At 70.6% G+C, this 913,068-nt stretch carries 833 protein-coding genes, 35 tRNA genes, 1 other RNA gene, 12 pseudogenes and 2 riboswitches (2 of these 883 running past the window's edge); of the genes and pseudogenes, 487 read left to right on the forward strand and 394 right to left on the reverse strand.

From position 1 onward, the window contains the following. The 3 genes in view from BLV39_RS06445 to BLV39_RS06455 are tightly spaced (at most 35 nt apart) and all read left to right on the forward strand, a layout consistent with a single transcriptional unit that may run on beyond the window. Positions 1-746, forward strand: partial view of a glycosyltransferase family 4 protein gene (locus BLV39_RS06445; protein WP_090788351.1) — the 3' portion only. The gene continues 397 nt to the left of window position 1, outside the view; only the last 746 of its 1,143 coding nucleotides appear in the window; the start codon falls outside the window, past its left edge; the stop codon is at positions 744-746. Between the two features lie 35 nt (positions 747-781). Further along, positions 782-1,885: a mannose-1-phosphate guanylyltransferase gene (locus tag BLV39_RS06450; protein WP_090788353.1), complete on the forward strand. Its 1,104-nt coding sequence runs from the start codon at positions 782-784 to the stop codon at positions 1,883-1,885. A 23-nt stretch (positions 1,886-1,908) separates the two neighbouring features. Beyond that, positions 1,909-2,946 carry a hypothetical protein gene (locus BLV39_RS06455; protein WP_090788355.1) on the forward strand — a complete coding sequence of 346 codons (1,038 nt, stop codon included), beginning with the start codon at positions 1,909-1,911 and terminating at the stop codon, positions 2,944-2,946. A gap of 3 nt (positions 2,947-2,949) precedes the next feature. On the opposite strand, the gene BLV39_RS06460 is transcribed toward BLV39_RS06455, so the two are convergent. After that, a complete protein-coding gene (locus BLV39_RS06460) occupies positions 2,950-3,930 on the reverse strand; it encodes a winged helix-turn-helix domain-containing protein (RefSeq protein ID WP_090788357.1) in 981 nt (326 codons plus the stop codon). Between the two features lie 773 nt (positions 3,931-4,703). Next, complete coding sequence (locus BLV39_RS06465) at positions 4,704-5,789, reverse strand: hypothetical protein (protein WP_176984786.1); 1,086 nt, start codon at positions 5,787-5,789, stop codon at positions 4,704-4,706. A gap of 90 nt (positions 5,790-5,879) precedes the next feature. Here BLV39_RS06465 and cofD point away from each other — a divergent pair, with 90 nt between their 5' ends. From cofD to BLV39_RS06485, 4 genes are all read left to right on the forward strand, one after another. Continuing rightward, positions 5,880-6,815 (forward strand): 2-phospho-L-lactate transferase, encoded by a 936-nt coding sequence (gene cofD, locus BLV39_RS06470; protein WP_090788359.1) that lies wholly within the window; start codon positions 5,880-5,882, stop codon positions 6,813-6,815. A 38-nt stretch (positions 6,816-6,853) separates the two neighbouring features. After that, positions 6,854-7,927, forward strand: coding sequence for a coenzyme F420-0:L-glutamate ligase (locus tag BLV39_RS06475; RefSeq protein WP_090791206.1), 1,074 nt, complete (start codon positions 6,854-6,856; stop codon positions 7,925-7,927). A gap of 148 nt (positions 7,928-8,075) precedes the next feature. Then, entirely contained in the window at positions 8,076-10,607 is a 2,532-nt protein-coding gene (locus tag BLV39_RS06480; protein WP_090791208.1) for a bifunctional FO biosynthesis protein CofGH, read from the forward strand. A 1,397-nt stretch (positions 10,608-12,004) separates the two neighbouring features. Next, positions 12,005-12,268, forward strand: coding sequence for a WhiB family transcriptional regulator (locus BLV39_RS06485; RefSeq protein ID WP_089245306.1), 264 nt, complete (start codon positions 12,005-12,007; stop codon positions 12,266-12,268). A gap of 231 nt (positions 12,269-12,499) precedes the next feature. On the opposite strand, the gene BLV39_RS06490 is transcribed toward BLV39_RS06485, so the two are convergent. Then, the gene (locus BLV39_RS06490; RefSeq protein WP_090788361.1) at positions 12,500-12,943 is read right to left on the reverse strand and encodes a metallopeptidase family protein; all 444 of its coding nucleotides are present in this window, start codon (positions 12,941-12,943) and stop codon (positions 12,500-12,502) included. 101 nt (positions 12,944-13,044) lie between these two features. On the opposite strand from BLV39_RS06490, the gene BLV39_RS06495 reads away from it, so the two are divergent. Then, positions 13,045-13,407: a DUF3499 domain-containing protein gene (locus BLV39_RS06495; RefSeq protein WP_090788363.1), complete on the forward strand. Its 363-nt coding sequence runs from the start codon at positions 13,045-13,047 to the stop codon at positions 13,405-13,407. A gap of 475 nt (positions 13,408-13,882) precedes the next feature. Here BLV39_RS06495 and BLV39_RS06500 read toward each other — a convergent pair whose 3' ends face one another. The 3 genes from BLV39_RS06500 to BLV39_RS06510 form a co-directional block, all read right to left on the reverse strand. Beyond that, positions 13,883-15,217, reverse strand: coding sequence for an NAD(P)/FAD-dependent oxidoreductase (locus tag BLV39_RS06500; RefSeq protein ID WP_090791210.1), 1,335 nt, complete (start codon positions 15,215-15,217; stop codon positions 13,883-13,885). Between the two features lie 11 nt (positions 15,218-15,228). Next, a complete protein-coding gene (locus tag BLV39_RS06505) occupies positions 15,229-16,575 on the reverse strand; it encodes an aspartate aminotransferase family protein (RefSeq protein WP_090788365.1) in 1,347 nt (448 codons plus the stop codon). A 137-nt stretch (positions 16,576-16,712) separates the two neighbouring features. After that, positions 16,713-17,213 (reverse strand): Lrp/AsnC family transcriptional regulator, encoded by a 501-nt coding sequence (locus tag BLV39_RS06510; protein WP_090791212.1) that lies wholly within the window; start codon positions 17,211-17,213, stop codon positions 16,713-16,715. A gap of 171 nt (positions 17,214-17,384) precedes the next feature. Between BLV39_RS06510 and BLV39_RS06515 the strand changes: the two genes are divergently transcribed. The 7 genes from BLV39_RS06515 to BLV39_RS06545 all read left to right on the forward strand — a co-directional run bounded on the left by BLV39_RS06515 (position 17,385) and on the right by BLV39_RS06545 (position 24,707). Further along, entirely contained in the window at positions 17,385-18,602 is a 1,218-nt protein-coding gene (locus tag BLV39_RS06515) for a polyamine ABC transporter substrate-binding protein (RefSeq protein WP_090788367.1), read from the forward strand. Between the two features lies 1 nt (position 18,603). Continuing rightward, on the forward strand, positions 18,604-19,758 hold the full coding sequence (locus BLV39_RS06520) for an ABC transporter ATP-binding protein (RefSeq protein ID WP_090788369.1): 1,155 nt from the start codon (positions 18,604-18,606) through the stop codon (positions 19,756-19,758). Beyond that, the gene (locus BLV39_RS06525; protein WP_373315352.1) at positions 19,755-20,666 is read left to right on the forward strand and encodes an ABC transporter permease; all 912 of its coding nucleotides are present in this window, start codon (positions 19,755-19,757) and stop codon (positions 20,664-20,666) included. Before BLV39_RS06520 ends, BLV39_RS06525 begins: the two co-directional genes overlap by 4 nt. Before the next feature lies 1 nt (position 20,667). Then, entirely contained in the window at positions 20,668-21,459 is a 792-nt protein-coding gene (locus BLV39_RS06530) for an ABC transporter permease (RefSeq protein WP_090788371.1), read from the forward strand. Further along, entirely contained in the window at positions 21,456-22,850 is a 1,395-nt protein-coding gene (locus BLV39_RS06535; protein WP_090788373.1) for an NAD(P)/FAD-dependent oxidoreductase, read from the forward strand. The genes BLV39_RS06530 and BLV39_RS06535 overlap by 4 nt, the downstream gene beginning before the upstream one ends. Further along, positions 22,850-24,043, forward strand: a complete 1,194-nt coding sequence (locus tag BLV39_RS06540) for a saccharopine dehydrogenase family protein (protein ID WP_090788375.1) — start codon at positions 22,850-22,852, stop codon at positions 24,041-24,043. The genes BLV39_RS06535 and BLV39_RS06540 overlap by 1 nt, the downstream gene beginning before the upstream one ends. Positions 24,044-24,134: 91 nt before the next feature. Next, positions 24,135-24,707, forward strand: coding sequence for a hypothetical protein (locus BLV39_RS06545; protein ID WP_090788377.1), 573 nt, complete (start codon positions 24,135-24,137; stop codon positions 24,705-24,707). Between the two features lie 260 nt (positions 24,708-24,967). On the opposite strand, the gene BLV39_RS06550 is transcribed toward BLV39_RS06545, so the two are convergent. Further along, the gene (locus BLV39_RS06550) at positions 24,968-26,407 is read right to left on the reverse strand and encodes an aldehyde dehydrogenase family protein (protein WP_090788380.1); all 1,440 of its coding nucleotides are present in this window, start codon (positions 26,405-26,407) and stop codon (positions 24,968-24,970) included. A 141-nt stretch (positions 26,408-26,548) separates the two neighbouring features. Between BLV39_RS06550 and BLV39_RS06555 the strand changes: the two genes are divergently transcribed. Both BLV39_RS06555 and gabT read left to right on the forward strand, forming a co-directional pair. Further along, positions 26,549-27,985, forward strand: a complete 1,437-nt coding sequence (locus tag BLV39_RS06555; protein ID WP_090788382.1) for a gamma-aminobutyraldehyde dehydrogenase — start codon at positions 26,549-26,551, stop codon at positions 27,983-27,985. Further along, complete coding sequence (gene gabT / locus BLV39_RS06560) at positions 27,985-29,268, forward strand: 4-aminobutyrate--2-oxoglutarate transaminase (protein ID WP_373315353.1); 1,284 nt, start codon at positions 27,985-27,987, stop codon at positions 29,266-29,268. Before BLV39_RS06555 ends, gabT begins: the two co-directional genes overlap by 1 nt. Here the strand turns inward: gabT and BLV39_RS06565 are convergent. From BLV39_RS06565 to BLV39_RS06580, 3 genes are read right to left on the reverse strand one after another with little or no spacing between them, the layout of a single operon-like run. Beyond that, entirely contained in the window at positions 29,245-30,018 is a 774-nt protein-coding gene (locus BLV39_RS06565; RefSeq protein ID WP_176984787.1) for a bestrophin-like domain, read from the reverse strand. The genes gabT and BLV39_RS06565 overlap by 24 nt on opposite strands. Further along, the gene (locus tag BLV39_RS42830; protein WP_176984788.1) at positions 30,015-31,499 is read right to left on the reverse strand and encodes a DUF6923 family protein; all 1,485 of its coding nucleotides are present in this window, start codon (positions 31,497-31,499) and stop codon (positions 30,015-30,017) included. Before BLV39_RS42830 ends, BLV39_RS06565 begins: the two co-directional genes overlap by 4 nt. Further along, complete coding sequence (locus tag BLV39_RS06580) at positions 31,496-32,509, reverse strand: polyprenyl synthetase family protein (RefSeq protein ID WP_090788389.1); 1,014 nt, start codon at positions 32,507-32,509, stop codon at positions 31,496-31,498. Before BLV39_RS06580 ends, BLV39_RS42830 begins: the two co-directional genes overlap by 4 nt. Before the next feature lie 273 nt (positions 32,510-32,782). On the opposite strand from BLV39_RS06580, the gene BLV39_RS06585 reads away from it, so the two are divergent. The 11 genes from BLV39_RS06585 to ahcY all read left to right on the forward strand — a co-directional run bounded on the left by BLV39_RS06585 (position 32,783) and on the right by ahcY (position 44,856). Beyond that, entirely contained in the window at positions 32,783-33,175 is a 393-nt protein-coding gene (locus BLV39_RS06585; protein WP_090788391.1) for a YbaB/EbfC family nucleoid-associated protein, read from the forward strand. Next, positions 33,168-33,449, forward strand: coding sequence for a hypothetical protein (locus BLV39_RS06590; RefSeq protein ID WP_090788393.1), 282 nt, complete (start codon positions 33,168-33,170; stop codon positions 33,447-33,449). Before BLV39_RS06585 ends, BLV39_RS06590 begins: the two co-directional genes overlap by 8 nt. Further along, positions 33,446-36,256: a WXG100-like domain-containing protein gene (locus BLV39_RS06595; RefSeq protein ID WP_090788395.1), complete on the forward strand. Its 2,811-nt coding sequence runs from the start codon at positions 33,446-33,448 to the stop codon at positions 36,254-36,256. Before BLV39_RS06590 ends, BLV39_RS06595 begins: the two co-directional genes overlap by 4 nt. Further along, positions 36,216-36,527, forward strand: a complete 312-nt coding sequence (locus BLV39_RS06600) for a hypothetical protein (protein ID WP_176984789.1) — start codon at positions 36,216-36,218, stop codon at positions 36,525-36,527. Before BLV39_RS06595 ends, BLV39_RS06600 begins: the two co-directional genes overlap by 41 nt. 141 nt (positions 36,528-36,668) lie before the next feature. After that, positions 36,669-37,619, forward strand: a complete 951-nt coding sequence (locus BLV39_RS06605) for a hypothetical protein (RefSeq protein ID WP_143049658.1) — start codon at positions 36,669-36,671, stop codon at positions 37,617-37,619. A 117-nt stretch (positions 37,620-37,736) separates the two neighbouring features. Next, complete coding sequence (locus BLV39_RS06610) at positions 37,737-39,128, forward strand: phosphomannomutase/phosphoglucomutase (RefSeq protein WP_090788400.1); 1,392 nt, start codon at positions 37,737-37,739, stop codon at positions 39,126-39,128. Between the two features lie 47 nt (positions 39,129-39,175). Continuing rightward, positions 39,176-39,361, forward strand: coding sequence for a Trm112 family protein (locus tag BLV39_RS06615; RefSeq protein ID WP_090788402.1), 186 nt, complete (start codon positions 39,176-39,178; stop codon positions 39,359-39,361). Continuing rightward, positions 39,361-40,572: an SIS domain-containing protein gene (locus tag BLV39_RS06620; RefSeq protein WP_090788404.1), complete on the forward strand. Its 1,212-nt coding sequence runs from the start codon at positions 39,361-39,363 to the stop codon at positions 40,570-40,572. The genes BLV39_RS06615 and BLV39_RS06620 overlap by 1 nt, the downstream gene beginning before the upstream one ends. 10 nt (positions 40,573-40,582) lie before the next feature. Next, entirely contained in the window at positions 40,583-41,554 is a 972-nt protein-coding gene (locus BLV39_RS06625; protein WP_090788406.1) for a cation diffusion facilitator family transporter, read from the forward strand. A 250-nt stretch (positions 41,555-41,804) separates the two neighbouring features. Further along, positions 41,805-42,944: a mannose-6-phosphate isomerase, class I gene (gene manA / locus BLV39_RS06630; protein WP_090788408.1), complete on the forward strand. Its 1,140-nt coding sequence runs from the start codon at positions 41,805-41,807 to the stop codon at positions 42,942-42,944. A 418-nt stretch (positions 42,945-43,362) separates the two neighbouring features. Beyond that, entirely contained in the window at positions 43,363-44,856 is a 1,494-nt protein-coding gene (ahcY, locus tag BLV39_RS06635) for an adenosylhomocysteinase (protein WP_090788410.1), read from the forward strand. Positions 44,857-45,028: 172 nt separating this feature from the next. Here ahcY and BLV39_RS45070 read toward each other — a convergent pair whose 3' ends face one another. Further along, on the reverse strand, positions 45,029-45,157 hold the full coding sequence (locus BLV39_RS45070) for a hypothetical protein (RefSeq protein ID WP_373315354.1): 129 nt from the start codon (positions 45,155-45,157) through the stop codon (positions 45,029-45,031). Here BLV39_RS45070 and pnuC point away from each other — a divergent pair. Together pnuC and BLV39_RS06645 are read left to right on the forward strand one after the other, a co-directional pair. Then, positions 45,096-45,653 (forward strand): nicotinamide riboside transporter PnuC, encoded by a 558-nt coding sequence (gene pnuC / locus BLV39_RS06640; protein ID WP_373315355.1) that lies wholly within the window; start codon positions 45,096-45,098, stop codon positions 45,651-45,653. The two genes, BLV39_RS45070 and pnuC, sit on opposite strands and share 62 nt — an antisense overlap. Next, entirely contained in the window at positions 45,650-46,687 is a 1,038-nt protein-coding gene (locus tag BLV39_RS06645; protein WP_090791218.1) for an AAA family ATPase, read from the forward strand. The genes pnuC and BLV39_RS06645 overlap by 4 nt, the downstream gene beginning before the upstream one ends. Here the strand turns inward: BLV39_RS06645 and BLV39_RS42835 are convergent. Continuing rightward, positions 46,684-46,842 carry a hypothetical protein gene (locus BLV39_RS42835; RefSeq protein ID WP_176984790.1) on the reverse strand — a complete coding sequence of 53 codons (159 nt, stop codon included), beginning with the start codon at positions 46,840-46,842 and terminating at the stop codon, positions 46,684-46,686. The two genes, BLV39_RS06645 and BLV39_RS42835, sit on opposite strands and share 4 nt — an antisense overlap. Before the next feature lie 115 nt (positions 46,843-46,957). Here BLV39_RS42835 and efeU point away from each other — a divergent pair, with 115 nt between their 5' ends. The 3 genes from efeU to efeB are packed head-to-tail and all read left to right on the forward strand — an operon-like array spanning position 46,958 to position 50,246. Continuing rightward, entirely contained in the window at positions 46,958-47,824 is an 867-nt protein-coding gene (efeU, locus tag BLV39_RS06650; RefSeq protein ID WP_090788414.1) for an iron uptake transporter permease EfeU, read from the forward strand. Positions 47,825-47,838: 14 nt separating this feature from the next. After that, entirely contained in the window at positions 47,839-48,975 is a 1,137-nt protein-coding gene (efeO, locus tag BLV39_RS06655; protein WP_090788416.1) for an iron uptake system protein EfeO, read from the forward strand. A gap of 2 nt (positions 48,976-48,977) precedes the next feature. After that, a complete protein-coding gene (gene efeB, locus BLV39_RS06660; protein WP_090788418.1) occupies positions 48,978-50,246 on the forward strand; it encodes an iron uptake transporter deferrochelatase/peroxidase subunit in 1,269 nt (422 codons plus the stop codon). 52 nt (positions 50,247-50,298) lie between these two features. On the opposite strand, the gene BLV39_RS06665 is transcribed toward efeB, so the two are convergent. Next, positions 50,299-51,378, reverse strand: a complete 1,080-nt coding sequence (locus tag BLV39_RS06665) for a stage II sporulation protein M (RefSeq protein ID WP_090788420.1) — start codon at positions 51,376-51,378, stop codon at positions 50,299-50,301. Between the two features lie 24 nt (positions 51,379-51,402). On the opposite strand from BLV39_RS06665, the gene BLV39_RS06670 reads away from it, so the two are divergent. Then, positions 51,403-52,347, forward strand: a complete 945-nt coding sequence (locus BLV39_RS06670; protein ID WP_090791219.1) for an RDD family protein — start codon at positions 51,403-51,405, stop codon at positions 52,345-52,347. Here BLV39_RS06670 and BLV39_RS06675 read toward each other — a convergent pair. The 5 genes from BLV39_RS06675 to BLV39_RS06695 are packed head-to-tail and all read right to left on the reverse strand — an operon-like array spanning position 52,344 to position 57,454. Further along, on the reverse strand, positions 52,344-53,648 hold the full coding sequence (locus tag BLV39_RS06675) for a DUF58 domain-containing protein (RefSeq protein ID WP_090788423.1): 1,305 nt from the start codon (positions 53,646-53,648) through the stop codon (positions 52,344-52,346). The two genes, BLV39_RS06670 and BLV39_RS06675, sit on opposite strands and share 4 nt — an antisense overlap. A 2-nt stretch (positions 53,649-53,650) precedes the next feature. Further along, complete coding sequence (locus BLV39_RS06680; protein ID WP_090788425.1) at positions 53,651-54,628, reverse strand: AAA family ATPase; 978 nt, start codon at positions 54,626-54,628, stop codon at positions 53,651-53,653. After that, positions 54,625-56,013, reverse strand: coding sequence for a DUF4350 domain-containing protein (locus BLV39_RS06685; protein WP_090788426.1), 1,389 nt, complete (start codon positions 56,011-56,013; stop codon positions 54,625-54,627). The genes BLV39_RS06680 and BLV39_RS06685 overlap by 4 nt, the downstream gene beginning before the upstream one ends. Next, a complete protein-coding gene (locus tag BLV39_RS06690; RefSeq protein ID WP_090788428.1) occupies positions 56,010-56,594 on the reverse strand; it encodes a DUF4129 domain-containing protein in 585 nt (194 codons plus the stop codon). Before BLV39_RS06690 ends, BLV39_RS06685 begins: the two co-directional genes overlap by 4 nt. Continuing rightward, on the reverse strand, positions 56,591-57,454 hold the full coding sequence (locus tag BLV39_RS06695) for a hypothetical protein (RefSeq protein ID WP_090788430.1): 864 nt from the start codon (positions 57,452-57,454) through the stop codon (positions 56,591-56,593). The genes BLV39_RS06690 and BLV39_RS06695 overlap by 4 nt, the downstream gene beginning before the upstream one ends. 170 nt (positions 57,455-57,624) lie before the next feature. On the opposite strand from BLV39_RS06695, the gene mtrA reads away from it, so the two are divergent. The 5 genes from mtrA (at position 57,625) to hpf (ending at position 63,397) form a co-directional block, all read left to right on the forward strand. Then, positions 57,625-58,314 (forward strand): MtrAB system response regulator MtrA, encoded by a 690-nt coding sequence (gene mtrA / locus BLV39_RS06700; RefSeq protein ID WP_089245388.1) that lies wholly within the window; start codon positions 57,625-57,627, stop codon positions 58,312-58,314. A 13-nt stretch (positions 58,315-58,327) separates the two neighbouring features. After that, positions 58,328-60,022, forward strand: coding sequence for an MtrAB system histidine kinase MtrB (gene mtrB, locus BLV39_RS06705; protein ID WP_143049659.1), 1,695 nt, complete (start codon positions 58,328-58,330; stop codon positions 60,020-60,022). After that, on the forward strand, positions 60,019-61,794 hold the full coding sequence (locus BLV39_RS06710) for an LpqB family beta-propeller domain-containing protein (RefSeq protein WP_090788432.1): 1,776 nt from the start codon (positions 60,019-60,021) through the stop codon (positions 61,792-61,794). Before mtrB ends, BLV39_RS06710 begins: the two co-directional genes overlap by 4 nt. 4 nt (positions 61,795-61,798) lie before the next feature. Beyond that, positions 61,799-62,506, forward strand: coding sequence for a phosphoribosyltransferase family protein (locus BLV39_RS06715; RefSeq protein WP_090788434.1), 708 nt, complete (start codon positions 61,799-61,801; stop codon positions 62,504-62,506). A 252-nt stretch (positions 62,507-62,758) separates the two neighbouring features. Beyond that, entirely contained in the window at positions 62,759-63,397 is a 639-nt protein-coding gene (hpf, locus tag BLV39_RS06720) for a ribosome hibernation-promoting factor, HPF/YfiA family (RefSeq protein WP_090788436.1), read from the forward strand. Here the strand turns inward: hpf and BLV39_RS06725 are convergent. The 4 genes from BLV39_RS06725 to BLV39_RS06740 form a co-directional block, all read right to left on the reverse strand. Further along, complete coding sequence (locus BLV39_RS06725; RefSeq protein ID WP_090788438.1) at positions 63,386-64,798, reverse strand: glutathionylspermidine synthase family protein; 1,413 nt, start codon at positions 64,796-64,798, stop codon at positions 63,386-63,388. The two genes, hpf and BLV39_RS06725, sit on opposite strands and share 12 nt — an antisense overlap. A gap of 1 nt (position 64,799) precedes the next feature. Then, a complete protein-coding gene (locus tag BLV39_RS06730; RefSeq protein WP_090788441.1) occupies positions 64,800-65,195 on the reverse strand; it encodes a hypothetical protein in 396 nt (131 codons plus the stop codon). Positions 65,196-65,266: 71 nt separating this feature from the next. Beyond that, positions 65,267-66,379 (reverse strand): GNAT family N-acetyltransferase, encoded by a 1,113-nt coding sequence (locus BLV39_RS06735; protein ID WP_090788443.1) that lies wholly within the window; start codon positions 66,377-66,379, stop codon positions 65,267-65,269. Then, complete coding sequence (locus tag BLV39_RS06740) at positions 66,376-67,542, reverse strand: GNAT family N-acetyltransferase (RefSeq protein ID WP_090788445.1); 1,167 nt, start codon at positions 67,540-67,542, stop codon at positions 66,376-66,378. The genes BLV39_RS06735 and BLV39_RS06740 overlap by 4 nt, the downstream gene beginning before the upstream one ends. 162 nt (positions 67,543-67,704) lie before the next feature. Here BLV39_RS06740 and secA point away from each other — a divergent pair, with 162 nt between their 5' ends. After that, positions 67,705-70,611: a preprotein translocase subunit SecA gene (gene secA, locus BLV39_RS06745; protein ID WP_090788447.1), complete on the forward strand. Its 2,907-nt coding sequence runs from the start codon at positions 67,705-67,707 to the stop codon at positions 70,609-70,611. Between the two features lie 515 nt (positions 70,612-71,126). On the opposite strand, the gene BLV39_RS06750 is transcribed toward secA, so the two are convergent. The 3 genes from BLV39_RS06750 to BLV39_RS06760 form a co-directional block, all read right to left on the reverse strand. Beyond that, positions 71,127-71,675, reverse strand: coding sequence for an Rv3235 family protein (locus BLV39_RS06750; RefSeq protein WP_090788449.1), 549 nt, complete (start codon positions 71,673-71,675; stop codon positions 71,127-71,129). Positions 71,676-72,312: 637 nt separating this feature from the next. Continuing rightward, complete coding sequence (locus tag BLV39_RS06755; RefSeq protein ID WP_090791222.1) at positions 72,313-72,543, reverse strand: helix-turn-helix transcriptional regulator; 231 nt, start codon at positions 72,541-72,543, stop codon at positions 72,313-72,315. A 63-nt stretch (positions 72,544-72,606) separates the two neighbouring features. Then, positions 72,607-73,089 (reverse strand): Lrp/AsnC family transcriptional regulator, encoded by a 483-nt coding sequence (locus BLV39_RS06760; RefSeq protein ID WP_090788451.1) that lies wholly within the window; start codon positions 73,087-73,089, stop codon positions 72,607-72,609. A 94-nt stretch (positions 73,090-73,183) separates the two neighbouring features. Between BLV39_RS06760 and BLV39_RS06765 the strand changes: the two genes are divergently transcribed. Together BLV39_RS06765 and BLV39_RS06770 are read left to right on the forward strand one after the other, a co-directional pair. After that, positions 73,184-73,597: a rhodanese-like domain-containing protein gene (locus BLV39_RS06765; protein WP_090788453.1), complete on the forward strand. Its 414-nt coding sequence runs from the start codon at positions 73,184-73,186 to the stop codon at positions 73,595-73,597. A 52-nt stretch (positions 73,598-73,649) separates the two neighbouring features. Beyond that, positions 73,650-74,102 carry a DUF6912 family protein gene (locus BLV39_RS06770; protein WP_373315362.1) on the forward strand — a complete coding sequence of 151 codons (453 nt, stop codon included), beginning with the start codon at positions 73,650-73,652 and terminating at the stop codon, positions 74,100-74,102. Here BLV39_RS06770 and BLV39_RS06775 read toward each other — a convergent pair. Continuing rightward, positions 74,085-75,194: a hypothetical protein gene (locus BLV39_RS06775; protein WP_090788457.1), complete on the reverse strand. Its 1,110-nt coding sequence runs from the start codon at positions 75,192-75,194 to the stop codon at positions 74,085-74,087. The two genes, BLV39_RS06770 and BLV39_RS06775, sit on opposite strands and share 18 nt — an antisense overlap. 242 nt (positions 75,195-75,436) lie before the next feature. Here BLV39_RS06775 and pruA point away from each other — a divergent pair, with 242 nt between their 5' ends. Then, complete coding sequence (gene pruA, locus BLV39_RS06780; RefSeq protein ID WP_090788459.1) at positions 75,437-77,065, forward strand: L-glutamate gamma-semialdehyde dehydrogenase; 1,629 nt, start codon at positions 75,437-75,439, stop codon at positions 77,063-77,065. Here the strand turns inward: pruA and BLV39_RS06785 are convergent. After that, positions 77,062-79,458: a helicase-associated domain-containing protein gene (locus BLV39_RS06785; protein ID WP_090788462.1), complete on the reverse strand. Its 2,397-nt coding sequence runs from the start codon at positions 79,456-79,458 to the stop codon at positions 77,062-77,064. The two genes, pruA and BLV39_RS06785, sit on opposite strands and share 4 nt — an antisense overlap. Before the next feature lie 63 nt (positions 79,459-79,521). On the opposite strand from BLV39_RS06785, the gene BLV39_RS06790 reads away from it, so the two are divergent. The 9 genes from BLV39_RS06790 (at position 79,522) to ssrA (ending at position 87,806) form a co-directional block, all read left to right on the forward strand. Then, positions 79,522-80,322, forward strand: coding sequence for a tryptophan 2,3-dioxygenase (locus BLV39_RS06790; protein ID WP_090788464.1), 801 nt, complete (start codon positions 79,522-79,524; stop codon positions 80,320-80,322). Between the two features lie 79 nt (positions 80,323-80,401). Then, on the forward strand, positions 80,402-81,703 hold the full coding sequence (locus BLV39_RS06795; protein ID WP_090788466.1) for a serine/threonine-protein kinase: 1,302 nt from the start codon (positions 80,402-80,404) through the stop codon (positions 81,701-81,703). Between the two features lie 144 nt (positions 81,704-81,847). Beyond that, positions 81,848-82,363 (forward strand): PadR family transcriptional regulator, encoded by a 516-nt coding sequence (locus tag BLV39_RS06800; RefSeq protein WP_090788468.1) that lies wholly within the window; start codon positions 81,848-81,850, stop codon positions 82,361-82,363. A gap of 79 nt (positions 82,364-82,442) precedes the next feature. Continuing rightward, the gene (prfB, locus tag BLV39_RS06805) at positions 82,443-83,564 is read left to right on the forward strand and encodes a peptide chain release factor 2 (protein WP_090788470.1); all 1,122 of its coding nucleotides are present in this window, start codon (positions 82,443-82,445) and stop codon (positions 83,562-83,564) included. Positions 83,565-83,698: 134 nt separating this feature from the next. After that, a complete protein-coding gene (ftsE, locus tag BLV39_RS06810; RefSeq protein ID WP_090788472.1) occupies positions 83,699-84,379 on the forward strand; it encodes a cell division ATP-binding protein FtsE in 681 nt (226 codons plus the stop codon). 73 nt (positions 84,380-84,452) lie between these two features. Then, on the forward strand, positions 84,453-85,328 hold the full coding sequence (gene ftsX / locus BLV39_RS06815; RefSeq protein ID WP_090788474.1) for a permease-like cell division protein FtsX: 876 nt from the start codon (positions 84,453-84,455) through the stop codon (positions 85,326-85,328). 145 nt (positions 85,329-85,473) lie between these two features. Further along, a complete protein-coding gene (locus BLV39_RS06820) occupies positions 85,474-86,727 on the forward strand; it encodes a peptidoglycan DD-metalloendopeptidase family protein (protein WP_090788476.1) in 1,254 nt (417 codons plus the stop codon). A gap of 136 nt (positions 86,728-86,863) precedes the next feature. Beyond that, on the forward strand, positions 86,864-87,340 hold the full coding sequence (gene smpB / locus BLV39_RS06825) for an SsrA-binding protein SmpB (RefSeq protein ID WP_090788479.1): 477 nt from the start codon (positions 86,864-86,866) through the stop codon (positions 87,338-87,340). A gap of 88 nt (positions 87,341-87,428) precedes the next feature. Then, positions 87,429-87,806, forward strand: a transfer-messenger RNA (tmRNA) gene (gene ssrA, locus BLV39_RS06830). 99 nt (positions 87,807-87,905) lie between these two features. Here the strand turns inward: ssrA and BLV39_RS06835 are convergent. Both BLV39_RS06835 and BLV39_RS06840 read right to left on the reverse strand, forming a co-directional pair. Beyond that, positions 87,906-88,961: a lytic polysaccharide monooxygenase gene (locus BLV39_RS06835; RefSeq protein ID WP_090788481.1), complete on the reverse strand. Its 1,056-nt coding sequence runs from the start codon at positions 88,959-88,961 to the stop codon at positions 87,906-87,908. A gap of 97 nt (positions 88,962-89,058) precedes the next feature. After that, positions 89,059-89,547 carry a hypothetical protein gene (locus BLV39_RS06840; protein WP_090788483.1) on the reverse strand — a complete coding sequence of 163 codons (489 nt, stop codon included), beginning with the start codon at positions 89,545-89,547 and terminating at the stop codon, positions 89,059-89,061. A 90-nt stretch (positions 89,548-89,637) separates the two neighbouring features. Between BLV39_RS06840 and BLV39_RS06845 the strand changes: the two are divergent. From BLV39_RS06845 to BLV39_RS06870, 6 genes and pseudogenes are all read left to right on the forward strand, one after another. Then, positions 89,638-90,765, forward strand: a pseudogene (locus tag BLV39_RS06845) (YibE/F family protein); the annotation flags it as partial. 57 nt (positions 90,766-90,822) lie between these two features. After that, the gene (locus BLV39_RS06850; protein ID WP_090788487.1) at positions 90,823-91,626 is read left to right on the forward strand and encodes a hypothetical protein; all 804 of its coding nucleotides are present in this window, start codon (positions 90,823-90,825) and stop codon (positions 91,624-91,626) included. Further along, positions 91,619-91,942, forward strand: coding sequence for a hypothetical protein (locus tag BLV39_RS06855; protein ID WP_090788489.1), 324 nt, complete (start codon positions 91,619-91,621; stop codon positions 91,940-91,942). Before BLV39_RS06850 ends, BLV39_RS06855 begins: the two co-directional genes overlap by 8 nt. Then, positions 91,942-92,436 carry a WXG100-like domain-containing protein gene (locus tag BLV39_RS06860; protein ID WP_090788491.1) on the forward strand — a complete coding sequence of 165 codons (495 nt, stop codon included), beginning with the start codon at positions 91,942-91,944 and terminating at the stop codon, positions 92,434-92,436. The genes BLV39_RS06855 and BLV39_RS06860 overlap by 1 nt, the downstream gene beginning before the upstream one ends. Beyond that, the gene (locus BLV39_RS06865) at positions 92,433-92,930 is read left to right on the forward strand and encodes an EndoU domain-containing protein (protein ID WP_090788493.1); all 498 of its coding nucleotides are present in this window, start codon (positions 92,433-92,435) and stop codon (positions 92,928-92,930) included. Before BLV39_RS06860 ends, BLV39_RS06865 begins: the two co-directional genes overlap by 4 nt. Next, on the forward strand, positions 92,912-93,337 hold the full coding sequence (locus BLV39_RS06870; RefSeq protein WP_143049660.1) for a hypothetical protein: 426 nt from the start codon (positions 92,912-92,914) through the stop codon (positions 93,335-93,337). The genes BLV39_RS06865 and BLV39_RS06870 overlap by 19 nt, the downstream gene beginning before the upstream one ends. A gap of 55 nt (positions 93,338-93,392) precedes the next feature. On the opposite strand, the gene BLV39_RS06875 is transcribed toward BLV39_RS06870, so the two are convergent. Next, positions 93,393-94,958 (reverse strand): glucuronyl esterase domain-containing protein, encoded by a 1,566-nt coding sequence (locus BLV39_RS06875; protein WP_090788497.1) that lies wholly within the window; start codon positions 94,956-94,958, stop codon positions 93,393-93,395. Positions 94,959-95,058: 100 nt separating this feature from the next. Beyond that, positions 95,059-95,991, reverse strand: coding sequence for a LysR family transcriptional regulator (locus BLV39_RS06880; protein WP_090788499.1), 933 nt, complete (start codon positions 95,989-95,991; stop codon positions 95,059-95,061). A gap of 92 nt (positions 95,992-96,083) precedes the next feature. On the opposite strand from BLV39_RS06880, the gene BLV39_RS06885 reads away from it, so the two are divergent. After that, positions 96,084-97,397 carry an MFS transporter gene (locus tag BLV39_RS06885; RefSeq protein ID WP_090788501.1) on the forward strand — a complete coding sequence of 438 codons (1,314 nt, stop codon included), beginning with the start codon at positions 96,084-96,086 and terminating at the stop codon, positions 97,395-97,397. Positions 97,398-97,702: 305 nt separating this feature from the next. Here the strand turns inward: BLV39_RS06885 and BLV39_RS43985 are convergent. Continuing rightward, positions 97,703-98,302, reverse strand: a pseudogene (locus BLV39_RS43985) (beta-propeller fold lactonase family protein); the annotation flags it as partial. A gap of 139 nt (positions 98,303-98,441) precedes the next feature. On the opposite strand from BLV39_RS43985, the gene BLV39_RS06895 reads away from it, so the two are divergent. Continuing rightward, on the forward strand, positions 98,442-99,692 hold the full coding sequence (locus BLV39_RS06895; RefSeq protein WP_090788504.1) for a hypothetical protein: 1,251 nt from the start codon (positions 98,442-98,444) through the stop codon (positions 99,690-99,692). 58 nt (positions 99,693-99,750) lie between these two features. Here BLV39_RS06895 and BLV39_RS06900 read toward each other — a convergent pair whose 3' ends face one another. The 13 genes from BLV39_RS06900 to BLV39_RS06960 all read right to left on the reverse strand — a co-directional run bounded on the left by BLV39_RS06900 (position 99,751) and on the right by BLV39_RS06960 (position 117,455). Then, on the reverse strand, positions 99,751-101,148 hold the full coding sequence (locus tag BLV39_RS06900) for a GH1 family beta-glucosidase (protein WP_090788506.1): 1,398 nt from the start codon (positions 101,146-101,148) through the stop codon (positions 99,751-99,753). After that, positions 101,145-103,361 carry an alpha-xylosidase gene (gene yicI / locus BLV39_RS06905; protein ID WP_090788507.1) on the reverse strand — a complete coding sequence of 739 codons (2,217 nt, stop codon included), beginning with the start codon at positions 103,359-103,361 and terminating at the stop codon, positions 101,145-101,147. The genes BLV39_RS06900 and yicI overlap by 4 nt, the downstream gene beginning before the upstream one ends. Further along, the gene (locus BLV39_RS06910) at positions 103,358-104,230 is read right to left on the reverse strand and encodes a carbohydrate ABC transporter permease (protein ID WP_090788509.1); all 873 of its coding nucleotides are present in this window, start codon (positions 104,228-104,230) and stop codon (positions 103,358-103,360) included. The genes yicI and BLV39_RS06910 overlap by 4 nt, the downstream gene beginning before the upstream one ends. Before the next feature lies 1 nt (position 104,231). After that, positions 104,232-105,197, reverse strand: a complete 966-nt coding sequence (locus BLV39_RS06915; protein ID WP_090788511.1) for a carbohydrate ABC transporter permease — start codon at positions 105,195-105,197, stop codon at positions 104,232-104,234. A 59-nt stretch (positions 105,198-105,256) separates the two neighbouring features. After that, entirely contained in the window at positions 105,257-106,570 is a 1,314-nt protein-coding gene (locus BLV39_RS06920) for an ABC transporter substrate-binding protein (RefSeq protein ID WP_090788513.1), read from the reverse strand. 80 nt (positions 106,571-106,650) lie between these two features. Further along, positions 106,651-107,694, reverse strand: a complete 1,044-nt coding sequence (locus tag BLV39_RS06925; protein WP_239083753.1) for a LacI family DNA-binding transcriptional regulator — start codon at positions 107,692-107,694, stop codon at positions 106,651-106,653. Between the two features lie 135 nt (positions 107,695-107,829). Then, a complete protein-coding gene (locus BLV39_RS06930) occupies positions 107,830-108,474 on the reverse strand; it encodes a sirohydrochlorin chelatase (RefSeq protein ID WP_090788517.1) in 645 nt (214 codons plus the stop codon). A 304-nt stretch (positions 108,475-108,778) separates the two neighbouring features. Further along, on the reverse strand, positions 108,779-109,864 hold the full coding sequence (locus tag BLV39_RS06935; protein ID WP_090788519.1) for a uroporphyrinogen-III synthase: 1,086 nt from the start codon (positions 109,862-109,864) through the stop codon (positions 108,779-108,781). Next, positions 109,861-110,187: a nitrite reductase small subunit NirD gene (nirD, locus tag BLV39_RS06940; protein WP_090788521.1), complete on the reverse strand. Its 327-nt coding sequence runs from the start codon at positions 110,185-110,187 to the stop codon at positions 109,861-109,863. The genes BLV39_RS06935 and nirD overlap by 4 nt, the downstream gene beginning before the upstream one ends. 55 nt (positions 110,188-110,242) lie before the next feature. Beyond that, the gene (gene nirB, locus BLV39_RS06945; protein WP_143049661.1) at positions 110,243-112,687 is read right to left on the reverse strand and encodes a nitrite reductase large subunit NirB; all 2,445 of its coding nucleotides are present in this window, start codon (positions 112,685-112,687) and stop codon (positions 110,243-110,245) included. Further along, positions 112,684-114,084 (reverse strand): FAD-dependent oxidoreductase, encoded by a 1,401-nt coding sequence (locus BLV39_RS06950; RefSeq protein WP_090788523.1) that lies wholly within the window; start codon positions 114,082-114,084, stop codon positions 112,684-112,686. Before BLV39_RS06950 ends, nirB begins: the two co-directional genes overlap by 4 nt. After that, positions 114,081-116,084 carry a molybdopterin oxidoreductase family protein gene (locus tag BLV39_RS06955; RefSeq protein ID WP_090788525.1) on the reverse strand — a complete coding sequence of 668 codons (2,004 nt, stop codon included), beginning with the start codon at positions 116,082-116,084 and terminating at the stop codon, positions 114,081-114,083. The genes BLV39_RS06950 and BLV39_RS06955 overlap by 4 nt, the downstream gene beginning before the upstream one ends. 96 nt (positions 116,085-116,180) lie before the next feature. After that, positions 116,181-117,455: an MFS transporter gene (locus BLV39_RS06960; RefSeq protein WP_090791224.1), complete on the reverse strand. Its 1,275-nt coding sequence runs from the start codon at positions 117,453-117,455 to the stop codon at positions 116,181-116,183. A 121-nt stretch (positions 117,456-117,576) separates the two neighbouring features. Between BLV39_RS06960 and BLV39_RS06965 the strand changes: the two genes are divergently transcribed. Then, positions 117,577-117,876 carry a DUF1330 domain-containing protein gene (locus BLV39_RS06965; protein WP_090788527.1) on the forward strand — a complete coding sequence of 100 codons (300 nt, stop codon included), beginning with the start codon at positions 117,577-117,579 and terminating at the stop codon, positions 117,874-117,876. Further along, positions 117,873-118,496, forward strand: a complete 624-nt coding sequence (locus BLV39_RS06970; protein ID WP_090788530.1) for a class I SAM-dependent methyltransferase — start codon at positions 117,873-117,875, stop codon at positions 118,494-118,496. Before BLV39_RS06965 ends, BLV39_RS06970 begins: the two co-directional genes overlap by 4 nt. On the opposite strand, the gene BLV39_RS43545 is transcribed toward BLV39_RS06970, so the two are convergent. Next, positions 118,489-118,914 carry a nucleoside deaminase gene (locus BLV39_RS43545; protein WP_090788532.1) on the reverse strand — a complete coding sequence of 142 codons (426 nt, stop codon included), beginning with the start codon at positions 118,912-118,914 and terminating at the stop codon, positions 118,489-118,491. The genes BLV39_RS06970 and BLV39_RS43545 overlap by 8 nt on opposite strands. 353 nt (positions 118,915-119,267) lie before the next feature. Here BLV39_RS43545 and BLV39_RS06980 point away from each other — a divergent pair, with 353 nt between their 5' ends. The 4 genes from BLV39_RS06980 to BLV39_RS06995 all read left to right on the forward strand — a co-directional run bounded on the left by BLV39_RS06980 (position 119,268) and on the right by BLV39_RS06995 (position 123,264). Further along, entirely contained in the window at positions 119,268-119,708 is a 441-nt protein-coding gene (locus BLV39_RS06980) for a hypothetical protein (protein WP_143049662.1), read from the forward strand. Between the two features lie 54 nt (positions 119,709-119,762). Next, positions 119,763-120,980, forward strand: a complete 1,218-nt coding sequence (locus tag BLV39_RS43550; RefSeq protein ID WP_204082803.1) for an Imm21 family immunity protein — start codon at positions 119,763-119,765, stop codon at positions 120,978-120,980. Between the two features lie 219 nt (positions 120,981-121,199). Further along, positions 121,200-122,471: a chymotrypsin family serine protease gene (locus BLV39_RS06990; RefSeq protein ID WP_143049663.1), complete on the forward strand. Its 1,272-nt coding sequence runs from the start codon at positions 121,200-121,202 to the stop codon at positions 122,469-122,471. A 64-nt stretch (positions 122,472-122,535) separates the two neighbouring features. Next, positions 122,536-123,264, forward strand: a complete 729-nt coding sequence (locus BLV39_RS06995) for a PASTA domain-containing protein (RefSeq protein ID WP_090788538.1) — start codon at positions 122,536-122,538, stop codon at positions 123,262-123,264. 125 nt (positions 123,265-123,389) lie between these two features. On the opposite strand, the gene BLV39_RS07000 is transcribed toward BLV39_RS06995, so the two are convergent. The 3 genes from BLV39_RS07000 to BLV39_RS07010 form a co-directional block, all read right to left on the reverse strand. Then, entirely contained in the window at positions 123,390-126,299 is a 2,910-nt protein-coding gene (locus BLV39_RS07000; protein ID WP_090788541.1) for a tetratricopeptide repeat protein, read from the reverse strand. Positions 126,300-127,453: 1,154 nt separating this feature from the next. After that, positions 127,454-127,526, reverse strand: a tRNA-Ala gene (locus BLV39_RS07005). A 76-nt stretch (positions 127,527-127,602) separates the two neighbouring features. Beyond that, positions 127,603-128,193 (reverse strand): YqgE/AlgH family protein, encoded by a 591-nt coding sequence (locus BLV39_RS07010; RefSeq protein WP_239083740.1) that lies wholly within the window; start codon positions 128,191-128,193, stop codon positions 127,603-127,605. Positions 128,194-128,370: 177 nt separating this feature from the next. On the opposite strand from BLV39_RS07010, the gene BLV39_RS07015 reads away from it, so the two are divergent. After that, positions 128,371-129,174 carry an S-methyl-5'-thioadenosine phosphorylase gene (locus tag BLV39_RS07015; protein ID WP_090791227.1) on the forward strand — a complete coding sequence of 268 codons (804 nt, stop codon included), beginning with the start codon at positions 128,371-128,373 and terminating at the stop codon, positions 129,172-129,174. 13 nt (positions 129,175-129,187) lie between these two features. Here the strand turns inward: BLV39_RS07015 and BLV39_RS07020 are convergent, their stop codons facing one another. Then, the gene (locus tag BLV39_RS07020) at positions 129,188-130,075 is read right to left on the reverse strand and encodes a hypothetical protein (RefSeq protein ID WP_090788543.1); all 888 of its coding nucleotides are present in this window, start codon (positions 130,073-130,075) and stop codon (positions 129,188-129,190) included. A 110-nt stretch (positions 130,076-130,185) separates the two neighbouring features. After that, entirely contained in the window at positions 130,186-130,644 is a 459-nt protein-coding gene (locus BLV39_RS07025) for a hypothetical protein (RefSeq protein ID WP_090788545.1), read from the reverse strand. A 144-nt stretch (positions 130,645-130,788) separates the two neighbouring features. Here BLV39_RS07025 and speB point away from each other — a divergent pair, with 144 nt between their 5' ends. Genes speB through BLV39_RS07040 form a run of 3 tightly spaced genes read left to right on the forward strand, consistent with a single transcriptional unit; the run spans position 130,789 to position 133,300 of the window. Next, a complete protein-coding gene (speB, locus tag BLV39_RS07030) occupies positions 130,789-131,799 on the forward strand; it encodes an agmatinase (protein WP_090791229.1) in 1,011 nt (336 codons plus the stop codon). 51 nt (positions 131,800-131,850) lie between these two features. Continuing rightward, complete coding sequence (locus BLV39_RS07035) at positions 131,851-132,882, forward strand: MBL fold metallo-hydrolase (RefSeq protein WP_090788547.1); 1,032 nt, start codon at positions 131,851-131,853, stop codon at positions 132,880-132,882. 4 nt (positions 132,883-132,886) lie between these two features. Continuing rightward, on the forward strand, positions 132,887-133,300 hold the full coding sequence (locus BLV39_RS07040; RefSeq protein WP_090788549.1) for a VOC family protein: 414 nt from the start codon (positions 132,887-132,889) through the stop codon (positions 133,298-133,300). Here the strand turns inward: BLV39_RS07040 and BLV39_RS07045 are convergent. Continuing rightward, complete coding sequence (locus BLV39_RS07045; RefSeq protein ID WP_239083741.1) at positions 133,284-134,000, reverse strand: YqjF family protein; 717 nt, start codon at positions 133,998-134,000, stop codon at positions 133,284-133,286. The two genes, BLV39_RS07040 and BLV39_RS07045, sit on opposite strands and share 17 nt — an antisense overlap. A gap of 19 nt (positions 134,001-134,019) precedes the next feature. Further along, positions 134,020-134,715: a hypothetical protein gene (locus BLV39_RS07050; protein ID WP_090788551.1), complete on the reverse strand. Its 696-nt coding sequence runs from the start codon at positions 134,713-134,715 to the stop codon at positions 134,020-134,022. Positions 134,716-135,005: 290 nt separating this feature from the next. Here BLV39_RS07050 and BLV39_RS07055 point away from each other — a divergent pair, with 290 nt between their 5' ends. Beyond that, complete coding sequence (locus tag BLV39_RS07055; protein WP_090788553.1) at positions 135,006-136,400, forward strand: stress response protein; 1,395 nt, start codon at positions 135,006-135,008, stop codon at positions 136,398-136,400. 161 nt (positions 136,401-136,561) lie between these two features. After that, positions 136,562-139,741 carry an AfsR/SARP family transcriptional regulator gene (locus tag BLV39_RS07060; protein ID WP_176984792.1) on the forward strand — a complete coding sequence of 1,060 codons (3,180 nt, stop codon included), beginning with the start codon at positions 136,562-136,564 and terminating at the stop codon, positions 139,739-139,741. Here the strand turns inward: BLV39_RS07060 and rfbB are convergent. The 8 genes from rfbB to BLV39_RS07100 all read right to left on the reverse strand — a co-directional run bounded on the left by rfbB (position 139,738) and on the right by BLV39_RS07100 (position 148,898). Further along, a complete protein-coding gene (rfbB, locus tag BLV39_RS07065; protein ID WP_090788557.1) occupies positions 139,738-140,712 on the reverse strand; it encodes a dTDP-glucose 4,6-dehydratase in 975 nt (324 codons plus the stop codon). The two genes, BLV39_RS07060 and rfbB, sit on opposite strands and share 4 nt — an antisense overlap. 12 nt (positions 140,713-140,724) lie before the next feature. Beyond that, a complete protein-coding gene (locus tag BLV39_RS07070) occupies positions 140,725-141,471 on the reverse strand; it encodes a GntR family transcriptional regulator (RefSeq protein ID WP_090788559.1) in 747 nt (248 codons plus the stop codon). Positions 141,472-141,502: 31 nt separating this feature from the next. After that, positions 141,503-142,144, reverse strand: coding sequence for a response regulator transcription factor (locus tag BLV39_RS07075; protein WP_090788561.1), 642 nt, complete (start codon positions 142,142-142,144; stop codon positions 141,503-141,505). Beyond that, positions 142,141-144,036, reverse strand: a complete 1,896-nt coding sequence (locus BLV39_RS07080; RefSeq protein ID WP_143049664.1) for a sensor histidine kinase — start codon at positions 144,034-144,036, stop codon at positions 142,141-142,143. Before BLV39_RS07080 ends, BLV39_RS07075 begins: the two co-directional genes overlap by 4 nt. A 58-nt stretch (positions 144,037-144,094) precedes the next feature. Then, positions 144,095-144,793: a hypothetical protein gene (locus BLV39_RS07085; protein WP_090788565.1), complete on the reverse strand. Its 699-nt coding sequence runs from the start codon at positions 144,791-144,793 to the stop codon at positions 144,095-144,097. 136 nt (positions 144,794-144,929) lie between these two features. Beyond that, positions 144,930-147,008 (reverse strand): MMPL family transporter, encoded by a 2,079-nt coding sequence (locus BLV39_RS07090; RefSeq protein WP_090788567.1) that lies wholly within the window; start codon positions 147,006-147,008, stop codon positions 144,930-144,932. Between the two features lie 59 nt (positions 147,009-147,067). Continuing rightward, a complete protein-coding gene (locus tag BLV39_RS07095) occupies positions 147,068-147,736 on the reverse strand; it encodes a response regulator (protein WP_090788569.1) in 669 nt (222 codons plus the stop codon). Further along, complete coding sequence (locus BLV39_RS07100) at positions 147,729-148,898, reverse strand: sensor histidine kinase (RefSeq protein ID WP_176984793.1); 1,170 nt, start codon at positions 148,896-148,898, stop codon at positions 147,729-147,731. Before BLV39_RS07100 ends, BLV39_RS07095 begins: the two co-directional genes overlap by 8 nt. Positions 148,899-149,061: 163 nt before the next feature. On the opposite strand from BLV39_RS07100, the gene BLV39_RS07105 reads away from it, so the two are divergent. Next, positions 149,062-149,427 carry a YciI family protein gene (locus BLV39_RS07105; protein WP_239083754.1) on the forward strand — a complete coding sequence of 122 codons (366 nt, stop codon included), beginning with the start codon at positions 149,062-149,064 and terminating at the stop codon, positions 149,425-149,427. Between the two features lie 29 nt (positions 149,428-149,456). Continuing rightward, positions 149,457-150,668: an RNA polymerase sigma factor gene (locus tag BLV39_RS07110; RefSeq protein WP_090788575.1), complete on the forward strand. Its 1,212-nt coding sequence runs from the start codon at positions 149,457-149,459 to the stop codon at positions 150,666-150,668. An 18-nt stretch (positions 150,669-150,686) separates the two neighbouring features. On the opposite strand, the gene BLV39_RS07115 is transcribed toward BLV39_RS07110, so the two are convergent. Next, positions 150,687-151,238, reverse strand: a complete 552-nt coding sequence (locus BLV39_RS07115) for a hypothetical protein (RefSeq protein WP_143049666.1) — start codon at positions 151,236-151,238, stop codon at positions 150,687-150,689. Here BLV39_RS07115 and BLV39_RS07120 point away from each other — a divergent pair. Beyond that, positions 151,225-151,632, forward strand: coding sequence for a four-helix bundle copper-binding protein (locus BLV39_RS07120; RefSeq protein ID WP_090788578.1), 408 nt, complete (start codon positions 151,225-151,227; stop codon positions 151,630-151,632). The genes BLV39_RS07115 and BLV39_RS07120 overlap by 14 nt on opposite strands. Positions 151,633-151,794: 162 nt before the next feature. Here the strand turns inward: BLV39_RS07120 and BLV39_RS07125 are convergent, their stop codons facing one another. Further along, the gene (locus tag BLV39_RS07125; protein ID WP_090788580.1) at positions 151,795-152,958 is read right to left on the reverse strand and encodes an FAD-dependent oxidoreductase; all 1,164 of its coding nucleotides are present in this window, start codon (positions 152,956-152,958) and stop codon (positions 151,795-151,797) included. Then, a complete protein-coding gene (locus BLV39_RS07130; RefSeq protein ID WP_090788582.1) occupies positions 152,955-153,569 on the reverse strand; it encodes a PadR family transcriptional regulator in 615 nt (204 codons plus the stop codon). The genes BLV39_RS07125 and BLV39_RS07130 overlap by 4 nt, the downstream gene beginning before the upstream one ends. Positions 153,570-153,687: 118 nt before the next feature. Here BLV39_RS07130 and BLV39_RS07135 point away from each other — a divergent pair, with 118 nt between their 5' ends. Continuing rightward, on the forward strand, positions 153,688-154,920 hold the full coding sequence (locus BLV39_RS07135; protein ID WP_176984794.1) for an MFS transporter: 1,233 nt from the start codon (positions 153,688-153,690) through the stop codon (positions 154,918-154,920). On the opposite strand, the gene BLV39_RS07140 is transcribed toward BLV39_RS07135, so the two are convergent. Beyond that, positions 154,921-155,109 (reverse strand): DUF1918 domain-containing protein, encoded by a 189-nt coding sequence (locus tag BLV39_RS07140; protein WP_090788586.1) that lies wholly within the window; start codon positions 155,107-155,109, stop codon positions 154,921-154,923. A gap of 93 nt (positions 155,110-155,202) precedes the next feature. Here BLV39_RS07140 and BLV39_RS07145 point away from each other — a divergent pair, with 93 nt between their 5' ends. Next, positions 155,203-156,168, forward strand: coding sequence for a dipeptidase (locus BLV39_RS07145; RefSeq protein WP_090788588.1), 966 nt, complete (start codon positions 155,203-155,205; stop codon positions 156,166-156,168). 332 nt (positions 156,169-156,500) lie between these two features. Here BLV39_RS07145 and BLV39_RS07150 read toward each other — a convergent pair whose 3' ends face one another. The 4 genes from BLV39_RS07150 to BLV39_RS07165 all read right to left on the reverse strand — a co-directional run bounded on the left by BLV39_RS07150 (position 156,501) and on the right by BLV39_RS07165 (position 165,604). Continuing rightward, entirely contained in the window at positions 156,501-161,378 is a 4,878-nt protein-coding gene (locus tag BLV39_RS07150) for a DNA repair ATPase (RefSeq protein ID WP_090788590.1), read from the reverse strand. Further along, complete coding sequence (locus tag BLV39_RS07155; RefSeq protein ID WP_090788592.1) at positions 161,371-163,392, reverse strand: flotillin family protein; 2,022 nt, start codon at positions 163,390-163,392, stop codon at positions 161,371-161,373. The genes BLV39_RS07150 and BLV39_RS07155 overlap by 8 nt, the downstream gene beginning before the upstream one ends. Continuing rightward, positions 163,392-163,982: a hypothetical protein gene (locus BLV39_RS07160; protein WP_090788594.1), complete on the reverse strand. Its 591-nt coding sequence runs from the start codon at positions 163,980-163,982 to the stop codon at positions 163,392-163,394. Before BLV39_RS07160 ends, BLV39_RS07155 begins: the two co-directional genes overlap by 1 nt. A gap of 98 nt (positions 163,983-164,080) precedes the next feature. Further along, positions 164,081-165,604 (reverse strand): amidohydrolase family protein, encoded by a 1,524-nt coding sequence (locus BLV39_RS07165; RefSeq protein ID WP_090788596.1) that lies wholly within the window; start codon positions 165,602-165,604, stop codon positions 164,081-164,083. A gap of 136 nt (positions 165,605-165,740) precedes the next feature. Here BLV39_RS07165 and BLV39_RS07170 point away from each other — a divergent pair, with 136 nt between their 5' ends. Both BLV39_RS07170 and BLV39_RS07175 read left to right on the forward strand, forming a co-directional pair. Next, a complete protein-coding gene (locus tag BLV39_RS07170) occupies positions 165,741-166,805 on the forward strand; it encodes a serine hydrolase domain-containing protein (RefSeq protein WP_090788598.1) in 1,065 nt (354 codons plus the stop codon). Positions 166,806-166,906: 101 nt separating this feature from the next. Continuing rightward, positions 166,907-168,934 (forward strand): glycerophosphodiester phosphodiesterase family protein, encoded by a 2,028-nt coding sequence (locus BLV39_RS07175; protein WP_239083742.1) that lies wholly within the window; start codon positions 166,907-166,909, stop codon positions 168,932-168,934. 64 nt (positions 168,935-168,998) lie between these two features. On the opposite strand, the gene BLV39_RS07180 is transcribed toward BLV39_RS07175, so the two are convergent. Genes BLV39_RS07180 through BLV39_RS07205 form a run of 6 tightly spaced genes read right to left on the reverse strand, consistent with a single transcriptional unit; the run spans position 168,999 to position 174,581 of the window. Continuing rightward, complete coding sequence (locus BLV39_RS07180) at positions 168,999-170,555, reverse strand: SpoIIE family protein phosphatase (protein WP_090788602.1); 1,557 nt, start codon at positions 170,553-170,555, stop codon at positions 168,999-169,001. Further along, on the reverse strand, positions 170,542-171,888 hold the full coding sequence (locus tag BLV39_RS07185; protein WP_090791232.1) for a sensor histidine kinase: 1,347 nt from the start codon (positions 171,886-171,888) through the stop codon (positions 170,542-170,544). Before BLV39_RS07185 ends, BLV39_RS07180 begins: the two co-directional genes overlap by 14 nt. Continuing rightward, a complete protein-coding gene (locus tag BLV39_RS07190; protein ID WP_090788605.1) occupies positions 171,888-172,907 on the reverse strand; it encodes a SpoIIE family protein phosphatase in 1,020 nt (339 codons plus the stop codon). Before BLV39_RS07190 ends, BLV39_RS07185 begins: the two co-directional genes overlap by 1 nt. Further along, positions 172,895-173,314, reverse strand: coding sequence for an ATP-binding protein (locus BLV39_RS07195; protein WP_090788608.1), 420 nt, complete (start codon positions 173,312-173,314; stop codon positions 172,895-172,897). The genes BLV39_RS07190 and BLV39_RS07195 overlap by 13 nt, the downstream gene beginning before the upstream one ends. Next, positions 173,311-173,730 carry an STAS domain-containing protein gene (locus tag BLV39_RS07200; protein ID WP_090788610.1) on the reverse strand — a complete coding sequence of 140 codons (420 nt, stop codon included), beginning with the start codon at positions 173,728-173,730 and terminating at the stop codon, positions 173,311-173,313. The genes BLV39_RS07195 and BLV39_RS07200 overlap by 4 nt, the downstream gene beginning before the upstream one ends. Further along, positions 173,730-174,581, reverse strand: a complete 852-nt coding sequence (locus BLV39_RS07205; protein ID WP_090788612.1) for an STAS domain-containing protein — start codon at positions 174,579-174,581, stop codon at positions 173,730-173,732. The genes BLV39_RS07200 and BLV39_RS07205 overlap by 1 nt, the downstream gene beginning before the upstream one ends. Positions 174,582-174,699: 118 nt before the next feature. On the opposite strand from BLV39_RS07205, the gene BLV39_RS07210 reads away from it, so the two are divergent. After that, positions 174,700-175,704 (forward strand): ADP-ribosylglycohydrolase family protein, encoded by a 1,005-nt coding sequence (locus BLV39_RS07210; protein ID WP_090788614.1) that lies wholly within the window; start codon positions 174,700-174,702, stop codon positions 175,702-175,704. 59 nt (positions 175,705-175,763) lie between these two features. On the opposite strand, the gene BLV39_RS07215 is transcribed toward BLV39_RS07210, so the two are convergent. Then, entirely contained in the window at positions 175,764-177,185 is a 1,422-nt protein-coding gene (locus BLV39_RS07215; protein WP_239083743.1) for a trypsin-like serine protease, read from the reverse strand. Positions 177,186-177,289: 104 nt separating this feature from the next. Further along, entirely contained in the window at positions 177,290-178,603 is a 1,314-nt protein-coding gene (locus BLV39_RS07220; RefSeq protein WP_090788618.1) for an FAD-binding oxidoreductase, read from the reverse strand. Between the two features lie 47 nt (positions 178,604-178,650). Between BLV39_RS07220 and pdxR the strand changes: the two genes are divergently transcribed. Further along, the gene (pdxR, locus tag BLV39_RS43990; protein ID WP_090788620.1) at positions 178,651-180,048 is read left to right on the forward strand and encodes a MocR-like pyridoxine biosynthesis transcription factor PdxR; all 1,398 of its coding nucleotides are present in this window, start codon (positions 178,651-178,653) and stop codon (positions 180,046-180,048) included. Positions 180,049-180,066: 18 nt separating this feature from the next. On the opposite strand, the pseudogene BLV39_RS07230 reads toward pdxR, so the two are convergent. Beyond that, positions 180,067-181,449: pseudogene (locus BLV39_RS07230) on the reverse strand (PH domain-containing protein); the annotation flags it as partial. Continuing rightward, positions 181,446-181,937: a PH domain-containing protein gene (locus tag BLV39_RS07235; protein WP_090788624.1), complete on the reverse strand. Its 492-nt coding sequence runs from the start codon at positions 181,935-181,937 to the stop codon at positions 181,446-181,448. The pseudogene BLV39_RS07230 and the gene BLV39_RS07235, both read right to left, overlap by 4 nt. Before the next feature lie 116 nt (positions 181,938-182,053). Here BLV39_RS07235 and BLV39_RS07240 point away from each other — a divergent pair, with 116 nt between their 5' ends. Both BLV39_RS07240 and BLV39_RS07245 read left to right on the forward strand, forming a co-directional pair. After that, the gene (locus BLV39_RS07240) at positions 182,054-183,325 is read left to right on the forward strand and encodes a sensor histidine kinase (RefSeq protein ID WP_090788626.1); all 1,272 of its coding nucleotides are present in this window, start codon (positions 182,054-182,056) and stop codon (positions 183,323-183,325) included. Beyond that, a complete protein-coding gene (locus BLV39_RS07245; RefSeq protein ID WP_090788629.1) occupies positions 183,322-183,984 on the forward strand; it encodes a response regulator transcription factor in 663 nt (220 codons plus the stop codon). Before BLV39_RS07240 ends, BLV39_RS07245 begins: the two co-directional genes overlap by 4 nt. Here the strand turns inward: BLV39_RS07245 and BLV39_RS07250 are convergent. Continuing rightward, positions 183,977-184,414 carry a GNAT family N-acetyltransferase gene (locus BLV39_RS07250; RefSeq protein WP_090788631.1) on the reverse strand — a complete coding sequence of 146 codons (438 nt, stop codon included), beginning with the start codon at positions 184,412-184,414 and terminating at the stop codon, positions 183,977-183,979. The genes BLV39_RS07245 and BLV39_RS07250 overlap by 8 nt on opposite strands. A 55-nt stretch (positions 184,415-184,469) precedes the next feature. Here BLV39_RS07250 and BLV39_RS07255 point away from each other — a divergent pair, with 55 nt between their 5' ends. Beyond that, the gene (locus tag BLV39_RS07255; RefSeq protein ID WP_090788633.1) at positions 184,470-185,381 is read left to right on the forward strand and encodes a GNAT family N-acetyltransferase; all 912 of its coding nucleotides are present in this window, start codon (positions 184,470-184,472) and stop codon (positions 185,379-185,381) included. An 89-nt stretch (positions 185,382-185,470) separates the two neighbouring features. Beyond that, complete coding sequence (locus BLV39_RS07260) at positions 185,471-186,559, forward strand: hypothetical protein (protein ID WP_143049667.1); 1,089 nt, start codon at positions 185,471-185,473, stop codon at positions 186,557-186,559. On the opposite strand, the gene BLV39_RS07265 is transcribed toward BLV39_RS07260, so the two are convergent. The 7 genes from BLV39_RS07265 to BLV39_RS07295 form a co-directional block, all read right to left on the reverse strand. Beyond that, positions 186,549-187,493, reverse strand: a complete 945-nt coding sequence (locus BLV39_RS07265) for a DUF2332 domain-containing protein (protein WP_090791234.1) — start codon at positions 187,491-187,493, stop codon at positions 186,549-186,551. The genes BLV39_RS07260 and BLV39_RS07265 overlap by 11 nt on opposite strands. A 19-nt stretch (positions 187,494-187,512) precedes the next feature. After that, a complete protein-coding gene (locus BLV39_RS07270; RefSeq protein ID WP_090788637.1) occupies positions 187,513-188,682 on the reverse strand; it encodes a family 16 glycosylhydrolase in 1,170 nt (389 codons plus the stop codon). 78 nt (positions 188,683-188,760) lie between these two features. Then, a complete protein-coding gene (locus BLV39_RS07275; RefSeq protein ID WP_090788639.1) occupies positions 188,761-189,570 on the reverse strand; it encodes a carbohydrate ABC transporter permease in 810 nt (269 codons plus the stop codon). Next, on the reverse strand, positions 189,567-190,481 hold the full coding sequence (locus BLV39_RS07280) for a carbohydrate ABC transporter permease (RefSeq protein ID WP_090788641.1): 915 nt from the start codon (positions 190,479-190,481) through the stop codon (positions 189,567-189,569). The genes BLV39_RS07275 and BLV39_RS07280 overlap by 4 nt, the downstream gene beginning before the upstream one ends. A gap of 2 nt (positions 190,482-190,483) precedes the next feature. Continuing rightward, complete coding sequence (gene ngcE / locus BLV39_RS07285; protein ID WP_090788643.1) at positions 190,484-191,899, reverse strand: N-acetylglucosamine/diacetylchitobiose ABC transporter substrate-binding protein; 1,416 nt, start codon at positions 191,897-191,899, stop codon at positions 190,484-190,486. Between the two features lie 22 nt (positions 191,900-191,921). Further along, the gene (locus tag BLV39_RS07290; protein WP_090788645.1) at positions 191,922-192,683 is read right to left on the reverse strand and encodes a sugar isomerase domain-containing protein; all 762 of its coding nucleotides are present in this window, start codon (positions 192,681-192,683) and stop codon (positions 191,922-191,924) included. After that, positions 192,680-193,576: a MurR/RpiR family transcriptional regulator gene (locus tag BLV39_RS07295; RefSeq protein WP_090788648.1), complete on the reverse strand. Its 897-nt coding sequence runs from the start codon at positions 193,574-193,576 to the stop codon at positions 192,680-192,682. Before BLV39_RS07295 ends, BLV39_RS07290 begins: the two co-directional genes overlap by 4 nt. 120 nt (positions 193,577-193,696) lie before the next feature. Between BLV39_RS07295 and BLV39_RS07300 the strand changes: the two genes are divergently transcribed. After that, positions 193,697-194,605 (forward strand): N-acetylglucosamine kinase, encoded by a 909-nt coding sequence (locus BLV39_RS07300; RefSeq protein WP_176984795.1) that lies wholly within the window; start codon positions 193,697-193,699, stop codon positions 194,603-194,605. A gap of 110 nt (positions 194,606-194,715) precedes the next feature. On the opposite strand, the gene BLV39_RS07305 is transcribed toward BLV39_RS07300, so the two are convergent. Continuing rightward, complete coding sequence (locus BLV39_RS07305) at positions 194,716-197,169, reverse strand: GcvT family protein (RefSeq protein WP_090788652.1); 2,454 nt, start codon at positions 197,167-197,169, stop codon at positions 194,716-194,718. 61 nt (positions 197,170-197,230) lie between these two features. Here BLV39_RS07305 and BLV39_RS07310 point away from each other — a divergent pair, with 61 nt between their 5' ends. Further along, on the forward strand, positions 197,231-198,031 hold the full coding sequence (locus BLV39_RS07310) for a TrmH family RNA methyltransferase (protein ID WP_090788654.1): 801 nt from the start codon (positions 197,231-197,233) through the stop codon (positions 198,029-198,031). An 18-nt stretch (positions 198,032-198,049) separates the two neighbouring features. Continuing rightward, positions 198,050-198,805, forward strand: a complete 756-nt coding sequence (locus tag BLV39_RS07315; RefSeq protein ID WP_090788656.1) for a hypothetical protein — start codon at positions 198,050-198,052, stop codon at positions 198,803-198,805. On the opposite strand, the gene BLV39_RS07320 is transcribed toward BLV39_RS07315, so the two are convergent. After that, complete coding sequence (locus BLV39_RS07320) at positions 198,802-199,554, reverse strand: class I SAM-dependent methyltransferase (protein WP_090788658.1); 753 nt, start codon at positions 199,552-199,554, stop codon at positions 198,802-198,804. The genes BLV39_RS07315 and BLV39_RS07320 overlap by 4 nt on opposite strands. Before the next feature lie 94 nt (positions 199,555-199,648). Between BLV39_RS07320 and BLV39_RS07325 the strand changes: the two genes are divergently transcribed. Both BLV39_RS07325 and BLV39_RS07330 read left to right on the forward strand, forming a co-directional pair. Beyond that, positions 199,649-201,043, forward strand: a complete 1,395-nt coding sequence (locus tag BLV39_RS07325) for a sigma 54-interacting transcriptional regulator (RefSeq protein WP_090788659.1) — start codon at positions 199,649-199,651, stop codon at positions 201,041-201,043. Further along, positions 201,040-202,992: a VWA domain-containing protein gene (locus BLV39_RS07330; protein ID WP_090788661.1), complete on the forward strand. Its 1,953-nt coding sequence runs from the start codon at positions 201,040-201,042 to the stop codon at positions 202,990-202,992. The genes BLV39_RS07325 and BLV39_RS07330 overlap by 4 nt, the downstream gene beginning before the upstream one ends. Here the strand turns inward: BLV39_RS07330 and BLV39_RS07335 are convergent. Together BLV39_RS07335 and BLV39_RS07340 are read right to left on the reverse strand one after the other, a co-directional pair. After that, a complete protein-coding gene (locus BLV39_RS07335) occupies positions 202,989-203,813 on the reverse strand; it encodes a hypothetical protein (protein WP_090788663.1) in 825 nt (274 codons plus the stop codon). The two genes, BLV39_RS07330 and BLV39_RS07335, sit on opposite strands and share 4 nt — an antisense overlap. Before the next feature lie 15 nt (positions 203,814-203,828). Further along, complete coding sequence (locus BLV39_RS07340) at positions 203,829-204,833, reverse strand: GlxA family transcriptional regulator (RefSeq protein WP_090788665.1); 1,005 nt, start codon at positions 204,831-204,833, stop codon at positions 203,829-203,831. A 54-nt stretch (positions 204,834-204,887) separates the two neighbouring features. Between BLV39_RS07340 and BLV39_RS07345 the strand changes: the two genes are divergently transcribed. After that, positions 204,888-206,168, forward strand: a complete 1,281-nt coding sequence (locus BLV39_RS07345) for an MFS transporter (RefSeq protein ID WP_239083745.1) — start codon at positions 204,888-204,890, stop codon at positions 206,166-206,168. Here the strand turns inward: BLV39_RS07345 and BLV39_RS07350 are convergent. Further along, the gene (locus BLV39_RS07350; RefSeq protein ID WP_090788667.1) at positions 206,134-206,358 is read right to left on the reverse strand and encodes a hypothetical protein; all 225 of its coding nucleotides are present in this window, start codon (positions 206,356-206,358) and stop codon (positions 206,134-206,136) included. The genes BLV39_RS07345 and BLV39_RS07350 overlap by 35 nt on opposite strands. A gap of 176 nt (positions 206,359-206,534) precedes the next feature. Here BLV39_RS07350 and BLV39_RS07355 point away from each other — a divergent pair, with 176 nt between their 5' ends. Together BLV39_RS07355 and BLV39_RS07360 are read left to right on the forward strand one after the other, a co-directional pair. After that, positions 206,535-207,422, forward strand: a complete 888-nt coding sequence (locus BLV39_RS07355; protein ID WP_090788669.1) for a helix-turn-helix domain-containing protein — start codon at positions 206,535-206,537, stop codon at positions 207,420-207,422. After that, on the forward strand, positions 207,415-207,615 hold the full coding sequence (locus BLV39_RS07360; protein ID WP_090788671.1) for a DUF397 domain-containing protein: 201 nt from the start codon (positions 207,415-207,417) through the stop codon (positions 207,613-207,615). The genes BLV39_RS07355 and BLV39_RS07360 overlap by 8 nt, the downstream gene beginning before the upstream one ends. A 71-nt stretch (positions 207,616-207,686) precedes the next feature. On the opposite strand, the pseudogene BLV39_RS44970 reads toward BLV39_RS07360, so the two are convergent. The 4 genes and pseudogenes from BLV39_RS44970 to BLV39_RS07380 form a co-directional block, all read right to left on the reverse strand. Further along, a pseudogene (locus tag BLV39_RS44970) lies at positions 207,687-209,471 on the reverse strand (DNA/RNA helicase domain-containing protein); the annotation flags it as partial. Between the two features lie 123 nt (positions 209,472-209,594). Continuing rightward, positions 209,595-209,960, reverse strand: a complete 366-nt coding sequence (locus BLV39_RS07370; RefSeq protein WP_090788672.1) for a nucleotide pyrophosphohydrolase — start codon at positions 209,958-209,960, stop codon at positions 209,595-209,597. 11 nt (positions 209,961-209,971) lie between these two features. Continuing rightward, positions 209,972-211,126, reverse strand: coding sequence for a hypothetical protein (locus BLV39_RS07375; RefSeq protein ID WP_090788674.1), 1,155 nt, complete (start codon positions 211,124-211,126; stop codon positions 209,972-209,974). 119 nt (positions 211,127-211,245) lie between these two features. Next, positions 211,246-212,541 (reverse strand): outer membrane protein assembly factor BamB family protein, encoded by a 1,296-nt coding sequence (locus tag BLV39_RS07380; protein ID WP_090788676.1) that lies wholly within the window; start codon positions 212,539-212,541, stop codon positions 211,246-211,248. Between the two features lie 249 nt (positions 212,542-212,790). On the opposite strand from BLV39_RS07380, the gene BLV39_RS07385 reads away from it, so the two are divergent. After that, on the forward strand, positions 212,791-213,180 hold the full coding sequence (locus BLV39_RS07385) for a cupin domain-containing protein (protein WP_090788678.1): 390 nt from the start codon (positions 212,791-212,793) through the stop codon (positions 213,178-213,180). A 25-nt stretch (positions 213,181-213,205) separates the two neighbouring features. Here the strand turns inward: BLV39_RS07385 and BLV39_RS07390 are convergent, their stop codons facing one another. After that, positions 213,206-214,276, reverse strand: a complete 1,071-nt coding sequence (locus BLV39_RS07390; protein ID WP_090791237.1) for a DNA polymerase ligase N-terminal domain-containing protein — start codon at positions 214,274-214,276, stop codon at positions 213,206-213,208. 79 nt (positions 214,277-214,355) lie between these two features. On the opposite strand from BLV39_RS07390, the gene BLV39_RS07395 reads away from it, so the two are divergent. Continuing rightward, positions 214,356-215,141 carry an aldo/keto reductase gene (locus BLV39_RS07395; RefSeq protein ID WP_239083746.1) on the forward strand — a complete coding sequence of 262 codons (786 nt, stop codon included), beginning with the start codon at positions 214,356-214,358 and terminating at the stop codon, positions 215,139-215,141. A gap of 415 nt (positions 215,142-215,556) precedes the next feature. On the opposite strand, the gene BLV39_RS07400 is transcribed toward BLV39_RS07395, so the two are convergent. Further along, a complete protein-coding gene (locus tag BLV39_RS07400; protein ID WP_176984796.1) occupies positions 215,557-216,777 on the reverse strand; it encodes an FAD-dependent monooxygenase in 1,221 nt (406 codons plus the stop codon). Positions 216,778-216,901: 124 nt separating this feature from the next. On the opposite strand from BLV39_RS07400, the gene BLV39_RS07405 reads away from it, so the two are divergent. Next, a complete protein-coding gene (locus BLV39_RS07405) occupies positions 216,902-217,921 on the forward strand; it encodes a GntR family transcriptional regulator (protein WP_090788682.1) in 1,020 nt (339 codons plus the stop codon). Then, a complete protein-coding gene (locus BLV39_RS07410) occupies positions 217,893-218,309 on the forward strand; it encodes a DUF5655 domain-containing protein (RefSeq protein WP_090788684.1) in 417 nt (138 codons plus the stop codon). Before BLV39_RS07405 ends, BLV39_RS07410 begins: the two co-directional genes overlap by 29 nt. 459 nt (positions 218,310-218,768) lie before the next feature. Here BLV39_RS07410 and BLV39_RS07415 read toward each other — a convergent pair whose 3' ends face one another. Continuing rightward, the gene (locus BLV39_RS07415) at positions 218,769-220,154 is read right to left on the reverse strand and encodes a GH12 family glycosyl hydrolase domain-containing protein (RefSeq protein WP_090788686.1); all 1,386 of its coding nucleotides are present in this window, start codon (positions 220,152-220,154) and stop codon (positions 218,769-218,771) included. Positions 220,155-220,300: 146 nt separating this feature from the next. On the opposite strand from BLV39_RS07415, the gene BLV39_RS07420 reads away from it, so the two are divergent. Continuing rightward, positions 220,301-221,410 carry an FAD-dependent monooxygenase gene (locus tag BLV39_RS07420; protein ID WP_090788688.1) on the forward strand — a complete coding sequence of 370 codons (1,110 nt, stop codon included), beginning with the start codon at positions 220,301-220,303 and terminating at the stop codon, positions 221,408-221,410. A gap of 639 nt (positions 221,411-222,049) precedes the next feature. Beyond that, complete coding sequence (gene ctaD / locus BLV39_RS07425; RefSeq protein ID WP_090791240.1) at positions 222,050-223,804, forward strand: aa3-type cytochrome oxidase subunit I; 1,755 nt, start codon at positions 222,050-222,052, stop codon at positions 223,802-223,804. Positions 223,805-223,863: 59 nt separating this feature from the next. Here ctaD (BLV39_RS07425) and BLV39_RS07430 read toward each other — a convergent pair whose 3' ends face one another. Next, a complete protein-coding gene (locus BLV39_RS07430; protein WP_090788690.1) occupies positions 223,864-224,418 on the reverse strand; it encodes a hypothetical protein in 555 nt (184 codons plus the stop codon). A gap of 91 nt (positions 224,419-224,509) precedes the next feature. On the opposite strand from BLV39_RS07430, the gene BLV39_RS07435 reads away from it, so the two are divergent. Continuing rightward, a complete protein-coding gene (locus tag BLV39_RS07435) occupies positions 224,510-225,514 on the forward strand; it encodes a GlxA family transcriptional regulator (protein WP_090788694.1) in 1,005 nt (334 codons plus the stop codon). Between the two features lie 347 nt (positions 225,515-225,861). On the opposite strand, the gene BLV39_RS44000 is transcribed toward BLV39_RS07435, so the two are convergent. The 5 genes from BLV39_RS44000 to BLV39_RS07460 form a co-directional block, all read right to left on the reverse strand. Then, positions 225,862-226,362 (reverse strand): hypothetical protein, encoded by a 501-nt coding sequence (locus BLV39_RS44000; RefSeq protein ID WP_090788696.1) that lies wholly within the window; start codon positions 226,360-226,362, stop codon positions 225,862-225,864. A 270-nt stretch (positions 226,363-226,632) separates the two neighbouring features. Beyond that, positions 226,633-227,856 (reverse strand): MFS transporter, encoded by a 1,224-nt coding sequence (locus BLV39_RS07445; protein WP_090788698.1) that lies wholly within the window; start codon positions 227,854-227,856, stop codon positions 226,633-226,635. Continuing rightward, positions 227,853-228,434 carry an isochorismatase family protein gene (locus tag BLV39_RS07450; protein ID WP_090788700.1) on the reverse strand — a complete coding sequence of 194 codons (582 nt, stop codon included), beginning with the start codon at positions 228,432-228,434 and terminating at the stop codon, positions 227,853-227,855. Before BLV39_RS07450 ends, BLV39_RS07445 begins: the two co-directional genes overlap by 4 nt. Before the next feature lie 10 nt (positions 228,435-228,444). Next, positions 228,445-229,731 (reverse strand): nicotinate phosphoribosyltransferase, encoded by a 1,287-nt coding sequence (locus BLV39_RS07455; RefSeq protein ID WP_090788702.1) that lies wholly within the window; start codon positions 229,729-229,731, stop codon positions 228,445-228,447. 23 nt (positions 229,732-229,754) lie between these two features. Beyond that, complete coding sequence (locus tag BLV39_RS07460; RefSeq protein ID WP_090788704.1) at positions 229,755-232,418, reverse strand: LuxR C-terminal-related transcriptional regulator; 2,664 nt, start codon at positions 232,416-232,418, stop codon at positions 229,755-229,757. Positions 232,419-232,605: 187 nt separating this feature from the next. Between BLV39_RS07460 and BLV39_RS07465 the strand changes: the two genes are divergently transcribed. From BLV39_RS07465 to BLV39_RS07490, 6 genes are all read left to right on the forward strand, one after another. Then, positions 232,606-234,171 (forward strand): hypothetical protein, encoded by a 1,566-nt coding sequence (locus BLV39_RS07465; RefSeq protein ID WP_143049668.1) that lies wholly within the window; start codon positions 232,606-232,608, stop codon positions 234,169-234,171. 243 nt (positions 234,172-234,414) lie between these two features. Then, complete coding sequence (gene clpS / locus BLV39_RS07470; RefSeq protein WP_089246162.1) at positions 234,415-234,705, forward strand: ATP-dependent Clp protease adapter ClpS; 291 nt, start codon at positions 234,415-234,417, stop codon at positions 234,703-234,705. A 3-nt stretch (positions 234,706-234,708) separates the two neighbouring features. After that, positions 234,709-235,203 (forward strand): DUF2017 domain-containing protein, encoded by a 495-nt coding sequence (locus BLV39_RS07475; RefSeq protein WP_090788708.1) that lies wholly within the window; start codon positions 234,709-234,711, stop codon positions 235,201-235,203. A gap of 57 nt (positions 235,204-235,260) precedes the next feature. Then, the gene (locus BLV39_RS07480; protein WP_090788710.1) at positions 235,261-235,752 is read left to right on the forward strand and encodes a M67 family metallopeptidase; all 492 of its coding nucleotides are present in this window, start codon (positions 235,261-235,263) and stop codon (positions 235,750-235,752) included. Positions 235,753-235,813: 61 nt separating this feature from the next. After that, entirely contained in the window at positions 235,814-236,146 is a 333-nt protein-coding gene (locus BLV39_RS07485) for a MoaD family protein (protein ID WP_090791242.1), read from the forward strand. 11 nt (positions 236,147-236,157) lie between these two features. Next, positions 236,158-237,123 carry a PLP-dependent cysteine synthase family protein gene (locus BLV39_RS07490; RefSeq protein ID WP_090788712.1) on the forward strand — a complete coding sequence of 322 codons (966 nt, stop codon included), beginning with the start codon at positions 236,158-236,160 and terminating at the stop codon, positions 237,121-237,123. Here the strand turns inward: BLV39_RS07490 and BLV39_RS07495 are convergent. After that, positions 237,108-237,857, reverse strand: coding sequence for an alpha/beta fold hydrolase (locus BLV39_RS07495; protein ID WP_090788713.1), 750 nt, complete (start codon positions 237,855-237,857; stop codon positions 237,108-237,110). The two genes, BLV39_RS07490 and BLV39_RS07495, sit on opposite strands and share 16 nt — an antisense overlap. A 287-nt stretch (positions 237,858-238,144) precedes the next feature. Further along, a complete protein-coding gene (locus BLV39_RS07500; protein WP_090788715.1) occupies positions 238,145-238,888 on the reverse strand; it encodes a hypothetical protein in 744 nt (247 codons plus the stop codon). Positions 238,889-239,249: 361 nt separating this feature from the next. On the opposite strand from BLV39_RS07500, the gene BLV39_RS07505 reads away from it, so the two are divergent. The 6 genes and pseudogenes from BLV39_RS07505 to BLV39_RS07530 all read left to right on the forward strand — a co-directional run. Further along, complete coding sequence (locus BLV39_RS07505) at positions 239,250-239,999, forward strand: MBL fold metallo-hydrolase (RefSeq protein ID WP_090788717.1); 750 nt, start codon at positions 239,250-239,252, stop codon at positions 239,997-239,999. A 74-nt stretch (positions 240,000-240,073) separates the two neighbouring features. Continuing rightward, a complete protein-coding gene (locus BLV39_RS07510; protein ID WP_090788719.1) occupies positions 240,074-241,219 on the forward strand; it encodes a glycosyltransferase family 4 protein in 1,146 nt (381 codons plus the stop codon). After that, complete coding sequence (locus BLV39_RS07515; RefSeq protein ID WP_090788721.1) at positions 241,216-242,379, forward strand: glycosyltransferase; 1,164 nt, start codon at positions 241,216-241,218, stop codon at positions 242,377-242,379. The genes BLV39_RS07510 and BLV39_RS07515 overlap by 4 nt, the downstream gene beginning before the upstream one ends. 10 nt (positions 242,380-242,389) lie before the next feature. Then, a complete protein-coding gene (rph, locus tag BLV39_RS07520; RefSeq protein ID WP_090788723.1) occupies positions 242,390-243,118 on the forward strand; it encodes a ribonuclease PH in 729 nt (242 codons plus the stop codon). Between the two features lie 8 nt (positions 243,119-243,126). After that, positions 243,127-243,729 (forward strand): RdgB/HAM1 family non-canonical purine NTP pyrophosphatase, encoded by a 603-nt coding sequence (gene rdgB, locus BLV39_RS07525; protein ID WP_090788725.1) that lies wholly within the window; start codon positions 243,127-243,129, stop codon positions 243,727-243,729. A gap of 169 nt (positions 243,730-243,898) precedes the next feature. Beyond that, positions 243,899-244,819 (forward strand): annotated as a pseudogene (locus BLV39_RS07530) (AraC family transcriptional regulator); the annotation flags it as partial. Between the two features lie 102 nt (positions 244,820-244,921). On the opposite strand, the gene BLV39_RS45075 reads toward BLV39_RS07530, so the two are convergent. From BLV39_RS45075 to BLV39_RS07540, 3 genes are all read right to left on the reverse strand, one after another. Then, on the reverse strand, positions 244,922-245,071 hold the full coding sequence (locus BLV39_RS45075; protein ID WP_373315370.1) for a DUF6186 family protein: 150 nt from the start codon (positions 245,069-245,071) through the stop codon (positions 244,922-244,924). 47 nt (positions 245,072-245,118) lie between these two features. Next, the gene (locus BLV39_RS07535; protein WP_090788729.1) at positions 245,119-245,526 is read right to left on the reverse strand and encodes a hypothetical protein; all 408 of its coding nucleotides are present in this window, start codon (positions 245,524-245,526) and stop codon (positions 245,119-245,121) included. Between the two features lie 130 nt (positions 245,527-245,656). Next, positions 245,657-246,571, reverse strand: a complete 915-nt coding sequence (locus BLV39_RS07540; protein WP_090788731.1) for an alpha/beta fold hydrolase — start codon at positions 246,569-246,571, stop codon at positions 245,657-245,659. Between the two features lie 83 nt (positions 246,572-246,654). On the opposite strand from BLV39_RS07540, the gene BLV39_RS07545 reads away from it, so the two are divergent. Next, positions 246,655-247,221: a helix-turn-helix domain-containing protein gene (locus BLV39_RS07545; protein WP_090788732.1), complete on the forward strand. Its 567-nt coding sequence runs from the start codon at positions 246,655-246,657 to the stop codon at positions 247,219-247,221. Positions 247,222-247,511: 290 nt separating this feature from the next. Here the strand turns inward: BLV39_RS07545 and hutH are convergent, their stop codons facing one another. The 6 genes from hutH to BLV39_RS07575 form a co-directional block, all read right to left on the reverse strand. Beyond that, a complete protein-coding gene (gene hutH, locus BLV39_RS07550; RefSeq protein ID WP_090788733.1) occupies positions 247,512-249,050 on the reverse strand; it encodes a histidine ammonia-lyase in 1,539 nt (512 codons plus the stop codon). Beyond that, a complete protein-coding gene (hutI, locus tag BLV39_RS07555; RefSeq protein WP_373315364.1) occupies positions 249,047-250,213 on the reverse strand; it encodes an imidazolonepropionase in 1,167 nt (388 codons plus the stop codon). Before hutI ends, hutH begins: the two co-directional genes overlap by 4 nt. Continuing rightward, a complete protein-coding gene (locus tag BLV39_RS07560; RefSeq protein ID WP_090788736.1) occupies positions 250,210-251,547 on the reverse strand; it encodes a formimidoylglutamate deiminase in 1,338 nt (445 codons plus the stop codon). Before BLV39_RS07560 ends, hutI begins: the two co-directional genes overlap by 4 nt. 64 nt (positions 251,548-251,611) lie before the next feature. After that, positions 251,612-252,865 carry an allantoate amidohydrolase gene (locus BLV39_RS07565; protein ID WP_239083755.1) on the reverse strand — a complete coding sequence of 418 codons (1,254 nt, stop codon included), beginning with the start codon at positions 252,863-252,865 and terminating at the stop codon, positions 251,612-251,614. A 5-nt stretch (positions 252,866-252,870) separates the two neighbouring features. Continuing rightward, on the reverse strand, positions 252,871-254,505 hold the full coding sequence (hutU, locus tag BLV39_RS07570) for a urocanate hydratase (protein WP_090788738.1): 1,635 nt from the start codon (positions 254,503-254,505) through the stop codon (positions 252,871-252,873). A gap of 11 nt (positions 254,506-254,516) precedes the next feature. Then, positions 254,517-255,350, reverse strand: a complete 834-nt coding sequence (locus tag BLV39_RS07575; RefSeq protein ID WP_090788740.1) for a MurR/RpiR family transcriptional regulator — start codon at positions 255,348-255,350, stop codon at positions 254,517-254,519. Between the two features lie 106 nt (positions 255,351-255,456). On the opposite strand from BLV39_RS07575, the gene BLV39_RS07580 reads away from it, so the two are divergent. From BLV39_RS07580 to BLV39_RS07590, 3 genes are all read left to right on the forward strand, one after another. Further along, on the forward strand, positions 255,457-256,290 hold the full coding sequence (locus BLV39_RS07580; protein ID WP_090788742.1) for a class I SAM-dependent methyltransferase: 834 nt from the start codon (positions 255,457-255,459) through the stop codon (positions 256,288-256,290). A 25-nt stretch (positions 256,291-256,315) separates the two neighbouring features. Further along, a complete protein-coding gene (locus tag BLV39_RS07585; RefSeq protein WP_090788744.1) occupies positions 256,316-257,122 on the forward strand; it encodes an MOSC domain-containing protein in 807 nt (268 codons plus the stop codon). A gap of 74 nt (positions 257,123-257,196) precedes the next feature. Then, entirely contained in the window at positions 257,197-257,754 is a 558-nt protein-coding gene (locus tag BLV39_RS07590; protein ID WP_090788746.1) for a dihydrofolate reductase family protein, read from the forward strand. Positions 257,755-257,762: 8 nt separating this feature from the next. Here BLV39_RS07590 and BLV39_RS07595 read toward each other — a convergent pair whose 3' ends face one another. Genes BLV39_RS07595 through BLV39_RS07620 form a run of 6 tightly spaced genes read right to left on the reverse strand, consistent with a single transcriptional unit; the run spans position 257,763 to position 260,261 of the window. Beyond that, positions 257,763-258,050 (reverse strand): DUF1905 domain-containing protein, encoded by a 288-nt coding sequence (locus BLV39_RS07595; RefSeq protein WP_090788748.1) that lies wholly within the window; start codon positions 258,048-258,050, stop codon positions 257,763-257,765. Between the two features lie 28 nt (positions 258,051-258,078). Further along, positions 258,079-258,519 (reverse strand): hypothetical protein, encoded by a 441-nt coding sequence (locus BLV39_RS07600; protein WP_090788750.1) that lies wholly within the window; start codon positions 258,517-258,519, stop codon positions 258,079-258,081. 17 nt (positions 258,520-258,536) lie between these two features. After that, complete coding sequence (locus BLV39_RS07605) at positions 258,537-259,055, reverse strand: EndoU domain-containing protein (RefSeq protein WP_090788752.1); 519 nt, start codon at positions 259,053-259,055, stop codon at positions 258,537-258,539. Between the two features lie 3 nt (positions 259,056-259,058). Beyond that, a complete protein-coding gene (locus tag BLV39_RS07610; protein WP_090788754.1) occupies positions 259,059-259,553 on the reverse strand; it encodes a WXG100-like domain-containing protein in 495 nt (164 codons plus the stop codon). 1 nt (position 259,554) lies between these two features. Next, a complete protein-coding gene (locus BLV39_RS07615) occupies positions 259,555-259,875 on the reverse strand; it encodes a PE domain-containing protein (RefSeq protein ID WP_090788756.1) in 321 nt (106 codons plus the stop codon). Beyond that, a complete protein-coding gene (locus BLV39_RS07620) occupies positions 259,872-260,261 on the reverse strand; it encodes a YbaB/EbfC family DNA-binding protein (protein ID WP_143049669.1) in 390 nt (129 codons plus the stop codon). The genes BLV39_RS07615 and BLV39_RS07620 overlap by 4 nt, the downstream gene beginning before the upstream one ends. A 210-nt stretch (positions 260,262-260,471) precedes the next feature. On the opposite strand from BLV39_RS07620, the gene BLV39_RS07625 reads away from it, so the two are divergent. From BLV39_RS07625 to argS, 11 genes are all read left to right on the forward strand, one after another. Continuing rightward, positions 260,472-261,872, forward strand: a complete 1,401-nt coding sequence (locus tag BLV39_RS07625; protein ID WP_090788762.1) for an aldehyde dehydrogenase family protein — start codon at positions 260,472-260,474, stop codon at positions 261,870-261,872. After that, the gene (locus BLV39_RS07630; RefSeq protein ID WP_090788764.1) at positions 261,869-263,371 is read left to right on the forward strand and encodes a sugar ABC transporter ATP-binding protein; all 1,503 of its coding nucleotides are present in this window, start codon (positions 261,869-261,871) and stop codon (positions 263,369-263,371) included. The genes BLV39_RS07625 and BLV39_RS07630 overlap by 4 nt, the downstream gene beginning before the upstream one ends. Continuing rightward, entirely contained in the window at positions 263,368-264,324 is a 957-nt protein-coding gene (locus BLV39_RS07635) for an ABC transporter permease (RefSeq protein ID WP_090788766.1), read from the forward strand. The genes BLV39_RS07630 and BLV39_RS07635 overlap by 4 nt, the downstream gene beginning before the upstream one ends. A gap of 24 nt (positions 264,325-264,348) precedes the next feature. Further along, entirely contained in the window at positions 264,349-265,317 is a 969-nt protein-coding gene (locus BLV39_RS07640) for a sugar ABC transporter substrate-binding protein (protein WP_090788769.1), read from the forward strand. 54 nt (positions 265,318-265,371) lie between these two features. After that, positions 265,372-267,198, forward strand: coding sequence for a discoidin domain-containing protein (locus BLV39_RS07645; protein ID WP_204082807.1), 1,827 nt, complete (start codon positions 265,372-265,374; stop codon positions 267,196-267,198). Positions 267,199-267,251: 53 nt separating this feature from the next. Further along, positions 267,252-268,541, forward strand: a complete 1,290-nt coding sequence (locus BLV39_RS07650; RefSeq protein ID WP_239083756.1) for a sensor histidine kinase — start codon at positions 267,252-267,254, stop codon at positions 268,539-268,541. A gap of 227 nt (positions 268,542-268,768) precedes the next feature. Continuing rightward, positions 268,769-269,431: a response regulator gene (locus tag BLV39_RS07655; RefSeq protein ID WP_090788771.1), complete on the forward strand. Its 663-nt coding sequence runs from the start codon at positions 268,769-268,771 to the stop codon at positions 269,429-269,431. Between the two features lie 2 nt (positions 269,432-269,433). Then, entirely contained in the window at positions 269,434-270,072 is a 639-nt protein-coding gene (locus BLV39_RS07660) for a HEAT repeat domain-containing protein (protein ID WP_090788774.1), read from the forward strand. Positions 270,073-270,893: 821 nt separating this feature from the next. Beyond that, a complete protein-coding gene (locus BLV39_RS07665; protein WP_090788776.1) occupies positions 270,894-271,787 on the forward strand; it encodes an ABC transporter ATP-binding protein in 894 nt (297 codons plus the stop codon). Beyond that, entirely contained in the window at positions 271,784-272,875 is a 1,092-nt protein-coding gene (locus BLV39_RS07670; protein ID WP_090788778.1) for an ABC transporter permease, read from the forward strand. The genes BLV39_RS07665 and BLV39_RS07670 overlap by 4 nt, the downstream gene beginning before the upstream one ends. A gap of 118 nt (positions 272,876-272,993) precedes the next feature. Next, positions 272,994-274,691, forward strand: coding sequence for an arginine--tRNA ligase (gene argS, locus BLV39_RS07675; RefSeq protein WP_090788780.1), 1,698 nt, complete (start codon positions 272,994-272,996; stop codon positions 274,689-274,691). Here the strand turns inward: argS and BLV39_RS07680 are convergent. The 5 genes from BLV39_RS07680 to BLV39_RS07700 all read right to left on the reverse strand — a co-directional run bounded on the left by BLV39_RS07680 (position 274,688) and on the right by BLV39_RS07700 (position 277,173). Then, complete coding sequence (locus BLV39_RS07680; RefSeq protein WP_090788781.1) at positions 274,688-274,945, reverse strand: Txe/YoeB family addiction module toxin; 258 nt, start codon at positions 274,943-274,945, stop codon at positions 274,688-274,690. The genes argS and BLV39_RS07680 overlap by 4 nt on opposite strands. Then, positions 274,942-275,217: a type II toxin-antitoxin system Phd/YefM family antitoxin gene (locus BLV39_RS07685; protein ID WP_090791247.1), complete on the reverse strand. Its 276-nt coding sequence runs from the start codon at positions 275,215-275,217 to the stop codon at positions 274,942-274,944. The genes BLV39_RS07680 and BLV39_RS07685 overlap by 4 nt, the downstream gene beginning before the upstream one ends. A 116-nt stretch (positions 275,218-275,333) precedes the next feature. After that, positions 275,334-275,408, reverse strand: a tRNA-Leu gene (locus tag BLV39_RS07690). A gap of 71 nt (positions 275,409-275,479) precedes the next feature. Next, complete coding sequence (locus BLV39_RS07695) at positions 275,480-276,754, reverse strand: RNA polymerase sigma factor (protein ID WP_090788783.1); 1,275 nt, start codon at positions 276,752-276,754, stop codon at positions 275,480-275,482. After that, the gene (locus BLV39_RS07700; protein WP_090788785.1) at positions 276,754-277,173 is read right to left on the reverse strand and encodes a YciI family protein; all 420 of its coding nucleotides are present in this window, start codon (positions 277,171-277,173) and stop codon (positions 276,754-276,756) included. Before BLV39_RS07700 ends, BLV39_RS07695 begins: the two co-directional genes overlap by 1 nt. Positions 277,174-277,306: 133 nt before the next feature. Between BLV39_RS07700 and BLV39_RS07705 the strand changes: the two genes are divergently transcribed. Continuing rightward, the gene (locus BLV39_RS07705; RefSeq protein WP_090788787.1) at positions 277,307-277,507 is read left to right on the forward strand and encodes a hypothetical protein; all 201 of its coding nucleotides are present in this window, start codon (positions 277,307-277,309) and stop codon (positions 277,505-277,507) included. On the opposite strand, the gene BLV39_RS07710 is transcribed toward BLV39_RS07705, so the two are convergent. From BLV39_RS07710 to BLV39_RS07740, 7 genes are all read right to left on the reverse strand, one after another. Beyond that, positions 277,504-278,028 (reverse strand): SigE family RNA polymerase sigma factor, encoded by a 525-nt coding sequence (locus tag BLV39_RS07710; protein WP_090788789.1) that lies wholly within the window; start codon positions 278,026-278,028, stop codon positions 277,504-277,506. The genes BLV39_RS07705 and BLV39_RS07710 overlap by 4 nt on opposite strands. Continuing rightward, complete coding sequence (locus BLV39_RS07715; protein ID WP_143049670.1) at positions 278,025-278,636, reverse strand: permease-like cell division protein FtsX; 612 nt, start codon at positions 278,634-278,636, stop codon at positions 278,025-278,027. The genes BLV39_RS07710 and BLV39_RS07715 overlap by 4 nt, the downstream gene beginning before the upstream one ends. Positions 278,637-278,685: 49 nt before the next feature. Further along, positions 278,686-279,471: an ABC transporter permease gene (locus BLV39_RS07720; RefSeq protein ID WP_176984797.1), complete on the reverse strand. Its 786-nt coding sequence runs from the start codon at positions 279,469-279,471 to the stop codon at positions 278,686-278,688. Continuing rightward, complete coding sequence (locus BLV39_RS07725) at positions 279,471-280,244, reverse strand: ABC transporter permease (RefSeq protein ID WP_090788795.1); 774 nt, start codon at positions 280,242-280,244, stop codon at positions 279,471-279,473. The genes BLV39_RS07720 and BLV39_RS07725 overlap by 1 nt, the downstream gene beginning before the upstream one ends. Next, on the reverse strand, positions 280,241-281,215 hold the full coding sequence (locus BLV39_RS07730) for an ABC transporter ATP-binding protein (RefSeq protein WP_239083757.1): 975 nt from the start codon (positions 281,213-281,215) through the stop codon (positions 280,241-280,243). Before BLV39_RS07730 ends, BLV39_RS07725 begins: the two co-directional genes overlap by 4 nt. A 65-nt stretch (positions 281,216-281,280) precedes the next feature. Further along, the gene (locus BLV39_RS07735) at positions 281,281-281,643 is read right to left on the reverse strand and encodes a hypothetical protein (RefSeq protein WP_176984798.1); all 363 of its coding nucleotides are present in this window, start codon (positions 281,641-281,643) and stop codon (positions 281,281-281,283) included. A gap of 39 nt (positions 281,644-281,682) precedes the next feature. Next, on the reverse strand, positions 281,683-282,486 hold the full coding sequence (locus BLV39_RS07740; protein ID WP_090788799.1) for an LLM class flavin-dependent oxidoreductase: 804 nt from the start codon (positions 282,484-282,486) through the stop codon (positions 281,683-281,685). Between the two features lie 60 nt (positions 282,487-282,546). On the opposite strand from BLV39_RS07740, the gene BLV39_RS07745 reads away from it, so the two are divergent. Beyond that, complete coding sequence (locus BLV39_RS07745; RefSeq protein WP_090788801.1) at positions 282,547-285,663, forward strand: ATP-binding protein; 3,117 nt, start codon at positions 282,547-282,549, stop codon at positions 285,661-285,663. A gap of 12 nt (positions 285,664-285,675) precedes the next feature. On the opposite strand, the gene BLV39_RS07750 is transcribed toward BLV39_RS07745, so the two are convergent. Together BLV39_RS07750 and BLV39_RS07755 are read right to left on the reverse strand one after the other, a co-directional pair. Then, a complete protein-coding gene (locus BLV39_RS07750; RefSeq protein ID WP_090788803.1) occupies positions 285,676-286,419 on the reverse strand; it encodes an ABC transporter permease in 744 nt (247 codons plus the stop codon). Continuing rightward, positions 286,419-287,363: an ABC transporter ATP-binding protein gene (locus BLV39_RS07755; RefSeq protein ID WP_090791248.1), complete on the reverse strand. Its 945-nt coding sequence runs from the start codon at positions 287,361-287,363 to the stop codon at positions 286,419-286,421. Before BLV39_RS07755 ends, BLV39_RS07750 begins: the two co-directional genes overlap by 1 nt. Before the next feature lie 169 nt (positions 287,364-287,532). Here BLV39_RS07755 and BLV39_RS07760 point away from each other — a divergent pair, with 169 nt between their 5' ends. Then, on the forward strand, positions 287,533-288,303 hold the full coding sequence (locus BLV39_RS07760; protein ID WP_176984799.1) for an SDR family NAD(P)-dependent oxidoreductase: 771 nt from the start codon (positions 287,533-287,535) through the stop codon (positions 288,301-288,303). Here the strand turns inward: BLV39_RS07760 and BLV39_RS07765 are convergent. Beyond that, complete coding sequence (locus BLV39_RS07765; RefSeq protein ID WP_090788807.1) at positions 288,296-288,748, reverse strand: MFS transporter; 453 nt, start codon at positions 288,746-288,748, stop codon at positions 288,296-288,298. The two genes, BLV39_RS07760 and BLV39_RS07765, sit on opposite strands and share 8 nt — an antisense overlap. 125 nt (positions 288,749-288,873) lie before the next feature. Then, positions 288,874-289,740, reverse strand: coding sequence for an NAD(P)-dependent oxidoreductase (locus BLV39_RS07770; protein WP_090788809.1), 867 nt, complete (start codon positions 289,738-289,740; stop codon positions 288,874-288,876). A 214-nt stretch (positions 289,741-289,954) separates the two neighbouring features. On the opposite strand from BLV39_RS07770, the gene BLV39_RS07775 reads away from it, so the two are divergent. From BLV39_RS07775 to BLV39_RS07790, 4 genes are all read left to right on the forward strand, one after another. Next, positions 289,955-291,523 (forward strand): DUF1996 domain-containing protein, encoded by a 1,569-nt coding sequence (locus tag BLV39_RS07775; protein WP_090788811.1) that lies wholly within the window; start codon positions 289,955-289,957, stop codon positions 291,521-291,523. Between the two features lie 104 nt (positions 291,524-291,627). After that, a complete protein-coding gene (locus BLV39_RS07780) occupies positions 291,628-292,260 on the forward strand; it encodes a carbohydrate-binding protein (RefSeq protein WP_143049671.1) in 633 nt (210 codons plus the stop codon). 58 nt (positions 292,261-292,318) lie between these two features. Next, positions 292,319-293,497, forward strand: coding sequence for a sensor histidine kinase (locus tag BLV39_RS07785; protein ID WP_143049672.1), 1,179 nt, complete (start codon positions 292,319-292,321; stop codon positions 293,495-293,497). Next, on the forward strand, positions 293,497-294,147 hold the full coding sequence (locus tag BLV39_RS07790; protein WP_090788817.1) for a LuxR C-terminal-related transcriptional regulator: 651 nt from the start codon (positions 293,497-293,499) through the stop codon (positions 294,145-294,147). Before BLV39_RS07785 ends, BLV39_RS07790 begins: the two co-directional genes overlap by 1 nt. A 63-nt stretch (positions 294,148-294,210) precedes the next feature. On the opposite strand, the gene BLV39_RS07795 is transcribed toward BLV39_RS07790, so the two are convergent. The 3 genes from BLV39_RS07795 to BLV39_RS07805 all read right to left on the reverse strand — a co-directional run bounded on the left by BLV39_RS07795 (position 294,211) and on the right by BLV39_RS07805 (position 299,518). Next, the gene (locus BLV39_RS07795) at positions 294,211-297,486 is read right to left on the reverse strand and encodes a S8 family serine peptidase (RefSeq protein ID WP_090788819.1); all 3,276 of its coding nucleotides are present in this window, start codon (positions 297,484-297,486) and stop codon (positions 294,211-294,213) included. A gap of 139 nt (positions 297,487-297,625) precedes the next feature. After that, positions 297,626-298,894 (reverse strand): inositol-3-phosphate synthase, encoded by a 1,269-nt coding sequence (locus BLV39_RS07800; protein WP_090788821.1) that lies wholly within the window; start codon positions 298,892-298,894, stop codon positions 297,626-297,628. A gap of 15 nt (positions 298,895-298,909) precedes the next feature. After that, positions 298,910-299,518, reverse strand: coding sequence for a hypothetical protein (locus tag BLV39_RS07805; RefSeq protein ID WP_090788823.1), 609 nt, complete (start codon positions 299,516-299,518; stop codon positions 298,910-298,912). A gap of 120 nt (positions 299,519-299,638) precedes the next feature. Here BLV39_RS07805 and BLV39_RS07810 point away from each other — a divergent pair, with 120 nt between their 5' ends. Continuing rightward, the gene (locus BLV39_RS07810) at positions 299,639-300,934 is read left to right on the forward strand and encodes a hypothetical protein (RefSeq protein ID WP_090788825.1); all 1,296 of its coding nucleotides are present in this window, start codon (positions 299,639-299,641) and stop codon (positions 300,932-300,934) included. On the opposite strand, the gene BLV39_RS07815 is transcribed toward BLV39_RS07810, so the two are convergent. Beyond that, positions 300,907-302,130 carry an MFS transporter gene (locus BLV39_RS07815; protein ID WP_239083758.1) on the reverse strand — a complete coding sequence of 408 codons (1,224 nt, stop codon included), beginning with the start codon at positions 302,128-302,130 and terminating at the stop codon, positions 300,907-300,909. The genes BLV39_RS07810 and BLV39_RS07815 overlap by 28 nt on opposite strands. Before the next feature lie 32 nt (positions 302,131-302,162). On the opposite strand from BLV39_RS07815, the gene BLV39_RS07820 reads away from it, so the two are divergent. Then, positions 302,163-303,170 (forward strand): ArsR/SmtB family transcription factor, encoded by a 1,008-nt coding sequence (locus BLV39_RS07820; RefSeq protein WP_239083759.1) that lies wholly within the window; start codon positions 302,163-302,165, stop codon positions 303,168-303,170. Positions 303,171-303,252: 82 nt separating this feature from the next. Then, the gene (locus BLV39_RS44005; RefSeq protein WP_239083760.1) at positions 303,253-303,831 is read left to right on the forward strand and encodes an RNA polymerase sigma factor; all 579 of its coding nucleotides are present in this window, start codon (positions 303,253-303,255) and stop codon (positions 303,829-303,831) included. A 33-nt stretch (positions 303,832-303,864) separates the two neighbouring features. Here the strand turns inward: BLV39_RS44005 and BLV39_RS07830 are convergent, their stop codons facing one another. Beyond that, on the reverse strand, positions 303,865-304,104 hold the full coding sequence (locus tag BLV39_RS07830) for a hypothetical protein (RefSeq protein WP_090788829.1): 240 nt from the start codon (positions 304,102-304,104) through the stop codon (positions 303,865-303,867). Between the two features lie 339 nt (positions 304,105-304,443). On the opposite strand from BLV39_RS07830, the gene BLV39_RS07835 reads away from it, so the two are divergent. Together BLV39_RS07835 and BLV39_RS07840 are read left to right on the forward strand one after the other, a co-directional pair. Beyond that, the gene (locus tag BLV39_RS07835) at positions 304,444-305,433 is read left to right on the forward strand and encodes an RNA polymerase subunit sigma-70 (RefSeq protein ID WP_090788831.1); all 990 of its coding nucleotides are present in this window, start codon (positions 304,444-304,446) and stop codon (positions 305,431-305,433) included. Between the two features lie 114 nt (positions 305,434-305,547). Then, a complete protein-coding gene (locus BLV39_RS07840) occupies positions 305,548-306,546 on the forward strand; it encodes an NADPH:quinone oxidoreductase family protein (RefSeq protein WP_090788836.1) in 999 nt (332 codons plus the stop codon). A 5-nt stretch (positions 306,547-306,551) separates the two neighbouring features. Here the strand turns inward: BLV39_RS07840 and BLV39_RS07845 are convergent, their stop codons facing one another. After that, positions 306,552-307,265: a GntR family transcriptional regulator gene (locus tag BLV39_RS07845; protein WP_176984800.1), complete on the reverse strand. Its 714-nt coding sequence runs from the start codon at positions 307,263-307,265 to the stop codon at positions 306,552-306,554. A gap of 185 nt (positions 307,266-307,450) precedes the next feature. Here BLV39_RS07845 and BLV39_RS07850 point away from each other — a divergent pair, with 185 nt between their 5' ends. The 12 genes from BLV39_RS07850 to BLV39_RS44975 all read left to right on the forward strand — a co-directional run bounded on the left by BLV39_RS07850 (position 307,451) and on the right by BLV39_RS44975 (position 318,889). Further along, entirely contained in the window at positions 307,451-308,737 is a 1,287-nt protein-coding gene (locus BLV39_RS07850) for a glycosyltransferase (protein WP_090788838.1), read from the forward strand. Positions 308,738-308,752: 15 nt separating this feature from the next. Continuing rightward, positions 308,753-309,070, forward strand: a complete 318-nt coding sequence (locus BLV39_RS07855) for a hypothetical protein (RefSeq protein ID WP_090788840.1) — start codon at positions 308,753-308,755, stop codon at positions 309,068-309,070. A 46-nt stretch (positions 309,071-309,116) separates the two neighbouring features. Continuing rightward, complete coding sequence (locus BLV39_RS07860) at positions 309,117-309,551, forward strand: adenylyltransferase/cytidyltransferase family protein (RefSeq protein WP_090788842.1); 435 nt, start codon at positions 309,117-309,119, stop codon at positions 309,549-309,551. Beyond that, positions 309,548-310,051 carry an NUDIX hydrolase gene (locus BLV39_RS07865; protein ID WP_090788844.1) on the forward strand — a complete coding sequence of 168 codons (504 nt, stop codon included), beginning with the start codon at positions 309,548-309,550 and terminating at the stop codon, positions 310,049-310,051. Before BLV39_RS07860 ends, BLV39_RS07865 begins: the two co-directional genes overlap by 4 nt. Before the next feature lie 192 nt (positions 310,052-310,243). Further along, the gene (locus tag BLV39_RS07870) at positions 310,244-312,547 is read left to right on the forward strand and encodes a hypothetical protein (RefSeq protein WP_090788846.1); all 2,304 of its coding nucleotides are present in this window, start codon (positions 310,244-310,246) and stop codon (positions 312,545-312,547) included. Positions 312,548-313,228: 681 nt separating this feature from the next. Continuing rightward, positions 313,229-314,392, forward strand: coding sequence for an RCC1-like domain-containing protein (locus tag BLV39_RS07875; protein ID WP_176984801.1), 1,164 nt, complete (start codon positions 313,229-313,231; stop codon positions 314,390-314,392). 232 nt (positions 314,393-314,624) lie between these two features. Then, the gene (locus BLV39_RS07880) at positions 314,625-315,821 is read left to right on the forward strand and encodes an RCC1 domain-containing protein (RefSeq protein ID WP_176984802.1); all 1,197 of its coding nucleotides are present in this window, start codon (positions 314,625-314,627) and stop codon (positions 315,819-315,821) included. A 194-nt stretch (positions 315,822-316,015) separates the two neighbouring features. Beyond that, positions 316,016-316,294, forward strand: coding sequence for an ArsR/SmtB family transcription factor (locus BLV39_RS07885; RefSeq protein ID WP_204082808.1), 279 nt, complete (start codon positions 316,016-316,018; stop codon positions 316,292-316,294). Beyond that, on the forward strand, positions 316,294-317,034 hold the full coding sequence (locus BLV39_RS07890; RefSeq protein ID WP_090791255.1) for an aquaporin: 741 nt from the start codon (positions 316,294-316,296) through the stop codon (positions 317,032-317,034). Before BLV39_RS07885 ends, BLV39_RS07890 begins: the two co-directional genes overlap by 1 nt. A 5-nt stretch (positions 317,035-317,039) precedes the next feature. Continuing rightward, positions 317,040-317,450, forward strand: coding sequence for an arsenate reductase ArsC (locus BLV39_RS07895; protein ID WP_090791253.1), 411 nt, complete (start codon positions 317,040-317,042; stop codon positions 317,448-317,450). Between the two features lie 105 nt (positions 317,451-317,555). After that, positions 317,556-318,224 carry a metalloregulator ArsR/SmtB family transcription factor gene (locus tag BLV39_RS07900; protein ID WP_239083761.1) on the forward strand — a complete coding sequence of 223 codons (669 nt, stop codon included), beginning with the start codon at positions 317,556-317,558 and terminating at the stop codon, positions 318,222-318,224. Next, positions 318,221-318,889, forward strand: a complete 669-nt coding sequence (locus tag BLV39_RS44975; protein ID WP_090788857.1) for an arsenate reductase ArsC — start codon at positions 318,221-318,223, stop codon at positions 318,887-318,889. Before BLV39_RS07900 ends, BLV39_RS44975 begins: the two co-directional genes overlap by 4 nt. A gap of 106 nt (positions 318,890-318,995) precedes the next feature. Here BLV39_RS44975 and BLV39_RS07910 read toward each other — a convergent pair whose 3' ends face one another. The 3 genes and pseudogenes from BLV39_RS07910 to BLV39_RS07915 form a co-directional block, all read right to left on the reverse strand. Continuing rightward, positions 318,996-320,252 (reverse strand): FAD-dependent monooxygenase, encoded by a 1,257-nt coding sequence (locus BLV39_RS07910; protein ID WP_204082809.1) that lies wholly within the window; start codon positions 320,250-320,252, stop codon positions 318,996-318,998. Between the two features lie 19 nt (positions 320,253-320,271). Further along, a pseudogene (locus BLV39_RS45080) lies at positions 320,272-320,373 on the reverse strand (FAD-dependent monooxygenase); the annotation flags it as partial. 30 nt (positions 320,374-320,403) lie between these two features. Next, positions 320,404-320,787, reverse strand: coding sequence for an ArsR/SmtB family transcription factor (locus BLV39_RS07915; RefSeq protein WP_090788859.1), 384 nt, complete (start codon positions 320,785-320,787; stop codon positions 320,404-320,406). A 170-nt stretch (positions 320,788-320,957) separates the two neighbouring features. Between BLV39_RS07915 and BLV39_RS07920 the strand changes: the two genes are divergently transcribed. From BLV39_RS07920 to BLV39_RS07945, 6 genes are all read left to right on the forward strand, one after another. After that, complete coding sequence (locus tag BLV39_RS07920) at positions 320,958-321,194, forward strand: hypothetical protein (protein WP_090788861.1); 237 nt, start codon at positions 320,958-320,960, stop codon at positions 321,192-321,194. Next, on the forward strand, positions 321,191-322,405 hold the full coding sequence (locus BLV39_RS07925; RefSeq protein WP_176984803.1) for a M28 family peptidase: 1,215 nt from the start codon (positions 321,191-321,193) through the stop codon (positions 322,403-322,405). Before BLV39_RS07920 ends, BLV39_RS07925 begins: the two co-directional genes overlap by 4 nt. Before the next feature lie 9 nt (positions 322,406-322,414). Next, complete coding sequence (locus BLV39_RS07930) at positions 322,415-322,750, forward strand: ArsR/SmtB family transcription factor (RefSeq protein ID WP_176984900.1); 336 nt, start codon at positions 322,415-322,417, stop codon at positions 322,748-322,750. Then, entirely contained in the window at positions 322,744-323,232 is a 489-nt protein-coding gene (locus tag BLV39_RS07935; protein WP_143049674.1) for a GNAT family N-acetyltransferase, read from the forward strand. The genes BLV39_RS07930 and BLV39_RS07935 overlap by 7 nt, the downstream gene beginning before the upstream one ends. A 68-nt stretch (positions 323,233-323,300) precedes the next feature. Continuing rightward, positions 323,301-324,695, forward strand: coding sequence for an FAD-dependent oxidoreductase (locus BLV39_RS07940; protein ID WP_373315371.1), 1,395 nt, complete (start codon positions 323,301-323,303; stop codon positions 324,693-324,695). Positions 324,696-324,699: 4 nt separating this feature from the next. Further along, positions 324,700-325,947, forward strand: coding sequence for an MFS transporter (locus BLV39_RS07945; RefSeq protein WP_090788867.1), 1,248 nt, complete (start codon positions 324,700-324,702; stop codon positions 325,945-325,947). A 535-nt stretch (positions 325,948-326,482) separates the two neighbouring features. On the opposite strand, the gene BLV39_RS07950 is transcribed toward BLV39_RS07945, so the two are convergent. The 7 genes from BLV39_RS07950 to BLV39_RS07980 all read right to left on the reverse strand — a co-directional run bounded on the left by BLV39_RS07950 (position 326,483) and on the right by BLV39_RS07980 (position 333,963). Further along, entirely contained in the window at positions 326,483-329,524 is a 3,042-nt protein-coding gene (locus BLV39_RS07950; protein WP_342342453.1) for a TrlF family AAA-like ATPase, read from the reverse strand. Positions 329,525-330,313: 789 nt separating this feature from the next. Then, a tRNA-Leu gene (locus BLV39_RS07955) sits at positions 330,314-330,388 on the reverse strand. 56 nt (positions 330,389-330,444) lie between these two features. Further along, positions 330,445-330,915, reverse strand: coding sequence for a thioredoxin-dependent thiol peroxidase (gene bcp / locus BLV39_RS07960; RefSeq protein ID WP_089245846.1), 471 nt, complete (start codon positions 330,913-330,915; stop codon positions 330,445-330,447). Then, complete coding sequence (locus tag BLV39_RS07965; protein ID WP_176984804.1) at positions 330,912-332,075, reverse strand: hypothetical protein; 1,164 nt, start codon at positions 332,073-332,075, stop codon at positions 330,912-330,914. The genes bcp and BLV39_RS07965 overlap by 4 nt, the downstream gene beginning before the upstream one ends. A gap of 10 nt (positions 332,076-332,085) precedes the next feature. After that, positions 332,086-332,799 (reverse strand): DsbA family protein, encoded by a 714-nt coding sequence (locus BLV39_RS07970; protein ID WP_090788871.1) that lies wholly within the window; start codon positions 332,797-332,799, stop codon positions 332,086-332,088. Next, positions 332,796-333,296 (reverse strand): MauE/DoxX family redox-associated membrane protein, encoded by a 501-nt coding sequence (locus tag BLV39_RS07975; RefSeq protein WP_090788873.1) that lies wholly within the window; start codon positions 333,294-333,296, stop codon positions 332,796-332,798. The genes BLV39_RS07970 and BLV39_RS07975 overlap by 4 nt, the downstream gene beginning before the upstream one ends. A gap of 67 nt (positions 333,297-333,363) precedes the next feature. Then, positions 333,364-333,963, reverse strand: a complete 600-nt coding sequence (locus BLV39_RS07980) for a sigma-70 family RNA polymerase sigma factor (RefSeq protein ID WP_090788875.1) — start codon at positions 333,961-333,963, stop codon at positions 333,364-333,366. Positions 333,964-334,087: 124 nt separating this feature from the next. Between BLV39_RS07980 and BLV39_RS07985 the strand changes: the two genes are divergently transcribed. The 4 genes from BLV39_RS07985 (at position 334,088) to BLV39_RS08000 (ending at position 339,764) form a co-directional block, all read left to right on the forward strand. Continuing rightward, the gene (locus tag BLV39_RS07985) at positions 334,088-334,711 is read left to right on the forward strand and encodes a zf-HC2 domain-containing protein (protein WP_275414271.1); all 624 of its coding nucleotides are present in this window, start codon (positions 334,088-334,090) and stop codon (positions 334,709-334,711) included. After that, positions 334,708-336,357, forward strand: coding sequence for a copper resistance CopC/CopD family protein (locus BLV39_RS07990; RefSeq protein WP_176984805.1), 1,650 nt, complete (start codon positions 334,708-334,710; stop codon positions 336,355-336,357). Before BLV39_RS07985 ends, BLV39_RS07990 begins: the two co-directional genes overlap by 4 nt. 12 nt (positions 336,358-336,369) lie before the next feature. Next, positions 336,370-337,086: a YcnI family protein gene (locus tag BLV39_RS07995; RefSeq protein ID WP_090788879.1), complete on the forward strand. Its 717-nt coding sequence runs from the start codon at positions 336,370-336,372 to the stop codon at positions 337,084-337,086. A gap of 149 nt (positions 337,087-337,235) precedes the next feature. Beyond that, positions 337,236-339,764, forward strand: a complete 2,529-nt coding sequence (locus BLV39_RS08000) for a hypothetical protein (RefSeq protein WP_143049676.1) — start codon at positions 337,236-337,238, stop codon at positions 339,762-339,764. Between the two features lie 127 nt (positions 339,765-339,891). Here the strand turns inward: BLV39_RS08000 and BLV39_RS08005 are convergent, their stop codons facing one another. Further along, positions 339,892-341,079, reverse strand: a complete 1,188-nt coding sequence (locus tag BLV39_RS08005) for a glycosyltransferase 87 family protein (RefSeq protein ID WP_090788882.1) — start codon at positions 341,077-341,079, stop codon at positions 339,892-339,894. Positions 341,080-341,155: 76 nt separating this feature from the next. Here BLV39_RS08005 and orn point away from each other — a divergent pair, with 76 nt between their 5' ends. From orn to BLV39_RS08025, 4 genes are all read left to right on the forward strand, one after another. Continuing rightward, complete coding sequence (gene orn / locus BLV39_RS08010; protein ID WP_275414269.1) at positions 341,156-341,746, forward strand: oligoribonuclease; 591 nt, start codon at positions 341,156-341,158, stop codon at positions 341,744-341,746. 85 nt (positions 341,747-341,831) lie between these two features. Then, positions 341,832-341,907: transfer RNA gene (locus BLV39_RS08015), tRNA-His, on the forward strand. A gap of 108 nt (positions 341,908-342,015) precedes the next feature. After that, a complete protein-coding gene (locus BLV39_RS08020; RefSeq protein ID WP_143049677.1) occupies positions 342,016-342,840 on the forward strand; it encodes a hypothetical protein in 825 nt (274 codons plus the stop codon). A gap of 10 nt (positions 342,841-342,850) precedes the next feature. Then, complete coding sequence (locus tag BLV39_RS08025) at positions 342,851-343,858, forward strand: glycoside hydrolase family 113 protein (RefSeq protein ID WP_090788888.1); 1,008 nt, start codon at positions 342,851-342,853, stop codon at positions 343,856-343,858. Here the strand turns inward: BLV39_RS08025 and BLV39_RS08030 are convergent. Beyond that, positions 343,843-344,229 (reverse strand): MmcQ/YjbR family DNA-binding protein, encoded by a 387-nt coding sequence (locus BLV39_RS08030; RefSeq protein WP_090788890.1) that lies wholly within the window; start codon positions 344,227-344,229, stop codon positions 343,843-343,845. The two genes, BLV39_RS08025 and BLV39_RS08030, sit on opposite strands and share 16 nt — an antisense overlap. Positions 344,230-344,268: 39 nt before the next feature. Continuing rightward, a complete protein-coding gene (locus BLV39_RS08035; protein WP_090788892.1) occupies positions 344,269-344,448 on the reverse strand; it encodes an antitoxin in 180 nt (59 codons plus the stop codon). 102 nt (positions 344,449-344,550) lie between these two features. Here BLV39_RS08035 and BLV39_RS08040 point away from each other — a divergent pair, with 102 nt between their 5' ends. Genes BLV39_RS08040 through BLV39_RS08055 form a run of 4 tightly spaced genes read left to right on the forward strand, consistent with a single transcriptional unit; the run spans position 344,551 to position 348,247 of the window. Continuing rightward, positions 344,551-346,581 (forward strand): molybdopterin-containing oxidoreductase family protein, encoded by a 2,031-nt coding sequence (locus tag BLV39_RS08040; protein WP_090788894.1) that lies wholly within the window; start codon positions 344,551-344,553, stop codon positions 346,579-346,581. Between the two features lie 15 nt (positions 346,582-346,596). After that, positions 346,597-346,926, forward strand: a complete 330-nt coding sequence (locus tag BLV39_RS08045) for a DMT family transporter (RefSeq protein WP_090788896.1) — start codon at positions 346,597-346,599, stop codon at positions 346,924-346,926. A 35-nt stretch (positions 346,927-346,961) separates the two neighbouring features. After that, positions 346,962-347,648, forward strand: coding sequence for an alpha/beta fold hydrolase (locus tag BLV39_RS08050; RefSeq protein WP_090788898.1), 687 nt, complete (start codon positions 346,962-346,964; stop codon positions 347,646-347,648). Further along, positions 347,645-348,247: a M23 family metallopeptidase gene (locus BLV39_RS08055; RefSeq protein WP_090788900.1), complete on the forward strand. Its 603-nt coding sequence runs from the start codon at positions 347,645-347,647 to the stop codon at positions 348,245-348,247. The genes BLV39_RS08050 and BLV39_RS08055 overlap by 4 nt, the downstream gene beginning before the upstream one ends. Here the strand turns inward: BLV39_RS08055 and BLV39_RS08060 are convergent. Genes BLV39_RS08060 through BLV39_RS08080 form a run of 5 tightly spaced genes read right to left on the reverse strand, consistent with a single transcriptional unit; the run spans position 348,228 to position 353,280 of the window. Beyond that, positions 348,228-349,205 carry a 2-hydroxyacid dehydrogenase gene (locus tag BLV39_RS08060; RefSeq protein ID WP_090788902.1) on the reverse strand — a complete coding sequence of 326 codons (978 nt, stop codon included), beginning with the start codon at positions 349,203-349,205 and terminating at the stop codon, positions 348,228-348,230. The genes BLV39_RS08055 and BLV39_RS08060 overlap by 20 nt on opposite strands. A 2-nt stretch (positions 349,206-349,207) precedes the next feature. Continuing rightward, entirely contained in the window at positions 349,208-350,629 is a 1,422-nt protein-coding gene (locus tag BLV39_RS08065; protein WP_204082810.1) for an FGGY-family carbohydrate kinase, read from the reverse strand. Then, positions 350,626-351,222 carry a histidine phosphatase family protein gene (locus BLV39_RS08070; RefSeq protein ID WP_090788903.1) on the reverse strand — a complete coding sequence of 199 codons (597 nt, stop codon included), beginning with the start codon at positions 351,220-351,222 and terminating at the stop codon, positions 350,626-350,628. The genes BLV39_RS08065 and BLV39_RS08070 overlap by 4 nt, the downstream gene beginning before the upstream one ends. After that, positions 351,219-352,613 (reverse strand): FGGY-family carbohydrate kinase, encoded by a 1,395-nt coding sequence (locus BLV39_RS08075; RefSeq protein WP_090788905.1) that lies wholly within the window; start codon positions 352,611-352,613, stop codon positions 351,219-351,221. Before BLV39_RS08075 ends, BLV39_RS08070 begins: the two co-directional genes overlap by 4 nt. Positions 352,614-352,617: 4 nt before the next feature. Beyond that, positions 352,618-353,280, reverse strand: a complete 663-nt coding sequence (locus BLV39_RS08080; protein ID WP_143049678.1) for a histidine phosphatase family protein — start codon at positions 353,278-353,280, stop codon at positions 352,618-352,620. A gap of 179 nt (positions 353,281-353,459) precedes the next feature. Here BLV39_RS08080 and dhaK point away from each other — a divergent pair, with 179 nt between their 5' ends. The 6 genes from dhaK to BLV39_RS08110 all read left to right on the forward strand — a co-directional run bounded on the left by dhaK (position 353,460) and on the right by BLV39_RS08110 (position 358,378). After that, a complete protein-coding gene (gene dhaK, locus BLV39_RS08085; RefSeq protein WP_090788909.1) occupies positions 353,460-354,446 on the forward strand; it encodes a dihydroxyacetone kinase subunit DhaK in 987 nt (328 codons plus the stop codon). Next, positions 354,446-355,087 carry a dihydroxyacetone kinase subunit DhaL gene (gene dhaL, locus BLV39_RS08090; RefSeq protein WP_090788911.1) on the forward strand — a complete coding sequence of 214 codons (642 nt, stop codon included), beginning with the start codon at positions 354,446-354,448 and terminating at the stop codon, positions 355,085-355,087. Before dhaK ends, dhaL begins: the two co-directional genes overlap by 1 nt. Beyond that, positions 355,084-356,751: a putative PEP-binding protein gene (locus BLV39_RS08095; protein ID WP_090788913.1), complete on the forward strand. Its 1,668-nt coding sequence runs from the start codon at positions 355,084-355,086 to the stop codon at positions 356,749-356,751. The genes dhaL and BLV39_RS08095 overlap by 4 nt, the downstream gene beginning before the upstream one ends. Then, a complete protein-coding gene (gene dhaM / locus BLV39_RS08100; protein WP_090788915.1) occupies positions 356,748-357,149 on the forward strand; it encodes a dihydroxyacetone kinase phosphoryl donor subunit DhaM in 402 nt (133 codons plus the stop codon). Before BLV39_RS08095 ends, dhaM begins: the two co-directional genes overlap by 4 nt. Next, positions 357,133-357,420 (forward strand): HPr family phosphocarrier protein, encoded by a 288-nt coding sequence (locus BLV39_RS08105; protein ID WP_090788917.1) that lies wholly within the window; start codon positions 357,133-357,135, stop codon positions 357,418-357,420. The genes dhaM and BLV39_RS08105 overlap by 17 nt, the downstream gene beginning before the upstream one ends. 106 nt (positions 357,421-357,526) lie before the next feature. Then, positions 357,527-358,378, forward strand: coding sequence for a fumarylacetoacetate hydrolase family protein (locus tag BLV39_RS08110; protein WP_090788919.1), 852 nt, complete (start codon positions 357,527-357,529; stop codon positions 358,376-358,378). A 5-nt stretch (positions 358,379-358,383) separates the two neighbouring features. Here BLV39_RS08110 and BLV39_RS08115 read toward each other — a convergent pair whose 3' ends face one another. Continuing rightward, complete coding sequence (locus BLV39_RS08115) at positions 358,384-359,268, reverse strand: pentapeptide repeat-containing protein (RefSeq protein WP_176984806.1); 885 nt, start codon at positions 359,266-359,268, stop codon at positions 358,384-358,386. Between the two features lie 98 nt (positions 359,269-359,366). Here BLV39_RS08115 and BLV39_RS08120 point away from each other — a divergent pair, with 98 nt between their 5' ends. Then, positions 359,367-360,593 carry a hypothetical protein gene (locus BLV39_RS08120; RefSeq protein ID WP_204082811.1) on the forward strand — a complete coding sequence of 409 codons (1,227 nt, stop codon included), beginning with the start codon at positions 359,367-359,369 and terminating at the stop codon, positions 360,591-360,593. Positions 360,594-360,603: 10 nt separating this feature from the next. After that, positions 360,604-361,275 carry a hypothetical protein gene (locus BLV39_RS08125; RefSeq protein WP_090788923.1) on the forward strand — a complete coding sequence of 224 codons (672 nt, stop codon included), beginning with the start codon at positions 360,604-360,606 and terminating at the stop codon, positions 361,273-361,275. Here the strand turns inward: BLV39_RS08125 and BLV39_RS08130 are convergent. Next, positions 361,272-362,087 carry a DUF72 domain-containing protein gene (locus tag BLV39_RS08130; protein WP_204082817.1) on the reverse strand — a complete coding sequence of 272 codons (816 nt, stop codon included), beginning with the start codon at positions 362,085-362,087 and terminating at the stop codon, positions 361,272-361,274. The two genes, BLV39_RS08125 and BLV39_RS08130, sit on opposite strands and share 4 nt — an antisense overlap. A gap of 39 nt (positions 362,088-362,126) precedes the next feature. Next, on the reverse strand, positions 362,127-363,536 hold the full coding sequence (locus BLV39_RS08135; protein ID WP_090788927.1) for an aldehyde dehydrogenase family protein: 1,410 nt from the start codon (positions 363,534-363,536) through the stop codon (positions 362,127-362,129). A 132-nt stretch (positions 363,537-363,668) separates the two neighbouring features. Here BLV39_RS08135 and BLV39_RS08140 point away from each other — a divergent pair, with 132 nt between their 5' ends. Together BLV39_RS08140 and BLV39_RS44725 are read left to right on the forward strand one after the other, a co-directional pair. Further along, positions 363,669-364,484 (forward strand): helix-turn-helix transcriptional regulator, encoded by an 816-nt coding sequence (locus BLV39_RS08140; protein WP_090788929.1) that lies wholly within the window; start codon positions 363,669-363,671, stop codon positions 364,482-364,484. Positions 364,485-364,520: 36 nt separating this feature from the next. Then, complete coding sequence (locus tag BLV39_RS44725) at positions 364,521-366,557, forward strand: TPM domain-containing protein (protein WP_090788931.1); 2,037 nt, start codon at positions 364,521-364,523, stop codon at positions 366,555-366,557. Positions 366,558-367,917: 1,360 nt separating this feature from the next. Here the strand turns inward: BLV39_RS44725 and BLV39_RS08150 are convergent. Next, a complete protein-coding gene (locus BLV39_RS08150) occupies positions 367,918-368,184 on the reverse strand; it encodes a winged helix-turn-helix domain-containing protein (RefSeq protein WP_090788933.1) in 267 nt (88 codons plus the stop codon). A 225-nt stretch (positions 368,185-368,409) separates the two neighbouring features. On the opposite strand from BLV39_RS08150, the gene BLV39_RS08155 reads away from it, so the two are divergent. Further along, positions 368,410-369,132 (forward strand): spermidine synthase family protein, encoded by a 723-nt coding sequence (locus BLV39_RS08155; RefSeq protein WP_090788935.1) that lies wholly within the window; start codon positions 368,410-368,412, stop codon positions 369,130-369,132. Positions 369,133-369,171: 39 nt separating this feature from the next. Here BLV39_RS08155 and BLV39_RS08160 read toward each other — a convergent pair whose 3' ends face one another. Further along, positions 369,172-370,440 (reverse strand): extracellular catalytic domain type 1 short-chain-length polyhydroxyalkanoate depolymerase, encoded by a 1,269-nt coding sequence (locus tag BLV39_RS08160; protein ID WP_090788936.1) that lies wholly within the window; start codon positions 370,438-370,440, stop codon positions 369,172-369,174. Positions 370,441-370,812: 372 nt separating this feature from the next. On the opposite strand from BLV39_RS08160, the gene BLV39_RS44020 reads away from it, so the two are divergent. Genes BLV39_RS44020 through BLV39_RS08170 form a run of 3 tightly spaced genes read left to right on the forward strand, consistent with a single transcriptional unit; the run spans position 370,813 to position 373,767 of the window. Next, positions 370,813-371,718 carry a ferric reductase-like transmembrane domain-containing protein gene (locus BLV39_RS44020; RefSeq protein WP_239083767.1) on the forward strand — a complete coding sequence of 302 codons (906 nt, stop codon included), beginning with the start codon at positions 370,813-370,815 and terminating at the stop codon, positions 371,716-371,718. Further along, positions 371,715-373,184, forward strand: coding sequence for an NADH-quinone oxidoreductase subunit NuoF family protein (locus tag BLV39_RS44025; protein ID WP_244895838.1), 1,470 nt, complete (start codon positions 371,715-371,717; stop codon positions 373,182-373,184). The genes BLV39_RS44020 and BLV39_RS44025 overlap by 4 nt, the downstream gene beginning before the upstream one ends. Next, the gene (locus tag BLV39_RS08170; RefSeq protein ID WP_090788938.1) at positions 373,174-373,767 is read left to right on the forward strand and encodes a DUF305 domain-containing protein; all 594 of its coding nucleotides are present in this window, start codon (positions 373,174-373,176) and stop codon (positions 373,765-373,767) included. The genes BLV39_RS44025 and BLV39_RS08170 overlap by 11 nt, the downstream gene beginning before the upstream one ends. Here the strand turns inward: BLV39_RS08170 and BLV39_RS08175 are convergent. Genes BLV39_RS08175 through BLV39_RS08185 form a run of 3 tightly spaced genes read right to left on the reverse strand, consistent with a single transcriptional unit; the run spans position 373,745 to position 378,927 of the window. Beyond that, a complete protein-coding gene (locus BLV39_RS08175) occupies positions 373,745-374,977 on the reverse strand; it encodes an MFS transporter (RefSeq protein WP_204082818.1) in 1,233 nt (410 codons plus the stop codon). The genes BLV39_RS08170 and BLV39_RS08175 overlap by 23 nt on opposite strands. A 4-nt stretch (positions 374,978-374,981) precedes the next feature. Next, on the reverse strand, positions 374,982-378,332 hold the full coding sequence (locus BLV39_RS08180; protein ID WP_275414272.1) for a multifunctional oxoglutarate decarboxylase/oxoglutarate dehydrogenase thiamine pyrophosphate-binding subunit/dihydrolipoyllysine-residue succinyltransferase subunit: 3,351 nt from the start codon (positions 378,330-378,332) through the stop codon (positions 374,982-374,984). Positions 378,333-378,369: 37 nt separating this feature from the next. Then, positions 378,370-378,927, reverse strand: coding sequence for a TetR/AcrR family transcriptional regulator (locus tag BLV39_RS08185; RefSeq protein ID WP_176984807.1), 558 nt, complete (start codon positions 378,925-378,927; stop codon positions 378,370-378,372). A gap of 163 nt (positions 378,928-379,090) precedes the next feature. On the opposite strand from BLV39_RS08185, the gene BLV39_RS08190 reads away from it, so the two are divergent. Beyond that, entirely contained in the window at positions 379,091-380,299 is a 1,209-nt protein-coding gene (locus BLV39_RS08190; protein WP_090788945.1) for a cytochrome P450, read from the forward strand. Between the two features lie 11 nt (positions 380,300-380,310). Then, positions 380,311-380,523 (forward strand): ferredoxin, encoded by a 213-nt coding sequence (locus tag BLV39_RS08195; RefSeq protein ID WP_090788947.1) that lies wholly within the window; start codon positions 380,311-380,313, stop codon positions 380,521-380,523. A gap of 1 nt (position 380,524) precedes the next feature. On the opposite strand, the gene BLV39_RS08200 is transcribed toward BLV39_RS08195, so the two are convergent. Further along, positions 380,525-381,163: a DUF3152 domain-containing protein gene (locus tag BLV39_RS08200; RefSeq protein ID WP_090788949.1), complete on the reverse strand. Its 639-nt coding sequence runs from the start codon at positions 381,161-381,163 to the stop codon at positions 380,525-380,527. 279 nt (positions 381,164-381,442) lie between these two features. Between BLV39_RS08200 and BLV39_RS08205 the strand changes: the two genes are divergently transcribed. The 9 genes from BLV39_RS08205 (at position 381,443) to BLV39_RS42845 (ending at position 391,561) form a co-directional block, all read left to right on the forward strand. Beyond that, positions 381,443-381,946, forward strand: coding sequence for a SigE family RNA polymerase sigma factor (locus tag BLV39_RS08205; protein ID WP_090788951.1), 504 nt, complete (start codon positions 381,443-381,445; stop codon positions 381,944-381,946). Further along, positions 381,943-382,638, forward strand: a complete 696-nt coding sequence (locus BLV39_RS08210) for a hypothetical protein (protein WP_090788953.1) — start codon at positions 381,943-381,945, stop codon at positions 382,636-382,638. The genes BLV39_RS08205 and BLV39_RS08210 overlap by 4 nt, the downstream gene beginning before the upstream one ends. Before the next feature lie 158 nt (positions 382,639-382,796). Continuing rightward, a complete protein-coding gene (locus BLV39_RS08215; protein WP_090788955.1) occupies positions 382,797-383,789 on the forward strand; it encodes a LacI family DNA-binding transcriptional regulator in 993 nt (330 codons plus the stop codon). A 123-nt stretch (positions 383,790-383,912) separates the two neighbouring features. After that, the gene (locus BLV39_RS08220) at positions 383,913-384,866 is read left to right on the forward strand and encodes an alpha/beta hydrolase (protein WP_090788957.1); all 954 of its coding nucleotides are present in this window, start codon (positions 383,913-383,915) and stop codon (positions 384,864-384,866) included. A gap of 74 nt (positions 384,867-384,940) precedes the next feature. Continuing rightward, on the forward strand, positions 384,941-386,296 hold the full coding sequence (locus tag BLV39_RS08225) for an ABC transporter substrate-binding protein (RefSeq protein WP_090788959.1): 1,356 nt from the start codon (positions 384,941-384,943) through the stop codon (positions 386,294-386,296). A gap of 53 nt (positions 386,297-386,349) precedes the next feature. Next, complete coding sequence (locus tag BLV39_RS08230) at positions 386,350-387,207, forward strand: carbohydrate ABC transporter permease (RefSeq protein WP_239083770.1); 858 nt, start codon at positions 386,350-386,352, stop codon at positions 387,205-387,207. Next, positions 387,204-388,028, forward strand: a complete 825-nt coding sequence (locus tag BLV39_RS08235) for a carbohydrate ABC transporter permease (protein WP_090788963.1) — start codon at positions 387,204-387,206, stop codon at positions 388,026-388,028. The genes BLV39_RS08230 and BLV39_RS08235 overlap by 4 nt, the downstream gene beginning before the upstream one ends. A 38-nt stretch (positions 388,029-388,066) precedes the next feature. Further along, entirely contained in the window at positions 388,067-388,915 is an 849-nt protein-coding gene (locus BLV39_RS08240) for an SGNH/GDSL hydrolase family protein (RefSeq protein WP_143049680.1), read from the forward strand. A 1,227-nt stretch (positions 388,916-390,142) separates the two neighbouring features. Continuing rightward, positions 390,143-391,561 carry a hypothetical protein gene (locus tag BLV39_RS42845; RefSeq protein ID WP_176984808.1) on the forward strand — a complete coding sequence of 473 codons (1,419 nt, stop codon included), beginning with the start codon at positions 390,143-390,145 and terminating at the stop codon, positions 391,559-391,561. A 673-nt stretch (positions 391,562-392,234) separates the two neighbouring features. Here BLV39_RS42845 and BLV39_RS08250 read toward each other — a convergent pair. After that, positions 392,235-392,310 (reverse strand) — tRNA-Lys (locus BLV39_RS08250). Positions 392,311-392,458: 148 nt separating this feature from the next. Then, positions 392,459-393,268, reverse strand: a complete 810-nt coding sequence (locus BLV39_RS08255) for a 2-deoxy-5-keto-D-gluconate 6-phosphate aldolase domain-containing protein (RefSeq protein ID WP_176984809.1) — start codon at positions 393,266-393,268, stop codon at positions 392,459-392,461. Positions 393,269-393,501: 233 nt separating this feature from the next. On the opposite strand from BLV39_RS08255, the gene BLV39_RS08260 reads away from it, so the two are divergent. Next, complete coding sequence (locus BLV39_RS08260; protein WP_090788970.1) at positions 393,502-394,800, forward strand: L,D-transpeptidase; 1,299 nt, start codon at positions 393,502-393,504, stop codon at positions 394,798-394,800. A gap of 140 nt (positions 394,801-394,940) precedes the next feature. Further along, the gene (locus BLV39_RS08265) at positions 394,941-396,176 is read left to right on the forward strand and encodes a L,D-transpeptidase (RefSeq protein WP_090788972.1); all 1,236 of its coding nucleotides are present in this window, start codon (positions 394,941-394,943) and stop codon (positions 396,174-396,176) included. A 356-nt stretch (positions 396,177-396,532) separates the two neighbouring features. Here the strand turns inward: BLV39_RS08265 and BLV39_RS08270 are convergent, their stop codons facing one another. From BLV39_RS08270 to BLV39_RS08285, 4 genes are read right to left on the reverse strand one after another with little or no spacing between them, the layout of a single operon-like run. Beyond that, on the reverse strand, positions 396,533-397,138 hold the full coding sequence (locus BLV39_RS08270) for a TIGR03086 family metal-binding protein (RefSeq protein ID WP_090788975.1): 606 nt from the start codon (positions 397,136-397,138) through the stop codon (positions 396,533-396,535). A gap of 21 nt (positions 397,139-397,159) precedes the next feature. Next, on the reverse strand, positions 397,160-398,194 hold the full coding sequence (locus BLV39_RS08275) for a Gfo/Idh/MocA family protein (protein ID WP_204082951.1): 1,035 nt from the start codon (positions 398,192-398,194) through the stop codon (positions 397,160-397,162). Then, positions 398,191-398,934 (reverse strand): ThuA domain-containing protein, encoded by a 744-nt coding sequence (locus tag BLV39_RS08280; RefSeq protein WP_090788979.1) that lies wholly within the window; start codon positions 398,932-398,934, stop codon positions 398,191-398,193. The genes BLV39_RS08275 and BLV39_RS08280 overlap by 4 nt, the downstream gene beginning before the upstream one ends. 28 nt (positions 398,935-398,962) lie before the next feature. Then, complete coding sequence (locus tag BLV39_RS08285; RefSeq protein WP_090788981.1) at positions 398,963-399,562, reverse strand: TetR/AcrR family transcriptional regulator; 600 nt, start codon at positions 399,560-399,562, stop codon at positions 398,963-398,965. A gap of 106 nt (positions 399,563-399,668) precedes the next feature. Here BLV39_RS08285 and BLV39_RS08290 point away from each other — a divergent pair, with 106 nt between their 5' ends. Then, positions 399,669-400,586 carry an SDR family NAD(P)-dependent oxidoreductase gene (locus BLV39_RS08290; RefSeq protein ID WP_090788983.1) on the forward strand — a complete coding sequence of 306 codons (918 nt, stop codon included), beginning with the start codon at positions 399,669-399,671 and terminating at the stop codon, positions 400,584-400,586. Here BLV39_RS08290 and BLV39_RS08295 read toward each other — a convergent pair. Together BLV39_RS08295 and BLV39_RS08300 are read right to left on the reverse strand one after the other, a co-directional pair. After that, positions 400,573-401,250 carry an acetate uptake transporter gene (locus BLV39_RS08295; protein WP_090788985.1) on the reverse strand — a complete coding sequence of 226 codons (678 nt, stop codon included), beginning with the start codon at positions 401,248-401,250 and terminating at the stop codon, positions 400,573-400,575. The genes BLV39_RS08290 and BLV39_RS08295 overlap by 14 nt on opposite strands. A 74-nt stretch (positions 401,251-401,324) precedes the next feature. After that, positions 401,325-402,035: a TetR/AcrR family transcriptional regulator gene (locus BLV39_RS08300; protein WP_090788987.1), complete on the reverse strand. Its 711-nt coding sequence runs from the start codon at positions 402,033-402,035 to the stop codon at positions 401,325-401,327. An 85-nt stretch (positions 402,036-402,120) separates the two neighbouring features. Between BLV39_RS08300 and BLV39_RS08305 the strand changes: the two genes are divergently transcribed. From BLV39_RS08305 to BLV39_RS08325, 5 genes are all read left to right on the forward strand, one after another. After that, the gene (locus BLV39_RS08305) at positions 402,121-403,281 is read left to right on the forward strand and encodes an FAD-dependent monooxygenase (protein ID WP_090788989.1); all 1,161 of its coding nucleotides are present in this window, start codon (positions 402,121-402,123) and stop codon (positions 403,279-403,281) included. Between the two features lie 98 nt (positions 403,282-403,379). Beyond that, positions 403,380-403,904, forward strand: a complete 525-nt coding sequence (locus BLV39_RS08310; protein WP_090788991.1) for a cupin domain-containing protein — start codon at positions 403,380-403,382, stop codon at positions 403,902-403,904. Between the two features lie 90 nt (positions 403,905-403,994). Then, positions 403,995-405,743: an aa3-type cytochrome oxidase subunit I gene (ctaD, locus tag BLV39_RS08315; protein WP_090788993.1), complete on the forward strand. Its 1,749-nt coding sequence runs from the start codon at positions 403,995-403,997 to the stop codon at positions 405,741-405,743. Positions 405,744-405,862: 119 nt separating this feature from the next. Next, positions 405,863-406,576: a lytic polysaccharide monooxygenase gene (locus BLV39_RS08320; protein ID WP_090788995.1), complete on the forward strand. Its 714-nt coding sequence runs from the start codon at positions 405,863-405,865 to the stop codon at positions 406,574-406,576. A gap of 124 nt (positions 406,577-406,700) precedes the next feature. Further along, on the forward strand, positions 406,701-407,246 hold the full coding sequence (locus tag BLV39_RS08325; RefSeq protein WP_143049682.1) for a DUF305 domain-containing protein: 546 nt from the start codon (positions 406,701-406,703) through the stop codon (positions 407,244-407,246). Here BLV39_RS08325 and BLV39_RS08330 read toward each other — a convergent pair. Continuing rightward, positions 407,243-408,007, reverse strand: a complete 765-nt coding sequence (locus BLV39_RS08330; RefSeq protein ID WP_143049683.1) for a maleylpyruvate isomerase family mycothiol-dependent enzyme — start codon at positions 408,005-408,007, stop codon at positions 407,243-407,245. The two genes, BLV39_RS08325 and BLV39_RS08330, sit on opposite strands and share 4 nt — an antisense overlap. A gap of 140 nt (positions 408,008-408,147) precedes the next feature. Here BLV39_RS08330 and BLV39_RS42850 point away from each other — a divergent pair, with 140 nt between their 5' ends. Both BLV39_RS42850 and BLV39_RS08340 read left to right on the forward strand, forming a co-directional pair. Continuing rightward, positions 408,148-408,858, forward strand: a complete 711-nt coding sequence (locus BLV39_RS42850) for a hypothetical protein (RefSeq protein WP_176984810.1) — start codon at positions 408,148-408,150, stop codon at positions 408,856-408,858. Positions 408,859-408,946: 88 nt separating this feature from the next. After that, complete coding sequence (locus BLV39_RS08340) at positions 408,947-409,363, forward strand: hypothetical protein (protein WP_090789003.1); 417 nt, start codon at positions 408,947-408,949, stop codon at positions 409,361-409,363. Here BLV39_RS08340 and BLV39_RS08345 read toward each other — a convergent pair. Beyond that, positions 409,360-410,586: an alpha/beta hydrolase family protein gene (locus tag BLV39_RS08345; RefSeq protein ID WP_090789005.1), complete on the reverse strand. Its 1,227-nt coding sequence runs from the start codon at positions 410,584-410,586 to the stop codon at positions 409,360-409,362. The genes BLV39_RS08340 and BLV39_RS08345 overlap by 4 nt on opposite strands. Positions 410,587-410,676: 90 nt before the next feature. On the opposite strand from BLV39_RS08345, the gene BLV39_RS08350 reads away from it, so the two are divergent. Beyond that, positions 410,677-411,135, forward strand: a complete 459-nt coding sequence (locus tag BLV39_RS08350) for an SRPBCC domain-containing protein (RefSeq protein WP_176984811.1) — start codon at positions 410,677-410,679, stop codon at positions 411,133-411,135. Here BLV39_RS08350 and BLV39_RS08355 read toward each other — a convergent pair. Both BLV39_RS08355 and BLV39_RS08360 read right to left on the reverse strand, forming a co-directional pair. Beyond that, the gene (locus BLV39_RS08355) at positions 411,132-412,481 is read right to left on the reverse strand and encodes an MFS transporter (protein ID WP_204082950.1); all 1,350 of its coding nucleotides are present in this window, start codon (positions 412,479-412,481) and stop codon (positions 411,132-411,134) included. The genes BLV39_RS08350 and BLV39_RS08355 overlap by 4 nt on opposite strands. A 44-nt stretch (positions 412,482-412,525) precedes the next feature. Beyond that, positions 412,526-413,566, reverse strand: a complete 1,041-nt coding sequence (locus tag BLV39_RS08360; RefSeq protein WP_090789010.1) for a glutathione S-transferase family protein — start codon at positions 413,564-413,566, stop codon at positions 412,526-412,528. A gap of 123 nt (positions 413,567-413,689) precedes the next feature. Between BLV39_RS08360 and BLV39_RS08365 the strand changes: the two genes are divergently transcribed. Then, positions 413,690-414,673, forward strand: coding sequence for a sugar phosphate isomerase/epimerase family protein (locus tag BLV39_RS08365; protein ID WP_090789012.1), 984 nt, complete (start codon positions 413,690-413,692; stop codon positions 414,671-414,673). Between the two features lie 21 nt (positions 414,674-414,694). On the opposite strand, the gene BLV39_RS08370 is transcribed toward BLV39_RS08365, so the two are convergent. The 4 genes from BLV39_RS08370 to BLV39_RS08385 are packed head-to-tail and all read right to left on the reverse strand — an operon-like array spanning position 414,695 to position 418,947. Continuing rightward, positions 414,695-415,303 (reverse strand): GTP-binding protein, encoded by a 609-nt coding sequence (locus BLV39_RS08370; protein WP_090789014.1) that lies wholly within the window; start codon positions 415,301-415,303, stop codon positions 414,695-414,697. Next, positions 415,284-415,649, reverse strand: a complete 366-nt coding sequence (locus BLV39_RS08375) for a DUF742 domain-containing protein (RefSeq protein WP_090789016.1) — start codon at positions 415,647-415,649, stop codon at positions 415,284-415,286. The genes BLV39_RS08370 and BLV39_RS08375 overlap by 20 nt, the downstream gene beginning before the upstream one ends. 53 nt (positions 415,650-415,702) lie before the next feature. Next, complete coding sequence (locus tag BLV39_RS08380; RefSeq protein ID WP_090789018.1) at positions 415,703-416,119, reverse strand: roadblock/LC7 domain-containing protein; 417 nt, start codon at positions 416,117-416,119, stop codon at positions 415,703-415,705. Next, the gene (locus tag BLV39_RS08385) at positions 416,116-418,947 is read right to left on the reverse strand and encodes a sensor histidine kinase (protein ID WP_373315417.1); all 2,832 of its coding nucleotides are present in this window, start codon (positions 418,945-418,947) and stop codon (positions 416,116-416,118) included. Before BLV39_RS08385 ends, BLV39_RS08380 begins: the two co-directional genes overlap by 4 nt. A 396-nt stretch (positions 418,948-419,343) precedes the next feature. Between BLV39_RS08385 and BLV39_RS08390 the strand changes: the two genes are divergently transcribed. Then, the gene (locus BLV39_RS08390) at positions 419,344-420,546 is read left to right on the forward strand and encodes an ABC transporter substrate-binding protein (RefSeq protein WP_090789020.1); all 1,203 of its coding nucleotides are present in this window, start codon (positions 419,344-419,346) and stop codon (positions 420,544-420,546) included. Here BLV39_RS08390 and BLV39_RS08395 read toward each other — a convergent pair. Together BLV39_RS08395 and BLV39_RS08400 are read right to left on the reverse strand one after the other, a co-directional pair. Continuing rightward, complete coding sequence (locus BLV39_RS08395) at positions 420,543-421,370, reverse strand: ABC transporter permease (protein WP_090789021.1); 828 nt, start codon at positions 421,368-421,370, stop codon at positions 420,543-420,545. The two genes, BLV39_RS08390 and BLV39_RS08395, sit on opposite strands and share 4 nt — an antisense overlap. 16 nt (positions 421,371-421,386) lie before the next feature. Then, on the reverse strand, positions 421,387-422,424 hold the full coding sequence (locus BLV39_RS08400) for an ABC transporter substrate-binding protein (RefSeq protein ID WP_176984812.1): 1,038 nt from the start codon (positions 422,422-422,424) through the stop codon (positions 421,387-421,389). 139 nt (positions 422,425-422,563) lie between these two features. Here BLV39_RS08400 and BLV39_RS08405 point away from each other — a divergent pair, with 139 nt between their 5' ends. Beyond that, positions 422,564-423,475 carry a TIGR03560 family F420-dependent LLM class oxidoreductase gene (locus BLV39_RS08405; RefSeq protein WP_090789025.1) on the forward strand — a complete coding sequence of 304 codons (912 nt, stop codon included), beginning with the start codon at positions 422,564-422,566 and terminating at the stop codon, positions 423,473-423,475. Beyond that, positions 423,472-424,239 carry an ABC transporter ATP-binding protein gene (locus BLV39_RS08410; RefSeq protein ID WP_090789027.1) on the forward strand — a complete coding sequence of 256 codons (768 nt, stop codon included), beginning with the start codon at positions 423,472-423,474 and terminating at the stop codon, positions 424,237-424,239. The genes BLV39_RS08405 and BLV39_RS08410 overlap by 4 nt, the downstream gene beginning before the upstream one ends. A 111-nt stretch (positions 424,240-424,350) precedes the next feature. On the opposite strand, the gene BLV39_RS08415 is transcribed toward BLV39_RS08410, so the two are convergent. After that, positions 424,351-424,890, reverse strand: coding sequence for a snapalysin family zinc-dependent metalloprotease (locus BLV39_RS08415; protein WP_090789029.1), 540 nt, complete (start codon positions 424,888-424,890; stop codon positions 424,351-424,353). 210 nt (positions 424,891-425,100) lie between these two features. On the opposite strand from BLV39_RS08415, the gene BLV39_RS42855 reads away from it, so the two are divergent. Both BLV39_RS42855 and BLV39_RS08420 read left to right on the forward strand, forming a co-directional pair. Further along, positions 425,101-425,265, forward strand: a complete 165-nt coding sequence (locus BLV39_RS42855) for a hypothetical protein (RefSeq protein WP_176984813.1) — start codon at positions 425,101-425,103, stop codon at positions 425,263-425,265. A gap of 87 nt (positions 425,266-425,352) precedes the next feature. Continuing rightward, on the forward strand, positions 425,353-426,192 hold the full coding sequence (locus BLV39_RS08420) for an alpha/beta fold hydrolase (protein WP_239084010.1): 840 nt from the start codon (positions 425,353-425,355) through the stop codon (positions 426,190-426,192). A 24-nt stretch (positions 426,193-426,216) separates the two neighbouring features. On the opposite strand, the gene rnhA is transcribed toward BLV39_RS08420, so the two are convergent. Then, on the reverse strand, positions 426,217-426,678 hold the full coding sequence (gene rnhA / locus BLV39_RS08425; protein WP_090789033.1) for a ribonuclease HI: 462 nt from the start codon (positions 426,676-426,678) through the stop codon (positions 426,217-426,219). Between the two features lie 44 nt (positions 426,679-426,722). On the opposite strand from rnhA, the gene BLV39_RS08430 reads away from it, so the two are divergent. Continuing rightward, complete coding sequence (locus BLV39_RS08430) at positions 426,723-427,145, forward strand: SRPBCC family protein (RefSeq protein WP_090789035.1); 423 nt, start codon at positions 426,723-426,725, stop codon at positions 427,143-427,145. Then, positions 427,142-427,699: a TetR/AcrR family transcriptional regulator gene (locus tag BLV39_RS08435; RefSeq protein WP_090789037.1), complete on the forward strand. Its 558-nt coding sequence runs from the start codon at positions 427,142-427,144 to the stop codon at positions 427,697-427,699. The genes BLV39_RS08430 and BLV39_RS08435 overlap by 4 nt, the downstream gene beginning before the upstream one ends. 46 nt (positions 427,700-427,745) lie before the next feature. Here the strand turns inward: BLV39_RS08435 and BLV39_RS08440 are convergent, their stop codons facing one another. From BLV39_RS08440 to BLV39_RS08450, 3 genes are all read right to left on the reverse strand, one after another. Then, the gene (locus BLV39_RS08440) at positions 427,746-428,231 is read right to left on the reverse strand and encodes a hypothetical protein (protein ID WP_090789040.1); all 486 of its coding nucleotides are present in this window, start codon (positions 428,229-428,231) and stop codon (positions 427,746-427,748) included. A gap of 60 nt (positions 428,232-428,291) precedes the next feature. Then, complete coding sequence (locus BLV39_RS08445) at positions 428,292-428,900, reverse strand: tyrosine-protein phosphatase (protein WP_090789042.1); 609 nt, start codon at positions 428,898-428,900, stop codon at positions 428,292-428,294. Positions 428,901-428,969: 69 nt separating this feature from the next. Further along, positions 428,970-429,674 (reverse strand): hypothetical protein, encoded by a 705-nt coding sequence (locus tag BLV39_RS08450; RefSeq protein WP_143049684.1) that lies wholly within the window; start codon positions 429,672-429,674, stop codon positions 428,970-428,972. 87 nt (positions 429,675-429,761) lie between these two features. Here BLV39_RS08450 and BLV39_RS08455 point away from each other — a divergent pair, with 87 nt between their 5' ends. After that, positions 429,762-430,532, forward strand: coding sequence for an SDR family oxidoreductase (locus BLV39_RS08455; RefSeq protein WP_090789046.1), 771 nt, complete (start codon positions 429,762-429,764; stop codon positions 430,530-430,532). Here BLV39_RS08455 and BLV39_RS08460 read toward each other — a convergent pair. From BLV39_RS08460 to BLV39_RS44730, 15 genes are all read right to left on the reverse strand, one after another. Then, the gene (locus BLV39_RS08460; protein ID WP_090789048.1) at positions 430,518-431,450 is read right to left on the reverse strand and encodes a zinc-binding dehydrogenase; all 933 of its coding nucleotides are present in this window, start codon (positions 431,448-431,450) and stop codon (positions 430,518-430,520) included. The two genes, BLV39_RS08455 and BLV39_RS08460, sit on opposite strands and share 15 nt — an antisense overlap. 34 nt (positions 431,451-431,484) lie before the next feature. Beyond that, positions 431,485-431,889 (reverse strand): tRNA (N6-threonylcarbamoyladenosine(37)-N6)-methyltransferase TrmO, encoded by a 405-nt coding sequence (gene tsaA / locus BLV39_RS08465; protein ID WP_090789050.1) that lies wholly within the window; start codon positions 431,887-431,889, stop codon positions 431,485-431,487. Beyond that, positions 431,882-433,138 carry an RNA polymerase sigma factor gene (locus BLV39_RS08470; RefSeq protein WP_090789052.1) on the reverse strand — a complete coding sequence of 419 codons (1,257 nt, stop codon included), beginning with the start codon at positions 433,136-433,138 and terminating at the stop codon, positions 431,882-431,884. The genes tsaA and BLV39_RS08470 overlap by 8 nt, the downstream gene beginning before the upstream one ends. Positions 433,139-433,149: 11 nt before the next feature. Further along, entirely contained in the window at positions 433,150-433,539 is a 390-nt protein-coding gene (locus BLV39_RS08475) for a YciI family protein (RefSeq protein ID WP_239084009.1), read from the reverse strand. A gap of 55 nt (positions 433,540-433,594) precedes the next feature. Then, a complete protein-coding gene (locus BLV39_RS08480; RefSeq protein WP_090789054.1) occupies positions 433,595-434,398 on the reverse strand; it encodes a dioxygenase family protein in 804 nt (267 codons plus the stop codon). A 41-nt stretch (positions 434,399-434,439) separates the two neighbouring features. After that, complete coding sequence (locus BLV39_RS08485) at positions 434,440-434,871, reverse strand: VOC family protein (RefSeq protein ID WP_090789056.1); 432 nt, start codon at positions 434,869-434,871, stop codon at positions 434,440-434,442. 10 nt (positions 434,872-434,881) lie between these two features. Continuing rightward, the gene (locus BLV39_RS08490; RefSeq protein WP_090789058.1) at positions 434,882-435,781 is read right to left on the reverse strand and encodes an NAD(P)-dependent oxidoreductase; all 900 of its coding nucleotides are present in this window, start codon (positions 435,779-435,781) and stop codon (positions 434,882-434,884) included. Further along, on the reverse strand, positions 435,781-437,853 hold the full coding sequence (locus BLV39_RS08495; RefSeq protein ID WP_090789060.1) for an MDR family MFS transporter: 2,073 nt from the start codon (positions 437,851-437,853) through the stop codon (positions 435,781-435,783). The genes BLV39_RS08490 and BLV39_RS08495 overlap by 1 nt, the downstream gene beginning before the upstream one ends. 36 nt (positions 437,854-437,889) lie before the next feature. After that, the gene (gene ddaH, locus BLV39_RS08500; protein WP_090789062.1) at positions 437,890-438,663 is read right to left on the reverse strand and encodes a dimethylargininase; all 774 of its coding nucleotides are present in this window, start codon (positions 438,661-438,663) and stop codon (positions 437,890-437,892) included. Between the two features lie 563 nt (positions 438,664-439,226). Then, positions 439,227-440,795 carry an ATP-binding protein gene (locus tag BLV39_RS08505; RefSeq protein WP_090789064.1) on the reverse strand — a complete coding sequence of 523 codons (1,569 nt, stop codon included), beginning with the start codon at positions 440,793-440,795 and terminating at the stop codon, positions 439,227-439,229. 124 nt (positions 440,796-440,919) lie between these two features. Continuing rightward, complete coding sequence (locus tag BLV39_RS08510; protein WP_090791275.1) at positions 440,920-441,366, reverse strand: VOC family protein; 447 nt, start codon at positions 441,364-441,366, stop codon at positions 440,920-440,922. Positions 441,367-441,399: 33 nt separating this feature from the next. Further along, positions 441,400-441,993, reverse strand: a complete 594-nt coding sequence (locus tag BLV39_RS08515) for a GTP-binding protein (RefSeq protein WP_089254920.1) — start codon at positions 441,991-441,993, stop codon at positions 441,400-441,402. After that, the gene (locus tag BLV39_RS08520; protein WP_090789067.1) at positions 441,974-442,351 is read right to left on the reverse strand and encodes a DUF742 domain-containing protein; all 378 of its coding nucleotides are present in this window, start codon (positions 442,349-442,351) and stop codon (positions 441,974-441,976) included. Before BLV39_RS08520 ends, BLV39_RS08515 begins: the two co-directional genes overlap by 20 nt. Continuing rightward, positions 442,341-442,775 carry a roadblock/LC7 domain-containing protein gene (locus tag BLV39_RS08525; RefSeq protein ID WP_090789069.1) on the reverse strand — a complete coding sequence of 145 codons (435 nt, stop codon included), beginning with the start codon at positions 442,773-442,775 and terminating at the stop codon, positions 442,341-442,343. The genes BLV39_RS08520 and BLV39_RS08525 overlap by 11 nt, the downstream gene beginning before the upstream one ends. Further along, positions 442,776-445,679, reverse strand: a complete 2,904-nt coding sequence (locus BLV39_RS44730) for a sensor histidine kinase (protein ID WP_176984814.1) — start codon at positions 445,677-445,679, stop codon at positions 442,776-442,778. It lies immediately after the preceding gene. A gap of 246 nt (positions 445,680-445,925) precedes the next feature. Between BLV39_RS44730 and BLV39_RS08535 the strand changes: the two genes are divergently transcribed. Both BLV39_RS08535 and BLV39_RS08540 read left to right on the forward strand, forming a co-directional pair. Then, on the forward strand, positions 445,926-446,492 hold the full coding sequence (locus tag BLV39_RS08535; RefSeq protein WP_090789071.1) for a hypothetical protein: 567 nt from the start codon (positions 445,926-445,928) through the stop codon (positions 446,490-446,492). Positions 446,493-446,509: 17 nt separating this feature from the next. Continuing rightward, complete coding sequence (locus BLV39_RS08540) at positions 446,510-447,466, forward strand: hypothetical protein (protein WP_090789073.1); 957 nt, start codon at positions 446,510-446,512, stop codon at positions 447,464-447,466. Between the two features lie 42 nt (positions 447,467-447,508). Here the strand turns inward: BLV39_RS08540 and BLV39_RS08545 are convergent, their stop codons facing one another. After that, positions 447,509-448,168 carry a hypothetical protein gene (locus BLV39_RS08545; protein ID WP_143049685.1) on the reverse strand — a complete coding sequence of 220 codons (660 nt, stop codon included), beginning with the start codon at positions 448,166-448,168 and terminating at the stop codon, positions 447,509-447,511. A gap of 176 nt (positions 448,169-448,344) precedes the next feature. On the opposite strand from BLV39_RS08545, the gene BLV39_RS08550 reads away from it, so the two are divergent. From BLV39_RS08550 to BLV39_RS08565, 4 genes are read left to right on the forward strand one after another with little or no spacing between them, the layout of a single operon-like run. Then, positions 448,345-450,018 (forward strand): sodium:solute symporter family protein, encoded by a 1,674-nt coding sequence (locus tag BLV39_RS08550; RefSeq protein WP_239084008.1) that lies wholly within the window; start codon positions 448,345-448,347, stop codon positions 450,016-450,018. Between the two features lie 5 nt (positions 450,019-450,023). Beyond that, complete coding sequence (locus BLV39_RS08555) at positions 450,024-450,344, forward strand: hypothetical protein (protein WP_090789077.1); 321 nt, start codon at positions 450,024-450,026, stop codon at positions 450,342-450,344. Between the two features lie 11 nt (positions 450,345-450,355). Next, a complete protein-coding gene (locus tag BLV39_RS08560; protein WP_143049686.1) occupies positions 450,356-450,709 on the forward strand; it encodes a YciI family protein in 354 nt (117 codons plus the stop codon). Next, entirely contained in the window at positions 450,699-451,928 is a 1,230-nt protein-coding gene (locus BLV39_RS08565) for an RNA polymerase sigma factor (protein ID WP_176984903.1), read from the forward strand. Before BLV39_RS08560 ends, BLV39_RS08565 begins: the two co-directional genes overlap by 11 nt. Before the next feature lie 28 nt (positions 451,929-451,956). On the opposite strand, the gene BLV39_RS08570 is transcribed toward BLV39_RS08565, so the two are convergent. From BLV39_RS08570 to BLV39_RS08590, 5 genes are all read right to left on the reverse strand, one after another. Further along, entirely contained in the window at positions 451,957-454,230 is a 2,274-nt protein-coding gene (locus tag BLV39_RS08570; RefSeq protein ID WP_090789084.1) for a glycoside hydrolase family 6 protein, read from the reverse strand. 244 nt (positions 454,231-454,474) lie between these two features. Continuing rightward, on the reverse strand, positions 454,475-455,104 hold the full coding sequence (locus BLV39_RS08575; protein WP_090789086.1) for a LutC/YkgG family protein: 630 nt from the start codon (positions 455,102-455,104) through the stop codon (positions 454,475-454,477). Then, the gene (locus tag BLV39_RS08580; RefSeq protein ID WP_090789088.1) at positions 455,088-456,530 is read right to left on the reverse strand and encodes a LutB/LldF family L-lactate oxidation iron-sulfur protein; all 1,443 of its coding nucleotides are present in this window, start codon (positions 456,528-456,530) and stop codon (positions 455,088-455,090) included. The genes BLV39_RS08575 and BLV39_RS08580 overlap by 17 nt, the downstream gene beginning before the upstream one ends. Next, the gene (locus tag BLV39_RS08585; RefSeq protein ID WP_090789091.1) at positions 456,527-457,231 is read right to left on the reverse strand and encodes a (Fe-S)-binding protein; all 705 of its coding nucleotides are present in this window, start codon (positions 457,229-457,231) and stop codon (positions 456,527-456,529) included. The genes BLV39_RS08580 and BLV39_RS08585 overlap by 4 nt, the downstream gene beginning before the upstream one ends. A gap of 6 nt (positions 457,232-457,237) precedes the next feature. Beyond that, complete coding sequence (locus tag BLV39_RS08590) at positions 457,238-457,888, reverse strand: GntR family transcriptional regulator (RefSeq protein WP_239084006.1); 651 nt, start codon at positions 457,886-457,888, stop codon at positions 457,238-457,240. Between the two features lie 66 nt (positions 457,889-457,954). On the opposite strand from BLV39_RS08590, the gene BLV39_RS08595 reads away from it, so the two are divergent. The 3 genes from BLV39_RS08595 (at position 457,955) to BLV39_RS08605 (ending at position 462,574) form a co-directional block, all read left to right on the forward strand. Further along, entirely contained in the window at positions 457,955-459,025 is a 1,071-nt protein-coding gene (locus BLV39_RS08595) for a lactonase family protein (protein WP_090789093.1), read from the forward strand. A 147-nt stretch (positions 459,026-459,172) separates the two neighbouring features. Then, positions 459,173-460,921, forward strand: coding sequence for a VWA domain-containing protein (locus BLV39_RS08600; RefSeq protein ID WP_090789095.1), 1,749 nt, complete (start codon positions 459,173-459,175; stop codon positions 460,919-460,921). 147 nt (positions 460,922-461,068) lie between these two features. Further along, positions 461,069-462,574 carry a sugar transferase gene (locus BLV39_RS08605; protein ID WP_090791280.1) on the forward strand — a complete coding sequence of 502 codons (1,506 nt, stop codon included), beginning with the start codon at positions 461,069-461,071 and terminating at the stop codon, positions 462,572-462,574. Here the strand turns inward: BLV39_RS08605 and BLV39_RS08610 are convergent. Then, complete coding sequence (locus BLV39_RS08610; protein ID WP_090789097.1) at positions 462,568-463,707, reverse strand: PP2C family protein-serine/threonine phosphatase; 1,140 nt, start codon at positions 463,705-463,707, stop codon at positions 462,568-462,570. The two genes, BLV39_RS08605 and BLV39_RS08610, sit on opposite strands and share 7 nt — an antisense overlap. 56 nt (positions 463,708-463,763) lie before the next feature. Here BLV39_RS08610 and BLV39_RS42865 point away from each other — a divergent pair, with 56 nt between their 5' ends. Beyond that, positions 463,764-464,234, forward strand: a complete 471-nt coding sequence (locus BLV39_RS42865; protein ID WP_176984815.1) for a MarR family winged helix-turn-helix transcriptional regulator — start codon at positions 463,764-463,766, stop codon at positions 464,232-464,234. On the opposite strand, the gene BLV39_RS42870 is transcribed toward BLV39_RS42865, so the two are convergent. Next, entirely contained in the window at positions 464,231-465,403 is a 1,173-nt protein-coding gene (locus tag BLV39_RS42870; RefSeq protein ID WP_239084005.1) for an ROK family transcriptional regulator, read from the reverse strand. The genes BLV39_RS42865 and BLV39_RS42870 overlap by 4 nt on opposite strands. 88 nt (positions 465,404-465,491) lie before the next feature. Here BLV39_RS42870 and xylA point away from each other — a divergent pair, with 88 nt between their 5' ends. Genes xylA through BLV39_RS08630 form a run of 3 tightly spaced genes read left to right on the forward strand, consistent with a single transcriptional unit; the run spans position 465,492 to position 472,433 of the window. Continuing rightward, the gene (gene xylA, locus BLV39_RS08620) at positions 465,492-466,682 is read left to right on the forward strand and encodes a xylose isomerase (protein WP_090789099.1); all 1,191 of its coding nucleotides are present in this window, start codon (positions 465,492-465,494) and stop codon (positions 466,680-466,682) included. A gap of 12 nt (positions 466,683-466,694) precedes the next feature. Then, positions 466,695-468,098, forward strand: a complete 1,404-nt coding sequence (xylB, locus tag BLV39_RS08625; protein WP_090789101.1) for a xylulokinase — start codon at positions 466,695-466,697, stop codon at positions 468,096-468,098. 39 nt (positions 468,099-468,137) lie between these two features. After that, positions 468,138-472,433: an AAA domain-containing protein gene (locus tag BLV39_RS08630; RefSeq protein WP_090789103.1), complete on the forward strand. Its 4,296-nt coding sequence runs from the start codon at positions 468,138-468,140 to the stop codon at positions 472,431-472,433. Here BLV39_RS08630 and BLV39_RS42205 read toward each other — a convergent pair. Continuing rightward, positions 472,406-472,795, reverse strand: a complete 390-nt coding sequence (locus BLV39_RS42205) for a hypothetical protein (RefSeq protein ID WP_143049688.1) — start codon at positions 472,793-472,795, stop codon at positions 472,406-472,408. The two genes, BLV39_RS08630 and BLV39_RS42205, sit on opposite strands and share 28 nt — an antisense overlap. 359 nt (positions 472,796-473,154) lie before the next feature. Here BLV39_RS42205 and BLV39_RS08640 point away from each other — a divergent pair, with 359 nt between their 5' ends. After that, the gene (locus tag BLV39_RS08640; protein ID WP_090789106.1) at positions 473,155-474,219 is read left to right on the forward strand and encodes a LysR family transcriptional regulator; all 1,065 of its coding nucleotides are present in this window, start codon (positions 473,155-473,157) and stop codon (positions 474,217-474,219) included. Positions 474,220-474,254: 35 nt separating this feature from the next. Further along, complete coding sequence (locus BLV39_RS08645) at positions 474,255-475,694, forward strand: MFS transporter (RefSeq protein WP_239084004.1); 1,440 nt, start codon at positions 474,255-474,257, stop codon at positions 475,692-475,694. Between the two features lie 251 nt (positions 475,695-475,945). On the opposite strand, the gene BLV39_RS08650 is transcribed toward BLV39_RS08645, so the two are convergent. The 10 genes from BLV39_RS08650 to BLV39_RS08690 all read right to left on the reverse strand — a co-directional run bounded on the left by BLV39_RS08650 (position 475,946) and on the right by BLV39_RS08690 (position 485,085). Continuing rightward, entirely contained in the window at positions 475,946-477,556 is a 1,611-nt protein-coding gene (locus BLV39_RS08650; RefSeq protein ID WP_239084003.1) for a glycoside hydrolase family 13 protein, read from the reverse strand. A gap of 36 nt (positions 477,557-477,592) precedes the next feature. Then, positions 477,593-478,615, reverse strand: a complete 1,023-nt coding sequence (locus tag BLV39_RS08655) for a LacI family DNA-binding transcriptional regulator (protein WP_090789109.1) — start codon at positions 478,613-478,615, stop codon at positions 477,593-477,595. Between the two features lie 41 nt (positions 478,616-478,656). Then, the gene (locus tag BLV39_RS08660; RefSeq protein ID WP_090789111.1) at positions 478,657-479,622 is read right to left on the reverse strand and encodes a carbohydrate ABC transporter permease; all 966 of its coding nucleotides are present in this window, start codon (positions 479,620-479,622) and stop codon (positions 478,657-478,659) included. 2 nt (positions 479,623-479,624) lie between these two features. Continuing rightward, positions 479,625-480,683: a carbohydrate ABC transporter permease gene (locus BLV39_RS08665; protein WP_090789113.1), complete on the reverse strand. Its 1,059-nt coding sequence runs from the start codon at positions 480,681-480,683 to the stop codon at positions 479,625-479,627. Positions 480,684-480,769: 86 nt separating this feature from the next. Then, the gene (locus tag BLV39_RS08670; RefSeq protein WP_090789115.1) at positions 480,770-482,116 is read right to left on the reverse strand and encodes an ABC transporter substrate-binding protein; all 1,347 of its coding nucleotides are present in this window, start codon (positions 482,114-482,116) and stop codon (positions 480,770-480,772) included. Between the two features lie 236 nt (positions 482,117-482,352). After that, complete coding sequence (locus BLV39_RS08675) at positions 482,353-483,171, reverse strand: MHYT domain-containing protein (RefSeq protein WP_090789117.1); 819 nt, start codon at positions 483,169-483,171, stop codon at positions 482,353-482,355. 204 nt (positions 483,172-483,375) lie between these two features. Continuing rightward, positions 483,376-483,519 carry a GPGG-motif small membrane protein gene (locus BLV39_RS42875; RefSeq protein WP_176984817.1) on the reverse strand — a complete coding sequence of 48 codons (144 nt, stop codon included), beginning with the start codon at positions 483,517-483,519 and terminating at the stop codon, positions 483,376-483,378. Positions 483,520-483,524: 5 nt separating this feature from the next. Continuing rightward, positions 483,525-484,271, reverse strand: a complete 747-nt coding sequence (locus BLV39_RS08680) for a metallophosphoesterase family protein (RefSeq protein WP_090789118.1) — start codon at positions 484,269-484,271, stop codon at positions 483,525-483,527. Then, positions 484,268-484,510: a hypothetical protein gene (locus BLV39_RS08685; protein WP_090789120.1), complete on the reverse strand. Its 243-nt coding sequence runs from the start codon at positions 484,508-484,510 to the stop codon at positions 484,268-484,270. Before BLV39_RS08685 ends, BLV39_RS08680 begins: the two co-directional genes overlap by 4 nt. Then, positions 484,510-485,085, reverse strand: a complete 576-nt coding sequence (locus tag BLV39_RS08690; protein WP_090789122.1) for a nucleotidyltransferase family protein — start codon at positions 485,083-485,085, stop codon at positions 484,510-484,512. Before BLV39_RS08690 ends, BLV39_RS08685 begins: the two co-directional genes overlap by 1 nt. A 135-nt stretch (positions 485,086-485,220) precedes the next feature. Between BLV39_RS08690 and BLV39_RS08695 the strand changes: the two genes are divergently transcribed. After that, entirely contained in the window at positions 485,221-485,931 is a 711-nt protein-coding gene (locus BLV39_RS08695; protein WP_090789124.1) for a dTMP kinase, read from the forward strand. Here the strand turns inward: BLV39_RS08695 and BLV39_RS08700 are convergent. After that, a complete protein-coding gene (locus tag BLV39_RS08700) occupies positions 485,861-486,538 on the reverse strand; it encodes an SDR family NAD(P)-dependent oxidoreductase (protein ID WP_090789126.1) in 678 nt (225 codons plus the stop codon). The genes BLV39_RS08695 and BLV39_RS08700 overlap by 71 nt on opposite strands. A gap of 74 nt (positions 486,539-486,612) precedes the next feature. Here BLV39_RS08700 and BLV39_RS08705 point away from each other — a divergent pair, with 74 nt between their 5' ends. The 5 genes from BLV39_RS08705 to BLV39_RS08725 all read left to right on the forward strand — a co-directional run bounded on the left by BLV39_RS08705 (position 486,613) and on the right by BLV39_RS08725 (position 491,923). Then, positions 486,613-487,626, forward strand: a complete 1,014-nt coding sequence (locus tag BLV39_RS08705; RefSeq protein WP_090789128.1) for an NAD-dependent epimerase/dehydratase family protein — start codon at positions 486,613-486,615, stop codon at positions 487,624-487,626. An 80-nt stretch (positions 487,627-487,706) separates the two neighbouring features. Continuing rightward, positions 487,707-488,585 (forward strand): MurR/RpiR family transcriptional regulator, encoded by an 879-nt coding sequence (locus BLV39_RS08710; RefSeq protein WP_373315416.1) that lies wholly within the window; start codon positions 487,707-487,709, stop codon positions 488,583-488,585. Beyond that, complete coding sequence (locus tag BLV39_RS08715) at positions 488,582-489,493, forward strand: N-acetylmuramic acid 6-phosphate etherase (RefSeq protein WP_239084002.1); 912 nt, start codon at positions 488,582-488,584, stop codon at positions 489,491-489,493. The genes BLV39_RS08710 and BLV39_RS08715 overlap by 4 nt, the downstream gene beginning before the upstream one ends. A gap of 430 nt (positions 489,494-489,923) precedes the next feature. Then, positions 489,924-490,847 (forward strand): sigma-70 family RNA polymerase sigma factor, encoded by a 924-nt coding sequence (locus BLV39_RS08720; protein ID WP_373315419.1) that lies wholly within the window; start codon positions 489,924-489,926, stop codon positions 490,845-490,847. Positions 490,848-490,981: 134 nt separating this feature from the next. Continuing rightward, a complete protein-coding gene (locus BLV39_RS08725) occupies positions 490,982-491,923 on the forward strand; it encodes a DNA-3-methyladenine glycosylase family protein (protein WP_090789134.1) in 942 nt (313 codons plus the stop codon). Between the two features lie 60 nt (positions 491,924-491,983). Here the strand turns inward: BLV39_RS08725 and BLV39_RS08730 are convergent, their stop codons facing one another. Further along, positions 491,984-492,940, reverse strand: coding sequence for a C40 family peptidase (locus BLV39_RS08730; RefSeq protein WP_090789136.1), 957 nt, complete (start codon positions 492,938-492,940; stop codon positions 491,984-491,986). A gap of 7 nt (positions 492,941-492,947) precedes the next feature. Then, positions 492,948-493,078, reverse strand: a riboswitch (cyclic di-AMP (ydaO/yuaA leader). Between the two features lie 364 nt (positions 493,079-493,442). Between BLV39_RS08730 and BLV39_RS08735 the strand changes: the two genes are divergently transcribed. The 8 genes from BLV39_RS08735 (at position 493,443) to BLV39_RS08770 (ending at position 503,670) form a co-directional block, all read left to right on the forward strand. Continuing rightward, entirely contained in the window at positions 493,443-494,195 is a 753-nt protein-coding gene (locus BLV39_RS08735) for an ABC transporter ATP-binding protein (protein WP_204082952.1), read from the forward strand. Next, positions 494,192-494,995 carry an ABC transporter ATP-binding protein gene (locus tag BLV39_RS08740; RefSeq protein WP_090789140.1) on the forward strand — a complete coding sequence of 268 codons (804 nt, stop codon included), beginning with the start codon at positions 494,192-494,194 and terminating at the stop codon, positions 494,993-494,995. The genes BLV39_RS08735 and BLV39_RS08740 overlap by 4 nt, the downstream gene beginning before the upstream one ends. Then, a complete protein-coding gene (locus tag BLV39_RS08745) occupies positions 494,992-496,857 on the forward strand; it encodes an AMP-dependent synthetase/ligase (RefSeq protein WP_090789143.1) in 1,866 nt (621 codons plus the stop codon). Before BLV39_RS08740 ends, BLV39_RS08745 begins: the two co-directional genes overlap by 4 nt. After that, positions 496,854-497,738, forward strand: a complete 885-nt coding sequence (locus BLV39_RS08750) for a branched-chain amino acid ABC transporter permease (RefSeq protein ID WP_090789145.1) — start codon at positions 496,854-496,856, stop codon at positions 497,736-497,738. The genes BLV39_RS08745 and BLV39_RS08750 overlap by 4 nt, the downstream gene beginning before the upstream one ends. Further along, entirely contained in the window at positions 497,735-498,856 is a 1,122-nt protein-coding gene (locus BLV39_RS08755; RefSeq protein ID WP_090789147.1) for a branched-chain amino acid ABC transporter permease, read from the forward strand. The genes BLV39_RS08750 and BLV39_RS08755 overlap by 4 nt, the downstream gene beginning before the upstream one ends. Positions 498,857-498,865: 9 nt before the next feature. After that, positions 498,866-500,149 (forward strand): ABC transporter substrate-binding protein, encoded by a 1,284-nt coding sequence (locus BLV39_RS08760; RefSeq protein ID WP_090789149.1) that lies wholly within the window; start codon positions 498,866-498,868, stop codon positions 500,147-500,149. Positions 500,150-500,481: 332 nt separating this feature from the next. Further along, positions 500,482-500,979 (forward strand): DUF6232 family protein, encoded by a 498-nt coding sequence (locus BLV39_RS08765; RefSeq protein WP_090789150.1) that lies wholly within the window; start codon positions 500,482-500,484, stop codon positions 500,977-500,979. A 108-nt stretch (positions 500,980-501,087) separates the two neighbouring features. After that, positions 501,088-503,670, forward strand: a complete 2,583-nt coding sequence (locus BLV39_RS08770; RefSeq protein ID WP_090789151.1) for an NACHT domain-containing protein — start codon at positions 501,088-501,090, stop codon at positions 503,668-503,670. Here BLV39_RS08770 and BLV39_RS08775 read toward each other — a convergent pair. The 3 genes from BLV39_RS08775 to BLV39_RS08785 all read right to left on the reverse strand — a co-directional run bounded on the left by BLV39_RS08775 (position 503,641) and on the right by BLV39_RS08785 (position 505,804). Beyond that, positions 503,641-504,543 (reverse strand): helix-turn-helix domain-containing protein, encoded by a 903-nt coding sequence (locus tag BLV39_RS08775; RefSeq protein ID WP_090789154.1) that lies wholly within the window; start codon positions 504,541-504,543, stop codon positions 503,641-503,643. The two genes, BLV39_RS08770 and BLV39_RS08775, sit on opposite strands and share 30 nt — an antisense overlap. A gap of 29 nt (positions 504,544-504,572) precedes the next feature. Then, positions 504,573-505,484: a Scr1 family TA system antitoxin-like transcriptional regulator gene (locus BLV39_RS08780; protein WP_090789156.1), complete on the reverse strand. Its 912-nt coding sequence runs from the start codon at positions 505,482-505,484 to the stop codon at positions 504,573-504,575. A 119-nt stretch (positions 505,485-505,603) separates the two neighbouring features. Beyond that, positions 505,604-505,804: a DUF397 domain-containing protein gene (locus BLV39_RS08785; RefSeq protein ID WP_090789158.1), complete on the reverse strand. Its 201-nt coding sequence runs from the start codon at positions 505,802-505,804 to the stop codon at positions 505,604-505,606. A 254-nt stretch (positions 505,805-506,058) separates the two neighbouring features. On the opposite strand from BLV39_RS08785, the gene BLV39_RS08790 reads away from it, so the two are divergent. Continuing rightward, on the forward strand, positions 506,059-506,226 hold the full coding sequence (locus BLV39_RS08790; protein ID WP_143049761.1) for a DUF397 domain-containing protein: 168 nt from the start codon (positions 506,059-506,061) through the stop codon (positions 506,224-506,226). On the opposite strand, the gene BLV39_RS08795 is transcribed toward BLV39_RS08790, so the two are convergent. Together BLV39_RS08795 and BLV39_RS08800 are read right to left on the reverse strand one after the other, a co-directional pair. After that, positions 506,216-506,545 (reverse strand): DUF3817 domain-containing protein, encoded by a 330-nt coding sequence (locus BLV39_RS08795; protein WP_090789162.1) that lies wholly within the window; start codon positions 506,543-506,545, stop codon positions 506,216-506,218. The two genes, BLV39_RS08790 and BLV39_RS08795, sit on opposite strands and share 11 nt — an antisense overlap. Before the next feature lie 22 nt (positions 506,546-506,567). After that, complete coding sequence (locus BLV39_RS08800; RefSeq protein WP_090789163.1) at positions 506,568-507,077, reverse strand: hypothetical protein; 510 nt, start codon at positions 507,075-507,077, stop codon at positions 506,568-506,570. 99 nt (positions 507,078-507,176) lie between these two features. Here BLV39_RS08800 and BLV39_RS08805 point away from each other — a divergent pair, with 99 nt between their 5' ends. From BLV39_RS08805 to BLV39_RS08815, 3 genes are all read left to right on the forward strand, one after another. After that, the gene (locus BLV39_RS08805) at positions 507,177-507,413 is read left to right on the forward strand and encodes a DUF6158 family protein (protein ID WP_176984819.1); all 237 of its coding nucleotides are present in this window, start codon (positions 507,177-507,179) and stop codon (positions 507,411-507,413) included. A 2-nt stretch (positions 507,414-507,415) separates the two neighbouring features. Further along, positions 507,416-507,610 (forward strand): hypothetical protein, encoded by a 195-nt coding sequence (locus BLV39_RS08810; protein ID WP_143049689.1) that lies wholly within the window; start codon positions 507,416-507,418, stop codon positions 507,608-507,610. A 240-nt stretch (positions 507,611-507,850) separates the two neighbouring features. Then, positions 507,851-508,783: a redoxin domain-containing protein gene (locus BLV39_RS08815; protein WP_090791287.1), complete on the forward strand. Its 933-nt coding sequence runs from the start codon at positions 507,851-507,853 to the stop codon at positions 508,781-508,783. 62 nt (positions 508,784-508,845) lie between these two features. Here the strand turns inward: BLV39_RS08815 and BLV39_RS08820 are convergent, their stop codons facing one another. After that, the gene (locus BLV39_RS08820; protein WP_090789167.1) at positions 508,846-511,293 is read right to left on the reverse strand and encodes a penicillin-binding protein; all 2,448 of its coding nucleotides are present in this window, start codon (positions 511,291-511,293) and stop codon (positions 508,846-508,848) included. 149 nt (positions 511,294-511,442) lie between these two features. Here BLV39_RS08820 and BLV39_RS42880 point away from each other — a divergent pair, with 149 nt between their 5' ends. After that, the gene (locus tag BLV39_RS42880; RefSeq protein WP_176984820.1) at positions 511,443-511,862 is read left to right on the forward strand and encodes a YidB family protein; all 420 of its coding nucleotides are present in this window, start codon (positions 511,443-511,445) and stop codon (positions 511,860-511,862) included. After that, the gene (locus tag BLV39_RS08830) at positions 511,859-512,143 is read left to right on the forward strand and encodes a GlsB/YeaQ/YmgE family stress response membrane protein (protein ID WP_090789170.1); all 285 of its coding nucleotides are present in this window, start codon (positions 511,859-511,861) and stop codon (positions 512,141-512,143) included. The genes BLV39_RS42880 and BLV39_RS08830 overlap by 4 nt, the downstream gene beginning before the upstream one ends. Here the strand turns inward: BLV39_RS08830 and BLV39_RS08835 are convergent. Then, positions 512,129-513,508, reverse strand: a complete 1,380-nt coding sequence (locus tag BLV39_RS08835) for a metallophosphoesterase family protein (protein WP_090789172.1) — start codon at positions 513,506-513,508, stop codon at positions 512,129-512,131. The two genes, BLV39_RS08830 and BLV39_RS08835, sit on opposite strands and share 15 nt — an antisense overlap. Positions 513,509-513,549: 41 nt before the next feature. Here BLV39_RS08835 and BLV39_RS08840 point away from each other — a divergent pair, with 41 nt between their 5' ends. Both BLV39_RS08840 and BLV39_RS08845 read left to right on the forward strand, forming a co-directional pair. Then, positions 513,550-514,842: a M16 family metallopeptidase gene (locus tag BLV39_RS08840; protein ID WP_090789174.1), complete on the forward strand. Its 1,293-nt coding sequence runs from the start codon at positions 513,550-513,552 to the stop codon at positions 514,840-514,842. Next, a complete protein-coding gene (locus BLV39_RS08845; protein WP_090789176.1) occupies positions 514,839-516,188 on the forward strand; it encodes a M16 family metallopeptidase in 1,350 nt (449 codons plus the stop codon). Before BLV39_RS08840 ends, BLV39_RS08845 begins: the two co-directional genes overlap by 4 nt. Here BLV39_RS08845 and BLV39_RS08850 read toward each other — a convergent pair. From BLV39_RS08850 to BLV39_RS08870, 5 genes are all read right to left on the reverse strand, one after another. Then, complete coding sequence (locus BLV39_RS08850) at positions 516,185-516,601, reverse strand: PPOX class F420-dependent oxidoreductase (RefSeq protein ID WP_090789178.1); 417 nt, start codon at positions 516,599-516,601, stop codon at positions 516,185-516,187. The two genes, BLV39_RS08845 and BLV39_RS08850, sit on opposite strands and share 4 nt — an antisense overlap. Further along, on the reverse strand, positions 516,598-517,620 hold the full coding sequence (locus tag BLV39_RS08855; protein ID WP_090789180.1) for an aspartate-semialdehyde dehydrogenase: 1,023 nt from the start codon (positions 517,618-517,620) through the stop codon (positions 516,598-516,600). Before BLV39_RS08855 ends, BLV39_RS08850 begins: the two co-directional genes overlap by 4 nt. 62 nt (positions 517,621-517,682) lie before the next feature. Continuing rightward, complete coding sequence (locus BLV39_RS08860) at positions 517,683-518,447, reverse strand: putative protein N(5)-glutamine methyltransferase (RefSeq protein ID WP_090789182.1); 765 nt, start codon at positions 518,445-518,447, stop codon at positions 517,683-517,685. Next, positions 518,440-519,330, reverse strand: coding sequence for an NAD(P)H-binding protein (locus BLV39_RS08865; protein WP_090789184.1), 891 nt, complete (start codon positions 519,328-519,330; stop codon positions 518,440-518,442). Before BLV39_RS08865 ends, BLV39_RS08860 begins: the two co-directional genes overlap by 8 nt. Beyond that, positions 519,327-519,659 carry a TfoX/Sxy family protein gene (locus BLV39_RS08870; RefSeq protein WP_090789186.1) on the reverse strand — a complete coding sequence of 111 codons (333 nt, stop codon included), beginning with the start codon at positions 519,657-519,659 and terminating at the stop codon, positions 519,327-519,329. Before BLV39_RS08870 ends, BLV39_RS08865 begins: the two co-directional genes overlap by 4 nt. A gap of 74 nt (positions 519,660-519,733) precedes the next feature. Between BLV39_RS08870 and BLV39_RS08875 the strand changes: the two genes are divergently transcribed. Together BLV39_RS08875 and BLV39_RS08880 are read left to right on the forward strand one after the other, a co-directional pair. Further along, positions 519,734-520,612 (forward strand): hypothetical protein, encoded by an 879-nt coding sequence (locus BLV39_RS08875; RefSeq protein ID WP_090789189.1) that lies wholly within the window; start codon positions 519,734-519,736, stop codon positions 520,610-520,612. 27 nt (positions 520,613-520,639) lie between these two features. Next, a complete protein-coding gene (locus BLV39_RS08880) occupies positions 520,640-521,275 on the forward strand; it encodes an SRPBCC domain-containing protein (protein ID WP_090789191.1) in 636 nt (211 codons plus the stop codon). Between the two features lie 5 nt (positions 521,276-521,280). On the opposite strand, the gene BLV39_RS08885 is transcribed toward BLV39_RS08880, so the two are convergent. Beyond that, the gene (locus BLV39_RS08885; RefSeq protein ID WP_090789193.1) at positions 521,281-521,526 is read right to left on the reverse strand and encodes a hypothetical protein; all 246 of its coding nucleotides are present in this window, start codon (positions 521,524-521,526) and stop codon (positions 521,281-521,283) included. A gap of 166 nt (positions 521,527-521,692) precedes the next feature. Here BLV39_RS08885 and BLV39_RS08890 point away from each other — a divergent pair, with 166 nt between their 5' ends. Both BLV39_RS08890 and BLV39_RS08895 read left to right on the forward strand, forming a co-directional pair. Beyond that, a complete protein-coding gene (locus BLV39_RS08890) occupies positions 521,693-522,505 on the forward strand; it encodes a helix-turn-helix domain-containing protein (protein ID WP_176984821.1) in 813 nt (270 codons plus the stop codon). 83 nt (positions 522,506-522,588) lie between these two features. After that, positions 522,589-523,404, forward strand: coding sequence for an SAM-dependent methyltransferase (locus BLV39_RS08895; RefSeq protein WP_090789197.1), 816 nt, complete (start codon positions 522,589-522,591; stop codon positions 523,402-523,404). A 69-nt stretch (positions 523,405-523,473) separates the two neighbouring features. Here the strand turns inward: BLV39_RS08895 and BLV39_RS08900 are convergent, their stop codons facing one another. After that, positions 523,474-523,656 (reverse strand): DUF397 domain-containing protein, encoded by a 183-nt coding sequence (locus BLV39_RS08900; RefSeq protein ID WP_239084000.1) that lies wholly within the window; start codon positions 523,654-523,656, stop codon positions 523,474-523,476. Positions 523,657-524,051: 395 nt separating this feature from the next. Between BLV39_RS08900 and BLV39_RS08905 the strand changes: the two genes are divergently transcribed. Together BLV39_RS08905 and BLV39_RS08910 are read left to right on the forward strand one after the other, a co-directional pair. Beyond that, positions 524,052-524,324 carry a hypothetical protein gene (locus BLV39_RS08905; protein ID WP_143049690.1) on the forward strand — a complete coding sequence of 91 codons (273 nt, stop codon included), beginning with the start codon at positions 524,052-524,054 and terminating at the stop codon, positions 524,322-524,324. A 31-nt stretch (positions 524,325-524,355) separates the two neighbouring features. Next, positions 524,356-525,054 carry a nucleotidyltransferase domain-containing protein gene (locus BLV39_RS08910; protein ID WP_425304691.1) on the forward strand — a complete coding sequence of 233 codons (699 nt, stop codon included), beginning with the start codon at positions 524,356-524,358 and terminating at the stop codon, positions 525,052-525,054. 1 nt (position 525,055) lies between these two features. Here BLV39_RS08910 and BLV39_RS08915 read toward each other — a convergent pair whose 3' ends face one another. Both BLV39_RS08915 and BLV39_RS08920 read right to left on the reverse strand, forming a co-directional pair. Next, complete coding sequence (locus tag BLV39_RS08915) at positions 525,056-525,724, reverse strand: response regulator (RefSeq protein ID WP_090789206.1); 669 nt, start codon at positions 525,722-525,724, stop codon at positions 525,056-525,058. Further along, on the reverse strand, positions 525,721-526,521 hold the full coding sequence (locus BLV39_RS08920) for a sensor histidine kinase (RefSeq protein WP_090789208.1): 801 nt from the start codon (positions 526,519-526,521) through the stop codon (positions 525,721-525,723). The genes BLV39_RS08915 and BLV39_RS08920 overlap by 4 nt, the downstream gene beginning before the upstream one ends. Positions 526,522-526,647: 126 nt before the next feature. On the opposite strand from BLV39_RS08920, the gene BLV39_RS08925 reads away from it, so the two are divergent. The 9 genes from BLV39_RS08925 to BLV39_RS08965 all read left to right on the forward strand — a co-directional run bounded on the left by BLV39_RS08925 (position 526,648) and on the right by BLV39_RS08965 (position 531,002). After that, positions 526,648-527,331, forward strand: coding sequence for an ABC transporter ATP-binding protein (locus tag BLV39_RS08925; RefSeq protein WP_090789210.1), 684 nt, complete (start codon positions 526,648-526,650; stop codon positions 527,329-527,331). Further along, the gene (locus tag BLV39_RS08930) at positions 527,328-529,679 is read left to right on the forward strand and encodes an ABC transporter permease (RefSeq protein WP_090789211.1); all 2,352 of its coding nucleotides are present in this window, start codon (positions 527,328-527,330) and stop codon (positions 529,677-529,679) included. The genes BLV39_RS08925 and BLV39_RS08930 overlap by 4 nt, the downstream gene beginning before the upstream one ends. Before the next feature lie 276 nt (positions 529,680-529,955). Continuing rightward, positions 529,956-530,028, forward strand: a tRNA-Trp gene (locus tag BLV39_RS08935). A gap of 68 nt (positions 530,029-530,096) precedes the next feature. Further along, positions 530,097-530,170 (forward strand) — tRNA-Glu (locus BLV39_RS08940). A gap of 14 nt (positions 530,171-530,184) precedes the next feature. Next, a tRNA-Gly gene (locus tag BLV39_RS08945) sits at positions 530,185-530,257 on the forward strand. Between the two features lie 28 nt (positions 530,258-530,285). After that, a complete protein-coding gene (locus tag BLV39_RS08950; RefSeq protein WP_090789213.1) occupies positions 530,286-530,726 on the forward strand; it encodes an HNH endonuclease in 441 nt (146 codons plus the stop codon). 38 nt (positions 530,727-530,764) lie between these two features. After that, positions 530,765-530,837: transfer RNA gene (locus tag BLV39_RS08955), tRNA-Gln, on the forward strand. Between the two features lie 4 nt (positions 530,838-530,841). Beyond that, positions 530,842-530,914, forward strand: a tRNA-Leu gene (locus BLV39_RS08960). Between the two features lie 14 nt (positions 530,915-530,928). Further along, positions 530,929-531,002 (forward strand) — tRNA-Thr (locus BLV39_RS08965). A 138-nt stretch (positions 531,003-531,140) separates the two neighbouring features. Here BLV39_RS08965 and BLV39_RS08970 read toward each other — a convergent pair. Next, positions 531,141-531,572 carry a hypothetical protein gene (locus tag BLV39_RS08970; protein WP_090789214.1) on the reverse strand — a complete coding sequence of 144 codons (432 nt, stop codon included), beginning with the start codon at positions 531,570-531,572 and terminating at the stop codon, positions 531,141-531,143. Between the two features lie 134 nt (positions 531,573-531,706). Between BLV39_RS08970 and BLV39_RS08975 the strand changes: the two genes are divergently transcribed. From BLV39_RS08975 to BLV39_RS43570, 20 genes are all read left to right on the forward strand, one after another. Further along, positions 531,707-531,780, forward strand: a tRNA-Leu gene (locus BLV39_RS08975). A gap of 10 nt (positions 531,781-531,790) precedes the next feature. Beyond that, positions 531,791-531,864 (forward strand) — tRNA-Arg (locus tag BLV39_RS08980). A 5-nt stretch (positions 531,865-531,869) separates the two neighbouring features. Then, positions 531,870-531,946, forward strand: a tRNA-Pro gene (locus BLV39_RS08985). Position 531,947: 1 nt separating this feature from the next. Further along, positions 531,948-532,032, forward strand: a tRNA-Ser gene (locus tag BLV39_RS42885). A gap of 4 nt (positions 532,033-532,036) precedes the next feature. Further along, a tRNA-Lys gene (locus BLV39_RS08990) sits at positions 532,037-532,109 on the forward strand. Between the two features lie 9 nt (positions 532,110-532,118). After that, positions 532,119-532,191: transfer RNA gene (locus BLV39_RS08995), tRNA-Asn, on the forward strand. Positions 532,192-532,198: 7 nt separating this feature from the next. Continuing rightward, positions 532,199-532,270: transfer RNA gene (locus BLV39_RS09000), tRNA-Val, on the forward strand. A 524-nt stretch (positions 532,271-532,794) separates the two neighbouring features. Further along, positions 532,795-532,871 (forward strand) — tRNA-His (locus BLV39_RS09005). 1 nt (position 532,872) lies between these two features. Beyond that, positions 532,873-532,956, forward strand: a tRNA-Tyr gene (locus BLV39_RS42890). A 4-nt stretch (positions 532,957-532,960) separates the two neighbouring features. Then, a tRNA-Arg gene (locus BLV39_RS09010) sits at positions 532,961-533,032 on the forward strand. A 10-nt stretch (positions 533,033-533,042) separates the two neighbouring features. After that, positions 533,043-533,114, forward strand: a tRNA-Gly gene (locus tag BLV39_RS09015). Positions 533,115-533,128: 14 nt separating this feature from the next. Next, a tRNA-Leu gene (locus BLV39_RS09020) sits at positions 533,129-533,201 on the forward strand. A 3-nt stretch (positions 533,202-533,204) separates the two neighbouring features. Next, positions 533,205-533,278: transfer RNA gene (locus tag BLV39_RS09025), tRNA-Asp, on the forward strand. Between the two features lie 4 nt (positions 533,279-533,282). Beyond that, positions 533,283-533,369: transfer RNA gene (locus BLV39_RS42895), tRNA-Ser, on the forward strand. 1 nt (position 533,370) lies between these two features. Then, positions 533,371-533,444 (forward strand) — tRNA-Ile (locus BLV39_RS09030). A 36-nt stretch (positions 533,445-533,480) separates the two neighbouring features. Then, positions 533,481-533,558, forward strand: a tRNA-Met gene (locus BLV39_RS09035). A 1-nt stretch (position 533,559) separates the two neighbouring features. After that, a tRNA-Val gene (locus BLV39_RS09040) sits at positions 533,560-533,637 on the forward strand. 4 nt (positions 533,638-533,641) lie between these two features. Beyond that, a tRNA-Glu gene (locus tag BLV39_RS09045) sits at positions 533,642-533,716 on the forward strand. Between the two features lie 97 nt (positions 533,717-533,813). Next, positions 533,814-533,935, forward strand: a tRNA-OTHER gene (locus tag BLV39_RS42900). A 212-nt stretch (positions 533,936-534,147) separates the two neighbouring features. Next, on the forward strand, positions 534,148-536,874 hold the full coding sequence (locus tag BLV39_RS43570; protein ID WP_090789216.1) for a TROVE domain-containing protein: 2,727 nt from the start codon (positions 534,148-534,150) through the stop codon (positions 536,872-536,874). Between the two features lie 248 nt (positions 536,875-537,122). On the opposite strand, the gene BLV39_RS09055 is transcribed toward BLV39_RS43570, so the two are convergent. Both BLV39_RS09055 and BLV39_RS09060 read right to left on the reverse strand, forming a co-directional pair. Beyond that, a tRNA-Arg gene (locus BLV39_RS09055) sits at positions 537,123-537,198 on the reverse strand. 689 nt (positions 537,199-537,887) lie between these two features. Further along, entirely contained in the window at positions 537,888-538,940 is a 1,053-nt protein-coding gene (locus BLV39_RS09060) for an alpha/beta hydrolase (RefSeq protein WP_090789219.1), read from the reverse strand. 179 nt (positions 538,941-539,119) lie between these two features. Here BLV39_RS09060 and ssb point away from each other — a divergent pair. Beyond that, positions 539,120-539,656 (forward strand): annotated as a pseudogene (gene ssb, locus BLV39_RS09065) (single-stranded DNA-binding protein); the annotation flags it as partial. Here ssb and BLV39_RS44050 read toward each other — a convergent pair. Further along, positions 539,581-540,246 carry a TetR/AcrR family transcriptional regulator gene (locus BLV39_RS44050; protein WP_239083999.1) on the reverse strand — a complete coding sequence of 222 codons (666 nt, stop codon included), beginning with the start codon at positions 540,244-540,246 and terminating at the stop codon, positions 539,581-539,583. The pseudogene ssb and the gene BLV39_RS44050 overlap by 76 nt on opposite strands. A 53-nt stretch (positions 540,247-540,299) precedes the next feature. On the opposite strand from BLV39_RS44050, the gene BLV39_RS09075 reads away from it, so the two are divergent. The 10 genes from BLV39_RS09075 (at position 540,300) to BLV39_RS09120 (ending at position 551,703) form a co-directional block, all read left to right on the forward strand. Then, positions 540,300-541,661 (forward strand): NAD(P)/FAD-dependent oxidoreductase, encoded by a 1,362-nt coding sequence (locus BLV39_RS09075; protein WP_090789225.1) that lies wholly within the window; start codon positions 540,300-540,302, stop codon positions 541,659-541,661. Positions 541,662-541,756: 95 nt separating this feature from the next. Then, complete coding sequence (solA, locus tag BLV39_RS09080; RefSeq protein WP_090789227.1) at positions 541,757-542,941, forward strand: N-methyl-L-tryptophan oxidase; 1,185 nt, start codon at positions 541,757-541,759, stop codon at positions 542,939-542,941. Positions 542,942-542,994: 53 nt separating this feature from the next. Further along, positions 542,995-543,984 carry a cobalamin biosynthesis protein gene (locus tag BLV39_RS09085; protein WP_239084013.1) on the forward strand — a complete coding sequence of 330 codons (990 nt, stop codon included), beginning with the start codon at positions 542,995-542,997 and terminating at the stop codon, positions 543,982-543,984. Then, positions 543,981-545,513 carry a cobyric acid synthase gene (locus tag BLV39_RS09090; protein WP_090789229.1) on the forward strand — a complete coding sequence of 511 codons (1,533 nt, stop codon included), beginning with the start codon at positions 543,981-543,983 and terminating at the stop codon, positions 545,511-545,513. The genes BLV39_RS09085 and BLV39_RS09090 overlap by 4 nt, the downstream gene beginning before the upstream one ends. Continuing rightward, complete coding sequence (locus tag BLV39_RS09095; RefSeq protein ID WP_090789231.1) at positions 545,510-546,085, forward strand: uridine kinase family protein; 576 nt, start codon at positions 545,510-545,512, stop codon at positions 546,083-546,085. The genes BLV39_RS09090 and BLV39_RS09095 overlap by 4 nt, the downstream gene beginning before the upstream one ends. A gap of 227 nt (positions 546,086-546,312) precedes the next feature. Then, positions 546,313-547,428, forward strand: coding sequence for a M48 family metallopeptidase (locus tag BLV39_RS09100; RefSeq protein WP_090789233.1), 1,116 nt, complete (start codon positions 546,313-546,315; stop codon positions 547,426-547,428). A gap of 32 nt (positions 547,429-547,460) precedes the next feature. After that, a complete protein-coding gene (locus BLV39_RS09105) occupies positions 547,461-548,831 on the forward strand; it encodes a dipeptidase (RefSeq protein WP_090789235.1) in 1,371 nt (456 codons plus the stop codon). 52 nt (positions 548,832-548,883) lie between these two features. After that, positions 548,884-549,090 (forward strand): hypothetical protein, encoded by a 207-nt coding sequence (locus tag BLV39_RS09110; protein WP_089254827.1) that lies wholly within the window; start codon positions 548,884-548,886, stop codon positions 549,088-549,090. Between the two features lie 74 nt (positions 549,091-549,164). Further along, entirely contained in the window at positions 549,165-549,536 is a 372-nt protein-coding gene (locus BLV39_RS09115; RefSeq protein ID WP_090789237.1) for a VOC family protein, read from the forward strand. A gap of 610 nt (positions 549,537-550,146) precedes the next feature. Then, on the forward strand, positions 550,147-551,703 hold the full coding sequence (locus BLV39_RS09120; protein WP_090791294.1) for an ATP-dependent DNA ligase: 1,557 nt from the start codon (positions 550,147-550,149) through the stop codon (positions 551,701-551,703). 11 nt (positions 551,704-551,714) lie between these two features. Here BLV39_RS09120 and BLV39_RS09125 read toward each other — a convergent pair whose 3' ends face one another. Together BLV39_RS09125 and BLV39_RS43580 are read right to left on the reverse strand one after the other, a co-directional pair. Then, positions 551,715-552,284, reverse strand: a complete 570-nt coding sequence (locus tag BLV39_RS09125; RefSeq protein WP_090789239.1) for a GNAT family N-acetyltransferase — start codon at positions 552,282-552,284, stop codon at positions 551,715-551,717. Next, positions 552,281-555,049 carry a cobyrinic acid a,c-diamide synthase CobB gene (locus BLV39_RS43580; protein ID WP_090789241.1) on the reverse strand — a complete coding sequence of 923 codons (2,769 nt, stop codon included), beginning with the start codon at positions 555,047-555,049 and terminating at the stop codon, positions 552,281-552,283. Before BLV39_RS43580 ends, BLV39_RS09125 begins: the two co-directional genes overlap by 4 nt. Positions 555,050-555,192: 143 nt before the next feature. Here BLV39_RS43580 and BLV39_RS09135 point away from each other — a divergent pair, with 143 nt between their 5' ends. The 3 genes from BLV39_RS09135 to BLV39_RS09145 all read left to right on the forward strand — a co-directional run bounded on the left by BLV39_RS09135 (position 555,193) and on the right by BLV39_RS09145 (position 558,250). Further along, a complete protein-coding gene (locus BLV39_RS09135) occupies positions 555,193-555,999 on the forward strand; it encodes an SURF1 family cytochrome oxidase biogenesis protein (RefSeq protein WP_090789243.1) in 807 nt (268 codons plus the stop codon). Positions 556,000-556,263: 264 nt separating this feature from the next. Next, entirely contained in the window at positions 556,264-556,848 is a 585-nt protein-coding gene (locus tag BLV39_RS09140; RefSeq protein ID WP_239083993.1) for a hypothetical protein, read from the forward strand. A gap of 37 nt (positions 556,849-556,885) precedes the next feature. Further along, positions 556,886-558,250: an APC family permease gene (locus BLV39_RS09145; RefSeq protein ID WP_090791297.1), complete on the forward strand. Its 1,365-nt coding sequence runs from the start codon at positions 556,886-556,888 to the stop codon at positions 558,248-558,250. Between the two features lie 111 nt (positions 558,251-558,361). On the opposite strand, the gene BLV39_RS09150 is transcribed toward BLV39_RS09145, so the two are convergent. Beyond that, positions 558,362-559,012, reverse strand: coding sequence for a pyridoxine/pyridoxamine 5'-phosphate oxidase (locus BLV39_RS09150; RefSeq protein ID WP_239083992.1), 651 nt, complete (start codon positions 559,010-559,012; stop codon positions 558,362-558,364). A 150-nt stretch (positions 559,013-559,162) separates the two neighbouring features. On the opposite strand from BLV39_RS09150, the gene BLV39_RS09155 reads away from it, so the two are divergent. Further along, positions 559,163-559,615: a protein-tyrosine phosphatase family protein gene (locus BLV39_RS09155; RefSeq protein WP_090789247.1), complete on the forward strand. Its 453-nt coding sequence runs from the start codon at positions 559,163-559,165 to the stop codon at positions 559,613-559,615. A 49-nt stretch (positions 559,616-559,664) separates the two neighbouring features. Here the strand turns inward: BLV39_RS09155 and cobC are convergent, their stop codons facing one another. Continuing rightward, on the reverse strand, positions 559,665-560,714 hold the full coding sequence (gene cobC, locus BLV39_RS09160; protein ID WP_239083991.1) for an Rv2231c family histidinol phosphate aminotransferase CobC: 1,050 nt from the start codon (positions 560,712-560,714) through the stop codon (positions 559,665-559,667). Positions 560,715-560,800: 86 nt separating this feature from the next. Between cobC and BLV39_RS09165 the strand changes: the two genes are divergently transcribed. The 3 genes from BLV39_RS09165 to cobA are packed head-to-tail and all read left to right on the forward strand — an operon-like array spanning position 560,801 to position 565,462. Beyond that, positions 560,801-562,957: a transglycosylase domain-containing protein gene (locus BLV39_RS09165; protein ID WP_090791298.1), complete on the forward strand. Its 2,157-nt coding sequence runs from the start codon at positions 560,801-560,803 to the stop codon at positions 562,955-562,957. A gap of 52 nt (positions 562,958-563,009) precedes the next feature. Beyond that, on the forward strand, positions 563,010-564,239 hold the full coding sequence (locus tag BLV39_RS09170) for a nicotinate-nucleotide--dimethylbenzimidazole phosphoribosyltransferase (protein ID WP_090789251.1): 1,230 nt from the start codon (positions 563,010-563,012) through the stop codon (positions 564,237-564,239). Beyond that, a complete protein-coding gene (cobA, locus tag BLV39_RS09175; protein ID WP_090789253.1) occupies positions 564,236-565,462 on the forward strand; it encodes a uroporphyrinogen-III C-methyltransferase in 1,227 nt (408 codons plus the stop codon). The genes BLV39_RS09170 and cobA overlap by 4 nt, the downstream gene beginning before the upstream one ends. Positions 565,463-565,514: 52 nt before the next feature. Here the strand turns inward: cobA and otsB are convergent, their stop codons facing one another. Both otsB and BLV39_RS09185 read right to left on the reverse strand, forming a co-directional pair. Beyond that, positions 565,515-568,073 (reverse strand): trehalose-phosphatase, encoded by a 2,559-nt coding sequence (gene otsB / locus BLV39_RS09180; RefSeq protein ID WP_090791300.1) that lies wholly within the window; start codon positions 568,071-568,073, stop codon positions 565,515-565,517. Positions 568,074-568,081: 8 nt separating this feature from the next. Further along, on the reverse strand, positions 568,082-569,485 hold the full coding sequence (locus tag BLV39_RS09185; protein WP_090791301.1) for an alpha,alpha-trehalose-phosphate synthase (UDP-forming): 1,404 nt from the start codon (positions 569,483-569,485) through the stop codon (positions 568,082-568,084). A 158-nt stretch (positions 569,486-569,643) separates the two neighbouring features. Here BLV39_RS09185 and BLV39_RS09190 point away from each other — a divergent pair, with 158 nt between their 5' ends. The 5 genes from BLV39_RS09190 to BLV39_RS09210 all read left to right on the forward strand — a co-directional run bounded on the left by BLV39_RS09190 (position 569,644) and on the right by BLV39_RS09210 (position 573,825). Beyond that, a complete protein-coding gene (locus tag BLV39_RS09190; RefSeq protein ID WP_143049692.1) occupies positions 569,644-570,198 on the forward strand; it encodes a hypothetical protein in 555 nt (184 codons plus the stop codon). A gap of 96 nt (positions 570,199-570,294) precedes the next feature. After that, entirely contained in the window at positions 570,295-571,971 is a 1,677-nt protein-coding gene (gene ettA, locus BLV39_RS09195) for an energy-dependent translational throttle protein EttA (protein ID WP_090789257.1), read from the forward strand. A 1-nt stretch (position 571,972) separates the two neighbouring features. Continuing rightward, positions 571,973-572,431 (forward strand): acyl-CoA thioesterase, encoded by a 459-nt coding sequence (locus BLV39_RS09200; RefSeq protein ID WP_090789259.1) that lies wholly within the window; start codon positions 571,973-571,975, stop codon positions 572,429-572,431. Further along, positions 572,428-573,093: a DUF8185 domain-containing protein gene (locus BLV39_RS09205; RefSeq protein ID WP_090789261.1), complete on the forward strand. Its 666-nt coding sequence runs from the start codon at positions 572,428-572,430 to the stop codon at positions 573,091-573,093. The genes BLV39_RS09200 and BLV39_RS09205 overlap by 4 nt, the downstream gene beginning before the upstream one ends. A 129-nt stretch (positions 573,094-573,222) precedes the next feature. Then, positions 573,223-573,825, forward strand: coding sequence for a type III secretion system chaperone family protein (locus BLV39_RS09210; RefSeq protein WP_090789264.1), 603 nt, complete (start codon positions 573,223-573,225; stop codon positions 573,823-573,825). Between the two features lie 286 nt (positions 573,826-574,111). On the opposite strand, the gene BLV39_RS09215 is transcribed toward BLV39_RS09210, so the two are convergent. The 5 genes from BLV39_RS09215 to BLV39_RS09235 form a co-directional block, all read right to left on the reverse strand. After that, a complete protein-coding gene (locus BLV39_RS09215) occupies positions 574,112-575,368 on the reverse strand; it encodes a delta-60 repeat domain-containing protein (RefSeq protein ID WP_090789266.1) in 1,257 nt (418 codons plus the stop codon). Between the two features lie 90 nt (positions 575,369-575,458). After that, entirely contained in the window at positions 575,459-575,878 is a 420-nt protein-coding gene (locus BLV39_RS09220; protein ID WP_239083990.1) for a globin, read from the reverse strand. A 119-nt stretch (positions 575,879-575,997) separates the two neighbouring features. After that, entirely contained in the window at positions 575,998-576,396 is a 399-nt protein-coding gene (locus BLV39_RS09225) for a DUF5130 family protein (protein ID WP_090791303.1), read from the reverse strand. A gap of 49 nt (positions 576,397-576,445) precedes the next feature. Next, a complete protein-coding gene (gene ctaJ / locus BLV39_RS09230; RefSeq protein WP_143049693.1) occupies positions 576,446-576,775 on the reverse strand; it encodes an aa3-type cytochrome oxidase subunit CtaJ in 330 nt (109 codons plus the stop codon). A 28-nt stretch (positions 576,776-576,803) separates the two neighbouring features. Continuing rightward, the gene (locus BLV39_RS09235) at positions 576,804-578,240 is read right to left on the reverse strand and encodes an amidase (protein WP_090789273.1); all 1,437 of its coding nucleotides are present in this window, start codon (positions 578,238-578,240) and stop codon (positions 576,804-576,806) included. On the opposite strand from BLV39_RS09235, the gene kynU reads away from it, so the two are divergent. The 3 genes from kynU to BLV39_RS42915 all read left to right on the forward strand — a co-directional run bounded on the left by kynU (position 578,239) and on the right by BLV39_RS42915 (position 581,030). After that, positions 578,239-579,522 carry a kynureninase gene (gene kynU / locus BLV39_RS09240; RefSeq protein ID WP_090789275.1) on the forward strand — a complete coding sequence of 428 codons (1,284 nt, stop codon included), beginning with the start codon at positions 578,239-578,241 and terminating at the stop codon, positions 579,520-579,522. The two genes, BLV39_RS09235 and kynU, sit on opposite strands and share 2 nt — an antisense overlap. A 132-nt stretch (positions 579,523-579,654) precedes the next feature. Next, complete coding sequence (locus BLV39_RS09245; RefSeq protein WP_090789277.1) at positions 579,655-580,188, forward strand: hypothetical protein; 534 nt, start codon at positions 579,655-579,657, stop codon at positions 580,186-580,188. A gap of 5 nt (positions 580,189-580,193) precedes the next feature. Next, positions 580,194-581,030 carry a class F sortase gene (locus tag BLV39_RS42915; RefSeq protein WP_090789279.1) on the forward strand — a complete coding sequence of 279 codons (837 nt, stop codon included), beginning with the start codon at positions 580,194-580,196 and terminating at the stop codon, positions 581,028-581,030. Here the strand turns inward: BLV39_RS42915 and BLV39_RS09255 are convergent. After that, positions 581,027-581,569, reverse strand: coding sequence for an HNH endonuclease (locus tag BLV39_RS09255; RefSeq protein WP_090789281.1), 543 nt, complete (start codon positions 581,567-581,569; stop codon positions 581,027-581,029). The genes BLV39_RS42915 and BLV39_RS09255 overlap by 4 nt on opposite strands. 276 nt (positions 581,570-581,845) lie before the next feature. Here BLV39_RS09255 and BLV39_RS09260 point away from each other — a divergent pair, with 276 nt between their 5' ends. From BLV39_RS09260 to BLV39_RS09270, 3 genes are all read left to right on the forward strand, one after another. Further along, complete coding sequence (locus BLV39_RS09260) at positions 581,846-582,862, forward strand: mechanosensitive ion channel family protein (protein WP_090789283.1); 1,017 nt, start codon at positions 581,846-581,848, stop codon at positions 582,860-582,862. Between the two features lie 225 nt (positions 582,863-583,087). Then, positions 583,088-584,437 (forward strand): MFS transporter, encoded by a 1,350-nt coding sequence (locus BLV39_RS09265; protein ID WP_090789284.1) that lies wholly within the window; start codon positions 583,088-583,090, stop codon positions 584,435-584,437. A gap of 53 nt (positions 584,438-584,490) precedes the next feature. Further along, entirely contained in the window at positions 584,491-585,033 is a 543-nt protein-coding gene (locus BLV39_RS09270) for a hypothetical protein (RefSeq protein WP_143049694.1), read from the forward strand. A 3-nt stretch (positions 585,034-585,036) separates the two neighbouring features. Here the strand turns inward: BLV39_RS09270 and BLV39_RS09275 are convergent, their stop codons facing one another. Further along, positions 585,037-586,017: an NAD-dependent epimerase/dehydratase family protein gene (locus tag BLV39_RS09275; protein ID WP_090791305.1), complete on the reverse strand. Its 981-nt coding sequence runs from the start codon at positions 586,015-586,017 to the stop codon at positions 585,037-585,039. Between the two features lie 86 nt (positions 586,018-586,103). Between BLV39_RS09275 and BLV39_RS09280 the strand changes: the two genes are divergently transcribed. Together BLV39_RS09280 and BLV39_RS09285 are read left to right on the forward strand one after the other, a co-directional pair. After that, positions 586,104-586,679 (forward strand): TetR/AcrR family transcriptional regulator, encoded by a 576-nt coding sequence (locus BLV39_RS09280; RefSeq protein ID WP_090789288.1) that lies wholly within the window; start codon positions 586,104-586,106, stop codon positions 586,677-586,679. A 47-nt stretch (positions 586,680-586,726) separates the two neighbouring features. Then, positions 586,727-587,893, forward strand: a complete 1,167-nt coding sequence (locus BLV39_RS09285; protein ID WP_090789290.1) for an MFS transporter — start codon at positions 586,727-586,729, stop codon at positions 587,891-587,893. A gap of 54 nt (positions 587,894-587,947) precedes the next feature. Here BLV39_RS09285 and BLV39_RS09290 read toward each other — a convergent pair whose 3' ends face one another. The 3 genes from BLV39_RS09290 to BLV39_RS09300 all read right to left on the reverse strand — a co-directional run bounded on the left by BLV39_RS09290 (position 587,948) and on the right by BLV39_RS09300 (position 591,340). Next, positions 587,948-589,702: a glycosyltransferase family 2 protein gene (locus BLV39_RS09290; RefSeq protein ID WP_090789292.1), complete on the reverse strand. Its 1,755-nt coding sequence runs from the start codon at positions 589,700-589,702 to the stop codon at positions 587,948-587,950. 4 nt (positions 589,703-589,706) lie between these two features. Then, positions 589,707-590,750, reverse strand: coding sequence for a glycosyltransferase family 2 protein (locus BLV39_RS09295; RefSeq protein WP_090789294.1), 1,044 nt, complete (start codon positions 590,748-590,750; stop codon positions 589,707-589,709). A 68-nt stretch (positions 590,751-590,818) separates the two neighbouring features. Then, a complete protein-coding gene (locus BLV39_RS09300; protein WP_090789296.1) occupies positions 590,819-591,340 on the reverse strand; it encodes a hypothetical protein in 522 nt (173 codons plus the stop codon). A 78-nt stretch (positions 591,341-591,418) separates the two neighbouring features. On the opposite strand from BLV39_RS09300, the gene BLV39_RS09305 reads away from it, so the two are divergent. Beyond that, complete coding sequence (locus BLV39_RS09305) at positions 591,419-592,648, forward strand: GNAT family N-acetyltransferase (RefSeq protein WP_090789299.1); 1,230 nt, start codon at positions 591,419-591,421, stop codon at positions 592,646-592,648. A gap of 42 nt (positions 592,649-592,690) precedes the next feature. Then, complete coding sequence (locus BLV39_RS09310; protein WP_090789301.1) at positions 592,691-593,122, forward strand: hypothetical protein; 432 nt, start codon at positions 592,691-592,693, stop codon at positions 593,120-593,122. On the opposite strand, the gene BLV39_RS09315 is transcribed toward BLV39_RS09310, so the two are convergent. From BLV39_RS09315 to BLV39_RS09330, 4 genes are all read right to left on the reverse strand, one after another. Further along, the gene (locus tag BLV39_RS09315; protein ID WP_090789303.1) at positions 593,119-593,589 is read right to left on the reverse strand and encodes a ribose-5-phosphate isomerase; all 471 of its coding nucleotides are present in this window, start codon (positions 593,587-593,589) and stop codon (positions 593,119-593,121) included. The genes BLV39_RS09310 and BLV39_RS09315 overlap by 4 nt on opposite strands. 13 nt (positions 593,590-593,602) lie before the next feature. Further along, complete coding sequence (locus tag BLV39_RS09320; protein WP_090789305.1) at positions 593,603-594,793, reverse strand: DUF1015 family protein; 1,191 nt, start codon at positions 594,791-594,793, stop codon at positions 593,603-593,605. A 55-nt stretch (positions 594,794-594,848) separates the two neighbouring features. Then, on the reverse strand, positions 594,849-595,127 hold the full coding sequence (locus tag BLV39_RS09325; RefSeq protein ID WP_090789307.1) for a hypothetical protein: 279 nt from the start codon (positions 595,125-595,127) through the stop codon (positions 594,849-594,851). A 75-nt stretch (positions 595,128-595,202) separates the two neighbouring features. Continuing rightward, positions 595,203-595,805, reverse strand: a complete 603-nt coding sequence (locus BLV39_RS09330; RefSeq protein WP_090789309.1) for a mycothiol-dependent nitroreductase Rv2466c family protein — start codon at positions 595,803-595,805, stop codon at positions 595,203-595,205. 216 nt (positions 595,806-596,021) lie between these two features. Here BLV39_RS09330 and pepN (BLV39_RS09335) point away from each other — a divergent pair, with 216 nt between their 5' ends. Further along, positions 596,022-598,580, forward strand: coding sequence for an aminopeptidase N (pepN, locus tag BLV39_RS09335; protein ID WP_090789311.1), 2,559 nt, complete (start codon positions 596,022-596,024; stop codon positions 598,578-598,580). Positions 598,581-598,672: 92 nt separating this feature from the next. On the opposite strand, the gene BLV39_RS09340 is transcribed toward pepN (BLV39_RS09335), so the two are convergent. Next, complete coding sequence (locus BLV39_RS09340) at positions 598,673-599,173, reverse strand: hypothetical protein (RefSeq protein ID WP_090789313.1); 501 nt, start codon at positions 599,171-599,173, stop codon at positions 598,673-598,675. 27 nt (positions 599,174-599,200) lie between these two features. Continuing rightward, positions 599,201-600,901 (reverse strand): enoyl-CoA hydratase-related protein, encoded by a 1,701-nt coding sequence (locus BLV39_RS09345; protein ID WP_176984822.1) that lies wholly within the window; start codon positions 600,899-600,901, stop codon positions 599,201-599,203. A 190-nt stretch (positions 600,902-601,091) separates the two neighbouring features. Between BLV39_RS09345 and BLV39_RS09350 the strand changes: the two genes are divergently transcribed. Further along, positions 601,092-601,865: an SDR family oxidoreductase gene (locus BLV39_RS09350; protein WP_090789317.1), complete on the forward strand. Its 774-nt coding sequence runs from the start codon at positions 601,092-601,094 to the stop codon at positions 601,863-601,865. 252 nt (positions 601,866-602,117) lie between these two features. After that, positions 602,118-603,512, forward strand: coding sequence for an FAD-dependent oxidoreductase (locus BLV39_RS09355; RefSeq protein ID WP_090789319.1), 1,395 nt, complete (start codon positions 602,118-602,120; stop codon positions 603,510-603,512). Here BLV39_RS09355 and BLV39_RS09360 read toward each other — a convergent pair. Beyond that, a complete protein-coding gene (locus BLV39_RS09360) occupies positions 603,509-605,512 on the reverse strand; it encodes an ATP-binding protein (RefSeq protein WP_090789323.1) in 2,004 nt (667 codons plus the stop codon). The two genes, BLV39_RS09355 and BLV39_RS09360, sit on opposite strands and share 4 nt — an antisense overlap. A 108-nt stretch (positions 605,513-605,620) precedes the next feature. On the opposite strand from BLV39_RS09360, the gene gntF reads away from it, so the two are divergent. The 12 genes from gntF (at position 605,621) to BLV39_RS45085 (ending at position 620,368) form a co-directional block, all read left to right on the forward strand. Beyond that, complete coding sequence (gene gntF / locus BLV39_RS09365; RefSeq protein ID WP_090789325.1) at positions 605,621-606,865, forward strand: guanitoxin biosynthesis pre-guanitoxin forming N-methyltransferase GntF; 1,245 nt, start codon at positions 605,621-605,623, stop codon at positions 606,863-606,865. A 15-nt stretch (positions 606,866-606,880) separates the two neighbouring features. Then, positions 606,881-608,233 (forward strand): hypothetical protein, encoded by a 1,353-nt coding sequence (locus BLV39_RS09370; protein ID WP_090789327.1) that lies wholly within the window; start codon positions 606,881-606,883, stop codon positions 608,231-608,233. Between the two features lie 564 nt (positions 608,234-608,797). Continuing rightward, positions 608,798-610,927 carry an Agd3-related carbohydrate-binding protein gene (locus BLV39_RS09375; protein WP_239083989.1) on the forward strand — a complete coding sequence of 710 codons (2,130 nt, stop codon included), beginning with the start codon at positions 608,798-608,800 and terminating at the stop codon, positions 610,925-610,927. 11 nt (positions 610,928-610,938) lie between these two features. Beyond that, positions 610,939-612,555, forward strand: a complete 1,617-nt coding sequence (gene pelF / locus BLV39_RS09380; protein WP_239083988.1) for a GT4 family glycosyltransferase PelF — start codon at positions 610,939-610,941, stop codon at positions 612,553-612,555. Next, entirely contained in the window at positions 612,552-614,063 is a 1,512-nt protein-coding gene (locus BLV39_RS42920) for a hypothetical protein (RefSeq protein WP_090789334.1), read from the forward strand. The genes pelF and BLV39_RS42920 overlap by 4 nt, the downstream gene beginning before the upstream one ends. 17 nt (positions 614,064-614,080) lie before the next feature. Beyond that, positions 614,081-614,809: a sugar phosphate nucleotidyltransferase gene (locus BLV39_RS43585; RefSeq protein ID WP_204082943.1), complete on the forward strand. Its 729-nt coding sequence runs from the start codon at positions 614,081-614,083 to the stop codon at positions 614,807-614,809. Continuing rightward, positions 614,806-615,699 carry an NAD-dependent epimerase/dehydratase family protein gene (locus BLV39_RS09390; protein ID WP_239083987.1) on the forward strand — a complete coding sequence of 298 codons (894 nt, stop codon included), beginning with the start codon at positions 614,806-614,808 and terminating at the stop codon, positions 615,697-615,699. The genes BLV39_RS43585 and BLV39_RS09390 overlap by 4 nt, the downstream gene beginning before the upstream one ends. Positions 615,700-615,717: 18 nt before the next feature. Continuing rightward, positions 615,718-616,647, forward strand: coding sequence for a glycoside hydrolase family 191 protein (locus BLV39_RS09395; RefSeq protein WP_176984823.1), 930 nt, complete (start codon positions 615,718-615,720; stop codon positions 616,645-616,647). A gap of 27 nt (positions 616,648-616,674) precedes the next feature. Next, positions 616,675-617,991, forward strand: coding sequence for a nucleotide sugar dehydrogenase (locus BLV39_RS09400; protein WP_090789338.1), 1,317 nt, complete (start codon positions 616,675-616,677; stop codon positions 617,989-617,991). Then, positions 617,988-618,953 (forward strand): NAD-dependent epimerase/dehydratase family protein, encoded by a 966-nt coding sequence (locus BLV39_RS09405; protein WP_090789340.1) that lies wholly within the window; start codon positions 617,988-617,990, stop codon positions 618,951-618,953. The genes BLV39_RS09400 and BLV39_RS09405 overlap by 4 nt, the downstream gene beginning before the upstream one ends. Beyond that, positions 618,950-619,648, forward strand: coding sequence for a hypothetical protein (locus BLV39_RS09410; protein WP_143049696.1), 699 nt, complete (start codon positions 618,950-618,952; stop codon positions 619,646-619,648). Before BLV39_RS09405 ends, BLV39_RS09410 begins: the two co-directional genes overlap by 4 nt. Before the next feature lie 426 nt (positions 619,649-620,074). Next, complete coding sequence (locus tag BLV39_RS45085; protein WP_425304684.1) at positions 620,075-620,368, forward strand: DUF7710 domain-containing protein; 294 nt, start codon at positions 620,075-620,077, stop codon at positions 620,366-620,368. A 445-nt stretch (positions 620,369-620,813) separates the two neighbouring features. Here the strand turns inward: BLV39_RS45085 and BLV39_RS42235 are convergent, their stop codons facing one another. Then, positions 620,814-621,284, reverse strand: a complete 471-nt coding sequence (locus BLV39_RS42235) for a hypothetical protein (RefSeq protein ID WP_143049697.1) — start codon at positions 621,282-621,284, stop codon at positions 620,814-620,816. 243 nt (positions 621,285-621,527) lie between these two features. Here BLV39_RS42235 and BLV39_RS42240 point away from each other — a divergent pair, with 243 nt between their 5' ends. From BLV39_RS42240 to BLV39_RS42250, 3 genes are all read left to right on the forward strand, one after another. Continuing rightward, positions 621,528-621,728, forward strand: coding sequence for a hypothetical protein (locus BLV39_RS42240; protein ID WP_143049698.1), 201 nt, complete (start codon positions 621,528-621,530; stop codon positions 621,726-621,728). Continuing rightward, positions 621,712-624,090, forward strand: a complete 2,379-nt coding sequence (locus BLV39_RS42245; RefSeq protein WP_143049699.1) for a coiled-coil domain-containing protein — start codon at positions 621,712-621,714, stop codon at positions 624,088-624,090. Before BLV39_RS42240 ends, BLV39_RS42245 begins: the two co-directional genes overlap by 17 nt. A gap of 266 nt (positions 624,091-624,356) precedes the next feature. After that, the gene (locus tag BLV39_RS42250) at positions 624,357-625,106 is read left to right on the forward strand and encodes a hypothetical protein (protein ID WP_143049700.1); all 750 of its coding nucleotides are present in this window, start codon (positions 624,357-624,359) and stop codon (positions 625,104-625,106) included. 12 nt (positions 625,107-625,118) lie between these two features. Here BLV39_RS42250 and BLV39_RS44055 read toward each other — a convergent pair whose 3' ends face one another. The 5 genes and pseudogenes from BLV39_RS44055 to BLV39_RS09435 form a co-directional block, all read right to left on the reverse strand. Next, a complete protein-coding gene (locus BLV39_RS44055; RefSeq protein ID WP_239083998.1) occupies positions 625,119-625,793 on the reverse strand; it encodes a hypothetical protein in 675 nt (224 codons plus the stop codon). A 357-nt stretch (positions 625,794-626,150) separates the two neighbouring features. Continuing rightward, positions 626,151-626,450 (reverse strand): annotated as a pseudogene (locus tag BLV39_RS44060) (DNA methyltransferase); the annotation flags it as partial. A 3-nt stretch (positions 626,451-626,453) separates the two neighbouring features. Continuing rightward, positions 626,454-627,821, reverse strand: coding sequence for a serine/threonine protein kinase (locus tag BLV39_RS09425; protein ID WP_090789347.1), 1,368 nt, complete (start codon positions 627,819-627,821; stop codon positions 626,454-626,456). A gap of 143 nt (positions 627,822-627,964) precedes the next feature. Further along, positions 627,965-628,675: an HAD family hydrolase gene (locus tag BLV39_RS42255; protein ID WP_143049701.1), complete on the reverse strand. Its 711-nt coding sequence runs from the start codon at positions 628,673-628,675 to the stop codon at positions 627,965-627,967. Beyond that, on the reverse strand, positions 628,672-629,535 hold the full coding sequence (locus BLV39_RS09435; protein WP_090789350.1) for a winged helix-turn-helix domain-containing protein: 864 nt from the start codon (positions 629,533-629,535) through the stop codon (positions 628,672-628,674). Before BLV39_RS09435 ends, BLV39_RS42255 begins: the two co-directional genes overlap by 4 nt. 530 nt (positions 629,536-630,065) lie before the next feature. On the opposite strand from BLV39_RS09435, the gene BLV39_RS42260 reads away from it, so the two are divergent. The 10 genes from BLV39_RS42260 (at position 630,066) to BLV39_RS09470 (ending at position 637,473) form a co-directional block, all read left to right on the forward strand. Next, a complete protein-coding gene (locus BLV39_RS42260; protein WP_143049702.1) occupies positions 630,066-630,350 on the forward strand; it encodes a hypothetical protein in 285 nt (94 codons plus the stop codon). After that, positions 630,350-631,075, forward strand: coding sequence for a GntR family transcriptional regulator (locus BLV39_RS09440; RefSeq protein WP_176984824.1), 726 nt, complete (start codon positions 630,350-630,352; stop codon positions 631,073-631,075). Before BLV39_RS42260 ends, BLV39_RS09440 begins: the two co-directional genes overlap by 1 nt. Before the next feature lie 77 nt (positions 631,076-631,152). Next, positions 631,153-631,599 carry a hypothetical protein gene (locus BLV39_RS09445; protein ID WP_239083986.1) on the forward strand — a complete coding sequence of 149 codons (447 nt, stop codon included), beginning with the start codon at positions 631,153-631,155 and terminating at the stop codon, positions 631,597-631,599. 220 nt (positions 631,600-631,819) lie between these two features. Further along, on the forward strand, positions 631,820-631,987 hold the full coding sequence (locus BLV39_RS42925) for a hypothetical protein (protein ID WP_176984825.1): 168 nt from the start codon (positions 631,820-631,822) through the stop codon (positions 631,985-631,987). Next, positions 631,984-632,409, forward strand: coding sequence for a hypothetical protein (locus BLV39_RS42265; protein WP_143049703.1), 426 nt, complete (start codon positions 631,984-631,986; stop codon positions 632,407-632,409). Before BLV39_RS42925 ends, BLV39_RS42265 begins: the two co-directional genes overlap by 4 nt. Further along, the gene (locus tag BLV39_RS09450) at positions 632,397-633,815 is read left to right on the forward strand and encodes an FtsK/SpoIIIE domain-containing protein (RefSeq protein ID WP_090789354.1); all 1,419 of its coding nucleotides are present in this window, start codon (positions 632,397-632,399) and stop codon (positions 633,813-633,815) included. Before BLV39_RS42265 ends, BLV39_RS09450 begins: the two co-directional genes overlap by 13 nt. Next, a complete protein-coding gene (locus BLV39_RS09455) occupies positions 633,812-634,327 on the forward strand; it encodes a DUF2637 domain-containing protein (RefSeq protein WP_090789356.1) in 516 nt (171 codons plus the stop codon). The genes BLV39_RS09450 and BLV39_RS09455 overlap by 4 nt, the downstream gene beginning before the upstream one ends. Further along, positions 634,327-636,096 (forward strand): replication initiator, encoded by a 1,770-nt coding sequence (locus BLV39_RS09460; protein ID WP_090789358.1) that lies wholly within the window; start codon positions 634,327-634,329, stop codon positions 636,094-636,096. Before BLV39_RS09455 ends, BLV39_RS09460 begins: the two co-directional genes overlap by 1 nt. 4 nt (positions 636,097-636,100) lie before the next feature. Then, positions 636,101-636,307: a helix-turn-helix domain-containing protein gene (locus BLV39_RS09465; RefSeq protein ID WP_239083985.1), complete on the forward strand. Its 207-nt coding sequence runs from the start codon at positions 636,101-636,103 to the stop codon at positions 636,305-636,307. Continuing rightward, positions 636,307-637,473 carry a tyrosine-type recombinase/integrase gene (locus tag BLV39_RS09470; protein ID WP_090789363.1) on the forward strand — a complete coding sequence of 389 codons (1,167 nt, stop codon included), beginning with the start codon at positions 636,307-636,309 and terminating at the stop codon, positions 637,471-637,473. Before BLV39_RS09465 ends, BLV39_RS09470 begins: the two co-directional genes overlap by 1 nt. Before the next feature lie 56 nt (positions 637,474-637,529). On the opposite strand, the gene BLV39_RS09475 is transcribed toward BLV39_RS09470, so the two are convergent. Beyond that, positions 637,530-637,600 (reverse strand) — tRNA-Gly (locus tag BLV39_RS09475). A gap of 30 nt (positions 637,601-637,630) precedes the next feature. Continuing rightward, positions 637,631-638,428 (reverse strand): hypothetical protein, encoded by a 798-nt coding sequence (locus BLV39_RS09480; protein WP_176984711.1) that lies wholly within the window; start codon positions 638,426-638,428, stop codon positions 637,631-637,633. A gap of 79 nt (positions 638,429-638,507) precedes the next feature. On the opposite strand from BLV39_RS09480, the gene BLV39_RS09485 reads away from it, so the two are divergent. Next, positions 638,508-639,452, forward strand: a complete 945-nt coding sequence (locus tag BLV39_RS09485; RefSeq protein ID WP_239083983.1) for a TAXI family TRAP transporter solute-binding subunit — start codon at positions 638,508-638,510, stop codon at positions 639,450-639,452. Here the strand turns inward: BLV39_RS09485 and BLV39_RS09490 are convergent. Both BLV39_RS09490 and BLV39_RS09495 read right to left on the reverse strand, forming a co-directional pair. After that, on the reverse strand, positions 639,408-640,799 hold the full coding sequence (locus BLV39_RS09490) for a sensor histidine kinase (protein ID WP_090789366.1): 1,392 nt from the start codon (positions 640,797-640,799) through the stop codon (positions 639,408-639,410). The genes BLV39_RS09485 and BLV39_RS09490 overlap by 45 nt on opposite strands. A 1-nt stretch (position 640,800) precedes the next feature. Next, positions 640,801-641,457, reverse strand: a complete 657-nt coding sequence (locus tag BLV39_RS09495; protein ID WP_090789368.1) for a response regulator transcription factor — start codon at positions 641,455-641,457, stop codon at positions 640,801-640,803. Positions 641,458-641,754: 297 nt separating this feature from the next. Between BLV39_RS09495 and BLV39_RS09500 the strand changes: the two genes are divergently transcribed. The 7 genes from BLV39_RS09500 to BLV39_RS09530 all read left to right on the forward strand — a co-directional run bounded on the left by BLV39_RS09500 (position 641,755) and on the right by BLV39_RS09530 (position 647,725). After that, positions 641,755-641,828 (forward strand) — tRNA-Pro (locus tag BLV39_RS09500). 95 nt (positions 641,829-641,923) lie between these two features. After that, complete coding sequence (tig, locus tag BLV39_RS09505) at positions 641,924-643,258, forward strand: trigger factor (protein WP_090789370.1); 1,335 nt, start codon at positions 641,924-641,926, stop codon at positions 643,256-643,258. Positions 643,259-643,359: 101 nt separating this feature from the next. After that, positions 643,360-644,001 (forward strand): ATP-dependent Clp protease proteolytic subunit, encoded by a 642-nt coding sequence (locus BLV39_RS09510; protein ID WP_090789372.1) that lies wholly within the window; start codon positions 643,360-643,362, stop codon positions 643,999-644,001. A gap of 10 nt (positions 644,002-644,011) precedes the next feature. Then, on the forward strand, positions 644,012-644,674 hold the full coding sequence (locus BLV39_RS09515; RefSeq protein ID WP_090789374.1) for an ATP-dependent Clp protease proteolytic subunit: 663 nt from the start codon (positions 644,012-644,014) through the stop codon (positions 644,672-644,674). Between the two features lie 159 nt (positions 644,675-644,833). Beyond that, the gene (gene clpX, locus BLV39_RS09520) at positions 644,834-646,120 is read left to right on the forward strand and encodes an ATP-dependent Clp protease ATP-binding subunit ClpX (protein WP_090789376.1); all 1,287 of its coding nucleotides are present in this window, start codon (positions 644,834-644,836) and stop codon (positions 646,118-646,120) included. Between the two features lie 4 nt (positions 646,121-646,124). Then, positions 646,125-646,928 (forward strand): carbon-nitrogen hydrolase family protein, encoded by an 804-nt coding sequence (locus BLV39_RS09525; RefSeq protein WP_090789378.1) that lies wholly within the window; start codon positions 646,125-646,127, stop codon positions 646,926-646,928. A 110-nt stretch (positions 646,929-647,038) separates the two neighbouring features. Continuing rightward, positions 647,039-647,725 (forward strand): class I SAM-dependent methyltransferase, encoded by a 687-nt coding sequence (locus BLV39_RS09530; protein ID WP_204082941.1) that lies wholly within the window; start codon positions 647,039-647,041, stop codon positions 647,723-647,725. Between the two features lie 239 nt (positions 647,726-647,964). Here BLV39_RS09530 and BLV39_RS09535 read toward each other — a convergent pair whose 3' ends face one another. From BLV39_RS09535 to BLV39_RS09550, 4 genes are read right to left on the reverse strand one after another with little or no spacing between them, the layout of a single operon-like run. Further along, on the reverse strand, positions 647,965-648,183 hold the full coding sequence (locus tag BLV39_RS09535; RefSeq protein WP_090791314.1) for a hypothetical protein: 219 nt from the start codon (positions 648,181-648,183) through the stop codon (positions 647,965-647,967). Positions 648,184-648,238: 55 nt separating this feature from the next. Further along, positions 648,239-649,084 (reverse strand): carbohydrate ABC transporter permease, encoded by an 846-nt coding sequence (locus BLV39_RS09540; protein ID WP_090789382.1) that lies wholly within the window; start codon positions 649,082-649,084, stop codon positions 648,239-648,241. Beyond that, positions 649,084-649,947 carry a carbohydrate ABC transporter permease gene (locus BLV39_RS09545; RefSeq protein WP_090789386.1) on the reverse strand — a complete coding sequence of 288 codons (864 nt, stop codon included), beginning with the start codon at positions 649,945-649,947 and terminating at the stop codon, positions 649,084-649,086. Before BLV39_RS09545 ends, BLV39_RS09540 begins: the two co-directional genes overlap by 1 nt. 9 nt (positions 649,948-649,956) lie before the next feature. Continuing rightward, the gene (locus tag BLV39_RS09550) at positions 649,957-651,189 is read right to left on the reverse strand and encodes an ABC transporter substrate-binding protein (protein WP_090789389.1); all 1,233 of its coding nucleotides are present in this window, start codon (positions 651,187-651,189) and stop codon (positions 649,957-649,959) included. A 161-nt stretch (positions 651,190-651,350) separates the two neighbouring features. Between BLV39_RS09550 and BLV39_RS09555 the strand changes: the two genes are divergently transcribed. Then, positions 651,351-652,514: an ROK family transcriptional regulator gene (locus BLV39_RS09555; RefSeq protein ID WP_090789391.1), complete on the forward strand. Its 1,164-nt coding sequence runs from the start codon at positions 651,351-651,353 to the stop codon at positions 652,512-652,514. Between the two features lie 48 nt (positions 652,515-652,562). Further along, a complete protein-coding gene (locus tag BLV39_RS09560) occupies positions 652,563-653,378 on the forward strand; it encodes an SAM-dependent methyltransferase (RefSeq protein ID WP_090789393.1) in 816 nt (271 codons plus the stop codon). Here the strand turns inward: BLV39_RS09560 and BLV39_RS09565 are convergent. Genes BLV39_RS09565 through BLV39_RS42930 form a run of 4 tightly spaced genes read right to left on the reverse strand, consistent with a single transcriptional unit; the run spans position 653,339 to position 657,647 of the window. Beyond that, positions 653,339-655,111, reverse strand: a complete 1,773-nt coding sequence (locus tag BLV39_RS09565) for a hypothetical protein (protein WP_090789395.1) — start codon at positions 655,109-655,111, stop codon at positions 653,339-653,341. The genes BLV39_RS09560 and BLV39_RS09565 overlap by 40 nt on opposite strands. Further along, the gene (locus BLV39_RS09570; RefSeq protein ID WP_176984826.1) at positions 655,096-655,851 is read right to left on the reverse strand and encodes an ABC transporter ATP-binding protein; all 756 of its coding nucleotides are present in this window, start codon (positions 655,849-655,851) and stop codon (positions 655,096-655,098) included. The genes BLV39_RS09565 and BLV39_RS09570 overlap by 16 nt, the downstream gene beginning before the upstream one ends. 59 nt (positions 655,852-655,910) lie before the next feature. Then, the gene (locus tag BLV39_RS09575; protein WP_143049705.1) at positions 655,911-657,443 is read right to left on the reverse strand and encodes a hypothetical protein; all 1,533 of its coding nucleotides are present in this window, start codon (positions 657,441-657,443) and stop codon (positions 655,911-655,913) included. A 33-nt stretch (positions 657,444-657,476) separates the two neighbouring features. Next, positions 657,477-657,647, reverse strand: coding sequence for a hypothetical protein (locus BLV39_RS42930; RefSeq protein ID WP_176984827.1), 171 nt, complete (start codon positions 657,645-657,647; stop codon positions 657,477-657,479). A gap of 15 nt (positions 657,648-657,662) precedes the next feature. On the opposite strand from BLV39_RS42930, the gene BLV39_RS09580 reads away from it, so the two are divergent. Continuing rightward, a complete protein-coding gene (locus BLV39_RS09580) occupies positions 657,663-657,932 on the forward strand; it encodes a hypothetical protein (RefSeq protein WP_176984828.1) in 270 nt (89 codons plus the stop codon). A gap of 22 nt (positions 657,933-657,954) precedes the next feature. Here the strand turns inward: BLV39_RS09580 and BLV39_RS09585 are convergent, their stop codons facing one another. From BLV39_RS09585 to BLV39_RS09615, 6 genes are all read right to left on the reverse strand, one after another. After that, entirely contained in the window at positions 657,955-658,218 is a 264-nt protein-coding gene (locus BLV39_RS09585) for a hypothetical protein (protein ID WP_143049706.1), read from the reverse strand. Positions 658,219-658,778: 560 nt separating this feature from the next. Then, positions 658,779-662,249 (reverse strand): ThuA domain-containing protein, encoded by a 3,471-nt coding sequence (locus tag BLV39_RS09595; RefSeq protein ID WP_090789406.1) that lies wholly within the window; start codon positions 662,247-662,249, stop codon positions 658,779-658,781. 96 nt (positions 662,250-662,345) lie between these two features. Then, a complete protein-coding gene (locus tag BLV39_RS09600; protein WP_239083982.1) occupies positions 662,346-663,122 on the reverse strand; it encodes an ABC transporter permease in 777 nt (258 codons plus the stop codon). Between the two features lie 14 nt (positions 663,123-663,136). Further along, positions 663,137-663,910: an ABC transporter permease gene (locus BLV39_RS09605; RefSeq protein WP_239083981.1), complete on the reverse strand. Its 774-nt coding sequence runs from the start codon at positions 663,908-663,910 to the stop codon at positions 663,137-663,139. Then, the gene (locus BLV39_RS09610; RefSeq protein ID WP_090789408.1) at positions 663,907-664,896 is read right to left on the reverse strand and encodes an ABC transporter ATP-binding protein; all 990 of its coding nucleotides are present in this window, start codon (positions 664,894-664,896) and stop codon (positions 663,907-663,909) included. The genes BLV39_RS09605 and BLV39_RS09610 overlap by 4 nt, the downstream gene beginning before the upstream one ends. 46 nt (positions 664,897-664,942) lie before the next feature. Then, the gene (locus BLV39_RS09615) at positions 664,943-665,950 is read right to left on the reverse strand and encodes an ArsR/SmtB family transcription factor (RefSeq protein WP_090789411.1); all 1,008 of its coding nucleotides are present in this window, start codon (positions 665,948-665,950) and stop codon (positions 664,943-664,945) included. A gap of 259 nt (positions 665,951-666,209) precedes the next feature. On the opposite strand from BLV39_RS09615, the gene ileS reads away from it, so the two are divergent. Further along, on the forward strand, positions 666,210-669,326 hold the full coding sequence (gene ileS, locus BLV39_RS09620) for an isoleucine--tRNA ligase (RefSeq protein ID WP_090789413.1): 3,117 nt from the start codon (positions 666,210-666,212) through the stop codon (positions 669,324-669,326). 77 nt (positions 669,327-669,403) lie between these two features. Further along, positions 669,404-670,090, forward strand: coding sequence for a lysophospholipid acyltransferase family protein (locus BLV39_RS09625; protein WP_090789415.1), 687 nt, complete (start codon positions 669,404-669,406; stop codon positions 670,088-670,090). 25 nt (positions 670,091-670,115) lie between these two features. Here BLV39_RS09625 and BLV39_RS09630 read toward each other — a convergent pair whose 3' ends face one another. From BLV39_RS09630 to BLV39_RS09645, 4 genes are all read right to left on the reverse strand, one after another. Continuing rightward, positions 670,116-671,993 (reverse strand): NACHT domain-containing protein, encoded by a 1,878-nt coding sequence (locus BLV39_RS09630; protein WP_176984829.1) that lies wholly within the window; start codon positions 671,991-671,993, stop codon positions 670,116-670,118. Between the two features lie 81 nt (positions 671,994-672,074). Next, positions 672,075-672,830 (reverse strand): SDR family NAD(P)-dependent oxidoreductase, encoded by a 756-nt coding sequence (locus tag BLV39_RS09635; RefSeq protein ID WP_090789418.1) that lies wholly within the window; start codon positions 672,828-672,830, stop codon positions 672,075-672,077. Beyond that, positions 672,827-674,296 carry a cryptochrome/photolyase family protein gene (locus BLV39_RS09640; protein ID WP_090789420.1) on the reverse strand — a complete coding sequence of 490 codons (1,470 nt, stop codon included), beginning with the start codon at positions 674,294-674,296 and terminating at the stop codon, positions 672,827-672,829. The genes BLV39_RS09635 and BLV39_RS09640 overlap by 4 nt, the downstream gene beginning before the upstream one ends. Positions 674,297-674,334: 38 nt before the next feature. Further along, positions 674,335-675,363: a hypothetical protein gene (locus BLV39_RS09645; protein WP_090789422.1), complete on the reverse strand. Its 1,029-nt coding sequence runs from the start codon at positions 675,361-675,363 to the stop codon at positions 674,335-674,337. Positions 675,364-675,423: 60 nt separating this feature from the next. Between BLV39_RS09645 and BLV39_RS09650 the strand changes: the two genes are divergently transcribed. After that, on the forward strand, positions 675,424-675,819 hold the full coding sequence (locus BLV39_RS09650; RefSeq protein ID WP_090789423.1) for a VOC family protein: 396 nt from the start codon (positions 675,424-675,426) through the stop codon (positions 675,817-675,819). On the opposite strand, the gene BLV39_RS09655 is transcribed toward BLV39_RS09650, so the two are convergent. Then, positions 675,816-676,829 carry a prenyltransferase gene (locus tag BLV39_RS09655; protein ID WP_090789424.1) on the reverse strand — a complete coding sequence of 338 codons (1,014 nt, stop codon included), beginning with the start codon at positions 676,827-676,829 and terminating at the stop codon, positions 675,816-675,818. The two genes, BLV39_RS09650 and BLV39_RS09655, sit on opposite strands and share 4 nt — an antisense overlap. A 110-nt stretch (positions 676,830-676,939) precedes the next feature. Between BLV39_RS09655 and BLV39_RS09660 the strand changes: the two genes are divergently transcribed. Together BLV39_RS09660 and BLV39_RS09665 are read left to right on the forward strand one after the other, a co-directional pair. Further along, positions 676,940-678,877: a TIGR03960 family B12-binding radical SAM protein gene (locus BLV39_RS09660; protein WP_090789426.1), complete on the forward strand. Its 1,938-nt coding sequence runs from the start codon at positions 676,940-676,942 to the stop codon at positions 678,875-678,877. Further along, entirely contained in the window at positions 678,870-679,301 is a 432-nt protein-coding gene (locus BLV39_RS09665) for a GNAT family N-acetyltransferase (RefSeq protein ID WP_090789428.1), read from the forward strand. The genes BLV39_RS09660 and BLV39_RS09665 overlap by 8 nt, the downstream gene beginning before the upstream one ends. Here the strand turns inward: BLV39_RS09665 and BLV39_RS09670 are convergent. Together BLV39_RS09670 and BLV39_RS09675 are read right to left on the reverse strand one after the other, a co-directional pair. Then, complete coding sequence (locus BLV39_RS09670; RefSeq protein ID WP_090789430.1) at positions 679,274-680,047, reverse strand: ABC transporter permease; 774 nt, start codon at positions 680,045-680,047, stop codon at positions 679,274-679,276. The genes BLV39_RS09665 and BLV39_RS09670 overlap by 28 nt on opposite strands. Continuing rightward, entirely contained in the window at positions 680,044-680,988 is a 945-nt protein-coding gene (locus BLV39_RS09675; RefSeq protein ID WP_090789432.1) for an ATP-binding cassette domain-containing protein, read from the reverse strand. Before BLV39_RS09675 ends, BLV39_RS09670 begins: the two co-directional genes overlap by 4 nt. 67 nt (positions 680,989-681,055) lie before the next feature. Between BLV39_RS09675 and BLV39_RS09680 the strand changes: the two genes are divergently transcribed. The 4 genes from BLV39_RS09680 to BLV39_RS42275 all read left to right on the forward strand — a co-directional run bounded on the left by BLV39_RS09680 (position 681,056) and on the right by BLV39_RS42275 (position 686,524). Beyond that, the gene (locus BLV39_RS09680) at positions 681,056-681,616 is read left to right on the forward strand and encodes a TetR/AcrR family transcriptional regulator (RefSeq protein WP_090789434.1); all 561 of its coding nucleotides are present in this window, start codon (positions 681,056-681,058) and stop codon (positions 681,614-681,616) included. A 235-nt stretch (positions 681,617-681,851) separates the two neighbouring features. Further along, positions 681,852-682,571 (forward strand): TIGR03936 family radical SAM-associated protein, encoded by a 720-nt coding sequence (locus BLV39_RS09685; protein WP_275414323.1) that lies wholly within the window; start codon positions 681,852-681,854, stop codon positions 682,569-682,571. Positions 682,572-682,715: 144 nt separating this feature from the next. Then, positions 682,716-685,796 carry an Rne/Rng family ribonuclease gene (locus BLV39_RS09690; RefSeq protein WP_090789436.1) on the forward strand — a complete coding sequence of 1,027 codons (3,081 nt, stop codon included), beginning with the start codon at positions 682,716-682,718 and terminating at the stop codon, positions 685,794-685,796. Positions 685,797-685,966: 170 nt separating this feature from the next. Continuing rightward, positions 685,967-686,524 (forward strand): hypothetical protein, encoded by a 558-nt coding sequence (locus BLV39_RS42275; RefSeq protein WP_143049709.1) that lies wholly within the window; start codon positions 685,967-685,969, stop codon positions 686,522-686,524. Between the two features lie 136 nt (positions 686,525-686,660). Here the strand turns inward: BLV39_RS42275 and BLV39_RS09700 are convergent, their stop codons facing one another. Next, positions 686,661-687,233, reverse strand: coding sequence for a TetR/AcrR family transcriptional regulator (locus BLV39_RS09700; RefSeq protein WP_090789440.1), 573 nt, complete (start codon positions 687,231-687,233; stop codon positions 686,661-686,663). A 72-nt stretch (positions 687,234-687,305) separates the two neighbouring features. Here BLV39_RS09700 and BLV39_RS09705 point away from each other — a divergent pair, with 72 nt between their 5' ends. The 6 genes from BLV39_RS09705 to BLV39_RS09730 all read left to right on the forward strand — a co-directional run bounded on the left by BLV39_RS09705 (position 687,306) and on the right by BLV39_RS09730 (position 693,423). Continuing rightward, positions 687,306-689,081: an ABC transporter ATP-binding protein gene (locus BLV39_RS09705; protein WP_090789442.1), complete on the forward strand. Its 1,776-nt coding sequence runs from the start codon at positions 687,306-687,308 to the stop codon at positions 689,079-689,081. A gap of 793 nt (positions 689,082-689,874) precedes the next feature. Further along, a complete protein-coding gene (locus BLV39_RS44065; RefSeq protein ID WP_090789444.1) occupies positions 689,875-690,360 on the forward strand; it encodes a RidA family protein in 486 nt (161 codons plus the stop codon). A gap of 206 nt (positions 690,361-690,566) precedes the next feature. Then, entirely contained in the window at positions 690,567-690,881 is a 315-nt protein-coding gene (gene rplU / locus BLV39_RS09715; protein ID WP_090789446.1) for a 50S ribosomal protein L21, read from the forward strand. Between the two features lie 9 nt (positions 690,882-690,890). After that, complete coding sequence (gene rpmA / locus BLV39_RS09720) at positions 690,891-691,148, forward strand: 50S ribosomal protein L27 (RefSeq protein ID WP_090789449.1); 258 nt, start codon at positions 690,891-690,893, stop codon at positions 691,146-691,148. A 302-nt stretch (positions 691,149-691,450) separates the two neighbouring features. After that, positions 691,451-692,926: a GTPase ObgE gene (gene obgE / locus BLV39_RS09725; protein ID WP_090789451.1), complete on the forward strand. Its 1,476-nt coding sequence runs from the start codon at positions 691,451-691,453 to the stop codon at positions 692,924-692,926. A gap of 35 nt (positions 692,927-692,961) precedes the next feature. Further along, a complete protein-coding gene (locus tag BLV39_RS09730) occupies positions 692,962-693,423 on the forward strand; it encodes a GNAT family N-acetyltransferase (protein WP_090789453.1) in 462 nt (153 codons plus the stop codon). 39 nt (positions 693,424-693,462) lie between these two features. Here BLV39_RS09730 and BLV39_RS09735 read toward each other — a convergent pair whose 3' ends face one another. Both BLV39_RS09735 and trpS read right to left on the reverse strand, forming a co-directional pair. Then, a complete protein-coding gene (locus tag BLV39_RS09735; protein WP_090789455.1) occupies positions 693,463-695,115 on the reverse strand; it encodes a DHA2 family efflux MFS transporter permease subunit in 1,653 nt (550 codons plus the stop codon). Positions 695,116-695,178: 63 nt separating this feature from the next. After that, complete coding sequence (trpS, locus tag BLV39_RS09740) at positions 695,179-696,171, reverse strand: tryptophan--tRNA ligase (RefSeq protein ID WP_090789457.1); 993 nt, start codon at positions 696,169-696,171, stop codon at positions 695,179-695,181. Positions 696,172-696,466: 295 nt separating this feature from the next. On the opposite strand from trpS, the gene BLV39_RS09745 reads away from it, so the two are divergent. Then, entirely contained in the window at positions 696,467-696,988 is a 522-nt protein-coding gene (locus BLV39_RS09745; protein ID WP_143049710.1) for a hypothetical protein, read from the forward strand. Between the two features lie 41 nt (positions 696,989-697,029). Here BLV39_RS09745 and BLV39_RS09750 read toward each other — a convergent pair whose 3' ends face one another. Beyond that, positions 697,030-697,251 (reverse strand): DUF397 domain-containing protein, encoded by a 222-nt coding sequence (locus BLV39_RS09750; protein ID WP_090789461.1) that lies wholly within the window; start codon positions 697,249-697,251, stop codon positions 697,030-697,032. Positions 697,252-697,353: 102 nt separating this feature from the next. On the opposite strand from BLV39_RS09750, the gene pepN (BLV39_RS09755) reads away from it, so the two are divergent. The 9 genes and pseudogenes from pepN (BLV39_RS09755) (at position 697,354) to BLV39_RS09795 (ending at position 708,569) form a co-directional block, all read left to right on the forward strand. Then, positions 697,354-699,837: an aminopeptidase N gene (pepN, locus tag BLV39_RS09755; RefSeq protein WP_090789464.1), complete on the forward strand. Its 2,484-nt coding sequence runs from the start codon at positions 697,354-697,356 to the stop codon at positions 699,835-699,837. A gap of 18 nt (positions 699,838-699,855) precedes the next feature. Continuing rightward, entirely contained in the window at positions 699,856-700,467 is a 612-nt protein-coding gene (gene nadD / locus BLV39_RS09760; protein WP_239083979.1) for a nicotinate-nucleotide adenylyltransferase, read from the forward strand. Positions 700,468-700,672: 205 nt separating this feature from the next. Further along, positions 700,673-701,095, forward strand: a complete 423-nt coding sequence (gene rsfS, locus BLV39_RS09765; RefSeq protein WP_090789466.1) for a ribosome silencing factor — start codon at positions 700,673-700,675, stop codon at positions 701,093-701,095. Beyond that, positions 701,092-701,715 (forward strand): histidine phosphatase family protein, encoded by a 624-nt coding sequence (locus BLV39_RS09770; protein ID WP_090789468.1) that lies wholly within the window; start codon positions 701,092-701,094, stop codon positions 701,713-701,715. The genes rsfS and BLV39_RS09770 overlap by 4 nt, the downstream gene beginning before the upstream one ends. Before the next feature lie 141 nt (positions 701,716-701,856). After that, positions 701,857-702,699, forward strand: a complete 843-nt coding sequence (locus BLV39_RS09775; protein WP_090789470.1) for a DegV family protein — start codon at positions 701,857-701,859, stop codon at positions 702,697-702,699. A gap of 199 nt (positions 702,700-702,898) precedes the next feature. After that, on the forward strand, positions 702,899-703,747 hold the full coding sequence (locus BLV39_RS09780) for a helix-hairpin-helix domain-containing protein (RefSeq protein WP_090789471.1): 849 nt from the start codon (positions 702,899-702,901) through the stop codon (positions 703,745-703,747). Positions 703,748-704,163: 416 nt separating this feature from the next. Next, complete coding sequence (locus tag BLV39_RS09785; RefSeq protein WP_425304692.1) at positions 704,164-706,551, forward strand: ComEC/Rec2 family competence protein; 2,388 nt, start codon at positions 704,164-704,166, stop codon at positions 706,549-706,551. 93 nt (positions 706,552-706,644) lie between these two features. After that, a pseudogene (gene holA / locus BLV39_RS09790) lies at positions 706,645-707,643 on the forward strand (DNA polymerase III subunit delta); the annotation flags it as partial. 233 nt (positions 707,644-707,876) lie between these two features. Beyond that, positions 707,877-708,569, forward strand: coding sequence for a hypothetical protein (locus BLV39_RS09795; protein WP_090789477.1), 693 nt, complete (start codon positions 707,877-707,879; stop codon positions 708,567-708,569). Between the two features lie 109 nt (positions 708,570-708,678). Here BLV39_RS09795 and BLV39_RS09800 read toward each other — a convergent pair whose 3' ends face one another. The 6 genes from BLV39_RS09800 to lepA all read right to left on the reverse strand — a co-directional run bounded on the left by BLV39_RS09800 (position 708,679) and on the right by lepA (position 714,892). Next, on the reverse strand, positions 708,679-709,509 hold the full coding sequence (locus BLV39_RS09800) for a carbohydrate ABC transporter permease (RefSeq protein ID WP_090789479.1): 831 nt from the start codon (positions 709,507-709,509) through the stop codon (positions 708,679-708,681). Next, positions 709,506-710,495, reverse strand: coding sequence for a carbohydrate ABC transporter permease (locus BLV39_RS09805; RefSeq protein ID WP_090789481.1), 990 nt, complete (start codon positions 710,493-710,495; stop codon positions 709,506-709,508). Before BLV39_RS09805 ends, BLV39_RS09800 begins: the two co-directional genes overlap by 4 nt. Beyond that, positions 710,492-711,787 carry a sugar ABC transporter substrate-binding protein gene (locus BLV39_RS09810; protein ID WP_239083977.1) on the reverse strand — a complete coding sequence of 432 codons (1,296 nt, stop codon included), beginning with the start codon at positions 711,785-711,787 and terminating at the stop codon, positions 710,492-710,494. The genes BLV39_RS09805 and BLV39_RS09810 overlap by 4 nt, the downstream gene beginning before the upstream one ends. Before the next feature lie 168 nt (positions 711,788-711,955). Continuing rightward, on the reverse strand, positions 711,956-712,240 hold the full coding sequence (locus BLV39_RS09815; protein ID WP_090789483.1) for a GlsB/YeaQ/YmgE family stress response membrane protein: 285 nt from the start codon (positions 712,238-712,240) through the stop codon (positions 711,956-711,958). A gap of 91 nt (positions 712,241-712,331) precedes the next feature. After that, positions 712,332-713,015, reverse strand: coding sequence for an NUDIX domain-containing protein (locus BLV39_RS09820; protein WP_090789485.1), 684 nt, complete (start codon positions 713,013-713,015; stop codon positions 712,332-712,334). Next, entirely contained in the window at positions 713,012-714,892 is a 1,881-nt protein-coding gene (gene lepA / locus BLV39_RS09825) for a translation elongation factor 4 (RefSeq protein ID WP_090789487.1), read from the reverse strand. The genes BLV39_RS09820 and lepA overlap by 4 nt, the downstream gene beginning before the upstream one ends. 97 nt (positions 714,893-714,989) lie before the next feature. Here lepA and BLV39_RS09830 point away from each other — a divergent pair, with 97 nt between their 5' ends. From BLV39_RS09830 to BLV39_RS09840, 3 genes are all read left to right on the forward strand, one after another. Next, positions 714,990-715,973, forward strand: a complete 984-nt coding sequence (locus BLV39_RS09830; protein ID WP_090791325.1) for a phosphotransferase — start codon at positions 714,990-714,992, stop codon at positions 715,971-715,973. A gap of 215 nt (positions 715,974-716,188) precedes the next feature. Continuing rightward, a complete protein-coding gene (gene rpsT / locus BLV39_RS09835) occupies positions 716,189-716,455 on the forward strand; it encodes a 30S ribosomal protein S20 (RefSeq protein ID WP_090789489.1) in 267 nt (88 codons plus the stop codon). Positions 716,456-716,561: 106 nt separating this feature from the next. Next, positions 716,562-717,197, forward strand: a complete 636-nt coding sequence (locus BLV39_RS09840) for an MOSC domain-containing protein (protein ID WP_090789491.1) — start codon at positions 716,562-716,564, stop codon at positions 717,195-717,197. A 134-nt stretch (positions 717,198-717,331) separates the two neighbouring features. Here BLV39_RS09840 and BLV39_RS09845 read toward each other — a convergent pair whose 3' ends face one another. The 3 genes from BLV39_RS09845 to BLV39_RS09855 all read right to left on the reverse strand — a co-directional run bounded on the left by BLV39_RS09845 (position 717,332) and on the right by BLV39_RS09855 (position 720,247). Next, positions 717,332-718,234, reverse strand: a complete 903-nt coding sequence (locus BLV39_RS09845; RefSeq protein WP_090789493.1) for a phytanoyl-CoA dioxygenase family protein — start codon at positions 718,232-718,234, stop codon at positions 717,332-717,334. A 308-nt stretch (positions 718,235-718,542) separates the two neighbouring features. Continuing rightward, the gene (locus tag BLV39_RS09850) at positions 718,543-719,406 is read right to left on the reverse strand and encodes a hypothetical protein (RefSeq protein ID WP_373315414.1); all 864 of its coding nucleotides are present in this window, start codon (positions 719,404-719,406) and stop codon (positions 718,543-718,545) included. A gap of 73 nt (positions 719,407-719,479) precedes the next feature. Next, the gene (locus tag BLV39_RS09855) at positions 719,480-720,247 is read right to left on the reverse strand and encodes an enoyl-CoA hydratase family protein (protein WP_090789496.1); all 768 of its coding nucleotides are present in this window, start codon (positions 720,245-720,247) and stop codon (positions 719,480-719,482) included. Positions 720,248-720,265: 18 nt separating this feature from the next. On the opposite strand from BLV39_RS09855, the gene hemW reads away from it, so the two are divergent. Next, complete coding sequence (gene hemW / locus BLV39_RS09860) at positions 720,266-721,471, forward strand: radical SAM family heme chaperone HemW (protein ID WP_090789497.1); 1,206 nt, start codon at positions 720,266-720,268, stop codon at positions 721,469-721,471. 30 nt (positions 721,472-721,501) lie between these two features. Here the strand turns inward: hemW and BLV39_RS09865 are convergent, their stop codons facing one another. Further along, positions 721,502-722,128 (reverse strand): DUF4870 domain-containing protein, encoded by a 627-nt coding sequence (locus tag BLV39_RS09865; protein WP_090789500.1) that lies wholly within the window; start codon positions 722,126-722,128, stop codon positions 721,502-721,504. 161 nt (positions 722,129-722,289) lie between these two features. Between BLV39_RS09865 and hrcA the strand changes: the two genes are divergently transcribed. From hrcA to BLV39_RS09880, 3 genes are all read left to right on the forward strand, one after another. Then, entirely contained in the window at positions 722,290-723,309 is a 1,020-nt protein-coding gene (gene hrcA, locus BLV39_RS09870) for a heat-inducible transcriptional repressor HrcA (protein WP_090789502.1), read from the forward strand. Positions 723,310-723,373: 64 nt separating this feature from the next. Then, positions 723,374-724,507 carry a molecular chaperone DnaJ gene (gene dnaJ / locus BLV39_RS09875; RefSeq protein ID WP_176984908.1) on the forward strand — a complete coding sequence of 378 codons (1,134 nt, stop codon included), beginning with the start codon at positions 723,374-723,376 and terminating at the stop codon, positions 724,505-724,507. A 21-nt stretch (positions 724,508-724,528) separates the two neighbouring features. After that, positions 724,529-725,269 (forward strand): 16S rRNA (uracil(1498)-N(3))-methyltransferase, encoded by a 741-nt coding sequence (locus tag BLV39_RS09880; protein WP_090789507.1) that lies wholly within the window; start codon positions 724,529-724,531, stop codon positions 725,267-725,269. A gap of 150 nt (positions 725,270-725,419) precedes the next feature. Here the strand turns inward: BLV39_RS09880 and BLV39_RS09885 are convergent, their stop codons facing one another. Continuing rightward, a complete protein-coding gene (locus tag BLV39_RS09885; protein WP_239083976.1) occupies positions 725,420-727,846 on the reverse strand; it encodes a beta-glucosidase family protein in 2,427 nt (808 codons plus the stop codon). A 31-nt stretch (positions 727,847-727,877) separates the two neighbouring features. Here BLV39_RS09885 and BLV39_RS09890 point away from each other — a divergent pair, with 31 nt between their 5' ends. The 10 genes from BLV39_RS09890 to BLV39_RS09935 all read left to right on the forward strand — a co-directional run bounded on the left by BLV39_RS09890 (position 727,878) and on the right by BLV39_RS09935 (position 736,248). After that, entirely contained in the window at positions 727,878-728,225 is a 348-nt protein-coding gene (locus BLV39_RS09890; RefSeq protein WP_373315413.1) for a histidine triad nucleotide-binding protein, read from the forward strand. After that, a complete protein-coding gene (locus BLV39_RS09895) occupies positions 728,222-729,568 on the forward strand; it encodes a serine hydrolase domain-containing protein (RefSeq protein WP_090789513.1) in 1,347 nt (448 codons plus the stop codon). The genes BLV39_RS09890 and BLV39_RS09895 overlap by 4 nt, the downstream gene beginning before the upstream one ends. Before the next feature lie 122 nt (positions 729,569-729,690). Further along, on the forward strand, positions 729,691-730,758 hold the full coding sequence (locus tag BLV39_RS09900; RefSeq protein WP_090789515.1) for a PhoH family protein: 1,068 nt from the start codon (positions 729,691-729,693) through the stop codon (positions 730,756-730,758). 23 nt (positions 730,759-730,781) lie between these two features. Continuing rightward, complete coding sequence (gene ybeY, locus BLV39_RS09905) at positions 730,782-731,249, forward strand: rRNA maturation RNase YbeY (protein ID WP_090791328.1); 468 nt, start codon at positions 730,782-730,784, stop codon at positions 731,247-731,249. Further along, complete coding sequence (locus BLV39_RS09910) at positions 731,246-732,595, forward strand: hemolysin family protein (RefSeq protein ID WP_090789516.1); 1,350 nt, start codon at positions 731,246-731,248, stop codon at positions 732,593-732,595. The genes ybeY and BLV39_RS09910 overlap by 4 nt, the downstream gene beginning before the upstream one ends. Beyond that, positions 732,588-732,953, forward strand: a complete 366-nt coding sequence (locus BLV39_RS09915; RefSeq protein WP_090789518.1) for a cytidine deaminase — start codon at positions 732,588-732,590, stop codon at positions 732,951-732,953. Before BLV39_RS09910 ends, BLV39_RS09915 begins: the two co-directional genes overlap by 8 nt. Further along, positions 732,950-733,834 carry a GTPase Era gene (era, locus tag BLV39_RS09920; protein WP_090789520.1) on the forward strand — a complete coding sequence of 295 codons (885 nt, stop codon included), beginning with the start codon at positions 732,950-732,952 and terminating at the stop codon, positions 733,832-733,834. Before BLV39_RS09915 ends, era begins: the two co-directional genes overlap by 4 nt. A 13-nt stretch (positions 733,835-733,847) precedes the next feature. Next, positions 733,848-734,621, forward strand: a complete 774-nt coding sequence (locus BLV39_RS09925; protein ID WP_090789522.1) for an NAD-dependent epimerase/dehydratase family protein — start codon at positions 733,848-733,850, stop codon at positions 734,619-734,621. A gap of 64 nt (positions 734,622-734,685) precedes the next feature. Continuing rightward, complete coding sequence (locus tag BLV39_RS09930; RefSeq protein WP_090789524.1) at positions 734,686-735,846, forward strand: acyltransferase family protein; 1,161 nt, start codon at positions 734,686-734,688, stop codon at positions 735,844-735,846. 54 nt (positions 735,847-735,900) lie between these two features. Next, positions 735,901-736,248 (forward strand): response regulator, encoded by a 348-nt coding sequence (locus BLV39_RS09935; RefSeq protein WP_239083975.1) that lies wholly within the window; start codon positions 735,901-735,903, stop codon positions 736,246-736,248. Here BLV39_RS09935 and BLV39_RS09940 read toward each other — a convergent pair. Beyond that, on the reverse strand, positions 736,233-736,871 hold the full coding sequence (locus tag BLV39_RS09940; protein WP_204082946.1) for a response regulator transcription factor: 639 nt from the start codon (positions 736,869-736,871) through the stop codon (positions 736,233-736,235). The genes BLV39_RS09935 and BLV39_RS09940 overlap by 16 nt on opposite strands. 58 nt (positions 736,872-736,929) lie before the next feature. On the opposite strand from BLV39_RS09940, the gene BLV39_RS09945 reads away from it, so the two are divergent. Both BLV39_RS09945 and BLV39_RS09950 read left to right on the forward strand, forming a co-directional pair. Beyond that, positions 736,930-738,273: a sensor histidine kinase gene (locus BLV39_RS09945; protein ID WP_090789530.1), complete on the forward strand. Its 1,344-nt coding sequence runs from the start codon at positions 736,930-736,932 to the stop codon at positions 738,271-738,273. Positions 738,274-738,337: 64 nt separating this feature from the next. Next, positions 738,338-739,270 (forward strand): PrsW family intramembrane metalloprotease, encoded by a 933-nt coding sequence (locus tag BLV39_RS09950; RefSeq protein ID WP_090789532.1) that lies wholly within the window; start codon positions 738,338-738,340, stop codon positions 739,268-739,270. Positions 739,271-739,322: 52 nt separating this feature from the next. Here BLV39_RS09950 and BLV39_RS09955 read toward each other — a convergent pair whose 3' ends face one another. The 3 genes from BLV39_RS09955 to BLV39_RS09965 form a co-directional block, all read right to left on the reverse strand. Further along, complete coding sequence (locus BLV39_RS09955) at positions 739,323-741,335, reverse strand: hypothetical protein (protein WP_176984712.1); 2,013 nt, start codon at positions 741,333-741,335, stop codon at positions 739,323-739,325. 62 nt (positions 741,336-741,397) lie between these two features. After that, complete coding sequence (locus tag BLV39_RS09960) at positions 741,398-741,730, reverse strand: PadR family transcriptional regulator (RefSeq protein ID WP_090789537.1); 333 nt, start codon at positions 741,728-741,730, stop codon at positions 741,398-741,400. 25 nt (positions 741,731-741,755) lie between these two features. Next, on the reverse strand, positions 741,756-742,772 hold the full coding sequence (locus tag BLV39_RS09965) for an SMP-30/gluconolactonase/LRE family protein (protein WP_239083974.1): 1,017 nt from the start codon (positions 742,770-742,772) through the stop codon (positions 741,756-741,758). Between the two features lie 76 nt (positions 742,773-742,848). Here BLV39_RS09965 and recO point away from each other — a divergent pair, with 76 nt between their 5' ends. From recO to BLV39_RS09980, 3 genes are all read left to right on the forward strand, one after another. Further along, positions 742,849-743,625: a DNA repair protein RecO gene (recO, locus tag BLV39_RS09970; protein WP_090789539.1), complete on the forward strand. Its 777-nt coding sequence runs from the start codon at positions 742,849-742,851 to the stop codon at positions 743,623-743,625. Next, positions 743,622-744,437 (forward strand): isoprenyl transferase, encoded by an 816-nt coding sequence (locus BLV39_RS09975; protein WP_090789542.1) that lies wholly within the window; start codon positions 743,622-743,624, stop codon positions 744,435-744,437. Before recO ends, BLV39_RS09975 begins: the two co-directional genes overlap by 4 nt. Before the next feature lie 186 nt (positions 744,438-744,623). Further along, complete coding sequence (locus BLV39_RS09980; protein WP_090789544.1) at positions 744,624-744,818, forward strand: hypothetical protein; 195 nt, start codon at positions 744,624-744,626, stop codon at positions 744,816-744,818. 25 nt (positions 744,819-744,843) lie between these two features. Here BLV39_RS09980 and BLV39_RS09985 read toward each other — a convergent pair whose 3' ends face one another. The 4 genes from BLV39_RS09985 to BLV39_RS10000 are packed head-to-tail and all read right to left on the reverse strand — an operon-like array spanning position 744,844 to position 748,257. Beyond that, positions 744,844-745,443: a GNAT family N-acetyltransferase gene (locus BLV39_RS09985; protein ID WP_090789546.1), complete on the reverse strand. Its 600-nt coding sequence runs from the start codon at positions 745,441-745,443 to the stop codon at positions 744,844-744,846. 31 nt (positions 745,444-745,474) lie between these two features. Next, positions 745,475-746,275 (reverse strand): energy-coupling factor transporter transmembrane component T family protein, encoded by an 801-nt coding sequence (locus BLV39_RS09990; RefSeq protein ID WP_090789548.1) that lies wholly within the window; start codon positions 746,273-746,275, stop codon positions 745,475-745,477. Continuing rightward, positions 746,272-747,675 (reverse strand): ABC transporter ATP-binding protein, encoded by a 1,404-nt coding sequence (locus BLV39_RS09995; RefSeq protein ID WP_090789550.1) that lies wholly within the window; start codon positions 747,673-747,675, stop codon positions 746,272-746,274. Before BLV39_RS09995 ends, BLV39_RS09990 begins: the two co-directional genes overlap by 4 nt. Before the next feature lie 6 nt (positions 747,676-747,681). Then, a complete protein-coding gene (locus BLV39_RS10000) occupies positions 747,682-748,257 on the reverse strand; it encodes an ECF transporter S component (protein WP_090789552.1) in 576 nt (191 codons plus the stop codon). A gap of 92 nt (positions 748,258-748,349) precedes the next feature. Next, a riboswitch (TPP riboswitch) is annotated at positions 748,350-748,453 on the reverse strand. 49 nt (positions 748,454-748,502) lie between these two features. Here BLV39_RS10000 and BLV39_RS10005 point away from each other — a divergent pair. From BLV39_RS10005 to BLV39_RS10020, 4 genes are all read left to right on the forward strand, one after another. Then, positions 748,503-749,312 carry an alpha/beta fold hydrolase gene (locus tag BLV39_RS10005; protein ID WP_090789554.1) on the forward strand — a complete coding sequence of 270 codons (810 nt, stop codon included), beginning with the start codon at positions 748,503-748,505 and terminating at the stop codon, positions 749,310-749,312. After that, positions 749,309-750,148 (forward strand): AAC(3) family N-acetyltransferase, encoded by an 840-nt coding sequence (locus BLV39_RS10010; RefSeq protein ID WP_176984830.1) that lies wholly within the window; start codon positions 749,309-749,311, stop codon positions 750,146-750,148. Before BLV39_RS10005 ends, BLV39_RS10010 begins: the two co-directional genes overlap by 4 nt. Positions 750,149-750,262: 114 nt before the next feature. Next, the gene (locus BLV39_RS10015) at positions 750,263-750,781 is read left to right on the forward strand and encodes a DUF6328 family protein (RefSeq protein WP_090789556.1); all 519 of its coding nucleotides are present in this window, start codon (positions 750,263-750,265) and stop codon (positions 750,779-750,781) included. Positions 750,782-750,858: 77 nt separating this feature from the next. Next, entirely contained in the window at positions 750,859-752,832 is a 1,974-nt protein-coding gene (locus BLV39_RS10020; RefSeq protein ID WP_090789558.1) for an acyl-CoA dehydrogenase family protein, read from the forward strand. A 42-nt stretch (positions 752,833-752,874) separates the two neighbouring features. Here BLV39_RS10020 and BLV39_RS10025 read toward each other — a convergent pair whose 3' ends face one another. The 8 genes from BLV39_RS10025 to BLV39_RS10060 form a co-directional block, all read right to left on the reverse strand. Then, on the reverse strand, positions 752,875-753,525 hold the full coding sequence (locus BLV39_RS10025; protein WP_090789560.1) for a DedA family protein: 651 nt from the start codon (positions 753,523-753,525) through the stop codon (positions 752,875-752,877). 71 nt (positions 753,526-753,596) lie between these two features. After that, the gene (locus tag BLV39_RS10030) at positions 753,597-754,199 is read right to left on the reverse strand and encodes a hypothetical protein (RefSeq protein WP_090791333.1); all 603 of its coding nucleotides are present in this window, start codon (positions 754,197-754,199) and stop codon (positions 753,597-753,599) included. Between the two features lie 38 nt (positions 754,200-754,237). Continuing rightward, entirely contained in the window at positions 754,238-754,639 is a 402-nt protein-coding gene (locus BLV39_RS10035; RefSeq protein WP_090789562.1) for a Fur family transcriptional regulator, read from the reverse strand. After that, entirely contained in the window at positions 754,636-754,935 is a 300-nt protein-coding gene (locus tag BLV39_RS10040; protein ID WP_089249188.1) for an ArsR/SmtB family transcription factor, read from the reverse strand. The genes BLV39_RS10035 and BLV39_RS10040 overlap by 4 nt, the downstream gene beginning before the upstream one ends. A 14-nt stretch (positions 754,936-754,949) precedes the next feature. Then, positions 754,950-755,849 (reverse strand): metal ABC transporter permease, encoded by a 900-nt coding sequence (locus BLV39_RS10045; RefSeq protein ID WP_090789564.1) that lies wholly within the window; start codon positions 755,847-755,849, stop codon positions 754,950-754,952. Then, positions 755,846-756,601 (reverse strand): metal ABC transporter ATP-binding protein, encoded by a 756-nt coding sequence (locus BLV39_RS10050; protein ID WP_090789567.1) that lies wholly within the window; start codon positions 756,599-756,601, stop codon positions 755,846-755,848. The genes BLV39_RS10045 and BLV39_RS10050 overlap by 4 nt, the downstream gene beginning before the upstream one ends. Continuing rightward, on the reverse strand, positions 756,598-757,536 hold the full coding sequence (locus BLV39_RS10055; protein WP_090789569.1) for a metal ABC transporter substrate-binding protein: 939 nt from the start codon (positions 757,534-757,536) through the stop codon (positions 756,598-756,600). The genes BLV39_RS10050 and BLV39_RS10055 overlap by 4 nt, the downstream gene beginning before the upstream one ends. A gap of 76 nt (positions 757,537-757,612) precedes the next feature. After that, positions 757,613-757,870 carry a DUF6703 family protein gene (locus tag BLV39_RS10060; protein WP_090789571.1) on the reverse strand — a complete coding sequence of 86 codons (258 nt, stop codon included), beginning with the start codon at positions 757,868-757,870 and terminating at the stop codon, positions 757,613-757,615. Between the two features lie 27 nt (positions 757,871-757,897). Between BLV39_RS10060 and BLV39_RS10065 the strand changes: the two genes are divergently transcribed. The 3 genes from BLV39_RS10065 to BLV39_RS10075 all read left to right on the forward strand — a co-directional run bounded on the left by BLV39_RS10065 (position 757,898) and on the right by BLV39_RS10075 (position 760,300). Next, positions 757,898-758,239, forward strand: coding sequence for an antibiotic biosynthesis monooxygenase family protein (locus BLV39_RS10065; RefSeq protein ID WP_090789573.1), 342 nt, complete (start codon positions 757,898-757,900; stop codon positions 758,237-758,239). Between the two features lie 25 nt (positions 758,240-758,264). Then, on the forward strand, positions 758,265-758,864 hold the full coding sequence (locus tag BLV39_RS10070) for an Rv0361 family membrane protein (protein ID WP_143049713.1): 600 nt from the start codon (positions 758,265-758,267) through the stop codon (positions 758,862-758,864). Between the two features lie 65 nt (positions 758,865-758,929). Beyond that, positions 758,930-760,300, forward strand: coding sequence for a glycine--tRNA ligase (locus tag BLV39_RS10075; RefSeq protein WP_090789575.1), 1,371 nt, complete (start codon positions 758,930-758,932; stop codon positions 760,298-760,300). On the opposite strand, the gene BLV39_RS10080 is transcribed toward BLV39_RS10075, so the two are convergent. The 3 genes from BLV39_RS10080 to BLV39_RS10090 form a co-directional block, all read right to left on the reverse strand. Next, positions 760,297-761,298: a type IV toxin-antitoxin system AbiEi family antitoxin domain-containing protein gene (locus BLV39_RS10080; RefSeq protein WP_143049714.1), complete on the reverse strand. Its 1,002-nt coding sequence runs from the start codon at positions 761,296-761,298 to the stop codon at positions 760,297-760,299. The two genes, BLV39_RS10075 and BLV39_RS10080, sit on opposite strands and share 4 nt — an antisense overlap. Before the next feature lie 106 nt (positions 761,299-761,404). After that, positions 761,405-761,929 carry an XdhC family protein gene (locus BLV39_RS10085; protein ID WP_239083973.1) on the reverse strand — a complete coding sequence of 175 codons (525 nt, stop codon included), beginning with the start codon at positions 761,927-761,929 and terminating at the stop codon, positions 761,405-761,407. 2 nt (positions 761,930-761,931) lie between these two features. Further along, on the reverse strand, positions 761,932-762,963 hold the full coding sequence (locus BLV39_RS10090) for a DNA glycosylase AlkZ-like family protein (RefSeq protein WP_239083972.1): 1,032 nt from the start codon (positions 762,961-762,963) through the stop codon (positions 761,932-761,934). Here BLV39_RS10090 and dusB point away from each other — a divergent pair. From dusB to ppdK, 4 genes are all read left to right on the forward strand, one after another. Further along, positions 762,962-764,128 (forward strand): tRNA dihydrouridine synthase DusB, encoded by a 1,167-nt coding sequence (dusB, locus tag BLV39_RS10095; RefSeq protein ID WP_373315415.1) that lies wholly within the window; start codon positions 762,962-762,964, stop codon positions 764,126-764,128. The two genes, BLV39_RS10090 and dusB, sit on opposite strands and share 2 nt — an antisense overlap. A 146-nt stretch (positions 764,129-764,274) precedes the next feature. After that, positions 764,275-765,975 (forward strand): lysine--tRNA ligase, encoded by a 1,701-nt coding sequence (gene lysS, locus BLV39_RS10100; RefSeq protein ID WP_090789578.1) that lies wholly within the window; start codon positions 764,275-764,277, stop codon positions 765,973-765,975. Between the two features lie 53 nt (positions 765,976-766,028). Continuing rightward, the gene (locus tag BLV39_RS10105; RefSeq protein ID WP_090789580.1) at positions 766,029-766,415 is read left to right on the forward strand and encodes a VOC family protein; all 387 of its coding nucleotides are present in this window, start codon (positions 766,029-766,031) and stop codon (positions 766,413-766,415) included. A 187-nt stretch (positions 766,416-766,602) separates the two neighbouring features. Then, the gene (gene ppdK, locus BLV39_RS10110) at positions 766,603-769,290 is read left to right on the forward strand and encodes a pyruvate, phosphate dikinase (protein WP_090789582.1); all 2,688 of its coding nucleotides are present in this window, start codon (positions 766,603-766,605) and stop codon (positions 769,288-769,290) included. Between the two features lie 39 nt (positions 769,291-769,329). Here ppdK and BLV39_RS10115 read toward each other — a convergent pair whose 3' ends face one another. The 4 genes from BLV39_RS10115 to BLV39_RS10130 form a co-directional block, all read right to left on the reverse strand. Then, the gene (locus tag BLV39_RS10115) at positions 769,330-769,701 is read right to left on the reverse strand and encodes a hypothetical protein (protein ID WP_090789584.1); all 372 of its coding nucleotides are present in this window, start codon (positions 769,699-769,701) and stop codon (positions 769,330-769,332) included. A gap of 74 nt (positions 769,702-769,775) precedes the next feature. After that, positions 769,776-770,264, reverse strand: coding sequence for a roadblock/LC7 domain-containing protein (locus tag BLV39_RS10120; protein ID WP_143049715.1), 489 nt, complete (start codon positions 770,262-770,264; stop codon positions 769,776-769,778). 61 nt (positions 770,265-770,325) lie between these two features. Further along, positions 770,326-771,576, reverse strand: coding sequence for a hypothetical protein (locus BLV39_RS10125; protein WP_090789589.1), 1,251 nt, complete (start codon positions 771,574-771,576; stop codon positions 770,326-770,328). Positions 771,577-771,679: 103 nt separating this feature from the next. Next, a complete protein-coding gene (locus BLV39_RS10130) occupies positions 771,680-772,060 on the reverse strand; it encodes a hypothetical protein (RefSeq protein ID WP_089249152.1) in 381 nt (126 codons plus the stop codon). 331 nt (positions 772,061-772,391) lie between these two features. Between BLV39_RS10130 and BLV39_RS10135 the strand changes: the two genes are divergently transcribed. Beyond that, positions 772,392-772,745, forward strand: coding sequence for a VOC family protein (locus tag BLV39_RS10135; protein ID WP_090789591.1), 354 nt, complete (start codon positions 772,392-772,394; stop codon positions 772,743-772,745). Between the two features lie 9 nt (positions 772,746-772,754). Next, the gene (locus BLV39_RS10140; protein ID WP_090789593.1) at positions 772,755-773,969 is read left to right on the forward strand and encodes a deoxyguanosinetriphosphate triphosphohydrolase; all 1,215 of its coding nucleotides are present in this window, start codon (positions 772,755-772,757) and stop codon (positions 773,967-773,969) included. A gap of 12 nt (positions 773,970-773,981) precedes the next feature. Here BLV39_RS10140 and BLV39_RS42935 read toward each other — a convergent pair whose 3' ends face one another. Together BLV39_RS42935 and BLV39_RS10145 are read right to left on the reverse strand one after the other, a co-directional pair. Next, positions 773,982-774,125: a hypothetical protein gene (locus BLV39_RS42935; protein WP_176984832.1), complete on the reverse strand. Its 144-nt coding sequence runs from the start codon at positions 774,123-774,125 to the stop codon at positions 773,982-773,984. A gap of 129 nt (positions 774,126-774,254) precedes the next feature. Continuing rightward, on the reverse strand, positions 774,255-775,310 hold the full coding sequence (locus BLV39_RS10145) for a class I SAM-dependent methyltransferase (RefSeq protein ID WP_090789595.1): 1,056 nt from the start codon (positions 775,308-775,310) through the stop codon (positions 774,255-774,257). Positions 775,311-775,387: 77 nt separating this feature from the next. Here BLV39_RS10145 and BLV39_RS10150 point away from each other — a divergent pair, with 77 nt between their 5' ends. From BLV39_RS10150 to BLV39_RS10170, 5 genes are all read left to right on the forward strand, one after another. After that, on the forward strand, positions 775,388-776,644 hold the full coding sequence (locus tag BLV39_RS10150) for an NAD(P)/FAD-dependent oxidoreductase (RefSeq protein ID WP_090789597.1): 1,257 nt from the start codon (positions 775,388-775,390) through the stop codon (positions 776,642-776,644). Positions 776,645-776,725: 81 nt separating this feature from the next. Further along, positions 776,726-777,250: a (2Fe-2S)-binding protein gene (locus tag BLV39_RS10155; RefSeq protein ID WP_090789599.1), complete on the forward strand. Its 525-nt coding sequence runs from the start codon at positions 776,726-776,728 to the stop codon at positions 777,248-777,250. A 5-nt stretch (positions 777,251-777,255) separates the two neighbouring features. Continuing rightward, a complete protein-coding gene (locus BLV39_RS10160; RefSeq protein ID WP_090791342.1) occupies positions 777,256-778,242 on the forward strand; it encodes an FAD binding domain-containing protein in 987 nt (328 codons plus the stop codon). Then, positions 778,239-780,488, forward strand: a complete 2,250-nt coding sequence (locus BLV39_RS10165) for a xanthine dehydrogenase family protein molybdopterin-binding subunit (RefSeq protein WP_090789601.1) — start codon at positions 778,239-778,241, stop codon at positions 780,486-780,488. The genes BLV39_RS10160 and BLV39_RS10165 overlap by 4 nt, the downstream gene beginning before the upstream one ends. Next, on the forward strand, positions 780,472-781,620 hold the full coding sequence (locus BLV39_RS10170; RefSeq protein WP_090789603.1) for a hypothetical protein: 1,149 nt from the start codon (positions 780,472-780,474) through the stop codon (positions 781,618-781,620). Before BLV39_RS10165 ends, BLV39_RS10170 begins: the two co-directional genes overlap by 17 nt. Here the strand turns inward: BLV39_RS10170 and BLV39_RS10175 are convergent. After that, positions 781,612-781,962: an MmcQ/YjbR family DNA-binding protein gene (locus BLV39_RS10175; RefSeq protein WP_090789605.1), complete on the reverse strand. Its 351-nt coding sequence runs from the start codon at positions 781,960-781,962 to the stop codon at positions 781,612-781,614. The two genes, BLV39_RS10170 and BLV39_RS10175, sit on opposite strands and share 9 nt — an antisense overlap. 233 nt (positions 781,963-782,195) lie before the next feature. Here BLV39_RS10175 and BLV39_RS10180 point away from each other — a divergent pair, with 233 nt between their 5' ends. Genes BLV39_RS10180 through BLV39_RS10230 form a run of 11 tightly spaced genes read left to right on the forward strand, consistent with a single transcriptional unit; the run spans position 782,196 to position 795,739 of the window. Beyond that, the gene (locus BLV39_RS10180) at positions 782,196-783,209 is read left to right on the forward strand and encodes a LacI family DNA-binding transcriptional regulator (RefSeq protein ID WP_239083971.1); all 1,014 of its coding nucleotides are present in this window, start codon (positions 782,196-782,198) and stop codon (positions 783,207-783,209) included. Then, positions 783,206-784,111, forward strand: coding sequence for a carbohydrate ABC transporter permease (locus BLV39_RS10185; protein WP_090789607.1), 906 nt, complete (start codon positions 783,206-783,208; stop codon positions 784,109-784,111). Before BLV39_RS10180 ends, BLV39_RS10185 begins: the two co-directional genes overlap by 4 nt. 1 nt (position 784,112) lies before the next feature. Then, a complete protein-coding gene (locus BLV39_RS10190; protein WP_090789609.1) occupies positions 784,113-784,952 on the forward strand; it encodes a carbohydrate ABC transporter permease in 840 nt (279 codons plus the stop codon). A gap of 34 nt (positions 784,953-784,986) precedes the next feature. Continuing rightward, positions 784,987-786,279: an ABC transporter substrate-binding protein gene (locus tag BLV39_RS10195; protein ID WP_090789611.1), complete on the forward strand. Its 1,293-nt coding sequence runs from the start codon at positions 784,987-784,989 to the stop codon at positions 786,277-786,279. Positions 786,280-786,281: 2 nt separating this feature from the next. Then, positions 786,282-787,427 (forward strand): ADP-ribosylglycohydrolase family protein, encoded by a 1,146-nt coding sequence (locus BLV39_RS10200; RefSeq protein WP_090789613.1) that lies wholly within the window; start codon positions 786,282-786,284, stop codon positions 787,425-787,427. Positions 787,428-787,438: 11 nt separating this feature from the next. After that, a complete protein-coding gene (locus BLV39_RS10205) occupies positions 787,439-788,761 on the forward strand; it encodes an ADP-ribosylglycohydrolase family protein (protein ID WP_239083970.1) in 1,323 nt (440 codons plus the stop codon). Continuing rightward, a complete protein-coding gene (locus BLV39_RS10210) occupies positions 788,758-789,669 on the forward strand; it encodes a ribokinase (RefSeq protein WP_090789617.1) in 912 nt (303 codons plus the stop codon). Before BLV39_RS10205 ends, BLV39_RS10210 begins: the two co-directional genes overlap by 4 nt. Continuing rightward, positions 789,666-791,612 carry an SUMF1/EgtB/PvdO family nonheme iron enzyme gene (locus BLV39_RS10215; RefSeq protein ID WP_176984833.1) on the forward strand — a complete coding sequence of 649 codons (1,947 nt, stop codon included), beginning with the start codon at positions 789,666-789,668 and terminating at the stop codon, positions 791,610-791,612. The genes BLV39_RS10210 and BLV39_RS10215 overlap by 4 nt, the downstream gene beginning before the upstream one ends. Before the next feature lie 4 nt (positions 791,613-791,616). Next, positions 791,617-793,746 (forward strand): alpha/beta hydrolase-fold protein, encoded by a 2,130-nt coding sequence (locus BLV39_RS10220; protein ID WP_090789619.1) that lies wholly within the window; start codon positions 791,617-791,619, stop codon positions 793,744-793,746. Beyond that, positions 793,743-794,933, forward strand: a complete 1,191-nt coding sequence (locus BLV39_RS10225; protein WP_090789621.1) for a CaiB/BaiF CoA transferase family protein — start codon at positions 793,743-793,745, stop codon at positions 794,931-794,933. The genes BLV39_RS10220 and BLV39_RS10225 overlap by 4 nt, the downstream gene beginning before the upstream one ends. Next, positions 794,933-795,739: an HpcH/HpaI aldolase/citrate lyase family protein gene (locus tag BLV39_RS10230; RefSeq protein WP_090789623.1), complete on the forward strand. Its 807-nt coding sequence runs from the start codon at positions 794,933-794,935 to the stop codon at positions 795,737-795,739. Before BLV39_RS10225 ends, BLV39_RS10230 begins: the two co-directional genes overlap by 1 nt. Here BLV39_RS10230 and BLV39_RS10235 read toward each other — a convergent pair. Beyond that, on the reverse strand, positions 795,730-796,599 hold the full coding sequence (locus BLV39_RS10235; RefSeq protein ID WP_239083969.1) for an alpha/beta fold hydrolase: 870 nt from the start codon (positions 796,597-796,599) through the stop codon (positions 795,730-795,732). The genes BLV39_RS10230 and BLV39_RS10235 overlap by 10 nt on opposite strands. Before the next feature lie 79 nt (positions 796,600-796,678). Between BLV39_RS10235 and BLV39_RS10240 the strand changes: the two genes are divergently transcribed. Genes BLV39_RS10240 through BLV39_RS10250 form a run of 3 tightly spaced genes read left to right on the forward strand, consistent with a single transcriptional unit; the run spans position 796,679 to position 798,947 of the window. Beyond that, positions 796,679-797,341, forward strand: a complete 663-nt coding sequence (locus BLV39_RS10240; protein WP_090789626.1) for a TetR/AcrR family transcriptional regulator — start codon at positions 796,679-796,681, stop codon at positions 797,339-797,341. Then, complete coding sequence (locus tag BLV39_RS10245) at positions 797,338-797,808, forward strand: heme-degrading domain-containing protein (protein ID WP_090789628.1); 471 nt, start codon at positions 797,338-797,340, stop codon at positions 797,806-797,808. The genes BLV39_RS10240 and BLV39_RS10245 overlap by 4 nt, the downstream gene beginning before the upstream one ends. 5 nt (positions 797,809-797,813) lie before the next feature. Continuing rightward, on the forward strand, positions 797,814-798,947 hold the full coding sequence (locus BLV39_RS10250) for a MalY/PatB family protein (protein WP_090789630.1): 1,134 nt from the start codon (positions 797,814-797,816) through the stop codon (positions 798,945-798,947). Between the two features lie 34 nt (positions 798,948-798,981). Here BLV39_RS10250 and BLV39_RS10255 read toward each other — a convergent pair whose 3' ends face one another. The 4 genes from BLV39_RS10255 to BLV39_RS10275 form a co-directional block, all read right to left on the reverse strand. Then, positions 798,982-799,761 carry a polyphosphate kinase 2 family protein gene (locus tag BLV39_RS10255; protein ID WP_090789632.1) on the reverse strand — a complete coding sequence of 260 codons (780 nt, stop codon included), beginning with the start codon at positions 799,759-799,761 and terminating at the stop codon, positions 798,982-798,984. Between the two features lie 574 nt (positions 799,762-800,335). Beyond that, the gene (locus BLV39_RS10265) at positions 800,336-800,827 is read right to left on the reverse strand and encodes an HIT family protein (RefSeq protein WP_090789634.1); all 492 of its coding nucleotides are present in this window, start codon (positions 800,825-800,827) and stop codon (positions 800,336-800,338) included. Continuing rightward, complete coding sequence (locus BLV39_RS10270; RefSeq protein WP_090789636.1) at positions 800,824-801,990, reverse strand: hypothetical protein; 1,167 nt, start codon at positions 801,988-801,990, stop codon at positions 800,824-800,826. Before BLV39_RS10270 ends, BLV39_RS10265 begins: the two co-directional genes overlap by 4 nt. 23 nt (positions 801,991-802,013) lie before the next feature. After that, positions 802,014-803,045 carry a winged helix DNA-binding domain-containing protein gene (locus tag BLV39_RS10275; RefSeq protein ID WP_090789639.1) on the reverse strand — a complete coding sequence of 344 codons (1,032 nt, stop codon included), beginning with the start codon at positions 803,043-803,045 and terminating at the stop codon, positions 802,014-802,016. Between the two features lie 759 nt (positions 803,046-803,804). Between BLV39_RS10275 and BLV39_RS10280 the strand changes: the two genes are divergently transcribed. Further along, positions 803,805-806,636 (forward strand): helix-turn-helix transcriptional regulator, encoded by a 2,832-nt coding sequence (locus tag BLV39_RS10280; RefSeq protein WP_204082938.1) that lies wholly within the window; start codon positions 803,805-803,807, stop codon positions 806,634-806,636. Positions 806,637-807,626: 990 nt separating this feature from the next. On the opposite strand, the gene BLV39_RS10285 is transcribed toward BLV39_RS10280, so the two are convergent. Beyond that, positions 807,627-807,881: a hypothetical protein gene (locus tag BLV39_RS10285; protein ID WP_090789643.1), complete on the reverse strand. Its 255-nt coding sequence runs from the start codon at positions 807,879-807,881 to the stop codon at positions 807,627-807,629. A 384-nt stretch (positions 807,882-808,265) separates the two neighbouring features. On the opposite strand from BLV39_RS10285, the gene dnaG reads away from it, so the two are divergent. The 20 genes from dnaG (at position 808,266) to BLV39_RS10390 (ending at position 834,921) form a co-directional block, all read left to right on the forward strand. Continuing rightward, entirely contained in the window at positions 808,266-810,119 is a 1,854-nt protein-coding gene (gene dnaG, locus BLV39_RS10290) for a DNA primase (protein ID WP_090789645.1), read from the forward strand. A gap of 10 nt (positions 810,120-810,129) precedes the next feature. Continuing rightward, on the forward strand, positions 810,130-810,666 hold the full coding sequence (locus BLV39_RS10295; RefSeq protein WP_308442729.1) for a hypothetical protein: 537 nt from the start codon (positions 810,130-810,132) through the stop codon (positions 810,664-810,666). A gap of 66 nt (positions 810,667-810,732) precedes the next feature. Continuing rightward, the gene (locus tag BLV39_RS10300) at positions 810,733-811,665 is read left to right on the forward strand and encodes an ABC transporter ATP-binding protein (protein WP_090789647.1); all 933 of its coding nucleotides are present in this window, start codon (positions 810,733-810,735) and stop codon (positions 811,663-811,665) included. Further along, the gene (locus tag BLV39_RS10305) at positions 811,665-812,420 is read left to right on the forward strand and encodes an ABC transporter permease (RefSeq protein ID WP_090789649.1); all 756 of its coding nucleotides are present in this window, start codon (positions 811,665-811,667) and stop codon (positions 812,418-812,420) included. Before BLV39_RS10300 ends, BLV39_RS10305 begins: the two co-directional genes overlap by 1 nt. 405 nt (positions 812,421-812,825) lie before the next feature. Continuing rightward, on the forward strand, positions 812,826-813,638 hold the full coding sequence (locus BLV39_RS10310) for an ABC transporter permease (protein ID WP_090789651.1): 813 nt from the start codon (positions 812,826-812,828) through the stop codon (positions 813,636-813,638). A 214-nt stretch (positions 813,639-813,852) separates the two neighbouring features. Then, on the forward strand, positions 813,853-815,040 hold the full coding sequence (locus BLV39_RS10315) for an ROK family protein (RefSeq protein WP_176984834.1): 1,188 nt from the start codon (positions 813,853-813,855) through the stop codon (positions 815,038-815,040). Between the two features lie 1,028 nt (positions 815,041-816,068). Next, positions 816,069-817,622, forward strand: coding sequence for a sugar ABC transporter ATP-binding protein (locus tag BLV39_RS10325; protein ID WP_204082937.1), 1,554 nt, complete (start codon positions 816,069-816,071; stop codon positions 817,620-817,622). A gap of 34 nt (positions 817,623-817,656) precedes the next feature. Further along, complete coding sequence (locus tag BLV39_RS10330; RefSeq protein ID WP_090789655.1) at positions 817,657-818,742, forward strand: ABC transporter permease; 1,086 nt, start codon at positions 817,657-817,659, stop codon at positions 818,740-818,742. A gap of 99 nt (positions 818,743-818,841) precedes the next feature. Next, positions 818,842-819,906, forward strand: a complete 1,065-nt coding sequence (locus tag BLV39_RS10335; protein ID WP_090789657.1) for a substrate-binding domain-containing protein — start codon at positions 818,842-818,844, stop codon at positions 819,904-819,906. 64 nt (positions 819,907-819,970) lie between these two features. Next, a complete protein-coding gene (locus tag BLV39_RS10340; RefSeq protein ID WP_090789659.1) occupies positions 819,971-821,140 on the forward strand; it encodes a Gfo/Idh/MocA family protein in 1,170 nt (389 codons plus the stop codon). Between the two features lie 606 nt (positions 821,141-821,746). Then, entirely contained in the window at positions 821,747-822,880 is a 1,134-nt protein-coding gene (locus BLV39_RS10345) for an inositol-3-phosphate synthase (RefSeq protein ID WP_090789661.1), read from the forward strand. Beyond that, positions 822,880-823,740, forward strand: coding sequence for an SCO3242 family prenyltransferase (locus BLV39_RS10350; RefSeq protein WP_090789663.1), 861 nt, complete (start codon positions 822,880-822,882; stop codon positions 823,738-823,740). The genes BLV39_RS10345 and BLV39_RS10350 overlap by 1 nt, the downstream gene beginning before the upstream one ends. Further along, positions 823,737-824,579: a sugar phosphate isomerase/epimerase family protein gene (locus BLV39_RS10355; protein ID WP_090789665.1), complete on the forward strand. Its 843-nt coding sequence runs from the start codon at positions 823,737-823,739 to the stop codon at positions 824,577-824,579. Before BLV39_RS10350 ends, BLV39_RS10355 begins: the two co-directional genes overlap by 4 nt. Further along, a complete protein-coding gene (locus BLV39_RS10360; protein ID WP_090789667.1) occupies positions 824,576-825,181 on the forward strand; it encodes an EboA domain-containing protein in 606 nt (201 codons plus the stop codon). The genes BLV39_RS10355 and BLV39_RS10360 overlap by 4 nt, the downstream gene beginning before the upstream one ends. Then, on the forward strand, positions 825,181-826,029 hold the full coding sequence (locus tag BLV39_RS10365) for a TatD family hydrolase (protein ID WP_090789669.1): 849 nt from the start codon (positions 825,181-825,183) through the stop codon (positions 826,027-826,029). The genes BLV39_RS10360 and BLV39_RS10365 overlap by 1 nt, the downstream gene beginning before the upstream one ends. After that, positions 826,029-827,222 carry a metabolite traffic protein EboE gene (eboE, locus tag BLV39_RS10370; protein ID WP_090789671.1) on the forward strand — a complete coding sequence of 398 codons (1,194 nt, stop codon included), beginning with the start codon at positions 826,029-826,031 and terminating at the stop codon, positions 827,220-827,222. The genes BLV39_RS10365 and eboE overlap by 1 nt, the downstream gene beginning before the upstream one ends. Beyond that, positions 827,219-828,643 (forward strand): alkaline phosphatase family protein, encoded by a 1,425-nt coding sequence (locus tag BLV39_RS10375; protein WP_090789673.1) that lies wholly within the window; start codon positions 827,219-827,221, stop codon positions 828,641-828,643. The genes eboE and BLV39_RS10375 overlap by 4 nt, the downstream gene beginning before the upstream one ends. A 32-nt stretch (positions 828,644-828,675) precedes the next feature. Continuing rightward, positions 828,676-829,743, forward strand: coding sequence for a polyprenyl synthetase family protein (locus BLV39_RS10380; protein WP_090791352.1), 1,068 nt, complete (start codon positions 828,676-828,678; stop codon positions 829,741-829,743). Between the two features lie 186 nt (positions 829,744-829,929). Further along, a complete protein-coding gene (locus BLV39_RS10385) occupies positions 829,930-832,758 on the forward strand; it encodes a PQQ-dependent sugar dehydrogenase (RefSeq protein ID WP_373315410.1) in 2,829 nt (942 codons plus the stop codon). A gap of 54 nt (positions 832,759-832,812) precedes the next feature. Beyond that, complete coding sequence (locus tag BLV39_RS10390) at positions 832,813-834,921, forward strand: ThuA domain-containing protein (protein WP_090791354.1); 2,109 nt, start codon at positions 832,813-832,815, stop codon at positions 834,919-834,921. A gap of 107 nt (positions 834,922-835,028) precedes the next feature. Here BLV39_RS10390 and BLV39_RS10395 read toward each other — a convergent pair whose 3' ends face one another. Beyond that, positions 835,029-836,210, reverse strand: a complete 1,182-nt coding sequence (locus BLV39_RS10395; RefSeq protein ID WP_090789676.1) for an MFS transporter — start codon at positions 836,208-836,210, stop codon at positions 835,029-835,031. Positions 836,211-836,304: 94 nt separating this feature from the next. On the opposite strand from BLV39_RS10395, the gene BLV39_RS10400 reads away from it, so the two are divergent. Together BLV39_RS10400 and BLV39_RS10405 are read left to right on the forward strand one after the other, a co-directional pair. Next, entirely contained in the window at positions 836,305-836,763 is a 459-nt protein-coding gene (locus tag BLV39_RS10400; protein WP_090789678.1) for a MarR family winged helix-turn-helix transcriptional regulator, read from the forward strand. 1 nt (position 836,764) lies between these two features. Beyond that, positions 836,765-837,412: a hypothetical protein gene (locus BLV39_RS10405; RefSeq protein ID WP_090789679.1), complete on the forward strand. Its 648-nt coding sequence runs from the start codon at positions 836,765-836,767 to the stop codon at positions 837,410-837,412. A gap of 73 nt (positions 837,413-837,485) precedes the next feature. Here BLV39_RS10405 and BLV39_RS10410 read toward each other — a convergent pair whose 3' ends face one another. Next, a complete protein-coding gene (locus tag BLV39_RS10410; RefSeq protein WP_090789681.1) occupies positions 837,486-838,400 on the reverse strand; it encodes a ketopantoate reductase family protein in 915 nt (304 codons plus the stop codon). A 69-nt stretch (positions 838,401-838,469) separates the two neighbouring features. Between BLV39_RS10410 and BLV39_RS10415 the strand changes: the two genes are divergently transcribed. The 3 genes from BLV39_RS10415 (at position 838,470) to BLV39_RS10425 (ending at position 841,116) form a co-directional block, all read left to right on the forward strand. Beyond that, a complete protein-coding gene (locus BLV39_RS10415; protein WP_143049717.1) occupies positions 838,470-839,156 on the forward strand; it encodes a hypothetical protein in 687 nt (228 codons plus the stop codon). Further along, positions 839,153-839,926 (forward strand): hypothetical protein, encoded by a 774-nt coding sequence (locus tag BLV39_RS10420; RefSeq protein WP_090789685.1) that lies wholly within the window; start codon positions 839,153-839,155, stop codon positions 839,924-839,926. The genes BLV39_RS10415 and BLV39_RS10420 overlap by 4 nt, the downstream gene beginning before the upstream one ends. Positions 839,927-840,108: 182 nt before the next feature. Beyond that, on the forward strand, positions 840,109-841,116 hold the full coding sequence (locus BLV39_RS10425) for a sugar phosphate isomerase/epimerase family protein (protein ID WP_090789687.1): 1,008 nt from the start codon (positions 840,109-840,111) through the stop codon (positions 841,114-841,116). Positions 841,117-841,178: 62 nt separating this feature from the next. On the opposite strand, the gene BLV39_RS10430 is transcribed toward BLV39_RS10425, so the two are convergent. Further along, positions 841,179-841,502 carry a hypothetical protein gene (locus BLV39_RS10430; protein ID WP_090789689.1) on the reverse strand — a complete coding sequence of 108 codons (324 nt, stop codon included), beginning with the start codon at positions 841,500-841,502 and terminating at the stop codon, positions 841,179-841,181. A 267-nt stretch (positions 841,503-841,769) separates the two neighbouring features. Here BLV39_RS10430 and BLV39_RS10435 point away from each other — a divergent pair. Then, positions 841,770-841,845, forward strand: a tRNA-Asn gene (locus BLV39_RS10435). Positions 841,846-841,847: 2 nt separating this feature from the next. On the opposite strand, the gene BLV39_RS10440 is transcribed toward BLV39_RS10435, so the two are convergent. The 12 genes and pseudogenes from BLV39_RS10440 to BLV39_RS10490 form a co-directional block, all read right to left on the reverse strand. Then, complete coding sequence (locus BLV39_RS10440; RefSeq protein WP_090789691.1) at positions 841,848-843,710, reverse strand: 1-deoxy-D-xylulose-5-phosphate synthase; 1,863 nt, start codon at positions 843,708-843,710, stop codon at positions 841,848-841,850. Between the two features lie 4 nt (positions 843,711-843,714). Then, positions 843,715-844,719, reverse strand: a complete 1,005-nt coding sequence (gene hpnH, locus BLV39_RS10445) for an adenosyl-hopene transferase HpnH (RefSeq protein WP_090789693.1) — start codon at positions 844,717-844,719, stop codon at positions 843,715-843,717. 3 nt (positions 844,720-844,722) lie between these two features. Then, positions 844,723-845,673, reverse strand: a complete 951-nt coding sequence (gene ispH / locus BLV39_RS45090) for a 4-hydroxy-3-methylbut-2-enyl diphosphate reductase (RefSeq protein WP_373315412.1) — start codon at positions 845,671-845,673, stop codon at positions 844,723-844,725. A gap of 81 nt (positions 845,674-845,754) precedes the next feature. Next, a pseudogene (locus tag BLV39_RS45095) lies at positions 845,755-846,225 on the reverse strand (phosphorylase family protein); the annotation flags it as partial. Then, positions 846,222-848,153 carry a squalene--hopene cyclase gene (gene shc, locus BLV39_RS10455; RefSeq protein ID WP_090789697.1) on the reverse strand — a complete coding sequence of 644 codons (1,932 nt, stop codon included), beginning with the start codon at positions 848,151-848,153 and terminating at the stop codon, positions 846,222-846,224. The pseudogene BLV39_RS45095 and the gene shc, both read right to left, overlap by 4 nt. Positions 848,154-848,166: 13 nt before the next feature. After that, entirely contained in the window at positions 848,167-849,177 is a 1,011-nt protein-coding gene (locus tag BLV39_RS10460) for a polyprenyl synthetase family protein (RefSeq protein ID WP_090789699.1), read from the reverse strand. Next, positions 849,174-850,550, reverse strand: a complete 1,377-nt coding sequence (gene hpnE, locus BLV39_RS10465; protein ID WP_218137077.1) for a hydroxysqualene dehydroxylase HpnE — start codon at positions 850,548-850,550, stop codon at positions 849,174-849,176. Before hpnE ends, BLV39_RS10460 begins: the two co-directional genes overlap by 4 nt. Beyond that, positions 850,547-851,404 carry a presqualene diphosphate synthase HpnD gene (gene hpnD / locus BLV39_RS10470; protein WP_090789702.1) on the reverse strand — a complete coding sequence of 286 codons (858 nt, stop codon included), beginning with the start codon at positions 851,402-851,404 and terminating at the stop codon, positions 850,547-850,549. The genes hpnE and hpnD overlap by 4 nt, the downstream gene beginning before the upstream one ends. Then, positions 851,401-852,264: a squalene synthase HpnC gene (hpnC, locus tag BLV39_RS10475; protein ID WP_090791356.1), complete on the reverse strand. Its 864-nt coding sequence runs from the start codon at positions 852,262-852,264 to the stop codon at positions 851,401-851,403. The genes hpnD and hpnC overlap by 4 nt, the downstream gene beginning before the upstream one ends. A gap of 189 nt (positions 852,265-852,453) precedes the next feature. Continuing rightward, positions 852,454-854,589, reverse strand: a complete 2,136-nt coding sequence (locus BLV39_RS10480) for a bifunctional phosphatase PAP2/O-acyltransferase family protein (protein WP_143049718.1) — start codon at positions 854,587-854,589, stop codon at positions 852,454-852,456. 70 nt (positions 854,590-854,659) lie between these two features. Next, positions 854,660-855,622 carry a DMT family transporter gene (locus tag BLV39_RS10485; RefSeq protein ID WP_176984835.1) on the reverse strand — a complete coding sequence of 321 codons (963 nt, stop codon included), beginning with the start codon at positions 855,620-855,622 and terminating at the stop codon, positions 854,660-854,662. A gap of 83 nt (positions 855,623-855,705) precedes the next feature. Then, positions 855,706-856,464 carry an SDR family NAD(P)-dependent oxidoreductase gene (locus BLV39_RS10490; RefSeq protein ID WP_090789706.1) on the reverse strand — a complete coding sequence of 253 codons (759 nt, stop codon included), beginning with the start codon at positions 856,462-856,464 and terminating at the stop codon, positions 855,706-855,708. A gap of 122 nt (positions 856,465-856,586) precedes the next feature. Here BLV39_RS10490 and BLV39_RS10495 point away from each other — a divergent pair, with 122 nt between their 5' ends. Beyond that, positions 856,587-857,813 (forward strand): FAD-dependent oxidoreductase, encoded by a 1,227-nt coding sequence (locus BLV39_RS10495; protein ID WP_090791358.1) that lies wholly within the window; start codon positions 856,587-856,589, stop codon positions 857,811-857,813. Here the strand turns inward: BLV39_RS10495 and BLV39_RS10500 are convergent. The 3 genes from BLV39_RS10500 to BLV39_RS10510 are packed head-to-tail and all read right to left on the reverse strand — an operon-like array spanning position 857,810 to position 863,402. Further along, the gene (locus BLV39_RS10500) at positions 857,810-860,356 is read right to left on the reverse strand and encodes an ATP-binding protein (RefSeq protein ID WP_176984836.1); all 2,547 of its coding nucleotides are present in this window, start codon (positions 860,354-860,356) and stop codon (positions 857,810-857,812) included. The two genes, BLV39_RS10495 and BLV39_RS10500, sit on opposite strands and share 4 nt — an antisense overlap. 4 nt (positions 860,357-860,360) lie before the next feature. Then, entirely contained in the window at positions 860,361-862,889 is a 2,529-nt protein-coding gene (locus tag BLV39_RS10505) for an ATP-binding protein (RefSeq protein ID WP_090789710.1), read from the reverse strand. Between the two features lie 42 nt (positions 862,890-862,931). Further along, positions 862,932-863,402, reverse strand: coding sequence for a molybdenum cofactor biosysynthesis protein (locus BLV39_RS10510; protein ID WP_090789712.1), 471 nt, complete (start codon positions 863,400-863,402; stop codon positions 862,932-862,934). Positions 863,403-863,450: 48 nt separating this feature from the next. On the opposite strand from BLV39_RS10510, the gene BLV39_RS10515 reads away from it, so the two are divergent. Continuing rightward, on the forward strand, positions 863,451-863,822 hold the full coding sequence (locus BLV39_RS10515) for an ATP-binding protein (protein ID WP_090789714.1): 372 nt from the start codon (positions 863,451-863,453) through the stop codon (positions 863,820-863,822). Here BLV39_RS10515 and BLV39_RS10520 read toward each other — a convergent pair. Together BLV39_RS10520 and BLV39_RS10525 are read right to left on the reverse strand one after the other, a co-directional pair. After that, positions 863,819-864,202, reverse strand: a complete 384-nt coding sequence (locus tag BLV39_RS10520; RefSeq protein WP_176984837.1) for a VOC family protein — start codon at positions 864,200-864,202, stop codon at positions 863,819-863,821. The genes BLV39_RS10515 and BLV39_RS10520 overlap by 4 nt on opposite strands. Positions 864,203-864,211: 9 nt before the next feature. Continuing rightward, on the reverse strand, positions 864,212-864,784 hold the full coding sequence (locus BLV39_RS10525) for a GNAT family N-acetyltransferase (RefSeq protein WP_090791359.1): 573 nt from the start codon (positions 864,782-864,784) through the stop codon (positions 864,212-864,214). Positions 864,785-864,902: 118 nt separating this feature from the next. Between BLV39_RS10525 and BLV39_RS10530 the strand changes: the two genes are divergently transcribed. Then, a complete protein-coding gene (locus BLV39_RS10530; protein WP_090789718.1) occupies positions 864,903-865,640 on the forward strand; it encodes a DUF5995 family protein in 738 nt (245 codons plus the stop codon). Here BLV39_RS10530 and BLV39_RS10535 read toward each other — a convergent pair. The 3 genes from BLV39_RS10535 to BLV39_RS10545 form a co-directional block, all read right to left on the reverse strand. Beyond that, a complete protein-coding gene (locus tag BLV39_RS10535; RefSeq protein WP_090789720.1) occupies positions 865,637-866,434 on the reverse strand; it encodes an ABC transporter permease in 798 nt (265 codons plus the stop codon). The genes BLV39_RS10530 and BLV39_RS10535 overlap by 4 nt on opposite strands. 2 nt (positions 866,435-866,436) lie before the next feature. Then, positions 866,437-867,405 (reverse strand): ATP-binding cassette domain-containing protein, encoded by a 969-nt coding sequence (locus BLV39_RS10540; protein WP_090789722.1) that lies wholly within the window; start codon positions 867,403-867,405, stop codon positions 866,437-866,439. A 491-nt stretch (positions 867,406-867,896) separates the two neighbouring features. Continuing rightward, complete coding sequence (locus BLV39_RS10545; protein ID WP_239083962.1) at positions 867,897-869,021, reverse strand: NADH:flavin oxidoreductase; 1,125 nt, start codon at positions 869,019-869,021, stop codon at positions 867,897-867,899. Between the two features lie 169 nt (positions 869,022-869,190). On the opposite strand from BLV39_RS10545, the gene BLV39_RS10550 reads away from it, so the two are divergent. Next, the gene (locus BLV39_RS10550; RefSeq protein WP_090791362.1) at positions 869,191-869,589 is read left to right on the forward strand and encodes a MerR family transcriptional regulator; all 399 of its coding nucleotides are present in this window, start codon (positions 869,191-869,193) and stop codon (positions 869,587-869,589) included. An 82-nt stretch (positions 869,590-869,671) separates the two neighbouring features. Here the strand turns inward: BLV39_RS10550 and BLV39_RS10555 are convergent, their stop codons facing one another. Beyond that, positions 869,672-869,851 (reverse strand): hypothetical protein, encoded by a 180-nt coding sequence (locus BLV39_RS10555; RefSeq protein WP_090789724.1) that lies wholly within the window; start codon positions 869,849-869,851, stop codon positions 869,672-869,674. 455 nt (positions 869,852-870,306) lie between these two features. On the opposite strand from BLV39_RS10555, the gene BLV39_RS42940 reads away from it, so the two are divergent. The 3 genes from BLV39_RS42940 (at position 870,307) to BLV39_RS10570 (ending at position 872,567) form a co-directional block, all read left to right on the forward strand. Continuing rightward, positions 870,307-870,555 (forward strand): hypothetical protein, encoded by a 249-nt coding sequence (locus tag BLV39_RS42940; protein ID WP_176984838.1) that lies wholly within the window; start codon positions 870,307-870,309, stop codon positions 870,553-870,555. Positions 870,556-870,999: 444 nt separating this feature from the next. Beyond that, positions 871,000-871,698: a VOC family protein gene (locus BLV39_RS10565; protein WP_143049719.1), complete on the forward strand. Its 699-nt coding sequence runs from the start codon at positions 871,000-871,002 to the stop codon at positions 871,696-871,698. 14 nt (positions 871,699-871,712) lie between these two features. Next, entirely contained in the window at positions 871,713-872,567 is an 855-nt protein-coding gene (locus tag BLV39_RS10570) for an NAD-dependent protein deacetylase (RefSeq protein ID WP_090789728.1), read from the forward strand. Here BLV39_RS10570 and BLV39_RS10575 read toward each other — a convergent pair. Both BLV39_RS10575 and BLV39_RS10580 read right to left on the reverse strand, forming a co-directional pair. Next, positions 872,540-873,157 carry a dihydrofolate reductase family protein gene (locus BLV39_RS10575; RefSeq protein ID WP_090791364.1) on the reverse strand — a complete coding sequence of 206 codons (618 nt, stop codon included), beginning with the start codon at positions 873,155-873,157 and terminating at the stop codon, positions 872,540-872,542. The two genes, BLV39_RS10570 and BLV39_RS10575, sit on opposite strands and share 28 nt — an antisense overlap. Before the next feature lie 39 nt (positions 873,158-873,196). Next, a complete protein-coding gene (locus BLV39_RS10580; protein ID WP_218137078.1) occupies positions 873,197-873,814 on the reverse strand; it encodes an excalibur calcium-binding domain-containing protein in 618 nt (205 codons plus the stop codon). A 163-nt stretch (positions 873,815-873,977) separates the two neighbouring features. Between BLV39_RS10580 and BLV39_RS10585 the strand changes: the two genes are divergently transcribed. Next, positions 873,978-874,718 (forward strand): SDR family oxidoreductase, encoded by a 741-nt coding sequence (locus BLV39_RS10585; protein ID WP_090789730.1) that lies wholly within the window; start codon positions 873,978-873,980, stop codon positions 874,716-874,718. Here the strand turns inward: BLV39_RS10585 and BLV39_RS10590 are convergent. Further along, positions 874,715-878,659 (reverse strand): trypsin-like peptidase domain-containing protein, encoded by a 3,945-nt coding sequence (locus BLV39_RS10590; RefSeq protein ID WP_090789732.1) that lies wholly within the window; start codon positions 878,657-878,659, stop codon positions 874,715-874,717. The genes BLV39_RS10585 and BLV39_RS10590 overlap by 4 nt on opposite strands. A gap of 247 nt (positions 878,660-878,906) precedes the next feature. Between BLV39_RS10590 and BLV39_RS10595 the strand changes: the two genes are divergently transcribed. The 5 genes from BLV39_RS10595 to BLV39_RS10620 all read left to right on the forward strand — a co-directional run bounded on the left by BLV39_RS10595 (position 878,907) and on the right by BLV39_RS10620 (position 886,745). Then, positions 878,907-879,518, forward strand: coding sequence for a hypothetical protein (locus BLV39_RS10595; RefSeq protein ID WP_090789734.1), 612 nt, complete (start codon positions 878,907-878,909; stop codon positions 879,516-879,518). Between the two features lie 43 nt (positions 879,519-879,561). Further along, on the forward strand, positions 879,562-883,491 hold the full coding sequence (locus BLV39_RS44070; protein WP_239083961.1) for a helicase HerA domain-containing protein: 3,930 nt from the start codon (positions 879,562-879,564) through the stop codon (positions 883,489-883,491). A 731-nt stretch (positions 883,492-884,222) separates the two neighbouring features. After that, positions 884,223-884,296 (forward strand) — tRNA-Ile (locus BLV39_RS10605). Positions 884,297-885,060: 764 nt separating this feature from the next. Then, positions 885,061-885,675 carry a superoxide dismutase gene (locus tag BLV39_RS10615; protein ID WP_090789739.1) on the forward strand — a complete coding sequence of 205 codons (615 nt, stop codon included), beginning with the start codon at positions 885,061-885,063 and terminating at the stop codon, positions 885,673-885,675. Positions 885,676-885,956: 281 nt separating this feature from the next. Then, entirely contained in the window at positions 885,957-886,745 is a 789-nt protein-coding gene (locus BLV39_RS10620) for a HoxN/HupN/NixA family nickel/cobalt transporter (protein WP_090789741.1), read from the forward strand. A gap of 45 nt (positions 886,746-886,790) precedes the next feature. Here the strand turns inward: BLV39_RS10620 and BLV39_RS44735 are convergent. Beyond that, positions 886,791-887,168: pseudogene (locus BLV39_RS44735) on the reverse strand (GNAT family N-acetyltransferase); the annotation flags it as partial. After that, positions 887,165-887,707: a GNAT family N-acetyltransferase gene (locus tag BLV39_RS10630; RefSeq protein ID WP_090789745.1), complete on the reverse strand. Its 543-nt coding sequence runs from the start codon at positions 887,705-887,707 to the stop codon at positions 887,165-887,167. The gene BLV39_RS10630 and the pseudogene BLV39_RS44735, both read right to left, overlap by 4 nt. Before the next feature lie 267 nt (positions 887,708-887,974). Here BLV39_RS10630 and BLV39_RS10635 point away from each other — a divergent pair, with 267 nt between their 5' ends. The 5 genes from BLV39_RS10635 to BLV39_RS10655 are packed head-to-tail and all read left to right on the forward strand — an operon-like array spanning position 887,975 to position 893,000. Further along, positions 887,975-889,558, forward strand: a complete 1,584-nt coding sequence (locus BLV39_RS10635; RefSeq protein ID WP_090789747.1) for an ABC transporter substrate-binding protein — start codon at positions 887,975-887,977, stop codon at positions 889,556-889,558. Continuing rightward, on the forward strand, positions 889,555-890,541 hold the full coding sequence (locus BLV39_RS10640) for an ABC transporter permease (protein ID WP_090789749.1): 987 nt from the start codon (positions 889,555-889,557) through the stop codon (positions 890,539-890,541). Before BLV39_RS10635 ends, BLV39_RS10640 begins: the two co-directional genes overlap by 4 nt. Then, positions 890,534-891,397, forward strand: a complete 864-nt coding sequence (locus BLV39_RS10645; RefSeq protein WP_090791368.1) for an ABC transporter permease — start codon at positions 890,534-890,536, stop codon at positions 891,395-891,397. The genes BLV39_RS10640 and BLV39_RS10645 overlap by 8 nt, the downstream gene beginning before the upstream one ends. Next, positions 891,394-892,314, forward strand: coding sequence for an ABC transporter ATP-binding protein (locus BLV39_RS10650; protein ID WP_090789751.1), 921 nt, complete (start codon positions 891,394-891,396; stop codon positions 892,312-892,314). The genes BLV39_RS10645 and BLV39_RS10650 overlap by 4 nt, the downstream gene beginning before the upstream one ends. After that, positions 892,311-893,000 carry an ABC transporter ATP-binding protein gene (locus tag BLV39_RS10655; RefSeq protein WP_176984839.1) on the forward strand — a complete coding sequence of 230 codons (690 nt, stop codon included), beginning with the start codon at positions 892,311-892,313 and terminating at the stop codon, positions 892,998-893,000. Before BLV39_RS10650 ends, BLV39_RS10655 begins: the two co-directional genes overlap by 4 nt. A gap of 86 nt (positions 893,001-893,086) precedes the next feature. Here BLV39_RS10655 and BLV39_RS10660 read toward each other — a convergent pair whose 3' ends face one another. Further along, positions 893,087-894,136: an aldo/keto reductase gene (locus BLV39_RS10660; RefSeq protein WP_090789753.1), complete on the reverse strand. Its 1,050-nt coding sequence runs from the start codon at positions 894,134-894,136 to the stop codon at positions 893,087-893,089. A 116-nt stretch (positions 894,137-894,252) separates the two neighbouring features. Here BLV39_RS10660 and BLV39_RS45100 point away from each other — a divergent pair, with 116 nt between their 5' ends. After that, positions 894,253-894,582, forward strand: a complete 330-nt coding sequence (locus tag BLV39_RS45100; RefSeq protein WP_425304693.1) for a MerR family transcriptional regulator — start codon at positions 894,253-894,255, stop codon at positions 894,580-894,582. Between the two features lie 412 nt (positions 894,583-894,994). Here the strand turns inward: BLV39_RS45100 and BLV39_RS44080 are convergent. The 6 genes and pseudogenes from BLV39_RS44080 to BLV39_RS10695 form a co-directional block, all read right to left on the reverse strand. Beyond that, a pseudogene (locus BLV39_RS44080) lies at positions 894,995-895,183 on the reverse strand (hypothetical protein); the annotation flags it as partial. 96 nt (positions 895,184-895,279) lie between these two features. Then, on the reverse strand, positions 895,280-896,113 hold the full coding sequence (locus BLV39_RS10675; protein WP_090789754.1) for an alpha/beta fold hydrolase: 834 nt from the start codon (positions 896,111-896,113) through the stop codon (positions 895,280-895,282). 27 nt (positions 896,114-896,140) lie between these two features. Then, on the reverse strand, positions 896,141-896,563 hold the full coding sequence (locus BLV39_RS10680; RefSeq protein WP_090791372.1) for a DoxX family protein: 423 nt from the start codon (positions 896,561-896,563) through the stop codon (positions 896,141-896,143). A 103-nt stretch (positions 896,564-896,666) separates the two neighbouring features. Next, a complete protein-coding gene (locus tag BLV39_RS10685) occupies positions 896,667-897,512 on the reverse strand; it encodes an ABC transporter permease (RefSeq protein ID WP_090789756.1) in 846 nt (281 codons plus the stop codon). Continuing rightward, a complete protein-coding gene (locus BLV39_RS10690) occupies positions 897,509-898,474 on the reverse strand; it encodes an ATP-binding cassette domain-containing protein (RefSeq protein ID WP_090789758.1) in 966 nt (321 codons plus the stop codon). The genes BLV39_RS10685 and BLV39_RS10690 overlap by 4 nt, the downstream gene beginning before the upstream one ends. A 102-nt stretch (positions 898,475-898,576) precedes the next feature. Continuing rightward, the gene (locus BLV39_RS10695; RefSeq protein WP_090789760.1) at positions 898,577-899,170 is read right to left on the reverse strand and encodes a PadR family transcriptional regulator; all 594 of its coding nucleotides are present in this window, start codon (positions 899,168-899,170) and stop codon (positions 898,577-898,579) included. Positions 899,171-900,363: 1,193 nt separating this feature from the next. Between BLV39_RS10695 and BLV39_RS10705 the strand changes: the two genes are divergently transcribed. Further along, positions 900,364-901,161 carry a hypothetical protein gene (locus BLV39_RS10705; protein WP_143049720.1) on the forward strand — a complete coding sequence of 266 codons (798 nt, stop codon included), beginning with the start codon at positions 900,364-900,366 and terminating at the stop codon, positions 901,159-901,161. Positions 901,162-901,832: 671 nt separating this feature from the next. On the opposite strand, the gene BLV39_RS10710 is transcribed toward BLV39_RS10705, so the two are convergent. From BLV39_RS10710 to wrbA, 3 genes are read right to left on the reverse strand one after another with little or no spacing between them, the layout of a single operon-like run. After that, complete coding sequence (locus BLV39_RS10710) at positions 901,833-902,924, reverse strand: zinc-binding dehydrogenase (protein ID WP_090789766.1); 1,092 nt, start codon at positions 902,922-902,924, stop codon at positions 901,833-901,835. A gap of 18 nt (positions 902,925-902,942) precedes the next feature. Next, positions 902,943-903,695, reverse strand: a complete 753-nt coding sequence (locus tag BLV39_RS10715) for an SDR family NAD(P)-dependent oxidoreductase (RefSeq protein ID WP_090789768.1) — start codon at positions 903,693-903,695, stop codon at positions 902,943-902,945. A gap of 37 nt (positions 903,696-903,732) precedes the next feature. Next, positions 903,733-904,371 (reverse strand): NAD(P)H:quinone oxidoreductase, encoded by a 639-nt coding sequence (gene wrbA, locus BLV39_RS10720; protein ID WP_090789771.1) that lies wholly within the window; start codon positions 904,369-904,371, stop codon positions 903,733-903,735. A gap of 261 nt (positions 904,372-904,632) precedes the next feature. On the opposite strand from wrbA, the gene BLV39_RS10725 reads away from it, so the two are divergent. From BLV39_RS10725 to BLV39_RS10735, 3 genes are all read left to right on the forward strand, one after another. Beyond that, positions 904,633-907,623, forward strand: a complete 2,991-nt coding sequence (locus BLV39_RS10725) for a helix-turn-helix transcriptional regulator (protein ID WP_090789773.1) — start codon at positions 904,633-904,635, stop codon at positions 907,621-907,623. 119 nt (positions 907,624-907,742) lie between these two features. Beyond that, a complete protein-coding gene (locus BLV39_RS10730; protein ID WP_090789775.1) occupies positions 907,743-908,450 on the forward strand; it encodes an SDR family NAD(P)-dependent oxidoreductase in 708 nt (235 codons plus the stop codon). Positions 908,451-908,685: 235 nt separating this feature from the next. After that, a complete protein-coding gene (locus BLV39_RS10735) occupies positions 908,686-909,033 on the forward strand; it encodes a hypothetical protein (protein WP_090789777.1) in 348 nt (115 codons plus the stop codon). 503 nt (positions 909,034-909,536) lie between these two features. Here the strand turns inward: BLV39_RS10735 and BLV39_RS10740 are convergent. The 4 genes from BLV39_RS10740 to rox all read right to left on the reverse strand — a co-directional run. Next, positions 909,537-910,250, reverse strand: coding sequence for a DUF4394 domain-containing protein (locus tag BLV39_RS10740; protein ID WP_090789779.1), 714 nt, complete (start codon positions 910,248-910,250; stop codon positions 909,537-909,539). 124 nt (positions 910,251-910,374) lie between these two features. Then, positions 910,375-910,779 (reverse strand): DoxX family protein, encoded by a 405-nt coding sequence (locus BLV39_RS10745; protein WP_090789781.1) that lies wholly within the window; start codon positions 910,777-910,779, stop codon positions 910,375-910,377. Positions 910,780-911,516: 737 nt separating this feature from the next. Further along, positions 911,517-911,906: a VOC family protein gene (locus tag BLV39_RS10750; RefSeq protein WP_090789783.1), complete on the reverse strand. Its 390-nt coding sequence runs from the start codon at positions 911,904-911,906 to the stop codon at positions 911,517-911,519. Beyond that, on the reverse strand, positions 911,903-913,068 hold the 3' portion of the coding sequence (gene rox, locus BLV39_RS10755) for a rifampin monooxygenase (protein WP_090789786.1). It continues 274 nt past the right edge of the window; only the last 1,166 of its 1,440 coding nucleotides appear in the window; its start codon lies off the right edge, out of view — the gene reads right to left on this strand; it ends in the stop codon at positions 911,903-911,905. The genes BLV39_RS10750 and rox overlap by 4 nt, the downstream gene beginning before the upstream one ends.

Here is a 913,068-nt window from a genome sequence, read left to right on the forward strand (position 1 = left end):
GCACCTTCTTCCGCAGCGCGATCAAGACCTCGCTGCGCCGCGCACACCGCGTGATCGTGCCGAGCAAGGCGACCCGTGACGAGCTGATCCGGCTGCTCGACGCCGACCCGACCCGGGTCGACGTGGCCTACCACGGCGTCGACCCGACCGCGTTCCACCCGCCGACCGCCGAGGAGAAGGCCCGCGTCGCCGCTCGCCTCGGCCTGGCCGGCACCGACTACGTCGCGTTCCTGGGTGCCAAGGAGCCCCGCAAGAACGTGCCGAGCCTGATCCGCGGGTGGGTCAAGGCGGTGCACGACCGGCCCAACCCGCCCGCGCTGGTGGTCGCCGGCGGCCAGGGCCACGACGACGACATCGACCGTGCGGTCGCCGACGTGCCCGGCCACCTGCGTCTGCTCCGCCCCGGCTACCTGCGCTACGCCGACCTGCCCGGGTTCCTGGGTGGCGCGCTGGTCGCGGCGTACCCGAGCTTCGGTGAGGGCTTCGGCCTGCCGATCCTCGAGGCCATGGCGTGCGCCGTGCCGGTGCTGACCACGCCCCGGCTGTCGCTGCCCGAGGTCGGCGGTGACGCGGTGGCGTACACGAGCGAAGATCCTGACCAGATCGCGATCGACCTGGCCTCGCTGCTCGACGACGAACCCCGCCGGATGGCGTTGGGCAAGGCCGGCTTCGACCGGGCCAAGGAGTTCACCTGGGAGTCCAGCGCCGAGGTGCACATCGCGGCCTGGCAGCGGGCGCGCGCGTGACCGGTCAGTTTGCGGCGGTCCGGCATGATGTCCCGATGCACGCCGTGATCCTCGCCGGTGGCAGCGGCACTCGACTGTGGCCGTTGTCCCGACTTCACCAGCCCAAGTTCCTCCATCCGCTGTCCGGCAGCCCGATGTCGCTGTTGCAGGCGACGGTCGAGCGGGTCGCGCCGCTGGCCGGTCCGGAGCAGACGATGGTGGTGACCGGCGCGGCCCACGCGGCATCCGTGGCCCGGCAGCTCACCGCGCTGCCCGAGGAGAACATCCTGGTCGAGCCGTCCGCGCGGGACTCCTGCGCGGCGATCGGGCTCGCGGCGGCGTTGATCGCCCGGCACGACCCGTCGGCGATCATGGGCGCTTTCGCCGCCGATCACCTGATCACCAACCCGGCCCAGTTCGTCCAGGTGGTCCGCCAGGCGGTGGCCGGTGCCGAGCGCGGGTTGCTGATGACCATCGCGATCAAGCCGACCCGCCCGGAGACGGGCTACGGCTATCTGCGCTGCGGTGCCGAGGTCGGCCCGGGTCCGGTGCGGATGGTCGAGGCGTTCGCCGAGAAACCGGCGTACGAGCTGGCCAAGCAGTACGTCGAGTCCGGCGATTACCTGTGGAACGCCGGCATGTTCGTCTGGCGGGTCGACGCGTTCCTCGCGGAGCTCGCCCGCCAGCAACCGAGCCTGCACGACGGCCTGTGCCGGGTCGCTGCCGCCTGGGACCAGCCCGACCGCGACGAGGTCCTCACGGCCGTCTGGCCGACCCTGACGAAGATCTCGGTCGACTACGCGGTGATGGAGGGTGCCGCGGCGGCCGGCAAGGTCGGCACGGTGCCCGGCGACTTCGGCTGGACCGACGTCGGCGACTTCCAGACCCTGGGCGACGTGTTGCCCGGCGACTCGCGCGGCAACGTGGTGCTCGGCGGCGGCGCCGACCACCCGGGTGAGAAGCCCGGCGTGCTGCTGCGCGACACCGACCGCCTGGTCGTCGTGCCGCACTCGGGCCGCCTGGTGGCCGCGCTGGGCGTCGAAGATCTGGTGATTGTCGACACGCCCGACGTGGTGCTGGTCTGCTCCCGCGCGCGCTCCCAAGAGGTCAAGCAACTAGTGGACGAGTTGAAAGCCCGAGGCGACGAGGGATTTTGCTAGCCGAGGTTCTTTAGGCTGATCGCATGACCGCGCCATTGCGCCATGTGGAGTTGTCCGTCGCCGGCAACGAGGCCAGCGACCTGCTGCCCGTACTCTCGCCATCTTTGTTGGAAGCCCACGGCGCGCGTCGTGGCCTGTGGACGGTGCTGGACGAGGGCCCGGTCGAGGCGTGCGTGGCTCTGCTCGTGCAGGACCACGAGGGCCGCTGGGCCGCACACCACCAGGGCTTCGACGCCGGGGCGGAAGCCGGCCGCACCGAAGACGGCGAGGCGCTGGCGCACCGCGACGGCTGGGTCTACGTGGTCGGCTCGCACTTTGGCTCCAAGGGCGGCCCGCTGCGGCCGAAGCGCGCGTTCTTCGCCCGGTTCCGCGAGGCCGACGCCGCCCGCGGGGTGGTGAAGCTGCACGTGGTGCGCAACCAGTTGCGGCTGCACCGGGCGATCAACGACGCGCTGCTGGACGCCGACATCAGCCCGCTGCCGCCCGGCGAGCGGGTGCAGCGGCAGTTCATCCGGGAAACCCAGGTCCGCGGCGCGGCGAAGGCGAAGAGCTGGACCTCGCGGGTGATCATCGGGGATCTGCCGGTCAACGTCGAGGCGGCGGCGTTCACGCCGGCCGGCACGCTGCTGCTCGGGCTGCGCTTCCCGGTGACCCAGGACGGCGAGCCGATCCTGGTCGAGATCTCCGGTGTCGAGGGGATGTTCGACGCCGACCCGCGCACCTGGCCCGCGGTGGTCCGGGCGTACGCGCTGACCGGCGTCACCCCACCCGGCACCCTGACGGGCTTCCGCGCCCTGACCGCTGTCGACGGCGGTTTCGAGGCGGTCGTCGGTTCGATCGACGCGCTCGGCAAGGGCTCGGTGCTGCTCGACGACCACCCGACGGGCGGAGACATCACGTGTACGCACGTGCGGTTCGCCCTGGGCTCCAACAGCCGGGTGGCCGGCGAGGTGGTCGACGACCTGGCGCCGTTCCACAACGTCGAAGGAATCGCGGTGGTCGACGGTGAGCGGATCTACGTGACGGACGAGGACCACCGCATCGCGCTCTGGCACGACTAGGTTTTAGTCGAGCATCGCCCGGCCCAGCGGGGTCAGGGTGTGCACCATGGTGTTGCCGTCGCGGCGGCTGACCAGCAGACCGGCGTTGCGCAGCACGGCGGCGTGCTGGCTGGCGGCGGCAGCCGAGACTTCGAGCCGGCGGGCGATCTCGCCGGTCGAGCAGCCGCCGGCGACGACCTCGAGCACCCTGGCCCGGGTGCGGCCGAGCAACGCGGCCAGGGCCGGCCGCCCGGGCTCCGCCGGCTGGTCGAGGCCGCCGAGCCGCTCCACCGGGTAGACGAGCACCGGCGGCAGATTCGGGTCGACGAGACTGACCGGGGTACGCGCGCAGAAGAACGCCGGCACCAGCAGCAGCCCGCGGCCGTCGAGGTAGAGGTCCCGGTCGGCCGGATAGTGGCGGACCTCCAGCACCTGCCCGTCCCACCGCATCGCCGGCCGCAGGCTGGTCAACAGCCCGTCCGCCCCGTCGGCGAGCATGGCCCGGGCCCGCTGGCTCCGGTCGGCCTCGACCGCGCTCTCGATCCGGCTCCAGTAGGGAGCGAGCGCCAGCGCCCGGTAGTCCTCCATCGACGCGGTCAGCCGATGCAAGGTGGCGACGTCACCGCGGGCCAGGTCTCCCGCGCTGGCCGGCAGCCGATTGCCGGCTGCCAACAGGGTCAGGTCCCGCCGCAGGTTGGCAGCCGGGGTAGACCGGATCGCGTCCAGCCCCGGCAGCAGCCCGGCGCGGCTCTCGAACGGGGTGAGGAAGTCCGGGAAGTAGCCCTGCGGCGGGTTGAGCGCGAACAACAGCCGGACGCTGGCGCCGTCGTCGCCGTGCCGGAGCCCTGCCGCGACCTCGCGCCGCCAACCGGCCAACAGCGGGTCCCGGTCGGCCCGGCGGCCCTGGAAGAGCTGCAGGCTGAGAATCAGTTCCCAGACCGGATCCGCACCCGGCGCGACGCGGGTGCGCGCGACATCGTCACGGGTGAAATGGATCCGCAGCACGGTCTCGTGGGCTCCGGGAGGGGGTGACGGGCGGGCTTCCGTGGATGTGAGCGTACCGGTTGACCTCAATGTTTCAGCTCTGGCTGAAAGTCCTCGCACTCGCCGTGCGGTTTGGCCATGCTCGTGTTAGCGCCCACATAGCGGGGCGGCATTGCCGCCCGGCCGACCACCAACGAGGGCCCGCGACCGCACGTCGTGGAGGTGGCGGCCGGGCGTGCCTGCGCGTCGACCTTCCTCCCGGGTCCGCGCTACTGCGGCACCACCCGCCACGACGTGGGGGCCTGGCGGGTGGTGCCGCCATGGCCTGCCTGGTCGACACCCTCGTCGACCGTGGCGAGGGTTGCACCGCCGCGGTGACACAAGCCGCCCGCGACCCGTCTGGGTCCCGCCACGGGTCGCGGGCCTTCGCAGGCGCCCTCCGTTGCGCGAGGTTCGGGGTTGCCTGCCCTCGGACCTTGGCTGGCTGTATTGGCGTGCCAGCTTTGGATCGTGGGCCTTGGCCGTCTGCAGATCTCCGGATGCCGCCTTCGCTGGCATGCCGGGTCTTGGCTGCGCCTGCGGGCTGGCATGCCGGCTCTTGGCTGCGCCTGCGGACTCCGGCCGGCCCTTCTGGCTACTGGCTCCGACTGCGCGTTCGGAACCTTGGCTCGTCGCGTCAGAGCGTCGGCTCTGGTTGACGCGAGCCCCCAGACGTCGGTCGGATTTGGTTGCGGACACGAATCGGGGGCAGCGGGTCCGGCGTGGTGCCGGGCCTGCTGCCCCCGAGTTCGGTGTCAGCGGATGTTGGGCCGGGTCGGCTCGTCTCCGGTAGCGGCCGGCGGGGGCGCGGAGCCGGCACTCGGCTGCTGGCTGGCCGGGTTGATCACCTGCGTGCGCTCGTCCTCCGGCGTGGGGATCGCTGTGGTGGGCTCGTCCACCTGGGCGACGGGCGCCGGCTGGCTGGCCGGTGCCGGCGGTGCCGGCGGTGCCGAGATCGTCTGGGTCGCTTGCGGCGCGCCCGAGCCCGGGACCGGCGGGGCCGAGATCGGCGGAGCCGTGATCGTCTGGGTCGCCTGCGGCGCGCCCGCACCCGGCACCGGCGGCCAGGTCGCCGGCTCGGCCGACGACGCGGACGGACCAGCGGGCGGGTATGCGCCGGGCTGACCCGGTGCGCCCGGACCAGCCGTGGGCTGGCCACCCGGAGTGGCGGGACCGCCCAGGCCGGGAGCCGCACCCGGGTAGGCCGGCGGCGGCGGGTAGCCGGGCTGACCGTACGCGGCGGGTGCGCCGTACCCGGGCTGACCGGGCTGGCCCTGCCCGTAACCCGGCTGCCCAGGACCGGGCTGCGGGTAACCAGCCGGTGCGCCATACATGCCGGGTTGGGGCTTGGGGCGCGGCACGTAGTAGAGGGTCCGCCAGACCTTGTAGATCAGGAACCCGGCGGCCGCGAAGATGCCCGCGTACGCGATGCGGACCAGCAGGCCCGTGAACGCCGCCCGGACCTCGCCGTCGACCAGCGAGCCGAACAGCCAGGCCAGCAGCGCGATCACGCCGAACACGGCGGAGACGGCATATTCGGCCAGCGCCACCTGCGTGACCAGCTTGGCGCGCGGCACGGCGGGCTTGAGGTGTGTGGCCAAGAGCACCGCCAGCAGGGGCAGCACGATCGCCTCGATGCCCGCGAAGTCGAAGAAGCTTCCGCCGGCCCGGCTGGAGAACCCGACATTCGCCGAATAGGGCACGAGCAGATCGATGAGCCCCACGAACAGCAGGACAGCGTTGGCGCCGACCAGCACCAGGGCGATCAACTCGCGCCAGGGTTTGGTGATCTGATTGGCCGAGGTCTGTTCAGTCGACCCGGCCTCGGGTTGGGTGGTCACGGCTCCCCCTGGGGCGATGACGGAAGATGGCTTTCGTGAGCGTAGTCGCCCGGACGCCGGGAAACCGGCAGTGTAGGTAAGGATTGCCGAATGCACATCGTCGTTTTGGCTGGTGGAATTGGCGGCGCTCGGTTCTTGACCGGCGTCCGGGCTTATGCCCGAGAAACCGGTGCCGAGGTGACCGCGATCGTCAACGTCGGCGATGACGTCACCATGCACGGCCTGCGGATTTGTCCGGACCTCGACAGCGTCATGTATACCCTGGGTGGCGCCGCCGACCCAGAACGCGGTTGGGGACGCGTCGGCGAGACCTGGGCGGTCAAGGACGAACTGGCCGCGTACGCCGCAGAGCCGACCTGGTTCGGTCTTGGTGACAAGGACATCGCCACCCACCTGGTGCGCAGTCAGATGCTGAACGCCGGCTACCCCCTCTCCGCCGTCACCGAGGCGCTCTGCCAGCGCTGGCAACCGGGCGTGCGCATGCTGCCGGCGACCGATGACCGGTTCGAGACGCACGTGGTGGTCGACCTCGACGGCGAAAAGGCGATCCACTTCCAGGAATGGTGGGTGCGCCACCGCGGCGACGTGCCGACCAAGCGCTTCGTGTTCGTCGGTGCCGACACCGCGAAGCCGGCCGCCGGCGTGCTCGAGGCGCTGGCGACCGCCGACCTCGTGCTGGTCGCGCCCAGCAACCCCGTGGTCAGCATCGGCCCGATTCTGGCCGTGCCAGGCCTGCGCGCCGCGCTGACCGCTCCCGTCGTGGGCTTCTCGCCGATCATCGGTGGCAGCCCGGTGCGCGGCATGGCCGACAAGTGCCTGGCCGTGCTGGGAGTGGCGTGCACGGCGGCCGCAGTCGGCGGGATGTACGGGGCACGCGGCGACGGCGGCATCCTCGACGGCTGGCTGGTCGACAGCACCGACGCCGGCGCCTCGGTGGCCGGGGTCACGGTCAAGGCGGTGCCGCTCTGGATGACCGACGAGCAGACCACGGCCGATATGGTCCGCGCGGCCGTCGAACTGGTATGACTGCTGCTGACGCGGTAGCGGGTGGCGGGGGAGTGGGCATGCGACTCGAAGTGTTGCCAGTCGAGGGCATCGGCGACGTGCGCCCGGGCGACGACCTCGCGGCGGCGATCACCGCCGCGGCGCCGTGGCTGCGCGCCGGCGACGTGCTGGTGGTGACGAGCAAGATCGTGTCGAAGGCGGAAGGCAGCCTGGTCGACGTCCCGATCGACGGTGACGAGCGCGTGGTGGCCCGCGACGAGGTGCTGCGAGCCGAGACCGCCCGCCCGGTGGCTCGCCGTGGGCAGACCCGGATCGTGCAGACCCATCACGGCTTCGTGATGGCCTCGGCCGGCATCGACGCCTCGAACGTCGACCGCGCCCACCTGGTGCTGCTGCCCAAGGACCCGGACGCCTCGGCCCGCGCCCTGCGCACCACCCTGCGCGAGCGGCACGGTCTCGATGTCGCCGTTGTGATCTCCGACACGATGGGCCGACCGTGGCGCAACGGGCTCACCGACGTCGCACTCGGCGCCGCAGGGATCCCGGCGATCCGCGACCACCGCGGCGAGGTCGACCCGTACGGCAACGAGCTGTCCATCACCCAGATGGCCGTCGTGGACGAGCTGGCCGCGGCCGGCGAACTGGTCAAGGGCAAGTGCGCACAGGTGCCGGTTGCGGTCGTACGCGGATATCTGGACCCACCCCTGCCGGAGGCCGACGGCGACGGCGCGGCCGTCCTGGTCCGCGGTGCTGATCAGGATCTGTTCTCGCTCGGCACGGCCGAAGCCCGCGCCGAGGGACTCCGGGCCGCGGCCCGCCTGTCCGACCATGGCCAACCCCCCTTCCCCGCGCTCGATGAGCTCAACCTCGAGAAGGCGCTGACCCGCGCCTTGGCGACGATCACTCCCGGATCGACGGCGACGTTCGCCGCCGACCTGCTCCCCGGCGACGGCGACCGCATGGGCCGTTGCCGCGTCGTGTGCCGGCCGGCGGACTCCACCGGTGCTGCTCTGGTGTCGTTGGGCGCCGACGTGCAGCGCCTGCGCGCCGCCCTGGCCGCCGAAGGGCTCGGTTCCATGATGGAGACCACCGAGGACGGTCACGGGCCACACGTGGTGGTCACTGTCCGCTGAGGCGGCGCTCGCTCCGAGTTGAGTTCGCTCATACCTCTTCATCGGATCGAGGCGGTCGGATGGTTCCCGATCAGCCAAGATTCTTTCGCGGTGACCGTCGCCACGGAATCCTGTCGGTGACACGGCCTACGCTTCAACGGTGGCTGATCTGATCCCGACCCCGCACACACCGCCGACCGCGGCGAGCATCCGGCGGGCACTGGCGCGTGCCGCGGACGGCAAGGCGCTCGACCAGGGCGAGGCGGCGGACCTCATGGCCGCGCGCGGTGAGGCACTAGACGAGCTGCTGGGCATCGCCGGGGCCATCCGTGACGCGGGCCTGCGTGACGCCGGGCGGCCGGGCGTCGTGACGTACTCGCGCAAGGTCTTCATCCCGTTGACCCGCCTGTGCCGGGACCGTTGCCATTACTGCACCTTCGCCACCGTGCCGCACCGGCTACCGGCCGCCTTCCTCGACCGCGACGAGGTCGTCGCGATCGCCCGCGAAGGCGCCGCGCAGGGCTGCAAGGAAGCGCTGTTCACCCTCGGCGACCGGCCCGAGGAGCGCTGGCCGGCGGCGCGCGAGTGGCTCGACGCGCGGGGTTATGACTCGACCCTCGACTACGTCCGGGCCAGCGCGATCGCGGTGCTCGAAGAGACCGGCCTGTTGCCGCACCTCAACCCGGGCGTGCTGAGCTGGGCCGAGCTTCAGCGCCTCAAGCCGGTCGCGCCGAGCATGGGCATGATGCTCGAGACCACCGCGACTCGGCTGTGGTCCGACAAGAGCGGCCCGCACTTCGGCTCACCCGACAAAGAGCCGGCGGTTCGGCTGCGGGTCCTCGACGACGCGGGCCGGGTCGGTGTCCCGTTCACCACCGGCATCCTGATCGGCATCGGCGAGAACCTGGTCGAGCGCGCCGACTCGTTGTTCGCGATCCGCCGCTCGGCCCGCGAATACGGCCACATCCAGGAAGTCATCATCCAAAACTTCCGGGCCAAGCCCGACACAGCGATGCGCGGCATGCCCGACGCCGAGTTGCTCGACCTAGCCGCGACGATCGCGGTCAGCCGGGTCATCCTCGGCCCCGGCGCTCGCATCCAGGCACCGCCCAACCTGATCGAAGGCGAATACGACCTGCTGCTGCGCGCCGGCATCGACGACTGGGGCGGCGTCTCGCCGGTCACCCCCGACCACGTCAACCCGGAACGCCCCTGGCCGATGATCGACGACCTCGCCGCCCGATCGGCCGCCTCCGGTTTCACGCTGCGGGAACGACTGACCATCTATCCAGAATACGTACGCCGCGGCGACCCCTGGCTAGACCCGCGGCTCGCCGGCCACGTGGCGGCGCTGGCCGAGCCGGTCAGCGGGCTGGCGGCCGAGGGCACGCTGCCGGTCGGCCGGCCCTGGCAGGAGCCCGACGAGGCGTTCGTGCCCGGCGGTCGCACCGACCTGCACGCGACGATCGACACCACGGGCCGCACCGGCGACCGCCGAGGCGACTTCGACTCCGTCTACGGTGGCTGGTCCGAGGTAGCCGAGCGCATCGCGCCCGAAGCCATCGACCTGGGCCGCGGGGCTTTGGCTGAGCGGCAGCCCTCCGACGTCCTCGAAGGCCTGCGCCTCGCGGCCACCGACCCGGCAGCGCTGTTGGAGGAGCGGCACGAGGCGGCGACCATGGCACTCTTCACCGCCGATGGCACCGCGCTCGACGAGCTGTGCCGCATCGCCGACGACGTCCGCCGCGACACCGTAGGCGACGACGTGACCTACGTGGTCAACCGCAACATCAACTTCTCGAACGTCTGCTACGTGGGCTGCCGCTTCTGCGCCTTCGCCCAACGCGAACGCGACGCCGACGCCTTCCGTCTCTCGGTCGACCAGGTAGCCGACCGCGCCGAAGAAGCCTGGGCGGCCGGCGCCACCGAGATCTGCATGCAGGGCGGCATCGACCCGAAGCTGCCGGTGACCGCATATGCCGAGATGGTCCGCGCGATCAAACAACGGGTGCCAGGCATGCACGTCCACGCCTTCTCACCCATGGAGATCGTCACCGGCGCCGCGAAGGGCGGCATGCCGGTCCGCGAGTGGCTGGAAAGCCTGCGCGAAGCCGGCCTGGACACGATCCCGGGCACAGCGGCGGAGATCCTCGACGACGACGTGCGCTGGGTCCTGACCAAGGGCAAACTCCCGGCCGCCACCTGGGTCGACGTGGTTTCGACGGCACACGAGCTAGGCATCCGATCAAGCTCCACGATGATGTACGGGCACGTCGACCACCCCCGCCAATGGCTAGGCCACTTCCGGGTGCTGGCGGGGGTGCAGGACCGCACGGGCGGCTTCACCGAGTTCGTAGCCCTACCGTTCGTCCACACCAACGCCCCCATCTACCTGGCCGGCATCGCCCGCCCGGGCCCAACCTGGCGAGAAAACCGAGTAGTCCACGCGATGGCCCGACTACTCCTGCACGGCCGCATCTCCAACATCCAGTGCTCCTGGGTAAAACTCGGCGACGAGGGCACGGTCGCAATGCTCAACGGCGGCTGCAACGACCTGGGCGGCACGCTGATGGAGGAAACCATCTCCCGCATGGCGGGCTCGGCCAACGGCTCATCACGCACGGTCGAGCAGCTCAAGGCCATAGCCACAGCGGCCGGCCGCCCAGCCCGCGAACGCACCACGGCCTACGGCCTGCACTAACGCGCCATCGGTTGGGGCTGTGCGGGTGGTCCTGGCCTGCGCGGCCGTGCCGTCGGTTGGGTTCCGCGGGTGGTCTTGGTCGGCGCGGACGTGCTCTCGGTTGGTTGTGCGGTGGTTCTGGCCTGTGCGGACGCGCGATCGGTTGGGTTGTGCGGGTGGTCCTGACCTATGCGGCCGTGCCGTCGGGTTCCGCCGGTGGTCTTGGTCGGCGCGGACGCATGATCGGTTGGGTGCGCGGGTGGCTCTGTTCTGCCCGGACGCGCGCTCGGTTGGGTGCGCGGGAGGCCTGGCGGCCGTGGCCGTGCCGTCGGTTGGGACTCCGTGGGTGGCCCGGGACTCGCTTGACCGGAGATTTCGGACGGGCGTCGCGGGTCTGAGCGCGCGTTTGCACATCGTCGCGCGATGTAGGTACCAGGTTCGCCGTGCTGTCGGGATCCCACTGACCCGGGTCGGCCAAGCCTGCAGTCTCGTTGGTCGAGTGATCGATGGCCGTGCGCCGACGGCGACTGCCAGCGCGTGTTCTCGTCTGTCCTTGGTCGTAGCGATCATGTGGAGACGCCTAAGGGAGAAGGCGTGTCGGGCCGGCCGGGCGGGGTGGTCGACGAGGACCGGCCGACCGTAGCGCCGCATCCAGCCGCGCCGCGGGTCACCTCCGCGCCGCCGCGGTCTCCGGGCGCGGCGTTTTCGCCGCGAGGTTCTGCGTGGGTGGGGGATGTCTGCTGCGACGGTGCCCTGCTGGTCGGGCGGTGAACGCCGCCCGTGCGTCGACCGGAGCCGGTCGACGTGCCGGCCGCCTCAAGGCGGAGTCAGCCCTGGCCCTGACGGGCGACGCCCGGCGTCCGCCGGAGCCGGTCGACGTGCCTGGCTGCCTCCGGGCGAGTCGGTCATGGCGCCGCCGACTGTCCGACACCCCGCTCGGGACAGCCGGCGGTCGAGCGGTGAGGTGGTCTAGCGGTCCGAAAGCTGACGTTTCCTACAGCGAACCACCAGGTTTGCATGATCATCTGAGGTGGGTAATGACCCGCCCGATTCGTGCCCTCGACCGGGGGACTAGCGGAGGCCGGGTGGATCAAGCTAGGGATGTCGTGGTTTGATCTCTTATGTGCGGTTGCGGCGTCTGAGCAGGTGGGAAAGTGGTCGATCGTGCGTTACCCGCCTGGGGTCTGGATCGGTAGGGAGCCGAAGGGCCACGGCACCATCCGCGAGTCGCCCACGGCACGCCGGTTCGTGGGCCTATTTATCAGGTTCCGCTTGACGACGCACGCATTACACGCGTGTAATTTCACTGGGGTCGTTCGAACGGGACATGACAAATCGGACCGTACGGGCGAAAAAGTAGGGCCTTCCGCGAGGGGGTTACGCCGGTCGCAGGCCGGCGTGCGAAAGGAGGCAACGTTATGGATGGTGGCCGTGTCGAGGTCGCCGACCTGCTGGGCAACGCGCCGGAGTGGCAGGAGCGTGCACTGTGCTCCCAGACCGACCCCGAAGCGTTCTTCCCGGAAAAGGGCGGTTCGACCCGCGAGGCCAAGCGGATCTGCTCGCGCTGCGACGTCAAGGCCGAATGCCTCGAATACGCGCTCGGCCATGACGAGCGGTTCGGCATCTGGGGTGGCCTGTCGGAACGTGAGCGGCGCAAGCTGAAGCGGCGCGTCGTCGCCTGATCGGGCAACGAACGCCGGCCGGCACCAAGCGCGGAGGGGGAACCCGCGCTGAGGACGGCACAAGAACATATCGGGGACCGAGGGCCATCATCGCTTGCGATGCGGGCCCTCGACCGCATCCGGGGTACGGCCAGTCGGCGACGCAGGGGATCGCGACCAGGCCGTCCTCGCGGTGGGCCGCCGTGGGGTTAGCCCAACCGGCCAAGATCAGCCTGGCGCGGTCAGATCAGCTCAGCTCAGCTCGTCCGGGTCGAGGCCGAGGAGGTTGGCGACCTGCTCGATGATCACGTCGTGGACCAGGTCGGCCAGATCGTCGTGGTCCATCGCGCGGAACTCCAGCGGTCGCCGGTAGAGGACGATCCGCGGCGCCATGTCGGCTCGGCCTGGGCGGCCGGGCAGCAGGCGGGCCAGCGGAACCTCGCCGTCCTCGAGCACGTCGGTGTCGTACACGTTGAGCTCTGGCGGCACGTCCTCCACCGCGAACTCCACCCCGGCGAGCTCCTTGGCGAACCGGTGCTCCAGGGTCTCGACCGTGTCCAAGACAAGATCATCGAAGATCTCTGCCTTGGTACGCGCCAGCGGTACCGTCGCGGGCACCAAACGCCCGCGCAGCCCGCGACCGTGCCGGTCACGGCGCCGACCGGACGCCGGCCGGCGGTTGGCGGGGCTGGTCATCGTGCACCTCCTGGAGAAAAGCAGCCTCAGCCTAGCCCCGCGATCGGCGTGTCGCGGCGCAAGGCGGGGCAACGCCCGGGTGGGAGAGATAACGTGCCGCCGTGAGGTCTCCACGGCGTTGCTCCAGAAACGGCTGTCCCAGGCCGGCTGTCGCCACGCTGACCTACGTTTACCACGAGTCGACCGCCGTCGTCGGGCCGTTGGCCGCCTTCGCCGAGCCTCATACCTATGACCTCTGCGAGCAACACGCCCGCTCCCTCACCGCCCCCCGCGGCTGGGAAGTGGTGCGCCACGAGGGCGAGTTCCAACCACCACCCCCCACGACCGACGACCTGGTCGCCCTGGCCGACGCGGTACGCGAAGCAGCCCGCCCGGGCCGCTACGACGACTACGACGACCTCCCACACGCCGGCCACCAACAAGGCCGCCGCGGTCACCTCCGAGTAATCCCGCCAAGCCAGTAGGACCAGCGGCCGGCTCCGCGAGGATCGGCTCTTCGGCGCAGATCACCGGCAGTGGGCGCATGTCCCGTTGCTCGTCGCCAGTGGGCGGCAGGCAGCAGCTCATCAGGTTGGCAGGCGGCCTCAGCCGCCGACCGGGCCGAGCATTTTGATCGTGTGCGCCGCATTCGGTCAGCCCATGATCGGGTGCAGCAGGTCTGGCACGACACGCCGTCGGGTTCCCCGGCCAGATGCGCATGATCATGGACGAGGTGCGGCCAGGCACTTGGTCTGGTGCACCTGATCATGGAGGTCGGTGCCGCCGGGCGCGCGAGACGAAGATGACGCGCCCGTGCTTGCCGGCACCGTTTTCGGAACGGCAGCAGACGGACCCCTCCCCGCCAGGCGTGACTGGCCGCCGCACGCCGGTACCTCAGTGCCGGCGATAACCAGCAGAATCCGACTGCCGCCGCCCACGAACCACCGTCTGGCGGTTCGGCTAGCCGCTGACCAAACGGTGGATCAGATCCGCTCGGCGTGCGGCGCGGCCTGTGCGGGCCTCGGCCGCGTCGGCGGAGGCCGTCGCTCGCAGGGCCGCGTTGATGCCCAGCCACCGCAACGGCTCCGGCTCCCAAGACCGCGACCGATGCCCCACCCAAGGCAGCTCGACCAGGTCCGACGACACCCCGAGGATCAGGTCAGCCAGCGTCCGACCCGCCAGGTTGCTGGTTCCCACCCCGTCCCCGACGTATCCGCCCGCCCAGGCCAGCCCCGACGCCCGGTCCAGGCCCACCGATGCCGTCCAGTCGCGGGTGACCCCCAGCGGCCCGCCCCATGCGTGTGAGATCTCCGCGACCGGCCCGAGCACCGGAAACAGCGCCCCCAAGGTTTCGCGCAAAGCAGTGAAAACCGAAGGCTCCCGATCGAACGACGGAGAGACCGACGAGCCGAAGTGGTACGGCGCGCCCCGCCCGCCGAAGGCCAGCCGCCCGTCAGCCGTGCGCTGGCCGTAGATGATCAGGTGGCGGAAGTCCGTGAACGTCTCCCGGTCCGCCAACCCGATCGCGTCCCAGGTCGACTCGGGCAACGGAGGCGTCGCCACCATCAGCGAGTAGACCGGCGCCACCGCTCGCCGATAGCCGGGCAGCCCCGCCGTGTAACCCTCCGTCGCCCGGACCACGACCTCGGCCCGCACGGTGCCGAACGGCGTGACCGCAGCGCCCGGCCGCAACGAGGTCACCGGCGTGCCCTCGTAAAGAGAGACCCCGCGCGCCGCGACCACCGACGCCAACCCCCGCACCAACGCCGCCGGCTGGATGGCCGCGCAATGGGGCGTGAACACCCCGCCCAGCACCGACGTCGCCCCGAGCCGGGACGACGCGTCGCCCGCCGACAGCAGCGACACCTCGTCGAACCCGAACGAGGCGTACGACGAGACAGTCGCGGACGCCCGGGAGAGCTGGGCCGGTGACCGGGCCACCGACACCGTCCCGCCCTTGTGGAAGTCGCACGCGATGTTCTCGGCCGCGCACACCCGGCCGACCTCGTCGACGGTCGCGTTCATCGCCTGCTGGAACGCTATCGCCGCCGAGCGGCCGTGGCGCCGGGCCAACGCGGGCAGTGACGACGGCAGCAGCGCCGAACACCAACCCCCGTTGCGCCCGGACGCGCCGAAGCCGGCGTATGCGCTCTCCAGCACCACGACCCGGAGCGACGGATCCAACAAGCTCAGGTAGTACGCCGTCCACAGCCCGGTGAAGCCCGCACCCACGATCGCCACGTCGCACGAGACGGAACCCGGTAGGGGAGGCCGCAACTCCGGCGGCGGGCCCATCCAGTACGAGATCACAGGCGCTGCCACGCCTCCGTCAGCACCGTGCGCAGGATCTGCTCCATCTCGTCGAACTGCTGCTGCTCGCAGATCAGCGGCGGCGCCAACTGCACCACCGGGTCTCCGCGGTCGTCGGCCCGGCAATAGAGACCGGCCTGGAACAGCGCCGACGACAGGAAGCCGCGCAGGAGTCGCTCGGACTCCGCCTCGTCGAACGTCGCCTTGGTCGCCTTGTCCTTGACGAGCTCGATCCCGTAGAAGTAGCCGTCACCCCGGACGTCACCGACGATCGGCAGGTCGAGCAGCTTCTCCAGAGTGGACCGGAAGGCCGCTTCGGTGGCCCGCACGTGACCGGTCAGGTCCTCGCGCGCGAACACGTCCAGGTTGGCCAACGCCACCGCGCACGACACCGGGTGCCCGCCGAACGTGATGCCGTGCGCGAACATCTCCGTCGACGCGAGGAACGGCTCGATCAGCCGGTCCGTCGCGATCATCGCGCCCAGCGGCGCGTACCCGGAGGTCAGGCCCTTCGCCGTGGTGATGATGTCCGGCTGGTAGCCATACCGCTCAGCGCCGAAGTAGTAGCCCAGCCGACCCCAGGCGCAGATCACCTCGTCGGAGACCAGCAGGACGTCATAGGCGTCGCAGATCTCCCGGACACGCGCGAAATACCCAGGCGGCGGCGGGAAGCAGCCACCCGAGTTCTGCACCGGCTCCAGGAAGACCGCTGCGACCGTGTCCGGACCCTCGCGCTCGATAGCCCGGGCGATCTCCTCGGCGGCCCACCGCCCGAAATCAACCTCGGACGAACCGTGCTCCGGCGCCCGGTAGAAGTTCGTGTTCGGCACCTTGATCCCGCCCGGCACCAGCGGCTCGAAGTCGGCCTTGATGCCGGGCAGGCCGGTGATCGACAGCGCGCCCATCGAGGTGCCGTGGTAGGCGATGTGCCGGCTGACCACCTTGTGCTTGTTCGGCTTGCCGACCCGCTTGAAGTAGGCGCGCGCCAGCTTCCACGCCGTTTCGACCGCCTCGGACCCACCGGTCGTGAAGAACACCCGGTTGAGATCACCCGGCGTCAGGGACGCGATCCGCTCCGCCAGCTCGACCGCGGTCGGGTGGGCGTAGGACCAGAGCGGGAAGAACGCCAACTCGGCCGCCTGCTTGGCGGCGGCGTCGGCTAGCTCCGTGCGGCCGTGGCCGGCGTTGACCACGAACAGGCCGGACAGCCCGTCGAGGTAACGGCGGCCCTGGTCGTCCCAGACGTACGCGCCGTCGCCGCGGACGATCGTGGGTACCTCCCCGTCGCGATAACTGGACATCCGGGTGAAATGCATCCACAGGTGGTCGGTGGCGTTGGCCATCGGTATCCCCATCGCGTCGTCGTGCGAGCTGGTGAGCTCACAGCACCTACAACGGTTATCGCACAAAAACCGACCGTCAGGCAAGGCTTACGGAGGTCGGAAGCCAAGAACGCCACGAAATCCGCAGTCGGCAAAGGCTAGGCCGTACCCCAGGAATAGGTCTGCTTGCGCAGCTTGAGATAGACGAAAGCCTCCGTCGAGAGCACGCCCTCGACCGTCCGGAGCCGCTTGAGGATCTCCAGCAGGTGGTCGTCGTCGCGGCACACCACCTCGCACAGCAGGTCGAACGAGCCCGCGGTGATCACCACGTAGTCGACCTCGTGGAACTCGGCCAGCCGGTCGGCCACCTGCTCGAGGTCGCCGGAGACGCGCAGCCCGATCATCGCCTGGCGTGGGAAGCCGAGCTGGAGCGGGTCGGTCACCGCGACGATCTGCATCACCCCGGCGTCGAGCAGGCGCTGCACCCGTTGCCGGACCGCCGCCTCGGAAAGCCCGACCGCCTTGCCGATCGACGCGTACGGCCGCCGCCCGTCTTCCTGAAGTTGCTCGATGATCTGTTTGGCGACGTCGTCGAGCAGTGCGTGGCTGGCCCCATCGCGGACCAAAGCCCGGCGGGGACCCGCCCCGTTGCCCGACATGCCCATCTCGAGATCCTCCTCAGTAAAGGACGTGCATTACAGAGCCAAGTCTTCCGTATTTCGTCGTCAACTACGAGAGTGGCAACGGAATCCCTTGTGACAGGGGTTATCGCATGTCAGGATCGGTCGTCGTCTAGATCCCCCCAACTAGACCGAACCCGGGAGCCCCCGATGCGCAATCGCTCGCGTCCGCCGCTGTCCCCCGAGGCCGCGGCCCTGCTCTCCCTGTCCCGTCGCACCCTGATGCGGGGTGCGCTCGCTACCGGAGCTCTGGCGGTCTCCGGTGGCGCGCTCGCCGCCTGCGGCACCAAGGGTGCGCAGCAGACGGAGTCGAGCTGCGTCAGCGAAGACAGTTCCGGCTCGGAGAAGACGCTCACCGTCTCTAACTGGCCGCAATATATCGATGTCGACGATAAAGACGAGTCGAAGCGCCCGACCCTCGTCGCTTTCGAACAGAAGACCGGAATCAACGTCAGCTACACGGAAGACATCAACGACAACAACGAGTTCTTCGGCAAGGTACAGAACCAGCTCACCGAGTGCCAGCCGACCGACCGCGACGTCATCGTGCTCACCGACTGGATGACGGCCCGGATGATCCGGCTCGGCTGGTTGCAGAAGCTCGACGCCGCGAAGATGCCGAACTTCCAGAAGAACCTGCTGCCCTCGCTGAAGGGCCGCCCGTTCGACAAGAACAACGAGTACGCGGTGCCGTGGCAGTCGGGCCTGGCGGGCCTCGCCTACAACGGCAACGTCACCAAGGAGATCAAGACGGTCGACGAGCTGCTGACCCGGCCCGATCTGAAGGGCAAGGTGACGGCGCTGACCGAGATGCGCGACACGATGGGGCTGATCCTGCAGTCCAACGGGCACAACCCGTCGGACTTCACCAAGGCGCAGTTCGATGACGCGATCAACAAGCTGCAGAAGGCGGTCGACGCCGGGCAGATCCGCCGGTTCACGGGCAACGACTACGCACCGGATCTGGCCAAGGGCGACATCGCGGCGTGCATCGGCTGGTCCGGCGACATCATCCAGCTCGGCCTCGAGGACCCGAAGGTGAAGTTCGTGGCGCCGGAGAGCGGCGCGATGCTCTACTCCGACAACTCGTCGGTGCCCAACAAGGCCGCGCACAAGGGCAACGCCGAGGCGTTCCTGGACTACTACTACGACCCGGCGGTGGCCGCCGAGCTGGCCGCGTACGTCAACTACATCTGCCCGGTCGTCGGCGCCAAGGAAGAGATGGCGAAGACCGAGCCGGAGTTGGCGGCCAATCCGCTGATCTTCCCGGACGACGCGCTGCTCGCGAAGACCAAGGTCTTCAAGGCGCTGACCGAGGCCGAGGAACGTGAGTACGAGTCCGCGTTCCAGCGGGTCATCGGAGCCTGAGATGACGACCCCCGAGACCGGCGACCTGCGGATCACCAACGTCACCAAGCGGTTCGGCGAGTTCACCGCCGTCGACGACCTGAGCCTGACCGTCCCGCAGGGCGCGTTCTTCGCGCTGCTCGGTGCGTCCGGCTGCGGCAAGACCACCACGTTGCGGATGGTGGCCGGGCTGGAGGAGCCGACCACCGGCGAGATCCGGCTGGGCGACCGCGATATCACCCGGCTGCGTCCGTACCAGCGACCGGTCAACACCGTGTTCCAGAGCTACGCGCTGTTCCCGCACCTGGACGTGTTCGAGAACGTGGCGTTCGGGCTGCGCCGGCGCAAGCTTCGCCAGGTCAAAGAACAGGTCGACAAGATGCTGGAGCTCGTCCAGTTGGGCGGGTTCGGCAAGCGCAAGCCGGCCGAGCTCTCCGGCGGCCAGCAGCAGCGGGTCGCGCTGGCCCGGGCGTTGATCAACCACCCGCAGGTGCTGCTGCTCGACGAGCCGCTCGGCGCACTGGACCTCAAGCTGCGCCGGCAGATGCAGATCGAGCTCAAGCGCATCCAGACCGAGGTCGGCATCACCTTCGTGCACGTCACGCACGACCAGGAGGAGGCCATGACGATGGCCGACACGGTCGCTGTGATGAACGCCGGGAAGATCGAGCAGCTCGGCCGCCCCGCGGAGATCTACGAGTACCCGGCGACCGCCTTCGTCGCGAACTTCCTCGGCCAGTCCAACCTGCTGGCCGGTGAGGCCGCTGGGCGCTCCGGCGACGTCGTCCAGGTCGCGGCCTACGAGCAGCGGTTCGCCGTGCCGGCCGTGCGGTCCCGCACCGACCGGGGTCCGGTCTTCCTCGGCGTACGCCCGGAGAAGCTGGCCCTGGTCCCCGCCGGCGCGGCCGTGCCGGCCGGCCACCAGTTTGTGGCCGGCGTGGTCACCGACTCGTCCTATGTGGGCGTCAGCACCCAGTATCTCGTGCGCACCGGCTGGGGCACCGAGCTCGCGGTCTTCGCACCCAACGGCGGTGACGCGACGCAGTTGGCCGTCGGCTCCCAGGTGACGGCGCACTGGAACCCGCACCACGCGTTCCTGCTGGAGCGCGCGCCCGGCGAGGGTGACCAGACCACGCCGCTGCTGGACTCACCTGACACGGTCGGGGTCGGGTCGTGACCCTGCTGACCGGCGTCGGCCCGCGCCCGGTCGATGCAAAAGGAGGAGGCGCGGAACGGCGAGACCGCAGGCGCGCTCTGCCGTACCTGCTGCTGCTCCCCGGCGCCGCCTGGCTGTTCCTGTTCTTCGTCGTGCCGACGATCCAGCTCGGCGCGACCAGCCTCTACGACCCGTCCGGCTCCGTGACCGCCGGCTACGCGATGACGTGGGAGTTCAGCAACTACCCGGACGCCATCGAGTACGCCTGGCCGCAGATCGTGCGCTCGTTCGGCTACGCCGCGATCGCCACGGTGATCGGCATCGTCATCGGTTACCCGCTGGCGTACGCGATCGCCCAGAAGGCCGGCCGCTGGAAGAACGTGCTGCTGGTCTGCGTGGTCGCGCCGATGTTCACCAGCTTCCTGGTGCGCACGCTGGCCTGGAAGACGATCCTGTCGGACAACGGCTGGCTCGTCGGCTTCCTGCGCGACATCGGCCTGCTCGGCGACGACGGCCGGCTGCTCGCGACGCCGGCGGCGGTGATCCTCGGCCTGACGTACAACTTCCTGCCGTTCCTGGTGTTGCCCCTCTACGCCAGCCTCGAACGGCTCGACTACCGGCTGCTCGAGGCGGCCGGCGACCTGTACGCCAGCCCGACCCGCACGTTCGTCAAGGTCACCCTGCCGCTGTCGATGCCCGGCCTGGTCGCGGGCACGCTGCTGTTCTTCATCCCGGCGGTCGGCGACTACATCAACGCCGCGCTGCTCGGCAACACCAACACCAACATGGTCGGCAACGTGGTGAACTCGGCGTTCCTGTCCCGGCAGGAGCCACCCCAGGGCGCGGCGCTGTCGTTCCTCCTGATGGCGATCATCCTGGTGATCGTCTTCACCTACGTACGCCGCTCCGGCACTGACGAGGTGGTCTGAGATGAGGCGTTGGCTCGCCGACCACTGGGTGATGACAGTCGGCCTCATGGTGCTGCTCTACCTGTTCCTGCCGATCGCGGTCGTCGCCGGCCTGTCGTTCAACCGCCCCTCGAACCGGCTGTCGTACGACTTCAACGCGTTCACGACCGACAACTGGACCAACCTGTGCGGCCCGGCCGACCTCTGCGACGCCGTCGGACGCTCGGCCTGGATCGGCCTCCTTTCCACGCTGTTCGCGACCATCCTCGGCACGCTGATGGCGTTCGCGCTGGCCCGGCACCGGTTCCGCGGCCGGAGCCTGACCAACCTGCTGATCTTCCTGCCGATGGCGACCCCCGAGCTCGTGATGGGCACGTCGCTGCTGGCGCTGTTCACCGCGGGCGGCCTCCAACTCGGCTTCGTGACAATCCTGATCGCGCACGTGATGTTCTGCGTCTCGTTCGTGGTGGTCACGGTCAAGGCGCGGCTGGCCGGCATGGACGCCCGGTTGGAAGAGGCGGCGATGGACCTCTACGCGACGCCCTTCCAGACCTTCCGGCGGATCACCCTGCCGCTGGTGCTGCCCGGCATCGTCGCCGCGGCCCTGCTCGCGTTCTCGCTGTCCTTCGACGACTTCATCATCACGAACTTCAACTCGGGCAACACGGTGACCTTCCCCATGTACGTTTGGGGTGCCAACCAGCGAGGCATCCCGCCGCAGGTCAACGTGATCGGCACGGCCATGTTCGCGATCGCGCTGCTGCTGGTGCTGGCGACGAACGTGCGACGGCGGCGGGGGGCGCGAGTGGCATGAACGTCGGTCGGGCGCTCGCGGACGCGCAGCCCCGGGTCTTCTGGCTCGACCGTCCCGAGCGCCCCGACCCGCTGCCACCGCTCTCTGGCTCTGTGGAAGCCGACCTGCTGGTCGTCGGCGGGGGTTACGCCGGCCTTTGGGCGGCGCTGCAAGCGAAGCAGGACGACCCCGGCCGCGATGTCGTGCTGGTCGAGGCCGGCACCTGCGGGTGGGCGGCGTCCGGCCGCAACGGCGGGTTCTGTGCGACGTCGCTTACCCACGGCCTGGCCAACGGCGCGGCCCGGTTCCCGGACGAGATCTCCATCTTGGAGACGCTCGGCCAAGCCAACCTGGATGGGCTGCTGGCCACGATCTCGCTGTTCGACATCCGTTGCGACGTCGAGCGCACCGGCGAGATCGAGCTGGCTACCGCTTCGCACCAGGTCGCGGATCTGGCTTCCGGCGCCGCGCTGGCCCGGCGGTTCGGCCACGACGTGGTGGTGCTCGGGCGGGACGAGGTGCGTTCCGAGGTCTCCTCGCCTACGTACCTCGGTGGCGTCTGGCACCGCGACCGCACCGTCATGCTCGACCCGGCCCGGTTGGCCTGGGGGCTGCGCGACGCTTGCCTCTCTCTTGGCGTGCGCATCTACGAGCACACCCGGGTAACCGGGCTGGCGTCCTCCGGGGCGGGGGTAGTCGCCCGCTGCGGCGGCGGGTCGGTGCGGGCGGGCGGTGTCGTGTTGGCCGCCAACGCGTTCCCGCCGTTGCTGCGCCGGCTCCGGGCCTTCGTCGTGCCGGTCTATGACTATGCGCTCGTGACTCGGCCGCTGACCGCGTCGGAGCTTTCGTCGATCGGCTGGCTCCGGCGGCAGGGGTTGGCCGACTCCGGCAACCAGTTCCACTACTACCGGCTGACCGCCGACAACCGGATCCTGTTCGGCGGGTACGACGCCGTCTACCACTACGGCAACCGGATGGCGCCGTCGCTGGCCCGTGAGGCACCCACGTTCCACACGCTGGCCCAGCACTTCTTCGAGACCTTTCCGCAGTTGGCGGACGTCACCTTCACCCATCGCTGGGGCGGGGTGGTCGACACCTGCACGCGGTTCTGCGCCTTCTTCGGCACGGCTTTTGGCGGGCGGCTGGCTTATGCGACCGGGTTCACCGGCCTGGGTGTAGGCGCCACCCGGTTCGGCGCGCGGGTCGCGTTGGACCTGCTGTCCGGCTCTTCCACCCCTTTGACCACATTGGACTTCGTACGCAGCCGCCCGGTCCCCTTCCCGCCGGAACCCTTGCGCTCCCTGGTCATCAACGCGACCCGCTGGTCGATGGCCTACGCCGACGCGCACCAGGGCCGGCGCAACCTGTGGCTGCGTACCCTCGACAGACTCGGTTTGGGGTTCGATTCCTGATGCGTGTCCTACAGATCGGCGCGGGCGGGGTCGGCGCCGCCGCGGCCGCGATCGCCGCGCGCCGCTCGTTCTTCTCGTCCTGGGTCGTGGCCGACTATTCGCTGGCACGCGCGCAGGCGGTGGTGGCCTCGGTCGACGACCCTCGTTTCTCGGCCGCCCAGGTTGACGCGTCGTCGTCGACCGAGGTGCGGGACCTGGCCGCCGGTGCGACGCATGTGTTCAACGCGGTGGACCCGCGGTTCGTGATGTCCATCTTCGACGGTGCGTTCGCGGCGGGTGCCGACTATCTCGACATGGCGATGTCGCTGTCCCAGCCGCACCCTGTCTCTCCCTATTCGTCAACTGGTGTCGTGCTCGGCGCGGCCCAGTTCGCGACGGCTTCGTTGTGGGAGGAGTCGGGGCGGCTCGCGCTGGTCGGCATCGGGGTGGAGCCGGGGTTGTCGGACATCTTCGCCCGGTACGCGGCCGACGAGCTGTTCACGTCGATCGACGAGATCGGGGTACGCGACGGCTCGAACCTGGTGGTCGACGGGCACACGTTCGCGCCGTCGTTCTCGATCTGGACGACGATCGAGGAGTGCCTGAACCCGCCGGTGGTGTTCGAGCGCGAGCGTGGCTGGTTCACGACGGAGCCGTTCTCCGAGCCGGAGGTGTTCGACTTCCCGGAGGGCATCGGGCCGGTCGAGTGCGTCAACGTCGAGCACGAAGAGGTTTTGTTGATTCCGCGCTGGGTCGACGCGGGTCGGGTGACGTTCAAGTACGGCCTAGGGGCTGACTTCATCGCGGTGCTGCGGACGCTGCACCGGCTCGGGCTCGACTCGGCCGTGCCGGTCAAGGTCGGCGACGTGTCGGTGGCGCCGCGCGACGTGGTGGCCGCGTGCCTGCCGGACCCGGCTGGTCTGGGGCCGCGGATGCGCGGCAAGACGTGCGCGGGCACGTGGGTGAAGGGCACGGATCTCTCTGGCTCGCCGCGCGAGGTCTACCTCTATCACGTGGTCGACAATGAGTGGTCGATGCGCGAGTACGGGCATCAGGCGGTGGTCTGGCAGACCGCGGTGAACCCGGTGATCGCGCTGGAGCTGCTGTCTGGCGGGGGCTGGTCCGGCGCGGGCGTCCTCGGTCCTGAGGCGTTCCCGCCGTCGCCGTTCCTGGAGCTCCTGGTGGCCTACGGGTCGCCGTGGGCGATGCGCTGACCCCTTTTGTTTCGCTCAGAGCGGATCGCTTAGCTCTGTGCGTCCTCCTGTAGCGGTGTAATGCTGTAATCAAGTAATCAGGAGGTGCGCCATGAGGGGTTTCCGAGGCCCATGGGAAGCAGGCGGCGGCGGACGTGGCGGTCGAGCCGAGCCGCCACCGGCAGAGGGGCTGGCGGCCTGGATCGCCGGCGCGGTGCCGGACGGCTGGTTCACTGAACCGCCCGCGGTCACCATCGACCGCGACGAGGTCATGATCATTGGGCGGCTGCCGTCGCCGCAGCTAGGCGAGGACGCGTCCGACGCCGACCGCGGGTCGGCCGAGCAGGGCCGGATCGCCCAGCACCGCGAAGACACCCGAGACCAACGCATCAAGATCGCGCAGCAGATCGAACACCGCTGGCGCCGCAAGGTCAGCTGGGGCGCGGCCTGCGGCTCGACGGAGGCCCTGTTCACCACGTTCTCGGCGCCGGTGATGACCCGCCTACGCCAGTCGGACCGCCAGGTCCTGGACACCCTGGTAGCAGCGGGCGTAGCCCGCAGCCGCTCCGAGGCCCTGGCCTGGTGCGTGCGGCTGGTCGGCCAGCACGCGGACGAGTGGTTGGGCGAACTGCGCGACGCCATGGGAGCGGTAGACGAACTCCGCCGCCGCGGCCCGAACGCCTAGAGCAAGGAAGGGCCCCTTGTTAACGCTTTCCGCATAGGAAGGGCCCCTTGCTAACGCGCGCCCGGAGTGCGCAGAGTGCCCACAGCGACGCGAACCAGGGCCGCCGTTAACAAGGGTCCCTTGCGCTGCGGAAAGCGTTAACAAGGGGCCCTTCCTTACCCACCGCGGACCCGGCAGGGCGGGGCCACGGGTTTCGGGCCTCGCCCGTTGCGCGTGGGAGCAAACGGCCGCGCCTACGACGAACGCGCGTAAACAAGGCTCTAAAGATCAAGATCCGTCAGCACCATGACCCTGGGTTCGGTGTAGTCGTCGATCGCGCTCCGCAACCCCTCGCGCCCGACGCCGGACCCCTTGACCCCGCCATAGGGCATCTGGTCGGCGCGATAGGACGGCACGTCGCCGATGATGATTCCGCCGACCTCGAGGGTGCGGTGGGCCGTGAAGGCCGTCTGGATGTTGCGCGTGAAGACGCCCGCCTGCAAGCCGTAGTCCGAGTCGTTGATCGCCTCGAAGCCCGCCTGGTCGGACGGGACCGGTGACACGACGAGGACCGGCCCGAAGACCTCCTCGCGGCTGACCTTGGCGTCCTTCGGCGGCCGCGACAGCACGGTCGGCGGATAGGTCGCGCCTGCCCGCAAGCCGCCGACCTCGATCGTCGCGCCGGCCGTGACCGCCTCGTCCACCCACGACTCGACCCGCTGCGCCGCCGCCTCGGAGATCAGCGGACCGACGTCGGTCGCCTCGTCGGACGGGTCGCCGGTGCGCAACGCCGCGACGGCCGCGACCAAGCGGGGCAGGAAACCGTCATAGATCCACTCGTGTACGAAGACCCGCTGCACCGCGATGCAGCTCTGCCCCGCCTGGTAGTTGGAGAACGTCGCGATCCGTTCGGCCGCCCAGTTCAGGTCGGCGTCCGCGGTCCAGTCCTCGCAGAGCAGCACTGCCGCGTTGCCGCCGAGTTCCAACGTGACGTGTTTGTCGGGCACAGAGCGCCTGATCGACGCGCCGACCGGGCCCGAGCCGGTGAAGCTGACCACCGGGAGGCGCGGGTCCTCGACCAACGACGCCGCGCGCTCGTTGGGCAGGGGCAGCACGGAGAACATCCCCGCCGGCAGCGCGGTCTCGGCCAGGATCTCGCCGAGCAGCAGCGCGCTGAGCGGGGTGGCCGGCGCCGGTTTGACGATGATCGGCGCGCCCGCCGCGATCGCCGGGGCGACCTTGTGCGCGACCAGGTTGAGCGGGAAGTTGAACGGTGCGATGCCGAGGACCGGGCCGCGCGGGAAGCGGCGGACCACGGCCAGGCGGCCCGTCGCGGCCGGGTCGGTGTCGAGGCGTTGCAGATCGCCGGCGAACCGGCGGGCTTCCTCGGCCGCCCAGCGGAACGTCGACACGGCCCGGGCCGCCTCGGCGCGTGCCCATTTCAGCGGCTTGCCGTTCTCGGCGGTGATCAGGTGGGCGACCTCGTCGGCGCGCTCCTTGAGCCGGGCGGAGACGTGGTCGAGCGCGGCGGCGCGGGCGTGTGCCGGAAGAGCCGCCGCCTCAGCCGCGACGGCCGACGCCGCGCTGACCGCGCGTTCGACCTGCTCGGCTGTGGCAACCGTGGTCGTGCCGACCGCATGGCCGTCGAAAGGATGCCGGACCGTCACCGGATCGGTGCCGTGCTCGGGCCGGCCTGCTACGTAGAACGCGCGCTGGTCCACAGCGGCAGCGTAACTCAGCGGCTAGGTTCGCGGAAACGGTGGCGATAGACCTTGCAAGCAACGGATTCGGTCGCGAAGATGGCGTGTGGGTTGCGAAAACGTCCTTGACCAAGCCCGCCCCCCAGCCTGGAGACGCCCACCATGAGCGACAAGCAGCAGTTGCGCAACTTCGTCAACGGTGACTACGTCGACCCGGTCGACGGCAACTTCAGCGACCTGGTCGACCCGTGCACCGGCGAGGTCTTCGCGCAGGCGCCGATCTCCGGCCCGGCTGACGTGGATCGGGCGATGACGGCGGCCGCGACGGCGTTCGAGAGCTGGCGTGACGTGACCCCGGCGCAGCGGCAGCTCGCACTGCTCAAGTTCGCCGACGCGGTCGAGTCCCGGGCCGCCGAGCTGGTCGACGCCGAGGTGCGCAACACCGGCAAGCCCCGCCAGCTCACCACCGAGGAGGAGCTGCCGCCGGCGGTCGACGAGCTTCGGTTCTTCGCCGGCGCCGCCCGCATGCTGGAGGGCCGGTCGGCGGGCGAATACCTGGCCGGACACACGTCGTACGTGCGCCGCGAGCCGCTCGGCGTCGTCGGCCAGGTGACGCCGTGGAACTACCCGCTGATGATGGCCATCTGGAAGATCGCCCCGGCGCTGGCGGCCGGCAACTGTGTGGTCCTCAAGCCGAGCGACACGACGCCGGTCAGCACGCTGCTGCTCGCCGAGATCGCGTCCGAGTTCTTCCCGGCCGGCGTCTTCAATGTGGTCACCGGCGACCGGGACACCGGCCGTGCGGTCGTGTCGCACCCCGTGCCGCAGCTCGTCTCCATCACCGGCTCGACCCGCGCCGGCAAGGAGGTGGCCGCGGCCGCCGCTCCGGATCTCAAGCGCACCCACCTGGAGCTGGGCGGGAAGGCGCCGGTCGTGCTGTTCGACGACGCCGACGTGGCCGCGGCGGCCGAGGCGATCGCGATCGGCGGCTACTTCAACGCGGGCCAGGACTGCACCGCCGCGACCCGGGTGCTGGCCGGTCCCGGCATCCACGACGACTTCCTCGCCGCGCTCGTCGAGCAGGCCCGCGCCACGAAGACCGGCGGGCCCGACGAGGAGGACGTGCTCTACGGCCCGCTCAACAACGCCAACCAGCTCGGCCGGGTCACCGGCTTCGTCGATCGGCTGCCCGACCACGCCTCGCTCGAGGTCGGTGGCGCGCGGGTCGGCGACCGGGGCTACTTCTACTCGCCGACGGTGGTCTCCGGCGTACGCCAGCAGGACGAGATCATCCAGGACGAGGTGTTCGGGCCGGTGATCACCGTGCAGCGGTTCACCGACGAGGACGAGGCCGTCCGGTGGGCCAACGGCGTCGAATACGGCCTGTCCGCCTCGGTCTGGACGCGCGACCACGGTCGGGCGATGCGGATGACCCGGCGGCTCGACTTCGGCTGCGTCTGGGTCAACACGCACATCCCGTTCGTCTCCGAGATGCCGCACGGCGGGTTCAAGCACTCCGGCCACGGCAAGGACCTGTCGGTCTACAGCCTGGAGGACTACACCCGGCTCAAGCACGTGATGCACAACCTGGAGGGCTGATGGCCTCGTCGGACCTGCACAAGCGGCGCACCGGGGCGGTGGCCCGCGGCGTCAGCTCGGTCATCAACTCCTATGTGGATCGCGCGAGCGGCGGGACGCTGACCGATGTCGACGGCAACGAGTGGATCGACTTCGCCTCGGGGATCGCCGTGACCTCGGTGGGCAACTCGGCGCCGCGCGTCGTGGCGGCCGTGCGCGAGCAGGTCGAGCGGTTCACCCACACCTGCTTCATGGTGGCGCCGTACGAGCTCTACGTGTCGGTCTGCGAGACCCTCAACGCGCTGACTCCGGGCGAGGTCGAGAAGCGGTCGATGCTGGTCAGCTCCGGCGCCGAGGCCGTGGAGAACGCGGTGAAGATCGCCCGGCACGCGACCGGGCGCACCGCGGTGGTGGTGTTCGACCACGCGTACCACGGCCGGACCAACCTGACGATGGCGCTGACAGCGAAGAACATGCCGTACAAGCACCGCTTCGGCCCCTTCGCCGGCGAGGTCTACCGGGTGCCGATGTCCTACCCGCTGCGCGACGGCGGGCTCTCCGGTGCCGACGCCGCCGCCCGCGCGCTGGAGCTAGTCGCGTCGCAGATCGGCGCGACCAACGTCGCGGCGGTGTTGGTCGAGCCGATCCAGGGCGAGGGCGGCTTCGTGGTGCCGGCGCCGGGGTTCCTGCCGGCGTTGTCCGCGTGGGCCCGCGACGCGGGTGCGGTGTTCATCGCCGACGAGATCCAGACCGGCTTCTGCCGTACGGGTGACTGGTTCGCGTCGTCGCACGAGGGCGTGGTGCCCGACCTGATGACCCTGGCCAAGGGCATCGCCGGCGGGTTGCCGCTGGGCGCGGTGACCGGCCGGGCCGACATCATGGACGCGGTGCATCCGGGCGGCCTGGGCGGCACGTACGGCGGAAACCCGCTGGCCTGCGCGGCGGCGCTCGCCTCGATCGAGACGATGCGCGAGCTTGACCTGGTCACCTCGGCCCGGCGGATCGACCTGACGTTGGGCGGCCGGCTCCGCGACCTGGCCGCCGCGGACCCGCGGATCGCCGAGGTACGTGGCCGGGGCGCCATGCAGGCCATCGAGATCACCCAGCCGGGCACGCTGACCCCCGATCCGGTGACCACCGGGGCGGTGTCGGCGGAATGTCACCGTCGCGGGCTGCTCACGCTGACCTGCGGCACGTACGGCAACGTGCTGCGCTTCCTGCCGCCGCTGGTGATCGACGACAGCACCCTGGAACGCGGTCTGGACGTGCTGGCGGCGTCGCTAGACGCCGTCGGTGCCCCGTAACGTCTCCAAAGCCGCCTGCAACGCACCCGGATCGACCGCGAACCCTCTGCTGTACGGCAGTTCCACCTGGTAGAGCACGAACAGCATGAGCGCGACCATGCCGCCGAGCGTGGCGAACATCAGTCCGTTGGGGACTGTGCGGCGCAGGCCGAACAGGTAGAGGAACCCGACGCTGACCAGGGCGCCGCCGATCAGGATCGGCCAGAGCGGAGCCGGCATCCGGGAGTCGGCGTCGCCGATCCGGGCCCGGCGGGCCGTGGCGGCGGTGCTGACCTGCCCCGCCAACATCTGGTGGGCGGCCTGCTCGGACTCGGTAGCGGGGCGCACGGCGTCGACCCGCTCGCGCAACTCCGTCGACAGGTTCTCGGCACCCATCGTGCCGCTGTGCGCGGCCCGCAGGTGCTCCCATTCGGAGCCGCCCGCGACCTGGAGGTAGCCGACGATCAGGCCGCGCACGTCGTCGCGGTCGGCGGGGGCCAGGCGGTTGGCCGACCAGTACGCCTCGACCAGACTGCTCGCCTCCGCCTCGGTGTTGCTGGCGGCGTCGGCGCGTGGCTCCCAGACCGCGATGGCGGCGATCGCGATCAGGATCGCGTACACCATGCCGATCGTCGAATAGACCGTGCCGGCGGCGTCGCCGTCGGCGACCCGCCACCGCCGGGGCACCCAGCGGGACACCATGGTGAACCCGATGACGGACGCGAGGGCCGCGGCGAGCACCACAGCGATCCCGGCGAGCAGCGTGTTCATCGACTTCCTCTCTTGGCGGCCGCGCGCGCGGCGACGGACGCGGCTGGCACCAGCAGCCCCAGGAAGACCGTCCAGGTCAGCGGGAGACGGTCCTTCTCGTGCGGCCTGGCATTGGCGGCGACCGGCAGGTGGCGGCGCTCGGGGAAGGGGACCGGCACGGGCTCGGGCTTGGCCCCGGGGTCGGGCACCGCTGGGGCGGCGGCAGCGGGGCCGGCGAGATTCTGTATGTCGAGCTTCTGTTTCTTCGGTTCGCTGGCTGGCGCCGGCTCCGCAATGATCGGGTGGTCCTCGACCTCGCCGCTGTCCGCTGGGCCGGTGGGTTTCGGGGAGGGTGCGTTGTAGCCGCGCGGACCGCCGTACAAGCGGATCCGGAGCGTGGATGTCCCTGGTTTCGCGTTCCATCTCAGCGTGACCGTGCGGGGTTTCTTGCCCGGGGCGACGGTTGTGGTGACGACGTCGCGGTCGTCGAAGCGGCCGTTGCCGTCGAGGTCGTGCCAGGCGGCGAGCAGAGCGTTGTGCCCGGTCTGGTTCGTGACCGTGATGTCCACGGTCAGTTTGCCGTCAGGGTCGACCGTCGCGGGCTTGGCGAGGGCGTCGTCCTGGTCCTGCGGGGCGGCGTCGGTCTCCGCGGTGACGGTCCGGCCGAGGGTGAGCCCGTCGGTGATCCTGTGTCGTGGGCCGTTCTTCGCACGGCTCGTCGGGTACGGGGCCCTGGCGTCGCCGTAGTCCCAGGCTTCGGGGCATGCTGCGGCGTCTGCTCTGGCTGCCGGTGTGCTGCTGGCTTTGGTCTTCGCCGTTGTCGGGTCGCTCAGCTTGACGTCGTAGCGGCGGCCCGTCTGGTCGTGCCACGCGTGCAAGGTCCCTTGTGGATCGATGACGATCGCGCCGAAGGTGCCGGTCGTGGGCAGCCCGCCTGGTGTGGCGATCGGCGTTGCCGCTCCGGTGCGGGGATCGATCCTGAGGAGCTGGCCGGACGCGATCGTGTAGAGCTTGCCGTGATCGAGGTCCCAGTCGGCGATCCGAGGCGCTAGCAGGATGTCCGCACCCGGGCCGTCGAGCTCGTGGCGGTCGAGCTCCTTCAGGGCGGGCATCCGGTACGTGACGACCTCGCGGTCGGTCCGGACGATCCAGCGGTCGCTGGTTCCCGCGGCAGCGCTGGTCGCGTTCCGCGCCCGAAGCGCGGTGGGAAGCGGCGCGCGCTTCGTGATCCGGCCGGTCTGGTCGAAGCTGACCACCCGGTCGCCGCTGATGGCCCAGAATCCGCCGGTGGCGGGCACGTAGGCGACGGCGTCCAACGGTGCGTCGAAGCGGGCGATCGGGGTCTCGGTGTCGTCGCCGTCCAGCCTTGTCAGGCGCTGGTCGCGAGTCAGATAGGTGGCGTTGGAGCAGACCGTAGGCTGCTGCTTCGGCGCGGCCGAGACCGGTGCCGGGGTGCTGAGGAAGGCCGCGGCGCAGACCGCGGCGGCGACGCGGTGGCTCACCGGTCCCGGTCACCGACCAGCCGGGCGATCGCACGCAGATCCTGGCGCCGCTCCGCGGTGATGCCGGGCTCGAGCTGGTCGAGCGCCGCGCGCAGGTGCCGCTCCGACTCGGTGACACACCACTCGCGCCAGCCATCGGCGTCGAGGGCGTCGGCCAGCTCGTGAGCCTCTACATTGCACAGATCATGCTTCGTCTTATAGGCGTCCGCGATGCGCTCGGCGGTGGCGGACTTGGAGGCCAACGCGGCGACCACGGGCAGGGAGCGCTCGCGGTGCCGCAGGTCGGGGTGTCCGGTGCCCCAGATGCCCCGTCGGTCGTCGGTGAGCTGGATGGCGAGGCCGAGCTCGGCACCGAAGGCGCGGAGGGCGGCGACCTGGGCGGGCGTGCCGCCCCCGAACAGCCCGCCCAGCCCCGCGCTGCACTCCAGCAGGGCGCCGGTCCGGCGGCGGGCCATCCGGAAGCATTCGTCGAGGCGTACGTCCTCGCGGCGGTCGTCGGCCTGTCCCTCGACGAGCTGGGCGACGGTCGCGCCGAGCGTGTGGGTGGCGGCCGCGGCGCGCGGGTGGGCGGTGGTGGCGAGGACGTCGAAGGCGAGGGCGAGCAGCGCGTCGCCGGCCAGGACGGCCGCACCGGTGCCGAACCTTCTTGACACGGTGGTGTTCTTTTCGCGGAGCTGGGCGAAGTGGTGCACCAGCTCCACTGCGACGGCGGCCGGGATCGCGGCGGGCACGGCCGCCACGGCCGCCATGCCGACCGGCGTGCCGCCGACCGCTTCCGCGGCCAACAGCACCAGTGCGGGGCGGAACGCTTTGCCGGGCGTACCCGAGCGGTCCTGGCCCGTGCTGTCCCACCACCCGAAGTGGTAGCCGACAGCGCGCCGAGTGGTCGGCGGCAGGCTGTCGACAGCGGCCCGCAGTGCCGGCTCGGTGACCGTCCGAGCCCGTTCGAAGACCCCGGACCCACGGCGCGGTGCCGGGATCGTGGACCGGTTTCCCAGGGTGACAGTCACGTCTGCACCGTCCAATCTGTACAGGTTCGGCTCCGGCGGCCTTTTGGCACATAAGATCACTGCGCCCAAGGCACGCCAAGACCCCGTACGCGGGCTTGACCTGGGGTTTCACTCGTCAGGTGTGCCGGCTCCTTCCTCAACGCGCGGCGATGGCCGCGGGACATGGCCCGGCCCTGGAAACTTCGTGTCGACGGGGTCACATCGATCTATGTCTCCAGGTATCGTCTGCGTGACTTACGGTGATCTCTGCCTGCGGGGTTGGGAGAATCGGCAATGGCACAGCGCGCGGACCGCGCGGTCAACGAAGCCCTCCGCGGGCGCGCCGACGAGGTCCTCGGCCAATACGAACGCCTCCGTGCGGGCATGGCTGAGCTGCGAGAACGCCTGTCCGCGTTCTCGTCGACAGCGCAGTCACCCGACGGCCTCGTCATCGCGACCGTCGACGCCCGCGGTCAATTGGTCCGGCTGGTGCTGGACCCGGGCGCCTACCGCGCCCACCGCCCCGACCAGTTGGCGGCATTGACCACTGCGACGGTCCGCGATGCCGCGTCGTCGGCCGCGCGGGCGGTCCAGGACCTGGTGGCGGGCTATCTGCCGCCGGGGTCCGGGGTGGCCGACTACGTGCGCAGCGGCCAGTTCGACGCCCTGCTGCGCCGTCATGGCTGAGGTCTACCTCGACCCGTCGTTGGTTTTGAACGCGGCCCGCGACCTGACCGCGGTGGGCAGGTCGTCCGTCGTCGCGATCCCCTCCGGCGATCCGTGGGGGTCAGACGAGGCGGGCACGACGTTCGCGGCGGCCTACCTCCCGGCCGCGTCGGCCGCACTGGCGGCGTGGTCCTCGGTGGCGTCCGGACTCGGCCGTCTCGGTGACGCGGTGCTCGCTGCTGCCGTGTCCACGATGGACTCGGACCAGGCGGCGGCGCGCCGCTTCCGTTCGTGAGGGTGCTGCCGAGCCCGATCCCACACCCACTGGAGACGCTGCCGTGGGAGGTGCCGGGCTGGGCGCACGAGTGCCTCGAATGGGTGATCGGCGTGCAGTGGCCGGATGGCGACGAGCGCGCGGTGTGGAACGTGGCCGACGCCTGGTACGCGGCGTCGGCGGACCTGTCGACGGTGTCCGCGGAGTCGGCGGTGGCGGCGAGCGCGGTATCGGCGGGCTACGCGGGCCCGGCCGCGACGGCGTTCGCGGACGAGTGGCACGGGCTTGAAACCACGCTTGCTCAGCTACCGGGCGCCTTCACCGACCTGGGCGCAGCCGTGGAGTCGTGCGGTGCCGAGATCGAGGCAGCGAAGATCGAAGTCTGGATCGAGGTCGTCCTCCTGGTCATCGAGTTGCTGGCGTTGGCGGTGGCGATGGCCCTGACCGCAGGCGCCGCAAGCCCGGCGGCCGTGGCAGCGGCAGCGGCGACGCGGGCGGCCATCCACCGAATCTTCGGGCGGTTGGTGGTCCGGCTGTCCCGTCCTTTTGGCCGCGTCTTGCTGGCGGGCGCGGCGGAGGCTGTCGAGGAGGCCGGGACCTCCGCCGGCATCCAGTCCTATCAACGTGCCGCCGGACATCGCGAGTCGTTCGACCTGCGGGCCGTGGGGATGTCGGCGGTGGGCGGTTTCGCGGGCGGAGTGGCCGGTTCGGCGGTGCACCTTGGCCCAAGCCCGGCGGCGGGGTTGGCTTCGAAAGCGGGGCGGTCGGCTGCCTCGGAAGCACTGGCCGAGACGGCGGCCAGCCTGGCAACGGGCGGCGGCCTTCCCGACCCGACTGACGCAGCCCGAGCCGCAACCTCCGGAGCCACGGGCGGCGCGGTCGACCATGGGTTAGCGACGCTGGAGATCGAGGTCGGCTCGGCGGCATCAACTGGGACACCTGGCGACTTCGGACCTGCGATCAACTCGGCGATTGCATCGCCGTCTCCAAGCGGCGTCGAGGCCGGCGTTGCTGGCATTCCCACGTTCGGAGGCGTCTCCACGGGTGGGGCTCTCGCGGAGGCGGCATCGAAGGCAGGCGTCGCTGATCTGGCGTCTGTAGAAAACCCGGCTGCGCCACGCGACTCCGAGACAACTACTGCCACGGCGAGCGGTCCTCTGCGACCTGCCCTGCTCGGCCCTGACGCGCCTGCCGCTGTTGATCTGGCTTCGGCTGACGCCCCGGGCGGAAACCAGCTCGCTGGTCCGCCTCCTGCCGAAGCCGTCGGTGCGCCCAGCCGGACAAGCCCGGGGGATGCGGGAGTTGTTGCCGGTCCTCCGCAACAGCCTTTGTCGCCACCCGTCGTCGCCGGTGGAGCGTCAGTCGGCAGTCTGCCGCCACGACCTTCGGAGATGCTGGGCGACCCGACCGACCGGCAGTTGAGGGCGATCGGTGTTGGGTCCGCGACGTTGGCCGACCTTGGCGTCGACCCGGACACCTTGAGTGCGGCGGAGCGCTCCAGCTACGAGCGTGTGTTGCCGAAGGTGGCCCTGCTGCGCCCGGACCAGATCCGCTTCACGCAACGCAGCGTCAGCCCGGCCCATGAAGGTCCATCAACCCAAGTCCAGGCCAACGGCTGGCACGGCCCTCCCATCCATTGCGTCCGCTGGGGCGACGGCAGCTACGTCACCCTCGACAACCAACGGCTTCGCGCCGCCCGCGAGGCCGGCCTGGAGCGCATACCCGTCGTGGTCCACTCCCCGTCCGAGCGTCTTGCGGATTGGCCTATGAACCGCCCAGCCACCTACCCGCTCGAGGAGTGCATCCGCGAACTCGCCGACGGAACCTGGGCTGTTGGTGGCGACGAGGGAAAAGTCCGCTACGACCGCGGTGCCGTTCCGCTGACCTACGCGGAGGCCGCTGTGTTCAGCGCGGCCCAGCAACACAGTCTTTTGCCCGCGAGCCCATTTGGGACGGAGTCCGTGCCCATGCTCCTAGCATGGAGCCCGCACGACCTCGAAGTCGATCTTGTCGATGGGGAGTATTCCCTGTTGCTCGAAATCCAGCGTCTGGCACTGGGCGCGGCGGATCGGGTGCAAGCCGACCTGGAGTCGATCGCGAACGACTCTGCTGGGCTCGGACTGACGCTGGTCGGCACCGACCATCGAGTCAAGGACCTGGCCTCGCTGATCCGAAAGTTCGAGAGTGAGGCCCGCCTGCTCGCGCCCTCAATCGAGGCGACGAGCCAGTCGCTGAACGACGTCCTTCGCTTCTCAATCTTGGTTTCGGACGACGTCGATCTAGCGTCAGCCGTCGGGCACGTGTTGGCCCGTCTGCCCGATTACGGCTACGAGGTCGAGCCGAGGTCAATCAAGAATTTCTGGTTGAGCGGAAACCGCTACTTCGGCCTGAATATGACGGTCCGTTCTTCGGGTGGGCAACTGTTTGAACTGCAGTTTCCAACGGACGCGTCGTGGAGGGCGGGAAAGCTCACCCACGGGCTGTATGAAGTGATGCGCAAGGAGGATCCGCATGATCATGCTGCGTCGAGCGCCAGGCGTGTCCATGCGTTCCTGCGGATGCTTTCAATCAACAGACGGCTGGGTTTGCCGGATACTGTGCCTTCCGGCCTACGCCGTATCAGCGAGCCCCGTGACACAAGCTTCGCGATGTGGATCCTGCGAAAGTCCGACGTGTGGGAGGGGTACAAAGCGTGGCTGGACCTCAACAAGGTGCACTTCCGCGACATCGCCGCCGAATTTGATCTTGGCATCGTGGACTTTCCGATCGCTCCTGGACTGAGACTGGATGACGTTGATGTACAGCTATTACGCGATCTTCGCGACTGACGAGCGTCTCGAGCCGGCCGGCCTCATCGTCATGGACGCGGGACCGGGGCATGCGCTTCTGTGGGACCACAGGTTGCGCGCGTGGGCGTATAACCCCGACCTCGCCGTGGGGTTTCTGGACGACTATCGCAACGACGAGCGCCAGGAACGCGTCGATCGTGCGGCGGCCGAGCGGATCGCACGAGACATCACGGGCGGTGAGGAGCTGCCCGATGAGGAGACGATTGGCTGGGTGTTTCGGTGGCGGGGGCGGCCTCCTCAGGGTGACTGAGAGTGGCGTCAGGAACATGACAGTGCTGGTTGTTGCGGGTCCACTACGTACCGTCTATCTGGCGACCTTCTGTGACACCGGTGTCAAGGGCCAAGGGGTAGCGTGTCCGCCGGACGTGAGCGCGGGACATGGGAGATGGTGATGATGGTGGGTCGGCGCGGTGGCCGTCGGGTGGTGGCGCTGTTCGCGATCGGTGTGGGGCTGGTCGGCGCGATCGGCGTTGGGCTCGTGGTTTCCGCCGGCTCGGCCAGCGCCGCGGACGAGCGGATTGATCTGCGGGCGGCGCGCGCCTTCAACGCCGGCGGTAACCCCGGTTCCGCATCCGTCAGCGTCACTCGGCGGGATCGTGGCTGCATCAACGTGCGCACCGCGCTCGGTATCCGGCTCGCCAACGGCATGAACGGTGGCCAGGTGCGGGTCGACTTCGAGAGCCGCGGGCAGTGGCGGCCCGTTGTTGTCTCGGACGCCGGTCCCGGCGTGGTGGTCACCGAGCGGACCGCGCCGGATCGGTCGACGATCTGTGAGCGGCAGACCGCTGTCGGTCGGTATCGGGTCAGCTTCGCCGATGGGACTCCGGGTGGCAGCGTCACGCTGATCGGCCAGGTGTTCAACGGGCGCGGGCAGGTCGTCGGCAGTGAGTCGGCGGCGGCCCGGGTCAACGGGGCCAAGGTGACGCCGACGAAGAAGGCCACCAAGCCACCTAAGTCCGCGCCGCCGACCACCCCGACGAAGACCGAGGAGCCGCTGACGGCTGACCCGTTCGACGACCCGGCCAAGAGCCCGCTCGCGGTTGCCGTGCCGGTGCCGCCGCACGACTCGGGCAGCGGCGGTTTCCTCGGGATGAGCGGGCTGGTCATGTTCGGCGGGCTCGTGCTGGTCGGCGTCGGCGCCGCCCTGATCGTGTTCCTGGTGCGCCAGATGCGTGCCGACCGGGCCGGCGGCCGGCCTACCCCTGATCTCGGCAGGCACACAGGGGGAGCCGGGCAGACGGCGGCGCCCGAGTCACAGACCATGTTCCTTCCTCCCATGCGTCCGGCGACCGGGCCCGGCAGCGACCAGCAGACGGTGATTTTCCCTCGCATCGAGGACTGAGATCGGGTTATCCACAGCCCGGGGTTATCCACAGCTCATGAGTGCCTTCGGCAGCCAGCCGGACCCCTCCGTTACGCTCGGCGGCGAAACGCTGGCATCGTCCAAGGAGCGAGTGCGTTGTCCGAGCTGTCCCAGATCGTCAAGGCCTACGACATTCGCGGTGTCGTCCCGGATCAATGGGACGAGCGGGTCGCCGAGGCGCTAGGCGCGGGTTTCGCGCAGTTCCTGGCGTCCAAGCACCCGCACTCCACGAGCGTCGTCATCGCCCACGACATGCGCGCGACCTCCCCTGGCATGTCCGCGGCCTTCGCGCGGGGCGTGCTCAGCGAGGGCCTCGGGGTGGTCGAGGCGGGTCTCGGCTCCACCGACATGCTCTACTTCGCGGCCGGCACGCTCGACCTGCCCGGCGCGATGTTCACGGCCAGCCACAACCCGGCCCAATACAACGGCATCAAGCTGTGCCTGGCCGGGGCCAAGCCGATCAGCCAGGATTCCGGCCTCAACGAGATCCGGGACAACGCCCAGCGCATCCTCGACCGGAGCGGCGACGGCCCGACCGCAGACCCCGCGCCGGGTGCCCGAAAAGAGCGCCGTGAGGTGCTCGCCGACTACGCCCGCTACCTGCGCGAGCTCGTCGACCTGCGGGGCATCCGCCCGCTCAAGGTGGTCGTCGACGCCGGCAACGGGATGGGCGGCTACACGGTCCCGGCGGTCCTCGGCGACCAGGCGCTCGAGGCGCTGCCGTTGACGATCGTCCCGCTTTACTTCGAGCTCGACGGCTCGTTCCCCAACCACGAGGCCAACCCGCTCGAGCCCAAGAACCTGGTCGACCTCCAGCACGCCGTCGTGCAGCACGGCGCCGACCTCGGGCTCGCGTTCGACGGCGACGCCGACCGGTGCTTCGTGATCGACGAGCGCGGCGAGCCGGTCAGCCCGAGCGCGGTTACCGCGCTGGTCGCCGTCCGTGAGCTGGCCAAGCACCCCGGTGACACGGTCATCCACAACCTGATCACCTCGAGTGCGGTGCCCGAGATCATCAGGGAGAACGGCGGCACGCCCGTACGCAGCCGGGTCGGGCATTCGTTCATCAAGGCGGACATGGCGCGCACCAACGCCGTGTTCGGTGGTGAGCACTCGGCGCACTACTACTTCCGCGAGTTCTGGTTCGCGGACACCGGCATGCTCGCCGCGATGCACGTGCTCGCCGCGCTGGGCGGTCAGCCTGAGCCATTGTCCGAGCTCGGCGCCGCGTTCGAGCGCTACGTCGCGTCCGGCGAGATCAACTCGACGGTGCAGGACCAGAAGGCCAAGCAGCAGGAGGTACGCGCGGCGTACCCGGACTCGGTGGTCGACGAGCTCGACGGTCTGACGCTGACCTTCCCGGACGGCGCGTGGATCAACCTGCGTGCCTCCAACACCGAGCCGCTCCTCCGGCTCAACGTCGAGGCGCCGACCGCTACGCGCATGGCGGAACTGCGCGACGAGGCCCTGGGTCTCATCCGCCGCTAAGATCGTCGCCGGACGGCCCGCCGCCCGCATCTGGAAGGAGCCGCACCATGGCCCTGGATCAGCAGTTGTTGGACATTCTCGCGTGCCCGGACACGCATCACGCGCCGCTGACCTACGACGCGGAAGCACAGACGCTGACGTGCACCGAGTGTCACCGAGTGTTCGAGATCCGCGACGACATCCCAATCCTCCTGCTCGACGAGGCTCGCCCGCCGGCGCCGGAGGCAAGCTGATGGATACCCCGGTGGGCGGTGCCGCCGGCCTGCGCGGTCAGCGGGTGGCCGACGAGGCCCTGCTCGACAACCAGGACGCGATGGCCCAGAACGACCCGGGCGGCATGCTGCGGATGGCGGCCTCCGCCGGCGCGCAGGTGCGCGAGTCCGCGGCCCTCGCCGCCGAGGCCAACCTCTCCGCGCTCGAAGACGACGGCCTGCCCCGCGCCGTGGTGATCGCCGGCGCCGGCACCGCCGCCCGCACCGGTGAGATCCTCGCGATGGCCGCGGGTCCGCGGTCCCGCGCGCCCGTCATCATCCACCGCAGCGCCGGCGTGCCCGGCTGGGTCGGTGCCGCCGACGTGGTGATCGCGATCAGTGCGTCCGGCCACAGCCCGGAAGCCCTCGCCGCGGCCGACGCCGCCGCCCGTCGTGGCGCCCGGCTGGTCGGCATCGGCGCGCCCGACTCCGAGCTTCAGTCGGTCGTCGAGCGGGCCCGTGCCCCGTACATCCCGGTTCCGCGCCGCGCCCCGGCCCGCGCGAGCCTCTGGGCGCTGACGGTCCCGGTGCTGCTCGCCGCCCGCACGCTGGGTCTGGTCAAGGTCAACGAGGCTGACTTCGCGGAGACCGCGACCCGGCTCGACGCCGACGCGGAGCGCTGCCGGCCGAGTGCCGAGTCGTTCGTCAACCCGGCGAAGTCCCTGGCGCTGGGCCTGGCCGGCTCCGTGCCGATCGTCTGGGGTTCGTCGCCGCTGGCGACCGTGGCCGCGCGGCGGTTCGCCGACACGCTGTCCGCCAACGCCCGCTATCCGGTGGTCGCCGGGGCGCTCGGCGAGGCCGGTCGTGGTCGCGTCGGCCTGCTCGACGGGGTGTTCGGCGGTCTGGTCGAGACCGACCGTGACGTCTTCTCCGACCCGTTCGACAACGAAGACGGCCCGCAGGCCAGCCGGCTGCGCGTGGTGTTGCTGCGCGACGGCGGCCTCAACGCCGACGACGACACCGACGAGCCCCTCGCCGTCGAGGAACGCCGCGCCGACGCGATCCAGACCCTGGCCGAGCGTCGCGGGGTACGTTGCGACGTCCTCACCGCCGAGGGCGGCTCGTCGCTGGAGCGGTTGGCTTCCCTGGTCGCGGTTCCCGACTTCGCCTCGGTCTATCTCGCTCTCGCACACGGTCTCGACCCCATGGCGGTGCCGGCCGTGTCCGAGATGAAGGAGCTTTCCAACCCATGAGCGCAGTGACATGAGTGCCGGTGGCGGCACGCGTGCCATCATCGCGGCGCTTGCCGCCAACCTGGGCATCGCGGTCACGAAGTTCTTGGCATTCATACTCACCGGCTCGTCGTCGATGCTCGCGGAAGCGATCCACTCGTGCGCCGATTCGGGCAACCAGGTCCTGTTGCTGCTCGGCGGGCGGCGGGCGACCCGCAAGGCGACACCGCAACACCCGTTCGGGTACGGGCGTGAGCGTTACGTCTACGCGTTCATCGTCTCGATCATCCTGTTCAGCGTCGGTGGCCTGTTCGCGCTCTACGAGGCCTGGCACAAGTACCAGGACCCGCACGGCATCACCGAGTGGCAGTGGGTTCCCATCACGGTGTTGATCGTGGCGATCGGGCTCGAGTCGTTCTCCTTGCGCACCGCGATCCACGAGTCCAACCCGCTGCGCGGCAAGGCATCGTGGGTGGCGTTCGTCCGGCGCGCGAAGGCGCCGGAGCTACCGGTCGTGCTGCTCGAAGACGTCGGCGCGCTGCTCGGTCTGGTCTTCGCGCTCTTCGGTGTCTCGATGACGCTGGCCACCGGCAACGGCAAGTGGGACGCGCTCGGCACCGCCATGATCGGTGTGCTGCTGGTGGCGATCGCGATCATCCTCGCGATCGAGACCAAGAGCCTGCTCTTGGGCGAGGGCGCCAGTCCGGAGAACACCCAGGCGATCGAGAAGTCGCTGGTCGGCGACGGCATCGACCGGATCATCCACATGAAGACCCTGCACCTCGGCCCCGAAGAGCTCCTGGTGGCCGCGAAGATCGCGGTCACGCCCGACGCCCATGCCGACGAGGTCGCGCGGGCGATCAACGCGGCCGAAGCACGGGTACGCGAGGCGGTTCCGATCGCCCGCGTGATCTACCTGGAACCGGACATCTACAGCACTCGGGCCGCCGCGGCCGGTGACGGCGCCGCCGCGGAAACGGCCGAAGGCATCACCAACCACTAGGTCCAACGGCAACGTGAGCCGACATGACAGTCATCCGGCCTTCGTGCCCGGACGGCCGGGTCTGTCGGTTGCGGGGCTTTCACGGTGTCGTACGGGTCACCGCGGCACCCGCTCCCGGTCGACCGGGCATCCGCCGCACGCGATGATCGGCCAACTGCCCGCGCGGCGTCCGGGATGGCTCTGCCGGGGGTCCGGACGCCGAGCAGGCACACGATTCGCGCGACAGCGCCTACCCCAGGGACCGGCCACTGTGGAACGACTTGACAGCCCCATCCGCGATTACGCCTGGGGTTCGCGCACGGTGCTCGCTCGACTACAGGGCCGCACGGCGCCCAGCGCGGGCCCGGAAGCCGAGCTCTGGGTGGGCGCCCACCCCGCCGCACCGTCGACGTTGGACGGCGAAGACGGCCCGGTGAGCCTGGCCGACGCGATCGGGGCCGCACCCACCGGCTGGCTCGGCGCCGACACGGTCGCCCGCTTCGGTCCCCGTCTGCCGTTCCTGCTCAAGCTCCTGGCGGCCGACGCCCCGCTGTCGCTCCAGGCCCACCCCGACCTGGAACGCGCCAGCGAACGATTCACCGCGGGCGACCCGAACTACGTCGACGCCAACCACAAGCCGGAACTTCTCGTCGCGATCGAGCCGTTCGACGCCCTGTGCGGCTTTCGCGACCCGCGCCGCTCCGCCGACGCCCTGGAAGCCCTCGGCGGCGCGCCCCTCGCACCGATCGTCGAGCACCTCCGCCGAGGCGAGATCGCCGACGCCGTGGAGCTGCTCCTGACCTGGTCAGGCAACCGCACCGACCTGATCAAGCTGATCACCGCGGGCAAAGCCGGCGAACCAATGGCCGACGAATTCGCAGACGATCTCGCGTTGGTACGGCGGCTGGCGGCCGATTACCCGAGCGATCCTGGCGTCCTGGTGGCCCTCCTGCTCAACCACGTCCGCCTGACCTCGGGCGACGCGGTCTGGATGCCGGCGGGCAACCTCCACTCCTACCTGAGCGGTTCCGGAATCGAGATCATGGCCGCCAGCGACAACGTCCTACGCGGCGGCCTCACCCCGAAGCGGGTGGACGTAGGAGAACTCCTCCAGGTGCTCCGCTTCGACGTCCTCGACGAACCAGTGGTCAAGCCGATCGAAATCGCCCAAGGGGTGCACACCTGGCCCGTACCGGTCGACGATTTCGCCCTCCACCGCGTCACCAGGCCGACCCAACTCAGCCTGAGCGGCCCGATTCTGGCCCTCTGCACCGCCGGGGAGATCACCATCGGGGACGCGACCGGCGTGGTCTCGCTCACTCCCGGCCGAGCGGCAGTAGGACCGGCCGGTGCCGGCCCGCTGATGATCGCCGGGGCCGGTGAGGTCTATGTCGCCTCGCTGGGCGACTGAACCCGGACACGAGCCGAAAATCGCCACCCGCGCCACGAGCAGTCAGCGGGCGCCGGCACACCGGTCCAGGCCAGCAGCCGACAGAACAGATCAGGAAATATCCGCATTCTCTTGACAGAGGCGATCGCGTGGTGTGACTCTATAACCACGCAGCGTTATCGCGACGAAGGTCCGAGTCACGCGCGGGGGAACCAAACCGGGGGGATGCACGGGGCGGTGTGGGGTCGAGCGGTTAAGTCCGCAGACCACCCACCGCCCCGTGCGCTATGTGCGGACGGGGGCCGCCGGCTTGGCCGAGAAGCCCGCGAGACGAGAGGGCCCGCCGGGGTAACGCTGCTTCTCACAGGCCCCCCGCGTAAGCTCGATGGTCGCGATCAGCCGCAGAGCCCAGCAGGGACGCGACCGACTAGGAGCTTTCATGACCAGCACCCTTCCGGCGCACGGCGCGTCGACCGGGGACCGTCCGCGCACCCTCGCCGAAGGCGACTTCAAGGTGGCCGACCTGTCCCTGGCCGCCTTCGGCCGCAAGGAGATCCAACTCGCCGAGCACGAGATGCCCGGCCTGATGTCGCTCCGGCGTGAGTTCGCCGCGACCCAGCCCCTGAAGGGCGCCCGCATCACCGGGTCGCTGCACATGACCATCCAGACCGCGGTGCTCATCGAGACCCTGACCGCGCTCGGCGCGACGGTCCGCTGGGCGTCCTGCAACATCTTCTCGACCCAGGACCACGCCGCCGCGGCGATCGTCGTCGGCGTCGACGGCACGCCTGAGGCGCCGGCCGGTGTCCCGGTGTACGCGTGGAAGGGCGAGACCCTCGAGGAGTACTGGTGGTGCACCGAGCAGGTGCTCCTCTGGCCCGACGGCGAGGGCCCGAACATGATCCTCGACGACGGCGGCGACGCCACCCTGCTCGTGCACAAGGGTGCCGAGTTCGAGGGTCTCGGCGCCGTCCCGAGCGTGGACACCGCCGACTCAGAGGAGTACGCGGTCATCCTCGGCGTGCTCAACCGCTCGCTCCAGGAGGACAACCGCCGCTGGACCCGGGTCGCCGCCGGCATCAAGGGCGTCACCGAGGAGACCACCACCGGCGTGCACCGCCTCTACGAGATGCAGCAGACCGGTGGCCTGCTCTTCCCGGCGATCAACGTCAACGACTCGGTCACCAAGTCGAAGTTCGACAACAAGTACGGCTGCCGGCACTCGCTGATCGACGGCATCAACCGCGCCACCGACGTGCTGATCGGCGGCAAGGTCGCGGTCGTCGCCGGCTACGGCGACGTCGGCAAGGGCTGCGCCGAGAGCCTCCGCGGCCAGGGCGCCCGGGTCATCGTCACCGAGATCGACCCGATCTGCGCGCTCCAGGCGGCGATGGACGGCTACCAGGTCGCCACCCTCGAGGACGTCGTCGAGACCGCCGACATCTTCGTGACCGCGACCGGCTGCTTCAACGTGATCACGAACGAGCACATGGCGCGGATGAAGCACCAGGCGATCGTCGGCAACATCGGGCACTTCGACAACGAGATCGACATGGCCGGCCTGGCCAAGCGCGGCGACGCCGAGCGGATCAACATCAAGCCGCAGGTCGACGAGTGGCGCTTCGCCGACGGCCACTCGGTCATCGTGCTGTCGGAGGGCCGCCTGCTGAACCTGGGCAATGCGACCGGTCACCCGAGCTTCGTGATGTCCAACAGCTTCAGCAACCAGACGATCGCGCAGATCGAGCTCTTCACCAAGCTCGACGAGTACCCGATCGGCGTCTACACCCTGCCGAAGCACCTGGACGAGAAGGTCGCGCGCCTGCACCTCGGCGCCCTCGGCGTCCACCTCACCGAGCTCAGCAAGGAGCAGGCGGGATACCTCGGCATCGCCGTCGAAGGCCCCTACAAGCCCGACCACTACCGGTACTAGATACAAATCTGGTCCCGGGTTCGTCGGGGGCACGACCGTCGCTCCCGCCGGAGACCGCGGGCGGGCCAAGACCGGGCCCGCCCGCTGCCAGGTCCGCGAGCACTACCGTTACTGATCAAAATCAAGGACGATGGCCCTTCGCCGGTGCACCCGGCGGAGGGCCATCGTCTATCTAGGAACCGCACATGCTCACGGATGCCGCCTTCACACTCGGCGGCACGCCGACCTCGTGGGCCGAAGTGTTCGGGTTTCTCACCGGCGCGCTGAACGTCTGGCTCGTCGCGCGCCAACGGATCAGCAACTGGCCGGTCGGCATTCTGAACGTCGCCCTCCTGATGCTGGTCTTCTGGACCTCGGGCCTCTACGCCGACGCTGGTCTGCAGATCCTCTACGTGGTGCTCGGTCTTTACGGCTGGTGGTCGTGGCTTTATGGCGGCCAGGACCGCAGCCGCCTCCAGGTCGCCGACACCAGCCCGAGGGAATGGGTCGCACTCGCCGTCGCCGGCATCACACTCACCGCCGCCCTCACGCTTTTCCTCGACCGGGCCACGGACTCCACGGTCCCGTTCCCGGACGCCGTCACCACGGCGTTGTCGCTGCTCGCCACCTACGGCCAGACCCGCAAGCGCTGGGAGAGCTGGTGGCTGTGGATCGCCGCCGACCTGATCTACATCCCGCTGTACGCCTACAAGGGCCTCTACCTCACCGCGGGGCTCTACCTGATCTTTCTCACCCTCTGCGTCTTCGGCCTCCAGCAATGGCGGGCGGCCCGGCGCCCAAGCCTGGCGATCGCATGAGCTACCGGCACGGCCTGGTCGTCGGCAAGTTCTACCCGCCCCACGCCGGCCACCACGCGCTGATCGACCACGCGGCCGCCCGATGCGCCGCAGTCACGGTCGTGGTCGCTCCGTCCCGGCGCGAGTCGATCCCGCTCGACCTGCGGGTCCGCTGGCTCGAAGAGGCACACGGAGCCACGCCGCACGTCCGCTTCGTCGGCCGCTATGACGACCATCCCATCGACTACGACGACCCGGCCGCCTGGGACGTGCACTGCGCGCTGTTCCGAGAAGCCGCCGGCGACGCCGAGATCGACGCGGTCTTCTCTTCCGAGGCCTATGGTCCGGAGTTGGCAAGAAGGTTCGACGCCACCCACGTGCCGTTCGACCCCGACCGCGGAAGGGTTCCCGTCTCCGGCACCGCGGTCCGCGCCGACCCGGCCGCCCACTGGTCCGCATTAACCCCGCAGGTGCGTGCCTGGTTCGTGCGTCGCGTCGTCGTGGTCGGCGCCGAGTCGACCGGCACCACCACGGTCGCCCGCGCCCTGGCCGAGTGGTTCGACACCACCTGGGTCCCCGAGTACGGCCGAGAGCTCACCGAACGCAAGCTGGCCGCCCTCGGCCCGGCCGCGACCGTCTACGACGTCACCTGGGACGAGGCGGACTTCGTCGAGGTGGCCCACCGCCAGGAGGCCGCCGCCGACGAAGCGGCCAGAGCCAGCGGCGCGCTGCTCATCTGCGACACCGACGCGCGTGCCACCGAGATCTGGGAGGAGCGCTATCTCGGCAAATCCTCCGAAAAGGTGCGAGCAGCGGCGCGTTGGCCCGACCTCTACCTGTTGACCGACCACGAAGGGGTGCCTTTCGAGCAGGACGGTCTGCGTGACGGAGAGCACGTTCGAGAGTGGATGACCGGTCGGTTCCGGGCCGCGTTGGCCGGTGCGCCCGTCCCGGTGGTCGAGTTGGCCGGGTCGCTGGAGGAGCGGCTCGCGGCCGCGCGGGACGCCTGTACGCGTCTCCTGAACAAGGGTTGGAACCTGGCCGAACCGCTCTAATTAGGGCGGCCTTGTGGGCGCTTTGGGCGCACCCAGGTCCACACGCAATAGATCAGCCAACCCACCGCGAGCGCCGTCGCCAGCGGCCGCAGCCGCAGTGCGTTGAGTGCGATGACCAACGCCAGCACGGTCAGCCACGGGATGAAGGCCTTCACGGTCGGGACGTTACCTGTTCAACAGGCGGCTTGACTTTCCCGTCCGAGCGGAGAGAAGGTATGGCTGCCCTTACTTAGGTGCGCCTATCACCTAGCGTGACCGGAGTCCGCTGACATGTTCGCGACGTACCTGATCGGCCTGCGCGAAGGACTGGAAGCGACCCTCGTGGTCAGCATTCTGGTTGCCTTCCTGGTCAAGTCCCAGCGCAAAGACCGGCTCATCCAGGTCTGGGTGGGTGTCGCGCTCGCGGTCGCGCTCTCGGTCCTCTTTGGCTGGCTGCTCACCTACACGAGCACCACGCTGCTCGCCAACTACAAGGACCGTGAGCTCTTCGAGGCGATCACCTCGCTCGCGGCGGTCGTATTCGTCACCTGGATGATCTTCTGGATGCGCCGGGCCGCCCGGTCCATCGCGGGTGAGCTGCGGACGAGGATGACCGACGCGCTCGCGGTCGGGTCCATCGCGGTCGCCGTGATGGCGTTCCTCGCCGTGGTCCGCGAGGGGCTCGAGACCGCCCTGATCTTCTACTCCGCGGTGCAGGGTGTGTCGACCGACGGCGGCCCGCTCTACTCGCTGATCGGCGGCGTCGCGACGGCGATCGTCATCGGCATCCTGCTGTACGGCACGGCCGTGCGGATCAACCTCGGCAAGTTCTTCACCTGGACCGGCGCGCTGCTGATCCTGGTGGCCGCCGGCATCCTCAAGTACGCGGTGCACGACTTCCAGGAGTCCGGCGTCCTGCCCGGGCTCAACTCGCTGGCCTTCGACATCAGCGGCACCCTCGACCCCGGTTCCTGGTACGGCAGCCTGCTCGCCGGAATGTTCAACATCACCCCGGCCCCGACCGTCCTGGAGACGATCGCCTGGGCCGCGTACGGCATCCCGGTCCTCGCGATCTTCCTCAAGCCGGCGAAGAGCAAGCCCAAGCCGGCCACCGCGCCCACCGAAACCACCACCTCGGCGTCCGCGCCGCAGGCCTGATCAGGAGTCCTCGTATGCGCAGCAGATACCTGGCGACCGTCGCGGTCGCCCTGTTGGCGGGTGGCCTGGCCGCCTGCTCCGGCAGTGACGACAAGGGTGCCGACGCCGCCGCGGACAAGGGTGGCCCGATCGCCGTCAACGCGAGCGACACCGGTTGCGAGGTCGGCGTCACCGACGTCGACGCGGGCACCGTGCAGTTCAAAATCACCAACAAGGGCGCCAAGGTCACCGAGTTCTACGTGTACGCCGCCGGCGACCGGGTGATGGGTGAGGTCGAGAACATCGTGCCGGGCCTGAGCCGGGACCTGCACGTCGAGTTGGCCGCGGGCACGTACGAGACGGCCTGCAAGCCCGGCATGATCGGCAAGGGCATCCGCGGGCCGCTGAAGGTCAACGGCTCCGCCGCGCCGCTCACCGAGGACGCCGCCCTCAAGGACGCCACCGACAGCTACTCGCGCTACGTGAAGAGCCAGACCGACGCCCTGCTGACCAAGACGCAGGAGTTCGTCGACGCGGTCAAGGCCGGCGACGCCGCGAAGGCCAAGACGCTGTTCCCGGTCGCCCGCACGTACTGGGAGCGGATCGAGCCCGTCGCCGAGATCTTCGGTGACCTCGACCCGAAGATCGACGGCCGGGAAGAGGTCGTCGAGGAGGGCATGAAGTTCACCGGGTTCCACGCGATCGAGCGCGACCTGTGGAAGACCGGCGACATCTCGAAGTCCGGTCCGATGGCCGACGAGCTGATGGTCAACGTCAAGGAGATCGTCGCCAAGGCCAACGCCGAGCAGCTCTCCCCGCTCCAGCTCGCCAACGGTGCCAAAGAGCTCCTCGACGAGGTCGCCACGGGCAAGATCACCGGCGAGGAGGACCGCTACTCGCACACCGACCTGTGGGACTTCAACGCCAACGTCGAAGGCTCCAAGGCGGCCATCTCCGCGCTGCGCCCCGCACTCGAGCAGCGCAACGCCGACCTGGTCAAGCAGCTCGACACCGAGTTCGCCAACGTCGACACGGCGCTGTCGAAGCACCGCGACGGTGACGGCTGGAAGTTCCACAACGAGCTGTCGCAGGACGACCTGAAGGCCCTCTCCGACGCGATCAACGCGCTGGCCGAGCCGATCAGCAAGGTCGCCGCGGTCGTGGCCGGCTAAAGATGGGAATCACGCGTCGTAAGGCGATGACGATCGCGGGTGTCGGTGTTGCCGGCATCGCGGGAGCGGCTGCCGGCGCGACGGCCGTGCTGGCCGCTGACTCGGAACCCACGGTTCCGGTGTCGGCGGCCAGTGGTGCTGTCCCGTTCCACGGTGACCACCAGGCCGGCATCATCACGCCGGCCCAGGATCGGCTGCACTTCGTCGCCTTCGACGTGGTCACGAAGGACCGCGACCGGTTGGTGTCGATGCTCCAGGACTGGACGGCCGCGGCCGCCCGGATGACCCAGGGCCAGGACGCAGGCACGATCGGCGCGGTCAACGGGATACCGGAGGCGCCGCCGGACGACACCGGGGAGGCGCTCGACCTGCCGCCGGCCGGCCTGACGCTGACAGTCGGCTTCGGCCCGACGCTGTTCCGCGACGCGTCCGGTGTGGACCGCTTCGGCATCGCTGACAAGCGCCCCGCGGCCCTGGCCGACCTGCCGAAGTTCCCCGCCGACGCGCTCCAGCCGGAGATCTCCGGTGGCGACCTGTGCGTGCAGGCGTGCGCCAACGACCCGCAGGTGGCGGTGCACGCGATCCGCAACCTCGCCCGGATCGGCATGGGCGTGGTCAGCGTGCGCTGGTCGCAGCTCGGCTTCGGCCGCACCTCGTCGACGTCGCGCGACCAGGTCACCCCGCGCAACCTGTTCGGCTTCAAGGACGGCACGGCCAACCTCAAGGCCGAGGACACGGCGCTGCTCGACGAGCACCTGTGGGTCCGCGCGGGCGACGGAGCGTCCTGGATGGACGGTGGCTCCTACCTGGTGGCCCGGAAGATCCGGATGACCATCGAGACCTGGGACCGGACGTCGCTCGGCGAGCAGGAGGAGATCGTCGGCCGGGCCAAGGGCACCGGCGCGCCACTCGGCCAGCAGGACGAGTTCGACGAGCTGGACTTCACCCTCAAAGGCCCCGACGGCGAGCCGGCGATCGGCGAGGTCGCGCACGTGAAACTGGCCCACCACAGCCAGAACGGCGGCGCCCGGATTCTCCGCCGGGGCTACAACTTCGTCGATGGCTCCGACGGCCTCGGCCGGCTGAACGCGGGCCTGTTCTTCATCTCGTTCCAGCGCGACGCGCACAAGCAGTTCGTGCCGATCCAGCTCCAGCTAGCCCGGCACGACGTGATGAACGAGTACATCCGGCACGTGTCGAGCGCCCTGTTCGCCTGCCCGCCCGGTGTGGAGGACGGCGGCGACTACTGGGGCCGCGCGCTGTTCGGCTAAGCGTTAGCAAGGGTCCCTTCCTATGCGGAAAGCGTTAAGAAGGGGCCCTTCCTTAACTCGCACTTGCCGCCGCGGACGCCGCAGGGACGGGCCCGCCAGGGACCGGCCCGGTCTCTGGCGGGAGCGACGGTCGTGCCGCCGACGGACCCGAGTCCCGGTCGATGTCGAGGATCGACGCCTGTTCGGCCTTCGCCGCGTGTGCCGCCGCCGACCCGAACAGCATCACGTAGCCGATGAAGCCCAGCCAGGCGAGCGCTCCGATGGCGATTTTCAACGCGGGTGACATCGACGACGGCGTGACGAACGCTTCGATCACGCCGGACACCGCGAACAGGATCACGAGGCCGATCGCGACCAGCAGGCCCTCGCGGCCGGCGGCGGCCACCGACCGCGTGCGGGTCAGGTGCCGGGGCGGGCGGATCCAGGCGCCGGCGATCCGCAGGCCCACGCCGGCCGCCACGTAGACGCCGGTCAGCTCCAGCAGGCCGTGCGGCGTGATCAGGCTGAAGAACTGTTCCGCCTCGCCGTACTGGACCATCACGCCGCCGCTGAGGCCGATGTTGAGCGCGTTGTTCCACAGTAGCCAGAGGACCGGCAGGATCAGCACGCCGGCCGCCAGGCACTGCACCGACAGCCAGGCGTTGTGCGTCCACAGGGAGAACGCGAACGTCTGCGGCGAGTATTCGGAGTAGTAGGCGGCGAACTCCGTCTCGACCAGCCGGCGCGCGGCCTCGTCGCCGATCAGCGCGCTGGCCACCTCGGGATGACCGGCGGTGTAGAAGATGAGGAAGAAGGTCAGCGCGGTGAACACGGTGGCGACCGCGCACCACCACGGCCAGGCGCGGTACGCGGCGAGCGGGAACCCGACCGTGAAGAACCGGCCGACGTCGGCGAGCCGCATCCGGCGACCCGGCGAGATCGCCGCCCGGCTGGCCAGCACGAGCCGGGACAGGCGGGCGATCAGAGCCGGGTCGGGGGTACGGCTGCGCACCACCGACAGATGCGTCGCCGTGCGCTGGTAGAGCGTCACGAGCTCGTCGACCTCGACGGCGGCCAGCCGGCGCTTGCCGGAAAGATATTCCAGCTTGCGCCACTCGGCATCGTGCTCGGCTACGTAGGCGTCGAGATCCACGCGCTCATAGTGTTCACTGTGCGGGTGACCGCGCAACCTCTCTCGTCCGACCGGGTCGTTACCGGCGAGGCCGTGGAGCTCGAGGTGCGCGCCGCCAGGGCCGGTTCGCGGGTCACCGCCCTGCTCATCGACCTGATCGTCATCCTGGCGCTGGGCCTCGTGCTGTTCGTGATCGTGTCGGCGTTCCTGTCCACGATTCCGACCGAGCTCGACAACGCCACCATCCAGGGCATCACGGTGGTCGGCACCGTGCTGTTGCTGGTCGGCTACCCGGTCACCTGCGAGACCGTCTTCCGTGGCCGCACGCTCGGCAAGGCCGCGCTGGGCCTGCGGGTGGTCCGCGACGACGGTGGCCCGGTGCGGCTGCGGCACGCCCTGACCCGCAGCCTGGTCGGCGTCGCCACCGAGTGGCCGGGCGTGCTGCTGCCGCCGGTGACCTGGATCGCGGCACTGGCGACGATGCTGGGCAACCCGCGCGGCAAGCGCCTCGGCGACCTGGTCGCCGGCACCATGGTGATCCACGAGCGCACGCCGGCGGGTTGGGGCTGGGTGCCCGGCATGCCGCCCCGGCTGGCCGAGTGGGCGCTGACCCTCGACCTCACCGGCGTCTCCGACGAGCTCGCGCTGGCCGTCCGGCACTTCCTGGCCCGTGGTCGCGAGCTACGCGAGCCGGCCCGCACCGAGCTCGGGCGCACGCTGGCCGCCGAGGTCGCCGCGGTGACCACCCCACCGCCCCCGCCGGACGTGCCGGGCTGGGCCTACCTGGCCGCGGTGATCGCCGAGCGGCACCGGCGGGCCCGGCTGCGGCTCGCCCGGGCGCGCGCGGTGAGCGCGGCGATCTGGCCGGACCTGGTACCCAAAGCCGCCCCTGCCCCGGTGGATCCATTGGTGCGCCCAGGCGTGCCCTACTCCGACGACACGCCACCGCTGGCGTGGCCGGTGACAGCGCACCAACCCCGGCCTTTCTAGAGCCGGGCCAGCGCCTTGAGGGTCAGGTACGCGTCGGCGACCGCGCCCGCGAACTCGGTGGCGGGTGCGTCGACCACCTCGACACCGCCGCGCCGCAGCGCCGCCGCGACCCGGGCGCGTTCGGACAGCGCCCGGTGGCCGGCCGCCGCCGCGTAGACGTCGGCCGCCGTGGCCGGCTCGCGGGTCGTCAGGTCGCGCAGCACCGGGTCGTGCGTGGCCGCCACGACGACCTTGTGCCGGGCGACCAGCCTCGGCAGCACCGGCAGCAGGCCCTCGCCCAGCGCGCCCGGCTCCAGCGCGGTGAACAGCACGATCAGCGCGCGCTTGCGTTCCCGCCGCAGCACCTCGCCGACGACGAGCTCGAAGTCGGTCTCGACCAGCGCCGGTTGCAGCGGCGCGAGCGCGTTGACCAACTTGGCCAGCAACACCTGGCGGCCGGCGCCGGAGACCGACGCGCGCACCGCGGTGTCGACGGCCAGCAGGTCGACCTGGTCGCCGGCGCGGGCCGCGAGGGAGGCCAGCAGCAGGGCCGCGTCCATCGCGGCGTCCAGCCGGGGCTCGTCGCCGATCCGGACGGCCGAGGTGCGGCCGGTGTCGAGCACGCACACCACGCGGCGGTCGCGTTCCGGTCGCCAGGTGCGGACCATCACGTCGGACCGGCGGGCGCTGGCCCGCCAGTCGATCGACCGGACGTCGTCGCCGATCACGTACTCCCGCAGCGCGTCGAACTCGGTGCCCTGGCCCCGGCCGCGGGTCACGATGGTGCCGTCGAGCACCCGCAGGCGCGCGGTCTTCTCCGGCAGCAGTACGCGGGACGTGAAGCGCGGCAACACGCGCAGGCGCCAGGGCGGGGTGGCCGGGTGTTCACGACGCTGCCGGAACGCGAGGCCCAGCGGGCCGTGCGAGCGCACAGTGACCCCGATCGCGGGTCGGTCACCCCGGCGGGTCGGGGTCAGCTCGGCCGCCAGCGTCACGCTGGTGCCCGCCGGCACCTCTACGCGTCCCCGCGGGGTCACCGCGCCGGCCGAGGGCACCCAGGCGTCGCGGACGTCGGCGCGGAGCGTACGCGTGCCGTTGTTGCGCACCCGCAGCCGGACGGTGGCGGACTGGCCGAGCCGGACCGCGGAGTCACCGTCGCGGGCCAGGACGAGGTCCCGGAGCGCCGCGGCGAGCACGAAGTCCACAGCGGACAGTGCCAGGACGACACAGCCGGCGACCGCGGCGGCCCACCACGGCGCCGCCCACAGCGGCATGGTGAGCGCGGCGAGGCCGAGCAGCAGGGCGGTCCGCCAGGTGACCATGGTCAGCGCGGGGTCGGCACGGTGCCGAGCACCGCGTCGAGGATCTGGTCGACGGTGACGCCCTCGAGCTCGGCCTCGGGGCGCAGCCGCACCCGGTGCCGCAGCGTCGACCGGGTGACGGCCTTGACGTCGTCGGGCGTCACGTATTCCCGGCCGGAGATCCACGCCCAGGCCTTGGCCGCGGCGAGCAGCCCGGTGGCGCCACGCGGTGACGCGCCCAGTTCCAGCGAGGGGGAGACCCGGGTGGCCCGGCACAGGTCGACGACGTAGCCGAGCACCATGTCGACCACCCCGACCCGGCCGACCGCCTCGCGCGCGGCGGCCAGATCGGCCGCGGTGGCCACCGGCCGGATCCCCGCAGCGGACAGGTCGCGCGGGTTGAAGCCCTGGTTGTGCGCGCGCAGCACGCCGAGCTCCTCGTCGCGGGTGGGCAGCGGGACGGCGAGCTTGAGCAGGAAGCGGTCGAGCTGGGCCTCGGGCAGCGGATAGGTGCCCTCGTACTCGATCGGGTTCTGGGTCGCGATCACCAGGAACGGCTCCGGCAGCGGCCGAGGCACGCCTTCGACCGACACCTGGCGCTCCTCCATGACCTCCAGCAGCGCCGACTGGGTCTTCGGCGGCGTCCGGTTGATCTCGTCGGCCAGCAGCAGGTTGGTGAACACCGGACCCCGACGGAAGGTGAACGCGGCACCGTGCGGGTCGTAGACCAGCGAGCCGGTCACGTCGCCGGGCATCAGGTCGGGGGTGAACTGGAGCCGCTTCATGTCGAGGTCCAGCGCCGCCGCGAAAGACCGCACCAACAGGGTCTTCGCTACCCCGGGTACGCCTTCGAGCAGCACGTGGCCGCGGCAGAGCAGGCCGATCAGCAACCCGGTGACGACCGCGTCCTGCCCGACCACCGCCTTGGCGACCTCGGCGCGCAGCCGGTGCAGGGCCACCCGGGGATCGGTCTCGGCGGTCGGTCCGGCGGCGAGGGTCACCGTGGTTCTCCTTGGTCAGGCCCGGCGCTGCCGGGCTGTGTGTCGCGGGACTGCCCCGCGGGTACGACGCCGCCGACCTCGTCGGCCAGGGTGTGCAGACCCCGGGCCAGGTCGAGAAGCTCGTCGTCGTGCGCCGGAATGCGGCCGTAGAGCAGCCCGTCGACCTGGGCCGGGTCGCGCCCGGTGCGTGCGGCGACGGCGGCGACCACGTCGGCCGGGGTGTGTTCGCTGTCGAGCCCGAGGGCCGGCTCGATCCGCTTGCGCGCGGCGTGGCGGAGCACTTCGGCGGCCGGGCCGCGGGCCTTGGCGCGCTGGTAGAGCCGGCCGCGACCGAGCACCGTCTCGCCGGAGCGGACCTCCACCGGCAGCGGCTCGGTGACCGCGGGGCCGAGTCGGCGACCGGCCCAGAGGAGCAGCAGGAGCAGCGCGGCGGCCAGGGTGGCCAGCATCGCCCAGACCCACGGCGGGAACGCGTCGGTGATCGAGGCGCTGTCGCCGTCGCCCTCGCCGCTGCTGCGCCGGTCGCCGGGCGAGCCGTTCCCGTCGCGGGCCGGCGGCGCGGTGAACTGGTCCTGCGGTTCGGCCGTCGGCGGTTCGTAGGTCTCCTGCTCGGACGGGTCCGGTGTGTAGGTCGGCTTCGGCTCTTTCGGCGGCAACCACGGCTCGTGCAGGTCGAGCCAGACGAGTTTGGGCCGGGTCGACAGCAGGCCCGAGGCGAAGGTGCGGTTGGCGTGCTCGTCGAGGCGTCCGTTCAGGAACGGGTCGGCCGCGCCGACCACCACGACTTCCTGCGGGTAGCCGAACCGCAGCACGCCCCGGTCGTAGCACGCGTCGTAGCCGCCGTTGAACGTCTCTTCGACCACGTAGGACTGGCGCCGGGCCGCCGCGGCGCCCGCCCCGGCGATGCCCGGGATCGCACAGCCGTCGGAGGCAACAGGGGCTGTCGCCCACCGGCGCTGTCCACGCAGCAGCGGCACGTCGGCGCCGCGCAGCGTCCGTGCCGGCGGGTCGACCAGCACCACCCGGGTGCTCGCCGGAAGCGACCGCAGCGCGTTCACGCTCTGCGCGTCGAGGAACTCGGCGGCGGGCACGAACAGGGTCGCGCCACCGGCGTCGGTGAGCGCGGCGCGCGGGTCGGTGTGCCGCACCACGGTGATGCCCTGGCCCCGCAGCGCGTCGGCCAGCCGGGCCGAGCCGATCGCCGCGTCGCTGACCGGGGAGAGGAAGTCCTCGTCGCCGGTGTCGGGGGTGTCGACGGCGCGGGTGACCAGCGTGGCGACCAGCAGCAGCAGGACCACGCCGAAGGGGATCAAGGTGCGCCGGCCGCGCCGCCAACCTCGGCGCAGCGCCGCACGCCGGCCACCGGCCCGGGTCGTGGTGGTCATGACCCACCCCGCCGGCTCGCGGGCACCCGGCCGCCGGACACCGCCCGGTCCACCTCCGCCGCGAGCCGCTTCATGGTGGTGTCGTCGTCCTCGTTGGCCGCCTTCTCGCCGTACCAGATGTCGGAGAAGACCGTGCCGGCCGCAGCTAGCGGCTGGTCGGTGGCCGGCGCGTTCCGGCCGGCGGCGGACGCCAGCTCGGTGACCGTCCATCCTGGATGGTGCTCGATCACCTTGCGGTCGACCAGCAACCGGACCACCGCCCGCAGCCGTTCGCGGACGGCCTCCGCCCACTGGCCCTGCGCGGCGAACCGGTCCGCGCGGGAGACGAAGGTCGCCGCCGGCAGGTCCGGCAGGGCGTCCGGCTCGGCGTCGTCGAGCAGCGGCTCGACGGTCGTCTCGGGCTCGGCGGTGGGCCGCCTGCGACGGAACCGCAGTTGGGGCCGGCGCAGGCGCGACCAGTGCGACCAGAGCAGGGCTATCGCCGTGGCGAGGACCACCAGGATGAGCAGGAGCCAGCCGAGCCCGAGGACGTCGCTGACCGCCGCCGCCGTCTCGGTCCACCAGCGGGCGAAGCCGCTCATCGGCGCACCGCCAGCGGGTCGGCGGCGGGACCGTGGCCACGGCTGAGCGCGATGTCCAGCCCCTCGGTGCGGAACCGGGTCTCCAGGTGCAGGGTCGCGGCCAGGCAGGCGAGGGCGGCGTAGGCCAGCGTGTTGACCGCGACCCGCATCGCGGTGAGCAGCACGCCGAGCGCCTCCGACGGCAGTGGCACGAGCTGGGCGAGGAAGTTGCCGCCGGCGGTGCCGACCAGGAGCCGGATGAGCCACCAGGTGAGGTACGCGAGGAGCAGGACCCACACGCCGCGGGCGCCCGACCGGCCGGCCAGCACGGCGCCCCGCCCGATCGCCCGGAACGGGTTGACCCGGTCCGTCACCAGGACCGGCACGGTCAGCGCGCAGAACCCGAAGCCGATCGCCCACGCCGGCCCGGCGAACGAGACGGTCGCGACGGCCAGGCCGGCGAACAGCGCCAGGAAGAGGGTGGCGATCGGGCGCAGACCCCGCGGGTCGAGCACGGCCCGGTTGTCGAGCGGCCGGCCCAGCAGGAGGGCCCCGGCGGCGCGGGCCGCCGGCGCGGCGACCAGCGCGATGATCAGCGCCTCGCAGCCGGCGCCGACGCAGAGGGTCGTCCAGAGCGGGCCGAAGTTGTGGTCCACGGACCGGAACGGGTCGAGCAGGTCGAGGCCGACCCAGGCGCGCAGCGGACCCAGCAGCCACTGCTCACCCACGGCCAGGACCGCCGCCAGCGGCAACAGCGCGGCCGCGTGCCCGCGCAGCACCAGGAGGGCGGCGTCCAGCAGCTCGCCCATCGTGAGAGGGCGCCGGGGGATGGCGGACGTGTCCAGGGTCGACTCCGGGAGGCTGCGTGGGATAGCGGTCATCGTGGCATGGCGCATGTCACGCCCGAGGACCGGATCAGAGGATATTGCGCACCTGGTGGCCCGGATCAGCGCTCAACGACCGAATTGTGGGGACCGATCACCGGGTCAGCGCGGATATTCCCCCGGCCGGCCGGTCACACCGCGATGAACGCAGATGGAATATTGGTGCCATGAGAGCCCGGGTTCTGGTGGTGGACGACGATCCCGCGTTGGCGGAGATGCTCGGCATCGTGCTGCGCAGCGAGGGGTTCCTGCCCTCGTTCGTGGCCGACGGTGAGCGTGCCCTGTCCGCGTTCCGTGACAACCGACCCGACATCGTGCTGCTCGACCTGATGCTCCCCGGCATGAGCGGCATCGACGTGGCCCGGTCGATCCGGTCGGAGTCCGGCGTCCCGATCGTGATGCTGACCGCCAAGAGCGACACCGTCGACGTGGTCCTCGGGCTCGAGTCCGGCGCCGACGACTACGTGGTCAAGCCGTTCAAGCCCAAGGAGCTCGTGGCCCGGATGCGGGCCCGGCTGCGCCGGGGCGAAGACGCGGCGCCCGAGATGTTGACCATCGGCCCGCCCGGCAACCAGATCACCATCGACGTGCCGGCGCACACGGTCACCCGCGACAACGAAGAGGTCAAGCTGACCCCGTTGGAGTTCGACCTGCTGGTCGCGCTGGCCCGCAAGCCGCGGCAGGTGTTCACCCGCGAGGTGCTGCTGGAGCAGGTCTGGGGCTACCGGCACGCGGCCGACACCCGCCTGGTCAACGTGCACGTCCAGCGACTGCGCGCCAAGATCGAGCCCGACCCCGAGCGGCCGGAGATCATCCTCACTGTGCGTGGTGTCGGCTACAAGGCCGGCACCGGATAATCTGGGTTTCGCTGTGAGCAGAGCGTCACTGGACGAAGTCTTCCGAACGGCCCGGGCGCGTGCCCGGGCCCTTTGGGGTCTCGTCGTCCGGCAGGTGACGCTCTTCCTGGTGACGATCGAGCACACCTGGCGCCGCTCGCTGCAGGTCCGGGTCGTCACTCTGACCCTCGTGGTCTCCAGCCTGCTGGTCGCCGTCTTCGCCTACGTCGTGGCCTACCGCAGCTCGACGATCCTGCTCGACCGGGCCAAGCAGAGCGTCGACGCCCAGCTCGACAGCGGCCAGGCCTTCGCCCGCGAGCAGCTCATCGTGTTCGGCAAGCCCTACGAGCCCAACGTGCGGGGCACCCTCCAGGACATCGTCTCCAACCTCGCCGGCGGTGACTCGCAGGACCCGAGCTCGGGGCTGGTCGTGGTGCGGGCCGACAACGTCAACGAGATCACCGCCGTGCAGTCCCGCCCGGGCGACATCTCCGGTGTGCTCGGCGGCGACATCACCCGAGTGGTCCGCGACGGCGGCCGGGCGACCGCCATCCGCTCCGGCAACCTCGGTGCCGGGCAGGTGAAATACCTGGTCAAGGGCACGCCGGTCAGCACCAAGTTCGGCCAGGTGGAGCTCTACTACATCGAGCCGTTGACCACCCAGGACTCGGCGGCGACCCAGATCAACGCCACCGTGCTGGCCACCGGCGCCACGCTGGTGCTGCTGCTCGGCCTGCTCTCCGCGCTCGTCACGCGACTGGTCGTCCGGCCCGTCCGGGTGGCCGCGCGCACGGCGCAGCGGCTCTCCGCCGGCCTGCTCGACCAACGGATGGTGGTCTCCGGCGAAGACGACCTCGCGTTGCTCGCCGCCTCCTTCAACCAGATGGCCGCCAACTTGCAGCGCCAGATCGTCCGGCTGGAAGACATGTCCCGCCTGCAACGCCGGTTCACGTCCGACGTCTCGCACGAGCTGCGCACGCCGCTGACCACCGTCCGGATGGCGGCCGACCTGATCTTCGCCGAGCGCGAGCGCTTCCCGGCCGACGTGTCCCGCACCGCCGAGATCCTGCAGACCGAGCTCGACCGGTTCGAGAGCCTGCTCACCGACCTGCTGGAGATCAGCCGCTACGACGCCGGCTTCGCCATGCTCGACGCCGAGCCCACCGACCTGGTGCCGATCGTGCACCGCGCGGTCGAACCCCTGCGCGCGCTGGCCGAACGGTGCGGGGTCGAGCTCCGCGTCGACGTGCCGGACAGCCCGGTGATCGTCGAGGCCGACCCGCGCCGGGTCGAGCGGATCCTGCGCAACCTGGTCGGCAACGCCGTCGAGCACGCCGAGGGCCGACCGGTCGTGGTGCGGTTGGTGTCCGACGGTGTGGCGGCGGCGGTCGCGGTGCGCGACCACGGCCTCGGGCTCAAGCCGGGCGAGGAGAAGTTGGTCTTCAACCGGTTCTGGCGGGCCGACCCGTCGCGGGCCAGGCAGACCGGCGGCACCGGGCTCGGCCTGTCGATCAGCCTCGAAGACGCCCGCCTGCACGGCGGTTGGCTGGAGGCCTGGGGCGCGCCCGGTCAGGGCGCCCAGTTCCGGCTGACCCTCCCGGTGCGGGCCGGCGACCGGCTCGCCGGCTCGCCGGTGCGGCTGGTGCCCGAAGACGCCGACGTCCCCGCGGTGGCGGCGCCTCCGCAGCCCCGCGCGATCACCCAGGCCCCGGCGGAGGTGGCACCGTGATCCGCAGGATCGGCGCGCTGGTCGCCGCCGTTGGCCTGTCCGCCGGCCTGGTCGCCGGGTGCGGGATACCCGACCACACCGACGTCCAGGTCGACCAGGCCGGGCCGGTGGCCGGCTCGGACCAACAGGCCGCCAGCGCACAGCCGCCCAGCGGCCGGCTGACGGCGGGCACCCCCAAGGATTTCGTCCGCAACTTCCTCCGCGCCGCGGCGGGCGAGTTCGACCCGGGCGGCAAGACCAGCCAACGCCTCCAGGACTACGTGGCCGGCGACGCCACTCGCAACTTCACGCTCAAGGACGCGGTCACGGTGGTACGGGTCGGCGACATCAAGGTCGCCGAGGACAACGTCCACGTCCACGTCGACGTCGAACAGGTCGGCACGCTCAACTCCGCCGGCGTGCTCCTCGCGCCGACCTCGACCGCCAAGGGCTACGACCTGCAGATCCGGGCCGAGTCCGGCGCCGGCGGCGGCTGGCGCGTCGTCAAGGGGCCCAGCGAGGTTCTGCTCGACGTCGAGGCGCTCCAGCTCTACTACACCGAGCGCACGGTCTACTTCTGGAACACCGACCGCACCGCGCTGTTGCCCGACCTGCGCTGGCTGCCCAGCGAGGTCCCGCTGTCCCGGGTGCCGACCGAGCTGCTGGCGATGATCGAAGGCGGTCCGTCGCCGTGGCTCGAAGGGGTGGCGGAGGGGCTGCCGAAGGACAGCAAGCTGCTGATCAACGCGCCCCTGGTCAACGGCCAGCTCACGATGAACTGGTCGCCGACCGCGATCGACAACGACGCCAACGGCGACTATCTCGTGCGGCAGGTGGCCTGGACGGTGAGCGAGCTCGGCGCGGAGTCGCTACAGCTCAAGATCAACGGCCAGCTCGAGGACACGTACCCGGTGCGAGACCTGATCAATCGCACGCCGTACCCGATCGGGCTCCAGGCGCACGCGTACGCGGTGCTCGACCACAAGGTCCGGGCGTTGAGCGCGCCGGTCGGCACGGCGGCACCCGTCCCACTCGCCGACGCCGTCAACAAGGACGTGCAGTGGGCCGCCTTCAACCGGAACTCCAGCGGGATGGACGCGGCCGTCGTCACGCCGGCCTCCGACCTGCGCGTGGGTTCGGGCACCGGCGACATCCCGGTCGAGGCGCTCGCCACCGTGCCGGGCGTCAAGCCGACGGCCGCCCCCGTCTGGCTGCCCCGGTCCCGGACGGGCCTGGTGCCCACCGCGAACGGGCGGCTCTACAGGTTCGGCCCGGACCGCAAGGCGGCGTTGGTCTCGGTGAAGGGCCTCAAGGACATCACCGCGGTGGCGGCCGCGATCGACGGGCAACGGATCGCGCTGATCGCCGACGGGCGCCTCTACGTCGTGCCCGTTTCGGTCATGCAGGACGGCGAGGTGGTCTTCGGTGACCCGCGGCAACTGGACCCGCAGCTCGCAGACCTGAGAGCGGTCGCCTGGAGTGGCGAGACCGCCGTGTCGGTGAGCGGCAAGGACGCGGACCGCATGGCGATCGTCGACGTCAGCGTCGACGGCGTGCGGCGCACCCCGCGGATCTACGACGGCGAGGGGCCGATCACCATGATCGCCGCCTACCCGGAGATCAAGGTGCTCGACCGCTCCACCACGATGCTCTATCAGGCCGAAAACTCTGCCTGGCTGGCCGCGGGCACGTCGACGCAGGTGGAGCGTTCGATGGTCGACGGCGCACCACCCTCCGCCTCGCCAGGCCCTGGCGGCGAGAGCCAGCCGACCGCGCCGTTCTTCGTCTACTAGAACCGTGGTCCTCGCCGCGCTCGCCGACCTGGTGCTGCCGGCCGAGTGCGCGGGCTGCGCGAGCGCGCACGTGCCGCTGCGCCAGGGCACCTGCGTGTCCTGCGCCGCCACCCTCGCCGCGCTGCGCCCGCGGGTGGTCCGCCCTGACCCGGCTCCACCCGGCCTGCCGGCCTGTGTCGCGGCCGGCGAGTACGCCGGCCCGCTGCGTGAAGCCCTGCTCGCCTACAAGGAGCGCGGCCGCGTCTCGCTGGCGGCCCCACTGAGCGCCCTGCTCGCCGAGTCCGTCGCCGCCGCCGCCGGTGGCGCCCGCCGCCCGGTCCTGCTGGTGCCGGTGCCGTCGACCACGGCCGCCGTCCGGGAACGACACGGCGACCACGTCCGCCGCCTCGCCGACCGCGCCGCGAAGACGTTGGGCCGGGCGGGTTGGCCTACCGTCGTGGCACAACCGGTGCGCGCGTTGCCGAAACCGGACGCCACTCACCTCGACAGTGCGCAGCGGGCAATTGCCGCGGCGGCAGCCTTCGGGCTCAGGTCGGCCCGACACACCAGCGCCGCCGCACGGGCCGCGCACGGTCGCGCGGTGGTCGTGGTCGACGACATCGTCACGACCGGCGCCACGCTCGCCGCGTTGACGGCGTTGCTCGCGCGGGCCGAGATTGCCGTCGACGCGGCCGCTCTTATCGCAGCGACACGCAAGCGTCACCCTCAGTAGATCCGTTTTCACCCGATCGCGCCCACTGGGCGAAACTTCTCCGAACCCCCCGGTTGACAGGGGGTGACTGGGACGCCGAGCGGCGTTAGCGTGAAGTTCACCGGGGTAGGACTGTGGTCCAAGCCCCGAGGGGGACCCGCATCCGAAAGGAGGCGCACCGTTCGGTCGGTCGACGCCCAGGGTCAAGACGCGCGGCGTAGCCGGCCATTCATTCACCACCGCATCAGCACAGATCGTTGTGGGAGGTAACGCGTGGACATCGTCGTCAAGGGCCGAAACGTTGAGGTGCCCGATCATTTCCGGATCCATGTCGCCGACAAACTGGCGAAGGTCGAGCGATACGACCAGAAGTTGATCCGGGTCGACGTCGAGCTATTCCACGAACGCAACCCGCGTCAGACGGACCACTGCCAACGGGTGGAGATCACCTGCGCGTCCCGTGGGCCCGTGGTCCGCGCCGAGGCTTGCGCATCCGACTTCTATGCCGCCCTCGACCTGGCCATCACCCGGCTCGACAGCCGGCTGCGCCGGGCGGCCGACCGGCGTCGCGTGCATCGGGGTCGCACGCCCGTCTCCGTGGCCGAGCACACCGCCTCGCTGCCCTCGGCGACGGCACCGGTCGTTCCCAGCGCGCGGCGGAGCACCGCGGTGCTCGAGGACCCGGCCGACCGGTACGCCGTGCTCAACCAGGACGAGCAGGACGACCAGCCCTGGCACGTCGCGCGGGTGAAGGAGCACCCGGGTGAGCCGATGACCGTCGACGACGCGCTCTTCCAGATGGAGCTCGTCGGGCACGACTTCTATCTCTTCAACGACAAGGAAAGCGGCCAGCCGAGCGTCGTGTACCGCCGTAAGGGCTACGACTACGGGATCATCTCGCTACAGGTGTGAGCCGATCGTGTGAGGGACGAAGTGGGCGTCGTTGCGGGTGATCAGCCCGTCGACGCCCACTCCCTCACGGATCCCCAGACCGGCCGGCTCGCCGTCGACCATCCAGACGCCGAGCACCGGATGGCAGTCGCCTTCCGCACCCGGAAATGACGGCAGCTCGCGCAGCTCCTGATAGACGAAGCCCTCACGCCCGTATTCGCCGGCGTTGGCGACCAGCGGCACGTTGTCGCGGACCAGCTCGACGTTGGCACCCTCGCGGGACCAGATCGGCTTCTTCGCGTACGACGTCATCGTGGCGGGTTTTTCGAAGTAGGCCGGCAGCAACAACTCGCCCTCCGGCTTGTCGCCGAACAGCTCCCAGAGCACCGGCAGCAGGCCCTTGTTGGACCACAGCGCCGCGGTCCACGGCGGCTCGATCCAGACGGTGCCGCGCTTGGTCGGGTCGGCCATGTTCCGGAAGATCGGCCGGCCGCCCTCCTCGTTCCAGAGCCATTCCCACGGGTAGAGAATGAAGATCACGTCGATCTGCGGGCCGACCTCGAACTGCCCCTGCTGGAACCGGACGCTGCCGTCGACCTGGTCGACGCCGATCTGGCTCATCGCGATCAGCTCGGTGGGAAAGCCGGCCTGGGTCGCCGTCTCCATCAGGTAGGCCACGTTCATCCGGTCTTCGCCGGAGGTCTCGCTGGTCTCGTACGCGAAGTAGATGGTCGGCCGCTCGGGCAGCCACGGGCGCGCCGCGCGTAGCTCGGCCATGTTGCGCCGCCACGCCTCGACGAGCCCCTCGTGCACCCCGTTCCACTGCCGCTCGTGGTGGTGCGTCTGGCCGGTCTGCTCCAGCCACGACCACTGGATCACCGCGCTCTCCAGCAGGGCGGTCGGCGTCTGCGCGTTGAACTCGAGCAACTTCGGCGTGCTGCCCTTGCCCGCGTACCAGAGGTCGAACCGTCCGTAGACACTCGGCGAGTAGTCCGGAGTCTGCGGCGCGTGCGTGTGGGCGCCGAACAGGTCCTTGTCGGCGTGCGTCCAGGCGTCCTTGTCGCCGTCGAACCAGGTGCGGATCACCTGCTCGTGCGCGTATTCCGGAACGCCGATCTTCGCCAGCAGGCAGGTGTCCGGCCAGCACTCGGCGGACAGGTAGGACTCCCGGCGCACAGTGCGGTCCCGGCGCGGGCAACCGGCGACGATGTGGTCGCCGGCCGCGACACACATCCGGTGCAGGGTGGCCGCCGCCTGCTCGAGCGCCAGGATCTCGTCGAGGTCGAAGTCGTAGAACGGACCCTCCCGCCAGTACGAGAGGACCCGCCCGTCGGCCAGGGGAGTGGCGTTGTAGGTCAGCCCGAGCGACGCGTTCGTCTGCTCCCAGCCTTGCCGCTGAACACCATGCGCGACCCGTCGCACCTCAGCCGCCGGACGACTTGCTGCTGCTGCTGTCGCCGCCGCTCCCGACCACGTTCGACTTCACCGTGCCGTTGCTGACCCGGCCGGTCGCGGGCAGGCCCCAGGCGCTGCGCTGCGTCGTGTCGTTGTAGGCGAACTTCGAGCCACCGCCGGGCAGCTTCGCGCCGGCCTTGAGGCCCTTGGCGTAGCGCGGCGAATGCGCCCAGAAGAAGAAGCCGCCGCGGCCGTCGCCGTCGTCATCGCAGTCGTCCTCGTTGACGATCGTGTCGTTCTGGTCGACGCAGTAGAAGGTGTGGTCGTCGTCGGCCGAGTCGCACGCCGCGGTGCCGCCGGCGGCAAGGCCGAGGAACGCGGCGCCCAGCACGACGCGCGTGGTGTTGCGCCGCCGAGCAGTCATCATCATCTCCCGAGTTCCCGCTGCAAGTGGGCTCACACTAATAGACCGCCGCAACGACGGCGATGATCCGTTCAGTCCTTCTCGCGGAGATCACCGGGTAGGAGTGCCCAGAGGATGTCGTCGATGCGGCCGCCGGCCAGGCCCGGCAGGCGGTTGCGCTGGTAGCCCTCGCGCAGGAAGCCGGCCGCCTCCAGGACCCGCTGCGAGCCCCCGTTGGCCGGGTTGGTGCCGGCGATCATCCGCGCGATCGCGGTGTTGGCGAACGCCCACCGGCACAGGAGCACGCTGGCCCGCCTGGAGAAGGCCCGGCCGCGGAAGGCCGGCAGCACGCAGTACCCGATCATCGCCTGCCCGGTCACCGGCTCCTGGTAGTAGAGGCCGATGTCGCCGGCCGGCGCCCCGGTGGCCGCGTCGACCATCACCAGGTCGGCGCGCTCGCCGAGCAACCAGCGGCTCTCGGACCGCGCGCAGCGCAGCCGGATCTCCTCGAGGTCCGGTGGCACCGGCGGCACGTGCGACGCGACGATGTCGGGGGTGCTGAACAGCTCGTGGTAGAAGTCCTCGTCGCCGGGACCGAGCGGACGCAGGGTCACCACTCCGTCGGTGAGCTCACCGCCGGGCAGGTCGGGCAGTGCTCGCACGACCGGCGTGGCCGGGTCACCGGCCAGCCGGGCGAACACCGTGACGTCGCGCCGGGAACCGTCGGCGTTGCGGGCCGCGCCGCGCCGGGTGCCCTCGGGGTGGAAGCCCGCCGCCAGCGCCACCCGGACGCTCTTCGGGTTGGCCAGGTCGACCAGCACCTCGATCCGGTCGAAGCCTTGGGCGAAGGCACGCTCGGCGACCGCCTTGGTCGCGGCCGTGATGACGCCCTTGCCACGCGCCCACGGCGCCGCCCAGTAGCCGATCTCGCCCTGCGCGCGGTCCGTGTCGACGTGGTGCACGCCGACCGTGCCGAGCAGCCGGTCGGTCGCCGGGTCGGCGATCGCGTAACTCGCGCCGCCGGCCGCCCACTGCGCCTCGTCGTTGATCCAGGTCAGGGCATGGTCACGGGTGTACGGGCGGGGCATGGACGGCAGGAAGCGCTGGATCTGCGGATCGTTGCAGGCGGCCTCGACGTCAGCGGCGTCGTCGGCGCGAAGGAGGCGCAGCCGTACAGTCGGCGTCTCGATGGGTTCCGGTTTCATCCCGGTGTCCTCCCGTTGAACGGCTCATCGGACGCTAACAGCGCACCGGCCCAGGCGTCGATCCGCTCACCACGGTGGTCGAGGTAGCGACGGTTGGTGCCCTCGAACGTGAAGCCGGCCTTCTCCGCGACCCGTCGGGACGCCTCGTTGCCGACGTTGGCCCACCAGCCGATCCGGTCGACGCCGAGTGCGGTGAAGCCCCACGCGCAGACGGCGGAGAGCGCGGCCGGCGCGAAACCGCGACCGCGCGCCTGCGGGGGCACCACGAAACCGACGTCGGCGAGCGCGAGGCGGGTGGGGTGCAGGCGCAGTTCCATCAGACCGGCGTACGCGTCGGCTTCCGGGTCTCCGATCGCGAACACGGCACCGACGCCGCGCAGCCAGTTGCCGGGTGCGATGTCGCGCACGAAGGCCTCGGCGTGCTCGCGGCGGTAGGGATGCGGGACCGTGGTCCAGCGGACCGTCTCCGGGTCGTTGGAGCTGTCGGTGATGGGGTCGATGTCGCGTTCCTCGAGGGCGCGCAGCTTGATCTCGCCGCCGCGGGTGGCGGCGAACAGGTCGGGCTGCGGGCGGCTGAACGCGATCGCGCGGCGGGCCTCGGGGCCGGCGAGCTCAGGGTCGGTCGGGTCGCCGGGCAGCAGCGAGCCGACCCAGGTGTCGCGGCGGGTGCCGTCGCGGTCCTCGATGTCGTGCCGGGCGATGCCCTCCATGGTGAAGCCGGAGCGCAGCGCGACCAGCCGCGAGAGGTGGTTGCCGACCTCGGCGCGCCAGACGATCCGGCGTACACCCAGTTCGTCGATCGCCCACCGGGCCACCGCGCGGGTGGCGGCGGTGGCCGACCCGCGGCCGCGCGCCCAGGGTGCGGTCCAGTAGCCGATCTCACCGACCGTGCGGTCGTCGCTGATCGAGATCAACCCGGTCGAGCCGAGCAGTTCGCCGGTTTTCTCGTCGAACACGCCGAGCGGGGCGCCGGTGCCGTCCTGCCACTTCGTGGGAGAGAGTTGCGCCACGAAGAAGTCGGCGTGCTCGCGGCGGTACGGCACCGGGACGGAGGTCCAGCGCTGGATGTCCGGATCTTGGCACGCCCGCGCCACCTCGGCCGCGTCTTCTGGCTGCCACGCCCGGATGACCAAGCCATCTGTGATGATCTTCGGGGGCTCCACGCGGTCATCCTGCCGGACACATCACCCCGGGCATAACGGGATTTCGCCTGGCGTTAGCTTCGTTATGTCCGTTATAAGCTGCTCGTCGGGAACCGCCCCTGACAGTCAGCCCGGAGGAGCGCCTACGATAGTTCGGCAGACCGTCTAGGGGAGCGTTGATCCGTGTCGATTCTGGAAAAGTTCCTTCGTGCGGGCGAAGGACGCATGTTGCGCCGGCTCAAGGCCATCGCAAATGCGGTCAACTCGATCGAGGACGACTACGTCAACCTCACCGATGAAGAGCTCCGCGACCTGACCTTCCAATACCGGGAGCGGCTCGCCGAGGGGGAAACCCTCGACGACCTGCTGCCGGAAGCGTTCGCGACCGCCCGTGAGGCGGCGCACCGGGTGTTGGGCCAACGGGCCTACGACGTGCAGCTCATGGGCGGCGCGGCGTTGCACTTCGGCAACATCTCGGAGATGAAGACCGGTGAGGGCAAGACCCTGACCGGCGTCTTCCCGGCCTATCTCAACGGGCTCTCCGGCAAGGGTGTGCACGTCATCACCGTCAACGACTACCTGGCGCAACGTGACGCCGAGTGGGTCGGGCAGGTGCACGGCTTCCTCGGGCTGAGCGTGGGCGTGGTGCTGCCCAACCGGCCGTCGACCGAGCACCGTGCGGCTTATGAGTGCGACATCACCTACGGCACCAACAACGAGTTCGGCTTCGACTACCTGCGCGACAACATGGCGTGGTCGAAGGACGAGTTGGTGCAGCGGGGCCACAACTTCGCGATCGTCGACGAGGTCGACTCGATCCTGATCGACGAGGCGCGCACGCCGCTGATCATCTCCGGCCCGGCCGAGCACTCCGCCCGGTGGTACTCGGAGTTCTCCGCCGTCGTCGCCCGGCTCCAGGTCGGCAAGGACGGCGAGGGCGACTACGAGGTCGACTACGCCAAGCGCACGATCGCGATCACCGAGCGCGGCGTCGCCAAGGTCGAAGACCGGCTGGGCATCGACAACCTCTACGAGTCGGTCAACACGCCCCTGGTCGGCTACCTCAACAACGCGATCAAGGCGAAAGAGCTCTACAAGCGCGACAAGGACTACATCGTCAACGACGGCGAGGTCCTGATCGTCGACGAGTTCACCGGTCGCATCCTGCACGGCCGCCGCTACAACGAGGGCATGCACCAGGCGATCGAGGCCAAGGAAGGCGTCGAGATCAAGCAGGAGAACCAAACTCTTGCCACGATCACGCTCCAGAACTACTTCCGGCTGTACGAGAAGCTGTCCGGCATGACGGGCACGGCGCAGACCGAGGCCGGCGAGTTCAACAAGGTCTACAACGTCGGCGTGGTCAGCATCCCGACGCACCGGCCGATGGTCCGCTTCGACCGCCCCGACGTCATCTACAAGACCGAGAAGGCCAAGTTCAACGCGGTCGTCGAAGACATCGCGGAGCGGCACGCGCTGGGCCAGCCGATCCTGGTCGGCACGGTCTCGGTCGAGAACTCCGAGATCCTCTCGCAGCTCCTGCGCCGCCGGGGCATCCCGCACTCGGTCCTCAACGCGAAGTACCACGCGCAAGAGGCCGAGATCATCGCGCAGGCCGGTCGCCGGGGCGCGGTCACGGTCGCCACGAACATGGCCGGCCGAGGCACCGACATCCTGCTCGGCGGCAGCGCCGACAACCTCGCGGCAGCCGAGCTTCACCAGCGCGGCCTAGACCCGGTCGAGCACGAGGACGACTACGCCAAGGCGTTCGAGGAGATCCTGCCCCGCTGGAAGCAGCACTGCGACGCCGAGGCCGCCGAGGTCGTCGAGGCGGGCGGGCTCTACGTGCTGGGCACTGAGCGGCACGAGTCCCGCCGCATCGACAACCAGTTGCGCGGTCGTTCCGGCCGGCAGGGCGACCCGGGCGAGTCCCGGTTCTACCTGTCGCTGCAGGACGAGCTGATGCGCCGCTTCCGCGCGGGTGCGGTCGAGGCCGTCATGGAGCGGTTCAACATCCCCGAGGATGTGCCGATCGAGTCCAAGATGGTGACCCGGCAGATCCGCAGCGCGCAGGCCCAGATCGAGGGCCAGAACGCCGAGATCCGCAAGAACGTCCTCAAGTACGACGAGGTGCTCAACAAGCAGCGCCAGGTCATCTACGCCGAGCGCAAGCGCGTGCTCGACGGTGAAGACCTGCACGAGCAGGTCCGGCACATGATCGACGACGTGGTCGGTGCCTATGTCGAAGGCGCCACCTCCGACGGCTACGCCGAGGACTGGGACCTAGACCAGCTCTGGTCCTCGCTGAAGCAGCTCTACCCGGTCGGCGTGACCGTCGACGACGTCGAGGAAGAGGCCGGCGGCGAGCGCAACAGCATCGACGGCGAGTTCCTGGTCGCCCGGATGAAGGACGACGCGCACAACGCGTACGACACCCGTGAGCAAGAGCTCGGCATCGAGGCGACCCGCCAGCTCGAGCGGATGGTCCTGCTCCAGGTCATCGACCGCAAGTGGCGCGAGCACCTCTACGAGATGGACTACCTGCAGGAGGGCATCAGCCTGCGGGCCTACGCGCAACGCGACCCGGTGGTCGAATACCAGCGCGAGGGCTTCGAGATGTTCGCCACGATGATGGACGGCATCAAGGAGGAGACGGTCGGCTTCCTCTACAACCTGGACGTCCAGGTCGAGGAGGCCCCCGCGGCCGAGCCGGCAGCCACCGGCGGTGGCGCCCTGCCGATGCCCGACGACGCCACGATCGAGATCAAGGCCAAGGGCCTGGGCCGAGCCTCCCGCCCACAGGGCGGCCTGCAGTACTCGGCCCCCACGATCGACGGCGCCGCCGGCGGCGGTGGGGTAGCGGTCCAGCACACCCAGCCGCAGCCTCCGATGCAGCATGCGCCGGCCCTCGGCGTCGGCAACCCGGCCCCGGCCGGCGGCGACGGCGACCGCCCGCGTCCGTCGCCCGGTCGTCGCCCGTCACCGGGCCGCGCCGCGGCCCAGCCGAGCAACGGCCCGTCCCGCAACGCCCCGTGCCCGTGCGGCTCGGGCAAGAAGTACAAGCGCTGCCACGGGGCACCGACTCCGTGATCTGAAGTGCTCTGAGAAAGCCCGCCCCCCTTGTTGGGGGGCGGGCTTTCTCGTGCGCTCCTCCTCTCCGCTGCGATGGTTGGGTCACCGCCGCTCGCCACCGCGGTCCCTGCGGGGGCTGAGCGGCGTCCAGGGCCCGCTCCGGGGCTTGCAGTTGGCGTGCGACGCGGGCCTGGCCGAGAACGTGCTGCTCACCCCCCGCCTTGATCATTGCCAAGGCCGCCGGTGGTGATCGTGTGCATCACATCGAGGTGATGGCCTGGCTCGTCCTTGATCATGTGCGCCTGATCTGGGTGACACGCCGTCGAAGGTCTCGACCAGCTACACACGATCATGACGAGACGCGCCTCGACTGTTGGTGCGATGCACACGATCATGGGCGGGATCAGCCAGCTACAGCGACGCGGAGCGGATCGATCACCTGGGCCGGCGATGCTGTGTGCCGAATGTTGGGTTCAGGTGGTGGAGCCCGGAGCGCCCACCGGCGTGCCCTGGCCAGGTGGGCGCTCCGGGAGTCATAGGACCTGGAGCACGGTGCCCAGCCAGCGCGTGCTGGTGTGTTCCAGGCGGAAGGCCATCGCCCAGGTGCGGGCGTCGGTGCCCAGTGCGGCGGCGGCTTCGACGACGCCGGGTGCGGGTTCGCTGATCCGTAGGCGGCGTAGCCGCACCAGTTCCGGCTGCTGCTGACGTCGCGGGCTGGCCGGAGTGACCGGCATGCGGCGCAGTGCGTCCAAGAGTTGCTCGACCAACGCGTGTGCGCTGGTCGGTCGAGACAGCGAGCGGACGTGGGCCGCCGGGCGGTAGCCGTTGAGGATCTCCAAGCACGCCCGCGCGAAGCGGCCCGCGGCATGCCGCGCCTCTGGCGACGCGGTGAGGCTCGGCGTCAGGGCCGGCGGGGTGGTCGGTGGAGCGGGCACAGGCCGACGGGTCAGGGCAGAGAAGTCGAAGGCGAGCTGCCCGGCCGCCTCGCGATACCACTCGTCCGCGCCGGGCTCGTCGACATACGGCGGATCGAACGACGGCGCCGGCCGGATGGTGATGGGCGGGTAGTAGCCCCGCGTCACGGTGCGCTTCTGCCGCGGAGACCGACGGATCAGCGACGCCCCCGCATCGTGCGCGACGCGAACCGGCGTCGGCGCAGGCGGCGAGCCATGGCGTCCTTGATGGGTCGACGGCGGAGCTAGGGCGCGACCGTCGCCCTTAGTCGCCGGCGCGGGCTCAGCGCCTACTGCCACGTGGCCGGCCGGTGGCGGGAGATCGGATCGGACCGTTGCCTGGCGATGTCGGGTCGACGGCGGCGGAACGTCCGCACGCCCGCGCCCGCTGCCAACGGCAACCCGGTGCGGTGCGGCGGCCCGAGCCGCCGGGCTCGAGACGGTTGGCGCGCTCGGCCATCCGGTGCCGGTTGGCGTCACGGACAGCGGAACCGACGCAGGCCCGCCGCCCAACGGCGGACCGGTCGATGCTCGGGCAGTGGGGCCGCGGGTGACCGGTTCGCGGGTCAGGACAGTAGGTGGAGCGGTGGCGGTCGACATGGAGCAGCCTCCCCGGTGGGCTGATCACCAGACAAAGAATCTTGCGTTTGCTTTCGTTTGCCTTCGACCAGACCATCTTGAGACGAGACTTCGGCCTTCGTCAATGGCAGGCATGGAAACGGGGTGTCTGCTTTCGGCAGGCACCCCGTTTGTGGAGAAGTCGTGGCTAGGACTCGGGCTCTTTGTCGACCAGCGGGTTCGAAGCCACCCAGTCCGCGGTTTCCGCGTATTTGCCGGTGATGTATTCCTCGAGCTTCGAACGCTCGACGCGCCACTGGCCGCGCCCGCCGATCTTGATTGCCGGGAGTTCTCCGCTGCGGACCATGTGGTAGATCTGCGAGTCCGTGGTGGCGAGTTCCTCAGCCACCTCGGACAAACGCAGGAACCTCGGCTCCACCCGGATCACTCCTCAACCAAGTGCGGTTGCCTCAGTTTGCCATCGACTGCCTGCGGACAGCACCTATGTCTCGGCCCCGGGGGCCAGCGCCGCAGCGGCGGACACGTCTCGGCCCGGCAGCGGGCTCGAGTAGACGACGCTGGTTGTCACCGCACCCAGCCCGGCTATCCGCCCCGACACCGACTCCAGGTGGCGCATCGAGCGGGCGACCACCTTGAGCACGAAACAGTCCTCGCCCGTGACGTGGTGCGCCTCGATGATCTCCGGCGTCGTGTCCAGCAGCGCGTAGAACGGCTTGTAGTTGCCCGTCGGGTAGCGCAGCCGGACGAAGGCCATGATCTCCAGGCCGACGACCGCGGGCGGCACCACCGCGCGGTAGCCGGCGACCACCCCGGCCTCCTCCAGCCGCCGCACCCGCTCAGCGACCGCGCTCGGCGACATCGCCACCGCGCGGGCCAACTCCGCGAACGACGAACGACCCGAGGACTGAAGCTCCGCGAGCAATCGCCAGTCGGTCGAGTCAAGCACCGGGGAATCAACGGCCACGCCAGCAAACTACCGTGCGACCAACGCTCAATCAACAGAAGTGCCGTTGAGAGGCCATTCAACAAAAGCACCGACGGCAATAGCGTCAACAGGCATGAACGCACAGGAGTTCTTCGCCGCCAAGCTGGCCTTCCAGACCGACGTCTCCGACGTACACGCGACAGAAAGCACTTTCACCCTCGTCGACACCCGTGACCTCGCCTCCTGGAGGCAGGCCCACATCCCACAGGCGATCCACCTTCCGCGAAGGATGATCCCGATGCGTGCGGCCAAGCTGCTGGACAAGGCCACACCCGTCGTCGTCCACTGCTGGGGCCCCGGCTGCGACGGCGCCACCAAGGCCGCGCACGAGCTCGCCCGCCTCGGCTACGACGTGAAAGAGATGATCGGCGGCATCGAGTACTGGATCCGCGAAGGCTTTCCCGTGCTCACCGAGGACGGACTAGTCACCCGCCAGGCAGACCCGTTGACCGCGCCGCTGGCGGCCGTACCCGCTCGCAGTGTATGAACGTGCGGTGCCAGACGCTCTGATCCGGGTCTACCTGCCGGCGACGCTGCCGATGCTCGCCGCCCTCCGCAACGAGGGCCTGACCGCCGCCGCCGCGCACGCGGTGACCGCCGACCTGAGGGAGTGGTACGCGGAGGGCGACGAGGAGGAGCTCGAGTACGTCGCCTTCACCCGCGCCGCCCAGAGCGCCCTGCGGCTCCTGCGCCAGGACCCGACGGCACCGCGCCGGCGCGTCGTGGTCTCGGCCGACCTGGGCCGCGCGGCCGTGCAGCGGGTCGACGCGGAGCTCGGCTCCAGCATGGTCAAGCTGACCGGCCCCGTGCCGCTGCAGGCCGTCGCCGCCGTGCATATCGACAGCGCGGACGCCGAGGAAGACGTCGAGGCCGCGGCCGGTCAGGTCGAAGAGGCGCTGGCCGGCGACCAGGACGCGCAGTTCGCCGTCGACAGTGCCGAGGACCACGAGCTCGAGTGGTACGACGTCTCGGAGCTAGACACGCTTCTTTGACGGCAGCGTGCGACCGAACGCGATCGTGGTGGCCAACGCACCAACGAAGAACACGATCAGCGTGTACGTCAGCCGGTCCGCGTCGACATGGGCACGGAAGGCTCGGTCGAACTCGCTCAGCGACGCCACCGCGTCGAGTACCTGCGCGCCGCCGACCCGGGTGACCACCTCGGTGACCAGCAGCGTGATGCCCACGCCGGCGCCGGTCACCATGTAGAGCGGCCAGCTCAGCGCGCCGCCCTCGGTGGTCTCGCGCTTGGTCACCCGGCGCAGGTAGACGTACGGCACGATGCCCGCGACCAGGCCCGCGACCACTGCGGCCAGGGTGCTCGATCCGGAGATCGGGCCGGCACCGAGGTAGTTGAGCGCGAACTGCACCGCGAACACCGCCAGCGACCCGGAGAGCACCGCGGCCACCAGCGACGTGGGGCGCAGGCCGGCCAGCGCACCGCCGACCACCGCCGCCGCCGCGACCGTGGCCGCCAGCACCCGGCTGCCCGGGCCGTCGTACCCGACGATCACGCCGAGCGCGCCGAGCAGGCCGACCGCGACGCTGGTCACCAGCGCGCCGGCCCACCGGGTCGAGGCCGCCGGGGTCCACCCGGCGCGGGCGATCAGGTTGACCGCGACCAGTGCCGAGGCGGCGCCCGCGACCAGGCTCGCCGAGACCACCGTGGGCAGCGAGATGGCCGCCGAGGCGATCGCCACCGCGTCGGTCACCGAGGTCGAGATCTCCCGCTGGAGGACCCACAGCGTGGTGCCGAACCAGGCCAGCGCGAGCAGCGCCAGCAGGCCGGCGCCCGGACCGGGAACCAGCCCGGTGGTACGCGTGGTCGGCCGGGTCGAGATCCGTACCGGCGCGTCGTCGACCTCGTCGTCCGATTCCTCCGAGACGGCCTCGTCAGCGACCGGCTCCTCGTCAGCGACCGGCTCCCCAGTGGCGACCGGCTCGTGAGGCGCGATCGGTTCTTCAGGCGCGGCGTCAACGGGGGATTCAGTCTCGGGTACGCGCTGCGCGATCACGGCCGCGGCCGTGTCGCCGGCAGGGGGCGAGTCGGGTTCGGTGCCCACAGCCCCGGTGCGCTCGCTCATCGTGTCCCCTTCGGTCGGCTCGACCCCGGTCCGCTCGACGCCCCAGGGTACGCGGGCCCCCTGACCGGGCCCGGGCGCGGGCGCACAGCGGTGGCCATGCGGTCGGACGTGCGAATATGGCTTGAGGTCCCACCACCGTGGCGCTGGCACCCGCCGGTTGTCACGGGAGCGCGCCCGGTTGACCGCCCGGCGCCGGCGGGCCGGATGCCGCCAAAGCCGTCAAGATCGGTCAGGAGCCGTAGATGGACGCCGTGTTCACCACCCCCGAGCCGCGCAACGAGCCGGTGCGCGACTACGCGCCCGGCAGCGCCGAGCGCGACAGTCTCCAGCGCCGAGTCGCCGAGCTTGCCGGCGAGCGGGTTGAGCTGACCATGACCATCGACGGCGCGCAGCGCATGGGTGGCGGGGACGCCATCGACGTGGTCCAGCCACACCGGCACCGGCATGTGCTGGGAGTCACCCATAACGCGTCCAACGCCGATGCGCAGGCGGCGGTGACGGCCGCGAAGGCGGCGGCACCCATGTGGCGGAGCCTGTCGTACGAGGATCGGGCGGCCGTCTTCCTCCGCGCAGCCGACCTTTTGGCTGGTCCGTGGCGGGACACCCTCAACGCGGCGACCATGCTCGGCCAGTCGAAGACCGCCTACCAGGCGGAGATCGACGCGGCCTGCGAGCTGATCGACTTCCTTCGCTTCAACGTCACGTTCGGCCACGACCTGCTGGCCGACCAGCCGCGCTCGTCGAACGGTGTGTGGAACCGGTTCGACCACCGCCCGCTGGAGGGCTTCGTCTACGCGATCACGCCGTTCAACTTCACCGCGATCGCCGGCAACCTGCCCAGCGCTCCGGCGCTGATGGGCAACACGGTGGTCTGGAAGCCGTCGCCGACCCAGCAGCTCGCCGCGCACTTCACGATGCGCCTGTTCGAGGCGGCCGGCCTGCCGCCCGGCGTGATCAACATGGTGACCGGCGACGGCCTGGCCGTCTCCGAGGTGGCGCTGAAGGACCCCGACCTGGCCGGCATCCACTTCACCGGCTCGACCCCGACCTTCCGGCACCTCTGGCACGAGGTCGGCACCAACCTGGACCGCTACCGGGGCTACCCGCGGCTGGTCGGCGAGACCGGCGGCAAGGACTTCGTGGTCGCGCACACCAGTGCCGACGTCGACGCGCTGCACACCGCGCTGATCCGCGGCGCCTTCGAGTTCCAGGGCCAGAAGTGCTCGGCCGCGTCCCGCGCGTACATCCCCCGGTCGATCTGGGAGGGTGGCCTGCGTGACCGGCTGGCCGCGACCGCCGACAGCCTGACCTACGGCGACGTCGCCGACTTCCACAACTTCGGTGGCGCGGTGATCGACGCCCGGGCGTTCGCCAAGCACGCCGGTGCCCTGGACCGGATCAAGAACTCGGCGTCCAGCACCGTGCTCGCCGGTGGCACCGCCGACGACAGCGAGGGCTGGTTCGTCCGCCCGACGGTGGTCGAGTGCTCCGACCCCACCAACGAGGTGTTCACGACCGAGTACTTCGGCCCGATCCTCGGCGTGCACGTCTTCGACGACGCCCGCTTCGACGACGTGGTGCGGCAGGCGGAGGGCATCGCCCCGTACGCGCTGACCGGGTCGATCTTCGCGAACGACCGCCGGGTCGTCGACCAGGTCTCCGAGGTCATGCGGTACGCGGCCGGCAACTTCTACATCAACGACAAGCCGACCGGTGCCGTGGTCGGCCAGCAGCCGTTCGGTGGCGCGCGGGCCAGCGGCACCAACGACAAGGCGGGCTCCTGGCACAACCTGATCCGCTGGACCTCCCCGCGGACGATCAAGGAGACCTTCGTTCCGGCGACGGACCACCGCTACCCGCACATGGGCTAAGCGGGTCGGACCTGTTCGATTCGGTTGAGGCCGAAGACGCGTTCGTCCTCGCGCAGCCGGCACCAGGCGACCATCCGGTTGCCGTCGAGCTCCAGTGGCTCGACGACGCGGCTGGAGAAGTCGCCGCCGGCCGCGCGGTAGTCGATGGTGACCGGCCCGCCGACCACGATCGCGTAGACCAGCAGGTCGCGTTGGCGGGCGTCGAGCTGTGGGGTGTGCCGCCGGACCTCGGCGGCCACCACCTCGGCCGGCTCACCCGGGTCAGGCTCGACGTTGTCCGGCACCAGCCACAACATCGGGCGCTCGGTGGGCGGGCCGCCGCCGTCGGAAGAGCCGGCGGCCACCAGCCGGGGCCGGGCCGGCCGGTCAAGCAGGCGCTCCGCCAACCCGACCAGGTCGCCGACCGGCGCGGGCCGGGCCGTGGGGACCTGCCCAGGCCGCCGTCGGGGCGTGGCACGGACCCGGGGTGCCCGACGGATGACGCTCGCGCCGGTCGCGTCCTCGCCCGCCGGGGAGTAGCCCGCGGCGCGCAGCGCGTCGAGCGTCTCGTCCGCCGAGCGCGGACTGCTCAGGATCGTCGGTGCCAGCGCGACCAGGCCGAGCGCCCGCAGCGACCGGGTGCCGAGTAGCTCCGTGGCCAGCGCCGCGGAGTCGGTGCGCAGGACGCAGCCGACCGCCCGGACCCGGACCTGGCCGTGCTGGCGGCCGACATCCTCGACCAGGTACGCCAGCACCTGCGGCAGCGCACCGTCGGCGGCGACGATCCGCAGTGCCGCCAGGAGCGTCTCCGCCGTGAACCCGGCGTCCAGCGCCGCCCGCACCGAGCCGGCGGTGAACCGCCACGTCGAGGCGTTGCCGTCGGCCGCCGTCCGCTCGGCCGCCGTGTCGAGCAGTGTGGCCAGCGGCGCCGCCGGCAGCCCGGGCACGAGCGCGGTCAGGTCGGCCTCGAAGATCGCCTCCGCGACCGTGTCCGGCAGCAACCCGGCACCGACCGCGACCAGCGTGTCGGGTGCCTCGGCCAGCGCGCGGCCGAGCGGGCTGAGCGCGCCGTGCGCGACGACGCCGAGCAGCCCGGCCTCGTGCAGGGTGCCCTCGACCACCGGATGCGGCGCGGGCAGCACGACCGGCAACCGCCAGCGCAGCGCGGCCGGGATCCCGTCGGCCGCCGCACCCCGGCCCGGCGGCAGCGTGCCGAGCAGCCGCAGCAGGCCGGGCCGGCCGTCCAGCACCGGCGCCCAGGCCAGGTCGGGCAGCAGGGCGGCCAGCGGCGGCCCGCCACCGGGTCGGCGGTCGGCAGTCGGCACGGTCGGCAGGGTCAGCCAGGTGGTCAGCAGGGTCGCCAGCCGCTCGGCGGGGGTGGCCGCGCGCCACTCGTCGTACGCGGCCGTCGGTGCGACCGTCTCGTCGACCAGGCCGAGCAGCCCGGCCGCGTACCCGAGCTCCAGCCAGAGCCGCATCTCGGTCTCGTCGGCGCCGGTCAGCTTGGCCGCGCGGCGTAGCTCGCGGGGGCCGACACCGCCGGACCGCAGGAACGCGAGCGGGCTCTGCTCGGCCAGGTCCAGCAGCGCGCCGACCCGCTGCACCGCGAGCGTGCCGGCGGCCACCGCCTCCCGCTCGACCGCGGCGGCCGGGGCCAGGTTGACCGCGAGCGCCGGCGGTCGGGGGTCGAACGGCGCGTGCCAGTCGGGGCCGCGCAGCGCGACCGCGACCTCGCGCGGCATCGTCGCCCGCCGCCACCCGTCGGGGAACACCAGACCCCGGTCGAGGGCCCAGGCGAGCGCCGGCTCGGGCTGGTCCGCCACCGGCCCGTCGTGTGCCAGCCGGTCGAGCAGCTCACGGGTGTCCGCCGGCGCCGCGTCGACGGCGGCGCGGACCCGCTGCGCATCGGCCAGCACCGCCGCGACCGCACCGGCCAACTGCCTCGGCCGGTCGGTGCGCACGCGCCAGGTCGCCGCGACGCCGGCCAGCCGGTCCCGGTCGACCGTCTCCAGCAGCGTGCCGGCCGCGGGGCCGAGACCGAGCGGGAACTCGAAGGACGACAGCAGCGGTGCGGCCATCCGCAGCGCGCCGGTCTCGTCGGGCCACACCAGGGCGAGCTCGGCGAGGCCTGCCAGCGCCTCGGCGAGGTCCGGGTCGTGCTCCGGACGGCCCAGTAGCCGGGCGAGCCGGTCCGGCCCGACGCTCGGGGCGCCCAGCCCGGCCAGCGCTTCGACCACCTGGGCCTGCGGGAGCGGCACGGTGGACAACGCGGCGGCGGTCGAACCGTCCCTTTCCAGCCGTTCCGCGAGGGTGTCGAGGTCGGCCGCCGGCAGCGCGTCAGGCCGCCGCTCGATGATCGCGGCGAGCTCGCCGGGTGAGCGGAGGGCCAACCAGCTCAGCAACGCGGACGCCACGGCAAGTCAGCCTGCTGCACCCACTCGCGCAGGTCAAACAACCAGGGGTTTAACGTGCGGAGGGTGACCGAAGAGATCCTTCATGACGCCCATTTCGGCGAGCAGGGTGGCCGCCTCACCTATGGCGCCTACCTCCGCCTGCCCGATCTGCTCGACCAGCAGGTGCCGGAGTCGTCGCCGCCCGCCCATGACGAGCTGTTGTTCATCACGATCCACCAGGTGTACGAGCTCTGGTTCAAGCTGCTGCTCTCGGAGCTGACCGACGCCCGCAACCGGATGCTGGCCGGGGAGAGCTACCTGCCCCGGGTGCGGCTGGAGCGCTGCCTGGTGGTCGAGCGGGTCCTGGTCAACCAGGTCGACGTGATCGACACGATGACGCCGCAGGACTTCCTCGCCTTCCGCAACAAGCTCTCACCCGCGTCGGGCTTCCAGTCCGCCCAGTTCCGCGAGATCGAGTTCCTGTCCGGCGCCAAGGACCCCGGCTACCTGCGGCGGTTCAAGGGGCTGGCCGACGACGACCGGGCGCGGCTCCAGTCCCGGCTCGACGAACCGAGCATCTGGGACGGCTTCCTGGCCGTGCTGGCCAAGGCCGGCTTCGACGTGTCGACCTCCGACGCGCGGTTCACGGCGTACGCGGCGATCGCCAACGACCGGGAGCGGTACGGGCAGCTCTGGGACCTGGCCGAGGCGCTGATCGCGCACGACCAGGCGTTCTCGCTGTGGCGGGCGCGGCACGTCCTGATGGCCGAGCGACAGATCGGCACGAAGCCGGGCACGGGCGGCTCGGCCGGCGGCGCGTACCTGCGCTCCCGCATCGAAATGCGTTTCTATCCTGAGCTCTGGGAGCTCCGCAGCCGACTCTGACCCCAGGTTCGTGCCATCCCGGATTCGGGCCGGCCGCCGGCCGTTTCCGCGCACCTAACTTGGGCGCGGGAGGTCGGAGATGGAGCGGTACGAGCGCGGCGACGAGATCGCCCGGGGAGCGGTCGGCACCGTATGGCGCGCGGTCGACGGGGAGACCGACGAGCCGGTGGCGATCAAGGTGCTCCGGCCGGAGGCGGCCGCGGAGCCCGAGTTGGTCGCCGGCTTCGCGGCCGAGGCGCAGATCCTGGCGGGGCTCGATCATCCCGGCGTCGTCGGGCTGCGCGGCACGACCACGTTCGACGGTGCCCCGGCGCTCGTGCTCGACCTGGTCGATGGCGAAGACCTGCGCCGCCGGGTACGGCGGGACGGCCCGGTGCCGCCGGCCGTCGCCGCGCACATCGCGGCCCAGGTCGCCGACGCGCTGGCCTATTTGCACGGCCGGGGGATCGTGCACGGGGACGTCAAGCCGGCCAACCTTCTCGTGCCCGCCAACGGGGGGCGGGTCCGACTGACGGACTTCGGCGTGGCGCGGCGGATGGGGGCGCGCCGCGCGGCGGTCCTCCACGCCACGCCGGAGTACGTCGCACCCGAGGTGGTCGGTGGCGCACCGGCCGGGCCGGCGGCCGACGTGTACGCGCTCGGGATCGTCCTCTACGAACTGCTCACCGGTCGCAGCCCCTACCGTGGTGGCCAACCGACCCAGGTGATCGCCCGGCACACGACGTGCACTCCCGTACCGCCGCCCGGGCTGCCCGCGGTGGTCTGGCCGGTGATCGAGGACTGCGTGGCCGCCCAGCCCGACCGGCGCCCGGCCGCCCGACTGCTCGCCGCCCGGCTGCGCGGGCTGGAGCCGGCCCTCGACGGCGCACCCACGCTGGCACCCCTGCACGGAGAACAGGTCACCTGGTGGCCCCGACCGGGTGGCGCCACTGTGGCCCGTGCGCCGGTCGCCTGGGTGCCGCTGCGGGCCGCGCCGGTCTCGCCGGCCTCCGCTTACGCCGGCGCTCTGGTCGCCATCCCGCTCGCGGGACTCCCGGAGGCAGGACCGCCCCCTGTGGATCCGGGGCGACCGCCCCGTTCGGGTCGACATCGGCGTGTCGCGTTGTTTGGTGCGGGGGTGGCGGTGGTCACGCTCGTGGTGGTCGCCGCGCTGGCGATCCTGAGTGGTGGCAGAGGTGCCGGGCCGGACCTGGGACCTTCCTGGCAACCCGAGGCGGGCTCGCCACCTGGGGTGAGCGACACCACGGTTCCCGGGGGTCCCAACGCTCCCACCAGCACCGGAAGCCCGTCGCCGGTGGTCGGCGAGCTACTCGTGCCACCCGACCTGGGGCCTGTGCCCGGTATCGGAGAACTCATGCCTTCCATGCCTCCGACGACATGATCAAGGCTTTTGCAGCCGATACCGCCCGCCTGGCTTCATTGTCCTTAGCAGACTGTCTGTCACAGACAGTGCATTGTGGAGACGCCTAGTTTTTGATCAGTCGAAATCCTGGACGAGGGGCCGCCTGCGTGCGACCTTTGAGTTATGGCGGAAACTGACATCAACCCCACGGCGGCCGCACTGCTCGGTCTGCTCCACGAAGGACCGATGACCGGCGGGCAGCTGATGGCGTCCGCCGAGCGTCGGCTCGGCCCTTACTGGTCGATGACCCGCAGCCAGGTCTACCGCGAGCTGCCGGCGCTGGCCGAGCAGGGCTACGTACGTCTCGGCAAGCCGGGTCCCCGTTCCAGCCAGCCCTACGCGATCACCGCGTCGGGCAAGCGGGCCTTCTCCCGCTGGCTCAGCGAGACGCCCGGCCGCGATGCCGTGCGCAACCCGACGGCCCTTCGGGTGGCCTTCGGCCAGCAGCACTCCGGCGGCCAGCTCAAGGAGCTCTACGCCAACGCGAACGCCTACCACAGCGAGCAGTTGGCATCGGCCCGCGAGCAGGCCCGCGAGGCGAAGAAGGAAGGCGACTCCTACGGTGCCGCCGCCCTCGACTTCGCGATCAACTACCACAAGGCCGCTCTCAGCTGGCTCAAGGCAGCACCGGCCAAGTAGTACGCGAACCTGATCCCTCGCTCGGCGGGCGACCCCGCTGAGCGAGGGACCGTGTACAACAGCGCTACTCTTTTATGTTGTGACCGCTGCCGATTACTCCGACCAGCTCAAGACTCTCGATGCCACCCTGCGCAACATCGAGGCCGTGCTCGACCTCGACAGGCTGCGCCGGGACAAGGCTGACCTGGAGGAGCAGGCGTCGGCACCCGATCTGTGGGACGACCAGGCGAAGGCGCAGGCGGTCACCTCGAAGCTTTCGCACGTCAACAGCGAGATCGACCGGCTTGGGAGCCTGCGCGGCCGGCTCGACGACGCGCACGTGCTCCTGGAGCTGGCCGAGGGCGAGGACGACCCGGGCACCCTCGTCGAGGTCGGCTCGGAGCTGACCTCCCTGCACAAGGCCATCGAGGAGATGGAGGTCCGGACCCTGCTCTCCGGCGAGTACGACTCGCGGGAGGCGCTGGTCGCGATCCGGGCCGGCGCGGGCGGGGTGGACGCCGCCGACTTCGCCGAGATGCTGCTGCGGATGTACCTGCGCTGGGCCGAGCGGCACAACTACCCGACCGAGGTCTACGACACCTCGTACGCGGAAGAGGCCGGTCTCAAGTCCGCGACCTTCGCCGTGAAGGCGCCCTATGCCTACGGGACGCTCAGCGTCGAGTCCGGCACCCACCGGCTGGTCCGGATCAGCCCGTTCGACAACCAGGGCCGTCGCCAGACCAGCTTCGCCGGCGTCGAGGTGCTGCCGGTGACCGAGACGACCGACCACATCGACATCCCCGAGAACGACATGCGGGTCGACGTCTACCGGTCGTCGGGTCCGGGCGGCCAGAGCGTCAACACCACCGACTCCGCGGTCCGGATCACGCACATCCCGACCGGCATCGTGGTCACCTGCCAGAACGAGAAGTCGCAGCTTCAGAACAAGGCGTCGGCGCTGCGCGTGCTCCAGGCCCGGCTGCTCGAGCGCAAGCGCCAGGAGGAGCAGGCCAAGCTCGACGGTCTGAAGACCGACTCCTCCGGCTCCTGGGGCGACCAGATGCGCTCCTACGTCCTCCACCCTTATCAGATGGTGAAAGACCTTCGAACTGAGGAGGAGACGGGCAATCCGTCTTCGGTCTTCGATGGCGAGATCGATGAGTTCATCGAGGCCGGGATCCGTTGGCGGAAGCAGCGCGAGTTGGAGACAGACCCCGCGTAACCCGTTATCTACGGTGACTGTCTGTGTGTGCATCCGTCTAATGTGTGGAATAAATTTCGGCCTTTCCGGCAAACCGGGCACGATGGATGCCTTGAGGCTTGGAGTTTTCGTTACACCGCGTAGACTCACGACCCGTGATTCAGCTCGAGCACGTGACCAAGACCTATCCGAAGGCTTCGCGGCCCTCGCTTGACGAGGTCTCCGTCGGGATCGAGAAGGGCGAGTTCGTCTTCTTCATCGGCCCGTCGGGATCCGGCAAGTCGACGATCATCAAGCTGCTGCTGCACGAGGTCCAGCCCAACAAGGGCAGGGTGCACGTCAACGGCCGCGACGTCACGGCGATGCGGTCGTGGAAGATCCCGGCCTTCCGCCGGCAGATCGGCTGCGTGTTCCAGGACTTCCGGCTGCTGCCCAACCGCACCGCGTACGAGAACGTGGCCTTCGCCCTGGAGGTCATCGGGAAGACCAAGGCCGTTGCCCGGCGCGTGGTCCCCGAGGTGCTCGAGCTGGTCGGCCTCGGCGGCAAGGAGCACCGCTACCCCCACGAGCTGTCCGGTGGTGAGCAGCAGCGTGTCGCCGTGGCGCGCGCGTTCGTCAACCGGCCGCTGATCCTCCTGGCCGACGAGCCGACGGGAAACCTCGACCCCGACACGTCGATCGAGATCATGCGGTTGCTCGACCGGATCAACCGCACGGGCACGACGGTCGTGATGGTCACCCACGACTCCAACATCGTTAACCAGATGCGCCGGCGCGTCATCGAGATCGAGAGTGGTCGCATCGTGCGCGACCAGGCCCGGGGCGTTTACGGCTGAGGTGCGGTCCCCCGTCGCGCCTTTGCTACCCGGCAGTCGTTAGTCCAGTGGAGCTCCGGAAGGAATCCCCCCGATGCGGTTGAAGTACGTCATGTCCGAGGTGATGGTCGGACTGTGGCGCAACGTGACGATGACCGTCGCCATGATCATCACGATGGCAGTTTCGTTGACGATGCTGGGCGCCAGTGGCCTGATCTACGCGCAGGTCAAGGACATGAAGGCGTACTACTACGACAAAATCGAAGTCGCCATCTTCCTGAAGCCCGAGATCACCGACGACCAGCGCACCACGCTCGAAGGCTCGCTGAAGTCCGACCCCTTGGTTCGTGAGGTCATCTACGAGTCCAAGGACGAGGCGTTCAAGAAGTTCCAGACGATGTTCTCCGACGTGCCGGCGGTCGTCGACGCGGTCAAGCCCGGCCAGTTGCCCGAGTCCTTCCGGGTCGGCCTCAAGAACCCTGAGCAATATCAGGCGGTACGCGAGGCGTACGTGGGCAAGGACGGTGTCGACCAGATCATCGACCAGCGCAACCTGCTGGAAAAGATCTTCAATATCCTCGGCTCGGTGCAGACTATGGCGCTGGTGGCGGCCAGCGTAATGGCGATCGCGGCCCTGTTGCTGGTCGGCAACACGATCCAGGTCGCGGCCTACAGCAAACGCCGAGAAGTCGCGGTGATGAAGCTGGTCGGTGCGTCCAACTGGTTCATCCAGGCACCATTCGTGCTGGAGGCGGTGGTCGCCGGCGTCTTGGGTTCGATCATCGGCTTCGGAGCGCTGGCCCTCGGCAAGGTGCTGCTCCTGGACGGTTCGCTGTCGGAGCTCACCGACCTGCTGACGCCGCTGTCCTGGAGCAAGGTCCTGGTCATGCTGCCGCTGATGGCGCTGGCCGGCACCCTGGTCAGCTCGATCACCGCCTGGGTCACCCTCCGCTTCTACCTGCGGGTCTAAGGGTCTGGGGTCTGCTGAGGCGCCCGTCCTGTCGCGAGAGCGGCGGGGCGGGCGTTGTGCTATATACCGCTTGTTACTCCGTTTCGCCTTTGTGCCCTCTGCGCCGTAGGTAGCGTCAAGCCCACGTGCGGGTGAAGGGTGCAAGATGTACTCCTATCGCAGGAAGAGTCCAAAATTAGCGGCACTGTTGGCCCTGGTCGTGCTCGCCACGATCGCGCCGGCGGGGGCCGCCCGAGGCGACCCGAGAGGCGACAAGAAACGGATCGACGCCGAGGTCGCCCGGGCGTCTTCGATCTTGGAGGGCGCCACCGAGCGCGCTCAGCAGGCGGCCCGCCAACTCGTACTCGCGAGCGGGAAGCTCCCCGCCGCACAGGAGCTGGTGATCCAGAGCCAAGGTCAGGTCGTCGCCGCCCAGGTTCAGGCGGAAACGGCACAGCGCAAGGCGGACGATGCCCAAGTGGCCGTGTCCGCCGCGCAGAAACGGTTCGCGGTCGCCGACCAGGAACGCCGGGCCGGTCAGGAGCAGATCGGGGAGCTCGCCGCCGCGGCGTACAAGGGTGGCCCGCTGGCCAACCTCAACGTGCTGATGCGGGCGGAGAACGCATCCGACACGCTCTACCGGTTCACCTACGTCGACCGGGTGGTCACCGAGCAGCGGCGGACGATTCGCGGCTACATCGACGCGCTCGCCATCGCGCGTCGCGAGGAGAACGACGCCACCCTGGCCCGCGCCGCGGCCGACGAGGCGATGCTCAGCGCGGACACGGCCCTCGACGACGCGTCGGTCGCCGAGGACCAGGCCGAGGACGCGGTACGCGAGGTCGCCCAACTCGTGCGGCAGAAGGAAGAGGCGCTGACCGTCGCCCAGGAGGAGCGGGCCGCGAGCCTCCAGAAATACAAGGAGGCCAAGGCCGAGGAGGCCCGGATCGCGGCGGCGCTGCGGGCCTGGGAGGCGAAGCAGCGGGCGGCGGCCGAGGCGAAGCTGTCGGCCGGGCGGTTGTTCGTGCCGGTGCGCGGCTACAAGTCGAGCGACTACGGCAGCCGGTTCGACCCGTACTACCACGTCTGGCAGCTACACGCGGGCGTGGACCTGGCCGCCGACGGCGGCACACCGATCCACGCCGCGTCGGCCGGCACAGTGATCATGGCGGGCTGGAACGGCGGCTACGGCAACTACACGTGCATCAGCCACGGCAAGTACCGGGGCAAGTCGATGTCGACCTGCTACGGGCACCAGTCCAAGATCCTCGTCCACGAGGGACAGAAGGTGAAGCGCGGCCAGACCATCGGCCGGGTCGGCACGACCGGCGCGTCGACCGGCGACCACCTGCACTTCGAGGTCCGGATGAACGGCGACCCGGTGCAGCCACTGGGCTTCCTGCCACCCTGCCTCTGCTGACCGGATCCTCGAACCGGCGGGCCCGCGTCCCTGTGACGCGGGCCTTGCCGTGTGCACCCCGGACCGGAACCCAGGTGTCGGCGGCGCGGGTGGCGGGTAGCATTGCACAGTTGTCCGAGCGAAAGAGGTCAAGGTCGTGCCGCGGGAAAAAGGCCGCAAGAACGTCACGTCCAACCGCCGGGCCTGGCACGACTACGCCATCACCGATACCTACGAGGCGGGGATGGCGCTGACCGGCACCGAGGTCAAGTCGCTGCGTGCGGGCCGGGCGTCCCTGGTCGACGCGTTCGCCCAGGAAAAGGGCGGCGAGTTCTATCTCTACGGGATGCACATCCCGGAATACAGCCAGGGCACCTGGACCAACCACGAGCCCCGGCGCACGCGCAAGCTGCTGCTCAACCGGGTCGAGATCGACAAGCTCCAGGGCAAGCTCAAGGAGAGCGGGCTGACCCTGGTGCCGCTGTCGGTCTACTTCAACGACGGCTGGGCCAAGGTCGAGCTCGGGTTGGCGCGCGGCAAGAAGGCCTACGACAAGCGCCAGGACCTGGCCAAGCGCGACGCCGACCGGGAGATCCAGAAGGCCGCCGGCCGCCGCAGCAAGGGCATGGAGTGATTCGTCCCCTGGTGGGCGATTCTAACCTCGGGAAGAAACGACTAGCGCGACACGTTAATCTGTAGTGGCTGCGGCAGTCGCAGCACGAGGGGGTGACTGGTTTCGACTTCGTCCGTTGCGACAGGGGAAGCGAGCCGAGGAAGCCAACGTCGTCTCGAAAATCGGTCGTTGGAAACTTATAAGCGCCAAGCAGAATCGCGCTCAGTTCGCCCTCGCCGCCTGACGGCGGGTTAGCGAACTTGTCGGCCTGGGAGTGCCTTCGGCCCAGATTGCCGGCATCAGCTAGAAGGCTGGCCAACCGGTCCCGGTCGCGGGGACCGCACGGCGAGATTAATCAGCGACTGGGCCCGTCTCACCGACTCGCTCGTGTGATCGGTGGGGCCGAGTAAGGACATAGCGAGCTGCGCTCGGAGAAGCCCTGACAAGGCGCCGAAGGACCCGGGTTCGATTCCCGGCACCTCCACGAGAGGGTGGGCGAGGTCTGTCTGCTTTACAGCGACAGACCTCGCCCACTCGTTATTCCGGCTCCGGGGGCCGAGCCCCCGGAAAACCCCTACGGTTCAGGTCACGTGGCTGCGCAGGTGACTGTGGGTGTGGCACTTGTGCCTGAGCCGAGTAGGCCGAAGGTTGTGCTGGCTCCGGCTGCCACGGAGCCGTTGTAGCCTGCATTTCTTACTGTCGCTGTGCTACCACTCGTTGTGGCTGTGCCGTTCCAGACCTGGGTTACCTGTTGGCCGTTGGCGTAGGTCAGCGTGACTGTCCAGGCGGTGATGGCTCTGGAGCCGGCGGTTACTCGTACGTCTGCTTGGAAGCCGCCCGTCCATGCGCCGGCCTGGGTGTAGGCGGCGGTGCAGCTGGCTGAGCCGGCTGGCGGAGTTGTCGGTGGGGTCGTGGGCTGGGTGGTTGGCGGCGTCGTGGGGTTGTTGGTGGGTGGCGTGGTGGGGTTGCTGCCGCCGAAATTTACGTCGCTGCAGAAGTAGTAGGACTGGTCCATGTGGCTGGCTTGCCAGATTGTGTAGAACATGGCTCGGCCGCTGCGGGCTGGGACCGAGACTGGGATGTCGATCTGGACGCCTTGGCTGGCCGGTTGCCACTGGGAGGCCGGGGTGTAGCCGATCTGGCTTACCAGGGTCAGGTCGCTCCAGCGCAAGGGCTGGGTTGTTGGGTCGTATCCCGATCGGGTCACGTAGACGCGGATGTAGTCCGCTCCGTGGCTGGCTTGGTCTTGTAGGCGTAGGGAGAAGCTGGTGCTTACTGAGGCTGCTCGCCAGTTGCCTACTGTGTCCATGGCGTTGTAGCGGCCTCCCTCGGCGTGGCCTCCGCTGCAGAGTTGGCCGTCGGGGACGTTGGCTTGGTGGTTGCCGGCCAGGTTTTCTCGGTACAGGCCGTTCCAGTTCCACATGGCGTTGGGGTTGGCCTGCCAGGCCTGCCAGCACATGGGGTCTTCCGTGGCCATTTCTGGCGCTTGGAAGCGCGAGCCCCAGCGTTCCCAGCAGCCGTAGTTGCGGGACGCTGGGTTGATCACGCTGCCGTGGGCTGACGCTGGCGAGGTGGGTAGGAGGACGACGATTGCGGCTGCCAGCGCGATGAGCGGGACGGCCAGTAGTCGGGCGATGCGCATGAGAGCTCCACGAGTCGTAGACGGAAGCTGCCCCTCGCTTCCGTTCGCTACGTCGCTCCCGCGGCGCGCTCAGGGTGCCATGACGTATGCATGACAGTCAATGGAGGCCCACCAGGCCCGGTGCGTAGGCCACCGCTACGAAGCGGACGATGCGGCCCGTGAGGCAGAGGATCGCGAAGACCGGCAGGGCCATGGGTGTACGGGCGACGTAGACCGTTGCTGCGATCAGGGGTGGTATGCCGGCGGTGGCGCTGACGAACAGCAGGGCCGCGGAATACCGGGGCTTGTCCAGCAGCGCGACCAGCGCCGTCATCCTGTCGCGGAACGCCGACGGGCGGGCCGCCTTCTTCGGCTTGTCGACGATCCGGCGCAGCAGTGAGCCCTGGAGCAGGCCGCGCGTGGCGAGGAAGATGACCACCTTGCCGGCGGTCTGGCCGATCGCGGCGGCTACGCCGGCCAGGAGCGGTGCGGCGTCGGTGGTCGCCGTGAGGCCGATCAGGTACGCCTCGACCGGGGTGAACGGTTGGAACGCCGATGCGAAGCCGACTGCGGCGACGCCGGCCAGGCTGACGACGTCGGCGCTCATGCCTTATGGCCACATGCTGGCCCGCCACGGGTCAACCCGTCGCACGGCATTCACGACGCTCGGATAAACCAGACATATAGCCTCGACGGCATGGCGCATGCGCACGGACCGGTCGGCCCGGCGCCCCGGCGCACGCGGATGGTGATGGCGGCGATCCTGGTTCCGCTCGCGCTGCTCACCGTGATCGGGCTCGCCGTGCTCTGGCCGTACACGGGGCCGCAGACCATCGCCACCGACCAGCCGCCGCGCGTCGACGCGACCGTGACCGCCGTGCGGCCGCAGCCGTGCCAGCAGCGCGCGGCCCGCCAGTGCGGGTCCGTGACGGTGCGGCTGACCAGTGGGCCGCAGTCCGGCCAGACGGTGACCGCGACGATCCCGGAGGGACCCGGCTCCCCGGTGGTGTCGGTCGGCGACAAGATCATCGTGGGGGAGAACGCCGCACCGGGCGGTCCGACGCAGTACGCGGTGCTCGACCATCAGCGCGGCGTACCCCTGGCGGTGTTGATCGGGCTCTTCGCACTCGTGGTCGTCGCCTTCGGACGCTGGCAGGGGCTGGCGGCCCTGATCGGGCTGGGCGTCAGCTTCGCGATCCTGCTGACCTTCATCCTGCCGGCGATCGCGGTCGGCAAGCCGCCGCTGCTGATCGCCATCGTCGGCGCCGCGGCGATCATGTTCATGGTCCTGTACCTGACGCACGGCTTCAGCGTGCAGACCTCGGTGGCCGTGCTCGGCACGCTGATCAGCCTGGCGCTGACCGGCGGGTTGGCGGTCGCGGCCACCGAAGCGCTGCACCTGACCGGCTTCGGCAGCGAGGACACCGGCCTGCTCGCCGTCTTCCTCGGCGAGATCGACCCGCGCGGCCTGTTGCTGGCCGGCATCGTGATCGGCACCCTCGGCGTGCTCGACGACGTCACGGTGACGCAGGCGGCCACGGTCGGCGAACTCGCCGCGGCGAACCGGACCCTCGGCGCCCGCGCCCTTTACCGCTCCGCCACCCGCATCGGCCGGGCGCACATCGCCTCGACGGTCAACACCATCGTCCTGGCGTACGCCGGGGCGTCGTTGCCGTTGCTCCTGCTGGTCATCATCGGCGGCCAGCCGGCGTCCACGGTGCTCACCAGCGAGTTCATCGTGGACGAGATCGTCCGCAGCGTCGTCGGCACCATCGGCCTGATCGCCGCGGTCCCGGTGACCACGGGCCTGGCCGCTCTGGTGACCGCCCCGCGCTGACCTGGCGGGACTCCTGATCGGAGCTCGGCTGATAGAGTTCGGCCGATGTCGACGGACGCACCGGAAGACTTCGCGGCCCGGCTGCGGGCCGCGCGAGCCCGGGGTGCGACCCCCGCGACCGGCTCGGGGCAGGGCACGGCCTTCGCCGGCCAGGTGCGGGTGTTCGCGACCGCCGGCCGGCTCGACCAGATCGAGCTCGAGCCCGCGCTCCTCCGGTTGCACCCCGACGAGCTGGGCGCCTACGTCGTCGACGCCGCCAACGCCGCCCTCGCCGACGTCGCCGCGGACGAGACCGCGCCGGTCGATCCGGTCGTGCTCGACGCCGCGTTGCGCACGGCCATGGAGTCCGGCTCCGCGATGATGCGCACCATCTCCGAGTCGCTCGGCGACGTCATGTTCAAGCTGCGCGAGCGCACCGGGATGAGCGGCGACCCGGGCACGCAGGGGCTGTCCTCTGTGCTCGACGAGGCCGGCGACCTGCTGCGCATGGCCAGTCGCGACGACACGACCGCGCCGGGCGAGCAGACGGGCGAGGGCGCCGCGGGTGCGGTGATCGCGACGGTGCGGGCCGGGCCGCGCGTGGTGGAGATCGGCATCGCCGCTCGCGCGCTGCGGCTGGGCGCCTACGCGCTGGCCGAGGAGATCGTCACGGCGGTCAACGACGGCCTCGACCGGCTCGGGGAGGCGACCGCGGCGGAGCCGGCCGGACCCGTGGCGGCCGAACGGATCCGCGACGTCCAGGACGCCAGCCTGGCACACATGCGTGCCTACACCGGTGCCCTGCGCGCGCTGCTGGGCAGCGTCGGCGGGCCCGAGCCAACCACCCGTGAACGGAGCGACGATGGCTGACCTGGGCGTCGATTCGGCGGCATTGCGCTACTCGGGCGGCGGTGTGCGGAACACGGCCGAGGACATGTCGCAACGGCTGGCGGCATTCCAGTCCGAGCTGGCCTCGTACGGGCAGCCCTGGGGCAACGACGACCTCGGCTCGCTGATCGGCATGGCGTACGAGACGGTGCTGGACGTGGCGATGGACTGCATCACCGAGAACCTCGGTGGCCTCGCCGAGGACGGCGCCGGGCTGGTCGGCATGGCCGACTCCTACGACGCCGTCGAGCAGGAGAACGTGGCGGGCAGCCAGGCGTTCGACGGCCGGCTCGGCTGATGGGGCTCCAGCTTCCCGGCGAGCTCACGGGACTGCTCGCGATGCTGGGCTACACCTGGCCCGAGGCCGACGAGCAGAAGCTCTTCGAGATGGCGCAGAGCTGGGTGACGTTCGGCGGCGGGCTGCCGGCGGACCTTGCGGCCGCACACGCGTACGCACAGCAGGTCTGGACCAACAACGAAGGCCAGGCGGTGCAGGCGTTCCAGGCCGCGTGGTCGGACCCGGAGTCGTTCAGCGCCAACCTCGACGACGCGGGCGTCGCCTCGACGATCGTCGGCGCGGCCCTGATGGCCTGCGCCGGCATCGTGCTCGCGTTGAAAATCAACGTCATCGTCCAGCTCATCATGCTGGCGATCCAGATCGCGCAGGCGATCGCCACGGCCGCGGTCACGTTCGGCGCCTCCCTGCTGGAGATACCCATCTTCAAGGAGATCACCGGGCTGATCCTCGACCAGCTCATCGATCTCGCGCTGCAAGCGGTCCTCAATGGATGATCGTGGCTAGGGCGGGCCGCGCGGGCAGCGGTGGCAGTGCCGGCCTGTTCGAGCCGGCGCTGCGCTGGATGCGCAAGAAGGTGCAGACCAGCCGGCGGCACCACCACGTCTTCCGCGGCGAGGTGCGCGGCACCGCCCCCCGTGGCCCGCAAGGCAGCGGCTGGCACCACCGGTTCATGGGCCAGGACCCGCCGGACCGCCGGGTGGTACGGGTGACCCGGCAGGGCGTCGACGGCACCTACGCGGCCGACGTGGAGATGCGCGGCGGGCCGGCCGGCGCGTGGTACCCCAAGCCCGCCGGCAGCTCGTTCTTCCCGGATAATTGGACGCCGCAGCGGGTCGACCGCGCGATCAACGACGCCTTCGACAGCGGCGGTACGATCCCCGGCACCGGCGGCCGGCGCTGGCGCGGCATGGCCGACGGCGTGCTCATCGAGGGCTCGTACCACCGCAACGGAAGGACGTGGAACTCAGGATGGCCGATCGTGTCATGAGCGGGGTGACCTTCTACCGCGACGAGTACGGCGGCCCCGCCTTCCGTCCCCGCGACGACTCGTGGAGCGCGATCGGCTCGCTGATGACCGGCGACGTGCAGAACGTCGCGACCTGGGCGCTGCGGCTGCTGGCCTACGTCGACGACGTCGCGGCCGGGCGCAGCGCCACCGAGACCTGGCAGGGCAACTCGTGGCAGGTCGAGATCAGCAAGGCCGGCGTCCACCTCCAGGACCTCCACTCCGACGACTGGACCGGCACGCACACGCTGGCCGAGACCCGCGCCGTCCTGCTCGAATACCTGCGTTTCCTGCTGCCCGGCCTCGACGAGCGGCGCGGTGAGCTGACCACCTGGGAACGCGCCGAGGGCCGCGAGCACCCCAGCCGCGCGGCCGTCGAGACCCGCTGACGGGCGGCGGGCGGCGCGGCATCCTGGCCCACGCCGCCCGTCCCCGGGGTGTGGCCTAGCGCGCCGCGCAGGTCAGTGCGGCACCAGGGCCGTTGCCGGTGCCCTGGAAGCCGAACTCGGTCGACTGTCCTGATGCGAGTGACCCGTTGTAGGCGACGTTGGTGAAGCTGTTGCCGTTCCGGTTCGCGTTCCAGACGCTGGTGATCGCCGCTCCGGCCGGCAGGGACACCGTGACCGTCCAGCCGTTGACCGGTTGCGCTCCGGCGGTGACCCGGATCGTGGCGACGAAGCCGCCCGTCCACTGGTTGACCGCCGCCGACGCCGTGCAGCCCGCACCCGCCGGGGGAGGGGTGGTCGGTGGCGGGGAGGTCGGCGGCGGAGACGACGGTGGCGGCGTGGTCGGGCCGTCGGTCAGGGTCGGTGTCTGCCAGTCCCGCCACTCGGCCAGGTTGCCCGCCTTCCGGCTGGAGACCCGGAACGTACCGGCGGCGTTCCCGGTCCTCAGCAGGAACTTCTGGATGTGCTGCTGCAACGGGGCGCGCCATTCGGACCGCGCCGCGCAGTGGGTGCCGTCCGACACGTCGGACCAGTACGTGATGTTGTCGCCCGCGCCGAGCGCCTTGTAGACCTCCGCGCCCGCCAGCGCCGCCACGCTGCCGGAGCGGGCCGCCAGCCAGTCGATGTGCGGGTTCTCCATGATGAACAGGCCGCGCGGCGCGACCATCGCCACGACCTCGTGCGTGTCGATCGGCAGCGAGCCCGGGTTGCCGGTGAACGCGCTGAACGCGTCGCCCAGCCAGGGCTGCTCCCCGTACGCGCTGCTGAGCGGCTGCGCACCGGACTCACCCGGAATCCCGCGCAGGATCGGCACACCCGCACTGCCCGACTCGATCGGCATCGTGAGCGCGATCCGCTGGTCGAACGCACCGACCGCGAACGCGCCCTTCCCGTACCGCGAGCACCCGGTCACGCCCATCGCGTCGGCCCGCAGGACGCTGCCGCCGGACTGCTCGACCACGTCGATGATCCGGCTGGCCCCCCACGCCCAGGCGGCGAGCAGGCCGGTGGTGCTCGTCGCGCCGTAGATGCTGTAGAACGCGCCCTGCTTGTTGTTGCGCGGCGTGCCTTCCCGACCCACGGCGAGCGGGTCGTACGAGATGACCGCCGCACCCGCGGCCCGGATGGTGGCCGTATCAGCGCCGAACCCACCCACCACGATCACGGCCGGGAACGGCCCGCTGCCGCTGGTGGGAAGCTGGACGCCGGCCGAGAAGCTGGCGGTGCGGCCGTTGTGGGTCACGGAGACGGTGATGTTGCCGCTGGACACCGTGCCGGTGACGCCGGCCGGCTTGCCGGGCTTGTCGCCGTACACGTGGCGTTCGGCGAGCTCTTTGATCTCGGCACGGCGGCAGCGCCAGTCGGACTTCGACGAGATCCGGGTGCCGGCCACCGTCCGGAACGGATCCGGAAGCCGGGAGCTGGCGGCGGTCGATCCCGAGCCGGGCACCGGGCAGTCGGTGCCGTCGTCCTCGACCGCGGCCGCGGCCGCCAGGCCGGCTGTGCGCGTCACCGCGACGCCGGCGACCGCCAGCACCGCGACCGACAACAGGACGAGCGCCATGCGAAGGCGAGAGCGGGTGAGCACTGGGCTCTCCTTCCGGGTGATCGATGAACATGGATGCCCAGACAGGCTCAACATTCGGTCGGCGCGGTGGGGAACGTCAATATGTTCCGGAAACTTTCGGCAGCCACACCTCGATGTCGGGCGTGGTCGCCCGCCGCGAGCGCAAGTGCCGGCGGAGCTTGCCGAGCGCGGGATGGGGGTTGTCGGCGCGCCAGATCAGTGACATCGGGTAGACCGGCGCCGGGTCGCGCACCGGAATGCGGCGCAGGTCCCAGCTATCCGGCCACAGATAACGCGAATGCTCTCCGACCAGGGTCGACAGCGATGCGGAGTCCGCGAGCTCGGCCAGCAGGGCCTCGTTCCCGAAGACCGGCCCGACGACGTCGATGGTGAGCCCGAACGCGGCGGCGAGCTCGACGTAGTAGTCGGCCCACTCGCTGCCAGGTGCCATGCCGGGCATCCAGATCCGGTGCGCGGCTAGCTGGGCCGGCGTGACCGCCTCGGCGTCGGCCAGCGGGTGGCGCGGGCCGACCAGCAGCTCGTGCCGCTCGTCGAGCACCCGGGCGGTCCTGATCGCGGCCGGCAGGCGGCGCACGGTGACCGCGTGGAAGGTGGCGTCGACCGCGCCGGCCTCCACGGCGGCGATCGCGCCTTTGCCGTCGACGTCCAGGGTCACCACGTCCAGCGGGAGCTCGGGATGCGCGCGGTGGAAGTCCTGCAACAGCACGGCCGGCGCGGTCCGCCGGCTGTGGACGTCGATGCGCAGCGCCCGCCGGCCGGGTCGCACGGACGCGTCGGCCCGGTCCGCGACGCGGAGCAGCTCGCGGGCGTGGGGCAGGAAGGCCTGGCCGTCGACGGTGAGCTGGACCCCGCGCGCCGACCGGGTGAACAGCCGCACGGACAGGTCCTGCTCCAGGGCGGCGACGCGCTTGGAGACCCCCTGCTGGGTGATCGCCAGCGCGGCGGCGGCCTCCTGGAACTGGCCGGCGTCGGCAGCGGCGACGAACGTACGCACGGCTTCGAGATCCACCCCGCGACCTTAGAGCCACAACCAACCGTTGTGGCTCGCCGCCGGTGGCGTTGTTTGATGCTGGCCACCCGGCCTTGCTTGGATTCGACGCCATGGCGGGACGATCTCTGAGCCGGCAGTTCCGGTTGTTGTGGGCGGCGTACGCCGTCAGTGCCTATGGCTCCGGGCTGGGCTTCGGTGCGTTGCCGCTGATCGCCCTGCTGGTGCTGGACGCCGGCCCCGCCCAGGTGTCGGCGCTGGCCGCGGTGGGTCCGGCGGTGGGCGCGCTGATCGCGGTGCCGCTCGGGCCGTGGGTGGAGTTCCGCCCGAAACGGCCGGTCATGATCGCGATGGACCTGACCCGCTTCGCGGCGATGATGACGATCCCGGTGGCGTACGCCTTCGGGAAGCTCAGCTTTGGGCAGTTGCTGGTCGTCTCGGCCGTGGTCGCCGCAGCCAAGATCGCTTTCAGCGCGGCCAGCGGTGCCTACCTCAAGGCCCTCGTCCCGCCGGCCGACCTGCTCGTGGCGAACTCGCGGTTCGAGTCGACGACGTGGAGCTCGATCGCGGTCGGACCACCGCTCGGCGGGGCCGCGATCGGCCTGTTCGGGCCGGTGACCACCGTGGTCGCCGACGCGCTGAGCTACCTGCTCTCCGCGCTGGGGATCACGGCGCTGGGTGGCGGCCGGGAAGAGCGCACCGCGCCGCGCCGGCTCCGGGGCGGCGAGCTGCTCGACGGGTGGCGACACATCCTCCACCACCCGGGGCTGCGGTCGCTCTACCTCAACCACCTGGTCGTCGCCGGGCTGATCATGGCCACCGAGCCGCTGCTGGCCGTCCTCCTGCTCCAGGACCTGGGCTTCGCGCCCTGGCAGTACGGCCTCGCGTTCGCCGTGCCCTGCCTCGGCGGGCTCGTCGGCTCCCGCCTCGCCCGCCGGGTCGTGGCGCGCCACGGCCAACACCGGATCCTGCGTACCGTCGGCACGCTGCGCGCGGTCTGGCTGATCGGCCTCGCGTTCGTGCGGCCCGGGTTCGTCGGTCTCGTGACCGTGATCGCGGTGGAGATCGCGATCATCATCAGCATGAGCCTCTACAACCCGGTGCTCGCGACCTACCGGCTGGAGCACACCCCGGACGACCGCGTCGCGCGTACGCTCTCCGCCTGGTCGGTCAGCAGCGGCGTCGCCATCGCCGTGCTGAGCGCGCTGGGCGGCGTGCTCGCGGCCGCCACCAGCCCGCGCACGGCCATCGCCGTGGCGGGCGTGCTGATCCTCGCGAGCCCGTTGCTGCTGCCTTCGCGTCGTCAGTCCGCGGCGAGTCCGGCCACCGTTGCCGGGAGCCCGCCCCAGGACCCGATCGGCGACAGGCTGCCGCTGGCGCCGACGGACCAGCCGAAGACCTGGCAGGACTCGGCATCCAGTGCGTAGAGGAACCGTCCGTCGGTGGTGAGGTCCTCGTCGCGCAGCCCGGTGTGGCCCGCGATGCCGACGCCGGCGGCCGCATCGTCGAGCGTGAGGCTGCCGTCGTCACCGATGGCGTACCGCGAGATCCCGCTGTCGGCGAAGTTTGTCGTATAGAGGAAGCGGTTGTCGTCGGACACCACAGCCCAGCAGATTTCGCTGCGCCCGTTGCCGACCGATGCCGACACCGGGGTCAGATCGCCTCCCGTGGTGGCGTACGAGGAGGTCGCCGCCTTCCCCTTGGCCGCGCCGAACGCCTCGACGACCAGGAGGGTGCCGTCGTCGGTGAACGCAAAGCCGTACGGCGTCTGCCCGGACGACGACCACGTCCGCGGGTCGCCGAGCTGACCGTCGGAGCCCACCGGGTAGCTGACGATCGCGTTGGTCGCCCGTTCGGTGACCACCAGCGCCGAGCCGTCCGGGCTGAACCCGACCTGGGCCGGGTCGGCGCCCGCCTCCAACGCCCGCGTCGACCCGGCGATCGGCTCCAGGCCGCCGCCGGTCAGCCGGAGCCCGCACACGGACGGGTCACCGGTGTTGAGCACGTACACCAGTCCGTCATGCTCGGCCGCGCTCTTCGGCGCCGATCCGACCGCGGTCGTTCCTCTCGCCCGAGGCCCGTCGCCGTCGACCGCGAAGAGCGACACGTCGTCGCTGCCCGCGTTGGTGACGAGCAGCGCCCGCGCGTCGCCGGTCAGCGTCGTGGAACCCTGTGACGCGAGATGCGGCACGCCGTCCCCGTCCCCACCGGTCGCGATGGGACCAGGGTCCGACAGCGCACCGTTCGGACTGGTCCGGAAGACCACCACTTGGTTGCCGTCACGCTCATTGCTCTGGACGTAGACCGCACTAGGCGCCGAATCGGTCCGCATGTCCGAATCTCCCCCGACAATCGACTAAACGACTGCCATACCCGCCCTCCGCCACCTCAATCGCCGACACGTCTCCTGCGCTAGCTGTGGCGATGATCAACTATCGTCCCTCCCGGGGGGCAACACGGGAGGAACGAGAATGGTTCTGTTCAACGCGAGACGGTCGCTGGGTGTCGCAGCCGCAACGGCTCTGTCGGTCCTCGCGACAGCGGCGCCCGCGGTCGCCGCGCCGCCCGACTCGATCGAGACGCCCGTCGTCACCACGCCGGGGGTCGCCCACTGGGTCGGCACACCGATCACCTTCGAGCTCTCGCCCGGCGGGACGACCCTGCCGAAGCGCTACCGGTACGTCGTCAACGGGCGTACCCGGTCGGTCGTGGCGACGGCCGGCAGCGCGACGATCACGTTGACGCCGGCGGGTCGCACGACGGACCTCACCGTCCAGGCGATCGGGGCCGGCGGCGTTGCCAGCCCGACCGTCCACCGCACGCTGCTCTCGCAGCTTGCCGACCCGGCCGCGGAGCACGATCTCAACGGCGACGGCGTTGCGGACCTGTTGACTGTCGGCCACACGGACGCGCTGGCGTCCGGGCTCTGGCTCGCTGCCGGTGGCCCGAAGCGCAACGGCCGGGTGCGGGTGCCGGCCACGAACATCGGCGTCAATGGCGTTGACATCGGCAGCGGACCCGAGGCGTACGACGGCGCCCAGGCGCTGACCGGACGATTCACGGGCGACAACTTCCAGGACGTGCTGGTCTACCGCCCCGAGATCGGCGACACCTTCATCCTCGACGGCACCGGCGACGGCTCGCCCCTCGACGTCCGCAGCGGCAGCATGCACTATCTGCCGGGAGGCGTGCTGACGGACCTCAACGGCAACAACCCGAGCCAGCTCGCCAACGCGTACGACGCTTCGGGCAACGGTCTCTACTACCCGGACCTGATCGGCATCAGCGGCGACTACCTCACCTACTACCCGAACGCCAACGGGCTCGGCAACTACTTGTTCACCGTCCAGCTCGACACCCCGACACCCACCGGGGGCACCGACTGGCCGAACTGGACGATCGCGTCCACGGTCCTGCCCACGGGCACCGCGATGTACCTCTGGAACCGCCAGACCGGCGACCTCTACCTCTGGGAGAACCTGGCGTTCACCGACAACGGCGACATGACGGGCTCGCTCGACTTCACCGCATACCTGGTCGCCACCGGCTGGAACACCGGCACGACGCCATCGACCCTCCAGGCCACCGACATCAACACCGACGGCGTGCCGGACCTCTGGTCGGTCGCCTCGAACGGCACCGCGACCGCGTACCTCGTCAGCGACCTGTCCGCGTCTGGACCGGCGAAGATCCGCGCCAAGGCGCCGCAAATCCTCTCCTGATGCCGACGAACCCACCGCGCCGGTCAGGTGCCGGCGCGGTGGGTTCGGTGAGCGGACGTCAGCCGAGTCGGCCGGAGGCGGCGAGCCGCTGGTACCAGTGCGCGCTCTGCTTCCAGGTGCGCACCTGGGTGTCGTAGTCCACCCGGATGATCCCGAACCGGCGGTCGTAGCCGTAGCCCCACTCGAAGTTGTCCAAAAGGGACCACAGGAAATAGCCGCGTACGTCCGCGCCCTGCTCCCGGGCGTCGGCGACCGCGCCGATGTGCCGGTGCAGGTAGTCGATCCGCCGGTCGTCCTGGATCGTGCCGTCGGGCGAGACGACGTCGTCGAACGCGGCGCCGTTCTCGGTGATCATCAGCGGCTGGTTCGGGTAGCGGTCGCGCAGGCTCAGCAGCAGCTCGGTCAGCGCCGGCGGGTCGATGTTCCAACCCATCGCCGTGTGCGGGCCGGGCTGCGGCAGGAACTCCACGTCGTGCGCGGCGACCCACGGCGACGCCGTGGACGCACCGTGGCCGTCGGCGGAGGACCGCTCCGAGACCCCGTCCCAGGCGCGGACCAGCGTGCTGGAGTAGTAGTTCACGCCGAGCACGTCCAGCGGGACCGCGATCAGCTTCTCGTCACCGTCGTGGACGAACGACCAGTCGGTGACCGAGGCGGTGTCGGCCAGCAGGTCGGCCGGGTAGGCACCGTCCAGCATCGGGCCGAGGAACGCCCGGTTGGCCAGCGCGTCGATCCGCCGCACCGCGTCGTGGTCGGCCGCCGAGTCCGACGCCGGACGAATCACGTGCAGGTTCAACGTCACCGACAGCTCGGACGCTGGCGCCAGCTCGCGGACGACCCGGCCGGCCAGGCCGTGCGCCAGGTTGAGGTGGTGAACGGCCGCTAGCGCAGCCGCCGGCGAAGTGCGACCAGGCGCGTGCACGCCAGAGGCATAGCCCAGGTAGGCCGAGCACCACGGCTCGTTGAACGTGGTCCAGGTGTGCACCCGGTCGCCGAGCGCCTCGACGATGCCGGCCGCGTAGTCCCGGAAGCGCAGCGCGGTCTCCCGCGACGCCCATCCGTCGGCGTCCTCGAGCTCCTGCGGCAGGTCCCAGTGGTACATCGTGGCCACCGGCTTGACGCCGCGCTCCAGCAGGCCGTCGACGAGCCGCTGGTAGAAGTCGATCCCGGCCTGGTTGAACTGCCCGGAGCCACCCGGCTGCACCCGCGGCCACGAGATCGAGAACCGGTACGCGTCCAGGCCCAGGTCCTTGATGTGATCGAGGTCCTCCTGCCACCGGTGGTAGTGGTCCGCGGCCACGTCACCGGTGTCGCCGTTCAGCGTGCGCCCCGGCGTGTGGCTGTAGGTGTCCCAGATGGACGGACCACGGCCGTCCTCGGTCGCGGCACCCTCGATCTGGTACGCGGCCGTGGCCGAGCCCCACACGAAACTCTTCGGAAATTCGTACTCCGTCACAGCCCCACCTCGTAACCCGACGACGATCCCGCGACCAGTTCCGCGGTGACCGTCCCATTGTCGTATCGCACCTCGAACTCGGCACCGGGGCCCTCACCGGGCGACGGCACGCGCACCCTGGTCCGCTGTCCCTCCGCCGGCGCGTACAGCCGCAGGCGCACGCCGTCGGCCCATTCGTAGTCCGGCTTGTCGTCGCGCGAACCGAACGGGATCACGGCGCCCGGCCTCGCCAGCACCGGCACGCTGTCGAACTCGTGCTTCTCGGTTACCCACGCCGGGCCGGTGAGCTGAGCGCCGGTCACCAGGTGGGTCCACGTGCCGGCGGGCACGTAGAACGTGACCTCCCCGTCGGCGCTCATCACCGGCGCGACCAGGACGTCCGGGCCGAGCATGTACTGCCGGTCCAGGTACGCCGAGGTCGGGTCGTCCGGGAACTCGAGCACCATCGGGCGCATCATCGGCAGGCCTTCGCGGTGCGCCTCGTCGGCCACGGCGGCCAGGTAGGGCATCAGCGACAGCTTGAGCTTGGTGAAGTGCCGCAGCACGTCGACCGCCTCGCTGTCGAACGCCCACGGGACCCGGTACGAGCCGGAGCCGTGCAACCGGGAGTGCGACGAGAGCAGGCCGAAGGCGACCCAGCGCTTGAACACCGCCGGGTCGGGCGTGCCCTCGAAACCGCCGATGTCGTGGCTCCAGTAGCCGAAGCCGGACGCGGCCAGTGACAGCCCGCCGCGCAGCGACTCGGCCATCGCGGCGAACGTCGACTCGCAGTCGCCGCCCCAGTGCACCGGGAACATCTGGCCGCCGGCGGTGGCGGAGCGGGCGAAGACCACGGCCTCGCCCTTACCGCGCTCGGTCTCCAACAGCTCGAAGACCGCCTTGTTGTACGCCTGCGCGTAGTAGTTGTGCATCCGCTGCGGGTCCGAGCCGTCGTGCCAGACCACGTCGGTCGGGATGCGCTCGCCGAAGTCCGTCTTGAAGGCGTCCACGCCCATGTCGAGCAGCACCTTGAGCTTGCTCTGGTACCAGGCGACCGCGTCCGGGTTGGTGAAGTCGACCAGCGCCATGCCGGCCTGCCACTTGTCCCACTGCCAGACCGAGCCGTCCGCGCGCTTCACCAGGTAGCCGTTGGCACGGCCCTCCTCGAACAGGTACGAGCGCTGGGCGATGTACGGGTTGATCCACACGCACACCTTGAGGCCGCGCTCGTGCAGCCGGCGCAGCATGCCCGCAGGGTCCGGGAAGGTCGCCGGGTCCCAGACGAAGTCGACCCAGTGGAACTGCCGCATCCAGAAGCAGTCGAAGTGGAACACCGACAGCGGCAGGTCCCGCTCGGCCATCCCGTCGATGAACTCGGTGACGGTCTTCTCGTCGTACGACGTGGTGAACGAGGTCGAGAGCCAGAGCCCATAGGACCACGCGGGTACGCGGGCCGGGCGGCCGGTCAGCGCGGTGTAACGGCGCAGCACGTCCTTCGGGGTGGGACCGTCGATCAGGTAGTAGGTGAGGGTCTGGCCCTCGACGCTGAACTGGGTCTCCGACACCACTTCCGAGCCGATCTCGAAGGAGACGTGCTCGGGGTGGTCGACGAAGACGCCGTAGCCGCGGTTGCTGAGATAGAACGGAACGTTCTTGTACGCCTGCTCGCTCGCGGTGCCACCGTCGGCGTTCCAGATGTCGACGGTCTGGCCGTTCTTGACGAACGCGCCGAACCGCTCGCCCAGCCCGTAGACCGTCTCACCGACACCGAGTGCCAGCCGGTCGTGCACGTGCGCCTTGCCGTCCGCGTCGGTGACCAGGCCGACGCTGCGCGCCGTGGACGAGGTGAGCACCCGGTCGCCGTGCAGGAAGTCGACCCGCCACCCGTCGACGAGCGCGACCCGGGCGGTCAGCTCGCCGGCGGTGATCGTGGCTGACAGGCCCGACACGTCCACCGTGACCGGGTGCTCGTCGCTGCTGGCCACCTCGAACACCGGAGTGCGCGGCACCCCGCCGAGGTGGTGGGCCACGGTCACGCCGATGACGCCGTCGGCGGGGGAGAAGAACCGTGCGGTGACGACCGGGCGGTTGAGGGTGTCGCCGCGGGTGACGACGCGACCGGTGGGTGCGTACGCGGTGAAACCGCGCTCTTCGAGCTCGACCGACTCGACCGCGCCGGGGCGCAGCACGCTGACCCCCGGTCGCAGTTGCCAGTACCCGTCGGTGAACTTCACTTCTCGGCTCCTGCCGTGATGCCGCGCGAAAGCGTGCGCTGGAAAATGATGAAGAAGAGGACAGCCGGAATGAGGCTGATCAGCGCGCCCGCGTTCGTGGTCGGTGCGTCCATCAGCCGGTCGCCCTGCAACGAGGCCAGCGCGACCGGGATGGTCTGTGTGCTGTTGTCGATGAGCATGACCAGGGGGATCAGGAACTCGTTCCAGGTCCAGATGAAGAAGAAGATGAGCAGCACCGCGAGGGTGGGCCGCAGGTTGGGGAAGATCACCCGCCACAGCACGGTCCACTTGCCGGCACCGTCCAGCGACGCTGCCTCGAGCACCGACTTGGGGAAGGTGCTGAGCACGGAGGCGAGCAGGTAGGTGCCGAACGCGCTCTGGATGACGGTGAAGATGATGATCACCGAGAGCTGCGTGTTGTAGAGGCCGACCTGCTTGGCCGCGTAGTACAGCGGGTAGATCAGCGCTTCCTGCGGCAGCATGTTGGCCAGCAGGAACAGACCGACGATCCAGAGCCGGCCCTTGACCCGACCGATGCCCAGCGCGTACGCGTTGAGCAGCGAGACGACCACGCCGAGCACCGCGACCGAGCCGGCGATGAGCAGCGAGTTCCAGAGCTTCAGCGGGAAGTTGACCTGGTTCCAGTAGTTGCTCAGGCCCTTGGTGTAGAACTCCGACGGCCAGCTCAGCGGGCCGCCCGTGGAGTAGTCCCCGGGCGACTTGAACGCGTTGAGCAGCATGAACACGAAGGGCACGAGCATCACCAGTGCGGCGATGGTGACCACGGCCAGGACGATCCAGCGGCTCTTTCCGCGGCGGTGCCGGTCGCGGGACGCCGGGGGCCTTGCCGGGATGGTGGTGACTGCCATGTCAGACCTCCCGGTCCTGGCGCTCGTTGCGGTACTGCAGGTAGATGAACACCGCGGCCACGATGATGATGATCAGCGTCAACACGGTGGAGATCGCCGAGCCGTAGCCGACCTGGAGCTTCTTGAAGAACGTGTAGTAAGCGAAGTACGAGGGCACGTTGGTCGCGTTCTCCGGACCGCCGCGGGTCAGCGCGAACACCGGGCCGAACACCTTCAGCGCGGCGATCGTGCAGGTCAGCGCGACCACGAAGGTCTCGGGCCGGATCTGCGGCAGGGTGATGGCCCGGAAGCGGTGCCACCAGTTGGCCCCGTCGACCTCGGCGGCCTCGTGCAGTTCCGGGTCGACGCGTTGCAGCGCCGCCATGAAGACGACGACCGGATAGCCGATCTGCACCCAGATCATCACGCCCATGACGCTCGGCAGGGCGGTGTCCGGGTCACCGAGCCAGTCGTGCCGCAGCGCGCCCAGACCGATCACGTCGAGCAGGCCGTTGAACGCGCCGTCGGGCCGCAGGATCCAGCCCCAGACGATGCCGGCCACCACGACCGGGAGCACCTGCGGCAGGTAGAACGCGGCGCGCAGGGCGGAGGCGGTGCGGGGTTTGAACTTGCGCCCGATCACGTCGAAGAGGACGGACGCGAGCACCAGACCGGCCAGCGTGGGTACGACCACCATCGCGATGATCATGGCGACGGTGTTCTTGAACGACTGCCAGAACACCTCGTCCTGGAAGAGCCGCGTGTAGTTGTCGAAGCCGATGAACGTCGGGTCGCCGATGCCGGACCACTTGGTCAGCGACAGGTAGACCGTGGCGATCAGCGGGCCGCCGATGACGACCAGGAACAGCAGTGCGCCGGGCAGCAGGTAGAGCCAGTAACCGGCGCCGCTTCGCTTGCGCTTTGGCGGCTTCGGTGCGGCGGGGGCGGCCGGCCTTTGCTGGGCGGCCGAGGTCTCGGTGAGTGCCATGGGAGATCCTTCCCGGCGGGACGGGCGCACCGGCCGTAGCCGGTGCGCCCTATGCCGACTTACTTACCGGTGATCTCCTTGACGCCGTCGTCGTACGGCTTGGCGATCGCGTCGAGCACCTGGTCGGGCGTCTTGGACCCGTTGATCAGGCTCTGGAAGCCCGAGACCAGCACGTCGTAGTAGCCGGGGACCGGCCAGTCCGGGTAGAAGGCCAGACCGTCCTGCGAGCTGACGGTGTTGAAGTTCTCGATCAGCTTCTTGTTCTTCGGGTCGGTGATCTGCGACGCGTCGGCCGCCACCGGAACACCACCGTTGTTGCCGATCAGCGCCTGGATCTCCGGGCGCATGGTGATGTCGATGAAGTCGTACGCGAGGCCCTTGGCCTTGCTGCTGGTCGGAACGACCCAGAGGTTGCCCGACGAGCCGGCGCTGAACTTGTTGCCGGGGAACAGGAACGAGTCCCAGTTCGCCTTCATCTCGTCCTTGAAGCGGCCGTACCACCAGCTACCGGAGACGATCATCGGAGCCTTGCCGGAGATGAACGCGGTGCCCATGTCCTCGGCCTTGAGGCTCGCCGACTCCTTGGAGACGTAGCCCTTGCTCACCCAGTCCGCGAAGGTCTCCGCGCCGTACTTCAGCGGGTCGGCCTTGAAGTCGACCGGGTTCTTGTAGAGCTGGTAGTCGTCGACGAACTTGCGGTCCGCCTTGCTCAGCGCGAGCTGGTAGAAGAGCTGCCCGGCGGGGTACTCGGCACCGGCCTCGGCCAGCGGCGTGATGCCCTTGCTGACGAACTTGTCCATCGCCTGGGTGAACTCGTCGTACGTGGTGGGCACGGTGACGCCGTTCTTGTCGAACAGGTCCTTGTTGTAATAGACCATCACGTACTCGCCGTAGTTCGGCACGCCGTACCAGTTGCCCTCGCCCATCACGCCCTTGTCGCTGTAGCGGGCGGTGGTCTGCAGGCTGGAGCTGAGCTCCTTGTCCCAGCCACGCTTGGTGGCCTCTTCGGTCAGGTCGGTCAACAGACCCTGGGAGGACAGCAGGCCCGCGGTGGCGTTGCCCTTGTTGTACTCCATGATGTCCGGACCTTCGTCCGAGTTAATGATCATGCCGGCGTTCTGCTGGATCTGCTCGAACGCCTTGCGCTCGAACGTCACCTGCACACCGGGGTGCTCGGTCTTGAAGATCTCGATCGCCTTGTCCCAGGCGATACCCATGGCGCTGTTCTCACTCTCGTAGTGCCAGAGCTTGAGAACCTTCGCGTCACTGCCTTCGCTGCTGCTGCCGCCTCCGTCGCTGCCGCACGCGGCCAGCGTCGTGCCGGCTATCGCGGCCAACGCGACCGCGACGCCCAGCTTGCGGAATCGCCCCATTGCTATCCTCCTGATGAGTATCGAGCCCGGTACTTACTGGCCCGCCGTTGCGTGGCAGCGCGGCGGCGGGCCGTCGCCTGTCAACCGCCCGGCAACCCCGTGCCGGTCAGTTCGTTGTCGGGCCGTGCGGCCGGGCACGTCGAGCCCCGGACCTCCAATGCGCACGGCAACAGCTGTTGATGGTGGGCGCCGGTGCCGTCGAGCTGGCGCAGCAGCGCCTCCACCGCGATCCGGCCCAGCGCCGAGCCGGGCGAGGTCATCGCGGTCAGGGCGGGATAGGCCAGTTCGGCCACCGCCGGCGAGGTCACCATCGAGACCACCGAGACATCACCGGGTACGGCCCGGCGGCGCACGGCGAGCTCGGCCAGGATGCCGAAGATGGCGTTCTCGTTCATGGCCAGGACGGCGGTGAGGTCGGGGGCTTGCGTCATCGCCTGGGCGAGCGCGGCCCGGCCGCCGGCGGCGCTGTCCTCGGCCGGGATCATCAGGGGCTCCAGGCCGTAGCCGGTCATCGCCGCGACGAACGAGTCCCGGGTGCGCAGGGCCGGCCCGTAACCGGCCGCGATGGTCGCGGCCGAGTGGTTCACGTAGACGATCCGGCGGTGGCCGAGGCCGACCAGGTGGTCGACGGCCTCGCGGACGGTCTGGTCGAAGTCGATGTCCACGTACGAAAGGCCGGTGGTGTCGCTGGTCCGGCCGATCAGCACCAGCGGGACGCCGGTTTCCTGGAGGACGCCGACCCGGCCGTCCTCGATCTGGACCTCCATCAGCGCCACTCCGTCGACCATCCGCTGGCTGGCGAGCCGGCGCAGGTCGTCGAGGTCGCCGGCGCCGATGGGCGAGAGCACCAGGTGGTAGCCCGCGTCGCTGGCGGCGGCCGCCGCTCCGGTCACGAAAGCGGTCTCGGTGGCACCGAAACCGCGCTCGCTCATGGGCATCAACAGGCCGACTATCCGGCTGCGCCGGGTGGCCAGGCCGCGGGCCATCGCGTTGGGCTGGTAGTCGAGCTCGGCCATGGCCTCGAGCACCCGCGCGCGGGTGGCGTCGGAGATCGGCCGGGTGCCGGTGAGCACGTAAGACACCGTGCTGACGGAGACGCGCGCAAGGCGGGCGACGTCATGCATGGTAGCCACCGCGCACCTCCTTTGGCCTGCAGTGGGATCGCTCCCGTCCGATCGTCGAAGCGTTTCGACTAACCGGTTCGATGGGACCGTAAGTCACGTGTTACGGCGGCGTCAATAGCTGATGTCCAACGCGGGTCAGGCGGGAGATGTCCCGACGGGTTCGCGGGCGAGATCCAGGACGACGTCGACGACCGCCGGGTGGTCTGCCAGCGGCGGGGTGACCACGTCGGCGCCGGCTCGGTGTAGTGCCTGGTGGAAGCGGCCGTCGGCCAGCAGATAGGTCAAGATCAGGACGCGGTCGGCCCCGTCGGCCCGCAGCGCCCGGACGGCGTCGGGCACCGTGGGGGCCGCGGACGCGGCGTAGCCGACGGTCGCCGGGACCGGCAGGGCCGCGGCCGTGGCGTCGACCTCGGCCCGGGACCAGGGGTCGCTCGACCCGGCGGCGGCCAGGACGACCGCGTCCGCCGGCCCGGCCGCGGCGAGCCGGTCGGCCAGCACACCGAGGAGACGCCCAGCGGTGCCGAGCGGCGGCGCGACGGCCGCGCCGAGGCCCGCGAAGGCCTCGGCGATGTCGACCCGGACATGGTGGCCGGTAGTCAACAGCAAGGGAACGACCACCGCCGGACCGGCCGCGACGTCGCGCACGTGCGGCTCCTGGACATCCACGTAAGCCAGCCGCACAGCCCCGTCGTAGCGCCGCGCCACCCGCCGGGCCAGGTCACGGACCTGCGCCTGGCCAGCCGGCACGCGAGTGCCGTGGGCGACGAGCACCAGGGTCATGCCGACGCCCGTAGGCGGCACACGGTCCGACGCCGCATGGCATGGTCGGCCGGCACGCGGGCGCCGTGGGCGAGCGCCAGGGATATGCCGGCGCCGGCAGGTGGCACGCGGCCCAGCGCCGCGCGAGCCGGCGGGTGAGGTCGCGGGCCAAGGCGTGGTCGAGCGGTCCGCCCGTGCGCGGGGCGGGTCAGGGTCGTGCCGGCGCCGGCAGGTGGCACGCGGCCCAGCGCCGCGCGAGCCGGCGGGTGAGGTCGCGGGCCAAGGCGTGGTCGAGCGGTCCGCCCGTGCGCGGGGCGGGTCAGGGTCATGCCGGCACTCGCAGGCGGTAGCCGCGCTTGATCACGGTTTCGACCAGGTTGGCGGCACCTAGCGACGACCGCAGTCGGGCCACGGCCATGTCGATGGCTCCCTGGGTGCCGCTGGGCAGGGCCGAGGCGAGCCGCGCCCGGGAGACGACCGTGCCGGGCTGGGCGGCGAGCGCTCGCAGCACGGCCATCGAGGCCGGCGCCAGCGGGAGGTATTCCCCGTCGACGATCGCCGCATGGCCGCGCAGCTCGACCTCCCGGCCGGCGACCACCAGCCGGCGGGCGCGGGCGGGCAGCGCGTCGGTGACGGCTCGGACGAGCGCCCCCAGCCGCGCCCGGTCGGGCACCAGCGTCGGCACGCCCCGCTCCCGCAGCGGCGCCGCGGTGACCGGCCCGACGCAGGCGGCCAGGACCCGATCCCCGAACGCGTCGAGCACGGCCGGCGCCCGATCGCCGGCGGCGTCGAGCAGCGCGATGACCGCCGGCGCGCTGGTGAACGTGACCGCGTCGACCTGCCCGGCGACGATCTGGTCGACCAGGCGGCGCAGCGGCTCCTGGTCCTCCCGGGCCGTCCAGCGGTAGACGGGCACCTCGACGACGTCCGCGCCGGCCGCCCGGAGCGCCGTGGTGAACTCGTCCTGCGGCCCGCCGTGAAGCTGCACCGCGATCCGCCTGCCCGCCACGCCCTCGGCCAGCAGCTTGTCGAGGATCTCCGCGCACGACTCGGTCGGCGCCGACCACTGCTCGGTGAGCCCGGCGGCCCGGATCGCGCCGCAGGGCTTGGCGCCCCGCGCGATGAGCCGGGCCGTTCCCAGGCCGCCGCGCAGCGCCTCGCCGACGCCCCAGCCCTCGGCCGCCTCCAGCCAGCCGCGGAAGCCGATGCCGGTGGTCGCGACGACGATGTCCGGGGCGTGCTCGACGCAGGCGACCGTGGCGGTGCGCAGCGCGGCGTCGTCCAGCAACGGGATGATGGTGATGGCGGGGGCCGAAACCACCCGGGCGCCGCGGCGTTCCAGCAGCGCGCCGAGCTCGTCGCGCCGCCGTTCCGCGGTGATCGCGACGGTGAAGCCCAGCAGCGGCGTCACGCCGTGCCTACCTCGACGACGCCGCCGCGTACCCGGATCGGGAACACCGGCACGCGCGCGTCAGCGTCCAGGCACTCGCCGGTGTCCAGGTCGTACGCCTGCTTGTGCATCGGCGACGCGACCACCGCACGGTCCCCGCGGCTGCCGACGACGCCCCGGGACAGCACGTGCGCCCCGCTGACCGGGTCGCGGTTGCCGATCGCCCGCAGGCGGTCGTCATGCAGCCGGAACACCGCCACCTGCGCGTCGCCGATCAGGGCGGCCACGCCGCGCTCCGCGAGCAGGTCCGCGAACCGGCACACCGGCGTCCAGACGACGGTCATCGCCGCACCGCCGGGAGGCGCAGCGGCACGGGCTGGCCCCGCTCACGGCCGACGGTCATCGCCGCACCGCCGGGAGGCGCAGCGGCACGGGCTGGCCCCGCTCACGGCCGACGGAGATCGACGGGTCCGGCGTCGACGGCGCGTTGACGAACGAGACGAAGCGCCGCAGTTTCACCGGGTCCTCCAGCACGTCCCGCCACTCGTCGGTGTGTGCGGCGACGTGGCGGGCCATCGCCGCGTCGAGGTCGGCGCACAGCCCCAGGCGGTCGTCGACGATGACGGCGCGCAGGTGGTCCAGGCCGCCGTCGAGGCCCTCGATCCAGGCCGCGGTGCGTTGCAGGCGGTCGGCCGTGCGGATGTAGTACATGAGGAAGCGGTCGACCGTCCGGACCAGCGTGTCGGTGTCCACATCAGACAGGAACAGGTCGGCGTGCCGAGGCCGGAAGCCGCCATTGCCGCCGAGATAGAGGTTCCAGCCCTGTTCCGTCGCGATGATCCCGAAGTCCTTGCTCCTGGCCTCCGCGCACTCGCGGGCACAGCCGGACACTGCCGACTTGATCTTGTGTGGCGCCCGTAGACCCCGGTAGCGCAGCTCCAGCGCCACGGCCAGCCCGACCGAGTCCTGCACCCCGTAGCGGCACCACGTCGAGCCGACACACGACTTCACCGTGCGCAACGCCTTCCCGTACGCGTGGCCCGACTCGAACCCGGCCGCGACCAGCCGCCGCCAGATGTCCGGAAGCTGCTCGACCCGCGCCCCGAGCAGGTCGATCCGTTGCCCTCCAGTGATCTTCGTATAGAGCCCGAAGTCGCGGGCGACCTCGCCGATCACGATCAGCCGCTCGGGCGTGATCTCGCCGCCGGGAATCCGCGGCACCACCGAATAGGTCCCGTCGCGCTGGATGTTGGCCAGGAAATGGTCGTTCGTGTCCTGCAGCGCGGCCTGCTCACCGTCGAGGATATGCCCGTTGCCGAGCGAGGCCAGGATCGAGGCCACCGTGGGCTTGCAGATGTCACAGCCGCGTCCGGTGCCGTACCCGGCGACCAGGGCCGAGAACGTGCGGATCCCGCGTACCCGGACCAGATCGAAGAGCTCCTGACGCGTGTACGCGAAGTGCTCGCACAACGCCGTCGACTGCGCGACCCCGGCCTCGGCGAGCAGCGACTTGAGCAGCGGCACGCACGACCCGCAGGTGGTGCCGGCCCGGGTGCACGCCTTGACCGCCGGCACGTCGCCGCACCCGTCGCCGATCGCGGCCAACACGGCGTCCTTGGTCACGTTGTTGCAGCTACACACCTGCGCGTGACCCGGCAAGGCCACGTCCGGTGCACCGGCGGAGAGGAAGTCGGCCAGCTTGCCCGGCACCGGCCCACCGACGGCGGCCCGCAGCGCGCCGTAGGCGGTCGCGTCCCCGACCAGGATCCCGCCGAGCAGTGTCCCGGCGTCGTCGGTCAACGCCAGCTTCGCGTAGAGGCCGTTGGCCGGGTCGGCGTACACGACGTCGAGCGCACCCGCCGTCCGGCCGAAGCTGGCCACGTCGACCCCGAGCAGCTTGAGCTTGGTCGACGTGTCGGCCCCACCGAAGGCCGCGGCCCCGCCCAGCAGCCGGTCGACGACGACGTCGGCCATCGCGTAGCCGGGCGCGACCAGCCCGTAGCAGCGCCCCTCGACGGCGGCACACTCGCCGATCGCGAACACGGCGGGGTCGTTGGTCCGCAACGAGGAGTCGACCAGGATCCCGCCGCGTTCGGCGACCGCGAGGCCTGCGGTCCGAGCCAGGTCGTCGCGCGGGCGCACGCCGGCCGCGAAGACCACCAGATCCGCCTCCAGGGCCAGCTCTCCGGCCGTGTCGACGCGCAGCCGGTCCCCGTCGGTGGCGATCGCGGTCACCCCCGTGCCGGTGTGCACCGCGATGTCGAGCTCCTCGATCCGGCGGCGCAGCATCGCCCCACCGGCCGGGTCGAGCTGCATGGGCATGAGGTGGGGCGCGAACTCGACCACCGAGGTCCGCAATCCCAGTAATCGCAGGGCGTTGGCCGCTTCGAGCCCGAGCAGGCCGCCACCGACGACGATGCCGTCCGACCGGCCGTTCGCGTACTCCCGCAAAGCTTCCAGGTCGTCGAGCGTGCGGTAGACGAAGCAACCGCGGGCGTCGCGGCCCGGCGCCGGCGGCACGAACGGGAACGATCCGGTCGCGAGAACCAGCGCGTCGTACGGGTACGACCCGGCCGCCGTCCGCACCACCCGCGCCGCGCGGTCCACCGCCAGCACGGGCTCGCCCAGCCGGATGTCGGTGCCGGACGGCACGCCGGCGGGGGCGAGGGTGAGGTCCTCGGCCGTCGCACCCTCGAAATAGGCCGACAACCGCACCCGGTCGTACGCCCGCCGATGCTCCTCGGCCAGCACGGTCACCGACCAGCGGCCGTCCGTGTCGCGGGCGGCGAGCGCCTCGATGAGCCGCTGCCCGACCATTCCGTTGCCGACGACGACCAGTCTCATGCCGCGACCTCCGTGTCTGGATCCACCGTGGACAGCCAGTCGACGAGTCCACACACCGCGTCCCGGCAACCTCCGCAGCCGGTCGTGGCCCGGGTCGCCGCGACGACGTCGGCGACGGTCCGCCCGCCGGCCCGCCACACCGCCGTGATGGCCGCCTTCCGCACCGTGTTGCAGCGGCAGACGACGGCGGCGTCCGGCATCAGCGCGGGGGAGTCGGTCGCGGCCGGCGGGTCGGCGCCGTAGGAACGGCCGAGCAACAGCGACCGCCGGTCGGCCGGCGCCTCGGCGTCGCGGTCGAAGAGCTGCACCACGGTGCCGACCGCCGGGTTGTCGCCGAGCAGCACGGCGCCGGTGATCCGGTTCTCGTGGATGACCAGGCGGGCGTACGTGCCGCGGGCCGGGTCCGCGAAGCTGACCACCTCGGCGTCGGCGCCGGCCTCCGGCGAGCCCATGGCGGCGAGGTCGACGCCGCTCGCCTTGAGCCGGGTGAGCACCCGCGATCCCCGGTACGCCGCGCGGCCACCGGTTATCCGGTCGGCGACGGTCGCCGCGTGGTCCCAGGCCGGTGCGACGAGGCCGTAGACCGTGCCGCGATGCTCGGCGCAGTCGCCGATCGCGTACACGTGCGGGTCGCTGGTCCGCATCGCGTCGTCGACGAGGATGCCGCGGCCGACGGCGAGCCCGGCCGCGGCGGCGAGCCGGGTGTCCGGCCGCACACCGCAGGCGAGCACGAGCAGGTCGGCCGGGATCCGGTTGCCGTCGGACAGGTGCAGCGCGTCGCCCGTCCACTCGCGGGCGCCGGCGCCCAGGTGCGCCCGGATCCCTAGCCCGGCCAACGTGCGGGCCAACACCCGGCCGCCGTCGCCGTCCAACTGCCGTTCCATGAGATGCGCGCCCAGGTGGACGACGTCGACGGCCAGGCCGCGTCCGGCCAGCCCGCGGGCCGCCTCCAACCCGAGCAGCCCGCCGCCGAGGACCACGGCCCTTTGTGCGTCTCGGGCACTGGCCGCGATCCGCCGGCAGTCGTCGAGGGTGCGAAAGGCGTGCACGTTGGCCGCGTCGAGCCCGTTCAGCGGTGGAATCACCGGCACGGCACCGGTGGCGAGCACCAGCGCGTCGTACTCGTGCTCCTCTTGGGTCGTACGCACGATCCGGCGCCCGGGGTCGACGGCGACCACCGGCTCGCCCAGCCGCACGTCGGCGCCGGCCGGCGCGGCCGCGATGGCCAGGTCGTCCTCGCCGACCTTCCCAGCGAGCAGGGAAGACAACAGGATCCGGTTGTACGGCCGATGCGGCTCAGCACCCAGGGCGGTGACCTTGACGTCGGTGTCGCGCGCCCGCAGTTCCGCGACCGCGCGCGAGCCCGCCATCCCGTAGCCCACCACCAGCACCCTCATGCCGGCGTCACCTTCGCCGCACAGACCTTGAACTCCGGCATGCGGGAGATCGGGTCGAGCGCGGGGTTGGTGAGCAGGTTCGCGCCGCCGTAGTGGAACGGCATGAAGACCGTGTCGGCCCGGATCGTCGCGCTCACCCGGGCCGGCGCCGTCGTGCTCCCGCGCCGCGTGGCGACCGTGACCGAAGCGCCGTCGTCGATCCCGATCCGGGCCGCGAGGTCGGGGTGGAGCTCCACGTACGGGTCGCCGGGCAGCGCGGTGATCCGCCGGGTCTGCGCGCCGGACTGGTACTGGGTCAGCACCCGCCCGGTCGTCAGGTATAGCGGGAAGTCGGCGTCGGGCTCCTCGGCCGCCGGCCGGTGCTCGACCGGCACGAACCGGGCGCGGCCGTCCGGCGTGGCGAACCGGTCGAGGAACAGGCGCGGCGTGCCGGGGTGCGACTCGTCGGGGCAGGGCCAGAAGACCCCACCCTCGGCGTCGATCCGCTCGTAGGTGATCCCGGCATAGTCGGCCACCCCGCCGGCGCTGGCGCGGCGCAGCTCGTCGAAGACTCTCCGCGGGTCGTCCGAGGTCGGCGCGCCCAACCGGCCGGACAGCTCGGCCAGCACGGCGAGGTCGGTCCGCACGCCTTCTGGTGGCTCCGACAGCCGGCGGCGGCGGATCACCCGACCCTCGAGGTTGGTCATCGTGCCGTCCTCCTCGGCCCACTGCGCGGTCGGCAGCACCACGTCGGCCAGCGCGGCCGTCTCGGAGAGCACGAAGTCCGCGACCACCAGCAGGTCGAGGTCGCCCAGCCAGCGCCGCACGCCGGCCGCCCGGGGCGCGGAGATCGCCGGGTTGGACCCGAACACCAGCAGGGCCCGGACGGCATCCGAGCTGAGCAGCTCGTACGCCGACGGACCGGGACCCGGGATGTCCTCGGGGGCGACGCCCCACACCTTGGCCACGTGCGCGCGGGCGGCCGGGTCGTCGATGCGCCGGTAGCCGGGGAGCTGGTCGGCCTTCTGCCCGTGCTCGCGTCCGCCCTGCCCGTTGCCCTGCCCGGTCAGGCAGCCGTAGCCGGAGCCGGGCCGCCCGGGCAGCCCGAGGGCGAGCGCGAGGTTGACGAACGCGGTGACGGTGTCCGTGCCCTTGGCGTGCTGCTCCGCGCCGCGGGCGGTGAGCACCATCGCCCGCCGGGCGCCGGCGAGGCGTTCGACGGCCGCGTACAGGTCGGCCACCGGCACTCCGGTCAGCCGCTCGACCCGGGCCGGCCACCACTGGGCCACCGCGGCGCGCACCTCGTCGAAGCCGTTGGTGCGCGCGTCCACGTACCCCCGGTCGACGTGTCCCTCGGTGATCGCGATGTGCAGGAGCCCGTTGGCGAGCGCCAGGTCGGTGCCGGGAGTCGGTTGGAGGTGCAGCGCGCCCAACCGGGCGGTGGCGGTGCGCCGAGGGTCGACGACGATCAGCCCGTCGCCGCCCAGGTGGCGCACGAACGGCGGCATCGTCTCGGCGGGGTTCGCGCCGACCAGCAGCACCGCGTCGGCCGCGGCGATGTCCTCGACCGGGAACGGCAGCCCACGGTCGAGGCCGAACGCCCGGTTGCCGGCCGCGGCGGCCGACGACATGCAGAACCGCCCGTTGTAGTCGATCGTGCGCGTACGCAGGGCGACCCGGGCGAACCGGCCGAGTGCGTACGCCTTCTCGTTGGTCAGCCCACCCCCGCCGAAGACCGCGACGGCGTCGCGCCCGTGCCGCTCCTGGATCGCGCCGATGCCGTTGACCACCCGATCGAGCGCCTCCGCCCACGTCGCCGACCGCAACGTCTCGCCGTGCCGGACCAAGGGTGTGGTGAGCCTGTCGGGGTGGCGCAGCAGGTCGGCCGACGTCCAGCCCTTCTGGCACAGGCCACCCCGGTTGGTGGGGAAGTCGCGCGCCTCGACGACGACCCCGTCCGCACTGGCCCGCAACCTCATCGCGCACTGGAGCGCGCAGTAGGGGCAGTGGGTGTCGGACATGCTTGCCACCCTCCCGAGCTGCCGTTTCGGGGTCGACTCCCGGCTGTTACCGGGTTGAAAATCGCGCATCACATCGACCTCCGTGCGGCGGTGAGATCAGACCTCGGTCGGCCGGCGCAGGTAGTACCACCAGGTCACTACCACGCAGACGGCGTAGCCGGCCAGGAAGACCAGCAGCGCGGATTCGATCGACCCGGTCCGGGCGATCGACATGCCGAACCCACGCGGGATCAGGAACCCCCCGAACGCGCCGACCGCGGCCGCGATCCCGATGACCGCCGCGGCGGCGCCGTCCCGATCGCGGAAGATCGCCGGAATCATCCGGTACGTCGAACCGTTGCCGATCCCGCTGGCCACGAAGAGCAGCAGGAACGCGGCGAGGAACGGGGCGAAGCTGTTGGCGCGCAGACCGACCAGCACCGCGCCCACGCCGGCGGCCATCACGACGAAGGCCGCGACGGTGACCCGGGCGCCGCCGAACCGGTCCGCGAGCCAGCCGCCGACCGGTCGCGCCGCCGAGCCGACCAGCGGGCCGAGCGCGGCGAAGTGCACGCCGGCCACGGCGGGGAACTCGGCCTTGATCAGCAACGGCAGCGCCGCCGAATACCCGATGAAGCTTCCGAACGTTCCGATGTAGAGGAACGACATCACCCACGTGTGCCTGTCCCGGAGCACGACGGCCTGCTGCCGCAGTGGAGCCCGGGAGACGGCCAGGTTGTCCATCCGCAGCCAGGCGAAGCCGGTGGCCAGCAGCACCGGCACCAGCCACAACAGCGGGGCGTAGCCGATCCCGGCGACGACCACCAGCGGCACCGCGAACTGCACGACGGCCACGCCCAGGTTCCCGCCGGCCGCGTTGACGCCGAGCGCGAGGCCCTTGTGGCGCTCCGGATAGAAGTAGGAGATGTTCGCCATCGACGAGGCGAAGTTCCCGCCGCCGAGCCCCGCGGTGGCTGCGGCTACGGCGAACGCCCAGTAGGGCGTGCCGGGGTTGGTCACGCAGGCGAGCATCAGCCCGATCGGAATCAGCAGGAGCGCGGCGGAGACGGTCGTCCAGTTCCGCCCGCCGAACCGCGCCACCGCCGCCGTGTACGGGATCCGCATCGCGGCGCCGACCAGGTTGGGCAGGGCGACGAGCCAGAAGAGCTGGTCGACGGAGAACGCGAACCCGGCGGCCGGCAGGCTGACGGCGACCGCGCTCCAGAGCAGCCAGACCGAGAAGCCCAGATGCTCAACGACGATCGACCAGACCAAATTGCGCCGGGCGACCCAGCGGCCGGTCGAGGCCCAGAAGTGTTCGTCGTCGGGATGCCAGTCGGTTATCCAGCCACGCTGCTCGGCGGGCCGGACCTGGGTGACAGCGGTCGTCATGGCGGTCACTGTCGTGCTCGTCCGTTGCGTCGCCGTGACCGCTGGTGTGCGGTGCCGGTGAAATCGGCATCACCACGCTCGTTCTGGCTTGGATAGGTGCGGCCCGCAGCATGATTGATGGGTGACCGCCTACTGGATCAACACATTCAGCGCCATACACGACGAAACCAAGCTCGCGCGCTACATCGAGCTGGCGGGCCCGGCGATGCGGGCAGCGGGCGGGGTGTTCCTTGCCCGCGGCAACCCGGTCCACGTGCTGGAGGGGACGTCAGCGCTGCGCACCACGGTCATCCGCTTCGACAGCGCCGAAGCCGCGGTCGCGGCCTATCACAGCGAGGCTTATCAGGCGGCGCTGACCGAGTTGGGTGACGGCGCCGAACGCGACATCCGCATCCTGAACGCCCTGGACGGATCCACATGAGCTCGGCGACGGACAAACAGAAGCGGGTGTGGGACAGGAACGCATCCACGTACGACCGGCAGATCGCGTTCCTCGAGCGGATCTGGTTCGCCGGCGGGCGTGAGTGGCTCGGCCAACGCGCGCACGGCCGGGTCCTGGAGGTCGCGATCGGCACCGGCCTGAACCTGTCCCACTACGGACCCGACACCACGGTCACCGGCATCGAGCTCAGCCCGGAGATGCTGGCCATCGCCCGCCGCCGCGCCGCCGACCTGGGCCATCCCGCCGCCCTGCGCGAGGGCGACGCCGAACACCTGCCCTTCGCCGACGCGTCGTTCGACACGGTCGTGTGCGCGTTCGCGCTGTGCTCGATCCCGGACCCGCGCGCGGCCATCGCGGAGATGCGCCGGGTACTCGTACCCGGCGGCACCCTCCTGCTGGTGGACCACATCGGCAGCACCTGGCCACCCATCCACGCCGGGCAATGGCTCCTGGAGCGAATCACGGTCCCGGTAGCGGGCGAACACTTCACCCGGCGGCAGTTACCTCTGGTCGAGGCCGCCGGATTCGAGATCGTGGAGGACGAGCGAGGCAAGGCGGGCTCGGTCGAGCGCATCCACGCCCGCAAACAGATCAGCTGAAGAACGCGTCGATCGGGGCGCGTGCCTCGTCGAACAGCGCGGGACCGTCGCGCTCCACTCGTTTCGGGTTCGCGACCCGGGAAAGTTCCAGGAACTGCTCGCCCGACAGGGCGAACACCACGCGGCCAAGCCCGGCACGATCGATCGCGTACGAGCACATGTCGCAGGGTTCACAGCTCGTGTACATAGTGGTCCCGGCTGCCGTCGACGGTTCGAGCTCGCGGGCGGCCCAACGGGCGAGCTTGAGCTCGGGATGAGCCGTGATGTCGCCGTCACCAGGCACGGTGTTGTGCGACTCGGCGAGGACACTGCCGTCGGGCCCCACCAGCAGTGACCCGAACGGCCGCCCGCCGACCCCGGGTGCGGCCGCCGCCAACGCGATAGCGCGGCGCAGATACTGCTCGTCTCGTTGATCCACGGATCCCCATTTCTGCTTTCCTCGCGAGCGGAACGCGTCCCAGGGTAAACACTGATGCCCGACATTTGGGCGCAGGCCGACCCACGCTGCACCCGTTCGACGTTCCTCCGCTGGTTGGGGCCGTGGCCCTTCCCATAGGTGCCTGAGCTGTTGAGGATGACTGTCGCGCCAGTGGCCGGCAAAGGCGGCTGACCGTGGGCCGCAGAACTGGCCAGCCTTGGCGAGCGACGACAGGCGTCCCATTAATTGATTCAAGCTCGTTGACAGCGACTGGTAGCGTGCCGCCCGACATGAAGAACACGGGGGAAATACCAATGCGTCGAACCCAGCTTTTCTTGAGCAGCGTGGCCGTCGTGGCGTTGATCGCGATGTCAGGTTGCGATCCGCAGCCCAAGTCGGAGGAGCCCACGAACTCGCCGGCCCCGACCGCGGCGCCGTCGGACACATCGAGCGCGCTTCCGCCCAACAGCGCGGCCGACGACGCTGTCACCGCGAAAGCCTGCACCGACATCAAAAAAGACCTCGAAGACAACGCGGATAAGATCGCCAAGGCCGAGAAGATCGGACCTCCGGCGGGCCACATCGCGGTCAGTGCACAGTGGATCGCCGGTTCGGCCGCGATCATCGCGCACTCCATCGGCGCCAACGAGGCCGTCAGCGCCGCCGCCGACAAGGTTCAGCAGGAAATGATGAACCTGGGCGAGGAGACGAACAAATCCGCTAACGCCAAGCCCAGCAAGAAAGACCTGGAAGCCGCAGTCAAGGAACTGAACACCGCCTGCGCGGCAGTCTGACCGCTTGTCTCTCGCCGCCGTCGGACTCGCATGCGCGGTGATAGCTTGCCGATCATGACGGGTCCGACGGGCAGGCTGGCCGCGCTTACCGAGGCGGCCGCGATCATTCTGCTGGATTTCGACGGGCCTATCTGCAATGTCTTCAACACTCGGACGGCGGCGCGGGTCGGCTCCGACTTGCGGCGGATGCTCGCCGGCCATGGTGTCGATGTCGCCGGGGAGTTAGCTCCGCTCGCCCTGCTGGAGGCCACCACGCGGCTCGCACCGCACCTGGCCGGAGAGGTCGAGGCCGCGCTGCGGGTCGTTGAGCTCGAGGCGGCGACCGGCGCCGAGACGACGCTGGGCGCGTTCGACGTCGTGCGGGCGTGCGTCCATACCGAACGCGGGCTCGCCATCGTGAGTGACACCTCGACTGAGGCGATCCACGCCTATCTGCGGCGCCGCGACCGAGAGCGGTACTTCGCCCCCGTCATCGGCCGTGACGGTGCCGATCCCGCCCTCCCGACGGCGCTCGCGCGAGCCGTCGAGGCGTTGGGGACCGACTGTCTGTTCGTAAGCGCGACGGCCACCGGCGTGGCAGCGGCCAGGCAAGCAGGGATCACCGCCATCGGGTACGCGACCAAGCCAGGCGCGGCCGAGCGCCTGACTGACGCCGGAGCGCAGGTGGTCATCGACGCGTTGCACGACCTCGCGCACGCCATCTCCACCACCCGGTTGCGCCGTAACGAGTTGCCCTGGATCGACTCGACCGGCGGTCCGCTCGTCGTGGTCCCGGCGTCGGCGCTGCCGCACTGGCACGGCACGGGCGACCTCTTCAGGGCGAACTCGGATTCGGACGACTGGGGCGACTACGGCCGCGCGTGCGGCGTGGACGGCTATGCCGGCCTGATCCCCGTGGGTGAGACCAAGGCACTGGTGCTGGCCGACGAGCCGGCGGCCACCACGTACCTGGCGGACAGCCGTACCTTCGTGCGCTGGATCTCGGCCCGATCCGAAGCGGACCTGATCAGCCTCGTCCCACAGGCCATCGAATCAGCCGCTTGGGAGACGGTCGGCGAGTGGCTCCTCACGGAGCCGGTCGAGATGTTCGACTCAACCCTGGTCGGCACCGATCGCGAGGCCGCACCACGATTGGCCATCACCGTCGAGCCGGGCACCTACGAGGTCCGCACAGCCCACATCGAGCCGGACGAAGTGACGGCCATGGTCCTCGCCCAACTGGTCCCCAAGGCACCAAGCGCGTCGACCCAGGTCGCGGATCAGCTGATCTGAATCCACTCGATCGGCTCGCATCGGACCTTCGATCGGGACCTGTCAGCATGGCTCCTGTCATGCTTTGTGGCCCTCTCCGGGCACTGTCGACCCGGTCGCCGGTGCAATCCCCGTCCTGGTCGGATTGACGACCGTACATGCCAACCGAATAGCCGACCAACGACGCCTGGCGGGCGCCATACGGTATGGGCAACCTTCTATTCCTGATCGGGGGATCTCATGAGGAAGGTAGTCCACATAGGCGTCATCGGGCTCATGCTCGGTGTCGCCTTTGTCGTCCAGCCAACCGCGGCGGCCGCCGCGAGTTGCACCGTGCGGGGTCCGGATCCGGCGCGCGTCAGCATGACGCCCAATGCCGACGGCACGCCCGCGTACGCCCAATGGCTGGGGCAGGCGCACGTTTCCGCGGCGAACGACGCCATTCAGAAGGCCGTCCAGGCCCAGTTCGGGCTGACCGACGGCAAGGAAACCGCGGCGGAGTTGGCGCGTCGCGGCTACATCGGCTCAACGGTCGACCACAACACCCGCACGATCGTCACGGTGGTGACACCGGAATATCGCGCAAAGGCCGCTGCATTGCAGGCCAAGATCGACGCGGCGCCGCTGACCAGGGCGTACCGCACGGCGCTGATCGTGGGTTGCTATTCCGGCAAGCGACTCGCGGCAGCGGCGGATCTGCTCCACGGCCGCGCCTGGCATCCGCAAGCCGCGCAGGCGTCGTTCAGCTTCGCCATCGAGGCCAACGACTCGCGCCTGCACGTGTCATTCGACCCCGGGTCCGCCGCGGCGGCTGGGGCCGCCCGCACGCAACTTGGCGAGCTCGCGGTGGTGACGCTCGGCGGCAGCAGCCGCGCCGGCCGTCTCGACGACGGCGAGGCCCACTACGGCGGTGCCGGCGTGCGGTCCGGCTCCGGCGCGCTCAACTCCAACATCTGCACGACGAGCTTCGTCGTGCGCCGCAACGCCGACGGTCAACGAGGCGGCCTGAGCGCCGGGCACTGCTTCAACAACGGCAACCAGGTCTGGTCCTCAACCCAATTCTGGGGCGCTGCCTGGGGCGAGGCCGGCTACCCGACCTGGGACATGATCGGCGTCAGCTCCGCGTCTGAGACCTACGACAACTCGATCCACGTCGACCCGTGCTGCCCCGCGGTTCGCAACGTCACGGCCCGCAAGATCCCCGCGATCAACGACAACGTGTGCCTCAGCGGCATGGTGACGCGTGCGGTATGCGGCCTGATCGTCAACAACCTCAACGCCGAGCTCTGCGACGCTGCCGGCTGCACGACCGGCCTCATGCGAGCGCGGCGAGCCAACGACATCACGGTCCGAGGAGGCGACTCCGGGGGACCGGTCTACCAACGCAGCGGCGCGAGCAACGCGGTAGCCCTAGGTATGATCATCGGTTTCAACGACGGCGGTCGCAACCTGCTGGGCGAGAAGCTCAACAGCATCGAAACCCACCTCGGGGTGACAGTGCTGACGTCGTGAGGAACCGACCGATGCAGTTGGGCCGTCCAATCCCCGTTTCGCTGACGATGACAGGAGATTGACGATGTCCGGTCGTTCGGGCGGCGCCCTCGCCGCGTTGACGCTGGTCGCGACGACCGTCGTGCTGTTGGCGGCCTGTGCGACACCCAGCGCCGACAGCGAAGAGACCGCCCTCGGCGACCGGACAGCGCCCAGCACCTCATCGACCCAAACGGTGCCCGACCTGATCGGCCAAGATGCCGCCGCAGTCGACAAACTCGCCGCCCAGGCAGGCGTGGTCCCGATGATCTCCTATGACCCCGGCGCGACGGGCCAACTCGGCACAGTGGTCCGAGTCGACCCGCCCCCGGGCACCGCGGTGGCCCTCGGCGACACGATCGAGGTGGCGGTGGCCGGCAAACCCGGCGGCACGCTCGACGAACTCGTCGCCGCCGACCGGCGCAACTTCGTCGGCCTCACCGCCGATCCCGACGGCACGTTCGTCATCGGAGTCATTGCCGGCCCAGCCGGCACAGCAGCGTTGCGCCGGCTAGAGCCGGCTCTGGCGGGCCGCAAACACCGCGTCGTGCGGTGCACGACGACCTGGGCGGAACTCTCGCGGCTAGCCGTCGAGATCGGCCAACGCGCGGACCTACGCGCCTCGAAGGCCTATGCGGTCACCGTCGAGCCGGCCGAGTGCGCGGTGCTGGTGGAGGGCGACATCACCGACGCCGTGATGACGGCTCTGCGGGCTGCCTACGCCGACCGGGTCGTGGTCAAACAGGGACCGGCCAGGCGGGCGATCGGTAGCTAGCCCGTTCGCCCACCGATCGCATTAACGTGACAAGACCACCCGGACTGCGCAGGCGCAGGTCAACAACGAGTTGGCGTCCTGCGAGGAGGCCGCCGGGATCGAACCGCTGACCCCGTGCATCTTTATCAGCCGCTGCGACGGTTATCCCATCGACGGACAGCAACCTCGCCTGCCTCCTTCGACTGATCGAAGAAATCGAGATTTGCGTGCAAGATCGCATAGGTATTCAGTGCCTCTAAATGGCTCTTAGCAAATTTTCCTGGTTGCTGTTCGGAAAGGGTGCCGTAGATAGACACAGCACGCCTCGCTGGGATCAGCGCTTCGAGATAACGAGAAGATGCCATCAACGCATCGGCGTGGAGGAGGCATGCCTGGGCAAGGCGGTACGTGTACTTTGGTTGCTTCTCGACAAGTTGGTCGTAGAGTACAACAGAGTGGGCAGCCACCGTAGCGGCCTCGGCGGACGAGCCGGAAGCCAAGAGGCTAAAGGTCATGTTTAACAGCGACGAGGTGACATAAAGGTCAATTGATCGGCCTGTCCCGGTGGCGCCGAGCGCACTTAATTCTCCTAAAGCCTCTCTAAGAACATCGATTGACTCTCGAGGGAGCCCAACATCCCGCAGCAGAGTCCCAACCGTGTCCAATGCGATTGCAAGATCTACGCCGTATGCCATCCGATCCGAGGCGGCGAGCTGACGATAAATCTCTACCGCCTCGCCAGATAGATTAAGCGCATCGAGGTAGCGCCCGCTTGCCTGATAAACCATTGCCAGGTTGTCAAGGCATCCGGCTAGCGCGTGCTGGAACAAGCGCCGATTGAATCCAACGAGCTCGCGACACAGTCTAACGGCCGCTTCCCCGGCGCTACAAGACTCGTCGAGATTACCCATATTGGAATGAACAGTGGAGATCCGGTCTGACGCTCGGGCGAGTTCCGGAAGCCATCTCAGCCGATCGGATTCAGCAAGCTTCTCCAGAATCTCGATAGCCTCGCGAGCTGCAGCTAACGACCCCACATCGTCGCCAATCCCAGTCAACTCGATTGATAGATTGAGCAACCCGCCAGCCAGTGTGCCTACTTCCTCCGGAGCCTGTGAGGTTGCAACAACTGCCCGCTGAACATTAACCCCTTCTGCAGCCCATTTGGCGGCCTCTCCCGCATTACCTAGCCTCGAGTGCTCAACGCTCAAGTTCAACATCACCATCGCGGCAACTGTCGCGGGCACAGTAACGCCTCGCGATGCAAGCGCACGGATTACTTCTAAGGCCTCTAATTTAGCTTGTAACGCCTCGACACTTCGGCCTAGCTCGGATGCCTCCTCCGCTACGCTCGAGAGGGAAACGGCGAATTGGACGCCATGGTCATCCGGAGCTTCCTCATAGAGGATCCGGGCAATGGCCGTAGCCTCCGCCTTGGCATCGTGGGCCTCAACACGTTGGCCCGCCTTCGCTAGTCGTCGACCATGTTCTAACAGAAGCGACGCGCGTGCAGGTGCGTCCTGGGCGGCCGCTAGTCGAGCTTGTATCGTGCGCGAAGACAACGCTGCTAGACCTGGCTCGAGGTCGAATGACGGAGCAGGTGGCGCGGCGCTGGCGATCTTCAAAAGCATGTCATCTGATTTTGAGACGTCGGCAATGGTGGCGAGGACGGGACCGCCGGCCGCAAATGCCAGCTCGGGATGGTCTTCAAGCAGCGGCCAAAGTACGGCATCTGCCACATGAGGCCAGCGCAAGCTAGTTTCCACAAGCGTCGTCAATGCTGACGCCGCAAGAGCATAATCCGCAGGTTCACCGGACGGTTGAAGCAGATTGCTGGCAGCAGTCAGACACCAATCATCCGATTCGATGTCAGGAACATGGTGACCTGGCACCGTTAGTGCAACAAAGTCTTCTACCAGTCGCTCCGGGCGCAGAGGCTCAAACACATCGGCCGGGTCGCCTGGGGGATAGCAACGTTTATGCTCATCAATAATAGCGTCGGGCGACGTCCCGCCTGCTGTAAGTTCCGAGCGCGCTATAGCCCGCCGAGCGGCAGGCCGGCCGAGCGCCCCGACCAGTCCAGCCAGGAAGACTGCCCGGCGCATCGTAATTGGGCTCTGCCGATCGGCGGCGTCGAGGTCTTTGCCCAAATCGGTCCAGTATGCAAATTCACGTCTGAGCAGGTACAACGAGGCGGATTCGGGAGTCGTGGGGAGGCTCTGCTCGCGACGCTTCGCGTCAAGGGCGGCGAGTGCCGCCATGTGAATTGATAGAACACGACTGTCGGAGTCGGCTAGTAGACCAGGAGACTCGATGTAGTTATCCCGCAGGTCAATACCCATCGTCTCCGCGAAAGCCGTTTGCGCTTGTCGATATATCGCGGTGGCATCCACCGCACTGTCGAGCGGTGCAAGGTCCTTAGTGTCGACCTGAATGTAGAGATTCGATTCGAGTCGATCGCTCAAGGCCGCCCACCAGAATCCGCCCGAGCGCGCGAGTAGCAGGAGCCGAACGTTGGCCGATGTTTGGATCGCGACTTGACTCAGGTCGCTGCACAATTCGACGATATCCGTCGCGATCCATCGGTCGGCGTAATCGACTATGACGACAAGACCCTTGGCGCCAAAGGGGATCGTTGTGGGTGCGGAGCGCACGGAGTTTTGGCTTGCCCACCACACCTCCCAGCCATCTAAGGATGACCTGTCAGCAAACTCCATCGCGAGCCGGGTCTTACCCTGCCCGCCAGGGGCATGTATAAGGCGCGCGAGCATGTGCGATTTCTCCGCAAGCCACTCAGCCAACGCCTCCAGTTCATTCTGACGACCTGCAAACGGCATCACGCGATTGCGCGCGAGCAGCAGTTTGCTCGGCTGCCGTCGAACGGCATCCTGAGACAGAGTCACATCGGAGCTGGCATTTCGGTGTAGGCGATAAGGCGGCCGACGACCTGAGATTATTACGTTTCCGCCGACATCGCTTACTTGAGTAAGGTCTCCAATTACGATGCTCTTAATGACGTTCTGGCCGGCTGCTGGCGTGGTTGCATCGGACGTCATCGCTCGATCTCCACATCGCCGCCAGTTCCGTCGACTTGAGTCACAGTACCGTCAATCTGAGACTGGGAGATCGTTTGACCGCCGATAGGCTCAGCTAACGGAGGGATCTGCGTAGGCTGTCGATTAATGGGTTTCAGCCGCGTTTCAACGTCCCCTGTCATCCTCGTGATGCGGACATTTCCGGTAGTCCCGCGGACCTGGGTTACACCGCCAGCGATCGTCGTACTGGCTATCGACTGGTCAGGACGAGACTGACGCATTCCCCATAGGCTGTATCCAGCCAAAGCCAGCCCGAAGGTTCCGGCGGCCGCCCCGACGATGCTTGCGATCTTGTCTGCGCGATCGAGGTCCCAGACCGCCGCACCGACGCCCAAGCCAGTCAGGAGCAGGCCGACTCCAATCCCCGCGGCCCGGCGGCCCATCCCACGTTGTGTGTCTGCCATCTGGACACCCTCACTAGGTAGTCGGTGGTGTTTGGCCCGCGTGAGCATGCCGCTGGCAGCTCACGCCAGGCGCCGGGATTTTCTCGGCGTAGTCCGCAACGCAGACGGTGCCCGCTGCGGCTGTGTTGCCTCCCGTGCTGGAGCAGATGCCCGCGCCCAGAAGAACGTTGCGTTAGAAAACACCGGCAACTTCCCCGAGCGCTTGGGGCCGATCACCTTATGTCCATCGTCCACACAGGGCAAGTGTCCGCCATCGTGATCAGTGGTCCCAATGGCGGCAACTGTCTTCCCGCGTATGGAGAGTATGTGCACCGCCATGCGCTGGTCTCGCGATGCCTAACGATAGGCGAGGCCTTATGCCTGCGACCGTCAGCTGGTAGCGCACCAAGCTAGCAGTTTGACTCGTCCCACACGCGTGGTAGAAGCCGATCATGGAGGTGGCCTAATAATCCTAGTGGCAGTCGTGTCTCGATTGGGTCGATGTCGCTGGTTTCCTGCGCCAGCACGGAAGCCGCGAGATCGAACCCCAGAAACGAAGAATGCCCTTAATGGGAACTAAGTCCAACCTGGGCGGATCTGATCTCAGGTGTCCGCGTGATGAGCGACCACCACACCGTGGGGTCCGGGGGTCGCCCCCGGAATAGGAAGATGCGACACAAATGGCCGGTGGATCTTGTTCGCGATCAGCGAACAAAATCCACCGGCCACTTGTGGAGCCGAGGGGACTCGAACCCCTGACCCCCACACTGCCAGTGTGGTGCGCTACCAGCTGCGCCACGGCCCCAAATCGCACCCGGTGTCCCGGGCACTCGCGCAATATTACACATGCCCCACCCGTGGGTCATCTCGCAGGGGGTGGGTCAGTTGAGGGCTACGTCTGCCGGGAAGTGGGCGACCGCCGACAGGATGCCGCCCTGGCGGCGTAGGACCATCGGCCACAGGTCGTCCGGGCGGTCTACGAAGGCGTCCCCCGGGAGGGCGTCGAAGACGAACCACGAGCCGCTCTGGATCTCTTCCTCGAGCTGGCCCGGCGACCAGCCCGAGTATCCGGCGAAAACGCGTATGCAGGTCAGTTTCTCCCGCATCGCGTCCGGGTCGATGGACAGGTCCAGCGTGCCGATGGAGCCCGACACCGGGTGGAAGCCGCGCATCCGGGGGCGCTGCGCCCGCATGCGGGCCAGGCAGATCGCCGACTCGGGTTGCACCGGGCCGCCCTCGAAGAGCACCGCGGGGTCGCGGGCCAGGGTGCCCCAGGCGCCCAGGACCTCGGAGACCGGCACTTCGGTGGCCCGGTTGAGCACGACGCCCAGCGCCCCGCCGGGCTCGTGGGCGACCAGCAGGACGACCGTGCGGTCGAAGTTGGGGTCTTTGAGCGCTGGCGTTGCCACCAGGAGCCGACCGGTCATCGACTCCATCGATCGGCCCCCGATCGCCTGCCCTTCGCCTTGCACGCGCCTACCCTCCGAACCCACCGGCGGGCGGCCACGACCCGTCGCCGCCGCACCTGGATAGGACATCAGGGTCGACCATCCACGCGCAACACATCCGGGGAGTCGTTGCCATGCATCGCACCCTAGCCTGACCTACGGCCATGGTTAAGGCTGACAGCCTCGGCGAGAGGGATGAAAGTGACAGCACGTGCGGAGCTTGCGGTAATCGGCGGTTCGGGTCTCTACGCCCTTCTGGACGACGCCACGGAACACGAGATGGACACCCCGTACGGGCCTCCCTCCGACCCGATCACAGTGGCCACCGTCGGGGACCGGACAGTGGCCTTCCTGCCCCGGCACGGTCGCGACCACCGCTTTCCGCCACATCGGATCCCGTACCGCGCCAACCTGTGGGCCCTGCGCGCGCTCGGCGTGCGCCAGATCCTCGCGCCGTGCGCGGTCGGCGGCCTGCGTCCTGAGCTCGGCCCCGGCAGTTTCGTGATCCCCGACCAACTCGTCGACCGCACGACGAGCCGGGTGGCGACGTACTACGACGAAGGCGCGGTGCACGTGAACTTCGCCGACCCCTACTGCCCGGTCGGCCGCGCAACACTCCAACAGGCGACCAGCAAGAACCAGATCACGGCCACCGACGGCGGCGCCATGGTCGTCATCGAGGGTCCGCGCTTCTCGACCCGCGCGGAATCCCGTTGGTTCACCGAGATCGGTGGCGCTGTCGTCAACATGACCGGCTACCCGGAGGCCGTGCTGGCCCGCGAGCTGGCCCTCTGTTACACGACGATCGCGCTGGTCACCGATCTCGACGCCGGCGTCGAGGGCGACCACGGTGTCACCCAGGAGGAGGTGTTCCGCGTCTTCGGCGAGAACACCGAGAAGCTGCGTGGCGTACTGATGGACGCCCTGAAAACGATCCCCCTGGACCGCGACTGCCCGTGCGGCCACGCGCTCGACGGCCTGAAGCTCCCGATCGAGCTGCCGTAGGACCCACGGAACGTCAGGAGCCCATCGGCAACAACGTCCCGTTCAAACCATCGAGCACAGGCCGGTCGCCCAGCGGCTCGGTGAGGGAGGCCGTCACCGGCGAGATCACGAGCTGGTCCGTGCACGTCCCGTCATCCCGGGTGACGCCACCGGTGACGACGACCACGTGCGGCCGCTCGACGACGATCGGGGTGATGTCGTGGTCGCACGCACCGACACCGAGCGAATAGTGCAGGTCCAGATTGTCGGCCCCGGTGACGCTCTGGGCCGCGACCATCCCGGCGGGCACCTCGCGGTTGGTCGGCGTCGCCGCCGGCGAAGGCAGCGGTGCGGGGTCGGCGACCGCGGCGTGCAGCACCGCCCGCCCGCCGTCGATCTCGAACCGCCACGCCGGCACGGTGGCGACGCCGCGGCTGGTGCGGAGCTCCATCGTGCTCAGCGACACCCCGGAGACGGTCAGCCCGACGCAGTCACCACCGCCGGGCTCGGACACGGAGCCATCAGGACCGGAGGGGACCACAACTGGAGAAGGCGTGACACCGCATGGAGGCGGATCACCCATATCCATTTTCTGGTACGACGACGCGGCGCTCAGCAGCGGCGCTTTCAACGAGCCGTCGCGGAACACCACCGTCCCCGGCGAAGGCCGGTCAGTGGGCAAGGCGACCTTCGTCGTCCACCAGCCGGCCGCCAGTGCCTGCTTCTCCGCCCCGGTCAGCGAGCCCTCCACGAAAACCGGCTCCTGCAACGGCACGTACCCCTGTTTCCACGCCGTGGACGTCGGCGACCAGGCGTCGGCCACCTCACCGGCCCACTGCTCGATCGCCTCGTGCCGGTCCGAGACCGCTGGCCCGCCGCCGTCGCCGACACCACCCGTCGAGGCGCACGCCGACAGCGCCACGACGAGAACAGCACCGGCAACGGCGGCAAGATGACGACCCGCGCGTACGAGACCCATGTGGATGTGACGGCGAAGGAGGCACCCCGGTTCCGCGAGATCACCCGATCGGGTCAGGTTTCTCCCCCGATGTCGGTCTCGTACGCGTCGTAGACCAGATCGGCACCCCGCTGCCGGTGCCTCGACAGTGCGCGCAGCACCTCGCCACCGCACCTGCGCAGCTCGTCCACCCGCGACCCCGGCAGGTCGGCACGGCGTTGCATCGCCGACATCGACACCGCGATCGCCGCGTGCTCACGGGTGAGCATCTGGACCCGGCGGTGCAGCCGCGGCGCGTGCGCGAGCAGTTCGGCGTAGAGCCCGTCCTCGCCCTCGGTCACCACGATGTGTTCGGCGAACGCACCGCGCAGCGTCCGCAGCCGGGTGCCCACCCGCTGCCGCCACCCGGGATCGGCGCTCGGCGACGCGATCGCATGCTCGAAGAGATGGATCTCGTGGAGCAGTGCGGCCCGGTGCCGCCGCGCCACCTGCAGCGACCACGCGTCGGTAGAGCTCGGTTGTGTGCCGCCCACCGCACACCTCCTGGTCTGAAGCGACCTCTGCACCGATAGTGACGGCGGTCACACGGCGCTGTAAAGGGGAACGGCTGAACCCGTTCGTCCCTCTGCGATCTTGTGGTCCCACCCGCACCACCGGACCCGCTAGCGTGGCTGACCATGACCCGGTACGGCGCGATGTACGGACCCGACATCACCTTCCTCGGCGTACCCCCTTGTGACCTGGACGTTCCTGGTGAGTGGGCGGACGCCGACGTGGTCATCCTGGGCGCGCCGTTCGACGGCGGCACCTCGCACCGGCCCGGCACCCGTTTCGGCCCGTCGGCCATGCGCCAGGCCTGCTATCTGCCGCACGACGGGTCGCGGCCGGCGCTCGCCCTGCGCACCGACGGGCTCAAGGACCTCCGGGTGTACGACGCCGGCGACGTCGAGTGCTTCTCCGGCGACATCGAACGCAGCGTCCGGGTGATCGAGGCGGCGGTGGCGACGATCGCGGGCACCGGCGCGATCCCGGTCGTGCTCGGCGGCGACCACACGATCGCTCTGCCCGACGTGACCGGCGTCGCGCGCGCCAAGGGCTTCGGCCGCGTCTCGGTGGTGCACTTCGACGCGCACGCCGACACCGGCAACAGTGAGTTCGGTTCGCTGCTCGGGCACGGCCAGCCGATGCGCCGCCTGATCGAGTCGGGTGCCGCCCGTGGCGATCGTTTCCTCCAGATCGGCCTGCGCGGCTACTGGCCCGGCCCGGAGACGCTCGACTGGATGGCCGGGCAGGGCATGCGCGCGTACGAGATGAGCGAGATCGTGTCCCGCGGCCTCGACACGTGCCTGACCGAGGCGTTCGAGATCGCCGTCGACGACTGCGACGGGGTGTTCCTCTCCGTCGACGTCGACGTGGTCGACCCGGGCATGGCGCCCGGCACCGGCACACCCGAGCCCGGCGGCCTCACCTCGCGCCAGCTCCTCGACGCGGTGCGCCGGGTCTGCCTGGAGCTGCCGGTCGTCGGCGTCGACGTGGTCGAGGTGTCGCCGCCGTACGACCATGCCGAAGTGACCGCGTTCCTGGCCAACCGGGTCGTGCTGGAGGCGCTGTCCGCGATCGCGTTCCGGCGCGGCGGCGGCACCTGGGACCCGACCCGGCCGCTGCTCGACGGTAGGCGCCCGGAATGAAATTGGTCACCGCCGATTGTCCTCACCGGCCGGTCGCGGTCTGATCGACGCATGGTCGAGGTCACCGGCACCGAGCAGCGCGCCGCCTGGCAGCGCAAGACACTGCCGCCGGTGGAGCTCGTCCGGCCCGGCCTGTGGTCGATCCCGGTGCCGATGACCGGCAGTCCGCTGCGCTACGTCCTGGTGTACGCGCTGGCCCTGCCCGACGGCGTGGCCCTGGTCGACGCGGGCTGGCCGACCGACGACGCCTGGACGGCGCTGGTCGACGGGCTAGCGGCGTGCGGCTACGCGCTCACCGACGTGCGTGCCGTGCTGGTCACCCACTGGCACGCCGACCACCACGGCCTGGCCGGTTCGGTGCGCGAGGCCTCGGGCGCGTGGATCGGCATGCACGCCCTGGACGCCGCGGCGATCAAGGGCCGCAGCGACCCGGGCGCGTTCGTCAGCAATATCTCCGCCTGGGTACGCAACCGCGGCGGCACCGACGCCGATGTCGCCGAGACGGTCGGCTCGGTCGAGGACGCCGCCCGGCGGTTCCGTTCACTGGCCGAGCCCGACCGCCTGATCGAGGACGGCGAGCGGCCGCTGGAGGGCATCCGGGCGGTGTGGACACCCGGGCACACGGCCGGCCATCTCTGCTTCTACGACGAGGAGCGGCGGCTGCTGCTCTCGGGCGACCACGTGCTCCCTCGGATCAGCCCGAACATCACCCTCCACCCAGGACAGACCGCCGACCCGCTGGGCGACTTCCTCGAGTCCCTCACCCGCACGGGTGAACTGGAGGCCGACGAGGTGCTGCCCGCACACGAGTACCGGTTCGCCGGCCTGCGCGACCGCGTCGCCGCACTGCATGCTCACCACGCGGACAGGCTGGCTGAAGTGACCAGGCTGGTCGCCGCCGAACCCGGAGCCACCACCTGGGAGCTGGCCGAACGGCTCACCTGGTCGCGCCCCTGGTCGCAGGTCCAGGGCATGATCCGGCGCTCGGCCGTAGGTGAGACCTACGCCCACCTGGAGCACCTCGCACGCCGAGGTGCCGTGCGCCGATCGGACGGCGACGTCGACCAGTGGCGACTAGCCTGATCCGATGAACTGGACCCTGGAAGTCGTCATCGTTCCGGTTTCCGATGTGGACCGGGCCAAGGAGTTCTACGCTTCGAAGCTCGGGTTCGCGGTCGACCACGACACGGCCGGTCCGGGTTTCCGGATCGTCCAGCTCACACCGCCGGGCTCCGGCTGCTCGGTGGTGATCGGCTACGGCGCGGTGCCCGACATGCCGGCCGGATCGCTCAAGGGTCTGCAACTCGTCGTCAACGACCTGGATGCGGCCCGGGCGCAGCTCGTCGGGCGCGGCGTCGAGGTCAGCGAGATCGTCGTCTACGGCGCGAACGGCCCGCGGCCGCGCGAGGAGGGCGACGACCTCAACAACGTCGGCTTCGTCAACTTCGCCGACCCGGACGGCAACGCGTGGGCGGTGCAGCAGATCACGAACCGGAGCTGACCTCGCGCCAGCCGCTGACCCGCACCAGCACGCCCGCCGAGGCGTGCACGAGCGGATCACCCACCGGCGCGGGCAGCCCGCCGGCCTCCAGCAGGTTCTGGTCGAGGTCGAGGAGCTCACCCCGGCGCAGCGGCCACGGGCCGTGCTCGGCGTCAGCGGCCACCATCCGGCCGGACCGCACGCTGTAGAGCCGGTGCCGCGCGGTCAGGAACTCCTCCAGCGGCGACGGCTCGGGGATGGGCGGACCGACCCGCACGGTCGCGTCGCAACGCTGATCGGGCGTGCGGTGCCGGCGGCAGAGGTAGTGCTGCGTCGGCCCGTCGACCCGCACAGACATGTCCGACCACACGTACGGCAGCGAGTACGTCAGACGAGCGACCACGACCGGAGCCAACCGCGCCGCGTCGAGGGAGAAGAACCAGATGCCGGCGCGCCCATCGGGACCGATGACGTACGTGCGGACGTTGGTCTCCGGAAAGCGGGACAGCCAGGGGAGCGCGGGCACATAGGGCGCCCGGATGCCGGCCATCACGAACGGCACGAGCCCGACCCAGGCGTCCCCGTCGTGCGTGTCGACGGTCAGCCCGGGCGGCAGCAACTCCTGCACCGCCGTCGCCGGATAACGCCAGTGCAGAAAAGTCAGGTCGCGCCAGGTCTGAAACATGACCGGGCGCTCGACCACCACCTGTAACGCGCTCACGAATACACCGTACGGCGAATCAGGCGATGTCCGGCCATGAGGTCGGGGGCGGCCCAAATGCGTGACGACCGGCCTTCACAGCCAGAGCGGCGAGGGCAGCGTTGGCGGCACCACCAATCACAGCGCCGATGCCGAATGGTGCCACTCGACCGAGGACGATGATTCCCTGCTTGGTCCCGTACTTCACGACGAAGTTCCTACCCAGGACGCCGTTGATCTGGCGCAAAGTGGCGACGGGCACCTTGGCGACAATCTGACGCGCCCAGTGTTGCCCCGTACGCTCGGCGACCTTGGCAATGGTGGCCGAACCGCCCCCGCCCAGCATGATGCCCATCACGATCGTTCGGCGGCGCTCGAGTTCGTCGATCGGGACTCCGTGCACCTCGGCGAGGGAGAGCGCGAAGAGAGCGCTCAGTTCGAGGGATGAGAGAGCCTCGCCCGCCGACAGCGCCAGTGCGACGCCGGTGCCGACACCGGGCGCGGCCGCGGTTGCGCCAACCGCGGCACCAGTCCCGGCTAACGCACTGACATACATCCGCTCCAGATTGTGGATTACGTCTGCCGGTGTCGCCTCAGGGTTCCGCTGCCGCGCCCGAGCGATGTTCTTGCGCACCAGCGGGCTCTGGATGTCGATTGCTTTATTCAGGAGGTCGAGGACTCGCTGCCCACGTCCAGCTTCTTCGGAAACCGGTCCGTCGAGGGCATCTGTCGCCATGCCTTGAACTCCTTAGGTCGTCACGCCCGAAGTAGCCTCCCATTCGACCAGCCGAACGGACCTCGCGCTAGATCGTCGAACGGTTGACGCCGCGCCGCCGCGCGGTTGTTGCAGGTCCGGGAGGCCACGCTGCCCGAACGGGCAACAGCGAAAGGCTTTTCGGCGAGCACGGCTAGTCCCGGGTCGGTCCGGATGGGTGAGTGGGACTGATCGCTCGTCCGTCTATTCGAGCGATTTTCTGCTTTAACGCCGGTGTAACTTTCCGACAGCCAAAGTCGAGAGGGTGACCGATGACCGAGGAAACGTGGCAGGAAGCTCGGCTGATTCCTACGTCCGGCATCAATGGGCCCGATGAGCAGGAGCGTCGGGCAACGTCGGCGCTGCTGGCGGTCATGAGCGCCGTACGTGAGTTCGGACGGGCGCTGACCGCACCACTCGGTGCTCCGGCCGGGGCTGTGCAGACGTTCATCGAAGTTCCATTCGAACTGGGCGGGAAGAAGCATTTCCCCGACGGGTTGCTCCGGATTACCCGTGGGCAGCGTCAATGGACGGCGCTGGTCGAGGTCAAGACCGGCAACAACGAGTTGCAGACCGAGCAGTTGGAGTCGTATCTCGACATCGCGCGGGACGAAGGCTTCGACGCCCTCATCACGATCTCCAACCAGATGCCGCCCGTGCCCGGGCAGCACCCGACGCCGATCGACAAGCGCAAGCTGCGCAAAGTCGCGCTACATCACATTCCGTGGACCGAAATCCTGACGGCAGCCGTCATGCAGAAGGAATATCGGGGCGTCGCCGACGCCGACCAGGCGTGGATTCTCGGTGAGCTGATCCGCTATCTCGAACACCCGCGCTCGGGCGCGATGGAGTTCACGGACATGGGTCCAGGCTGGGTGACAGTGCGGGAGGCGGTGGCGTCCGGCACGCTCCGACCGACCGATCCCGTCGTCCCCGAGATCGCGAGCCGCTTCGACGCGCTGATCCGCTACGCGAGTCTGCGACTTGGCCGCCGCCTCGGCACCGAGGTGGTGCCGGCGCTCAGCCGACGCGAGCTGTCGGAGCCCGCGTCGCGAACGCAGGCGTTGACCGCTCAACTCACGACAGGCGGCACGATGACCGCCGCGCTGCGAATCCCCGGGGCGGTCGGCTCGCTACAGGTCGTCGCCGATCTGCGGGCCGCGAAGGTGATCTGCTCGGTCGACATCGACGCGCCAAAAGAGGGCCGGCCGACGACGCGGGTCAACTGGTTGGTCCGCCAGTTGAAGAACGCACCTGAGACCGTGACGGTCGAGGCGTTCGCGATGCACGCGCGGGGTCAGGGGACTGTTGATCCCTTGCGGCTGGTGCGCGACGACCCAACTCGGCTCATCGCGGATCCGACCAGGGAGCTTCGCGCGTTCCGCATCGCTCAGGTGAGCGCGGCAGGAACGAAGCGGGGTGCCGGTCGAGGCTCGTTCATCGAATCCGTTCTGGCCGCGATCGACGAGTTCTACGAACAGGTTCTGCAGTCGCTCAAGCCCTGGATCCCGGCCCCGCCACGGCTGCGTTCCACCGATGAACCCGCCTCGGCGGAGCCGGTGCCATCGAGCTTGATCGCGACGGCGATCTCGTCGCAGGACGGACCGGAACCGGTGCGCGTTCCACGGCCGGGGCCAAGCGTCGACGACGCCACGCGGACGAGCTGAGGTCACGACGAAGCGGCACCGCCCCCACAGTCGGTGCCGCTTTGCGGTGAGTCACCGACCCTCGCCGCCCCCGTTGGGAACCAGACTGGCGCACCGCGCATACCGGATCACTTACCGTCTGGGGTTTCGTCCGGTTGTGCAGCTCTATAAGGTCGGTCGGCGTGGAGTTCCGCCTGCTCGGTCCGGTCGAGGTCAGCGCTTGTGGCGGTCGTGTCGGAATCGGGCGGCGGCAGGAGCGGTGGGTCCTGGCCATCCTGCTGCTCGAGGCCGGCCAGGCCGTGCCCGTCGGCCGGTTGGTCGAGCTCATCTGGTCCGGCGAGCCGCCGCGTGGGGCGCGGGGCGTCGTCCAGACGTACATCTCCCGGTTGCGGGCCCTGCTCGGTGACGCGGCGCGGATCGTGCTGCACAACGGCGCCTACCGGATCGACGTCGACCCGCAGAAGGTCGACGCACACCAGTTCGCCGCGCTCGTGGCTGAGGCGAGGGAGAGCGACGACCCCCACCACCGCGGTGGGCTGCTCCGGGACGCGCTCGCGCTCTGGCGCGGGCCGGCGCTCGAAGACGTCGGGCCTGGGCGGGAGCGGCTCGCCGCCCGGCTGGAGGAGGCTCGCAAGACCGCGCTTGACCTGCGGATCGTCGCCGACCTCGAGGCCGGGCAGCACGGTGAGCTCATCGGTGAGCTGACCGAGCTTTGTGCCGGAGCGCCGCTGGACGAGCGGCTTGCCGGGCACCTGATGACGGCGTTGTTCCGGGACGGGCGGCGGCCCGACGCGCTGGCCGCGTACGGGTGGATCCGCGATCGGGTCCGCACGGAGCTCGGCCTGGAGCCCGGCGACGAGCTGCGCCAGCTACACACCCGGATCCTGCGCGACGACCCGGCACTGCGTCCGGCGCCGGCCGGCAAGCTGCCCGCACAGCTTCCGGCCACCGTGCCCGATTTCGTCGGGCGGGCCGCGCTGCTCGACGAGCTCGACGAGCTCCTGCGCGGCGGCCGCACGCCCGTGGTCATCTCGGCGATCGACGGCGCCGGCGGGGTCGGCAAGACCGCCCTCGCGGTCCGCTGGGGGCATCGCGTCGCGGACCGGTTCCCCGACGGGCAGCTCTTCGTCAACCTTCGGGGGTACGAGGCCGCGCCGCCCGTGCGGCCCGTCGACGCGCTGGCCCGGTTCCTGCGCGCGCTCGGCGTACCCGGTGATCGCATTCCCCCCGACCCCGACGAGGCCGGCGCGCTGTTCCGCAGCGAGATCGCCGGGCGCCGGGTGCTGATGGTGCTCGACAACGCGGCCACCGCCGACCAGGTCCGGCCGCTGCTGCCCGGGTCGCCGACCTGCGTGGTGGTGGTGACCAGCCGGTCACAGCTCGGCGGGCTGACGGCCAGCCACGGCGCCCGCCGGCTGACCGTCGACCTGCTCAGCGAGCCGGAAGCCCTGTTGCTGCTGCGGACCATCATCGGCGCGCGGCGGGTGGACGCCGAGCCGGCCGCCGCGACGGAGCTCGTGCGCGCGTGCGGTCTCCTGCCGCTTGCCGTGCGGATCGCGGCCGCGCAGCTCGACGCCGAACCGTCGACCATGCTCGGCGACTACCTCCGCGTGCTCGACAAAGGGCCGCTCGACCGCCTGACGATCGAAGGCGACGAGCTGTCAGGTGTACGGGCGACCTTCCGCGCCTCCTACGACCGCCTCGGTCCGCTGGAGCGCGACGTGTTCCGGCTGCTCGGCGCAGTGCCCGGCACCGACGTCGACGCCGCCGGGGCCGCCGCGCTCGCCGGGCTGTCCCGGGCCACGGCCGCCGGGGCGCTCGACGGCCTGCGCAAGGCCCACCTCGTCACCACGCCCCGGCCCGGCCGGTTCGGTCTGCATGACCTGCTCCGCACGTACGCCCGCGAGTTGACCCCAGACGACGAGGCGGCGCTGGCGGTCGGCCGCCTGCACGCCCACTACCTGGGAACCGCCGACGCGGCGGCCAGGCGGCTTTACCCGCACATGATCCGACTGCCGCTTCACGAGCTACCCGACGTCGCGGGCTTCGAGACCAACCCGGCCGCGCTGGCCTGGCTGGACGCCGAGCACCGCAACCTGCTCGCCGCGATCGGCCACGCTGCCACCGCCGGGCCGAAGAAAGGGTCCTGGCAGCTCACCGACGCGCTGCGCGGCTACTTCTGGCAGACCAGCCACACCGTCGACTGGCTCGCGGCGGTCAACGCCAGCCTCGCGGCCGCCGAGGCCGAGGGTGACCTGCAGGCCCAGGCCGCGATGCGGACCAGCATCGCGCTGGCCCGGCAGAACCAGCTCGACCTCGCCGGGGCGGCGGCCGAGTTCGAGACGGCCGCCGACCTCTCGGCCAGGGCCGGCTGGTCGCGCGGGCAGGCCGCGGCGGCCGGCAACCTCGGCGTGGTCCTCAAGAACATGGGTGACTTCGCGGGTTCGGCGCGCAGCAGTGAACGGGCGCTGGAGCTGCACCGGGCCAACGAGTACCCGCCCGGTGAGGCAGCCACACTGATCACGCTCGGTGGGCTCTACCACGACCTGGGCGAGCTGCACCGCGCCGCCGACTACTGCGTGACGGCCCTGGCCATGCACGAGGAGATCGGTTCCCCGATCGGGCAACTGATCGCGCTGAACAACCTCGGCGCGGTCGAGCACCTGCTCGGCGAGGCGACCGCCGCCGACCGGTTCCGGGCCGCGATGGAGCTCCAGTCGGACGTGGCGAAGGTCTACTCGCAGGCCCATCTGCTGGGTGGGCTGGCGGCCGTGCAAAGGGACCGCGGTGAGCTGACCGAGGCCCGGGCCAACGCGGAGGCCGCCCTGGTCAAGGCCCAGGAGGCGGCTGACCCGATGGTCGAGGGCGACATCCTCTCGCTGCTCGGCACCGTGCACCACTGGCTCGGCGACCCGCGGCGGGCCATCGAGGAGCACCGCCGGGGGTTGGCCATGCTGGGCGCCGGCAGCGAGTACGTCCGCACGCGGACCAACATCAGCCTCGCCGCGGCGCTGCGCGACACCGGCGATCTGGGCTCTGCGACCGAGGTCGCTTCCGCCGCGCTGGCCGACGCGTGGCGGGCCGGACACCGCGTGCCGGCGGGCAACGCCCACCTGTTGCTCGGCAGCATCCACTTGCGAAACGGCGACATCGACCGGGCTGTCGACAGTGGACAGCGGGCGCTCACCCTGCACCGGCAGACCGGGCACCGGCTCGGCGAGGCGCGCTCCCTGCGGCTGCTCGGCGACATCGCCCGCGCGAACGGCCTCGGCACGATCGCCCGCGAGCAATGGCACGCCGCGCTGGCGCTCCTCTCCGAACTCGGCAGCGGCGAAATCGCCGACGTGTTGAAGCGGAACTAGGCCCAGGCGGCTTCGTCCACCGCCGCACGGTCCAGCAGCGGCTCCCACCAGGCGCGATTCTCGGCGTACCAGGTGATGGTTTGCTCAAGACCCTGCTCGAAGGCGATCGTCGGTGACCAGCCGAGTTCGCTGCGGATCAGGGTCGAGTCGAGGAGATAGCGGCGGTCGTGGCCCGGCCGGTCCGGCACGGTTTCGATCAGCGAGAGGGGAAGTCCGAGGCGCGAAAGGATCGACGCCGCCAGGTCGGCGACGCTGACCTCGACACCCGATCCCACGTGGTACGTCGTGCCGAGGCGGCCGTCGTGGAGCACCCGGTCGATCGCCGCGCAGTGGTCGTCGACGTGCAGCCACTCGCGGCGGTTGGCGCTGGAGCGGTAGACCGGCAGCGGCTGTCCGCGCAGCGCCCGGGTGGCGAAGAGCGGGATCACCTTCTCCGGGAACTGGCGCGGCCCGTAGTTGTTTGCGCAGACCGTGATGGTGACCGGCAGCCCGTAGGTCTCGTGGTACGCGCGCACCGCGTGGTCGGCACCGGCCTTGCTTGCGTTGTACGGGGTGCGCGGCCGGTACGGCGACTCCTCCGTGAACGCGCCGGGGTCGTCGAGCGCCAGATCCCCGTACACCTCGCAGGTCGAGACGTGGTGGAAGCGTGCGATGCCGGCCCGCCGGGAGGCCTCCAGGAGGCGTTGCGTGCCCAGCACGTTGGTGGTGAAGAACGCCTGCGGGTCGTGCACCGCCCGGCTGTTGTGCGACTCGGCGGCGAAGTTGACGACCACGTCGACCCCGGTGAGCGCATGCGCGGCATCGGCGATGTCGGCGTGCACGAACTCGACCTCGGAAGGCAGGCTGGCGCGGTTGCCGGCGTAGGTGAGCGCGTCGAGCGCCACGACCCTGTCGCCCGGGTGATGCCGCGACAAGTAGCGCACGAAGTTGCTGCCGATGAACCCGGCGGCGCCGGTGACCAGTAGCTGCACGGAGGACCTCCTTCAGACGGGTGTGACGCCGGGTGGCTCGGTGCCGGGGCCGCCGCGAAACTCGACCTCCAGCCGGAACCGGTGCCCGAGATAGCGGTGCTCGGAGAGCGCGAGCGGAGTGCCGTCGGCGCGCACCGCGAGCCGACGGACCAGCAGCACGGGCGCCCCAGTGGTGGTGTCGAGCCCCTGCGCGACCGACTCGGTGGCGGCCGTCGCGGCGATGCTCTGCCGGACCACGTCGATGTCGTGGCCCTGTCGGCGCAGGGTCTCCCAGACCCCGGGCTCCTCGGCGTCGGCGCGGCTGACCGGGCTGGCGAAGGCCAACGGCACCCACTCGGTGACGACGTCGAGCGGGTTCCCGCCGGCGAGTCGGACGGCCCGCACCCGCAGCGCCTCGCCGTTGGTGCGCAGCAGGGTCGCCACGTCGGGCGGCACGGGCCGGTACTCGTAGCCGGTCACCGTGCGGGTCAGCGCGAGGCCGGCGTCGGTGACCGCGGACCGGGCGTGCCGGAAGCTGCCCAGCGCCAGGGTCTGGCCGAACGAGGTGCCGGACCGCACGTACCACCCGGCACCACGGCGGGCGGCGATCAGTCCCTCGTCGCGCAGCCGCTCCAGCGCCTTGCGCACGGTGACCCGGCTGACCTCGTAGCGGCGGCCGAGTTCGGCCTCGCTCTCCAGCGCACCGGAAGCCGCGAAGTCACCGAGCGCGATGCGCTCACGCAACTCAGCAGCGACCGCCTCGAACCGCGGACCTGTCATAGATTTGTATGCTACAGGACCGACAGTCCGTCTACGATCCTCCGAGGCCGGCGTCCCTGGCTCGGGCGACGGCGGCCGCCCGGTCGGCGACCCGGAGCTTGGCGAACACGTTCGAGACGTTGTTGCGGACCGTCTTCTCGGTCAGGCCCAGCCGACCCGCGATCACCGCGTTCGGGGCCCCGGTCGCCATCAGGGTCAGGATCTCCCGCTCCCGGGCGGTCAGCTCAGGAAAGGGGGCCGGCGCCGCGGCCCCAGCGCTGAAGAAGCGGGTCATGCGGGCGGCGATGGCCGGGCCGAAGATGGCCTCGCCGTTCGCGACCGCCTGGATCGCGCGCAGGATCTCGGCCGGGTCGGCGCCCTTGAGGACGTAGCCCCGGGCGCCTGCGCGCATCGCGGCGAAGACCGAGTCGTCCTCGTCGACCATCGTGACCACCAGGATGGCTGTCGACGGTGCGGTGCGCAGGATGTGACGGGTGGCCTCGACCCCGCTGCGGCCCGGCATGCGCAGGTCCATCACGACCACGTCCGGGCGCTCGGCCAGGGCCACCGCGACCACCTCGTCGCCGTCTCCGGCCACGCCGGCCAAAGTCAGCCCAGCGGCGTCCTGGATCAGGGCGCGCAGGCCCTCGCGGAACAGCGGGTGGTCGTCGGCGACCACGACGCGGACGGTCATGGTGCCGTCAGCGGCAGGTCGGCGACGACCAGGGTGCCGCCGCCGGCGCCCGGGCCGATCGCGAAGGAGCCGCCCACCTCGGCCGCCCGTTCGCGCATCGACGCGATGCCCACGCCGGCCCGGTAGCCCGTCGGGATGCCGTTGCCCTCGTCGGCGATGCGCAGGACCAGGCGGTCGGCCGACGACACGGTGACCGTGATCGGCGCGCCGGGGGCGTGGCGGCTGGCGTTGGCCAGGGCTTCCAGGGCGATCCGGTACGCGGCCACCTCGACCGCGGCCGGCAGGGGTGGCAGGTCGGGCACCGACACCGCTGTGCAGCCCAGGCGCAGCGCCTGTTCGCGGACCGCGCCGGCCAGGCCTAGCTCGTCGAGGACCGGTGGGCGCAGGTCGTACACGATGCGCCGGATGTCGGTGACCGCGCGCTGGGCCTCGCCGCGGAGGACATCCAGGTGGTCGGCGGAGGCGCCCGTGGGCAGTCCGCGGCGGACCGTGTCGATGCCCAGGGCGATGCCGGCCAGCGTCGGGCCCAGGCCGTCGTGCAGGTCGCGGCGGAGCCGGCGCCGCTCCTCCTCGCGGGCGGTGACCAGGCGTTCCCTGGACTGGCGGAGGGCGTCGGCCAGTGTCACCGCGTGCGCCACGACCGCGACCTGCCGCGCCAGGTTGGCCAGCAGCGTCTCGTCCGCCCCGGTGAACTCCGGGTGCCGGCTCTGCAGGATCAGGCGGCCGATCGTCTCGCCGGCGAACAGCAATGGCAACTCGCGGACCGGCTCCGGGCCGCGCCGGCCGTACGAAGCCACCTCGGCACCGGCCACCTCGACGACCACATAGGACAGGCGCAGCGCGTCGGACACCGTCCGTGCCGCGGCGCCGAGCGCGTCCGCGGGAGCACCAGCCGCGTCCAGGCGCTCGCCGAGCCGGGCCAGCGCTGACGCCGGCTCGTCGCGCAGGCCGTACACCAGATGGTTGATCCGCCTTTGCAACGCGTCGCGCAGCGGGAGCGCGGCGAGCACCGCGACGACGGTGGCGACCGCGCCGCCCCAGAGGTGGCCGACCAGGAACGCCGCCCCGGCGTAGACCGCCAGCACCACCGCGGTCAGCACGCCGTAGACGAGCGTGCGGCTGACCACGACCCGCGTGTCGAACAGGCCGTAGCGCACGATGCCGACCCAGGCGGCGATCCCGAGCACGACCGGGCCGCAGTTCTCCAGCACCGCGATCTGCTCCGTGTCGCCGGTGGTCATGCCGACGGCCAGGCAGGCGAAGAACGTTGCGGAGCAACCGAATCCGGCGTACGCGGCCAGTCGCATCGCCGCGCCCTGGTCGCCGCCGATGGCCCGCGCTTTGCGCAGCAACGCCCAGGCGGCCAGCGCGATCAACGGACCCAGCAGCAGCACCACGATCAGCAGCGCGGAGACCCACGATCCCAGGGACAGCGGGTTGGGCGTCTCCGTGTCGAGCACGGTCGGCGAGCCGAGGGTGTAGACCACGAGCAGCACCAGGGCCACCGCGTACGCCCGGGCGAGCACCCGACGTCGACGCGATCCGAGCTGGCCGTCCGGGAACAGCAGCACTCCGAACAGCGCGGCCAGCGGGACGCCGAGCACGAAGAGCACCGAGGACACGAGCTCGTTGGCGATGCCGCCGATCAGGTGCAGCAGGTTGCCCACCGGCAGCGCGACCGCCGAGACCAGGAAGATCCAGCCGACCGGGTTGGCCGGCGCGCGGCGGGCCATGGCGGCACCGACGAGGACCACCGGCAGGTAAAGCGCGGCGCTGGCGGTCAGCCAGGCGTCGAGCGCCGAGACCGGGCCGCGGATCGCGAGCAGCACACCGGCGGCCGCGGCGGCCACCGCCACCACGACCGCCGCCCGGCTGATCCACGCACGGCCCATCGACACCGATTGTCCGGTGCTCGCCGTGGCCAGGGAATCGGCCCGATCGGTGAGCATGTCAGGCCGCCACCCGTTCGGGTGCCGGCGTCACGGCGGTGCGGGCCGGCAGGTCCCACTCCGCGTCGGGCGTGCGGTACAGGGCCACCGCGCAGCCGGTCGTCGCGACCAGCAGCAGGCCGTAGGCGACCGCGTCGACCGCGGGACCCATGCCCATCGCGACCGCGTGCAGGAACGGGCTCAGTCCGAACAGGATGCCCACCCAGGCCGGCACGGCGCGGGACCGCCACAGCCCGATGCCGAGGACCAGCATGCCGATCAGGTGGCCGAGCACGAACACGAGCAACTGGGTGTTGTAGACGGGGTCGGCGCTGACCGAGTCGAGCAGGGCGGCGACGGTGGCGCGGTCCTGCAGACGCGAGCCGAACCAGTAGGCGGCCTCGACGCCGCCGATGCTGGCGATCCCCGCAGACCAGGCCAGGAACGACAGTGCACCGCCGATCGCCGCCAGCCGGGGTGCGCCGCGCCGGGCCAGCCGCGCCGCGAAGAGCACCGCGATGGGCATGAGCAGGATCAACAGCGCGACGAGGGTACGCGCGGCGGCTGCCGGAACAGCGACCTCGGCGACCTCGGCGAGCTGGTCGACCGCGGGCGCGTCCTGGTCGAAGTGCGGCTCGGTCAGCGTGCCGGCGACCAGGCCGAGCGGGGCGAGCACCAGAACGGCGGCGCCGATGATGCGGGAAAGTCTGCGGGTGTCCACGATCGTGTCCCTTCGTGCGGTAGGAGGACACGAGCGTCCGCCGGACCATGACCCGGGCGGCAGAGTCACCGGTCCCGGGACAGCCGGGAAAACGGGGTGCCCGCCCCCGTGCGCGGGCACCCCGTCGTGTGGACGATCAGCGGGTCAGCGCCAGCTCAGGCGCGGGTGCGGGCGTGGTCTCGGTGAGGCCGAACCGGGCGTGGATGCGGGCCAGCCAGGCCGGCGCCCACCAGTTGTAGCGGCCCAGCAGGGTCATCGTCGCCGGGACCAGGAGCATGCGGACGATCGTCGCGTCGAGCAGCACGGCCAGGACGAGGCCCAGGCCGATGGAGCGGATCGGCACGAAGCCGCCGGCCACGAAACCCGCGAAGACGATCGCCAGCAGCAGGGCCGCCGCTGTGACGATCCGGCCCGTGAGTTGTAGGCCCTCCGCGACCGCTGCCTCCGGCGAGGCGCCGGCGAGCCAGCGCTCGCGCATCCGGGACAGCAGGAACACCTCGTAGTCGATCGACAGGCCGAACGCGATCGCCGCGACCAGTACCGGCACCGTGAGGTTCGTGCCGTCCAGCGCCGTCAGGCCCAGGTTGCCCTGCTGGAAGACCCAGACCACCGCGCCGAGGGCGGCGCCGATGCTGAGCAGGTTGGTCAGCACCGCCTTGATCGGCAGGATGATCGAGCCGGTGAACAGGAACAGCAGCACCAGCGTGCCGAGCAGCACCAGCGCGATCGCCCACGGCATCCGTTCGGCGAGCATGGCCCGGTAGTCGACCAGTTGGGCCGTGTCGCCGCCGACCAGGGTCTCGACCGGGACCGGCAGGTCACGCACGGCGGTCACGACCGCGTTCTGGTGCGCCTCGTCGACGCTGGCCTGGACCAGCGAGTGGTCGCCGATAGGTCCCACTTCGACCTCGCGTACGCCCGGCATGGTCTGGATCCGGTCGCGCAGCGTCGTCACGGCGGGGCTGTCAGGGGCGGCGGCGACGACCGCGGAGACCTCGTCCGGCCCGACCTCGTCGGGGTAGTGGACGGCCAGCTCGTCGTAGAGCGCGCGGGTCTGCGTGCTCGCCGGCAGCAGGCGGGCGTCGCCCGCGGACAGCCGCATGTCGAGCACCGGGATGGCGATGATCAGCATTGGAACCAGCACGAGGAGTGCGGTCAGGGCGGGCCGTCGCTGCACCCACCGCGCCAGTCGGGCGAACACACCGACGCCGGCCGGGCGCGGCGCCCGGGGCTTGATCCGCTTGCCGAACAACGCGAGCAGGGCGGGCAGCAGGGTCAGCGCGGCCAGCAGGTCGAGCAGGACAACGGCGGTGCCGGCGATGCCCATCGAACGCAGGAACGGGTCCGCGAAGACGGTCAGCCCGGCCAGCGCGACCGCGACGGTCAGGCCGGAGAACAGCACGGTACGACCGGCAGTGGCGGCGGTACGCAGCACGGCCGCGCGCACCTCGGGGTCCACCGCCCGCTCCTCGCGGAACCGGTAGACGATCAGCAGCGCGTAGTCGACGGCCAGGCCGACGGCGAGCATCGAGACGATCTGGATCGAGTACACGGACACGTCGGTGACCTGGCTGAACGCGAACAGCACCCCGAACGTGCCACCGACCCCGACGATCGCGATCAGCAGCGGCAGCCCGGCAGCGAGTAGGCCACCGAAGACGATCAGCAGGAGCAGCAGCATGACCGGCATGCTGAGGATCTCAGCGCGGGCCACGTCGCTGGCCGCCTGTTCGCTGAACTCGTCCTCGCTGAGCGAGCCGCCGGAGACGACCAGGTTGCCGCCGGCCGAGGAAGTGCCGGCGCGGATCCGCTCGGCCACCATAGCCGCCACGTCGTCCGCGTCGTCGCTGACGTCCATCGTGACGGTGAACAGCAGCGCTCGTCCCGTGTCTGGTGCCGGCACCGGCGGGCTCACCTCGGCCACGCCAGGCAGGGACCGCACGTCGGCACTGATCCGGTCGATGGCGGCCGTGACGACCGGGTCGGTCGCGTCGATCCCGCTGACGATGGCGGTGATCTCCTCGGGCGCGGCTTCCAGGGCGTCGCGGCGCTCGGAGGCGCGGTCCGACTCGCTGCCGGGCACCAGGCCGACGTCGCCGACCAGGCGCTCGAAGACGCCGATGCCGACGGTGAAGCCGCCAACGACGACGGCCAGCCAGATCACCAGCACGATGACCGGGCGGCGTACGGAGAAGCGTGCGAGTGAGGTTGTCATGCCCAGAATCCAACGCGGTTCGGGGCCCCGAAGGATCGCCGTCCGGAGTGGACCCTGACTCACTCGCCGGAGCGAGGAACGACCAGTCCGGCCTCGTACGCGAGGACTACCGCCTGCACCCGGTCGCGCAGCCCGAGCTTGGTGAGCAGGTTGCTGACGTGCGTCTTGACGGTGTGCTCGGTGACGTAGAGCTCGGCGGCGATCTCGGCGTTGGACAGCCCGCGGGCGACGGCCTTGAGCGTCTCGGTCTCCCGGCCGGTGAGCGTGGACAACCGGGTGTCGGTCCGGCGCGGGGCGGCGGCGCGGGACACCACGTCGGCGATCAACCGCCGGGTCACGGTCGGTGCCAGCAGGGCCTCGCCGCCGGCCACCACCCGCACCGCGTTGACCAGGTCGTCGCGCCGCATGTCCTTGAGCAGGAAGCCGCTCGCGCCGGCCCGCAGCGCGTCGTAGACGTACTCGTCGAGGTCGAAGGTGGTCAGCACGAGCACCCGGGTGTCGGAGGTGGCGCAGATCCGGGCGGTGGCCGCGATGCCGTCGACGTGCGGCATCCGTACGTCCATCAGCACCACGTCCGGTCGCAGCCGCTCGGCCGCGTCGATCGCCTGCGCGCCGTCGGCAGCCTCGCCGACCACGGTGATGTCGGGTTGGGCGTCGAGGATGAGCGCGAACCCGCCCCGGACCAGCTCCTGGTCGTCGGCGACGAGCACGCGAATCTGGTCAGCCATGCGGCCGCGCGGGTACCACCGACTCCACGACGGGCAGCGTAGCGTGCACCAGGAACCCGGGGCCATCCGTCGCGGCCCCGGTTCGCAGGGTCCCGCCGCACGCGGCCACCCGCTCCCGCATGCCGATCAGGCCGTGCCCGCCGGTGCCGCCCGGCCGCCGGCTCGGGCCGCGGCCGTCGTCGCGGACCTCCAGCACGAGCGCGTCGTCGGACCAGCGCAACAGCACCTCGACCTGGGCGGCGCGGGCGTGCCGGACCACATTGGTCAGTGCCTCCTGCACCACCCGGTACGCGGCGACGGCGGTGTCCGCCGGGATCGGACGCCGGTCGCCGGTCTCGTCGAGGGTGACCGCGAGGCCGGCCACCCGGGCCTGCTCGACCAGCGGCGCGATGCCGTCGAGCCCGGGCTGTGGTGAGCGGGTCGCCGGTTCCGAGCGCAGCACGCCCAGCGTGCGGCGAAGCTGGGTGAGCGCGTCGCGGCCGGCGTCGGCGATCGCGTCGAACACCTGCACCGCGCGGGCCGGGTCGCTTCGCACCACCACCGGGCCGGCCTCGGCCTGCACGACGATCAGGCTCACCGAGTGGGCCACGATGTCGTGCATGTCGCGGGCGATCCGTTCGCGCTCGCGGGCCGCCGCCTGGGCGTAGTCGGCGGCCAACTGCTCCGCGCGGGCCTCCAGGTTGGCGATCAGCCCACGCCGGGAGCGGGCGATGGCGCCCAATGCGTACGCACCGCCGAACAGGATCACCGAGGCGCTCACCGGCAGGATGCTGTTCTTCGGCGTCAGCGAGATGGACAACCCGACCACCGTGCCGACGATGCCGAACGCCCGCCAGGCCGGGTTCGCCAGCGAGGCGAACGTGTAGGTGGCCACGAGCTGCCCGAACGGCACCTCTTTGATCAGGTCGTTGACAGCGAGGAAGGCCGTGGCGCAGCCGGTGACGAGGGTGACCGGGACGGGCCAGCGCCGGCGCCACGCGAGCGGCAGGGAGCTGAGCGCGGCGAAGGCGTACATCGTCAGGGTGTCCTCGCCGTCGACCACCGGTGAGGCGATCGTCGCGAGATAGCAGAGCAGCGCGATGATCGAGTCGAAAACCAGCGGCGGCAGCCGGTATGCCGCGTCGGTCACCTGCCGGACGGCCCGGCGCGCCTGCTCGACCACGCTGGCAGTATCCGCCGCGCCCGGCGGCCCGCGCCTCCCTCTCAGGAGCGAGCGCGAAATTAATCTGGGGTGCTGTCGAAACCGGTGCCTCCCCGTTCGACCACCGGGTAGAAGGAGGTCGCCGAGGGCGGCCCGAGACACAGGAGGAAACATCGTGAAGGTCATGGTCATGATCAAGGGGACCGGCGCCGACGAGGGCAAGATCGCCCCGACCGCCGAGATGCTGGCGACGATGGGTGAGTACAACGACAAGCTGATCAAGGCGGGCATCATGCTGGACGGCGGCGGGCTGCGCCCCAGCTCCGACGGCCGCCAGATCGTCTTCGAGGGCGGCACGACCTCGGTCGTCGACGGCCCGTTCACCGAGTCCAAGGAGATCATCGCCGGCTACTGGGTCTGGCAGGTCAGCTCGATCGAAGAGGCCGTGGAGTGGGCCCGGCAGTGCCCGAGCGACCCGAACCTGGGGGTGCGCTCGGTGCTGGAGATCCGGCCGTACTACGACGAGGCCGACTTCGCGGACCTGAGCTAAGAGCGGCCCGAGGGGAGGGGAGGGGCGACATGGACGCACGGCGGACCGTCGAAGCGGTGTGGCGGATGCATTCCGGGCGGCTGGTCGCCTCCCTCACCCGGCTCGTCAACGACGTCGGGCTGGCCGAGGACTTCGCGCAGGACGCCTACCTGGCGGCGCTCGAGCAGTGGCCACGCGACGGCGTGCCGGACGAGCCGGCCGGGTGGTTGCTCACCACGGCCCGCCGCCGGGCGATCGACATGATTCGGCGAGAGGGGGTACGCGACCAGAAGTACGCCCTGCTGGCCATCGAGGAAGTAGCCCCCGCGACCGACGGGGACCTGCTGTCGCTGGTGTTCGTGGCCTGCCACCCGTTGCTGGCGCAGGAGTCCCGGGCGGCGCTGACCCTGCGGATGGTCGGCGGGTTGAGCACCGACGAGATCGGCCGCGCGTTCCTGGTGCCGTCGGCCACCATCGGGCAGCGGATCTCCCGGGCCAAGCGCACGCTGGCCGAGGCCGAGGTCCCGTTCGCCCTGCCCGACCCCGACGAACTGCCGGCCCGGCTCAGCGCCGTGCTGGAGGTCGTCTACCTGATCTTCACCGAGGGCCACGCGGCGACCTCCGGCGACGACTGGATCCGCCGCGACCTGGCCGAGCAGGCGATGCGCCTCGGCCGCGTCCTGGCCGCGTTGATGCCCGCCGAGCCCGAGGTCCACGGACTGGTCGCGCTGATGGAGCTGCAGGCGTCGCGGTTCGCCGCCCGTAGCGGCCCGGACGGGCAGGCGGTGCTGCTGGAGGACCAGGACCGCACGCGCTGGGACCGCACACTGATCGCGCACGGCCTGACCGCCCTGGCCCGCGCCCGCCACCTGCGCAAGCCACTCGGGCCGTACACGGTGCAGGCCGCGATCGCCGCCTGCCATGCCCGAGCGCCGCGCTTCGCGGACACCGACTGGGCGGCGATCCTGGCGCTCTACGACGCCCTGTCCCAGCTCGCACCGTCACCCGTCGTCCGGCTCAACCGGGCGGTGATCCTGTTGCAGGTGGACGGTCCGCAGGCGGCCCTGGACGCGGTCGACGAGCTCGGCGCTGATCCCCGGCTGGGCCGCTACCACCTGTACGGCGCGGTCCGCGGCGACCTCCTGCTCCGCCTGGGCCGGCGGGTCGAGGCCGCCGAAGAGCTGGAGCGGGCGGCCGGCCTGGCACCCACCCGCCAGGAACGCAACCTACTGATGGAGCGCGCGGCCGCCGCGACCCGATGATCGCGACGCGGTCCGCTGTCAGCCGCAGTCACCCATGGCGGGAGCCCGGTCCGCCCATAAGCCCGGCTTCCGCCGAGGCTGAACGATGAGCAATGCCGTCGCCAACTGCGCACCGGCTACGGGCAGAGCCATCGCCGGACCGGCGACGCTGAGCACGAGCAACGGAAACGGTACGGCGAAAAGCAGAACCGCGGCCAGCCTGAACCAGTACCAACGAGCGTCGGTCAGCAGCCGCAGCACTCCCAGGCAGAAGGTGGCCGCGACGCTCAAGAACACCCACAGCGGGGCGAGCCACGCGACCCCGACGACTATCGCCAGAAGTATGTCGGTGAGGGATGAGATCGGCGTGTCCCAGAGGAGGAAGACCACCGCGCTCAGGCAGAGGTAGAGCAGGACGTGGATGCTCAACCAGGCGGCGGTCGGCAGTTCGGCGAGACGGTGGATCGGCTGGCATTGACGCACGTCGTCACCCATGCCCGCATCGTATCGAACCTGCTTGTCAAGGCATGAGCTGCGCGGATGCGGGAATGCGGCTCGTGGCGACAAGGAGGCAATCATGACGACGTCCACGCTGCCCATGCTGGAGAACTACCCGCAGGCGATCAGCCTGGACCGCATCCAGCTCGCGGCCACCATCGACATCCTCGACGACTGCGCGGAGGCCTGCACCGCGTGTGCGGACGCCTGCCTGAGCGAGCCCGACGTGGCCGCGCTGGTCAGGTGCATCCGGACCAACCTCGACTGCGCGGACGTCTGCGCGACGACCGCCCGGGTGTTGTCGCGGCACACCGGCTACGACGCCACGATTGGCCGGGCCATGCTCCAGGCCTGTGTCATCGCCTGCTCCGCCTGTGCGCACGAGTGCGGCCTGCACGCCGAGATGCACGAACACTGCGGCATCTGCGCCGACGCGTGCCGGTCCTGCGAGCAGGCCTGCCGAGACCTTCTCGCCGCGATGGACTAGGGGGCGTCTCGTGGATCAAGGCGGCACTCCGCCGGGCCCAGACGACGACCGACCGCACGCGAAGAGCGGCCAGATACAACACCGGTATCCGACCGCTCTCCGCGCACGCCCGGACGCCGCCTGGACCTCGCCGGAGCACCACCCTGATCCACGAGACACCCCCTAGGCCGCTGTCGCCCAGTCGACGTGGTAGTCGAAGACCTTGCGTTGGGCCGTGCTTGTCGCGGACAGGCGCAGGATCGTGGGTAGCACCGCGTCGCGGATCACCCGGCCGACCGGGCCGGCCGCCTTGCTGCTGTTGTTGCGGGCGGCGGCCTTGATGATGGCTTCGACGCGTGGGCGGCGGGCCGCCTCGTAGCGGGCGAAGGCGTCCGCCGGCTCCGCGTGGTCGCGCAGGCACTTGGCCAGCACCAGACCATCCTCGATGGACAGTGAGGCGCCCTGGCCCGACGTCGGTGTGGGTGCGTGTGCGGCGTCGCCGACCAGCACCACGCGGCGGGAGTGCCAGGAGCGCAGGCCGCGCACGGAGGCGATCGGGTCCATCGGCACCAGCTCAGGCGTCGCGGCGATGACGTCGAGCGCCGGGCCGGCGTCGTCGGCGAACAGCTCGCGCAGCCGGGACCGCCAGTCGACCGAAGCCAGCTCGCCGCGGGCCGGCTCGGAGCGGTGCGGCACGTTGGCGAACCACCAGATCTCGTCGCCCGGCGCGACCAGGTAGCCGAAGAACGCCCGGCGGCCGAAGATCATCTCGTAGTGGCCGGGTGCCGCGGAGACCGCCGAGACCGGAGGGGCGAAGCCGCCGTTTCCGACCAGCCCGGCATAGACCGGCGGCGGTGCGGTCGGGTCGATGGCCCGGCGGACGGCGGAGTGGATGCCGTCGGCGCCGATCAGCACGTCGGCCGACGCGGTGCTGCCGTCGGCGAACTCGGCCCGCACGCCGGTCGCGGTCTCGGACAGGCCCACGAACCGCTTGCCGGTCAGCACCGGGATGTCGCGCCCGGTGGCCTCGTCGTGCATGCCCCGGTAGAGGTCGGCGCGGCGGAGCGTGAAGCTGCGGGACCCGCCGGTGCTGGACTCGCCGAGCACCTTGCCGGTGGTGCTGCGCAGCGTGATGCCCGGCGTCGGGAAGGCATTGGCCAGGGCGGACGCGTCGGCGTCGAGCACCCGGAGCGCGTCGACGCCGTTGGGTGCCAGGGTGAGGAACGCGCCGCCGCGGGGCGTGGTGGACGCCTCGTAGACGGTGGCGTCGATGCCGGCCTTGCGGAGCGCCATGGCGGTCGCCGGCCCGGCGATGCCACCACCGATGACCAGTGCGGTGCGAATCATGACTCGTACCCCTTCTGTCCTGTGTGGAAGGCGGCCCACTGCGGGCCCCAGCCCGTGTCCGGATCGGTGATCTGGCCGATGAACCGCTCGACGAAGGCGGCCTCGGCGTCGAGCAGCGTCGCCCGGTAGTCCTCTTCGACGAGGAACAGCGGATGCAGCCCGTTGGTGAGCGCGCCGGCGACCATCGTGCGGGTCTGCTCCCGCAGCTCGCCGAGGCGCAGCAGGCGCTGGCGCAGCAGGGCGACCGCCTCGTCGGGCGGCAGCGCCGCGATCAGGGAGAGCGCGGCGACGAAGTGCGGGTACTCGTGGTCGGGCTCGCCGACGAGCTCGCGCAGCCAGTCGTGCAGCTCCGAACGGCCGGCGTCGGTGATCGCGTAGACCGTGCGCTCGGGGCGCTGCCCCTCGCGGGTGGTCTCCTGCTCCGCGACGAAGCCGGCCTTGTCGAGCTGCTGGATCACCATGTAGAGCGAGCCGTGGTTGAACCGGATGCTCCGGTCGTCGCCGTTGTCGCGCAGCGTCCGCGACAGCTCGTAGGGGTGCTTCGGCCCCATCGTCAGGTAGGACAGCACCGCCAGGGCCAGCAGGTTGCCGACCTTCCGCTTCTTGGCCACCGCGCACCTCCTTCAGTCAACTCCAACTATCCATTACTGAATAGTCAGAGTCAACTAATGAAATCTGAGCGGTTGCGTACGGCGATGGATGGCTGTTGGGTCGTTACCCATGGGGCAGGTGCGACGGCGACCGTTGGTGGCGTTCCTGGTCGCCGAGGGCGCGTCGCTGGCCGGCAACAAGATGACCATGCTGGCGCTGCCCTGGCTGGTGCTCGACACCAGCGGCTCGCTGACCCGGGTCGGCCTGGTCGCGTTCGCGCAGACCGGCTGCTACGTGCTGGTGAAGATCGCGGGCGCACCGTGGATCGACCGGCTGGGCCGCAAGCGCTGCGCGGTCGCCGGCGGGTTGGCCAGCGCCGTGGTGCTGGCCGCCGCGCCCGTGCTCAGCCATTCGGCCGGGTTGCCGTTCGCCGCGCTGTTGGTGATCGTCGCCGCGCTCGGGGCGGTCCAGAGCATCACCGACGCGGCCAAGCGGCTCATGGTGCCCGACCTGGTCGCCGCCAGCGGTGCACCGCTGGAGCGGGTGACCTCGTTGTACGCCGGCGTCGAGCGGCTCTCGTTCCTGCTCGGCACGCCCGCCGCCGGCCTGCTGATCACCTTCCTGGGCGCGGTGAACGTGCTGCTCCTGGACGCCGTGGCCGCACTGTTGGCGGCCCTGCTGATCGCGGTCGCGGTGCCGGCGGCGCCCCGGCCGGAGAGCACCGACGGCTACCTGGAGTCGCTGCGGGTCGGGCTGCGCTACGTCCGCACCGACCGGCTGCTGCTGTCCATCTCCGCGCTGCTGCTGTTCGCCAACCTGATCGACCAGGCGACTATGGCGGTCTACGTGCCGGCCTGGATCAAGCAGGTCTTCGACAACCCGTCGTTGCTGGGGACGATCGCCGGCGCGTACGGCCTCGGCGCGGTGCTCGGTTCGATGGCCTTCGCCTGGCTGGGTCCGCGCCTGCCGCGCTACGCCACCTTCGCGGTGTCGCTGCTGCTGGCCGGGTCGCCACTGCTGTTCGGCATGGCCCTGACCACCAGCCTGCCCCTGCTGCTCGGCATCTGCGTCTGGGCCGGCGCGATGTCGGCGTCGATCAACCCGATCATCAGCAGCGCGATGTTCGAGCGGGTGCCGCCCGACCTGCACGCCCGGGTGTTCGGCTTCACGGGGTCGCTGGCCTGGGCCGGGATTCCGCTGGGCGGGCTGCTCGGCGGCCTGGTTCTGGACACGCTGGGTCGCACGCCGGGGCTGTTGCTCTCGGCGTCGCTCTATCTCGGCGTCACCCTGCTCCCGCTGGTCTTCCGGCGGACCTGGCGCGAGCTCGACCGCGACGAGCTGCCGGCCGCCGTCGAGCCGGCGGCCGCTTGATCACTCGTCGTGGCGCTCCACGTGCGCCTCGGTGCCCGGGAACACCAGGCCTTCGGTGCCGTCCGGCCAGCGGACCAGGTATGGCGGGCTCCCGTCGGAGTGCCGCACCTCGACGATCTCACCGAGCCGCCGCGGATCACCCACGTGGATGCCCTCGACGACGAGTCGGTCTCCTACCTCGGCTTGCATGACATGCCTCCTCCAGCGCTGCTAAAACTGCTCATTCCCCGGCATTTCCGGCGCACACCTGGACGGCGGTTCGAGCTGAGGCATGATGCGCAGATGGATCAACGGCTGCTCTGGGAGCAGCACTGCTGCCTCCCGCTGGTGCCCACGGCCGACCTGGACGAGCTGACCCGGTACGCCCGGCCCGGCGGCGCGTACGTGTCGGTCAATGTCGGCTTCTCGCCGCACTCGACGGAGCTGGTCTTCGAGCTCCTGCACACCTGGCGCCGCGGGGTGACCGCGCACGACCAGCTCACGCTGGTCGACGGGGTGGCCGACATCGACGCCGCGACCCGCGCGGGCCAGATCGGCGTGGCCTTCGACCTGGAGGACTCCGGGCCGCTCGGCGGGCGGCTGGAGCGGGTCAAGGAGTTCTACGACCTGGGCGTACGCACGATGCTGCCGACCTACAACCTGCGCAACGCCGCCGGCTCCGGCTGCATGGACGAATTCGACGGGGGGCTCACCGCGTACGGGCAGGATCTGGTCCGCGAGATGAACGCGGTCGGGATGGTGGTCGACGGTTCGCACTGCAGCATCCGCACGGGCCTCGACCTGGCCTCGGTGACGCAGGCCCCGATGGTCTACAGCCACTCCTGCATGCGGGCGCTCTGGGAGCACGAGCGCAACATCACCGACGACCAGGCGCGGGCCTGCGCGGAGACCGGCGGCGTCGTGGGCATCACCGGCGTCGGTGTCTTCCTGGGCCCGAACGACGCGAGCGTCGAGGCGATGGTGCGACACATCGACTACGCGGTGGAGCTGATCGGCCCCGATCACGTCGGCGTCGCCTCGGACTACTCCTTCGACCTCGAAGACCTCAACCGCGAGATGGCCACGAACCCGGAACTGTTCCCGGAGCCGTACCGCCGCTACGGCCCGATCAAGATCATGCCGCCGGAGGATCTGCTCCGGGTGGAACAGGCACTGCTCGACCGCGGCTACCCGGGGGAGGCGGTGGCCGGCATCCTCGGCGGCAACTTCCGCCGGGTAGCGGAACAGGTCTGGAAACCGATCGGCTAGCGCGTCATCCTTGGGCGGAAGATCAAATTCGAGGGCTTGACTCGGGTCCGCGATGGTCCGGACCGTTCCTCCCGCGAGGGACCGCTCCGCTTCGCTGCGCTGCCAGGCCCGCCGTGGTCAATCTTGACGCCGGTCGGTCGCCGCGCGCTGGCATGGGTCCTGGCGCGCCGGCGTACATGCGAAAGCATGTGCGTACATGCTTTCGCATGTCCGCCCGTGCGCGATGCACCCGGTAAAGAGGGACGTCGCCGCTGAAGCTGTCGCCAGGAACGCGCCGCACCGCTGGGCGACCGCTCGGTTCCGTCGCTGGTCGGGGATCACCGCGGCCCGAGTCAATCCTTAGAAATTGATCTTCTGAGCGTTGCTTCGACTTCGCCGATGCGGTCGGCGACCAGGCCGACCGCGCCGACCGCGCGGCTCATCGGGTCGTCGTCCGCCCCGCCGAGGGCGCGTTGGCGCAGGTAGGCCGCCTTGACCTCCGACCACCGGGCTTCCTGCGACGGGGTCAGCCGGCCCCGTAGCTCGGCCAGCTTGAGCAGGTTGGCCTCCGCCGCCGCGGCCAGGGTCTGTGCCTCCCCGACGTAGTGGTCGTCGAGGACCGCCTCCAGCTCCTCGTCGTTCATCACCGGCAGGATGCGTTCGGCGAGTTTGTTCATGTTGCGGTACGAGCCCTGGAGCAGGAAGGCCGGCTCGGTGCGGGCCGCGTCGTCCTGGCCGGCGGAGGCGATGTAGGCCCGGTTGACGGACAGCACCACGTCGCGCACCCGCAGGAGTTTGGCCAGCACGGAGCGGATCTGGGTGAGCTCGACCGCCGGGTACGGGTGTGCGAGCTGGTCGGGCAGCACCGAGCTGTCGCCCCGGGCCATCCGGACCAGCAGCTCGACGTCGCCTCTATCCCGTGTGGACAGTGGGGCCAGCACCGGGTTGGTGGTCAGCGCGTTCTCGACGTAGCTCAGTGCGAACAGCTCGTCCCGGCCCGACAGCACGTCGCCCAGGTTCCACACGTCGGCGCGGTTGGCGAGCATGTCGGGCACCCGGAACCGTTTGCCGGACTCGGTGTACGGGTTGCCGGCCATGCACACCGCGAACCGCTTGCCGCGCAGGTCGTACGTGCGGGTGCGCCCGTCCCAGACGCCCTCCATGCGGCGCTGGCCGTCGCACAGCGAGATGAACTTCTGCAGCAGCTCGGGGGACGTGTGCTGGATGTCGTCGAGATAGAGCAGCACGTTGCTGCCCATCTCCAGCGCGAACGAGATCTTCTCGACCTCCTGGCGCGCGGTCGCGTCAGGGGCCGACGCCGGGTCGACCGACGTCACCGCGGTGCCCAGCGACGGGCCGTTGATCTTCACGAAGACCAGGCCAAGGCGGCTGGCCACGTATTCCATGAGCGTGGTCTTGCCGTAGCCCGGTGGGGAGATCAGCAGCAGCAGGCCGGACTGGTCGACGCGCTTGGCGTCGCCGGCCGCGCCGACCTGGCGGGCCAGGTTGTCGGCGATCAGCGGCAGGTAGACCTCGTCGAGCAGACGGTTGCGCACGAAGCCGGACATCACCCGCGGCTTGTGCTCGTCGATCCGCAAACGACGCCCGGCGGATTCCGCGACCTGCGCCCGGAGCTTTTGGTACGCGCGGTACGCCGGCACCCGGGTGTCGCGGAACGCCGTCGTGCGGGCCAGCGCCTCGTCCAGCCGCAGCGTCAGCCGGCGCTCGGCGATCCGGGGATGGGTGCCGAGCAGGCCCTCGACGGTCGCCGTCAGCTCGGCCGACGAGTCGTACCGCGGGACGTCACACAGCTCGATGGCCACCGCTTCGGCCAGAAACTCGCTCTGCCCCGCGTACGCGGCCAGCCAGGCCTCGACGAGTTGGTGCCGCGCGGCCAGGTCGGTGCCGAGCGCGCGCAGGTCCTCGTCGAGCTCGCGGGCGCGCGGGCGGCCCAGCGCCTTGCGGAAGCCGGCCAGCAGGGACCGGGCGCCCGCGCTGGAGCCGAAGCCGTTGCCCGCGGCCAGTTCCTCGAACAGGTATTCGCCGGCCAGCGGGTGGTCCGGCAGCCCGGGCGCGGCGGTGAAGGCGGTGACCGCGGCCGACAGCTCCGCCTGGAGCTCGTCGATCGCCGGTGAGCCGCCGAAGACCGCGCGGGCGCGGGCGAGCGAGGCGGCGCGCCGGGTCCACAGTGGCTTCGCCAGATCGTCGGCGCCGTGAGCCCAGAAGAGCTGGGCCGCCGCGCGGGCGACCGGCGGGTACCGCAGCAGGCCCGCGCCGGCGTGCAGGCGCAGCAGCGCCTCGAGGATCGCGGTCGCGTCGGCGTCGTGGATGCCGCGCTCGTAGCCCTCGTCGATGCGCTCCTCGGCGGCCCGCCGCACCAGGTCCGCCAGCGTGCCGCCGGCCGCGGCCGTGTGCAGCACGTCCAGGTCGGCGGTGGCCAGGATCGAGGTGGCGAGGAACTCCGCGCGGCTGACCTCGGGGGACTCGGAGACCAGCGGCTGGTCCCAGAACTCCCTGGTGGTGAGGAACTGCGGGTCGTCGACCGGCGCGCGGAAGTCGGTGCCGGTGACCGCGACCGCCATGGCGCCGTCGTGCGGCACCAGCGCCAGGTCGATCGCCTGGGTGTTGACGGCGAACCGGTGCCGGCCGAGCTGGATGGTGTCGCCGCCGTCGCGGAACAGGTCGATCCGGTCGCGCAGGGCCCGGCCGGCCTCCTGCCGGGTCGCCTTGACCCGGCCGTCGAGCTCCTCGCCCCGGACCGCGTCGCCGAGCGCGCGCAGCTCGTCGGCGACCGACCGGAGCTTGGCCACCATCGGATCGCCGGCGAAGTAGGTGTTGACGTCGTCGAGCGTGTCCATCGTGGACGCGCGCCGACGGACGCTGGTGAGGATCCGGTCCGCCGAGTCGACCAGCCGGTCGGCGCGCCGCGAGCGGTCGTCGACCAGCGCCTGCTTGCGGGCCGAGAACGCCTCGTACACGTCGGTGCGCTTGGTCGACAGCTCGGTCAGGAAGTCGTCGAACTCGCCGTACCGGGACTCCAGGACCTCGACCTGGAGCAGGAGACGGCCGAGCTGGTCGTCGCACGCCTCGGGGGTGTCGCAGGCCGCGAGCGCGCCGGTCACCGCCTGGTTGAGCAGCGCGAACTCGGCGGCGAAGCCGGCCCGGCCCTCGACCGCGGCCAGCTCGCGGCGGCGGGCGTCGAGGGTGGCCCTGGCGCGGTTGACCGCGCCGAGCACCTCGCCGATCCGTTCCAGGATGGCGGTGCGCACGGTCGCGTCGGCGATGTCCAGCGTGCCGACCACGTCGGTCACCAGGCGCAGCGCGTCGGCCTGCTCGGTGAGCCGTTCGCCGACCGGTGTGGCGGCCGCGACGGTCGGCACCTCGGCACCCTCGGCGGTGAGCCGTTCGACCTCGGCCCGGTAGCCGGCGAACGCGTCGTCGCGCTCGAGGAAACCGACCGCCCGATGGGCCGTGCTGTCGAGCTGGGCCGACAGTTCCGTGCCCAGTGTGTCGATCCGGGCCAGGTCGACGTAGCGCAGCTCGCGCAGTGTCTCCAGGTGGCCCTGGGCGCGGCGCAGGTCGGCGAGCTGGCTGATCCAGCCGTCGGTGCTGGCCGGCGGCTCGCCGTTGACCCGGCGCAGGAGCGAGGCGAGGTCGGCTGCGGCGGTGTCCAGGGCGGTGCCGGCGGCGGCGGTGAGGGCCTGGACCCGCTCGTACTCGTCGAGCACCTGTTCGGCGGTCGCGCGTACCTCGGCGAGCGGGGTGCGCAGGTCGCACAGCTCCGCCTCGCCCAGCCAGTGGTAGTGGTCGAAGACCCGCACGCATGCGGCGATGAGCGCTTCGAACACCGGCACCGACGGGCTCATCTCGCCGACCATCCGGGCCACCGAGAGCGCGTCGGAGATGCCGCGGACGAGATCGGCGTTGCCCACCCGGGCCAGCGGGCCGGTGCCGGCCGGCTGGCTGGCTGCGTACGCGTCGGACCGGAACGGCGTCTGCCAGACCTGCATGGGGTGTACGCGGGTCGGCTCGTCGGAGGTGGCCCGGAAGACCACCAGCGTGCCGTCGTCGAACAGCGAGTAGCCGTGGCACGCGAGCGGGGTCGCGACCTCTTTGCGGATCACGTTGTAAGGCAGCAGCAGGCTGCGTCCCTCGACGACGGCGTGGAAGACGTAGAGGACGTCCTCGCCGTTGGGTGAGCGGATCAACCGCTCGAAGACCAGGTCGGAGGTGTCGGTCTCGAACGTCTTCACCACGCCGGTGGTCAGGTAGTAGCCGCCCGGGAAGATGATGCCGTGGTCCTCCGGCAGCCGTTGGCAGGACTGACCGATGCCGTCGAGCCGGACCACGCCCTTGGTGCGCGTGTTGAAGACCAGATGGCGCCAGGCGTCTTCCTTGTACGGCCGGATGCGCAGCAGGATCAGCGGGCCGACCCGGGCCCAGTGCACGTCCGCGTCGGCCAGGCTCTGCAGGGGCTGCTCGACGGGCTCCGCGTAGATGCCCTCACCGGACTCGGTGTTGTCCTCGACCTTGAGGGTGAGGTCGCCGCCGACCGTCTCCACGAACAGCTCGCCGGCGATCGAGATGTGCGGGTGCCGGCCCAGCACGTGGTCGTCGCGGGTGGTCTCCACCCACTCCAGGTCGTGGCTGGGCGGGAAGACATGGTCGCGCTCGCCCCGGTTGTCGACGTACGCGACGCTGCCGTCCGGCGCCGTGGCCCAGCGCAGCACGCGGATGTCCTCGGCCCGGGGGCCGGTCTGGAAGACGGCGAGCAGCTTCCCGTCGACCTCGCGCAGCGTGGCCAGCCGGGTCTCCCGGTAGTAGCGGTAGAGCTCGGCGAAGTCGCGCTGGAACGCCTCGTCGTCGAGCAGCCCGGGCACCTCGGCCGAGGGCACGTCGTCGAACCGGAACGCGTCGCCGTCACGCAGGAACCGGTGCAGCGAGAACACGTCGCCGGCCGAGGTCTCGGGTTTGAGGCCCAGGAACACGTTGTAGCCGAACAGCATCACGCCGGCGGCCGGCACGATGTCGCGCGGCACGCAGTTGTGCTCGGTGCGGACTCGGTCGGTGCAGACCAGGCGTAGCTCGGTGCTGCCGAACTCGGCCAGCCGCCGGGTGTTGAGCTCCTCCGCCCGGCCGGCCAGCTCGGCGGACCGCGCCGCCAGCCGGTCGCGCAGCACCTCATAGGTGCCCGCGTCGAGACTGGGTTCCGCGGTCGTCGCCTCAGCCACGGGCGGCCGAGTGCTTGGAGTTGAGCGCCGCCAGCGGCGCGTCGGCGACACCCAGCTTCTCCGCCGCGGTCAGCAGCTCGCGCAGCTTCCCGGAGTCGGACCCGCCCGCCTTGATCTGCTGGAGCAGGAACGCGGACAGCGTCAGGTTGGTGATGTCGGCCGTGCTCACCTTGCCGAGCAACTTGCCGAGGTCGTCGGCGAAGCTGGACGAGCCGTCCAGCCAAGGCCCGGCCAACGAGGTGGCCACCGTCGAGTTGCTGACGAAGCCGTCGACGCTCTTGCCGGTCGAGATCGCGCCGATCAGCTTGTCGAAGAAGATGCTGTCGCCGCCGACGATGTCGATGTCGGCCTTCTCCAGACCCTTGCCGATGAGCTCCGCCTGCGCCTCGGCCACCTGCCGCTGCACGTCGATGCCGGCCAGCCGGATCTCCTTCTCGGCCTCCAGGCGCAGCCGGAACTCCTCGTGCTCGCGGGTCGCGTCGTCGAGCGCGGCCATTGCGGCTGCCTTCTCGACAAGACCCTCGGCCTCGCCCTTGAGCTTCTCGCGCATGCCCTCGGCCGCCGCGATCGCCTTCTCCCGCTCGACCACCGCTTCGGCCCGGCCGACCTTTTCGATCGCCTCGGCGTCGCGCTCGCGCACCTGCACGTCGGCCAGACCGGCGGCGGCCGCCTCGGCCTGCGTACCCTCGGCCAGTCGGATCTTGGCCCGGGTGTCCAGCTCGGCGGTCTGCTGCCGGGCCTCGGCGAGGACGAGCTGCTCGCGGGCGCGGTGCTTGGCCGCGGCCTCCGCCGCCTCGGCCGCCTTGATGTCCTTGACCAGGTTCTCCTGGGCCATCGCCTCGGCCTGGATGATCGTCGACTGGCGCAGCCGCTCGGCCTCCTCGACCACCCGCAGGCGCTTGATGATCTCTTCCTGCTCGGCGACCGTCTTCTCCACCGCGATCCGCTCACGCACGACCTCGGCGATCGCCCGCTTCTCGACCTCGACCTCTTTGTTCTTGGCGATCGTCGACAGCTCGGTCTCCCGCTCGCGGCCGATCACCTCGAGCATGCGGTCCTTCTCGATCCGCTCGGTCTCGATCGCGATGACGCGTTCGCGGTTCTTCTCGGCGACGGCGATCTCGCGGGCCTGGTTCTCCCGCTGGACGCCGAGCTGCTCGTCGGTGCGCAGGTTCGCGGAGTTGTAGCGCAGCCGCTGCTCGGCCCGGACCAGCTCGGTCTCGGCCTCCTCGCGGGCCCGAATGGTGTCGATCTCGCGGCGCTGCTTGATCTCGGCGTCGGCCTGGCGGCGCTCCAGTTCGAGGATGGCCTCCTTGGCGTCGACGTTCTGCCGGGTGATCTCCTTCTCCTCGTTGCGCCGGAACTCGTTGGTGCGCACGTTCTCGTGGGCCGTCAGCTCGGTGATCTTCCGGATGCCCTGCGCGTCGAGGATGTTGCGCGGGTCGAGCTGGTCGAGCGGAGTCTGCTCCAGCACGTCGATCGCCGCGTCCTCGAGCGAGTATCCATTGAGGTCGGTGCCGATGACGGCGATGATGCGGTCGCGGAACTCGTTGCGCTTGGTGTAGAGGTCGACGAAGTCGAGCTGCTTGCCGACCGTCTTGAGCGCTTCGGAGAACTTGGCGCTGAACAGCTCCTGGAGCGTCTCCTGATCGCTGGCGCGCGCGGTGCCGATCGCCTGGGCCACCTTCACCACGTCTTCGGCGGTCTTGTTGACGCGCACGAAGAAGGTGATTTTGATGTCGGCCCGGATGTTGTCCTGGCAGATCAGCCCGTCGTTGCCGAACCGCTCGATGTCGATGGTCTTCACCGAGATGTCCATGATCTCGGACTTGTGGAACACCGGCATCACCACGGCACCGGTGAACGTGACGTCCACCTTGCGGGTCTTCGAGATGATCAGCGCCTTGCCCTGCTCGACCTTCTTGAACAGCCGGCTGACCAACAGCAGCATGCCAAGGAGTACGAGGATGAGCACCACGACGAGGACGAGGAACCCGAGCGAGATGACGTCCATCAACGGTCCTTCGATTGATTCGAGAGGTCGGCCGGCACGACCCAGAAGAACTCGCCGGCGGAGTCGTAGTCGTAGATGACCGCGCGGGTGCCCACGGTGAACGTGTCGACGCCCGTCTGGCGAACTTGCACGATGGCCGACGAGCCGTCGGCGGCGTGCACCTCGGCCTGACCGAAGTCGACCTCGACCCGGCCGGTGCGAATCACGCACTCGCGGCCGACGAAGTCATGCCGGGACGCCTCGGGCGCGGTGGGGAAGAACCGACGCAGCGGGCGGCGGAGCTGGTTGGCGACCGCCCAGGCGACCACCAGGCTGGCGATCAGCACCAGGATGTCGAGGAAGGCGTTGTCAGGCAGGAGAACCGTGCCGACGAGACTGGCGAACCAGGCGACGGCGACCACAATGGACAGCACCACGGTGGCCGGTGTGCCACCGAGCCCGAGCCGGTCGAGAAGGCCGTCCAGCCCGCCGTCGGTCTCGGTGTCGAGCGCGCCCGCCAGCACGACGATCCAGTAGCAGACGACGACCGCGAGCAGGACGGTGAACACCACGGACGGAAAGCCCAGAGCCGTGTCGATGAAGTCGCCCACCTGTCGAAACCACCCCCGTGAATGTTCCTCAGGATGATGACATGGGCGCACAAGCGCGGGGTCATCCGAATGGCCGGATGACCCCAGGCTGTCGCGGTCTAGCAGGGGCAGCGCGCGGCAAGCGGTGCCGTTGCGGGCGGTACGGCGGCGGCTGCCTTCCGCACGTCGTCGAGCATCAGTTGGCGGGCGGCCGGGTCGATCACCTGGCCGCGGACGACGACCGAGTTGATGCGGGTCGTGTTGCGGATGTCGCGCAACGGGTCGGCGTCGAGCAGCACCAGGTCGGCGACCTTGCCGCGCTCGATCGTGCCGCGGTCGTGGGCGCCGAGATAGCGGGCCGGCTCCAGCGTGGCGGTCTGCAGCACCCGCATGTTCGACAGTCCCGCCTGGGAGAGGCGGGCCAGCTCGTCGTGGAGGCTGAAGCCCGGCACCAGGTACGCGGTGCCGTTGTCGGTGCCGGCCATGAGCGGGACTCCGGCGCAGTCGAGGTCGTGGACCAGGCGGAGGCGACGTTCGAAGATCTCCCGGCCACGGGCGTCCTGCTCCGGCGTACGCCCGTCCAGGTAGATCAGGTCCAGGGCGTACTGCCAGAACTCCTGCGTGGCGGCCGGGACGTAGGCATAGCGCGGGTCGTTCATGGGTGTGTCGCCTGGCAGGTCCGTGAACGTGTGCAGCACCAGCGTCGGCGTGACCCGGGTGCCGTTGCGGGCCAACCGTGCGAACACTCCGGCCGCCTTGTGCCGGTCGAAACTGCGGGCGGCCGCGTACTCGTACGGGTGCATCTTGTTGAGCCAGCCGTTGTACTCGCCGCCCGCGATCGGCACCGAGGTGATGGCCCGGCGCAGCTCGTCCTCGCGGCTCGACGTGTCGTACCAGACCTGGAAGAGATGCTCGACGCTGGCCAGGCCGGCGTCACTGGCCTCGGTAAGCTGGACGAAGTCGGAAACGTGTCCCAGGAAAGGGATCCGCTGCCGGCGGGCCTCGTCGGCGATCGCATAGAACGACGCGCGCGACAGTCGTGTGTAGACCTTCACGAAGTCGGCGCCCGCGGCCTTCTGCGCGCGGACCGTGGCCCGCGCTTCCTCGGGCGTGGCGACCGCGACGTACGGCGCACCGAGCCCCTCCCACAGCGACGGCTCGCCGTCGACGATCGGGCTGCCGACGGTCCACCGGGGTCCGAGCCGGGTGCCCGCCTCCACCTCGCGATTCCAGCGGGTGACGTCCGCGTTGGCGCTCATCTCGCGGACCGTGGTGATGCCGTTGGCGATGTTCAGCGGAGGCTCGATCGCCTCGCCGTCGAAGGTGTGGTTGTGCATGTTGGCCAGGCCCGGGATGAGGAACTTGCCGCGCCCGTCGATCACGTCGGCGCCCACCGGCACACCGACCCGGCGGCTCGGCTCGACCGCGAGGACGCGCCCGTCGCGCAGCAACACCGTCATGTCCCGATTCGCCGGCGCGCCGGTCGCGTCGATGACGGTCACGTGCGTGATGGCGGTCACCCGGTCGGCGGCGGACGGCACCCGCGGCGTCGCGCTGGCCCGGCCGCCCCCGACCGCCGCCCCGGCGGCCAGACCGACCGCACCGGCGAGCACCGAACGACGGGAGAAGTTGCTGCGCTGCATGGCTGGCACCCCTTCGCGTTTGTGTGGTGCCTTCACGATGGCCCGAGCGCCGGGCCGGGGTCATTGCCGTGGGCTGGCGTATCGACGGTGGGGAAAGCCCCACTAATCCGGTTGTGTCCGTGCGTAGCGTGGTCGTGTGATCAAGAAGGATGAGCTGCGCGAACAGGTGCGCGCGACGGTGGGCGGCCTGATCGCCGACGGCCGCGAGCGCGGTGTGCAGGTCTGCGCCTACTGGAACGGCGAGGTGCTCGTCGACGAGGCGTTCGGCGTCGGACACGACACTCCGATCTTCAGCTTCTCGACCGGCAAGGGGCTGACCGCGACGGCGGTGCACGTGCTGGCCGAGCGCGGCGAGATCGACTACGACCTGCGGATCGCCGACGTCTGGGCGGAGTACGCGGCACACGGCAAGGGCGACACCACCCTGCGCCACGCGCTGACGCACAGCGCCGGTGTGCCCGCGCTGCCGGCCGACATCATCCGGGCCGACCTGACCGACTGGGACCACATGTGCGCGCTGCTGGCGGACACGACGCCACTGTGGACAGCCGGGGAGCGCTACGGCTATCACGCGTGGACGTTCGGCTACCTGGTCGGCGAGACGGTCCGCCGGGCCACCGGGCGCACGTTGTCCCAGGTGCTCGCCGACGACATCGCCGCACCGCTGGGCGTGACAGGCGAGCTGTTCCTCGCCGTACCCGACGCGGACCTGCCGCGGTTGGCCGTCCTCGAGGATCGGAACCTGTCGGCGGCGATGGCTTCCGCGAGCCAGTTCCTGGTCAACTTCGACCGGATCGCGCCACCGGGCGTGCGGCCCGACGTGGATCTCGGCAACGACCCCGCCGTGCTGCGCGCCGAGATTCCGGCGGTCGGCACCATCACCGCGCGGGCGGCGGCACGGATGTTCGCGGCGCTCATCGGTGAGGTCGACGGCGTGCGGCTGATCTCGCCCGAGCGACTACGGACGGCGACCACGCTGGCGATGACGGGCGACGACTGGGCGACCGGCTTCCCGGCTCCGCGCGGCCTCGGTTACCAGCTCGACGACGAGTTCTTCGGCGCCAGCGGCAACGGCGGCAGCATCGCGTACGCGTTCCCAGACCTGGGGTTGACCGTCGCCGCGACCAAGAACCTGCTCTCCGCGGGCAAGGACGACCCGATGGAGGACCTGAGGCGACTCATCCGCCAGACATTTCCATAAGTTCATCTGTTGCACGCGCACGGGCCGTAACGGAACTCCAGGATCGGCGGGACCACCGATCCTAGGAGGAACTCACCATGTCCCGTTGGCAACGACGTGCCGTGACGGCACTCGCCGCCACCGTGGCCCTGAGTGGGCTGGCCGGCCTGACCGCCGGCAGCAGCCCCGCCTCGGCCGCACCAAAGACCTTTGACCTGCAGGCGCACCGCGGTGGCCTCGGGCTGCGGGTGGAGAACACGCTCGCGTCCTTCGGCAACGCGCTCCAGCTTGGCGTCTCCACGCTGGAGCTCGACGTGCAGATCACCGAGGACGGCCGGGCCGTGGTCACCCACGACCGGCGGACCACCGGGTCGAAGTGCAAGGACACCGCACCGGCGTTCGCCGGTGACCCGGAGTTTCCGTACATCGGCAAGTACATCAACACGCTCTCGCTGGCGCAGGTGCGCACGCTCGACTGCGGCAGCCTGACGCTGGCCGACAAGCCGGGCCAGCTCGCCGTGCCGGGTGCGAAGATGCCCATGCTGAGCGAGGTCTTCGCGCTGGTCAACCGCTACCAGGCGCGGGACGTCAAGCTCAACGTCGAGACGAAGGTCGAGGCCGGCGCGCCGACCGAGACCGCGCCGCGCGAGCAGTTCGTCCAGGTGACCGCCCGCGAGGTGCGCGAGGCCGGCCTGCTCAAGCAGGTCACCATCCAGTCGTTCGACTGGGGCGCGCTGATGCGGATGCGCCAGGTCGAGCCGCGCCTGCCGCTGGTCGCGCTGACCAACATCGACTTCCTGCAGACCGGCAAGCCGGGCAAGTCGCCGTGGCTGGGCGGGATCGACATCGACGACTTCGCAGGCGACCCGATCAAGGCGATCAAGAGCTTCGGCGTGAAGACCTTCTCGCCGGTGCACGGCACGCCGCAGAACGGCACCGTCAGCGATGCCAACTACGTGCCGTACGTGACCAGGGCGATGGTCGACCACGCGCACAAGAACGGCATCAAGGTCGTCCCGTGGACCGTCGACGACGTACCGACGATGACCAAGCTGATCAACGACGGTGTCGACGGCATGATCACCGACTATCCGGACCGGCTGCGCACCCTGCTGGGCCAACTACGGTTCAGGCTGCCCAAGGCGTACGCGTCGCCGTTCGACGTGCAGGCCCACCGCGGCGGCCGGGCGGACCTGCCGGAGAACACCCTGCCGGCGTTCGCGCGCGCCCTGGCCAACCCCGCCATCTCCACCTTGGAGCTGGACACGGGCGTCACCAAGGACGGCAAGCTGGTCGTGCTGCACGACCGGGCGATCAACGGCTCGCACTGCATCGACACCGCGCCGGTGCGGCCCAAGGACCGGATGTTCCCGTACGTCGGCAAGCTCGTGCACGACCTGACCCTGGCCCGGATCAAGACCATCGACTGCGGCACGAAGACGCCGGCCGAGCTGCCCGACCAGGTGGCCGTGCCCGGCGCCCGGATACCGACCCTCGACGAGGTGTTCTCGCTCGTCAAGGGCAGCGACCGGCCGGACGTCCGGATGAACATCGAGACCAAGATCAGCCCGACCGCGAACGACACCGAGGCGTTCGGTCCGTTCACCGCCAAGCTGGTCAAGGCGATCGAGAAGGCGCGCTTCGAGGACCGGGTCACGATCCAGTCGTTCGACTGGCGCACGATCATCCGGGCCAGGGAGCTCAACAGGAAGATCGAGACGGTCGCGCTGGTCTGGCAGTACGGCCCGGCGGAGTGCGCGTCGCCGGCTGACGAGTGCTCGCTGCAGGCGGTCTACGGCGACAAGTCGGTCAAGAGCCGGTGGACCGGCGGTCTCGACTGGTGGAAGTACCGCGACCTCGGCAAGCTCGTCCGCGCGGCGGGCGCCGGCACGGTCTCCGCCAACTGGCAGGTGCACGACCCGACGCAGGGCACGGTCGTCAACTCCGACTGGTACCTGCGCCAGGACCCGAGCTACTACTTCGGCCCCGACGTCCCGGTGCTGCAGACCCGCGACAAGCTCAAGGTCGTGCCGTACACCGTGGACGACCCGGCCGTCATGCAGCGGGTGATCGACCTGGGTGTCGACGGCATCATCACCGACAACCCGCGGCTGCTGATCGAGGTCGCGACCCGCAACGGCCTGCGCTGACACCACCTCGCTGGTTAGCAAGGGTCCCTTGCCCTGCGAAAAGCGTTAACAAGGGGCCCTTGCTTCAGCGGCGGTGCAGGGCGACTACGGCGATGTCGTCGCCGACCGGGGGAGTGGCCAGGGCCAGCAGGTGGTCGGCGTAGGCCTCCAGGTCCGGGCCGACGTCGACCGCGGCCACGGCGAGCGCCGCCAGGCCGTGGTCGATGTCGTGGGTCCGGCGTTCGATCAGGCCGTCGGTGTAGAGGACGAGGGTGCCGCCCGGTGGGAGGACCAGGTCGAGGTCGCCGGGGCGGGGCGCGTCGATGCCGAGCAGCGGTGCCGGGTGTTCGACGAAGGTCGCCTTGCCGTCGACGACCAGCACGGGTGGCAGGTGACCCGCGTTCGCCAGGCGGATCCGGCCCGTCGCCGGGTCGAGCATCAGCACGCAGATGGTGGCAAGCTCGCCCGGCAGCAGCTTGCGGAGCAACCGATCGGTCAGCGCCAGCAAAGCCGCCGGCTGGTGGCCTTCGACCGCGTACGCCCGGACCGCGTGCCGCAGTTCGGCCATCACCGTCGCGGCGTAGAGGGAGTGGCCGGTGACGTCGCCAATCGCGGCCAACAGCTTCCCGTCGATCATCGTCAGCTCGTAGAAGTCGCCGCCGACCTCGGTTTGCGCGCTGGCCGGCACGTACCGGACCGCCAGGTCGTAGCCCGGCACCTTCGGAATCCGTTGCGGCAACAGGCTGCGCTGGAGGGTGAGCGCGATCCGGTGTTCCTCGTCGTAGGTCCGCTGCGCCTCGACCGCGGCCGCGACCGCCTGGACCAGCAGCCGCAGTACGTCGGCCTGGTCGCGCAGCACGGCCGCGGGGACGGCCACGTGCAGCGGCGGGCGGTCGTCGCGCAGCCGGGCGGTGCCGACCGCCACCTCGTCGCCCGGCCAATCGAGCTGCGGCCACTGCTCGCGCGGGTCGCTGTGGACCAGTGCGCCGACCGGCACTATGGTCGCCACGGCGGGCCATTCCCGGACGACCGGCGGACCGGTCGGACCGTTGACCGCGGCCACCAGGCGGTCGCCGGCGGAGCTGCCCGCGGTGACCGTGTCCGCCGCGACCACTGCGCCGCTGCCGAAGATCTCGGCCGCCCCGAGTGCGGCCGCCGTCAACAGTTCGGTGAGCGTACGCGCGGAGTTGACCGCGACCGTCGTCTCGGCCAACCGGGTCAGCCCCACGGCCAGCGTCTCGGCCTGCCGACGGGCCCGGTAGTACCGCAGCACCGCGTGCGCGGTCGCCACCAGCTCGTCGGGCTCGATCGGCTCGGCCAGGTAGGCGTCGGCGCCCCGGGTCAGCCCCTGCGCCCGGTCGGCGACGTCGACCGCGTGCGCCGACACATGGATGACCGGGATCGCCGCCAGCGTCGGACGCGACTTGATCTGCTCGGCCACCTCGAAGCCGCTCATGTCGCCGAGCCGCACGTCGAGCACGACCAGGTCGATGTCGCCCTGCCCGACCCGCTCCAGCGCGGCCGTGCCGCTGTCGGCCTCGACCACGGTGAGCCCGGCCCGGGTCAACCAGCGGACGAGCAGGTAGCGCTTGGCGTCGCTGTCGTCGACGACCAGCACCGTGGCGGACTCAGGATGCTCCATCGTGTCCCGCCGCCGGCAGCCGGACGGTGAACGTGCTGCCCGCGCCGGGCTCGCTGGCCACGGTCAGCGTGCCGCCGAGCAGGGTGACCAGGCGCCGGGCGTACGGCAGGCCGAGTCCCGTGCCCTTCATCCCGGACGGTGAGCGGCCGGGCACCTGGTAGAACTCCTCGAAGATCCGGTCGTGCAGCTCCGCCGATATGCCGATGCCGGTGTCGGCGACCCGGATCAGCCAGCCGTCGCCGTCGCGCGTCGCGGTCATCCGCACCTCGCCGGCGGCCGTGAACTTGAGCCCGTTGTGCAGCAGGTTGCGCAGCACCTGGGCGATCAGCACCTCGTCGGAGCGGATCGTCGCGGGCTGCTCCGGGTCGGTCACCACCAGCTCGACCGCGCCGGTCGCCATCGCCCGCACGGTGCCGCGAAGCTGGCTGAACAGCACACGTAGGTCCACTTCGGACCAGTCCGGCTCGATCGTGCCCGACTCGGCCTTGGCCAGGTCGAGCAGGTCGTTGACCAGGCGCAGCAGGTCGTCGGCGGAACCGCGGATCAGCGACACCTGTTGGGTCTGGTCGTCGGTCAGCGGGTCGGACTCCGGGTCGTCGAGCAGCCGGGCGAGGCCGATCACCGCGGTCACCGGCGCCCGGAGCTCGTGGCTGACGTTGGCCAGGAACCGGGTCTTCGCCTCGCTCGCCGCGCGTAGCTGGGCGGACCGCTCGTCGAGCTCGGCGTAGAGCGCGACCACGCCGCGGTTGGTCTCCTCCAGCTCGTCGGAAAGCTGGCTGTAGAGCGCCATCACGCCGCGGTTGGTCTCCTCCAGCTCGGCGTTGAGCCGGGCCAGGTCGTCGCGGTGGGCGCGGGTCTCCTCGAGCGCGGCGAGCAGTTGCTCGTTCTGCTCCGCCATCTCGTCGAGCGGCGTGCGTGGCGCCGATGCGGCCAGGGCGGCGCGAATGCGGTCGAGGTCATCGGGCGTCAGGTCAACCCCGCCCGGGATCCGCCGGCTCATCCGCACCACCGTCGTCGTCGGTCCGTCGTCGATCGTCAGGCTGTCGACCAGGCGGCCGAGGCTGGGCAGCTGGGCCGCTTGACTCGGGCCGACCGCGACGACCTCCACCTCAAGTTTCCCACTGTTGACGGCGAACCACACTTCGGCGCCGGTGGCTGGCGGTCCGCCCCGGGTGGTGAACAGGCTCCGGCCGATCTCGCTGAGGGCGGTCGCCAGCCGCACCTGGTCCTGGTGCTCCAGGCCGACCGCCGCGGCCACCTCGCGGGCCCGCTGCCGGGCCACGAACACATCGGATTCGGTACGCAGCACCAGGTGCAGCAGGCGGTTGTTCATCAGCCGGCCCTGGCCACCAGCACGCACGCGTCGTCCCGGCGCACGCCCGCATCGCGCACCAGGGTGGCGGCGACCACCTGCGGCGAACGTCCCCGCAGGCCCGGGTAGTCGTCGAGGTTCCACCGGTCGACCACGCCGTCGGAGTGCATGACCAGCAGCGCGCCCGGACCGGCCGGATAGCCGAACTCGCGGACGGTGCGGCGTTGGTGGCCGGCGATGCCGGGGAGCGAGACGAGGCCGCGCCGGGTGGTGTCGTCGACGAGGAACCCGGCGATGTTGCCGAGTCCGGCGTACCGCACCTGCTCGTCGCCAAGTTGGGCGACCGCGACGGCCGCGCCCCGGGTGTGCCCGACGCCACGGTGCAGGTGTTCGACCACTGCCGCGGGCGGTCCGGCGGGAGCGGTGTGGAACGCCTGCACCACCGCCGCGGTCGCGGCCGCCGCCAACGGCCCGTGCCCGAGCCCGTCGCAGACCAGCACCTGGGTGTGGCCGTCCACGACGCGCACCGCGTAGCCGTCGCCGCAGACCTCCTCACCGCTCATCGCCCGGCTGATCCCGGTCGCTCGGGCGGGTGCCGGCGCGGGGCCGGGCCAGACCTGCGCGACGGAGACCGTGCCGCGGCCCGCGAACGAGATCATGTCGAGCCAGCTTGCCTGGCGGGCGATCGCGCCGAGACCGATGCCGAGCGTGCCGGCGGTGGAGTGCCCGTCCCGCGCCGACCGCGCGACGTCGCCCATTCCGGGCCCCGCGTCGATCGCGACGAGCTCGATGCCCGCGACGTCGTCGGTGCGCACCGGTCGCACCAGCAACCGGCCCTCGTCGGCGTGCTTCACCAGGTTGCTGGCCAGCTCCGTGGCGAGGATCCCGAGCCCGTTGAGGTGCTTGGCGTCGAGACCGACCTCGGTGCCGAGATCCTGTGCGCCCCGGCGGACCGCGCTGACCGCGCTGGGCTCCTCGAGCCGGAACCAGAGTCCGCCGTCGACGAGCCCGCTGTCGCGGGTCACCGTTACCGCGCCCATTTCGTGACGGTGATCCGGGTGCCCTGGCCGGCCGCCGTGTCGATGTCGAACTCGTCGACGAGCCGGCGGGCGCCGCTGAGCCCGAGGCCGAGCCCGCCACCGGTGGTGTATCCGTCGGTCAGCGCCAGGTCGAGGTCGGCGATGCCGGGGCCGTCGTCACTGAACACGATCCGGATGCCCTTACGCCGGCCACCGTCGATCACGGTCACCTCGGCGCCGCCACCGCCGCCGTAGACGAGGGTGTTGCGGGCCAGTTCGCTCGCGGCGGTGACCAGCTTGGTCTGGTCGACCAGCGACAGCTTCGTCGCGACCGCGAGGGTGCGCACCAACTGGCGCACGCGGACCACGTCTTGGTCGGCGGCGATGGTGAGGACCTGCGGCTCGCCGAGCCCGAGGTCCGTGGTCACGGTGTCGCCGACGAGCCGAAGCCGTCGAGGTCGAGATCGAGATCGAAATCGTCGGACTCGGCGGCGCGGGCCCGGGCCAGCAGCTCCATGCCCAGCTCGACATTGAGCGCGGTGCGGATGCCGTCCAGCGAGAGGCCGAGCTCGACCAGCGTGATGGCCACGGCCGGGCGCATCCCGACCACCACCGTCTCGGCGTCGAGCACCCGGGAGATCGAGGCGATCGAGGAGAGCATCCGGCCGACGAACGAGTCGACGATGTCGAGCCCGGTGATGTCGATGATCACGCCGTGGCAGCCGGTCGTGACGATCCGGTCGGCGAGGTCTTCCTGCAGCGCCAGCGCGGTCTGATCCTGCATGTCGACCTGGATCGAGACGAGCAGGATGTCACCGATCTTGAGAACCGGGACGCGTTCCATCAGTTGCTCCGGCCCTTGCGGCTCGCCTCGATCATGCGCAGGGCGTGGCGCAGCGCGTCGGCTAGCGTCGCCTTCGTGGCGATGTCGCCGAACTCGATGCCGAGAGCGACGATCGTCTGGGCGATCTGTGGGCGGATGCCGGAGATGATGCACTCGGCGCCCATCAGCCGGGCTGCCACCACGGTCTTCAGGATGTGCTGTGCGACCTGCGTGTCGACGGCGGGCACGCCGGTGATGTCGATGATCGCGTACGGCGAGCTCGTGTCGACCAGCGTCTCCAGCAGCCGTTCCATGACCACCTGCGCGCGGGCCGAGTCGAGGGTGCCGACCAGCGGGATCGCGACCACGCCCTCCCACAGCTTGACCACCGGGGTGGCCAGCTCCAGGAGCTGCTCGGCCTGGTCGGCGATCAACTCCTCGCGGGTCTTGGCGTAGTTCTCGAAGGTGAACAGACCGAGGTCGTCGATCATCAGGCCGGCCGCGATCAGGTCGCCGAGCACCTGCGGGTCGGCGCTGCGCACGTCGACCACGTCGAAGAGCGCCCTCTTGAGCGCGAACACGGTGACCGCGGTCTCGGATGCGCTGAACCCCTGCCGGGCTCGGCTGCGGGACAGGTCGACTAGGGCGGCGCGCAGGGAGCCCGAGCCGCCGGCGGTCAGGTCGAAGTCGGCGGAGCGCAGTGCCTCGACGATCGCCCCGTGCAGATCGTTCACCTGCCTGAGCAGCTCGGCCCTGGTCAGCCGGCCGCGCAGGGAGGCCGTGACCGTGTCGGTCCAGCTCGCCGTCAACTTCTCGGCGTTGGTGTCGAGCAGCGCCGCGAGGCGGCTGCTCTCCTCCGCGGTGAGCCCCATCCGTACCCTCCCCGGTAAACGAGCCGGCCGCTCTGAGGGCGGCAGCCGGGCAGACGCTACCACCGCCGCGTCAATTCCGTGCCTGGCAGCAACTACCTTGCGATCTAGGATCATTCGGATGTCATATCGGTCACGGGTACGCGGTTGTCTGCTGGGCGGCGCGATCGGGGACGCACTGGGCAATCCGGTCGAATTCCTCTCGATGCACCGAATTCGGGCACGATTTGGCCCAGACGGGTTGACCGAACTGCTCGGCGATCCGGCTCTGATCACCGACGACACCCAGATGACGCTGTTCACCGCCGAAGGACTGATCCGGGCGGGCGTACGCGGCGAGGACGTCGCCCCTGCCGTCCATCGGGCCCATCTGCGCTGGCTGGACACCCAGCGCCGGCCCGCACCGCCGCCGGACGCCGATGGCGGGCTGGCCGGCCACGCCTTTCTCTACGCGCGCCGCGCGCCCGGCAATGCCTGCCTCTCCGGCCTGGAGTCGGGGCGGATGGGCACGCTGGCCGACCCGGCGAACCCGGACTCCAAGGGCTGTGGCGCGGTGATGCGGTCGGCGCCGTTCGGTCTGGATCCACGATGGACGGTGGAGGAAGCGTTCGCCGCCGCGGTCGAGTGCGCGGTGCAGACCCACGGGCATCCGTCCGGCTATCTCGCGGCGGGCGCGTTCGCCGCGATCACGCACGAAATGGTGCTTGCCGAACGGGGGCTGGTGGAGGCGGTCGAAGGCGCGCTCGGACTGCTCCGGCAACGGCCGAAGCACGACGAGGTCACCGCGGCCCTGGAGCAGGCGCTGACGCTGGACCGGGCGGCGACCCCGGAACGGGTGGAGACGCTCGGTGGCGGCTGGGTGGCCGAGGAGGCGTTGGCGATCGGCGTCTACGCGGCGCTGGCCCACCCCACCGACGTGCGGCGGGCGCTGCTGGTCGCGGCCAACCACTCCGGCGACAGCGACTCGACCGCGGCCATCGCCGGCAACCTGCTCGGCGCGTGGCACGGCGAAGCGGCGCTGCCCGCGGACTGGGTGCTTCGCGTGGAAGGCCGGGACACGATCATCAAGGTGGCCGACGACCTGGCGGGGCAGTTCCCGCACGCCGGTCAAGAGATGGCCGGGTAACCGATCGAAGTAGGGCCCGTAAGGGCCGACTCGGCGGTCACCCGGCCATCATCGGTGGATCAGAGGGTCAGCGTCCACGAGTTGAGGTAGCCGGTGTCGGCGGACGCGGCGTCGCGTACCCGCAGCTTCCATGCGCCGTTGCGAGCCTCGCTCGACAGGTTGACCGTGAAGGTCTGGTCGATGTTGTCGGCGCTGCCACCCGTCCGGTTGGCCAGCGTGTAGAGGCTGCCGTCCGGGGCGACCAGGGTGACGACCAGGTCACCGCGGTACGTGTGCACGATGTGCACCTCGGCCGTCGAGGTGCTCGACGCGTTGCCCGCGCACCCGGAGACGGTGATCGTGCTCTCCACGGTGGACACGTCCGGGATGCTCAGGTCGGTGCCGTTGGTGATCGCGCCACAGCTTCCGACCGGGTTGACCGTCCAGGTGTAGGAGGTGCTACCCGATCCGCCGGCCGAGGCGGTCGCGGTGACGGTGACGCCGTAGGAGCCGGCCGTCGTCGGCGTGCCGGTGACGGTGCCGGTGGACGACGAGATCGACAGGCCCGGGGGAAGACCGGTCGCGGACCACGTGTACGGCGCGGTGCCGCCGGAGGCGCCGTGCGTCGCGGAGACCGCCGTGCCGATCGTCGAGGACCGGTTGCCGGGGTTGCCGACCGCGACGCCGCCACCGGGCGGGCCGCCGCCCAGGGAGACCGCGGCCGCGAGGATGTCGGCCGCGAAGTAGCGCACCTCGGTGTAGACGCCGGGCGCGTTCGGCTGGGCGCAGCCGATGCCCCACGACGTGATGCCGACCTGCACCCACTCGCCGCTCGAGTTCTGCTTGAACATCGGGCCACCCGAGTCACCCTGGCAGGTGTCGATGCCACCGCCGGGGAGGATGCCGGCGCAGATCTCCTCGTTGGCGATCAGCCCGCTGTAGCTGCCGCCCTGCGCCGCGCAGGTGGCGTCGCTGATGAACGGCACGGTGGCCTTGCGCAGGTAGCGGGACTGGCCGCCGCCCTGCGTGGTCGCGCCCCAGCCGGCCACGGTGAACGAGCCGCTGTGCAGGGAGGTGTCGGTGGCGATCTTCAGCAGCGGGCTGGCGCTGATGGGGCTGGACAGCCGGATCAGTGCCCAGTCCTTGCCGTCGCCGTTGTAGCCGGGCGCCCGGTAGACGTAGTTGGAGGTGCGCGTCGTGCGGCTCGAGTCCTGGAGGTCGACGACGCCCCAGGTCGCCGTGATCGACGAGTTGTTGCCGGTGGCGCCGACGCAGTGCGCGGCCGTGAGCACCAGGCTGGGCGTGTACATCGCGCCGCCGCAGCCCATGGACAGCCGCACCATCCACGGGAACTCGCCCTGCGCGGCCAGCGTGCCGCCGACGATCAAAGGGCTTGGTGTCGGGTCGGGTGCCGCGCTGGCCGGTGCGGCGAGTGCCCCGCCCCCGGCCACCATCGCGAGGGCGGCGACGACGCCCAGCGTCATCCGTCGTAGTCGGGACAAGTGATCCTCCCCATCGAACCTTGTGAGTTTCCGGGGAATCTACCGGCTTCGATCGATGATCGGTCATCCCGATTTGACGGGTAGTGCCAAGTGATGGTTATGCGTCAGGCCGGAGCGATGTTCTGGTTCAGGTGGAAGACGTTGGCCGGGTCGTAGCTCCGCTTCAGGGCCGCCAGCCTGGCCAGCTTCGCTGGTGGGAAGGCCCGCCGGACGCCGGCGGCGCCCTCGTCGCTGAGGGTGTTGAGGTACATCCCACTGGAGTACGCCGTCAGTGGTGCGACCGCGCTGCGGGCAGCCGCCATCCGGTCGGCGTCCTCGGCCGGGTCGTCCCAGCGCGCTGCCGCGACAAGTTCGAAAAGCGTGCCCCGTTGCCCGTACGCGGCCTCGTCCTCCGGCACGTCCTGGATCGCGCCGCCGTAGGCCTGCAATGACATCGTGGGCCGCAGCGCTTCGGCGCCGTCGCCGCGCTCGACCAGCGCGGCCGCCGCCTCGGCGGGCAGCCGGTCTAGGTAGAGCCCCTTCCAGTAGCGGCGGAAGTGGTGGCCGTCGACGGCGTCGTCGATCGTCTGAAGGTCCAGATAGGACATCTCACGGACGGTCTCGCGGCGGGTCCGGCCGAGGCCGGCGAGGTCCCGGGTGAGCCGACGCCCCCGCTCCGGGTCACCGACCCAGACGAAGCCGACGTCGACCCCGTCGGCGCCGATCGAGGCGAAGTACGTGGCCTCCCGTGGTGCGACCGCGTTGAGCTCCCGCCAGCCCTCCAACACGGCGACCCCGTCGGCGGGGTCGAACAGGTAGCTGGCCAGCAGGGCGCGGGTGCCGATCTCGTGGAGCTGGAACTCGAACGAGGTCACGATGCCGAAGTTGCCACCGCCGCCACGCAGGCCCCAGAACAGCTCCGGGTGCTCGGTGCGGCTCGCGGTGACCAAGGCTCCGTCGGCGGTGACCACCTCGAAGGACACGACGTTGTCGCACGACAGCCCGAACCGCCGGGCCAGCCAGCCCATGCCGCCGCCGAGGGTGAGACCGCCGACGCCCGTGTGCGAGACGTTGCCGGCCGTGGTGGCCAGGCCGTGGCGCTGCGCCGCCCGGTCGAGGGCGCCGAGCAGGGCGCCGCCCTGGACCCGGGCTCGGCGGGTACGCGGGTCCACCGTCACGCCGCCCATCGGGGTCAGGTCGATCATCAGGCCACCGGCCGGCACCGCGAGCCCGAGCACGCTGTGGCCGCCGCACCGGACGCCGATCTCCAGGTCGTGCTCGCGGGCGTGGCGGATGGCGTTGACCACGTCGGTGACCGTGCCGCAGCGCACGATCAGGGCGGGCCGGCGGTCGACCATCGCGTTCCAGACGGAACGCGCCTCGTCGTAGCCGGCGTCGGTGGGGTGGAGGACCTGGCCGGTGAGGGATGTCGTCGTCATGTCACTCACCGTGTCAAGAATCGGTACTGAGAATAAGCTCCGATTCCATGGTGGGATCCTGGACCAATTCCGGAGCCGCGAGCGACCTGATGATTCCGCTCGACCGGGCCGCCCCCGTCGCGCTGCATCGCCAGATCGAGGCGGCGATCCGCGAGAGTGTCCGCTCGGGCCGACTGCCGTTGGGTGCGTCCGTGCCGCCCACCCGGGCGCTCGCGGCCGACCTCGGGGTGTCCCGTGGCATCGTCGTCGAGGCGTACCAGCAGCTTGTCGCCGAGGGCTACCTGAGCAGTCGGCCCGGCGGATACACCCGGGTCGCGGCGGGCCCGTCGCCGGTGCCGCCCCGGGCGCCGGTGCGGCAGGCAGCGGAGGTCCGGATCGACTTCGGGTACGGCCGGGCGGACGTCGCGCACTTCCCGCGGGCGGCCTGGCTGCGTTCGCTGCGGCGGGTGCTGACCCACGCGCCCGACGACCGGTTCGGCTACGCCAGCGGCGGGGGCGTGCCGGAGCTTCGGCTCGCGCTGGCCGACTATCTCAACCGCGTCCGTGGCACCAACGCGACACCGTCCGATGTGGTCGTCACCAACGGGTTCGCGCAGGGCATCGCGCTGGTCGTGCAGGTGCTCGCCCGGCGCGGCGCCCGCCGGATCGCCGTGGAGGACCCGTCACCCGACGACGATGCCCGGGAGCATGCGCGGGCCGCCGGCCTCGAGGTGGTCGGCGTGCCGGTCGGCCCCGACGGCGTCGACGTGTCGGCCCTGGCCCGGGTGTCGGCCGACGCGCTGGTGCTGACTCCGTCCCACCAGTGGCCGACCGGTGGCGTGTTGCCGCCGCCGGCCCGGGCGGCGGTGCAGCGTTGGGCGCGGGAGAACGACGCGGTCGTGGTGGAGGACGACTACGACGCCGAGCACCGCTACGACCGCGCGCCGGTCGGCGCTCTGCAGGGCCTCGACCCGGACCGGGTGATCTACGCGGGCACGGCGAGCAAGACGCTGGCGCCCGGGCTGCGGATCGGCTGGCTGGTCACGCCGGCCGGCCTGGTCGACGAGCTCGCCACGGCCAAGGTGAAGGCCGACCGTGGCTCGTCGGCCGTGGACCAGCTCGCGCTCGCCGACTTCTTCGCGAACGGCGAGTTCGACCGGCACCTGCGCCGGATGCGTCCGGTCTACCGGCGCCGCCGGGACGCCCTGCTGGCCGGTCTGGCGCGGCACCTACCCGGGTTCCGGCCCGCCGGAGTGGCGGCCGGCCTGCACCTGGTCGCCTGGCTCCCGTCGGGGCTCACCGAGGACGAGGTCATCGTCGCCGGCCGCGCCGCCGGGGTCGGTGTGGGCGGCGTCGGCCGCTACCGGCTCAGTCCCGGTCCCGCCGGACTGATCTTCGGGTACGCCACCCTCGACCCGCCCGCGATCGAGGAAGGGCTCGCCCTGCTGGCCGCCGCTCTCCACTAGGACCAGGTCGGCGACGTCGGAGGCGGCGATGTCGTACGCGGTGTAGGCGCCCTGCCCGGCCGCCGTCGTCGCGATCACCGTGGCCAGCCCGAGCCGGCGCTGGAAGAACGACTGCTTGACCCGCCAGCCGATCACCGCACGTCGGCGCAGCATGGCCGTTTGCCGCGTGGCGACGCCCGAGCGGACCACCAGGAAGCCGTCGTGCACGGCGTGACCGAGGCTGCGGTACGCCAGCACCGCGCCGGCCGTGGTGACCACCAGCAGGGCGGGGAAGACCCAGGCGAGGGAGGGTCCGCCCGCGACAATCACGACGGCCGTCGCGGCCGCGGCCCAGAACAGCGCCCGCACGAGCCGGCGGCGCAGCGCGGCGGGCGGCGCCGGGCGCAACGGCCGGGTCAGTGCGTCGGTTCGCAGGATGTCGGCGGCGACCGCCCGGGCGACGGAGACCGGGCCGCGGGGCAGGATGGTCGCACCGGCAGTGGGGCTCCACAGGCTGACGCCGGTGGTGATCAGGCTGCTCTCGGCGACGCCGAGCCACCGCCAGATCTGCGGCTCACGGATCTGGAAGCCGCGTACCCGGTGCTTCTCGCGGTCCACCGAAGCGGTGCGCAACAGGCCCTGCGTGGTGCGCAGGACGCCAGGATTGCGGGTCAGCCGGAAGTTCCAGTGGCTGGTGACGAACCCGACGACGAGGCCGGCGCTGCCGACGAGGAGGAAACCGAGCGCGCCGAGCGCGATGACCCACCCGATGGGCGCGCCCCCGGCCAGGTCGCGGGCGTGCTCGAGCGCGTCGTAGCCGAACAGCCGGCCCAGCCAGTAGCCGCCCCAGGACAGGCCCGCACCGGCGAAGACGACCCAGATGCTGAGCACGTTGTAGAAGATCCAGCTCGGCTCGAACTTGGCCAGCAGTTGGCCGGCGGGCGGTGCCGGCTGCCCCGGCTGTCCCGGCTCGGCCTGCTCGGCGGTCGCGTCCAGCATCTCGTGCAGCCGCAGGGCGGTCGCGGCCGACACCGCGTCGATGCGCAGGGCCGCGGTCGCGCCGGCGACTCCGGTCAACCCGGCGCCGACCGTGACGACCCGCAGACCGAACAGCCGGTTGGTCAGGCGGGCGTCACTGCCGACGCTGCGGATCCGGTCGCGGGCGATCCACCGCTCGTTGCGGACGAACAGGCCGCTGCGCACCTCGACGCGGTCAGGGGTGATCCGGTATCGGGTGGTGGCCCATCTGGCCAGGTCGGCCGCCGCCCGCAGAACGCCGATCACCGCCACCACGATCGCCGGCCAGGCATCGCCCGGCTCCAGTCCGAGCACGCCCGCCGCGATGGCGGTGGGCACCAGGGAGACCGCGGCCCGCACGAGGTCGACCGCGATCACCTTGCGATCGAGCCGCTGCCAGGTCATGTCGCGTCACCAGCCGTGCGGCCCACGATCGCGGTGAGCCGGGCCGCCACCTCGGTCGCCTCCGCGTCGGGGAGGGCGACCAGCTCGACCGGGCCGCTCGCCGACGCGGTGGTGACAGTCACGGTCGCCAGCCCGAGCAAACGTTGCAGCGGGCCGCGGGTGGCGTCGACGGTCTGGATCCGGGACAGCGGCGCGACGCGCCACTCGCGGACCAACCATCCGGACAGCGCGTAGACCGCATCGTCGGTCGCCTCCCACCGGTGCACCCGGTAGCGCAGGGAGGGCACGACGGCGGCGTGCACGACATCGATGATTGCCAGCGCTATCAGCAGTGGGCCGAGCCAGGATCGCGACGACTCGACGAAGGCGAAGACGACGAGCCCGGCGGCGAGCGGCACGACGGCGCCGATCACCTCGCGCAGGGTCCACCAGAGCACGGCCTTGCGCGCGACGCGGTGACGAGGTGGATACAGTCCGAGTTCCCCCATGCGCACAGGGTGGGGCACGATCGCCACCCGCGCAGCTATCCATCGGCTAGCGGGCCTGGCCGGTCGGCCAGGATTACTGGTCGAGCGACGTGCGGTGTGCGTCGTACCCTCGCGGCATGAGCGCGACCCGGCCCAAGCCCTTCCGTTCGCCGCGGTGGCTGCTGCCCGCGGAGCTGGCGGGGGTCTCGGTCGACGAGCCGCGCCGGCGCCGCACCGCCCGGGACTGGGTGGCCGACGCGGCGCTTTTCCTCTTCGCGCTCAGCTTCCTGGTGCTCGATTCCGGCGGGGCTCCTTACTACGGCGACGCGGTCCCGCAGTGGTTCCACACGGTCGACCCGTTCGTCAGCTTCGCGGCCTGCATCGCGCTGTGGTGGCGGCGGCGGGTCCCCTTCGTGGTGGCCGGATTGGTGCTCGTGGCCTACCTGATCGGCGACAGCACGCTGGGTGCCGCGCTGGTGGTCGTACTCACCGTCGCCGTGCACCGGGGCTGGCTGGCCGCGGTGCTCGTGGCAGACGCCTTTCTGGTGCCGTCGCTCTGGTTCAGCTTCGCGCATCCGCCGCCGAACGTGGCGTGGCAGGCGATGGTCGTGATCGTGTTCCTGATGTTCGTCACGCCGCTGGCCTGGGGGATGGCCGTCCGGTTCCGCCGGCAGGTGATGGCCAGCCTGCGCCGCGATGCCGAATGGGCGGCGCGCGACCACGAGCGGCGGCTGGCCGACGCGCGCCGGGCCGAACGGGAGCGGATCGCCCGGGAGATGCACGACACCCTCGCGCACCGCATCTCGCTGATCTCCGTGCACGCCGGGGCGCTGTCCTACCGGAGTGCACAGGCCGAGGCCGGCGCCGGGCGGCCGCTGGGGGCCTCCGACGTCGGCGCCGCCATCGACGTCATCCACGGCAACGCCCGGCGCGCGCTGGTCGAGCTCGGCGACGTGCTGGCGGTGCTGCGCACCGGCGACGAGGCACCGGATCCGGCGGACGCCGGACCACCGCAGCCACAGATCGGCGACATCAAGCGCCTGGTCGCGGACGCCGAGGCCGTGGGGCAACGCGTCACCGTCACCGTCGAGTGCGAGCCGACCGAGACCCTGCGCAGTGCGGTGCAGCGCACGGTCTACCGCACCGTCCAAGAAGGACTCACGAACGCCCGGAAGCACGCACCGGGTACGGCGGTCGAAGTATCGGTCACCGGGACGCCCGGCAACGGTGTGGTGGCCACGGTGCGCAACCCGTTGCCGGTCGGCGGTGCGCCGGTCAGCGCCATACCCGGCGCCGGTGTCGGGCTGGCCGGGCTCGCCGAGCGGGTCGCCCTCGACGGAGGCACGCTGGAGCACGGCCCCGACGAGGGCTGCTTCCGTCTAATCACCCGGCTACCGTGGCCCGTATGAGCCGACCGGTGCGGGTCCTGCTCGTCGACGACGACGCGCTGGTGCGCGCCGGGCTGCGGTTGATGCTCGGTGGCGCTGACGACATCGAGGTGGTCGGTGAGGCGGTCGACGGCTCGTCGGTGCCGGACCAGGTGCGCCGCACCCAGCCGGACGTCGTGCTGATGGACGTGCGGATGCCGGTGGTCGACGGGATCACGGCGACCCGGGCGCTCGGCCCCGGCCCGGCGGTCATCGTGCTCACCACCTTCGACGCCGACGCCACCGTGGTCGAAGCGCTGCGCGCGGGCGCGGCGGGCTTCCTGCTCAAGCACACGCCCCCGGAGCAGATCGTCGAGGCGGTGCGCCGCGCCGCCGCCGGCGAGCCCGTGCTGTCGCCGAGCGTCGCGCGCACGTTGATCGACCACGTCGCGGCCGGCGGCGACCGGGCCGCCAGCACGCGCCGGGACCGGGCGCGGGCCCGGCTGGCGGTGCTCTCCGAACGGGAGCGGGCGGTGGCCGCGGCCGTCGCCGAGGGCCTCTCCAACGGCGACATCGCCGAGCGGCTCTACATGTCGGTCGGCACCGTCAAGGCCCACCTGTCTAGCGCGCTGACCAAGCTCGACCTGACGAACCGCATTCAGTTGGCGCTGTTGGCCCACGACGCCGACGAGGCTACTTAGGCCGTCTGGCGACCACCTCGTCGTCCTCCTTCTCCCCGTTCTCCACAAAACCCAGGCTGGCGTACAGCGCGCGGGCGGTCGTGTTCTCGGGTTGGTAGGAGAGCGCGAAGCTGGGCGCGTCGATCTCGGCGAGGGCCGCGCTGACCGCCGCCCGGCCGTAGCCCTTGCCTTGGTGCGCGGTGTCGACAGTGATGCCGCCGAGCCAGGCGGCGCCGTCCTCCGGGTCGATCGCCCACATCAGGAAGCCGACGACGCCGCCGTCCGTGGTGGTGACGGCCAACGGCTGCCAGCCGACCGGGCTGTAGTGGCACAGCGCCAGGTAGTACGCCGGCTCGGCGACCCAGGCGCGCTGTTCCGGGCTCACGGTGAGACCCGCGACGGCGCGCCAGTTGTCGGCGTCGACCGGTGCGAGGGTGACGGAGATGTCCATGCCGGCGATCGTGCCATCAATGAAATCCGGTTGCGCACCCTGTTAGACAGGTCGCATGACGACCATCCGGCCGGGCACACCCGACGACGCGGGTCCCCTTCTCGCCATTCGCGCCCAGGTTTTCCCCTGGCAGGTCAACACCGTCGGCGGGCTGCGGCACGGCTGGCAGCTCTCGGCGCGCAACGCGAAGGGCGCCCTGTTCGCGGTCGACGACGAGCACGGCCTGGCCGGCTTCGCCCGTGCCGACCTCAATATCTGGACCTCGGAAGAAGGCGCGGCCGGCACGGCGGTCATCGTCCGGCCCGACGCGCGCGGCCGGGGGATCGGCACCGCGTTGTTGGCCGCGGCCGAGGAGCACCTGCGCTCGGTCGGCGGGCGCAAGGTGGTCGGCTATGCCGTCGACGAGCCCGACACGCTGCGGTTCGTCGAGAAGCACGGCTACACGCTCAGCCAGGAAGGGCGCTACCAGCGGCTGCTCCTCGCGGATCTGCCGCCGGCACCGCCGATCCCGCCTGGTGTCACCATCGCCACGGCCGCCGAGGTCGGCCCGGAGGCGGTGTTCGCCATCGACGTCGAGGCGATGCTCGACGAGCCCTCCGACACCCCGTTCGACAAGGTCGAATATGATGACTGGTTCGAAGACGTCTGGCAGGGCCCCAACGTCGACCGCGACCTGAGCATCGTCGTCCTGGTCGACGGCGAGCCGGCGACGATGACTTACCTCTACGCCGATCGGGAATCCGGGCGCTTCATGTCGACCGGCACCGGCACCCGACGCGCCTACCGGGGCCGTGGCCTCGCGAAGATCGCCAAATCGGTCGCATTCCGGGCAGCACGGGACGCCGGTTTCACAGCGGGATACACCGGAAACGACGAGGTCAACAAGCCGATGCTGGCGATCAACGAGTGGCTCGGCTACAAGCCGATCGGCGTCGAGCGCTCGGCTGTCAAGACGCTGGCAGAGTAACCCGGGCCCGGCGGCGCGGGCCCGGATCCGGGGTTCGCGCCGGAGGGCCTGGTGATCTTCCTACCGTGGATAACGGGGGGAGATCGGCCATGCTTCGTACTGCCTTGTCCCTCGCGCTCCTGGCACCAGCGTTGCCTTTCACGGCGGCGCCCGCCGCGGCCCAGCCCGACGCCAGCCAGGTGGACGTGGCGATGACCAGCGACGGAAGCCAGGAAGCCGAGTATCGCGTCGTGGTGCGCAACCGCACCGAGGCGCACACTGACCTGACGGTCCGGCAGAGTGTGCCGGACGGTGCCCGCGTGACGGCCACGAGCCCGGCACCCGGGCCGGGCGGTTCGCCCGGTCCGGGGTCGCCGAGCGACCTCGCGTGGCCCGTCCATCTCGGACCGTTCGAGAGCACGACACTGACCGCGACGTTCACGCCGGAACGCGCCGCGTCGATCTCCGGAGCGGCGTGCGCCTACGTCGGCCTGGCCGATCAGCCGGTCGACTGCTCGGCGTCGGTCTGGACGCCCGCGGACGTCGGCCCGACGGCGAGTCAGGAGAACCGGTGGCAGCTCTGGTGGCTGCCGGCACTCGCCACACTGCTGGTCGTCGCGTCCGTCCTGTTCGCCCGGTACGGCTGGCCACGCGCGGCGCGGCGGGTCGCGGCGCTCACCGACAAAGGCCGGGCCGGCGTCGCCGTGCTGACCGCGATCGTCCTGCTGGTCGGCCTCGGTGTGCTGGCGGCGGCGTTGGCGGTTCCGAGACTGGCGTCAACGGCCGCAGGGGCGCAACGCACGCCCGCGTCCGGTTGGCTGGGCCCGGTGGTCACCGGCTCGCTCGGCACACCCCTGCGGGAGAGCACGTTCGAGTTCACCGCGTACCGCTTCGCCTGCACTCCGCAAGGTGGCGGGCAACGCTGCACCGCGGTCGTCGGAATGACCAACCACAGCGCGGCGCCGGAGTTCTGGCATCCGCACCTGCAACGGCTCGCGTTCGCGGGCAGCGAGCTGGTGGCGACCGACGTGATGGCGACCAGGGCGGCCAACGGCGGCCGTGACGTGTTCGACGCGCCGGTGGTGCCCGGGCATCGCCTGTTGGCCCAGCTTTCCTGGTCGTTGCCCGCCGGCGTCGACCCGACCACGCTGGAACTGCACAGCGGTGCGTTCGCGCAGGGGGTACGGATCAGGGTGTGACTCCGAACCAGGTCATCGCCTGGCCGTGCGCGCGGGTGTACGCCAGCGGCGTGCCGTCCAGGGCGAGCACGTTGTGGAATCCGTCGGTCGGTGGCGCGGGCAGGTCGTCGAATCCCAGCACCCAGGGCTCCTCCACGGCCAGCCAATGACCGGGCAGCCCGCGCACCACCTCGACGAACGCGTCCCGGCGCGGCTGGGGCACCTGGTAGAGAACGGCGCTGTGGACGACCACCAACGTCGCGTCCGCCGGCGCCTGGGCGGCCAGTGCCGGCAGGTCGTCGACCAGGTCGCCGCGGACGAGCAGCGGCGGGTCGGCGGCGGCCACCGCGACGGCGGCCCGCAGCCGGTCGCGCCGGTGCTGGTGCTCCGGCCAGATCAGCGCGTCGAGCCAGGCCACGTCGGCCGGCTCCGTCACGTCGAGCGGGTTGAGGTCGAGGCCGGCCCGCCAGACCACCTCCGGCAGCGCGGCCGGCACGGTGATGCCGGCGGCGTCGCACTCCAACAGCGGCTCTCCGGAACCGACCACCTGGTCGCCGTAGCGGTACGCGTAGCGGTCCGGGTGCAGGCAGAGTCCGGCCGACGCACCCACCTCCAGCAGGGCGAGCGGCTGGGGCAGGGCGGCCAGCACGGGCAGCAGCACGGCACACCGGCCGGCCTCGTTCGTCTGCGTCGCCCGGGAGCGCATCGCCGCCTCGATCGTCGGCCAGTTCGCCAGCACGTACGCCCGGAAGGTGTCCGGTTCCTCGACGGGGCCGCCGAGCCAGCGCACGACGCCGAAGAGCAGGTTGGGCTGGCGCTTGCCCTCGGGGAGCCGTTCGAGCAGCGCGAGCAACTCCTCATCCGCGGACACTGTTTCCGCCAACCGTTCGTAGGCGGGTGAGACGCCGTGCGCCTCACCCGCCGCGAACTTCGCGTACACCGTGGCAGTCGTCATGACCACCATGATCGCGCATTTAGCAGGCGCCGACGTCCCGCCATTGCGCGGTCCAGCCGGGCTCGGAGCCCTGCGTCCACCAGTTGGCCTGCCACAGGTGCGGCTGGCCCTGCCGGTTCGGGTGCTTCACCCGCTGGCCCTCGAGGTAGACGGTTCCCCAGTTCCAGGCGGGCGCGCCGGCGCAGTTGGCAGGCGGGTTGGTCGGGTTCTGCGTCGGCGGGTTGGTCGGGTTCTGCGTGGGTGGGTTGGTGGGGTTCTGGGTCGGCGGGTTGGTCGGGCAGTTGCCGTTGCCGACCGTGTCGGTGTGCGCCGTCCCGGCCGAGCGCAGCCCGGACACCCGGGTGGCGACCTGCGCCGGCGTCAACGCCTCGCTGCCCGCGTAGTAGAGCCAGTCGACCTGCTGGTTGTAGACCGCGCGGCCGCCGGTGTGGGTGGCCAGGTCGATGAACCACAGGTTGAAGTTGATCGACATGTTGGTCTCGGGGTAGTACTGGTCACCGTGGTCGGCCACCTGCACGCCGTCGACGTAGTACTTGACCCGCCCGGCCGACACGTTGAACTGGAGGTTGTGCCAGCCGTTGAAGCTCTGCCGCTGCTCGGTGTGGGTGTTGACGGCCTGCCAGGGCTCGTTCTGGTAGGTCTCCCAGGTGGTCTGGTAGAAGATCGGGCCCTGCTCGCCCCACCCACCGTTGGGTAGGTACTCGAAGTCGATCTCGCCGTAGTTCGGGTCGAGCGGCCGGTCCAGCGGAGTGATGGTGAAGAACGTCTCTACCAGGTGGTCGCCGTCGTTGCCGGACACCGGTGCGTCCGCGAACTTCACGCGGGCGGCGTACGTGCCTTCGAAGAACTTGCGGTGGTGCAGCATCTCGGCGTGCGACGTGCCGCCGGCCGTGCCGTCGGTGGCGGCGGCCAACTGGAGCACCTTCTGGCCGTCGACGGTCGGGAACGTGACGTTGGATGCCGGCCAGGACGCGCCGGGCACCCCGGGGCCGCCCGAGTTGGTGCGGACGGTCCAGTTGCGCGCGGCGATCGCCGGGTCACTCGACGACGAGTAGGTGAAGTCGTCGAACAGTGCGCCGCACGGGGCGGCCGAGGCAGGGCCGGCGGCGCTCACCACGGCGATGCCGGCGACGGCGGCCAGCAGGCCGGCGGCCGCCGCCCCTCCTAAGAGCTTGGGAACACGGGACATGAGCTTCCTCCTCAAAGGACAGAAGCGAACAAGGGGGTACACGCACGCCTCTCTGCGCGCGTGATGGAGCCGGGGCGTTTACCTGACCGCCCCCGCGGTCAGGCCGGATCTGATTTGCCGTTGGAAGATGACGTAGGCGGCCAGCACCGGCAGCATCGCGATCGTGAGGCCGGCGAACAGGCCGCTCCAGTCGGAGCGATAGCCCTGGCTCACCGACAGCGCGGCGAGCCCTTGTGCGAGCACGTAGCGGTCCGGGTCCGGGTTGAGCACGAGCGGCAGCAGGTACTGGTTCCACAGGCCCAGGAAGTTGAAGATGGCGACGGTGACGAGGCCGGGGCGGGCGAGCGGGAGCATCACCCGGAAGAACACGCCCCAGTGCGAGCAGCCGTCCAGGAACGCGGCCTCGGCGAGCGCCGTCGGCAGCGTGCGGAAGAACGCGTGCAGGAAGAAGATGGTGAACGGCAGCGCGTACGCGGTGTAGACCAGGATCAGCCCGGGGTACGTGCCGAGCAGGCCGAGCTGCTTGACCACGAAGAACAGCGGCACGAGGGCCAGGAACACCGGGAACAGCATGCCGGCGACGAAGCCGAAGTAGAGCAATCGGTTGCCGCGGAACGGATAGCGAGCCAGGGCGTACGCGGTGGTGGCACCGAACAGCATGGTGAGCAGCAGGGCGCAGCCGACCACGAGCGCGCTGTTGCCGAAGTACCGCCCGATCTCCGCCTGGTTCCAGGCCCGCGACCAGTTGTCGAAGTGCGGTGTCGACGGGAGCGACCAGGGCGAGGTGAGGATCTCCCGGTCGGTCTTGAGCGAGCTGACCACCGCCCACAGCAACGGCAAGGTGACGACCGCCGCCCAGGCCACCAGAAAAGCATGTGCTCGTCTCATGCCAGCTCCACCCGTTCGCGCCGGCCCGCCCGCATCGCCAGCACAGCCAGCGTGAGGGTGAGGAAGAAGAGCGTCACGCCCATCGCGGCCGCGTAGCCGAACTTGGAGAATGTGAACGCGTTGCGATAGAGGCCGAGCCCCATCACCTCGGTGGCGTTGTCGGGGCCGCCGGGTCCCACGGTCATCACCTGCACGACCGCGAACCCGTCGAGCGCCAGCACGCCGAGGTAGACGAACGCCACCTGCACGGTGTCGCGCAGCAACGGCAGCACGATCCGCCACAGGGTGGTCAGCCGCCCGGCGCCGTCCAGCGTCGCCGCCTCGATGAGCTCCGCGGGTATCGAGCCCATCGCGGCCGCGAACAGCACCATGTAGAAGCCGACCGACGACCAGACCAGCACCGCCATCACCGCCCACAGCGCGAGGTGCGGGTCGCCGAGCCAGGTGCGGGCCAGGCCGTCCAGCCCGATGCCCCGGAGCAGCCCGTTGAGCAGGCCGTCGTTGGGGTGGTACACGAACTGCCAGAGCAACGCGATGATCGGCAAGGACAGAAGCTGCGGGAAGAAGTACGCGGTCTGGTACGTCGAGGCGCCACGGATCGCCGACCCGCGGCGCCCGCCGAACGTGACCAGGACCGCTAGCAGCAGCCCGAGCGCGATGGTGACCACCGGCACGACGAGGAGCATCAACCCGTTGTTGCGCAACGCCGCCAGGAACAGCGGGTCGCCGAACAGGCGGGTGAAGTTGTCGAGACCGACGAAGTTCACCTGGCCGGACACGCCGGTCCAGTCGGTCAGCGACAGGTAGAACGCCTGCGCGTACGGGGAGAGCACGAACACCGCGTACAACGCCAGCGCGGGAAGGATCGCGCCCGCGAGGAAGCGGTATCGGCCATGCCGGTCCTGGGTCATCGCTACCGCTGGTACTTCTTGACCGCGGTGTCGGTGGCGACGGCGTCGGCCGCCTTCTGCACCCGGTCGGACCATTGCGCCGGGGTGATCCGCCGGGTGGCGAGCTCACCGGTGGCGTCGTCGACCGCCTTGGCCAGCGGTGCGTACCAGGTCCGGAACCGGTAGGTGAAGGTGTTGGGACCGGCCGCGTCGACCGCCGTCTTCACCGAGCCGAGGCCGCTGCTCAGGGTCAGCCCCTCCAGCGCACCGGCCACGCTCGGCATCGTGCTGTTGAGCTCGGCGAACCGCTTGGCCGCGGTGGTGGAGAACAGGATGCGCAGGAACTCGAGGCCGCCGCGCGGGTTCTTCGCCTTGGCCGGCACGATGAACGACTCGCTGCTGGCCCCCTGGAGCGCGGTCTGCGGCAGCTTGTCGCCCGAAGAGAGCGCCGGTGCCGGTGCCATCACCATGTCGAACCCGTCGGGCGTGATGCCCTTCTGCTCGGCCTCCAGCCACGATCCACAAGGGATGATCGCGACCTGGCTCTGCGACCACGCCGCCTGCGCCTCGGTGTGCGAGAGCGCCTCGCTGCCCGACAGGATGTAGCCCTTGCCGGCCAGCTCGGCGATCGCCGAGGCCGCGTCGACCAGGCCCGGCTGCTTCCAGGCGTTGGGCTCCAGGTTGTCGACCGCCTTGACCAGATCCGGCCCGCCGGCCTTGGCCGCCATCGCGAGCAGCGGGTCGTTGAGATATTCCGGGTATTTCCCCTGGTAGGTCCACGGCGCGACGCCGGCCTTCTTGATCTGCTCGCAGAGCGCCAGCATCGCGTCCCAGGTGGTCGGGAAGGTCCAGCCGTGCTTGTCGAACAAGGGCTTCGAATACCAGAGACCCCAGACGGTGTACGTGAAGTTGAGCGTCTGGACCTTGTTGTCGAACGTGCCGTCGTCGACCACGCCGGGCAGCAGCGTGTCACGGACCTTCTTCGCCGGGTCGTCGAGCGACGGCGCGTCGAGCAGGTCGGCCAGGTCGCTCAGCTTGCCGGCCCCGACCAGCGTGGCCAGGTCCAGCCGGCCGGCGCCGGTGTTGTCGACGACGTCGGGCGGGGTGTCGGCGACGAACCTCGGCTGGAGCGCCTCACCGACCTTCTGGATGCCCTTGTGGTCGACGGTGGCGCCCGGGTAGCGCTGTTTGTAGAGCGACTCCGCGTTGACCGCGTACTCGTCGCCGTAGCCGCCCTTGAAGATGACCACCTCGAGCGGGGTCTTGTCGGGCACGCCGAGCGGGTTCTCCGCCGTCTTCGCGCCGGAGGCTGCTTCGGCGGTGTCGTCCTCGCCGCCGGTGACGCAGCCGCCGAGCACCGGCAGGGCCGCACCGGCCACCGCCGCACCGAGCACGGCACGTCTGGTCGGGTAACGTCTGAGCTGGGAAGAGGGGTTCATTAGCGTGTCCTCGCCTTCCTGGTTAAGAGGCGGTACGCCGGATGCGCCCGGCGTACCGCGCTTCAAGTTGTCGGTTGTGTTCGTCGCCGCCGGGCACGTTGTACGAGATGTAGATCGGTGGCGTCTCACCCGCCGCGACGATCCGGGCCACCACCTCGCACACGAGCTGTTGGGCGAGCAGAGCGCCGGTGACCGAGGAGATCGCGCCGATCTTCGCTCCGTCGTCGCCTCCGACGTTGAGCGCCGCGTCGCCGTAGGGCGCGCCGTTGTCGAGCACGACGTCGGCCAGGTCGGCCAGCTTCGCGCCGGACGGGTGCCTGGCCGGGACCGCCCGGGTGTGCGCCACCGAGGTGACCGCGATCAGGCCGTGGCCGTTCTCCTTGGCCAGCCGGGCCAGCTCGACCACGACGCCGTTGACGCCCGAGTTCGAGGCGATCACGAAGACGTCGTCGGGCTTGACCGGCGCGAGCTCGTAGAGCCGGTGCGCCACCGTGGGGTCGCGCTCCAGGAACGGATCGTCGAGCACCTCACGGTCGGCGCCGCCGAACAGCACCAGGTCACGCAGTGCGATCTTGTTGCTGGGCACCAGGCCGCCGGCCCGGCCGGCGATCTCCATCGCCAGCGCCTCGGAATGGCCGGCGCCGAACGCCTGCACCACACCGCCGGCGCGCAACGCCGTGGTGACCAGGTCGGCGGCACGGCGAACCGCGTCGCCCTGGGTTTTCGCGACCTGGTCGATCGCGGCCGTGACGGCCGCGAGATAGCTTTCGGCGCCGATCGTCATGATCCCTCCGGTGTTCGGGTGCGCTTGCGGGGCAGGCGATGCGCGTCGACGGCGCGGGCGGTCACCTCGAACGCCTCGGTGGTGCGTTCGTAGGTGCGCTGCGCGACGGCGACGTAGATCAGGTCGAGCACGAGAAGCTGGCTGTGCAGAGCCGACAGCGCGGCGAGCCGGAAGGTGGTCTCCTGCACGGCGGTGGTCATCACCACGTCGGCGATCTCGGACAGCGGCGAACGCGGGAACGACGTGATGGCCACCGTCAGCGCGCCGTGGTCGGCCGCCTCGCTGAGCACCTCGATCACCTCCCGGGTCCGGCCGCTGTGCGACAGCCCGATCGCGACGTCGCCCGGCCCGAGCAGCGCGGCGTTGGTCAGGGCGGTGTGCGGGTCGGAGCGGTGCCAGCAGGGCACCCGGATCCGCTCGAGCCGGAACGCCATCTCCCGGGCGGCGTTGCCGGAGCTGCCCAGGCCGAACAGCTCGACCCGCTGCGCCGTGGCGACCGCGGCCGACACCCGCTCGACCGCGGCCAGGTCGACCCGGCCGGCGGTGTCCTGGATGGCCCGGGCGTCGGCGCTGGCGACCACGTCGAGCACCCGGTCCAGCGGTGCGTCCGGGGTGATGTCGTGGTCGATGTCGGTGTCCCAGCGGGCCTGCGCGGCACGGCCGGTCTCGGTGGCGACCGCGACCCGCAGCTCCGCGTAGCCGCGGTAGCCGAACAACCGGCAGAACCGGGTGATGGTCGCGGTCGACGTGCCGGCACGCTCGGCGAGGTCGACGATCGTCGTCCGCGCCGTCTCCTCGGGCTCGCCGAGGATCTGCTCGGCGACCCGCTGGAGGGCATCGGGGAGCGTCGGCAGCTCGGTGCGCACCCGGCCCAACAGCCCGGTCTCGGCCATGCGGTCATTCCTTTCGTTCGTACTCGGTGGTGAACAAAATTATTGTCATTGAGGCACTCCCGTCAAGATGTTTGACATAGACTCTTGTCTTGACGACGCGGGACGCGCAGCATGTGTCTCGTGACGTTGGTGATCGGCGGGGACTGCGGCGGCACCAGCACCCGCGTCGTAGTGACCACACTCGACGGTGCGGTCGTCGGCCGAGGCCGCGGCGGGCCGGGCAACCCGGTCGCGCGCCCACCGGCTTCGACCGCGGCCGCGCTCGTCGGCGCGGTCCGCGAGGCCTTGGGTGACCTCGACCCGGCTGACGTGGTCGGTGCGGTGGTCGGTGTGGCCGGCTACAGCCGACTGACCACGCCTGCGGGTGCGGCGGCCTACGCGTCGGCGTGGGCGACCACCGGTGTGCCGGCGCCCCTGCGCACGGTGGGCGACGCGGTGGTGGCCTACGCGGCCGGCGGCCACGACTCGCCGACGGGTTCCGTGCTGATCGCCGGCACGGGCGCGATCGCCTGCGAGATCGTCGACTGGACCGTCGGCCGGCGGGTCGACGGCATCGGCTGGCTGCTCGGTGACGAGGGCTCGGGCTTCTGGTTCGGCGTCGCCGCGGCCCGACACACGGCACACGCGTTGCACGCCGGCACCGACGGCGCCCTGGTCTCGGCAGTGCACGCCACGGTCGGCGGCGCCGGCCCGGAGGGCTTCGTCAGCGCCTTCTACGCCCTGCCCCGCGACAAGATGGCGGCCCTGGCGCCCTTGGTCTTCGAGGCGGTCCGGCTCGGCGACCCCGCCGCCACCGCGATCGTCGCGTCCGGCGCGGACCGTCTGACCGCGACCCTGCTGGCCCTCCCACCGACCGAGGGCCCGATCGTCCTGGCCGGCGGCCTCCTCACGGCCGTCCCCGAACTACGCGAAGCCGTCGAGTCCCGCCTCCACGCGGCCACCGGCCGCACGCCCCTCCTGGCCGGCGACGCCGCCGAGGCCGCCGCCCGCCTAGCCGCCGCCCAAAGCGAAGCAAGGGCCCCTTCTTAACGCTTTTCGCATAGGAAGGGTCCCCTCTTAACAACCTGCCGCTGTGGGCGGTGGCGAGGCGTTAACAAGGGGCCCTTCCTATGCAGGAAGCGTTAAGAAGGGTCCCTTGCTTACAGGTGGATGCGGGTGTTCTTGGGGTCGTAGAGGGGGCGTAGGGAGCAGCGGGCCGGCGCGATGCGCTCGGCGACCTCGACTGTCCACTCGCCGCTGTCCAGCCAGGTCTGGTCCAGGGCGGCGCCGTCCTCGCGAGCCAGCATCGCCAGGCCGACCGCGCCGCCCAGCGTGAAGCCGTAGGAGGCCGCGCGGATGTAGCCCACCGGCACGCCGTCGCGGCGGACGACCTCGCCGTGGAAGAGCAGCGGGTCCGGGTCGGTCAGCAGGACCTGGACCAGGCGGCGGCTCAGCGGCCCGGCGGCCTTGCGGGCCAGCACCGCGTCGCGGCCGACGAAGCCGCCCGGCTTGTCCAGCGCGACCGCGAAGCCGAGGCCGGCCTCCAGCACCGAGTCCGTGTTGTCGATGTCGTGGCCGTAGTCCCGGTAGCCCTTCTCCATCCGCAGGCTGGACAACGCCTTCAGGCCGGCGTGCCGCAAACCGACGGCCGCACCGGCCGCGGTCAGCCGGTCGTACACGTGGATCGCCTGCTCCGCAGGGATGTAGAGCTCGTAGCCGAGCTCACCCAGGTAGGTGATCCGGACGCAGAGCACGCGGGCGAAGCCCAGGTCGATCTCGCGGGCCGTGCGGAACGGGAACGCCTCGTTGGACAGGTCGGCGCTGGTCACGGACTGGAGCAGCTCGCGCGAGCGCGGACCCTGGATGTTGAGCTGCGCGTAGCCGCCGGTGACGTCGGTGACGAACGCGTGCCTGTTAGCGAACGAACGTTCCATCATTTTGAGTGCATGCCGGTGTGCCGTGTCCGAGGCGACCACCCAGAACTCGTCGTCGGCCAGCTTCGTGACGGTGAGGTCGGCCTCCAGCGTGCCGGCCTCGTTGAGCCATTGGGTGTACGTGATCCGCCCGGCCTCGCCGTCCACCACGCCGGCCGACAGGTGGTCGAGTGCGGCACCCGCCTCGTCGCCGCGCACGACGTATTTCGACATGAACGACATGTCCATCAGGATCACGCCCTCGCGGGCGGCCCGGTGCTCGTCGGCCCAGTAGGGGAACCAGTTCTGCCGGCCCCAGGACAGGCGTTCCACCTCGGGCCGCACGCCCTCTGGGGCGTACCAGTCGGCGCCTTCCCAACCACTCACGTCGCGGAAGTAGGCGCGCTGCTCGACCAGGCGCGAATGGACCGGCGAGAGCTTCGCGCCGCGCGCGGTCTTCATCGACAGGCCCGGGAAGTGGGTGGCGTAGACCTTGCCCAACGACTCGACGGTACGCGTCGCGCGATAGTCCGGTGTGGACTGGTAGCGCTCCAGCCGGTCGATGTTCATGCCCGTCACGTCGACGTCCGGCTGCCCGTCGACGATCCACTGGGCCAGCGCCCGGCCGATCCCGCCGCCGGTCAGGATGCCGATCGAGTTGAGCCCGGCCGCGACGAAGTAGTTGCGCAGCTCCGGCGCCTCGCCGAAGACGGGCGACAGGTCCGGGGTGAACGACTCGGGGCCGCAGAAGAAGGTGCGCACGCCCACCTCGCCGGTGATCGGCACGCGGGCCATCGCCTTTTCGAGGTACGGCGCCATCCGGTCCCAGTCCGGCGGGATCGTGCCGAACGAGAACGACTCCGGCACCCGGTCGACATGCCAGGGCGCGCACTCCGCCTCGAAGAGCCCGACCATCAGGCCGGCGCCCTCCTCGCGGTAGTAGCCGTACGACGACGGGTCCTCCAGCACCGGCAGGTCGCCGGACACGCCGTCGATCGGTTCGGTGATCAGGTAGTAGTGCTCGGCGGCCTGCAGCGGGATGCTCACCCCGGCCTGTTCGCCGAGCTGGCGCGCCCACATGCCGGCGCAGTTGACGACGTACTCGGCCTCGATGTCGCCCTGCGGTGTGCGTACACCCGTCACGGTTTGGCCGTTCCGCAGAACGCCGGTGACCGGCACTCCCTCGATGATCGTCGCGCCGCGCAGCCGGGCTCCCTTGGCCAGCGCCATCGTCACGTCGACCGGGTTGGCCCGGCCGTCGTCGGCGACGTAGAAGCCGGCCAGCAGGTCGTCGGTCTTGGCGAGCGGGAACAGCTCCTTGATCTCGCCGGGACTGATCTCCTGCACGTCGATGCCGCAGTAGCGGTTGAACGCCGAGACCCGGCGATATTCCTCCAGCCGGTCCGCGTCGGCGGCCACCTCGATGAAGCCGACCTGCTTGAGCCCGGTCGCCTGGCCGGTCTCCGCCTCCAGCCGGGCGTACAGATCACGGGTGTACTTGCGCATCTCGGTCGAGGTCTCGGACAGCGAGCCGAAGGTGACCATGAGCCCGGCCGCGTGCCAGGTGGTGCCCGAGGTCAGTTTGTCCCGTTCGAGCAGCACGATGTCGGTCCAGCCGAGTGCGGCCAGGTGGTACGCGACCGACGTGCCGATCACCCCACCGCCGATTACCACGACGCGCGCACGCTCCGGAATACCCACTTCGCCACCTCTCCGAGTCCGACGATGGTAAACACAGCGCCGTGCGGAATGAGGTGGAGCCGTGAAGATCACGACGCGGAATGCGACGTTCCAGCAGTGGCAGGCGCTGTTGACCAACCGGAGCAAACGGCACCGGGCGGGCGAGTTCCTGGTGCAGGGGGTACGCCCGATCAGCCTCGCGGTCGAGCACGGCTGGGAGGTCCGACAGTTGATCTTCCCGGCCGGGCGGCGGCTCTCAGACTGGGCCGCGTCGCTGCTCGAGAAGGTTCCCGAGCCGGTGGAGATGGACCCTGAGCTGCTGGCCGAGCTGGGGGAGAAGGAAGAGGCCGAGCTTGTCGCCGTGGTCGGGCTGCCGCCGGACCGGCTCGACCGGCTGGGCCACCACGTCCCGGACCGGGCGGGGGCGCCGCTCTACGTGGTCTTCGACCGGCCGACCTCACCCGGCAACCTGGGCACGCTGATCCGGTCGGCGGACGCCTTCGGCGCCGAAGGGCTGATCGTCAGCGGGCACGCGGCCGACCCGTACGACCCGAGGGCCGTGCGGGCCAGCACCGGATCGATCTTCGCGTTGCCGGTGGTGCGGATGGGCGCGGCCGCCGAGGTGCTGGAGTGGGCGGCGCCGCTGCGCCTGGTCGGGACCGACGAACGGGCCACCGTCGACGTCGCGGACGCGGACCTGCGCGGACCGACGCTGCTCCTCGTCGGCAACGAGACGCAGGGCCTGAGCAGCGCCTGGCGGCAGGCCGCCGACGAGATGGTCCGCATCCCGATCGGGGGAGCGGCGTCGTCGCTCAACGCGGCGGCCGCGGCCACGATCGTGCTCTACGAGGCGTCCCGGCAGCGCACCCGACGCGAGCCATAGCCGTCTATCCTGCTGGCCGTGATCTCTGAGCGGGCCCGCGGTTGGCTCGGCACCGCCGCGCTTTTCGGCACCGGCCGGGCGGCGCTGTTCGAGGGCTTCGCCCCTCCGGACTCAGCCCTGACCGGGCAGCTCGGCGAGGTGACGCCGCAGATCGCGTTCGCCGCCCTGGCGGTCGCCGGCGGTGCGGTGGTGGCCGCACGGTTCGCCATCGACGACCGGTTGCGCCGGGGGATGGCCGGCGTCACGGCGGTGACGGCGGTGCCGTTGCTGATCCAGGCGGTCGTCGCGTTGCCCAACCCGTACCTTGTGCTCGGGTTCGCCGTCGCGGTGGTGGGGCTGGTCGGACTGGCCGTGGCGCTCTGGGAGCCCGCCCACACCGTGAAACCCTGGCCGCGCGTCAAACCGGACGAGGCGGCCAACACGTGGGGCCTGATCGCGTCAGTTCCGCTGTTCTTCCTGATCGTGGTCGTCTCGTCCCCCGACGCGAGCGACATCGGACCAGCGTTGCGCCCGTTCGTGGTCGCCCTGGCCGTGATCGCGTTCGTGTTCGCGGCAACGATCACCGTGTTGGCTTACAACGCGAACCGGCGGCCGAGGTTGCGCGAGGGGATTGCCGGCCCGGCGGTCGCGGGCGGCATCGCGTTCGGCCTCGCCGCCGTGGTGCCGCTGGGCGGCGAGCAGGCCCTGCGCATGGTCGGAATGATGCTGTGCGCGGGCGCGGTCGGGATGATCGGGCTCGGCCTCTCCCTGGGTCGCTACCGGGTCTCCGCTTAGCGCACTCCCACCACCGCGGCGTCGGTGCCGCCGCGCCAGGCCAGGCCGACCTCCTGGAAGCCGGCCTTGCGCAGGGCCGCCTCGTGCCAGGTGGCCGGGGGAGTCCAGTCGTTGTGCTCCGAGCTGGAGAAGATCTTCTTACGCTCCGTGTACGGGGCCGCCAGGATCTCGTCCCGGCTGACCAGCTCCCACCAGCCCGGCCAGGACATCGCGGCGCCGGCGGCGTAGCGGGCGTTGCGGCGGCCGCGGGCCCGGTCACGGAGGGTGCTGCTCAGCACCGGCAGGCCTTCGTCCGGCATGTGGTCGGCGTTGATCAACACGCCGCCGGGCCGGATCAGGTGGGCGACCTCGCCGTAGAGGGCAGCCAGTCGGTCCTGGTCGAGCCAGTGCAGCGCGGTGGCGCTGAGCACCGCGTCGTAGCCGTCGTGGGGCAGGTCGGCGGTCCACGACGGCGAGCGCAGGTCGGTGGTGACGATCGCGGTGCGGTCGTCGAGGCTGGCGCGGGCGATGGTGAGCAGCACCGGGTCGACGTCGACCAGGGTGGTGGTGCCGCGGGGGAAGCGGCGCAGGGTCCGCAGCGAGATCGAACCCGTGCCGCCGGCCAGGTCGAGCACCCGGGGCGCCGGGCCGGCGACGGCCTCGACGATGTCCAGCATCGCGGTGAACCGCTCCTCGCGGTCCGGGAGGAACGCCTCCTGCTGGCGGTCCCAACTCTCCTGCCAGGCGGACGCGTCAAGGTAAGGACTCATAGCAGTCACACTAGTTACATGCGTCGCGGGGTGTCCAGCGGTTGTTCGCTCCGAGCGAAACGCGGCGACACGATCGCGAGATAGCGTCGGTCGGGTGACAGAGAACCTGCCTCGTACGGTCGGGGAGTTGCGGGCCGCCGGCTACACCTATCGGACGGTCAAGGAGGAACTCCGGGCCAACCTGTTGGAGCGGATGCGCACCAACCAACCCCGTTTTCCCGGCATCGTCGGCTACGACCAGACGGTGCTGCCCGAGGTCGAGCGGGCCATTCTGGCCGGTCACGACATGGTGCTGCTCGGTGAGCGCGGCCAGGGCAAGACCCGGCTGATCCGGTCGCTGGTGGACCTGCTCGACGAGTGGACACCGGTGATCCCCGGCTCCGAGATCAACGAACACCCGTTGCACCCGCTGACCCCGTCGTCGCGCCGTCTTGCCGAGGAGAAGGGCGACGATCAGCCGGTCGCCTGGCTGCACCGCTCGATGCGCTACGGCGAGAAGCTGGCCACGCCGGACACCAGCGTCGGCGACCTGGTCGGCGACGTCGACCCGATCCGGGTCGCGCAGGGCCGCACCCTCGGCGACCCGGAGACCATCCATTTCGGACTCGTGCCGCGCACCAACCGTGGCATTTTCGCCGTCAACGAGCTGCCCGACCTCGCCGAGCGGATCCAGGTCAGCCTGCTCAACGTGCTGGAGGAGCGGGACATCCAGATCCGCGGCTACCAGCTCCGGCTGCCGCTCGACGTGCTGTTGGTGGCCAGCGCCAACCCCGAGGACTACACCAACCGCGGGCGGATCATCACGCCGCTCAAGGACCGGTTCGGTGCCGAGATCCGCACCCACTACCCGCTGGAGCTCGACCTCGAGCTCGACCTGGTCCGCCAGGAGGCCGCGTTGGTGGCCGCCGTACCCGATCACGTACTAGAGGTCCTGGCGCGGTTCGCCCGCCTGGTCCGCGAGTCGCCCTCGGTCGACGCCCGCTCCGGGGTCTCCGCGCGGTTCCCGATCGCGGCGGCTGAGACCGTCGCCGCCTCCGCGCTGCGCCGGTCCGGCCTGCTCGACGAGGCCGAGGCGGTGGCCCGGATCGGCGACGCCGAGTCGGTGACCAGCACCCTCCGGGGCAAGGTCGAGTTCGAGAGCGGGGAGGAGGGCCGCGAGGTCGAGATCCTCGGCCACCTGCTGCGCACCGCGACGGCCGAGACCTTCCGTGCCCGGCTGGCCGGGCTCGACCTGTCGAGCTTCGTCAACCTGGTCGCCGAGGGCGACATCGTGGAGACCGGCGAACTCGTGCCGGCCGACGAGATCCTCCGCCAGGTCGGCACCCTGCCAGGACTGGCCAAGGTGCTTGACCGGCTGGGCCTGGGCGACGCGCCGACCCGTGGCGAGGCGGCCGCCGGCGTCGAGTTCGTGCTCGAAGGACTGCACCTGACCCGGCGGATGTCCAAGGTCAGCGGCGACGGACGCACGATGTACGGCAGCCGGGAATGAAGCGCAACCGCTACGGCGTCTGGTCGGGCGGGCCCGACCCGCTGGCGCCACCGTACGACGTCCGCGGCGCGGTCGACGACGTCGGCGCCGAGGTGCTGGAGGGCGGCTCGCTGCGGGACGCTTTGCGCAACCTGCTGCGCCGCGGCCCTGGGGATCGGGGTGGCCTCGATGACCTCCAGGCCCGCGCCCGCCGGATGCGCCGGGACGCGATGCGCCGCGGGCAGCTCGACGGCGCGGTGACCCGGGCGCAGCAGCTTCTCGACCAGGCCCTCGCTGCCGAACGAGAGGCCCTGGCTGCGCAGGACGACGACACCGCCCGCTTCAACGAGGCGGTTCTGGACAACTTGCCTCGGTCGACCGCGCGTGCCGTCGAGGAGCTGTCCGACTACGAGTGGGCCAGCGAGGAGGGTCGGCAGCGTTATCAGGAGATCCTCGACGGGCTCCGGCGCGAGGTGGTCGAGCAGCGGTTCCGCGGCATGCGGGAGTCGCTCCAGGACCCGGCCGCCCAGCAGGCCGTCGCGGAGATGATGCGCGACCTCAACGCGCTGCTCGCCTCGCACGCCCGTGGCGAGGACACCACCGACCAGTTCGCCGAGTTCATGCGGCGGCACGGCGAGTACTTCCCGGAGCAGCCGTCGACCGTTGACGAGCTGGTCGACGCCCTGGCCCGGCGGGCGGCGGCCGGCGAGCGGCTCATGCGGTCGCTCTCGCCGCAGCAGCGCGACGAGTTGGCCTCGCTGATGCAGCAGGCACTCGGCAACGGTGACCTGGCCCGGGAGATGGGCGCGCTCAACGACAACCTGCGCGCGCTGCGCCCCGACCTGGCCTGGGACCGCCGGGAGCGGATGCGTGGGGAGGAGCCGCTCGGGTACGGCGAGGCGACGGGCGCACTGGAAGAGATCGGCGAGCTGGACGACCTGATCGACCAACTCGGCCAGGAGCACCCCGGCGCGACCCTGGACGACGTCGACGTGGAGGCGGTCGCGCGTGCCCTTGGGCGCTCGGCGGCTGACGACGTCCGTCGGCTGCAGGAGCTGGAGCGGGAGATGCGCCGGCAGGGTTGGGTGACTCGCACTGCCGAGGGCCTCACTCTGTCGCCGAAGGCGCTGCGCCGGCTTGGTGGCACCGCCCTGCGCCGGGTGTTCGCGGACCTCACCGCGGGCCGGCGCGGGCAGCACGACCTGCGCGACGCGGGCGCGGCGGGCGAGGTGACGGGGGCTTCCCGGGCCTGGGAGTACGGCGACGAGCAGCCGCTGGACGTCGTCCGCACTTTGACTCGGGCGGTGGCCCGGGGCGGCGCGGGCGTGCCGGTCAAGCTGGAGGTCGAGGACTTCGAGGTCGTGGAGACCGAGCGGCGTGCCTCGGCGGCCGTGGCGCTCTGCGTCGACCTGTCGTTCTCGATGGTGTCCGAGGGCCGGTGGGGTCCGATGAAGCAGACCGCGCTGGCCCTGTCGCATCTGGTCGCGACCCGGTTCCCACAGGACGCCCTGCAGATCATCGGCTTCGGCCGCTCGGCGGCGTCGCTGTCACAGGCGGAGCTCGCCGCCATCGAGCCGGACTACGAGCAGGGCACCAACCTGCACGACGCGCTCCGCAAGGCCGGCCGGCACCTGCGCAAGCATCCCGGGGCCGAGCCGGTCGTGCTGGTGGTCACCGACGGCGAGCCGACCGCCCACGTCGACGAGGACGGCTATCCGGTCTTCATGTGGCCGCCGACCCGCGAGACGATCACCGCGACCGTGCAGGAGGTCGACCGGCTGACCAGGTACGGCGCCACGCTCAACCTGTTCATGCTCGGCGAGGACGCCGGGCTGCGCCGGTTCGTGGACGCGGTGGCCCGGCGCAGCGGCGGCCGGGTGTTCACCCCGTCCTCCGGCGACCTCGGCGCGTACGTGGTCTCGGACTACATCCGCGCCCGGCGCGGGCGGCGAGGGAGCCGGGCCGCTTAGCCTCCGGCGGTGGTCGGGGGCGGCGAGGCCGGAGCGGTGGCCGGTGGGGTCGCGGGCGGCGGCGCGTCGTCGCCGGCGAAGACTCCGGTCGCGAACAGGATGCCGAGGAGGACTCCGATGGCGCCGATCGCCACGGCGCCGATCATCATCGGGTCGCGGGCGGGTGGCGGGGTGCCGGGGCGGCCGCCGCGGGTGGGCCGCCCGGTGCCCGTGCCGCTGCCGCCTCCGCCGTAGACCGGGCCGCCGGTCGGGGGCCCGCCATAGGTCGGGCCCGGGCCGCCGTAGCCGGGCCCGCCGCTGGTGGGGTTGCCGTAGGTCGGTCCGCCGCTTGTGGGGCTGCCGTATGTAGGGCCGCCGCTGGTGGGGTTGCCGTAGGTGGGTCCGCCGCTTGTGGGGTTGCCGTAGGTCGGTCCGCCGCTTGTGGGGCTGCCGTAAGTCGGTCCGCCGCTGGTGGGGCTGCCATACGTCGGCCCGCCGCTGGTGGGACCGCCACTGGTCGGGTTGCCATAGGTTGGCTCGCCATAGGTTGGCTCGCCACTGGTCGGGTTGCCGTAAGTCGGCGCGCCGCCGGTCGGGCTGCCGTAGGTGGGTCCGCCGCTGGTCGGGCTGCCGTAGGTCGGCGCGCCGCTGGTCGGGCTGCCGTAAGTGGGGCCGCCGCTCGTGGGGCCGCCACTCGTAGGCCCGCCGCTGGTCGGGCCGCCGTAGACGGCGCCGCCGCTGGTCGGTTCGGCGCGGCCGGGACCTCCACTGGCTGGCGCGGTCGGGTCGCCGTAGCCGGGGCCGCCGTACACCCGGCCGTCCGGTCGCTCCTGCGGTTGCATGGCAGGCATAGTCGCCTATCCCGGCACTCTCTCGCCAGTGGGAGGGCGGAACGTGCGACGGTACGTGGTCGGCGACACACCGATCGCGGCGTGCAACTGTTGCCTCAACGCCGCCGCCGTGCCGAAGCCGGCGTGCCGGGCGACCTGGTCGACGGCGAGCACCGTGGTCTCAAGCAGCCGGCGCGCGTGGTCGGTGCGCTGCTGCAACAGCCAGCGGGCCGGGCTCACCCCGGTCTCCTCGCGGAACCGGCGGGTGAACGTCCGCACGCTCATGTTGGCGTGCGTGGCCATCGCGGCCAGCGTCACGGATTCGTCGAGCCGTTCGAGCGTCCAGGACCGGGTCGCCGCCGTGGACGCCGCGCCGTCGCCGGCCGGCAGCGCCCGCTCGATGAACTGCGCCTGACCGCCGTCCCGCCAGGGCGGCACCACGCAGCGCCGGGCAGCCGTGTTGGCCACCGCCGCGCCGTGGTCCCGGCGGATCACGTGGAGGCAGAGGTCGATCCCGGCGGCCACCCCCGCCGAGGTGAGGATGTCGCCGTCGTCGACGAAGAGCACGTCCGGATCGAGGTCGACGGCGGGGTGGAAGCGGCGGAACCGATCCGCGTACGCCCAGTGCGTGGTGGCCCGTCGCCCGTCGAGGAGTCCGGCGGCGGCCAGCACGAACGAACCTGTGCAGATCGACATCAGCCGGGCACCACGGGCGTGTGCTCTGCGGAGTGCGTCGGCGACCGCCGGGTCGAGCGTGCCCTCGGTGAGCGCCGGCCCGTCGTGGATGCCGGGCACGATCACCGTGTCGGCCGTCTCGGTCAGCGCCAGGTCGTGGTCGGGGTGCACGGTGTAGCCGGCGGTGCAGCGGACCGGCCGCCCGCCCGCGGTGCACGTGCCGACCTCGTAGAAGTCCCGGTTGTCGGCGTCGCGGGCGGTGCCGAAGACCTGCGCGGGCGTGCCGAGGTCCAGGCCGACCACGTGGTCGACGGCGAGGACGGCGATGCGATGGGTCATGGCCGGATTATTGCGCATGATGGCTGTCGGGCCACTCGCGGAGCGTACCCGGAATCGCTCATTCTTCTTGACGTGCGCCGTCTCGTTCATCCTGCCTGGCTCGTGGCCGCTGTCGCCTTCGTCGCGCTGATCGGCGCGGCCGGGTTCCGTGCCACGCCGAGCGTCATGCTCCACCCACTGCACGCCGAGTTCGGGTGGCCGCTGGCGACGATCTCGGCCGCCGTGTCGGTCAACCTCCTGCTCTTCGGACTCACCGCGCCGTTCGCCGCCGCGCTGATGGACCGGTTCGGCATCCGCCGGGTGGTCGCGGCCGCGCTGGTGCTGGTCTCCCTGGGCAGCGGGCTGACGGTCTTCATGCGCACCAGCGTCGAGCTGATCCTCCTGTGGGGCGTGCTGGTCGGCGTCGGCACCGGCTCGATGGCGCTGGCGTTCGTCGCGACGGTTACCGGCCGCTGGTTCGTCAAGCGCCGCGGACTGGTGACCGGGGTGCTCACCGCCGGCGGCGCGACCGGCCAATTGATCTTCCTTCCGGTCCTCGCGTACCTGATCGAGCAGTCGAGCTGGCGGGCCGCGTCGCTGGTGGTCGCCGGCGCCGCCCTGACGGTCGTACCCCTGGTGCTGTGGCTCTTGCGCGACCACCCGAGCGACCTCGGCCTGCCCGCCTACGGCGCGACCGAGGTCGTGCCGCCGGTGCCGGCCGGCGGCGCCGCCCGGCGCGCGCTCGGTGCGCTGCGGGACGCCGCGAAGACGCGGGCCTTCTGGCTGCTCGCCGGCGGCTTCGCGATCTGCGGCGCGACCACCAACGGCCTGGTCGGCACGCACTTCATCCCGGCGGCGCACGACCACGGCATGACCGAGACGACGGCGGCGTCGCTGCTCGCGCTGGTCGGATTGTTCGACATCGCCGGCACGATCGCCTCGGGTTGGCTGACCGACCGGTTCGACAGCCGGATCCTGCTCGGTGGCTACTACGCGCTGCGGGGCGGCTCGCTGTTGCTGCTGCCGGCGCTGTTCGGCGACGCCGTGCGCCCGTCGATGGTGGTGTTCATCCTGTTCTACGGCCTGGACTGGGTCGCGACGGTGCCGCCGACGGTCGCGCTGTGCCGCGAGTACTTCGGCGATCGCGGCGCCGTCGTGTTCGGCTGGGTGTTCGCGTCACACCAGATCGGCGCCGCGGTGGCGGCATCGGCGGCCGGCATCGTGCGCGACCAACTCGGCAACTACGACCTGGCCTGGTACGTGGCTGGGCTGCTGGCGATCGGCGCCGCCGGTCTGTCGCTGATGCTGTTCCGCCGCCGCACGGTCGCGTTCACACCGGCTATGGCTGGAGCACCCGGATCCGTTCCACGGTGACCAGCGCCTGAAGCCGGCCGAGCGGCGTGCCGTCGCGGGCCAACTGCTGGCCTTCGAGCCAGACCTCACCCTCGTAGAAGCCGGACAGGTCGTCGCGCACCTTTTCCACGCGGAGGAACAAGGTGTGCGGCGATCCGGTGAACTTCCAACTGCCGGGCGGGCATTCGATCACATTGCCAGCGTCGATCATGATTGCCGCCCCCGGCCCGCCGGTGGATTTCGCCGCTTCCGACTGGTCATGTGTTGAATGTTGGGCTTGAGCCTTCCCAAACGCAATGTTGCGGAGCAGAATTCCGCCCACGCGGTACGAAGACGCAATGATCTGCTGGTGTCCACTACGGAATCGCTGTTCGGGGAGGAACGAACATGCCGACCGAAGACCACGGTTCGACTGTTCCGCGCCGACAGCTCGGCCGATATCTGAGAAGGGCTCGCGAAGACGCCCAGGTCACGGTAAAAGCGGCGGCGGATGCGCTGGAATGGTCGACGCCAAGGATCTGGCGGATCGAAAATGGAACAGTAGGCATGCGCGCCCTCGACGTCAAGGCGATGTGCGAGCTTTACGCCGCGTCCGCCGATCTGACGACAGCCCTGATGGCGCTCGCCCGCGAAACCAAAGCGAAGGGCTGGTGGCAGTCGTACGGGGACGCACTGCCGAGCTGGTTCGAGTTGTATGTGGGCCTGGAGTCGGCGGCGAGTCGGATTCGGTATCTGCAGACGGACATCGTGCCGGGTCTTTTGCAGACGAAGGCGTACACCCGAGAGGTGATCGCCCTGGACCATCCGGAGTTGGCTGAGGAGGAGCAGGAGCGGCGCCTCGCGGTCCGGATGGAGCGGCAGAACCTGCTGGTCCGCCGGGTGCCCGCGGCGCCGTCGCTGGAGGTGATCCTGAGCGAGGCGGTGCTGCGTCGTCCCATCCGGGACCGCGCGGCCATGGCCGGGCAGTTGCGCTATCTGGCTGAGTCGAATGATCGTCCGAATGTCACCGTGCGTTATCTCCCGCTCTCCGTCGGTCTCCACCATTGGGCATCGACCGGCGGTTTCGCGATTCTCGACTTCCCCGAACAGCGCGGCCGCGATCCCGAGCCACCGACGGTCTACAGCGACGGCCCCACCGGCGCTCTCTACCTCGACAAGACCCGAGAGGTGGATATGTACGAGTCAATCTGGCGAAGCGCTTCCGAGCGAGCGGATGACCGTGCACAATCGACTCGCGCAATCCGGGCGCTCTCGGAGGAGTTGTACAATGAGTGACGAAGCAGTCACCTGGACGAAGTCGACTTATAGCGGTGCCAACGGCGGGTGCGTCGAATGGGCAACGCTGGACAGCGAGATCGGCGTCCGCGACTCGAAAGACAAGACCGGCCCCGTTCTCACCTTCAGCCGCACGGCCTGGCAGTCCTTCGTGGACGCCACCAGCCGCGGCGACTGCACGCCAGACGCGTAACGCACGTCGGCTGACCGTACGGTTCGCACGAGACCCGCGAAGTATTCGCGGGTCTCGGCGTCCGTCGAGTAGATCAACGTGCCGCGCATGCCCCGGGTCAGCAGCACCTTGTAGGTGTTGCGGATCAGCCGGTCGGCATCGGTGCCCTTGGTGAGTGCCGGGTCCTTCGAGGCACTCGGGACAGTGGTCAACCGGCCGTCGCGGGCGACGAGGTCGGGGCCGAGGATGACGCCGGACCACTCGTACTCAAATCCTTGCGCGGTGTAGACGCAACCCACCTGCCCGAACCCGGCTGGATCGGTCGCCCAGAAGGCACTGCCTGGTGCGCCGCCGACGTTGCGTTCGCTGTTGGCGTTCCACGGCCGGGCCCAGTCGCCGATCCGCACGTCGTCGACCAGCGAGTCGTCGGGCTGCGGTTTGCTCCACCGCCAGCAGTATCCGGCCGACATCCGGGCGGTGAGACCCCGTGCGTTCTGCTCCGCGAGGAACGCCTCCATCTCGGCCGGAGAGGCGGCGACCCGGAGGTCGAAGCGGCCGTCACCCTCCCAGACGTGCGGCTTCTCTCCCTCCAGGCCCAGGAGGGCGAGCACCCACTCCTCGTAGGCCTGCGAGCCGCCGCAACGGAACTGGTCGTGCAGCGAGACGAGATCCACCTTGATGCCAAGTTGTTCGGCGTGTGCGGAGATCACGTCGATCGTGCCCTGCTCGCCCGGGCGGACCACCTGATGTTCGTCGAGCAGGAAGACGGGCACGCGCGCAGCGGCCATCAGCTCGTCGACCTGCGGTCGCCCGGCGCGCAGTGCCCTCGATGTCCAGCGGTTGGCGGACGTCTCCCGCACCCGATGCGCCTCGTCGCACAGCAGGACGTCGAGGTCGTTCGGCGTGGCCGCCATGAAGCTGTTGAAGTATTTGAACAGCTTCTGATGGTGCGTCGAACCGCGTCCGGCGTACTTGCGCAGGGTCTGCGTGAACGAACGGGACCCGGTGGCATGCACAACCGCACGTCCCTGACGGGCCAGCTCGCCCATGATCGAAAGCGCGATCACGCTCTTGCCGCTTCCCGGACCGCCTTCGACCACGACCACCCGTTTGCTGTTGGCCACTCGCGCCCTCTCGACGGCACGCATGACGAGCTCGTAGGCGACGTGCTGTTCGTCCAGCAACGTGAAATGCGACCGCTGCTGGATCTCCTCGGCCGCGTGCTGGAGGAGAAGCCGGCTCGGACGCACCGCGCTCGTGAGGAACCGGTCCGCGGCGCCGGCTCCGCTTGCCGGAGCGAGATGCGTCTGGAGGTACTCGAGAAACTCACCGCGTCGCTGCTGGGTGAAGACGCGGCTCCGTTCCGTCGGAGGCAGGGCGAAGAGGTCGCGCACGTCATCGTCGGCGGCGTTGTGGAGATAGGCCGCGCCCCGTACGGCGTCCGGCGTCTGCGCGAGCACCCCCAGGAAGCCGGTGAGGTAGTCGCAGTAGTCGGCGACCTGCACCCCAGGGTGCAGTTGCGGTTCCGACATGTGCCTCACCATGACGAGGTGCGCGGAGTCGTCGGCAGCCTTAGCCCAAGACCACTGCTTGAGCTCGATTACGACGTAGGAGTCCGCTCCGGTGCGCGGGTGCACGCCGGCGAGCACGGCATCGACCCGCCTGCTGGTCAGCGGCAGTTGGTATTCGCAGAGCATTTCGACCTGCGCGAGCCCAGCGTCGTTGAGATCCTGCGCGAGCGCCCCGAGACTGTTCGTCCACGCCTTGTGTTCGGCAGGGCTCACTCGCATCCCGATATGGTCGGTGATCGCGTTGACCAGGACGCCGGTGGTCGCCTGGCGCAGGACGCTCGCGGCGGACGCGCGGAACGTCGACATCGGAAATTGCCCCCAGGCAGCACGAAGTAATCGTGCGGATGGGGGGCATATCCGTTACGCGGAAGCCCGTCGGACCGCTCGTTGGTTCCGCCGACTGTAACCGGGCCGACCGAAGGGTGACTATTACTCGGCGGGCTGATCGGTCGCCTTGTCGGCCGAGCCGCGAACCCGTTCGGCCGGATAGCGGCGGGCCGAGTCGTCCAGCTTGGCGTGCGCTGCGGCGACCAGGTCGATGCCGAGGACGCCCGCCAGCCGGGTCAGGTAGATCATGACGTCGCCGATCTCGGCTCGTACCCGGTCGGCGCGTTGTTCGTCGGTCAGAACTGTCGCCGACTCGGCTGCCGTCAGCCACTGAAACTCGGCGGTCAGCTCACCGACCTCGCCGGCCAGCGCCATGACCAGGTTCTTCGGCGTGTGGAACTGGTCCCAGTCCCGTTCGTCAGCGAACGCGGCGAGACGGGCGGTCAGCGCCGCCAGGTCGTGGTCCATGAGCCGTGACGCTAGTCGAGCCGCCAGGCTTCGCTTTCGGTGGCGACCAGGAGGCGGACGTCCGCGGATGCGCAGATGGCTGGCCAGGTGTCGTCCTCGATCCCGCTGACGAGCAGGTAGGCCTGCGGGCGCCCGTCGCTCTCCAGCCGGTGCCGGTGGTCGAGGAGTTGGCCGAGGCCGAGGCGCAGCCGGTCGGCCTCGCTCGGGCCGAGGGCGCTCTTCGCCTCCGCGATGTGCAGTCGGCCGTCCGGGGTGCGCCAGGCCAGGCCGACGTCGGGATCGGTGGGCTGGAACGGCTTGATGCCGAAGTCGTTGAGTCGGGTCATCAGCAGCACCATCAGGCGGTCGTGCTCGTCGCGGGCGGCCTCCTGGGCCTCCGGGTCAATGGCCTGCCATTCGGGGAAGGCGCCTGGGATCGGGCGGCCCGGGTGTCCGTGCGTCTCGTCCAGCGGGGGAATCGGCAGGTTCGCCGGGTCGGGCAGGGACAGGGCCTCGGCGGCGGCCCAGGCTTCCTCGGCCAGGTCCGGGTCGTAGCTTCTCTGCCACGCGAACTGGCCGGTGGCGACCAGGCGGGCGTTCATCAGCCGGATCGCCTCGCCGACCGCGGGCTGGTCCAGGAACCACAGCAGGCCGTCGATGTCGGGGCAGTGGTAGACGGTCGCGTCCTCGGCGAACGTGCGCAAACCGTCGGTGCGCCGGGTGATGCCGAACTTGGTGAGGTCCTCGGCGCGCAGCGAGCCCTCGGCGAGGGCCCGGCTGACCGGCGTGTCGGCCATTCGGAAGATGGTGGTGATCCGGCCGTCGTCGAAGTAGCTGATCTCGGCCGCCCAGCACATGCCGACGGTCAGCCGGAACCAGCGTTCGGCGCCGTTCGCGTACGGGGTGAGCAGCCAGTGCTGGCCCGCGGACTCGGCGGCGGCCGGGATCGTGGTGCGGATGACGATGCCGGCGATGCCCAGTGCGACCTCGCGCAGGCTCTTCGCGTCGGCATCGTTGATCGCGCGGATCAGCCCCGGCAGGCGCGGTCCCGCGGACGGGAGCGCGCCGAACGGCTGCGGTTCGCCGTCGGCCCGGACCACCCAGTCGGCCAGCGCCTCGCGGGTCATGTAGGACCAGAAGCCGGATGTACGGTTCGCGAACTCGGCCGCCAGCGACTGGCTGTTCATGACGCTCCAGAGGGGAAGACACAGGAAATGCGATAATTGCAGGCAGGAGCCCGGTGTCTCCACTTTGTCCTTCCTTTGAGGGACTACCCCGGGTCGCGGCGTTTTCACCTTTTCGTGGGTCAGCGCGGCCAGACGCCGAAGCTGAAGGAGTCGGCGCACAGCACATGTGCGACGCTCGTCACGCACGTCGGTGGAGCGGTCCAGGTCTCGGATCGACCGATGACACGGGTACGCGCGCTGATGGCGTCGAACAGCCCGATCAGCTGTTGGCGCGAGCTGTCGTACCGCCAGACCAGCAGTTCCGAACCATCGATGACGCCGAGGGCTCGCCACGGTGCCGGGTCGGCGCGGACCTGGCCGTTGCGAGGGTCGACGACCACCGTGCCCGGTCCGTCGAAGCCCTCGAACGTCTTCGCGACGAACATGTGCTCGTCGTCGACCGGCGCGGACAGGTAGCGCTCGGCGACCTTCCAGGCCTGCCGTCCGGTCAGCCGGTCCAGCGCGACCGTGCCCCGGTCGTTGAGGTGGCAGATGTAGCGACCGCAGTCGCCGAACGCGGAGAGGATTCCGATCAGGGGGATGGGCCGGCGCCAGAGCCAGCGACCATCTCCTGTGTCGTACGCGGAGATCATGTTTGTCTCGTCCACGACGAGCGCGGTGTTGCCGGCGACGGTGGCGCTGACGGGAGCCGCGGTGGTCTGCCGGGGCACCTGGGCGACGATCCGGCCGCTGTTCAGGTCGCGTACCCGCAGCAGGTCCGCGACCACCTCGACCTGGTCGGAGTGCAGCGGCCCGGCCGCTCCGGCGACGATCGCGGTCGGCTCCAGCTCGACCGTCCAGCGTGGAATGCCGTCGGCGACCGCCAGCCCGTGCAGCGGTATCGCGTCGCCTTCCATGGGCCCGTTGACGACGAGCACGTCGCCGGTGCGGCCGACGAAGCGGGTCTGCCGGTGCCAGCGGACTTCGCCGGTCGCCGCGTCGAGCACCTCGACCGAGGGACGCTGACCGACGTCGACGGTGGCGACGCCGAGCCGGTCGCCGGCGATGACGAAGAGCGAGGCGAGGCCGACTACCCGTCTTGCCCAGAGTTGCGTGCCGTCGCTGAGTCGGTAAGCGCGCACGGTGTTGTTGCCGGAGACGTAGGCGCGGCCGCTGTCCAGCGCCATCGCCTCGGCCGTACCCACCCGCATGAAGATCGGGTCGAGCGAGTCGGGCCGCGCGATGCCGGCGAAGTAGACGGTCGCGGCGACAGCGCACGCCACTGCGGCGGCGGCCACTCGGGTGCGGGTGCGCCACGGGCGTGGTTCGGGCGGCTGCCAGTCGGCGTTTTGCTCGATCTCGATGACGCGCGCGTGCCGGCCGGCCGGGCCGGTGCCCGCCGCCGGCCAGTTGCCGACCCCGCTGCTGCTGGTCATCGCGTCAATGCCGCCCCTGCGATGCAGTTAAGCGCGGCGAACGACGAAGGTCCATGAGCCGAACGGCGGACGTTAAAACTCCCGCACCGCGGCGCCGATGCCCGCCGCGGTCGGGAGTCTTGGCCGTCTCCCATCGACGCAGCCCGCGAGCGGTACATCGACGGGGACCTGGTTACGCAGTCGACTGCCCGGTGAATGGATGTGCCAAACCTCGTTCGCGCCATTAATCGACCGGGTATGGATGGGGGCATGGAGCACTTCACGATCGCCGCGGTCGCCGACAAGAGCCCCGACTTCCGCCGGGTACTGGCCACGGGCAAACACACGCAGCTCGTCATCATGACCATCCCGCCGAAGGGGGAGATCGGTGAGGAGGTGCACGAGACCACCGATCAGCTGTTGACCTTCGTCAGCGGCGTGGGCGAGGCCCGGGTGGCCGGAGAGAAGAAGGCGGTCAACCCCGGAGATCTCGTCTTCGTGCCCGCCGGCACCAAACACAACTTCGTCAACACCGGCCCCAACCCGCTGGTGCTCTACACGGTGTACGGCCCGCCGGAGCACGCGGCGGACGCGGTGCACAAGACGAAGGAGGAGGCGGACCGGCTGGAGGAGAGCGGCCAGGACGAGCCACCGGCGTAGCGGCTCCCCCCGCGTCGCCCCTGCCTTAGTTGGTGTCGACGCGTAGCCAGTTGTTCGTGCGGCGGCCCGGTGTGTAGCCGCCGTCTAGTCGCTTGGCGACCACACCGGGCAGCCCCTGTTCCTTGGCGGCGGCGAGGGCGAACTCGCCGCCGCCAAGGAACGTAGGAGGTGTCTGCCAGGCCGGTCCGGACAGCGCGAGGCCGTCGAGCAGTTCGCGACGCTGGGCGTACGGCAGGTCGGTCGTGTGTCGGCCCTCCAGCCAGAGCAGGTCGTAGACGAGGTAGCTGACGACCAGCCCCGGCGGTAGTCGGCGGCCGTTGACGGTGGCCGGGGCGGGCCGGACCCGGCCCTGCCGGTCGAACGCGACGATCTCGCCGTCGAGCACCGCCTCGGTGGGTGCCAGGGCCGGGCCGAGCTCGCGGACCGCCGGGTAGCTGCCGCTGATCTCCTGGTCGGACATCGACATGAGGCGGACCCGACCGCCGGAGACATAGGCGACCGCCCGCGTGCCGTCCCACCGCATCTCGAACGCCCAGTCGTCGTCATTCTTCGGCAGTGCGTCGGCGGGCGTCGGCCGTGAGGGCCGGACGAGGTCTGGCAACGGCTCCCACCCGTCCGCGGGCGGCGACATGCGGCGGATCATCCACTCTTCGCGCTTGCCCGGCTCTGGTCGCGCGGTGCGGAACAGCACGTAGCGCCCCGACGCCCGCGAGCCGTGCAACGTGAACATGACCTCGTCCGGCTTCCATTTCTCCGTCTCGTACGTGCCGGTGTCGAACACGGTCATCCGCCCACCGCCGTACTCGCCGGCCGGGATGTCACCGTGGAACGTGAGGTACTCCATCGGGTGGTCCTCGGTGTGCACCGCGAGGTGGTTGCGCACCTGGTCGCGGGGGAGACCGCGGGGCACGGCCCACGAGACCAGCACGCCGTCGCGCTCCAGCCGCAGGTCCCAGTGCAACGCGCGGGCGTGGTGCTGCTGGATGACGAACCGGTCGCCGGCACCCGACCGCTGTGGTGGTGGTGTCGCCGGCACCGGTTCAGGGGTGCGTCCCGCATCACGCTTGCGCCGGTATTCGTCCAGCCGGTCGGCCATGGTCATATTGTCGGGGATGACCCGGCGCCGCGCATCGCCGCGGACGGCATGCCAACCTGATGAACGGGTAGGGAAGCTCATGAGCTCATCGACCGCGCAACCAACCGTCACGCTGCCAGCCGACGTGCGGATGCCGCTGCTCGGCTTCGGCACGTGGCAGGCGCACGGAGAAAGCGCGCACCGGGCCGTGACCGTGGCGCTCGAGTCCGGATACCGGATGATCGACACAGCCACCGCGTACGGCAACGAGGACCTGGTCGGCCGAGCGGTCGCCGACAGCGGCGTGCCACGCGAAGACATCTTCATCACCACCAAACTCCCCGCCGAGCGGGTCGGTCGAGAACAGCGCACCATCGACGAGAGCCGACAGATGCTGGGCGTCGACCAACTCGACCTCTGGCTCATCCACTGGCCGCCAACGCGAGGCAGCCTGGTCGACACCTGGCGGCGCATGATCGAGATCCGCGACGCCGGCCAGACCCGCGCGATCGGGGTCAGCAACTACTCACTCGCCCAGATCGACGAGCTGATCGCCGAAACGGGCGAAGCCCCGGCGGTCAACCAGATCAAGTGGGGCCCGCGCCTCTGGAACGCCCCGGAGGTCCAAGGCCACCACGAGCGCGGTGTAGTCCTCGAGGGCTACAGCCCCTTCAAGACCACCCGCCTCGGCGACCCGGTACTCAACCGCATCGCCGAAACCCACCGCGTCTCCCCGGCCCAGGTAGTCGTCCGCTGGCACATCCAACATGGAATCGTGGTCATCCCGAAGTCGGTCACGCCCGCCCGCATCCGCTCCAACGGAGACGTCTTCGGCTTCGAGCTCTCCGACGAGGAGATCGCCGCCATCGACGCGATGGGCAACTGACCGCGCGCGATACCCAGACACCCCACCCGATCCACGCAGCACACTGCGCGTTTCGGGTGCCAGCGCGTCGTTGGCGGTCGTCTAGACACCGCGACCGCGGGGCGCGCTTCTTACCGCTCGAGCGTCGCGACGGCGAGGGGTCCTCACCTTCCCGGAGTGGCGCCGCGCCACGCCCGTGCCCGCCTGGCGTCCTCGCCATTCCAGCGTGGCAACGCCCGCGCCGCACCGCGCCGCGCCGCACCGCGCCCGCGCCGCACCGCGCCCGCGCCGCACCGCGCCCGCGCCGCACCGCGCCCGCGCCGGCCAGGGGGTCCTCGACGTCCCAGCGTGGCAACTTCAGGGTGGTGCTCGTTGCGCGCTGCTCGTTGCCTGACAAAGCGGGCCTCGCATCGGCGTCCGCGCCATCGGTCGCGCGTCACGGCGTCTTCATCGGATCGCGGGCCACGGGGTAGTCGTTCAGCGTGATGGCGTTGGCTGCGGCCTGAAGGTTTCCCGTGAGGGCGCCCTTTCCCGGCAGTTTCGTCATCGTGCGGATGACCTGGTTGCGCATCCAGATGCCGGCGCGCGAGGCCGGTGCGAAGCCACGGTCACCGCCCGGAGGGCGCTTGAGGTTGCGGGTCACGTAGTCGCGCATGCCCGACTCATAGGCGCGGAACGCCGAGATGGGGTCGGGTGCCGCGGCGAGCTCGCCGGCCAGCACGTAGGCGCCGACCACGGCCATGCTCGTGCCCATCCCGAGCGAGCCGGCGAACGCCGCGTCGCCGAGCAGCGTCGCGCGTCCGTGTGACCAGTGGTCGAGCTGGGTGGCGGCGGAGCGGCTGAAGTAGAAGTCGTCGGCGCGCCACATCTGGTCGAGCAGGTGCGGGATCTCCCAGCCCTCGTCGGCGAACACCTGGGCGAGCAGCGCCTTCTGCTCCGCAGCGTCGCGGCGGTCGTGGCCCAGCGCCGGCGCCCACCAGGAGAACATCGCGCGGACCTCGCCGTCGTTGCCGACGGGATAGAGCAACAGCACGCGACCGCCGACGCCGTTGCCGGCCGGCAGGTTGTACATCACCTCCCAGCCGGCTAGGTCGAGCGAAGTGTGTGCCGGGAAATACGACACGTACATCCCCAGGTCGCGCACCGGTTGCCGGGCGCCGCGGAAGGCGAGTGCGCGCACCCCTGAGCGCAAACCGTCGGCGCCGACCACCGCGTCGAAGGTGCGCGGCGGCGCGCGGTGGAAGGTGGCGGTGATGCCGTCAGCCCCGTCGTGCAGTGCGGTGATGTGGTCGTCGAAGAGATATTCGGCCGTGGGTGCGGCGTCGTGCAGGATGCGCACCAGGTCGTCGCGGAGGATCTCGATCTCGGCCACCACGCCGCCGGAGTCGCCGAAGTCCTCGCCCGACATGCGCGCGACCGGGGCGCCGCGACGATCGACGTACATGATGCCGTGGGTGCCGGTGTGTTTGGCCCTGATCGCATCGAGAATGCCCATCCGCTCCACGACTGTGCGTGCGGCGCCGCGAATGTCGATGGCCTGGCCGCCGGGGCGAAGGGCGGGCGCGCGCTCGACGACCGTCGCGTCGATGTCGTGCCGGCCGAGCCAATGGGCCAGTGCGAGCCCGCCGATGCCTGCTCCAGAGATGAGGACGTTCATGTCGGTGCCTCCCGGTCGCTGTGTGCCGCGTACAACGTACATCAGTGGCGCGTACGTTGTATAGCGCACTAGTTCACGGCGTGGTACGCTCATCACGCACTAGTGCAAAGGAGGCTTGACGGTCATGGTGGAGGAAGCGCCCTACCGGCGGATCGCGGCGGAGATCCGGGAACGCATCGCGCGCGGCGACCTCGCGCCGGGCGACCGCATCCCGTCGACCCGTGACATCACGCGCGACTGGGGTGTCGCGATGGCGACGGCGACCAAGGTGATCAGCGCGCTACGCGACGCCGGGCTGGTGGAGACGCGCTCGGGCGCCGGCAGTGTCGTCATCGAACGGAGTGCTCCGCCGGTCGAGATGGTTGTCGAGCCCGAGGTCCCGGCGCACGCCGGCGGTTTCCATGGTCCAGCGACACCACGACTTCGCCGGTCACCCGACGGGGAGCTCAGCCGCGACCGGGTGGTCCGGTCGGCCGTCGCGATCGCCGACGCCGAGGGTCTGTCGATGCTGACGATGCGACGGGTGGCCGCCGACCTGGGCGTGGCGACGATGTCTCTTTACCGGCACGTCCCGGGCAAGGACGAGCTGATCCTCGCCATGATTGACGCCGTCTTCGGCGAGGCCCCGCTGCCAGCGGACCGACCCGCGCACTGGCGAGACCGGCTGGAGGCAGCGGCGCGGCAGATGTGGCGGTCGTTCGTCGCGCACCCGTGGGCCGCCGATCCGCTGTCACTCACCCGTCCGCAGCTGCTGCCCAACCTGCTGCCCTATTCGGGCTGGAGTCTCGACACCTTGCACACACTCGGGTTCGGCGTCGACGAGATGATGCACATCCACCTCTCGATCTTCGGCCACGTGCGATCCACTGCCATGAGCCTCGATTCCGAGCTACGCGCCCGCGCTGACACCGGCGTCACCAACGACGAGTGGGCTGACATTCACGGAGACGAGATCGAGGCCGTCCTGAACACGGGTGCGCCGGAGCGGTCTGCGGGCCTGCGTTACGTGGCCGAGCACGGCTTCGACTACGACATCGAGGCGGTCTTCGAGTCCGGCCTACGCCTACTACTCGACGGCGTCGCGGTGGCCTTGGCCCGCCGGGAGGTGAACGGCGATGAGCAGGTGGACCTGTCCGTCGTGTGAACGCGAGTTCGGCCGCGCCAACCAGTCGCACGTCTGTGTGCCGGCCGGCACGATCGAGGAGACCTTCGCGCTCCACCGGCCCGAATGGCGGCTGATCTTCGACGCCATCCTGGCGCACACGGAAGAGCTCGGGCCGATCCACACCGACGCCGTAAAGGTCGGCGTCTTCCTCAAGACCGAGCGCACGTTGGCCGAGGTCCGCCCACGAGCCCGGGCCGTCGACCTGATGCTGGTGCTACCGCACCCGATCGACGACGAACGGATACGTCGCACATTGCCGAAATCCGCCGACCTGGTGGCGAACGTGGTGGCCCTGACCGACGTGCGCGACGTCGACGACCAGGTCCGGGCCTGGCTTACCGAGGCATACCACGCGGCGACGGGCTAAGCCCGTGCGTCGCAGCCGCGGCGCGGCCGGCTGATCGTCGTTCTGGCCCGCACGGCCGCATCGACCGACGCGGGTGCTCGCTGGCGCTGCGGGTGCGGGTCGCCGCGTGCGTTGTGTCTCTGTGCCCGGCGCCCTATGGGCCGCGCGCTGAAGGCCTGCGCTTTACCGACCCGGCCGGGCGGCGCGGCCACGTGGAGTCCGGCGTCGCGGGCGCGGTGATCTCGGCGGACCGGCGCGGGGCATGTGCCGGCCTAAGGCCGCGCGCTGTGGCCATGCGTGCTGCTCGGAACCAGGAACAGCGGGGTCCGCAACCTCGGGGGAATTGGACGGGAGGCTGCGGTGATTCGGGTCTGGCATACACGGGTTGTCTTCGGGATGCGCGTCGCGCCGGTCCCGGGCGGAGGTCGTCGCGGCGACGTTCACCACGACGGCGCGCCCGCGACCGGCGCGATCGATCGGCTAACCCACGGTGCAAGCCGAGCCGTTGAGCGCGAACGAAGACGGAGACACATAGCCCCCGCTGTGCGTGCCCTGATATCCGAACGCGGTGCTGGCATCGGCGGCAAGCGTCCCGTTCCACGACAGGTTGCGTGCGGTCACCGCCGACCCGCTCGTGGTCACGGTGGCGTTCCAGCTACTGGTGATCGCCTGACCGGACGGAAGGCTGTAGGTCAGCGTCCATCCGTTGAGGGTGCCTGTGCCGGTGTTGGTCACCGTCACGTCCGCGGTGAAGCCGTTGCTCCACGGGTTGGCCACGTATCGCACGCGGCAACCGGACCCGCCTCCGCCGGATCCCGTGGAGGTGGTCACGGTCCGGCCCGCCGAGGCTGTGGAGAGATTGCCGGCGGCGTCGCGGGCGCGCACCGAGAAGGTGTACACCGTGGCCGCGGCGAGCCCACTCGCGGTGAACGACGTGCCGGCCGTGCTGCCGACCAGCGTGGCGGAACCACTTCCCTGCTGGCGATAGACGTCATACCCGGTCACTCCGACGTTGTCAGTCGAGGCGGCCCACGAGAGCGCGACGCTCGACGCGGTGACGGTGCCGGCGTTCGGCTGGCCTGGCGTCGACGGGGCCTGCGTGTCCTGGGAGCCGCTGCCGCCGCCGTTGACCGCGGCCGAGAACGCGCTCACGCCGAGGCCGACGCCGCCGTTCCACGGTTCGAAGCCCGCCTGGATGCTGGTCAGGTACCACGAGTTGGTGATCGCTCCGCGCGACCGCACGTTGGCGATGAAGTCCAGCACGCTGAAGTTCCAGGAGCTGATCGGCGACGGTGCCACGTACGACAGGACGTTGTTGGCACCGTTGCTGCCTTGCCAGACCTCCCAGGTCCGGCCGCCCACCGTCGCGTTACCCACCGGCCCGCCGATCGGTTGGATCGAGCCCTGCCGGTTGAACCAGATCATTATTTCCATCTGGTTGACCCCGTCGGTGCGCGGGGAGGGGTCGAGCCAGATGTCGTACGACGCGTTGTAGGTGCCGCCGGCGAACACGTAGTTGATCGACGAGGTGGCGCTGCTGATCCGGCTGACCTGCATCGGCAGGTTCGTTCCGGGCGAGCAGTTGGTGTAGTGGCAGCCCAGGAAAACCGACGGGTACGACAGCGGCGCGCCATTGGTGGCGGCCGAGCCCTGCTGCGCGGTGATGCTGAAGCCGCTGTCGGTGACGTTGACGCACTGCTGCGCGCTCGAGCCCCAGCGGTTGTTCTGCACCACGTACCGGCCCTGGATGGTGGTCGAGCCGTACTGCTCGCAAATCAGCGTGTCGGCCTGGGCCGGGGACGCCACGACCAGCGCGGCGGTCGCGACCAGGACGGCGGTCACGGCGGCGCGGACAAGTCGGCGCATGCTGCTCCTTCCGAAGTCAAGGCAGGAGATGGGAGCGCTTCCATCGACAGTAGTCTACGCATCTTGCCCTGGATAGAGGTCCCGACAGCGAGTAATGTTCTGGCTTCATTGCGTGGCCCCTCGACCGCCTCGGAGGCTTCGTCCACATGCTCCCGTCTACGCTGCGCGTCCTCGTCGTCGGCGCCGGCATCGCTGGTCTCGCTGTGGCCCGGGCACTCCGCCTCGCTGGCTACCACCCCGAAGTCGTCGAGAAGCTGCCCGCCACCACCGTTCCCGGCGCCGGAATCTTCCTCCCGGGTAACGCCGCGCGGGCTCTGCGTGACCTCGGCCTCGAAGACCCGGTCCAGCCACTCGGCGACGTGGTCGAGCGACAACGCTTTCTCGATGAGAGCGGCAGCGAACTGTGCGAGGTCGACCTCGGCAAGCTCTGGTCCGGCGTGGGCGAGTGCCGTGCCCTGTCCCGCGGCGAACTGCAGCGCGTGCTGCTCACGTCGGTTGACGGTGACGTCCGCTACGACACCTCGCTGGCCCGGCTCGACGTCGACACCGACGGCTCCGCCGAGGCCACCTTCGGTGACGGTTCGATCTCGTCGTACGACCTGGTGGTCGGCGCCGACGGGCGCAAATCGTCGGTGCGCGCCCTCGCCGCGCTGGGTGGCCCGGCCCGCCCGGTCGGCCAGGTGGTCTACCGCAGCGTCGTCTCCGGCGGCCCGGCGATCTCCGAGTGGACCGCCCTGTTGGGCCTGCGCTCGGCCTTCATCGTCATGCCGATGGGTGACGGACGCCTCTACGTCTACGCCGACGAGCCCGGCACGAGCGCGCCGGCCGACCCGCTCGCGCGGCTCCGCGAGGTCTTCGCCGACTTCGGGCCGCCCGTGCCGGACATCCTTGACGCGGTCGACAAGGTGCAGGTCGCCCTGACCGACGAGGTCGAGATCGCGTGCTGGTCGCGCGGCCCGGCGCTCCTGGTCGGCGATGCCGCCCACGCCACGTCACCGACGCTGTCGGAGGGCGCTGCCATGGCGCTCGAAGACGCGGTGGTCCTGGCCGAGGCGCTCACCAACGCGGGCTCGGTGCCGGAGGCACTCCGCCGCTACGAAACCCGCCGCCGCCCACGCACCAAGTGGGTCCTGGACCGCACCCGCGACCGCGACCGCACCCGCGACGTCTCACCGGCTCTACGCGACCCGCTCCTGCGCGGCCGTGGCGACCGCATCTTCCGGGAGCACTACCGCCTCCTCGTCGATCCGGTCTGAGGACTAAATGACCTAGCCGGACGCGCCACTCCGCGTGCGGCCGGTCGCTCCGCGTGGACCTGGACTACGGCGTAACCAACCGGTCGGATTTGTCGCCCTGCGTCGACCGGTCCAAAGCGTGGGCGACTCGGCCGAATGCGCACAGGTGTGAGGCCGGTCGCCCCGCGTCGCCGGGGGCTAAGGGGTACGCGACGCGGCCGAACCCGTCGTGACGGCGGAAGACCGGTCGCCCCCGCGTCGACCCGGCCTATGGGCGAGCGATCCGGCCGAACCCGTCGTGACGGCGGAAGACCGGGCGCCCGTCGGTGACAACAGCGCAAGCGAGACCACGCTGACGGCAGGACCGAGAGGCAATGGTGGCCCGCCGCCGCGGGCAGTGCGGAACGCGGACTCCGGCCCGCGTCACGCCGTTTGCTGCTCGCCGCTCCAAGGTCGTACACCCCGATGGCTCGGATCTGTGATCTTTCGCCCGCGTTCCGTGACCGACTTTCCCGGCAACCCGGGAAGCGTCCCTAACGGAGCCCCGACCCGCTCCGGCCAGCGCGGGTGTCAAGAGGGGTTCTCGCGACCCAGCGCGGGAAGCCGCAGATGCGAGGACTATTCTGCGTCCGACACAAACGACGATTGCGGAGGCCTGTGGTGACCACCGTTGCACCGAAGCCGATCGTGACCCGGCCCTGGCCGGTCCGCCAGCCGGTGAAGGGCTCGGCCTTCGCGCGCCTGCTGCGCACGACCGATGCGAAGCAGATCGGGATCATGTACATGGTCACGAGCTTCGCGTTCTTCCTTATCGGTGGGTTGATGGCGCTGCTGATGCGCGCCGAGCTCGCCCGGCCCGGCATGCAGTTCCTGTCGCCGGAGCAGTACAACCAGCTCTTCACGATGCACGGCACGATCATGCTGCTGTTCTTCGCGACGCCGATCGTGTTCGCGTTCGCGAACTTCGTCGTGCCGTTGCAGATCGGCGCGCCGGACGTCTCGTTCCCGCGACTGAACAGCTTCGCTTACTGGCTGTACGCCTTCGGCGGCTCGATCGCCCTCGGCGGCTTCTTCACCCCGGGCGGCGCCGCTGACTTCGGCTGGTTCGCCTACGCGCCGCTGAGCAGCGTCGAGCACACGCCGGGTGTCGGCGCCAACATGTGGATCGTCGGTCTGGCCATCTCCGGTCTGGGCACGATCCTCGGTGGTGTCAACATGATCACCACGATCCTGACGCTGCGGGCGCCGGGCATGACGATGTTCCGGATGCCGATCTTCACCTGGAACATCCTGGTCACCAGCCTGCTGGTCATCATGGTCTTCCCGCTGCTCGCGGCGGCGCTGTTCGCCCTCGCGGCCGACCGCATCCTCGGCGCACACGTATACGACGCGGCCACCGGTGGACCGATGCTCTGGCAGCATCTGTTCTGGTTCTTCGGCCATCCAGAGGTCTATATCGTCGCGCTGCCGTTCTTCGGCATCATCAGCGAGGTCATCCCGGTCTTCTCCCGCAAGCCGGTCTTCGGCTACAAGGGTCTGGTCGGCGCGACGATCGCGATCGCGGCGCTGTCGATGAGCGTATGGGCGCACCACATGTTCGCCACGGGCCAGGTGCTGCTGCCGTTCTTCAGCTTCCTGAGCTTCCTGATCGCCGTACCCACGGGCATGAAGTTCTTCAACTGGATCGGCACGATGTGGCGCGGCCAGATCAGCTTCGAGACACCGATGCTGTTCGCGGTCGGCTTCCTGGTGACGTTCCTCTTCGGCGGCCTCACCGGTGTCCTGCTGGCCAGCCCGCCGGTCGACTTCCACGTCTCCGACTCGTACTTCGTGGTGGCCCACTTCCACTACGTGCTCTTCGGCACGATCGTGTTCGCCGTGTACTCGGGTATCTACTTCTGGTTCCCGAAGATGTTCGGACGCATGCTCGACGAGCGCCTTGGCAAGATTCACTTCTGGCTGACGTTCATCGGGTTCCACACCACGTTCCTGGTGCAGCACTGGCTGGGCAACGAGGGCATGCCCCGGCGGTACGCGGACTACCGGCCGAGCGACGGCTTCACCACGCTCAACGAGATCTCCACGATCGGCGCCTTCATTCTGGGCATCTCGACGCTGCCGTTCCTCTACAACATCTGGAAGTCCTACAAGGCCGGCCCGGTCGTACTGGCCGACGACCCGTGGGGCTACGGCAACTCGCTGGAGTGGGCGACCTCGTCCCCGCCGCCGCTGCGTAACTTCGACCGGATGCCGCGGATTCGCTCCGAGCGCCCCGCGTTCGACCTGAAGTTCCCGGAGCTAGCCGCCGGCCGTTCGGTGGCCGGCCCGCCGGAAGGCGGCGCCAAGCCGCTGACCAGCGAGTCCGACGGCGGTGCCAGCTATAAGGAAGACACCGCGAGCAACGTCGACCACTAGCCGACCGAAAAGGGCGGCGCGACGATCCGGAACACGGGTCGACGCGCCGCCTTTCTCGTTCAGAAGATCAGCACGATCGCCGCCACACCGAGGATCACGTCCACGACGAAGCACCACTCGGCGTACGAACGCGGCACGACTCTGTTGACCCGGTGGTGATAGGCGTCCCACGCCGCGTGCGCGAGCAGCCCGATCGCGACCAGCACCCCACCGAGGACGCGCGAGCCGGCCTCGATGGCGATCACCGCCACGGCGGCGAACAGCACGGCCGCGATCACCTGAACACCGAAGCCGGGCGCCCGCCGCACGGTGCCGAGCACGACGAAGACGACGGACGCGACCAGCAGCGCGTACGCCGGGTTCAGGTCGAAGATCCGCAGCGGCCCGACGGCGACGGCGCCGATCAGCACGGCCGGCCAGGTGATGCCCGGCCGGTTGAACGATGCGGGCACCAGGTAGGCGAGCGGGCACAGGACAAGCAGGAAAGCGAGGCCGCGTACGTCATCGAGGCCGTACAGCGACACCGCGACCAACGGGATCGCGGCCAGGGTGGGCCAACGTCGGGCGAGCCACCGCAGCAGCGACGGACTCTGGTCGGTCGTCGTGGAAGTCATGGCTCTGACCGTGCCAGCGAGCCCGCGCGGCCGAAACGATCCGCGAACAGCAGGTCCGATTCCCTGGGATCGGCGGCCTAAGGTCAGGGATATGGAGCCTCGCCACATCGTGATGGTCGGGTACGACGGTGCCGAGCTGCTCGACATCGCCTGCGTCACGTCGACCTTCGGGCTGGCCAACGCGATCGGCCAGCTCCACCCGGGCTACCGGGTCTCGCTGGCCACACCCGGCGGCCAGCCGATCCGCTGCGACAGCGGCCTGGTGGTGCAGGCGCAGCTCACGCTGGAGCGACTGACCGGCCCGATCGACACCCTGATCGTCTCGGGCGGTTTCGGCCACGAGGTGGCCGCCGACAACGCGCTGGTGGTCGCGCACGTGCGCCGGCTGGCCCGCGAGAGCCGCCGGGTCGCGTCGGTCTGCACCGGTGCCACGGTGCTCGCCGCCACGGGCCTGCTCGACGGCCACCGCGCGACCACCCACTGGCGGTTCGCGCCACGGCTGGCCAGCCGATACCGCGACGTCCACGTCGACTCCGCGCCGATCTTCATCCGCGAGGGCCGAATGGCCACGGCCGCCGGCGTCACCAGCGGCCTCGACCTGACACTTGCGTTCGTCGAGGAGGACCACGGCCCCGAGTTGTCCCGCCAGGTCGCCCGGGACCTGGTCACGTACCTGCAAAGACCGGGCAACCAGGCGCAGATGAGCGTGTACGTGGCCCCACCCGCCCCCGACAACGACGTGGTCCGCCGCGCCGTCGACCACGTCCTCAGCCACCTGGACACGGACCTGTCGACCGCCCGCCTGGCCGACGCGGTCGGGGTGAGCCCCCGCCACCTGACCCGCCTGTTCCTCCGCGAACTCGGTGACCCACCGGCCCGTTTCGTCCGCTCGGCCCGCGTCGACGCGGCGGCCCGACTGCTGGACTCGACCGACCTCCCGATGCCCGAGGTAGCCACCCGCACCGGCTTCGGCTCGGCGGAGGCGTTGCGACAGGCCTTCGTGGCGCGGTTTCGCATGCCACCGGCCAAGTTCCGCGCCGTCTCCCGCCGCCCCGAGCCGGACCGCCCGGACCAAGACCGGGCGATGGCCGGCTGAATCGAAGTCTTGCCCGGCGCCTGCGGCATCCGGGATCTCACCCGACCTCAGCGCCGACGCGCCACCTCGGGCGTGTCATCCACCGGGCGGTGACATCTCCGGGAGCCAACATGTTTTTCCATGTACGCACATGCAAAAACACGTCGGGTCCCGGAACACATCCCCGTCCGACCGCGACACGCCCTGCTCGCAACGACGAGGTGAAGTCGGACCGGACCGGCTGTGGCGGTCGGACCTGCCGGCGGCGACGGCCGGTGTCGCCCGGCGTGGCGGTGACGCGGTCGGCGGACGGTGCGTAGATGAGCAGCGGTCGATTCGCCACACGCCAGCGCACCGACACTGCACGCTCAGGCGTGTAGGGCGGTGCCCTGCTCGGCGGTGCTGCCTGGCATGGCGGTGACGCGGTCGCTGGACGGTATGTAGGTGAGCAGCGGTCGATTGGGGTTGTTCTCCGGCGTGAAGACGACGGGCTTGTTGAGCGCGCTGCCCATGGCTCGCAGGAACGCGCACAGGACGTCGAGCCGGTCCTGTCCCTGGAGCTCTTGGGGGTCGAAGTCGAACTCGATCTCATCGTCCGCGAAGAAATGTGTGTTGACCGCGATGTCGGCCACCGGCCAGATGGACAGGGTCGTGCCCGTTTCCTCGCGGCCCGTGAAGATGTCGCTGACCTTCTGCGGCAGGGGCAGTGGCAACCCGTCGGCGGTGTAGTCGAGCCGCCATCCCCGTGCCCGGGCGACGTCGACAACGTGCTGCCAGTCGACCATGCTGACGCCGAACACGTAGGCGTCCCGCAGCGATCCATCCACCTCGAAGTAGTGGGCAACGTCGTTCCAGACCAGGTCAGGCACGCGTCCATGATCCGGACCGGGACACGTCGGCGCCAGGTGTTTCGACGGCCAGCCGGTCAGGCAGCATCGCCTGGCCGAACGACTTGTCCTCCGACCGCGAACGTCTCCCGTGCGACGTGGTCCGTGGTGATCTGGCAAGAGCGCATCCCTGATCAGGGCGCGGCTTGAACGTTGGCCAGCTAGGTCTCTTCCGGCCGCAGCACGGTGACCGCGTCAGTCGACCGGGACGAGCTCAGGTCACAACCGGCCACCGAGCGACGCGGCGCGGGCCTAGTCCGAGACGGCCAGCGCGGGTTCGGTCGCTCGTTGCGCGGGCACCGCGGCCTCCGGCGGCTGTCGCCGCGACAGATAGATCGGCAGCACCGCCAGCGTGACCAGCAACCCCGCGACCCCCGTGGCCACGAATCCCCATCGTGGCGAGGAAATGTCGATGACCCACCCCGCAAGGGGAGCACCCAGCGCCAACCCCACGGTTATGGCCGAACCATGCAGGCCCATCGCCTCGCCGCGGACCGACGGCGGCGCCAGATGGGAGACCTCGTCGGCCGCGGCCGCCAGCGTTGGTGCGCACAGTGCCCCGGCGGGCACGAGAGCCAACGCCAGCAGGAACCACTGTGCACCGGCCAGCGCTACCAGCGCCGTACCCAGCGCCAGCACGCCGAGCAGCACCACCAGTGACGGGACCCGGCTCAGCGACCCGTAGATGAAGCCGCCGATCAGCGAGTAGACGCCCCAGAGGGCCAGGACCAAACCGGTCCAGCTGATCTGGTCCGCCTCCCGGAGGACGGCTACCACCGTTACGTCGGTGCCGCCCAGCATCAGGGTCGTCGCCGCCGCGATGGCCAGGATCGCGACCATGCGCGCCGATAGCCAGGACCGCCGCGGTGGCGCGGGGCCGACAGCGACCTCGGACTCGGCGCGGACCGGTGGGTTGAAGACGAACAGCGCGCTGCCGGCGATGACCACGCCCGCGCCGATCGCCCACATCGTGGCCCGGGGTGAGACCGTGGTGGCCATCAGGACCGCCAGCGCGGGGCCGATCATGAAGGACAGCTCGACGGACATCGAGTCGAGGGCGTACGCCGGGCGGCGCTGCTCCGGCGGCACCAGGGCCGCCAGTGACTGCCGGACCACCGAGAACACCGGGAGGGTCAGCACACCGGCGATCAGCGCCAGCACCAGCAGCAGCGGGTAGGGCAGTGAGCCGGCCACCGACCAGAACACGCCCTCGGCGACAGTGCAGACCGCCAGCACCGGGCGCAGGCCCCGCCGGTCGACCATGCGGCCCAGCAGCGGGGCGCCGAACGCCGCGCCGATCGTGGATGCGGTGGCGACCAGGCCGGCGGCGAAATAGCCCCGGTCCAGATCCTGGACCACGTGCAGGGTCAGCGTCACCGCGGCCGCGACCGACGGGATGCGGGCCAGGATGGCGACGATGATCAGCGGGCGGACACCGGGCAGCGCGAGGACAGACCGGTAGGGCGCGAGCCTCACGCGGGTTTGAGCACGGGACTGCCGACGAGCGTGACGCCCGCCTCGCGTAGTCGCTCGAGCGCGACCTCGGTGGTGTCCGGCAGGACGCCGGCGGTGAGGTCGAGCAGCACGGTGGTCTTGAAGCCCAGGCGGGCCGCGTCGAGGCTGGTCGCCCGGACGCAATGGTCGGTGGCGATGCCGACCACCTCGACCTCGTCGACGTCGTGGTCGTGAAGCCAGGTCGCCATGCCGGCACCCTCGTCGGTGTGGCCCTCGAAACCGCTGTAGGCGGCCGCGTGCTGGCCCTTCTTGAAGACGGCCTCGATGCGGTCGGTCGCCAGGTTGGGGTGGAAGTCGGAGCCCGGCGTGCCGGCCACCGTGTGCGGGGGCCAGGTGGTCTTGAAGTCAGGGTGGCCGCTGAAGTGGGCGCCCGGGTCGACGTGGAAGTCCTTGGTGGCGACCACGTGCGCCCACCGCTCGGGTGAACCGGCCAGCGCTCGCGAGATCTCGGACGCCACGCCCGCCCCGCCGGCAACGGCCAGCGAGCCACCCTCGCAGAAGTCGTTCTGCGTGTCGACGATGATCAGAGCGCGGGTCATGCTGAGAACACTAACGCGCGGGTACGACAGTGACCGGGACCGCGGGATCGCCCGCCGACAGCTTGAGCCCCTCCCACGGGATCGAGATCAATCCCTGCCGCAGGTGCTCCCGGGAGTCCGCCAGCGAGGGCAGGTCGACGGGCTGGCCGGCGACCACGTACGGGCGTTGGAGCAGCCGGTCGCCGGTGCGCTGCTCGGGCGCGCCCTGGGAGACCACGATCTCCTCGGTCGCCGTGCCGGTCGGCTTGTGGCGGCGTACCGCGATCTTGCGTCCGCCGATCGTGGCCTTGTGTTCCGAGCGCTTCACCACCGGCCGCCCGTCGACCTCGACCAGCTTGTAGACCAGGCCGGCGGTCGGCGCACCGGAGCCGGTGACGACGGAGGTGCCGGCGCCGTAGATGTCGACCGGCTCCGCGGCGAGCGCGGCGATCGAGTACTCGTCGAGGTCGCCGGAAACGATGATCTTGGTCTCGGTGGCGCCCAGCGAGTCGAGCAGCTCGCGGGAGTGGTGGGCCAGCACGGACAGGTCGCCCGAGTCGATCCGGATCGCGCGCAGGTCCGGCCCGGCGACCGCGATCGCGGTGCGAATGCCCTGCGCGATGTCATAGGTGTCCACGAGCAGCGTGGTGCTCTTGCCCAGTGCCGCGACCTGTGCGGCGAACGCGGTGGCCTCGTCGTCGTGCAGCAGCGTGAACGCGTGGGCCGCGGTGCCCGCCGTCGGGATCCCGTACCGCATGCCGGCGGCCAAGTTGGACGTGGAGGAGAAGCCGGCGAGGTACGCGGCCCGCGTCGCGGCGACCGCCGCCTCCTCGTGGGCCCGGCGCGAGCCCATCTCGATCAGCCCACGGCCGCGGGCGGCGGTGACCATGCGGGCGGCCGCCGCCGCGATCGCGCTGTCGTGGTTGAGCACCGACAGTGCCAGCGTCTCCAACAGCACGCACTCGGTGAACGTCCCGGACACGGTGAGGATGGGTGAGCCGGGGAAGAACAGCTCGCCCTCGGCGTACCCCTCGATGTCGCCGTGGAACTCGAAATCAGCCAGCCAGGCGGCCGTCTGCTCGTCCACGACCGACCGTTCCAACAGGTAGTCGATCTCCTCGGCGGAGAACCGGAACTCGCGGATCAGGTCGATCAGCCGCCCGGTGCCGGCGACCACGCCGTAGCGCCGGCCCGGCGGCAGCCGCCGGGCGAACACCTCGAAGACGGACTGCCGGTCGGCGGTGCCGTCCTTGAGCGCGGCACTGACCATGGTCAGCTCGTAGTGGTCGGTCAGTAAGGCGGGGTGGCCCTTGGTCATCCACCCACCCTAGGCGCCGACGCTCAGCTGTCGGGAACCATCCGCAATGCGGCGCCGAGCTCGCCCCGCCCGGCGACGCCGAGCTTGGCGTACACGCGCTGGAGATGGTTTTCGACCGTGCGGGTGGACAGGTAGAACTGGGCGGCGATGTCCCGGCTCGACACGCCGGAGGCGGCCAGCCGGGCGATCTGCCGTTCGCGATCGGTCAGGGCCGGTCGGGACAACCCCAACGCGGGGGTACGCAGCATGTCGCAATGACTGAGCAGCTCGCCCATCAGCCGGTTGGCGTTGGTGGTGGGCTCGGCCGCTCGCGACTCGCGGAATCGGCCCGCGGCGCCGGCGGCCGCCTCGGCCGCGTACACCCAGAGGCCTTTGGCCTTGAAGAAGTCGGCGGCGATCATCAGGTCGGGGCCGGATCTGCGGGCGGCCGCCTGGGCGTGCGCCGACATGATGCCCGGCAGGTCGCCGTCGAGCGTGTTGGCCAGCACGGCAAGCCGTTCCGCGACGGTCTGGCCCGGATCGAGGTCGTCGGGCCAGTCGAGCGCCTCGCCCGCCCGGCCCAGCCGGACCAGGTCGTGCAGCGCCAGCACCTCGTGACCGGCGAAGCCGTCGCCGCGCAGCCGCCAGACCAGCTTGCGGAGCACGTCGGCGGCGCCCGGCAGATCGTCGGCGACGGCGAAGACGGCGGCCCGGGCCTGCTCGCGCCACGGATAGAGGATCGCCATGATCGGCGAGTGCGCCTCGTCGGAGTCGGCCATCGCCGCGCGGGCCTCGTCGACCTCGCCGCGCAGCGCGTGTGCCTGGGCGCGCTCGGCGTGCGCCAGGCTCGCGTAGATCCGGCTGGTCGCCAGCACCGCGCACGCCTGCAGGCTCGTCCGCAGCGCCTCGCTGGTCTGGCCGCGCAGGCGGGCCGCCTGGGCACGCAGGATCGCCAGGTAGCCGGCGCCGAGCCGGAAGTCGCCGGCGTCGGCCAGGTCGGCGAACTCGTCGGCGACGATCGCGTCGATGCCGGCCAGGTCACCGGCGATCGCCAGCCGGGTGCCGCGGGCGAGCTCCAGAGCGAGCTGGAGATAGGGCATGTCCGTGCGCCACAGCGGTGCGTCGGCCTGCACGCTGGCCACCGCGCGCTCGCTGGCCCGGGCCTCACCCTGCGCCGCCTGTAGGTGGGCGATCATGCACTGCGCCAGGCCGCGGGCCGAGACGGGTGCGGCCGGGCGGTCGAGGATCGAGCGGGCGATCCGCAGCGCCTCGGCCGTCTCCAGCTTGTGCAACCGCATGATCGCCTCGAACGAGCGGACCCGGGCCTGGTCGGCCGGATCGGGCAGGGCCTTGGCCTCGACGGCCAGCTCGTCGGGTGTCGACTCGCGGCTGAGCCCCCAGTTTCTGACGAGGCCGCGGACCACCAGCCAGCGCGCGCGGAAGTGGTTGGAGGTGGCCTGCTCCTCGACGGTGTCGAGCACGTGCAGCGCCTCGGCCGGCTGGTCGCCGAACATCATCATCGTCGAGAGCAGCTCGGCCGCGCCGAACCCGCCGCCGGAGTCGAGTGCGGCCCGGGCCAGCCGGGTGGCCAGCGGCACGTCGAAGCCGGCGAACGCCTGCCCGCCCGCCATCAGCAACTGCAGCGGGTCTTGCGCGGTGCCCGAGTCGAGCCGCCAGACCGCGACCCGCAGCAGGTCGTCGCGGCGCCGGGCGCCGGCCGCCTCGACCAGGTCGGCGAGCTGCGCCTCGAGCCGGCGCTTGCGCGTCACGGGGCACCGCCGGCGGACCACCTCGCCGTAGAGCGGGTGGGCCAGCCGGGCGTTGGACCGCCGGTCGCTCTCCACCACCCGGATGAGCTGGCGTTCCTCCGCGATCTCGACGTCGGCCGCGTCGGTCGCCTTGATCAGCAGGTCGATGCCGATCGGTTCGCCGAGCGAGGCCAGCTCGACCACCGTGCGTACGCCCGGCGTGAGCTGGCCGATCCGGGTGTCGATCAGGTCGGTCAGGCTGGGCGCGAGCTCCAGCCGGCCCGTCCACCGGTGCACACCGAACGACTTGGTGAACTCGCCCGCCTGCTTGGCCGCCAGGACCAACTCGCGGAGCAGCAGGGCGTTGCCCTCGGAAAGCCGCCACAGCCGCTCGGCGCTGGCGTTGTCGACGTCGCCCTCGAGCATCTGCACGAGCAGGCGGCTGGTGTCGTCGACCGACATCGGCTCGATCTCGACCAGCTCGACCAGGTCGTCGGTCCACAGTGCGCGGATGGGGTGCGGGAACTGCTCACCGCTGCGCAGGGTGGCCAGCACGGTCGCGCCCTCGTCGCGGGCCATCAGGTAGGTCAACGCGGCCGACGACGGATCGAGCAGGTGTGCGTCGTCGATCGCCAACACGATCGGGCGGCCCGCGGCCTGCTGGTTGAGCGCCTCGACGGCCCAGCGCAGCAACCCGGCCGCGGTCAGACCCGGCGGCTGGTCGGTGGGCAGCACCTGGGCCATCCCGCCGAACGGAAGGGACGCGGTCGCGATGTTGGCCGAGGCGGTCCAGACGGCCAGTCGGTCGGTGGGAAGAGCGGCGACTCCCTCGCGCAGTAGTCGGCTCTTGCCGATGCCCGCACTGCCACTAAATATGAGCCCTCTTCCACTTCCGCCAGTGGCGGTCGAGATGAGACGGTTGAGTTCTGCGGCACGCCCGACAAATCTCCACGGACTCATCACCGCAGCATATAGAGAGTAATGGCGATGGGTACTCCCCGTAACGGGTTGAAGTTGAGTAGCCAGCGAAGTCGGCATTGAGTAGTGCCGCACCTGTCATGTTAGGTGGCGGTTCGCATAGCGTTCCGGTGCTCAGTGGAACGCGGACGGTGATCGCCCGCGCGCAGTCGAACCAGGAGGCGCAGGCATGGGCTCAGACACGCTCGATCGGCTAACCGGGGCAGAGGTCATCTCTCTGCCGCTACAGCGGCGCGCCGGCCGGATGGGTGGTCCCGAGCTCGAGCCGATTCCGGACGAGCCGATGGCCGTCGTGGCCCTCGGCGCCCGCGGCAGCGGCCGCAGCGACGTGATCGCCGCGTTGGTCGGCTCCGTCGGTCCGCTGCTCGACGTGCCGTCCGCCAGCTACCTCGTGGTCAACCACGGCCACGGCAAGGACATCTGCTCCTACCTGCCCGGCGCCCGCAAGGCACACCCGTTCCGCTCCGCCGTCGCACCAGTCGACGAGCCGGCCGCGGCCCGCCCGCCGCGCCGGGTCGAGCTCACCCTGCCCGACCCGTTGCTGCGCCATTTCGCCCTGGTCGACGCGCCCGACACCGAGACCCTCGGCGTCGCCGGCGGCCGGGTCCTGCACGACGCGGTCGAGCGCGGCGGCGCGGTGATGTACGTGCTGAGTGCCGGCCAGCTTCCCGGTCGCTTCGAGCTCGACATCCTCGGCGAAGTCGCGCACACCAACGCCGCGGTCTTCTTCGTCGTCACACCCCGCGCCGACGGCACCTGGTTCGCACCGGCACCCGCCCTGTCCATCGACGCGGTCGACGAGCTCGACCTGCTCGCGCTCGGCGAGATCGCGCCCGGCCTCGACGACGACGACCCGGCCGCGGGTGCGGTCGAGGCGCAGCGGATGGCGATCGCCACCGCCATCCCGGCGCTGGCCGACGCGCCCTGGTTCGCGGTCGACCCGGCCGCCGGCGACACCGCGTTCCTGCGCCGCGCGCTCACCGAGTGGGCGGCCGACGAGGGCATGAACCGGGCCAGCAGCAACCCGCCGGTGCCGCCGAACGCGATGCGCACCGTCCGGGTCGCCGAGGGCATCCACGAGTCCGACTGGGCCGAGCGACTAGAGGCGTCCGCCCGCACCGAGACGCAGATCGTCCGGCAGCGCCTGGCCATCGAGCTCGCCAACATCCACCTGCGCTGCGTCCAGGAGATCGTCTTCGGCACCGGTCCGGCCGGCCTGGCCGAGACGCTCGACCGCGAGATGCACGCGCTGTCGCTGAAGGCCGTCGCCGAGTGTGACCAGACCGTCGACCAACTGTTGACCGACTCGGCCACCCAGGTCTTCGGCGAGGCGCCCGACGAGGGTGTCCGCCGCCGGGTGGCGGCGGGCGTGCGCCGTGCGCTCGCCGACGACCGCAACGCTCGTGACCTCGACAAGGTCCTCCTGATCACGAGCACCGCCGGGGTGGCCACGGTCGCCGGGGGCGGCGCGGTGGCCGGGCTGGCCGCCTACCCGGTGGAGGTGGGCCGCACGATCCTCCCGTCGGTCGGCGTCGGGCTGGCCGGCGGCTGCTACGGGCAGTGGCGCAACGCCGGCGCCGCCGACACCAACCGGGCCCGCTCGTGGGCGCAGCGGTCGATCCGCGGCGTCGAGCTCGAGCTCCTCCGCGAGGTCTCCCGCCGCCTCGAGGCGACCCACCGGGCGCTCAACGGAGTGCTCGCGGAAGCGGTCGACCACGGGATCCTTCTGGCATAGGCGCTGTTTCATGGCTGGGATCGAGGCGAGGCGGAGTTCAGGTGTTGTCTGGGTGTGCGGCGGCTTTGCCCGGATACCGGTGTTGTATCCGGGTAAAGGTGCCGTGCGGCCAGGCGGCACCTGGGCCCGCCGCAGCCCGACCCCAGCCATGAAACAGCGCCTTTCCCCAGCCCACGACAAGTGAGGGCTACTGGGACGCATGTGGCGGTCGTCGGTGCGTCGATTTGCTCGTACGATGGCGGTGTGGCAGCCCCGCAGACGACTCCCGTGCAGTCGCCGGACGTCGAGACCCTGCCGGCAACCGACCGTCCGTGGATCACGGTTGTCCACGATGACCCGGTCAATCTGATGACCTACGTGACCTGGGTGTTCCAGAAGCAGTTCGGCTACACCTTCGACAAGGCGCAGTCACTCATGCTCGACGTGCACAACAAGGGCCGCGCCGCCGTCTCGCACGGTGCCCGCGAGCGGATGGAATACGACGCGTCGTGCCTGCACGGTTACGGCCTCTGGGCGACGGTCGAGCAGCCCTGACCCATGTTCCGGCGCTATGGAAAACAGTGTGTGGCGACCTTCGCCCCCGACGAGGTTCGGGTGTTGCGGAAGGTCGCGACCGAGGTCGTCGGGCTGCTCACTGACGGGTTCGACCACGGCGACCCCGTCGTCGACCGGCTCTTCCCCGACGTCTACCCGACCAACAGCGACGACTCGGCCGAGTTCCGCCGCTTCACCGAGGGCGACCTCAAGACCGGCAAGATCGACGCGGCCGGTGCCATCCTGGCCGCGCTGCCCAGCAGCTCCGGCGGTGAGGTCCGGCTCGACGAGGAGGCCGCCGAGGCCTGGCTGCGAGCGCTCAACGACGCCCGGCTGGCGATGGGCGTCCGGCTCGACATCAGCGCCGAGACCGACCTCGGCGACGAGCTCGACGACGCCGTGCTGTCCGACCCCTCGTCGTCCCGGGTCTTCCAGCTCTCCGTTTACGCGTACCTGGGATATCTTCAGGAATCGTTGCTCACCGCACTCACGGAGTGACCATCGTGACCGCGGCCACGTCCCGGCACAGGCCGCGCAGACGGTAAGCTTGGGTACGTGCTGAGCATCGACCGGTCGATCATCGACGCGATCATCGCCCACGCACGCCGCGACCATCCCGACGAGGCGTGCGGCGTGGTCGCCGGCCCGGTCGGCAGTGACAAGCCGGCCCGCCACATCCCCATGGACAACGCCGCCCGGTCGATGACGTTCTACGAGTTCGACTCGATGGAGCAGCTCCGGGTCTGGCGCGAGATGGACGACCTCGACGAAGAGCCGGTGGTCATCTACCACTCGCACACGGCGACCGAGGCCTACCCGTCCCGCACCGACGTCTCCTTCGCCGGCGAGCCGGGCGCCCACTACCTGCTGGTGTCGACCCGCGAGCCGGAGTCCGAAGAGATCCGCTCCTACCGCATCGTCGACGGTGTCGTAACCGAAGAGCCGGTCCGGATCGTTGAGCCCACCGTGGATCCGCACGCCGTTCAGTCATACATGTTCGGGCAGAGCCCGACGACGGTCGACTACGAGTGTTCGCCCGGCCGCTGACCCCCCGCTGCCAACCGACCACCGTCCGTCGTTCTTCTCGTTCTTCCCAGGAGCAATGATCATGGCTATCGAAGTTCGCATCCCCACCATCCTGCGCACGTACACCGGCGGCGCGAAGTCCGTCGAGGGCGCCGGCGACACGCTGAGCGCGCTGCTCACCGATCTCGACAGCAAGTACTCCGGCCTGCGCGGCCGGCTGATCACCGAGCAGGGCGGCCTGCACCGCTTCGTCAACATCTACGTCAACGACGAAGACGTCCGCTTCCTCGGCTCGCTCGACGCCAAGCTCAATGACGGCGACAACGTGACGATCCTGCCGGCCGTCGCCGGTGGTGCCTTCGGCTTCGCCGCCGCGGCCGCGCTCCTCGGCCGCTCCACGGCGCCCGTCAGCTAAGGGACGCCGCCATGTCGCGGTACGAGAGCCTGCTCGATGCGGCGGGTGACACCCCGCTGGTCGGCCTACCCAGGCTGTCCCCGGCGGTGCCGGAAGGCGCGCCGCCGGTGCGGCTGTGGGCCAAGCTCGAAGATCGCAACCCGACCGGGAGCATCAAGGACCGGGCGGCGCTGTTCATGGTCCGCGAGGCCGAACGCGCCGGCCGGCTCCGCCCGGGCGACACGATCCTGGAGCCGACCAGCGGGAACACCGGCATCTCCCTGGCCATGGTCGCCAAGCTGCGCGGCTACCGCCTGGTCTGCGTGATGCCGGAGAACGTCTCCACGGAGCGCACCCAACTGCTCCGGATGTACGGCGCTGAGATCATCTTCTCGCCGGCCGCCGGCGGTTCCAACCAGGCGGTGGCGAAGGCGAAGCAGATCGCCGCCGAGCACCCGGACTGGGTGATGCTCTTTCAGTACGGCAACCCCGACAACGCCCGCGCGCACTACGAGACGACCGGCCCCGAGCTGCTCCGCGACCTGCCGACGATCACGCACTTCGTCGCGGGTCTGGGCACCACGGGCACGCTCATGGGCACCGGTCGCTACCTGCGCGAGAAGGTGCCCGGCATCGAGGTCATCGCTGCCGAGCCGCGCTACGGCGAGATCGTCTACGGGCTGCGCAACATCGACGAGGGCTACGTGCCGGAGCTCTACGACGCCTCGGTCCTGACCCGCCGGTTCTCCGTCGGCACTCAGGACGCGGTGCTGCGTACCCGGCAACTAGTCGAGGTCGAAGGCATCTTCGCCGGCTTCTCCAGCGGCGCGATCCTGCACGCGGCGCTGGCCGTCGCCCACCAGGCGGTCAAGGAGGGCATCCGCGCCGACGTCGCCTTCGTGATCGCCGACGGCGGCTGGAAATACCTCTCCACCGGCGCCTACGGCGGCACCCTCGCGGAGGCCGAAGAGGCGCTCGACGGTCAGCTCTGGGCGTAGAACTCGCGCAAAGCGCCGGTCAGATCGGCGTCGTCGACCCCGTGCCAACTGCCGGGCAGGCTCAGGTGGCGACCGTCGGGCAATGCCCCGACGATCGTCACCGCCCAGCCCGGCAGCGGCCCGGTGGTGCCTTCGCTGTCGATGACCAGCGTGGGCGTGCGGACGCGGCCGATCAGCTCCAGTGAAGTGCTGTCCCCGAGCACACAGTCGTAGACGAGCGTCGGGGCGACCGCGATCAAGCCGGCGTCCGGCGTCGCGTACTCCTCCGGCACTCCGATCGCGGCCAGGAAGTGTGCGGCCGCCTCGGCATGCTTGCCCGCGCCGACCAGGGTGCGCATCTCGTCGGTGAGCGGCGACCCGCCGGGCTCGCCCAGCGGCGGCTCGAGCAACGCCATCCGCTCGATCGGCACCCCGGCGGCCGCGGCGTGCAACGCGACCAGCCCACCGGACGAGAAGGCGTAGACGTGCGCCGTCCCGCCCGCGGCGGCGATCACCGCGGCCAGGTCGTCGATCTCGCGCTCGACCGCGTAGGGCAACGTGTCGCCGCTCTCGCCGCGCCCGCGCCGGTCATAGGTGAACACGGTGAAGCTTTTGGCCAGCGCGGCCGCGATCGGACGCATCGGGCCGTGTTCGCGATAGGCGCCGGCCGCGTCCACACACACCACGGCGGGGCCAGAACCGACCCGCTCGAACGCGATCGCGGTGCCATCCCCGGAAAGCGCGGTCTCAGCCATCTCGCCGCCTTCGATCGATAAGCAGATCATCAAAGTGCCCTGGGCCAATAGCGAGATTTCCCGGGTCCGCGGTGGCTGCGCGCCGTTGCTCCCGCCGGAGACCGCTCCGCTTCGCTCCGCTGCCAGGTCCGCCGCGGGTCACCGCCAACCCCGTTTGCTCTGCACCCGTATACGCACCACCTACCGACGAGCGTGGTGCGTATACGGGTGCAGAGCAAACGGAGGGCCGATGACCGTCTACGCGCACCGGCTCCGAGGAGGTGGTGCGCGTAGAGCCGACGGCAGCGTCAGAGGGCGATGATGGTCAGGGCTATCGACACGGCGAGCGGGATCGTGGCGAACGCGAGCATCAGCCAGGGTGTGTAGCGGCGCTGGATCGTCACGAAGGCGCCCACGGTGAGCAGCACGCCGATCAGGCCGACGGCGATCAGAGCCGGCTGGTACCAGCCAGGTGCGATGCCGCCGATGATCGCGGCCAGCCCGCGGATGCCGACGCCGACGCCCGCCAGCGCCAACGCCGTGCCCCACGCGCAGACGCCGAGCATGTGGGCGCTTTCCGGTGTGGGCCTGGCGTCCGAGTGCACCAGGTCGCCGAGCCGGAAGATGCCGTTCTGTGCGGCCGCCGCGTGTTTGGCCTTGTTGAGGCTCAACCGGGTGGGCAGGCGCTCGACGCTCACGGGCTCCGTACCCGCTGGACTCTCGCCATCGCCGACCTGTGGCGCAGGCTCGATGAGCGTCCCCGTCGCGCCGTTCGACACGGGTGAGGTGAGCGTTCCCGCGGCGCCGTTCCCGGTCGACACGCCGCTGAGGGCGTTGCCAACGGCCGTCTCCGGCCCGGCCACCGTGTCTAGGCCGGTGATGATCGGTACCCCCGGCGTCGTGATCTGCCGTTCCGAGGTCCCGACGACGCCGCCGGTCTGGCTCGGGGCCGGATTTGGTCCGGTCGATGGGACGATCGGCAGGGTCTCGACCCCCTCGCCAGGTGCCGGGTCGGCGATCACGCCGGTGGCCGCGGTTCCGTCCGTGCCCATGGCGTGCCGGGGCGACGAAGGCTCCGCCTTACTGTTGTCTGATTTGTCTGCCGAAGGGGTCTCTGCCTGGTTCGACACACGTCACCGTCCTGCGCCTCCGTCGGCCCACCGCCTCCCGGCGGGCCCGCCATGGATTCAACGGCAGAATGTGACTACGCGTAACGGCATGATCTCCAACCGCGATCATCCAGAATTGCCGGAATGTACCCGACGCTGCGGTGTCACCTTCGCGACAAGTTCGATCAGTTCTTTCATGAGGTTCCGGGCCACGGCGTAGGCTGCGCAGCGTGACAATCTCGTCGACTCCGATCTTGTGCCTCCGAAAGGTCGGCGGGCCTGTCAACATGCCGGGAACGTTCGGATGCGCCTGACGATCCTCGGCTGTGCCGGCAGTTTTCCCGGCCCCGAGTCGGCCTGTTCCGCATACCTCGTCGAGGCAGACGATTTCCGCCTCCTTGTCGACTTCGGCACCGGGTCATTGTCAGCGCTCCAGCGCTATTCGAGCCTGCACGGCATCGACGCGATCCTGTTGACCCACCTGCACTGCGACCATATGTCGGACGCGTGCGACTACATCGTGGTCCGGCGCTACGCGCCTGAAGGCGCCTACCCGGCGATCCCGGTCTACGCACCGGCCGGCGCGCCGGCCCGGATCGCCGCCGGCTACAACAACGAGGTCGAGGACCCGCTCGACGACGTCTACACCTTTTACGGCCTGCAACCGGGTTCGTTCCCGATCGGGCCGTTCCAGGTCGTCGTCGACCGGGTCAACCATCCGGTCGAGACCTACGGCGTGCGGATCGAGCACCAGGGCCGGGTTCTGGCCTACTCGTCGGACACCGCACCCTGCGACGCCCTGCTGCGCCTGGCGCACGGCGCCGACGTGTTCCTGTGCGAGGCGAGCTACCTCGACGGCGCCGACAACCCGCCCGACATCCACCTCACCGGTGGCGAGGCGGGGGAGGTCGCCACCAAGGCCGGCGTCGGCCGGTTACTGCTGACGCACCTGGTGACCGCCTGGGGCAGCGAGGCATTGACCTTCGAGGCGGCGCAGGCGACCTATGCGGGGCCGATGGAGATCGTCCGGCCCGGCGCGCGCTACGAGATCTGACCCTTCAGGCACTGTTTGCCGGCCCGACAACCGGGTGTCGCCCCCCGCACCGCACCGGCACAGACGGTGTGCCCATGCGTATCGCGCTCATCACGGAGTCCTTCCCGCCGGACGTCAACGGTGTAGCGAACTCCGTCGTCCGCGTCGCCGAGCACCTGGTCGCCCGCGGCCACCAGCCGATGGTCATCGCGCCCGCGCCGTCGTCGTCGGCCCGTGGCGTGACCGGTGCCCGGTCGTATCCGGTGGTCCGCATCCCGAGCGTGCCGCTGCCTCGCTACCGGGGCTTCCGGTTCGGGATGCCCAGCGCCCGGCTCACTGACGCGCTCATCGCGCACGCCCCGGACGTCGTACACCTGGCCAGCCCCTTCTTCCTCGGTGCCCGTGGTGTGGCCCTGGCCAACCAGCGCAACCTGCCGACCGTCGCCGTCTACCAGACCGACATCGCGGCGTACCTGCGCAACTACCGCCTGGCCTGGGGCGAGGACATCACCTGGCACTGGATCCGCACCATCCACAATGGTGCCGACCGGACGCTCGCGCCGTCGTCGACCTCGGTGTCCGACCTGGCCGAGCAGGGCATCCGCCGCGTGCACCGCTGGGGCCGCGGCGTCGACACCGTCCGGTTCCACCCGAGCAAGCGCAGCGCCGGAGTGCGCCGGGCGTTGGCGCCGGACGGTCAACTGCTCATCGGGTACGTGGGTCGGCTGGCCGCGGAGAAACGGCTCGACCTGCTGGCCCGGGTGTCCCGGATGCCTGGCGTGCGGCTGGTCGTGGTCGGTGACGGCCCCGGTCGCAAGGAGGCCGAGAAGGCCCTGCCGCACGCGGTCTTCCTGGGTCAGCGCGGTGGCGAGCAGTTGGCCCGGATCTACGCGAGCCTGGACGTGTTCGTGCACGCCGGGCCGCACGAGACGTTCTGCCAGAGCGTGCAGGAGGCGATGGCCAGCGGCGTGCCGGTCGTCGCGCCGGCCGCCGGCGGCCCGATCGACCTGGTCCGCCCCAACCTGACCGGCACGCTGGTGCCACCCGGCGACGGCGGCGCCATCGCGGACGCGGTCGGCGCGTTGGTCAAGGACCCGGAACTGCGCCAGCGGTACGGCCTGGCCGCGCGCGACTCGGTCGCCGGACGCACGTGGGCGGCGATCGGGGACGAACTGATCGGCCACTACGCGGAGGTGCTGCAAGGGCGCTCGGTCCGGCCGCGGCTGGCCGTCGCCGCATGAGCTCGGGGGCTTCTGGGCTGCGGATCGTGCGGCTCGCGAACTTCATCATGCCCAGGTCGGGTGGTCTCCGGACGGCGCTGCGCAGCCTGGGTGCGGGATACCTGGCCAACGGGCACCAGCCGATCCTGGTGATGCCGGGTGAGAAGTACGCGGACGAGGAGACCGACCAGGGCCGGGTGATCACGCTGCCCGGCCCGATGGTGCCGCTGACCGGCGGCTACCGGGTGCTGGTCGGCCGCCGCCCACTGGCCCGGCTGCTGGACCGCCTGGCGCCGGACCGGCTGGAGGTCTCCGACCGCAGCACGCTGCGTTGGACCGGGCGCTGGGCCCGGGACGCCGGCGTGCCCAGCGTGATGGTCTCCCACGAGAGCCTGGCCGGGCTGCTGCGGATCTCCGGGCTGCCGGGCGCGGCCGGGCGGAAGACGGCGGACGCGCTCAACGCGCGCAGCGCCGACGCGTACGACACGATCGTCTGCACCACCGGTTGGGCGGCGGAGGAGTTCGTCCGGATCGGTGCCCCCGTGCGGCGGGCGCCGCTCGGCGTAGACCTCGACACGTTCCATCCCGGCCGGCACGACCCAGAGGTGCGCGCCCGATACGTCCGGCCAGGCGAGGTACTGCTGGTCACCTGCACCAGGCTGTCACCGGAGAAGAAGCCGGAGCTCGCCGTCGACGCCCTGGCCGCGCTGGTCCGCGCCGGTGTGCCGGCCCGCCTCGTGGTGCTCGGCGACGGCCCGCGCCGGCCGGTGCTCGAGTCCCGGGCCGCCGGGCTGCCCGTGACCTTCGCCGGCTTCCTGCCCGACCAGGCCGCCGTGGCCGCGCTGTTGGCCAGCGCCGACGTGGTGATCGCGCCCGGCCCGGTGGAGACCTTCGGTCTCGCGGCGCTGGAGGCGATGGCCTGCGGCACGCCGGTGGTCGTCAACGCGGCCAGCGCGCTGCCCGAGGTGATCGGCCCGGCCGGTGCGGCGGCGCCCGGCAGCGGTCCCGCGATGGCCTCGGCGGTCACCGGGCTGCTCGGGCTCGACGAGGATCTGCGCCGGTCACAGGCCCGGTCGAGGGCCGAGGAGTTCAGTTGGCCGGCGGCGACCGCGGCCTTCCTCGGCGCGCACCGGGCGGCGGTGACAGCGGGGCGCGCGCGGGCCGACGCGGACGCCGCCTAGGCTGGCCCCCATGGCTCGACCAGACGGGCGGCGGCCCGACCAACTGCGACCGGTGACGATCACTCGACAGTGGAGCATGCACCCAGAGGGCTCGGTGCTGGTCGAGTTCGGCGACACCCGGGTTCTGTGCACGGCCAGCGTCACCGAGGGGGTGCCGCGCTGGCGCAAGGGCAGCGGGCTCGGCTGGGTGACCGCCGAATATGCGATGTTGCCGCGCGCGACCACGACCCGCTCCGACCGCGAGAGCGTCAAGGGCAAGGTCGGCGGGCGTACGCAGGAGATCTCCCGCCTGATCGGGCGCAGCCTGCGGGCCTGCGTCGACCTGAAGTCCCTGGGCGAGAACTCGGTCGTGCTCGACTGCGACGTGCTCCAGGCCGACGGCGGCACCCGGACGGCCGCGATCACCGGCGCGTACGTGGCGCTGCACGACGCGGTGACCTGGATGGCCGGCAAGAAGATCCTGGCGGGCAAGATCGAGGAAGCGGTGCCGCGCTCGGTGTCCGCCGTCAGCGTCGGCGTCATCAAGGGTGAGCCCCGGCTCGACCTGATGTACCTCGAGGACGCCGCGGCCGACGTCGACATGAACGTGGTCTGCACCGGCGACGGCGACTTCGTCGAGGTGCAGGGCACCGGTGAAGCGGCGGTCTTCAACCGCGCCGAGCTCGACGCGTTGCTCAACCTGGCCGTGACCGGTTGCGATTCGCTGGCCGACGCCCAGCGGAAGGCGTTGGCGTCGTGAGCCGCCGGATGCTGCTCGCCACCAACAACGCGAAGAAGCTCGTCGAGCTGCAGCGCATCCTGGACGGCGCGCTCGGCGGCGGAGCGATCGAGCTGGTCAGCCTGCGTGACGTCGACCAGTACCCGGAGCCGGCGGAGACCGGCCTGACCTTCGCCGAGAACGCGCTGCTCAAGGCCCGCGAGGGCGCGAGCCGCACGGGCCTGCCGGCGATCGCCGACGACTCGGGCATCACGGTCGAGGCGCTCAACGGCATGCCGGGCGTGCTCAGTGCCCGCTGGGCCGGGAAGCACGGCGACGACACGGCCAACAACGAGCTTCTGCTGGCCCAGATCAGCGACTTCGCCGACGAGAACCGCGGTGCGGCCTTCGTCTGCGCGGTCGCCCTGGTCACGCCGGGCGGGCGCGAGCACCTGGTCGAGGGGCGGCAGCCGGGCCACCTGCTGCGGGCTCCGCGGGGTTCCGGCGGCTTCGGCTACGACCCGCTCTTCATCGGCGAGGGCCAGGAGCGGACCAACGCCGAGCTCGCACCCGCGGAGAAGGACGCGATCAGCCACCGGGGCAAGGCGCTGCGGGCCCTGGCCAAGGTCATCGCGAAAGAGCAGATCCGCTAATTGGTACGTGGGGCTCGTGGGGTTTGTGGGGCTCGTGCGGCTTTGGGGTGGCGGTGAGCCACCCCGGGCCTGGCAGCGAAGCGGTCTCTGGCGGGAGCAACGGTCGTGCCCACCGCGAGCCCGAGTCATCGTGGCCTGTAATGAGCACTGGTCTCGTTAGCATGGGTCGATGGATGCTCTAGCCGGGCTGCTGGACGGGCCGCGGGCGCGAGCGGCGTTTTTGCTCCGATGTGTGCTGGATCCGCCGTGGTCGCTGCGGATCCGCGACGAGGCGCCGCTGTCGATCGTGTCCGTCGTGCGCGGTGATGCCTGGGTGACCTTCGATGGTGCCGCGCCCGTTTGTCTGCATCCGGGTGATGTCGCGGTGATGCGGGGGCCGGACCACTACACCGTCGCGGACGATCCTGGGACCGCGCCGCAGATCGTCATCCACCCTGGGCAACGGTGCACCACGCCCGACGGGGACGACCTGCACGACGAGATGGATCTTGGGGTACGCACCTGGGGTACGAGTGCGGACGGCGAGTCGGTGATGTTGACCGGCACCTACCAGGTCAACGGCGAGATCAGCGACCGACTGCTGCGGGCGCTGCCGACGCTGGTGGTGCTGCGCGCCGGCGACTGGGACTCACCGTTGGTCGGGTTGCTCGGCTCGGAGATCGTGCGGGACGAGCAGGGGCAGTCGGCGGTGCTCGACCGGCTGCTGGACCTGCTGCTGATCGCGGTGCTGCGGGCCTGGTTCTCGAGGCCGGAGGCGGAGGCACCGGCGTGGTACCAGGCGCAGACCGATCCCGTCGTCGGGCGCGCCTTGCGCATGCTGCACAACAACCCGGCGCATCCGTGGACGGTGGCCTCGCTGGCGGCGCGCAGTGGGCTGTCGCGGGCGGCACTGGCCCGGCGGTTCGCTGATCTGGTCGGTGAGCCACCGATGTCGTACCTGACCTCGTGGCGGTTGGCGCTCGCCGCCGATCTGCTGCTGGAGCCCGACGCGACGGTGGCGGCGGTGGCTCGGCAGGTGGGGTACGGGAGCGCGTTCGCGCTGAGTACGGCCTTCAAGCGGGTGCACGGGGTCAGCCCGCAGGAGCATCGGAAGCGGTCTGCGGGTGGCTCTTCGGGCGCGGCTGGCTTGCCTGGCTCGGCCGGCTCGGCTGGCTCGGCTGGCTCGGCTGGCTCGGCTGGCTCGGCTGGCTTGTCAGCGGGCCAGGAAGTGGTAGCCGATCCAGCACCACCAGCCGAGGACCAGGACGCGGCCGAGCGGGGTACGCATCGCGGCGGTCAGCGCGGTGGCGACCGGCTCGGGGCCCTTGCCTCGGCGGCGGCTGGTGATGTCGACGACCAGCATCGCCGCGAAGATGACGATGAAGCCCGTGATGAGGACGAGACGAGGGCTCACCGGCTCGCCGCCCAGGCTCCGGTGCTCAGCCAGATCACGTAGCCGAACACCCGGGCCGGATAGTTCTCCAGCACCGGGTCGAACGCGAGGCTCAGCGTGGGGTGGGCCGGGTCGTTGCCCCAGCCGAAGGCGACCAGCTCCCAGACGCAGAAGAGGCCGAGCAGCACGAACCAGGTGACGACCGTCGACCGGGTGGTCTTCACGGTCCGCTTGGGTGTGCGTCGGGCGCCCCAGACGATGATGGCCAGCCCTGGGACGAGCACGGTGAACGACGCCGGCAGGGTCAGTGGGCGGGCGACCGCGGCGAGCAGTGCGTAACCCGCGATGAACACGACCAGGGCGGCGTACCTGTTGAGGAGGAGGGGACGGCTGGCGGTCTCCTCACGTTGTCGCGACTCCACCATGCGGACAGTCTGCCGTCGATCACCGGTGTCGCGATGCTCATTCGCGAGTGAGTTGCCGCTCAGGGCCCATGACGTCGCGACAGGTGTTGCGGGACCACCCAGGGTGGCTCGTGATCAGCTTGCGCCTTGCTCAGCCGGCAGCGGCCTTGATCGCGGCGGCGGCCGCGGCGGGCTGGTCGTGGTGGATGTAGTGGCCGGCGTCGTCGACGACGATGTGCTGACCCTGGGGGTACGCGGCGGCGGTCTCTTCGGCCAGCTCGGCGGCGCGCACCTGGAGCACAGGTAGCTTGCCCCGGGTCGCCGTCAGGACGGTCATCGGCACGTCGGCCGGGGGATTGGCGGCGCGGGCGCGGCGGGCGGCCTCGACGCCGCCGGCGAGCCGGTTCTCGGTGCGCACGGAGGCGACCTGGTAGCGCTCGGCGTACTCGGCGCGGTAGGCGGCCAGGACGAGTTGCTGGGTGGCCGGGTCGTCGCTGCAGACCTTCATCAGCCCCTCGGCGAACCTGTCGAGCTGCTTGTCGAACAGGCCGGCGTACTTGAGCAGCACCATCCAGGCCAACGACAGGTCGGAGGTGATCCGCAGCCGGGTGGGTACGACGGCCATCACGCCTTCGTGGGTGGGGTCGATGAGCACCAGCCCGGTCACCTGGGCCGGCCGGGCGGCGGCGGCGAACTGGGCGAGCAGGCCGCCCCAGCTATGTCCGACCAGCAGGGTCGGCCCGTGGGCGTCGAGGAGGGCGACCATGTCGTCGACCTGGGACTCGATGGTGAGCCGACCACGAACCGGATCGCTGGCACCGAGGCCGGCCCGGTCGTAGGCGATGACGCGGAAGTCGGTGGCCAGCGCTGGGAGGATCGGCCCCCAGTCGAGCACGGTGTCGCCCGCGCCGCCGACCAGCAGGATGGTCGGTCCGGTGCTGTTCGTCTCGATCCAGCGGAGGTGGCGGCCGTCGTCCCGGACAAGCTCACCCCAGCTGAGCTGGGCGTCGGGCGCCAACGCCGAGAGTGCCGTGATCACGGGGTCGCTCTGCCGCCGGCTCGCCATCGGTCGCCTCCTGGGTTCGAGAGAATTCTTTCGAGACGATATTCTCGAAACGCAGGGCTCGAAACAAGAGAGGATTTTGCGCGATGGCTGCACGACTGCAGGGAGCGGCGGCGATGCGCGCTCTGGCGCATCCGACCCGGATCGCGCTGATGGAGGTCCTCCGTGTGCACGACACGTTGACCGCGACCGAAGCGAGCGCGCTGATCGGCCAGACCCCGACGAACTGCGCCTTCCATCTGCGCGCGTTGTCCCGCTTCGGGTTCGTGGAAGAGGTCGGCACGGGGCCGGGCCGGCGTCGGCCCTGGCGGGCGCTGGACGTACCCCTGGCGTTCTCGGACGTCCAGGACGACGAACAGTCCCGCGCCGCGGCCCGGGCGCTGTCGGACGTGCTGGTCCGGCACTGGCTTGAGCGGGTGCAGTCGGCGCAGGCGAGCCGCTATGCGGAGCCCGCCGAATGGCAGGACGTGCTTGGAGGCTCGGGCACGGTCGTGTACGGCACCGTGGACGAGGTCCGGGAGATGGTCACGGACATCCGAGCGGTGCTGAGCCGCTATGACGACCGGTTGCGCGACGCCTCGGCCCGGCCCGAGGGGTCGCGGTCCGTGGAGCTGTTGGTATTCGCCCAGCGGTATGCCACGAGCGAGAGCTGACGCGCTCGCCAGCGGCGACCGCCGAATCGAACGCGCTTAGCCGCGCGCCCAGCGGGCTTGAACCCGCGGGCTAGCCAGGCCTGACCGGCCCGCCTGCCGTCTCCCGCAGAGGCGTATCTGCTGGCTTGGCTGCCGCCGTCCCTGCGGCGGCAAACACCGCCTGACCGGGCCGGTCGGGCATGCGGAGGCAGCCAACGCCTGACAGGTCGGTCCGGGCATGCGGCGGCAGCCAACGCCCGACAGGTCGGTCGGGTACGCGGCGGCAGCCGACGTTCGGCTGGCCGGTCGGGTCAGGGGAGCGGGCCGACCTCCGCTTCGACGGCGTTGCGTAGTTCGGTGCCGCTGACCAGCTCCCGTGCCGACTCGATGATCGGAGCCAGGAAGACATCAGGCCCCGGGGTGCCGGCGAAGCGGGCGACCGCGGCCGTAGCGATCGTGCCGGCCGGCGACGGCGCCAGCGGCCCCCGTAGCTGGATGCCGCGGACCCCCGCCAGCAGCTCGACCGCCAGCAGGCTGGTCAGGTTGTCGAGCACCGTGCGCAGTTTGCGCGTCGCGGCCCAACCCATCGAGACATGGTCTTCCTGCATGCCACTGGTCGGCAGCGAGTCGACCGACGCCGGGGACGCCAGGCGGCGGTTCTCCGCGACGATGCCGGCCGCGGTGTACTGCGCGATCATCAGGCCCGAGTTGACGCCCGCGTCGGGGGACAGGAACGGCGGGAGCTCGCGGGAGCGGCAGACGTCGAGCAGGCGGTCGACCCGGCGTTCGGCGATGGCACCCACCTCGGCGGCGGCGATCGCCAGGAAGTCGGCGGCGAAGCCGAGCGGCGCACCGTGGAAGTTGCCCGTGGACTCGACTCGGCCGTCTGGGAGGACGACCGGGTTGTCGACGATCGAGCGGAGCTCGCGGCCGGCCACCTGGGTGGCGAACTCGAGCGTGTCGCGCGCGGCGCCGGCGACCTGGGGTGCGCAGCGCATCGAGTACGCGTCCTGCACCGCGTGGTCCAGGTCGTCGCGGTGCGAATCCATGATCGCGGAGCCCTGGAGCAGGCGGTGGATGTTGGCCGCCGACGTCGCCTGGCCGGGGTGCGGCCGGATCGCGTGCAGCTCCGGCATGAACGGGCGGTCGGAGCCCAGCATCGCCTCGATCGAGAGGGCGGCGGTCAGGTCAGCCATCGCGAACAGGTGCGCGGCGTCGCCGATCGCCAGCAGCAGCATGCCGAGCATGCCGTCGGTGCCGTTGACCAGCGCCAGGCCCTCCTTGGCGGCCAGCTCGATCGGGCGCAGGCCGGCCCGGCGCAGCGCCTCGCCGCCGTCGATGCGGGTGCCGGACTTGTCGAGCACCCAACCCTCGCCGAGCAGCACGAGCGCACAGTGCGCCAGCGGGGCCAGGTCGCCGGAGGCGCCGAGCGAGCCGTGCTCCGGCACCCACGGCGTGACGTCGGCGTTGAGCAGGTCGACCAGCGACTGGGCGACCAGCGGGCGGACGCCGGAGTGACCCAGCGCCAGCGACCGGATCCGCAGCAGCATCATCGCCCGGACCACCTCGCGTGGCATCGGGGCGCCGATGCCGGCGGCGTGGGAGCGGATGAGCGCGTGCTGTAGCTCGGCCCGGCGTTCGCTGGCCACGAACGTGCTGGCCAGCGAGCCGAAGCCGGTGGACACGCCGTAGACCGGGCGGCCGGACGCTTCGATGCGGTCGACGTGGGCGCGCGACGCCGCCATCGCCTCGACGGCGGTGGGGTGCAGCTCGACCAGGGCGGCCCCGCGGGCCACAGCGTGGACGTCGGCGGGCGTGATGCCGGTGGGCAGGACGGTGACAGTCGTCATTGGGGTGCTCCGTTGTGCAGAACCTTGGTGACCAGCGGTACGCCCGGCCGGTAGGCCAGGTGCAGATGGGTGGGCGCGTCGAGCAGCATGATGTCGGCCCGCGCGCCGGGGCGGATCACGCCCACGTCGTCGCGGCGCAGCGCCCGGGCGCCGCCCGCGGTCGCCGACCAGACCGCCTCGGCCGGCGTCATGCCCATCTCGCGGACCGCGAGCGCGACACAGAACGGCATCGAGGAGGTGTACGACGAGCCGGGGTTGCAGTCGGTCGCCAGCGCGACGGTAGCGCCGGCGTCGAGCAGCCGGCGGGCGTCGGGATAAGGCGACCGGGTGGAGAACTCGGCGCCGGGCAGCAGCGTCGCGACGGTGTGCGACCCCGCGAGCGCGTCGATGTCGGCGCGGGACAGGTGGGTGCAGTGGTCGGCGCTGGCCGCGCCGAGCTCGACCGCGAGCTGCACGCCCTCGCCGGGGCCGAGTTGGTTGGCGTGCACGCGTACGCCCAGGCCGGCGTCCTTGCCCACGGTCAGGATCGCCCGCGCGTGGTCGGCGTCGAAGGCGCCCTTCTCGCAGAACACGTCGATCCACTTGGCGTGGGGCCGGGCGGCGCGCAGCATCGGACCGCAGACCAGCCCCACGTAGTCGTCCGCGCGGTTGGCGTATTCCGGCGGGACCACGTGTGCGCCGAGGAAGGTCGTCTCCGAGGTGAACTCGGCCGCGATCCGCAGCGAGCGGGCCTCGTCGGCGACCGTCAGCCCGTACCCACTCTTGATCTCGATGGTCGTCGTGCCCTGCCGCAGCGCCTCGGACCGCAGGCGGTCGACGTTGTCGCGCAGGAGGTCGTCGTCGGCGGCGCGGGTCGCGGCGACCGTGGTGCGGATGCCGCCGCCGGTGTAGGGCTCGCCGGCCATCCGGGCGGCGAACTCGGCGGCCCGGTCGCCCGCGAAGACCAGGTGGGCATGGCTGTCGACGAAACCTGGCAGGACGGCGCCGCCCTGCGCGTCGATGCGCCGGTCGGCGGCGGGCGCGTAGCGGCTCGGGCCGATCCAGGCGATGTCGCCCTCTTCGACCAGTACCGCCGCCTTGCGCCGGATCCCGAGCAGGCCGCCCTCGCCGGTGCCCGGAATGTTGGTCACCAGCTCGCCGATGTTGTCGATCACGAAACTCACCACAGGCTGTGCACCGCCTCTTCGAGCGCCGCCGGCACGTCTATCCGCACATGGTGCCCGTCGCGGACGGTGACCCGCCCGTCGACCACCACGGTGGTGACATCGGCGGCACTCGCGGTCAGGGGCGCGCCGACCGGCGGGGCGCCGGCCGTACGCGGGCTCTCCAGGTTGATCGTGACCAGGTCGGCCCGCTCGCCGGCCGCGATCCGCCCGACATCGGTCCAGCCCAGCGCGTTGTGCCCGGCCACCGCCGCGGCTCGGATGAGCTCGGCCGGCGTGAAGTGGCCGCGTCGCTCGGTGCGCAGCCGCTCGTCGGCCTCGAGCGCGCGCGCCTCCTCGAACAGGTCGATCACGGTCTGGCTGTCGCTGCCCAGGGAGAGCGGGCTGCCGGCGTCGGCCAACGCCCGGGCGGGGCCGATGCCGTCGGCGAGGTCGCGTTCGGTCGTCGGGCAGAAGCAGACGCCGGTGCCGGTGTCGCCGAGCAGGGTGCGGTCGAGGTCGGTGAGGTGCGTGGCGTGCACCGCGGTCGACCGCGCGCTGAGGACGCCGCTGTCGGAGAGCAACTCGGTCGGGGTGCGCCCGTGCGCGGCCACGCAGGCCTCGTTCTCGGCGCGCTGCTCGGAGAGGTGGAAATGCAGCGGACGGCCGGCGGTGCGCTCGGCGAACTCAGGAAGCAAGGCAGCCGGCACGGCACGAACGGAGTGCAGCGCGGCGCCGATCCGCACGCTGTCGGCGTTGTCGCTGTTGGCGGCGTCGAGGCGGTCGAGCCGGGCCAGGTAGGCGTCGAGGTCCTGGTCCCCGAACCGGCGCTGGACACCCTCGAGCGGCTCGCCGTCGACGGTCGCGGTCAGGTAGAGCGCGTCGAGCAGCGTGATCCGGATGCCGGCCTGCGCCGCGGCCTCGATCAGCACCGCGCCCATCACGTTGGGATCGGGGTAGGGCTCGCCGTCGACATCGTGGTGCAGGTAGTGGAACTCGCCGACGGTGGTGATCCCGGCCAAGGCCATCTCGGCGTACGTGGCCCGGGCCAGCGCCAGGTAATCGTCCGGATCGAGCCGGCCGGCCAGCGCGTACATCCGGTCGCGCCAGGTCCAGAAACTGCCCCGGTCGTCGGTGGTGCGCCCGCGCAGGGCGCGGTGGAACGCGTGCGAGTGCGCGTTGGCGAGCCCGGGCAGGGTGAGCCCAGGCAGCCGGATCGCGTCGGGCGGCGGCGTCGCGACCCCGACGGTGATCGCCGAGAACCGCGAGTCCACCACCTCGATCAGCACCCGGCCGGTCGGCGCCTCGTCAGACCCCAACCAAGCCCAGTCGGCATACCAAAGCCCGTCGCTCATGCGCTCTCCCCGCTGCGCGTGGAGAGGCAGGAGCTCCAGTCACTGAGCTGGCTTGGTCGCTCGGTCATCGCGCCACCCCCTCGTCATGATCAACGAGTGGCTGGGCGGACAGTTCCTCCAGTACGCGGGCCAGGGCCTTGACGCCTTCCGCGCAGTCGGCGTCGCTGGCCGACTCGGCGGGGGCGTGGCTGACACCGGTGGGGTTGCGGACGAAGAGCATCGCTGTGGGTAGGTGGGCGGAGAGCACGCCGGCGTCGTGCCCGGCGCCGGTCGGCAGGATCGGTGCGCCGCCGAGCAACCCGGCCAGGTTCGAGGCCAGCGTCGGGTCGAAGCGGACCTCGCCCGTGGTCGACTCGGCGGTGAACCGGATGGCGGTGCCGTCGCGGCCGGCTCGCTCGGTCGCCTTCTTGGCAACCGCTTCGACCAGCCCTGCCAGGGTCTCGTCGTCGGCGGCCCGGGCGTCGAGCCAGCCGCGCACGGCGGCGGGGATCGCGTTGGTCGCGTTCGGGGTGACCTCGACCCGGCCGACCGTCGCGTGCGCGCCGCGCAGCCGGGCCTCCTTGTTGGCGGCCAGCACCGTGAACGCGTAGGTCAGCATCGGGTCGCGCCGGTCGGTCATCAGCGTGGTGCCGGCGTGGTTGCCCTCGCCCTCGACGTCGAAGCGCCACCGCCCGTGCGGCCAGATCGCGCTGGCCACGCCGATCGGGCCGGCCAGCGCGCGGCCCTGCTCGACGTGGAGCTCGACATAGGCGTCGAAGCGAGCGACCAGTTCGGGTCGTGCACCGGCCGGGGTGGCACCGAGCACGTCGCCCAGGCTAATCCCGTCGCGGTCGGTCAAGGCGGCGGCTCGTTGCGGGTCGATCGCCCCGGTCAGCAGCCGCGAACCGAGGCAGGCCACGCCGAACCGCGACCCCTCCTCCTCCGCGAAGGCGGCCACCGTGATCGGCCGCGTGGGCTGGAAACCGCGCTCGCGCAGAAGATCCACAGCAAGGAACGCGGACACGATGCCCAACGGCCCGTCAAACGCCCCACCGTGCGGCACGGAATCGAAATGACTCCCGGTCAGCACCCCGCCCGGCGCCGCACCAGAAAGCCGCTCGTCCGACGTGGGCGACCAAACGGCGAAGAGGTTGCCGTTGCCGTCGTCGGTGACCGGCATCCCGCGCCGAGCGGCCTGGACGCGGAACCAATCGCGCAGCGCGACCTCGGCCGGCGACCAAGCGAACCGCAGGTAGCCGCCGTCCGGGGCGCGGCCGATGCCCGACAGCTCCGCCCACACCTCGCGGAAGGTGTGCACCAGGGCAGGATCGGTGGACAAGGTCTTCACTCCGCCATCGGGATGCGCACGCCGCGCTCGGTGGCCACCTCGGTGGCCCGGTCGTAGCCCGCGTCGACGTGGCGGATGACGCCCATCCCCGGGTCGTTGGTGAGGACGCGCTCGATCTTCTGCCCGGCCAGCGCCGTGCCGTCGGCGACGCAGACCTGGCCGGCGTGGATGGAGCGGCCGATGCCGACGCCGCCGCCGTGGTGGATGGACACCCAGGAGGCGCCGCTGGCGGTGTTGACCAGGGCGTTGAGGAGCGGCCAGTCGGCGATCGCGTCGGAGCCGTCGGCCATCGCCTCGGTCTCGCGGTAGGGAGAGGCGACCGAGCCCGCGTCGAGGTGGTCGCGGCCGATCACGAGCGGCGCCGACAGCTCGCCGGAGGCCACCATGTCGTTGAACCGGACGCCGGCCTTGTCACGCTCGCCGTAGCCCAGCCAGCAGATCCGGGCCGGTAGCCCCTGGAAGGCCACCCGCTCGCCGGCCAGCTTGATCCACCGGGCCAGCGACTCGTTCTCGGGGAACAGGTCGAGCACCGCCCGGTCGGTCGCCGCGATGTCGGCCGGGTCGCCGGACAGCGCCGCCCAGCGGAACGGGCCCTTGCCCTCGGCGAACAGCGGACGGATGTAGGCCGGGACGAAGCCAGGGAAGGCGAACGCCCGCTCGAAGCCGCCTAGCTGCGCCTCGCCGCGGATGGAGTTGCCGTAGTCGAACACCTCGGCGCCCGCGTCCATGAAGCCGACCATCGCGGCCACGTGCGCGGCCATCGAGGCTCGTGCGCGATCCGTGAACTCCTCGGGCTTCGACGCCGCATAGGAGGGCGCGTCGGCAAGGTCGACGCCCTCCGGGATGTAGGACAGCGGGTCGTGCGCGCTGGTCTGGTCGGTGACGATGTCGATCTCGACGCCTCGACGCAGCAGCTCGGGGAAAACCGAAGCCGCGTTGCCGACGACGCCGACCGACAGCGCCCGCCGCTCGGTCTTGGCGGCCAGGGCCAGCGAGACCGCCTCGTCCAACGACGAGGCGACCACGTCGAGGTAGCGCGCCGCCACCCGCCGTTCGAGCCGGGACTGGTCGATGTCGACGATCAGGCAGACCCCGTCGTTCATGGTGACCGCGAGCGGCTGCGCCCCACCCATCCCGCCGCACCCGGCGGTCAGGGTCAGCGTGCCGGCCAGCGACCCACCGAACCGCTTGGCCGCGACGGCCGCGAAGGTCTCGTAGGTCCCTTGCAGGATGCCCTGCGTGCCGATGTAGATCCAGGAGCCGGCGGTCATCTGCCCGTACATGGTCAGGCCGAGCTTCTCCAGGCGGCGGAACTCGGGCCAGGTCGCCCAGTCGCCCACCAGGTTGGAGTTGGCCAGCAGCACCCGCGGCGCCCACTCGTGGGTGCGGAAGACGCCGACCGGCCGGCCGGACTGCACCAGCATCGTCTCGTCGTCGCGCAGGGTGTCGAGCGTACGCACGATGGCGTGGAACGACGGCCAGTCGCGCGCCGCCTTGCCCGTGCCGCCGTAGACCACCAGGTCGTCAGGCCGCTCGGCCACCTCGGGGTCGAGGTTGTTGATCAGCATCCGCTTGGCGGCCTCTTGCTGCCAGCCAAGGGCGGTGATGGTGCTGCCACGAGGTGCGCGCACGAGAGGGCCTCCTAGCTCACGAACAACTGACGACGGGACGCGGAACGTTCGAACTCTTCGAGCCGGCGCTGCGACTCGGTCGGGGCCGCGTCGCAAAGTGCCTGCAGCAGCACCATGGCCAGCGCCATCGGAGCAGCGTGCAGGTCGAAGACGAGCTGAGCGCCGACGGCGGCGGTCAACACGATGTCGGCGTGGTCGGCGGCCGGGCCGACCGCGGAGTCGGTGATCAGCACGACCGACAGGCCGTCGGCGCGGGCTGCCCGCAGAGCCTCGATCGCCTCGCGCGGATAGCGGGGTAGGACCATCGCCAGCAGCGCGGTCGCCCCGGCCTCGCGAGCCTGGTCGACCCGGTCGGCCAGCATGCTGCCGCCGGTTTCGAGCAGTCGGACGTCGGGATGCACCTTCGCCGCGAAATAGGAGAAGTACGACGCCAAGGGCGCCGCCGAGCGCAGACCCAGCACCGGCAACGGACGGCTGGCGGCCAACAGGGCGCCGGCCTGGCTGAGTCGATCAGGATCACCCAAGCGCGCAGCCAGGTCGTGCAGGTTGTCGGCCTCGGCCCGCAGCGCGACCTGGAGCTCGTTGTCGCCGGCCCAGGCCACGTCGATCGAGGGGCTGACCAGCTCGCGCAGCTTGCGGCGCAGCGCCGGATAGCCGTCGTAGCCCAGTGCCATCGCCAGCCGGGTCACGCTCGGCTGGCTGACCTGCGCGAGCTCGGCGACCTCGGAGGCCGAGAGGTAGGCCGCGGACGAGGCGTTCTGCACGAGGCAGTGCGCGATCCGCCGCTGGGTCGGCGTCAGCCGAACCCCACGGAACAGATCCACCACACGAACGCCTTCATTCACGAAGGCAGAGTATGCATAGAACCATTCAGGAAACAAGCACGTGCGGCGATTCTGCGGTGACGGTTAGCTGTGTGACGCAGGTAACACCGTCTGGTACAACTGCCGCGTGAACCGGACGAGACTTCGCAGAGCCATCGCCCGCACACCACTCGCACCGGTGGCGGCGTTCCCGCACCGGCTGCGTCGGGTTGCCCGCCACGACGCGAGAGTCATCGGCACCTCGGTGCGGTGGCTCTTCACCTCCCGTGAACATCACAACTACACCTACGAGTTGACCAAGCTGTCCCGCGAACACCTGGCCTGGTTCGTCAGCATCACCTGCGCGGTGCCGGTCGCCACGGTTCGCGGCTATTTCGGCGAGATCGACGACGACGCGGACCTGCGCGACCACATCACCGCGGCCACGACGGCGTCCGCGCGCCGTGGCCTGGCCGACAAGCAGGTCAGATACGCCAGGCGCATCGGCTGGTACGCGATCGTGCGCGCCCGCCGCCCCTCCCACGTCGTGGAGACCGGTGTCGACAAAGGACTCGGCACCTGCGTGATCGCGGCCGCCCTGCTCCGTAACACCGCGGAGGGCTCGCCGGGCCGGGTCACCTCGCTCGACATCAACCCCGAGGCCGGTTACCTGGCCCGCAGCACGCCGTGGGCCGACGTGGTCGACCTGGTGATCGGCGACTCGATCGCCTCGATCGGCGCGCTGGACCGCAAGGTCGACATGTTCCTGCACGACAGCGACCACAGCGTGGCCCACGAACGGCGCGAGTTCGAGGCCGTCGAGGCCAAGCTGGCACCGGGCGGCATGCTGCTGACCGACAACGTGACGATGACCAACGTGCTGGCCGAGCACGCCGAACGCACAGGCCGGAAGTTTCTGGCCTATCGGGAGACTCCGTCCAAGCACTGGTTCCCGGGCGACGGAATAGGCCTCGCCTGGTGACGGTGGCGGGTGGCACCCTGAAGCGATGCGATTGGGCGCCATCTACACGTACCCCGTGAAGGGTTGTCACCGCGTCACCCACGACGACGCACGCGTCGAGCCGTGGGGCCTGGCCGGCGACCGCCGCTGGATGATCGTCGATGCCGACGGCGTCGGAGTGACCCAGCGGGAGACCGCCGCGCTCGTCTTCCTGGGCGCGGCGGTCCGACCGGGCGCGCTGCGGCTGACCGCGCCCGGACGTGACGAGATCACGATCCAGGAGCCGCCACCGGCGTACGACGTGGGCGTCAAGATCTTCAAAAGCCGCCGCGCACCCGTGCCGACGCGACCAGCCGGCCCCGAGGCGGACGCCTGGCTCAGCGAGTTCCTCGAGCGGCCGGTTCGGTTGATGTTCCTGCACGACCCGACCGCGCACGTGCCCGGCGCCAGCGCGACGCTGGGCACGATGTCGTTCGCGGACGGCTACCCGCTGCTGCTCGCCAACAAGGCGTCGCTCGGAGCGCTCAACGACTGGCTGCTGGACGAGGGCGACGAACCGGTGCCGATCACCCGGTTCCGCCCGAACATCGTCGTCGAGGGCGCGGCGCCGTGGGCCGAAGACGGTTGGGCCGGTGGCCGGCTGCGGGTAGGCGAGGTCGTCTTCCAAGCGATCAGCCTGTGCGACCGCTGCGTGGTGACCACGATCGACCAGGAGACGGCCGAGAAGGGCAAGCAGCCGCTGCGCGCGCTGGGCCAGCACCGCAACATCGACAAGGGCCTGATGTTCGGCCTTAACCTGGTGCCGACGCAGCCGGGCCGCATCTCCCTCGGTGACGAGGTGGCAGTTCTCTAGCGCGGGTTGTCGAAGAGCCGATCTCCGCTCCGACGTACGAGGTGAAGGAACACTCTCGCGAAGGAGCGGTTGCGATGCGCAAGGTCATCTACTGGGTGCACACGTCGGTCGACGGTTTCGTCGACGGCCCGAACGGCGAGTTCGACTGGGCGTCGATGGGGCCGGAGCTGTCCGCGTACGGGAAGGAGGTCCACGACCGCGTCGACACCTTCCTGTATGGCCGCGTGGTCTGGGAGATGATGTCCAGTTACTGGCCGACCGCCGACCAGGTCTCGGACCACCCGCACGACATCGAGTTCGCCCCACTCTGGCGATCAACCCCGAAGATCGTCTTTTCGCGTACGCTCCGCGGCCCGCTCGACCACGGCGCCCGCGTGATCAGCGCGGTGACCGAGCTGACGGCTCTGAAGGCCGCGCCTGGCAAGGACTTGCTGCTCAACGGCGGCTCGCAGTTGGCCGGGGTACTCGCCGAACACGGCCTGCTGGACGAGATCCAGGTGATGGTCCACCCCGTCGTGCTCGGTGGTGGCAAGCGGGTACTGCCCCTCGACAAGGCCCGGGTCAACCTGGACCTGGTCGACTCCCGAACCCTGGACGGCCGCACAGTGCTGCACACCTACGTCCCGCGGTGAGGTCGAAGTCAGACGTCCAAGGTCAACCGAACCGTCACGGTGTCACCGATGTCGATCCGCTCAGCCTTACGCACAGCGGTCTTGAGCGGCACGATATAGCCGCCGTTCTTGGGCCACAACGAGGTAGTGAACCCGGTGGCGCCGATCCGCACCCCGACGGGAATCATGCCCCAGCCATAGCTGACCAGGTCGGCGTTGGCCGCCAACTCCACACACTGCGCCTCAGGCACCGTAACGAAATGCCACGGTGCCGGCCCCTTCCAAAACCAGATCTCGCCGTCGAACACCAATTCCATCGGCCCACCATAGGAGCCGGAGGTGCGGCTAGAACAGCCTCCCGCGGTACGGGTGTGGTCGCTGCCAGGTCTGCTCCCACAGCAGCACCTCGGCCTGTGGCCTGGGCAGATCCGGCCAAAAGTCGCGCACGATGCTGGCGCTCTCTGGCCGGTTCGCGAGGAAGGCCCAGTACAGCTCCACCGTCTCGCGAAACTCGGCCAGGTTGTAGCGTCCGCGTTCGTCGTCGGCCCAGTAGTTGCTGAAAGTCACGCCCTGCTGTGTCAGCGTCAGGTCGTAGTGCTCGCTGCTCCAAGGCTCGACCGGACGGCCAGCCGCGACGTCGTCGACCATCGCGAGCGCGTCGAGGCAGACACCCATTATCAACGAGATGTCGATGATGGCCCACGCGCCGAGCGCGCGATAGCGCTGGTCGTCGACTACGAAGCGGGCGGTGCCGAGGTCGCTGAGGTGGAACCGGATGAAGCTCATGCGGTCCTTCGTGAGGGTCAGGGGAGCACTGGCCAGCCATGTCTCAGGGCGCCACTCGCCGGGTCAAAGTAGCCCTGGATGACAATCCCGGAGTACCTGCCTTCCCACATGTTAGTGGTGCCGGCGACATGGGTGTGGTTGCGGAAAGCACCCGCGATCGCGGCGTCGACCTGGGCCGGAGTCCAATGGTCAGGAAAGAAGGAACTGACGCCATCGTTACCTCCCTTGGGCTTCCATCTGCCCTGCGGCGGATCGAGTGCGGGATCGAAGTATTCGGGTCGCCCGGTGTAGACGCCGGTGCGGGTGTCGCGGGTGACCGAGCCCGGCCGTAGGCGGCGACCTGGAATGTCTTGGCCGCCGGGACGGTAGTGGTAGCCGGACCCGGTCGGCTTGCTCGGTCGGACATCGCCACGGAAGACGTGGTCGAGACCGCGTGGACCCATCCGGCCAGGACGGGATCGCTTCTTGGCACGGCGCAAGTAAGCCAGCGCCGCGCGAAGCAGCTTGCCGCTGCCGCCCGTCCGTCGCGCCGCCATCGGTCAGGCCTCGAGGAGCGTGGCGATGACCTGGTCGATCAGCGCGCCTACGGCAATGCGGGCGAGTTGTTGGAAGATTGGGATTTCGGCCAGGGACGCGCCGAACGTGACTGGGGCCGTGGCTATTGCCTGGGCGATCTGGATCGCCAGGATGGTCAGTTGGACGATGACCGCGACCTTCAACGCCAACACGATCGTGCCGCAGATGACCAAGCCTGTGCCCGTCAGGACTGCTGCCGGCATGCCGTCGCGCATTGAGGCGAGCGGGCTGTTCTCGTTGGCCCACCACTCCTGGAACGCCGTGATGTCGGCGCCGGTGTTCGTGGACCATACCGGCGCCGCGGTGGATTGGGCCGATGCCGTCAGGGTGTCTAGCGTCGTCGCGAAACGGAGCCACGCCTGGCCCATCTCCAGCAGTTTGTCCTCGTCGGCCTCGGGCCACGTGTAGCCCAGTACGCCCAGCAGCGACCGCAACTCCCCGGGGATCTCCAGCGACATCTCATCCTCCGAAGGCGTCGAAGGCGCCGCGGATCTGGTCCTCTATCTCGCGGTAGTTGGTTGCCATGGCGCCCACGTCGAAGCCGGCCGCTTCGAGCTCCTCGGCCGCTACCTCGAAGCACTCGAAAGCCCACTGCGCCACCTCGTCGTGGGCCGCGCCGATCAGTGAGCCGATCTCGTCAGCGCCCCATGGCGCGCCGAAGCCGGACAGTTCCGCCTGGAAAGCGCGCAGCGCGGAGGCGAACTCGCCGGCCACGCCGGACAGTTCCAGGCCTGACGAGCTGAGAGTGTGCGGGTCTACGCGGAAGCCCGGGCTGCTCATCGCGGCTCACCCGCCCGGCGGACCAGCGCCGCCTGTGCCTCGACGAGCGTGTCGGTGAACGCGGTGAACTGGCGGGAGGTGCGCTCCTGGAGCTCGGCTAGCTGGTCGCCCAGAACGTCTAGGTCGACCGCGTCGACGGTCTGCGACTGGAGATCGGCCAAGGCCGCGTTGACGGCAGACGTCAGCTCCGAAGCCAGCTCTTCGAGGGGCAACCCGGAGACCGCCGGATCGAGATGGATGCCGGTGACCCGGCCCGGCGACGTGGTCCGCACCACGATCAGCCCGTCGGCGCCGACGCCTTCGCCGCCGACGGACGAGCCGCGTGCTGCCGACAGCGCGGACGCCGTCTCTGACAACAGATTGATCAAGTCTGATGGATCGGTCACGTTACGCACTGTAGGGCGTTGATGCGATAACTGTGACGCACAAAGTGGACGGTGCATCAATGATGGGATGAGTATTGACGGTGATCGGCGGGGTCTGTGACCATTCCGTCACGACATCGAAACTCTCGCAACCCTGAATGTCTCCATTAGTGCAGGTCGAGTGCGTGGTGCCGGGCAAAGCGGACGGCGTCGCCGGTTTGGAGTGATCGGATGTTAGCGGCCGATGCGGTCATCGCTGTCCACAATCCGGGAACGGGGGAGCGGCTCGGCGAGGTTCCGGTCACCACCGGAGACGGGCTCAACGCCGCGATCGAAGCAGCGCAACGCGGCCAGCGCGCCATGGCGAAGCTGCCCGCCCACGAGCGGGCACAACTGTTGCACCGCATCGCCGCCGGGATAGAAAAGGAGCAGGAGCAGCTCGCCTACCTGCTCGCCCAGGAGAACGGCAAGCCCATCACGCAGACCCGCGGCGAGGTGGCCGCCGCCATCCGGATCTTCCGAGGACTGGCCGGCGAGGCCACCCGGATCTTCGGCCGGCAGATTCCGCTCGACGCCGTACCCGGCCTGGAAAAGCACCTCGCCGTCACCATCCGCGAGCCCCTCGGCGTCGTCGCGGCGCTGGTTCCGTTCAACTACCCGGTCGAGCTGTACGCGCATAAGGCCGGCGCCGCCCTCGCCGCCGGCAACGCGGTGATCGTCCAGCCACCCCGCCGCTGCCCGCTCGCCCTGCACCGGATCGCCGAGATCGTGGCGGACAGTGCGCCCGAGCACGCACACCAACTCGTGAACGGCGGCCCAGAGATCTCCCAGGGCCTCGCCGAAGCCGAGGGCATCGCCGCCGTCTCGCTCACCGGCAGCACCCGCGCCGGCAAGGAGATCGCCGCCCGGGCCAGCAGAACCCTGAAGAAGGTGCTGCTCGAGCTCGGCGGCAACGACGCGCTGATCGTGTGCGAGGACGCCGACATCGAGAAGGCCGCCGAGGCCGTCGTGCTCGGGCGCCTCGCTCGCGGCAACGGCCAGATCTGTTGCGCGGTCAAGCGGGTGTACGTGCAGGACCCCGTACACGACGAGTTCGTCGACGCCCTCCTGGCCCAGACCAGCAAGCTGACGGTCGGCGACCAACTCGACGAGCGCACCGACGTCGGCCCGCTGATCGCCAAGGAAGCCGCCGCCGAGGTCGAGCAGGCGGTCGCGCGGCTCGTTGCCGACGGCGCCAAGCCGCGCACGCGGAACAACAGGCATGGTGCGTTCTTCGACCCCGTGGTTCTCACCGACGTGCCGACCAGCAGCAGGGCGTTCGCCGAGGAGATCTTCGGGCCGGTCGCGCCCGTCGCCCGCTTCGCGGAACCCGAGGACGCGACCCGGATGGCCAGCGAGTCGCCCTATGGACTCCAGGCCGCCGTGTGGACCAGGGACATCTCGCGCGCCTTCACGATGGCCCGCCAGCTCGACGTCGGCTCGGTCATCGTCAACGGTTCCACCGCTCTCCGGGCCGAGAACCTGCCGTTCGGCGGCACCAAGGACACCGGCGGCTACCGCGAGGGCATCCACGACACGGTCACCGACCTGACGAGCCAGAAGACCATCGTCGTCATGGACGCCTTCCAGTGACGGTGCCAGTGCCGCTGTTGGAGCTCAAGGACGTCCACAAGGCGTACGCCGGCGTCGAGGTCCTGCACGGTGTCGACCTCACCGCCGATCGGGGCGAGGTGATCGGTGTCGTCGGCGCCAACGGTGCTGGCAAGTCCACCCTGATCAAGATTCTGGCCGGCGCCGAGCCGATGAGTTCCGGCCAGCTTCGGGTCGACGGTGAGCCGGTCACCCTGGCCAACCCGCATGACGCGCACCAGCGCGGCATCCGCACCGTCTACCAGGAGCTGACCCTCGCACCCCAGCTCACCGTCACCGAGAACCTGCTGCTCGGCCGGTTCCCGCGCCGGCACGGGCTGATCGACTGGCGCGCGGCGCACGAACAGGCCGGGACGCTGCTGGGTGAGATCGGGTTCGGAGCGATCAACCCCCGCAAGATCGCTGGCCGGCTGTCCGTCGCGCGGCAGCAGATGGTGGAGATCGCCAAGGCCCTGGTCGTCGAACCACGCGTGCTGGTCCTCGACGAGCCGAGCGCGGTCCTCGCCGGCAGTGACCTCGACGCGCTCTTCGCCCTGGTCCGAAGACTCCAGGACCGCGGCGTGCTGGTCGTCTACATCTCTCACCGCCTGGTGGAGGTGCTCGACCTCGCGACGCAAATCGTTGTGATGAAGGACGGCGTGATCATCGCTACCACCACGCCGGCGAACACCGACGAGGACGAGCTGATCCGCCTGATGGCCGGCCGCCGGCTGGAGCAGATCTACCCGGACCGCAGACCCGGCACCGAGAAGCCAGCCCTCAGCGTGGAGAGCCTCACCCGGAAAGGCGAGTTCGCCGACATCGACCTCACCGTCCACAAAGGCGAGATAGTCGGGCTCTTCGGCCTGGTCGGCTCCGGGCGCACGGAGCTCGCACACTGCCTGTTCGGCGCCACCCGACCCGACAGCGGCGGGATCGCCGTCGACGGAACGCCGCGCGCCTTCAAGACACCACAGGACGCGATCGCCGCGGGCCTCGCCCTGGTCACCGAGGACCGGAAGGGCAGCGGCATCGTGCCGGGTCTGACGGTACGCGAGAACATCGCGCTGACCACGTTGCACGCGACCACGCGGGCCGGACTGGTCGACACCACCGCCCAGCGGCGCGACGTCGAAACCATGATCGAACGGCTGGACATCCGCCCCGCGCACTGCGCCACGATGCCCGTCGTCCGGCTCAGCGGCGGCAATCAGCAGAAGGCCGTACTCGCGAAATGGCTGTTGAAGCAGCCGCGGGTGCTGATCCTCGACGAGCCCACCCGCGGCGTCGACATGGCCACCCGGGTCTCGATCTACCGGATGATCGACGACCTCGCCCGGGCCGGGGTGGCCGTGCTGCTGATCTCGTCGGACCTCACCGAGGTGCTCGGCGCCACCGACCGGGTGCTGGTGATGCGGGAGGGCCGCATCGCCGGCGGGCTCAGGTCGGAAGGCGCCACCGAAGACCAGGTTCTCGCGTACTCGATCGGGCGGGCGGCATGACTCTCACCAAAGAAGCACCGCGGGAGATCGCCGGGCGTCCGGTCACCCTCGCGCACGCCGCGATCGCTCTCGTCGTGCTGGCGCTCGCGGTCGCGGCGGTCACCACGGACGCGTTCCTCACCCAGACCAACCTGACCAACCTGCTCAAACAGATGGTGACCACCGGGCTGCTGGCGTACGGCATGCTGGTGGTGATCCTGACCGGCGGGATCGACCTGTCCGTGGGCTCGGTCGTCGCGTTCGCCGGCATCCTCACCGCCGGCCTCTCGTCGGGCCTGCCGCTGCCGGTGGCCATGCTCGTCGGCATCGCCAGCGGAGTCCTTTTCGGACTCGTCAACGGCGCGCTGGTCTCCCGTTTCGAGTTGGCGCCGTTCGTGGTCACGCTCGCGGCGCTGACGACGATCCGCGGGCTGGCGTTCGTCTACTCCGACGTGCCGATCGCGCCCGAGGACGAGTCGTTCTTCTGGCTCGGCTCGGCGATGCTCGGCCCGATCCCACTGACCACGGTCATCATGCTCGCGGTCTTCCTGGCCGGTGGGGTGTTCCTGAGCCGCACGCCGGCCGGGCGGTCGATCGTCGCTATCGGCGGCAACGCCGAGACCGTGCGGCTGGCCGGCATCAGCGTGCGCAAGCACGTGCTCCTCGCGTACACGATCAGCGGTTTCTGCGCCGGTCTGGCCGGCGTGATCCTGGCCAGCCGGGTCGGCATCGCCCAGCCCAGTGTCGGTGTCGCGTTCGAGCTGGACGCGATCGCCGCCTGCGTGATCGGCGGTGCCAGCCTGGCCGGCGGCAAGGGCTCCACCCTGGCCACCCTCGGCGGAGTGCTCGTCCTCGTGCTCATCAACAACCTGCTCAACCTCTACAACGTGCAGAGCTTCTGGCAGCAGGTCCTCAAGGGACTGATCATCATCGCGGTCATCCTCGTACACCGGGCCAGCCGCCGGCGCACCTGAAACCAACCCAGGAGGCCACGCATCATGAAACGGCTCGCAAGTCTGTTCCTGGTCGCCGCGCTCGCGGTCGGCGTCACCGCCTGCGGCTCCGATTCCGAGGGCGGCGATTCGACGGCGGCGAAGGACTCGTACAAGATCGGGGTCGCGAACTTCATGCTCAGCGGCCCGTACTTCAGCGGCATGGACAAGGCGATCGCCAACCAGGCGAAGAAGAAGGGCAACATCGAGATCCTCACCACGGACGCCAACGGTGACGCCGCCAAGCTCGCCTCCAACGTCGAGGACCTGCTGAGCAAGAACGTCGACGCGATCATCATCTCCGGCGGGCCGCTGGAGTCGGCGCCGGCCGCGCTCGCCGCCATCAAGGCCGCCGGCAAGCCGGTCGTGCTGGTCGACCGCAAGTTCCAGACGGGTGAGTACACGAGCTGGATCGGGCCCGACAACGAGGCGATCGGCAAGCAGAATGGCGAGTTCCTGGCGCAGCGGCTGACCAGCGGCGGCAAGGTGGCCATCATCAAGGGCGGCCCGGCGGACAACAGCATCGGGCTCGCGCGTACCAACGGCGTCAAGGCCGCACTGCAGGGCAAGGCCAACATCACGCTGGTCGAGGCGCCCGACTTCGGCGGCTGGAGCTCCGACGGCGGGCTGACCGTCATGGAGAGCCTGCTCGCCAGCAACCCGGACCTGGTCGCGGTGTTCTGCGAGAACGACGCGATGTGCCTCGGCGCGCAGCGGGCGATCGCGGACGCGAAGAAGACCGAGCAGATCGTCATCGCGGGTGTCGACGGGCAGACCGAGGCGCTGAAGGCCATCTCCGACGGCACGAACTACCTGGTCACCGGGCTCAACGACGCCGACATCATCGGCGCCAAGGGGCTGGACCGGGCCGTCGAGATCCTGGGCGGCGCGACTGCGGAGAAGGACACCGTCGTCGACTCACCGATGGTGACGAAGGACAACGCGAAGCAGTACATGGACAAGGGCGCGTTCTAAGAAGGGTTGAACAGTGGCGGTCGGCGTCGCCACCCGAATGGATAAGGAGTGACCATGCTCAGACGCAGCACACCATCCATCCGTCGCCGATCGCTCTCCCTCGCCGTGGTGGGGATCGTCGGGCTCAGTTCGCTGGTCGGTTTGCCGGATCCGGCCGCAGCCGACGACCCCACCCGGCCCGGCTGGACGCTGCTCTACAACGAGAGCTTCACCAACGCGATCGACACCGGAAACGCGCCATGGGTACGCGAGACGTACGCCCAACCGTTCGACACGATCATGGACGACAACGGGCAGTGGTACCGCAACGACTACGGTCCAGCGTGGACGACAGCGATGAACTCGTTTCGTACGTACCGCAAGGAGTTTCCCGTCGGTCAGAACGGCTGGCTGACCGCCTCGCTGTCGGCGCGCGACTGGAACGCCGACGGTGTCATCGAATCGCCGCCGTCGCTGACCCGTGAGCCGTTGGGCAGTGAGTTCGTGGCGAAGATGAACGTGCCCGACCACACCGGTGGGGTCATCTTGCGCCCGTCGCAGCAGCTTCCTGACGCTTATCGGGTCGAATACAAGCTGAAGACCATCGACTTCGGTGGCAAGCGCAACGGGTCGATCAACTACGGCGGGCGCGTCAACGGCTACTCGACGACCGGTTGCAAGACCCAGCACCCTTGGGGTGAGGGGTCCGACAGCCCCGGCTGGACCGGCGACGCGTCCGTGCCCTACTGCCAGTGGCAGGACGTGCGGGCTGGAAACTTCGGTTACAACGGGTTCCATTTCATGTCCATCGTGGACTTCGCGAATCCGGCCCCGCGCAACAATCACTTCTGGCACTATCGCCGCAAGGTTCTGATGGACTCGTTCTCGCAGCATCCGGACCGGGTCGGCTCGGGCACCGGCGGGCGGGTGTGCGACTCCAACACGAACAGCTACTACAACTACCGCGACGGCAACTTCAACACGGTCAACATGTGGATCAGCGGGATGCCCAACTGGAACCCGGGTCGCGGCGGGCTGGCCGGCAACTCGCAGTGGTTCATGACCTCGTGCTCGGGCGGCGTGGCGGAGCAGCAGCTTTCGTCGGCCGCCGAACTGCAGCCGGAGCTGATGCCGAACACGTTCTACACGTTCGCGATCGAGCGGGACGCGACCGGCTACGTGCTGGAGGCCAGCGGCAACTTCGCCCGGGTGGGCCAGAAGACGCTGCGCTTCCACCGGCCGTTCGTGGTCAACAACAACCCGATCTGGCACTACAACGTCAAGGCGAGCGAGTACAACGGCCAGTTCAACGGCAACCTCGTGCAGAACGACTACAACGGCAGCACGACCTGGCCCAACCAGTGGCCGGCCGGGTCCGCGTACCCGGACTGGTTCGTGATCGGCGACCTTTACACGAATGTGTACGAGGGCAGCGCGAGCCTGACCGACGTGCGGCTCTACGTGCCGTCGGCGGCACCCGCGAACCTGGCTCTGAACCGGCCCGCGACCGCCGACAGCCAGTGCGCGGCCGTCGAGGCGCCGGCCAAGGCCGTGAACGGATCGGTGTCGGGTGGCAACACCGACAAGTGGTGCTCGCTGGGCACGTCGAAGTGGATCCGGGTCGACCTCCAGGCGGCGCGCCAGGTCGGCCGGGTGGTGCTGCGGCACTCGGGCGCCGGCAACGAGAAGCCGGTCTGGAACACCCGCGACTTCGACGTGCAGGTCAGCACCGACGGAGTGACCTGGACCACGGTGGCGTCGCCGCGGGCCAACACGGCGAACGTGACGACGCACACGTTCACGCCCCGATCAGCGCGATATCTCCGGGTCAACGTGATCACCCCGACCAGCGACACGGACCGGGCGGCGCGAATTTACGAGCTGGAGGCGTACGCGTCGTGAGCTCAGGTTTGGGGAAGGGGTCGTTGTCGGACCCCTTCCCTAAACTGGCTCCCGTGACCGCACCTTCGCTCGCCGCCCAGTGGCGCCGCCCCGGCCCGACGCCGGAGCAGCGGCGTGCCGACGTGCTGATCGGGTTGGCGGTCACGGTGCTGGTGCTGCTCAACATGACGCTCACGACGTCGGCCGGTGTCTCGGTGTTCGGCGGCCGCATGCCCATCCTGCCCGAGCAGGTGTTCTGGACCTTGGCGATCTGCCTACCGCTGTGCTGGCGGCGGCGCTGGCCTGAGGCCGTCGCGCTCGTCGTCTCGGCCGCGTTCATCGCCGCGCAGGTCCGCGCCGCGCCCGAGCAGCAGCTCACGTCCTGGGTGCTGTTCGGGGCGATCTACGCGCTCGGCGCGTGGGGCCGCGACCGGTGGCGGGCCAAGTGGATCCGCATCGCGATCACCGTCGCGATGTTCGTGTGGCTCTTCATCAGCCTGGCGATCTTTCTCGGGCGCGCTCAGCCGAACGAGTTCGAGCACGCCAGCGGGGTCCTGCCGCCGCTGTTCGCGGTGGTCGTCAACGGCATCCTGGTCAACGTGCTGATCTTCGGTTTCGCCTACTTCTTCGGCGAGATCGCCTGGACGTCGGCCCGCCGCGAGCACGAGCTCGAGCTGCGGGCCGAGCAGTTGCGGGCGTCCCAAGCCGAGGCGCGTGAGTTGGCGGTCTCCGACGAACGACTACGGATCGCGCGCGAGCTGCACGACGTGGTCGCCCACCACGTCTCGGTGATGGGCGTTCAGGCGTCCGCGGGCCGACGGGTGCTCGACAAGGACCCGGCCAAGGCCCGCGTCGCGCTGGAGTCGGTCGAGCAGAGCGCCCGCACCGCGGTCGACGAGCTGCGTCGCATGCTGGGCCTGCTCCGCCAGTCCGGCGACGCGGTCGACGTGACAGCCGGCGGCGTCGACCGGCTCGACGAGCTGCTGGGCAACGCCCGCGAGGCGGGCCTACGGGCCGAGCTCGGCGTCTACGGCGATCCGGTGGAGCTAGCCGAGTCGCTGTCCCAGGCGATCTACCGGATCGTCCAGGAAGCGTTGACCAACACCCTCAAGCACGCGGGCGCGACCACCGTCGACGTCCGCATCCGCTACCTGGCCCACGAAGTGGAGATCGACGTGACCGACGACGGACGTTCGGTGCTGGTCGGCCAGCGCACCGGCGGCATGGGCCTGATCGGCATGCGCGAGCGCGTCTCGGCACACGACGGCGTCCTGGAGACCGGGCCGGCGGTCGACGGCCCCGGCCGCCGCGGGTTCCGCGTCCGGGCCCGCTTCCCACTGACCCGAGTGGCGGTCGAGGCATGACCGAGCCTTGGCGAGGACATCATCGGCAGAGCCCGCCCGGGCAGGGCGCGTCGCTACGCAGTGGGGGCGCGGCATGATCGAGCCTTGGCGAGGGCATCATCGGCAGAGCCCGTCCGGGCAGGGCGCGTCGCTACGCAGTGGGGGCGCGGCATGATCGAGCCTTGGCGAGGGCATCATCGGCAGAGCCCGTCCGGGCAGGGCGCGTCACCACGCAGTGGGGACGCGGCGTGACCGCCATCCGGGTCTTGCTCGCCGACGACCATCACCTGGTCCGCACCGGCTTCCGGGTGATCCTGGAGACCGAAGACGACTTCGAGGTGATCGGCGAGGCGTCCGACGGCGAGCAGGCCGTCCGGCTGGTGAGCGCGCTCCAGCCCGACGTGGTGCTGATGGATGTGGAGATGCCGGGCCTCGACGGCCTGGCCGCCACCCGCCGCATCACCGCGACTCCCGACGGCCCCGCGGTGCTGATCCTGACCACCTTCGACCGCGACGACTACCTCTTCGCGGCACTCGAGGCGGGTGCCAGCGGCTTCCTGCTCAAGAACGGCACGCCGGAGGCCCTGATCGACGCGGTCCGCGTGCTGGCCCGCGGCGACGCCCTGCTGGCACCCGAGCTCACCCGCCGGGTGATCGCCACCTTCGCCCGTCCGGGCGGCAACCCGCGCACCAGCGGCGAGCAACTCGCCGAGCTCACGGCCCGCGAGCACGAGGTGCTGGTCGCGATGGCCAGCGGCGCCACCAACGCCGAGATCGCCGCCTCGATGCACCTGGGCGAGGCCACGGTGAAGACCCACGTCAGCCGGGTGCTCACCAAGCTCGGCCTGCGCGACCGCACCCAGGCGGTCGTCTTCGCGTACGAGCACGGCGTCGTCACCCCGGGCGGCTGACCATGCTGATCGACTGGGAGTCCGAGGAACAACTCGCCGCGGCCGTGCACGGCGGCCCGGCGGGTGAGGCGTCCCTGCTGGCGGCCGTGCCGACCGTCGCCGTAGTCGCCGCTCTGGGCGAGGCCACCGGCCCCGACGGCGTTCCGTTCCTGCGCGGTCTGGTGGCCGACCTCGCCATGGAGCCCGACCTACGTTGCGCGGGCCTGGTAGCCCTGGCGAAACGGTCCGGTGCCGAGGCCTCCGACCTGCTGGCCGAAGCCCTTTACGACAGCGACGACAGCGTCCGGAACTACGCGCTGGTCGCCCTCTCCTGCGTGGGTGACGACCGCGCCGTCGACCACGTACACGCCCTACTCGCCCTCGACCTCGCCGACGACGAACGGCAGCGCCTGCCGTTCGCGATGCAATACATGTCCATTCCGGCGGTGACCTACCTGGTCCGCCACGCCCAGAGCGGCGAGCAGGAAGACGAGCTAGCGACCCTGATCCGCACCAACCTGGCCCGCCTGGGCAAGGTAGAGCGCGACTGGCTGACCGTCTTCTGGCCGGACGCCATCCTCGACCAGCCAACCGGCAACCGCCCGCACGCCACCGACATGGTGGCCTGGCAACCGTTGCTGGCCACGATCTACCCGCGCTGACGCGCCACCCCGGCCGGTGGGGTGGCAGCGGCTGCTGGCCAGGATCTACCCGCGCTGGCGCGCCACCCCGGACGGCGGGGTGCGCCCCGGCCAGGCCGTGTTCGGCGCTGCGCTCATCGCCGTCCGCGGTTCCGCGGCCCGTCCTTGTTGGCGTGTCATCACCTGGGCGTTGCGGCCGCCTGGCGGTCGCATCTCCTGGGAGCCCACATTTTCTTTGATGTGCGCACGTGAAAGAACATGTGGGCTCCTCGAGCACACCCCGCTCCGCGCGCGACACGCTCGCGGGGACACGACCTCCGCCTGCGCGACCACCTGGACGAGCCGTCCCGGCTCGTCGGGTCGGGCGGCCCGAGGAGGGCGATCTCGCGCCGGCGTGGGTCGGGCTGAGGGCCGGCTCGGTCAGCGCCGCGCGGGGGACCGCTGCGACCTGGGCCGCTGCCGGCGGACGTCGCCGCGCGGGGGACCGCTGCGACCTGGGCCGCTGCCGGCGGACGTCGCCGCGCGGGGGACCGCTGCGACCTGGGCCGCTGCCGGCGGACGTCGCCGCGCGGGGGACCGCTGCGACCTGGGCCGCTGCCGGCGGACGTCGCCGCGCGGGGGACCGCTGCGACCTGGGCCGCTGCCGGCGGACGTCGCCGCGCGGGGGACCGCTGCGACCTGGGCCGCTGCCGGCGGACGTCGCCGCGCGGGGGACCGCTGCGACCTGGGCCGCAGCGGTCGGACGTCGCCGCGCGGGGGACCAGGGTCCGTCGCGCGGGGGACCCGGAGAGTCGATCTAGCGCCGGACGACGGCGAAACCGCCCTTCCATAGCCTTTAGGGCATGACGAAGGTGCTTCATCTCGAAGCGATCAACCGGAGCTTCGGCGATCGCCAAGTGCTCCGCGACGTGACGTTCGACGTCACCGCAGGCCGGATGACGGGGTTCGTCGGCGCCAACGGTGCCGGCAAGACGACCAGCATGCGGATCATCCTGGGTGTGCTCGCCCCGGATTCGGGTGAGGTGACCTGGCAGGGCTCGAAGCTGACCCGCGAGGACCGGCGCCGGTTCGGTTACATGCCTGAGGAGCGCGGTCTCTATCCCAAGATGACCGTACGCGACCAGCTCGTCTATCTCGGCCGCCTGCACGGGATGACGCTGGATGCCGTCCGCCGCAAGGTGGATGAGCTGCTCGAATGGCTGAGCCTCGGCGAGCGGGCCAACGACCCGGTCGAGAACCTGTCGCTCGGCAACCAGCAGCGCGCCCAGATCGCCGCCGCGCTGGTTCACGAGCCCGATGTGCTGGTGCTCGACGAGCCGTTCTCCGGTCTCGACCCGATGGCCGTCGACACGGTCGTCTCCGTGCTGCGCGAGCACACCCACCGCGGCGTTCCGGTGCTCTTCTCCAGCCACCAGCTCGACGTGGTCGAGCGGCTCTGTGACGACCTGGTGATCATCGCCGACGGCGTGATCCGTGCCGCTGGCAGCCGGGACAGCCTGCGCGAGGCGTACGCCCAGCGTCGTTTCTCCCTGCGCGTAGCCGGCGACGCCGGTTGGGTTCGCGACCTGCCCGGTGTGTCGCTGGTCGACCTCGACGGCGCGCGCGCCGTCTTCGACCTCGCCGACGACGCCGACGACCAGGTGGTGCTCCGCGCGGCGCTGGAGCGCGGCCCGGTTCGCTCGTTCGGCCCCGTCACGCCGTCGCTCGCCGAGATCTTCCGAGAGGTTGCCCGATGAACACGTCGTCCGCCATCAGGCTGGTCGCGGCCCGTGAGCTGAAGGTCAAGATGAAGGACAAGACGTTCCTCATCAGTACGATCTTCTTCCTGCTGTTCGCGGTCGGCGGCACCGTGCTGCCGGCGATGCTGGGCGGGGGCGCGTCGAGCGTCGCGGTCGCCGACGCGGCCACCGCGACCACCCTGCGCGCCGCGGGCCTGGAGGTGACCCAGGTCAGCGACGAGGCGGCCGCCGAGCAGGCGGTACGTGACGGCGACGTGGACGCCGCCGTGGTAACGGGGGGTGGCGACCCGAAGGTCCTCGCGATGGACGACGCGCCCGGCGACGTCGTGTCGGCGCTCAGCGTCGAGCCTCAGGTCCAGCTCCTAAACCCGGACGCGGTCGACCCGCTGCTGGCGTACTTCGTGCCGTTCGGTTTCGCGGTCGTCTTCTTCTTCACGTCGTTGACGTTCGGCCTGCAGATCGCGCAGAGCGTCGTGGAGGAGAAGCAGACCCGGATCGTCGAGATCCTGGTCGCCAGCGTGCCGACCCGGGCGCTGCTGGCCGGCAAGGTCCTCGCCGGCGGCGTGCTCGCGCTGTCCCAGGTCGCACTGATCGCCGCGGTCACCGTGGCCGGCATCCAGTTCACCGACAGCGATGGGTTGCTGTCGTTGATCGGCCCGTCGATCGGTTGGTTCGTGCCGTTCTTCGTGGTCGGCTTCGTGATGCTCGCGGCCCTGTGGGCGGCGGCCGGCGCGTTGGTCAATCGCGTGGAGGACCTGCAAGGCGTCTCGATGCCGCTGCAGATCGTGGTGATGCTGCCGTTCTTCCTCGTGATCTTCATGAGCGACAACAAGCCGGTGATGACGCTGCTCTCCTACATCCCGTTCTCCGCGCCGACCGCGATGCCGGTCCGGCTGTTCACCGGCGACGCGGAGGGCTGGGAGCCGCTGCTCTCGCTGGGCATCATGGTGCTCGCGGCGCTCGCGCTGATCGCAGTCGGTGCCCGGGTCTACGAGGGCTCGCTGCTGCGTACCAACGGCAAGGTGTCGTTCGGCGCGGCCTTCCGCGACAGGGAGAGCCGCCGGCTCGCGGAGATCAACAAATAACGCGAGGGGGGATCTCCACGAGCTCCTTGGAGGTCCCCGTCCTCGTGGACGAACAGCAGGGGGCGATGCCGACAGAATCTCGGTGGCGACCCTGGGGCTCGACCCGGATCATCCATGCATGGCCGTTCCGCCGCTTGCCGCGTCCCTGTCCGACGCCGTGTCCGCCGCCCTGGCGACCGCGGGTGTCTTCGAGGTCGCGCCGCGGATCCGCCGTTCCCAGCACGCCGACTTCCAGGCCGACGGGGTGCTCGCGTCGGCCGGAGCGCTGCGCCGCGACCCGCGCGCGCTGGCGGCCGAGGTCGCCGCGGCGTTGCCGACCGGCGACCGGCTGGCCGCCGCGTCCGTCGCCGGCCCGGGTTTCGTCAACCTCGACCTCACCGACGGCGCGCTCCTCGACCAGCTCGCCGCCCGGCTCGCCGACCCACGGCTCGGGGTCGGCACACCGGAGTCGGGCGTCACCACGGTCGTCGACTACTCGCAGCCCAACGTGGCCAAGGAGATGCACGTCGGCCACCTGCGCTCGACGATCATCGGTGACGCGCTGGTGCGTACCCTCGAACATCTCGGTGGAGACGTCATCCGGCGCAACCACCTCGGCGACTGGGGCACCCAGTTCGGCATGCTCATCCAGCGGCTGGTCGAGCATCCCGAGCCGCCCGCCTCGATGGGTCGCCTGCTGGAGATCTACCGGACGGCGCAGGCCCAGTTCGAGGCCGACCCGGCGTTCGCCGACCGCGCCCGGCAGCGGGTGGTCGCGCTGCAGAGCGGCGACCGGGCGACGGTGGCCGTGTGGCGGGAGCTGGTCGACGAGTCGGAGCGTTACTTCACCGAGGTCTACGACCGCCTGGGTGTACGGCTCACCCCGGCCGACGCGGTCGGCGAAAGCGCGTACAACGCTGCCCTGCCCGGCATCGCCGACGAGTTGGAGCGGGCCGGCATCGCGGTGATCAGCGACGGCGCGCTCTGCGTGTTCGCCGACTTCAGCTCGACACCGCTGATCGTCCGCAAGAGCGACGGCGGTTTCGGCTACGCGGCGACGGACTTGGCCGCACTGCGGCAGCGGGTCGGCGACCTGCACGCCGACCGGCTCCTCTACGTGGTCGACGCCCGGCAGTCGCTGCACTTCCGGCTGGTGTTCGCCGCCGCGACGCGGGCGGGTTGGCTGCAGGCGACGGTGTCCGCGACCCACGTCGCGTTCGGCTCGGTCCTCGGCCGCGACGGCCGCCCGTTCCGGACCCGCAGCGGCGGCACCATCCGCCTGATCGACCTGCTCACGGACGCGGTCGACCGGGCCCGCACGGTGGTCGCGGCGAAGAACCCGGACCTGACCGGCGCGGCCCTCGACGAACGGGCGCAGGCGGTCGGCATCGGGGCGGTCAAGTACGCCGACCTGGCAACGGGCCGCTCGCGCGACTACGTCTACGACCCGGACCGGATGCTCGCGCTGACCGGCGACACGGGGGTCTACCTGCAGTACGCGCACGCCCGGATCCGCTCGATCCTGGCCCGGGCCGGCAGCGCCCGCACCCAGGTCGACGCGACCGCGCCGCTGCACGCGGCGGAGCGGGCGCTGATCCTGGACCTGGACGGTTTCGCGGAGACGTTGTCGGAGGTGGTGGCGAGCTACGAGCCCCACCGCCTGTGCGCCTACCTGCACCGGCTGGCCCAGACGTTCACCGCGTTCTACGACCAGTGCCCGGTCCTACGCGCCACGGGCCCGACCCGCACGAACCGGCTGGCCCTCTGCCACCTGACGGGCGACACCCTCCACACGGGGCTGACCTTGCTGGGCATCGAGGCCCCGGACCAGCTCTAGCGTTCCCCATAGTGATAACGGCACGCCAGAATCTCGACGTCATCGCCCTTTATCCGGTAGACGAGGCGGTGCTCGCGATCTATCCGTCTCGACCAGAACCCGGCCAGCTCGCCGCGAAGTGGTTCAGGCTTGCCGACGCCTTCATGTCCGTTTCGCGCCACGTCCGCGATCAGGTCGTTGACCCGCTTGACCAGCTTGCGGTCGGTGTGGCCCACGTATTGGTTCCAGGCGGTGGTGGTGAAGACGATCCTCACGCGACCTCCTGGACGGAATCTGGATCGACGAGGTCGTGCTCCTGCACATCCCCGCCTTCCAGCTCGGCCATCGACCGGCGCAGGGCGGCGGCGTTGCTCGGGTTCCGGAGCAGATACTCCGTCTCCTTCATCGACTCGTACTCGGCCAGCGGCACGATGACGACAGGCTCATGCCCGGACCGGGTGACGACTACTTCCTCAGCGTCGTTGATCACGCTGTCTAGCTCGGCAGCGAGGTTCTGGCGTAGCTGAGTGAAGTTCACGGTTCGCATGAGCACCTCCGAGTATGTACAGAAAAATGTACCTCGCCGGCGCGGGTTGCCCAAGCGGAATGTGCGCGACCTCCTAGTGCTCGCTTCTGACCTGCCAATACTTATGAAAGTTGATGTAGGGTCGACGGGACTCGAACCCGCACTTTTACGGACCTAAGCCGTTTGCCTCATGCCAATTGGGCTACGACCCCTTCGTGGGCTGCCGTCCGGTATACCAGCCGGGTTCGGTGATCGGAACCCCGCCTCGATCGGGTGATTTCGGTCAGCTCAGGCCAGCGGCCTTGAGGAGGAGGACGTCGCGCTCGCGGGTGTTCGTGCACAGGCGCGCCGCTAGCTCCAGCTCCGCCCGGGCCTCTCGCGTGCGGCCCAGCCGGCGCAACAACTCGCCGCGCACGCTCGGGAGCAGGTGCGAGCCCGACAGTCGATCCGTCGCCACCAGTTCATCCACAATGGATAGAGCCGACTCGGGTCCGTGGGCCATCGCGACCGCCACCGCTCGGTTCAGGTCGACGATCGGGGACGGGGCCACCCGGCCGAGCGCCTCGTAGAGCAGCACGATTCGGTCCCAGTCCGTCTCCGCCACCGACGGCGCCGCGGCGTGGCAGGCGGCGATCGCGGCCTGTAGGCCGTACGGGCCCAAGCCGCGGCCCAGCGCGGACGCCCGGTCGAGCGCGGCCCGCCCCCGCCGGATCGCCGACCGGTCCCACAGTCGCCGGTCCTGGTCCTCCAGTAGGACCGCCGCGCCGTCCGGGCCGGTCCGCGCCGGGAATCGGGCCGCCGTCAGCTCGCACAACGCCTGCAGGCCGAACGCCTCCGGCTCCATCGGCAGCAGCGCGGTCAGCATGCGGGAGAGCCGGATCGCCTCGTACGCCAGGTCCGTGCGCAACAACCGGTCGCCGGCCGTCGCCGTCGAGCCTTCCGTGAAGATCACGTAGAGCACGCTCAGCATACCGCTCAGGCGGTCGCGGCGCTCTGCCGCCGGCGGCAGAGCGAACGGCACACCGGCGGCGGCGATCGTCTTCTTCGCCCGGGTGATCCGGGCCTGGATCGTGGGCGCCGGCACCAGGAACGCGCGGGCTATCTCCTCACTGGACAGTCCGCCGACGGTACGCAAGGTCAGCGCCACCCGGGCCTCGGGAGAGAGCACCGGATGGCAGGCGATGAACATCAGCGCGAGGATGTCGTCGTCGACCCGGTCGGGGTCCCAGAGCAGATCCTCGTCGGAGGCGGACACGGGCGAAGCGACAGGCAGCGCCGAATAGCGGTCCTCGAGCGCCGACCGCCGCCGGAAGCCGTCGATCGCCCGCCGCCGAGCTGTGGCCAGCAGCCAACCGACCGGCGAGTCCGGCGCGCCGTCGCGGGCCCAGCTCACCAGCGCCTCCGCCACGGCCTCCTGGGCGACGTCCTCGGCGAGCGAGAAGTCCCCCGTGTAGCGGGCCAGCGCGGAGACGATCCGTGCCGACTCGATTCGCCAGACCGCCTCGACGGCCCGCCGCGCCGACTCGGCGGTCGGCGGGCCGTCGGCAGTCCGGGCCATCAGAGCTGGCCGGTCCGCTCGCGGAACGCGCGCTCCTTGACGACCCACTCGTTGTCCTGCGGGAACTCGTCGATCGTCGGCACCCGGCGGATCTCGCACTTGGCACCCGGCATCCGCGGCAGGCGCTTGGCCCACTCGACCGCCTCGTCCTTCGACGCCACGTCGAGCATCCAGAAGCCGCCGAACAGCTCCTTGGTCTCCCCGTAGGGGCCGTCGGTCACCACCGGCGTCTCGTTGCTGAGGTCGACGACGACGCCCTGCCCCGGGTCGTCCAGGCCCTCGCCCGTGAGGAGCACGCCGGCCCGGATCATCTCCTCGTTGACCCGGCCCATCTTCGCCATCATCTCGTCGAACGGCGTCGCCATCATCGCGGCGGTGGTCTCTTCCGTACCCCGCATGATCAGCATGTACTTCGCCATGATCGTTCTCCCTGGGAAAAGTCCGGGTCGCGTCTCGACCCTTTCACGCCAAGGTCGAGCGGCTCCGCCGAGGATCGACACGACGGCCGAAGAAAATTAGATTCGGTTGTCACTCAACATCGGGGCGGCTGGCATGAAGGCTGTGTTCTGGCTCGACGAGGCGCGCCGTACGGCGTACGACAGCGCGCTGGCGGCGGCTGATTTCGAAGACGCCTGGGGTGACATCGCCCCGGTCACCTTCGCCGCGACGGCCTGGCACACCGCGACCGACCTCGCGATCGGACCCCTGCTCGCGCAGCTCCACGAGAGCCGCTGGCTCCCCGAGAGCCGCTAGGTCCGCGCGAAGTCCTCTCCGAGCGCCGCCCGCAGCCGGCCCAGCGCCCGGCCGTTCTGGGTCTTGACCACCGACACGGAGACGTCCAGGATCCCGGCCACCGTCTCGACGCTCAGGTCCTCCCAGTGCCGCAGCACCACGATCGCCTGGTCGCGGACCGGCAGCGTCGCCAGCGCCCGGAGCAGGACGACGTGCGTCTCGGCAGTGTCGGCAGGCCGCTCCAAAGCCGCCTCCGGCAGGTCGGCCAGCACCACCTCGCCGGCGCTGCGCCGCTTGCGCTGGTCGAAAACGGCGTTCATCAGGACCCGGCGGCTGTACGCCTCGAGGTTGGCGGTGTGCCGGATCCGGCCCCAGACCTCGTACATGCTGACGAACGTGGTCTGGGTCAGGTCCTGCGCGAGATGCCAGTCCCGGCACATGAGGTACGCGGTGCGGCGCAGCCGAGGTGCGGCGGCCTCGACGAACGCGGTGAACTCGGCCTCCTGCTCGCGCCGCCGGGCCGCACCCCACGGGCCGATCATCCGGCCGACCCGGCGCTGACACCGCGGGGGCAGGCGCTGTCGATCACCTGGTCGACCCCGGGCGTGTTCCGGATCCGCAGCACGAGCTCCTGGTATCCCGCCGACACGGTCACCTTGACCCGGAAGGACTCCGGCATCTGCTCGACCGCGACCGGGGCGACCAGGTCCGGGTTGTCGCCGAACATCTTCATGAAGCTGAGGTACGCCTGGTCGCGGCTCTCGTACCGCACCTCGTGCACCGCCTCGACCGACTGCAACAGCACGTCCACCTGCTCGCGCTGGGCGTCGGTGACATCCATCGTGAGGAAGACCGAAACGTCCGTCGGTTGGTCGCGCGCCGGCGACTCGCAAGCCGGGTTCAGTTGTGCCGCGAACCGCGCCGGCACTGTCTCCAGCGGAGCCGGCCCACTGGCCAGGTTGACCGCGCCGAGCGCGATGACCAGGGCGAACGCCGCACCGCCGGCCACCACCAGCCGGCGGCGGCGGCGCCCCCGGCCGATCGCGACCACGGCCGCGGCGAGGTCGCCTTCGGGCGGATCGGGCTCGTCGGCCAGGGCCTGGTCGAAGAGCACGCGCAGGTTCGGGTCCAAGGCTGTCTCCCTCGTCACGGTGGACTCTCACCCGTGTTGACTGCCTGAACCACCGGATCGGTCACACCTAGGCGGTGTCGAGCGTCGCCCGGGCGCGGCTCTCCCATTCGAGCCAGCGCAGCAGGGTCAGCCCGAGGGTCGCGTAGAAGGCGCCCAGCAGGAGCTCCGTCAGCAGCGCTCCACTCACCGAACCCAGGCTGCGACCGGCCGCCAGGTCGTGGGTGGCGTGGATGCCGTGCGTCATCGGCAGCCACTGGGCCACGCCCTGCATCCAGCCGGGCATCGCGGTGACCGGCACGTTGACGCCCGCGAAGACGATCAGGGTGCCGAGCACGATGTTCGACATCACGGCCGTTTCCCGGACCCGCAGGGCGACCGCGGCGCCGAGCAGGCCCAGGCCGGTGCAGGAGATCGAGCAGGCGGCGATCGCGACGGCGATGCCACCCCAGGTGGCCGGCGGCAGGTCGACCCGGAGCAGCAGCGCGCCGACGACCAGGGCGAAGACGGCGACGAGGAAGCCGTTGAGGATGACCGGCAGCGCGCGGCCCAGGAACAGCGGCACGCGCTTGGCCGGTGACGCGATCAGCAACGGCAGCGTGCCGGCGTTGCGCTCGCCACCGATCGTGTTGCCCATGGCGAACAGGCACGGCACCGCCGCGTTGACGACCGCGTTGCCGATGAGGAAGAACCGGTCGTCGTTGACGCCGGCCGTCCGTCCGATATAGACGAACAGGAAGATCTGGAACAGCGGTGCGAACAGGAACGTGGGCACGAGAATCCACGGCGACAGCCAGCCGAACAGCGCGCGGTAGCTGATCAGGCCGCCCACGAAGAAGAGCCGGAGACTGTTCATCAGCTCAGCGCCAGGGTCGCGTTGGCGCGGGCCGAGTGCACCATCCAGCGGGACACCAGCACCGCGATCACTCCGTAGCTCGCGGCGGTCAGCAGGCACCAGCCGAGGTTCGCCCATGGGCTGTGCCCGGTGGCCGCCGCCCGCATCGCCGCCACGCCCCAGGTCGGTGCCAGCACCGCTGACAACGGGCGTACCCAGGCGGGCAGGTCGTTGATCGCCACCAGGAAACCGCAGATCAGCCAGACGGGCATCTCGATCGCGGAACCCAGTGCCCAGGCGGTGCGGTACCTGATCGAGGAGATGGCGATCAGCATCCCCAGCATGCCGATCGCGAACACGGTGACGATCACAGCGAGGACGAACGCGGCCGGGTCGGCGATCGAGATGTCGATGCCGAAGGCGATGCGGCCCCAGAGCAGGGTCGCGACCATGCTGTACGCGCCGATCGTCGCCATCGACAGGGTCAGCGGCACGAGCAGGAGCGCGAACGGCTGCGGTGCGAGCACCAGCAGCTCGAGCGTCCCCTGCCGCCGCTCCATCTGGAGCGCGAAGGCGGCGGTCGTGCTCACCGCCGACCAGATGCCCATCGCGCTGGATCCGACGGCGGCCGACAGCAGCGCCGGCCCGGAGGCGTCACCCTGCCGGAACATCATGAAGATGGTCGTGGCGAAGAAGCCTGGCCAGAGCAGCGACAGCAGGCCGTCGAAGGCCGACCGGCTGCGCATCTTGAGCTGGAGCCACCAGGCGACGGCGACCAGCCGGAGCAGCCTCACGCGGCGTTCACCAGCTCGATGTACGCGTCCTCGAGCGTGGGCTGCCGAGTGATCACCCGACCGAAGCGGCTGCCCTCCAGGTGCGCCATCACCGCCTGGGTCACGTCGGCGCCGGGCTGGGCGTGCACCGTCAGCAACTGCGCCTGGCCCTGCACGTCGACGGCGACCGACTGCACGTCGGGCTCGGCCCGGACCTTCTCCAGCACGCCGTCGGGCAGGCCGAAGACCTCGATCTCGACGACCGTGCCGGTGGTCACCTGCTGCTTGAGGTCGTCGGGTGTGCCCTGCGCGACGATCCGGCCCTGCGCGATCACCGCGATCCGGTCGCACAGCTCGTCGGCCTCGAACATGTAGTGCGTGGTCAGCAGGACCGTCGTGCCGGACTCGACGAGGTTCTTCACCGTCACGCGCAGCTCGCGGGCACCGACGGGGTCGATGCCGATGCTGGGTTCGTCGAGGAACAGCACCTGCGGCCGGTGGAGCAGCCCGCGGGCGATGTGCAACCGCTGGCGCATGCCGCGCGAGTAGCCCTCGACCCGCTCCTTCTCGCGGCCGACCAACCCGACGAGCTCCAGCAACTCGCCAACGCGCTGCTTGGACTCTCGCGGCGGCACGCCGTACAACTCGGCGAAGTAGCGCAGGTTGTCGAGCCCGGACAGTCGCTCGTAGAGGCCCCGGTCGCCACCGAACACATAACCGACCTTGCCGCGTACGTCCCGCGCGTCCTTGACGACGTCGTGGCCCAGGACCCGCGCCCGGCCGCCGGTCGGCAGCAGCAGGGTGATCAGCATCTTGATGGTCGTCGTCTTGCCCGCGCCGTTCGGACCGAGCAGGCCGAACAGCTCGCCGCGCTCGACCGCGAAGCTGACGCCCTTGACGGCCTCGATCTCCTTGCCGGGCCGCCGGAAGAGACCCCTTCTGGTGTGGAATGTTCGGGCTAGTTCCTCGACCTCGATCACCGGCTCAGCCACGCGCACCATCCCCGTCCGTGTCGGTTCGCGACCGGTGTCACGGTGCTACACGAACGGAGTTCGCGCTACCCGGTTGTCGGCCGGCGCCCGTACTCGCCGCGAATGGGCAGGTAGTAGGCGGGCAGGAAGGCGGCGATGATGACCACTCCGGCGACCGGCACGAACGCGCCGACGATGACGCCGGACCCGATCCAGCCCAGCGCGAGCGCGAACCTGCGCCCGATCGCCTTTATCGCGGCCGGTTCGAGGCCGGGGTCCAGCAGCTCGGCGTGCCGGAGGTGGGCCCAGATGACGTTGAACAGGGCGGCCGCCGTCCACAGCGTGCTGCCGTAGAAGACGACCGCCGTGCTCAGGCCCGCCTCGGCCCGCAGCGCGCCGGCGAGCAGCGACGTGCTGAACGGCAGGAACCCGATGACCATCAACAGCATCCAGACGCGGCTGTTGCTTGGGACGCATGTGCGGACATATTAGCCCATAGGCGGCCCGGCCCTGACGACGCCGCGCACCTCGTCCACCGTCACCGACTCCGGGTCGAAGGCCGTCAGCCACCAGGTCGCGCCGGCTGCCGCGTACGGCGCAAGGTCGTTGCCTGGCGCCAGTTCCACCGCGATGTCGAACGGCCCCGGCGCGCGCAGTCCGGCGATCATGGCGGCCGCCTCCGCGAGCTGGTCCGGGTGCTCGAGGTTGACCGGGACGTACCCGTCGTGCCGCGCCGCCCGCTGCATCGGCCTCCGCTTGCCGGGAAACCCGCCCACCCACACGGGAATGCCGGGGCGCTGCACCGGTCGCGGGAGGAACGCTACGTCGTCCACTGTGTAGTGGGCGCCGTGGTGCCGGACCGGCTCGCCCGACCAGGCCGCGGTCAGCACCGCGAGCGCCTCGTCGAGCATCACGCCGCGGGTCTTCTCGTCGCCGCCCTCGCCGGTCGCCGAGTACTCCGCCCCGAACCGGTCGCTGCCGACTCCGACCCCGAGCGTGAGCCGCCCGCCGCTCAGCAGGTCGAGGGACGCCGTCTCGCGGGCCACCTTGACCGGGCGCCGCCGGGCCAGCGGCGTGATCATCGGGCCGATCCGGAGCCGCTCGGTCACCATGGCGGCCGCGGTCAGGGTGACCCACGGGTCGGCCACCTCGCGGACGGGGGCGTGCCACCGCACGTGGTCCCAGACGAACAGAGCGTGCCAGCCGTGCTCCTCCGCCTGCGCGGCCAGGGCCGCCACCGTCCGGGGGTCGGCGAGCTGGTTGAAGATGGGCAGCCAGAGAGCGGATCGCATGTCTCGACGCTAGAGCCTCGTGGCCGAGGCCGCCTCCGGCAGTCGTGAAAGAATCTCCAGGTGCAGGTCGGGATACTTGGGTCATTCGAAGTTCGCACGGACGACGGCGTGGTGGCCGACGTGCCGGGCGCCCGGCTGCGCGCGCTGCTGGTCATCCTCGCCCTCGGGCCCGGGCGCACCGTCCCGAAGTCGATCCTCGTCGACTGGATCTGGGGCAAGAACCCGCCCGCCGACGCGGCGAACGCCCTTCAGCGCCTGGCTTCCCGGCTGCGCAAGGTGCTGCCGGGCGGGGTGGTCGAAGGGCAGCCGGGCGGCTACCGGCTCATGGTCGAGCCCGACGCCGTCGACGCCCTGCGGTTCGAGCGCCTCGTCGGCCAGGCCCGCCAGGAGGAGGGCCTCCAGCGGCTCGGGCTACTCCGCGAGGCCCTCGGCCTCTGGCGCGGTGCGGCCATGCGGGACGTCGGCCTGGAAGACAGCGAAGCGTTCGACGCGGCGGTGACGCGGCTCGAGGCCCTGCGCCTGACGGCGCTGGAGGACCGCTTCGAAGCCGAGGTCACCCTCGGCAACGGCGCGGACGTGGTCGCGGAGCTGACGGACGTCGTGACCGCCCACCCGTTGCGGGAACCGCTGGTCGCCTCGCTGATGCGGGCGCTGGTCGCGGCCGGCCGCGACTCCGAGGCACTGCTCGTCTACGAACGGACCCGGGAGGCCTTGTCCGAGGCGCTGGGTGTCGACCCGTCGGCTGAGCTGTCGGCGCTGCACGTCGCGATGCTGCGCGGCGAGGTCGGGCGGCGGGAGGAGAACCGGAAGACCAACGTGCGGGCCGAGCTCACGAGCTTCGTCGGCCGGGACGCCGACGTCGCCGCGGTCCGGGGGCTCGTCGCCGGCCACCGGCTGACCACGTTGATCGGGCCGGGCGGCTCGGGCAAGACCAGGCTGGCCACGGAAACCGCGCGCACGATGGTCGACGATCTGCCGGACGGGGTCTGGCTGGTGGAGCTGGCCGCCATCGGCGCCGACGGCGACGTCGCGCAGGCGACGCTCACCGGTCTCGGGCTCCGGGACACCCTGCTCGGCGCCGGCGGCAGCGCGGACCTGACGGACGGGCTCATCGCCGCGATTCGCGACCGGGAGGCGCTGCTGATCCTGGACAACTGCGAGCACGTGATCGAGGCGGCGGCGCGGTTCGCCGACCGGGTGCTCGGGGAGTGCCGGCGGCTGCGGATCCTCGCGACCAGCCGGGAGCCGCTGGGCATCACCGGCGAGGCCCTGTGGCAGGTCGAGCCGCTGGCGGTGCCGACCGAAGCCGGCGCCGACTCGCCGGCCGTCCGCCTGCTGCGTGACCGGGCCGGTGCGGTGCGCAAGGACCTCGGGGTCGACGAGCACACCCTGGCGACCATGGTGCGCGTCTGCCGGGCGCTCGACGGGATGCCGCTGGCGATCGAACTGGCCGCGGCCAGGCTGCGCACCATGACCATCGACCAGCTCGCTAACCGGCTCGACGACCGGTTCCGCCTGCTGACCAGCGGCAGCCGCACCGCGTTGCCCAGGCACAAGACGCTGCGCGCGGTGGTCGACTGGAGCTGGGAGCTGCTCACCGACGCCGAGCGGACCGTCCTGCGCCGGCTCGCGGTCTTCTCGGGCGGCGCGAGCCTCGGGGCGGCCGAGCGGGTCTGCGGCGGCGACGCGGACGAGGTCCTGGAGCTGCTCACCTCGCTGGCCGAGAAATCGCTGCTGGTCACCGAGGGCGACGGCGACCCGCGCTATCGGATGCTCGGCACGATCAAGGAGTACGCCGCGGAGCGGCTCGCCGAAGCGGGGGAGGCCGACTCCGCTCGCGAGGCGCATCTCGCGTACTTCGTCGAGCTCCTCGAGACCGCGGAGCCCCACCTGCGCCGTGCGGAGCAACTGGAGTGGCTGGCCACGCTCGCGGCCGACCACGACAACATCACCGCCGCGATGCGGGCGGCGATCGCGGCGGGTGATGCGCAGTCGGCCATGCGGCTCTCCGCGTCGGCCGCCTGGTACTGGTGGCTCGGCGGGCGCCGCTCCGAGGGCCTCGAGCTGATGATCGCGGCCGCTGCCCTCGACGGCGAGGTGACCGACGAGGTCCGGGCCCTGGCGTACGGGATGGTCGTGCTGTTCGTGACCTCCGGCCGGGGCGACGAGCACCTGGGTGCCGAGTGGATCCACAAGGCCTACCGGTTCAGCCAGCAGTCGCAGCAGCGCAATCCGTTGCTGGGCCTGGTCGCCGCGCTGGAACGCATTCTGGAGGCGCCGGAGACGGCGGTGTCCGCGTTCGAGTCGGTGTTGGACAACGAGGATCCGTGGGTGCGCGCGCTGGCCCGTTGGCAGGCCGGCAAGATGCGCATCATGCTCGGCCAGGGCGGCCCGGAAGCGCAGACCAATGTGGAGCTGGCGCTCGCCGAGTTCCGTACCCTGGGCGAACGGTTCGGGATGTCCCTGGCCCTGTCCGAGCTGGCGGCCCTGCTCGCGATGCGCGGTGACTTCGCCGGCGCCTGCGTCCACTACGAGCAGGCGAGCGTGGCGGTCGCCGAGGTCGGCGCCGTCGAGGACGTCATCCGGGTGCGCACCCAGTTGGCCCGCCTGCACTGGCTGAACGGCGATCGGGACGCCAGCGCGGCCGCCATCGCCGAGGCGCAGCGGTGTGCCGAAGGAGTTACCTGGCCGCACGCGCTGTTCGAACTGGCCCTGGCCAAGGCGGAGCTCGCGCGGTGGGGCGGCGACGTCGCGGAGGCCCGCCGCCAGCTCGGCATCGCGACCGCCGTGCTGAGGGACGAGGCGGAGCACGCGCACATCAGCGCGGGCATCCACGACCTGCTCGGCTATCTGGCCGACGACGTCCGTGAGGCCCGCACCCATCGCGTGGCGGCCTGGGAGGCGGCGTCCACAGGGGGGCATCCCCCCTTCCTGGTCGGCCAGATCCTCGTCGGCGTCGCGGACCTGGCGCTGCGGCGTGAACAGTACGAGCAAGCGGCCCGGCTGCTCGCGGCCGGCGACGCCGTGCGCGGCATGCCGGACCGCTCCCAGCCCGACGCGGCCCGGATCGAGCACGCGACGCGACGTCACCTCGGCGAGGAACGGTTCGCCGAGGTGACGTCGGAAGGTGCGCGGACGAGCTATGTCGAACTGGTCGAGGTCGCATTCGCGTCCTGACGGTGCCGGCTGTCAGGCGCGCTTCTTGAAGGTGGACAGCGACCAGACGTAGCCGACCAGTGCGATTCCCACGCACCAGCTCGCGGCGACGAGCGCCTTGCTCCCCGACGGTTCGCCGATGAGCAGGCCACGCAGGGTCTCGATGATGGGCGTGAAGGGCTGGTACTCGGCGAACTGGCGGACACCCGGTGCCATCGTCTCGGCCGGGACGATCGCGCTGCTGAGGAACGGCAGCATGACCAGCGGGACGGTGATCATGCCGGCCGACTCCGGAGTCTTGGCGGCCAGGCCGAGTGCGACCGTGATCCAGGTGGTCGCGAAGGCGACCAGGACGAGCAGGCCGATCGCACCGAGCCAGTCGGTGAAGCTGCCCGGCGACCGGAACCCGAAGGCCAGGGCCACACCCGTGACGGCGGCCAGAGCGATCACGGTACGCAGCATGCTGGCCGCGACGTGTGCGCTGAGGACGGCACTGCGTGAGATGTCCATGACCTTGAACCGGTTGATGATGCCCTTGGTCATGTCCGTGTTCACGGACAACGCGGTGGCCGACAGTCCATAACAGATGGTCAGGATGAGCATGCCTGGTGTCGCGTAGTCGATGTAGTTGCCGGGTATGTCGAACGCGCCGCCGATGACGTAGACGAACATCAGCAGGAGCACGATCGGGAACAGGATCGCGTTGAACACCGCGACGGGGTTGCGGAGGGTGTGCTTGAAGTTGCGACCGAGCATGGTCGTCGTCGAGCTGGGCATTATGCGCTCACCTTCGTGTTGGTCTTGCCGGTCAGGGCGAGGAAGACGTCGTCGAGGTCGGGGGTGTGCACGGAGAACTCCTCGACGTCCAGCGAGTTGGTGTCGAGTTGGGTCAGCAGGTCGCGGACGGATTTCGCGCTGCCGTCGCTGGGTGCGCGCAGGACCAGGTCGTCCTCGTCGTCGCGGGTGGCGTCGGTCAGAATCCGGGCGGCGGTGTCGAGGTCGAGGTCGGTGGCGAAGCGGAGCCGGACGTGGCTGCCGGGGATCTGCCGCTTGAGCTCGGCCGGCGTGCCCTGGGCGACGATCTTCCCGCCGTCGAGGACAGCGATCTTGTCGGCCAGGCGGTCGGCTTCTTCCAGGTACTGGGTGGTCAGGAAGATCGTGACGCCGTCGGCCACGAGCTGGCGGATGATCTCCCACATCGTGCGGCGGCTGCGCGGGTCCAGGCCGGTGGTGGGCTCGTCGAGGAAGATGATGCTGGGCTTGCCGACCAGGGTCATCGCCAGGTCGAGCTTGCGGCGCATGCCACCGGAGTAGGTCGAGGCCAACTTCTGCGCCGACTCGGTCAGGTCGAAGCGCTCCAGCAGGTCGGTGACGATCTGCTTGCTCTCGGCCGGGCGGAGCCGCTTGAGGTCGGCGATGAGCTGGAGGTTCTCGCGGCCGCTCAGCAGGTCGTCGACCGCGGCGAACTGGCCGGTGACACCGATGGCCGCACGCACGGCCTTGGTGTCGGTGGCGACGTCGTGGCCGGCCACGCGGATGGTGCCGGCGTCGGCGGTCATCAGGGTGGTCAGCACGTTGACCGCGGTGGTCTTGCCGGCCCCGTTCGGGCCGAGCAGGGAGAAGATCGTCCCGGTCGGGACGTCGAGGTCGATGCCGTCGAGGACGACCTTGTCCTTGTACGCCTTCCGCAACCCGGAAGCGGTGATCGCTGAGCTCGTCATGTGGACCAGGTTCGCCGCCCTTCCCGCCACGGCCCTGACACGGCCCTGACACGGCATCTGACACGACATCTGACAGATGTCAGATTGGCCACGTTCCCTGGTCAAGCTGGTTGGTCGGCGGTTCGATTGCTTGCGCGAGCAAATAGTTATCGATCAAGGGGGATGCGAGATGCGTGGGCTGAAGGACAAGGTCGCGATCGTGGCCGGCGCGGCGCCGAAGAACATCGGCGGCGCCACCGCGGTCAGGCTCGCGGAGGAGGGCATGACGGTCGTGGCGGCGGACCTGTCCGCTGCGGCGGCGGAGGCGGTCGCCGAGGAAATCCGGGCGGCCGGTGGCAAAGCGGTCGGGCGGGGCTTCGACATCACCGACGAGGAGTCGTACCGCGATCTGATCGAGAGCACCACCCGGGCGTACGGGCGGCTGGACGGCCTGCTCAACGTGGCCGCTGACCTGTCCGCCGAGAGCTTCGGGCGCGACAGCGACGCCCTGTCGGTGCCAATCGAGGTCTGGCGCCACACCATCGACGTCACCCTCACCGGCTACCTCTACGGCATCCGGCACGCGCTGCCGATCATGATCAAGCAGGGCGGCGGCTCCATCGTCAACACCATGTCCAGCGCGGTCTGGATGGGAGAGCCGGTGCACGTCGCGTACCAGGCCGCGAAGTCCGGGCTGGTCGGGCTCACCCGGCACACCGCGACCCTCGGCGGGAAGCACGGTGTGCGCACCAACCTTCTCTCCCCGGGCGTGATCCTCACCGGCACCGCGTACGCCAGAACCACTCAAGAGTTCCGCGACGAGATCCTCGCCTCGGTCCGATCGCCGCGCCTGGGCCACCCTGAGGACCTGGCCGCCATGGTGGCCTTCCTCTTCTCGGACGACGCCGCGTACGTCAACGGCCAGTCGCTGCTCGTCGACGGAGGCGCGAACTTCACCTGATCCGGCGGGGGTGCAGGGCGACCAGCGCGACGACCGACAGGGCGGCGGCCGCTGCGAACCCGACGGGGTATCCGGTGGTCGTGGCGAGCAGGCCGAAGCCGAGCGCGCCCGCGCCGAAACCGGCGCCGAAGACGGCCATTCCTATCAGGACAGCCACGGGGTGGGTGGTGACGACGAGGGCCGAGAGCCCGGTGGCGCCGGCGACCACGCCGGGCACCAGCAGCCGGTGCGCACCGTGCCGATCGCCGAACAGCCCGGCCCACCACCGCGCTGCGGTGCCGGTGACGGCGTGGACGAGCAGGGCGATCGCGATGAACCCGTCACCGGTGTGTGGCAGCGCCGCCGGCAGGAAGGTGGCGACGATGCCGCTGAGCATGGCGGCGCCGGCGAAGACGATCGAAGGGCGGGCGAGGGTGGGCGTGCGCACCGCGGCGGACACCAGCATCAGGGGGCGCGTGGCCAGGGGGGCCGGGTTGCCGCGGTCATCGTCATCGTGGTCACGAGCTGACCGTAGGAGCGAATCGATCCCCTGATGAGAGCCGAAACTCAGTCGAGAAACTGGACCAATCTCTACCCCACTGTCGCGGTCAGGCCTTCGCCTCCGCGGCCGTCCGCGATGAGCGATTCGATTCGCGCCGCGACCTCCGGCAGGCCGCCATCGCCAAGACGGTGACCGGTCCGCATTTCGATGAGATGGCGAATGACCGTCAGGTGTTCGGTGAGGTCCGCCGGGCCCGGCGGGTACGACGCCTGCCGTACCTCCGAAACGGCGGCGTCCGCCGCCGTGACCACGTGCCCGAGTTGTGCGGTCGCTGTCTGGGCGAAATCGGCGACGTCGATGCCGGCCGCGCGCGCGGTGTCGAGGGCTCTGAGGAGGCCGAGTTGGGCGTCGTACCAGACTCCGAACAGGGCTAGGTCCCACATCGCGGCCGCGTCTGGCGCTTCGCCGACCAGGCGCGGCCTGCCCAGTAGCTCCAGCGTCGGCTCGTGTCGCTCGAACCCGTCGCGGGAGCCGCTGTAAAGGATCGCGGCGGTGCCGGCGCCGATCATCTCCGGCGATGCCTGAATTCCGGCGTCGAGGTATCGCGCGCCGAAGTCGTGCACCCGCTGCGCGGTCAGTCGCGCTTCCTCGGCCGTGCCCGTGTACAGGCCGACAATCGTCTGGGCTGACAGGTCCGCGTCGATTTCCGCGAGACAATGCCGCGTCGCCGCGTAGTCCTTGAGAGTCAGGAACACGAGCGTGCCGTACGACAGTGCGTCGCGGACGGACTCCTGCGGCACCGCCCCGGCCGCGGCCAGATCCGTTGTCCGACCAGCGGTGCGGTTCCACACCGCGACGTCGTGACCACCTCCGAGAAGACGGTGGACGACCGCGCTGCCGATGGCTCCCGTGCCGATGACCGCGACCCTTGGTGTTGATGACTTGACGGTGCGCATGGCACCATCTTCAAACGTCAACGCGGCTTGAGGTCAAGCCGCCGTACACTTAAGAATCTCCTAAAGAACTGTTGCCCGTATGACGGCGATAACAGTTTTTCTCTGCGATTTTCGACGCTTCAGTTCTGGGTCTTTGGGCTCAAGACCCGGGCTCTCCGCATGACTAACGTTCGGCGGGTTACTCGATCTTCTTGCCAGCAATGGAGAAATCCCGATGAGATCCCGTCCCCCTTCCGCCCATCGCTCGTCGCGATCGCGCCGCCTCACCAAGGCCGGCATCGGTCTCGCACTCGCCGGTCTCGTCGGTTGGTTCGCCGTCGGGCAGCTGCACCTCGCCGGCGCCGAGGAGACAGTTCTTTCCCAGGGCAAGCCGGTGCTCGCCTCCTCCAGTGAGGGACGCGCCTTCCCCGCCGAGGCGGCGGTCGACGGTGACACCAAGACGCGTTGGTCGAGCACCTTCTCCGACCCGCAGTGGCTCCAGGTCGACCTTGGTGCGCCGGCGGCCGTCGAGAAGATCGTGCTGAACTGGGAACGGGCGTCGGCCAAGGCGTACGAACTCCAGCTCTCGAACGACGCGAAGACCTGGACCACGGTCTACAAGACCGCCACGGGTCCTGGCGGCAACGAGACCCACAGCGTGAGCGGCACCGGCCGTTTCGTGCGGATGTACGGCACTGTCCGGTCCGGGGGCTACGGGTACTCGCTGTTCGAGTTCCAGGTGTTCGGCAAGGCGGCCGGTTCGGGCACGCAGCCCAGCACCGCGCCGACCACCACCGCGCCCAACGACCCGTCGTCGAGCGCGTCGCCCACCACGAAGCCGAGCACCTCGACCAGCCCGACGACCGGCACGCCGGACAACTCCGGTGGCAACAACCAGGCCGGCTGGATCATGGCGCCGAACCCGGTGACCAACGTCAAGCCGTCGCGCGCGGTTCCGCCGAACAAGGGCGGCTTCCACGAGTTCCAGGCGAACTGCTCGGTGAGCCGGACCAACCTCGGCGACGACCCGATCGTCTTCCCGAAGCTGCCGGGTGCGGCGCACATGCACACGTTCATGGGTAACACCACCACGAACGCGAACAGCACCATCGAGTCCCTTTCCAAGGGCCAGACCACGTGCAAGGCCAAGGGCGACCTGTCCGCGTACTGGATGCCGACGCTCTACAACGGCGACACCGCGGTCAACCCCGAGGGTCTGCAGACCATCTACTACAAGAGCGGCGTGTACGACTACCGCAGCGTGCGGCCGTTCCCCAAGGGTCTCCGCTTCGTCGTCGGCAACGCCAAGAACACCGACGCCAACAAGTTCCTCGCCGCCACCGAGGAAGGCTTCGAGTGCGGCGACAGCTACAAGAACAAGAACATCCCGCTGACCTGCCCCACTGAGCGCAGCGTGAAGCTCAACATCCGCTACCAGGCGCCGAGCTGCTGGGACGGCCTCCACCTGGACTCGCCGGACCACCAGAGCCACATGGCGTACCCGATCGACACCCACAGCGCCTCGGGCGTGGTCTGCCCGGACAGCCACCCGGTCGCGGTGCCGAAGCTGGAGTTCAAGATGGCGTGGCCGGTCAACGGCGACATGTCGAAGGTGAAGTTCTCCAGCGGCGCCGGCCCGACGTTCCACTACGACTTCATCAACAACTGGGACGACCGGACCCTCGCGGCGATGATCAACGGGTGCATCGTGGCGGCCCGGCAGTGTGACCCCCAGGGCCACGACGGCCGGGACGACCAGCAGCCCGCGCCGTACGTGCTGAACAAGGACTACCTGCTGCCGTAACTGTTCCACAGGGCACTAGGGGTGGGGCGGCTGCCGTGGCCGCTCCACCCCTCGTCGTATTGTCGACGCTGCCGGGATTGACCAAGCCCCACCGAGGAGTGCGCGTGGCCAACGGCATTGCGCCGGACACCCTGCCGAGTCACCAGCGCCCCCGCCGCCGTCAGTGGCTGGGGCTCGCTGTGGTGATCGTCGCTGTCGCCGTCGCAACTGTCACCGTCCCGCCGCTGATCACTCCGCACCACGAGCCCCGGCCGGCGGCGCCCTCGTCGTCCTCCCCGCAAGCCGCCGTGATCGCGGCCACTTCCCCGAGCCCGAGCCCGAGCGCCGCCGCCCCCACGGCCGATGTCAGCCCGTCAGCCCGATTCGTGCCGATCACTGTCGAGGCGGAGGACCTCGATAACACCTTGACCGGCGGCGCGGCGCCGACCGAGTGCGCCACCTGCCGCGGCGGCGCCCGAGTCCGGTACCTGTGCGTCTCGTGTCAGGTGGTCGTCCGCGCCACCGTGCCGGTCGCCGGAAAGCGCACCATCACCGTCGTCTACGAGTCCGACGGCTACCGAGCACTCAAGGTGAAGGTCAACAACGACCCGGCCCGCACCTTCCAGGTCGGCGGCACCGACTGGACGACTCCGCGTTCGTTCCGGTTCACCGCCGAGCTACCGGCCGGCCCGGTGCGGGTGTCGCTCTTCAACGACGACACCCCTGCCCCCGATGTCGACCAGGTCGTCATCTCCTAGCACTTCAGAATCGATTCCTATAGCGTGCGGCTGCGGGCGAGGGGCGGAGCGGGCAGTGATGGGTGTCGGGCGCGAGGTCGCCGCTGCGGCGCTGGCCCGGGCCGTGCTGATCGGCCGCGCGGCGGCCACGATCACCGCTGCCGCGGCCGGCCTCCTACTCGTGCACGACCGCATGCCGGTCATCGCGGTCATCCTTCTGGTCGTGGCGGCGACGGCCGCGCAGCTCGCCGCCCTCGGCCGGTGGCCGGGCCTGGTCACCCGGCCGTTCGCCGTGATCGCCGTCGACTCGGCGCTGGTGCTCGGGGTGCTCGCCGTCAGCAACGGGAGCGTCGCCTATTTCTGCTATGCCGCCGGGGCAGGTGCCGTGGCGGGGGTCCTCCTTGGTCTGCGCGCCCTGCCGGTGTGGGCCGCCCACGCCGCGTTGGGCTACGTCGTCATCGCCGGTGTGCTGCGCCGCACCGAGGCGCCGGTCGAACTCGTGGCCTTCGTGGTCGCATTCCCGATGGCCGGAGCCGTCGCCGGCGTCGGCGCGGCGCTGGCCACCACCGTGTTGACCAACCAGCTTGAGCTCTCCACCCAGCTCGTCGCCTCCGCGCAACGCTCGGCCGTCGCGTCCGAGCGCGCGCGGCTGGCGCGGGAGCTGCACGACTCGGTCACCAAGACCCTGCGGGGCGTCTCCCTCGCCGCGCTCGCCCTGCCGTCGGTGCTGCGGCGCCAGCCCGCGTTGGCCGAGCACCTGGCCGGCACGGTCGTCGCGGGAACCACGGCGGCCGCCCAACAGGCCCGGGAGCTGCTGGAGGAGATGCGGTTCGACGTCGGCAACCTCGCCGCGGGTGTCTACGAGCTGTGCCAGGCCTGGAGCGCGTCGACCGGCGTCCCCATCCGGGTCTCGGCGGCCACGGTCGACTCGCTCGACTCGGTGTCGTACGAGCTGACCCGGATCCTGCGCGAGGCACTCGCCAACGTCGCCCGGCACGGCCGCGCCCGGCGGGTCGCCGTCCGGCTCGCCCGGGAGCCGCACGGCCTCCTGCTCGAGATCTCCGACGACGGGGTCGGTTTCGTCGTGCCGGCCGACCTCGCCGGTCTCCAGACCGCCGGCCACTTCGGCATCGTCGGCATGAACGAGCGAGCGAGGACGGCCGGTGGCGTCCTGCACATCGCTTCCGCGCCCGGTGCCGGCACCAGGATCACGGTGCGCGTGCCCGAGGACGTGTCCGTCCGATCGGGGAGAGCGTGATGACACAAGCCCCGGCAGCCACGATCGACGTCCTGGTCGTCGACGACAACCCGATCATGCGGAGCGCCCTGCGCGGGATCCTCGCGGCCGACGACCGGATCCGGGTCGTGGGGGAGGCCGCGAACGGCCGTGAGGCGTTGGCCCTGGCCAAGCGGCTGCGGCCCGCGGTCACGTTGCTGGACCATCGAATGCCGATCGCCGACGGGTTGTCGGTCGTCGGCGAGCTGGGCCAACATTCCGCCGTGCTGGCCCTTACCAGCTCCGACGATCCGCAGACCATCGGCGACATGCTGCAGGGAGGAGCGCGGGGCTACCTGGTGCATGGCGAGTTCGAGCCAGGCGACCTGCTGCGCGCCGTGCACGAGGTCGTCGGTGGTCGTGGCTGGCTCTCCCCGATCGCCGCGTCCGTGGCCGTGTCGATGACCCGCGCGCAGACCCCCCGGCGCGTCAACCCGGCATACAACAGCCTCACCGAGCGTGAGCTGCAAGTGGTGAACCTGCTGTGTCAGGGCCTGTCCAACGCCGCGATCGCGCAAGAGCTCTGGCTCACCGAGAAGACGGTGAAGAACCACCTGAACCACATCTTCGCCAAGCTCGGCGTGCGCAGCCGCACGGAGGCCGTCGTCCGCTGGACCGCGGAACAGCCGTGAGGTCGCCTGAACGGCGAAAGCCCGCCCCCGGATGGGGACGGGCTTTCGCCATTCTGTGGGAACTCAGCCGGTTACCGCACCGATCAGCACGTTGCTGCGCCCGACGACCGAGCCCTCGTCGGTGACGATCCGCAGCTCGCCCAGGAGTTGCCGGCCGGCGGGCGGAACGGACTGCGCCGTGACCGTGCCGCTGATCGACGTGGAGCCGCCGTACACGAGGTCGACCACGGTGTCCGGGGCGGACACCGCTCCGAGCGACGCGGCGTAGAACACGTCGCGGTAGTCGTACTCCGTGGTTCCGGCAGGAACCGCGTAGCCGGCCACCTCTACCTCGTAGACGCCGGGCTCCGGGTCGACGATCGAGACCGCCTCCTCCGAGTCGCCGTCGGCGTCCTGGCCGACGACCGCACCGTTGAGCCGGACCGTGAGGTCGAGGTCGGCACCCTGGTCACTCGGATTGCCGATCGCGACGTCGAGCCGGGACGCCCCGGCGGGCACGGTCACCTCGTACGTCTGGAGCTCGTTCTCGGCGATGCTCGGCCGGCTCACCATCGCGCTGCCGAGCGGACCTCCCTGACCCGAGACCCGAACCGGCCCGAACACGTTCTGGACCTGCCACGTGACCGGGGTGGCCACTCCGGCCGCCACGGACGGCAGCTCGACATCGGCCGGGTCCACCGCGACACCCTGGATGCGCGCGGTGAGCTGGAACGGGTTCTCCAGCGTCGGTGACGTCCGACGGGCCTCGACCTCGAGCTCCCAGATCCCCGGGATCGGGTTCTCGTAGGACCGCTCCTCCGGCTTGCAGACATTGGGATCGGAGAAGTTGGTGTAGCAGAAGGGACTGCCGGTGTCTTCCGCCGGCACACCCCACGGGTTGATCGCGATGAACCGGGTCTGCGATCCCGTCGCGATGCCCGAGAGGTTGACCTGCAACGCCTTCGTGCCCTCGGGCACGGCGACGAAGTAGGACGTGTAGCCGTTCCGGTCGACCGACCCGCTCGTGGAGTAGCGGAACTCCTTCTTCGTCGGCACGTTGGCGATCACCACGGTGTTGAGGAACTCGAAGTCGACGACCGGCGTCTTCGGGTCGTCGACCTGCATGATCGCGCTGTGCACGCCCTCGCCACCGCGGGTCTCGACGGTGAACGTCGCCGTCTTGTTGAGCGGCAGGATCAGGTTCTTCGGCGCGTTGCGGAAGAACCCGTCGTCACCGACCCAGCGGACGGCGTGCTTGATGTCGCCCTTCGGGCCGGAGGTGCGGGTGACCTTCACCGTGTACGACTTCTTGTCGTTGGGCCGCTGCCCGCCCTCGCTGGGCGCGCACCGGTTGTAGATGCCATCGCCCTTGTCCGGCGTGGCCAGGGAGTCGGAGAGCGGCGTGCACACGGGTGCGTGCACGTCGTACGTCCGTGTCTCCAGCGGGCCCTGGGCCAGCAGGTCCCACGCGCCCGGCACGTCGAGCTGGCCGTTGCCCTGCGCGTACGCGGGAACGCCGTCGATCCACGCCGCGGAGGACGAGACCGCCCGGCGCAGCGCGGCGGGGGTCACCGTTTGACCGGTCGCCTTCGCCGCGGACAGCAGCAGCGCGACACCGCCGGCCGTCTGCGGCGACGCCATCGACGTACCGTTGATCATCTGGTAGCCCGGCGGCAACGGGTAGCCCGCGTCCGCCACCGGAATGCCCGGCTGCCACAGCGGAGTGGTGGAGATCGCGGAGCCGGGCGCGGAGATGGTCGGCTTGAGGCCACCATCCTCACTCGGTCCGCGGGACGAGAAGTTGAACAGCTGGTTCGGGGTGCGCGTGACGGACCCGTAGTTGGCCAGCCAGGTCTCCTTGCTGATGCTCGCAGCCACGCTGATCACATCGTCCGCGACGCTGGGGTCGCCGACGGTGTTGACGCCAGGGCCGCTGTTGCCGGCCGAGAAGACGAGCTGAACGCCGTAGTCGTTGATCAACCGCTGGTAGAGCTGACCACGGGCGTTGTTGCCGTCGTTGAGCGACGGCAGGCCGCCGATCGACATGTTGACGACGTCGACGTGCCGGTTGACGACGAGATCGACCATGCCGTCGGTCAACGCCGCCGCGCTGCAGCCGCCGCCCCAGGTGCAGGCGCGGGCCGACACCAGCTTCGCGCCGGGCGCCTGCCCGTCGAGGTTGTCGTTGCCGAACATGTTGTTGGCGGCCGTGATGCCCGCGACGTGCGAACCGTGCTGGTCCTCGATGATGCCGATGTTGACGAAGTCGGTCGCCGCGGGCCCGCCAATCGGGGTGGCGTCGACGTCCTCGCGGTATTCGACGACGAACGGCATCTGCTCCCGCACCGCGGTGGCGGGGTTGTCGGTGCCGAAGTGTCCGACCTGGAAGTTCTCACCGTACGGCCGCATCGCGCCGCCGTCGTTGGTGAAGTCGCGGTCCTGGTTGGCGTCGACCCAGACGTCGTGGCTCACCGGGTCGTAGAGCACGCCGAACAGATCGGCCCTGTCACCGTCGCGGTTGACGTCGCCGCCGGGCGCACTTGCGGCCGTGATGTTCTCGTTGAACCGGTTGACCTTGAAGGCGCCGGCCCGGGGCGCCGTCCACTGCTGGCCCTGGTAGGTGAACGACGGGCCCGCGACGTTTGTCACCATCGCCCGCCAGGTGCCGTCACCGTCGAAGACCGGGTCGGTCGCGGTGAACCAGTCGACGATCTTCCGCTCGCCGGTGGACGTGGTCTGCAGCGCCGGGTTGTCGAGGTCGACGCCGGCGTCCATGATGCCGATCGTGACCCCGCGGCCGTCCCACTGCGGGTGCGCTTCCTTGAACGCGACCGACCCGGTCTCGGCGGTCGGCATGTACGGGTTGGCGGCGGGCGTGTCGGCACCGGGCGGCCCGACCGTCACCGCCTGCGCCGCGATCTGGGCGCGTGCGGCCGTGGGCTCCGGCTCGGGCATCGGGATGATCTCGTCGAGATCGACCGCCGCGACACCCGGCAACCTGGCGGCGTTGAGAACCGAGTTGGTGGGCACGCTGGCCCGGACGTAGCCGACCGAGTCGACCCGCTTCGCGACCGTCGCACCGAGCTTCTTCAGGCCGGCGGCCACATCCGCCGATTCGCCCTTGTCGGTGGCGACGATCAGCATCACGGACCTCGCGCGCTTGGCTTTTGCCTCTGCCAACAGCTCGAGGTCGTGGGCGCCGAGTGTGTCCACGCTGCTCTGCTTGAGAGCGTGGCCGTCGGCGCCGGGATCGGCGCTGGCGGCCGGCGTGCCGACGGCGAGCGTCGACAGGCCGGTCGCCAACACGGTCGCTAGGAGTCCGGCGAACACTCGCCGTCTCTGGTTCTGGGGGTAGGTCACGTCTGGTTCCTCCGAGGGGGAGAACGCCCTGCAACGCAGGGGGCGTGTGACGCATCTTTCGCTCTTCGAGCGATTGCTGTCACTACCAGGTTTTTCGTCGTGACGGTCTCGTGACCTTAGCTTCGTGCCATCCGCACTATTAGGACGAAGCAAGCGTCCGGAGCGTGTTCTCGAGCGTGGTCCGCTGCACGAAAAGGTCGTGCTCAGGGCGGACGTCGAGAGCGTGTTGCGGGTCCTTGAAGTAGAACGACAGCCAGTCCTGCACGCCGGACAGGCCGGCCCGCTGGGCCAGATCGGTGAAGAGCACGAGATCGAGCACGAGCGGCGCCGCCAGGATCGAGTCCCGGCACAGGAAGTCGACCTTGATCTGCATCGGATAGCCGAGCCAACCGACGATGTCGACGTTGTCCCAGCCCTCCTTCTGGTCGCCGCGCGGCGGGTAGTAGTTGATGCGGACCTGGTGGTGGAAGTCGCCGTACAACTCGGGGTGCCGCTCCGGTTCCAGGATGTGCTCGAGCACGCCGAGCTTGGATTTCTCCTTGGTCCGGAAGCTGTCGGGATCGTCCAGCACCTCGCCGTCGCGGTTGCCGAGGATGTTGGTCGAGTACCAGCCGGCGAGCCCGAGCATGCGGGTTCTCAGCATCGGCGCGAGCACGGTCTTCAGGAGCGTCTGCCCCGTCTTGAAGTCCTTGCCGGCGATCGGCACACCGGCCGTGTTCGCGAGCTCCACCATCGCCGGCACGTCGGTGGTGAGGTTGGGCGCGCCGTTGAGGAAGGGCACACCCTCTTTGAGGGCCGCGTACGCGTACAGCATCGAGGGCGGGACGCTCGGGTCGTTGGCGTCCAGCGCCGTTTCGAGCGCAGCCAGGTCGTGGTGGGCCGCACCCGGTTCGAGGTAGACCTCGGTGGACGCGCACCAGATCACGACCAGCCGGTCGCACGTGCGCTCCGCCTTGAAGTCGCGGATGTCCTTGCGGAGGGCCTCGGCCAGCTCGCGTCTGGTCGCCGCCGGTTTGACGTTCGTGCCGTCGAGCCGCCGCACGTACGCCTGGTCGAAGACGGCCGGCATGGGCTCGATCTCTTTGAGCGCGGCGGCGATAGGTTCAATGTGGACGTACCGGTCGAGCACCCCACATCTGAGCGCGGCCTCGTAGGCGTTGTCCGAGAACGGATCCCAGGCGCCGAAGACGAGTTGGTCGAGGCCGGCCAGCGGCACGACGTCACGAATGAGCTCCGGGTCTGCCGCCTCGTCGAGGCGGATCCTGCTGAGCTGGCTGAGCGAACCGATGGGCTGGGCGAGGCCCTGCCGGATCAGCTCGACGCCGGCGATGAACGTCGACGCCACGGCGCCGAGCCCGACGGTCAGCACGCCCAACCTGCCCGCGGCAGGCGCGATGCGTTTCTCCACGAAGTCTCCAGCCTCTCAGGATTGACGGGGGCGAAGCTCGCCACCGAGCGCCGCGAGCCTGCGCAGCGTGTAATCGGCGGCGTCGAAGGCGGTGCAGCCGTGATAGATCCGGCCGTGGTCGTCGAACAGCCGGCCGATGAACTCGCGCTCGCCGACCTCGTCGGCGGTCCACCGGTCCCAGAGCACGCGCCGCACCGCCTCCACGGCATCGGTGGCCGGGTCCTGGAAGACGATCTCGTAGCCCTGGTCGCGAAGAACGTCGATCAGGTGCTGCGCCGCCTTGGCCTCCATGCCGTCGGCGAGCACTCCGTCGTCGTACACGATGCCGGGAAAGTCGATCGGAGCCCACGCGAAGTCGGCGGGACGCATGAACTGAAAGACGAACGTCCGGCGCAGCACTTCCTGCACGTGCTCGGCCAGCAGCGCGCGCCGACCCTGCCCGGGCCGGCGGCTCTCCCAGACCCGGAGCTCCTGAGCCCGGTCGGGATCCCAGCCCGCCATGCCGCCGACCAGGACGTCCGGCTCGGGAAACTCCGCGTACCGCAACCGCCACATGCTGACGGTCTTGGCCTCGACTCCGAACATCGCCGCGATATCGCCGACGCTGAGCATCTCTTTCACCATGCCGGTTCCCTCCCGCAGGTTCGTAGAACCCCATCTACAAACTAACGGCACCCGCCCACAGTTTGTCAACCATGGTCTACAAACCGCTGCCGCCGTGGTGGCGTGAGGTAGACCTTGGGCATGGAAACCGAGGGTGGGCGTAAGGGCCCGGACCGGCGCGGCTCGGCCGTCTTCGCCGGTGCGATCGGCGCGCTCGGCGGCGCGGCGCTCACGGCTGGTTGGGGCACCACCGCGATCGTCATCGGCACGGTGGTCGGCGCCGTCGCGCTCGCGGCCGCCGACGTGGTCGCCCGGACCCTCCAGAAGCCCGGCGAGATTCCGGCGCTCTGGTCCCGCATCGTCATGAGCGCCGCGCTCGTCGCGCCGCTCGGCTGGCTGGTGGGACGGCTGACCGGGCTAGGCCCGATCGTCGTCGGCGTGCTCGCCGGGGCGCTCGTCGGACTGCTCGGCATCCGTCCGCACAAGGTCGTACTCGGCCCGCTGCTCGGTGCCGGCATCGGTTGGGCCCTGGGTGCGATCTGGGGCGACGTGCCGGCCGCGGTGGTGGCCGCCGTGACGGTGGTCGTCTTCCGTACCGCGTCGGCTCTGATCTTCCGCAACGCCCAGGTGAGCCTGCTCGCCGAGGACGTCGATCCGGCGGACCTGCCGTTCGTCGTGCCGCTCGAGGCCCGCACCCGCTACGTCGGCACCGGCTACGTGCGCGAGCTGGCAACCGTCATCGGCGGCGAATACCACCCCGCCACCCCCGACATCGGCATCGTCGCCAGCCTCGACGATCTGGCCGGCCCGGCGTTCGCTCCGGGCGAGGTGGATCCGCGGGTACGGGAGTTCTACGAGCACACGACCCGCTTCACTCTCGACATCGTGCCGGAGTGGCGGCTGTGGGTGCGCCCCGGCTACCTGCTCTACCGCACGCTGGTCGCGCGGCCGCTCGGCCAGGCCAACGTGCCGATGAACCAGCGCGAAACCCAACGCGGCATCCTGAGCCGGATCGACACGATCACGCGCCCGGAGGACGCGACGGTCAGCGTCCGGGGGTGGATCCGTTCGTTCGCGGACACCGACGAGCCGATCTACGTCGGCATCTACACCACCTATCGACACGAAGACAGGGGGTACGTGAGCGTCGGCTTTCCGTTGCCCCAAGCGAGCTTCACGGCGACGCTGGAGCCCCGGCCCCGTCCCGACGGCGGGCTGACGTTGAGCAGCCGAGGGCAGGGCGACCAGCCTGGCCACTATCTGACCTATGTGGACGCGACCACCCGACGGCTGACGGCATTGAGCGTCCACGGTTTCGCGGAGCGGCTAGACGTCTTCGTCACCGCGGACGGGGACCTGGTCGCGGAGCACGCCTTCAGCGTCTTCGGCCTACCGTTCCTGGTCCTCCACTACCGCATGCACCGCAAACCCGCCTGACGGCGGACGAGCCTCAGGGTTGCCAGGCCGGTGACCAGAAAGAGCGCGGCCAGCGCCGCCCATCCGGCCGTTCCGTGCTCGATCGCCGTGGTGGTTACGACCAATGGTGCGAGCATGCTGCCCACGGCCATGCCGGTCTGGTTGACACCTTGGTAGGCGCCGGCGTTGGCCGGGTCGGCGAGCTCGAAGGCGAGCGTCCAACCGCCGGCCTCGGCGAGGATCTCGGCGAAGCTGTGCGCGATGGTCGCGAGCGTCAACGCCACAACCATGGCTGCGACAGCGCCGTGGGCGGCCGCCGCGTAGAGCCCACAGGCCACCGCGAGCAACGTGCCGGCTTGGGCGACCGCCCGTCCCGCCGAGTGGAGGGTGTTCGCACCGCGCGCCGCCCGGACTTGCAGCAGGGAAACGATGACGGTGTTCAACGCCAGGAGCGCGGGCACGGTCACCGTTGGGGCCTTGGTCCAACCAGCGACCCACAGCGGTACCCCCACCGTCAGCATGCCGAACTGCATGGTCATGACGGCATAGAGGCAGGTCGCCACCAGATAGGTGCGGTCGAGGAACGGCGACCGGCCCCGAGCCCGTCTCTGGGGGCCGTCGACGGGCTCGGCGATGCCGCGTACTCGACTCAGCGGGAACGCGGAAACGAGCAGCAGCGCGGATGTGGTGAGCATCGCCAGCACGTACGCCGGTGTCGTGCCGATCGCGAGGGCGACGGCCGCTAGCGCGGTTCCCGCGGCGATGGAGACGTTGGTGACCACGCGCAGCCGAGCGCGTACCTCGACGCGGTCCCGCCCGGTGAAGGACTCCGCGATCATCGTCGCCAGCGCGGTGCGCTGCATGGCCTGCTGGCCAACCGCGGCGCACGCGACGATCACGAAGGCCGATGGCGTGCGGACAAGAAGATATGAAGCCAGCGCCAAGCCCTGGCCGACGGTCACGGCCAACAACACCCTGCGGGCGCCGAATGTACGGGCTAGGTAGCCTGCGCCCAGCGCGGCGCCGACGGCGGCGGCGCCGGCGATCGTCAGGCCGTATCCGACGGTGGTCGCGGTGAAGCCGGCGACCCGGGTGAAGAACAGCACGCTGACGCTGAAGAAGACCCCCTTGGACAGGGAGGCGGCCACGGTCGCCCAGGTCAGCGCGCGGGCGACCGGGTCGACCGGACCCAGGTAGCGGCGGATCCCTTTGGCCACGCGGCTTTTTTCGGCAAGGTACACGCCGACAGTTGACTCAGCGGCCGGGCACCGACGCCACCGATGTAGCATTTTGCTTCATGGTCGTCCGGTACGAGCTGGTGGGGTTGGACCTGGCTGATGTCCGGTTCGCCGTATCCCCGTTGAACGAACTGGTTCTGTCCCTGCGCGCCTGGCGCGATCCAGGCCGATATCCGCTGCACCTGCGTTGGCTGCGGGCGTTGGAGGACATCCGCGACAGCCTCGACGGCTCCGTGCTGCTCGCACTGACCAACGCCCGGCTTTGGACGCCCGACTTCCTCAACCCGCGCCCCTTCTCGCCTTTGACCCGCATCGACGAGGAGTTGGCGGGCCTGGCCGACACTGACCCGGCCGTTGTCCGGCGAGACCTGCAAGCAGTTCACGGCGCGCCTCTGCCCGAACCGCTGCGTGGCCCGGCGCCACGGGTCCTGGCCCGGATCATCGACGCACTCACCGAGTACTGGCGGCGCTGTTTTGAACCGCATTGGGCACGGATGCGCGCGCTACTGGAAGGCGACGTCACCTTCCGCGGCCGGCAAATCGCCCAACATGGGCTCGCGGCGATGTTCTCCGAGCTGTCGAGCACGGTCAGGCTCGTCGGCAACGCCGTTGAGGTCCAACTGCGATCAAATCTCGACTACACGACAACGACCACAGGCGGACTCACGCTCGTGCCGACACTGTGGACAACCAACGCCTCAACGCCGATCTCAGCCGCTGAAGCGCCGATGATCCTCTACAGCGCGCGCGGAGTGGCCACCCTCTGGGAGCCACAGTCCCTGCCGGCCCCCGACGCCCTGAGCGGTCTCCTCGGCGCCACTCGGGCCGGCCTCCTCGTCCAGTTGGGCACGCCCAGCTCCTCGACCGAACTGGCAGCCCGCCTCGGTGTCACCACCACAGCCGTCAACCAGCACCTGCGAGCGTTGCGCACAGGCGGACTACTCGTCAGCGCCAGACACGGCCGAGCCGTGCTCTATCGCCGCTCCGATCTCGGTGACCTGTTGGCCGGAGTGGGGTGAGTCAGGCCCGCTCCATGGAACCCGCCGTCACAACGGGGGTCGTGCCGGACATTTCCTAGGTGTGACCACGAGGACGGAGATCATGATGAGGGTGGAAGACAGCGACCGGATCGACGAACTGGTCAGGAACGCGATGCCCGCCGCACGTCCGAGCGAGGACGGGGAGATCAACGGGCTGCTGCGCCGGCTGGCCGTCGACGTCATCGGGAAGCAGCCGGCGGGTGCGGCCGGCACCGTCGTGTGGTGGCGACGGCAACTGTGTCGGCCTGCCGCTCGGCGGAATCCGGTGAGCGGGGCCGCCGAGACTCAGTTCACCCGGCTGATGACCGAGCACGGTCGAGCGGTGCTGGGATACCTGACCCGGCGCACCGAGCCCGTGCAGGACGCGGCGGATCTCATGGCCGAGGTCTTCGTCGTCGCTTGGCGCCGCCTCGACGCCGTACCCGCCGAACCGCTCCAGGCGCGGGCCTGGCTGCTGGGCACCGCCCGTGGCGTCCTGGCGAACCATCGGCGCCGCGCCGTGCGCCGCAGCCAGCTCGCCGACCGGCTGCGGCAGTATCTGCGGGAGCAACCCCTCGACGCCGACGCACCACCAGCGAGCGGACCGGCCACCGAGCCGGTCATCGACCGGGAGCCGAGCGTCCGGCTCCAGCACCGCTGACCCGGCCCAAGCGAAGTCCTCCGGTCAAGCGCTCTAGCTGACGACAACCCACTGTGAGTTCGCCCCGAGCGGACCCTTGGCCTGGCCACCCGACTCGAAGCGCGCGTGGTGGTAGTCGAGCCGCTCATTGCGCTCGGTCTGCGGAATCCGCTGCCAAGCGCCTTGGCTCGCGGTCCACCAACTGCCGTCGGTCTTGGCGAAGGTGTTGATCGTCGAGGACATCGGCGTGACAAGGCCTTGCTGCCACCGCGCCAGCATCGCGTCGTGCGTCATTTCCGTCAATAGGCTCACATCGGTACGAACGGGCACAACGTTTCCAGCAGGCACAGTGGCATTCCCTTTACGGAGAGACGAGTCTTCTCGAACCATGCTCGCCCGGGGACGAATCGGCAACCTTTTGCGAGGACCCGATATGTTTCTCCTCCGTCGTCGAAGGTGCCCGGCCCACACCTTTCCGGTCGCGGCCGCGTGGTCGCCCGGCGAATCTCGCCGAACGATCACGCCGTCGGCGTACCGCAGCCGATCATGGCTCGGGGTCAACCGTAGACCCGACCTGGTCTCCCGGCTCGCCACAGCCACGAAAGATCCGAACGGCCGTCCTGGCGGTGTTGAATGGGCGTTGTGGATAGGGGTGGCTTCGTCGAGGATGTCGAGCCGTTCCGGCGTGAGCTTATCGCCCACTGCTATCGCATGCTTGGCTCGATCCAGGACGCGGAGGATGTGGTCCAGGAGACGTACCTGCGGGCGTGGCGATCTTATGGTGGGTTTGAGGGTCGGTCCTCGATTCGTACCTGGCTCTACCAGATCGCGACCAACCGTTGTCTGACCGAGCTGGCCAAGCAGAGCCGCCGAGTGCTCCCCTCTGGAATCGCTGAACCGGAGCCGGATCCCGATGCGGTCCTGCAGGTCGGCGGTACTGACGTGAACTGGCTGCGGCCGGCGCCAGATGCGAAGGTTCTGCCAGAGTCGGCTGATCCCGGGACGATCGTCGCGGCGCGTGCGGCAGTGCGGTTGGCGCTAATCGCCAGCCTGCAATACCTCCCGCCGAGGCAGCGGGCGGTGCTGATCCTGCGGGACGTGCTGGCGTTTCCGGCCACGGACGTCGCGGTCATGCTCGGCACCACGACAGCGTCGGTCAAGAGTGCGCTGCAACGCGCCCGGGGGCGGCTGGAAGAGCTTGCGCTGACCGATGGCCAGATCACGGAGCCTGCCGCGCCCGACGCCCGCGAGCTTCTCGATCGGTACATCGCGGCTTTCGAGAACGCCGACGCCGCAGCGCTGGAGCGACTCCTGCTAGCGGACGCCACCTTGGAGGCGACACCGCTGCGCACCTGGTTCGCCGGCCGAAGTGTCTGCATTCCTTTCCTGCAGCGCCACTTGCTGGGTTCGCCTGGTGACTGGCGCATGCTGCCTACCAGCGCCAACGGGCAGCCCGCCGCAGCGGCGTACACGCGTGACCGGCACGGGAACTACCAGGCGTATGGAATCTGCGTGCTGACCCTCAGGGGTGCGGGCATCCACCGCATCTCCTCCTTCGGCGATCCGAGCCTGTTGGCCACGTTCGGGTTCGCGCCGCATCTGCCGCAGGCACAGCGCGCTTAGCGCAACAGCAGTTTCGGCAAGACGAGCCGGTGAGCGATTCCTTTGCCGCCCTCGCCGGGTCTTCCTGGGTGTAGGTAGCCAGCCTTGTCACCAACCGAAGGAAGCAAAGCCGACATGAGCATCTCCTCCACCATGCGCGCCCTGCAGCAGACGTCCCTCAACGGCCCCCAGGACCTTCGTCTGATCCACGACGTTGCGGTACCGGTTCCGGGCGTCGGTGAGGTCCTGATCCGGGTAACCGCGGCAGGCGTCAACTTCGTCGACATCCAGCAGGCAACGGGCACATTCGCAGGCGGCCCGCAGCCGCCGTACCTGGCGGGCATCGAGGCCGCCGGCGAGATCATGTCCGTCGGCGAAGGGGTGGCCGACCTGGAGCCGGGCACTCATGTCATCGGCGTCGATACCACCGGCGGCGCCTTCGCCGAGTACATGCTGCTGTCCGCGGCTTCGGTGATCCGCGTGCCCGCTGGCTGGACCGACGAGCAGGCACTCGGCCTGGTTGTGAGCTGGCCGACCGCGCTGGCCGCCCTCAAGCCACTGGGTCACATCGCCGCAGGGCAGACCGTCCTGATCCACGCCGCAGCGGGAGCGACGGGTCAGGCCGCGCTGACGTTGGCCAAGCACTACGGCGCGACCGTGATCGCCGCCGCCTCGCCGGAGAAGCACGACTTGGTACTGAGCCTGGGCGCCGACCACGTCATCAACTCCCGCGGCACCGATCTCGCCGGCGAAATCATGCGGCTGACCGGCGACACAGGCGTCGACCTTGTCCTGGAGTCGGTCGGCGGCCCCACCCTGGACGCCAGCCTGGCCTCGACCAAACGGGTCACCGGCCGAGTCGTTGTCTACGGCCTGGCCGGAGGGGAAGCAACGATCACCAATTGTGACCTGGTCTACAAACACCAGATTCACCTCATCGGCCTCAACATCGGGACCTTGATCCAGGCCGCACCGTCGACCTTCGGCGAGGTGATGGGCGAACTGTTCGGCCTCCTAGCGGCCGGAGTGATCGGCCCCGGCCAGCCCACCTGCTACCCGCTCGCCGAAGGCCCGAAAGCATTGATGGAGCTGGGAGCGCGGACCACCGTCGGCAGACTGGCGCTGCTGCCATAACAGGCTTAGCCGGCAGCGTCCGCCTCTGTCGATGAGGGTGTGTTCGCGAGGTGGAACAGGTCACGTGCCGCTCGGCCACTGTCTTTGATCAAGACCGGTAGGTACTGGGCAATCTCTTCGGGCTGCCGGCCAACGATGTGTTGGTTCCAGCGGACGATGAGCTGCTGTAACTGCTCCGGGACTTCGCGGCCCTTGAGCAGGGTCACCCACAGGCGCGACATCTGGTCCGAGAGCTGGTCGAACGCTGACCGCAACCAGCGGTTCGCGCTCGCGATGGCCAGGAGCTGGAAAACCCGCCTCGACAGCTCGGAGAAGCGCAGGACCGCCTCCAACGGATACGCACCGTCGGTATCGGGCAGGGACCAATCACTCAGCAGCCGGGCAAGCTCTTGTGCCTCGACGTCGGAAAGGCGCTCCAAGCCCAGACGGACAAGCCCGGGGCCGATGAGATCCCACGCCTCGACCAGCTCCGCCACGTCCTGAGCGTCGAGGGGGCTCACAACGTAACCGGCCCGGGGCAGCGTGATGACCAGTCCCTCGCGGTCCAGACGGGCGAGCGCCCGACGAATCGGCGTTAGCCCGAACGGAGTCGAGCGGGCTAGTCCCCGCTCAGTGAGCGACGACCCCGGTGGGAGCTCACAGGCCACGATGCGGGTACGCAGGTCGGCGTAGGCCTGCTGCGTCAGCGAAGCCTCCCCCGTCGCACCCTGGTCGGTCACAAGACGGAACCCTAGCCCGCCCAACATTTCCGATCCCGCGTGATATCGCCCACTCTGCGCGAAGCCGAGTTGACCGCCCTGGCCACGACAGACATGCTCAAACTGAAATTTCAGCCAGGTCAGAAGGCAGGCTGCCGGTCTCAGAGATCCTCGGGGAGCGGTCGAGTCGAGGGGGTCTGCGCAGGATGAAGGCATTCGTGCTCGCGTTCGGGACGCGTGGCGACGTGCAGCCGTTCGTTGCCCTGGGACGCGCGCTGTCCGACGCCGGCCACGAGGTGCTGGTGGCCGGGCCGGCATGTTACGAGCCGCTCGCCGCTGCCGAAGACGTTCCGTTCGCGCCCATCAACGACCGGTGGAACCGGCTCACCGACGAGCCCCATATCCAAGAGGCACTCGCGACGAACTACCGCGGGCTGAAGGCGAAACGGACAGCCATCGAGGTCGTGCGCCGGACCCGGCAGTACATCGCCGCCGCGCTCGACGACATCACGGCAGCCGTCCCCGCCCAAACCGATGTCGTCGTGCACCACACTCTGCTTCCCGGCCAGCACCTCGCCGAGGCCCTCGGCGTCCCCGCGGTCCCGGTGGCACTGCAGCCGAACTGGGTTCCGACCAGCGCTTTTCCGTGCCCGATGTTCGCCCCGTCGTGGTTGCCCAGATCTTTCAACCGGCTGAGCTACCGACCGGCCGCGCTCGCACCTGCGATGCTCCTGGGAGCGGTAGGGAAGCACTGGCGCGCACGACTCGGGCTGAGGACCAGGCGCGGATCCGGTGACCCGTTCCGCCGCCCCGACGGAGGCAGGGCATTCGTACTCCAGGCGTTCAGTCGCCACGTCCTGCCGCAGCCGGCCGACTGGCCCGGGTACGCGCCTGTTACGGGATATTGGACCCGCGCCGGCCAGGACCAGTGTCCGTCGCCCGCCCTAGCCATGTTCCTCGACAGCGGCACACCGCCTGTCTACGTCGGCTTCGGCAGCATGCGAGGCCAGAACCCCGATGCCATCGGCGAGATGGTCCAACAGATGGTCCACGCAACCGGACTGCGAGCCGTTGTCGCAACCGGCGCTGGCGGGATCGCAATGGCAGGCGCGAGCACCGACTCCGTCCATGTCGTCGATGAAGCTCCGCACGACTGGCTCTTCCCCCGCACCGCAGCGATCATCCACCACGGTGGAGCAGGAACGACAGCCGCCGCCCTACTCGCCGGACGCCCACAGGTGATCTGCCCCTTCACCGGTGACCAGCCGTTCTGGTCCGAGCGAATGCGATCCATCGGGGTCGCCCCGGACCCCATTCCACAGCGGCACATCACCGCCGAACGCCTCATCAACGCAGTCGAAGCGACGAGATCCGACACCACGATGCCGCGTACGGCGGCCGAAATGGGAGAGCTGGTGCGCTCCGAAGGCGGAACACATCGGGCAGTGGAGCTCCTGCTCGAGGTCTCGGCTGATCCTGCGCGAACGTCGTGAGGCAGGGATCGTGCGATGTCGTACGTCCATGGTGGGATCCTTGCCATGGGCGTGCTGCATGACTACTTCCGGGCAAAGGATGACGCCTCGGCTATCGGTCTGATGGAGGACCTCGATGGCGGGCCTGTCGCCGTCAGCGGCGGCGGGACTGTCGATGCGATTGACCTCAAGGGCATCGAGCCAGCAGTGACCCTCGGCAAGCTCGTGAGTTTCGTTCGAGGCGTCGACTGGGAGGTGAACCTGGTCGATCTCAGGCTGCTTTGGAGCGGTGACGAGCAAGAAGGGCGCGCGCGAGACGCGGGCGAAGACCTGTACTGCTGGTGCTGCCTCTGATTAACCCAAGTCATGGTGGTGTGGGCGAAGGAGCAGGTGAGTTGTTGTGGATAACCCAGACGAGGGTGCGGCCGCCATATCGCGGGTTTACGTCGACATGGTTGGGGACCTGTTCCACGCGGGCCACGTTTCGCTCCTGCGGGAGGCGCGCCGTCATGGTGACTGGCTGGTCGTCGGCGTGCTGGCCGACGACACCGCGGCCTCCTACAAGCGTCGTCCCATCATGACTCTTGCGGAGCGGGTCGCCGTGATCGAGTCGTGCAGGTACGTCGACGAGGTGGTCGAGGACGCCCCGTTCCAGGTGACCGAAGAGTTTCTGGCCGAGCACGGGATCACCACTGTGGTGCACGGCGACGACCTGTCGCCCGAGGGGGCTGAGTTCGTGTATGGGCCCGCTGTAAGAGCCGGCAAACTCACGTACGTTCGGCGCACGGGAGGAATCTCAACCACCCAGTTGATCCAGCGGGTGCTCGACCGGTGACGGCTGTTCGAGCCTCTGCCCGCGCGATCATCCTCGACGAGGCCGATCAGATCCTGTTATGCCGCTTCCTCTTCCCCCATCCGGCGGTCCCGAACGGAGCACCGGCCGTCTGGGCTGCTCCTGGTGGCGGCATAGAACCAGGTGAGGACGTGCTGTCGGCACTGCGCCGTGAGCTGCGCGAGGAAACGGGCTTGGTGACCACCGCCGATCCGCCGCACGTCTGGCACCAGGTCCTTGCCGCAGATCATGCGCCGTCCGGCTTGGACGGCATGGTCAACGACTACTTCCTCATCCGCGCCACCCACTTCAAGCCCCACGGCGAGTTCACCGACGACCAACTCGCCGTTGACGAGCACCTCGCCGGCTTTCGCTGGTGGGGACTTTCTGAGATCGCCAACTACCGAGGGCCCGACTTGTTCTCGCCTCGCGACCTCGCCACACCACTGACCGACTTGCTCACGTCCGGGATACCCTCCCACCCGATCACACTCGGCTTATGAAGATCCCCAGTGGCCCGCTGGCATAGGCGTAATCACTGACGGATATCGGCGCGCGTCCACGTCGTGGTTAACATCGCCGATCGGTGGATTATCAAGCGACACATGTGCATGTCACTCTTTCCCTGGCTTCGCCAATCGGCGGGGCATTCAACGGGGGAGTTCCACATGAGTATCAAGAACAGATGTTGGTCTGTGCTCGCGATCCTTCTCGCGCTGTTGCCGGCAGCGGTCGCCGTCCCATCCACCGCCTCCGCGACACCGTCCGCGACCAGTGCCCCGGCGCGGGCCACGTTCGCCGACTGCGGCGTTCTCCTCACCTTCGGCAAGATCGTGGAGTGCCCGTCCGTCGAGGCCGGCGAGACGCACGTTTACGCGGTCACCACGACCAGACGCGACGACACCCTCGTCGTGACGAGTGCCTATGTCAGCGGTGAATACGTCAGCGGCGAGATCACGAACAGCACCGGCCACCGGGCCTGTTCCTTCTCGTCCGGCGGCACCACGAAATGCCAACTTGGCGCCGCCGGCACGTACACGATCACGATTTCCTCGAGGTGGGGTCCGGGCGCCTATACGCTCGCGGTCGACTCGTTCAAGACGCCGTCGTCCTGCACTGCGCTCAACAACGCGTTCTTTTCCTTCGGGTCGGCGGGCCTGTCCGCGACGCTCCCCAAGGGATCCCCGGGCCACTGTTACCGGTTCAACCAACCCGTCGGCAGCGTGCTGCAACTGACGCGGCCGCTGGGCTCCGTGGCGGGCACGATCGTCGACGGGGCGTTCGCGCCGATCTGCCAGCTCGACAACGGGGCGGCGCAGTGCATGCTGGGCACGCCCGGTCCGTATCGCCTGTTCATGACCGAATACAGCGGCAACGAGGCGACGTACCGACTGCGGATGCCGCGCCTGACCGCACCCACCGGTTGCACCCTGCTGCGCCTGAGCGGGTTCGGCGACCCGGGCGCCAACACCAACACAGTCAAGGTCGACGGCGACGACTTCACGTGCCACAACGTCCGCGCGAATGCGGCGGGCACGGCGCTGTTCCGGATCCACAACGGACAGCACCTCAACTGGGCCCTCTACGACCAGGCCGCCCAGCGCGTCTGCGACGAGTACGAGCACTCGCGCGGGTGCGTGCTTCCCGCCGCGGGCGACTACACGCTGCTGATGTTGAACACGTTCCCGGAACTGGTCACCTACCAGGTGGCCGCCACCAACCTCGCCCGCAACGCCGGTTGCGCGCCCGCGACGGGCACCACGTGGACCGAGCCGACCATCTCGGTGACCCAGCCCTCGCTGGTCGGCACCCACTGCCAGCTGTTCCGCGGGCAGGACGGCGACCGGATCCTGCTGTTCGGGGCGCCGACTGTCTACAACGAGCTGTTCAAGTGGATCGTCGACGGCACCGGCACGCGGCTGTGCGTGGATCATGACGAGCAGGCCGGGTGCCTACTGCCGGCCACCGGCACCTACCGGGTCATCTCGTATCTCGGCAACACGAGCACGGAAAACCCTGAGGCACCGTACGAGCTGCAGGTGCGCCGACTCAACGACCCGGTCGGCTGCCCGACGGTGAGGCCAGGCGCTTACGGTGCGGCCCCGGCGCTGGCCGGCGTCCGCTGCCGGATCCTCGATGTGCCGACCGCCGGCGCCTATCTGGTCCGGGCAAGGTCCGCGGAAAACTACGACAGCTTCCCCAGCATCCACGACGCCGAGTTCAGGTCAGTGGGGTGCGGCCTCCTCACCTGCCCGTTCCCCGCAGCCGGCCGCTACACGATGATCCTGTCAGCGACTCCGGACTCGATCGTGCAGAACGATTTCGCGTACGCGACGACGTTCCTGCCGGCCGCACCGCCGTCGTGCCCGACCGCTCCGGGGAACGGTGAGCCGATGGCGGGGGAGTTCCGAGCCGTCGGGCAGGTGGACTGTCTCGCGCTGACCGCGCCCGCCGGTGCGAAGGTGGCCAGCGTGCGCCCGGCGGGTGCGACGGGCGCAGGCCGGCCATACGTCGCGCTCGTCGACTCGACCGGCGCCTTCCACTGCGATTCCAACTATCTCGACCAGTTCTCGTGCGAGCTGCGGGGCGCGGGCCCGTTCTTCGCACTGATCGACAACCTCGAAGTCGGCGCGGCGACCGGCGGCTACCAGTTGGGCCTGCCCACGGTCTCGCCACCGCCGTCGTGCGCCCTTCTACCGAAGGACACAACGGGCGCGACGGCCACCAGCGGCGCCAACCGGTTCGGGTTCTGCTTCACGATCCCGGCGGACGCGCACGCGGCCCGCGAGGACCTCCGCTATCAGCGGACGTCGGGTGGCGGCAGCGGGTCGCTCTCGGTCTTCAGCGCGGACGGCATCCGCTATTGCTCGAGCCCCGCGCCATCGGCTGACTTCACCCTGCCCTGCACGCTGCCGGAGGGCCCGTTGACGGTCCTGCTGGAAACCGCCGCACAGACGGCAACCTGGCAGATCACCCGCCTCGACCCTCCAACGACATAACCGATCACTCGCGGTCCGGGGCGGCACCCGACCGGGCACCCGCCCCGGACCGATAGTCGTACTGCCCGTCAGGTTTCGCGTTTTTCCCAGCTCACATGCAATGGGCGGAGCCGGCGGGCGTCGAACCCGCGGTCGCGGGTTAATGATCCATCGACCGACGGCCCCGATGCCGGCTGGCGAGGCAGACCCAACGCGGGCGTTGGGCCTGCCTCGCGCCCACGCGGACCGCGCCCACCAAACCGTGGGTCTCCGGGGGTCGCCCCCGGAATAGGAATGACAAATCCCCACCCGGACCCTGGCCGCGCAGCGGACAGAGTCTGGGCAGGGATTTGTGGACCAAACGTGGCGGAATCTGATCCGCATTCGTGGGGTGTAGCGCGATCATGGCGCAGCTTCGAACTGTCGGTGCTGGCTGCCCGCAACTGGACACGCGCGTGGCGGCGCTGATCGTCATCGGGGAATTGAGCGCCCTCGGCGTCCCGCCATGAGTTTCGTGAGTCGGGAGGGGCGTGAGTGCGTAGTGTGACGCAGGGTGGCTGAGCTGCGGTTTCACGCGGCCAGCCCGCGTTCGCATTCACGGGGGGAAACCACATGCGAGCAATGTTCATACGGCGGCGACAGCTTGCCGTTTTGGTTGTCGGGGCGTTGATCGCCCTGCCGACTGTGTTGGGCACGCCATCGATGGCTGCGCCGACCAGTGGCGGTAGCCACGGTGGTGGGGGTGGCCATGACGGAGGCGGTGGCCACGACCGAGACGGCCAGGCCGAAGCCTGGGGATCCAACGCCGAGGGCCAGCTCGGCATCGGGACGGTCGGGGCAGCGGAGTTTCGACCGACTGCGGTGACGGTGGCGGGCCCGCACACGGTGCGCTCGGTCTCCGCGGGTGGCGATCACGGCCTCGCACTGCTGTCCAACGGCACGGTGAAAGCGTGGGGATCCAACGAGTTTGGACAGCTCGGTGACGGCACCGAGACCTCGCGGCCGGTCCCTGGCAGCGTGGCGGGCTTGGGCAAGGTCACGGCCGTCGCCGCCGGCGGCCACTTCAGCCTTGCCCTCCTTCAGGACGGCACGCTCCGCGCGTGGGGTGGGAACTTCTCTGGTGAACTGGGCGACGGCACCACATCGCACCGGAGCCTTCCGGTCCAGGTGGAGGGCCTGCCCGGGCGCGTGACCGCGATCGCCGCCGGGGAAGGTACTGCCCTGGCGTTGCTGGCCAACGGCAGCGTCATGGCCTGGGGCAGCAACACTCGTGGTCAGCTCGGCCAGGGCCAGGCCGACAACCAGCCGCACCCCGTTCCGGTTGCGGTGTCCCTGCCGAAGCGGGCGACGAGCATCGGCTCGGGCCTGCTCCACAGCTTGGCGGTGCTGTCCGACGGCTCGGTCCGCGGTTGGGGTGCGAACTTCACCGGGCAGCTCGGGATCGGCAACTCCGTCAGCCCGCAGCCCAGCCCGGTCGCCGCCGTGGGCCTCACCGGCGTACGGGTCAAGTCCGTGGATGGCGGGTTCGGCCACACTCTGGCCCTGCTGACCAACGGCGGGGTCAAAGCCTGGGGCAGCAACGCGACCGGTCAACTCGGCGACGGCACGAACACGGTGCGACTCGTCCCGGTCGACGTGCTCGGCGTGGCCGGTGCGACAGCCATCGCGGCCGGGTACGACGGCAACAGCGCCGACGGACACAGCCTCGCGATCGCCCGCGGCGACGTGCTGGCGTGGGGCGCGAACCAGAGGGGTCAACTCGGGATCGGGGGAACCGAGTCGATCAACCGGGCTGAGGCGGTAACCACCGGCCTCCACCCGACCCGCTCGATCTCGGGCGGCTCCCAGTTCAGCTTGGCATCCTGACGAAACCGAAGAGGGCCTCGACCGGATCAGGCGGGGCCCTCTTTCGCAGGCCACGCGTCCGGCGAACCGTGCTGCGGTCGCCGAGCGAGTCGTTGACGCACCACGGCGACAGATCCAGCGTGCGTTGGATCCAGGATGGCTGGCTCGCCTCCGCCACCCGGAGAGGTTCGCGGCGCAGGAGTGGGCGCGGTCAGCCGGCGTTCGAATTCACGAGGGGAACCAGATGCGAGCAATGTTCGTGCGGCGGCGACAGCTCGCCGTCGTGGTTGTCGGGGCGTTGATCACCCTGTCCAGTGTGCTCGGCGCGCCATCCTTGGCAGCGCCGAGCAGCAGCGGCGGCAGCCAGGCTGAAGCCTGGGGAACCAACGCCGCGGGCCAGCTTGGCATCGGGACGGTCGGGGAAACGGCGACGTGGCCGACGGCCGTGACGGTGGCGGGTCCGCATACCGTGCGTTCGGTCTCGGCCGGTTTCAGCCACGGCCTCGCGCTGCTGTCCAACGGCACGGTCAAAGCGTGGGGATCCAACGAGTTCGGACAGCTCGGTGACGGCACCGAAACCTCGCGTCCGATCCCCGGCACCGTGGCAGGACTGAGCGAAGTCAAAGCAGTCGCCGCCGGCGGCAATCTCAGCGTCGCGCTCCTGCACGACGGGACGCTCCGAACGTGGGGCTTCAACTTCTCCGGGCAGTTGGGCGACGGGACCACATCGAACCGGAGCCTTCCGGTACGGGTGGAAGGGCTGCCCGGCCGCGTGACCGCGATCGCCGCCGGACAGAATTTCGTTCTGGCCCTGCTGGCCAATGGCACCGTCATGGCCTGGGGCGACAATTTCGATGGACAGCTCGGCCAGGGCCAAGCCGACAGCCAGCCGCACCCTGTCCCGCTCGCGGTGCGCCTGCCGCAGCGGGTGACGAGCATCGGCGCGGGCTCGTTCCACAGCTTGGCGGTGTTGGCCGACGGCTCTGTCAGCGGTTGGGGTTTGAACGTTTCGGGTCAGTTGGGAATCGGCGACAGGGTCAGCCCGCAGCCCAGCCCGGTCGCCGTGCTCGGCCTGAGCGGCGTACGCGTCAAGTCCGTATCTGGCGGATTTGGCCACACCCTGGCCCTGCTGACCAACGGCCGGGTCAAGGCGTGGGGCAGCAACGCGGCTGGCCAGCTTGGCGACGGCACGAACACGCGGCAGTTGACCCCGGTGGACGTGCTCGGTCTGACCGGGGTGACAGCCGTCTCCGCGGGTGAAGACGGCTCCGCCAGCAACGGACACAGCCTCGCGATCACCCGTGGCAGCGTGATGGCGTGGGGCGAGAACAACAGGGGTCAACTCGGCATCGGGGGATCCGGGTCGGTCAACCGGGCTCAGGCGGTGACCACCGGCCTCCAACCGACCCGCTCGATCTCCGCCGGCCTCGCGTTCAGCTTGGCCTCCTGACGACTGACGACACCAAAGAGGGCCTCGACCGGATCGTCGAGGCCCTCTTTCGTATGTGGCAGAACCCGAAGCCATTTCAGCAGGCAGGTCTCGCCTAACCTCGACGGCCAGATGAACATCTGGTGCTCAGGTTGACGAGAACGTCGTCGGGGGGCTGAGATCAGGCTGTGGTGATATCAGTTGCGGATGATGTAATGAAGCTGTTGGCGGATCCGCTCCGCGCGCACATCGTGCGACTGCTCGCCGAGGGCCCGGCTTGCACGTGTCATCTGGTGGCTGACACCGGCGCGACGCAGTCGAACGTGTCGAACCATCTTCGGGCGTTGCGGCATGCGGGTGTGGTGGCCGCGGAGCCGTGGGGGCGGTTCACGTACTACCGGCTTCAGGCCGACGTGATCGAGGCCGCCGCGGAGCAGTTGGGTGCGTTGGCGGCGCGGGCGCGGGCGACTGTGGACGCGCGGCGGGAGTGCTGATGGCGTTGTGGCGCCGGGCGGTCGCCGAGCTGGTCGGCACCGCTGCGCTCGTGATCGTGGTGGTGGGCTCAGGGATCATGGCGGCGACCCTGTCACCCGATATCGGCATCGAGTTGCTCGCCAACTCGATCGCGACGGCGTTCGGGCTGGCCGTGATCATCTTGACCGTGGGGCCGGTGTCCGGAGCTCATCTGAACCCGCTGGTCTCACTCGCCGACTGGTGGCTGGGACGGCGCAACGGATCGGGCTTGACTGCTTCGGACGTCGGCGGCTACGCGTTGGCTCAGGTGGCCGGTGCCATCGTGGGTGCGGTGGTCGCGAACGTGATGTTCGACCTGTCGCCGGTCTCGTGGTCGCAGACCGCGCGCGACGAGCCCCACCTGTGGGTCGGCGAGGTGGTCGCTACGGCGGGCCTGATCCTGCTGATCTTCTCGCTGGCGCGCTCAGGTCGAGCGGCCGTGGCGGCGCCGGCGGTGGGTGCCTATATCGGCGCCGCGTACTGGTTCACCTCGTCGACGAGCTTCGCGAACCCGGCTGTGGCGGTCGGGCGGGCGTTCACCGACACGTTCGCCGGGATCGCTCCCGCCTCGTTGCCGGGGTTCGTGGTGGCTGAGCTGGTGGGGTTGGTCGTCGGCGTCGGGTTGCTGGCGCTGTTGTATCCGCGGCCTGGTCAGGGTGCGGAGCAGGTGGTGCTTCCGCGTGAGGAGGAACCGGCGCCGGCCGGTCGAGGGAACGGATGAACGCGATGACCGATAGCAAGCCGAGCGTGTTGTTCGTGTGCGTGCACAACGCCGGCAGGTCGCAGATGGCCGCCGGGTGGCTGCGGCATCTCGCCGGCGACCAGGTGCTGGTGCGGTCGGCGGGTTCGGCGCCGACTGAGCAGATCAACCCGGTCGCTGTCGAGGCGATGCGGGAGGTCGGCATCGACATCACCGGCAACATCCCGACCCTGTTGGACCACGACACCGCGTACGCGTCCGACGTGATCGTGACGATGGGCTGCGGTGACGCCTGCCCGGTCTTCCCCGGGAAGCGTTACGAGGACTGGAAGCTGGACGATCCGGCGGGGCAGGGCATCGAGTCGGTACGCCCGATCCGCGACGAGATCCGCACCCGGGTGGCGCAACTGGTCGACGAGCTCGCACCAGGCCGATGACCCGGCTCGTCATCGTCGGTGGCAGCGACGCCGGGATCAGCGCCGGGCCTGGGTTGACATCACCAAGATAGCTCAGTAATCATTGAGTCAATGAATGCTGAGCAGATGGATGTTGCTGCGCGGGCCCGGGTGCATGCCGCGCTCGGTGACCCGGCCCGCCTCGCGATCGTCGACACGCTGGTCCTCGGCGACGCCTCACCCGGTGAGCTCGCCGAGGCCCTCGACATGCCGACCAACCTGGTCGCCCACCACCTCAAGGTGCTGCGAGACGCGCACCTCGTCGGCCGGTCCCGGTCAGAGGGCGACCGGCGCCGCACCTACCTGCGGCTCGTGCCGGAAACCCTCGCCGCGATCGCGACCCCGTCCGTGCCGACCGCGCGACGGGTGGTCTTCGTGTGCACCCACAACTCCGCCCGCTCCCAACTCGCGGCAGCGCTGTGGGCCACGGCCAGCGCCGTCCCGACCGCCTCTGCCGGCACCGAGCCGGCCGAGCGGGTGCACCCGCGGGCCGTCTCGGTCGCCCGGCGTCACGGGTTGAGAATCGATCCCCGCCAGACCGCGCACGTCTCCGATGTCGTCCAGGACGGCGACCTCGTGGTCTCGGTCTGCGACAACGCCCACGAACACCTGACGCCAGCAGGCGGGCCACGGCTGCACTGGTCGGTTCCCGACCCCGCGCCGGCCGACACGGACGCGGCGTTCGAGTCAGCCTTCACCGAAATCGCCGACCGCGTCGCGCGGCTGGCACCCATCGTTCCGGGAGACGACCGATGACCGACACGAGCATCTGTCTCCGCGCCAGCATCCCGGTCGACCAACGGCTTGCCCTGCGCACTGCGACCGTCCGCCTCGCCGACGACTTCGCCGGCGTCTACGGCGCCGAGACCATCGAACGGTTCCTGCACTCCAGCTACGACCAGTTCGCCAGCGCCAGCGCCAGCACCGTGCCGCACTTCCTGCCACTGCTCGCCGAGCGGTTCGCCCGGCAGCGCCTGACCGCCCTGGCCCGGGTTGAAGGCCTGCGCACCGACGGCCGGCCCGTCGTGCTGTTCCTGTGCGTCCACAATGCCGGGCGCAGCCAGATGGCGCTGGGCGTCTTCCAGCACCTCGCCGGCGACCAGGCCGTGGCGTGGTCGGGCGGCTCGGAGCCGGGGTTCGCCGTCAACCCGGCCGCTATCGCCGCCATGGGCGAGCGTGGCATCGACATCTCGGGCGAATACCCCAAGCCGTGGACCGACGAAGTCGTCCGCGCCGCCGATGTCGTGGTCAGCATGGGCTGCGGCGACGCCTGCCCGATCTTCCCCGGCAAGCGCTACGAGGACTGGGTCCTCGACGACCCGGCCGGCCTGACCGTCGAGGACGTTCGCCCGGTCCGGGACGAGATCGAACGCCGCGTACGAGCGCTCCTCGCCGAGCTGAACGTGCCCGCTCAGCGATAAGCGCAAGCCGCAGTCACGGCTGCAGCGGGCAAAGGCAACGAGCGTCGCGCGAATCGAGAATGCGAGCGACAGGCTGTTGGCGACTCAACAGCGCCGCAGCCAACTCTCATTGGTGCCGAGGCAGCCACCGACCGACATAGGCACGAAGTGCAAGGAGGTCAGCGCCACCGCGGTAGCCGATGTACCCGTCAGGTCGCACCAGGATGGCAGTTGGTCCGCCGACCCGAAGCCGAACGAGTGCGGTGGTTGCGGTCGGGTGGTCGAGCCGGTGGACGCGGAGGCGACTGGCCCTGGCGAGTTCGGCGTCGACCGGCCAACCACTGCCGCATAGGAGCAGGTGCCATCCCGGGCCAGCGGTGAGCTCGTGCAGCGTGCGGGCCGCGCCGTCTGCTGCGAGTGGCGCGTCGGGAAGGCGGTCTCCGGCGCCAACCCGGCGGGAGGATCCCGCTGGCCCCGTCGCCGACAGCGGGCTGCGGGGGTAGCCGATGTTCAACTGGGAGACCGTTCGGAAGATGGCGCCTCGCCCGCCGGCGATCTTCGCTGCGACCGGAAGCAGCGTCGGCGCGACGCGGGCGCGCGCGATCCGGACGACGGGGTTGGTCGAGGTCGCGATGGTGAACGCCCGGTCCGACATCCGCAGAACGGTTCGCCCGATGGGGGCGCGTTCTGCCGCGTATGTGTCCAGGATGGACTCTGGAGAGTCCCCAGTGAGGGTGTGGGCGAGCTTCCAGGCAAGGTTCACGGCGTCCTGGATGCCGGTGTTCATGCCCTGCGCTCCGGCCGGCGAGTGGATGTGGGCGGCGTCGCCGGCGAGAAAGATCCGTGCGGCCCGGTATCGAGCGGCGGCGCGGTGGTGGAGGCGGAAGTTCGTCATCCAGACGGGATCCCGAAGGCGGACGACGCCGTTGGTGTAGCGGTCCGCCAATATCTGGACGTCCGCCAGCGTCACCGAGGCGCCGGGATCGCTGAGCGGTCGCATCGCGAGCACCCGCCAGGCCGCCGGTGAGACGAGAGGGAAGAAGAACAGCATCCCGTCGGGAGAGACGAAGACGTGGGCTGTGCCGGGGTCGAGGCCGTCGGCGTCGGTGTCGGCCAGGACGAACGTCTGCGGGTACGAGCTTCCCTCGAACGCGATGCCCGCCAACTCACGGACTGTGCTGCGGCCACCGTCGCAGCCGACGACGTACGGCGCCTGGACATGCTCAACGGGGCCGTCGTGGTGCCGCAACGTTGCCTTCACGGATGCCGCGTCCTGGCTGAGCTCGGTCAGCTCGACCCCGCGTTCGACCTCGACGCCCCGGGCGTGGAGGTGGTCGGTGAGGATCTGCTCCGTGTGGGCCTGGGACAGGAACTCGTGACTCACGTGCCCGGTCCTGGTTGCGGTCGACGATGCGCGGTCGGGCGCCGTGGGCGACCAGTTGGGCGGCCATCGCCAGCCCGGTGGGTCCGCCACCGACCACCAGGACGTCCGGCGGTGCCGTCACCCGCTCATCGTAAAGACGGTTCGCGGCCGGTCACACCGGCTGGACGGCCGCCGCCTCGTCGAACGCGAGCAGCGCGGCGAGCTGGCGCATGATGCCTGGCCGAGCGCGGTAGTAGACCCACGTACCGCGGCGTTCGCCGTCGATGAGGCCCGCCTCGCGCAGCGTCTTGAGATGGTGCGAGATCGTCGGCCCGGACAGCTCGAACGCCGGCGTCAGGTCACACACGCACGCCTCGCCGCCGTCGGCCGAGGCGATCATCGACATCAACTGAAGCCGGACCGGATCGCCGAGTGCTTTGAAGGCGGGCGCGAGGACGGCGGCCGTCTCGGCCGGTATCCGGCTCACAGCCAGGGGTGGGCAGCACGGCGTGTCCGCGTTGAGGTCGATCACCGGCAGCGCCGCTTGCTTAGACATGCCTCTAGGTTGACAGATATCGAATCAGCGTGCAAGTCTCTGTTTAGAGACCCATCTACTTCGAGAGTATTCAAGACAGCCTGGTGAAGGAGTGAAAGCCGGGCCCACATCGCCGCGGTCATCGGACCGCGCTGAGACCACCGACCCAAACACCGAGAAGGAGACCGATCATGACCGAGACCAAGAGCGCCGGCGGATTCACTGGCAACCCTGCCGCCGCACTGTCCGTGGCTGGCACCGGCGGTTGCTGCGGCAACCCGCCCCAGGCGAACCTGTCCCTGCCGGAGCCCGACGGAGCGGCCACTAACTGCTGCGGCAGCGCAACCGAAGCGAAGGCGGAGAACGCGTGTTGCGGCAGTGCGGCCAGGGCTGACGCGGTCGCGAGTGGATCAGGTTGCTGCGGATGACCGCGCTCGACCAACTCCTGGCCGAGGTGTCAGGCGAACGGATGGGCGCCACGGTCGCGACCCTGGCCGGTGACGCCTTCGCCGGCCGGCGGGTCGGCACCCTGGGCGGTGCCGCCGCCCGCGCCTGGCTGAGCCGCCACCTGCAGGGCATCGGCGCGACCGTGGCGACCGAGACCTTCTCGGTGCGGGCGGTCCCCGAGATCTACGCCGTGCCGACGGCCGAATGGAACGACGGCCCGTTGGCCTTCGGCCGCGACTTCACGCTCCATCTCGCCTCGGCCGACACCGGTCAGTCGAGGCGAGGCTCCCTGGGCGTGGCCGGCGCCGACGACCCGGCCGGACGATGGCTGCTGGTGCCGGCCGCGATGACCCTTTCCGAGGCCTACCTGCACGCCGACGGCGCGCTCGGGCTGTTGGTCGGTAGGGCCGTCGACGGGGACGGCTGGCACTTCACGATGCTGGCCGGTCCGAACCCTGGTCCGCTTCCGTTGCTCAGTGTCGCCACCGGGTTGTGGGAGCGGCTGTTCGACGCGGCCGGTGAGAGCTTCTCGGCGAACACGCCGATCCGCAGGATCGACGTGACCGGCACGAACATCCACGGCCGCCTGCGCACGGCCGCACCGGGTGGTGCGGACCTGTTGTTGACCGCGCATTACGACGGCGTGGGCGATTACCCGGGTCTACGTCAGAGTGCGGCGGCCGACAACGGCAGCGGCGTAGCCGTGGTCTGCGAGGCAGCGCGAATTATTGCCGCCGGGCTCCCGGCAGAGGTCGGGCTCTCGGTCGCGCTCGTCGACGGCGAGGAGACCGGCGCCCTCGGCTCGGCGCATCACGCGGCGCAGCTCAGCACGAGGAACGACCGACCGCTGGTGATCAACGTCGACGGCGCCGGCTGCCTGCACGAGGCCGCCGCCATCGAGGCGGGCGGCCCGGCACACGGCATCCTCGCCGTGCTCGACCAGGCCGCGAGGCACACCGGGCTGCCGCTGACCGCCGGGCCGGTCGCCTCCGACAACCGCCGCTATGCCGCCGCCGGGCTGGCCGCAATCGGCATCGGCGCGGGCATGGCCGGCTATCACAGCCCGGCCGACACTGCGGACCGCGTGGAACCCGCGACGATGGTCGCGATCTGCCGGCTCGTCGTCGCTACCGGGTGGCTGGCCGGGGCGGATGCGACTAAACTTTCATCGTTGATCGGCGATAGACGATGAAGATGGTGGATCGTGGCCGAACTACTCGACCGGGCCGTCGCCACGGAGTACGCCTCGTGGTTCCGCGTCCTGGCGGATCCGACCCGGGTCCAGATCGTGGAGTACCTGGCGCGCCAAGCGCGCCCGATGCCGGTCGGCGAGATCGTCGAAGCGGTGGGGTTGGCCCAGTCGACGGTGTCGCAGCACCTCAAGGTGCTCACCGAGGTCGGGTTCGTGCGGGTCGAGCCGGTCGGCAACGCGCGTCACTACCGGATCAACCAGAACTGCGTGGACTGCTTCCCGTCGGCGGCCGACGTCGTCATGGGCCGGCCCGCCCCGATCCCGACGGGAGGCTGCGAATGCTGATCCGCTCGATGGACGTCGGCGACGCCGACGCGGTCCTGCGCATCTACCAGGCCGGCCTCGACACCGGTCACGCCAGCTTCGAGGTGACCGCGCCGACCTGGGCGACCTTCGACGCCGCACGGCTGCCCGAGCACCGGCACGTCGCCGTCGACGACGAGGGAACCGTGGTCGGCTGGATCGCGGTGTCCGCGGTCTCGAGCCGACCGGTCTACAAGGGAGTCGTCGAGCACTCCGTCTACGTCGAGCCCACCGCCGCGGGACGAGGTGTCGCACGCTCGCTGCTGTCCGCCCTCATCGCCTCGACCGAAGCCGCCGGCATCTGGACCATCCAGTCCGGGATCTTCCCCGAGAACGCCGCGAGTCTGGCCCTGCACCGCTCGGCCGGGTTCCGCACCATCGGCACCCGAGAGCGTGTCGGCCGCCACCACGGCCGGTGGCGCGACGTGATCCTGCTCGAACGCCGCAGCCCCGCCATCAGCTAGACCCCGCGATGCCAAGCCCAGCGCCGAACTCTGACCAGTTGATTCGATTAGTTTCAAGACAAGGAGACATCGTGAGTACGTCATTCGACGAGCTGCCCGTCGCCGTCATCGGCGGTGGACCGGTCGGACTGGCCGCCGCCGCGCACCTCGCCGAGCGCGAGATCCCGTTCGTCGTCCTGGAGGCCGGGGACGGTCCGGCCGCGATGGTTCGCCAGTGGGGCCACGTGCGGCTGTTCTCGCCGTGGCGGTACAACGTGGACGCCGCCGCCCGCCGGCTGCTCGCTGAAGCCGGCTGGGTCGAACCGGACCCGGACGTGCTGCCGATGGGTGCACAGCTCGCCGACGACTATCTGCGTCCGCTGGCGGACGTGCCCACGCTCAAGCCACACATCCGCTACGACTCCCGAGTGGTCGCCGTGACCCGGCTGGGCATGGACCGTGTCCGGACCGCCGACCGCGCCTCCACCCCGCTGCTGGTCCGCCTCGCGGACGGCGACGACCTGTTGGCGCGCGCCGTCATCGACGCGTCGGGCACCTGGGCCACCCCCAATGTCCTGGGCGCGTCCGGCATCCCCGCACACGGCGAAACCCAGGCGGCCGCGTACGTGGAGCACGCCCTGCCTGATGTGTTGGGTGCCGACCGTGACCGGTTCGCCGGCAAGCGGACCGTGGTCGTCGGCGCCGGTCACTCCGCCGCCAACACCCTGCTCGCGCTCGCGGAGCTGGCCGGTCAGGCGCCCGGCACCAGCGTGGTGTGGGCGATCCGGTCGACGAGCGCGGCCCGCACCTACGGAGGCGAGGCGGCCGACGCCCTGCCGGCCCGCGGCGCGCTCGGGTCGCGGCTGCGCTCCCATGTGGACGACGGCACCATCGAGCTCGTCACCGGCTTCGCCGTGCAGAGCGTGGAGGCGACCGCCGGCCGGGTGCGGGTGTCCGGAGGCGTTGGGACGATCACCGCGGACCGCATCGTGTCCGCCACCGGCTTCCGCCCCGACCACACGTTCGTCTCCGAGCTGCGACTCGACCTGGACCCGATCCTGGGCTCGACCCGGGCCCTCGCGCCGCTGATCGACCCCAACGAGCACTCCTGCGGCACCGTCCCGCCGCACGGCGCCGACGAGCTCGCTCACCCCGAGCCCGGCTTCTACGCCATCGGCGTCAAGAGCTACGGACGCGCGCCTACCTTCCTTCTGGCCACCGGGTACGAACAGGCCCGCTCCGTCGTCGCCGCACTGGCCGGTGACTGGGCCGCCGCCCGCGACGTCCAGCTCGACCTGCCCGAGACCGGCGTCTGCAACAGCGACCCCGTCCTGGACAGCGACACCATCACCAGCAGCGGAGGATGCTGCGGCACCACCGCTGCGGCAGAGGCCGAACCGGCCGGCCGGCGCCGCGCGCCGCTGACGCTCATCTCGGTAACCGAGACCGGCGGCTCAGACCAGGCCGGCGGCTGCTGCGACTGAACCGATGGCTACACCAACCCGCACGGCCGCCGACCCCACGGTCGGCGGCCCGGGGCTGGCCTTCCACGGCTGGCGGATCGTCGCCGTCTTCGCCATCACCCAGACCATCGGCTACGGCACCCTCTACTACGCCTTCGCCGTCCTGCTCCACCCGATAGCCGTCGACCTGCACGCGTCACCCGCAGCCGTCACCGGCGCCCTCACCACCGCGATCCTGGCCTGGGCCGCGGCTGCCGTACCCGTCGGACGATGGCTCGACCGCCACGGCGGCCGCGCCATCATGACCACCGGAGCGGCCGCCGGTGCCCTGCTGCTCGTCGCCTGGTCCCAGGTCCACAGCGTCACCCAGCTCTACCTCGTGTTCGCAGGCCTAGGTGTCGCGATGGCGATGGCCCTCTACGAGCCGGCGACCGCGGTCATCGTGTCCTGGTTCGACCCCGCGCGCCGGTCACGCGCCCTGCTAGCCATGATCGTCGTAGCCGGGTTCGCCAGCACGATATTCATGCCCCTGACCGGATACCTCGAAAGCCGTCACGGCTGGCGCACCACCCTGCTCATCCTCGCCGCCGTGTACGCGGCCACCGCCATCCCGCTGCACGCCACGGTCGTCCGCCGCCCACCCCACGCCCGTCCGAGCGCGCGACCCGCAGCCGACAAGGCCCGAGCAGACATCGTCCGAGCCGCCCGCCGCGATCCCCGATTCTGGTTCCTCGCCGTCGCGTTCATCGCACACAGCGCCGCGATGAGCACCATGACCGTCCACCTCGTCGGCTTCCTCACCGACGCCGGCCACCCCGCCACCTTCGCAGCCACCATCGCCGGCCTGCTCGGCGTCCTGTCCGTCACCGGCCGCCTGCTCCTGACCGGCGCCCAGCGCCGGATCTCGCTCACGGCCCTGGTCGCGGCCATCTTCACCATCCAGGCCGTCGCCGCGATCACCCTGCCGCTCCTGGCCGGCACCCGCCTGGGCGCAGCCGCCGGCGTGACCGCCTTCGGCATCGGTTTCGGCGTGGCCAGCCTCGCCGCACCCGCCCTGCTCGCCGACCGCTACGGCACCAGCGCGTACGCCACGATCGCCGGAACCCTCGCCGCCCCCGTAACCCTCGCGAAAGCGGCAGCGCCCCTCGGCGCCGCCGCCCTGCTCGCCGCAACCGGTGGCTACCCGCCCCTGCTGGCGGCCATCGGCGTCGCGTGCGTCATCGCCGCCGCCGGCATCCTTGCCCGCGCCCGAACGCCAGCCCCGCGTCGCTGATCCATCGACCGACGGCCCCGATGCCGGCACGCGAGTTAGACCCAACGCGGGCGTTGGGTCTGCCTCGCGCCCAGGCGGACCGCGCCCACCAAACCGTGGGGCGTCCGGGGGTCGCCCCTGGAACAGGAATGACAAATCCCCACCCAATCCCTGGCCGCGCGGCGGACAGGGTTTTGGGCAGGGATTTGTGGACCCAATGTGGCGGAATCCGAACCGCATTCCAGCAGCTCACGGCCAGTTCGTGACCGTCGCTCCCGTCCGGAGCCGGCGCTTTGTAGCCGATCGCGGCGCAAGTACGAACCCTCGGTCGCCCGCCAAGTCTGGGATGGGTTGCCGCAGGCGGTGATCTAGTGGTCGCGGCCGCGGCATGGCTCACTGGCTTGGTCTGTGACGGTGAGCCGCGACGCTTCATGTCGCTCCGCAGGCCTTAGCCGCAACGCACTCTCATGCCGATGTGGGTGCTCGCTGGCAAATAACCAAGCAACACCCGCTGAACGCAGCACGTGACCGCAGGCGTCCGGGTTCGATCAGTAAACTATGTATCGTCTGCGTGGCCGACGACGTGATCGTATTTCAGTTCGCGATTATCGAACGCCTCGCGGGTCCCTTCCAACACGTCAATCGTTTGCATGCCGATGCCGTGGTGAGCCAGCGATCCCGACGAGTATCTGAAGGATCCTTCTGCAAAGGTCGCCGTGATCAACTGATCAGCGTCGCCAACGATGGCCAGGTTTGGGTTGTGCGTAACTGCCACCACTTGCCTGCGTGCAATCGCACTCCGGAGGGCCGGGATGAGGAGGTGACGCACAGTCTGGTTGTCAAGATTTTCCTCTGGCTGGTCGAGCAGGAGCGGGCGATCCGAGGCGTCGACCAGCAGGTAGAACATGAGAAGTACAAGACCCCGCTGGCCTGGTGAAAGTTCAGACAGTTCGCGTCCCGAGGACCGGATCACGTACTGGCCGTCCAGCCAGCGCAGCCCGTAGAGCGCTGAGAGCAGGTCATCGGCCTTGTGCGCAGAGCGCATGATCGACGAAAGCGTTCTCGAGGATCCGTCGTTTGCGCCCTTCTCAGATGCAAGCCGGGCTTCGATCCTGTGGAGAGCGCTAAAGAGCCCATCGGCAGAACTCAGATCGGCTCCGTCAAGGAGGACGTCGCGATCACCAGCATCGGCGACCTCAGGGAACTCGCCGAGCCTTTGCCTGTTCACCATTTCGATCCATGAGATCAAGAAGTCGCGAGGTCTAAGCTCAACTCCAAACTCCAAACCTACCTGCTGACACAGTTCACTACCGGCAACAAACTCGGTTGCACCGGCATACGCCTCGCGTTGGGCGCCAAAGATCTCCATGAAGGCGTCGTGTACCTCCTGAAACGAGGCCCGAAGCTGGGCGCGTGCGGCAGCATACTGCTGCGGGATCGTGTCGCGCTGCGCCACGAGAGCTTGTAACCCGAGCATCGAATCGGCCTTGCTTGCGTCTCCGATCAAGTGCAGCCGCCGTTCGTCTAAGTCAGCCAGCACGGCGAGGTCCGCTTCGGTCCCAGCAGCGTGTTCCCGGAGCTTCTCGTCAATTTCTGCGATCTCTCGACTCGCCGTTGTGGTTTGCACGATGATCCCGACCGTCGGATCCCCTAGCTCCGACTGCCGTGTTCGACGTTGTTCCTCGATATCTCGAACCGACCGGTCGAGCAAATCGTGGCTGATCGTCGACTGGAAGAAAGCTGCAACATCAACGTCAAGGAGAGGCGCCAGACTGTTGGCATGCCCTTCCGCAACCTTAACAGCGTCCACCAGTCGCCTACGAACATCATTGATACTTCGCAACCGGCTGGTGGACTCGGCGATTAGCTTCGTGAGCTTCTTCTGTGCAATTTGCAGACCGTCACGCCGACGCACAGACTCGTCACGGCGCTTCGAGAGATCTTCGGTGACTGTTCCAGCGAGTCGATGCCGTTCGTCTAGCGAGGTCTTCAGGATTCCGATCTGCGCCTCGACGGCAGCTATCTGCTCCTGAACAACGGCTAGTCGACTGTCGAGATCCAGCGCCAGCAGCCGACCCTGGTCGGTTTCCAAATCGATCACCGTCGTGGCCGCCGCATGCAGACGCCCCCGGGCGGTTGCAAGCTTCTCCCGCGAATACTTTGATTGTCGGTCGACGAAGTCGCGGAGGGACACTGCATCTCCGCGGTCAGTGGCAGGCACATGCCGAAAGACGACCTGCTCGATCTCGCGCTCGAACTGCCGCTTTTCGACGCTGTCCGGGTCGGCCGAGCAGACGCGCTCGATGAGAGACTGTGGCAGGTAGTCGACGCGAACTGGCTCGCTCGGAACAAACGCCTGGTCGAGCAGGATCTCGCGTGACGTGCCATCTTGCCATTCCAGGACGGCCTCGTACTCGCGTGCTTCCCGGCCACGGTTGCGTAGGAACCGTGTGTCCGTCAGGAAGGAAAAGTCGTCGTGCCGATCGCTGTTGGCTGAGGCAGCTATGACATCTAGCAACGCTGACTTGCCCTGGCCTTTGTTGCCAAGTACGACGGTGAAACCGGGGTTGAGTGGGACTTCGCAGCCAAACAGCGAATGGCCTTCGGCCCGGTTGCCCCTCTTTCGAATGCTGACTCGATCGATGATCGAGTCAGGCTTAGTGGCTAGGCGGTCGAGGACCGTCGGCCGCGGAGCGACTGTCACGCGATCGTCGTATTCACGTAGCGCGTGGCGAAGACCCTTGAAGGTTGGGTCGGCGTTGATCCACGTCAGGCAGTTCCCGAGGCGATCCTTTTCCGAGCTGGCCGTCCATGTGTGAGCGTCGCTGCAATCGATTAGTTTGCTGTTCACACGCTTCTCCGTGAGGGCAAGACGGCTCGCCACAAATTCATCTCGACTGGCTGCTGCTGTGAAGACGGCGTCCGCCGTGTTCAGGAGTGTCTTTTTGGTGGCGATCGACTGATCATTCCATTTGATGGAAGCCCATTCGGTCTTTCCGACGGCGAGAATTACGCGGGATTCAAGCAATGTGTTATGCCTGACCGCATCCACGGCTCGATCGAACGGCACACAGATGCTGTTGAACCCTTCCTGCCTATTGCTTCCGAAGCGTGACAATTCCGATTTCGGCACTTGCCCTTTGATCTTTGCGCCGAGGTCCTCCATGGACTCAAGGCTTACCGCTTGACTCCACTCCTGATACGGGTCGTCGTCGTGGAGCCGGTAGGTCGGCCGCAGCGGCCCAATCAACTGAGTCTTGATCACCTCAACCTGCAGTCCCGGATCGCAGATGAAGTGGAGGTTGATCCTTCGAAGTTTTCCCTCGGTGCCACCGAAATTGTCGCACCGAATCTCCAGTACGGGGAAAACCGCCGCCAAATTCGGCAGGTGGCCTGATTCGAACTCCCGACGAACGCGTTCGTAGCCGTCGAGAAACCAATAGTCGTTGATCCCGATGACGCTGAGATCGGGCGGGAGTGCCGCGAGTTCGGTGAGAAATCGATCCCAGGGGTCAGCGCCACTGTAGCGATGATGGAGGGATTCCGGCGTATGCACATGAAGATCCCACATCCGCCACTCGGTCCCGCGCTCGAACAACGTCTTCGGCCCCTTTGCTTACGTCACATAAAGCGAGATCGGTTCTATCACCTCGGCAACCGCCGCATCCGCCATGTCCATTTTGCGCTTTATATGCGTGTTGCTCCGAGAATTAGTGAAAGAGACTCGTATAATTACGAGCATCGCTGGTGTTGTCCCTAGAGGTTTCACCACTCTGGTGGCCACGCAGTTGGTCGAGGGTGGCAAACGCCAGCGTTCGATCGCTCCACGAAAGATCGAGCATTCGGCTGAATTATTAGCCGTTAAGGCGAAAGTCTCTCTGTAACGAGACTCTCGTGCCGTCGAGGCCGCTGCTGTCCCGAGCCGGTGAGCGGAGGGCGTTGGTGCGGGCAGCGCCGACTTTGACGGTCCGGCGGCATCCGCTTCTGCCCGACTTCCACCCGTGCCGTCGGCACAGCGCGGGTCTGACCTCGCGCGGGCCGCGCACGGCGGAGGCGGTGGTGGACCGCACCCCGGTTCGCACACCGCCACATACGAGCGACGATTTCCTGTCATGCGAACCACGTATCCGCAGGTTAAGAGCGAGATCAAGTCATTGGGTGGAGCCAGCGGGGCTCGAACCCGCCTTCGAGGGCTGTTGATCTATCGACCGACGGCCCCGATGCCGGCCGGCGAGGCAGACCCAACGCGGGCGTTGGGTCTGCCTCGCGCCCACACGCACCGCGCCCACCAAACCGTGGGGCGTCCGGGGGTCGCCCCCGGAATAGGAATGACAAATCCCCACCCAAACCCTGGCCGCGCAGCGGACAGGGTTTGGGCAGGGATTTGTGGGGTCGGCGGGACTCGAACCCGCACTGAAACGGACCTAAACCGTTTGCCTCCTGCCAATTGGGCTACGACCCCGGGGCGCGCACCAGCGCGTGCGCCCACGACATTCTGGCGTACGAACGTACGGCTTGCTAGTCGAGTCCCAGGTCGCGGCGCAGCTTGGCGACGTGGCCCGTGGCTTTGACGTTGTACAGGGCGTGCTCGATGCGACCCTTCTCGTCGATCACGAAGGTCGACCGGATCACGCCGGTGATGGTGCGGCCGTAGGACTGCTTCTCGCCCCAGGCCCCGTACGCGGTCAGCACCTTCTTGTCCTCGTCGGACACCAGCGGGAAGGTGAGCGCGTCGTGTTCGCGGAACTTCGCCAGTTTTGCCGGCTTGTCCGGGGAGATGCCGACGACCTCGTAGCCCGCGGCCTGCAGCGACGCCAGCGAGTCACGGAAGTCGCACGCCTGCTTGGTGCAACCGGGTGTCATCGCCGCCGGGTACGCGTAGAGGACCACCTTCTTGCCGCGCAGGTCGGCGAGCGTGAGCGTGTCGCCGGTGTCGGTGGGCAGGGCGAAGTTCGGTGCCTCGTCGCCGGGGCTCAGGCGTTCGGTCATGCGCCCGACTCTACCGCCGGCGACCCGGAGGTCTCGTCGTGCGCGGGGCGGCGGGCCGCGGGCAGCGGTGGGCGCTCCGCCGACGCCCGCATCCGGAGCGCGGCCGCGCCGGCCACACCGGCGCCGGCGGCGATGACCACTGCTACCAGGAGCCGGCCGAAGAAGCCCGACCACGGCACGGGTACGACTCCGTTGGTGAACGCCGCCGCGTTGCTGACCCCGGCGAAGATGGCCACGCACACTCCGGCCAGCGCCAGTGCGAAGTCGGCGGCCGGCCGGCGCGTCAAAGCGAACACCGCCGCGGCCACCGCCGCCAGGCCCGTCAGCACCGGCCAGATCTGGCCCGCGAACAGCCCGCCGAGCACCGTGCCGAAACCGGAGTTGCCGGCGTCGACCTCCCGGCCGACCGAGTAGACCACCGCGGCCACGCCGCCGACGACCGCCACCGATGCCAGCGCAGGGAGCACCCACCGGGCCGGCGCGCCAGGCAAAGGAGCAGAGCGCACAGTCAGAGAAGAGGCCAACCGGCGCAGCCGACCGATGAGCCCTAGGAAGGCCACCGCCAAGGCGGCCACGACCACCCAGGTCCACCAGAGCGCGCCCGACGGCGGCGGCACCCAGTCGAGTGTGCCGCGCACCTCGAGCGTGTGGACCCCGTCCACGCGCAGCGGCACCACCCAGTCCCGGACCCGCTGCGGTCGGGTCGGGGCGGCGGCCACCGACGGCGGCGGGGTCGAGAGCATCCAGTGCGAGCGGTGGTCGTGCCAGCGGACCACCGGCACCGTCGACGCCTGGCGCCAGGTCGGGGGCAGTGTCGGGTCGGCCATGGGTGGCAGCGTGGCCTCACCGGTCAGCGTGGCGTTGAGGTAGACGGCCGGGGAGTGCACGTTCTCGTACACCCCGTCCGGCCGTACCTCCAGGTAAGGCTCGTTCTGGTAGCCGAGCACCTCGACCGTCGTACCCGTGTCGTTGGTGAGCTCCAACCGGGCGCCGGCCTCGACCGCGCGGACGCGAAGTCCCGTCGCCGCCGGGCTGACCGCCGTCACCACCGTGCGGTAGTCGGTGCCGTCCGGTGCGTCCGCGCCGTGCGCCCAGGCCGGCGAAGCGGACACCATCACCGCAGCCCCGCCAAGAGCAAGAGCAAAAGCCAGCACCCGCACCGTGGAGACCCTACGCCGCGTTCACGGCAGCGACGATCGCGTCCGGCGTCGGGTTCGGGATCACCTGGTTGTTGACCACGACGGTCGGTGTGCCGGTGACGCCGGCCTTCGCCGCCGCGTCGGTGATCGAGGCGACCCATGGCTTGTAGCGGCCCGAGTCGATGCACTGACCGAAGCTGCCCTGGTTGAGGCCCATGCCGGTGCCGATCGAGATCAACTGGCTGTTGGACAGGCCCGCGCTGCCCTCGGCGGGCTGCTGGGCGTACAGGGCGTCGTGGTACTCCTTGAACTTCCCGCCGTCGGCGGCACACGCGGCGGCCGCGGCCGAACGGGTCGAGTACTCGGTGGTCGACGCCGGGTCCAGGTACGCCACCGTGTTGTAGGTGACCTTGATCTTGCCGTCGTTGACCAGGTCGGTGATCGCCGAACCGCTGGTGGCCTCGAAGTCCTTGCAGTGCGGGCAGATGAAGTCCTCGTAGAGCTGGACCTGCACCGGGCCGTTGCCGAGCGTCTCCCCGCTGGTGGTGGTGGCCGAGGCGGGCGCGACCAGCGGGCCGGCGTCGGAGCGCTGGCTCTGGTAGACCCCCCACCCGATCAGCCCGGCGATCACCAGGATGGCCACCGCCGCGATCGAGACCCACAACGTGCGCTTGCGGCGACGTTCGGCCGCGAGCTGTTTGCGGACGACCTTGGCGGCGCTCTTGTCTTGTCGACGTTTGCTCATGTCGTGCCCTCCAGCCACCTGTCGATGGACAACCGGGTGCGGGGCCAGACGAGAAGGAATGCGGCTAGGACCAGGAAGCCGATGTCGCGCGCGATCTCAGGCGCGTAACTGGGACTCTGACCCGCGGCGAGTTGGCCCCCCGAGCCGAAGCAGCCGCAGTCGATGGACAGTCCGCGTGCCCACGCGGACGAGATGCCGGCGATGAAGACCAGGAGCAGCGCGGACGAGATGGCGGCGGCCGCGCGGGTGGCGAGACCGACCACGAGCAGCACGCCGAGGGCGATCTCGACGAACGGCAGGGCGGCCCCGATGACCTTGGCAACTTCAAAGGGCATCACCTGGTACGCGTTGACCGCGCGCCCCGAGCCGGCTAGGTCACCCACTTTGGCGGCGCCGGCGAACAGCCAGACGGCCGCCAGGCCGAGCCGCACGAGAGTGCCTAACCACGGCCGCAGGCCCGGCCAGGTCACGCCACTAGTCAACGTCGTCACGCTCATATAGTCGCCCCGTATCGTGCAAAGGTTCCAATGCTCAGCTTTTTCCCAGTTTTCTGATAGCTGGGACTCAGCTTGTGCCCGCCTCGTCCAGCACAGCTACGAGCTCCGCCCGGGCACGCGCGACCCGCGACCGGATCGTGCCGACCGGCACCCCTTCCACCTCTGCCGCCTCGGTGTAGGAGAGGCCGATGAGCTGGGTGAGGATGAACGCGCTCCGGCGGTCGGCGGGCAGCTTGCGCAGCAGTTCCGTGCTGGCGAAGCGCTGGGCCGGGTCCGGCTCCGCGCTGGCCATCACCGAGCGCTCGGGCTCCGGATGCGCCTCCAGTCGCGACCGCAGCCGCCGGCGGCGGACGACCGAGCGCAGGTGGTCGGCGCAGGCCCGGCGGGTGATGCCGAGCAGCCAGGTGCGGACGCTGGATCGTCCCTCGAAGTCGGGCAGTGCCCGGAACGCCCGCAGATAGGTCTCCTGTGCCAGGTCGTCCGCGGCGTCCGGATCGACCAGAGCCGCGGCGAGCCGCCAGACCTCGGTCTGCGTCGCGCGGACGAACGCGGCCTGTGCCACCGGGTCACCGCCTCGCGCGGCGAGCGCCCAGCGGGTAGCGGCGTCAAGATCGATGCCGACGCTCGCGGAGGGCACGGCCTCGGGCGCGCGCTGGGCGGGTATCACGGCAACCCAATGTACGCGCCCGACCCCTTCTCGCGGCTGCGCCACGGACGCCGTGTCGAGCACCACCCCAACCTGGGAGATTGCCGGGAACCAATCACTGCTCGCGAACGACTACCTGACCATGATGTGCGAGCACGTCCGGGGAGCGCTGTCAGCGCGCCTCGATGGGGAGGCGGTGTCGATCCCCACCGCGGAGATCGACGCGCATACCGCCACCTGTGCCGGGTGCCGGGCCTGGCTGACCAGCGCGCAGCGGCTCGACCGCCTGGTCAGCGCCACCCCGGCGACGGCTCCGGACCTGACCGCGAGCGTGCTCGCCGCGGTCGCGGCCGACGAGCGCCGGCGGTCCGACGAACCCGCCGGTCGCCGCCAGGTGCTGCGGATCGCGGTCGGCGTGCTCGCCCTCGCCCAGCTCGTCTCCGCCGCGCCGGCGCTGTTCGGCGCCGAGGGCGCGGTCGGCGCACACGCCACCCGGGAGATGGCGTGCTTCGACATCGCGCTCGCCGTCGGCTTCGCGCTCGCCGCGCTGCGCCCCGAGCGGGCCCGCGCGCTGCTGCCCATCGCCATCGTCCTGGCCCTCTGCCTGGCCGTCACCAGCGCCGTCGACGTGGCGGGTGGGCGCGCCGCCGCCGTCCACGAGATCGGCCACCTGGCCGCCGTCGTGCAGGCCGCCGCGCTGTGGGCACTGGGCCGCGGCGCCTACCGGAACACCCCGCTGACCACCGCGGCCGCGGCAGGTCGCGGGTGAGCAAGGTCGTCTCGCGGCTCGTCATCGTCGCCGCGCTGGTCGTCGGCTGGGCGGCACTCTTCCTCGCCCCCGCGGCACCGGCCAGCGCGCACGCGGTGCTGGAGAGCACCAGCCCCGCCGCCAACTCGATCGTCCCGGCCGCTCCGCCCGAGGTCGTGCTGACCTTCAGCGAGGGTGTCCGGCAGGTACCGGACAAGATCCACGTGGTGGCGCCGGACGGTTCGCGCGCCGACACCGGTGCGCCGGTGTTCGCCGACGCCTCTGTCCGGATCCCGCTGAAGTCGGGCGGCGCCAACGGCACCTACCTGGTCAACTACCGGGTGATCTCGGCGGACAGCCACCCGATCGCCGGTGCCTTCACGTACTCGGTCGGCGAGCCGTCGGCCGCGCCGACCGACAGCAACGCACCCGCGATCGAGGAGAGCACCTTCCTCAAGATCGCGTTCCCGATCGTCAAATACCTCGGGTACGCCGGCCTGGTGCTGCTGGTCGGCCCGGCCATGGTGCTCGCACTGCTCTGGCCGCGCCGACTGTCCCGCGCCGCACCGAGCCGGCTCGCCTGGCTCGGACTCGGGCTCGTCGGGCTTTCCACGGTAGGTGAGCTGTTCCTCCAGGCGCCCTACACGACGGGTGGCAGCTACTTCGACGGCAGCGCGTTGCGGGACGTGCTCGGCAGCACGTACGGCACCGCGCACCTGATCCGGCTCGGCGTGCTGGCGGCCGCGGCCTTCCTGCTCCGCCCGCTGCTGTCCGGCCGCAGCGGGGTCGCGGACCGCGCGCTGCTCGTCGTGCTCGGCGTGATCGGGCTGGCCACCTGGCCCATCTCCGGCCACCCGGGTGCGTCCCCGGTGCCGGCGGTCTCGGTCGTGGTCGACATGGCCCACCTCGCCGGCATGGCGGTCTGGCTGGGCGGGCTGGTCATGCTGTTCGCCTTCCTCTTCCGCCAGGCGGCGCCACGCGAGCTCGGCGCGATCCTGCCGGTCTGGTCGCGCTGGGCGACGCTCGCGGTGACCGCGCTCTTCCTCGCGGGGGTCGTGCAGGCTTTGGTCGAGGTCTCGACGATCAAGGCGCTGTACTCGACGACGTACGGGCAACTGATCATCGCCAAGGTCGTGCTCTTCGCCGTGGTGCTCGGCGTGGCCGCGTTCTCCCGCAACCAGGTCCGCAAGCACGCGGAGCCGGACGACCCGCGCCCGTTGCGCAAGGCCGTCCTGATCGAGATCGCCGGCATCGCCGTCGTGCTCGCGCTGACCTCGGTGCTGGTGCAGACCACGCCGGCCCGCACCGCGTCGGCCACGGCCACCGCGGGCGCGGAACAGCCCGGCTACTACTCGGCCATGATCACGACCAGCCCGAAGTTCAACCTCCAGGTCGAGGTCGATCCCGCCAAGCAGGGCAACAACGACATCCACCTGTACGCGTACACGAAGGACAACCAGCCGCAGGTGGTCGTCGAGTGGACGGGCACCGCGTCGTTGCCCTCGGCGGGCATCGAGGCCATCGACATCCCGTTGCTGGGCCTCGCGCCCACCCACGCCAGCGGTGCGATCCAGCTTCCCCGAACCGGGCAGTGGGAGCTCAAGTTCACCGTCCGGATATCCGACATCGACCAGGGCACGGTGACCGCCACCGTGCCTGTCACGTAGGAAGGCTCACCAATGATTCGCAGCCGGCTGGCCAAGGCCGCCGCCCTCAGCGTCGGCGCCGTCGTGGTCGCCCTCGGCGTCGCCGGACCCGCGTTCGCGCACGTCACCGTCAACCCGAAGGAAGCCACGCAGGGCGGGTACGGCCGCGTGGCTTTCCGGGTGCCCAACGAGAGCGACACGGCGTCGACCGTGAAGCTCGAGGTGAACCTGCCCGAGGACGCGCCGGTGGCCTCGGTGTCGACGATGCCGGTTCCGGGTTGGACGGTGGCCGTCGAGAAGCGCACGCTCGCGACGCCGCTGACGGTGCACGGCAGCCAGGTGACCGAGGTGGTCGGGAAGCTGACCTTCACCGCGGCGGCCGGTGGCGGGGTCAAGCCGGGTGAGTTCCAGGAGTTCCCGGTCTCGATGGGCCCGCTGCCCGAGAAGGACCAGATGATCTTCAAGGTCCTCCAGACGTACTCGGACGGCGAGATCTCCCGCTGGATCGACGAGCCGGTCGAGGGTGGCGAGGAGCCGGAGCACCCGGCGCCGGTGCTGAAGCTGGCTGCTGCGGCCGACGAGGCCGCTCCGACCACCGGGCCGACCGTTGCCGCCGTCGCCTCGTCGTCCGACGACTCTTCGTCGGGCACGGCGACCGGCCTCGGCATCGCCGGTCTGGTCGCCGGTGTGCTCGGGCTGGTGCTCGGTGGTCTCGCGTTCATGCGCGCGCGGTCGTCGTCCGCCTCGTAACTCGTTTTCCGGCGAAACCCGCCGGTCCTGGGCTTGTCCCCGGACCGGCGGGTTTTTCTTTGTCCGCGTGCCGCGCCATCTGCGTCGTGTGTTCGGATCGTCACGTTGGGTACAGTTTGTCCGGTAACGCGATCAAGGGGGAGACGCTGATGCGGGTCGTACGCACGGTCGCCGGTCTGGTGTTGCTGACCATCGGACTGCCGGTGCTGCTGGTCGGCGGTGCACTGTGGACACTCATGCAACATCGGGACGCGGGCGGCGCGTTCAGTGGCTCCCTGGAACAGGTATCCACGGCCGGGCGCGCGATCGTCGTGCCCGACGTCGACACCCTGCTCCGTGAGGACGCCGCGTTCGTCCGCGCCGGCGACACCCGGATGCGGTTGACCGTCCCGGGGGAGACCTTCCTCGGCCTCGCGCCCGCCGCCGAGGTGCGCGCGTACCTGGCCGGTGCGGCGTACTCCCGGGTCGACGCGGTCACCGTCGCCCGCGGCGACCTGCCGGTGCGGATCGCGCCGGTCGACGCACAGGGGCTGGCCGGCCCCGCCGCGTCCGACGTGGCGCCCGGCAGCCAGTCGTTCTGGACCCGTCAGGGCAGCGGCACGCTCGAATGGACCGCCGACGAGGTCGACGGGCGCGAGGTCAGCCTGGTCATCATGCGGGTCGACGCGACACCCGGCCTGACCGTCGACGTGCGGGCGTCCGCGACACCCGGTTGGCTCGTACCCGCCACCTGGACCCTGGTCGCCCTCGGCGCACTGCTGCTCGCCTCCGGGATCGTCGCGCTGGCCTGGCCGGTCCGGTCGCGCGAGGTGGTCTTCGTGGTCGACCCGAGCCAGGTCCCGGAAGTCTCCGCCCGGCTCAGTGGGCTCGAGGGCCCGGCCGGTCCGCCGCCGGTCTGGCCGGCGCTGCCCGCGGCCGAGGTGTCCGAACCGCTCCCGGTGCTGGCCGGCGACGAGCCCCGCCCGGCCGACGGTTCCTGGCCCGAGTGGCCCTCCGACAGCACGCCGGGTCGCCCGGCGACGCTGGCCGACGCGCTCGCCGGCGCCGGCAAGACCGTGCCGCCGCCGCCCGGCCCCGCGTGGCCGCCGGCCCAGCCCGGCCCGTCGGCCTGGTCTCCGGACGCGGACGGCGCCCAGGTCCCCGCGCCACCGAACGCGTGGCGCCGCGCCGAAGCGGCCCGGCTCGCGGGTCTGCCCGCGGTCACCGCCGCGGCGGCGCAACTTTCGGTCGAGTCGGTGCCGACCTCGGGCGCGCCCGCCGGTGCGGCGACCGCGATCCCGACGACCCGGTCCACGCAGGCCGAAAACGAGTCGGGCCCGCGCACACCAGCACCCCGCGCCGAGGCGGACGCCGACCAGGACGGCTCGCCGACTCCGGGCGTGGCCCACCTGCGCTCGGTCAAGACCGACGGCACCGAGCGCCCGGCCGGCAAGCGTGGGTCGCGGACGGCCACGAAGAAGCGCCCGGTCGTCTTCGTCGACACGGCGGTCGAGCCGACCGGGGAGAGCCCGGACCGCCCGGTCGTCGCGACCCGCACCCGCACCAAGTCGGCACCACAGCCGCGGGACGCCGCCAGCCCGCAGACCACGACGACGCAGGCGCCCACGCCCGCATCGAACGACACCGAGCAGCCGGGAATCGCGGACCTGGCCGAGCAGCGGGCAACCATCGCCGAACCGGCGACCGAAGAAGCGAAGGAACCGGCGACGGCGGACGTAGCCGAGCCGCAGGCGACCATCGCCGAACCGGCCTCCGACGACGCGGAGCGGTCGGCGATGGCGGATATGGTCGAGCGGCGCAGGACCACCGCCAGGTCGGCGACCGACGAAGCGGAGCGGTCGGGGATCGCGGACGTGGTCGAGCGGCGGGTGACCACCGCGGGGGCGGCGACCGACACGGAGCGGCCGCGAATGGCTGACGTGGTGGAGCCGCAAGCGTTCAGCGCCGGTGACGCTCAGGTTTCCGGCGATGTGTTGGCCGGCCTCGAGTTGCCGGCCACCGCGGCCGAGCCCGCGGTGGCCAAGCCGGCGAAGCGCAAGCCGCGCCGGACGGCGGCGACCGCCGGCACCGCACCGGCCCTGCTGACCGAGGCCGAGGTGGCAGGCGGCGCGACAGCCGCACCGAAGGCCGCCAAACCGACGAGGGCCAAGAAGCGCGTCGCCGACGCCGGCGCGGAGCCGACCACGGTCGGCACGGAGGTCATCGAGTCGACCGGCTCGGATGCGGACCAGACGGACGCCGAGCACGGCGCGGCCTCGGCCGGCGCTCCGGTCGGGACCGGCGCCCTTGTCGGCACGACCGGCGACCCGGCACCGGACGCGGCGGCGGCGGCCAAGCCCGCCCGCCGCACGACCCGCACGAAGAAGGCCGCAGACACGGAAGCCACGGCCCAGCCGGCCAAGGCGACCCGCACGCCGAGCCGGAAGACGGAGGCCGCGGTCGAGGTGCCCGTCGCCGAGGCCAAGCCTGAACCGGCAGCGACGGGTACTCCTTTCGGGGGAATGATCGGCACCACCGCGCCGGCCAAGGCGCGGCGGCGGAAGACCGCAGCCGGGTTGCCGGCGCCCGAGACGACCGACGCGGGACCGGCGCACACCGCGGTCGCCGCACTGGCGGCCAAGCGCCCCACCACGACCCGGCGCCGGCCTAACACTCGCCCGACCGACCAGGCGAGCTAAGGAGAACCCGGAAAAACAGAGCGTCCCTTCGCGCTGCCGACGCGAAGGGACGCTCTCACCGGGGGAACGGTGTAACTGGGAGAACTTGATCTGTTAGTGCCAGTTTAGCCCTTCCGGTGCCAACTAGCTAGGTCTGTCCGATTCTGGGCGTATCTGGTGCTGGGCTGCGCGCCGGCAACAGAGCTACCAGGGCGAGCGCGGCCAGCACGTACAGGTTCCGCAGCAGGAAGTCGCCGACCGAGCGGGTCGGGACCGGGTCTATGCCCCAGTCGATGAACGTGTTCACGCCGTACAGGGCGACCGCCAGGGTCCCGCCGGCCAGCGCCAGGTCCCGCCGCCGCCCGGAGTCGACCAGGACGACCAGCGCGGGCACGAACCAGAACACGTGGTGCGGCCAGGTGATCGGGCTGACCAGCGCCCCCACCAGGCCGGTCAGCGTCAGCCCGGAGAGGTCGTCCCCGGCCCGGAACGCCCGGGCCGCCCGCCACATGCCGAATCCGGTGACCGCCAGGGCCAGCAGCAGCCACCAGATCTTCGCGGGCTCGTCGGGCGCGACCAACCTGGCCAGCAAACCCTGCAAGGACTGGTTGCCCGTGTAATCCGTGCGGCCGACCCGCTCGGTCGAGAACAGCGACGACGTCCAGAACTGCCACGAGTCGTGCGGGGCCACCGCCGCCGCCAGCAGGGTGGCCACGACCGCGGTGCCGGCCGACACGGCCGCTTCCCGCCAGCGGCGGGTGACCAGGAAATACAGGATGAAGATGCCCGGGAACAGCTTGATCGCCGTGGCGAGGCCGACCCCGGCGCCGGCCCAAAACCACTTCCGGGGCACGGCGTGGCAGAAGTCGGCCAGGATCAGCAGCACGAGCACCATGTTGATCTGACCGAAGAAGAACGTCTCGCGGCTCGGCTCCACCGCCAGCGCCACGGGGAAGAGCAGGCCGGCGAGCAGCCAGCGGGGCAGGCCGCGGCGGTCGGCGACCGGCGCGGTCAGCCACCAGGCGGCCACCGCCACGGCGGCGACGGTGAAGACGCAGAAGAACCCGATCGTGAACCCGACCGGCACAAGAGCGAACGGTCGGAGCAGCAGCGCGGCGAAGGGCGGATAGGTGAAGTACAGCTCACCCTGGACCCGGTCCGGCTGGGCGTAGTCGTAGAGCGGGTGGCCGTCGGCCCACCAGTGCATAGCGCTCACGTAGATGCGCAGGTCGAAGAAGTCGCGGCGGGCCGCGTACACCCAGATGAACGCCACCGCCGCGGCGGTGAGCGCGATCACCACGGCGATCCGCCGCGCGGTGCTGGGGTTGATCTTCATAGGTGGGGCCGCTGCCTGCACGCCCGGCAGCCTAGTGGAGGCTCACCGGCCCTTGCCTGCGCGTAGGCTGTCGATCGTGGCTGATCTTCTGGTCTGGATCGACTGTGAGATGACCGGGCTTGACCTCGGCAAGGACGCGCTGATCGAGGTCGCGGCGTTGGTGACCGACCCCAACCTGAACGTTTTGGGTGAGGGGGTGGATCTGGTCATCCACGCCTCCGACGCGCAGCTCGACGGCATGCCCGACGTGGTCCGGGAGATGCACGGCAAGTCCGGGCTGACCGAGGAGGTACGCCGGTCGGCGGTCACCCTCGAACAGGCCGAGGACCAACTCCTGTCCTACATCACGACCTACGTGAAGGACCCGCGCACGGCGCCGCTGTGCGGCAACTCGATCGCCACCGACCGCGGCTTCCTCGCCCGCGACATGCCCCGGCTCGACGCGCACCTGCACTACCGCATGATCGACGTCTCCTCGATCAAGGAGCTGTGCCGGCGCTGGTACCCGCGGGTCTACTTCGGCCAGCCGGCCAAGGGCCTGGCCCACCGCGCGCTCGCCGACATCCGGGAAAGCATCCGCGAGCTGGAGTACTACCGCCGGACGGTCTTCGTCCCGCTGCCCGGCCCGGACGTCGAGACCGCGAAGGCGATCGCCGCGGAGCTCTGACGGCACCCTGTCGACGTGACCGGGTGGGCTATGGCTATCATTAGTCGGCGCCTGATCCGGCGGATTGCCGGAGCGGGTCGACATGGTGGCTGTAGCTCAGCTGGTAGAGCACCGGGTTGTGGTCCCGGTGGCCGCGGGTTCGAATCCCGTCAGTCACCCCAATTCGTGCGACGGCCCGACCGGGTTTCCCGGCCGGGCCGTTTCGTTTGTGATCAAGCGGTGATCGCTCCGGGACAGCGCCGATGGGCGGTCCGTCATACCGTTCGGCGGTGACCCAGCCACCCCCACCGCCGGGCACGCCCGCACCCGGCTACGGCCCCCCGCCCGGCTACGGCCCCGTCCCGCCGAAGCAGCCCCCGGTCTGGCCGTGGCTCGTCGGCGCGGCGGCTGTGTTCGTCGTGGTCCTCTGCCTCGTCGCGGGCGGCCTCGTGCTGGTCTTCCGCGACGGCCGCCCGTCCGCGACGGCGCCCGCACCGGCGTCCGACCGGTGGGAGTCGGCCGAGCCGATGCCCCGGATGACCCCGGAGCCGAGCCTGCCGGAACCGCCCCGGGTGATCGGGCGTGACGTGACGGTCAGTGGGCGGGGCAACAAGACTGTCGAGGTCGCGCTGGAACCCGACGCCGCCTATGTCGCCACGATCACCCACGACGGCACGTCCAACTTCATGGTCGAAGGGGTCGACGCGGCCGGCCGCTCGGTCGACCTGATCGTCAACGCGATCGGCGACTACGCCGGTGACCGCCCGGTCGGCCTGGGCGGAGGACGCCGGCCCACGGCGGGCTTCAAGGTGCGCGCGACCGGCACCTGGAAGATCGTGCTGCGCGACCTGAGCAAGGCACCGGCGTTCACCGGCGAGGCGTCCGGGCGCAAGCCCGCCGTGTTCCGCGTCACCGACGCGGAGGCACTCGGGCGGCAGATCACCGCCACCCACTCCGGCCGGGACAACTTCGTCGTCCGCGGCTACGGCGACGACGACCGGCCGGGCCTGTTCGTCAACGAGATCGGCCGCTACCGCGGCAAGCAGCCCTTCCCAGCGGACACACAGGTCATCGAGGTCGACGCGCAGGGCGGCTGGACTCTCCAGGCGGCGTAACTTCGAAATCATGGACATTCGCGGGATGAACTACGACACCGGGATGGCGCTCGACGACTTCCACACCCGGCCGGTGTTCGACGAGGACGCGGTGCGCCGGGACATGGCGGCCATCGCCGGCGACCTGCATGCCACGGCGGTGCGGATCTCCGGCGACGACCCGGACCGGATCCTCGCCGCCGGCCGGCACGCGGCGGCGGCCGGCCTCGACGTCTGGTTCTCACCGTTCCCGTACGACCTCGGCGCCGACGAGCTCGTCGACTACCTGACCGGCGCGGCCGAGCGGGCCGAACTGCTGCGCCGCGAGACCGAGCGCGAGGTGGTCCTGGTGCTCGGCTGTGAGATGACGTTGTTCTGCAAGGGTTTCGTGCCGGGCGAGGGGCTGCCCGGCCGCACGGCGACGATGACCGACCCACGGACCTGGGCGACCGAGGAGGGCCGGGCGCCGCTGCTGGCCGGCTTCCAGCGCGCCCGCGACACCCAGCGCGAGACGGTCGCCGCCGCCCGGAAGCTGTTCGGTGGCCGGCTCACGTACGCGTCGGGTGCCTGGGAGCAGGTCGACTGGGACCAGTTCGACATCGTCTCGGTCGACGCCTACCGCGATGAGGGCAACGCCGCGCGGTACGCCGAGGAGCTGCGCGCGTACCACCGCTTCGGGCGTCCGGTGGTGGTCACCGAGTTCGGCTGCTGCACCTATCGGGGCGCGGCCGACCGCGGCGGTCTGGGTTGGACGATCGTCACCGAGGACCGGACGATCCCCGCGGACTACGAACGGCACGAGGCCGAGCAGGTCCTCTACCTGCACGAGCTGGACGCCGTGTTCGAGGCGGAGGGGATGGCCGGCTCGTTCTGGTTCACCTTCGCCGGCTTCGAGCTGCCGCACCGGCCCGACGACCCCGCGCACGACCTGGACCTGGCGTCGTACGGACTGGTCGCCATGCGCCCGGACGGCGGCTGGGAGCCCAAGCTCGCCTTCCACGCCGTGGCGGCGCTCTACGGCGGTCAGCCGGCCAGGTAGGCCTCGGTCAGCCGGCTCGGTGCCTTGGCCAACCAGGCGTCGACCAGCGCCGTCTCGACCGTGGCCAGGTCGACCTCGGAGAGCTGGATCAGCACCGCCGCGTACCCGTCGAAGTGCGTGATGGTGAAGATGCCGGGCGTGCCCGCGGCGAGCACCGCGTCCTTCTCGGCCAGGTCACCCACCGCCGTCGCGACGATCGGGCCCTCGGGCACCGGCTCGTCGCCGTAACGCTTGAGGTCGGCCTTGCTGAACGGCCGCTCCCAGGCGAACACCTTGCCCGCCACCGACCAGGCGCGGTTGCCCCGCCTGTCGACCACGGTGGTCTCCGGCAGCCGCGCCGCGAGTTGGGCCACGTCGTCCAGGGTCACCATGCGCGAACGGTACGGCAACCCTGAGCGACAGCGCGCCCCTTAGGGCATGGTGTCGCCGCCGCCGGTGCGGCGCTGTGCCTCGTCGACGCCCTTGTCGGTCTTGTCGCTGTACTTGCCGCCGGTGCGCTCGTCGAGCTTGTCACCGCCCTTGTCCAGGCCCTTGTCAACCTTGTCGTCGTGCTTGCCCATCATGTCCTTGATGCGGTCCATGAATCCCATGCCGGCCGTCTTCCCCGGCCCGTGCGGGCCAAACCGGCGCCCACCGTGACCTGCGGAAAAATGCGAGAGATGATGCGACTGGGGCTCACGTAGCATCCGGGCATGGCCCGAACCACCCACCGCGGCGCGTGCCCGCTGGACTGCCCGGACACCTGTGTCTGGCAGCTCACCGTCGAAGACGGCAAAGCGGTCGAGATCCGCGGCGACGCCGATCACCCGTTCACCAGGGGCGCGCTCTGCGGCAAGGTCAACCGCTACCTCGACGCCGTCAACGGACCGGACCGGCTCACCCAGCCGATGGTCCGGGTCGGCCCCAAGGGCGCCGGCCAGATCGCCTTCCGCCCGGCCACCTGGGACGAGGCGCTCGGCCGGGTCGCGCAGGGCCTGTCCGCCAGCATCGACCGGCACGGGCCGGAGTCGGTCCTGCCGTACTACTTCGCCGGCACGATGGGCGCGGTCCAGGGCTACACGATGGGCCAGCGGCTGTTCGCCCACCTCGGCGCCAGCCGGCTGCGCACCACGATCTGCACGGCCGCTGCCGGTGCGGCGCTCGACTCGCTCTACGGCGGGATGGTCGGCTTCGAGCCCGAGTCCATCGTGGAGGCCAAGCTGATCCTGCTGTGGGGTGCCAACCTGCTCTCCACGCACTTGCACCTGTGGCCGTTTGTGCAGGAGGCGCAGCGGCGCGGCGCCTATGTGGTGGCCGTCGACCCGCTGCGCACCGACACCGCCGGCCGGTGCGACGCGCATGTCGCGCCGCTGCCCGGCACCGACGGCGCGTTGGCGCTCGGCTTGATGCGGCACGTGGTCGACGCCGGCGCGGTCGACCACGAGTGGCTCGATGCCCACGTCGACGGCTGGCCGGCGCTCGCGGAGCGGCTCGCCGACTGGCCGGTGGAGCGGGCCGCCGCCGAGTGCGGGCTGGACCCGGCGGTGCTGCGTGACCTCGGCGACCGGATCGCCACCAGCCGGCCGACCGCGATCAAGGTCGGCCTCGGCCTGCAACGGCACGCCGGCGCCGGCCAGGCGATCCGGGCGATCTGCGCGTTGCCGCTGGTCACCGGCGACTTCCGCTATCCGGGAGGCGGTGCGCTGTGCATGACCTCCGGGCACTTCCCGGACAGCGAGATCGACGTCGCGCGCCCGGCCGACCTGCCACAACCGTCCGCCCGCGGGATCAACATGAGCCGCCTGGCCGCCGTGCTCACCGGTGAGGCTGACCCGCCGGTGACCTCGCTGGTGGTCTTCGACACCAACCCGGCGGCGACCGCGCCGGACCAGAACCGGCTGCGCACCGGCCTGCTGCGCGCGGACCTGTTCACCGTCGTGCTGGAGCAGCGCTGGACCGACACCTGCGACTACGCCGACGTGGTGCTGCCGGCCACGATGCAGCCCGAGCACCTCGACCTGGTCAGCTCGTACGGACACCACTACACGGCACTCAACCTGCCGGCCACGACGGCGCCGGGCGAGGCACTGCCCAACACCGAGATCTTCCGCCGGATCGCCGCGGCGATGGGCCTGACCCACCCGAGGTTGCGCGAGAGCGACGAGGAAATCGTCCGTCAGCACCTGGCCGGCGGCCCGGTGACGTTCGAGGAGCTGACCGAGCGCACCTGGGCCCGCACCACCGGGGTTCCGGTCGGCAGCGCGCCGTTCGCCAAGGGCGGCTTCCCGACCCCGACCGGGCGCGCCCGGCTGCACGACCCGGCGCTGCGCGCCGTCGGCGTCGACCCGCTCGTCGGCTACACCCCGCCGGCCGAGAAGGACACCGTCGGGCTGGTGTTGATCGCGCCCGCCGGTCGGTTCTTCCTCAACTCCACCTTCGCGTCGCTGCCGTGGCACGAGAAGAAGATGGGCCAGCCGCGGATCCACCTGCACCCGGCCGACGCGGCCGCCCGTGGGCTCGCCGACGGCGCGGCGGTCAAGGTTCACAACGCCAACGGCTCCTTCGACGCGGCCGTCGCGGTCGACGAGACTACCCGGCCCGGCGTCGCGTTCACCTTCAAGGCCTATTGGGCCAAGCGCAGCCCCGGCGGGAACACTGTCAACGCGGTCACGGCCGTGCGGGACGCCGACCTCGGCGGCGCACCGACGTTCCACGACATCCGCGTCGAAGTGACGGCCTGCTGAGAGGGGCTTGTGCACGTGTGGTTCTGGTTGGCCGGCGCGATCGTGTCCGAGGTCGTGGCCACGCTGTCGCTGCGCGCTTCGGCCGGGTTCACCCGGCTGGTGCCGACGGCGATCCTGGTGGTCGGCTACGGCTTCGCCTTCTACGGCCTCTCCCAGGCGCTGAAGCTGGGCATGAACGTCAGCGTCGCGTACGCCGTCTGGTCGGCCGTCGGTGTGGCGCTGATCGCCATCATCGGAGTGCTGTTCCTGCACGAGTCGCTTTCGCCGCTGCAGATCGGCGGCCTGCTGCTGATCATCGCCGGCGTGGTCGCCCTGGAGCTCGGCCGTTCGGGCAACCACGTCTGATACCCCGGTGGCGCGCCGGGCATAGGGTTCGGGCCATGACCGAGTACGTGGACACCGGCCGGGTCAAGCTCGCCTGTCGCACGCTGGCCGGGCCGCCCGGCGCCGTGCCGATGGTGCTGCTGCACGGCGGCGGGGGCGACGGCACCAGCTGGGACCAGTTGGCACCCCGCTTCGCCAAGGACCGCCCGGTGTACGTGCCCGACCTGCGTGGCATGGGCGCTAGTGAACGCTCCGGCCCGTACGGGCCGACGGTCTTCCGCGACGACCTGCTGGCCATGCTCGACCGGCTCGGCCTGGATCGGGTCGTGTTGGTTGGTCATTCGCTCGGCGGCATCGTCGCCCTGCTGACCACGCTGGCCGCGCCCGAGCGGGTCGCCGCCCTGGTCCTGGAGGAGTGCCCGCCGCCCGTGCCGTTGGGCATGCCGGTGCCGACCGACCTGCCGGAGTCCGCGCCCTTCTACGACCGCGAGGTCCGCCCCTCGGTGTGGGCGACGCTCAACTCCCCGGACCCCGCGTGGTGGCAGGGCCTGGCCGGGATCAACGTGCCGGTGCTGGTCGTCGCCGGAGGCCCCGACAGCTTCCTGCCGCAGGACAAGATGGCCGAGATGGCGGAGCGGATCCCGGCCGGTGAGTTCACCACCATCCCGGTCGGCCACGTCGTGCACCCGAACGCGCCCAACTCGTTCGCCGACGCGGTCGAGACGTTCCTGGCCGGCCGATGAACAACACGACGCGCCGGGGCACCGCGATCGGTGCCGGCGTCGCCATCGTTCTGACCACCCTGCTCGGCATTCTCGTGGTTGATCGGCTCCGCCGCCCCGGCCCGCGCCCGCTGTTCCAGATGCCCGTGGCCTGTGGTGAGACGTGGCGGCTGTCCACCTATCCGGGCCACGACGACTTCGACGTCGACCTGTTCCCCACCGAGGGCGACTCGTGGGGCCGTCCGGTGCTGGCGTCCGCCGGCGGCACGGTCACGGTGTCGGGCATCAACGGCGAGCTCGGCGGGCGCACCAAGAAGAAGCCGAACGGACCCAAGGGTCGCGGCGGCGGCTACTGGGTGAAGATCGACCACGGTGGCCGGTGGGAGACGCAGTACCTGCACATGCTGGAGCCGCCGCTGGTCAAGGTCGGTGACCAGGTCGCGCCCGGGCAGCAGATCGGCAAGGTCGGCAGCACCGGCAACTCCGGCGCCCCGCACCTGCACCACGAGCAACGCCGGGCCGGCGAGAAGATGGAGACCTGGTTCGGCGGCGAACCCTCCGGCATCACTACCGACGACGAAGAGGTCGAGCTCGAGCGGGTCAGCGCCAACTGTCCCTGAACGCCGCCACGGCGTCGGCTGCCTGGGTCGCGGCGCGTTGGGCGGTCTGGCGGGTCGCGCCCGCGAGGTGCGGGGTGAGGACGACCCGGGGTGCGGTGCGCAGCCGGGAGTCGGCCGGCAGCGGCTCGGCGTCGAACACGTCGAAGGCCGCGGCGCCGAGGTGCCCGGACTCCAGCGCGTCGACCACCGCGGCATAGTCGAGCAGCCCGCCGCGGGCGGTGTTGACCAGCACGGCTCCGGCCGGCAGGCGGGCCAGCTCACGCGCGCCGATCATCCGTGCGGTCTCAGCCGTCAGTCGAGCGTGCAGGCTGACCACGGTGGACCGGTCGAGCAGCTCCGTCAGCTCCACGGAGGCGACGTCCGCCCAGGGGTCGTGCACCAGCACCTCGGCGTCGAAGGCAGCCAGGATCCGGCCCACCCGCCGACCGATCGCGCCGTAGCCGACCAGCCCGACCGTGCTGCCGGCCAGCTCGCCGCCGACCTGGTCGAGGGCGTAGAGGTCGCTGCGCCAGGCTCCCGCGCGTACGCCCGCGTCCCGTTCCGGGATCTGTCGCAGCGCGGCCAGCATCAGCGCGATCGTGTGCTCGGCGGCGGCGACCGCGTTGCGTCCCGGCGTGGTCCGCACCGTGACCCCCGCCGCCTCGGCCGCCTCGAGGTTGACGTTGACCGGCCCGCCACGACAGACCACCAGCAGTCGCAGCGTGCCGGCGGCGGCGGCGAAGACCCGGGCCGTGAACGGCGCCATCTGCGTGACGGCGACCTCGACCCCGGACAGCGCCGCGATCAGCTCGGCCTCGTCGCCGGACGCCTCGTCGACCTCCGCCACCCGGCCGTACGGCGTGAGCGGCCAGGGCAGCAGCAGCGTTCGCGGGTCGACGTGCGGGCCGACCCGGTCACGCAGCGCGGCAGTGAGCAGGTCGTTGGTGACGAAATGATCTCCGGCGACGAGTACGCGCATGCTCAGCTCCAGTTCGGTCGGGCCGCCGCGATGCCCGCCAGATACCGGTCGTAGCCCGCCCGGTAGCGGTCGCCTCCGGCGGGCTCGAAGACCCGGCCTTCCGGCGTCCACCCCGATGGCTCGGACGCCACCGTGGACAGTGCCGCGAGCGCGGCGCCGCGGGCACCGATCTCCTCACCGGCCAGCACCCGCACCGGCCGGTCCAGCACGTCGGCGAAGATCTGCGCCCACTCCGAAGAGCCGACCCCACCGCCGCACGCGGTCAGCTCGCCGGTCAGCTCCGCCGCGGTCAGGCAGTGTCGGGCGCTGTAGGCGATCGCCTCGCAGGTCGCCCGGACCAGGTCGGCGGGCGCGTGGCCCAGGTGCAGCCCGTCGATCCGGGCACGGGCGCGGGGGGCGACGAACGGCGCCCGCTCGCCGGCCTCGGCGAAGAACGGCAACACCGTGAGCTCCCCGGACCGGCCGGAGGCCAGCAGCGCCGGCAGGTCGGCCACCGTGGCGCCGACCAGCCGCAGCACCCAGTCGAGGGCAGCGGTGCCGACCATCGCCGGCAGGGCCCGCAGCCAGCGGTTCGGCTGCCAGGTGCTCAGCGTCAGGCCGGCCGGCTCGCCACCGGTGTCCACGGTGTCCCGGAGCACCTGGCAGGCCAGCGTGGTCCCGACGGTGAGCAGTCCGTCGCCCGGCGCGCGGACGCCGGCACCCCAGGCGGAGGCGGGCAGGTCGTAGGGCGCGCCCACGATCGGCAGCCCGACCGGCAGCCCGGTGGCCTCGGCGGCGGCCGCGCTCAGCGGCGCGTGCGGCGCGTCGTGCACCGGTGCGAGCAGGCCCGCCCGGTGGGTGAGCCCGCAGGCGGCGATCAGCTCCTCGTCGTACCGCCTGGTGCGCGGGTCGAGGAACGGCGCCGACGCGTCGGACGGGTCGGTCGCCCGCAGCCCGGTGAGCCGCTGCACCACCATGTCCTTGCAGTAGCCGGCGGTGGCCGCCCGGTCGAGATGGTGCGGCTCGTGGACGTCGAGCCAGGCCAGCAGCGGCCCGGCGCCGCCGGGGAAGGGGTAGTTGCCGGTCCGCCGGTACGCGAGCGCCGCGATGCCGTCCGCGGTCCAGCGCTCGAGGATCGGTGTCGAGCGGGCGTCCAACCAGGAGATGGCGTGCCGGACCGGCCGGCCGTCGCCGTCGAGCAGCCACAGCCCGTCGCCCTGTGCGGTGACGCCGACCGCCGTGACCGCGCCGGGCAGCAGTTCCCGCAGCTCGCGCAGCACCGCCACCACCGAGCCGAAGACCGCGTCGGCGTCCTGCTCGTAGCGGCCGTCGCTGACCCGGTCGAGCACCGTCGGTCGCGCCGCGCGAGCCAGCGCCACCCCGTCGGCGTCGAAGGCGACCGCCTTGGTCACCGTCGTTCCGGCGTCGACACCGATGACGATCATCGGGACACGTTGTACGAGAGGAGGCCGACCGGCTCGGGGAAGCGGAGCGTGACCGTCGCGGCCGGGTCCAGCACGGGCAGCCGGCGCCGGTACTCGGACAGCGGCACGCCGAGCACCGCGCAGACGACCAGCCGGATCAGCGTGCTGTGCGCGACGACCAGGATCCGCTGCCCGCCGTGCGCCGCGGCCAGCTCGTGCAACGCCGCCAGCCCGCGCTCGGCCGCCTCGCCCGGCGGCTCCCCACCGGGGAAGTGCCCGGCCACCGGGTCCGCCTCGAACCGGGCCACCATCGCCTCGTCGGTCGCGCGCAGCTCGGCCAGGGTGTGTCCCTCGGCGACGCCGAAGTCGAGCTCCCGCAGCCGAGGGTCGACCAACGCGGTCAGGCCGTCGACCGCGGCCGCGGTCTGCCGTGCCCGCACGAGGTGCGAGCAGGCAAGCGCGGCGAACCCCTGACCGCCGGCCCACCGGGCCAACTCGGCCGCCTGCGTCACGCCGACCTCGTCGAGCGGCACGTCGCTGCGGCCGGTGTAGCGGGTCGGCTGGTGCCAGGCCGTGCGCCCGTGGCGGGCCAGCACCACCGTCGTGGTCGTCATGCCGGCTCCTTGGCGTAGGCGGCGAGGGCGGCGTCGACGTGGCCGCGGTCGGCCAGCGCGTCGACGAAGCGGGCGAACGGCTCGGCGAACCGGTCACCTGGTCGCGGTACCACTATGTCGGCGATTCGGACCATCTGCGCCGCGGTCGCGGTCAACCCGCCGTCGCCGGCCGCGGCGACCACGGCCATGCCGAGCGCCGGTTCCGGGGTCGCGGGGATGAGGGCCGGGCGGCCGAGGACGTCAGCGCGCAACTGCGACCAGTAGCGGCTGCGGGTGGCACCGCCGGTCAGCGCCAGCGAGCCGGTGGTGTCGGCGCCGAGCCGGCGCAGGTGGGCGTAGCAGAGCCGCTCGACGTAGGCGACGCCCTGCAACAGGCCGGCGTAGTGGTCGGCAGGGCTAGCGAACTCGCCGAGCGTGAACGCCTCCGCCTCCGGCCGCACGAACGGGAAACGCTCGCCCCGGCCGCGCAGCGGGTAGACCACCGCGCCAGCGGGCTCGTGCTTGACAGCCTTCAGTTCCAGCGCCGCGCGGTCGGCGCCGGGAAACTGGTCGTCGACGACGGCAGCGCCCACATTGGACGCGCCGCCGGGCAGCCAGCCGCCGTCGGGGTGCCGGTGCGAGTAGACCGCACCGGACGGGTCGGCGAGCCGGGCCGTGGTGACGCCCTTGACCACCAGCGTCGTGCCCAGCACGGAGTTCCAGCTTCCGGCGGCGAGCGCACCGGCGGCGACCTGCGCGGCGCAGCCGTCGGTCAGCCCGGCGCGCACCGGCACGCCGACCGGCAGCCCCGTGTGCGCCGCGCCGGCCGGCCCGACCGTGCCGATCAGGGTGCCCGGGCGGACCACCTCGGGCAGCGCGGCGGCCGGGACCTCGGACGCGGCCCAACCGTCGTCGTAGCCGGTCTTCAGCGCACTGGTCCAGTCGGTGGCGACCAGCTCGCCGGTCAGCCGGTCCGCGAGGTGGTCGCCGCAGTGCCGCACCACGAGCCGGCCGGCGGCCAGGCCGCTGCGTACCTCGGCCGGCCCGTGCCGGAGCAGCCACAGCAGCTTCGGCAGGGCCCAGGTCCGCTGCATGCCGGCGTCGGCCGGGGCGCGGGCGTCGTCGTACATCAGGGCCGGGGTGTGTGGTGTCCCGTCGCGGTCGGCGAGGAGGAACGTGCCGGAGGTGGCGCAGATGGCGAGCGCGGCGACCTGGTCCGGCGAGACGTCGCGCAGCACCTGGCGGAACGCCGAGCCCAGCGCCGCCCACCAGTCCGCCGGGTCCTGCTCGTGTCGGTCGCCGGTGCGCCGGCCGGTCAGCGGCACCCCCGCGCGTGCCACCACGGTGCCGTGTTCGTCGGCGAGCAGCACCCGCAGGCTCTGCGTGCCCACGTCGACCCCGGCGAACAGCATCAGGTCACTCCACCCGTGTCGATCGGCTGCCGGCCGTCGTCGGTGCGTTGTAGGCGACGAGCAGGTGCGGCCCGTCCGGACCACCGTGGTCGATGACGGTGTACGAGCAGTTCAGCACGGGTGCGAAGGCACGCTCGCCGGGACCGGGCACACCGAGCGCCTCCGCCGTCGCCACCCGGATCGGCCCGCCGTGCGTGAACACGACGACGGTGCCGGTCGCTTCGGCGGCCGCCTCGTCCAGCACCGCCCAGACGCGCTTGCGCAGCTGACGGTAGGTCTCGCCGCCGCCGCGGGCGATGTCGACACCGCCGTCGACCGCGGCCAGGTCGTCCGGGTGGGCGGCGGCCACCTCGGCCCGGGTGCGGCCGCCCCAGGTGCCGACGTTGATCTCGCGTAGCCGGGCGTCCTCGCGTACCGTGCCGCCGATCCGGCGGAGATAGGGCTCGGCGGTGTCGCGGGCCCGGGGCAGGTCGCTGCTCAGCACCAGGCCGGCCGAGCCGAACCGTCCGGTGAGTACCTCGGCCACGACCTCGGCCTGGGCCACGCCGGCCTCGGTCAGTCCAGAGTCCTCCTGGCCCTGGTAACGGTCCTCGACATTCCAACGTGACTCGCCGTGCCGCACCAGCACCAGCCGTACCCGTGGATCGGTCATATGTTTGATCTTCATCGCCACGCCTCAAGTTCTCAAGCTGGAGGACTCCCTCCTTAACGACGGCTAGGCTGATATTGGCAGGGGTGGCCTTGACGCGCGCATTGCGCGGCCATGTGCCCGGCGCGACCTTTCGCGGTTTTTCCCCCTCGCTCGATAAGGGCACCCGCGGCACAGCCGGATAAGGAGTCGGAGTCGTGAAGAAGCTGATCAACGAGCCAGAGGGCGTGCTCAACGACGCACTGGTGGGATTCGCGGCCGCGAACCCGGACCTCGTCGTCAACCTGGAGGACCGCTACATCAGCCGAGGCCCGACAGCGGGCAAGGTCGCGCTGGTCTCCGGTGGCGGATCCGGCCACGAGCCGCTGCACGGCGGATTCGTCGGCTACGGGATGCTCGACGCCGCCTGTCCGGGTGAGGTGTTCACCTCGCCGGTGCCGGACCAGATGCTGGCCGCGACCAAGGCCGTCGACGGCGGTGCGGGCGTGCTGCACGTGGTCAAGAACTACACCGGTGACGTGCTGAACTTCCAGATGGCGGCCGAGCTGGCCGGCGACGACGGTCTCCAGGTCGAGTCGGTGCTCGTCAACGACGACGTCGCGGTGGAGAACAGCACCTACACGGCGGGCCGACGGGGCACCGGCGGCACGGTCTTCGTCGAGAAGATCGCCGGCGCGGCGGCCGAGCGCGGTGCCGACCTGGCCGCCACCGCGGCGGTGGCCCGCGAGGTCAACGACCGTTCGCGCTCGTTCGGCATCGCGCTCAGCGCCAACGTCATCCCGGCCACCGGCAAGCCCGGTTTCGAGCTCGGCGACACCGAGATCGAGCTCGGCGTCGGCATCCACGGCGAGCCCGGCCGGGCGCGCGGGCAGGTCAGCACCGCCCGGGAGCTCGCCGGTGTGGCGCTCGACGCCATCCACTCCGACATGCCGCTCTCCGGCGACGTGCTGGTGATGGTCAACGGCCTGGGCGGCACACCGCTGATCGAGTTGTACGTGGTCTACGCCGCCGTCTCCGAATGGCTGGAGGGTCACGGCGCCACGATCACCCGCAACCTGGTCGGCAACTACATCACCAGCCTGGAGATGGCCGGTTGCTCGATCACCGTGGCCAGGATGACCCCCGAGCTCACCGAGCTGTGGGACGCACCGGTGCAGACGCCGGCGCTGCGCTGGGGTCGTTGATGGACACCAGCGCTTTCCAGGCGTGGGTGCACGAGGCGTCGCTGCTGATCACCGAACACGCCTCTCGGCTGACCGACCTCGACGCGGCGATCGGGGATGGCGACCACGGCATCAACCTGCGCCGTGGCTTCCAGGCGGCGGACGAGATGATCGAGAAGTCGGAGTCCGAGACGGACACGCCCGGCGCGGTGCTCCGCACGGTCGGTCGGGCACTGATCAGCAAGACCGGCGGCGCCTCCGGACCGATCTACGGGACCGGGTTCCGCCAGGCCGGCAAGGCGCTGGGCGACGTGACCGACGTCGACGCGGTGCTGCTGGGCAGCGCCCTGGAGGCCGCGTTCAACGGGATCCAGCAGCTCGGCGCCGCCCACCTGGGCGACAAGACGCTGCTGGACGCGCTGGGCCCGGCGGTCACCGCGTACCAGGTGGCGGTCGAGGACGGTGGCGACATCGTCGCCGCCACCCGGGCCGCCGCGGACGCGGCCGAACGCGGGCTGGCGGAGACCATTCCGATGCTGGCCCGCAAGGGCCGGGCCAGCTACCTCGGTGAGCGCACCATCGGCCACGAGGATCCCGGTGCGGCGTCGACCGCGCTGATCATGCGAGCGCTGGCGACCGTGGCCGCCGGCGAGGCATCGTGACGGCGGTCGCGCACCGGTGGACCGGGCAGGGGGTCGCACCGGGCGCGGCTGTCGCCGGCTCCTGGCGGGCGGACCGACCGATCCCGGCCGGCACCGTCCACATCGGTCCGAACGAGGTGGAGGCGGCGTTCGCAGCCGTCGCGGCTGAGCTCGAACAGGCCGCCGAGCGGCAACGCCAGCAGGGCCGCTCCGCGGCGGCCGACATCGTCGAGGTCGGTGCGCTGATCGCCGCGGACCCGGATCTCGTCGACTCGGCCAAGCAGGCGGCCGGCGCCGAGCAGCCGCTGCCGGCCGTGCGCGACGCCGTGGAAAGCTACGCCACCGTTCTCGACTCGCTGCCCGACGAAGCGCTCAGCCAACGGGCCGCCGACGTGCGCCAGGTCGGCCGACGGGTGCTGGAGCGGCTGGCCTACCCGGACGGTGGCCGCGACGCACCGGCGGGGGACCGGTTCGTCCTGATCGCCACCGACATCGGACCGGCCGACCTGATCGACCATCTGGGTGGGGGCCTGGTCGGCGCGGTCGCGGTGCGCGGCGGGGCCAACTCGCACGCCGCCATCGTCGCCCGCTCGGTCGGGCTGCCGCTGGTGACCGGCATCGACCCGGAGGTGCTCGACCTGCCCGACGCGACCGACCTGCTCGTCGACGCCGACGCCGGGACCGTCGTCGCCGAGCCGTCCGCGACGGAGGTGGCGCGCACCGAGGCGGCATCGGCGCACGAGCTCGAGCGCCGGGGCCGACTCGCCGCCGAACGCGGCCTGCCGCACGTCACCGCGGACGGCCAGCCGTTCGGCCTGTACGCCAACGTGGCCTCGGACGTCGAGGTCCGCCTGGCGCTGGAGAGCGGCGCCATCGGCAGCGGCCTGGTCCGCACCGAGCTCGGGTTCCTCGAGGCCGACCGGTGGCCCGGCGAGGCCGACCACCGGCGGACGCTGGCGCCGCTGCTGGCCGAGGCGCACGGCCGGCCCGTCACGGTCCGGCTGCTCGACTTCGCCAACGACAAGATCCCCCCGTTCCTCTCCCCACCGGCCGGGCTGCCGTCGCTGCTCGCCAACCCCGCGGCACTGACCGCCCAGATCCGCGCGATCGTCGACCTGGGCCGTGGCGTGGGGCTGCGGATCATGGTGCCGATGGTCACCAGCCCCGACCAGGTGGCGCCGGTGCGGGCCATCGTCAACGCGGCCTCGGTCACCTTCGGTGTGCCGGCGCCGCCGGTCGGCGCGATGGTCGAGACGATCGCGGCGGTGCGCGACATCGACGCCCTCTGTCAGGTGGTCGACTTCGTCTCGATCGGCAGCAACGACCTGACCTCCGAGGTGCTCGACCTGGACCGGATCGACCCGCGGGCGCGCACCGAGCTCGCCGCACATCCGCGGGTGCTGTCGCTGATCGGTCGGGTGGTCGCGGCGTCCAACGCCGCCGGGCTGCCACCGCTGACCGTCTGCGGCGACGCCGGCTCGCATCCGACGACACTCCCGTTGCTGCTCGGCGCCGGTGTGCGGTCGGTCAGCGTGGCGGTGGCCCGGATCGACGAGACCCGGTGGAGGCTGCGCCGGTTGGACGCCGCCGAGTGCCGCACACTGTTCACCGACGCGTTGCGGCTGGGCGGCGCCGGCGAGGTCGCCGCGTTGGTCGAGGAACGGATTGAGGTGGCCATGCCATGACCGAAGGCCTGGGACTCGTGGGGATCGTGCTCGTCTCGCACAGCGCCGCCCTCGCCGAAGGCGCGGCGGAGCTCGTCCAGCAGATCTCCGGCGGGGCGACGGTGGTGCCGGCCGGCGGCACCGACGACGGCGGTCTGGGCACCAGCACCGCCCGGATCGAGGCCGCCATCGACGACGCCGAGACCGGATCGGGAGTGCTGATCATCCCCGACCTCGGCAGCGCGGTGCTGAGCGCGCGGGCGGTGCTGGCCGACCTGGCGGGCGAGACCACCGCGCGGCTCGTGGACGCACCGTTCGTCGAGGGCGCGGTCGCCGCGGCGGTGGCCGCCGGCAGTGGCGCCGACCTGGACGCGGTAGCCGCGGCCGCCGAGGAGGCGCGCGATGCCACCAAGTTCTGACGGTGCCGTGGAGCGGGTGGTGGTGCTGCCCAAACCGCTGCACGCCCGGCCGGCCGGCCAACTCGCCCGGCTCGCCGGCCGGCACAAGGAGACCACCATCCAGCTCGTCGCGGGTGCGAAGAAGGCCAACGCCCGCGGCGTGCTCGCGGTGATGGCGATGGGCGCGGTGACCGGCACCGAAGTGACACTGACGGTCACCGGGCCGGACGCGGAGGCGGTGGCCGACGAGGTCGCCGACATCCTCACCGCCGCTGAGGCCGTCGACGGCTAGCCCGTACCCCGGGACGCTGGCACCTGGGGTGAAGGGCGTTCGCGTGTGCCCGAGTACCTTCGACTCGACGGCGGCCCGGTCGCCGCCTGAGTGAAGGAGAAGCGGCATGCGACTGATGCGGATCGGGCCAGCCGGCGCCGAGCGTCCCGTTTTGCTCGACGGGTCTGGTCAGTATTTCGACCTCGGCGGGGTCACCTCCGACATCGACCCGGCGTTCTTCGCCGGCGACGGCATCGAGCGGGTCCGCGCGGCGCACGCCGCCGGTTCGCTGCCGGTGTTCGACGCGGCCGGCCAGCGGATCGGTGCGCCGATCGCCCGGCCCAGCGTGGTGCTCTGCATCGGGATGAACTACGCGGCGCACGCCGTCGAGTCGGGCGCCCAGCCGCCGGAGCAGCCGGTGATGTTCTACAAGGCCCCGAACACGGTGGTCGGTCCGGACGACGATGTGCTGATCCCGCGCGGCTCGAAGGAGACCGACTGGGAGGTCGAGCTCGCGGTGGTGGTCGGCCGCCGTGTCCGCTACCTCTCGTCGCCCGACGAGGCGCTCTCCTACGTGGCCGGCTATGTGATCGCCAACGACGTGTCGGAGCGGGAGTTCCAGCTCCGGCAGAGCGGCGGCCAGTGGTCGAAGGGCAAGAGCAGCGAGACCTTCAACCCGCTCGGCCCGTGGCTGGTCACCGCCGACGAGGTGGCCGACCCGCAGGCACTTCGGCTGCGCTCCTGGGTCAACGGCGAGCCGCGCCAGGACTCGTCGACCGCCGACATGGTCTTCAACGTGGCCACGCTGATCTACCAGCTCAGCCAGGTCACCGTGCTGGAGCCCGGTGACCTGATCAACACCGGCACTCCCGAGGGCGTCGCGCTCTCGGGCCGCTTCCCCTATCTGACCGCGGGCGACGTGGTCGAGCTGGAGATCGACGGTCTCGGCCGGCAGCGCCAGCTCTTCCAGCAGGCCTGATCCGCTTACTGGATGACGCCCTCGGCCCGGAGCTCCAATTGCGCTTGGCCGAGGGCGACGGCGGCGAACTCGGCCACCTCGGGATCCAGGTCGCGTCGGCTCACCGCCCAGCCGGCCGTGGCGCTCAGACCTGGCCGCAGGGACTCCCGGGACAGGAACATGCGGAGTTCCTTGCCGACCTCGTCGCGGCGGCGTAACGAGATCATCCCCGCGCGTTCCGCCACGGCGGGAAAGCTCCGGGGTACGACGATCAGCGCGTCGTCGTCCGGGAACACGACGTTGTCGAAGTCCATGCCGTCGAACTCGGCGTAGCGGAAGTCGCTGGACGCGAAGGTCACGTTCCGCAGGAGCATCGGTGCTGGCTGGCCGCGGCCCAGGAACCGCACGTCCGACAGCCGGCCGGTGAACCGGCAGCCGACGAAGGAACACGCCGTGAACTCGACGCGGCGCAGGGCCGGGAACGTCGTACCCGTGAAGGTCGTGCGCTCGGCGCTGAGGTGGTTCGACTTGATCCCGGCCAGGTCGACCGATGACCAGATGCCGCCGGCGACTATCGCCTCCCGGAGGTCGGCCCGCCGCATGGTGGACTCCGCGACGGCCCCACCGCTGAACACCGTGGCGGACAGGTTGGCGTCGTCGAATCGGCACCGTCGCCACCGGACGCCGGTGAGGTGCGCCCCGGACAACCAGGCATGGCTGAGGTCCGCGCCGGTGATCTCACCTCCCTGCGCGTCCACACCACCGGCCGGCAACCCGCGCAGGTCGACCAGGCCGTCCACGGTGGGCAGTCCTTCCAGCGAGGTTCCGTTCGCGAGCCGCTCCAGAACCTCGCGGGCGCGGGCGACCCCGTCCCCGGTGCTCCAACGCTTGACCAGCTCGCCAGGCGGCACGTCGACCTCCTTGGACGGGAAAGGCGTCAATGTACCGGGATTCCGGCTGGCATTTCGTACCCGAAAAGCGGTGATGGCCGGATTACCATGTGTCCACTATGCGCAGATTATTCAGTGCGGTCGGCATCTTCCTTTCCGCTGGGCTGCTGGCCGCCCCGGGCGCCGCGGTCGCAGCGCCGCCGGGCTACGACGGCTCCGTCGTCACGATCACGACCGCGGCCATCGGGGCACCGAACAACCCGGCCGTCGCCGTCGTACCCTTCACCGACGCCGTCTACCGCACGTGCGCCGACGCGCCGGTGTCCTCGCGCGGCTGCCTCATGGTCGGCCGCGTCGGATACCCGTACCAGATCGGTCGACTCGAGGTCACCGTCAAGCAGTGGGTGGCGTTCCTCAACACCGCCGACGCGGACGGGCGTGACCCGCACAACCTCTACGACCTCACCGAGAGCGCGACGGCCTGGCCCCGGTACGGGCAGATCGACTTCGCGCCGCGCGCGGGGCGGGGACACCACTACTCGGTGGCCTATCCACAGTGGGCGGACAAGCCCTACGGCTTCGCGACGTTCCTGCGGGCGGCCCGCTTCGTCAACTCGCTGCACAACGGTCGGGTGATCGGGACGAAGACCCGGGACGCCGGTGCCTTCCGCTACACCAGCTACGAGATCCGGCTCTCACCCCGCACCGAGACCGGCATGTACGACATGGCGCGCCGCGTGCCGACGCGTACCAGTGCCGCCGGGTTCGTGGTCCCGAGCCAGAACGAGTGGATCAAGGCGGCCTACTACGAGCCGCGGAACCGCACCTATTGGAAGTACCCGACGAACCCGGGCGTCTTCGGAGACGGCGACGACACGGCGCCCAAGCAGACCGTGCTCAACCCGTCGACGGGCGACGTCACCAACGGGGCGACCCAGCCGCTGGCCTCCTTCCACGCCAGCGGGACGCCGGCGCCGGCCTGGTGCCCGGGACAGGTGCCGGACGAGCTCTGCACCACGGTCAACCCGATGGGGCTCGATCCGCAGACGTACGCCTCGGTCTACCAGGGCAGCCTTTCGACGGTCGGGCAGGCGCGCACGCTCTCACCGTGGGGCACCCTCGACCAGGGCGGCAACGCGGTCGAATGGACCGACACCGTCACCCCACCGCCGGCGGGGCAGAGCGGCGAGCGGGTCTGGCGACGGCTGCACGGCGGCATCTCCAACGCGCCGGCCTTCCAGATGTGGCCGTCGGCGGTCGGGCTCCAGCCACAGGACAACTCGTTCTTCGAGCACACGTACCCGTGGCTCGGCATCCGGATCGGAATTGTCGGAGGGCTCCGCTAGCGTCCCGGTCATGGGTGAGTTCCTTGCGGTGTCGGCGTTCCGGACCGAGCACGCCGACCAGGTGATGGGCAGCGTCGAGCGATATGTGCGCACGCACGGCTGGCGCACCGAGGAGGTCGTCGGCGGCTCTGCCTACGACTACAAGAACCACGTGCTCCAATACGCGCCCGTCGACGGCTGGACCGTGTTGCTGTGGCCGACCTACTTCACCGACGTGCCGGCGGCGGCGTTCGTGTCCGGGGAGCTGGGTGTGTTGGCGAGCACGGCACACATCCACGACGGCGACTACTGGGCACACACGCTGCTGCGTGACGGCACGATTCTCGACCGGTTCGCGTCCATGGTGGACTACTTCACCGACGACCCCGCCGTGGTCGCCGACCTCAAGCGCGGGTGGTCGGGCGACCCGGCGGTGGTCGCCTCGGCGATCGGCCGACCGGTCGACGACCTACGCCCCTATCTGGTCCACATCGCGCTGGGCGACGACGAAGAAGAAGACCCGGTGGAGGTCAAGGCGTTCCCCGACGACCGGTTCACGCTGGAGGACGCGTGGGTCTTCGTCGACTTCTGGCGCCGGCTGGGCATCACCTACCCGGCCGACGTCGACGCCTTCGCGGGCCGGCTGGGCCTGGCCGAGGGCTGGTTCGGCAAGCTACCGGAAGGCGCCGAGGGAGACCTCTAGAAGAGTGTCAACGGCTCGACGGGCTCGGGTTCGGGCAGCGGCCGCAGGCCGGGCACCTTGGCTCGCACCTCGTCGTGGAAGCGGCGGGCCAGGGCCGGTGCGTCGGCGTTGTCCGGGGTGTGCACGAAGACGGTGGGGGAGCGGCCCTCGCGCAGCCAGCCGGCGGTGACCTCGACCCAGCGCTGCCAGCCCTCGACCGTCGCGTCGGTGGCGTCGCGGCCGAGATAGCGGACGATCGGAAACTCGGTCAACGCCCGCGTACGCAGCGGCATGCGCGGCTTCTTCGTCCACGCCTCGCGCTCGGCGGCACTGGTCGGCGGGCGCCGGAAGAACGCGGTGGTGTCGAACGGCACCCACTCCGCGCCGTCCAGCACCCGCTCCAGTGCCTCGGCCGCCCGCCGGTCGGTGAAGAACGCCGGGTCGCGGACCTCGACGGCGCACCGGTAGGCGGGCGGCAGACGGCGCAGGAGGACCCGCAGCGCGCCCAGGTCGGCGGGCGTGAACGAGCCCGGAAGCTGGATCCACAGGGCATGCGCCCGCGCGCCGAGCGGCTCGATCGCGTGCAGGAACGCGCGCAGCGGCTCGTCGGCATCGACGAGCCGCCGCTCGTGCGTGATCACCTTCGGCAGCTTGACCACGAGACGGAAGTCCGGATCCGTCTGCGCTGCCCACGACTCGACCGTCGCGCGGGCCGGCGTCGCGTAGAAGGTGGTGTTGCCCTCCACCGCGTCGCACCAGCCGGCGTAGTGGCGCAGGCGCTCCGCCGACTGCTGAGGCAGGAAGCGCCCTTGCCACGACTTGAGCGACCACATCGCGCAACCGACCGCCAGACGCATGGGCTCTACCGTAGGTCAGCGCTGGATGGACTTCGTCTCCAGGAACTCCGCCAGACCGTAGCGGCCGAACTCGCGACCGTTGCCGGACTGCTTGTAGCCGCCGAACGGCGCCAGCGCGTTCCAGTGGCCGCCGTTGACGTCGACCTGACCGGCGCGCAGCCGACGGGCCACCGCCAGGGCCTGCTCGGGTGGGCCGAAGACACCGCTGGTCAGCCCGTACACCGTGCTGTTGGCGATGGACACGGCCGCGTCCTCGTCCGCGTACGGGATGATCGTCAGGACTGGGCCGAAGATCTCTTCCTGGGCGATCGCCGAGTACGGGTCGACGGCGGCGAAGATCGTCGGTCGGGCGTACGCGCCGCCGGTCAGGCCCTCCGGGTGGCCCGGACCGCCGAAGACCAGCTTGGCGCCGTCGGCGATGCCGCGCCGGATGTACCCGTCGACCTTCTGGCGGTGTGCCTCGGAGGCCAGCGGGCCGATCCGGGTGGCCGGGTCGTTCGGGTCGCCCACGGTGTAGGCCGCCGCGGCCGCGACCGCGAGCTCGATCGCCTCGTCGTGGAGTTCCGCGGGGACCAGCAGCCGCGGCCACGAGCCGCAGACCTGGCCACCGTTGATGAACGCCATGCCGAGCCCGGCCTGGATCGCGCCGGCCAGGTCGGCGCCGGGGAGGATCACGTTGGCGCCCTTGCCGCCGAGCTCCAGCGCGACCCGCTTGACCGTCCCGGCGGCGACGGAGGCGATCCGCCGGCCGGCCCGGGTGGAGCCGGTGAACGAGATCATGTCGATGTCCGGGTGCGCCGAGATCGCCTCGCCGACGACCTCCCCGGTGCCGTGCACCACGTTGAAGACACCGGCCGGCAGGCCCGCCTCGACGGTGATCTCGGCCAGGATCCGCGCGGTCAGCGGCGCGACCTCCGAGGGCTTGAGCACCACGGTGTTGCCGGCGACCAGGGCCGGCGCCAGCTTGGCGACCACCTGCTGGAGCGGGAAGTTCCACGGAGTGATCGCGCCGACGACACCGATCGGCTCGTGTACGACCAGCGAGTTGCCGAGCTCCTCGGTCCAGGCGAAGTCCGCCGCGAGGTCGGCCATCGAGGTGGCGACCGCGACCGGGAAGTCGACGTGTGCGGTGCTGGACAGGCTAAGCGGCGCGCCCATCTCGGCGGTGATCGCGGCGGCCAGGTCGGCCCGCCGGGCAGCGAGGCCGGTGCCGATCCGCCGGACCGTTGCCGCCCGCTCGGCGGGGCTCGTCGCCGCCCAGCCGGGGAAGGCGGCCCGGGCGGCGCCGACGGCGCGGTCCACGTCGGCGGCGGTCCCGGCCGGGACCACGCCGGCCACGCTCCCATCGGCCGGGTTGATGACGTCGATCGTCGCGGCGTCCGCGGAGGGCACGGCCACGCCGTCGATCCAGTGCGAGTTGTTCATGTGACCGAGTCTTGGTCGGGGCGCGGTGCCTAACCAGGGACAACTGATCCGTGGAACAGCTCCGGCATTTTGGTTGTTCTTGCTGCTGGCAGGGTCCCTTCTCCCGGGGTGATCCGTGTCACGGGAGGAAACATGGACCGCACCGGACTCGCCGAGTTCCTACGGACCCGGCGGGCGGCAGTGCAGCCGGAGGACGTGGGGCTGCCCCGCGGCCGGCGCCGCCGCACCGGCGGTCTGCGCCGCGAGGAGATCGCGGCGCTGAGCGGCATGTCGACCGACTACTACAGCCGGATCGAGCAGCGGCGCGGCCCGCATCCGTCGCGGCAGGTGCTCGGCGCGATCGCCGGCGGGCTGCGGCTCTCCGGCGAGGAGCGGGACCACCTGTTTCAGCTCGGTGGTTATCCGTCACCCGCCCGGCCGGCCACCGACGACCAGGTCAACCCCGGGATGCTGGAGGTCTTCGCGGGCCTCGCGGGCGGGGCCGCGCAGGTGGTCAGCGAGCTCGGCGAGACACTGACGCAGACCCCGTTGGCCGCGGCCCTGTTCGGCGACCAGACTGAGCACAAGGGACTGTCGCGCAGCCTGCACTACCGCTGGTTCACCGATCCGGCCGCGCGGAAGCTCTACCCGGCCGCGACGCACGCGCGACACGGGCGCCTGCTCGCGGCGGACCTGCGTCGCACGTACACCCGATCAGGTCCGGACTCCCGAGTCGGTGCTGTTGTCCGCGCCCTGCTGGCGCGCAGCCCGGAGTTCGCCGACATCTGGCGGGAGCACCCGATCGCGGTCGCGAACTGCGGCACCAAGCGCATCGAGCATCCCGCGCTCGGCCCGCTGGACCTGCACTGCCAGATCCTCCTGGACCCCGACCACTCCCAGGCCCTCCAGGTCTTCACCCCGGTCCCCGGCACCGGCACGGCCGAGAAACTCCAGCTCCTAGCGGCATAAACCACAGGATTTCGGTACTAGCCTGGCCGTGTGCCGATGCCACGCCCGCACCGGGCCACCGCTGCCCTTCTCGCCCTGCTCGCCGTGGTCCTGTTGGCCGGTCCGGCCCGGGCCGACGACCCGCTGCGGCTCAACTCGCAGCTCACCGACCGGTCCGATGTGCTCGGCTCACGCGCGGGCACGGCGGCCGCCGCGTTGCAGGGGCTGCGTGCCAACACCGGTCTCCAGCTCTTCGTGGTCTTCGTGCACACCTTCTCCGGCGTACCGGCCCAGCGGTGGACCGACGAGACGGCCGTGCGCAGCGGCCTGGGCGATCGCGACGGACTGCTCGCGGTGGCCACCCACGACCGGGAGTTCGCGTACTCGTTCCCACAGAACTTCCCGCTGAGCGACGCGACGCTGGCCGCCGTGGCCGCGACCGCCATCGAGCCGGCGCTGGCCCAGAACGACTGGGCGGGCGCGGTCGTCGGCGCGTCGAACGGCTACGCGGCCGCGCTGGCCGGCCAACCGATCCCGGCTCCGGTGATCCAGCCCGGCCCGCCCGACAACGTCTCCAGTAGCGGCGGCCGGGGCGCCCTGATCGGCGGGCTGGTGGTGGCCGGGGTCGTGGTCGTGCTCATCGGTGCCTACCTCGTCTACCGGCGCCGCCGCCGTGCTCCGGCCCTTTCCTCGCCGCCGTCCGCGGGCGAGCCGATCGCCAAGCTCCAGGACCGGGCCAACACCCTGCTGATCGAGCTGGACAACGAGCTGCGGTCGAGCGAGCAGGAGCTCGCGATCGCCACGGGCCAGTACGGTGCGTCGGCGACCGCAGAGTTCACCGCAGCGCTGGAGAGTGCGCGGACCGAGGTCGCTGAGGCCTTCCGGCTGCGCATGACGCTCGACGAACAGCCAGGGGACGAGGCCGCGACCCGCGCCGTCCTCACCGAGATCATCCAGCGGTGCGCGGCCGCCGACGAGCGCCTGGACGCCACGGCCGAGGACTTCGACCGACTCCGCGAGATCGAACCGCGGGTCGAAGAACTGTCGGCCGCGCTGGGCGAACGCTCGAGTGCACTCTCGGCCCGGCTACCGGCTGTTTCGGCGGCGGCGGCGTCGCTCGGCAGCAGCTACACAGGGCCGGCGGTGTCGACGGTCCTCGCGAACCCGGAGCAGGCCCGCGAACGGCTCGGCTTCGTGACTACCGCGCTGTCCCGCGCGTCGTCGGCGGTCGCCGCCGGCCGGCGCCCCGAGGCCGCGTTGGCGGTGCGGGCGGCGGAGGAGGCGCTGCGTCAGGCCGAGACGTTGCTGGACGGCGTGGACAAGGCCGGCACCGATCTCGCCGCGGCCCGGGCAGCGGCCGACGGATTGCTGGTCGAGATAGACGGGGAGGTCGCCGCCGCGCGGGCCGCCCGTTCCGACGGTGAGTTGGCCGCGGCGGCCGAGGCCGGCGAGGCGGTGACGGCGTCGGTGCGCTCGGGGCTGACCGGAGCGCCGACGGACCCCATGACCGACCTGCGACGGTTGCAGGAGGCGGATGCGCGGCTCGACCGGGCGCTGGCCGCGTCGCGGGACGAGGCGGAGCGGGTGGCACGGGCACGCGGGCTGTTGAGCCAGGCGCTGCCGGTCGCCCGAAGCGAGGTAGCGGCCGCAGACCAATACCTGATGACCCGCCGGGCCGCGGTGGGCACGCAGCCCCGAACGCTACTGGCGGAAGCCAGCCGGCAACTGGCCCGCGCGGAGGCGCTGGCGGCCGACGACCCGGTGGCGGCACTGACGGCGGCCCAGGAGGCCGGGCGCTTGGCGGGTGCGGCCAGCCAGGCCGCGTACTCGGACGTCGACGCCTGGCAATCAGGCGGCTGGGGCCAACCCGGCTACGGACGCGGCGGCGTCGGCGGCGAGGCGCTGCTGGGTGCCATGCTCGGCGGAATCCTCGCGGGCGGTGGCGGCTCGCGCTACCGACGCTCGCGCGGCGGATGGGGCGGCGGCTTCGGTGGCGGCTTCGGTGGCGGTTTCGGCGGCAGCACGAGCCGAGGCCGCCGATCGGGCGGCGGCGGCTTCGGCGGCGGCCGCCGAGGCGGAGGCGGCCGCTTCTGAAGCGGTCGAGCAGCGCCGCCCAGCGGACGCGGCGGTGGCGGGCCGCTGTGGCGGCAGCCGTTTCTGAGGCGGTGAGGCGGCCGCCGCGCAGCGGACACGGCGGTGGTGGCCGCTGAGGCGGAGGTGGCTGTTTCTGAAGCGGTGGAGCGGCCGCCGCGCAGCGGAGACGGTCTTGGCGGCCGCTGAGGCGGAGGTGGCTGTTTCTGAAGCGGTGGAGCGGCCGCCGCGCAGCGGAGACGGTCTTGGCGGCCGCTGAGGCGGAGGCGGCCGTTTCTGAAGCGGTCGGGCGGCCGCCGCGCAGCGGAGACGGTCTTGGCGGCCGCTGAGGCGGAGGCGGCCGTTTCTGAAGCGGTCGGGCGGCCGCCGCGCAGCGGACACGGCGGTGGTGGCCGCTGAGGCGGAGGTGGCTGTTTCTGAGGCGGTGGGGCGGCCGCCGTCGCAGCGGGAAAAGGCCGTGGCTGCGGCCGACCTCGGGACGGGGCCTGGTGTTACCGCGCGGCCTACGTGTTCCGGCATGTGCGCACGTGCCAGAACACGTACGGGCGCGGAATCGCCACCTCCATCCGCGGCGATCCGCACTGGCGTCACCGGACCCGCGTCGTGGCGACCGAATTCGACAGTCGGGTCATCCGTCATGGCGCGAATCCGACGCCACCGACGCGGGTTAGCTGCGGCACCGGCGCCGACCAGCGCGCTGGTCCATGATCCTGTGCGGCTAATCGACAAACCGACACCATCGAGCCACGATCATGTGTGGCTGGTCGAGTTCTCCCACGGCGTGTCGACCAGACCCGGCACACACGATCACGCGGAATCCCCCCGCCATACGGACTCACCACGCATGATCACGCCCGCCCGCTGAACGCTTAGCCAACAAGCCTCACCCGATCTTGCTCAGGCAGGGCGTAACTGGCCAGCCCGGCGCAGCGCGGCCCTGATCAACAAGGAACCCCCTAGGGTCCGTCTCGTGGATCAGGCGGCACTCCGCCGGGCCTGGACGAAGACCGGCCGCACGCGAAGAGCGGCCGCATGCGACGCCGGTACCCGACCGCTCTCCGCGCACGCCCGGGTGAGACACCCGGGCCTGGACGACGACCGACCCCACGCGAAGAGCGGCCGGATGCGACGCGGGCATCCGACGGCTCTCCGCGCACGCCCGAGTGCGACACCCGGGCCTGGACGACGACCGACCCCACGCGAAGAGCGGCCGGATGCGACGCCGGTATCTGATCGCTCTCCGCGCCCGCCCGGACGCCGCCTCGACCTCGCCGCAGCACCACGTTGATTCACGAGACAGACCTCACCGGGATGAGGCCGCCCTGCACCGGCACCGACTTCGTGGGAGCGACAACGGTCTTTGCTAGCCGGATCCTTGTGGGTCTGAAGCTCCCGCTGCTGGAAGGTTGCGGGGATCGGCGCTGACGTAGACCGCCCGGCCCTGTTGGCCGACGATCAGGCCCTGGGTTCGTAGGACGATCATGGCGCTGCCGATGGTCTGGCGGCTGACCTGGTAGCTCTGGCACATCTCGCGACAGGTCGGGAGGGTGGCGCCGGGGGCTAGGTCGCCGTTGGTGATCTGTCGGCGGATGTCGTCGACGATGTCCAGGTAGCTCGGCTGGTGGCCCATCACGCCCTCCCGTCACTGGTTACAATGGCTACTATTGCTGCGACGGTCCCCGGCGTCAAGGCCAACTTTTTCCGTGCAGCGGGACCCCGCCGCGACCCGGCGCACCTGCGGAGAAGGCCGCCGCCGCAGGTCAGTAGGCTGTTCATCGCTCGTCGGGGAGCCCGGCCGGGCATCAGCCTGGACGGCCTACATAGGACCGTCCCTCTCCGACGTCAGGCGTGCCACATGAGTCTGCGATTCGAAGAACTGGCCTGGCGTGAGACGCCGATGGGCGAGATCAGCCTGCGGCGGCGTTTCGACGCGACGGTCAACGAGGACGTGTACGAGGTCAAGCTCGGCGACGAGTTCCTCATGTCCAGCCTCTTCACCGTCGCCGAGATTGAGTTGGCTCGGCTTGGGCTCGCTGAGTTGGCGGGCGAGGAGCTCGACGTGGTGGTCGGTGGGCTTGGCCTCGGCTACACCGCCCGCACCGTGCTCGAGGACTCACGCGTGCGCTCGATGGTCGTCGTCGACGCGCTGGACGAGGTCATCGCCTGGCATCAGGGTGGTCTGCTGCCTTTCGCCTCGGCTGTCGTCGCCGACCCGCGCAGCCGGCTGCAGCACGGCGACTTCTTCGCGATGACCGCCGACCCAGCCGGCTTCGACCCGCAGCAGCCAGGCCGTCAGTTCCATGCCGTGCTGCTCGACGTCGACCACAGCCCGAGCCACCTGCTGCACCCCAGCCACGCGGCCTTCTACACCGCGGACGGGTTGCGGCGACTGGCCGGCCACCTGCACCCGGGTGGCGTATTCGGCCTGTGGTCCAACGACCCGCCCGACGACGCCTTCAGCGCGGTCATGGCCGACGCCTTCGATGACGTCCGCGCGGAGGTGGTCACGTTCGCCAACCCACTCCAGCGGCGCACGTCCACCAACACGGTCTATCTCGGCCGGCGGCCCTCACTCTAAAGCGGCGGGGACCGCACGGGCCCCCGCCGCACACGAGGATCAGAGCGCGGTGCAGCTCAGGCTCGGCACCGGGTTCGGCGCCGCACCGTTGGCCTGGAAGCCGAACTCGGTGGCCGCGCCCGCTGTCAGCCGGCCGTTGTAGGACACATTGGACACCTGCGTCGCGCTGCCCGACCCGCTGAACTGGCCGCTCCACGAGTTGACGACGGTGGTGCCGGACGGCAGCGGGAGCCCGACCCGCCAGCCGTTGACACCTGCGCTGCCGGCGGTGACCCGCACCGACGCCACGTACCCGGCCTGCCAAGAGCTTGTCACCCGGAACACCGCGGTGCAGCCACCATTCCCGGGAGGCGGAGTGGTCGGCGGGTTGCTCGTCGGCGGGTTCGTCGGCCCGCTGCTGTTCAGGCCGAAGAACGCGATCGCCGCCGACGCCTGCACGGGCAGGTTGTGTGACGTGTTGGCCATGCTGACCGCTTCCACCTGCACCTGGCCGCCGCTGTTGGCGTAGCGGGTGCGGGTCCAGCCCGACTGCGGGCTGTCCGTCGACGTGGGGGTCTGGCTCAGCCCGTGCACGTTGGTCCACTGCTTGATGGCTTCGCCGAAGTTCACGTACGACAGCGTCTCGTCGTTGGTCCCGTGCCATAGCTGCATGCGCGGTCGCGCGCCGGTGTATCCGGGATAGGCGTTGCGGACCAGGTCGCCCCACTGTTGTGGGGTGCGGGTGAGCTGACCCTGCGCGCACTGGCTGTTCCACTTGCCCGACCCGGCGAAGCAGCCGAACGGCACGCCGGCGAACGCGGCGCCGGCGCGGAACACGTCCGGGTACGCGCCCAGCAACACGTTGGTCATCATCGCCCCGGACGAGACACCGGTCACGAACGTACGCGAGGGATCGGCGTTGTAGGTCTGCTGCGCGTACCGCGTCATCGAGACGATGCTCAGCGAGTCGCTGCCGCCGTTGTGGGTCAACGTGGCGGTCGAGGCGACGTCGAAGCAGCCGTCACTGGCGGTGACCGAGGGATAGACCACGACGTAGCCGTACTGGTCGGCCAGGCGGGCGAACTCGGTGCCGTTGTAGAAGGCGGGTCCGTTGCCGGTGCAGTAGTGCACCGCCACCAGGAGGCCGGGCCGGGCGGCGACGCGGTCCGGGACGTACACGTACATCCGTAGGTTGCCGGGGTTGGCGCCGAAGTTCGTGACCTCGGTCAGCGTGGCGGCCTTGGCCGGCGACGCCACGAGCAAGGTCGCCGCCACGACGGCGGTGGCCAGCACGATCCAGAGGGCATGCAATGCCTTGGGAAGCCTCATCTCGCTCCTCACGCGGGATGCGCGCGGGATCGGCCCGCGCTCGAGCCCTGCCGTTGCCCCCGGCAGATGGCGAATGGCCGCACACCACCGCGGCCCATATCGGCTCCCGTGCGCAGCTTAGGCCCGGGTCGGCCGACGAGCACGAGTTTTCGAAACGACTGCGGCGAGTCCGCGGCGCTCGGCGGATAACAGAACTTTCCGGATTCGAGCCGAAGCAGTGGCCGATCGAACCGATCGTGTTGATGCTTCTCACCACTCGCCCCGAAGTTGTCGCCAGCGTGTTGACCTGCGGCTTCTCTGCGGGCGAAGCTGGCCGTTGCTGAGACGATCTTTGTCCGGCGACGAACCAGCGCGGCAACAGACTGAGGATGAATGGTCCGGACGAGGCAGATCGAGCAGCGGTTGCCCGCCGCCATCGCCGTCGCCGCGGTGCTGGTGCTGTGTTGGGTGCTTTCCCTGTTCACCCCCATCGGCGGGTGGGTTTCGGCCCACACGTTCGGTCTGGTCGAGTACGCCGCCGGCGTGCTCACCCTCGTCCTGCTCACGCTGGCCGTCATGGCCGGCGTGCTGGCGACCGACCGCACGGTGTTGCAGGTTCGGCACCGAGTGTTGCTTCAGCCCGTACACAGCGCCTTGAGCGTGCTTGCCGTCGGTGCGGTGGTGCTGCACGTCGTGAGCATGATCGCCAAGGGGTACGCGTCGACGCTCGATGTGCTGCTGCCGTTCCTCGGCGGGCGGAGCTTCGAGGTCGGGATGGGCACCCTGGCGACGTACCTGATGGTGAGCGTGTTCTGGACCGGCCTGATCCGGGCCCGGTTCGCGGGTTCCGGCCGGCCGTGGCTCTGGCGGGTCCTGCACAGCGGGGCGTACCTGGCCTGGCTGGTCGCCCTCTTCCACGGTCTCGAGGCGGGCCGCACGGCCGCTGCCTGGGTGAAGCTCGGCTACCTCGCCTGCGCCCTGGCCGTCGTAGCCACGCTGCTCGCCCGGCTCGCCGGCCTGCTCGCGCGCAAACGAAATGGCCGGACCACCGGGTACGTGCGGATGCTCGACGAACCCGCGCAGGGCCGACTCGGCCTCCGCTCCGCCGTGTCGCCACCCGCCGAGCCGCCCGCCGCACACCGTCCGGCACGGGCCGGGTCCCGCTCCCGTCGGCGCGCCAGTGCTCCGGCCATGCGACACGGCCGTGGCCCGACCGCTCGCACGCCGGACAGCCCGGTCGTGGACGAGGTCTCCGACGAAGGCGAGTACTGGGCCCAGTTGCGAGGCACGGCACCGTGACTCTTCCCCCAGTGACCCACCTCGCGACACCACGGTTGACCGCCGGGCTGGACGAGCACGGCCGATTGGACGCGGCGACCCATCGCCGCGTGCACGGCCCGCTGCGGCCGCTGCCCACCGAGGTCCTGGTCCAGCTCGTCGAGGACATCCAGCTCACGGGCCGGGGTGGCGCGGGCTTTCCGTTCGCACGCAAGGTGCGGGCCGTCCTGGAGTCGGCCCGGCGCCAGCAGCGGCCACCCGTGGTCACGGTCAACGCGGCGGAAAGCGAGCCACTGTCCTTCAAGGACAAGGTGCTGCTCGCCCGTGCGCCCCATCTGGTCCTCGATGGTGCCGCCCTGGTGGCCGACGCCATCGGCGCCGCGGAGATCGTGGTCGCGGTGGCTGACGACGGGGTGGCCGAGCGGTCGCTGCGTGCCGCGCTGGCGGAACGGCAGATGCCGGTGCCGACAAGCGTGTTCAACGTTCCACACAGGATTGTCTCCGGTCAGAGCGGCGCGCTGGTCAACGGCATCAACGGAAAGAAGCACCTTCCGCCGACGACCGACCAGCGGACCAGCGACGCGGGTGTCAAGTCGCTGCCAACGCTGCTGTCCAACGCGGAGACCTACGCGCAACTGGCCATCGCCGCAAGGCGCGGGCCGTACGGGTACACCTCGCTCGGCACGGTCGACGAGCCGGGCACGGTGCTGCTCACGGTGACCGGCGCGGCGGTCCGGCCGGCGGTGGTGGAATGCCCGACCGGAACACCGCTGTGGCGAGTGCTGGAGCTGTGCGAGGCACCGGTCAACGCCCCCACGCTCACCGGCGGCTACGAGGGCACCTGGATCGACCCTGAATCGGCGCGCCGAGCGACGATCTCCCGGGCAGGGTTCGCCGCGGTCGGCGGCACGTTGGGCCCCGGCGTCATCGCCCCGATCGGCCCGGACACGTGCCCGCTCGGCGAGGTGGCCCAGGTGGTGCACTTCCTGGCGGCCGGGTCCAGCGGCCAGTGCGGCCCCTGCCGCCTCGGCCTGCCGGATCTCGCTCGCACCGTGGACCTCATCGTGGCCGGGACCGCGTCGACCACGCTGGTCGATGCCGCGGTCGACGCGGTGCGCGGTCGAGGCGCGTGCGCCCACCCGGACGCGACCGCCCGCATGTCCGCGTCGGCCATGACGGTGTTCGCCGAGGACATCGCCACCCACGGCACCAGGCACGGGTGCGGCCGGCCCACCAAGGGTCAGCTCCTCGTGCCGCCCGGACCGGCCGACACGAGCACCAAGCTGAGCGTGGACTGGTCCCGGTGCGACGGGCACGGGCTCTGCGCCCACGTCCTGCCGGAGCTCGTCCGCCTGGACGGCAACGGGTTTCCGGCGCTCCCGCAGTCGCCGGTGCCGGTGTGGCTGCAAGGCCAGGCCCGCCGGGCGGTACGGATGTGCCCGGCGCTCGCGTTGCGGCTGACCACGGAAGGTCATCATGCCGCCTGAGAAGGGACGTGGTTATCGGCTGGCCGGCGTCGCCGCCGCCCTGGTCGTGACGGCCCTGGTGATCGCCGGAGTGCAGTTGGCCGGCCGGGGGTCGAACAGCACCGCCTCGGCGCAGCCCGCCCCGACCGCGCCCGCGTCCATCGTTCTCAACGCCACCGATGACGCCTTCCTCCAGCTCATGATCCCGATCGACGAGAGCGCCCTGGTCTTCCTGAAGGAGGCTCAGGGCATCGCCCAGTCTCCGGCCCTGCGCGCCCTGACCGCTCAGTTGGCCGACTCGCACCAGACGGAGCTGAAAGAGCTGCGGGCCTTGCTGGCCGCGGGCGGGACGGCTGAGCAGAACCTCCACGAGGGCCACCGGATGCCCGGCATGATCTTCGACGACCAGGTGGCCGAGCTACGCAGCGCGCCCGAAGCCGCCCGCGACGCCCAGGCGATAACGCTGCTTCGGGGACATCTGGAGCAGTGCGAGGTGCTCGCCACCGGTGAGCAGACGGCTGGCGGAAGCGATGAGACGAGGGCCTTCGCCGTGCGCCTCAAGCGACTCCGCACCGAACAGCTCAACCAACTGGCCGCGATCTAGCCCTCAGCGGGCGGCGCAGGAGCTCCGATCCGCACCACAGTGCGAAGCCGATGACCGACAGGGCGATGCCCAGGACGCTGACTCCGGACCAGCCCAGGTGGTCGTACAACAGCCCCGACAGGGCCGATCCGATCGCGCCGCCGAAGAAGACGCTGCCGATGAAGACCGTGTTGATTCGCGATCGGGCGTCCGGTCTGAGCTGGTAGATCTCCTGTTGGCTGAGGACCAGGTTGCCCTGGACCGCGAGGTCGAGCAGGACAGCGGCGACGGCCAGGCCGACGAGGTGGTGCGAGCCGATCCCGCCAACCGCCATGGCGACCGCGGCCAACGCGAACACCACACCCGTGGCCGGGCGGCCGAGACCCCGGTCGCCGAGGCGCCCCGCGACCGGGGCGGCGGCCGCGCCGGCGGCGCCCACCAGCGCGAAGATCGCGATCTCGGTCTGGGAAAGATGGTGGACCTTGATCAGCTCGTACGCGATGGAGGTCCAGAAGGCGGAGAACGTCGCGAACATCAGGGCCTGGAGCGCGGCGCGTCGACGCAACGCCGGCTCGGTCCTGATCAGCCGCCCGATCGAGAGCATCAGGCTGCGGTAGCCGTCGGTGTGGTCCGGCCTGCGGCTGGGCAGCGTCGTCGCCAGCACCACCGCCATGATCAGCATCAGGCCGGCCGAGACGATGTAGACGGATCGCCAGCCCCAGAGGTCGGCCAGCAGGCTGGAGACGGTGCGGGCCAGCATGATTCCCAGCAGCAGGCCGCTCATGACCTGTCCGACGAACCGCCCGCGTGCGGCCTCCGGCGCCAGGTGCGCCGCGAACGGGACCACGATCTGCGCGACGACCGCGGTGAAACCGAGCAGCACCGAGCAGACAAGGAAGATCGGCAGGTTCGGGGCGACCGCCGCCAGCCCGGCCGCGATCGCGGTCACGACCAGGACTCGCGACGCCAGGGCGCGGTTCTCGATGAGGTCCCCGAGGGGCATCAGCACGATGATCCCGGCCGCGTAGCCGAGTTGGGTCACGGTCACCACGATCGCGGCCGAGCTCTCGGTGGTGTGGAACGCCTGCGCGATCAGGTCAAGGAGCGGCTGGGAGTAGAAGATGTTGGCCACGGAGAGGCCGGAAGCGGTGGCGAGGATGAAGGTGAGCGCCCGAAGACGGCGCGGGCTGATGCCCGTCCCGGTCGGGACGGGGTGGCTCGAGGAGCTCAAGTTTCTACCGATCGATGCGGAGGGTGTGGTCGACCAGGGCCCGCTGCTCGCGCGCGTGTCGCGATGTCGAGCCTGTCGCCGGGGCAGCCGACGCGGGCCGGGACATCAGCCGGAGCGGCCGGGGGAGGCTCGGCGCGAGTTCGGAGAGCAGGAAGGTCCAGGCGCCCTGGTTCTTCGGCTCTTCCTGCGCCCAGACGAGCTCAGCGTTCGGGTACGCCGCCAGGCGCTGGTTGAGCTCGTCGACGGGAAGCGGGTAGAGCTGCTCGATGCGCACGATCGCGATACCGGGATCAGGCTGCTTCGCAAGCTCGGCCATGAGGTCGTAGTAGAGCTTGCCCGAGACCAGGACGACTCGGCGGACCGCGGCAGGATCTCCCGCCGGCCGATGGTCGATGACCGGCTCGAACCGGCCATCCGTGAACTCGGCGAGGCCGCTCGTGGCCGCGCGCATGCGCAGCATCGACTTCGGCGTAATCACCACGAGCGGTCTGCGCGGCCGTGTGTGGGCGTGCCGGCGCAGGAGGTGGAAGTACGACGCGGGACTCGACGGTTGGGCGACCGTCATGTTGTTCTCCGCGCAGAGGGCGAGGAAGCGCTCGATCCGCGCGGACGAATGATCCGGTCCCTGGCCTTCATAACCATGGGGAAGCAGGAGTACGACACCCGAGTGCTGCCCCCACTTCTGCTCGGCGCTCGCGACGAACTCGTCGAGCACGATCTGCGCGCCGTTCACGAAGTCGCCGAACTGTGCCTCCCACAGCACCAGGGTGTCCGCCCGCTCGGCGGAGTAGCCGTACTCGAACGCGAGCGCCGCGTACTCGCTGAGGAGAGAGTCGTACGCCCAGAAACGGCCCTGCTCCGGCGTGAGACCCGCGAGCGGCGACCACTCCTCGCCGGTGTCGCGGTCGTGCAGCACGGCGTGCCGCTGGGCGAAGGTGCCGCGCCGCGTGTCCTGCCCGGCCATCCGCACGCTCGTGCCCTCGGTGAGCAACGAGCCGAGCGCGAGCGCCTCGGCGAAGGCCCAGTCGACCGGACCGGTCCGGCTCATGTCCCGTCGCTTGTCGAGCAGCGCCCGCAGCTTCGGATGGACCGAGAACCCCTCGGGCCGTCGCACGGTCGCGTCGCCGATCAGCTCGATCGTCGCGGTCGAGATCCCGGTCGTCGACGGTTCCGCGGTGCGGATGTGCGCGGGCGTCACGATCGGCGCCGTCTTGGCTTCGGCGAAAGCGTGCTCCAGTCGCTCCAGGAAGTCCTTCGTGGATGGCTCCCAGTCCTCCGGGCCGAGGTCCCCGCGCCGCAGCAGCGTTTCGGTGTAGAGGTCGTGCACCGAGCGCTTCGCGTTGATGCGGTCGTACATCCGTGGTTGGGTCATCGACGGCTCGTCGGCTTCGTTGTGGCCCCGCCTGCGGTAGCACACCAGGTCGATGACGACGTCCCGGCGGAACCGCCGACGGTAGGCGAAAGCCAGCTCCGCGACCCGCACGACCGCCTCCGGATCGTCGCCGTTGACGTGGAAAACGGGCGCTTGAACGGTCTTCGCCACGTCCGTGGAGTACGTCGAGCTCCGGCCGGCGGTCGGGAGCGTCGTGAAGCCGACCTGATTGTTGATGTTGATCCGGACGGTGCCGCCGGTGTGGTACGCGGGGAGCTGCGACATCTGGAGGGTCTCGGCCACGACGCCCTGGCCGGCCAGCGCGGCATCTCCGTGAATCAGGATCGGGAGAACACCGTCTCCGTCACGATCCTGCTTGCCGCGCACGACTCCTTCCAACACACCGTCGACCGCCTCGAGATGGGAGGGGTTGGCCGCGAGGGACACCCGGATGTGTCCACCTTCGACAGTGCGGTAGGTGCCCGCGCTGCCGAGGTGGTACTTGACGTCGCCGGAGCCGTCGTCGTCGCCGTCGGTTCCCTCGAACTCGCGGAAGAGTCGCTCGTACGTCATCCCGGCGATGTTGGTGAGCACGTTGAGCCGGCCGCGGTGTGCCATGCCGATCGCCACCTCGTGCAGCCCGGCGCGCACCGACTGCCGCAGGATCGCGTCCAGCAACGGGATGAGTGACTCGGCACCCTCCAGGCTGAAGCGCGTCTGGCCCACGTACTTCGTGTGCAGGAAGGTCTCGAACGCCTCGGCCTCATGGAGCTTGCCGAGAACTCGAAGCTGTTCGGCGGTGGGCGGCATGGCGTACGGCCGCTCCATCCGCTCCTGGATCCACTGCCGTTGCGCCGGATCCGCGATGTGCATGTACTCGACGCCGACGGTGCGGCAGTAGGCCTCGTGGAGGACCGCGAGGATGTCGCGGAGCGGCGCCGACGGGCGTTCGCCCACCCCGCCCGTCGCGACCTCACGGTCGAGGTCCCACAGGCTCAGTCCGTGGCTGGCCAGGTCGAGGTCGGGGTGCGACCGTTGGCGATATTCGAGCGGGTCGACGTCCGCGATCAGGTGGCCGCGTACCCGGTAGGAGTTGACGAGCTCCCGCACCCGCGCGCCGAGCTCCGGTCCGCCTCCGAGGTCCGCGACCCAGCGGATCGGCTCGTACGGGATGCGGAGCGCGGTGAAGATCTCGTCGTAGAACCCGTGGCCGCCGGTCAGGCGCTCGCCGACCAGCTTGAGGAACTCGCCGGATCCGGCGCCCTGGATGACGCGGTGATCGTAGGTGCTCGTGAGAGTCAGGGTCTTTCCCACGCCGAGCTCGGCCAGCCGGGCCGGTGACACTCCCTGAAACTCGGCCGGAAGATCGAGCGCCCCGACAGCGATGATCGAGCCTTGGCCACGCATCAGGCGGGGGACGGAGTGCTTCGTCCCGATCCCGCCGGGGTTGGTGAGCGAGATGGTGGCTCCGTCGAAATCGTCCGTGGTGAGCTGGTGCGCTCGGGCCCTGGACACCAGGTCGTCGTAGGCCGCGACGAACTCGTCGAAGCTCTTCTCGTCGGCCCGCTTGACGACGGGGACGACCAGGGCTCGGCCGCCGTCCGGTTTCGGGACGTCGATGGCGATGCCGAGGCCCGTGTGTGCGGGGGCGACGATCGCGGGCCGTCCGTCGACCTCTCGGTAGGACACGTTCTGGCTCGGCAGGTTCCCGATCGACCGTAGGACCGCCCACGCGATCAGGTGGGTGAAGGAGACCGTGCTGCGGCCCGGGTGACGAAGGTGGTCGTTGATGACGATGCGGTTGTCGACCATCAGTTTGGCCGGGACCGTCCGGACGCTTGTCGCGGTGGGGATCGTGAGACTGGCGTCCATGTTTAGCGCCAGACGCTTCGCCGCGCCCGTCAGCGGGGTTCCGATTGTTCCTGTCGACACGGGGGTCACTCTTTCTGCACTGTTTTCGCGCGCGCCACATCGCCCGTTCACGGACAGAGTCCGTGACCGGTTAGGGCTCGCGGTTTTACTAAAGGCCGTTGATCGTCGCGTCGATCGTCCTGAGCACTCGGCCCTGACCTGTTCGAGACTTCAGCAGCAGACTCGTGCCGACGACGGTCGTCAGCAGGGCGCCCGCCGCCGCCCCGGGATCGTTCGCGGGGTCCAGCTCTCCGTTGCGCTGTCCACGTTGGATGGCCACTCGGAAGGCATCCTCGATGCCGGCGAACAGATCCTCGGTGACCTCCGTCACCGACTGATCGCTGCTGCCGAGCTCGGCCGTGGCGTTGACGAGAAGGCACCCTCGATCGTGGTCGCCGTATCCCGTGAGAACCTCCACCGCTTCCCGCAACTGGAGGCGCACGGGATCGGGGCTCGCGAAGTTGTCGGCGAGGAAACCCATCCGCCACGTGCTGTATCTCGCCAGTGAGAGCACGAAGAGGTGGTGTTTGCTCTTGAAGGTGTTGTAGAGACTTCCCTTACCGATTTGAAGCTCGGAGGTCAACGTTTGCGGCGTCGTGGCCCCATAGCCATTGCGCCAGAAAACCCCCATCGCCGTCTCGATCGCGGCGTCCGCGTCGAACTGCATGGGCCTTCCCATGCCGGCAACCGTAGCGCGTTCTGTACCTGGGGGTCAACAAGTGCCGTCAGGAAAGTTGGCTGGCCTGGCGTCGCACCTTTCTCGCGCACCCCCTCGTATTGATGTTTGTCTTGGTCTAAATTGATTCCGTCAGGCCATCGGGGAGGTTGACATGACTGCGCTGGACGACGCTACGGCGGTGGAGCTCCCGCTCCCGCCCGCACCCAGCATCTACCATCCGACGCCGCGGCTCGCGGAGCTGCGGGCCAACCGGCCGGTCGCCGAGGTCACGTTCCACAATGGATCAAAGGGGTTTCTGGTCACCAGATACGCGGACGTGCGTCAAGTGCTCATCGACCCGCGTTTCAGCCGGGCCGCCGCCGCGGGCTCGGCCGCCTCGGACTCGGGCCTCGCCATGGTGGCCACCGACTCGATCCTCGGCATGGACCCGCCGGAGCACACGCGCCTGCGGCGCCTCGTCGCCGGTGCGTTCACCGCGCGCCGGGTCGAGGAGCTGCGACCGAAGGTCACGGCGCTGATCGACGGGCTGCTCGGCGACATCGTCGCGGGACCACGCCCGGTCGACCTGGTCGAGCACTTCTCGCTGCCGCTGCCGGTGCGCGTCATCTGCGAGTTGCTCGGCGTCCCGCCCGAGGACCAGCACATCTTCCACGCCTGGTCGGACACGATCTTGTCGGACGCGGGCGCCGATCCCGCCGAGATCCGGGCGGCCATGGGCAACCTCGGCGTCTATTTCGGCAAGCTGATCGCCGACAAGCGGGCCGCCCCGGCCGACGATCTCATGACCGCCCTCATCGGGGCGCGCGACGACCAGGACCGGCTGAGCGAGAAGGAACTCGTCAACCTGTGCTTCGGCCTGCTCATCGCCGGCCACGAGACGACCGCCAACCAGATCAACATGTTCCTGCTGACGCTGCTGCACTTCCCGGAGGAATACCAACGCCTGGCCGGGTCGCCGGAGCTGGTCCCGCAGGCCGTGGAAGAGCTGATGCGCTTCGTCCAGCTCGGCGAGGGCTCCGGTCTGCCCCGCGTCACGACCGAGGCGGTGGAGCTGAGCGGCGTCACGATCCCGGCGGGCTCGATCGTGATGACCTCGATGGTGGCCGCCAACCGTGACGAGTCGGTCTTCACCGACGCCGACCGCCTCGACCTGTCCCGCGAGATCACCCAGCACCTCGGCTTCGGCGCGGGCGCGCATCACTGCCTGGGCGCTCAGCTCGCGCGGATGGAGCTGCAAGAGGCACTGCGCGGTCTGTTGCGGCACCTGCCCGGCCTGCGCATCGCGGTGCCCGACTCGGAGCTGCGGTTCAAGACCGGCATGATCGTGCGGAGTTTGCAGACTCTCCCGGTGACCTGGTAGGCCGCCGTCCGATGTGGAAGGTCGAGGTGTCGCCCGCCTGCATCGGGACCGGCGTGTGCGCCGGCACCGCTCCGCGGCATTTCGCGCTCGGGCCCGACGGTCGCTCCCGACCACTCGCGGCGTCCGTCGACGCGGACGAGGCGGTGCTCGGAGCGGCCGCATCCTGCCCCATGGAGGCGATCGCCGTGACCGACGCCGACACCGGCGTACCCATCGAGGGGTGACTCAGCCAGCCCGGCGCGCGCCTTCGCGTGGTGGCAACTCGTCGTCGTACGCGCCGATCGGACCCGAATAGCGCTGACCGTCGCGGTACGGCCACGCGTTGGCCGTGCACCCGTGCAGGCCCAGCGTCTGCTGCTGCATGACCGGCGCCGGCTGGCCCCGCCTCGGGCACCGCTCGTGACCCAGGCCGAGCCGGTGCCCGACCTCGTGGTTGACCATGTACTGCCGGTAGGTGCTCAAACCGGCTCCGTAGCCCGGCACTCCCTTCACCCAGCGCGCCACGTTGAGCACCACCCGGTCGCCGTTGCGGCACGAGGTGTAGCCGTCCGGAACGTCCTGGCACAACTCGTCTCGAGTGCCGGGGGTGGCCAGGTAGATGGTGAAATCGGCCGACTGGTCCGGGCCGACCCGGCGCAGTCGCCAGTTCCCGCCGGCGGTCCACCCCCGCGGGTCGTTCAGCGTCGCGGTGATCGCCGCGGCCACGCCGGCCACCGGCAAGCCGGTGATGTCGCGCTCCACCGCCACGCGGTAGCGCAGTAGCTGGCCGGTGCCTCCTCTAGCTGGTGTCTCGGCAGCCGCGGTCGACCAGCGGTCGCGTCCGGTGGCGGGGTAGCTGACGGGGGCGACCGGCGCCCGGGACATCCTCGCCGTCCCCCTGGGGCGGCGTCCGCACCGGCTGCCTGCGTGGTGTGCCCGGCGGCCGGAGCGCCACAACCGCCGAGCAGCAGCGACACCAGCACCGCTCCGGCGGTCCGGCGCCAGTGCGTACCCTTCGTCAGCATGTCTCTCCCTTCGCGCCGCCGTTCTGCGGCCGCGCGGGAGAAGAGACGGGTGACCGGGCCGAAAAGTTGATCTCTGTGAGACTCAACCTATTACCGTCCCCACCCGTCCTTTCCTGCGTGAGACGGGAAGGGGGTCGCGGTGACCGCGGGTGACGCGGAGTTCGTCGAGTTCGCGCGGGCGGCGTCCGCGCGGCTGGTGCACGCCGCGTTCCTCATGACCGGCGACCACCACCGGGCCGAGGACGCGGCGCAGACGGCACTGGTCCGCACCTACGCGTCCTGGTCGCGCATCCGCGAGGGCGACGCCTACGGGTACGCGCGCAGCGTCCTGGTCAACCACCTGGTCGACGGCTGGCGGCGACCGATCCGGGAGTACCCGACCGAGGACCTGCCGGAGCAGCACCGCGGTGACGTGGCCGACGAGGTCACCACGCGCCGCTGGTTGGTAGCGGTGCTCGGCGCGCTCAGCCCGCGAGAGCGGGCCATCGTCGTGCTGCGCTACTACTTCGACCTCGCGGAGGCGAAGGTGGCCGAGGAGCTCGGAGTCTCGCTGGGCACCGTCAAGAGCACCAGCTCTCGTGCCCTGGAGAAGCTGCGGGCGGCCGGCATCCGAGCGCGAGAGACGCAGGAAACGAGACCATGAGCGAGCTACAGCGGCTGCGCGACGCCATGCGCGTGACCGAGCAGCCCAGCACCCTCGACCTGGCCGCCATCATGCGCGACGGGCGACGGCTGCGCCAGCGCCGCCGAATCGGGCGCACCGGAGGGGCGACGCTGGCCGCCTCGTTGGTCGCCGCGGTCGCGGTGGTCGCCGTCGGCCGGGACGGCCCGCCCGTGGTCGAGCACCATCCAAGGCCGGCCGCGGTCGCGCCGACACCGACGGCCACCTCTGAGTCGCGCAAGCCGGTCGGCGCGGTGGTCGACACCGGCATCCATTACGGTGCCGAGCAGCGCGTCTATTACTTCGTCGCGGTCGACGTGCCAGGTCTGCCCAAGGTGACGATCGGCCTGGCGGGCGGTCGTCGCCTGCCGAGCGGCGCGCTGACCACGGACTACCTGGTGAACGACGTCGAGGGCACCGACCGCAGCGCGGGCTTCCACGAGATCGGGCGTGACGAGTCGGGCGCGACACCGGCCGTGCCGACCTTCGGCTATTTTGTCGGCCCGGCCCAGCGAATCGTGGGTACGGTCGACGGCCGGAACGTCAAGGCCCAACTGGCCAGGTGGAGCGAGGACCCCCAGGTGGTGATCTTCTGGTTCGATCCGGCCGAGCTGGCGCCGGGCGTACCACTGGACGGGATCGTCGCCCGCGACAAACTCGATCGCCGGTTGTAAGTCTCGCCCCGCGCGGCTGTGGCGTTGCCCGCGTCCGGGCAGGCAGTATGTGGTTCTCGCTCTGGGTTACCGGAGTCAAGCTGGATAGAGTGCTTCTTGTAAAGCGCTTTCGAGGTCTTCGAAGCGGCGGAGCGGGGACGCTGGAGCGAGGCGGGGACGTGGCGGCGGATCATCGAGTCACCATCTACGAGGTCGCCGATCGCGCCAAGGTGAGCATCGCGACGGTGTCCAACGTCATGAACAAGCCCGATCGGGTCAGTCAGGCCACTCGCCAACGGGTGCTGGCGGCGGCCGACGAGCTCGGGTTCGTGCCGAAGGTGCAAGCGGTGACCTTGGCCCGGCGCGGGACGGGGCGGGTCGGCGTCATGGCCCCGTTCACGTCCTACGGGTCGTACCTGCGTCGCTTGTCGGGCGTGCTGACCGCGGCGGCCGAGTTGGAGATCGACGTCGTGGTCTTCGATCACGAGTCGGCCGCGCTGGCTTCTTCGCCGGTGTTGGCCAGCATGCCCATCCATGGGCGGCTGGACGGGCTGATCGTGATGGGCCTGCGGATCGAGGATGCCATCGCGGCCCGGCTTCGAGAGCGGAGTCTGCCGACGGTGGCGGTCGACGCCGACAGCGCGTTGTTCAGCCGAGTCGTGATCGACGACAACGAAGGCGGCCGACTGGCGGCCGCGCATCTGGTGGAGCGTGGGCACCGCCGCGTCGGGTATCTCGTCGAGCGGCAGGTCTCCGACTACGAGTCCCAGGCGATCCGGCGCTTGTCCGGATTCAAGCAGGTCATGGAGGCGGCCGGCGGCGAGGTGGTGATCGCGACCAGCGACAACTCCGTCGCCGACGCGCGGCGGGCGGCGGCGCTCCTGCTCGACGTGGTGGATCGCCCGAGTGCCGTCATGGCGCACCACGACGCACTCGCCGTCGGCGTGCTCCTGGCTGCCCGGGACCGGGAGCTGCGGGTTCCCGGCGATGTCGCGGTGATGGGCTTCGACGACGGCGAGGCGGCGACGGCGGCCGACCTGACGACGGTGCGGCAGCCGTTCGAGGAGTCCGGCAGCACGGCGCTCGGTGTGCTGCTCGGCCACATCGATGGCTCGGATCTGCGTTCGACGACCGTGCTCGACGTTCGCCTGGTCGAGCGCTCCACCACCTGACCTTGATCGGGTACTTTGGCCCCTGAGCTGCGCGAGCACTCAATAAAAGTGCTTTAATGGAAACACTTGACAGGCCTTCTGCGATGAGGTTTCGTGCTTGTAACACGAGCGCGGGAGGCGTCGATGGAGCTGGACGAGGCGGTGCGGACGTTCCTGTCCACCAAGCCGGACTCCGGCGACCCGGACGCGCCGATCGTCCAGCGGCGCAAGGCCATCCACGCCGGGACCGACACGCTGTTCGCGATGTTCGGCCGGCCGGTCGCGGCGGCGCACAGCGAGCAGGACGTCGAGATCGCCGTGGCTGGTGGCCAGATCCGCCTGCGGGTGTATCGCCCGAGCGACGAGATCGGCCTGCCGATCCACGTCTTCCTGCACGGCGGCGGTTTCTGGCTGGGTTCCATTGACGAGGACGTCAACCAGGCGATGTGCCGGGACCGCTGCACGGGCGCCGGCTGTGTAGTGGTCGCGGTGGATTACCGGCTGGCCCCTGAGCACCGCTTTCCGGTCCCGGCGGAGGACTGCTACGCGGGTCTTCGTTGGGCCGTGGAGCACGCCGTCGAGATCGGCGGTGACCCGGCGAACGTGTCAGTCGGCGGGGTCTCCGCGGGCGCGACCCTGGCCGCGGCGGTCGCGTTGCTGGTCCGCGAGCGCGGGACGGCGGACTTGCGTCTGCAACTGCTCGAAGTACCGGCGCTGGACCTGACCCTCGACAGCATGCGCGCATCCGGCGTCGGCGATGACTTCGGCATCACCGTCGACGACATGAGGTTGTGCCAGCAGCTCTACCTGCCGTCCCCCGAGGACGCCTGGAGCCCGCTCGCGTCACCGCTGCGGGCGCAAGACCTCACCGGGTTGCCGAACACCAGGATCATGACGGCTCAGTTCGATCCGCTGCGCCACGACGGCGAACAGTACGCGGATCGGCTGCGGGCGGCCGGCGTCCCGGTCTCCTACAGCTGCTACCTCGGTGCCGTACACGGGTCGCTCGCTCTCACCGGCACCTGGCCCGCCGCACGCACCTGGCAGGACGACCTTCTGCAGTGCCTGCGCGACGCGCACTTTCCTTCGCACGCCTGAACCCACCTATCCCCACACCCCTCAACCGGCGGTGATCCTCGCCGCCGGAAGTTCCGCGATCCTGGAGGCCTGACATGGCTCACGGACCCACCGGCCGACCCCTATTGGCCGCGCTCACCCTTGCCGCACTGGCGGCCACCGCCGCGTGCAGCGCACCCGGCGGCAACTCCGACACGACCGGCGCGAATGCCAGCGCACCCGCCGTCGCCGCCGCGACCTGCGGCACCGCGCCGGTCACCCTGAAGGGCTACTTCGAGACGGGCTTCCCGCTGCCGAAGGACCTTTCCGCCGAGTTCACCAAGCAGTTCCCGAACGTCAAATGGGACATCCGCGAGGACCAGTTCGCGGTGATCACCCAGAACGCTCCGCGCGTCCTCGCCGACGACCCGCCGGATCTGATGCGCCTCCCGCAGGTGTCCGAGCTCGTCAAGGATGGCTTGCTGAAGAACCTCGACGGGTACGCGCAGGGCACCGGCTGGGACAAGTGGCCGGCCTCGCAGCTCGAGCAGATGCGGGTCGGCGCGAGCGGCCAGCGGGGCGACGGTCCGCTCTACGCGATGGGCCTGAACTTCAGCATGACCGGCCTGTTCTACAACAAGAAGCTGGCGTCGCAGATCGGCATGACGCAGCAGCCGGCCACGCTGGCCGACCTCGATGCCGCGCTGCAGAAGGCGAAGGACGCCGGCATCACGCCGATCGACCAGTTCAACGGTGGCGCCACCGGCGGTCTGGCGTTCCCGCTGCAGAACCTGATGACCGCGTACGGCGAGCCTGGACCGATCAACGACTGGATCTTCCAGAAGCCCGGCGCCACCATCGACACGCCGACCAACCTCCAGGCCGTGCAGCACCTGGATAAGTGGATCAAGGCGGGCTACTTCGCCAAGGACATCAACTCGCAGGACTACGCGACGATGATGAGCCGCTTCATCGGCGGCAAGGCCCTGTTCATGTTCAACGGCGACTGGGAGTCGGGCAATCTCGACAAGCAGATGGCCGGAAACGCCGGCTTCCTGCTGATGCCGCCCGCGCAGGCCGGCGGCAAGCAGGCCGCGATGTCGGCGCCGCTGACGTACGGCATCAGCAGCAAGGCCAAGAACGCCGACTGTGCCGCGTTCTTCCTGAACTGGGTGGCCACCAACCAGCAGGCCCGCGATATCGCGGTGAAGGTCGGCGGATCGCACCCGATGGGTCCGGCGGACGCCTACATGCCGGCCGTCCAGGAGGGCACCGTCACGGCGAGCACGCTCGCCGCCGGCGCGACCATCGGCAAGGACAACGGCGCCATGGACTTCATCGCCAACGCGACCGGCGCCATCTACGCGAAGGGCTGGACGCCGCAGTTGCAGAAGCTGGCGGCCGGTCAGCAGACACCGGACGGCTTGCTCAAGTCGGTGCAGAAGGACTACGAGACCCAGGTCAAGAACTAATGTCGGCACCGGTCACGGGGCGGCGTGCGCGACGCGCGCGCCGCCCTCGGGCGGTGTGGCTCGGCTGGCTCTTCGCGGCGCCGGCCATTGTCATGTACGGCACGTTCGTCCTCCGCCCGCTCCTGCTGACGGTGCAGTACTCGCTGTACGACTGGAACGGCATCGGCCCGTCGACCTGGGTCGGTCTCGACAACTACCGGCGGCTGCTGACCGACTCGGAGCTGTTCGCCACGATCGTGCACGCCTTCGAGCTGATCGTGTTCTTCAGCTTCGTCCCGGTGCTGCTGGGCCTGTTCGTGGCGGCCACCATCCGGAACATCGCCGCGAGCCGGCTGGCCACCGTGGCCCGCACGGTGCTGTTCCTGCCCCAGGTCATCCCGCTGGTCGCGGCCGGCATCATGTGGAGCTGGCTGCTCTCCTCGACCGGCCTGGCCAACGAGTTGCTGTCGGCCGTCGGCCTCGACAGCATCACCCGCGCCTGGCTCGGCGAGTTCGACACCGCGCTGCCCGCGGTCGGGGTGATCGGTGCCTGGGTCCTCGTCGGCCTGTGCACGCTGCTGCTGCTCGCCGGGATGAGCAAGATCGACCCGGCGTTGTACGAGGCGGCCCGCCTGGACGGCGCCGGGCCGATCCGCGAGTTCTTCTCGATCACGCTGCCCAGCCTGCGCCAGGAGATCGGCGTGTGCGTGACGGTGACCGTGATCGCCGCGCTCGCCAGCTTCGACATCGTCTACATCGCCACGCAGGGCGGGCCGGGCAACTCCACCATGGTCCCCGGCCTGGAGATCTACTACCTGGCCTTCTCCGAGCGCGAGGTCGGCATGGCATCGGCACTCGCGGTCGCACTGGTCCTGCTCGTCCTCGCCGTCGTCCTTCCGATTCAGCGCCTCACCAGGGACGGATCCCGATGATCGCCACACGTCGCGAGACCCTGATCGGGCGACTCCTGCTCGTCCTGCTGATGGCGATCACCATCGTGCCGTTCATCAGTCTGTTCGTCACGGCCCTGCACCCCTCCGGGACGTACCCGTCGGGACTCTCCTGGCCGGACAGCCCGCAATGGGGCAACTTCCTCGACGCCTTCCGGGCCGCGAACATGGGCAAGCTCCTGCTGTCCAGCAGCCTCATCGTGCTCGGGGTCGTCCCGGCCTCGCTGCTGTTCGGCACCCTGGCCGGCTTCGCCTTCGGGCACCTGCGGATGCCCGGTCACCGGATCGGCTTCCTCGTCTTCGTGCTGGGCCTCACCCTGCCGTTCGAAGGCATCATCACACCGCTGTACTACCAGGTCCGCGACATGGGGCTGCTCAACACCCGCTGGGCGATCATCCTGCCGCTCATCGGGCTGTTCATGCCCTTCTCCGTGATCTGGATGCGAGCCCACTTCGTCACCATGCCCGACGATCTCTCGGAGGCCGCGCGCATCGACGGCGCCAGCACGTGGCAGCTCTTCTGGCGGGTGCACGTACCGCTGGCCATGCCCGCCCTCTCGTCGTTGGCCATCCTGCTGTTCCTGTGGACGTGGAACCAGTTCCTCCTCGCCATCGTCCTGGTCGACGATCCCGCGAAGCGGACCATGGCCGGTGCGCTCGGCGCGTTCCAGGGGCAGTGGGGCACGGACATTCCGCTGCTCTGCGCCGGCGCGCTGCTGATTCTGGTGCCCACGCTGACCGTCTTCCTCATCTTCCAGCGCCGCTTCGTCGCGGCGCTGCTGCAAGGTTCGATCAAGGGCTGATACATGAACGCACCAAACCGGATCGAGCGGTGGCCCACGTGATCACCGATCGAAGCTATACGGACGACGAACGCCGGCACTTCCTGCGCTACACCCGCACCCAGTCGTGGCCGATGCTGCAACGCTTCCCGGTCGACGACGACCTGCACGCCGAGTTGCTCGCCCAGATGCTGGCCAGCACGCCGGAGACCATCCGCGCACTGCTTCATTCGCTGCGCGACGAAACCCGCGCAGCGGCGACCCAGATGCTGGCCGACGACCACTTTCGCAACGCCGTCGCCGCCCTGCCGTTCGGGCCGGAAGACCGGATCGCCGCCGTCGGCGACTCGATCACGGCTGACCGCCTCGGCTGGTTCGAGCTCCTCGCGGCCTCGATCGACCTGACCGGCGTACCCAAGGCAACCTTGATCAATCTCGGGATCAGCGGCAACACCACGGCGGACGTGCTCGAACGCTTCGATCTGCTGGAAGCGGTGCGGCCGACCCGGGTGCTGCTGATGCTCGGCACCAACGACGCCCGCGCACACGGCCGGACCGGCCGCTACCGGATGGCCACCACGGCGGAGACCGGACGCAACCTGCGCGCACTGGTGAACCTCATCACCCAAGACCTGAACGCAGTCGTCACGATCATCACGCCACCGGCCGTCAACCAACAACGCATCGACACCTTCTTCAACGACGCCCCGCTGCACTGGCAGGCCGCCGCGGTGGCCGAAGTGGCCGGAGTCGCCCACCAGACGGCACCGGGCGCCCTCGACCTGCACAAGGCCATTCACGCCCGCGGCACAGAGGACCTACTGGAACCCGACGGCGTCCATCCGACCCTCGCCGGTCAGCGGCTCATCCTGGCCAGCATCGTGGATCATCTCCGCACCGTCGCTTGATGCCGCGCTCACAATCGCCGGGTGGAGCCGCCGCCCTCCAGTGTGGACGCGATTGATCTGGCAACGGTGCCCGCGCTGGCGCGCGGCGGGCTCCTGGAGCAGGCGGGCATCCGCCGCACTCGCTTCCATGACCTACGTCACTCAGGCGCGAGCATCTTCGATGCCCGACGTAGGGGTCGGAAAGGGTTCAGGGACAGTCCCATGTGGGCTGTCCCTGAGGGTTGCTACTAGTGCGCCGCCGAGAACCCGCAGAACATCCCAAACCGATGATCAGCAACTGGGCAAGATCGTGATTGAACAACGCGTCACGCTGTCATCCAGGTAGAACGGCGGGACCCGATCACGCCGACGAGCGGCGGACCAGTCGAACTCCACCGGCGCGTGAGCCGGACTCGCGGATTCGATCTGTCCGCATCGAAGATGCCGGAAGGGGCGACGGTTGTAGCGCGATCATGGAGCAGGCTCGAACCCTCGGCGGGTCACGCCAAGCTTGGGAACGGGATTTGATCAACGCTGACCTGGTCGTTGTCGCCGTGTCGTGGCGTTTGCCCAGCTAGCGGCTCGGCTTCGCTAGCGTCGGGAGGCGGCGCCAAGGACATGGCTTGCGCCGTCGCGGGGGTCCGGTGCACCTTTGCGCGGAGTGATCGGAACCAGTCACCTGCCGACGCAATCGGCCGCCGCCGTTCGACAAGCGGCGGCGGGACACCATCGTGCATTGCCGGGATGGTAAGCATCGTGATCGTGCAGAGTCGGTGAGCACCGTCATTTGCCGACCCGCCCCGGTCGGGCTCTGACGTTGTTGACGACCGAAGTGGCGAAGAGCATGCCGCCGACCAAACCTTCTCATCGTGACGTAAGCCGCGTTTCGCTGCGCCGACCGCGGGTAAGCGGCCAACGTGGGCTCCATCAGGGCGGAAGTGTCATGAAATCCTGGTGGGAGCACAGCGCTGGCGGTAAGCGTGGTGTGCCTGCTCGGAAGGCAGCACAAGCTTCGCGCCGCGCTCATGCTCGGTCGAAGCGGCGGGCGGTCGAATGGGCGCGCGGCCAGCGCGGGGAGCCCCGGCAACCGTCGGGGCACCACTCACCGGCGTCGGGCCGAGGCCTCGTGAGCAGCTCGGTCGCGCTGGGAAGTCTGCCGCGATCGGCGTCTTCGCGCGCTCCGCCGGCAGGCGGTGACCGCCTCACCGAACGGGCGGCGTCGATGCGGGGTTCCGGAGGGGACGACAGGTGAGTCAGGGTACGAGCGGTAACGGAAACGGTTCAACCAGCGGCAAGTTGGTGGAGGGTCTGCGGGACTACGTGGGCGCGCTCGTCGACCATGCTGTGTCCGCCGTGAATGAGCGAATGGGTGAATCCCGCGGCGACGACGGTTCCCGCCATGGCAGGGAGTCGATCAATGAGGGCAGCTCGCCGGCAAATGCGGTTACGGACGACGGCGTGATCCGCGACAGCGAGGTGGTCTCCCAGGACGACCGCGCGGACGACCAGAATTCGGAAGAGGGCGGCCAGGCCAAGGGTGAGAAGGCCAAGAACGAGCCAGCTCGGGACGACCAGACCGTGGAGGACGAGTCGCCCGACGAGGAACCAGCCAAGGTGGCTACCAAGACCGCGACTGAGGTGGCGAAGGAGACCGCGGCTCGAGAGTCAGCGAGGACCGCGACCGAGGTGGCGAAGGAGACCGCGGTCCGAGAGTTAACCAGGACCGCGACCGAGGTGGCGAGGGAGACCGCGACCGAGGTGGCGAAGGAGACCGCGGCTCGAGAGTTAACCAGGACCGCGACCGAGGTGGCGAAGGAGACCGCGGTCCGAGAGTCAACCAGGACCGCGACCGAGGTGGCGAAGGAGACCGCGACCGAGGTGGCGAAGGAGACCGCGACCCGAGAGTCAGCGAGGACCGCGACCGAGGTGGCGAAGGAGACCGCGGTCCGAGAGTCAACCAGGACCGCGACCGAGGTGGCGAAGGAGACCGCGACCGAGGTGGCGAGGAAGACCGCGACCCGAGAGTCAACCAGGACCGCGACCAAGGCGGCGAAGAAGACCGCGACCGAGGTGGCGAAGGAGACCGCGACCGAGGTGGCGAGGAAGACCGCGGCCCGAGAGTCAGCGAAGACCGCGACTGAGGTGGCGAGGAAGACCGCGGCCCGAGAGTCAGCGAAGACCGCGACTGAGGTGGCGAAGAAGACCGCGGCCCGAGAGTCAGCGAAGACCGCGACCGAGGTGGCGAAGAAGACCGCGAACCGAGAGTCAGCGAAGACCGCGACCAAGGCGGCGAAGAAGACCGCGACCGAGGTGGCGAAGGAGACCGCGACCGAGGTGGCGAAGAAGACCGCGGCCCGAGAGTCAGCGAAGACCGCGACCGAGGCGGCGAAGAAGACGGCGCCTCGAAAGTCAACTAGGACGGCGACCGAGGCGGCGAAGAAGACGGCGCCTCGAAAGTCAGCCAGGACGGCGACCAAGGCGGCGAAGAAGACGGCGCCTCGAAAGTCAGCCAGGACGGCGACCAAGGCGGCGAAGAAGACGGCGCCTCGAAAGTCAGCCAGGACCGCGACCAAGGCGGCCAAGAAGACGGCGCCTCGAAAGTCAGCCAGGACCGCGACCAAGGCGGCCAAGAAGACGGCGCCTCGAAAGGCCGCGAAAAGCGGCTAGCCGGCTACTACTCCGCGGCTGGCGCCCGGGGCGGCCTGCGTTGCGTCACGGTAGCTGCTTCCACGGTCGCATTCTCGATACACCTACTACCGGTGCAGCCCGAACCCGACGAACCATGGTCACTTGCCGTGGTTCAAAGACCATCCACCCGCCGCGATGATCGCGGAAGACCGGCTCGTCGAACCGTTGGCCCGGTTCTTCGCTCAACGCATCTTCGGCACCGGCCGCGAGATCTTCCTCGCTGCGGCGGCCGACGCCGATCGCAGCGATGACTCGGTGGACACTCGCACGAGCGTGGCGCGAAGCCATCCAACGCAGGTTCGCGTCGACTGTGGCCGAGCAGCGCAAGGAGAAACAGCTTCTCGAACAGGCTGGCCGAGAGCGGTCAACCTCAACGCGACGCGACGTCAGTGTCTTCGCCGACATCCCCCAGGGCGACATCGACATAACGCGACTCTCCGACGACCAGCAACGTCAGGTCTACGAGGCGTTCCAGCTGGAGCTCCGCTACAACACGATCCGCAACGAGGCCACGATTCGCGTCACGGTCACCAGCGGCACTGCCGCGATGCTTGCTGCGGGGGACGGGGGAGACCGGCCACATTCCGAGACCAAGAAGGGCGGAGACCGAAACTCAGGTTTCGGTTCCCGCCCAACAGGTTTGGAATGCTTTTGGTGCGCCGCCAGGGACTCGAACCCCGAACCCGCGGATTAAGAGTCCGCTGCTCTGCCAGTTGAGCTAGCGGCGCTCGATCGGCAACGACACGTACGTTAGCACGCGCCCAGAGGGATCTTCCAACTGGTGGTGAACGACCGGCCGAACGCCTCAAACACCCTCATATATCTCCACGTAGTGTCGGTAGTTGTCGGCGATCAGGCCGATCACCTCGGCCTCGGTCATCTCCCTTGCCAGGAGGGCCTGGAGCGGGTCCTGCCAGATGCTGCGGCCGATCGCGAAGCCCAGAGAAACCCCGCCGGTGCCGCTGCCCGCAACCAGCGGTCCAGGTCCTCCGGCGGCGCGTCTCGGCCCAGCACCACGCACTGCACGTTGTTGCGACCGCCCTGCCGGGCCGTTGCCAGCACCTGGGTGGCGTCCGCGGTCGTGTTCAGGCCCTCGATCTTCCAGATGGCCGGCTCCACGCCGGCGGCCTGCATCTCGCCGATGATCCGTACCGTCAGCTCGGGTCGAAGATCGTCGTCGTATCCCGCCGACTCCTCGGCCGGGGTCGGTGGGACCAAGAGCTCCAGCAGGAGGTCCCGACCCGCACTGGTGAGCACCGACGAGACGGTCGCCAGGTCGTCCATCTGGCGCGTGCGGGCCCGTACCTCGAATGACGGGTTGTCGCGCACCAGGATCTTGACGTAGCGCGGGTCGAACGCCTCCACGTGTTCCAGCCAGCGGCCGTCGCCCAGGTTGCCGTACTCCAGGGTGAACCATTCCTGGTCCGATTTTTCGATCGGCATGGCCAGGGTGATGCCCGTCGCCTTGGCCGCTCGGGCCACCTGCTCGCCGTAGCGTTCGTCGACCAGGACCGCGGCTTTCGACCGGTCGGCGCCCCGGCTGAGGGCATCGACCAGGCCCTGGTAGATCAGGTTCTTTCCATCGACGATCCGCTTGGTCTCGGCGGGGTTCGGATCACCCTTGATCTTGTACACCTGGGTGGCGAACGAGTCCCGGTGATCCATCGCCAGTAGATAGAGTGCCATGATTCCCCCGAATGCCACCAAATCCACCCTCAGCATGCACAAAGGGGCGCTGACCTGGGATTACTTCGGAGAAATAGCCGCTACTGCGAGGTTCCGACCGGTTCGCGCCCCAGGGTTACCCATGTGGCTGAGGCGCGGAGTGGACGCCATCTGGCACCCTGCCGGATCGAGGTACATAGCGGGTGTGGCTGGGGCACGATGACCCCAAGGTTGCGAAGGAACGGGGACATCTAATGGGCCGGTTCGTGACACGTAAAGCAGCCATCGGGAAGATCCTTGCCGCCGCGGCGGCCGGGGCTCTCGCACTCACCCTCGTCACTGCCTGCGGCAACGACCAGCCGAAGGCGCCCACGTTCGTCAACAACAACCAGGCGGCGGCGCCGTCCGCCTCGCCGACCGCGCCACCGGTTCCGTTCGAGTTCGCGGTCACGCCGGCCGACAAGAAGAAGAACCTGCCGGTCAGCACCGAGATCGGCACCAGCGTCAAGGGCGGCGAGATCACCAGCGTCGCGCTGACCGACAAGGCGGGCAAGGCGGTCAAGGGCACCCTGCGCGAGGACAAGTCGTCGTGGGTGCCGAGCGCGCCGCTCAAGTACGACACCGACTACACCGCGACCGTGGTCGCCACCAGCGCGGCCGGGCAGGCCGAGACGAAGAAGGTCTCGTTCTCCACGCGGGGCAAGTCGGGCAACGACATCGGCTCCGGCATGTACCTGTTCAACGGCAAGACGTACGGCGTCGCCATGCCAGTCGTGATGGAGTTCAGTCCGGGCATCCCGAAGAGGGACCGGGCCGCCGTGCAGCGCCGGCTGTTCGTGCAGACCGACCCACCGCAGCCGGGTGTCTGGCACTGGGTCAGCAGCGGCACGCAGGCGTACTACCGCGGGCCCGACTACTGGCAGGCCGGCACGAAGATCACGGTGCGGGCGGCGCTCGAGGGAATCCCGCTGTCCAACGGCCGCTTCGGCGACCAGGACCGCAGGGCGACGGCCAAGATCGGCGACAAGTTCGTAATGAAGGTCGAGAACAAGACCAAGAAGATGCAGGTCTTCAAGAACGACAAATTGGTCAAAACGTTCCCGGTCAGCCTTGGTAAGCCCAGCACGCCCTCGTCCAGCGGCACGCTGATCGTGATGGACAAGCAGGAGCACACGGTCTTCGACACCTTCGCGGAGCTCGGCCCGGAAGAGGGTTACCGCACCGACATCGACTTCGCGCAGCGGCTGACCTGGGGTGGCGAGTTCATCCACTCGGCGCCGTGGTCGGTGGGCGACCAGGGCGTACGCAACGTCTCGCACGGCTGCGTCAACCTCGCCCCGCAGAACGCGAGCTGGTTGTTCGGCCAGACCAAGGTGGGCGACCCGATCACCATCAAGGGCACCGAACGCAAGCTCGAGCCCGGCAACGGCTGGACCGCCTGGAACCTGTCGTGGGCCGACTTCGTCAAGGGCAGCGCGTTGCCGGTTCCGGACAGTCTGAAGTCGCCGGGTTCGACCGGTAACGCCACGCCGACACCGACGCCTACCGATTAAACCTCTTTCGGGTACCGTTGCTCAGCTCGATCGTTCGTACACTCGTCTGCGTGTTACCGCACACGGCACGAAACCGTGAGGTGTTCCGAAGCGTCTTTCGGGCAACATGACTGCGGTACACGGACCTGTGAGGGGATCTCATGTTGAGCAGCCGAGGGTGGCGTCCCACTCGCCGACGTGGCGTCATGCTGGCGGCAGTCGCCATGGCCGGGTTGCTGTCCGTCACCGCGGGTTGCACCAAGAGTGGCAACGCGGCGTGGTCGGACGGAGCGAAGCCGGGTTCGTCGCAGTCGGCCGAGCCTGACACCAAGGCCAAGGCGGCGATCACCGAGCCCGCCGCCGACGCGAGCGACGTGCCGGCCTCGACCGCCATCGCGTTCGACACCACCGACGCGGTCGAGACCGCGGTCGAGCTGAAGTCGTCGGACGGCGAGAGCGTCAAGGGCACCCTCTCCGCGGACAAGAAGAGCTGGCTGCCGACGGGCGCCCTCGAGTGGGGCGCGAGCTACACCGCGACGGTGACCGCGACCGGCGACGACGGCAAGGCCGCGACGGCCGAGAGCACTTTCAAGGTCATGGCCAAGCCGGGCAACACGGTCGCGGTGAGCAGCTTCCTCGGCGACGGCGCCGTGGTCGGCGTCGGCATGCCGATGATCGTCAAGTTCGGCAAGGCGATCCCGCAGGACTACCGCGACGACGTGCAGCGACGAATGAAGGTCACCGCGACGCCGGCGCAGGAGGGCACCTGGGCGTGGATCAGCCCGACTGAGATCCACTTCCGCCCCAAGGAGTTCTGGCAGGCCAACACCAAGGTCCACTACAAGCTCCAGACCGGCGGCCTCCCGCTGGGCAACGGCTCGTTCCTCCGCAACGACCTCACGGTGGATCTGAAGATCGGTCCGGCCCTGGTCATGACGGTCAACAACAGCACCAAGCGAATGACGGTCACCAAGGACGGCAAGGTCATCAAGACCATCAAGGTCAGCCTGGGCAAGAAGAGCACCCCGTCGTCGACCGGCACGATGATCGTGATCGAGAAGAAGCGCAAGACGGTCTTCGACACCTTCGAAGAGCTCGGCCCGGAAGAGGGCTACCGCACCGACATCGACTTCGCCCAACGCCTGACCTGGGGCGGCGAGTTCATCCACGCGGCGCCGTGGTCCGAGGGCCAACAGGGCACCACCAACGTCTCCCACGGCTGCGTCAACGTCTCGATGAAGGACGGCGAGTGGCTCTTCGGCCAGACCCGCATCGGTGACCCGATCACAGTCAAGGGCACCGAACGCAAGCTGCAAAACGGAAACGGCTGGACGGACTGGAACATGACCTTCGCGGAGTACGCGGAGCTCAGCGCCATCCCCCTTTCTGACCAGTAGCTTTCCCGGGTCCGCGGTGGTGCGGACCGTTGCTCCCGCCGGAGACCGGGTCGGGCCCTTGGGGGCCCGACCCTGCCAGGTCCGCGGTTGGCGAACCCAGATCCGCGGGTCAATGCCGCGCCGGGTTGTGCCTCGAACCTGAGCTGCGGACAACGGCCACGCGTCAACCCCACCCGCGCCCGACGGCAAAGCGACGCGAAAGCCCGTGTGCCGTGGTTTGAGTCTGCGCCGAGGTTCGGCGCGCCCAAGGCCGTCCAGCGCCACTGTCCCGGCCAAGCCGGCGTCCGGGATCGCCAATGGAGGCCAAGCCCAGGAGACGGCGCGCCCGCGGCGTGGTCAGGCGTTTGAGAAGGCTGCTATGCGCCGGCGATGTCGCGGCCGGCGAAGGCTGCTAGGCGGTCGTATAGGTGGGCTTCGGCGGAGATCGTGACCTCGGGCCCGAAGGACTTGCCTTCGCTTTCTGAGCCGCGGAACTGGGGGAGCATTGTGCCGCGCATCCAGTCGAGGGCTAGTTGGCCTACCTCCGGGTCCAGGTCTGTCGATTGGGCTGTTGCCCGGGCCAGATCCCACGCGTGCACGGCGAACTCGGCTGTCTGTAGGTCGACCGGGAACCGGGCCGGCACCTCACCCATCCCCGGCAACGTGACGGTGCCCGACAGGTCGCCTGCCTGGCGCCACACGTCGAGCAGGTCGGCGGCCCCCGACCGGAACAAGGCGGGCCGGTCAGCAGCCGGCGCCGGGCTGGCGGCGGTTGACCAGTCGGCTGTGCCACCGGCAGCCGCAACGCTGAACTGGCGTAGGTCGTGCACCACGTGATCGCCGAGCTGCGCGACCGTCCACGAACGGCACGGGCTCGGCAGGGTTTCCTGGTCGGCGCGGACGTCCGAGAGCACCTTGCCCACCTGGTCCAGCGCACGTTCCAACAGCGCGAGCGGATCGTTGTCCACCGTTGACTCACTCATGTCCGGAAGACAACCACACACCTACGACATTTCGAGGGCCGAGCGGACCGAGGGCCACGAGCGGAGTACCTCAGCCACGTCGGGGTCCGCCGACCCGATTGCCGATGCATGAGCCCGCGCCAGGACGTCGTCGACCGCGACCACGGCGCCCGTGTCCGCCGAGGCGACCGCGCATAGGACCATCGCCAGGCTCATCACGTTCGCATGCACGGCCGTTGCTGGCCGCCGGCCCGTGCGCAGCGCCTCGACGAAGACCGACAACGACGCACTGATGGTCTCCAGCAACGTGTTGGCGTCGGCCGGAGAGCGGTCGCCGTCCCAGAACGCCGTTCCAGAAGAGGCCACCGCGCGCCAGTTTCCGTTCCACGATGTGTCGCCGCCGTCGGCGCACCAGGAAGCCAGGTACGAGTAGCGGGCGCCGGACGCGAAACGGAACAGCGCGTTGGCCGACGCGTCACCGGCGTACCAGCTCCACGACGGGTTGTACGCGTCGCAGTAGACCGAGACCGGCTCGTCGTCCAGCAGGTAGCGCGCCGTGTCGAAGGCGTGGATGGCCATGTCCAACAGAAGCGGATGCGCCATCGTCTCGCGGAAGCCGCCGAACCGGGCACCTCGATAGAACTCCGTGGTCAATGAACCGACCGGCCCCAGAGCAGAGAGCCGCGACTTGAACCCAAAAAGATTCCGCTCGAAGCGCCGCGACTGGCTCACCACGAACAGCGACCCCGTCAACGACGACAACGCGGCCAACGTCAACGCCTCAGGCAGCGTCGAGGTCAGCGGCTTCTCGCCCAGCACCGGCAGACCCAACCGCAACGCCGAGCGAGTGACGTCGAAATGCGCCGAGGGCACCGTGGCGTTCACGACGAAGTCCGCACCGGAGGCGACCTCCGACAGGGTGGTCGCCGACGGAACACCCTGAGCCGCGCGCGCCGCGGCCGCCAAGTCGAGATCGACCACCGCGGCCAGCGACACATCAGGGCTGGCCGCGATCGCGGCCAGCCACTCGGTGCCCATCGCCCCAGCACCGACCACCACTGCCCGAAGAGGACTCACGGCGTCACGAACCAGTCGGGCGCCGCGTACGCGATCGGTGTCGTGGAGCGCGGCCCGGCCGGCGCCGCCCAGACGGCCGCGTTGGCGAGCACCCGGCGTACGTCCGGATGGTGGTAGACCGGATAGTCCTGGTCACCAGGGCTGAAGTAGAAGATCCGGCCGCGGCCGCGGCGCCACGCGCACCCGCTGCGGAACACCTCGCCCCCGGTGAACGAGCTGACGAAGACGAGCTCGTCGGGCGCGGGGATGTCGAAGAACTCGCCGTACATCTCCTGGCTGGGTATCTCGATCGGGCTCGGGACGCCAGCAGCGACCGGATGCGCCGGATCCACCGTCCACACCAGCTCCCGGTCGTCGCCGTTGCGCCAGCGCAGCGCGCAGCTCGTACCCATGAGCCGTTTGAAGATCTTGGACCAGTGGCCGGAGTGCAGCACGACCAGGCCCATCCCGGCGAGCACCGCCTCCTGCACCCGGTCGACCAGGTCGTCGCTCACCTCGTCGTGGGCGATGTGCCCCCACCAGGTCAGCACGTCGGTCGAAGCCAGCAGCGACGCCGGCAGACCCTGGTCCGGATCGTCGAGCGTGACGCAGCGGACGGCGACCGCCGCCCCCGCGTACTCGGTGATGCCCGAAGCGATCGTCGCGTGCATGCCGTCGGGATAGTGGGAAGCGACGTTGACGTCGCGTTTTTCGTGGCGACCCTCGCCCCACACCGTCACCCGGATCGGTTCATCAGCCATCGGCGCTCGCTTCGTCGTTGGAAACGGGTTACCCGGCATTCTCTGCGAGCGACGTCGACCCCGCCACCAGGGCGTCCATCAGCAGGTCGAGCAGTCGGCCGGCCTGGGCGCGCTGGTCCGGCGCGCCGGCCGCGAGGGCGATGCCGGACAGACTGATCAACACATCGTCGGCGGGTACGTCGGTGCGAAGGCTGCCGTCGGCCCCGCCCGCGGCCAGGAACAGGTCGAGCGCGTCGTCGAGCATGTCCCGGCTCTGCGCATAAGGGTTGGTGCCCGCCGCGATCACCGTCCGCAGTGCATCGGTCATCCCGATCTTCGTGGTCATGTAGTCGACGAACCGAGCCATCCACGCCCGGAGCGCCGCAGCCGGCGGTTGCTCCGTCAGGAGCACCGGGGCGGCCGCGCAGACCGCGACGAGCTCGCTGCGGTAGGCCGCCTCGATCAGCGCCTCCCGGGTGGGGAAGTGCCGGTAGACCGTCCCTACCCCGACACCGGCGTCCCGGGCGATCGCCTCGATGGTGGCGCCCGGCCCGGCACCGGCGAAGGCGCGGACCGCGGCGGCGAGCACCCGGTCGCGGTTTCGCCGGGCGTCCGCACGCAGCGGCCGTTCGTCGGCGGCAGACGGCATGTGGCCCCCCTCACTGAGAAACAGGTGCTAACCGGAACGCATTCCGATTAGCCTGGGCGAACCGGAATGCGTTCCGGTTCCACCGTAGTCCCGACGGGAGCACGCCATGAACGCGTCATCGACCACCAACGAGATCCTCGCGGGCATCGACCTGAGCGCCAAGCGGGCGATCGTCACCGGTGGTGGTCAGGGCATCGGGTTCGAGACCGCCCGCGCGCTGGCGGCCGCCGGTGCCGAGGTTCTGCTCACGGCTCGGGGCCGTAGCGCCGCGACTGCCGCGGCCGCCGAGATCGCGGCGAAGACGGGCAATCCAGCGGTACGCGGGACGTCGCTGGAGCTCACCGACGGCGCCTCAGTCGCCGGCCTCGTCGCAGGCTGGACGGGACCCTTGCACATCCTGATCAACAACGCCGGCATCATGGCCCTGCCCGAGCTGCACCGCACCGCCGAGGGCTGGGAGCTGCAGTTCGCGACCAACCATCTCGGCCACTTCGCCCTGGCCACCGGCCTTCATCGGGCGCTCGCCGCAGCCGGCGGGGCGCGGGTTGTCGCGGTGAGCTCCAACGGCCACCGCACCTCGCCGGTGGTCTTCGGCGACATCAACTTCACCAGCCGGGCGTACGACCCGTGGCTGGCCTACGGCCAGTCGAAGACGGCCAACGTGCTGTTCGCCGTCGAGGCCGCGAGCCGTTGGGCGGACGACGGCGTCGTGGCGAACGCCCTGATGCCCGGCGGTGTGCGGAGCAATCTGCAGGCACCGCAGCTCGCCAACGTCACCCCCGAGATCCAGGCGGTCTTCGACAGCTATCCGTGGAAGACGGTCGAGCAGGGCGCGGCCACCTCGGTGCTGCTGGCCGCCTCGCCGCTGGTCGATGGGGTCACCGGCCGCTATTACGAGGACTGCGCGCCGGCGGTGCTCACTATGGACCCGGACGCACAGAACGGCGTACGCCCGCACGCCCTCGACCCCGAGGACGCCGCCCGCCTGTGGGAAGTGTCCCGAGAGCTGCTCAGCGCGCGCTAGCGGCGGGTGTGCGGCGGGCCAGCCGTCGCTCGAGGTCGAACCTGATCGGGCCGCCCACCTTGACCACGTCCCGGCCCAGCAGCCCGTTGATGAGCGCGGCGGACGACCCGTACCAGGCGATCAGTGCGGTGATGACGCCCAGATAGCCGCCGACCCGAACCGCCGTGCTGTTGTCGACGAAGAAACCGATGCAGAGCACGACCTCCGTGACGCCGAGGAAGAAGAACAGCGCGAACCACGTCTCGTTGATTTGGCTCGACCACAGCAGCAGATAGAAGTTGAACAACGCGAACGCCAACAGGATCCAGGCGAGGTCGTTGCGTTGTGCCGCCGCGTCCGCGCCTGGTGCGACCAGGGTGAAATACAGCGACAGTCCGAAGTAGAACGCGGCGTACATCGAGAACGTGACCGTCCCGAACAGGTTGCGGTTGCGGAAGGACCACATCCCGGCCAGCAGTTGTACGAGGCCGCCGGCCACGAAGCCGAAGCTCAGCCACGCGGTCGTGCCACTGGTCCAGCCGGCGTTGAACACCGAGAACAAGAAGGTCGACAGCGCGAACGCGGCCAGCCCCATGGGTACGGCGTCCACGACTCCGCCGGCTCGAGGTTCGGCTTCGCCGGCGGAAAGTCGGGCAGAAGGCGTGCGCGGGTCAGCGTCGGTCATTGCGATCCCCTCGTCAGACGTGCGCAATTCCGACTATTCCACTGGGTCGGAGCCGCTGGCCAGGGTCCGCCGCTTTACGGGACGGGATGGGTGGATGTGGCGTCCGCGGCCCGTTCGGCGATTAGCGTCGCCACGCCGTCGAGGATCCGGGCGAGGCCGAAGTCGAGCGCCTGGTTCTGCTGGCCGCCCGCGCGCGCGGCCGACACCGCCGCGCTCAGCGCCGGAAACCGATCCTCTCGGCCCGCGACCAGCGCGGCGATCCCTTCTTCCAGGGCGCCCTCGGCATCGGCGGGCATGCCCGCCGTCTGCTGCGCCAGGCTCCGCACGTGGCCGGCCAGGGTGGCCGCCACGTCGAGCATCTCCGCTCCCCGCAACCCGGTGCCGCCCAGAGCGGCGACCGCCGCCTCCATCCAGCCGAGCTCGTTGGGCCCGATGACACGGGCTCCGACCGCCGCCTCCAGCGCCCAAGGGTGGGCGGCCAACGCCGCGAAGAGCGCATGGGACCAGGCATCCAGCGCGGTACGCCAGTCGTCGCCATCCCGGGCCGGTGGGCCGCCGATCCCGATGTCGAGCATCAGCGCGACCAGCTCGGCCTTGCCCGGCACGTAGCGGTAGAGCGCCATCTTGGTCACGCCGAGCTGGTCGGCGACCCGCTGCATGGTGACGGCCGCGAGGCCGTCCGAGTCGGCGATCGCGATGCCCGCGCGGGCGATGTCGTCCAGCGTGAAGGCCGGCCGAGGGCCCCGCCTTGGCCCCGCCGGGGGGCCCCACAACAGCTTCTCCATCGTCGCCACCTTAAGGGTTTGCCGCCGAGCGAAACTGCGTCTATCGTAAACAGCATCCGATGGACACAGTAAGGAGAGGACAAAAATGAGGGTTCTGATCTCCGGCGCGGGCATCGCCGGGCCGGCGCTGGCCGGCTGCCTCGCCGACGCCGGTGCCGAGACCACCGTGGTGGAGGTGGCGCCGAGGCTGCGCACCAGTGGCTTCGCCGTCGACTTCCGGGGTCCGACACACCTGCGGGTGCTGGAGCGGCTCGGCGTGCTCGACGACATCAAGGCCGTCCAGACCCACGGCGGCGCGATGCGGACAGTCGACGCGGCGGGAAAGACGATCTTCGAGCTTCCGGCCGAGTTCGCGGGAGGCGACGTCGAGATCCGCCGCCGGGACCTGACCGCGGTGCTGCACCGGCGCAGTGCCGACCGCACCCGTTACGTCTTCGGCGACTCGATCGTCGCGCTGCACGACGGCCGTGCCGGGGTCGAGGTCCAGTTCAGGAGCGGCAACAGCGGCACGTACGACGCGGTGGTCGGCGCCGACGGCATCCACTCGACGGTCCGGCGGCTGGCCATGGGGCCGGAGGAGCGGTTCGTGAAGCACCTCGGCTACCACATCGCCGGTTGGGACGTGCCCAACGACCTGGGTGCGTTGACCGTCGCGCAGCAGTACAACGTGCCTGGGCGGATGGCCAGCGTCGCCGCCGACGACCGCGACCCGACCCGGGCCGGAGCGCTGGTGGTCTGGGCGTCCAAGCCCCTCGGCATCGGCTGGCAGGATCTCGACGCGCAGAAGCGCGCGGTGCACGCCACGTTCGACGGGCTCGGCTGGCACGTTCCGCGGTTGCTGTCGGGGCTGGCCGATGCGCCGGACCTCTACTTCGACGCGATCAGCCGGGTCTCCGTGCCGACGCTGCACAAAGGACGGATCGCGCTGCTCGGCGACGCCGCGTGGGGCGTGACCCTCGGCGGCATGGGGGTCGGCACAGGCGTGGTCGGTGCGTACGTGCTGGCCGGCGAGTTGGCCCGCGCCGGCGGCGACGTCACGGCCGCGTTCGCGGCCTACGAGAAGCGGATGCGGTCGTACGCGGGGCGCTGGCAGAAGGGCGCGAGCCCAGGTCATTTCCTCGCCCCGGCGAGCCGCACCGGGCTGTGGCTGCGCAACACGATGTTCCGCCGGGCGGCGGTCAGGCGGCTACTGGTCAGTAGTTCGACGGCCCTGGCCAGCGCGTCCGACCTGCCGGACTACCCCTGAGGCGCGGATCACAGCGCACCCAGCGCCCCGCTCGCGTTAGCGTTTCTGACGGCTGTCAGATCTGACGGCTGTCAGAAAGCTCAGAACGGGGTACGACAATGAGCCTTCCCTTCCAGGACGCGGTCGCCGACGACCCGCGCTACACCAAGCGCGGTGCCATGTTCGTGCCGGCCGGTCAGGGCATCCAGCGCTGGGTCGCCGGCGACATGTACTCGGTCAAGGCCAGCGCCAAGACCACCAACGGCCTCCTCGGCTTTGTCGAGGCATCGGTGCCGCCCGGCGGTGGACCGGTCGCGCACGTCCACAACCGCGAGAGTGAGGCGTTCTACCTCCTCGACGGCGAGCTCGAGTTCCTCGACGGGGACGAGACCCACACCGCGCACACCGGAGACTTCGTCTTCGTGCCGCCGGGCGTCCGCCACCGGTTCAAGAACAAGGGCGTGCACACCGCCAAGCTGCTTTTCCTGTTCAGCCCCGGCGGCGCGGAGGAGTCGTTCGTGGTGGGTGGTGACGAGCCCGTGCCGGGCGAGCCGATCCCGGCCTGGGACGGGCCGCGGTTCCAGAAGATGTTCGAGGACATCAGCGGGCTCGACCTCCAGGTCGACATCCTTCCGGAGGACTGACACGCGGGTCCCCCGTTCGGGGGCACGTCTGCCGGCCGGCCAACGTCGTTAGGCCCAAGGCTGGTTGGCAGACGACCCCGGGGGCCCGTTTTGACGTCCGTAGTTCCAAAGCCCATCGTGACGCGTCCATGGCCGGTGCGGGACCAGCCGCACGGGAATGCCCTCTCGCGGCTGATCCGCACCACCGACGCGAAGCAGATCGGGATCCTGTACCTCACGACGAGCTTCGGGTTCTTCGTCGCCGGCGGGATCATGGCGCTGTTGATGCGCGCCGAGCTCGCCCGGCCCGGCATGCAATTCCTGTCGCCGGAGCAGTACAACCAGCTCTTCACGATGCACGGCACGATCATGCTGCTGCTGTTCGCGACCCCGATCCTGTTCGCGTTCGCGAACTTCGTCGTGCCGTTGCAGATCGGCGCGCCGGACGTCGCGTTCCCGCGACTCAACGCGTTCGCGTACTGGCTCTACCTGTTCGGCGGCTCGCTGGTGCTGCTCGGGTTCTTCACCCCGAGCGGGGCCGCCGACTTCGGCTGGTTCGCGTACACGCCGCTCAGTGACGTGGAGAACTCGCCGGGCATCGGCCCGAACATGTGGGTGATCGGCCTGGTCATCTCCGGTCTGGGCACGATCCTCGGCGCCGTCAACATGATCACCACGATCGTGACGCTGCGGGCGCCGGGCATGACCATGTTCCGGATGCCGATCTTCACCTGGAACATCCTGGTCACCAGCCTGCTGGTCATCATGGTCTTCCCGCTGCTGGCTGCGACGTTGTTAGCGCTCGGCGCGGACCGGATCCTGGACGCGAAGGTGTTCGAGCCGTCACACGGCGGTCCACTGCTCTGGCAGCACCTGTTCTGGTTCTTCGGCCATCCCGAGGTCTACATCGTCGCGCTGCCGTTCTTCGGCATCGTCACCGAGGTCATCCCGGTCTTCTCTCGCAAGCCGCTGTTCGGCTACAAGGGTCTGGTCGGCGCGACGATCGCGATCGCGGCGCTGTCGATGAGCGTGTGGGCGCACCACATGTTCGCCACGGGCCAGGTGCTGCTGCCGTTCTTCAGCTTCCTCAGTTATCTGATCGCGGTGCCGACCGGGGTGAAGTTCTTCAACTGGATCGGCAGCATGTGGCGCGGCCAGATCACGTTCGAGACGCCGATGCTGTTCTCCATCGGCTTCCTGGTCACCTTCCTGCTCGGTGGGCTGACCGGTGTGCTGCTGGCCAGTCCGCCCGTCGACTGGCACGTCTCCGACTCGTACTTCGTGGTGGCGCACTTCCACTACGTGCTATTCGGGACGATCGTGTTCGCCGTCTACTCCGGTGTGTACTTCTGGTTCCCGAAGATGTTCGGCCGCATGCTCGACGACCGGCTGGGCAAGATTCACTTCTGGCTGACGTTCATCGGGTTCCACACCACGTTCCTGGTGCAGCACTGGCTGGGCAACGAGGGCATGCCCCGGCGGTACGCGGACTACCGGCCGAGCGACGGCTTCACCACGCTCAACGAGATCTCCACGATCGGCGCGTTCATCCTGGGCGCTTCGACGCTGCCGTTCATCTACAACTGCTGGAAGGCGTACAAGGCCGGTCCCGTGGTGTTGGCCGACGACCCGTGGGGGCACGGCAACTCGCTGGAGTGGGCGACCTCCTCGCCCCCGCCGTTGCGCAACTTCGACCGGATGCCGCGGATCCGCTCCGAGCGCCCCGCGTTCGACGAGAAGTTCCCGGAGCTCGCCGCCGGTCCACAGTCGATCGCCGGTCCGCCGGAGGGTGGCGCCAAGCCGTTCAGCCGCGAGTCCGACGGCGGAGCCTCGTACCCGGAGGACAAGTCCCGGCGTTGAGGCCGACCGCGGACCAGACATCGAAAAATTTCGTTAGGTCTATTTACTGTTAGGTTTGTTTACCTTACTCTTTGGGCCAAGAAGGGATCGGTATCGCTCTATGAAGTGAGGAGGACTTCATGCGTAGACGCATCATGCTTCCGGTGCTGACGGTCACCGCCCTGCTGGTCTCGATGTTCCTGGCCGCGCCGGCTCAGGCGCACGGCTACATCTCCTCACCACCCAGCCGACAGGCCAACTGCGCGCAGGGCCGGGTCGCCAACTGCGGCGACATCGTGTACGAGCCGCAGAGCGTCGAAGCGCCCAAGGGCTCCATGCAGTGCAACGGCGGGGGCAGCAGGTTCTCCGTCCTCAACGACAACAGCCGCGCCTGGCCCGCGACCTCGGTCGGCCAGAGCGTGACGTTCAACTGGGTCATCACGGCCCGGCACGCCACCAGCACCTGGGAGTACTTCGTCGGCGGCAGCCGGATCGCCGTCTTCGACGACCACGGCGCCCAGCCCGGCGCGACCAAGTCGCACAACGTCAGCCTCGGCGGCCGCACCGGCCGGCTCACCGTGCTGGCCCGGTGGAACGTCGCCGACACCGCCATGGCGTTCTACGCCTGCGTCGACCTCCAGGTCGGCAGCGGTGGCGGCGGTGGGACCAACCCGCCGCCTCCGCCGCCCCCGACGAACTGCGGCACCGCCTGGAGCGCGAGCGCGGTCTACAACGGCGGCGCGATCGTCTCCTACAACGGCCGCCGCTGGCAGGCCCAGTGGTGGACGCAGGGCGAGACGCCCGGCACCACCGGCGAGTGGGGCGTCTGGCGCGACCAGGGCGCCTGCTCCTAAGAAATGGAGTGGCCCGCGCCGTCTCGGCGCGGGCTGCTTGCTCCGCACCCACATACGCACCACCTGTCGGGCTGGGTGGTGCGTATGTGGGTGCAGAGCAAAGGCCACCGGGAAGGAGCCCTGGGTGTACGGACGACGCGTGTTCCTCGCGGCGGTGGTGCTGCTCGTGGCGGGCTGTGCCGGCCCGACGCCCGCCGCGCAACCACCGTCCTACAACGACACTGACGTGATGTTCCTGCAGATGATGCTGGCCCACCACGAGCCGGCCGCGAAGCTGCTGGCGCTGGGGGAGAAGCAGGCCAGCGCGCCTGAGGTCACGGCCGTGGCGACGGAGATCGCGACCACGCAGGCGGCCGAGGCGGCCACCATCCGGGACCGGCTCGCGAGCTGGGACGAGCCGCTGGTCTCCACCGCGCACGCCGGCCTGCACGAGGCGCACGGCGGTCTGCCACTGCTCGACGACGCGGAGCTGCTGCGGCTGGCCGGACTGACCGGGGGCGAGTTCGACACCACCTTCCTCACGATGCTGATCGGACATCAGCACGGCGCGGTGGAGCTTGCCCGCATGGAGACCGCGTCCGGCGTCGACCCGCCGACGCGGGAGCTGGCGACCCGCACCGACGAGACCGTCCGCACCCAGATCCAGCAGTTGCTCCGAATGGTCAGCTAGAAGACCACGCGGGCCGCTGAGAGCGGGCTGTCCTTCGGGAGTTCGACACCGTCGCGACCCGAGAGGTGCAGCATCATCGCCATCGTGTCGGCGGTTACCGACTCGACCGGTGCGCCGCGCCCGATCGCCCAGACGCCGCCGGCCGGCCCGGTCAGCTCGAGCCGCAGCGGCGGACGCTGCCAGCCCTGGTCCAGCTCGCGGACCACCTGGCTGACGATCTCGTGGTCGTGGTCGTCCACGTCGAACACCCCGCCGGACGCCCGGGTCAGTTCCATGCGGTGCATCCAGGTGTCGCGCGGCAGGATCACGTCGGCCAGGTAGCCGAGGTTCGACTCCTGCAGTGGGGACTCCGGGAAGAACCGCAGGGTCGAGATCCGCCGGAACAGCCCCGGCATCAGCCGGATCCGCTTGAGCGCCACCGGGCCGTTCCGCTGCAGGTGGGCGAAGAGCTCGGCGGGCGGCAGCCCACCCAGCTCGTCGATCTGCACCTGGTTGTGCCCGTCTAGGGCGATCTTGTCCGGGTAGCGGCGGCGCGCGACCCGCAGCCGGTGCAGCAGCACCGTCGGCTTGCTGAGCTCCTCGTACTGCCCGCAGACGTGGGCGACGACGTCCTTGACCGTCCAGTCCGGGCAGTCTGTGGGCCTGGCCCAGTCGGTGTCGTCGAGGGACGCCAGCGCGGCGCCGAAGGCGCGTAGCTCCGCCGCGGCCACCTCCGCGGCCCGGCGCCGGCTCAGCGACTGCGGTCGGGTGTCGATTGCCATCGCGATCACCTCTCTCTTAGAAAGCTAAGCGCGACACGCCAGGCTTTCGCGCCGAATCCGACCAAGTTCCGTGATTCGCCTTTTATGCGAAGTTTCTCTGCATATATTCGGCCCTGGGAGTGTTGTGAAGGGAGAAACCAATGGGGAAACTGCGCACGAGGGTGGGCTTGGGCGCGGCGGTGGTCGGGTTCGCGCTGGCGCTGAGCTCGCCGGCGTTCGCGGACGGTGCTCGCTTTCAGATCACCAGTCCGCAGACCGGCTCGACCATCTCGAACACGCCGACCGTGAGGGGCATCGGGCAGCCTGGCGCCCGGGTCGCGGTCGAAGCGCTCAGCCAGCGGAACAACGACAACAACCACTGGAACAACGGCAACGGCCAGCCTGGCAACAACGGTCCGGGCAACAACCAGCCGGGCAACGGTCCGGGCAACAACGGTCCGGGCAACAACGGTCCGGGCAACAACCAGCCCGGCAACGGTGCCAGCAACGGTCCGGGTAACAACCAGCCCGGCAACAACGGCAACCAGTGGAATAACGAACGGCCGACAGAGAGCGACGCTGCCGCGGCCGGCACCTGCAACACCACGGTCGGCCAGAACGGTTACTGGTCGTGCACGATCTCGCCGCGCCTGCGGCCGGGGACCTACCGGGTAGTCGCGCGGCAGAGCATCCCGGGCGGCGGCAACGAGGTCTCCTCCGTCGACAACCTCACGGTGCCCGGCGGCGCGCTGCCGGTCACGCCGGGTCCCGACCCGGTTCCGGTCGTCGCGGGCGGCCTGGTGCTGCTCGCCGGCGGCGCCATCGTCATCGCCGCGACCCGCACCCGCCGTCGCGGGAAGCACGCGGCCTAGGTGCCCACACCCGAGGTGGAGTCGCCCGCGGTCGCGGGCGGCTCCACCTTCGGCTTTGTCCAGGTCGCGGCGGGGTAAGGACGAGATCGTGACCGACCAGCACGAACGCCCGCCCGGGCTCGACGACGACACGGTTGCCGCCCTCGGCAAGCTCAGCGAGGCATTGGAGACCGTCGAGCGGGTACGGGGCCACCTGTACTCGATGCACCAGCTCACCGGGCACGCCGACCTGATGCTCGACGAGGCGGTCGACCTGCTCCGCCGGGCGGGCCACGACGACTTCGCGGACGCGGTGCGGGACGAGCTGATCGGCCGCAACGTCATCGAGGGCCGGTGGACCTACCAGATCGTCGAGGACTACGACGCCGGCTACTACGCGGCGTTCCGCGACCTCGAGTCGAGGGCGCGCGACCGGCTGGCGGGCGGGCGCCGCCACCTCTTCGAGGCGGAGATGAAGGAACGCCGGCGGACCAAGGGCCGTCCCGGCCACGAGGCCGGACCCTAGTGTCGAGTCCCGCTCAGCACGGCCGTCGGGCGCAGGATCGAGTCCAGCCAGCCCAGCGCCCGTGCGTGGAACAGCGTCCGGGCACCCGCCTCGCAATGGTCGCCGGCACCCTCCGCCACGGTGAACGTGATCAGCTCCTTGCGGGTGGTCAGCGCGTCGTAGAGCTCGGGCGCCTGGGCACCCAGGGGGTCGGACTCCGCGTGGCAGACCAGGGTCGGGCAGGTGATCCGCCCGGCGCGGCCCTTGAGCGTGTAGTCCCGGAGCATGTCCAGATAGGTCATCGAGTCGGCCGCGCCGTGCACGAGCTGACCCCGGCGCAGCGACCAGCCGGCGGTCGGACGGCGATCCATGCCGCGGAGCACCCGGCGCAGCAGCGCCGCCGATGACGAGCGCCCCTCGGCGAAGCCGCGCGCGATCGACGCCGGCATCCGCTGCAGCACCGCGTCGAACAGGTCGTACTGGGCGCCGTCGGCGATGCACGCCGCCAGCCGGTGCTCGCCCGAGGCCGCCCGTGGTGCGAGGTACCCGCCGAGGCTGAGCCCGATCAGCGCGATCCGGTTGACGTCGACGTCGGGCAGCCCGAGCACGAAGTCGACCACGGGGGTGACCACGTTCTCGTAGTCCGGCCGCATGACCATGCCGCGCTGGAGCAGGGCCGTGCCCTGCCCCGGGCCGTCGAAGGTCAGCACGTCGTAGCCGCGGGCCAGCGCCGCGGCGCCGTTGAAGAAGTAGCCCTCCTCGGCCGTGCTGTCGTAGCCGCCCAGGCAGATCAGCATCGGCCGGTCCCGCGAGTCTCCGGCGCGGAAGAGATAGCCGGGCAGCGAGCCGTCCGGGAACGGGATCTCCACCTGCTTGGGCGGCAGCGGCAACAGGGCGCATCCGCGCCGGAACGCGTCGGTCTGCCGCAGGTTGGCTTCGACCACCCGCCGGTCCAGGGGCGCGCCGAGCAGCATCGTGCCGGCGTTGCGGAAGTAGTTCGACGCCCGCCAGTACGCCAGCCGGGCGCTCTCCACGTGCCCGGCGGCCTCCTCGGCCTCGGCCAGCGCCTGGAGCCGGTTGGCGGTCAGCGTCCATTCGCCGTACCAACTGTCCAGGTCCGTGCCCTGGACCCGGGCCAGCGTCGACAGGCACTCGCCGATATCGGCGCCCCCGTACGGGGCATGGCCCATGGTCCGCAACGTCTGTGCGCCGAACAGCTCGTCCTTGGCGCCGATTCTGGTCATCGGAACCTCCACCTGGGCTGGCCTCTGGCCAGCGTCGCACGGCCCGGACTGGCAGGCTGGGTAAAGCCGAAAGCAGGGGAGAAACCGATCATGACAAGCCGGGGGTACGAGGACTCTGCGCTGCCGCCGATCGTCCGGGAGCTGGTGGTGCCGGTGGGGCCGACCGAGGCCTTCGACCTGTTCACCGGCCGGATCGGCGACTGGTGGCCGAGGGCGTTCACCGCCAGCGGCGACGCGCTCGCCGCCGTGGTCCTGGAGCCCCGGGTCGGCGGCCGCGTCTACGAGCGGGCCGCCGACGGCGCCGAGCAGGAGTGGGGCGAGGTCGGGATCTGGGAGCTGTCGGCCCGGGTCGCGCTGAGCTGGACGCACGGCCTGCGCACGCCGGGGGCCACCCTGGTCGACGTGAGCTTCACGCCGGACGGCTCGGTCACCGACGTGCGCCTGGAGCACAGCGGCTGGCACGCCGACCAGACCGCCGACCACGCCCGCTTCGCGCAGGACGGTGGCTGGACCCAGGTCCTCGAGTCCTACCGCGCGAAGGCGATCTAGACCCGGCGGGCGACGGCGACGGCGGCCGCGCCGAGCAGGGTCGAGAGCGTGAGGGTGCCGGCGAAGGACCACCAGGCGCCGATGCCGGCCAGCGACTGGAACAGCAGGCCGGCCAGCGCGAGGGCGAGGCTGCCGCCGACCACGTCGGCGATGCTCTTGGCGGCCGTGTTGAAGCCCTGGGTGCCCGGTGCCGAGGCGGCCAGCACCAGCGTGCTGACCCGGGGATACATCAGGCCCATGCCGCCGCCGGCCAGCAGCCAGCCGGCGCCGACGAACAGCCAGTGAGGGCTGACCAGGGCGGTCACCAGTTCGGCGGCGGCGCCGGTGGCGAGGAACAGCGCGCCGAGCCGGAGCACCGCCGAGTCCGTCCACCGGTCGCCGATCCGGCCCTGCACGTGTGAGCCGGCCGCCCAGGCGATCGCCCCGACGGTCAGCGTGAAGCCGGACAGCCAACCGGGCAGCCCGTACCGGTCGTGCAGGAGCAGCGGCAGGTAGACCTCGGTGCTGAAGAAGGTGCCACCGGCGGCGGCGCTGAGCAGCACCGCGCCGGGCAGGCCCGGTCGGGCGCGCAGCGTGCCGGGCGGCAGCAGCGTGCGGACGGTGGCCAGCACGAGCGCGCCGGCGACCGCCACGACGACCCACCCACGGGCGTCCGGCAGCTCACTGGACAACCCGGCCGCCACCGCCGCGGAGGCCACCACCGCCGCCGCTGCGATCCGCCGGCCGGCGCCGGCCGTGACCTTGCCGGGCGCGACGACCGTGGCCCGGAGCACGGGCACGATCACCAGCGTCGCGGCGGCGACCAGCACCAGCACGCCGAGGAACACCCAGTGCCAGCTCCACGCGTCGGCGACCAGACCGGCGACGAACGGGCCGACCATCGACGGCACCACCCAGGCGGCGGCGAACAGCCCGAAGATGCGCGGGTGCAGCGCGGCGGGGTAGACGGCGGCGACGAGCACGTACAGCGCGACCGTGATGCCGCCGGCGCCGAGCCCCTGTAGGAACCGGCCGCCGACGAAGACACCCATGGTGCCGGCCGTGCCGGCGACCGCCAGGCCGAGAGCGAAGACGACGATCGCCACCAGCAGCGCCCGCCGCGGGCCATGCCGGTCGGCCCAGGCGCCGGCGACCACGCTGCCGACCACGCTGGCCGCGGTGGTCGACACGAAGGCCAGCGAGTAGAGCGCGCGACCGTCGAGCTCGGCCGTGATGGTGGGCATCACGGTGGTGACCGCGAGGGCCTCGAACGCGGCCAGGAAGACCAGGCTGGTCGAGCCGGCGGTGGCCAGCGCGTACCGGCGGCTGAAGAGCTGGGTGTCGGGTTCGACTGCGGTGACGGTCACCGCACGATGATGGGACCTCAAGCGGGCTTGAGGTCAACCGGGTTTCAGCCCTCCGGCGTGTGCTCCAGCGGCACCGCTTCGTCGTCGCGCACCGGTCCGGGCGGGGTGCCGTCGCCGAACGGGCGCCCGCCGAGCACCTCCCGGCCGTGCGGCGTGAGCCAGCCCGACAGGTCCGGACCCGCCGGCACGATCCCGGTCGGGTTGATGTCGCGGTGCACCTCGTAGTAGTGGCGCTTGATGTGGTCGAAGTCGACGGTGTCGCCGAAGCCCGGAGTGACGAACAGATCCCGCGCGTACGCCCAGAGCACCGGCATCTCGGTCAGCTTCTGCCGGTTGCACTTGAAGTGTCCGTGGTAGACGGCGTCGAAGCGGACCAGCGTGGTGAACAGCCGGACGTCGGCCTCGGTGATCGTGTCACCGACGAGGTAGCGCTGGCCTTCGAGTCGGTCCGAGAGCCAGTCGAGCCGATCGAAGAGCCGGGTGTACGCCTTTTCGTACGCCTCCTGGGTGCCCGCGAAGCCGGCCCGGTAGACGCCGTTGTTGACGTCCTTGAAGACCACCTCGTTGACCGCGTCGATCTCCGGGCGGAGCGCCTCCGGGTAGAGCTCCGGCGCGCCCGGGCGTTGGTGGTCGCGCCACTCCAGCGACATGTCGATGGTGATCTGCGGGTAGTCGTTCGTGACCACCTGGCCGGTGGTGACGTCGACGATCGCCGGCACCGTGATGCCCCGCTCGTAGTCGGGGAAGCGCTTGAAGAACGCCTGCTGGAGCCGCTCGTAGCCGAGCACCGGGTCGATCCCGCCGGGAGCGAGGTCGAACGTCCAGCTCCGCTTGTCGTGCGTGGGCCCGGCGATGGCCATCGAGATCGCGTCCTCCAGCCCGAGCAGCCGACGGACGATCACCGCGCGGCTGGCCCAGGGACAGGCCCGGCTCACGACCAGCCGGTAGCGGCCGGGTTCGACCGGGTAGCCGTCGCGCCCGTCCCGGGTGATCCGGGAGGCGATGTAGCGCTGGTCACGGGTGAACTCGCCGGCGGGGTTGAGGTAGACACCCTGCTCGGTCGTGGTGTCGGGCATGCGTCCCATAGTGCCTCGCGAACCGGCCGACCGCCCGTCCAGATCTTCCCGCCGGGTTGCGCCGCGGGGTAGCTTGACCAAGCATCGATGCTGGTCGAGTTTTCCGTCCCGAACGCCAGGAGGCATTCATCCATGTGCGTCAACGACCAAGAAGCTCACGAGAGCGCTCCTGCACTGACCGAGGAGCAACGGATCACCCTGACCCGGCGCGGCGCGCTGAGGGCGGCGACCGTCGCCGCGGCGGCGGGGGCCGTCGGCGCCGCTGGCGGCCTGGCTGCGGCGTCTCCGGCGAGCGCGGGCGGGCGCGGCGGCACAAGCCACGGCCGGGTGCCCCGCGACCAGATCAGCGTGCAGCTGTACACGTTGCGTGACCAGCTCGCCGCCGACCTGCCGGGCACGCTGCGCGCACTCGCCGACATCGGCTACACCCGGGTCGAGCACGCCGGTTTCGTCGGCCGCACCGCTGCCCAGTTCAAGGCCGCGCTGGACGCGGTCGGCCTGCGGGCGACCTCCGGGCACGTCGGCATACCGCAGCCGTTCGACGCCGCGTCGTGGCAGGCCGCACTGGCCGACGCGCGGCTGCTCCGCCAGCGCTACATCGTCCACCCGTTCTTCGGCGTCGGCGCCAACGGCGTCATCCGCGACTCGGCGACCTACCGGGCGTTCGCCCGCGACCTCAACAAGGCCGGCGCGCTGGCCAAGAAGGCCGGGCTGCGCTTCGGCTATCACAACCACCACTTCGAGTTCTTCCGCCTCGATGGTGGCACCACCACCGGCTGGGACATCCTCACCGGTGAGACCGATCCCGACCTGGTGCACCTCGAGGTCGACCTGTTCTGGGTCACCCGGGGAGCGCACGACCCGGTCGACGTGATCCGCGCCAACCGCGGCCGGATCAAGCAGTTCCACGTCAAGGACCTGGGCGACAGCGGCTCGTTCGCGGACGTCGGTGACGGCCTCATCGACTTCGCACGCATCTTCCAGCACGGCCGAGAGGCCGGCATCGACGAGTACATCGTCGAGCGCGACGACGCCGGCACGTCACCGCGCACACCGGCGCAGGCGATCGACACGGCCCGCGTCGGCTACAACTACCTCGCGAACTTGCGATTCTAAAGAGGACGGTCGCGGTTCGCCTCAGCCGACAGGTGCGGGCGAACCGCGGCCGAACTCCTCCCGTAGCGCCCGCATCGCGTGCTCGACGACCTCGATGAGCGTCTGCTTGACGGCCTCACGGCGGCGGGCGTCGGTCATCAGCAGCGGCACGCTGGCCGGGATGGCGAGCGCCTCGCGCACCTCGTCGACCTCGTACGTCGGTGCGCCGTCGAAGCAGTTGAGCGCCACCAGGTACGGCAGGTTGTGCTTCTCGAAGTAGTCGAGCGGCGCGAACGCGTCGGTGATCCGCCTGGTGTCGACCAGCACCACCGCACCGACCGCGCCGCGGACGAGCTCGTCCCACATGAACCAGAACCGGGTCTGCCCGGGCGTGCCGAACAGGTAGAGGATCAGGTCCTCGGCCATCGTGATCCGGCCGAAGTCCATCGCCACCGTGGTGGTCTCCTTCTCCGGCACCTTCGACCGATCGTCGATGCCCGAGCCGGCCGTGGTCAACAGCGCCTCGGTGGTCAGGGGAGTGATCTCGGAGACCGCGCCGACCATCGTGGTCTTGCCCACGCCGAAGCCTCCGGCGACGACGATCTTCGCCGAGATGATGCCCCGCTCGCGGTCAAAGCCTGCGTAGTCCACTTAGCACCCTCTCCAACATTTCCATCCGTTCCTCAAAGCGCTGGGCGGGTGCGGCGCTGTGCAGCGTCAGCAGCCCTTCGCCGACCATGTCGGCCACGATCACCCGGGCGACACCGAGCGGCAGACGGGTGTACGCGGCGATCTCGGCCAGCGACTGGGGCGTGGACTGGCAGATCTGCGCGATCCGGTACTTGTCGTGGCCGGCGAACCTGGCCTCGGTGACCGCCTGCACGCTGGCCGTGAGCACGGCCTCGAGGGCGATGTGCCGCGACGGTTCGGTGCGGCCGCGGGTAACCGCGTACGGGCGCACCAGCGCGCCCCTGGGATCGCTGTGCGGCGGTTCCATGCGCGGTTACCTCCTCACGGTTGTGCGGGGGCGGCACGTTCTCGTCCACTGTGTTACGACCGACGGCCTATCGCGGCTTCGCGGCGCTCCGGCGAGAGGGCCTTGCCGACGCGTTCGACCAGCAGGGCCATCTCGTAGCCGACCTGGCCGACGTCGCTGTTGCGGCCGGCCAGCACGGCCATCGACGAGCCGTCGCTGATCGACATCAGGAACAGGTAACCGCTGTGCATCTCGATCACGGTCTGGAGCACGTTGCCGCCGTCGAACATCCGCGCGGCACCGCTGGTCAGGCTGACCACGCCGGCCGTGATCGCGGAAAGCTGGTCGGCCCGGTCCGGGGGCAGGTCCCGCGACGACGCGAGCAGGAGACCGTCAGCGGAGACAGCGACCACGTGCGCGATGCCGGCGACGCTGTCGGCGAAGTTGCTCAGCAGCCAGGCCATGTCCTGCATGGTCGGTGCCCTGTTCATCGGCTCTCCTTGCTCGGGTCGGGTAGGCCCGGCTCAGCGCCGGCCGTGCGGCCCCGTTGGACGCCCCGGTGGTAGGCGGACAACAGGCCACGGACCTCTTCGGGCGCACGCTTGACGCCCTCCTTGGGACGGGTCTCCACGCCGCCGGGTACGAGCTGCGCCTGCGGCACCCGCTTGGGCAGCCCGGACCGGGTGGTGCCGTCGGTCGCCGGCGTGGCGGCCCGGGTGGCCCGGTCCCAGCCTTCGTCGGCGGCGGTCCGCCAGAGCTCGTCGTCGGCCGGCGGCGGCGCGCTCCGGCCGGCCGGAGCGGCGGTGGTCACCGCGGGCTGCACGGGGATGGTGGGCGGGGTGGGTGCGGGCGCCGGCGGGGGAGGGCCGGGTGCCGCCGCCGGGCGGGCGGCCGGCGCGAGGTAGTTGTCGGGCAGGTGCAGGATCTGCGTGGAGCTGTGGCCGTGTGACTGGAACCAGACGGCTTCCATCTCCCGGAAGATCGGCATTTCGGTGGTCGCCTCCCGGCTGGGCTCGGCGAGCAGCGCGGCCTCGCTGCCCGCGACAGGTGGGACGGGCGGCGCGGCCGCGCTCGGTGCGGGTGGGACAGGCGGCGCGGTGGCGTAGCCGGGGCCGGCGACGGGTGCGGCGGTGGGCGGCACCTCGGTGCCGAACGCGGGCCGCTGCGGCAGCGACACGTCCCACTGGGCCGGTGTGGTCGGCGGTTCGGCCAGCGTCGTCGCCGACGCGCGGTTGGCCCATGCGCTGCCGCCGCGCGCGTGGCCGTTGCCGGCGGCCAGCGAGCCCAGCTCGGCCGACGCCGGCACCCGCTTGCGGGGCAGCAGGGTCGGCGGGTGTCCCGCGTGCTGCGGCACGACCACGATCTCGGCCGGCAGCGTGACGAGGGCGACCGTGCCCGCGTCGAGCGTGCGGCGCAGCTCGACCTGGATCCGGTAGCGGGCCGCGAGGCGGGCGACGACCGCGAGGCCCATCAGCCGGAACGCCGAGACGTCGACCGGTGACGGTGCCTGCAACCGCTGGTTGAGCGCCTCGATCTGGTCGTCGTCGAGGCCGAGGCCGCGGTCTTCGACCTGGACCACCACGTAGTCGCGGATCCGCCGGGCGTCGGCCACCACCACGGTGTTCGGCGGCGAGAAGCGGGTGGCGTTGTCGAGCAGCTCCGAGAGGATCCGGACGACATCGTTGACGGCCTTGGCGGACACGGAGATGTCCGGGTCGACCGTGCCGAACTCGATCCGGTTGTAGAACTCCACTTCGGACTGTGCGGCGCGCAACGCGTCGATCAGCAACGCGTCCTCGCGGCGCGGTGGTGCGGTGTCGGCACCGGCGAGCACCAACAGGTTCTCGTCGTTGCGCCGCATCCGGGTGGCGAGGTGGTCGAGCACGAACAGCTTGGCCAGCCGCTTCGGGTCCTCCTCGCCGCGCTCGATCGAGTCGAGCTCGCCGATGATCCGGTCGACCAGAGTCTGGCTGCGCCGCGCCAGGGTGAGGAACATCGCGGAGACGCTGGTGCGCAGCGCCGCCTGCTCGGCCGCGATCCGGACCGCCTCGCGGTGGACCACGTTGAAGGCGGCGGCGACCTCGCCCACCTCGTCGCGGTTGGTCAGGCGGATCGGGTCGCGTACCTCGTTGACGATCTCCTCGACGCCGCCCTCGCCGAGCTTCTCGAGCTCGCGCAGCCGGCCGACCGCCTCGGGCAGGCCGTAGTTGGCCACGGTGAGCGCGCCGTCCCGGAGGCGGAACAGCGAGCGGTTGAGCGAACGGGCGATGACGATCGCGAGGAGCAGTGCGATCAGCAGCACGGAGAGCACCAGCGTGCCCTCGACGGTGGCCTGCCGCACGGCGGCGCCACGCGCGTCGTCGGCCTGGCCGAGCAGGTCCCGTTCCAGCTTGGTCTCGGCGTAGCGCATCAGGTCGTTGACCGCGCCGATGGCCGGGCTGCCGACGGAGGCCGGGAACGGGGCCGCCTCGCCGACCGAGCGGGTGAGCTGGGCGGACACCTGATCGGCGAGCAGCGACGCGTCGCCCGTGACGGTCCGGTCGACCGCACCCTGCTGGGCCGCCGAGGCCGAACCGGCGAAGGCGGCGAACGCCTCCTGCTGGCTGGTCAGCGTCGCGACGAAGGCGGAGAACTGTTCCTGGCTCAGGCCGCCCGAGGACAGCGCGACGAAGACCACCGCCTCCTCCTCGGCGGTGGCGGCCTTGGCGCGCGCGAACGCGGCCATCGCGCGCAGGCTGTCCGCGAGGTCGCCCTCGCCGGACACCTGGCCGAGTGCCTCGCCGTAGGCCACCAGGTCGCCCAGCACGACGCCGTAGCGCAGCGTCGCCTCGGCGACCGACATCTCGCCGCGGGCCAGCGTCTCCTCCCGGATGCCGGGGAGCCCGGTCAGGTGGTCGTCGATCGCGGCGAGCCGGTTGCGCACCGAGCCCGGCAGGTCGGGCAGGTTGGCCCGGCGGTTCTGATAGGTGGTCACGAGCGCGTCGGTGCTGCGCACCCGCAGGTTGTACGCGTCTGCCTTGGCCTCCGGCGTGGCCAGGAACGCGGCGGCGGCCATCCGCTCCTTGTGCAGGTTCTGCGTCAACGCCGAGACGTCGATCGAGAGCTCTGACAGGGAGCGGATGAGCGTCGCGTCGGAGGCCTGGCGGGAGACGTCGACCAGCCGGACCGCGGCGAGCGCGATCACGGCGACCAACGGCACCAGCAACAGGAGGCCGAGCTTCGAGCGGATGCGTGCGTCGGCGAGGCGCGGCAGCCCGCGCCTTTCCAGCCCGGGTGTCCTCGGGCTGCGCGCCGATAGCGTCATCCGTCCGGTGGTCACGCCATCGCCTCCGTGGTGGGTTACGTGGCGGGTCCGCCACCGGTCGTCACGGCGCCCCCGCGGCTCACGCGGCACGGCGGCGATTTCATCAGGTTCTGCGGGTGTACGGAAGGGGCATCGAACTAGCAAACGGTCGTCGCGTACGCAACAGACACTCGGTGCCTCAAGCTGTCCATTCGGACAACGCGCTGAGCTGCTTGGTCATGACCTCCGTGTTCGCGTGGACACGGAAAGTAATGTCCATTGTGCGGACACGAATCTCAAACATTGAGACAATCAGATATGGGAATTCCTCAGCTTGACCAGAGCTGATGAGCTTGGCAAGGTTTCTCAACGCTTGCCGACCGCAGCCGGTCGTTGTCTCTCCACTGAGGAACACCGTCCAGGAGGCATCCCGTGACGTCCGTCAATTCCTTGACCCGCTCGCTCGCCGTCATCACCGCGACGGCGCTCGCCGTGACCGTGGCCGGCTGTGGTGGGGAGGACGACGCCGGCGTGGTCGCGAGCGGCGGCCCGATCGTGGTCGCCGCCGACCTCGAGCTCTCCGGCGCCGACGCGGCCGCCGGCCAGGCCTTCCAGCGCGCGCTGGAGCTGCGGGTCGACCAGCTCAACGGCTCCGGGTTGACCGGCGGCCGCACGGTCCGGCTGGTGGTCAAGGACAACCGGTCCGACCCCGGCGAGAGCCTGCGCAACATCCAGGACTTCAGCGCCGACCGCGCGGTCAACGCGATCATCATGGGCGCCTGCGCGCCGTGCGCGGTCAACGCCGCCAGAACGCTGAACGACAAGGCGATCCCGGCCATCTCGCTGGCCGCCGCCAGTGCCGTGGCCAGCCCGATCGCCGAGCGGCGCTTCATGTTCAAGGTCGGCCCCAACGCCAACGACAACGCCGCCGCGCTCGCCGCCGAGGTGCGCCGGACTCCCACGCTGCGCAAGATCGGCCTGCTCTACACGGCCGACGGCTACGGCGCCGAAGGGGTCACGGCTCTGGATCGCGAGTTGGGCAAGGTCGGGCTGAAGCTGGCGGCCAAGACCGAGGTGAAGCCGACCGAGGACAACCTCGACGATCCCGTCGAGCAGCTCGCCGCCGAAGCGCCGGACGGGATCCTGGTGTGGACCGGCGCGGAGCAGGCCACGAAGGCCAGCGCGGCGGCGGCCGAGGCCGAGTACCGCGGCCGGCTGTTCCTCGACGCGGCCGCGGCCGGTGACCTGTTCCTCGGTGGCCGCGACGGCACGACACCGGACGGCACGACGATGGTGTTCACCCAGACGATGGTGATCGACGACGTCATCGCGACGACGCCGGCGAAGGCTGCCCGCAAGCAGTGGTTCCGGGACTACACCGCCCGCTGGGGCAGCTACCACGGGATCGCCTCGTTCGCCGCCGACGCGTTGCAGTTGGTCACCGACGCCGCGGTGCGGGCCGGGGCCGACCCGGCCACGCCGGACCGCTCGGCGATCCGGGACCAGCTCGAGATGTCGCAGATGGACGGTCTCTCCGGACCGATCCGGCTCACGCCGGACAACCACTCGGGCCTGATGCGTCAGTCACTGACGATGCTGGTCGCCCGCGGCGGCCGCTGGCGCCTGGCGAGTTAGCCCGTGGTGCCGCGCACCCAAGGCAGGGTGACCCGTTCGATCGCGACCAGCGCGTAGAAGAGCACGATGCTCATCAACGAGAGCAGGGCCACGCAGGCGAAGGCCAGCGCGGTGTTGCCGCTGCCGCCGGATGAGCTGATCAGGTAGCCCAGTCCCGCGTCGGACGCGAACAGCTCGCCTACGACCGCGCCGACCAGGGCCAGCGGCAGCGCGACCTTCAGCCCGACGAAGATCTGCGGCAGTGCCGCCGGGAACCGGATCTTCACGAAGGTCTGCACGCGGGAGGCGTCCAGCGAGCGGGTCAGCTCGACCAGGTCGGCCGGCGTGCTGCTCAGGCCGGCCGCGGTGGCCAGGGTGATCGGGAAGAAGCAGAACAGCACGGCCATCACGATCTTCGGTGCGCTGTCGAAGCCGAACCAGACGATCAGCAGCGGCACGATCGCCACCTTCGGCGCGGCGTTGAGGGCGACCAGCATCGGGTAGACCGCTCGCTCGACCGTGCGTGAACCGGCGATCAACGCGCCGATCAGCACCCCGCCGACCACCGAGATGCCATATCCGGCGACGGTTTCCCAGAGCGTCACCCTGGCCTCGACGAACAGGTCGCCGGGCATCTCGGCGAACACCCGGAGCACCTCGGGCGGGGTCGGCACGAGGTAGGGCTGGATCTCGAACGCGACCACGGCCAGCCACCACAGCGCGACGGCGGCCAGGGTGCCGGCCACCGGGAGGACAACCGCGAGCACCCGACCGTTGCTCGCCCGCCGGCGCCCGGGACGGTCGGGCGCGGGTCGTTCGAGGTCGGGCAGGGTGTTCGCGGTCATCGAGACTCCACAGTGGTCAGGCGAACGGCTTCGGAATCAGGTTGAACGAGATCACGTCTTCCGGCTTGAGGCCGTCCGGGATCGCGCCGGCGCCCTGGAGGATCGCGATGCTGCGGGCGGCCCGGGCCTGGTCGATCTGGCCGAGACCGGTGCCGAGGTCGACGTACGGCCGCATCAGCGTCATCTCGGCCGCGGCGACCGGCGCCGGCTGGGTCTTCTCGAACTTGGCGTAGATCTGGCCCGCTTCCTGCGGGTTGCTGATCGTGTCCGAGAGGCCCTTGAGCAGCGCGGACATGAACCGCTTGACCTGGTCGGGCTTCTCCTGTGCGGTCTTCTTCGAGACGCCGATCGCGCCACCGAACAGGTCGGTGATCACGTCGGTGTACGGCAGCACGACCGCCTTCTTGCCGCCGGCGGCGCGCTCCACGCCCGGCTTGCCGACCGGGAACTGGGTGATCACGTCGACCTGCTTGGACGCCAGTAGCTGCGGTTGCTGCTGCGGCGCGACGTTCTGGAACTTCACCTTCGCCGCGTCGATGCCGGCGAGTCGGGCGTACGTCGGGAACAGCACCTGGTTGACCGAGCCGGGCTGGGCGCCGATCGTCTTGTTCTCCAGGTCGCGGGGCGTGCTGATGCCGCTCTCCTCCAGCGCCATCAGCGCGGTCAGGGAGCGCTGCTGCACGGCGCCGACGATGGTGAAGTCGTTGATGCCGCCGGGGCGGCCGTACTCGAGGAACGCGCCGGTCAGGTCGATCGAGGCGTACTGGACCGCGCCGGCGCTGAGTGCCTTGAGGTTGCCGTTGGTGCCCAGGCCGGGCTTGACCTCGACGTCCAGGCCGGCCTCTCGGAAGTAGCCCTTGTCGATGGCGGCGTAGACATAGGACTCTCGGCCGAAGAGGCCGAAGCCGCTCATGTAGACCACCTTGTCCAGTGGCTTGTCGGCGGCGTCCTGGGAGTTGCTGGCGGGCGCTTTGTCGTCGGAGCCGGAGCAGGCGGCCATGGTCAGCAGCAACGCCGCTGCACCTACGGCGGCCACCGCGCGGAGGGTTCGCATAACGTGAGGTCCCTTTCGTGGCATCGAAGGATTGACACACATTGGGCGGGGGACGACGCATCACCCTAGGGGAAACCCGGCGTTTGGCAACAGCCCGTACATCTATCCATCCGAGGCACCAAGGGATAACCTGGCGTCGATGTTTCTCCGGATCTTCGCCTCCACCAAGGGAGGCACGAGCTACGCCGACATCCTTGGCCTGGCAAGGCATGCCGAGGCCTGCGGCTTCGACGGCTTCTTCCGGCCCGACCACTATCTGCCGCTCGGTGGGCCGCCTGACCACACCCCGACCGACGTATGGACCACAGTGGCCGGTCTGGCCCGCGACACCACCCGGATCCGGCTCGGCTCGCTGATGAGCGCGGCCACCTTCCGGTCGCCGGGCGCGCTCGCGGTGGTCGTGAGCCAGGTCGACGAGATGAGCGCGGGGCGGGTCGAGCTCGGGCTCGGCACCGGGTGGTACGAAGCGGAGCACGCGGCGTTCGGCATCCCGCTGCCACCGGTCGGCGAGCGGTTCGAGCGCCTGGCCGAACAGTTGGCGATCGTCACCGGGCTATGGACCGCGCCGGATCGGTTCGACCACGCGGGTAAGCACTACACGCTGACCGGGGCACCGGCCCTGCACACCACCCAGCGGCCCCATCCACCGGTGATCGTCGGAGGCAAGGGGCCACGCCGCACCCCGCGGCTGGCCGCCCGCTACGCGGATGAATACAACGTGCAGTTCGCCAGCCCCGCCGACACCAAGGAGCTGTTCAACCGGCTCGACGCCGAGTCGGCGAAGCAGGGCCGGACCGTGCGGCGCTCGGTGTGTGTGTCCGTGGCGTGCGGGCGGGACGCGGCGACGGTCGAGCGGCGGGCGGCCATCCTGCGCCCGCCGGTGCGGGCTGCCGCGTCCGGCGCGTACGGGTCGGTCGACGAGGTGGTCGACTATCTCGGTCAGTTCGCCGCCCTCGGTGCCGAGCGCGCCTACCTGCGGATCGCCGACCTGGCCGACCTCGACCATCTCGACCTGATCGCCGGTGAGGTCATGCCGCAGGTGGCGGGATGATCCAGCTCTTCGGTGTGTCGCAGGTGTTCACCGGCCGCTCCGGCTCGGTCGAGGCGCTGCGCGACATCGACCTGAAGATCGCCGAGGGCGAGTTCGTCGCGGTGGTCGGCCGGTCGGGCTGCGGCAAGTCGACGCTGCTGCGGCTGGTGGCCGGGCTGCTCCCGCCGACCTACGGCGAGATCCAGGTCGCCGACGAGCGGGTCACCAAGCCGCGGCAGGACATCGCGATGCTCTTCCAGCGTCCGGCGCTGCTGCCGTGGCGCACGGTGCTCGACAACGTGCTGCTGCCGGCGGAGATCTTCAAGCTGGGGCGGGCGGCGCTGCGCGAGCGCGCGCTCGGTTTGCTGGAGATGGTCGGGCTGGCGGGTTTCGAGAAGCGGCTGCCGCACGAGCTGTCGGGCGGCATGCAGCAACGGGTGGCGCTCTGCCGTTCGCTGCTGTCCGGCCCGCGGGTCCTGCTGATGGACGAGCCGTTCTCCGCTCTCGACGCGCTCACCCGCGAAGACCTTTCCACCGAGTTGCAGCGCATCCACATGGAGAACCGAGCGACCATCATGTTCGTCACCCACTCGATCGACGAGGCCGTCCTCCTCGCCGACCGGGTGGTCGTGCTGAGCCCGCGGCCGGGCCAGATCGTCGACGTCCTCGACATCGACATCCCGCGCCCGCGCTCCCTGGGCCGCACGGCCCAACTGGACCAGGTAGTGGCGGCCCGCGCGGAGCTCCACGACCTGCTCATGCGCCGGGAGAGTGTCGTTCTTTAGGTCTTGCCACCGCGAACGTGGCAGGGTCGGGCCCCCTAGGGCCCGGCCCGGTGTCCGGCGGGAGCAACGGTCGCGCCCCCGGCGGACCCGGGACCAAGGTTCTCTGCTCTTCTAAACCCCGGGTTGCCAGACAAACTCTCGCGCCGGGACTGTGGTCAAACTGCGGAAGCGGTTGTTGACTGTGGCCGCTTCGGTGCTGTTCGGGAACGCGTTGGTGCACGAGACCGGTGCGCTGCTGCCCGACATGAGGTCGGCGCACAGCCCGGTTCGGCGGTCCGGCAGCCCCAGGATGTGGCCGAACTCGTGTGTGGAGATTCGCGGCTGGTAGTAGCCCTGGTTGACGGCCTGGCGGCCCATGTACCAGTAGCCGTTGCCGAGCGAGGTCGTGTAGGTGCGCGGCCAGCCGTTGTCGGCGTAGACCCGGATGTTGGGCGTGCGGCCGGCGGGCACCGGCTCCAGGCGCACGTTGGTGACCCGGCTGTTCCAGTTGGCCGCGCCCTGGCGCACCACGGACACGAACTCCTGAGACTGGCTGGCGTCGTAGTACAGCACCCGGACCGCGGCCTGGGCGACGCCGGCGGTGGCGAGCTGCACGCCGACCAGCGCGGCGGCTATCAGGACGAGAGTGGACAGTCTGCGGCGTAGGGCCATCGGGGGGCCTCCTCGTGGGAGCGGAACGGATCGGTGGCACTCATCCTATCGAGCTGCATCGATTTGATGACCATCCCGGCAGGCACCTACCGCCGGGGGATGGTAGGGCGGGCACTACCCCGGGTTGGGGTACCTGTGGCAGTGACCCAGCGTGGCCGGGCCGGAAGAGTGGTTGTCGAGGGTTCCGCGCGTTCGACTGGGGGAGCGGTGATGGGTGCACGATCCACAGTGGGCATCAGGATGGCGGGCCTGCTGCTGCTGGCGCTGTTGGGGATGACCGCTGGTGGGGTGCTGGGGCGGCTGCCGGTGGTGGCCGACTACTCGCCGGTGCCGGTGATGCCGGTCGTGGAGTGGGCGGTCGGCGGAGGTCGGTAAGGCGCGAGGGTCTCCGTGACATTTAGGGCATAAGCCGCGTTATTGAATGCGGGCCGGTGCCCGTGCCCTGAACCCACGGAGGCTTTGTTGAAGAGAATCCTGGTCGCCCTGCGGCGACGGTTCCCCCTGTTGTTCGCGGTCGTCGCGGTCGCCCTGCTCGCCTGGCCGGCGGCCGTCGTGGCCCAGCCCGCCGAGGACGCCTATCCGCTGAAGCCGACGATCGTGCTGGTCCACGGAGCCTGGGCCGACGGCTCCTCGTGGGACGGCGTGACCGCCCGGTTGCAGGCGGCCGGCTACCCGGTCCGCGTGCCGCCGAACCCGTTGCGCAGCCTGCCCGGTGACAGCGAGACGATCGCCGACTTCCTTTCCACCATCGCGGGTCCGATCGTCCTGGTCGGACACTCGTACGGCGGTGCGGTGATCACGAACGCCGCCGAGGGGAACACGAACGTTCGTGCACTGGTCTACGTGGACGCGTTCGCACCCGACGAGGGCGAGAAGGTGGTGGACCTGGTCGGCCCCGACTCGGTCCTCGCCGGTGACCCGGCGCTGGTCTTCGACTTCGTGCCGTTCCCGGATGCGCCCGAGGGCGACGCCGACCTCTACCTGAAGGAGGAGGTCTTCCTGACCGGCTTCGCCAACGGCGTGCCGGTGGAGCAGGCCCGGGTGCTGTGGGCCAGCCAACGACCGTTGGTGGCCACCGCCAGCAACCAGGAGTCGGGGCCGGCCGCCTGGAAGACCATTCCGTCCTGGTACGTGGTCGGCACGCAGGACCAGGTGATCCCGAAGGCCCAGCAACTCTTCATGGCCAAGCGGGCTGGTTCGGCGGTCACCAAGGTCGACGCCGGCCACCTGTCGCTGATCACCAAGCCCGACGAGGTCACCGAGGTCATCCTCGACGCGGTCAGGCACGTCTCCGCGACGTGACCGCTGTCGCCGGCCGGTCGCGCCCTACGGGGCCGGCCGGCTGGCGGCGCCGTCGCGGGCCTCGCGGAGGCCGCGGCCGGCCAGGCCGTCGGCGCGCTCATTCTCGGGGTGGCCGGAGTGGCCCTTCACCCAGAACCAGCTCACCTCGTGCGGCACCAGTGCCGCTTCCAGGCGCTGCCACAGGTCCACGTTCTTCACCGGCGTCTTCGCCGAGGTCAGCCAGCCGTTGGCCTTCCACTTCGGCAGCCATTTCGTGATGCCGTCGCGCACGTAGACGCTGTCGGTGTGCAGCCGGACCACTGACGGCCGGGTCAGGCTCTCCAGCGCGCTGATCGGCGCCATGAGCTCCATCCGGTTGTTGGTGGTAGCCGTCGCCTCGCCGCCGCACATCTCCTTCTCGACCGTGCCGTAGCGCAGCAACGCGCCCCAGCCGCCCGGCCCAGGGTTGCCGCTGCAGGCGCCGTCCGTCCAGATGTCCACGGTCATGCGGGCACCTTACGCGATGCTGACGCGCATGTACCATCTGGTACATGATGCTGACGACGAGCACCGAGGCGCGGGCTTCCCGGGCCGCGACCTGGACGGCATTGCGTGATGTGACCGATTGGCCACGCTGGACGCGGTCGATGACGTCGGTCGAACGCCTCGACGACGGCCCGCTGCGGCTCGGCAGCCGGGCCCGGATCAAACAGCCGGGCATGGCGCCCCTCGTGTGGGAGGTCACGACCTTCGCCGACGAGACGGAGTTCTCCTGGACGAACCACTCGCCGGGGGTACGCACGGTCGGCCGTCACGTGATCGACGCCAACCCGGACGGCTCGACCCGGATCACGCTGGAGCTGCACCAGACCGGACCCCTGGCCGGGCTGCTGAACCTGGTCTTCGGCCGGCGCAACCGGCGTTATCTCGAGCTGGAGGCGGCCGGCCTCAAGGCGGCGAGCGAAGCCGCGTGAGTGCCTCCCGCGACGCGCTGCTCGACCGCTGCTTCGAGGTCGTGCGCCGGCACGGGTTCAGCCACCTGAGCCTGCGCGAGATCGCCGCGGAGGCCGGCACCAGCCACCGGATGCTGATCTACCACTTCGGCTCCCGGGACGGGCTCCTGGCCGAGGTGGTCGGCCGGATGGAGGCGGAGCAGCGGGCGCTGCTCGCCGACCTGGTCACCGGCGACGCCGACATCTTCACCGTGTCCGCGGCCTTCTGGGCCCACCTGACCAGCCCGGAGGTGCTGCCCGCGCAACGGCTGTTCTTCGAGATCTACGTGCAGGCGCTGTACGGCCGGGAATGGACGGCGGCCTTCCGCGAGTCCGTGATCCGGGCCTGGGAGGAGCCGCTGATCTCGCTGTTCCGGCGCGCGGGGGCCGATGGTGACCGGGCGCGGGCGCACGCCCGGCTCGGGCTCGCGGTGACCCGAGGCCTCGGGCTCGACCTGCTGATGAGCGGCGACCGCGCCGAGGTGGACGCGGCGATGACCCTCTTCGGCGAACTGGCCCGCCGCGACCTGAGCTGAAGCAAGGGTCCCTTGTTAACGCTTTCCGCAGCGGAAGGGACCCTTGCTAACGCCGCTCGGGTTGCCGCTGCGGAGCCAGGGCGGAGGCGGCCACCGCGGTGGCGGCGGTGAGGAGGTCCTCGGCGACCGCGGCGACGAATGCCGTGACCCGCTCGGTGCCGGCCCAGCGCCGCCAGTACGCGCCCCCATAGCTGCCGACCACGGCGCCCACACCGCCGCACAGCGCGCCGAGCGCCGGGTTGCCGCGGGTCCGCAGCGCCAACGCCGCCCCGCCGAGCGCGCCGCTGGTGATCCGGATGGCCAACGACCGCGGCATCAGCCGGCTCGGGGTGCCGGGCAGCTTGTCGCCGACGAGTTCGGCGGCGGCACCCGCGGTCAGCAGCGCGCGGCCGGGATTGCTGGCCGCGCGGTCCAGGTAGATCGACGACGTGCCCGGGCGGGTGGTCAGGGCGACCGCCGCGAGACCGGTCATGCTGCGGCCGCCGGAGGCGACACCGACGAGGAAAGCGCTGGTCAGGGCGGCGGTCTCCATGCGGGTCAGGCTACCGGGCCGGCCGGCGCGGCGGGCCTACTCCCGCAGGCGCGACCGGGCCTACTCCAGCAGGCGCGACCGGGCCGCCGCGAGCGCGGCGCCGTCGACGCCGCAGTCGGCCAGGTACTTCGCCACGCCGCCGTACGCCTGCCGCAGGTGGTCGAGGGTGTTGACCATGAGTATCCGCTGGACGTCCGCGGTCAGCGCGTAGTCGTCGGCGATGTCGTCCTCGGCCACGCCGGCGACCAGCAGCAGGAGCGCGACCAGCACGCCCGTGCGGTCCTTGCCCTCGTGGCAGTGCACCACGACGCCGCCCGGCGGTGCCTCGGCCACGGCACGGAAGGCGGCGCCGACCTGGGGCCGGTTGTGGTCGAGCAGGGCCGAGTAGCTGTCCGGCACGATCTCGTAGTCGGCGTCGCCGAGCAGCGGGACGTTGAGGTAGAACGGGTCCGCGGCGAACGGGCTCGGCCACCTGGCGTTCTCGTGTGCCCAGCGCAGGTCGACGATCCGCCGCACGCCACCGGCGCGGATGGCCGCGACCGTGTCGGCGGTCAGCTTGTGGTGGCCGTCGGAACGGAGCAGTGCCTCGGGTCGCACCCGGCGGCCGTCGGTCGTGGCGAGGCCGCCGAGATCGCGCACGTTGGTGCAGTCCGGCCAGTCGAGGATCATGGTCGCGGCTCCTGTCCGTGGGGGATATGGATCATGATCCCCCACGGAGGCAAGCGTCGGCGATCCGGTTTACGCGGTGCCGCGCCGGGTGACGCGGATCCGCCACCGCCCGAACAGGACCGTGCCGGCGACGAAGAGCGCCGCTACGGCCGCCAGCGCGAGCAGCCAGGGCTGCGGTCCGGACGGCGCGGTGTTGGCGACCGGCTCCGCGTCGATGGCGACCGGTGGGTCGACGTCGGTGACCGCCGCGGGCGCGGCCGCGGTGAACGGGTCGCGGTTCTGGTCGACCGGCAGAACCGGCGGCTTGACCGGTCCAGGCCAGTACTCGGCGAGCTGGTCCTTCGTCGGCGCGACGACGCCCGGTAGCTGCCTGAGGCCGGCTTTCGCGCTGATCGTGCCGACCTCGTACGGGGCGAACCAGCCCTGGATCCCGACGACGGTGAACGGACCGTCGTGTGGCAGCACGAGGGAGACCGCGTAGTGCGCCGGCTCCTTGAGCTTCACGGCCGCGAACTTCGTCGCCGTGCCCTTGCTGTCGATGAGCTGCAACGCGACCTCGCTGAGATCACCTTCGTACGGATGGAAGCCGTGCTGGAGCACCCACGTGCCCACGGTGTACGTCTGGTGCGCCTGAAGCTGGGCCGGCATGGGCTCAAGGACGGTCGCCGCCCAGCCACCGGCATGGGCCGGGCCCGGCGCGGCGATCGCGCCGACCATCGCCGCGAGCAGAGCCGCCGTCATAGCCGCGAGGGCGCGGCGCAAAGTGTTCGACATGTTCGCCACCTCCGGTGGTGACGAGCCGCACACCGGTCGGCCGGTTCCCGCCGTCACGTTTCCGGGTGGCCGCCTCGTCGTGAGTTCATGCGCGTACTAGTCATCGGAGGCTCGGGCGTGGTCGGGCGACCCACCGCGAGCACACTGTTCCAGCGCGGCCACCAGGTCGCGGTGCTCAGCCGCGGCGGCACGGCCGGCCCGGCCGGCACCGAGGCGTTCCAGGGCGACCTCACCACCGGAGCCGGACTCGACCAGGCGTTGGCCGGCGTCGACTGCGTGGTCGACTGCGCCAACGTCGCGACCATGTCCCGAGCGGCGGCGGTTCGCTACTTCACCGACACCACCACGCTGCTGGGCCGGCGCGCCGAGGCGGCCGGCGTCAAGCACCACGTGGTGCTGAGCATCGTCGGCATCGACAAGGTGCCCCAGGGCTACTTCAGCGGCAAGCTGGCCCAGGAGGAGGCGGTCCTGGGCGGGCCGGTGCCGGCCACGGTCCTGCGGGCGACCCAGTTCCACGAGTTCGCCGGCCAGGTCATGGGCCAGTTGGCGGTCGGGCGGTTCGCGCTCGTGCCGCAGATGGTGACGCAGCCGATCGCGGCCGCCGAGGTCGGCGCGGCGCTGGCCGAGGTGGTCGAGGACGGGCCGCGCGGCCGGGTCCCGGACATCGGCGGACCCCGCGTCGAGCGGCTGCCCGACCTGGCCCGGCAACTGGTGCGGCACCGCGGCCTGGGCCGCACGGTGGTCCCGCTGTGGCTGCCCGGCAAGGCGGGTCGGGCCATGCGCGGCTCGGGCCAGTTGCCAGGACCCGGCGCCGTCCTGCGCGGCCCGACCTTCGCCGAGTGGTTAAGGGACCAATAGCGTCTTGCCGACTGTGGAGCGCGCCTCGATCGCCGTGTGGGCGTCGGCGGCGCGCTCCAAGGGGAAGCGCTGCCCGATCACCGGGCGAAGTTGGCCTTGGGCGCTGAGCCGGAGCGCCTCCGCGGACAGCGCGCGCAGCTCTTCGGGTGTGCCCGTCACGCCGCGGATCAGTGTCACGCCGCGCGCTGCGGCCTCGTCGTCTGTGACGTCGGACCAGGCGCCGCTGGACAGACCGTAGCTGAGCATCCGGCCGCCCGGTGCGAGCTGCGCGAAGGCCGCGCGGGCGACCTCGCCGCCGACGCCGTCGAAGACGACGTCCAGCGGGCCGACGCCGTGCGCCCAGCCGGGTGCGGTGTAGTCGACGGCCCGGTCCGCGCCGACGTGGCCGAGCTTGGCGGTGCTGGCCGCGCCCGTGACCGTCGCGCCGGCCGCCTTCGCGAGCTGGACCAGCAGCGTGCCGACCCCGCCGGCGGCCGCCTCGACCAGCACCCGCTCGCCGGGCTTCGGTGCCGCCTTGCGGAGCAGCAGCAGCGCGGTGCGGCCGTCGGCGAGCAGGGCCACCGCCGTGTCCAGGCCGAGCCCGTCGGGCACGGGCACCAGGCCTTCCGCGTCGACCGCCACTCGCGACGCGTATCCGCCGGAGCCGCCGGTCGAGGTGACCACGCGGGTGCCGACCAGCGCCGGGTCCGCGCCCGGGCCGACCGCGGTGACCACACCGCCGACTCCGTTGCCGGGCACCATCGGGAACTCGCCCTTGAACGGGCCGAAGCCCTTCGCCCGGAACATCGTCTCGATGAAGGTGATGTTGGCGTAGGCCACGTCCACCAGGACCTGGCCGGCCGCGGGCTCGGGGTCAGGTGCCTCACCGGGCACCAGGACGGATGGGTCGCCGAACCGGGTCAACCACACGACTCGCATACGACGAAGGATCACACCTCAACGTGGGTTGAGGTCAACGCTCGCCGACACCGCCGAGGACCGGCTTGACGTCGACGATCGGCGTACCGTCGAGCGCTTCCAGGTTGTTGACCTTGACTCGCCGGCCGTCGACTTCGAGCACGGTGACCCGGTGCAGGCCGATCGGGTTGGGGCGGTCGGGGGAGCGGGTGCTGAACACGCCGGTCAACGGCCGGTCGGCGGCCCCGCGCGGGCGCACGCTCAGCACCCCTCGGTCGGCCCGGTCGAACCAGGTGAGCAGCAGGACCTCCTGGCCGGGCGCCAGGTCGGCGAGACCGTCGGCGACCGCCGGGTCGAAGTGCAGCCAGGCGTCCGGTGCGCCCTCGTCGCCCTGTTTCGGTGCGGACGCGGCGTCGGTGAGTGCGGAGGAGACGACCCCGATGGGCGAGAGCTCAAACATCTGGCGATCCTAGGGACGCGAGGCGGCGAGCGAGGTAGTCGCGCTCCGGCTCGTTGCCGACCAGCGCGAGCGCCGCCCGGTAGGCCTCGGCCGCCTCGGCGGTGCGGCCCAGGCGGCGCAACAGGTCGGCGCGGGCGGCCGGTAGCAGGTGGTAAGAGGACAGGTGGCGGTCGGCGGCGAGCTCGTCCAGCAGCACCAGCCCCGCCTCCGGACCGTCCACCATGGCCACCGCGACCGCGCGGTTGAGCTCGACCAGCGGCGACGGCGCCACCGTGCGGAGCACGTCGTAGAGCGCGACCACCTGCGGCCAGTCGGTGGTCGCGACCGACGCGGCGTCGTCGTGCACGGCGGCGATGGCGGCCTGGAGCGCGTACGGGCCGGGTGGCCCACCGGTCAGTGCCTCGACGACGAGCCGCCGCCCCTCGGTGATCTTGTCGACCGTCCACAACTCCCGGTCCTGGTCCTCCAGGAGCACGAGGTCGCCGTTCCCGTCGACCCGGGCCGGCCGGCGCGCGTCGACCAGCAGCATCAGCGCGAGCAGCCCGGTCACCTCGCGCTCGGCCGGCAGCAGCCGGTGCAGGATCCGGCCCAGCCGGACCGCCTCGTCGGTCAGGTCCGCGCGGACCAGCTTGTTGCCGCCCGTCGCCGCGTACCCCTCGGTGAAGATCAGGTAGACCACCTGGAGCACGGCCGGCAACCGGTCGGGGAGCTCTGTCGCGGACGGCACCCGGAACGGGATCCGCGCGTCCCGAATCTTGCGTTTGGCGCGCACCACCCGCTGCGCCATGGTGGCCGGCGGCACCAGGAACGCCCGGGCGGCCTCGGGGGTGGTCAGGCCGGCCAGGCAGGTAAGGGTCAACGCGAGTTGGGCGTCGAGCCCCAGCGCCGGGTGGCAGCAGGTGAAGAAGAGCCGCAGCCGCTCGTCGGGCGCGTCGTCGCTCCACACCGGGTCGATCGGCGGTGGGCTGTCGCGGCGATCGGCCTCGACCTGGAGCAGGGCCAACTTCGCCGCGAACACCTTGTCGCGCCGCAGCAGGTCGACGGCACGGTGCCGGGCCACGGTGAGGAGCCACGCACCAGGGCGATCGGGTACGCCGTCCTTCGGCCAGCGGGCCACGGCGGAGGCGACCGCGTCGGCCGCGACCTCCTCGGCCAGGTCGAGATCGCCGAGGGTACGGACGAGCCCCGCCAGCAGCCGCCCCCACTCTTCGCGGAAGACGGCCTCGACGGAGGCGGCGCCCGTACCCATCGGCGGACCGTCTATTCGCCGAACTCCATGACCGGCCTGACCTCGACCGAGCCGTACTTGGAGCCGGGGCAGCGCTCGGCCCACTCGATCGCGGAGTCCAGGTCGGGCACGTCGATCAGGTAGAAGCCGCCGAGCACCTCGCGGGTCTCGGCGAAGGGGCCGTCGGTGACCGTCCGCTGGCCTTCCTTGACACGCACGGTGGTCGCGGTCGCGGACTCCTGCAGCGCGTCGCCGCCCTTGCCGATGCCGGCCTTCTCGATCGCCTCGGAGTAGGCCCAGTACTCGTTCATGACCTTCTCCGCCTCGGCCGGGTCCGGCGTCCCGCGGTTCTCCTCGCTGTAGATCAGCAACAGGTAGCGCATGGGGTTCTCTCCCTTGAGCAGGCGGTGGTCGGTGACCACCTCTCATCCTGACGACGAACGACTCCACCGCAATCGACATCGCGGCGAGAACTTTCTAGACCGGTACCGAAAGAGTGACGGTCAGCCCTTGCTCGACGTCGCCGGTGACGGTGCCCAGTTGCAGCGAGTAGCCGTCGCTGAACACCATGTCCGTCTCGAGCGACGTGTTGCCCATGTTGCGCACGCTCTGTTCGTAGCCGCTGGTGGCGTACACCTTCGCGCTGGCGTCCTCGGGCAGGGCGAGTTGGCTGGTGCGCAGCTTGTCGCTGGCGCCGGTGGCCTTCGCCAGGGTCGCGTAGACCTCGAAATGGATGTGCGGCCAGCGCCCGTCGTACGCGGCCGGGTAGACGCTGGTGAAGGTGATCTTGCCGGCGGCGTCGGCGACCTGGACGCCGCGCAGGTAGTTCTCCTGCTCGACGCCGTTCGAGTAGAGCGAGTAGCGGCCCTGCTGGTCGCAGTGCCACAGGTAGACCGCCGCGCCGGGGCGTGGGCTGCCGCTCGTGTCGACCACCGCCAGCGCGATGGTCAACGGCACGCCGGTCGCCACCCCGGACGCCGTGCCGAAGCTGCGGGTGAGGTCGCTGCGCACGATGCCACTCTCGGTGAGGACGTTGACCCCGTTGGAACCGTCGCCAGGGAACGGACCGGCGGTCTCTACGGGGATCTCGCCCTCGGCGGTCTGGGTCTGGCTCTGGCCCGGGGGCTGTCCTGGCCCGGGTGGCGCGGTACTCGTGGCCTGTTCCTCGGGCGCGCAGCCGGCGACCGCGACCGCACCGGCCGCGGTGAACAGCCCGAGCACCCGGCGGCGGCTCAGCAGCGTCGGCAGGTCGAGCGAGAGTCCCTGGTCGTGCTGGTGCATCGGTGGCCTCCTTGGGTTCGGTGGCCCAACCTTCTGTCGCGTTACTGCCCTGTCGCTTTCGGCGGGCTGTGCGGTGGCTGTGCGTCCAGCTCCTGGAACAGCGTGACGTGCAGGTCGCCGGGCACGTCGAGGCGGGCGTTGAGTGACCGCCACGGCGTCTCGGTCGGCGGTGCCACGGTCTCGGCTCCCGCCGCGGCCAGCTTGTCGGTGTCCGCCGCGGCGTCGTCGACCTCGAACGCGATCCGGAACCGGGGTGCCACGGGTCGCCCGACCTCGACCTCGTCGATGTAGCGGTGGTGTTTCGGGTTGGCCAGCTCCAGCGTGGCCCGACCCGCCTCCAGGATCATCACCTGAGCGCCGTCGCCGCCGCTGAACGCCGCCTCTTCGGTGAGCCCGAGCGCGTCCCGGAAGAACGCCACCGCCGCGTCGTAGTCCTCGACCTCGACCACCAACCGCATCTGCTTGACCGTCATGCCGGCAAAGCTAGCCCCGACTCGACCTTGTCCGCAGCTCTCGCAGGTGGGTGGCGATCGCGCTGATGTCCCGGTCGGCGTAGCCGTCGTCCAGCGCGGCGGCGAGTGCGGCCTTGTTGGCCTGCGCCTGCGGCACGGGCACGCCGGTCCGCTCGGCCAACGCCAGCACCAGACCGGCGTCCTTGTGGACCAGGTCGAGCGAGAACGCGACCTCGGCGTTTTCGGGGTGCTCGAAGACGTTCCGCTTGTACTTGAGGTACGGCGCACCAGTGGCACCGGCCAGGAACACGTCGTACGCCGTGGCGGGGTCGATGCCGGCCGCCTCCGCCAGCACGTACGCCTCGGAAAGCCCCTGGTTGATCGCGATCAGCAAGGTGTTGATCGCGACCTTCATGGTCGCCCCGGTGCCCGTCGGTCCGATGTGGAACACCTTGCCGAGGTGGTCGAGGACGGGCCGGACCTGGTCGATGTCGACGGCTTCCCCACCCGCGAGCACCGCGAGCGTGCCGGCCTCGACGCTGGACACGCTGCCGGACACCGGGCAGTCGACGTGCACCCCGCCTGCGCCGCGCACCATCTCGGCGAGCCGTAGCGTCGTGCGTGGGTCGATGGTGCTCGTGTCGACGACCGCCGTGCCACGACGCAGGCCGGCGACGATCCCGTCGCGACCCTCGTGCGCCCCCAGATCGGCGGCGTCGTTGGCCAGCGCGACGAGCACGACGTCGGACGTGCCGGCGGCCTCCCTCGGCGTGCCGGCGACGGTCGCCCCGGTGCGGGCGGCGATGTCATCGGCCCGTTCCCGGGTGCGGTTCCAGATCGTCACCGGATAGCCGGCGGCGCGCAGCCGCACCACCATCGCGCCACCCATGTGCCCGGTGCCGATGATCGCCACCCGTGTCGACTCGCTCATCACCCCATCCTCGCACCGGCCCGGGGCCCGCGTTCCGGGCTCGGGCCGACGGCCGCCTGGTCCGGGTGGGTGGCTTCGGTGTCGGCCAGGCGGGTGGCGATGTGGCTGAGGGCGGTGTCCAGGTCGGCCCGCGTGGGGCGTTGGCCGTCGCGTTCCGGGAGCTTGGTCAACAGCCAGGTCTTCCAGGCTTCGGCGAGCTTCGTGTACGCCTCTTCGCCCGGCCCCGTCAGGCTCAGGCACTCGTCGTCGTCGATGGCGACCAGCCCTCGCCAGGCGGCCGCGGCGAACGCGGGGCGCAGCACGGCGCCGGGAAGCTGGTACGCCCGGCCGATGCCGGCCAGGTCGATCGGGCCCGCGTACTGGGTGCGCAGGTGGATCTGGGCCAGGCACCAGGCGTCCGCGGCACCCAGCTTGGTGCCCGAGGCGGCCAGGACGCTCGGTGCGGCGGCCGGGCCCTCGCTGCGGAAGACGCGGGAGATCGCCTGCTCGAGCTCGGCGTTCGAGCTTTGCGCCTCCGGCATGCCGAAGCCCTCGCCCAGGTCCGGTGCGGCGGCCCGGGCCATGTCGCGCAGCGGGACCTCCTTGAGGAACAGGGCGATCGCGAAAGCGATCAACGGGACCGGGACCGCATAGAGGAACAGGCTGTGCACCGATTGCGCGTACGCCTCGATGATCGGTCCGGACTGGGCCGGCGGCAGGCTGTGCACCGCCGTCGGCACGCCGAGCACGTGCGGTGGGATGAAGCCGGTCTGCCGCAGCGCGTCGGTCAGGTGGTGGTTGAGCTGATTGGCGAAGATCGTGCCGAACACCGCCGCGCCGAAAGAGCTGCCCAGGGTACGCAGGAACGTCACGCCCGAGGTGGCCACGCCGAGGTCGCGGTAGGCGACCGTGTTCTGCACGATGATGATCAGGATCTGCATGGAGAGCCCGATGCCGACGCCGAACACGAACATGTAGACGGACGTGAGCAGCACCGACGTGCCGGAGCCCATCCGGGACATCAGGAAGAGCCCGAGCGCCATGACCAGGCCGCCGGCGATCGGGAACATCTTGTAGCGGCCCGTGCGGCTGACGGTGGTGCCGGCCAGCACGGCCGTGACCAGGAGACCGAACACGAGCGGCAGCGTGCGTACGCCGGAGACCGTCGCGGAGACGCCCTGCACCCATTGCAGGTACGTCGGCAGGAAGGTGAACGCCCCGAGCAGTGTGAAGCCGACGAAGAAGCTGAGCGCCGACGACACCACGAACACGCGCGACTGGAACAACCGGATCGGCAGCACCGGCTCGCGGGCCCGGCGCTCGGCGAACCCGAACGCCACCAGCAGCGCCGCCGACACGGCGAACAGCACGATGATGACGGGGGAGCTCCACGCGTACTCCGTGCCGCCCCAACTCGTCGCCAGCGTCAGGCCGGCCGCGCCCGAGCCGATCAGCACGATGCCGAGATAGTCGATCACCGGTCGGCCGCGGTTCGTGATCGCCGGAATGGTCCGGGCGGCGACCAGGATCACCACGACGGCCAGCGGCACGTTGATGTAGAACACCCAGCGCCAGCCGAGGCTGCTGTCGGTGAACAGCCCGCCGATCAGCGGACCGACCACCGTGGCGAGGCCGAAGATCGCGCCTAGGCCGCCCTGGTAGCGCCCGCGGTCGCGGAGCGGGATCACGTCGCCGATCAGTGCGGTGGCGGTGACCAGCAGGCCGCCGGCGCCGATGCCCTGCACGGCGCGCGAGGAGACCAGCCAGATCAGGCTCTGCGAGGCGCCGCACAGCAACGAGCCGACGATGAAGATCAGGGCGCTGACCTGGAAGATCCGCTTGCGGCCGAACTGATCGCCGAACTTCCCGGCGAGCGCGGCGGCGATGGTCTGGGTCAACAGGTACGCGGTGACCACCCAGGACAGATGGTTGGCGCCGCCGAGGTCACCGACGATGGTGGGCAACGCCGTCGCGACCACGGTCTGGTCCATCGCGGCGAGCAACAGCCCGAGCGCGACCGTGCCGTAGATGACGTTGATCTGGCGCCGGGACAGTTCGGGTCGGCGCACGTCGTCGTCCGGTGACTTTTCCATGACCGTCACGCGCTCGCACCCCCGTACGCTGGATCTTCAGCGTACGGGCGGCACCAGGACGCTGAGGCAGGTTACGCAACCTTCGAGCTTCTCGTACTCGCTGATATCGACGACGACAGGTGCGAACCCGAGCTGGTGGATCAGGGTCGCGGTATGCGGCGCGGAGGCGGCGATGAGGACGCGTTCGTCGCCGAGCGGCACGAGGTGGCAGCCGGCTTCTTCTTCGACGGGGAGCAACTGCGGCAGGGCTTGGATGTCGAGCAGACCCGGCAGGGCGACCAGCGTCCCGTCGGGGAGGGCGGTGACGGCCGACTTCAGGTGCAGCACGCCGTGCAGCCCGACCGCGGTCGTGGTCCGTCCTCTGGTGGCCAGGTGGTCGCGGAGCTGTGCGAAGCCGGCTTCGTTGGTCCGGCCGCCCACACCGACGTAGACGTGGTCGCCGACCTGAAGCACGTCACCGCCGTCGAGGGTGCCCGGGGCCTCGATCTCGACCACATCGAGCAGCAACGCCTCAGCGGCGGCCCGAGCGCCGGCGATCTCGGGGCGTCGTTCGGGCGCTCCCGGGCGGGTGAGCACGGCGAGGTCGCCACAGACCACGAGCGTGTCCTCGACGAAGACGCTGTCCGGGCAGTCGTCGGCCGGTGTCAGCTCGACCACGGACCAGCCAGCACCCGCAAGAGCGGCCCGGTAGTCGTCGTGCTGCCGCCGGGCAAGATCGACGTCGACGGGCGTGCGCTCGATGTGCGTGACGATGCCTTCGGCCAACCGCGAACTAGGCGCCCGAACCAGCGCCGTCCCACCACTGATCATTGCCCGATTCTGAGCGCGCCCCGCCGCGACCGCAACGCACCGCCGCTAGAGGTCACAACACGAACAGCCACCAGACCAGCCCGGGTCGCCCACGCGGCGGCTCGCGGAAGCGACAGCCCCGACCGGCCTCGGTCGATGGATGCCCGGGTGCTCAGACTCGGCAGCGCGGTCTTGTACCGCGCCGCAGTGGTTGTGGACGCGCCGGCTTGCCGCGCGCCGGCCCGGTATGGGCGCGGCGCCCTGCTGCGGCCGTGAGGCGCGCAGCGGCCCGGGTGTGGAGGCGGCGGCCTGCTGTGGTGGTGCCGCGCGCGGTGCCCGGTGTGGGTACGGCGGCCTGCGACGAGGGTGCCTCGCGGTGGCCCGGTGTGGGGCGCAGCCGTCCGCATTGACCGCAGGCCGGCCCTCGTTTGGGGGCGCAGGCCCGCGTTGGTCCGCGCCCGTCCGCATTGACCGCGGGCCGGCCCTCGTCGGGGGGCGCGGCCTCGGGTTGGGATGCACGCCCGCCCACATTGCCGGCGGGCCCGCCCGCGTCGGCGGCCCGGCCGGCCCGGCCGGGTTGGTGGTTAGTGCCGCAGCGCGGTGGTGATGCGCATCAGGTCCGTGTGGGTGATGGGTTCGCCCTTGCCGCCTCGGGCCTCTTGCATCGCCTTGGCGAGTTGGGCTCGGCGTAGGACCTCGCCGACGTCGGCGCCGCTGAAGCCGTGGCTGGCTGCGGCCAGGGCGGCCGGGTCGACGTCGGCGGCGAACATCGTGAAGCCCGCGTATTCGTGGCGTTCGGTCAGGTCGCGGATCTTCATCTTGAAGATCTCGGCTCGGCCGGCCTCGTCGGGCAGCGGGATCGAGAGCTTGATGTCGAAGCGGCCCGAGCGGATCAGGGAGTCGTCGACGCGGTGCGGGAAGTTGGTCGTCGCTACGACGATCACGTTCTGGTTGTCTTCGATCAGGTTGTTCATTTCCTGCTTGAAGATGCCGGCGACGGCGTTGACCGCCTGGCTGGCCGCGTCGCCGCCTGTGCCCGCGTAGCTGATGATGCTGTCGAACTCGTCGAAGAGCATCACCGTCGGGTGCCGGTAGCGGCGGGCCTCCTGGAAGATCGTCTTGATGTTGCGTTCGGAGCCGCCGAGCCACTTGTCGAGGATCTCCGGCGTGCGGATCTCGCGGAACGTCGCGCCGATCTCGTTGGCCAGCGCCCGCGCGAGCATGGTCTTGCCGGTGCCGGGCGGCCCGTAGAGCAGGATGCCCTGCGGTCGGCGGGCGCCCCAGCGGGCCATGATGTCGGGGTGCCGGAAGCTGACCGCGATCTCGCGGAACTGGCCGACGATCGTGTCCAGCCCGCCGACGTGGTCGAGGGTGACGTTTTCGGTGCGGGTCGGGCCCGGCGAGGCGGCCGAGGGCGGAGCGCTGCCCGGCGCCGGCTGGGACTCGCGCTTGCCGACCACGTAGGTGCGGCCGCGTAGCGGCGCTTCGCCGCCCACGAACTCGCCGACCACGCGCAGCACGAGCAGTGTCATCTCGCGGAGCAGGTCGGTCGTCATGTCCGTGCTGGGCACGCTGGCCCGGATCGAGACCGTCCGCGGCCCGGCGCGCAGCGGTCCGTCGGCCGAGAACGGGTTGGCGCCGGCCGAACCGTTGGCCGTCGGCCCTTGATAGGTGATGGTCGCCTTGAGCCCCGCGGCGTTGGCCGCGGCCAGGGGGTCGACCTTCTCGCCGTAGTCGTCGGGCGGCCAGATGGTGCGGACCAGGCGGCTCGGCACGGACCCGATCACCTCGGCGCCCTGCGCGATCTTGCTCGCCACCGGCCCGTCGTTGCCGAACCGCTTGGCGAGCATCGCGCCGAGCGGCGCGGCGGCGCCCAGCATGGCGGCGTCGAACATCGTGCGGGCGCTCGGCCCGCCCCGGACGCTCACGTCGGCGGACATCTGATGCGTCGCGGCACCGTCGATGCTCGCGGTGTCCAGCCAGTAGCGCACGTCCTGCACAGGCGGCGGGAAGTAGCCGCCGCTGAGCAGCCGCACCCGGGTTTCCCGCGCGGCGACGATGATCGCCGGACCGTCGTTGATCACTAGGCGTCCACCGAGCACCTCGACGGTCTCGGCGTCGCCACGCGGCCCGCTAGAGGCTCCATCCGACATTGATCCACCCCCGTCAGAAACCGGGTCGACCCGCACCTAAGACTGACACGCCGGGCCGACCCCGGCCACCGATCACGCGGGAACAGCGTCTGCCGTCCCTTTTGTGCCCACTAAGGGCCGAAAATCACGAGACGCAGAACTCGTTGCCTTCCGGGTCCCGCATCACCACGCCGAACTGGCCGTTGGCCGCGTCGTCGTTGACGCGAAAGATCGAGGCGCCGGCCGCGCATAGTCGGGCCACCTCGGCCTCGACCACGGCGCGGCGCTCCGGCAACGGCTGGGCGCGGCCGCCGCTCACGTCGAGGTCCAGGTGGAGACGGTTTTTGACCGATTTGGTCTCGGGAACCTGCTGGAACCAGAACTTCGGCCCGACGCCGGCCGGGTCGACGATGCGGTCTGGGGAGTCAGGCTCGCCGGCCAACTCCTCCTCGGGGACGCCAACGCTGCGGTACCACCCGTGCCAGCTCTCGAAGCCGGGCGGCGGCGGTGCCAGGTCGTAGTGCAACGCCGTCGCCCAGAACTTCGCCAACTCGGCCGGAGCCGCGCAGTCGATGGTTATTTGAAACGTCATGGGGTCCATGTTCGACCACACGTACGACAAAAATCAGGCGGCGACGACCCGTCGCTTCGCGACGTGCTCGACCAGCGCGATCAACAGGTCCTTGCCGGACTGCCGGTCGCGGGCGTCGCAGAGCACGACGGGCACGTCCGGGTCCAGGTCGAGCGCGTTGCGGACCGAGGCCGGGCTGTGTAGCTGCTTCCCGTCGAAGCAGTTCACGCCCACCACGAACGGAGTGCGGCGGGTCTCGAAGTAGTCGACCGACGGAAAGCAGTCGGCCAGCCGCCGCGTGTCGGCCAGCACCACCGCGCCCAGGGCACCGAACGCGAGCTCGTCCCAGAGAAACCAGAAGCGGTCCTGGCCGGGCGTACCGAACAGGTAGACCTGCAGGTCCTCGTTGATGGTGATCCGGCCGAAGTCCATGGCGACCGTGGTCGTGGTCTTGGCCTCGACGCCGGAGACGTCGTCGGTGTCCTCGCCCGCCGAGCTGAGCACCTCCTCGGTCTGCAACGGGCGAATCTCGCTGACCGCGCCGACCAGCGTGGTCTTGCCGACCCCGAAGCCGCCCGCGATCAGAATCTTGAGCGCCATCGGGATGCGTTGCCCCGCGCCTGGACGCTCAGAGCGCACGGAGTCCATTGACCACCGCCTGGAGGATGTCGTAATTGGGAAGTGCGGCCGCGGGCTGCGGCTCGTAGGAAACCACGAGCCCGGCGCCGAGCAGGTCGCCGAGCAGGACCCGGACCACGCCGAGCGCGAGGTCGACCCGGGCGGCGAGCTCGGCCACCGCCACCGGGCGCTGCGCGACCTCGATGATCGCGCGGTGCTCGGGTTGCAGCGGCGCCAGGTCGACGCGGTCGAGCGGTGCCGCCACGACGAACGCCACCAGGTCGAAGCCGGTGGCCGGACGGACCCGACCACCGGTCACGGTGTACGGACGGACGACCGGCCCGGCGTCCATGTCGAGCCAGTCGTGGCCGGGGGTGTCAGCCGCCATCGCTGCTCTCCGACGGCAGCTCTGGTGGTATCCGGGCCGGCGAGGTCAGGTTCTGCCCGACCCGGGTGACCAGCATGGCCATCTCGTACGCGACGAGGCCGATGTCGGTCTCCGAGGTGGCCAGCAGCGCCAGGCAGGCGCCCTGGCCGGCGGCGGTCACGAACAGGTAGGCCTGCTCCATCTCGACCATCGTCTGCCGGACGGCACCGGCCGCGAAGTGCCGGCTGGCGCCCTTGGCGAGACTCTGGAAGCCGGCTGCCATCGCGGCCAGGTGCTCCGCGTCGTCGCGCTCCAGCCCTGCGGTCAGGCCCATCAGCAGCCCGTCGGCCGAGAGCACGATCGCCTGCTCCGCCCCGGGCACGCGGGCGACGAGGTCTTGGAGCAGCCAGTCGAGGTTGGACTGCGGCCTGGTCGTCTGCGTCACTTACGCGTCCTCTCCGGATGGATCCTTGACCTGCGCGCCCTCGGGTGCCGGGTGCGCGGACCGGTCGCCCGCGGTGGGCGGTGCCGGATGTTGCTCAGAGGGTACGGGTGGTGTCACGGAGCGAACTCCCTCCGTCCGGTCGGGAAGTTCACCCGACGCACCGGTCTCGGTTGCGGGCCGGCGCCGCTCCAAAGGCGGGGCATCGGCGCCGTTGCGCGTGACCGCGTCGTTCCCGGCCGCCGCGGAGTCCGGGTCAGGGGAGCCAACCCCGTTGCCGGGTGTGCCCGGGGCCGGCGTGGTCGGCGAGGTGTAACGGCTGATCCGCAGTGCGCGGGTCGCGTCACTGAGGGCCGGGCCGGCGTTGCCGTCCGCCGTCGGCGGTGTCCACATCGGGCGCTCGGCCGCCTTGGCGGTCAGGTCGCCGGTGGTCGTCGTGCCGCTCTCCTGGCGGCCCCGAGTGGTGCCGGCCTGAAGGGCGGACATGCGGGCGCGTACGTCCTCCGGGTCACGCGCGGCCGGCGGCGCCGAGATCGGTGCGGGCGCTGCGCCCGAGGTCTCGTCGTCCGAGCGGCGCAACTGCGGCGCCAGGTGCCGTTGGCGATTGCGGCGGGGCAGGCCGTCGTCGCCGATGACCAGTTCCGTGGTCGCCTCCTCCGGTGGGCGCCGGCGTCGTTGCACCGGCAGGCCGAGCACCGGCGTCGGCTGTGCGGCGGCCTCGGCCGACGATGTCGTGGCCACCGGTGCGAACGGGGACGCGACCGGGGGCGGGGTCGCGATCGGTTCGCGGGGGGAGTACGCCGGCGCGGTCACACCGCCGGACAGCGCGGTCGGCCAGGTCGCACCGGGCGACGACGACCACGCGCCGGCCGAGGTGCCGTCGCCGCCGGCCGTCGCACCGACCTCCGGAACCGTCCACACCGGAGAGTCGTCGGCGCCGACCAGCACCGCCTCGTCCACACCGGGCGGCAGTGCGGTGTCAGTCGGCGCACCGACCTCGGCCGGAGTGCGGCCGGGCAGCGCCAGGGCGCCCGTGCCCGCGGCGATCAGCGCGGTGGGCAGCAGGGCCACGGCCGTCACGCCGCCGTAGGGGGAAGAGCGCAGCTGCACGCGTACCCCGTGGCGGGCTCCTAGCTGGGCCACGACGAACAGGCCCAGCCGCGCGGAGTTGCCCGGGTCGAACTCCGGCGGCTCGCTGAGCCGCTGGTTGGCCTCGACGATCGCCTCGGGAGGCATGCCCAGGCCACGGTCCTCGATCTCGATGGCGTACCCGTTGGGAACGGCCTGCCCGGCGACCCGCACCTTCGTGTGCGGCGGCGAGAACGACGTCGCGTTCTCGATCAGTTCGGCCAGCAGGTGGATGACGTCGGCGACAGCGCGGCCGGCGACCGCCGCCGGCTCGATCGCCATGATCGTGACCCGGGGGTAGTCCTCCACCTCGGACACCGCGCCGCGGATCACGTCGATCATCGGGACCGGCACCCGCCAGCCCCGGCCGGGTGCGGCGCCGGCCAGCACGACCAGGTCTTCGGCGTGGCGGCGCATGCGGGTAGCCAGGTGGTCGATCCGGAAGAGATCGCCCAGCTCGTCCGGGTCGGTGGTGCGCCGCTCCATCTTGTCGAGCAGGGCGAGCTGGCGGTGCAGCAGCGTCTGGCTGCGCCGGGCGATGTTGAGGAAGACCTCGCTGAGCCCGCGGCGCAGCACCGCCTCGTCGACCGCCGAGGTGACCGCGGTGCGCTGGACGGCGGCGAACGCGTGGCCGACCTGCCCCAGCTCGTCGGACCCGAACTCGAGCGAAGGCGACTCGGCCTCGACGTCGACCTCCTGGCCGTGGCGCAACCGGCCGACCAGGGCGGGCAGTCGTTCGTCGGCCAGCGACAGCGCGGCGGTACGCAGGCCGACCAGCCGGCGGATCAGCTCACGGCCGACGCGCACCGAGACGTAGAGCGCGACGGTGACCGCGACCAGGCCGAGGAAGCCGGCGAGCCCGAGCCGGATCAGGATGCCGGTGGCGACCGGGATGGTGCGGTCGGTGAGCCGCTCCGACGCGTCCAGCTCGAAATCGCGCAGGTCGTGCTGGACCTGGTCGTACGAGGACTGCCAGGCCGTCGCCGAGATCGGCGGGGTGCCGTTCTCGCTGCCCTTGGTCACCAGCGTGTTGAGCATGTCGTTGAGCTGGGAGAACGCGGCGCCCTCGGTGAGCCGGGTGTACTCGGCACGGTCCTCGTCGGGCAGGTCGGCGACGGCGTTCTCGTACAGGTAGCGCTGGGTGCCGATGATCTGCACCAGTTGGCCGTGCTCGTCGGCGCCGAAGCGGCCGCCCGCGAACACCCCACCCACCAGCGCGTCGGCGCGGGCCAGCACCTCGCGTGCGCGGCCGAGCGACGTGACCGCTCGCGCCTCCCGGCCGAGTTGCTCGTCGGGCAGGGCGATCAGCACGGAGAACGCCCGGAACGCCGAGTCGATCACGCCGTTGTAGAGGCCCAGCGCGCCGGCCTTGTCCATGTCGCGACGGTCGATGAAGTCCCGGCCCGAGGGCAGCACCGCGAACGCCTGGTCGAGCTGGGCCAGCCGGCCGGCCAGCAGGTCGCTGGTGTCGGCTTCGGCGGATCGGCGCCGGAACTCGGAGATCGCGTTGTCCGTCGCGGTGCGCTGGGTGGCGAGCCGCTCGGGGCTGCTCTTGCCGGCCAGATAGACAAGCGACAGTCGGCGCTCCTGCTGGAGTGCCGACACGACGGTTTCACCGGGCTTGCCGATGTCGTCAAGCAGGCCCTGCGCGGACAGCAGGCTGAGCGCCGGCCCAAGCGTCAACGTGGTCGCGAAGATCCACAATGCCGTGAGCGCGGCGATCGGCACGGCGACCAAAGAAATGATCTTCGAACGGATCGACCAGCTGCGCGTATTCATCAGTCCTCGCCCGAGGGTTGGCAGGATCGACGACACGCGTCCTGTCAGCTCCCGCCAGAAAGCCGACACCGCCGGTGACGCGTGCGCCTTGGGCAGGATACGCAAACGCGCCCCGCCGCACTACCGCCGGACGTCGATGTCCCGCCCGCTGGTCGCCCGTTGCCGAAAGTTCCGCGAACAAAGTCTCGCGAACCGGGATTGGCGACCGTTGCCATCTGGGAAATAACCCGGTGAAGGAGGGACGCCATGTCGCCCACTCAGATTGTCGTTCTCGTCATCGTCATCGTGGTACTCGTCGCGGTCGGGATATTCGCCTGGACAGCCATGCGCCGTCGGGCGCTGCGCGACAAGTTCGGTCCGGAGTACGACCGGGTAGTCGGAGAGCAGGAGAGCCGGGCGGCCGCCGAGCGCGAGCTTCGCGACCGCGAGCGCAAGCACGCCGAGCTGGCCCTCACGCCGCTGAGCCCGGAGTCACGGGACCGCTACGCGGAGGCTTGGGAAGAGCTGCAGGTCATGTTCGTCGACGATCCGGCCCGCGCGGTCGGTGCGGCGGACGAGCTGGTCACCCGGCTGGTCGCGGAGCGCGGCTACCCCACCGACGACTACGACGACCAACTCGCCCACCTGTCCGTCGAACACGCGCGCACGCTCGGCAACTATCGCGACGCGCATGACATCCATCTCGCCAACGAGCGTGGCGAGGCCAGCACCGAGCAGTTGCGCCAAGCGGTCGTGCACTACCGCGCCCTCGTCTCCGAGCTGCTCGGCGACCAGCCCGTGCACGCCGACGACCCGGTAACCGACGCCCGCTGACTTCGAGGAGACCCCCCATGACCTACCAGGACCAACGCAACGAAGAGCACCCCGAGGCAGTGCGCTCCGACCCGGTGCCGGTGCAGCGCAGCGCTCCGGACGACGAGCTCACCACCGACACGGACCGGGACGGCTACGACGCCGACGGCGACGGCGTCGACGACCGGACCGATGCCGAGCGGGGCTTCCACGAGAACGCGACGGACGAGCCCGAGCCCGGTCACGAAGACGGCTACCAGGACAACGTCACAGCGGACACGAACACGGACACGGAAACGGACACCGACGTGGACCGGGACGGTGTGGACGACCGCGTGGAAGACGGCGAGACCGACGCCGACGAAGAGACCGAGGACGAGCGCACCGGGTACGACGAGCCGGTGATCGCCTCTCCGGTGGACACCGAGGTCGAGCGCAACGGCGTCGACGGCGCCGAGTTCGACCGGGACCGGGCGGCGGACGACGACGACCGTACGTACGACGGCCCGACGTTCCCCGACAGCGCGATGACGCCGGTCGCGTTCGGCGCGGCAGCAGCGGGCGGCGCGGCGGCACTGGCCGCCAACCGCACCGACGACCGCACCGACACCGAGCACGTCGAGGCCGACGGCATCGGCGACGACCGCACCCCGGACGACGTGGCAGTGGTGGCAACAGACGACGACGAGCCGACCGAGCTCATGCCGGGCGAGGTCGACGCCGAGCCGGTGACCGCCCTGGTCGCGGTCGAGTCCGCACAGGGCTTCCGGGACCGCTGGCGCGAGGTGCAGCTTCGCTTCGTCGACGACCCGCGGGGTGCCGCGGCCGAGGCGCAGGGGCTGGCCGAGGAGGCGGCCGACGCACTGGTCGCCGCGCTCGACTCGCTGCGCAACGACCTGGGCGGCTGGGAGGCATCCGAGGCCGCTGACACCGAGCACCTGCGCGTGGTGGTCCGCCGCTACCGCGACTTCCTGGACCGGATGCTCCAGAGCTGAGCCGACGAAGGGGCCCTCGCGTCAGCGAGGGCCCCTTCGTGCTCAACCGAGTGGCGTGGGCGTGACCTGTTCACCGTCGACGGTCACCGTGCCGGTCGTCAGGTCGAGGGCCGGTGCCGGTCGCGCGACGCCGTCGACCTCGAGGATTCCGACCTGCCGTCCCTCGACCACGATCCAGCCGCCACGCACCTTGGCGTTGCGGACCTGGGCGGTGGCCCGGTAGAGGCCGGACGGCTTGCGTACCGCGCCGATGTCGAACGTGAAGGTCTCGCGTCCGGCGGTGACCGTGCCCTTGGCCCGCTTCTCGTCGAACGAGCCGGTGATCTTTCCCTTGTCCCCGGCCAGGGCCAGCCGCTCGTCGACGGCGGTGCCCTGGAACCAGGCCTCGACCTTGTCGCCGTCACAGACGTAGGCGATCGCCACCCCGTCCTTGACCGCGATCGCGATGCTGGCCTCTCCGCCGCGCACCGAGCCACCCCAGGTCACGGTGACCTTCTCCTGCGCCTGGGCGCGGGCCGGGGGCTGCGTGACCGCGGGAGCGGCCGGCGGCTCCGCTGTCGGTGACGGTGCCGCCGGAGCGGCCTTGTTCTCACTCGCCGCGGCCGGCTTCGGGGCGACGGTGAGCGCGTTGTTGGCGGCGAACAGCCCGCCGCCGGCGGCGAGGCCGACCACCAGCGTGATGACGGTTCCCAAGCGCTTCATGATCACTCCCGTTCCGGGGGTTCCCTACAGGACACAGGGTCTCGTGCCATCGCGTCTGTGTACAACTACGCACCGCGGAATGTGACAGTTCGCCGAGCCGCGTTATTAGAGAAGTTTTCGGGAACACCCACCCGGGTACGTCCGCCGACGGATCGATCCGAGCCGATCGGACCGGCGTGCGCGAGGGGGACGGTGTGGACGGTGGGCTGCGGCTGGATCTGAACTGGCTGGACTACGTGCTGCTGACGCTCTACTTCGTGACCGTGCTCGGGGTGGGTTTCGCCGCCCGCCGCGCGATCAGGACCAGCGTCGACTTCTTCCTCTCCGGGCGTTCGCTGCCGGCCTGGGTGACCGGGCTCGCGTTCGTCTCCGCCAACCTCGGCGCCCTGGAGATCATCGGGATGGCCGCCAACGGCGCCCAGTACGGCATCATGACCACGCATTACTACTGGGTCGGCGCCGTGCCGGCGATGGTCTTCCTCGGCATCGTGATGATGCCGTTCTACTACGGCTCCAAGGTCCGCTCGGTCCCGGAGTATCTCCGGCTGCGGTTCAACCGCCCGACCCACCTGCTCAACGCGCTCAGCTTCGCGGTGGCACAGGTGCTGATCGCCGGCGTCAACCTGTACGCGCTCGCCCTCGTGCTCGACGCGCTCCTCGGCTGGCCGCTGTGGATCTCGATCATCGCGGGCGCCGCGATCGTGCTCACCTACATCAGCATCGGCGGGCTGACCTCGGCGATCTACAACGAGGTGCTCCAGTTCTTCGTCATCCTGGCCGGGCTCATCCCGATCACCGTGATCGGCCTGGTCAAGGTCGGTGGCATCAACGGGCTGTTCGACAAGGTGCGGGACAGCGACCTCGGCGAGGCCGGCCTGCACGCCTGGGCCAACACCGGGTCGTCGGACAACCCGCTCGGCGCGCACTGGCTCGGCATCGTCTTCGGACTGGGCTTCGTGCTCTCGTTCGGCTACTGGACCACCAACTTCGCCGAGGTGCAGCGCGCGCTCTCCGCCCGCAACATGAGCGCCGCGCGGCGTACGCCGCTGATCGCCGCGTACCCGAAGCTGTTCATCCCGCTCGTGACCATCATCCCGGGCATGATCGCGGTCGTCACGGTGCAGGGGCTCGGCGCCGACGAGGGCGACCTGGTCTACAACAACGCGATCCCGCTGCTGATGCGTGACCTGCTGCCCAACGGCGTGCTCGGGATCGCGGTCACCGGTCTGATGGCCTCGTTCATGGCCGGCATGGCGGCCAACGTCAGCGGCTTCAACACCGTCTTCACCTACGACATCTGGCAGACGTACGTGCGGAAAGAGCGCTCGGACGAGTACTACATCAGGGTCGGTCGGATCGCGACGGTCGGCGGCATCGTGGTCGGCATCGGCACCGCGTTCATCGCCGCCGGGTTCAGCAACATCATGAACTACATCCAGGCGCTGTTCTCCGTGTTCAACGCCCCGCTGTTCGCCACGTTCATCGTCGGCATGTTCTGGAAGCGGATGACCGCGGCGGCCGGCTTCTGGTCGCTGCTGTCGGGCACGGTCGTGGCCCTGGCGACGTACCTCCTCTATCTGGGTGGTGCCCTGCCGTTCGACACCGACCTGGAGGAGAGCTTCTGGGGTGCCGGCCTCGCGTTCGTGACCGTCCTCGTGGCGGCGTTCGTGATCAGCAAGTTCACCGCGCCCAAGCCCGAGAACGAGCTGCGTGGCCTGGTCCGCGGGCTCGGCGGCATCGACCTCAAGGGTGACGTCGTCGCCGGCGACGCGGCCTGGTACCGCTCGCCGTTGCTGCTCGGCGGCATCGCGCTGGCTCTGTCCCTGCTCTTCTACATCCCGGTCTGGTGAGGGCGATGAGTGACGAAGACCTGCTCAGCGACAACGAGGAAGAGCGCCGTTCGGCGGCCGCGCGGATGTTCGACATCCGCCGGGTGATCGGCGGTTTGTTCGTGGTGTACGGCGTGATCGTCACCCTGGTCGGCGCCTTCGACGGCTCCGCCGCGATCGACAAGGCCCAAGGTGTACGGATCAACCTGTGGGCCGGGTTGGCGATGCTGACGGTGGGCCTGCTGTTCCTGCTGTGGCAGTGGCTTTCCCCGGCGGACGCGCCCGAGCCCACTGGATCTTCTGGCGAAGATGTCGAAAATGGAGGAGGCGACGCGTCGGTCCGGTGAAGGAGGAAGTCATGAAATACATGCTCATGCTCTTCGAACCCGAGACCGACTGGGAAGCACGGCCCGACGACTTGGCGGCGAACCTGGCCGAGCACGACGTGTTCTCGGCCTGGCTCAAGGAACGCGGCATCGCCGAGGTGGGCGGCGAGGCGCTGCGGGGGCCAAGCACGGCCACCACCCTGCGCAAGGTCGGCGACGAGATGGTGGTCACCGACGGGCCGTTCGCCGAGCTCAAGGAGCACCTCGGCGGTTTCTACATCATCGACGCCAAGGATCTCGACGAGGCGATCGAGGCGGCCCGGCGTTGCCCGACGGGCACCGTGACGGAGATCCGGCCACTCTGGGACATGACCGATTTCACCTGACGTCGACGACGCGCTGGCGCGGGCGTACCGCCGTGAGTGGGCCCAGGTGCTCGCCACGGTGGTGCGCCTGACCCGCGATCTGGACGCCGCGCAGGACGCGGTGCAGGAGGCGTTCGCGGCGGCTGTGCCAGCATGGCGCGCCAACGGGGTGCCCGCGAACCCGGGCGCGTGGCTGACCACCACCGCCCGGCGCAAGGCGGTCTCCGCCCGCCGCCACGTGGACGCCGTCCAGAGCCGGCTGCCGCTGCTGATGGTCGACGAGCCAGGCCCCGCCGACCCGTTCCCGGACGACCGGCTGCGCCTGCTGTTCACCTGTTGCCACCCCGCGCTGGACCTGGCCGCGCGGGTAGCACTCACGCTCAACGTGGTCTGTGGACTGCCGACGGCCGACATCGGGCGGATCTTCCTGGTGCCCGAGTCGACGATGGCCGCCCGGGTCACCAGGGCCAAGCGGAAGATCCGGGCGGCCGGCATTCCGTACCGGGTGCCGGCGCCGGACGAGATCGCCGACCGGCTGCCGAGCGTCCTGGCCACCATCTACCTGTTCTTCGTGCAGGGGCACACGCCACCGCGCGGCGAGGAGTTGACCGCGGCCGGGGTCACGGCCCGGGCGCTCGACCTGTCCCGGGTGCTGGCGGCGCTGCTGCCGGGGGAGCCGGAGGTGCGCGGCCTGCTGGCGTTGCTGCTGCTGACCGAGGCGCGCCGGCCGGCCCGGGTGGACCCGAGCGGCGCTCCGGTGCTGCTCGCCGACCAGGACCGGGCGCGGTGGGACCGGCGCCTGATCGTGGAGGGCCTCGCGCTGGTGCGGCCCGAGCCGCGCGGCCCGTACGCCATCCAGGCGGCGATCGCCGCGGTGCACGCGCTGGCGCCGCGGGCCGCCGACACCGACTGGGCGGCGATCGTGCGGTTGTACGACGACCTGCTGGCCGTGCACCCGTCTCCGGTGGCGGCGTTGGCGCGGACGATGGCGTACGCCGAGGTGGCCGGACCGTCGGCGGGCCTCGCGGCCGTCGACCTGCTGGCCGCCGACTCGCGGTTGGCCGGGTACCACGTGCTGCCCGCCGCCCGGGCCGACCTGCTCCGCCGGCTGGGCCGGTCCGTGGAGTCGGCGCAGGAGTACGCGCGGGCGGCCGAGTTGGCCGGCAACGCGGCGGAGCGGGCGTATCTGCTGGCCCGGGCGGCGGAGCATGGGAACGGGTCCCCGCCCCGGCTGTCGTGACCGGAACGGGGACCCGCGGCTCAACTAGTTAGGAAAGCGGGGGATAGGCGTTGGACATGAGCTGGCGGAACTGCGCCGAGAACCACGCGCCGGAGATCGGAGCGTTGGCCAGTGCGCCGGTCGGGTTGTTGCCGTTGAGCGAGTTGCCGCCGTAGGTCGGGTCGCACATCCGGTCGAAGCCCTTGCCGTCGTTGTTCGGGATCTCCGTGCTCGAACCGTCGGACTCACCCGGCGGCTTGACCCACACGTACGCGTCGATGCCCGACGCGGGCGCTGCGGTCGGCCGCTCGCCGAGGCCCGCCCCGCTCTGGTTGCACCAGTTGCCGGCGTGGATCCGCCGGTCGATGCGGGACTGGTTGACGAAGGTGTTCAGGTCGGTCGACGTGCTCGCCGCGGTGGGCCGCGCCGAACCGCCCCAGCCGTTGCGGGACGTGTCGATCAACATGCCGATGCTGGAGCCGAAGCCCTGGCTGACGAGCTCGGTCCGGAACGCCTGGGCGAAGGTCAGCTCGTCGACGTAGAAGTTCCAGTCGACCCAGCTTGACTGCCGGATCTGCTGGCCGTTGACGGTCGTGTTGATGTTGAAGTACGGCTCACGCAACGCCGAGTAGTTGGCGGTGTTGACGATGAAGCCGTGCACCTTGTCCACGGTCGAGCCGGACGCCACGGCGGCCTGCTTGAGCTTCTGGGCGGTCGGGCGGAAGTTGCTGTCCCAGCCGATCCAGCCGTGGTGGGCGGCGTCGATGTAGTTGTAGACGTTGGGGATCGCGCCGAGCTTGTTGAGCGCGTAGCCCACGCCGTTGACGTACCCACCGTTGCTGTTCATGGTCGCGCACTTGGCGATGCCAAGGTTGGTGACCAGGTTCGGCAGCGAGTCGATCTCGATGATCGTGATGATCCGCAGGCTGCGGTACTTGCTGTTGCTCATGATCGCCGCGATCGGGTCGATGTACTGGCTCTGGTACTTCGCCAGCTCGTCGACGCCGAGCTCGCCGTTGGAGGCCAGCGCCGAGCAGTCCCGGCCGGGGAGGTTGTAGATGACGAACTGGATGTAGCCGGCGCCCTGCGCGAGCGCGGCGTCCAAGTGGTCCTCGACGCCCATCGGGCCGTTGGACTGGCTGTCCGGGGTGCCCTCGATGGCGGCGATCCGGTCCAGCCACACCGCGGTCGGCTGGTTGGACACGCGGGTACCGCCCGGCTCGGCCGCAGCCTTGGCCGACCACTCCGGGTTGACGTAGCCGCGGGCACCCGAGTACGGGTTGTCCACCTTCGAACCGTTGCTGGGCTGGTCGTTGTCGGACTCGGTCGCGGTCACGCTGACGTTGCCGGCGGAGCTGGTCGCCGCGATCGTCGCACTGCCGTTGGTCTGGTCGCTGTCCTCGGCGGCGCTGACGGTGACCGGGACGCCGCTGCTCCAGTTGGAGCTGGTCAGCGTGAGGCTGGTCGGCGAGATGGTGATGTCGGAGTCACCGGACTTGGCCAGCGACACGGCGACCGAGCTGGTCGGCGCGGAGCTGAGTCGGTAGGTGACGGTCGCGGAGCCACCCTCGGGAACGCTGACCGCACCGGTGCTGGCCTGCAACGTGGGAGTCGTCGACCCGCCGCCGACGGTGAACGGCACGGCCGAGGTGGTGGTGGTCAGACCAGCGCTGTCGTAGGCCCGGGCGGCCGCGGTGTGGCTGCCGGAGGCGACGGAGGTGGCGCTGTACGCGTACGGGGAACTGGTGTCGCTGTTGACCACCGTGCCGTCGATCAGGAACTCGACCCGGCTGATCGCGCCCTCGACGTCGCTGGCGGTAGCGGCGAGCGAGACGGCGGCCCCGGCGGCGAAGTTCGCGCCGCTGGACGGGCTGGTCAGCGTCACGGTCGGAGCGGTGTTGCCCGGCGTCGTGCCGCCACAGGTGGTGCCGTTGACGGTGAACGAGGTCGGCTTGGGGTTGCTGCCGCTCCACGCGCCGTTGAAGCCGATCGTGGTGGAAGCGCCCGTGGCGAGGGCACCGTTGTAGGACATGCTCTGCGCGGTCACGTTCTGGCCGGACTGGGTCCAGGTGGCCGACCAGCCCTGCTGCACGCGCTGGCTGGAGTTCGGGAAGGTGAAGCCGAGCGTCCAACTGGTCAATGCGTCACCGGTGTTCTTCAGGGTGACGTTGGCGGTGAACCCGCCGGGCCAGTCGTTGGTGGTGTAAGTGACGTCGCAGGCGACGGCCGCCTGAGCCGCCGTCGAGGTGGCGACGAGGCCGGCGGCGGCGAGCAGGCCGGCCCCGGCGACGGCGAGCAGCCGCCGTCTTATCGACAGTGTCATTGCCGTGTCTTCTCCTTGGCCAGACCGGGTCCGTACCCGGGGATGGGGGTTGGCAGTGCGATTGCTCGGCCCGGCCCGGTCAGGCGCCAGCGCGCGGCGTCACACCCGCCGTCCGGAGTAGACGAACCCCGGTGCCCTCGGCGACCATTGCGTGTGACCCACGTAGATGCGGCTCGATGAGGATTCTGTCATGGGAGCGCTTCCATCACAAGCGCTCTATGCGTACGCGATCGAGGATCCGAACTCAGGCGACGATGACGACGTCCAGGCGGCGGGGGCCGTGTACGCCCTCCACGCGGTTGAGCTCGATGTCGCTGGTGGCCGACGGACCCGAGATCATCGTCAGCGGACGGGTCGGGTCCGGCAGGCGCCGCAGGGCGGCCGGCAGGCGTTCGACGATCTGGCTCGTGTGGACGACGCAGATGTGGTGGTCGGGCACGAGGGTCAGCAGGCGGCGCCCCTGGTCCGGGCTCGCGTCCAGGATCAGGGTGCCGGTCTGGGCTACCGCCACCGCGCACCCGGTCACCACCGCCACGCCCGGTGCGTCCAGGTCCGCGACCGTCAGCGCGTCCGCCTCGTCGCGGGAGACCGTGCCCGGATAAGCAGACAGCCACTCCGCCGGTAGCCCGGGCGGCACTGCCACCGAAGGCACGCCGGTCAGCAACGAGGCCACCGTGGCGGGCAGGGAAGCGGCGGCGCAGCGGCGGACCGTGGCCTTGTAGTCCTCCAGGCGGTCGACCAGCAGGTCGACCAGGGCGACGCCGGCCGGTCCGTCGTCCGCCGCGTAGTCGCGTGGCACCGGCGCCGAGGACGACGGCTGGGCCGCGCGGACCCGGCGCAGGATCTCGGTGCGGGCGTCAGGAGGAGTGCTCACGGGTCCACCATTCGCGGAAGGTCTGCTTGGGCGGCAGCGGGGCGTCGCGCACCGAGGTCCAGGCCGACAGCGGCCATGGCAGCCGCCGCAAGGCGCCCCTGCGGCCGGCGACCAGACGCAGCGGGGCGGCGCCTCGGCGGGCGGCGCGCAGGGCGGCGGCGTAACGACGGCGGTCGCGCATCACGTACGACATGGTGCGCATCGCCGTGCGCTCCGCCGAGGGACGGCCGCGGGAAGCGTCCACGCCGGACTGTCGCAGGTGAACCAGTACCTGCGGGATGTCGATCCGGACCGGGCAGGCGTCGAAGCAGGCTCCGCACAGGGTCGACGCGTACGGCAGGGTGCGGTTGGCACCCTCACCACTCATCTGTGGCGACAGGATCGCGCCGATCGGCCCCGGGTAGACCGACCCGTACGCGTGCCCGCCCACCCGCTCGTACACCGGGCACACGTTGAGGCACGCCGAGCAACGGATGCAGCGCAGCGCCTGCCGGCCGACCGGGTCCGCCAGCGTGTCGGTGCGGCCGTTGTCGACCAGCACGATGTGCACCGTCTGCGGGCCGTCGCCGGGCGTCACACCGGTCCACAGCGACGTGTACGGGTTCATCCGCTCGCCGGTGGACGACCGCGGCAGGAGTTGGAGGAACACCTCCAGGTCGGCGAACGTCGGCAGCAGCTTCTCGATGCCCACCACCGAGATCAGCGTCTCCGGCAGGGTCAGGCACATCCGCCCGTTGCCTTCGGACTCCACCACCGTGAGCGTCCCCGTGTCCGCGATCGCGAAGTTGGCGCCCGAGATGCCCACCTTGGTGGACAGGAAGCGGGCACGCAGGTGGCGTCGGGCCGCCTCCGCCAGGGCCGGTGGGTCGTCCGTCAAGGAAGAAGCGTCGACCCCGGGCATCCGCTCCAAGAAGATGTCCCGGATCTGCGTGCGGTTGTAGTGGATCGCCGGCACCAGGATGTGCGACGGGGTGTCGTCGGCCAGTTGCACGATGAGCTCGGCCAGGTCGGTCTCCACGGCGTGGATGCCGACCGCCTCCAGCGCCTCGTTGAGCCCGATCTCCTGGGTGGCCATCGACTTGACCTTGACGACCTCGGCGGTGCCTGTGGCGAGAACCAGATCGGCGACCACCGCGCACGCCTCGGCAGCGTCACGCGCCCAGTGCACCGTCGCGCCGGCCGCCGTCGCCGCCGCCTCGAACTGCTCCAGCAGCGACGGCAGCCGGGCCAGCACGTCGTCCTTGATCGCGGCGCCGGCCATCCGGAGCTGCTCCCAGTCCGGCACCTCGCCGACCACCCGCAGCCGCTTGTCGCGGATCGTGTGAGTCGCCTTGCGCAGGTTGTGCCGGAGTTGCTGGTCGCCCAGCTCCCGCCGGGCCAACGTGGGGAACGGCAGCGGCGTGACGATGTTCCCTGTGCCGCTCATCGGGAAGCCAGGATCTGTGCGTAGTGGATAGGTGTCACCGGCGCCGAAGAGCGGGACAACCCGCCTCCGATGTGGGTCAGGCATGAGTTGTCGGCCGCCGCCAGATACTCGGCGCCGGTGTCGCACACCGCCGCGCACTTGTCGGCCAGCATCGCTCCGGAGACCCCCGGGTTCTTAAGGGCGAACGTCCCCCCGAAGCCGCAGCACTCCTCGGCGCCCGACAGCGGCGAGAGCGTCAGCCCTTCGACGGCCTCCAGCAACTGCCTGGGCCGATCGCCCAGCCGCAGCATGCGCAGGCCGTGACAGGTCGGGTGGTAGGTCACCCGGTGCGGAAAGCGCGCGCCCACGTCGGTCACCCCCAACCGGTCGACGAGGAACTCGGACAGTTCAAAGGTGCGGGAGGCGACCGACTCCAGTGCCGGCGACGGCGCCAGCCGCGGATAGCTCTCCCGGACCATGGCCACGCAGGACGCCGAAGGGGCCACGATCGCGTCGTACGCCGAGAAGGTCCGCACGAAGTTGTCCACCAGCGGCAGGGTCTCGGCGCGGTAGCCGCTGTTGGCGTGCATCTGGCCGCAGCAGGTCTGGTCGAGCGGGAACTCCACCTGGTGCCCGAGCCGTTCGAGCACGGTCACCACCGCCTTGCCGGTGTCCGGGAACATCAGGTCGTTGACGCAGGTGACGAAGAGGGCGATCCGCATCGGGGGTTACCGGCTCTCGAAGAAGGGCAGGTGGCGGTCGCGTGCCGCCGTGAGGTGGGCGCGCGTCGCTTCGGCGGCCGCGTCGGCGTCGGCGGCACCGACCGCGTCGACGATCCGGTGGTGCTCGCTCGCGCTGACGCCGTAGTGCGCGGTGGGGAAGTGCAGGCGGAACAGGTGCAGGTGGGCGCGCAGCCGGACGACCGCGTCGTGCAGCATCCGGTTGCCGGACAGCTCGGCCAGGGTGTGGTGGAAGCGGGCATCCTGCGCGGTGAACGCCGCGATCGCGTCGGGGCCATCCGGCCCGGGCAGGTCCGCCGCGCCGCGCAGGCCGGCCAGCTCAACAGCGTCGAGGCCGGCGCCGGCGGCCTTGGCGGCGGCGGCGGGTTCGAGGACCAGCCGCATCTCGACCAACTCCTCGAACTGGGCGCGGGTCAGCAGCGGCGTCGCCGCGTAGCCGACCAGCGGCGTCTTGCTGACCAGGCCGTCGGACTCGAGGCGGGCCAGCGCCTCGCGAACCGGGGTCGGCGAGACGGCCAACCGGCGAGCCAGCGCGTCGATGTTGATCCGGGCGCCGGGCTGCACCTCGTGGTCCATGATCAGCGCCTGCACGGCGGCGTAGACGTCGTCGGTGAGGGTGATCCGTCGGGCGGGCTGCACGATCAAAGATCCTATAGGATTTGCAGGCGGGCCGCAGCATGCCGGTCGCGGTGATTGGATCAACGCGTGACCGACGAGATCGTCTACCTCGGCTGCTACACGAAGGAATCCGGCGGTACGGGCGAGGGGATCATCGCGGCCACCCGCGACCCGGGCTCGGGCCGGTTGACGCCGGGTGACGTGGTCGCGCGTACCCCGTCGCCGTCGTTCCTGACCTGGCATCCGACCCTGCCCGTGCTCTACGCCGCCAACGAGCTCGCCGAGGGCGAGGTCACCGGCTGGGCGGTCGACGGTGCCGGCCCGCTGCGGCCGCACGGGCGGGCGGAAACCGGCGGCGCCGAGCCGTGCCACGTCGCGGTCACCACCGACGGCTGGCACCTGCTCGCCGCCAACTACGCGAGCGGCTCGATCTCACTGCACCCGCTGGACCCGATGACCGGTGTCGTCGGCGAGCGGACCGACCTGGTCGTCCACGAAGGGCACGGACCCGATCGGGACCGGCAGGCCGGGCCGCACCTGCACATGATCTCGATCGACCCGACGGGTGGACCGCTCGTCGCGGTCGACCTGGGCACCGACGGCCTCTATCCCTATCGGATCGACGGCGAGCGGCTGGTGCCCGCCGGCGACCCGATGCGGCTCGCACCGGCTACCGGGCCGCGGCACATCGCCCGTCACCCGGACGGCCGCCGGGCCTATCTGACCGGTGAGCTGGACGCGATGGTCACGAGCTTCGAACTTGACGGCACGGAGTGGCGCCAGCGCAACCGGCTGGAGGCGAGCACCCGCTCCGGCGAGAAGTTCCCTTCGGAGATCGCCTGCCGCAGCGACGGGCGCTACCTCTACGTCGCGACCCGCGGCGTCGACACGGTGTCGGTGTTCGCGTTGGACGGTGCCGCGCCGAGGTTGGTCACCGAGATCGACTGCGGCGGTCGTTGGCCGCGGCATCTGGCGCTGGCCGGCGATCACCTCTACATCGCGAACCAACTCGGTGACTCTGTGTCGGTGTTCGCGGTCGATCCGCGGACCGGTGTGCCGACGATGGTCGACTCGCCTGTTCCGGTCCCAAGTCCGACTTGTGTGTTACCTCCACGCGAGACCGTCATTTCGGGATCCGCGAAAAAGGTTGCTGACTAAGCGATTTAGCGAACTCGGCGGAGTATTGCGATCACAGGAAGTGACGATAACCGATAAGTTCGTTGCTCCTGCGTAACTTTAAGCCGAACGTACCTGTCGCAGATGCCTTCCTGTACGCAAGATGGTCGGGTGTCTGGCCGGCATCGCATGCGAATGAAGCTCCGCGGCGCTGGCGTCATCGCTGCCGCGATGGCGCTAGTGCTCGTTTCCGTTGGCGTTTACTTCGGTTACCGACAGGTATCCCAACCCGGATGTTCGGGTGAGGCGAAGTTGAACGTCGCGGCGGCGAGCGAGATAGCGCCCGCCATCGAGAAAGCCGCGAAGGCGTGGGTCGACGGCGGCGCTCAAGCCGACGGCGTCTGCGTCGCGGTCAACGTGGTCCAGCAGGAGCCCGTCGACGTCGCCGCGGTGGTCGCCGGTAAGCACGGCGTCGCACTGGCGGGCGTCGGGCTCGCCAACGGCACCGCCACGATGCCGGACGTCTGGGTGCCGGACTCGTCGACCTGGCTGCTGCGGCTGACGAGCGCGGCTCAGGGCTTCTCGCCGAGCAACGGTCAGTCGATCGCCCGCAGCCCGGTGGTCGTCGCCATGCCCGAGCCGGTGGCACAGCAGATCGGCTGGCCGCAGAAGAAGATCAGTTGGCTCGACCTGCTCGGCCAGCTCACCACTGGCACCTCGATCAAGCCCGGCATCGTCGAGCCGACGCGCGACGCCGCCGGCCTGTCCGGCCTGCTGGCGCTCGGCGCCCAGGCGGGCACGCTGGGCGCCCAGGCGCAGTCGGCGCAGACCGCGGTGCTCCGCGCGCTCGCCTCCGGCAAGTCGGCGCTCCGCGAGGACCTGCTGGCCAAGTTCCCGCGTTCGACCGACCCCGCCAGCATCGCGCAGGCGCTGTCCGTCGCGCCGCTGTCCGAGGAAGACGTCGTCCAGTACAACTCGACGAAGCCGCCGATCCCGCTGGCCGCTCTTTACCTCGAGCCGGCGCCGACGTCGCTGGACTACCCGTACGCGGTGATGCCCGGCACCGACCCGATGAAGGCCAAGGCGGCCGAGGGCCTGTTCCGCGTGCTGACCGCCAAGGACTTCAAGAACGACCTCGGTGCCCAGCACCTGCGTGCCGCCGACGGCACCTGGGGCGACGGCTTCGAGGCTCCGGCCGGCGCGCCGAGCCCGGCCGGCACCCCGCAGGTGACCAAGTCCGCCGACTCCGGCGGCACGGCGGCCGGCAGCGCCGACCCGGCCGTGGTCAACACGACGCTCGCCACCTGGACAGCGGTCACGCTGCCCGCCCGGATGCTTGCCGTCATCGACATCTCCGGCACGATGGGCGGCAAGGTGCCCAGCGCCGGCAACGCCACCCGGATGAAGCTCACCCAACAGGCGGCGACCCGTGGTCTCGGGCTGTTCAGCGACGACTGGGCGGTCGGCCTCTGGGTCTTCTCCAGCAACCTGGGCGGCGGCAAGGACTACAAGGAGCTGGTGCCGATCCAGCCGGTGTCCAGCGGCCGGTCCGCGCTGCTCGGCCAGCTCGGTGCGATCCAGCCCAAGAAGGGCGGCGACACCGGTCTGTACGACACGATCCTCGCCGCCTACAAGAACGTGCAGAAGGGCTGGCAGAGCGGTCGGGTCAACTCGATCGTCATGCTGACCGACGGCATCGGCAACGACGACCCGGACGGTGGCATCAGCCAGGCCGGGCTGCTCAGAGAGCTCAACTCGATCAAGGATAAGTCGAAGCCGGTGCAGCTGATCATCATCGGGCTCGGTGACGAGGTGAACCGCGGTCCGCTGGACCAGATCACCAAGGTCACCGGCGGCGGCGTGTTCGTCGCGAAGGACCCGGCGAAGATCGGCGAGATCTTCCTGCAGGCCATCTCCAGGCGGCCCAACACCAACTGACGAGCCGGCAGTCGTTAGCCTGGCTAACGGCTGCCGTCAAGTAAGTGACGGTTTTCCGTCCCAGCTCCACCCCAGGGCGGGGGATGGGTGAAGATGTCCAGGCACCGCTCTCCGGTGCGTCGACACCCATGAGCTGGGGAGGGCTTGGTGCCGTCGGCGACGCTGGTTAACCCCGCTTCCACGCGCCCGGACAACGGGCGCCACGCCGTCGACGCGGCGTTGGTGCGGGCCCGTTTACGCGCATACGTGCGCGCCGTTTTTCTGGTCGACATCGCGATGGTCACCCTGGCGATGGTCGGCGGCTACATGGTGCGGTTCGGTGAGCTGTCCAAGGGCTTCGGCGGCGGCGCACCTCGCGACTCCGTGCCGTACGCCATCATCATGGTCGGCCTCGGCCTGGTCTGGCTGCTCTCGCTCAAGTTGATGCGCAGCTACGACGCCCGGCTGATGGGCTACGGCGTCGACGAATACCGGCGGGTCGCCGCCGCGACCATCCGGCTGGCCGGCGCCATCGCCATCGTCGGCTACGTGGTCGACCTCGGCGTCGCACGCTGGTTCCTGGCGCTGACCTTCTCGCTGGGCCTCGTCGGCCTGGTGCTGGGCCGCTACGCCGCGCGCAAGTGGCTGCACCACGCCCGCCGGCGGGACGCGTCCTGGTCCCGCCAGGTGCTCGTGGTCGGCGACGCCGTGCACATCAACGAGCTCGTCGCCACGCTGCGCCGCGAGCCCTACGCCGGTTACCACGTGGTCGGGGCGTGCATTCCCGACGCGTTGATCGCGCCGGTGCCGCAACGGCTCGGTGACGTGCCGGTGGTCGGGTCGTTCCGCACCGTGCTGGAGGCGGTCGAGTCGACCGGCGTCGACACCGTGGCGGTCACCACCTCGGTCGAGCTGACCGCGATCCGGCTGCGCCGGCTCGGCTGGCAGCTCGAGGGCACCGGCGTCGACATGGTGCTGGCGCCCGCGCTGACCGACGTGGCCGGCCCGCGGATCCACACCAGGCCGGTCGCGGGTCTGCCGCTGATCCACGTCGAGGCGCCCGAGTTCCGTGGCGGCCGCAAGCTGGTCAAGGGCTTCTTCGACCGGGCCGCCGCGCTGGTCGCGCTGACCCTGGCCGCACCGCTGCTGTTGGCCATCGCGATCGCCATCAAGCTCGACGGCCGCGGCCCGGTGTTCTTCCGGCAGACCCGGGTGGGCATGTCCGGCAAGGAGTTCTCCGTCTTCAAGTTCCGCACCATGGTGGTCAACGCCGAAGAGGTCCTCGCGCAGCTCAAGGCCCGCAACGAGACCGACGGGCTGATGTTCAAGATGCGCGACGACCCGCGGGTGACCCGGGTCGGCCGGTTCCTCCGGCGCTTCTCGCTCGACGAGCTGCCCCAGTTGGCCAACGTGCTGCTCGGCCAGATGAGCCTGGTCGGGCCGCGCCCGCCGCTGCCCCGTGAGGTCGCCCGTTACGACGGCGACGTGGCCCGCCGGCTGCTGGTCAAGCCGGGCATCACGGGGCTCTGGCAGGTCAGCGGGCGCTCCGACCTGACGTGGGAGGACGGCATCCGGCTCGACCTCTACTACGTGGAGAACTGGAGCCTGACCGCCGACCTGGCCATCCTGTGGAAGACGGTCGGAGCGGTCATCGCCAGTCGGGGCGCTTACTGAGCCTTCGGGCCGTTCCAGTCGAGGCAGACGACCACCGCGTCGTCGGCCAAATCGGACGACACGTGCGCGCGCAGCTCGCCGAGCAGCGCGCGCACGGCGTCCAACGGAGACCGGTGGCGGCTGCGCCGGACGAACTTGGTCAGCGCGCTCTCGCCGTACCGGCTGCCGGCCTGGTCCAGCGCGTCGTACACGCCGTCGCTGATCACGAACATCCGGTCGCCGACCTCCAGCTCGAAGGTCTGCGGCCGGTAGATGGTGCCGTCGAACATGCCGAGCGGGAGCTGGGCCTCGAGCTCGACGTCGCTGACCTCGTCGCCCCGCAGCAACAGGAGCTGAGGTGAGCCGGCGTCCACCGCGGTGACCACCCCGCTGGCCAGGTCGACCTCCAGCAGCAGCGCGGCCAGGTGCTGCTCGCCCCGGTAGTGCGCGTAGACCGCCTGGTCGGCCAGCGCGGCCTGGTCGGCCAGGTCCAACCCGCCGCGGCGGGCGTTGCGCAGGGCGAAGGTCGCCAGAGTGGTCAGCGTCGCGGCGGCGACGCCCTCGCCGGAGCCGTTCACCGCGGACAGCCAGAGCCGGTGCCCGTCGTCGGCCCAGTCGAAGCTGTCGCCACGCACCGCGTACGCCGGTTCGAGTTGCCCGGCCAGCGCGAACGACGGACGGGACCGGCTGCGTCCGGGCAGCAGCTCCCACTGCATCTCGGCGGCCAGGGTCAGCCGGCGGGCGCGGGCGGCGACCAGGTAGCGGTCGGTGCTGCCGCGCACCGCCGCGACCTCGTGCGCGACATGGTTGGCCAGGTCCGCGAGCTCGGCCCGGGCCGAGTCGTCGTCGTCGGCCACCGGCGCCAGCCGCAGGACCCCGATCCGGTCACCGCGCATGGTTACCGGCAGGAACAGGACTGGGTCGTCGTAAACCTCCGACTGGTGGTCGAAGCTCCGCCAGGCCGGGTCGCCGGGCCGGGTCACCGCCTCGCCGCCGTCCAGCGGCAGCAGGGCGGCGAGCCGGTAGTCGACCAGCAGGAGGTCCACCTCTGTGATCCCGTAGTGCTTTTCGAGCTGGTCGCCGAGCCGTTCCACGATCGCGTCGGCTTCGGATTGCGACAGCGCGCGTTCGACATCGACTAACCGTTCGTTCATCGCTGGTCCCCTCGGCGAGGTGGCGGCGCCTGCCGTCGGGGTAGGGTTTTCCCACCATGGCCGATCACCATGCGTCCTCCGACGTAGCCGCTCAGGCTGCCGCTGTCGACAGCGCGGCAGAGGCGTTGCTGTCCGTGTGGGACGCGGCTCGCGAAGGTGCCGCTGATCGCGTCTCGGGGTCACAGTTACGCGCGATGCTCGTGGTCGAGGAGTTAGACGGCATCAATTTGCGTGGTCTCGCGGGAAGCCTGGGCATGATCCTTTCTTCGGCCAGTCGGCTCTGCGACCGGTTGGTCGCCGCCGGCATGATCGAGCGCTTCCCCGGGCGCACCGACCGCCGCGAGATCGCGTTGCACCTCACCAAGGTCGGCCACCGGCTGCTGGAGGAGCTCCGCGCCGAACGCCGCCGCCGGCTCAGCGAGGCACTGGCCCAGATGAGCCCGGCCGCCCGGCAGGCACTGCTGCGCGGCCTGAGCGAGTTCAGCGACGCGATGGCCAAGCCCGCGTCGGAGTCGTTGACCGCCTAGGTCCGGACCCACTCCGCGGGCTCGGCGAGGATGTCGCGGACCACCGCACCGGCGGCACCGACCGCGGCCGCGGCCGGTCCCAAAGCCGACGCCCGCACCGTCATCGGTGACCAGGCCGAGGTGAGCACCCGCCGGGACAGCTCAGCCTCGACGGCCGGTGCCAGCCAGGGCGCCAGCGGTCCGAAGATCCCGCCCAGCACCACCGTGTCGACGTCGAGCATGTTGACCACACCGGCCAGCGCGACGCCGAGCGACGTGCCCGCCGCGGGCAGCCGGTGCGCGGCCAGGTCCGTGTCGGCGCGCAGCCGGGCCAGGCCCGCCTCGCCGGCGGGCAGGTCGCGCAGCAGCGCCTCCTGACCGGCGTACTGCTCCAGGCAACCGAGCGCGCCGCACCGGCAGCGTGGGCCGTCGGGGTGGACGCAGACGTGGCCGAGCTCGCCGCTCCAGCCCCGGGCGCCGCGGAACAGGTCGCGGTGCAGCACGATGCCCGCGCCGATGCCGATCTCGCCGGAGACGTAGACGAAGCTGTCCAGGCCCTGCCCGCCGGCGTGCAGCTCGGCCAGGGCGGCCAGGTTGGCCTCGTTGTCGATGGTCACCGGCAGGTCGCCCAGGGGTCCGCCGGCCAGCGTCCCCGCCGCGTCGACGTCGTGCCAGGCCAGGTTGGGGGCGCGGTGCACCAGGCCGGTGCCGGAGACCAGCCCCGGCACGGCGAGCGCGGCGCCGGCGACGACGCGTCCCGCCGCCAAAGCTTCGGCCCGTAACCGCGCGCCGAGGCCCGCCACCGCCGTGAGCACCTCGGTCGGGGAGACCGGGCGCTGGTCACCATGCAGCACAGCCCGGTGCCGCACCGTGCCGGTGAGGTCGACGACGCAGCCGGCCAGGTAGTCGACGTTGATCTCCAAGCCGAGCCCGGCCGGGCCGTACGCGTGCAGGACCAGCCCGGCCGCCGGTCGCCCGGCGCCGGCCCGCGGCGCGGGACCCACCTCGGCCAGCAGGCCGCCGACGACCAGATCGTCGACCAGCGCGGAGACGGTGGCCCGGGTCAGCCCGGTGCTCGCGGCCAGGTCAGCGCGCGACGGAGGTCGATGCGCGGCGGCCACCTGACCGAGCACCAGGGCCAGGTTGTGCGCCCGCACGCTGGCCTGGCGTACCGGTGATCCGCCGTTCACACCCTTGACACTGCCACGACTCAGTCAAATAATTCAACCGCTAAACAAATTCCGCGCCTATGGTGCGCACTTTCGGAGGAGGCCCAGGATGGCAGCCGATCCCACCCGCGCCGACAAGTTCTCGTTTGGTCTCTGGACCGTCGGCTGGCAGGCCCGCGACCCGTTCGGCGACGCCACCCGGCCGCCGCTGGACCCGGTGGAGTCCGTTCACCGGCTCTCCGACCTCGGCGCCTACGGTGTGACGTTCCACGACGACGACGTGATCCCGTTCGGCTCCGACGACGCCAGCCGCGCCGAGCACATCGCCCGGTTCCGCAAGGCGCTCGACGAGACCGGCATCGTGGTGCCGATGGTGACCACGAACCTGTTCACCCACCCGGTGTTCAAGGACGGCGGCTTCACGAGCAACGACCGCGACGTACGCCGGTTCGCGCTGCGCAAGGTCATGCGCAACATGGAGCTGGCTGCCGAGCTCGGCGCGGAGACCTACGTGATGTGGGGCGGCCGCGAGGGTTCCGAATACGACTCGGCCAAGGACGTGCAGGCGGCCCTCGACCGCTACCGCGAGAGCGTCGACTTCCTGGCGCAGTACTCGATCGACCGCGGTTTCGGCCTCCGCTTCGCCCTGGAGCCCAAGCCCAACGAGCCGCGCGGCGACATCCTGCTGCCGACGGTCGGCCACGCGATCGCCTTCATCTCCAGCCTCGAGCACGCCGACCTGGTCGGTCTCAACCCCGAGGTCGGGCACGAGCAGATGGCCGGGCTCAACTACGCGCACGGCATCGCCCAGGCGCTGTGGCACGGCAAGCTCTTCCACCTCGACCTCAACGGCCAGCGCGGCATCAAGTACGACCAGGACCTGGTCTTCGGCCACGGTGACCTGACCAACGCGTTCTCCCTGGTCGACCTGATCGAGCACGGCGCGCCCGGCGGCGGCCCGAGCTACACCGGCCCCCGGCACTTCGACTACAAGCCCTCGCGCACCGAGGACTTCGACGGCGTGTGGGCCTCGGCGGCCGCCAACATGCGGATGTACCTGCTGCTCAAGGAGCGGGCGCAGGCCTTCCGGGCCGACCCCGAGGTCCAGGAGGCGCTGGCCGCCAGCAAGGTCGGCGAGCTCAGCCAGCCGACACTGGGCACCGGCGAGAGCTACACCGACTTCCTGGCCGACCGCGCGTCGTACGAGGACTTCGACGCCGACGCCGTCGCCGAGAAGGGCTTCGGCTTTGTCCGCCTCAACCAGTTGGCCGTCGAGCACCTGCTCGGCGCCCGGGGCTAAGGGAGACTGACCATGCCGCTGGTCGCCGGCATCGACTCGTCCACGCAGTCGTGCAAGGTAGTGATCCGCGATGCCGACACCGGCGCGCTGGTCCGCGAGGGGCGCGCCACGCATCCGGAGGGCACCGAGGTGCATCCGGACGCGTGGTGGCGCGCCCTGAGCGAGGCCAGCCGCCAGGCCGGCGGGCTCGACGACGTGGCCGCGGTCGCGGTCGGCGGCCAGCAGCACGGCATGGTCTGTCTCGACGAGCAGGGCGAGGTGGTCCGCCCCGCCCTGCTGTGGAACGACACCCGCTCGGCGCAGGCCGCTTCCGACCTGACCACCGAGCTCGGTGGCCCGAAGGCCTGGGCCGACGCGGTCGGCTCGGTCCCGGTGGCCAGCTTTACCATCACCAAGCTGCGCTGGCTGGCCGAGCACGAGCCGGCCAACGCCGACCGCACGGCCGCCGTCTGCCTACCGCACGACTGGCTGACTTGGCGGCTGGGCGGCACCGGCGCCATCGCCGACCTGCGCACCGACCGCGGTGACGCCAGCGGCACCGGCTACTGGTCGCCGGCCACCGGCGTCTACCGCCCCGACCTGCTGTCGCTCGCGTTCGGCCGGGAGCCCCAGGTGCCGACCGTGCTGGCGCCCACCGGCCACGCCGGCCGGCTGCCCAGCGGAGCCGTGCTCGGCCCGGGCACCGGCGACAACGCGGCGGCCGCACTCGGCGTCGGCGCCCAGCCCGGCGACGTGGTCGTCTCGATCGGCACGTCCGGCACGGTGTTCAGCGTGGCCGACCTGCCCGCCGCCGACCCGAGTGGCATCGTGGCCGGCTTCGCCGACGCCACGGGCCGCTTCCTGCCGCTGGTCTGCACGCTCAACGCCGCCCGGGTGCTCGACGCCGCGGCGGCGATGCTCGGCGTGACGCACAGCCAACTCGCCGAACTGGCCGGCCAGGTGCCGTCCGGTGCCGACGGCCTGGTCATGGTGCCCTACCTGGAGGGCGAGCGGACCCCGAACCGGCCGCTGTCGACCGGTGCGGTGCACGGGCTGACCCTGAAGACCTCGACGCCGGCGCACTTCGCCCGGGCCGCGGTCGAAGGCATGCTCTGCGCACTCGCCGACGGCCTCGACGCACTCATCGCCGAGGGCGCCGCGGTCAATCGGGTGATCCTGATCGGCGGCGGCGCGCGCAGCGAGGCGGTCCGGCGGATCGCTCCCGAGGTCTTCGGCTGCGGCGTCGTGGTGCCCGAGCCCGGCGAGTACGTCGCCGACGGCGCCGCCCGCCAGGCCGCGTGGGCCATCTCGGATCAGCCGGCACCGCCCGCCTGGGCGACCGGCCGGAGCGAGAGCTACGGCGCCCGTCCGGTGCCGGCGATCCGTGAGCAGTACGCCGCCGTCCGCGAACTGGTGCACGATCGTCCCGTGGCTTAAATAGTCACACTGGCCCCACCGCGTTACCGTCGGACAGCGATGGAGCAGCAGGAGGGCGCCGACGCGCCACACGAGATCCGCGAGCGTGCCGTAGCGCTCGCGGAGTACCTGCTCGCCGTGCGGGCGCTGCTGGACAAGCCGGTCCGCGCGGTGCCGGCCGGCGACGCGTTCTGGCAGCACGACCTGCCCACGCACCCGGCGGTGGAGCTCGGCCCGCGGCAACCCGGCGGCGGCTGGCTGCGGGTCGGTCGTCCGGTCCTGCCGGCCGCGCCGTCGATCCCGAACGCGCTGCTGCGCCACCTGGCCTGGGACCTCACGCCCGACCACCCGCCGACCCTCCCGGGCGACCACGACGAGACCCGCACGGCCGTGTTCACGACGTGGCTCGACGAGCAGTGGCGACCGTGGGCGACCTCCCACCGCGGCGCCGTCGCCGCCCGGGCGCTGCACGACCGCCTCTACGACCTGCGCTACCGCGTCGACGTCGACTCGGCACGGGTCGAGCTGGTCTGGGGGCACGCGATCCTCGACGCCCCGGTCGGCGGCGAGCCGGTCCGCTACCCGCTGTTGGCCACCCCGGTCGCGATCGACTACGACCCGGAGACCACGACGGTCACCGTGCACCCGCAGGGTCCGGCGCGGCTCCAGGTCGACGCGCTCGGCGGCCTCGACAACCGCCGGGTCGGTGACCTGCTCGACCTCGCCGCGCCGGGTGGCCAGGTGGAGATCGACCCGTGGGACGCGGCCGAGCGCCAGGAGTTCGCCGGCCGGGCGCTGCGCCGGCTGGGTTTCGAGCCGACGCTGCGGTTCGGCCCCGACCCGCTGGACGAGCCGCACGTGCACGACACCGGCGTGCTCTTCCTGCGCCCGCGCCAGCGGATGGTCCGCCGGTTCCTGGAGGCCGAGCGCGACCGCCTGGCCGCGCCGGGCGGCGGCGCGGTCGGCGCGCTGGCCGGCATCCTGGCGCACGAGCCGAGCGTGCTGCGGATGCCCGACGACGACCCGGACGCCTGGGTGCGCACCGGCGAGCGGCTGCTCATGCCGATGGCGACCAACGACGCGCAGGAGTCGATCGCGGCGCGGCTGGCCGCGCACCGGACGGTGGCCGTGCAGGGCCCGCCCGGCACCGGCAAGACGCACACCATCCGCAACCTGATCTGCCACCTGGTCGCGCACGGCAAGCGGGTGCTGGTCCTCGCGCAGAAGGAAGACCCGCTGCGGGTGCTCCGGGACGGGCTCCCCGCCGAGATCCAGCCGCTGTGCCTGGCCGTCCTCGGGCGTTCGGCCGACCAGCTCGTCCAGTTGCAGATCGCGGCCCGCGAGCTCTCCGACCGCGCCGCCACGCTGGACCGCCCGGTGGCGGCCGCCGAGGTCGCCCGCACCACCGACGAGATCGACGCCGCGCACGGCCGGTTCGCGGCGGCCCGCGACGAGCTGCTGGCGGTGGCCGAGCGGGAGGCGACCACGTACCCGATCCGCGGCGTGCTCTCCTCACCCGCCGAGGTCGGTGAGTGGCTGCGCCGCACGCGCGCCGACGGCATCGTGCCCGACCCGGTGCCGCCGAGCCTGCCGGCGCCGCTGACAGCGGGGGAGTTCGGCCTGCTCGGCGACCTGGCGCGGGCGATCTCGCCCGCTGACCGGGCACACGCGCTGGCCGACCTGCCGGCCGACGGCACGCTGCCCTCCGGCGAGGCGGTGGCGGCCCAGCGGGCGGCGCTCGGCGACGCCGGCAAGGTGGTCGAGCAGGCCCGCGACCGGGGCGTCGACGCCGACGGTGCCCGCCGGCTCGGCCCGGACGGTGTCGACGAGCTGGCCGGGGCGCTGCGCGCGGCGGCCGAGACGCTGGCCCGGCGGGCCGGCAGTTGGACCGACCGGCTCGGCCAACTGATCCGCGAGCCGAGCTGGCAGACGGTCTGGGACGAGCAGGTGACGGCGAGCCGCTCGATGCTGGGCGAGCTGGGCCGGCGCACCGCGGCACTGTCCGGCCACCACCTGGAGCTCGGCGCCGAGCACGCCGGCCAACCCCGCCGGCTGCTCGCCCAACTCGGCCAGGTCCGTGAGCGGTTCGCCGCAGGCAAGCCGGTCCGCCGGCTCACCCACGGCGACCTGGCCAAGCTGCTCGCCGACTGCCGGGTCGACGACGAGCAGCCGCGCACGGTCGCCGACGTCGACCTGCTGGTCGCCTGGGTGGAGCGGGAGCAACTGCGGGCGCGGCTCGCCGGCCGCTGGGCCGAATGGTCCACCCGCCTGGGTGCGCCGACGCCGGGGCAGCACGGTGGCGAGCCGGAGCTGTGGGCCGGCCAACTCCTCGCCGAGGCCCTAGACGCGCTCGACTGGGAGAGCCGCCGCTGGCCAGCCTTGCGCGCCAACCTGGCCGTGCTCGTGCCGGCCTGTCCCCGCGCCGTCGACCCGGCGGAGCTGGCCGAGCTCGCCGACCTGGCCGAGGCGGCTTCGGCGGTGTTCACCGTCGACCGGATCGAGGCGTCGCACCAAGCGATGGCCGGATGGCTGGCCCAGGCCACCGCCGCGCCCGGCGCGCCGCCGGTGCTCCGTGCACTGGCCGCCGCCTGGGCCGCGGAAGACGCCGTGGCCTGGAACGGCGCGGTCGCGGAGATCCGTCGGTTGTGGAGCCTCCGGCCGGATGCCACCCGCTACGCCGCCCTGCACGCCCGGCTGGCCGAGCTCGCACCCGGCTGGGCCGGCGCGTACGAGCGCGGCGTGGCTCCCGACGGCGGCGAGGCGGCGCTGCGGGCCTGGTCGTGGCGGCAGGCGCAGACCTGGTTCGACGAGGTGACCGGCGGCGTCGGCGACGGTGAGCTCTCCCGGCGCCTGGAGCGCGCCCGCGACCAGGAGCGCCGGCTGACCGGCGAGCTGGTGGTCGGCTCGGCCTGGCTCGAGGTGGCCCGCACCCTCGACGACCGGCGCAAGGCGGCGCTGGCCGACTGGACCGCCGCACTCCGCAAGATCGGCAAGGGCACCGGCAAGACCGCCGCACACTGGCAGGCCGCCGCGCAGCGGGCGATGGCCGAGGCGGCCACCGCCGTGCCGGTGTGGATCATGTCGGTCGACCGGGCGTTGGAGCAGTTCCCCGGCGCCGGTCCGATCTTCGACGTGGTGGTCGTCGACGAGGCCTCGCAGGCCGACATCTTCGCGCTGCCGGTGCTCAGCCTGGCCCACCGCGCCGTGGTCGTCGGCGACGACCAGCAGATCGGCCCGCAGTTGGTCGGCCTGCCCGCCGACCGGGTCAACGCGCTGATCGGCACGCACCTGACACCGGCCGGCATGCCGTCCGCGGTGCACTTCGACACCGAGAGCAGCCTCTACGACCACGCGGTGCGCCGCTCGCCGCAGCGGATCCTGCTCACCGAGCACTTCCGCAGCGTGCCGGCGATCATCCGGTTCTCCAGCGAGACCTACTACGACGGGAAGATCCAGCCGCTGCGCGCCGACCGGCCGGCCGGGCTGGGCGTGGCGGTCAGCGCCCACTACGTGCCGGACGGCCGTCGCCAGAGCCTGCCGGAGTACGGCGAGGTCAACGTCGCCGAGGCCGAGGCGCTGGTGGCCAGGGTGACGCAGATCGTGGCCGACCCGGCGTACCGGGGCAAGACGATCGGCGTGGTCAGCCTGCTCTCCACCAGCGGCCAGGCCGACTACCTGCAACACCGGCTGCGCGCGGAGCTCGGCACCGACGAGCTCGAACGGCGGTCGCTGCGGGTCGGCGACGCCTACACGTTCCAGGGCGACGAGCGCGACGTGGTGCTCGTGTCCACGGTGGTCGCCGGGGCCGACGGCACGATCGGCGCGTTCACCAAGCGCGACTACCACCGCCGCGTCAACGTCGCCGCGTCCCGGGCCCGGGACCAGCTCTTCGTCTTCCACTCGGTGCGCGCCGGCGAGCTCAACCCGGACGACGCCCGGGCGCTGCTGCTCTCCTACGCGACCCGCCCGGCGCCCGCACCGGAGCCGGCGGACGCGCGGGTGCTCGAAACCGAGTTCACTCGCGAGGTGTGGAGCCGCCTGACCGCCGCGGGGTTGCACCCGGTTCCGCGGTTCCGGCTCGGCGCGTACGAGATCGACTTCGTGGTCAACGCCCCCGACGGCCGGCGCCTGGCGATCGCCTGCGACGACCGTTACCGCGGCGCGCCGGCGTTCGCGGCCGAGCTGCGCCGGCAGGCGGTGCTGGAGCGGGTCGGCAACTGCGTCTTCGTCCGCCTGCGGGCGAGCCTCTTCCACCGCGACCCGGATCAGGCGATGGAAGCGGTCTGGGTCCGCGCCGAAGAGCTCGGCCTCGCACCCGTCCGGCCCGTTCAGGCGGCGGCGGGCGGGCCCGTCTGATCCGCGGTGGCCAACAGCGCGCTGAGGATGGCCGCCTCTTCGCGAGTGCCGCTGATCTCGGTGTCGACGAGCCGCCGGAACGCCGCGTCGAACTGCTCACCGTCGCCGAGTGCCTGGTCGAGCGCGAGCAGGGCGTTGCGCATCGCGACCCGGGCCGCGTGCACTTCGGAGATCGCGCTGTCGAGATGAGCCGGGGGCGCCGGCACCGGCTCGGGCGCGACCCGCAGTGCCCACGGACGACGTACGCGAAGTGCGTTGCCCGCCGCGTCGTTGTGTGAGGCTCCGTAGGGAGCGCGGAGCGCACGGCGCCAACGTCGAAGCAGGGGAGGGCATTTCGCAACGCTCTCGCTGACCCGGGACATGTCGGCTCCTCGACCGGTCGGACAAGTCGCGGCTGCTCCGACACCAGCGGAGCAGCCGCTCTGTCTTTCTACTCCCTTTTGGACCGTCGGACGGCGTACCCCGACCGGCAGGTCTCTGGGCAACTGCAACGTGCGCTTGCATGAGATTCGCGCTGGGTAATGTTCGACGGAACGTAACGTGGTCTGCGCCCGATAAATCCGCATAAAGTTGAAGCAGTAATAGTGCAGCTAGTGACGCAGATCATAGTTTAGCAGGAGAGCGATTTCCCTGCGTGACGAGTCGTCCGCGACCACCATGTGCAGTCGGTATCGTCAATGTGACACTTTTGGTCTCCGTCGAGCGACGTTACGTTGAACGGATGTCAAAACAACGCCCGAAACCACTGGACGAGTGGGACTTCCGGGCGTTCATCGCGCTCGCCGAGGAGCGTTCCTATGAGGACGCCGCCCGCCGGATGGCCGGGTTCCACGGTGGATACAGCCGTCAGTCGGTCCAGCACCGGATCGCCAAGATCGAGGGACACGTCGGCGAGCCCGTGGTGCGCCGCAACGTCGACCGCCGCTACCTGCTGACCACGGCCGGCGAACGCGTGCTGCAGATCGCCCGCCAGGTCGTCGCGCTCCACGAGCGGATCGGCGCGGCGGCCGCCGCACCGACCATCTGGACACTGGCCTGCGGGCCGCACCACACCCAGTTCGTCGCGCTCGCCGAGGACCGCCTGCGTGCGGCAGACGCCGCCGACAAGCTCCGGGTCGAATATCTGCCCCAGCACAACCGGGCCGAGCACCAGTTCTACGGCGACCCGGTCGACCGCCTGCTGCGCAACGAGTTCCACCTGATCATCGGCCCGTCGGTGCGGCGGCCCGGGTTGCGGTCGACCCGGCTCTACGAGGCGCGCCTCGAGGCGATGATCGACCGCGACTTCCCGGACGACCGGCTCACCCTGGCCGAGCTCGTCAGTGACTACGAGGCGTTCCTCCAGCCCCGCGACGTGCGGGCCCGGCGGGTGCTCGAAGACGCGATCACCGCGGCCGGCATCCCCGACCCGGACCCGGCCCGGCGGGTCGCCATGGAGACCTACGAGACCGCCACGAGCGTGATCCGGCTGCGCAGTGAGCACCACCGGCCGGGCCGCCGCCGTGGCCGGATCCTGGTGGTGCCCTCCGACGTCGCGCTGCCGTACAAGGCCGGCATGATGTTCGGCGGTGGCGACGCCGACCGGTTCAAGTGGGTCCCGATCCAGGCCGGCACCGCCCCGCTGCGGATGGAGACCTGCGTGACCGTGCGCGACGCGCATCAGTCCGAGCTGCGCCCGGTGATCGAGGCGCTCCGGGCCGGTGTCGCCCACCTCGACCGCGGCGCGCACCGGATCTCCGGCGCGCCCCTCACATCCGCCACACCCATCCCGACCCAACGAAGCTAGATCGCTGGGACAGGCCACCGATGTAGCCTCCCGGAGTGACCACCACCGGGGGCCGGGTGCACCGGATCTACAGCGTCGTGGTGTTCATCGTTCTGGCCTCGCTCGACAACGTGGCGGTCGGCCTGGTGCCGCCGCTCTACGGGTCGATCGCGGACTCGTTCGACGTCCCGCTGGGCCTGGTCGGCACCGTGACGGCGACGTCGTTCCTGGTCAGCGCCATCGCCTCGGTCGCCTGGGCGTACTACGGCGACCGCGGCAACCGCAAGCCGCTCCTGATGATCGGCACGCTGCTCTGGGCGGCAGGCATGACCGGCAGCGCGGTGGCCGGCACGTACCTGCTCTTCTTCGTGTCCCAGATCGCCGCCGCGGTCGGCCTCGGCGCGGTCAGCTCGGTCGGCTTCTCGGTGGTCAGCGACCTGATCAAGCCCAGGCGCCGGGGCCTGGTGATGAGCCTCTGGGGGCTCTCCCAGGGCATCGGCACGTTCTTCGGCACCGCGCTCGGCGGCATCCTCGGCGCGGCCGACTGGCGCCGCCCGTTCATCGTGCTGAGCGTGGTCGGCCTGGTAGCCACCGTCGCCTACTTCTTCACCTACGACATCCGGCGCGGCCAGAGCGATCCCGAGCTCGCCGGAACGATCGCCGAGGGCCACGAGTACGACTACCGGATCAGCCTCAAGAGCCTGCCCGCGATCATCCATCGGCGTACCAACGTCTGGCTGATCCTCCAGGGCCTGCCCGCCCAGATCGCGTTCGGCTCACTGGTCTGGCTGCCGGTGCTGTTCCGGGAGCGCGCGATCGACCAGGGCTACCCGGAGAACACCGCGATCGTCGTGGGCAGCATCTTCGCCACGATGTTCCAGCTCGGCGGCGCGCTGTCGATCCTCGGCGGCCTGCTCGGCGACAAGCTGCAACGGCGCACCCTGCGCGGCCGGGCGCTGGTGGCCTCGGTCGGCGTCCTGGCCGCGGTGCCGCTCTACGTGGTCCTGTTCTTCCTGCCGTTCAAGATCGATGTGCCCACCGACGCCGGCACCGGCCAGGTGGTGCTCTCGGCCCTGGGCAGCGTGGTCACCGAGCCCAGCGTCGGGATCACCTTCCTGATCGCGATCATCGCGCTGGCGCTGACCTCGGCCAACTCGCCGAACTGGTTCGCACTGATCGCGGACATCAACCCGCCGGAGTACCGCGGCACCGTTTACAGCCTCGGCAACCTGACCAACGGAATCGGCCGGGCGGCCGGCAACGGCCTGATCCCGGTGGCGTTCGCACTGCTGGCGTCGCGCTATCCGTCGCCGCTGAACTACTCCGTCGGCCTCGCCGCGTTCCAGCTCTTCTTCGTCCCCACCGGCATCATGTACTGGCTGGCCTCCCGCACCTCACCGAAGGACATCAAGGGCCTGCACAAACTGCTCGCCGACCGGGCCGAAGTAACCGCCAAAACCCCCATCGACGACAGCCCGGACCACACGCGGCGCTAAATCTGAAGCACGATCCCGCTGACTCGGGCTCGCGTGGGGCGCGACCGTCGCTCCCGCCAGAGACCGCTCCGCTTCGCTGCGCTGCCAGGTCCGCGGCTGGCCGCGCCTACCCCCCAAACGCATACGTGCTTTGGCATGTAGGCACACGCCAAACCACGTACGACGCGACTCGCACGGCGGTGGCCGGGGGACAGGCCGGTGGTGCGGCCACCATCTCGACGAGACGGTGGCCGCCCGGAGGTCGTGGACCGTTACGGCAGGCGGGCCCAGACAGTGACGTCCGTCGGGACCTCGCGGCCCGCGACCGGCTCGCTGGCCAGCAGGACCTCGGCGCCGGCCGGCAGCTCGGCCGGGTTCGGGCCGAAGTTGGTCAGGACCAGCAGGTTGTCGGTCTGGAAGGCCACCACGTCGGCCGCGCCGGGCACCCACGACAGAGCGCCGTACCCCAGGCCGTGTTCGCGGCGCAGCCGCAGGGCCGATCGGTAGAGCTCGTAAGTCGAACCCGGCACGCCGCGCTGGCGGTCCAGCGCGAGCTCCCCGAAGACCGGCGGCTGCGGCAGCCAGCTCTTGTCCGACGGGCCGAAGCCGTACGAGGGCGCGTCCGCCTCCCACGGGATCGGCACCCGGCAGCCGTCCCGCCCGACCGACTCGCCGCCGGTGCGGAACCAGGTCGGGTCCTGGCGGGCCTCGTTGGGCAGCGTGGTGTGCTCGGGAAGGCCGAGCTCCTCGCCCTGGTAGACGTAGGCCGAGCCGGGCAGCGCCAGCATCAGCAGGCTGGCCGCCCGGGCCCGGCGCAGGCCCAGCGCGGCATCGGGCTGCGGGTCGCCGGCGGCGATGCCGTTCGGCCGGGGCGCGCCGACCGGCAGGGCGAGCCGGGAGGCGTGCCGGACCACGTCGTGGTTCGACAACACCCAGGTGGTGGGTGCGTCGACGGCCGCGCCGGCCGCCAGCGACCGCTCGATCACCGACCGTTGGTCGGCCGCGGTCCACGAGGCTTCCAGGTACTCGAAGTTGAACGCCTGGTGCATCTCGTCGGGCCGGACATAGGCGGCCAGGCGCTCGGCCGGCTGCACCCACGCCTCGGCGACCAGGATCCGCTCGCCCTCGTAGCCGTCCAGGATCTTGCGCCAGCGGCGGTAGATCTCGTGCACGCCGTCCTGGTCCCACATCGGCGGACGCGGCGCGCCCTCGGTGCCCGGCCCGGTCAGCGGCACCATCGGCAGGTGCCAGTCGGCCAGGTCGGCCTGCTTGACCAGCCCGTGCGCCACGTCGACCCGGAAGCCGTCGACGCCGCGGTCGAGCCAGAACCGCAGGATGTCCTCGAACTCGGCGCGTACCTCAGGGTTGTCCCAGTTGAGGTCCGGCTGCCCGGTGTCGAACAGGTGCAGGTACCACTGGCCGTCGGCGACCTGGGTCCACGCCCCACCGCCGAACACGCTCTGCCAACTGTTCGGCGGCCCACCGTCGGCCTTGCCGTCGCGGAAGATGTAGCGGTCTCGCTCCCGGCTGCCCGGCGCGGCGGCCAGGGCGGCCGCGAACCACACGTGCCGCGACGAGGTGTGGTTCGGCACGAGGTCGACGATCACCCGCAGGCGGCGGGCGTGCGCCTCGGTGATCAGCTTGTCGGCGTCGGCGAGCCGGCCGAAGATCGGGTCGACGTCGCGGTAGTCAGCCACGTCGTAGCCCGCGTCGGCCTGCGGCGAGGGGTAGAACGGCGACAACCAGACCGCGTCGACACCGAGCTCGGCGAGGTGGTCGAGGCGGCTGACGACGCCCGGCAGGTCACCGATGCCGTCCCCGTCGGAGTCGGCGAACGACCGGGGGTAGACCTGGTAGATGACGGCATCGCGCCACCACTTCACGGGGTGCTCCAAAGGGACTCGTACCTGCAGGAATTCCTAGTGTGCCCGGGGCGGCGCGGTCGAGTCGCGGACCACCAGCTTCGTGGGCAGCACCACGGAGCGGTCACCATAGCCGTTGACGTTGCCGCGCAGCGGGCCGAGCAGTGTTTCCGCCGCGATCCGGCCCTGGTCGGCGGCCGGCTGCGCGACCGTCGTGAGCCCGACCACACCGGAGACGTCGTGGTCGTCGACCCCGATCACGCTGACGTCCTGAGGGACCCGCAGCCCCGCCGAGCGCAGGGCCGCGATCGCGCCCATCGCCATCTCGTCGGACGCGGCGAAGATCGCCGTCGGCGGCTCCCCGCGACGCAAGAGCTCGGCGGTGGCCCGGGTGCCGCCCGCGATGGTGAAGGTGGCCTCGATGTCGAGCGCCGGGTCGGGATCGACGCCGTGCGCCCGCAGCCGCTGCTGATAGCCCTGCCGGCGGTCGAGGTGGGTGGAGATGGCCAGCTCGTCGGACGGGTCACCGGAGATGTGGGCGATCCGCCGGTGGCCGAGCGAGAGCAGGTACTCCGTCGCCGCCTGGGCCGTTCGCACGTCGTCGATCCGCACGCTCGGCCAGCCCGGCACGGGTGTGCCGGCGCTGACCGTCACGCCGGGCAGCGCGAGCCCGATCACGGCGGCGAAGTCGCGCTCGGCCAGCGGCGTCGCCACCAGCATCAACGCGTCGACCCGCTTGTGCAGCGTGCTCGTGTAGAGCAGCCGCTGCCGGGCGTGCTCGCTGCCGCCGAGGTTGAACAGCAGCAGGTCGTAGCCGGCCCGGTGCAGCCGTTCCTCGGCGGCTTCGACGACGGTGCTGAAGAACCATGGCGTGATCCGGGGAACCACCACGGCGACCGCCCGGGTCTTGCCGCCGGCCAGCCGGGAGGCGCTGGGTGAGGCGATGTAGCCCAGCTTGGCGGCCGCCTCCAGCACCCGCTCCCGGGTCGTCTGCGAGACCGTGGGTAGGCCGCGCAGTGCCCGGGACACGGTGGCGGTGGAGACGCCCGCCAGCCGGGCCACGTCGTCGATCCTCGTCATGGTCCGTCACCTCGCGCGTCGAAGGACGGTCGCGGCAAGAATCAGCCCTTTACGCTGCCGGTCAACAGTCCCCGGACGAAGTAGCGCTGCAGGGACAGGAAGACGATCAGTGGTACGACGATCGACACGAACGCGCCGGACGTCAACCGTTGCCATTCGCCGCCCCGGGTGCCGGCCAACTCGGCCAACCGCACCGTCAGTGGCGCCGTATCTCGTGTGCCACCCGCGAAGATCAGCGCGACCAGCAGGTCGTTCCAGACCCAGAGGAACTGGAAGATCGCCAGCGACGCGAGCGCCGGGGTGATCAGCGGCAGCACGATGCTCCGGAAGATCTTCGAGTGGCCCGCGCCGTCGACCCGGGCCGCCTCCATCAGCTCGTTCGGGAGCTGGGAGACGAAGTTGTGGAGCAGGAAGATCGCGAACGGCAGTGCGAAACAGGTGTGTGCGAACCAGACCTGGATGAACTTCTGCTCGTCGGCGAGATCCCAGGCGGGCATCAGGGTGACGCCGCCCACCGAGACGCCCCGGGAGAAGAAGCTGAGCAGCGGCACGAGCGCCATCTGCAGCGGCACGATCTGCAGAGCGAAGATGCCGATGTAGAGCCAGTCGCGCCCACGGAACTTGATCCAGGACAGCGCGTACGCGGCGAGCGCGGCGAGCGCGATCGGGAACAGCACCGAGGGGATCGTGATCACGATCGAGTTGACGAAGTACTGCGCCAACTGTCCCGACGACGACGACCGTCCGAAGAGGACCTCGTTGTAGTTCTCGAACGTGAGCTGCGGGTTGGTGAAGAAGGTCCACCAGCCCGTCTGCTTGATGTCGTCTTCCGGCCGGAACGACGAGAGCAGCAGTCCGAAGGTCGGCACGGTCCACAGCAGCGCGATGACGATCGAGACGGTCGTCGCCGTGCGGCTGTTGAGGCGCTTGCGCACCCGGCCGGCCGCGGTGCGCGGCGGCTGCTCCTCGACGGCCTCGCCGGCGAGCACGGGGGTCGTAGTAGTCATTCTCAAACCTCCCGCTGGCGGCGCAGGTTACGGATCTGGAAGATGACGATCGGGATGACCAGGATGAACAGGAAGACGGCGAGCGCGGAGCCCTGGCCGTTCTCCTGGTAGCGGAACGCCTGGTTGTACATCTCGAGCGCGACCACGTTGGTGTCGAAGTTGCCGTTGGTCATCGTCCGGACGATGTCGAAGACCTTCAGCGTCGCGATCGTGATGGTGACCACCACGACGATCAGCGAGGGCCGGATGCTCGGCAGCGTGACGCGCCAGAACATCTGCCACGGCGTGACCCCGTCGAGGCGGGCGGCTTCGACGATGTCGGCCGGGATCGCCTTGATGGCCGCCGACAGGATGACCATCGCGAAACCGGCCTGGATCCAGACCATCACGACGATCAGCAGGAACGTGTTCCACGGCGCGTTGTTCAGGAACTGCTGCGGCTCGCCGCCTAGGGTGGTCCAGAGCCAGTTGAGCAGGCCGATCTGGTCGCCCTCACCGCGGTACGCGTAGACGAACTTCCAGATGATGCCGGCGCCGACGAACGAGATCGCCATCGGCAGGAAGATCAGCGACTTGGCGACCGCCTCGAACCTGGCCCGGTCGACCATCACCGCGTAGAGCAGGCCGACGCCGGTCGCCAACAGCGGCACCAGGATGACCCAGCCGAGCGTGTTGGTCAGTACCCGGATGATGTCGTTCTCTTGGAAGATCCAGCCGTAGTTGCTCAGCCCCACGAACTCGGTGCTGTCGCCGTTGAACAGCGACAGGATGATCGTGCGGATCGCCGGGATGACCAGGCCGATGAGCAGCAGCAGGAGGGCGGGGATCAGGAACGCGATGCCGAGCAGGCCTTCACCGGGCTTGCGCAGGCGGCGGCTCACCGGCGGCGCGGGCCCGTCGGACGTGCTGACCGAGGCGGCGATGAGGGCCGCCTCCCGGCGTCGGGCGAAGTAGTTGGGCACGACGTCGAGCAGCAGCAGCAGTCCGCCGATGACCACCACGAACGCGATCACGCCGTACAGCAGCATCGACAGCTTCGGCGCGAAGTCTTCGAACTCCATCCGCCCTCCAGGGATGTGAGCTTGGTACAAACGGGGGGTGAACCGAAGCGGTGGCCGGCCCTTGCGGGCCGGCCACCGTCAGCGGATTACTTGGGCCAGGAGCCCTCGATCTGGTTGAGCACCTCAGTGGTGCTCTTGCCGTTGATCCACTCGACCATGCCCTTCCAGAACGTCCCGGCGCCGACGGCGGCGGGCATCAGGTCGGAACCGTCGAAGCGGAAGACGGCGCTCTTGTCCTGGAGGATCTCCACGGCCAACTTGTCGATCGGGTTCTCGACGTTGGCGATGTCCAGCTTGTTGTTCGCCGACACCCAGTTGCCGAGCTTGGCGCGGGTGTTGGCGGCCTCGCCGGAAGCCAGGTAGGTCTGCACCTTCTGGACCTCGGGACGGTCGGCGAACGCGACGGTGAACTCGCCACCGCCGAGGACCGGCTTGCCCTTGGCCGGGTCCACGGCCGGCAGGTAGAAGGCGAACACGTCGCCGTCTTCCGCGACCTTGGTGCCCTCGGGCCACTGGTTGGCGTAGAACGACGCCATCCGGTACATCGTGCACTTGTTCTCCAGGATCGGCGTGCCCGCCTCCTGGAACGACGTCGAGGTGATGCTCTTGACGTCACCGAAGCCGCCGTTGACGTACTTCGGGTCCTTCAGGATCTTGCCGACCCGGTCGACCGCCGAGGCGACCTTGGGGTCGTTGAACGGGATGGTGTGCTCGACCCACTGGTCGTAGACGTCGGCGCCCGCGTCGCGGAGCATCACGTCTTCGATCCAGTCGGTGGCCGGCCAACCGGTCGCGTCACCGGACTCGATGCCCGCGCACCACGGCTTGATGCCCGCGCCCGCGATGGTGTCGCTCAGCGCCGTCATCTCGTCCCACGTGGTGGGGACCTTCCAGCCCTTCTCGGCGAAGAGCTTCGGCGAGTACCAGACGAAGGACTTCACGTTGGAGCCGAACGGCGCGCCGTAGAACTTGCCGCCGACGGTCGCGTAGTCCAGCCACTCCTTGGGGTAGTTGGCTTCGGCCATCGTCTTGGTCTCGGCGGAGGCCTCCTTGAGCTTGCCGGCGTCGGCGAAGCGCTTGAGCAGGCCAGGCTGCGGGACGAACGCGATGTCGGGGGCGTTGCCGCCGTCGACCTTCACCGGCAGCTGAGCTTCGAACTCGCCGCTGCCCTCATATTTGATGGTGATGCCGGTGCAGTCCTCGAACTGCTTCCAGGACTCCTCGAGGAGGTCGGCCTCGGCGTCACGGATGGACGAGTAAATCGAAACGGTCGTGCCGTCATTGCCTGTGTATGCGTCGAACGCAGCGCACTCTGCCGAGGTGCTGCCGCTGTCGCTGTCACCGCTGTCGCCGCTGCACGCGGCGGCGCTGAGGGCCAGCGCCAGGGTGGTGGCGAGCACGAGGGCCTGGCGAGGTCTGGTGGAGACCGCCATGCCGTCCTCCTTCCTTGCCGACGATCGCGGGCGGACTGCCCGGTTGCCGGTGTCGAATGTGGGCGTGCACACATGCAAGCGCTTGCACGGAAGCCCGTCCAGATCGTGGAAGGCACGACGCTGTAACAATCGAGAAACTTACAGAAAGAAATGCACCGTTGTGACCCCGACAAATACGGCATGCCCGTCTGGAAACGCTCCAGGCGGGCATTTGGCCGTGCGGTCAATAGAAGGGGTTAGAAGGTCTCGCTGCCGGGACGCAGGGCGACGGTGAAGGGTGTCTCTCCGTGCCGGCCGCCGGTGTTGGGCGGTGGCGCGGCGAACTCCTCCTCGGTCATCGCCTTGAGGCCGCTGAAGGCCATGCCGATCAGCGCCGCCGACGTGATCAGGACGATGGGCACGAGCAGTTCCATCGGGCTGACGCCCTGAACGTGGTGTATGCCCGACTCGTGCAGCCGGACCTGGATCGCGGCCATGCCCGTGTAGTGCATGCCGCACACCGCCAGCGCCATCACGGTCGAGGCGATGGCGATCCGGCTCCAGCTTCCGACCGTGACGGTGAACCAGAGGGCGACCGTCGCGGCCACCACGGCGACGCCGATGGAGGCGAGGACCAGCCGCGGGTTGTAGGTGATGTCGCCGTAGACGCGCATCGCCAACATGCCCGTGTAGTGCATGGCGACCACGCCCAGGCCGGTCAGCAGGCCGCCGCCGATCACCCGCAGGAAGCGGCGCCGGCCGAAGCCGACGATGAACAGCCCGCCGCCCACGGTGATCACCGAGAGCGCGAGGCTCGACATCGTGAGGTAGGGATCGAAGCGCAGCGGGCTCGCGGGGACGGCGAACCCGAGCATCGCCATGAAGTGCATCAGCCAGATGCCGGCGCCGCCGATCGCGATGGAGGCGAGCACGAGCCAGCGGGTTCGACGGGCCCGCTGGCGGGTCGCCCGTGCCCGCGCGGTGCAGACCAGCCCGAGCAGGCAACCGATGAAGGACAGCAGGAACGCTGCCACCGGGTTGAAGGCGCCATGTGCGAAGTGATGAATCTCGGCCACCTGGCAATCCCCGCACGGGCCCTCAGAAAACTAACGCACAGAGTGTCCGGCTAATCACGCGGCGCCGAACACCTGCCGGAACAGGCGAACGCGACCGGGGTCGCCATCTCGGCCCACCGGTGGGTGGACCGCGATGACGACCCCGGGCGGGTCGAAGGGATGGGGGTGGGTCGGCCGGTATTCACCGGCCTGGGTGGTCCGGCGTCAATTGAAGATGCTGACGCCGCCGGGGCCGACCAACAGGCCGACGATGATCAGCACGATGCCCCACAGGAGCTGCCGCCGGAACAGCGCGAAGATGCCGGCGACGACGAGGATCACTGCGAGGATCCAAAGGAGTGTGTCCATGCAGATCAAATACCCGACGCCGCCGACGGGGAAACGTGCTCGCGAGCGAGGTTGAACACGCTGTACGCCTGTTTGATGACGGGGTGGGCCACGTTGCGCACCCGGACCCCGCCGGGCGTGCGTCCGCGCTCGGTGCCGTGGTGCGCGTGGCCGTGCACCGCCAGGTCGGTCGGCGCCGAGTCGATCGCCTGGCCGAGCAGGTAGGAACCGAGGAACGGGTAGATCTCCAGCGGTTCCCCGGCCAGCGTGTCGGGCACTGGCGCGTAGTGCGTCAGGGCCACCCGGACGTCGCAGTCCAGGTCGCGCAGCGCCGCGCCGAGCTGTTCGGCGACCGTACCCGTGGTGCGCACGAACGCCTTCATCTCCGGCTCGCCGAACTCGCTCGCGCACCGGCCGGCGAAGCCGCCGCCGAAGCCCTTGACCCCGGCCACGCCGAGCCGCGTCCCGTCGATGTCGAGCACGGTGCTGTCACCTTCGAGCACCGTGATGCCGGCGTCGGTCAGCGCGGCGAGCACGCCCGGCACCTCGTCGCAGTGGTGGTCGTGGTTGCCGAGCACGGCGATCACGGGTACGCCCAACCCGCCGAACTCGGTGGCCACGCACTTGGCCTCCTCCTCCGTGCCGTGCCGGGTGAGGTCGCCGGCGAGCAGCAGCACGTCGGCGCGGTCCGGCAGTTCCTCCAGCGCCGGCCGGAACCGGCCCAGGACGTCGCGGTCGATGTGCACGTCTCCGACGGCAGCGATCCTGATCACGCGAGTTCCTCCGCCTCGGTCGGCGCGGCCGCCCGGGTCACCCCGATGTCGGCCGCGATCTCGATGCCCGGGAACCGTCCGTGCACCATGCGCACGATCTCGTCCCGGCGGTGCGGGCTCTCCACCTCGCCGCGGAGCACGAGCCCGACGTCGGAGCGGACCACGGTGATGCCCTGCTCGGCGATGTCGAGGTCCTCGGCCATGGCGCGCTGCACCTCGGCCTCCGTGTAGTCGTTCATCAGTCCCTCCGGTAACCGGGGTAGGGCACGACGTCGAGCCGGTCGAGCAGCACGAGGAACGCCTCCGCGTAGGGGGACTGCGCGGTCTCCTTCCGGACCCGGTCCCAGTCGATCTGCTCGCGCAGGGAGCGGGCCAGCGGCAGGCCGCGGGCGAAGTCGCAGTAGTGCTGGGAGAAGCTGAGCAGTTTGTGCACCATCAGCCCGGTCGCCGAGAGCACCGGCATCTGGATCGCGTCGACGGTGCGGGTCACCGTGTCGCCGAACGTCTCGTCGGTCACCGGGCTCTCGATCGGCCGGTGGATCAGGTCGACCAGATGACCGTCCTCGTCGTAGACCTTGACCAGCCAGTCCTCCGGTGGCCGCTCCGCGTTGAAGCCGGCCTCCACCAGCGCGGCAAGCGCTCGCTCGGTGTCCTCTTCCTTGATCAGGAAGTCGACGTCGTGGTCGCTGGAGTGACCGCCGTGCGCGTACACGGCGAAGCTCCCGGCCAGCGCGAACGGTATCTCCGACTGCTTGAGGACGGCGGCGACCCGCTTGAGGGTCAGCAGCAGTGAATCGTCCCCTTGCGATGCCATATCGGCTCTCCCGTCGTGTCAGGAAACATCCCCGTACCCGTGGGTCCGGGGCCTCACACCTTTAACGAGGGTGATTTCATCCAGTTCATCCCGTTAGTACGCCCGGCGGGCCCTCGACCGCTACCGTTGTCCGGCATGGCGGGAGACAGGCGGCTGCGCACGGTCGCGCTGGTAGGTATTGACGGGTCCGGCAAGACCACCCAGGCGAACCGGGTGGCTGTCGTGCTCGCCGACGCCGGTGTGCCGGCGCTCTACCGGCAGAACGCCGGGGGCCGGGCCTGGTTCGGCCATTTCGCGCGCCGGTTCGGCCGGCCCGACGGCCCCAGCCTGGTCGGCCGCGTCGGGATGCTGCTGGTCGAGTCCGTGCTGCGCTGGCTCTCCATCGCCCGCACCCAGGTCCGCACGGCGGTCAGGACGGACATCGCGGTGATGGACCGACACGCCGTCTGCCAGTACGTGAGCATCCGCGCGCACGCCGGTGGCCGGGGCGAGCGGCTGGCCCGGTTGTTCTACGAGCGGCTCCGCCCGCCGGACGTCACCGTGCTGCTGGCCATCGACCCGCGTGACGCGTACCGCAGGATCGAGGCCCGCGGCACCGACCACGAGAGCCTGGAGTACCTGACGACGGCCGACGCGGCGTACCGGTCGCTGCCCGAGTCGCCCGGGTTCATCGTCGTCGACGCCGGCGGCGCACCGGACGAGGTGACCAGTGCGGTGCTGGCCGTGCTGCGGCCGTGGCTGCCACCGGTGCACCTGCCGCCTGATCTGGACGGCGCTACGCCCGCCCGTACACCGGAACCGCGGCCCCGCTCGTCGGCGCCGACTCATCACTCGCCAGGAACTTGATCACCCCGGCGATCTCGGCCGGCGGCACCCATTTGCTGAAGTCGGCGTCGGGCTGTTCGCGGCGGTTCTGCGGGGTGTCGATGACGCTCGGCAGCACGGTGTTGCAGCGCACGCCGCGCTGCTTGTAGTCGGCCGCGACCCCGTTGGCGAACGCGAGCACGGCCGCCTTCGACAGGGCGTACGCGCTGCCGGTGGCGAACGGCGCGAGCGCCGCCCGGGCCGACATGCAGACGACCGCCCCGCCCTCGCGGAGCAGGTGCGGCAGGGCGGCGGAGGTCAGCAGGAAGGTCGGGCGCACGTTGATCGCCAGCAGGCGCTCGACCTCTTCGACGGACGTCTCGTGGACAAGCGTGCCGCCGCCGTAGCCGCCGACCAGGTTGACCACCGCGCGCAACGGCGCGTCGGGGTCGGCCGCGGCCGCCTCGACCGCCGCGGACACGGCGGCCGGGTCGGTGAGATCCGTCGCGACCTCGAGCACCCCCGGGCGGCTCGCCGTGGGCCGGCGGACCGGGGCGACCACCCGCCAGCCGGCATTGACGAACTCGTCGACGACGGCGCCGCCGAGCCCGCCGTGCGCACCGGACACCAGCACGGTTCGACCTGTCATTGCCTCACCGTAACCGTTCCGCTGTCAGTGAAAGCCTCTGTGCAAGCACGCCACGCCTTGCGGATGATCGGGCGATGCGACTACTCGTACTCGGTGGAACCGCCTTCCTCGGCCGGGCCGTGGCCCGGACCGCGCACGCGGCCGGCCACGACGTGACCTGCCTGGCCCGCGGCGAGTCCGGCGGCGCGGTCGACGGCGTGCGGTTCGTCACCGGCGACCGTGACCGGCCCGACGGACTGTCCGCAGTGGATGGTGAGACGTTCGACGCGGTGTTCGACGTGACGCTGCGGCCCAGCCACGCCCGGCACGCGGCGGCGGCGCTGGCGGGCCGGGTGGGCCACTACTCGTTCGTCTCGACCTGCAACGTCTATCCCGACGACGCAACCCCGGGCCAGCGCGCGGACACCGCCAAGCTGCACGACCCCGCGCCGCCGGAGGTCGACAACCCGCGCGACGGCCAGATGGAGATGTACGGGCCGTGCAAGGTGAGCTGCGAGAACGCGATCCGCGACGGGATCGGTGCCGACCGGGTGTTCATCCTTCGGGCAGGGCTGATCGTCGGGCCTGAGGACCGCAGCGACCGGTTCCCCTACTGGGTGGCGCGGATGCGGCGTGGTGGCGAGGTGCTGGCGCCGGGCTCGCCGAACGACTCGGTGTCGTTCGTCGACGTCGACGACCTCGCCGACTGGGTCCTGCTGGCCGGCCGGACCGGGCTCGTCGGAGCGTTCGACGGCATGGGCCCCGCGATGCCGCGTTCGCGGTTCCTTACAGAGCTGCGGGACGCGCTCGCTCCGCCCGGCACGACGCTCACCTGGGTCGATCAGGAGTTCCTGGTCGAGCAGGACGTGCGGCCCTGGTCGGGGGAGCGGGCGCTGCCGCTCTGGCTGCCGTTGCCCGAATACGCCGGGTTCATGACCAGGGACGTGACCCGCTCGGTGGAGGCCGGTCTGCCGGCGCGTCCGATTGCCGACACCGCCCTGCGTACCGCCCACTGGATGGAGTCCACGCCGCAGGACGTCAAGGCTGGCGGGTTGGCCGAGCGAGACGAGGCGTTCGTCCTGCGGGAGTGGCACACACGGTCGGCCTGACCGCGCGCCGTGGGTAGTTGACGCCGCTCGGCGCGTGAAAGTAAGTTTCATGCGTGGCGAAGACAGCGAAGGTTTCTGCGATGCCCGAGGCGGGCCTGATCGTTGCGATCAGCGGTCTGCTCCCGGCGCTGTCTCCGGCCGAGCAGCGGGTGGCCCGGTTGGTGGTGGCCGATCCGGCCGACGCGTCCCGGCGGACCATCACCGACCTGGCGACGGCGGCCGAGACCTCCGAGGCGACGGTCATCCGGTTCTGCCGGTCCGTCGGCCTCGAAGGCTACCCCCAGTTGCGGATCCGGCTCGCCGCCGAGGCCGCGCGGCGGGTCGAGCCGGTCGACGCCCGAGTGGTCGGCGGCGACATCCCGCCCGGCGCCGACTTCGCCCAGATCATCGCCACGATCGCGTTCAACGACGCCCGTGCCGTCGAGGAGACCGCACAGCAACTCGACCCCGAGGTCTGCGAGGCGGTCGTCGAGGCGCTCAACGCGGCCAGCCGCATCGAGATCTACGGCGCCGGCGCGAGCGGTTTCGTCGCCTCCGACTTCCAGCAGAAGCTGCACCGGATCGGCCGCACCGCCTACTACTGGCCCGACGTGCACTCGGCGCTGACCTCGGCCGCGCTGCTCAGTCGGGGCGACGTCGCGATCGGCATCTCGCACACGGGCACCACCGGCGACGTGCTCGACGTGCTCGAGGTGGCCCGGTCCCGGGGTGCGACCACGGTCGCGCTGACCAACTTCCCGAGGTCGCCGATCGCCGACGTCGCCGACCACATGCTGACCACGGCCGCCCGCGAGACCACGTACCGTTCCGGCGCCACCGCCAGCCGGTTGGCCCAGCTCACCGTCGTCGACTGCCTCTTCGTCGGGGTCGCCGCACGCAACCGGGCCAAGGCCAGAAAGGCGTTGGAGGTCACCGCGGAGGCGGTGCGGTCCCGCCGGGTCACGCGGCGGCGCGGGTGAGTGGTCCCGAGGTGGTCCGCGTCGCGGCGCCGACCGAGCGCCGCAACCCGGCCTCGTACGACCTCGACCTGCTGCCGACGCGGGACGTGCTGCAACTGATCAACGACGCCGACCGGACCGTGCCCGGCGCGGTGGCCGACGTGCTCGACGCTGTCGTCGTCGCCGTCGACCTGGCGGTCGAGGCGCTGCGGGCGGGCCGCCGGGTGCACTACTTCGGAGCCGGCACTTCGGGCCGGGTCGGTGTGGTCGACGCCGCCGAGCTCCCGCCGACCTTCGGGTCGCCGGTCGGCTGGTTCTGCCCGCACCTGGCCGGCGGCCGGGACGCCATGTTCGGCGCGATCGAGGACGCCGAGGACGACAGCGTCGCCGGCACCGACGAGGCGCGCACCTGCGTGCGACCGGCGGACCTGGTGATCGGCCTCGCCGCCTCCGGGCGTACGCCCTATGTGCTCGGTGCCCTGCGTGCGGCCCGCGCTCTCGGTGCGCGCACCGCGTTGGTCGCGGCCGACCCGCACGCCGCCGCCCGCGCCGAGGTCGACCTGTTCATCGGCCTCGACACCGGTCCCGAGGTGGTCACCGGCTCGACCCGGATGAAGGCGGCCAGCGCGCAGAAACTGGTGTTGCACGCGTTCTCGACGACCGTGATGGTGCGGCTCGGCCGGGTCTACTCGAACCTCATGATCGACCTGTCGGCGACCAACGCGAAGCTGCGCGGTCGGATGATCTCGATCCTGATGGAGGCCACCGGCTGTCCGGAGGCCGACTGCACGCGCGCGCTGACCGCCGCCGACGGCGATCTGAAGATCGCATTGGTGTCTCTCGTCTCAGGCGCACCGGCCGGGGAAGCCCGCGCGGCCCTCGTGCGTTCTGACCAACAGGTACGAGAAGCACTGACACTGCTCTCCTGAGCAGCCGTCAACTAACGCGTTCCGGGCCGGAGACGGCGTTTCTGCAGTGAACCGTGGCGCTCTGTGGTGCGTATCACTACGCAGTGATGCGAATCCCATCGGAGCAGTGGCCTACGTCGCTGCGGAAGAACAGCCGGAAATGGTGTGATAAATAGGGCGCGCGGATGAGCCAACGGCGGCAGACCCGCGACCCGATCTTCAGACCCTGAGAGCTAGCCGAGTGAATATGACACTCACTCTCAGGAACCACTCAGGCATTCGTGACAGTTTCGACTCGCAAGACGGAATCCCCGGAGCGTCTCAACTGTTGTGTAGGTGTCAGCACCGATGGGGCACCTCGCGGGTTACCGGGGAGGGGCAGGTCGGTGTGAAGCACGAGAACGTTGGGGTTACCGAGGGGACAGTGGGCAACGTGGAGAACAACATCGTGATGCGCACGGACCAGGTCGCTGAAGAGCGCGATCTGGTTGGCGTCTACCTGCACGAGATCTCCCGGACGCCGTTGCTCGACGCGGCCAGGGAGGTCGAGCTCTCCAAAGCGATCGAGGGCGGCCTCTACGCGCAACATCTCCTCGACGAGAACACGATTCCCGATGGGGTCGAGCAGGACGAGCTCAAGGCCGTGGTCGTCGACGGTGACCGGGCCAAGGACCTCTTCATCCGCGCCAACCTGCGGCTCGTCGTCTCGATCGCACGGCGCTACGTGCGGTCCGGCATGCCGATGCTCGACCTGATTCAGGAAGGCAACACCGGTCTGGTGCGCGCCGTCGAGAAGTTCGACTACGAGCGCGGCTTCAAGTTCTCCACGTACGCCACGTGGTGGATCCGCCAGGCGATCAGCCGGGCCATTGCCCAGCAGGAGCGCACCGTGCGACTGCCGGTGCACCTCGTCGAAGACGTCAACCGGATGCGCAACGTGGCCCGCCAGCTCACCCGCGAGCTCGGTTCCGACCCGGAGCCGGAGCAGATCGCGAACGCCCTCGGCGTGCCGGTCGAGCGGGTGCACGAGCTGGTCCGCTGGTCGCAGGACACGGTCTCGCTGGACACGCCGGTCGGCGACGACGGTGACACCAACCTCGGCGACCTGGTCGCCGACCAGGACGCCCCTTCCCCGGAAGACGTGGTGCTCTCGACGCTCGAGCGGCAGCGCATCGAGAGCCTGCTCAACCACCTCGACGACCGGTCGGCCGGCATCATGCGGGCGCGGTACGGCCTCGAGGACGGTCGCGAGCACTCGCTGACCGAGGTGGCGTCGCGGTTCTCGCTCTCCCGCGAGCGGATCCGCCAGCTCGAGATCCAGGCGCTCGGCCGGCTCCGCGAGCTGGCCCGGGCCGAGGGTCTGCAGGCGGCGTAAGACTGCGCGAACGGACGGCCGGTGTTCCCCTCGGGGACACCGGCCGTTTTGGTGTCCCGTGGGGTCGGTCACTGTTCGTGTGTGCTGCGTCGGCCCGGCTGGAAAGTGTCGTACCCATGCGGGAGTTTGGTCCCATGACACCTACCGTGGTTCATCGGGCGGTCCTGGAGGCCGCCCAACCATACGAGTTCGCGCTGAGCGTTCGTGCGCTCGAAGGATTCGCGCCGATGGCGGGCGAGCACCGGGTCGCAGGCGGCGTCGTGCGCCGGGCGTTCGCCCATCCCGACTTCACCAAGGCCGCCGCGGGGGCGGCCTTGGTGGCCGAGGTCGGCGAGGCCGAGTCCGGCGGTGTGCGACTAGCCGTCTTCGCCGAGTCGGCGCTGACCTTCGGCGAGGCCACCGCCGTCGAGCGCACCGTCTCCGAGTGGCTCGGTCTTCGTGACGACCTGCGTGGCTTCCACGCCGTGGCTGATGCCGACCCGGCGATGGCACCGCTGCTGCGGGTGGCGCGCGGCCTGCACCAGGTCCGCTTTCCTTCGCTGGCCGAGGCGACGGTCTACTTCACCCTGACCCAGCGCAGCACCCAGTGGTTCGCCGGTGCCCGTCGCCGACGCATGGCGGCCGACCTCGGCCCGTCGCTGGTCGTCGACGACGTGGTCTACCGCGCGTTCCCGGCGTTGGAGGTGGTCGCCGCTCTCCCGGACGAGCGTCTGCTCGCCTACACGGGCAACCCGCAACGGGCCACCCGCGTCCGTGAGGTGGCCGCCGGCGTGGCCCAGCTCGGCGAGCGATGGCTGCGGGCAGCGCCCTACTGCGACGTCCGCCAAGCTCTGCTGGCCCTGCCCGGCGTGGGCACCTTCACGGCCGAGGCGCTGCTCCTGCGCGGTCTGGGCCGGGCCGACGAGGTCCCGCTGGAGATGCGCCAGTTCCGCCTGGCCGCCGAGCAGCTCTACGGCACTCCGGCACCGAGTCCGGCCGACCTACGGGCCCGCTACGGCCCGCACATCGGCTGGTGGTCCTACGTGACCCGCACGGCGCTGACCTGGACGCAGGCGCCGGTCCCGACACCCGTCTAACGAGCCGACGTGTTCCGGCAGGTGCGTGACCTGCCGGAACACGTGGGCTTCAGGATCGGCTCAGCGCACCCGGCCATAGCCATAGGGCGACATCATGTCGACGGACGCCAGCTTCACCGACTCGCCGAACGTGGGCGCGTGGATGACCTGACCACCACCGACGTAGAGCGCCACGTGACCCAGCCCTGAATAGAAGACCAGGTCCCCGGCGGAGAGCTGACTTCGGGAGATGTGGGCGACCGCGTCCCACTGCATCGCCGCGTTGTGTGGCAGCGACTTGCCCGCCGCCTTCCACGCGGCCAGCGTCAAACCGGAACAGTCGTAGCCGTTCGGCCCTTCGGCCGCCCAGACATACGGAGTGCCGATCGCGTTGTACGCGTACCGGACCGCGACACCGGCCTTGCCGGACACCGACGGAATCTTCCCGGAATAGGAGGACCCGCCGGACGTCGCCGAACCGTAGGCCTGCTTGCGCAGGGCTGACAGCTTGTCGATGTCCGCTTCGATCTTCTTCTTGCGGGCCTGCAACTCCTTGGCCTGCGCGTCCTGCTGGGCCCGCACCGCGGCCAGCCGTTGCTGGTCGGCGGTGAGCTGCTCGCGGGTGTCCTGGAACGCGTCGATCGAGGTCTGGCGTTCCCGGGCCAACGAGTCCAGCGCCGACATCCGTGACAACAGCCCGTCACTGTCGCCCAGCAGCGCGGTCGCGGTGCCCAAGCGGCCCGACTGATAGGCCGCTACGGCGATGTCACCGACATCGGCCTGGGCCTCGTCCAGTTTCTTCTGCAGCGGGGCGAGGCGGTAGGCCACCTTGCCCGCCTGGGTCTTCGTCGCCTTGGTCTCCTCGTTGAGCTTGTTGTAGGCCTCGACGACCTTCTCAAGCTCGGCAGACGACTTGTTGATTTTGGTGGTGAGCTCGCTGGCCGACGGTTCGGCCGACGCAGCGCCCGCAGGCACGGCGACGACGACCGCCATCGCGACCAGCACGAGCGCACGCAGCGACATCCGTGCTGACGACAAAGGCAGACCCTTCTCCCGCGGCCGCCTACCGGGTTAGCTGTCGGATTCGGACGGGAAGGACGCCCTACCGCGCGTACCGCGCGGATTCACCCCAGTGCTCGGTGGGTCCCCGATTCGCCGTGATGGCCCGGGTCGTCGTGGCGCCCGGGGGACGGGCGCGGCGCGGGCCGGCGATTCGGCGGCACCGGCGCGGGGCCACCCGGGGGGATGGCTGTGGACCACACCGGCCGACCCACCGTAACCCCGCGCCCCACCAGCACAAGTGCAGCGGGGGCGAACTGCGCCTATTCGGCTGAATGGTCCGCGCCGAAAGCGGGACACCTCACAGGTGACCAGCAAAGAAATTTCAGTGGCAGTGCAAAATCCGCAAGGCGGCCCTAGCGACGGGGGGTGATCACGTAGTTAAATGTTTCCACCTTGTGACCCACGACACACCTGACCACATAACTGGGGCTCCGCGGTGCTGCGAGTCAGAAATCTCGAGGTCGTCTACGACGACGTGATGCTTGTGCTGCGCGGCGTCTCGCTCGATCTGCCCAGCGGCGCCGTCGTCGCCCTGCTCGGCGCCAACGGCGCGGGCAAGACGACCCTGCTGCGCGCGCTGACCGGGCTGCTCGACGTGCACGACGGCGCGGTGACGAAGGGCTCGGTCACCCTCGACGACCAACCTGTCCATGGCCTGCGGCCGGCCGCCATCGTGCGGCGGGGCATCAGCCAGGTGATGGAAGGGCGCCGGATCTTCGCCGAGCTCAGCGTGGAGGACAACCTCCGCGTCGGCGGCCACACCAACGCGGGCGCGGTCGGCGACCGGCTCGACCACGTCTACGGGCTGTTCCCGGTGCTCAAGGATCGGCGCCGCAAGACGGCCGGCTACCTGTCCGGGGGTGAGCAGCAGATGCTCGCGATGGGGCGGGCGCTGATGGCCAAACCGCGTTACCTGTTGCTCGACGAGCCGAGCCTCGGGCTCGCACCCCGCCTGGTCGACCAGGTCCGCGAGATCATCATCGAGATCAACAGGCTGGGCACGGCCGTGCTGCTGGTCGAGCAGAACGCGGCGATGGCCCTGAGCATCGCCAGCCACGGCTACGTGCTGGAGACCGGCAAGGTGGTCCTCGACAAACCGGCCGACCGGCTGCTCGCCGACGACGACGTACGCGAGTTCTACCTCGGCCTCGGCGCCGCCGACACCGGAGCCGCGCGTCGCTCGTTCCGCGACGTCAAGCACTACAAGCGGCGCAAGCGGTGGTTGTCATGAGCGAGCGCAGCGAGCGCGGCCAGCTCAGTGGCGAGATCCTGGTCTTCGACGACGTGCGGTTGAGCTTCGCCGGGGTCAAGGCGATCGACGGGATCAGCTTCACCGTCGGCGAGCGGGAGCTGTTCGCCATCATCGGCCCCAACGGCGCGGGCAAGACCTCGATCTTCAACGTGCTCTCCGGCGTCTACCGCCCGCAGCACGGGCGGGTGGTCTTCGACGGCGCCGACCTGATCGGCCGCCGGCCGCACCAGATCGCCGCCCGCGGCATGGCGCGCACCTTCCAGAACGTCGAGCTGTTCGCGAACCTCACCGTCCTCGACAACCTGATGCTGGGCCGCCACCACCACATCGGGTACGGGACGCTGGCCGCCCTGGCCTGGCTGGGTCGCGCCCGCCGGGCCGAGGTCGCCGCCCGCGCCAAGGTCGAGGACATCATCGACTTCCTCGAGCTCGAACAGTGGCGCCGGCTGCCTGTCGGGCTGCTGCCCTACGGCGTGCAGAAGCGCGTCGAGCTGGGCCGGGCGCTGGCCATGGAGCCCAAGCTGCTCCTGCTCGACGAGCCGGTCGGCGGCATGAACGTCGAGGAGACCGAGGACATGGCCCGCTACATCCTCGACATCCGCGACGAGCTGGACATCCCGATCGTGCTGGTCGAGCACGACATGGGGCTGGTGATGGACCTCGCCGACCGGGTGATGGTGGTCGACTTCGGCCGCCCGGTGGCCACCGGTGTCCCCGCCGAGATCCAGCACGACCCCGACGTGATCCGCGCCTACCTGGGGGAGGTGGAACGGGCATGACTCTGGCGCCGGCCCGCACCGACACGGTGACCACGATCGCGTCCCGGATCCGCGACCGGGCCGCGGCCACGCCGCACGGCGTCGCGATGCGCGAGAAACACCACGGCATCTGGCGGCAGTACTCGTGGTCCGACTACTGGGACCAAGCCCTGACCGTGGCGCACGGCCTGCTCGCCCTCGGCGTCGAGCCCGGCGACCGGGTCGCGGTGCACGCCGACAACCGGCCCGAGTGGCTGTTCACCGACGTGGCCACGGTCGCGGTGCGGGCGATGACGGTCGGCCTCTACCCGACCAACCCCGCGTCCGAGGTCGGCTACCTGCTGTCCCACTCCGGCGCCAAGGTGCTGGTCGCCGAAGACCAGGAGCAGGTCGACAAGGCGCTCGAGGTGATCGGCACCTGCCCCGACCTGGAACGGGTGATCTACCTGGAGCCCCGCGGCATCCGGCACCGCTACGACCACCCGGCGCTGCTCGCCTGGGACGACCTGCTGGCGCTCGGTCGCGAGCACCGGGCCGCGCACGCGGACGCCGTCGCCGACCTGATGGCCGCCGCGACCCCCGACGACATCGCCACACTGATCTACACGTCGGGCACCACCGGGCCGCCGAAAGGCGCGATGCTCTCCGTGGCCAATGTGGACTTCGCGGTCCGCACGATCAGCCGGGGCCGGGGATTCGCCGGCTCGCCGCCGGGGCCGGGGGACCTGTCGGTCTCCTATCTGCCGCTGTGCCACGTCGCGGAGCGGATCTTCACGATCTGGTTCAACGCCGGTGCCGGCATCCAGGTCAACTTCGCCGAGTCGATCGCCACCGTGCAGGCCAACCTGCGCGAGGTGCAGCCGACGATCCTGTTCGGGGTGCCCCGCATCTGGGAGAAGATGCTCGCGACGGTCCAGATCAAGCTGGCCAACGCGTCGCCCGTCAAGCGGCTCAACGCCCGGCTCTGGCTGCGGGTGGCCGACCGGATCGGCGCGACGCTCGTGCGCACCGGCGGGGTGCACACCACGGGGACCCGGCTGGCGTACGCGGTCGGCTGGCTCTTCTTCTATCGCGCCCTGCGCGAACGGGTCGGCATCGGCCGGGTCCGGTTCGCGGCGTCCGGCGCGGCCCCGATCGCACCCGACGTGCTGCGCTTCTTCATGGGCATCGGCGTGCCGATGTACGAGGTCTACGGCATGACCGAGAGCTCGGCGATCGCGACCGGCAACCGGCCCAGGCGGGTCCGTCTCGGCACGGTCGGCGAGCCCGAGGACGACGTGGAACTGCGCCTGGACCCGACCACCGGCGAGATCGAGCTTCGGCACGCCGGCGTGTTCGTCGGCTACTTCAACGACCCGGCGGCCACCGCGCGGGCGAAGTCCGGGGACGGCTGGCTGCGCACCGGCGACGTGGGGGAGTGGGACGGCCCCGACCATCTGCGCATCACGGACCGCGCCAAGGACATCATGATCACGTCGGGCGGCAAGAACATCGCGCCCAGCGAGATCGAGAACGCGCTCAAGGCTTCGCCGTACGTCAAAGAGGCGATCCTGGTCGGCGACCGCCGGCCGTTCCTCGCCGCGCTGATCGGCATCGAGTGGGACACCGTCGGCGAGTGGGCGCAGCGCCGCGGGATCGGCTACACCACCTATCGCGACCTGTCCGACAAGGACGAGGTGCGCGCGCTGGTGCAGTCCGTGGTCGACGACGTCAACCGCCGGCACGCGCCGGTCGAGCAGGTGCGCGAGTTCCGCATGCTGCCCAAGGAGCTCGACCACGAGGACGGCGAGCTGACCGCGACCCAGAAGGTCCGCCGCTCCGCGGTGGCCGACCTGTTCGGCGACCTGGTCGACGACATCTACACCGCCCGGGTCTCGGCATGATCGCTCTGCTTGAAGGGATAGTCCGGGGCCTGGGCGTGGGCAGCGTGTACGCGTTGCTGGCGCTCGGTTTCGTCATCATCTACAAGGCGACCCGGGTGATCAGCTTCGCCCAGCCCGCGCTGATGCTCGCCGGCGTCGTGCTGGTCAGCCACCTGGCCGGCCCGCTCGGCTTCTGGGTCGCGCTGCCGCTGGCCGCGCTGCTGACCGCCGTGCTGGCGCTGGGCATCGAGCGCGGCGCGGTGCGCCCGATGGTCGGCCGCCCGGCGTTCGTCGTCGCGATCATCACGCTCGGCGTCGACGTCGCCATCCGCGTCGTGGTCAACATCTTCATCGGCCTCGACGTGCGCAACGTGCACGACCCCTGGGGCCTGGACAGCTGGCGGATCGGTGCGCTCCAGGTGCAGCAGCGCCACGTCGCCGCCTTCCTGGCCACGGCGCTGCTCGTCGCCGCACTGTTCGCGTTCTTCCGGTTCACCCGGATGGGCCTCGCCATGCGGGCGGCCGCCGACGACCAGGAAGCGGCGCTGGCCCAAGGCGTCTCGGTCGGCGCGGTGTTCGCCCTGAGCTGGGCGCTGGCCGGCGCGCTGGCCGCGGTCGGCGGCACGTTCGCGACGGCCGGCGTCAGCTTCGACGGCAACCTCTGGCTCACCGCGCTGGTCGCCCTTCCGGTGATCATCCTCGGTGGACTCGACTCGCTGCCCGGCGCGGTGCTCGGCGGGCTGGGGGTCGGCGTGGCACAGGAGCTGGTCGCCACGTACCAGAACGACATGCCCTGGCTCGGCGGCAACGTCTCGGTGATCACGCCGTACGTGCTGATGCTGCTGGTCCTGCTCGTCCGCCCCTACGGGCTGTTCGGCACGCGGGAGGTAGAGCGGGTATGACCGTCGCCACCAAGGCTCCGCGCGGACGGCCGCTGCTGTTCACCTCGTACCCCAGCGAGATGAGCCTGTTCCCCACGACCACCCGCAAGGTGGCGTTCGGCCTGCTGCTCGCGGTGACCGCGATCCTGCCGTTCATGCTCGCCGACGCCGAGCTGCAACTGTTGGCGACCTGTTGCATCGCCGCGATCGGCGCGATCGGGCTGGGCCTGGTCACCGGGTACGCGGGCCAGGTCTCCCTCGGGCACGCGTTCTTCCTCGGCATCGGCGCGTACACCGCGTCGGTGATCAGCGGCGACCCGGACGGCCGCACCGTCGGGCTCGGCGTCACCAACATCCTCGTCTGGCTGCCCGCCGCCGGCCTGGTCGCCGGGCTGTTCGGCGTCATCGTGGCACCGCTGGCCACCCGGCTGCGGGGCCTCTACCTGGCGATCGTCACGCTCGGCCTGGTCTTCATCGGCCAGCACATCTTCAACGAGTGGTCCAGCGTGACCGGTGGCGTCGGCGTGGGACGGCCCGCGCCGACGCTGGAGATCTTCGGCTACTCGCTCTTCACCACCACGGCTTCGGTCACCCGTGACCAGAAGCTGTTCTGGCTGATGGCCGCGCTGCTGCTGGTGTTCGCACTGGCGGCCCGCAACCTGGCCCGGTCCCGGGTCGGCCGGGCGTTCACGGCGATCCGGGACCGCGACATCGCGGCCGGCGTGATCGGCGTCAACCTGGCCCGCTACAAGACGATCGCGTTCGCGGTCTCGTCCTTCTACGCCGGCTGTGCGGGTGCGCTGCTGTTCACGGTGACGGGCTACATCGAGCCGACGTCGTTCAGCCTGCTGCTGTCGGTCCAGTACATCGCGATGGTGCTGATCGGCGGTGCCGGCACCATCTCCGGTGCGATCGCGGGGGCGTTCTTCATCACCCTGCTGCCCCGGATCATCCGCGAGCTGCAGGCGTTCCTCCCGTTCATCAGCACGGACGCCAACGAGGTTCCCAACGTGCTCCAGGTCGAGTCGATCCTCTACGGCGTCTTGATCATCGTGTTCCTGATTTTCGAACCGCGCGGGCTCTTCGGCCTGTGGGTCCGTGCGCGCAACTACTGGAAGTCCTGGCCCTTCTCCTACTAAGAGGTGCGCATGAAGCGACTGGCATCCGGTGCCGTCGTCGTCCTCCTCGCGGTCGCCCTCGGCGGCTGCAGGGGCAGCGATGCGGAAACCGGGGAGTCCGGCGTCAAGGTCGACGTCGGTGTGACGTCCGAGCCCTGCCCCGAGGCCGTCAACAAAGAAAAGGGCTGCATCTACCTCGGCATCCTGTCGGATCTGACCGAGGGCCCGTTCCGGGCGCTGGCGGTCCCGATCACCGACGCGCAGAAGGCGTTCTGGAAGCGCGTCAACAACAACGGCGGCATCGGCGACTACGAGGTCGACGTCACCAAATACATCCGCGACAACAAATACAACCCGCAGGTGACCAACCAGGTGTACCAGGAGATCAAGCCCAACATCCTGGCGCTGGCGCAGACCCTCGGCTCGCCGACCACCGCGGCCATCCTGCCCGACATGAAGTCCAACAACGTGGTCGGTTCGCCGGCGGCGTGGACCTCGGCGTACGCGTTCGAAGACGTGATCATCGAGTCCGGTGCCAACTACTGCATCGAGTCGATGAACGCGCTCGACTACGCGGCCGAGACGTACAAGCCGAAGAAGGTCATGGCCGTGCACCTCGCCGGTGACTACGGCGACGACGCGGCGGCCGGCGCGAAGCTGGCGTCGGAGAAGCTCGGCTTCACGTTCAGCGACGTGAAGACCGACACCGGCACCGACAAGCAGGCCGGCGCGATCGGGGCGCTGCTGTCGCAACAGCCGGACGTCGTGATCCTGACGATGGGCCCGGCCGACGCGGCCGCGGTCGTCGGTGGTGCGGCGGCCCGGGGCTTCAAGGGGCGGTTCATCGGTACGAGCCCGACCTGGAATCCGGCCCTGTTGCAGAGCCCGGCCGGGCCGGCGCTGACCGCGCTCTACGAGCAGAGCGGACCGTGGGGCTCGTGGGGCACCGATACGCCCGGCCACAAGGCGATGCGCGACGCGTTGCCGGGCAAGACGCCCTCCGATGGCTACACGTCCGGCTGGATCTGGTCGTACCCGATGAAGGCCGCACTGGAGAAGGCGAACTCCAACGGTGACCTGACCCGGGCCGGCATGCTGGCCGCCGTCAAGCAGCTCAGCTCGGTGGACTACGAGGGCATGCTGCCGACGGGCGCCGGCAACTACGCCGGTGGTGCGCAGGGCACGTTCCGCCAGACCCAGATCTCCAAGGTGGACGCGGCGGCGCCGACCGGCGTCTCCCCGGTCCGCCCGCTCTTCGAGGGCCCGACCGCGAAGGCGTTCACTCTCGACAAGCCCTGCTTCGAACAGCTCTGAGATCGACTCGGCGGCCGCCGTGTCCCCCGGGCGCGGCGGCCGCTTTGTCGCAATTTTCGGGTCCCACCCACGGGAGTGAGGGGGCATAGCCCCTCCAACCTGGGCAAACACCCGGCTACACCGCCGCCCGCCGCATCCCGAAGTGCCAGGTGGCCGATTGCGGCACTTCCCTCAACTAGCTTGCGTTTCGCACAATGGCAGCAGAGCTTTTCCGCCGCTCACAGGGCGGGCTCCCCGCGGATCAACGCGACCTGCCTTCGCTTCTCCGGAGGGCCGATCGGGAACGGCACGTCACAGCACAGCCCGCAACACGGAGCTGCTGGAGGCACCCCGTGAACGCAACCCGCCCGCAACCCATCACCTCGGCCAGCCCATCGCCGACACCGCTCTACCGGCAGCCCGGCATCCTCGTCACGAGCGAGGCGTTTGTGGTGGCCGGCCGGCGGTTCCCGGTGCGCGACCTGTCCAACCTGCGCACCGCGCGGGGCCCGCACGACCGCCTCACCATGCGGTCGGTGCTGGTCACCGGCGCGGTCCTGGGCAGCGTCGGCATCGCGATGAGCTTCAGCGGCGCGACCCTGAGCCCGACGGCGTTCCTCCTGCTGGGCGCGGCGGCGTTCGTGCCGATCGCCCTCGTCTCCTTCGGCCACCGGATGCGGCCGCGGGCCTACGAGCTCTGGGGCGACTACCGAGGCATGACGGTGCTGCTGTTCAGCTCCGACGAAGAGCGCGAATACGGCCAGGTGACCCGGGCCCTGCTCCGAGCCCAGGAGGTCTACCGCATGGGCGGCATGGCCTCGCCGCCACTGGTCAACGTCTACCCCTGGTAAGACTTTCCCGAATAGAGCGCTCGCACGGCGGGCGGGCGCGGGTCGCCGGCGAACTCCCTAGGGTTCGCCGGCGACCTTTCTTTTGGCCGCTGTGAGTACCCTGCGTGCATGCGGGACTCCTCACCGCTTACCTACGCGGGTGCACTCCAGATCATCCACGGCCGCCAGCACCGCATCCTCCGTGTCCTCGACCGGCTCGCCGACGCCGGGCTGCTGCTCGGTGCTGTGGTGTTCCCGCCGGTGCTGGCGCTGGTCGATGCCAAGCAGGAGTTGACCGGCGTGCTCCGTGACGGTCTCGGGCGCGCCACGGAGCGGCTCGGCAGCGCCGGTGGTCGCGACCGGCTGGAGCTGATCGCAGCGGCGCACACGACGGTCGCGCTGTCCGCGATCTTCGACGCGATCGCGCAGCGCGTCGGCCCGAGCTTCGCCCGGCTGGAGGTCACCGAGGACGAGAAGTTGCAGCTCGCCTCCGCGCCAGGACACCTGGTGAAGCAGCAGGAGTGGACCGCGGCCCTGTTGGCAGCCGACATCCCGATGCCTGGTCCTACCCGGGGCTTCCAGGAGAACCTGGACGAGGAGTTGGCGCCCCGCTTCACGGCCTTGGCGAACAAGGCGGTGGCGTTCTTCGAGGGTCTGCGCGCGTGGCGGGAGCTCGATGTTGACGCCGGGGCATTGCGCGCGGAGGTCAGCGACCTCGCCGTCAGCCTCTACCGGGAGCGGTACACGCGAATGGCGGCCGAGGTGCCGGAGTTCTTCGTCTGGGCCTCGATCGGCGAACACGCCGCGACCCGCGACCGGCTGACCACACTCAACGAGGCGATGGCGGAGATCCTCGCCGGCCAGTCGGAGGCGATGGGCAAGCTGCACGACCTGCTCGCGTCGGCGAACACCCGCGGGCGACCGGAGGTCGACCTGTACCGATCGCGCCTGGCCCGCGTGAACGCCGCGGCACTCCACAAGCCTTTGCTGCGGACCGGAAGCGTGCCGTCGGGCCTGTCCCTGCCGACCGTGACCCAGGGCTTCGTCACCCCGCGATTCCGCACCGCCCTGTCCGGTCCTGGTGCCAACGCCTCGCAGGAAGCCTGGTGGGCCGACCAGCCGGTGCACGACGGACTCGACGAGTTCCTCGCCGCCTTTCTGGCGCACCCGCAGTCGGTCCGTGCGCCGTTGGTCGTGCTCGGCCATCCGGGCGCGGGGAAGTCCATGCTCACCTCAGTCCTCGCGGCCCGCCTGCCGTCGGAGTCGTTCACCGTCGTGCCGGTGCAGCTTCGGCGCGTCAACGCCGACGACTCCGTGCACGCGCAGATCGAGACGGCGCTCCAAGACCTGCTCCACGAGCAGGTCTCCTGGGCACGGATCGCCGACGAGGGTCACGACGCGGTGCGGGTGGTCCTCCTCGACGGGTTCGACGAGCTGATGCAGGCGACGGGTGCCGCACAGTCGAGCTACCTGAGCGAGGTCAAGGCCTTCCAGGAGCACGAGTACGACCTCGGCCGGCCCGTCGCCGTCGTCGTCACCTCGCGGACGCTGGTCGTCGACCGCGCCCGTATCCCGCCCGGCTGCCTGCTGGTCAAGCTCGAGGACTTCGACGACGCTCAGCTCGGTTCCTGGCTGTCGGCGTGGAACGCTGCCAACGCGGCCTCGGAGGGCTTCCGGCCGTTGACGGTCGACGAGGTCCTCCATCATGGAACGTTGGCCAGGCAGCCGCTGCTGCTGACGATGTTGGCGATCTACGCCGCCGATCCGGACGCCGACCGTCTGGACGCGGGCGACCTGTCGACTGCGGCGCTCTACCAACGCCTGTTGGAGAGTTTCATCCGCCGGCAGGTCATCGAGAAGCCGGAGCGGCCGCCGGCGCCCGAGGAAGTGCCGACACTGATGGCCACCGAACGTTGGGCGCTCAGCATCGCCGCGTACGCCATGTTCAACCGCGGCCGGCAGTACGCGACCGAGGGGGACCTGGACCGTGACCTTGAAGCGCTGCTCGGGCAGAGCGAGCCGCACCGGCAGAGGGGCTTCGGCGCGCGGCTGGGCCGAGCCCGGCAGACGATGGGCAACTTCTTCTTCGTGCACGTCTCGCACGCCGACGAGGGTGGCGGCCCTGGCCGGCAGAGCTACGAGTTCCTGCATGCCACCTTCGGCGAGTTCCTGCTCGCGGACCGGGCGATCCGCCTGCTCGAGGGGTATGCGCGGCAGCACGCGATCCACCGCGGCGACCCGTCGGCGCATCCGAAGCCGGACGACAGCATGCTGCGGGCGTTGCTGTCACACCAGCCGCTCGTCGAACGTCGTCCGGCCCTGGAGTTCGCCCGGCAGTTACTGCTGGCCCGCGACGAGACCTTTCAGCAGCAGATCGTCGAGTCAGCGCGGTATTTGGTCGCCGGTGCCCGCTCTGGCTACGTGCCGTCGGACTATCGCCCCACGGTCTTCGACGTCGTCGACCGCGCCGCCCTCTACACGATCAACCTGGTGTTGCTCGCCGCAGCGGCAGGGGGATTCCCGTTGGCCGAGCCGCACGTGCGTGGGTTGGCGAGGCTGTGGTGGGCGGTGGTGCCGGCCGAGTCGTGGGACCGGCTCGACGAGACGTTGACTGTCGAGCCGAACGCCGGCGCCTTGGAGTTGAGGTTGCACAACGGCGACGCTCGACGAGGTCGGAGCCGATCATTGTCGAGCGCGCTGGACAAGGCCTGAGCCCACGCCGGACGCGTAGCCGTCGGCCGCCCGGCGGAGTAGGGCCCGCGTCTGTGCGGTCGTCAACGCCTCAGTCCACATCTGCTCGAATGCTGTCCGTGCCCGCGCGACCTCGTCGGCGACTTCACTGAGCGTGTCGCTGTGGACGTTCTCGACATAGAGGACTCCGGGGTCCTGCTCGAAACCTAGGAGCGTGAAAGAGGTCAGGTAATGCGGAATCCCGGCGTCGAATGGCCGAACTCTGATCTCGATGTTGGGGCGTCGTGTCAGCTCGACGAGCCAACGAAGCTGCTCGCACATAGTCTCCGAGTCCCCGACAGGACGGCGGACGATTGACTCGTCAAGGAGGACGAAGATCTGGGGTGGCGATGGACGTTCGAGGAGCTCCTGCTGTCGTGCTCGCCGTATGGAGGTCGTCGCCAGGCGCTGCTCGTCTGAGCCTGTTGGCAAGTGGCCGTTGAGGACCTCATCGATGTAACGGCGAGACTGAAATATGCCGGGAACCAGCGTCGTCTGATAGGAGCTGATGGTGGCAGCCCCCCATTCGAGGCCGGCATAGACGCGAAAATTGGTGCTGAACTCTCTCCTGTGGAAGAGATCCCACCACCATCCGCGTTGACGCGCGGATGCGGACAGAGCAGCCAGTTCGGCCTCCAACTCGGGTCCGACACGGTAGAGGGCGGCCAGTGTGGCGACGTCGGCAGAGCTGACCGCCACGGTGCCATTCTCGATCCGTTGCAGCTTCGAGATCGACCAGCCGAGCTGACGCACGGCCTCGGCCTGAGTCGTCACGTTGACCTCGCGTGCCTCGCGTAGCAGCGCGCGCAAACGACGGCCGGCGATGACCGGACTGGTCGGCGAATCCGACGTCATCCTTCAAGGATCGCCTGTGCCCGCAAGACCTAGAGCTCGCCCGCGACCTTTTCGATGAAGGCGATCGAGTCGAGCTCGCTCAGGGCGCCGGATCGCAGCCAGGCGAACTCTTCGTGGTACGGCGCGGTTTCCATCGGGCGCTCCAGGAAGTTCTCCAGCAGCGCGCTCTCCAGATAGACCACGTCGCCGTCGGCTTCGTCGGGGAAGCCCAGGATCACGAAGGAGCCTGCGGACGTGGTGGCGCCCGCGGAGAACGGGACTATCTGGATGGTGATGTTGGGTGCGGCCGCCAGCGAGACCAGGTGCTCGAGTTGCTCGCGGTGGACCTTGGTGCCGCCGATCACGCGGCGCAGGACGGCCTCGTCGAGGATGATGTCGAACTGCGGCGGGTCTTCGCGGCCCAGGATCTCGGACTTGCGGCGCATCCGGACTTCGATGCGGGCGTCGACTTCCTCGGGGCGGACCTGGCCCGGGGTGCGGTGGGTGATCACCGCGCGCGCGTAGTCGGGGGTCTGGGCAAGGCCCGGCATCACGCTCGACTGGAAACAGCTCATGGCGGATGCCTCGGACTCGAGGCCGATGTATTGCGCGTAGTGCGCGGGGATCGCCGAGCGGGCCTCTTGCCACCAAGGCTTCTGCCGGGCCAGCCGGGCGAGCGCGATCAGCTCTTCGGCCTCGGTCGTGCCGTCGATGCGGTAGAGGTTGAGCAGCGCACGGACGTCATTGGTCGACACGCTGACGCGACCGGTCTCGATGCGAATCAGCTTGCTGAGCGACCAGTCCATCGCCTCAGCAACGTGTTCCTGGGTCAACTTTGCGTGTTCCCGAGCCGCCCTCAGAGCCGTGCGCAGTCGGCGCCGGCCGGCAGTGGGCCCTTGGACCGTCGTCACGCCTCCGCCTCCGGTGAGGAGATGTGGTCTCAGGTTGGCCATCTGGCACATTGCGATTAGCCAGGTTGCACTAAGCCAAGCTTACACCTGTCGATAGACGTTCGGCCATCCGTTTGTATATATGCGGCACGCCGGCTCGAACGGCCGGCGTGCCGATTCGAGGTAGAACTTCAGCGCAGGTCGAACTCGCCGGCCGCCACACCAGCGATGAAGCCACGCCACGACGCGGTGTCGAACGCGATACGGGTGTCGGGCGTGGTGGAGTTGCGCAGGATCGCGCCCTCACTGACGGTAGCGACCTCGACGCAGTTGGTCGCTTCACAGCGTGAGCTGCGACGGAAAACGGGCATGGCAGTGTTGCTTCCGGACATCAAAATCTCCGCAGGCTCGGGGCTTCTCTAGGGCACCAAAAAGACGCGGCATGCGGGATTGCCACAAAGGGCCGCGCCAGGATAGGAACCTAGCGGTCGAGCGTCCACATTGGAAGCCGAAGCGCTCAGATGCTGCGATTTTTATCCCATTGGAATGAAGATCACGCGAGATGAAAACGGAATCACCGTGAGTGAGCACGCTCATGGTGACGGTCACTCTTCGCAGTGTGACCGTGCTGTGCGAGATTGTATTGATGGGTGTGACTCTTGTCTGGCATCGCAGCAGTCACTGCGAATCAAACCAGTGTGTCGACGTGGCGGTTACGGGCGACGTCGTGCTCGTTCGGGGGAACCCCGGTGGGCCGGTGTTGCGTTTTCCCCCGGAAGCGTGGCGCGCGCTGTGCGCGGCACTCAAGAGGTGACGGCGACCGGCTCCACCGGCTCGGTCGCGGGGCGGAACCACTGCGCGACCTTCCGCTCGGCGTAGAACGAGACGAACGGGATCGTGCCCGCCAACATGACCAGCAGCATGCGCCCGATCGGCCACTGCGCACGCCGGCCGAGGTCGAACACGGCGATCAGGTAGATCATGTAGAGGAAGCCGTGCGCCGGACCGACGGTCTCGACCACCGTCGAGTTGTCGCCGAGGTACTTCAGCGGCATGCCGATCGCCATGAGAACGACGAGCACGACGCCGACGACGTACGCGATGATCCGGTACCGGGTGAGGGCTGCGCGCATGATGCGGGGGGATCCTTCCTGGTCAACCAGGACCGCGGCGGCGGCCCGGATATGCGGACGCCTTGGCGCCCGGGTTGGCGTTGAGCCACGCGAGATAGTCGTTGTACTCGTCGAGTTCCGGGTCGGCGGCGCCGGCGGCCGACGCGGCGGCGACCGGCTGACGCGGCACCAGCACCGGCCGCCGGAAGCCAGAACCGATCTTGGGCGCCCGGGTGCCGAGCACCGGCGGCAGCGCCGGGGTGGGCACCGGCTCGGCCCCGGAGGCGTCAGGGGAGTCAGCGGCGTCAGCGGAGTCAGTGGCGTCGGCGGCCGGCCGGACCGCGGGGAAGCCCAGCGCCTCGCGGATCTCCCGGTACCAGAGGAATCCGACGAAGCCGGCGAACACCGGCCACTCGATCGCGTACGCCCAGCTCAGCGTGTTGCCCGCGGACGCCCGGGAGATCTGCCACCAGCCCAGCGCCAGGAAACCGCCGATCAGCGCGATCGCCAGCACATGCTTCCCGAGCATCGGTGGGGTGACCAGACGCCTCATGTCCAACGAGGGTACCGGCGCCCGCTGGGCACTCTTACAGCGCGTCGTAGTGAGCGCGAATCTTGGTTACCTCGCGCCGGAAATGGGCAGTATCGAACCATGACCGAATCTGTGGAGGATGTGGGTGTCGACCCGAGTGAACTGTCTGGCGACGACCTGATGCGCGAGCTGCACAGCCTGCACCGGACGCGACTCGACACCCTCCGGCACGGTTCCGACCCGGCGCTGGCCAACCACCTGCGGCGGACCGCCGAGTTGGAGACCGAGTACCTGGCCCGGCACCCGGGCCGCGAGGTCGACCCGCACCGGCTGCGGGACGGCGCGGGGCTGGAGTGATCGTGGGTACGCGTGAGCCGCTCGGGCGGTCGCCCGGCGACACCGACCCCGCCGACATGGGTGCGGACGACGACTTCGCCGTCGAGCACGAGGACACCGCGGTCGACAAGTCGATCATCGATGGCCGCGACAGCGGCGAGTCCGAGAGCCCGCGCGGTTGGGCCGGCCTGGAAGAACACGACCGCTCCGGAAACTGATCCGGCCAGCGGGGAATGATCCCGCCGAGACCGCAGTTGAGCTGACTGTCGGTGTGTCCAGTGTCCCCGGGCCTCACCCATTGCCTTCGCGGAATACCGTTCGGCTGGAGCCGCGTTGTGCCACTCGCCGAGAGGCGACCTGCACACCGACGCAACGAGCACCGCCCCTGGCCCAGCGCCGGGGGCGGTGTTTCGTATGTAGGGCCGCACAGGGCGTTCTACCGTGAGGGCGTGACCGCCATGCCCACGTTCGCCGGGGCGACCGAGTGGATCAACTCTGGGCCGCTTGGGCCCGATGACCTGCGCGGACGCGTCGTCCTCGTCGACTTCTGGACGCTGACCTGCATCAACTGGCTCCGCACCGAGCCGTACATCCGGGCCTGGTCCCAGGCGTACGAAGCCGACGGGCTGGTCGTCGTCGGTGCGCACACGCCGGAGTTCTCCTTCGAGCACAACGTCGACCTCGTGCGGCAGGCGACGGCGGGGCGGGAGATCACGTACCCGGTCGTGGTGGACAACGACTACGCGGTCTGGACCGCCTACGACAACCACTTCTGGCCGGCGCTCTACTTCGTCGACCGGGAGGGCGTGATCCGGGACGCCCACTTCGGCGAGGGGCGCTACGTCGAGTCGGAGCGGCTCATCCAGCGTCTGCTCGGCGTGTCGCGGGAGCCGGTGGCCGGCACGGTCGTCGGGCGCGGTGTGGAGGCCGAGGCCGACTGGGACACGCTGCGGACGCCCGAGAGCTATCTCGGGTACGCGCGCGGCGGCGGCTTCGCCTCGAAGGACGCGGCACCGGACGAGCGCCGCGGGTACGTCTTCCCGGGCTTCCTGCCGTTCAACGAGTGGGGGCTGGACGGCGAGTGGCTCCTCGGCCGGGAGAAGGTCGAGCTGACCGGTGCCGAGGGCGGGATCGTGTTCCGATTCCAGGCGCGCGACGCCCACCTCGTGCTGTCCAACGCGACCGGCCGACCGATCCCGTTCCAGGTCTTCCTCGACGGCGCGGTGCCGGGTGAGGCGCACGGGGTCGACATCGACGCCGACGGTGCGGGGGTGCTCCGGGAGGGCCGCCTCTACCAGCTCGTGCGCCAGCCGGGCGCGGTCGCCGAACGGATCCTGGAGATCAGGTTCAACGAACCGGGCGCCGAGGCCTACGCCTTCACGTTCGGCTAGAACCTGACCCGTCGACCATCGCTGGCCGAGCTGGCTCGTCGCGGGCCGCGACAGGCCGGGACCTAGTTGAAGATCCGGTCTATGACGTTGTCCGGGCTGATGTCGTTGTTCGGCTGATCCCCGTCGTCCTGGCCGTCGGGTCCGTTGCTGGGCCGGTTGGGCGGCGGCGAGCCAGCGCTGATCTTCAGCGTGATCGTCGCGCCCTCGACGCTGCGGCGGTTCGGCTCGCTGTAGGCGACCGAGCCCTGGGGGCAGTTCGACGACACCTGGATGTCGTCGACCTTGACGTTGAAGCCGGCCTCTTCGAGCGTGTTCCGCGCGTCCTCGACGGAGCGGCAGGACACGTTCGGGATCGTCTTCTGGTCGCCGTACGCGGTGCTGCGGGCCGGCGCCGGGAAGTCGACCTTGGGCTTGCCCTTCATCGCGTCCGCCAGCGTCTCGTACACCGCCGGGTTGATCTTGTTGTGGTCCATGTTCTCCGGCGTCTCCGGCCAGTCCGGGTCCGCCATGATGCCGGCCACCGCCAGCGTCGTGGTGGTGACCACCAGCGAGGCGGTGCGGTTGCTGTCAGTCGTGCCGGTCTTGCCGGCCACCGGGTGGCCGACCTCGTCGCGCACGGTGCGGGCGGTCGCGCCACGGCACTGGTCGAACGCGGACTGGTCGCCGACCGGGCACCGGGCCATGTCGATCGCGCCCCGGGCCACCTCGGTGCTGACGGCCTTGTCGCAGTGCGGCGCGCCCGCGTCGATCTTGCCGCCTTCGAAGTCGAAGATCTGCTCGACCGGGGTCGGGTCGCAATGGGAGCCGTCGGCCGCCAGCGTCGCGTACGCGTTGGCCAGGTCCAGCGGCGTGGTCGCCGAGACGCCCAGGACGAACGAGCCCCAGGTGTCAGCCTGCTCCTTGTTGGCGGCGTGCTCCGCCTCCGACGGCGCCAGGAACCGGATGCCGAGCGCCTTCGCCGCCTGGATCGTGTTGTACGCGCCGGCCTGCTCCTCCAGCGGCACGAAGTACGTGTTCACCGAGGCGCCGAACGCGCTCCACATGTCGTGCTGTCCGGCCATGCTGGAGTTGTCGTTGGTCGGGCAGTACCGCGGGATGTCGCTGCAGCTACCGGGCTCGCCCTGCGGCGCGTAGTAGCCGGACCGGTAGACCTGCGGCGCGTTCATCTCGGTGGCCAGCGGCATGCCCTTCTGGAGGGCCGCCACCGCCGCGAAGATCTTGAAGGTCGAGCCGGCCTGGTAGCCCTGGACCCCGCCGCCGCCGGTGATCAACGGGTTCGTGGTGATCGGGTACGTGCCGCGTACGCCACGCTCGGCCTCGGCCGGGTTGCTGTGCGGCTTGTTCTTCGGCTTCGACCCACCGTCGATGCCGAAGGTCCGGTTGGTGGCCAGCGCCCGCACCTTCCCGGTGCCCGGCTCCACGGCGGCCACCATCAGGGCTTCCTTGTGGTTGACGCCGAGCTGGTCGGTGACGTTCTTGAAGGCGGCGTTCTGCGCGACCGGGTCGAGCGAGGTGATCACCCGGTAGCCGCCGCCACGCAGGCGCCGCTCACGGTCGTAGGTCGTGCTGCCGAACGCCTCCTGCTGGAGCCACCAGCGCTGGAAGTAGTCGCAGAAGAAGCCGTAGTTGTTGGGCTTGGTCGCGGTGCAGCCGTTGCTCGGCGTCTTGCCGACGAACTTGAGCTCCACGGCCTTGGCCGCAGTGGCCTGCGCCGTAGTGATCGCGCCGGTCTTGACCATCTGGTCGAGCACCCAGTCGCGCCGTTCCATGGTCTGCGGCCGCTGACCCTCGTCCATCGGGTCGTAGACGCTCGGCGCGCGGATGACACCGGCCAGCAGGGCCGACTCCGACAGGCTGAGCTTGTCGGGCGTCTTGCCGAAGTAGTACATGGAGGCGGCGTAGATGCCGTAGGTGCTGTGCCCGTACGGCGCCAGGTTGAGGTAGCGCTCGATGACGCCCTTCTTGCCGAGCTCCTTGTCGAGCGCGAGGGCCTGCCGGCTCTCCTTGATCTTGCGGCTGGTGCTCTTCTCGGTCGCCTCGACCACCTGCTGCGGGTCGGTCGCCGAGTACGTCGCCAACATCCGGACGAGCTGCATGGTCAGCGTCGAGCCGCCCTGCTGCGCGCCGGTCGCCTTGTTGACCACGACGGCTCGGGCCAGGCCCCGCACGTCGACCCCGTTGTGCCGGTAGAACGCCTGGTCCTCGGCGGCCACCAGGGCCTGGGCCACGGTCGGCGCGATCGCCGTGAGCGGCACGTCCTTGCGGTTCTCGTCGAAGAAGGTGGCCAGCGGAGTCTTGCCGTCACGGGCCAGCACCTGGGTCGCCTGCGGCGCCTGCTTGACGGTGAAGCTCGCCGGAAGCTCGTCGAAGGAGATCGCACCGGCCTTCGCGATCAGCCCGGATGCGGCGGCGAGGGGGAAGGCCGCGGCGGCCACGATCACACCGGATAACACACCGACCAGGGCCAGCGTGGCGATGTTGCGAAACCGGCTGTTCTCGTGGACGTGCATCGGACCCCCGGGATGTTTGGCGTGTATTGGACCAGACGCGCCAAAGACCCTCCCGGTTGCGGGTTGGGTTGCGTGAAACCCGTCACCTCTGCGACGACACGCGGCATAGCCTCCAAGGAAAAGGGGCAAATGCCGGATATGGAGCGGGGATGGATCTGGACGAGATTACGAAACTGACCCAGAACGAACGGGTCCGCCGACTCCTGCTCAGCGTGCTGAACCGGGCGGGCGACGGCATCGATCTCAACCGCCTGCTCGACCAGCTCCAGCAGGGTGGACTCCAACAGCAGGTGCAGTCCTGGATCCACACCTCCCCGGGCCGGGAGGTCACCGGCGCCCAGATCAGCGACGCGCTGGGTGCGGCCAACCTCGACGCGGCGGCCGAGGCCGCCGGGATGACGCCGGACGAGGCCGGCGACACGCTTGCCGAACTGCTGCCCCAAGTCGTCGACCGGGCCAGCCCCGGCGGCGTGCTGCCCGACGCCACCACGCTCCAGGACGCGTTTACGCACGTTTTGAAGGGGCCCGGTCTCCTGGGCGAACCCGAACCGAGAGAGGACCACGCATGATCGCCACACTGCTCTGGGCGCTCATCGGCGGCGTGATCATCGGGGTACTCGCCCGGCTGATCCTGCCCGGACGACAGAACATCTCGATGGTCGCCACCATCAGCATCGGCTTCATCGCCGCCCTGGTCGGCGGGGTGATCGCCGACTTCCTGGGCGTGGGTGAGACCCGCGGCATCGACTGGATCCGGCACGGCATCCAGATCGGCCTGGCGATCCTCTTCGTCTGGGTGTTCACCCGCCTGGCCAGCCGCGACGCGGAAAAGCGATCAGTGGAGCGCTAGCTCGTCGAACAGCACGACCGGCCCGTCCGGGTCGCGGGTGTCGAACCGGTACGAGTGGACGGCGCCCGCGGCCGAGTCGAGCACGGAGAACACGGTCACGTCGTCGTCCGCCACATAGGGCAGCGGCGTGCCGGCCGGGTCGGTCAGCGGCGCGACCGTCGGTAGCACCGGTGTCAGGCCGCCGGGGTCGCCGCGCCCGGGAAAGGCGCCGTAGGAGTTGCCGACGTTCGAGCTCTCCAGCCAGTTGACCCCGGACGCGTCGCGGAACCGGTTCCACAGGTGGTTGTGCCCGTTGAGGACCAGGTCGACCCCGGACGCGCCGAACAGCGGTGCCAGATCCCGCAGGACGACATCGTTCTCGATCGGGTACGCATAGCGGCCGTCCGCCAGCACCGGGTCCGTGTAGGCCGGCACGACGTGCGCACCCAGCCCGTGGCTGGCGTGGTGGAACACAACGACCCGGAACCGGGCCGTGCGCGCCGCCGCCGACGCGAGCTCGGCCGTCAGCCAGGAGTGCTGGGGCGAGCCGGCGTCGACCCGTTCGAACAGGAACTGCCCGCCGCGCCGGTCGTAGGTCGCCACCGCGTCCCGCCACGCCCGGGTGACGAACAGCGACACGACGAACACGTCGCCCACCGTCCGGGACCACCAGCGCGGCCCGGCCGGGCCGCGCGGCACCGGGAACAGCTCCTCGTAGGCCGCGGTGTCCCAGCCGTCCGGTGCCGGGTCGTCGAACCGCTCCTGGAGCGTGCGATGTCCCTGCGTGCGGCCCATCACCTCGTGGTTGCCGATCGCGGGGAACAGCGGGGCGTGCTGGAGCAGCGGCGCGCCCCGGTAGTGCCGCCCGGCGATCACCGTGTCGGCCCGGCCCGTCAGCCCCGCGAAGAAGCCCCGCCCGTTCGGATGGTCGAACCAGTCCGTGGCCCGCGCCGGCACGCCGACCATGTCGCCGGCGAACAGCACCCCGTCGAGCTCGACGCCGACCGTCTCGGCCACCTTCGCCAGGTTGGCCGGGGTCATCCGCCAAAGCTGGTGATCGCTGGAGAGCAGCAATCGCACCGGTTGGCCTGGCGGCACCGCGGGAGCCAGCGTGTAGGTGCCCGACTCCGCCGCCGCACCGTCTTCGAAGACCGAGACCACGCGGTACGAGGTGCGACCCGCGCCGAGACCGCGTACCTCCGACCAGTGGCGGTACACCGTCGCGCGTACCCCATCGTCGTCATGAAGGGCGACCAGCGCGGAGCTGGTCGCTTCGACGCGCCGTCCGTCGTCGAGCAGCACCGCGCCGGATGCCGGCGCGTCGGTGTGCCAGATGACGTGCACCCCGTCGGCGGAAGGGTCGAGAAGATACGGCTCGCTGTGCACCGGGCAAGTATCCCGGTGTGCTCATCCGATAACGTCACTCCATGTCCGAGACGGGTTATCCCTGGCCGATCGAGACCACCCGGCTCGCCAACGGCATGCGCGTCGTGGTCAGCGAGGACCGCAGCGCACCGGTCGTGGCGGTCAACCTCTGGTACGACGTGGGGTCGCGGCACGAGCCCGACGGGCAGACCGGCTTCGCGCACCTCTTCGAGCACCTGATGTTCGAAGGCTCGGTCAACGTGCCCAAGACCGAGCACATGCGACTCGTGCAGGGCAACGGCGGCTCGCTCAACGCGACCACCAACCCGGACCGCACCAACTACTTCGAGACGCTGCCCGCCGAGCATCTGGAGCTCGCGCTGTGGCTGGAGGCCGACCGGATGGGCGGCCTGGTGCCGGCGCTGGTCCAGGAGACCCTCGACAACCAGCGTGACGTGGTCAAGAACGAGCGGCGGCAGCGCTACGAGAACGTGCCCTACGGGGACGCCTGGCTGCGGCTGCTCCCGCTGCTCTACCCGGAGGGCCATCCCTACCACCACCCGACCATCGGGTCGATGGAGGACCTCAACGCGGCCGAGCTCGCCACGTTCCAGGCGTTCCACCGCAGCTACTACGTGCCCGACAACGCGGTGCTCACGGTGGCCGGCGACGCCGCGCCGGCCGAGGTGTTCGCGCTGGCCGCCAAGTACTTCGGCGGGCTGACCGCCGGTGGACAGCGACCGCCGGCGCCCACCGGGTCGCTGGCCGGCTGGGCCGGGCCCGTCTCCTCGGTGGTCGCGGCCGAGGTGCCGGCGCCCCGGGTCTACCTGGCACACCGCACCTACCCCTACGGCTCGACCGAGCACGACGCCGTGACGGTGCTGGCCACCGTGCTCGGCCAGGGCCGGGGGAGCCGGCTCTACCGGCTGCTCGCCGACGGCGCCCGGCTCGCCCAGCCCGACACGGTCGGCGCGTACGGTGTCGACCTCGCGTACGCGCCCGCGCCGCTGATCGCCTCCGCCACCGCCCGCCCCGGCGTCACCGCCGCGCGGCTCGGCGCGGCCCTGGCGGAGGTGGTCGACGAGCTCGTTACCGGCGAGGTTACCGAGCAGGAGCTGGCCCGCGCCCAGGCGCTGCTGGAGACCGAGTGGTGGACCGCGGTCGCCACCGTGGACGGCCGCGCGGACCTGCTCAGCCGCTACACCACCCTGTTCGGCGACCCGGCCCGGGTCGGCTCGCGGCTGCCCGGCTGGCGCGCGGTGACCACGTCCGCCCTGGCGGAGGTGGCCCGCGAAGTGCTCCGACCCGAAGACCGAGTGACGCTCGTGTACGAGCCGATGGAGGCAGTGGCATGACGCAGCTCATCGCGCAGCGCCCGGAGCCCGGGACGCCGCGCCCCTACCGCTTCCCGGCCGTGGTCCGGCGTTCGGTGGCCGGCGGATCTGTGGTCGCCGCCGACCTGCCCGGTCACAACCTGGCGGTCGCGTCGCTGCTGCTCGACGCGGGCGGCGGGCGGGAGACGATCGGTGTCGAGGGCGTCGCCGAGGTGCTGGCCAAGGCCCTCGAAGAGGGCACCGCGTCGCGTTCGGCGGCCGACTACGCCGTCGCGCTCGAGTCGCTCGGCACCGACCTGTCCCTGTCGATCGACTGGGACTCGTTCGCGGCGACCGTCCAGGTCCCGGTCGCGGCGCTGCCGGCCGCGGTCGAGCTGCTGGCCGAGGCCGTCCGCCGGCCCAAGTTGGACCCGGCCGACATCGAGCGCGTACGCGACGACGAGGCCGAGTCCCTGCGCCTCTACTGGGCCAACCCCGGCCCGCGCGCCGACGCGGTGCTGCGCAGCGACCTGTTCGGCGCCGAGGTGCGGCACGGCCGTCCGCTGTCCGGCGACCCGCGGACCGTGGGCGCGCTGTCCGTCGACGACGTGGTCGGGTTCCACCGGTCCTGGTTCATGGCACCCGGCACGCTGCTGGTGGCCGGCGACCTGTCCCGGATCGACCTGGACGCGCTGGGCCGGGCGGCCTTCGCCGGCGCCGACGAGTCCTCGCCGGTGGTCGGCGAGCCGTTCCCGGCCGGCGGCCGGACGACCCGGCGGATCGTGCTGGTCGACCGGCCCGGCTCCGTGCAGTCGACGCTGCGGCTCGGCCACACCGCGCCGCACCGTTCGCACCCGGACTACGTGCCGATGACGCTGGGCGCCATCGTGCTCGGCGGCGCGTTCACCTCGCGCCTCAACCACCTGCTGCGCGAGGTCCGCGGCTACACCTACGGCATCCGCTCGGAATACGGTTTGTCCCGCCGGTTCGGCCGGTTCGTGACCAGCGCCGGCGTGCAGACCGCGGTGACCGCGCCGGCCCTGGTCGACGCGGTCGGCGAGATCGCCCGCACCCAGTCCGAGGGGGTCACCGAGCCGGAGCTCGCCGTGGCCCGGGACTGGCGGGCCGGGCAGCTCTCGGTGGGCCTCCAGACGCCGCGGGCGTACGCCAGCGCCTTGTCGACGCTCGTGGTGCACGACCTGCCGGACGACTACCACGCCCGGCTGCGCGAGTCGCTGCTGCACGCCACCGTCGACGAGGTGTCCGCGGCGACCGCGGCGCACCTCAACGCCGAGGGCATCACCCTGGTCGTCGAGGGTGACGCGGCCGCGATCCGCTCCGAGCTCGAGGCCACAGGCCTCGGCGAGGTCGTGACGGCCGCGATCTAGCCCCGGGGCCAGCCGTAGAGGCGCTCGACGTGCAGGGTCAGCGCGATGCGGTGGTCGGTGACCATCGCATCGCGGTACTCGGCCCAGTCGGGGTGCTCGCCGGCGATGCGGCGGTAGATGTCGACCAGTTCGTCGACCGCGGCGTCGTGCGGGTCAGCGGCCACCTCGGAGAGCTCGGCCCGGCACTCGGCCACGACGAAGCGGCCGAGGTCGGGCGTGGTGACCTCGAAGCTGGCCCGCGGGTCCCGGCGCAGGTTCACCGTCTTCTGCCGGTGGTCGGTCACCGAGACGCGGATGGTGCCGGCCGCCCGGTCGTACGTGTAGTTGACGTTGGACAGGTGCGGGCGTCCGTCGCGCTTGATCGTCGCGAGAACGCCCGCGTCCCGGCTGCTGAGCAGCTCGTGGAAGCTCACGCTTCCGCCGCCACCAGTTCGGCGATCTGCACCGCGTTGAGCGCCGCGCCCTTGCGGAGGTTGTCGTTGGAGACGAAGAAGGCCAGGCCGTTGTCGGCGGTCTCGTCGGTCCGCAGCCGGCCCACGTAGGACGGGTCGCGGCCGGCCGCCTTGAGCGGGGTCGGCACCTCGTCGAGCTCGACGCCGGGCGCGCCGGCCAGCAGCTCGGCGGCCCGGGCCGGGCTCAGCGGGTTGGCGAAGCGGGCGTTGACCTGCATCGAGTGACCGGTGAAGACGGGCACCCGCACGCACGTGCCGGAGACCCGCAGGCCCGGGATCTCGAGGATCTTGCGGCTCTCGTTGCGGAGCTTCTGCTCCTCGTCGGTCTCGGCCGAACCGTCGTCGACGACCGAGCCGGCCAGCGGCAGCACGTTGAACGCGATCGGCGATCTGAACTGGTGCGGCTCGGGGAACTCGACCGCGGCGCCGTCGTGGGTCAGCTCAGTGGCCCGCTCGGCGACCTTGCGGACCTGCTCGTCGAGCTCCGCGACGCCGGACAGCCCGGCGCCGGACACGGCCTGATAGGTCGCCACCACCATGGCCACCAGACCAGCCTCGTTGTGCAACGGGCGCAGCACGGGCATCACGGCCATCGTGGTGCAGTTGGGGTTGGCGATGATGCCGCGGGGTCGGTTGGCGATCGCGTGCGGGTTGACCTCGGCGACGACCAGCGGGACCGACGGGTCCATCCGCCAGGCCGACGAGTTGTCGATCACCACGGCGCCGGCCTCGGCCACCTTCGGCGCGAGCGTCTTCGAGGCGCCCTTGCCGGCCGAGAACAGCACGATGTCGAGACCGCGGTAGTCAGCGGTGTCGGCGTCCTCGACGGTGATCTCGGTGCCCTGCCACGGCAGCGTGCGCCCCGCCGAGCGGGCGCTGGCGAACAGCCGCACCTGCGTGGCCGGGAAGGCGCGCTCCGCCAGGATGCGCCGCATCACACCGCCGACCTGGCCGGTGGCACCCACGATTCCGATCCTCATGCCCGCGAATCTACCGAGCCCAGGGCCTCAGGTTGATCGGGTTTCCCACGCTGTGGTGGCGTTCACCTGCGACCCAAGATCACCGTGGCGTCCAGGTCGTCGTCGGAGACCACGTCCGGGGCCAGCCCGGCCGAGCTCAGGGCCGCCTTGGCGGGGTCGATCTGGTCGACGCCGATCTCGCTGAGCAGGGTGCCGCCCGGGCGCAGCCAGCCCGGCGCGCCGGCGGCCACCCGGCGCAGCACGTCGAGCCCGTCGGCGCCGCCGTCCAGGGCGCGCCGCGGCTCGTAGTCGCGGGCCTCCGGCGGCAACAGGCCGACGGCGCCGCTGGGCACGTACGGGACGTTGGCCACCAGCACGTCCACCCGGCCGCGCAGGGATTCCGGCAGCGCGTCGAACAGGTCACCGGCGTAGACGTGGCCGCCGATCGGCGCCAGGTTCCGCCGGGCCACCTCGACGGCGGCGGGCTCGATGTCGGCCGCGTGCACGGACAGGCCCGGGACCCGGTCGGCCACCGCGGCGGCGATCGCGCCCGAGCCGCAGGCCAGGTCGACGAGCGCCCGTCCGTCCTGGATCGCCGTGGCGGCGAGCCGGACCAGCAGTTCGGTGCGGTGCCGGGGCACGAAGACCCCGGGGCCGATCGCGATCCGAATCCCGCAGAACTCGGCCCAGCCGACCACGTGCTCCAGCGGCACACCGCGGACCCGCTCGGCGACCATCTCGGCCAGCCGCTCCGGGTCCGGCGCGGAGCCGATCAGCAGCCGCGCCTCGTCCTCGGCGAACACACACCCCGCGGCCCGCAGCCGGGCCACGATGTCCTGCTCAGACACGGGCGGCCCGGCGGAGCACCTCGGCGAAGTCGATCGGCGGGTGCCCGGCGATCCGCTCGACGTCGTCGGTCACCCCGGCCAGGTCGCCGTGGGCGATCGCCGTGTAGGTGCTGACCCAGCCGTCGACCTGCCAGGCCGGCGCGCCGTAGTGGGCGCGCGACGCGTACGCCTCCTCGACCGTCTCCTCCTCATACGAGTACGGGCGGTTGAGTACCGCGGTCATCGTGGCCGCGGCCTCCTCCATGGTGATCGCGAACGGCCCGGTCAGCGCGTACGCCTGCCCCGCGTGCCGCCCCGGCGCGCCGAGGACCGCGACCGCCACGTCGGCGACGTCGTCCCGGGCGACCGCGGCCACCCGGCCCTCACCGGCCGGGCCGCGGATCACCCCGTCGACCGCGAGGTGCGGCAGGAAGTCGAGGTAGAGGTTGTCGCGCAGGATGGTGTGCGAGATGCCGCTCGCGTGGATGTGCTGCTCGGTGGCGTAGTGGTGGCGGCCGAGGGTGAAGGTCGAGTCCGGCGCGGCGCCCAGGAACGAGGTGTAGACCAGGTGCCGCACGCCCGCCGCGATGGCCGCGTCGATGAACGTGAGGTGGTGGGTGACCCGGTCGACGCTTTCGGCGGCGGACACCATGAACAGGGTGTCCACGCCGGACAGGGCTGCCTCGGCTGCCGCGGCGTCGCCGTAGTCGGCCACGGCGACGGTCGCGCCGGGCAGCTTCGGCGCGCGCTCGGGGGAGCGGACCACGAGCCGTTGCGGCCGGCCGGCGTCGGCGAGCAGGGCGGCCACGCGGGAGCCGAGCGCGCCGGTCGACCCGGTCACCGCGAGCACGCCGGGGCCCGGTGCCTGGCTGCGGCCGGCCTCGCGGGCCGGAGTCGTGCTCATTTGGCGGGCAGCGTGCGCGCGTACGCGACGCCCCGCTCGACCCAGTCGCGCACCGCGGCGTCGCCGGCGAGTCCGCCGGGATCGACCACGACCCAGCCGGCGGGGCGGCGGCCGCCACCCATCTCGAACGGCGTGACGTGCGGCTCCGCCAGCGCCGCCTCGCTCGCCTCCCGGCCGACCCGGACCAGCAGGCCGTCGTGGCGTACGCCACAGGCCATGTTCCCGTCGATCATGAAGATGAGACTGCCGAACATCCGGCGCTCCTCGACTCCGGGGTCGGCCCCGACCAGCTCCCGGACCTGGGTGACCAGCCCTTCATCACGCACCATGCCCCCGATGGTGCCACGGGAAGGAAGCGACTTTTGCCCGGAACGCAACCGGCCTCCGGATCGTCAGAGGGAGTATGGAACGTTCGACGTGGGCGGCCTTGGCCGCCGCTCCGCTGCTTGTGCTGGTCTCCGCTTGCGGGGCCGCTGACGCCGCATCACCGGCTCCGCCGGCCGCCGCGTCGTTGGGTGCTGACGAGGTGGCGCTGCGAGTCACCTACACCGGCGGTTTCGTGACGCCGCAGTCGATTCCGGGGCGGGTGCCAGCGGTGTCGATCTACGGCGACGGACGGGTGATCACCGAGGGTCCGGTGGCGGCGATCTACCCGGGTCCCGCGCTGCCCAACCTCCAGCAGGCCCGGATCTCCGAGGCCGATGTCGACGCGCTGGTCGAGCGCGCGGTGGCGGCGGGCGTGGGGTCGGGCACCGACCTGGGCCAGCCCGGCGTCGCGGACGCGTCCACGACCCGGTTCGTGGTGACCACGGAAAACGGCGTCAAGCAGACCGACGCGTACGCGCTGGGGATGGCCGACGTCGGCGGGCTGCTCAACCCGACGCAGACGGCGGCCCGCAAGAAGCTGGCCGACCTGCTGGCTTCGCTCCAGGACCTGCCGGCGACCCTCGGGACCGCCGCGGTGCGCGAGGAGGGCGGCTACCAGCCGAAGTCGGTCGCGGCCATCGCCACGCCATACGTGAAGCCGGAGCAGCCGCTCGAGCTCGAGCAGCCGGTGCCGGTCGACTGGCCCGGGCCGACGCTGCCCGGTGCCAAGCTCAACCCGAACCTCGAGGTGGGTTGCGTGACCGCGACCGGCGACCAGGCCCAGGCTGTGCTCGCCGCGGCCGCCAAGGCCAACGCCGCGACGCCCTGGGCCTCCGGCGGCGAGCAATGGTCGTTGCTGCTCCGCCCGGTGCTGCCCGACGAGAGCGACTGTGCCGACCTGGCCAAGCAAGGGTGACGCGTACGCCAAGATAAAGTGTCGAACATGGACTTTCTGGACGCGATCAAGGCCGCCACCCGCGAGGTGGGCCGGCAGAACCTGCCCGAGGGCCCGGCCCGTTCGGTGGTCCTGCGGCGCAGCCTTCCGGTGCCGGCCGACGACGTCTGGGACGCCCTGACGAACCCGGACCGCCTCGCCCGCTGGTTCCTGCCGATCACCGGCGACCTGCGGGCGGGCGGCCAGTTCCAGATGGAAGGCAACGCCGGCGGCCGGATCCTGCGCTGCGAGCGGCCGACCGAGCTGGTGATCACCTGGATCTTCGGCGCCGACATCGCCACGACCACCGGCAGCGAGGTGCACGTGACCCTGTCGCCGGAGCCGGACGGCGGCACGGAGTTGTTGCTGCGCCACGTCGCGGTGGTCGACCCAGCGCTCTGGGAGCAGTACGGCCCGGGCGCCACCGGCGTCGGCTGGGATCTCGCGTTCCTCGGCCTCGGCCTGCACCTGTCCGGCGGCGGCCTCGACGACGCCGAGGGCTGGGAGGAGTCGCCCGAGGCACAGGCCTTCATGGTGGCCAGCGCCGAGAGCTGGGGCGCGGCTCAGCTCTCCGACGGCGCGGCACCGGAGGCCGTGACGGCCGCGGTCGCCAACACCATCGCCTTCTACGCCGCGGAGGAATAGCGCCCCTAAGCGGCCACCACTCCGAACGGTGCGCGGTCGTCGCGGACGTCGGACCAGACGCCGCTGGCGTCGATGCGGCGTTGCGCCTCGCCGAGGTCGATGTCGTAGATGTCGCACAGCGCGCGGGCGGAGGGAAGCATTTGCAGCCCGCCGTCGCGTAGCTGGCGCAGCACCACCGTTTCGGTGGCACCGGCCCGCGCTTCGGTGGATGCGTGCTGGACCAGGTCGGCATAGCCGGTAGGGAGCGGCATGACCGCAGTATCCCCCGATAGGGTGGCGCGCGGTGTACCGGCGGCCGTCCGGATCGATCTCATGGATTTGATCCTTCGGGTGGTGTAACTGGACTGGTACGGCCGGTAAGGTGTCGGCGTTGACATGAGAGGCGTCGCGGGGGCGCAGCGCACGGGAGGTCGGGAAGTGCCGGTCACTGGCCAGCGGGTGGTGCGGCGTGCGCTTGGGCGACGTCTGACCAAACTGCGCGTCGCCAACGGCAAGTCGCGCCGCGAGGTAGCCGAGGCGAAACTCGGCATCTCGGAGCCGACGTTGCATCGCATCGAGACCGGCAAGGTCCCGGTCACCGGCGCCAACGTGCGGGCGTTGTGCTGGCTCTACGGCGCCGACCAGAGCGTCACCGACGCGCTCGCCGAGCTCGCCCTCGGCACGTCGCGCGAGGAGTGGTGGGACGGCAGCCCGGTCATCCCCGACTGGTTCAAGCTCTACGTCGGCCTGGAGGCCAGCGCCTCGAAGATCTGCACCTACGACGGCGAGATCATCCCGGGCGAGTTGCAGACGGAGCAGTACGCGCTGGCCGTCTTCGGCGCCGAGCAGCCGCGTGACGACGAGGCCGTGCACCGCCAGGTGAAGCTGCGGATGCAGCGGCAGCGCGCGCTGCTGGCCCGGGCGCCCCAGCTCGTCACCGTGTTGGGCGAGGGAGCGTTGACCCGCCCGGTCGGCGGCAAGACGGTGCTCGACGGCCAGATCGAGCACCTGCGGCGCACCGCCAAGCGCGACAACGTCGAGATCCGGGTGCTGCCGTTCACGGTCGGCGCGCACGCGGCGATGGCCGGCGCGTTCCGCATCCTCGACTTCGACGACCCGGACGACCCGGACGTCGTCTACCTCGAGTCCCACGTCGGCGCCCTCTATCTGGAGGAAGAGCACGAGGTCGCGGAGTACCGCCGGGTCTTCGACCTGGTCTCCCGCGCGTCGGTGCCGCTCGAGAACTTCTGATCACTCCCGGGGTGACCTTGGCCCGCGCCCTCGTGCATAGTGGACGCGTCGGCTTGTCGACCTTGAACCCTGGGGAGGGATTCGTGGCCGGTGTTGCGAATGATGGCAATTCCAAACCCGCGACGGCGGCTCGGATCTACGACTTCCACCTAGGCGGAACACACAACTTCACGGCCGACCGCGAAGCGGCCATGCAGATCACCAAGATGTTCCCGTTCGTTCCGCTGCTCGCCCGCAACAACCGGGCCTTCCTGCGGCGCGCGGTGCGACACCTGGCGAGCCAGGGCATCACGCAGTTCCTCGACGTCGGCTCCGGCATCCCGACCGAGGGCAACGTGCACGAGATCGCCCAGGAGATCATCCCCGAGGCGCGGGTCGTCTACGTCGACATCGACCCGGTGGCCGTGTCGGAGAGTCTCGACCTGCTCGCCGGCAACGACAACGCGACGGCGATCCGGGCGGACCTGCGCGACCCGCAGTCCATCCTGGACAATCCGCAGGTCCGCAAGATCATTGACTTCGACCAGCCGGTCGGGCTGTTGATGGTGGCCGTGCTGCACTTCGTCGCCGACGACGAGGTGGCCAGCCAGTCCGTCCGCGAGCTGCTGGCGCCGCTGCCGCAGGGCAGCTACCTGGTCATCTCGCACGGGTCCGCAGAAGGTATGCAGCGCGACCTGAGCGACCTCGACACCGCCCAGGCGGTCTACAAGCGCGACACGGCGACGCCGTTCGTGCTGCGGTCCAAGGCCCAGGTGTCGACGTACTTCGAGGGGCTCGAGCTGGTCGAGCCCGGCGTCGTGTGGCTGCCCGAGTGGCACCCCGCGCCCGGCGACCCGCAGGACTTCATCGACCGCCCCACCGAGAGCGGCGGCGTGTGCGCCGTGGGCATCCTGCGCTGATCCGACGTCACGTGCGCCGGGCCGGTCTGACCGGCCCGGCGCTCTGTTGTTTCCGGCTTAGGGCCTGTCCTAGTCCGTCAGCAGTTGGTCGAACTCGCCGCGCCTGGCTCCGAAGAGGAACGAGTCCCACTCCTCGGTCGTGAACCGCACCAGGCCACCAGACCGGTTCTTGCTGTTGCGCACCTCGATCCAGCCCTCGTGGCGGCGCGCCTCGACGCAGCTGCCACCGTTGCCCGTGGATCGGCTGGACATGATCCATCCCGTGCTGTCCGGCATGGGGTTAGTCCCTTCTGGTCATTTGACGTGGAAACTGGCGCCCGCCACGGTTTCCGGCGAACCGGACATCCGCTCGGTCCAAACCCAGAAGTTGCTCTCGGTAGTCGAAGATCGGCACCGCGTGCCCCTTTCGCCTTTCCCTCGCCGCACTTGCTCCTGGTAGAGACCGATATTTGGCTTACGGCTCGCGCTTTGCCTCTTTCACCATGAAACCGTGGCGTACAAAGCGTAACTGAAAGCCGCTGCGATGGATGTCCTCAGGATGTTAAAGATCGCCGTGAAATCTTGCACGCTGATGAGTCGGCTGCGATGCTCATGTGCACCAACCCTTCGCGCCCCCCAGCACCGACATCGCGACGGAGATGATCCACATGGCTGCGCCGCTGCTCGATCCCAACCTCCGCATGGAAGCCCCCACCGTTCCCAGCGATGGTTTTCAGCCCGGCTCGTGGGTCTGGGTGCACACATTGGGCAGTTGGCGACCCGGGATCGTGCTGCACTCGTCGCCGCACGCGGCGACCGTGCGTTACCGGCCGGCGCAGGGGCGGGGCACCAGCGTCGACACCGTGACGAGCCACTCGCTGGCCGCGCGCAAGGACGAGGACCCGTTCCTCGACAACGCGCCGCTGTCCGCACTGCGCTGACCACGCCTTCGTCCACATTGGAATAGATGCGCTGGGCCGCGTTCCGGTTGCATCATCCGAGGAAAAATCATTGTCCGTCCTGCTCATGGGTGTCATCGGCTCCACCGCGTACGGCCTGGCGGGTCCCGCCTCCGACGTCGACCGGCTGGGCGTCTTCGCGGTGCCGACAGTCGAGCTGCACGGCCTGGAACGGCCGCCCGAGAGCACGGTGACCTATGAGCCCGACGTGACGCTGCACGAGGCCGCCAAGTTCTGCCGACTGGCGCTGGCCGGCAACCCCACCGTCACCGAACTGCTGTGGCTCCCCGAACGGCTCTACGAGACGCGTACGCCGCTGGGTGTCGAACTGATCGCACTGCGCGGCGGTTTCCTGTCCGCCCGCCGGGTGCGTGACGCCTACCTCGGCTACGCGACCAAACAGTTCAGGCTCCTGGCCAACCGCGACGGCGGGTACGACCCGCGGGTCGCCAAGCACGCGCGGCACCTGATGCGGCTCTGCCACCAGGGCCTGCGCGCCTATCGGACCGGCGAGATCAAGGTCGAGCTCGACGACCCGCAGGCGTTCCGGGACTTCGGCGAGCGGGTCGCGGCGGGCGACCTCGGCGCCGCCCGCGCGATGCTGGCCGAGCACGAGGCCGGCTTCGCCGCCGCGACCACGCCGCTGCCCGACGCGCCGGACGTGGCGCCGGTCGAGGCCTGGCTCCGTCGCGTGCGGCTCGCGTTCCTCTGAGTCAGTCCTCGCCCGGTGTGACCAGGCCGGTCTCGTAGGCCAGCACCACCGCCTGCGCGCGGTCGCGCAACGCCAGCTTCGCGAAGATCCGCGCGACGTGCGTCTTCACCGTCGCCTCGCTCAGGGTCAGCGCGTGGGCCAGCTCGGTGTTGGACAGGCCCCGGCCGAGCAGGGCCAGCACCTCGCGCTCGCGCGGCGTCAGCGCCGACAGGTCCTGATGCACCCGCGGCTGCCCGCCCTGCCGGTCCTCGACCGCGAACCGCTGCACCAGCCGTCGGGTGATCGACGGCGCGAGCAGGGCATCGCCCGTGTCGACCAGGCGCACCGCGGCGGCCAGGTGGTCGGCGGTGACGTCCTTGAGCAGGAAGCCGCTCGCGCCGATCGACAGGGCGGCGTAGACGTACCGGTCGAGGTCGAACGTGGTCAGCATCAGCACCCGGCATCCCGCACCGTCGTCCAGGATGCGCCGGGCCGCGTCGAGCCCGTTCATCGTCGGCATGCGGATGTCCATCAGCACGACGTCCGGCCGCAGCCGCCGCGTTTCCGTCACCGCCTCGGCGCCGTCGCCGGCCTCACCGACCACGTCGATGCCGCGCGCGGTCAGGATCAGCCGGAAGCCGGTCCGGATCAGCTCCTGGTCGTCGGCGATCACCACCCGGGGCGCGGTCACGGGCCGTCCACCGGGATGCGGGCCCGGACCCGGTAGCCGCCGCCCAGCCGCCGTCGCGCGTCGAGGTCCCCGCCGTACACCGCGACCCGTTGTTTGAGTCCCAGCAGCCCGCGCCCGGCACCGTTCGCGTCGGCCGGCACGGGCCGGTCACCGGTGAGCACGCTCGGGCCGCTGGTCAGCACCTCGACGCGGAGTGAACGCTCGGCGTACCGGACCGTCACCTCGGCCTTGCCGGCCGTGCCGTGCCTGAGCGCGTTGGTCAGCGCCTCCTGCACGATCCGGTACGCGGTGACGTCGACACCGGATGGCAGCGGCCGCGGCTCGCCGGCGATCCGCACCTCGACCGGCAGGCCGGCGAACGCGATCCGGTCGACCAGCGGGCTGAGCCGGCTCAGGCTGGGTTGCGGGGCATCTTCCTCCCCACCGTCCGCGGCCGGTGCCAGCAGCCCGAGCAGGTGCCGTAGCTCGGTCATCGTGGTGCGGCCGGCTGTTTCGACCGCGGCCAGCGCCGCGGCGGCGTCGTCGGGCAGCGTCGTGAGCACCTCGCGGGCGGCGGTCGCCTGCACGATCATCAGGCTCACGTTGTGGCTGACGATGTCGTGCAGCTCCCGCGCGATCCGCGCCCGTTCCTCCTCGACCGCGGACCGGCCCGCGCTCTCCCGCTCGCGTTCGAGCAGCCAGCCGCGTTCCTCCAGGGCCTGCCGGTGCCGGCGGCGGGCACGCAGCCACGCCACACCCAGGCCCGCCGCGATCCCGCCCGCGAGCGCCGCAACAAGCCAACCCACGAGGTCCACCATGGCAGACGGCGGGCCCGGTGGCGTCATCCGTGAGGTCCAGCCGGCTACATCCCGGGGATGACCGCGTCGCCGGGTTGCATCTCCCGGCCGACGTGCCGCCGCCCGCACGCTGGCTACCTTGCTGCCATGACCACTGTCGTGCGGTTGGAGAACGTCCGCAAAGAGTACGGAGACACGACCGCCTTGGACGGGGTGTCGCTGGAGATCCAGGCCGGCGAGGCGGTGGCGGTGATGGGTCCCTCGGGTTGCGGCAAGTCCACCATGCTCAACATGATCGCCGGGCTGGACCGCCCGACCTCCGGCTCCGTCCGGGTGCACGACGAGGAGCTCGGCCGGCTCAACGAGACGAAGCTGGCCCTGTTCCGCCGGCACCGGATCGGCATGATCTTCCAGTTCTTCAACCTGCTCGACGACCTGCCGGCGCTCGACAACGTCGCGCTGGCCGCCCAGCTCACCGGCAGCCGCGTCGGCGCGGCCCGGCAGCGGGCCCTGGAACTGCTCGACGAGCTCGGCATCGCCGACCGGCGCAACGTCTACCCGGCGGCCCTCAGCGGCGGCGAACGGCAGCGGGTCGCGGTGGCCCGGGCCCTGATGAACCGACCCGCGCTGCTGCTCGCTGACGAGCCGACCGGCGCGCTGGACAGCCGCGCCGGCGAGCAGGTGATGGACCTGTTGCTGGACCTCAACCAGATCGGGCAGACGCTGCTGATCGTCACCCACGACGAACGGCTCGCCACCCGCTGCGCGAGCCGCGTCGTCGAGCTCACCGACGGCCGCGTCACCCACGAGCGCACCCTGGAACGCGCATGAATGCGGTCTGGCGCGCCGCCCGCGCGGCGGTGCGGCGGCGCAGGATGCAGACGTTCGTCATCGGTCTCGTGGTGCTGCTGTCCACCACCACCATCGTGGTCGCGCTGGCGTTGCTGTCGGCCACGTCGGCGCCGTTCGACCGGGCCTTCGCCCGGCAGGCCGGACCGCACGCCGTCGCGCTGTTCGACCCCACCGTCCCGGCCGATCAACTCACCGGGCAGCGAACCGGCGTGGCCGCCGCGGCGGGACCGTTCGGCGTGGTCACGCTCGAGCTCCGGGACAGCGCCGAGTTCGGTCCTCCGGGGCCGCTCACCGTCGTCGGCCGTGCTGACCCGGGCGGCCCGGTGGACAAGCTCGACCTGTGGCAGGGGCGCTGGCCGTCCGCACCGGGCGAGATCGTGCTCAACGAGCCGGTGCAGGACCCGGACGACCTTCGGCCCCGGCCGACCGCGCTGACCCTGGACGACCAACGCTTCACGATCGTCGGCCTGGCGCACAGCCTCGCCGGCTCCGCCGACGCCTGGGTGACGCCCGCGCAGGTCGCGGAGCTGCGGCCCACCGCGACGCAGATGCTCTACCGGTTCAGCGGCGACGTGTCGACCAAGGCGGCGGTCGAGGCCGACCTGGCCGCCGTCACCGCGGGGCTGCCGTTGACCGCTTCGCAGACCTACCTCGTGGTCAAGGAGGAGATCTCCGCTGACGTCGGCGTGTACGTGCCCTTCCTCGCGACGTTCGGCGTACTCGGACTGGTCGTCGGCGTCGTGATCGTCGGCAACGTGGTCAGCGGCGCGGTCGTCTCCGGGTACCGGCACATCGGCATTCTCAAGGCGCTCGGCTTCACGCCGTCCCAGGTGGTCGCCGTCTACCTCGTCATGGTGTCGGTGCCGGCCGCCGTCGGCTGCGTCCTCGGCACCGTCGCCGGCGCGCTGGCCGCCCAACCGCTGCTGTCGGAGGGCTTCCAGGGTCTCGGACTCGACGTCGGCATCGGCGTCGGCCCGTGGATCTGGCTCGCCGGGCTGGTCGGGGTGCCGGCGACGGTCCTGCTCGCCGCGTTCGTGCCGGCGGTCCGGGCCCACCGCCTGTCGGCCGCCGAGGCGATCAGCGCCGGCAGCGCGCCCCGGCAGGGCCGCGGCACCCGGATCCAGCACCGTCTCGCCAGCACCCGGTTGCCGCGCTCGGTGTCGCTGGGACTCGGCCTGCCGTTCGCCCGGCCGGGCCGCACCGCGTTCACCGTCGCGGCGGTCCTGCTCGGCGTGACCACGGTGACGTTCGCGACGGGGCTCGCCGACACCCTGGTGCGGATCTCCACCATCGAGGACACGGCGGCCGGGCAGATCGGCGTACAACCGTCGAACGGTCGTTTCCGGATCGCGCCCGACAACGGACCACCACCCGCCGGGCCGCCGGCCACCACCACCCGCACCAACGAGCAGGTCGAGGAGCTGCTTCGTGGCCTTCCGCAGGCCGCCCGGGTGACGGCCATCCACCGCCTGCCCATGTCGGCGGCCGGGCAGACCGAGCCGCTGCCCGTGAACTTCGTGCGCGGCGACTACTCCGCGATGGGCTACGCGGCAGAGCTCACGGACGGACGCTGGATGACCGGACCGTCGGAGACCGTCGTGCCGACGGAGGTCATGCGCGGCCGGGGACTGGCGATCGGGGACCAGGTCACGCTGCGGCTCGGCGGCGGGCAGGCGGTGCTGACCATCGTCGGCGAGACGATGGACGGTCCGTTCGGGCCGCCGGCCCTCTTCGTGGACTGGAACGTGCTCACCACCATGGAGCCGGAGCGGGTGGTCCCGCCGTGGGACGTCTTCTACCAGGTCCAACTCGTGCCGGGCGGCGACATCGCCGGCTACGTCGCCGCGGTGGGCGCCGCCGACCCGGCGATCGACGTCTGGAACACCATGCAGGTCAGCGACTTCCTGGTGACCGTCGTCAGCTTCTCGTCGGTGCTGTCGCTGCTGCTGTCCACCGTGGCGGCGCTCGGGGTCTTCAACACGGTCGTGCTCAACGTCCGCGAGCGGCGCCGCGACCTCGGCATGCTCAAGTCGATCGGGATGACACCACGCCAGGTGGTCACGATGGTGCTGACGTCCATGGCCCTGGTCGGCGTCGTCGGTGGGGTGCTGGGGATCCCGCTCGGCGTGCTGGCGCACCGCTTCGTCGTGCCGTTGGCCGCGGACTCCGCCCGGGTGTCCCTTCCGCAGGCCGTCATGGAAGTTTGGCACGCGCCGACGTTGCTGCTGCTGGCCCTGGCCGGAGTGGTGATCGCCCTGCTCGGAGCGCTGATTCCGGCTCGCGGTGCGGCCCGACTCACGATCGCCTCCGTACTGCACAACGAATGATCCTCGTTATTTCTGTTGCCTTCGAAGGATCACGCGCTCTACCTTTGATACAGACAACGACGAACAAGGAGAACCCCGAGATGTTGAGGCAGCGAGTTACGCGACCGCAGTGGCTTACGCCGCGCGGCATCGCGGGCATGCCCAACGCCGGGCTATCCGATTACCGCAAGCCCAGTGAGCACTCGACCTACGCGGGTCGGTGGCTGACGTAGCGCTATTCACAAAGCGCTGACGCCGCCCACCCGCAAGGGATCGGGCGGCGTTTTCTTTATCCGTAGGGGCGTGGCGCAACTGGTAGCGCACCGGCCTCCAAATCCGGTTGTTGCAGGTTCGAGTCCTGTCGCCCCTGCTTTCCTACCGTACCCATGGGCACGGTTGGGTTTGTGATTTGAAAATTCCACAGTGGATGGCATTTTTGGGCCGTTGGAGCAGATGGATAGCTCGTCGCGTTCTCAGCGCGAAGATCAGGGGTTCGAGTCCCCTACGGCCTGCGTGGTATTCGCACGCGGATGTAGCGCAGTTGGTAGCGCGGCACCTTGCCAAGGTGCAGGTCGCCGGTTCGATCCCGGTCATCCGCTCGTTTTCTAGTCAGGAAAGGAGGATCCGGTGGACGTGCTGGTCATCAACGCCGACCTCGGCCCGCTCCACCGGGTCAGTCTCAGGCACGCCGTGCGGATGCTGGTCCGCCAGGTCGCCGAGGTCCACGAGTCGCGGCCCGACGGCCTGATCGGCGTCTACCCGGTGCCGACCGTCGTGCGACTCGTGCGGTACGTGGTCACTCGTTGGCGCTATGCGGCGGTGCCGGGCTGGTCCCGGGCCGGCGTCCTGGTCCGCGACGGCCGCGCCTGCGGCTACTGCGGCGGGCACGCGAGCACCGTCGACCACGTCCTGCCCCGCTCACGCGGCGGCCGGAACACCTGGTCCAACACCATCGCAGCCTGCGAAGGCTGCAACCAGCGCAAGGGCGACCGCACTCCGGCCGAAGCCGGGATGACGTTGCGGTCCGAGCCGACGACCCCGTCGTGGGCGTCGCTCACCCGGCGCTGACCGCGGCCGGCGGAGCTCCCGACCGCCGGCCGCACCAATGGGAGCTGATGTAACCCGGCAGCATGGTTGCCTCTGAAGCAGCTCGTGGAGGTTCGAATCCTCCGCTCCCAGCTTTGCCCTCGTAGCCCAACGGCAGAGGCGACGGTCTGAGGGGCCGTAGGTTGCGCGTTCGAATCGCGCCGAGGGCACGTTTCTTCTCCTTGCCGCCGTAGCTCAGTTGGTAGCAGCGCCGCTCTCGTAAAGCGGAGGTCCTCGGTTCGAACCCGAGCGGTGGCTCTGTGGTTTTGGGGTGAGTGCAGGTGCACAGCGTTGCCTTGCAAGCTACGCGTGCGCGGTTCGATACCGCGTCACTCCACGTGGCCGTTGGCCGGGCCGCTCTGATCGGCGGCCCGGCCTCCGGAGACGGGGGTGCGGTTACGGCACGATGCCTTGTGTGACGGGTCCGCAGTGCGTCGGAAGGCTGCCCGACACCGACCCGTTGCGCAGGCAGGCCCGCATGTAGAAGCGGGTGTTGCGGTTGAGGGGATAGTCGCGCGTCACGCAACTGCCACTGCCACCCGAGGCCTCGATGTTGACGCCTTGTCCGCTGGATCCGTACCAGAACTCGACCCGCGCCCGCAGTCCGTCCGCCGAGCCGAGATCACACACGGTGAGCTCGTTGTAGTAACCCCCGGCGCCCGTGTAGTACGCCGAGGCGTAGCCGCCCTTGGAGCTCGTCGCTGACGTCGCGTTGTACGCCCAGTCGGCGAAGGCCGCGCCGGGCGCGACCACGAGGCCACCGACCGCCAACGCCAGCGCCAGCACCGTGCGGCCGGTCCACCGTACGACCGAACTGTTTCGGTTCATGCTCGACCACCCCCTGAAGTGACGACCCGAGTGGTCGTCATCGACGATCGTCGAGCAGCGGACCCAATCGCGTCCACAGTGTACGAACGCTCTCGAACGTCTTCGTACACTCTCGAACGCTCGTGCACGTCAATGCCCGCGTAGCCCAATTGGCAGAGGCGCCTGGTTCAGGGCCAGGAGGTTAGGGGTTCGAATCCCTTCGCGGGTACGGGTAACACGCCCTCGTAGCTCATCTGGAGAGAGCGCCGGTCTACGAAGCCGGAGGCGGCAGGTTCGAGTCCTGCCGAGGGCACACAACGGGCTGTGGCGCAGCTTGGTAGCGCGCTGCTTTCGGGAAGCAGAGGTCGTCGGTTCAAATCCGGCCAGCCCGACCAAGGAGGACAGCGCGGCGCGGTGCCGCAGCCGGTCTCGAAAACCGGAGCCGGCCGAAAGGCCGCGGGTTCAACTCCTGGGTCCTCCGCAATGCGCCGTTAGCTCAGCTGGTAGAGCAGTGGCCTCTTAAGCCAACGGTCGGGGGTTCGAGTCCTTCACGGCGCACGCTTCCATTTCCCCGTAGCTCAATCGGCGGAGCAGGCGACTGTTAATCGCAAGGCTGCTGGTTCGAATCCAGCCGGGGAAGCGACAACGCTCGGGTAGCTCAGCGGGAGAGCACTGCTTTCACACAGCAGGGGTCCCTGGTTCGATCCCAGGTCCGAGCACGCGAGGTTTTGTCACACCTGCGATGTACATTAAACCAATGGCGCGGATTCCAAGATGGACTCAAGCTCAGTTGATCGTCGCTGTTGCTGAGTCGAAGACATGGAAGGAGGTCGCCGCCAGGCTCGGAATCACGTCTAACTCGATACACCTCCGTCGTCATGCTGACGTGTGCGGCATTAGCTACGCGCATTTCTCAGGCAGGGCATGGAAGGGGGGCGAACACACCCCGCGGGTCGCGGACGACGACATCTTCGTCGAGCACTCAACCGCCAGCCCGTCTCTTCTTCGAACCCGATACCTCCGGCTGGAAAGTGGCCGTGCATGCGCCATATGCGGCATCACGGAATGGTGTGGCCTACCCGCACCGTTGCAGCTCGACCACACAAACGGAGTTAATAACGACAATCGGCTGAAGAACCTCCGCCTCTTGTGCGCAAACTGTCACGCCCAGACGGAGACCTTCGGCGGGCGAAACCGCATCGGGAAGGGTCGTTCGCACACTGCAAGACCGAGATGAAGCGTGGTGGTCGTAGCTCAGTAGGCAGAGCGCCGGACTGTGGATCCGGAGGTCCGGGGGTTCGAGTCCCCGCGATCACCCCACGAGAGTGCGCCACCGATGGTGAGGTGGGACTGGCTGTAACCCAGTTGCCTTCGGGATCAGGGGGTTCGAATCCCTCCGCTCTCACGATGCCCTCGTAGCTCAGCGGAAGAGCGCGGCTCTCCGAAGGCCGAGGCCGCTGGTTCGAATCCAGCCGGGGGCACGTCTTTCATGCGGTAGTAGCTCATCTGGCAGAGCAGCTGTCTTCCACACAGCAGGGCGGGGTTCAAGTCCCCGCTACCGCTCGCATTGTCGTTTCGCCGAGGTAGCCCAACGGGAGAGGCGCGGAACTCAAAATTCCGTTGTTGCGGGTTCGAGTCCCGCCCTCGGCACTTGGTGTCGTAGCTCAGTAGGTCAGAGCGCTGCCCTGTCACGGCAGAGGTCGCGGGTTCGAGTCCCGTCGACGCCGCAATGGAGAGTCCGCCCTAGGTGAGGCAAGCGGGTTGCTAACCCGTCGCGGGGAAACTCGTGGGCCGGTTCGACTCCGGCACTCTCCGCCACGTCGTCGTGGCCAAGTTGGTGAAGGCGCTGCGCTGATAACGCAGAGATCGGTGGTTCGAGCCCACCCGACGACACGCAAGCTTTGCGCCGTTAGTCCCTCCCGGCGTACTTGCGGGATAGAGGAGTCGGTCGTCCTCGCAGGCCTCATAAGCCTGAGATCGCGGGTTCGAATCCCGCTCCCGCTACCACGTTCCGGTAGCTCAGCCTGGTAGAGCGCCCGCTCGACATGCGGGAGGTTCGGGGGTTCGAACCCCTCCCGGAACACCACCGTGGCGCGGTGGACGAATAGGTAGAGTCGCCCGGCTTTCACCCGGGACATGTGCGGGTTCGAGTCCCGTCCGCGCTGCTCAATGCCATCCACTGTGGAAACAAGCGCAGGAGGACGTTGGCTGTTCAGCCGCTGCTCATAACGGCGGTCCGCCCGGTTCGACACCGGGGCCTGCGACGGTGGGGCCAAACGGCCCCGCTGGAAACGCACCTCCCCGGTGCGCTCGCGACGGCTACTTCTTGGTAACGCGACCCTGTAAAAGGTCGGCGGGTTCGACCCCCGCTAACGCCGTCGCCAATGTGATCTCGGGGAGCTCAACTTCAGATGCGGTGCCCGGTGCGTAGGTTCGGAGTTCTTCCAATCCTAATGGGGTGGTTGCGGGTTCGATTCCCGTCGTCGGTTCTGGGCCGGCGTAGCTCAATCGGCAGAGCACCTAATGACCGCCGGACCGACTTGATCTCGGGCACCCCCATCTGAACGCGGCTCCCTGCGGCGGAGGGACCGAACCCATGTCGAAGTTCAACAGCACGGCGACGCGTACGGCGACCGGTTCGAGTCCGGTCACGACCGCGACCGTGTCGACCGGCCGGACGTACGAGGGCGCTCCGGGTTTCGCCCGCGACCAGAAGTCCGAGCTCTTCCTGCTCGCCGTGACCAACATGGTCGGCGAGGCCACGTTCTACGAGTCGGCGAGCGACCGCGACAGCCGCTTCGTGCGGCTCGTCCGCGAAGTCGCCGTCGCCGACCCGCCGTGGGTGGCCGGCTTCCTGGGCTGGCTGCGCTCCGACGCGAACATGCGTTCCGCGTCGCTGGTCGGCGCGCTCGAGGCGACCCGCGCGCTCGTCGACGCCGGTGTGCCGGGTGGCCGTCAGCTCGTCGCCGCGGTGCTGAAGCGGCCGGACGAGCCGGGCGAGGCCCTGGCGTACTGGACGTCCCGCTACGGCCGGGCGATCCCGAAGCCGGTCAAGCGCGGTGTGGCCGACGCGATCGCGCGCCTTTACACGGAGTACGGGCTCCTCAAGTACGACACCGCCGGCAAGGGCTTCCGGTTCGCCGACGTCATCGACCTCGTCCACCCGGCCCCGGCTGCGCCCTGGCAGGGGGACCTGTTCCAGGCCGCGCTCGAGCGACGCCACCACCGCGACGCGGTACGTCGGGAGTCGCTGCCGATGCTCGCCGCGAACAGCGAGCTCCGGCAGGCCGCGGCGGCTGACCCACGCGTGCTGCTCGACGCCGAGCGGCTGCGGGCCGCGGGCATGACCTGGGAGGACATGCTGTCGCTGGCCGGAGACCGCCTCGACAAGGCGGCGCTGTGGTCCGCGCTCGTTCCGGGCATGGGCTACATGGCGTGCCTCGCGGAAGGCACCGAGATCTGGATGCCCGACGGAACCACGAAGCCCATCGAGCAGGTGGTGGCTCGCCGCCTGCCCGTCCTGGCCCCGTCCCGCCCGTTCGACACTTCGGCTGTGCGGCACGGCCCAGGCCGACCCGTCCGCGACCGGACGATGGGCGACATCGTGCCCGCCCTCCCTTCCGCGTGGTTGTCGATGGGCGAGCATCCGGTCGTTCGGATCGACTTCGTCTCGGGCCGCTCGGTGTCGGCGACTCTCGATCACCGCTGGGTAAAGCGGCGCCGCAACGATCGCCGGGAGTCGTGGGAGTGGGTGACGACTGCGGACCTCGAGGTCGGAGATGGCATACCGGCCCCGATCGGTGTCAACGCTTGGGGCGACGACGGCGACTCGGCAGACGGATACTTCGTTGGGGCGATGCTCGGCGACGGCTGCATGACCAACTTCGGCACACCAGAGTTCGCTCAGGTCGACGAGCCGTCGCGGGCGAACATGTTTCAGTTCTTTTCCGACTACGCCGGGAAGCTCGGCTGCGTGTTCGCCAAGTGCGGTGAGCGCAAATGGAGGATCACGTACCCGCTGGTCCGGAAGATGAACCCAGCCACTGACGTGTTGCGGCGCTACGGAGTGTGGGGCCTGAAGTCTGGCGAGAAGCGTTTTCCTAACCGGCCGCTGTCCCGGGAGTTCTGGATCGGCGCACTTTCTGGTCTCATCGACACCGATGGGCACGTTCGCATCCGTACCAACCCGAAGGGCACCCTCCACGCCTCCATCGAGTACGCCACGATCTCGGAGACAATGGCTTACCAGGTGGCCGACGCCCTTCAGCGGCTCGGCATGCAGAGCAACGTGCGCGCCCACCGGGCCCGCCCTGGCCGCTTCTCCAAAGCCGGCGTTCGGGCGAATGACATCCACATCGTGTCGGTCAACCGGGCGGCCTCAATCCGGCGAGCCAACGACGTCCTCGCGCTTCGGCACACAGTGAAGGCAGACCGGCTCGCGGAGGCAGCAGCTCTAATGCCGGCTACGCCTGTCGAGAACGTGGAACAGGACCGCATCGTCGGCATCAGCGAGCCCTTCGCCGCCCAGGTCTATTGCGTGGCGGTCGATCAGTCCTCGGCATTCGTCGCCAACGGCGTCGTAACGGGAAACTGCCTGCGGAACCTGCGCAACCTCGACCAGGCGGGCGTTTCCGACGAGGTCGCGGGCGTCGTGGCCGCGCGGCTGGCCGACCCGACCCAGGTCGCGGCGTCGCGGCAGCTTCCGATGCGGTTCCTGTCGGCCTACCGGGCCGTGCCGTCGCTTCGTTGGGCTTACCCGCTCGAGCAGGCGATCGGGCACTCGCTCGCGTCGGTCCCGGCGTTGCCCGGCCGCACGCTGGTGTTGGTCGACACCTCGTACTCGATGAATGCCGGTTTCAGTAAGGACGGGACGCTGCGGCGGTGGGACGCGGCGGTCATCTTCGGCGTCGCGCTCGCCCAGCGGTGCGCGGCCGCCGACGTGGTCTCGTTCTCCACGTCGACGAAGGTCTTCCCGCTCGTCGCGGGGGAGTCGTTGCTGCGCTCGATCGAGCGGTGGCAGGCCGGCGGGTTCTTCATGGGCAACGGCACGGACACCTCCGGTGCGCTCCGGCGGCACTTCGCCCGCCACGACCGGGTCGTGGTGGTCACCGACGAGCAGGCGGCGGCCGGCGGCAACGTCGACCGCGCGGTCCCGGCGTCGGTGCCGATGTTCACGTGGAACCTGGCCGGGTACCGCATGGGGCACGCGCCGTCCGGGTCGGGCAACCGGCACACCTTAGGCGGTCTGACCGACCAGGCGTTCCGGATGATCCCGCTGCTTTCGGCGGGTCGCGACGCCGACTGGCCGTGGGTGCGCGGATGAGCGTCTCCGGCGGCCGCGGGCTCACCGCGGCCGCCGGACTCAGGGGCTTACCGGCGGTGCTCCCGCTCGCGTACGCGGACGGTTGCCCTCACCAGGGACGTAAGACGACACCTGGGTGTCGCTTTTCGCGCGAGCTGACGGGTCAAGAGAGGTTTGTGGATCCTCCCGGCCGACCTCGGTCAAGCTGGACGGCCGCGATCCTGGGTCGTCGTCCATCGCCGGGCCCGACCTGCTCGGACGGGGACCGTTGGTGCGCTCGGCAGGATTCGAACCTGCGACCCTGGGCTTAGAAGACCCCTGCTCTATCCACTGAGCTACGAGCGCTTGGCGGATGTCGCACCCCGTGTCGGTCGAATTGACGGACAGCCAGGGCGTGACGATCTCGCCTGCACATATTAGGTTTCCACGCGTGCAGGTGACGAGCACCCGCTTTCTACCGCTCCTGGTGTCGACCGCTGATCGCTCGGTCGACGAGGGGCACGTGCTCGACGAGTTCACGGAGGGTATCGCCGTCGCCTACTCGTTCGGTCCTCCGTTCGGGGAGAGATTGGTCAGCTGGTCGGATCTTGATCGGTTGGCCATCAACCGGCGCACGCTGCGGCGGGTGGCCATCGACCACCTCTACGACAACCTGCGCAGGGCGCAGATTCACGGCCGGCCACCAGCGCTGATGCTCTCGTTCGAGGGCCTGGAGTCCAGCGTGCTGCTCGCCGAGGAGTTCTGGGAAGAGATCGCGCCGCGCGTACCCGGTGAGTTGGTCGTCGGGGTTCCGGCCCGGGATGTCGTGATTATCACCGGCAGCGAGTCACCGCCCGGGCTTAACAAGGCGCGGCGGGCGATCGAGCGGGTCTTCATGGCCGGCGACCGGCATCCGCTCAGCCGTGAGCTGCTGGTGTGGCGCCAGGGGGAGTGGCAGCCGCTGCTCGCCGGCCGGCGGCCCGGCCCCCGACCGCCGGAACCCGGCTGGAGAGGGGATCCGCGCGCCGCTCAGGGCTGGTCGGGGCCTCGGCCGGTCAGCTCGGCACCTGATCCTGCGCCGCCCCGGTGGCAGCCGCCGCGCCAGCGCCCGGAACCCGACTATCAAGATCCGGACTATCCGCCCCGCCGGCGCCCACCGCCGGACCCCCGTCAGTGGGAGTCACGTACGCGTCGATCCAACGCCCCACCTCAGTGAACAGGTGCTCGCGGGGCTTGGGTCCGGAGAGCGTGAGGTCGTGGAGCCCGCCGTCGATGCGGACCAGGGTGACGTGCTGGCCGAGCCGCGGCGCGTAGCGGACGATGTGCTCGACGTCGAGGACGGCATCGGCCACGTTGATGCTTTCGTGCCATTTCGCGCCGCGGAACGTGCGCGTCGAGCAGGCCACGAGGATCGGTGCCGGGATCTCGAGGCCGGCCCAGAGCTGGCGGTGCGCGGAGCGGATCGCACCGACCCAACCGGCGTAGATCGGGAATGCCTCGATCGGCTTCCAGGCCAGGTTGTAGTCCCACTCGCCGCGATAGTTGATGTGCAGGCTCTGCCCATAGAGGCTTTCGAGCCCACGGGGTACGGGTCGGCGCGGGCGGCGTCGGCCCAGGCGGGCGACGCCGGCGAGCGCGGGGCCGCGCATCAGCCAGGGCATGTTGAACTCGAAGAACGGACTGTTCAAGAAGAGACCATCGATCATTTTTCGGTCACGCCGGGCATGTGCCCACAGCGACGCGACCAGGCCACCGGTGGAGTGGCCGTTGACCAACAGCGTGTCGGCGCCGATCAACTTGGCGGCGATGTCTAGCTCGGTGAAGTACTCGCTGAGGTCGGTGGTGAAGTTCGGGGTCTGGTGCGGCAGCAGGCTGCGGCCGTAGCGGCGCAGGTCGATGGCGTGGAAGTCCCAGCCGCGGTCGACGTAAAAGTCGGCGAGGTGGGTCTGGAAGAAGTAGTCGACGAAGCCGTGCACGTAGAGGACGGCACGGCCGGTCGAGCGCTCGGTGCGCCGGCTGACCAGCGTCGCGATCAGTGGTCCCTCGTCGTCGTGACCGAGGTCGATGACCCGGCGCTCGTACGGCTTGCCGAGGACGTCTATCTCCACGTCTGTCACGCCCCGAATTTACCGCTCGCGTAGCACATCCGAACTTGATCGTTCGGTTTTCCACAGTCGGCCAGTTATCCACAGCCGTCAGTCCGTCCCGTGGCGTCTGCCTTGCCTCTCCGCGAGGCTGGTGCTCCGAGTCGACTCGCCCGCTGTTCAGCCGTCTTGTGGAGATGATGATGTTCGATACTTATGTAACTTTAGTCGGGAATGTCTTGACCGCGCCCGAGTGGCGCCGCACCACCAAGACCAACACGCTCGTGGCCAGCTTCCGGGTCGCGTCGACGGCTCGCCGCTTCGACCGTGACAACGACCGCTGGGTCGACGGAAACAGCCTTCGGGTACGCGTGACCTGCTGGAGGCGGCTCGCGGAGGGGATCGCGTCCTCGGTGATGACCGGCGATCCGGTCGTGGTGGTCGGCCGCCTCTACACGCGCGACTGGGCCGACGGCGAGGGCAACAACCGCACGTCGTACGAGGTGGAGGCCGTCGCCGTCGGCCATGACCTGTCCCGGGGCAAGGCCCGGTTCATCCGCACCCGTGGCGCCGGCGCGACCAGCGAGCTCGATGACGACGAGGGCGCGATGCGGGCCCGCGGCGAGCCGACCGAGGAGGTCGCCGACGACGACGTGCCGGCCCGCTACGGCGACAGTGCCGAGCTGTTCGACGACTCGGAGTTGGCCGACCTGCCCGCCGCCATACCTGAGGAGGAGCCGGTGCCGGCCTGACTGCTGTTGGCCGCCGTCTTGCTGTTGCCCAGCACGGCGGCCAACACCGTGCCGAGGTAGGCCTCGAGCGCGGGACCCTGCGGCACCGCTTCCGGGATTCGGACGACGAGCTGGATGTGGCCGAGATAGGTGGCGTACGCGAACAGCGCCCGGCGTTCGGCCTCGGCCTGGTCGAAGCCGAGCGCGGTGAGCTGCGCGGTGATGTAGGCGGTCCGCCGGGCCACGGCCCGGCGCATCGCCGGCGCCACCGCCGGGTGGTCGGCCGCGGCGTGCAGATGCACCTCGACCGGCGCCCGCTCCGAGGCGGTCACCGCGACGAACAGCGCGCGCAGGCGGGCGGTCGGATCGGCTTCCGCGTCGACGGTGCGCAGGATCGCGTCGGTGTACGTCTCGTCCCAGCTACTCAGGGCGGCCGCGAGCAGGGCGTCCCGGTTGGCGAAGTGCCAGTAGAAGCTGCCCTTGGTGGTGCCGAGCCGGGCGGCGAGGGGCTCGACCGCCACGCCGGCCAGGCCCTGCTCGCCGATCGCGGTGAGCGCCGCGGCGGTCCAGTCATCGCGTCCAAGACGGGGTTTACGCACAGCCATACGCTACCGTATGGTCTCTCCATACGGTTCCGTATGGAGGAGGCCTCATGGACCATGACGTGATCGTCGTCGGCACCCGGGCAGCCGGTGCCGCGACCGCGATGCTGCTGGCCCGGGCGGGGCTGCGCGTGCTGGCCGTCGACCGCGCGCGCTTCCCGAGCGACACCCTCTCGACGCACCAGGTGCAGGTGCCCGGCATCGCCCGGCTGCGGCGGTGGGGCGTGCTCGACCGGATCGCGGCAGTGACGCCGGCGGTGCCGACGGTCCGGGTCGACGCCGGCCGCCGGGCGGTGCTGCACGGGCACTATCCGGCGGTCGACGGGGTCGGTGCGCTCTATGGGCCGCGCCGCACGCTGCTCGACGCGGCCCTGGTCGACGCCGCCCGAGAGGCGGGCGCCGAGGTCCGCGAAGGCTTCGCGGTCGAGGAGTTGACCCGCGAGGCCAACGGCCGGATAACCGGCATCCGCGGCAGAGAACGCGGGGAGGGGAGGGGGAGGGCCCCCTCAACCAGCCGGATCACCGCAACGGCCCGGCTGGTGATCGGTGCCGACGGCAAGCGATCCACGATCGCCGAGGCGGTCGGCGCGACCAGCTACCACGTGCGGCCGCCGGCGACGTTCGCGTGCTACACCTACTGGTCCGGGGTCGACCTGCCGGTTGGCGAGATCCACGTCCGGCCCGGGCTGACCGTTCCGGCGTTCCCCACCAACGACGGGCTCGCGATGGTCGCGCTGTTCGCGCCGCTGGCCGACTTCGACCGGTTCCGGGCCGATCCGGGGGCGAGCTACCAGGCCGCGCTCGACCGCTGCGGCGGTGACCTCGGCGACCGCGTCCGGTCAGGGGTCCGGGCCGAGCCGTTCCGGCTGGCGCCCGACGTGCCGAACCAGTTCCGGGCGGCGCACGGCCCGGGGTGGGCACTGGTCGGCGATGCCGGCGTGGTGATGGACCCGGTCGCGGGTCAGGGCATCAGCAACGCCTTCCGGGATGCCGAGATCCTCGCGGCGGCGATCGTGCGGGGCCTCGGGTCCGGCGGCCGGCTCGACGACGCGCTCGCCGGCTACCAGCGGGAGCGCGATGCCGCCGCACTGCCGATCTACCAGATGACCAGGTCCCTGGCCACGCTGCGGGTCTCGGCCGCGCAGCGGCTGCTGCTGGCCGCGATCGCCGACGACCCGGCGGAGACCACGCGCTTCCTCAGCGTGCTGGCCGGGGCCGACCGCTACGACGAGTACCTGCGCGCCGGAAACGTGCTCGGCCGGCTCAGCACCGGCGTCGGGCGCCGGCTGTGCCGGCGACCGGTCCGCGCTGCCCAGATAAAGCGTCGGCGTGTCAGGCCGGCCTCGGCTCAAGCGGCGCCAGACCACCCGAAAGCGGCGCCGGCGCTACCCGCGAGGGAGAACCGGGGGTGACCAGCCATGTTGTGCTCCGAAATGGGCGACGCGTCAGGGTGGATTACGCATCTCCTGTCCGCTTCCGAACGTGCGGTTGCGTCTAGGCTGCCGGAATGGAAACGACCCGCAGCCGGCCCGAGGTCATCGTCGTCGGGCTCGGCACGATGGGCGCGGCGGCCGCATACCACCTGGCGAGCCGTGGAATTCGGGTGTTGGGAATCGACCGGTTCACGCCGCCGCACGGGCGCGGTGAGCACGCCGGCGGTTCGCGGATCATTCGTCAGGCGTACGCCGAGGGTCATGCCTATGTGCCCCTCGTGCTGCGCGCCTACGAGCTCTGGGATCAGCTCGGCGAGTTGGCCGGCGTCGAGCTGATGACGCAAACCGGCGGGCTGATGGTGGGCCGTGAGGACTCCACTCAGGTGTCCGGTGCGTTGGCGTCCGCGCGCGCCCATTTCCTGGACCACGAAGTGCTCGACGCCGAGACGATCCGGCGGCGGTTTCCGGCCTTCAATCCGGCGGACGACGAGGTCGGGCTCTACGAGCGGGCCGCCGGCATCATCCGCCCCGAGGCCGCGATCAGCGCACACCTGCGACTGGCCGAGCTGTCCGGCGCCGAGTTGCGCTACGGCGCGACCGCCAGCGGCTGGGACGCCACCGCCGACGGGGTGAGCGTGCGGGTCGACGGCGACACGATCGAGGCCGACCGGCTCGTCGTCTGCCCTGGGCCGTGGGCGGCCGACCTGCTCCAGATGCGCGGCACGCCGGTCACGCTGGAGAGCCGCTTGCAGCACTACTGGCTGCCGTCGGACGTCTTCGCCATCGGGCGGTGCCCGGTCTGGATCTGGGAACCGTCCGACGACCAGGTGGGGTACGGCATACCCGCGTTCGCGCCGCCCGCCGACCTGCACGACCTGGGGCCGGGGGTGGGTGCCGTGGTCAAGGCCGCGTTCCACACCGGCGAGCGGCCGGCGGACGCCGAGCTCGGCGCACCCTCGGCGACACCCGACGACCTGTCGACGATGCTGTCGTGGCTGGCCGGGCGGCTGCCGGCGCTGGCCGACGCCAAATACCTCGAGGCCAAGCCCTGCCTCTACACGATGACACCGGACAGCGACTTCATCCTCGGCCCGCACCCGGAGGCCTCCACGGTGACCCTCGCGGCCGGCTTCTCCGGGCACGGCTTCAAGTTCGCCCCGGTCATCGGCGAGATCCTCGCCGACCTGGTCCAGACCGGCCACACGCTGCACAACATCGACCAGTTCGCGCCGGGTCGGTTCACCGCGAAGGCCGCCTGAGGCGGTCCCCGAGGCGGCCACGAGCCGGCCGCTAGGGTGATCATGTGGGATGGCTGGCGGTGGATCGGGTGGCGCTCGGCGGGCGGGTGGCAGACGCCGCCGGGCTGTTGGCCGGGTACGGGCTGGACGCGTTGCTCGGTGACCCGCGCCGGTTCCATCCGGTTGCCGGGTTCGGCACCCTCGCGCAGCGCCTGGAACGCCGGGTCTACCGCGACAACCGGCGCGCGGGGGCCGCGTACACGCTGATTGCCGTCGGTGCGCCCGCGGCGCTCGGTGTGGCGGCGGCGCTCGCCACACGCGGGCACCCCGTGTCCCGTTTCGTCGTGACCGCGGCGGCGACCTGGACCGTCCTCGGCGGGCGGACGCTGCGTGCCGAGGGGCGACGGATGGCCGGCTATCTGCGCGGCGGCGACCTGCCGGGTGCGCGCGGGCGGCTGAACTACCTGTGCGGCCGCGATCCGGCCGCGCTCGACGAGGCGGAACTGGCCCGGGCGACCGTCGAATCGGTTGCCGAGAACACCTCCGACGCGGTCGTCGCGCCGCTCTGGTGGGGTGCGGTCGCGGGCGTGCCGGGGCTGCTGGCCTACCGCGCGGCGAACACCCTGGACGCGATGGTGGGTCACCGGTCGGCGCGGTACGCCCGGTTCGGCACCCCGGCGGCAAGGCTCGACGACGTGCTCAACCTCGGCCCCGCCCGGCTGACCGCGCTGCTGACCGTCGCGGCCGCGCCGCAGGTGCGGGGTCGGCGTGCGGAAGCCCTGCGGGTCTGGCGGCGCGACCGGGCCGACCACCCGAGCCCCAACGCCGGCCAGTGCGAGTCTGCGATGGCCGGCGCGCTCGGGGTCCGGCTCGGCGGGCGCAACGTCTACTTCGGACGCAGCGAGACCAGGCCGTACCTCGGTGACGGGCCGCGTCCCGACTTCCGCCACATCAGCCGGGCCGCGAAGCTGTCGGGGACGGTCGGGCTCGCCTCGGTCGCGCTCGCGGCGGCCGCCGCCTTCGCCCGTCCTCGACGTCGACCCCGAGCGGTGGTCGGCCGATGAACGGCGGCCTGCTGGTCGCCGGCACCACCTCCGACGCCGGCAAGAGCGTCGTCACCGCCGGCATCTGCCGCTGGTTGCGCCGGCAGGGCGTACGCGTGGCGCCGTTCAAGGCCCAGAACATGTCCAACAACTCGGCCGTCGTGGTCGGGCCGGACGGGCGCGGCGGCGAGATCGGGCGGGCGCAGGCGATGCAGGCCGCCGCCTGTGGGATACCGGCCGACGTGCGCTTCAACCCGGTGCTGCTCAAGCCCGGCAGCGACCACTCCAGTCAGGTCGTCGTGCTCGGCGAGGCGGTGGACCGGGTCGACGCCGGCAACTTCCGCGCGCTCAAGTCCCGGCTCGCCGGCACGGTCTTCGCGACCTTCGACCAACTGCGCACCGAGTACGACGTGATCGTGTGCGAAGGCGCCGGGAGCCCTGCGGAGATCAACCTGCGGGACAGCGACTTCGTCAACCTCGGCCTCGCCCGGCACGGCCGCCTGCCCACCGTGGTGGTCGGCGACATCGACCGCGGCGGTGTCTTCGCCGCCATGTTCGGCACGGTCGCGCTGCTCGACAAGGCCGACCAGGACCTCGTCGCCGGGTTCGTCGTCAACAAGTTCCGCGGCGACCGCGGGCTGCTCCAGCCGGGCATCGACATGCTGGAGCGGGTCACCGGTCGGCCGACGTACGGCGTGCTCCCGTGGCATCTCGATCTCTGGTTGGACGCCGAGGACTCGCTCGCCTACGGCAGCACGCTCGGGCGACCGGCGGCGCCGCACGGCAGCGAATGGCTCGACGTGGCCGTGGTGCGGCTGCCGCGCGTCTCCAACGCGACTGACGCCGAGGCGCTGGCGACCGAACCCGGCGTGCGGGTGCGGCTGACCATCGAGCCGGCCGACGTCGCCGCGGCCGACCTGGTCGTGCTGCCGGGCAGCAAGTCCACCGTGGACGACCTGCGCTGGCTGCGGGAGACCGGGTTGGCCGACGTGATCAGTCGCCGGGCCGCGACGGGACGGCCCGTGCTCGGCATCTGCGGTGGCTACCAGATGCTGGCGCGCGCCATCCACGACGACGTCGAGAGCGGCCGGGGCACCGTCGACGGGCTCGGCCTGCTGCCCATCGAGGTCACCTTCGACCCCCGCAAGACCGTGACGCTCGCGTCGGGCACGGCCGAGGGCGGCGTGCCGGTGCGCGGTTACGAGATCCATCACGGGTACGTGTCCGCGGGCGCGCCCCCGGCACCGCTGCTGACCTATCTGGACGGTCGGCCGGAGGGCGCCCGGGACGGTGCGGTGTTCGGTACGCACTGGCACGGCGCCTTCGAGTCCGACGCGTTCCGCCGCGGTTTCCTCGCCGAGGCGGCGCGGCTGGCGGGCCGGACCGGCTTCGCACCGGCTCCTGACACGGTGTTCGCCGCTGTCCGGGAGCGCACCCTGGACCTGCTCGGCGACCTGGTCGAGGAACACCTCGACACGGACGCGCTGTGGCGGCTGGTCGAGCGGGGAGCGCCGGACGGGCTGCCGTTCGTGCCGCCCGGCGCACCGTGAGGGCGTCCACTTTCGACGGTGTCGCGCGGCGGATCCTGCGGCGGCGGCCGAGGCTGGGGCAGACCCGGCTGGTCGCGGTCGATGGCCCGAGCGGTGCGGGCAAGACCGTGTTCGCCGAACGGCTCCGGGCCGCTCTCGGCGACGTTCCCTTGGTTCACACCGACGACTTCCTCGACGGGTGGGACGACCAGTTCGCCTATTGGGAACGGCTCGACGAGTTGGTGCTGGCGCCGTTGCGGTCGGGTCGGGCGGGCCGGCATCGCCGCTACGACTGGGAACGGGGTGCGTTCGTCGGTCCGTGGGTTCCGGTGCCGGCGGCGCCCGTGGTCGTGCTGGAGGGTTTCGGGTCGATGCGGGCCGGGTCTGAGCTGACGTTCGCCATCTTCGTGACCGCGCCCGGCCGGTTGCGTCTTCGGCGGTCCCTGGAGCGCGACGGTGCCGGGACCCGTCCCGACCTGCTGCGCTGGCGTCGCCGCGAGAACCGCCATTTCGCCGAGGACCGGACCGCGGCGCACGCGGACGTCGTGGTGTCCGGTGTCTGGCACAAGGAGCCAGTCCTGCTCGACCGGTGATCGGTGCGGTGTCGTCCACAGGGGTTGACCCGCGTGCTCCTTCGTGCGTCGGTCGCACGGTCGCGCGTATCCCCTGGGAGGCTTTGCTGATCTTGGGCTCGCGGGGTCTGATCTAGTCGTCGGGATGTGGATATCCGACCGGTCAGTGGTTATCCACAGGCATAGACGCACGCCGTGCCGTGGTGCACGCTGGTTGAACGACAGGCAGCGGCGACCCGGGGGAGCCCATGACCAGTTCCGAGCAGGGTGACGCGCTTCCCGTGCGCCGCCGCGTGGTGCTGACCGGCATCAGCTCACGCGCCTGGGAGCATCCGGCCGACCGGGGCGCGCTGACCGCGTTACGCGAGCTACGCGGCTTCGATGACGTGGTCAAGGCGTTCTTCGGCATGTGGAACGAGCGCGGGTTCCGGCTGACCTACCTGGCATCGTCGATCCGGGTCGACCACCGGCAATATCCCCGGGTCTACACGCTCTACACCGAGGCCGCCCAGACGCTCGACCTTCCTGAGCTACCCGAGTTGTTCGTGCGGCAGTCGCCGATGATCGGGGGCCAAGCGATCGGGCTCGACAAGCCGTTCATCGTGCTCAACTCGGGCGCGATCCAACAGCTCGACGACGAAGAGCTACGGACCCTGCTCGGGCACGAGATCGGCCACGTGCGCAGCGGGCACGCCGTCTACAAGACGATCCTGATGATCCTGACCCGGTGGGCGGCCAACCTGAGCTGGCTGCCGGTCGGCGCGATCGCGCTGCGGGCGATCATCGCGGCGATGCTGGAGTGGTGGCGCAAGGCCGAGCTTTCCGCCGACCGCGCCGGCCTGCTAGCCAACCAGGACCCGGCGGCCGCGCTGCGGCTGCTGATGAAGCTCGCCGGCGGCGGCGACCTCAGCCAGATCGACACGGCGGCGTTCCTGGAACAGGCGGCCGACTACGACGGCGGCGGCGACCTGCGTGACAGCTTCCACAAGATCCGGATGACCGCGTGGAGCAGCCACCCGGTCCCGGTCGCCCGCGCCGCCGATCTGCGCCGCTGGATCGACTCCGGCGAATACGCCCGGATCCTCGGCGGCGAATACCCGCGGCGCGACGACGACCGCGACGCCAGCGTCAGCGAAGAGATCAAGGCCGCCGCCGCGTCCTACCGTGACGCGTTCGGTCGCACCCAGGACCCACTGGTCGGCCTGCTCCGCCGGCTCGGCGACGGTGCCAGTGACCTGGGCGACTGGGCCGGCACCGGCGCGGCCCGGGCACGCACCTGGGTGTCCAACGCCGCCGACGCCGCCGGGCGGGCCGCCCGAGGGCCGCAGGCCCGCCCCGAGGACCCGACTCCGAACGGCGGGTGAGCGCCTGATCTGGGGCGGCTTACGATCACGGGATGACGGCTGCCATCCCCACCGAGTCCGAGCTGCGCGCTGCGATCGAGCGCGAGATGCCCGGCGTCCGTGCCGACCTCGAACGGCTGATCCGCATCCCCGGCATCGCCTTCGATGGCTTCGACTTCAGTCAGGTCGAGCGCTCCGCCGAGGCGGTGGCCGAGCTGCTGCGCGGCTGTGGCCTCGACGTATCGATCGTGCGCAACGGCGGGCAGCCCGCGGTGATCGGTCACCGCCCGGCTCCCGAGGGCGCGCCGACCGTGCTGTTGTACGCGCACCACGACGTCCAGCCGGTCGGTGACCTCTCGCTCTGGAAGTCCGAGCCGTTCGAGCCCACCGAGCGCGACGGGCGGCTCTACGGCCGCGGTGCGGCCGACGACAAGGCCGGCGTGATGGCGCACGTCGCCGCGCTGCGGGCGTTCGGCGACGCGCTGCCGGTCGGCGTCGTCGTGTTCGTGGAGGGCGAGGAGGAGTTCGGCTCGGAGTCGCTGGGCGGGATGCTGGAGCAGTACCGCGACACGCTGCGCTCCGACGTCATCGTGATCGCGGACTCGGGCAACTGGGACATCGGGGTGCCGTCGCTCACCACCTCGCTGCGCGGGCTGGTCAACTGCTTCGTCGAGGTACGCGTGCTGGAGGCGGCCGTGCACAGCGGCATGTTCGGCGGCGCGGTGCCCGACGCGCTGACCGTGCTGTCGCGGCTGATCGCCACCTTCCACGACGCGGCGGGCGACGTGGCGATCGCCGGCCTGGCATCCCGTGACACGGCGGTCGTCGACTACCCCGAGGACCGGCTGCGGGAAGAGGCCGGGTTGATCGACGGGGTTACCTTCATCGGCACCGGGCGGCTCACCGACCGGATCTGGAACCACCCGACGGTCTCCATCCTCGGCATCGACGCGCCGCCGACCGCGGGCGCGCCCAACGCGCTGATTCCCACCGCCAAGGCCAAGGTCAGCGTGCGGCTGGCACCGGGTGAGGACCCGAAGCACGCGTACGCGGCGATCATCGAGCACGTCGAGAAGCACACCCCTTGGGGCGCGGTCGCGTCGGTGGTGCTGGAGTCCGACGGCCTGCCGTGCGAGATCGACACCAGCGGGCCGATGTTCGCCGCCGGCCGCTCGGCGTTCCGGGCCGCCTGGGACGGCGTCGAGCCGGTCGACATGGGCGTCGGCGGCTCGATCCCGTTCATCGCCACGTTCCAGGAGATGTTCCCGGAGGCGGCCATCCTGGTCACGGGCGTCGAGGACCCCAACTCGAAGGCGCACGGCCCCAACGAGAGCCTGCACCTGGCCGAGTTCCAGCGGGTCTGCCTGGCGGAGGCGCTGCTGTTCGCCAACGTGGCGGAGGCCGCGCGCGGCACGGCTGGGTGACTCTTCGATCTCTGGGCCTCTTTTGTCAGAGGTATGCCCTACGCTATCGAACATGAGTACGAACGAGGCCATCACGCGGCTCGGCGCCGCGGTCAGTGCACTGGGAGACCTTGATGTCTCCGCGTGGTCGGAGGAGGCCCTCCGCGAACAGCTCGGCGAGCTGTCGGTGAACCTATGCGCCCTCGACGCCCTGCTCGCCAAGGTCGCCGACGGCGTTCGCGCCCGCGGCCTACGGATCGAAGAGCCGGTCGCCGCCTGACCCGTTCGGGGGTCGGCCCTGGCCGACCCCCGACGATCGGGAAATCTGTCGCACCCGCTCGCTAACGTCGGCCCATGGATTGGAAGATTGAGCTCGTAGCCATCCCTGTGACCGACGTCGACAGAGCCAAGTCGTTCTACGTCGACCAGTGCGGCTTCAACGCCGACCACGACCACCAGGTCAACCCTGACCTGCGCTTCGTGCAGCTGACCCCACCCGGCTCTGCCTGCTCCGTCGTCCTGGGCACCGGCGTCACCGAGATGGCGCCCGGCTCCCAGAAGGGCCTGCAGGTGGTCGTGGCCGACGCCGCCAAGGCCCGCGAGGAGCTCCTCAGCAAGGGCGTCGACGCGAGCGAGGTCGACATCCAGGCGTGGGGCCACTTCGTCTACTTCGCCGACCCGGACGGCAACACCTGGTCGCTCCAGCAGATGCCACCCCGGGGCTGATCGGCACCGCCTGCGTAGTTGCCGGGCCTGGGCGAGACCGCGGGGGTTGGTGTCCGCGGGCTGGCGGTGTCTGCCCGCTGGACGCACGACGCGCGCCCGCGGCGCCGCTGCTGGCGCCTGCCCAGGGGCGGGCGCGCGGCATGGGTACGCGCGGCGGCGGGTTTGTGGTGAGTCGGCCGCGTTGAGCGCCGTGGCGGGCCCGTGCCTCGTCGGCAGCGCGCGGTCTGTGGCCGGTGTGGCCGTGGCCGCCTGCGGTCTGCAGTGGGGTGTGGCCGTGGCCGCATTCGGGCGCAGGCGGTCGATGTGCGTGCGGTGCGGTGGCCGCGAGCGGTCGTCGGCGGGGCGGTCGTTTTGCGGACCATGGCGGCGCGCTTGTGGCGAGGCGACCGCGCGTGCGTCCGGCGCAGCGTGGGCGGGTGGGCAATGGGGCTGTCCAGCAGGCTTGTAGCTGCGGGATGCCGGCCCGTGGGCCGGCATCCCCGTGGCTGCCGCCGGCGGGCGGTGTTGCGTTGATCGGTGCGGGCCTCGAAGGTCTCGGTCCGTCGGTGTCGGCGAGGTCGGTCGGGTTCGGTGGCCGACGGTTGTCGTACCCGGGTGTCAGGATGTGGAGATGCTGTTCGCAGATCTTGCCGCGACCTCCGCAGGGGTGGCGGCCACCTCGAAGCGGCTCGCCAAGGTCGATCTGCTCGCGGCCGCTCTCCGTGCGCTCGAGCCCTCCGAGGTCGAGGCGGGGTCGGCCTACCTCGCGGGTGAGTTGCGGCAGCGGCAGACGGGGGTGGGCTATGCGGGCCTACGCGACCTGCCGCCACCGGCGGAGCAGCCGTCGTTGACTGTCGGGGCGGTCGACGCGGCCATCGCGGAGATCTCCGCGGTCAGCGGGAGCGGCTCGCAGGCGCGGCGCAAGGGCCTGCTGGGTGCGTTGTTCGCCGCCGCCACCGTCGACGAGCAGCGGATGTTGCGTGGCCTGTTCAGCGGTGAGCTGCGGCAGGGTGCGCAGGCGGGGCTGCTCGCCGACGCGATCGCGCGGGCCGCCGACGTGCCGGGGCCGACTGTGCGGCGGGCGCTGCTGCTGGTCGGTGACTTCAAGACCGTCGCGGTCGCGGCGCTCGAGGGCGGGGTGGGCGCGCTCTCCGAGTTCACCCTGCGGGTGGGGCGGCCGCTCGCGCCGATGTTGGCGTCCAGCGCGCCGAGTGTCGACGAGGCGCTCGGTGCCACCGGGGTGCCGGCCGCCGTCGACGTGAAGCTCGACGGGATTCGCATCCAGGTGCACCGCTCCGGCGACGACGTGGCGGTGTTCACCCGCAGCCTCGACGAGATCACGCCGCGGCTGCCCGAGGTGGTGGCGGCGGTGCGTTCGCTGTCCGCGCGGGACATCGTGCTCGACGGTGAGGCGATCGGGATCGACGCCGACGGGCGGCCGAGGCCCTTCCAGGAGACCGCGAGTCGGGCGGCGACCCGGGGGGCGCGGCGCGGCGCTCCCACGGCGCCGGCCGCTGACGGGGTGACGCTGACGCCGTACTTCTTCGACGTCCTGCACATCGACGGCGCGGACCTGCTCGACGCACCGGGTGTCGAGCGTTGGGCGGCGCTCGAGGCGGCCCTGCCGGAGTCGCTGCGGGTGCCGCGGACCATGGTCGAGCGGCCTGAGCAGGCGCAGGAGTTCTACGCGAAGGCGCTCGACGCCGGCCACGAGGGCGTGGTGGTGAAGGCGGCGACCGCCGCCTACGACGCCGGGCGGCGTGGTGCCGCCTGGGTCAAGGTCAAGCCGCGGCACACGCTCGACCTGGTCGTGCTGGCGGTCGAGTGGGGCAGCGGGCGGCGCACGGGCTGGTTGTCCAACTTGCACCTCGGCGCGCGCGATCCGCGTACCGGCGGGTTCGTCATGCTCGGCAAGACCTTCAAGGGGTTGACCGACGAGTTGTTGCGCTGGCAGACCGAGCGGTTCCAGGAACTGGCCGTCGACAAGGGCGACTGGGTGGTCCGGGTCCGGCCCGAGCAGGTCGTCGAGATCGCCTTCGACGGGGTGCAGACCAGCCCGCGCTACCCGGGCGGCGTGGCGTTGCGGTTCGCGCGTGTGCTGCGCTACCGCGACGACAAGACGGCCGACGAGGCCGACACGATCGACACCGTGCTGGCCATCCACGCCGGGCGGCCGATCACGCCGTGACCGCCGACGGGTCAGTGCAGGTCGGCGGCGACGAACGACCAGACCTCCAGGTCGACCCGGTCGCTGTGTACGTGGCCGGCGTTGCGCAGCAGCCCCTCGTAGCTGAAGCCGGCCTTCTCCGCCACCCGCCGCGACGCCGTGTTGCCCGGTGCGACGCGGAGCTCGATGCGCTGGAAGCCGTGCTCCAGGATCAGCGCGATCGCGAGCGCGTCGACCGCCTCCGGCGCGACGCCGAAGCCACGGGCCTCGGGTGCGACCGCGTACGAGATCTCGGTGACCTTGGCACCCCAGTCGGTGCGTTTGGTCCAGAGGCAGCCGACCAACCGGTCGTCCTCACGCCGGACGATGCCGTAGTGGTCGCCCGCGCCGCTGTCGCGCCGTTCCTGGGCCATCTCCGTGCACCACGAGGTGCCGTCGATCTGGCCGAAGTCGCGTGGAAAGGGCAGCCAACGCTGGGTCTGCTTGTCCGCGAAGATCTCCGTGACCGGCTTGGCGTCGTCGTCGGCGAGCTGGCGCACGTGCACCCGCGGCGTCGAGACCCGCAGCACCGGAAACTTGCGCAGCGGAAGTTGGCCCCTCACACGATCCCCCCGTCTTCGTCCCGCATCCGCCCGCCGCCGCCCTGACGCGGCGGTTGTGGCGCCCGCACCTGCACCGCCGGCACCTCGGCCGTGCCACCGTCCAGCGCCCCGTCGACCGATGCCCGTCCCGACAACGTCTGGTCGCTGCCACCGGGTCCGGGCTGCCCACCCGTGACCGGCGCCACTACCCACTGGCCAGTCGGCCGGCCGTCAGCAGGGTGCCGACCGCCCGCTAGTTGCTGCGGCCCACCGCCGTCGTTCGGCGAGCCGAAACCGCCGTGGCTCGGCGCGGCCGGCGCCGGGAACGGGGAGGGCTGACCCGCAGGTCCGTAGCCGCCGCCAGGCGACGGGAACGGTGCCGCCTGGCCGCGGGCATCGGTAACGGCTGGCCCGTAGCCGTCGCCATGAGCGGAGTTTGTCGGCGGCTGCCCTGGGGACACCGGCGGGCCGAACCCGCCGCCCGGCGCCGGGAAGGGTGCCGCCTGGCCGCGGGCATCGGTAACGGCTGGCCCGTAGCCGTCGCCATGAGCGGAGTTTGTCGGCGGCTGCCCTGGGGACACCGGCGGGCCGAACCCGCCGCCCGGCCACTCGGACGCGGCCGGTCCGTTCGGAGCGAAGCCGCCGCCAGCCCACTCGGACCCTGCTGGGTCACCCTCACCGAACTCGCCCCCGTACGCGGGGACGCTCGAGACCGCTCCCGGAGCCCCGCGCTGGTCGAAGCCGCCATCGAGGGCAGGCATCCCCGACGGTTGACCGGCCGACCCGCCACCACGCGCGGCGAAGGGCGGCGGCGATCCAGGAGACGCGGAGCCGTACGCCGGCAAGCCCGAAGCCGGGCCAGGACCGAAACCGCCCGCGGACGCCGGAGCGCTCGAACCGCCCCCGTCGCCCGGAACCGGCGTCGGCCCACCACCCGCCCGCACCGGCGAACCGAACCCACTGCCGACCTCAGGCCGGCCGCCCCGACCCACCGGGAACCCGAACTCGGCACCACCCGGCCGACGCGGTTCGACCGCGTCCGCCGGCGGCACGGGCTCGCCGGGCGGCATCACGTAGCCGTCGCCCATCGACGCGCCGGCCCGCGCGCCCGGAACTCCGGCGAACCCGAAACCGTCGGTCACCTGCTCGACAGCGTCGAACCCGCGTCCATCGGTCGGGTCGTCGCCGGCCTCGGTCAGCGGTGGCACGACCCGCAGGCGGGGCGGATTGGAAGCGGACGGCGCCTCGTTGGTCTCGGCGGCCGAAACGCTAGCCGGCACGGCCCGCAGCCGCGGTGCACCCTCCGCGGGGGAAGTGCCGTAGTCGAGCGCGCCGACCTCGTCCCGCGGCCCGCCGACCACCGGCACGGGACCGGTCGGCTGCGCCCAGGAGCCGGCGGGCGTCGGCCCGTCGCCGGGCCGGGCCGCCAGCACCAGCCGGCGGGCGATCTCCGGGAAGCCGGCCCAGTGCAGGCTGAGCTGCGACGCGTGGACCCGGCGCCAGACGAAGCCCTCGGGCGTGCCGTTGTTCCAGGTCCATGCGGGTGTCTGGCCGGCCCGCGGGTTGACCACCCCGCGGTGCTGCTTGTAGCCGACCACCCGGGCGCCGACCTCGGCCACCGCGGTGGTCGAGCGCGCGGTCGCGTCGCGGTAGCCGACGATCATCTGGTCGCCGGTGCTGCCGGTCGCGTCGAGCACGCCGCACATCGGGCGCCCGTCGAACGACTGGGCGAGCCAGAGCAGGCCGGCGCCTTCGGCGACCACCGGGCGGCCGGAACGGGCGAGGTCGGCCACGTCCGCGCAGAGCCGGCGGTTGGCGGACAGCTCCTCCGCGTACGCCTCCGGAAGTGCACCCCCGATGACCAGGGCGTCGGTGCCCTCGGGCAGCAGTTCGTCGCGGAGTGGGTCGACGGGGACGACCGTGGCGCCGGCGGCTTCCAACAGTTCGCGCGTCTCCGCGTACGTGAAGGACAGCCCGGAGCCGCCCGCGAGCGCGACGATCGGGCGGCGGCCGACCAGGACGGCGGCGGTGTCGTCCGGGGCGAGCGCCAGCTCACTGGCCGGTGACCAGGGCGTCGCCGGCAGGTTGGGCGCGGAGTGGGCGAGCGCGAGCAGGCCGTCGAGGTCGACGGCGCCGGCGATCGACTCGCCGAGGCGGCGGATGCCGCGCAGCGCCTCGACCTCACGGTGCAGCACCGGGACCACGCCCTCGTGCCGCGGGGGCAGCGTGGACGGCAGGTCGCGGCGGCGCAGCGCACCGTAGACCGGCACGCCGATGTCGTCGAGCGCCTCGCGGAGCAGTTGCTCGTGGCGGTCGGAGGCGACCCGGTTGAGGATCACACCCCCGAGCCAGGTCAACTCGTCGTACGCGCGGAAGCCGTGCACCAGCGCCGCCACCGACTGGCCCATGGCGCCGACGTCGACGACCATGATCACGGGGGCGCGGAGGGCGGCGGCGACGCCGGCGGTGGAGTCGGTCTCGACCCGGCCGGCGAGGCTGTCGAAGAGGCCCATCGTGCCCTCGACGACGGCGATGTCGGCGCCTTGCGCCGCGTGCGCGAACAGCGGGGCCACCCGGTGCGCGCCGACCAGCCGGGGGTCCAGGTTGCGCCCGGGGGTGCCGGCGGCGGCGCCGAGATAGGCCGCGTCGGTGTGGTCGGGGCCGACCTTGAACCCGACGGCGGACAGGCCGCGGCCGGCGAACGCGGCGAGCAGCCCGACCGCCAGCGCGGTCTTGCCGTGGCCGGACGACGGCGCGCTGACCACCACCCGGGGCACGGCGGACATCGGCGACTCCTCGGCGGAAAAAGGTGAGCCGTCCGACGATACCTAATGCGCCCGACAACATCAGGCTGACGACACATCGACGAATCTGGTACGCGGGGTGACCGCCCAGAAATCCCGTCATACCCCCGCAGTAGCCTCTTGGCGTGTACCGGTTCCTGCTGACCCCCCGCTGGCTGGGCTTCCTCGCGCTCGCGCTGGTCGCCGCCACGGTGATGGTGCTGCTCGGCAACTGGCAGCACGGGCGTTACGAGCTGCGCAAAAGCGTCAACCACCGGATCGACGTGACGGGCACCGCTACGCCGGTGGCGCTGGACACGGTGGTCACGCCGGGTGGCACCACCGGCACTCCGGGTCCGGGGCCGCGCTCCACGTCCGAGTGGACCCGGGTGACGGTCACGGGGCGCTACGACCCGGCCAACGTGGTCCTCGTCCGTGGCCGCACCGTCGACAACAAGGTCGGCTTCGAGATCGTCACCCCGCTCCGACTATCCGACGGGTCGGCGGTGCTGGTCGACCTGGGCTGGGTGCCGGCGGTGCCGGGTGGCGGCGCCTACGCACAGCCCACCGTGCCGCCGATCCCGACCGGCCAGGTCACCGTGACCGGCGCGGTCAAGCTCTCCGAGAGCCGCGGCACGGCGGTCGACCGCGCCGAGGGCAAGCTGGAGACCCGGCGCATCGCGGTGCCACCGATCGCGGCTGAGCTGCCCTACCCGGTGCGCGGCGCGTTCGTGCAGCTCGACCACCAGGTGCCGACGGCCGACGCGGGTTTCACGGCGGTCCCGCCGAACTACGAGAACGACTGGCTCAACCTCGGCTACACGGTCCAGTGGTGGCTATTCGGCGTGATGACGCTGTTCGCGTTCGGCTGGGCCGCCCGTCGTGAGGCCCGCGGACCCCGCGACCGCGGCGACCGCGCAGCCACAGAGCCAGAACTCGCCAGCACCACCTGACCTCGCCGCGCGAGCTTGTCGCGGTCAGCCGTTACGGACGGGAACTTGTCGGCGGCGCTGGCATGTCGCGGGCCTGGGCTTGTTGCTGCCCGACGTCCACCGAGAGGGAACCTGTCGGCGGCGCCGGCATGTCGCGGCGCGGGCTTGGTTGCGTTGGGCATCCACGATGGGAACTTGACCGGAGCGCCTGATGTCGTGGCGCGTGGTTGTCGGCGCTGGGCAGTAAGGTGCCGGGGGAGTAGCCGCGCGACGAGGGGGTGCGTGATGGGCACGGAGCCGACGCTGCCGCTTCCCGGAGCGGGGGAGCCAGGCCAGTTCCCGCCGCCGACCGACCCGTGGTCGACGCCTGACCTCGGGCCGATGCCGGACCCGACCTCTGATCCCGGGCCTGTCTACGCCCCGCCACCGCAGCCCGTGAGCGGGCCGCCCCAGCCCACCAGCGGTCCGCCGGTGTCGCCGCCCGGGCCCCCGCCTGGGCCGTTCCCGCCCGGTGGTGACGCGACGGTCGTCGCGCAGATCGGTGAGATTCAGGTGACCTCGAAGCTGGTGCACACGCCGGCCGGCAGTTTCCCGCTCGCCGGGTCCACCTGGCAGGTCAACGACTTCTGGCACACCGAGCAGAAGACGCCGACCTGGGCGGTGCTCACGGCGATCTTCGGTTTCTGTGTGCTGACCGTGTTCAGTCTGCTGTTCCTGCTGGTCAAGGAGACCGTCCACCGCGGAACGGTGCAGGTCACCGTGAGCAACGGTCGACATCAATATGTCGCGCGCAACGCGGTGACCAACCAGGAGCAGGTGCAGTACCTGCACCAGCAGGTCAACTACGTGCGGGCGCTCGCCGCTTTGTGAGGCATGCCACACCGCTTCTTTGGGTATGGCGCTCGGCATGACCATCGATACGAACACGGCAGAGCCGACCCGGCCCGCCGGTGAAGGTCTGCGCCGGGTGATCTCGCGCCCGATGCTGACGTTCTTCATCGTCGGCGACATCCTCGGTGCGGGCATCTACTCGCTGACGGGTGAGGTCGGCGGCGAGGTCGGTGGTGCGATCTGGGCGTCGTTCCTGGTCGCGTTCGCGCTGGCGTTCCTGACCGCGTTCGCGTACATGGAGTTGGTCACCAAATATCCGCAGGCCGCCGGGGGTGCGCTCTACTGCGACCGGGCGTTCCGGATCAAGTTCCTGAGCTTCCTGGTCACCTTCGCCATCATGGCGTCCGGCGTCACGTCGGCGACGTTCGCCGCCAGCCGGGTCGGCGGCGACTACTTCACCGGCCTGTTCGGCGTCGAGGACCCGCCGATGGTCCTCATCGGAATCATCGCGATCCTGCTGGTCGCGGCGGTCAACCTGTGGGGTGTGGCCGAGTCGGTCCGGGTCAACGTCGTGATCACCTGCATCGAGCTCGCCGGCCTGCTGTTCATCATCGGAGTCGGCATCGTCGTGCTCGGCGGCGGCGACGGCGACCCAGGGCAGGCATTCACCTTCTCGGGTACGGGCTTCGGCGTGGTCACCGGCCTCCTGACCGGTGCGGCGACCGCGTTCTACGCCTTCCTGGGCTTCGAGGACTCGGTCAACCTGGCCGAGGAGACCGAGGAGCCCAGCCGCTCGTTCCCGCCCGCGATGATCACCGGTCTGGTCCTGGCCGGCGTGGTCTACCTGCTGGTCGCGTTCACAGCGGCGATGACCGTGCCGCTCGACGTGCTCACCGAGTCGACCGCCCCGCTGCTCGAGGTGGTCCGGCTGGGCGCCCCGGACCTGCCGGTCACCGAGATCTTCTCCGCGGTCTCGATCATCGCGGTGACGAACACCATGCTGATCAACATGCTCATGGCGAGCAGACTCCTGTACGGCATGGCCCAGCGCGACGTCCTGCCCGGCGTGTTCGGTCGGCTCGGCCCGCGCCGTACACCGTGGGTGTCGATCGCCTTCACGACTGTGATCTCGATCGTCCTGCTGTTCTTCGTGGACGACCTCGGCGATCTGTCGGACACCACGGTCCTCCTGCTGACCGCGGTCTTCCTGCTGGTCAACGTCTCGGCCCTGTACCTGCGCCGCGACCCGGTCGACCACCCGCACTTCCGCGCCCCGACCGCGGTCCTGGTCCTCGGCGCGGTGGTGTCGCTGATCTTCCTGCTGCCGATGGTCCGCGAGGCGTCGATCTACGTCCTGGCCCTGTGGCTGCTGCTGGGCGGCGTGGCACTGTGGGCGGTCAACTGGGCCTTCCTCCGGAGCCGGAGGTCAGCGGCGCGCTAGACCCTGCTTCGTATCTGGAGCCGGGCTGCGGCGGGCCCAGGTGCCACCTGGCCGCACACCCAGACGACAGCTGAACTCCGCCTCGCCTCGACCCCAGATACGAAACAGGGCCTACGGCCAGAGCAGTTCCTTGTGCCAGGTGTCGCCGGAGCGGCGGTACCGCAGGCGTACGTGGCGGCGGTCGGCGTCGCCCTGCCAGAACTCCACGCTCGTGGGGGTGACGGCGTAGACCGTGTGGTCCGCGCACGGGGTGTCGGGGTCGGCGGCGACGGCGGCCTCGGCCGTGGCCAGGGCGCGCTCGAGGTCGGGCGGGTCGGCCAGCACCGCGCTCTGCTCGCTGGCCAGGCTGGCCACCCGCGAGGACACCGGGCGGGCCCGGAAGTCGGCGGCGGAGGTCTGCGGGTCGAGCGCGGCGACCGTGCCCCGGACCCGCACCTGCCGGCCCTGCTCCCGCCAGTAGAAGCCCAGGGCGGCGGCCGCCGTGCCCGCGACCTGCCGTCCCTTGGCGCTGCCGGCCGAGGTCGCGAACTGCCAGCCGCGGTCGTCGACCTCTTTGAGCAGGAGTACGCGGGTGTCGGGCAACCCGTCGCCGTCGACCGTGCTGAGGGTCATCGCGTGCGGCTCCACCACGCCCGCGTCGACCGCCTCGGCCAGCCAGCTCACGAACAGCGCGTCGGGACTCCCGGGCGTGTCGGCCGGCGCGAACCGGGGCAGCGGCCGAGCGAAGACGGGAAGACCCCGCAGAAGATCACGAATGGACACGGCCCGATCGTGCCACAGCGGGCACGCGGTCTGGATCATGGCGGCCCCACGGCGCGGCCGGCGAGGAGGAGGCTTAGCGGAAGGGCGGTCAACGGTCTGTAAAACGACCGAATCTGTCTCGAAAGGGTGGGTGGCCATTATGGTGGGCTCATGATCGACTCGTGGGATCCAGCCGGCGCGGGTGTGCTGCGGCTGCCCTCGGGGCGGCTGGTCCGGGGGCGGGGGTTGCTGCGGGCGTACCCGATGGGTCCGCCGCCGATGTTCGGGTTGTATCTGCTCGGCAAGCCCGCCTCGGTGGTCGCCTGGGAGAGCCGCTGGGTCCGCTGGCCCGACCTGTGGCTTCCGAGCGATCCGGCCGACGCTGGGCTCGCCCTGCGGGAGGCGTGGGAGCGGGCCGCCACCGAGCGGGTCGAGCTCGCCTGCCGCGGCGGCCGCGGGCGCACCGGCACGGCGCTGGCCTGCCTCGCGATCATCGACGGCGTGCCCGCCGCGGAGGCGGTGACCTACGTCCGCCAGAACTACGACCGCCGGGCGGTCGAGACGCCCTGGCAGAAGCGCTTCGTCGCCCGCTTCGCCGCCCCAGGTCCACCCGACCTGAACTGACCACCAAACGGGCGACCGTTAACAAGGGTCCCTTGCGCTGCGGAAAGCGTTAGGAAGGGACCCTTGCTTTCAGCACGGCGGCGAGCTCCCGCGTGAACGCGTCCGTCGTGGATCGGTCGCGGACCGCCACCCGGAGGAAGTCCGTGCCTAGCCCCGGGAAGGTGTCCCCGCGGCGGACCGCGTAACCACGATCGCGCAGCGCCAGCCGGACCTTGTCCGCGTTCGGGATGCGTAGCAGCACGAACGAGCTCGCCGGCGGCACCGCGACCTCCACCCCCGGGATCTGGGACAGCCGGCCCACCAGGTGGTCGCGGTCGGCGGCCAGGGAGATGGCGATCGCGTGTTCCGCCGCCACCGCGACCGGGCTGGCGCAGGCGATCGCCGCCGCCAGCGCGGGCGTCGAGACCGGCCACAACGGCTGCACCGACGCCAGCCGGGCGACGATGTCGGGCGCGGCCAGCGCGTACCCGATCCGCAGTCCCGCCAGCGCCCACGTCTTGGTCAGGCTCCGCAGCACGATCAGCCCGGGAAGATCCTCGCGGCCGGAGAGCGACGACGGCTCAGCGGCACCCGACGGCCCGAGAGTCGTGTCCGCGAACGCCTCGTCGACCACGAGGATGCGGCCGGGCCGGGCCAGAGCGGCGAGAGACGACGCGGGGTGCAGCACCGACGTCGGGTTCGTCGGGTTGCCGATGAAGACCAGATCGGCTGACGCCGGGACAAGGGCCGGATCCAGGGTGTACGGCGGCGGCAGCACGACCCGACCCACCTGGTGGCCGGCCGCGAGCAGAGCGGCCTCGGGCTCGGTGAACTGCGGATGCACCACCACGGGCGACACCGCGGACCGATAGGCCTGGGCGATCAGCACGAACGCCTGCGCGGCCCCCGCGGTGAGCAGCACCGACGACGGCGACCGGCCGTGCCGGGCGGCGACCGCGGCCCGCGCGGGCTCGGGCGACGGGTAGGCCGCCAGCGAAGCCAGCGACGACGTCACCGGCCCGAGCAGCCACGGCGGCAGTGGCGCCTGACGGACGTTCACCGCCAGGTCCACCAGACCCGGACCGACCTCGGCGTCACCGTGATGTCCCAACTCGACCACGCGCAGAACCGTACCCGGGAACATGAGACGTAGACGTTGCTCGCTTTCGGGTACGGACATATCAGCTTATGTCCTAGTTTTAGTTGGTGATTAAGCGCACCCTCTCCGCGACCAGTCGGTTCGCTCCGCTGCTGCGGGCCGGGCTCATCGCCGGCGTCGTCGTGGCGGCGGTGGCCTATCCGCTGGTGGCCGTCGGCGGTCTCGGCGCCAAGAAGGGCGCCGACGCGTTCAACAACATGCCGAACCAGCTCAACGTCAAACCCCCCGCGCAGACCAGCTACGTGTACGCGGCCGACGGCAAGACGCTGCTGACGATGTTCTACGAGGAGCATCGCAAGTATGTCCCGATCGCCGACATGTCGCCGTACATCCAGCAGGCCATCGTCGCGAGTGAGGACCAGCGCTTCTACGAGCACAACGGCGTCGACCCGAAGGGCATCGCCCGCGCGTTCGTGGCCAACCACCAGAGCGACGGCGTCCAGCAGGGTGCGTCGACCCTGACGATGCAGTACGTCCGGATGGCCCAGCGCGACGGCGCCACCACCCCCCTCGAGGTGCAGCAGGCGACCGAGCAGACCAGCGCCCGCAAGCTGCGCGAGATGCGTCTGGCGCTCGCGGTCGAGAAGCAGTACTCGAAGCAGGAGATCCTCGAGCGCTACCTGAACTCGGCCTACTTCGGACACCGGGCGTACGGCATCTACGCCGCGTCCGAGGTGTTCTTCTCCAAGTCGCCCAAGGACCTGTCGCTGGTCGAGGCGGCCACGCTCGCGGGTCTGGTCAAGGCGCCCACCGAGTACGACCCGGCGACGCAGGACAAGCTCGCGGCGACCGCCCGGCGCAACTACGTGCTCGACAACATGCAGAAGATGGGCTACCTGAGCCCGCAGGACAACGCGGCCACCAAGCAGTTGCCGATCCAGCTCAACCTGAGCACCCCGGCCAACGACTGCATCTCGGTGCCGAAGAACCTCAACAGTTGGGGCTTCTTCTGCGACTACCTCAAGGCCTGGTGGGTGGAGCAGACCGCGTTCGGTGACAACGCCTCGATGCGCGAGGACAACCTGCGCCGCGGCGGCTACAAGATCGTCACCTCGCTCGACCCGAACATCCAGAACATCGCCGAGACCAACGTCATGGCGAAGGAGAAGGCGTCCAGCAAGTTCGCGCACGGCCTCGTGGTCGTCCAGCCCGGCACCGGCCTGGTCAAGGCGATGGCCGTCAACCGCGTGTACTCGCTGGACCAGACCAAGAACGGCACCCACTCGGACCCGGCCAAGGCCGCGAAGATCAAGGGCAACTACCCGAACACGGTGGTGCCGTTGCTCGGCGGCGGAGACATGCCGGGCTACCAGGCCGGTTCGACGTTCAAGATGTTCACCATGCTGGCCGCGCTGGACGCCGGGATGCCGCTGTCCACCGCGTTCGACTCGCCGCAGCGGCTGGTCTCGCAGTACCTGGGCGAAGGGCCCGGCTCCTGCGGCGGCCGCTGGTGCCCGTCGAACGCCTCGGGCGCGATGACCGGCCGGCACGCCATGTGGTCCGGCTTCGGCAAGTCCGTCAACACGTACTTCGTCCAGCTCGAGCAGAAGGTCGGCGCGGACAAGGCGGTCCGGATGGCCGAGCGGCTCGGCCTGACCTGGCGCACCGACGTCGACCAGATGATGGCCAAGCCGCCGCGATCCAAGACCTGGGGCGCGTTCACCCTCGGCGTCTCCGACGTGACCCCGCTGGAGATGGCCGGCGCGTACGCCACCGTGGCCGCCGACGGCGTCTTCTGTGAGCCGCTGCCGGTGACCTCGATCCAGTCGCCCGACGGCAAGCAGGTCACCTGGAAGAACCCGAACGGCGACGTGGTGGACGTGGCCAAGCCGCGCTGCCGCCAGGAGGTCACCCCGGACGTGGCCCGCGCCGCCGCCGACGCCGCCCGCTGCCCGACCGGCGGAAAGGCGCAGACCGGCTCCTGCCAGGAGTGGTCGACCGCGCCGAGCGTGACCCCGACGGTGGGGCGTCCGGTCGGCGGCAAGACGGGTACCACGGACAGCACCCGGTCGGCCTGGTTCGTCGGCTTCACCCGGGAGCTGGCGGCGGCGAGCTTCATCGCCGACCCCGACAACCCGTTCAACGCGGTGGGTGACGCGCAGTCGCAGAAGCCGATCGACTCGGCCGCGCAGACGCTGCGCGACGCGCTGAAGGGCCAACCGATCCAGAACTTCCCCGCACCGTCACCAGCGATCGTCAAATGAGGAAAGGGCCCCCACCGGGGGCCCTTTTCACGTCGGACGGGATCATGGGCACATGACCCTCCTAGCCGATACCGTGGCCGCGATCGGGCCGCTCGACGCCGCCGCCATGGCGGCCGCCGACGCGCGGCACGCGACGCTGACCAAACCGCCGGGCTCGTTGGGGGCGTTGGAGGAGTTGGGCGTACGCCTCGCGGGGCTGGCCGGCACGAGCCCGCCGCCGCTCCCGGAGCCGGCCGTGGTCGCGGTGTTCGCCGGCGACCACGGCGTGCACGCGCAGCGGGTCAGCCCGTGGCCGCAGGAGGTGACCGCGCAGATGGTCGCCAACTTCCTGGCCGGCGGCGCGGTGGTCAACGCGTTCGCCCGGCAGGCCGGAGCCGGCGTCGTCGTGGTCGACGTGGGCGTCGCGACCCCGCTGATCATCCCGGGCGCCGCGGGCGCTGCGGGCGCTGCGGACGCCGTGGGCGCCGTGGGCGCCGTGGGCGCCGTGGGCGCCGTGGGCGCCGTGGGCGCCGTGGACGCCGCGGGCGCCGCGGGCGTCGCGACGGGCGAGCCGCCGAGCGCGGGTCGGGCCGTCCCGACGCCGGGCCGATCGGTGGAGCCGCTGCTCGTCCACGCGAAGGTCCGCACTGGCACCCAGGACCTCAGCGTCCAGGCGGCGATGACCCGCGACGAGGCGGTCGCCGCCGTCGAGGTCGGCATCCGGGTGGCCAACGACCTGGTCGACGGCGGCGCGCGCTGCCTGCTCACCGGTGACATGGGCATCGGCAACACGACGCCCGCCGCCGCGCTGATCGCCGCGTTCACCGGCGCCGCGGCGGCGGACGTGACCGGGCGCGGCACCGGCATCGACGACGAGACGCACGGTCGCAAGGTCGCCGTGGTGCAGCGGGCGCTAGCCCTGCACCGGCCCGACCCGGCCGACCCGGTCGGCGTGCTCGCCTCGGTCGGTGGGCTGGAGCACGCCGCCCTGGCCGGCTTCGTGCTCGGTGCGGCGGCGCGCCGCGTACCCGTGATCCTGGATGGAGTTATCGCCGACTCGGCCGCGCTCGCCGCGGCGGCGCTGGCGCCCGACGCGGTCGGCGCGATGGTCGCCGGGCACCGCTCCGCCGAGCCCGGCGCGGCGATCGCGCTGCGGCACCTCGGCCTCGGCCCGCTGGTCGACCTGGGCCTGCGCCTCGGCGAGGGCACCGGTGCGGTGCTGGCCTGGCCGATCGTGGCCAGCGCGGCGCGGGTGCTGCACGACGTCGCGACCTTCGACTCGGCCGGAGTGGCCGAGAAATGAGCGATCTCTACCCCTTGGCGCTGCGCCTCGACGGCCGGTCCGTGCTGGTCGTCGGCGGCGGTGCGGTGGCCAGCCGGCGCGTGCCCGCCCTGCTGACCGCCGGAGCGGACGTCACCGTGGTCGCCCCGGAGCTGACCCCCACGCTGCACGGCCTGGCCGACGCCGGCCGGGTCCGCTGGCGACAAAGGCGGTTCGAGCCGTCCGATGTTGACGGCGCCTGGCTCGTCCACGTCGCCGTCGACGACCCCACGGCGGCCGCTCAGGTGTCCGAGGCAGCGGAGGCACACAGAATCTTCTGCGTCCGGGCCGACGACCGGACGGCCGCGACCGCCTGGACTCCGGCGGTGACCCGGCGCGGCCCGGTCACGGTCGCGGTGCTCGGTGGCGGCGACCCGCGCCGGGCCGTCGCGACCCGGGACGCGATCGCGGCGTTCCTGTCGGGCTGGACCGGCGCCGCGGCCAGCGCCACCGCGGTCGGTGCGCCACCGACGACGAAGGGCGGCCAGGTCGCGCTCGTCGGCGCCGGCCCGGGCGACCCCGAGCTGATCACCGTCAAGGGCCGCCGGCTGCTGGCCGAGGCCGACGTGGTGGTCGCCGACCGGCTCGCACCCGGCCTGTTGCTCGACGAGCTGCGGCCGGACGCCGAGCTCGTGGACGCGGCGAAGAACCCGTACGGACCGGCCCGTACGCAGGACGAGATCAACCAGATCCTGGTCGACCGCGCCCGGCAGGGCCTCTCGGTCGTCCGGCTCAAGGGCGGCGACCCGTTCGTCTTCGGCCGTGGCGGCGAAGAGGTCATCGCGTGCGCCGAGGCCGGCGTGCCGGTCGTCGTCGTGCCCGGGGTGACCAGCGCGGTGGCGGTGCCCGCAACGGCCGGCATCCCGGTGACCCACCGGGGTGTCGCGCACGAGTTCACGGTGGTCTCCGGGCACCTGTCGCCGGACGACCCGGAGTCGCTGGTCAACTGGCCCGCGGTGGCCCAGCAGGCCGGCACGGTCGTGGTCCTGATGGGACTGCGGCACCTGCCGACCATCGCCGCCACGCTGATCGCCCACGGGCGGCCGGGCACGACCCCGACGGCGGTGATCCAGGAAGGCACGACCGCGTCCGAGCGGACGGTGACCGGCACGCTGGACACGATCGCGGCGGCGGTGGCGGAGGCGGGCCTGCGTGCCCCCGCGATCACGGTCATCGGCGAGGTCGTCGGCGCCCTCAACCGTTAGGAAGGGGCCCTTGTCATCGCGGAAGCGATAACAAGGGCCCCTTCCTTGCTCCTTACGGCTTGAGCAACCCCGAGAGCAGCAGGGCGCAGCGGACCAGGCCGAGGTGGCTGTACGCCTGCGGGTGGTTGCCCAGTCCGCGTTCGGCCAGCGGGTCGTACTGCTCCGGCAGCAGGCCGGTCGGGCCCGCCGTGGCGATCATCTGCTCGAACAGCTCCTCGGCGTCGGCCCGGCGCCCGGTGCGCAGGTAGGCCTCGACCAGCCAGGACGTGCAGATGTGGAAGCCGCCCTCGCGGCCGGGCAGGCCGTCGTCCCAGCGGTACCGGTAGACCACCGGGCCGCTGCGCAGGTCGGCCTCGACCTTGAGGACGGTCGCCAGGAACCGCGGGTCGTCGTCGGGGAGCAGCCCGGACAGGCCGATCCACAGCGAGGACGCGTCCATCTCCTCGTCGCCGTACGCCACGGTGTAGGCGCCGGCCTCCTCGTGCCAACCGTGCTCGAGCACGTTGTGCCCGATCCGGTCGCGCAGGGCGACCCAGTCCGGCCGGTCCTGCCCGGCGTGCTTGCGCACCACGTGCAGCGCCCGGTCGACGGTCATCCAGCACATGACCTTGGAGTAGACGTGGTGCCGCGGCTGGAGCCGGGCCTCCCAGAGCCCGTGGTCCGGCTCGTGCCAGCGGCGCTCGACCGCCTGCACCATCGCCTCCAGCACCCGCCACTCCTCGTCACGGACGGAGCCGCGGGCGTCGGCGACGGCGGCCAGCAGGTCCGCGACCGGGCCGAAGACGTCGAGCTGGAGCTGGTGGTTGGCGAGGTTGCCGACCCGCACCGGGCGGGAGCCCGCGTAGCCGGGCAGCGTGTCGATTACCGCCTCGGCACCCAGCTCGTAGCCCTCGACCGTGTAGAGCGGGTGCAGCCGCTCCGGGTGGCCGCCGGTGCGCTCGACGCAGCCGTCGACCCAGCGCAGGAAGCCCTCCGCCTCGTCGAGCGAGCCCAGGTCGACCAGCGCCCGTGCGGTCATCGCCGCGTCGCGCAGCCAGCAGTAGCGGTAGTCCCAGTTGCGGACCCCGCCCAGCTCCTCGGGCAGCGAGGTGGTCGCGGCCGCCAGGATCGCGCCGGTCGGCTCGTGGGCCAGGCCCTTGAGCGTGAGCGCGCTGCGGGCGACCAGTTCGCGGCCCTCGCTGGGCAGGTGCAGCCCGCGCACCCAGTCCTTCCACGGCTGCTCGGCCGACTCCTGCCGGTCCTGTGCCACGGTCGGGTGCGCGTGCAGGCTGTGCGTGCCGAACCGCAGCTCCAGGAGCTGCTCGCCGTCGAGCTCGGACAGGTCGACGGTGGCGCGTGCCGTGTCGTAGCCGCCGTCCTCGCTGATCTCCCAGGCGACGCCGGGGGAGTACAGCGCGACCGGCTCGTTGGAGCCGAGCACCAGCAGCCCGTCGCCGAGCGCCTGCAGCCGCACCTGGACCTGCCCGAACTCGGGCCGTGGCGCGAACTCCAGACCGACTCTGGCGTTGCCGGTGAGCCGGCGGACCAGGGCCGCGTCGCCGGTGGGCGCGCGGTCGAGCCAGTCCGTGACGGTCAGGCCCGACCAGCGGGTCTCGACGGTCATCGTGCCGGGCCGGTAGCGCTGGCCGAGCGGCAGGCCGCCGCGTTCCGGCGCGACCGCGAAGTGCCCGGCCGGGCCGCCGCCGAGCAGGTCGGCGAAGATCGCCGACGAGTCCGGCCGCGGGTGGCACAGCCACGTGACCTTGGCCTCGGGGGTGACCAGCGCGACCGTCTCGCCGTTGGAGAGCATCGAGTGCCGCTCGATCGGCACCGCCGCCTCGCCGAACAGCCAGTGCCGCCGCGTCTGGAGCAGCAGCCCGAGCAGCCGGGCGGCGTCGATCGGCTCGCCGACCCGGTGACCGGCCTTCGTCTCGCCCGGGCCGATCTTCACGCCCACGTCGGGGCCGTGCAGGTTGCCGAAGGCGTTCTCGTCGGTGATGTCGTCGCCGATGAAGAGCACGGCGCTGGCCGACATCGAGGTGCGGAGCTGGTCGACCGCCGTGCCCTTGTGGGTCGGCACGACGGAGATCTCGATGACCTCTTTGCCGTGCGTGACGGTGACCTCGGGCCAGGTGGCCGGTCCGGCCGCCACCATCGCCTTGACCTCTTCGGCCACCGGCCGCTCCGCCGTGCGGTAGTGCACCGCGACGCTGGCCGGCTTGTTCTCCAGGCGTACGCCCGGCTTGTCCGAGACGATGTCCCGCAGTGCCACCTGGAGCCGGGTGCGGACCTCGACCAGCTCGGGCGTGAGTCGCTCGACGAAGCCGATGTCGAACTCGGAGCCGTGGCTGCCGACCAGGTGCACCTCGCTCGGCAGGCGGGACAGCGTCGCCAGGTCGCGCAGCGCGCGCCCGGACACGACCGCCACGGTGGTCTGCGGCAGCGCCGCCAGGGCGCGCACCGCCGCCACACTCTCGGGCAGGGGTACGGCCAGGGTCGGGTCTTCCACGATCGGAGCCAGCGTGCCGTCGTAGTCGCACGCGATGAGGAGCTGGGGAACCCGGGCGATGCGACCGATCGCCGCCCGAAGTTCCGGGTCGATCTGGCCGGCGGCCTTCTGATCGACCTCCATCACGTTGGTCACGCTGCCTCCACGTCAGGCACGCCCAGCTCGTTGAGGAACGACCGGGCCCAATGGCCGACGTCGTGGGTGCGGAGGTGTCGCTGCATCAGGCGCATCCGGCGGCGGGCCTCCGGATGTTCGACATGTACCGCGCGCAGCAGCGCCTCCTTGACTCCGTCGGGGTCGTGCGGGTTACACAGGAACGACTGTCGTAGTTCCGTCGCGGCGCCGGCGAACTCGCTGAGCACCAGCGCTCCTCCGGTGTCGGCGCGCGCCGCCACGTATTCCTTTGCCACTAAATTCATCCCGTCTCGCAGCGGGGTCACCATCATGACGTCGGCCGCGCAATAGAGCGCGGCCAACTCGGTGCGACTGTACGACTGGTGAAGGTAGTGGACGGCGGGTACGCCGACGCGACCGAACTCGCCGTTGATCCGGCCGACCTCACGTTCGACCTTGACCCGCAGGGTCTGGTAGTGCTCGACACGTTCCCGGCTCGGCGTGGCGACCTGCACCATCACGGCCTCGGGCACGCTCAGCTTGCCGTCGGAGAGCAGCTCGCGGAACGCCTTGAGGCGCAGCTCGATGCCCTTCGTGTAGTCGAGGCGGTCGACGCCCAGGATGACCATCCGAGGGTCGCCCAGCTCGGCGCGGATCTGCTTGGCCCGCGCCTGCACCGCCGGGTCGGCGGCCATCCGCTCCATCTCGGCCACGTCGATCGAGATCGGGAAGGCGCCCGCCTTGACCGGCCGGCCGTCGACGTCGATGACCTGGCCCTCGTAGCGCAGCCCGAGCAGGTGCCGGGCCAGCCGGACGAAGTTCTGCGCGGCCAGGCGCTGCTGGAAGCCGATCAGGTCGGCGCCGAGCAGCCCGCGCAGGATCTCGGCGCGGAACGGCATCTGCATGAACAGCTCGATCGGCGGGAACGGGATGTGCAGGAAGAACCCGATCTTGAGGTCGGGCCTCCGCTCACGCAGCATCGCCGGCACGAGCTGGAGCTGGTAGTCCTGGATCCAGACCGTCGCGCCCTCGGCCGCCACCTCGGCGGCGGCCTCGGCGAACCGGGCGTTGACCAGCCGGTACGACTCCCGCCAGCGACGCTTGAACACCGGCGTCTCGACCGCGTCGTGGTAGAGCGGCCAGATGGTCGCGTTGGACATGCCCTCGTAGTAGCGCTCGAGGTCGTTCGCGGTCAGTGGCACAGGGTGGATGTGGATGCCCTCGAGGTCGAACGGCTCGGGTGCCTCCTCGCTGGTGCCCCCGGCCCAACCGACCCAGGTGCCCTTGTGCTCGGCCAGCACCGGGTGCAGCGCCGTCACCAGACCGCCGGGGCTGCGGCGCCATTGGCGCCCCTCGTCGGTGGTGACCTCGTCAACCGGTAGTCGGTTCGCTACCACGACAAAAGAGCTACGAACCGTCACGCTCCGCACACCTCCGGTGATCACGGGTCCGCCGTCGAGCCTACCTGCGTGGCGTTGCGGACCTAACGGGCCTGGCTGGCCCCCGATGGACGGGATACCCGTACACCCGAGGTAATGATCCTTCCGTTCGGTTGCTGTTGGATGTCAGGCTCATAGGCGTGTCGACACCGGGGCCGAAACCACGCGTGGTGGCTTTTCTGGCCGCCCTGGCGCTGCTGGCTGTGATCGGCGGCGCCGGCGGCTGGATCTACGGTGCCCGGATCGCGGACCAGCGGGCATCGAACCCGCAGGTCCAGGAGACGAACGACACGCAGGACACGCCGGAGTCTCCCGACACGCCGGAGACGCAGGAGCCGCCACGCGGCGAGGACTGCCCGCGGGCGACCCAGGTGGCGGCGGAAGGGGCCGGCTCGCCCGGTGGGCTGACGGAGGTCCTGTTCATCCGCACCGAGGACGACCGCCAGGTGTGGATCTGCCGGGACACGGCGGGGACGCTCTTCTACCAGGGCTACATCGGCCCGGCCGACGGCGATTTCATCCAGGGGGAGAACGCCCTTTTCCTGACGACTGTCGAGGAGACGGGCGGCGGCTATCTGGCCACGAACCAGACGGACGAGGGCACGACCACCTACAGCGTCACCCCGTACCGCCTGACCCAGAAGACCAACGACAAGGAGTCCACGTTCCCGGTCTCGGAGCGCCGCCCGGACTGAGAGCGACGGGGTGATGTGGGCGTTCGGCTCGCTACCTGTCAGGATTGACGACGGCGTTCTGCCGGTATCGACAATTACTCGGAGGTAGGCCGCACCGTGGCCCAGTACATCTACGTCCTGGAAAAGGCGCGCAAGGCGCACGGCGACAAGGTCGTGCTCGACAACGTGACGCTCAGTTTCCTGCCGGGCGCCAAGATCGGGGTGGTCGGTCCCAACGGCGCTGGCAAGTCGAGCCTGCTCAAGATCATGGCAGGGCTTGACCACGCGAGCAACGGCGAGGCTCGGCTGATGCCGGGCTACACCGTCGGCATGCTCGCGCAGGAGCCGCCGCTGAACGAAGCGAAGACCGTGCTCGGCAACATCGAAGAGGCGGTCGCCGAGACCAAGAACAAGCTCGAGCGGTTCAACAAGATCGCCGAGCAGATGGCGACCGACTACTCCGACGAGCTCATGGAAGAGATGGGCAAGCTCCAGGAGGAGCTCGACCACCTCGACGCGTGGGACATCGACTCCGCACTCGAGCTCGCCATGGACGCGTTGCGCTGCCCGCCCCCGGACGCCGACGTGACCAGCCTCTCCGGTGGTGAGCGCCGCCGGGTCGCGCTGTGCAAGCTGCTGCTCGAGGCGCCCGACCTGCTGCTGCTCGACGAGCCCACCAACCACCTGGACGCCGAGAGCGTGCAGTGGCTGGAGCAGCACCTGGCCAAGTACGCCGGCACCGTCCTGGCGATCACGCACGACCGGTACTTCCTCGACAACGTGGCCGGCTGGATCCTCGAGCTCGACCGCGGTCGAGCGATCGGCTACGAGGGCAACTACTCCACGTACCTGGAGAAGAAGGCCGCCCGCCTCGCCGTCGAGGGTCGCAAGGACGCCAAGATGAAGCGGCGTCTGTCCGAAGAGCTCGAGTGGGTGCGGTCCAACGCCAAGGCGCGGCAGACCAAGTCGCGTGCCCGCCTCGACCGCTACGAGGAGATGGCCACCGAGGCCGAGAAGACCCGCAAGCTCGACTTCGAGGAGATCCAGATCCCGCCGGGCCCGCGCCTGGGCAACACGGTGATCGAGGCCAACAAGCTGACCAAGGGCTTCGGCGACCGCACGCTGATCGAGAACCTGTCGTTCTCGCTGCCGCGCAACGGCATCGTCGGCATCATCGGCCCGAACGGCGTCGGCAAGACCACGCTGTTCAAGACCATCGTGGGCTTCGAGCAGCCGACCGACGGCGGGGTCAAGGTCGGCGAGACCGTGTCCCTGTCCTACGTCGACCAGAACCGCTCCGGCCTCGACGGCGACAAGACCGTCTGGGAGGTCGTGTCCGACGGGCTCGACTACCTGATGGTGGGCAAGGTCGAGATGCCGTCCCGGGCGTACGTCGCGGCGTTCGGCTTCAAGGGCCCCGACCAGCAGAAGCCGACCAAGGTGCTGTCCGGCGGCGAGCGCAACCGGCTCAACCTGGCGCTGACGCTGAAGATCGGCGGCAACGTGATCCTGCTCGACGAGCCGACGAACGACCTCGACGTCGAGACGCTCTCGTCGCTGGAGAACGCGCTGCTCGAGTTCCCCGGCTGCGCCGTGGTCATCTCCCACGACCGGATGTTCCTCGACCGGGTGGCGACGCACATCCTCGCCTGGGAGGGCGACGAGGAGAACCCGGCGAAGTGGTTCTGGTTCGAGGGCAACTACGACGCGTACGAGAAGAACAAGATCGACCGTCTCGGCGCCGAAGCCGCCCGGCCGCACCGGGTGACGTACCGCAAGCTGACCCGCGACTGACATCGTGGCCAGGTTCGTCTACGAGGCCGCCCTGCGGTGGTCCGACATGGACGTCTACGGGCATGTCAACAACGCGCGCTTCCTCACGCTGTACGAGGAGGCGCGCGTTGCGCTCATGTTCGTCGCGGCGCGCAAGCACGGGCTGACGTCGCTCGAAGAGGGCGTCGTCATCTCCCGGCATGAGGTCGACTACCTGCGCCCGGTCGACTACGGCGACACCGTGCGGATCGAGATGTGGGTCGAGGAGATCCGGCCGTCCCGGTTCGTGATCGGCTACGAGCTGTTCGACGACGGTGCGGTGGCGAGCCGGGCCCGTTCGGTGTGCGTGCCGTACGACCTGACCGCAGGCCGGCCCCGTCGGCTCTCGGCGGAGGAACGGGCGTTCCTGGCTCCCTACGGCCCGCCGGCGCCGCCGGCTAAGGGCGGCGGCCTGGAGCCCTCTGCCAGCGTGCCGGCATGACCGCCGCACACGGGCTGGCGTCCCGTTCGGACGCGGGCGCGTTCCTGAGTCGCCTGATCCGCCTCGACGCGGCGACGGTGGTCCGGCTGCGCCCGGTGGACGGCCGGGTCCAGCTCTGGGCGCCGCTGCCGTGGGGTGTGCTGGTCGGTCGCACGGTGCCCGGCAGTGCCGCCGGCGACGCCACGGTGTCGGCCGCCGCGCTGTTCGAAGAGGTCGCCCGGGGCGGTCTGGCGCTGCCGCCGCGACGGGACGCGGACTGGCGCTGGCCGCTGCCGCCGGTCGCCGGTGGCCGGGTCGTGGAGTCCGTGCCGGGCGACGAGGTGCGCCGGGTGGCCACGGCCGCCGCGGGCACGTTGCGCACCGCCACGGCGGAGGGCGTGGGCGGTCGCGCGGTCGGCCAACGGGCCCTCCGCGACGCCCTGCTCGACCATGTACCGATCGTCGTCAGCGATGGCCAGTCGTCGGTCGATGTCTCACAACGGTTGATCCAGGCAGTAGTCCGGATGGGTTTTCTGGGTCAGCCGGACGTATCGCCGACATCATCCATTGATGTGCGTGTATCAGGGAGATGGATAGGCCTCTCTGCACCGTACGGGGTCGCCTGGCTACCGCCCGTTCAGCAACTCTCCCTAAAACCGACATCGCCTCGTACTTTCGGATGATACGCAGCCGGCCGTTCGGGTCCGGCCTGCCGTTGGGGGGGTGCCCTCCGCCGACCTTCCGGGTACCGTCACCCCGGGTCCAACGCAACGTACGCGGACGGATTCGCTGGGGAGTGAGGTGCGCGAGCGATGCCTTGGTGGTCATGGCGTCCCGGCCACGCCGGTGGGGTTGAGTCCGAGCTTCGAGCGGAGGACGGCAACGTCCGATTGGGAGTGCCTCCGCAACGTGATCCCAACGCTGTCGTGCTAGAACCATTGGCCGCTCTCGCCGTGCCGGTGCCCGTGCCCCGGGAGACCCCCGACCGGCCCGCGTCGGTCGAGCAGGTGACACTCCGCCGCCTCGGCGACGCGCTCGACCTGCTCGACATCCGCTACCTCGCCGACGGCGACGGCAGTCTGCTGGCGATGTGGGAACGCCACGCGGTGCTGTTCACCCTGGAGGGTCCGGAAGACGAGATCCTGGTGATCCGCGCCCGTCCACACTCGACGGTCCCACCGGACTGGGCCGACCGCGCCTACCGCGTCGTCAACGAGTGGAACCACACGCGCCGCTTCTGCAAGGCCTATGTGGGGGATCCAACGGAACGCGGCCAACTCCCCATCTACGCGGAGATCCAGGTGCCCCTGGGTGCCGGTTCCCACGACGCCCTGCTCGTCGAGATGCTCGACTGCGGCGCCGCCGTCTCCAGCACCTTCGTCGACTGGCTACACGACGAAGGCGCGTTGCTCTAAATCAGCAAAATCTGGTTCTTCGCCCGGGTCCGCGCAGGTGCTGACCGTTGCTCCCGCCGGAGACCGGGCCGGGCCCCAGGGGGCCCGTCCCTGCCAGGCTCGCGGCACACAACCGATCCGGACAGCCGCGGACGACTGTCCACTGCGGACCCGGAACGATCTACCCACCGCGAAGCTGGCAGCGAAGCGAAGCGAGCGGTCCCCGGCGGGAGCGACGGTCCGGACCACCGCGGGCCCGGGACCGCTCCTGGCATTTGCTCTTGATCGCCTTGTTCTTCGACAAGCCTTACGGCAGGGGGAACATCCCGATCCTGCCGTGGTACTCCTTGGCGAGTTTGTCGGTGTCGGAGCCTACGTAGAGGCCGGTTTTGGTGGCGACGATGGCGCGGGCGCCGATGCCGCGGCTGCGGGTCGGGTTCCAGGGCAGGGCCTTGCCGGTCTTCGGGTTGATCGCGCCGATGCCGGGGCGGTCGACGGCGCCCGGGCCCTTGGTCTTCTTGCCCTGCGGGTTGTCGAGCCACTGCTGGTGGCCGCCGACGTAGACCGCCGGGCCGGTCACCGACACCGAGAACAGGGTGTTGCCGCCCGTGTGGTTGACCCAGGTCGGCTTGTGGGCGCCGGTGCCGGCGCTTTCGAAGCGGGCCGCCGAGTCGCACATCTTGCCCGGGCCGGTCAGGGCGCCGGTGGTGACGGTGACGAAGTACGCGCCGTCGGGGGAGTAGTCGACGCCGCGCAGGTATGTGTCCAGCGACGTGTCGCACTGCGAGCGGAACGCGTCCGTGTACCAGTTGGCGACCAACGCCTTCGGGCCGGACACGTCGAGCAGCGCGAGCTGGTTGCGGGGCTGGCCGCCGGCGTGGGTGATCGCGCCGACCGCGACCAGGCGGCGGCCGTCGGGCGACAGGGCCATGTCCTCGACCCGGACGCGGGCCATCTCGGTGGCCGTGAGCTTGGCGTCGAAGCCGGTGTCGACCGCGCCGCTGACCCCGTCGAGCCGGGCCAGGCCGGCCCGGTTGACACCGTTGATCGCCGAGAACGGGCCGCCCGCGTAGAGCCGCTTGCCGTTGACGGCGAGGGTACGCACGTCGCCCCAATTGATCTCCGCCTTGAACGGGGCCACACGGGCGCCGGAGGACACCGACAGGCGGGTCAGGCCGCGCGCCGAGGCGCCGTTGACCGTGCGGAACGCGCCGCCGACGTAGACCGTGTTGTCCGGGCCCGCGGCGAGCGCGTAGACGGCGCCGTCGACCGCCGGTGCGAACGCGGTGCGGACCACGCCGGTCTTCGCGTCGAACGCGAACAGGTACGGGCGGCGGACGGACCGGAAGCCGCCCTCGTTGGCGACGCTGCTGAACGTGCCGCCCACCACCACGGTGTTGCCGACCACCGCGATCGCGCGGACAGTGCCGTCCAGCGCGTGCGGGGTGAAGTCGACCGGGTCCGCCGTCACGACGGTCGGTTGGGCCACGTCCGCGACGGCAGGCAGCGCACCGGCGATTCCGGCGGCGATGACCACGGCTGCGGCGATGAGTCGGCGGCGCATTCGGGAGGGGCTCCTCGGCGTGCGGCCCCCGCGATCCTTCCGCGGCGGCGGTCGTGCGGATCAACGACCGAGAAGTGCCCTGCGATGCGATTATGTCGGATTTGTAGCGCCTGGTCCGTCCATCGTATTGACCATGAAGTACGCGGCGCGCTCCAGGTATTCCCAGAGCGTGCGTTCCTGGTCGGCCGGCAGGTCGAGCGAGTCGACGGCGTCGCGCATGTGCCGCAGCCAGGCGTCCCGCTCCTCCGGGCCGACCCGGAACGGGGCGTGCCGCATCCGCAGCCGGGGGTGGCCGCGGGTGGCGGAGTAGGTGTTCGGGCCGCCCCAGTACTGCATCAGGAACAACGTGAGTCGCTCGGTTGCCGGGCCCAGGTCTTCCTCGGGGTAGAGCGGGCGCAACAGCGTGTCGTCCGCCACTCCCTCGTAGAAGCGGGCCACCAGCTTGCGGAAGGTCGGCTCACCCCCGACGAGCTCGTAGAAGGTCGGCTCGTCCTTGCCTTGTGCAGTCACGCCTTCCATCCTGCCAGGCCGGGATCCGAGACCCATTCACGTGGGACTGTGCCTGCCGCCACAGCTAGCGGATAGACGAAGGCCCGGCACCGTGGGTGCCGGGCCTTCGGGAAGAAGAACTACTCGCCGCGACCCGCGCGGGTGGCGAGCTGGTCGAGGCCGCTGATGATGCCGCCGGCCAGGTCGCCGCCGCCGAAGGCGGCCACCATCGACAGCGCGGCCAGCTTGGCGTCGCGGTCCGGGATGCGCCGGCGGGCGTCACCGCCGGTGACGACCTCGAGCACCCGCTGGTTGGGGCTGACCGCGATCAGTACGGCCGACGCGACGTCGGGTAGCTGCTGGTGCATCCGCTCCGCGTGGCCGCGGACCGGCTCCTCCAACTCTCCGACGTAGACGGAGAAGACGAGCCCGGTCGCCCGGTCCGCGGTGCGCAGCGCCTCGTCGAGACGGAGCAACTGGCGGGTGCTGAACGGACCCTCGAGCACCTCGGGCTGGCCGTAGTTGTGCTCTTCGATCAGCTCGGCGCGCTGCTCGGCCTCGGGGTGCTGCGCGAGCAGAGGGCCGGTTTCACCAGCGGTCACTTGCGCCTCCAACCTTGCCGGCCGACGCCGCGGAGGGCACCGGCTCGATCGCGCCCACCGGGCCGCCGTACGGCGTCGCCGCCGTGGAGAGCGCGCGGGTCTCGCCCGCCTCGATCATGTGGGAGTCCGCCTCTTCCGGCGCGTGGGAGAGCAGCTCCGGAGCGGACAGGAACCAGACCGGCCGGAAATCGTACGGCCGCCCGGGCCGGTAACGCTTGGGGCGGGGTCCGCCGCCCGCGGCCGCCAGCCCCGCGATCACCAGCACGGCGGCCGCCGGAATGACGACGAAGTAGAGCACCGTCTCGGTAACTGACAACGCCAACGCCCTTTCAAAGCCGTCCGGCTCAGACGCCGTTCACGGTAGCGGAGGGCGCGTCCGTCCAGATCGCCGGGTGGCGATCAACACGCCCGGCGATCCGCTCCAGCTGCGCCGCGGCGGCCAGTAGCCGCGCGTCGTCACCGTAGCGCCCGCTGCACAGGACACCGACCGGAAGGCCGTCCGCGGTCGCGCCGATCGGCACGCTCACCGACGGCTGGCCGGTCACGTTGAAGATCGCACAGAATGGCGAGAAGCGCCGCTGGCGGTCGAAATCCTCACCTGGTTCGTCCGCCGAGGTGAACCAGCCGACCTCGGCCTGCGGCACCGCCAGTGTCGGGCTGAGCAACAGGTCGTAGCCGGCCAGCCGGGCCAGGCCCTGGCGCACCTGGGTCTGCAGCTCGGCCAGCACCGTGATGAGTTGGCCGGCGCCGACCGTGTCGCCCCGGGCGCGCAGGTAGCGGGTCAGCGGCAGCAGCGACGGTTCCGCCGCCGGGGGTATCGGCGCCAACGACAGCACGTACCAGAGCGTCTCGAACAGCGGCCAGATGTCGGGCGTGAGCGGCGCCGCGACCTCCTCGACGTGATGCCCGGCGTCGGCCAGCGCTGTGGCGGCGTCGTCGACAGCTTTCACACAGGCGGGATCCACCGGAGTGTCGACCAGCATCGGCGTGGTGAACCGGCCGATCCGCAACCGGCCCGGTGCAGCCGTGCGCGCGGCACCCAGGTAGCCGCCGCCCGGCGCGGGCGGCGCCAGGTAGGGCTCGCCGACCGTCGGCACCGCCATCGCGTCGAGGAAGGCGGCGGCGTCGGTCACCGTGCGGGCGATCGCGCCGTGGGTGGGCAGGCCGAACCCGGTGGAGCCCAGCGGGCCTCCGGAGACGACGCCCCGGCTCGGCTTGTAGCCGACCAGGCCGCAGATCGCCGCCGGGATCCGCACCGAGCCGCCGCCGTCGGAGCCCTGCGCGACCGCCACCAGCCCGGCGGCGACCGCGGCCGCCGCGCCGCCGCTGGAACCGCCGGCCGTGTTGCCCAGCGCCCAGGGGTTGCGGGCCGGCGGTGCGACCAGGCTCTCCGCGTGGCAGGACGTGCCCAGCTCCGATGTGGTCGTCTTGCCCAGCGACACCGTGCCGGCCGCTCGCAGGTAGGTCACCACGTCGGCGTCGACCGGCGGCACGTAGTCGGCGAAAGCCGCGGAGCCGAACGTCGTGCGTACGCCAGCGGTCAGGGTCAGGTCTTTGATCGCGGTCGGCACGCCGTGCAGCGGACCGCGTTGCGGTGCCTGGTCCAGCTCGGCCGCCTCGGCGCGGGCCTGGTCGGCGGTCACGGTCACGAAGGCGCCGACCCGGTCGCCGAACGCGGCCACCCGGGCCAGGTAGTGCTCGACCAGGTCGGCGCTGGTCAGCTCGCCGCCGGCGATCGCGGCACCCTGTTCGAGCGCGGTCAGGTCGTGGAGGTCCGCCATGCCTCTCATCCTGCCCGGCTACGGTGTCGGCGTGCCCGTTGATCGCCTCACCCAGGCCCAGCGACTCGACGCCGAGGACCCGCTGGCCGCCTTCCGCGACGAGTTCGTCATCGACGAGCCCGATTTGGTGTACTTCGACGGCAACTCGCTGGGCCGCCTCCCCCGGGCCACCCGGTCGCGGTTGCGGACTGCCGTCGACCAGGAGTGGGGCGTCGACCTGGTGCGCGGCTGGGACCGCTGGATCGGGCTGGCCCGCGAGGTCGGCGACCTGCTGGCCGGCGCCGTGCTGGAGGCCTCGCCAGGGGAGGTCACGCTGGGTGACTCGACCAGCGTCAACCTCTACAAGCTGGCGGTCGCGGCGTGCGACGCACGGCCCGGCCGTCGTGTCATCCTCACCGACGACGACAACTTTCCGACCGACCGGTACGTGCTGGAGGGTGTAGCAGCGGCGCGCAGCATGACGCTCCGGGTGCTGCCGTCCGATCCGGACATCGGCGTGACGCTGGCTTCGGTGCGAGAGGCGCTCGACGACGACGTCGCGCTGGTCTCGCTGTCGCACGTGGCCTACCGCTCGGGCGCGATCGCCGACCTGGCCGGCATCACCGCCGCCGCCCACGCGGCCGGGGCGCTCGTCCTGTGGGACCTGTGCCACTCGGCGGGCGCGGTGCCGGTGCCGTTGCGCTCGGCGGGGGTCGACCTGGCGGTCGGGTGCACCTACAAGCACCTCAACGCCGGGCCGGGCGCGCCGTCGTTCCTGTACGTCCGGCAATCGCTGCAGACCTCGCTGCGGCAGCCGATCTGGGGCTGGTTCGGGCAGCAGGACCAGTTCGCGATGGGTCCGGCGTACGACCCGGCGCCGTCGGTGGACCGCTTCCTGGTCGGCACGCCGCCGGTGCTCGGCGGCTACGCGGCGCTGTGCGGTGTCCAGCTCTCCGCGGCGGCCGGCATCGACCGGATCTTCGCCAAGGGCACCGCGTTGGGCGACTTCGCTGTCGACCTCTACGACGAGTGGCTCACGCCGCACGGCTTCGCGCTGGCGTCGCCGCGCTCCGGACGCGGCGCGCACGTGACCCTGCACCACCCGGCCGCGTGGCAGATCAGCCAGGCGTTGCGGGACGCCTCGGTGATCCCGGACTACCGCACCCCGGACCGGCTCCGGCTGGGCTTCGCGCCGCTCTACACCCGGTTCGTCGACGTGTACGAGGGCTTCGACCGCCTCCGCACGATCATGGAGGCCGAGTCCTGGCGGCGGTTTTCCGCGAATCGTTCTCGGGTTACCTGACCGATTTCGGGTCTTTACGCCGTTAGGCGGGGTTATCGTCTCCCCATGCGGAGGGGGGCTTTCGTGTCTGTCGTTTCGTTTGCCGCACTTAGCCGGATCGTGGTGGCTGGGGCTGCCGCGGCCGCTGGGACTGTGCTGATCGTTGGCGTGCCGGCGCACGCCGAACCGCCGTCACCCGCCGCGCCCGCCTATGGCGAGCAACCTGGTGGCGGTGAGCCCGGCGGAGATGAGCGGCCCGGTGGCGGGCAGGCTCAGGCCGAGGGCACGTGGATCGAGGTCAGCCCCAGCACCGTCCAGGCCGGCGACCAGGTCCAGATCAAGGCGAGCTGCAAGGAGAAGGTCGACGAGGCCAAGGCGCACTCGAAGGCCTTCGGCGAGATCGTCCTCGTGCCGAAGTGGGGCTTCCTGACCGGCGACGCGACCGTGCCGGAGAACACCCGCGCGGGCGACTACGAGGTCAAGCTGACCTGCGTCAAGAGCGGCCACGCGGACACCAACCTCAAGGTGATCGCGCGGTCCCGCCCGACGCACGGCCCGCACACCGGCGGTGGCGGCCTGGCCGGTTCCGACGGTGACGGGACCCTCGCGCTGGTCAGCGGGCTGGCCACGGTGACCGCGGGCGCCGGCCTGGCCGTGGCGCTCCGCCGGCGTCGGCGACTGGTCTAGCCGCCATGTCCGATGACCAGGAGTCGATCCCGGTCATCCGGGACCTGCTCCGACTGCCGGGGGCAGGCGCACCCCCACCGGTCGCGCCGCCCCCGGGCACCACCTCCGCGCCCGACCCGGTGTCCCCGCCGGCCTCGGCCGGACCTGCCATCTCGGCCGGACCTGCCACCTCGGCCCGGCTGCTCGGGCTGTCCGAGCGCCCACCCGCGCCCAAGCGCCGCCTGTTGGGCGTACCCGGCGTGCTCGTCCTGGTCCTGCTCGGGGTGTTCCTGTCCGGGCTCGGGCTCGGCCAGGCGACCGGGGGGTTCTCGATCTCGATGCCGAACTGGTTCGGCTCGCGCGACGAGCCGCCGCCCCGCGACTTCCCGGTGCTCGAGCCGAGCCGGCCGACCCGGATCACCATCGCGTCGATCGGCGTGGACGCGCCCGTCAACGACGTGGGCCTGGCCGACGACGGCACGATCGCGGTGCCGCCGGTCGACGAGCCGAACGAGACCGGTTGGTACGACGCCGGACCGACGCCGGGCGAGTTCGGTCCCGCGGTGGTCGTCGGGCACGTCGACACGAAGACCGGACCGGCGGTGTTCGCCAAGCTGTCCACCCTGGACCCGGGCGACCGGGTCGAGGTGAGCCGGCGCGACGGTTCGGTGGCGGTGTTCGAGGTCAACTCGGTCGAGCGCTTCGACAAGGGGGACATGCCGGCCGACCGGGTGCACGGCGACTTCACCCGGCCCGCACTGCGGTTGATCACCTGCGGCGGGCGCTGGGTGGGTGGTGCGACCGGCTACGCCGACAACATCGTGGTGTTCGCGTCGCTGGTGTCAGCGCGCGACCGCAGCTAAGCCGCGGCCTCGGCCGCCTCGGCGGGCAGGTCGAGCCAACTCGCCCAGCGCGGGTCGGGTGCCCGGTGGCCGAGCACGCGCCACGCGACTCCTTTGGGCGCCGCCGGCTTGGTGTGCAGCCGCCAGCCGAGCTCGGCCGGGGTCTTGTCGCCCTTGCTGTGGTTGCAGCGCGCGCACGCGGCGACGACGTTCTCCCAGGCGTGCCGGCCACCGCGGCTCCGCGGGAACACGTGGTCGATGGTCTCGGCCGGACCCTTGCAGTAGGCGCACCGCCAACTGTCGCGAGCGAATATGGCTCGCCGGGAAAGCCCCACGGTGGCGCGGAAGGGGACCCGGACGTAGCGGGTCAGCCGGACCACCGACGGCACCGGAAGCTCGTGGCGGACGCTGTGCAGGAAACCATCGCCGTCGGCGACGCAGACTGCCTTGGCGGATAGCACGAGGATCGCGGCTCTTCGCACTGACACGACGCACAGGGGCTCGTAGGTAGCGTTCAGGACTAATACCCCAGAGCCCACAGTTGGTCGTATGTCAGGCATCCCGCTCACCTCTCGGTCGTTCTGTCGCCCGCTCCACAGGTCCGCGATGTGTGGCCGTGGTGCGCAGCGCCACGACCGGCGCCGGCGAGGTGCCTTCGCCCGTGCAGCAATCGTCCCTGATGGGGGACCCGATTGCACGTACTAATCGGGGCCCGGGAAGTGAAGTTTTGTTTCGTGTGGTGAGATGGTCGGTTCCGTCCGGTTGCGGCCCGGCTCAGGCCGCCTCATTAGCCGAACGGCCCATGCGGTACGAACACACGTGTGACTGCCATCGACATGATCATGAACCTCGCCGAGGCATCCCCGTCCCCAGCGCCGACCGCGAGCTGCGCGAAGAATGACGCTTTCTGCGGCTGGATGTACGACGTGACCGGTTCGGCCTGGGCGGCCGAAGGAAGCTACTACTTCCTCGTCAAACCGCTGCGGATCGTCGCGATCCTGCTGCTCGCGGTGGTCGCCCGGTACCTCCTGCACAAGCTGATCAGCCGGCTGGTCCGGACCACCTCCCAGAGCTCCGTGCCGGCCATCCTCAAGCCGCTGCGCCAGCGAACCCCCACCGCGGCGGTCGCGGACCCGGCCTCCGTCGTGCCCGAGCGGCGCCGCCAGCGGGCCGAGGCGATCGGCTCCGTCCTGCGCAGCCTGGTGACCGCGTTCGTCTTCTCGATCGCGCTGTTGATGGTGCTCGAGGAGTTGAGCTTCAATCTCGCACCGCTGCTGGCCAGCGCCGGCATCCTCGGTCTGGCGGTCGGCTTCGGCGCGCAGAGCCTGGTCAAGGACCTGCTCGGCGGCCTGTTCATGCTGCTGGAGGACCAGTACGGGGTCGGCGACACGGTCGACCTGGGCGAGGCGACCGGTGTGGTCGAGTCGGTCGGGCTCCGGATCACCACCGTCCGGGACGCCCGCGGAGTGCTCTGGTACATCCGCAACGGCGAGATCATCCGGGTCGGCAACAAGAGCCAGGGCTGGGCCATGCTCATGATCGATATGCCGATCGGTTTCGCCGACGCCGAGGAGGCGACCGAGGTGCTGCGGGCGGCGGTCGCCAACGTCTATGCCGACCCGGACCTCGCCGAGCACTTCGTCGATGCGCCGGAGGTGCTCGGCGTCGAGACGGTGACCGTCGAGGGCACCGTCATCCGCACCATCGCGAAGACCACTGCGGACGGTCAGTACCTGGTCGGCCGGGAGCTGCGCCGCCGGCTGACCGAGGCCCTGGCCAGCGCGGGCATCACCGCGCAGCTCGCGGCGAACCGGGTGTTCCCCCGTCCGGCCACACCGGAGGGTGGTTCTTAGCGGCTCTCTTCACCCATCCCGCACATTGAAGGTCGTGCCGGCCGGGGTCGCGCGCCAGTTGAACGGTCGGGTATCGTCCGATCGTTCAGTCGGACAAGCGACCCCCTGCCCGTTCGCCCTAGCCAGTTGTCAGACGATCGGGCAGAATCCGTCCCAAGCTCACTTCACCCCCGACGTCTGACAACGTTGCTCGGTCGCACCGCCACAAGTGGGCTGCCGAGGGCGATGGAGGCTTACGCAGTGTCCGATGAGACACGACCGTCCAACCGGCCGGCAACCTTTAGCGAGGTTTTCGGCGAGCGCGAATACCGGGCGGTCTTTGCGGCGAGTCTGCTCTCCTGGCTCGGCGACTACATCTCCAAAGCCGCGGTCACGGTCATCGTCTATCAGCAGTCGCAGTCCGTCGCCCTGTCGGCCGCCGCGTTCGCGATCAGCTACCTGCCCTGGTTGGTCGGCGGCCCGCTGCTGGCCACGCTGGCCGAGCGCTACCCGTACCGCAACGTCATGGTCTGCTGCGACCTGGCGCGGATGGCACTCATCGCGCTGATCGTGATCCCCGGCGTGCCGGTGCCGGTCATGCTGGTCATCCTGTTCGTCGCGACGCTGGCCAACCCGCCCAGTCAGGCGGCCCGGTCGGCGCTGCTGGCGGTGATCCTGCCCGGCGACAAACTGGTCGTCGGCCTGTCGCTCAACAACAGTGTGAGCCAGGCGGCCCAGGTCGCGGGCTACGCCGTCGGCGCGGGCATCGCGGCCTTCAACCCCCGCGCGGCGATCGTCGTCGACTCGTGCACGTTCCTCGCCTCGGCGCTACTGATCTGGTTCGGCACGAAGCACCGGCCGCCGGCGATGCCCGAACACCACCGGTCCAACCTGTTCCGCGAGACCGCCGAGGGCTTCCGCCTGGTCTTCGGCCGCCCGGTGCTGCGCGGCATCGCGCTGCTCGTCTTCTCCGCGATGCTCTTCTCGATCGTCCCGGAGGGCCTGGCCGCCGCCTGGGCCCAGGAGAAGGCCGAAGGCACCGCGGCCGGCGCCTACCAGGCCCTGATCATGGCGGCCAACCCGCTCGGCTTCATCATCGGCGGCCTGGCGATGGCCCGCCTGGTGCCGCCACACGTCCGCCGCCGGCTGGTGCGCCCGTTCGCGGTGATCTCCCCGCTGATCCTGGTGCCGTCACTGCTCAACCCGTCACCCGTCTGGGTGGCGGTGCTGGCGGCGATCTCCGGGTTCGCGGTGGCCGGCCTGATGCCGGTGGCCAACGGCCTCTTCGTCCAGGCCCTGCCGCACGGCTACCGAGCCCGCGCCTTCGGCGTGATGGCCACCGGCGTCCAACTCATGCAGGGCGCCGCGGTCCTGATCACCGGCGTCCTGGCCGAACACTTCGAGATCCCGCTGGTGGTCGGGGTCTGGAGCATCGGCGGGGTCGCGCTGATGCTGTTCATGGCCAGCAGTTGGCCGAACACCCACCAGTTCGACGTAGCGATCGCGGAAGCCGCCAAGTCCCACCCGGACGCGGAGGAACGCCCGCCGGCCCAACGCGGCCCCTCCAGCCCCCGCCCGGCCCACGCCCAACCGTAGGCATCGCCTGCCGGTCTGGACACCACTGCGGGCGGCCCGCCACGATGTCGTCTGTGGATGCCATGGACTTGGCCCGAATCGCCGAACTGCTGCGTGTCCGTAACGGCATCGACGCGCGGATCGCGGCGATCACCGACAGACCGATGACCTCCGGTCATTTGGGCGAGTGGATCGCGAGCCAGATCTTTGACATCGACCTCGAACCCTCGGCGGCGAAAGCCGCGGTCGACGGGCGATTCCGATCCGGGGCGTTGGCGGGCCGCACAGTCAACGTGAAGTGGTATTTGAAACGCGAAGGTCTGGTCGACGTGACCGAGTCCGCCGACCTGGACTATTACCTGGTGCTGGCCGGCCCGCCCGGTCCGGCGGTCAGTTCACGCGGCACCGTCCGGCCGTGGTGCGTCACCGCGGTCTACCTTTTCGATGCCGAACGGCTACTGCAGCAGTTGAGGGCGGCCGGGGTCCGGATCGGCACGGCGAGCAGCGTACGGGCCGCGCATTGGGACGCCGCCGAGATCTGGCCCGAGGACCGGCGCGGGGACGGCGTGGTCGACGCCAGCCAGGCGCGCCAGCTTCGGCTCCTGTCCGAGGTCTGACCGTCAGGGGCGCCTTGCGGCGGCGGTCGGCAGGAGGCTGGTCGCACAGTCGACGATGGTGTCCGTTGCTGGGCGTGGGGTGAAGCCCAGCAGTTGTTGGGCCTTGGCCGAGCTGAAGGTCAGGTCGCGTCCGAGCAGCGGGGTCAGCGGCCGCAGCGGCGGCACCACCCGGGCCAGTGTGCGGACCACGCCGTCCGGGACCCCGCGGGTCGGCACCTTGGCGGCGTGCGCGCCCAGGTGGCTTCGCAGCACGGCGGCGATCTCGGCCAACCACCGGAACTCGCCCGCGCCGATGAAGCGTTCGCCCGCGGCGGCCGGTGCGGTCATCGCGCGGATGTGCAGGTCGGCCAGGTCGCGTACGTCCACGATGCTAAAGCCGAACCGGGGCAGCACCGGTGGGCGGCGGGCCAGCAGGCGGGCGATCACGTCGACCGAGCCGGCGTTGCCAGGGGAGCGCAGCGGGCCGAAGACGGCCGCCGGCAGCACTGTGGTGAGCTCCGTGTCGCCGCCCTGCGTGGCCATGAAATTCCACGCCGCGCGTTCGGCCAGGAGCTTCGAGCGGCGGTACGGGTTCAGGCTCGGGTCGTCCGGGTCCGTCCAGACGGTCTCGTCGCTGACGCCGTGCGGGTCCGCGGGCGTCGTGGCGGCGGTCGACGACGTCAGCACCACCCGCCGCACGCCCGCCCGGGTCGCCGCGCGCAGGACCCGCAGCGCGCCGTCGCGGGCCGGGCCGATCAGGTCGGCGCGACGGTCCGTGCCGCCCAAGGGTGAGGCGACGTGCAGCACGTAATCGCAGCCGGCCACGGCCGCGTCCCAGCCGTCGTCCCGGGTCAGGTCGGCGCTCACGACCTCGACCTGGTCGCCGTGCGCCGTCCGCCCCGGGTCGCGGACCGTCGTCCGGACCGCGAAACCACGGTCCAACAGGCCGGCGATGCACCAGCCGGCGACGAACCCGGTCCCGCCGGTCACCAGTACGCGTTTCATCGTGATCATCTCCTTGTCTACGGTTGTAGACTAACGCGCACGACAGGCCACGTCTACGGTCGTAGACTTACGACAGGGGAGCGAGCATGGCGGAAGCCCGCCGCCGGGACGCGGCGGCCACCCGGGCGGCGATCCTGGCCTCGGCCAGGGTGGGGTTCGCGCGCGGCGGCTACGACGGTGTCGGTGTGCGCGAGATCGCCGAGGGAGCCGGCGTGACGGCGATGATGGTCAACCGCTACTTCGGGTCCAAGGAGCAGCTCTTCGCCGAGGTCGTCGCCCAGATCATGGCCGAGCCGACGATCCTGACCCGGGCCAACATCGAGGCGCCCGACTTCGCCGACCGGATCGCCGCGAACCTCGTCGACATCACGGCCGGCGGCGCCACCCCGTTGGACGGCTTCCTGATCATGCTGCGCTCGTCGTCGAGCGACCAGGCCGCCGAGATCGGGCGCGCGCAGATCGAGGCGCACTACCACCGTGTGCTGACCGAGGCACTGGCCGGCGACCTCGCGCCCCAGCGTGCCGCGATCGTGCTGGCCCTCGTGTCCGGCATCCAGGTCATGCGACAGGTGCTCGCGCTGTCCGCGCTGACCGACGCCGACCCCGCTGACCTTCGCGGGCTGCTGGAGCCGTTGTTCCGGCAGCTCGTCCGAGCCCCGTAAGCAAGAGCACATCCGGCCAAGATCGAAAACTGGATAGGCTGGCCGTCGTGCGTAATGTCGTAATCACGGCCTTCGTCTTCTGGACCGTCATGCTCGGCACGACGGTACCCACGCCGCTCTATCCGCTCTACGAGCAGTCGTTCGGCATCGTTCCGGTCGAGATCACGGTCCTTTTCGGCGTGTACGCGCTCGGCGTCGTCGTCGGCCTGCTGACCCTCGGCCGGCTCTCCGACCAGATCGGCCGCAAACCCGTGCTGGCCATCGCGCTGCTGCTCTCCGCCGCCGCCGCGGCACTGTTCCTCGTCTCCGACAGCCTCGGCATGCTGCTCGCCGCCCGGGTGATCTCCGGCTTCTCGGCCGCCCTGGCCACCGGCGCCGGCACCGCCGCGATCGCCGAGCAGCTACCCGAACGCCGCAAGTGGCTCGGTCCCGTGCTCGCCCTGCTGGCCAACATGGGCGGCCTGGCCTCGGGCACGATGCTCTCCGGCCTGCTGGCCCAGTGGGCGCCCCACCCGCTGCGGCTGAGCTGGGTGGTCGACCTCGCGCTCATCGCGGCCAGCCTGATCGGGCTCACCCTGGTCGCGGAGACGGTCCGCCGCGGCCGCGCCACGTTCCACCTCGAACGGCTCCGGATCCCGCACGAGATCCGGGGCGACTTCATCCGGGCGGCGGCCACCGGCGGTGCCGGATTCGGCGTGCTCGGCGTGCTCACGTCGGTCACCGGCATCCTGCTCGGCGTGGAGCTCGGCAAGCACGACCCGGCGCTGACCGGGTTCGTGGTGTTCCTCGGGTTCGTCTCCACGGCCGCGGGGCAGCTCATCGACCGCCGGTTGCCGCCCCGGCTGTCATTGCCGCTCGCCTGCGTGGCCCTGATCGTCGGCGCGGCGTTGATCGCTTCCGCGGTGCTCGGCGCCGCACTGCCGCCCCTGCTGGCCGCCGCGGTGGTGGTCGGCCTCGGCACCGGCAGCGCGGTCAGTGCCGGCCTGCGGGCAATCGCGACCGGTGTGCCGCCGGAACGCCGCGGTGGGGCCTTCTCGGCCCTGTTCGCGATCCTCTACACGCTGCTCGCCCTGCCGGCGATCGGCGTCGGCATCGTCATCGAGTACGCCGGCCTGCGCTGGGCGGGCGGCATCTTCACCCTCGTGGTCGCGCTCCTGGCCGCGGCGGTGCTGATCAGCCTCAGCTCCCGCCGCCGCCAACCCAGCCACGCGTGACAAACGCGAAAGGCCCAGCCCATGAACGCGAGCCGGGCCCTTCGTGACAGTAAGTCAGGCTGAGGCGGTCGCCAGCACTCCGAACTCGGAGTACGGCGGCAGCCCCTGCCAGGTCACCTGGGCCGAGTCGATGAAGTATTGCTGGCCCGGGTCCCAGGTGTGGCCCTTCGCCCGGCGGTGGTAGATGTAGCCGAACGGGTGCGTCCGGTAGATCAGGCCACCGTCTGCCTTGACGCGGGTGATGATGCCCAGGTCGACCGAGCGCGGCACCGGCCGCCAGCCGCCCGCGTTCTCCAGGTCGCCCCGGCCGATCATGATCGTGCCGCCGGCCACCGACTCCGCGAACGACTCCGGGTTGCCGAACTTGCGGCGGATCGTCTCGTTGCGGTCCTCGAGGTGGACGAACTCGGCGCCCTTGCCGACCATCGTCGCGCCGGAGTAGTGCCGGCCCAGGACCAGGTCCCACAGGTGCTCGGGGCCGTACGTGTCGTCGTCGTCGACCTTGGTCACCAGGCTGCCGTTGGAGCGCGCGGTCACGAGGCCGAGCCCGGTGCCGAAGTCGACGTGGGCCGGCACCTCGACCACGGTGACCGGCCGCGCGGACCGGGCCACCCAGGCGGTGAGCGCGTCCGGAGCCGGGCAGCCGTGCAGGCCGACCACGATCTCCAGCTCGGGGTACGACTGCTTCTCCAGCGCGTCGAGCACCGGACCGAGGATCTCCGGCCGCCGCGTCATGAGGATCGCGCTGACGCTCGGGAGCTGGCGCAGCAGCGGGAAGCCCTCCGCGGCGAGGCGGGGGAGCACCAGCTCGGACGAGTGGCCGCGCAGCGCGGCCCGGCGCTGCCGGATGCTGTGCACTTCCAGCGCCACGGAGTCGGTGACGTCGGGCGCCGGCTCGGCCAGGATCGCGGCGAGCTCCGGCGCGAGCAGCTTCGCCACCGCGGGCTGCAGGTCGGGCGCCAGCAGCACCGCGCCGGTCGCCGCCACCTGCACCAGCAGCGCGGCCGCCTGGGCGGGGTCGCCCTGGTAGCCGGCGAGGTCGCCGACGTCGATGGTGGCCCGGCGGCGGACCATCTCGATGGTGAGCTGGTCGAGGCCGATCCCGTCGAGCCGGCCGGAGCGCACGGTCGGCCCCGACTGGGCGTCGCCGAAGACCAGTCGCTGGGTGCCCTTGACCGTGCGGTCGGGGCGGCCCCGCGGGTTGATCCGGATCGCGTCGAGCAGCACCGCGCCGCCGGCCTGGGCCGCGTCGCTGGTCAGCACGACACCGGCCGCGCTCGGGTCGGCGGCCGGGTCGGCCGTCAGCAGCACGTCCGTCGGCCGGATCTCGTCGGGCTTCGGCAGCTTGCCGACGCGTGCGCTCGGCGGCAGGAACGCCGGAGGTGTGCCGGTCGCGGCGATGTCGGCGCTGGCCGGCATCGGCATCCGGCGCACCGGGAGCAGCGCGTTGAGCGCGCTGCGCACGATGTCGCGCAGCGGCAGCGGCTCGTGCAGGCGGAACGTGACCGAAGCCACACCGCGCCAGCGCAGCGGCAGAGACACCTGGTGCCGGCGCAGCCTGGGCAGCGGGTCGACGGCGCCGGCCCAACCGGGCCGGATGGTCTGCCAGATCGTCATGATCCGGACGGCGCGGGCGGGTGCCACCGACTCCGGCGCCGCCATCAGCTCACGCAGGTGACCCGGGCTGGCCGCGAGGATCAGGACCCGTTGCCGGGGCAGCCGGATGACCCGCAGACCGATCAGGCGCTTGATCCGGTTGAGGCGGCCGCGCGGCCGGGGGCAGTCGAGCAGGGACCAATATGACGACACGCGGCTAGGGTACGGCGTCCGGCACGCGCGGTTCAGCCCTGGCCGGCCGGGTTGCCCGGCGGACCATCCGGACCTGCATCCGGCGCCCCGCCCGCAACGCCTCGAAGAGCAGGAATGCGTTGCGCGCGACCAGGCGGTGCTTGACGCCCTCGTCGCCGGCCGGCAGGGGGTAGCCGCCCGCCGGCCGCTCGGCCCGGTAGAAGGCCACGACGCGGGCGAAGAACTCGCGGCGCAGGTGCTGCGGCAGGCGCGCGCTGTGGTTGAGCACCCGGAGCACGTGCCAGATCGCCCGTTCGAAGATCGGTGAGCGCAGCGCCGCGTCGGCCGGGCCACGGCCGTTCAGGAACTGGAACACGAACTCCCACTGCCCGATGACGTCCATGTGCCGCGGGCTGACGGTACGGGTGATCGAGCCCGTCGGCCGCTGGCGGTAGGCGTACGCGGTGAAGTCCAGCAGGGTGATCCGCTCGGCGGCGATCATCAGGGGCACCGAGAACGCGACGTCCTCGTACCAGCCGGGACGGAACACCAGGCCCAGGTCGACGAGCAACTGGCGGCGGATCACCTTGTTGCAGGCGATGTGCAGGAGCTTGACCAGCCCTGGCACCTCGGCGAGGCGGAATGTGTCGGGCGCCGGGCCGGCCTTGCCGACCGTGGACTCCGAGACGCGCCCGGTGTCCCAGACCTTGGCGAAGCCGGTGATCAGCAGGTCGGCCTCGGTCTTCGCCAGTCGGTCGGCGACCTCCTGGACCGCCCCCTCGGTGAGCCAGTCGTCACTGTCGACGAACCAGACGTAGTCACCCGTCGCGGCGGCGAGGCCGGCGTTGCGCGCCGCGCCGAGCCCGCGGTTGGTCGGAAAGCTGAGCACCCGGACGCGGCTGTCGCGGGCGGCGTAGTCGGCCAGGATCGCCGCGCACCCGTCGTCGGACGCGTCGTCGACGGCGATCAGCTCGAGGTCAACAAAGCTCTGACCGAGGATCGAGTCGAGACACTCGGCCAGGTATTCCTCGACCCGGTAGACCGGGACCACCACACTGAGCAGCGCCATCCCGTGCTGCCTTCCTTCGCGGGAAATGGGTGAAGTCTAGGGCGGGTGGTCAAGCCCCGGCAGCCCCGTCAGAACAGGCCCGCGAACCAACTCCAGGCGCTGACGACCCAGTCGATCTGGCGCAGGTACGCGATGCCCACGCCGGCCAGGAAGACGGCGGTGACGAGGTGGGCGCCGCGCGCGGACCGGCGTACCCGGCCGAGCTGTTTCTCCCACACGACCCGGCCGACCACCCGCGCCAGCGCGTACAGGCCGAGCGCGACCAGGCCGGTCAGCACGAAGAGGGCGAACGGGGTGCCGAGGTTGCCGCCGTCGGAGATGGCCCACAGGCCCCAGCAGACGAAGGCGAACAGCGCGCCGGTGAGCATCAACCGGGCGCCGCGGCGGAACAGCCGGAGCTCTTCGGAGAACACCGGGCGCGGGATCGAGCCTGTCTCGCCGGGCCAGCCGGTGCCGGTCGGAATGTGCGGTCCCGTCGGCTCGGCGCGTCTGGCCGGACCCACCTGCGCCCGCCCGCTCCGGAACGGATTCTGGCCCTCGGGCGGCATCTCGACGGTGCGCTCGGCCCACGGCTCGCGTTGGTCGGTCATCACGCCCCCTTCCTGACGCCAGGGTAGCGAGCCGACAAACCGGTCGCCCCCGGGCCGGCAATCCGGTACGCAGAACGCATGACTTCCCCCGACGTGGTGCTGCGGCCGGCTACCGCCGACGACTTCGAACCCATCGCCACGATGCTAGGTGTGGTGTTCCACCACACGCAGGACCCCGCGGTGCTGGCCGTCGAACGGCCCCTGGTGGACCCGACGCGCGGGCTGGTCGCGGTCGACGGTGACACGATCGTCGGCAACGCGGCCTCGTTCGACCGCGAGATCGCCGTACCCGGCGGTGCGCTGCCGTGCGCGCACGTCACCGGCGTCGGCGTCCTGCCGACCCACCGGCGGCAGGGCATCCTGCGCCGGCTGATGGAGCGCCAGCTCCGCGAGGTCTCCGCTGCCGGGCGCGAGCCGATCGCCGCGCTCTGGGCCAGCGAGACGGCGATCTACCCGAGGTTCGGCTACGGCGAGGCCGGCGCCCGGATCCGTTTCCAGGCCGACCTCACCAGCACCGGGCTGCCCGCGCCAGCGCCCGGCCGACTCCGCGCCGGCTCGCCGGACGCGCTGCGCCCCGAGTTGGTCAAGGTCTACGACGAGGTCCGGCATCGCCGGCCGGGCTGGTCGAGCCGCGACGAGAACTGGTGGAGCTACTTGCTCGCGGACGTGCCCTCCGAGCGCGACGGCGCGACGGAGCGGCAGGCGATCGTGCACGAGAACGCCGACGGCACGGTCGACGGCTTCGCGCTGTGGCGGGTCAAGAACGAGTGGAACGAGGGCGGCCCGGCGGCCGAGGTCCGCGTCGACGAGGTGGTCGCCGCCGGCCCGGACGCGTACCGCGCGCTCTGGCGCTTCTTGTTCTCGCTCGACCTGACCCGGCGACTGACCTACTCGTTCGCGACGCCCGACGAGCCCCTGTTCCACCTGGTGCCGGAGCCGCGCCGGCTCGGCGCCACCACGGCCGACGGGCTGTGGGTGCGGCTCGTAGACGTAGCGGCGGCGCTGCGCGGGCGGGCCTACAGCGCCCCCCTCGACGTGGTCGTCGAGCTGACCGACGCGATCCTGCCCGGCAACGCCGGCCGCTGGCGGCTCTCCACGGACGGCAACACGACGACCTGCGAGCGCACGACCGACCCCGCGGACCTGGCCTGCGACGTGTTGGAGCTGGGCGCCGCCTACCTCGGCGGCACCTCGTTGGCCGCGCTCGGCCGGGCCGGCCGGGTCCATGAGTGGCGCCCCGGCGCGTTGGCCGCCGCCGACGCCGCCTTCCACTGGCACCAGGCTCCCGGCGGAGCGGAGGTGTTCTGACGGGGGGAACGGGTACGGTGCTCGACAATGGGAGGAGGCGCGATGGGTGACAACGAACGGCGTCGGCGGCGCCAGCGCCACCCGGCGGACCGGCCCGTGCCGGCACCGCCACCGTCCGATCCCGACGACGGCCTGCCCTCGGCGACCACCCCCGAGGTGCACGACCCCGCGCCACCACCCGCTCCCCGCCGCCCCGATCCCAGCGAGAGCCGGCCGCGCCGCCCGGCCGGCCCGCGCCCGATGGGTGGGTTGCCACCGTCGGAGGAACGCGAGGCCGAGCGCGGGCTGCGCGGGTTGGTCGGCTCAGGCGCGTCCCAGGTCGGCATCACCGCGGCGATGCGGGCCCGCGACGCGTCCCGGCCCAGCGCGGCGGAAGAGGCACAGGCGATGGAGCGCCTGGTCGTCGTCCGCCGCAACTGGGTGCCCCGCGAGGACCTGCCCCGCGGGAGCACCGGCCCACGCCCCAAGACCTAGGCGGGCAGCGCCGGCAGTTCCTGGGCGACCTCGTAGTCGGCGACCTCGGCGATCCGGCGGGAGTGCCGCTCGGCGCCCGAGAACTCGGTCGAGAGGAACGCCTCGACCAGCGCGGTCGCCTCGTCGAGCGAGTGCTGGCGCGCACCGACACCGGCCACGTTGGCGTCGTTGTGCTGGCGGCTGAGCCGCGCCGTGTCGAGGTTCCAGATCAGCGCGGCGCGTACCCCTCTGATCTTGTTGGCGGCGATCTGCTCGCCGTTGCCGGAACCGCCGATCACCACGCCGAGGCTGCCCTCGTCGGCCACCACCTTGGCGCCGGTGTGCAGGCAGAACGCCGGGTAGTCGTCCTCGGCGTCGTAGCTGTGCGCACCGACGTCGACCACGTCGTAGCCGGTTGCGGCGAGGTGGGTGACAAGGTGGGACTTGAGTTCGAAGCCGGCGTGGTCGGAGCCGAGGTAGACGCGCATGGTCAGCAGTCTCTCAGTGGTCGCCGAGCTCTGCGAGCACCAGGCCACCTCGCGCCTTCGGGGTGAACCAGGTGCTCTTGCGCGGCATCTTGGCCCGGGCCAGGTTGACCGCCACGAAGTCGTCGACGGTCACCGGCGCGACCAGGATCGCCAGCTCAGCCCGGCCGGCGTCGACCTCGCCGGTCAGCCACTGCGCCGGGTAGTCGCCGCCGACGTAGGTGATCCGCTTGTCGCCGGGCTCCAGGCCCAGCGCGTCGCGCAGGATGATCCGCTCGACCAGCGCGTGGTCGAGGTTCTCGACCCGGCTCACCGCGGGGTCGTGCGGCAGCGTCACCGCGTGCGCCGCGCCGGCGGCGTACAGGACGACCGAGGTCGGTTGTGGATCGGTCACCGGTGTGACCTGCGCGCCCGCGGCGCGCAACGCGTCGAGCAGCTCCGCCGGGGTGCTGGTCAGCTCGCTGATCAGCCGGTTGTAGGGCTGGATCGCGACCGAGCCGGGCGTGGTGATCACGGCGAGGAAGCGCGGCAGTCCGCCGGTCTGCGCGGCCAGGCTGCGGTGGTTGCCGTCGGCGACGACGAGCTCGCCGCCGCCGGCCAGTGCGGCCAGCCGGTCCTGGGTCTCGCCGGGGCCGAGCGGCCAGATCGCGTGGGTGCGGCCCGCCTGGTCGAGGTCGGTCGCGGCGGGCGCGCCGGCCGCGTCGCAGGCCTCGGCGAGCGCCGCGTGCAGCTCCGCGCCCCGCCCGGTCTGCAGCAGGAGCACGGGGGAGAGCAGGTGGCCGACCGCCTCGGCGAGGGCGACCCGCTCGCGCACCTTCTCGATGAACACGTCCTCGTTGCGGATCACGAGGCCCGGCTCGTCGGCGCTGGTCGAGATCTGGTCGGTGTCGACCATGGCCCACAGGCCGTACGCGGGCTCCTCGCCGGGCGCGGTGATCCGGTAGAGCACCATCGCCTGGTCGGCCGGCGTGTAGCTGTCGTCGGCCTTGGCGTCGGTGAGCCGCTGGGCGGCCGTCGGCAGCGAGTCGAGGAAGGAGCGTCCGCCCGCGTCCGGGGCGCGGTGCGGCATCTCGATCGCGAGCGCGCTGCGCGGGTTGTCGGCGATGATCGCGGTGATCTCGTTGTCGTCGGCGAACTCGTCGTAGTTCTGCGCGCCGGTGCCGCCGGTGGTGATCCAGGCCCGGGCGATCGGGTGCACGATCGTCATGTCCGAAACGCTACCGATGGGCGTGCGAGTGACGGCCGACACCCAGGCGTCCGTCTCAGGCTATGGCCACGACACGCGGATCCCGGGCCGCCGGCACCAGCATGTCGAGCCGGTCCAGGGCGGTCGGGTCACCCGTCGGTGGCGCGATCGGGGCCGGCAGCGCCGCGACCACGTCCATGCCGCAGGGCGCCGCTCCGACCAGGATCGGCGGCGCCAGCAGGTCGACGACGTGGTCGGGCAGCGCCGGCGCGATGGTTTCCCAGCGGCCTTCGTCGACCGACCAGTAGGCGGCGCCGATGCTCTCGGCGACCTCGTGGGGAGTGTGCTGCGACATGGGCGATCCTTCGATGCGAGGGTGCCTTTCGACACCCTACGCAACGAATCGATCAACCAGCCGGAAAGGGTCCGATCAGTCGAAAATCGGACCCACGTCGCGGGTCCGCTTGAGCTCGAAGAAGCCCGGCGTGCCCGCGACCAGGACGACGCCGTCCCAGAGCCGGCCGGCGGCCTCACCCTTCGGCGCCGGCGTGACGACCGGGCCGAAGATGGCGACGCGGCCACCGTCCGGGCCGGGCGCGTGGATCACCGGGGTGCCCACGTCCATGCCGACCGGCTTCATGCCGGCGTCGTGGCTGGCCCGCAACGCGTCGTCGTACTCGGTGCTCTCGCCGGCCTCGATCAGCGCGGGGTCGAGGCCGACCTCGGCGAGGGCGGCCGCGTAGAGCTCCGGGCCGCGCTCCTGCTTGCCCGGGTGGATCCGGGTGCCCAGCGCGGTGTAGAGGTCACGCAGCACGGCGTTGCCGTACTTCTGCTCGGCCGCGATGCAGATCCGCACCGGCGCCCAGGCCGTACGCAGGAAGTTCTTGTAGTTCTCGTCGAGCTCGTCACGGCCGGCATTGAGGACCGCGAGGCTCATCACGTGGAAGCTCACGTCCAAAGGGCGGACCTTCTCGGTCTCGAGCAGCCAGCGGGAGGTCACCCAGGCCCAGGGGCAGGCGGGATCGAACCACATGTCGACGTTCTGACGGTCATTGCTATCGGACACGGCACGTCCTTGGGGGGATCGGGGGTACGTACCCTGATATTCACCCTCGCCCAACCCTTCTGCCACCGGTGGGGCACCGTGACGTGGGTTACCGTGGTTGGCCGCGGCGGGCATGGAACACTCGAAAAAGATGTCGCCGGTGTCGTCGGCACAATGCGAATGGGAGAACGAACCGTGGCTGGTGTGCGCAACCTGACCCAGGCGGAGGCGGCCGAACGAGCGCGTCTGCTCGACGTCACCTCGTACGACATCAGCCTGGACCTGGCCTCCGCCGGGCAGGGTGACGCGCGCACGTTCCGTTCCACCACCACGATCGTGTTCGACTGCGTCGAGCCGGGCGCCGCCACCTTCATCGAGCTCGCGGCCGCGTCCGTGCACTCGGCCACGCTCAACGGCACGCCGGTCGACATCAGCGGCTGGGCCGCCGACAAGGGCCTCACGATCACCGGCCTGGCCGCCGCCAACGAGCTCGTGGTCGAGGCCGACTTCAACTACTCGACCTCGGGCCAGGGCCTGCACCGCAGCATCGACCCCGTCGACGGCGAGACCTATCTCTACAGCCAGTTCGAGACCGCCGACGCCCAGCGCGTGTACGCGTCGTTCGACCAGCCCGACCTCAAGTCGGTCTACACCTGGCACGCGACGGTGCCGGCCCACTGGAAGGTCATCTCCAACTCGCCGGTCGCCGACGTCGAGACGGCTGACTCCGGCGAGGTCAAGACCGTCCACTTCGCACAGTCCGCACGGATGTCGACCTACGTCACCGCACTGTGCGCCGGGCCGTACCACGAGGTGCGCTTCGAGCACGACGGCATCGACCTGGGCTACTTCTGCCGGGCCACCATGGCGCAGTACTTCGACCCGGACGACCTCAACCTGATCACCACGCAGGGCTTCGACTTCTACCACGCCCAGTTCGGCGTCCGTTACCCGTTGCCGAAGTACGACCAGCTCTGGGTGCCCGACTTCAACGCCGGCGCGATGGAGAACTTCGCCTGCGTCACCCACGCCGAGTCGGCGTACGTGTTCCGCTCGCAGGTCACCGACTACGAGTACGAGCAGCGGGCCAACACGATCCTGCACGAGCTCGCCCACATGTGGTTCGGCGACCTGGTCACCATGCGCTGGTGGAACGACCTGTGGCTCAACGAGTCGTTCGCCGAGTGGGCCAGCCACTGGTGCAACACCAACGCCACCCGGTTCACCGACGCCTGGACGACGTTCCTGTCGATCCGCAAGAACTGGGGCTACCGGCAGGACCAGCTCAGCTCCACCCACCCGGTCTACTGCGAGATGCCCGACCTGGAAGCGGTCGAGGTCAACTTCGACGGCATCACGTACGCCAAGGGCGCCTCGGTCATCAAACAGCTCGTCGCGTACGTGGGGATCGAGCCGTTCCTGGCCGGCCTGCGCGCCTACTTCGCCCGGCACGCCTGGGGCAACGCCACCTTCGACGACCTGCTCGGCGAGCTCGAGTCGGCGTCCGGCCGCGAGCTGCGCAAGTTCGCCGCCCAGTGGCTGGAGACGGCACAGGTCAACACGCTGCGCCCGCAGGTCTCGATCGACGATGCCGGCCTGTACGAGTCGGTCGTGGTGCTCCAGGAGGCGCCCACTGACTACCCGACGCTGCGTACGCACCGGATCGGGGTCGGCCTCTACGACCTGACGCCCGAGGGATCGCTGGTCCGGCGGGAGCTGCTGGAGATCGACGTGACCGGCGAGCGCACTGCCGTCGAGCAGCTCGTCGGTGTCCGCGCGCCCGACGTGCTGCTGCTCAACGACGACGACCTGACCTACGCCAAGCTGCGCCTCGACGAGCGCTCGATGGCCACAGTGGTGCAACACATCGACGGCTTCGACTCGTCGCTGGCCCGCGCGCTGTGCTGGGCCGCCGCCTGGGACATGCTGCGCGACGCCGAGCTCGCAGCCCGCGACTACGTAGCGCTGGCCCTGACGGGCCTGCCCGCCGAGTCGGACATCAACCTGGTGACCGCGACGCTGCGCCAGGCCGCCGGCGCCCTGTCCTACTACGCCGACCCGGAATGGGCGCCCACCGGTTGGTCCCAGCTCGCCGACACGGCCCGCACCGCGATGCTCGCGGCCGCGCCGGGCAGCGGCTTCCAGCTCGCCTGGGCCCGCGCGTTCGCCGCGGCGGCCCGGTCCGACGAGCACCTGGCCGTCCTGCGCGGCTGGCTCTCCGGCGACAACATCCCGGCGGGCCTGCCGATCGACACGGAGTTCCGCTGGTCGCTCCTGCGCGCCCTGGTCGCCAACGGCGCCGCGGACGCCACCGAGATCGAGGCGGAACTGGCCCGCGACCGCACGTCGAGCGGCGAGCGCGAGGCCGCGGAAACGCACGCCCTGATCCCGACGGCGGACAACAAGGCGTCGGTGTGGCGAGCCCTGACCGAGTCGACGGAGCTGCCGAACTGGCGCAACCGGGCGCTGCTGGTCGGCTTCCAGCACCCGACCCAGGTCGAGCTGACGGCCCCGTACGCCGCGAAGTTCTTCGAGTCAGCGGCGGCCGTGTGGGCGATGCGCGACTCGGAGCCGGCCCAGGAGTTCGTCGTGTACGGGTACCCGACGTACACGATCACGGACGAGGTCGTCGCTTCCGCGGACGCGTGGCTGTCGCAGAGCGGCCTCCCGTCGGCGCTGCGACGCCTGGTCGCGGAGGGCCGCGACACGACCGAACGCGCCCTGCGCGCCCGCCTCCGCGACATCGCCGCCTCGGAGTCCTGACCGTCGACTCGAACGCCGCGGGAGGCCCAGCGAACGGCCTGGCCTCCGCGGCGCTTGTCGAGACCAGCCACGGCACGGGTATTCGAGCGGGCCTATTTCTCGTGCCAGGGTGGGTCACGCCATGGGCCGATCTCTTGGGACGTCGTGAGCGTCAGGATGAAGTCGGGTTCGGTGCGGTCGTGGTCGGCGTCCGGGTCGACGAGTTGCACGATCTCGCAGCCGTACATTCCGGTCGGGAGGTCGAGGACCCGGTCCGCGCAATGTGGTTCGGGCAGCCGCACGTCGTCGAACTGGGCGGCCATCGCCAGCGAGTCGTAGCTCGCCACGTGGAGCTGTCCCACGGTCACCCGGATCGGTCCGCGGACTCGCCGGAAGCCCTGCCGCGGTGACACGTCGTCGACCACCACGTCGACGACCCAGGTGTCCTCGCGGCCCGTTCCCCACACCAGCAGCGACCGGTCCGCCATCGCGGACCGGAAACGACCGAACAGCGTCTCGTACGTCCATTCGTTGCTCACGAACGTCGGATAGGCGTGGTGGTCGACCAGGGCGATCAGGCCGGAGTCGTCAGTGACCGAGAAGCGTCGGCGCATGGTCCGGCAGTCTCGCAGGACGCGAGGTCAGGCGTAAGCCCCGCGGTATTCGATGGCTGCTGTCGGTGGGGCGGTGCCGCGTTTGCGGACGAAGTTGGCCACCGCTGACTGGAACTCCGGGCTCGCGAAGTCACGGTCGATCCTGGCGAGCTCGCGCGCCTGCGTCGCGGCCAGCTCGGCCTCCGTCGGCAAAGGACGCCACCGTGCGCGCCCGGCCCGTTTGCCCGCCTCCCGGTGGTTCAGGGCGAACTCGTGCACCCACTCCAGCAGGTCGTCTCCGGCCAGGCCGGACGGCGCCAGGTAGTCGACCAGGCCCTGCCTGTGCGCCTGGTAGGCGCTCAGCGGCAGGCAGTCCAGGAGCAGGTCGGCCCGGGACTGTTCGTCCGGCAGCCGCGCCGGCAATGTCAGGGTGTGGAACTCCGAACCGGTCAGGCCGCCCATGCCCACGTAGTGGTAGTTGAACGTTCGGCCCGGCACCGCGACCACGACGTCCGCGCACAGGGACAGGAAAGCGCCGCCCGCGCCGGCGTCGCCGTCCAGCAGGGCGATGACCGAGACGCCGTCGCGGCGGGCCTGGAACATGGCCAGGGCTACCTCGTTGATCGCTCGGATGTTGGCCGAGGCTTCGGTCGGAATGCCGGCGCGGGCGGCGTACACGTGATTGAGGTTGATGCCGTTGCCGAACGGGCCGCCACCCCCGCCGCGCAGCACGATCTGGTCGACGTCGGTGCGGCGGGCCGCGGCGGCGATGCTGCTGGCGACCGCGTGGCAGAAGCCCGTCGACCAGGCTCCGTTGTACGCGGCCGCGGTGATCACCGCGACCGGGCCGCGCCGGCGGGTGGTGACCGGGCGGTACGACGTCGGGTCGCCCTGCCATGCCGGCAGGTAGCCGAGTGCGTCGCGCAGCCACCAGGCGGCCGGCTGTTTGAAGTCGGTCTTGACGTAGCCGATCCACACGCTGTCGCGCCGGCCGTCTCCGTGCACCGGGCCCGTCGCGACCTGGATGGCGCTGTCCGCTAGCCAGCCGACGACCTCGCCCTGGTCGCCTCGGCACGGGCCGGCGGGGTGCGCGTCGAAGACGTGGATCGGGTGGCCGAGCAGCCCGGTGCGGACGCCGGGTGCGCCGTCCCGGGCGGCCACCCGCCAGACGAGCTCCTCGGCGGGAAGCGACCAGTCGACCGCGCAGTCGTCCTGTCGCAGCACGTCGTTCCACCGGCCGAGGACGTCCGAGTGCTCGTAGTCGAGGGGGCGCGGGTCCGGCAGCGGGTCGGCCACCACCCGCTCCAGGCCGTTCAGCATGGCGGCCCGGTTCTGGTACGCGTAGATCCAGCTCTTGGTGGCCGGCCCGGCCGGATAGCGGAACGTGCTCGTGTGCACGACGTCGCCGGTGTCCCAGCCGGCCGCGGCGAGCAGCAGCGTCGTGCCGCCGAACGGCTCGCGGCGGCACCGTCCCCAGTCGATCGACGAGGCACCGCGGTCACCGAGCCGGCCGGGGTGGTTGATGACGACCCGGCCGAGCAGGTCGTCCGGCACCCGGGTCGTCAGCGTCGGCGCGAAGACCAGGTCCGGCCCGTACCACCGGTGGGCCTCGACCATGGCCTCGGGCGAGCCGGCCGGCTGGAAGGCGGTCTGGATCCCGTGGTCCCGCAGCCAGCAGTAGGCCGCCATCGTGGCACCGCCGAACCCGTTGGACAGCAACAGCACCCGTTGTACGCGACGTGAGACCACGGCAATACTCCCAATCCGGTCATCCAGTCCAACGACCGAGTCGGTCTCACCGCCGCGGCGAAACCATTCCGACCATGAATTCGGCACGAGCCCGATTAACGCGCGCCACCACCGCGCGACGACGGACCAAATGTCAGCCAGATTCGCCAGAAGCTGCCTTTCGCCCCGAACGCCGGGGAGAAGATGGGCTGTGGATCTGGGTCTGGCTGGCAAGACAGCCGTGGTCACCGGTGCCGGCAAGGGCATCGGGCTCGCGGTCACCCAAACGCTCGCTCGCGAGGGCGTACGCGTGATAGCCGGTTCGCGCACGATCACGCCCGAGCTGTCCGAGCTTGCGGGGGTGCACCCGTTCGCGCTCGACCTCGCGACGCCGGACGGACCCGTCCAGCTTCTCGCCGAGGCGCAGAAGCTCGGCGGCGCCGACATCCTGGTCAACAACGTCGGCGCGACCCGGCCCCGCCCGAACGGGTTCGTGTCGATCACCGACGACGACTGGCTGCAGACCATCACGATCAACTTCCTGGCGGCGGTACGCGCGACGCGTGCGGCCTTGCCGCAGCTGCTCGACCGGCGCGGGGTGATCGTGACGGTCTGCTCGGTCAACGCGACGCTGCCCGACCCGCTGGTGATGGACTACAGCGTGGCCAAGGCCGCCCTGCTCAACTTCTGCAAGGCGCTGTCCAAGGAGGTCGGTCCGCGCGGCGTGCGGGTCAACACGGTCAGCCCCGGCCCGGTGGAGACCGACCTGTGGCTCGGCGAGCACGGCATGGCGCAGACCGTGGGCGCGGCCACCGGCGCGAAGCCGGGCGACGTCCGGGACGCGGCGGCCGGCCAGTCGGCGACGAACCGCTTCACCCACCCGCAGGAGGTGGCGGACCTGGTGGTCTTCCTGGCCAGCGCCCTACCCGGCAACGTCACGGGCACCGACCACATCATCGACGGCGGTCTCACGACGTCGATCTAGGCCGAGGCGGACGGATGATGCCGGCGACCTCGTCGGCCACCTCGTCGGGCGGCCGGGTCGCGTCGACGACGTGCGTCGCGCGGGTGCGCTGCGGTACGACCAGGCGCCGGTGGGCCGGCAACAAGGTGCGTGAGAGGTACGGCTCGCGGTTCTCCTCGGCCGGTGACCGCTGGAGCCGGCGCCGGGATTGGACAGCGATTGACCTGTCGAGTGAGCACCTGCGGGGGCGATCCTCAGGTTCGGAGGTGCACAGTGTCCAGAATTCTTGTTCTCGGCGCCGGCCTGTGTGGGCTGTCGACCGCGATGTTGCTCGCCCGTGACGGCCACGACGTCACCGTGCTGGAACGCGACCCGGCCGAACCACCGCCGGTCGCGGACGCCTGGGAGGAGTGGCAGCGGCCCGGGGTCAACCAGTTCCGCCTGCCTCACCTGATGGCGGCCCGCTGGCGGGTCGAGATGGCCCGCGAACTGCCCGGCGTGCTCGACGACCTGGTGTCCGTCGGCGGGCTCCGGGCGAACCTGCTCGCGCTGCTGCCGGCCGCCCAGCGCGGCGACTGGCGCGCCGGCGACGAGATCTTCGAGACCGTCACCGCCCGCCGGCCCGTTCTGGAAGCGGTGCTCGCAAAGGCCGCCGCGGGTACGGCGGGCGTCACGATCCGGCGGGGTATCACGGTCAGCGGCCTGCTCACCGAAGGGACCCGCGTCACCGGTGTGCTCGCCGAGGGTGGCCACACGTTGCGGGCCGACCTGGTGGTCGACTGCGGCGGTCGCCGCTCGGCGCTCGCGTCCTGGCTGGTCGCCGCCGGTGCGCGGCGCCCGGTCGAGGAGCGGGCCGACTGTGGGTTCGTCTACTACGGCCGGCATTTCCGCAGCCGCACGGGCGTCCTGCCCGAGGGTCGCGCGAACGTCCTGCAACGGCACGAGTCGGCGTCGATCCTGACGCTGCCCGGCGACAACGGCACGTGGAGCGTCGCCCTGATCACCAGCGGCCGGGACCGGGCGATGCGTGGCCTGCGTGACCCGGCGCGGTGGGATGCCGCCGTGGCCACGTACCCCCTGGCGGCTCATTGGTGTGACGGTGACCCGGCGCCCGGAGTGGACGTGATGGCCGGCATCGAGGACCGCCATCGCACGTTCGTCGTCGACGGCGATCCGGTGGCGACCGGCGTCGTCGCGGTGGGTGACGCGTGGGCGTGCACGAACCCGTCGCTCGGGCGCGGCGCCGCGATCGGCCTGCTGCACGCCATCGGGCTGCGTGACGTGCTGCGCGACACCGACGCCGGCGAGCACGACAAGCTGGTGCACGGCTTCCACGACTGGACGATGGCCAACGTGGAGCCGCTGTACCGGGGCACCCTCTGGTTCGACGCCCACCGGCTGGCCGAGCTCGACGCCGACGCGGAAGGTGTGCCGTACCAGCACGGCGACCCGAGGTGGGCGTTCGCCCTGGCCACGTTCGCCGCGAGCCTGGGCGACCCGGAGATCGCCCGCGCGTACCAGTCGCTGACCTCGTTGTTGGCCACCCCCGACGATCTCCGCGCCCGACCCGGCCTGCCCGAGAAGATCATGAGGCTGGGTGGAGGCGCGCCCAACTATCCACTGCCAGGCCCCAGCCGCCGGGAACTGCTCGTGGCGATCGGAGACTAGAGGCGCACGTCGCCGATCTCGATCGTCCACAGCAGATCGGTGAGGTGTTCGAGAGCGCGGGCCAGATAGCGGCGGTACGTGCTCAGCGGCAGGTCGAGGACCTGGGCGGCGGCCTCCTGCGTCGGCGCGGGGCGCAGGTACGTGCGATGCAGGACGGCCCGTAGCTGCTCGCCCTTGGGCTCGTCGGCCAGGCGCACGACCGCGGCCTCGATCGTGGCGCGTAGCTGCGCCGCGGTCGGCCCGGCGTCGGTCGACGCCAGCGCCGAGCCCATCAGCGGGCTGGCGGCGAGCTGGTCAGGGCGGTGCAGCACCGGCAGCACCGCCTTGACCGCCGCGCCGAACCGGTCGCGGCCCAACGGCGGTGGGCGGAGCAGCTCGGCCGGCGGTGGTCCGGTCTCGCCGGAGTGCCCGCGTTCGCGCATCAGGTCGAGCCAACTGTCGACCGGGAGGCGGCGCCAGTCGATGCCGAAGCCGACGTGCCGTTGCCCGTCCAGCTCGACGGTGACCAGCGGTGCGAACGCCACGTGCTCGAACCGGGGCGCCCAGAAGTCCGGGTCGGAGGTGATCCCGATCGACCAGGCGAGCGGCCGGGTCAGCCATTCGATCACGCTGGAGACCGGCGCGGCGAGCACGGCGTACGGGTCGCGTTCGTACTCGTTGGCGCCCGCGACGACCCGGACGATGTTGACCAGCTCACCGGGCCGCGTGGGTCCGTGCCGCGCGACGTGGTCGAGGACGGCCCGGACCGCCGGGTCGCGGTCCTCCAGCGCGGACCCGCTGGGACAGAACAGGTGCAGGGCGAAACCGGCGACACCGTCGGGCGTACGCACGACGTAAAGGTGTTCGGGCTGCTCGTGCAGCCACGCCCGGGTCAGCTCGGCGCCGGCCGGTCCCTCGAACCGTTCGACGATCTGGCAGACCTGGTCGTGGTCGTCGGCGCGGCCCGGCACGACAGCGGCGGAGCCCAGCGTCCGCAGGGCCGAGAAGGCGGTCGCGTACGGGCTGTTGCGCTGGAGGAACAGGAGCTGCTGGGCGTGCCGCTGCCGGTCCGGGCCGGTGGTGGCGCGCAGACCGGTGACCGTGTGGGCGTGGATCACCCGGCGGTGCGCGTGGTACCGCTCGGGCATCCGGCGCTCGAACTCGGCGTCCAGCACGGCGCGGGCCAGGTCGTGGACGAACAGCCCGCGCGGGCCACGGGTGACGAACGGCCGTCGCGCCAGCCAGCGCCACACCTCGGGCGCGTCGGCGCCGACCATGCGTTCGAGCAGGTCCTCGGTGGTCAGCCAGGCGATGGCGCACGTCGCGAGGCCGGTCAGGTGCGCGTCGCCCGGCACGTCGCGCAGGAACGAACCGAGCAGCGCGGAGATCAGGTCCGGCGCGTCGGCGAGGGCGGCGGGCACCGTGCCGGTCGCCGCGAGATCGGCCAGCAGCGCGATGGTCAGCGGATGCCCCTGGCCGAGCTCCGCCAGGTGCGACCGGATCTCCGGTGCGACGCCGGCATGGGCGAGCAGGTCCGTGCTCTCCGCGGAGTCGAAATGATCGAGCTGGTGTACGGCCACGAGCCGCCGCCACCCGGCATCGGTGCGCCAGGGCGCGGCGGGCGGGTCACAGCCGGCCAGCACGACGACGGTGTCGGCGGACAGGCCCGGCACGAACTCGTCGCGCAGCCAGTCGTCGATCGGACTGAGCTCCTCGTAGCCGTCGACGAGCAGGACCGCGTCGGCCAGGTCGTGGTGGCTGACGGCGGCGGTCAGCCCGTCGGGCGACGGGTCGACCTCACGACCGTCCACCTGCACGACGGTGCGGCCGACGGCGCGGGCGCGGGCGCGGAACTCGGCCAGCAGCGTCGTCTTGCCGATGCCACCGTGGCCGTGCACGAACAGCACCCGTTGCGGCGCACGCCCGGCGACGGCGTCGTCGAAGCAGGCGAGCTCCCGGCGGCGCCCGACAAATCGCTCGCGCCGTGCGGTGTCCAGCAGGTCGCCCAGGCTCGTGGTCACGCCCTCTCCTTCGGTTGCCCCACTCTCCGCCGCGCGGCGCTCATTGGACAGCGATTAGCCACTATCTGACGTGGTGGGTGAGCGGCGGTCGGGCCGACCCTGCACACCATGAGATGGACTGTCAGCGCCGCCGCCACCGTCGCGTCGACCTACGCGCTGGACGCGTTCGCCGCCGCGGCGGGTGCTCTGGTCGTGATGTCGGGCGTACTCGCCGGGCTCTCGCACGGCTGGGTGGTGGTCGTTCTCGTCGGCAGCTACGTCCTCTGGGCGCTGGGACTGCGCACGAACCTGCGCGCGAACGGCGCACTGCTCGCGGCGACGGGCACGAGCACGAACGTCCTGTCGAAGGCCGCGTACGACCTGACCCGGCGCTTCGCGCGCAGCGAGCGTGCACCGCGCGTGGCGGCGGCCGTGGGCTACGCCGGCACGGAGGTCATCAAGGAACTGCCGTACTACGCGGCGGCGTTCGGTGCCGCGGCCGCCACGGAGGCGATCACCGGGGCGGACGCGCTGGTCTTCCTGGCGGGAGCCAACCTCGGGGCCGCCGTGTACGAGTACGGCCTGGGCCGCCTCACGTCGTGGTTCCTCCGGCGCCGGTTCGCGTCGTTCGAGCGCGACTGGGTGCCGGGTCGCTACCTGACCGACTACTACAGCACGGTCGAGCCGGACGAACTGGCGACGATCGCCTTCCTGGTCGACGCCCTGCGCCACGCGGACCGCGACCAACCGATCCTGTTCTTCGGCGTCGGCCCCACGATGCACCACGTCTTCGCGGCCGCGGACGTGGCCTCCGAGATCCACCTGGGCGATTACCTGCCTTCGAACCTGGCTGAGCTGCAACGCTGGATCGACCGCGCGCCGGACGCACACGACTGGCGCCCGTTCGTGTCGTACACGCTGCGCTGCGAGGGAGTCAGCGAGCCGACCGAGGACGAAGTGACCCTCCGCGAGGACCTCACCCGCAAGAAGATCACGGACCTGATCCAGGTGGACGCCCACCACCGCCACCCGGTGAACCGCCGATACGCGACGGTGATCAGCCCGTACTGCGCGGACTCGGCCACGGACAACCTGACGACGTGGCGACAGCTCATGCGCAACATCACGGACCTGGTCGAACCCGGCGGCCTGTTCGTCACCGCCGCGCTACACCAGTGCGCCGGCTATACGGTCGGTGACCGCCGCTTCCCGAGCGCGAACGTCAGCGAGGACGACCTACGAGCAGCCCTGCGCCCGGACTTCGACCGCTCGAACGAAGTGATCGAAGTCCACTCCACGAACCAGGACGCCACACACGGCTACGGCGGTGTCCTGCTCTGCCACGCCCGCAAACACCAGCCGCCCGAGCGCTGAGGGATCATCTGGTGGATGGACGTCGTCTGGGTGTTGGGTGGGCTGGCGGCCAACCCCGCGCTCACCCCGGCCGCGCTGGATCGGCTTGTGGCGGTCGGAGGGTGGGCTGTCGACGATGAGCTCGCCGCACGCGCTGACCTGACGGACCGCCACGTCGAACAGCTCGCCAGGCACGGCTCCATCTCCGCGCTGGTGACGCTGGTCCGCCGCCGGCGCGTGCCATTGGCGGCAGTCGAGCACCGGCCGTGGGCGATCGTCGCCTTGCTCGATGACCACGACATCCCCGAGGCATGGCTGTGGCGGGTAGCCGCCGAGCGGGACAGCGAGCTTAGGGCCGAGCTGGCGCTGGCCGCGGCCTGCCCGCCCGACCTGCTGCGGCTGCTGGCCCAGGACCCGGATCTCGTCAGCTCCGTCGCTGCCTCGGCGGCGCTCACGCCCGCACTCGCCGAGGAGTTCGCCCGCCATCCGGACGTCGTCGTGCGCCGGGCGGTCGCCGCCAACCGAGACGCGCCCGCCTCGGTGCTCGCGGACCTGGCTGCCGATATCGGCGACCGCACGGAAGCCGCCTACGAGCTCCAGCTAGCCGTCGCCGGCAACCCCGCTGCCCCGGTAGCCCCCGTGACGGCCCTGGTCGGGCACCCGTCCCGGCTCGTCCGGCTTGCCCTCGCGGAGCGGTCCGACCTGGATCCGGACAGCTATCGCGCACTGGCGCGCGACGTCGAGGTCCGACGGGAGCTGGCGGCCAATCCGGCGGTCGGTGAGCCGTTGATCCGCGAGTTGGCTACCAACGACCTGCGGCGGTGGATCTCGCGCAACCCGGCCCTGCCGCTCGACGTGCTGGCCGATCTGGCGGCGGGCATCCGCATCGGCCCTGCCCCGCTGCCGCGCATCGCCTCGGCTACCCAGGTGGAGATCCGCCGGTTCGCGGCTGGACCGCTGCGCGCGCTGCTGGCCCAGCACCCGGACCTGCCGGCGGACGTCGCCGCCACCATGCCCGACGACCCTGACCCTCGCGTGGCCAGGGCCGTCGCGTCGAATCCGTTGGTGACGGCCGACCAACTGCGCCGGATGACGGCTCGGCACGGTGGAGCCGTTGCCGCGGGTGTGGTGCGCAACCCGAACTGCCCGCGCGACCTGCTCGACGACCTGCTCGGCACGGAGGCCGGTCGCCGGCTGCTGCGCGCGGTCGCCGCGCATCCGAACGCCGCGCCCGCCACCGTCGCGGCGCTGCTCGACCACGACGATCACCTGGTCGCGTCGTCGGCTGCCGCGAACCCGGCGCTCCCGGCCGAGGCTGCCGAGCGAATCCTCGCCGTGGTCTCGGAATGTGATCAAGCGGGTAAGTCTGGGTCTTCGATCTGCTCCTGACCGGCCCTGTCCGTGGGCGCTTCTGTTGATCGAGGAAAATCGGGTATCTGCGTGCGGCTATGCATGATCGGGATCGCGAGGTATCGTGATCTTCGATCGGTGAATGCGAGCCGGAAATCGACGTGCTGCTGCTTCCACAAACGTCGACAATTTCTTTGCTCTAGTGCAAAGCCGGACTTTTCTGTTTATCCGGTGTCACTCGTTTTTCGTCCGACCTGACCTGATTAAGTCCGATGTGGATCGCTTCACGCGACGGCAGTCAGATTGCGGCGACAACGGCTTCCGTGAGTCCGGTGTGGATGATCCCCCTACCGGATCATTCGCGAAGCTCAGCCCCGAAAGGGGATGGCGGCGGGGCGCTCGGAGTGGATCGCCCGCCGAACGGCCAGTCGAAGCGTCGGGATTCCGACTTTGGTTCGCGGATCATCCCGTTCCGGGTGCAACGCTATTCGCGCCGCGGAATTCACATCCGGAAATGGCCGCGCTTTTGCGACCGCCGCTGTCGAAAAATTGCTTGGAGTCAGCATGAGTGGGGTTGCGGGAAAATTCATCCATAGTCGGTCGGTGCGCCTGGCGTCTGCGCTCTGCGTGCCGCTGCTCCTCATCGCGGGTGCGACCCCCGCGAGCGCCGGCACGTCGGTCAAGGCCGACGGAGACCACCAGCACGCGGTCCTCCGCGGTGCCGTCGCGGCGCCGAAAGCCGTGCCAGGCAAGCCTTTGCCCAAAGTCAGCGGCACGGTGGCGGTCAGGCCCTCGCTGCCCCTCCTCCCGGCGCCCAGGGGGCTCACGGGCCCGACCCGCACCTCCACCGCCCTCCTCGTCCCGCCGAAGTTGCAGCTACGGGCGCTGATCGTCGGTGTCGATGCCGCCGACTGGGGCGTGGCCACCTGGAAGCAGACCGTCGACCGGGTCGGTGCCGCGTACGACGTCCTCTATTCGAAGACCGCCCCGCTCACCGCCGCTGACCTCGTGGGGGTTGACGGAGTCGGCAAATACAACGCGATCCTGTTGACCAGCAGTTCATTGCTCTACGACGCCGGCGGCGGCAGTTTCGTCAGTGGCCTCGACGCGACCGAGTGGAACACGCTCTGGGCGTACGAGCGCGACTTCGCCGTCCGGCAGGCCGTGCTGTACACGAGCTACGGCGCCTGGCCCGAGGACTACTGCCTCACCGCGTCGTCCGAGGTCTCGGTCGGTGACACCCCGCTGTCGGCCACCCTTCCCGCCGCCGGGCAGGCGCTGTTCGACGACCTCAAGACCACCGCGGTCGTCAAGATCCAGCAGTCGTACGTCTACAAGACCCGCATCGCCGCCGGTTGTGCCGCGAGCTCGATCCTGCAGAGCGGCGCCGACATCCTCGGCGTGCAGACCACGTCCACCGACGGCCGCGAACGGGCCGCCCTGACGTTCACCTCGAACCAGTACCTGATGCAGAGCAACCTGCTCGCGTACGGCCTGTTCCGCTGGGCCAGCCGCGGCATGTACCTCGGCGACCAGAAGCACTACCTCCAGGTCGACATCGACGACTGGTTCAACTCGGCGGACCACTACACCCTGCCGAACGGCACCATCGTCACCGATCCGCCCTACCAGGTCTCGGGTCACGACGCCTACAACCTGCGACAGCGGATGAACAACCTGCGTTCGTGGTTCCCGTTGGCCAACGGCTTCACCTTCAGCCTGGCCTACAACGGCGCCGACGCGGACCTGACCGCCGTGTCCGGCTGCAGCCCCAACGGCGGCATCGAGACGCTGACCGCGACGAGCCGGTGTCTGCGCACCTACTTCCGGTGGCTGAACCACACGTACACGCATCCGGAGTTGAACTTCACCACGTACGCCGAGAGCGCGGCCGAGATCACCCAGAACCGCACGCTGGCCACGACGTTCTCGATGTCGCAGCCCAACACCGTGCTCAAGACCGGTGAATACTCCGGTCTGGGCGTCTACAACCCCGACCCGAACGACGACGTCAACCCGCCCACCGACTACGGGCTGGGCGCGTCGAACCTCAACTTCCTCCAAGCCGCACGTGACAACGGCGTCCAGTACGTGCACGGCAACATGTCGTTCGCGAGCCACGTGCCGTCGTGCTTCAACTGCGGCATCGACCACCCGCTCGAGCCGAGCATCATGATCGTGCCGGACTGGCCGACGAACATCGCGTACCACACGACCACGCCGGATGAGCAGACCCACTTCTACAACGGGTTCTACGGCCCCAACGGTCGGTTCCCGTTCTTCCCGGTCGACCAGACGTACGCGCAGATGAAGGACTACGAGACCAACGTGGCCCTGAGTCACGTGGCCACCGGCTCGATCTACACGCACACGTTCCACATCGCCAACGTCAAGGACTACGGCGGCGGCGAGACGCTGGTCACCGACTGGGCGCACATGGTGATGCAGAAGTACTCGGCCCTCTACAAGGTGCCGCTGCTCTGCCTCGACTGGGCGACCCTGGCCACCAACGTCAAGAACCGCACGCGGCACATGGCGGTGAAGGCCGCCGGCGCCAAAGCTGTCTACGACCCGTCGACCGGCACCATCGAGGTCAGCTCGCCGACGGCCGGCCCGCTGATCGTCACTGGTGCCAGCGCCGCCGGCTACACCACCTACGGTGCCGAGCGCACCTCGACCCTGACCATGGCCGCAGGCGGCACGACGACCGTCATCGCGAGTCCTCGGTCATGAAAGTAGCGCTGGTGTCGGAGGGCACCTACCCGTACGCCATGGGCGGTGTCAGTGTCTGGTGTGACCAGCTGATGCGCGGGCTCTCCGACTACCGGTGGGAGATGGTGGCACTCACCGTCGACAACTCGGAACGCCCCGTGTGGCGGCTGCCCGAGAACCTCGACCGGGTGACCGCGATTCCGTTGTGGGGCCCCGGCGGCGACCGCCGCCGGGGCGTCCCCCCGAAGGAGTTCACCGAGCCGTACCAGGAGTTCCTGCTCAGCCTGGTCACGCCGTTGGACCCTCGGCCGGAGCGCGCCGTCCGCGAGAACGTGCGGTTCATCGCCGCACTGCGCGGGCTGCACGAGTACGCGGCCTCCGGCGGCGACCTGTCGGCGGCGATGATGTCCAACCGCGCGCTGGCGATGATGATGGACGCCTGGCACACGATCCAGGCGGACGGGCTGACCCTGGCCGACGCCACGCAGGGCGCCTGGTCGCTGGAGCACATGCTGCGGCCGTTGTCGGTGCCCGCCGTGGAGGCCGACGTCGTGCACGCCTCGATGAACGGCCTGTCGATGCTGGTCGGCCTGGTCGCCAAGTGGACGCACGGCACCCCGCTGCTGCTCTCCGAGCACGGCATCTACCTGCGCGAGCGCTACATCTCATACCTCGACGAGGACACGCCGCACCCGGTGAAGGTGCTGATCCTCAACTTCTTCCGGTGCCTCGCCGGCGGCGCCTACCTGGCCTGTGACGCGCTGGCACCGCACTCCGGCTACAACCGGCGCTGGCAGCTACGCAACGGCGCCGAGCCGGATCGCATGTGGACGATGTACAACGGCGTCGCCCCCGAGTCCTTCCCGCCCGCGCTGGAGGAGCCGCCGGAGCCGACGATCGTGTTCGCCGGCCGGGTCGACCCGCTCAAGGACCTGCACACGCTGATCCGGGCGTTCGCCATCGTCCGGGAGAAGCTGCCGGACGCACGGCTGCGGATGTTCGGTGGCACCCCGGCCGGCAACGAGGTCTACCACGACAGTTGCGTGGCCCTCATCGAGGAGCTCGGCCTGACCGGCGCCGCCGTGCTGGAAGGCCGCATCGAGGACATGGTCGAGGCCTACCACAGCGGCAGCATCGTGGCGCTGACCAGCATCTCGGAGGGTTTCCCGTACACGGTGGTCGAGGCGATGGCCTGCGGGCGCACCGTCGTCTGCACCAACGTCGGCGGAGTCTCGGAGGCCGTCGGCGACGCCGGGTTCGTGGTCGCACCGCGCGACTCGGCCGCCGTGGCCGAAGCCTGCGTGCGGCTGCTCGACGACGCCGAGCTACGCCACGAGCTGGCCGCGAAGGCGCGCAACCGGGTGCTCGAGCGGTTCACGCTGGCCCAGTCGCTCGACGCCTACCGCAACCTCTACGAGCGGCTGTCCAACCCCGAGCTCACCGCCGAGCCGGCGCCTCCCGCGCCCGACATGGTGTACGTGGGCCGCGTGGCCATCTCGCGCTACGTCGGCCGGGTCGCCCGCGAGATCACCGCCGAGCCGGCGGTGCCGGAAGCGCCGGCCGAGCCGCACGTCGGCCGCGCCACGGTCAACCGCTACGTCGGCCGGGTCGCACAGTCCGACGTCGAGTCCGCGGAGCAGGCCGCATGACCCTCACGTCGGGGCAGCCACGCGCGCCCATCATGGCCGCGGCCCGCGAGGTGGCGGCCGACGCCACCATCGCGATCACGGCCGGCATGGTGGTCACGCCACCGGTGGTCGAGGGCGCGAGGTTCTCCGGCGACCCGCTGGACGCGCTCGTCGACCGGGTCCGGGAGTCGGCCGGCCGGGCGGTCGACGCCCTCCAGGTGGCCGCGCTGCTCGAGGCCGACGGCGTCACCGACCGGGTGGCCCGCGCCGTGTACGGCTTCACCGACGTGTTCTACCTCGCCGAAGACGTGTTCCGCCGGGCCGGGGGCGGCGTGCGCCGCCTGCGGCCCGTGGCCCCGCCGCTGCGCGACCCCGCGCGGGCCGCCCGGGAGATCGCGCACGGCGCGCTCTACCTGCTGCCGGGTGCGCTGTTCCCGGCCGTCGCGGCGGTCATCTCGCCCCGGCCGCTGCTGGTCGCCCTGCTGGTGGCCGGTGTGCTGGGCTGGGTCTGGGCGGCCGGCGCGAGCTGGCTCGCCTTCCAATGCCTCAACGTCGACGACGAGCTGACCGCCGGCCGCGTGCTGGCCTGGTCGACGGCGGCCGGGATGGTGGTGGCCGTCCTCGCCGGCGTCGGAGTGACGATGGCGGTCGGCGGCGGCGTCACCGCCGCGGCCCTGGTGCCGGGCGTCATGGCGTACCAGATGGCCAGCACCGCACTTGTCTTCTACCGCCTGGAGCTGTGGCTCGCGCTGCTGACGGCGCCCGCCGCGGTGCTCGGCGTCGGCTATCTCCTGGGGGAGATCCAGCTCGTCTGGGCCCTGGGCACCGTGACGGCGTGCGTCGCCGCCGCCCTCGTCGCCGGTGTCTGGCGGGCGCTGTGGGCCGGCAAGGGACGCACCGTCTCGGCGATCGGCGGACCGCGCGGGCTGTTCCGCGGCCGGATCGGGCCGCTGGCCTGGGTCCTGCTCTACAGCGCGCTCGCCGCCACGTTCCTGCTACACGCGCAGGTTCCCTACCTGCTGTCGAATGTGGACGTAGTCCTGGTCGTCCTCGCACTGATCGTGACCATGGGTGTGGTGGAGTGGCGGTCCCGGCGCTTCACGGAAGAGGCGCGACGCCTACTTACCCGGGTCCGCTACCCGAAGGAGTTCCAGCGTCGGGTCTGGGTGCTGCTCGTCGGCAACCTGGTCGCGTGCTGGCTGACGACGGCCGTGTTCGCGGCGGCCATCTGCTGGGGGCTGTGGTCGCTGGGCCGGCTCAGCCCCGACGCTCTGGCCATGGCCGGCGCGCAGGTCGCGATGGCGGGCGCCTACTTGACGGCGTTCGTGCTCGCCGGCCACCTGCGCTACGGCTGGCTCTGCGGCTGCCTCACGGTGGCCATCGCGGCGAGCCTCGGCACGCCGCACCTGATCGGGGCGTCACCCGACGTACCCGCGACCGTCTTCTACCTGGGCAGTGCCGTGCTGCTGCAGATCCTCCTGCTGGTGGGTCTTTCTCCGGTGCTGAGCCAGGTCTCGCGCTACCGCTGACGAACTGGGGGTTCAACATGCATGCGGTGATCCTCGCCGGTGGAAAGGGTGTGCGGCTGAGGCCGTACACGACGGCGTTGCCGAAGCCCTTGGTCCCGATCGGCGAACGCTACGCGATCCTGGAGATCATCCTGCAACAACTCTCCGACCAGGGCTTCCGGTCGGTGACCATCGCGATCAACCACCTGGGCCACCTGATCCGGGCGTTCGTCGCCGACGGACGCCGATGGGGCCTGCGCGTGGACTACGTCGAGGAGACCGTTCCACTGTCGACGGTCGGGCCGCTGTTCGGGCTGACCGACCGCCTGCCGGAACGGTTCCTGGTGATGAACGGCGACGTGCTCACCGACTTGCGCTACAGCGACCTGCTGGAGCACCACGCCCTGTCGGGTGCGCCGCTGACCGTGGCGACGTTCACCCGCACCGTGAAGATCGACTTCGGGGTGCTGGGGCTGGAGAGCGGCCGGATCGTCGGGTTCACCGAGAAGCCGAGCTACCACTACCCCGTGAGCATGGGCGTCTACGGCATGTCCCGCGAGACGCTCGCTCCCTACCCGGCGGGGCTCTCGTTCGGCTTCGACGAGCTCATCCTCGACCTGGTCGGCCAGGGCTCCTATCCGTCCACGTACGCGTTCGACGGATTCTGGCTCGACATCGGCCGGCCCGAGGACTACGACGAGGCCAACCGCAACTTCAACGAGCTCGAGCCGATACTGCTGCCGGCGCGGGCCGGGGTGGCCGCATGAAGGTCCTGCTCTTCGGCGCGTCGGGCTTCCTCGGCGGCCGGGTCCGCGAGGCCTTGGCGGCCGCACCGAGGGTGACCTCGGTCGACTGCCCGGGCCGCGCACGCTGCGACCTGGTCGCCTCGGGTGTCGACGAGCTGACCGACCTGGTGCGGGCGGCGGCGCCGGACGCGGTGGTGAACTGCACCGGCCGGCTCAGCGGCACCGGTTACGACCTCGCGCTGGCCAACACGCTGGTCACGGCGAAACTGGTCGAGGCCGTCGCCACGGCGGCGCCCGGCGCGCGGCTGGTCCGGCTCGGGTCGGCCGCCGAATACGGCGTCGTGCCCGACGGCGTCGCGGTCAGCGAGACGGACCCGTGCGAACCCGTCAGCGAGTACGGCGTGAGCCACCTGGCCGCGACCCGGCTGCTCGACCTGGCCACCGCCGCGGGCCGGGTCGACGGCGTGACGATGCGGGTGTTCAACCCGGTCGGCGCCGGCATGCACCCGGACAACCTGCTCGGCCGGGCGGCCGCCCTGATCCAGGGTGCCGCGCGCGACGACGCCGACCACGTGACGCTGGCGGCGCTCGGTGCGTACCGCGACTTCGTCGACGTCCGCGACGCCGCGGCGGCGGTGACGGCCGCGGTGACCGTGACCGACCCGGCGGCCCGGGTGTTCAACGTCGCCAGCGGGATGGCGGTGACCAGCCGGGAGGCCGTGGAGCTGCTCGCGAAGGTGTCCGGCTGGTCGGGTGAGATCCGCGAACGCGGCCTCGGCCCGGCCCGCTCGGCCGCCGTCAACTGGATGCTCGGCGACATCTCGCTGACGCGGGCCGTCCTCGACTGGCAACCGGTGCACTCCCTCGGCGACTCGCTGTGGGACGTCTGGACCGGCGCCGGCGGTAACTGACCGATGGGGGTTCGTCGCATGCTGGCCTTGCTCGGGACGGCCGTGGTGGTCACCGCGGTCGTGCCGGCGTGCTCCGGCGACCCCGCACCACCATCGGCGTGCTCGCACCCCGACACCCAGGTCGTGTCGGCGGGTCGCCTCGACGGTGCTCCTTGGACTTCGGTCAAGACCTGGCTCTACCAGCTCCAGGGGTACGAGGGAGGCGGGCTGGACGCGATCGCCGGTGCGCGGGCGGACCTCGCGGTCATCGACCTGGCGCGCGACGCCAAGTCGGACTTCTTCCGGAAGGAAGAGGTCGAGGCCGTCCGCGCCTCGGGCAAGCGGGTGCTGGCCTACTTCGAGATCGGCAGCATCGAGGACTTCCGGCCCGAGCACCGCGCCGTCGTCGACAGTGGCCTGGTGCTCAACCGCTGGGACGACTGGCCGGAGGAGCACTTCGTGTGCTTCTGGGAAGAGCCCTGGTGGGAGATCGCCATCCGGCCCCGGATCGACCAGGCGCTGCGGGCCGGCTTCGACGGGATGTACCTCGACACGCCCCTCGCGTACGAGGAGATCGACCTTGATCTGGTTCCCGGAGCCACCCGGGACAGCCTGGCCGCCGGGATGGCCGCGTTGATCGTGCGCATCAGCGCGTACGCCAAAGAGCGCTCGCCCGGTTTTGGGGTGTTCCCGCAGAACTCACCGGAACTGCGCCACCAGCGCGGCTACACCGCCGCGATCGACGGGATCGGCATGGAGGAGCTGTTCTTCCTCGCGACCGACAAGCCGTGCACCGAGAGCTGGTGCGCGGAGAACCTCGCCGAGACGCGCGCCCTGCGCGCCGCCGGCAAGCTCGTGCTCGCCGTCGACTACGCCGTCGACCGCGACAACATCCGCACCGCGCGCGACAGGTACGCCACCGAGGGATTCGCCGGCTGCGTGACCGTCCGTGAGCTCGACCGCCCCTAGTAGCTCGTTCGAAGGAGTCGCTCCGTTATGCCCACGTCTGTTGGTGTCGTCGGGATGGGCTATGTCGGCCTCACCCTGACCGCCGCGCTCGCCCGCAAGGGCTTCGTCGTCCACGGGGTCGACGTCCAGCCCACCGTTATCGACCAGCTCAACCACGGCAAGCCGCACATCTTCGAACCCGGCGTGGCCGAGGCTTTCCGCGAGCACGTGGGCAGCTCCATCTTCGTCGCCGCCGACCTGCCGAAGTCCGGTGTGGACGTCGCCGTCATCTGCGTCTCGACGCCGGTCGACGAGCACACGTACCGGCCGAACCTCACCAACCTGGCCGCCTCGGCCCGGTTCGTCGCCGAGCAGTGCGCGCCGGGCACGCTGGTGGTCGTCCGCAGCACGGTGCCGGTCGGCACCACCCGGCGGGTCGTGCTGCCGGCCCTGCGCGAGGCCTGGGGCGACAACGTGCGCCTGGTGATGGCGCCCGAGCGCACGATCCAGGGTCAGGCGCTGCGCGAGCTAGTCGAGCTGCCGCAGGTGGTCGGCGGGCTCGACGATGCCAGCCGCGACGCGGGCCTGGCGTTCTTCGGTGGGCTGGCCCACGAGCTGGTGCCGGTGTCCAACCTGGAGACCGCCGAGATGGTGAAGCTGTCCAACAACTGCCACACCGACCTCATCTACTCGTACGGCAACGAGATCGCGTTGATCTCCGAGCGGCACGGCCTCGACCCGCTCGAGGTGATCCGCGCGGCCAACCTGAACTACCCGCGGCCCGACCTCGCCAAGCCGGGTTACGTCGGCGGCGGCTGCCTGTCCAAGGACCCGTACATCATGATCGACTCGGCCGGCGACCGCGAGCCGTTCCTGGTCGGCCGCGCCCGCGCGCTCAACGAGTTCCTGCCGACCCACGTCGCGACGACCGTCGTCGACCGCATCCGCGCGGTCCGCGGCTCGACGCAGGGCGCACGGCTGTCCGTGCTCGGCTGGGCCTACAAGGGCTGGCCGCCCACCGACGACATGCGCGGCACCCCGATCGCCACGATGATGCCGGTCTTCGCCGAGGCCGGGCTGACCGTGCTCGGCCACGACCCGATGGTCACCGACGACGTCATCCGGCAGTACGGCGGCCTGCCGGTCAGCCTCGACAAGGCGTTCAGCGAGTCGGACGCGGTGCTGGTCATCAACGACCACCCGGACTACCGGGCGCTGAACATCGACTCGGTGCTGGGCGCCAACCGCCCGGCGATCATCTACGACTCGTGGCGGATCCTCGACGAATCAGCGATCGCGGCGGCCGGGGTGCAATACGGGGGCATCGGCTACGTCGGCCGCGGCGGTGCGGGGGTGCCGGCGTGAACGTGCTGCTGCTCGGCGGCGCGGGCTTCATCGGCCTGCACCTGGCCCGGCGGTTGCTCGCCGACGGCCACTCCGTGACGATCGTCGACGACTTCTCCCGGGGTCGCGACGACAAGGACCTGGACTCTCTCCGTGCCCACGCTGGGGCTTCCATCCTGTCGGCGGACCTGACGTCTCCGGCCACGTGGGATTCGCTGCAGCACGGCTGGGACCAGATCTATGTGCTGGCCGCCGTGGTCGGCGTCCGCAACGTCTCGAACGACCCGTGGCGCACCGTCCGGGTCAACACCCTGGTGGCCATGCACGCGCTGGATTGGCTGGCACCCGGCGACAAGGTCTTCTTCTCGTCGACCAGCGAGGTGTACGCGGGCGGGGTCGACGCCGGCGTCGTGGCGGTGCCGACGGCGGAGGACGCCCCGGTCATGGTGCGCGACGTCTCTGAGCCACGGTTCGCGTACGCGATCAGCAAGCTCCTCGGCGAAGCCGGCTTCCTGCATGCTTCCCAGGCGCGCGGCTTCTCGGCGGTGGTGGGTCGCTTCCACAACGTCTATGGGCCGCGGATGGGCGCCGACCACGTCATCCCCGAGATGGCGATGCGCTCGCTGGCGGGGGAGGACCCGTTCCGGGTGTGGGGTGCGGACCAGTACCGGGCCTTCTGCCATGTCGACGACGCGGTCGAGGCGATGCTCCGGCTGATGGCTTCTCCTGAGGCGTTTGGGCAGGTGGTGCACATCGGCGACGACAGCCAGGAGACCAACATCGCCGACCTGGCGAAGCTGGTACTGCGCCTCACCGATCGCGACGCTGTTCTGGATCCCGCACCGGCCCCGGCGGGCTCGGTCGCGCGACGCTGCCCTGATCTGACTCTGTTGCGGTCTCTCACCGGCTACCAGCCGGCGGTCGACCTGGAGGAAGGTGTCCGCCGCACAATCGCGTGGTACCGGGACTGGCAGCCGCGATGATCCCCCACGACGAGGCGATCGGCTTCTACTACGGCGCCGGCCGCCTGGACGCGCTCCGCCGCTACCCGCGGGTGGTCCTGCAGTCCGAGTTCTACAGCACGGCGGAGCTCACTGTTCTGCGTGACGGTGGCACGGAGCCGATGGGCTACCTGTCGCTCTCGGAGGACCAGGGCCCGCCGGCAGCGTGGCAGCGCGAGGAACGCAACCCGGACTGGGGCGGGGCTTTCGTCCACGTCGGACACCCAGGCTGGGTTGAGCACATCGTCGGCCAGGCCAAGGCGGAGATGACGGCCGGGTTCACCGGGCTGTTCCTCGACACACTCAACGTCGAGCTGACGTATCCGGAGGACCTGCCCCATCTGCTGGCCCTGATCGCCGCGATTCGTGAGGAGGCCAAGCCGTCGTACATGCTCGCGAACCGCGGCTTCGGCCTGCTGCCGCGCATGACGGAGTTCGTCGACGGCATCCTGTTCGAGTCGTTCTCGGCCCGCTGGACGGACAACGGCTACGACGCCTGGCCGCCGGACGTGCTCGAGTACAACGCCCAGATCGCGGAGCAACTCCTGCAGTACGACGTCGACCTGTACGCGCTCGACTACGCGGACACGGAGGGCCTCACGGAGTTCGCCCACCGGCGCGCGGGCCAGTTCGGCCTGTCCTGCTTCGTCAGCGACCGCGCCCTGTCCCGCATTTGACGGACCGGAGATAGCTCAGCAATCATTGCCTCAATGTTTGCTGAGCTATCTCTGCGGGCCCGCACCCATGCGGCGCTGGGTGACCCGGCACGGCTCGCGATGGTCGACAGGCTTCGCATCGCCGGGAGAGTTGGCGCAGTCGCTCGGCCTGCCGACAAACCTGGGTGGCACACCACGTCCGCGTTCTCGAGGACGCCGGCCTGGTCCTGAAGACGCGGTCGGAGGGGCAGGTCCATCCCTGCGCGGGGTTCTCCGGTCGGGTCAAGGCTCGCCGAAGGCGCACACGAACCGGCTCGGCCTGGGCGCGGCCGGAGGTTCCCGAGTCGGTCCTGGCGCACGACCGAAGAGATCCCACGAGAACGCTGATCTCCGATGAGGGCCGGGGTCCGGAGCGGCGCCCCGGTGCTCCGCTGACAAACTCGGCGCGTGTCTCCTGATCAGACGTCGTCACCGGTCCCGACGGTATGGATCTTCCATGGGGAAGGCGCGCCCTTCGCCGCGGGCGTCTTCGTGTCCAGAGCCGAGGGTGTCGCCTGGGCACAGCGACACGGCGTGACTGGACAACTGACCGAGTACCTCGTCGGAGACGGCTGTTATGACGTGGCCGTCCGGACGGCCACGTTCAGACCGACCAAGCCGCATCACGGATCGCCGGGCCACATCGCGGGATTCTCGTCAGGCGGGGAGCACGTCCACATCGTCGATGGATTGCCAGACTGAGGCGAGCCCATCCCCGAGCCGGCCGGTGCCCGCCCGGCAGACCCGCCGCCCCAAACGGCCGCTGGAGCGACACGCGCTCCATCCCTGGCGACTTAGCTCTCGCCGAGAACAGCGATCACCGGAACGTGGGGTGTCCGGGGCTCGGCCCCGGAGCCAGAATGGCTCAAATCGCGCATGAGCCTGCTCATGAGCGATTTGAGCGGGCGACGGGAATCGAACCCGCACCGTCAGTTTGGAAGACGTCAACCGGCCAGGTCGCTGAGCGCGAAAGTGCAGCTCAGCGACCTGGCCGTCATGTCCGTGGGGTACCCCAGATGACCCCTTGCGGCACCGTCTACTGGCACGTGGATGGCACGGCGATCTTGGTTCTTACCTACCCCTCATCCCGGCGGCTGGATCTCCTCGGTCGGGCAGGTTCAACCCTGCGCAGGGTTCTCCGGTCGGGTCAAGGCTCGCCAAAGGCGACCGCGAAGCGGCTTGGCCTTGGCACGGCCAGAGGTTCCTGTGCAGCCGTCTCGGTGCGCGGCTGAGGAGATCCCTTCCGGAACGCTGATCTCCGAGGAGGGCCGGGGTCCGGGGCATAGCCCGAGTCACTTCTGTGGGTCTGACGCCTCGGTTGGCCCGGCCGTCTGTAGGTCGCCGTAGTCGCGTGCGAGGTCCAACAGACGTAGGAGGAGCGGTGGGGAATCCGCGGCTCACCGTGTGCCAGGAAGATGGCTTCGCTCGCGGCGGCGGGGGTGAACGGACCGTCGGGCGTTAGATCCGGAATGCGGATCTCGATGTAGTCGTTCCGGCCCGGATTCTGTTCGGTCTGGTACAGCTCGTAGCACCAGGCGTCATGGTCGCCATCATAGAAGTTGTTGACCTCGAAGACCTTGCCGCCGTAGGTCCACTGATGCTGTGACGCGTACTCCACGCATGACAGGCTGCCAGAGCCAGAGAGCCGGCCGGCGCGCGCGGCGGGCCGGAGGTCCAGAGCGCAGTGCCGGGCCGGCGCGCCGCGCTCGCGCGGCGCCTTGATTCATTAGAGGTGGAATCGGCAGACGCATCCGCTGGCGGCCATCTCGGTCCGCCTAGTCGCTACTTTCGGGCAGGTACTGTCGACCGAAACCCAGGTAGTATCCATGGCCTCGGCGAGTACGACATATGGGGCTACTGGATGACTGAGCTGGGACAGCGCGCCGTGCAGGTCGTCGCGGAGTTGACGGCCGCGTTGGCACGAATCGACAACGATCACCAAGACGAAGCCGAATCCGAGCCGACCACTATAGACGTCGAGCTAATCCGGGTACTTGCGTCCGAGCCGTTCGAACTGCCTGAAGCGGCGGAGAAAGTTGTGGCTCGTGCACATCAGAATTGAAGCAGAGACGGGCCACGGTCTCCGGATCATAGAGGAGATCCCTGACTTTCCGATTTCCAAGATCGAAGGGTATAATGGGATCGGCAAAACCAATGCCATAAAGCTGCTTCGCCTTTGCACAGGAGATCAACCGTTCGAGAACGATCTTTCTGCGTGGCGGACCTTCCGCCGGCACCTCGCGGCTGCGCGTGTGCAGGTGACGGGTCTCTACGGCGGTCGAACGATTGACATCAACCTAGACCCCGAACGCTGGCCCACAAAACCAGAACCCCTGGGCGACCTGTTGGGATCCGTCAGGATAGACGGAACGCTGGCGTTGCCAGCTGACATTCCGGACGTTCTGCGAGTGTTCCACATCCTGACGACCGAGACTCCACTCGAAATCTTAGCTAAAAGGGCACTGAGAGCGGAGCGCGATCTAAGATCTTGGCTCGAATATGAGGCAGAACCGCGCCAGAATGACCTGGACAAGATAATTGGCGCGGTCCAGGTAAGAATCAGCGATTGCCTTCCCGCTCAGTTACCGCAGGAGTTGCACGCTGCCGAGTCGGCTCGCAGGCTTTTGAGTGGTGCAACATCGGAACTTGACGAGGCTAAGAGACTAGCGGGCCTGTTAGAGAAGGCTGTTGAGGTCGCAGATCGCTTGGACCAGGTCCGCGGTCGAGGACCAGAGCTCGACGCAAAACTTGGCGAGATACGGCGTCGGCTTGCGGATTTAGACGATCGAAAGCGAACTCTCGATGAGCAAATCGAAGGCGCAAGCGCCTCTCAGACGGCCAACCAAGCAGCTGAGCATGAGTTTGACTTAGCGCAAAAACACCTTGTGCGACAGGACAAATCTTTCCGACTCGCGAAGACATCCCTCGAGAAGGTCGCGGCCGCAGCAGGTGTTGCACCCGAGAGGGCACCCGTTTCTAGTCGCATCGCCGACTTGAGCGGGCAGCTTGCGGAGATGGTTGACCTTCTTCCTCAAGTCAATGCAACACCAATGCTCATTTCGGTCTTGACTGATCTTGCAGATCGACTTGAGGATGGAGAACGCCACGACCTCGCAGGAAGCGTTCTGATCGAGGCGAGCGACGCATTTCCTGGATTGACGGTTTCGCAACTGCGTGACTTGTGCCAAATTCAAGCTGAGAAGCTGTCCCGACGGACGCCGTCTGCCCAAGCGGAGAAGCTCGAGTCGCAGATAGACAGTGTGCGCAATCAGCTCGACGCTCTTTCGCAGATGGCTGAGAAGCTCGATGAACTTGACATCGCCGAAGGTAACCTTCACCGCGCAGAGGAGCGGCTGCGCAACGCCGTCGAAGGTTTGCCAGAGCAAGCAGCGCGTACCGTCGAAGAACTCATGGCCAACCGTAATACCCTCGATGATGAGAGCCGATCGTTGCAAGGTGACGAGGCGCGCTTCAGCCAGGCGCGTGACCTATTGGGCGGAGGCCTCGACGAAGCGGCACTAGCCGCAGAGCTGCACAGTCTATGCCAAGAGGCGCGGGTCGACCCTGGACGCGTTCGCGGCCGGCGGGAGCGTCATCTCGCCGAGATCGACGACCTGACTCGCCGGCAGATCGCAATACAGCAGCAGTTTGAAAAGGCGAGTCGTTTAGCGGACGCGCGGACCACTCAAATCTTGGAGGTCGGAAAGGAACTTGCGACCGATCCACGGTACGAATGGCTCCGGGCTGCTCACCGCGAGCTAAACCAAATCCGCCAACGCGATGCGTCCGGATACGCCGAAGTTTTGGACGGTCTTTCCACCAAGCTTGCTGTGGCCCGAAATCGACTTGAAGCTAGCTATCGAGGGACGTCTTCGGTTGCTCAGGCCTTCCAGCGACTTCATGGCGAGCTTCGCTCGCCGTCGACGGGGCAAGTTCGAACGTCGCGCTGGGACCTGGCGGCGCGGACATGGCTTGCCGACCAGGTTCGTCGCTGGTTCAACGACGACTTTCTCAGTGCAGCGTTGTTCGATGGCGCCAGAGATATTCGACTTGATTCATCGAGCCTTACCGTCGCTTGGACCGGAGCCGAAGGGCCGAACGAAATTCCACTCGCAGCGTTTTCGAGCGGACAGCAGGCCTTCGCATATACGCATGCGAGGGTCGCCCAACTGGACCAAGGGCCAGCATCCGAGAACAGACTCATTGCTCTGGATGAATTCGGGTCATATCTCGATGCCGACCGAATGAATGATCTACTCGGTTACCTGGCTTCCCGCGCCCGCGCGAACCCATATGACCAAATCGTAGTAGTGCTTCCTCTCGAAAGAACGCCTCAGTTAACACCCGACTCCAGCGAGCGAGATCATCAAAGGGTCGAAGAGCTTCAGAAGCGCGGTTACATAGCGGAATCGGTTTTGTCGTGAGGTCCAAGACCGACGGGCCGCGCGCAATTTTCGGCGTCCCAGTGGTTCTAACCTCAGCAGAGGTATCGGTATTAACGCGCGACCTCGCACAAATGTGGCTGCTTACCTATGGTTCGCTGCCGGGTGCCCTGATTGGCGACAAAGAGGTTTGCCGAAGATTCTTTGATCCACTTGTGCGCGGTCAGAGCTTACGAGATAGGCTGGCGAGCCTTCCGCCAACCCCGCATGATCTGTTCCGGCGCCTGAGCAGATTCGGAAGTCCCTTAGTGACCGATGTGGGCGAGGGTGCGCTAATCATTGGTGTGGAAGGTAGGCTCGTATTTGAGATCCTAAAGCAAGAAGATCTGTCGGACGGTCACGTCGTCTTGTCGCAATCAGTAACCAGCGCTGCCGAACGTGAAGCCTTGAACCTCTACCGGGACTGGAGTAGCGGGCGACTAGTGCAGGTGGTCGAGCTTCGTACCGGCCAAGGCCGCGAGGTAATGCAGGCAATTGCCGTCGGCCTTGCAATTTCCATTCTTGTAAACCGATCGGATTCACCAGAGCGGGCGGTTCCTCAGTGGGATAACCGCGACCCAGAGGGCGGCCCTCTTAACCGTGCCATATTCGCTGGAGCTGAGCGATTCGCAGAGTTGGTTTCCGGGAATCGTCGTGGAAGATCGCAGCACCAGCAGCAGTTAATAAGCGGCTACGCGTTAACAGAGGCCCGCCGGCGGTTGGCGCACAGACTAGTTATTGAGAAGCGAGATCACGAGAAGGGCCGCCTGTACATACCCCAAAAGTATCGTCACGACGTTGTAGCTTTCTTGGGTCGTGATCTTGCTAGACGTCCGAGTCTCAACCACGACAGGTTAGCTTCCGCGTTTGATCAACTTGTGGCAGCGTTCAGGGCGTCTGCGGGACAGCTAGCATACGAGTCGGTTGCGTTCGACCGCCCAGCGGATACGCATGCGCTCCGCGGACAATTGCTGGATGCGTTCGACAAATCGCGAGAAGAATTGGCTTCCTTTGCTTGACCGGGCCATGACTCATTCGCGATGCAGCAAGATGAGCCTCTCTGAGAGTTCCAGGTTGTGTCGGGCTGCGTTGCCCGACCACCGCTGGCCCCGCTTCCGCAACTTGACGTCTTGCTTAACGCCAAAGCCGTGTTCTCGCGCCAACCTGCCGATGATGCCGGGCGTGTCGATGTAAACGCCGTAGGGCGCGCTATCACCCACCAACCAGACGGCGCAGGAGTTAGTCGCCAGAGCTAAGGATAGATTGGCCAGGATCTGGCTCATTGATGCGAAGTATTCCGGAACGACTCGATCGTACTCTTTCCCCCGCGGGCGTTGTTTTCGTTCGTCCCGAAGTTTGGTGGCCAGGTCCGCGACCTCGTCTGCCACCGTGCCGTGTTGCGCGAGAAAAGCCTCGGCCGATCTTGCAGCAGCCACGCTACTTTGCTGAGTGGTGGCCGTGACCATGCCTGCCCGGACCGTTGAGCACATTTCTGCCCAAGTTCTCACTTCCCCCCAAAAGTAGAGCTCCAGCCTCGTCGCATCGGCGTAATCGAAATTGTTTAGGTAAGGCGGAGAAGATACGCACCCGGCGGCCGATGCCGGTGCGATTAACTCCCAGCTGGAGCGGCGCGTCGAGTCGCCGGCAACCACGGCGTGACTTTGCTGTCGGTCGGCCCAGTCCCAATTATGGATGTCCTCGGCCATCCATTCGAGTCGGCGTACGAATCGCGAAAAAGGATCGGAGTGCCTGGGCTTCCGTTGCATTCCGGGATTCTGGTATGGCCAACCGACGCGGACAGACGCAACGTCTCGGAGTGTCGCGAGCAACCCCCACTTTAGATAAGTGGTCCATGGGCTACCGCTAGCGACTATCCCCTCTCGTAGGCCGATGAGGATTGAGAGGACTTCTGCGGTGAAGCACCGCCTTACTAACTCGGGCAAGTCGTCCGTGACGTGGTCCGTTTGGTCTGCCCGCACCTTTTCCACCAAAAGACGTCCTGTTTCCAAGAGGAGAGCGGGGTCGCCTGGTGGCTGCTGGAGCTTGATCGTCGCGAGCTCAGCAATCGCTGGATGTGCTTCAATTCCGACGAAGGAGTGTCCCAAGCTTCGGGCTGACGTCCCAGTTACCGCCGAGCCGGCAAATGGGTCGACGATGAGGCTTCCCGGCTCAAGCCCAAGCTGCCCGAGCAGTAGGGATGCGTAGTCAGACGCGAAGCCGGCAGGGTACCGAAACCAGCGGTCAAACGGTTCGCTGCTGCTGGTGCCGTGACTTCGGCCTCTGCCGGAACCAGGCTCCTGGGGCACCGCGGAGTCAAGGGGCGTCGTCGGCTCGGTTCCGGACTCGTCGGTGGTCTGCTGCACAGCCTATTCCACCACGGCGGTTGTTCGGTTCGCTAGGGGCCCTGCGTTGCCCGCAGCGTCCGCGCTTGGGGGCGGCGGCGTCAAGACGGCTTGAAGGACGACGCTTGCGGGGTGCCAGCCGGGTTCCCGGTAGTACTCCACTAGCTCTGGTTTCGGCGCGATCATACGGCTGATCGGGCGCGCCGCGGCATCGTCCAGTTCCGCGAGCCACTCCAGGGTCCGAGCCCTCTGGCCGGTGTCGCCTCTGTGGGCATCTGCCGGGAAGTAGTAGCTCGCCACGTCCTGCGCGGGCCCGAGGGCCTGCATGTCGACCAGGGATCGCATCACGGTCAGGACGAATGTCAGGGGTGTGCTGGCGTACTCCGGGTCACGGTCATCCCAGGGTCCTGCAAGTAGATGTCTCGCCATCACCGACGCGACGCTGGCTGCTCGTTCCGGATTCTTCACCGTCCAAGCGGGCAACTGGCTGCTTGGGATCCGCGCGACATAGTCGATGTAAAGTGCGAGGTCGTTAGGGTATGTCTCGGCGAGAGAAATGAGAGCCCCGAGGTTCTCGCTCTCTCCGTACAATAGTTCTTCGATCAGTCGCGCGGCCTGCAAGAGTAGCGGGACATCGCGATTTTCGGGAACCTGGATAAGCAATTCGTGAAGAGCGTCCATCGTTTGGACTCGAAGACCGACCTCGGGGTCAGTGCAGGCGCGTACGAAGGGTCGCCAGTGGATGAAATCGCCGTCGGGTAGTGGGGGGAAGGCCGAGTGTGCTGGCTTCCCGGAGACAAACCAGGCCGCGATCCGTCCCAAGCTGAAAACGTCGGCTGCTGGCGTTGCGGCGCTCGGGTCAACGTCGAGCTCAGGTGCATCGAAGCCTGGGGTGCCCATACGGGCACCCGTTTTCGTCAAAGGCCTCGACGCGACGTCAGGCGGTTGCTTTACCATGCCCCAGTCGCCAACAAGCCATCGTTTGCGGCTACCTGTCCCCGTTGGCATTGCGAAGATGTTCCCTGGCGAAATATCTCTGTGTATTAGTCGTTGTTCGTGTGCGACTTTTAGGCCGGATGCGACATCCAGCAAGATTGTTTCTAAATCGTCGTCGGCTAGAGTCGATCGGAGGTCGGCGAGGGAACCCAATGCCAACGGCATTGCATACCAATTGTAGGTCTCGTCGTGGTCCGATATCGGCATGATGTTTGGGTGGGCCAGCTGTTTTTGGGCCTCGATCTCGCGCTTTATTCGGTCTCTGGCGTCTCTGAATTGCTTTGCCCGCTTGAAGGCCACCTCGGCGGTGCTTGCGCGATGTGCGGCTTTGAACACTTGCGCGTAGTTGCCCTCGCCGAGAGAGTGGATCATCCGGTACCGGTCGTTGGCCGCCACGCGGTTGCCCTTCTCCGAGCGTGTAAGGGGTCGAGAGGGGACTAACGGTACCGGTGGGAAGTCAGCGATGGGAACCGGCCAAGCCGATGATCCACGCCTGAGATCGTCGACGATCGGGCGAACCAACTGCCTGTAACATCCGGTTATGTCCGGTCCTCCGGCTTGGGTGCTAGGGCGTCCACGATCCGAAACAGGTCGTCGCACACGGCATCGGCGCCTGCTTCCAGGAGGTCATCCCGCTTCGCCTGTCTCGTGGAAAATCCGATCGTCATCACGCCGGCAACCCGTCCAGCCTCGATGTCAGCGATCGAGTCGCCGACAATCACGGCGTCGGAAGGAGCTGTGTTCAGCCAGTCGAGGGCGCGATGCAGCAAATGTGGGTCGGGTTTGAGGAGGGCCGGATCCATCGCGCTGTATCGGGCACTAACGAAGGTGAAGTTGCTACGCAGGTTTTCTTGGTCGAGGTACTTCTCGACCGAAGCATCCGAGTTGTTGCTAACAACGGCAACCTGCCGTCCAGCGCCGAGCGCCCCGAGGACTAGCTGCGCTGCACCCGGCGTCGCGCGCGCAGTTCCTACCGCCACCAGCTCCATCTGTCTAAGCACATTTTCCGCGAAACGGACCCTTGTTGGATGCACGTCCACTGCGAACTCGCGTAGCAACTTCAGTGGATCGCTGCCCTCAGGGATCTTGACGCTCGGACCGAATTCGAGGAAGAGTTTCTCCCTGAGATCGGCGGCAACAGTCGGTGCTGGAAGTCCGGCGAAAACCGAGCAAATTGGACCATCAAAGTCGAGCAGCAGAGTGTGTCGATTTCCCAGCAGCTCGGCAAGATGAGCGCGCGCGTCCGTCACTGGTGATGCGTCTTAGCGATGGTGGTCCAAACACTGTCGAACCAACCGCGGGCCTGTTCTACGTAGAGACTTGCTGGGTCGTCGCTGTCGCCGGCAACGTACGGAAAGAGTGGAACGTCTTTACCCATCACGTCGTAGATCGCCGCGGGGGACCTGTCGATCGTGACGATGTGCTTCACGACTGGGTAGAAGCCGAAAAATGCTTGATCGCCGTTGATGACGTAAAGCTTGAACAAGACCGCCGTGCGGTGGTGCCGAATCTCGGCGGTGGCTGTGCGTATGAGTCCTAGGTCTGCGAGCTCGTTGACCTCATCCACGATCGACTCGGCGTGTCTGCGCATGATGCGCTCGGCGCGACGCCGAACCGCTCCATCGTCTACTTCGGCGGACGCAGCCGCCGGCACGGACGCCGTCTGACTCAGGTCGGGGATCAGGATCCGCACCGTAATGGACTCTGGTGAGAGGCGGCCTGCGCGGATCTTGTCGAGGGGCTCCGTCATCGCACCGTGGAGAGTCTCGCCCGAGAAGCCGGCGAAGTCGATAGACACGTGCGGGCGCTCGAACGCGGCCTCGATGTGGGGCCGCAGACCGACCGGCTTCTCGGTACTTGTACGCACGAACGCGCCCGTGCCCTGACGCGTGACGATGAGGCGTTCGTCGCGGAGGATGCGTAGCGCGGTCTTGATCGTCTCGCGGGCCACGCCGTAGCGGTCGGCGAGGTCGAGTTGGGATGGTAGGCGTTCACCTGGGCCGATGCGCTTGGTCAGGATCACGGCGCGTAGGACGTTGGCAATCTGCTGGGATGCCGGGCGGTGGTCGTCGGGCTCCAGGTCGTCGAGATCGGCCGCGGTGAGGTTCACGGGCTCAGATTAGAACCTGACTAGCCAAGTTAGGAATAGTCGGGCTGGGCACCTTGTGCCTGGCTGTCGCATCTTCTACCTTCAATTTGACTAGCCAAGCTAGTCAAGTGGTTCACCTGGACAGGTCCGTCGCGTGGCTCGCTTCCGAGTTGGCGCTTGTGGTGGTGCGGCGCGGCGGGCCGTTGTTTGGCACCGGGGTGGGCGTTGAGGTCCCTCCGTCCGCTCCGGTGCCTTCCACGCTTGCGGTGGAGGTGCGTGGTGCGACCGGCAGGGATTCTTCCCTTCGATCCGAATGACCCGCCGATGGACCCGCCTGCCGGGTGCGTCAACCGGCTGATGTGGCAGGTGTCGCGGCGGCTGTTCGCGGACCATCAACCAGGTCCGGACGGCTGGTGTGTGGCGTGCCGCCCGTACAGCTACTACCCGTGCGTCGCGCGGCAGCTCGCTGACCTCGGGCTTGTGTCCGCCTTCACGCGGCCACACGGTGCGCCGTGGCGGGCTACGGACAACCGTTGGCGGCAGGTGCGGTCATGAGGCGCGATCCGCTGACCACGCCTCCTCGGCTTCCTCGGCCGGCGGCCGATCTCGTTGGACGGACTTACTACATCCCGCCTGACCTGGTCCAGTACGAACGCGCGGGGTTCGTTGTCCGGCTCACCGAGGTCCGCGAGGACATCTCCCTTTGGTACGGCGGGGTCTGGGTGTGGATCGAGGGTGTGCAGCTCGACGCCCAGGGCGACGCGCTCGCATGGGTTCAGGCGCTCATTCATGTCGACGCGCTCGGCGAAACAACGCGTCTCGACGGCGGTGTGTGATGGCACTGGAATCGACACCGAAGTACGCGCTGATCGCCAGCACGATCCAGGACCGGATCATCTCCGGCCGCTACCCGGTCCGCTCGTTGCTCCCGAGTGAGGCCGACCTCGTCCGCGAGTTCGGCACCGCGCGCGCGACCGTGGTGCGGGCACTGGAATTCCTCCGACTCGAAGGCTGGCTCGAAGCTCAGCAGGGCCGGGGCCGGATTGTTCTGGGGCGCCCGCACACCGAACGAATGCCGGCACCGGCGCGGGTCCTGCGGTTGCTCGCTGGCGAGGACTCGACTCGCGTAACGCTGCTGCGGGCCGCACCGGTACCGGCCACCGACCGGACTGCCGATTTGCTCGGCCTGACGACTCCTGCCCGGGTGGTCGCGCGTCGACGACTGTTCGCGGACAGCGGCGCCATGCCTCCCGCTTTCGCCGTCGTCCACGTGCCCGACGCCATCGCTCGGCGATCGGCTCTTGTGATGAACGCGCCCATCTCTGAAGACGTGGTCTCTCGCCTCGGCCGCACTGGTCACAATCCGCGGCGCGTTACCGAACGGCTCACCGTCCGGCCGGCGAACGCCCGTGAAGCGGAGCTTCTGAGCGTGCATCGCGGGCGGTGTCTGCTGGTCTCGACGTTGGTCGTGCTCGACGTTGACGGCAGGCCGCTTGCTGCGGTTGACGCTGTGCAACCGGCTGATCGCACCATTGTGGAATTCGGACATGGTCTTTCTTGAATGTTAACTTGACTAGCCATGTTGGCCATAGACACACTTGACTGACATGACCAGTCAAGTTCAGGAAGGGAGAAACCGTGTCGGTTCCGAACGCGTTCCAGGTACCCGTACCGATGGATTACGTGTTCGCCTATGGGGTTCTCGGTCTGCGCGTCGAGGCGGTCACCGACTTCGACAAGCGCGGGCAGGGCGACGACCAAGCCCGCGACAAAGCGTCCGGGGAACGTCTCTGGCAGGTGGTCGTGATGGATCTCGACCCCGAAGCCGGCTCGTTCGGTCGCTCCACCGAAGTCAAGGTCAAGATCGCGGCACCGCATCAGCCGGTGCTGCCCGAGTCTCCGGTTCCGGGCTACCCGCCTCGGATCGAGTTCGCCGACCTGGTTCTGACGCCTTACGTCGACTCGCAGCGCTGCAAGGGCTCCGATAAGGGAGCGCACCGCTGCCGGGCGCGTCTGGCCTGGTCTGTCCGCGCGAGCGGGTTCACGGCGCCGATGCCATCGCCGCGCCGCAGCGCTGCCGCCTGATCTAGCGGCTGTCACGTCGGGACGGAGGTCGCCCACCAACGGGCGCGCCTCCGCCTCGGCGACCTCAAATCACACCCGTTGAGAAGGGGAGGGCTCTCATGCCCTTGGTTCGTGCTGCCCACGTTTCCCGGGTCCTGTGGCGTGCGTGCACCGGCTGCGGCCGGTTGTTTCCCGCCAGCCCGGCCGACTCGCTGTGCCCGGCGTGTGCGGGGTGGTCGTGATGCGCGTCGTCGCGTTCTGCCGCGCCCTGGCCGGTTCCACTACGACCGTCGTCGAGATCTGCTGCCCGCGCTGCTTCCAGTGGCGCAAGCCGCGGCGGTTCGACACCCTCGCCAACGCCTGCACCCGGTGCAAGGCCACCCTCGCCCGGGAGGTGTGGCGCCCATGAGCCGCACCCACCGTCGCACCGTCGCTCTCCTCGCCGGGCCTGGCATCGCCGCCGCGCGGGCGGTCTATCTGACGACTCCTGGTGACGCGGTACGGGTTGCCGCACTCGTCGAGATCTCGGCCGCTGCCGCCGCGCTTGCCCGCACCGTGGTCAAACTCCGTCATCTCGATCCGGACCTGATCGCACCGCATGTCGCTGACCGTGTCGACCTGCGAGCGGTGCTGGGGCGGGGTCGATGGCTGCCGACTATGACGCGCCACGTGGCGCTGCCGCCCTCGGTCGGACCTGACCTATCCGCGGTGGCACGCCCTGTCGTGGTGTCGCGGTCGGTCCGTCGGCGGAGCTCGCGCCGGGCCACACCGGGTCAATCGCCGCTGTTCCCGGTCGCCTCGGCGAGGGAGGTCGCGGCATGCCGTTCGTGAACGTCATCAGGGGACAAGAGATCCCGGAAGCGCCGCTGAACCTGCGTACCCCGGTCGTTCGCATCCCGCTCTGGATGGCGCTCGCCTGGTGGTGTCTGCGGGGCGTCGGCCGGTTGCTGCGTGCCTATCTGCGCTACTGGTGGGTCACCCTGCCCATCACCGGGCTCGCCTGGCTCTACCTCGAGCGCGGCTGGCTCCCGCTCGCCACGACAGTCGCCGGCGTCGGCCTGGTCGCGACGGTCTGGGCGTTCTCGCACCGGCCGTCTTGGCTTCGGTTCGGCTGGTGGCCGGTCAAAGCACAGATCCGGCGCTGGCAGTACCGGCGCGTCTGGCATCCCGCCATGGCCACCGCACGCCTGGCTGTCACCTGGGATACCCATACCGTCCTGCCGGTCCTACGACGCGTGCGCTGCGGTCATGGCGTTGACCGAGTCATCGTGCGGATGGTCTCCGGTCAGACACCAGACGACTTCGCTCTCGCCGCTGTCCGCCTCGCCCACACCTTCGGTGTCCGCCAAGTCAAAGTCGCTCCCGGCCGGCGTCCCGACACGATCACCCTGACCTTGCTACGTGGCGACCCGCTCACCGCGATCGTCACGCCGATGCCAGTGCCGTACGTCCCCGACTTCACCGCGCTTCCGCTAGGCCGGCGCGAAGACGGGCGCCCGTTGACGCTCAAGCTGTTCGGCACGCAGGTGCTCGTTGCCGGCGCCACTGATGCGGGAAAGGGCTCGGTCATCTGGTCGACCGTCCGTGCGGTCTCTGGCGGCATCCGGGCTGGGCTCGTCGAGGTGTGGGCGTTCGATCCCAAAGGCGGCATGGAGCTGGCCATCGGTAGGCCGCTGTTCGCCCGGTTCGCCTGTGACGACTACCCGGCTATGGCCGACATGCTCGAAGAAGCCGTAGGCACCATGCGGCGTCGCACCGCCCGGCTCCGCGGGAAGACCCGCCAGCACATCCCCACGGTCGATGAGCCATTGATCCTGATCATCATCGACGAACTCGCCGCACTGACCGCGTACCTAACCGACCGGCAACTCAAAGAGCGCATTAAGAACGCCCTCGGCGTCCTGCTCTCCCAAGGCCGCGCGGTCGGCGTGCACGTCCTGGCGTGCTTGCAGGATCCGCGCAAAGAGATCCTGCCCTTCCGCAACCTGTTCCCCACCCGCGTCGCCCTGCGACTGACAGAGGACAAAGAAGTCGACCTGGTCCTCAACGACGGAAGCCGCGACCGGGGCGCCCTCTGCGACCAGATCCCCAAAAGCCTGCCCGGCGTCGCCTACGTCCTGCTCGACGGCGAGCCCACGCCGATGCGCGTCCGGTTCGCCTACCACGCCGACGCCGACATCCGCGCTCTCGCCGCCGAGTACGGCCGGCTCCGCCTCACAGAGGGGAGCGCCGCATGACCACACCAACCGCAACCATCCGCCTGGAAGGGGTCGCCCTCGTCGCCATCCTCCTCACCGTCGCCGCATTCGCCGGCGCCGCGTCGTTCACCCACGTCAAAGACTGGACCCTCGCCAACTCGCCGCCAGGCACCGGCGCTTGGTACGGCTGGGCCAACGCCGTTATCAGCGAACTCCTGCCGACCGCTGCCGCACTCGACATCCGGCGCCGTCGACGGACCGGGCAACCAATCGTGTACCCGGTCTGCGTCGTTGCAGGCGCCGTCGCTCTGTCACTTGCCGCGCAGCTCGCCGTGGGCAAGCCTGGCCCGTCTGGCTGGCTGCTGTCCGCCGTGCCGGCTCTGGCGTTTCTCGCCCTCACGAAGCTCGTCTTGACGACCAAGCCGGCCGGGCACCGCCCCGACGCCCCTGTCGTCGACGACCAGGCGCTCACGGACGTGCGCCCCACGGCCCTCGTGCCCCTGCGGCCGGACGCATTCGCGCGCCGCAACGGTGGACAGGCGGTCCGCTGATGACCGAGACAACAACGCTCCATGAGCTGCGGCCCGGCTCCCGCGCCGCACGGATGGCGTTGCCCCGCGCGATCGACGCACTCAAGCAACTCGCCACCGAGTATGGCGTCTGCACGCGCCCCGTCCTGCTGCGCCGCACCGACCTGGCCACCGGGCAAACCGAGGTCATCGACCTACCCTGCGGCGCCACCCGCGACGACAAATGCCCGGCCTGCGCCAAGCGCGCAAAACGACTGCGGCAGGTCCAGATCCGCGAAGGCTGGCACCGCAGCGACGAACCGACACCCGGCCCAGAACCCGCGACCGACGCGCAACGCGCGCTGATCGAGCTCCGCGCACACTACGAGCTCGGCCGCGCCCAAGCCGAACTCGCCAGCCAATGGGACCAGGTCGCCGACCTCGAACAGGCCATCGCCGAAGTCGAAGAAGTCATCGCGGCTGAGGGCCTGCGCGGACGGATCGCGCCGCCCCACCACAACGACGACCAGAGCGACGAAGGTCCGGCGCGCCGCATCCGGTCGACCAGGCGGCGTCAGGATGTGCCTGACCTTCCCCGGCGCCGTGTCGAGCCGCGCACGGTTGGCCGCGTCTACGCCGCGCCGGACGGTGCCACCTTTCAACCCTCGATGTGGCTGACGCTCACCCTCGACTCCTACGGTCCGATCCACGGCGTCCGCCGTGCGTCCAGCGGCAAGGCCATCCCATGCGTCTGCCGCCGGCTCCACGCCGACGACGACCCGGTCATCGGCACACCGGTCGATCCGGCCGCGTACGACTACCGCCGTGCGGCCTGGGACGCCGTGCACTTCCCGCGTCTGCTCGACCGGTTCTGGCAGAACCTTCGCCGCGCCGAAGGCTGGAACATCCAGTACGCCGGCTGCGTCGAGCCGCAACGCCGACTTGCGCCCCACGCGCACTTCGCGATCCGCGGCACCATCCCGCGCGCTCTGCTCGCCAAGGTCGCCAGAGCGACCTACCACCAGGTCTGGTGGCCACCTGCGGACAAGCTCGCCTACCGGCCGGACAACCCACCGGCGTGGAACGCCGACCGTGGCGCCTGGGTCGACCCGGACACCGGCCTACCTCTGGCGACCTGGGCAGACGTGCTCGACACCCTCGACGACGAACCTGCGCACGTCATCGCGTTCGGCGAGCAGGTCAAGGCCAAGGGCGTCATCGCCGGGAGCCGCGACACCGACCGCACGATCGGCTACATCACGAAGTACCTGACCAAGAGCGTCGCCGACTGCCATGCGGGGATCACTGACGCGCAGCGCGCACACGCCGACCGACTCTGGCGACAGCTCCGCGTCACTCCTTGCTCTGACCGCTGCGCCAACTGGCTCCTCTACGGCGTCCAGCCGAAGAATGCCCAAGGCAAGCTGCGACCGGGCAACTGCAAGGGAAAGGTCCACCAACGCTCCACATTGGGCATTGGGGGCCGGCGCATTCTCATCTCCCGCGACTGGTCCGGCAAGACCCTCGCCGACCACCGCGCGGACGCGCACGCCTGGGTCAAAGCCCTCCTCGGCATCTCCGCCGATTCGGCAACCGCCGACCCGGTCGACGCAGCGTCCGATGAACGAGCACCGGTCGCCTGGGAGATCGCCCGACCTGACGACCCGGACGTGCCGCCCGTAGAACACCGACTCCTCCGCGCGGTCGCCCAACGCGTCCAGCGAAGACAGCAGCTCGACGCCGCTCGGCAACGCGCTGGCACCGGGCCACCCGGTCTGGCACCGGCCGGTGGGGGAGCCGCCCATGGATGACCTGATGACCACAGAGGAGGTCGCGAAAGTGCTCCACACCTCAGAGCGGCTCGTCCGGCGGTTGGTCGCCGAGAGACGCATCGTCTACGTCAAGGTCGGCCGCGCCGTGCGGTTCGAACCGAGTGCCGTCGTCGCGTACGTCGAACAGAACCGCGTCGGCACGCTCTCCAGAGCCCAACTGCGCGCCTCGATCCTCGGCCGGGTGGCGTGATGGCCGGCAAGGGTCGCCGACGCTTCGGCAGCGTGCGGAAGCTGCGCTCGGGTCGCTACCAGGCGAGGTACCTGGGTTCCGATGGGCTCATGCGCAACGCCCCGGAGACGTTCGCGAAGCCGCGCGATGCGGAGAAGTGGCTCACCCTGACCGAGTCGCAGATGATCAAAGGGGAGTGGTCGCCTCCGGAGGGAGCGGAGATCACGGTCCGGGAGTACGGGCACCGCTGGATCGCCGACCGGAAGCTCGCTCCGCGTACGCGCGAGCTCTACGGAGATCTCTTCCGGCTCTACGTCGACCCGCATCTCGGCAAGCTCGAACTCGGCTCCGTCCAACCGGCGACGATCCGCTCGTGGCGGTCAACGTTGCTCGCCACGAGATGTCGTGAGCCGCAAGCGGTCAAGGCGTACACGCTCTTGAGAGCGATCTTCAACACGGCGGTCAAGGATGACGAGATCCTGTCGAAGAACCCGTGCCGAATCCGCGGCTACGACACCTATCACACGCCCGAGCGACCAACCGCGACCGTCGACCAGGTCCACGCGCTCGCGGCCGTCATGCCGAAGCGCTTCTCGGCCTTCATCCTGGTCGCCGCGTTCTCCGGACTCCGCTGGGGCGAGCTCGCCGCGCTGCGCCGCTGCGACGTCGACCTCGATGCCAGAACGGTCAAGGTCCACCGGAAGCTAGCGGCGCTCAGGACGGGGTTGGAGTTTGGGCCACCGAAGACCGTCGCCGGCATCCGCTCGGTCGCTCTCCCGGGGGTCGCCACGGACGCTCTCAAAGATCACTTTGCGGCGGGATACGTCCCCGACGACCCGGAAGCGCTGATCTTCACCGGCGACAAGGGTGCCCTGCTCCGTTCCGGCAACTTCCGTCGCACGACCCGCTGGGCCGAGTCGACCCGTGCGGCCGGCCTCGGCGACGACTTCCACTTCCACGATCTCCGCCATACCGGCAACACCCTCGCGGCGGCGGCCGGCGCGAGCACGAAGGAACTGATGACCAGGCTCGGCCAGTCGAGCATGCGCGCGGCCCTCGGCTACCAACACGCGGCCAGTGAACGGGACCGCGAGATCGCCGACGCCATGGACAAGAGGATCAGACGCCAACGGCGCAAGGCCGGGTCTACTGGCACGCCAATGGCACGCAAGATCGAAAAGTCTTAGAAGAGGTCCAGCGATAGATCGCGAGCAACAGGTCTGACCTGGCAAAAAGCGCGGAGAGCGGGCGACGGGAATCGAACCCGCACCGTCAGTTTGGAAGACTGAAGCTCTACCATTGAGCTACGCCCGCGCGGATACCTCCGACAGCGTACTGGCTACCTCACGACGCCACGCGGAGTGGGGGTGTGGTGATCTCCAGCAAGGCCGCCTCGGACGTCACCGATGTGACCGACACCTGTAGGCACCCGGGCCGCGACCGGATCGATGCCGTCGCCCCCAGCAGGCGTGCGCTTCGAACCAGCACCGCTGCCATCTCCTGGTCAGCCAGCCGCACCCCGAACAGGCCGCCCCGGCGTTGACGTCCGGCGGCCAGCGACGCTGCCTGCCACGCTCGGCGGGCCAATGCCTCCCGGCGCGCGTTGTGCGGTGACGAAGCACCCACCGGATCGGTCCGGAGCAGGAAGTGCCGCCCCTGCCGCCACCCCGCCGCGAGCTGACCGACGGTAGACACCCACGACGAGCCCGGGATGGTCACCCGGTGCACGAAGTACTGCCGCCGCCCGCCACCCACCAGCGTCGCCCAGGAAGCGGCAACGCCCAGGTCCGCCAGCAGGCGGGAGAGCCGTTCCGCGGCCTCCGGCTGGTTGAACTCGGCCAGGACGGCGACCCCGCCTGCCCGGAGCGCCGCGCCGGTGTAAGCCGGCGCGGCGCTCGGGCCCGGCAGCGCCGTGTCGCCCCCCGACAGGAAGGACGCTCCTGGTGTCAGCGTCCCGATGGCGCTGCCGGACGTGGGTCCGGGTGCCGGCCCGGACCCAGGTCCGAAATCGTGGCCGAGCGGCCGTGCTCCTGGGGATCGACCTACCCCTGTGCACCGGATCAGGCAGGCCGCCTCGAAGATCGAGGGCAGTGAGCGCATGGCCGCGTCCCCGGTGCTGTCCCGCTGTATGGCCATCGTCATCGCCTCCCAGGTTCAGGGTGGCCGGTCCGGCCTTTCAGGGGGATGCGCTGGCCCCTTACTTGAGGAAAACTTGCGCTCCGTGCGGAGGCGGAGGCGAACGAGAGTCGAGACGGCCGGGCTGGCCGTGCTCGTGCTGCTGCTCGTCGCCACCGGTGTCTATGCGGAGGGCAACCCCTCGGTCACGCACATCCGGATCGCGACCGGCAGCCCGACCGCCGTCTACTACGCCTTCGGGCGCGCGCTCGGTCAGCTCGTCGACGACAACCTCGCCGACACCGACGCTCAGGTGCTGGTCACCGCTGCTTCGGCGGAGAACGTGCGGCTCGTCGAGAACGGGGGCGCCGAGATCGGGTTCACCCAGGCCGACATCCTGGTCACCGGTGACGCGCCCCCGGACCCGCGGGTGCGGGCGCTGGCCCGTGTCTACGAGGACCTGCTGCATCTGGTCGTGCCGACCAACTCGACCATCAAGACGCTCGAGGACCTGAAAGGCCGGAGGGTCGCCACCGGTGCGTCGGGCTCCGGCACCGAGATCACAGTCGGGCGGCTGCTCGAGGTTGCCGGCCTGAAACACGCGATCCAGCCGCAGAAATGGGGTCTCGACGAATCGGCCGCCGCGCTGGCCGACGGGCGGATCGACGCGTTCTTCTTCTCCGGCGGGCTGCCCGTCAAGGCGATCGAGGATCTCAACAACAGCCTGGGCATCCGGATCGTCGACCTCGGCAAATGGGTCGAGCCGATGAGAAAGGCCCATTCGGCCGTGTACGTCCGGCGCGAGGTCAACGACTCCGTCTACGACCTGCCGGCGGTCAGCACCCTCGCGGTGCCGAACTTCCTCGTGGTGCCGACCGAGATGCCCGACGACATCGCGTACGAGCTGACGAGACTCCTGATGGAGCGGCACGAGGCGCTGGCCCGCGCGCACCCGGCGGGGGAGCGGTTCGACGTCCGCTCGGCGATCGGCACGATGCCGGTGCCCCTACACCCGGGCGCCGCCCGCTACTTCCGCTCGGTGAAGCCGTAGCCGCACCCGGGCCTCCAGGCCGTGCGGTTCGAGCGGGGCCAGCACCAGCGACCCGCCCGACGCCTCGATCAGCACCGTGGCGATCGACAGGCCGAGGCCGGCACCATCGACGTTCTGGGTGTTGGGCGCGCGCCAGAACCGTCGGGTCGCCAGCCGGCACTCCGCGGCGGTCATCCCGGGGCCGTTGTCGCGGACGGTGACCACGACCCGGCCGGGCAGCGTGCTGACCGACACCTCCACGTGCCCGCCCGCGCCGGCGAACTTCAGCCCGTTGTCGATCAGCGCGTCGAGTGCCTGGTCGAGCGCCGTGTCCGCCGCCTCGGCGAAAACGCGGGAGACGGGCACCGACGCTGTCAGGGCCACGCCGCGTTGCACCGCGAGCGGCAGCCAGGCCTCGACCCGCGCCGCCACGAGCTCGCCCGCGTCGACGATGACCGGCGGCCGGCCGTCCCACTCCGCGCGGGCCAGCGCCAGGAGGCTGTCGAGCACCCGGGCCAGCCGGTCGGACTCCTCCAGGGCCAGATGGTGCTCGGGGCGGGCCTCGGTCGGCAGCATGTCGCCCAGGCCCTCGACCCGCAGCCGCAGCACGGTCAACGGGTTGCGGAGCTGGTGGCTGGCGTGCGCGACGAACAGCCGCTGCCGTTCGAGGGCGTCGGTGACCGTGTCGGCCATCTCGTTGAAGCTGGTGGTCAACCGGCGCAGCTCCGGTGGCCCGAGCGCGTGCGGCACCCGCGCGGTGCTGTCGCCGGCGGTGATCTCGTGTACGGCGGTGTCCAGCGAGAAGACGGGCCGGAGCACCCAGCGGGCCAGCCGGACCGCGGCCACCAACGAGCCCACCAGCGCGACCAGCCCGACGATGCCGAGCATGGCCCAGGCGAACAGCATCGAGCCGCGCGCCCGCTCGGTCGACGAGACCGTCAGGATCCCGCCGAGCACCGCGCCGCCTTCGTAGATCGGCACCGCGACCAGGAGTTGGCTCTCCTGCCAGGGCCAGACGTTGGTCGGCGAGCTCATCTGCCGGCCGGCCAGCGCGCCGCGGATGACCGGGTCGGCGTCCGGGCCGGGATGTGGTCCGGCCGCGTTCACCACGTGCCGGTTCTGGTCGACGACGATCACGTCGATCCCGTAGAGCTCGTGGTAGCGCCCCAGCTCCGCCGCGACCGGGGCGAGATCGCCGCCGCGGATCGCCGGCGCGGCCAGCGCCGCGAACCGGGTCGCGTCGGCCAGCCGGTCGGCCAGCAGCGCCTGGGTGGTGCGCCCGCTCATCACCAGCGCCAGCGGCACCTCCAGTGCCAACAGCACCAGACAGAGCAGCAGCAGGTACGTCGTGACGAGCCGGCGCCGCACGTCACTCGGCCTGTAGCCGGTAGCCGACGCCGCGCACGGTGCGGACCAGGTCGGGCTGGCCGAGCTTGGCCCGCAGCGAGGCCACGTGCACCTCCAGCGTGTGCCGGCCCGACCAGGTGGTCTGCCAGACGTCGAGCAGGATCCGCTCGCGGGTGACCGCCACGCCGGGCTGGCGGGCCAACGAGGCCAGGATGTCGAACTCCTTGCGGGTCAGCGCGATCGGCTTGGCGTCGATGCTGACCTCGCGCGCGGTGAAGTCGATCCGCAGCGGGCCGATCTCGCGGGTCTGGCGCGCGGCCACCCCGCGGGCGGCCCGGCGCAGCAGGGCCTCGATGCGGAGCTGGAGCTCGGCCATCGAGAACGGCTTGACCACGTAGTCGTCGGCGCCGACCCGGAAGCCGTTGACCTTGTCGCGCTCGTCGGACCGGGCGGTCACGGCGATGATCGCCAGGTTGTCGTCGCGGGTGCGCAACGCACGGCACACGTCGATGCCGTCGCCGTCGGGCAGGCTGAGGTCGAGCAGCACCAGGTCACAGGGTGCGGCCTCGACCGCGGCCTTGGCGGTGGCCGCGTGCTCGACCTGGTAGCCGCGGCGGACCAGCATCGACTTCATGACGGACGCCACCCGTAGGTCGTCCTCGACGAGCAAAATGCGCATGGCTCCGCCTCCTCCCGGCCTATTTCCGCGCATCCTAACCGGGTTACCCGGCAGAAAAGGTCGCCGAAGTGACGCCAGATTCCCGCCCGTCCTCAGCCGTCTGGCTGCTGGCGCAGCCAAACGCCTTGCGGTCACCCTGGCAGTGAAGCGAAGCGAGCGGTGCCCGGCGGGAGCGACGGTCTGGACCGTCGCGGACCCGGGCAATATGCTTTGTCCGGTTTATCCGTCACCCACCGTGCGGGAATGGGACGCCGGGCGCGGACGGTGCGCCGGTACCGCATAGACTTCGGTTCGCCACGGGGTGTGGCGCAGCTTGGTAGCGCACTCGCTTTGGGAGCGAGGGGCCGTGGGTTCAAATCCCGCCACCCCGACTGTGATCACCGAGGCCGGTGCCTGCGGCGGCCGGCGCGCGCGCGCCTACACTCGGGGCTGATCACCCCATAAAGACATGTCGAGGAGTACGCCTGTGAAGAGCACCGTGGAGACCCTGAGCCCGACCCGGGTGCGGCTCGCCATCGAGGTGCCGTTCGTCGAGCTCGAGCCGAGCCTGCGCAAGGCGTACCGGGAGATCGCCCAGCAGGTGACCGTGCCAGGCTTCCGCAAGGGCAAAGTGCCGTCCGCGGTGATCGACCAGCGGGTCGGCCGGGGCGCCGTGCTCAACGAGGCCGTGCAGGAGGCGATCCCCGAGAACATCGTCGCCGCGGTCCGCGAGCACGAGGTCAAGACGCTCGGTCGCCCCGAGGTGGAGATCACCGAGTTCGGTGACGGAGAGCCGCTGAAGTTCACCGCGGAGATCGACGTCCGTCCGGAGATCAACCTGCCCGACCTGACGACCATCGAGGTCACGGTCGACGAGCTGGCGATCGGCGACAACGAGATCGACGACCAGATCAAGGCGCTGCGCGAGCGGTTCGCGACGCTCAAGACGGTCGAGCGGGCCGCCCAGGAGGGCGACTACGTGCAGATCGACATGAAGGCCACCGTCGACGGCGAAGAGGTGCCGGGCGGTTCCGCGACCAACATCTCGCACGAGGTCGGCAGCAAGCAGCTCCTCCCCGGGCTCGACGAGGTCCTGGTCGGCCTGGCCGCCGACGCGGACACCTCGTTCAGCACGCAGTTGGTCGGCGGTGACTTCGCCGGTCGCGACGCCGACGTGGCGGTCACCGTGCGCACCGTCAAGGAGAAGCAGCTTCCCGAGTTGGACGACGAGTTCGCCCAGCTCGCCAGCGAGTTCGACACCCTCGACGAGCTGCGCGAGGACCTGCGCAAGCGGGTCACCCAGGCCAAGCAGGCCGAGCAGATCTACGCCGCCCGTGACAAGGCGCTGGAGCAGCTCGTGGCTTCCGCCGAGGTGCCGGCGCCCGAGGGCGTCGTCAAGGAGGAGGTCGACCACCGCAAGCAGGCGATGGCCGACCAGCTCGAGCGGATCGGCGCCTCGTTCGAGGAGTACCTCGCGGCCGAGGACAAGACCGAGGAGCAGATCGACACCGAGCTGACCGAGGCGGCCACCGAGGGCGTCAAGATCCAGCTCGTGCTCGACACCCTGGCGGACGCCGAGGACGTGCAGGTCTCCGACGACGAGTTCGGTCACGAGATCATGCACCGCGCGCAGCGGGCCGGGATGCAGCCGCAGCAGTACTACGACCAGCTCGTCCGCTCGGGCGCCGCGGGTGCGGTGTTCGGCGACGTGCGGCGGGGCAAGGCGCTCACCCTGGTGATGGAGCGGGTCAAGATCTCCGACACCGCCGGCAACGCGATCAGCCTGGACGCGGTGCGCGAGGTCACCGAGCACAACCACTGAGGCCCGCCTGCGCTCTGAGCGAACACCGTCTCAGGCGGGAAGTCAGTGCCTCAGGTTGCGGTTAATGTCGGGCGTAGAACGGAAACGAGCGAGAGGCTGCCATGACCGATCTGCATATTCCAGCGACGCCCATCCGGGCGCACGAGGCGCGCGGCGACCAGCTCGCCGGCGGGCTCGACGACTCGGTCTACAACCGGCTGCTCAAGGAACGCATCATCTTCCTCGGCAGTGAGGTTACCGACCAGGTGGCCAACCGCATCTGTGCACAGTTGCTGCTGCTGGCCGCGGAGGACCCGAGCCGCGACATCAACCTGTGGATCAACTCGCCGGGTGGCTCGGTCTACTCCGGCATGGCGATCTACGACACGATGCAGTTCATCGACAACGACGTGTCCACGGTCGCCATGGGCATGGCCGCGTCGATGGGCCAGCTCCTGCTCTGCGCGGGCACCAAGGGCAAGCGCTACGCCCTGCCGCACGCGCGGATCATGATGCACCAGCCGTCCGGCGGCATGGGCGGCACCGCGTCCGACATCGCGATCCAGGCCGAGCAGATGCTCTACACCAAGCGGATGTTCCAGGAGCGGGTCGCGCACCACACCGGCCAGGGCCAGGACCAGATCGAGGCCGACTCCGACCGTGACCGTTGGTTCACGGCCCAGGAGGCCAAGGACTACGGATTCATCGACAAGGTGATCACCGGAGCCGCACAGGTTCCGGAAGGCGCCGGGACTCTGGGCTGAGGAGGCCACCATGACTGATCTGACGCTGCCTCCGCAGTTCGCTCCGGTGCACAACCGCTACGTGCTGCCCTCGTTCGTCGAGCGCACCTCGTACGGGATCAAGGAGTCGAACCCGTACAACAAGTTGTTCGAGGACCGGATCATCTTCCTCGGCGTCCAGGTCGACGACGCGTCGGCCAACGACGTGATGGCGCAGTTGCTGACGCTCGAGGGCACCGACCCGGACCGCGACATCATCATGTACATCAACTCGCCCGGTGGCTCGTTCACGGCGATGACGGCGATCTACGACACCATGCAATACGTCCGTCCGGACATCCAGACGGTCTGCCTCGGTCAGGCGGCCTCGGCCGCCGCCGTGCTGCTGGGTGCCGGCACGCCGGGCAAGCGGATGGCGCTCCCGAACTCGCGGATCATCATCCACCAGCCGGCCACCGAGGGCGGTTACGGGCAGGGCTCCGACATCGAGATCCAGGCGCGCGAGATCCTGCGCATGCGGTCCCAGATGGAGGAGATCATCTCCCGGCACTCCGGCCGGGCGCGCGAGCAGGTTTCCCGCGACGTCGATCGTGACAAGATCATGACGGCCGAGGAAGCGCGCGAGTACGGGCTGGTCGACACGATTCTCACCAGCCGCAAGAAGGGCCTGCTGGCGGCCGCTGCCGCTGGCTGAGATGGCAGAGTGTCGGGGATCGGCCAGCTTGGTTACAGTGGCCGTTCCCTGACACACCCATTTTGGGGGTCGGAGATAACGCCCCTAGCGGGTAACGTCGAGTTTGCACACAACCCGGAGGCGGTTCCGCCGCGGCCGACGAGCGCAGGGAGAACGTAGGTGGCACGGATCGGCGACGGTGGCGACCTACTCAAGTGCTCCTTCTGTGGCAAGTCGCAGAAGCAGGTCAAGAAGCTCATCGCGGGCCCAGGGGTCTATATCTGCGACGAGTGCATCGACCTCTGCAACGAGATCATCGAAGAGGAGCTGGCTGAGTCCGGCGAGGTGAAGTGGGAAGAGCTTCCCAAGCCGATGGAGATCTACCAGTTCCTCAACGGCTACGTGGTGGGCCAGGACCAGGCGAAGAAGGCCCTGTCGGTCGCGGTCTACAACCACTACAAGCGGATCCAGGCCGAGTCACACTCCGGGTCGGGCAACGACCAGGTCGAGGTGGCCAAGTCCAACATCATGCTCATCGGCCCCACGGGCTGCGGTAAGACCCACCTGGCGCAGACCCTGGCCCGGATGCTCAACGTGCCGTTCGCGATCGCCGACGCCACCGCGCTGACCGAGGCCGGCTACGTCGGTGAGGATGTCGAGAACATCCTCCTCAAGCTGATCCAGGCGGCCGACTACGACATCAAGCGCGCCGAGACCGGCATCATCTACATCGATGAGGTCGACAAGATCGCGCGCAAGTCGGAGAACCCGTCGATCACCCGCGACGTCTCCGGCGAGGGTGTCCAGCAGGCCCTGCTCAAGATCCTCGAAGGTACGGTCGCCAACGTTCCGCCCCAGGGCGGTCGCAAGCACCCGCACCAGGAGTTCATCCAGATCGACACCACCAACGTGCTGTTCATCTGCGGTGGCGCGTTCGCCGGGCTCGACCGGATCATCGAGTCCCGCACCGGCCAGGGCGGCACCGGCTTCGGCGCCCGACTACGCGCGGTGTCCGAGCGGTCGACGGACGACGTGTTCAGCCAGGTCATGCCCGAAGACATGCTCAAGTTCGGGCTGATCCCCGAGTTCATCGGCCGACTCCCGGTGATCACCAACGTCCGGTCACTCGACCGCGAGGCGCTGGTCAAGATCCTCACCGAGCCGCGCAACGCGCTGGTCCGGCAATACCAACGGCTCTTCGAGCTCGACGGCGTCGAGCTCGAGTTCGACCCGCCTGCCCTGGAGGCCATCGCCGACCAGGCCATGCTCCGCGGCACCGGCGCCCGCGGCCTGCGGGCCATCCTCGAAGAGGTCCTCCTCTCGGTGATGTACGAGGTGCCCAGCAACCCCGACGCCGCCCGCGTCCTGATCACCCGCGCGGTGGTCATGGAACGGGTCAACCCGACGATCGTGCCCCGCGAGTTCGCCGGCCGGCGCCGGCGGGACCGCGAGGAAAAGTCGGCCTGACGCGATGCGCGTCGCGGTCTGCCAGCTCAACGCGCGGGACAACCGCGCCGACAACCTGAAGGTGGCCCGTTCCCTGCTGGAGCGGGCCGCCGCGCTCGGCGCCGACGTCGCCGTGCTGCCGGAATACACCGATTACCTCGGGCCGTCGGTCCCGCCGCCTGAGCCCGTCGACGGTGAGTACGGGTCGTTCTTCGCGGCCGCCGCGCGGGACCTCGGGATGTGGGTGCACGCGGGGTCGTTCCACGAGGTCGGGCCTACGCCTTCCCATTCGTACAACACGTCTCTGCTGTTCGACCGCTCCGGCACGCTGGCGGCGACCTACCGGAAGATCCACCTGTACGACGTGGACATCCCGGGTCGCGTCTCCTATCTGGAGTCGGCGACGATCGCGCCTGGGTCGACCACGTCGGTAGCCACCGTCGAAGGCGTGCCGTTCGGCCTGACGATCTGCTACGACCTGCGGTTCCCGTCTTTGTACCAGTCGCTGGCGGTCGAAAGCGCGGCCCAGGTCCTCGTGGTGCCGGCGGCGTTCATGCTGCACACGGGGCGTGATCACTGGGAAGTGCTGCTGCGCGCCCGGGCGATCGAGAACCAGTGCTACGTCGTCGCGGCGAGCCAGATCGGCGACCACGAGCCCGGTCGTTCGTGCTTCGGCCGCTCGATGATCATTGATCCGTGGGGCACCGTGGTGGCGCAGGCACCCGACGAGGTGACGGTGGTCGTGGCTGATCTCGACCTGTCCCGGTTGGCGCGGATCCGGCGTGAGTTGCCGTCGTTGGCGAACACGCGGCCGTTCAGCGTCGGTTGAGCTTCGACGCGCACGAGCGCGCTCAGTGGGCCGGCCGGGCTGAGGTTTACCGGGACACCCTTGCGGCGCTGTGCGCGGGGCCGGCTGTCGCCTTGTTGGACGCTGCTGGGGTGGCGTCCGGTGTCGCTGTCCTCGATGTCGGCACGGGGTCCGGGACGGTCGCGTCGTTGGCGGTCTCGCGCGGGGCGGTCGTAGTCGCCGTCGACGCCGAGCCGAGCATGGTCGCGTTGGCTGCTGGCCGGCTGCCGGATGTCCGTTTGGCTTCTCTGCCTGGGCTGCCCTTCGAGGCCGACAGGTTTGACGCTGCTGTGGCCAACTTCGTGGTCAACCACGTGGGCGATCCGCTGGCGGCGGTGGCGGAGCTGGGCCGGGTGGTGCGGCCGGGTGGGAGGGTCGCGGTGACGATCTGGCCGCATCCGCAGCCGGTCGCGCAACGCCTCTGGGCCGACATCTTCGCCGCCGCCTCGGTGGTGCGGCCGCCTGACCTGCCGCGCGTCGATGCTGCCGCCGACTTCCCGCGGAGTGTCGAGGGGTTGAGCTCTATGCTCCGCCGCGGTGGATTCGCGGACGTCGAGGGGACGGAGATCTCGTGGATCCACACGACCGATCCCGAGGCGTGGTGGAACGGTCCGGCGGCTGGGATAGGCGCGACCGGGGCGGTGCTGGCCGCGCAGGACGCGTCGACACGGGCACGGGTGCGGTCGGAGTTCGACCGGCTCACGGCACCGTTCACGGAGGCCGACGGGCGACTGGCGCTGCCGACTGCGGCGGTGCTTGTGTCCGGACGGGTGGCTTGACCGGTCCGCCGCTCGGCGCGATGTGCTTGTCGGCTTGCGGGTAAGGCGGCCCCGGCCAAGGCGGCCTGCGGCCGAGGTTGGTGGACCTGCCACCTGCCTGTCCGACGATGCGGCTCGACGTTGGTGTCCGGGTGAAGGCGCGATGTGCCGTTGGCTGACGCCAGGCCCGCGGCGGAGGCTGCGGGTTCGCGTTCGTAGGCTGACCCGCCTGCGGCAGAGGCCGTGCCCACGGTGGTCGGTCAGAAGCCGCCGGCCAGGTAGCTCAGGACCGCGATGCCGACGACCGCGGCGCCGGTGACGAGCATGGCCGTGGTCATGCGCGACGGGCCGCGCGCCGCCAGGCGGTAGGCGGCGGCGCCCAGCGCGAGCAGGACACAGAGGCCGATGACCAGTTGCCAGAACGAGACGAGCATTCCGAGCAACGCGTCCTCGGCGAGCACGGGGCTCCCGTCGGGCATGACCCACTCTCGCACACCGGCCGTCACCTGCGGCGCGACCTGCGCATCGGTCCGCTTACTTCACCGAGCCGCGCATCACTCCGGAGATCACCCAGCGTTGGGCTACCAGGTAGACCAGGACCATGGGGGCCAGGGCCATCAGGTACGACGCGAACGCCAGGGTGTAGTTCGTGCTGAACTGACCCTGGAAGACGTACTGGACCAGCGGCAGCGTCTGCGCCGACGGCGACGACAGCACCACCAGCGGCAGCAGGAAGTCGTTCCAGGCCCACAGGCAGGTCAGAATGCCGACCGTGGCGTTGATCGGCGCTAGCAGCGGGAAGATGATCCGCCAGAACGTCGTCCAGACGCTCGCCCCCTCGGTCATCGCCGCCTCTTCCAGCTCCCGCGGTATCGAGTTGAGGTAGCCGACGTAGATGAAGACGTTGAGCGCGAGCCCGTACACCACGTACAAGAAGATCAATCCGACCTGGTTGTCCATGAACAGCAGCGAGGTCTGCTTCACCACGGGCAGCATGATGATCGGGAACGGCACGAACAGCGCCGAGACGAAGTAGAAGAACAGGATTTTGAAGCGGCGCCGGTGCATGTTGCGGCTGATCGCGTACGCCACCATCGAGTTGGTCACCAGCGTCAGCACCACCGCGCCCACGGTGATCAGCGCGCTGTTGAGGGCCGCCCGCGGGAAGTTGGTCAGGTCCCAGGCCTCGGCGAAGTTGGCCCACCGCGGATCGGCGGGCAACCCGAAACCCGACCCGGAAAGCTCGTCGGGGGTCTTCAAAGCCGTGACCACAGCGAAGTAGAGCGGGATCAGCACCGTCAAAGACAGCACGCACATCAGCGCGGTCAACCACCAGTTGACCTTGAAGGTTTCCCGGCGCGCGAGACCGAACACAGCCATCAGGCCTGCACCTCCCGGCGCATCAGGATGCGGAGCTGGAACAGCGAGAACGCCACGATGACGATGAAGAACACCACGGCATTGGCGGTCTGGTACGCGAAGTCGCCGCCCTGGAAGCCGCCCCGGTAGATGACCAGGGAGATCGACTCTGTCGCGGTGCCCGGCCCGCCGTTGGTCAGCGGGATGATGTGGTCGAACACGTTCAGGAAGTTCTTCAGCGACAGCACCATGTTGATCGTGAAGAAGGCGGCGATCAGCGGGAACGTGATCTGCCGGAACTTCCGCCAGGAGCCGGCGCCGTCGATCGACGCCGCCTCGTACAACTCGGTCGGGATGGTCTGCAGGCCGGCCAGGTAGAGGATCACCGCGAACGCGGTGGCGTTCCACACCGCGAACAGCACGATCGCGAGCCACGCCAGGTCCTCGTTGGCCAGGATGCTGGTCGAGAACGTCGCACTGCCCAGCTTCTGCCCGAGGTAGGGGACCGTGTAGCTGAACAGGTAGTTGAAGATGTAGCCCACCACGAGGATGGCCATCACGTTGGGCAGGAAGAAGATCCCGCGCAGCGTGGTGCGGAACTTGATCCGCGCGTTGAGCCCGACCGCGATCGCCAGCGCGATGATGTTGACCAGCACGGTCGACAGGAGCGCGAACTGGAACGTGAACAGGTACGAGTCGCGGATCCGCTCGTCGGCGAAGATGTTGGCGTAGTTCTCGAACCCGATGAAGCTCCAGTCGCCGTAGCCGGCATAGTCGGTGAAGCTGTAGAAGACGCCCTGGAGCACCGGGATCGTGTGGAACACGAAGAACAGCACGAAGGCGGGTACGACCATCCAGTAGAAGGTGCGGTTGGTGCGCTGCATGTCGCCTCCTCAGTTGCGCCGCCGCGCGAACTTGTCCCACTCGTCGTCCAGCGACGCCAGGAACGCCGCCCGGTTGCCGTCGATCAGGAACTGTTGGCAGATCTGCGGCAGGGGGATCGCCGGCGGGACCTGGTGGTCGGCGAACCCGGTGACCTGGCCCGCGGCGAACACGGGCACGAGGTCCTTGAGCGCGTCGTCGGCCGGCTCCAGGCCCTTGAGCGTCGGGACCGCACTCTGTTCGGCCGCGTACGCCTCGACGACCGAAGGCTGCATCAGGTAGTTGACGAACGTCATCGCGGCGTCCTTCTTCGCCGGGTCGCGCCCGAGCGTGATCGCGACGTCCACACCGGACACGAGCCGGGTGTCGCCCGCCGAGTCCATCGGCATGGGGAAGACGCCGATGTCGAACGCCGGCTTGAACGTGCGGATCGTCGGGATGGCCCAGCTTCCCTGGAGGTACATGGCCGTCTTGCCCTCGGCGAACGCCTGGTTGCCGTCGTTGTAGCCGCGCGACAGCTTGTCCTGCTGCGCGTACGAGAAGAGCTGTTGGAACCGTTCCGCGACCGTGCCGTAGCCGGCGGCGAAGCTCGTGTCGCCGGCCCGCAGCCGCTCCCAGAAGTCGTCCGGCGGCAGGTTGGCCGCGAGCACGTTGAACGAGGGCAGCGCCGTCCAGGAGTCCTTGAGGGTCGCGTAGAACGGGGTGACCCCGGCCGCCTTGAACGTCTCCGCGGCGGTGATCAGCTCCGGCCAGGTGGTCGGGACCCGCACGTCGTACCGCGCGAAGAGGTCCTTGTTGTAGATCACGCCGTTGGCGTTGTTGGCGAACGGCAGTCCGTTGACCTCGCCCGGCCCGCCGGTGCCGAGCGCGTTGATGATGTCGAGGATGGCCGGCGTGACGGTGCCGGTGACCGCTTCGCCGGAGAAGTCGTAGAACACGCCGGCGCGGGCGAGCTCGCCGAACGACGCGTTGGCGTTGAGCGTCAGGACGTCGGGGATGTCGTCACGGACCAGCCGGGTGCGGATCGCGGTGTCGGCGTCGGGCACGTGGTTCTGCACGACGTGGATGTCGGGGTGCAGCCGCTCGAAGTCGGCGATCAGCTTGTCGAACGTCTGGATCGCCTCGGGCTTGAACTGGAAGAAGTCGAGCGAGGTGCGGCCGTCGTCGTCGCCGAACACGCCGCAACCGCCGAGCAGGGCGACGGTGACGAGACAGGCGACGGCGCGGTTGATGCGGCGGGCCATGGGCACACCACCTCCGGGATAGTGACGGGCGTCACCATTGAGTTACTTCTACGCTGCAAGTAACTCCGGGGTCAACCCCTGTCGATATGCCGGAAGTGGCGGATCAGGCGGGCTCATAAGTTTGAATGCACAAATAACTGACCGGCTGGCATCATGACCGGGTGCTCAACGGTTCAACCGGCTGGCCGTCGCTGACGCCCGCGACCCGCACCGCCGCCGTCGAGTTGCTCCGGCACGGCCCCCTGTCGCGTTCCGCATTGGCCCGCCGGCTCGGCCTCTCCGCCGGCAGCGTGACCCGGCTGGTCACGCCCCTGCTGGCCGGCGGCCTGGTCGTGCCGGTCGGGCCGGGCCGCGACGGCGGCATCGGCCGGCCGTCCACCCCGCTCGACGTGGTCGCCGCCGGTCACCGCTTCGCCGGGGTCAAACTCACCGCATCACACGGGTACGCCGTGCTGGCCGATCTGCGTTCCACGGTGCTGGCCAAGGTGGACGGTCCGCTGCGGGGCAAGTCGCCGGCCGAGGTCGTGGCCAGCGTGGCCGACCTGGTCTCCCGCGTCGCCGGCGACGCGCCGCTGGCCGGCGTCGGGGTCAGCCTCGGAGGCCGGGCCGCCGACCACCGGATCGTGACCGCGGCCCCCTATCTGGGCTGGGCCGGTCCGGTCGACCTCGGCGGGCTGGTCACCGCCGCGACGGGTGCGCCCACCGTGGTCGACAACGACGTGCTGGCCCTGGCCCGGGCGACGCACTGGTTCGGCGCGGCCCGCGGCGCCGACCGGTTCGCGCTGGTCACGGTCGGCGTGGGGATCGGCTACGGCCTGGTCGTGCACGACCGCCTGGTGGACAGCGACGACGCCGGCGTCGGCCTCGTCGCCCACCTCTGCCTCGACCCGCTCGGCCCGCTCTGTGCCCGCGGCCACCGGGGCTGCGCCGAGGCGATGCTGGCCAGCGGCAAGATCCGGGACGCGGTCGCGGTCGGCCGGGGCGGTGTCAGCACGTACGCCGAATGCCTGGACCTGGCCTCCGCGGGTGACCCCGTGGCCGTGCGCGTGGTCGACGACGCCGGGCGGGCGCTGGGGCGACTGGTCGCGATGATCGCCAACCTGACCATGGTGCCGACGGTGGTGCTCTCCGGCGACGGGGTCGAGTTGGCGTCGGTGGCGTCGGACGCGCTCGCCGCGGGTCTGGCCGCTGACCGCGACCCGGCCGCCGACCCGGTGCGGGTGGAGATCCACCCCGGCGGGTTCGACGAGTGGGCCAGGGGTGCCGCGGTCACCGCCATCCAGTCGTATACGACTCCTCGGGGCAGCGCAATGATGCACCGTTAGTGCATAGTGGACGCCTACGGCGTTGCGGGTCCGAGCGGAGGATGTGACGTGGTCGAGGCTCCACCAGATCGTGGATCGAAGCCGGCCACAGCGGCCCGGATCTACGACTACATCCTGGGCGGCACCTTCAACTTCCCGGCCGACCAGCAGGCCGGCCAGAAGATGATCGAGATGTTCCCGATGGTGCGGTCCGCTGCCCGCGACAACCGGGCCTTCCTGCGCCGGGCGGCGCGGCACGTCGCCAACGCCGGGTTGACCCAGTTCCTCGACATCGGTTCGGGCATCCCCACCGAGGGCAACGTCCACGACGTGGTGCAGCAGGTCACCCCCGGCGCCAAAGTGGTCTACGTCGACATCGACCCGGTGGCGGTGTCGGAGAGCCTCGACCTGCTGAGGAACAACGCCGACGCCACGGCGATCAACGCCGACCTGCGCGACCCGAAATCGATCCTCGACCACCCGCAGGTGCGGGAGACGATCGACTTCGACCGGCCGGTCGGCCTGCTGTTGTGCGCGGTGCTGCACTTCGTGCCCGACGACGAGGTCGCGTTCGGCGTCGTCCGCACCCTGCTCGAAGCCCTGCCGTCCGGCAGCCACCTGGTGGTGTCACACGGTTCGATCGAGGGCATGCCCGAGCGCGCGACGCAACTCGAAGACGCCAAGGACCTCTACAAGCGCAACACCTCGAGCCAGCTCTTCCCGCGTACGCGCGACGAGGTCACGCGGTTCTTCGAGGGCCTCGAGCTCGCTTCGCCGGGCGTGGTGTGGGTGCCGCAGTGGCGCCCGGATCCGGCGGACCCGAGCAACTTCGAGGACACTCCGTCTCAGAGCGCCTCGGTCGGAGGCGTCGGCCGGCTGCCCTGACGCTTCGTGCGCTTCGGCAGGACCAGCCAGGTGCCGCCGGCGTACATCGCCACCCCGAGCACGGCGAAGCCGATCGCGACCGGATAGCGCAGCCCCGGCGACACGTAGGTGGCCAGGAACCACGACTGCCGCGTCATGCCGTTGGCCACGAAGACGGCCGCGACGACGCCCTGTGGGAACAGCGGGATCGCGCCGAAACCGAAGCACCACCAGGCGATCGCCTTGCGCCCGGTGGGTAGCTGGTCGAAGCGCGTCTGGATGGACCTGGCGCCGGTCGCCTTGCGGCCCGTGCGCATCTCGTTGAGCAGCTCCGGCCCGTGGCTGTGCAGCCGTCGCTCGGCCAGGGCGCCGAAACCCCACCAGCTCAGCAGCCCGGTCGCGACGCCGATCGCCGGGCCGGCCCAGCCGAACCACTGTGCGGCCAGCGCCGCGGGCACGGCGGTGGCGGCCACGGCGGCGAGGGCCGCGTACGCCTGACCGGTCAGCCCGCCGTCGTCCTCGCTCGTCCGCAGCGGGTTGTTGGCCCGGCGGTGCGGGTCGGTGCCGGGCACCAGACCGTACACGGAGATCAACGGCACGAGGCCGACCGCGCCGCCCAGCAGGGCCGGCAGCAGAGCCAGGATCAGCGGCCAGGGACCACCCGTGATCGCGGTGCACACCACGGTCAGCACGATCGCGATCGGCGCGTGCACCGAAAGCCACGCGAGCTGCCGGCCGCGCACGTCGCGGGCGCCCGGGGTCATCAGGGTCAGCCAGAGGGCGGTGCCGTCGGTGCCGTACATGTTGGCGGCCAGCCCCGCGGCCATCACGACGAAGATCGGCCCCGCGTACGGCAGCATGCCGTTCCACCCGATCAGCAGGGGGCTGGCCGCGAAGCCGACGCCGTACGCCAGCGCGAAGGTGAGTTGGTAGTTCCGGACCAGGTCGCGTGACCAGGTGCGCAGCTCCTTGGCGACGATCGCGCCGCCGGGAGAGGCGGCCCGGATCGGGCGGCGGCCGCTGCCGGACGTCCGGGTGGCGCCCAGCCGCCTCGTCAGCAGCGCGGCCCACGCACCCAACAGCACCAGCACCAGGGCGACCAGGGCGGGAATGGCCCACCACACGCCGCGTACGGCCAGCAGCCCCCAGCCGGACGGCAGATAGGCGACCGCCGTCGGGATGCCGGTCTGACCCAGGGCCCAGAAGACCACCCAGATCTGGCCGAGGCCGGCCAGGATCGTCCCGTTGACCAGGCCGGTCCCGATCGCGCCGAGCCGGCTGCGCAGGCCCAGGCCCACCAGTGCGACGCCCACTTTGGACAGTAGGACGAACACCGCGAGCTGGAGCAGCATCGCCGGCACCGCGACCAGCGCGTTGCCGGGACCGAGCCGGACGCCGGCGATCACCAGCCCGGTCAGCGCGACGATGCTGACGAGCGGGGCGAGGCCCACGAACGCGGCGAACAGGAGGCCGGTGGCCAGCTCGCGGGGTTTCAGGCCGAGCAGGGAGAAGTACTCCGGCCGCAGGGTCTCGTCGCCCCCGCCCATGAAGACCGGGCCGAGGAGCCAACCGAGCAACCACACCGCGTACGCCGCGGCCAGCAGGTCGAGGTCGCCGAAGGCAAGGTAGAGCGTGCCGCCGGCGAGCACCGCGCCCAGAGCCGCGCCGGTGCCGGCAAGCTGGGCCCGCGTCCCGCGCAGGGAGTGCCGGAGCGCCGCGACCTTCATCGCGGCCATCGTCACCGCGACAGCCATGACAGCTCCTTCACGCCGCCGTCCTCGTCGCCGACCAGCGCGACGAAGGTGTCCTCGAGCGAGCGCTCGCCGCGCACCTCGTCCAGCGTGCCGGCGGCGGCCACCGTGCCCTGGTCGATCACCGCCACGTGGTCGCAGAGCTGCTCCACCAGCGCCATCACGTGGCTGGACAGCACGACCGAGCCGCCACCCACGACGAAACCGCGGAGAATCGTCTTTATCGTGGCGGCGGACACCGGGTCGACGGCCTCGAACGGCTCGTCGAGAACCAGCAGCCGCGGCGCGTGCAGCAGCGCGGTGGCCAGGCCGATCTTCTTGCGCATGCCCGTCGAGTACTCGATGACCAGCGTCTGGTCGGCGCCGTCGAGCTCGAGCACGGCCAACAGCTCGTCGGTGCGCCCGACCACGACGTCACGGGGCAGGCCACGCAGCAGGCCCAGGTACGTGAGCACCTCGCGCCCGGTCAGCCGCTCCGGCATCGCCAGCCCGTCGGGCAGCACCCCGACCAGCGCCTTGGCCCGGTCGGGCGCGGACCAGACGTCTTCGCCGAAGATCCGGGCACTGCCGCTGTCGGGGCGCAACAGCCCGACCGCCATCGACAGCGTCGTCGTCTTGCCGGCGCCGTTCTGGCCGACGAGCCCGAAGAAGGATCCTTGAGGAACGCGCAGATCGATCGCGTCGACGGCGAGCTTTTCGCCGAACCGCTTGGTCAACCCGTCGATCTCCAGCGCTGGCGTCATGGCCAAAGGTGTACCGGACCAAGGGGTTGATTACCAGGGGTGTCTCATGTGGCCAGTGGTCAGGTCTTGCGTACCGCGCTGGTGAAGCCCGCGATGAACAGGGTCGCGAAGGTCCACGCGAACAACTGGAGCAACCAGCCTGCGACAGTGAGGGTCTGGCCGGTGGCGGTGGCGGTGGGTTGGCAGCGGTCGCGGGCGCCGGTCTTGAGCAGCGGGGTGCCCAGGTCGAGGCCGACGCCGATCTGGTCGACGGTCGAGCAGGCGGCGGTCCCCGGCTTCTGGGCGAGGCCGCCGTGGTGGCCGCCGACGACGCTGAGCACGACCGCGGCGGCGAGCGTGGCGAGCAGCAGGAGCAGGGCCCGCCAGGGCTGGTAGCCGTAGCCCAGGGTGAAGCCGGTGACCCGACTCCAGGCCCGTTCCGAGCGCGACAGCCCGGCCCGCTGGATCTGGTCACGCCGTTGGGCGATGAGAATGGCGCGGGCGTCGCGGTCGTGCCCGGCGGTGCGGTACGCGCCGGCGAGCTGCTGGTAGGCCTGCGCGCTGTAACCGGGGGTGTGATCGCGGAGCAGGGTCAGCCAGCGCCGCGCCGACGTCGGCCACGGCAGCCCGGTGTAGGTCAGGCCGTCCAGGTCGACGCTCGTGATCCCGTCGATTTCCAGGGCGAGCGACCCACCGACGCGCACGAAGGGCAGCTCGACCACGGCCCGGTCGCCAGCGCCGGTGGCGCGGAAGCCCCAGTCCAGGGCCAGGTCCCGGTCGATGTGGAGGCCGTCACCGACGATCGCCGGGCCGCTGTCGTTCGCGATCCGCGCCCCGCCACAGCTCAACGCGCCGAGCTGGGCGCCGATCAGCCGGATAGCACCCTCCGCGGCGGCGGCGACGGCGGTGAAGCCGTCGCTGAGCAGCACCTCCCGCGAGACTCTGGCATTGCCGATGTCCAGTGCCGCGCCGGCGCTGTTCTCCATCCGCGCCCCGCGACAGTTGAGCTGGCCGGCGATCTCGGCACCGAGCAACCGGACCGTGCCGCGCTCGCTGCCGCTGACCGCGCTGAAACCGTTGCGCAGGAACACACTCTGGTCGGTGCGGAGACCGTCGGCGTCGAGGGCCGGCCCCTCGTCGCTCTCCAGCCGCGCACCACCGCAGTCCAGGGTGCCGACGTGGGCAGCGAGCAGTCGCACCGCGCCGGTCACGGTGCTCCCGCTCAACGAGAACGACGTCCGCGCGGTGAGCCGGGTGGCCTCGACCGTCTGCTCGATGCGGCATCCGACCAGGGCGACCGCCCGCAGTTGGGCGTTCTGGAGAGTCAGGCCGTCCGGCAGCAGACAGTCCCGCAGTTCGACGGCGACGTCGCTGGTGATGTTCTCCAGGTCGATCCGGCCGGCGATCCGCGCTCCGCGCAGCCTTATGCCGTGTGGGTCCGGATCGCCCGCCAGGCGGCCGCGGACGAGCTCGCGGATCACCTCGGCGGAGATCGTGCGTTCCGCGCCCCACGAGTGCATCGCCGCCTCGTCGACCGGCCCGTCGCCCGCCAGATCCAGCAGGTCGCCCGCGCCGACGGCCGCGATCAGTCGCTGTTCGACGGCGGTGTGCAACGACGTGACCTCCAAAGCGCGCGACTCGCGGAGCTAGGAGTGTTCCACCAACACGGCGAAGCCGTCGAGATGGCGGGCGAGACCGTACTCGAACAGTCCGTCCAGGTCTGCCGCCGTCTCCGCCGGAATCGTCGCCAGCAGCGGACACCGTCCACTGTCGAGGATCTGGTTCTGTTGTGCGAGTCGCCATCCTTCGAGCGTCACGCCAGTCTCCTGCTGGTGACCCGGGCCCTGGTCGCCGACCCGGCGGTCCTGGGGGTGGCCCGGATCAACTGGCGCTCGGCAGACCAATCCGTGTTCGACGGCATCAGGCAGTGCCTGGCCGGCGACTTCACCGACGAGGCGGCGCGGCGGCAGCTCAACATGCTCGAGCCCGACGAGCCCGCCAGCATTCCCTTGGCGGATGCCCGCGGCGACGCGGACACCTGGGGCCGGATTCCCCGCACGTATTCGACCGACCTGAACTGCTGGAGATCTTCGCCGAACTAGCCGGCGGCTGAACGAGCACGCCTCATGGTTTGTCGATGGGATACATGACGTCCGGAACGATCTCGATGGGCAAGATCTCCGCATGGACCGCCGCGTGCGCGTGCGCGTCGGCGAAGGCGGCTTCCTGGGCGTTCGGCTCGTCGGGCCGCTGCTCTCCGGACCAGCCGCAATCGCAAGCAGCCCAGAAGAAGGGCGGATATTTGTCCTTGTCGCGGACATACATCACATGGACGCGCTCGGACTTCTCCTGCTTCTTCCACCACGCCAAAGCAAGCTCCCACCGCAACGATCGAAAGGTAGCGACAGCATCGCGCATCGACCGCCCAATGTCAGCATGCTGCCGAGGCTATGCCTCGACCTTGACCACCTCGCGCCTCGACAACCATCGAGCCAGCCGCGAAATGAAGTCGGCTGCCGCGGTCCCACGGTCCGGGTGAACTCGCACGTTGCTCCGCACCCCGCTGTACCAGCCCACTTCAGTTCCTTCTATGTACACGCTAGGAGTCCACCGCTGGTCCCCGCTCCAGGTGTCCCAGCGCTCGACCAAGTCTTGGTTCTCGCGGAGATACCGGCCGAGCACATCCTCGAACCCTGGATCAGCGAAGTGGCGGTCGGCTAACTGAAGAAGGAGGACAAACGATGACCCAGACCTGTGCTCGACGATCGAGGCAACGCGAGCAGCGGCTGCGGCAATTGCCTCCTCGGCCACTCCTTCTTTGTCCATATGCCACCCCCATTCGCGACCACTCTTGCAGATGGCCGCCAGCGTGATTCATGGTCGACCGGGCGCGCAGGGCCGCTACCAGGGCCCGGTTGACCGTCAGGTCAGCCCGGGCCCTGGCTCCCTCAGGTCACCGTGATCGTCACGCTGCTCGAGTGGGTGGCGCCGGCGCTGTCGGTCAGGGTCATCCAGGCCGTGTAGGTGCCTGCGCGGGAGTAGACGTGGCTGGCCGTCGCAGCATGTACGGACGTGGTGTTGTCGCCGAATTTCCACTCCCGGTCCACGATGGTGCGGCCCGGTGGTGGTGTTGACGTGCTCGTGAACGCCACCGTAAGCGGTCGCGCACCGGTCGCCGGAGTGGCGCCAATGCTGAGCGTCGCCCCGGTCTCGGCCTTGACACCTCGCCCGTTGAACCGCAGCCAGTCCAGCGCCATGATGTCCGGGTCGCCCGTCTGGCCGGCCTTCACGAACCGCAGATAGAGCGGGAACGTTCCACCGGGGTTGGTCAAGGTGATCGTGGGCGAGATCAGGTTGTCGTACCCACCAGTGGGATTGATCGTTGCCGTGCCGATCAGCGTGCCCGTCGGTGACCCGGCGCGGAACTCGATCGTGCCGCCCGTTCCGCCCGAGGACGCGCCCACGGTGACCCCGCTGATGGCGGTCAGGTTGACCGGGCCCAGGTTGATCCAGTCGCCGTTGTCGAGGTCGCCGAGTCGCCGGCCGGCCTGGGCCGCGGGTCGGTCCAGGATGCTCACCCCGGACTGTCCGTCGAAGTTCTCGGCCTCCATGCTGCGTGGCTGCAACGCGATCTGGGTCGAGCCGGTCAACGCCGGAATGCCGCCGGTCGCGCCCGCGTCGGTGTATTGCGCGCTGACCAACTGGTAGAGGTTCGCGCCTGGGCCGTGCCCGTCGCCGCCGCCCGACTCCGTGATCAGCGTGCCGGAGCAGCCGACGTAGTTGTCCAGCGGGTGGGCGTGCGCGTCGTGCCCGAGCAGTGTCTGCACGACGACGCGGTTGCAGTCGATGGTCGTGTCCTCGGGATCGGTGACCGTGACCGTGTACGGGATCCGGTCGCCGAACTCGAAGAAACCGCCGGCAGGGATGTTGATCGTGACGGTGGGCCGGGTGTTGCCGACGGTGATCTCCGTGGTGGCGAGCGCGGTGAGCCCGCCGGCGCCGGTGACCGTGAGACGCGCGTTGTAGCGGCCCCTGGTCGGGTAGGTGAACGACGGGTTGGCGGCGGTCGAGTCGGTGGTGCCGTTGCCGTCGAAGTCCCAGGCGTAGCTGATGGCCCCGGACGAGCCCGCGCTGGAGAACGTCACCGCCAGTGGCGCGGCGCCCGAGTCGCGGTTCGCGGTCATGACCGCGACCGGTGGCACGCCGTTGGCGACGTAGTCGATGCGGTAGATGCCGGCACCCTCGTTGGTGCCGCCGCGTCCGCTGCCCGAGCCGGCGCCGAAGTCCATGACGTAGAGCGAGCCGTCCGGCCCGAACTCCGCCTCGAACGGCTGGATCCAGCTCATGCCGGTGAAGATCGTGTTGATCGACTGGAGCCCGCCGACGCTGGTCGGGCCGAACCGCGAGTTGCTGAACGTCTGTGCGGTCTGGTTGATCGACAGGGTCTTCCACCACTTGCGGGTCAGCTCGTACGCGATCCATTTGTTCTCGAAGTACTCGGGGAACTTCGTCAGGCGCGGGTTGGCGGGGTCGTAGTCGTAGACCGGGCCGCCCATCGGACCGCCACCGCCGGTGCCCACCTCGGGGAACTGGGTCGAGGCGGAGTAGGCGTACCAGACCAGCGCCGGGCGCGCGGCCGGCAGGTTCGTCAGGCCGGTGTTGTTGGGCGAGTTGTTGACCAGCGCGGCGCAGTTGAAGACCGGGCCGGACGTCGAGGTCGCGAAGTTGTAGTCGTTGAACGGGGTGTTGTTGCCGACGCAGTACGGCCAGCCGTGGTTGCCGGCGCTGGTGATCCGGTTGAACTCGACCGTCCCCTCGGGGCCGCGGTTGGCGTTGGCCGCCGTCGCGTCGGGTCCGTAGTCGGCGACCAGCACCGCGTTGGTGTGCGGGTCGACGGTGATCCGGAAGGGGTTGCGCATCCCCATCGCGTAGATCTCGGAGCGGGTACGGGCCGTACCCGGCGCGAACAGGTTGCCCGACGGCACCGTGTAGGTGCCGTCCGCCTGCGGCCGGATTCGCAGGATCTTGCCGCGCAGGTCGTTGGTGTTGCCGGAGGTGCCCTGCGCGTCGAAGGCCCGGCGCCCGGAGCGCTCGTCGATCGGGGCGTACCCGCTCGACTCGAACGGGTCGGTGTTGTCGCCGATCCCCGCGTAGAGGTTGCCGTCCTTGCCCATCGCGATCGAGCCGCCCATGTGCGAGTTGGCCCGTGCCTCGCCGCGCAGCGTCGGGATGGTGAGCAGCCGTTTCTCCGAGCTGAGCGCGATCGTCGACCCGGTCACCGTGAACCGGGAGAGGTTGAGCTGGTTGAGTGTCTTGTCAGACCACAGTAGATAGAGCCAGTTGTTGGTCGCGAAGTTGTTGTCGATGGTGAGCCCGAGCAACCCGTCGGACTGGCTGGTCTGCGCCGGGGTGTAGGCGAAGTCGATCAGTGTGGTCACCGCGAGCGTGCTCTGGTCGATCACCTTCACGGCGCCGGTCCGCTGGATGTAGAAGACCCGACGGTCCGGTGCGACCGCCAACTCGAAGGGGTCGGCGAGGTTCTGCGTCACCAGCGGCACCCGCTGGAACTTGTTGTTCTGCGTGGCGCTGCAGTCACCGGCGACCGCGCCGGCCGCCCACTCGATCCCGTAGCGAAGGTGGTCGAGGAAGTACGGCTCACTGAATGACGAGATCGAGTGTCCGCCGGCGGTGAACCAGGACCGGCCGCCGTCGTAGTTCTGGCACCACGAGTAGGCGTGGTCGACGCCCTCGTCCAGCCCGTTGATGCCGTCGCGCACCTTGATCTGCGCGAGCGTGTGCACCCGGCCGGTCGGATTGGTGCGCCAGTTGTACCACTCCTCGCTGCGCTCCCAGAGCTCCGGCAGATTCTTCGTCGAGGGGTGCGCCCGGTCGAGCACCTTGATGCGCCCGGGGAACACGCCGCCGGTCGAGGTGAAATCAGGGTGTACGTCGAAGATCGTGCCGACCAGGCCGTCGTACCAGGCCCAGTCTCGCTCGCTCGCCGATGCCGCGTGCAGTCCGGCCCAGCCGCCGCCCGCCCGGACGAAGTTCTGCAGGGCGGTGCGCTGGGCGGCGTTGAGCAGCGCGCCCGCTTCCGGCGTCGAGTTGGTGTTGTTGAACACCAGCGCGTCGAACCTCGCCAGGTTGGCGTCGGTGAACGCGGCGGCGTCGGTGGTCGCCTCCACCTCGAAGTTGTGTGCCGCGCCGAGCTGCTGCACAGCGGCGATCCCGGCCGGGATCGAGTCGTGATAGAAGTTCGTGACCTTGGAGAACACCAGCACCCGGAACCGCGGTGCGGCGCTGGCGGGACTGGCGGGGCCAACGATCGCGGTGGTCACCGCGAGCGTGAGCGCGGCGACGAGGGCGATGGCTCGGCGCACACCGTGATGACGGCGCACGGACAGACGAGGACGGCGCATGCGGGCGCTCCCGAGGCAGGGGACGGTGGGGATAACGCTGTGCGTTCGCCGACCCGCTTAGCGTAGGGGGCCAATAGGTCAGAATCAATGCCCGTATCAGAGGGTGTCCAAGGACGCGCGGCGGCGGGACTCGGCCTCGAAGACCTTGAGGAGTGCGGCCGCGACCACCGCGTACGCGACGCCGACCGCGAACTCCTTGCCCAGCGCGGGCATCGCCGCACCAAAGCCGTCCCCGGCCACCAACCGCCGAGCCGCCTCGGCGGAGTGGGTGATCGGCAGCCCACCGCCCACGACCCGCATCCACGCCGGCAGGTGGTCGGCCGGCACGTTGACGCCGGTCAGCAGCAGCAGCAATGAGATCGACACGTTCGAGACCAGCCACACGTCCCGGAACCGCAGCCCGAGCGCGCCCAGCGTCAGCCCGAAGAAGGCGCACGACAACGACCCCACCGCCAGCGTCACCGCCAGCCCGGGGATGGCACCAAGAGGCACGCGCAGACCGAGCACCAACGACCCGACAGTCAACGTGAAAGCGGCGATCAACAACCCGTTCCCCGCGTACGGGACGGCCCGCCCGAGGAAGACCAGCGTCCGCGGGCGCGGCGAGAGCAGCACATGCCCGAGCGTTCCGTAGCGGCGCTCGTTGGACACCGCCATCGTGCCTCCGAAGACGCAGGCCACCGACGCGGCCAGGACGGCGTTGCCCACGATGTAGAACGAATCGGAGGCCACGCCCAACTGGCGGCCCAGGAACGCGAAGAACAGCAACTGAAACAGCGGCCCGACCAGCAGGGTCCCGACGAACATCGACGGTGTCGTCCAGTTGAACAGGGCGCGGTAGGCGATCACGCCTCCGACGGTGAGCAGGCGCACGAGCGGACCAATCTCTAGGCTAGGGCGAGGGTCGCGTTCGCGCGGGCGCGACGCTCCACGTAGGACATGACGAGCGCGCCGGCGACCAGGCACACGAAGCTGAGAGCCAGGCAGACGCCCAGCGACGGCCAGACCGGCCCGGAGCCCGTGACCGACTCGCGCACCGCGCGGGCGGCCCACGTCGTCGGCAGCACAGCGCCGATGGGGCCGGTCCAGCCGGGCAGCACCGTGATCGGCACGAGCATCCCCGAGACCAGCCAGATCGGGTACTCGAGGGTGTTGTTGATGGCGTTGGCGTTGGGCAGCAGCACGAACGTCGACGCCAGCAGCAGGCCGAACATGCCAAGGCCCAGGATCGCGGCCGGCACGGACACCGCGAATGCCAGTGGGTCGGCCACGTCCAGCGGGATCCGGTAGACCAGGCCACCCCAGAGCAGAGTGGCGATCATCGCGTACGTGCCGGTGACCGCGGTCGCCAGCGTGATCGGGAAGACCAGCAGCGCCGGCGGCCGAGGGGCCAGCATCAGCATCTCCAGCGTGCCCTGCCAGCGCTGATTCTGAATGGCGCCGCCGGAGCCGAACAGGACCGAGCTCCAGACGGCCATCATTCCCGCGCCGACCGCCGCCTCCAGCAGCCGGTGCGGCTCGCTGCCCGCGCGGAACAGGTAGACCGCCAGGGTGGCCTGGACCAGCGGGACGAACAGCGCGGTGGCGATCTCGAACTGGGACCGGCTGAGCTGCTTGACGTGCAGCAGCGTCCCGCGCCCGATCAACCGCAGCACGCTCACGCGGCCACCTCGACGGGAGACCGGCCCACGATCGCGACGTACGCGTCCTCCAGCGTCGGTTGCCGCGCGGTCACCCGGCCGAGGCGCACCCCGTCCAACAACCGGAGCACGTCCGCCTGCACGTCGACCGTGGCGTCCGATTGGACGGTCAACACCTGTGCCGTGCCGACGATGTCGACGCTCGACTCGCGTACACCCGGAAGCACGTCGATTCCCGCGAGTTGCGAGTCGCTGACCCCGAACGCCTGCACCTCGAGCACCCGGCGGCCCTCGGCGTGGTGCTTGAGCTCGTCGGCGGTGCCCAGCGCCTGGATCTCACCGCCGGCGATCACCGCGATCCGGTCGCACAGCTCCTCCGCCTCGGCCATGTAGTGGGTGGTGAGCAACACGGTCGTCCCCGTCGCGGCCAAGCCGGCGACCGTGTTGCGCAACTCCCGGGCGGCGACCGGGTCGACGCCGATCGACGGCTCGTCGAGGAACAGCACCTCGGGCTCGTGCAGCAGCCCGCGGGCGATGTGCAGCCGTTGCCGCATGCCGCGCGAGTAGCCCTCGACCCGCTCGCGCTCGCGACCGGTCAGCCCGACCAGCTCCAGCAGCTCACCGATCCGCCGCTTCTGCCGGGCCGCCGGCACCCCGTACAGCTCCGCGAAGTAGCGCAGGTTGTCCAGCGCCGAGAGCCGGTCGTAGAGGCCCCGGTCGCCGCCGAAGACGTACCCGATCCGCCTGCGTACCTCCCTCGTCTGCGAGACCACGTCGAAGCCGCACACCCGCGCGCTGCCCGAGCTCGGGATGAGCAGGGTGTTGAGCATCTTGATCGTCGTGGTCTTGCCGGCGCCGTTCGGGCCGAGCAGCCCGAACAGCTCGCCCCGGCGGACGTCCAGGTCGACGCCGCGGACGGCGTCGATCTCCACCCGGCGCGGGTTGAGCCATCCGGTGCGGGTGCGGTAGGTCCGGCGCAGATCACGCGCCTCGATCGCGAGAGCCATGCCAGGGACGCTAGGTAGCCACGGCGGCCCGGGAAATGAATTCGGCTTACGCCGAATGCTGGCGGCGGCTCGGGTCGTCGGCCAGCAGGTGCAGTAGCGCCGTCCCCGCCGGCTCCAGCGAGTAGAGCACCCGCCGGCCGGCCCGGCGCCGGTTGACCACGCCGGCCGCGGTGAGCGCGGTCAGGTGCTCGGACACCGTGCTCGGCGCCAGGCGGAGGGTCGCCGCCAGGCCCGCGGTGGTCGCCGGCCGAGACAGCGCCTCGAGTACGGCGGCCCGGCCGCGGCCGATCAGGACGGCCAGGCGGTCCGGGGCCGGTTCCGGGCGGCCCTCGGCGAGGACCGCGGCGCCGCGTGCCTGGTAGGAGACGGCGACGACCTCGGGATGGTCGGTGGAGCACATCAGCGCGCCCCGGGAGAAGATCAACGGGATCAGCAGGAGCCGCTTGTCGACCGCCGAGAACGACTGCTCCAGCGGCTTGACCAGGGTCAGCACCGGCCGTTCCCAGATCACCCGTTGGTGCAGGTCGGCCAGCAGCGCGTCAGGTCCGTCGGCGGCCAGCGCCCGGGCGCGGTGCAGCACCTCCTCGTCGAGCGCGGCCCGCATCGCCGGCCAGTGGGGTGCCATCGCGCCCTTCCAGAAGGCGGCGAGGCCCTCGGCGAGCTCCGCGAAGGCCCGGGCCGGGTCGTCGCGGAAGGGCCGGATCCAGGCGGGCGGATCGTCGTAGTAGTCCGGTAGCTGCTCCTCGACCACGCTGCGTGGCGTCGTGGCCAGGGCGTGCAGCTCTTCCTCGATCGTCGGCGCCGGAGTGGACGGGATCGGCGACAGGAAGTCGGGCGACCGCGAGCCGGACTCACGCATCAACCACGCCACCCGGGCCGCCTCCGGCACGTCCCGGATCACCTCGCGGGCCCGCGCCGCCCATTGCTGGTAGGGCCAGGGGACGCCGTCCGGGTTGCGGTCCAGCAGATAGAACGCGTCGACGGTCTCCCAGAGCGGGCTGATCGCGATCCGGGTGCGGTCGAGCGTCGGTGCGTCGAGCTCGATCCGGATCACGCGGCCAGAATAAGTCGCGCGCGGACGTTGTTGCCGGTCAGGTAGCCTTGTGTGCAATTGGCGATGACCCGGCCATCACCGGTGAGCCTCCGGAAGAACGGATCTTCGGATCTCAGTAGAACCGGACGGGTTCGGCCCGTCACAGCCGTCAACGAGCGGGTGGTCGTTCTTTGATCACCAAGCGGGGTGGTACCGCGGCCCTTTGGGTCGTCCTCGCAGTCCACGACGTGTGTGAGCTGTTCGAGGAGATTGACCACCGATGGCCTATCCCAAGCACGAGAGCAAGCCGGGCGTCCCGGCGAGCCCCGACCTGCCCGCGGTCGAGCGGCGTGTGCTGGAGCACTGGACGGCCGACAAGACGTTCGAAGCCTCCGTGGAGCTCCGTGACGCAGGCAAGAACGGCGACAACGAGTTCGTCTTCTACGACGGCCCCCCGTTCGCCAACGGCCTTCCGCACTACGGCCACCTCTTCACGGGTTACGTGAAGGACGTCGTCCCGCGCTACCAGACCATGCGCGGCAAGCGCGTGGAGCGCCGGTTCGGCTGGGACACCCACGGCCTCCCCGCCGAGGTCGTCGCCGAGAAGCAGCTCGGGATCACCACCAAGGCCGAGATCGTCGACCTGGGTGTGGAGCGGTTCAACGACGTGTGCCGCACCTCGGTCCTCCAGTACACCCAGGACTGGGAGCGCTACGTCACCCGCCAGGCCCGCTGGGTCGACTTCACCAACGACTACAAGACGCTCGATCTGTCCTACATGGAAAGTGTCATGTGGGCGTTCAAGAGCCTGCACGACAAGGGCCTGGTGTACGAGGGCTTCAAGGTGCTGGCCTACTGCTGGCGCTGTGAGACCCCGCTGTCCAACACCGAGACCCGGATGGACGACGTCTACCGCGACCGGCACGACCCGTCGCTGACCGTCTGGTTCACCCTCGACAGCGGCGAGAAGCTCGCGGTCTGGACCACCACGCCGTGGACGCTGCCGTCCAACCTGGCGGTCGCGGTCGGCCCCGACATCGAGTACGCCGAGTTCACCGACGACACGGGCCAGGTCTACCTGATGGGTGCCGCCCGCACCGACTACTACGCCAAGGAGCTGGAAGGGTTCACCCGCACCGGCAGCCGGCGCGGCGCGGACCTGGTCGGCAAGCGCTACACGCCGCTGTTCGACTTCCTGGTCGAGAAGGCCGGGCCCAACGCGTACCAGATCCTCGGTGGCGAGTTCGTCACCACCGAAGACGGCACCGGCGCCGTGCACATGGCGCCCGCCTTCGGTGAGGAGGACCAGAACGCCTGCAACGCGGCCGGCATCCCGACCATCGTGACGGTCGACGACCACACCCGGTTCACCGCGCTCGTTCCCCCGTACCAGGGAATGCAGGTCTTCGAGGCCAACAAGCCGGTGACGCGCGACCTCAAGGAGCGCGGCGTCGTGGTGCGGCAGGAGACCTACACGCACTCCTACCCGCACTGCTGGCGGTGCGACACCCCGCTGGTCTACAAGGCGGTGTCGTCCTGGTTCGTGCAGGTGACCAAGTTCAAGGACCGGATGGTCGAGCTCAACCAGCAGATCGACTGGACGCCGGGGCACGTCAAGGACGGCTCGTTCGGCAAGTGGCTGGCCAACGCCCGCGACTGGTCGATCAGCCGCAACCGGTTCTGGGGCTCGCCGATCCCGGTCTGGAAGTCCGACGATCCGAACTATCCGCGGCTGGACGTCTACGGCTCGCTCGAAGAGCTCCAGCGGGACTTCGGCGTGCAGGTCACCGATCTCCACCGGCCCTTCGTCGACGACCTGACCCGGCCCAACCCGGACGACCCGACCGGTCAGTCGACGATGCGTCGCGTACCCGAGGTGCTCGACTGTTGGTTCGAGTCCGGGTCGATGCCGTTCGCCCAGGTGCACTACCCGTTCGAGAACGCGGACTGGTTCGAGCACCACTACCCGGGTGACTTCATCGTCGAATACATCGGACAGACCCGCGGCTGGTTCTACACCATGCACGTGCTGGCCACGGCGCTGTTCGACCGACCGGCGTTCCGCACCTGCGTGAGCCACGGCATCCTGCAGGGCTCCGACGGCCGCAAGATGAGCAAGAGCCTGCAGAACTACCCCGACGTGTACGAGGTGTTCGACTCGTACGGCTCCGACGCGATGCGCTGGATGCTGATGTCCTCGCCGGTGCTGCGCGGTGGCGACATGCCGGTCACCGAGCCGGCGATCCGCGACTCCGTGCGGCAGGTGCTGCTTCCACTGTGGAACGTCTGGTACTTTTTCTCGCTCTACGCCAACGCCGACGGCTACGAGGCGGTGCGCCGGGTCGACTCCACGCACCTGCTCGACCGCTACGTGCTGGCCAAGACGGGCGAGCTGGTCGGGGCCGTGACCCGGCAGATGGACGCGTACGACATCTCGGGTGCGTGCGTCTCCGTGCGGGCCTTCCTGGACGCGCTGACCAACTGGTACGTGCGGCGGTCGCGCGACCGGTTCTGGGCCGGAGACCGGGACGCCTTCGACACGCTCTACACGGTGCTGGAGACGCTGACGCGGCTGATGGCCCCGCTGGCGCCGCTGACGGCCGAGGAGGTGTGGCGCGGGTTGACCGGCGAGCGGTCGGTGCACCTGACCGACTGGCCTGCGGCTGATGAGTTCCCGGCGGACCACTCGCTGGTGGCCGCGATGGACGCCGTCCGCGACCTCGTGTCGTCGGCGCTGTCGGTGCGCAAGGCCAAGGGCCTGCGGGTGCGGCTGCCGCTGCCGTCGCTGACCGTGGCGACGCCGGACGCTGCCCTGCTTCGTCCGTTCGCTGATCTGGTCACCGACGAGGTCAACGTCAAGTCGGTGGAGTTCACCGACGACGTGGCCGCACACTGCGAGCGGGTGCTCTCGGTCGTACCGCGGGCGCTCGGCCCGCGGATCGGTGGTCAGGTGCAACAGGTGATCAAGGCCGTCAAGGCCGGCAACTGGTCGCTGGTCGAGGGCCAGCCGGTCGCCGCCGGGGTCACCCTCCAGGAGGGCGAGTACGACCTCAAGCTGGTGGCCGCGGACCCGGACAATTCGGCCACCCTGCCGGGCGGTGAGGGCGTGGTCGTGCTGGACAGCGCGGTGACCCCGGAGTTGGCAGCCGAGGGCGTCGCCCGCGACGTGGTCCGGGTGGTCCAGCAGGCGCGGCGTGACGCTGACCTGGACGTCTCGGACCGGATCTCGTTGGTTCTCGACGGATCTGACGGGATGCGTGCCGCGGTCGAAGCGCACCGTGACTTCGTGGCCCGGGAGGTCCTGGCCGACGCGCTGACGTTCGGTGCGGGCGCCACGGGTTTCGAGGGCGAGGTCGGCGACGGCGAACCCGTCCGGGTGACGGTGACGCGTAGTTAGAGCCTGTTCGTCCACTCGCGGCGGCGGGCGGTGTCGGTTACGGTGACACCGCCCACGCCGCGAGATCCGGAGGACCCGTGCCGCTGCTCTACACGATCGGCCAGCTCACCATTGGCGTGAGCATGCGGTGGGGGTGGGCGCCGAAGGTCGAGGGGCTGGAGAACGTACCCCCGAGCGGTGGTGCGATCCTCGCCGGCAACCACCTGTCGGTCGCCGACGAGCTGTTCCTGGGCTCGGTCATCCCGCGCCACATCGCATTCTGGGCGAAAGCGGAATACTTCACCGGGACGGGCTTCCGAGGCTGGTTCACCCGCTCGGTGATGACGGGCATCGGAGCGATCCGCGTGGAGCGCGCCGGCGGCCGAGCGGCCCTGAGCGCCTTCGACGGCGCGATCCCGGTGCTCAAGTCGGGCGACCTGGTCGCGATCTACCCGGAGGGCACCCGGTCCCCGGACGGCCGCCTCTATCGCGGTCGCACGGGCGTGGCCCGGCTGGCCCTGGCCGCCGACGTGCCGATCATCCCGGTCGGCTTCATCGGCACGGACGAGCTCCAGCCGATCGGCCACCGCGTGCCCCGCTTCAAGCGCGGCACAGCCACGGTCAAGTTCGGCAAGCCGATCGAGGTCACAGGCCGCGGCAGCGACAGCTCCTCCCTGCGCCAGATCACCGACGAGGTCATGGTCGCGATCCAGGAAATGACGGGCCAGGAGTACGTCCCCAAATACGCCCCGATGCTCCGAGTCGGAACCCCACAAGCCGAATAGCCGCCGCGCGAGCTTGGCCAGCAGGTCACGCCCGTGCGCTGGGCGTCGCGCCCGCGGGGGCGGCGTTCCTGGGGCGGCGCGGATGCGGTGCATCCCGGGACGGATCGGCAAGGAGATCCTGCAGCGCTGCATGGCGAAACTGGTAAACAGTTCCCGCTCGGCGGAGGACCTGCTTGTGCCAGGCTGACTCCAAGAAGGGCATGAGCTTTACTCCGCGGCCCAACGCCAGTTCAGCGATTTGCAGCCGGGAAGCCGCATCGTTGGAAAGCCCCGACGTGAGCCAGTATGCGAACCCGAGGATCAATCCGACGGTCAAACCTGACGCGAAGCCAAAAGGCAGACCGACCACGAGCCCCGAACCTGCACCGCCGACCACCCCAGGCGCGAGACCGACTTTTAGGCCTCGCAGTTGCTCCGCGCGGTGAATCGCGGCGGGATCGCCCACAGGGGTCGTCGGCGGCACCACCTCTGGCAACCGCAGGGCAGAGACGAGTCCCCTCAAGACCCCGACGATGGTCCCCAAGACGATCCCTACAACGAGCCCGGACACACGGTCGGTCGCACGCCCAACCGATATGCCAGCGGCGAGGCCGACCAGGATCCCGAGCCAAACGCCGACCTGTAAACTCATGATGAGCTGCTGCTTTTTGAAGGAAACCCAGGTGTGGATCTCCCACCAGCGCAGGTCTCGCTCCGGCCCGAGGTGCCGGGCGATCCACGAAAGCCAGTAGACGGCGTGTTCTCGCTCGCCCTGATCGGGATAGGCGATGGTGAGCGATCTGAAGAGCAAGTGCTGGAGGAGCGCCTCCGATGTCGGGTGGACGTCGGACCCGAGCAGGGTCATGGGATCCGCATTCGCATAAGCGTCCCGGGCCAGGCACAGCGCCAACGGCGTCGTCAAGGTGCGTGCGATCGGATCATCCGGCCGATCCTTGAGGTTCGCCGCCACCGCCTCCCAAGCCGAACGACGGTCGCCGAGTTGTTCGGTGAGCAAGAAGTCGCGGGCCTGGTCCGGGTCGATCGGCAGCATCTCGATGACCGCGGCCCCCCAGAGGCGGCCTTCTGCCACCGCGTCCCCATACTGCTCCGGCCGGCTGGTGATCACCAAGGGGAGCCCGACGGATTCGCGGTCGATCACATCTAACGCTCGACCCTGTCGCTCTGGCGGCATCTCGTCCAGACCGTCGAGAAAGAGTGCCACCTTCCCGGCGCGTATCAGTTCTTTCGCCGCCGAACGGTGCCCACACGCTGTGACAAGGCCAGGATGATCGCGACTGAGCGTTGCCGCCGCCCACTCGTGCAGCGCTGTCGTATCGGGATTCCAGCTCCCTAGCGTGAGCCACAACGGGACCGGCGAGGTCGGAGACGACGACCGCGACTTTAAAATGTCGATGAGAAGCAGCATCATGGCGGTCGTCTTGCCCGAGCCCGGCCCGCCGACCAGAACGATGCGCGCCTGAGCGCCCAACGGCTCGTACAGCAGCTCGCGCAACTTGTTGACGACGCCCTCCGTCAGCAAGGTGGGCTCAATCTCGTGAACTGTGGCTGCGTAGCTTGACGAACTCCATCGCCAGCGCACTACCGCCGGTGAGGGCATAGTGATTTTCCGACCCTTGGCCTCCGCGCACCAGTAATGCAACGTTTCTGAAGAAAGGTAGTCGACCGCCACCTGCATCGCCTGCGTCGTGAAGGCATCGGCCGTCCGCCTCCGTGCGACGTCTGGCCACAACGTCATAATCGAAAAGGCCAACGTGCAGACACCGCTGAGTCCGCCGATCACGTTAGCGTTGCTGACGAGGGCGTTCTTGGCCCCCGGTCCCAGGAACATCCATACGACGCCGGCCGTCGCCGCAAGCAGGAATGCGACCACCGCTGCACGGCCTGCCAACTTCACGCCGTCCATAGTCATCGATTCCCGGCGACCACGCCAGCGGCCACGCGGTCAGCCCGGCGAGGCTCGCATCATCGCCGCTGCCGACCCGTGTCAGCGGGACTCCGGGTCCTGGCCCTGGGCCGCGCGTCCGCCGTCGACCGGGATGACCGTGCCCGTGATCAGGCTGGCGCCGGGGGAGAGCAGGAAGGCGACCGCCTCCGCTACCTCGTCCGCTCGGCCGACTCGCCCGATCGGGTGCAGGCGGGCCATCTCGGCCTCGACCTGGCTCACCACCGCCGCAGGCAGCCCGGCCAGATAGCCCGCATACCGCTCCGTCTCGATCGACCCCAGCGCCACCGCGTTCGTGCGGATGCCAGACGGCCCGTAGTCGACCGCCAAAGACCGGGTCAAACTCTCGATCGCGGCCTTCGCCGTTGCGTAGGGGAGTGCGCCGCGGACCGCGCGTTGTGCCTGGTGCGATGAGACGTTGACGATCGCGCCGCCCGTCCCGGCCGTGAGGAACCGACGCACCGCCACCGACGAGCCCACCACTGCCGGCGCCAGGTTGAGGGTGATCAGGGCGACCACCTCAGCCGCCGGGGCCGCATCCAACGACAGATCTCGGAAGACCGCGGCGTTGTTGACCCAACCCGCCAGCGGCGCCGCTGCGCAAGCCTGGTCGGCTGCGGCCGACGCGGCTGACTCGTCGCTGGCGTCGCCGATCACCGACAGCATGCGCGGGTGCGACCAGGTCGGCGCGGCCAGGTCAAGCACCACCACCGTGGCGCCGTCGACGAGGAGCAACCGTTCGGCGATCGCGCGGCCGACCCCTCCGGCACCACCCGTGACCACATAGGACACCGTCACGGAGCGGCGTCACCCCGTTCGCGTTCCTGGTCGCGGACCGCGCCCAGGTCCTCCAGCCGGTCCAACTGCCGCATCGCCTGGCCGATGCGCGCGTTGCCGAGCAGACGGCCCCGGTTGCGGTCCAGGAACGACCAATAGCCAGCCGTGTACGGGCACGCGTTCACGCCCAGCCGCGAACGTGGGTCGTAACGACAGCCTCGGCAGTAGTCGCTCATCCGGTTGATGTACGCACCGCCAGCCGCATACGGCTTCGTGGTCATCGCACCCAGGTCCGCGTACTGGCTCATGCCGATGACGTTCGCCGTCATCACCCACTCGTAGCCGTCCACGAAGCTGCGGTGGAACCAGTCCACGATCTCCGCCGGGCGCCAGCCGCGCTGCAACGCATAGTTACCCAGCACCATCAGGCGGGGGATGTGGTGCACCCAGCCCCGGTCCCGGACGCCGGCCAGCACGTCCGACAAGCAGCGGGCCTCCAGAGCGTCAGCGTCCAGGTCCCGAAACCACGACGGGACGGCGCGAGTCGCGCGCAAACCGTCGGCGGCGGTGTAGCCCGAGCCGAAGTACCAGTACAGATGCCAGATGTAGTCGCGCCAGCCGATCAACTGCCGGATGAAGCCCTCCGCCGACGACAGGGGCGCGGAACCCGAACGATAGGCGGCCTCCGCACGGTGCACCGCGTCCAGGGGATCGATCAAGCCCAGGTTCAACGGCGCCGACAGGAGGCTGTGGGCCATCCATGGGTCCTCGGCGAGCATCGCGTCCTCGTACGGGCCGAACGCCGGTAGTCGGTGTTCCACGAAGTGCCGTAGGCGGGCCAGGGCCTCGCGCCGGGTTGCCGGGAACAGGCGCGGGCCGTCCCGGCCGACGAAGCGGATGCCCTCCCGCTCCCAACGATCTAGATCGGCGCGTACGCCCTCGTCGATCTCGTCCTCGACCGGCATCGGCGGTGCCGGCACCTCCACGCCCGACGACGGCGGCGGTTGGCGGTTCTCGGCGTCCAGGTTCCACTTGCCGCCGGCGGGGGTGTCGCCGTCCATCAGCACGTCGAGGCGGCGGCGGGCGTCGCGGTAGAAGTCCTCCATGCGCAGCCGGCCGTGTCTGCCGTCGGCCCAGGTGACGAACTCGGACGGGGAAGTGGTGAAGCCGCGGGGCGGCAGCACCGTCACTCCGTCGAGGCTCTGCACGAAAGAGCGGGCGCGGCGAGAGGTCGGATGGCATACGTCGAGTGGTTCGCCGCTGACCTTGCGTAGTGCCTCGCTGTAGGTCTCCGTGCGTAGGAAGATCGCCTGGTCGCCTAGCTCGGCCGCGCGGTGCCGCAACGCAGAAAGTACGAGGTGGGCCTTTTGTCGGTGGAATGCCCGGCGTCGGAAGACGGCCTTCGACTCGACGAGCAGCACCGGTTGTCGGGGCGCGTCCAGGAAGTGTGGCCCCAATTGATCGGCGAACAACCACCGACGGATCATCCGATCATTGTGCCCCTCTAACGGTTAAATCAATCAAATCAACCGTCCGATTTGCGGGTCACGATCGTGTCGCGTAGTTGACTCAGCCTGGCGTTGCTGTCGTCGATGCCGAGTCGGGTGAAGACGCCCGTGCCGAGGCTGCCGTGGTCGGCCCACGAGCAGACCACGACGTCGGCGCCGTTGTCGACGCCCACACCGCAGCGGCGGCTCTCGCCGCGTTCGGTCGCGTCGACTGTGCGGACGTCACGCAGTTTGTAGTTCCCGGTCACCCGGGTGATCTCGTCGACCACGTCGCCGTCGGGGGAGAAATGGAAGCCTGTCGTCCCGTACACGGTGGCGCGCTTGTTGTCACTGTCCACGTAGACGCCGGCGAACGTCGACTCGCGCGCCCAGTAGGCCTTGTTGAGCTCGTCCTTGAGGCGCTTCGCGGTGTTGCGGCTCTGCTGGTCGTCCCGCAGCGTCAGGCCACCGACGATGCTGGGCGTCACCGAGTTGGCCGGATACTGCGCGAAGATCGGCTGGCCGAACCACGCCGGGCAGCCGCAACAGCAGAGCAGCGAGAGCAACGCGAACCAGGGCCAGCGACGGCGCCGGCGCACCGGGACCGCGACGTAGCCGGGCGGCGGCCGCCAGCCCGGCGGCGGTCCGGCCGGCTCGGGCCGCTTCGCCTTGCGCGGCTTGCGCACCTCGACGGGCGCGGGCACAGGCACGGGCAAGGGCGGCGGCACGTGCGACACAGGGGGAGGCGGTGGCACCGCCGGCTCCACCCGCGTGGGCGGATAGGAGAGCTCCACCGGGTACGACGGCAGCGGGTCGACGTCGCCCCAAGGGTCCACCGGCGTATCCGGCTCGTACGACGTCGGCAGGCTCAGCGTCGGATCACGCCGCTCAGCCGGAGGCGGTGGAGGCGGTGCCGGCGGGAAGCCCGACTCGTCCTCGAGCCAACGTTTGCGCTTGGGCGTGGGCGGCGGCACCGGTGCGGCGCCGCTCCACTTCGGCTCGACCGGGTCGACCGGTGTGGCCGGCTCGGTCGCGTCGCCCTGGCGCTCCCGCCCCTGCTCCGCCATCGCGGCGCTCCTCTCCCAGCCCGACCCGAGGTTAGACGAGCCGGGCTAGTCTTCCCCACCATGCACATCGAACTGGCAGCGGTCGTCGTCGACGACTACGACGAGGCGATCGGGTTCTTCGTCGACGCCCTCGGATTCGACCTGGTCGAGGACAGCCCGTCGACCACGAACGACGGCCGGCCGAAGCGCTGGGTGGTGGTCCGCCCGCCGGGTGCGGCGACCGGCCTTCTGCTGGCCCAGGCCGACGGCGAGGACCAGCGAAAGACAGTCGGCAACCAGCTCGCCGGGCGCGTCGGCTTCTTCCTGCGCGTCGACGACTTCGAGGCCGCGTACGCCCGGATGCGCGAAGCGGGTGTCACCTTCCACGGCGAACCACGGCACGAGCCGTACGGCAGCGTCGTGGTCTTCGAGGACGTCGCCGGCAACAAGTGGGACCTGCTGGGCCCAAGGCCCTAGAAGGCCCGATAGACAGCCCAGCCCGCCAGGCCGAGGATCAGCAGGGCGCCGGCCCGGCGGGTGTGGATGAACGCCAGCGGTGCCCACCACAGTGGCCACACCGGGTTGTTCGGCGGCGGGTCCACCGGCTTCGGCTCGCGGAACCGTCGCCACACCCAGACCAGCGTCGGCAGCCCGCCCAAGGTGAGCAGGGCCGGCCACGGCAGCTCGCCGAGCACGACCAGGACCACCACGCCCACGTAGTAGAGCAGCATCATGCCGACGGTGGCCGTCTTGGCCAACGGCTCACCGAGCAGCACCGGCAGCGTCCGGGTCCCGCTGCGCGCGTCGTACGGCAGCTTGTCGATGTGCTTGCCCATCAGCACCGTGGTCGGCAGCAGCGCGTAGACGAGCGCGGTGACCACGACGGCCCAGGGCAGCGTGCCGGTGCCGGCGTAGTAGACCCCGCCGACCATCAGCGGACCCCAGGTGACCAGCACGTCCGCCTCGCCGAGCCCGACCTTCTTGAGCCGCAGCGGCGGCGCGGTGTAGGCCCAGGAGAGGAACAGCCCGCCGAGCGCGAACGCGGCGACCCACCAGTCCTGCCGGACGATCAGCGTGATCATGATGGCCAGGTCGACCACCTGGCAGAGCAGGATGCCGACGAGCAACTGCCGGCGGGTGACCAGGCCGGCGAGGATCGGGTGCGGCGCGTAGAGCGCGCGGGGGTAGTCCTCGGTGTCGTTGCCGACGTCGGTGTCGGTCAGGTCGTTCATCAGGTTGTTGGCCAGGTGGGCGACGACGATGCCGACCACGGCCAGCGCGATGTTGAGCCAGTCGACGGAAACAGTGGCGACGGCGGCCAGCAGAACAGCGATCAGACCCGAGACGAAGGTCATCGGGAGTACGCCCGCGCGGGTGACGACCAGCCAGCGCGTGACCGGGTCGACGATGCCCTGCTCGGGCGGATTCGTGGTGGCGAACGCGTATCGCCAGGCCGACAGCCGGTCGGCAACGCTGAGGGTGGTCACACCGTCGATGTTACGCCGATCTTGAACTCGTTCAACTCGGGCGCCGCACGCGCTAAAGAGCGCGCGAAGACGCCGCGTACCCTGGTTGATTGGAATGAAGGAGGGGGTCTATGACCGTCGCATCCGTGTGGCCGCGGCTCGAGGAGCTGCTGCCGCTGGTCAGCAAGCCGATCCAGTACGTCGGCGGCGAGCTGGGCGGTGTGCGCAAGGAGTGGGACACCACCACCGTGCGCTGGGCCCTGATGTACCCCGACGCGTACGAGGTGGGCGTGCCCAACCAGGGCGTGCAGATCCTCTACGAGGTGCTCAACGAGCAGCCCGACGTCCTGGCGGAGCGCACGTACGCGGTCTGGCCTGACCTTGAGGCGCTGATGCGCGAGCACCGTGTCCCGCAGTTCACGGTCGACGCGCACCGCCCGGTCCGCGCCTTCGACCTGCTCGGCGTCTCCTTCGCCACGGAGCTCGGCTACACGAACCTGCTGACGGCGCTCGATCTGGCCGGCATCCCGCTCGAGGCGAAGGACCGCACCGACGAGGACCCGATCGTCCTGGCCGGCGGGCACGCCGCGTTCAACCCGGAGCCGATCGCCGACTTCATCGACGCGGCCGTGCTCGGCGACGGCGAAGAGGCGGTCCTCGAGGTCACCGCGCTGGTCCGGGCCTGGAAGGAAGAGGGCTCCCCGGGCGGCCGGGACGAGCTGCTGCTGCGCCTGGCCAAGACCGAGAGCGTCTACGTGCCGCGCTTCTACGACGTCGACTACCTGCCCGACGGGCGCATCCAGCGGGTCGTGCCCAACCGGGCCGGCGTCCCGTTCCGGGTGCACAAGCGCACCACGATGGACCTCGACGCGTGGCCGTACCCGAAGAAGCCCCTCGTGCCGTTGGCCGAGAGCGTGCACGAGCGCTATGCCGTGGAGATCTTCCGGGGCTGCACCCGCGGCTGCCGGTTCTGCCAGGCCGGCATGATCACCCGGCCGGTACGCGAGCGGTCGATCACCACGGTCGGCCAGATGGTCAAGGAGGGGCTGGAGTTCTCGGGCTTCTCCGAGGTCGGCCTGCTCTCGCTGTCCAGCGCCGACCACTCCGAGATCGGTGACATCTGCTCCGGCCTAGCCGAGCAGTACGAGGGCACCAACGTCTCGCTGTCGCTGCCGTCCACCCGGGTCGACGCGTTCAACATCGAGCTCGCCCAGGAGCTGTCCCGCAACGGCCGGCGGACCGGTCTGACCTTCGCGCCCGAGGGTGGCTCCGAGCGGATCCGCAAGGTGATCAACAAGATGGTGTCGGAGGAAGACCTCATCCGCACCGTGGTCACCGCGTACACCAACGGCTGGCGCCAGGTGAAGCTCTACTTCATGTGCGGGCTGCCCACCGAGACCGACGAGGACGTGCTCCAGATCGCCCGCCTCGCGCACGAGGTGATCAAGGCCGGTCGCGCGGCCACCGGTTCCAAGGACATCCGCTGCACGGTCTCCATCGGCGGGTTCGTGCCCAAGCCGCACACCCCGTTCCAGTGGGCCCCGGTCGCGACGCCCGAGGTGATCGACAACCGGCTCAAGATGCTCAAGCAGGAGATCAACAGCGACCGTTCGCTGGGCCGGGCGATCGGCCTCCGCTACCACGACGGCCAGCCCTCGCTGATCGAAGCGCTGCTGTCCCGCGGTGACCGCCGGGTCGGCGCGGTGATTCGGCAGGTGTGGGCCGACGGCCAGCGCTTCGACGGCTGGAGCGAGCACTTCTCGTTCCAGCGCTGGGTCGACGCGGCAGGTGCCGTGCTGCCCGGTTTCGGTCTCGACCTCGACTGGTTCACCACGCGCGAGCGCGACGAGCTCGAGGTGCTGCCCTGGGACCACCTCGACTCCGGGCTCGACAAGGACTGGCTCTGGCAGGACTGGCAGGACTCGAAGAGCGAGTTCGAGCAGGACGACTGCCGCTGGACCCCGTGCTTCGACTGCGGCGTCTGCCCGTCCATGGACACCGAGATCCAGATCGGCCCGACCGGCCGCAAGCTGCTGCCGTTGACGCCGGTCGGCAGCGGGAATGCCTGAGCTCCATTTCGTCGCGCCCGCTGACGACGCGGCGCTCGAACAGTGGCGCCAGATCCACAACACGGTCGTGCCGCCCTGGCCGCTCTCGCTCGAAGACACGCGGGAGCGGGCCGGGCGGAACCGGTTGGAGCTCGCGTACCTAGGTGAGGTGGCGGTCGGCAACTCGACCGTGCGCCCGCTCGATGCCGACGGCGTCGCCACCGTGATCGTCCGGGTGCTCCCGCCCCAACGCGGCCGCGGGTTCGGCACGCTGATCCACGAGCGCGCGCTGGCCTCGGCCCGCGCCCTTGAACCCGCGGCGATCGAGACCCTGGTGCTGGCGGCCAACGTCGACGGGTTGCGGTTCGCCCAGCGGCACGGGTACGCCGAGGTCGAGCGTTACGCCGTCGACGGCGCTCACGAGGTCAGGCTGCGCCTGCGGTAGATCCGCAGGGCGAGTGGCGCGAAAACCGCGACGAAGCCGGCCATCCAGAGCAGGGTGATCAGCACCGGCCGGGCGACCGGGCCGCCGAGCATCAGCCCGCGTAGCGCCTCCATCAGGTGTCCCACCGGGTTGGCCTCGGCGAAGGCCGCCAACCAGCCGGGCATCGTCTCGGTCGGCACGAAGATGTTGCTGGCGAACGAGAGCGGGAAGATGATCACCGCGCCGAGGCCCTGCACGGCCTGGGCGTTGGGCAGGAGCAGGCCCAGCAGCACCCAGACCCAGGACAGGGCGAGCGCGAAGCCGAGCGCCAGGGCGCAGGCCGCGAGCACCGGGAGGGGACCGGTGCTGAACCGGAACCCGAGCGCGAGGCCGAAGCCAAGCAGTGCGGCGATGGCGACGACCTGGCGGACGATGTCGCCGCCGATCGCGCCGACCAGCGGGGCGATCCGCAGCGTGGGCAGGCTGCGGATCCGGTCGAAGATGCCCTTCTCGATGTCCTGGTTGAGTGCGACGCCGACGCCCATGGTGGCCAGCAGGGTCATCAGGCCGAGCATGCCGGGCAGCACGAACTGCAGGTATTCGCGGGTGCTGCCGGAGATCGCGCCGCCGAAGACGTAGACGAACAGCACGAGGAAGATGGCCGGCCCGAAGATGACGTCGGCCAGCGTCGCGGGGTGCCGGCGGATCTTCACGATGCCGCGCCAGGCCAGCGTCGCGCACTGGGTGACGGCCAGGCTCACGGTCATGCGGCCACGCTCGCTTCGGTCGTCGTCAGCGCCCGGAACACGTCGTCCAGGCTGGGCAGGTGCAGGGCGATCTCGGCGATCTCGGCGCCGGCCTCGTCGAGCCGGCGGACCACGGCCGGCATCATCGCGCCATCGGTTACGGGCACGCTCAGCCGCTCGCCGAGCCGGGTGGGCACCGCGCCGACCACGGCGGCGACCAGCGCGGCCGCGTCGTCGACCCGGGCCGGGTCGGCCAGTCGCAAGTCGAGCGTCTGGGTGCCGAGCCGGCGCTTGAGCGCGGTTGGGGTGCCCCGGGCAGCCACCCGGCCGTGGTCGACGAGCACGATCTCGTCGGCCAGCGCATCGGCCTCTTCCAGATATTGCGTGGTCAGCAGCACGGTGGTGCCGGCGGCGACCAGCGCGCGGATGCGGTCCCAGAGCGCGCCGCGGGCGACCGGGTCGAGCCCGGTGGTCGGCTCGTCGAGGAACACCACGCGCGGGTGGTTGACCAGGCTCGCGGCGAGGTCGATGCGCCGGCGCATGCCGCCCGAGTAGGTCTTGACCGGTCGGTCGCCGGCGTCGGCGAGGCCGAACTCGTCGAGCAGTGTGGCGGCGCGGGCCGCGGTGTCCCGGCGGGACAGACCGAGCAGGCGGCCGACCAGGCGGAGGTTGTGCCGGCCGGTCAGGTCCTCGTCGACCGAGGCGTGCTGGCCGGCCAGGCCGATGAACTGGCGTACCCGGTGGCCGTCGCGCGTCACGTCGTGGCCCAGCACGGCAGCCGAGCCCGCGTCGGGTCGGGTCAGGGTGGCCAGGACGCGCACGGCCGTGGTCTTGCCGGCACCGTTGGGGCCGAGCAGCCCGAGCACGGTGCCGGCCTCGACGGTGAGGTCGACGCCGTTCAGCGCGGTCACGTCGCCGTAGCGCTTGACCAGGCCGTACGCCTCGATCGCCAGTTTTTGCATCACGACTGTAATGTAAAACGTGTCGCCGGTCCGCGTCAATACGACCGCAATGTGAAAGCATGGCCGCATGCCGAAACGGGTCGACCCCACCGAGCGGCGCACCCAGATCGCCGACGCCCTGATGCGGGTCGCGGCGGAGCGCGGCCTCGAAGCGGTGAGCCTGCGGCACGTGGCGGCCGAGGCCGGCGCGACCACCGGGCTGGTGCAGCACTACTTCGGCACCAAGGACGAGATGATGCTGTTCGCGCTCGAGGTGGTGAGCGGGCACATCGGCCAGCGGATGGAGGCGGCGGTCAACGCGCTCGGCCCTTCGCCGGCGCCGAGGGACCTCATCCGCGCGTTGGCCGTCCAACTCCTGCCGCTCGACGAGCAGCGGCGGGCCGACGGCCGGGTGGGGCTGGCCTTCTTCGCGTACGCCGCCACCCGGCCCGACGTCGCCGAGGTGCAGCGGCGAGGGTCCCAGGGGCTGCGCGACTTCTTCGCGACGATGATGCCGGAGCCCGCCGCGACCACCCTGCTGGCGCTGGTCGAGGGGCTCGCGCTCTACCTGCTCACGGACACCTACTCGGCGGCTACCGCGCTCGGGGCACTCGACGGATATCTGGACTCGGTGTTCGGGCGACCGTGATCCGCATGCTGGACTCCTTGGCGTAGCCCCCGTCCGGCTGGCGCAGGTGCCGGTCCAGCACCTCGGCCACCGCAGCCCGGGCCTCCCGCTCCCGCCTTGGGGTCGACGTCCGTCATGGCGGCAGATTAATAGGTGGGAGGATGGAGCCGAAGGGGCCGACCAGGCGAGGAGCACAGCGATCAGCAGGAAGCCACAGCCGGAAGGCGGGCAGGCGCCCGTCGTCCAGCGCATCCGGATCAGGTACGCCAAGCGGGGGCCGTTGCGGTTCACCTCGCACCGTGACTTCGCGCGCGCCTTCGAGCGGGCGTTGAGGCGGGCCGGCGTACCCATCGCCTTCTCGCAGGGATTCACACCGCACCCCAAGATTTCGTACGCCAGCGCGGCGCCGACCGGCACCGGGAGCGAGGCCGAGTACCTCGAGATCGGCCTGCAGCAGGTGGTCGACCCGGCCTGGGTCGTCACCGCACTGGACGCGGCGCTCTCACCGGGTCTCGACGTGCTGGACGCGGTGGAGGCTTCCGGAGAGAGCCTCGCGGATCGGATCGACGCGTCGCGGTGGCGGCTGGAACTGCCGGGCGTGACCGACGCCGCCGCATCCGACGCTGCCACGAGATTTTGGGATTCATCCGAAGTGCTGGTAGAGCGCCAGACGAAGCAGGGCCGGCGCACTTTCGACACGCGGGGCGCCGTGGTGTCCATCGAGGTGATCACTTCCGGTCCGGCCGCTTCCGGAGCCCCCGACGTGCCGTGTGCGATACTCGACGTAGTCGTGCGGCAGGTCACCCCGTCCGTACGACCCGATGACGTCCTTGCCGGCCTCCGTGTGGTGGCCGACCTGGAGCCGCCGGTCCCGCCAAGGGCCATCCGGCTGGCACAGGGCCGACTGACCGCGCAGGGGGCGATCGCGGATCCGTTGGAGGCGGACCGCGACGGGGCTGTTGTCGGTGAACACTGACCGCGGAAACGCGATCGGCGTTTAGTCCGCCAGACTTCGGTCTGCCCGCCGCTTCCAGCAGCGGGCGTGGCCGGAAACACTTTGCGGCGACCCTGCGTGGCAGCGCTCACCCGCGCCCGGGGTTGCCAGAACTGGAGAACGTCCATGCTCGAGAACGAGCCAACGGGCGGCGAGGTGCAGGGCAACGAGCCCGGCGCCGAGGCCCCGGCCACACCCGTCAAGCGCACCCGCGCCCGTAAGTCGACCGCCTCGGCGGCCGCTCCGGAGGCTCCGGCCTCTGGTGCTGCCGCTTCTGGTGCTGCGGCTTCTGGGGCTTCTGCGGCTTCCGGAGAGGAAGCCGCTCCGACGCGGCGGCGGCGTAAGGCCACAACCGCTGCCAAACCCGACACTGAGGGCGAGTCCCCGGCAGAGGGTACGAACGAGGCGCCCGTCAAGCGGACCCGGCGCCGCAAGGCCGCGACCGAGGACGCCGCCCCGGCCGCCCGCGCCGCTGACGCCGTGGTCGCCGCCGAGTCTGATGATCCGGCCGCTGAGCCGGCCGCCGGCCTGGGCGACGTGGAGCCCGCTCCGGCGCGCCGCCGTTCCACCCGGCGCGTGGTCGCCGCTGAGTCCGACGACCCTGCCGCTGAGCCGGCCGCCGGCCTCGGCGACGTCGAGCCCGGTGCCGCTGGCGCCGGCCCGCGCGACGCGGACCGTGGCCTGGTCGACAGCCAGGCGCCGGGCGCGCCCGGCGAGCCGGCCGACGAGGAAGAGACCGAAGAGGCCACCACCGAGCCGCTCGACACCGGCGCGGCTGTCGAGGAGCCGGCACCGAGCCGGCGCCGGCGTGTCGTGGCGGCCCCGCTGCTGTTCATGGCACCGCAGCCCGACGACGAGCCGGTTGCGCCGATCCGGCGCACGCGGCGCACCCGAGGCGCTGCCGCTGAGGGCGTCGAGGCTCCGGCCGTGGAAGAGCCGACCGCCGCGCCCGCTGTTGAGGCTGAGGCGGAGACCGAGGTCGCGGAGACCACCAGTCGACGGCGCCGGCGCGGGCGGCGTACCGGTGAGGAACCGGCCGTGGTCGAGGTCGAGGACACCGACGAGGCCGAGCAGACCGCGAGCGACGAGTCCGACGAATCGGACGACGACGAGCTCGACGAGAACGGCCGCCGCCGTCGGCGCCGCGGCCGCCGAGGCCGGGGTCGGGGCAAGGGCCCGATCGACGAGGCGGACGAGGCCGAGGAGCCCGCGGCCGCCGCTGTGGACGAGGACGGTCAGGACGACGACGGCGACGGCGACGGGGTGACCCGCCGGCGCCGGCGACGCCGCCGCAAGGGCGACACCGACACGAGCGCCGACGATGGCGTGCACACCGTGGTCCGGATCCGCGAGCCGCGTACCACCTCGGACGAGGTGCAGGGCGTCTCCGGTTCGACCCGGCTGGAGGCCAAGCGGCAGCGCCGCCGCGACGGCCGCGAGCAGCGCCGCACCCGGCCGCCGATCCTGAGCGAGTCGGAGTTCCTGGCACGCCGCGAGGCCGTCGACCGCGTGATGGTGGTCCGCCAGCGCGGCGACCGCACCCAGATCGCGGTGCTCGAAGACGACGTGCTGGTCGAGCACTACGTGACGCGGGCGTCGTCCGGCGCGATGGCCGGCAACGTCTACCTCGGCAAGGTCCAGAACGTGCTGCCTTCGATGGAGGCGGCGTTCGTCGACGTCGGCCGGGGCCGCAACGCGGTGCTCTACGCCGGCGAGGTCAACTGGGACGCCTCCGGCCTGGAGGGCCGGGCCCGCTCGATCGAGCAGGCGCTGCGCTCCGGCGACTCGGTGCTGGTGCAGGTCACCAAGGACCCGATTGGCCACAAGGGCGCCCGGCTGACCAGCCACATCGCGCTCTCCGGCCGGCACCTGGTCTACGTGCCCGGCGGCAACGCGTCCGGGATCAGCCGCAAGCTGCCCGACACCGAGCGCAAGCGGCTCCGCGACGTGCTGAAGAAGCTCATCCCCGAGGGCGCCGGCGTGATCGTCCGGACCGCGGCCGAGGGCGCCTCCGAGGACGAGCTCGCCCGCGACGTCAAGCGACTCCAGGCGCAGTGGGAGGACATCCAGGAGAAGGCGGCCGCCGGTGGCGCGCCGACACTTCTCTACGAGGAGCCCGACCTGCTGATCCGGGTCGTCCGCGACCTGTTCAACGAGGACTTCCGCGAGATCATCGTGCAGGGCAACGACGCGTACGAGATGGTCGACACCTATCTCGGCCACGTCTCGCCGGACCTCGTGCCTCGCCTGCACCGGCACACCTCGACGGTCGACCTGTTCGCCGAGAAGCGGATCGACGAGCAGATCCTCAAGGGTCTCGACCGCAAGGTGTTCCTGCCCTCGGGCGGCCACCTGGTCATCGACCGCACCGAGGCGATGACCGTGGTCGACGTCAACACCGGCAAGTACACCGGTGCGGGCGGCAACCTCGAAGAGACGGTCACCCGCAACAACCTGGAGGCGGCCGAGGAGATCGTCCGCCAGCTCCGGTTGCGCGACCTCGGCGGCATCGTCGTCATCGACTTCATCGACATGGTCCTGGAGAGCAACCGCGAGCTGGTGCTGCGCCGGCTCACCGAGTGCCTGGGCCGGGACCGCACCAAGCACCAGGTCACCGAGATCACCTCGCTGGGTCTGGTGCAGATGACCCGCAAGCGGATCGGTGCGGGCCTGCTCGAGGCGTTCTCCGAGACCTGCGAGACCTGCAAGGGTCGCGGCCTGATCATCCACACGGAGCCGGTGCCGGTTAAGGGTGGCGTGGCTGGCGGTGGCGCCGGGCATACCCATGGCGCCAACGGCTCGAGTGGCGGCAACGCCGCGAACGCTGGCAGCAGCGGTGGCGGCGGTGGCGGCGACAAGGTCAAGGCGGTGGCGTCCGCGCCGGCCGCTACCACCTCGGCGTCGTCGCGGCGGCGCGGCCGCAAGGCGGCGCCCGCGCAGGCCTCGGCTCCGGACACGGTCGAGCCCACGGTGGTCTCGGAAGACGACACCATGGGGTACGACCTGTCCCGCTACGACGACGTCGTGCTCGACCCGGTGGACGAGGTCGAGGCACCGACCGACATCGCGCCGGGCACCAACGGCCGGCTGGCTGGCACCGACGACCCGGACGCGGCCGGCGACGACGAAGACGGCGAGCTGGCCGAGGCCAGCACCAGCCGTCGGCGTGGCCGCCGGGGTGGCACCCGCCGGCGCACCAGGCCGTAGTTTTCCGTTTCGCGCTGCCCGGCCACCTTTGTGGAGGCCGGGCAGCGTCGTGTCCGGGGGTCGGGGCGCGTCCGGGGTCGGCGGCGGGTCCGGGGTCGGCCGAGCGGTGTTTGTGAATGCGCGTTAGGGTCGCGACAGCGTTCCGCCGCCACCCCCGGAGGACACCCCCCATGCGCCTGCGCCGTCAGCTCGCCGTGCTCGCCGTATCCGTCGCGTTTGTCGCGGTGGCCGGTTGCTCCGCGGATGTGCAAGGCCGTGGCGACCCGACTCTGGGCACCCCGGGAGCGCCGTCGGCGTCCGGTGTCGCTCCCTCTTCTTCCACGGGTGCGGCCTTGCCTGACTCCTCCGCGGCACCGCAGCTTTCCCTGGGTCCCGTGCCGACCGGGAGGGCGGGCGGCAACGCGACGCAGGTCTGCGCCGATGTCACGAAGGCCACCGAGAAGGGCACGGCGGCGTACGTGCAGCAGCTCACCGCCGTCCTCCAGGCGCAGGGTAAGAACGACAAGCCCGGCGAGCAGGCGGCGGAGAAGCGCCTCGGCGCGGTGATGGCAACCTGGGCCCTCGACCTGCGCCGAGCGTCGGCGACGGCGACGGATCAGCAGCTCAAGACGACGCTGTCGCAGATGGCCGGCCAGATCGCCAAGATGACCTCCAACGTGGCGACCATCGACGACGCCGCGCTGGGCGCCATCCAGGATCGCCTCGAAACCCTCTGCCCGACGTCCTAGCTCGCCGCGCGGAGTGCGTCTGCCCGACGTCTTTGCTCACCGCGCGGAGTGCGTCTGCCCGACGTCCTAGCTCACCGCGCGGAGTGCGTCTGCCCGACGTCCTAGCTCACCGCGCGGAGTGCGTCTGCCCGACGTCCTAGCTCACCGCGCGGGGTGCGACCGCGCCGTCGACGGTGCGGACCACCAGCTCCAGGACCTCGTGCCGGGACGCGCCCTGCTGGGAGACGTAGCTCCACCCGGCGTAGAGCTGTGACCACATCAGACTGGACAGCCACGGCGCGGGCAGGGCGATGTCGATCGTGCCGTCGCGGTGGCCCCGGTCGATCATCGCGGTGAAGCGGTCGTCGCAGCCGTCGTCAAGGATCGGCGTGGCGCCGCCCAGGCAGTCCGGGTCGGTGAAGATCAGCGACAGCAGGCTGCCGAGGTCGAAGTATTCCCGGCAGAGGCGCAGCAGCGCGTCGGCACCCGAGCCCTCGCTGAGCTTGGCACTGGCGGTGGCCCGGTCGAGCCGGGAGGAACCCTCGGCGGCCACGGCCCGGAGCAGGTCGGACCGTTCCGGGAAGTAGCGGTGCAGCGTCGTGCGGCCGACCTCGGCCGCCGCGGCGATCTCGCTCAGCGCGGCCGCCGGGTTCTGCCCCAGCACGTCGATCGCGGCAGACAGGATCGCCTGCCGGGTGCGGGCCCGCGCACCCCGTTCATTTTCCGGCACATCGTGAGGTTAGCAGTCTCAAATCGGATTATCGCTTGACTGAAGTGGAACACCTCCGTTCCACTAGAGCGCATGACCGACCCGCCCCCGCCCCCGCGCCTGGCCCGGCTCCGCACCCTCGTCTCGTTCGTGGCACCGCACCGGCGCGTCCTGATCGCAGGGTTCCTGCTGGGCCTGCTCGGCAGCGCGGTCGGCCTGGCCCTACCCCTGGTGACCAAGTGGGTGATCGACACCCTCGGCCCGGCCGACACCTCGCTGTGGCGTCCCGTCGGGGTGCTGCTCGCCCTGGTGGTGGTCGGGGCCGCCATCTCAATGTGGCAGTGGGTCATCATGGGCACGGTCTCCGAGAAGGTGGTCCTCGACGCCCGGGTGTCGATGATCAGCCGCTACTTCGCCGCCCGGGTCCGCGAGATCACCGGGCGCCCGAGCGGTGAGCTGGTCACCCGGGTGACCTCAGACGCTGGCCTGCTGCACAACGCCTCGGCCAGCATCGTCGGCCTGCTCAACAGCACCCTCGCCCTGATCGCCACGCTGATCCTGATGGGCGTGCTCGACATGGTCCTACTCGGCCTGACCCTGGCCTCGGTGGTGCTGATCGCCGCCGTGATGACCGCGCTGATGCCGGCGATCGCCCGAGCGCAGGAAGCGGCCCAGGAGTCGGTCGGCCGGCTGGGCGGCGCGCTCGAAGGCACCCTGCGCGCGATCCGCACGGTCAAGGCGAGCCGCGCCGAGCGACGGCAGACCGACCGGATCGTCGCCGACGCCCGCGACTCGGCCGCACACGCCATCCGCGCGGCCCGGCGCACCGCCACGGTCTGGACCATCTCGTGGACGGGCATCCAACTCGCGATCATCGTGATCCTGGGCGTCGGTGCCTGGCGGGCCGACCGAGGCCTGATCGAGGTGTCCAGCCTGATCGCGTTCCTCCTCTACGCGTTCCAGTTGATGGGCCCGGTCACCGAGCTCACGCAGAACGTCACCAACCTGCAGGCCGGCATGGCCGCCGCGGCCCGGATCCGCCAGGTCGAAGCCATGGAGATCGAGCCCCTGCACCCCGCCGTCCCTTCCCCGGAATCGGGCTCCTCCGACCTGGCTCCGGTGCTGGAGTTCCGCGGCGTGACCGCCCGCTACGCGCCCGGCACAGAGCCAGCGGTGCGCGGCATCGACCTGGCGGTCCCACGCCGCGGCCACACGGCCATCGTCGGCCCGTCCGGCGCGGGCAAGACGACGCTGTTCTCGCTGATCCTGCGCTTCCTGGAGCCGGAGAGCGGAGAGCTGCTGCTCGACGGGCGGCCCTACCAGTCCTTCACACACGACGAGGTGCGAGCCCGCCTGGCGTACGTGGAGCAGGAGACCCCCGTCGTCCCCGGCACGATCCGCGACAACCTGCTCTTCACCCACCCCGACGCCACAGAGGCCGAGGTCCTCTCGGTCCTGGCCGCGGTCCGCCTGGACGACAAAATCGATTCGCTGGCGGACGGGCTGGACACGTCGCTGACGGAAAACGAGGTGAGCGGCGGCCAACGACAACGGATAGCCCTGGCCCGCGCGATCCTGCGCACACCGGAAGTCCTACTCCTCGACGAAGCCACAGCCCAGGTGGACGGTCTGACCGAAGCAGCACTGCACGACTGCATCCGAGAGCGAGCGGCCGTCGGCGCGGTAGTCACGATCGCCCACCGACTATCAACGGTCCTGGACGCCGACACCATCGTGGTGCTGGACGAGGGCGGCATCCGAGCCCGCGGCACCCACACGGAGCTACTGGCCACAGACGCCCTCTACCGCAAGCTGGTAGAGGCCCTAAGAATCGCGGAAGCCAAGCCCGAACCCATCGGCGCCGCCTAGCAACCCGGCCGGCCGGGTCGGCTCCGCCGCCGACCCGACCCGTCCGGCACCGTCCGACGGCTGCCCGTTCGGCCCGGACCCGCGCCGGTCCGCAAAGGCCAGGCGGCGCTACCGCGCGTTCAGGCAGGAGCGCGCTCCGTGCGGCCCTGAATCGATGCGCCGCCCGGTGAAGCGGGCTGTGGGGGTCGCCTCCGCTTCGCCGGCCGCGGCTTTCTGGCCGCCCTGCGGAAGCCGGCCATCGGCGCGCGCGAGCGGGCCGTTCTCGGCCGCTAGCGGTAGTGGCGCGCGCCATGCCTGCCCGCGCGACGCGAATGTGCTGTCACCTGTGGCGGCTTTCGCCGCCTCGGGCCGCGCGCCGCCTCGGGCCGCGCGCCGCCTCGGGCCGCGCGCCGCCTCGGGCCGCGCGCGACCCCGCGCCGCGCCGCACCCGCGCCGCCCACCTCGCGCCGCGCCACCCGCGCCGCCCACCTCGCGCCGCGCCACCCGCGCCGCCCACCTCGCGCCGCGCCACCCGCGCCGCCCACCTCGCGCCGCGCCACCCGCGCCGCCCACCTCGCGCCGCGCCACCCGCGCCGCCCACCTCGCGCCGCGCCACCCGCGCCGCCCACCTCGCGCCGCGCCACCCGCGCCGCCCACCTCGCGCCGCGCCACACCCGCGCCGCGCTGGGATCCTGGCGGTCTGCGCCCGGGCCTGCTTCCGCGGCTCGCCGCGCGTTTTGGCGGCTTTGGGTTGGGACGTCGTGGGTTGGGTGAGGTCGTTGTGGTGGGGGCGGTCGGTCTTAGGCTGGGCGGCGTGAGTGAGATCGAGAGTCGACTGGCCGAACTCGGGTTGCGGCTTCCGGAGCCCATGCAGTTGCCGCCGGGTGTGACGTTGCCCTTCCCGTGGGTGCGGGTGCACGGTGGGCGGGTCTTCGTGTCGGGCCACGGGCCGTTGCTGGCCGACGGGTCGTTGGCCGGGCCGTTCGGCAAGGTCGGTGACCAGGTGACGCCCGAGCAGGCGTATCAGGCGGCCCGGCTGACCGCGTTGGCCGTTCTGGCCAGCCTGCGCCGCGAGCTCGGAGATCTTGATCGCATCACGGCCTGGCTCCGGGTCTTCGGCATGGTGAACACCGCACCGGGCTTCACGGGCACGCCGATGGTGATCAACGGGTTCTCCGACCTCATCCTGGAGTTGTGGGGTGAAAGTGCCGGCAGTCACGCCCGATCCGCGGTTGGGCAGGCTGAGCTGCCGTTCAGCATTCCGGTCGAGATCGAGGCCGAGGTGGCCATCGACGGCTGACCCCGGCCCGACACCTCGGTAGGGTTGGGGCGGCCCCCGATGGGGTGAGCGTGGTCCCCGGGGCTGGTTTGGGGAGCCGGGCGGGGATGCCGTACGCTTGCCTGTGGCGCACTCCCGTGCGTCGCGTTCATGTGTGCCCGCCGATTGATCCGGCGCCGCGTGCAACGCCGAACGACCCGCCACGCAACGACAGGAGTCCGCGTCCCATGTACGCGATCGTCAAGACCGGCGGCAAGCAGTACAAGGTCGCCGAGGGTGACGTCATCGAGGTCGAGAAGCTCGTCGGCGAGCCCGGCGACGCGGTATCGCTCGCCGCGGTGCTCCTCGTTGACGGCGCCGACCTGGTGACCGATGCGGCGCAGCTTGCCAAGGTTTCGGTGTCCGGTGAGATCGCCGCGCACACCAAGGGACCGAAGATCCGGATCCACAAGTTCAAGAACAAGACCGGCTACCACAAGCGCCAGGGTCACCGCCAGAAGCTGACCCAGGTGAAGGTCACCGGCATCACCAGCGGGAAGTAGGCGTTAGCCATGGCTCACAAAAAGGGTGCGTCCAGCTCGCGCAACGGTCGCGACTCCGCGGCTCAGCGCCTGGGCGTGAAGCGGTTCGGTGGCCAGGTGGTCAGCGCCGGCGAGATTCTGATCCGCCAGCGCGGCACCAAGTTCCACCCGGGTGACCTGGTCGGCCGCGGCGGCGACGACACGCTGTTCGCGCTCGCCCACGGTGCGGTCCTGTTCGGCACCAAGCGCGGTCGCAAGACCGTCAGCATCGTGCCGAGCGAGCACTGAGACGGGGTAACCCCCACACCAGCAGTCGCCGAAGCGGGCCGCGGACCAGGTGTCCCGGCCCGCTTCGCGTTGCTGCGAACCTGCCGGCGGCGACGTCCGACCTGATGCACGTCACGTCCGTGGCGGGCCTCGGGCGTCCGTTTCGGCCAGATCGGTCGGTCACAATGGAAGAGATCGGTGACCGTCGGCGGACCTGGCAGCGAAGCGCAGCGAGCGCTCCCTGGCGGGAGCGACGGTCGCGCCCACGGCGGGCCCGAGCAATGTGATCGATGAAGCACTGAGCTAGTCGGAAATGAGGAGTCGTGGCGACGTTCGTTGACCGGGTCGTCCTGCATCTGCGGGCCGGCGACGGCGGGCACGGCTGCGTGTCGATCCATCGGGAGAAGTTCAAGCCGCTCGGCGGCCCCGACGGCGGCAATGGCGGGCACGGCGGCGGCGTCTCGTTCACCGTCGACCCGCAGATCCACACCCTGCTCGACTTCCACTTCCGGCCGCACGTGAACGCGCCCAACGGGGTGGGCGGCGCCGGTTCGAACCGGGACGGCGCCCAGGGCGACGACCTGGTGCTGAAGGTGCCGGACGGCACCGTGGTGCTCAGCCCCGACGGCGAGGTGCTGGCCGACCTGGTCGGCGCGGGCACGACCATCGAGGTGGCCCGTGGCGGCCGTGGCGGCCGGGGCAACGCGTCGCTGGCCAACTCGCGCCGCAAGGCGCCCGGCTTCGCCGAGCTCGGTGAGCCCGGGGAGCGCCTCGACGTCGTACTCGAGCTCAAGAGCGTCGCGGACGTCGGGCTCGTGGGTTTCCCGTCGGCCGGCAAGTCGTCGCTGATCTCGGTGCTCTCCGCGGCCAAGCCGAAGATCGCCGATTACCCGTTCACCACGCTGGTGCCGAACCTGGGCGTGGTGCGGCTCGACGAGCACACGTTCACGATCGCCGACGTGCCGGGCCTGATCCCGGGCGCGGCCACTGGCAAGGGGCTCGGGCTGGAGTTCCTCCGGCACATCGAGCGGACCGCCGTGCTGGTGCACGTGGTCGACGCGGCCACGCTGGAGCCCGGGCGTGACCCGGTCTCCGACATCGACGCGATCGAGGCGGAGCTGAGCGCGTACGGCGGCCTCGAGGACCGCCCCCGCCTGGTCGCGATCAACAAGATCGACGTGCCGGACGGGCGCGACCTCGCGGAGATCGTGCGGCCGGACCTGGAGGAGCGCGGCTACCGCGTGTTCGAGGTCAGCGCCGCCACCCGCGAAGGACTGCGCGAGCTCACCTACGCGATGGCCGAGCTCGTCAGGCAGGTGCGGGTGACGGTCCCGGACCCCGAGGCGACCCGGATCATCCTGCGGCCCCGGGCGGTCGACGACGCCGGCTTCGCCATCGAGGAGACGCCGGACGGCACGTTCGTCGTCAGCGGCGCGCAGCCCGAGCGCTGGGTCCGCCAGACGAACTTCGACAACGACGAAGCCGTGGGCTACCTGGCGGACCGGCTCAACCGGCTCGGCGTCGAGGAGAAGCTCGCCAAGGCCGGCGCAGTCCAGGGCAGCCTGGTGCGGATCGGCGACCGCGAGTTCGACTGGGAGCCGACCCTGGGCACGGGCATCGACCCGACCGCCGGCCTGCGCGGCACGGACCCGCGGATCACCGAGCGCTCGACCCGGCCCCGTGCGTCGGACCGGTTGGCCGCCCGCAAGGCGCGCCGGCAGCCGACGCCCGACCTGCCTGACTACGGCAGCGACTTCGATGACGACGGCAGCGGCTCCAAGGACGACGACGAGTCGTAACAGCCCGGAAATCGGACCTCGCTAGCGTTCGGCCGGTGAAGGTCGAAAGCCGGCGGGGCGACGAGCCGGACCTGGTCGCGCTGGTCACCGCCCAACAGGCGGAGCTACGTGCCGCGGAGCGGGCCAGCGCCGCGATCGACGGGTCGTTTCCTCTGCACGACGACATCCGGTATCTCGTGGTCGTCGTCGACGACGAGGTCGTCGCCTGCGGCGCTCTCCAGGCCATCGACCTGCGAGCCGTCGAGATCAAGCGCATGTTCGTGCGTCCTGAGCGCCGAGGCGACGGCTTCGGCCGGACGATGCTCGCCGTGCTCGAGGAGCGCGCGGCGGCTGACGGCTTTACCGTCGCGCGGCTGGAGACCGGCAGTTATCTGCCGGCGGCGCTCGGTCTCTACCGCAAGGCCGGCTACCGCGAGATCCCGACCTACGGCGAGTACGTCACCAACCCGTACAGCCGCTGCTTCGAGAAAGCCCTCAAGGCCTCAGCTCCGGCCTGACCCAGCCAAGCCCGGCCCCGGCCCGCGGCAAGGCTCACGTCAGGCTTGAGCCGGCTCCTCTGCTCGCAGCGGGTCGGTCGGTGGTGCGGTCGGGGTCCGACCGGTGCGCACGAACAGGCAGCTGACCGCCGCGACAGCCAGCACGATCAGCGGCAACAGCAGGGTCGCCTTCATCGCGTTCGTGAAGCCCTCGTGGAACGTGCGGGTGGCGATGTCGGTCAACGCCTGCCGGTATTGCTCGGGCACATCCGCCGGTAGCGCCGCTCCCGACTGCCCGGCGCCGATGTGCAGGCTGCCGCCGGTCGCTCCCGCGACCGCGTCGACGAACGGCTGCCGGACGTCGGGTGGCAGGTCGGCGGCGTTGGTCCGCGCCGCCGCGGTCAGCTTGTCGGTCAGTTGGGCCTGTAGCAGCGCGCCCACTGCGGCCGAGCCGATCACCGCGCCGAGTTGCCGGGCGGTGTTGATCAGGCCGGACGCGGCACCGGCCTGTTGTGGTGGCACGTGGCGCATCGCGATCGTCTGGAGTGGAGCGAAGACCATGCCGAGGCCGGCTCCCGCGATCAGCAGGCCGGGTAGCAGCCCCCACTGCCCGGTGCCGACCTCTGCCAGCGCGACGACCGTCGCGTTGCCGGCGCACCAGAGGCTCAGCCCGGCTACGAGCACCCACTTCCCGGCCGCGCGGTCGGAGAGCCGGCCCGCGAAGGGTGCGATCACCATCGACAGCAGCGACAGCGGCGCGACCGCGATGCCGGCCTGGAGCGCGGTCAGCCCGAGGACCGACTGTAGGTAGATCACCAGGGGTAGGAACAGGCCCAGCATGCTGAACGCGATCGCCGCGCTCACCCAGCTCATCACGGCGAAGTTGCGGTCCTTGAAGATGGTGAAGGGGATCAGCGGCTCGCCGGCCCGGCTCAGGTATTGGTGGTAGAGGAACACGGCCAGCACCACCACGCCGGCGCCGATCACCTCGACGATCGTGATCGGACCCCAGACGCGGCCCCAGTCGTGTGGCTCGCCCTCGATCAGGCCGTAGACCAGGAGGAACAGGCCCACGCTGGCCAGGGCGGTGCCGGTCCAGTCGAGCCGATGACGGCGGTTGAGTCGCAGGTCGGGCATCGCGACCACAGCGAGTACGACGGTCACGATGCCGACCGGCACGTTGACGAAGAAGATCCACTCCCACCCGAAGTCGGTGACCAGGTAGCCGCCCAGAGTAGGGCCGGCGACCGTGGCGATGCCGGCCACCGAACCCCACACTCCGAACGCGACGCCGCGCTTGTCGGCCGGGAAGATCACCGTGATCGTGGACAGCGTCTGCGGTGTGAGCAGGGCGCCACCCACGCCCTGGATCACGCGGAAGACGATCAGCTGCTCGGGTGTGCTGGCCAGACCGCACGCGGCCGACGCGGCCGTGAAGACCACCAACCCGAGGATGAACAGCCGCTTGGGTCCGAAGATGTCACCCAGCCGCCCGGCGGTGATCAGGAGGACCGCGTAGACCAGCACGTACGCGTTGATGATCCAGAGGATCTGGTCCAGTGACGCGTCGAGGCTCGTGCTCATGTCCGGGATGGCTATGTTGACCACAGTGGTATCGAGCAAGATCATGAAGAAGCCCAGGCAGAGTATTGCCAGGATCAGCCAGGGTTTGGCGGGGCGTTCCTGCTGCGGCGTGCCGGTCGGTGCGGTCATCACATGACCCCCTCGGACGTGGATGTGCGTCCATAGGTCTAACACGTGCGTACGACACGTTGGTCACGTCAGTACTCCGATCGCGCGCTTCGCACGGAAGACCGTCTCAGCGGTCCGGGTCCGCGCCCGATCGGCCCCCTCGGCGAGCACCTGGCGGACGTACCCGGGGTCGCGGGCCAACGTCGCGAAGCGTGACCGCAGCGGCCGCAGCAGACCCAGCACCGCCTCGGTGGTGGCGCTCTTGAGCTCGCCGTACCCGTGCAGTCCCGATCCGACCTCCGCCGGCGATCCGCCGACGCACGCCGCCATGATCTCCAGCAGGTTGCTGACACCGGGTCGCACCGCCGGGTCGTACGCGATGATCCCGTCCGAGTCCGTGACCGCTCGGCTTATCTTGCGGGCGACCAGGTCAGGCGGGTCGAGTAGGCCGATCGCGCCGGACGCCGACGACGTCGTCTTGCCCATCTTGGCCGTCGGGTTGGCGAGGTCCATCACCCGTGCCGCGACCGTCGGCGTGACCACCTCGGGCACGACGAAGGTCGGCCCGTACCGCCGGTTGAAGCGGTTCGCGATGTCGCGGGTGAGCTCGACGTGCTGCCGCTGGTCGTCGCCGACGGGCACCTCGGTCGCGTCGTGCAACAGGATGTCGGACGCCTGCATCACCGGGTACGTCAGCAGGCTCAGCCGGACGTTCTGCCGGTCGACCGCCTTCTCCCGGAACTGGATCATCCGATGCGCCTCGCCGTACGCCGTCGTGCATTCCAGCAGGTAGTGCAGTTCGGAGTGGTCGGGCACCTGGGACTGCACGTAGAACAGCGTGCGGTCGGGGTCGAGACCTGCCGCGAGCAGGACGGTCGCCTGGCGCAGGGTGGTCTCCCGCAGCGTGCGCGGCTCGTGCGCGACGGTCAGTGCGTGCAGGTCGGCGAGGAAGACGGTCGAGTCGGTCGTGTACTGGTCGCGGATCATCGGCGCGATGGCGCCGAGCAGGTTGCCCAGATGCAGCTCACCGGTGGGTTGGAGGCCGGTGAGGCGACGGGTCGCGACGGTGGTGGTCATGGCTGCCTCCATGGTTCGAGAGGAGCCGCGCGAGCCGGGTGAAGGCATAAAGAAACGGCCACCCGAACTCGGGCGGCCGTTGACGTGGGCACGCGGATGCGGGGCCGCCCTTAGGGCGACCACCAGCCGAGGAAACTCAGCGTCCGCATCCCTTGAGACTAGCAGCCGGTACGCGGCCGACGGTACCGCCGAGGCGCGGTCGCTGGCCCCCTCCGCTGGCTCCTCCCCGGGAGCCGGATGGCGGCCAGAGTCGACCACGAGCGGGTGCACGGGGCATCCGGCGGGGGAGGCGGCGATGCGGGTCCAACATTTCCTTCTGGTGGTCGACCGGGCGCCCGGCCTCACCCAACGGCGCGGGTTGGCCACGCTGCCGGCGCCGCCGCTGCCCCAGGCCGGCGACGACGGCACGCACCGGCTGGCCTTCGACCGTCCCGCCGACGCGCTGGCCGACGCCATCGCGACCGCGATCAACGAGGTCGAGACCAGGACCGATCTCCACGTGGTACGGGTGGCCGACCGCGACTGGCTGACGCTGGCCGAGATCGGGGCGCGGATCGGTCGCTCCCGCGAGATCGTCCGGCTCTGGGCGCTGGGCCGGCGTGGTCCGGGCGGGTTCCCGGCGCCGCTCGAACCCGACCGGGACACCAGCTACTACAGCTGGGCGCAGGTGTCGCCGTGGCTGCGCGAGCGGATGGGCTACGACCTGCCCGACGACGAGCCGATCCTGGCGGCCACCAACCTGGCGTTGCAACTGCGCGCGCTGGCGCCCCGGATCCGCGACATGCGGCTCATCCGCGACCTGCTGGCCGCGGCATGAGCATTGTTCGTCGTCGGCCCAGTGTCGTCAGGCCGGCGTCGTCAGGCCAGGTCGAACTCGCCGTCGCGGGCACCGGCGACGAACGCGTCCCACTCGGCCTGCGTGAAGACCAGCACCGCGCCCTGCGGGTCGGCCGAGTTGCGCAACCCGATGAGGTCGTCGACGAACGCGACCTCGACCGCGCCGCGCTCCGCCGAGGCGTCGCCGTAGCGTTGCCAGTTGGCGCGCGTCAGGTCGAAGTCTCCCTTGGGATGGTGTGCCATCACGCTGCTCCTCGGTTGCTCGGGCCGCGGGGGCGGACAGTTAGGCTATACCGCAGCAGGGTGGGGTCGCCCGGTCCGCACACGTTCGTGCACGATAGGCGGATGCGCAGCCTGACGCAGCAGGAAGCGACCGACCGAGCGGCCGCGATCACCGTCGAGTCATACACGATCGACCTCGATGTGACGACCGACGACCATTTCCGGTCGACCACCACGGTGCGGTTCCGCGCGACCGAGCCCGGCTCCTCGACGTTCGCCGAGGTCAAGCCCGTGCGTCTGCACGCGGCGACGCTCAACGGCGCGACCCTTGACCCGGCCACGCTCGACGGCAACCGGCTGGCGCTGGCCGACCTGCGGGCCGACAACGTGCTCACGGTCGAGGCCGACATGGCGTACTCCAACAGCTCCGAGGGTCTGCACCGGTTCGTCGACCCGGCCGACGGCGGCGTCTACCTGCACGCGACGTCCTTTCTGGACGAGGCGCAGCGCATCTTCGCGTGTTTCGACCAGACCGACCTCAAGGCGCCGGTGAACATGCGGGTGACGGCGCCGACCGGGTGGACTGTGGCAGCCAACGCCGCAGTCGCGTCCTCGACGCCGAAGGGCGCGACCACCACGTGGGAGTTCGCCACCAGTGAGCCGCTGGCGACCTACTTCGTCACGGTGATTGCCGGCCCGTACCACGTGGTCCGCTCGGCGCACGACGGCATCCCGCTGGCGCTCTACTGCAAGGCCTCCTCGGCCGAGCACCTCGACAAGGACGCCGAGGAGATCTTCGAGATCACCCGGCAGTGTCTCGACAAGTTCCACGAGCTGTTCGGCTACCGCTACCCGTTCGGAAAATACGAGCAGGCCTTCGTGCCCGAGTTCAACGCGGGTGCGATGGAGAACCCGGGTCTCGTGGTGATCCGCGACGAATACGTCTTCCGGTCCGCGGTGACCGACTCCGAGCGCGAGCTGCGCGCCATCACGATCGCGCACGAGATGGCCCACATGTGGTTCGGCGACCTGGTCACGATGCGCTGGTGGGACGACCTGTGGCTCAACGAGTCCTTCGCGGAATACATGGGCATCCGGGTGACCGCCGAGGCGACCCGCTTCCGCACCGCGTGGACCAGCTTCGGCATGCGGCGCAAGGCCTGGGGGTACGAGACCGACCAGCGGCCGTCGACCCATCCGGTCGCGCCGACGAGCGTGCCGAACTCCGCTGACGCGCTGGTCAACTTCGACGGCATCTCGTACGCGAAGGGCGCCTCCGCCCTGCGCCAGCTCGTCGCCTGGGTGGGCGACGAGGCGTTCCTGGCCGGCATCCGGGCGCATTTCCAGACGCACGCGTTCGGCAATGCGACGCTGGCCGACCTGCTGGCCGCGCTGACCTCGGCGAGTGGCCGCGACCTGTCGGCGTGGGCTGCGGTGTGGCTGCGTGAGGCCGGCGTCAACACCCTGCGGGTTTCCGCGCCTGCCGGCGGCGGCGTCGCCGTGTTGCAGTCCGGCGACGTGCTGCGCCCGCACCGGGTCGCTTTCGGTCTCTACGACCGGGGCGAGGGCGGTGCGGCCACCCTGCGCCGCCGGGTCGAGGTCGATGTGGCCGGCCCCCGCACCGAGGTGCCGGAGCTGCGCGACGAACCGGCCGCCGACCTGCTGCTGCTCAACGACGGTGACCTGACCTTCGCCAAGGTCCGGCTCGACGAGACGTCGGCTGCGGCGGTGCCTGCCGTGTTGCCCGGGCTGCGCGATCCGCTCAGCCGGGCCGTCGTCTGGACGTCCATGATCGACGCCGTACGCGATGCGGAGCGCCCCGTCACCGACCTCGTCGACCTGCTGGTGGCGGCACTGCCGGCGGAGTCCGAGGTGATCGTGGTCCAGGACGCGTTGCTGCAGGGGCGGGCGCTGATCAACCGCTACCTGCCGCCGGCCGAGCGGGTCGCGGCGATGGCCCGCGTGGCGTCGGTGTGTGAGGAGTTGGTCGCCGCGCCCGATGCCGATGCGTCGCGGCGGCTGGCCGCGATGCGGTCGCTGGTCGACTCCAGTGTCGACGAGATGCGGCTGCTCGGCTGGCTCGACGGTGCGGGCGTGCCCGACGCGATCGAGGTCGACCGGGAGCTGCGGTGGCGGATCGTCCTCCGGCTGGCCGTGCTCGGCGCGATCGACGTCGACCGGATCGCGGCCGAGCTCGACGCCGACCGCAGCGCGACGGGGGCCGAGTGGGCGGCCCGGGCCCGGGCGGCACGCCCAGACCCGGCGGCCAAGGCGGTCGCCTGGCACGCGGTGATCAACGACGATCAGCTCTCCAACCGGCTGCTGGAAGCCAACGGCCGGGGTCTGTTCCAGCCGGAGCAGGTGGAGCTGACCGCGCCGTACGTCGAGCGGTATTTCCTGGAGATGCCGGGGGCCGCCATGCGGCGCACCCCGTACGCCGCCGAACGGCTCTCGGACCTGACATTTCCCCGGTACGCCGTCGAAGCCCGCACCCGGGAGCTGGCGGCGAAGATGCTCACCCGCGACGACCTGCCGCCGGCGCTGCGCCGGATAGTGATCGACAACGATGATGACCTTCGTCTCGCCCTGGCTGCCCGGGCGAGGTGACAGGCATACGATCCGGTCATGAACGCTGACGACGATCTCGGTGTCCGCCGGGTCGGGATCATGGGTGGCACGTTCGATCCGATCCACCACGGCCACCTCGTCGCGGCGAGCGAGGTCGCGGACAATTTCGCGCTCGACGAGGTGGTCTTCGTACCCACCGGCAACCCCTGGCAGAAGGACCGCCGTGAGGTGTCGCCGGCCGAGGACCGCTACCTGATGACGGTGATCGCGACGGCGTCCAACCCGCGGTTCCACGTCAGCCGGGTCGACATCGACCGCGAGGGCCCCACCTACACCGTCGACACCTTGCGCGACATCCGTGCCATGTACGGACCCAAGACACAGCTCTTCTTCATCACCGGCGCTGACGCGCTCCAGCGCATCCTGTCGTGGAAAGACACCGACCAGATGTTCGAGCTCGCGCACTTCGTCGCGGTCACCCGGCCCGGTTTCACCCTCCGCACCGACCATCTGCCGGCCGACGCGGTGTCGATGATCCAGGTGCCGGCGATGGCGATCTCCTCCACGGACTGCCGCACCCGGGTGGCCGCCGACAAGCCCGTTTGGTACCTGGTGCCGGACGGAGTCGTCCAGTACATCGCCAAAAGGCACCTTTACCGCGTCGCCTGACCCGGCCCTTGAGCGTCGGTTGAGCACCTCGAAGTCGGGGTCGTAAGGCCGTCGGGGCGGTGGTGTCGGGCGTGACGATTGTGGCTGGCTGGACCGTCGATAGGTGCCGCGGTGCGGGGGTGTTGCCCCGGCCGAGGACGCTTGAGCGGACCACGGTGCGGCATGTGAGAGGCTTGAAGGGAATGTCGTCAACCAGAGGAGCACGGTGACCGCTTCCGACCGCACGCGCGAGTTGGCGCTCGCCGCCGCGCAGGCCGCAGCCGACAAGAAGGCGCAAGACATCGTCATCATCGATGTCGCCGACCAGTTGGTGATCACAGATGCCTTCCTCATCGCCTCCGCGCCCAACGAGCGCCAGGTTCTTGCCATCGTGGACGCGATCGAGGAGCAGCTGCTCAACCTGCCCGAGAAGGCCAAGCCCGTCCGCCGCGAGGGTGAGCGGGCCGGCCGCTGGGTGCTGCTCGACTACATCGACCTGGTAGTGCACGTCCAACACACCGAGGAGCGCGAGTTCTACTCGCTCGACCGGTTGTGGAAGGACTGCCCGACCATCCCGTTCGTCGACCGCGATCTGGTGCCGGCCGCCCCCGCCGCCGCTACCGGCGACGAGGCGAGCCCGGCCGAATGACCAGACTGCTCGTCTGGCGGCACGGCAACACCGATTACAACGCGGGCGGCCGCGTCCAGGGTCAGACGGACGCGCCGTTGAACGCCCGTGGCCGCGACCAGGCCGCGGCGGCGGCCGCCCTGTTGGCCTCCTTTCATCCCGATGTCCTGGTCAGCAGTGATCTGTCGCGGGCGCACGACACGGCATCGGCGCTCGCGTCGCTGACGGGTCTGTCGATCACGCCGGATCCGCGCCTGCGTGAACGCCACTTCGGCGAGTGGCAGGGCGCCCTGCTGACCGACATCGAGTCGCGGCACCCCACCGAGTACGCCCGCTGGCGCGCCGGCAACCCATCACCCGGCTGCGGCATCGAGAGCCTGGACGACCTGGCCAAGCGGGTCGTCGAGGCCCTCCAGGACGCCGCCGACCTCGCGCCCGGCGGGACGGTCGTGGTGACCACGCACGGCGGTGCGGCCCGGCAGGGTTGCGGAGCGCTGCTCGGTTGGCCCAACGAGGCGACCCGGACGCTGGGATCGCTGCGCAACTGTCATTGGACGGAGCTGACCGACCGCTCACGCCGCGTAGGCGGAACCGGTTGGCAGTTGACCGCGCACAACGTGGGCGTCCCGAGCCAGAACTGACCGCCCGCCGGGCACGTGCTCGGCGTCCGCGTCTGCGGTTAGTCAGGGTGGTTGAGCTTTGTCGGATTCGTCTTCGGTCACAGCTGAACCTTCTTCCTGGCATCGTCGGCGTGGCCGGCTGATCTCGGCTAACGTGCCGGCATGTCCGTAGCGGTCGTCACCGACTCCACCGCCTACCTGCCACCGTCCGTGAAGGCGGCGTTGTCGGTGGTGCCGTTGACCGTCGTGATCAATGGCGTCGAGGGTTCGGAAGGCGTGGACGTCACGCCCGCCCAGGTGGCCCGCGCCCTCGGCGGCCGCCGGGTCTCGGTCAGCACCTCCCGTCCGTCACCGGCCGCCTTTGCCGCCGTGTATCAGCGTCTGCTCGACCACGGCGCCTCCGCCGTGGTCTCGGTGCACCTCTCGGCACACCTGTCCGGCACGATCGAGGCCGCCCGGCTGGCCGCGGCCGAGCTCGGACCCGCCGTATCGGTCGTCGACGCGAAGTCGACCGGCATGGGCCTGGGCTTCCCCGCCCTGGCGGCGAGCGCGGCGGCTGACGCCGGCGCCGGCGCCGACGAGGTCGCTCGCGCCGCCGTCGAGACCGCGGAACGCACCTCGACGCTGTTCTACGTCGACACCCTGGAGTTCCTCCGTCGAGGCGGTCGCATCAACGCCGCGTCGGCGTTGCTCGGCACCGCTCTGTCGGTGAAGCCGATCCTCCACATGGTCGACGGCAGCATCGTGCTGCGCGACAAGGTCCGCACCGCCAGCCGCGGGCTCGCCCGCCTGATCGACCTGGCTGTAGAAGCCGCCGGCGACGCCGATGTAGACCTGGCCGTGCACCACCTCGACCGGGCCGAGCGCGCCGAAGAGCTCGCCGCGACCCTCACGGAGCGGCTCGGCGACCGCCTGCACGACTGCTATGTGACGGAGGTCGGCGCCGCGGTGGCCGCGCACGTCGGCCCCGGCCTGGCCTCCGTGGTCGTGCACCGCCGCCCGTAGCCGCCGCCCCGCGGTCGCCGGTCAGCCGGCCCTGCGGTATCGATCGAGACCATGACCTGGCTCCTCCCTCTCGTTCGCACTGGAGACCCAGTGTCGACGAAGCCGACCAAGATTTTTTGGTTGTCCACAGGACGGAGTTATCCACAGGCTGCGATGGATGGCACACATCGGGTGACTCGATCGTCCTAGCGTCGCCCGCGTGTCCGATGACGAGACGCTCGTACGCCAACGGTTGGCACGGCTCCGTGCCGAGCCGAACCCTGCCGACCCCTACACGGCACTGACCCGGCCGCTACGGTCGCCGTTCGAGGGCCTCGACGACCCGGCGACGTTCGAGACCACGTTCCCGCACCCCGCGCCGCCGCCGAGCCCGCAGCCGGAGAGTCCACGGCCGGAGGGATTTGGTCCGGACCCACAGCCGCGGGTGCTCGGCGGCGCTGGTCACTTCGACCCCGGCCGGCGCGGCGTCAAGGCCTTGGCCGTCGTGGCCGCGGTGGTGGCGCTGGTGGCGGCCTTCTTCGCCTACCGAGCGCGCCCCAAGGTCGAGCCCGTCGCATCCGTCTCCCAGCCGCCGGCGGCCGATGTCGTCGCCGCGGCGACCAGCGGCGCCACCGAGATCGTGGTCTCGGTGGCGGGCAAGGTCCGAAATCCGGGCCTCGTGCGCCTACCGGCCGGCGCGAGAGTGGCCGACGCGGTGGAGGCGGCCGGCGGCACGACGCCCGGCACCGACCTGGCTTCAATCAACCTCGCCCGCCACCTGACCGACGGCGAGCTCGTCCTCATCGGGGTCACGCCGCCACCCGGCGTGGTGGGCGCCGCGCCCGCCGGCGGCACCAGCTCCGACAGCGCGGCAGACGGCAAGGTCAACCTCAACACCGCGACGCTGGCCGAACTGGACGGCCTGCCCGGCGTAGGTCCCGTCCTGGCCCAACGCATCCTCGACCACCGCACGGCCAAAGGCGGCTTCAAGTCGGTCGGCGACCTACGCAATGTCGACGGCATCGGAGCCAGCCGCTACGAGGACCTCAAAGAGCTGGTGACGGTGTGACCAGCCGCCCGGATGACCCGCGGGCCCGGGACGAGCGCCCGCCTCCGGACCTGCGCCTGGCCGGTATGGCCCTGGGGACGTGGCTGACGGCCCTCGCCGCGCTTTACCTGAGCGCGCGGACCGGCGCTCTCGTCGCGGTCGCAGCGGCGGTGCTCGCGGCGTTGTTGTACCTAACTCGGGGCGGCTTTCACCGCCCGTGGATCCGTGGCAGCGACCGCGGCGTCAGCTCTGGCTACTCGGCGGACGGCCGCGACGACCCGGCGGAGGCTGCCGCGCGCGCCGGAGCGGGCGCCGGGCCTTGGCGGCTCGGGACCGGTCTGCGGTCGACGTCGGCAGGGAGAGCCGACTGGCTTGAGCGACTCTCGGGGCTGCTACGCGTCGCGGGAGAAGGGTCGGTGGATCGGTCGACCGCTGCGGTGGGTGCGGGCCGGCGTGGGCGGTTCTCGCGGCAGCTAGGCGTCGCGGGGGACGGGTCGGTGGATCGGTCGACCGCTGTGCTGAGTGCCTCCTGGCCCAAGCGGTTCTCGCGGAGGCCACGCGGCGCGGTGAAGGGGTCGGTGGATCGGGCGACCGCTGCGTCGAGGGCTGGCCGGCTTGGGCGTCCGTTGCGCGGTGCGGGGGACGGGCCGGTGCGGCGGCGGATCGCGATCGCTGTCCTACTGGGAGCCGTCTGTGGGGCGGGCTCGACCGCGGCGCGCGTTGCCGTCCGTGACGCGCCGGCCCTCACGGCGCTCGCCGACGAGCGGACGTCGGTGGTCGCCGAAGTCGTCGTGCGCGACGATCCGCGGCTCGTCGGTGGGGCGAACAGACCGATGTACGTCGTCGCCGCGGAGCTACGTCGGCTGCGGCCGATCACCGACGACCAACGCCAGGTCGAGGTCCGCGCCCACGTGCTCGTGCTCGCCACCAACGGGGCGTGGGGTGAGCCGTTGCCGGGTCAGCGGGTACGCGTCGAGGGCAGACTCGACCGCCCACGAGGCGGTGACCTGACCGCGGCGGTCATCTCCAGCGGTGCCGCCCCCGAGCTGGTCGGGCGACCGTCGTGGGCGCAGCGGGCAGCGGGTTCCCTGCGGGCCGGTCTTCAACGCGCCTGCGCCACCCTGCCGGCCGAAGCGGGCGGTCTCCTACCTGGCCTGGTCCTCGGCGACACCAGCCGACTCGACCCCGCGGTGGCTGACGCCTTCAAGACCACGGGCCTTACGCATCTGACCGCCGTTTCAGGTGCCAACGTCGCGATCATCATCGGCTTCGTGCTGCTCGTCACCCGCTGGTGCCGTGCCGGTCGGTGGACCTCCGCGATCCTGTGCGGAGTCGCGCTGGTGGGCTTCGTGATCCTGGTACGTCCGTCGCCGAGCGTGGTGCGGGCTGCGACCATGGGCGCGATCGGGCTGATGGCGTTGGCGAGCGGACGGTCCCGTGCGGCGGTGCCGGCGCTGGCGGCCGCGATCGTCGTGCTGGTCGTGGTCGACCCCGAGCTCGCCGGCGACGCCGGCTTCGCGCTGTCGGTCCTCGCCACCGGCGGCCTGCTCCTGCTCGCGCCGAAGATGCGCGACTGGCTACGGCGCCGGCGGGTGCCGCCGGGCTTCGCGGAGGCGCTCGCGATCCCCGCCGCCGCCCAGGTGACGTGCGGTCCGGTCGTCGCCGGGCTGTCCAGCGCGGTCAGCCTGGTGTCGATCCCGGCCAACCTTCTCGCCGCCCCGGCCGTGGCGCCGGCGACCGTCCTCGGCGTCTTCGCCACCATCTGCTCGGCGGTGTGGCCGGCGGGTGCCGGCTTCCTCGCCTGGGTCGCGCACTGGCCCGCGCGGTGGCTGGTGCTGATCGCCCGTCACGGTGCGAGCACTCCGATGGGCAGCCTGCCCTGGCCGGGTGGCGTGGGCGGCGGGCTGCTGCTGGGTGCCTTGACCGTTGTCTTGCTGATCGCCCTGCGTCGCCGCCTGGCCCGGCGGCTGGTCGCCGTCGCGGTGGTCGCGGCCGTCGTCGGCGCTCTGCCGGTGCGGGTGCTCACCAGCACCTGGCCGCCCGCCGGCTGGGTGATCGTGGCGTGCGACATCGGTCAGGGCGACATGGCGGTGCTGGCCGCGGGTTCGGCCACGGCCGTGGTGATCGACGCCGGGCCGGATCCGGCGTCGGCCGACGGCTGCCTCGACCGGCTCGGCGTGCGCACGGTGCGCCTGTTCGTCGTCAGTCACTTCCACGCGGACCACATCGGTGGCATCGAGGGGATCGGTCGGGGCCGGCGGATCGAGGCAGTCGCCACGCCACGGCACGCGGAACCGGCCGCCGGGCGGGACCAGGTCCTTAGCGCCGCGGCGGAGGCCGGTGCGACCGTCACCGTCGTCGACGCGGGGCGGCGACTATCGGTGGGCGCCGTGGACCTCGTGGTGTTCGGGCCGCCGGTGGAGATGGCCGGAACACGGTCCGACCCCAACAACAACTCACTCGTTCTCCGGGCGACCGTCGACGGGGTGGGCGTCATGCTTCCCGGCGACGCCGAAGAGGAGGAGCAGCGGGTGATCATCGACCACTTGGGCGGTGCCGCGCTGCGCGCGCAGGTGCTCAAGGTCGCCCACCATGGATCCGCCTACCAGGAGGCGTCGTTCGTCGACGCGGTCGATCCGGTGGTGGCCCTCGTGTCGGTCGGCGTCGACAACGGTTACGGCCATCCAAACCCGGCGCTGCTGGCCCGGCTGACGCGTGGTGGCGCTCGGGTAATGCGTACCGACCTGGCCGGTGACCTGGCAGTCGTCCGGAGGGGAGGTGGTCTGGCGGTCGTGGCATCCGGTGGGCCTCGCGGGAAGCACTGATCCCGTGTACGGGATGATCGGCGCAAGGTGGCACAGCTCATGTCGCACAGTAATTTGTCGTGATTTGCGGTTGATGAGTGATCGACAACTCATATGGGTGAGGACGTTCGGTCCGTCAGGGGCGCATGCGAGTATGGCCCGGTGACCGGCGGCCTTCCCTCAACTCAACTCGTGCTCGGCGACGAGGAACTGCTGGTGACGCGTGCCGTCGAGAAGGCGATCGAAGCCGCCCGGGCGGCTGACGCGTCGACCGATGTCCGGCAGTACGAGGCCAACGCGCTCGCAGCCGGTGAGCTGGACGAGATGATCAGCCCGTCGTTGTTCGGCGGCCGCCGCCTCCTGATCGTGCGGGGCGGCCAGGACGCCCGCAAGGACGTCGTGGCGGCGCTTCTCGACTACGTGAAGCACCCGGATCCCGAGGTGACCCTCGTCGTCACCCACACCGGTGGCGGCCGGGCGAAGGCGCTCGCCGAGGGGCTTCGCAGCGCCGGCGCCGACGTGGTGACCGCGGCCAAGCTCAAGTCACATCGCGACCGGGTGGCGTTCGTCCGCGAGGAGCTTCGGCGGGGCAGCACGCGCGGCTCCGAGGAAGCGGCCGAGGCGTTGCTCGCCTCCGTCGGCAACGACCTGCGGGACCTGTCGGCCGCCTGTTCGCAGTTGCTGGCCGACGTCGAAGGCCGGATCGACGCCGCGACCGTGGCCCGTTACTACCGCGGGCGGGCCGAGGTGAGCGGCTTCACGGTGGCAGACGCCGCGATGGTCGGCGACGTGCCCGGCGCGCTCGAGGCGCTGCGCTGGGCGCTGCACGTCGGCGTCGATCCCGTGCCGATCGCCGACGCCATCGCCGACGGCATTCGCACGGTCGCGCGGGTCGCCTCGGCGGGGCGTGGCAACTCTTACCAGATGGCGAGCACGCTGGGCATGCCCGCGTGGAAGATCGAACGCGCGCAGCGCCAGGGCCGCGGCTGGACCCCGGAGGGCCTGGTCGTCGCCATGCGCGCCGCCGCCGACTGCAACGCCGCGGTCAAGGGTGGCGCCGACGACCGGGGGTACGCGCTGGAACGCGCTGTCTTCGCCGTGGTCGCCGCCCGGTCCGCGGAATCCGGCGGCAGCGGCAGCGGCTCCGGGTTCGACGCCGAGGGCGGCCCAGGCCGCCGACCCGACCCGTCGGGCCGGTCAGGCGGAGACTCGGGCCGGTCAGGCGGAGACTCGGGCCGGTCAGGCGGAGACTCGGGGCGGCCGATGGACGGTCGCGCCGCCGCCCGCGCGGTGGCCGCGGGTCGGGGCGGTTCCGTGGCGGACGGCCGACGGCCGGGCGGTGGCCGATGATCGCGCGGCGGCTCACGGCCCAGTTCGCGCCGGCCGGTGGGGAGAGCGGGCGCCCGTTCTACGCCCGCGCGTTGCGCCTGCGGCACCTCAACCCGAGTTCCACGGTGTGCTTCGTCTTCCTGGAGGGCGCGACCGCGTTCGCGGTCATCCTGGCGCTGGCCGAGCTGATCCCGATGTGGGGCGTCGTCCTGCTGCCGATCTGCATCGCCGCGATGGTCAAAATCAACGACCTGGTCGCCGGCGCCGCGGTCAAGGCCGCGGCGACCCGCACCGGCGGCGCGTCCACCCGGCGCCCGATGCGCCCCTTCCGCACGATCGGCCGCGCCACCGTCCCGGGCGGTGCGGGCACCGATAACGTCGGCCGCGTCTACCGCTCCACTGTGCCGGAGACCGCAGCCACCCCCGACGCGGCAACCGCCAGCAAGGAGAGCCGAAGCCGCCCGGCCCCTTTTGACGACGATGACGACTGGGACGACGAACCCGAGCCCACGGAAGCCCGTCGCCGGCCGCACGGCGGCGTCATCCCCGCGGCCCGCCCCGCCAACCCGGCCGCGGCCGTCAACTCGCCACCCGTCGACCTCGACCACGGCAAGGCGGCCCGCACCGCCACGGCCCGCGAGTGGGCGGCAGACGTCTTCGACACGCCAACCCAACGCGCCCGCCACTCCGCGACCCGCCGCTACGAATAACGCCGGCCGCGAGGCCTGACGTAGATACCGCCTGGCGACCCAAGGTCCGGCATACACGTCAGCGTGCCGAAAAGCGTGGCTGAACCCACCAGCCGCGTACCCCGACGGCTCAGCCCTTGATCGCCCCCGCGGCCAACCCACTGACCATCCGTCGCTGAACCACAAGGAAGAAGATCAGCACCGGGATCGTCAGGATCGTCGACGCGGCCATCACCGGGCCCCAGGCCGTGTCGTCGCGGCCGAAGAAGAAGGTCATCGCGACCGGCAACGTGTACCGCGTCTGGTCATTGAGGAACGTCAGCGCGAAGATCAATTCGTTCCAGGCCACGATGAACGAGAAGATGCTCGTCGCCGCCAGACCAGGTGCTACCAGCGGCAGCAGGATCCGGCGGAAGATCTGTGCCCGGCTGGCGCCGTCGATCGCCGCCGCTTCCTCCAGCTCGACGGGCACGGCGGCCACGAAACCGCGCAGCATCCAGACCGCGAACGGTAGCGAGAATCCCACATAGGTCAGCACCAGGCTGGCCAGCGTGTCGTAGAGCCCCAGCCGCTGGATCATCAGGAACAACGGGATGACCAGCGCCTCCAGCGGGATCATCTGCACGACCAACAGCATCACCAGGATGCTGGTACGGAAACGGAACTTGAACCGGGCCACCGCCGTCGCCGCCAGCAGGGCGATCAGGCCGCTGATCACGACCGTCGCGAAAGCCACCAGGACGCTGTTGCGGAAGAAGTCCACGAAGGTCACGCCGGGGATGAGGTCGCCCGTCAGGATCGTTCGGTAGTGGACCAGCGTCGGATGCCGGGGGAACGGCACCGGGCCGCCGGAGAAGATCTCCGGTGTTGACTTGAACGAGGTCGCGACCATCCACACGACGGGGAACACGGCGAACGCCGCGACGAGCAGACCGAGCAGGTTGACCGTCGACCGTCTCACAGTTCCTCCTGCTTGAGCAGGGACCGCACGTACACGCCGGTCACGATCAACAGGATCGCCGTCAGCACGACCGCGATCGTCGCGCCCAGGCCGTACTTCGGGGGTGGCGAGAAGGCCGTCGCGTACGAGTAGATGGAGAGCATGAAGGTCGGGCGGTCCTGCGTGCCCCCGGCCAGCACGTACTGCTGCGTGAAGACCTTGAAGTCCCAGATCGTCGAGAGCACCACCAGGATCCCGAACACCGGCCGCAGCAGCGGGAACGTGATCGACCAGAACGACCGCCACGGTCCGGCGCCGTCCACCCGGGCGGCCTCCAGCAGCTCACCGGGCAGGCTCTTCAGACCCGCCAGCACCGACACCGCGATGAACGGGAACGAGTGCCAGACGATTACCAAGGTCAAGATGGAGAAGAACGACAGCGGCGCGTTGAACCACCCGTAGCCGGTCCAGTCGGACCGTCCGAACAGAGCAGACGACAGACCGTCAGGCAGCGCGTTGAACAGCCACGTAACAAGCCCGTTCGTGTCGTCGAAGATCCACTTCCAGGTGATCGTGCCGGTCAGCGCGGGCGTCGCCCAGGCCAACAGGACGCAACCGCCGACGAAAGAAGCCATCCGGCGACCCAGCCGATGCAGCAACAACCCGACGAGCGTCCCCAGCACCATGGTCAGGACCACATTGGCCACCGCGAACAACACCGTATTGCGCAGGACGGTATGGAAGAACGGGTCTGTCAGGATCTCGCGGTAGTTCGCGAGCCCGGCGAACGGCCACGGTCGCTGGCCGCGCACCTGGCGCACGCTGTCGAGGTCGTACAGCGACATCACCACGACCTGGCCCAGCGGCCAGAGCAACAGCGCGGCGATGACCACCAGACAGGGGAGCAGCAGGAGGTACGGAACCCGGCCCGCCCCCCGGCGGAAGGAGCGAGCCGGGGGAGCGGGCCGGGCCGGTGCGTCAGGGGCGACGCGGGTCGACGTCGTCACTTGGCGTTGAGAATGCTCTCGATCTCGGCGGCCGCGTCGGTCGTCGCCTGGTCGACCGTCTTCTGGCCCTTCATGACCGCGCTGTTCATCGCCTGTGTCACCGTCTTGGTGCGGCTGACCTCGACCCACTTCGGCGTCATCGGCGTGAGCTTGGTGCTCTTCATGCTCGCCGCGAAGGCCGCCATGATCTTGTCGTCGTTGTAGCCGCTGCCGACCAGGTCGGAGTAGACGGGGAAGAACTTCAGGCTGTCGGCGTACTTCTTGTTGTTCTGCTTGTCGAGCAGCACCGTCATGTAGTCCCAGGCCACGTCCTTGACCTTGCTGTCCTCCCAGATCGCGATGTCGGACCCGCCGGCGAACGCGGGCGACTCACCACCGGTCGGCCCGGGGATCGGGAACGTGCCCCAGACCTTGTCCAGGTTGGGGTCGGCCTCCAGCATCGCCGCCTGCTGCCAGCTTCCGCCGAACGCCATGGCCGCCTTGCCGGTGGCGAACTGGGTACGCGCGTCGACCTCGTTCCAGGCCGCCGCCGCGGAGGGCGCCACCTTGTGCACGGTGACCAGGTCGGTCCAGAACTTGACCGCCTGGCGCGCCTCCGCCGAGGTGTAGCCGGACTTCCACGTGCCGCCGTTGTCGGTCGCGATCTCGCCGCCCGCTCCCCAGAGGAACGAGTAGAACGGCAGCTCGGAGTTGCCCGGCACGGCGATGCCGTAGGTGCCCGGCTTCTTCGCCTGCACGGCCTTGGCCACCGTCACGAGCTCGTCCCAGGTCTTCGGCGGCTGTACGCCCGCCGCCTGGAACCAGTCGGTCCGGTAGTAGATCGCGCGCACGCCGGCGTACCAGGGAATGCCGTACTGCTTGCCGTCGAGCTGGGCGTTCTTCACCAGGTCCGGCAGGATGTCCTTGCCCGGTGCCCAGCCGGCGAGCCGGTCGGTCACGTCGCTGAGTGCCTCTTGCTGCGCCCAGCCCTGCGTCTCGGTGTTGCCGAGCTCTGTGACGTCGGGGCCTTCGCCGCCGGCGAGCGCCGCCTGGAACTTCTTCGGTGCCTCGAGCCACGGGATGTACTGCACGACCACGTCGGTGCTCGGGTGCTTCTGCTTGAACTCCTGCTCGACGCCGTCGAGGAAGGTGTTCTGCGCGTCGCCGCCCTCACCCATCATCCAGACGGTGAGCTTGGCCGGGTCTGCCGCCTTGTCATCATTGCCGCTATCGTCGCTGCCGCAAGCGCTCGCGAGCATCGCGGCCGTCAGGATCACCGTGACAACCTGGAACGGTTTCCGCCTCGTCTTCACGACGCATTCCCTTCCGCGATGGGGGTTCGGGGGATGTAGGTAACCTTCTTCGCGGCAGACTAGTACGAAAATTTCTTTTACGACAGTGGTGTACGTCGTTTCCTGGTCACCAAGGTCGCACACACGAAACGGGCGCCCCGAAGGGCGCCCGTCTTCAGTTACCGTGCGTCAGTGGCGGACCCGACGGCGGCCACGGCCGTACATGCTCACGGTCAGCAGCACGCCGACGGCGGCGAGAGCGATCTGCAGGAGCAGCTCGCGCCAGTCGATGAAGCCCCCGGTGTCGGCGAAGCCGCCGGCGCGGGCGATCGCGGAGCCCAGCAGTGCGGCTACGACACCGATGACCAGCGTCAGCCAGATCGGGATGTTCTGGCGGCCGGGCACGACCAGTCGGCCCAGCGCACCGATGATCAGACCGACGATGATTGCGGTGATGATTCCACCTGGGGTCATGGCCCTTCCTCCTCCTCGGGGGGTGTGTGACAACCCGTGAATTCCCGAGGCGGTCGAACGCCAAACCGGATCCATCCTCCTGACGGAAGGTTTATTTCACCGACGGCAAAGATTCGGGTGCGGCAGCGCGCCGGAGCCGGGCCGCGTCGACCAGGGCAGCGTCCATTGTCGAGAACGCCATCTTCGGCGGGTCGGCCAGATCGAACCAGGTCAGGTCGGTCGACTCGGCCGGGTCGAGCCGGATCGCCGACACGTCCAGGGTCGCGAAGTAGAAGCAGTCCAACACCGGCAGGAGCTCGTTCTGGAACTCGTACGCGCCGACGTACATGCCGATGAAGCCCGTGATCTGGACCTCGACACCGAGTTCCTCGCGCCCTTCGCGGACCGCCGCGGCCAGTGGGTGCTCGAAGCCGTCGCAGAACCCGCCCGGCACCTCCCACAGCCCGGCCATCGGGTCGATCGCCCGGCGCAACGCCAGGAACCGGCCCGCGTCGTCGACCACGATCAGGCTCGCCGTCGGGCGCGCGTTGACGTAGAGCTGGTAGCCGCAGGACGGGCACGCGGTCGGCGGGCGGCCGGCCAGCGGCGAGCCACACCGTGCGCAGAAACCGGCGGACGGCCCGGACGCGAGCGGCGCGGGCGCCGAACCGGAAACCGGCGGCGCGGCCGCCGAGCCGGTCACCGAAGGCGCGGCCGCCGAGCCGGTCACCGAAGGCGCGGCTGCCGAGTTCGACAAATGCGGCGCGAGTGCCGAGTCCGAGGACTCGGCGGTCACTTCTTCGCGGCCTTGATCTCGGCGGGCGAGTCCGAGGTGGACAGGGCGGCGATGAAGGCCTCCTGCGGCACCTCCACGCGGCCGACCATCTTCATCCGCTTCTTGCCTTCCTTCTGCTTCTCCAGCAGCTTGCGCTTACGGGTGATGTCACCGCCGTAGCACTTGGCCAGCACGTCCTTGCGGATCGCCCTGATCGTCTCGCGGGCGATCACCCGGCTGCCGATCGCGGCCTGGATCGGCACCTCGAACTGCTGCCGGGGGATCAGCTTCTGCAGCTTCGACGCGATGTTGACGCCGTAGTTGTAGGCCTTGTCCTTGTGGACGATCGCGCTGAACGCGTCGACCGCCTCGCCGTGCAGCAGGATGTCGACCTTGACAAGGTCGGAGTGCTGCTCGCCGGAGGGCTCGTAGTCGAGGCTCGCGTAGCCCTTCGTGCGGCTCTTGAGCTGGTCGAAGAAGTCGTAGATGATCTCGGCCAGCGGCAGCGTGTAACGCAGCTCGACGCGGTCGGTCGAGAGGTAGTCCATGCCGAGCAGCGAGCCCCGGCGGCCCTGGCACAGCTCCATGACCGCGCCGACGTAGTCGTTGGGCGTCAGGACCGTCGCCCGTACCACCGGCTCGTAGATCTCGGCGACCCGGCCGACCGGGAACTCGCTCGGGTTGGTCACCGTGAGCTCGGAGGCGTCGTCCATCGTGACCCGGTAGACCACGTTGGGCGCGGTGGAGATCAGGTCGAGCGCGAACTCGCGCTCCAGCCGCTCGCGGATGATCTCCAGGTGGAGCAGGCCGAGGAAGCCGACACGGAAGCCGAAGCCGAGCGCGGCACTCGTCTCGGGCTCGTAGACCAGCGCGGCGTCGTTGAGCTTGAGCCGGTCGAGGGCGTCGCGCAGCGCCGGGTAGTCGGAGCCGTCGATCGGGTAGAGACCCGAGTAGACCATCGGCCGCGGGTCCTTGTAGCCACCCAGCGCCTTCGTGGCCGCCCGACCGTTGATCGTGACGGTGTCACCGACCCGGGACTGCCGGACGTCCTTCACGCCGGTGATCAGGTAGCCCACCTCGCCGACACCGAGCGCCGGCGACTTGACCATCTCGGGCGAGATGACGCCGATCTCCAGGAGCTCGTGCACGGCACCGGTGGACATCATCTTGATCCGGTCGCGGGCTTCGATCTTTCCGTCGATCACCCGGACGTACGTGATCACGCCGCGGTAGATGTCGTACACGGAGTCGAAGATCATCGCTCGGGCGGGCGCCGCCGCGTCGCCGACCGGCGGGGTGAACTGCCGGACGATCTCGTCGAGCAGGTGCGCCACGCCCTCGCCGGTCTTGCCGGAGACCCGCAGGCAGTCCTCCGGCCGGCCGCCGATCAGGTGGGCGAGCTCCTCGGCGTACTTGTCGGGCTGCGCCGCCGGCAGGTCGATCTTGTTGAGCACCGGGATGATGTGCAGGTCGTTCTCGAGCGCCAGGTAGAGGTTGGCGAGCGTCTGCGCCTCGATGCCCTGCGCGGCGTCGACCAGCAGCACGGCGCCCTCGCAGGCGGCCAGGCTGCGCGACACCTCGTACGTGAAGTCGACGTGCCCCGGAGTGTCGATCATGTTGAGGACGGCCTGCTCGCCGGTCTGCTCACCCTGGCGCACGGTCCACGGCATCCGGACCGCCTGCGACTTGATCGTGATGCCGCGCTCGCGCTCGATGTCCATGCGGTCCAGGTACTGGGCACGCATCTGGCGCGGGTCGACCACCTCGGTCAACTGCAGCATCCGGTCGGCCAGCGTCGACTTGCCATGGTCGATGTGGGCGATGATGCAGAAGTTGCGGATGCGCGCCGGGTCGGAGGAGCCAGGCTGGTTGGCGCCGGGGTCGAGCGTCGGTGGCACGGTGGTCCGTTCTGGTCGGCAGCGGTCAAGGTCGCTCTCTATGCTCCCATGTCCAATTGGGTTGGCCGGCAGGGCGCGGTCCGGCAGCATGCTGGCCATGCTCGCGCCACCGCCGTTCGCCTACGACGAGACCGCCCGCCGGCCGTCCTGGGCGGCGCTGTCCGCCGACCTGCGTGCCGCGATCGAGGGCCGGCTCGGCGCGCCAGTGGTCGCCGACTGGCCGGCCGGGGCCGGCTTCACCAGCGGCTTCGCCGCGCTGCTCGAAACGGCCGCGGGGGACCGGGTATTCGTCAAGGCCGCTCGCTCCGCCGACCAGCGGCATCTTTGCGACTGGTACGCCCACGAGGTGCTGGTCTCGGCCGTCCTCCCGGCGGCCGTGCGGGCACCCCGGCCGCTCTGGACCCTGGCGACGTCGGACTTCTTCGTGCTGTGCGCGGAGGCGGTCCCGGGCCACACCCCGGCGCTGCCCTGGTCGCCCGCGGAGCTCACGGCGACCCTGGACACGTGGGCCGAGGCGGCCGCCGCCCTGGCCGACCCGCCCCAGGCCCTGCTCGACCTGCGCCTGCCCGCGCTGGCGACGATGCTCGCCGACGAGTTCGGCGGCTGGCGCTGGATGGTCGAGGGCCGGGTGCCGTTGCCGCCGTCGGCCGAGCCGGCCCGTGACCGCATGCCCGCGCTGGCCGCCCTGGAGGCGGAGGCGCCGGCGTTGGCCGCTCCCGTCGGCCGCGAGTTGATGCACTGCGACCTGCGCCTCGACAACGTCATCATCGACGGCGCCGGCCGGGCCTGGCTGTGCGACTGGAACTGGCTCTGCCACGGACCCGCCTGGTTCGACACGGCCGTCCTGCTGATCACCGCCCACGCGGGCGGCCTCGACGCCGACAAGCTCTGGTCCGACCACCCGACGTCGGCCGACGCCCCTGAGGGCGCCCTGGACGCGGCGTTGGCGGCGCTGTCCGGCTACTTCCTGACGCGTGGGGCCGCCCCACCCAACGACGCGGCGCCCACGGTCCGCGCCCACCAGACCTGGCATGGCGAGGTGGCGCTGGACTGGCTCTACGCCCGGCAGGGCTGGACGTAACCCACCCGAGGGGATATGTGCCGATTGGTGGCCGGCGGCGGGCTCGGGCGTGGGCTGTGGGCACGTGGTTGCGTACTGTTGTGGGGTTCGTGGGGGCAGTGGCCGGCCAAGGGGCGTTTTGGCCCGTCAATGGGTTGCTGGTAGGCTGGCTTTTCGCGTGTGGCGACGTTCGCCTGCGCCCCATTCATTCAGAGAAGCAAGGACGAGGCTGTCGCGTGGCGAACATCAAGTCCCAGATCAAGCGCAACCGGCAGAACGAGAAGCGCCGTCTGCGTAACAAGTCGGTCAAGTCGTCGCTGAAGACCGCGATCCGCAAGTTCCACGAGGCGACCGCGGCCGGCGACACCGAGAAGGCCGCTGTGCTGATGCGTGACGCAACGCGCAAGCTGGACAAGGCTGTCAGCAAGGGCGTCATCCACAAGAACCAGGCGGCGAACCGCAAGTCGGCCATCGCCAAGAAGGCCACCCCGGCTGCCGCCTGAGCTGTCGGATCAGCTTTCGCCGAGGGTCGGCCGCGCTAGCGGTCCGGCCCTCGCGGCGTTTCCGGCCGGGGTCGGCAGGCCAGCGCCGGCAACGTAGCGTGGGCGCATGACAGGGCGCCTTCTCTCGGTCAACACCGGTAGCCGCAAGATCACGGACTACGCCGACGGGCCTGGTGGGCAGACCGGCATCAACAAGCAGCCGACCATCGACCGGGTCACGGTGTCGGATGCTGGGGTCGATGGTGACTACATCGGCAATCGCCGTGTGCACGGGGGTCCGGACCAGGCCGTTTATGCCTATGCCGTCGAGGATGCTCGTTGGTGGGCCGACGAGCTCGGGCGTGAGTTGTGGGCCGGTGCGTTTGGGGAAAACCTCACCACCGAAGGCGTTGACGTCACCGACGCGCTGATCGGGGAGCGCTGGGCGATCGGGTCCGCGGTCCTCCAGGTGACCAAGCCGCGCGAGCCCTGCATGACGTTCGCTGGTTTTTGGGGTGTGCCTGACCTGATCAAGCGCTTCAGCAACCACGGCGCGCCTGGCGCTTATCTACGGGTGCTGACGCCCGGTCAGGTCGGTGTCGATGACACCGTCGAGGTGGTCCACCGGCCCGACCACGACGTCACCATCGGCCAGATGTTCCGCGCCTTCAACGGCCACCCGGAGCTGCTGCCGAGCCTGCTGGCCGCGACAGACATCCCGGAACCCCTGCTGTCGAGGATCCGCCGCCGCGTCGGCGCCTGATCGGCGCTCCAACGCTCTGCGCCGGCCCACCGCGGACGTGGCAGGGCCGGGCCCCCAAGGGCCTGGCCCGGTGTCCGGCGGGAGCAACGGTCGTGCCCCCGGCGGACCCGGGCCAGGTTGATGTTCCTAATGAACTAGCGGAGCCAGGGGACGTTGCGGTCGAGGAGGCCGCGCGTCTTGAGCTCCTTGCGCAGCGGGATCTCGTCGTCGATGTAGCCGTCCCAGTTGATGCCCCAGTAGTTCGCCGTGTGGGTGCCCTCGCCCAGCAGCTGGCGCTGCACCGGCGTGCGGTTCTGCCACCACTGCGACGCCAGGTCGGGGTGCAGTTCGTCCAGCGGGCGGATCCACCGGTACGTGTAGCCGACGAACAGCATCTTCCGCGTGATGGTCGACAGGTTCGTCGAGCGCGAGTGCCACTGGCGGCGGTCGAAGATGAACGCGTCGCCGGGGTTCGCGGTGATCTCGACCGTGCCCTCAGGGTCCGGGTTCTGCACCGTCAGGTCGGCCGGGCGCGGCAGCGAGTTCAGCAGGTGGCTGCCCGGGATGACCTTGGTCGCGCCGCGGCCGTTCTCCGAGAGGTCGGAGAGGACGTACGCCACCTTCAGCGAGAACATCGGGCGCGGGAGGTTCGGGTCCATCGTCTCCGGGTCGGAGTTCTGGCGGTACCCGTCCTGGTGCCAGCCCCAGTACGGCTTCTCCGGCTCGAGCGCCGGCGGAGTGACGTCGAGGTGGTTGTGGTGCGTGTAGATGTTCCAGCCCGCGAGGCCCCACATGTACGGGAACGCGACCGGGTGGGTCAGCAGCTCACCGAACAGTTCGTCGCGGTCGAGGAAGCCGAGCAGGTGGAGGGTGCCGTCCTTGGTGGTGTTGCCGGCGGCCTTCTCCTCGGCGTACACCCGGTCGACCGCCTCTTCGAGCGCGGCCCGGTGGTCCTCGGTCAGGACGTTGCGCAGGAGCATGAAGCCCTGCTCGTGGAACTCCTTGCGGTCGACCTCGCTGATCGGCTCATAGCCGGTGCGGCCTCCGTAGTCGAACACGTGATTTCCTCCTCGTGACGTCGCTCGGGCCGTCACCTCGACCGGTCGTTCGGGCCGTCTTCGGCCCTGCATAACGCAAAATCTGAAGAGATTTCGCGCACCCCGGCGATGCTAGAGGGGTCCGTCACGCCGACAACACTTCTCTCGGCCGGAGATTCACGGCGATCGGCGGATCGGCACGATATGGAGGGGCGTCATTACGGCGGGCGATGGTAGGTCACCCTAAATGCGCGTAAATCAGGCGCAAGATCGTACGGAAAGTGAGATAGAACTCAGTTCGCACGTGGTGAACGATCGGCGATTCGCGGTCAGGCGTCCGCGAAGACCTCGGCCTGGACCTGGCTCGTGCCCGCGCCGTCGACCTTCGACCAGCGGCCGCCGTCGGCTGACCATTCCAGGCCGGCGAACCGGACCGTCTTGACCCCGTGGTCGGTGGCGTGCGAGACCAGCCAGTGCGCGTAGCGCCAGCCTGCGGTCGCGTCAACGGCGGCCACCGCGAACCCGGCGCCCTCGGGCACCGTCTCGACCCTGCCCCAGTCCAGGTTGAGCACCTTGGTCAGTGAGGTCGCGGCCAGTACGCCGCGCATCAGCGGCTCGCCGGGGACCGTGCAGGCGACCGCGCCGGTCGCCCGGCCGAGCAGCGCCGCGGCCAGCACGCCGGCCTCGTCGGACCACTTCTCGTAGGCCTCCGGGTACGCCGACCGCTGCACCGCCTGGGCCGCGTCGGTGACCCGCATGTCCTGCCAGCCGCGCACCTTCTTGAGGCCGGTGTAGAACTTGCCCGCCGCGTACCGCGGATCGCGGATCTGCTCCGGCTTGCCCCAGCCCTGGCTCGGCCGTTGCTGGAAGAGCCCGAGCGAGTCACGGTCGCCGCCGGGCAGGTTCTCCAGCTTCGACTCCTGGAGGGCCGTCGCCAGCGCCACCACGACGCCGCGCTCCGGGACCTTCCGGCGTACGCCCACCGCGGTGATCGTGGCGGCGTTGGCCATCTGGGCGGCGTCGAGGGTGACCGGCGGGCTGTCGTCGCCGGCGCGCACGGTGCAGTCGCGGGACGGCGCGGGCAGCGAGATGTCAGGCGCCTTGAAGTCCTGCTTGCTCAGCCAGACTGCGAACGCCGCGACCAGGAAGAGCGCGACGATCCCGACAACAACGCCACGACCTCGCACCGACACCTCCGCGCTCCTGTTGTGGCAAAGGTTACGACGACAGCGCGAAACCGGGAAACGACGACGCGGCTATGTGGCCTTAACCGGGGATCCAGGCGGGGTCGCGCTTCTCCCGGAAGGCGGCCACGCCCTCGCGGCCTTCTTCGGAGAGGAAGTAACCGACGGAGCGCGCGCCGAGCTCCGCCGCGTCCTCCCGGACCGAGGCCAGGGGCGCGCGGGTCAGCAGCTCTTTCGTGCCGGCGAGAGCTCCGGGCGCGCCGCGCACCAGGGCGGCGCAGTACGAGCGCACCGTGGCGTCCAGCTCCTCGGCGCCCACGGCGGCGGTGGCCAGCCCGATCTCGACCGCCCGTGCGCCGTCGAACAGCTCGCCCGTCAGGTAGAGCGCCTGTGCGGCCCGCGGAGAGAGCCGGCGGAGCACCGTCGACGAGATCACCGCCGGGATCACCCCGAGCCGGACCTCCGTGAAGGCGAACGTCGCCTCCGTCGCGCAGATCGCGATGTCGGCCGCGGCGACCAGGCCGAGCCCGCCGGCCCGGGCGGGGCCGCCGATCCGGGCGACGACCGGCTTCGGGCACTCGACCACGGCGGCCAGCACGTCGCCGAGCATCCCGACCGGGACCTGTCCGGACGCGTACGCGGCCGCGGTCTCCTTGAGGTCGGCACCTGAGCAGAACACCGGCCCGGTGTGCGACAGCACCACCACCCGCACCGCGGGGTCGGCCACGGCCGCCGCCAGGGCGTCCAGCAGCTCGGTCATCAACGGCGTGGAGAGCGCGTTGCGGTTGTGCGGGCTGTCGAGGGTGAGGGTGGTTACCCCACGGTCGGTGTCGACCCGGACGAGAGTCATGTGGCGCACACTAGTGGAATGCCCGGTCCACTTCCCGACGGCGAAGCCGTGCCGTCCGACGGCGCGCTGCCCGACTCCGCGTTGCGTGCGGTCGGCGCGCGCGGCTTCGGCGTCTACGTGCACGTCCCGTTCTGCACCTCGCGGTGCGGCTACTGCGACTTCAACACGTACGCGCCGGGTGACCTGCCGGGCTGGCGCACCGACGGCTACGCCGACACCGTGCTGGCGGAGCTCGAGCTCGCGGCCCGGACGCTGGGCACCGCACCCGCGGTCGACACGGTCTTCGTCGGAGGTGGCACACCCACCCTGCTGCCCACCGACGACCTGGCCCGCATCCTGGAGGCGATCGACAAGACCTGGGGGCTCGCGCCGGACGCCGAGGTGACCACCGAGGCCAACCCGGAGTCGGTCACGCCGGAGAGCCTGCGCGCGCTGCGGGCCGCCGGCTACACCCGGATCTCGCTGGGCATGCAGTCGGTGGCGCCGGGGGTGCTGCGCGTCCTCGACCGCAAGCACTCGCCGGGGCGGGCGGCCCAGGCCGCCACGGAGGCGCGCGCGGCCGGCTTCGACCACGTCAACCTGGACCTGATCTACGGGACGCCGGGTGAGACCGCCGATGACTTCGCGGCCTCGCTGGCCACCGCGATCGGTGCTGGTGTCGACCACGTCAGCGCGTACGCCCTGATCGTCGAGGACGGCACCCGGCTGGCCACCCGGATCCGTCGTGGCGAGCTGTCGCAGCCGTCCGACGACGTGGCCGCGGACCGCTACCTGGCCGCGGAGGCGGCACTGAGCGCGGCCGGATTCGGCTGGTACGAGGTGTCGAACTGGGCCACCACGGCGGCCGGGCGATGCCGGCACAACCTGCTCTACTGGACCGGCGGCGACTGGTGGGGCGTCGGCCCGGGCGCGCACAGCCACGTCGGCGGCGTGCGGTGGTGGAACGTCAAACATCCCGCCGGGTACGCGCAGCGCCTGGCCGAGGGCCACTCGCCAGGCGCCGGCCGGGAGATGCTGACCGCGCAGGACCAGCACACGGAAGACGTCATGCTGCGGCTGCGACTGGCCTCGGGGTTGCCGCTGGACGTGCTCGACCCGGCCGGCCGGCTGGCCGCGGAGCGGGCCCAGGCCGACGGCCTGCTGGAGCTCGACGGCGGGGTCGCGGTGCTGACCCTGCGCGGCCGCCTGCTCGCCGACGCCGTGGTCCGTGACCTGCTCGGCTAGAACGCGCCGAGCAGGTCACGAAACCGGGTACTACTTGATCATGTTGACGGACATCGGGTAGCGGTAGAGGTGACCCTCGTTGGCCTTGACACCCGCCACGATGCCGAAGATCACCTGGAGCACCAGCACGATGACGCTCGGGATGAAGAGCAGGCACCAGCTCACGAAAACCAGCACGAACGCGATGATCGACCACAGCAACTGGAAGTTGAGCGCCGCGACGGCGTGCGCCCGAACGGCCGGCGACTGCTGGCCCTTCGCCAGGTAGGCGACCAGCGGGCCCACGAAACCGAGGACGCCGAGGCTGACGAAAGCGCCGAGCGCGCCGCCGAGGTGCGCGACCAGTGCCCAGGTCTTCTCTTCACTGTTGGCGAAGCCCGCGGGGGCCGCGCCACCGTAGTAGCCGCCCTGCTGGGGCGGGTAGCCCCCGCCCTGGGGCGGGTAGCCGCCCTGCTGCGGCGGGTAGCCACCACCCTGCGGGGGATAGCCACCGCCCTGGGGTGGGTAGCCACCACCCGGCGGCGGGTAACCACCGGCGGGCGGGTAGGCGCCGCCACCGGAGGTGGGCGGCGGGTAAGCGCCGCCGCCCGAGGTGGGGGGCGGTGCGGAGTTGGGATCCGGGTAGCCCTCGCCGGGCGGCCGGGGTGGCTCAGTCATGCCTGCACCGTAGGGGTATCGATCAACCCGCGCCAGATGGGAGTTCTGACTTGTTCTGGACAGCTTGGCCACGGCAAACACCGATCATCGCCAGGTAGGCGGGTGCGTCGTAGACTGGCACTCGCTACAGTCGAGTGCCAAAGGGCTGGAGGGGGTGACGCATGACTCTCGATGACCGCAAGCTCGATGTGCTGCGGGCGATCGTCGAGGACTACGTCGCCACCCAGGAACCGGTCGGCAGCAAAGCCCTCGTCGAGCGCCACCAGCTGGGCGTTTCCCCCGCCACCGTGCGCAACGACATGGCGGTGCTCGAGGAAGAGGGCTACATCCGGCAGCCGCACACCAGCGCCGGGCGGGTGCCGACCGACCGGGGCTACCGGCTGTTCGTCGACCGCCTGTCGACGGTCAAGCCGCTGAGTCCGGCCGAGCGCCGGGCGATCGAGCGGTTCCTGGTCGGCGCGGTCGACCTCGACGACGTGGTGCACCGCACAGTGCGGCTGCTCGCGCAGATCACCCGCCAGGTCGCGGTCGTGCAATACCCCAGCCTGGCCCGCTCGACGGTCCGCCACCTGGAGCTGGTGCCGATCTCCACCACCCGGGTGATGGTGGTGATGATCGCCAACACCGGTCGGGTCGAGCAGCGCCAGGTGGAGTTGCCGACACCGCTCGACGAGACGCAGGTCACCACCCTGCGCCGGCTGACCAACGAGAAGCTCTGCGGCAGCAAGCTCTCCGACACTCCGCCGCTGGTGCAGGCGCTGGTCGACGAGGCTCCGGTGGAGCTGCGCGCGGCCACCGTGGCGCTCTCCACGACGCTGCTGGAGACGCTGGTCGAGCGGCACGAGGAGCGGGTGGCGCTGGCCGGCACGGCCAACCTGACCCGCGGTGGGCTGCTCGACTTCCAGGGCTCGCTGCGCCCGATCCTCGAGGCGCTGGAGGAAGAGGTCATCCTGCTCAAGCTGATCGGCGAGGTGGAGCCGATCACGCGGGTCCGGATCGGTGACGAGAACGAGATCGACAACCTGCGCGCCACGTCGATCGTGAGCGCCGGTTACGGCCCCGGTGTCACCATTGTCGGTGGTCTTGGTGTGCTCGGACCCACCCGGATGGACTACCCCGGCACCATCGCGACCGTGCGCGCCGTGGCACGCTACGTAGGCGAGATGCTGGCCCAGAACTGACACCACCCCCCACCTGATCACCGGCGGCCGGCACAAGCGAGACGACATGAGGACTCAGAACACAGTGGCCAGGGATTACTACGGGATTCTCGGCGTCGCCCGAGACGCCAGCGACGACGAGATCAAGCGCGCCTACCGCAAGCTGGCGCGTCAGTTCCACCCGGACGTCAACCCCGATCCCGCGGCGGCCGAGCGGTTCAAGGAGATCAACGCCGCGTACGAGGTGCTCTCCGACGACCAGAAGCGCCAGATGGTCGACCTGGGCGGCGACCCGCTCGCGCCGGGCGGCGGCGGGCCGGGCGGTGGCGCGGGCGGCAGCCCGTTCGTCGGGTTCCAGGACATCATGGACGCGTTCTTCGGCGCGGCCGGCGGCGGCGCGCGTGGCCCACGCCCGCGCACCCGGCCGGGCGCCGACGCGATCCTGCGGCTCGAGCTCGACCTGCTGGAGACCGCGTTCGGCGTCGAGGCGCCGATCACCGTCGACACCGCGGTGCTCTGCACCACCTGTGCCGGCGCCGGCACCGCGGCCGGCACCCACCTGGCCACCTGCGAGACCTGTGGCGGCCGTGGTGAGGTGCAGTCGGTCCAGCGCACCTTCCTCGGCCAGGTCGTCTCGTCCCGCCCGTGCACGGTCTGCCAGGGCTACGGCACGGTCATCCCGCACGCGTGCCCGACCTGCGCCGGTGACGGCCGCGTCCGCACCCGCCGCTCGCTGACCGTGAAGATCCCGGCCGGCGTCGAGGACGGCATGCGGATCCGGCTGGCCCAGCAGGGCGAGGTCGGCCCCGGTGGCGGCACGGCCGGCGACCTCTACGTCGAGATCCACGAGCGTCCGCACGACGTCTACTCCCGCAAGGCCGACGACCTGCACTGCCGGGTGACGGTGCCGATGACGGCGGCGGCGCTCGGCACCCGGCTGACCATCAAGACGCTCGACAGCGAGGAGACGGTCGACGTCAAGCCGGGCACCCAGCCCAACTCGACCCTGCGCCTGCGCGCCCGCGGCGTGCCGCACCTGCGCGGCGCCGGGCGCGGCGACCTCTACGTGCACCTCGACGTGCGCACCCCGGCCAAGCTGACCGCCGACCAGGAGCGCGTGCTGCGCGAGTTCTCCCGGTCCCGGGGCGAAGAGGTGGCCGAGCTGACCAAGCAGGGCGGCTTCTTCTCGCGCGTGCGCGACGCGTTCAACGGGCACTGACGCTTTGCGTCCGGCGTTGCAGTGAGCCGATCTCAGTTTTTGGTGGACGCGCTCCCTGCGGGCGACGAGTTCCTGCTTGACGGCCCCGAGGGGCGGCATGCCGCCGCCGTGCAGCGGATCGGCCCAGGCGAGGAGTTGCTTCTCGCCGACGGTCGGGGCGCGACGGCCGAAGCGGTGGTCACGGCCGCGGGCAAGAACGCGCTGACCCTGACGATCCGATCCCGGGCGTACGAGCCGGCCCCCGACCCCCGCCTCGTCGTGGTGCAGGGCATCGCGAAGGGCGACCGGGGCGAGCTGGCCGTGCAGGCCATGACCGAGGTCGGCGTCGACGAGATCGTGCCCTGGGCCGCGACCCGATCGGTGAGCCGGTGGCGGTCCGAGCGCGGCGACAAGGCCCGCGACCGGTGGATCGCGACCGCTCGCGAGGCGGCCAAGCAGTCCCGGCGCGCCTGGTGCCCGGCGATCGCCGGCGACCCCGACGAGTCGACCCGCACCGTCGCCGCCCGGCTGGGTGCCGCCGCGGCCGCGTTCGTGCTGCACGAGGAGGCCGCCACCGCGCTGGCGACGGCCGCGCTGCCGGCGCGCGGCGACGTGCTGCTCGTGGTCGGGCCCGAGGGTGGCATCGCGCCGGAAGAGGTCGCCGCGTTCGAGGAAGCGGGTGCGACACCGGTGCGGCTCGGGCCGACGGTGCTGCGCACCTCGACGGCCGGCGTGGCCGCGTTGTCGGTGCTGAGCGCCCGACTCGGCCGATGGGGTCCATAGATATGAGTTGACGGCCGGCACCCACGGGGGAAGGCGCCGGCCGTCCCATATACGAGACCACATCACCCGGTCTTCAGCAAGTCCGCCCTCCCCGTTCGGGCGAACGTCGAACGTGCGCCATTTGCCGACCAGGGCAAGATCGTCCTTAGCTCACAGATCGACCGTGGCGGTCAACTTCGGATCGGTCACCGAGGCCGCCGCCTCCACCCGGTATCCGCCCGGGACGGTCTGCCAGCCGCCGTCCGCCCAGACCTGGAACGTGCGCTCCGGCAACGGGATCCGCACGGTCACGGCCTCGCCAGGCTCGGCGGTCACGCCCGCGAAGCCGGCGAGCCAGCGGGCCGGCCGCACCGGGCCGCCGGCGGTGGTCGGGCCCACGTACACCTGGACGACCTCGCGGCCCGCCCGCGCTCCCGTGTTGCGGACGGTGACCACCGCGGAGCCGTCCTCGACCGTCAGCGAGTCCCAGGACCAGGTGGTGTAGCCGAGCCCGTGGCCGAACGGGAAGAGTGGCTCGGCGGTCCAGCCGCGGTAGCCGATCAGCACGTCCTCGGCATAGGTCAGCGTGCCGTCGGTCGGCGTGGTGGACAGCACCGGCAGGTCGGCCATCGCCCGCGGCCAGGTGGTGGGCAGCCGGCCGCCCGGCTCGGCGACCCCGAGCAGCACGTCTGCCAACGCGGCACCGGCCTCCTGCCCGGGGAACCAGGTGAGCAGCACCGCGGCCACGTCGTCGACCCAGGGCATCAGCACCGGCGAGCCGGCGTTGACCACGACCACCGTGCGCGGGTTGGCCGCCGCGACCCGGGCGACGAGCTCGTCCTGCCGACCGGGCAGGGCCAGCGTGGTGCGGTCGAAGCCTTCCGACTCGACCTCCTCCGTGGTGCCGACGACCACGACCGCGACGTCGGCCTCCGCCGCGACGCGGGCCGCCTCGGCCAGCAGCGTCTCGTCGTCGGCGACCGGGCGACCGTGTCCGAGGGTCAGCGTCACGAAGCCGTGCCGGCCCGGGTAGATCCGGTGCGTCAGCACGACCTCGACCGGCTTGCCGGCGACCGCCTCGATCGGGAAGCGCCGCTCCACCGGGGTGAGGAACGCCGTCGTCAGCGGGTCGTCGCCGGTCCAGTAGACGGGCTCGTCCAGGAGCGTCTCGCCGCCGACCTGGAACACCAGGTCGCCGAAGCCGTTGGCGGCGAGCTGGTGGGTGCCGGTGACCGACGGGGTGAACGTCGCGGAGATCTCGACGGTGGCGGCCGCGGCCGGGTCGACGCCGTCCGGCAACTCGCCCATCCAGCGCACGTCGGCGGCGTCGATCGACGACTCGTAGAGCGCGGTGCCGGCGGCGTCGCGCAGCGTGGTGGTGACCGGGGTCCACTCCAGACCGGTGGCGGCGGCGAGCTCCGGGCGCGGGTCGGCGCCGACGGCGTAGACCACCTCGGTGTCCGGCAGCGCGGCGGTCAGCCCCGCCAGCGGGGAGATGATGTGCCTCGGCAGCACCCGGGCCGAGCCGCCGCCCTGGATCCGGGCGTCGTCGGCGAGGGCGCCGAACACCGCGACCCGGCGCAGCGCACCGGCGTCCAGCGGGAGCACGTCGGCGTTGCGGGCCAGCACGAACGAGCGGGTGGCGATCTCCCGGGCCGCGCCGTCGAGGTCGAGGCCGGTGGTCACCTCCGAGTCCGGCACGGCCGGCGCCACCCGGTCCCAGGCGCCGACGCGGCCGGCGAGCAGCAGGATCCGGCGGACCTTGTCGTCGATCAGCTCCTCCGCCACGTCTCCGGCGCGGACGGCCGCGAGCAGCTTGTCGCCCCACGGCGCGGCGAACGCCGGCATCACCACGTCGAGGCCGCCGTTCGCGGTCGGCACCGTGGTGCGCGCGGCGGTCCAGTCGGAGACGACCGCGCCGTCGAAGCCCCACTCGCCCTTGAGCAACCCGTTGACCAGGTCGTCCTGCTCGGTCATCGGTGCGCCGTTGACGCCGTTGTAGGCGGCCATCAGGCTCCACACGCCGGCGGCGACGATCCGCTCGAACGGCACGAGGTAGAGCTCACGCAGCGCGCGCTCCGAGACCCGGACGTCGACGGTGAACCGCTCGGTCTCGGAGTCGTTGGCGACGTAGTGCTTGACCTGCGCGCCGACGCCCTGCTGCTGGAGCCCGGCCACGTAGCCGAGGCCGATCTCGGCGGTCAGCAGCGGATCCTCCGAGTAGCACTCGAAGTGCCGGCCGGCCAGCGGGCTGCGGTGCAGGTTGACGGTCGGCGCGAGCAGGATGTGGATGCCCCGGGCGCGGCACTCCTGGCCGAGCACCCGGCCGGCCAGCAGGGACAGCGCGGGATCCCAGGTCGCGGCGAGCGCGGTCGGGCTGGGCAGCGCGATCGATGGGTGATCCGGCGACCAGCGCACGCCGCGGACGCCGATCGGGCCGTCCGACATCGTGAGGTTGGCCAGGCCGATCTCGGGCACGGCCGGCAGTCGCCAATAGTCCTGACCAGTGAGAAGTCGGACTTTGGTCTCGAGGTCGAGGGTCGCGAGAGCGCTCTCTATCGCGGCCCGATGCGTCGTGTCCACCACGCCGGACATCATGCCCTATCCCTCGCGCCCTACGATCGCCCTCGTGACTGACTGCCTGTTCTGCCGCATCGTGGCCGGTGACATCCCCGCGACCGTGGTCCGCGAGACGGACACCACCCTGGCCTTCCGCGACATCGACCCGAAGGCCGCGGTGCACGTGCTCGTCGTGACCAAGGAGCACTTCGTCGACATCGCCAGCCTCGCGCAGGCCGACCCCGAGCTCACCGGTGACCTGATGGAGACGGCCGCGGTCGTCGCCGAGACCGAGGGCCTGCTCGCCGACGGCTTCCGACTGATCTTCAACACCGGCGCGTACGGCGGCCAGGAGGTCGACCACGTGCACGCGCACGTGCTGGGCGGCGAACCGCTCGGCCCGATGGTCTGCAAGTGAAGGCGCTCGACCGACTGGTCCGCCAGGCGCAGGTGCGCGGCCGCATCCCGGCGCTGTCGGCCGCCGTGCACCGCGCCGACCGTCCGCTGTGGACCCTCGCGGTCGGCGCGGAGCCCGAGGCCGCCTTCCGGATCGGCTCGGTCACCAAGACGTTCACCGCGGTGCTGGTCATGCGGGCCCGCGACGACGGCCTGCTCGACCTCGACGACCCGATCGGCCGGCACCTCGACGTGCCCGCGCACGGCGACCTGACCATCCGCCGGCTGCTCTCGCACACCAGCGGCATCCAGCGCGAGCCGTACGGCGACGTCTGGGACACCCTGGTCGCCCCGGACGCCTCTCGGCTCGTCGCCGACCTGGAGCGGGCCGAGCGGGTGCTGCCGCCGGCCCGCCGCTACCACTACTCCAACCTGGGTGTGGCCCTGCTCGGCCTGATGGTGGCCCGGCTGCGCGGCGGCACCTGGGGCGAGGTGCTCGCCGCCGAGGTGCTCCGGCCGCTCGGCCTCTCCGGCACCTCGGTCGCCCGTCCGGTCAGCGCGACCACCGGCTACCTGGTCGACGCCTACTCCGACGCGGCCCGGCCCGAGTCGCCGCTGGACTTCGGTGCCGTCGGCCCGGCCGCGCAGCTCTGGAGCACCGCCGCAGACATGGCCAAGTGGGCGGCGTTCCTGGCCGACCCGGCCACCGTCGACCCGGCGGGCGCGGTGCTGCGGCCCGCGACGATCGACGAGATGAGCTGGCCGGTGACCACCACCGACCAGGGGCTCTGGGCGGTCGGCTTCGGGCTCGGGCTCATCCTTGTGCCGCGCGGCGACCGCGTGGTGCACGTGGGGCACGACGGCGCGATGCCCGGCTTCCTGGCCGGCGTCTACGGGCGGCCCCGGGCCCTGGCCGGCCAGTCCGGCCCGGCGGGCTTCGGCGCCGCGGTGCTGGGCGCGTCGGGCACGGCCCTGGAGACCGTCGAGCTGCCGCACCAGTTGCTCACGGCCGCCGCCGACGGCGACCCGGCGGAGATCGCGCCGTGGACGCCGGGCGAGCCGGCCCCGGAGCAGTACCGGTCGGTGCTCGGCCGGTGGTGGGGCGAGGGCTTCGAGCACATCTTCAGTTGGCACGACGGTGCGCTGCGCGCCCGCGGCGCCGGTGACCCGGTCGGCCGGCCGTCGGCGGCGTTCCGGCCGTCGGCCGACAATCCGGACATTCTCCGTACCGTGTCCGGTCGTGAGGTCGGGGAGTTGCTCCGGTTGACCCGCGACGCCGACGGGCGCGTGGTCCGGATGCACTGGGCCACCTACCGGTTCACCCGGGACCAGCAGACGTTCGAGGGGCAGTCGTTCACCGTGTGAGCACGTGCCCTGTGTGACGCGGCAGAAATGCACGCGGTGGCCACGGGGTTGAACCGATACGATTGACGCCTAACGACCGCGCGAGATGAGAGCAGGTGGCGCAGGGCCCACGGGTCCGACTTATGACCGGCACTCCACCCCCCGGACAGCCCCGGGTGCAGACCAAGATCACGGTCCCTGACCCGCAGATCATGGTCAATCTCCTTGGCGCAGGAGACGAGATCCTGCGGCTCGTCGAGCGCTCGGTCGCCAGCGACGTCCACGTGCGTGGCAACGAGATCACCATCACCGGTGCCCCTGCCGAGAACGCGCAGGCCGAGCGCCTGTTCACCGAGCTTCTGGAGCTGATCCAGAAGGGCGAGACGTTGACCACCGACGCCGTCCGCCGCACCGTCGGCATGCTCGAGCAGGGCACCGCCGAGCGGCCCGCCGAGGTGCTCACGCTCAACATCCTGTCCCGGCGCGGGCGCACCATCCGCCCGAAGACGCTGGGCCAGCGGCGCTACGTCGACTCGATCGACGAGAACACCATCGTCTTCGGCATCGGCCCCGCCGGCACCGGCAAGACCTACCTGGCCATGGCCAAGGCGGTCCAGGCGCTGCAGGCCAAGCAGGTCAGCCGGATCATCCTGACCCGCCCCGCGGTCGAGGCCGGCGAGCGGCTGGGCTTCCTGCCCGGCACGCTCTACGAGAAGATCGACCCTTACCTGCGCCCGCTCTACGACGCGCTGCACGACATGCTCGACCCCGAGTCGATCCCGAAGCTGATGGCGGCGGGCACGATCGAGGTCGCGCCACTGGCCTACATGCGCGGCCGCACGCTCAACGACGCGTTCATCATCCTCGACGAGGCGCAGAACACGACGCCCGAGCAGATGAAGATGTTCCTCACCCGGCTCGGCTTCGGCTCCAAGGTGGTCGTCACCGGCGACATCACCCAGGTCGACCTGCCCGGCGGCACGACCAGCGGTCTCCGCCTCGTGCGGGAGATCCTCGACGGGCTCGACGACATCCACTTCGCGCTGCTGAGCAGCAGTGACGTGGTGCGCCACCGGCTCGTCGGCGAGATCGTCGACGCCTACGGCAAGTGGGACGAAGAGCGCGAAGCTCGCCAGGCCCAGGGTGTGCACGCGGTCCCCGGCCGGGGTGCCGCACAGGCGACCGGCGGCCGAGCCGGCCGGCGCCGATAGCTTTTCTTCCGAAAGAGGCAGTGTTGTCCATCGAGATCGCCAACGAGTCCGGCGTCACCGTCGACACCGACGCGGTGCTCGCCGTAGCCCGTCACGCCCTCGACGAGATGGGTGTCAACCCGCTCGCCGAGCTGTCCGTGCTGCTCGTCGACGTCGACTACATGACCGAGCTCAACCACCGGTGGATGGGCGGCGACGGTCCCACCGACGTGCTCGCCTTCCCCATGGACGAGGGCAGTGTCGACCACGGGCCGGGCGAGGTCAGCGGCAACGAGCCGGCGCTGCTCGGCGACATCGTGCTCTGCCCCGAGGTGGCGGCCAAGCAGGCGACGACCGCCGGCCACACGTCGGCCGACGAGCTGCACCTGCTCACCGTGCACGGGGTCCTCCACCTGCTGGGCTACGACCACGCGGAGCCCGACGAGGAGCGGGAGATGTTCGAGCTGCAGGCGCGGCTCCTGACCGGCTGGCGGGCGGCGCGGGCACGGTGATCCACTTAGCCGCCACCGCTGCCGCGATCCAACCGGGGCTGCCCGACATTCAGCTCCTCCTGATCGCCGCGGGGTTGGTCGTCCTGGGCGGGTTCTTCGCGATGACGGACGCCGCGCTCGGCGCGGTGTCCCCGGCCCGGGCCGGTGAGCTGGCGCGGGAGGGCGTGCGCGGTGCGCGCACCCTCCAGATCGTCGCCTCCGACGCGGTGCGCCACATCAACCTCCTGCTGCTCCTGCGGCTGCTCTGCGAGCTGACCGCCACCACACTGGCCGCACTGGTCGCGGTCGACACCTGGGGTGCCGGCTGGCGGGCGGCGCTGGTCACCGCCAGCGCGATGACCGTGGTCAGCTTCGTCGTGGTCGGCGTCGCGCCACGCACCATCGGGCGGCAGAACGCGTACGCCGTCGGTCGGGCCACCGCGCCCCTGGTGCGCTGGCTCGGCCGGGCGCTCAACCCGCTCGCCTCGCTGCTGATCCTGATCGGCAACGCGGTGACGCCGGGGCGCGGCTTCCGGGAAGGCCCGTTCGCCACCCAGGTCGAGCTGCGCGAGCTGGTCGACCTGGCCGAGCAACGTGGCGTCGTGGAGAGCGGCGAGCGCCAGATGATCCACTCGGTGTTCGCGCTCGGCGACACCATCGCCCGCGAGGTGATGGTCCCGCGCACGGACATGGTCTGGATAGAGGGCACCAAGACGCTGAGCCAGGCGCTGGCGCTGTTCCTGCGCTCCGGCTTCTCGCGCATCCCGGTGATCGGCGAGAACGTCGACGACGTGCTCGGCATCCTCTATCTCAAGGACGTGATCCGGCGGCTGGACGGCGAGGACGAGGAGGACGTCCCGGTCGCGGACGTGATGCGCGACGCCACCTTCGTGCCCGAGTCCAAGCCGGTCGACGACCTGCTCTCCGAGATGCAGGCGGCGCGTACCCACCTCGTGGTCGTGGTCGACGAGTACGGCGGCACCGCCGGCCTGGTCACCATCGAAGACATCCTGGAAGAGATCGTCGGCGAGATCACCGACGAGTACGACAACGAGCGCCCCCCGATCGAGCACCTCGACGACGGCGCGGTCCGGGTCGCCGCCCGCGTGCCGGTCGAGGACCTCAGCGAGCTGTTCGACGTCGACCTGCCCACCGACGAGGTGGAGACGGTCGGTGGCCTGCTCGCCCAGGCGCTCGGCCGGGTGCCGATCCCGGGCGCCGAGGCGACCGTCGATGGCCTGCACATGGTGGCCGAGGGCGTGGTCGGCCGCCGCAACCGGATCGATACCGTACTGGTCCGACGGGCCCACCAGGACCCGGACGGAGCCAACGATGACAGTGACGAGAGGCAACACGCGGATGTTTGAGTCGCCCGACCTCGGGCCCCCCGCCCACCTAGACGCCGAGGACACCAAGCTGGTCACGCTGGCGCGTGGTGCCCGGGCGCGGGCCGGTGCGGTGGAGGGCGCCGCGGTGCGCGACCAGGACGGCCGCACGTACGCTGCCGCGACCGTCGCCCTGCCGTCGCTGACCATGACCGCGCTCCAGTTGGCGGTCGCCTCGGCGGCCGCCGCCGGCGCCACCAAGCTCGAGGCGGCCGCGGTGGTCACCGAGGCCAGCACGCTCGACGGCCCTGGCCACGCCGTGGTCCGCGACCTGTCCGCCGACGCGCCGATCCACGTCGCCGCCCCGGACGGCACCGTGCTCGGCACGGTCGCCGCATGAGCCCCGTGTACCGCGCCGGGTTCGGCTGCTTCGTCGGCCGTCCCAACGCCGGCAAGTCGACGCTGACCAACGCGATCGTCGGCCAGAAGATCGCGATCACGTCGAGCAAGCCGCAGACCACCCGGCACGTGATCCGGGCCGTCCTGCACCGCCCGGACTCCCAGCTCGTCCTGGTCGACACCCCGGGCCTGCACCGGCCGCGGACCCTGCTCGGCGAGCGGCTCAACGACCTGGTCCGGTCGACCTGGAGCGAGGTCGACGTGATCGGCCTCTGCATCCCGGCCAACGAGGAGGTCGGCCGCGGCGACCGGTTCATCACCGGCGAGCTGGCCGAGCTGAAGGCCACCGTGCTGGCCGTGGTCACCAAGACCGACCTGGTCGACAAGGCCACGCTGGCCCGGCAGTTGGCCGCGGTCGGCGAGCTGGCCGACTTCGCCGCGGTGGTGCCGGTCAGCGCCACCACCGGTGCTCAGATCGACACCCTGGTCGAGGTGATGACCGACTTCCTGCCGGAGTCGCCGCAGCTCTACCCCGACGACATGATCACCGACGAGCCGGAGGCGATCCTGATCGCCGAGCTGGTCCGCGAGGCCGCCCTGGAAGGCGTCCGCGACGAGCTGCCCCACTCGATCGCGGTCGTGGTCGAGGAGATGTTCGACGAAGGCTCCCTGACCAAGATCTTTGCCGACGTCTACGTCGAGCGGCAGAGCCAGAAAGCTATCGTGATCGGGGCGCAGGCGAGCCGGCTCAAGGACATCGGCATCCGCTCGCGCCAGGAGATCGAGGCACTCCTGGGTCGCCGGGTCTACCTCGACCTGCACGTCCGCGTCGCCAAGGAATGGCAGCGCGACCCCAAGCAGCTGCGCAAGCTGGGGTTCTGAGCTGGGAGGTCCGATGCGGCGGGTGCTGATCACGGGAGGCGCCGGCCGCATCGGCGGGTTGCTCAAGACCCGGTTGGCCGGCGACTACGCGGTGCGCTCGTTCGATGTCGCCGTCCAGGAGCCGGTGCCGGGCGTCGAGGCGATCCGCGGCGTGGTCGGCGACCTGGACGCGCTGGTCGAGGCGTGCGCCGGCGTCGACGTGGTGATCCACCTGGCCGGCATCGCGAGCGAGGCGCTCTGGGAGGACCTGGTCCGGGTCAACCTCGACGGCACGCGCACCGTGCTGGAGGCCGCGCGGTTGGCCGGCGTACCCAAGGTGGTCCTGGCCTCCTCGATCCACGCGTCCGGCTTCCAGCCGCCCACCACGACGCCGCTGCCGGCGACGTCCGCGCCCCGGCCGGACACCTACTACGGCTGGACCAAGGCGGCCATGGAGTCGCTCGGCAGCCTCTACAGCGACCGGTACGACCTGACCGTGTTCGCGGTCCGGATCGGCGCGTTCCAGCAGACACCCTGGTCGGAGGTCGACGTGCCGATCTGGCTGTCGCCCGACGACTGCGTGCGGCTGTTCCGCGCCCTGGTCGACACGCCCGTCACCGGCTTCCGGGTGGTCTGGGGCGTGAGCGCCAACTCCACGGGCTGGCTGGAGCTCGACGCTGAGGTCGGCTACGCGCCCACGGACGACTCCGACACCGTCGCCCACCTGGCCGCACCCAGCGACGATGCCGCGCACGCACACCTCGGTGGGGTGTTCTGCGCTGTCCCGCTCGGCAAGCCACTCTGGTGATGTGGGATTGCTCACCGGTGCCTGAGGTTTGATCGTGAAAGGCCTTGGGGTACGGCTTGACCCGATGCGGAACCGTTACATAGACCTGCTGCGCGCGGTGGCCATCGCGCGGGTCGTCGTCTACCACACGTCCGGCTGGACGCTGCTCTCGTTCGTACCCGCGATGTCGTTGATGTTCGCCCTCGGCGGTTCGCTGATGGCGTCCTCACTGGACCGGGCAGGGGTACGCGCGGTCGGTCGCCGGCTCCGCCGCCTGCTGCCGTCGCTGTGGGTGGTGTCCGCCATCTTCGTGCCGGCGATGTGGCTGACCGGCCTGGACGCGCACTGGAAGCTGCTGCTGTGGGTGGTGCCGCTGGCCGACCCGCCGGCCAACCACTGGGGCGCGCTGGCCCTGAGCACGATCTGGTACCTGCGCGACTACCTGTGGTTCGTGCTCGTCTCCCCGCTCGCGCTGTGGCTGTTCCGCCGCTCGCCGGTGCCGATGCTGATCGCGCCGTACCTGCTGCTGCTCGTCTTCGAGCTCGGCCTGCTGTCGGGCCCGCCGGTGCTGCGCGACTTCGGCCTCTACCTGGGCGCCTGGCTGCTCGGCTTCGCACACCACGACGGCCTGCTGCGCCGCTGGTCGCGCCGGACGCTGATGGTCGCGGCGGCGGTGTTCTGCGGCGTGGGCCTGGCCTGGATCCTGACCCACCCGGGCTTCCGGGGGTACGACCTCAACGACATCCCGCTCGGCAACGCGCTGTGGTCAGCGGGCGTGATCCTGGTGGCGCTGGGCTTCCTGCCCGCGACGGCCGACTGGATCACCCGCTGGGCCTGGTTCGACCGGTTGGTGACGCTGCTCAACTCTCGCGCGCTGACCATCTACCTGTGGCACATGCCAGTGGTCATCCTGGTCGCCGCGGTCGCGGCGCCGCTGGGGTACGAGGGCCTGCAGGCGGACCGGGTGGCAGTCCGGCTGGTCTTCGTGGTGCTGTTGGTCGCCGTCGCGGTGGCGGCGTTCGGCTGGGTCGAGGACCTGGCCGCGCGGCGCAGCCCGGTGCTCCTGCCCGGCGCCCGCCGCCGTCCTCCGCTCCCGATCCCGGTCTCGCCGGCACCGGCCCAGGCAGCGGCCCTCGCCGACCGCCCGGTGTTGGTCTGGCGCTGGGAGCAGACCGACACACTCGAGGAGCGCCGCCACGTCGCGGTGGTCTCCCGGTGGACCTCGGCGTCCGGCCCGCACGTCTGAGGAATGCCGGCTAGCAGGGATGCCACCGTCGCTCGGCGGGGTCATGGTGGTGGGGTGAACCTGCTCATCGTTGACGACAGCGAACGCTTCGTCCGGTCCGCTCGGCGGCTGCTGGAGCGGGAGGGCGCGGTGGTCGCGACGGCGGCGACGGGCGCCGAGGCGATCGCGGTCGCTGCGGCCCTTTCAGTCGATGTCTCCTTGGTCGACGTCCAGCTCGGCACCGAAAGCGGCCCCCGGGTCGCCGACGCGCTGGCCGCCCGAGGCCTGGGCGGCCGGATCCTGCTCATCTCGACCCGTGGCGCCGACGACCTGGCCGATCTGCTGGCCGGTTCCGCGGCGGTGGGCTTCGTGCCGAAGTCGGACCTGTCGGTGGCCGCGATCCGCGCTCAGGCCTGGAGGTAGCGGACCACGGCCAGCACCCGCCGGTGGTCGGCCGTGGTCTCCGGCAGCTCGAGCTTGGTCAGGATGCTGCGCACGTGCTTCTCGACGGTCCCCTCGGCCAGCCAGAGCCGCTCCGCGATGCCGGCGTTGGACCGCCCCTCGGCCATCAACGCGAGCACCTCGCGCTCGCGCGGGCTCAGCGGCGCCAGCGGGTCGACCCGGCGTCGGGTGTTGACGAGCTCGCGGACCAGGTCGGGGTCGACGACCGAGCCGCCGGCGGCCACCCGCTGCACCGCCTCGACGAAGCTCGCCACGTCGGTCACCCGGTTCTTGAGCAGATAGCCGACGCCGCCCTCGGCGCTGAGCAACTGGAGGGCGTGCTCGACGGCGACGTGCGCCGACAGCACGAGGACGCCGGTGCCGGGGTGCCGGGCGCGGATCGTCTCGGCCGCGGTCAGGCCGGCGGTGCGGTCGGGCGGCATCCGGACGTCGAGGATGGCGATGTCGGGCTTGGTCTCGGCCACGAGGTCGACGGCGCCGGGTCCGTCGCCGGCCGTGCCCGCGACCTCGATGCCGGCCCGCTCCAGCAGCCCGGCCAGCCCTTCCCGGAGCAGCACGTCGTCGTCGGCGAGCACCGCCCGGATCACCATGATTGCCCCTGTTGTCGGACCGCGTACAGGCCGCACCATGGTACGCGTGCGAATGGGACTGCTCGGGCGCGTGCTCGTGGGCGCCGGTGTGCCCACGCTGGTCGCCGCCGCCGCGTTCGTGACGATGCTCGGCTCGATCTCCGACGTGCGCGACGCGCAGGGCCGGGTCGCCACCTCGCAGGAGGCGGTGATCGCGGCTGAGGGGCTGTCTCGAGCGGTCGGCGACGTCGCGCTGGCCCAACGCGGCCGGCTGCTCGGCGTCGCGGACAGCGCGTCGGCCGAGCTGGCCGCCGCCGACCGGGTGCGCGCACAGGCATCGGCGCTCGCGGAGTTGGCGCTCGAGGGCCCGGGGGAGCAGAGCCGGGTCGCCGACCTGACCGCCGCGTCCGACGCGTACCTCCGCCGTTCGCAGCGCGGTGCGGACCCGGCGGCGGTGCTGCTCGCCGCCGTCGACCACCGGCTCGACGCATTCCTCGCCCAGGAGCGGGCGGTCGCGGCCGAACAGGAGCGCGAGGCCTCGGCCGCGACCGCCCGCGCTGTCACCGCCGCCGGCATCGGGCTGGCCGCGTCGCTGGTCGCGTTGCTGCTGGTCGCCATCTACCTGACGCGTACCGTCTCGCTGCCGATCCGCCGCGCCGGCGTGGTGGCCGGCCGCTTCGCCGGGGGAGACCTCGACGCCCGGCTCCGCGTGACCGGCGTGGGCGAGGTCGGCGACCTGCAACGCGCACTCAACGCGATGGCCGCCGGGCTCGCCTCGGCCCGCGCGGAGCTCACCGCCTCACGGACCCGCATCGTCGCCGCCGACTTCCGGGCGCGGAGGTCGATCGAGCGCGACCTGCACGACGGTCTCCAGCAGCGGCTGGTGGCGCTGGCACTGGACCTGCGGGCGCTGAGCGCCGACACGCCGTCGGCGTTGCGGCCGCAGGTCGACGAGGTGACCGAGGGGCTCGTCGAGGCGACCGAGGAACTGCGCGACTTCGTGCACGGCATCCAGCCCGCCGCGCTGACCGACAGCGGCCTCGGCGCGGCGCTGCGGACGCTGGCCCGCCGGGCCGCCCTACCGGTCGAGGTGCGCGCCGACCTGGCCGACAGGTTGCCGGCCGACGTGGAGTCGGCCGCGTACTACTTCGTCTCGGAAGCCTTGACCAACGCGACGAAGCACGCCTCCGCGTCCTATGTGGAGGTCTCGGTGACCGTGGTCGCCGGCCTGCTGGAGGTGGTCGTCCGTGACGACGGTGTCGGGGGTGCGGATCGGTCGGCCGGCACGGGCCTGGTCGGCCTGGCGGACCGGATCGAGGCCCTCGGCGGGCGATTCACGCTGGTCAGTCCGCCGGGCGAGGGCACGACGCTGACCGCGACGATGCCTGGCCAGCGGGGTGGACCCGCTACCGGCTAGCCGGTAACGCGGATGGCGGCTGGCGTCGAAGCGTCGAGGGGGCCATCGGCGGGACGCTCTATCCATGACGACGCAGACGCTCCCGTACCCCATCGCATCGACTGCCCGACGTCACCGCGAGGTGCCCCCGTGGGCCCGGATCCTGCTCGGCGGCGGCGCGCTGTGGCTGGCCACCGTGGTCATCACGTTCGTCACGGGCAACGTCAACCTGGTGCCGACCATCATCCTGGTCGGCGCGTTCCTGGTCCCGGTCGCGTTCGTGGCGTGGGCCTTCAACCGCGCGGACGCGATCCTGACCCCGTCGAAGATCTTCACCGCCTTCCTGTACGGCGGCGTGCTGGGCGTCCTCGGCGCCTCGGTCCTGGAAGCGGCCTTCGTGCACAACACCTCGATGACCGGCTTCGTGGGCGTGGGCCTCATCGAAGAGGGCGTCAAGCTGCTCGTCCTGTTCCTGATGGCCCGCCACCTGGGCCGCTGGACGATGCGCGACGGCCTGGTGCTCGGTGCCACGGTCGGCTTCGGCTTCGCCGCCTTCGAGAGCGCCGGGTACGCGTTCCAGGCCCTGTTCAACGGCCAGCACGGCCTGTCCCTGCTCGGCGTGGTCGAGACGGAGCTGCTGCGCGGCATCCTGACCCCGTTCGGCCACGGCCTGTGGACCGCGATCGCCGGTGCGGCCCTGTTCGCGGTGGCCGCCCGCCGCGGCCGGGCGACGCTGTGGGCCCGCCCGGTCGCGTTGGCCTACCTGGCGGTGACGGCGCTGCACGCGCTGTGGGACGCGGCCGGCCTGGCGGCGGCGTGGCTCACCCTGCACCTGACCGGCACGCCGCAGCAGTGGACCCAGGCGCGGCAGGGGATCGCGGTAACCGCGACCCCGGCCCAACTCCACCTCGACGCGGTCCTGAGCTTCGCCCTCCCGGCCGTGGACGCCCTGATCGGCCTGGCGCTGGTGATCGTCCTGACCCTCCGGGTTCGCCGCCAGGAACGAGCCATGTTCTGACCGGCTTCGCCTAGCGCACCACCTCGTCGCGGGGGTGGTGCGCTTCCGGCCGTCAGCCCGCCTCTGGGGCGGGCAGGCCCCGGGCGGCATCGACCGACACGTGACGTGCCGGTCCTGGCCCTGCCACCAGCAGGCTGAGCGCCCACGCTGCCGGCACGACGAGCAGCACCGCACCCGGCAGGAACGTGATGCCGTCGGCGGGATAGCTGGTGCCCCCCAACGCGAACAGAATTGACGCCGCGAACTGGGACAGCACGATCGAAACGAAGAAGACAACGACCGAGACGGGCAGGCCCGCGACGAGGATGGCCGTCCGGACCGCCGCGTTGCGGCCCCTACGACGCGACCGAGGGTTGAACAACACGGCCACGACCGCGGCCGCGAAAGGCCCCGCGAGCGCGATGGGCACAAGCTGTGTCACCGCGAGATCTATGCCGCTGCCGGTAGCCGCACCACCGAGGCCGAGGAGCACGGTGGGTACGCCAATGAGCACGGCAACCCACCACCGGGAGAGCCGTCGGTCGACCGCCGCGGCCGCCGCAAGCCCTGACAGGACAGCGAACAGTGCGGGAACCATCGCCGTGGCGACGACGAGGCCCGGCGGCAGGAACGGGTGGTTGACCGTTGGCGTGCCCTGAAACAGCAGGAGCGGCCCACAGCACGCTCCCGTTATCGCGACGACAGCAAGCCGCCGCCGTGCCCGCACCACGTCGGCACGACCGCCCCCCATCCCGGGCTCGCTGCTGATCCACCACGCGACGGCAGCCGAGAGGGCCGCGACCACCAGAGCCACGCGAAGGTCAGGACTCGCGTCGCGCCCCAGAACCGAATCGCCACCGATGAGGAGGAGTACGAGAACGAAGGCCGCGAGCGGTGAGGCGTGCCGGTCGGCCGCCGCCAGCAGCAAGCTGGCCGCGGCGAGCAGGATGGCGCCCCAGCGGAGCTCGGCAACCCAGACAAAGAGCTCTCCGTCACCGCCCGGCATCGGTGCGGTCTGGCTGACCTTCGTCATCGCCGGCGTGAGCACCGCGACCGAATAGGCCCACGCGATCAAAGCGAGCGACATGCTCGTCAGCGCGCAGGCGAACAGGCCCCTCGACAGCGACACAGGCCTGGCGGGGTCCGCTGATGTCGGCAGGACGGGTTCGGTAGACGAAGCGTCGACGCGCGCACGACTCCCCGCGACCCCGTAGACGATGACGAGCACGGAGAGGAGGACGAACATCTCCGGATAAGGTCCGAGGATATTGGACACCACCCAGTTCTCTTCAGCCACGTACCGGTTCACCTCTGTGCCCGAGGTCTGCCCAGACAGGATGGCCGGCGCCCACTCGAAGGCCATGCCTAGATCGCCTCCGATGTGGAGGATCGATGGCACGGCGGCGATCGCCGTCGCAAGCTCGACCGTCACGAGGACGCCGAACACGGCCAACACCCAGGCACTTCGCCGGGCGACTCGGTGCCGGGACATCGTCATTCGCACGACCGCCAGCGTGCAGACCGCCGAGAGGATCGCCCAGCTCAACCCGCCCGTGACGGCCGATCCGACGCGCAGCGCGTACATCTCGCCGACCTGGGCGGCGAAAGCCGTCTGCTGCAGGGTGAATGCCGCCGTGAGCGACAAGGAGGCGGCCGACACCAGACCGACGACCCCGAAACGTGGCGCGCGTGCGGCCCGCCGGCCAAGCCACCATCCGGCGCCGACCATGACCAACGCGGTGAAGACGTCGGCGAAACCGAAACCGCCACCGAAGCCGGACGGGTCCGTCACACCGACGACGCTCGCGATCCACCTGACAATCCCGTCGGCGTACGACGAGAGTGGACCGGACACGACCAATGCGACGACGAACAGGAGCGCGTACGGCCCCACGGTTTTCCCGAGGCCGGGCAACAGTTCCCGCCAGCCACGTGGAACGCCGTGCTCGTCGAGTACCGGCGGCGAGATCGCGAGACTGACAGCGAAACGCAGCGGCCCGATCACCCGGGCAAGGCGCGTCTGGTGCGACTCACGCGCGATGGCGTCCAACTCCGCGGCCCACTCGCGTGCGTGCTCGTCGCGCACCTCCGCCGGCCACCGACGGACGGCGACCCTCAGACACCATCGAGCGATCGCCAGCGCTGCGTTCACGCGATCCTCGGCTTCGCCGCGCCACCACGTTGGGCCCTCGACAGCCGGCCGTAGAGCTCAGCGACCGCCGCACGTGCTTCCGTCAAGCCGCTGGGCGTCAGCCGGTAATAGCGACGCGGTGGCCGGCCGGCCGCCACCGGGTCGAGCTCCTCCCACTCGGCCACAACCCATCCCGCGCGTTGAAGTCGGGCGAGGATCGGATACAGCGTGCCGCTGGGCTGGTCGGTCGCGCGCATGAGGTCGAGCCCGTACCGATCAGCGGACGGATCCTCGAGGAACGCGGCCAGCACTGTGGCGACCGCGGCGGTCACCCGTACATCCGGAGCCATGTCGGAATCCTACATAGGGGGGTGGCTACGCGCTCTGTTCCTGACGGTCGGCTCGCGGTAGGGGCACGACCGCGACCGTGGATTCGGTGAGGCTGCCCAGGTAGAGGCGGCCGTCGTGTTCGCGTACGCCGGTCACCATGTGGTAGTCGGCGCCGTCGCGTTGTAGGTCCGTTACCACTGTGCCGGTCTTGTCCACCGCCTGCACCCAGATGGTGCGGGCCGGCGCCGGTTGCAGGGCCAGCGGGAGTGCCCAGACCACCTTGCGCAGCGCCGGCGGTCGGGGGAGCAGCCGGTCCAACTGCGGGTTGCGTGGCGTCGCCAGGGCGATCCAGATGCGGCCGTCGGTGCCGGTCGACAGGTTGTCCGGGAAGCCCGGCAGGTTGTCGACCAGGATGTCGTGCTGCCCGGCCCGCGGTCCGGTGAGCCACACCCGGCTGATCCGGTAGGCGCCCGTCTCCGCCACCGCGACGAACGACTCGTCGGCCGCGAGCGCGACCCCGTTCGCGAACTGCAGGCCCTCCAGCACGACCTCCACGGAGCCGGACGGGTCGCGGCGGAGCAGGCGGCCCGTGCCCGTGTGCTCCAGGATGTCCGCCCGCCAGTGGGCCAGGTCGTGCCGCTGCGAGGAGTCGCTGAACCAGATCGTGCCGTCGCGGGCTACCGCGGCGTTGTCGCACAGCCGGAAGCCGTCGGCCAGCACGTCGACGGCGCCGCTGGTGGGGTCGATCCGGAGCACGCCCCGGTACGCGTCGCTGACCACCAGGTCGCCGTCCGGGCCGACCTCGACGCCGAGGGGGCGCCCGCCCGTCGACGCGACCTCTTTCGGTGGGCCGCCGGCCAGACCGAGGCGCAGGATCCGGCCGTCGGCCACGCCCGTGTAGAGGTGGCCGTCGGGGTGGATCACTACGTCTTCCGGGCCGGCCGCGCCGACCGGCCGGAACTCCGGCAGCGGCATCGGCGGGTCGCTGGCGTGCAGGCGCGCGCGGGGTGACGGGACCGGTGGTTGCCAGACGACCGGGTCGATCCGGGGACGGCGACTCATGTCCGCACACTAACGCATATCGATCTTCACAGAACCCGCCGAGACGTACCCGGAAAACAGGGACCACAATTGGCGGATGCCCGGATATCGCCGACAGCTCTACCGCGACGACGCGGTGGTGCTGCGTGTGCAGAAGCTGGGCGAGTCCGATCGGATCATCACGCTGCTCAGCCGCCGGCATGGTCGGCTGCGCGCGGTGGCCCGGGGAGTCCGGCGGACCATGTCGCGGTTCGGTGCCCGGCTGGAGCCGTTCGGCCACGTCGACCTCCAGCTCGCCGGTGACCCCAACGGCGGCGACGGCCTGCACACGGTCAGCCAGGTCGAGGCGATCGAGCTCTACGGGAAGCGGGTCCTCGACGACTACCCCCGCTACACGGCGGCCAGCGCGATCGCGGAGACCGCGGAGCGGCTCTCGCCCGTCGAGCAGGAGCCTTCGCTGCGGTTGTTCCAGCTCACACTCGGCGCGTTCCGGGCGTTGGCCGCCCGCGAGCATGCCGGAACGCTCGTGCTCGATGCCTACCTGCTGCGGGGCATGGGGGTGGCCGGCTGGGCACCGGCGCTGGTCGAGTGCGCGGTTTGTGGCACCAAGGGGCCGCACAAGGCATTCTCCGTGCCGGCCGGTGGGGCGGTCTGTCCGGATTGCCGGCCTCCGGGTGCCGCCCATCCGGCGCCCGCGACGCTCGACCTGATGGTCGCCCTCTCGTCCGGCAACTGGCAGGTCGCCGACGCGGCCGACGCCGGCCCGCGCCGGGAGTGCAGCGGGCTGGTCGCCGCACACCTCCAGTGGCACCTGGAACGCGGGTTACGCTCGCTGCCGCTGGTTGATCGCACAACGGGGGAAGAACAGAAATGATCAGGTCACGCAGTGCGCGCCGCGAGGTGCGGCCGCCTACGCCGCACGTGTCGGGCGCCCGCCCGCCGGAGCTGCCCGCAGGGGCCCTGCCGAAGCACGTGGCGATCGTGATGGACGGCAATGGCCGCTGGGCCAAGGACCGCGGGCTGGCCCGCACGGCCGGGCACGAGCGCGGAGAGCACTCGCTCTTCGACACGATCGAAGGCGCCATCGAGATCGGGATCCCTTACCTGACCGCGTACGCCTTCTCCACGGAGAACTGGCGCCGGTCGCCCGAGGAGGTCCGCTTCCTGATGGGCTTCAACCGCGACGTCATCCGGCGCCGCCGCGACCAGCTCGTCGACCTCGGCGTGCGGGTGGTCTGGTCCGGCCGGGCCGGGCGGCTGTGGAAGAGCGTCATCTCCGAGCTGCAGACCGCCGAGGAGATGTCGCAGGGCAACTCGAAGCTGACCCTGCAGTTCTGCGTCAACTACGGCGGCCAGGCGGAGATCGCCGACGCCGCGGCCGCGATCGCGCGGGACGCGATGGCCGGGAAGATCGATCCGGACCGGATCTCCGAGAAGACCATCCAGCGCTACCTCTACCACCCCGAAGTGCCCGAAGTGGACATGTTCCTGCGGCCGTCGGGGGAGGAGCGCATCTCGAACTTCATGCTCTGGCAGTCCGCGTACGCCGAGCTGGTCTTCCTCGACACGCTCTGGCCCGACTTCGACCGGCGCCACCTCTGGTACGCCTGCGAGCTGTTCGCCAAGCGCGACCGCCGCTTCGGTGGGGCGATCCCGAACCCGATCGCGCCGCCCGCCCCGGAATGACCTAGCCAACGCCTGCGAGGGCGGTGTACCGTCGTCGCATGCGTTACTGATGCCCTCAGGGATTTCTGTGTGCCGGTCCGCCCTTCGTCGGCGGTCATCGAGCGCCCGGGGCGTCATTCCTTTTCTCTGATCAATGCGCGCCGCCGGGCATCCGTCTGTCACTTCCAGTTTTCTGGAGGCCTTCGTATGCCTGCATCCGAAAAGTTCACCGTCGACCTGTCCCCGGGCGGGGTCCCGGACCTCGACCTCGGCGGCAACCGCGCGTCGCGACGGTCCAAGTCGACGCCGCAGCGCGGCCTCGACCGGGCCGCGCAGTCCACAAAGGGCGGTCGCGGAAAGCCGGCGGCGCAACCGAAGCGCTACGCCTTCCGCCGCGCCTAAGAGCAGATGCGGTCCTGGCCCCGTTTCACAACCGGGGCCAGGGCCGCCGCAGGTCGATCGCGTAGAACACCTTGTCGTAGCGCAGGTGCCCGACGGCCACGAAGTCGACCAGCCGCCCGTACTCGTTGAAGCCCAGCGTGCGGTAGAGCGCCAACGCGCGCTCGTTGTCGCCGCGCGCGTCGAGGGTCAGCACCTCGATGCCGGCCTTGCGGGCGCTGGCCACCAGACCCTCGGTCAGCGCGCGCCCGATCCCGCGTCCCTGGTGGGCCTCGGCGACCGCCACGCGTTCCAGGTCGGCATGCGGTCGATGGGTCTGCCGGCTGTACCTGCGCCAGTAGCCGAGCCCGGCGACCGTGCTGCCGTCGGCGAGCCGGGTCGTCAACGGGTCCAGTCCGGCCGGCGGCGGGACGTCGCCGCCCGACGCGTACGCGATCAGCAGCGCCGCCTCGCCCGTCACGGCGCCCTCGACCACGCCGGTCAACAGCTCACGCACCTCGTCCGGGCCGGGCGGCACCGCCCAACCCAGCGCCGCACCCCGCGACACCATCTGGAAGATCCGATAGACGTGCGGTACCAACGCCTCGATCTCCGCCGCGTCCGTCACTTCTTTCAGCACAACGCTCATTCGCCACCGCCTCGAAAACGTGTGGCAGAGACTAGCCGAGAACGGGGCGGAACGTACCTGTAGCGATGCTCACCGTGAGGATGGCCGCCGTGAGCAGCGCCGCGCCGAGCAGGAACAGCCAGTCGGCCCGGGTGAAATGCTGCTCCCGGGCGTGCGTACGCGGCGTGCCGCTGTCGAAGCCCCGCGCGTCCATCGCGGTGGCCAGCCGGGTGCCCCGCCGGATCGCGCCGACCAGCAGCGCGAACACCGTCGACGCGAACAGCCGGGCCGCCGCCACCGGGTTGCCGCCGGAGTCGACGCCGCGGGCCCGCCGGGCCATGCGCAGCGCCTGCCACTCCTGGCCGAGCAGGGGCACGAGCCGGAACGCGGCCAGCGTGCCGATCGCGAACCGGGCCGGCGCCTTGGCGTTCTGCACCAGCGCGTCGGCGAGGTCGGTCGGGTCCGTGGTGCTGAACACCATGATGCCGGGCAGCGCGAGCGCGACCAGGCGCAGCGCGAGTCCTAATGCGACAGTCAGCACGCCGGTGGTGACGTCGAGGGGGCCGAGCGCGAAGACGGACGACCCGTCGCGGTTGGCGCCGAACAGGATCGTGGTCAGCACGACGCCGAACACCGAGAGCAGCACCGGCCAACCTCGGCGCAGCACGGTGCCGTAGCGGACGCCGAACAACGGCAGCAGGACCAGTTCCGCGGCGATGGCCAACGCCGGGGTCAGCGGGTCGAGGGTGGCGAGCACGCCGACCGCGAACACGGTGGCGGCCACCAGCTTGGCGACCGGGTTGCGCCGGGCCAGGGGTGCGGACGAGCGGACCATCACCGCGGACAGCGTCATGGCGCCAGCTCCAGCCGCCGGTCGGCCAGCGCCTCGACGAACGCCGGATCGTGGGTCACGGTGAGCACGCCGTGCCCGTCGTCGCGCAGGTCGGCCAGCAGCGCGACCAGCTCGACCCAGGTGCGCCGGTCCTGGCCGAAGGTCGGCTCGTCGAGCACCAGCAGGCGGGGCGCCGACGCCAGCGCCGTCGCGACGCTGAGCCGCCGTGCCTCACCACCGGAGAGGGTGTACGGGTTGGCCCGCGCCAGGTGGTCGAGGTGCAGCCGGGTCAGCAACTCGTCGACGACCGCGAGCGACCGGCCCAGCCGGCGTGGGCCGACGGCCAGCTCGGCGTGCACGGTCGAGGCCACGAACTGGTGCTCGGGGTTCTGGAACACCGAGCCGATCCGGGCGGTCAGGTCGGCGGCCCGCCACCGGTGCGGTGGTCGGGCCGCGTCGCCGCCGGCTAGCACCGCGGACGCCACCACCCGGCCGGCGGCCGGCTTCAGGAGGCCGCCGAGCATGAGCGCGAGGGTGGACTTGCCGACGCCGTTGGGCCCGAGCACCGCGAGCGCCTCGCCGGCGCGTACCGCCAGGTCGGTCGGTGCCAACCGCGGCGCCAGCGCCACCCGGTCGGCGGTGACCAGCACCTCGCCCGGTGCGGCGACCGCCCGCCGGGGCGGTGGCAGCGGCTGCCCGGGCACCCAGATGCCGTCCGCGGCCAGGGCGGCGCCGTGCGCGCCGAAGACGCGTTCCGGCGGCCCTTCCGCGACGACACCGGCGCCGGGCGCCAGGACGACGACGCGGTCGACGAACGGGACGACCTCGGCCAGCCGGTGCTCAACCATGATCACCGTCGTCTCCCGCGACACGGCCGCACGCAGCGACGACCGCACAAGCTCGGCGCCGGCCGGGTCGAGGTTGGCGGTCGGCTCGTCGAGCAGCAGCAGGTCCGGTCGCAGCGCGAGGACGCCGGCCAGGGCCAGCCGCTGCTGCTCGCCGCCCGACAGCGCGTGGGTCGGCCGGTCCAGCGGGTGAGCGAGACCGACGGCGTCGAGCGCCCCGGCCACGCGCGGCCAGAGCTCCGCCCGGGGCACGCCGCGGTTCTCCAGGCCGAAGGCCACGTCGTCGCCGACCCGGGACATCACGAGCTGGGTCGCCGGGTCCTGGAACACGATGCCGACCCGCTCGCGCGCCTTGCGGGTGTCCAGCCCGTCGATCTCGACCGTGCCCTCCCGCTCGCCGGAGTCGTCGGCGAGGAGGCCGGCCAGCGCGGCCAGCAGCGTGCTCTTGCCGGCGCCGGACGGCCCCAGCAGCAGCACCCGCTCGCCGCGCTCGACGCGCAGGTCGACCCCGCGCACGGCCCACGCCTTGCGACCGGCATGCCGCCAGCCGAAGCCGCGCAGTTCGACGGCACTCACGACGGGTCAGACCGCCGCGCGTTCCCGGCCGGCCGGGAAGCGCTCGAGCACGCCGGTGTTGACCAGCGCACGCGTCAGGGCCCAGCCACCGACGCCGGCGATCACCAGCGAGCTGGCCGCGGTGAGCGCCAGGTAGGGGACACCGAAGCTGGCCCACGAGTTGCCGGGATACCAGTAGAGGACGTCGTAGAGCGCCGCCACCAGGCCGGCCGCGGCGCCGGCCAGCGCGGCCACCGGCAGCCGGTAGACGCGGTAGGCGAACAGGGCGAAGACGAGCTCCGCGCCGAGCCCTTCGAGCGGGCCCTGGAGCACCAGGGTCCAGCCCCAGGAGGTGCCGAAGGCGACCGAGACCAGCGCGGCGACCGTCTCGGTGAACAGCGCCGCGCCCGGTTTGCGGATGACCAGCGCGCCGAGCACGGCGGGCAGCAGCCAGACGCCGTAGAGCAGCGTGCGCGCGGGCATGGGGATCGCGTCGGCGGGTCCGTTGTAGAGCAGACCCCAGGCCCAGAAGACAACGCCGAACGCGACACCCAGGACGGCGGCGACGACGATGTCGACCGTACGCCAGCGATTGTTGCTCATAGTGCTTTCCTCCCAGTTCGCTGAACCAGGAGAAGACGCACGCCATGCCCGAAAGGATCGGCGGAATCGCCGAACGATCGGACATGGCGCGGCTGGAGAAAGACCGAACTCCCTGCGCTGGCATTACCCAGATCAGGTTCGAGGGTCAGCGGATTTCTCCGCACTCTCAGCGCTGCGCGCTCCCCTGTCGGATGTGAAGTTGTCTCGCCAGGTTAACACCGGTGCTGGCAGGTACGCTCGCGCGCATGCGGATCGAGACACGCGGGCTGACCTTCGACGTGACGGAGGGTGGCCCGCCCGGCGGGCCGCCGGTGATCCTCCTGCACGGCTTCCCGCAGAACCGGGGTAGCTGGGCCGGCGTGACCGCACACCTCAACGCCGCGGGGTTGCGCACCTTCGCGATCGACCAGCGCGGCTACTCGCCGGGCGCGCGTCCGAGCGGTGTCGACGCCTACCGGCAGGCCGAGTGCGTGGCCGACGCGGCCGCGTTCGTCGACGAGCTCGCCGGTGGCCGCGCCGACGTGGTCGGCCACGACTTCGGCGCCCTGGTCGGCTGGCAGCTCGCCGCGGCGCACCCGGATCGGGTCCGCTCGCTGACCGCGGTCAGCGTGCCGCACCCGGCCGCGTTCGCGCAGGCCGTCTTCACCGACCCGGACCAGCAACGCCGCTCGTCGTACATCCAGCTCTTCCTCATGGTCGGCAAGGCCGAGGCGGTGCTCACCAGCGACGACGGGGCCAGGCTGCGCACGATGCTCGACGGCGTGGGCGATGCGGCGCCGCTGCTCGAGCCGGGTGCGCTCACGCCGGCCCTCAACTGGTACCGCGCGCTGGCGATCGAGGAACTGGCCAAGGTGGGCCCGGTGGAACGACCGACGACCTTCGTGTGGGGCGATCGGGACACTGCCGTCGGCCTGGTCGCGGCGAGCACGGCCGGCGAGCACGTGACCGGCGACTACCGCTTCCTGCCGCTGCCGGGCGTCGACCACTGGGTCCCCGAGCGGCAGCCCGAGGTGCTGGCCCAGGCGATCCTCGCGCGGATCGCGGACGCGTCGTGAGCAACCACCCCGCGGAGGCGGCCGAACGGCTGCCGCACACCCGCGAATCGCTCGCCGCCGACCTGGCCGAGCTCGGCGTCCGGCCGGGCTCGACGCTGCTCGTACACGCGTCGCTCAAACCGGTCGGTTACGTGGCCGGTGGGCCGCACGCGCTGGTGCTGGCGCTGCGGGACGCGATCGGCCCGGACGGGACGCTGGTCGTGCCCACCCACACTCCCGACAACTCGGACCCGGCCGGCTGGCAGAACCCGCCCGTACCGGCGGACTGGTGGCCCGTGATCCGCGCGCACACGCCCGGCTTCGACCCGCAGGTAACGCCGAGCCGCTGGATGGGCGCGATCGCCGAGGTGGTCCGCACGTGGCCGGGCGGGCAACGCAGCGACCACCCGCAGGTCTCGTTCGCGGCGCTGGGCCGGCTGGCGGCCGAGGTGGTCTACGGCCAGCCGCGCGCCGGCATGCTGGGCGCCGACTCGCCCCTCGGCAAGATCTACGGCCTGGACGGCGACGTCCTGCTGCTCGGCGTCGGGCACGACTCCAACACCTCGCTCCATCTGGCCGAGTACCGCCAGCAGGACGCGCCGGCCGCCCGACTGGGCGCGGCGGTCCAGACCGCGGACGGCGGCCGGGAATGGGTCTGGTGGGACGACATCGACCTGGACGAAAGCGACTTCGAACTGCTGGGAGCCGACTTCGACGCGACGGGCAAGGTCCGCACGGGCCGCGTGGGCGGCGCCCTGGCCCGCCTGATGCCCCAACGCGCGGCAGTCGACTTCGCCGAGCGCTGGATGTCCGAAAACCGCAAGCAGACTCATCCTGGGGGAGATCAGCCAAGCTGATCGGATCTCGCGTTTCGCGCTGGGCCGCTGGGGGAATTGACGGCGGACCGGCGCCCGCAGCGACGACCATGAGGGCTAGCCGGCAATTCATTCCGGCTGGACGAAGGAGCCCGCATGGCCCAGGAGCATTCCAGGGAGAGCCCGAAGCAGCGGTGGGACCGCAACTTCGCCGATCTCCTTCAGGAGTTGCGGGTCGCGCAGACGGGCGTCCAGATCCTGTTCGCCTTCCTGCTGACCCTGCCGTTCAGCAACGGCTTTCCGAAGACCACCGAGTTCCAGCGCGACATCTACCTCGTCGCCCTGCTGTCCGCGGCCGCCGCCACCGCGATGATCATCGCGCCCGTGGCGTTCCACCGTGCGCTCTTTCGGCAGGGGCGCAAGCCGGAGTTGGTCAAGTTCGGCCACAAGATGGCCACCGGCGGTCTGTTCTTCATGCTCATCTCGATGTCCGCCGCGGTCCTGTTGATCACCGACTTCATCCTGTCGCGCATGGTGGCGATCATGCTCAGCGTGGTGACTGCCCTGTTCTTCACCACGTTCTGGGCGATCCTGCCGTGGTCGCGCCGCGACTGGTTCGAGGCGGACGAGACCGAGGAAGAGATCGAAGAGCGTCGCGAGAACCCCAAGGAATAGCAGAAGCCTACCGGCGGGTAACAAAGCGGGGTACCGTCAGAGCCAGCACTGCCAAGCCCGGACAAAAGGGGGAAGCCGTGACGACTACGCAGAACAGGCCGCCGGAGGCCGGCGGCACCGACGGTGCCGGTGCTCTGCCGCAGGAGGCCGGCACGGTTTCCTATCAGGAATCCCGCGAGGTCGCCGAGGCGTCCCGCGAGACCAACTGGACCAAACCGAGCTTCGGCAAGGAGCTCTTCCTCGGCCGGCTCCGGCTCGACCTGATCGACCCGTGGCCGCAGCCCGACCCGATCCGCTCCGCCAAGGGCGAAGAGTTCGTCAAGAAGCTCAACGCGTACATCCGCAGCGATGTCGACGGCGCCCTGATCGAGCGTGAGGACCGCATCCCGGACGACGTCTTCCACGGCCTGGCCCGGCTGGGCGCGTTCGGCATGAAGATCGACGAGAAGTACGGCGGCCTCGGGCTGACCAACCTCGACTACGCGCGGAGCCTGATGCTGGCCGGCTCGGCCAGCCCGGCGATCGGCGCGCTGCTCTCCGCACACCAGTCCATCGGCGTCCCGCAGCCGCTCAAGCTGTTCGGCACCGCCGAGCAGAAGCGCCGCTACCTGCCCCGGCTGGCCGGCGGCGAGGTGTCGGCGTTCCTGCTCACCGAGCCCGACGTCGGCTCCGACCCGGCCCGCCTCGGCACCATCGCCGAGCCGGTCGAGGGCGGCTACCGGCTCAACGGCGTCAAGCTCTGGGCCACCAACGGCACCGTCGCCACGCTGCTCGTGGTGATGGCCCGGGTGCCCAAGGCGGAGGGCCGCCGCGGCGGCATCACCGCGTTCGTCGTCGAGGGCGACTCGCCGGGCATCACCATCGAGCGGCGCAACAGCTTCGTCGGCCTGCGTGGCCTGGAAAACAGCGTGACCCGCTTCCACGACGTGTTCGTGCCGACCGACCAGATGATCGGTGGCGAGGGGCGCGGCCTGAAGATCGCGCTGACCACGCTCAACACCGGCCGGCTGTCGCTGCCCGCGATGTGTGTCGGCGCCGGCAAGTGGTGCCTCAACGTGGCCCGGCAGTGGTCCGCGGAGCGGGTGCAGTGGGGTCGGCCCGTCGGCGACCACGAGGCGATCGCCCAGAAGCTGTCCTTCATGGCCGCGACCACGTACGGCATGGAGACCATGCTCAACCTGTGCTGCATGCTGGCCGACGACGACCGCAACGACATCCGCATCGAGGCGGCGCTGGTCAAGCTCTACGCGAGCGAGATGGCCTGGAAGATCGCCGACGAGCTGGTGCAGATCCGGGGCGGCCGTGGCTACGAGACGGCGGACTCGATGGCGGCCCGCGGCGAGCGCGCCGTGGCGACCGAGCAGATCCTCCGCGACCTGCGGATCAACCGGATCTTCGAGGGCTCGACCGAGATCATGCACCTGCTGATCGCCCGTGAGGCGGTCGACGCACACCTCGCGGTGGCCGGCGACATCATCGACCCGAAGGCCGACCTGGGCCGCAAGGCGAAGGCCGGCGCCCGGGCGACCGCCTTCTACGCCAAGTGGCTGCCGGGTCTGGCGGTGGGCAAGGGTCAGAACCCGTCCGCCTTCAACGAGTACGGCCCGCTGGCCCAGCACCTGCGGTACGTCGAGCGAGCGGCCCGCAAGATGGCCCGGTCGACCTTCTACGGCATGTCCCGCTGGCAGGCCCGGATGGAGGACCGCGAGGTCTTCCTGGGCCGGGTCGTCGACATCGGCGCCGAGTTGTTCGCGATGGCGTCGGTCTGCGTCCGGGCCACCTCCGAGCGGGAGACCCGCCCGGAGGGTGTGGAACTGGCCGATCTGTTCTGCCGGCAGGCCAAGGTACGCGCCGACGCGCTGTTCACCGCACTCTGGGACAACACGGACGCGGTCGACGTCAAGGCGGCCAAGCGCATCCTCGACGGGCGCTACGCCTGGCTCGAGGAGGGCGTCGTGCACCCCGACGACGATCTGCCCTGGGTGGCGACCTGGAAGCCGGGGCCGTCGACGGCCGAGGACGTACGCCGGCGGATTCCACCCGTTTCCTGACTCCACGCGGCGGTGGCCCGGGCTTCGGCCCGGGCCACTTCGCTATTTCCCGTCGCCTCCGACACCCACCTCTTGGGGCTTGGGCTTCTCGGGCGGTGGCCGGCGGCGGTGCCGCAGCCACTGGATCAGCTCGGCCACCCCGGCCAGGGCCAGGGCGATGCCGAAGCCGAGCGCGAGGCCCTGGATCGGGTGGTCCTGGAAGGCAGAGCCACCCACGAAGCCCAGCAGCGTCGTGTACGCGGCCCAGGAGAAGCAGGCCAGCGCGTCGAACGCGGTGAACCGGCGGCGTGGATATCGGATCGCGCCGGTGGTCAGCGTGATCGCGGTCCGCCCGCCCGGGATGTACCGGGCGATCACCAGGGCGATGCCGCCGTGCGAGTAGAGGAGCTGGCGTACCCATGCGAAGGTCTTGGCCCGGCGGCTGCCCTCCGGTATCCGGTTGATCACGTTCTCGCCGCCGGCCCGGCCGATGAAGTACGAGATGTGGTCACCGACCATGGCACCGACGGCCCCGGTCAGGATGATCAGCAGGACGTTGGGCTCGCCGCTGGCCGCGAACACCCCAGCGGTGATCAGCGTGGCCTCACTGGGCACGATCGGGAGGAACGCGTCCAGAGCCGCCAACGCGAAAACGACGCCGTAGACCCACGGCGACGTGATGAAGGGGTCAAGGAAGTCTAGGAAGCCATCCATGGAATGAAGATCGCGTTGACAGTGATCTTCAAAGCCTAGCCTCGGTTTTGCCGTTCACCCAGTCGCGGTGATCATCGTTGTCGCAGGCCAAGGGACTTGAGCTCGAGGGCGGCCAGGGCTTCCACTGTGGAGTCGTCGGAGCGCCGCCAGGACTCGGCGACGTCCGGGCCGAGCTTGGCGAGCTTGCTCAGCGGCTGGGTGGCCAGGGCCCGCAGGGCGAGCAGGTCGCGGCCGGCCGCCGACTTCCGTACGCGCGAGGCGGCGCTGGCCCGGCGGACCCAGCGGACCCGCAGCGGCAGCCAGAACAGCAGCACGAACAGGATCGGCAGCACGGCGGTGATCACCGCGAGCGCGAGCGCGAGGTCGCCGACCACGTCCTGCTGGGACTGGCCCGCCTCGGCGACCGAGCGGGCCGCGCCGGCCGCCTTCTCGAACGGCGCGGTGAGCTCGTCGCCGACAAGTGGCACGCGGCCCACCTTGCTGCTCGCCTCGGCCAGGTTCTCGGCCAGCGCGCTGCCGGCGCCTTCGAGCTTCTGCCCTGGTACGCCCAGCTTCTGGACCTGGTCCTGCAACCAGAGCGCACCGCGGATCCAGAAGTAGACCCACGCGATCACGAACAGGTCGGTGAGGACCTGGAGGAGGAACCGGGGAAAGCGGTCGGCGTAAATCTTCACGCCCACAGCGTCCCGTACAAGCGGGTCCGCCGCACGGGTCAGGCCCGGCAGCAGCCCTGGCAGGTTCCGAAGATCTCCAGGGTGTGGCTCACGTCGGTGAAGCCGTGCTTCTCCGCCACGCGGTCCGCCCAGTTCTCGACCGCCGGGCCCTCTACCTCGACGGTCGAACCGCAGGACCGGCAGACCAGGTGGTGATGGTGGCCCTGGCTGCACCGGCGGTAGAGGTGCTCGCCGCCGGGCGGGCGCATCACGTCGATCTCACCGGCGTCGGCAAGGCTCTGCAGGGTGCGGTAGACGGTGGTCAGCCCGACCCGCTCGCCCCGATCGCGGAGCATCGAGTGCAGTTCCTGGGCGCTGTGGAAGCCCTCGACCGACCCGAGCAACGAACTCACCGCGCGCCGCTGGTGGGTATTGCGCAGGGTGCCGGCCTCGCCGCTCATGATGCCTCCCGGGCGTGGCTGACCGCGTCGGCCACGATGTGCGCGATGTGCTCGTCGACAAGGGAGTACGCGATCTCCCGGCCCCGCCGGTTGCCGCGTACGAGGCCTGCGCCGCGCAGCACCCGCAGGTGCTGGGACACCAGGGGCTGCGGCGCGCGCAGCGACTCGACCAGCTCGTGCACGCAGCGTTCGCCGCCGCCGAGCTCCGTGACGATGGCGACCCGGATCGGCGCCGCCAGGGCGCGCAGGAGTTCACCCGCGCGCTCGTACGACTCGTACCCGTTGCCCTCCGTCATACCGGAACGGTAGCTCAGCGGGAATCCAGGACGACCTCGTGTGGCTCCGGCTCGGCGGTGGCGGGCCGACCTGGGGCCTGGCTCGCGCGTAGGGCCGTCCGTCTGCGGACGGCCCGCAGTGCCGCCAGGGCCACGGCGACGACCAGGAAGCCGGCGATCGCGAGCACCACGATGGTCGCGCCGAGCGCGGTGTCGATCTCCCAGGCCAGCCAGACGCCGGAGCCCGCGGCGGCGACGCCGAGCACCATCGCCAGGCCCATCGTGGCCAGGAAGCCGCGGGCCACCTGTTGCGCGGTCGCCACCGGCACCACCATCAGCGCGCTGACCAGCAGCAGGCCGACCGCGCGCATGGAGATCGTCACGGTGACCGCGGTCATGACCGCGACGAGCAGGTTGAGCGCGCGCACCGGCAGGCCGGAGACCCGGGCGTACTCCTCGTCGTGGCTGGCCGCGAACAGCGCCGGGCGCAGGCCGATGGCCAGCCCGAGCACGACGGCGCCGAGCACCAGGATCAGCACCAGGTCCGACCGGGAGGTGGTGGCCAAGGATCCGAAGAGGTACGTCATCAGGTTGGCGTTGCTGCGGCTCCCCGAGAGGCCGACCAGCATCACACCGCCCGCGATGCCGCCGTAGAAGAGCAGGGCGAGGGCCAGGTCGCCGGAGGTACGACCGCGTTCCCGGATCAGCTCGATGGCGATCGCGCCGACCGCCGAGACGACCACCGCCGTCCAGACAGGCGAGGTGTTCAGCAGCAGGCCGACGCCGACACCGGTCAGCGCGACGTGGCCGACCCCGTCGCCGATCAGGGACATCCGCCGCTGCACGAGGTAGATGCCCAGCGCGGGTGCGGTCAGGCCGATCACGACAGCGCCGACGAACGCCCGGATCATGAACTCGTTCGCGAAAATACTCATGCTCCCCACATCCCCCGTGTCTCGTGCGGCGCGTGCGGGTGCACGTGGTCGTGGTCGGGGTCGGCGTGGTGGCCGGCGGGCGCCGGCACGGAGCCCTCGTGCGCGATCTCGCCGTGGTGCACCACGACGCAGCGGGTGATCAACGGTTGCAGCGGGCCGAGCTCGTGCGCGACCAGCAGCACGGTGCCCCCGCCGGTGACGAACTCGCCCAGCGCGCCCGCGAAGGCGGCCTGGCTGGCGGAGTCGACGCCGGCCGTCGGCTCGTCGAGGACCAGCAGTTCGGGGCGGCCGGCCAGGGCGCGGGCGATCAGCGTGCGCTGCTGCTGGCCGCCGGAGAGGCTGCTGACCGGGTCACCGGCGCGGTCGGCCAGCCCGACGGCGTCCAGCGCGGTCGTCACGGCGGCCCGGTCGGCGGCGCCCGGCGGGCGGAAGATGCCCCGGCGGGCGACCAGGCCCGAGCCGACCACCTCGGCGACGGTCGCCGGCACACCGGAACCGGCGCCGATGCGCTGCGGCACGTACCCGATGCGCTGCCATTTCTTGAAGCGTCGGTCGCCGAACAGGGTGATCTCGCCGGCGCTCAGCGGCACCAGCCGCAGGATCGACCGCACCAGCGTGGACTTGCCGGAGCCGTTGGCGCCGAGGATCGCGACCACGTCGCCGCGCTGGACGCTCAGCGAGACCCCGCGCAGCACGATCTTGTCGTCGTAGCCGACGACGGCGTTGCTGACCTCGACGACAGGGTTGGTCATGAGCAGTCCAGGGCGGTGCGGATGGCGGTCAGGTTCGTGCGCATGATCGAAAAGTAGTCGCCGGTCGCGCCGGGCTGGAGCCCCTCGATCGGGTCGAGCACCGCGGTCCGGGCGCCGACCTCGGCCGCGATGGTGTCGGCGACCTTCGGGCTGACCAGCGTCTCGAAGAAGATCGTGGTGGCGCCGTGCTCGCGGGCCTCGGCGGCGACGGCGGCCAGCCGCTGCGGCGCCGGCTCGGTGTCCGGTGTCACCCCGGTCAGCCCGACCTGCTCCAGGTGGTAGCGGTCGGCGAGGTAGCCGAACGCGGCGTGCCCGGTCACGAGCTCGCGCCGCTGGCAGGTCGCGAGGCCGGCCGCGTACTCCTGGTCGAGTCCGGTCAGCTCGGTGCGCAACCGGGCCGCGTTGGCCTGGTAGTCCGCGGCGTGATCCGGATCTTGGGCTGCGAGCCGGTCGGCCACCTGCTGCCCGATCGTGGCGAGCCGGGTCGGGTCCAGCCAGACGTGGGGGTCGGTGCTGCTCGCGTCGGCGTGCTCGGCTTCTTCGCCCTCGTGCACGTGGTCGCTCTCACCGGCCTTGAGCAGCGGCACCGCCGTGCTCACGTCGAACGCCCGGTCGCCGCCGACCTGCTCGACCGCGTCGTCCATCGCCGGCTGGAAGCCCTTGAGGTAGACGATCACCTCGGCGTCCGAGACGCGGCCCACCTGGCGGGCGCTGAGCTCCAGGTCGTGCGGTTCGGCGCCGGGCTTGGCCAGGTTTGTCACCGCGACGTGGCCGCCGCCGACCTGCTCGGAGACGAACTGGAGGGGGTAGAAGGCGGCCACCACGTCGACCTTGCCGGGCGCGGCCGCCGAGTCGGTGGTGCAGGCCGCCAGGCCGGTCGCGGCGAAGACGGCGAGACCGGCGAAGACCGCGGCGAGGGTACGGCGGCGACGCATGCCCTCAACTGTCGCCGACAATGAAATTGATTGTCAAAAACGCATGAGTCGTGGCGGGTGTTGGCGGGTGACGGCGCTAGAGGATCTTGAGGATCGCAATGCCGATGAGGGCGGTGAGCAGCACGAGGCGTACGAGGCGGGTCTGCGGCGCCTGGACCGACCAGGTCAGCCGGGCCAGCGCGATCATGCCGCCGGCCAGGATCAGCAGCACCAGGCCGCCGATGATCCCCGGCAGCAGGAGCCCGGCCAGGATGAACGCCAGCGCGAGGAGGAACGCCCGCGTCGGGTTGACCCGGGCCAGACGCTCCGGCAGAGCGCGCTGCGTAGGCTGCATGCCGACACTCTACGAGGAGGTTCGTCCGTGCTGGTCGTCAACCGGTTCGTGGTGGCCGAGGAGGCCGCCGACGGGTTCACCGAACGGGCCCACGCCGCCCTCGAGGCGCTGGCCGCTCGCCCCGGCTACCGGTCCGGGCAACTCGTCCGCGGGCTCGACGACCCGACCGCCTGGTGCCTGGTCACCGACTGGGAGTCGGTGGGCACGTACCGGCGTGCGCTCGGCGGGTTCGACGTCAAGGTGCACGCGACGCCGCTGCTGGCCGAGTCGCTCGACGAGCCGTCGGCGTTCGAGCCGCTGGCCAGCGCCGAGCCCGGCGGTTCCGTGGAGACCCGGGCCAGCGACCGGTCGGTAGGCCCCGGGCGGTGAGCCCGGTCGCACTACGCTGGCTGACATGAACCCGACGCCCGGCCCGCCGGAGATCCCACCCGGCCCGCCGTCGGGCTTCCTCACCGCGCCGACCTCGCCCGCGCCCGCGCCGGCCCCGCATCCGGTCGGGCCGCCCGTGCCGCCTGTGCCGCCGCAAGGTCCGGGAGTCGTACCCCCGTTCGCCGCACCGCCCACCGAGGGCCGCACCAAGCGGCTCTGGCTGGGGCTCGGCGTGGCCGGGGTGTTCGCACTGCTCTGCTGCGGCGGCGGCATCGCCTCGGTCGCCGGGCTGACCGTCTTCGGTGTCCGGGCGATCGAGGAGCAGGCCCGCGTGGTGGTCACCGACTACGTCGAGGCACTCCAGCATGCGGAATATGCGGACGCGTACGCCCTGCTCTGCGACTCCCGGCAACGGGCGCAGTCGCCGACCGACTTCGCCGCCACCGAGTCGCTGGCCCCACGGATCGACCGGTTCCAGGTGGGTTCCATCTCGACCGGCAGCACCAACGGCATCATCGTGCCGGTCGACGTCACCTACGCGACCGGGTCGTCGTCGACGCTGAGCTTCACCATGGCGCAGGACCGCGGGACGGGCGGGTTAGAGGTCTGCGGCGTCACCGACTAATCTCGGTGCGTTGTCTGTCCCTTTTTGAAAGCCTCAGCCGACCGCCAGCCGGCGTAGGAGGAACCATGCCAGCCGATCGCATTGACGCCATCGTCAGCCTTGCCAAGCGCCGGGGCTTCGTCTTCCCCTCGAGCGAGATCTACGGAGGCACCCGGTCGGCGTGGGACTACGGTCCGCTCGGCGTGGAGCTCAAGGAGAACGTCCGCCGGCAGTGGTGGAAGACCATGGTGCAGGAGCGCGACGACATCGTCGGCCTCGACTCCGCGGTGGTCCTGGCACGTGAGGTGTGGACCGCGTCCGGCCACATCGGTGAGTTCGTCGACCCGCTGACCGAGTGCCAGTCGTGTCACAAGCGGTTCCGGGCGGACCACCTCGAAGAGGCCTTCGAGGCCAAGCACGAGCGCCCGCCGACGGGCCTCTCGGAGATCAACTGCCCGAACTGCGGCGTCAAGGGCGCGTTCACCGAGCCTCGCATGTTCAACGGGTTGATGAAGACCTACCTCGGCCCGGTGGAGAACGAAGAGGGCATGCACTACCTGCGGCCCGAGACCGCCCAGGGCATCTTCGTCAACTACAACAACGTCGCGACCGCGGCCCGCAAGAAGCCGCCGTTCGGTGTCGCCCAGGTCGGCAAGTCGTTCCGCAACGAGATCACGCCCGGCAACTTCATCTTCCGTACGCGCGAGTTCGAGCAGATGGAGATGGAGTTCTTCGTCGAGCTCGGGTCGGACGAGAAGTGGCACGAGTACTGGCTGCAGGAGCGCTGGAACTGGTACCGCGACCTGGGCCTGGCCGAGGCCAACATGCGCTTCTACGAGCACCCGAAAGAGAAGCTCTCGCACTACTCGAAGCGCACGGTTGACATCGAATACCGCTTCCGCTTCGGCGGCACGGAGTTCGCGGAGCTCGAGGGCATCGCCAACCGCACCGACTTCGACCTGACCACCCACTCCAAGCACTCGGGCGTCGACCTGTCCTACTTCGACCCCGACAAGAAGGAGCGCTGGGTCCCCTACGTGATCGAGCCGGCCGCCGGCCTCACCCGCGCGGTGCTGGCGTTCCTGCTCGAGGCGTACGACGAGGACGAGGCCCCGAACACGAAGGGCGGCGTCGACAAGCGCACGGTGCTGCGCTTCGACAAGCGCCTGGCTCCGGTCAAGGTCGCGGTGCTGCCGCTGTCGCGCAACCCGGAGCTGTCGCCGAAGGCCAAGGACCTGGCGGCCCGGCTGCGCAAGCGCTGGGTGGTCGAGTTCGACGACTCCCAGGCGATCGGCCGCCGCTACCGGCGCCAGGACGAGATCGGCACGCCCTACTGCGTGACGGTCGACTTCGACACGCTCACCGACGACGCGGTCACGGTCCGGGACCGAGACACAATGACCCAGGAACGAGTCTCCCTGGAAGCGATCGAGCGCTACCTGCTGGACCGCCTCTAGCGAAGCAAGGGACCCTTCTTAACGCTTTCCGCATAGGAAGGGTCCCTTGTTAACACGTCGCAGGTGACAGAGCCGAGGCGTGCGTCGTGCGTCTGCTCGATGAGGCGGCGTACGCGTCGGGGGTTCGTGCGAATCTCGGCCGGGGTGAAGTGGAGCACCAGCACGCCCACGCGGCCCAGTTCGTTGTGCCGGTCCATCGTGCGGCGCCACCCGTCGGCCGAGTAATGGAACTCCTGCGAGTCGACCTCGATCGCGAGGGCTGAATCGGCTATCCAGGCATCCGGCGTCGGGAGTCGTGTGCCGTCCTTTTCGTGAAGCGGCGGATTCCAGCGCAGCAGCGGCGCGAGGGCGCTGCCGGCCAGGCACTCGCGCAACTCTGCTTCCGGCGCCGACCGAACGCCCGCCAGGATCTCGTCGACAACCCGCCTGATCAATGCTGTACGACTGCGCTTCGCCCGACGGATCTCGTCGACCAACGCCGGAGGATCGGTGAAGCCGCGTTGCACCGCCTCGGCCGTGATCGCCCTGATCGGGCGTAGCTCGCGGAGTTCGCGTCCGGCGTCCACCACTGCGCGGGCGGGTGAGCAGACGCGATAAAGGCCGGCGTCGCGGGCGTTGGGGTCCAACTCCATGGCACGAGCCACGATCACGTGGCCGGCCGATCTGCGGCGAGCCTCATGAGGCACCAGGAGCTGGACTCGGTCGGAGATGGGCGCGTATCGAAATCCGTGCCAGGCCAACGCGGCGAGGCTGGTGATCTGCGCGTTCTCGCCGGCGTACAGGGCAGCAGCGATTCGCCGTTGCTCGTCGCTGAGATGTCCGGTGGTCAACACATAGACGCCGGGGAGGACGCGCTGCCAGCGCGCCGACCTGGTGCGGCGGTAGATCGCCATGTCGTCGTATCCGGCAACGAGCAGCTGGGCTCGGGTCACGATCTGCTGCTGTCGTTCGGCCAGGTCGGAGATGTCGACGCGAGTCGTTCGCGAGGTCGCGGTCATTTCCGCAGCTTGCCGTCGGTCAGTCACGCGTCGCTGACCCCTGTGGATAAGTGCGCGTTAGTAAGGGGCCCTTCCTATGCGGAAAGCGTTAACAAGGGACCCTTGCTTAGAACTCGAAGCCGCCCGGGCGGGTGTTGCGGTCCGCGATCAGGCCCGCCAGGGTGGCGATCGCGATCTCCGCCGGGGTGCGGGAGCCGATGTTGAGGCCGATCGGGCGGTGGACGCGGGCGATCTCGTCGTCGGCGACCCCGAGGTCGCGCAGGGCCTTGACGTGCGGGCCCTCGTGGTGGGGGTTGCCCATCAGGCCGATCCAGCGGGTCTTCGCGGTCAACGCGTCGCGGATCAGCGTGCCCAGCTCGCCCCGGTGGTGATCGCAGACCACGACGTCGGTGTTGCCGTCGAGGCCAGCGGCATCCAACGTGGACACGGCACCGTCGGCGTTCGTCGGTCCCAGCTTCGTCGGGTCGGGCTCGACCAGCACGGTGCGGTAGCCGAGGTCCAGCGCGTAGCGCAGCAACTGCGCGGACATCGGTGAGGCGAAGATGGCGACCAGCGTCTTGGGCTCGTCGCGCGGTGCCGGCGCGTCGCCGTGGGCGACGGCACAGGAGGCGTCATGCACGTGGTCGGTCACGCCTATGACTCTGCCACGACCACCTCCTCGCCGGCGGCCTCCGCGAGCGCGCGCAGGTCCAGGGCGGGCGCGAAAGGCGTAACCGTGATCGTGCCTTTGCGCCGCCGCCAGGTGCCGGCCACGGCGCCGTCGGCGAGCACGACGCCCGGGTTGGCGGTGGGTCGCCAGACCTGCTTGCGGCGGGCCGGGTCGGGCACCAGCAACTGGCGGTCGCCTAGTTCGAGCACCGGGTCGTACGGCGGTAGGAGCCGGACGCCCCGGGCGGGCGGTGCGGCGCGGGCGGCGTCGAGCTCGTCCGGGTGCAGGAAGAGGCGGCGCCCGTCGACCTCGACCGGCACCACCTCGGCCAGCGCCCACCAGCGTCGAGCGGCGGCGGGGGAGAGGGCCAGCCACGTGGCCAGGCCGTCGCGGTCCGTCGGGCCGGCGTAGCGGAGGAACCGCCGGACCAGCTCGCGGCGGGCCGTCTCCGGGTCTCCGCGTGGCAGCGGTGGGCCGGCGACGAAGTCGGCGGAGCCGTCGCCGTTGGGCACGAGGCGCAGGCCGGCGGGCAGCGAGGCGAGCCGGAACAGCGCGTCGTCGACGTGGTGGGCCGCGCAGCCCGCGCACCACGGCCGCAGGCGCTCGTCGACGGTTTCCTGGAGTGCGGTGGACAGCTCGCCCTTGCCGCACCGGGCACCGGACGCCAGCGCCGCCGCCATCGCGCCGGCGACCTCGTCGAGCGCGCCGCCGATGGGCCGGTCCAGCGCCGCGAAGAACGGCCCGAAGTGCTGTTTCCGCAGGTCAGAGGGATCGTCAGGGCGCAGGGCGGCGGCCAGTGCCGGCAGGTCGGCCGCCCGGTGCAGGTGCATCGTGCCCCGGGCACCGTGCACCAGAGCGGAATCGGACAGGTCGCCGTCGCCCCGGGCGGCCAGGGCGAGCCGGGCAGTCGAGCCCGGCGGCGTGTCCTGGATGCCCGTGTCGAGGACGTCGATCCCACCGAGATGCGTCGCCACGCGGTGGGCGCGGACCTCGGCGTCGGTCAGGCGGAGGGCCATATGGGCAGGATGCCGCACGGGTACGACAACGTACGCTCGATGCGTGACGCCGCTGCTCATCGGACCCCACAGGGTCGACCCGCCGGTGGTCCTGGCACCCATGGCCGGGATCACCAACGTGGCGTTCCGCCAACTCTGCCGCGAGCAGGGTGGCGGCCTCTACGTCTGCGAAATGATCACCACGCGGGCCCTGGTCGAGCGTAACCCCAAGACCTTCAAGATGATCGCCTTCGCCGGTGACGAGCGCCCCCGCAGCCTCCAGCTCTACGGCGTCGACCCGGACGTGACCGCGGCCGCCGTGCGGATGGTCGTCCAGGAGAACCTCGCCGACCACGTGGACCTCAACTTCGGCTGCCCGGTACCCAAGGTCACCCGCAAGGGTGGCGGCGCCGCCCTGCCCTGGCGCCGGCGCCTCTTCGCCCGCCTGGTCCGCGCAGCCGTCGACGCCGCCGAGGGCGCCGTCCCGGTCACGATCAAGATGCGCAAGGGCATCGACGACGATCACCTGACGTACGTGGAAGCCGGCCTGGCCGCCCAGGACGCCGGCGTGGCGGCGGTGGCCCTGCACGCCCGCACGGCCGCGCAGCGCTACTCGGGCACCGCGGACTGGGAAGCGATCGCCACCCTCAAGCAGGCGCTCGACGTGCCGGTACTCGGCAACGGCGACATCTGGGAGGCCGAGGACGCCCTGCGGATGGTCGCCGAGACCGGCGCCGACGGCGTGGTCGTCGGCCGGGGCTGCCTGGGCCGCCCGTGGCTGTTCGCCGACCTGGAGGCCGCGTTCGCCGGCCGCCCGGCTCGCAAACTGCCGAGCCTGGGCGAGGTGGCCGGCGTCCTGCGCCGGCACGCGGAGCTGCTCACGGACACGTTCGGCAGCGAGCGCGACGCCTGCGTCGACATCCGCAAGCACGTCGCCTGGTATCTCAAGGGCTTCCCGGTGGGCGCCGAACTGCGCCGCAGCCTGGCCATGGTCTCGTCACTGACCGAGCTCGACGACCTGCTGGGCAAGCTCGACGCCGACGAGCCGTTCCCGCTGGACACCCTGGGCCAACCGCGCGGCCGCACCAACGCCCCGGGCAAGGTCCACCTCCCGGACGGCTGGCTCGCCTCCCGCGACACGGACGTCGTCCCCGAGGGAGCGGAAGTCGAGAACTCCGGCGGCTAGGTCGACACGCGACACGGACGCGGGCCAGCCCCGGGGCGCCTTGGCGAATACTCGAAAGCTGACGCCTGGGGCAGTGCGGTAACTTCGTTCGGGCAGCCGCCGGATAGGCACGAGCGGCCGGCAAACAGCGTTGAGGGGTTACGAGAGTGGCGCAGGCAATCGAAGCGGACTGGGTGGCGCGGTTTGCCGATGAGGTGATCGCCGAGGCCGACCGCAGGGCGCCTGGTAAGCCCATCGTCTGCGCGAGTGGCCTTAGCCCCTCCGGGCCTGTGCACCTCGGCAACCAGCGCGAGCTGATGACCCCCCACCTCGTCGCCGACGAGATTCGGCGGCGTGGGCGCGAAGTGAAGCACATCCTGTCCTGGGACGACTTCGACCGGTTCGGCAAGGTGCCCGGCGACGTCGACCCGTCCTGGGCCGAGCACATCGGCAAGCCGCTGACCGCCGTCCCGGCGCCCGCGGGCAGTGCGTACCCCAACTGGGCCGAGCACTTCAAGGCGCCTCTGATCGCGGCCATGGCTGAGCTCGGCATCGAGGTCACGGCGATCAGCCAGACCGCCATGTACACCTCCGGTGCGTACCGTGCGCAGATCCTGCACGCGATGAGTCGGCGGGCGAAGATCGACGAGGTGTTGGGGCGCTACCGGACCAAGAAGAAGTCCGGCAAGGCGCTCACCGACCCCGACGAGGTGGCGGCCGCCGAGGGGTCCGGGGCGGCCAGTGAGGACGACGGCGGCACCGCGTCCGGTTACTACCCCTACAAGCCCTACTGCCAGGACTGCGGCAAGGACACCACGACCGTCACCGCGTACGACGATGCGACCACCGCGTTGACCTACACCTGCGCGTGCGGCCACTCAGAGACCGTTCTGCTGAGTGAGTTCAACAACGGCAAGCTGGTCTGGAAGGTCGACTGGCCGATGCGCTGGGCGTACGAGGGCGTGGTCTTCGAACCCAGCGGGGTCGACCACAGCTCGCCCGGCTCCAGCTTCGTGGTCGGCAGCCAGCTCGTGCGTGACATCTTCGACGCCGAGCCGCCGATCGGTCCCATGTACGCCTTCGTCGGCATCAAGGGCATGGCCAAGATGAGCAGCTCCCGGGGCGGGGTGCCGACCGCGGCCGACGCTCTGCAGATCATGGAGCCGCCGTTGCTGCGCTGGCTGTACGCGCGCCGCCGGCCGAACCAGTCCTTCGACATCGCGTTCGACCAGGAGATCCAGCGGCTGTACGACGAGTGGGACGGGCTGACCGCCCGCGTCGAGAACGGCACGGCCTCCAGCGGCGACCTGGCCGCCTACGGGCGAAGCGCCGCCACCGCCGCCGGGCCGCTCCCGTTGACACCGAGAGCAGTGCCCTACCGCACGCTCGCGTCCATCGTCGACATCACCACCGGCAACGACGACCAGACGCTGCGGATCCTGCGCGACCTGGACCCGGCCGACCCGGTGAAGGACCTCGACGAGACCCGGCCCCGGCTCGACTGCGCCAGCAACTGGGTGCGCACCCAGCTCACCCCGGACGAGCGCACCCGGGTCCGCGAGGAGGCCGACGACGTCCTGCTCCAGGGCCTCGACGACGACCAGCGCACCGCGCTCCGGATGCTCCGCGACGGGCTCGCCGACAACTGGTCGCTCGCCGGGCTGACCACGCTCGTCTACGGCGTACCCAAGCAGCTCCTCGGCCTGCCCGCGGACGTCAAGCCGACCCCGGAGCTCAAGGTCGCGCAGCGGTCGTTCTTCGCACTGCTCTACCGCCTGTTGATCGGCAAGGAGACCGGCCCGCGGCTGCCCACGCTGCTCCTGGCCACCGGGGCCGACCGGGTCCGCGAACTGCTCGGCGGGTCGTAGGCTCGAAGGCGGGGAGGGAGACCGCGCCGCCCGACCGCACGGGAGGTCGCGCGATGAAGAGCGGCAGCGTCACCCATTTCGAGATTCCGGCCGACAACGTCGAGCGGGCCGAGCGCTTCTACGCGGAGTCGTTCGGATGGAACATCCAGGACATGCCTGAGATGTCGTACGCCATGCTGAGCACCACGCCGAGCGGGAAAGACGGCCGGCCGAAGGACCCTGGTGCGATCAACGGCGGGATGATGAAGCGCAGCGGCATGTTCACGGCTCCAGTCGTCACGATCGACGTCGACGACATCGACGAGGCGCTCGCCACGGTCGAACAGCACGGTGGCACGACCAAGATGGGGCGCCAGGCCGTCGGTGACATGGGGTTCACGGGCTACTTCTCGGACACCGAGGGCAACCTCATCGGGTTGTGGCAATCTGCGAATAGTTAGCAGACGAGACGGCCATACCGTGCGCGGTATTGCACGGAAGAACGCTCCCAAACTCGCCTGTGTGCGTAGCGTTGTGCCAATAGTCACCGAGGGCTCCCAACCGGCCTGAAACCTCGCTTAACCTGCGCCCACGGTGGGAATGGTTAACGCAGTGGTCGTTCAGTGTTGAGCGCCTGGGAGGGCTCCGGTGACAAAGTTCGTCTATGGCTTCTCGGAAGGGAACAAGGATCTTCGCGATCTGCTCGGCGGCAAGGGCGCGAACCTGGCGGAGATGACCAACATCGGGCTGCCGGTGCCACCCGGCTTCACGATCACCACAGAAGCCTGCCGGGCGTACCTCGACTCCGGCCACCAGCCGGAGGGGCTCGCCGAGGAGATCGCGACCCATCTCGACGCGCTGGAGGCGTCGATGGGTCGCAAGCTGGGGGAGCCCGGCGACCCGCTGCTGGTCTCGGTGCGCTCCGGCGCCGCCTTCTCGATGCCCGGCATGATGGAGACGGTGCTCAACGTCGGGCTGAACGACGCGTCGGTGGACGGGCTTTCCCGGCAGGCCGGCGGCAACGACCGGTTCGCCTGGGACTCGTACCGCCGGCTGATCCAGATGTTCGGCAAGACCGTCTGTGACGTGCCGGGCGACGAGTTCGAGCACGCGATCGACGCGGCCAAGCGGGCCAAGGGCAGCGAAGACGACCTCGACCTGGACGCCGGCGACCTGCGTGGGCTGGTCGACGAGTACAAGGCGATCTTCGCCAAGCACACCGGCCGCGAGTTCCCGCAGGACCCGAAGGAGCAACTCGACCTGGCCATCCGCGCGGTGTTCGAGTCGTGGAACGCGGACCGTGCGGTGCTCTACCGCCGTCAGGAGCGGATCCCGACCGACCTGGGCACGGCGGTCAACGTGGTGGCGATGGTGTTCGGCAACCTCGGCTCAGACTCCGGCACCGGCGTCGCGTTCACCCGCGACCCGGCCTCCGGCGCGCAGGGCGTCTACGGCGACTACCTGGCCAACGCGCAGGGCGAGGACGTGGTCGCCGGCATCCGCAACACGGTGCCGTTGCAGGACCTGGAGCGGCTCGACAAGGCGTCGTACGACGACCTGATTCGGATCATGGCCACGCTGGAGGAGCACTACAAGGACCTCTGCGACATCGAGTTCACCATCGAGCGCGGCAAGCTCTGGATGCTCCAGACCCGGGTCGGCAAGCGCACCGCGGCGGCCGCGTTCATCATCGCCGGCCAGCTCGTCGACGAGGGCGTGATCGACCTCGACGAGGCGCTGCACCGGGTCAACGGCGCGCAGCTCGGCCAGCTCATGTTCCCCCGCTTCGACCTGTCCGGGAGGCCCAGCCAGCTCACCAAGGGTGTCGGCGCCTCACCGGGCGCGGCGGTCGGCCGGGTGGTGTTCGACGCGCTCACGGCCAAGGAGAAGGCGGCCGCCGGCGACGACGTGATCCTGGTCCGCCGGGAGACCAACCCCGACGACCTGCCGGGCATGATCGCCGCGCAGGGCATCCTGACCTCCCGGGGCGGCAAGACCAGCCACGCCGCGGTGGTCGCCCGGGGGATGGGCAAGACCTGTGTCTGCGGCGCCGACGAGATCGAGGTCGACGTCAAGGGCAAGCGGTTCACCGTCGCCGGGAAGACGATCGCGGAAGGCGACGTGATCTCCGTCGACGGCACCACCGGCAAGATCTACCTCGGTGAGGTGCCGGTGCAGCCGTCCGAGGTGGTCCGCTACTTCGAGGGCACGCTCGACCCCGCGCAGGCCGGCGACGCGCTGGTCAAGGCCGTGCACCGGGTCATGTCGCATGCCGACTCGCGGCGCCGGCTCGCGGTGCGGGCCAACAGCGACACCGGCGTCGACTCGGCGCGCGCCCGGCGCTTCGGCGCCCAGGGCATCGGGCTGTGCCGCACCGAGCACATGTTCCTCGGCGACCGGCGGGAGTTGGTCGAGCGGCTGATCCTGGCGGCCACGCCGGACGAGCGTGAGGCCGCGCTGGCCGAGCTGCTTCCGTTGCAGCGGGCCGACTTCGCGGAGATCTTCCGGGAGATGGACGGGCTGCCGGTGACCATCCGGCTGATCGACCCGCCGCTGCACGAGTTCCTGCCGTCGCTGGAGGAGCTCGCCGTGCACGTGGCGGTCGCGCACGAGCGCGGCCAGGACGTCGGCCGCGACGAGAAGCTGCTCGCCGCGGTCCGCCGGATGCATGAGCAGAACCCGATGCTGGGCCTGCGCGGCGTCCGGCTCGGCCTCGTCATCCCCGGCCTGTTCGCGATGCAGGTGCGGGCCATCGTCGAGGCCGCCGTGCTGCGGGCCGGCGAGGGCGGCACACCCAAACCCGAGATCATGGTGCCGCTCGTCGGTGCCGTGCAGGAGTTGGAGACGGTACGCACGGAGGCCGAGCGGATCATCGCCGAGGTGGTCGCGGACAGCGGCGTCGAGGTGCTGATCGGCACGATGATCGAGGTGCCGCGGGCAGCGTTGACCGCCGGCCAGATCGCCGAGGCCGCACAGTTCTTCTCCTTCGGCACCAACGACCTCACCCAGATGTCGTGGGGCTTCAGCCGCGACGACGTCGAGGGCGCGTTCTTCTGGCGCTATCTGGAACTGGGCATCTTCGGGATCTCGCCGTTCGAGTCGATCGACCGCGACGGCGTCGGCCGGCTGGTGCGGATCGCGGTCGACGAGGGCCGCCGCGCCCGCCCGGACCTCAAGCTGGGCGTGTGCGGTGAGCACGGCGGTGACCCGGACTCCGTGCACTTCTTCCACGACGTCGGGCTGGACTACGTGTCCTGCTCGCCGTTCCGGGTGCCGATCGCCCGGCTCGAGGCAGGCCGCGCCGCCTGCGAGTCGCGCGGCTCCGACAGCAGGTAGGAAAGAGGGGGTCCCGGACCGGGACCCCCTCCCGTGTTCCTAGAGCTCCATCTCCGATTCGATCTTGCGGAGCTGGTGGCGGGCCATCGCGAGGTTCGCCCGGTTGCGCTGGAGCGCGATGTAGAGGAACAGGCCCTTGCCGGCCCGGCCGGTGAGCAGCCGGATCAGGTGGTACTGCGAGTCGAGGGTGATCAGGATGTCCTCGATCCCCTCCTTGAGCCCGAGCATCTCGAGCGTGCGCAGCTTCGCCCGCACCACGTCGGTGTTGCCGGCCGCGGCGACCGTCAGGTCGAGGTCCTTGCCTCCGCCGACCACGCCCAGCGACATGCCGCTGGTGTAGTCGACGAGCGCGACACCGATCGCGCCTTCGATCGTCATGCATTCCTTGAGTGCGGTGTCCATGTCAGTCATGAGCCTGTGTCCTCCGTTGTGTTCGGGCCTGCGGCCCGGACCGTCGAAGCCGAACGACGGGACGGGCCGGTGTTTCAGGACCGGGCAGCGCTGGGTCGGCCCGATCCGGTGGGGCGGGTGTTGCGGCGGGGCAGCGGATCACGCGCCGGCGGCGCCGGCGGCGGGTTGCCACCGGGGGCGCGCCCCGGGGGTTGGGCGGCTAGCTCCTCGACGAGTACGCCGAGTCGGTGCGCCACCGTGCGGGAGGTGTGGTGCACCAGGGCCAGGTTGGCCTGGGGCATGGCGACGACCGTCAGCAGTGCGGCACCCGCCGCGTAGCTGACCAGGCATCCACCGTCGGCCTGGATGACCGTCTCGCGGTGGAGGCCGAGACCCACGGTCTCGGCGAACCGCCGGCCGAGGCCGACGGTGGCCGCCGCCATCGCGGCGACGGTGTCGGGTTCGACCCGGTCGACATCGCTCGAGATGAGCAGGCCGTCCGGGCCGGCCAGAACCGACCCGATCACGTCCGGGACCTCGCGCAGCGCGCGGAGCGCGGCGGCGATGGCGCGATCGGTGTCCACTGGCGGTTTCTCTCCTTTGGTTGGGATGACTGCATCCGGCCGCTGACCGGCGGTCCGCGGCTCATCGCAGTGCCTTCAACGCGGTGCGGATGCGCTTGAGCAGCGCCTCGTCGGCCGGGACGGGCGCTGCGACATCGAGCGGCTCCTCGGTCATCTCCGGGAGTCGCTCACCCGGTGCGCGCCGGGGCAGAGCGGGCAGCGAGCCGGGCGGGGCCGGCGCCGGCACTGCCGCACGGATAGGTAGGGCGGCGTCGTCGAACGCCTCGGAGCGTTCCGGCGCGACCGGGGTGCGCCGCCGAGGCATGCCCGCGTCGCCCAACGCGGCGGCCGGGTTGCCCAACGACGCCGCGGGGTTGCCCAACGACGCGGCTGGGTTGCCCAACGACGCTGCGGGATTGCCCAACGAGGCTCCGGGATTGCCCAACGACGCGGAGGGACTTCGTAACGCCGCGGCGGGGTTGCCCAGTGCCACGGCCGGTTTGTTCAGGGCGGCCGCCGGGTCGACCCGGGCCAGGCCGGTCGCGACGTCGGACCGCTCCATCTGCTCGGTCCACGGGATCAAGGGGGCCGGCCGCTGCGCGATCGGTGCGTTCCGGACAACCAGCGGAATGGCGCCGGCCGGCAGGGCGATCAGGCCGGCCGCGGCTAGTCGGCGCACCTCGGTCAGCACCGCGTAGCCGGCCCGGCCGAGCTCTTTGGCCAGGCCGATCGGGTTGAGCGTGCCGTCGGCGCGGCCCACGATCTCCCACTGGAGGGCCGACAGCACGACCCGCGGCACCGGCGGCCGGCGGACCGGCACGATGACGGCGTGGTCGACGCCCGGCTCGTGGTAGATCTCGTCGAGCAGCTTGCGCCGCCGGGCCACCTCGCGGGCCAGCACGGCCGGGTCGACCGAGGTGACCGAGCCCATCCCGTGCGTCTCGCCGTCGATGAAGCGGAGCAGCGCGCTGGCCGAGCCGAGCGCGAAGTAGGCGGCGTCGTAGATCGCGCCGAGCACGCACAGCTCTAGCTCGCCGTGCGTGAGGTGGCCCTGCTGGACGAGCCAGGCGGGCGGTCGCACGTCCGCCTTGCCGACGGCGCCGCCGGTGGCCAGCGCCGCCAGCCAGGTCTGCGGCGCCAGCCGGTCGGACGCGGTGAGCAGGTCGCCGATGCTGGGGGAGCTGCCCGACTCGGCGAACACGACGGAACCGTTGACCAGGTAGATGCAGTCCTCGGTGCCGATGTGCAGCGCACCCGTCGCGCCGGCCGAGGTCAACTGGGTCAGGGCCCGCCGCGGCGAGCCCGTGCGGGGGATCCGTACGGACTTCGCCAACGCTCCTCCTGACGACTCGATTGCTCCAGGCGTTCCGGATCTAGGAGACATGTCCCGGGCGACGGTGGCCGCGCGAGGGTGGTTGGTCACGGGTGCCGGTGCCTCAGGCCGCGACGAGGTCGTCGGCGAGGATGCGGATCCGCCGCTGGGCGACGGCCAGGTTGCCTTCATGGCGGTCGAGCCACACGTAGAGCAGCAACCGACTGTCGAAGTCGGTGCGGATCATGCGTAGGAGGTGATAGCCGCCGTGCGTGGTGATGACCACGTCTTCGACCAGGTCGTTGGGGCGCGTCGACGCGAACGGGGCGCGATTGATCGCCGCGTGGATGACGTCGGACGAGCCGGCGGCGGACGCGTCGGGGTCGCCGGTGGGCGCGTTGCCCGCCCACGCGAGCGCGAAACCGGTCGTGTAATCGACCACGCTCGCCCCGATGGCGCCAGGGATGGTCATCGCCTGCCGGAGGCAGTCGTCTATGCCGGACACACGTGCTCCTCCACCCGGGCGGAGCCTTTCGCGTCCACTCCGGCCAGAGGGCGCGCGAGAATCCCGGGTAAACGGGTCGGGGCCGGCGTGGCCGGCCATGACGATGTGCTTCCGCGACGCTACTCCCGGGCGAAGATCGTCCGCAGCAGTCTCACCCTTGGCGATTGGCTAGCAACTCTCGACTGATCGGAGGTTGCAAAAGGGACGCAGATGGGCATGTGCCCCGCGCGGTGCTCAGGACGACCGAACGGGCGCACCGGCGATCGTGGGCGTAACCTGGCGGACACCTTCTCGTTTCCGTCCGTCCGTGCGTCCGCATCGGAGGTAGCTCATGGGCAATCGCTGGGAGAACCTGGTTGTCGACGCGCGCGACCCGGCCCGGCTAGCCCGGTGGTGGGCCGAAGCGCTCAACTACCAGATCACCTACGAGAAGCCCGACGAGGTGGAGATCCGGCGGTTGCCCGACGAGTTGCCCGGCCTGGTGTTCGTGCCCGTGCCGGAGACCAAAGAGGTCAAGAACCGGCTGCACATCGACCTGCGGCCCGACGACCAGGAGGCCGAGGTCGAGCGCCTGGTCGACATGGGCGCCCGGCACGTCGACGTAGGACAGGCACCGAGCGCGCGCTGGATCGTGCTGGCCGATCCTGAGGGCAACGAGTTCTGTGTGCTCTCACCCAGGCAGTAGTTTGACCATGTGAGCACCACTGGCGACGCGGAGCGCTGGGCGCCCGAGCCGCCCAAGGACACCGGTGCGGGGCGCGGCCCGTACGAGCGGGATCGCGCCCGGGTGTTGCACTCGGCCGCGTTCCGGCGGCTCGCGGCCAAGACCCAGGTGCACCTGGCGGGCACGGACGACTTCCTGCGCACCCGGCTCACCCACTCGCTGGAGGTCGCCCAGATCGGTCGCGAGATGGGCGCCCGGCTCGGCTGCGACCCCGACGTGGTCGACGTGGCCGGGCTGGCGCACGACCTCGGTCATCCGCCGTTCGGCCACAACGGGGAGGCCGCGCTCAACGAGCTCGCGAAGGAGTGCGGCGGCTTCGAGGGCAACGCGCAGACGCTGCGGGTGCTGACCCGCCTGGAGGCCAAGGTGCTCGGCGCCGGCCTCAACCTGACCAGGGCGGCGCTGGACGCGACCTGCAAATATCCCTGGCCCCGGAAATCCGAGACGCGCAAGTTCGGCGTGTACGCCGACGACCTGCCGGTCTTCGACTGGCTGCGCGCGGCGGCGCCCGAGCCGGAGCGGCGCTGCCTGGAGGCCCAGGTGATGGACTGGGCCGACGACGTCGCCTATTCGGTGCACGACGTGGAGGACGCCATCCACGGCGGTTATGTGCGGGTGCGCCTGCTGATCGACGACGCGGACGAGCGGGCGGCGGTCTGCCGGGCCGCGGCCGAGGCCTACTCGGCGGAGCCGGTCGACGCCCTCGCCCCGGTGCTCGACGAGCTGCTCGCCGACCCGGCGCTGGTCGCCGTCGCCGACCACGACGGGAGCCAGCGGGCCCAGGCCGCGCTCAAGGGCCTGACCAGCGCGGTGACCGGCCGGTTCGTCGCGGCCGCGGTGGAGAGCACGCGCGTCGCGCACGGCGCCGGCCCGCTGCGCCGTTATGCCGCCGACCTGGTCGTGCCGGCCCGGATCCGCGCGCAGTGCGCGCTGCTCAAGGGCATCGCGCTGCGCTACGTGATGCGCCGGCCGGGCGCGCACGGCCGCTACGAGCAGCAGCGCGCGGTGCTGACCGAGCTCGTGGAGGTGCTGGCCGACCGTGCGCCGGACGGGCTCGACCCGGCGTTCGCGGCCGAGTGGAAGGCGGCCCACGACGACCAGGCCCGGCTGCGGGTGGTCGTCGACCAGGTCGCCTCGCTGACCGACCCGGCCGCGGTGGACTGGCACTATCGGCTGACCCGCTGACCGTCAACCCGGTCACCGGGTGGTCCGGGCGGACCGGAGACGGTCGCCCCGACGCCGGTTGACCTGGTTGAACAGCCGCTTGCGATCGGCGTCGGCGATCAGCTCGCGCTGGTGGTCGTGCGCCAGGGTGAGCATCAGTTCGGGGTGCTGGTACATCGCATGACTCCCAATGTCGAGGTGATGTGTCCATCCTGTTCGGACGGGCACTCCACGACATCGGCAGCGACTCCCTAACTTCCCGCGCGGACCCTCCTTACGCCGCCCCGAGTCGCCGTCTAGGCATACCTAGTGCCGCAGCGAGTAGAAGCGGAAGAAGCCGAAGTCGGAGATCGGCAGCACGTCGACGTCGCTGAAGCCGGCCGCCTGGGCGTACCCGCGCAAGGTCTCCGGACGCATCACGGTGCCGGTGCCGACCGACTCCGGGTCCGTCAGGCTGTCCGGCAGGCAGACCAGCGTGCTGAAGCCGTACATCAGCCGCTCGACGTCGTCGCCCGGCGCGTGGAACGTCTCGCCCACCGCCTCGTCCATCACCACCACCGGTGCGCCGGGCCGGACCGCGCCGCGGATCGCCGTCAGCACCTCGACCGGCCGGGGCAGGTCGTGCATGCACTCGAAGGCGAACGCCGCGTCGTAGTCCCCGGAGCCGGGCAGCCCGCTCGCGTCGACGTGGTGGAACGTCACTCGATCGCGCAGCTTCACCTCCCGCGCGTTGGCGGTGGCCAGCGCCACCGACGGTTGGTCCACGTCGAAACCGTCGACCCGGGCCTGCGGGTACGCACGGGCGAGCGCGATGGACGACCAGCCTCCCCCGCAGCCGATGTCGGCGATCCGGGCACCCGGGCGGCGCAGCACGTCGTCGAGCTCCGGCACGCCGGCCAGCGCGGCCGGCAGCGCGTGCTCGAACCAGGGTCGGTTGGCGTCGGCCTGCGCCTCGCGCATCTCGGTGCCGTACGTCGCCCAACCCACCCCGCCGCCGTCGCGGTAGGCACCGACCAGCGCCGGGAGCTGGATCGCGGCCGCGGCGAAGGTGCGGGCCAGCGGTGCGAGGTAGTTCAGGCTCCGGGTGTCGGTGAGCACCTCGGCGGCTCCGGGCGGCAGCGCGAACCGGCCGTCCCCGGTGGTGGTCAGGATGCCGACCGAGGCCTGCTGCTCCAGCCACTCCCGCGCGTACCGCTGGATGCCCCCGGCCCGCTCGACCAGCGCCGCCGCGTCCGCCGGGCCGCCGTCGGCCAGCGCCCGGTACCAGCCGAGCCGGTCGCCGAGGTAGACCGACAGCAGCTCCGCCGTGCCGAGCGCGGAGCGGAACAGGCGGTCGGCGAACTCTTCCGTGGTCTGTGTCATCCGTCGGACGCTAGCCATCCCGAGGACACCACACCGCGTAAAACACGACAGAACGTGGTTTCTGGTTGACTGTCCGAATGAGCGAGCGGGTGTTCGTGATCGTGGGTGCGTCCCTGGCCGGCTCACGCGCCGCCGAGACGTTGCGCGCCGAGGGCTTCGACGGGCGGATCGTGCTGATCGGCCTGGAGCAGCAGCTTCCTTACGAGCGGCCGCCGCTGTCGAAGGGCTACCTGCTCGGCAAGGAAGAGCGCGGCAAGGCATTCCAGCACGACGAGAAGTGGTACGCCGACCAGCGGATCGACCTGCGCATGGGCACCCGGGTCACCGCGGTCGACCCCGCCGCGCGCCGGGTGACCCTCGACGACGGTGAGCAGGTGGCCTACGACAAGCTGCTGCTGGCCACCGGCTCGTCCCCGCGCACGCTCGACCTGCCGGGCGGCGAGGGGCCGCGGATCCACCACCTGCGCACGATCGAGGAGTCCGAGGCCCTCGGCGCGACGCTGCGCGCCGGCGGGCCGCTGGTGGTGATCGGTGCCGGCTGGATCGGGCTCGAGATCGCCGCCGCCGCGCGCCACTACGGCTGTGACGTCACCGTCGTGGAGACCGACCGCGGGCCGCTGCGCCAGGTGCTCGGCGACGAGGTCAGTGACATCTTCCGCGACCTGCACCGGGCGCACGGTGTCGACTTCCACTTCGAGACCCAGGTGCGCGAGCTGGGCGGCATCGGCGACCGGATCACCCACGCGGTGCTCGACGACAACGTCGAGGTGCCCGCGTCCGCGGCCCTGATCGCGGTCGGCATCACCCCCAACGTCGAGCTCGCCCGGGCCGCCGGGCTGCGGGTCGACGACGGCGTGGTGACCGACGCGGCGCTGCGCACCAGCGATCCCGACATCTACGCGTGCGGCGACGTCATGTCGGCCTACCACCCGCTGCTGCACCAGCACCTCCGCGTCGAGCACTGGGCCAACGCGCTCAACAGCGGGCCGGCCGCGGCCCGGTCGATGCTCGGCCAGGACGTCTCGTACGACCGCGTTCCCTACTTCTTCACAGATCAATACGACCTGGGCATGGAGCTGGCCGGGTGGTTCCCGCGCGGCGGCTACGACCGGGTGGTGTTCCGCGGCGACCCGTCCATCGTGGACGGCAAGGCACCCGAGTTCATGGCCTTCTGGACCCGGCACGGGCACGTCCTCGCTGGGATGAACGTCAACGTATGGGACGTACAGGACGATATTCAGAAACTCGTGCGAGGCGGCTACACCGGCAAGGATGTCGACCTCGACCGGCTCGCCGACCCCAGCGTGCCCCTCGACACGCTTCTGGCCGGATAGCACGCCGGATTCCCTGATCGCCCGCAGGTCGCGCACGCGGTTGGCAATGCTGAAGCTCTGGCGAGAGCCGAGGAGCGAGCGATGGCAATCAACCAATCGACCGCGCCCGCGGTCACGGGTGTGCGGGGGCCGGAGCGCGAACCGGTCACCCTCGACGTCAACGGTTCGACCTTCCCGATCGAGCTGGAACCGCGCGTAAGCCTGCTCGACGCCCTGCGCGAGCATCTCGACCTCACGGGCACCAAGAAGGGCTGCGACCAGGGCACCTGCGGCGCGTGCACGGTGTGGGTCGACGGCCGCCGCGTGCTGTCCTGCCTGACCCTGGCGATGTCCTGCGAAGGGCACCAGGTCTCCACGATCGAGGGCATCGCCCAGGACGGCGAGCTGCACCCGATGCAGCAGGCGTTCGTCGACCACGACGCCTTCCAGTGCGGCTACTGCACGCCGGGGCAGATCATGTCGGCGATCGCGCTGCTCCGGGAGGGCAACGCCACCACCGACGCGGACATCGCCGAGCACATGAGCGGCAACATCTGCCGGTGCCAGGCGTACCCGAACATCCACGCGGCGATCCGCGAGGTGCGTGACGCTGACGACGGGGGTTGATGACGATGCGACCGATCACGTTCTTCCGGGCCGGCTCGATCGACGACGCGGTCGCCGCGGTCAGCGCCAACCCGGACAGCGCGTTCCTGGCCGGCGGCACGACCGAGATCGACCTGCTGCGGCTGGGCGTGATCCAGCCGACGCTGCTGGTCGACGTCAACGAGCTCCCGCTGACCTATCTCGAGGACACCGAGAGCGGCGGCGTACGGATCGGCGCGATGGCCCGGATGAGCGACGTGGCCCGGGCGCCGCGCATCGTCGAGCGCTATCCCGGCATGTCGCAGGCGCTGCTGCTGGGCGCCTCGGAACAGTTGCGCAACATGGCGTCGATGGGCGGCAACATGTGCCAGCGCACCCGCTGTGCCTACTTCCGCGACGGCCGGTCGCCGTGCAACAAGCGCGAGCCCGGCAGCGGCTGCTCGGCGCTGAACGGGGTCAACCGCGGCCACGCCATTCTGGGCACCTCGGACCAGTGCATCGCGACCCACCCGTCCGACGTGGCGGTGGCGTTGGTGGCGCTGGACGCGACGGTCCGCACGATGGGACCGGACGGCATCCGGACGATCCCGATCGAGCAGTTCTTCCTGCGCCCGGAGGACACACCGAGCGTCGAGCACCCGCTGGAGCACGGCGAGCTCATCGTCGCGATCGACGTGCCGGATCTGCCGGTCGCCCGCGCGTCGCGCTACGTCAAGCACCGCGACCGGGCCTCGTACGAGTTCGCGCTGGTCTCGGTCTTCTCCGCGATGCGGGTCGACGACAAGGGCAACGTCGCCGAACTGCGGCTGGCCCTCGGCGGCGTCGGCACGGTTCCCTGGCGGGCGCACCGGGCCGAGGAGGCACTGATCGGCCGGCCGGCGACGCCGGAGAACTTCGCGGCCGCCGCCGACGCGGAACTGGCCGACGCCGACACCCGGCCGATGAACGCGTTCAAGGTGACGTTCGCCAAGCGCGCGATCGTCCGCGAGCTGAGCCAGGTGGTGACCTCATGAGTCCGGTACTCGGCAAGCCTGTCAATCGCGTCGACGGCCCCGACAAGGTCACCGGGACCGGCCGCTACTGCGGCGAGATCGTGTTGCCCGGCCTCGCGTACGGGCTGATCGTCGGCGCCGACGTGGCCAAGGGGCGGGTGGTGTCGATCGACGAGTCGGCCGCCCGCGCGGCCGGCGGCGTCTACGGCATCCTGACCCACCGGAACACGCCCAAGGTGGCCAACGCACCGCACCTGATCCCCTCGCTGGCGGGCCAGCCGGCGCCGGGGGAGAGCTTCTTCCCGATGCAGGACGACGTCGTGCACTACTGGGGACAGCCGGTCGCGCTGGTGGTCGCGGACTCGTTGGAAAGCGCGGCGCACGCGGCCGCGCTGCTCGACATCACGTACGAGGAGAGCCCCGCGGTCGCCACGATCGAGGACGGGCGGAAGTCGGCGTACGAGGCGGAGACGCTCTTCGGCGGGCTGATGCCGGCCCGCGACGAGCGCGGTGACGTGACGGCGGCCCTGGCCGCGGCGGAGGTGACGGTCGACGCCTCCTACCGGTACGCGGCGAACCACCACAACCCGCTGGAGACCTCGGTGACCACGGCGCAGTGGGACGGCGACCGGCTCACGCTCTGGGACTCCACGATGGGCGTACGGGCCAGCCAGCTCACCGTCGCGTCGCTGCTCGGCATCCCGCTGTCCGACGTCCGGGTGATCACCCACTTCGTGGGCGGCGGGTTCGGCTCCAAGGCGATGGTCTGGCCGCACGTCACGCTGGCCGCGATGGCCGCCCGGCACGTCGGGCGCCCGGTGCGGCTCACGCTGACCCGGCCGCAGAGCTTCACCTCCAACGGGCACCGCGAGGAGCAGGAGCAACGGATCACGCTGGGCGCGGGCCGCGACGGCCGGCTGACCGCGATCCGCCACCAGAAGCTGTCGATCACCTCGTCGTTCGACGACTGGGCCGAACCGGCGACCGGCGTCTCGACGCAGATCTACGGCTGCGACAACTACCTGGGCTCGCACAGCCTGATCAAGGGCAACACGATGACGCCGACGTTCACCCGGGCGCCGGGCGAGTCGCTCGGGTCGTTCTCGTTGGAGACGGCGATGGACCGGCTCGCGTACGAGCTCGGGATGGACCCGGTCGAGCTGCGGATCATGAACCACCCGCCGGTCGACAACCACGGCAACCCGTGGTCCAGCGACGGCATGGCCGACTGCCTGCGCCGCGGCGCCGAGTTGATCGGCTGGGCCGATCGGGACCCGACGCCGGGCGTACGCCAGGAGGGCGACAACCTGATCGGCACCGGTGTGGCCGGCGCCGGCTATCCGGTCGCGTTCATGATGCCGGTGCAGCACGCCCGCGCCCGGATCTTCAACGACGGCAGCGTCGTCATCCAGACCAGCGCGCAGGAGTTCGGCATCGGCGTGACCACGTCGATGTCCCAGGTCGGTGCCGACGGGCTCGGCGTCGACATGGACGTGCTGCGGTTCGAGGCCGGCGACACCGATCTGCCGAACACCACCTCGGCGGTGGGCTCCATGGGCGCGACGATGCAGTCGTCCGCGGTGCACAACGCGGCCAGGACGCTGCGCAACGAGCTCATCGCGCACGCCGTCGCCGACGACAAGTCACCGTTGCACGGGCTGTCACCGAGCTCGGTGCGGGTCGCGGACGGGCGCATGACGTCCACTCTGGACCCGTCGATCAGCGAGTCGTACGCGGACATGTTGCAGCGCAACCGGCTCCTCGACCTGGAGGCACTGGGTAGCTGGACCCCGCCGCCGTTCACCACGCCGCACGGCCTGCTCACCTTCGGCGCGCAGTTCGCCGAGGTGGCCGTCGACAAGGACCTCGGCCTGGTCCGGGTGCGCCGGATGGCCGGCGTGTTCGCGCCGGGCCGGGTGCTCAACCCCAAGCTGGCCCGCAGCCAACTGCTCGGCGGGATGCTCTGGGGCCTCGGCCAGGCCCTGCTGGAGGGCAACCAGATCGACCGCCAATCCGGGCGGTGGGCGCTGAACAACCTGGGCGAATATCTCGTGCCGGTGCACGCCGACATCCCGGACATCCAGGTCGAGTTCGTGGAGGTCGAGGACGACGTGGTGGGCCCGCTCGGCGTCAAGGGCGTCGGCGAGGTCGGCCAGGTCGGCGCCGCCGCGGCGATCGCCAACGCGGTCTTCCACGCCACCGGGCGCCGGATGAGCGAACTGCCGATGACGGCCGAGGTTGTGATGAACGGTGGCGGCGCCGGGTGAGGTGAGCGCGGCCGCCGCCCTACCCGAACGGCCGGTCATCAGCACTCCGACTAGTGAGCTGAAACCGGCCGTCCGCGCCGCACAACAGCGGAGCGTCGCCCGCCAACCGTGGCTCGGCCTGGCCGGGTTGCTGTTCGTGGTGCCGATCGCGGTGGCGTTGGCGTTCGCGCTCGACGGCCCGGTCCGCTCGGTCGTGGTGATCGGCCCGCTGGTCACGTTCTCGCTCGTCCCGGTCGCGGTCGTGGCCTTCTGGTGGAACGACTGGCCGGGCACCGCGCTCGCACCCCGCTGGCTGTCCGGGTGGCTCAACACCCTGTTCATCGTCGCGTTCGGTGTCGGGCTGACCTTCCTCGGCCAGCTCATAGCCGGCGGGGTCGACCCACGCGGCGTCTTCGACCCGAACCCGGGACCCGGCCAGCTGCCGACCTTCCCGGCCACGCTGCCCATCGCCGGCACCGCGTTCACCGCGATGCTCCAGTTCACCCTGGTCAACGAGGGCTGGCCGCTGCGCAAGCTGCCCCGGGTGCCGGCCGGGCTGCTGGCCGCCGCCGTAGCCTGGGGCGCCGCGCTGCTCGTCTACTACTTCGTCGTCGACGTGCACCCACCGCCGTCGACCGGCCTGCACAGCCAGACCGGGCCGATGTCCGGCGCCGCGCTCGGCGCCCTGACGGTGACCATCGGCGCGTGGCAGACGTGGCTCTACGTGACGTGGCGGGGCTGGCCGTTCAACCTGATCAAGCGCCGCTGGCTGCGGCTGCTGGTGGCCAACGGGACGGTGATCCTGGGCGGCTGGGCCACGTACACCCTGATTCACCTGGCGGTGAGCCCGGGGAAGATCATCGCCGGGGCGGCGGCCTTCATCGCGGCCGGCCTGGTGGTCTCGATGCTGTTCGAGAACGCGGTGCGCCCGCACATCACCGCGGTGATGGACAAGTGGCTGTCGGTGCTGACGGTGTCCGCGCTGGCGACGGCGCTGTACGTGGTGCTGACGGCCTATGCCCGAACCGTCGACTTCGGCCGCCTGGAACCGAGCGAGTTCGTGGTGCACGGCAGCCTCAACGCGGTCGCCTTCTCGGTGATTACGCACGTCGCCGTCGGCCGCCGATGGCCCTTCGCCCGCGACCTACCCTGAGGGCCGCTCCCGCTTGGGGAGCTTGGCCACGACGGCGTCGTACGAGGCGTCGATCGCCTCCAGGATCTCGTCGTCAGGGATGCCGGTGCCGACCTGGAGCGTGTTCCACCCCGACCGTCCGATGTAGGCCATCACGGCGGCCGAGTCGGGGTAGCGGGCCAACCACTCGTCGGCCATCTCCCGGTTCGCGCCGCACTTGAGCCCGACGGTGGGCGGCGGTCCGGCGCCGAGGAACGCGAAAATCTTGCCACCCACCTTGGCGACCTGGTCGCCCTCCCACGGCTCGTCCGGCCACGCACCCGGCTTGGCCAGGCAGTAGGCCACCAAATCATCCCGGGTCATGCGGTCACCATAACCGTCGCGGACCTCGATGTTCGCTCGACGGAGCGTGTCCGCGCGGACACCGATCGCGGCGAGCGCGCTCCCATAGGAAACGTATTCGTAACGAGGTCTTGACCCCCTAGCTGATCACGGCGCAAACTCCCGGAAACGTTTACAGCTACCGGGTGGAGGTGCAGGACGTGGGTCGTAAACGTTTACAGGAGTCCGCGGACGTTCGGCCGACGGTGCACACCGTGGCCGCTCGTGCCGGTGTCTCCATCGCGTCCGCGTCCCGGGTGTTGAACGGGGTCGGTGGCAGTCCGGAGACCGTCCGCAAGGTGCGCGAGGCGGCGGCCGAGGTCGGTTACGTGCCCAACGCGATCGCCCGTTCGCTGCAGTCGCAGCGCACCGAGCTCATCGCGCTGGCCGTCGAGGACATCGGCAACCCGGTCTACGTCGAGATGATGCGGGCCATCGAGGCCGTCGTCGCCTCCTCCGGGCGGCAACTGCTGGTGCACGCCACCGGCGGGCGGATCGACAACGAGACCGCCCTGCTGCGCCGGCTCGCCAACCGCTACGTCGACGGGATGATCGTCTCGCCGATCCGCGTCACCGCCGACCATCTGACCGCGCTCCAGGACAGCCCGGTGCCGGTGGTCGTGGTCGGTCAGCTAGCCGCGGACGCACCGGTCGACAACGTCCGCACCGACTCGCGCCGGGGCATCGCGATGGCGGTGGACCATCTCGTCGCCACCGGCCGGCGCCGGATCGGTTTCGTCAACGGCCCGCTCGACACGGTCCCGGGCGCGGCCCGTGACGCCGGGTTCCGCGCCGCGCTGGCCGCACACGGCATCGCGCTGGACGAGAACCTGATCGAGATCGGCGACTTCCAGTACGCCGCCGGCCGGGACGCCACCGAACGGCTGCTCGCCCGCGCCGAGCCGGACGCCCTGGTCTGCGCCAACGACCTGATCGCCGCCGGCGCGCTGCACACCCTGCTGGCCCGGGGCCGGCGCGTGCCGATCGACGTCGCCCTGGTCGGCATGGACGACACCGAGCTGGCCCGGATGATGTTTCCCCAGCTCTCCAGCGTCTCCCTCGGCTCGGCCGAGCGTGGACGCCGCGCCGCCGAGCTGCTCCTGCAACGCATCGCCGACCCGAGCCTGCCGCCGCGCCGCGCGTCGGTCGAGCCCAGTCTCGCCGTGCGGGCCTCCAGCGCGCAGGCCCAGGTCCCGGCCCAACCGTCCCGGGAAGAGGTGACGTCATGACGACGCTGCGCGTCGGGAAGCCGCACAAGGCCCGCTCCGACAAGCTCACCATCTACCTGCTGCTGCTTCCCTCGCTGCTGCCGGTCCTCCTGCTCTCGGTGTTCCCGCTGCTGCGGGGCATCTACCTCGGCTTCACCGACGCCCGCGCCGGCCGCAACGTCGACGTCACCTTCACCGGCTTCGAGAACTACAAGGAGCTGCTCGGCGACGAGATGTTCTGGAACTCATTCAAGATCGGCCTGATCTGGGCGCTCGGCGTCACCGTGCTCCAGTTCGTGCTCGCCCTCGGGCTCGCGCTGCTGCTCAACCAGCAGCTCCGGTTCCGAGGCGTGGCCCGGGTGCTGTCCGTCGTGCCGTGGGCGATGCCGCCGGTCGTGGTCGGCATCCTCTGGAAGCTCGTCTACCACCCGGACGCCGGGCTGCTCAACGAGTTCTTCCACCGGATCGGCGCCGACGGCCTGCGCGCCAACTGGCTCGGCGACTTCAGCACCGCACTGCCCGCGGTCATCATCGTGGGCGTCTGGGCCGGCATGCCGCAGACCACCGTGGTGCTGCTCGCCGGCCTCCAAGGGGTCGCGCCCGAGCTGCACGAGGCGGCGGCCGTGGACGGGGCCAGCGCGTGGCACCGGTTCCGGCACGTCACGCTGCCCGCGCTGGCGCCGGTCATCGTGGCGATCACGTCGCTGGACTTCATCTGGAACTTCAACTCGTTCGGCCTGGTCTACGTGCTGACCGCCGGCGGTCCGGGCGGCAAGACGATGTTGCCGATGCTCTTCGCGTACGAGGAGGCGTTCCGCTACGGCAACTACGGATACGCCGCCGCCCTCGGCAACGTGATGGTCGTGATCATCGTGGCGCTGCTCGCCATCTATCTCCGTCGCCGGCTGCGGGAGGCGAACTGACATGCTGGGCAAACCGAGCCGCACCGGTCGGACCTTGCAGTACCTGGCCCTCGCGGCATACCTGATCTTCCTCGGGTTCCCGCTGGTCTGGCTGCTCTCGACGGCCTTCAAGCCACCGCGCGAGCTGGTGCAACTGCACCCGACCCTGATTCCGAGCAACCCTACGGTCCAGAACTTCGTCCAGGCCTTCACCGAGCAGGAGCTGGGGCGGGCGGCGTGGAACAGCCTCCAGGTCTCGCTCGCGTCGGCGGTGCTGACCGTGCTGGTCGCCATGCCGGCGTCGTACGCCCTCGCCAGGTTCAAGTCCAAGCTCGGCACGCTGGCGCTGGGCTGGGTGCTGCTGTCCCAGCTCTTCCCGTTCGTCCTGCTGATCATCCCGATCTTCCTGGTGCTGCGGCAGGCCGGCCTGGCCAACTCGCACGCCGGGCTCGTGCTGATCTACGTGGTCTGGGCGCTGCCGTTCGCGCTCTGGATGCTCCAGGGCTTCGTCCGCAACATCCCGCGTGAGCTGGAGGAGGCGGCGTCGGTCGACGGCGCGAGCCGGCTGCAGACCCTGCGTCGAGTGGTCTTCCCGCTGCTCGCGCCGGGCCTGGTGGCGACCGCGCTGTTCTCGTTCATCTCCGCCTGGAACGAGTTCTTCTTCGCCCTGGTCCTGATCAAGACGCCCGAGCTGCAGACGTTGCCCGTCGCGCTGGCGCGGTTCGTCGGCATCGAGGGCACCGCCCGGCTCGGCCCGCTGGCCGCCGGCGCACTGCTGGCCACCCTGCCCAGCCTGATCTTTTTCGCGTTCATGCAACGCCGGCTCTCGTCCGGGTCACTAGCCGGCGCGGTCAAGGGCTGATCTCTCTACCCCACCCCCAAGGAGGTAAGAACCCATGCTCCCCATCAGATTCCGTCGACTGGCCGCGGCCGCGGCTATCGCGGTCGTCGGCGTCGGCGCGCTCGCCGCGTGTGGCAACGGCGGCGACGACGAGGCCTCGGCCGGCCCCGTCAAGCTGCGCTTCCTCAGCCTCGCGTGGCAGAAGGAGTCGCTCCAGGCCAACAAGGACCTGGTCGCCAAGTGGAACTCCGAGCACCCCGACATCCAGGTCGAGTACGTCCAGGGTGACTGGAACTCGGTGCACGACCAGTTGCTCACCTCGTTCGAGGGCGGCGACGCCCCCGACATCGTGCACTACGAGGCCTCGTCGATCGGCGAGTTCAGCAAGCAGGGCTACCTGGCCGACCTGAAGGACCTGATCCCGGCCGACCTCAAGGGCCAGATCGACCAGGGCGTCTGGGACACCGTCACCTTCGACGGCCAGGTCACCGGCGTTCCGTTCCTGCTGGAGTCGCAGGTCGTCATCGCCAACAAGAAGCTGCTCGACGCCGCCGGTGTCACGGTGCCGCCGGCCGACGGCGGCTGGACCTGGGACGAGTTCCAGGCCAACGCCCAGAAGCTGACCAAGTCCGGCCAGTACGGCGTGGCGTGGGCGCTGAAGTCGCCGACCAACCGGGTGCTGAACCTGGCGCTCAACTACGACGGCAAGTTCTTCTACTCCGACGGCGGCAAGACCGAGGTCAAGATCGGTGACGCGGAGAAGGAGATCCCGAAGCGGATCCACGACATGCTCTACACCTCGAAGACGGCCTCGCCGGAGGCGCTGGGCATGAGCGGCGCCGACACGCTGCCGGGCTTCTTCGGTGGCAAGTACGCGATGCTGCCCGGCTCGGTCTCGCTGCGCCAGCAGATGGTCGAGCAGGCTCCGAAGGACTTCGAGTGGGTCACGCTGCCGCCGGTCAAGGGCCTGTCCGCCAACCAGGCGGCCAACCCGCAGACGCTGTCGGTCTCCGCGGACTCCAAGCACAAGGAGCAGGCCGCGCAGTTCCTGTCCTACTTCCTCAACCCCACCAACATGGCCACGCTGGCCAAGGGTGACTGGCTGGTCCCGACCGGCAAGCAGGCCAACGAGGAGCTCGTGAAGCTCACCGAGGGCAAGCAGGGTTGGGACGTCGCCGCGAACAGCGCCGCCGACCTGACCGTCGCACCGTTCCAGCAGGCCGACGGCTACCCGGAGTGGAAGACCAAGTACGCCACCCCGGCCCTTCAGCAGTACTTCGCCAACAAGATCACCCTGGACCAGCTCGCGAGTCAGCTGGTCGACGGTGGCAAGCAGGTTCTGAGGTAACAATGTCACTCTTGCTCGACACATCGGTCGGTTGCCTGGTCGGCGCCGCGGTCGGAGACGCCCTGGGTGGCGCCACCGAAACCGCGTTGCCGGAGCAGATCCGAGCCCGCTTCGGCGGCTGGGTCGAGGGCATCGTGCCCCCGTACCACGCCGACTGGGCCACCGCGCGGCCACTCGCGCCGTACCACAAGGGCGACGGGCACATCACCGACGACACATTGATGACCCATGCCCTGGTACGCGCGTACGCGGCCAAACGGGACCACCTCGACGCGTACGACGTGGCGGAACTGTTGGTGCCTGACCTGATCGAGCGGGTGGTGCACATCCCCGACCTGGAGCGGGACGGGGTGACCTTCCATCGGCTCGCGGCCGCCGAGCGGTGGCTGGTCACCCGCCTGCACCACGCACACGCGGACCCGCGCGAGGCCGGGGTCGGCAACATCGTCAACTGTGGCGCGGCCATGTACATGGCACCGGTCGGCATCGTCAACGCGGGCGACCCGGCCGGGGCGTATCTCGAAGCGGTGGAGCTCACCGGGGCGCACCAGCACAGCTACGGCCGGGAGGCCGCGGCGGTCTTCGCCGCCGCGGTCGCGGCGGCGGCGGCACCCGGCGCGAGCGTCGAGGACGTGGTGGCGGCGGCGCTCGACCTGGCGCGCGACGGCACGAGGGGGGCCATCGACGCCGTGGTCAAGGAGGCCCGGGGGCACGACGACTGGCGCGTGGCGATCCCCGCGCTGCGCGCCGCCGTGGCGCCCTTCGACACGGTCGGCGAGGACTACCGCCGGCCGGGTCTGGGCGCCCGTCGGCCGAGCCGGCTGCACGCCATCGAGGAGCTGCCGGTCGCCATCGGCATGCTCGTCGTGGCCCGCGGCGAGTTCCGCCCGGCGGTGCTGGGCTCGGTCAACTACGGCCGGGACGCCGACTCGACCGCCACCATGGCCGGCGCGATCGCCGGTGCGCTCGGTGGCGCCGACGCGGTGCCCGCCGAGTGGTCCGACGTGGTCGGCACCGCCTCGAAGACCGACCTGGTGGAGCCGGCCCGCGTCCTCGCGACCGTGGCCACCGAGGTCTTCGAACGGGACCGCGCCCGGTTCGCCCGGCGCGCCGAGCGGTTCGCCGAGCTCGCCGGCGGCGCCCGGTGAGGATCACCTGGGTGCAGCCCGAGGACCTGCTGCCGCACGAGCTAGCGGCCAGCCGGGACGAGGGCCGCGACGTGACCGCGCTGGCTGCACTGTGGACGGCTGCCGGTGGGGATCTCACCCCGCCGGTCAGCGGTGCGTCGCCGGAGCCGGCGTCGCCGGCAATGCGGGCGCTCGCCGTGGAACTGCTCGACGCGGCCGACGCGCTGCCGCCCGTCGCCGCCGCGGACGAGCCCGACGACCTGGCCGGCCTGCGGGCGACCTGGCCCGCGACGTGGTCGCTGCCGACCACCGTGTCGGTCGACCGGATGCACGGTGCCTGGCTGGGCCGGGCGGTCGGCTGCCTGCTCGGCAAGCCGGTGGAGAAGATCTCCCGACACGGGATCCGGGAGATCCTCACCGCCACCGGCGGGTGGCCCCTGCGTGGTTACTTCACCGCGCGGGGGCTGCCGGCCGAGGTCGCGCAGCGCTTTCCGTGGAACCGGCGCAGCGCCCCGACCAGCCTCGCCGAGAACATCGACGGCATGCCCGAGGACGACGACCTGAACTTCGCGCTCCTGGCCCTGCGGGTGCTGGAGACGCACGGACGCGGCTTCACCAGCGCCGACGTGGCGCAGGCGTGGCTCGACTGGCTGCCCGGCGGGCGGGTCTTCACCGCCGAGCGCGTCGCCTACCGAAATCTTCTGTTGGGCTACCCGCCTCCGCTCAGCGCGCGGCGGCACAACCCGTTCCGGGAGTGGATCGGCGCCCAGATCCGCACCGACGTGTACGGCTGGGTCAACCCGGGTCGGCCCGACCTGGCGGCCGAGCTGGCCTGGCGGGACGCCGTGGTCAGCCACGTCCGCGGCGGGGTGCACGGCGCGCTGTGGGCCGCCGCCCTGGCCGCTGCCGCGACGGTCGCCCGCGACGTCGACGAGGTGCTGGACGCCGCCGAGGCCGTGCTGCCGCCGCGCAGCCGGTTCGCCGCCACCGTCCGCGAGGCGCGGGTGCTCGGCGCCGGCACCGACGACTGGGAGGCGGTGGTCGACGCGCTCTACGCCCGGCACGGCCACCTGCACTGGGTGCACGTGCGCAACAACGCCGCCCTGGTGGCCGCCGCGCTCGCGTACGGCCGGGGCGACCTCGAACGGTCGATCTGCGCGGTGGTCAGCGGCGGGTGGGACACCGACTCGACCGGCGCCACCGTCGGCGCGGTCACCGGCGCCTTGACCGGCGCCGCCGCACTGCCGGAGCGCTGGGTCGGTCCGCTGCACAACCGGCTGGCCAGCAGCATCGCGGGGTTCGACGGAATCGGCTTCGACGAGCTCGCCGCCCGGACTCTGGCGGTGGCTTCATGAACGCGCGCGTCGTGGTGGTCGGCAGCACCAACCTGGACCTGGTCGTGACGACGCCGCAGCTTCCCCGGCCGGGGGAGACCGTGCTCGGCGCGGACTTCCGCACCGTGCCCGGCGGCAAGGGCGCCAACCAGGCCGTCGCCGCCGCCCGGGCCGGCGCCACGTGCGAGTTCGTGGGCGCGATCGGCTCCGACGACTTCGGAGTGCGGCTGCGCGACAGCCTGGTCGCGGCCGAGGTCGGCGTCCGAGGCCTGCGCACGGTTCCCGGCCCGTCCGGGGTGGCGCTGATCGCGGTCGACCGGGCCGCCGAGAACTTCATCGTGGTCGCGCCCGGTGCCAACAGCGCGCTCACCGACCTGACCGACGACGACCGGTCCGCGATCGCCGCCGCCGACGTGCTGCTGCTCCAGCTCGAGGTGCCGCTGCCCACTGTGGTCGCCGCGGCCGGCGCCGCCCGGGCGGCCGGCACCACCGTGGTGCTCAACGCCGCACCGGCCGCGTCGCTGCCGGCGGAGCTGCTGGACCTGGTAGACCTGCTGGTGGTCAACGAACACGAGGCAGCCGTCGTGGCCGGACGAGACGAGCCGGTCGACGCCCTCCTGGAGCTCGTGCCCCGGGTGGTGCTGACGCTGGGCGCGCGCGGCGCCGCCTACGCCGACCGTTCCGGTCTCCGGCTCGCCGTGCCCGCACCGCGCATCGAGGCCGTCGACACCACCGCGGCCGGCGACGCCTTCACCGGCGCCCTCGCGGTGAGCTGGGCCGAGCGCGGGGAGGCGGCGGTCGAGCGCACCCTGCGCTGGGCCTGCGCCGCCGGTGCCGCCTGCGCCCAGCGCGCCGGCGCCTCCTCCGCCCTGCCCGACCGGGCCACCATCGACGCCCTGCACGACGCGACCTACCGAGGAACTCCGTGAGCTTCAACCCGTACGTCCCGCGGCCCATCGACCTGCCGACCGAGGTGCCGCTGGCCGGCCACGCGGACCTCACCGAGCTCGACGAGGCGAAGATCTTCGCCGCGCCGTCCGACCCGGCCGACTGGCCGGCCTGGCGGGCGCAGCTCACCCGGTGGCGGGCGGGTGCGCGCAGCCGGCTCGGCTATACCGGCAGCCACTACGACGAGATCGCCGGCGACTGCTTCACGGTCTGCCTGGCCTGGCTGTGGGACGAGACGCTCTACGACCACGAACGCGGCGTCTTCACCGTCGACGCGTTCCTCGACGGTGCCGCCACGGACTTCGGCGGGTTCGACGGCGTGGTGCTCTGGCACGCGTACCCGGTGATCGGTCTGGACGACCGCAACCAGTTCGACTGGTACCGGGACGTGCCCGAACTGCCTGACGTGGTGCGCGCTTTCCAGGACCGGGGCGTCCGGGTGTTCGTCGACTACAACCCGTGGGACACCGGGACCCGCCGTGAGCCGGGCACCGACGCCGCGGAGGTCGCCGCCCTGGCCGACCTGCTCGGCGTCGACGGCGTCTTCCTGGACACCCTCAAGGAGGGCGCCGGCGAGCTGCGCGCGACGCTCGACAAGGTCCGCCCCGGCCTGGTGCTGGAGGGGGAGAGCCGCGTCCCGCTCGCCCGGATCGAGGATCACGCGATGTCGTGGGCGCAGTGGTTCGCCGACTCCGAGGTGCCGGGCGTGCTGCGCGCCAAGTGGTTCGAGCGGCGGCACGTGCTGCACCACACCCGTCGCTGGCACCGCGACCACCTGGACGAGCTGCACTCCGCCTGGCTCAACGGCGTCGGCCTGCTGGTCTGGGAGAGCGTCTTCGGCGTCTGGGTCGGCTGGAACGAGCGCGACCGCGCGGTGCTGCGGGCGATGCGCCGCGTCCAGACGAGCCACCCGGCGTGGTTGCGCTCCGAGGACTGGGTGCCGCTCGCCGACCACCCCGGCACCGGTCAGGTGTACGCGTCCCGCTGGACGCACGACGACGTTCCGCTGTGGACGGTGGCGAACCGGGGCGGCGACCACGACGGGCCGTGGTTGGTGCTCGACGGCGCCGGCGGGCGGTTCGTCGACCTGGTCACCGGCGCTGAGTTGACCGTCACGTCGGTGGGTGACGGCCGGATCGCGGTCGGCGGGCCGCTGCCGGCGGGCGCGATCGCCGCTGTGCTGCGCACCGACGCCTCGGTGGAGTCGCACGAGTCCCCGGTCGGCGATCCGTCGTTCCCGGCCCGTTCCGCCGTCCGCACCCGCACGCCGTGGGCGCCGCTGGCGGACGTGCCTTCAGGTCTGGTCGCCGTCGATGCCGTCCGGCGGGACCTGGTCGTCCGGCACCGGGTGCGGGAGACCGGCCTCTACGGCGAGGCACCCTACGTCGACGAGTGGAAGCCGCTGCCGCCCCGCCTGCACCACACCGCCACGGTGCGCCGCAGCGTCCACCTAGGACGTTTCGGAATCGCCACGCACGAGGTGACCCACGCCGAGTACGCCGAGTTCCGGAAGGCCACCGGCTACGCGCCGATCCGGGCGGAACGCTTCACCGCCGGGCAGGGTCCGGCCGACGCGCCGGTCACCGGTGTCGACCTGGCCGATGCCCGGGCGTACGCCGCCTGGGCCGGTCTCCGGCTGCCCACCGAGGACGAGTGGCAGGTGGCCGCCGAGGCGGGGCTGCTCGCCCGCCGGGACCCGCTGGTGTGGAACCTGACCGAGAGCGAGCACTCGGACGGGCGCACCCGCTTCGTGATCCTCAAGGGCGGCGCCGCGTACGAGGCGCAGGGCTCCGATTGGTACTTCGACGGCGGACCGCAGCCGGCCGAGGTCTCGGTGAAGCTGCTGCTGACCGGCGCCGGAATGACCCGCTCCGACCAGATCGGCTTCCGTTGCGCGGCCGACCTTCCCACCACCGAGGAGTGACCTGATGAGCAGACTCTGGCGAATCGTCGGCGGCGTGGCCGTCATCCTCCTCGCGCTCGGCCTGGCCGGCGCGCTGCCCGGCCCGGCCGGTGCGGAACGCCTCCGCGCGGGCACGCTGACCACCGCGGCCGCGCCGTCGCCGGCACTGGGCGGCGACATCGACTACACCGTCTACCTGCCGTACGGCTACGACGCGGCTGCCGCCACCCGCTACCCGGTGCTCTACCTGCTGCACGGGCGCGGCGACACCATGGCGGCCTGGACCCGGGTGAAGGACGACCTGGACAAGCTGATCGCCGACAAAGAGGTGCCGCCGGTGATCGCGGTGCTGCCGGACGCGCCCTGGAGCGACCGCGGCAACTACTACGTGGACTCGGCCTACACCGGCGCCGACGACCCCGGCCGGCCCGTGGAGACGGCGTTCACCCGCGACCTGGTCGCCCACGTCGACGCCACCTACCGCACCGCCGCTCACCGGGGTGCCCGGCTGATCGGCGGCTACTCGATGGGCGGGGCCGGTGCCCTGCGCTACTCCCTCGCGCACTCCGACCTCTTCGCGAACGCGCTGGTGCTCAGCCCGGCCGTCTACAAGCCACTGCCGCCGGCGGACTCGTCGGCGCGGGAGTTCGGGGCCTTCGGGTCGGGCGACGAGCGTTTCTCCGACGAGGTCTACCAACGGCTCAACTACCCGGCCCTGCTGTCCGGCCGGGACGCGGACACGCCGGTGCGGATGTACATCGCGGTCGGCGACGACGAGTGGGCCAACCCCGACCCGGCCGACGCGGCACACGACCTCGACTACGAGGCCGCGACGCTCTACAACTCCGTGCGGCGCGCCGACGGCGTGGCCGCCGAGTTCCGGGTCATCGACGGCGGGCACGACTGGGACGTCTGGCGACCGGCCTTCGTGGACGGTCTCAAGCACCTCGCACCCACGCTCAGTGCCACGCCGCCGGCCGGCCTGCCCGGACCGGTGCACGGCACCGCGGGCGCCGACTGGGCGGGCGGCGTCGCGGCGCACCCCGACGGCACCACCACCATCGGGTACGCGGCCTCGGGTCCGGTGGCCGGGCAGCCGTACGCCGGCGGGCTGGACGCGGTCGTGAGCCGCGTCGGCGGCTGGACCACGCAGTTCGGCACGCCGGCCAACGACCGCCTCTACGGCGTGGTGCCGACGGCCGACGGCGGCGTGCTCGCGGCGGGCTACACCCGCGGCGACCTGGACGGCGCGCATCCGGGCAGCCCGGCCGACGACGGTTTCGTGACCCGGCTGACCGCTGCCGGCCAGCGCACCTGGCTCACCCAGGCCGGCGATCCGGCCAAGGCGGACCGGTTCTACGCGTTGGCGGCGGCCCCGGACGGCGGCGCCTACGTGGCGGGCTACTCGAGCGGCTCGTTCGCGGGCGGCGCGGCGGCCGGCGACAAGGACGCGGTGCTGGCGCGGCTCGACCCTGCCGGAAAGGTCGTCTGGAGCCGACAGTTCGGCGGACCCGGTGAGGACAAGGCGTACGCGGTGGCCGCGGACGCCCAGGGCGTCTACGTCGCCGGCAGCACCTCGGCCGCCCTGGCCGGCACCACGCCGCTCGGCGGCACCGACGGCTGGCTCGCCCGGTTCACACCGGACGGCGCGCGCGACTGGGTGACCGCCGTCGGCGGCACCGGCGACGACCTGCTCGGTGGTGTCGCGATCGCCACGAACGGCACGGCGGTGGCCACCGGGTCGAGCGACGGAGACGTCCTGACGGTCGCGTACACGAAGGCCGGCAAGCAGAAGTGGCGCGTGGTCACCGGCGGCCGTGGCGCCGAGGCCGGCGCGGACGTGGTGCCGCTGCCCGACGGCGGCGTCGCGGTGGTCGGCTTCACCGGCAGCACGCTCGGGCTGCCGGTCGGCGGCGCCGACGTGCTGACCCTGCGGCTGGACGCGCGCGGGCGCCAGGTCGGCGTGGCCCAGTACGGCACCGCCCGCGACGACGCGGCCGACGCGTTCGGCGAGGAGAACGTCTACGCGACCCGGGCCGCGGACGGCCGGCTGCTGGTCACCGGTCTGACCGCGGGGTCACCGGTCGGCGGCGGGGCGCTCGGCAACGGCGACGTCTTCCTCGCGTCCGTCGACCCCGCCAAGGGGACGCCATGACGACCCAGCCCTTGGAGGGCGTAAAGGTCGTCGACCTGGCGACGCTCTTCGCCGGCCCGCTCGCGGCGGCCTTCCTCGGTGACTTCGGCGCCGACGTGGTCAAGGTCGAGCACCCGGCCAAGCCGGACCCGGCCCGCGGCCACGGCCCCGCCAAGGACGGCGTCGGTCTGTGGTGGAAGGTGCTGGGCCGCAACAAGCGCACGGTCACGGTCAACCTCTCCGACCCGGACGGCGCGGCGGTGCTACGGACGCTGCTCGCGGACGCCGACGTGCTCGTGGAGAACTTCCGCCCCGGCACGCTGGAGCGGTGGGGCCTCGGGCCGGCGGAGTTGCACGCCGTCAACCCTCGGTTGGTGGTCGCCCGGATCAGCGGGTTCGGCCAGGTCGGGCCCTACGCGCGCCGGCCCGGCTTCGGCACACTGGCGGAGGCGATGAGCGGGTTCGCCGCCGCGACCGGTGAACCGGACGGTCCGCCGACGCTGCCGCCGTTCGGGTTGGCGGACTCGATCGCGGCGCTGGCCACGGCGTACGCGGTGATGCTGGCCCTGCGCTCCCGGGACGTCAGCGGCACCGGGCAGGTGGTCGACCTGGCCATCATCGAGCCGATCATGGCGATGCTCGGACCGCAGATCACCTGGTACGACCAGCTCGGCTACGTCCAGCCCCGGCTCGGCAACCGGTCGAACAACAACGCGCCGCGCAACACGTACCAGTGTGCCGACGGTCGTTGGGTGGCGGTCTCGACCAGTGCCCAGAGCATCGCCGAGCGCGTGATGGCGCTGGTCGGCCGGCCCGAGCTGGTCGACGAGCCGTGGTTCAGCACCGGCAGCGGCCGGGCCGCGCACGCCGACGAGCTCGACGCCGCGGTGGGCTCCTGGGTGGCGCGCCGCGATCGGGACGAGGTGGTGGCCGCGTTCGAGGAGGCGCAGGCCGCGGTGGCGCCCGTCTACGACGTGCGGGACATCCTCGCGGACCCGCAGTACTCGGCGCTGGGGACCGTGCTCGCGGTGCCCGACGAGGAGCTGGGCTCGGTGCGGATGCAGAACGTGCCGTTCCGGCTGTCCGAGACGCCGGGGGAGATCCGGCACGCCGGCCGGCGGCACGGCCAGGACACCGATGCGGTCCTGGCGGCCCTCGGCTACGACCCTGACGAGCTGGCCGCGTTCCGCGCGCGTGGGGTGATCTGATGCTGCTGACCTGGCTCTACGTGCCCGGCGACCGACCGGACAGGTTCGCCAAGGCGGTGGCGTCGGGCGCGGACGCGGTGATCCTCGACCTGGAGGACGCCGTCGTTCTCGGCCGCAAGGCGTACGCCCGGTCGGCGGTCGCGGAGTTCCTCGCCGCACCGCACCCGGTGCCGGTGCAGGTGCGGGTCAGCGAAGACGTGGATGCCGACCTGGCGGCGGTGGCCGGCCTCCCCGGGCTCGGCGGGCTGCGGCTGCCCAAAGTGGAATCGTCGAGCGCGGTCACGTCGTTGGCTTCGCGGGTCGACGTGCCGCTGCACCCGCTGATCGAGTCGGCGGTCGGGCTGGAGAACGCTTTCGCCATCGCGTCCGCCCATCCGGCGGTCGCGTCTCTCGGTCTCGGCGAGGCCGACCTGCGCTCGGACCTGGGCGTGAGCGACGACGACGGACTGCTCTGGGCACGCGGCCGGGTCGTGGTGGCGGCCCGCGCCGCCGGCCTGCCACCGCCGGCGATGTCGGTTTTTGTCGACCTCGCGGACACCGACGGACTGGCCGCGTCGTGCGCGCGCGGCCGACGGCTCGGCTTCCTCGGCCGGTCGGCGATCCACCCGCGCCAGCTCCCCGTGATCGTCTCGGCCTTCAGACCGTCGGCCGCCGAGGTCGACCGGGCAGCCGAGCTGTTGGCGGCCGTGGCCGAGGCGTCGAGCCGGGAGTCGGGGACCGCGGTGCTCCCGGACGGCCGGTTCGCCGACCGCGCGATGGTCGCCGCTGCGCAGCGCACCGTCGACCTGGCCGCCCGCTACAGCTGAGCCATCGCTTTGGTGACCGTCGGCCAGATCTCGCGTGGGAGGTCGTGTCCGACGCCTGCCAGCTCCACGTAGCGAGCGTCGGGAACGGCGGCGGCGATGTGCCGGCCGGCGGACGGGCGGGCCAGCGGGTCCCGGGCGCCGTGCAGCACGAGGGTGGGCACTCGGAGAGTCTTCAGTCGAGGGCCGTGCCAGGACGCGCCGGTCTGTCGGGCCTGCGCGGCGGTGTCGCGCACGCCGCTGGACAGTCCTGCGTCGAGCTCACGCTCCACCCTGGACCGGGCGTCCTGCTCGTCGAAGGGATAGCCGGGGGAGGCGACCAACCGGGCCAGGGCCAGCCCGGCCGCCACGTCACCGGCCCGGCCGTCCGGAAAACGCAGGCGCGCGAGGCGAGCCAGGAAGGGCAGGCGCACGTAGCGGAGGACGGCGGCACCGCTGGCGTCGCTCGGCACCGAGGCGAACGAGGTCAGCGTGCGCACCCTCGTCGGATGGCGCAGCGCGGTGCGTTGCGCCACGAGGCCGCCCTGCGAGATGCCGAAGAGGTGGGCGCTCGGCCAGCCGAGGGCGTCGAGCACCGCGGCGGTGTCGTCGGCCATGTCCTCGGCGGTGTAGGCCGGCGGCCGCCGGCGCAGCAGCGCGGCGAGCGGGTTGCCGGCGGGCGCGTCGAGGAAGTGCGTCGAGCCGCCGGAGTCGCGGCCGTCGAAGGCGGCGACGTGGAACCCGGCGTCCTTGAACGCGTCGACGAGCCCGTCGGGCCACCAGTAGCGGGACACGCCGAGGCCCATCACCAGCAGGAGCGGCTCACCGGTGCCGCCGAGGTCGTCGACCGCGAGGGTCACGTCGCCATTGTGCGCTTCGATCATGCGGGACTCCATTCGAGAACAGTGTTCGCGAACGACGATAGTACGGTGATCTCGAACCGTCGACCGTCAGAGAGGGAGCATGGACGTCCCGGTATGGCTGCGATCCCGTCGCGCCGGCGTCGGTCGTCCGCCGGAGCGCTCCGTGGCGGAGGTGACCGCGGCGGCGATTGCCCTGGCCGACCGGGAGGGTCTGGCCGCAGTCTCCATGCGCCGCGTCGCCGCGTCGTTGGACACCGGAGCGGCCTCGCTCTACCGCTACGTGTCCTCCCGAGACGACCTCCTGGACCTCATGGCCGACGAGGTCGCGGCCGGCTACGACCTGCCGGCGCCCGGCGGCCCCTGGCTGGCTGGATTGCTCGAGGTGGGCCGGCAGGGTCGCACGCTCATGCTGGGCCATCCGTGGCTGCCCGAGCTCGTCCTCACCCGCGCGCCCCTCGGACCGCACGGCGTCGACCTGCTCGAACACGTCCTGGCGGTGCTCGACGGGCACCCGGCCGACCCGGCCCGCAAGCTGGAGGCGTTCGCGGTGCTGAACACCATGACGGCCGCGTTCGTCCTGAACGAGCTAGGCGCCGCCTCCGGCACCCGCATGCGGCAGGGCGCCTACCTCGCCCACGCGATCGCCGCCGGCGCGCATCCGCACATCGCCGCCCTGGGGCCTTCGCCGGTGCCGGGACGCTTCGAGGACACCCTGTCCCGCATCCTCGCCGGACTGCTGGACGATCAAAAGGAGAAACCATGACCGATCTGGACGCCCTCGTCGCCGAGCTCGAGGACCAGGAGCAGCGACTGCGGTTCGCGAGGTTCGACAACGACGATGCCTGGCGGCTCGGGTCCCTGATCGTGTCGTTGGGGCGCGAGCGGAACCTGCCCATCACGGTGGACATCCGGCGGAACGGCCACCAGCTCTTCCACGCGGCGCTGCCCGGCACCGCGCCGGACAACGACCGCTGGATCGAACGCAAGATCCGGGTCGTCGAGCGCTTCAACGCCGCCTCGTACCTGGTCGGCCGGCGGTTGGCCCGGGCAGGCCGCACGCTCGGCCCGGACGAGGGCATCGTCCCGGCCGACTACGCACCGCACGGCGGCTCGTTCCCGGTGCGGATCACCGACGTCGGCGTCGTGGGCACCGTGACGGTCTCCGGCCTGCCCCAGGGCGACGACCACGCGCTCGTGGTCGAGGCGATCGAGCAGTTCCTGGCAGGCTGACCGACATGGACCTGCTGCCGGTCGCTCCGATCGAAACCCTGCGCCAACGCCGCAGCGCGAAGTGGCGCTTCCATCCGTCGGACGTGTTGCCGCTGCCGGTGGCCGAGATGGACTTCGACCTCGCGCCGCCGATCCAGGCCGCGCTGCGATCGGCGATCGAGCGGTCCGACACGGGCTATCCGGCACCGGTCCCGACGCTGTCCGACGCCCTGGCGGGCTTCGCCGGCGAGCGATGGGGCTGGGAGATCGACCCGGCGTCGGTGACCGCGGTGGCCGACGTCGGCGTGGGCGTCGTGGAACTGCTGCGGGTCCTGGCGCGGCCGGGCGACCCCGTGGTGATCTGCCCACCGGTCTACCCGCCGTTCTTCGACTGGGTGCCGGAGGCGGGCGGCCGGGTACACGAGGTGCCACTGGCGGACGGGCGCCTCGACCTGCCGGGCCTGGAGCGCGCGTTCGCCACACATCCGGCGGCGTTCGTGCTGTGCAACCCGCACAACCCGGTCGGCCGGGTGCACACCCGCGACGAGCTCACCGAGGTCGTGCGCCTGGCCACGGCGCACGGCGTGCCGATCGTCAGCGACGAGATCCACGCGCCGCTGGTGCTGCCGGGTGCGACCTTCACCCCGATCCTCACGGTCCCGGGCGCGGCCGCCGTGGCGGTCAGCCTGGTCTCGACGAGCAAGGCCTGGAACCTGGCGGGCCTGAAATGCGCCACCATCGTCACCGCGTCGCCACAGATGGCCGCCCTGACGGATCGCCTCCCACCGGACACCCCGTGGCGGATCGGCCACTTCGGCGTGCTGGCCAGCGTGGCCGCGTACACCGAAGGCGTCCCGTGGCTGGACCAGCTCCTCGCCACCCTCGACGCCCGCCGGGCACTGCTCGGCCGGTTGCTGGCGAAGCGCCTGCCGATGGTGTCCTGGCGGCCGCCGGATGCGACGTTCCTGGCCTGGCTCGACTGCTCCGCGATCAGTGCCGCCCCTCGCGACCTCTTCTTCGAGAAGGGCCGGGTGGCGCTCGAACCCGGCCCGCGCTTCGGCGCCCAGGGCAGCGGACATGTCCGCCTCAACTTCGGCACGAGCGCGGAGATCCTCGAAGCGGCGATCGACCGGATGGCCCGAGCCACGAACGGCCATTGATTCTGACCTATTGGCCCCCACGCTCAAGTCGTGGTCACGTCTCGGGGGTCGGTGCCGCCGGTTGATCGCCGATGTCATGACCACGGGCCACCAGCGCCTCTTCGACCGTGGCGCAGGCCGTCTCCACCACCATGACCCTGGCCTGGCGCTTGTCGTCGGCCGGGACCACGTACCAGGGTGCCTTCGGGTGGTGGGTGCGCTCCAGCATCTCCTCCACTGCCGCCTCGTACTGTGGGCGCTTCTCGCGGTTGCGCCAGTCCTCCGCGGTCAGCTTCCATGACCGAAGGGGGTCGTCGGCCCGACTCTCGAAGCGCCTGAGCTGTTCGTCCTCGGACACGTGCATCCAGAACTTGACCAGGATCGTGCCTTCGGCGGCGAGGGTTCGTTCGAACTCGACAATCTCCTGGTACGCGCGCTTCCACTGCTCGTCGGACGCGAAACCCTCGACCCTCTCGACCAGGACCCGGCCGTACCAGGAGCGGTCGAGCACGGCCATGCCGCCCCACCCCGGCAGCACCGGCCAGAAGCGCCACAAGAAATGGTGACGCTTTTCGTCGTACGTGGGTGCGGCGAACTGGGCCACCCGAACGTGACGGGGATCGAGCGGGCCAACCAGTCGCTTGATGGCCCCGCCCTTACCGGACGCGTCCCAACCCTCGAAGACGATGCACAGCGGCGGCCCGATCTCATGACCCTCGAGCTGACCGCCCAACATCAGCCGCAGCCGGAGCAGCCGCAGTTGCGCCGCTTCGAGGCGCTCGATGGCCTCCTTCTTGGGCATCTTCACGATGGGCTCGACCGCAAGCCGGTTCATCCGTTCAGCTTGCCACCGGCCGTCTCGCGTTACACCTCAGAGCGGTAGACCAGTCCCACGGCATCGGTATGGCCGGGCCAGGTGAGAGTCAGGTGCCAACACCCAGGCTGTGGAAGATCGATGATGGAAGGCCCCGGCCCGCCGGGAACGCGCCGCGTCGCGGAGACGTCCGAGCCGTCGAGCCGCGCCTCGATAACGAGATCGCCAGGCGGTGCGGGTTCCTTGGACACCCAAAGAATCTTGTTGGAAGAGCCGTCCTTTTTTGATAGGGCAAGCGGATACCCAAAGATGGCAGCGACGACCTCAGCCCGGTCACCCATGACGTGGGGCATGCTCGAGTCGCCGGAGAACCCAGCTCTGGCCCATTCCGGCAGCGGCCCAGTCTCGACGGGAGAGACGCAGCCGGTCCGAGTCGCGCTCGCGGCCGGCGACGCCGCACCCGCCGGCGCCGCGCTGGCGGTGCACGCGGCAAGGAGGACAAGAGTCGAGACGGACAGTCCAACGGACAGCAGAGTTCTCACACCACGAAGAGCCGGATGTCGGCATGACGGTTCCCGCGCTCGGCGATTGACGGCTAGGCGGTCCGGGTGGCGACGATCGCCGCCCGCAACCGCGTTGCCAGGGCGGCCTGGTCCGCGTCGCTGATGGCCAGGACGCCGCGGCTGCTCATGACCGCGGCGAACTGCTGCTCCGCGTACGGCACTCCCGGCGGCAGCGGTGCGACATGCCAGTGCACGTGCGCGTTGCCCTGGTGCGAGCCGAGTGACATCAGATAGATCCGCTCGGTCGGCACGACCTGCTTGAGCGCCTCGGCCACGTCGTGCACGACGTCGGTGACGTGCCGGAACAGGGCGCGGTCGCCGGTAACGTCGGCCACGTGCGCGCGTGGCACCACCAGCGTGTAGCCGACCAACGGGGGATAGCGATTCAGGAACGCCACACAGGTGTCGTCCTCGTGCACGATGTGGTGTCGGTAGTCCGGGTCCCCGCGCAGGGTGGCGCAGACGAAGCACGGCCCGGTGCGGACCCGCCGCTCGTAGGCCGCCTCGTCGAACGGGACCTTCATCGCTTCAACGACGGTCCGGTCACCGTGGGCGGCCGGGCGCCGAGGAAGAAGATGCCCGGGAAGCCGCTCGTTTCGAAGCCGTCGCTGCGGTTGCCCTTCCAGGTGGTGTTCTCCACCCGCATCGTGCCGGAGCGGTCGTTGCTCACGAAGAAGACGCCGCCGCCGCCTTCCTTGGCGGTGTTGCCCTGCAGTTTCGAGCCGGCGATGCGCAGCGTGAACAGGTTGCCGTCCAGGTAGATAGCCCCGCCGCTGCCGCCGCCCGGGCTGCCGGAGCGGGCCGGGTTGGCGCCGCTGCCGATCGCCTTGTTGTTCGTGAACACGCTGTTGAGCACGACCCAGGAGACGCCGATGCTGGACAGCGCCGCACCGTTGGAGCAGACACCGCCCGTGAACGTGCTGCCGACGACGTACACCGGCTGGCCGTTGAACTGGCTCAGGACCCTGATCGCCGCGCCGCCGAGGTCGGGGCCGGAGGAGTCGCAGCGGTTGTCCGTGAACTTCGTGTTGACCGCCTTGAACCGGCCACCGCGTACGAAGATCGCGCCACCGCCGCCGCCCTCGGTCGTCTCGCCGGTCGAGTTGCCGCCGGTGAACGCCAGGTTCTGCACGGTCAGCCGCGGGTGGTCCTGGTCCTGGCAGTGCGAGGTGGTGAAGCCCTGTGCCTCGTCGCACGTGTTCATGTAGAGGATGCGGCGCTTGCCGCCACCGCTGAGCGTGACCTTCCCGCCGCCGTCGAGCACGATCTTCGGACCGTTGGCGTTCTTCACCTTCGCGGTCGCGGTCATCGTGATGGTCACCGGGTCGGGGCCGCAGTTGAAGGTGATCACTCCGCCGGCCGCCACCGCCTTGACCACGGCTGCCGAGGTGCAGCTCGCCTTCGTACCCGTGCCGATCCTGCGGGTCGGTTTGCTCGTGTTCTCCGCACGTCCTTCGGCCGGGATCGTCGCCTTGCCGCCCGGGTTGCCGAAACTGGCCGGCTTGGCCGGTGGCTTCGGGGTCGGCCCGCGGCCGATGGCACCCTTGCCGGGCGGCGCGGTGGTCGTCGTTGTCGGCGCCGCCTGGTCCTGGGACGCGGTTCCGGTCGGAGCCGGTTGGCCGGCCTGGCCACAGGCCGAGGCCAACAGAGCCACCAGCAGCAGGGGTACGGCGGTCGCGCGGATCATTCGCACCCGCACGACCTTAGGGCTTAAGCGTGGAAATCCGCGAGCCGTTCGCCTTCCGCGTGCAGCCGCTCGCGCTCGGTCGCGGTGAGCGGGCGGAACTCGTCATAGCTGAGTGTGCCGTCCGTGGCCTTCCACGTGCCGGCGACCGCGCCGTCGACGAGGAACACCGGGAACGACTGCGGCGCGCGTACGTGGAAGATCCGCTTGCGGAACTCCTCCGGGAGCAGGCCCGACCGTCGCGCGTGGACCAGCAGTGCCGCGTCCCAGTTGGGCAGGAAGCGGGGTGGCGCGTCCGCGTCGCCGTCGACGATCGGTCCGCCGGCGAGGTCGACGAGCTCGGTGCCCTGCTCGTCCCGGTACGTGGTGGTGTCGAGCTCGGCCAGCACCGCGCCGACGGTGGCGACCGGCAGGCCCGCCCAGGTGGCGATCTCCTTGCGGGTGGCCGGGCCGAACCCGGTGAGGTAGCGCCGCACGAGCTGGACCCGGCCCTCCTCGACCGTGCTGTCCGGCGGACCGACCCAGTCGTCGGCGAGGGAGTAGAGGTCGGCGCGGCGCCGCTCCCAGGTGCCGCTGGGCGGTTGGCGGACGAGATCGAGCCAGAGACCGATGCCGCGCCGCCGGTCGGCGCCGATCAGCTTGTCGATCTCGGCCTGCTTGAGCGGCCCGTCGGCGAGCGCGGTGCGCAGGGTGGTGGCGGCCGCTTCCATCTCGTCATGGGACAAGGTGCCGCGCCACGCGCGCAGGGCTTGGACCCGGCGGTCCTCGCGGACGGCGAGGGCCCATGGCCAGTAGTCGCGTCGGCTGACCACGTGGATGGTCGAACGCAGCAGGGTGCCCTGGATGATCTCGCCGTCATGCAGCAGTCGAGTAACGGCTTCGCGTTCGACGGGCTCGGCACGGGACCACAGGCCGATGTAGATCGCGGGCGCGTACTGGGCCTGAAGTCCGGCCATTCGCTCCAGAACCTGGGGGAGATCGTCCTGGGAGCGCTCCAGCAGCAGCTGGCGGTGCAGAACGGTCCGGTTGATCTCTGGGACGGTCAGGGTGCGCCTCACAGCTCAGACACTTTCATATCCGCCAGGTGGCTGATGTCTCGGTGGCGATGTGCGTAGAGGCTGGTTCTCGTGCCAACCGGCCGCCCCACACAGCTATGAGCGGCGGTAACCTCCGAACGATCGGCCTCCGCAGGCGCCGATCCGATCGAGGTTGCCGCCGCCCATGGTTCGCGAGGGTTGGCCGGCCAGCACCCTGCGTCGAAGCGGATTCGATGGCTGGCACCATCGAATTAGATAGCGCTCGACCCTTCCAGGGAAGAGACGGCGCGGGGCATTATTAGATGTCAAGCCATACGTTGCTCGTGTGAATGACACTGGAGGCAGCCGCAGCCGAAAAGTGGGATGCCGCATGCGCAGAAGTCATGAACGAGCCGGTGAGGGTCGCGGCCAGGATGCCGACGACCGCTGCTCCCGCGGCCAGGGTCCGAGTGGTCCAGGCGGGGAGTCTGCGCGATGTGTTCATGGCGGGCTCCTAATAGGACATTTACAGAATCACCCTGGCCAGGTGACTGAGTATTGCAAGCAGAACCGGATTGGTTCAACGGGACGTAATGGCGCGACTACAGCCAGTTGTCGATATGCAACCTGGCCGTTCGGAACATGGATGGCGGATTTTGACCGATGTGAACGGTTTTCGCGTGCGCAACGACGTGCAATCTGCAATTGCTTGCCCGCAATGACAGCAAAAACGTGTTTCCGTAATGACCGCATATTGGGTTAAAGCGTCGCACGATCAGACGCTCCGGAGGGAGTGGATCGGTGGCAGTCTCGCCTATGGCCGCAACCCCGATCGGCCGTGAGCGGCAGGTCGACGCCCTCCGACGCCTCGTAGAAGAGCTAGCCACCGGTCACGGTTCGGCGGCGATGATCGAGGGTGAGCCCGGTATCGGCAAAACCTCCCTCGCGCGGGCCGCCGTCGCGACCGCCCACGGCACGCGGGTCCAGGTCATCTGGGCCGTGTGCGACGAGCTCAGCCAGGCGTTCCCGTTCCTGCCGCTGCTGGAGGCGCTGCGCGCCCACCCCGACGTCCCGGCCGATGAGCACGCCCGCATCTGCGACCTGCTCCGCGCCGATCCCGGCATCGGCAACCGGATGGACGTGATCCCGGCCGCGACCGAGCAGTTGCTCTCCCTGGTCGACGACGTCTGCGCCAAGGCGCCCACGATGCTCGTCGTCGACGACCTCCAATGGGCCGACGCCGCCACCGTCATGACGCTGGGCCGGCTCCTGCGCGGCATCGACCAGATGCGCCTGCTGGTGGTGGCGCTCAACCGCACCGTTCCGCGTCGCGACGACCTGCTCGCACTGCGCCGGGCGATCGAGCCCAACGTGTTCCGCATCGAGAGCCTCGACCCCGAGCAGGTCGAGGCGTTCGTCGCGCAGCTCGTCGACGGCGTGCCCGGTCCCGAGCTGCTCGAACTGGCCGGCGGCGCGGGCGGCAACCCGCTCTACCTGACCGAGCTCGTCGACGTCCTGGTCCGCGCGAAGGCCCTGGAACGCACCGACGAACATGTCGAGGCGCGGGCAACGGCCACCCCGAGCTCGCTGGCCGCCGCGATCTCCGACCGCCTCGAGTTCATCTCGACACCGACGCGCGACACGCTGCGTGTAGCGGCCCTGCTCGGGATCGACTTCTCGGTCAGCGAGCTGGCCGTCGTCTCCGGCAGCCGCCTCCAGGACCTGCTGCCCGTGCTCGACGAGGCGATCCTCGCCGGCGTACTCCTGGAAAACGGCTCGGAGATGGCGTTCCGCCACCCGCTGATCCGCCAGTGCCTCTACGACGCGATGCCCGCGGGCGTCCGCGCGGCCTGGCATCGCGACGCCGCCCGGGCGCTCGCCGACAACGGCGCGTCCGCCGAGCGGGTGGCCCGGCAGCTTCGTCCCACCGTCGAGGAAGACTCCGCGGGCAAGGTGGTCGACGCCTGGGTCGTCAGGTGGCTGTCCGACTCGGCGCCGCAGCTCGTCGGCCAGGCGCCCCAGGTCGCCATCCCGATGTTGCGATGGGCGCTCAACGGCACCGCACCCGGCAACGACGTCTACGACGTGTTGTCCTGCCGGCTCGCCGACGCCCTCTTCCGCGTGGGCGACCCGACCAACGCGGCCGACGTCGCCGCCACCGCGTTGTTGCACGTCAAGCGCCCTGACTCGCTGGTCGACCTGCACTGGACCCTGACCCAGTGCCAGGCGCTGGCGGGCCGCTCGCAGGAGTCGCTCGACCCGCTGCGCCGGGCACTGAACGCGCCGGGCGTCGGCCCACGCCAGCGGGCCAGGCTGCTGGTCCTGATCGCCCGGGCCTACCGTTCCCTCGGCCGCGTCGACGCGGCCGGCCGGGTCGCCGAGGAGGCGTTGGAAACCGCCACCGAGGCCGGCGACCGCTTCGGCATGGGCTGGGCGCTGTTCGTGCGCACCATCGTGCACGGCATGCGCGGCGAGTCCGAGCTGGCGCTGCCCCTGTTCGACCGCGCGCTGGCGGTCGCCGAGGGCGACCCCGCGCTCGCCGACCTCCGCCTGATCCTGCAGATCAACCAGGCGGTGGCCTTCGGCGTCCTGGACCGCTACGACGACGCCGTCCGCCTGGCCGAACGGGTCCGCGACGGCGCCCAACGCGCGGGCAACGTCTTCCGCCTGGCCCAGGCGCACTGCGTACTCGGCGAGTTGCTCTTCGACGTCGGCAAATGGGACGACGCCCTGGTCGAGATCGACTTGGCGCTCGACGTCTCCAAAGACCCGATGGTCGACTGCTTCCAACACGGCCTGGCCGCCACGATCCAGCTCCACCGCGGCGACCCCGACAGCGAACGCCACCTGAAGGCGGCCGACCGCTACGCGGAAAAGCTCGGCGCCCGCATCTGTCGCCCGTTCGCCATGGCCCGCGCGCTCCAGAAGGAACAGTCGGACGCTCCCGCGGCCGCACTCGAGATCCTGCTGGACGGCCTGTCCGACCGCGTCCAGGAGTCGGAAGACACGGTCAACATGCTCGCCGACGCCGTCCGACTAGCCACCACCCTCGGCGACACCTCAGCGGCGGAAGCGGTCGTCCAACGCTCCGCGGCGATGGCACAGGACTCGACCGGCCCACATCGCCGAGCGGTCGCACAACACTGCGAGAGCCTGCTGGCGGCCGACCCGGCGGGCCTGATCGAAGCGGCCAACGGCTACCGCGCCTCCGGCCGCCCACTGCCCCGAGCCCAGGCGCTCGAAGCAGCAGCCCTGATCTTCGCCGACCGCGGCGACATGTCCGAGGCCCGCAACCTGTTCACCGACGCCTTCGCCCTCTACTCGAAGATGGGCGCCGAGTGGGACCTCTCCCGCACCCAGGCGACCTTCCGCAACTACGGCATCCGCCGCGGCCCCCGGGTCCGCCACCGCCAGGCCCGCCGAGGCTGGGAAGCCCTGACGCCAACCGAGATCAAAATCGCGGCGATGGTCGCCCAGGGAATGTCCAACCCTCAGATCGCGGCGCAGTTGTTCCTCTCCCGCCGGACCGTGCAGACCCACGTCTCACACATCCTGGCGAAGCTGGAGCTCTCGTCCCGCATCGACATCGCCCGCGAGGCCGGCCAACGCGAGACCACGCACGTCGTTAGCTGAGATCGTTTGGTTGCGCGCCGTTTGGGTGGAGCTCCTCGTCGGGCTTCGCCTTAGGGCACCAGGATCTCCGGACGGCGACAAGGTCGTTCGTCCGGTTGGGCGCTCCACCTTGTCGCCGTCCGGAGATCCTGGTTCATCGGGCTACGCCCGACGAGGAGCTCCACCCCCGTTCCCTCCGGGGGTGGTTGGGGCGTGAGGCAGTCTCCAGCCCGAGGTTGTCGCGCCAGGGGACGGGGCGACCAACACGATCCAGAGCGGGTCGTGTCGGTCGAGCCGCGCGGGCCGCGATCGGGCCGCCGGTCGTGTCGGTCGAGCCGCGCGGCCGCGACCGGGCCGCCGCAGGAATGAAGGTCGGGCGCTCGTGCCGGTCACCTCGCAAGCGGCCTGACCACCTCGCCCTCCTGAAGACCTGATGCCCAACCCACCCCCCGGGGGGCAGGGGGTGGAGCTCCTCGTCGGGCGGAGCCCGCATGAATCAGGATCTCCGGATGGGGACAAGGTGGAGCGCCCCACCGGACGAACGACCTTGTCCCCATCCGGAGATCCTGATGCCCTAACGGCGCAGCCCGACGAGGAGCTCCACCCAAACGGCGCGCAACCAAAGAGGTCTAAGGCATAGCCACCGCGGACCTGGCAGCGAAGCGGTCCCTCGCGGGAGGAACGATCCGGACCACCGCGAACCCGAGCAAAGCAAGGTTCCTGAATAAGGAGACGCCACATCGGGTGGAGGCGGCCCGATGTGGCGTCAGTTCCGTGTCCGTGGAGTCGGTGCGACTTACAGCGGCGGCGCGCCGCGCTGGTCAGGAATGCCTGGCCAGCCTGGGCGGCAGGTGCAGGACCAGCCGCCGAAGCGGCGGCGGGTGCGTAGGGCGCCGAGGCGGGGTGGGTTGGACCCGCATCCGCAGCGGCGGCACGCACGACCCGCCGTGGTGGAGCGGCGCCGGCCGAGCCATCGCCCGACCGGCACCGATCCGTACCCGCGACCCAGAGTCAGCCGGCGCGGCATGACCTGGTGGCGCGTGCCTCGGGGGTCGGCTTGGAGGCACCTCGCTGTCGCGGGATGTAGGCGCGCGGAAGGTCGATCTGATCGATCTCGTCCCGTCCGCCCATGGTGAGCAGATGGCGGCCCAGGTGGGCGCGGAGGCTCGCCTCCCAGACGCTCTGCTCGATGTGTGGTGGCGACACCCAGCGATGTGAGCTGTCGCTGTAGTGCAGATGCTCGTCACCACGACCAAGAATGCTCAATGAAGACACCTTCTCCGCCGTTTCCGGCGCCGGCGGTCCCAGCGCTTGACCAAAAGCTTCGTCGGAACGCTTGGCTGAGATAACGGCCAGCGCACTGAGATGCGGGTGTCACACGGACCCCTGAAATGGCGTACGTATGCAATTGGCCTTCCAGACATGCGCCACCTGGCGGATGTCCGGGTGGCGATTCGGAGGCAGGCTCGTTAGCAACCGAGCGTGAAGTCCTCGCCGACGTACCGCCAAGGGGCTGCGGTGGTGGGAGACACAGGGGACGTGACCGACCCCCCGACGGTCACGCCCCCTGCTCGGGATACGCGTCACACCCACCCCCACCAAGATCCGCATGGCAGGGCAGGATGGAGGACGACAGGGTGAGGGGAGCGCATGGCAGGCCGGATCCGCGAGGAAGACATCGCGCTGGTTCGCGAGCGGACCGCGATCGCCGACGTCATCTCGGAGCACGTGACGCTCAAGAGCGCGGGTGGCGGCAACCTCAAAGGGCTCTGCCCGTTTCATGACGAGAAGACCCCTTCATTCACCGTCGCGCCTGGTCGGAACGTCTTCTTTTGTCACGGTTGTGGCAAGGGCGGCGACGCGCTCTCGTTCCTGATGGACGTCGACCACCTGACGTTCGTCGAGTCGGTCGAGCGGCTCGCGTCCCGGGCCGGCATCCAGTTGCGCTACGTCGAGGGCGGTCCCTCGCCCGTCCGGGCCCAGCAGCAGGGGCAGAAGCAACGCCTGGTCGCCGCGCACGCCGCCGCCGCCGATTTCTACGCCGGGCAGTTGAGCACCCCGGGCGCCCGGCTGGCCCGCGAGTTCCTCGCCCAGCGCGGCTTCAACCGCGCCGCCGCACAGGACTTCGGCTGCGGTTTCGCGCCCGAGGGCTGGGACCCGCTGACCAAGCACCTGCGCCAACAGGGGTTCACCGGGCAGGAGCTGGTCGCCGCCGGGCTGGCCCGGGAGGCGCGTTCCGGTTCCCTGATCGACCGCTTCCGGCGCCGGCTGGTCTGGCCCATCCGCGAGCTGTCCGGCGACATCATCGGGTTCGGCGCGCGCAAGCTGTTCGACGACGATGACGGCCCGAAATACCTGAATACGCCCGAGACGACGCTCTACAAGAAGTCCCACGTGCTCTACGGCATCGAGCACGCCAAGCGGGAGATCGCGCGGCAGGGGCGGGCGGTCATCGTCGAGGGCTACACCGACGTGATGGCCTGCCACCTGGCCGGCGTCAAGACCGCGGTCGCGACCTGCGGCACCGCGTTCGGCAGCGACCACATCAGCGCGCTGCGCCGGTTGCTGATGGACACCGACGCGTTCGCCGGGGAGATCATCTTCACCTTCGACGGCGATGCGGCGGGGCAGAAGGCGGCGCTGCGCGCGTTCGAAGAAGACCAGCGCTTCGTCGGGCGTACGTTCATCGCGGTCAGCCCCGACAACATGGACCCGTGCGACCTCCGCCTGGCCAAGGGCGATCTCGCCGTGCGTGACCTGGTCGCGCGCCGCGAGCCGATGGTCGACTTCGCGCTGCGGCAGATCCTGGGGAAGTTCGACCTCGACACCGTCGACGGCCGGGTCGAGGCGATGCGCCGGGCCGCGCCGCTGGTCGCCAAGCTCAAAGACCGCGAGAAGCGTCCCGAGTACGTCCGCAAGCTCGCCGGTGACCTCGGCATGGAGATCGAGCCGGTGCAGCGGGCCGTGGCCAACGCGGCGGCTCCTTCTGCCACGGCGACGGCTGCCGCGAATGCCGCTGCGGTGCGCGCCGACTCGCCCCAGGCCCGGGTCGAGCGCGAGGCGCTCAAGCTGGCGATCCAGGTGCCGGTGCTGGCCGGGCCGATGTTCGACGCCATCGACGAAGAGGCGTACTCGACCGTCGAGCTGCGTAGCGTGCGCGCCGCGATCGCCGAGGCCGGCGGCGCGGTCAGCGGCACCAGCGGGGTGGTCTGGATCGAGCGGGTACGCGACGCCTGCGGCGACCTGACCGGCAAGGCGCTGGTCGGCGAGCTCGCCGTCGAGCCGATGCTCCGCGACGGCGACCCCGACCCGCACTACGTCTCGGTGCTGCTGGCCCGCCTGCAGTGGGGCGCCACCGACACCCGGATCCGCGAGCTCAAGTCGAAGGTGCAGCGGATCAACCCGGTGACCAGCAAGGATCAATATCTGGCCCTGGCCGGCGAGCTGTTCTCCCTGGAGCAGCACGCCCGGGCCCTGCGCGAGCAGGCGGCCGGCGGGCTGTGAGGACGACGCGATGAGCATGTGGGACCTGTTCCGCCGAGCACCGAAGCTGCCGGCCGACTCCGGCGTCACGCTCGACTCCGACGAGCGGGTGATCGCCTGGTCGCGCACGGAGGCCGGCGCTTATGTGGTGGCCACCGACCGCGGCCTGCGGCTGCCCGACCGGGACCGGCTCGACTGGCACCAGATCCACAAGGCGGTCTGGTCCGGGCGCGAGCTGACGGTGACCCCGGCGTCGGTGGTCGAGCAGCGCGAGGGCTACGACGTCATGGCCGACGCGACGCCGGTGTCGGTGCTGCTGCTCGAGCCGCGCGAGGTGCCGCAGCAGGTGCGGGCCCGGGTGACGGGCTCGGTCTCGTACACCTCGCACCATGTCGTCGACGATGGCGTCGGGGTGCGGGTCGTCGCCCGGAAGGTCCGCGGCCACGACGGCCTGGCCTGGTCGGTCCGCTATGACCCGGGTGCGGAAACCTCCACACCGGACGTCCTGTCGGCGACCGGCGCGCTCGTGGCCGAGGCCCGGGTCGCCACCACGCCTCGGGATCTCTGACCGAAATTCATCAGCGGACGCCGATATCCGCTGTCCCTTGTCGTACCCCGTGGTTAGGGTCCGCCTGTGACTGAGGGCAGGCCTCTCATCGAGGCGACGGGGCTGGTCAAACGGTTCGGCGGGTTCACCGCGGTCGACGGCATCGACCTGTCCGTGCGGGCGGGCGAGGCGTTCGGTTTCCTCGGTCCCAACGGCGCGGGCAAGAGCTCGACCATGCGCATGATCGGCTGCGTGTCGCCGGTGACCTCGGGCCGGCTGCGCATCCTGGGCCTCGACCCGGCGCGCGACGGCCCGGCGATCCGCGCCCGGCTCGGCGTCTGCCCGCAGACCGACAACCTCGACCCAGAGCTGACGGTCGCCGAGAACCTGACGACCTACGCGCGGTTCTTCGGCATCCCGCGCAAGGTGGCCCGCGCCCGGGCGGCCGAGCTGCTCGACTTCGTGCAGCTCGGCGAGCGGGCGGGCATGAAGGTCGACCCGCTCTCGGGCGGCATGAAGCGGCGGCTGACGATCGCCCGCGCGCTGATCAACGAGCCTGAGCTGGTGCTGCTCGACGAGCCGACCACCGGCCTCGACCCGCAGGCCCGCCACCTGGTCTGGGAGCGGCTGTTCCGGCTCAAGCAGCGGGGCGTGACGTTGGTGCTGACCACCCACTACATGGACGAGGCCGAGCAGCTCTGCGACCGGCTGGTGGTGATGGACGCCGGGCGGATCGTCGCCGAGGGCTCGCCGCGCGACCTGATCGCCCGGCACTCGACCCGCGAGGTGGTCGAGCTGCGCTTCGCGGCCGAGTCGCAGGAGCTGTTCGTCGACAAGCTGGCCGGCATCGGCTCCCGCGTCGAGGCGCTGCCGGACCGCGTCCTGCTCTACGTCGACGACGGCGACGCGGCGGTGGCCACCGTGCACGACCGCGCCCTGCAGCCGGCCAGCGTGCTGGTCCGGCGCAGCTCGCTCGAAGACGTCTTCCTGCACCTGACCGGCCGGACGCTGGTGGACTGATGACCGCCTTGGCCGTTTTTGAATATCACTTCGTGGGCTACCGGCGCACCTGGCGGGGCACGGTCTTCGGCACGTTCCTGCTGCCGGTGCTCACCCTGCTCGGCTTCGGTGTTGGCCTTGGCGCCTACATCACCGGCGGGGTCGACGGGGTGTCCTACGTGGACTACCTCGTGCCCGGCCTGATGGTCTCCACGGCGTTCCAGGTCGCCGCGGGCGAGAGCAGTTGGCCGGTGCTCGGCAGCTTCGAGTGGCACAAGATCTACTTCGCCCAGGCCGCCGCTCCGTTGCGGGTCGCCGACATCCTCGGCGGCCACCTGCTCTTCGTGCTGTTCCGGGTGGTCCTCTCCGCCGGCGCGTTCCTGCTGGTGGCGACGCTGTTCGGCACGGTGCACTCGTTCTGGGCGCTGGCCACGCTGCCGGTCGTCGTGCTGTTCGGCGCCGCGGTGGCCGCACCGGTCTTCGCCTTCACGGCGAGCATCACCACCGACAGCTACCTCGCGCTGCTGTTCCGCTTCGCCCTGCTGCCGATGTCACTGTTCTCGGGCGTCTTCTTCCCGGTCGACCAGCTACCGCTCGGGTTGCGCGTGGCGGCCTATGCGACACCGCTGTGGCACGGCGTCGACCTGTGCCGGGCGGCCACGCTCGGTGTCGCACCGGACTGGTCGGTGCCGGGCCACCTGGCATATCTCGCGCTCTGGGTCGCTGGCGGTTGGTGGCTGGCCCGGGCCCGGTTCCGCAAGCGCCTGGTGCTCTGACGAGACGGGGAGGGGTCATGGTCGTGCTGGTGTTCGCTGGCGGCGGGTGGCTTGGCCAGGCTCTGCACCCGTGTGCGCTGAGACAGCGGTGGGTCGCTCGGCGGGACCCAGCTCTGTGGCCGCGTGGTCCGGGGTGGTGGCGGGTCGCTCGGCGGGACCCAGCTCTGTGGCCGCGTGGTCCGGGGTGGTGGCGGGTCGCTCGGCGGGACCCAGCTCTGTGGCCGCGTGGTCCGGGGTGGTGGCGGGTCGCTCGGCGGGACCCAGCTCTGTGCCCGCGTGGTCCCGGGTGGTGGTGGCGCGGGTGGCTCGTGGAGCACGGCTCCGTCTCTGCGTTGGCGGCGGTTGGTGGTTGGTCCGGGCGGGTCCGTGCCCGGGTGGTGGTCTGACGAGGCGAGGGAGAGGTTGATGGTTTCGCTGGTTCTGCCTCGGCTGGTCAGCTTCGAGGGTTCCGCCCGGCGGTCCGCGTCGGTCGCGGAGCGCAACGCTGTCGCGCTGCGGTCCGCCTACTGGCTGGTGATGATCTCGGGTTTCGTCGAACCGCTGGTCTACCTGCTGTCCATCGGGGTCGGTGTCGGTGCGCTGGTCGGCGACCTGACGTTGCCGAGCGGCGAGGTGATCGGCTACGCGGCGTTCGTGGCGCCGGCGATGCTCGCGTCGGCGGCGATGTCGGGTGCGCTGTCCGAAACGACGTTCAACTTCTTCGGCAAGATGAAGTACATGCGCCTCTACGAGGGCATGCTCGCGACCCCCGTGCGGCCGTTCGAGATCGCCCTCGGTGAGCTGGCCTGGGCGATGGTCCGCGGCTCGGTCTACTCGGCCGCGTTCCTGGGCGTGATGGTGGCGCTCGACCTCACCACCGCCGGCCGCGCGCTGCTCGCGTTCCCGGCCGCCGTGCTGGTCGGCTTCGCGTTCGGCGCGCTCGGCATGGCGCTGACCACCTGGGTCCGCAGTTGGCAGGACTTCGACCTGATGGGCTCGGTCCAGTTCACGCTGTTCCTGTTCTCGGGCACGTTCGTGCCGGCGGAGAGCTACCACCCGGTGCTGCGCTGGCTGGTCGAGGTCACCCCGCTCTACCGCGCCGTCGACCTGATCCGGGGCATATCGACCGGCACCGACGAAGTCCTAGGCGGATTGATAGACGTCGGTTATCTTCTGCTCGTCACCGTGGCCGGCCTCGCCATCGCCGGTCGGCGCATGACAACTCTGCTATGTAAGTAGCGCATCACCGCACGTCAGGGCGTTTTGGCCGGACGAAACCGGCATCTCCGCCGCAGTGCCGCGAAGATTCATTAGGCAGGGCCACAGCTTTTGTTGCTCCCAGCAAAAGTTATCGCCAAGAGATCCGAAGCTCTTTACACCTACGACGGAAGCTCATACTGTGTCGTCCACAACACCCCGGACGTTGCGCCGGTGTGAACGGGTCGACCAAAGGATGGGTGCCGTGCGGGCTGTTGAGCCTCTGCACCTGCGGCTGCTGCGGCTGCTGCGAGACAACGGTGCGGTTTCCCGCGCCGAGCTCGCTGACCGGCTGGAGATGCCTCGACCGCGGCTGCTCGCCGAGCTCGAACGCCTTGTATCGCTGGGCTACGTCGCCGAGGCCGGGCTGGCCGCCTCCCGCGGCGGTCGTCGTTCCACTTTGGTCGAGCTCAGCCCCAACCTGCGCTTCGCCGCCGTCGACCTGGGCGCCAGCTCGATCGACGTCGAGATCGTCAACGGCCGGCTGGAGCCGGTCGTGGCGTACGCGGAGCCCGCCGACATCCGCAGCGGCCCCAAGGGCACCCTGTTGCGGGTCAACGAGCTGTTGCACAAGGCCAAGGTGGACGGTGCCTACGAGCGCCTCGACGCGGTCGGCATTGGCGTCCCGGGCCCGGTCAGCTTCCGCGACGGCGTGCCGGTGTCACCGCCGATCATGCCCGGCTGGGACCGCTTCCCGGTCCGCGAGCTGCTGACCCGCGAGCACGGCTGCCCCGCGGTCGTCGACAACGACGTCAACATCATGGCCATCGGCGAACGCCACGGCGGCGTCGCCCACTCGGTCGACGACTTCCTGTTCGTCAAGATCGGCACGGGCGTCGGCTGCGGCATCTATCTCGGCGGAGAGGTATACCGCGGCACCGACGGCTGCGCCGGCGACATCGGCCACATCCAGGTCGACTCGCACGGTCCGATGTGCTCCTGCGGCAACGTCGGCTGCCTCGAAGCGTTGTTCAGCGGCGCCGCGATCGCCAAGGACGCGACCGCCGCCGCCCGCGCCGGTGGCTCGCCCGCGCTGGCCGAACGACTCGCCGCCAACGGCTCGGTCACCGCGGTCGACGTCGCCGAGGGCGCCATCGAGGGCGACGTGGTCTGCATCCGCCTGATCCGCGACGGCGGCCGCCGCGTCGGCGGTGTCCTCGCGGGCCTGGTCAGCTTCGCCAACCCGTCGATGATCGTGATCGGCGGCGGCCTCGCACAACTCGGCCACATCCTGCTGGCCGAGATCCGCAGCGTCGTCTACCGGCGCTCGCTCCCGCTCGCCACCGGCAACCTACCGGTGGTCCTGTCCGAACTCGGCAGCCGCGCAGGCGTGACCGGCGCGGCGGTGCTGGCCAGTGACATGGCCTTCATGGAGGCGTCATGACCGAGAGCACCGCCCCGGAGACCGGCACGCCATCGGGCGCCGCCGGCGACCAGGAACCGACCCCGAACGGCGCGACTCCGCAGCCGGCCGACACCACGGCGCACGCGGCGGCGGCCGGCGAAGCCGGGACTGCCGGCGCGGCCACGCCGCCCCGCAAGCGCGCTCCGCGCGCCCGGGCCGCGGCCAAGCCCGCCGACGGTGCCACCGAGTCGGCGGCGACGTCTGCGGACTCCGGTTCCACGAACGGAACCGCTGGCTCCGACGCCGCACCGGCGGCCGGCGAAGCCGGGATCGCCGGCGCGACTACTCCGCCGCGCAAACGCGCCCCTCGCACCACCTCCCGCACGCCGGCCGCGGCCAAGCCGGCCAACGGAACCGCCGAGTCGAAGGCGGCGGCAGCGTCGTCGCCGGCCGACTCCGACTCCGGTTCCGCGAACGGAACGGCTGGCTCGGACGCCGCACCGGCGGCCGAGGTCGCGCCGGCGGCAGCGTCGTCGGCGACCGACTCCGCGAACGGAGCGGCTGGCTCGGATGCCGCACCGGTGGCCGAGGTCGCGCCGGCGGCAGCGTCGTCGGCGACCGACTCCGCGAACGGAGCGGCTGGCTCGGATGCCGCACCGGTGGCCGAGGTCGCGCCGGCGGCAGCGTCGTCGGCGACCGACTCCGCGAACGGAGCGGCTGGCTCGGATGCCGCACCGGTGGCCGAGGTCGCGCCGGCAGCAGCGTCGTCGGCGACCGACTCCGCGAACGGAGCGGCTGGCTCGGATGCCGCACCGGTGGCCGAGGTCGCGCCGGCAGCCGCGACGTCTACGGGCGAGGCGGAAACCGGAATTTCCGCGACCGCCGAGCCCGAACCGGTCGCCGCGGCTGGGCCGGGCGCGAGCCCAGAACAGCCTGGCAACGCGAGCATCCCGCAGGCCCGCCATGCCGCACCGGACGAAGTAGACAGTGCCGCTTCCACTGATGCGGAAGACGTCGCGGGTGACGCTGCCGATGATGTGGACAGCTCCGCCGTGACGCCCGACAAGATCGGACCCAGCGGGGAAGCCGACGACGGTGCCGAGCGCCCGGTCGTCCTGCGCCTCACCGACGTGGTCAAGACGTTCCCCGGCGTGCGGGCCCTCGACGGTGTCCAGCTTGAGGTCCGCGCCGGCGAGGTGCACTGCCTCCTCGGTCAGAACGGCGCCGGCAAGTCGACCCTGATCAAGGTGCTGTCCGGGGCGCACCAGCCCGACTCCGGTGTCGTCGAGTGGCTGGGCGAGCAGGTCAGGTTCGCCAACCCGCAGGCCGCCAACAAGGCCGGCATCGCCACCATCTACCAGGAGCTCGACCTCGTCGACGACCTGTCGATCGCCGAGAACGCGTTCCTCGGGCACGAGCCCAAGATCGCCGGGTTCGTCAAGCGCGGCACGATCAACCGGCGTACCCGGGAGATCCTGTCCCGGCTCGGGCACGGTGAGATCACGCCGACCCGGATGGTGCGCACGTTGCCCGCCGCAGGCAAGCAGGTGGTCAGCATGGCCCGTGCGCTGTCGCACGAGGCGAAGCTGATCATCATGGACGAGCCGAGTGCCGTGCTCGCGCACGACGAGGTCGGCAACCTCTTCCGGATCATCCGGGAGCTGACCGCGCAGGGCATCGCCGTCATCTACATCTCGCACCGGCTCGAGGAGATCCGCGAGATCGGTGACCGGGTCACGGTTCTGAAGGACGGCCGGACCACCGCGGCGAGCCTGCCGGCCCGCAGCACCCCGACCCGCGACCTGGTCAGCCGGATGACCGGACGGACCATCGAGTACGTCTTCCCGGAGCGCGTCAACGCGCCCACCGAGCCGGAGGAACTGCTCCGGGTCGAGGGGCTCGCCCGCCAGGGCGAGTTCGAGGACATCTCGCTGACCGTCGGCAAGGGCGAGATCGTGGGCATCGCCGGGCTCGTCGGCTCCGGACGCTCGGAGTTGCTGGAGACCATCTTCGGCGCGCGCCAGCCCGAGCAGGGCCGGATCTACGTCAAGGGCAAGGCATTGCGGCCCGGTGCGGTCGGTGCCGCGGTGCGTGCCGGTCTGGGGATGGCGCCCGAGGAGCGCAAGGCGCAGGCCCTGCTGCTCGGCGAGCCGATCTACCGCAACATGACCCTCTCGACGTTCAGCAAGATCGCGAAGTTCGGCTTCACCGACACGGGCAAGGAGCGGGAGGAGGCGGCGAAGGTCGCCGACCAGCTCGAGTTGCGCCCGCGCGACGTGCGCCGGCCGGTGCGCACCCTCTCCGGCGGCAACCAGCAGAAGGTCGTGGTCGGGCGCTGGCTGCTCGGCGGCACCGAGTTGCTGCTGCTCGACGAACCCACCCGCGGCGTCGACGTCGGCGCCCGGGCCGAGCTCTACCAGGTAATTCACGCGCTCGCGGCGCAAGGCGTCGGAGTGCTGCTGGTTTCCAGCGAAGTTCCGGAGGTCCTCGGTCTCAGCGACCGGGTGGTGGTCATGCGCGAAGGCCGGGTCGTCCGCCAGGCGCGTGCCGAGGAGCTCGACGAAGAGACTGTGCTCGACCTCGTCATGGCGGGGTCCTTGATGGAAGGTGCGCCCGCATGACCGACATGATCAGCGGAGCGAGCGGAGACCAGCGATGACCGGGCTTCCCGCTCAGACGGCGCCGGCCGTCAAGGAGGCACTGGGCGGCGGCCCGGAGGAGCAGGGCAAGGGCGGCAACGGCTGGTGGAGCAGTGACGCCGGCGAGTCGACCCGCCGCAACCTCGGCCTGATCGGCGTGCTGGTCGGGCTCATCGTGATCGGCATCATCACCCGCCCCGACCTCTACGGCCGCGACGGCTGGTGGATCGACAACGTCTGGGCGATCCTCAAGCTGGGTTCGACGGTCGGTGTGGTCGCGGTCGGCATGACCTTCGTGATCATCGGCGGCGGCATCGACCTCTCGGTCGGCGCGATCATCGCGCTCGCCGGCGTCTGGTGCACGACGGTGGCGACCCAGGAGTTCGGCGCCGGCGGCATGATCTTCACGGCGCTGCTGGTCGGCCTCGGGGTCGGGTTGGTCAACGGCTTCCTCATCTCGTACGGGAAGCTGGTCCCGTTCATCGCGACGCTCGCGATGCTCGTGGCCGCCCGCGGCCTGGCCGCGCAGATGTCCAACAAGCAGACCCAGCAGACCAGCAACCAGACGATCAACAGCATCGCCGCGGACAGCTTCCTCGGCGTGCCGATCCTGGTCTGGATCCTCGGTGTCGTCGTGCTCCTCGGCTGGATCCTGCTCAACCGCACGACGTTCGGTCGGCGCACGGTCGCGATCGGCGGCAACGTCGAGGCCGCCCGCCTGGCCGGCATCAACGTCCGGCTGCACACCATGATGTTGTACGCGCTGGCCGGGCTCTGCTGCGGGATCGGCGCCATCATGCTGACCTCGATCGGCACGTCGGCGCAGGCGGCCATGGCCACCAACTACGAGCTCGACGCGATCGCCGCTGTGATCATCGGCGGCACGCTGCTCAGCGGCGGCCGGGGCACCATCGTCGGATCGCTGCTCGGCGTCGTCATCTTCTCCACCATCACCAACCTGTTCACCCTCAACGCTTTGTCGACCGAGGTTCAGAACATGGTCAAGGGCGGCATCATCGTGGTCGCCGTGCTCATCCAGCAGTTCCGTTTCAACTCCGTGAGCCAGTTCTTCAAACGGAACCGGATCACTACAGCTAGCTGAAACTGACACGCACCATCCATGGTGGTCGTCCGATCCGGACGGTCGCTTGGCAGCACACACCCTGATACCCCCGCAAGTAGAGATTCCAGGAGGTCGTCAATGACCCAGCACGATCCGGTCCGCCGGCGGTTCCTGCTCGGCGGCGCCGCGCTCGGCGCCGGTGCTCTCCTCGCCGCCTGCACCAGCAACGACAAGGGTGGCGACAACACCAACGCGCAGACCCAGGGCAACAACAACGCCTCGCCGAACGCCAACTCGGCGCCCGGCAAGAAGGTCACCATCGGCTTCTCCGCCCCCGCGGCCGACCACGGCTGGATCGCGGCCATCACCAGCAACGCGAAGGCACAGGCGGCCGAGTACTCGGACGTCACCTTCACCACGGTCGAGGCCGGCGCGGACGCCGCCGCGCAGCGGTCCGCGCTGTCGACGATGATCTCCCAGAAGCCGGACGTGATCGTCCTGCTGCCGCACGACGGCAAGGAGCTCAACGCCTTCGGCCTCGAGGCGATGAAGGCCGGCATCCCGGTCGTCAACCTCGACCGCGCCTTCCCCGACGCGCTCGCCTACCGCCTGCAGATCAAGGGCGACAACTACGGCATGGGCGTCGCGGCCGGCAACTACATCGCCGCGCAGATGAAGGCCAAGGGCGTCAGCAACCCGATCATCGGCGAGATCGCCGGTATCGACAACCTGGAGCTGACCCAGGAGCGTTCGGCGGGCTTCAAGGCCGCGCTGGCCGCGGCCGGCCTGACGGTCGCCAACCGGCGGGCGGCGGGCTTCACGGTCGACACCGGTCAGGCCGAGATGAGCCAGCTCCTCCAGGCGCTGCCGAAGATGGACGCGCTCTGGAACCACGACGACGACCAGGGCATCGGTGTCCTGGCCGCCGCCACCCAGGCCAACCGCAAAGAGTTCCTGATGGTCGGCGGGGCCGGCTCGAAGGCCGCGATCGAGGCCATCCAGGCCGACAACTCGGTCCTGAAGTGCACCGTCACGTACAGCCCCTCGATGGCCTCGTCGGCCATCTCGCTCGCTCGCCTCATCGCGCAGGGCAAGGGCATGTCCGACCTGGTCGAGCTCCAGGTGCCTAAGGAGATCATCCTGGCCTCGGAGACGATTACCAAGGAGAACGCGAGCACCTACCTCCCGCTCGGGTTCAGCTAAAAGGGGGAGACCCACCTTGTCCACTGATTCACGTTCCCGTAAGGACCACGAGCTGCGGGTCGGCATGGTCGGCTACTCGTTCATGGGCGCCGCGCACTCCACCGCGTGGCGCACCGTGAACTCGGCGTTCGACCTGGCGACACAAGCCCGTATGGCCCTGATCTGCGGCCGTGACGAGTCGAAGGTCGCCGGTGCGGCCGCGAAGCTCGGCTGGGACGCGTACACGACCGACTGGCGCGAGGTCATCGAACGCGACGACATCGACGTGGTCGACGTGTGCACGCCAGGTGACAGCCACGCCGAGATCGCGATCGCGGCGCTGGCGGCAGGCAAGCACGTACTGTGCGAGAAGCCGCTGGCGAACTCGGTCGACGAAGCCCGCGCCATGGTCGCCGCGGCGGCCAAGGCGCAAGCCAGCGGCATCCGGTCGATGTGCGGGTTCAACTACCGCCGCGTTCCGGCCGTCGCGATGATGCGACAGCTCATCGCGTCCGGCCGGATCGGAGTGATCCGCCACGTCCGCGCGGTCTATCTGCAGGACTGGATCGTCGACCCGCAGTTCCCGCTGGTCTGGCGACTCCAGAAGGACAAGGCAGGCTCCGGTGCCCTCGGTGACATCGGGGCGCACATCATCGACCTGACCCAGTACGTCACCGGCCAGAAGATCACCGGGGTCAGCGCGCTGACCGAGACGTTCGTCAAGGAGCGCCCGTTGCCGAGCGAGTCCAGCGGCCTGGCCGCCTCGTCCGGCGACGCGGAGGCTCCGGCCACTGGCCAGGTCACGGTCGACGACGCCGCGCTGTTCCTGGCCCGGCTCGACGGCGGCGCCATCGCCACCTACGAGGCGAGCCGCTTCGCGATCGGGCGCAAGAACGGCCTCCGGGTCGAGATCAACGGGTCGCTCGGCTCGCTGGTCTTCGACCTGGAGCGGCTCAACGAGCTGGAGTTCTACGACTCCGCAGCACCCACCGCGGAACAGGGCTTCAACCGGATCCTGATCACCGAGGCCGACCACCCGTACATGGCCGCCTGGTGGCCGCCCGGCCACATCATCGGCTACGAGCACTCCTTCACCCACGAGATGCGCGACTTCATCGAGGCCATCGCCACCGGCGTGGACCCGGCACCCTCGTTCCTCGACGCCCTCCAGGTCCAGCTCGTGCTGGACGCGGTGGCGCGGTCGGCGGACCAGGGCACGGTCTGGACCGACGTCGAACCGGCGCTCGCTGAATAGTCGCCCGACCCCTCGGGCCGACCCGCGAGGGTCCCGCCGCGGTTGCGCCCCGCGGCGGGACGGGTCGTCCGGAGGTATCCGGTCGTCCGGTGCGACCGGACCGGGATTCCCCGGTCGCACCGGACGCCGACCGGCACCACCAGCAAGGTCCGCACCGCACTCCACGAGACCGATACCGCAACAACCTTGGCGAAGCAGGCATCTCGCCAGGGGTCAGGCACTCTCCGCGTCACACCCGTTCGCGCCCACGAGCTGGTGCCTTAGGCGCCCGCCCCATGACCCCGGAGGGCACTATGAGCCGTCCGCCACATCCACCCCTCCTTCCTCCCGGCGCTGCCGCCGGTGTTCCGCGGCCGCCACACCTTTGACCCCGGCATGACGCGGGGGAGGCAGGGCCGCGACGCCGACCGGCCCTGCCTACCAAGCCCCGTCCGCCCGATCCGGCCCGGGTCCGGGTCCGGCGTCGTTGCCGCCGACTCCGACGCCGTTTCCGGGGTGCCATCCCGAGGCGGAGCGGGCGGGCGGGGCCCATGCCAGCGACCGGCTTTCCGCCGGTCGCATCTACCACGGGGGACTACCAAAGCACAGCGAGCAGGAGGGGACACCATGAAAACGGGTGTCTGGTTGGTAGGCGCGCGCGGATCCGTCGCGACCACCAGCATGGTCGGGGCCTTGGCGCTGCGCGCCGGGCTCGCCGAGCCGACCGGGTGCGTGACTGAGCATCCGGATCTGCGCGGTTCAGCGCTGCCACCGATCGCCGATCTGGTGTTCGGCGGCCACGATGTCGTCACCACATGCCTGGCCAAGAAGGCGGAGACGCTCGGAGAGGCGGGTGTCGTGCCGCCTCGGCTGGTCGCCGCCGTCGCCGACGACCTGGCCGCCGTCGAGGAGAACCTGCGGACCGTACCCGTCGGCGGGACCCAGGCCGAGACGGCGGCCGCGCTGGCCGCCGACATCACCGGGTTCCGCGACCGGCTGGGCCTCGATCGGGTCGTGGTCGTCAACGTCTCCACCACCGAGTCATTGCCCGAGCCGCTCCCGGCGCACGGCGACCTCGACCTGCTCCGTGCCGAGCTGGCCGGCGGCGGTTCGCCGCTGCCGGGCAGCTCGCTGGCCGCCTACGCGGCGTTCACCGCGGGTGCGTCCTACGTGGACTTCACACCGTCGACCGGTGCCCGGTTGCCGGCGCTGGACGCGCTGGCCCGCGAGACCGGCCTGCCGTACGCGGGCCACGACGGCAAGACCGGCGAGACGCTGGTCAAGTCCGTGCTCGCGCCGATGTTCGCGCAGCGCAACCTGAACGTGCGTAGCTGGAGCGGGCTCAACCTGCTGGGCGGCGGCGACGGCGCCAACCTGGCCGCGCCCGGGCCCAACGCCGCGAAGTCCGCCAGCAAGCAGCGGGTGCTCGCGGAGACCCTCGGATACGAGCCCGAAGGCAACACCCGCATCGAGTACGTCGACGACCTGGGCGACTTCAAGACCGCGTGGGACCTGGTCAGCTTCGCCGGCTTCCTCGGCGTCCGGATGCGGATGGAGTTCTCCTGGCACGGCTGCGACTCCGCGCTGGCCGCGCCGCTGATCCTCGACCTGGCCCGGCTGACCAGCGCCGCACACCGGGCCGGCCGGCAAGGACCCCTGACCGAGCTGGCCTTCTTCTTCAAGGACCCGATCGGCGACGTGCCGCACGGGCTGAGCGAACAGTGGAGCCTGCTGCGCACCTTCGTCGCCGGCCTGAAGTAATGCCGACGATCCAGGATTACGCGGAGCTGGTCCGGGCACCGGCCGGGCTCTCGGTGCCCGGCGACGTGGTGGCCGGCGCGGCGGCGGCGGGCGCGCTCAGCGCCCGCACGCCCGCCCTGGCCGGCGCCTCGGTGCTGCTCTACTGGGCCGGCATGGCCGCCAACGACTGGGCCGACCGCGAGCTCGACGCCACGGAACGCCCGGAGCGACCGATACCCAGCGGCCGGATCGCTCCCGGCCACGCGCTGGCGGTCGCGGCCGGGCTGACCGCGGCCAGCCTCGCCGTGGCCCGGGCCGCCGGCGGCCGCCGGGCGCTCACGGTCGCGGTGCCACTGGCGGCAGCGGTCTGGGCGTACGACGTCAAGGCGAAGAACACCCCGGCCGGCCCGGCGGTGATGGCCGCCTGCCGGGGGTTGGACGTGCTGCTCGGCGCCACCGGCGGCCGGACGGCCCGCGCGGTGCCGGCGGCGCTGCTGGTCGCCGCGCACACGTACACCGTCACCGCGCTGTCCCGCCGGGAGGTCTCCGGCGCCGACCCCCTGCTTCCGGTCGTCACCCTGGCCGGCACGGCGCTGGTGGCCGCGGCCGCGGTCCGGCCGGGCCGGCAGCGGGGCTGGCGTGCCCTGGTGCCGGCGGCGCTGGCCGGCTGGTACGCGGCGCGTTACGGCGCCGCGCAGATCCGGGCGGCGGCCGACCCGTCGGCGCCCGTGGTCCGCGCGGCCGTCGGCGCCGGCATCACCTCGTTGCCCGCCCTGCAGGGAGCGCTCGCCGCGGGCGCGGGTGCCCCGGCACCGGGCGCCCTGGTCGCCGCCGCCATGCCGCTGGCCCGGCGGCTGACCCGGAAGGTGGCCGCGACATGAGGTTCGGCTACGGCACCAACGGTTTCGCCAACCACCGGCTGGACGACGCCCTCGCGGTGATCGCCGAGCTCGGTTACGTGGGCGTCGCCCTCACCCTCGACCACGACCACCTCGACCCGTTCGCGCCGGGACTGGCCGCGCGCACCGGCGCCGTGGCCCGGCGCCTCGCCGACCTGGGCCTGGGCGTGGTGATCGAGACCGGCGCCCGCTTCCTGCTCGACCCCTGGCACAAGCACGCGCCGACGCTGCTGCACGACGACCCGGCGCTGCGGATCGAGTTCCTCCGCCGGGCCGTCGCCGTCGGTGCCGACCTGGGCGCCGAGGCGGTCTCGTTCTGGAGCGGCATCCGCCCGCCCGGAGTCGACGCGGACACGGCCTGGCAACGGCTGGTCGACGGCTGCGCGGCCACCGTCAAGGCGGCCGAGGATCGGGGCGTCACGCTCGGCTTCGAGCCGGAGCCCGGCATGTTCGTGGAGGACATCGCCGGGTGGCGCCGGCTGCACGCCGCGCTCGGCGCGCCCGCCTCGTTCGGCATCACCCTCGACATCGGACACTGCCGCTGCCTCGAGTCCGAGCCGGTGTCGGACTGCGTCACCGCGGTCGCCGACCACCTGGTCAACGTCCAGATCGACGACATGCGCCGTGGTACGCACGAACACCTCGAGTTCGGCACCGGCGAGATCGACTTCCCGCCGGTGCTGCGTGCCCTGGACGACGCCGGCTACACCGGTCTCGTCGCGGTCGAGCTGCCCCGGCACTCGCACGCGGCACCGGACGTCGCCGCGCGCTCCATCGACTTCCTCCGCAAGGCCGCCGAAGCGGGAGAGGAGACGCGATGAAACCCGACGAGTTGCGCGCCGCACTGGACCGGGCCGCGGTGGACTGGGTCGACGAGGCCGTCCGCCAGGTGTCGGCCGACCCCGGCGCGATCGCCCGCCTGTTCCCGCGGGCGGCCCGCGCCTGCGGACGAGCGCCCATCGCCGGGGGGTGGTCCGCCGACGAGGCGGCCCGCGCCCTGCTGCTGGCCGCGCTGCCCGCAGACCGGGTCGCCGCCGAGGCGGACCGGCTCTACCGCTACGGCGACGCCAGCGAGAAACGGGCCGTGCTGCGCGCGCTGCCGCTGCTGCCCGTCGGCGAGGCGGGCGTGCCCCTGCTGCACGACGCGATCCGCACCAACGACACCCGCCTGGTCGGCGCCGCGCTCGGCACGTACGCCGCGCACCTGGACGCCGCGACCTGGCGTCAGGCGGTGCTCAAGTGCGTCTTCATGGGTCTCCCGTTGTCCATCGTGGACCGGCTCGACGAGCGGGCCGACGAGGAGCTACGGGTGATGCTCGCCGGGCTGGCGGAGGAACGGGCCGCCGCCGGGCGGCCGATGGCGGCCGACGCCACCGGGCTGCTCAACCGGTTGGCCGGCACTGCGTTGCGGAAAGAGGCGTGATGCGAATCTTCGACCCACACATCCACATGACCTCGCGTACCACCGACGACTACGAGCGGATGGCCGCCGCCGGCGTGCGTGCGCTGGTCGAGCCGGCGTTCTGGCTCGGTCAGCCGCGCACCTCGGTCGCCTCGTTCACCGACTACTTCGACTCGCTCGTCGGCTGGGAGCCGTTCCGGGCCGGCCAGTTCGGCATCCGCCACCACGCCACGATCGCGCTGAACCCGAAAGAGGCCAACGACCCGCGCTGCGCCGGCGTGCTCGACGTGCTGCCGCGCTACCTCGAGAAGGACGGCGTGGTGGCGGTCGGCGAGATCGGCTACGACTCGATGACGCCCGAGGAGGACCACGCGTTCGCCGCGCAGCTCGCCCTGGCCATCGAGCACGAGCTGCCGGCGCTGGTGCACACCCCGCACCGGGACAAGGCGCGCGGCACCGAGCGCACCATCAAGGTGGTCGCCGAGTCCGGCATCGATCCCGGCCGGGTGGTCGTCGACCACCTCAACGAGGTGACGGTGGCCGCCGTCAAGGACTCGGGGAGCTGGGCGGGCTTCTCCATCTACCCCGACACCAAGATGTCGCCGCCGCGGATGGTGGAGATCCTCAAGCAGTTCGGCACAGAGCGGGTACTGGTCAACTCCGCGGCCGACTGGGGCAAGTCGGACCCGTTGCTGACCCGCGAGACCGCCGACCTGATGCTGGCGAGCGGGTTCAGCGAGGACGACGTCGACCTGGTGTTCTGGCGCAACCCGGTGGCCTTCTACGGGCAGTCCGGCAAGCTCGACCTCGGCGACAACGAGCCGGGCGCGCTGTTCGAGGGCAACTCGATCCTGCGCGGGGGCAGCTGATGAGGCTGCGCCACCGCGACGGATCGACCGTCCATCTCAGCTACTGCACGAACGTGCACCCGGCGGAGGACTTCGCGGGCATCGTCGCGCAGCTCGACACGTACGCGGTCAAGGTGCGTGAGCGCCTCGGCGCCGACCTGCTCGGCCTCGGACTGTGGCTGCCCGCGCCGGTCGCCGCCGAGTTGGCCGGCTCGGCCCGGCTGCGCCGCCAGCTCCGCGCCGAGCTCGACGCCCGCGGCCTGGAGGTCGTCACGCTCAACGGCTTCCCGTACCAGTCGTTCCATGCCCCCGTGGTCAAGCAGGCCGTCTACCACCCGGACTGGACCACGCCGGAGCGCCTCGACTACACGCTGGACCTGGCGCGGGTGCTGCTCGACCTGATGCCCGACGACGCCACCCGCGGCTCCATCTCCACGCTGCCGTTCGCCTGGCGCGAGCCCTGGGACCAGGGGCAGTCCGGCGCCGCCGAGCGGGTGCTGGAACGGCTGGCCACGGGCCTGACCCGGATGGCCTGGGAGACCGGGCGCGCGGTCCGGGTGGCGTTCGAGCCGGAGCCCGGCTGCGTGGTGGAGTCCACCGAACAGGCGGTGCGCCACCTGGCCCCGATCGACACCGACCGGATCGGCGTCTGCCTCGACCTGGCCCATCTGGCCTGTGCCTGGGAGGAGCCGGCCGCGGCGGTGGGCCGGCTGCGTGATGCCGGAATCCCGGTGGTCAAGGTGCAGGTGTCCGCCGCGTTGGAGGCCGCCGACCCGGTCGCCGCCGCCGACACCTTGCGGGAGTACGTGGAACCGCGCTTCCTGCACCAGACCCGCTGTGCGACCACGGCCACGGCCGCCGACCCGGCCGACCCGGCGAACGCGGCCGACGACCTCGACGAGGCCCTCGACCGGGGACTGTCGGGCGGCGCCTGGCGGGTGCACTACCACGTGCCCCTGCACGCCGAACCCGTACCGCCGCTGACCTCGACCGTGCCGGTGCTGAAAGCGGCGCTGGGCGAGCTCGTCGGCGGCCCCAAGGCGCTCTGCGACCACTTGGACGTCGAGACGTACACGTGGGGCGTGCTGCCGCCCGCCCGTCGGCCGGAGGGCGACGCGGCGCTGGCCGACGGCATCGCCGCCGAGCTGGCCTTCGCCCGGGACACCCTCGTGGGCCTGGGCCTTTCCGAGCACCGAAGCGAGGTCGCGGCATGAGCCCCACACCCTTGGTCGTCATCAACGTCGTGGGGCTGACCCCGCGGCTGCTCGCCCGGATGCCCCGCCTGTGCGGGGTCGCCGAGCGCGGCTTCCAGGCCGAGCTCGGCACCGTGCTGCCCGCCGTCACGTGCTCGGCGCAGGCCACGTTCCTGACCGGCGAACTGCCGTCCGGGCACGGCATCGTCGGCAACGGCTGGTACTTCCGCGACCTCGGCGAGGTGTTCCTCTGGCGGCAGCACCACGCCCTGATGGGCGGCGAGAAGGTCTGGCAGGCCGCCCGCCGCACGCATCCCGGCTACACCGTGGCCAACGTCTGCTGGTGGTACGCGATGGGCGCCGACGTCGACTGGACGGTCACGCCCCGGCCGATCTACTACGCGGACGGGCGCAAGGAGCCCGACTGCTACACCGACCCGCCGGAGCTGCACGAGGAGCTCACCAGCACGCTCGGCGACTTCCCGCTGTTCACCTACTGGGGCCCGAACGCGGGCATCGCCTCGTCGCGCTGGATCCGCCGGGCCGCCGAGCAGTTGCTGGCCACCCATCTGCCCGACCTGACACTGGTCTACCTGCCGCACCTGGACTACGACCTGCAGCGGTTCGGTCCGGGTGCACCGCAGGCGGCCGCTGCGGCCGCGGCCCTCGACGCCGAGATCGGCCCGCTGCTGGACGCCGCCGACCGGCGCGGTGCGACCGTGGTGGTCCTCTCGGAGTACGGCATCACCGACGTGTCCCGCCCGGTCGACGTCAACCGGCTGTTGCGGGCCGAGGGCCTGCTGCGGGTCTACACCCAGGACGGCATGGAATACCTGGACCCGTGGACCTCGCGGGCGTTCGCGGTCGTCGACCACCAGGTGGCGCACGTGTACGTCAAGGACAAGGCCGACCTGGCCGCCGTACGCAAGCTGTGCGAAGGGCTGCCCGGGGTGGCCGAGGTGCTGGACGCGGAAGGAAAGGCGGCCGCGGGACTCGACCACGAGCGGGCCGGCGAGCTCGTGCTGGTCGCCGAGCCGGACGCCTGGTTCACCTACTACTACTGGCTCGACGACAGCCGCGCGCCCGACTTCGCGCGGCTGGTGGAGATTCACCGCAAGCCGGGGTACGACCCGGCGGAGCTGCTCTTCGACCCGGAGAACCCAGGGAAGGCCAAGGGCCGCGCCGCGCTCGCGTTGGCCCGCAAGAAGCTCGGCATGCGTTACCTGATGAGCGTGGTGGGGCTCGACGCGGGCGCCCGCGCGGTGCGTGGCTCGCACGGCCGGTTGCCGGCGGACGCCGCCGACGCGCCCGTGCTGCTGTGCACCGATCCGGCCGCGGCGCGTGAGCGGTTCGGTGCGACCGAAGTGAAAGACCTGTTGCTGCGTCTGGCCGGGCTCTTGCCCGCCGACGCTACGGCCGGCCCGGGGCCGGCGAACGACTGAAGTCGGCCCGTAGGGGCCGCCGAGGAGGAGTGATGACGGTCGACGTCCGCCCCATGGACGCCGCGGAGCTGCGCGCGCGGTTCGACGCCGAGCTGGCCGCTTTCCTGGAACGCCAGGATCCGGACTGGCCCGACGGCGCGCCGCGTGGCGTCTTCACGACGCTGCACCGCTTCGTGCTCGCTGGCGGCAAGCGGCTGCGGCCGCTGTTCTGCTACTGGGGTTGGCGTTCGGCCGGGGGCACCGACGGCGCACCGATCATCGCGGCCGCGGCGGCGCTCGAGCTCTTCCACGCGTTCGCCCTGATCCACGACGACATCATGGACGGCAGCGACCGCCGGCGCGGTGAGCCGTCGGTGCACCGGCTCTTCGCCGACCTGCACACCCGCTCGTCCTGGCGCGGCGACCCGGCCTCCTACGGGCGCAACACCGCGCTGCTCTGCGGCGACCTGTGCGCGGCCTGGGCCGACCAGATGTTCCACGAGTGCGGCCTCCTCCCAGAGCAGGTGCACCAGGGCTACGGCGTGTTCGCCATCATGCGTACCGAGGTGATCGCGGGTCAGTACCTGGACCTCGTGTCCGGAGTCGGTGACGGCTCGGTGGCCAGCGCCCTGACGGTGATCCGGATGAAGGCCGCCCGCTACACGGTGACCCGGCCGCTGCAGATCGGCGCCGCGCTGGCCGGTGCCGGCGAGGAGTCGCTGGCCGCCCTGGCGGCGTTCGGCGACCCGCTCGGCGACGCGTTCCAGCTCCGCGACGACGTGCTCGGCGTGTTCGGCGACCCGGCCGTGACCGGCAAGTCGATCCTCGACGACCTGCGTGAGGGCAAGCCGACCGTGATGATGGCGCTGGCCCGGGGCAGTGCCGACCGGGACCAGCAGCGCCGGCTCAAGGAGCTGTTCGGCAACCCGGACCTAGATCCAGAGGGTGCCGCAGAGCTGCGGCAGGTCATCATCGACACCGGCGCGCTCAACCGGATCGAGCAGATGATCAAGGTGCGCACGGATGCGGCGCTGGGTGCCCTCGCGGACGCCCCGGTCTCGGCGGAGGCCCTTCCCGTGCTCACCGCGCTGGCGGCAGAGGCCGTCGACCGGCAGCTCTAGACCCACTTTTAGTCGCACGGTCAAAAGTGGAGCCATCTGCGACAGAAGCTATAGACACATGTCCCTGAACTAATTTACTGTGTCGACCACCGCGGTTTACAGAATTGGAATCCGCTACGGCACCAGGCGCGACGGCGCGCGCCCTGCCTGGCAAGAAACGTCAGGAAGGGACTGTCCATGTCTTCAATGGACAATCGTCGCAGGCTGCGCCGTCGAGCCGCTGGCTCCGCGTTGCTGCTTGTCGCCGCCACACTGCACGCAACCCTGGCCAGCGCGCCAGCCGCGCAGGCCCACACCATCAACGCCACCGACTTCCAGCAGGTGACCCTGGCCAAGGGCGTCGCCGAGATGGGCGAGCCCATGTCGCTCGCGGTGCTGCCGGACCGCTCGGTCCTGCACACCGCCCGCGGCGGCCAGCTCCGCCGCACCGACGCCAACGGCACCACCACGGTCATCGGCACGCTCCCCGTCTACACCCACGACGAGGAGGGCCTGCAGGGCGTCGGTGTCGACCCGGGCTTCGCCAGCAACCGCTTCATCTACCTCTACTTCGCTCCGCCGCTGTCCACACCGTCCGGTGACGCGCCCGCGACGGGCACGAGCTGGACTGCCTGGCAGGGCGTCAACCGGCTGGCCCGGTTCACCCTCAACGCCGACTGGACGCTCAACACGGGCAGCCAGGTCACCGTCCTCGACGTGCCGGCCGACCGCGGCATCTGCTGCCACGTCGGCGGCGACATCGACTTCGACGCGGCCGGCAACCTCTACCTGTCGACCGGTGACGACAGCAACCCGTTCGACTCGGCCGGTTACTCGCCGATCGACGAGCGCACCAACCGCAACCCGGCGTACGACGCGCAGCGCTCCGCGGGCAACACCAACGACCTGCGCGGCAAGCTGCTGCGGATCAAGGTGAACGCCAACGGCAGCTACTCGGTCCCATCGGGCAACCTGTTCGCGGCGGGCACGGCCAACACCCGGCCCGAGATCTACGCGATGGGCTTCCGGAACCCGTTCCGGATCAGCGTCGACAAGGGCACCGGCGTGGTCTACGTCGGCGACTACGGCCCGGACGCCGGCTCCACGGACGCCAACCGCGGCCCGTCCGGCCAGGTCGAGTTCAACCGGGTCACCTCGGCGGGCAACTACGGCTGGCCGTACTGCACCGGCACCAACACCAGCACCGAGACCTACAACGAGTGGAACTTCGCGACCGGCACCACCGGCGCCAAGTTCAACTGCAGCGGCGGGGCGACGAACAACTCGTTCCGCAACACCGGCCAGGGCACGCTGCCCGCCGCCCGGCCCGCCTGGATCAAGTACGCCGGCGACAGCGGCACCCCGACGGAGTTCGGTGGTGGGTCCGAGTCGCCGATGGGTGGCCCGGTCTACCGCTACAACGCGTCGAACACGTCCACCACGAAGTTCCCGCAGGCGTTCGACGGCCAGTTCTTCGCCACCGAGTTCGGCCGGGGGTGGATCAAGCCGATCCACGTCAACTCCGACGGCACCCGCGGCACGATCGACACCTTCCCCTGGGTCGGCAAGCAGGTGATGGACTCGGCGTTCGGGCCGGACGGCGCGTACTACGTGCTCGACTACGGCACCGGCTACTTCAACGGTGACGCCAACTCCGCCCTCTACCGCTTCGACTACGTGGCCGGCGGCAACCGTGCGCCGACCGCCGTGGCCACCGCCCAGCCCACGTCGGGCCAGGCACCGCTCACCGTCGCGTTCTCGTCTGCCGGCTCCACGGACCCTGACGGCGGCGCGCTGACCTACTCGTGGGCGTTCGGCGACGGCACCACGTCGACGGCCGCGAACCCGTCGAAGACGTACACCAGCAACGGCACGTACACCGCGACGCTGACCGTGCGTGACCCGCAGGGCGCGACCGGCACGGCGAGCGTGCAGATCGGCGTCGGCAACACCGCGCCGACCGTCAACATCACCCTTCCGGGCAACGGCCAGCTCTTCAACTTCGGCGACACGATCCCGTTCACGATCAGCGCGAGCGACCCCGAAGACGGCACGGTCAACTGCGCGCGAGCCAAGATGACCTACGTCCTCGGGCACGACCAGCACGGGCACCAGATCACGTCCGTCAACGGATGCTCCGGGTCGATCACCGTCCCGACCGACGGGGAGCACGACGCGGCGGCGAACATCTTCGCGATCTTCGACGCCGAGTACACCGACAACGGCGGGCTGACCACGCACAAGCAGTTCACCCTCCAGCCCAAGCGTCGCCAGGCGGAGCACTACAAGACCGCGTCCGGCGTCTCGCTGATCACCAAGACCGGTGCCGAGGGCGGCCGGACGGTCGGCGACATCAACAACGGCGACTGGATCTCGTTCGACCCGTACAAGATCAATAACGCCACCTCGGTGACCGCTCGGGTCTCCTCCGGCGGCTCCGGCGGCACCCTCCAGGTGCGGGCGGGCTCGGCGACCGGCACGGTCCTCGGCTCCGTCGCGGTGGCCAACACGGGCAGTTGGGAGACGTTCACCAACGTCACCGCCAACCTGTCCGGGCTGCCGAGCGGCACCACCACGCTCTACCTGACCTTCGCCGGCGGCACCGGGGCGCTGTTCGACCTGGATGCCTTCACGTTCAACACCTCCACTGGCGGCACCGGCACCGGGCCGGTCGTCGGCCTGGCCGGCAAGTGCCTGGACGTCCGCAGCGGCGCGACCGCTGACGGCACCCAGATCCAGCTCTACACCTGCAACGGCACCGCCTCGCAGAGCTGGACCCGCACCGGATCGACGCTGCGCGCACTGGGCAAGTGCCTGGACGTCAGCGGCGGCGGTTCGGCCGACGGCACGAAGATCCAGCTTTACACCTGCAACGGCACGGCGGCCCAGAACTGGTCGGCCGGCGCCAACAGCTCGCTGGTCAACGCCGCGTCGAACAAGTGCGCCGACGTGAGTGGCAACAACTCGGCCGACAGCACGGTGGTCCACCTGTGGACCTGCAACGGAGCCGCGAACCAGCGGTGGACCCTGCCTTAACCCTGAATGCGGGGGCGTCCGCCCAGGCGCCCCCGCTCGTCCCTGGGAGTGCAGATGCGCAGACTCATCCGGACCGCCATCGGCGCGGTTGCCGCCACGTTGGCCGTGATCGCCTGTACGGCACAGGCGGGCCCCGCGAGCGCCGCCGACGCCGCGTACGACGTCCTGGTCTTCTCGAAAACCGCCGGGTTCCGGCACGACGCGATCCCGGCCGGCATACAGGCCATCCGTGACCTGGGTGCGGCCAACAACTTCACCGTCACCGCCACCGAGGACGCGAACACGTTCACCGCCAGCGGCCTCTCGCCGTACGAGGTGGTGGTGTTCCTCTCGACCACCGGTGACGTGCTCAACGCGTCGCAGCAGACGGCGTTCGAGAACTACATCCGTTCCGGGCGCGGCTACGTCGGCGTGCACGCGGCGGCCGACACCGAGTACGACTGGGCCTGGTACGGCAACCTCGTCGGGGCGTACTTCAACTCGCACCCGGCGATCCAGCAGGCCAACATCAAGGTGGAGAACCGGGGCACGGCGGCGACCGCACACCTGCCGCAGACCTGGACCCGCACCGACGAGCTGTACAACTACCGCACCAACCCCCGATCCACCGCGCGGGTGCTGGCCACTCTCGACGAGTCGTCGTACACCGGCGGTGGCATGGGCGCCGATCACCCGATCATCTGGTGCAAGGCGTACGACGGCGGGCGCTCGTTCTACACCGGTCTCGGGCACACCCAGGCCTCGTACGCGGAGGCGAACTTCCGCTCGATGCTGTTGGGTGGCATCCGCTACGCGGCGGCGCGGACCGATGCCGACTGCCGGCCGGAGACCGGCTACACCACTATCTACAATGGATCGACGACGGGTTGGTCGCAGGCCGGCCCGGGTTCGTTCACCAACAGCGACGCCACGCTCAAGTCGACCGGCGGCATGGGTCTCTACTGGTACAGCGCCAAGCAGTACACGTCGTACTCGCTGAAGCTCGACTGGAAGATGGACGGCGACGACAACTCCGGCATCTTCATCGGCTTCCCGCCGTCAACCGACCCGTGGTCCGCGGTCGACAACGGCTACGAGATCCAGATCGACTCCACGGACGCGGCCGACCGCACGACGGGATCGGTCTACACGTTCAAGTCGGCCGACATCACGGCGCGCGACGCGGCCCTCAACCCGCCGGGGGAGTGGAACACCTACGAGCTTCTGGTCGAAGGTGAGCGGCTGCAGATCTTCCTGAACGGCGTGAAGATCAACGACTTCACCAACACGGTCGCGGCGCGCTCGCTGGCCGGGCACATCGGCCTCCAGAACCACGGCACCGGTGACGACGTGTCGTTCCGGAACGTCCGGATCAAGGAGCTGGGCAGCCAGCCCCCGACCGGCGACGTGACCGTGCAGGCCGAGTCGTTCTCGTCGGCGTCCGGAGTGCAGGCGTTCACCAAGGCGGGCGCCAACAACGGGCAGACGCTGGGCTACATCGAGCCGGGCGACTGGGCCGCGTACAACGGCGTCAACGTCTCCGGCGCGACGTCCTTCCGGGCCCGGGTGGTCTCCGGCGGTGCGGGCGGCGCGATCCAGGTCCGCAACGGCTCGGCCACCGGGACGGTGCTGGGCACGGTCGCGGTGCCGAACACGGGTTCGTGGGACACGTACGCCAACGTCTCGGCGGCTCTCTCCGGTGTGCCGTCCGGCACGGCCAACGTGTACCTGACCTTCACCGGTTCGGGCACCGGACTGTTCGATGTGGACGACTTCACCTTCGTGAAGAGCTCCACGCCGCCCACCGGCACGGGCCCGATCGTGGGCTTGGCCAACAAGTGTCTCGACGTCCGCAGCGGCGCCACGGCGGACGGCACGCAGATCCAGCTCTACACCTGCAACGGGTCGACGGCGCAGACCTGGACCCGCAACGGCAACACGCTGCGGGCGCTGGGCAAGTGCCTGGACGTCAGCGGCAGCGGCACGGCCAACGGCACGAAGATCCAGCTCTGGACCTGCAACGGAAGCGGGGCACAGAACTGGTCGGCCGGCGCCAACTCGTCGCTGGTCAACGCCACCTCGGCCAAGTGCCTGGACGTGAGCGGCAACAACTCCGCGGACAGCACCATCGTCCACCTGTGGGCCTGCAACGGGGCCGCGAACCAGAGGTGGACGCTCCCGTAGTTCCTGGACCGCGGGGGCCGGTACGGGACGCCCACAACCCGTGCCGGCCACCGCCTCCACCCGACGCACCCTCCGCTTCTGCCCTGCGGAGGGTGCGTCGCTGTGTGTCAGACGGGTACGACCTCGCGCACTGTCACGGGCTTGTTCGCTTGGCGCTCCAGGGCGGCCGACACCACCGCGAGCCCGAGGGCACTCGCGGCGAGGGCGGCGCCGACCCAGTTGGGCGCCGTGTAGCCGAGGCCGGCGGTGATGACCAGTCCGCCGAGCCAGGCGGCCAGCGCGTTGCCGAGGTTGAAGGCGCCGATGTTGACGGCCGAGGCCAGCGTAGGTGCGCCGTGTGCCTGGTCGAGGACGCGCTTCTGCAGGGGCGGCACGGTGGCGAAGCCGAGGGCTCCGATCAGCACGATGGTCACCGCGGCGGCGACCTTGTCGTGCGCGGTGAAGGTGAACAGGCCGAGCACGACGGCGAGGCCGCCCAGCGACACGTAGAGCATGCGCATCAGCGCGCGGTCGGCGAACCTGCCGCCGATCAGGTTGCCGCCGACCATCCCGAGCCCGAACAGGACCAGCAGCCAGGTGACGGACCCGTCGGAGTACCCGGCGACCCGCGTCATCATCGGCGCGATGTAGGTGACCGCCGCGAAGACGCCGCCGAAGCCGAGCACGGTCATCGCCATGGCCAGCAGGACCTGGGGGTTCTTGAGGGCCGACACTTCGTGACGCAGGCGTACGCCCTCGGGCTTGGGCACGTCGGGAACGAGGCGTGCGACACCGGCCAGGCCGACCACACCGACCGCGGCGACGATGCCGAAGGTGACGCGCCACCCGGCGGACTGCCCGATCAGGGTGCCGAGCGGCACACCGACGACGTTCGCGACGGTGAGCCCGGTGAACATCATGGCGATGGCGCCGGCCTTCTTCTGCGGTGCGACCAGCGATGCGGCGACGACCGAGCCGATGCCGAAGAACGCACCGTGCGCGAGGGACGCGACCACGCGCCCGATCAACATGACGGCGAAGGACGGTGCGAAGGCCGAGACGAGGTTGCCGGCGATGAACAGTCCCATCAGCACCATGAGCATCCGCTTGCGGGGGATCTTGGTCCCGAGCACCGTCATGAGCGGCGCGCCGACCACGACACCGAGGGCGTAACCGGTCACGAGCAGCCCGCCGGTGGGGATGTCGACGCCGAAGTCGTGCGAGATCTCTGGCAGCAACCCCATGATCACGAACTCGGTGGTGCCGATCCCGAATGCCCCTATCGCGAGGGCGAGGAGCGCTAGAGGCATGGAACGTTGTGGCGCACTTTGCATGCGCACGACCATAGTTGCAGGCGCGGGCTATCTGCAAACGCGGTATTTCGCGATGTTGTAGTATGTCGGGGTGACGGCGAAAGACCCCGCGCTCACGGCCCTGGCCCAAGGCTGGTGCTCGCTCTCCCTGCTGCACGACAAGATCGAGGCGCACATCGAGCGCGCCCTGCAGGAGGGGCACGACCTGAGCGTCCGCGAGTACTCGCTGCTCGACGTACTCAGCCGACAGCACGACGGTGTCGGCGGTCACCTGCAGATGAAGCAGGTCGCCGACGCGGTCGTCCTGAGCCAGAGCGCCACCACCCGGCTGGTCACCCGCTTGGAGAACCGCGGCCTCCTGGAGCGCTACCTGTGCCCGACAGACCGGCGCGGCATCTACACCAACGTCACTCCGGCCGGCGTTCGGCTGCTGGCCGAGGCGCGCCCCACTAACGACGCGGCCCTGCACGAGGCACTCGGCGAGGCAGCGGCGAACCCGGAGCTCACACCGCTGGTGGACGCGGTCAAGTCGCTCTACACGTCCGCCTAGCGTGGACAGACTCATCGCCGCTGCCAGCCCGCCGCTCAGCGACGCGGACCCCACGTTCGACGTGCCCGGCGCCGACGGCTTGTCGGCGTTGCTGGCCCGCAAGAACGGTTTCTACGCCTTCGAGTCGGCGTTGCACGTCTATCCCGCGGCGCCGGTCGGCGTCCCCGGCCGCAGCCTCGCGGAATGGAACGCGCCCGACCTGTGGAAGGCGGCCTACGGCGAACTGGCCCCGGTCGGCATCTGCTTCGCCGAGGACATCTTCGGCGGTCAGTTCGTGCTGGCGGTCGACGGGACTGTGGACCGGTTCGACCACGAGACCGGCCGGCAGACGCGAGCCGCCACTTCTGTCGCGGAGTGGGTCGCGCTCGTGCTCGCCGACTACAACTACCAGACGGGATACTCGGCCGGGCACGAGTGGCAGATCGCTCACGGCGCCTTACGCGTCGGCCACCGGCTCACGGCCCGCATCCCGTTCGTCGTCGGCGGCGAGTTCGCGGCGGGCAACCTGGTCGAGGTCGACGCCGCCGCGGCGATGAACTACTGGGGTGGCTTCGCCCGCCGCGTGGCCGGCGTACCGGACGGCGCCGAGCTCAGTTGGGACGTGTCCGTCGTGGACACCTTGACCAGCCCGCGCACTGTTTCGGGATGACGGATTGAGCATCGTCGAGCCGCCGTTCGCGACCTTCACGTCGACCTCTGGCCTGGCGCTGCGGATGGACCTCTCAACTGTCCAGGTTCCGCTGGTACACAGCGAGGTTGACGTCGACGGCCGCGAAGAGTGGCGTGGGCACTGCCAGGTCGCGGGCGCGGTTCACCAGGTCGCTGATGATGGCGTCGTTCTCGACCCGGCGGCCGGCGCGCAGGTCGCGGTAGACCGACGACGTCGTCGACGCCCCAGCTTCCGTAAGGGTGGCGAGCAGGTTCCGGGTTGCTTCGGGGCGTGGTGGGAAGCCGGCCGCTGCCGCGACCCGGCCGGCCTCGTCGGCGATCGCGGTGGCGAGGTCCCTGCCGCCCGGCACCGCGTTGACGTCGCCGACCGTGCCGCGGGCGAGGCAGTTCACCGCCGTGACCGAGGCGAGGAAGACCCACTTCTCCCACATCTCCGTCTCGATGGTGTCGGACAGGTCCGAGTCGAAGCCGGCGCCGGTGAGTGCCTCGTGCACCTCGTCGGCGCCCTGCGTCGGCGCGTCCGACAGTGGGCCGTAGCGCAACTGCCGCGGGCCGCCCAGGCGCACGATCTCGCCGTCGTCCGTGAGCGTGGTGGCGACGTAACAGACCCCGCCGTACACCTTGATGCCGAACGCGTTGACGAGCCGGTCGATGTGCGCGAGCCCGTTGAGGAACGGCACGATCGTGGTCCGTGGGCCGACGGCGGGGGAGAAGTCGCTGATCGCGGCGTCCAGGGCGAAAGCCTTCACCGCCAACAGCACGATGTCGTACGGCTCGGCGACCCGCTCGACCGTCGCCACGTCGATGCGTTCCGGCTGGCTGTCCGGCTCGCGGATCCGCAGGCCGCGCGCGGCGAGATCCGCCGCGCGTCCTGGCCGGACCAGGAAGGTCACGTCCTTGCCGGCCTGCGCCAGCCGGGCGCCGAAGTAGCCGCCGACCGCGCCGGCGCCGATGACCAGAATGCGCATATCGCCCCCAAATGCCGCACTCCAGCCTAGCGGGCTGATCCACAGCCGGCGTTGTGGGAGCATGCGCCGGTGTTGGACGCGATGATCGATCGGCTGATGGCCGTCGGGGTGGCGCACGTCGGACCATCGGTCGACGCACCAGACCTCGCCCGCGCCGCTCTGCCGGACGAATATGCCGCACTGCTGACAAGGCTCAACGGCTTCACCGTCAACGCGGGTGCCGTCCGACTGTTCGGCCTCCGCCCCGAACGGCATCTCGACCTGCGGGCCTGGAACGCGCCCGACGGGTGGCGCTTCGCCTGGGACGAGCGGGTCGAGCCGTTCCTCTGCATCGGTCAGACGGCGTTCGGAGAGCAGTACGCCCTTCGCCGCGGACCGGACGGCTACGCGCCCGAGATCTACCTGCTGGAGCCGAACTTCCTGCGGCCAGAGGTCATCGCGGCCTCGTTCGCCGAGTTCGTGGCGCTCGAGCTCGTCGGCAACGCCGAGGACCCGTACGACCCGGTGCTGGTCGAGGCGATCGCCCGGCTGGGTCCGATCGATCCGGAGAACAACTGGGTCTACACACCGTCGCTGGCCCTCGGCGGGCCGGAGGACCTGACCAACCTGATGCCGATGAGCGCGTACCTGGCGATGGTCATCGGCGGTGACATCGCCCTGGGGGTCGAACCGGCCCCGGACGGAGCGGTCATAACCAAGATCGTGCCCTGGTTCGACGAGCTCGAACGACCCCGGATCCGGGTGGAGTTCGGGTGAGCTACGACGTGACGGGTGCGCTGGAGCTCAGCGACTTCCAGCCCGACGCCAACAGCCTCTTCGTGCTGCTCGACGGGCTCACCGACCGGCCGGGCGAGAGCGTGACGATCGAGGACCCGGATGCTCCCGGACGCCTCGTGAGCGTGCGGGCGGTCGACGCGCGCCGGTTCGACGTGAGATGGCGCGACGGCTCCGCGGACGCGGTGGACCTCCTGCTGGCGCATCAGCTTCTGCTGCGTTTCACCACGAAGCAGGCGCTCGGCGAGCCTAGGCCGTCCGCGGAGATCGAGGTCGACTACGCGCTGACCGGGCTGTCCATCACCAACGCGATGCTCGACCGGGTGAAGCGCCGTCAGCCGGCGGGTGCGCCGGGGGTGCGCTGGAACGGCCACAACGTCGTGCAGGGTGACATCTGGAAGCCCGTGTCCGGTCGCCAACTGCTGACGGTCGAGTTCGAGAGCTGGAACCCGGACCTGCGCCACGGCGTCTGGGTGTCGCTGCCCGAGGCCGTGCTCTGGCCGGAACCCGGTGCCACCACCGTCGCGGCCGAGGCCGACGTCGAGAACGCGGCGCTGCGGGTGACCAACGTGTACGAGGTCGGCGGCGCGAGATGGTCGCGGATCGACCGCTGGAGCGAGAACGCCGGCATGCTGGTGGACGCGATCGCCCCGGAAACCCGGCGCTATCGGTGCAGCCACTACGCCTCGAACCCACCGAACTTCGACGACCTGGTCTTCACCGTCACCCAGGTTGTTGGCCCTTCCGTGTGATGGAAGGTCGATCTAGAGTGAGACCCGCAGCCGCGGATGCGGCCGGCGGCCGGGCGGGAGGCGCAACCCGCTCGGACGTGACCACCGGCCTGGCAGATCGTGGCGGCGAAAGCTCGTCGGACGGTCTCCTCGCGCCTGTCCACCATCAGGATCCCGGGTCACTCACAGGGAGAAGAAGGACAATGGCGCGACCCATCACGCTCTTCACCGGCCAGTGGGCCGATCTGCCGTTCGAAGAGGTGTGTCAGCTCGCTTCCGACTGGGGCTATGACGGCCTCGAGATCGCCTGCTGGGGCGACCACTTCGACGTCGACAAGGCGCTCAACGAGGACGGCTACGTCGACCGCAAGCGGGAGACCCTGGCCAAGTACAACCTCCAGGTTTTCGCGATCTCCAACCACCTCGTCGGCCAGGCGGTCTGCGACCACCCGATCGACGAGCGCCACCAGGACATCCTGCCGGCGCGGATCTGGGGTGACGGCGAGCCCGAGGGGGTACGCCAGCGGGCCGCCGACGAGATCAAGGACACCGCCCGCGCGGCCGCCAAGCTTGGCGTCAAGACCGTCGTCGGGTTCACCGGCTCCTCGATCTGGCACACCGTGGCCATGTTCCCGCCCGTGCCGGCCAGCATGATCGACAAGGGCTACGAGGACTTCGCCAACCGGTTCAACCCCATCCTCGACGTGTTCGACGAGGTTGGCGTCCGGTTCGCGCACGAGGTGCACCCCAGCGAGATCGCGTACGACTACTGGACCACCAAGCGCACCCTCGAGGCGATCGGCAACCGGCCGGCGTTCGGCCTCAACTGGGACCCGTCGCACTTCGTGTGGCAGGAGCTCGACCCGGTGAACTTCATCTTCGACTTCCAGGACCGGATCTACCACGTCGACTGCAAGGACGCGAAGGTCCGCACCGGCGACGGCCGCCGTGGCCGGCTCAGCTCGCACCTGCCGTGGGCCGACCTGCGCCGCGGCTGGGACTTCGTGTCGACCGGGCACGGCGACGTGCCCTGGGAGGACAGCTTCCGGGCCCTGAACGCGATCGGGTACGACGGTCCGATCTCGATCGAGTGGGAGGACGCGGGCATGGACCGGCTCATCGGCGCCCCCGAGGCGCTCGAGTTCGTCCGCCGGCTGGCCTTCGACGCACCTAGCGCGGCCTTCGACGCCGCGTTCTCCAGCAAGGACTGAGAGCTAACGGCGAAAGGGCCCTTCGCCGCGATGGCGAGGGGCCCTTGCCGCTACCCACGCACTCAGGGCATGGGCTTGGTCGGTGACGCCGATGAGGACGACGCCGACGACGAGGTGAGGCCGTTCGCACCCGAGTGGCTGTGCCCCTCGTGGCTGCTGCCCGAGCTCATCTTCTCGCCGAGCTTGGACTGGCTCAGCCGGTCCTTGCCCTCGGACATGAGGCGGTTGGCCTGGGCCTGGGCAGTGCCCTTGGCCTCCTGAACCGTCGGGTGGTCCGCCAGCTTGCGGGCCTGCTGGACGATCTCCTCGTACTTCTCCCGGCCCGCGCGGGCGCCCAGGACGAAGCCGGCGGCGAGTCCGCCGATGAACCAAAGCTTTCCGCGCATTGCGGCTCCTTCCGTGTGCCGGACGCGTCGATCCGCGTGCACGGCGACGTTGCTGTCCCCGGTTACCTACCCATCGTGCTACCGAGCCATGCGTCGGAAGCACCATCTGACTAATTTGCCCTGTTTTCGATGCCGGCGGGGCGGAACGCCCGCGAACCCAACGGCAGAGCGTGTCGTACCCCCACCCGATGCCCCTGAAACAGCACGCATCCTGTAGTCTCGTACCGGTCGCGCAGCGCAGGGAAACCTGCGAGGTCAGACCAGCTTTCCCCCGTAGCTCAATTGGCAGAGCAGCCGGCTGTTAACCGGCAGGTTTTTGGTTCGAGTCCAAACGGGGGAGCCACCTCATTCGATCAGCGGCCGCTCCCGCCGCACCGCGCCCGCGATGCTCTCCGCGTCCAGTCCGCGCGCCTTCAAGATCGCACCCCGCGAGCCGTGTGCCAGGAAGTGCTGCGGCAGCGCCAGCGAGCGCACCGGCACGTGCACCCCGGCGGACCGCAACGCCCGCGACACCGCGTCGCCGTAGCCGCCGTGCGCGCCGCCGTCCTCGACCGTCACCACCAGCCGGTACGCCGCCGCGGCCGCGACCAGCTCCGGGTCCACCGGCAGCAGCCAGCGGGGGTCGGCCACGGTCACCGGCACGTCCAGCCGGTCGGCCGCCGCCACCGCCGCAGCACCTAGCGGACCGACAGCCAGCAGGAGTACGCCGTCCGGCGTCGGATCAGGCCGCCCGGCACACCCGGACGCGGGAATCTGTCCGGAGACCCGCCACCCGCTGGCGCCGTCCAGCCCGGAGCCGCTCTGCCACGTGCCGCCCGGCGCCGAAGCCGAACGCTGGGCACCGGCCAGGCCCCAGCGCAGCACGTCCGCGCTGCCCAGCCGCCCCACGGCGGCCAGTGCCGGCCCGACGTCGGCCTTCGGGAAGCGCAGCGCCGCCGGACCGCCCCGGTGCGCCACGGCCTCGCGCAGCAGCAGCCGGAGTTGGTCGCCGTCGCGGGGTGCCGCCACCCGCATCCCGGGCACCATGCCGAGCACCGACAGGTCCCACATGCCGTGGTGGGACGGGCCGTCGCTGCCCGTGATGCCGGCCCGGTCGAGCACGAAGGTGACCGGCAGCCGGTGCAGCGCGACGTCCATCAGCACCTGGTCGAGCGCCCGGTTGAGGAACGTCGAGTAGACGCAGACCACCGGGTGCAGGCCGCCGGTGGCCAGCCCGGCCGCCGACGTCACGGCGTGCTGCTCGGCGATGCCCACGTCGAACGCCCGGTCCGGGTAGCGGTCGGCGAACGCCTGGAGCCCCGTCGGCCCGAGCATCGCCGCGCTGATCGCCACCACGTCCGGTCGAGAGGCGCCGAGAGCCACCATCTCGTCGCTGAACACCGAGGTCCAGCTCTGCGACGTCGAGGGCGGTCCGGCCGGGCCGACCGTGTGCATCCGGTCGGCCTCGTCCTGCTCGGCCGGCGCGTGGCCGAGGCCCTTGCGGGTCAGGCAGTGCACCACTGTCGGCGTGCCCAGGGTCCGCGCCTTGCGCAGCGCGACCTCGAGCGCCGCCGTGTCGTGTCCGTCGACCGGGCCGAGGTACGCCAACCCGAGTTGCTCGAACACCGACGCCGCGGCTCCGTCGCGCAACGAGGCCAGGTGCCGGCCGACGGCTCCGGCGGTCGGTGCGTACGACCGGCCGTTGTCGTTGAGCACGACCACCAGCGGCCGGTGCGGCGCGGCACCGATGTTGTTGAGCGCCTCCCAGGCCATGCCGCCCGTGAGCGAGCCGTCGCCGACCACCGCGACCACCGCGCGGTCCGGCCGGCCGCCGATCGCGAACGCCTTGGCCAGCCCGTCCGCGTACGACAGGGCGGTCGAGGCGTGCGAGTTCTCGACGATGTCGTGCGCGCTCTCCGACCGCGACGGGTAGCCCGACAGCCCGCCCTCCTGGCGCAGGCTGTCGAGCGCGGCCCAGCGGCCGGTGAGCATCTTGTGCACGTACGCCTGGTGCCCGGTGTCCCAGACGACCGCGTCGTGCGGCGAGTCGAACACCCGGTGCAGGGCGATGGTCAGCTCGACCACGCCCAGGTTCGGCCCGAGGTGCCCGCCGGTCCGCGAGACCGTCTCGATCAACAGCGATCGGATCTCGAGAGCCAGGTCGGGCAGCGCCGACTCAGGCAACGCCCGCAGATCCGCCGGGCACTGAATGCGCGAAAGGAGGTCCATCGCGTCACCGCCCGACGGCCGCCCGCATGGACTCCTTGAGGGATCCGAGTGTGGCGATCACCGCCGTGGGCTCGTACCCGCAGTGGGCCATGCAGTTGGCGCAGCGAGGGTCCTTGCCGCGGCCGAACGCGTCCCAGTCGGTCTCTTCGATGAGTTCCTTGTAGGTCGCCGCGTAGCCGTCGTCGAGCAGGTAGCAGGGCCGCTGCCAGCCGAGCAGCGAGTAGGACGGAATGCCCCACGCGGTGCAGGCCAGGTCCCGCTTGCCCTCCAGGAAGTCCAGGAAGATGGGCGAGTGGTTGAGCCGCCACTTGCGCCGGCGGCCGTTGGCGAAGGCCTTGGCGAACAGCTCGCGGGTCTCGTTGACGCCGAGCCAGTGCTCCTGGTCGGGTGCCTTCTGATAGGCGTACGCCGGTGAGATCTGCATGTTGTCGACCTCGACCACGTCGTTGAGGTAGTCGAGGACGCCGATCACGTTCTGCGGCGAGTCGTTGCTGAAGAACGTCGTGTTGGTCATCACCTTGAAGCCGGCCGCCTTGGCCAGCTTGATGGCGTCGATCGCGCCCTCGAAGCCGCCTTCGTGGCTGACCGACAGGTCGTGCCGTTCCTTGAGCCCGTCGACGTGCACCATCCACGCGAAGTTGCGGTGCGGCTTGAACTTGTGGATGTGCTTGGGCATCAGCAGCGCGTTGGTGCACAAGAAGACGATCTTGTTGCGCGCCAGTAGCTGCCGGACGATCTCGTCGATCTCCTTGTGCATCAGCGGTTCACCGCCCGCGATGGAGACCATCGGCGCGCCGCTCTCCTCGATCGCGGCGACCGCCTGCTCGACGGGCATGCGCTTCTTGAGCAACGCCGCGGGCTGCTCGATCTTGCCGCAACCCGCGCACTTCAGGTTGCACGCGAACAGCGGCTCGAGCTCGACGAGCAGCGGGAACTTGTCCCTGCGGAGCAGCTTCTGCTTGAGCAGGTAGCGGCCCAGCCGAACGGACTGCCGAAATGGCATGGCCATCGTTCAGCTCACCTCCTTGGGCAATGTGAAACGCAGGACTTCCGGATCCGTGGCCGGCTCCGCCACGGTGAGGGGTCCGAGTCCGCCAAGGCAGTCGACCAGTTCGTCGACCAGGGTGGGCGGCGCGGACGCGCCGGCGGTGACGCCGATGCGGCGTACCCCGGCGAGCAGGCGGAGGTCGACGTCGGCGGCGGAGTCGACGAGCCGGGCCGGCACGCCTTCCCGCTGTGCGACCTCGACCAGGCGGAGCGAGTTCGACGAGTTGGTCGAGCCGACCACGAGCAACAGGTCGCAGCCCTCGGCGATCTCGCGCACGGCGCGCTGGCGGTTCGTGGTGGCGTAGCAGATGTCGTCGCTCTTGGGCGCCGCGATCGCGGGGAACCGCTCGCGCAGCACGTCGGCGATCGCGGTGGCCTCGTCGACGGCGAGCGTGGTCTGCATGGCATAGGCGACGTTGCCCGCGTCCCGCGGCACCACCCGCGCGGCGGCGGCGACGTCCTCGACGACGACCACGTCGGCCGGCGCCTCGCCCAGGGTGCCCTCGACCTCTTCGTGGTCGGCGTGCCCGATCAGGAAGACGGTCGCCTCCCGGGAGCTGTGCCGGCGCACCTCGGTGTGCACCTTGGTGACCAGCGGGCAGGTGGCGTCGACGACCCGCAGGCCGCGCGCCTCCGCCTCGGCCCGCACGGCGGGGGAGACCCCGTGTGCGGCGAACACCAGCACGCTGCCGGGCGGCACCTCGTCGACCTCTTCGACGAAGACCGCACCCCGGTCCTCGAGGTCACGCACGACGTGGGTGTTGTGCACGATCTGCCGGCGTACGTAGACCGGTCCGCCGAACTTCGCCAGTGCCCGGTCGACCACGTCGATCGCCCGCTCGACACCGGCGCAGAACGAGCGTGGGTTGGCCAGTCGCACGTCGCGGGCACCGGTCGCGTCGGCCCAGGCGTCCAGCGCCGGTGCGGCCTGCCGCAGCCGCCGCAGCGCGCGGATCCCGCGGCCGGCGGTGCCGGGGCGCAGCAGCGGCTCGTCGGCGGTGTCGACCACGACCCGGACCACGGCGAACGGCGACTCGGTGGGCGCCAGCCAGATCGACTCGGTGTCGACGGCCAGCGCGCCGGTGGCGGCCAGCCGCGCGCGGGCCGCCCGGCCGGCGACGCGGTGTTCGGACGCGATCGGGCCGAGGTGCACGACCAGGCCGTGGCGGCGCAGATCGGCGGCGAGCAACGGGGCCGAGGGGCACTGCCGGACGCTGCCGTCCGGGCCGCGCACCTCGGTGGCCACCACCACGTCGCCGGGGCGCACGCCCGGGCCGACCCCACCACCGACGCCGGCCACCAGCACCGGACGCCCGCCGAGACCGCCGGAGGCGCGGAACGCCGCCGCCGCCCGCTTTGGACCCATGCCGACCCGCAGCACGGCGGTGTGCGCGTCGCGCAGCGCCCGCCGCTCGATGCCGAGGGCGACACAGATGACCGGTGCGTGCCGGCGGGGTCCGGTGGTCATGGCGTGACGTCCAGGTAGCGGCCGAGCGCCGTGATCGGGAAGACCAGCCGGTAGAGGTGGTAGTTGATGTAGAAGTCGCCGGGGAAGCCCGTACCCGTGAAGTGGTCCTCGTCCCAGCCACCGTCGGCGCGCTGCGTGCTGATCAGGTGGTCGACGCCGGCCCGGGTCGCCGGGTGGTCGGTCTCGCCGGCGGCGAGCAGCGCGAGCAGCGCCCACGCGGTCTGCGAAGGCGTCGACGCGCCCTTGCCGGCCCAGTTCTCCGGGTCGCGGTAGGAGCGCAGGTCCTCGCCCCAGCCGCCGTCCGTGTTCTGGTGGGCGACCAGCCAGTGCACCGCCGCCCGGATGGCCGGTGCGCCCGCGTCGACACCGGCCTCGACCAGTGCCGGCACGGCGGCGCCGGTGCCGTAGACGTAGTTGGCGCCCCAGCGCCCGAACCACGAGCCGTCCGACTCCTGGTTGCGCAGCAGCCAGGTAACCCCCCGCTGGGTCACCTGATCGCCGGCGCGTCCCTCGAGCGCGAGCATCTCCACCACGTGGGCGGTGACGTCGGCCGACGGCGGGTCGATGACCTCGCCGAAGTCGCAGAACGGCAGCTTGTTGGCCAGCGTGCGGGTGTTGTCGGCGTCGAACGCGCCCCACCCGCCGTCGGCGGACTGCATGCCCACCGTCCAACCGACACCGCGGCTGACCGCGCCCTCGATGCCGGTGCGCAGCGGGTCGTCGGCCGGCAGGCCGGCGGCGACCCGGCGCAGCGCCAGCACGATCTCTGCGGTGTCGTCGGTGTCCGGGTAGAGGTCGTTGGCGAACTCGAACGCCCAGCCGCCCGGTGCCAGCCCCGGCCGGCGCACCGCCCAGTCGCCGGGCACCGCGATCTCCTCCTGGAGCAGCCAGGCCGACGCGCGGCGGACCGCCTCGTCAGCGGCCGGCACCCCGGCGTCGAGCATCGCGACCAGGGCCAGGGCGGTGTCCCAGACGGGTGACTGGCACGCCTCCAGCCGGCGCACCCAGCCCGCCTCGGTCTCCTCGCGGATGGTGAAGGCGTCCAGACCGGCGAAGCCGGCCTTGAGGGCGGGATGGTCGAGCTGGTAGCCGAGCAGGTGCAGGGCGAGCAGCGAGTAGACCCACGGCGGCTGGATGCCGCCCCACGACCCGTCGGACTCCTGCCGGGCCAGGATCCACTCGGCGCCCCGCCGCTGGGCCAACTCGCGCAACGGCTTGACCGCGTGCCGGCCGTAGAGCTTGAGGATGCGGTCGGTGCGCTGGAAGAAGCCCGTCCACGTCCACAGTGGTGCGGCCGGGGCGCCCGGCGCGCCGGTGCGCAGCTCGTCGATGTCGATCGGGAGCGGGCGCACAGGCCGCAGGCTGCCGACGATGGTCAACGGCACCACGGTCTGCCGGGCCCAGCACGCCCAGTCGTAGACGTTGAGCGGGAACCAGCGCGGCAGGAAGATCATCTCGGGTGGCAGCTCGGGCAGGTCGTCCCACGACCAGAGGCCGAACAGCGCCATCCAGATCCGGGTGAACACCCGCGTCCGCTCCAGCCCGCCCATCTCCAGGATGAACGCGCGGGCGCGGGCCAGGTGCGGCGCGTCCGGGTCGTCGCCGGCCAGCTTGAGCACCACGTACGCCTCGACCGTCGTCGACAGGTCGCCGGGGCCGCCGTGGAAGTTGGCCCAGGTGCCGTCGTCCCGCTGCTGCGAGCGGATCCACCGGGCGGCCTCGTCGGTCTCCCGCTCGGTGCGGATGCCGAGGAACTGCCGGAGCAGCAGGTCCTCGGCGTCCATCGTGACGTTGGTCGCCAGCTCGCCCTTCCACCAGCCGGCCGGATCCTGCCGGGCCCGCAGGTGGCCGACGGCAGCCGTCAGCGCCGCCGCGACCGACCGCGGCGGCTGGTCGAGCGCCCGGGTCCCGGCGACCGTGGTGGTCATCCCGTTGCCCCGCTCATGAGTCCCGGTCCACGATGAACCTCCCGAGAGCCGTCAGTTCGGTCCGTGCTTCCTCGTCGATGTCGACGGTGGACAGCGCCTTCTCCGCCAGCGACATCCGTTCCCGTGCCTCGGAGAGCGCCCAGTCCCGCCCTCCGGCGTTCTCCACCAGGTCGGCGGCCCGGCGCAGCGCGGCGTCGTCGGGCTCGCCCGGCGCGGCCAGCCAGGCGGCCAGCTCCGGGCCGTGCCGAGGGTCGCCGAGCGTGTAGCTGACCGGCAGCGTCTTCTTGCGCGAGCGCAGGTCGGAGAAGACCGGCTTGCCGGTCACCACCGGGTCGCCCCAGATGCCCAGCACGTCGTCGACGAGCTGGAAGGCCAGCCCGACCTGCGCACCGAACGTCTTCAGCGCGGTCTCCACCGGCTCGGCCGCGCCGGCCAGCACGGCCCCGATCGCGGCGCTGGCCGCGAGCAGCGAGCCGGTCTTGCCGCTGGCCATCTCGATGCACTCGTCGAGCGTCACGTCGTCGCGCGTCTCGAACGCCACGTCCTGCACCTGGCCGCGGGTCAGCTCGCGGGTGGTCGTGGCCAGCAGCAGCCCCGCGCGCGCCGCGGCCGGCGTGCCGGCCTCGAGCACCACCTCCTGCGCGAGCGCGAGCAGCGCGTCGCCGGTCAGGATCGCCGTGTCACCGCCCCAGATGGCCCAGACCGTCCGCCGGTGCCGGCGTTCGACGTCGCCGTCCATCAGGTCGTCGTGCAGCAGCGAGAAGTTGTGCACGAGCTCGACGGCGACCGCGCCGGGCAGCCCGACCGCGGCCGGTGCGCCGACCGCCTCGGCGGACAGCAACGCCAGCGCGGGCCGGATCGCCTTGCCGCCGTTGCCCTGGCTCGGCGTGCCGTCGGGCGCGCACCAGCCCAGGTGGTACGAGGCGGCCAATCGGCTGGCCGGGTCGAGTCGAGCGATCGCGGTCCGCAAAGCCGGGAGCAGATGCTCGCGGCTGCGGTCCAACGCGGGCAGCGTCTGTGTCATGCCGGCACCCCCTGACACCTCTGCGGGCCGGCGCCGGCGGGGCGCCCGGCCCTCTTGTCTACAGTGGAGGCATTGAGGGCGGCGTCCGCAGCCGTGTCACCGCTCCGCGCGGCACCCTCCATCGTGGCCGGCCACCCGGTGTCCGTCCATGCCCCGGCCAGGAAAAGGCCCGGTACGGCGGTCACCGCGGACGGCCGGAACCGCCGCGAGCCGGGTGCGGCGCGGAACGTCGCGGTCCGCTCCCGGGTCACGAAGAAGTCGACGACCCCCGCCCCGGACAGCGCGGGGAACAGCGCCTCCAGGTCGGGCATCAGCAGCTCGCGCAGCTCGGCGACCGGCATGTCGACCAGGTCGTCGGCAGCCGACAGCGAGACCGCCAGATATTGACCCTCGGCCAGGCCGGCGGAGGCCGTCCGGTCGAAGACCCACTGGATCGGCGTGCCGACGCCCGCGACGAACGGCTCGGTCGACACCGGGCGGTCGAGCACCAGGTGCACGTTGACGATCGGCGAGGTGCCCAGCCCGTCCGGGTCCAGGTCGAGGTCCGGCGCCAACCGGTGCGCGACCGGCGGTGGCACCGCCAGCACCACCTGCCCGGCGACGAGCTCCTCGGCATCGCGCAGGCGCAGCGTGAAGCAGTCCTCGCCCCGCTCGATCGCGTCGACCTTCGTGCTGGTCAGCACCGTCGCGCCGGCCTCGGCCAGCGCCCGCGCCGCCGCGTCGCCGTGCAGCTCGCGCAGCGGGACGGTGGCCCAGCCGATGTCGGCCGCGTCGTTGTCGGTCAGCAGCCCGACCTGGAACACCATCGCCGCCAGGGCCAGTGACGCATCGTCGGCCCGCACGTTGAGAGTGGCCAGGCCGACCAGGTCCCACATCGCCCGGATGGTCTGCGCGTCCTGCCCCTGCTCGCGCAGCCAGTCGCCGAACGAACGCGCGTCCAGCGCCGGGTCGCCGCGGTCCAGCGCCTTCATCGCCAGTGCCGCCTTGGTGAACTTGAGCCGCTGGACCGGGCTGAGCAGCCGGTAGCCGAGCAGCGCTCCGCCGAGGTGCAGCGGTGCGGGCAGGTTGTTGCGGCGCAGCCGGGCGGTGCCGACGCCGGGCTGGTGCACGGCGAAGTCGAGCCGGTCCTGCAGGTTGGTCTGCCCGGTCACGCCGAGCCGGTCGAGCAGCGCGCGATAGGCCGTGCAGCAGCGCAGGAACACGTGCTGTCCGTTGTCGACGTCGAGCTCCCCGCGGCGGAACGAGTGGGTCAGCCCACCCAGCCACGGCTTGGTCTCGATCAGCGTCACCCGCCGGCCCGCGTCGGCCAGCCGCAGCGCGGCGGTGATCCCGGCGAGCCCGCCTCCGACGACCGCGATGTCGGTGTTGGTCACGATGACACACCCGCCAGCGCGCGGACCGCCACGGACGCCTTCTGCCAGCCGGACAGCGACAGCCGCCGGTCGTACACCAGCCGAGGGTTGGTGGCGATCTGGTCCAGGAGCCGGCGGTAGATGCCGGACATGGCCGCCGCGCTCGCGGCGCTGCGGCGGTCGAGCAGGGGCAGCAGGCGCAGCCCGCGCTCGTACCAGAGCCGGGCCCGCTCGGCGGCGAACGAGATGAACCGGGCCAGGCCGCCGTCGCGGTCGACCAGGTTGCCGTTGGCGTCCAGCGCGAGCCGCACCCCGAACCGGTGCAGGTCCTCGCTCGGCAGGTAGATGCGGTTGTTGGTCAGGTCCTCGCGGATGTCGCGCAGGATGTTGACCTGTTGCAAAGCGATGCCCAGCGCGTCGGCGTACTCGCTGGCCCGCGGGTCCGCCCGGGAGCCGAACACGCCCAGGCAGAGCCGGCCCACCGAGCCGGCGACGCAGCGGCAGTAGTCGACGAGCTGTTCGAACGTGTCGTACCGGGTGCCGTTGAGGTCCATCTGCACGCCGTCGACGAGCTCGCTGAACGCGCCGACCGGCAACGGGAACCGCCGCGCGGTGTCGGCGACCGCGACCAGCACCGGGTCGGTGCTGCCGTCGATGTCGGACAGTTCGAGCTTGAGCCCGTTCAGCGCGGTGGTCTTGTCGGGCAGGGCCAGGTCGCCGTCGCCGATGTCGTCGATCCGCCGGGCCAGTGCGTAGACCGCGCAGAGGCTGGTCCGCTTGGCCGGCGGCAGCAGCCGGATGCCGTAGTAGAAGTTGCGGGCCTCGGTGCGGGTGATGGCCTCGCAGGTCTCGTACGCGGTGGTCAGCGTGGTCATCGCGACATCACCGCCGAGCCGAACGTCGCCGCGACGGCCTGGGCGAGGATGTCGCGTTTCGCTGGCCGTGGAGGTCTGGCGAGCACGTCCCATTCGGCGCGGCGCAGCGCGTAGAGCGTCGCCCGGCCGCCGGCGAGGTAGCCGGTGACCGCGAGCCGGCCCCAGCCGCGCAGTTGCCGCAGCAGGGGCAGGCCCTCGTCGAGCAGCGAGCCGGCCCGCTCGGCGTTGAAAGCCACCAGTTGGCGCACGGCCGGGGTGGCGCGTGGCGCGTCGAGGTCGGTGGGGCGCACGTCGAACCGGTCGAGGTCCGCCATCGGCAGGTAGATCCGGCCGTTGCGGCGGTCCTCGGCCACGTCCTGGCAGTGCTCGACGATCTGGAGCGCGGTGCACACCTTGTCGGACAGCTCTTCCCGCCGCGGCCCGGCTGCGCCGAAGACCCGCAGCACGATCCGGCCGACCGGGTCGGCCGACAGCCGGCAGTAGCCGACCAGGTCGTCGAACGTGCCGTACGCCGTCTGCTCCTGGTCCTGGAGGTTGGCCGCGACCAGATCGTGGAACGGCTTGGCGTCGAGCCCGCAGGTCAGCATCGTCGGGCGCAACCGTTGGAGCACCGGATGGCGTGGGGTGCCACCGCTGAACAAGGTGTCCAGGTCGGCGTCGAACTCGTGCAGCGCGGGGCGGCGGTCGCCGTGGCCCCGGTCGCCGAGGTCGTCGATCACCCGGGCCACGTCGTACACGGCGAGCAGGTGCTCCCGGTGACGGCGCGGGAGGATCCGCAGTGCCACCGGGAAGTTCTCGGCTTGCTCCTTGGCGCGCAGGTACGCGTCGCCGGCGCCGGCCGGGTCAGGGAGGGAGGTCATGCCCGCAATGCTGCCTGGTCGCGTCACGACCCGGCGGGCGACCATGACGGTCGCGACCTCGCTCGATTGCTCGCCCTGTATCGAGCCCATCTTTTGGTGCTGCCCCCTTCGTCCGCGGTGCCCAGGCCACGCGCGGCGACTGCCATCGATCAGGACTCGTATCGCCGGCTCGTGGGTCTGGTGCGCCGGTTAGCTCATATCTTTACGGACAGGTATGCCCTCTTCGCGGAAAACAGGCCAGAACGGTCCAAATTCCTCGCTTGATCTACTAAGCGCGCGTGCCCCGGGCGGATCCGACCGCTGGGACAGCTCGTCGATGACCACCACCATCGCGGTGGCGAGGCGATGCGCGTCCGCACCGAGAGCGGGGTCGACGGTGACCCCGATGTCCAGGCACCGGTCCCAGCCGGTGATGCCGACGGCCAGCGGAGCGCCGGGCGCGAGCGGCACCACGGGGTGCACCCAGTGGACGGCCCCGCCGGCCAGCCGGTGCTCGCCGGTGGGGCCGACCATCGTGGAGACGATGCCCTCGAAGAACCGCTTCCCGTAAACCACCCGGGCAAACCACCGCTGCGCTGGTGGCGGCAGGACCCCGGTGGCGGTGCCGATGAGGAAGCTGGCGCCCATCGCGCGGGTGCCGGAGTGCAGCCGGCCGGTGCGCCGTCCGGTCTCCAGCAGGCGCTCGACCTCGTCGTCCGGGCCGAGCGGCAGGTCCATCAGCACCGCCGAGGTGACGGTGCCGGCCAAACGGTCGCCGGGGCAGGGCAGGGTCAGCGGCACGCTCACCCGCACGTCGGTGGTGGCCGCCACGGTCGGCAGCACCCGCCGCAGCGCACCGGCGGTCGCCGCCAGCAGCACGTCGCCGACCTGCACACCGTGCGCCCTGGCCGTCTCGCGCACCACCGCGGTGGGCACGCGGGACATGCCGTAGTCGCGGTCCCGCGGCGCGCCCGACGGCAGCCGGCGCTTGGCCCGCCCGTCGCGGACGAGCTCGCCGATCCCGCCGGCCACGGCGCGGACGCGGGCGAACACGCCGAGCGTGGGCAGGTCTGCGGCCGGTGGTTCGAGCACCGGGTCGAACAGCCGGCTGGCCGAGACGACCGGGGCCGACCCGGCGGAGACCACGCGGTGCACGGTCAGCACCACGGCCACCTCGCCCGGCGTCACGCCGGTGACCGTCCAGCAGCGCCACAGTGGGCGGTCCCTGGGCAGCGGGGTGCGCTCCAGGCCGGCGACGAACGACGCCAGTGCGGCCGGCCCGCCCGGGCCGCCGTCCGGCCCGCTCAGGTCCCGGACCGGCAGGTGCCAGTCCCAGTCGAGGTCGCGCACGCGCACCCAGCGCGGCCGTCGCCAGAACGAGCCCTCGGCCACCTTGTGCCGGTACCGCGGCATGCGGTCGATGACGCCCTGGAACCTGGCCCGCAGGTCCGCCTGCACGGCCGGTCCGCTGCGGCCGTCGCGCAGCACGACCACGTCGGCGGCGTGCTGGGCGGCACCGCTGGTGGTCTCGGCGTTCAGGAAGAACGCGTCGGTCGGCGCCAGCCGCGGTCGCTTCTGGTTCGGCCTGTCGCTGACCAGCATCATCAGGCCGACGCACACCAGCGTGACCAGGGCGCCGCCGACGGCGTCCAGCACGTAGTGGTTGGCGGTGGCCATGATCACGAACGTCGTGAGCGAGACGTACAACAGGCAGAGCGCCTTCACCCACCAGCGGCCGCTGAAGATCGAGCTGACCACGATGGTCACCCAGACCGCCCACCCGACGTGCAGCGACGGCATGGCGGCCAGGTGGTTGGCGTCCGCGGTGTACGGCGAGCCCCATGAGCCGAACGTGCCGCCGTCGGTGACGGTGTCGACGAAGCCCTCGCCGGGCAGCAGGCGGGGAGGCGCGGCCGGGTAGATCGCGAAGATCGAGATGGCGATCAGGTTGACCATGACGAACGTGCTGCGCGCCCAGCGGTACCAGGGCGACCGGGTCAGGTACAGGATGATCAACAGCCCGAACGAGCTGGCCACGTACCCGAACGCGTACTCGTAGTTGGCCACCACCGACAGCGTGTCGTGCGACGTCAGCCATTGGTTGAGCGTGCGCTCGACGTCGATGTGCAGGAAGCGTTCGAGGTCGAGCAGGTCCCGGCCGTGCCCCATGGCGATCGACTCGCGGAACATGCCGCCACCGCGCGAGATGCCGACGTAGAGCACCACCACAGCGGCCACGATCGCCAGCTCGCGCACCAACCTCGGCGGCGGGCGCAGGACGCGCACGTCAGCCACGCCGTCCGGGTCGGTCCACGCGGGCGGCTCAGGCCCCTTCCTCAGGTGCACGCTTCCAGGTTGCGTCGCCGCCCCCGTTTCCCGTGCGGAAACGCCAAGCTCGGCTCGTGCTTCCGCTGGATCAGTGGCTCGTCTGGGGCTTCGGGGGGCCGTGGGACCGGCCGGACCGCACCCCGGACTGTTCGTCCTCGTCGTCCCGCACGCTCGGGGAGTGCGCGAGACCGATCGCTCCCGCCGATATCAACACGGCCGCGATGACGAGCGCTGTGAGCTGCGTCGCAGTGTCGGGAAGTGTGACGTTGAACGCGAAGATGCCGATCAGGTAGCTCGCCACCGGATTCGTGATGTTCATCGCGGCGACCGCCGGAGGGAGCGAACCGGCCGCGAACGCACCCTGTTCGAGCAGCAGGCCGGTGATCGTCGAGACGGCCAGCGCGTACCCCGGCCAGTCGGTCGCGGTGGCGGCGATGCCCCGGCTGACCAGGTCCTCGACGGTCAGGCTGAGCGCCAGCGCGCTGTACGCGAAGCAGAGGCCCGCCGCGATCGCGATCAGGAAGGAGTGCACCGCGGGCCGGCGGCCGGTGGCGGCGCCGATGATCAGCACCACCGCGACGGCCGTGATGAGGCCGGCCAGGATCGCCCAGCCGCGGTTGGCCTGGTCGGCCCGGGGTGCGACGCCCCGGACGCTGAGGAACAGCGCCAGCCCGCCGCAGATCAGCGCGGCCGACACCAGGTCGCGCCAGTCCGGCCGGCGGTGCCGCAGCGAAAGGGACAGCGGCAGCGCGAACAGCAGTTGGGTGACGAGCAGCGGCTGGACCAGCGCGACCGAGCCGAAGTGCAGCGCGACGGCCTGGGCGCCGAAGCCGAGCAGGTTGGCGCACCAGCCGATCAACCAGAGCGGTTGGCGGAACAGCTTCCGGATCAGCCGGAGCAGCGAGATCACGACCACGCCGTGCTTGGGGGTGTCGGCCTCGCCGGGGTGGGCCGGTGCGTAGTCGGACTGGCGTGCCGCGTGTTGTTGGAGAGCGGCCGAGGTGCCGAAGAGGAATGCCCCGAACACCGCGAAAGTTACCGCCCAGACCACACTTGATCCCTACGTCCTCTGCACCGACTTTCTCCGTACCGGTTCCTAGGTCGAGCTTCGCACAGCATCGACCGATGGCCGGCCTAACTGCCGCCGAACCGGCTGGCCAGGGCCCGGTACGCGCCGGGCAGGGTGTTTCGGACAGCCACCGGCAGCCGGAGCCAGGCGGGCCGGTAGAGCTCCGCGCCGCCGGCCATGATCAGCCCGACGAGGTCCCGGCCGACCGGCCCCGGGTCGAGTGGTGCCGGTCGCTGCCGGCCGTAGGGGCGGCCCCGGCGCTCGAAGAACCGGGTGTTCACCACACCGGGCACGAGCACACCGACGTCCACGCCGGTGCCCTTCAGCTCCAGCCGCAGGCTCTCGGCGAAGCCGTCCAGGCCGGCCTTGGTCGCCGCGTAGACCGCCTCGCCGGCGACGCCGGTGCGGCCGGCGATCGACGTGACGTAGGCGAGGTAGCCGGTGCTCCGCTGCCGCATGCCCGGCAGCAGCGTCCGGGTCAGCGCGATGGGTGCGGCCAGGTTGAGCACGAGCAGCCGGTCGCGGTCGGCGTCGGTCATCTCCTCGAACGGGCCGGCCCAGCCGGAGCCGGCGCTGGCGACGAGGATGTCGACCCGACCGGTGCGGTCCAGCGCCCCGCGGCCCAGCCGTTCCGCCTCGCCGGGGATGCTCAGGTCGGCGACCAGCGCGTGCCCGTCGAGCCGGGCGGCCAACGCCTCCACGGCCGGCCGGTCGCGGCCGTGGACGATGACGTTGGCGCCCTCGGCGGCGAGGGCGAGCGCGGTGGCCCGCCCGATGCCCGAGGACGCGCCGGTGACCAGGGCGACCGCACCTGAAATCCGCATCACCCCATCTTCGGGTACGACCGTCCACGACGGACGGAAACGCTGCGCGGCCAGTCGCGCGCCGGTAAGCTGCCGTTGCGTCGATTGAACGCGTCGATCCAGGGAGGCCGATGCCCGCCAGTCTGCCCGCGTCCGCGGACGTGGTGATCGTCGGCGGCGGCCTCGCCGGCCTTGCCGCCGCGCGCCGGCTCGACCGTGCGGGCCTGGACTGGGTGCTGGTGGAGGCGGCCGACCGGCTCGGCGGACGGGTCGCCACCGACGAGGTCGACGGCTACCGGCTCGACCGCGGCTTCCAGGTGCTCAACACCGCCTATCCGAGGCTGTCCGCGCTCGTCGACCTGGCCGCCCTCGACCTGTGCCCGTTCACACCCGGCGTGCTGGTCCGGCGCGGTCCGGACCTGGTGCGGCTGGCGGCGTCGCTGCGCCCCGGCGTGCTCGGCGCGTCGCTGGGCGCGGCCAGCCGGCTCGGCTCCCGCCTCGACCTGGTGCGGTTCGCGGCCCTGGTGGCCCGCTACGCCTCGCTGCCGCCGGCAAGGTTGCTCGACGCGCCGGAGACCACCGCCGAGGCGGCGCTGCGCCAGGCCGGCCTCTCCCACGCGTTCATCGAGGAGCTGGCCCGGCCGTTCCTGTCCGGAGTGCTCGCGGATCGCTCGCTGGAGACCTCCAGCCACGTCCTGGCGATGATCATCCGTTCGTTCGCCCGAGGCCGCATCGCGGTGCCCGCGACCGGGATGGCCGCCCTGCCCGCCGCCGTGGCCGCGCCGCTCCCTGCCGGACGGCTGCATCACGGCACGCCGGTCGGCGCGGTGGCACCGGGCAGCGTGTCGCTCGTGGACGGTCCGGTCGTGCGCTGCCGCGCCGTGCTGGTCGCCGCCGCGACCACCCTGCTGCCGGCCGTGCCGATGCCCCGGATGCACGCGCTGACCACCTACTACCACTCCAGCGCCGACGCACCCCTGTCCGAGCCGACCCTGCTGCTCGACGGCGACCGCCGCGAGATCGTGGCCAACACGGTGGTGGTGTCCGCGGCGGCGCCGGGCTACGCACCGCCCGGGCGGGCGCTGGTCGCCACCTCGGTGGTCGGGCCGAGCGCCCCGCCCGAACCGGTGGTCCGCGCCGAGCTGGCCCGTCTCTACGGCGTCGCGGTCGACGACTGGGAGCACCTGCGGACCGTGTCGATCCCGGCCGCACTGCCGGCCGCGCCACCGCCGCAGGGCCGGCTCCGCGCGCCGGTGGCCCTCGGCGACGGCCTGTTCGTGGCCGGCGACCACCGCGACAGCCCGTCCATCCAGGGCGCCCTGGCCAGCGGCTGGCGCGCCGCCGGCGCCATCGTCGCGTCCCTGCGCTAGGTCGCCAGCGCGATCGCCCGATCGACTCCGAGCGCCTCGCCGGCCCGCCAGGCCGCGTCGTAGCGGTCGCCGCCCAGCTCGGCCCGCGCGGCCGCCGGGTCCAACCCCATCGGCGGCCAGGACGGCGTGAACGCCCGCATCCACATCTCGTTGGAGGGGGTACGCAGGGCCTGCGCGGCGGCAGCCAGCCGGACTGCGGCGGTCAGGTCGCCGTCGCGGCTGTCGATGTCGCCCAGTGCCCCGAGGAAGGTGCTGAGCGCGGCCTCGTCGCCGGCATCGGCCGCCAGCCCGAGCCCGTCGACCAGGTGCTGGCGGGCGTCGATGGGATCGCCTGCGGCGTTCGCGCACAGTGCCCACGTGTAGTGGGCGATGAGCGCGGTGAACTGCTGCTGCCCCCGGCTCGCCAGGTCGAGCGCGACGCGCACGTTGTCCCAGGCCTCCTCCGCCTCGCCGGCTTCGAGCGCGAGCAGCGCGAGCCGGCTGTGTACCAGGCTGTTCTGCCACCCTTCGCCCGCCGTGATCGACAGCTCGCCGGCCTCGATCAGATAGCGGCGCGCCCGCTCCCGCTCGCCTTGCTGCGCGAGGAACTGGCCGTAGGTGCCCAGTACGACGGTGAGGGTGGCGTCGTCGCCGCCCGCGCGCACCACCGCCAGGGCGCGGCTCAGCAGCTCCTCGGCCCGCTCGGGCAGACCGGAGACGATCGCCGTGCCGCCGACGGCCAGCAACGCCCGGCCGAGGCCCCAATGGCTCAGCAGGTGCTGCCGGTCGAGGATCCGCGTCAGGTGCCGGCCGGCCTCGTCGACGTGCCCGCGCCGCCACCAGAACGTCCAGGTGTCCCACAGCAGGCGCAGACTGGAGCCCGGGTCGTCCTGGTCGAGGAACCAGTCCACCGCGGCGTCGAGGTTGTCGTGCTCCCGCTCCAGACGGTGCAGCCAGCCCGTCCCGTCCGCCCGGTTGAGGTGCGCCTGCGCCTCCTGCCCCAGCCGCAGGTAGTGGTCCGCGTGCACCTGGTGCGCGGCCGTCCAGTCGGCTCCGGCCCGCAGCCGCTCCAGCGCGTACCCCCGGATCGTGTCGAGCATCGAGAACCGCGGCTGACCGTCGGGGGTGGTGTCCCGCCGGACGAGCGTGGACTCGATCAACGCCTCCAGCAGGTCCAGCACGTCGCCATCCGGGCGGGTGACCGCTTCAGCGGCTTCGAGGTCCCAGCCGCCGGCGAACACGGCCAACCGGTCGAACATCGCCCGCTCGTCGGCGCGCAGCAGGCGGTAGCTCCAGGTGATGGTGGCGCGCAGCGTGCGCTGCCGGTCGGGCAGGTCGCGGGGGCCACCGGTGAGCAGGCCGAGCTCGTCGCCGAGATGCTCCACGATGGCGGCCGGCGGCAGCACCCGCACCTTCGCCGCGGCCAGCACGATGGCCAGTGGCAGCCCGGCCAACCGGCGGCTGATCTCGACCACGGCGTCGAGGTTGTCCGGGGTCAGCGTGAAGCCGGGTGACGAGGCGCGGGCGGTCTCGACGAAGAGCCGCACGGCCGCCGAGCTCGCGGCGACGGCCGCCGGGTCGGTGGAGTCGATCGGGCCGGACAGCGGCGGCACCGGGTACACCTGTTCCTCGCCCAGCCGCAGCGACGACCGGCTGGTGACCAGCGCGGTCACCTGGGGCGCCGTGCGCAGCAGCTCGGCGATCACCGGCGCGGCGTCGGCGAGCTGTTCGAAGTTGTCGATCACCAGCAGCAGGTGCTTGGTGCGCAGCCAGGACCCGACGTCGGTGGCGGCCGGCGTGGCACCGGACGTGCGCACGCCGAGCCCGCGCGCGAGCGCCTCACCGACCAGGTCCGGCGACCGGGCCGCGGACAGGTCGACGAAGCGCGCACCGTCCCGGAACCGGTCCGCCGCCCGCCCGGCCGCTGCCACCGCGAGCCGGGTCTTGCCGATCCCACCGGTGCCGGTGAGGGTGACCAGCGGGACGGTCTCGTCGGTCAGCAACGCCTCGAGCGCGGCCAGGTCGTCGTCGCGGCCGACGAGCGCGGTCCGGAACGCGGGCAGCCGCCCGGCGGTCGGCTGCGCCGGCGGGCGCGCGGCCCGTTCGAAACGCGCGGAGAGCAGCCCGGCGAGGTCGTGCTCGACCTTCTCGCGCAGTTCGGCGGCCGTCCGGAAACGGCGGTAGGAGACGGCATCGGACCCGATCGCGTCGAGCATGGCCGTCAGCCGGGGGTCGCGGTGGTCCGCCGGCTCCCGGACGTAGATCAGCCGGGGGAGCGCCTCGGCCAATCCGAGCTCGTCCTCGAGTCCGGAGATCCGTTCGCCGGGTGCGATCCAGCCGTAGCTCTCGCCGTACACGCCGACGAAGATCTGGCTCTGCTCCACGTACGCGCGGTACAGGTCGCGGGGCGGGTGGGGTCGGGCACCCTGCTCGAACATCACCGGGACCAGCCGCATCCGGTCCACCGCGTCCCGGACGGCGACCCGTTCGGCCGCCAGCTCGTCCAGTGTGGAGCTGATGAACACCCGGACCCGCTGGTCGGGGGTGAGGATCGTCGGCCGCACCGGGTCACCTCCGCGCCGTCGCCGCGGCGACGGCCCGCTCGATGCCCAGTTCCTCGCCGGACTGCCAGGCCCGGTCGTAGGCCTCGGGGCCGAGCCGGGACCGGGTCGCCGCCCGGTCGAGCCCGGTCGCCGGCCAGGGCGCCACGAAGGCGCGCATCCACATCTCGTTCGACGGGGTACGCAGCGCCTGCGCCGCCGCGTCCAGCCGCACGGCCAGCTCCGGTTCGCCGTGGCTGTCGAGGTCGGCCAGCGCGACCAGGAACTGGGCGACGGCGGCTTCGTCGCCCGCGGCGGCCCCCAACGCCAACCCGTCGACGAGGTGCCGGCGGGCCTCGGCCTGCTCGCCCCGGTCGACCGACCAGACCGCCCACGTGTAGTGGGCGATGAGCTCGACGAACTGGTCCGGCACCGCGCGCGCGACCTCCACCGCGTCGCGCAGATGCGTCAGCGCTTCGTCGTAGTCGCCTTCGGCGATCTTCAGCCGCGCCACCCGGCTGTGGTACAGACCCTCCTGCCAGTTCTCGCCCTTCTCCCTGGCCTCGTCCAGGAAGGCCCTGGCCTGCTCGAACTCGCCGCGCAGCGCGGCGAACTGGCCGAGCGGACCCAGGGCGAACGACGCACCGGGGCCGTCGCCGGCCGCCCGCAGCAGCGGCAGCGCCCGCAGGAAGAGGTCCTCGGCCCGGTCGTACTGCCCGGAGACGAACGCCATGATGCCGGCGGCGAGGAGCGCCCGGCCGGTCTGCGCCTCGGTCAGCCGGTGGTCCTGTCCGAGGATCCGGTCGAGCTGCCGGGTCGCCTCCTCGATGTGCCCGCGGCGCCACCAGAACGCCCAGGTGGACCAGATCATCCGCAGCGCCCGCGGCGTGTCCTCGCCGTCGAGGAGCCAGTCCAGCGCCGCGATGACGTTCTGCCGGTCCAGCTCCAGCCGGCGCAGCCAGAGCGGCCCGCCGGCGCGGTTGAGGTGCGGTTCGGCTGCCTGGGCCATGCTCAGGTAGTGCGTCGCGTGCGCCTCGTGCGCCACCTCCCACTGGCCGCCGTCGCGCATCCGCTCGAGGGCGTACGTCCGGATCGTGTCGAGCATCGAGAAGCGTGGCTCGCCGTCGGGCATGGCGTCATGGCGCACCAGGGTGGACTCGACCAGCGCTTCCAGCAGGGTCAGCGGGTCGCCGCCGGGCTCGGCGACCGCCGTGAGGGCGTCGAGGTCCCATCCGCTGGCGAAGACGCCGAGCCGGTCGAACAGCGCGCGCTCGGCGGGCCGCAGCAGGCGGTAGCTCCAGGTGATCGTGTCGCGCAGCGTGCGCTGCCGGTCGGGCAGGTCGCGGGCGCCGCCGGTGAGCAGCCCGAGCTGGTCCCCGAGGTGGTCCACGATGGCCGCCGGCGACAGCACCCGCACCTTGGCCGCGGCGAGAATGATGGCCAGGGGCAGCCCGTGCAGCCGCCGGGTGAGCTCGACGACGGCGGCGGTGTTCTCCGGGGTCAGCGCGAACCTGGGCGAGGCCGCGCGGGCCGTGTCGACGAACAGCCGCACGGTCGCGGAGCCCGCCGGGTCGGTGGCCTCTTCGGACAGGGGCGGCACGTCGTAGACCCGCTCGCCGGCCAGGCGCAGCGGCGCCCGGCTGGTGACCAGCGCCGCGACGTGGTGCGCGGTCCGCAGCAGCTCGCCGATCACCGGTGCGGCGTCGGCGAGGTGCTCGAAGTTGTCGACCACGAGCAGCAGGCGCCGGGTGCGCAGCCAGGCCGCGACGTCGGTGGCGGCCGGCACCGCGCCGGACGTGCGCAACCCGAGACCGCGCGCGACCGCCTCGCCCACCAGACGCGGCGAGGTGACGGGGGAGAGGTCGACGAAGCGGACGCCGTCCCGGAAGTGGTCCGCGACCCGCTCGGCGGCGGCGACCGCGAGCCGGGTCTTGCCGATGCCGCCCGGGCCGACGACGGTGACCAGCGGGGCGCCCTCGGTCACCAGCTCCGTCAGGTTCGCGAGCTCGACGTCCCGGCCGATCAGCGGGGTGCGGAAGCTCGGCAGCCGGCCGAACTCGACGGCTGGCGGTTGGGGCGGTGCGGACCCGGCGAAGCGCTCCGACAGCAGCACGGCCAGGTCGTGCTCGACCTGCCCGCGCAGCTCGCCAGGCGTGCGGAAGGTGTGGTACGAGGCCGCGTGGATCCCGTCGAGCAGGGCGGCCAGCCGCGGGTCGCGGTCGCGAACCGGCTCCTTCACGTAGATCAGCCGGGGCAGCTCGTCGGCGAGCCGGAGCTCGTCGGCCAGCCCGGAGACCTGCTCGCCGGGTGCGATCCAGCCGTAGCTCTCGCCGTACACGCCGACGAAGATCTGGCTCTGTCGCAGGTAGGCGCGGTAGACGTCGCTCGGCGGGTGCGGCCGGGCGCCCTGGTCGAACATCACCGGCACCAGGCGCAACCGCAGCACGGCGTCGCGGACGGCGCCGCGTTCCGGGGCCAGTTCGGTCATGGTGGAGCTGACGAAGACCCGGACCCGCTGGTCCGGCGTGAGGATCACCGGCTGATCGTCCGACGGCACCGAATCACCCCATCCCAGTCCATTTTTCAGGATATATGGGGATTACTCGATCATGACCGTCACCGGACCGACGCGCAGCGTCCCGTCGTCGAGCGGGCTGCAGCGGATCCCGCCGTGCCCGCGCAGGGCCTTGAAGGCGCCCGGCCCGACAGTCACGTCCATCCAGGCGCAGGGGTTCGCCCGGCGGCGGACCGCGAGTCGGACCGGCCCGCTGCCGGAGTCGAGGTGCAGGACCGAGCCGACCAGGTCGTCCACGGCGATGCCGGCCACCAGGATGTTGCGCCGGACCTGGGTCAGGCCGATGCCGGGCGGCAGGCTCTCGCTGGCGATCACGGTCACCACGGCGTCCCGGTGCGCGGGCCGGCCGAAATAGCGATCACCGACGATGCCCAGCCCGGCCCGGATCTCGACCTGCCCGACCAGCTCGCCGGGCGGCGCGGGGGCCGGCCCGTCGGCGGGGCGGCCTTCGAACCGGTGTACGGGCGAGGCCAGCAGTTCGACGATCTCCGGCATCCCACCGAGTTTGGCATGTGTCCATCAGGTGGTGGGTATAACACCCTCGTGGACGTCGTGTGGTTGAGGTTCGAGCGGGGCACCGCCGCCGGTATCGCCCGGCGGGCGGTGCGGGAGGCGCTCGACGGCTGGAAGCTGGCCCATCTGGCCGATGACGCCATGCTGGTGACCACCGAGCTCATGCAGAACGTCGTCCGGCACACCGGCAACGGCGGAGAGCTGCTGGTGCGCCGCAGCGGCGACGCGCTGCGCATCGAGGTCGCCGACACCAGCGTCGCCAAGCCCACGGTGCGGGCGCCCGACCCGGCCCGCACGGGCGGTCGGGGCCTGTCCATCGTCGCCGCGGTCGCCCGCGGCTGGGGCACCCTGGCCCGCAAGGGCCAGACCGGCAAGATCGTCTGGGCCGAGCTCGCCGCTTAGGGCTCTTCGTCCAGCCAGAGGCAGAAGGGGTGTCCGACCGGGTCGATCATGACTCGGACCTCCTCCTGCGGCTGGAACGCGGCGACCTTCGCGCCCTGCCGCTGCGCCCACGCCACGCCGGCGGACAGGTCGCGTACCGCGACGTCGAGGTGGACCTGCATCTGCTGGTCGCCGTCGCCGGCCGGCCAGACCGGTGGGACGTGGTCGGTCTCGAGCTGGAACGACAACCCGATGCCGCCGCCCGGCGCCCGCAGGGTCGCCCACGTCGGCTCGTCGGAGCCGCGCTCCCAGCCGAGCAGGCGCTCGTAGAAGTCGCGCAGCGCGCGCGGATCGGGGGCGCCGAGCACCATCCCGTTCGGACGCAGGTTCGGACGGTCCATCGAGGGACCCTAACCCGGCCCGCGGCGGGCCGCAGCCCAGGCGTCGCGGGTCAGCTCGTACGCCACGTCGCCCTGCTCGGATCCCTCGATGACCTCGGGCCAGACGGTGTGGAACTGGTTGACGAAGCTCAGCCCGACCTTCTCCAGCACCCGCCGCGACCCGGTGTTGACGGTCATCGTGTCGGCCACGACCAGCCGCACGCCGAGCTCCCCGAAGCCCTTGTCGACCACCGCCCGGGCTCCTTCGGTGGCGTAGCCGCGACCCCACGCGTCGCGGCGCAGCCGGTAGCCGAGGTCGGCGACGTCCGGCTGGTCCGGATCGGTCGGCCGCAACGCGAACCAGCCCACGAACCGCCCACCGGCCCGCTCCTCGGCGGCCCACACGGCCCGTCCGCCGCCGAACGCGGGAACACCGCGCAGCAGCTCCGGGAGCGTCCGTTCCCGGACGGCCGCGCGGCTGGCGGGCTTGCCGCCGTTGATGTGGCGCATCACCTCGGGGTCGTCGACGAGCGCGAACACCGCCTCGGCGTCGTCCTCGACGAAGTCGCGCAGCACGAGCCGCTCGGTGGTCAGGAACGCCATCCCGCGATGGTGCCCCCACCCGCCGCGGGCCCGCGACGGGTTTTCGGCGTTGTCGGCTTGGCGTCTGCCGCGCGGCGTCGACGGTGCGAACATCGGGTCGTCGTAGGGGGGAGCTTCGATGTTTCGCAGAGCCGCCGCCGTCGTCACGGTCGCCACGTTGGGTGTGCTCGCCGGGGCCGGTCCGGCGCGGGCCGACCACGGCACCGCGCACACGATCGCGCGGATGACCGCGCACTACCACGATCCCGGACTGGAGCCGCAGAACAAGCCGTTCGCGCTGCTCTATCTGCGCACGACCGAGGGGATGCGGGACGCCAACGCCGAAGGTGAGTTCTCGGCGCCGGAGTTCTGGGACCGGGAGGTGATCCCGACCTTCGCCGCCTACTACCTCGACGCGTACGCCGCCTGGGACCGGCATCGTCTCCGGGACGTCGACCCGGCCTGGCGGATCGCCTTCCGCACCTCGCCGGAGCGGATCACCTGCACCCAGATGATCTATCTGGGCATCAGCGCGCACATCAACAACGACCTGGCGTTCATGATCGAGGACATGGGACCCCGCTACACGTACGCCGACCACAAGCACGTCGACGACGTGCTGGTGTTCCGGACGCGGCCGGTGGTCTACCCGGAGATCCAGCGCGACCTCTGCCCGGGCCTGTTCGGCGAGACGGTGCCGGCCACGGCCGACGTCGACATCTTCGCCTGGCGGGAGCTGGCCTGGCGCAACGGGCAGGCGCTGCTGACGGCGCCGGACCGGCGTGCGCGGGAGGCGATCGCCCGGCAGATCCGCGACCACGCCCGCGACAAGGCGCGCGAGATCCTGCGCTGGCCGGTCGGGGGCGTGTCCCGCTAGCGGCTCGCCGCGCGGCGGTAGCGGGCGATCGACATCGGCACGAAGATCGCCAGGATCAGCAGGCACCAGGCGATCGCCAGCCAGATCGGGTGCGCGGCCGGGAAGCCGGTGCCGTTGGCCGCGCCGGCCGGCGCGTTGCCCCACAGCTCCCGCAGGGAGAGCACGACCGACGAGATCGGGTTCCACTCGGCGATCGGTCTCAGCGCCGACGGCAGTGACGAGGTCGGCACGAACGCGTTGGACAGGAAGGTCAGCGGGAACATCCAGATGAAGCCGGCGCTCTGTGCGACCTCGACCGACTTCACCGACAGCCCGATCACGGCCGAGATCCAGCTCATCGCGTACGCGAAGAGGAACAGGATCGCGAACCCCGCCACGCCCCGCAGGAAGCCCTCGTTGATCCGCCAGCCGACGATCACGCCGGTGATCGACATGACGATCACGGTGAACACGTTGTTGATCAGGTCGGACGAGGTGCGCCCGAACAGCACCGCGCCGCGCGACATGGGCAGCGAGCGGAACCGGTCGACGATGCCCTTCTGGAGGTCGTCGGCGAGCCCGATGGCGGTGATGCCGGCGCCGAACGCGACCGTCTGCACGAAGATGCCGGGGATCAGGAACTCGCGGTAGTTGATGCCCGGCGTGGCGATCGCGCCGCCGAACACGTACGCGAACAGCAGCACGAACATGATCGGCTGGATGGTCGAGAAGATCACCAGGTCCGGGACCCGCTTGATCTTGAGCAGGTTGCGCTTGGTGACGACCCAGCCGTCGCTGGCGGCCTCGAGCACCATGGTCACGGCGTACCCCCGGTCTCGGTCTGCTCCTGCGCGGGTTGGCCGGTGAGCGTGAGGAACACGTCGTCCAGCGTGGGCTTGCGGATCTCCAGGTTGGTCGGGGTGATGTCGGCGGCGTCCAGCTTGCGGACGGCCTCGACCAGCGCCGCAGTGCCGCGTTCGATGTGCACCGTGACCTCGCGGGCCTGGTCGTCGACCTCGGGCTCGTCGACGCCGACCGAGCGCAGCACGTCGGCCGCGGTGACCAGCTCGCCGCGGTCGCCGACGGCGACCGCCAGCTTCTCGCCGCCCATCTGCGACTTCAGCTCCGTCGCCGTGCCCTGCGCGATGGCCCGGCCGTGGTCGATCACCACGATGTCGTCGCAGAGCCGGTCGGCCTCCTCGAGGTACTGGGTGGTGAGCAGCAGCGTCGAGCCGGCCTTGACCAGATCGCTGATCACGCCCCACATGCCGAGGCGGCTGCGCGGGTCGAGTCCCGTCGTCGGCTCGTCCAGGAAGATCACCGGCGGTTGTACGACCAGGGCACCCGCGAGGTCGAGCCGCCGCCGCATGCCGCCGGAGTACGTCTTGGCCGGCCGGTCCGCGGCGTCGGTGAGCTCGAACTGCTCCAGCAGCTCCTTGGCCCGCTTCCGGGCCCGCTTCTTGCCCAGGTGGTAGAGCCGGCCGACCATCTCCAGGTTCTCCTGGCCGGTCAGGTAGTCGTCGACCGCCGCGTACTGCCCAGAGACGCCGATGATCCGGCGCACCCGGTCGGGGTGGGCGCACACGTCGATGCCCCCGACCTCGCACCGCCCCGAGGTCGGGGTGATCAGGGTGGTCAGCATGCGCACGGTCGTGGTCTTGCCCGCGCCGTTCGGCCCGAGCAGACCGAGCACGGTGCCCTCGGGCACGACGAGGTCGAGGCCGACGACGGCCGTGACGGAGCCGTAGGTCTTCCCCAACTGTTCGGCGATGATCGCGTTCGCCATTTGACCACCGTAGCCGGACGAATGCCGCAAGTCCGGCGGCTCTCTTGCTCTGCACCCACATACGCACCACCCGCGGTTCGCCGTGGTGCGTATTTGGGAAGGGAACGGTCACGCCCCCGTCCGCGCCGACTGGCGCCGATGCGCCCGGGCCGCGGCAGATCCGGATATGGAGCGTCCGACTCGGGAACCGGCGTTGCTCCACAGCCGAAACGTTCGCAGGACGGCAAGCCGTCTACCGATGCGACCAGTCAAGCAGCCGCTGGATGGTGTCACGCACCGACCGGTCGTCCTCCACACGGTCCAGACGACCTTGGGAGGGCGAGTGCCAGGCGGTAGGCCGCCTGTCCTGCGAAGGGCCGCCCGGCCCGTACGGGCCGGGCGGCCATGTCCGTGTGCCCGCAGGCAGGTGGCGCAGCGAAGTCAGTACAACGCACTGCGGTCGGCCGGTCGAGCAGCAGCGCGGACAATGACTCGTTCTGGCTGAGTGCTTGTCAGCGCAAGACGCCGAGCTGTTCGAAGGTGTGGGGCACGAGCGCGTCGATGTGCCCGGCGAGGATTTTCTGAACCCATTCCGGGTCGGCGAGGAGGGCACGACCGACGGCGACGAGATCGAATTCGTCGCGTTCGAGGCGGTCCAGCAGCTTCTCGATGCTGGCGACCCGAGCGTCCTTCCCGCCTTGCTGTGTCGCGATGACATCTTCGCTGAGACCCACGGAACCGACGGTGATGGTCGGCTTGCCGGTGAGTTTCTTCGCCCACCCGGCCATGTTGAGGTCGGAGCCGTCGAACTCCGGGAGCCAGTAACGCCGGGTGGAGGCGTGGAAGGCGTCCACCCCGGCTTCCACGAGCGGCGTCAGGATGGCTTCGAGTTGCTCAGGGGTCTCGGCGAGCCGGGCGCCATAGTTGTCGGCCTTCCACTGTGAGAACCGGAACACGATCGGGAAGTCAGGGGCGACGGCCTTGCGGCAGGCGGCCACGACTTCAGCGGCGAAACGGGCTCTGGAGGCCAGGTCGCCGCCGTACCGGTCGCTGCGGTGGTTGGTGTGTGCCCAGAGGAACTGGTCGATCAGGTAGCCGTGACCGGCGTGTAGTTCGATGCCGTCGAAGCCGAGGCGTTCGGCAGTGCCGGCAGCGGCGGCGTAGGCACCGACCACCGCGTCCACGTCGTCCTGGGTCATCGCCTTGCCTGACCGGCTGCCGTCCAGGCCGATCCCGGAGGGGCCCATCGGGACGGCTTCGGGGAACGGCGGAGCGCCGGCGGGACGGACCATGCCGACGTGCCAGAGCTGGGGAAGGATTTTTCCACCCGCACGGTGGACTTCCGCCGCCACATGTTCCCAGGCCGCCAGGGCTTTCTCGCCGTGGAATCGCGGTACTCGGTCGCTGTCACCCGCGGAGGGGTGGTCGATGTAAGTGCCCTCGGTGATGATCAGACCCACTCCGCCGGCCGCCCGGCGTGCGTAGTACTGCGCCACGTCGGTACCTGGGACACCGCCGGGCGAGAATTCACGAGTCATCGGCGCCATGACGATGCGGTTCTCCACGGTGAGGCTGCCGACGGTCATGGGGCGCTGGAAGATCTGGCTTGTGCGGAGAGCAGCATTGGACGGGATCACAGAAAAACTCCTTGTTCGCGCCTTCGCGCGATGCGCGGGCGGTCGTGGGCCGTTGCAACCGCACGTTGTCCGACCTGCGATGACACGAGATACGGTTGCGGCGCAAAGCTAAAAGCTGACGTTGACGTCAGAGGCAAGTGACGTGACAGGGGTCACGAAGGAGGCGTTGATGCGGATCGGTGAACTCGCCGCTCGTACCGGCGTGAGCGTGCGGGCACTGCGCTACTACGAGGAGCAGAACCTGCTCGCTTCCGAACGCAGCTCCAGCGGTCAGCGGCATTATCCGGACAGCGCGGTCGACCGCGTTCGACTGATTCAGCAGCTGTACGTGGCAGGAATGACGAGCAGGACGATTGTGGGCCTGCTGCCGTCTTTCGAGACGGGCAAGGTGGTGCCGGCGATGCTCGACCAACTGTCGGCCGAGCACAAACGCATCGACACGGAGATCAGCGGGCTCGTGGGTGCCCGCGACCGACTCGAGGCCATCATTTCCAGGGCCACCACCGCCGGGAATGCGGGGCGGCCCTGTCACGACGAGGCGGTCGACCTCCCAGCAAGCCTCGGGTAGCCACACGGACCACACCGGCATCGTCAGAGCGGCCATCACCGTGGCCAGCCCATCGTGGCGAGTCCTGACCATCGCCGACCAACTACGCGAGATCGCCTCCGGCTACGACCGCAGCGCCGATCGAGGCCGAACACGAGACAGCCAGGCAGGCATACAACACCGACGGGATCGCGTAGCCGATCTGTTCCGTGCGGTTGCCCAGGTTGTCGATCGTCCACTTCGTGCGGTACGCGCTGGACGAGCCGAGGCCGGAGCTGACCATGGAGCGGTTGCCAGTTTGTGAGTCCTACGACGCAGACATCGTTCGCTGTCGCGGCTCTCATACTCACCCGATGCTGGAACACGTCGACGATGAGATCGAGTAAACGCTGCGGGCCGTGGACTGGGCCAACCACCGCGCTGATCCTGCCGTGGTTATGGCCGCGATCCGGCAACTGCGTCAGGTGCGACCAGCGCAGGAGAGCCAGGACACCTGCGACGAAGTCCTCGACGCCATCGGCCACAATCACTCGGGCTGGCTCCCCATGCCAGGTCGAGGCTCGGGTCGGCGGCCCTGCAGGTCTCAGCTGGTTCTACCACGTTGACGACGCGTGGATGGGTTTGCAGGTGTTGACCGAGTACGGCATCGCGGGCGACGTCCAACGAGCGAAGGCCCTGCATACCCGAGTGGAAGAAATCGCCATTTCGATCGCCAGTCGAGGCTCCTAAGAGTGGGTGTTGACCGGTCTGGCCACCGCGGTCGCCGCCACCGGCGACTACGACCGAGCCGAACAGATCGTCCGATCCATTAGCAACCCGAACGTGCAGGCGGAAGCGCTGGCCGACCTGGCTGCAGTGGTTAATCCCGAGCGGAATCGAACTCTGATCGCTGATGCATTCACGCTCGGGCGGTGGACGATTCCTTTGCAGGCACTGGCTTGGATTGACCCAACAACAATCCAGACCTTCGCGGACGAGTTTGAGTAGTCCTTTTCGAACTGTCAGCCCCGGCCCTGACCAGGGCCGTGTGGCGAACCATTGCTCGGGCACCCACTTCTCGTAGCTCTCCACGTCGGTGAACCCGAGCTCCGCGGCCAGGCGCATCGAACGGTCATTGGCGGTCTGGGTGCAGAGCACCACCCTTCGCTGGGAAACGCGCTGGCTACTACTACAGCGACATGGCCCTTTCCTGATGACGTGCGCCGCCCGCCGCAGATCCGTGGCGTGCGGCGCGCTCGTAGCTGCGGCCCGCCTCGGCGCCAACCGTCGGAGGGGAGGCGAGGCGGCCACGCCTCCACCTCAATGACCTGGGTGGCGGGTAGGCGCAGTCCGGAGCTGCGCGAATGCCGTTCCGATCATGCCGCACCAACCGTGGGAACTGTTGCCATCCCGTGTGCAGAGCAAAGCCGCTCCGAGGGCACAATGACCGGCGTGCCCATCGCCGCTCTGCGGGACGTCTGTCTCGACGCCACCGACGCGCTGATGCTCGCCCGCTTCTGGTCGGCCGCGCTCGGCGCGAGCTTCCACGACAACGGCGACAAGTCCGCGCGGATCGAGCAGGTCCGGCCCGGCGACCTGAGCATCTGGGTCGACCCCGTGCCCGAGCCGCGGACCGGCAGGACCCGGGTCCACCTCGACCTGCGGCTGCCCACCGCCGACCCGGCACCGCTGGTCGCGGCCGGCGCGACCGTGGTGCGCGCGCCCGACGACGAGATCTCCTGGTGGGTGCTGGCCGACCCGGACGGCAACCAGTTCTGCGCGTTCCCGCCCCGGCCCGACGCCGCGCCGGCGGCCGTCGAGGTCTACGAGCTCGTGGTCGACTGCGTCGATTCGGCCGCCCAGGCGGCCTGGTGGGCGTCGATCACCGGCGGGCGGGTCGATGTCGGTGCAAGCGGGTCCTCCTCGGTGGTCGGCGCCGCCGGCGTGGAGTGGGAGCGCTGGGTCTTCTGCCCGGTCCCCGAGCGCAAGACGGTGAAGAACCGGATGCACTGGGACGTCAACCTCACCGCGGCCGACCCGGGTGAGCTCGTGGCGGCCGGCGCCCGCGTGCTCCGCGAGCCCGACGACGTGATCTCCTGGTGGATCATGGCCGACCGCGAGGGCAACGAGTTCTGCGCCTTCGTTCCTTAGGGCACCATTGACGCGTGCCCGACCCGCTGTCCGCCTTGATCGACCTGGTGGCCGAAGGTGGCGTCGCCGTGCTGAGCGGCGCCGGCCTGTCCACCGAATCCGGCATTCCCGACTACCGCGGCCCGACCGGGTCAGCACGGAAGTTCGCGCCGATGACCTACCAGACCTTCACCCGCGACACGGCGGCCCGGCAGCGCTACTGGGCACGCAGCTACGTCGGCTGGCAGGTGATCGGCCGGGCGGAGCCCAACGCCGGCCACCGCGCCGTCGCCGGGCTCCAGAGCGCCGGGCTGGTCTCGGCGGTGCTCACCCAGAACGTCGACGGCCTCCACCAGGCGGCCGGCGCCCGCGACGTGATCGAGCTGCACGGCAGCATCGACCGGGTCGTCTGCCTCGACTGCGGCCAGACCACCGGCCGGGCCGAGCTCGACGCGCGGCTGCGGGCGGCCAACCCGGCGTTCGCCGCGCTCGCCGCGGCCGTCAACCCGGACGGCGACGCCGACCTCGACGACGCCTCCGTCGACGCGTTCCGGCCCGTCGACTGCGCCCGCTGTCGGACCGGGGTGCTCAAGCCCGACGTGGTCTTCTTCGGCGAGACCGTGCCGGCCGCGCGGGTCGACCGCTGCTTCGCCTCGGTGGCCGGCGCCCGGCTGCTGCTCGTGCTCGGCTCGTCGTTGACGGTGATGTCCGGGCGCCGTTTCGTGCTGCGCGCGGCCAAGCTGGGCATCCCGGTCGCGATCGTCAACCAGGGACCGACCCGGGGCGACGCGTACGCGGCCGTCAAGGTCGATGCCCCGCTCGGCACCGCCCTCCCGGCGCTGGCTGACGCGCTGACCCTCGCTCAGTCCGGCAGGTCGAACGAGCCGTAGACGGCCCGGCCCGTCGGCCGGTAGACGTTGATCACGATGCCGGTGTCGGTGGTCCGGTGGTGCACCAGCTCCAGCCCCGTGGGCAGGCCCAGCACGTCGAACAGCCGCGCACCGTCGCCGACCACCACCGGCAGGGTCAGCAGCCGGTACTCGTCGACCAGGTCGTGCGACATCAGGTAGCGCGCGAGCTCGCCGCTGCCGTGCACCTGCAGCTCGCGGCCCGGCCGTTCCTTGAGCGCGGCCACCGCGTCCGCGACCTCGTCGACGATCACCGTGACCGGCTCCCACTCCGCCGTGGTCAGCGAGCGCGAGGCGACGTACTTGTGCAGCGCGTTGAGCCGGCCGGCGATCGGGTGGTCGGCGTCGGTCACCGTCGGCCAGTACGAGGCGAAGATCTCGTACGTGCGGCGGCCGAGCAGGAACGCCTCCGCCCGGTCGTACACCTCGCCCATGAACGTGTTCATGCCCTCGTCGGCGTACGGGACCATCCAGCCGCCCCGGGCGAAGCCCCCGGTGGTGTCCTCGGTCGGCGCCCCCGGCGCCTGCATGACCCCGTCCACCGAGAGGAGCGTGGTCAGCGTGAGCTCCATGGCCATGCTCCTCTCCGGGCGGGTTCGCTCCCTTCGACCCTATTCGCAGACCACCCCGTCGTTGTCGCCATCGCGATACCAGCCGTACTCGGTCTCGCCGCGCCGATACGGGCCGTAGCCGTGCGCGATCGCGTCCTTGCAGGTGTCGAAGCGCGGGTCGGTGGTCGGCTGTTCGACCTTGGGTTTCGGCTTCGGTGGCGGGTTCGGTGCGTCGCCGCCGTTCGCCCTGGTCGCGCTCTCGCAGGCGACGCCGTCGCGGTCGGCGTCCAGGCCGGCCCGGTAGCCCGGTCGGCCCTTGCGCAGCGGCGCCTTGCCGGCGGCCCGGACGGCGGCACAGTTGGCGTAGCTGACCGGTGCGGGGCTGGGCTCGGTGGTGGGTTCGGCCGGTGCCGTGGGTTCGGGGTCGCTGGTCGGGTCGGCCGGGGGTGTCGGGTCGGCGGTCGTCGGCGCCGGGTCAGTGGCAGCGGCGGTGTTCGGCGCGACCACGGCCGCCTGGCGCTCGGCCGAGGGGCCGTCGTCGCCGGGCAGCAGAGCGACGAATCCGGCGGCGCCCCCGCAGCAGAGCAGCAGGCAGGCGCCGAGAATCACGCCGACCCGGCGGAGCGGGGAGAGCCTGGTGAACCAGTTGGACGCCACTGGCGGGGGAGGGTAGGACATCGCGCCAGTCTCGCCGCCGGCCGGCGCGGCGGGCATGGACCGACCCGGCCGACCGGGCCGATGATCGTCCGTGGCCGGGACCAGCAGGCGGAGCCGTCGGCTGACACCCGGTGACGGAGCGTGAACCCGGAATGTTCGCGCGGAGATGGGGGACAATTCGGTTATGAGCGACGTTCTGGTCACCGGGGGCACCGGAAACCTGGGCCGGGTGGTGTGCGACAAGCTGCGGGAGTCGGGTCACGAGGTGCGGGTGCTCAGCCGGCGGCCGCAGCCGGGCCAGTCCGTCCGGGGCGACCTGCGCACCGGCGAGGGCATACCGGCCGCCGTCGAGGGAATCCGGACGGTCTTCCACCTGGCCACCGCACCGCGCGGCGACGTCGAGGCGACCTCGCGGCTGATCGCGGCGATCGGCCCCGGCGACACCCACCTGGTCTTCACCTCGGTCGTCGGCGTCGACCAGATCCCGCTCGCCTACTACACCGCCAAGGCCGAGTGCGAGCGGCTGATCGAGACCTCCGGGCTGCCGTTCACGATCCAGCGGGCCACCCAGTTCCACAGCCTGCTGCTCCGCGGGTTCCACCTGCAGCGCCGGATCCCGGTCCCGATGGTGTTCGCGCCCAACTGCGACTTCCAGCCGATCGACGTGCACGACGTCGCCGACCGCCTGGTCGAGCACGTCGACGCGGGGCCGCGGGAGCGGGTGCCGGACATCGGCGGCCCCGAGGTCCGCTCGGCCCGCTCGCTGGCCCAGTCCTACCTGACCGTGTCCGGCCGGCACCGCCGGGTCGTCGGCGTCGCCCTGCCTGGCCGGATCTACTCCGCCTTCCACGCCGGCGCGCACCTGACCCCCGACCACGCGCACGCGGGCCTGACCTTCGAGGACTTCCTCGCCGAGCGGTTCTAGACGGCCAGACCCAGTAGCCCGCGGTCAAGACCGATGACCAGGGTGCCGGCGGCGTACGCGCAGGACAGCGCGCGATGGTGCACCGGGATCGCGCGGACGCAGCGGCCGGTGACCGGATCCCAGAGCCGCACCGTCCGGTCCAGGCTGGTCGAGGCGACCAACTGCCGCCCGCCGGGCACCGGCAACGCGCAGACCCCCGTCACCGCGGCCGTGTGCCCGGCCAGCACGTGGTGCGGGCGCCCGTCGGCCGGATGCCAGAGCCGGACCGTGCCGTCCGCGCCACCGGAGACCAGCAGGTCGCGGTCGTCGGCGGTGACCGTGCCGAGCGCGTCGACGGCGTCGGTGTGCGCGAGCTGCTGCCAGCGGGTGCCGCCGTCGAGGTCCCAGAGCCGGACCGTGCCGTCCTTGTCGGCGGAGGCCAGCAGCTCGCGGCCGCCGAGCCGCACCGTGGTCAGCGCGGTCACCCAGCTTCGGTGGCCGAGTAGCACTCCGTAGGGCGATCCGTCGCGCGGGTTCCACAGCCGCACCGTGTCGTCGTCGGCGCCGGTCGCGACCAGCACCAGCCCGCCGGCGTTGACCGCGCAGATCGCGTTGACCCGCTCGTGGTGGTCGGCGAGCTCCGGACCGGCGCTGCCGTCGCGCAGGTCCCAGAGCCGCACCACGTGGTCGTCGCCGCCGGTGGCCAGCAGCGGCGCGTCGGCGTCGGGCACCGCGCAGACCGACGTGACCGCGCCCTCCCGGACCGGCAGGCGGGCCAGTGCGGCGCCGTTGGCCGGGTCCCAGATGCGCACGGTGCCGTCGGTGCCGGTGGACACCACCGCCGTGCCGCCGCGGAACGGCACCGCACGTACGGCGGCCACCGGACCCAGCCGGCCGCCGGCCAGCACCGACTCGGCCTGCCGGGTCACCGGGTCCCAGAGCCGGACCGTGCCGTCGTCGCCCGCGGTCGCGAGCAGGTCGCGGTCGCGGACCCGCAGTGTGCACACGGCGCGGATCCAGCTCACGTCGCCGCGCAGGCTCGGCCGGGGCGTGCCGCTGCGGGCGTCCCAGAGGTGCAGCACGCCGCTCTCGTCCGTGGCGGTGAGCAGGACGGTGCCGTCGACCTCGACCGTGCACAGGTCCGTCAGCGGACCGGCCTGCGGGTCGATCGCGCTGAGCAGGTCGCCGGTCAGCGGGTTCCAGAGCCGCACCACGCCGTCGTAACCGGCCGACGCCAACGCCACGCCGCCGCCGGCCCGCACCGCGCAGAGCGTGGTGGCCCAGCCGTCGTGCGCGACCACCGCGGTGGTGCAGGCGCCGGTCACCGGGTCCCAGAGTGCGATCACGCCGTCGAAGCCGGTCGCCGCGACGAGGCCGTGCGGCCCGACCGGCAGGTGGGTGACCGCCGTGGCCCAGCCGCCGAACCCGGTCAGCGAGTGCACGAGCGTGCCGTCGGCGGGGTTCCAGATCCGCACGGTGCGGTCGTCGCTCGCGGACGCCAGCAGCGTCGCCGCGCCGGGGACCGGCACCGCGCAGAGGTTGCGGACCCAGTCGGAATGACCGGTCAGGGTACGCAGGTGCGCGCCCGTGCCCGCGTGCCAGACGCCGATGGTGCCGTCGTGGCCGGCGGTGGCGAGCAGCGTGCCGTCCTCGACCTCGACCGCCCACACGCCGCGTACCCCGTCGGCATGCCCGGCCAGCACCCGCTCCACCCGGCCGGTCAGCGGGTCCCAGATCCGGACGGTGCCGTCCGCGCCGGCGGAGGCGAGGAAGTCGCGCCCGTCCATGGGCACGGCGCAGACGTCGTACACGGCGTCGGAATGTCCTTCTAGGACGGTCCGTTCGAGTCGCGGCGGGGTGTGCGCCCAGCGCGCCCGGTAGGCGGCGTCCTCCGTGACGGGCGCGCTGCCCAGCCGGTCGAGCCGGTCGACGACCGAGAACAGCGCCGCCCGCTCGGCCGGTGCGGCGTGCGCGGCCAGCGGCGTCCGGCGCAGCAACTGGACGCGGGCCAGCCCTTCGCGGGTGTCGGCCACCTCGGCGGCGGAGAGCAGACCGGCGAGATGGGCGTGCAGCACGTACGCGTCGTCGTTGAGCAAGGTGTCGACCAGGCCGGCCCGGTCGGCGTGCCGGGGCAGCATGCCGAGCAGGTAGTCGGGCGCCGAGGCCCAGCCGGCCGCGTGGCCGTGCCGGACCCAGGCGTAGAGCAGGTCGCGCTCGTCGTCGGCGCGGGCCGCCACCGTCGCGCGCGCGGCCAGCAGCGCGTCGTCGAGCGCCCGGTGCCGCAGCCGGTAGACGCCGGATGGCCCGTGTTCGCTGCTGCCGTGCTCGACCTGTCCGTGCTCGACCAGGGATGTGGTGGCCTGGGCGAAGGCGGCCAGGTCGTCGTCGGTGACGCGGCCGCCGAGCGCCTCGATCGCGACCCGCCAGAGCCGCAGCGGCAGCCCGGGCGGCTCGGCGAAGGACAGCGCGGTCAGCGCCAGCCGGGCCGAGGTGGCGCCGGCGGGGGAGACGCCGCCCAGGTAGGCGTCGAGCGCCTCGGCGACGGACGCGGTGGACGCGACCCGGTGCGGGTCGACCGGCACGGCGTCGTTGCGGCCGTGCGCCCCGGCGACCAGGCCGGCGACGAGGAAGTTGCCGCCGGCCAGCGTGGCGATCCGGCGGGAGACCGGCTCGGCCCGCTCGGCGTCGGCGTACGGGTTGTCGGCGCGACCCTTGCTCTCCAGCCGCAGGGTGGCCATCGCGTGCGTGGCGAGGTCGGCCATGTTGACGTGCTCGGCCGAGTCGAGGTCGACCACGTCCGCGGCGGCCCCGAACGCGCCCAGCAGGTCGCCCTGCTCGTCGGTCGGCCGGGTGCCGACGACGACCCGCACGCCGAGCAGGTCGCCCTGTTCCGCCAGCGGCACGAGCACCGTGCGGATGAGCTCCCGGGCCTGCGTGGGGGAGGCCGCCTCGTCGAGCGCGTCGATCACCAGGTTGAACCGGTCCGGCCGGGTGGCGAGCCGGTCGCGCAGGTGGGGCAGGAGGTCGCCGGGTACGGCGGGCAGCGCCGCCGACGCCGCGACGGCGATCTCGGTGGCCACCGCCAGGGCGTCCTTGCCGGCGGCGTGCACGGCGCAGGCGACGCTGCCCCGCGCGGCGGTGTCGCCGGGATCGAGCCGGGCCGCGGCGGCGTCGGCGGCGGTCACGATCCGGCCGAGCACGGCCGACTTGCCGACCCCCGGAGCACCGGTGACCACCAGCAGGCGGCCGTCCGGACCGGGCCGGTCGAGCCAGTCGCCGACCACCCGCAGCACGGCGGCGCGGCCGCGGAACCCGTCTGTCCGGGTCCAGCCCCAGGCGGCGACGGCCTGTTCGCCGGCCGCGTCGAGCCGCCAGCCGGCCAGCGCGCCGAGCTTGAGGTCCGGCAGCGCGTCGCCGAGGCCGGTGGCGCGACCGTCACCACCGGCCGGACCCGCGGTGGCCGCCTGGACGACCAGCCCGACCACCGCCTGATAGTCGGGGGACCACAGCGGCGCGCCCGCGAACCCGGGCGCCAGACCGGTGCTGACGAGGCGGACCTGGCCGGTGTCGAACGGGTCGCCGACGGTGCCCTGTGCCGGGCGGCCGGCCGGGTCGTGGTCCGGGAAGCCGAACGACCACCACGGTCGGCCGGCGAGCTTGGCGAGCGGCGCGAGCCTTACCCGGGCGGGCCGCACCGGGTCGGGCACCGGGCCGTCGAGCGCGAGCAGGGCGAGGTCGGAGTCGCTGCCCTGGACCACCTGGCGGACCCGCGTGCGACCGAGCCCGGCCAGCGGAAAGCCGACCCAGAGCTCGTCGCGCGGCCGGCCACCGGACCGAACCAGTTGCGCGCAGGTGAGCACCCGGTCGGGCGCGACGACCACGCCGGCACCGATCGGCGTGGGGCTCTCCGCCGACCCGTGGATCGCCACGACCCAGGGGAAGCTCGGCGGTGCGGCCCTCATCGCTCCTCCCCGTGCTAGCTCAGCTGACCGAATGGCTATCGTGCCCGGCCTGGCCGTTGCTAGGCAATATCGGCCCCTGCCGACTCGTCCGAACGGTTGCCGTGACCTTGCTTTTGGCCAGGGCTTATGGAGATCCACACCCGACAGTGATGTCGGATATCGGAAAACCCGGAGTGGACCTTGCTACCACGTTGGGTAGCTGGGGAGAATCGGCACGGTTCGCGCCCACCCTGACAGGAGCATCGGCATGTCCGACGAGAAGCCGGTCACCTTCGCCATGCGCTGCATGCTGGTCATCCTGATGGCCGAAGCCCGCGAGCTGCCCAACGCGCGGATCGCCGACCGGGGTCTGGACCTGAAGAAGGAATACCGGGACCGCCTGGTCAGCCGGGGCTGGATCACGGTGCGCAAGGTCGGCCGGGGATACAGCCTCGAGCTCACGGAGGCCGGCTGGGCCGAGGCGATCGGGCAACTGTCCGCCGACCCGCCGGCGGGTGCCGGGGCCGGGGGTGCGGCACTTTATACCGTGCTCAATCGGCTGCGTGGTTTCCTCGACCGGTCCGACCTGGCGGCGTCCGAGCTCTTCGCCCCGGCCGAGAGCGACATCGACGTGCGCATCCGCAAGGCGTACGCGGAGATCGCCGTCAGCGCCGGTGAGCTGGTGTCGCTCGCGGCCCTCCGCCCACGTGTGACCGGCGCGGAGCGGGCCGGCGTCGACGCCGCCCTCGTCGCGCTGAGCACCGCTCCCGACGTGCGGATCGTCCCGGAGTCCAACCAGAAGACGCTCTCGGCGGAACAGCGCGACGCCGCCGTGCGGATCGGCAACCAGGACAGGCACTTGATCGCTATCGGTGTGTGAGTGACGCGAGGCGGCTCGGTGCCTGAGGACGGGTAGGACAACGATGGACGAGGTCGAGCGCCGGGCACTCAAGGCACTCCGGTTCAACTGGGCGCCGACGCCCGACGACGTGTGGCGGCAGCCGTCGTTCCACGTCGAGGGGCTGCACCGGGACGCCCTCCGGGTGATCCTCGACGGCGTCGAAGACGCCGACCGCAGCGCCGACTCGAGCCCCGTCGGCGTCGCCGTGCTCGGCCAGCGCGGCAGCGGCAAGACCCATCTGCTCGGCTCGGTGCGCCAGCACGTACAGGCCGGTGGTGGCTATTTCTTCCTGGTCAGCCTGTTGGAGGCCAGCGCGTTCTGGCGCAGCACCGCACTGTCCATCCTGGACGGCCTCAACCGTGAGACGGCCGAGCGGGAGAGCCAGTTGCGGACCTTCCTGCGCCGGCTGGCCGACCTGATCGGCGCGCCGCGGGCGGTGCGGCGGGCGGTGACCGGCGAGGCCGAGCTGACCCGGCCGATCCTGGACGCGTTCGTCGACCTGCTGCGCAAGCACAACAGGCAGGTCGGCATCGACTGCCAGGACACGGCGCGGGCGATGGTGCTCCAGGCCGCCGACAAGCTCGGTGACCAGGACGTCGGCTACGAGTTCCTGTGCTCCAACGACGAGCTCGAGCCCGGTCAGCGGGCCGCGTGGGGGATGCGCCGGGCGCGGCGGTCCGCGCAGGAGATCGTCCGCGACATCTCGCGACTGCTGGCCCTGACCGGCCCGACCGTCATCGCGGTCGACCAGATCGACCTGCTGATCAACCAGGCGGCGAAGTCGCTCGACGGCGAGACCCGCCTGGAGTGGCGCGCCGCGCTGCTGCTGGAGCAGATCGCCGGCGGGCTGATGGCACTCCGCGAGACCACCCGCCGCACGCTGTCGGTCGTTGCCTGCCTCGACGAGTCGTGGTCGCTGGTCAAGACCCAGGCCACCGACACCGTCCAGGACCGGTTCCGGGAGGCGGTGCAGCTCCGTCAGATCGGCAGTGCCGAACTCGGCCGGGAGCTGATCGCCCGGCGCTTCGCGGAGCCGTTCAACGACCAGGGCTTCGTGCCGGCGTACGCCACCTGGCCCGTGCGGGCCTCCGCTTTCGTCGAGGCGGTCCAGTTCACGCCGCGCGAGCTGCTGCGCACGATCGACACCCACGTGCGGGGCTGCCTGCGCGACGAGACCGTGCGCGAGATGCTGCGCCTGGTGCACGACTCCGTGGCGGGTCCGGCGGTGGTCACAGAGGAACCGACCACCGACGACGAGTTGGCCGCTGTCGACGCCCGGTTCGCGGCGCTGCTCGGGGCAGCGGACGCTTCGGCGGCGCTCGACCCGGCGACCGAGGACGTGGTCGTGCCCGAGTTGCTCGAGGCCGGCCTGACCGCCTGGATCGGCTCGCGGGGTGGTGCGGGGGAGCTGTTCGGGCTCGACCCGCACCCGGGCAGCAAGCCGGCACTGCACGCGCGGCTGCGGCGCAGCCTCGACGAGCGCACCGAGGACGAGGAGCACTGGGCGTTCCGCGTCATCGGTGCCCGGCACCCGATCGCGGCGCTCAACAGGATCCGCAACGCCAGCACGGCCGCCGGCCTGACCGAGGGCGTAGCCAAGCGCAAGCTGTTCTTCCTCCGCAACGAGCCGTGGTCCGGCGGCGCGCGGACGACCGAGGTGATCGAGACGTTCAGCCGGGCCGGTGGGCGCACGCTGGCGTTCCCGGAGAGCGACGTGGTCGCCCTGGTCGCGCTGCGACAGCTTCTCCGCGAGCGCGGGTACGAGACGCTGCGGCCGTGGTTCGTCAGCCGCCAGCCGGCGGATCGGGTCGCGTTCCTGCGCGAGGCACTGGCGGGGGCGGACTCGGTCCCTCCTGCGGCGGCGGTTGATGCGCCGGTGCCGGTTGGTCCCGCCGGTCCGGAGCTGCCGGCGGCTCCGCCTGCGGCGGTCAGTCGGGCCAGGCAGGCGGGGCTGTCCGTGGTGGGCGGCTCGGCGATGGCAGGCGGTGCTGGGGCCGAGGGCGGCCCAGCGGTGCGCGCCGTCTCGGCGGTCCCGGATGCGTCGGGCGCGGCGGTCCCGAGCGAGCCCGCTGCCCCGGGTGGCCCTGCGGGGCAAAAGGGTGCGGCCGAGTCGGCTGGTCCGGCGGTGCGCGGTGGCTCGGCTTCGTCGGGCGGGCCGGCGGTTCCGGGTAGTTGGGCGGCTCGGGATGGTGCTGCCGCCGCGGGTGGTTCGGCGGTGCGCGATGGCGCGGCTTCGTCGGGCGGGCCGGCGGGTCCAGGTGGTTGGGCCGCTCGGGATGGTGCGGCCGCCTCGGGTGGTCCGGCGGTGCGCGATGGTGCGGCCGCGGCGGGTGGTCCGGCGGTGCGCGATGGCTCGGCTTCACCGGGTGGGCCTGTGGTTCCGGGTAGTTGGGCGGCGCGGGAAGGTGCGGCCGCGTCGGGTGGCTCGGTGCGCGACGCTTCGGCTTCGCCGGGTGGGCCGGCGGCTCCCGGCAGTTGGGCCGCGCGGGACGGTGCCGCCGCGTCCGGCGGCTCCGCGGTGCGCGACGGCTCAGTCTCGCCCGGTGGGCCGGCGGCCCCAAGCGGTTGGGCCGCGCGGGACGGCTCGGCAGTGCCTGGTGGCCGGGACGCTGCGACTCCGGCGGTCGGGCCCGTCAGCCCGGCTGCACCGACGCTCGCGACTGTCCGAAGGCTGCCGGTGCGCGTACCCCGCGATGATCGGGATCCTGGTTCGGTGATGCTCGGGCAGTCGGTTCAGGACGGCCGGTCGGTGTCGGTCGAGCTGGCGGCCCTGCGCCGGCATGCGGCGATCTTCGCCGGCTCCGGGTCGGGCAAGACCGTGCTGATCCGGCGGCTGGTCGAGGAGTGCGCGCTGCGTGGCGTGTCGTCGATCGTGCTGGACCCCAACAACGACCTCGCGCGGCTCGGTGACCCGTGGCCCCAGCCGCCGGCCGCCTGGGACGAGCTCGAGACGGCCCGGGCGGAGGCGTACCACCGGAACACCGACGTCGTGGTCTGGACCCCGCGGCGGACCGCGGGTCGGCCGCTGAGCTTCCGGCCGCTGCCCGACTTCGCCGGCATCCTCGACGACCCGGACGCGTTCGCCGCCGGCGTCGACGCCGCCGTGGCGTCGCTCGCGCCGCGGGCCAACGTCGACGGCGCCTCCGCGAAGGCCCGCATCGGCAATGCGGTGTTGCGGGAGGCGCTGACCGCGTACGCCCGCGGTGGTGGAAGTGACCTTCGCGAGTTCGTCCTCTATCTCACCCGGTTGCCGGCCCGCGCCAGCCAGCTCGACAACGCCCCGAAGGTCGCCAACGACATCGGCCAGCTCCTGCGCGCGACGATGGTCAGCGACCCGCTCTTCGGCGGTGACGGCGCGCCGCTCGACCCCGGTGAGCTGCTGCGCCCCGCGCCGGGCTTCCGTGCCCGGGTCTCGGTGATCAGCTTCATCGGCCTGCCCGACGACGGTCAGCGGCAGAGCTTCGTCAACCAGCTCCAGCTCGCGCTGTTCGCCTGGATCAAGCGCAACCCGGCCGGCGACCGCCCGCTCGGTGGCCTGTTCGTGATGGACGAGGCGCAGACCCTGGCCCCGTCCGGCGCGATGACCGCGTGCACGCAGAGCACGCTGGCGCTGGCGTCGCAGGCCCGCAAGTACGGGCTCGGGCTGGTGTTCGCGACGCAGGCGCCCAAGGGGCTGCACAACCGGATACCCGGCAACGCGGCGACGCAGCTGTTCGGCCTGCTCAACAGCCCGACCCAGATCGAGGCGGCGAAGGAGATGGCGCGGGCCAAGGGCAGCGACATCTCCGACGTGGCCCGGCTGCGCCCGGGCGTCTTCTACGCCGCCGTCGACGGTGCCGGCTTCGCCAAGCTGCGGGCGCCGCTGTGCCTGAGCCACCACCCGGCCAGCCCGCTCACCGTCGAAGAGGTCATCGCCCGCGCCCAGGACCCAGAAGAAGACGACGACGAATAATTCGCTTCCCGGCGCGCCGATTTCGATCTACATTTATTGACGTAAGAGCGACCCCAGACAACGACGGACAGGACGACACCATGATGCGGCCCGCGGTCTACAGAGACGCAGACGCGAGTGGCTGGTTGCTGTGCCGACTCGCCCTGGATAGGTGGACCAGCTAGCTCTGGCCAGCGCTGACGCCGCCTATCCCGACCCGGGACGGGCGGCTTTTCCGTTTCCATTTCTCTTTTTTCGCACGTGCCGGTGGCACGGCGCTATTCAGCATGCACTTTTTCAGCTTTCACAGAAGGGAGGCGTCTCCAATGACCCTGTTCTTGAATTCCGCCGGCACGACGCGTCCCGGCTGGCCCGACGGCCCGCAGACGTTGCGCGCACCGCGCTGAAGCGCACTGCGACCAGCCGCCGTCGTGCTTGCCGCAGAGCCGGCCGTCCGGCCTCGTGAAGACCGGTCGCTCGTCGATCAACGCGTCGAGAGCGTCCAAGTCGGAAGCGAACCGGGCGGCCCGCAGCGATCGCGCGGTCGAGCCTCACAACGCCCATGGCGCGACCACCCAGGCGACGATCTAGGTGCAGACCCGCAGCGCAGCGCCCGGGGTGGGGTCAGGCACGTCTAGATCAACCGCGACGGCAGCCTCCTGGGCACCACCACCGTCGGCGGGTCGCACCCGCCTCAGGTGGTCGCGAACACCACACACGGGATACGATCCCGGCGCCGGTCCCGCCGGCACGGGGCCGTAGCTCAGCCGGTTAGAGCAGGGGACTCATAATCCCTCGGTCGCGGGTTCGAGCCCCGCCGGCCCCACAAATGGCTTCCTAAGCTGTGTCCGCTTCGCGGTCACGGCTTAGGAAGCCATTTGTCATCCCGATTCCGGGGGCGACCCCCGGAGACCCCACGGTGTGGTGGGCGCGGTTCGCGGTATGCGAGGTCGGACCCAACGTTGCCGTTGGGTCCGAGCTCGCCGGTTCGGCGTTTCAAGATCCCGTCGCGCCGCGTGGGATCTGGTGGAGCGCCACGACGCCGCCACGACGATCTGGTCCGGATCGGTGGGTCGGCCGTCGATCGCGACGGGTGCGCAGGTTCGAATCCTGCCCTCGATTAGAACCGGCGCGGCTTTGTCCGCCTACGGCCGTTGAGCTGCGTGTTTAGAAAGAGTCGAGTCGCGTGTGGGGGCGCGTCTGCCTCGCCCTGAACGATTCGAACCTGCGCCAATTGACATGCTCTCGCGGCCAGTACACGCCCATGATCGCTTGCAGAGGTTCTCGGATCATCGGCACGATCGAGCTCATCGGCGTCATCGCCGACCAGGCACACAGGGTCCGATCGCCGCCATCGCCTCGATTCCGCTCGACTACGCCGGGTACGTCATCGTGGCCCTCTTCGTCGTGTCCTGGCTGGTCGCGATCGCGATCTGGCGCTTCGCGCGGGTCGAGGAGCGCTGGTCGGCGAACGTGGCGTCCCGGCCGTCGGAGTCCTGAGTAAACCCTCCACGTAGGGTTGTTGCACATTGTTGGCAACAGCGTAAGAGTTGCAGCAGTGGCGATCCATCGCTTGGAGGACAACACCAGATGGCTGTTTACACGTTGCCGGACCTGCCTTACGACTACGCGGCGCTCGAGCCGCACATCAACGGGCAGATCCTCGAACTGCACCACGACAAGCACCACGCCGCGTACGTCAAAGGCGCCAACGACGCCCTCGAACGGATCGAGGAGGCGCGCAACGCCGGGAACTTCGCCAGCATCGTCGGCCTGGAGAAGACGCTCGCGTTCAACCTGTCCGGGCACGTGCTGCACTCGCTGTACTGGGCCAACATGACCCCGGACGGCGGCGACCGGCCTGACGGCGACTTCGGTGAGGCGATCAACGAGTTCTTCGGCTCGTTCGAGGGCTTCCACGGCCAGCTCTCCGCGGCCACCACCCTGGTGCAGGGCTCCGGTTGGGGCGTGCTGTCCTACGAGCCACTCTCCGGCCGGCTGATCGTCGAGCAGGTCTACGACCACCACGGCAACGTCGCGCAGACGTCCGTACCGCTGCTCGCCTTCGACGCCTGGGAGCACGCGTACTACCTCCAGTACCGCAACGTGCGCCCGGACTTCGTGAAGGCCATGTGGGAGGTCGTCAACTGGCCGGACGTGGCTGCCCGGTACGCCGCCGCGAAGGCCGGGAACAAGCCGGTCTGATGCCCCGTAGCGGGGTGGCGGGCCGCCATCCGCCGCCCCGCTACGGCCGGCGCTCGAATGTTCACGTCAGCGACCCTTGAAGATCACCTTCGAGTGCCTCCGCAGGTCAGGGGCGGTGGAGAGACTGGACCGTTCGTAAGGCCCGCCCCACCCGGAGTGTGTTCGCGTGATCTCCCCTGTAGCCGTGCCCCGCAGCTCGCCGCTGTGATCGGGCTGATCCTGGCGATCGCGGCAGGCGTCCTGTTCACGATGCGCCGCCTGCTTCGTCAGAAGGTGCTGGCATGAGCGTGATCGCACTGTCGGCCACCTCCGTCTCGGACCGCCTCCAGGACCTGATTCAGACTCCCGGTGTGCCGGCCGTGGCGTTCGTGGTCGCCTTCCTCGCCGGCGCCTGGCACGCCGTCACACCCGGCCACGGCAAGACCCTGGCCGCCGCCTACCTGGCCGGCTCCAAGGGACGCGTCCGAGACGCCGCCTGGCTCGGTGGCTCCGTCGCGGTCATGCACACCATCTCGGTCCTGGTCATTGGCGTCGCCTGGACGTTCCTGTCGCTGTCGGACGTCGTTCGGATGGAACAGCTCACCGCCTGGCTCCAGGTCGCCGCGGGCGTGCTCGTGGTGTGCATCGGCATCTGGATGCTGCGGCGCCACCTGCGCGGCCACAGCCACTCTCACGAGCATGACCATGACCATGACCACGGGCACAGTCATGGCCACACGCATGACCACCAGCACGAGCCATCGAAGCGGCCCGGCCTGTTGCTGCTCGGCGTCTCGGGCGGCCTCACGCCTTCACCGGCCGCGTTCCTGGTCCTGGCCAGCGGGCTGTTTCTCGGTCGTGGCGCGTTCGCCCTGCTGCTGGTCATCATGTTCGGGATTGGCATGGCCGTCGTGCTCTTCGGGGTTGGCGTTCTTGCCGTCGCGGGCAGCAGCATCATCAGCCGGAGTGCTCGTTCGATCAAAGCTCTCACGCTCGCCAGCCGGGTCACTCCGATCCTGGCCGCCGGCGCTGTCACCATCTTCGGCGCCGGCCTGGTCGCCGTCGCGGCGGTCCATCTCACGACCGTTTGACGCGGCGTCGAGGCTGAGGATCAGGCTGTAGTCGCGGAATCCCAGCGCGCGCCAGAACGCGAGGCCGCGCTCGTTGTGGACCAGGGCGTCGAGCTTGACGGGCTTGTCGCCCCAGCGTTCGAGCAGCGCGGTGAAACCGGCGCGGCCGAGGCCTTTGCGGCGGTGGTCGCGGCCGACGAAGAACTGGCGCACGTAGATGCCGTCCTCGTCATTGCGCCATACCGCGTACGCGACCGGCAGCCCGTCACGGTCGACGATCGCGACGGCGTACCGATCGCCGGAGATCCAGCGCCGCATCCGCGCTTCGAGGTCGGCGTTGGTGGCGGTGCTGTGATGGCGTTGGTCCTCGATCAGGTGTCGATTCAGCACCGCGAGGAGTGGGGCGTCGGCCAGGGCGGCCGGGCGGACGACGAGCGCCGTCATGGCGTGGTCGGGGGGCGCGGCGGGCTGGCGAAGACGATCGCCCCGGCGGCCATGCCGAGGGGTCGCCAGCCGCGGCGACGATAGAAGCCGACTGCGCGGGTCGCGGACGCGGAGGTCAGCAGCCAGGCTGATCGGCCGGCGACGACCGCGTCGAGCAGGGTCCGGCCGTTACCGACGCCTTCGGCATCCGGGCGCACGGCGAGCTCGAGGACTTCGAAGCACCCGCACAGGTCGTTCACTCCAGCGCCGAGCGCGGCACTGGCCTTGGGGTACGACCGTCCGGTCGGAAATGGTGCGGCGGTTGGGTAGCCGTAGGCGAAGCCGGTCAACGCGCCGGACCGGTCCCGCGTCACGGCGGCGGTGAAGTCCGGGCGGCTTGACTCGTCAGGCAAGCGAGCGGTGAAGGCGGCGATCGCGGCGCTGTCCTCGTTCCACGGCGGGCGGGAGAACACCGCGGCGTAAACCCGGGTGAGGTCCTCGGCCAGGGTGACGAAGGCGGTGGCCGGCACCGCCTCGATGGCCGTCGACCGGTTGCTCATGGGCTGCCAAGCGTGGAAGTGGCGGCGCCCACAAGGTTGAGGACCATCGCGGTGGGCGCCGCCCGACCCTGCGGCGGAGTCCGGCGGCAGGGCAGTCGGTGTGGAACGACCCAACCTTGCAGGTCCCCTGAGGAGGCGATCGGTGTGAGCGGCACGCCGGGCCGATCGGGTCGTTCCACGACGTTCACTATCCCGTTATTGCCAAGACTTTGCAACAACCAGGATGATGCAGGAGCACCGCACGCCCCTCGAACCCCGGAGTGCCCTGTGATCCGCCGTGTCCCCGCCGTCCTCGTCGCCTGCGCCCTCGCGCTCGCCGCATGCTCGACGAGCCCGACCACCAGCGGCGCCGCCGCCTCCAGCGCCGGGACGTTCGTCGTCGCCACCGCCGGCGAGCCGGACACCCTGAACCCTGTGCTCAACTACGGCGTCGACGGCGCCTCGCTGATCTTCGACGGGCTCGTCGCCCGCGACGCCGGCAATGCCCTCGTGCCGGGCCTGGCCGCCGCGCTGCCGACCGTCTCGCCCGACGGCAAGACCGTGACCGCGACGCTGCGCGACGGGGTCACCTTCCACGACGGCACCCCGCTGACCTCCGCCGACGTCGTGTTCACGTACCAGGCGATCCTCGATCCCAAGGTCGACTCGGTGATCCGGTCAGACCTGGACATGCTCGCGTCGGTCACCGCTCCCGACCCGAAGACCGTGGTGTTCACGCTCAGGTACGCGTACGCGCCGTTCCTGCAGCGTCTCGCGCTCGGCATCGTGCCGGCGGCCGCGCTGCGGGGCAAGGACGTCAACCAGGCCGACTTCAACCGCAAGCCGATCGGCACCGGCCCCTACCGGGTCGAGTCGTGGACGCCGGGCGACCGGCTCGTGCTCACGGCCAACAACACGTACTTCGGCGGCAAGCCCGCCAATGCGAAGGTGGTCGTCGCGTTCGTCGCCGACGACAACGTCCGCGCACAGCGGATGCGGGCCGGCGAGTTCGACGCCGCCGAACTCGCACCGAAGCTGGCGGCCGGGTTCGACTCCGTCGGCGGCTACCAGGTGCACAAGGTCGACACCGCCGACTACCGCGGCGTGATGCTGCCGATGGGTAACCCCGTCACCGGCGATCTCGCGATCCGGAAGGCGCTCAACTCCGCCGTCGACCGCACCGCGATGATCGGCGGGGTCCTCGGTGGTGCGGGCGAGCCGGCGTACGGGCCGGTGCCACCGACCTCCGAGTTCGCCGAGCCCACCGCCGCGGGCCGGCCGGGCTCCGATGCCGCCGCTGCGACCGCCGCGCTCGACGCCGGCGGCTGGGCCGCCGGTGGCGACGGGATCCGGGCCAAGGGTGCTCAACGGGCGTCGTTCACCCTGATGTACCCGGCCACCGACAGCCTGCGCAAGGAGCTCGCTCTGGCGGTCACCGCCGACGCGAAGAAGGTCGGCATCGAGATCAAGCCCGAAGGCCTGACCTGGGACGCGATCGACACTCGGATCAGCAAGGACGCGCTGCTGATGGGCTTCGGCACGCCGTACGACCCGGACTTCACCTCGTACAAGCTGTTCAGCTCGCAGTTCGCGGGGCAGGGCTACTTCAACCCGGGCCACTACAAGTCGCCTGTCGTGGACGAGGCGCTCCAGGACGGCCGCGATCTCGCCGACCCGGCCGCGCGCAAGGCCGCCTACAGCACCTTCCAGAAGCAGCTCGCCACCGACCTGCCCTGGCTGTTCCTGGCCTACCTCGAGCACACGTACGTCGTGAAGGATGCTGTCGCGGGTGTGCAGCCGCGGGTCGAGGCCCACGAGCACGACGTCGCCAACAGCATCTGGTGGAACATCCACACCTGGACGCGTAAGTGAGTCGTCGCTTCGTCGGCGCTGGACGAGTCGTCCGGCGCCGGCTGCTCGTCGCCGTGCCCATCCTGGTGCTCACCAGCATCGGCATGTTCGCCCTCGGCGCGGCGTCCCCGATCGACCCGGCCAAGCAGTACGCGGGCTCGGCCGCGTTCACCGCCAACCCCGACGTCCTCGCGCAGATCCGCGCCAACTGGGGCGTCGACGACCCACTGCCGGTGCAGTATTTCCGGTGGATCGGCAACCTGCTGCGCGGCGACCTGGGCTGGTCGACCAGCCGCCACGAGCCGGTGGCGTCGGTGATCGCCGCCCGGGCCGGGTGGACTCTGCTGCTGGTCTCGCTCGCCCTGGCCATCGTCCTGTTGGCCAGCCTGCTGCTCGGTGCGCTGGCCGCGTACCGGCGCAATGGCATCTTCGACCGTGCGCTGCGCGCCGCCGCGTACGCCATCGAGTCCATGCCCGTGTTCTGGATCGGCCTGGCCTCGATCGCCGTGTTCGCCCTCGCGCTGGGCTGGCTACCCGCCGGCGGCCTGACCGACATAACCGCCAGCGGCACCGGCTTCGGGGACGTGGCTCACCACCTCGTGCTGCCGGTGCTGGTGCTGGCCGTCTCGCAGGCACCCTGGTTCGTGCTGTTCGTCCGCGACGGCGTCGCCGACAGCCTCCGCGACGACCACGTCCTGGCCGCCCGCGCCCGCGGCCTACCCGGCCGGACTGTCCTGTTCGGACATGCGCTGCGCACCGCGCTGCTGCCGTTCATCACCCTGATCGGCACGCACCTGCCGGAGCTCGTCGGCGGGGCGATCCTGGTCGAGACAGTGTTCTCACTGCCCGGACTCGGCGGCGTCACCGTCCAGGCCGCGCTTGGCAGCGACTTCCCGCTCCTGGCCGCGATCACCCTGCTCACCACGGCCGCTGTGCTGACCGCCAACCTCGCGACGGATCTCGCTTATGCCGCCGCCGACCCCAGGATCCGCCTCGATGCTTGACGCCCTCCCCGGCCGCCGTATCTTGCGCCTGCGGCCCGGCCATGCGGGCACTCTCGTGGCCGCCACGGTCCTTACGGCCGCGATCGTCGCCTGCGTTCTCGCCCCGGTGCTGTGGCCCCTCGACCAGAGCGCCATCTCCCTGGACCAGACCCGCCTGCCACCATCGTGGGCACATCCGGCCGGCACCGACGACCTCGGCCGCGACGTCGCCCTGCGGGCTCTCTACGGCCTGCGCGTCTCTCTGCTGGTTGGCGCCGTCGCGGCGCTGGTCGCCACCGTGATCGGTGGAATCGTCGGCGGCATCGCCGGCACCCTGGGAGGCCGCGTCGACCGGCTCCTCATGCGGGTCGTCGACACCGTCGCCGCCCTGCCGCACCTGCTGCTGGGCATCTTCATCGTCGCGATGCTGCGGCCCAGCCTGGGTGCGGTCATCGCCTCGATCGGGGTGACGCATTGGCTGTCGACGGCGCGGATCGTCCGCTCGGAACTGCTGAGCCTGCGCAACCGGCCGTTCATCGACGCGGCCATCAGCGGCGGGGCCGGTCGCCGGCGCATCCTGACCCGCCACCTGTTGCCGCACGTACTGCCCCGGCTGGCCCTGGCGACCACCCTGATGATCCCGCACGCCGTCTGGCACGAGACCGCGTTGTCGTTCCTCGGGCTCGGCCTGCCACCGCACCTGGCCTCACTCGGCAACATGATCAACGACGGTCAGGGCTCGCTGCTCACCGGCGCCTGGTGGGCCAGCATCGCCCCCGGTGCCGTCATCGTCGTGGTCACCCTCGCCATCGCCGCCCTGGCCGCGCGGTGGCGCGAACACCTCGATCCACGGGTACGAGCGGAGCTGGAACTGTGACCACGCCACGCCTTTCGGTCGACGGGCTCACCGTCAGGTTCCGGCTGCGGACGGCGGTCGTACACGCCGTCACCGATCTGTCTCTGACCGTCCAACCTGGAGAGCTGCTCGCCGTCGTCGGTGAGTCCGGGTGCGGCAAGTCGGTGCTCGCGCACACGCTGCTGGGTCTGCTGCCCCGCAACGCCACCGTGTCCGGCCGTGCCGTTCTCGACGAGGACACGTCGTTGTTGACCGGACGGCTGACGGGGGTGCGTGGCCGGCGGGTCGGGCTCGTGCCGCAGAGCCCGGCCACCGCCCTCAACCCGGTGCGCACCGGGCGGCGGCTGCTCGAGGAGACGCTGCGGGCGCACGGCCGGCCACGCACCGACGCCGATCGGGTCGCCGCCGACGTCGGGTTCGACCCGATCGACCTCGACCGTTATCCGCACGAGCTTTCCGGCGGCATGGCGCAACGGCTGTGCACGGCGCTCGCGCTGGCACCCGAGCCGCCGCTGCTGATCGCCGACGAACCCACTACCGGCCTGGACCGGCCACTCGTCGACCACACCCTCGACCTGCTGCGCCGACGCTGCGACGCCGGCAACACGGTCATCCTGATCACCCACGACCTCACCGCAGCGCAGCGGGTCGCCGACCGCGTGGCCGTCATGTACGCCAGCCGAATCGTCGAGGACCAACCCACCAACGCCTTGTTCGCCACGCCCGCGCACCCGTACACCGCAGGTCTGCTCGACGCGCTGCCCGACCGCGGCTTCCGCGCTGTCCCCGGGCATCCGCCCATGCTCACCGCGCTCCCGGCAGGCTGCGCGTTCGCACCACGCTGCACCCGCGCGAACGACGCCTGCGCGACCATGCCGAACCTATCCGGCCCGGCCCGGTGTCACCATCCGCTCATCGAACAGGAGGTCGCGGCGTGAGCGAGCTCGCGGCACACGGCGTCAGCGTCGCCTACGGCCGGCAGCGGGTGCTCGACCAACTGTCCCTCCACATCGGAGCGGGCGAGACGGTCGGGCTACGCGGTGCCTCCGGAGGCGGTAAGTCCACGCTTGTGCGGGTGCTCGCCCTGGTACAGGCGGCCGACGCCGGCCACGTCAGTCTCGACGGTGTGCGGATCACGGGCGCACGCCATCACGTTCCGGCCGCCGCCCGGACCCGGATCGGCGTGCTGTTCCAGAGCCCACGCGGGGCCACCGACCCACGGCTGCGGCTCGACGACATCGTCGCCGAACCGCTCCGCGCCACCGGTTACCCGGATGCCGCAGTCCGGGAGCGGGTCAGTGAGCTGGCCGACCTGGTCGGGTTGACCCCCGACCTGCTCATCCGTCGCCCGCACGCGATCAGCGACGGCCAGCTCCAACGCGCCTGTCTGGCCCGTGCCCTCGCCCATCGCCCGGGCTACCTGCTCTGCGACGAGGCGACCGCGATGCTCGACGCCTCCACCCAGGCCCACGTCGCCCGGGTCCTCACCGATTACCAACTCGAAAGCGGTGCAGGCATCCTCGTCGTCAGCCACGACCAACCTCTGCTCACCCGATGGGCCGACCGCGTCATCGACCTCCAACCACAGACCCACGAACACCGCCACGCCGCGACTTCCGTCTGAAATGCACGGAGGAGGCTGCTGTCGGCCGCTTCCGGTACGGGAGCGGTTCGTCGGTGTCCTGCGGCGGCCCACCACTATCAGCTCGCTCAGGCCGCGGCGCGGTCGGTGAGGGGGCGGCGACGCAGTGCGGTGTCGGTCAGTGAACGCGGGGGCAAGGGAGCGTTGGGGTTGTACAGGTTAGTCCCGGGCGGCACGATCTCGTCGATCCGGTCGAGGGCCGCATCGTCCAGGGCTAGCGCGGCGCCCTTGAGGAGATCCTCTAGCTGCGGCATGGTCCGCGGGCCGATGATCGCCGAGGTGACGGCCGGGTGGGCCACGGTGAACGCGATGGCGAGCTGCGGAAGGGTGCAGCCGATGTTTTCCGCGAGTTCGACGAGCTGCTCGACGACGTCGAGCTTGGCGGCGTTTTCCGCGATCGTGGGATCGAATCGTTCCGGCCGGATTGCGGGACGGCCGGTTGCCAGGTCGATGGGCTGGTTCTTGCGGTACTTGCCGGTGAGGAACCCGAAGGCCAGTGGGCTCCAGACCAGCACACCCATCCTGTAGCGCTGGCAGACGGGCAGGACCGAGGCTTCGATCCCGCGGGCCAGGATCGAATACGGCGGCTGCTCGGTGCGGAAGCGTCCGAGGCCACGACGCTCGGAGACGTGATGCGCCTCGACGATCTCCTCAGCCGGGAACGTCGAGCAGCCGAAAGCGCGGATTTTCCCCTGGCGCACGAGGTCGCTGAGCACCGAGAGCGTCTCCTCGATGTCGGTCGCGTAGTCGGGGCGGTGGACCTGGTAGAGGTCGATCCAGTCGGTGTTCAAGCGCCTGAGGCTGTCCTCAACCGCCTTGAGGATCCAACGCCGCGAGTTGCCACTGCGGTTGCGGCCCTCGCCCATCTGGAAGTGCACCTTGGTGGCCAATACAACGTCATCACGGCGCCCCCGCAGCGCCCTGCCCACGATCTCCTCGGACTCTCCCTGCCCGTACATGTCGGCGGTATCGACGAAGTTGATCCCCTGATCCAGGGCGGCATGGATGATACGGACACAATCGTCGTGGTCGGAGTTGCAGCCATCCTGGAACATCATGGTCCCGAGGCAGTAGGCACTGACTTGAATACCAGTTCCACCGAGGGTGCGGTAGCGCATGGTGATGCGTCCCTTACTTATTCAGCCGTGATTACAGAGCGACAGACGCGTCGATTGCACGGGACCGTAGGATCTAGAGTCGGCTCTAGGTCAAGCCGCTGGCCTGAACGCTGAGCATCGGGCAGGTCGCAGAACGCACCGGCTTGAGCGTCCACGCGCTGCGCTTCTACGAGCACGAGGGCCTCTTCGTCAACCCTGTGCGACGCGTACCTGGCGGGCGCCGCCTCTACACCCAGGATGACGTGGACTGGCTCACCGTCTGCATCATCTTGCGCGCCTCCGGCATGCCCCTGCCGCGCTACGCCGATGCGCCGACCTCGTCCGAAAAGGAGCCGCCGGGTCGCTCTACCGGGTCGACTGGGACGCCGACAGTCGGTGATCGTTCGCGGGGCTACCCTGATGACAGCGCAACGCGCTGTTCGATCACGACCTTGCCCAACTTCTGATCATGGGTTTGGGATGTTCTGCGGGTTCCCGGCGGCGCACCAGGCTCGAACCGCGATGCAGGCTCTCTCTCTCTCTCTCTCTCGCACCGCCGCAGTGGCAGCCGTCGATAAGGTGCGTCGGACCGCTAGCTGGCCAGCCGCCATGATGCCGTAACGATCGCCAGGTCAGGGTTGATCGAATCACGTTCCCATGTTTGGCGTGACCCGCCCTCGATTCGAGCCTGCCCGAACTCGACTGCGGCACATGGTTGACCTGCGGTTGCAGAGTCGCATGGGCTGCGCTTGGGGCGCGTCTGCCTCGACCAGGTGGGCCGAACCTGCGCGCACCGGTTTGGCCGCGCTGCAGGAAGGGCGCACTGGCGCAGCTATTACGAGCGGTGCGACGGGGCCGTGAAGTCGCTCAGGGGTTTTATCACCGCGTTGTATAGGCAACCGCGCGGGCTGAGGTAAGCGCGATGTCGTAAATCATGTCTTCTTGGCCGCCAACGAGGCCGCGACGGCCGCACTCCATCAGGAGCTCGCGGACATCGACGTTGTATCTCTCGGCCGCGATCTCAGCGTGCGGTAGGAACGACGAGCAGACGCCTGCGCGTGGTGACGAAGACGTTGGTGACGAGCACCGCCCAGGATCAGGCCTGCGACGAAGATCTGCTTGCGCGGTGCCTAATCGGTCTTCCCGCAACACCTCGCGGGCACCTCAGTGTTCGGTGCTGAAGAACCGTAGCAACAGCGGGCCGACGGTCTGTGGGTCGACGACGTGATCCGGCACCTCGAGGGTCTCCCGTTGAGCGTGGGGTAGTAGGTCTGCGAGCTCGTCGGCTGCGCGGTCGAAGAAGTCCGAGGGCAGGCCTGCCATATAGGGGGCCGTGATCGGTCCTCCGGTGGTGACCAGGACCGGTTGGGTGACCGTTGCCAGTCGATCGGCCGGCAATTGGTAGCGGTTGAGGAAGACGCTGTCGTGGACCAGCGTGGGCGCGAGGGCGACCGAATGCGCCCAATGCGCCGTCTGCTTGCCTGCCGCTTTCCTGGCCGCGATGTTGTCGTCGGAGGCGCCGGTCATGCGCATGAACAGTTCGAGAACCTCCTCGTCTCGCCCGGCGTCGAAGGCGCGTCGGGTGTCTGCGATGTACTCCTCGAATCGCGGGCGTATGTCGTCTCCGACCGCGTAGGGCACCTCCCAGACGGCGATCGTGTCGATGGCTGACCCTGCCGCGGCGGCTTCCAGCGCCAGCGCGCCGCCTGAAGACGCCCCGAACAGGTGTGCCGAGCCGCCCGCCTCCGCGATCAACGCATCCAGGTCCTCGATCTCCCTTTCCACGGCGTACGGCTCGGTGAAGCCGCTCGCGCCGCGTCCCCGACGGGCATAGTTGTAGACCGTGAAGTGCTCGGCGAGAGCTGGCGCCAAGGGAGCGTTCTCCACCCCCTCGTCGAGTGCCCCGCCCACCAGAATGACGGCCGGACCGCTTCCTTCCCTGTCGTAGGCGATGGTGGTGCCATCGTTTGATGTCACGCGAAAGGCCATCTCGTTCATCTCACATCTCCGTTCGAGAGGTTTGTCTCAGCGCCTGAGCAGCGTGCCGACGACGGCCTCGGTGCGCGACCACCGCGCCCTTGCGATCACGGCCGCCACGACGAGAAAGGCGAGCGGCAGCCAAGGGCTCTGCTCGAGCACGAACTGATCGGTGATGACAGCACCGGTCAGCAATGCCGCCAACCCGAGACTGGCCAGGCCCGCCAGAGCCGGGATCAGAAGTCCAACCCCTCCCGCGACCTCCAGCGCTCCGACCAGGTACCGGAGCCACTGGCCAGCCCCGATGTCGGCGAACATGTCCACCATGACCGGGTCGCCGGCGAGCTTCGAGATTCCGCCGCCGGCGATTATCGCCGCCAGCACGACTTGCAGAATCCAGACCCCGATGCTGCTCGCCCGCCCGGGCGTGTGCGCAACGGTTTCCGAGTTGTTCTTGGGGATGGTGCTCATTCGGCTCTCCTTGTCGTGTCCGGGTCTGGTACCGGTGATGGCGTTGGCCGAGTGGGCCGGGTTGTCGGAGTTGATTTCGACCAAGTGCTCGCGGTAGCGGCATCTACTTCTTGTTGCGGTAGAGGACCATGGTGATGGGGCCGAAGACCGCGACGAGAAGTACGGACGAGACGAGCACCCAGCCGATTTCCCCGGCGGGCACCGAGCCGTGCATCAGGCCGCGTACCACGGTCGCCAGGTGGGTGATCGGGTTGACCTCGACGACCGCCTGCAGCCATCCGGGCATCGTCTTCGGGTCCACGAAGATGTTGCTCCCGAACGTCAGCGGGAACATCAGCATCATGCTGACCCCCGCCACCGAGTTCGGCGTGCGCAGGATCAGGCTGAGCATCGTCCACAGCCACGACAGGCAGAACGAGAACACCAGCAGCAGCGCCACCGACAGCACCACGCCGACCGCGCCACCCTCCGGCCGGAACCCGAGGACCAGGCCGAGCGTGATCACGATGGCCGACCCGATCGAGTAGCGCATCACATCGCCGAGCAGGGCGCCGACCAGCGGGGATGGTCGCCACACCGGGAGCGCCCTGAACCTGTCGAACACGCCCTTTTGAATGTCGGTGTTCAGCGTTATGCCGGTGTTCATGGTGGTCATGACGTTCGCCTGCACCAGGATGCCGGGCAGCAGGAACTGTAGGTACGCCTGTGTCGACCCGGCGAGCGCGCCGCCGAACAAGTAGGTGAACATCAGCGTGAACATGATCGGGAACATGGTCACGTCGACGAGCTGCTCGGGCACGTGTTTGATCTTCAGCAGCGCCCGCCAGCCGAATGTCAACGAGGTGAGCACCGGGCCGGGGCGAGACGGCCGCTCACCGGCCAACAGCACACTGCGCAGCGCGTCCTCGGTGACCGGCGCCGACGCCTGCTCCGCGGTCGTGGCATTCATGCGGCATCCTCCTCGGGTGTCTCCTCGGCGGCGTGTCCGGTCAGGGTGAGGAACACCTCGTCCAGGCTCGGCTGACCGAGCGCGAACTCGGTGACGTCGATGCCGCCGCGGGACAGCTCGGCCACGGAACGGGCGACCCGCTCGGGGTCGGAGATCCGCGCGGACAGCGCGGCCGGGTCAGCGGAGAGCTCGATCGGCACGTCGAGCGCAGCGGCGAGGACCCGTTCGGCCTCGGCCCGCTGCTCGGGCGCACGCAGGCGTACATGCAGCGAGCCCGCGCCGACCGATGCCTTGAGCTGGCCGCTCGAGCCCTCGGCGATGACCTTCCCGTGGTCGATCACCGCTATCCGGTCGGCCAGCTGGTCGGCCTCGTCGAGGTACTGCGTGGTCAGCAACACGGTGGCGCCCTCGGCGACCATGCCCCTGACGATCTCCCACACCTGGTTCCTGCTGCGCGGGTCGAGCCCGGTCGTGGGCTCGTCGAGGAAGATCAGTTCGGGGGTGACGACCAGGCTCGCCGCGATGTCGATGCGCCGGCGCATCCCGCCGGAGTACTTCTTCACCTGCCGATCGGCGGCCTTGGCGAGGCCGAACGCGTCGAGCAGGTCGGTCGCCCGCTCCCTGCCTCGGCGGCGTGAGTAGCCGAGCAGTCTGGCGAGCAGCAACAGGTTCTCCACCCCGGTGAGGTCCTCGTCGACCGACGCGAACTGCCCGGTGAGGCCCACCCTGCTCCGCACCGCCTGGGCGTCACGCACGACGTCGTAGCCGAGCACTTGCGCCTCTCCGGCGTCGGGGCGCAGGAGCGTGGCCAGCATGCGGATCGTGGTGGTCTTGCCCGCCCCGTTCGGACCGAGCACGCCGTACACGCCCCCGGCGCTCACGGCCAGGTCCACACCGGCGACCGCGTGGGTCGTGCCGAAGCTCTTCTTCAACCCTCTCGTCTCGATCGCGAGCTTTCCCATGGGTTCGATTCCTTCCCTCGGCGTTGCGAACGGACTGGTGAGCTAGTCAAGTTTGACTACTTAGCCAAAGTACACGAGGACGAAACGTCTAGTCAAGGTTGATTAGGCGCGCATCTTGAGGTGATCGGGGACCGTTCGCCACGAACCCGGATCATCGGCCATGGCGTAGGCGCCCTCAGACAGTCGTTTGCTCAGGCTCTTCGCCCACTCCAGTTCGGTGCGCGCCTGCCCCGCCCACAGTTCGGCCTGATCGCGGACGTGCTCGGGGGTGTCCCGATTGGGGTGCTCCCGCCACTCGGCCTGCACTACGAGCTCCGCTTCCAGGCGCGCGACCCGCTCGTTAACCTGCGCGATGGCATCTGTCCTGGTCAGCATGGGCAACATGGCGATGGACGCGTTGAGCATGTCCGGGTCGTGGGTGCGCCGCAGGCCGTCGCGGACCAGTTCGACCATCTCGTCACGTCCCCGAGCTGTCGCGCGGTACAGAACGCGCTCCGGCCCGGAGTTGCCCGGCTCGGCGTGTTCGGTGAGGAGGCCATCAGCCGCCGCCTTCTTCAGCGCGTGATAAATCGAGCCGGGCTTGATCTTGGCCCAACTCTCCGCACCCCAGCTCTGCAGTTCGGACCGCACCTGGTAGCCATGCGCGCCGCCGGAGAGGTGCACGATACCGAGTACCAGGAGCTTCGTCGCCGACATGCGCCCACCTCCGCTCAACCCTCTCGTGTCGATCGCGAGCTTTCCCATGGGTTCGATTCCTTCTCCCGTGTTGCGAACGGATTGGTAGAGACTAGTCCAGTTTGACTACTTGGCCAAAGTACACGAGGACGAAACGTCTAGTCAAGGTTGATTAGGCGCGCATCTTGAGGTGATCGGGGACCGTTCGCCACGAACCCGGATCATCGGCCATGGCGTAGGCGCCCTCAGACAGTCGTTTGCTCAGGCTCTTCGCCCACTCCAGTTCGGTGCGCGCCTGTCCCGATTGGGGTGCTCCCGCCACTTGGCCTGCTCTACGAGCTCCGCTTGCGCGCCCGCCAGGGTGGTGTCCACTCCCACCAACACTAGGGTGCCCTCCTGGTCCGGGTGGTGTCAGCACTGACCTACAAACGGTGCTGGTGGAGACCTCCAAAGCCAGCCAGGCGATCGGCTCACCCGAAACAGTCCACCGGACGCTCGCCCGACTACAACAAGACACCGCAGCGGACGAACTGATGCTCACCACAATCGTTTACGACGTTCACGATCGAACGCGCTCTTTCGAACTTGTCGCCGAGCACGCTGCCGGGACGCCCCACTAACCCTCTGAGCAACTAAGCCGGACACGGCTAGCTGGGCAAACGCCACGATGCCGCTACGACGATCAGGTCCGGGCTGTTCCAATCCCGTTCCCATGCTTGGCGTGACCCGCCCTCGACAACGACCGGCGCGACTCTGTCCACCAACAGCCGCTGAGCTGCATGTTTAGAACGATCCACGTGGCGTGGGGGGCGCGTCTGCTTCGGTCTGGGTGATTCGAACCTGCGCACGTCAGACCCCATGGTTCGGACTGCTTAGAGCGCCAAGATCATCCAATGCGCGACGTCGCTTCCCCGGACAATGCCGCCGATAGGGACGAAGATCGCTCGTGGGCTGAGGTACCTGTTGACGCCGTGATTCCTTTGATCCACAGTTGGCCGGCACTTTGACTGCGTCAATGGGGAGGCACAGGTGGGCGGTCAGTCAGTGGCTGGGTTGGGTTCGGTGGCGGTTTCGCTTGCTGTCGGGCTGCGCGCGGCGCCGCGTCGACCCATCGCGTCGGGGCGGGCGGTATGACGACCGTTATTCAACGCGCAGGGTCGCGCGCCAACGTCGGAAGCCGTCCAGTCAGGATTGGGGTTCGCGCGTTGGCCTGTGTGGTCGCGCTGACGGTCGCGGCATTGTTCGCAGCCGGCGGCGCGTGGCTCGGCTGGAGGTGGGCCGCGGAACTACCGGATGACGTCGAAGCCGGCGGCCTGGCGATGTCTGCCGCTCCAGGCTTGTCCATCGCTAAGGTCGACCGCCTAGATCCGGTCTTCAGCTACCAGCACTCAACGGGGCTGGCCACTCAGATTTTTGGCTCAGACAATTACAACGGCGGCTACGTTCTGCTCAGCATGGACCTGCCCAACGGTTCCTACAGTTCGGTGCTGACAGGAGTCGAGGCCAATCTGCGGCAGCAAGGCTGGAAAGTTGTGCCCACATCCTCAGCCCGCGAGCTGAGCGCGACGCGTGACGACCTGGCCCTCATGGTCGTGCCGGTCAGCGATGGAGCGGTCCTTCCCGAACTGACACCGAAAGCGCAGCTGGGAATAGAGTTCGTACGCCCCCAGCCGGCAGCCGTTCTGCCACTGACCTTGGTTGGTTGGCTGGTTGGACTTCTTCTTGGCGGACTGATGGTCCTCGCGGTCGCCCGCCGACCGTCTACACGGAAAGCGTCAGGGCCGGTCGCTGCGGCGTTGGCCAGCGTTGGAACGCTCCTGCTGTTGCCCGCCACAGTGCTCAGTAGCGGCGACATCATTTACGCCCAACTGATCCAGTCCGCGATGGTCTCACCGCCGGCACCGTGGACTGCTTACACCTTTATCGTGATTCGTCCGCTGTCCATGCTAGGAATTGTCTTCCTGATATCTGCGTCTGTTTTACCCATATTGCCTCGCAGGCGTGACCGCTGATGCAACTCGGTGTGCGGGAGCCCGGCGCCAGCGTCACCTCAGCTGGCATTGGGACATGGTTCGCGTAGCCCTCGGACACCGGTTAGAGGCGCCTTCCGCCTGCGCGCCTCAGGTCTATCTGGGCAAACACCATGACGCACTGACGATCACCACGTCGGCGTTGATCGAACCCCGTTCCCATGCTTGGCGTGACCCGCCATCGAGATAGACCTGCGCGTCCGCCGAATTTGCCAGCTCAATGGGTGGGTCTCGATGCGTTTAGGGGCGCGTCTCGGCCCGTCGAGGTGGGGCTCGAACCTGCGCACGACGAATCGACAAGGCGATGGCCGCGCGCCAGCACAGCAACGATGACCGCTGCAATCACGTAGGCGCTCCATCCGCGGCCGTCGAGCTCAACATGTCCGAGGTTGCGGGGGACGAGGATCTCCAGACAACTTCATCTTGAGGATCTCGACCCGGACGACGATCTGGCATCGTCATGTGTGAAGGACAGACGGCGACCATTGGGCCACGACCGTCAGTGACCGATCACAGCGTCGATGGATCCGCCATCGAATCGTCCACGTCATCGGCAGGGACTGTCCTGCTCGCCGGCATTCGGTGACGGCTGCGCGGCGTTGCACCGGCTCGGGCGCGACATCCTGGTCGCGCCCGAGCCGGCGAGGTCGTGGTCAGGGCAGGATCACGGCCTTCAACGGCTCGCCGCGACCGACGGCGTCGATCGCGGCCTGCGCCTCGTCGAGCGCGAAGCGGTGCGTGACCATCTCGGCGAGTGGGTATCGCCGGTGGACGGCGCGGGTGACCTGGAGCGTCTCGTACATATGCCGCGGTGTCGTGTAGGCCGAGCCGATCACGCGGATGTTGTGGTTGTTCAGGTACCGCGGCTCGACCGGCGACGTCCCGGGCGCGGACCACAGGCCGATGATCACGTACGAGCCGTCGGGTGCGACCAGCGGCAGACCTTCGGTGAACGCGGGCACCCGGCCGGCGGCCTCGATGATGACGTCGGCGCCGCGGCCGTCCGTGATCTCCTTGACCGCCTCGGCCCGCGAGCGCTCGTCGGTCCGGGTCACGTCGATCGTGGTGGTGGCGCCCAGCTTCGTGGCCATTTCCAGCCGGTTGGGCGGTGCGCCGAGAACCGTGACGCTGCTCGCGCCGGCGAGGTGCGCCAGGAGCGTGGCGGCGAGGCCGACCGGGCCGGAGCCCTGCACGAGCACGTGTTGCCCGTACCGGATGCCACCGAGGCGGTTCAGGGCGTGCAGCACCGTCGGCATGGCGCAGCCGAACGCGATCAGGGCCTCGGCGGGGACGTCCGCGGGCACCTTGAAGAACGCCGTGCGGTCCGGCAGCCAGGCGTACTGGGCGTACGTACCCACCGGTGGCTTGTCCGCGTGTTGGTGCAGCTGGAAGGTCACCAGGTTGGGGCACATCGACACGTCTTCGACGACGGTGCAGTAGTAGCAGCGGTAGCAGGGTTGCGCCGGCTGCCAGTAGACGAGGTCGCCTACCGCCACCGGTTCGCCGGCGCTGTCGGTGGTCACCTCGGGGCCGAGTTCCGCGATGCGGCCAATGGCCTCGTGGCCGAGGACCATCGGGTTGGGCAGGGTGATGTCACCGGACTGCAGGTGGTGGTCGGTGCCGCAGACGCCGGACATCTCCACCGACACGATGACCTCGCGGCCAGACGCCGACGGCGTGGGACGCTCCCATATCTCCAGCGGCGCCCCGGGCTTGACGAGGACGGCGCGTTTGACGGTACGCATGATTCTCCAATCGATCGTTCAGCGGGCGTAGCCGCCGTCGGCCATCACCGTTTGTCCGGTGATGAAGGCGGCGTCGTCGCTGGTCAGGAATGCGATGGTGCCGACGAGGTCCGCCGGCAGGCCGTTGCGCTTGATCGCCTGAGCCTGGGCGGCCGCTGCAAGGGCCTCCGGTGGGTGGGCCTGCAACACGCCCGGGGTGATGGTGAGGGTGGGGCCGACCGCGTTGACGGTGATGCCGTACGGGGCGAGGTCGTTGGCCAGGCCTCGGCTGAACCCGATGTTGCCCATCTTGCTGGCCATGTAGTGGGACAGGCCCGGTGCGGCGGTGACGATGGAGTTCGACGTCAGGTTGACGATTCGTCCCCAGCCGCTTGGCTTCATGTTGGGCAGCACGGCCTTAACCATGAGGAATTGCGAGTCGAGGTTGACCGCGAGCACCCGCCGCCACGTCTCGTAGTCGAGCTCGTCGATGTCGCGGAACGGGAAGATGCCGGCGTTGTTGACGAGGATGTCGGCGCGGCCGAGCCGGCGTTCGATCTCGGTGCCGACGGCGGCCGTCTGCTCCGGGTCGGACACGTCGGCGGTCAGCCCGATCGCCGTACGGCCGGCCGCGGTGAGGTGTTCGATGGTCTCCTGCGGGTGTTGCAGGTCGACGGCGACGACGGTCGCCCCCCGTTCGCCTAGGCCGAGGGCAACGGCCTGACCGATGCCACGGCCGGCGCCGGTGACGACGGCGACCCGGCCCGCGTGTGTCTGAAAAGTGGTGGTCACTGGATTGCCTTTCTTTGCCGAATTGACCGGTCGCGGATCACGCGATCGCGCCAGGGAGGTTCCGTCGGCCCGCCTTCAACTGGGCGGTGACCGTCGCGACGCGCCGGCCCTGGTAAAGACCGGCGGCGCGGGCGGTGGCATCGACCGGGATGTCTCCCTGGTTGCCGACGACGTGCGAGGTGCCGTAGGGGTTGCCGTCGTCGAACTTGACGGCGTCGGTGAACCCGGGCGGGACGACGATCCCGCCGAAGTGGTAGACGGAGTTGTAGAGCGCCAGCAGAGTCGATTCCTGGCCGCCGTGGAGCTGCGAGGTCGAGGTGAACCCGCTATAGATCTTGTCGGCCAGCATTCCCCTGACCCACAGGCCGCCGAGGGTGTCGAGGAACTGCTTGAGCTGGCTGGCGACGTTCCCGAAGCGGGTGGGGCTTCCGAAGATGACGCCGTCGGCCCAATGAACGTCGTCCGGCGTCGCCAGCGGCACGTGAGCGGTGGCCGCGGCGTGGGTGGCCCACGGGCGGCTGCTCGCTACCGCCTCGTCGGGCGCCAGCTCGGCGACCCGCAGCAGCCGCACGGTCGCTCCGGCCGTGGCGGCGCCGGCGCCGACGGCCTCGGCGAGTTGGTGCACAGTCCCGGTGGATGAGTAGTAGATGACGGCGATGTTCACGTCGGCGGACAAGGGAGAGCCCTCCTTCGGGAGGCGGAAACGGTCGGGTTTCATGACGCTGGATCGAGCGTCGCCAGCAGGTCGCACCGCGACATCAGCAGGAATCCCCAGGCGTCCGTGACGGACGGCTCCCCACGGCTCCGACCGGCGTGGGACCTACTCCCCATACGAGTGGCCGCAGTGGCCGGTATCGGCCCCGACGCGAGGTTTCGGCCCCTCGGCGTCGACCCGGTTCAGAGGCGGAGTCACCGCGGGCCATGCCAACCTTGAGGCGTGGAAAGCGCCCTCGTCAGCCCGGTATTCGTCGGTCGGGCAAAGGAGCTGGGCGAGCTGCGGCGGGCCGCGTCGGCGGTGGAGCAGGGCGACGGCCAGTTCATCCTCGTGCGGGGCGAGGCTGGGGTCGGAAAGAGTCGGCTGGTCGAGGAGTTCGTCAACGGCCTGGATCCCGAGCAAGCGGTGACCGCACGCGGGCGCGGTGTCGAGATCGACGGAGACAGCTTCCCCTTCGCACCGTTCACCGCGGTCCTGCGGGCGTTCCGCCGACGGCTCCCCGACGAGGTCGACGCCGCGATCCAGGGCCAGGAGGCCCTACTGGCACGGATCGTGCCGGAGTTGGTGACGAACGGCACCGAGCTCGACCGGCACGGGGATGAGGCTGCCCACCTCTACGAGATCGTCGCGCGACTACTGGAACGGCTAGCGTTCCACCGGCTGCTCGTGGTGATCATCGAGGACCTGCACTGGGCGGACGCGGCGTCGCGGCAACTGCTCGAGTACCTCGTCCGTACCCCGCGTTCCGGGCGGCTCCTGATCATCGCGACCTACCGCACCGACGACATCCATCGCCGGCATCCGCTGCGGCCGTTCCTGGCCGAGATGGACCGGCTGCGGACGGTCCACCGGATCGAGGTCGCCCGGTTCGACCGGGTGGAGGTGGCGAACCAACTCGTCGGGCTGCTCGGCGGCCTACCGGAACCGGCCGTGCTCGACGAGATCTTCCACCGGTCGGACGGCAACGCGTTCTTCGTCGAGGAACTCGCCCGGCTGCACCGGGAACAGGCGGGCCTGGGATTGGACGACCTGCGCGACGTCCTGCTCGCCCGGCTGGACGCGCTCCCTGAGCCGAGCCAACGGATCGCCCAGGTGACGTCACAGAGCGGCGCCGTGATCGGATATCCGTTGCTGCGGGCGGTGGCCGGGCTCTCCGAGGACGAGCTGACCGACGGGCTCCGGGCGATCATGATCCCGCAGATCCTCGTACCTGAACCCGACGGCTCGTCCTACCGGTTCCGGCACTCGCTGGTGCGCCAGGCGGTCGGCGAAAGCCTGTTACCGGGGGAACGGGCCCGGATCAACCGGCGGTTCGCCGAGGTGCTGGAGGCCGACCCTACGTTCGTGCCGGGCGACGAGCTCACCGGCCGCCTCGCCCAGCACTGGTACGCCGCACACGACGCCGTCAAGGCACTGCGGATGAGCGTGGCCGCCGCGGACGTCGCGGGAAGCCGCTACGCCCACATCGAGCAGCAGCGGATGCTGGAACGCGCGCTCGAACTATGGGACCAGGTGCCGGACGACGTACGGTCGAGCCTGCCAGCGGTGCACGTCGCCGACAGGCTGTGGCGCGAGAACCGCAAGCCCGCCGAAGCCGGTCCGGACCGCTTGGACCTGCTGGCCACCGCGGTCGACGCCGCCCGCTGCGGCGGAAACCTCGAGCGGGCCCTGCACCTGACCGGGACCGCGCTGGAGTCGATGTCGGCCAGCCCTGGGTCACCGTCCAACCGGGCCGCGTGGTTCTGGGTCCGCCGTTCCCAAGTGATCCAGGACCTGAATCTCGGCGACGGTTGGCAGGAGCTGCAGCAGGCGCAAGAGGCCCTCCGCGACCTGCCACCATCGTTCCTGCACGCATCGTTGCTTACCTACATCGCGAACTGGAGTGGACGGCATCAACCGGGGCCGGAGAGCCTCGCGATCGCCGAGCGGGCCGTCGACGTTGCTACCGAGATCGGCACGGAGAAGACGGAGTTACGCGCCAGGATCATCCGATCCTGGCTGCGCGCCGAGTCCGATCTGGACGGTACGAGCGTCGCCGAACTGTACGAGGTGCGGCAGCGGGCTGAGACACTCGGCCTGACCGACATCATCGGGCGCGCCAACCAGAACCTGCCCTGGGTCGTGGAGGGAATGGGCAGATCGGCCGAGGCCATCACCGCGGCGCGCCACGGCATCGAGGTATGCCGGGAACGCGGCATGGCCGACGCCGAGGCGTGGGTACGCATCAACCTTGCGGTGTCCCTGTTCGCGGTGGGCGACTGGGTGGAGTCCGAGGCGGAGCTCGACCGGGCGGCGGTGGTGGCCCGGTCGCACAAGCCCCTCGGCACCGTCATGAGCCGGCGCGCGTACAGCCTGCTGCTGCGGGGACATCCCGAACCGGCCGCGGAGCAGGTGGCACTCGCCCGCGAGCTGCTGGGCAGCCGGGACCTCCAGCCGCAGCTGCTGATCCCCCTCACGCACTACGGCATCGCGGTCGAGGCCGGGCGCAACCACCTCGACGTGGCTCGGGCGGAGTTCCTCCGTGCTGACGCCGACGGATTGACGACGGGGCCGGTGCGGTACGCGTTGCCGATGCTCTGCACCGCCGCCCGGATCGAGGCGGAGGCGGCACCGGCAGGCGGGCGATCAACGCCCGTTCTGGAGGCCGTGCGGCGCGCCGCCGATCAGCTTGAGACCGTGTTCCCGGTCTCCCGCGCGTTCGCCTCGCTGTTGCGGGCCGAGCTGGGGCGGGCGGGCGGGCTGGACGATCCCCAGCCATGGGCGGCCGCCGTCGCGGCGTTCGAGCCCTTGAACCGTCCCTACGAGCTCGCTGTCGCGTTGCTGGGGCAAGGCAGGGCCCTGCTAACGAGCGATCAGGGGCGTCAGGTGGACGACACCCGGTTGGCGCGCGCGTACGCCATCGCCAGCTCGTTGGGCGCCGCGCCGCTCGTCGCCGACATCGCCGCACTCACCGGCGGAACGGGCATCCCGGCGCTGCCATCGTCCGAGCCACCGCCCGGTGACCTGGCGTCCTTCGGCCTCACCGCCCGCGAGGTCGATGTGCTGCGACTGGTCGCGCGCGGCTACAGCAACCTACGCATCGCGAACGAGCTCTACATCTCGCAGAAGACGACCAGCAACCACATCACCCATATCCTCGCCAAACTGCGCGCGTCCAGCCGGACAGAAGCCGTTGCGATCGCGCACCGGCATGGCCTTCCGGTGGCACGCTGAGCCATCGACCGGCGGTCTCGGAGAACTGCCGTCCGGCGCCCTCGTGGATGGGACGATCGAACCAGCACCTAGTTGCCGAGGCATCACTTCAGCCGTCACTGCAACCGCGGGAGTTCACGGTGGCCACCATCCTTATCACCGGTGCCAACAAGGGCCTGGGCTTCCAGACCGCCCTACAGCTCGTGGCCGCCGGGCACCAGGTGTACGCCTGCGCACGCGACGCCGAACGTGGGCGCCGAGCCGCCGACGAACTCAATGCAAGCTTCATGCTGCTCGACGTGACCGACGATGCCTCCGTGGCGGCGGCCGCCGAGAAAGTGGATGCCGACGGCGGGCTGGACGTCTTGGTAAACAACGCCGGCATCGAACCGCGCCAAGCCGACGGTGGCTTCATTCCGGCCGCCGAGGTCACCGCTGACCTCGCCCGCCGTGTCTTCGAAACCAACGTGTTCGGGCACATTCGGATGATGCACGCGTTCCTGCCCCTGCTGGAACGTTCCGCCGCCCCGGTTGTGGTCAATGTCAGCAGCGGCGCGTCGCTGTTACGCGAACTTAGTGACCCCGAAAATCCGGCGCACCTCTATCCGGACATCACCTATCCGGCGTCCAAAGCCGCCGTCACTACGCTGACCGTCCAGTATGCCAAGGCGTACCCTGGCATGCGGATCAACGCCGTAGATCCCGGCTTCACCGCCACCGATCTCAATTTCCACGCCGGCCACCAGTCCATTGAGCAGGGCGCGGAGATCATCGTACGGATGGCCCAGATCGGTCCGGACGGTCCCAGCGGCGGGTTCTTCGACGCCCGAGGGGTTGTCCCCTGGTGACCCGCGCCCAACCTGAACCTCGTGTTAAGCCGTCGGCTACTTTCCCGTGTTCGGATGGGCCCGAGCCTCCAAGACGCTACGCACCCCAGCAATCCAGCGACCACACTCCGGCGGATGGCCTGCCAGCCTGGGTGCGGCTTCCCGGCGCGAGCGAGAAAATGACAGAGGTGTGCCGGAAAGTCGCGGGCCTCGATCACCCGCGGCGAAGTGGTCTCGACGTGGCGGTGCGTCGGCGATGTCCGGAACCGTTGTCAAGGTGCGCAATCCAGGCCGGGTGGCGTGGTCCGCCGCCGTAGCGGTGGTCCTAGTCGGTTGCCACTCCGAGTCGCCCGACACCGACCCATCCCCATTTCCACCATGCGGGCTTCCGCGGCTGCCGCGTACGGGCCGGACCTTCCACATCGAGCCGTCGGGACGCCGCCTGGCCACTGGCGCTCAACCAGCCGAGTTGACGATCGCGGGGCCGGCTTCCGAGTTGTACCTGCTGCTGTGGAACCGCACCGGGACCGAAGATGTCGAACTTAGCGGCGACGAAACCGTCCTGGACCTCTGGCGGGCACGGGCCAAGGTCACCTGGAGCTGATCAGCGACTCGACGCTCTCTGCAAGACGCAGGCCCGCAACGCACTTCGTCATAGGCATCGGCCTCGCCACGATCCCGTCGTCACGCTGGCTCGCGGACCCCGGCAGTGCCGTCGCCATCATCCGGTAACGGCTCGATGGGCGCTGCGGGCAGGTCACGAGCGGCGTCGGGTAAGAGCTCTGCCGCGTCGTCGGGTGCGGGTTCGCCTGGGTCGATCGGTGGGTACCGGTCGGGGTCAAGGTTCGGCAGCGTCATCAGCCGAGTATCGGTCAGCCCTGGCCCGCGTTCAGGATTCACGCGCCGGTGCGGGCCAACCCTTGCAAGTTGATTGCCGGACCTTCCCGCGGCATCCGAGGAACGAAGTGGCGCCTTCCGCCGCCCTATTCAGCGGTCGATGCCATGCCACGTAATGCTTGCCCAAGCCTGAAAATCTAGCGAATTGGTCGTGCATGGGGTCCGCGTGCCGCCGGTTGGCGCGCGGACCCCATGCCTGCTGTCGGTCTGTTACTGGTTGAGAGGAAGAGCGAGGTCGGTGACGGTCCAGCCGTTGGCGAAGGATCCGAGGCGCCAGGCTGCTCCGTTCGTCAGAGAGATGGCGTACAGCGAGCTTCGACCTTGGGTGTTCAAGGCGGCGAAGCCGCGCAGGTCGACGGCCTTGCCGCCGCGCAGGGTCGAGTAGATGTCGAATCCGGCGTGGATGCCGGCGTCGACGCCGAGCTTGCCGACGAAGGCGAGTTGTCCCGAGTTCGCGGGAGACTGCAGGGCGACCTGGTCGAGGTTGGTGTCGATGTCGTACAGGACGGTGCCGGTGTCGGGGTTGAGGTCGTTGTTGGTGTAGGCGGCGCCGGTCAGGCCGGCGGCCGCGCCGGGGGTAGGCGGGTAGGTCAGGGTGGTGTCGTTGGTGGTCGTTCCGCCGACCACGTCGTGGCGCAGGTTCTGACCGGTGTTGCTGATCACGCGGAGCCGGTCGGCGGCCGGGTTGAAGTCGACGCCGAAGGACGTGCCGGACAGCCCGACCGTGAGCTGGCTGACTTTCGACGCCGTGGCGTTGCCGACGGACAGGAGGTAGACGCCTCCGGCGTTGCCGACGCCGTAGAGACGGCTGTTCTGGACCCGGTAGTCGATGCCGATCAGGCGGTTGTCGCCTTGCAGGCCCCGTACCCGACCGATCGACGCGGCCCGTTCGGGACGGCCTCTATCGCGTTTGGAGCGGGCCATCTGCCCATCTCCTAGGCATCATGAATCACGTAAAACAGTCATAACGCGCAAATATGTATAAATCATCAAGCTGAACCGCGGCTTCGCTGCCCCACGCGACGGCTGCACCCGTGATCGGAGGGGTCTACTTACGACCTTCGGTCATATTGCTCGGAGCCCGGCCCGCAGAGCGCGCGACTCGCACTGACCACCACACCAGCGGCGCCTGAAGCGGCAGCCTGGCGTAGGCGACCGCGCGCGGGAGCGGCCGACGCCGCCGCCAGTCGATCGCCATCTTGACGTTGGCCGGGAACACGGCGACGAACAGCGCCGCAGCGGCCAGCCCGCCTACCGCGCGGGACGGCCGGCAGGCGACCGCGCCCGCGACCGCCAGTTCGGCGGCGCCGCTCGCATAGGTCCACGCCCGCGCCGGCCCGGGAAGCCGGCGCGGGACGATGCTGTCGTACGGTCGCGGCGCGGCGAAGTGGGTCAGGCCCGCCACCCCGAGCAACAGGGCCAACGCGAACGCGTCACGGTCATTAGGTGCCATGCCCGAGTATCACCTGACGGACACGCGTGAAACCCGCCGCACCGAGCAGGAACCGTGGGCCGGTTGCATCGACGCCACAATCTCCATGAACCTTCCCTGGCAGGACACCACGGCGAAGGCGACGGCTCCTGCGGCTGCTGAGGTAAGGCCGGCCTAGCTCAACGGGAGCGCAGAATTTCCACCAGCTGCCCACCCAGCAACCCCCTACGGCGCAGTCAATCGCCCACCTGCACGTCCGTGGACAAGGACAACCGCCTAGACGGTGCGCAGCTTGTGGGAACGAGCCGAGTCGCGTGCAGGGCGCGTCTCCGGCGGTCCGGGTGATTCGAACCTGCGCGCTCCGTGGCTCGGCATAGGTCGCCTAGGAAACCCGGCGCTGGCCGGCTCTGCCGCGGTGTCGCCGCGATCAACGCGGCTTCTCGCGCCGATCGCGACAGGACCGGCGATCGGCGCCGGCGACGGCGCGCACGCGTGGCCGCGCCTAGCAATGAACCTCGCCCGTGGTCGCGCCGCCGCCCAAAATCTGATCGAATCATCCTGAATGGATGCCAAGCTCGGACACCAGAATCGGTTCAGGTGGGTGCAGCAGCGCGGTGCCGATGCGCAGCCGCTCGGCCGCTCAGCGGTGGGCCGTGCCCCCACGCCGTGCGGCCGCTGCCCGCGGACCGCTCGCTGCCTACCCCCGCCACCAGCGCGCGATGTGTCAGTCGCCCGCGACGCCCGTTCGCGGCCTAGTCTCACGGCGCGAGGGTACGCAGGACGCAGAACTCGTTGCCTTCCGGATCTGCCATGACCTCCCAGTTCTGGTCGGAGCCCTGGCCCACGTTCGCCATGGTGGCGCCGAGACCGAGCAATCTGGTCACCTCGTTCTGGGTGCTGCGGTCGATCGGGCTGATGTCGAGGTGAAGCCGGTTCTTCACTGCCTTGCCCTCGGGCACGCGGACGAACAGCACTGTGGGCGCCAACTGGCGGGCCCGGACCTCTTCGACGGTCGGCACCCAGGAGCCGATCTCGACCTTGCCCCCGCTTCGCTCGATCACCTTGAAGTCCAGGACCTCGCACCAGAACGCGGCGAGCCTCTCCGGATCGTGGCAGTCGACGGCCAACTCGGTGAACCTACTTGTCACGACTCTCCTTGATAGTTGGCTGCGCCGAACCACCGTGGCAGGTGTTCGCGCAGGTTTTGCTGGTCGTGGCCGACCCAGGCCACGTGGCCGTCCGGTCGCAGCAGCACGGCCGGGGCATCCAGGCCCTCGCTGAGGTCGACGACGTGGTCGACCCGATCCGTCCACCCCGCGGCTGACAACTGCCCGGTCTGGTCGAGCAGCAGCCCACGACCGGTGTGCATCAGGTCGTAGAGGTGCCCGCGCTTGAGACGCACGTTCCGCAGCCGTCGGCCGAGCAGGTCGTGGCCGACGCCGAAGTCGTAGCGAACCCCGATCGCGGTGACTTTCTCGATCAGGTGCCTGTTCACCTCGTCGAAGTCCATCAGTTCGGACACCAGCCGGCGCACGGCCTGGGGGCCTGGTTCGGTGGACATCAGCTGGATCTGGGCGCGGGTGTTGTCGAGCACGGCGGCGGCCACCGGGTGCCGTTCGGTGTGGTAGCTGTCCAGCAGCCCGTCCGGCGCCCAGCCGCCCAGCGCGGCGGCCAGTTTCCAGCCGAGGTTGAACGCGTCCTGGATGCCGAGGTTGAGGCCCTGGCCGCCGGTCGGCGGGTGGATGTGTGCCGCGTCGCCGGCGAGCAGCACCCGGCCGACCCGGTATTGCTCGGCCAGCCGGGTGGCGTCACCGAACCGGGACAGGAACCGCGGCGAGTGCACGCCGAAGTCGGTGCCGGCCAGCGCCCGCAGCCGTTGCCGGACCTCCTCAAGGGTCGGCGGAACCGTGCGATCCTCGACCACCCCCTCGGCGGGCACCACAACGCGGTACACCCCTTCGCCGAAAGGCGTGACGCCGAACCGCGTGTGGGTCTGGCGGACCTGCGCCACCACGGCAGCCACCTCCTCCGCCGGCACGGCCACCTCCATGTGGCCCAGCAGCGTCTGCACCCTGGCGGGCTCACCAGGAAAGCCGACGCCGAGCAGCTTGCGAATCGTGCTGCGGCCACCGTCACAACCCACCAGGTAGCGCGCCCGAAGCTGCGTGCCGTCGGCCAGCTCGGCGCTTACCCCTTGGTCGTCCTGGCTCAGCCCGACCACCGCACTGCCGCGCCGGATCTCGGCGCCGAGCTCGCCGGCGCGTTCGGCCAGCAGGCGGTCGATCGTCGTTTGTGGAATACCGAGGATGT

The sequence above is a fragment of the Asanoa ishikariensis genome (genome assembly GCF_900107455.1).
GTDB lineage: Bacteria > Actinomycetota > Actinomycetes > Mycobacteriales > Micromonosporaceae > Asanoa > Asanoa ishikariensis.

Bases quoted from the DNA above. Each gene is read 5' to 3' on its own strand.
- BLV39_RS06450 (WP_090788353.1), top strand. From the start codon at position 782: ATGCACGCCGTGATCCTCGCCGGTGGCAGCGGCACTCGACTGTGGCCG.
- BLV39_RS06455 (WP_090788355.1), top strand. From the start codon at position 1,909: ATGACCGCGCCATTGCGCCATGTGGAGTTGTCCGTCGCCGGCAACGAG.
- cofD (WP_090788359.1), top strand. From the start codon at position 5,880: ATGCACATCGTCGTTTTGGCTGGTGGAATTGGCGGCGCTCGGTTCTTG.
- BLV39_RS06475 (WP_090791206.1), top strand. From the start codon at position 6,854: ATGCGACTCGAAGTGTTGCCAGTCGAGGGCATCGGCGACGTGCGCCCG.
- BLV39_RS06485 (WP_089245306.1), top strand. From the start codon at position 12,005: ATGGATGGTGGCCGTGTCGAGGTCGCCGACCTGCTGGGCAACGCGCCG.
- BLV39_RS06490 (WP_090788361.1), bottom strand. From the start codon at position 12,943: ATGACCAGCCCCGCCAACCGCCGGCCGGCGTCCGGTCGGCGCCGTGAC.
- BLV39_RS06500 (WP_090791210.1), bottom strand. From the start codon at position 15,217: ATGGGCCCGCCGCCGGAGTTGCGGCCTCCCCTACCGGGTTCCGTCTCG.
- BLV39_RS06505 (WP_090788365.1), bottom strand. From the start codon at position 16,575: ATGGCCAACGCCACCGACCACCTGTGGATGCATTTCACCCGGATGTCC.
- BLV39_RS06510 (WP_090791212.1), bottom strand. From the start codon at position 17,213: ATGTCGGGCAACGGGGCGGGTCCCCGCCGGGCTTTGGTCCGCGATGGG.
- BLV39_RS06515 (WP_090788367.1), top strand. From the start codon at position 17,385: ATGCGCAATCGCTCGCGTCCGCCGCTGTCCCCCGAGGCCGCGGCCCTG.
- BLV39_RS06520 (WP_090788369.1), top strand. From the start codon at position 18,604: ATGACGACCCCCGAGACCGGCGACCTGCGGATCACCAACGTCACCAAG.
- BLV39_RS06530 (WP_090788371.1), top strand. From the start codon at position 20,668: ATGAGGCGTTGGCTCGCCGACCACTGGGTGATGACAGTCGGCCTCATG.
- BLV39_RS06535 (WP_090788373.1), top strand. From the start codon at position 21,456: ATGAACGTCGGTCGGGCGCTCGCGGACGCGCAGCCCCGGGTCTTCTGG.
- BLV39_RS06540 (WP_090788375.1), top strand. From the start codon at position 22,850: ATGCGTGTCCTACAGATCGGCGCGGGCGGGGTCGGCGCCGCCGCGGCC.
- BLV39_RS06545 (WP_090788377.1), top strand. From the start codon at position 24,135: ATGAGGGGTTTCCGAGGCCCATGGGAAGCAGGCGGCGGCGGACGTGGC.
- BLV39_RS06555 (WP_090788382.1), top strand. From the start codon at position 26,549: ATGAGCGACAAGCAGCAGTTGCGCAACTTCGTCAACGGTGACTACGTC.
- gabT (WP_373315353.1), top strand. From the start codon at position 27,985: ATGGCCTCGTCGGACCTGCACAAGCGGCGCACCGGGGCGGTGGCCCGC.
- BLV39_RS06565 (WP_176984787.1), bottom strand. From the start codon at position 30,018: ATGAACACGCTGCTCGCCGGGATCGCTGTGGTGCTCGCCGCGGCCCTC.
- BLV39_RS06585 (WP_090788391.1), top strand. From the start codon at position 32,783: ATGGCACAGCGCGCGGACCGCGCGGTCAACGAAGCCCTCCGCGGGCGC.
- BLV39_RS06590 (WP_090788393.1), top strand. From the start codon at position 33,168: ATGGCTGAGGTCTACCTCGACCCGTCGTTGGTTTTGAACGCGGCCCGC.
- BLV39_RS06600 (WP_176984789.1), top strand. From the start codon at position 36,216: ATGACGTTGATGTACAGCTATTACGCGATCTTCGCGACTGACGAGCGT.
- BLV39_RS06605 (WP_143049658.1), top strand. From the start codon at position 36,669: ATGATGGTGGGTCGGCGCGGTGGCCGTCGGGTGGTGGCGCTGTTCGCG.
- BLV39_RS06615 (WP_090788402.1), top strand. From the start codon at position 39,176: ATGGCCCTGGATCAGCAGTTGTTGGACATTCTCGCGTGCCCGGACACG.
- BLV39_RS06620 (WP_090788404.1), top strand. From the start codon at position 39,361: ATGGATACCCCGGTGGGCGGTGCCGCCGGCCTGCGCGGTCAGCGGGTG.
- BLV39_RS06625 (WP_090788406.1), top strand. From the start codon at position 40,583: ATGAGTGCCGGTGGCGGCACGCGTGCCATCATCGCGGCGCTTGCCGCC.
- ahcY (WP_090788410.1), top strand. From the start codon at position 43,363: ATGACCAGCACCCTTCCGGCGCACGGCGCGTCGACCGGGGACCGTCCG.
- BLV39_RS06645 (WP_090791218.1), top strand. From the start codon at position 45,650: ATGAGCTACCGGCACGGCCTGGTCGTCGGCAAGTTCTACCCGCCCCAC.
- efeU (WP_090788414.1), top strand. From the start codon at position 46,958: ATGTTCGCGACGTACCTGATCGGCCTGCGCGAAGGACTGGAAGCGACC.
- efeO (WP_090788416.1), top strand. From the start codon at position 47,839: ATGCGCAGCAGATACCTGGCGACCGTCGCGGTCGCCCTGTTGGCGGGT.
- efeB (WP_090788418.1), top strand. From the start codon at position 48,978: ATGGGAATCACGCGTCGTAAGGCGATGACGATCGCGGGTGTCGGTGTT.
- BLV39_RS06675 (WP_090788423.1), bottom strand. From the start codon at position 53,648: ATGGTCACCTGGCGGACCGCCCTGCTGCTCGGCCTCGCCGCGCTCACC.
- BLV39_RS06685 (WP_090788426.1), bottom strand. From the start codon at position 56,013: ATGACCACCACGACCCGGGCCGGTGGCCGGCGTGCGGCGCTGCGCCGA.
- BLV39_RS06690 (WP_090788428.1), bottom strand. From the start codon at position 56,594: ATGAGCGGCTTCGCCCGCTGGTGGACCGAGACGGCGGCGGCGGTCAGC.
- BLV39_RS06695 (WP_090788430.1), bottom strand. From the start codon at position 57,454: ATGACCGCTATCCCACGCAGCCTCCCGGAGTCGACCCTGGACACGTCC.
- mtrA (WP_089245388.1), top strand. From the start codon at position 57,625: ATGAGAGCCCGGGTTCTGGTGGTGGACGACGATCCCGCGTTGGCGGAG.
- BLV39_RS06730 (WP_090788441.1), bottom strand. From the start codon at position 65,195: ATGACTGCTCGGCGGCGCAACACCACGCGCGTCGTGCTGGGCGCCGCG.
- BLV39_RS06735 (WP_090788443.1), bottom strand. From the start codon at position 66,379: ATGAAACCGGAACCCATCGAGACGCCGACTGTACGGCTGCGCCTCCTT.
- BLV39_RS06765 (WP_090788453.1), top strand. From the start codon at position 73,184: ATGAACGCACAGGAGTTCTTCGCCGCCAAGCTGGCCTTCCAGACCGAC.
- BLV39_RS06770 (WP_373315362.1), top strand. From the start codon at position 73,650: ATGCTCGCCGCCCTCCGCAACGAGGGCCTGACCGCCGCCGCCGCGCAC.
- BLV39_RS06775 (WP_090788457.1), bottom strand. From the start codon at position 75,194: ATGAGCGAGCGCACCGGGGCTGTGGGCACCGAACCCGACTCGCCCCCT.
- pruA (WP_090788459.1), top strand. From the start codon at position 75,437: ATGGACGCCGTGTTCACCACCCCCGAGCCGCGCAACGAGCCGGTGCGC.
- BLV39_RS06795 (WP_090788466.1), top strand. From the start codon at position 80,402: ATGGAGCGGTACGAGCGCGGCGACGAGATCGCCCGGGGAGCGGTCGGC.
- BLV39_RS06800 (WP_090788468.1), top strand. From the start codon at position 81,848: ATGGCGGAAACTGACATCAACCCCACGGCGGCCGCACTGCTCGGTCTG.
- ftsX (WP_090788474.1), top strand. From the start codon at position 84,453: ATGCGGTTGAAGTACGTCATGTCCGAGGTGATGGTCGGACTGTGGCGC.
- BLV39_RS06820 (WP_090788476.1), top strand. From the start codon at position 85,474: ATGTACTCCTATCGCAGGAAGAGTCCAAAATTAGCGGCACTGTTGGCC.
- BLV39_RS06835 (WP_090788481.1), bottom strand. From the start codon at position 88,961: ATGCGCATCGCCCGACTACTGGCCGTCCCGCTCATCGCGCTGGCAGCC.
- BLV39_RS06840 (WP_090788483.1), bottom strand. From the start codon at position 89,547: ATGAGCGCCGACGTCGTCAGCCTGGCCGGCGTCGCCGCAGTCGGCTTC.
- BLV39_RS06850 (WP_090788487.1), top strand. From the start codon at position 90,823: ATGTCGACGGACGCACCGGAAGACTTCGCGGCCCGGCTGCGGGCCGCG.
- BLV39_RS06855 (WP_090788489.1), top strand. From the start codon at position 91,619: ATGGCTGACCTGGGCGTCGATTCGGCGGCATTGCGCTACTCGGGCGGC.
- BLV39_RS06860 (WP_090788491.1), top strand. From the start codon at position 91,942: ATGGGGCTCCAGCTTCCCGGCGAGCTCACGGGACTGCTCGCGATGCTG.
- BLV39_RS06865 (WP_090788493.1), top strand. From the start codon at position 92,433: ATGATCGTGGCTAGGGCGGGCCGCGCGGGCAGCGGTGGCAGTGCCGGC.
- BLV39_RS06870 (WP_143049660.1), top strand. From the start codon at position 92,912: ATGGCCGATCGTGTCATGAGCGGGGTGACCTTCTACCGCGACGAGTAC.
- BLV39_RS06875 (WP_090788497.1), bottom strand. From the start codon at position 94,958: ATGGCGCTCGTCCTGTTGTCGGTCGCGGTGCTGGCGGTCGCCGGCGTC.
- BLV39_RS06885 (WP_090788501.1), top strand. From the start codon at position 96,084: ATGGCGGGACGATCTCTGAGCCGGCAGTTCCGGTTGTTGTGGGCGGCG.
- BLV39_RS06895 (WP_090788504.1), top strand. From the start codon at position 98,442: ATGGTTCTGTTCAACGCGAGACGGTCGCTGGGTGTCGCAGCCGCAACG.
- BLV39_RS06910 (WP_090788509.1), bottom strand. From the start codon at position 104,230: ATGGCAGTCACCACCATCCCGGCAAGGCCCCCGGCGTCCCGCGACCGG.
- BLV39_RS06915 (WP_090788511.1), bottom strand. From the start codon at position 105,197: ATGGCACTCACCGAGACCTCGGCCGCCCAGCAAAGGCCGGCCGCCCCC.
- BLV39_RS06920 (WP_090788513.1), bottom strand. From the start codon at position 106,570: ATGGGGCGATTCCGCAAGCTGGGCGTCGCGGTCGCGTTGGCCGCGATA.
- BLV39_RS06925 (WP_239083753.1), bottom strand. From the start codon at position 107,694: ATGCATGACGTCGCCCGCCTTGCGCGCGTCTCCGTCAGCACGGTGTCT.
- BLV39_RS06930 (WP_090788517.1), bottom strand. From the start codon at position 108,474: ATGACCCTGGTGCTCGTCGCCCACGGCACTCGCGTGCCGGCTGGCCAG.
- nirD (WP_090788521.1), bottom strand. From the start codon at position 110,187: ATGACCGTCGTCTGGACGCCGGTGTGCCGGTTCGCGGACCTGCTCGCG.
- nirB (WP_143049661.1), bottom strand. From the start codon at position 112,687: ATGAGACTGGTCGTCGTCGGCAACGGAATGGTCGGGCAGCGGCTCATC.
- BLV39_RS06950 (WP_090788523.1), bottom strand. From the start codon at position 114,084: ATGAGGGTGCTGGTGGTGGGCTACGGGATGGCGGGCTCGCGCGCGGTC.
- BLV39_RS06955 (WP_090788525.1), bottom strand. From the start codon at position 116,084: ATGTCCGACACCCACTGCCCCTACTGCGCGCTCCAGTGCGCGATGAGG.
- BLV39_RS06960 (WP_090791224.1), bottom strand. From the start codon at position 117,455: ATGACGACCGCTGTCACCCAGGTCCGGCCCGCCGAGCAGCGTGGCTGG.
- BLV39_RS06970 (WP_090788530.1), top strand. From the start codon at position 117,873: ATGAGCTCGGCGACGGACAAACAGAAGCGGGTGTGGGACAGGAACGCA.
- BLV39_RS43550 (WP_204082803.1), top strand. From the start codon at position 119,763: ATGACGGGTCCGACGGGCAGGCTGGCCGCGCTTACCGAGGCGGCCGCG.
- BLV39_RS06990 (WP_143049663.1), top strand. From the start codon at position 121,200: ATGAGGAAGGTAGTCCACATAGGCGTCATCGGGCTCATGCTCGGTGTC.
- BLV39_RS06995 (WP_090788538.1), top strand. From the start codon at position 122,536: ATGTCCGGTCGTTCGGGCGGCGCCCTCGCCGCGTTGACGCTGGTCGCG.
- BLV39_RS07000 (WP_090788541.1), bottom strand. From the start codon at position 126,299: ATGACGTCCGATGCAACCACGCCAGCAGCCGGCCAGAACGTCATTAAG.
- speB (WP_090791229.1), top strand. From the start codon at position 130,789: ATGACCCGGTACGGCGCGATGTACGGACCCGACATCACCTTCCTCGGC.
- BLV39_RS07035 (WP_090788547.1), top strand. From the start codon at position 131,851: ATGGTCGAGGTCACCGGCACCGAGCAGCGCGCCGCCTGGCAGCGCAAG.
- BLV39_RS07040 (WP_090788549.1), top strand. From the start codon at position 132,887: ATGAACTGGACCCTGGAAGTCGTCATCGTTCCGGTTTCCGATGTGGAC.
- BLV39_RS07050 (WP_090788551.1), bottom strand. From the start codon at position 134,715: ATGGCGACAGATGCCCTCGACGGACCGGTTTCCGAAGAAGCTGGACGT.
- BLV39_RS07055 (WP_090788553.1), top strand. From the start codon at position 135,006: ATGACCGAGGAAACGTGGCAGGAAGCTCGGCTGATTCCTACGTCCGGC.
- BLV39_RS07070 (WP_090788559.1), bottom strand. From the start codon at position 141,471: ATGACAGGTCCGCGGTTCGAGGCGGTCGCTGCTGAGTTGCGTGAGCGC.
- BLV39_RS07075 (WP_090788561.1), bottom strand. From the start codon at position 142,144: ATGACCGTCCGCGTCGTGGTCGCCGACGACCACCCGCTGTTCCGCGAG.
- BLV39_RS07080 (WP_143049664.1), bottom strand. From the start codon at position 144,036: ATGGGCCGTGCGTGGATCAGCCGGGCGGCGGTCGTGGTGGCGGTGGCC.
- BLV39_RS07090 (WP_090788567.1), bottom strand. From the start codon at position 147,008: ATGACAACCTCACTCGCACGCTTCTCCGTACGCCGCCCGGTCATCGTG.
- BLV39_RS07095 (WP_090788569.1), bottom strand. From the start codon at position 147,736: ATGGCTGACCAGATTCGCGTGCTCGTCGCCGACGACCAGGAGCTGGTC.
- BLV39_RS07105 (WP_239083754.1), top strand. From the start codon at position 149,062: ATGGTCATGATCAAGGGGACCGGCGCCGACGAGGGCAAGATCGCCCCG.
- BLV39_RS07110 (WP_090788575.1), top strand. From the start codon at position 149,457: ATGGACGCACGGCGGACCGTCGAAGCGGTGTGGCGGATGCATTCCGGG.
- BLV39_RS07120 (WP_090788578.1), top strand. From the start codon at position 151,225: ATGACGACGTCCACGCTGCCCATGCTGGAGAACTACCCGCAGGCGATC.
- BLV39_RS07125 (WP_090788580.1), bottom strand. From the start codon at position 152,958: ATGATTCGCACCGCACTGGTCATCGGTGGTGGCATCGCCGGGCCGGCG.
- BLV39_RS07140 (WP_090788586.1), bottom strand. From the start codon at position 155,109: ATGCAAGCCGAGGTAGGAGACCGACTCGTCGTCGAGGGCATCCACGTG.
- BLV39_RS07145 (WP_090788588.1), top strand. From the start codon at position 155,203: ATGGATCAACGGCTGCTCTGGGAGCAGCACTGCTGCCTCCCGCTGGTG.
- BLV39_RS07155 (WP_090788592.1), bottom strand. From the start codon at position 163,392: ATGGACGTCATCTCGCTCGGGTTCCTCGTCCTCGTCGTGGTGCTCATC.
- BLV39_RS07165 (WP_090788596.1), bottom strand. From the start codon at position 165,604: ATGCAGCGCAGCAACTTCTCCCGTCGTTCGGTGCTCGCCGGTGCGGTC.
- BLV39_RS07180 (WP_090788602.1), bottom strand. From the start codon at position 170,555: ATGGAGCATCCTGAGTCCGCCACGGTGCTGGTCGTCGACGACAGCGAC.
- BLV39_RS07185 (WP_090791232.1), bottom strand. From the start codon at position 171,888: ATGAACAACCGCCTGCTGCACCTGGTGCTGCGTACCGAATCCGATGTG.
- BLV39_RS07190 (WP_090788605.1), bottom strand. From the start codon at position 172,907: ATGGGCGCGGTAACGGTGACCCGCGACAGCGGGCTCGTCGACGGCGGA.
- BLV39_RS07200 (WP_090788610.1), bottom strand. From the start codon at position 173,730: ATGGAACGCGTCCCGGTTCTCAAGATCGGTGACATCCTGCTCGTCTCG.
- BLV39_RS07205 (WP_090788612.1), bottom strand. From the start codon at position 174,581: ATGGGGCTCACCGCGGAGGAGAGCAGCCGCCTCGCGGCGCTGCTCGAC.
- BLV39_RS07210 (WP_090788614.1), top strand. From the start codon at position 174,700: ATGTCATATCGGTCACGGGTACGCGGTTGTCTGCTGGGCGGCGCGATC.
- BLV39_RS07220 (WP_090788618.1), bottom strand. From the start codon at position 178,603: ATGACGACGACATCCCTCACCGGCCAGGTCCTCCACCCCACCGACGCC.
- pdxR (WP_090788620.1), top strand. From the start codon at position 178,651: ATGGTGGGATCCTGGACCAATTCCGGAGCCGCGAGCGACCTGATGATT.
- BLV39_RS07235 (WP_090788624.1), bottom strand. From the start codon at position 181,937: ATGGGGGAACTCGGACTGTATCCACCTCGTCACCGCGTCGCGCGCAAG.
- BLV39_RS07240 (WP_090788626.1), top strand. From the start codon at position 182,054: ATGAGCGCGACCCGGCCCAAGCCCTTCCGTTCGCCGCGGTGGCTGCTG.
- BLV39_RS07245 (WP_090788629.1), top strand. From the start codon at position 183,322: ATGAGCCGACCGGTGCGGGTCCTGCTCGTCGACGACGACGCGCTGGTG.
- BLV39_RS07250 (WP_090788631.1), bottom strand. From the start codon at position 184,414: ATGGACATCTCCGTCACCCTCGCACCGGTCGACGCCGACAACTGGCGC.
- BLV39_RS07255 (WP_090788633.1), top strand. From the start codon at position 184,470: ATGACGACCATCCGGCCGGGCACACCCGACGACGCGGGTCCCCTTCTC.
- BLV39_RS07260 (WP_143049667.1), top strand. From the start codon at position 185,471: ATGCTTCGTACTGCCTTGTCCCTCGCGCTCCTGGCACCAGCGTTGCCT.
- BLV39_RS07265 (WP_090791234.1), bottom strand. From the start codon at position 187,493: ATGACGACTGCCACGGTGTACGCGAAGTTCGCGGCGGGTGAGGCGCAC.
- BLV39_RS07270 (WP_090788637.1), bottom strand. From the start codon at position 188,682: ATGTCCCGTGTTCCCAAGCTCTTAGGAGGGGCGGCGGCCGCCGGCCTG.
- BLV39_RS07275 (WP_090788639.1), bottom strand. From the start codon at position 189,570: ATGAGACGAGCACATGCTTTTCTGGTGGCCTGGGCGGCGGTCGTCACC.
- BLV39_RS07280 (WP_090788641.1), bottom strand. From the start codon at position 190,481: ATGACCCAGGACCGGCATGGCCGATACCGCTTCCTCGCGGGCGCGATC.
- ngcE (WP_090788643.1), bottom strand. From the start codon at position 191,899: ATGAACCCCTCTTCCCAGCTCAGACGTTACCCGACCAGACGTGCCGTG.
- BLV39_RS07290 (WP_090788645.1), bottom strand. From the start codon at position 192,683: ATGACGATCGGCGCCGAAAGCTATCTCGCGGCCGTCACGGCCGCGATC.
- BLV39_RS07295 (WP_090788648.1), bottom strand. From the start codon at position 193,576: ATGGCCGAGACCGGGCTGTTGGGCCGGGTGCGCACCGAGCTGCCGACG.
- BLV39_RS07320 (WP_090788658.1), bottom strand. From the start codon at position 199,554: ATGAGTCCTTACCTTGACGCGTCCGCCTGGCAGGAGAGTTGGGACCGC.
- BLV39_RS07330 (WP_090788661.1), top strand. From the start codon at position 201,040: ATGAAGCGCAACCGCTACGGCGTCTGGTCGGGCGGGCCCGACCCGCTG.
- BLV39_RS07335 (WP_090788663.1), bottom strand. From the start codon at position 203,813: ATGCAACCGCAGGAGCGACCGGACGGCCGGGTGTACGGCGGCCCCGGC.
- BLV39_RS07340 (WP_090788665.1), bottom strand. From the start codon at position 204,833: ATGCGCAATAATCCGGCCATGACCCATCGCATCGCCGTCCTCGCCGTC.
- BLV39_RS07350 (WP_090788667.1), bottom strand. From the start codon at position 206,358: ATGATCGACGCTGGCAATGTGATCGAATGCCCGCCCGGCAGTTGGAAG.
- BLV39_RS07355 (WP_090788669.1), top strand. From the start codon at position 206,535: ATGCCGACCGAAGACCACGGTTCGACTGTTCCGCGCCGACAGCTCGGC.
- BLV39_RS07360 (WP_090788671.1), top strand. From the start codon at position 207,415: ATGAGTGACGAAGCAGTCACCTGGACGAAGTCGACTTATAGCGGTGCC.
- BLV39_RS07370 (WP_090788672.1), bottom strand. From the start codon at position 209,960: ATGGACCACGACCTGGCGGCGCTGACCGCCCGTCTCGCCGCGTTCGCT.
- BLV39_RS07375 (WP_090788674.1), bottom strand. From the start codon at position 211,126: ATGAACAGCCAGTCGCTGGCGGCCGAGTTCGCGAACCGTACATCCGGC.
- BLV39_RS07380 (WP_090788676.1), bottom strand. From the start codon at position 212,541: ATGACCAGCAGCAGCGGGGTCGGCAACTGGCCGGCGGCGGGCACCGGC.
- BLV39_RS07385 (WP_090788678.1), top strand. From the start codon at position 212,791: ATGGAGCACTTCACGATCGCCGCGGTCGCCGACAAGAGCCCCGACTTC.
- BLV39_RS07390 (WP_090791237.1), bottom strand. From the start codon at position 214,276: ATGGCCGACCGGCTGGACGAATACCGGCGCAAGCGTGATGCGGGACGC.
- BLV39_RS07395 (WP_239083746.1), top strand. From the start codon at position 214,356: ATGAGCTCATCGACCGCGCAACCAACCGTCACGCTGCCAGCCGACGTG.
- BLV39_RS07400 (WP_176984796.1), bottom strand. From the start codon at position 216,777: ATGAACGTCCTCATCTCTGGAGCAGGCATCGGCGGGCTCGCACTGGCC.
- BLV39_RS07405 (WP_090788682.1), top strand. From the start codon at position 216,902: ATGGTGGAGGAAGCGCCCTACCGGCGGATCGCGGCGGAGATCCGGGAA.
- BLV39_RS07410 (WP_090788684.1), top strand. From the start codon at position 217,893: ATGAGCAGGTGGACCTGTCCGTCGTGTGAACGCGAGTTCGGCCGCGCC.
- BLV39_RS07415 (WP_090788686.1), bottom strand. From the start codon at position 220,154: ATGCGCCGACTTGTCCGCGCCGCCGTGACCGCCGTCCTGGTCGCGACC.
- BLV39_RS07420 (WP_090788688.1), top strand. From the start codon at position 220,301: ATGCTCCCGTCTACGCTGCGCGTCCTCGTCGTCGGCGCCGGCATCGCT.
- BLV39_RS07430 (WP_090788690.1), bottom strand. From the start codon at position 224,418: ATGACTTCCACGACGACCGACCAGAGTCCGTCGCTGCTGCGGTGGCTC.
- BLV39_RS07435 (WP_090788694.1), top strand. From the start codon at position 224,510: ATGGAGCCTCGCCACATCGTGATGGTCGGGTACGACGGTGCCGAGCTG.
- BLV39_RS07450 (WP_090788700.1), bottom strand. From the start codon at position 228,434: ATGACCCGCGCTCTGATCATCGTCGACACGCAGAACGACTTCTGCGAG.
- BLV39_RS07455 (WP_090788702.1), bottom strand. From the start codon at position 229,731: ATGACCAAGGGCCACCCCGCCTTACTGACCGACCACTACGAGCTGACC.
- BLV39_RS07460 (WP_090788704.1), bottom strand. From the start codon at position 232,418: ATGAGTCCGTGGAGATTTGTCGGGCGTGCCGCAGAACTCAACCGTCTC.
- BLV39_RS07465 (WP_143049668.1), top strand. From the start codon at position 232,606: ATGGGCTCAGACACGCTCGATCGGCTAACCGGGGCAGAGGTCATCTCT.
- BLV39_RS07475 (WP_090788708.1), top strand. From the start codon at position 234,709: ATGTTCCGGCGCTATGGAAAACAGTGTGTGGCGACCTTCGCCCCCGAC.
- BLV39_RS07485 (WP_090791242.1), top strand. From the start codon at position 235,814: ATGGCTATCGAAGTTCGCATCCCCACCATCCTGCGCACGTACACCGGC.
- BLV39_RS07490 (WP_090788712.1), top strand. From the start codon at position 236,158: ATGTCGCGGTACGAGAGCCTGCTCGATGCGGCGGGTGACACCCCGCTG.
- BLV39_RS07495 (WP_090788713.1), bottom strand. From the start codon at position 237,857: ATGGCTGAGACCGCGCTTTCCGGGGATGGCACCGCGATCGCGTTCGAG.
- BLV39_RS07500 (WP_090788715.1), bottom strand. From the start codon at position 238,888: ATGGGCACGGACGGAACCGCGGCCACCGGCGTGATCGCCGACCCGGCA.
- BLV39_RS07505 (WP_090788717.1), top strand. From the start codon at position 239,250: ATGCGCCTGACGATCCTCGGCTGTGCCGGCAGTTTTCCCGGCCCCGAG.
- BLV39_RS07510 (WP_090788719.1), top strand. From the start codon at position 240,074: ATGCGTATCGCGCTCATCACGGAGTCCTTCCCGCCGGACGTCAACGGT.
- BLV39_RS07515 (WP_090788721.1), top strand. From the start codon at position 241,216: ATGAGCTCGGGGGCTTCTGGGCTGCGGATCGTGCGGCTCGCGAACTTC.
- rph (WP_090788723.1), top strand. From the start codon at position 242,390: ATGGCTCGACCAGACGGGCGGCGGCCCGACCAACTGCGACCGGTGACG.
- rdgB (WP_090788725.1), top strand. From the start codon at position 243,127: ATGCTGCTCGCCACCAACAACGCGAAGAAGCTCGTCGAGCTGCAGCGC.
- BLV39_RS45075 (WP_373315370.1), bottom strand. From the start codon at position 245,071: ATGCTGGTCGTCGACATCACCAGCCGCCGCCGAGGCAAGGGCCCCGAG.
- BLV39_RS07535 (WP_090788729.1), bottom strand. From the start codon at position 245,526: ATGGTGGAGTCGCGACAACGTGAGGAGACCGCCAGCCGTCCCCTCCTC.
- BLV39_RS07540 (WP_090788731.1), bottom strand. From the start codon at position 246,571: ATGGCGAGCCGGCGGCAGAGCGACCCCGTGATCACGGCACTCTCGGCG.
- BLV39_RS07545 (WP_090788732.1), top strand. From the start codon at position 246,655: ATGGCTGCACGACTGCAGGGAGCGGCGGCGATGCGCGCTCTGGCGCAT.
- hutH (WP_090788733.1), bottom strand. From the start codon at position 249,050: ATGACGACTGTCACCGTCCTGCCCACCGGCATCACGCCCGCCGACGTC.
- BLV39_RS07560 (WP_090788736.1), bottom strand. From the start codon at position 251,547: ATGAGCGACGGGCTTTGGTATGCCGACTGGGCTTGGTTGGGGTCTGAC.
- BLV39_RS07585 (WP_090788744.1), top strand. From the start codon at position 256,316: ATGCGATTGGGCGCCATCTACACGTACCCCGTGAAGGGTTGTCACCGC.
- BLV39_RS07590 (WP_090788746.1), top strand. From the start codon at position 257,197: ATGCGCAAGGTCATCTACTGGGTGCACACGTCGGTCGACGGTTTCGTC.
- BLV39_RS07595 (WP_090788748.1), bottom strand. From the start codon at position 258,050: ATGGAATTGGTGTTCGACGGCGAGATCTGGTTTTGGAAGGGGCCGGCA.
- BLV39_RS07600 (WP_090788750.1), bottom strand. From the start codon at position 258,519: ATGAGCTTCATCCGGTTCCACCTCAGCGACCTCGGCACCGCCCGCTTC.
- BLV39_RS07605 (WP_090788752.1), bottom strand. From the start codon at position 259,055: ATGGCGGCGCGACGGACGGGCGGCAGCGGCAAGCTGCTTCGCGCGGCG.
- BLV39_RS07610 (WP_090788754.1), bottom strand. From the start codon at position 259,553: ATGTCGCTGGAGATCCCCGGGGAGTTGCGGTCGCTGCTGGGCGTACTG.
- BLV39_RS07615 (WP_090788756.1), bottom strand. From the start codon at position 259,875: ATGAGCAGCCCGGGCTTCCGCGTAGACCCGCACACTCTCAGCTCGTCA.
- BLV39_RS07625 (WP_090788762.1), top strand. From the start codon at position 260,472: ATGTTAGCGGCCGATGCGGTCATCGCTGTCCACAATCCGGGAACGGGG.
- BLV39_RS07635 (WP_090788766.1), top strand. From the start codon at position 263,368: ATGACTCTCACCAAAGAAGCACCGCGGGAGATCGCCGGGCGTCCGGTC.
- BLV39_RS07640 (WP_090788769.1), top strand. From the start codon at position 264,349: ATGAAACGGCTCGCAAGTCTGTTCCTGGTCGCCGCGCTCGCGGTCGGC.
- BLV39_RS07645 (WP_204082807.1), top strand. From the start codon at position 265,372: ATGCTCAGACGCAGCACACCATCCATCCGTCGCCGATCGCTCTCCCTC.
- BLV39_RS07660 (WP_090788774.1), top strand. From the start codon at position 269,434: ATGCTGATCGACTGGGAGTCCGAGGAACAACTCGCCGCGGCCGTGCAC.
- BLV39_RS07665 (WP_090788776.1), top strand. From the start codon at position 270,894: ATGACGAAGGTGCTTCATCTCGAAGCGATCAACCGGAGCTTCGGCGAT.
- BLV39_RS07670 (WP_090788778.1), top strand. From the start codon at position 271,784: ATGAACACGTCGTCCGCCATCAGGCTGGTCGCGGCCCGTGAGCTGAAG.
- argS (WP_090788780.1), top strand. From the start codon at position 272,994: ATGGCCGTTCCGCCGCTTGCCGCGTCCCTGTCCGACGCCGTGTCCGCC.
- BLV39_RS07685 (WP_090791247.1), bottom strand. From the start codon at position 275,217: ATGCGAACCGTGAACTTCACTCAGCTACGCCAGAACCTCGCTGCCGAG.
- BLV39_RS07695 (WP_090788783.1), bottom strand. From the start codon at position 276,754: ATGGCCCGGACTGCCGACGGCCCGCCGACCGCCGAGTCGGCGCGGCGG.
- BLV39_RS07700 (WP_090788785.1), bottom strand. From the start codon at position 277,173: ATGGCGAAGTACATGCTGATCATGCGGGGTACGGAAGAGACCACCGCC.
- BLV39_RS07705 (WP_090788787.1), top strand. From the start codon at position 277,307: ATGAAGGCTGTGTTCTGGCTCGACGAGGCGCGCCGTACGGCGTACGAC.
- BLV39_RS07710 (WP_090788789.1), bottom strand. From the start codon at position 278,028: ATGATCGGCCCGTGGGGTGCGGCCCGGCGGCGCGAGCAGGAGGCCGAG.
- BLV39_RS07720 (WP_176984797.1), bottom strand. From the start codon at position 279,471: ATGAACAGTCTCCGGCTCTTCTTCGTGGGCGGCCTGATCAGCTACCGC.
- BLV39_RS07735 (WP_176984798.1), bottom strand. From the start codon at position 281,643: ATGCTGTTGATGGTCATCGGGTTCCTGCCGTTCAGCACGTCGCTGCTC.
- BLV39_RS07740 (WP_090788799.1), bottom strand. From the start codon at position 282,486: ATGCGATCCGCTCTCTGGCTGCCCATCTTCAACCAGCTCGCCGACCCC.
- BLV39_RS07750 (WP_090788803.1), bottom strand. From the start codon at position 286,419: ATGCCCAGCTCGACGACGACCATGCTCGGTCGCAACTTCAAGCACACC.
- BLV39_RS07755 (WP_090791248.1), bottom strand. From the start codon at position 287,363: ATGACGAGCTCAGCGATCACCGCTTCCGGGTTGCGGAAGGCGTACAAG.
- BLV39_RS07760 (WP_176984799.1), top strand. From the start codon at position 287,533: ATGCGTGGGCTGAAGGACAAGGTCGCGATCGTGGCCGGCGCGGCGCCG.
- BLV39_RS07765 (WP_090788807.1), bottom strand. From the start codon at position 288,748: ATGCTGGTGTCCGCCGCGGTGCGCACGCCCACCCTCGCCCGCCCTTCG.
- BLV39_RS07770 (WP_090788809.1), bottom strand. From the start codon at position 289,740: ATGCGCACCGTCAAGTCATCAACACCAAGGGTCGCGGTCATCGGCACG.
- BLV39_RS07775 (WP_090788811.1), top strand. From the start codon at position 289,955: ATGAGATCCCGTCCCCCTTCCGCCCATCGCTCGTCGCGATCGCGCCGC.
- BLV39_RS07785 (WP_143049672.1), top strand. From the start codon at position 292,319: ATGGGTGTCGGGCGCGAGGTCGCCGCTGCGGCGCTGGCCCGGGCCGTG.
- BLV39_RS07790 (WP_090788817.1), top strand. From the start codon at position 293,497: ATGACACAAGCCCCGGCAGCCACGATCGACGTCCTGGTCGTCGACGAC.
- BLV39_RS07805 (WP_090788823.1), bottom strand. From the start codon at position 299,518: ATGGTGAAAGAGATGCTCAGCGTCGGCGATATCGCGGCGATGTTCGGA.
- BLV39_RS07810 (WP_090788825.1), top strand. From the start codon at position 299,639: ATGGAAACCGAGGGTGGGCGTAAGGGCCCGGACCGGCGCGGCTCGGCC.
- BLV39_RS44005 (WP_239083760.1), top strand. From the start codon at position 303,253: ATGATGAGGGTGGAAGACAGCGACCGGATCGACGAACTGGTCAGGAAC.
- BLV39_RS07830 (WP_090788829.1), bottom strand. From the start codon at position 304,104: ATGACGCACGACGCGATGCTGGCGCGGTGGCAGCAAGGCCTTGTCACG.
- BLV39_RS07835 (WP_090788831.1), top strand. From the start codon at position 304,444: ATGGGCGTTGTGGATAGGGGTGGCTTCGTCGAGGATGTCGAGCCGTTC.
- BLV39_RS07840 (WP_090788836.1), top strand. From the start codon at position 305,548: ATGAGCATCTCCTCCACCATGCGCGCCCTGCAGCAGACGTCCCTCAAC.
- BLV39_RS07850 (WP_090788838.1), top strand. From the start codon at position 307,451: ATGAAGGCATTCGTGCTCGCGTTCGGGACGCGTGGCGACGTGCAGCCG.
- BLV39_RS07855 (WP_090788840.1), top strand. From the start codon at position 308,753: ATGTCGTACGTCCATGGTGGGATCCTTGCCATGGGCGTGCTGCATGAC.
- BLV39_RS07875 (WP_176984801.1), top strand. From the start codon at position 313,229: ATGGCTGCGCCGACCAGTGGCGGTAGCCACGGTGGTGGGGGTGGCCAT.
- BLV39_RS07880 (WP_176984802.1), top strand. From the start codon at position 314,625: ATGTTCGTGCGGCGGCGACAGCTCGCCGTCGTGGTTGTCGGGGCGTTG.
- BLV39_RS07885 (WP_204082808.1), top strand. From the start codon at position 316,016: ATGAAGCTGTTGGCGGATCCGCTCCGCGCGCACATCGTGCGACTGCTC.
- BLV39_RS07890 (WP_090791255.1), top strand. From the start codon at position 316,294: ATGGCGTTGTGGCGCCGGGCGGTCGCCGAGCTGGTCGGCACCGCTGCG.
- BLV39_RS07895 (WP_090791253.1), top strand. From the start codon at position 317,040: ATGACCGATAGCAAGCCGAGCGTGTTGTTCGTGTGCGTGCACAACGCC.
- BLV39_RS07900 (WP_239083761.1), top strand. From the start codon at position 317,556: ATGGATGTTGCTGCGCGGGCCCGGGTGCATGCCGCGCTCGGTGACCCG.
- BLV39_RS44975 (WP_090788857.1), top strand. From the start codon at position 318,221: ATGACCGACACGAGCATCTGTCTCCGCGCCAGCATCCCGGTCGACCAA.
- BLV39_RS07915 (WP_090788859.1), bottom strand. From the start codon at position 320,787: ATGTCTAAGCAAGCGGCGCTGCCGGTGATCGACCTCAACGCGGACACG.
- BLV39_RS07920 (WP_090788861.1), top strand. From the start codon at position 320,958: ATGACCGAGACCAAGAGCGCCGGCGGATTCACTGGCAACCCTGCCGCC.
- BLV39_RS07925 (WP_176984803.1), top strand. From the start codon at position 321,191: ATGACCGCGCTCGACCAACTCCTGGCCGAGGTGTCAGGCGAACGGATG.
- BLV39_RS07935 (WP_143049674.1), top strand. From the start codon at position 322,744: ATGCTGATCCGCTCGATGGACGTCGGCGACGCCGACGCGGTCCTGCGC.
- BLV39_RS07945 (WP_090788867.1), top strand. From the start codon at position 324,700: ATGGCTACACCAACCCGCACGGCCGCCGACCCCACGGTCGGCGGCCCG.
- bcp (WP_089245846.1), bottom strand. From the start codon at position 330,915: ATGACCGAACGCCTGAGCCCCGGCGACGAGGCACCGAACTTCGCCCTG.
- BLV39_RS07970 (WP_090788871.1), bottom strand. From the start codon at position 332,799: ATGAGCAAACGTCGACAAGACAAGAGCGCCGCCAAGGTCGTCCGCAAA.
- BLV39_RS07975 (WP_090788873.1), bottom strand. From the start codon at position 333,296: ATGAGCGTGACGACGTTGACTAGTGGCGTGACCTGGCCGGGCCTGCGG.
- BLV39_RS07985 (WP_275414271.1), top strand. From the start codon at position 334,088: ATGTGCGAGCACGTCCGGGGAGCGCTGTCAGCGCGCCTCGATGGGGAG.
- BLV39_RS07995 (WP_090788879.1), top strand. From the start codon at position 336,370: ATGATTCGCAGCCGGCTGGCCAAGGCCGCCGCCCTCAGCGTCGGCGCC.
- BLV39_RS08000 (WP_143049676.1), top strand. From the start codon at position 337,236: ATGCGGGTCGTACGCACGGTCGCCGGTCTGGTGTTGCTGACCATCGGA.
- BLV39_RS08005 (WP_090788882.1), bottom strand. From the start codon at position 341,079: ATGAAGATCAACCCCAGCACCGCGCGGCGGATCGCCGTGGTGATCGCG.
- BLV39_RS08025 (WP_090788888.1), top strand. From the start codon at position 342,851: ATGGACATTCGCGGGATGAACTACGACACCGGGATGGCGCTCGACGAC.
- BLV39_RS08030 (WP_090788890.1), bottom strand. From the start codon at position 344,229: ATGGTGACCCTGGACGACGTGGCCCAACTCGCGGCGCGGCTGCCGGAG.
- BLV39_RS08035 (WP_090788892.1), bottom strand. From the start codon at position 344,448: ATGGGATTCATGGACCGCATCAAGGACATGATGGGCAAGCACGACGAC.
- BLV39_RS08040 (WP_090788894.1), top strand. From the start codon at position 344,551: ATGGCCCGAACCACCCACCGCGGCGCGTGCCCGCTGGACTGCCCGGAC.
- BLV39_RS08050 (WP_090788898.1), top strand. From the start codon at position 346,962: ATGACCGAGTACGTGGACACCGGCCGGGTCAAGCTCGCCTGTCGCACG.
- BLV39_RS08055 (WP_090788900.1), top strand. From the start codon at position 347,645: ATGAACAACACGACGCGCCGGGGCACCGCGATCGGTGCCGGCGTCGCC.
- BLV39_RS08060 (WP_090788902.1), bottom strand. From the start codon at position 349,205: ATGCGCGTACTCGTCGCCGGAGATCATTTCGTCACCAACGACCTGCTC.
- BLV39_RS08065 (WP_204082810.1), bottom strand. From the start codon at position 350,629: ATGATCGTCATCGGTGTCGACGCCGGAACGACGGTGACCAAGGCGGTC.
- BLV39_RS08070 (WP_090788903.1), bottom strand. From the start codon at position 351,222: ATGACGACCACGACGGTGGTGCTGGCCCGCCACGGGCGCACGGCCTGG.
- BLV39_RS08075 (WP_090788905.1), bottom strand. From the start codon at position 352,613: ATGCTGTTCGCCGGGGTCGACGTGGGCACGCAGAGCCTGCGGGTGCTG.
- BLV39_RS08080 (WP_143049678.1), bottom strand. From the start codon at position 353,280: ATGAAGATCAAACATATGACCGATCCACGGGTACGGCTGGTGCTGGTG.
- dhaL (WP_090788911.1), top strand. From the start codon at position 354,446: ATGGACACCAGCGCTTTCCAGGCGTGGGTGCACGAGGCGTCGCTGCTG.
- dhaM (WP_090788915.1), top strand. From the start codon at position 356,748: ATGACCGAAGGCCTGGGACTCGTGGGGATCGTGCTCGTCTCGCACAGC.
- BLV39_RS08105 (WP_090788917.1), top strand. From the start codon at position 357,133: ATGCCACCAAGTTCTGACGGTGCCGTGGAGCGGGTGGTGGTGCTGCCC.
- BLV39_RS08110 (WP_090788919.1), top strand. From the start codon at position 357,527: ATGCGACTGATGCGGATCGGGCCAGCCGGCGCCGAGCGTCCCGTTTTG.
- BLV39_RS08120 (WP_204082811.1), top strand. From the start codon at position 359,367: ATGCGCAGATTATTCAGTGCGGTCGGCATCTTCCTTTCCGCTGGGCTG.
- BLV39_RS08125 (WP_090788923.1), top strand. From the start codon at position 360,604: ATGGGTGAGTTCCTTGCGGTGTCGGCGTTCCGGACCGAGCACGCCGAC.
- BLV39_RS08130 (WP_204082817.1), bottom strand. From the start codon at position 362,087: ATGTGGTCGCTCAAGTCGTGGCAAGGGCGCTTCCTGCCTCAGCAGTCG.
- BLV39_RS08135 (WP_090788927.1), bottom strand. From the start codon at position 363,536: ATGAACAACTCGCACTGGATCGACGGCGTGGCCGTGCCCTCCGCGGAC.
- BLV39_RS08140 (WP_090788929.1), top strand. From the start codon at position 363,669: ATGGACCGCACCGGACTCGCCGAGTTCCTACGGACCCGGCGGGCGGCA.
- BLV39_RS44725 (WP_090788931.1), top strand. From the start codon at position 364,521: ATGCCACGCCCGCACCGGGCCACCGCTGCCCTTCTCGCCCTGCTCGCC.
- BLV39_RS08150 (WP_090788933.1), bottom strand. From the start codon at position 368,184: ATGGGCCACCAGCCGAGCTACCTGGACATCGTCGACGACATCCGCCGA.
- BLV39_RS08155 (WP_090788935.1), top strand. From the start codon at position 368,410: ATGAGTCTGCGATTCGAAGAACTGGCCTGGCGTGAGACGCCGATGGGC.
- BLV39_RS08160 (WP_090788936.1), bottom strand. From the start codon at position 370,440: ATGAGGCTTCCCAAGGCATTGCATGCCCTCTGGATCGTGCTGGCCACC.
- BLV39_RS44020 (WP_239083767.1), top strand. From the start codon at position 370,813: ATGGTCCGGACGAGGCAGATCGAGCAGCGGTTGCCCGCCGCCATCGCC.
- BLV39_RS08170 (WP_090788938.1), top strand. From the start codon at position 373,174: ATGCCGCCTGAGAAGGGACGTGGTTATCGGCTGGCCGGCGTCGCCGCC.
- BLV39_RS08185 (WP_176984807.1), bottom strand. From the start codon at position 378,927: ATGCAGTTCGACGCGGACGCCGCGATCGAGACGGCGATGGGGGTTTTC.
- BLV39_RS08190 (WP_090788945.1), top strand. From the start codon at position 379,091: ATGACTGCGCTGGACGACGCTACGGCGGTGGAGCTCCCGCTCCCGCCC.
- BLV39_RS08195 (WP_090788947.1), top strand. From the start codon at position 380,311: ATGTGGAAGGTCGAGGTGTCGCCCGCCTGCATCGGGACCGGCGTGTGC.
- BLV39_RS08200 (WP_090788949.1), bottom strand. From the start codon at position 381,163: ATGTCCCGGGCGCCGGTCGCCCCCGTCAGCTACCCCGCCACCGGACGC.
- BLV39_RS08210 (WP_090788953.1), top strand. From the start codon at position 381,943: ATGAGCGAGCTACAGCGGCTGCGCGACGCCATGCGCGTGACCGAGCAG.
- BLV39_RS08220 (WP_090788957.1), top strand. From the start codon at position 383,913: ATGGAGCTGGACGAGGCGGTGCGGACGTTCCTGTCCACCAAGCCGGAC.
- BLV39_RS08225 (WP_090788959.1), top strand. From the start codon at position 384,941: ATGGCTCACGGACCCACCGGCCGACCCCTATTGGCCGCGCTCACCCTT.
- BLV39_RS08235 (WP_090788963.1), top strand. From the start codon at position 387,204: ATGATCGCCACACGTCGCGAGACCCTGATCGGGCGACTCCTGCTCGTC.
- BLV39_RS08255 (WP_176984809.1), bottom strand. From the start codon at position 393,268: ATGGCACTCTATCTACTGGCGATGGATCACCGGGACTCGTTCGCCACC.
- BLV39_RS08260 (WP_090788970.1), top strand. From the start codon at position 393,502: ATGGGCCGGTTCGTGACACGTAAAGCAGCCATCGGGAAGATCCTTGCC.
- BLV39_RS08265 (WP_090788972.1), top strand. From the start codon at position 394,941: ATGTTGAGCAGCCGAGGGTGGCGTCCCACTCGCCGACGTGGCGTCATG.
- BLV39_RS08270 (WP_090788975.1), bottom strand. From the start codon at position 397,138: ATGAGTGAGTCAACGGTGGACAACGATCCGCTCGCGCTGTTGGAACGT.
- BLV39_RS08280 (WP_090788979.1), bottom strand. From the start codon at position 398,934: ATGGCTGATGAACCGATCCGGGTGACGGTGTGGGGCGAGGGTCGCCAC.
- BLV39_RS08285 (WP_090788981.1), bottom strand. From the start codon at position 399,562: ATGCCGTCTGCCGCCGACGAACGGCCGCTGCGTGCGGACGCCCGGCGA.
- BLV39_RS08290 (WP_090788983.1), top strand. From the start codon at position 399,669: ATGAACGCGTCATCGACCACCAACGAGATCCTCGCGGGCATCGACCTG.
- BLV39_RS08295 (WP_090788985.1), bottom strand. From the start codon at position 401,250: ATGACCGACGCTGACCCGCGCACGCCTTCTGCCCGACTTTCCGCCGGC.
- BLV39_RS08300 (WP_090788987.1), bottom strand. From the start codon at position 402,035: ATGGAGAAGCTGTTGTGGGGCCCCCCGGCGGGGCCAAGGCGGGGCCCT.
- BLV39_RS08305 (WP_090788989.1), top strand. From the start codon at position 402,121: ATGAGGGTTCTGATCTCCGGCGCGGGCATCGCCGGGCCGGCGCTGGCC.
- BLV39_RS08310 (WP_090788991.1), top strand. From the start codon at position 403,380: ATGAGCCTTCCCTTCCAGGACGCGGTCGCCGACGACCCGCGCTACACC.
- BLV39_RS08320 (WP_090788995.1), top strand. From the start codon at position 405,863: ATGCGTAGACGCATCATGCTTCCGGTGCTGACGGTCACCGCCCTGCTG.
- BLV39_RS08330 (WP_143049683.1), bottom strand. From the start codon at position 408,007: ATGGCAATCGACACCCGACCGCAGTCGCTGAGCCGGCGCCGGGCCGCG.
- BLV39_RS42850 (WP_176984810.1), top strand. From the start codon at position 408,148: ATGGGGAAACTGCGCACGAGGGTGGGCTTGGGCGCGGCGGTGGTCGGG.
- BLV39_RS08345 (WP_090789005.1), bottom strand. From the start codon at position 410,586: ATGACCAGAATCGGCGCCAAGGACGAGCTGTTCGGCGCACAGACGTTG.
- BLV39_RS08350 (WP_176984811.1), top strand. From the start codon at position 410,677: ATGACAAGCCGGGGGTACGAGGACTCTGCGCTGCCGCCGATCGTCCGG.
- BLV39_RS08360 (WP_090789010.1), bottom strand. From the start codon at position 413,566: ATGGGACGCATGCCCGACACCACGACCGAGCAGGGTGTCTACCTCAAC.
- BLV39_RS08365 (WP_090789012.1), top strand. From the start codon at position 413,690: ATGTGCGTCAACGACCAAGAAGCTCACGAGAGCGCTCCTGCACTGACC.
- BLV39_RS08375 (WP_090789016.1), bottom strand. From the start codon at position 415,649: ATGGAACCGCCGCACAGCGATCCCAGGGGCGCGCTGGTGCGCCCGTAC.
- BLV39_RS08380 (WP_090789018.1), bottom strand. From the start codon at position 416,119: ATGAACAGGGCACCGACCATGCAGGACATGGCCTGGCTGCTGAGCAAC.
- BLV39_RS08395 (WP_090789021.1), bottom strand. From the start codon at position 421,370: ATGACCGCGAACACCCTGCCCGACCTCGAACGACCCGCGCCCGACCGT.
- BLV39_RS08400 (WP_176984812.1), bottom strand. From the start codon at position 422,424: ATGCGAACCCTCCGCGCGGTGGCCGCCGTAGGTGCAGCGGCGTTGCTG.
- BLV39_RS08405 (WP_090789025.1), top strand. From the start codon at position 422,564: ATGTTTCTCCGGATCTTCGCCTCCACCAAGGGAGGCACGAGCTACGCC.
- BLV39_RS08410 (WP_090789027.1), top strand. From the start codon at position 423,472: ATGATCCAGCTCTTCGGTGTGTCGCAGGTGTTCACCGGCCGCTCCGGC.
- BLV39_RS08415 (WP_090789029.1), bottom strand. From the start codon at position 424,890: ATGGCCCTACGCCGCAGACTGTCCACTCTCGTCCTGATAGCCGCCGCG.
- BLV39_RS42855 (WP_176984813.1), top strand. From the start codon at position 425,101: ATGGGTGCACGATCCACAGTGGGCATCAGGATGGCGGGCCTGCTGCTG.
- rnhA (WP_090789033.1), bottom strand. From the start codon at position 426,678: ATGACCGTGGACATCTGGACGGACGGCGCCTGCAGCGGCAACCCTGGG.
- BLV39_RS08430 (WP_090789035.1), top strand. From the start codon at position 426,723: ATGATGCTGACGACGAGCACCGAGGCGCGGGCTTCCCGGGCCGCGACC.
- BLV39_RS08440 (WP_090789040.1), bottom strand. From the start codon at position 428,231: ATGGAGACCGCCGCCCTGACCAGCGCTTTCCTCGTCGGTGTCGCCTCC.
- BLV39_RS08445 (WP_090789042.1), bottom strand. From the start codon at position 428,900: ATGATCCTCGACTGGCCGGACTGCACCAACGTGCGCGATCTCGGCGGC.
- BLV39_RS08450 (WP_143049684.1), bottom strand. From the start codon at position 429,674: ATGTCGAACACTTTGCGCCGCGCCCTCGCGGCTATGACGGCGGCTCTG.
- BLV39_RS08455 (WP_090789046.1), top strand. From the start codon at position 429,762: ATGCGCGTACTAGTCATCGGAGGCTCGGGCGTGGTCGGGCGACCCACC.
- BLV39_RS08460 (WP_090789048.1), bottom strand. From the start codon at position 431,450: ATGCGAGTCGTGTGGTTGACCCGGTTCGGCGACCCATCCGTCCTGGTG.
- tsaA (WP_090789050.1), bottom strand. From the start codon at position 431,889: ATGTTTGAGCTCTCGCCCATCGGGGTCGTCTCCTCCGCACTCACCGAC.
- BLV39_RS08470 (WP_090789052.1), bottom strand. From the start codon at position 433,138: ATGGGTACGGGCGCCGCCTCCGTCGAGGCCGTCTTCCGCGAAGAGTGG.
- BLV39_RS08480 (WP_090789054.1), bottom strand. From the start codon at position 434,398: ATGCACCAGCACGACCAGGGACTCTCGCTCGACCTGCCGACGCTGCTG.
- BLV39_RS08485 (WP_090789056.1), bottom strand. From the start codon at position 434,871: ATGACGGTCAAGCAGATGCGGTTGGTGGTCGAGGTCGAGGACTACGAC.
- BLV39_RS08490 (WP_090789058.1), bottom strand. From the start codon at position 435,781: ATGAGCGAGTCGACACGGGTGGCGATCATCGGCACCGGGCACATGGGT.
- BLV39_RS08495 (WP_090789060.1), bottom strand. From the start codon at position 437,853: ATGGAAAAGTCACCGGACGACGACGTGCGCCGACCCGAACTGTCCCGG.
- ddaH (WP_090789062.1), bottom strand. From the start codon at position 438,663: ATGATCAGTGGTGGGACGGCGCTGGTTCGGGCGCCTAGTTCGCGGTTG.
- BLV39_RS08505 (WP_090789064.1), bottom strand. From the start codon at position 440,795: ATGTCGGATGGAGCCTCTAGCGGGCCGCGTGGCGACGCCGAGACCGTC.
- BLV39_RS08510 (WP_090791275.1), bottom strand. From the start codon at position 441,366: ATGACGTTTCAAATAACCATCGACTGCGCGGCTCCGGCCGAGTTGGCG.
- BLV39_RS08515 (WP_089254920.1), bottom strand. From the start codon at position 441,993: ATGGACTCCGTGCGCTCTGAGCGTCCAGGCGCGGGGCAACGCATCCCG.
- BLV39_RS08520 (WP_090789067.1), bottom strand. From the start codon at position 442,351: ATGGCGGCTGACACCCCCGGCCACGACTGGCTCGACATGGACGCCGGG.
- BLV39_RS44730 (WP_176984814.1), bottom strand. From the start codon at position 445,679: ATGAATACGCGCAGCTGGTCGATCCGTTCGAAGATCATTTCTTTGGTC.
- BLV39_RS08535 (WP_090789071.1), top strand. From the start codon at position 445,926: ATGTCGCCCACTCAGATTGTCGTTCTCGTCATCGTCATCGTGGTACTC.
- BLV39_RS08540 (WP_090789073.1), top strand. From the start codon at position 446,510: ATGACCTACCAGGACCAACGCAACGAAGAGCACCCCGAGGCAGTGCGC.
- BLV39_RS08545 (WP_143049685.1), bottom strand. From the start codon at position 448,168: ATGAAGCGCTTGGGAACCGTCATCACGCTGGTGGTCGGCCTCGCCGCC.
- BLV39_RS08555 (WP_090789077.1), top strand. From the start codon at position 450,024: ATGAGTGACGAAGACCTGCTCAGCGACAACGAGGAAGAGCGCCGTTCG.
- BLV39_RS08560 (WP_143049686.1), top strand. From the start codon at position 450,356: ATGAAATACATGCTCATGCTCTTCGAACCCGAGACCGACTGGGAAGCA.
- BLV39_RS08570 (WP_090789084.1), bottom strand. From the start codon at position 454,230: ATGACACTGTCGATAAGACGGCGGCTGCTCGCCGTCGCCGGGGCCGGC.
- BLV39_RS08580 (WP_090789088.1), bottom strand. From the start codon at position 456,530: ATGAGCGGCACAGGGAACATCGTCACGCCGCTGCCGTTCCCCACGTTG.
- BLV39_RS08585 (WP_090789091.1), bottom strand. From the start codon at position 457,231: ATGCGGATCGCCCTCTTCGTCACCTGCGTCAACGACCTGATGTTCCCG.
- BLV39_RS08600 (WP_090789095.1), top strand. From the start codon at position 459,173: ATGCGAATGAAGCTCCGCGGCGCTGGCGTCATCGCTGCCGCGATGGCG.
- BLV39_RS08610 (WP_090789097.1), bottom strand. From the start codon at position 463,707: ATGAACGAACGGTTAGTCGATGTCGAACGCGCGCTGTCGCAATCCGAA.
- BLV39_RS42865 (WP_176984815.1), top strand. From the start codon at position 463,764: ATGGCCGATCACCATGCGTCCTCCGACGTAGCCGCTCAGGCTGCCGCT.
- xylA (WP_090789099.1), top strand. From the start codon at position 465,492: ATGGCAGCCGATCCCACCCGCGCCGACAAGTTCTCGTTTGGTCTCTGG.
- xylB (WP_090789101.1), top strand. From the start codon at position 466,695: ATGCCGCTGGTCGCCGGCATCGACTCGTCCACGCAGTCGTGCAAGGTA.
- BLV39_RS08630 (WP_090789103.1), top strand. From the start codon at position 468,138: ATGGAGCAGCAGGAGGGCGCCGACGCGCCACACGAGATCCGCGAGCGT.
- BLV39_RS42205 (WP_143049688.1), bottom strand. From the start codon at position 472,795: ATGTCCCGGGTCAGCGAGAGCGTTGCGAAATGCCCTCCCCTGCTTCGA.
- BLV39_RS08640 (WP_090789106.1), top strand. From the start codon at position 473,155: ATGTCAAAACAACGCCCGAAACCACTGGACGAGTGGGACTTCCGGGCG.
- BLV39_RS08655 (WP_090789109.1), bottom strand. From the start codon at position 478,615: ATGACGAGGATCGACGACGTGGCCCGGCTGGCGGGCGTCTCCACCGCC.
- BLV39_RS08660 (WP_090789111.1), bottom strand. From the start codon at position 479,622: ATGACTACTACGACCCCCGTGCTCGCCGGCGAGGCCGTCGAGGAGCAG.
- BLV39_RS08665 (WP_090789113.1), bottom strand. From the start codon at position 480,683: ATGGAGTTCGAAGACTTCGCGCCGAAGCTGTCGATGCTGCTGTACGGC.
- BLV39_RS08670 (WP_090789115.1), bottom strand. From the start codon at position 482,116: ATGGCGGTCTCCACCAGACCTCGCCAGGCCCTCGTGCTCGCCACCACC.
- BLV39_RS42875 (WP_176984817.1), bottom strand. From the start codon at position 483,519: ATGGACACACTCCTTTGGATCCTCGCAGTGATCCTCGTCGTCGCCGGC.
- BLV39_RS08685 (WP_090789120.1), bottom strand. From the start codon at position 484,510: ATGAACGACTACACGGAGGCCGAGGTGCAGCGCGCCATGGCCGAGGAC.
- BLV39_RS08690 (WP_090789122.1), bottom strand. From the start codon at position 485,085: ATGGCATCGCAAGGGGACGATTCACTGCTGCTGACCCTCAAGCGGGTC.
- BLV39_RS08695 (WP_090789124.1), top strand. From the start codon at position 485,221: ATGGCGGGAGACAGGCGGCTGCGCACGGTCGCGCTGGTAGGTATTGAC.
- BLV39_RS08700 (WP_090789126.1), bottom strand. From the start codon at position 486,538: ATGACAGGTCGAACCGTGCTGGTGTCCGGTGCGCACGGCGGGCTCGGC.
- BLV39_RS08705 (WP_090789128.1), top strand. From the start codon at position 486,613: ATGCGACTACTCGTACTCGGTGGAACCGCCTTCCTCGGCCGGGCCGTG.
- BLV39_RS08710 (WP_373315416.1), top strand. From the start codon at position 487,707: ATGCCCGAGGCGGGCCTGATCGTTGCGATCAGCGGTCTGCTCCCGGCG.
- BLV39_RS08720 (WP_373315419.1), top strand. From the start codon at position 489,924: ATGCGCACGGACCAGGTCGCTGAAGAGCGCGATCTGGTTGGCGTCTAC.
- BLV39_RS08725 (WP_090789134.1), top strand. From the start codon at position 490,982: ATGACACCTACCGTGGTTCATCGGGCGGTCCTGGAGGCCGCCCAACCA.
- BLV39_RS08735 (WP_204082952.1), top strand. From the start codon at position 493,443: ATGCTTGTGCTGCGCGGCGTCTCGCTCGATCTGCCCAGCGGCGCCGTC.
- BLV39_RS08740 (WP_090789140.1), top strand. From the start codon at position 494,192: ATGAGCGAGCGCAGCGAGCGCGGCCAGCTCAGTGGCGAGATCCTGGTC.
- BLV39_RS08745 (WP_090789143.1), top strand. From the start codon at position 494,992: ATGACTCTGGCGCCGGCCCGCACCGACACGGTGACCACGATCGCGTCC.
- BLV39_RS08750 (WP_090789145.1), top strand. From the start codon at position 496,854: ATGATCGCTCTGCTTGAAGGGATAGTCCGGGGCCTGGGCGTGGGCAGC.
- BLV39_RS08755 (WP_090789147.1), top strand. From the start codon at position 497,735: ATGACCGTCGCCACCAAGGCTCCGCGCGGACGGCCGCTGCTGTTCACC.
- BLV39_RS08760 (WP_090789149.1), top strand. From the start codon at position 498,866: ATGAAGCGACTGGCATCCGGTGCCGTCGTCGTCCTCCTCGCGGTCGCC.
- BLV39_RS08770 (WP_090789151.1), top strand. From the start codon at position 501,088: ATGCGGGACTCCTCACCGCTTACCTACGCGGGTGCACTCCAGATCATC.
- BLV39_RS08775 (WP_090789154.1), bottom strand. From the start codon at position 504,543: ATGACGTCGGATTCGCCGACCAGTCCGGTCATCGCCGGCCGTCGTTTG.
- BLV39_RS08780 (WP_090789156.1), bottom strand. From the start codon at position 505,484: ATGTGCCAGATGGCCAACCTGAGACCACATCTCCTCACCGGAGGCGGA.
- BLV39_RS08785 (WP_090789158.1), bottom strand. From the start codon at position 505,804: ATGTCCGGAAGCAACACTGCCATGCCCGTTTTCCGTCGCAGCTCACGC.
- BLV39_RS08790 (WP_143049761.1), top strand. From the start codon at position 506,059: ATGGGTGTGACTCTTGTCTGGCATCGCAGCAGTCACTGCGAATCAAAC.
- BLV39_RS08795 (WP_090789162.1), bottom strand. From the start codon at position 506,545: ATGCGCGCAGCCCTCACCCGGTACCGGATCATCGCGTACGTCGTCGGC.
- BLV39_RS08800 (WP_090789163.1), bottom strand. From the start codon at position 507,077: ATGAGGCGTCTGGTCACCCCACCGATGCTCGGGAAGCATGTGCTGGCG.
- BLV39_RS08805 (WP_176984819.1), top strand. From the start codon at position 507,177: ATGACCGAATCTGTGGAGGATGTGGGTGTCGACCCGAGTGAACTGTCT.
- BLV39_RS08815 (WP_090791287.1), top strand. From the start codon at position 507,851: ATGCCCACGTTCGCCGGGGCGACCGAGTGGATCAACTCTGGGCCGCTT.
- BLV39_RS08820 (WP_090789167.1), bottom strand. From the start codon at position 511,293: ATGCACGTCCACGAGAACAGCCGGTTTCGCAACATCGCCACGCTGGCC.
- BLV39_RS42880 (WP_176984820.1), top strand. From the start codon at position 511,443: ATGGATCTGGACGAGATTACGAAACTGACCCAGAACGAACGGGTCCGC.
- BLV39_RS08830 (WP_090789170.1), top strand. From the start codon at position 511,859: ATGATCGCCACACTGCTCTGGGCGCTCATCGGCGGCGTGATCATCGGG.
- BLV39_RS08840 (WP_090789174.1), top strand. From the start codon at position 513,550: ATGTCCGAGACGGGTTATCCCTGGCCGATCGAGACCACCCGGCTCGCC.
- BLV39_RS08845 (WP_090789176.1), top strand. From the start codon at position 514,839: ATGACGCAGCTCATCGCGCAGCGCCCGGAGCCCGGGACGCCGCGCCCC.
- BLV39_RS08855 (WP_090789180.1), bottom strand. From the start codon at position 517,620: ATGAGGATCGGAATCGTGGGTGCCACCGGCCAGGTCGGCGGTGTGATG.
- BLV39_RS08865 (WP_090789184.1), bottom strand. From the start codon at position 519,330: ATGAGCACGACTCCGGCCCGCGAGGCCGGCCGCAGCCAGGCACCGGGC.
- BLV39_RS08870 (WP_090789186.1), bottom strand. From the start codon at position 519,659: ATGGTGCGTGATGAAGGGCTGGTCACCCAGGTCCGGGAGCTGGTCGGG.
- BLV39_RS08875 (WP_090789189.1), top strand. From the start codon at position 519,734: ATGGAACGTTCGACGTGGGCGGCCTTGGCCGCCGCTCCGCTGCTTGTG.
- BLV39_RS08880 (WP_090789191.1), top strand. From the start codon at position 520,640: ATGGACTTTCTGGACGCGATCAAGGCCGCCACCCGCGAGGTGGGCCGG.
- BLV39_RS08885 (WP_090789193.1), bottom strand. From the start codon at position 521,526: ATGCCGCTCCCTACCGGCTATGCCGACCTGGTCCAGCACGCATCCACC.
- BLV39_RS08900 (WP_239084000.1), bottom strand. From the start codon at position 523,656: ATGTCCAGCCGATCCACGGGCAACGGTGGCAGCTGCGTCGAGGCGCGC.
- BLV39_RS08905 (WP_143049690.1), top strand. From the start codon at position 524,052: ATGGCTGCGCCGCTGCTCGATCCCAACCTCCGCATGGAAGCCCCCACC.
- BLV39_RS08920 (WP_090789208.1), bottom strand. From the start codon at position 526,521: ATGGTGGACCTCGTGGGTTGGCTTGTTGCGGCGCTCGCGGGCGGGATC.
- BLV39_RS08925 (WP_090789210.1), top strand. From the start codon at position 526,648: ATGACCACTGTCGTGCGGTTGGAGAACGTCCGCAAAGAGTACGGAGAC.
- BLV39_RS08930 (WP_090789211.1), top strand. From the start codon at position 527,328: ATGAATGCGGTCTGGCGCGCCGCCCGCGCGGCGGTGCGGCGGCGCAGG.
- BLV39_RS08970 (WP_090789214.1), bottom strand. From the start codon at position 531,572: ATGAACCGAAACAGTTCGGTCGTACGGTGGACCGGCCGCACGGTGCTG.
- BLV39_RS43570 (WP_090789216.1), top strand. From the start codon at position 534,148: ATGTCGAAGTTCAACAGCACGGCGACGCGTACGGCGACCGGTTCGAGT.
- BLV39_RS09075 (WP_090789225.1), top strand. From the start codon at position 540,300: ATGGACCATGACGTGATCGTCGTCGGCACCCGGGCAGCCGGTGCCGCG.
- solA (WP_090789227.1), top strand. From the start codon at position 541,757: ATGGAAACGACCCGCAGCCGGCCCGAGGTCATCGTCGTCGGGCTCGGC.
- BLV39_RS09090 (WP_090789229.1), top strand. From the start codon at position 543,981: ATGAACGGCGGCCTGCTGGTCGCCGGCACCACCTCCGACGCCGGCAAG.
- BLV39_RS09100 (WP_090789233.1), top strand. From the start codon at position 546,313: ATGACCAGTTCCGAGCAGGGTGACGCGCTTCCCGTGCGCCGCCGCGTG.
- BLV39_RS09105 (WP_090789235.1), top strand. From the start codon at position 547,461: ATGACGGCTGCCATCCCCACCGAGTCCGAGCTGCGCGCTGCGATCGAG.
- BLV39_RS09110 (WP_089254827.1), top strand. From the start codon at position 548,884: ATGAGTACGAACGAGGCCATCACGCGGCTCGGCGCCGCGGTCAGTGCA.
- BLV39_RS09115 (WP_090789237.1), top strand. From the start codon at position 549,165: ATGGATTGGAAGATTGAGCTCGTAGCCATCCCTGTGACCGACGTCGAC.
- BLV39_RS09120 (WP_090791294.1), top strand. From the start codon at position 550,147: ATGCTGTTCGCAGATCTTGCCGCGACCTCCGCAGGGGTGGCGGCCACC.
- BLV39_RS43580 (WP_090789241.1), bottom strand. From the start codon at position 555,049: ATGTCCGCCGTGCCCCGGGTGGTGGTCAGCGCGCCGTCGTCCGGCCAC.
- BLV39_RS09140 (WP_239083993.1), top strand. From the start codon at position 556,264: ATGGGCACGGAGCCGACGCTGCCGCTTCCCGGAGCGGGGGAGCCAGGC.
- BLV39_RS09145 (WP_090791297.1), top strand. From the start codon at position 556,886: ATGACCATCGATACGAACACGGCAGAGCCGACCCGGCCCGCCGGTGAA.
- BLV39_RS09155 (WP_090789247.1), top strand. From the start codon at position 559,163: ATGATCGACTCGTGGGATCCAGCCGGCGCGGGTGTGCTGCGGCTGCCC.
- BLV39_RS09170 (WP_090789251.1), top strand. From the start codon at position 563,010: ATGACCCTCCTAGCCGATACCGTGGCCGCGATCGGGCCGCTCGACGCC.
- cobA (WP_090789253.1), top strand. From the start codon at position 564,236: ATGAGCGATCTCTACCCCTTGGCGCTGCGCCTCGACGGCCGGTCCGTG.
- otsB (WP_090791300.1), bottom strand. From the start codon at position 568,073: ATGGAGGTCGATCAGAAGGCCGCCGGCCAGATCGACCCGGAACTTCGG.
- BLV39_RS09205 (WP_090789261.1), top strand. From the start codon at position 572,428: ATGACCGCCGCACACGGGCTGGCGTCCCGTTCGGACGCGGGCGCGTTC.
- BLV39_RS09210 (WP_090789264.1), top strand. From the start codon at position 573,223: ATGCCTTGGTGGTCATGGCGTCCCGGCCACGCCGGTGGGGTTGAGTCC.
- BLV39_RS09215 (WP_090789266.1), bottom strand. From the start codon at position 575,368: ATGCGCCGCCGACTCATCGCCGCAGCCGTGGTCATCGCCGCCGGAATC.
- kynU (WP_090789275.1), top strand. From the start codon at position 578,239: ATGCCTCTCATCCTGCCCGGCTACGGTGTCGGCGTGCCCGTTGATCGC.
- BLV39_RS09235 (WP_090789273.1), bottom strand. From the start codon at position 578,240: ATGGCGGACCTCCACGACCTGACCGCGCTCGAACAGGGTGCCGCGATC.
- BLV39_RS42915 (WP_090789279.1), top strand. From the start codon at position 580,194: ATGTCCGATGACCAGGAGTCGATCCCGGTCATCCGGGACCTGCTCCGA.
- BLV39_RS09255 (WP_090789281.1), bottom strand. From the start codon at position 581,569: ATGCCTGACATACGACCAACTGTGGGCTCTGGGGTATTAGTCCTGAAC.
- BLV39_RS09260 (WP_090789283.1), top strand. From the start codon at position 581,846: ATGATCATGAACCTCGCCGAGGCATCCCCGTCCCCAGCGCCGACCGCG.
- BLV39_RS09265 (WP_090789284.1), top strand. From the start codon at position 583,088: ATGGAGGCTTACGCAGTGTCCGATGAGACACGACCGTCCAACCGGCCG.
- BLV39_RS09275 (WP_090791305.1), bottom strand. From the start codon at position 586,017: ATGAAACGCGTACTGGTGACCGGCGGGACCGGGTTCGTCGCCGGCTGG.
- BLV39_RS09280 (WP_090789288.1), top strand. From the start codon at position 586,104: ATGGCGGAAGCCCGCCGCCGGGACGCGGCGGCCACCCGGGCGGCGATC.
- BLV39_RS09295 (WP_090789294.1), bottom strand. From the start codon at position 590,750: ATGGCGCTGCTCAGTGTGGTGGTCCCGGTCTACCGGGTCGAGGAATAC.
- BLV39_RS09300 (WP_090789296.1), bottom strand. From the start codon at position 591,340: ATGACCGACCAACGCGAGCCGTGGGCCGAGCGCACCGTCGAGATGCCG.
- BLV39_RS09305 (WP_090789299.1), top strand. From the start codon at position 591,419: ATGACTTCCCCCGACGTGGTGCTGCGGCCGGCTACCGCCGACGACTTC.
- BLV39_RS09310 (WP_090789301.1), top strand. From the start codon at position 592,691: ATGGGTGACAACGAACGGCGTCGGCGGCGCCAGCGCCACCCGGCGGAC.
- BLV39_RS09315 (WP_090789303.1), bottom strand. From the start codon at position 593,589: ATGCGCGTCTACCTCGGCTCCGACCACGCCGGCTTCGAACTCAAGTCC.
- BLV39_RS09320 (WP_090789305.1), bottom strand. From the start codon at position 594,793: ATGACGATCGTGCACCCGATCGCCCGGGCCTGGATCACCACCGGCGGC.
- BLV39_RS09325 (WP_090789307.1), bottom strand. From the start codon at position 595,127: ATGTCGCAGCACACTCCCCACGAGGTCGCCGAGAGCATCGGCGCCGCC.
- BLV39_RS09330 (WP_090789309.1), bottom strand. From the start codon at position 595,805: ATGTGGTTCGATCCCGCCTGCCCCTGGGCCTGGGTGACCTCCCGCTGG.
- BLV39_RS09340 (WP_090789313.1), bottom strand. From the start codon at position 599,173: ATGCGCCGACGCTTCTCGGTCACTGACGACTCCGGCCTGATCGCCCTG.
- gntF (WP_090789325.1), top strand. From the start codon at position 605,621: ATGAGATGGACTGTCAGCGCCGCCGCCACCGTCGCGTCGACCTACGCG.
- BLV39_RS09370 (WP_090789327.1), top strand. From the start codon at position 606,881: ATGGACGTCGTCTGGGTGTTGGGTGGGCTGGCGGCCAACCCCGCGCTC.
- BLV39_RS42920 (WP_090789334.1), top strand. From the start codon at position 612,552: ATGACCCTCACGTCGGGGCAGCCACGCGCGCCCATCATGGCCGCGGCC.
- BLV39_RS43585 (WP_204082943.1), top strand. From the start codon at position 614,081: ATGCATGCGGTGATCCTCGCCGGTGGAAAGGGTGTGCGGCTGAGGCCG.
- BLV39_RS09390 (WP_239083987.1), top strand. From the start codon at position 614,806: ATGAAGGTCCTGCTCTTCGGCGCGTCGGGCTTCCTCGGCGGCCGGGTC.
- BLV39_RS09395 (WP_176984823.1), top strand. From the start codon at position 615,718: ATGCTGGCCTTGCTCGGGACGGCCGTGGTGGTCACCGCGGTCGTGCCG.
- BLV39_RS09400 (WP_090789338.1), top strand. From the start codon at position 616,675: ATGCCCACGTCTGTTGGTGTCGTCGGGATGGGCTATGTCGGCCTCACC.
- BLV39_RS09410 (WP_143049696.1), top strand. From the start codon at position 618,950: ATGATCCCCCACGACGAGGCGATCGGCTTCTACTACGGCGCCGGCCGC.
- BLV39_RS42240 (WP_143049698.1), top strand. From the start codon at position 621,528: ATGACTGAGCTGGGACAGCGCGCCGTGCAGGTCGTCGCGGAGTTGACG.
- BLV39_RS44055 (WP_239083998.1), bottom strand. From the start codon at position 625,793: ATGGCCGAGGACATCCATAATTGGGACTGGGCCGACCGACAGCAAAGT.
- BLV39_RS42260 (WP_143049702.1), top strand. From the start codon at position 630,066: ATGAGGCGCGATCCGCTGACCACGCCTCCTCGGCTTCCTCGGCCGGCG.
- BLV39_RS09440 (WP_176984824.1), top strand. From the start codon at position 630,350: ATGGCACTGGAATCGACACCGAAGTACGCGCTGATCGCCAGCACGATC.
- BLV39_RS42925 (WP_176984825.1), top strand. From the start codon at position 631,820: ATGCGCGTCGTCGCGTTCTGCCGCGCCCTGGCCGGTTCCACTACGACC.
- BLV39_RS42265 (WP_143049703.1), top strand. From the start codon at position 631,984: ATGAGCCGCACCCACCGTCGCACCGTCGCTCTCCTCGCCGGGCCTGGC.
- BLV39_RS09450 (WP_090789354.1), top strand. From the start codon at position 632,397: ATGCCGTTCGTGAACGTCATCAGGGGACAAGAGATCCCGGAAGCGCCG.
- BLV39_RS09455 (WP_090789356.1), top strand. From the start codon at position 633,812: ATGACCACACCAACCGCAACCATCCGCCTGGAAGGGGTCGCCCTCGTC.
- BLV39_RS09460 (WP_090789358.1), top strand. From the start codon at position 634,327: ATGACCGAGACAACAACGCTCCATGAGCTGCGGCCCGGCTCCCGCGCC.
- BLV39_RS09465 (WP_239083985.1), top strand. From the start codon at position 636,101: ATGACCACAGAGGAGGTCGCGAAAGTGCTCCACACCTCAGAGCGGCTC.
- BLV39_RS09470 (WP_090789363.1), top strand. From the start codon at position 636,307: ATGGCCGGCAAGGGTCGCCGACGCTTCGGCAGCGTGCGGAAGCTGCGC.
- BLV39_RS09480 (WP_176984711.1), bottom strand. From the start codon at position 638,428: ATGACGATGGCCATACAGCGGGACAGCACCGGGGACGCGGCCATGCGC.
- BLV39_RS09495 (WP_090789368.1), bottom strand. From the start codon at position 641,457: ATGCGCATTTTGCTCGTCGAGGACGACCTACGGGTGGCGTCCGTCATG.
- BLV39_RS09510 (WP_090789372.1), top strand. From the start codon at position 643,360: ATGACCGATCTGCATATTCCAGCGACGCCCATCCGGGCGCACGAGGCG.
- BLV39_RS09515 (WP_090789374.1), top strand. From the start codon at position 644,012: ATGACTGATCTGACGCTGCCTCCGCAGTTCGCTCCGGTGCACAACCGC.
- BLV39_RS09525 (WP_090789378.1), top strand. From the start codon at position 646,125: ATGCGCGTCGCGGTCTGCCAGCTCAACGCGCGGGACAACCGCGCCGAC.
- BLV39_RS09535 (WP_090791314.1), bottom strand. From the start codon at position 648,183: ATGCCCGACGGGAGCCCCGTGCTCGCCGAGGACGCGTTGCTCGGAATG.
- BLV39_RS09540 (WP_090789382.1), bottom strand. From the start codon at position 649,084: ATGGCTGTGTTCGGTCTCGCGCGCCGGGAAACCTTCAAGGTCAACTGG.
- BLV39_RS09545 (WP_090789386.1), bottom strand. From the start codon at position 649,947: ATGCAGCGCACCAACCGCACCTTCTACTGGATGGTCGTACCCGCCTTC.
- BLV39_RS09550 (WP_090789389.1), bottom strand. From the start codon at position 651,189: ATGGCCCGCCGCATCAACCGCGCCGTCGCCTGTCTCGTCACCGTCGCC.
- BLV39_RS09565 (WP_090789395.1), bottom strand. From the start codon at position 655,111: ATGGCTGTCGCGGTGACGATGGCCGCGATGAAGGTCGCGGCGCTCCGG.
- BLV39_RS09570 (WP_176984826.1), bottom strand. From the start codon at position 655,851: ATGACGCCAGCGCTGGAGATCGACGGGTTGACCAAGCGGTTCGGCGAA.
- BLV39_RS09595 (WP_090789406.1), bottom strand. From the start codon at position 662,249: ATGCGCCGTCCTCGTCTGTCCGTGCGCCGTCATCACGGTGTGCGCCGA.
- BLV39_RS09610 (WP_090789408.1), bottom strand. From the start codon at position 664,896: ATGGCTCTCGCGATCGAGGCGCGTGATCTGCGCCGGACCTACCGCACC.
- ileS (WP_090789413.1), top strand. From the start codon at position 666,210: ATGGCCTATCCCAAGCACGAGAGCAAGCCGGGCGTCCCGGCGAGCCCC.
- BLV39_RS09630 (WP_176984829.1), bottom strand. From the start codon at position 671,993: ATGGACGGCGTGAAGTTGGCAGGCCGTGCAGCGGTGGTCGCATTCCTG.
- BLV39_RS09640 (WP_090789420.1), bottom strand. From the start codon at position 674,296: ATGATCCGTCGGTGGTTGTTCGCCGATCAATTGGGGCCACACTTCCTG.
- BLV39_RS09645 (WP_090789422.1), bottom strand. From the start codon at position 675,363: ATGGCGGAGCAGGGGCGGGAGCGCCAGGGCGACGCGACCGAGCCGGCC.
- BLV39_RS09650 (WP_090789423.1), top strand. From the start codon at position 675,424: ATGCACATCGAACTGGCAGCGGTCGTCGTCGACGACTACGACGAGGCG.
- BLV39_RS09660 (WP_090789426.1), top strand. From the start codon at position 676,940: ATGACCGTCGCATCCGTGTGGCCGCGGCTCGAGGAGCTGCTGCCGCTG.
- BLV39_RS09665 (WP_090789428.1), top strand. From the start codon at position 678,870: ATGCCTGAGCTCCATTTCGTCGCGCCCGCTGACGACGCGGCGCTCGAA.
- BLV39_RS09670 (WP_090789430.1), bottom strand. From the start codon at position 680,047: ATGACCGTGAGCCTGGCCGTCACCCAGTGCGCGACGCTGGCCTGGCGC.
- BLV39_RS09675 (WP_090789432.1), bottom strand. From the start codon at position 680,988: ATGCAAAAACTGGCGATCGAGGCGTACGGCCTGGTCAAGCGCTACGGC.
- BLV39_RS09680 (WP_090789434.1), top strand. From the start codon at position 681,056: ATGCCGAAACGGGTCGACCCCACCGAGCGGCGCACCCAGATCGCCGAC.
- BLV39_RS09690 (WP_090789436.1), top strand. From the start codon at position 682,716: ATGCTCGAGAACGAGCCAACGGGCGGCGAGGTGCAGGGCAACGAGCCC.
- BLV39_RS42275 (WP_143049709.1), top strand. From the start codon at position 685,967: ATGCGCCTGCGCCGTCAGCTCGCCGTGCTCGCCGTATCCGTCGCGTTT.
- BLV39_RS09705 (WP_090789442.1), top strand. From the start codon at position 687,306: ATGACCGACCCGCCCCCGCCCCCGCGCCTGGCCCGGCTCCGCACCCTC.
- rplU (WP_090789446.1), top strand. From the start codon at position 690,567: ATGTACGCGATCGTCAAGACCGGCGGCAAGCAGTACAAGGTCGCCGAG.
- rpmA (WP_090789449.1), top strand. From the start codon at position 690,891: ATGGCTCACAAAAAGGGTGCGTCCAGCTCGCGCAACGGTCGCGACTCC.
- BLV39_RS09735 (WP_090789455.1), bottom strand. From the start codon at position 695,115: ATGACCGCACCGACCGGCACGCCGCAGCAGGAACGCCCCGCCAAACCC.
- trpS (WP_090789457.1), bottom strand. From the start codon at position 696,171: ATGACCACCACCGTCGCGACCCGTCGCCTCACCGGCCTCCAACCCACC.
- BLV39_RS09745 (WP_143049710.1), top strand. From the start codon at position 696,467: ATGCGGGTCCAACATTTCCTTCTGGTGGTCGACCGGGCGCCCGGCCTC.
- BLV39_RS09750 (WP_090789461.1), bottom strand. From the start codon at position 697,251: ATGGCACACCATCCCAAGGGAGACTTCGACCTGACGCGCGCCAACTGG.
- pepN (WP_090789464.1), top strand. From the start codon at position 697,354: ATGCGCAGCCTGACGCAGCAGGAAGCGACCGACCGAGCGGCCGCGATC.
- nadD (WP_239083979.1), top strand. From the start codon at position 699,856: ATGAACGCTGACGACGATCTCGGTGTCCGCCGGGTCGGGATCATGGGT.
- BLV39_RS09770 (WP_090789468.1), top strand. From the start codon at position 701,092: ATGACCAGACTGCTCGTCTGGCGGCACGGCAACACCGATTACAACGCG.
- BLV39_RS09775 (WP_090789470.1), top strand. From the start codon at position 701,857: ATGTCCGTAGCGGTCGTCACCGACTCCACCGCCTACCTGCCACCGTCC.
- BLV39_RS09795 (WP_090789477.1), top strand. From the start codon at position 707,877: ATGATCGCGCGGCGGCTCACGGCCCAGTTCGCGCCGGCCGGTGGGGAG.
- BLV39_RS09815 (WP_090789483.1), bottom strand. From the start codon at position 712,240: ATGACCCCAGGTGGAATCATCACCGCAATCATCGTCGGTCTGATCATC.
- BLV39_RS09830 (WP_090791325.1), top strand. From the start codon at position 714,990: ATGCTCGCGCCACCGCCGTTCGCCTACGACGAGACCGCCCGCCGGCCG.
- BLV39_RS09840 (WP_090789491.1), top strand. From the start codon at position 716,562: ATGACAGGGCGCCTTCTCTCGGTCAACACCGGTAGCCGCAAGATCACG.
- BLV39_RS09855 (WP_090789496.1), bottom strand. From the start codon at position 720,247: ATGACTCTCGTCCGGGTCGACACCGACCGTGGGGTAACCACCCTCACC.
- hemW (WP_090789497.1), top strand. From the start codon at position 720,266: ATGCCCGGTCCACTTCCCGACGGCGAAGCCGTGCCGTCCGACGGCGCG.
- BLV39_RS09865 (WP_090789500.1), bottom strand. From the start codon at position 722,128: ATGACTGAGCCACCCCGGCCGCCCGGCGAGGGCTACCCGGATCCCAAC.
- hrcA (WP_090789502.1), top strand. From the start codon at position 722,290: ATGACTCTCGATGACCGCAAGCTCGATGTGCTGCGGGCGATCGTCGAG.
- BLV39_RS09885 (WP_239083976.1), bottom strand. From the start codon at position 727,846: ATGATGTCCGGCGTGGTGGACACGACGCATCGGGCCGCGATAGAGAGC.
- BLV39_RS09900 (WP_090789515.1), top strand. From the start codon at position 729,691: ATGACCGGCACTCCACCCCCCGGACAGCCCCGGGTGCAGACCAAGATC.
- BLV39_RS09915 (WP_090789518.1), top strand. From the start codon at position 732,588: ATGTTTGAGTCGCCCGACCTCGGGCCCCCCGCCCACCTAGACGCCGAG.
- era (WP_090789520.1), top strand. From the start codon at position 732,950: ATGAGCCCCGTGTACCGCGCCGGGTTCGGCTGCTTCGTCGGCCGTCCC.
- BLV39_RS09925 (WP_090789522.1), top strand. From the start codon at position 733,848: ATGCGGCGGGTGCTGATCACGGGAGGCGCCGGCCGCATCGGCGGGTTG.
- BLV39_RS09930 (WP_090789524.1), top strand. From the start codon at position 734,686: ATGCGGAACCGTTACATAGACCTGCTGCGCGCGGTGGCCATCGCGCGG.
- BLV39_RS09945 (WP_090789530.1), top strand. From the start codon at position 736,930: ATGGGACTGCTCGGGCGCGTGCTCGTGGGCGCCGGTGTGCCCACGCTG.
- BLV39_RS09950 (WP_090789532.1), top strand. From the start codon at position 738,338: ATGACGACGCAGACGCTCCCGTACCCCATCGCATCGACTGCCCGACGT.
- BLV39_RS09960 (WP_090789537.1), bottom strand. From the start codon at position 741,730: ATGGCTCCGGATGTACGGGTGACCGCCGCGGTCGCCACAGTGCTGGCC.
- BLV39_RS09965 (WP_239083974.1), bottom strand. From the start codon at position 742,772: ATGAGTCGCCGTCCCCGGATCGACCCGGTCGTCTGGCAACCACCGGTC.
- recO (WP_090789539.1), top strand. From the start codon at position 742,849: ATGCCCGGATATCGCCGACAGCTCTACCGCGACGACGCGGTGGTGCTG.
- BLV39_RS09975 (WP_090789542.1), top strand. From the start codon at position 743,622: ATGATCAGGTCACGCAGTGCGCGCCGCGAGGTGCGGCCGCCTACGCCG.
- BLV39_RS09980 (WP_090789544.1), top strand. From the start codon at position 744,624: ATGCCTGCATCCGAAAAGTTCACCGTCGACCTGTCCCCGGGCGGGGTC.
- BLV39_RS09985 (WP_090789546.1), bottom strand. From the start codon at position 745,443: ATGAGCGTTGTGCTGAAAGAAGTGACGGACGCGGCGGAGATCGAGGCG.
- BLV39_RS09990 (WP_090789548.1), bottom strand. From the start codon at position 746,275: ATGACGCTGTCCGCGGTGATGGTCCGCTCGTCCGCACCCCTGGCCCGG.
- BLV39_RS10000 (WP_090789552.1), bottom strand. From the start codon at position 748,257: ATGAGCAACAATCGCTGGCGTACGGTCGACATCGTCGTCGCCGCCGTC.
- BLV39_RS10005 (WP_090789554.1), top strand. From the start codon at position 748,503: ATGCGGATCGAGACACGCGGGCTGACCTTCGACGTGACGGAGGGTGGC.
- BLV39_RS10015 (WP_090789556.1), top strand. From the start codon at position 750,263: ATGGCCCAGGAGCATTCCAGGGAGAGCCCGAAGCAGCGGTGGGACCGC.
- BLV39_RS10025 (WP_090789560.1), bottom strand. From the start codon at position 753,525: ATGGATGGCTTCCTAGACTTCCTTGACCCCTTCATCACGTCGCCGTGG.
- BLV39_RS10035 (WP_090789562.1), bottom strand. From the start codon at position 754,639: ATGAGCGGCGAGGCCGGCACCCTGCGCAATACCCACCAGCGGCGCGCG.
- BLV39_RS10040 (WP_089249188.1), bottom strand. From the start codon at position 754,935: ATGACGGAGGGCAACGGGTACGAGTCGTACGAGCGCGCGGGTGAACTC.
- BLV39_RS10045 (WP_090789564.1), bottom strand. From the start codon at position 755,849: ATGAGTATTTTCGCGAACGAGTTCATGATCCGGGCGTTCGTCGGCGCT.
- BLV39_RS10050 (WP_090789567.1), bottom strand. From the start codon at position 756,601: ATGACCAACCCTGTCGTCGAGGTCAGCAACGCCGTCGTCGGCTACGAC.
- BLV39_RS10055 (WP_090789569.1), bottom strand. From the start codon at position 757,536: ATGCGTCGCCGCCGTACCCTCGCCGCGGTCTTCGCCGGTCTCGCCGTC.
- BLV39_RS10060 (WP_090789571.1), bottom strand. From the start codon at position 757,870: ATGCAGCCTACGCAGCGCGCTCTGCCGGAGCGTCTGGCCCGGGTCAAC.
- BLV39_RS10070 (WP_143049713.1), top strand. From the start codon at position 758,265: ATGAACCCGACGCCCGGCCCGCCGGAGATCCCACCCGGCCCGCCGTCG.
- BLV39_RS10075 (WP_090789575.1), top strand. From the start codon at position 758,930: ATGCCAGCCGATCGCATTGACGCCATCGTCAGCCTTGCCAAGCGCCGG.
- BLV39_RS10080 (WP_143049714.1), bottom strand. From the start codon at position 761,298: ATGACCGCGACCTCGCGAACGACTCGCGTCGACATCTCCGACCTGGCC.
- BLV39_RS10090 (WP_239083972.1), bottom strand. From the start codon at position 762,963: ATGGCCCTCCGCCTGACCGACGCCGAGGTCCGCGCCCACCGCGTGGCG.
- BLV39_RS10105 (WP_090789580.1), top strand. From the start codon at position 766,029: ATGAAGAGCGGCAGCGTCACCCATTTCGAGATTCCGGCCGACAACGTC.
- BLV39_RS10115 (WP_090789584.1), bottom strand. From the start codon at position 769,701: ATGACTGACATGGACACCGCACTCAAGGAATGCATGACGATCGAAGGC.
- BLV39_RS10135 (WP_090789591.1), top strand. From the start codon at position 772,392: ATGGGCAATCGCTGGGAGAACCTGGTTGTCGACGCGCGCGACCCGGCC.
- BLV39_RS42935 (WP_176984832.1), bottom strand. From the start codon at position 774,125: ATGTACCAGCACCCCGAACTGATGCTCACCCTGGCGCACGACCACCAG.
- BLV39_RS10145 (WP_090789595.1), bottom strand. From the start codon at position 775,310: ATGACACAGACCACGGAAGAGTTCGCCGACCGCCTGTTCCGCTCCGCG.
- BLV39_RS10150 (WP_090789597.1), top strand. From the start codon at position 775,388: ATGAGCGAGCGGGTGTTCGTGATCGTGGGTGCGTCCCTGGCCGGCTCA.
- BLV39_RS10155 (WP_090789599.1), top strand. From the start codon at position 776,726: ATGGCAATCAACCAATCGACCGCGCCCGCGGTCACGGGTGTGCGGGGG.
- BLV39_RS10160 (WP_090791342.1), top strand. From the start codon at position 777,256: ATGCGACCGATCACGTTCTTCCGGGCCGGCTCGATCGACGACGCGGTC.
- BLV39_RS10165 (WP_090789601.1), top strand. From the start codon at position 778,239: ATGAGTCCGGTACTCGGCAAGCCTGTCAATCGCGTCGACGGCCCCGAC.
- BLV39_RS10175 (WP_090789605.1), bottom strand. From the start codon at position 781,962: ATGACCCGGGATGATTTGGTGGCCTACTGCCTGGCCAAGCCGGGTGCG.
- BLV39_RS10185 (WP_090789607.1), top strand. From the start codon at position 783,206: ATGACGACGCTGCGCGTCGGGAAGCCGCACAAGGCCCGCTCCGACAAG.
- BLV39_RS10190 (WP_090789609.1), top strand. From the start codon at position 784,113: ATGCTGGGCAAACCGAGCCGCACCGGTCGGACCTTGCAGTACCTGGCC.
- BLV39_RS10195 (WP_090789611.1), top strand. From the start codon at position 784,987: ATGCTCCCCATCAGATTCCGTCGACTGGCCGCGGCCGCGGCTATCGCG.
- BLV39_RS10200 (WP_090789613.1), top strand. From the start codon at position 786,282: ATGTCACTCTTGCTCGACACATCGGTCGGTTGCCTGGTCGGCGCCGCG.
- BLV39_RS10210 (WP_090789617.1), top strand. From the start codon at position 788,758: ATGAACGCGCGCGTCGTGGTGGTCGGCAGCACCAACCTGGACCTGGTC.
- BLV39_RS10220 (WP_090789619.1), top strand. From the start codon at position 791,617: ATGAGCAGACTCTGGCGAATCGTCGGCGGCGTGGCCGTCATCCTCCTC.
- BLV39_RS10225 (WP_090789621.1), top strand. From the start codon at position 793,743: ATGACGACCCAGCCCTTGGAGGGCGTAAAGGTCGTCGACCTGGCGACG.
- BLV39_RS10230 (WP_090789623.1), top strand. From the start codon at position 794,933: ATGCTGCTGACCTGGCTCTACGTGCCCGGCGACCGACCGGACAGGTTC.
- BLV39_RS10235 (WP_239083969.1), bottom strand. From the start codon at position 796,599: ATGATCGAAGCGCACAATGGCGACGTGACCCTCGCGGTCGACGACCTC.
- BLV39_RS10240 (WP_090789626.1), top strand. From the start codon at position 796,679: ATGGACGTCCCGGTATGGCTGCGATCCCGTCGCGCCGGCGTCGGTCGT.
- BLV39_RS10245 (WP_090789628.1), top strand. From the start codon at position 797,338: ATGACCGATCTGGACGCCCTCGTCGCCGAGCTCGAGGACCAGGAGCAG.
- BLV39_RS10250 (WP_090789630.1), top strand. From the start codon at position 797,814: ATGGACCTGCTGCCGGTCGCTCCGATCGAAACCCTGCGCCAACGCCGC.
- BLV39_RS10255 (WP_090789632.1), bottom strand. From the start codon at position 799,761: ATGAACCGGCTTGCGGTCGAGCCCATCGTGAAGATGCCCAAGAAGGAG.
- BLV39_RS10265 (WP_090789634.1), bottom strand. From the start codon at position 800,827: ATGAAGGTCCCGTTCGACGAGGCGGCCTACGAGCGGCGGGTCCGCACC.
- BLV39_RS10270 (WP_090789636.1), bottom strand. From the start codon at position 801,990: ATGATCCGCGCGACCGCCGTACCCCTGCTGCTGGTGGCTCTGTTGGCC.
- dnaG (WP_090789645.1), top strand. From the start codon at position 808,266: ATGGCAGGCCGGATCCGCGAGGAAGACATCGCGCTGGTTCGCGAGCGG.
- BLV39_RS10295 (WP_308442729.1), top strand. From the start codon at position 810,130: ATGAGCATGTGGGACCTGTTCCGCCGAGCACCGAAGCTGCCGGCCGAC.
- BLV39_RS10305 (WP_090789649.1), top strand. From the start codon at position 811,665: ATGACCGCCTTGGCCGTTTTTGAATATCACTTCGTGGGCTACCGGCGC.
- BLV39_RS10310 (WP_090789651.1), top strand. From the start codon at position 812,826: ATGGTTTCGCTGGTTCTGCCTCGGCTGGTCAGCTTCGAGGGTTCCGCC.
- BLV39_RS10315 (WP_176984834.1), top strand. From the start codon at position 813,853: ATGGGTGCCGTGCGGGCTGTTGAGCCTCTGCACCTGCGGCTGCTGCGG.
- BLV39_RS10330 (WP_090789655.1), top strand. From the start codon at position 817,657: ATGACCGGGCTTCCCGCTCAGACGGCGCCGGCCGTCAAGGAGGCACTG.
- BLV39_RS10335 (WP_090789657.1), top strand. From the start codon at position 818,842: ATGACCCAGCACGATCCGGTCCGCCGGCGGTTCCTGCTCGGCGGCGCC.
- BLV39_RS10340 (WP_090789659.1), top strand. From the start codon at position 819,971: ATGGTCGGCTACTCGTTCATGGGCGCCGCGCACTCCACCGCGTGGCGC.
- BLV39_RS10345 (WP_090789661.1), top strand. From the start codon at position 821,747: ATGAAAACGGGTGTCTGGTTGGTAGGCGCGCGCGGATCCGTCGCGACC.
- BLV39_RS10350 (WP_090789663.1), top strand. From the start codon at position 822,880: ATGCCGACGATCCAGGATTACGCGGAGCTGGTCCGGGCACCGGCCGGG.
- BLV39_RS10355 (WP_090789665.1), top strand. From the start codon at position 823,737: ATGAGGTTCGGCTACGGCACCAACGGTTTCGCCAACCACCGGCTGGAC.
- BLV39_RS10360 (WP_090789667.1), top strand. From the start codon at position 824,576: ATGAAACCCGACGAGTTGCGCGCCGCACTGGACCGGGCCGCGGTGGAC.
- BLV39_RS10365 (WP_090789669.1), top strand. From the start codon at position 825,181: ATGCGAATCTTCGACCCACACATCCACATGACCTCGCGTACCACCGAC.
- eboE (WP_090789671.1), top strand. From the start codon at position 826,029: ATGAGGCTGCGCCACCGCGACGGATCGACCGTCCATCTCAGCTACTGC.
- BLV39_RS10375 (WP_090789673.1), top strand. From the start codon at position 827,219: ATGAGCCCCACACCCTTGGTCGTCATCAACGTCGTGGGGCTGACCCCG.
- BLV39_RS10380 (WP_090791352.1), top strand. From the start codon at position 828,676: ATGACGGTCGACGTCCGCCCCATGGACGCCGCGGAGCTGCGCGCGCGG.
- BLV39_RS10385 (WP_373315410.1), top strand. From the start codon at position 829,930: ATGGACAATCGTCGCAGGCTGCGCCGTCGAGCCGCTGGCTCCGCGTTG.
- BLV39_RS10390 (WP_090791354.1), top strand. From the start codon at position 832,813: ATGCGCAGACTCATCCGGACCGCCATCGGCGCGGTTGCCGCCACGTTG.
- BLV39_RS10395 (WP_090789676.1), bottom strand. From the start codon at position 836,210: ATGCCTCTAGCGCTCCTCGCCCTCGCGATAGGGGCATTCGGGATCGGC.
- BLV39_RS10410 (WP_090789681.1), bottom strand. From the start codon at position 838,400: ATGCGCATTCTGGTCATCGGCGCCGGCGCGGTCGGCGGCTACTTCGGC.
- BLV39_RS10425 (WP_090789687.1), top strand. From the start codon at position 840,109: ATGGCGCGACCCATCACGCTCTTCACCGGCCAGTGGGCCGATCTGCCG.
- BLV39_RS10430 (WP_090789689.1), bottom strand. From the start codon at position 841,502: ATGCGCGGAAAGCTTTGGTTCATCGGCGGACTCGCCGCCGGCTTCGTC.
- BLV39_RS10440 (WP_090789691.1), bottom strand. From the start codon at position 843,710: ATGGACCTCCTTTCGCGCATTCAGTGCCCGGCGGATCTGCGGGCGTTG.
- hpnH (WP_090789693.1), bottom strand. From the start codon at position 844,719: ATGGCCATGCCATTTCGGCAGTCCGTTCGGCTGGGCCGCTACCTGCTC.
- shc (WP_090789697.1), bottom strand. From the start codon at position 848,153: ATGACCACCACGGTCGCCGGGACCCGGGCGCTCGACCAGCCGCCGCGG.
- BLV39_RS10460 (WP_090789699.1), bottom strand. From the start codon at position 849,177: ATGACACAGACGCTGCCCGCGTTGGACCGCAGCCGCGAGCATCTGCTC.
- hpnD (WP_090789702.1), bottom strand. From the start codon at position 851,404: ATGACCACGCTGACCACCGCGTACGAGACCTGCGAGGCCATCACCCGC.
- hpnC (WP_090791356.1), bottom strand. From the start codon at position 852,264: ATGACCTCCCTCCCTGACCCGGCCGGCGCCGGCGACGCGTACCTGCGC.
- BLV39_RS10490 (WP_090789706.1), bottom strand. From the start codon at position 856,464: ATGCGGATTTCAGGTGCGGTCGCCCTGGTCACCGGCGCGTCCTCGGGC.
- BLV39_RS10510 (WP_090789712.1), bottom strand. From the start codon at position 863,402: ATGCCGGAGATCGTCGAACTGCTGGCCTCGCCCGTACACCGGTTCGAA.
- BLV39_RS10520 (WP_176984837.1), bottom strand. From the start codon at position 864,202: ATGGACCGTCCGAACCTGCGTCCGAACGGGATGGTGCTCGGCGCCCCC.
- BLV39_RS10525 (WP_090791359.1), bottom strand. From the start codon at position 864,784: ATGGCGTTCCTGACCACCGAGCGGCTCGTGCTGCGCGACTTCGTCGAG.
- BLV39_RS10530 (WP_090789718.1), top strand. From the start codon at position 864,903: ATGTTTCGCAGAGCCGCCGCCGTCGTCACGGTCGCCACGTTGGGTGTG.
- BLV39_RS10535 (WP_090789720.1), bottom strand. From the start codon at position 866,434: ATGGTGCTCGAGGCCGCCAGCGACGGCTGGGTCGTCACCAAGCGCAAC.
- BLV39_RS10540 (WP_090789722.1), bottom strand. From the start codon at position 867,405: ATGGCGAACGCGATCATCGCCGAACAGTTGGGGAAGACCTACGGCTCC.
- BLV39_RS10550 (WP_090791362.1), top strand. From the start codon at position 869,191: ATGCGGATCGGTGAACTCGCCGCTCGTACCGGCGTGAGCGTGCGGGCA.
- BLV39_RS10555 (WP_090789724.1), bottom strand. From the start codon at position 869,851: ATGGTCAGCTCCGGCCTCGGCTCGTCCAGCGCGTACCGCACGAAGTGG.
- BLV39_RS10575 (WP_090791364.1), bottom strand. From the start codon at position 873,157: ATGGAGCTCACGCTGACCACGCTCCTCTCGGTGGACGGGGTCATGCAG.
- BLV39_RS10580 (WP_218137078.1), bottom strand. From the start codon at position 873,814: ATGTCCTACCCTCCCCCGCCAGTGGCGTCCAACTGGTTCACCAGGCTC.
- BLV39_RS10585 (WP_090789730.1), top strand. From the start codon at position 873,978: ATGAGCGACGTTCTGGTCACCGGGGGCACCGGAAACCTGGGCCGGGTG.
- BLV39_RS10590 (WP_090789732.1), bottom strand. From the start codon at position 878,659: ATGAGGGCCGCACCGCCGAGCTTCCCCTGGGTCGTGGCGATCCACGGG.
- BLV39_RS10595 (WP_090789734.1), top strand. From the start codon at position 878,907: ATGTCCGACGAGAAGCCGGTCACCTTCGCCATGCGCTGCATGCTGGTC.
- BLV39_RS44070 (WP_239083961.1), top strand. From the start codon at position 879,562: ATGGACGAGGTCGAGCGCCGGGCACTCAAGGCACTCCGGTTCAACTGG.
- BLV39_RS10615 (WP_090789739.1), top strand. From the start codon at position 885,061: ATGGCTGTTTACACGTTGCCGGACCTGCCTTACGACTACGCGGCGCTC.
- BLV39_RS10620 (WP_090789741.1), top strand. From the start codon at position 885,957: ATGAGCGTGATCGCACTGTCGGCCACCTCCGTCTCGGACCGCCTCCAG.
- BLV39_RS10630 (WP_090789745.1), bottom strand. From the start codon at position 887,707: ATGAGCAACCGGTCGACGGCCATCGAGGCGGTGCCGGCCACCGCCTTC.
- BLV39_RS10645 (WP_090791368.1), top strand. From the start codon at position 890,534: ATGCTTGACGCCCTCCCCGGCCGCCGTATCTTGCGCCTGCGGCCCGGC.
- BLV39_RS10660 (WP_090789753.1), bottom strand. From the start codon at position 894,136: ATGCGCTACCGCACCCTCGGTGGAACTGGTATTCAAGTCAGTGCCTAC.
- BLV39_RS10675 (WP_090789754.1), bottom strand. From the start codon at position 896,113: ATGAACGAGATGGCCTTTCGCGTGACATCAAACGATGGCACCACCATC.
- BLV39_RS10680 (WP_090791372.1), bottom strand. From the start codon at position 896,563: ATGAGCACCATCCCCAAGAACAACTCGGAAACCGTTGCGCACACGCCC.
- BLV39_RS10685 (WP_090789756.1), bottom strand. From the start codon at position 897,512: ATGAATGCCACGACCGCGGAGCAGGCGTCGGCGCCGGTCACCGAGGAC.
- BLV39_RS10690 (WP_090789758.1), bottom strand. From the start codon at position 898,474: ATGGGAAAGCTCGCGATCGAGACGAGAGGGTTGAAGAAGAGCTTCGGC.
- BLV39_RS10695 (WP_090789760.1), bottom strand. From the start codon at position 899,170: ATGTCGGCGACGAAGCTCCTGGTACTCGGTATCGTGCACCTCTCCGGC.
- BLV39_RS10710 (WP_090789766.1), bottom strand. From the start codon at position 902,924: ATGCGTACCGTCAAACGCGCCGTCCTCGTCAAGCCCGGGGCGCCGCTG.
- BLV39_RS10735 (WP_090789777.1), top strand. From the start codon at position 908,686: ATGTCCGGAACCGTTGTCAAGGTGCGCAATCCAGGCCGGGTGGCGTGG.
- BLV39_RS10740 (WP_090789779.1), bottom strand. From the start codon at position 910,250: ATGGCCCGCTCCAAACGCGATAGAGGCCGTCCCGAACGGGCCGCGTCG.
- BLV39_RS10745 (WP_090789781.1), bottom strand. From the start codon at position 910,779: ATGGCACCTAATGACCGTGACGCGTTCGCGTTGGCCCTGTTGCTCGGG.